At 40.7% G+C, this 922,746-nt stretch carries 793 protein-coding genes, 13 tRNA genes, 2 other RNA genes, 9 pseudogenes, 3 riboswitches and 2 other annotated features (1 of these 822 only partly in view); of the genes and pseudogenes, 398 read left to right on the top strand and 419 right to left on the bottom strand.

Annotated elements, in window-relative coordinates; translation table 11 throughout:
• The 3 genes from ileS to murJ form a co-directional block, all read right to left on the bottom strand.
• Positions 1 to 1,624, bottom strand: partial view of an isoleucine--tRNA ligase gene (gene ileS, locus FH971_RS05350; RefSeq protein WP_140233614.1) — the 5' portion only. Its footprint begins 1,199 nt before the window's first position; 1,624 of the gene's 2,823 nt are visible here — the first part of the coding sequence; the start codon lies at positions 1,622 to 1,624; its stop codon lies off the left edge, out of view.
• A gap of 33 nt (positions 1,625 to 1,657) precedes the next feature.
• Positions 1,658 to 2,593, bottom strand: a complete 936-nt coding sequence (ribF, locus tag FH971_RS05345) for a bifunctional riboflavin kinase/FAD synthetase (protein WP_140233613.1) — start codon at positions 2,591 to 2,593, stop codon at positions 1,658 to 1,660.
• Positions 2,594 to 2,729: 136 nt separating this feature from the next.
• Positions 2,730 to 4,289 (bottom strand): murein biosynthesis integral membrane protein MurJ, encoded by a 1,560-nt coding sequence (gene murJ / locus FH971_RS05340; protein ID WP_140233612.1) that lies wholly within the window; start codon positions 4,287 to 4,289, stop codon positions 2,730 to 2,732.
• A gap of 258 nt (positions 4,290 to 4,547) precedes the next feature.
• Between murJ and rpsT the strand changes: the two genes are divergently transcribed.
• The gene (gene rpsT / locus FH971_RS05330; RefSeq protein ID WP_137222243.1) at positions 4,548 to 4,814 is read left to right on the top strand and encodes a 30S ribosomal protein S20; all 267 of its coding nucleotides are present in this window, start codon (positions 4,548 to 4,550) and stop codon (positions 4,812 to 4,814) included.
• A 601-nt stretch (positions 4,815 to 5,415) separates the two neighbouring features.
• Here rpsT and FH971_RS05325 read toward each other — a convergent pair.
• Complete coding sequence (locus FH971_RS05325; RefSeq protein ID WP_137222247.1) at positions 5,416 to 5,712, bottom strand: ArsR/SmtB family transcription factor; 297 nt, start codon at positions 5,710 to 5,712, stop codon at positions 5,416 to 5,418.
• 133 nt (positions 5,713 to 5,845) lie between these two features.
• Here FH971_RS05325 and FH971_RS05320 point away from each other — a divergent pair, with 133 nt between their 5' ends.
• Together FH971_RS05320 and FH971_RS20690 are read left to right on the top strand one after the other, a co-directional pair.
• Positions 5,846 to 7,291: a M20/M25/M40 family metallo-hydrolase gene (locus FH971_RS05320; protein WP_140233611.1), complete on the top strand. Its 1,446-nt coding sequence runs from the start codon at positions 5,846 to 5,848 to the stop codon at positions 7,289 to 7,291.
• 185 nt (positions 7,292 to 7,476) lie between these two features.
• Positions 7,477 to 7,718: pseudogene (locus FH971_RS20690) on the top strand (hypothetical protein).
• Here FH971_RS20690 and yaaA read toward each other — a convergent pair.
• Positions 7,658 to 8,434 (bottom strand): peroxide stress protein YaaA, encoded by a 777-nt coding sequence (gene yaaA, locus FH971_RS05305; RefSeq protein ID WP_140233610.1) that lies wholly within the window; start codon positions 8,432 to 8,434, stop codon positions 7,658 to 7,660. The pseudogene FH971_RS20690 and the gene yaaA overlap by 61 nt on opposite strands.
• A gap of 101 nt (positions 8,435 to 8,535) precedes the next feature.
• On the bottom strand, positions 8,536 to 9,972 hold the full coding sequence (locus FH971_RS05300; protein WP_137227321.1) for an alanine/glycine:cation symporter family protein: 1,437 nt from the start codon (positions 9,970 to 9,972) through the stop codon (positions 8,536 to 8,538).
• Positions 9,973 to 10,512: 540 nt separating this feature from the next.
• On the opposite strand from FH971_RS05300, the gene FH971_RS05295 reads away from it, so the two are divergent.
• The 5 genes from FH971_RS05295 to FH971_RS05275 all read left to right on the top strand — a co-directional run bounded on the left by FH971_RS05295 (position 10,513) and on the right by FH971_RS05275 (position 17,771).
• Entirely contained in the window at positions 10,513 to 12,879 is a 2,367-nt protein-coding gene (locus tag FH971_RS05295; RefSeq protein ID WP_140233609.1) for a phosphoketolase family protein, read from the top strand.
• Positions 12,880 to 13,272: 393 nt separating this feature from the next.
• The gene (locus FH971_RS05290) at positions 13,273 to 14,388 is read left to right on the top strand and encodes an OmpA family protein (protein ID WP_140233608.1); all 1,116 of its coding nucleotides are present in this window, start codon (positions 13,273 to 13,275) and stop codon (positions 14,386 to 14,388) included.
• 295 nt (positions 14,389 to 14,683) lie between these two features.
• Positions 14,684 to 15,637 carry a transaldolase gene (gene tal / locus FH971_RS05285; protein WP_137222257.1) on the top strand — a complete coding sequence of 318 codons (954 nt, stop codon included), beginning with the start codon at positions 14,684 to 14,686 and terminating at the stop codon, positions 15,635 to 15,637.
• Positions 15,638 to 15,652: 15 nt separating this feature from the next.
• A complete protein-coding gene (pgi, locus tag FH971_RS05280) occupies positions 15,653 to 17,290 on the top strand; it encodes a glucose-6-phosphate isomerase (protein WP_140233607.1) in 1,638 nt (545 codons plus the stop codon).
• A 295-nt stretch (positions 17,291 to 17,585) separates the two neighbouring features.
• A complete protein-coding gene (locus FH971_RS05275) occupies positions 17,586 to 17,771 on the top strand; it encodes a DUF3545 family protein (RefSeq protein ID WP_137222261.1) in 186 nt (61 codons plus the stop codon).
• A 132-nt stretch (positions 17,772 to 17,903) separates the two neighbouring features.
• Here FH971_RS05275 and FH971_RS05270 read toward each other — a convergent pair whose 3' ends face one another.
• From FH971_RS05270 to thrA, 4 genes are all read right to left on the bottom strand, one after another.
• The gene (locus tag FH971_RS05270) at positions 17,904 to 18,446 is read right to left on the bottom strand and encodes a hemerythrin domain-containing protein (RefSeq protein ID WP_137222264.1); all 543 of its coding nucleotides are present in this window, start codon (positions 18,444 to 18,446) and stop codon (positions 17,904 to 17,906) included.
• 178 nt (positions 18,447 to 18,624) lie between these two features.
• Entirely contained in the window at positions 18,625 to 19,908 is a 1,284-nt protein-coding gene (gene thrC / locus FH971_RS05265; RefSeq protein WP_140233606.1) for a threonine synthase, read from the bottom strand.
• 46 nt (positions 19,909 to 19,954) lie between these two features.
• Entirely contained in the window at positions 19,955 to 20,914 is a 960-nt protein-coding gene (thrB, locus tag FH971_RS05260) for a homoserine kinase (RefSeq protein ID WP_206194446.1), read from the bottom strand.
• Entirely contained in the window at positions 20,911 to 23,379 is a 2,469-nt protein-coding gene (gene thrA, locus FH971_RS05255) for a bifunctional aspartate kinase/homoserine dehydrogenase I (protein ID WP_140233605.1), read from the bottom strand. Before thrA ends, thrB begins: the two co-directional genes overlap by 4 nt.
• A gap of 61 nt (positions 23,380 to 23,440) precedes the next feature.
• Positions 23,441 to 23,558 (bottom strand) — a sequence feature (Thr leader region).
• A 548-nt stretch (positions 23,559 to 24,106) separates the two neighbouring features.
• Between thrA and slyD the strand changes: the two genes are divergently transcribed.
• Positions 24,107 to 24,667 (top strand): peptidylprolyl isomerase, encoded by a 561-nt coding sequence (gene slyD, locus FH971_RS05250; protein WP_140233604.1) that lies wholly within the window; start codon positions 24,107 to 24,109, stop codon positions 24,665 to 24,667.
• 268 nt (positions 24,668 to 24,935) lie between these two features.
• Entirely contained in the window at positions 24,936 to 25,310 is a 375-nt protein-coding gene (locus tag FH971_RS05245; RefSeq protein WP_140233603.1) for a hypothetical protein, read from the top strand.
• A gap of 91 nt (positions 25,311 to 25,401) precedes the next feature.
• Here the strand turns inward: FH971_RS05245 and trpR are convergent, their stop codons facing one another.
• Complete coding sequence (gene trpR, locus FH971_RS05240) at positions 25,402 to 25,680, bottom strand: trp operon repressor (RefSeq protein WP_137222275.1); 279 nt, start codon at positions 25,678 to 25,680, stop codon at positions 25,402 to 25,404.
• 262 nt (positions 25,681 to 25,942) lie between these two features.
• Here trpR and FH971_RS05235 point away from each other — a divergent pair, with 262 nt between their 5' ends.
• Positions 25,943 to 26,392 carry a c-type cytochrome gene (locus FH971_RS05235; RefSeq protein ID WP_137222277.1) on the top strand — a complete coding sequence of 150 codons (450 nt, stop codon included), beginning with the start codon at positions 25,943 to 25,945 and terminating at the stop codon, positions 26,390 to 26,392.
• A gap of 125 nt (positions 26,393 to 26,517) precedes the next feature.
• Here the strand turns inward: FH971_RS05235 and FH971_RS05230 are convergent, their stop codons facing one another.
• On the bottom strand, positions 26,518 to 27,183 hold the full coding sequence (locus FH971_RS05230) for a cytochrome b/b6 domain-containing protein (protein WP_137222279.1): 666 nt from the start codon (positions 27,181 to 27,183) through the stop codon (positions 26,518 to 26,520).
• Between the two features lie 395 nt (positions 27,184 to 27,578).
• On the opposite strand from FH971_RS05230, the gene hpf reads away from it, so the two are divergent.
• Both hpf and FH971_RS05220 read left to right on the top strand, forming a co-directional pair.
• Positions 27,579 to 27,911 carry a ribosome hibernation-promoting factor, HPF/YfiA family gene (gene hpf, locus FH971_RS05225; RefSeq protein WP_137222281.1) on the top strand — a complete coding sequence of 111 codons (333 nt, stop codon included), beginning with the start codon at positions 27,579 to 27,581 and terminating at the stop codon, positions 27,909 to 27,911.
• A 143-nt stretch (positions 27,912 to 28,054) separates the two neighbouring features.
• Positions 28,055 to 28,177, top strand: a sequence feature (Phe leader region).
• A 56-nt stretch (positions 28,178 to 28,233) separates the two neighbouring features.
• Positions 28,234 to 30,180 (top strand): chorismate mutase, encoded by a 1,947-nt coding sequence (locus FH971_RS05220; protein WP_137222283.1) that lies wholly within the window; start codon positions 28,234 to 28,236, stop codon positions 30,178 to 30,180.
• Positions 30,181 to 30,255: 75 nt separating this feature from the next.
• Here FH971_RS05220 and FH971_RS05215 read toward each other — a convergent pair whose 3' ends face one another.
• The 8 genes from FH971_RS05215 to ffh all read right to left on the bottom strand — a co-directional run bounded on the left by FH971_RS05215 (position 30,256) and on the right by ffh (position 37,150).
• Positions 30,256 to 30,600: a hypothetical protein gene (locus tag FH971_RS05215; protein ID WP_137222285.1), complete on the bottom strand. Its 345-nt coding sequence runs from the start codon at positions 30,598 to 30,600 to the stop codon at positions 30,256 to 30,258.
• Positions 30,601 to 31,001: 401 nt separating this feature from the next.
• A complete protein-coding gene (tyrA, locus tag FH971_RS05205) occupies positions 31,002 to 32,141 on the bottom strand; it encodes a bifunctional chorismate mutase/prephenate dehydrogenase (protein WP_137222287.1) in 1,140 nt (379 codons plus the stop codon).
• Between the two features lie 11 nt (positions 32,142 to 32,152).
• Positions 32,153 to 33,244, bottom strand: a complete 1,092-nt coding sequence (locus FH971_RS05200; protein ID WP_140233602.1) for a 3-deoxy-7-phosphoheptulonate synthase — start codon at positions 33,242 to 33,244, stop codon at positions 32,153 to 32,155.
• 351 nt (positions 33,245 to 33,595) lie between these two features.
• On the bottom strand, positions 33,596 to 33,949 hold the full coding sequence (gene rplS, locus FH971_RS05195; RefSeq protein WP_137222291.1) for a 50S ribosomal protein L19: 354 nt from the start codon (positions 33,947 to 33,949) through the stop codon (positions 33,596 to 33,598).
• A 33-nt stretch (positions 33,950 to 33,982) separates the two neighbouring features.
• On the bottom strand, positions 33,983 to 34,729 hold the full coding sequence (gene trmD / locus FH971_RS05190) for a tRNA (guanosine(37)-N1)-methyltransferase TrmD (RefSeq protein WP_137222294.1): 747 nt from the start codon (positions 34,727 to 34,729) through the stop codon (positions 33,983 to 33,985).
• 15 nt (positions 34,730 to 34,744) lie between these two features.
• Positions 34,745 to 35,275, bottom strand: a complete 531-nt coding sequence (gene rimM / locus FH971_RS05185) for a ribosome maturation factor RimM (protein ID WP_137222296.1) — start codon at positions 35,273 to 35,275, stop codon at positions 34,745 to 34,747.
• Positions 35,276 to 35,296: 21 nt separating this feature from the next.
• On the bottom strand, positions 35,297 to 35,548 hold the full coding sequence (gene rpsP, locus FH971_RS05180) for a 30S ribosomal protein S16 (RefSeq protein ID WP_011638368.1): 252 nt from the start codon (positions 35,546 to 35,548) through the stop codon (positions 35,297 to 35,299).
• Between the two features lie 228 nt (positions 35,549 to 35,776).
• A complete protein-coding gene (ffh, locus tag FH971_RS05175; RefSeq protein ID WP_137222298.1) occupies positions 35,777 to 37,150 on the bottom strand; it encodes a signal recognition particle protein in 1,374 nt (457 codons plus the stop codon).
• Between the two features lie 284 nt (positions 37,151 to 37,434).
• On the opposite strand from ffh, the gene FH971_RS05170 reads away from it, so the two are divergent.
• Together FH971_RS05170 and FH971_RS05165 are read left to right on the top strand one after the other, a co-directional pair.
• Positions 37,435 to 38,223 (top strand): cytochrome C assembly family protein, encoded by a 789-nt coding sequence (locus FH971_RS05170; RefSeq protein WP_137222300.1) that lies wholly within the window; start codon positions 37,435 to 37,437, stop codon positions 38,221 to 38,223.
• A gap of 152 nt (positions 38,224 to 38,375) precedes the next feature.
• A complete protein-coding gene (locus tag FH971_RS05165; protein WP_137222302.1) occupies positions 38,376 to 39,656 on the top strand; it encodes an HlyC/CorC family transporter in 1,281 nt (426 codons plus the stop codon).
• Between the two features lie 63 nt (positions 39,657 to 39,719).
• Here the strand turns inward: FH971_RS05165 and FH971_RS05160 are convergent, their stop codons facing one another.
• From FH971_RS05160 to rpoE, 12 genes are all read right to left on the bottom strand, one after another.
• The gene (locus tag FH971_RS05160) at positions 39,720 to 40,244 is read right to left on the bottom strand and encodes an Mpo1 family 2-hydroxy fatty acid dioxygenase (protein WP_140233601.1); all 525 of its coding nucleotides are present in this window, start codon (positions 40,242 to 40,244) and stop codon (positions 39,720 to 39,722) included.
• 117 nt (positions 40,245 to 40,361) lie between these two features.
• Entirely contained in the window at positions 40,362 to 40,742 is a 381-nt protein-coding gene (gene acpS / locus FH971_RS05155) for a holo-ACP synthase (protein ID WP_140233600.1), read from the bottom strand.
• The gene (gene pdxJ / locus FH971_RS05150) at positions 40,742 to 41,479 is read right to left on the bottom strand and encodes a pyridoxine 5'-phosphate synthase (protein WP_140233599.1); all 738 of its coding nucleotides are present in this window, start codon (positions 41,477 to 41,479) and stop codon (positions 40,742 to 40,744) included. The genes acpS and pdxJ overlap by 1 nt, the downstream gene beginning before the upstream one ends.
• A 109-nt stretch (positions 41,480 to 41,588) precedes the next feature.
• Positions 41,589 to 42,302, bottom strand: coding sequence for a DNA repair protein RecO (gene recO, locus FH971_RS05145; protein WP_167496077.1), 714 nt, complete (start codon positions 42,300 to 42,302; stop codon positions 41,589 to 41,591).
• 45 nt (positions 42,303 to 42,347) lie between these two features.
• Positions 42,348 to 43,352 (bottom strand): GTPase Era, encoded by a 1,005-nt coding sequence (era, locus tag FH971_RS05140; RefSeq protein WP_140233597.1) that lies wholly within the window; start codon positions 43,350 to 43,352, stop codon positions 42,348 to 42,350.
• Entirely contained in the window at positions 43,349 to 44,029 is a 681-nt protein-coding gene (rnc, locus tag FH971_RS05135; RefSeq protein ID WP_137222314.1) for a ribonuclease III, read from the bottom strand. The genes era and rnc overlap by 4 nt, the downstream gene beginning before the upstream one ends.
• Complete coding sequence (lepB, locus tag FH971_RS05130) at positions 44,029 to 44,943, bottom strand: signal peptidase I (RefSeq protein ID WP_137222317.1); 915 nt, start codon at positions 44,941 to 44,943, stop codon at positions 44,029 to 44,031. The genes rnc and lepB overlap by 1 nt, the downstream gene beginning before the upstream one ends.
• Before the next feature lie 187 nt (positions 44,944 to 45,130).
• Complete coding sequence (gene lepA / locus FH971_RS05125) at positions 45,131 to 46,921, bottom strand: translation elongation factor 4 (protein ID WP_140233596.1); 1,791 nt, start codon at positions 46,919 to 46,921, stop codon at positions 45,131 to 45,133.
• Between the two features lie 251 nt (positions 46,922 to 47,172).
• Positions 47,173 to 47,643, bottom strand: coding sequence for a SoxR reducing system RseC family protein (locus FH971_RS05120; protein ID WP_167496076.1), 471 nt, complete (start codon positions 47,641 to 47,643; stop codon positions 47,173 to 47,175).
• A gap of 206 nt (positions 47,644 to 47,849) precedes the next feature.
• Positions 47,850 to 48,782, bottom strand: a complete 933-nt coding sequence (locus FH971_RS05115; protein ID WP_140233594.1) for a MucB/RseB C-terminal domain-containing protein — start codon at positions 48,780 to 48,782, stop codon at positions 47,850 to 47,852.
• A 41-nt stretch (positions 48,783 to 48,823) separates the two neighbouring features.
• On the bottom strand, positions 48,824 to 49,423 hold the full coding sequence (locus FH971_RS05110; RefSeq protein WP_137222325.1) for a sigma-E factor negative regulatory protein: 600 nt from the start codon (positions 49,421 to 49,423) through the stop codon (positions 48,824 to 48,826).
• Between the two features lie 26 nt (positions 49,424 to 49,449).
• Positions 49,450 to 50,028 (bottom strand): RNA polymerase sigma factor RpoE, encoded by a 579-nt coding sequence (gene rpoE / locus FH971_RS05105; protein ID WP_137222327.1) that lies wholly within the window; start codon positions 50,026 to 50,028, stop codon positions 49,450 to 49,452.
• A gap of 234 nt (positions 50,029 to 50,262) precedes the next feature.
• Here rpoE and nadB point away from each other — a divergent pair, with 234 nt between their 5' ends.
• A complete protein-coding gene (gene nadB, locus FH971_RS05100) occupies positions 50,263 to 51,879 on the top strand; it encodes an L-aspartate oxidase (protein WP_137222329.1) in 1,617 nt (538 codons plus the stop codon).
• A 34-nt stretch (positions 51,880 to 51,913) separates the two neighbouring features.
• On the opposite strand, the gene FH971_RS05095 is transcribed toward nadB, so the two are convergent.
• From FH971_RS05095 to nhaA, 5 genes are all read right to left on the bottom strand, one after another.
• Positions 51,914 to 52,384, bottom strand: coding sequence for a protein YgfX (locus FH971_RS05095; protein WP_140233593.1), 471 nt, complete (start codon positions 52,382 to 52,384; stop codon positions 51,914 to 51,916).
• Entirely contained in the window at positions 52,365 to 52,613 is a 249-nt protein-coding gene (locus FH971_RS05090) for an FAD assembly factor SdhE (RefSeq protein WP_137222333.1), read from the bottom strand. Before FH971_RS05090 ends, FH971_RS05095 begins: the two co-directional genes overlap by 20 nt.
• A 29-nt stretch (positions 52,614 to 52,642) precedes the next feature.
• Positions 52,643 to 53,566, bottom strand: a complete 924-nt coding sequence (gene nhaR / locus FH971_RS05085) for a transcriptional activator NhaR (RefSeq protein ID WP_140233592.1) — start codon at positions 53,564 to 53,566, stop codon at positions 52,643 to 52,645.
• A gap of 183 nt (positions 53,567 to 53,749) precedes the next feature.
• Positions 53,750 to 54,136, bottom strand: a complete 387-nt coding sequence (locus tag FH971_RS05080) for a hypothetical protein (RefSeq protein WP_140233591.1) — start codon at positions 54,134 to 54,136, stop codon at positions 53,750 to 53,752.
• The gene (nhaA, locus tag FH971_RS05075) at positions 54,133 to 55,308 is read right to left on the bottom strand and encodes a Na+/H+ antiporter NhaA (RefSeq protein ID WP_140233590.1); all 1,176 of its coding nucleotides are present in this window, start codon (positions 55,306 to 55,308) and stop codon (positions 54,133 to 54,135) included. Before nhaA ends, FH971_RS05080 begins: the two co-directional genes overlap by 4 nt.
• A gap of 245 nt (positions 55,309 to 55,553) precedes the next feature.
• On the opposite strand from nhaA, the gene FH971_RS05070 reads away from it, so the two are divergent.
• On the top strand, positions 55,554 to 56,405 hold the full coding sequence (locus FH971_RS05070; protein ID WP_140233589.1) for a thymidylate synthase: 852 nt from the start codon (positions 55,554 to 55,556) through the stop codon (positions 56,403 to 56,405).
• A 61-nt stretch (positions 56,406 to 56,466) separates the two neighbouring features.
• On the opposite strand, the gene FH971_RS05065 is transcribed toward FH971_RS05070, so the two are convergent.
• From FH971_RS05065 to rppH, 3 genes are all read right to left on the bottom strand, one after another.
• A complete protein-coding gene (locus FH971_RS05065; RefSeq protein WP_140233588.1) occupies positions 56,467 to 57,267 on the bottom strand; it encodes a sulfite exporter TauE/SafE family protein in 801 nt (266 codons plus the stop codon).
• A gap of 84 nt (positions 57,268 to 57,351) precedes the next feature.
• Positions 57,352 to 59,592 (bottom strand): phosphoenolpyruvate--protein phosphotransferase, encoded by a 2,241-nt coding sequence (ptsP, locus tag FH971_RS05060; protein ID WP_140233587.1) that lies wholly within the window; start codon positions 59,590 to 59,592, stop codon positions 57,352 to 57,354.
• A 24-nt stretch (positions 59,593 to 59,616) separates the two neighbouring features.
• The gene (rppH, locus tag FH971_RS05055; protein ID WP_137222347.1) at positions 59,617 to 60,135 is read right to left on the bottom strand and encodes an RNA pyrophosphohydrolase; all 519 of its coding nucleotides are present in this window, start codon (positions 60,133 to 60,135) and stop codon (positions 59,617 to 59,619) included.
• 759 nt (positions 60,136 to 60,894) lie between these two features.
• Between rppH and mutH the strand changes: the two genes are divergently transcribed.
• Together mutH and FH971_RS05045 are read left to right on the top strand one after the other, a co-directional pair.
• Positions 60,895 to 61,563 carry a DNA mismatch repair endonuclease MutH gene (gene mutH, locus FH971_RS05050; protein WP_140233586.1) on the top strand — a complete coding sequence of 223 codons (669 nt, stop codon included), beginning with the start codon at positions 60,895 to 60,897 and terminating at the stop codon, positions 61,561 to 61,563.
• A 231-nt stretch (positions 61,564 to 61,794) separates the two neighbouring features.
• Positions 61,795 to 62,814, top strand: a complete 1,020-nt coding sequence (locus tag FH971_RS05045; RefSeq protein ID WP_240778446.1) for an adenylate/guanylate cyclase domain-containing protein — start codon at positions 61,795 to 61,797, stop codon at positions 62,812 to 62,814.
• Between the two features lie 19 nt (positions 62,815 to 62,833).
• Here the strand turns inward: FH971_RS05045 and oxyR are convergent, their stop codons facing one another.
• From oxyR to mnmL, 3 genes are all read right to left on the bottom strand, one after another.
• A complete protein-coding gene (gene oxyR, locus FH971_RS05040) occupies positions 62,834 to 63,751 on the bottom strand; it encodes a hydrogen peroxide-inducible genes transcriptional activator OxyR (protein ID WP_140233585.1) in 918 nt (305 codons plus the stop codon).
• A 216-nt stretch (positions 63,752 to 63,967) separates the two neighbouring features.
• Complete coding sequence (locus FH971_RS05035) at positions 63,968 to 64,333, bottom strand: Hpt domain-containing protein (protein WP_140233584.1); 366 nt, start codon at positions 64,331 to 64,333, stop codon at positions 63,968 to 63,970.
• A gap of 300 nt (positions 64,334 to 64,633) precedes the next feature.
• A complete protein-coding gene (mnmL, locus tag FH971_RS05030; protein WP_140233583.1) occupies positions 64,634 to 65,602 on the bottom strand; it encodes a tRNA modification radical SAM protein MnmL/YtqA in 969 nt (322 codons plus the stop codon).
• Between the two features lie 523 nt (positions 65,603 to 66,125).
• Between mnmL and gltB the strand changes: the two genes are divergently transcribed.
• The 3 genes from gltB (at position 66,126) to FH971_RS05015 (ending at position 74,347) form a co-directional block, all read left to right on the top strand.
• Positions 66,126 to 70,574 carry a glutamate synthase large subunit gene (gene gltB, locus FH971_RS05025; RefSeq protein ID WP_140233582.1) on the top strand — a complete coding sequence of 1,483 codons (4,449 nt, stop codon included), beginning with the start codon at positions 66,126 to 66,128 and terminating at the stop codon, positions 70,572 to 70,574.
• Positions 70,575 to 70,579: 5 nt separating this feature from the next.
• Positions 70,580 to 71,986 carry an FAD-dependent oxidoreductase gene (locus FH971_RS05020; protein WP_140233581.1) on the top strand — a complete coding sequence of 469 codons (1,407 nt, stop codon included), beginning with the start codon at positions 70,580 to 70,582 and terminating at the stop codon, positions 71,984 to 71,986.
• Positions 71,987 to 72,382: 396 nt separating this feature from the next.
• Positions 72,383 to 74,347 (top strand): cytochrome c/FTR1 family iron permease, encoded by a 1,965-nt coding sequence (locus FH971_RS05015; protein ID WP_140235530.1) that lies wholly within the window; start codon positions 72,383 to 72,385, stop codon positions 74,345 to 74,347.
• Positions 74,348 to 74,507: 160 nt separating this feature from the next.
• Here the strand turns inward: FH971_RS05015 and FH971_RS05010 are convergent, their stop codons facing one another.
• Positions 74,508 to 74,921 carry a hypothetical protein gene (locus tag FH971_RS05010; RefSeq protein WP_140235529.1) on the bottom strand — a complete coding sequence of 138 codons (414 nt, stop codon included), beginning with the start codon at positions 74,919 to 74,921 and terminating at the stop codon, positions 74,508 to 74,510.
• A gap of 232 nt (positions 74,922 to 75,153) precedes the next feature.
• On the opposite strand from FH971_RS05010, the gene FH971_RS05005 reads away from it, so the two are divergent.
• The 15 genes from FH971_RS05005 to FH971_RS04935 all read left to right on the top strand — a co-directional run bounded on the left by FH971_RS05005 (position 75,154) and on the right by FH971_RS04935 (position 93,324).
• Complete coding sequence (locus tag FH971_RS05005) at positions 75,154 to 77,526, top strand: TonB-dependent receptor (protein WP_140233580.1); 2,373 nt, start codon at positions 75,154 to 75,156, stop codon at positions 77,524 to 77,526.
• An 11-nt stretch (positions 77,527 to 77,537) separates the two neighbouring features.
• A complete protein-coding gene (locus FH971_RS05000; protein WP_140233579.1) occupies positions 77,538 to 79,691 on the top strand; it encodes an FAD-dependent oxidoreductase in 2,154 nt (717 codons plus the stop codon).
• A 262-nt stretch (positions 79,692 to 79,953) separates the two neighbouring features.
• Positions 79,954 to 80,700 carry a DUF547 domain-containing protein gene (locus FH971_RS04995; protein WP_420853478.1) on the top strand — a complete coding sequence of 249 codons (747 nt, stop codon included), beginning with the start codon at positions 79,954 to 79,956 and terminating at the stop codon, positions 80,698 to 80,700.
• Positions 80,701 to 80,815: 115 nt separating this feature from the next.
• On the top strand, positions 80,816 to 82,084 hold the full coding sequence (locus tag FH971_RS04990; RefSeq protein WP_140233577.1) for an ABC transporter substrate-binding protein: 1,269 nt from the start codon (positions 80,816 to 80,818) through the stop codon (positions 82,082 to 82,084).
• Positions 82,081 to 83,793 carry an ABC transporter permease gene (locus FH971_RS04985; RefSeq protein ID WP_140233576.1) on the top strand — a complete coding sequence of 571 codons (1,713 nt, stop codon included), beginning with the start codon at positions 82,081 to 82,083 and terminating at the stop codon, positions 83,791 to 83,793. Before FH971_RS04990 ends, FH971_RS04985 begins: the two co-directional genes overlap by 4 nt.
• A 2-nt stretch (positions 83,794 to 83,795) precedes the next feature.
• Positions 83,796 to 84,482: an ATP-binding cassette domain-containing protein gene (locus FH971_RS04980; RefSeq protein WP_240778445.1), complete on the top strand. Its 687-nt coding sequence runs from the start codon at positions 83,796 to 83,798 to the stop codon at positions 84,480 to 84,482.
• Positions 84,483 to 84,561: 79 nt separating this feature from the next.
• Positions 84,562 to 85,257, top strand: a complete 696-nt coding sequence (locus FH971_RS04975; protein ID WP_140233575.1) for a CDP-alcohol phosphatidyltransferase family protein — start codon at positions 84,562 to 84,564, stop codon at positions 85,255 to 85,257.
• Positions 85,254 to 86,066: a sterol desaturase family protein gene (locus FH971_RS04970; protein WP_140233574.1), complete on the top strand. Its 813-nt coding sequence runs from the start codon at positions 85,254 to 85,256 to the stop codon at positions 86,064 to 86,066. The genes FH971_RS04975 and FH971_RS04970 overlap by 4 nt, the downstream gene beginning before the upstream one ends.
• A gap of 185 nt (positions 86,067 to 86,251) precedes the next feature.
• Positions 86,252 to 87,370 (top strand): methyl-accepting chemotaxis protein, encoded by a 1,119-nt coding sequence (locus tag FH971_RS04965; RefSeq protein ID WP_240778444.1) that lies wholly within the window; start codon positions 86,252 to 86,254, stop codon positions 87,368 to 87,370.
• A 176-nt stretch (positions 87,371 to 87,546) separates the two neighbouring features.
• Complete coding sequence (locus FH971_RS20450; protein WP_206194445.1) at positions 87,547 to 89,811, top strand: putative bifunctional diguanylate cyclase/phosphodiesterase; 2,265 nt, start codon at positions 87,547 to 87,549, stop codon at positions 89,809 to 89,811.
• Positions 89,812 to 89,955: 144 nt separating this feature from the next.
• A complete protein-coding gene (locus FH971_RS04955) occupies positions 89,956 to 90,648 on the top strand; it encodes a 5'-methylthioadenosine/adenosylhomocysteine nucleosidase (protein ID WP_140233573.1) in 693 nt (230 codons plus the stop codon).
• Between the two features lie 98 nt (positions 90,649 to 90,746).
• On the top strand, positions 90,747 to 91,754 hold the full coding sequence (locus tag FH971_RS04950) for a cobalamin biosynthesis protein CobD/CbiB (protein ID WP_140233572.1): 1,008 nt from the start codon (positions 90,747 to 90,749) through the stop codon (positions 91,752 to 91,754).
• Positions 91,755 to 91,833: 79 nt separating this feature from the next.
• Entirely contained in the window at positions 91,834 to 92,223 is a 390-nt protein-coding gene (locus tag FH971_RS04945) for a DUF2721 domain-containing protein (RefSeq protein ID WP_137222385.1), read from the top strand.
• Positions 92,220 to 92,846, top strand: coding sequence for a trimeric intracellular cation channel family protein (locus FH971_RS04940; protein WP_140233571.1), 627 nt, complete (start codon positions 92,220 to 92,222; stop codon positions 92,844 to 92,846). Before FH971_RS04945 ends, FH971_RS04940 begins: the two co-directional genes overlap by 4 nt.
• A gap of 67 nt (positions 92,847 to 92,913) precedes the next feature.
• Entirely contained in the window at positions 92,914 to 93,324 is a 411-nt protein-coding gene (locus FH971_RS04935) for a nuclear transport factor 2 family protein (protein ID WP_240778486.1), read from the top strand.
• A gap of 110 nt (positions 93,325 to 93,434) precedes the next feature.
• Here the strand turns inward: FH971_RS04935 and tyrS are convergent, their stop codons facing one another.
• Positions 93,435 to 94,631 (bottom strand): tyrosine--tRNA ligase, encoded by a 1,197-nt coding sequence (tyrS, locus tag FH971_RS04930; RefSeq protein WP_140233570.1) that lies wholly within the window; start codon positions 94,629 to 94,631, stop codon positions 93,435 to 93,437.
• A gap of 124 nt (positions 94,632 to 94,755) precedes the next feature.
• Between tyrS and FH971_RS04925 the strand changes: the two genes are divergently transcribed.
• The 4 genes from FH971_RS04925 to FH971_RS04905 all read left to right on the top strand — a co-directional run bounded on the left by FH971_RS04925 (position 94,756) and on the right by FH971_RS04905 (position 98,677).
• The gene (locus FH971_RS04925) at positions 94,756 to 96,273 is read left to right on the top strand and encodes a peptidoglycan DD-metalloendopeptidase family protein (RefSeq protein WP_140233569.1); all 1,518 of its coding nucleotides are present in this window, start codon (positions 94,756 to 94,758) and stop codon (positions 96,271 to 96,273) included.
• 47 nt (positions 96,274 to 96,320) lie between these two features.
• On the top strand, positions 96,321 to 97,433 hold the full coding sequence (locus FH971_RS04920) for an anhydro-N-acetylmuramic acid kinase (protein WP_140233568.1): 1,113 nt from the start codon (positions 96,321 to 96,323) through the stop codon (positions 97,431 to 97,433).
• 380 nt (positions 97,434 to 97,813) lie between these two features.
• Entirely contained in the window at positions 97,814 to 98,200 is a 387-nt protein-coding gene (locus FH971_RS04910) for a DUF2750 domain-containing protein (RefSeq protein WP_140233567.1), read from the top strand.
• 6 nt (positions 98,201 to 98,206) lie between these two features.
• Positions 98,207 to 98,677 carry a hypothetical protein gene (locus FH971_RS04905; protein ID WP_140233566.1) on the top strand — a complete coding sequence of 157 codons (471 nt, stop codon included), beginning with the start codon at positions 98,207 to 98,209 and terminating at the stop codon, positions 98,675 to 98,677.
• A gap of 143 nt (positions 98,678 to 98,820) precedes the next feature.
• Here the strand turns inward: FH971_RS04905 and erpA are convergent, their stop codons facing one another.
• The gene (erpA, locus tag FH971_RS04900) at positions 98,821 to 99,171 is read right to left on the bottom strand and encodes an iron-sulfur cluster insertion protein ErpA (RefSeq protein WP_137222401.1); all 351 of its coding nucleotides are present in this window, start codon (positions 99,169 to 99,171) and stop codon (positions 98,821 to 98,823) included.
• 21 nt (positions 99,172 to 99,192) lie between these two features.
• Positions 99,193 to 99,972 carry a DUF6776 family protein gene (locus FH971_RS04895; RefSeq protein ID WP_140233565.1) on the bottom strand — a complete coding sequence of 260 codons (780 nt, stop codon included), beginning with the start codon at positions 99,970 to 99,972 and terminating at the stop codon, positions 99,193 to 99,195.
• Between the two features lie 262 nt (positions 99,973 to 100,234).
• Between FH971_RS04895 and FH971_RS04890 the strand changes: the two genes are divergently transcribed.
• The 4 genes from FH971_RS04890 to nhaD all read left to right on the top strand — a co-directional run bounded on the left by FH971_RS04890 (position 100,235) and on the right by nhaD (position 106,181).
• Positions 100,235 to 101,974, top strand: coding sequence for a chloride channel protein (locus FH971_RS04890; RefSeq protein WP_140233564.1), 1,740 nt, complete (start codon positions 100,235 to 100,237; stop codon positions 101,972 to 101,974).
• 277 nt (positions 101,975 to 102,251) lie between these two features.
• Positions 102,252 to 103,271 (top strand): aspartate carbamoyltransferase, encoded by a 1,020-nt coding sequence (locus FH971_RS04885; RefSeq protein ID WP_137222407.1) that lies wholly within the window; start codon positions 102,252 to 102,254, stop codon positions 103,269 to 103,271.
• Between the two features lie 26 nt (positions 103,272 to 103,297).
• The gene (hemL, locus tag FH971_RS04880) at positions 103,298 to 104,584 is read left to right on the top strand and encodes a glutamate-1-semialdehyde 2,1-aminomutase (protein ID WP_140233563.1); all 1,287 of its coding nucleotides are present in this window, start codon (positions 103,298 to 103,300) and stop codon (positions 104,582 to 104,584) included.
• A 349-nt stretch (positions 104,585 to 104,933) separates the two neighbouring features.
• Positions 104,934 to 106,181, top strand: a complete 1,248-nt coding sequence (gene nhaD, locus FH971_RS04875) for a sodium:proton antiporter NhaD (RefSeq protein WP_137222411.1) — start codon at positions 104,934 to 104,936, stop codon at positions 106,179 to 106,181.
• A gap of 87 nt (positions 106,182 to 106,268) precedes the next feature.
• Here nhaD and FH971_RS04870 read toward each other — a convergent pair whose 3' ends face one another.
• Together FH971_RS04870 and FH971_RS04865 are read right to left on the bottom strand one after the other, a co-directional pair.
• Positions 106,269 to 107,345: a general secretion pathway protein GspB gene (locus FH971_RS04870; RefSeq protein WP_140233562.1), complete on the bottom strand. Its 1,077-nt coding sequence runs from the start codon at positions 107,343 to 107,345 to the stop codon at positions 106,269 to 106,271.
• Positions 107,345 to 109,018 carry an ExeA family protein gene (locus FH971_RS04865; protein WP_140233561.1) on the bottom strand — a complete coding sequence of 558 codons (1,674 nt, stop codon included), beginning with the start codon at positions 109,016 to 109,018 and terminating at the stop codon, positions 107,345 to 107,347. Before FH971_RS04865 ends, FH971_RS04870 begins: the two co-directional genes overlap by 1 nt.
• Before the next feature lie 130 nt (positions 109,019 to 109,148).
• On the opposite strand from FH971_RS04865, the gene FH971_RS04860 reads away from it, so the two are divergent.
• Together FH971_RS04860 and FH971_RS04855 are read left to right on the top strand one after the other, a co-directional pair.
• Positions 109,149 to 110,381: a multifunctional CCA addition/repair protein gene (locus tag FH971_RS04860; protein ID WP_140233560.1), complete on the top strand. Its 1,233-nt coding sequence runs from the start codon at positions 109,149 to 109,151 to the stop codon at positions 110,379 to 110,381.
• A gap of 277 nt (positions 110,382 to 110,658) precedes the next feature.
• Positions 110,659 to 110,925 carry an Lpp/OprI family alanine-zipper lipoprotein gene (locus FH971_RS04855; RefSeq protein ID WP_137222419.1) on the top strand — a complete coding sequence of 89 codons (267 nt, stop codon included), beginning with the start codon at positions 110,659 to 110,661 and terminating at the stop codon, positions 110,923 to 110,925.
• Positions 110,926 to 111,440: 515 nt separating this feature from the next.
• Here FH971_RS04855 and FH971_RS04850 read toward each other — a convergent pair.
• The 4 genes from FH971_RS04850 to folB all read right to left on the bottom strand — a co-directional run bounded on the left by FH971_RS04850 (position 111,441) and on the right by folB (position 114,219).
• Positions 111,441 to 112,283, bottom strand: coding sequence for a putative RNA methyltransferase (locus FH971_RS04850; RefSeq protein WP_140233559.1), 843 nt, complete (start codon positions 112,281 to 112,283; stop codon positions 111,441 to 111,443).
• Positions 112,284 to 112,339: 56 nt separating this feature from the next.
• Positions 112,340 to 113,140, bottom strand: a complete 801-nt coding sequence (locus FH971_RS04845) for an undecaprenyl-diphosphate phosphatase (RefSeq protein WP_140233558.1) — start codon at positions 113,138 to 113,140, stop codon at positions 112,340 to 112,342.
• 63 nt (positions 113,141 to 113,203) lie between these two features.
• Positions 113,204 to 113,716 (bottom strand): 2-amino-4-hydroxy-6-hydroxymethyldihydropteridine diphosphokinase, encoded by a 513-nt coding sequence (gene folK / locus FH971_RS04840; RefSeq protein ID WP_140233557.1) that lies wholly within the window; start codon positions 113,714 to 113,716, stop codon positions 113,204 to 113,206.
• A 149-nt stretch (positions 113,717 to 113,865) separates the two neighbouring features.
• A complete protein-coding gene (gene folB, locus FH971_RS04835; protein WP_137222427.1) occupies positions 113,866 to 114,219 on the bottom strand; it encodes a dihydroneopterin aldolase in 354 nt (117 codons plus the stop codon).
• Between the two features lie 253 nt (positions 114,220 to 114,472).
• Between folB and plsY the strand changes: the two genes are divergently transcribed.
• A complete protein-coding gene (gene plsY / locus FH971_RS04830; protein WP_140233556.1) occupies positions 114,473 to 115,090 on the top strand; it encodes a glycerol-3-phosphate 1-O-acyltransferase PlsY in 618 nt (205 codons plus the stop codon).
• A gap of 57 nt (positions 115,091 to 115,147) precedes the next feature.
• Here the strand turns inward: plsY and tsaD are convergent, their stop codons facing one another.
• Positions 115,148 to 116,164, bottom strand: coding sequence for a tRNA (adenosine(37)-N6)-threonylcarbamoyltransferase complex transferase subunit TsaD (gene tsaD / locus FH971_RS04825; RefSeq protein ID WP_137222431.1), 1,017 nt, complete (start codon positions 116,162 to 116,164; stop codon positions 115,148 to 115,150).
• A 270-nt stretch (positions 116,165 to 116,434) separates the two neighbouring features.
• Here tsaD and rpsU point away from each other — a divergent pair, with 270 nt between their 5' ends.
• The 5 genes from rpsU (at position 116,435) to FH971_RS04800 (ending at position 121,158) form a co-directional block, all read left to right on the top strand.
• On the top strand, positions 116,435 to 116,650 hold the full coding sequence (gene rpsU / locus FH971_RS04820; protein WP_006080725.1) for a 30S ribosomal protein S21: 216 nt from the start codon (positions 116,435 to 116,437) through the stop codon (positions 116,648 to 116,650).
• Positions 116,651 to 116,657: 7 nt separating this feature from the next.
• On the top strand, positions 116,658 to 117,101 hold the full coding sequence (locus FH971_RS04815; RefSeq protein WP_140233555.1) for a GatB/YqeY domain-containing protein: 444 nt from the start codon (positions 116,658 to 116,660) through the stop codon (positions 117,099 to 117,101).
• Between the two features lie 89 nt (positions 117,102 to 117,190).
• Complete coding sequence (gene dnaG, locus FH971_RS04810) at positions 117,191 to 118,918, top strand: DNA primase (RefSeq protein WP_140233554.1); 1,728 nt, start codon at positions 117,191 to 117,193, stop codon at positions 118,916 to 118,918.
• 151 nt (positions 118,919 to 119,069) lie between these two features.
• Positions 119,070 to 120,896 (top strand): RNA polymerase sigma factor RpoD, encoded by a 1,827-nt coding sequence (gene rpoD, locus FH971_RS04805; protein WP_137222437.1) that lies wholly within the window; start codon positions 119,070 to 119,072, stop codon positions 120,894 to 120,896.
• A gap of 185 nt (positions 120,897 to 121,081) precedes the next feature.
• Positions 121,082 to 121,158, top strand: a tRNA-Ile gene (locus tag FH971_RS04800).
• Between the two features lie 291 nt (positions 121,159 to 121,449).
• On the opposite strand, the gene FH971_RS04795 is transcribed toward FH971_RS04800, so the two are convergent.
• The 14 genes from FH971_RS04795 to FH971_RS04730 all read right to left on the bottom strand — a co-directional run bounded on the left by FH971_RS04795 (position 121,450) and on the right by FH971_RS04730 (position 138,415).
• Complete coding sequence (locus FH971_RS04795; RefSeq protein ID WP_140233553.1) at positions 121,450 to 123,096, bottom strand: sensor domain-containing diguanylate cyclase; 1,647 nt, start codon at positions 123,094 to 123,096, stop codon at positions 121,450 to 121,452.
• Between the two features lie 314 nt (positions 123,097 to 123,410).
• A complete protein-coding gene (locus tag FH971_RS04790; protein WP_140233552.1) occupies positions 123,411 to 124,133 on the bottom strand; it encodes a DUF599 domain-containing protein in 723 nt (240 codons plus the stop codon).
• Between the two features lie 99 nt (positions 124,134 to 124,232).
• Positions 124,233 to 124,892: an RluA family pseudouridine synthase gene (locus tag FH971_RS04785; RefSeq protein WP_140233551.1), complete on the bottom strand. Its 660-nt coding sequence runs from the start codon at positions 124,890 to 124,892 to the stop codon at positions 124,233 to 124,235.
• A gap of 260 nt (positions 124,893 to 125,152) precedes the next feature.
• Complete coding sequence (gene gabT / locus FH971_RS04780) at positions 125,153 to 126,427, bottom strand: 4-aminobutyrate--2-oxoglutarate transaminase (RefSeq protein WP_140233550.1); 1,275 nt, start codon at positions 126,425 to 126,427, stop codon at positions 125,153 to 125,155.
• Positions 126,428 to 126,438: 11 nt separating this feature from the next.
• The gene (gene gabD, locus FH971_RS04775; protein WP_137222447.1) at positions 126,439 to 127,887 is read right to left on the bottom strand and encodes an NADP-dependent succinate-semialdehyde dehydrogenase; all 1,449 of its coding nucleotides are present in this window, start codon (positions 127,885 to 127,887) and stop codon (positions 126,439 to 126,441) included.
• An 82-nt stretch (positions 127,888 to 127,969) separates the two neighbouring features.
• Complete coding sequence (locus FH971_RS04770; protein ID WP_140233549.1) at positions 127,970 to 129,256, bottom strand: NAD(P)/FAD-dependent oxidoreductase; 1,287 nt, start codon at positions 129,254 to 129,256, stop codon at positions 127,970 to 127,972.
• A 185-nt stretch (positions 129,257 to 129,441) separates the two neighbouring features.
• The gene (locus FH971_RS04765) at positions 129,442 to 130,257 is read right to left on the bottom strand and encodes an ABC transporter permease subunit (RefSeq protein ID WP_137222451.1); all 816 of its coding nucleotides are present in this window, start codon (positions 130,255 to 130,257) and stop codon (positions 129,442 to 129,444) included.
• The gene (locus tag FH971_RS04760; protein WP_137222453.1) at positions 130,254 to 131,153 is read right to left on the bottom strand and encodes an ABC transporter permease subunit; all 900 of its coding nucleotides are present in this window, start codon (positions 131,151 to 131,153) and stop codon (positions 130,254 to 130,256) included. Before FH971_RS04760 ends, FH971_RS04765 begins: the two co-directional genes overlap by 4 nt.
• The gene (gene potA / locus FH971_RS04755) at positions 131,150 to 132,286 is read right to left on the bottom strand and encodes a polyamine ABC transporter ATP-binding protein (RefSeq protein ID WP_137222455.1); all 1,137 of its coding nucleotides are present in this window, start codon (positions 132,284 to 132,286) and stop codon (positions 131,150 to 131,152) included. Before potA ends, FH971_RS04760 begins: the two co-directional genes overlap by 4 nt.
• Positions 132,287 to 132,445: 159 nt before the next feature.
• Complete coding sequence (locus FH971_RS04750) at positions 132,446 to 133,546, bottom strand: polyamine ABC transporter substrate-binding protein (RefSeq protein ID WP_137222459.1); 1,101 nt, start codon at positions 133,544 to 133,546, stop codon at positions 132,446 to 132,448.
• Positions 133,547 to 133,803: 257 nt separating this feature from the next.
• Positions 133,804 to 135,204 carry an aspartate aminotransferase family protein gene (locus FH971_RS04745; protein WP_276611790.1) on the bottom strand — a complete coding sequence of 467 codons (1,401 nt, stop codon included), beginning with the start codon at positions 135,202 to 135,204 and terminating at the stop codon, positions 133,804 to 133,806.
• A gap of 93 nt (positions 135,205 to 135,297) precedes the next feature.
• Positions 135,298 to 136,653 (bottom strand): glutamine synthetase family protein, encoded by a 1,356-nt coding sequence (locus FH971_RS04740; RefSeq protein ID WP_140233548.1) that lies wholly within the window; start codon positions 136,651 to 136,653, stop codon positions 135,298 to 135,300.
• A 2-nt stretch (positions 136,654 to 136,655) separates the two neighbouring features.
• A complete protein-coding gene (locus FH971_RS04735; protein ID WP_137222465.1) occupies positions 136,656 to 137,420 on the bottom strand; it encodes a gamma-glutamyl-gamma-aminobutyrate hydrolase family protein in 765 nt (254 codons plus the stop codon).
• 446 nt (positions 137,421 to 137,866) lie between these two features.
• The gene (locus FH971_RS04730) at positions 137,867 to 138,415 is read right to left on the bottom strand and encodes a cupin domain-containing protein (protein ID WP_137222467.1); all 549 of its coding nucleotides are present in this window, start codon (positions 138,413 to 138,415) and stop codon (positions 137,867 to 137,869) included.
• A gap of 232 nt (positions 138,416 to 138,647) precedes the next feature.
• Between FH971_RS04730 and FH971_RS04725 the strand changes: the two genes are divergently transcribed.
• Positions 138,648 to 139,955: an NAD(P)/FAD-dependent oxidoreductase gene (locus FH971_RS04725; RefSeq protein WP_140233547.1), complete on the top strand. Its 1,308-nt coding sequence runs from the start codon at positions 138,648 to 138,650 to the stop codon at positions 139,953 to 139,955.
• Positions 139,956 to 140,665: 710 nt separating this feature from the next.
• On the opposite strand, the gene FH971_RS04720 is transcribed toward FH971_RS04725, so the two are convergent.
• The 9 genes from FH971_RS04720 to FH971_RS04680 all read right to left on the bottom strand — a co-directional run bounded on the left by FH971_RS04720 (position 140,666) and on the right by FH971_RS04680 (position 151,559).
• Entirely contained in the window at positions 140,666 to 141,781 is a 1,116-nt protein-coding gene (locus FH971_RS04720) for a HEAT repeat domain-containing protein (RefSeq protein ID WP_140233546.1), read from the bottom strand.
• A 391-nt stretch (positions 141,782 to 142,172) separates the two neighbouring features.
• On the bottom strand, positions 142,173 to 143,282 hold the full coding sequence (locus FH971_RS04715) for an IS91 family transposase (RefSeq protein WP_140233303.1): 1,110 nt from the start codon (positions 143,280 to 143,282) through the stop codon (positions 142,173 to 142,175).
• A gap of 4 nt (positions 143,283 to 143,286) precedes the next feature.
• On the bottom strand, positions 143,287 to 144,123 hold the full coding sequence (locus FH971_RS04710; RefSeq protein ID WP_140233302.1) for a tyrosine-type recombinase/integrase: 837 nt from the start codon (positions 144,121 to 144,123) through the stop codon (positions 143,287 to 143,289).
• Positions 144,124 to 144,535: 412 nt separating this feature from the next.
• Entirely contained in the window at positions 144,536 to 145,645 is a 1,110-nt protein-coding gene (locus tag FH971_RS04705) for an IS91 family transposase (RefSeq protein ID WP_140233303.1), read from the bottom strand.
• A 4-nt stretch (positions 145,646 to 145,649) separates the two neighbouring features.
• A complete protein-coding gene (locus tag FH971_RS04700; protein ID WP_140233302.1) occupies positions 145,650 to 146,486 on the bottom strand; it encodes a tyrosine-type recombinase/integrase in 837 nt (278 codons plus the stop codon).
• A 415-nt stretch (positions 146,487 to 146,901) separates the two neighbouring features.
• A complete protein-coding gene (locus FH971_RS04695) occupies positions 146,902 to 147,858 on the bottom strand; it encodes an IS1595 family transposase (RefSeq protein ID WP_137222847.1) in 957 nt (318 codons plus the stop codon).
• A gap of 677 nt (positions 147,859 to 148,535) precedes the next feature.
• Positions 148,536 to 149,369, bottom strand: a complete 834-nt coding sequence (locus tag FH971_RS04690) for a sulfurtransferase (RefSeq protein ID WP_140233545.1) — start codon at positions 149,367 to 149,369, stop codon at positions 148,536 to 148,538.
• A gap of 42 nt (positions 149,370 to 149,411) precedes the next feature.
• Positions 149,412 to 149,816, bottom strand: coding sequence for a VanZ family protein (locus FH971_RS04685; protein ID WP_140233544.1), 405 nt, complete (start codon positions 149,814 to 149,816; stop codon positions 149,412 to 149,414).
• A 246-nt stretch (positions 149,817 to 150,062) separates the two neighbouring features.
• On the bottom strand, positions 150,063 to 151,559 hold the full coding sequence (locus FH971_RS04680) for an aldehyde dehydrogenase (RefSeq protein ID WP_137222480.1): 1,497 nt from the start codon (positions 151,557 to 151,559) through the stop codon (positions 150,063 to 150,065).
• A 311-nt stretch (positions 151,560 to 151,870) separates the two neighbouring features.
• Between FH971_RS04680 and aptA the strand changes: the two genes are divergently transcribed.
• The 5 genes from aptA (at position 151,871) to FH971_RS04655 (ending at position 156,681) form a co-directional block, all read left to right on the top strand.
• Positions 151,871 to 153,223 carry an omega-aminotransferase AptA gene (gene aptA / locus FH971_RS04675; protein ID WP_140233543.1) on the top strand — a complete coding sequence of 451 codons (1,353 nt, stop codon included), beginning with the start codon at positions 151,871 to 151,873 and terminating at the stop codon, positions 153,221 to 153,223.
• Positions 153,224 to 153,252: 29 nt separating this feature from the next.
• On the top strand, positions 153,253 to 154,752 hold the full coding sequence (locus FH971_RS04670) for a CoA-acylating methylmalonate-semialdehyde dehydrogenase (RefSeq protein ID WP_140233542.1): 1,500 nt from the start codon (positions 153,253 to 153,255) through the stop codon (positions 154,750 to 154,752).
• Between the two features lie 9 nt (positions 154,753 to 154,761).
• On the top strand, positions 154,762 to 155,127 hold the full coding sequence (locus FH971_RS04665; protein ID WP_140233541.1) for a cupin domain-containing protein: 366 nt from the start codon (positions 154,762 to 154,764) through the stop codon (positions 155,125 to 155,127).
• 120 nt (positions 155,128 to 155,247) lie between these two features.
• Positions 155,248 to 155,970, top strand: coding sequence for a TorF family putative porin (locus FH971_RS04660; RefSeq protein ID WP_140233540.1), 723 nt, complete (start codon positions 155,248 to 155,250; stop codon positions 155,968 to 155,970).
• 366 nt (positions 155,971 to 156,336) lie between these two features.
• On the top strand, positions 156,337 to 156,681 hold the full coding sequence (locus FH971_RS04655) for a DUF3634 family protein (RefSeq protein WP_137222489.1): 345 nt from the start codon (positions 156,337 to 156,339) through the stop codon (positions 156,679 to 156,681).
• A 131-nt stretch (positions 156,682 to 156,812) separates the two neighbouring features.
• On the opposite strand, the gene FH971_RS04650 is transcribed toward FH971_RS04655, so the two are convergent.
• The 13 genes from FH971_RS04650 to FH971_RS04590 form a co-directional block, all read right to left on the bottom strand.
• The gene (locus tag FH971_RS04650; protein ID WP_240778485.1) at positions 156,813 to 157,313 is read right to left on the bottom strand and encodes a DUF3833 domain-containing protein; all 501 of its coding nucleotides are present in this window, start codon (positions 157,311 to 157,313) and stop codon (positions 156,813 to 156,815) included.
• A 143-nt stretch (positions 157,314 to 157,456) separates the two neighbouring features.
• Positions 157,457 to 158,089: a chalcone isomerase family protein gene (locus FH971_RS04645; protein WP_140233538.1), complete on the bottom strand. Its 633-nt coding sequence runs from the start codon at positions 158,087 to 158,089 to the stop codon at positions 157,457 to 157,459.
• A complete protein-coding gene (locus FH971_RS04640) occupies positions 158,086 to 158,616 on the bottom strand; it encodes a DUF2878 domain-containing protein (RefSeq protein WP_140233537.1) in 531 nt (176 codons plus the stop codon). Before FH971_RS04640 ends, FH971_RS04645 begins: the two co-directional genes overlap by 4 nt.
• A 96-nt stretch (positions 158,617 to 158,712) precedes the next feature.
• Positions 158,713 to 159,948 (bottom strand): SAM-dependent methyltransferase, encoded by a 1,236-nt coding sequence (locus tag FH971_RS04635; protein ID WP_137222497.1) that lies wholly within the window; start codon positions 159,946 to 159,948, stop codon positions 158,713 to 158,715.
• Between the two features lie 173 nt (positions 159,949 to 160,121).
• Positions 160,122 to 160,937: a DUF1365 domain-containing protein gene (locus FH971_RS04630; protein WP_140233536.1), complete on the bottom strand. Its 816-nt coding sequence runs from the start codon at positions 160,935 to 160,937 to the stop codon at positions 160,122 to 160,124.
• Positions 160,934 to 162,202 carry an NAD(P)/FAD-dependent oxidoreductase gene (locus FH971_RS04625; RefSeq protein ID WP_140233535.1) on the bottom strand — a complete coding sequence of 423 codons (1,269 nt, stop codon included), beginning with the start codon at positions 162,200 to 162,202 and terminating at the stop codon, positions 160,934 to 160,936. The genes FH971_RS04630 and FH971_RS04625 overlap by 4 nt, the downstream gene beginning before the upstream one ends.
• A 66-nt stretch (positions 162,203 to 162,268) precedes the next feature.
• Entirely contained in the window at positions 162,269 to 163,018 is a 750-nt protein-coding gene (locus tag FH971_RS04620; RefSeq protein ID WP_140233534.1) for an SDR family NAD(P)-dependent oxidoreductase, read from the bottom strand.
• Positions 163,018 to 163,416, bottom strand: coding sequence for a nuclear transport factor 2 family protein (locus FH971_RS04615; RefSeq protein ID WP_240778484.1), 399 nt, complete (start codon positions 163,414 to 163,416; stop codon positions 163,018 to 163,020). Before FH971_RS04615 ends, FH971_RS04620 begins: the two co-directional genes overlap by 1 nt.
• Positions 163,417 to 163,758: 342 nt before the next feature.
• Positions 163,759 to 165,168: an ammonia-forming cytochrome c nitrite reductase subunit c552 gene (locus tag FH971_RS04610; protein ID WP_140233532.1), complete on the bottom strand. Its 1,410-nt coding sequence runs from the start codon at positions 165,166 to 165,168 to the stop codon at positions 163,759 to 163,761.
• Positions 165,169 to 165,218: 50 nt separating this feature from the next.
• Positions 165,219 to 166,430, bottom strand: coding sequence for an NnrS family protein (locus FH971_RS04605; protein ID WP_137222509.1), 1,212 nt, complete (start codon positions 166,428 to 166,430; stop codon positions 165,219 to 165,221).
• 290 nt (positions 166,431 to 166,720) lie between these two features.
• Positions 166,721 to 168,154, bottom strand: coding sequence for a deoxyribodipyrimidine photo-lyase (gene phrB, locus FH971_RS04600; protein WP_140233531.1), 1,434 nt, complete (start codon positions 168,152 to 168,154; stop codon positions 166,721 to 166,723).
• Positions 168,155 to 168,165: 11 nt separating this feature from the next.
• Complete coding sequence (locus FH971_RS04595; protein WP_420853469.1) at positions 168,166 to 169,128, bottom strand: YbgA family protein; 963 nt, start codon at positions 169,126 to 169,128, stop codon at positions 168,166 to 168,168.
• Positions 169,129 to 169,374: 246 nt separating this feature from the next.
• Entirely contained in the window at positions 169,375 to 170,301 is a 927-nt protein-coding gene (locus FH971_RS04590) for a polyprenyl-phosphate transporter (RefSeq protein ID WP_476748684.1), read from the bottom strand.
• Positions 170,302 to 170,455: 154 nt separating this feature from the next.
• Here FH971_RS04590 and FH971_RS04585 point away from each other — a divergent pair, with 154 nt between their 5' ends.
• From FH971_RS04585 to FH971_RS04575, 3 genes are all read left to right on the top strand, one after another.
• Positions 170,456 to 170,932, top strand: a complete 477-nt coding sequence (locus FH971_RS04585) for a hotdog fold domain-containing protein (protein WP_140233530.1) — start codon at positions 170,456 to 170,458, stop codon at positions 170,930 to 170,932.
• Between the two features lie 99 nt (positions 170,933 to 171,031).
• Positions 171,032 to 171,919: an SPFH domain-containing protein gene (locus FH971_RS04580; RefSeq protein ID WP_137222515.1), complete on the top strand. Its 888-nt coding sequence runs from the start codon at positions 171,032 to 171,034 to the stop codon at positions 171,917 to 171,919.
• 580 nt (positions 171,920 to 172,499) lie between these two features.
• Entirely contained in the window at positions 172,500 to 173,120 is a 621-nt protein-coding gene (locus FH971_RS04575) for a hypothetical protein (protein WP_140233529.1), read from the top strand.
• A 502-nt stretch (positions 173,121 to 173,622) separates the two neighbouring features.
• Here FH971_RS04575 and FH971_RS04565 read toward each other — a convergent pair.
• From FH971_RS04565 to FH971_RS04450, 24 genes and pseudogenes are all read right to left on the bottom strand, one after another.
• Positions 173,623 to 174,072: a PilZ domain-containing protein gene (locus FH971_RS04565; RefSeq protein WP_140233527.1), complete on the bottom strand. Its 450-nt coding sequence runs from the start codon at positions 174,070 to 174,072 to the stop codon at positions 173,623 to 173,625.
• A 17-nt stretch (positions 174,073 to 174,089) separates the two neighbouring features.
• On the bottom strand, positions 174,090 to 175,016 hold the full coding sequence (locus tag FH971_RS04560) for a flagellar motor protein MotB (RefSeq protein WP_140233526.1): 927 nt from the start codon (positions 175,014 to 175,016) through the stop codon (positions 174,090 to 174,092).
• Positions 175,016 to 175,873, bottom strand: a complete 858-nt coding sequence (gene motA / locus FH971_RS04555; protein ID WP_140233525.1) for a flagellar motor stator protein MotA — start codon at positions 175,871 to 175,873, stop codon at positions 175,016 to 175,018. The genes FH971_RS04560 and motA overlap by 1 nt, the downstream gene beginning before the upstream one ends.
• Before the next feature lie 30 nt (positions 175,874 to 175,903).
• Complete coding sequence (locus tag FH971_RS04550) at positions 175,904 to 176,617, bottom strand: RNA polymerase sigma factor FliA (RefSeq protein WP_140233524.1); 714 nt, start codon at positions 176,615 to 176,617, stop codon at positions 175,904 to 175,906.
• A gap of 9 nt (positions 176,618 to 176,626) precedes the next feature.
• On the bottom strand, positions 176,627 to 177,082 hold the full coding sequence (locus FH971_RS04545) for a flagellar basal body-associated FliL family protein (RefSeq protein ID WP_140233523.1): 456 nt from the start codon (positions 177,080 to 177,082) through the stop codon (positions 176,627 to 176,629).
• Positions 177,083 to 177,097: 15 nt separating this feature from the next.
• The gene (locus tag FH971_RS04540; protein WP_140233522.1) at positions 177,098 to 178,531 is read right to left on the bottom strand and encodes a flagellar hook-length control protein FliK; all 1,434 of its coding nucleotides are present in this window, start codon (positions 178,529 to 178,531) and stop codon (positions 177,098 to 177,100) included.
• Complete coding sequence (locus tag FH971_RS04535) at positions 178,521 to 178,916, bottom strand: hypothetical protein (RefSeq protein ID WP_240778443.1); 396 nt, start codon at positions 178,914 to 178,916, stop codon at positions 178,521 to 178,523. The genes FH971_RS04540 and FH971_RS04535 overlap by 11 nt, the downstream gene beginning before the upstream one ends.
• 102 nt (positions 178,917 to 179,018) lie before the next feature.
• The gene (gene fliS / locus FH971_RS04530; protein ID WP_140233521.1) at positions 179,019 to 179,399 is read right to left on the bottom strand and encodes a flagellar export chaperone FliS; all 381 of its coding nucleotides are present in this window, start codon (positions 179,397 to 179,399) and stop codon (positions 179,019 to 179,021) included.
• 27 nt (positions 179,400 to 179,426) lie between these two features.
• Positions 179,427 to 180,773: a flagellar filament capping protein FliD gene (gene fliD, locus FH971_RS04525; RefSeq protein WP_140233520.1), complete on the bottom strand. Its 1,347-nt coding sequence runs from the start codon at positions 180,771 to 180,773 to the stop codon at positions 179,427 to 179,429.
• A 382-nt stretch (positions 180,774 to 181,155) separates the two neighbouring features.
• Positions 181,156 to 181,956 carry a flagellin N-terminal helical domain-containing protein gene (locus FH971_RS04520; protein WP_140233519.1) on the bottom strand — a complete coding sequence of 267 codons (801 nt, stop codon included), beginning with the start codon at positions 181,954 to 181,956 and terminating at the stop codon, positions 181,156 to 181,158.
• Between the two features lie 1,366 nt (positions 181,957 to 183,322).
• Positions 183,323 to 184,458 (bottom strand): annotated as a pseudogene (locus tag FH971_RS04515) (ISAs1 family transposase).
• 195 nt (positions 184,459 to 184,653) lie between these two features.
• Positions 184,654 to 185,460, bottom strand: coding sequence for a flagellin N-terminal helical domain-containing protein (locus FH971_RS04510; protein ID WP_140233518.1), 807 nt, complete (start codon positions 185,458 to 185,460; stop codon positions 184,654 to 184,656).
• A 1,354-nt stretch (positions 185,461 to 186,814) separates the two neighbouring features.
• The gene (locus tag FH971_RS04505) at positions 186,815 to 187,855 is read right to left on the bottom strand and encodes a hypothetical protein (protein WP_140233517.1); all 1,041 of its coding nucleotides are present in this window, start codon (positions 187,853 to 187,855) and stop codon (positions 186,815 to 186,817) included.
• Positions 187,856 to 187,897: 42 nt separating this feature from the next.
• Complete coding sequence (flgL, locus tag FH971_RS04500; protein WP_140233516.1) at positions 187,898 to 188,815, bottom strand: flagellar hook-associated protein FlgL; 918 nt, start codon at positions 188,813 to 188,815, stop codon at positions 187,898 to 187,900.
• A 10-nt stretch (positions 188,816 to 188,825) separates the two neighbouring features.
• Complete coding sequence (flgK, locus tag FH971_RS04495; protein WP_140233515.1) at positions 188,826 to 190,199, bottom strand: flagellar hook-associated protein FlgK; 1,374 nt, start codon at positions 190,197 to 190,199, stop codon at positions 188,826 to 188,828.
• Complete coding sequence (locus FH971_RS04490; protein ID WP_140233514.1) at positions 190,196 to 190,624, bottom strand: rod-binding protein; 429 nt, start codon at positions 190,622 to 190,624, stop codon at positions 190,196 to 190,198. Before FH971_RS04490 ends, flgK begins: the two co-directional genes overlap by 4 nt.
• Positions 190,624 to 191,739 carry a flagellar basal body P-ring protein FlgI gene (locus tag FH971_RS04485; RefSeq protein ID WP_140233513.1) on the bottom strand — a complete coding sequence of 372 codons (1,116 nt, stop codon included), beginning with the start codon at positions 191,737 to 191,739 and terminating at the stop codon, positions 190,624 to 190,626. Before FH971_RS04485 ends, FH971_RS04490 begins: the two co-directional genes overlap by 1 nt.
• Before the next feature lie 14 nt (positions 191,740 to 191,753).
• The gene (gene flgH / locus FH971_RS04480) at positions 191,754 to 192,413 is read right to left on the bottom strand and encodes a flagellar basal body L-ring protein FlgH (RefSeq protein WP_140233512.1); all 660 of its coding nucleotides are present in this window, start codon (positions 192,411 to 192,413) and stop codon (positions 191,754 to 191,756) included.
• An 11-nt stretch (positions 192,414 to 192,424) separates the two neighbouring features.
• Positions 192,425 to 193,210, bottom strand: a complete 786-nt coding sequence (flgG, locus tag FH971_RS04475) for a flagellar basal-body rod protein FlgG (protein WP_140233511.1) — start codon at positions 193,208 to 193,210, stop codon at positions 192,425 to 192,427.
• An 11-nt stretch (positions 193,211 to 193,221) separates the two neighbouring features.
• Positions 193,222 to 193,956, bottom strand: coding sequence for a flagellar basal body rod protein FlgF (locus FH971_RS04470; RefSeq protein WP_140233510.1), 735 nt, complete (start codon positions 193,954 to 193,956; stop codon positions 193,222 to 193,224).
• Positions 193,957 to 193,967: 11 nt separating this feature from the next.
• The gene (gene flgE / locus FH971_RS04465; protein ID WP_140233509.1) at positions 193,968 to 195,176 is read right to left on the bottom strand and encodes a flagellar hook protein FlgE; all 1,209 of its coding nucleotides are present in this window, start codon (positions 195,174 to 195,176) and stop codon (positions 193,968 to 193,970) included.
• A 21-nt stretch (positions 195,177 to 195,197) separates the two neighbouring features.
• Positions 195,198 to 195,854, bottom strand: coding sequence for a flagellar hook assembly protein FlgD (locus FH971_RS04460; RefSeq protein WP_140233508.1), 657 nt, complete (start codon positions 195,852 to 195,854; stop codon positions 195,198 to 195,200).
• A 2-nt stretch (positions 195,855 to 195,856) separates the two neighbouring features.
• Complete coding sequence (flgC, locus tag FH971_RS04455) at positions 195,857 to 196,276, bottom strand: flagellar basal body rod protein FlgC (RefSeq protein ID WP_140233507.1); 420 nt, start codon at positions 196,274 to 196,276, stop codon at positions 195,857 to 195,859.
• Positions 196,277 to 196,284: 8 nt separating this feature from the next.
• Positions 196,285 to 196,635, bottom strand: a complete 351-nt coding sequence (locus tag FH971_RS04450; protein ID WP_140233506.1) for a flagellar basal body rod protein FlgB — start codon at positions 196,633 to 196,635, stop codon at positions 196,285 to 196,287.
• A gap of 112 nt (positions 196,636 to 196,747) precedes the next feature.
• Here FH971_RS04450 and flgA point away from each other — a divergent pair, with 112 nt between their 5' ends.
• The 3 genes from flgA (at position 196,748) to flgN (ending at position 198,305) form a co-directional block, all read left to right on the top strand.
• The gene (gene flgA / locus FH971_RS04445; RefSeq protein WP_240778442.1) at positions 196,748 to 197,470 is read left to right on the top strand and encodes a flagellar basal body P-ring formation chaperone FlgA; all 723 of its coding nucleotides are present in this window, start codon (positions 196,748 to 196,750) and stop codon (positions 197,468 to 197,470) included.
• Between the two features lie 93 nt (positions 197,471 to 197,563).
• Entirely contained in the window at positions 197,564 to 197,854 is a 291-nt protein-coding gene (gene flgM, locus FH971_RS04440) for a flagellar biosynthesis anti-sigma factor FlgM (RefSeq protein WP_140233505.1), read from the top strand.
• The gene (gene flgN, locus FH971_RS04435; protein WP_140233504.1) at positions 197,847 to 198,305 is read left to right on the top strand and encodes a flagellar export chaperone FlgN; all 459 of its coding nucleotides are present in this window, start codon (positions 197,847 to 197,849) and stop codon (positions 198,303 to 198,305) included. The genes flgM and flgN overlap by 8 nt, the downstream gene beginning before the upstream one ends.
• Before the next feature lie 52 nt (positions 198,306 to 198,357).
• On the opposite strand, the gene FH971_RS04430 is transcribed toward flgN, so the two are convergent.
• From FH971_RS04430 to FH971_RS04400, 7 genes are read right to left on the bottom strand one after another with little or no spacing between them, the layout of a single operon-like run.
• Positions 198,358 to 198,783 carry a hypothetical protein gene (locus FH971_RS04430; protein WP_140233503.1) on the bottom strand — a complete coding sequence of 142 codons (426 nt, stop codon included), beginning with the start codon at positions 198,781 to 198,783 and terminating at the stop codon, positions 198,358 to 198,360.
• Positions 198,761 to 200,098 (bottom strand): FliI/YscN family ATPase, encoded by a 1,338-nt coding sequence (locus tag FH971_RS04425; RefSeq protein ID WP_140233502.1) that lies wholly within the window; start codon positions 200,096 to 200,098, stop codon positions 198,761 to 198,763. Before FH971_RS04425 ends, FH971_RS04430 begins: the two co-directional genes overlap by 23 nt.
• On the bottom strand, positions 200,088 to 200,855 hold the full coding sequence (gene fliH / locus FH971_RS04420; RefSeq protein ID WP_240778440.1) for a flagellar assembly protein FliH: 768 nt from the start codon (positions 200,853 to 200,855) through the stop codon (positions 200,088 to 200,090). Before fliH ends, FH971_RS04425 begins: the two co-directional genes overlap by 11 nt.
• Positions 200,852 to 201,838, bottom strand: a complete 987-nt coding sequence (locus tag FH971_RS04415; protein WP_240778482.1) for a flagellar motor switch protein FliG — start codon at positions 201,836 to 201,838, stop codon at positions 200,852 to 200,854. Before FH971_RS04415 ends, fliH begins: the two co-directional genes overlap by 4 nt.
• 19 nt (positions 201,839 to 201,857) lie before the next feature.
• Positions 201,858 to 203,546 (bottom strand): flagellar basal-body MS-ring/collar protein FliF, encoded by a 1,689-nt coding sequence (gene fliF / locus FH971_RS04410; protein ID WP_140233500.1) that lies wholly within the window; start codon positions 203,544 to 203,546, stop codon positions 201,858 to 201,860.
• Positions 203,547 to 203,558: 12 nt separating this feature from the next.
• Positions 203,559 to 203,897 (bottom strand): flagellar hook-basal body complex protein FliE, encoded by a 339-nt coding sequence (gene fliE / locus FH971_RS04405; protein ID WP_140233499.1) that lies wholly within the window; start codon positions 203,895 to 203,897, stop codon positions 203,559 to 203,561.
• A 24-nt stretch (positions 203,898 to 203,921) separates the two neighbouring features.
• A complete protein-coding gene (locus FH971_RS04400) occupies positions 203,922 to 205,217 on the bottom strand; it encodes a sigma-54 interaction domain-containing protein (RefSeq protein ID WP_140233498.1) in 1,296 nt (431 codons plus the stop codon).
• 941 nt (positions 205,218 to 206,158) lie between these two features.
• Between FH971_RS04400 and FH971_RS04395 the strand changes: the two genes are divergently transcribed.
• The 10 genes from FH971_RS04395 to FH971_RS04350 all read left to right on the top strand — a co-directional run bounded on the left by FH971_RS04395 (position 206,159) and on the right by FH971_RS04350 (position 215,104).
• The gene (locus FH971_RS04395; protein ID WP_140233497.1) at positions 206,159 to 207,040 is read left to right on the top strand and encodes a FliM/FliN family flagellar motor switch protein; all 882 of its coding nucleotides are present in this window, start codon (positions 206,159 to 206,161) and stop codon (positions 207,038 to 207,040) included.
• Positions 207,033 to 207,386 carry a FliM/FliN family flagellar motor switch protein gene (locus FH971_RS04390; RefSeq protein ID WP_140233496.1) on the top strand — a complete coding sequence of 118 codons (354 nt, stop codon included), beginning with the start codon at positions 207,033 to 207,035 and terminating at the stop codon, positions 207,384 to 207,386. The genes FH971_RS04395 and FH971_RS04390 overlap by 8 nt, the downstream gene beginning before the upstream one ends.
• A 2-nt stretch (positions 207,387 to 207,388) precedes the next feature.
• Positions 207,389 to 208,117, top strand: a complete 729-nt coding sequence (fliP, locus tag FH971_RS04385; protein WP_140233495.1) for a flagellar type III secretion system pore protein FliP — start codon at positions 207,389 to 207,391, stop codon at positions 208,115 to 208,117.
• 4 nt (positions 208,118 to 208,121) lie between these two features.
• Complete coding sequence (fliQ, locus tag FH971_RS04380; protein WP_140233494.1) at positions 208,122 to 208,391, top strand: flagellar biosynthesis protein FliQ; 270 nt, start codon at positions 208,122 to 208,124, stop codon at positions 208,389 to 208,391.
• Between the two features lies 1 nt (position 208,392).
• A complete protein-coding gene (gene fliR, locus FH971_RS04375; RefSeq protein WP_140233493.1) occupies positions 208,393 to 209,172 on the top strand; it encodes a flagellar biosynthetic protein FliR in 780 nt (259 codons plus the stop codon).
• Entirely contained in the window at positions 209,169 to 210,299 is a 1,131-nt protein-coding gene (gene flhB, locus FH971_RS04370; protein WP_140233492.1) for a flagellar biosynthesis protein FlhB, read from the top strand. The genes fliR and flhB overlap by 4 nt, the downstream gene beginning before the upstream one ends.
• A gap of 15 nt (positions 210,300 to 210,314) precedes the next feature.
• Entirely contained in the window at positions 210,315 to 212,396 is a 2,082-nt protein-coding gene (flhA, locus tag FH971_RS04365) for a flagellar biosynthesis protein FlhA (RefSeq protein ID WP_140233491.1), read from the top strand.
• Between the two features lie 391 nt (positions 212,397 to 212,787).
• Entirely contained in the window at positions 212,788 to 213,933 is a 1,146-nt protein-coding gene (locus FH971_RS04360; RefSeq protein ID WP_140233490.1) for a DUF418 domain-containing protein, read from the top strand.
• 243 nt (positions 213,934 to 214,176) lie between these two features.
• The gene (locus FH971_RS04355; RefSeq protein ID WP_140233489.1) at positions 214,177 to 214,527 is read left to right on the top strand and encodes a DUF1294 domain-containing protein; all 351 of its coding nucleotides are present in this window, start codon (positions 214,177 to 214,179) and stop codon (positions 214,525 to 214,527) included.
• A 106-nt stretch (positions 214,528 to 214,633) separates the two neighbouring features.
• Positions 214,634 to 215,104: a BamJ family beta-barrel-assembly machinery protein gene (locus FH971_RS04350; RefSeq protein WP_137222521.1), complete on the top strand. Its 471-nt coding sequence runs from the start codon at positions 214,634 to 214,636 to the stop codon at positions 215,102 to 215,104.
• A gap of 339 nt (positions 215,105 to 215,443) precedes the next feature.
• Here the strand turns inward: FH971_RS04350 and atcC are convergent, their stop codons facing one another.
• From atcC to FH971_RS04325, 5 genes are all read right to left on the bottom strand, one after another.
• Positions 215,444 to 216,334, bottom strand: a complete 891-nt coding sequence (gene atcC, locus FH971_RS04345) for a cold adaptation protein AtcC (RefSeq protein WP_140233488.1) — start codon at positions 216,332 to 216,334, stop codon at positions 215,444 to 215,446.
• Between the two features lie 10 nt (positions 216,335 to 216,344).
• Positions 216,345 to 217,103, bottom strand: coding sequence for a cold adaptation protein AtcB (gene atcB, locus FH971_RS04340; protein WP_140233487.1), 759 nt, complete (start codon positions 217,101 to 217,103; stop codon positions 216,345 to 216,347).
• A complete protein-coding gene (gene atcA / locus FH971_RS04335; protein WP_140233486.1) occupies positions 217,103 to 217,630 on the bottom strand; it encodes a cold adaptation protein AtcA in 528 nt (175 codons plus the stop codon). Before atcA ends, atcB begins: the two co-directional genes overlap by 1 nt.
• A gap of 7 nt (positions 217,631 to 217,637) precedes the next feature.
• Positions 217,638 to 217,922, bottom strand: a complete 285-nt coding sequence (atcJ, locus tag FH971_RS04330; RefSeq protein WP_140233485.1) for a cold adaptation protein ActJcold adaptation protein ActJ — start codon at positions 217,920 to 217,922, stop codon at positions 217,638 to 217,640.
• A 300-nt stretch (positions 217,923 to 218,222) separates the two neighbouring features.
• Positions 218,223 to 219,437, bottom strand: coding sequence for a M24 family metallopeptidase (locus FH971_RS04325; RefSeq protein WP_140233484.1), 1,215 nt, complete (start codon positions 219,435 to 219,437; stop codon positions 218,223 to 218,225).
• Positions 219,438 to 219,992: 555 nt separating this feature from the next.
• Here FH971_RS04325 and FH971_RS04315 point away from each other — a divergent pair.
• The 15 genes from FH971_RS04315 (at position 219,993) to purT (ending at position 237,583) form a co-directional block, all read left to right on the top strand.
• A complete protein-coding gene (locus FH971_RS04315) occupies positions 219,993 to 221,780 on the top strand; it encodes an aminopeptidase P family protein (RefSeq protein ID WP_140233483.1) in 1,788 nt (595 codons plus the stop codon).
• A gap of 483 nt (positions 221,781 to 222,263) precedes the next feature.
• Entirely contained in the window at positions 222,264 to 224,144 is a 1,881-nt protein-coding gene (gene ftsH, locus FH971_RS04310) for an ATP-dependent zinc metalloprotease FtsH (protein ID WP_140233482.1), read from the top strand.
• A gap of 498 nt (positions 224,145 to 224,642) precedes the next feature.
• Complete coding sequence (locus tag FH971_RS04305; RefSeq protein ID WP_140233481.1) at positions 224,643 to 225,998, top strand: NCS2 family permease; 1,356 nt, start codon at positions 224,643 to 224,645, stop codon at positions 225,996 to 225,998.
• Between the two features lie 664 nt (positions 225,999 to 226,662).
• On the top strand, positions 226,663 to 228,114 hold the full coding sequence (atpD, locus tag FH971_RS04300; protein WP_140233480.1) for a F0F1 ATP synthase subunit beta: 1,452 nt from the start codon (positions 226,663 to 226,665) through the stop codon (positions 228,112 to 228,114).
• Position 228,115: 1 nt separating this feature from the next.
• The gene (locus FH971_RS04295) at positions 228,116 to 228,526 is read left to right on the top strand and encodes a F0F1 ATP synthase subunit epsilon (RefSeq protein ID WP_137222545.1); all 411 of its coding nucleotides are present in this window, start codon (positions 228,116 to 228,118) and stop codon (positions 228,524 to 228,526) included.
• A 2-nt stretch (positions 228,527 to 228,528) separates the two neighbouring features.
• On the top strand, positions 228,529 to 228,894 hold the full coding sequence (locus tag FH971_RS04290; RefSeq protein WP_101088769.1) for an AtpZ/AtpI family protein: 366 nt from the start codon (positions 228,529 to 228,531) through the stop codon (positions 228,892 to 228,894).
• 43 nt (positions 228,895 to 228,937) lie between these two features.
• A complete protein-coding gene (locus FH971_RS04285) occupies positions 228,938 to 229,282 on the top strand; it encodes an ATP synthase subunit I (RefSeq protein WP_137222547.1) in 345 nt (114 codons plus the stop codon).
• Positions 229,279 to 230,019, top strand: a complete 741-nt coding sequence (locus FH971_RS04280) for a F0F1 ATP synthase subunit A (RefSeq protein WP_140233479.1) — start codon at positions 229,279 to 229,281, stop codon at positions 230,017 to 230,019. Before FH971_RS04285 ends, FH971_RS04280 begins: the two co-directional genes overlap by 4 nt.
• A 31-nt stretch (positions 230,020 to 230,050) precedes the next feature.
• On the top strand, positions 230,051 to 230,332 hold the full coding sequence (locus FH971_RS04275; protein WP_101088766.1) for a F0F1 ATP synthase subunit C: 282 nt from the start codon (positions 230,051 to 230,053) through the stop codon (positions 230,330 to 230,332).
• Between the two features lie 3 nt (positions 230,333 to 230,335).
• Complete coding sequence (locus FH971_RS04270) at positions 230,336 to 231,160, top strand: F0F1 ATP synthase subunit delta (protein ID WP_137222551.1); 825 nt, start codon at positions 230,336 to 230,338, stop codon at positions 231,158 to 231,160.
• Positions 231,144 to 232,697 carry an alternate F1F0 ATPase, F1 subunit alpha gene (locus FH971_RS04265; RefSeq protein WP_140233478.1) on the top strand — a complete coding sequence of 518 codons (1,554 nt, stop codon included), beginning with the start codon at positions 231,144 to 231,146 and terminating at the stop codon, positions 232,695 to 232,697. Before FH971_RS04270 ends, FH971_RS04265 begins: the two co-directional genes overlap by 17 nt.
• The gene (locus tag FH971_RS04260) at positions 232,694 to 233,572 is read left to right on the top strand and encodes a F0F1 ATP synthase subunit gamma (protein ID WP_101088763.1); all 879 of its coding nucleotides are present in this window, start codon (positions 232,694 to 232,696) and stop codon (positions 233,570 to 233,572) included. Before FH971_RS04265 ends, FH971_RS04260 begins: the two co-directional genes overlap by 4 nt.
• A 449-nt stretch (positions 233,573 to 234,021) precedes the next feature.
• Positions 234,022 to 235,323: a DEAD/DEAH box helicase gene (locus FH971_RS04255; protein ID WP_140233477.1), complete on the top strand. Its 1,302-nt coding sequence runs from the start codon at positions 234,022 to 234,024 to the stop codon at positions 235,321 to 235,323.
• A gap of 126 nt (positions 235,324 to 235,449) precedes the next feature.
• Positions 235,450 to 236,085, top strand: a complete 636-nt coding sequence (locus FH971_RS04250; protein ID WP_140233476.1) for a peroxiredoxin-like family protein — start codon at positions 235,450 to 235,452, stop codon at positions 236,083 to 236,085.
• A 307-nt stretch (positions 236,086 to 236,392) separates the two neighbouring features.
• Complete coding sequence (gene purT, locus FH971_RS04245; protein ID WP_140233475.1) at positions 236,393 to 237,583, top strand: formate-dependent phosphoribosylglycinamide formyltransferase; 1,191 nt, start codon at positions 236,393 to 236,395, stop codon at positions 237,581 to 237,583.
• A 61-nt stretch (positions 237,584 to 237,644) separates the two neighbouring features.
• Here purT and FH971_RS04240 read toward each other — a convergent pair whose 3' ends face one another.
• The 5 genes from FH971_RS04240 to FH971_RS04220 form a co-directional block, all read right to left on the bottom strand.
• On the bottom strand, positions 237,645 to 238,091 hold the full coding sequence (locus FH971_RS04240) for a hypothetical protein (RefSeq protein ID WP_137222565.1): 447 nt from the start codon (positions 238,089 to 238,091) through the stop codon (positions 237,645 to 237,647).
• Between the two features lie 95 nt (positions 238,092 to 238,186).
• On the bottom strand, positions 238,187 to 239,140 hold the full coding sequence (locus FH971_RS04235; protein WP_140233474.1) for a D-2-hydroxyacid dehydrogenase: 954 nt from the start codon (positions 239,138 to 239,140) through the stop codon (positions 238,187 to 238,189).
• Positions 239,141 to 239,181: 41 nt separating this feature from the next.
• The gene (djlA, locus tag FH971_RS04230) at positions 239,182 to 239,955 is read right to left on the bottom strand and encodes a co-chaperone DjlA (protein WP_140233473.1); all 774 of its coding nucleotides are present in this window, start codon (positions 239,953 to 239,955) and stop codon (positions 239,182 to 239,184) included.
• A gap of 66 nt (positions 239,956 to 240,021) precedes the next feature.
• Positions 240,022 to 240,705: an N-acetylmuramate alpha-1-phosphate uridylyltransferase MurU gene (murU, locus tag FH971_RS04225; RefSeq protein ID WP_140233472.1), complete on the bottom strand. Its 684-nt coding sequence runs from the start codon at positions 240,703 to 240,705 to the stop codon at positions 240,022 to 240,024.
• Positions 240,702 to 241,802, bottom strand: a complete 1,101-nt coding sequence (locus FH971_RS04220; RefSeq protein ID WP_140233471.1) for an aminoglycoside phosphotransferase family protein — start codon at positions 241,800 to 241,802, stop codon at positions 240,702 to 240,704. Before FH971_RS04220 ends, murU begins: the two co-directional genes overlap by 4 nt.
• A 144-nt stretch (positions 241,803 to 241,946) precedes the next feature.
• Between FH971_RS04220 and lptD the strand changes: the two genes are divergently transcribed.
• The 7 genes from lptD to FH971_RS04185 all read left to right on the top strand — a co-directional run bounded on the left by lptD (position 241,947) and on the right by FH971_RS04185 (position 250,909).
• Positions 241,947 to 244,241 carry an LPS assembly protein LptD gene (lptD, locus tag FH971_RS04215; protein WP_140233470.1) on the top strand — a complete coding sequence of 765 codons (2,295 nt, stop codon included), beginning with the start codon at positions 241,947 to 241,949 and terminating at the stop codon, positions 244,239 to 244,241.
• 140 nt (positions 244,242 to 244,381) lie between these two features.
• On the top strand, positions 244,382 to 245,686 hold the full coding sequence (gene surA / locus FH971_RS04210; RefSeq protein WP_140233469.1) for a peptidylprolyl isomerase SurA: 1,305 nt from the start codon (positions 244,382 to 244,384) through the stop codon (positions 245,684 to 245,686).
• 9 nt (positions 245,687 to 245,695) lie between these two features.
• Complete coding sequence (pdxA, locus tag FH971_RS04205; protein ID WP_140233468.1) at positions 245,696 to 246,679, top strand: 4-hydroxythreonine-4-phosphate dehydrogenase PdxA; 984 nt, start codon at positions 245,696 to 245,698, stop codon at positions 246,677 to 246,679.
• A gap of 9 nt (positions 246,680 to 246,688) precedes the next feature.
• Complete coding sequence (gene rsmA, locus FH971_RS04200) at positions 246,689 to 247,495, top strand: 16S rRNA (adenine(1518)-N(6)/adenine(1519)-N(6))-dimethyltransferase RsmA (RefSeq protein WP_140233467.1); 807 nt, start codon at positions 246,689 to 246,691, stop codon at positions 247,493 to 247,495.
• A gap of 50 nt (positions 247,496 to 247,545) precedes the next feature.
• Positions 247,546 to 247,926 (top strand): Co2+/Mg2+ efflux protein ApaG, encoded by a 381-nt coding sequence (apaG, locus tag FH971_RS04195; RefSeq protein ID WP_137222583.1) that lies wholly within the window; start codon positions 247,546 to 247,548, stop codon positions 247,924 to 247,926.
• Between the two features lie 3 nt (positions 247,927 to 247,929).
• Positions 247,930 to 248,748: a symmetrical bis(5'-nucleosyl)-tetraphosphatase gene (locus tag FH971_RS04190; RefSeq protein WP_140233466.1), complete on the top strand. Its 819-nt coding sequence runs from the start codon at positions 247,930 to 247,932 to the stop codon at positions 248,746 to 248,748.
• A gap of 139 nt (positions 248,749 to 248,887) precedes the next feature.
• The gene (locus FH971_RS04185) at positions 248,888 to 250,909 is read left to right on the top strand and encodes a methyl-accepting chemotaxis protein (protein WP_140233465.1); all 2,022 of its coding nucleotides are present in this window, start codon (positions 248,888 to 248,890) and stop codon (positions 250,907 to 250,909) included.
• A 269-nt stretch (positions 250,910 to 251,178) separates the two neighbouring features.
• Here FH971_RS04185 and FH971_RS04180 read toward each other — a convergent pair whose 3' ends face one another.
• From FH971_RS04180 to rplU, 7 genes are all read right to left on the bottom strand, one after another.
• Positions 251,179 to 251,565 carry a DUF3718 domain-containing protein gene (locus FH971_RS04180; protein WP_140233464.1) on the bottom strand — a complete coding sequence of 129 codons (387 nt, stop codon included), beginning with the start codon at positions 251,563 to 251,565 and terminating at the stop codon, positions 251,179 to 251,181.
• 95 nt (positions 251,566 to 251,660) lie between these two features.
• Positions 251,661 to 252,143 carry a type 3 dihydrofolate reductase gene (folA, locus tag FH971_RS04175; protein WP_140233463.1) on the bottom strand — a complete coding sequence of 161 codons (483 nt, stop codon included), beginning with the start codon at positions 252,141 to 252,143 and terminating at the stop codon, positions 251,661 to 251,663.
• Positions 252,144 to 252,162: 19 nt separating this feature from the next.
• Entirely contained in the window at positions 252,163 to 252,633 is a 471-nt protein-coding gene (locus FH971_RS04170) for a threonine/serine exporter family protein (RefSeq protein ID WP_137222593.1), read from the bottom strand.
• A complete protein-coding gene (locus FH971_RS04165; protein WP_140233462.1) occupies positions 252,633 to 253,391 on the bottom strand; it encodes a threonine/serine exporter family protein in 759 nt (252 codons plus the stop codon). Before FH971_RS04165 ends, FH971_RS04170 begins: the two co-directional genes overlap by 1 nt.
• A 20-nt stretch (positions 253,392 to 253,411) precedes the next feature.
• A complete protein-coding gene (cgtA, locus tag FH971_RS04160; RefSeq protein ID WP_140233461.1) occupies positions 253,412 to 254,578 on the bottom strand; it encodes an Obg family GTPase CgtA in 1,167 nt (388 codons plus the stop codon).
• 207 nt (positions 254,579 to 254,785) lie between these two features.
• A complete protein-coding gene (rpmA, locus tag FH971_RS04155) occupies positions 254,786 to 255,040 on the bottom strand; it encodes a 50S ribosomal protein L27 (RefSeq protein ID WP_011638531.1) in 255 nt (84 codons plus the stop codon).
• Between the two features lie 16 nt (positions 255,041 to 255,056).
• On the bottom strand, positions 255,057 to 255,368 hold the full coding sequence (gene rplU, locus FH971_RS04150) for a 50S ribosomal protein L21 (protein ID WP_137222599.1): 312 nt from the start codon (positions 255,366 to 255,368) through the stop codon (positions 255,057 to 255,059).
• Between the two features lie 405 nt (positions 255,369 to 255,773).
• On the opposite strand from rplU, the gene ispB reads away from it, so the two are divergent.
• A complete protein-coding gene (gene ispB / locus FH971_RS04145) occupies positions 255,774 to 256,745 on the top strand; it encodes an octaprenyl diphosphate synthase (RefSeq protein WP_140233460.1) in 972 nt (323 codons plus the stop codon).
• An 83-nt stretch (positions 256,746 to 256,828) separates the two neighbouring features.
• Here the strand turns inward: ispB and ung are convergent, their stop codons facing one another.
• A complete protein-coding gene (gene ung / locus FH971_RS04140; RefSeq protein ID WP_140233459.1) occupies positions 256,829 to 257,491 on the bottom strand; it encodes a uracil-DNA glycosylase in 663 nt (220 codons plus the stop codon).
• Between the two features lie 100 nt (positions 257,492 to 257,591).
• Between ung and FH971_RS04135 the strand changes: the two genes are divergently transcribed.
• Positions 257,592 to 258,143: a type II secretion system protein gene (locus FH971_RS04135; RefSeq protein WP_167495982.1), complete on the top strand. Its 552-nt coding sequence runs from the start codon at positions 257,592 to 257,594 to the stop codon at positions 258,141 to 258,143.
• Positions 258,144 to 258,214: 71 nt separating this feature from the next.
• Positions 258,215 to 258,541, top strand: a complete 327-nt coding sequence (locus FH971_RS04130; protein ID WP_137222607.1) for a DUF3144 domain-containing protein — start codon at positions 258,215 to 258,217, stop codon at positions 258,539 to 258,541.
• Positions 258,542 to 258,780: 239 nt separating this feature from the next.
• Here FH971_RS04130 and FH971_RS04125 read toward each other — a convergent pair whose 3' ends face one another.
• A complete protein-coding gene (locus tag FH971_RS04125; RefSeq protein ID WP_140233457.1) occupies positions 258,781 to 259,398 on the bottom strand; it encodes a LysE family translocator in 618 nt (205 codons plus the stop codon).
• A gap of 130 nt (positions 259,399 to 259,528) precedes the next feature.
• Here FH971_RS04125 and FH971_RS04120 point away from each other — a divergent pair, with 130 nt between their 5' ends.
• Entirely contained in the window at positions 259,529 to 260,083 is a 555-nt protein-coding gene (locus FH971_RS04120; RefSeq protein WP_140233456.1) for a thioredoxin family protein, read from the top strand.
• Between the two features lie 95 nt (positions 260,084 to 260,178).
• Here the strand turns inward: FH971_RS04120 and FH971_RS04115 are convergent, their stop codons facing one another.
• A complete protein-coding gene (locus FH971_RS04115; RefSeq protein WP_140233455.1) occupies positions 260,179 to 262,734 on the bottom strand; it encodes a TonB-dependent receptor plug domain-containing protein in 2,556 nt (851 codons plus the stop codon).
• A gap of 478 nt (positions 262,735 to 263,212) precedes the next feature.
• On the opposite strand from FH971_RS04115, the gene FH971_RS04110 reads away from it, so the two are divergent.
• Positions 263,213 to 264,817 (top strand): AMP-binding protein, encoded by a 1,605-nt coding sequence (locus FH971_RS04110; RefSeq protein WP_140233454.1) that lies wholly within the window; start codon positions 263,213 to 263,215, stop codon positions 264,815 to 264,817.
• A gap of 135 nt (positions 264,818 to 264,952) precedes the next feature.
• On the opposite strand, the gene FH971_RS04105 is transcribed toward FH971_RS04110, so the two are convergent.
• A complete protein-coding gene (locus tag FH971_RS04105; RefSeq protein WP_420853468.1) occupies positions 264,953 to 266,773 on the bottom strand; it encodes an ABC transporter transmembrane domain-containing protein in 1,821 nt (606 codons plus the stop codon).
• 154 nt (positions 266,774 to 266,927) lie between these two features.
• Here FH971_RS04105 and FH971_RS04100 point away from each other — a divergent pair, with 154 nt between their 5' ends.
• Positions 266,928 to 267,410: a prepilin-type N-terminal cleavage/methylation domain-containing protein gene (locus tag FH971_RS04100; RefSeq protein ID WP_240778439.1), complete on the top strand. Its 483-nt coding sequence runs from the start codon at positions 266,928 to 266,930 to the stop codon at positions 267,408 to 267,410.
• Positions 267,411 to 267,421: 11 nt separating this feature from the next.
• Here FH971_RS04100 and FH971_RS04095 read toward each other — a convergent pair whose 3' ends face one another.
• A complete protein-coding gene (locus tag FH971_RS04095) occupies positions 267,422 to 267,832 on the bottom strand; it encodes a hypothetical protein (protein ID WP_140233453.1) in 411 nt (136 codons plus the stop codon).
• A gap of 310 nt (positions 267,833 to 268,142) precedes the next feature.
• Here FH971_RS04095 and FH971_RS04090 point away from each other — a divergent pair, with 310 nt between their 5' ends.
• Positions 268,143 to 269,291: a methyltransferase gene (locus tag FH971_RS04090; RefSeq protein WP_140233452.1), complete on the top strand. Its 1,149-nt coding sequence runs from the start codon at positions 268,143 to 268,145 to the stop codon at positions 269,289 to 269,291.
• A 722-nt stretch (positions 269,292 to 270,013) separates the two neighbouring features.
• Here FH971_RS04090 and FH971_RS04085 read toward each other — a convergent pair.
• Positions 270,014 to 270,754, bottom strand: a complete 741-nt coding sequence (locus FH971_RS04085; protein WP_140233451.1) for a FadR/GntR family transcriptional regulator — start codon at positions 270,752 to 270,754, stop codon at positions 270,014 to 270,016.
• Between the two features lie 313 nt (positions 270,755 to 271,067).
• Between FH971_RS04085 and FH971_RS04080 the strand changes: the two genes are divergently transcribed.
• The 7 genes from FH971_RS04080 to FH971_RS04050 all read left to right on the top strand — a co-directional run bounded on the left by FH971_RS04080 (position 271,068) and on the right by FH971_RS04050 (position 279,624).
• Positions 271,068 to 271,346 carry a hypothetical protein gene (locus FH971_RS04080; protein ID WP_140233450.1) on the top strand — a complete coding sequence of 93 codons (279 nt, stop codon included), beginning with the start codon at positions 271,068 to 271,070 and terminating at the stop codon, positions 271,344 to 271,346.
• Positions 271,347 to 271,470: 124 nt separating this feature from the next.
• A complete protein-coding gene (locus FH971_RS04075) occupies positions 271,471 to 273,762 on the top strand; it encodes a chondroitinase-B domain-containing protein (protein WP_140233449.1) in 2,292 nt (763 codons plus the stop codon).
• A gap of 65 nt (positions 273,763 to 273,827) precedes the next feature.
• Positions 273,828 to 276,059 (top strand): heparinase II/III domain-containing protein, encoded by a 2,232-nt coding sequence (locus tag FH971_RS04070; RefSeq protein ID WP_140235517.1) that lies wholly within the window; start codon positions 273,828 to 273,830, stop codon positions 276,057 to 276,059.
• A gap of 43 nt (positions 276,060 to 276,102) precedes the next feature.
• Positions 276,103 to 276,450 (top strand): cupin domain-containing protein, encoded by a 348-nt coding sequence (locus FH971_RS04065; protein ID WP_137222629.1) that lies wholly within the window; start codon positions 276,103 to 276,105, stop codon positions 276,448 to 276,450.
• Entirely contained in the window at positions 276,447 to 277,733 is a 1,287-nt protein-coding gene (locus FH971_RS04060) for an MFS transporter (RefSeq protein ID WP_137222631.1), read from the top strand. The genes FH971_RS04065 and FH971_RS04060 overlap by 4 nt, the downstream gene beginning before the upstream one ends.
• A 2-nt stretch (positions 277,734 to 277,735) precedes the next feature.
• Entirely contained in the window at positions 277,736 to 278,677 is a 942-nt protein-coding gene (locus FH971_RS04055) for a sugar kinase (protein WP_140233448.1), read from the top strand.
• Positions 278,678 to 278,850: 173 nt separating this feature from the next.
• On the top strand, positions 278,851 to 279,624 hold the full coding sequence (locus tag FH971_RS04050) for a class I SAM-dependent methyltransferase (protein ID WP_140233447.1): 774 nt from the start codon (positions 278,851 to 278,853) through the stop codon (positions 279,622 to 279,624).
• 28 nt (positions 279,625 to 279,652) lie between these two features.
• Here the strand turns inward: FH971_RS04050 and FH971_RS04045 are convergent, their stop codons facing one another.
• Positions 279,653 to 280,531: a sterol desaturase family protein gene (locus tag FH971_RS04045; RefSeq protein WP_140233446.1), complete on the bottom strand. Its 879-nt coding sequence runs from the start codon at positions 280,529 to 280,531 to the stop codon at positions 279,653 to 279,655.
• Positions 280,532 to 280,639: 108 nt separating this feature from the next.
• Positions 280,640 to 281,665, bottom strand: coding sequence for a DUF2804 domain-containing protein (locus tag FH971_RS04040; protein WP_167495980.1), 1,026 nt, complete (start codon positions 281,663 to 281,665; stop codon positions 280,640 to 280,642).
• Positions 281,666 to 281,936: 271 nt separating this feature from the next.
• Here FH971_RS04040 and FH971_RS04035 point away from each other — a divergent pair, with 271 nt between their 5' ends.
• The 5 genes from FH971_RS04035 (at position 281,937) to trmH (ending at position 286,417) form a co-directional block, all read left to right on the top strand.
• On the top strand, positions 281,937 to 282,503 hold the full coding sequence (locus FH971_RS04035) for a YajG family lipoprotein (RefSeq protein ID WP_137222639.1): 567 nt from the start codon (positions 281,937 to 281,939) through the stop codon (positions 282,501 to 282,503).
• Between the two features lie 61 nt (positions 282,504 to 282,564).
• Complete coding sequence (locus FH971_RS04030) at positions 282,565 to 283,149, top strand: peptidylprolyl isomerase (RefSeq protein ID WP_140233445.1); 585 nt, start codon at positions 282,565 to 282,567, stop codon at positions 283,147 to 283,149.
• 338 nt (positions 283,150 to 283,487) lie between these two features.
• Positions 283,488 to 283,820: a hypothetical protein gene (locus FH971_RS04025; protein ID WP_137227332.1), complete on the top strand. Its 333-nt coding sequence runs from the start codon at positions 283,488 to 283,490 to the stop codon at positions 283,818 to 283,820.
• A gap of 127 nt (positions 283,821 to 283,947) precedes the next feature.
• Entirely contained in the window at positions 283,948 to 285,375 is a 1,428-nt protein-coding gene (locus FH971_RS04020; RefSeq protein ID WP_140233444.1) for an AmpG family muropeptide MFS transporter, read from the top strand.
• Positions 285,376 to 285,715: 340 nt separating this feature from the next.
• Positions 285,716 to 286,417: a tRNA (guanosine(18)-2'-O)-methyltransferase TrmH gene (trmH, locus tag FH971_RS04015; protein ID WP_140233443.1), complete on the top strand. Its 702-nt coding sequence runs from the start codon at positions 285,716 to 285,718 to the stop codon at positions 286,415 to 286,417.
• A gap of 153 nt (positions 286,418 to 286,570) precedes the next feature.
• On the opposite strand, the gene FH971_RS04010 is transcribed toward trmH, so the two are convergent.
• Complete coding sequence (locus FH971_RS04010) at positions 286,571 to 287,080, bottom strand: PaaI family thioesterase (protein ID WP_140233442.1); 510 nt, start codon at positions 287,078 to 287,080, stop codon at positions 286,571 to 286,573.
• A 336-nt stretch (positions 287,081 to 287,416) separates the two neighbouring features.
• Here FH971_RS04010 and nqrM point away from each other — a divergent pair, with 336 nt between their 5' ends.
• Entirely contained in the window at positions 287,417 to 287,614 is a 198-nt protein-coding gene (gene nqrM, locus FH971_RS04005; protein ID WP_140233441.1) for a (Na+)-NQR maturation NqrM, read from the top strand.
• A 216-nt stretch (positions 287,615 to 287,830) separates the two neighbouring features.
• Here nqrM and FH971_RS04000 read toward each other — a convergent pair whose 3' ends face one another.
• Together FH971_RS04000 and FH971_RS03995 are read right to left on the bottom strand one after the other, a co-directional pair.
• Complete coding sequence (locus FH971_RS04000) at positions 287,831 to 288,145, bottom strand: phosphate ABC transporter substrate-binding protein (protein ID WP_140233440.1); 315 nt, start codon at positions 288,143 to 288,145, stop codon at positions 287,831 to 287,833.
• A 133-nt stretch (positions 288,146 to 288,278) separates the two neighbouring features.
• Complete coding sequence (locus FH971_RS03995; RefSeq protein ID WP_140233439.1) at positions 288,279 to 288,764, bottom strand: YajQ family cyclic di-GMP-binding protein; 486 nt, start codon at positions 288,762 to 288,764, stop codon at positions 288,279 to 288,281.
• 341 nt (positions 288,765 to 289,105) lie between these two features.
• Here FH971_RS03995 and FH971_RS03990 point away from each other — a divergent pair, with 341 nt between their 5' ends.
• Positions 289,106 to 289,462, top strand: a complete 357-nt coding sequence (locus FH971_RS03990) for a VanZ family protein (protein ID WP_140233438.1) — start codon at positions 289,106 to 289,108, stop codon at positions 289,460 to 289,462.
• A gap of 28 nt (positions 289,463 to 289,490) precedes the next feature.
• Positions 289,491 to 290,465, top strand: coding sequence for a ketopantoate reductase family protein (locus tag FH971_RS03985; RefSeq protein WP_240778438.1), 975 nt, complete (start codon positions 289,491 to 289,493; stop codon positions 290,463 to 290,465).
• 49 nt (positions 290,466 to 290,514) lie between these two features.
• Here FH971_RS03985 and FH971_RS03980 read toward each other — a convergent pair whose 3' ends face one another.
• From FH971_RS03980 to hemA, 8 genes are all read right to left on the bottom strand, one after another.
• Complete coding sequence (locus FH971_RS03980) at positions 290,515 to 291,387, bottom strand: DMT family transporter (protein WP_140233437.1); 873 nt, start codon at positions 291,385 to 291,387, stop codon at positions 290,515 to 290,517.
• Between the two features lie 171 nt (positions 291,388 to 291,558).
• Positions 291,559 to 292,410, bottom strand: coding sequence for a 3-deoxy-8-phosphooctulonate synthase (gene kdsA / locus FH971_RS03975; RefSeq protein WP_137222660.1), 852 nt, complete (start codon positions 292,408 to 292,410; stop codon positions 291,559 to 291,561).
• 17 nt (positions 292,411 to 292,427) lie between these two features.
• Positions 292,428 to 293,675, bottom strand: a complete 1,248-nt coding sequence (locus tag FH971_RS03970; RefSeq protein WP_140233436.1) for a DUF819 family protein — start codon at positions 293,673 to 293,675, stop codon at positions 292,428 to 292,430.
• A gap of 185 nt (positions 293,676 to 293,860) precedes the next feature.
• Entirely contained in the window at positions 293,861 to 294,649 is a 789-nt protein-coding gene (locus FH971_RS03965; RefSeq protein WP_137222664.1) for a transglutaminase family protein, read from the bottom strand.
• A gap of 9 nt (positions 294,650 to 294,658) precedes the next feature.
• On the bottom strand, positions 294,659 to 295,054 hold the full coding sequence (locus FH971_RS03960; protein WP_137222665.1) for a SirB2 family protein: 396 nt from the start codon (positions 295,052 to 295,054) through the stop codon (positions 294,659 to 294,661).
• 137 nt (positions 295,055 to 295,191) lie between these two features.
• On the bottom strand, positions 295,192 to 296,049 hold the full coding sequence (gene prmC / locus FH971_RS03955) for a peptide chain release factor N(5)-glutamine methyltransferase (RefSeq protein WP_140233435.1): 858 nt from the start codon (positions 296,047 to 296,049) through the stop codon (positions 295,192 to 295,194).
• A 9-nt stretch (positions 296,050 to 296,058) separates the two neighbouring features.
• Positions 296,059 to 297,147, bottom strand: a complete 1,089-nt coding sequence (gene prfA, locus FH971_RS03950) for a peptide chain release factor 1 (RefSeq protein ID WP_137222669.1) — start codon at positions 297,145 to 297,147, stop codon at positions 296,059 to 296,061.
• Between the two features lie 14 nt (positions 297,148 to 297,161).
• Positions 297,162 to 298,412 (bottom strand): glutamyl-tRNA reductase, encoded by a 1,251-nt coding sequence (gene hemA / locus FH971_RS03945; protein WP_137222671.1) that lies wholly within the window; start codon positions 298,410 to 298,412, stop codon positions 297,162 to 297,164.
• A gap of 238 nt (positions 298,413 to 298,650) precedes the next feature.
• On the opposite strand from hemA, the gene lolB reads away from it, so the two are divergent.
• The 3 genes from lolB to FH971_RS03930 all read left to right on the top strand — a co-directional run bounded on the left by lolB (position 298,651) and on the right by FH971_RS03930 (position 301,237).
• The gene (gene lolB / locus FH971_RS03940; protein ID WP_140233434.1) at positions 298,651 to 299,262 is read left to right on the top strand and encodes a lipoprotein insertase outer membrane protein LolB; all 612 of its coding nucleotides are present in this window, start codon (positions 298,651 to 298,653) and stop codon (positions 299,260 to 299,262) included.
• Positions 299,263 to 299,308: 46 nt separating this feature from the next.
• Positions 299,309 to 300,199 carry a 4-(cytidine 5'-diphospho)-2-C-methyl-D-erythritol kinase gene (gene ispE, locus FH971_RS03935; RefSeq protein ID WP_140233433.1) on the top strand — a complete coding sequence of 297 codons (891 nt, stop codon included), beginning with the start codon at positions 299,309 to 299,311 and terminating at the stop codon, positions 300,197 to 300,199.
• 90 nt (positions 300,200 to 300,289) lie between these two features.
• The gene (locus tag FH971_RS03930; protein ID WP_137222677.1) at positions 300,290 to 301,237 is read left to right on the top strand and encodes a ribose-phosphate pyrophosphokinase; all 948 of its coding nucleotides are present in this window, start codon (positions 300,290 to 300,292) and stop codon (positions 301,235 to 301,237) included.
• Positions 301,238 to 301,482: 245 nt separating this feature from the next.
• On the opposite strand, the gene FH971_RS03925 is transcribed toward FH971_RS03930, so the two are convergent.
• The 11 genes from FH971_RS03925 to FH971_RS03875 form a co-directional block, all read right to left on the bottom strand.
• Positions 301,483 to 302,517, bottom strand: coding sequence for a patatin-like phospholipase family protein (locus FH971_RS03925; RefSeq protein WP_140233432.1), 1,035 nt, complete (start codon positions 302,515 to 302,517; stop codon positions 301,483 to 301,485).
• Positions 302,518 to 303,121: 604 nt separating this feature from the next.
• Positions 303,122 to 303,196 (bottom strand) — tRNA-Gln (locus FH971_RS03920).
• Positions 303,197 to 303,249: 53 nt separating this feature from the next.
• Positions 303,250 to 303,334 (bottom strand) — tRNA-Leu (locus FH971_RS03915).
• Positions 303,335 to 303,428: 94 nt separating this feature from the next.
• Positions 303,429 to 303,505, bottom strand: a tRNA-Met gene (locus tag FH971_RS03910).
• A gap of 5 nt (positions 303,506 to 303,510) precedes the next feature.
• Positions 303,511 to 303,585 (bottom strand) — tRNA-Gln (locus FH971_RS03905).
• A gap of 23 nt (positions 303,586 to 303,608) precedes the next feature.
• Positions 303,609 to 303,683: transfer RNA gene (locus tag FH971_RS03900), tRNA-Gln, on the bottom strand.
• 45 nt (positions 303,684 to 303,728) lie between these two features.
• Positions 303,729 to 303,813, bottom strand: a tRNA-Leu gene (locus FH971_RS03895).
• 45 nt (positions 303,814 to 303,858) lie between these two features.
• Positions 303,859 to 303,935, bottom strand: a tRNA-Met gene (locus FH971_RS03890).
• Positions 303,936 to 304,147: 212 nt separating this feature from the next.
• Positions 304,148 to 305,239: a redox-regulated ATPase YchF gene (ychF, locus tag FH971_RS03885; RefSeq protein WP_137222681.1), complete on the bottom strand. Its 1,092-nt coding sequence runs from the start codon at positions 305,237 to 305,239 to the stop codon at positions 304,148 to 304,150.
• A 78-nt stretch (positions 305,240 to 305,317) separates the two neighbouring features.
• Positions 305,318 to 305,905 carry an aminoacyl-tRNA hydrolase gene (pth, locus tag FH971_RS03880; RefSeq protein ID WP_137222683.1) on the bottom strand — a complete coding sequence of 196 codons (588 nt, stop codon included), beginning with the start codon at positions 305,903 to 305,905 and terminating at the stop codon, positions 305,318 to 305,320.
• Between the two features lie 169 nt (positions 305,906 to 306,074).
• The gene (locus FH971_RS03875; protein ID WP_240778437.1) at positions 306,075 to 307,295 is read right to left on the bottom strand and encodes an FAD-dependent monooxygenase; all 1,221 of its coding nucleotides are present in this window, start codon (positions 307,293 to 307,295) and stop codon (positions 306,075 to 306,077) included.
• A 477-nt stretch (positions 307,296 to 307,772) separates the two neighbouring features.
• On the opposite strand from FH971_RS03875, the gene miaB reads away from it, so the two are divergent.
• The 6 genes from miaB (at position 307,773) to FH971_RS03845 (ending at position 313,914) form a co-directional block, all read left to right on the top strand.
• Complete coding sequence (gene miaB / locus FH971_RS03870) at positions 307,773 to 309,197, top strand: tRNA (N6-isopentenyl adenosine(37)-C2)-methylthiotransferase MiaB (protein WP_140233430.1); 1,425 nt, start codon at positions 307,773 to 307,775, stop codon at positions 309,195 to 309,197.
• A 170-nt stretch (positions 309,198 to 309,367) separates the two neighbouring features.
• The gene (locus FH971_RS03865; RefSeq protein WP_140233429.1) at positions 309,368 to 310,426 is read left to right on the top strand and encodes a PhoH family protein; all 1,059 of its coding nucleotides are present in this window, start codon (positions 309,368 to 309,370) and stop codon (positions 310,424 to 310,426) included.
• Positions 310,426 to 310,899 carry an rRNA maturation RNase YbeY gene (gene ybeY / locus FH971_RS03860; protein ID WP_140233428.1) on the top strand — a complete coding sequence of 158 codons (474 nt, stop codon included), beginning with the start codon at positions 310,426 to 310,428 and terminating at the stop codon, positions 310,897 to 310,899. The genes FH971_RS03865 and ybeY overlap by 1 nt, the downstream gene beginning before the upstream one ends.
• Before the next feature lie 45 nt (positions 310,900 to 310,944).
• Positions 310,945 to 311,823, top strand: coding sequence for a CNNM family magnesium/cobalt transport protein CorC (corC, locus tag FH971_RS03855; protein WP_137222693.1), 879 nt, complete (start codon positions 310,945 to 310,947; stop codon positions 311,821 to 311,823).
• Between the two features lie 3 nt (positions 311,824 to 311,826).
• A complete protein-coding gene (gene lnt, locus FH971_RS03850) occupies positions 311,827 to 313,389 on the top strand; it encodes an apolipoprotein N-acyltransferase (protein WP_140233427.1) in 1,563 nt (520 codons plus the stop codon).
• A 12-nt stretch (positions 313,390 to 313,401) separates the two neighbouring features.
• Positions 313,402 to 313,914, top strand: coding sequence for a type II secretion system protein (locus tag FH971_RS03845; protein WP_140233426.1), 513 nt, complete (start codon positions 313,402 to 313,404; stop codon positions 313,912 to 313,914).
• 189 nt (positions 313,915 to 314,103) lie between these two features.
• Here the strand turns inward: FH971_RS03845 and FH971_RS03840 are convergent, their stop codons facing one another.
• Positions 314,104 to 314,604: a zinc ribbon-containing protein gene (locus FH971_RS03840; protein ID WP_137222699.1), complete on the bottom strand. Its 501-nt coding sequence runs from the start codon at positions 314,602 to 314,604 to the stop codon at positions 314,104 to 314,106.
• A gap of 119 nt (positions 314,605 to 314,723) precedes the next feature.
• On the opposite strand from FH971_RS03840, the gene leuS reads away from it, so the two are divergent.
• The 14 genes from leuS (at position 314,724) to lipA (ending at position 329,320) form a co-directional block, all read left to right on the top strand.
• Complete coding sequence (gene leuS / locus FH971_RS03835) at positions 314,724 to 317,315, top strand: leucine--tRNA ligase (protein WP_140233425.1); 2,592 nt, start codon at positions 314,724 to 314,726, stop codon at positions 317,313 to 317,315.
• A 150-nt stretch (positions 317,316 to 317,465) separates the two neighbouring features.
• Positions 317,466 to 317,960 carry an LPS-assembly lipoprotein LptE gene (locus tag FH971_RS03830; RefSeq protein WP_140233424.1) on the top strand — a complete coding sequence of 165 codons (495 nt, stop codon included), beginning with the start codon at positions 317,466 to 317,468 and terminating at the stop codon, positions 317,958 to 317,960.
• Positions 317,960 to 318,994 carry a DNA polymerase III subunit delta gene (gene holA, locus FH971_RS03825; RefSeq protein ID WP_140233423.1) on the top strand — a complete coding sequence of 345 codons (1,035 nt, stop codon included), beginning with the start codon at positions 317,960 to 317,962 and terminating at the stop codon, positions 318,992 to 318,994. Before FH971_RS03830 ends, holA begins: the two co-directional genes overlap by 1 nt.
• Positions 318,995 to 319,015: 21 nt before the next feature.
• Entirely contained in the window at positions 319,016 to 319,651 is a 636-nt protein-coding gene (nadD, locus tag FH971_RS03820) for a nicotinate-nucleotide adenylyltransferase (protein WP_140233422.1), read from the top strand.
• Positions 319,652 to 320,079: 428 nt separating this feature from the next.
• Positions 320,080 to 320,409 carry a ribosome silencing factor gene (rsfS, locus tag FH971_RS03815; protein WP_140233421.1) on the top strand — a complete coding sequence of 110 codons (330 nt, stop codon included), beginning with the start codon at positions 320,080 to 320,082 and terminating at the stop codon, positions 320,407 to 320,409.
• On the top strand, positions 320,409 to 320,879 hold the full coding sequence (rlmH, locus tag FH971_RS03810; protein ID WP_137222709.1) for a 23S rRNA (pseudouridine(1915)-N(3))-methyltransferase RlmH: 471 nt from the start codon (positions 320,409 to 320,411) through the stop codon (positions 320,877 to 320,879). The genes rsfS and rlmH overlap by 1 nt, the downstream gene beginning before the upstream one ends.
• 129 nt (positions 320,880 to 321,008) lie before the next feature.
• Positions 321,009 to 322,865 (top strand): penicillin-binding protein 2, encoded by a 1,857-nt coding sequence (gene mrdA, locus FH971_RS03805; protein ID WP_140233420.1) that lies wholly within the window; start codon positions 321,009 to 321,011, stop codon positions 322,863 to 322,865.
• Positions 322,847 to 323,968 (top strand): rod shape-determining protein RodA, encoded by a 1,122-nt coding sequence (gene rodA / locus FH971_RS03800; RefSeq protein WP_167495979.1) that lies wholly within the window; start codon positions 322,847 to 322,849, stop codon positions 323,966 to 323,968. The genes mrdA and rodA overlap by 19 nt, the downstream gene beginning before the upstream one ends.
• Positions 323,969 to 323,982: 14 nt before the next feature.
• Complete coding sequence (gene mltB / locus FH971_RS03795; protein WP_140233419.1) at positions 323,983 to 324,996, top strand: lytic murein transglycosylase B; 1,014 nt, start codon at positions 323,983 to 323,985, stop codon at positions 324,994 to 324,996.
• On the top strand, positions 324,986 to 325,798 hold the full coding sequence (locus FH971_RS03790) for a septal ring lytic transglycosylase RlpA family protein (protein WP_140233418.1): 813 nt from the start codon (positions 324,986 to 324,988) through the stop codon (positions 325,796 to 325,798). The genes mltB and FH971_RS03790 overlap by 11 nt, the downstream gene beginning before the upstream one ends.
• Before the next feature lie 170 nt (positions 325,799 to 325,968).
• On the top strand, positions 325,969 to 327,180 hold the full coding sequence (locus tag FH971_RS03785; protein WP_206194444.1) for a serine hydrolase: 1,212 nt from the start codon (positions 325,969 to 325,971) through the stop codon (positions 327,178 to 327,180).
• A 156-nt stretch (positions 327,181 to 327,336) separates the two neighbouring features.
• The gene (gene ybeD / locus FH971_RS03780) at positions 327,337 to 327,603 is read left to right on the top strand and encodes a DUF493 family protein YbeD (protein WP_137222718.1); all 267 of its coding nucleotides are present in this window, start codon (positions 327,337 to 327,339) and stop codon (positions 327,601 to 327,603) included.
• A 101-nt stretch (positions 327,604 to 327,704) separates the two neighbouring features.
• Complete coding sequence (gene lipB, locus FH971_RS03775; RefSeq protein ID WP_137222720.1) at positions 327,705 to 328,355, top strand: lipoyl(octanoyl) transferase LipB; 651 nt, start codon at positions 327,705 to 327,707, stop codon at positions 328,353 to 328,355.
• Positions 328,355 to 329,320, top strand: coding sequence for a lipoyl synthase (gene lipA / locus FH971_RS03770; protein ID WP_137222722.1), 966 nt, complete (start codon positions 328,355 to 328,357; stop codon positions 329,318 to 329,320). The genes lipB and lipA overlap by 1 nt, the downstream gene beginning before the upstream one ends.
• Positions 329,321 to 329,396: 76 nt before the next feature.
• Here lipA and rimI read toward each other — a convergent pair whose 3' ends face one another.
• The 3 genes and pseudogenes from rimI to FH971_RS03755 all read right to left on the bottom strand — a co-directional run bounded on the left by rimI (position 329,397) and on the right by FH971_RS03755 (position 331,277).
• Positions 329,397 to 329,870 carry a ribosomal protein S18-alanine N-acetyltransferase gene (gene rimI / locus FH971_RS03765; RefSeq protein ID WP_420853477.1) on the bottom strand — a complete coding sequence of 158 codons (474 nt, stop codon included), beginning with the start codon at positions 329,868 to 329,870 and terminating at the stop codon, positions 329,397 to 329,399.
• Positions 329,842 to 330,213 (bottom strand): hypothetical protein, encoded by a 372-nt coding sequence (locus tag FH971_RS03760; protein ID WP_140233416.1) that lies wholly within the window; start codon positions 330,211 to 330,213, stop codon positions 329,842 to 329,844. The genes rimI and FH971_RS03760 overlap by 29 nt, the downstream gene beginning before the upstream one ends.
• 158 nt (positions 330,214 to 330,371) lie before the next feature.
• Positions 330,372 to 331,277, bottom strand: a pseudogene (locus FH971_RS03755) (substrate-binding domain-containing protein).
• A gap of 215 nt (positions 331,278 to 331,492) precedes the next feature.
• On the opposite strand from FH971_RS03755, the gene FH971_RS03750 reads away from it, so the two are divergent.
• The 14 genes from FH971_RS03750 to FH971_RS03685 all read left to right on the top strand — a co-directional run bounded on the left by FH971_RS03750 (position 331,493) and on the right by FH971_RS03685 (position 346,165).
• Positions 331,493 to 332,860, top strand: coding sequence for a sigma-54-dependent transcriptional regulator (locus tag FH971_RS03750; RefSeq protein WP_140233415.1), 1,368 nt, complete (start codon positions 331,493 to 331,495; stop codon positions 332,858 to 332,860).
• Positions 332,861 to 333,230: 370 nt separating this feature from the next.
• Complete coding sequence (locus tag FH971_RS03745) at positions 333,231 to 335,270, top strand: TonB-dependent receptor (protein WP_240778436.1); 2,040 nt, start codon at positions 333,231 to 333,233, stop codon at positions 335,268 to 335,270.
• Positions 335,271 to 335,279: 9 nt separating this feature from the next.
• Positions 335,280 to 336,278, top strand: coding sequence for an ABC transporter substrate-binding protein (locus tag FH971_RS03740; RefSeq protein ID WP_140233414.1), 999 nt, complete (start codon positions 335,280 to 335,282; stop codon positions 336,276 to 336,278).
• The gene (locus FH971_RS03735) at positions 336,269 to 337,315 is read left to right on the top strand and encodes a FecCD family ABC transporter permease (RefSeq protein ID WP_137222734.1); all 1,047 of its coding nucleotides are present in this window, start codon (positions 336,269 to 336,271) and stop codon (positions 337,313 to 337,315) included. Before FH971_RS03740 ends, FH971_RS03735 begins: the two co-directional genes overlap by 10 nt.
• Positions 337,315 to 338,637, top strand: coding sequence for an ATP-binding cassette domain-containing protein (locus FH971_RS03730; protein WP_140233413.1), 1,323 nt, complete (start codon positions 337,315 to 337,317; stop codon positions 338,635 to 338,637). Before FH971_RS03735 ends, FH971_RS03730 begins: the two co-directional genes overlap by 1 nt.
• A 29-nt stretch (positions 338,638 to 338,666) precedes the next feature.
• Positions 338,667 to 339,359, top strand: a complete 693-nt coding sequence (locus tag FH971_RS03725; RefSeq protein WP_140233412.1) for a hypothetical protein — start codon at positions 338,667 to 338,669, stop codon at positions 339,357 to 339,359.
• Entirely contained in the window at positions 339,356 to 340,177 is an 822-nt protein-coding gene (locus tag FH971_RS03720) for a hypothetical protein (protein ID WP_140233411.1), read from the top strand. Before FH971_RS03725 ends, FH971_RS03720 begins: the two co-directional genes overlap by 4 nt.
• Complete coding sequence (locus FH971_RS03715) at positions 340,174 to 340,977, top strand: DUF3450 family protein (RefSeq protein ID WP_240778435.1); 804 nt, start codon at positions 340,174 to 340,176, stop codon at positions 340,975 to 340,977. The genes FH971_RS03720 and FH971_RS03715 overlap by 4 nt, the downstream gene beginning before the upstream one ends.
• Positions 340,977 to 342,392: a MotA/TolQ/ExbB proton channel family protein gene (locus FH971_RS03710; RefSeq protein WP_140233410.1), complete on the top strand. Its 1,416-nt coding sequence runs from the start codon at positions 340,977 to 340,979 to the stop codon at positions 342,390 to 342,392. The genes FH971_RS03715 and FH971_RS03710 overlap by 1 nt, the downstream gene beginning before the upstream one ends.
• Positions 342,379 to 342,900 carry a MotA/TolQ/ExbB proton channel family protein gene (locus tag FH971_RS03705; protein ID WP_137222744.1) on the top strand — a complete coding sequence of 174 codons (522 nt, stop codon included), beginning with the start codon at positions 342,379 to 342,381 and terminating at the stop codon, positions 342,898 to 342,900. The genes FH971_RS03710 and FH971_RS03705 overlap by 14 nt, the downstream gene beginning before the upstream one ends.
• On the top strand, positions 342,890 to 343,291 hold the full coding sequence (locus tag FH971_RS03700; RefSeq protein WP_137222746.1) for an ExbD/TolR family protein: 402 nt from the start codon (positions 342,890 to 342,892) through the stop codon (positions 343,289 to 343,291). The genes FH971_RS03705 and FH971_RS03700 overlap by 11 nt, the downstream gene beginning before the upstream one ends.
• Positions 343,291 to 343,932: an energy transducer TonB gene (locus tag FH971_RS03695; protein ID WP_137222748.1), complete on the top strand. Its 642-nt coding sequence runs from the start codon at positions 343,291 to 343,293 to the stop codon at positions 343,930 to 343,932. Before FH971_RS03700 ends, FH971_RS03695 begins: the two co-directional genes overlap by 1 nt.
• Positions 343,933 to 343,937: 5 nt before the next feature.
• A complete protein-coding gene (locus FH971_RS03690) occupies positions 343,938 to 345,140 on the top strand; it encodes a tetratricopeptide repeat protein (protein WP_140233409.1) in 1,203 nt (400 codons plus the stop codon).
• 404 nt (positions 345,141 to 345,544) lie between these two features.
• Positions 345,545 to 346,165 (top strand): DsbA family protein, encoded by a 621-nt coding sequence (locus FH971_RS03685; protein ID WP_137222752.1) that lies wholly within the window; start codon positions 345,545 to 345,547, stop codon positions 346,163 to 346,165.
• A 120-nt stretch (positions 346,166 to 346,285) separates the two neighbouring features.
• Here the strand turns inward: FH971_RS03685 and FH971_RS03680 are convergent, their stop codons facing one another.
• Together FH971_RS03680 and FH971_RS03675 are read right to left on the bottom strand one after the other, a co-directional pair.
• Positions 346,286 to 346,930 carry a LysE family translocator gene (locus tag FH971_RS03680; RefSeq protein ID WP_137222754.1) on the bottom strand — a complete coding sequence of 215 codons (645 nt, stop codon included), beginning with the start codon at positions 346,928 to 346,930 and terminating at the stop codon, positions 346,286 to 346,288.
• A 232-nt stretch (positions 346,931 to 347,162) separates the two neighbouring features.
• Positions 347,163 to 347,411, bottom strand: coding sequence for a DUF3297 family protein (locus tag FH971_RS03675; RefSeq protein ID WP_140233408.1), 249 nt, complete (start codon positions 347,409 to 347,411; stop codon positions 347,163 to 347,165).
• 308 nt (positions 347,412 to 347,719) lie between these two features.
• Here FH971_RS03675 and FH971_RS03670 point away from each other — a divergent pair, with 308 nt between their 5' ends.
• From FH971_RS03670 to FH971_RS03660, 3 genes are read left to right on the top strand one after another with little or no spacing between them, the layout of a single operon-like run.
• On the top strand, positions 347,720 to 348,871 hold the full coding sequence (locus tag FH971_RS03670) for a DUF2157 domain-containing protein (protein WP_140233407.1): 1,152 nt from the start codon (positions 347,720 to 347,722) through the stop codon (positions 348,869 to 348,871).
• A complete protein-coding gene (locus FH971_RS03665) occupies positions 348,864 to 350,129 on the top strand; it encodes a DUF4401 domain-containing protein (protein ID WP_167495978.1) in 1,266 nt (421 codons plus the stop codon). The genes FH971_RS03670 and FH971_RS03665 overlap by 8 nt, the downstream gene beginning before the upstream one ends.
• Complete coding sequence (locus tag FH971_RS03660; protein WP_140233405.1) at positions 350,129 to 350,665, top strand: GDYXXLXY domain-containing protein; 537 nt, start codon at positions 350,129 to 350,131, stop codon at positions 350,663 to 350,665. Before FH971_RS03665 ends, FH971_RS03660 begins: the two co-directional genes overlap by 1 nt.
• Positions 350,666 to 350,791: 126 nt before the next feature.
• Here FH971_RS03660 and FH971_RS03655 read toward each other — a convergent pair whose 3' ends face one another.
• The 3 genes from FH971_RS03655 to FH971_RS03645 form a co-directional block, all read right to left on the bottom strand.
• Complete coding sequence (locus FH971_RS03655; RefSeq protein WP_140233404.1) at positions 350,792 to 351,517, bottom strand: CBM9 family sugar-binding protein; 726 nt, start codon at positions 351,515 to 351,517, stop codon at positions 350,792 to 350,794.
• Between the two features lie 271 nt (positions 351,518 to 351,788).
• A complete protein-coding gene (locus FH971_RS03650; RefSeq protein ID WP_140233403.1) occupies positions 351,789 to 353,990 on the bottom strand; it encodes a malate synthase G in 2,202 nt (733 codons plus the stop codon).
• A gap of 270 nt (positions 353,991 to 354,260) precedes the next feature.
• Positions 354,261 to 355,211, bottom strand: a complete 951-nt coding sequence (locus FH971_RS03645) for a LysR family transcriptional regulator (protein WP_140233402.1) — start codon at positions 355,209 to 355,211, stop codon at positions 354,261 to 354,263.
• 109 nt (positions 355,212 to 355,320) lie between these two features.
• Between FH971_RS03645 and FH971_RS03640 the strand changes: the two genes are divergently transcribed.
• The 7 genes and pseudogenes from FH971_RS03640 to FH971_RS03610 form a co-directional block, all read left to right on the top strand.
• Positions 355,321 to 356,901, top strand: coding sequence for an isocitrate lyase (locus FH971_RS03640; protein WP_140233401.1), 1,581 nt, complete (start codon positions 355,321 to 355,323; stop codon positions 356,899 to 356,901).
• A 433-nt stretch (positions 356,902 to 357,334) separates the two neighbouring features.
• Positions 357,335 to 357,832, top strand: a complete 498-nt coding sequence (locus FH971_RS03635) for a hypothetical protein (RefSeq protein WP_140233400.1) — start codon at positions 357,335 to 357,337, stop codon at positions 357,830 to 357,832.
• The gene (locus FH971_RS03630) at positions 357,829 to 358,464 is read left to right on the top strand and encodes a DUF6988 family protein (protein WP_240778434.1); all 636 of its coding nucleotides are present in this window, start codon (positions 357,829 to 357,831) and stop codon (positions 358,462 to 358,464) included. Before FH971_RS03635 ends, FH971_RS03630 begins: the two co-directional genes overlap by 4 nt.
• A 48-nt stretch (positions 358,465 to 358,512) precedes the next feature.
• Positions 358,513 to 358,995 carry a hypothetical protein gene (locus tag FH971_RS03625; RefSeq protein ID WP_140233399.1) on the top strand — a complete coding sequence of 161 codons (483 nt, stop codon included), beginning with the start codon at positions 358,513 to 358,515 and terminating at the stop codon, positions 358,993 to 358,995.
• A 246-nt stretch (positions 358,996 to 359,241) separates the two neighbouring features.
• Positions 359,242 to 360,342: a nucleoid-associated protein gene (locus FH971_RS03620; protein WP_140233398.1), complete on the top strand. Its 1,101-nt coding sequence runs from the start codon at positions 359,242 to 359,244 to the stop codon at positions 360,340 to 360,342.
• Positions 360,335 to 361,483 (top strand): hypothetical protein, encoded by a 1,149-nt coding sequence (locus FH971_RS03615; protein ID WP_140233397.1) that lies wholly within the window; start codon positions 360,335 to 360,337, stop codon positions 361,481 to 361,483. The genes FH971_RS03620 and FH971_RS03615 overlap by 8 nt, the downstream gene beginning before the upstream one ends.
• 349 nt (positions 361,484 to 361,832) lie before the next feature.
• Positions 361,833 to 362,144, top strand: a pseudogene (locus FH971_RS03610) (IS4 family transposase); the annotation flags it as partial.
• Positions 362,145 to 362,376: 232 nt separating this feature from the next.
• Here FH971_RS03610 and FH971_RS03605 read toward each other — a convergent pair.
• From FH971_RS03605 to FH971_RS03595, 3 genes are all read right to left on the bottom strand, one after another.
• Positions 362,377 to 363,777 carry a hypothetical protein gene (locus FH971_RS03605; RefSeq protein ID WP_140233396.1) on the bottom strand — a complete coding sequence of 467 codons (1,401 nt, stop codon included), beginning with the start codon at positions 363,775 to 363,777 and terminating at the stop codon, positions 362,377 to 362,379.
• Positions 363,778 to 363,879: 102 nt separating this feature from the next.
• Positions 363,880 to 364,098 carry a hypothetical protein gene (locus FH971_RS03600; protein WP_140233395.1) on the bottom strand — a complete coding sequence of 73 codons (219 nt, stop codon included), beginning with the start codon at positions 364,096 to 364,098 and terminating at the stop codon, positions 363,880 to 363,882.
• 226 nt (positions 364,099 to 364,324) lie between these two features.
• Positions 364,325 to 364,409: riboswitch (cyclic di-GMP riboswitch) on the bottom strand.
• A gap of 387 nt (positions 364,410 to 364,796) precedes the next feature.
• Positions 364,797 to 365,462: a cold-shock protein gene (locus FH971_RS03595; protein ID WP_140233394.1), complete on the bottom strand. Its 666-nt coding sequence runs from the start codon at positions 365,460 to 365,462 to the stop codon at positions 364,797 to 364,799.
• Positions 365,463 to 366,135: 673 nt separating this feature from the next.
• Here FH971_RS03595 and FH971_RS03590 point away from each other — a divergent pair.
• Positions 366,136 to 366,711: a porin family protein gene (locus FH971_RS03590; protein ID WP_140233393.1), complete on the top strand. Its 576-nt coding sequence runs from the start codon at positions 366,136 to 366,138 to the stop codon at positions 366,709 to 366,711.
• Positions 366,712 to 366,912: 201 nt separating this feature from the next.
• Here the strand turns inward: FH971_RS03590 and FH971_RS03585 are convergent, their stop codons facing one another.
• Complete coding sequence (locus tag FH971_RS03585; protein ID WP_140233392.1) at positions 366,913 to 368,943, bottom strand: S9 family peptidase; 2,031 nt, start codon at positions 368,941 to 368,943, stop codon at positions 366,913 to 366,915.
• Positions 368,944 to 370,035: 1,092 nt separating this feature from the next.
• On the opposite strand from FH971_RS03585, the gene FH971_RS03580 reads away from it, so the two are divergent.
• Both FH971_RS03580 and FH971_RS03575 read left to right on the top strand, forming a co-directional pair.
• Complete coding sequence (locus tag FH971_RS03580) at positions 370,036 to 370,704, top strand: Crp/Fnr family transcriptional regulator (protein ID WP_140233391.1); 669 nt, start codon at positions 370,036 to 370,038, stop codon at positions 370,702 to 370,704.
• A gap of 174 nt (positions 370,705 to 370,878) precedes the next feature.
• The gene (locus FH971_RS03575) at positions 370,879 to 372,093 is read left to right on the top strand and encodes a 4Fe-4S binding protein (protein WP_140233390.1); all 1,215 of its coding nucleotides are present in this window, start codon (positions 370,879 to 370,881) and stop codon (positions 372,091 to 372,093) included.
• Between the two features lie 402 nt (positions 372,094 to 372,495).
• Here FH971_RS03575 and hemB (FH971_RS03570) read toward each other — a convergent pair whose 3' ends face one another.
• The 8 genes from hemB (FH971_RS03570) to FH971_RS03540 form a co-directional block, all read right to left on the bottom strand.
• Entirely contained in the window at positions 372,496 to 373,482 is a 987-nt protein-coding gene (hemB, locus tag FH971_RS03570; RefSeq protein WP_167496071.1) for a porphobilinogen synthase, read from the bottom strand.
• 772 nt (positions 373,483 to 374,254) lie between these two features.
• Entirely contained in the window at positions 374,255 to 377,143 is a 2,889-nt protein-coding gene (gcvP, locus tag FH971_RS03565) for an aminomethyl-transferring glycine dehydrogenase (protein WP_140233388.1), read from the bottom strand.
• Positions 377,140 to 377,316 (bottom strand): hypothetical protein, encoded by a 177-nt coding sequence (locus FH971_RS20365; RefSeq protein WP_167495977.1) that lies wholly within the window; start codon positions 377,314 to 377,316, stop codon positions 377,140 to 377,142. Before FH971_RS20365 ends, gcvP begins: the two co-directional genes overlap by 4 nt.
• A 42-nt stretch (positions 377,317 to 377,358) precedes the next feature.
• A complete protein-coding gene (gene gcvH / locus FH971_RS03560; protein ID WP_137222819.1) occupies positions 377,359 to 377,748 on the bottom strand; it encodes a glycine cleavage system protein GcvH in 390 nt (129 codons plus the stop codon).
• Positions 377,749 to 377,817: 69 nt separating this feature from the next.
• Positions 377,818 to 378,912: a glycine cleavage system aminomethyltransferase GcvT gene (gcvT, locus tag FH971_RS03555; protein ID WP_140233387.1), complete on the bottom strand. Its 1,095-nt coding sequence runs from the start codon at positions 378,910 to 378,912 to the stop codon at positions 377,818 to 377,820.
• A gap of 222 nt (positions 378,913 to 379,134) precedes the next feature.
• On the bottom strand, positions 379,135 to 380,355 hold the full coding sequence (locus FH971_RS03550) for an FAD-dependent monooxygenase (protein WP_140233386.1): 1,221 nt from the start codon (positions 380,353 to 380,355) through the stop codon (positions 379,135 to 379,137).
• Between the two features lie 23 nt (positions 380,356 to 380,378).
• Positions 380,379 to 381,635, bottom strand: coding sequence for a 2-octaprenyl-6-methoxyphenyl hydroxylase (gene ubiH, locus FH971_RS03545; RefSeq protein WP_140233385.1), 1,257 nt, complete (start codon positions 381,633 to 381,635; stop codon positions 380,379 to 380,381).
• Positions 381,636 to 381,664: 29 nt separating this feature from the next.
• Positions 381,665 to 382,240: a UPF0149 family protein gene (locus FH971_RS03540; RefSeq protein ID WP_137222827.1), complete on the bottom strand. Its 576-nt coding sequence runs from the start codon at positions 382,238 to 382,240 to the stop codon at positions 381,665 to 381,667.
• 448 nt (positions 382,241 to 382,688) lie between these two features.
• Here FH971_RS03540 and FH971_RS03535 point away from each other — a divergent pair, with 448 nt between their 5' ends.
• The 7 genes from FH971_RS03535 (at position 382,689) to FH971_RS03510 (ending at position 390,451) form a co-directional block, all read left to right on the top strand.
• Positions 382,689 to 382,988: a cell division protein ZapA gene (locus tag FH971_RS03535; RefSeq protein ID WP_101086040.1), complete on the top strand. Its 300-nt coding sequence runs from the start codon at positions 382,689 to 382,691 to the stop codon at positions 382,986 to 382,988.
• Between the two features lie 52 nt (positions 382,989 to 383,040).
• Positions 383,041 to 383,222, top strand: a non-coding RNA gene (gene ssrS, locus FH971_RS03530) — 6S RNA.
• Positions 383,223 to 383,618: 396 nt separating this feature from the next.
• Positions 383,619 to 385,073 (top strand): glycerophosphodiester phosphodiesterase, encoded by a 1,455-nt coding sequence (locus FH971_RS03525; protein ID WP_140233384.1) that lies wholly within the window; start codon positions 383,619 to 383,621, stop codon positions 385,071 to 385,073.
• Positions 385,074 to 385,115: 42 nt separating this feature from the next.
• Complete coding sequence (locus FH971_RS03520) at positions 385,116 to 386,837, top strand: hypothetical protein (protein ID WP_240778433.1); 1,722 nt, start codon at positions 385,116 to 385,118, stop codon at positions 386,835 to 386,837.
• On the top strand, positions 386,768 to 387,604 hold the full coding sequence (locus FH971_RS20495; protein WP_240778432.1) for a PEGA domain-containing protein: 837 nt from the start codon (positions 386,768 to 386,770) through the stop codon (positions 387,602 to 387,604). Before FH971_RS03520 ends, FH971_RS20495 begins: the two co-directional genes overlap by 70 nt.
• Before the next feature lie 44 nt (positions 387,605 to 387,648).
• Positions 387,649 to 389,541, top strand: a complete 1,893-nt coding sequence (locus FH971_RS03515; protein ID WP_140233383.1) for a DnaJ-like cysteine-rich domain-containing protein — start codon at positions 387,649 to 387,651, stop codon at positions 389,539 to 389,541.
• Between the two features lie 214 nt (positions 389,542 to 389,755).
• Positions 389,756 to 390,451 (top strand): 5-formyltetrahydrofolate cyclo-ligase, encoded by a 696-nt coding sequence (locus tag FH971_RS03510; protein ID WP_140233382.1) that lies wholly within the window; start codon positions 389,756 to 389,758, stop codon positions 390,449 to 390,451.
• Between the two features lie 85 nt (positions 390,452 to 390,536).
• Here FH971_RS03510 and FH971_RS03505 read toward each other — a convergent pair whose 3' ends face one another.
• From FH971_RS03505 to folX, 4 genes are all read right to left on the bottom strand, one after another.
• Positions 390,537 to 391,829, bottom strand: a complete 1,293-nt coding sequence (locus FH971_RS03505; RefSeq protein ID WP_140235509.1) for an O-acetylhomoserine aminocarboxypropyltransferase/cysteine synthase family protein — start codon at positions 391,827 to 391,829, stop codon at positions 390,537 to 390,539.
• A 144-nt stretch (positions 391,830 to 391,973) separates the two neighbouring features.
• The gene (gene folM, locus FH971_RS03500) at positions 391,974 to 392,702 is read right to left on the bottom strand and encodes a dihydromonapterin reductase (protein ID WP_137222838.1); all 729 of its coding nucleotides are present in this window, start codon (positions 392,700 to 392,702) and stop codon (positions 391,974 to 391,976) included.
• 235 nt (positions 392,703 to 392,937) lie between these two features.
• Positions 392,938 to 393,606 carry a GTP cyclohydrolase I FolE gene (gene folE, locus FH971_RS03495; RefSeq protein ID WP_140233381.1) on the bottom strand — a complete coding sequence of 223 codons (669 nt, stop codon included), beginning with the start codon at positions 393,604 to 393,606 and terminating at the stop codon, positions 392,938 to 392,940.
• 21 nt (positions 393,607 to 393,627) lie between these two features.
• Entirely contained in the window at positions 393,628 to 393,990 is a 363-nt protein-coding gene (gene folX / locus FH971_RS03490; protein WP_137222842.1) for a dihydroneopterin triphosphate 2'-epimerase, read from the bottom strand.
• Between the two features lie 192 nt (positions 393,991 to 394,182).
• Here folX and FH971_RS03485 point away from each other — a divergent pair, with 192 nt between their 5' ends.
• Together FH971_RS03485 and FH971_RS03480 are read left to right on the top strand one after the other, a co-directional pair.
• Complete coding sequence (locus FH971_RS03485; RefSeq protein ID WP_140235508.1) at positions 394,183 to 394,572, top strand: thiol-disulfide oxidoreductase DCC family protein; 390 nt, start codon at positions 394,183 to 394,185, stop codon at positions 394,570 to 394,572.
• 11 nt (positions 394,573 to 394,583) lie between these two features.
• Positions 394,584 to 395,426, top strand: a complete 843-nt coding sequence (locus FH971_RS03480) for an SDR family NAD(P)-dependent oxidoreductase (protein WP_140233380.1) — start codon at positions 394,584 to 394,586, stop codon at positions 395,424 to 395,426.
• A gap of 325 nt (positions 395,427 to 395,751) precedes the next feature.
• Here the strand turns inward: FH971_RS03480 and mdh are convergent, their stop codons facing one another.
• Entirely contained in the window at positions 395,752 to 396,687 is a 936-nt protein-coding gene (mdh, locus tag FH971_RS03475; RefSeq protein WP_137222856.1) for a malate dehydrogenase, read from the bottom strand.
• Between the two features lie 508 nt (positions 396,688 to 397,195).
• On the opposite strand from mdh, the gene FH971_RS03470 reads away from it, so the two are divergent.
• Complete coding sequence (locus tag FH971_RS03470) at positions 397,196 to 397,645, top strand: GNAT family N-acetyltransferase (protein ID WP_140233379.1); 450 nt, start codon at positions 397,196 to 397,198, stop codon at positions 397,643 to 397,645.
• A gap of 113 nt (positions 397,646 to 397,758) precedes the next feature.
• Here FH971_RS03470 and FH971_RS03465 read toward each other — a convergent pair whose 3' ends face one another.
• Both FH971_RS03465 and FH971_RS03460 read right to left on the bottom strand, forming a co-directional pair.
• Positions 397,759 to 398,550, bottom strand: a complete 792-nt coding sequence (locus tag FH971_RS03465) for a ribonuclease H family protein (protein ID WP_140233378.1) — start codon at positions 398,548 to 398,550, stop codon at positions 397,759 to 397,761.
• A 163-nt stretch (positions 398,551 to 398,713) separates the two neighbouring features.
• Entirely contained in the window at positions 398,714 to 399,574 is an 861-nt protein-coding gene (locus FH971_RS03460; RefSeq protein ID WP_140233377.1) for a DUF4097 family beta strand repeat-containing protein, read from the bottom strand.
• Positions 399,575 to 399,863: 289 nt separating this feature from the next.
• On the opposite strand from FH971_RS03460, the gene yjjX reads away from it, so the two are divergent.
• Positions 399,864 to 400,436, top strand: coding sequence for an inosine/xanthosine triphosphatase (yjjX, locus tag FH971_RS03455; RefSeq protein WP_140233376.1), 573 nt, complete (start codon positions 399,864 to 399,866; stop codon positions 400,434 to 400,436).
• Complete coding sequence (locus FH971_RS03450; RefSeq protein WP_140233375.1) at positions 400,429 to 400,950, top strand: GNAT family N-acetyltransferase; 522 nt, start codon at positions 400,429 to 400,431, stop codon at positions 400,948 to 400,950. Before yjjX ends, FH971_RS03450 begins: the two co-directional genes overlap by 8 nt.
• A 63-nt stretch (positions 400,951 to 401,013) precedes the next feature.
• Here FH971_RS03450 and FH971_RS03445 read toward each other — a convergent pair whose 3' ends face one another.
• Complete coding sequence (locus FH971_RS03445) at positions 401,014 to 402,969, bottom strand: hypothetical protein (protein ID WP_140233374.1); 1,956 nt, start codon at positions 402,967 to 402,969, stop codon at positions 401,014 to 401,016.
• A gap of 179 nt (positions 402,970 to 403,148) precedes the next feature.
• Here FH971_RS03445 and FH971_RS03440 point away from each other — a divergent pair, with 179 nt between their 5' ends.
• From FH971_RS03440 to FH971_RS03420, 5 genes are all read left to right on the top strand, one after another.
• Positions 403,149 to 404,189, top strand: coding sequence for an NADP(H)-dependent aldo-keto reductase (locus FH971_RS03440; protein ID WP_140233373.1), 1,041 nt, complete (start codon positions 403,149 to 403,151; stop codon positions 404,187 to 404,189).
• A gap of 99 nt (positions 404,190 to 404,288) precedes the next feature.
• Positions 404,289 to 405,578, top strand: coding sequence for an aminotransferase class V-fold PLP-dependent enzyme (locus tag FH971_RS03435; protein ID WP_140233372.1), 1,290 nt, complete (start codon positions 404,289 to 404,291; stop codon positions 405,576 to 405,578).
• 65 nt (positions 405,579 to 405,643) lie between these two features.
• Positions 405,644 to 406,099 carry a SufE family protein gene (locus tag FH971_RS03430; RefSeq protein WP_140233371.1) on the top strand — a complete coding sequence of 152 codons (456 nt, stop codon included), beginning with the start codon at positions 405,644 to 405,646 and terminating at the stop codon, positions 406,097 to 406,099.
• Positions 406,100 to 406,126: 27 nt separating this feature from the next.
• A complete protein-coding gene (locus FH971_RS03425; protein WP_140233369.1) occupies positions 406,127 to 407,293 on the top strand; it encodes a membrane dipeptidase in 1,167 nt (388 codons plus the stop codon).
• A gap of 627 nt (positions 407,294 to 407,920) precedes the next feature.
• Complete coding sequence (locus FH971_RS03420) at positions 407,921 to 409,234, top strand: coproporphyrinogen III oxidase family protein (RefSeq protein WP_140233368.1); 1,314 nt, start codon at positions 407,921 to 407,923, stop codon at positions 409,232 to 409,234.
• 169 nt (positions 409,235 to 409,403) lie between these two features.
• Here FH971_RS03420 and cysC read toward each other — a convergent pair whose 3' ends face one another.
• The 5 genes from cysC to cobA are packed head-to-tail and all read right to left on the bottom strand — an operon-like array spanning position 409,404 to position 415,099.
• Positions 409,404 to 410,027: an adenylyl-sulfate kinase gene (gene cysC / locus FH971_RS03415; protein ID WP_140233367.1), complete on the bottom strand. Its 624-nt coding sequence runs from the start codon at positions 410,025 to 410,027 to the stop codon at positions 409,404 to 409,406.
• A gap of 45 nt (positions 410,028 to 410,072) precedes the next feature.
• Positions 410,073 to 411,797 carry an SLC13 family permease gene (locus FH971_RS03410; RefSeq protein ID WP_140233365.1) on the bottom strand — a complete coding sequence of 575 codons (1,725 nt, stop codon included), beginning with the start codon at positions 411,795 to 411,797 and terminating at the stop codon, positions 410,073 to 410,075.
• 3 nt (positions 411,798 to 411,800) lie between these two features.
• Entirely contained in the window at positions 411,801 to 413,243 is a 1,443-nt protein-coding gene (gene cysN / locus FH971_RS03405; RefSeq protein WP_140233364.1) for a sulfate adenylyltransferase subunit CysN, read from the bottom strand.
• Positions 413,244 to 413,303: 60 nt separating this feature from the next.
• On the bottom strand, positions 413,304 to 414,212 hold the full coding sequence (gene cysD / locus FH971_RS03400; RefSeq protein ID WP_140233362.1) for a sulfate adenylyltransferase subunit CysD: 909 nt from the start codon (positions 414,210 to 414,212) through the stop codon (positions 413,304 to 413,306).
• 53 nt (positions 414,213 to 414,265) lie between these two features.
• Positions 414,266 to 415,099, bottom strand: a complete 834-nt coding sequence (gene cobA, locus FH971_RS03395; RefSeq protein ID WP_140235507.1) for a uroporphyrinogen-III C-methyltransferase — start codon at positions 415,097 to 415,099, stop codon at positions 414,266 to 414,268.
• 276 nt (positions 415,100 to 415,375) lie between these two features.
• On the opposite strand from cobA, the gene FH971_RS03390 reads away from it, so the two are divergent.
• Complete coding sequence (locus tag FH971_RS03390; protein ID WP_240778431.1) at positions 415,376 to 416,269, top strand: phospholipase A; 894 nt, start codon at positions 415,376 to 415,378, stop codon at positions 416,267 to 416,269.
• A 109-nt stretch (positions 416,270 to 416,378) separates the two neighbouring features.
• On the opposite strand, the gene FH971_RS03385 is transcribed toward FH971_RS03390, so the two are convergent.
• The 4 genes from FH971_RS03385 to FH971_RS03370 form a co-directional block, all read right to left on the bottom strand.
• Positions 416,379 to 418,103, bottom strand: coding sequence for a hypothetical protein (locus FH971_RS03385; protein ID WP_140233361.1), 1,725 nt, complete (start codon positions 418,101 to 418,103; stop codon positions 416,379 to 416,381).
• Between the two features lie 639 nt (positions 418,104 to 418,742).
• Complete coding sequence (locus FH971_RS03380) at positions 418,743 to 419,534, bottom strand: phosphoadenylyl-sulfate reductase (protein ID WP_140233360.1); 792 nt, start codon at positions 419,532 to 419,534, stop codon at positions 418,743 to 418,745.
• Positions 419,527 to 421,218, bottom strand: coding sequence for an assimilatory sulfite reductase (NADPH) hemoprotein subunit (gene cysI / locus FH971_RS03375; RefSeq protein ID WP_140233359.1), 1,692 nt, complete (start codon positions 421,216 to 421,218; stop codon positions 419,527 to 419,529). The genes FH971_RS03380 and cysI overlap by 8 nt, the downstream gene beginning before the upstream one ends.
• A 79-nt stretch (positions 421,219 to 421,297) precedes the next feature.
• Positions 421,298 to 423,088 (bottom strand): assimilatory sulfite reductase (NADPH) flavoprotein subunit, encoded by a 1,791-nt coding sequence (locus FH971_RS03370; RefSeq protein WP_140233357.1) that lies wholly within the window; start codon positions 423,086 to 423,088, stop codon positions 421,298 to 421,300.
• Positions 423,089 to 423,553: 465 nt separating this feature from the next.
• Between FH971_RS03370 and FH971_RS03365 the strand changes: the two genes are divergently transcribed.
• The 7 genes from FH971_RS03365 to FH971_RS03335 all read left to right on the top strand — a co-directional run bounded on the left by FH971_RS03365 (position 423,554) and on the right by FH971_RS03335 (position 435,256).
• Positions 423,554 to 425,083, top strand: coding sequence for a Re/Si-specific NAD(P)(+) transhydrogenase subunit alpha (locus FH971_RS03365; RefSeq protein WP_140233356.1), 1,530 nt, complete (start codon positions 423,554 to 423,556; stop codon positions 425,081 to 425,083).
• 11 nt (positions 425,084 to 425,094) lie between these two features.
• Positions 425,095 to 426,579 carry a Re/Si-specific NAD(P)(+) transhydrogenase subunit beta gene (pntB, locus tag FH971_RS03360; RefSeq protein WP_137222899.1) on the top strand — a complete coding sequence of 495 codons (1,485 nt, stop codon included), beginning with the start codon at positions 425,095 to 425,097 and terminating at the stop codon, positions 426,577 to 426,579.
• A 105-nt stretch (positions 426,580 to 426,684) separates the two neighbouring features.
• Positions 426,685 to 427,713 carry a sensor domain-containing diguanylate cyclase gene (locus FH971_RS03355; RefSeq protein WP_140233354.1) on the top strand — a complete coding sequence of 343 codons (1,029 nt, stop codon included), beginning with the start codon at positions 426,685 to 426,687 and terminating at the stop codon, positions 427,711 to 427,713.
• Positions 427,714 to 428,059: 346 nt separating this feature from the next.
• Positions 428,060 to 430,219 carry a TonB-dependent receptor gene (locus FH971_RS03350; RefSeq protein ID WP_140233353.1) on the top strand — a complete coding sequence of 720 codons (2,160 nt, stop codon included), beginning with the start codon at positions 428,060 to 428,062 and terminating at the stop codon, positions 430,217 to 430,219.
• A 57-nt stretch (positions 430,220 to 430,276) separates the two neighbouring features.
• Positions 430,277 to 432,334 carry a hydantoinase/oxoprolinase family protein gene (locus tag FH971_RS03345; protein ID WP_140233352.1) on the top strand — a complete coding sequence of 686 codons (2,058 nt, stop codon included), beginning with the start codon at positions 430,277 to 430,279 and terminating at the stop codon, positions 432,332 to 432,334.
• A 17-nt stretch (positions 432,335 to 432,351) separates the two neighbouring features.
• On the top strand, positions 432,352 to 434,064 hold the full coding sequence (locus FH971_RS03340) for a hydantoinase B/oxoprolinase family protein (protein ID WP_140233350.1): 1,713 nt from the start codon (positions 432,352 to 432,354) through the stop codon (positions 434,062 to 434,064).
• Between the two features lie 40 nt (positions 434,065 to 434,104).
• Positions 434,105 to 435,256 carry an MFS transporter gene (locus tag FH971_RS03335; RefSeq protein WP_140233348.1) on the top strand — a complete coding sequence of 384 codons (1,152 nt, stop codon included), beginning with the start codon at positions 434,105 to 434,107 and terminating at the stop codon, positions 435,254 to 435,256.
• Between the two features lie 30 nt (positions 435,257 to 435,286).
• Here FH971_RS03335 and FH971_RS03330 read toward each other — a convergent pair whose 3' ends face one another.
• A complete protein-coding gene (locus FH971_RS03330) occupies positions 435,287 to 435,814 on the bottom strand; it encodes a peptidylprolyl isomerase (protein ID WP_140233347.1) in 528 nt (175 codons plus the stop codon).
• Positions 435,815 to 435,961: 147 nt separating this feature from the next.
• Between FH971_RS03330 and FH971_RS03325 the strand changes: the two genes are divergently transcribed.
• Both FH971_RS03325 and FH971_RS03320 read left to right on the top strand, forming a co-directional pair.
• Positions 435,962 to 436,459 (top strand): Lrp/AsnC family transcriptional regulator, encoded by a 498-nt coding sequence (locus FH971_RS03325; RefSeq protein WP_167495976.1) that lies wholly within the window; start codon positions 435,962 to 435,964, stop codon positions 436,457 to 436,459.
• Positions 436,460 to 436,627: 168 nt separating this feature from the next.
• Entirely contained in the window at positions 436,628 to 437,329 is a 702-nt protein-coding gene (locus tag FH971_RS03320) for a DUF3581 domain-containing protein (protein WP_140233346.1), read from the top strand.
• A 158-nt stretch (positions 437,330 to 437,487) separates the two neighbouring features.
• Here FH971_RS03320 and FH971_RS03315 read toward each other — a convergent pair whose 3' ends face one another.
• The 3 genes from FH971_RS03315 to hldE all read right to left on the bottom strand — a co-directional run bounded on the left by FH971_RS03315 (position 437,488) and on the right by hldE (position 440,591).
• A complete protein-coding gene (locus FH971_RS03315; protein WP_137222915.1) occupies positions 437,488 to 437,952 on the bottom strand; it encodes a TetR/AcrR family transcriptional regulator in 465 nt (154 codons plus the stop codon).
• 224 nt (positions 437,953 to 438,176) lie between these two features.
• Positions 438,177 to 439,157 (bottom strand): hypothetical protein, encoded by a 981-nt coding sequence (locus FH971_RS03310; RefSeq protein ID WP_140233345.1) that lies wholly within the window; start codon positions 439,155 to 439,157, stop codon positions 438,177 to 438,179.
• 3 nt (positions 439,158 to 439,160) lie between these two features.
• The gene (gene hldE, locus FH971_RS03305; protein ID WP_137222919.1) at positions 439,161 to 440,591 is read right to left on the bottom strand and encodes a bifunctional D-glycero-beta-D-manno-heptose-7-phosphate kinase/D-glycero-beta-D-manno-heptose 1-phosphate adenylyltransferase HldE; all 1,431 of its coding nucleotides are present in this window, start codon (positions 440,589 to 440,591) and stop codon (positions 439,161 to 439,163) included.
• Between the two features lie 104 nt (positions 440,592 to 440,695).
• On the opposite strand from hldE, the gene FH971_RS03300 reads away from it, so the two are divergent.
• Positions 440,696 to 441,622 (top strand): LpxL/LpxP family Kdo(2)-lipid IV(A) lauroyl/palmitoleoyl acyltransferase, encoded by a 927-nt coding sequence (locus FH971_RS03300; protein WP_140233343.1) that lies wholly within the window; start codon positions 440,696 to 440,698, stop codon positions 441,620 to 441,622.
• Between the two features lie 188 nt (positions 441,623 to 441,810).
• Here FH971_RS03300 and FH971_RS03295 read toward each other — a convergent pair whose 3' ends face one another.
• Positions 441,811 to 442,482 carry a nitroreductase family protein gene (locus FH971_RS03295; RefSeq protein ID WP_140233341.1) on the bottom strand — a complete coding sequence of 224 codons (672 nt, stop codon included), beginning with the start codon at positions 442,480 to 442,482 and terminating at the stop codon, positions 441,811 to 441,813.
• A 199-nt stretch (positions 442,483 to 442,681) separates the two neighbouring features.
• Here FH971_RS03295 and FH971_RS03290 point away from each other — a divergent pair, with 199 nt between their 5' ends.
• Together FH971_RS03290 and FH971_RS03285 are read left to right on the top strand one after the other, a co-directional pair.
• Positions 442,682 to 443,362: a Rossmann-fold NAD(P)-binding domain-containing protein gene (locus FH971_RS03290; RefSeq protein ID WP_137222925.1), complete on the top strand. Its 681-nt coding sequence runs from the start codon at positions 442,682 to 442,684 to the stop codon at positions 443,360 to 443,362.
• 111 nt (positions 443,363 to 443,473) lie between these two features.
• The gene (locus tag FH971_RS03285; protein WP_140233340.1) at positions 443,474 to 443,647 is read left to right on the top strand and encodes a helix-turn-helix domain-containing protein; all 174 of its coding nucleotides are present in this window, start codon (positions 443,474 to 443,476) and stop codon (positions 443,645 to 443,647) included.
• Positions 443,648 to 443,773: 126 nt separating this feature from the next.
• Here FH971_RS03285 and nqrF read toward each other — a convergent pair whose 3' ends face one another.
• The 9 genes from nqrF to FH971_RS03235 form a co-directional block, all read right to left on the bottom strand.
• On the bottom strand, positions 443,774 to 444,991 hold the full coding sequence (nqrF, locus tag FH971_RS03280) for an NADH:ubiquinone reductase (Na(+)-transporting) subunit F (protein ID WP_137222929.1): 1,218 nt from the start codon (positions 444,989 to 444,991) through the stop codon (positions 443,774 to 443,776).
• A 24-nt stretch (positions 444,992 to 445,015) separates the two neighbouring features.
• Positions 445,016 to 445,624, bottom strand: a complete 609-nt coding sequence (nqrE, locus tag FH971_RS03275) for an NADH:ubiquinone reductase (Na(+)-transporting) subunit E (RefSeq protein ID WP_137222931.1) — start codon at positions 445,622 to 445,624, stop codon at positions 445,016 to 445,018.
• A gap of 9 nt (positions 445,625 to 445,633) precedes the next feature.
• Positions 445,634 to 446,254 (bottom strand): NADH:ubiquinone reductase (Na(+)-transporting) subunit D, encoded by a 621-nt coding sequence (locus tag FH971_RS03270; protein WP_137222933.1) that lies wholly within the window; start codon positions 446,252 to 446,254, stop codon positions 445,634 to 445,636.
• Complete coding sequence (locus FH971_RS03265; RefSeq protein ID WP_137222935.1) at positions 446,255 to 447,022, bottom strand: Na(+)-translocating NADH-quinone reductase subunit C; 768 nt, start codon at positions 447,020 to 447,022, stop codon at positions 446,255 to 446,257.
• The gene (locus tag FH971_RS03260) at positions 447,012 to 448,226 is read right to left on the bottom strand and encodes an NADH:ubiquinone reductase (Na(+)-transporting) subunit B (RefSeq protein ID WP_140233338.1); all 1,215 of its coding nucleotides are present in this window, start codon (positions 448,224 to 448,226) and stop codon (positions 447,012 to 447,014) included. The genes FH971_RS03265 and FH971_RS03260 overlap by 11 nt, the downstream gene beginning before the upstream one ends.
• The gene (locus FH971_RS03255) at positions 448,226 to 449,605 is read right to left on the bottom strand and encodes a Na(+)-translocating NADH-quinone reductase subunit A (RefSeq protein ID WP_137222938.1); all 1,380 of its coding nucleotides are present in this window, start codon (positions 449,603 to 449,605) and stop codon (positions 448,226 to 448,228) included. Before FH971_RS03255 ends, FH971_RS03260 begins: the two co-directional genes overlap by 1 nt.
• A 622-nt stretch (positions 449,606 to 450,227) precedes the next feature.
• Positions 450,228 to 451,964, bottom strand: coding sequence for a heme ABC transporter ATP-binding protein/permease CydC (cydC, locus tag FH971_RS03245; protein ID WP_140233337.1), 1,737 nt, complete (start codon positions 451,962 to 451,964; stop codon positions 450,228 to 450,230).
• Positions 451,964 to 453,754, bottom strand: a complete 1,791-nt coding sequence (cydD, locus tag FH971_RS03240) for a heme ABC transporter permease/ATP-binding protein CydD (protein WP_140233335.1) — start codon at positions 453,752 to 453,754, stop codon at positions 451,964 to 451,966. Before cydD ends, cydC begins: the two co-directional genes overlap by 1 nt.
• 285 nt (positions 453,755 to 454,039) lie before the next feature.
• Entirely contained in the window at positions 454,040 to 455,092 is a 1,053-nt protein-coding gene (locus tag FH971_RS03235) for a DUF3626 domain-containing protein (RefSeq protein ID WP_167496070.1), read from the bottom strand.
• 343 nt (positions 455,093 to 455,435) lie between these two features.
• Between FH971_RS03235 and FH971_RS03230 the strand changes: the two genes are divergently transcribed.
• On the top strand, positions 455,436 to 456,869 hold the full coding sequence (locus FH971_RS03230) for a DEAD/DEAH box helicase (protein WP_137222946.1): 1,434 nt from the start codon (positions 455,436 to 455,438) through the stop codon (positions 456,867 to 456,869).
• 105 nt (positions 456,870 to 456,974) lie between these two features.
• On the opposite strand, the gene dbpA is transcribed toward FH971_RS03230, so the two are convergent.
• On the bottom strand, positions 456,975 to 458,378 hold the full coding sequence (gene dbpA, locus FH971_RS03225) for an ATP-dependent RNA helicase DbpA (protein ID WP_140233333.1): 1,404 nt from the start codon (positions 458,376 to 458,378) through the stop codon (positions 456,975 to 456,977).
• A gap of 198 nt (positions 458,379 to 458,576) precedes the next feature.
• Complete coding sequence (locus tag FH971_RS03220; protein WP_140233332.1) at positions 458,577 to 459,443, bottom strand: pirin family protein; 867 nt, start codon at positions 459,441 to 459,443, stop codon at positions 458,577 to 458,579.
• A 365-nt stretch (positions 459,444 to 459,808) separates the two neighbouring features.
• Here FH971_RS03220 and FH971_RS03215 point away from each other — a divergent pair, with 365 nt between their 5' ends.
• A complete protein-coding gene (locus FH971_RS03215) occupies positions 459,809 to 460,675 on the top strand; it encodes a hypothetical protein (protein ID WP_140233330.1) in 867 nt (288 codons plus the stop codon).
• A 609-nt stretch (positions 460,676 to 461,284) separates the two neighbouring features.
• On the opposite strand, the gene FH971_RS03210 is transcribed toward FH971_RS03215, so the two are convergent.
• Positions 461,285 to 461,887, bottom strand: coding sequence for a TetR/AcrR family transcriptional regulator (locus FH971_RS03210; protein ID WP_167495975.1), 603 nt, complete (start codon positions 461,885 to 461,887; stop codon positions 461,285 to 461,287).
• A gap of 575 nt (positions 461,888 to 462,462) precedes the next feature.
• Here FH971_RS03210 and FH971_RS03205 point away from each other — a divergent pair.
• Positions 462,463 to 464,439, top strand: coding sequence for an Ig-like domain-containing protein (locus FH971_RS03205; RefSeq protein ID WP_140233327.1), 1,977 nt, complete (start codon positions 462,463 to 462,465; stop codon positions 464,437 to 464,439).
• A gap of 415 nt (positions 464,440 to 464,854) precedes the next feature.
• On the opposite strand, the pseudogene FH971_RS03200 reads toward FH971_RS03205, so the two are convergent.
• The 4 genes and pseudogenes from FH971_RS03200 to FH971_RS03185 form a co-directional block, all read right to left on the bottom strand.
• A pseudogene (locus FH971_RS03200) lies at positions 464,855 to 465,179 on the bottom strand (transposase); the annotation flags it as partial.
• Between the two features lie 196 nt (positions 465,180 to 465,375).
• A complete protein-coding gene (locus FH971_RS03195) occupies positions 465,376 to 466,926 on the bottom strand; it encodes a methyl-accepting chemotaxis protein (protein WP_140233326.1) in 1,551 nt (516 codons plus the stop codon).
• A 542-nt stretch (positions 466,927 to 467,468) separates the two neighbouring features.
• Complete coding sequence (locus FH971_RS03190) at positions 467,469 to 467,960, bottom strand: hypothetical protein (RefSeq protein ID WP_140233324.1); 492 nt, start codon at positions 467,958 to 467,960, stop codon at positions 467,469 to 467,471.
• 24 nt (positions 467,961 to 467,984) lie between these two features.
• The gene (locus FH971_RS03185) at positions 467,985 to 468,233 is read right to left on the bottom strand and encodes a hypothetical protein (RefSeq protein ID WP_140233323.1); all 249 of its coding nucleotides are present in this window, start codon (positions 468,231 to 468,233) and stop codon (positions 467,985 to 467,987) included.
• Between the two features lie 580 nt (positions 468,234 to 468,813).
• Between FH971_RS03185 and FH971_RS03180 the strand changes: the two genes are divergently transcribed.
• On the top strand, positions 468,814 to 469,188 hold the full coding sequence (locus FH971_RS03180) for a hypothetical protein (RefSeq protein WP_140233321.1): 375 nt from the start codon (positions 468,814 to 468,816) through the stop codon (positions 469,186 to 469,188).
• A gap of 318 nt (positions 469,189 to 469,506) precedes the next feature.
• On the opposite strand, the gene FH971_RS03175 is transcribed toward FH971_RS03180, so the two are convergent.
• Together FH971_RS03175 and FH971_RS03170 are read right to left on the bottom strand one after the other, a co-directional pair.
• Positions 469,507 to 470,223 carry a ZIP family metal transporter gene (locus FH971_RS03175; protein ID WP_140233320.1) on the bottom strand — a complete coding sequence of 239 codons (717 nt, stop codon included), beginning with the start codon at positions 470,221 to 470,223 and terminating at the stop codon, positions 469,507 to 469,509.
• A gap of 463 nt (positions 470,224 to 470,686) precedes the next feature.
• Positions 470,687 to 471,871 (bottom strand): HD-GYP domain-containing protein, encoded by a 1,185-nt coding sequence (locus FH971_RS03170; RefSeq protein ID WP_140233319.1) that lies wholly within the window; start codon positions 471,869 to 471,871, stop codon positions 470,687 to 470,689.
• Positions 471,872 to 472,640: 769 nt separating this feature from the next.
• On the opposite strand from FH971_RS03170, the gene FH971_RS20490 reads away from it, so the two are divergent.
• Both FH971_RS20490 and FH971_RS03160 read left to right on the top strand, forming a co-directional pair.
• Entirely contained in the window at positions 472,641 to 472,892 is a 252-nt protein-coding gene (locus FH971_RS20490) for a hypothetical protein (protein ID WP_137222965.1), read from the top strand.
• A gap of 513 nt (positions 472,893 to 473,405) precedes the next feature.
• Positions 473,406 to 474,743, top strand: a complete 1,338-nt coding sequence (locus FH971_RS03160; protein WP_137222967.1) for a bile acid:sodium symporter — start codon at positions 473,406 to 473,408, stop codon at positions 474,741 to 474,743.
• A gap of 276 nt (positions 474,744 to 475,019) precedes the next feature.
• Here FH971_RS03160 and FH971_RS03155 read toward each other — a convergent pair whose 3' ends face one another.
• From FH971_RS03155 to FH971_RS03145, 3 genes are all read right to left on the bottom strand, one after another.
• Positions 475,020 to 475,523, bottom strand: coding sequence for a GNAT family N-acetyltransferase (locus FH971_RS03155; RefSeq protein ID WP_140233318.1), 504 nt, complete (start codon positions 475,521 to 475,523; stop codon positions 475,020 to 475,022).
• A 114-nt stretch (positions 475,524 to 475,637) separates the two neighbouring features.
• Complete coding sequence (gene tsaA / locus FH971_RS03150) at positions 475,638 to 476,111, bottom strand: tRNA (N6-threonylcarbamoyladenosine(37)-N6)-methyltransferase TrmO (protein WP_137222971.1); 474 nt, start codon at positions 476,109 to 476,111, stop codon at positions 475,638 to 475,640.
• A gap of 286 nt (positions 476,112 to 476,397) precedes the next feature.
• The gene (locus tag FH971_RS03145) at positions 476,398 to 477,099 is read right to left on the bottom strand and encodes a CPBP family intramembrane glutamic endopeptidase (RefSeq protein ID WP_140233317.1); all 702 of its coding nucleotides are present in this window, start codon (positions 477,097 to 477,099) and stop codon (positions 476,398 to 476,400) included.
• A 534-nt stretch (positions 477,100 to 477,633) separates the two neighbouring features.
• Between FH971_RS03145 and FH971_RS03140 the strand changes: the two genes are divergently transcribed.
• Positions 477,634 to 478,125 (top strand): DUF1097 domain-containing protein, encoded by a 492-nt coding sequence (locus FH971_RS03140; RefSeq protein ID WP_140233316.1) that lies wholly within the window; start codon positions 477,634 to 477,636, stop codon positions 478,123 to 478,125.
• Between the two features lie 138 nt (positions 478,126 to 478,263).
• Here FH971_RS03140 and FH971_RS03135 read toward each other — a convergent pair whose 3' ends face one another.
• Together FH971_RS03135 and FH971_RS03130 are read right to left on the bottom strand one after the other, a co-directional pair.
• Positions 478,264 to 478,998 (bottom strand): ZIP family metal transporter, encoded by a 735-nt coding sequence (locus FH971_RS03135; RefSeq protein WP_140233315.1) that lies wholly within the window; start codon positions 478,996 to 478,998, stop codon positions 478,264 to 478,266.
• 9 nt (positions 478,999 to 479,007) lie between these two features.
• Positions 479,008 to 479,448: a ferritin-like domain-containing protein gene (locus FH971_RS03130; protein ID WP_140233313.1), complete on the bottom strand. Its 441-nt coding sequence runs from the start codon at positions 479,446 to 479,448 to the stop codon at positions 479,008 to 479,010.
• A 622-nt stretch (positions 479,449 to 480,070) separates the two neighbouring features.
• Between FH971_RS03130 and FH971_RS03125 the strand changes: the two genes are divergently transcribed.
• On the top strand, positions 480,071 to 480,676 hold the full coding sequence (locus FH971_RS03125; protein ID WP_140233311.1) for a hypothetical protein: 606 nt from the start codon (positions 480,071 to 480,073) through the stop codon (positions 480,674 to 480,676).
• A gap of 537 nt (positions 480,677 to 481,213) precedes the next feature.
• Here FH971_RS03125 and FH971_RS03120 read toward each other — a convergent pair.
• Positions 481,214 to 482,233, bottom strand: coding sequence for a GGDEF domain-containing protein (locus FH971_RS03120; protein WP_140233310.1), 1,020 nt, complete (start codon positions 482,231 to 482,233; stop codon positions 481,214 to 481,216).
• A gap of 655 nt (positions 482,234 to 482,888) precedes the next feature.
• On the opposite strand from FH971_RS03120, the gene FH971_RS03115 reads away from it, so the two are divergent.
• Entirely contained in the window at positions 482,889 to 484,922 is a 2,034-nt protein-coding gene (locus FH971_RS03115) for a multiheme c-type cytochrome (protein WP_140235506.1), read from the top strand.
• 646 nt (positions 484,923 to 485,568) lie between these two features.
• Here the strand turns inward: FH971_RS03115 and FH971_RS20685 are convergent.
• Positions 485,569 to 485,706, bottom strand: a complete 138-nt coding sequence (locus FH971_RS20685) for a hypothetical protein (RefSeq protein WP_420853467.1) — start codon at positions 485,704 to 485,706, stop codon at positions 485,569 to 485,571.
• 313 nt (positions 485,707 to 486,019) lie between these two features.
• Here FH971_RS20685 and proV point away from each other — a divergent pair, with 313 nt between their 5' ends.
• The 4 genes from proV to proX (FH971_RS03090) all read left to right on the top strand — a co-directional run bounded on the left by proV (position 486,020) and on the right by proX (FH971_RS03090) (position 490,538).
• A complete protein-coding gene (proV, locus tag FH971_RS03105) occupies positions 486,020 to 487,246 on the top strand; it encodes a glycine betaine/L-proline ABC transporter ATP-binding protein ProV (RefSeq protein ID WP_175405929.1) in 1,227 nt (408 codons plus the stop codon).
• 26 nt (positions 487,247 to 487,272) lie between these two features.
• On the top strand, positions 487,273 to 488,124 hold the full coding sequence (locus FH971_RS03100; protein WP_137222991.1) for an ABC transporter permease: 852 nt from the start codon (positions 487,273 to 487,275) through the stop codon (positions 488,122 to 488,124).
• A complete protein-coding gene (gene proX, locus FH971_RS03095) occupies positions 488,121 to 489,155 on the top strand; it encodes a glycine betaine/L-proline ABC transporter substrate-binding protein ProX (RefSeq protein WP_137222993.1) in 1,035 nt (344 codons plus the stop codon). The genes FH971_RS03100 and proX (FH971_RS03095) overlap by 4 nt, the downstream gene beginning before the upstream one ends.
• Positions 489,156 to 489,503: 348 nt before the next feature.
• Complete coding sequence (gene proX, locus FH971_RS03090) at positions 489,504 to 490,538, top strand: glycine betaine/L-proline ABC transporter substrate-binding protein ProX (RefSeq protein ID WP_140233309.1); 1,035 nt, start codon at positions 489,504 to 489,506, stop codon at positions 490,536 to 490,538.
• A 430-nt stretch (positions 490,539 to 490,968) separates the two neighbouring features.
• Here the strand turns inward: proX (FH971_RS03090) and FH971_RS03085 are convergent, their stop codons facing one another.
• The 3 genes and pseudogenes from FH971_RS03085 to FH971_RS03075 all read right to left on the bottom strand — a co-directional run bounded on the left by FH971_RS03085 (position 490,969) and on the right by FH971_RS03075 (position 493,629).
• Complete coding sequence (locus FH971_RS03085) at positions 490,969 to 491,946, bottom strand: transposase (protein ID WP_140233308.1); 978 nt, start codon at positions 491,944 to 491,946, stop codon at positions 490,969 to 490,971.
• Between the two features lie 86 nt (positions 491,947 to 492,032).
• Positions 492,033 to 492,221: pseudogene (locus FH971_RS03080) on the bottom strand (transposase); the annotation flags it as partial.
• Between the two features lie 271 nt (positions 492,222 to 492,492).
• The gene (locus FH971_RS03075; RefSeq protein ID WP_167495974.1) at positions 492,493 to 493,629 is read right to left on the bottom strand and encodes a DUF2971 domain-containing protein; all 1,137 of its coding nucleotides are present in this window, start codon (positions 493,627 to 493,629) and stop codon (positions 492,493 to 492,495) included.
• A gap of 251 nt (positions 493,630 to 493,880) precedes the next feature.
• On the opposite strand from FH971_RS03075, the pseudogene FH971_RS03070 reads away from it, so the two are divergent.
• A pseudogene (locus tag FH971_RS03070) lies at positions 493,881 to 494,923 on the top strand (IS110-like element ISShfr7 family transposase).
• A gap of 494 nt (positions 494,924 to 495,417) precedes the next feature.
• On the opposite strand, the gene FH971_RS03065 reads toward FH971_RS03070, so the two are convergent.
• Complete coding sequence (locus FH971_RS03065; protein ID WP_167495973.1) at positions 495,418 to 495,978, bottom strand: SMI1/KNR4 family protein; 561 nt, start codon at positions 495,976 to 495,978, stop codon at positions 495,418 to 495,420.
• Between the two features lie 134 nt (positions 495,979 to 496,112).
• A complete protein-coding gene (locus tag FH971_RS03060) occupies positions 496,113 to 496,292 on the bottom strand; it encodes a hypothetical protein (protein ID WP_119969152.1) in 180 nt (59 codons plus the stop codon).
• 200 nt (positions 496,293 to 496,492) lie between these two features.
• On the opposite strand from FH971_RS03060, the gene FH971_RS03055 reads away from it, so the two are divergent.
• Entirely contained in the window at positions 496,493 to 497,536 is a 1,044-nt protein-coding gene (locus FH971_RS03055; RefSeq protein WP_140233305.1) for an IS110-like element ISShfr7 family transposase, read from the top strand.
• A 506-nt stretch (positions 497,537 to 498,042) separates the two neighbouring features.
• Here the strand turns inward: FH971_RS03055 and FH971_RS03050 are convergent.
• The 3 genes from FH971_RS03050 to FH971_RS03040 all read right to left on the bottom strand — a co-directional run bounded on the left by FH971_RS03050 (position 498,043) and on the right by FH971_RS03040 (position 500,774).
• Positions 498,043 to 498,480 (bottom strand): hypothetical protein, encoded by a 438-nt coding sequence (locus tag FH971_RS03050; RefSeq protein WP_140233304.1) that lies wholly within the window; start codon positions 498,478 to 498,480, stop codon positions 498,043 to 498,045.
• A gap of 343 nt (positions 498,481 to 498,823) precedes the next feature.
• On the bottom strand, positions 498,824 to 499,933 hold the full coding sequence (locus FH971_RS03045; protein WP_140233303.1) for an IS91 family transposase: 1,110 nt from the start codon (positions 499,931 to 499,933) through the stop codon (positions 498,824 to 498,826).
• Positions 499,934 to 499,937: 4 nt separating this feature from the next.
• Positions 499,938 to 500,774: a tyrosine-type recombinase/integrase gene (locus FH971_RS03040; RefSeq protein WP_140233302.1), complete on the bottom strand. Its 837-nt coding sequence runs from the start codon at positions 500,772 to 500,774 to the stop codon at positions 499,938 to 499,940.
• A 402-nt stretch (positions 500,775 to 501,176) separates the two neighbouring features.
• Between FH971_RS03040 and FH971_RS03035 the strand changes: the two genes are divergently transcribed.
• Entirely contained in the window at positions 501,177 to 502,136 is a 960-nt protein-coding gene (locus FH971_RS03035; RefSeq protein WP_140235505.1) for an integron integrase, read from the top strand.
• Between the two features lie 114 nt (positions 502,137 to 502,250).
• On the opposite strand, the gene FH971_RS03030 is transcribed toward FH971_RS03035, so the two are convergent.
• From FH971_RS03030 to FH971_RS02995, 8 genes are all read right to left on the bottom strand, one after another.
• On the bottom strand, positions 502,251 to 503,021 hold the full coding sequence (locus FH971_RS03030) for an ABC transporter permease (RefSeq protein WP_137223017.1): 771 nt from the start codon (positions 503,019 to 503,021) through the stop codon (positions 502,251 to 502,253).
• On the bottom strand, positions 503,021 to 503,956 hold the full coding sequence (locus FH971_RS03025; protein WP_137223019.1) for an ABC transporter ATP-binding protein: 936 nt from the start codon (positions 503,954 to 503,956) through the stop codon (positions 503,021 to 503,023). Before FH971_RS03025 ends, FH971_RS03030 begins: the two co-directional genes overlap by 1 nt.
• A 66-nt stretch (positions 503,957 to 504,022) precedes the next feature.
• Positions 504,023 to 504,553 (bottom strand): hypoxanthine phosphoribosyltransferase, encoded by a 531-nt coding sequence (hpt, locus tag FH971_RS03020; protein ID WP_137223021.1) that lies wholly within the window; start codon positions 504,551 to 504,553, stop codon positions 504,023 to 504,025.
• Between the two features lie 7 nt (positions 504,554 to 504,560).
• Entirely contained in the window at positions 504,561 to 505,220 is a 660-nt protein-coding gene (locus FH971_RS03015; RefSeq protein WP_137223023.1) for a flavin prenyltransferase UbiX, read from the bottom strand.
• Between the two features lie 26 nt (positions 505,221 to 505,246).
• Positions 505,247 to 506,686 carry a UDP-N-acetylmuramate:L-alanyl-gamma-D-glutamyl-meso-diaminopimelate ligase gene (mpl, locus tag FH971_RS03010; RefSeq protein ID WP_137223025.1) on the bottom strand — a complete coding sequence of 480 codons (1,440 nt, stop codon included), beginning with the start codon at positions 506,684 to 506,686 and terminating at the stop codon, positions 505,247 to 505,249.
• 98 nt (positions 506,687 to 506,784) lie between these two features.
• Complete coding sequence (locus FH971_RS03005; protein WP_140233301.1) at positions 506,785 to 507,087, bottom strand: AzlD domain-containing protein; 303 nt, start codon at positions 507,085 to 507,087, stop codon at positions 506,785 to 506,787.
• Positions 507,084 to 507,881: an AzlC family ABC transporter permease gene (locus tag FH971_RS03000; protein ID WP_140233300.1), complete on the bottom strand. Its 798-nt coding sequence runs from the start codon at positions 507,879 to 507,881 to the stop codon at positions 507,084 to 507,086. Before FH971_RS03000 ends, FH971_RS03005 begins: the two co-directional genes overlap by 4 nt.
• A 1,151-nt stretch (positions 507,882 to 509,032) precedes the next feature.
• The gene (locus FH971_RS02995) at positions 509,033 to 509,995 is read right to left on the bottom strand and encodes a LysR family transcriptional regulator (protein WP_140233299.1); all 963 of its coding nucleotides are present in this window, start codon (positions 509,993 to 509,995) and stop codon (positions 509,033 to 509,035) included.
• A gap of 487 nt (positions 509,996 to 510,482) precedes the next feature.
• Here FH971_RS02995 and FH971_RS02990 point away from each other — a divergent pair, with 487 nt between their 5' ends.
• The 4 genes from FH971_RS02990 to nrfD all read left to right on the top strand — a co-directional run bounded on the left by FH971_RS02990 (position 510,483) and on the right by nrfD (position 513,114).
• Positions 510,483 to 510,947: a DUF2726 domain-containing protein gene (locus FH971_RS02990; protein ID WP_137223033.1), complete on the top strand. Its 465-nt coding sequence runs from the start codon at positions 510,483 to 510,485 to the stop codon at positions 510,945 to 510,947.
• A 74-nt stretch (positions 510,948 to 511,021) separates the two neighbouring features.
• The gene (locus tag FH971_RS02985) at positions 511,022 to 511,483 is read left to right on the top strand and encodes a cytochrome c3 family protein (protein ID WP_137223035.1); all 462 of its coding nucleotides are present in this window, start codon (positions 511,022 to 511,024) and stop codon (positions 511,481 to 511,483) included.
• A 6-nt stretch (positions 511,484 to 511,489) separates the two neighbouring features.
• Positions 511,490 to 512,176, top strand: coding sequence for a 4Fe-4S dicluster domain-containing protein (locus FH971_RS02980; protein ID WP_140233298.1), 687 nt, complete (start codon positions 511,490 to 511,492; stop codon positions 512,174 to 512,176).
• Complete coding sequence (gene nrfD, locus FH971_RS02975) at positions 512,173 to 513,114, top strand: NrfD/PsrC family molybdoenzyme membrane anchor subunit (RefSeq protein ID WP_140233297.1); 942 nt, start codon at positions 512,173 to 512,175, stop codon at positions 513,112 to 513,114. The genes FH971_RS02980 and nrfD overlap by 4 nt, the downstream gene beginning before the upstream one ends.
• A 219-nt stretch (positions 513,115 to 513,333) precedes the next feature.
• On the opposite strand, the gene FH971_RS02970 is transcribed toward nrfD, so the two are convergent.
• The 5 genes from FH971_RS02970 to FH971_RS02945 all read right to left on the bottom strand — a co-directional run bounded on the left by FH971_RS02970 (position 513,334) and on the right by FH971_RS02945 (position 520,861).
• Positions 513,334 to 514,014 carry a Fe2+-dependent dioxygenase gene (locus FH971_RS02970; protein WP_140233296.1) on the bottom strand — a complete coding sequence of 227 codons (681 nt, stop codon included), beginning with the start codon at positions 514,012 to 514,014 and terminating at the stop codon, positions 513,334 to 513,336.
• Positions 514,015 to 514,028: 14 nt separating this feature from the next.
• Positions 514,029 to 516,350 carry a TonB-dependent receptor gene (locus tag FH971_RS02965; protein ID WP_140233295.1) on the bottom strand — a complete coding sequence of 774 codons (2,322 nt, stop codon included), beginning with the start codon at positions 516,348 to 516,350 and terminating at the stop codon, positions 514,029 to 514,031.
• A 181-nt stretch (positions 516,351 to 516,531) separates the two neighbouring features.
• On the bottom strand, positions 516,532 to 516,918 hold the full coding sequence (gene gloA2, locus FH971_RS02960; RefSeq protein ID WP_137223045.1) for an SMU1112c/YaeR family gloxylase I-like metalloprotein: 387 nt from the start codon (positions 516,916 to 516,918) through the stop codon (positions 516,532 to 516,534).
• A gap of 414 nt (positions 516,919 to 517,332) precedes the next feature.
• Entirely contained in the window at positions 517,333 to 519,399 is a 2,067-nt protein-coding gene (locus tag FH971_RS02950) for a PhoX family protein (protein WP_140233294.1), read from the bottom strand.
• 205 nt (positions 519,400 to 519,604) lie between these two features.
• Positions 519,605 to 520,861 carry a DEAD/DEAH box helicase gene (locus tag FH971_RS02945; protein ID WP_140233293.1) on the bottom strand — a complete coding sequence of 419 codons (1,257 nt, stop codon included), beginning with the start codon at positions 520,859 to 520,861 and terminating at the stop codon, positions 519,605 to 519,607.
• 280 nt (positions 520,862 to 521,141) lie between these two features.
• Between FH971_RS02945 and FH971_RS02940 the strand changes: the two genes are divergently transcribed.
• Complete coding sequence (locus FH971_RS02940) at positions 521,142 to 521,324, top strand: hypothetical protein (RefSeq protein WP_140233292.1); 183 nt, start codon at positions 521,142 to 521,144, stop codon at positions 521,322 to 521,324.
• 5 nt (positions 521,325 to 521,329) lie between these two features.
• On the opposite strand, the gene FH971_RS02935 is transcribed toward FH971_RS02940, so the two are convergent.
• Positions 521,330 to 521,815 (bottom strand): GNAT family N-acetyltransferase, encoded by a 486-nt coding sequence (locus FH971_RS02935; RefSeq protein WP_140233291.1) that lies wholly within the window; start codon positions 521,813 to 521,815, stop codon positions 521,330 to 521,332.
• A 128-nt stretch (positions 521,816 to 521,943) separates the two neighbouring features.
• Between FH971_RS02935 and FH971_RS02930 the strand changes: the two genes are divergently transcribed.
• Positions 521,944 to 522,384, top strand: coding sequence for a DUF3429 domain-containing protein (locus tag FH971_RS02930; protein ID WP_140233290.1), 441 nt, complete (start codon positions 521,944 to 521,946; stop codon positions 522,382 to 522,384).
• Between the two features lie 114 nt (positions 522,385 to 522,498).
• Here FH971_RS02930 and FH971_RS02925 read toward each other — a convergent pair whose 3' ends face one another.
• Entirely contained in the window at positions 522,499 to 525,546 is a 3,048-nt protein-coding gene (locus FH971_RS02925) for a transglycosylase domain-containing protein (protein ID WP_140233289.1), read from the bottom strand.
• A 277-nt stretch (positions 525,547 to 525,823) separates the two neighbouring features.
• Here FH971_RS02925 and FH971_RS02920 point away from each other — a divergent pair, with 277 nt between their 5' ends.
• The 4 genes from FH971_RS02920 to FH971_RS02905 all read left to right on the top strand — a co-directional run bounded on the left by FH971_RS02920 (position 525,824) and on the right by FH971_RS02905 (position 530,640).
• Complete coding sequence (locus FH971_RS02920; protein ID WP_140235504.1) at positions 525,824 to 526,672, top strand: DUF72 domain-containing protein; 849 nt, start codon at positions 525,824 to 525,826, stop codon at positions 526,670 to 526,672.
• A 130-nt stretch (positions 526,673 to 526,802) separates the two neighbouring features.
• Positions 526,803 to 527,684 (top strand): 23S rRNA pseudouridine(2604) synthase RluF, encoded by an 882-nt coding sequence (gene rluF / locus FH971_RS02915; protein WP_140233288.1) that lies wholly within the window; start codon positions 526,803 to 526,805, stop codon positions 527,682 to 527,684.
• A 327-nt stretch (positions 527,685 to 528,011) separates the two neighbouring features.
• Positions 528,012 to 528,644, top strand: a complete 633-nt coding sequence (locus tag FH971_RS02910; RefSeq protein ID WP_140233287.1) for a response regulator transcription factor — start codon at positions 528,012 to 528,014, stop codon at positions 528,642 to 528,644.
• A 151-nt stretch (positions 528,645 to 528,795) separates the two neighbouring features.
• Positions 528,796 to 530,640, top strand: a complete 1,845-nt coding sequence (locus FH971_RS02905) for a hypothetical protein (RefSeq protein WP_140233286.1) — start codon at positions 528,796 to 528,798, stop codon at positions 530,638 to 530,640.
• 202 nt (positions 530,641 to 530,842) lie between these two features.
• On the opposite strand, the gene FH971_RS02900 is transcribed toward FH971_RS02905, so the two are convergent.
• The 4 genes from FH971_RS02900 to FH971_RS02885 all read right to left on the bottom strand — a co-directional run bounded on the left by FH971_RS02900 (position 530,843) and on the right by FH971_RS02885 (position 534,213).
• Positions 530,843 to 531,448 (bottom strand): hypothetical protein, encoded by a 606-nt coding sequence (locus FH971_RS02900; RefSeq protein WP_140233285.1) that lies wholly within the window; start codon positions 531,446 to 531,448, stop codon positions 530,843 to 530,845.
• 98 nt (positions 531,449 to 531,546) lie between these two features.
• Positions 531,547 to 532,785 (bottom strand): hypothetical protein, encoded by a 1,239-nt coding sequence (locus FH971_RS02895; protein WP_140233284.1) that lies wholly within the window; start codon positions 532,783 to 532,785, stop codon positions 531,547 to 531,549.
• A gap of 158 nt (positions 532,786 to 532,943) precedes the next feature.
• Positions 532,944 to 533,447, bottom strand: coding sequence for a hypothetical protein (locus FH971_RS02890; protein WP_140233283.1), 504 nt, complete (start codon positions 533,445 to 533,447; stop codon positions 532,944 to 532,946).
• A gap of 85 nt (positions 533,448 to 533,532) precedes the next feature.
• A complete protein-coding gene (locus FH971_RS02885) occupies positions 533,533 to 534,213 on the bottom strand; it encodes a hypothetical protein (RefSeq protein ID WP_140233282.1) in 681 nt (226 codons plus the stop codon).
• Positions 534,214 to 534,489: 276 nt separating this feature from the next.
• Between FH971_RS02885 and FH971_RS02880 the strand changes: the two genes are divergently transcribed.
• Together FH971_RS02880 and FH971_RS02875 are read left to right on the top strand one after the other, a co-directional pair.
• Positions 534,490 to 535,938, top strand: coding sequence for an OmpA family protein (locus FH971_RS02880; protein ID WP_140233281.1), 1,449 nt, complete (start codon positions 534,490 to 534,492; stop codon positions 535,936 to 535,938).
• 804 nt (positions 535,939 to 536,742) lie between these two features.
• Entirely contained in the window at positions 536,743 to 540,177 is a 3,435-nt protein-coding gene (locus FH971_RS02875) for an EAL domain-containing protein (RefSeq protein ID WP_140233280.1), read from the top strand.
• 176 nt (positions 540,178 to 540,353) lie between these two features.
• Here the strand turns inward: FH971_RS02875 and pyrC are convergent, their stop codons facing one another.
• A complete protein-coding gene (pyrC, locus tag FH971_RS02870) occupies positions 540,354 to 541,385 on the bottom strand; it encodes a dihydroorotase (RefSeq protein WP_140233279.1) in 1,032 nt (343 codons plus the stop codon).
• Between the two features lie 243 nt (positions 541,386 to 541,628).
• Between pyrC and FH971_RS02865 the strand changes: the two genes are divergently transcribed.
• The 4 genes from FH971_RS02865 to FH971_RS02850 all read left to right on the top strand — a co-directional run bounded on the left by FH971_RS02865 (position 541,629) and on the right by FH971_RS02850 (position 545,379).
• Positions 541,629 to 542,636: a WD40 repeat domain-containing protein gene (locus tag FH971_RS02865; RefSeq protein WP_240778430.1), complete on the top strand. Its 1,008-nt coding sequence runs from the start codon at positions 541,629 to 541,631 to the stop codon at positions 542,634 to 542,636.
• A 205-nt stretch (positions 542,637 to 542,841) separates the two neighbouring features.
• Positions 542,842 to 543,123: a DUF134 domain-containing protein gene (locus FH971_RS02860; protein WP_137223065.1), complete on the top strand. Its 282-nt coding sequence runs from the start codon at positions 542,842 to 542,844 to the stop codon at positions 543,121 to 543,123.
• Positions 543,124 to 543,168: 45 nt separating this feature from the next.
• Positions 543,169 to 543,633 (top strand): transcriptional repressor, encoded by a 465-nt coding sequence (locus FH971_RS02855; protein WP_137223067.1) that lies wholly within the window; start codon positions 543,169 to 543,171, stop codon positions 543,631 to 543,633.
• 36 nt (positions 543,634 to 543,669) lie between these two features.
• The gene (locus tag FH971_RS02850) at positions 543,670 to 545,379 is read left to right on the top strand and encodes an FAD-dependent oxidoreductase (RefSeq protein ID WP_140233278.1); all 1,710 of its coding nucleotides are present in this window, start codon (positions 543,670 to 543,672) and stop codon (positions 545,377 to 545,379) included.
• A 135-nt stretch (positions 545,380 to 545,514) separates the two neighbouring features.
• Here FH971_RS02850 and lysS read toward each other — a convergent pair whose 3' ends face one another.
• The 5 genes from lysS to ohrR form a co-directional block, all read right to left on the bottom strand.
• Positions 545,515 to 547,017 carry a lysine--tRNA ligase gene (lysS, locus tag FH971_RS02845; protein ID WP_140233277.1) on the bottom strand — a complete coding sequence of 501 codons (1,503 nt, stop codon included), beginning with the start codon at positions 547,015 to 547,017 and terminating at the stop codon, positions 545,515 to 545,517.
• A gap of 55 nt (positions 547,018 to 547,072) precedes the next feature.
• A protein-coding gene (gene prfB, locus FH971_RS02840; protein WP_167495972.1) for a peptide chain release factor 2 occupies positions 547,073 to 548,171 on the bottom strand; the annotation gives its coding sequence in 2 pieces (ribosomal slippage) (positions 547,073 to 548,095 and positions 548,097 to 548,171; 1,098 coding nt in all).
• 213 nt (positions 548,172 to 548,384) lie between these two features.
• Positions 548,385 to 550,049 (bottom strand): methyl-accepting chemotaxis protein, encoded by a 1,665-nt coding sequence (locus FH971_RS02835; protein WP_140233275.1) that lies wholly within the window; start codon positions 550,047 to 550,049, stop codon positions 548,385 to 548,387.
• Between the two features lie 132 nt (positions 550,050 to 550,181).
• Positions 550,182 to 551,333, bottom strand: coding sequence for a chromate efflux transporter (gene chrA / locus FH971_RS02830; RefSeq protein WP_140233274.1), 1,152 nt, complete (start codon positions 551,331 to 551,333; stop codon positions 550,182 to 550,184).
• 337 nt (positions 551,334 to 551,670) lie between these two features.
• The gene (gene ohrR / locus FH971_RS02825) at positions 551,671 to 552,162 is read right to left on the bottom strand and encodes a transcriptional regulator OhrR (protein ID WP_140233273.1); all 492 of its coding nucleotides are present in this window, start codon (positions 552,160 to 552,162) and stop codon (positions 551,671 to 551,673) included.
• Between the two features lie 156 nt (positions 552,163 to 552,318).
• Here ohrR and FH971_RS02820 point away from each other — a divergent pair, with 156 nt between their 5' ends.
• Positions 552,319 to 552,513, top strand: a complete 195-nt coding sequence (locus tag FH971_RS02820) for a cytoplasmic protein (RefSeq protein ID WP_140233272.1) — start codon at positions 552,319 to 552,321, stop codon at positions 552,511 to 552,513.
• 98 nt (positions 552,514 to 552,611) lie between these two features.
• Here the strand turns inward: FH971_RS02820 and FH971_RS02815 are convergent, their stop codons facing one another.
• From FH971_RS02815 to FH971_RS02805, 3 genes are all read right to left on the bottom strand, one after another.
• Positions 552,612 to 552,992 carry a SpoIIAA family protein gene (locus FH971_RS02815; protein WP_140233271.1) on the bottom strand — a complete coding sequence of 127 codons (381 nt, stop codon included), beginning with the start codon at positions 552,990 to 552,992 and terminating at the stop codon, positions 552,612 to 552,614.
• 318 nt (positions 552,993 to 553,310) lie between these two features.
• The gene (mdtD, locus tag FH971_RS02810) at positions 553,311 to 554,738 is read right to left on the bottom strand and encodes a multidrug transporter subunit MdtD (RefSeq protein WP_140233270.1); all 1,428 of its coding nucleotides are present in this window, start codon (positions 554,736 to 554,738) and stop codon (positions 553,311 to 553,313) included.
• A gap of 10 nt (positions 554,739 to 554,748) precedes the next feature.
• Positions 554,749 to 555,303 (bottom strand): TMEM165/GDT1 family protein, encoded by a 555-nt coding sequence (locus FH971_RS02805; protein WP_137223087.1) that lies wholly within the window; start codon positions 555,301 to 555,303, stop codon positions 554,749 to 554,751.
• Positions 555,304 to 555,386: 83 nt separating this feature from the next.
• Positions 555,387 to 555,509: riboswitch (yybP-ykoY riboswitch) on the bottom strand.
• Between the two features lie 234 nt (positions 555,510 to 555,743).
• Between FH971_RS02805 and FH971_RS02800 the strand changes: the two genes are divergently transcribed.
• Together FH971_RS02800 and FH971_RS02795 are read left to right on the top strand one after the other, a co-directional pair.
• Positions 555,744 to 556,946, top strand: coding sequence for an aromatic amino acid transport family protein (locus tag FH971_RS02800; protein ID WP_140233269.1), 1,203 nt, complete (start codon positions 555,744 to 555,746; stop codon positions 556,944 to 556,946).
• Between the two features lie 184 nt (positions 556,947 to 557,130).
• A complete protein-coding gene (locus tag FH971_RS02795) occupies positions 557,131 to 559,287 on the top strand; it encodes a S46 family peptidase (RefSeq protein WP_140233268.1) in 2,157 nt (718 codons plus the stop codon).
• A 50-nt stretch (positions 559,288 to 559,337) separates the two neighbouring features.
• On the opposite strand, the gene FH971_RS02790 is transcribed toward FH971_RS02795, so the two are convergent.
• From FH971_RS02790 to FH971_RS02780, 3 genes are all read right to left on the bottom strand, one after another.
• The gene (locus tag FH971_RS02790) at positions 559,338 to 560,051 is read right to left on the bottom strand and encodes a 23S rRNA pseudouridine(2604) synthase RluF (RefSeq protein ID WP_206194454.1); all 714 of its coding nucleotides are present in this window, start codon (positions 560,049 to 560,051) and stop codon (positions 559,338 to 559,340) included.
• 39 nt (positions 560,052 to 560,090) lie between these two features.
• The gene (locus FH971_RS02785) at positions 560,091 to 560,783 is read right to left on the bottom strand and encodes a hypothetical protein (protein ID WP_140233266.1); all 693 of its coding nucleotides are present in this window, start codon (positions 560,781 to 560,783) and stop codon (positions 560,091 to 560,093) included.
• Between the two features lie 230 nt (positions 560,784 to 561,013).
• Entirely contained in the window at positions 561,014 to 562,357 is a 1,344-nt protein-coding gene (locus FH971_RS02780; RefSeq protein ID WP_140233265.1) for a Na+/H+ antiporter NhaC family protein, read from the bottom strand.
• A gap of 408 nt (positions 562,358 to 562,765) precedes the next feature.
• Here FH971_RS02780 and FH971_RS02775 point away from each other — a divergent pair, with 408 nt between their 5' ends.
• Positions 562,766 to 563,056 (top strand): hypothetical protein, encoded by a 291-nt coding sequence (locus FH971_RS02775; RefSeq protein WP_140233264.1) that lies wholly within the window; start codon positions 562,766 to 562,768, stop codon positions 563,054 to 563,056.
• 53 nt (positions 563,057 to 563,109) lie between these two features.
• Here the strand turns inward: FH971_RS02775 and putA are convergent, their stop codons facing one another.
• From putA to FH971_RS02755, 4 genes are all read right to left on the bottom strand, one after another.
• Complete coding sequence (gene putA, locus FH971_RS02770) at positions 563,110 to 566,304, bottom strand: bifunctional proline dehydrogenase/L-glutamate gamma-semialdehyde dehydrogenase PutA (RefSeq protein ID WP_206194442.1); 3,195 nt, start codon at positions 566,302 to 566,304, stop codon at positions 563,110 to 563,112.
• Positions 566,305 to 566,687: 383 nt separating this feature from the next.
• Positions 566,688 to 567,269: a TIGR04211 family SH3 domain-containing protein gene (locus FH971_RS02765; protein WP_140233262.1), complete on the bottom strand. Its 582-nt coding sequence runs from the start codon at positions 567,267 to 567,269 to the stop codon at positions 566,688 to 566,690.
• A 420-nt stretch (positions 567,270 to 567,689) separates the two neighbouring features.
• Positions 567,690 to 568,958, bottom strand: coding sequence for an inorganic phosphate transporter (locus FH971_RS02760; protein WP_140233261.1), 1,269 nt, complete (start codon positions 568,956 to 568,958; stop codon positions 567,690 to 567,692).
• Positions 568,959 to 568,983: 25 nt separating this feature from the next.
• On the bottom strand, positions 568,984 to 569,664 hold the full coding sequence (locus FH971_RS02755) for a TIGR00153 family protein (RefSeq protein WP_137223105.1): 681 nt from the start codon (positions 569,662 to 569,664) through the stop codon (positions 568,984 to 568,986).
• A 236-nt stretch (positions 569,665 to 569,900) separates the two neighbouring features.
• Between FH971_RS02755 and FH971_RS02750 the strand changes: the two genes are divergently transcribed.
• Positions 569,901 to 571,382, top strand: coding sequence for a CYTH domain-containing protein (locus FH971_RS02750; protein WP_140233260.1), 1,482 nt, complete (start codon positions 569,901 to 569,903; stop codon positions 571,380 to 571,382).
• Positions 571,383 to 571,538: 156 nt separating this feature from the next.
• Here FH971_RS02750 and katB read toward each other — a convergent pair whose 3' ends face one another.
• From katB to FH971_RS02725, 5 genes are all read right to left on the bottom strand, one after another.
• Positions 571,539 to 572,999, bottom strand: a complete 1,461-nt coding sequence (gene katB, locus FH971_RS02745) for a catalase KatB (protein WP_137223109.1) — start codon at positions 572,997 to 572,999, stop codon at positions 571,539 to 571,541.
• 262 nt (positions 573,000 to 573,261) lie between these two features.
• Complete coding sequence (locus FH971_RS02740) at positions 573,262 to 573,504, bottom strand: YgjV family protein (protein ID WP_137223111.1); 243 nt, start codon at positions 573,502 to 573,504, stop codon at positions 573,262 to 573,264.
• Positions 573,505 to 573,723: 219 nt separating this feature from the next.
• Positions 573,724 to 574,161, bottom strand: coding sequence for a PaaI family thioesterase (locus tag FH971_RS02735; protein ID WP_140233259.1), 438 nt, complete (start codon positions 574,159 to 574,161; stop codon positions 573,724 to 573,726).
• A gap of 511 nt (positions 574,162 to 574,672) precedes the next feature.
• Positions 574,673 to 575,341 carry a helix-turn-helix transcriptional regulator gene (locus FH971_RS02730; RefSeq protein WP_137223117.1) on the bottom strand — a complete coding sequence of 223 codons (669 nt, stop codon included), beginning with the start codon at positions 575,339 to 575,341 and terminating at the stop codon, positions 574,673 to 574,675.
• Positions 575,342 to 575,815: 474 nt separating this feature from the next.
• Positions 575,816 to 576,436 (bottom strand): DUF2238 domain-containing protein, encoded by a 621-nt coding sequence (locus tag FH971_RS02725; protein WP_140233258.1) that lies wholly within the window; start codon positions 576,434 to 576,436, stop codon positions 575,816 to 575,818.
• 187 nt (positions 576,437 to 576,623) lie between these two features.
• Here FH971_RS02725 and serA point away from each other — a divergent pair, with 187 nt between their 5' ends.
• The 9 genes from serA (at position 576,624) to FH971_RS02680 (ending at position 588,458) form a co-directional block, all read left to right on the top strand.
• Complete coding sequence (gene serA, locus FH971_RS02720) at positions 576,624 to 577,853, top strand: phosphoglycerate dehydrogenase (RefSeq protein ID WP_137223121.1); 1,230 nt, start codon at positions 576,624 to 576,626, stop codon at positions 577,851 to 577,853.
• A 166-nt stretch (positions 577,854 to 578,019) separates the two neighbouring features.
• A complete protein-coding gene (gene ygfZ / locus FH971_RS02715) occupies positions 578,020 to 578,982 on the top strand; it encodes a tRNA-modifying protein YgfZ (protein ID WP_140233257.1) in 963 nt (320 codons plus the stop codon).
• Positions 578,983 to 579,116: 134 nt separating this feature from the next.
• Positions 579,117 to 579,821, top strand: a complete 705-nt coding sequence (locus FH971_RS02710; RefSeq protein ID WP_137223125.1) for an ABC transporter ATP-binding protein — start codon at positions 579,117 to 579,119, stop codon at positions 579,819 to 579,821.
• Between the two features lie 3 nt (positions 579,822 to 579,824).
• Positions 579,825 to 582,413 carry an ABC transporter permease gene (locus FH971_RS02705; protein ID WP_140233256.1) on the top strand — a complete coding sequence of 863 codons (2,589 nt, stop codon included), beginning with the start codon at positions 579,825 to 579,827 and terminating at the stop codon, positions 582,411 to 582,413.
• Positions 582,410 to 583,546: a lipocalin-like domain-containing protein gene (locus tag FH971_RS02700; RefSeq protein WP_140233255.1), complete on the top strand. Its 1,137-nt coding sequence runs from the start codon at positions 582,410 to 582,412 to the stop codon at positions 583,544 to 583,546. Before FH971_RS02705 ends, FH971_RS02700 begins: the two co-directional genes overlap by 4 nt.
• Positions 583,547 to 583,872: 326 nt before the next feature.
• Entirely contained in the window at positions 583,873 to 586,356 is a 2,484-nt protein-coding gene (napA, locus tag FH971_RS02695; RefSeq protein WP_140233254.1) for a nitrate reductase catalytic subunit NapA, read from the top strand.
• 34 nt (positions 586,357 to 586,390) lie between these two features.
• Positions 586,391 to 587,125 (top strand): ferredoxin-type protein NapG, encoded by a 735-nt coding sequence (gene napG / locus FH971_RS02690; protein WP_137223133.1) that lies wholly within the window; start codon positions 586,391 to 586,393, stop codon positions 587,123 to 587,125.
• Positions 587,122 to 588,036, top strand: coding sequence for a quinol dehydrogenase ferredoxin subunit NapH (gene napH, locus FH971_RS02685; RefSeq protein ID WP_140233253.1), 915 nt, complete (start codon positions 587,122 to 587,124; stop codon positions 588,034 to 588,036). Before napG ends, napH begins: the two co-directional genes overlap by 4 nt.
• Complete coding sequence (locus tag FH971_RS02680; RefSeq protein WP_137223137.1) at positions 588,033 to 588,458, top strand: nitrate reductase cytochrome c-type subunit; 426 nt, start codon at positions 588,033 to 588,035, stop codon at positions 588,456 to 588,458. The genes napH and FH971_RS02680 overlap by 4 nt, the downstream gene beginning before the upstream one ends.
• A gap of 188 nt (positions 588,459 to 588,646) precedes the next feature.
• On the opposite strand, the gene FH971_RS20360 is transcribed toward FH971_RS02680, so the two are convergent.
• The gene (locus FH971_RS20360) at positions 588,647 to 588,799 is read right to left on the bottom strand and encodes a hypothetical protein (RefSeq protein ID WP_167495963.1); all 153 of its coding nucleotides are present in this window, start codon (positions 588,797 to 588,799) and stop codon (positions 588,647 to 588,649) included.
• 93 nt (positions 588,800 to 588,892) lie between these two features.
• Here FH971_RS20360 and FH971_RS02675 point away from each other — a divergent pair, with 93 nt between their 5' ends.
• Positions 588,893 to 589,777, top strand: a complete 885-nt coding sequence (locus FH971_RS02675; protein WP_137223139.1) for a LysR family transcriptional regulator — start codon at positions 588,893 to 588,895, stop codon at positions 589,775 to 589,777.
• 104 nt (positions 589,778 to 589,881) lie between these two features.
• Here FH971_RS02675 and fusA read toward each other — a convergent pair whose 3' ends face one another.
• The 3 genes from fusA to FH971_RS02660 form a co-directional block, all read right to left on the bottom strand.
• The gene (gene fusA / locus FH971_RS02670; protein WP_140233252.1) at positions 589,882 to 591,975 is read right to left on the bottom strand and encodes an elongation factor G; all 2,094 of its coding nucleotides are present in this window, start codon (positions 591,973 to 591,975) and stop codon (positions 589,882 to 589,884) included.
• Between the two features lie 388 nt (positions 591,976 to 592,363).
• Positions 592,364 to 593,833 carry a diguanylate cyclase gene (locus FH971_RS02665; RefSeq protein ID WP_140233251.1) on the bottom strand — a complete coding sequence of 490 codons (1,470 nt, stop codon included), beginning with the start codon at positions 593,831 to 593,833 and terminating at the stop codon, positions 592,364 to 592,366.
• A 138-nt stretch (positions 593,834 to 593,971) separates the two neighbouring features.
• The gene (locus tag FH971_RS02660) at positions 593,972 to 598,525 is read right to left on the bottom strand and encodes an ATP-binding protein (protein ID WP_140233250.1); all 4,554 of its coding nucleotides are present in this window, start codon (positions 598,523 to 598,525) and stop codon (positions 593,972 to 593,974) included.
• Positions 598,526 to 598,654: 129 nt separating this feature from the next.
• Here FH971_RS02660 and FH971_RS02655 point away from each other — a divergent pair, with 129 nt between their 5' ends.
• Positions 598,655 to 599,566: a LysR family transcriptional regulator gene (locus FH971_RS02655; RefSeq protein WP_137223147.1), complete on the top strand. Its 912-nt coding sequence runs from the start codon at positions 598,655 to 598,657 to the stop codon at positions 599,564 to 599,566.
• 170 nt (positions 599,567 to 599,736) lie between these two features.
• On the opposite strand, the gene FH971_RS02650 is transcribed toward FH971_RS02655, so the two are convergent.
• The 6 genes from FH971_RS02650 to FH971_RS02625 form a co-directional block, all read right to left on the bottom strand.
• A complete protein-coding gene (locus FH971_RS02650; protein WP_206194441.1) occupies positions 599,737 to 601,065 on the bottom strand; it encodes a transporter in 1,329 nt (442 codons plus the stop codon).
• A gap of 29 nt (positions 601,066 to 601,094) precedes the next feature.
• Positions 601,095 to 601,808: a hypothetical protein gene (locus FH971_RS02645; RefSeq protein ID WP_140233249.1), complete on the bottom strand. Its 714-nt coding sequence runs from the start codon at positions 601,806 to 601,808 to the stop codon at positions 601,095 to 601,097.
• A 10-nt stretch (positions 601,809 to 601,818) separates the two neighbouring features.
• Positions 601,819 to 602,517, bottom strand: a complete 699-nt coding sequence (locus tag FH971_RS02640) for a C39 family peptidase (protein ID WP_140233248.1) — start codon at positions 602,515 to 602,517, stop codon at positions 601,819 to 601,821.
• Positions 602,518 to 602,570: 53 nt separating this feature from the next.
• The gene (locus FH971_RS02635) at positions 602,571 to 603,653 is read right to left on the bottom strand and encodes a hypothetical protein (RefSeq protein ID WP_140233247.1); all 1,083 of its coding nucleotides are present in this window, start codon (positions 603,651 to 603,653) and stop codon (positions 602,571 to 602,573) included.
• Between the two features lie 25 nt (positions 603,654 to 603,678).
• Complete coding sequence (locus FH971_RS02630) at positions 603,679 to 604,296, bottom strand: hypothetical protein (RefSeq protein ID WP_140233246.1); 618 nt, start codon at positions 604,294 to 604,296, stop codon at positions 603,679 to 603,681.
• A 381-nt stretch (positions 604,297 to 604,677) separates the two neighbouring features.
• Positions 604,678 to 606,003 carry a sigma-54 dependent transcriptional regulator gene (locus FH971_RS02625; RefSeq protein WP_140233245.1) on the bottom strand — a complete coding sequence of 442 codons (1,326 nt, stop codon included), beginning with the start codon at positions 606,001 to 606,003 and terminating at the stop codon, positions 604,678 to 604,680.
• A 565-nt stretch (positions 606,004 to 606,568) separates the two neighbouring features.
• Here FH971_RS02625 and FH971_RS02620 point away from each other — a divergent pair.
• The 10 genes from FH971_RS02620 (at position 606,569) to FH971_RS02575 (ending at position 617,234) form a co-directional block, all read left to right on the top strand.
• The gene (locus FH971_RS02620; protein ID WP_140233244.1) at positions 606,569 to 607,753 is read left to right on the top strand and encodes a C15 family peptidase; all 1,185 of its coding nucleotides are present in this window, start codon (positions 606,569 to 606,571) and stop codon (positions 607,751 to 607,753) included.
• Positions 607,754 to 607,836: 83 nt separating this feature from the next.
• Positions 607,837 to 608,442, top strand: coding sequence for a SprT family zinc-dependent metalloprotease (locus FH971_RS02615; protein WP_140233243.1), 606 nt, complete (start codon positions 607,837 to 607,839; stop codon positions 608,440 to 608,442).
• Between the two features lie 93 nt (positions 608,443 to 608,535).
• Complete coding sequence (locus FH971_RS02610; protein WP_240778478.1) at positions 608,536 to 609,300, top strand: endonuclease; 765 nt, start codon at positions 608,536 to 608,538, stop codon at positions 609,298 to 609,300.
• A 50-nt stretch (positions 609,301 to 609,350) separates the two neighbouring features.
• A complete protein-coding gene (gene rsmE / locus FH971_RS02605; RefSeq protein ID WP_140233242.1) occupies positions 609,351 to 610,091 on the top strand; it encodes a 16S rRNA (uracil(1498)-N(3))-methyltransferase in 741 nt (246 codons plus the stop codon).
• 38 nt (positions 610,092 to 610,129) lie between these two features.
• Positions 610,130 to 611,083: a glutathione synthase gene (gene gshB, locus FH971_RS02600; RefSeq protein ID WP_140233241.1), complete on the top strand. Its 954-nt coding sequence runs from the start codon at positions 610,130 to 610,132 to the stop codon at positions 611,081 to 611,083.
• A gap of 83 nt (positions 611,084 to 611,166) precedes the next feature.
• The gene (locus FH971_RS02595; RefSeq protein WP_167496069.1) at positions 611,167 to 612,459 is read left to right on the top strand and encodes an alkaline phosphatase; all 1,293 of its coding nucleotides are present in this window, start codon (positions 611,167 to 611,169) and stop codon (positions 612,457 to 612,459) included.
• Between the two features lie 94 nt (positions 612,460 to 612,553).
• Positions 612,554 to 613,591: a class I SAM-dependent methyltransferase gene (locus FH971_RS02590; RefSeq protein WP_140233239.1), complete on the top strand. Its 1,038-nt coding sequence runs from the start codon at positions 612,554 to 612,556 to the stop codon at positions 613,589 to 613,591.
• Positions 613,592 to 613,782: 191 nt separating this feature from the next.
• A complete protein-coding gene (locus tag FH971_RS02585) occupies positions 613,783 to 615,450 on the top strand; it encodes a DUF342 domain-containing protein (protein ID WP_140233238.1) in 1,668 nt (555 codons plus the stop codon).
• A 38-nt stretch (positions 615,451 to 615,488) separates the two neighbouring features.
• Complete coding sequence (locus tag FH971_RS02580) at positions 615,489 to 615,863, top strand: DUF4144 family protein (protein WP_140233237.1); 375 nt, start codon at positions 615,489 to 615,491, stop codon at positions 615,861 to 615,863.
• Between the two features lie 228 nt (positions 615,864 to 616,091).
• Positions 616,092 to 617,234: a site-2 protease family protein gene (locus FH971_RS02575; RefSeq protein WP_140233236.1), complete on the top strand. Its 1,143-nt coding sequence runs from the start codon at positions 616,092 to 616,094 to the stop codon at positions 617,232 to 617,234.
• A gap of 72 nt (positions 617,235 to 617,306) precedes the next feature.
• On the opposite strand, the gene FH971_RS02570 is transcribed toward FH971_RS02575, so the two are convergent.
• From FH971_RS02570 to FH971_RS02560, 3 genes are all read right to left on the bottom strand, one after another.
• The gene (locus FH971_RS02570) at positions 617,307 to 618,425 is read right to left on the bottom strand and encodes a succinylglutamate desuccinylase/aspartoacylase family protein (RefSeq protein ID WP_420853465.1); all 1,119 of its coding nucleotides are present in this window, start codon (positions 618,423 to 618,425) and stop codon (positions 617,307 to 617,309) included.
• A gap of 4 nt (positions 618,426 to 618,429) precedes the next feature.
• Positions 618,430 to 619,809, bottom strand: coding sequence for a lysine-sensitive aspartokinase 3 (gene lysC / locus FH971_RS02565; RefSeq protein WP_140233235.1), 1,380 nt, complete (start codon positions 619,807 to 619,809; stop codon positions 618,430 to 618,432).
• 134 nt (positions 619,810 to 619,943) lie between these two features.
• Positions 619,944 to 620,118: riboswitch (Lysine riboswitch) on the bottom strand.
• 302 nt (positions 620,119 to 620,420) lie between these two features.
• On the bottom strand, positions 620,421 to 620,849 hold the full coding sequence (locus FH971_RS02560) for a DUF3293 domain-containing protein (protein WP_140233234.1): 429 nt from the start codon (positions 620,847 to 620,849) through the stop codon (positions 620,421 to 620,423).
• A gap of 691 nt (positions 620,850 to 621,540) precedes the next feature.
• On the opposite strand from FH971_RS02560, the gene arcA reads away from it, so the two are divergent.
• On the top strand, positions 621,541 to 622,257 hold the full coding sequence (arcA, locus tag FH971_RS02555) for a two-component system response regulator ArcA (protein WP_137223179.1): 717 nt from the start codon (positions 621,541 to 621,543) through the stop codon (positions 622,255 to 622,257).
• Positions 622,258 to 622,372: 115 nt separating this feature from the next.
• Here arcA and FH971_RS02550 read toward each other — a convergent pair whose 3' ends face one another.
• A complete protein-coding gene (locus FH971_RS02550; protein ID WP_140233233.1) occupies positions 622,373 to 624,679 on the bottom strand; it encodes a S9 family peptidase in 2,307 nt (768 codons plus the stop codon).
• A gap of 173 nt (positions 624,680 to 624,852) precedes the next feature.
• Between FH971_RS02550 and FH971_RS02545 the strand changes: the two genes are divergently transcribed.
• Positions 624,853 to 625,845, top strand: coding sequence for a class 1 fructose-bisphosphatase (locus FH971_RS02545; protein ID WP_140233232.1), 993 nt, complete (start codon positions 624,853 to 624,855; stop codon positions 625,843 to 625,845).
• 126 nt (positions 625,846 to 625,971) lie between these two features.
• On the opposite strand, the gene FH971_RS02540 is transcribed toward FH971_RS02545, so the two are convergent.
• From FH971_RS02540 to FH971_RS02500, 9 genes are all read right to left on the bottom strand, one after another.
• Positions 625,972 to 627,231 (bottom strand): dicarboxylate/amino acid:cation symporter, encoded by a 1,260-nt coding sequence (locus FH971_RS02540; protein WP_140233231.1) that lies wholly within the window; start codon positions 627,229 to 627,231, stop codon positions 625,972 to 625,974.
• A gap of 281 nt (positions 627,232 to 627,512) precedes the next feature.
• The gene (locus FH971_RS02535) at positions 627,513 to 628,487 is read right to left on the bottom strand and encodes a DUF7281 domain-containing protein (RefSeq protein ID WP_140233230.1); all 975 of its coding nucleotides are present in this window, start codon (positions 628,485 to 628,487) and stop codon (positions 627,513 to 627,515) included.
• On the bottom strand, positions 628,475 to 629,695 hold the full coding sequence (locus FH971_RS02530; protein WP_140233229.1) for a phosphoenolpyruvate carboxylase: 1,221 nt from the start codon (positions 629,693 to 629,695) through the stop codon (positions 628,475 to 628,477). The genes FH971_RS02535 and FH971_RS02530 overlap by 13 nt, the downstream gene beginning before the upstream one ends.
• Complete coding sequence (locus FH971_RS02525; RefSeq protein WP_140233228.1) at positions 629,692 to 630,345, bottom strand: condensin complex protein MksE; 654 nt, start codon at positions 630,343 to 630,345, stop codon at positions 629,692 to 629,694. The genes FH971_RS02530 and FH971_RS02525 overlap by 4 nt, the downstream gene beginning before the upstream one ends.
• Positions 630,345 to 634,043, bottom strand: a complete 3,699-nt coding sequence (locus tag FH971_RS02520; protein WP_140233227.1) for an ATP-binding protein — start codon at positions 634,041 to 634,043, stop codon at positions 630,345 to 630,347. The genes FH971_RS02525 and FH971_RS02520 overlap by 1 nt, the downstream gene beginning before the upstream one ends.
• 319 nt (positions 634,044 to 634,362) lie before the next feature.
• Entirely contained in the window at positions 634,363 to 635,982 is a 1,620-nt protein-coding gene (locus FH971_RS02515; RefSeq protein WP_140233226.1) for a methyl-accepting chemotaxis protein, read from the bottom strand.
• Positions 635,983 to 636,714: 732 nt separating this feature from the next.
• Positions 636,715 to 638,280 (bottom strand): alkyl hydroperoxide reductase subunit F, encoded by a 1,566-nt coding sequence (ahpF, locus tag FH971_RS02510; protein WP_140233225.1) that lies wholly within the window; start codon positions 638,278 to 638,280, stop codon positions 636,715 to 636,717.
• Positions 638,281 to 638,391: 111 nt separating this feature from the next.
• A complete protein-coding gene (gene ahpC / locus FH971_RS02505) occupies positions 638,392 to 638,961 on the bottom strand; it encodes an alkyl hydroperoxide reductase subunit C (protein WP_140233224.1) in 570 nt (189 codons plus the stop codon).
• A gap of 241 nt (positions 638,962 to 639,202) precedes the next feature.
• Positions 639,203 to 639,946 (bottom strand): spermidine synthase, encoded by a 744-nt coding sequence (locus FH971_RS02500; RefSeq protein WP_140233223.1) that lies wholly within the window; start codon positions 639,944 to 639,946, stop codon positions 639,203 to 639,205.
• 150 nt (positions 639,947 to 640,096) lie between these two features.
• Here FH971_RS02500 and FH971_RS02495 point away from each other — a divergent pair, with 150 nt between their 5' ends.
• Positions 640,097 to 640,639, top strand: a complete 543-nt coding sequence (locus tag FH971_RS02495; RefSeq protein WP_140233222.1) for a mechanosensitive ion channel domain-containing protein — start codon at positions 640,097 to 640,099, stop codon at positions 640,637 to 640,639.
• A gap of 107 nt (positions 640,640 to 640,746) precedes the next feature.
• Here FH971_RS02495 and FH971_RS02490 read toward each other — a convergent pair whose 3' ends face one another.
• Together FH971_RS02490 and FH971_RS02485 are read right to left on the bottom strand one after the other, a co-directional pair.
• Positions 640,747 to 641,484: a dienelactone hydrolase family protein gene (locus tag FH971_RS02490; RefSeq protein WP_140233221.1), complete on the bottom strand. Its 738-nt coding sequence runs from the start codon at positions 641,482 to 641,484 to the stop codon at positions 640,747 to 640,749.
• A gap of 97 nt (positions 641,485 to 641,581) precedes the next feature.
• On the bottom strand, positions 641,582 to 642,571 hold the full coding sequence (locus FH971_RS02485; protein WP_140233220.1) for a 2-hydroxyacid dehydrogenase: 990 nt from the start codon (positions 642,569 to 642,571) through the stop codon (positions 641,582 to 641,584).
• Between the two features lie 553 nt (positions 642,572 to 643,124).
• Here FH971_RS02485 and FH971_RS02480 point away from each other — a divergent pair.
• From FH971_RS02480 to FH971_RS02460, 5 genes are all read left to right on the top strand, one after another.
• Positions 643,125 to 643,544 (top strand): hypothetical protein, encoded by a 420-nt coding sequence (locus tag FH971_RS02480; RefSeq protein ID WP_137223206.1) that lies wholly within the window; start codon positions 643,125 to 643,127, stop codon positions 643,542 to 643,544.
• Positions 643,545 to 643,576: 32 nt separating this feature from the next.
• Positions 643,577 to 643,867: a hypothetical protein gene (locus tag FH971_RS02475; RefSeq protein WP_137223208.1), complete on the top strand. Its 291-nt coding sequence runs from the start codon at positions 643,577 to 643,579 to the stop codon at positions 643,865 to 643,867.
• A gap of 73 nt (positions 643,868 to 643,940) precedes the next feature.
• Positions 643,941 to 644,618 carry a bifunctional tRNA pseudouridine(32) synthase/23S rRNA pseudouridine(746) synthase RluA gene (rluA, locus tag FH971_RS02470; RefSeq protein WP_137223210.1) on the top strand — a complete coding sequence of 226 codons (678 nt, stop codon included), beginning with the start codon at positions 643,941 to 643,943 and terminating at the stop codon, positions 644,616 to 644,618.
• Between the two features lie 102 nt (positions 644,619 to 644,720).
• Positions 644,721 to 645,182 carry a transcriptional regulator AsnC gene (gene asnC, locus FH971_RS02465; RefSeq protein WP_137223212.1) on the top strand — a complete coding sequence of 154 codons (462 nt, stop codon included), beginning with the start codon at positions 644,721 to 644,723 and terminating at the stop codon, positions 645,180 to 645,182.
• Positions 645,183 to 645,473: 291 nt separating this feature from the next.
• Positions 645,474 to 649,358: a rhombosortase-dependent M36 family metallopeptidase gene (locus FH971_RS02460; RefSeq protein WP_140233219.1), complete on the top strand. Its 3,885-nt coding sequence runs from the start codon at positions 645,474 to 645,476 to the stop codon at positions 649,356 to 649,358.
• A gap of 79 nt (positions 649,359 to 649,437) precedes the next feature.
• On the opposite strand, the gene FH971_RS02455 is transcribed toward FH971_RS02460, so the two are convergent.
• Positions 649,438 to 649,974, bottom strand: coding sequence for a hypothetical protein (locus tag FH971_RS02455; RefSeq protein WP_140233218.1), 537 nt, complete (start codon positions 649,972 to 649,974; stop codon positions 649,438 to 649,440).
• Positions 649,975 to 650,935: 961 nt separating this feature from the next.
• Here FH971_RS02455 and FH971_RS20680 point away from each other — a divergent pair.
• Positions 650,936 to 651,102: pseudogene (locus tag FH971_RS20680) on the top strand (ISAs1-like element ISSpu13 family transposase); the annotation flags it as partial.
• 108 nt (positions 651,103 to 651,210) lie between these two features.
• On the opposite strand, the gene FH971_RS02450 reads toward FH971_RS20680, so the two are convergent.
• Positions 651,211 to 651,909 carry a hypothetical protein gene (locus tag FH971_RS02450; protein WP_140233217.1) on the bottom strand — a complete coding sequence of 233 codons (699 nt, stop codon included), beginning with the start codon at positions 651,907 to 651,909 and terminating at the stop codon, positions 651,211 to 651,213.
• Between the two features lie 999 nt (positions 651,910 to 652,908).
• A tRNA-Leu gene (locus tag FH971_RS02445) sits at positions 652,909 to 652,993 on the bottom strand.
• Positions 652,994 to 653,346: 353 nt separating this feature from the next.
• Here FH971_RS02445 and FH971_RS02440 point away from each other — a divergent pair.
• Complete coding sequence (locus FH971_RS02440; RefSeq protein WP_137223265.1) at positions 653,347 to 653,478, top strand: DUF3149 domain-containing protein; 132 nt, start codon at positions 653,347 to 653,349, stop codon at positions 653,476 to 653,478.
• Positions 653,479 to 653,694: 216 nt separating this feature from the next.
• On the opposite strand, the gene FH971_RS02435 is transcribed toward FH971_RS02440, so the two are convergent.
• Both FH971_RS02435 and tcdA read right to left on the bottom strand, forming a co-directional pair.
• Positions 653,695 to 654,297, bottom strand: coding sequence for a superinfection exclusion B family protein (locus tag FH971_RS02435; protein WP_420853476.1), 603 nt, complete (start codon positions 654,295 to 654,297; stop codon positions 653,695 to 653,697).
• Between the two features lie 200 nt (positions 654,298 to 654,497).
• The gene (tcdA, locus tag FH971_RS02430) at positions 654,498 to 655,295 is read right to left on the bottom strand and encodes a tRNA cyclic N6-threonylcarbamoyladenosine(37) synthase TcdA (RefSeq protein ID WP_420853461.1); all 798 of its coding nucleotides are present in this window, start codon (positions 655,293 to 655,295) and stop codon (positions 654,498 to 654,500) included.
• A gap of 609 nt (positions 655,296 to 655,904) precedes the next feature.
• Here tcdA and FH971_RS02425 point away from each other — a divergent pair.
• Positions 655,905 to 656,939, top strand: coding sequence for a porin (locus tag FH971_RS02425; RefSeq protein WP_140233216.1), 1,035 nt, complete (start codon positions 655,905 to 655,907; stop codon positions 656,937 to 656,939).
• Positions 656,940 to 657,325: 386 nt separating this feature from the next.
• On the opposite strand, the gene FH971_RS02420 is transcribed toward FH971_RS02425, so the two are convergent.
• Genes FH971_RS02420 through FH971_RS02405 form a run of 4 tightly spaced genes read right to left on the bottom strand, consistent with a single transcriptional unit; the run spans position 657,326 to position 660,890 of the window.
• The gene (locus FH971_RS02420; protein ID WP_140233215.1) at positions 657,326 to 657,643 is read right to left on the bottom strand and encodes a putative quinol monooxygenase; all 318 of its coding nucleotides are present in this window, start codon (positions 657,641 to 657,643) and stop codon (positions 657,326 to 657,328) included.
• A complete protein-coding gene (locus tag FH971_RS02415) occupies positions 657,643 to 658,116 on the bottom strand; it encodes a GNAT family N-acetyltransferase (protein WP_140233214.1) in 474 nt (157 codons plus the stop codon). The genes FH971_RS02420 and FH971_RS02415 overlap by 1 nt, the downstream gene beginning before the upstream one ends.
• A gap of 46 nt (positions 658,117 to 658,162) precedes the next feature.
• Positions 658,163 to 659,794: a DHA2 family efflux MFS transporter permease subunit gene (locus FH971_RS02410; RefSeq protein WP_140233213.1), complete on the bottom strand. Its 1,632-nt coding sequence runs from the start codon at positions 659,792 to 659,794 to the stop codon at positions 658,163 to 658,165.
• 1 nt (position 659,795) lies between these two features.
• A complete protein-coding gene (locus FH971_RS02405) occupies positions 659,796 to 660,890 on the bottom strand; it encodes an HlyD family secretion protein (RefSeq protein ID WP_140233212.1) in 1,095 nt (364 codons plus the stop codon).
• A 96-nt stretch (positions 660,891 to 660,986) separates the two neighbouring features.
• Between FH971_RS02405 and FH971_RS02400 the strand changes: the two genes are divergently transcribed.
• Both FH971_RS02400 and FH971_RS20620 read left to right on the top strand, forming a co-directional pair.
• Complete coding sequence (locus tag FH971_RS02400) at positions 660,987 to 661,925, top strand: LysR family transcriptional regulator (protein ID WP_140233211.1); 939 nt, start codon at positions 660,987 to 660,989, stop codon at positions 661,923 to 661,925.
• A 269-nt stretch (positions 661,926 to 662,194) separates the two neighbouring features.
• Positions 662,195 to 662,317 (top strand): hypothetical protein, encoded by a 123-nt coding sequence (locus FH971_RS20620; RefSeq protein WP_276611788.1) that lies wholly within the window; start codon positions 662,195 to 662,197, stop codon positions 662,315 to 662,317.
• 132 nt (positions 662,318 to 662,449) lie between these two features.
• Here FH971_RS20620 and FH971_RS02395 read toward each other — a convergent pair whose 3' ends face one another.
• The gene (locus tag FH971_RS02395; protein ID WP_140233210.1) at positions 662,450 to 665,623 is read right to left on the bottom strand and encodes a TonB-dependent receptor; all 3,174 of its coding nucleotides are present in this window, start codon (positions 665,621 to 665,623) and stop codon (positions 662,450 to 662,452) included.
• 285 nt (positions 665,624 to 665,908) lie between these two features.
• Here FH971_RS02395 and FH971_RS02390 point away from each other — a divergent pair, with 285 nt between their 5' ends.
• Positions 665,909 to 666,715: a S1/P1 nuclease gene (locus FH971_RS02390; RefSeq protein ID WP_140233209.1), complete on the top strand. Its 807-nt coding sequence runs from the start codon at positions 665,909 to 665,911 to the stop codon at positions 666,713 to 666,715.
• Positions 666,716 to 666,762: 47 nt separating this feature from the next.
• On the opposite strand, the gene FH971_RS02385 is transcribed toward FH971_RS02390, so the two are convergent.
• Positions 666,763 to 668,256, bottom strand: coding sequence for an SO_0444 family Cu/Zn efflux transporter (locus FH971_RS02385; RefSeq protein ID WP_140233208.1), 1,494 nt, complete (start codon positions 668,254 to 668,256; stop codon positions 666,763 to 666,765).
• 2 nt (positions 668,257 to 668,258) lie between these two features.
• Positions 668,259 to 668,720 carry a Zn(2+)-responsive transcriptional regulator gene (gene zntR / locus FH971_RS02380; protein ID WP_140233207.1) on the bottom strand — a complete coding sequence of 154 codons (462 nt, stop codon included), beginning with the start codon at positions 668,718 to 668,720 and terminating at the stop codon, positions 668,259 to 668,261.
• A gap of 328 nt (positions 668,721 to 669,048) precedes the next feature.
• Between zntR and purH the strand changes: the two genes are divergently transcribed.
• From purH to FH971_RS02365, 3 genes are all read left to right on the top strand, one after another.
• A complete protein-coding gene (purH, locus tag FH971_RS02375; protein WP_140233206.1) occupies positions 669,049 to 670,638 on the top strand; it encodes a bifunctional phosphoribosylaminoimidazolecarboxamide formyltransferase/IMP cyclohydrolase in 1,590 nt (529 codons plus the stop codon).
• A gap of 133 nt (positions 670,639 to 670,771) precedes the next feature.
• Positions 670,772 to 672,073 (top strand): phosphoribosylamine--glycine ligase, encoded by a 1,302-nt coding sequence (purD, locus tag FH971_RS02370; RefSeq protein ID WP_140233205.1) that lies wholly within the window; start codon positions 670,772 to 670,774, stop codon positions 672,071 to 672,073.
• A gap of 249 nt (positions 672,074 to 672,322) precedes the next feature.
• Positions 672,323 to 672,541, top strand: coding sequence for a hypothetical protein (locus tag FH971_RS02365; RefSeq protein ID WP_137223295.1), 219 nt, complete (start codon positions 672,323 to 672,325; stop codon positions 672,539 to 672,541).
• An 89-nt stretch (positions 672,542 to 672,630) separates the two neighbouring features.
• Here FH971_RS02365 and FH971_RS02360 read toward each other — a convergent pair whose 3' ends face one another.
• Positions 672,631 to 673,833, bottom strand: a complete 1,203-nt coding sequence (locus FH971_RS02360) for an IS256 family transposase (protein WP_140233204.1) — start codon at positions 673,831 to 673,833, stop codon at positions 672,631 to 672,633.
• Positions 673,834 to 674,323: 490 nt separating this feature from the next.
• Here FH971_RS02360 and nhaC point away from each other — a divergent pair, with 490 nt between their 5' ends.
• The gene (gene nhaC / locus FH971_RS02355) at positions 674,324 to 675,808 is read left to right on the top strand and encodes a Na+/H+ antiporter NhaC (RefSeq protein WP_140233203.1); all 1,485 of its coding nucleotides are present in this window, start codon (positions 674,324 to 674,326) and stop codon (positions 675,806 to 675,808) included.
• 34 nt (positions 675,809 to 675,842) lie between these two features.
• On the opposite strand, the gene FH971_RS02350 is transcribed toward nhaC, so the two are convergent.
• Positions 675,843 to 677,183, bottom strand: a complete 1,341-nt coding sequence (locus FH971_RS02350; RefSeq protein WP_140233202.1) for an NAD(P)/FAD-dependent oxidoreductase — start codon at positions 677,181 to 677,183, stop codon at positions 675,843 to 675,845.
• Positions 677,184 to 677,222: 39 nt separating this feature from the next.
• Positions 677,223 to 677,780, bottom strand: coding sequence for a GNAT family N-acetyltransferase (locus FH971_RS02345; RefSeq protein WP_140233201.1), 558 nt, complete (start codon positions 677,778 to 677,780; stop codon positions 677,223 to 677,225).
• A 141-nt stretch (positions 677,781 to 677,921) separates the two neighbouring features.
• Here FH971_RS02345 and FH971_RS02340 point away from each other — a divergent pair, with 141 nt between their 5' ends.
• From FH971_RS02340 to FH971_RS02325, 4 genes are all read left to right on the top strand, one after another.
• Positions 677,922 to 678,623 carry a spondin domain-containing protein gene (locus FH971_RS02340; protein WP_140233200.1) on the top strand — a complete coding sequence of 234 codons (702 nt, stop codon included), beginning with the start codon at positions 677,922 to 677,924 and terminating at the stop codon, positions 678,621 to 678,623.
• An 11-nt stretch (positions 678,624 to 678,634) separates the two neighbouring features.
• Positions 678,635 to 679,354, top strand: coding sequence for a spondin domain-containing protein (locus tag FH971_RS02335; RefSeq protein WP_140233199.1), 720 nt, complete (start codon positions 678,635 to 678,637; stop codon positions 679,352 to 679,354).
• A 110-nt stretch (positions 679,355 to 679,464) separates the two neighbouring features.
• Positions 679,465 to 680,199 (top strand): response regulator transcription factor, encoded by a 735-nt coding sequence (locus FH971_RS02330; RefSeq protein WP_137223307.1) that lies wholly within the window; start codon positions 679,465 to 679,467, stop codon positions 680,197 to 680,199.
• A complete protein-coding gene (locus FH971_RS02325; protein ID WP_137223309.1) occupies positions 680,199 to 681,656 on the top strand; it encodes a sensor histidine kinase in 1,458 nt (485 codons plus the stop codon). Before FH971_RS02330 ends, FH971_RS02325 begins: the two co-directional genes overlap by 1 nt.
• Before the next feature lie 264 nt (positions 681,657 to 681,920).
• On the opposite strand, the gene FH971_RS02320 is transcribed toward FH971_RS02325, so the two are convergent.
• The 4 genes from FH971_RS02320 to hemE all read right to left on the bottom strand — a co-directional run bounded on the left by FH971_RS02320 (position 681,921) and on the right by hemE (position 686,377).
• The gene (locus tag FH971_RS02320; protein ID WP_140233198.1) at positions 681,921 to 682,523 is read right to left on the bottom strand and encodes a class I SAM-dependent methyltransferase; all 603 of its coding nucleotides are present in this window, start codon (positions 682,521 to 682,523) and stop codon (positions 681,921 to 681,923) included.
• Between the two features lie 253 nt (positions 682,524 to 682,776).
• Positions 682,777 to 682,965 carry a YgaP family membrane protein gene (locus FH971_RS02315; protein ID WP_140233197.1) on the bottom strand — a complete coding sequence of 63 codons (189 nt, stop codon included), beginning with the start codon at positions 682,963 to 682,965 and terminating at the stop codon, positions 682,777 to 682,779.
• Positions 682,966 to 683,080: 115 nt separating this feature from the next.
• Complete coding sequence (locus tag FH971_RS02310; RefSeq protein WP_140233196.1) at positions 683,081 to 684,673, bottom strand: oleate hydratase; 1,593 nt, start codon at positions 684,671 to 684,673, stop codon at positions 683,081 to 683,083.
• A 639-nt stretch (positions 684,674 to 685,312) separates the two neighbouring features.
• Entirely contained in the window at positions 685,313 to 686,377 is a 1,065-nt protein-coding gene (hemE, locus tag FH971_RS02305; RefSeq protein WP_137223317.1) for a uroporphyrinogen decarboxylase, read from the bottom strand.
• A 455-nt stretch (positions 686,378 to 686,832) separates the two neighbouring features.
• Between hemE and rsd the strand changes: the two genes are divergently transcribed.
• Positions 686,833 to 687,300, top strand: coding sequence for a sigma D regulator (rsd, locus tag FH971_RS02300; RefSeq protein WP_137223319.1), 468 nt, complete (start codon positions 686,833 to 686,835; stop codon positions 687,298 to 687,300).
• Positions 687,301 to 687,376: 76 nt separating this feature from the next.
• Here rsd and FH971_RS02295 read toward each other — a convergent pair whose 3' ends face one another.
• The 3 genes from FH971_RS02295 to FH971_RS02285 form a co-directional block, all read right to left on the bottom strand.
• Positions 687,377 to 688,426 (bottom strand): MJ1255/VC2487 family glycosyltransferase, encoded by a 1,050-nt coding sequence (locus tag FH971_RS02295; protein WP_140233195.1) that lies wholly within the window; start codon positions 688,424 to 688,426, stop codon positions 687,377 to 687,379.
• Between the two features lie 83 nt (positions 688,427 to 688,509).
• On the bottom strand, positions 688,510 to 689,025 hold the full coding sequence (locus tag FH971_RS02290; protein ID WP_137223323.1) for a phosphatase PAP2 family protein: 516 nt from the start codon (positions 689,023 to 689,025) through the stop codon (positions 688,510 to 688,512).
• Positions 689,026 to 689,349: 324 nt separating this feature from the next.
• Positions 689,350 to 689,598: a YgjV family protein gene (locus FH971_RS02285; RefSeq protein WP_140233194.1), complete on the bottom strand. Its 249-nt coding sequence runs from the start codon at positions 689,596 to 689,598 to the stop codon at positions 689,350 to 689,352.
• Between the two features lie 384 nt (positions 689,599 to 689,982).
• Here FH971_RS02285 and rraA point away from each other — a divergent pair, with 384 nt between their 5' ends.
• From rraA to FH971_RS02225, 12 genes are all read left to right on the top strand, one after another.
• Positions 689,983 to 690,468, top strand: coding sequence for a ribonuclease E activity regulator RraA (rraA, locus tag FH971_RS02280; protein WP_137223327.1), 486 nt, complete (start codon positions 689,983 to 689,985; stop codon positions 690,466 to 690,468).
• Between the two features lie 520 nt (positions 690,469 to 690,988).
• The gene (gene ubiE, locus FH971_RS02275; protein WP_137223329.1) at positions 690,989 to 691,744 is read left to right on the top strand and encodes a bifunctional demethylmenaquinone methyltransferase/2-methoxy-6-polyprenyl-1,4-benzoquinol methylase UbiE; all 756 of its coding nucleotides are present in this window, start codon (positions 690,989 to 690,991) and stop codon (positions 691,742 to 691,744) included.
• A complete protein-coding gene (locus tag FH971_RS02270; RefSeq protein ID WP_140233193.1) occupies positions 691,744 to 692,364 on the top strand; it encodes a ubiquinone biosynthesis accessory factor UbiJ in 621 nt (206 codons plus the stop codon). The genes ubiE and FH971_RS02270 overlap by 1 nt, the downstream gene beginning before the upstream one ends.
• Entirely contained in the window at positions 692,361 to 694,010 is a 1,650-nt protein-coding gene (ubiB, locus tag FH971_RS02265; RefSeq protein ID WP_140233192.1) for a ubiquinone biosynthesis regulatory protein kinase UbiB, read from the top strand. Before FH971_RS02270 ends, ubiB begins: the two co-directional genes overlap by 4 nt.
• A 109-nt stretch (positions 694,011 to 694,119) precedes the next feature.
• The gene (gene tatA, locus FH971_RS02260; RefSeq protein WP_137223335.1) at positions 694,120 to 694,371 is read left to right on the top strand and encodes a Sec-independent protein translocase subunit TatA; all 252 of its coding nucleotides are present in this window, start codon (positions 694,120 to 694,122) and stop codon (positions 694,369 to 694,371) included.
• Between the two features lie 6 nt (positions 694,372 to 694,377).
• On the top strand, positions 694,378 to 694,791 hold the full coding sequence (gene tatB, locus FH971_RS02255) for a Sec-independent protein translocase protein TatB (protein WP_140233191.1): 414 nt from the start codon (positions 694,378 to 694,380) through the stop codon (positions 694,789 to 694,791).
• Between the two features lie 3 nt (positions 694,792 to 694,794).
• Positions 694,795 to 695,553 carry a twin-arginine translocase subunit TatC gene (gene tatC, locus FH971_RS02250; protein WP_140233190.1) on the top strand — a complete coding sequence of 253 codons (759 nt, stop codon included), beginning with the start codon at positions 694,795 to 694,797 and terminating at the stop codon, positions 695,551 to 695,553.
• A gap of 59 nt (positions 695,554 to 695,612) precedes the next feature.
• Positions 695,613 to 696,119, top strand: coding sequence for a hypothetical protein (locus tag FH971_RS02245; RefSeq protein ID WP_140233189.1), 507 nt, complete (start codon positions 695,613 to 695,615; stop codon positions 696,117 to 696,119).
• A 19-nt stretch (positions 696,120 to 696,138) separates the two neighbouring features.
• Positions 696,139 to 696,957: a TatD family hydrolase gene (locus FH971_RS02240; protein WP_140233188.1), complete on the top strand. Its 819-nt coding sequence runs from the start codon at positions 696,139 to 696,141 to the stop codon at positions 696,955 to 696,957.
• Positions 696,954 to 698,879: a sensor domain-containing diguanylate cyclase gene (locus tag FH971_RS02235; RefSeq protein WP_140233187.1), complete on the top strand. Its 1,926-nt coding sequence runs from the start codon at positions 696,954 to 696,956 to the stop codon at positions 698,877 to 698,879. Before FH971_RS02240 ends, FH971_RS02235 begins: the two co-directional genes overlap by 4 nt.
• Positions 698,880 to 698,893: 14 nt before the next feature.
• Positions 698,894 to 699,904 carry a porphobilinogen synthase gene (gene hemB / locus FH971_RS02230; protein ID WP_140233186.1) on the top strand — a complete coding sequence of 337 codons (1,011 nt, stop codon included), beginning with the start codon at positions 698,894 to 698,896 and terminating at the stop codon, positions 699,902 to 699,904.
• Between the two features lie 463 nt (positions 699,905 to 700,367).
• Positions 700,368 to 700,919, top strand: coding sequence for a thioredoxin family protein (locus FH971_RS02225; RefSeq protein WP_140233185.1), 552 nt, complete (start codon positions 700,368 to 700,370; stop codon positions 700,917 to 700,919).
• Between the two features lie 94 nt (positions 700,920 to 701,013).
• On the opposite strand, the gene FH971_RS02220 is transcribed toward FH971_RS02225, so the two are convergent.
• Both FH971_RS02220 and rhlB read right to left on the bottom strand, forming a co-directional pair.
• The gene (locus tag FH971_RS02220) at positions 701,014 to 701,958 is read right to left on the bottom strand and encodes a Ppx/GppA phosphatase family protein (protein ID WP_140233184.1); all 945 of its coding nucleotides are present in this window, start codon (positions 701,956 to 701,958) and stop codon (positions 701,014 to 701,016) included.
• A gap of 3 nt (positions 701,959 to 701,961) precedes the next feature.
• On the bottom strand, positions 701,962 to 703,266 hold the full coding sequence (rhlB, locus tag FH971_RS02215; RefSeq protein WP_140233183.1) for an ATP-dependent RNA helicase RhlB: 1,305 nt from the start codon (positions 703,264 to 703,266) through the stop codon (positions 701,962 to 701,964).
• A gap of 153 nt (positions 703,267 to 703,419) precedes the next feature.
• Here rhlB and trxA point away from each other — a divergent pair, with 153 nt between their 5' ends.
• Together trxA and rho are read left to right on the top strand one after the other, a co-directional pair.
• Entirely contained in the window at positions 703,420 to 703,746 is a 327-nt protein-coding gene (trxA, locus tag FH971_RS02210; protein WP_137223355.1) for a thioredoxin TrxA, read from the top strand.
• A 241-nt stretch (positions 703,747 to 703,987) separates the two neighbouring features.
• Positions 703,988 to 705,250: a transcription termination factor Rho gene (gene rho, locus FH971_RS02205; RefSeq protein ID WP_137223357.1), complete on the top strand. Its 1,263-nt coding sequence runs from the start codon at positions 703,988 to 703,990 to the stop codon at positions 705,248 to 705,250.
• Between the two features lie 206 nt (positions 705,251 to 705,456).
• On the opposite strand, the gene FH971_RS02200 is transcribed toward rho, so the two are convergent.
• The 3 genes from FH971_RS02200 to FH971_RS02190 are packed head-to-tail and all read right to left on the bottom strand — an operon-like array spanning position 705,457 to position 708,922.
• Positions 705,457 to 706,182, bottom strand: coding sequence for a fumarate reductase iron-sulfur subunit (locus FH971_RS02200; RefSeq protein WP_140233182.1), 726 nt, complete (start codon positions 706,180 to 706,182; stop codon positions 705,457 to 705,459).
• Position 706,183: 1 nt separating this feature from the next.
• Complete coding sequence (locus FH971_RS02195) at positions 706,184 to 708,184, bottom strand: fumarate reductase flavoprotein subunit (RefSeq protein ID WP_140233181.1); 2,001 nt, start codon at positions 708,182 to 708,184, stop codon at positions 706,184 to 706,186.
• 9 nt (positions 708,185 to 708,193) lie between these two features.
• The gene (locus FH971_RS02190; protein ID WP_167496068.1) at positions 708,194 to 708,922 is read right to left on the bottom strand and encodes a fumarate reductase cytochrome b subunit; all 729 of its coding nucleotides are present in this window, start codon (positions 708,920 to 708,922) and stop codon (positions 708,194 to 708,196) included.
• Positions 708,923 to 709,306: 384 nt separating this feature from the next.
• On the opposite strand from FH971_RS02190, the gene prmA reads away from it, so the two are divergent.
• From prmA to FH971_RS02160, 6 genes are all read left to right on the top strand, one after another.
• Positions 709,307 to 710,188: a 50S ribosomal protein L11 methyltransferase gene (gene prmA, locus FH971_RS02185; RefSeq protein WP_137223365.1), complete on the top strand. Its 882-nt coding sequence runs from the start codon at positions 709,307 to 709,309 to the stop codon at positions 710,186 to 710,188.
• Between the two features lie 284 nt (positions 710,189 to 710,472).
• Positions 710,473 to 711,435, top strand: coding sequence for a tRNA dihydrouridine synthase DusB (gene dusB / locus FH971_RS02180; RefSeq protein WP_137223367.1), 963 nt, complete (start codon positions 710,473 to 710,475; stop codon positions 711,433 to 711,435).
• Between the two features lie 23 nt (positions 711,436 to 711,458).
• Complete coding sequence (gene fis, locus FH971_RS02175; protein ID WP_011494902.1) at positions 711,459 to 711,764, top strand: DNA-binding transcriptional regulator Fis; 306 nt, start codon at positions 711,459 to 711,461, stop codon at positions 711,762 to 711,764.
• 350 nt (positions 711,765 to 712,114) lie between these two features.
• Positions 712,115 to 713,452, top strand: coding sequence for a Kelch repeat-containing protein (locus tag FH971_RS02170; protein ID WP_240778429.1), 1,338 nt, complete (start codon positions 712,115 to 712,117; stop codon positions 713,450 to 713,452).
• 115 nt (positions 713,453 to 713,567) lie between these two features.
• The gene (locus FH971_RS02165) at positions 713,568 to 714,080 is read left to right on the top strand and encodes a hemerythrin domain-containing protein (RefSeq protein ID WP_338055586.1); all 513 of its coding nucleotides are present in this window, start codon (positions 713,568 to 713,570) and stop codon (positions 714,078 to 714,080) included.
• A 120-nt stretch (positions 714,081 to 714,200) separates the two neighbouring features.
• The gene (locus FH971_RS02160; RefSeq protein WP_140233180.1) at positions 714,201 to 714,716 is read left to right on the top strand and encodes an AlbA family DNA-binding domain-containing protein; all 516 of its coding nucleotides are present in this window, start codon (positions 714,201 to 714,203) and stop codon (positions 714,714 to 714,716) included.
• Here the strand turns inward: FH971_RS02160 and FH971_RS02155 are convergent.
• From FH971_RS02155 to lptM, 6 genes are all read right to left on the bottom strand, one after another.
• The gene (locus FH971_RS02155; protein WP_240778428.1) at positions 714,696 to 715,430 is read right to left on the bottom strand and encodes an HAD-IA family hydrolase; all 735 of its coding nucleotides are present in this window, start codon (positions 715,428 to 715,430) and stop codon (positions 714,696 to 714,698) included. The two genes, FH971_RS02160 and FH971_RS02155, sit on opposite strands and share 21 nt — an antisense overlap.
• A complete protein-coding gene (gene xerC, locus FH971_RS02150; RefSeq protein WP_140233179.1) occupies positions 715,430 to 716,329 on the bottom strand; it encodes a tyrosine recombinase XerC in 900 nt (299 codons plus the stop codon). Before xerC ends, FH971_RS02155 begins: the two co-directional genes overlap by 1 nt.
• A 240-nt stretch (positions 716,330 to 716,569) precedes the next feature.
• Positions 716,570 to 717,196: a DUF484 family protein gene (locus FH971_RS02145; RefSeq protein WP_206194453.1), complete on the bottom strand. Its 627-nt coding sequence runs from the start codon at positions 717,194 to 717,196 to the stop codon at positions 716,570 to 716,572.
• A gap of 122 nt (positions 717,197 to 717,318) precedes the next feature.
• A complete protein-coding gene (dapF, locus tag FH971_RS02140; protein ID WP_137223375.1) occupies positions 717,319 to 718,146 on the bottom strand; it encodes a diaminopimelate epimerase in 828 nt (275 codons plus the stop codon).
• 40 nt (positions 718,147 to 718,186) lie between these two features.
• Positions 718,187 to 719,431 carry a diaminopimelate decarboxylase gene (gene lysA / locus FH971_RS02135; protein WP_140233178.1) on the bottom strand — a complete coding sequence of 415 codons (1,245 nt, stop codon included), beginning with the start codon at positions 719,429 to 719,431 and terminating at the stop codon, positions 718,187 to 718,189.
• 20 nt (positions 719,432 to 719,451) lie between these two features.
• Positions 719,452 to 719,634, bottom strand: coding sequence for an LPS translocon maturation chaperone LptM (gene lptM, locus FH971_RS02130; protein ID WP_240778427.1), 183 nt, complete (start codon positions 719,632 to 719,634; stop codon positions 719,452 to 719,454).
• A gap of 79 nt (positions 719,635 to 719,713) precedes the next feature.
• Between lptM and cyaY the strand changes: the two genes are divergently transcribed.
• Positions 719,714 to 720,049, top strand: coding sequence for an iron donor protein CyaY (gene cyaY / locus FH971_RS02125; RefSeq protein ID WP_137223381.1), 336 nt, complete (start codon positions 719,714 to 719,716; stop codon positions 720,047 to 720,049).
• 79 nt (positions 720,050 to 720,128) lie between these two features.
• Here the strand turns inward: cyaY and FH971_RS02120 are convergent, their stop codons facing one another.
• On the bottom strand, positions 720,129 to 722,588 hold the full coding sequence (locus FH971_RS02120) for a class I adenylate cyclase (RefSeq protein ID WP_140233176.1): 2,460 nt from the start codon (positions 722,586 to 722,588) through the stop codon (positions 720,129 to 720,131).
• A gap of 285 nt (positions 722,589 to 722,873) precedes the next feature.
• Here FH971_RS02120 and hemC point away from each other — a divergent pair, with 285 nt between their 5' ends.
• The 15 genes and pseudogenes from hemC (at position 722,874) to FH971_RS02045 (ending at position 751,543) form a co-directional block, all read left to right on the top strand.
• Positions 722,874 to 723,803, top strand: a complete 930-nt coding sequence (gene hemC, locus FH971_RS02115; RefSeq protein ID WP_140233175.1) for a hydroxymethylbilane synthase — start codon at positions 722,874 to 722,876, stop codon at positions 723,801 to 723,803.
• Between the two features lie 25 nt (positions 723,804 to 723,828).
• Positions 723,829 to 724,552, top strand: a pseudogene (locus tag FH971_RS02110) (uroporphyrinogen-III synthase).
• Positions 724,553 to 724,637: 85 nt separating this feature from the next.
• The gene (locus FH971_RS02105; RefSeq protein ID WP_140233174.1) at positions 724,638 to 725,882 is read left to right on the top strand and encodes a uroporphyrinogen-III C-methyltransferase; all 1,245 of its coding nucleotides are present in this window, start codon (positions 724,638 to 724,640) and stop codon (positions 725,880 to 725,882) included.
• A complete protein-coding gene (locus tag FH971_RS02100) occupies positions 725,879 to 727,048 on the top strand; it encodes a heme biosynthesis HemY N-terminal domain-containing protein (protein ID WP_140233173.1) in 1,170 nt (389 codons plus the stop codon). Before FH971_RS02105 ends, FH971_RS02100 begins: the two co-directional genes overlap by 4 nt.
• A gap of 367 nt (positions 727,049 to 727,415) precedes the next feature.
• Positions 727,416 to 729,902, top strand: a complete 2,487-nt coding sequence (locus FH971_RS02095; protein WP_140233172.1) for a beta strand repeat-containing protein — start codon at positions 727,416 to 727,418, stop codon at positions 729,900 to 729,902.
• Positions 729,899 to 730,303, top strand: a complete 405-nt coding sequence (locus FH971_RS02090) for a cadherin-like domain-containing protein (RefSeq protein ID WP_140233171.1) — start codon at positions 729,899 to 729,901, stop codon at positions 730,301 to 730,303. The genes FH971_RS02095 and FH971_RS02090 overlap by 4 nt, the downstream gene beginning before the upstream one ends.
• A complete protein-coding gene (locus FH971_RS02085; RefSeq protein ID WP_140233170.1) occupies positions 730,263 to 730,451 on the top strand; it encodes a cadherin-like domain-containing protein in 189 nt (62 codons plus the stop codon). The genes FH971_RS02090 and FH971_RS02085 overlap by 41 nt, the downstream gene beginning before the upstream one ends.
• A complete protein-coding gene (locus FH971_RS02080; RefSeq protein WP_140233169.1) occupies positions 730,448 to 731,371 on the top strand; it encodes a tandem-95 repeat protein in 924 nt (307 codons plus the stop codon). The genes FH971_RS02085 and FH971_RS02080 overlap by 4 nt, the downstream gene beginning before the upstream one ends.
• Positions 731,368 to 743,193 carry a tandem-95 repeat protein gene (locus tag FH971_RS02075; RefSeq protein WP_140233168.1) on the top strand — a complete coding sequence of 3,942 codons (11,826 nt, stop codon included), beginning with the start codon at positions 731,368 to 731,370 and terminating at the stop codon, positions 743,191 to 743,193. Before FH971_RS02080 ends, FH971_RS02075 begins: the two co-directional genes overlap by 4 nt.
• An 89-nt stretch (positions 743,194 to 743,282) precedes the next feature.
• Positions 743,283 to 745,460 (top strand): type I secretion system permease/ATPase, encoded by a 2,178-nt coding sequence (locus FH971_RS02070; RefSeq protein WP_140233167.1) that lies wholly within the window; start codon positions 743,283 to 743,285, stop codon positions 745,458 to 745,460.
• Complete coding sequence (locus tag FH971_RS02065; RefSeq protein ID WP_140233166.1) at positions 745,457 to 746,839, top strand: HlyD family type I secretion periplasmic adaptor subunit; 1,383 nt, start codon at positions 745,457 to 745,459, stop codon at positions 746,837 to 746,839. Before FH971_RS02070 ends, FH971_RS02065 begins: the two co-directional genes overlap by 4 nt.
• Before the next feature lie 22 nt (positions 746,840 to 746,861).
• Positions 746,862 to 748,271, top strand: coding sequence for a TolC family outer membrane protein (locus tag FH971_RS02060; RefSeq protein WP_140233165.1), 1,410 nt, complete (start codon positions 746,862 to 746,864; stop codon positions 748,269 to 748,271).
• Complete coding sequence (locus FH971_RS02055) at positions 748,271 to 748,876, top strand: OmpA family protein (protein ID WP_140233164.1); 606 nt, start codon at positions 748,271 to 748,273, stop codon at positions 748,874 to 748,876. The genes FH971_RS02060 and FH971_RS02055 overlap by 1 nt, the downstream gene beginning before the upstream one ends.
• An 86-nt stretch (positions 748,877 to 748,962) precedes the next feature.
• The gene (locus tag FH971_RS02050) at positions 748,963 to 749,613 is read left to right on the top strand and encodes a transglutaminase-like cysteine peptidase (protein WP_140235495.1); all 651 of its coding nucleotides are present in this window, start codon (positions 748,963 to 748,965) and stop codon (positions 749,611 to 749,613) included.
• A 7-nt stretch (positions 749,614 to 749,620) separates the two neighbouring features.
• Complete coding sequence (locus FH971_RS02045) at positions 749,621 to 751,543, top strand: bifunctional diguanylate cyclase/phosphodiesterase (RefSeq protein WP_140233163.1); 1,923 nt, start codon at positions 749,621 to 749,623, stop codon at positions 751,541 to 751,543.
• Positions 751,544 to 752,111: 568 nt separating this feature from the next.
• Here the strand turns inward: FH971_RS02045 and FH971_RS02040 are convergent.
• The 4 genes from FH971_RS02040 to FH971_RS02025 form a co-directional block, all read right to left on the bottom strand.
• Positions 752,112 to 752,188 (bottom strand) — tRNA-Pro (locus tag FH971_RS02040).
• Positions 752,189 to 752,247: 59 nt separating this feature from the next.
• Positions 752,248 to 752,324: transfer RNA gene (locus tag FH971_RS02035), tRNA-Pro, on the bottom strand.
• A 26-nt stretch (positions 752,325 to 752,350) separates the two neighbouring features.
• Positions 752,351 to 752,426, bottom strand: a tRNA-His gene (locus FH971_RS02030).
• A gap of 51 nt (positions 752,427 to 752,477) precedes the next feature.
• Positions 752,478 to 752,554 (bottom strand) — tRNA-Arg (locus tag FH971_RS02025).
• 242 nt (positions 752,555 to 752,796) lie between these two features.
• Between FH971_RS02025 and FH971_RS02020 the strand changes: the two genes are divergently transcribed.
• Positions 752,797 to 755,442, top strand: a complete 2,646-nt coding sequence (locus FH971_RS02020; RefSeq protein WP_140233162.1) for a sensor domain-containing phosphodiesterase — start codon at positions 752,797 to 752,799, stop codon at positions 755,440 to 755,442.
• A gap of 2 nt (positions 755,443 to 755,444) precedes the next feature.
• On the opposite strand, the gene rep is transcribed toward FH971_RS02020, so the two are convergent.
• On the bottom strand, positions 755,445 to 757,457 hold the full coding sequence (gene rep, locus FH971_RS02015; protein WP_140233161.1) for a DNA helicase Rep: 2,013 nt from the start codon (positions 757,455 to 757,457) through the stop codon (positions 755,445 to 755,447).
• Between the two features lie 143 nt (positions 757,458 to 757,600).
• Between rep and ubiK the strand changes: the two genes are divergently transcribed.
• Positions 757,601 to 757,849: a ubiquinone biosynthesis accessory factor UbiK gene (gene ubiK / locus FH971_RS02010; protein ID WP_140233160.1), complete on the top strand. Its 249-nt coding sequence runs from the start codon at positions 757,601 to 757,603 to the stop codon at positions 757,847 to 757,849.
• Positions 757,850 to 757,971: 122 nt separating this feature from the next.
• Here ubiK and FH971_RS02005 read toward each other — a convergent pair whose 3' ends face one another.
• From FH971_RS02005 to ilvC, 6 genes are all read right to left on the bottom strand, one after another.
• Positions 757,972 to 759,114, bottom strand: a complete 1,143-nt coding sequence (locus FH971_RS02005; RefSeq protein WP_140233159.1) for a pyridoxal-phosphate-dependent aminotransferase family protein — start codon at positions 759,112 to 759,114, stop codon at positions 757,972 to 757,974.
• A 494-nt stretch (positions 759,115 to 759,608) separates the two neighbouring features.
• Positions 759,609 to 761,180 (bottom strand): threonine ammonia-lyase, biosynthetic, encoded by a 1,572-nt coding sequence (ilvA, locus tag FH971_RS01995; RefSeq protein WP_140233158.1) that lies wholly within the window; start codon positions 761,178 to 761,180, stop codon positions 759,609 to 759,611.
• Between the two features lies 1 nt (position 761,181).
• Entirely contained in the window at positions 761,182 to 763,041 is a 1,860-nt protein-coding gene (gene ilvD / locus FH971_RS01990; protein ID WP_140233157.1) for a dihydroxy-acid dehydratase, read from the bottom strand.
• A 127-nt stretch (positions 763,042 to 763,168) separates the two neighbouring features.
• The gene (gene ilvM, locus FH971_RS01985; protein WP_137223448.1) at positions 763,169 to 763,426 is read right to left on the bottom strand and encodes an acetolactate synthase 2 small subunit; all 258 of its coding nucleotides are present in this window, start codon (positions 763,424 to 763,426) and stop codon (positions 763,169 to 763,171) included.
• Positions 763,423 to 765,108 (bottom strand): acetolactate synthase 2 catalytic subunit, encoded by a 1,686-nt coding sequence (gene ilvG / locus FH971_RS01980; protein ID WP_140233156.1) that lies wholly within the window; start codon positions 765,106 to 765,108, stop codon positions 763,423 to 763,425. Before ilvG ends, ilvM begins: the two co-directional genes overlap by 4 nt.
• A gap of 595 nt (positions 765,109 to 765,703) precedes the next feature.
• Positions 765,704 to 767,185, bottom strand: coding sequence for a ketol-acid reductoisomerase (gene ilvC / locus FH971_RS01970; RefSeq protein WP_137223452.1), 1,482 nt, complete (start codon positions 767,183 to 767,185; stop codon positions 765,704 to 765,706).
• Positions 767,186 to 767,383: 198 nt separating this feature from the next.
• Between ilvC and ilvY the strand changes: the two genes are divergently transcribed.
• The gene (ilvY, locus tag FH971_RS01965; protein WP_137223454.1) at positions 767,384 to 768,256 is read left to right on the top strand and encodes an HTH-type transcriptional activator IlvY; all 873 of its coding nucleotides are present in this window, start codon (positions 767,384 to 767,386) and stop codon (positions 768,254 to 768,256) included.
• 32 nt (positions 768,257 to 768,288) lie between these two features.
• Here ilvY and paeA read toward each other — a convergent pair whose 3' ends face one another.
• Positions 768,289 to 769,596 carry a polyamine export protein PaeA gene (gene paeA / locus FH971_RS01960; protein WP_137223456.1) on the bottom strand — a complete coding sequence of 436 codons (1,308 nt, stop codon included), beginning with the start codon at positions 769,594 to 769,596 and terminating at the stop codon, positions 768,289 to 768,291.
• 367 nt (positions 769,597 to 769,963) lie between these two features.
• On the opposite strand from paeA, the gene FH971_RS01955 reads away from it, so the two are divergent.
• The 4 genes from FH971_RS01955 (at position 769,964) to FH971_RS01940 (ending at position 778,110) form a co-directional block, all read left to right on the top strand.
• Positions 769,964 to 771,487, top strand: a complete 1,524-nt coding sequence (locus FH971_RS01955) for a YifB family Mg chelatase-like AAA ATPase (RefSeq protein ID WP_140233155.1) — start codon at positions 769,964 to 769,966, stop codon at positions 771,485 to 771,487.
• 78 nt (positions 771,488 to 771,565) lie between these two features.
• Positions 771,566 to 772,462 (top strand): acyltransferase, encoded by an 897-nt coding sequence (locus FH971_RS01950; RefSeq protein ID WP_140233154.1) that lies wholly within the window; start codon positions 771,566 to 771,568, stop codon positions 772,460 to 772,462.
• Positions 772,463 to 772,468: 6 nt separating this feature from the next.
• A complete protein-coding gene (locus FH971_RS01945; protein ID WP_137223462.1) occupies positions 772,469 to 773,380 on the top strand; it encodes an acyltransferase in 912 nt (303 codons plus the stop codon).
• A 242-nt stretch (positions 773,381 to 773,622) separates the two neighbouring features.
• Positions 773,623 to 778,110, top strand: a complete 4,488-nt coding sequence (locus FH971_RS01940) for an EAL domain-containing protein (protein ID WP_240778426.1) — start codon at positions 773,623 to 773,625, stop codon at positions 778,108 to 778,110.
• Positions 778,111 to 778,181: 71 nt separating this feature from the next.
• Here FH971_RS01940 and FH971_RS01935 read toward each other — a convergent pair whose 3' ends face one another.
• Both FH971_RS01935 and FH971_RS01930 read right to left on the bottom strand, forming a co-directional pair.
• Entirely contained in the window at positions 778,182 to 779,273 is a 1,092-nt protein-coding gene (locus FH971_RS01935; RefSeq protein WP_140233153.1) for a branched-chain amino acid aminotransferase, read from the bottom strand.
• Positions 779,274 to 779,499: 226 nt separating this feature from the next.
• The gene (locus tag FH971_RS01930; RefSeq protein ID WP_140233152.1) at positions 779,500 to 779,853 is read right to left on the bottom strand and encodes a RidA family protein; all 354 of its coding nucleotides are present in this window, start codon (positions 779,851 to 779,853) and stop codon (positions 779,500 to 779,502) included.
• Between the two features lie 173 nt (positions 779,854 to 780,026).
• On the opposite strand from FH971_RS01930, the gene FH971_RS01925 reads away from it, so the two are divergent.
• A complete protein-coding gene (locus FH971_RS01925; protein ID WP_137223466.1) occupies positions 780,027 to 780,248 on the top strand; it encodes a cell division protein ZapB in 222 nt (73 codons plus the stop codon).
• Here the strand turns inward: FH971_RS01925 and FH971_RS01920 are convergent.
• The 7 genes from FH971_RS01920 to FH971_RS01890 all read right to left on the bottom strand — a co-directional run bounded on the left by FH971_RS01920 (position 780,245) and on the right by FH971_RS01890 (position 785,752).
• Positions 780,245 to 780,457 (bottom strand): DUF1107 domain-containing protein, encoded by a 213-nt coding sequence (locus FH971_RS01920; protein WP_137223468.1) that lies wholly within the window; start codon positions 780,455 to 780,457, stop codon positions 780,245 to 780,247. The genes FH971_RS01925 and FH971_RS01920 overlap by 4 nt on opposite strands.
• A 441-nt stretch (positions 780,458 to 780,898) precedes the next feature.
• Positions 780,899 to 781,516, bottom strand: coding sequence for a thiol:disulfide interchange protein DsbA/DsbL (locus FH971_RS01915; protein ID WP_140233151.1), 618 nt, complete (start codon positions 781,514 to 781,516; stop codon positions 780,899 to 780,901).
• A 129-nt stretch (positions 781,517 to 781,645) separates the two neighbouring features.
• The gene (locus FH971_RS01910) at positions 781,646 to 782,647 is read right to left on the bottom strand and encodes a serine/threonine protein kinase (RefSeq protein WP_140233150.1); all 1,002 of its coding nucleotides are present in this window, start codon (positions 782,645 to 782,647) and stop codon (positions 781,646 to 781,648) included.
• Between the two features lie 10 nt (positions 782,648 to 782,657).
• Positions 782,658 to 782,960, bottom strand: a complete 303-nt coding sequence (locus FH971_RS01905; protein WP_140235492.1) for a DUF3630 family protein — start codon at positions 782,958 to 782,960, stop codon at positions 782,658 to 782,660.
• Positions 782,961 to 782,986: 26 nt separating this feature from the next.
• Positions 782,987 to 784,468 carry a protein adenylyltransferase SelO gene (locus FH971_RS01900; protein WP_140235491.1) on the bottom strand — a complete coding sequence of 494 codons (1,482 nt, stop codon included), beginning with the start codon at positions 784,466 to 784,468 and terminating at the stop codon, positions 782,987 to 782,989.
• Positions 784,458 to 784,790: a hypothetical protein gene (locus FH971_RS01895; RefSeq protein ID WP_140233149.1), complete on the bottom strand. Its 333-nt coding sequence runs from the start codon at positions 784,788 to 784,790 to the stop codon at positions 784,458 to 784,460. The genes FH971_RS01900 and FH971_RS01895 overlap by 11 nt, the downstream gene beginning before the upstream one ends.
• A gap of 107 nt (positions 784,791 to 784,897) precedes the next feature.
• Positions 784,898 to 785,752 carry a hypothetical protein gene (locus tag FH971_RS01890; protein WP_140233148.1) on the bottom strand — a complete coding sequence of 285 codons (855 nt, stop codon included), beginning with the start codon at positions 785,750 to 785,752 and terminating at the stop codon, positions 784,898 to 784,900.
• Between the two features lie 377 nt (positions 785,753 to 786,129).
• Here FH971_RS01890 and FH971_RS01885 point away from each other — a divergent pair, with 377 nt between their 5' ends.
• The 3 genes from FH971_RS01885 to FH971_RS01875 all read left to right on the top strand — a co-directional run bounded on the left by FH971_RS01885 (position 786,130) and on the right by FH971_RS01875 (position 788,249).
• Positions 786,130 to 786,522, top strand: coding sequence for a nitrous oxide-stimulated promoter family protein (locus FH971_RS01885; protein ID WP_137223480.1), 393 nt, complete (start codon positions 786,130 to 786,132; stop codon positions 786,520 to 786,522).
• Between the two features lie 64 nt (positions 786,523 to 786,586).
• On the top strand, positions 786,587 to 787,522 hold the full coding sequence (locus FH971_RS01880) for a hypothetical protein (RefSeq protein WP_140233147.1): 936 nt from the start codon (positions 786,587 to 786,589) through the stop codon (positions 787,520 to 787,522).
• A gap of 145 nt (positions 787,523 to 787,667) precedes the next feature.
• The gene (locus tag FH971_RS01875) at positions 787,668 to 788,249 is read left to right on the top strand and encodes a lipid-binding SYLF domain-containing protein (protein ID WP_140233146.1); all 582 of its coding nucleotides are present in this window, start codon (positions 787,668 to 787,670) and stop codon (positions 788,247 to 788,249) included.
• Here the strand turns inward: FH971_RS01875 and FH971_RS01870 are convergent.
• A complete protein-coding gene (locus FH971_RS01870) occupies positions 788,230 to 788,415 on the bottom strand; it encodes a hypothetical protein (RefSeq protein ID WP_140233145.1) in 186 nt (61 codons plus the stop codon). The two genes, FH971_RS01875 and FH971_RS01870, sit on opposite strands and share 20 nt — an antisense overlap.
• Before the next feature lie 837 nt (positions 788,416 to 789,252).
• Between FH971_RS01870 and FH971_RS01865 the strand changes: the two genes are divergently transcribed.
• Positions 789,253 to 790,074 carry a Rossmann-like domain-containing protein gene (locus FH971_RS01865; RefSeq protein WP_140233144.1) on the top strand — a complete coding sequence of 274 codons (822 nt, stop codon included), beginning with the start codon at positions 789,253 to 789,255 and terminating at the stop codon, positions 790,072 to 790,074.
• Positions 790,075 to 790,281: 207 nt separating this feature from the next.
• Here the strand turns inward: FH971_RS01865 and FH971_RS01860 are convergent, their stop codons facing one another.
• From FH971_RS01860 to FH971_RS01850, 3 genes are all read right to left on the bottom strand, one after another.
• On the bottom strand, positions 790,282 to 790,875 hold the full coding sequence (locus FH971_RS01860) for a hypothetical protein (protein ID WP_206194452.1): 594 nt from the start codon (positions 790,873 to 790,875) through the stop codon (positions 790,282 to 790,284).
• A gap of 120 nt (positions 790,876 to 790,995) precedes the next feature.
• On the bottom strand, positions 790,996 to 793,314 hold the full coding sequence (locus tag FH971_RS01855) for a YgiQ family radical SAM protein (protein WP_140233143.1): 2,319 nt from the start codon (positions 793,312 to 793,314) through the stop codon (positions 790,996 to 790,998).
• Between the two features lie 202 nt (positions 793,315 to 793,516).
• Positions 793,517 to 793,912 (bottom strand): MAPEG family protein, encoded by a 396-nt coding sequence (locus FH971_RS01850; protein ID WP_137223491.1) that lies wholly within the window; start codon positions 793,910 to 793,912, stop codon positions 793,517 to 793,519.
• Between the two features lie 142 nt (positions 793,913 to 794,054).
• On the opposite strand from FH971_RS01850, the gene FH971_RS01845 reads away from it, so the two are divergent.
• From FH971_RS01845 to FH971_RS01835, 3 genes are all read left to right on the top strand, one after another.
• Positions 794,055 to 795,275, top strand: a complete 1,221-nt coding sequence (locus FH971_RS01845) for a threonine/serine exporter family protein (protein ID WP_140233142.1) — start codon at positions 794,055 to 794,057, stop codon at positions 795,273 to 795,275.
• A 229-nt stretch (positions 795,276 to 795,504) separates the two neighbouring features.
• Positions 795,505 to 797,151 carry a ShlB/FhaC/HecB family hemolysin secretion/activation protein gene (locus tag FH971_RS01840; RefSeq protein WP_140233141.1) on the top strand — a complete coding sequence of 549 codons (1,647 nt, stop codon included), beginning with the start codon at positions 795,505 to 795,507 and terminating at the stop codon, positions 797,149 to 797,151.
• A 222-nt stretch (positions 797,152 to 797,373) separates the two neighbouring features.
• Entirely contained in the window at positions 797,374 to 799,527 is a 2,154-nt protein-coding gene (locus tag FH971_RS01835; RefSeq protein ID WP_140233140.1) for a TonB-dependent receptor, read from the top strand.
• A 98-nt stretch (positions 799,528 to 799,625) separates the two neighbouring features.
• Here the strand turns inward: FH971_RS01835 and FH971_RS01830 are convergent, their stop codons facing one another.
• From FH971_RS01830 to FH971_RS01820, 3 genes are all read right to left on the bottom strand, one after another.
• The gene (locus FH971_RS01830; RefSeq protein WP_140233139.1) at positions 799,626 to 801,761 is read right to left on the bottom strand and encodes a TonB-dependent siderophore receptor; all 2,136 of its coding nucleotides are present in this window, start codon (positions 801,759 to 801,761) and stop codon (positions 799,626 to 799,628) included.
• A 219-nt stretch (positions 801,762 to 801,980) separates the two neighbouring features.
• Positions 801,981 to 803,594 (bottom strand): hypothetical protein, encoded by a 1,614-nt coding sequence (locus FH971_RS01825; protein ID WP_140233138.1) that lies wholly within the window; start codon positions 803,592 to 803,594, stop codon positions 801,981 to 801,983.
• 210 nt (positions 803,595 to 803,804) lie between these two features.
• Positions 803,805 to 804,551 carry a hypothetical protein gene (locus tag FH971_RS01820; protein WP_140233137.1) on the bottom strand — a complete coding sequence of 249 codons (747 nt, stop codon included), beginning with the start codon at positions 804,549 to 804,551 and terminating at the stop codon, positions 803,805 to 803,807.
• A 444-nt stretch (positions 804,552 to 804,995) separates the two neighbouring features.
• Between FH971_RS01820 and FH971_RS01815 the strand changes: the two genes are divergently transcribed.
• The 4 genes from FH971_RS01815 to FH971_RS01805 all read left to right on the top strand — a co-directional run bounded on the left by FH971_RS01815 (position 804,996) and on the right by FH971_RS01805 (position 806,325).
• Positions 804,996 to 805,406: a hypothetical protein gene (locus tag FH971_RS01815; RefSeq protein ID WP_140233136.1), complete on the top strand. Its 411-nt coding sequence runs from the start codon at positions 804,996 to 804,998 to the stop codon at positions 805,404 to 805,406.
• Positions 805,407 to 805,515: 109 nt separating this feature from the next.
• Positions 805,516 to 805,674, top strand: a complete 159-nt coding sequence (locus tag FH971_RS20355; protein ID WP_167495971.1) for a hypothetical protein — start codon at positions 805,516 to 805,518, stop codon at positions 805,672 to 805,674.
• 120 nt (positions 805,675 to 805,794) lie between these two features.
• Complete coding sequence (locus FH971_RS01810) at positions 805,795 to 806,103, top strand: hypothetical protein (RefSeq protein ID WP_140233135.1); 309 nt, start codon at positions 805,795 to 805,797, stop codon at positions 806,101 to 806,103.
• A 63-nt stretch (positions 806,104 to 806,166) separates the two neighbouring features.
• Positions 806,167 to 806,325, top strand: coding sequence for a metallophosphoesterase (locus FH971_RS01805; protein ID WP_140233134.1), 159 nt, complete (start codon positions 806,167 to 806,169; stop codon positions 806,323 to 806,325).
• A 206-nt stretch (positions 806,326 to 806,531) separates the two neighbouring features.
• On the opposite strand, the gene FH971_RS01800 is transcribed toward FH971_RS01805, so the two are convergent.
• From FH971_RS01800 to FH971_RS01785, 4 genes are all read right to left on the bottom strand, one after another.
• Positions 806,532 to 807,500 (bottom strand): transposase, encoded by a 969-nt coding sequence (locus FH971_RS01800; RefSeq protein ID WP_140233133.1) that lies wholly within the window; start codon positions 807,498 to 807,500, stop codon positions 806,532 to 806,534.
• 256 nt (positions 807,501 to 807,756) lie between these two features.
• Positions 807,757 to 808,890 (bottom strand): hypothetical protein, encoded by a 1,134-nt coding sequence (locus FH971_RS01795; protein WP_140233132.1) that lies wholly within the window; start codon positions 808,888 to 808,890, stop codon positions 807,757 to 807,759.
• The gene (locus FH971_RS01790) at positions 808,883 to 809,437 is read right to left on the bottom strand and encodes a DUF4365 domain-containing protein (RefSeq protein WP_140233131.1); all 555 of its coding nucleotides are present in this window, start codon (positions 809,435 to 809,437) and stop codon (positions 808,883 to 808,885) included. The genes FH971_RS01795 and FH971_RS01790 overlap by 8 nt, the downstream gene beginning before the upstream one ends.
• 686 nt (positions 809,438 to 810,123) lie before the next feature.
• Entirely contained in the window at positions 810,124 to 811,140 is a 1,017-nt protein-coding gene (locus FH971_RS01785) for a tyrosine-type recombinase/integrase (protein ID WP_140233130.1), read from the bottom strand.
• Between the two features lie 345 nt (positions 811,141 to 811,485).
• On the opposite strand from FH971_RS01785, the gene FH971_RS01780 reads away from it, so the two are divergent.
• The gene (locus FH971_RS01780) at positions 811,486 to 812,313 is read left to right on the top strand and encodes a mechanosensitive ion channel family protein (protein WP_137223503.1); all 828 of its coding nucleotides are present in this window, start codon (positions 811,486 to 811,488) and stop codon (positions 812,311 to 812,313) included.
• A gap of 624 nt (positions 812,314 to 812,937) precedes the next feature.
• On the opposite strand, the gene rnpB is transcribed toward FH971_RS01780, so the two are convergent.
• An RNA gene (rnpB, locus tag FH971_RS01775) (RNase P RNA component class A) lies at positions 812,938 to 813,291 on the bottom strand.
• Positions 813,292 to 813,345: 54 nt separating this feature from the next.
• Complete coding sequence (gene rsmI, locus FH971_RS01770) at positions 813,346 to 814,188, bottom strand: 16S rRNA (cytidine(1402)-2'-O)-methyltransferase (RefSeq protein WP_137223505.1); 843 nt, start codon at positions 814,186 to 814,188, stop codon at positions 813,346 to 813,348.
• 89 nt (positions 814,189 to 814,277) lie between these two features.
• Between rsmI and FH971_RS01765 the strand changes: the two genes are divergently transcribed.
• The 4 genes from FH971_RS01765 to FH971_RS01750 all read left to right on the top strand — a co-directional run bounded on the left by FH971_RS01765 (position 814,278) and on the right by FH971_RS01750 (position 817,711).
• A complete protein-coding gene (locus FH971_RS01765) occupies positions 814,278 to 816,101 on the top strand; it encodes a penicillin-binding protein activator (RefSeq protein ID WP_137223507.1) in 1,824 nt (607 codons plus the stop codon).
• Entirely contained in the window at positions 816,098 to 816,424 is a 327-nt protein-coding gene (locus tag FH971_RS01760; protein ID WP_137223509.1) for a YraN family protein, read from the top strand. The genes FH971_RS01765 and FH971_RS01760 overlap by 4 nt, the downstream gene beginning before the upstream one ends.
• Positions 816,425 to 816,551: 127 nt before the next feature.
• Complete coding sequence (locus tag FH971_RS01755) at positions 816,552 to 817,145, top strand: phosphoheptose isomerase (protein ID WP_137223511.1); 594 nt, start codon at positions 816,552 to 816,554, stop codon at positions 817,143 to 817,145.
• On the top strand, positions 817,142 to 817,711 hold the full coding sequence (locus FH971_RS01750; RefSeq protein ID WP_137223513.1) for a BON domain-containing protein: 570 nt from the start codon (positions 817,142 to 817,144) through the stop codon (positions 817,709 to 817,711). Before FH971_RS01755 ends, FH971_RS01750 begins: the two co-directional genes overlap by 4 nt.
• Positions 817,712 to 818,019: 308 nt before the next feature.
• Here FH971_RS01750 and trpS read toward each other — a convergent pair whose 3' ends face one another.
• The 3 genes from trpS to rpe are packed head-to-tail and all read right to left on the bottom strand — an operon-like array spanning position 818,020 to position 820,450.
• Complete coding sequence (trpS, locus tag FH971_RS01745; RefSeq protein ID WP_140233129.1) at positions 818,020 to 819,018, bottom strand: tryptophan--tRNA ligase; 999 nt, start codon at positions 819,016 to 819,018, stop codon at positions 818,020 to 818,022.
• A gap of 37 nt (positions 819,019 to 819,055) precedes the next feature.
• The gene (locus tag FH971_RS01740) at positions 819,056 to 819,748 is read right to left on the bottom strand and encodes a phosphoglycolate phosphatase (protein ID WP_140233128.1); all 693 of its coding nucleotides are present in this window, start codon (positions 819,746 to 819,748) and stop codon (positions 819,056 to 819,058) included.
• A 30-nt stretch (positions 819,749 to 819,778) separates the two neighbouring features.
• Positions 819,779 to 820,450: a ribulose-phosphate 3-epimerase gene (gene rpe / locus FH971_RS01735; protein WP_137223519.1), complete on the bottom strand. Its 672-nt coding sequence runs from the start codon at positions 820,448 to 820,450 to the stop codon at positions 819,779 to 819,781.
• Between the two features lie 289 nt (positions 820,451 to 820,739).
• On the opposite strand from rpe, the gene FH971_RS01730 reads away from it, so the two are divergent.
• Entirely contained in the window at positions 820,740 to 821,117 is a 378-nt protein-coding gene (locus FH971_RS01730) for a hypothetical protein (protein WP_137223521.1), read from the top strand.
• Positions 821,117 to 821,296: a DUF2970 domain-containing protein gene (locus tag FH971_RS01725; RefSeq protein WP_137223523.1), complete on the top strand. Its 180-nt coding sequence runs from the start codon at positions 821,117 to 821,119 to the stop codon at positions 821,294 to 821,296. Before FH971_RS01730 ends, FH971_RS01725 begins: the two co-directional genes overlap by 1 nt.
• Positions 821,297 to 821,345: 49 nt before the next feature.
• Here the strand turns inward: FH971_RS01725 and FH971_RS01720 are convergent, their stop codons facing one another.
• The 9 genes from FH971_RS01720 to FH971_RS01680 all read right to left on the bottom strand — a co-directional run bounded on the left by FH971_RS01720 (position 821,346) and on the right by FH971_RS01680 (position 830,505).
• Entirely contained in the window at positions 821,346 to 822,185 is an 840-nt protein-coding gene (locus tag FH971_RS01720) for a Dam family site-specific DNA-(adenine-N6)-methyltransferase (protein WP_140233127.1), read from the bottom strand.
• Between the two features lie 132 nt (positions 822,186 to 822,317).
• Positions 822,318 to 823,721, bottom strand: coding sequence for an AAA family ATPase (locus tag FH971_RS01715; RefSeq protein WP_140233126.1), 1,404 nt, complete (start codon positions 823,719 to 823,721; stop codon positions 822,318 to 822,320).
• 19 nt (positions 823,722 to 823,740) lie between these two features.
• On the bottom strand, positions 823,741 to 824,817 hold the full coding sequence (gene aroB, locus FH971_RS01710; protein ID WP_140233125.1) for a 3-dehydroquinate synthase: 1,077 nt from the start codon (positions 824,815 to 824,817) through the stop codon (positions 823,741 to 823,743).
• An 8-nt stretch (positions 824,818 to 824,825) separates the two neighbouring features.
• Positions 824,826 to 825,341: a shikimate kinase AroK gene (gene aroK, locus FH971_RS01705; RefSeq protein WP_011635865.1), complete on the bottom strand. Its 516-nt coding sequence runs from the start codon at positions 825,339 to 825,341 to the stop codon at positions 824,826 to 824,828.
• A gap of 310 nt (positions 825,342 to 825,651) precedes the next feature.
• On the bottom strand, positions 825,652 to 827,700 hold the full coding sequence (locus FH971_RS01700) for a type IV pilus secretin PilQ (RefSeq protein WP_140233124.1): 2,049 nt from the start codon (positions 827,698 to 827,700) through the stop codon (positions 825,652 to 825,654).
• A 21-nt stretch (positions 827,701 to 827,721) separates the two neighbouring features.
• Entirely contained in the window at positions 827,722 to 828,240 is a 519-nt protein-coding gene (locus FH971_RS01695; RefSeq protein ID WP_137223533.1) for a pilus assembly protein PilP, read from the bottom strand.
• Entirely contained in the window at positions 828,240 to 828,857 is a 618-nt protein-coding gene (locus FH971_RS01690) for a type IV pilus inner membrane component PilO (protein ID WP_140233123.1), read from the bottom strand. Before FH971_RS01690 ends, FH971_RS01695 begins: the two co-directional genes overlap by 1 nt.
• A complete protein-coding gene (locus FH971_RS01685; RefSeq protein WP_140233122.1) occupies positions 828,854 to 829,438 on the bottom strand; it encodes a PilN domain-containing protein in 585 nt (194 codons plus the stop codon). Before FH971_RS01685 ends, FH971_RS01690 begins: the two co-directional genes overlap by 4 nt.
• Entirely contained in the window at positions 829,426 to 830,505 is a 1,080-nt protein-coding gene (locus FH971_RS01680; protein WP_140233121.1) for a pilus assembly protein PilM, read from the bottom strand. Before FH971_RS01680 ends, FH971_RS01685 begins: the two co-directional genes overlap by 13 nt.
• A gap of 183 nt (positions 830,506 to 830,688) precedes the next feature.
• On the opposite strand from FH971_RS01680, the gene FH971_RS01675 reads away from it, so the two are divergent.
• Positions 830,689 to 833,268, top strand: a complete 2,580-nt coding sequence (locus tag FH971_RS01675) for a penicillin-binding protein 1A (RefSeq protein ID WP_140233120.1) — start codon at positions 830,689 to 830,691, stop codon at positions 833,266 to 833,268.
• A gap of 72 nt (positions 833,269 to 833,340) precedes the next feature.
• On the opposite strand, the gene yjjG is transcribed toward FH971_RS01675, so the two are convergent.
• The 3 genes from yjjG to FH971_RS01660 all read right to left on the bottom strand — a co-directional run bounded on the left by yjjG (position 833,341) and on the right by FH971_RS01660 (position 836,517).
• Entirely contained in the window at positions 833,341 to 834,033 is a 693-nt protein-coding gene (gene yjjG, locus FH971_RS01670) for a pyrimidine 5'-nucleotidase (protein ID WP_140233119.1), read from the bottom strand.
• 45 nt (positions 834,034 to 834,078) lie between these two features.
• Positions 834,079 to 835,149, bottom strand: a complete 1,071-nt coding sequence (locus FH971_RS01665) for a phosphotransferase enzyme family protein (RefSeq protein ID WP_140233118.1) — start codon at positions 835,147 to 835,149, stop codon at positions 834,079 to 834,081.
• A 75-nt stretch (positions 835,150 to 835,224) separates the two neighbouring features.
• On the bottom strand, positions 835,225 to 836,517 hold the full coding sequence (locus FH971_RS01660) for a DUF805 domain-containing protein (RefSeq protein WP_140233117.1): 1,293 nt from the start codon (positions 836,515 to 836,517) through the stop codon (positions 835,225 to 835,227).
• Positions 836,518 to 836,879: 362 nt separating this feature from the next.
• Between FH971_RS01660 and gmk the strand changes: the two genes are divergently transcribed.
• The 29 genes from gmk to FH971_RS01515 all read left to right on the top strand — a co-directional run bounded on the left by gmk (position 836,880) and on the right by FH971_RS01515 (position 866,908).
• Positions 836,880 to 837,503: a guanylate kinase gene (gene gmk / locus FH971_RS01655; RefSeq protein ID WP_137223549.1), complete on the top strand. Its 624-nt coding sequence runs from the start codon at positions 836,880 to 836,882 to the stop codon at positions 837,501 to 837,503.
• 60 nt (positions 837,504 to 837,563) lie between these two features.
• Complete coding sequence (gene rpoZ, locus FH971_RS01650) at positions 837,564 to 837,842, top strand: DNA-directed RNA polymerase subunit omega (RefSeq protein WP_137223551.1); 279 nt, start codon at positions 837,564 to 837,566, stop codon at positions 837,840 to 837,842.
• 13 nt (positions 837,843 to 837,855) lie between these two features.
• Complete coding sequence (gene spoT / locus FH971_RS01645; protein WP_137223553.1) at positions 837,856 to 839,964, top strand: bifunctional GTP diphosphokinase/guanosine-3',5'-bis pyrophosphate 3'-pyrophosphohydrolase; 2,109 nt, start codon at positions 837,856 to 837,858, stop codon at positions 839,962 to 839,964.
• A 28-nt stretch (positions 839,965 to 839,992) separates the two neighbouring features.
• Positions 839,993 to 840,376: a RidA family protein gene (locus FH971_RS01640; protein ID WP_140233116.1), complete on the top strand. Its 384-nt coding sequence runs from the start codon at positions 839,993 to 839,995 to the stop codon at positions 840,374 to 840,376.
• A gap of 229 nt (positions 840,377 to 840,605) precedes the next feature.
• Positions 840,606 to 842,261, top strand: a complete 1,656-nt coding sequence (locus FH971_RS01635; RefSeq protein ID WP_140233115.1) for an AMP-binding protein — start codon at positions 840,606 to 840,608, stop codon at positions 842,259 to 842,261.
• A 139-nt stretch (positions 842,262 to 842,400) separates the two neighbouring features.
• Complete coding sequence (locus FH971_RS01630) at positions 842,401 to 843,330, top strand: calcium/sodium antiporter (protein WP_140233114.1); 930 nt, start codon at positions 842,401 to 842,403, stop codon at positions 843,328 to 843,330.
• Between the two features lie 181 nt (positions 843,331 to 843,511).
• The gene (locus tag FH971_RS01625) at positions 843,512 to 844,192 is read left to right on the top strand and encodes a tetratricopeptide repeat protein (protein WP_140233113.1); all 681 of its coding nucleotides are present in this window, start codon (positions 843,512 to 843,514) and stop codon (positions 844,190 to 844,192) included.
• Between the two features lie 72 nt (positions 844,193 to 844,264).
• Positions 844,265 to 845,356, top strand: a complete 1,092-nt coding sequence (locus tag FH971_RS01620) for a histidine kinase (protein ID WP_140233112.1) — start codon at positions 844,265 to 844,267, stop codon at positions 845,354 to 845,356.
• A complete protein-coding gene (locus FH971_RS01615) occupies positions 845,353 to 845,961 on the top strand; it encodes a response regulator transcription factor (protein WP_140233111.1) in 609 nt (202 codons plus the stop codon). Before FH971_RS01620 ends, FH971_RS01615 begins: the two co-directional genes overlap by 4 nt.
• 140 nt (positions 845,962 to 846,101) lie before the next feature.
• A complete protein-coding gene (recG, locus tag FH971_RS01610) occupies positions 846,102 to 848,177 on the top strand; it encodes an ATP-dependent DNA helicase RecG (RefSeq protein ID WP_140233110.1) in 2,076 nt (691 codons plus the stop codon).
• Positions 848,178 to 848,578: 401 nt separating this feature from the next.
• On the top strand, positions 848,579 to 849,460 hold the full coding sequence (locus tag FH971_RS01605; RefSeq protein WP_140233109.1) for a DUF3014 domain-containing protein: 882 nt from the start codon (positions 848,579 to 848,581) through the stop codon (positions 849,458 to 849,460).
• A 249-nt stretch (positions 849,461 to 849,709) separates the two neighbouring features.
• Positions 849,710 to 850,534 (top strand): beta-ketoacyl synthase chain length factor, encoded by an 825-nt coding sequence (locus tag FH971_RS01600; protein ID WP_140233108.1) that lies wholly within the window; start codon positions 849,710 to 849,712, stop codon positions 850,532 to 850,534.
• Positions 850,527 to 851,381: a lysophospholipid acyltransferase family protein gene (locus FH971_RS01595; protein WP_240778425.1), complete on the top strand. Its 855-nt coding sequence runs from the start codon at positions 850,527 to 850,529 to the stop codon at positions 851,379 to 851,381. The genes FH971_RS01600 and FH971_RS01595 overlap by 8 nt, the downstream gene beginning before the upstream one ends.
• A gap of 27 nt (positions 851,382 to 851,408) precedes the next feature.
• The gene (locus FH971_RS01590; RefSeq protein ID WP_011635842.1) at positions 851,409 to 851,663 is read left to right on the top strand and encodes a phosphopantetheine-binding protein; all 255 of its coding nucleotides are present in this window, start codon (positions 851,409 to 851,411) and stop codon (positions 851,661 to 851,663) included.
• Between the two features lie 8 nt (positions 851,664 to 851,671).
• A complete protein-coding gene (locus tag FH971_RS01585) occupies positions 851,672 to 851,920 on the top strand; it encodes an acyl carrier protein (protein ID WP_137223573.1) in 249 nt (82 codons plus the stop codon).
• Positions 851,920 to 852,471: a COG4648 family protein gene (locus FH971_RS01580; protein ID WP_140233107.1), complete on the top strand. Its 552-nt coding sequence runs from the start codon at positions 851,920 to 851,922 to the stop codon at positions 852,469 to 852,471. The genes FH971_RS01585 and FH971_RS01580 overlap by 1 nt, the downstream gene beginning before the upstream one ends.
• Entirely contained in the window at positions 852,464 to 853,831 is a 1,368-nt protein-coding gene (locus FH971_RS01575; protein WP_140233106.1) for an AMP-binding protein, read from the top strand. The genes FH971_RS01580 and FH971_RS01575 overlap by 8 nt, the downstream gene beginning before the upstream one ends.
• Positions 853,824 to 854,216 carry an ApeI family dehydratase gene (locus FH971_RS01570; RefSeq protein ID WP_137223579.1) on the top strand — a complete coding sequence of 131 codons (393 nt, stop codon included), beginning with the start codon at positions 853,824 to 853,826 and terminating at the stop codon, positions 854,214 to 854,216. The genes FH971_RS01575 and FH971_RS01570 overlap by 8 nt, the downstream gene beginning before the upstream one ends.
• Complete coding sequence (locus FH971_RS01565) at positions 854,213 to 856,015, top strand: glycosyltransferase family 2 protein (RefSeq protein ID WP_140233105.1); 1,803 nt, start codon at positions 854,213 to 854,215, stop codon at positions 856,013 to 856,015. Before FH971_RS01570 ends, FH971_RS01565 begins: the two co-directional genes overlap by 4 nt.
• A gap of 4 nt (positions 856,016 to 856,019) precedes the next feature.
• A complete protein-coding gene (locus FH971_RS01560; protein ID WP_140233104.1) occupies positions 856,020 to 857,582 on the top strand; it encodes an HAL/PAL/TAL family ammonia-lyase in 1,563 nt (520 codons plus the stop codon).
• Positions 857,583 to 858,014, top strand: coding sequence for an acyl-CoA thioesterase (locus FH971_RS01555; RefSeq protein ID WP_140233103.1), 432 nt, complete (start codon positions 857,583 to 857,585; stop codon positions 858,012 to 858,014).
• Between the two features lie 23 nt (positions 858,015 to 858,037).
• Positions 858,038 to 858,841 carry an outer membrane lipoprotein carrier protein LolA gene (locus tag FH971_RS01550; protein ID WP_167495970.1) on the top strand — a complete coding sequence of 268 codons (804 nt, stop codon included), beginning with the start codon at positions 858,038 to 858,040 and terminating at the stop codon, positions 858,839 to 858,841.
• A complete protein-coding gene (locus FH971_RS01545; protein WP_140233101.1) occupies positions 858,841 to 861,240 on the top strand; it encodes an MMPL family transporter in 2,400 nt (799 codons plus the stop codon). Before FH971_RS01550 ends, FH971_RS01545 begins: the two co-directional genes overlap by 1 nt.
• Complete coding sequence (locus FH971_RS01540) at positions 861,241 to 862,509, top strand: NAD(P)/FAD-dependent oxidoreductase (protein WP_140233100.1); 1,269 nt, start codon at positions 861,241 to 861,243, stop codon at positions 862,507 to 862,509.
• Positions 862,499 to 863,119 (top strand): DUF3261 domain-containing protein, encoded by a 621-nt coding sequence (locus FH971_RS01535; RefSeq protein WP_140233099.1) that lies wholly within the window; start codon positions 862,499 to 862,501, stop codon positions 863,117 to 863,119. Before FH971_RS01540 ends, FH971_RS01535 begins: the two co-directional genes overlap by 11 nt.
• Before the next feature lie 78 nt (positions 863,120 to 863,197).
• Positions 863,198 to 864,400: a beta-ketoacyl-[acyl-carrier-protein] synthase family protein gene (locus FH971_RS01530; RefSeq protein ID WP_140233098.1), complete on the top strand. Its 1,203-nt coding sequence runs from the start codon at positions 863,198 to 863,200 to the stop codon at positions 864,398 to 864,400.
• A gap of 4 nt (positions 864,401 to 864,404) precedes the next feature.
• On the top strand, positions 864,405 to 864,896 hold the full coding sequence (locus FH971_RS01525; RefSeq protein WP_140233097.1) for a hotdog family protein: 492 nt from the start codon (positions 864,405 to 864,407) through the stop codon (positions 864,894 to 864,896).
• Positions 864,897 to 864,959: 63 nt separating this feature from the next.
• Entirely contained in the window at positions 864,960 to 865,685 is a 726-nt protein-coding gene (locus FH971_RS01520) for a 3-ketoacyl-ACP reductase FabG2 (protein ID WP_140233096.1), read from the top strand.
• On the top strand, positions 865,682 to 866,908 hold the full coding sequence (locus FH971_RS01515) for a beta-ketoacyl-ACP synthase (protein WP_137223600.1): 1,227 nt from the start codon (positions 865,682 to 865,684) through the stop codon (positions 866,906 to 866,908). Before FH971_RS01520 ends, FH971_RS01515 begins: the two co-directional genes overlap by 4 nt.
• Positions 866,909 to 866,975: 67 nt before the next feature.
• On the opposite strand, the gene FH971_RS01510 is transcribed toward FH971_RS01515, so the two are convergent.
• From FH971_RS01510 to FH971_RS01485, 6 genes are all read right to left on the bottom strand, one after another.
• The gene (locus FH971_RS01510; RefSeq protein ID WP_206194440.1) at positions 866,976 to 868,478 is read right to left on the bottom strand and encodes a methyl-accepting chemotaxis protein; all 1,503 of its coding nucleotides are present in this window, start codon (positions 868,476 to 868,478) and stop codon (positions 866,976 to 866,978) included.
• A gap of 8 nt (positions 868,479 to 868,486) precedes the next feature.
• Positions 868,487 to 869,098, bottom strand: a complete 612-nt coding sequence (locus tag FH971_RS01505) for an SCO family protein (RefSeq protein ID WP_140233095.1) — start codon at positions 869,096 to 869,098, stop codon at positions 868,487 to 868,489.
• 250 nt (positions 869,099 to 869,348) lie between these two features.
• Complete coding sequence (locus tag FH971_RS01500; RefSeq protein WP_140233094.1) at positions 869,349 to 869,942, bottom strand: FMN-dependent NADH-azoreductase; 594 nt, start codon at positions 869,940 to 869,942, stop codon at positions 869,349 to 869,351.
• 136 nt (positions 869,943 to 870,078) lie between these two features.
• Positions 870,079 to 870,573 carry a thioesterase domain-containing protein gene (locus FH971_RS01495; protein WP_137223604.1) on the bottom strand — a complete coding sequence of 165 codons (495 nt, stop codon included), beginning with the start codon at positions 870,571 to 870,573 and terminating at the stop codon, positions 870,079 to 870,081.
• Between the two features lie 69 nt (positions 870,574 to 870,642).
• Complete coding sequence (gene dtd / locus FH971_RS01490; protein WP_140233093.1) at positions 870,643 to 871,080, bottom strand: D-aminoacyl-tRNA deacylase; 438 nt, start codon at positions 871,078 to 871,080, stop codon at positions 870,643 to 870,645.
• 138 nt (positions 871,081 to 871,218) lie between these two features.
• Positions 871,219 to 872,190, bottom strand: coding sequence for a virulence factor BrkB family protein (locus FH971_RS01485; protein ID WP_140233092.1), 972 nt, complete (start codon positions 872,188 to 872,190; stop codon positions 871,219 to 871,221).
• Between the two features lie 105 nt (positions 872,191 to 872,295).
• Here FH971_RS01485 and FH971_RS01480 point away from each other — a divergent pair, with 105 nt between their 5' ends.
• Both FH971_RS01480 and FH971_RS01475 read left to right on the top strand, forming a co-directional pair.
• On the top strand, positions 872,296 to 872,520 hold the full coding sequence (locus FH971_RS01480; RefSeq protein WP_137223610.1) for a hypothetical protein: 225 nt from the start codon (positions 872,296 to 872,298) through the stop codon (positions 872,518 to 872,520).
• 48 nt (positions 872,521 to 872,568) lie between these two features.
• Positions 872,569 to 873,216 carry a DUF2959 domain-containing protein gene (locus FH971_RS01475; protein ID WP_137223612.1) on the top strand — a complete coding sequence of 216 codons (648 nt, stop codon included), beginning with the start codon at positions 872,569 to 872,571 and terminating at the stop codon, positions 873,214 to 873,216.
• Positions 873,217 to 873,367: 151 nt separating this feature from the next.
• Here the strand turns inward: FH971_RS01475 and FH971_RS01470 are convergent, their stop codons facing one another.
• Both FH971_RS01470 and glnA read right to left on the bottom strand, forming a co-directional pair.
• Positions 873,368 to 873,838, bottom strand: coding sequence for an Lrp/AsnC family transcriptional regulator (locus FH971_RS01470; protein WP_140233091.1), 471 nt, complete (start codon positions 873,836 to 873,838; stop codon positions 873,368 to 873,370).
• Positions 873,839 to 874,213: 375 nt separating this feature from the next.
• On the bottom strand, positions 874,214 to 875,623 hold the full coding sequence (glnA, locus tag FH971_RS01465; RefSeq protein ID WP_137223616.1) for a glutamate--ammonia ligase: 1,410 nt from the start codon (positions 875,621 to 875,623) through the stop codon (positions 874,214 to 874,216).
• 477 nt (positions 875,624 to 876,100) lie between these two features.
• On the opposite strand from glnA, the gene typA reads away from it, so the two are divergent.
• The 5 genes from typA to glnG all read left to right on the top strand — a co-directional run bounded on the left by typA (position 876,101) and on the right by glnG (position 881,699).
• The gene (gene typA / locus FH971_RS01460; protein WP_137223618.1) at positions 876,101 to 877,912 is read left to right on the top strand and encodes a translational GTPase TypA; all 1,812 of its coding nucleotides are present in this window, start codon (positions 876,101 to 876,103) and stop codon (positions 877,910 to 877,912) included.
• 217 nt (positions 877,913 to 878,129) lie between these two features.
• Positions 878,130 to 878,441 carry a pyrimidine/purine nucleoside phosphorylase gene (gene ppnP, locus FH971_RS01455; RefSeq protein ID WP_140233090.1) on the top strand — a complete coding sequence of 104 codons (312 nt, stop codon included), beginning with the start codon at positions 878,130 to 878,132 and terminating at the stop codon, positions 878,439 to 878,441.
• 107 nt (positions 878,442 to 878,548) lie between these two features.
• Positions 878,549 to 879,073: a DUF4124 domain-containing protein gene (locus FH971_RS01450; protein ID WP_140233089.1), complete on the top strand. Its 525-nt coding sequence runs from the start codon at positions 878,549 to 878,551 to the stop codon at positions 879,071 to 879,073.
• 139 nt (positions 879,074 to 879,212) lie between these two features.
• Entirely contained in the window at positions 879,213 to 880,250 is a 1,038-nt protein-coding gene (glnL, locus tag FH971_RS01445) for a nitrogen regulation protein NR(II) (RefSeq protein ID WP_140233088.1), read from the top strand.
• 36 nt (positions 880,251 to 880,286) lie between these two features.
• Positions 880,287 to 881,699 carry a nitrogen regulation protein NR(I) gene (gene glnG / locus FH971_RS01440; RefSeq protein ID WP_140233087.1) on the top strand — a complete coding sequence of 471 codons (1,413 nt, stop codon included), beginning with the start codon at positions 880,287 to 880,289 and terminating at the stop codon, positions 881,697 to 881,699.
• 255 nt (positions 881,700 to 881,954) lie between these two features.
• Here the strand turns inward: glnG and fieF are convergent, their stop codons facing one another.
• Together fieF and FH971_RS01430 are read right to left on the bottom strand one after the other, a co-directional pair.
• Positions 881,955 to 882,824: a cation efflux pump FieF gene (gene fieF / locus FH971_RS01435; RefSeq protein WP_140233086.1), complete on the bottom strand. Its 870-nt coding sequence runs from the start codon at positions 882,822 to 882,824 to the stop codon at positions 881,955 to 881,957.
• 199 nt (positions 882,825 to 883,023) lie between these two features.
• A complete protein-coding gene (locus tag FH971_RS01430) occupies positions 883,024 to 883,524 on the bottom strand; it encodes a Spy/CpxP family protein refolding chaperone (protein ID WP_140233085.1) in 501 nt (166 codons plus the stop codon).
• A gap of 276 nt (positions 883,525 to 883,800) precedes the next feature.
• Here FH971_RS01430 and FH971_RS01425 point away from each other — a divergent pair, with 276 nt between their 5' ends.
• The 3 genes from FH971_RS01425 (at position 883,801) to FH971_RS01415 (ending at position 887,434) form a co-directional block, all read left to right on the top strand.
• A complete protein-coding gene (locus FH971_RS01425; RefSeq protein WP_140233084.1) occupies positions 883,801 to 885,228 on the top strand; it encodes a cytochrome C biosynthesis protein in 1,428 nt (475 codons plus the stop codon).
• Between the two features lie 116 nt (positions 885,229 to 885,344).
• Positions 885,345 to 886,031: a response regulator gene (locus FH971_RS01420; RefSeq protein ID WP_137223634.1), complete on the top strand. Its 687-nt coding sequence runs from the start codon at positions 885,345 to 885,347 to the stop codon at positions 886,029 to 886,031.
• A complete protein-coding gene (locus tag FH971_RS01415) occupies positions 886,031 to 887,434 on the top strand; it encodes an ATP-binding protein (RefSeq protein ID WP_140233083.1) in 1,404 nt (467 codons plus the stop codon). Before FH971_RS01420 ends, FH971_RS01415 begins: the two co-directional genes overlap by 1 nt.
• 275 nt (positions 887,435 to 887,709) lie before the next feature.
• On the opposite strand, the gene FH971_RS01410 is transcribed toward FH971_RS01415, so the two are convergent.
• Positions 887,710 to 887,868: a YqaE/Pmp3 family membrane protein gene (locus tag FH971_RS01410; protein ID WP_011635799.1), complete on the bottom strand. Its 159-nt coding sequence runs from the start codon at positions 887,866 to 887,868 to the stop codon at positions 887,710 to 887,712.
• A gap of 315 nt (positions 887,869 to 888,183) precedes the next feature.
• On the opposite strand from FH971_RS01410, the gene FH971_RS01405 reads away from it, so the two are divergent.
• The 3 genes from FH971_RS01405 (at position 888,184) to FH971_RS01395 (ending at position 890,616) form a co-directional block, all read left to right on the top strand.
• Positions 888,184 to 889,563 carry a mechanosensitive ion channel family protein gene (locus FH971_RS01405; protein WP_140233082.1) on the top strand — a complete coding sequence of 460 codons (1,380 nt, stop codon included), beginning with the start codon at positions 888,184 to 888,186 and terminating at the stop codon, positions 889,561 to 889,563.
• 250 nt (positions 889,564 to 889,813) lie between these two features.
• Entirely contained in the window at positions 889,814 to 890,278 is a 465-nt protein-coding gene (trmL, locus tag FH971_RS01400) for a tRNA (uridine(34)/cytosine(34)/5-carboxymethylaminomethyluridine(34)-2'-O)-methyltransferase TrmL (RefSeq protein ID WP_137223640.1), read from the top strand.
• A complete protein-coding gene (locus tag FH971_RS01395) occupies positions 890,278 to 890,616 on the top strand; it encodes a DUF2956 domain-containing protein (protein ID WP_137223642.1) in 339 nt (112 codons plus the stop codon). Before trmL ends, FH971_RS01395 begins: the two co-directional genes overlap by 1 nt.
• 43 nt (positions 890,617 to 890,659) lie before the next feature.
• Here FH971_RS01395 and FH971_RS01390 read toward each other — a convergent pair whose 3' ends face one another.
• The 8 genes from FH971_RS01390 to FH971_RS01355 all read right to left on the bottom strand — a co-directional run bounded on the left by FH971_RS01390 (position 890,660) and on the right by FH971_RS01355 (position 898,716).
• Positions 890,660 to 891,226, bottom strand: coding sequence for a hypothetical protein (locus FH971_RS01390; protein WP_240778424.1), 567 nt, complete (start codon positions 891,224 to 891,226; stop codon positions 890,660 to 890,662).
• A gap of 91 nt (positions 891,227 to 891,317) precedes the next feature.
• Positions 891,318 to 892,766: a M16 family metallopeptidase gene (locus FH971_RS01385; protein ID WP_140233081.1), complete on the bottom strand. Its 1,449-nt coding sequence runs from the start codon at positions 892,764 to 892,766 to the stop codon at positions 891,318 to 891,320.
• Positions 892,763 to 894,064 (bottom strand): M16 family metallopeptidase, encoded by a 1,302-nt coding sequence (locus FH971_RS01380; RefSeq protein ID WP_420853475.1) that lies wholly within the window; start codon positions 894,062 to 894,064, stop codon positions 892,763 to 892,765. The genes FH971_RS01385 and FH971_RS01380 overlap by 4 nt, the downstream gene beginning before the upstream one ends.
• Positions 894,065 to 894,163: 99 nt before the next feature.
• A complete protein-coding gene (locus tag FH971_RS01375) occupies positions 894,164 to 895,471 on the bottom strand; it encodes an amidohydrolase (RefSeq protein WP_140233079.1) in 1,308 nt (435 codons plus the stop codon).
• A 194-nt stretch (positions 895,472 to 895,665) separates the two neighbouring features.
• Positions 895,666 to 896,334, bottom strand: coding sequence for a class I SAM-dependent methyltransferase (locus tag FH971_RS01370; protein WP_140233078.1), 669 nt, complete (start codon positions 896,332 to 896,334; stop codon positions 895,666 to 895,668).
• A gap of 47 nt (positions 896,335 to 896,381) precedes the next feature.
• Positions 896,382 to 896,768, bottom strand: a complete 387-nt coding sequence (locus FH971_RS01365; protein WP_140233077.1) for a hypothetical protein — start codon at positions 896,766 to 896,768, stop codon at positions 896,382 to 896,384.
• A gap of 5 nt (positions 896,769 to 896,773) precedes the next feature.
• Positions 896,774 to 897,385, bottom strand: a complete 612-nt coding sequence (locus FH971_RS01360; RefSeq protein ID WP_140233076.1) for a tRNA-uridine aminocarboxypropyltransferase — start codon at positions 897,383 to 897,385, stop codon at positions 896,774 to 896,776.
• A 125-nt stretch (positions 897,386 to 897,510) separates the two neighbouring features.
• Complete coding sequence (locus tag FH971_RS01355) at positions 897,511 to 898,716, bottom strand: multidrug effflux MFS transporter (RefSeq protein ID WP_140233075.1); 1,206 nt, start codon at positions 898,714 to 898,716, stop codon at positions 897,511 to 897,513.
• Positions 898,717 to 898,842: 126 nt separating this feature from the next.
• On the opposite strand from FH971_RS01355, the gene FH971_RS01350 reads away from it, so the two are divergent.
• From FH971_RS01350 to FH971_RS01335, 4 genes are all read left to right on the top strand, one after another.
• Positions 898,843 to 899,826 carry a LysR substrate-binding domain-containing protein gene (locus tag FH971_RS01350; protein ID WP_140233074.1) on the top strand — a complete coding sequence of 328 codons (984 nt, stop codon included), beginning with the start codon at positions 898,843 to 898,845 and terminating at the stop codon, positions 899,824 to 899,826.
• 874 nt (positions 899,827 to 900,700) lie between these two features.
• Positions 900,701 to 901,078, top strand: a complete 378-nt coding sequence (locus FH971_RS01345) for a hypothetical protein (protein WP_140233073.1) — start codon at positions 900,701 to 900,703, stop codon at positions 901,076 to 901,078.
• Between the two features lie 857 nt (positions 901,079 to 901,935).
• Complete coding sequence (locus FH971_RS01340; RefSeq protein ID WP_140233072.1) at positions 901,936 to 902,766, top strand: PstS family phosphate ABC transporter substrate-binding protein; 831 nt, start codon at positions 901,936 to 901,938, stop codon at positions 902,764 to 902,766.
• A 10-nt stretch (positions 902,767 to 902,776) separates the two neighbouring features.
• Positions 902,777 to 904,990 (top strand): EAL domain-containing protein, encoded by a 2,214-nt coding sequence (locus FH971_RS01335; RefSeq protein WP_140233071.1) that lies wholly within the window; start codon positions 902,777 to 902,779, stop codon positions 904,988 to 904,990.
• Positions 904,991 to 905,164: 174 nt separating this feature from the next.
• On the opposite strand, the gene FH971_RS01330 is transcribed toward FH971_RS01335, so the two are convergent.
• Together FH971_RS01330 and FH971_RS01325 are read right to left on the bottom strand one after the other, a co-directional pair.
• Positions 905,165 to 906,619, bottom strand: coding sequence for a tetratricopeptide repeat protein (locus FH971_RS01330; protein ID WP_140233070.1), 1,455 nt, complete (start codon positions 906,617 to 906,619; stop codon positions 905,165 to 905,167).
• A gap of 32 nt (positions 906,620 to 906,651) precedes the next feature.
• Positions 906,652 to 907,374, bottom strand: coding sequence for a hypothetical protein (locus FH971_RS01325; RefSeq protein WP_140233069.1), 723 nt, complete (start codon positions 907,372 to 907,374; stop codon positions 906,652 to 906,654).
• Between the two features lie 170 nt (positions 907,375 to 907,544).
• On the opposite strand from FH971_RS01325, the gene FH971_RS01320 reads away from it, so the two are divergent.
• Together FH971_RS01320 and FH971_RS01315 are read left to right on the top strand one after the other, a co-directional pair.
• Complete coding sequence (locus FH971_RS01320; protein WP_140233068.1) at positions 907,545 to 908,090, top strand: DUF2780 domain-containing protein; 546 nt, start codon at positions 907,545 to 907,547, stop codon at positions 908,088 to 908,090.
• A 142-nt stretch (positions 908,091 to 908,232) separates the two neighbouring features.
• On the top strand, positions 908,233 to 908,685 hold the full coding sequence (locus FH971_RS01315) for a tellurite resistance TerB family protein (protein ID WP_140233067.1): 453 nt from the start codon (positions 908,233 to 908,235) through the stop codon (positions 908,683 to 908,685).
• Between the two features lie 12 nt (positions 908,686 to 908,697).
• Here FH971_RS01315 and yjeH read toward each other — a convergent pair whose 3' ends face one another.
• The gene (gene yjeH, locus FH971_RS01310) at positions 908,698 to 909,981 is read right to left on the bottom strand and encodes an L-methionine/branched-chain amino acid transporter (protein ID WP_140233066.1); all 1,284 of its coding nucleotides are present in this window, start codon (positions 909,979 to 909,981) and stop codon (positions 908,698 to 908,700) included.
• Positions 909,982 to 910,154: 173 nt separating this feature from the next.
• Here yjeH and FH971_RS01305 point away from each other — a divergent pair, with 173 nt between their 5' ends.
• From FH971_RS01305 to menE, 5 genes are all read left to right on the top strand, one after another.
• Complete coding sequence (locus tag FH971_RS01305; RefSeq protein ID WP_137223680.1) at positions 910,155 to 910,583, top strand: Lrp/AsnC family transcriptional regulator; 429 nt, start codon at positions 910,155 to 910,157, stop codon at positions 910,581 to 910,583.
• Positions 910,584 to 910,689: 106 nt separating this feature from the next.
• Positions 910,690 to 912,429 (top strand): 2-succinyl-5-enolpyruvyl-6-hydroxy-3-cyclohexene-1-carboxylic-acid synthase, encoded by a 1,740-nt coding sequence (gene menD / locus FH971_RS01300; RefSeq protein WP_140233065.1) that lies wholly within the window; start codon positions 910,690 to 910,692, stop codon positions 912,427 to 912,429.
• Complete coding sequence (gene menH / locus FH971_RS01295; protein WP_140233064.1) at positions 912,429 to 913,247, top strand: 2-succinyl-6-hydroxy-2,4-cyclohexadiene-1-carboxylate synthase; 819 nt, start codon at positions 912,429 to 912,431, stop codon at positions 913,245 to 913,247. Before menD ends, menH begins: the two co-directional genes overlap by 1 nt.
• Positions 913,248 to 913,249: 2 nt before the next feature.
• The gene (menC, locus tag FH971_RS01290; RefSeq protein WP_140233063.1) at positions 913,250 to 914,350 is read left to right on the top strand and encodes an o-succinylbenzoate synthase; all 1,101 of its coding nucleotides are present in this window, start codon (positions 913,250 to 913,252) and stop codon (positions 914,348 to 914,350) included.
• Positions 914,347 to 915,819, top strand: a complete 1,473-nt coding sequence (menE, locus tag FH971_RS01285) for an o-succinylbenzoate--CoA ligase (protein WP_140233062.1) — start codon at positions 914,347 to 914,349, stop codon at positions 915,817 to 915,819. The genes menC and menE overlap by 4 nt, the downstream gene beginning before the upstream one ends.
• Before the next feature lie 155 nt (positions 915,820 to 915,974).
• Here the strand turns inward: menE and rpoH are convergent, their stop codons facing one another.
• From rpoH to ftsY, 4 genes are all read right to left on the bottom strand, one after another.
• Positions 915,975 to 916,832 (bottom strand): RNA polymerase sigma factor RpoH, encoded by an 858-nt coding sequence (gene rpoH, locus FH971_RS01280; RefSeq protein ID WP_137223689.1) that lies wholly within the window; start codon positions 916,830 to 916,832, stop codon positions 915,975 to 915,977.
• Between the two features lie 230 nt (positions 916,833 to 917,062).
• A complete protein-coding gene (ftsX, locus tag FH971_RS01275) occupies positions 917,063 to 918,028 on the bottom strand; it encodes a permease-like cell division protein FtsX (RefSeq protein ID WP_137223691.1) in 966 nt (321 codons plus the stop codon).
• Positions 918,025 to 918,714: a cell division ATP-binding protein FtsE gene (gene ftsE, locus FH971_RS01270; protein WP_137223693.1), complete on the bottom strand. Its 690-nt coding sequence runs from the start codon at positions 918,712 to 918,714 to the stop codon at positions 918,025 to 918,027. The genes ftsX and ftsE overlap by 4 nt, the downstream gene beginning before the upstream one ends.
• Positions 918,715 to 918,717: 3 nt before the next feature.
• Complete coding sequence (gene ftsY / locus FH971_RS01265; RefSeq protein ID WP_140233061.1) at positions 918,718 to 920,307, bottom strand: signal recognition particle-docking protein FtsY; 1,590 nt, start codon at positions 920,305 to 920,307, stop codon at positions 918,718 to 918,720.
• Positions 920,308 to 920,487: 180 nt separating this feature from the next.
• Between ftsY and rsmD the strand changes: the two genes are divergently transcribed.
• Together rsmD and FH971_RS01255 are read left to right on the top strand one after the other, a co-directional pair.
• Positions 920,488 to 921,102, top strand: a complete 615-nt coding sequence (gene rsmD / locus FH971_RS01260; protein WP_140233060.1) for a 16S rRNA (guanine(966)-N(2))-methyltransferase RsmD — start codon at positions 920,488 to 920,490, stop codon at positions 921,100 to 921,102.
• Positions 921,103 to 921,108: 6 nt separating this feature from the next.
• On the top strand, positions 921,109 to 921,378 hold the full coding sequence (locus FH971_RS01255) for a DUF1145 domain-containing protein (RefSeq protein WP_167495969.1): 270 nt from the start codon (positions 921,109 to 921,111) through the stop codon (positions 921,376 to 921,378).
• Positions 921,379 to 921,510: 132 nt separating this feature from the next.
• Here FH971_RS01255 and FH971_RS01250 read toward each other — a convergent pair whose 3' ends face one another.
• Positions 921,511 to 922,074, bottom strand: coding sequence for a NapC/NirT family cytochrome c (locus FH971_RS01250; RefSeq protein ID WP_137223701.1), 564 nt, complete (start codon positions 922,072 to 922,074; stop codon positions 921,511 to 921,513).
• Positions 922,075 to 922,746: the final 672 nt, after the last annotated feature.

Below are 922,746 nucleotides of genomic sequence, written 5' to 3'. Positions count from 1 at the left end.
AACCTGAGTCAAACCAAACGTCTAATGTGTCTGTGACTTTACGGTACTGATCTGCTTCATCACCTAACAATTCACTGGCATCTAAATCCCACCAAGCTTGAATGCCTTGTTGTTCAATGCGATGCGCTACACGTTCCATTAATGAAATGCTGTCTGGGTGCAATTCTTCCGTTTCGCGATTTACAAACAAAGTAATAGGCACGCCCCATGTACGCTGACGTGAAATACACCAATCAGGACGGTTTTCGACCATCTTTTCAATACGGCTTTGGCCCCAATCAGGGATCCACTTGGTTTTCTTTATCTCTTCCAGTGCTTGTGTACGCAAGCCATGGTTATCCATTGAAATAAACCACTGTGGTGTCGCACGGAAGATAATTGGTGTTTTGTGGCGCCAGCAATGCGGATAGCTATGGCGGATAGCTACATGCTGAAGTAGTGCCCCCTTTTCTTCTAACAGCGCAATCACATTAGCGTTGGCTTTAAAGACATGCTGACCGGCAAAAAATTCAGTGTCAGCTTTAAACACGCCGTTATCGCCAACAGGGTTAGCGACTTCTAAACCGTATTTTTGACCGACAATAAAATCGTCCTGACCGTGACCTGGTGCAGTATGTACAATACCGGTACCCGCATCAGTCGTAACATGGTCACCTAAAATAGCTGGCACATCAAAAGCATAAAATGGATGATTAAAGCGCATTAACTCAAGCTCAGCGCCTTTCACTTCACCTAAAATAGTGTGTGACTCCGCGCCATAACGCTCAAGACATGACTCAACCAGTACTTGAGCCAAAATCAAAGTAGTGGTTTTACCCTCTTTCACAAATTCAACCAAGCTATAATCTAACTCAGGACTCAGTGATAATGCGCGGTTAGCAGGCATGGTCCACGGCGTGGTAGTCCAAATAGCCATCGCTACCGGTTTAGTATAATTCTCAACGCCAAACTTAGCGGCAACAGCTGAGCTATCAACGGCAAAAAAAGCCACATCGATTGCTGGTGATGTTTTATCTTCATATTCAACTTCGGCTTCAGCTAATGCTGAACCACAGTCGGTACACCAATGCACAGGTTTAACACCTTTGTGCAAATGACCGCTTTCAATCACTTTTGCGAGTGAACGAACAATATTCGCTTCAGTTGAAAAATCCATGGTTAAATACGGATTTTGCCAATCACCTAATACACCTAAACGAATAAAGTCTTCGCGTTGACCGTTAACTTGGATAGCGGCATATTTGCGACATTCTTCACGAAATTCAGCAGCAGAAATCTTAACACCTGGCTTGCCGACTTTTTGCTCAACTTTCAGCTCAATCGGTAATCCATGACAATCCCAACCAGGAATATAAGGTGCGTCAAAACCAGACATGGTTTTTGACTTTATAATAATGTCTTTAAGAATTTTGTTTACGGAATGACCAATATGAATACTGCCATTGGCGTATGGAGGGCCATCATGCAGAATAAAAGATTTACGTCCAGCACGACTTTCACGGATCTGTTGATACAGTCCATCTTGCGTCCAACGATTTAACATTTCTGGCTCGCGATTGGCCAAATTACCGCGCATCGGAAACTCTGTTTCCGGTAAATTCAAAGTAAATTTATAGTCGCTCATTGATCCCATACCGTTATTTAACGCTGATTCGTTTCAGCTAGCATCGTTACTAAATAAAGCGCGAGCTTCATTTGCATCATTTAAAATCTGTTTTTTTAGCGCGTCCAATGAATCAAAGGGGTGTTCATCACGGATCTTTGCGACTAATTCCACTTCCACTCGTTTGCCATATAAATCACTATCAAAATCAAACAAATGGACTTCTAACCTGCAGGTTTGACCATTGACAGTTGGTCTAAAGCCCACATTGGCGACACCCTCGTAAATATCACTGCCATCCCAATACAAACGAACCGCAAACACCCCTCGAACAGGCACAACGTGTCGCTTTAGTGCAATATTGGCGGTTGGAAAACCGATTGTACGGCCTAATTTTTGTCCGTGAGCAACCTTACCACTTAAAATGAAAGGATGACCCAATAAACGTCTTGCTTGTTCTAAGTGCCCTAATGCTAGTTGCTCTCTCACTGCAGTAGAGCTTACCCGTGATGACCCAACAACAAAGCTCTGGGTACTGACAACCGTAAAGCCAAACTTCTTGCCAGCTTCAACCAGCATATCAAAATTACCTAAACGACCTTTACCAAAGCAAAAATCATCACCAACAACAAGATATTTAACCCCAAGCTTCTTAACCAGTAACTCTTCAATAAACGCTTCCGCAGGTTGACTGGCAAAGGCAGCTGTAAAATTGATACAAAGTAACTGATCAACTTTAAGCTCATCTAACAATCTAATTTTATCACGTAGAAGACTGAGGCGAGCTGGCGCATCAGTACCACGAAAGCGTTCTTGTGGTTGAGGCTCAAAGGTCATTAACCTTGCAGGTAATTGAAAATGATTAGCTTTATTAACCAAGCTGCTTATCACCTGCGCATGGCCACGATGAACACCATCAAAATTCCCAATGGTCAAAACGCAACCATGATGGGAAGGTAAAATATTGTGTATACCGCGAATTAATTCCATTACGCCCAATACTGCCTGTAGCAAATCGGCAGATTATATACCCAAACCAATGTCAGATGCGAGTTTCAAGCTCAGATTATTACACCGGATTTAGGATAATCCGTCGATATTCGCTCAGCCATTCAAATAGGATAAATTAACCTTGATGCTTAATTTTCCATGGGCGGACACCTAAGAGAAGTAAACTCAATAAATAAATAACCGCCCCACCGACAATAAGCTCAATCAACATAAGCATACGCTCAAAGGTATGCAATTCTAACCATACTGTAAGCTGTGGCATAAAATACAAAATAGCAATGCTCATCAAGGCGGTTGAAATGATCACTTTAAATAAGAAAAACAACGTTTGACGGCTCATTTGATAAACGCCCGCTTTATGTAAACCTCGATATAACAAACTAGCATTTAACAGCGCAGACATTGATGTTGCAATAGCTAAACCTACATAGCCAAATGGAATCGCAAAAATAAGATTGAACACCATATTGCAGACCATGGCAATGATGCCATATTTAACTGGCGTTTTAGTGTCTTGGCGTGAATAGTATCCCGGAGCTAAGACTTTAATCATCATAAAGCTCAATAAACCACAGCCATAAGCAACCAAGCTGTATGATGCCATTTCAACGTCATTTAGGCTAAATGCACCGCGCATAAACAACACCATCAGCATTGGCTTTGCGAGAATGATTAGCCCTAGCATTGCCGGAGTACCTAATAACAAAATGGCTTTAACTCCCCAATCCATGGTTTGATTAAAACCACTTCCTTGGGCATTAACATGTTTTTGCGATAATGCTGGCAAAATAACTGTCGCAATAGCAATGCCAAATAAGCCCAAAGGAAACTCAAGTAAACGATCGGAGTAATAAAGCCAGCTAATAGACCCCGTCATTAAAAAGCTCGCTATAAATGTATCGAACAATAAATTGATTTGTGAAACCGATACCCCAAATAAAGCGGGGATCATTAATGTTCTAATTTTTACCACACCAGGATGATTCCATCCCCAAGAAGGCCTAACCAGGGCTTTCTCACGGATTAAAAATGGAATTTGGAATAAAAACTGGATTAAGCCACCAACAAAAACACCCCATGCCAAACCGATTTCAGGATTTTCTAATGTGTGCGCATACCACATAGCTACTGCAATAATAGAAACATTTAAAAATACCGGAGTGAAGGCTGATACAGCAAAACGGCCACGAGTATTTAGTATCGAACCCGCTAAGGCCGTGAAGGTAATAAACCATAAATAAGGAAAGGTTATTTTTAACATAACGGAAGCAAGTTCAAACTTTTCGGCGTTAGGTCCATCATTTAACCAGTCCACAAACCAACCACCACCAAAAAGAGCTGCCAGTACGGGTGAACAAACAACACCGACCAAAGTCACTATCGTCACCAGCACGCCTAACGTTCCTGCCACTTTACTAATCAGCTCACGGGTATCTTCTGGCGTCATTTTCTCTTGATATTCAGTTAATACCGGAACAAACGCTTGAGCAAAAGCACCTTCGGCAAATAGTCGCCTTAAAAAATTTGGAATTTTATTGGCAAAGAAAAATACATCTGCACTACTACCTGCGCCCATTAAATTGGCAATGACCACATCACGAACCAAACCTAATACTCGCGAAATCAGCGTCATAACACTTACGACTAAACCTGATTTAAATAATTTTTTGCTCAAACAGCCCCCGGACACTCAATCACTTGTAAGAAAATTAATGGGTTTTATAACAAATATTCGATTATAACTCTGTCACACAGACTCAAGAGCTGGTAGAATGCGCCACATATTACACGAGTTGGGTTGAAGAAAGGCACGCTAGATTGGATTAATTTATCTTTATGATAAATATTTAATTGCAGTCGTTGACAAAACGATAAAAAGCAGGCATATTCCTCGGCCTTAAAAGTATCAAATCCAGTTTTTAGGAGTTGCACCTTGGCTAATAGCAAGTCTGCAAAGAAGCGCGCGCTTCAGTCTGAAAAGCGTCGCCAGCATAACGCTAGTCGTCGCTCTATGTTACGTACATACGTTAAAAGAGTCATCGCGGCTATCAAAAGCGGTGATCATAAAGCGGCTACAGAAGCGTTCGCTACTGCACAACCGATTGTTGACCGTATGGCGACTAAAGGTCTTATTCATAAGAATAAAGCCGCTCGTCAGAAGGCTCGCTTAAACGCAAAAATTAAAGCTATTGCAGCTTAAGTTTTTTGTTTAAGATTTAAAAAACCGGCTTAGGCCGGTTTTTTTATACCTGTTTTTTACCAGCTTATCTTATGCCTCCCCTTAGCCACCCCATCCAACAACCAATAATTCATCTAGAAATGTAATCATCTTGTCGCTTAGCAATATAACTTCTCTGCCACAATGTTGCACCGCTAAAAAACAATACCATTCAAATCTACGTCCTTTGACGTCATCAATTCTGTACTAATTAGTCACAGCCGCAATGTTGCCGAACATCAATCATCTAAGAAAAACATACTGGAAGTTATCCGAAAACGGCCGTCAAGCATTACGAAGAACAATGAAAAAATAAATAAAACAGCTATTGGGATTTAGGTTCAATAAGACTAATGAATAAATTGTGGGATTTTGTACAGAATGAAAATGGATTTATTTCGATAATGAGTTGAACACTTAAATGATGGTTAACAGTACTGAGTGTGCAGAATGATTATGCTTTCATACATATGTAATTGATTAGCGTTTACTACGACACACACCATGTATCAGTTAAAACTAAACGTCTTAACTTAATACATCATAAATCAGATGCATTAGTTAAGACGTTTACGGAGTTAAGTTAATAACAATACATATTATTTAATACTTGGATTAACTCTTTTACCTCATGACTTTTTAATGAATAAAACACAGTTTGGGCTTCTTTCCTAGTACAGACTAAATTGTCTTTACGAAGCCACGCCAAGTGTTGAGATAAAGCAGATTGACTTAATCCCAGCTTCTTATTCATTTCACCAACACACATCTCACCTTCGTTAAGTAGGTGACACAAAATAAACAGTCTACGCTCATTTGCTAAGGCTTTTAGCAACACGACCGCATGATCAGCTTGATGTTGCATTTTTTCTATATTCATCACGCGCTCTTTCTCCTCATCTAACCCCGCCCTAATATAGCGTTCCCTTACAAATTGAGTCGGGACATAAAGCACACTTTTTGGTAGATTGTTGTGAAAAATGAGACATAGCTAAAATAATCAAAGGAAACTCATGAAAAAATATCAAAGAGTGACGCTGGTAGGAGCGATATTTGCCGCATTAATGGGTTGTCAAACCACAGGTTCCACCCAATCGAATACAACCAATTTAGAGATCAATCATTCAGATGATGCCAAAATTAGCCAACAATTAGCCAAGCAGGCTTTATCATCAAGTTTGAGTTATGACATTGTTGAGTCACTTACGGTTGAAGTCGGTCCGCGTTTAACAGGTACAGATAAAGATATTATCGCCGTTGAATGGGCCATGGAAAAACTGTGGTTGCTCGGTTTTGATAAAGTCTACAAAGAGTCGGTTCAAGTTCCAGCTTGGTCTAGAGGACATGCTCACGCAAGTATCGTGTCCCCTTATGAACAACCACTTGTCATTACCGCACTAGGTGGCAGCATTGGTACACCGGCTAAGGGTATTCAAGCGCCAATTGTTCGCTTTGATAGTTTAGAAGAGTTGTCCAATGCATCCCCAGGCCGTATTGAAGGAAAAATAGTCTTTATCGACCATAAAACCGAGCGACACATTACGGGTAAAGGTTATGGAGAAGCCGTTAGTGGACGCTCTCGAGGCGCTATAGCCGCAGCTCAAAAAGGTGCTGTTGCTATTGTTATCCGTTCTATTGGTACCGATCATGACCGAATGGCTCACACAGGTATGATGCGTTATGAAGAAGGCACGCCTAAAATTCCTGCGGCGGCTATGTCAAATCCAGATGCCGATTTAATTAATGCAATGCTAAAACGCGATCCAAATATCACCTTATCATTAAATATGACCTCAGAAAGCCTTGGTATTGCCACCTCTTATAATGTTATTGCTGAAGTCACGGGAAGCAGCAAACCTGATGAAATAGTCCTTATAGGCGCTCACCTTGATTCATGGGATGAAGGCACTGGTGCGATTGACGACGGTGCAGGTGTCGCCATTGTGACCACCGCAGCTAAACTTATTCAAGATTTACCACAAAAGCCTGCACGCACCATAAGAGTCGTATTATACGCGGCTGAAGAAGTGGGATTAGTGGGTGGTAAAGCCTATGCAGCACAACATGCTGATGAGTTAGATAAGCATTATATTGCAGCGGAATCTGATTTTGGCGCAGGACCGGTTTATAAAATTGACTTTAATGTTAATCCCGCCACTTTTGAGCAAGTTAAGCAACAACACTCTGCTATGACATTAAACGGGGTTGAATTAGGCAACAATCAAGCCTCAGGTGGACCTGATGTGTCGATACTGCCAGCATTGGGCGTACCTGTTGCATCGTTAAATCAAGATGGTACAGATTACTTTGATTATCACCACACCCCAAATGATACTTTGGATAAAATTGATCCTAAAAAGTTGGCACAAAGTGCAGCAGCTTATGTTCAATTTGCTTATATGATGGCGCAATCTGAAATTGATTTAAGACCCGTCACTAAGAAAAAAGGTCAGCACTAGCCAGTTTAACTCGTTCGAGTTCAAACTAAAAAAGCCCTTATTTAAGGGCTTTTTTATTGGTCAGCAAAAACTGATTATTCTTATCGTAAAGATTAGGGTCTGTTGATCTTTGCAGGTTGAATTTTGTTCGAGATAAAAACGTTTTAATCGAGGCGAGCGGATTGCTGCCTAGCAATCTAAGCTAAATTCGCTCAACAAAGAGTAAAACGTTTTTAGCCGAACCCTTCGGGCAGCGTTTGTTGGTCATTTTTACTGCGTTATCGACTTTTTATGTAGAATAACTACACCACAAAGTCTCTGCCTTGTACAATGACCAACAATTCGCTGCAAAAACAACCTTGAAAGATCAACAGGCCCTAAAATAAGCTATTTTTGTTCATTGCGCAAAAACACGGGGTCTGCAGGCGTCGATTGCACTTCGCTGTAATAATAACCGTCGAGATCAAATTTAGTTAATTGTTCTACTGTCGTAGGTTTAGTGTCAACGATATAACGAGCCATCAATCCACGGGCTTTTTTGGCGTAAAAGCTAATCACTTTAAATTGGCCATTTTTACAATCTTTAAACACTGGCGTAATCAACTGCCCTTCAAGCTGCTTAACCTTGACTGATTTAAAGTATTCATTCGATGCTAAATTAACAATAATATCGTCGCCCTGCTCTTTCAATGCCTTATTCACTTCAGCAGTGATAGTATCGCCCCAAAAAGCATATAAGTTGCTTCCCTGTGGGTTTGCTAGCTTAGTGCCCATTTCTAACCGATACGGTTGAATCAAATCTAACGGTTTAAGTAAACCGTACAAACCAGATAAAATCCGCAGATGCTTTTGACTAGAAGCCATTTGCGATTCAGATAAATGATCGACATCAAATCCTGTGTACACATCGCCTCGAAACGCGAAAATAGCCTGTTTGGCATTATCAAGGGTAAACGGTGGTTGCCAGTCAGCAAAACGCGCAGCATTTAGTCCGGCAATTTTATCGCTTACTTTCATTAAACTGGCAATATCCATTGGTGTTAATTCACGGCATACATCAATCAATGTTTGGCTTTGTTTAAGTAAACACGGTTGAGTATGGGTATTAATGATAGGTGGATTTTCGAAATCTAATGTTTTCGCAGGTGAAACTAAAACCAGCATAAGTACGCTCCGGATAAAATCATAATGTCATCATACTGAACTGATATAAAAAAACCATGCTGTAGTAGCATGGTTTTTTCGATTACCTTAATAGGTAAATATTATTTTTCGGCCACCTCTTCAGAATTAGGCCAAATTTTTTCTTCTAGTTGTTCTGCTAGTTCAGGAAACTTACTGGTATCAAAAACGGGATCGATCCCCGCATCAATTTGTTCACGATAGTCATTAATGACTCGAATCGCGAGACTAGACAACAGCAACAGTGCAACAATATTTACGATGGCCATTAATCCCATTGATACATCGGCTAAATCCCATACCAAACTAATTTTAGCCAGAGAGCCAAACATCACCATACCTAAAACTACCACACGAAATATCGGTAGGGCTTTTTTACTATTACCCGTTAAGAACATTACATTTGTTTCTGCATAAGAATAATTGGCAATAATAGAAGTAAAACAGAAAAGTAAAATAGCAAAAGCAATAAATGCCCCGCCCCAATCGCCAACATGGCTAGTCAGTGCACTAATGGTTTTAGCAATACCATCAGAGCTAGATGCCGCATCACCAGATAATAAAATAATGGCTGCCGTTGCAGTACAAATAACAATAGTATCAACAAACACCCCCATCATCTGCACAAACCCTTGAGAGGCAGGGTGATTAGGGTTTGGTGATGCACTTGCGGCTACGTTAGCGGCACTGCCCATGCCCGCTTCATTTGAAAACAATCCTCTAGCAATACCAGCTTGCATTGCTTGGGCAACACTGTAAGCCACACCACCAGCAGCAGCTTCTTGCCAGCCAAATGCACTATTAATAACCAACATAAAGATATCGGGTAATTTTTCAATATTCATTGCCACTACAACAAAGGCAATAGCAATATAAGCAATTGCCATAATAGGCACGATGAGCTCAGATACTTTCGCAACCTTCTTAAGGCCTCCAACAATCACAAATGCACTGCAAATAACAATACCAATTCCAACGTAAACAGGCTCAAAACCAAACACTTGAGTCATTGCACCTGTAATGGTGTTAGCTTGAACAGCATTAAATACCAGGCCAAATGCTAAAATTAACAATAAGGAAAAAACCACCCCCATCCAACGCTGACCAAGGCCTTTCTCCATATAATATGCAGGTCCACCACGATACTGGCCATCACCATCTTTGACTTTATAAACCTGGGCAAGTGTTGACTCAATCATTGCGGTAGCCATACCAAGCACCGCAATCGCCCACATCCAAAACACTGCACCAGGTCCTGCTGCACCAATAGCAACAGCGACACCGGCCATGTTACCCGCACCTACACGTGCTGCCATACTGGTACAAAAAACTTGAAAGGATGATAACCCATGTTTACCTGGCCGACGGCTAATTGCCAATACTTTAATGCCATGAACAAAATGGGTGATTTGAATGAAGCCGAGACGAATGGTAAAAAACAATCCTGCTCCTACCAGCCCATAAACTAATAACTTGCCCCAAAGCAAGCTATTCATAAAATTAATAATCGTTTCTAACATCGCCATATTGACTAATCTTCCCTATTAATAGGTTATTATTTTTTATCAAGCCACTGCTATTAAGCCATTGCGCTGAATATAAATCACATAAGTAACAGACCAAGCACTTCATGTGCAAGCTGCTATATTTCAAACTGTAATACGAATACAAAGGTATTTGCGTAAAGTCGCCATTATAAAAGGTAATGGCCGTGGATTAATAGGTATTGATGGGTAATAACAGTGAATACGTAAGTTACATTAACAACGATAGACATTATCAAAGTAAATAATACTTTGAAGTAACACAAATTAAACAGAAAACCATAAGCGACACAAATCACGCTTTACCAATTTGATGTTGACAATCTATTTTTAAAATCATTGTAAATCGTTATTAAGTTTCAATCAATTACTGATTAATGGACCAGAAATGCTATTTCAATGAAAAAGCATTGATCAAAAATTAGATAAAGGCCACATTATTGTAACAAAATTACAGATACTGTGTTCTCAAAGAAAGTTAATTAATTATTATTTTTACTTTAAACCGAGGTCATAATGACTAATTCAAATGAAATAATCGCGCTAAAAAAATACGTAAGAGCTACGAATTTCCTTGCGACATCGCAGATTTATCTCAAGCAAAACGTACTTTACAAGCGCCCTTTACAACATACTGATATCAAGCCTCGCCTACTAGGTCATTGGGGGACTTGTCCTGGAATTAACTTTGTCTACGCAAACATTAACCGTCTAATCGTTAAACATAAGCGTGAATTTATTTACCTTGTAGGCCCTGGTCATGGTTTCCCTGCCGTGCAAGCTAACTTATTTGTTGAAGGCTCGTTAAGCCATTTTTACCCAGAAACTATTCCTTATACAGAAACTGGTATTGAAGATATATGTAAGAAATTCTCAGCGGCTTATGGCTATCCATCACATGCAAACCCAGAAGCGCCCGGTCAAATATTAGAAGGTGGTGAGCTAGGTTATTCACTGTCTGTAGCATGGGGTTCTGTACTTGATAATCCAAATCTTATTGCTGCCTGCTTAATTGGCGACGGTGAAGCTGAAACAGGTCCATTAGCTGCATCTTGGTATGCAAACCGTTTAGTCTCACCTAATAACAACGGTGCTGTGTTACCAATAGTACATATTAACGGTTACAAAATTTCTGGCCCTACCCGTATGGGACGTATGAGTCATGAAGAACTGGATTTAGAGTTCCGTGGTCTTGGTTATCACCCAATCATCGTTGATGATGAAATGGAAACCGATATTTTTGAACAAATGACCGCTGCAATGGACTTGTCATATGACATGATTAACGATATTCAACGCCGTGCTCGTTCTGGCGAAGATGTCGTCAAGCCTCGCTGGCCTGTTATCTTAATGAGAACAGCCAAAGGTTGGACTGGTACCGCTGAATATGATGGTAAAAAACTAGCCGGTAACTGTGAGTCTCATCAGGTTATAGTAAGCAATTGTGCTAAAGATAAGGGCCACCTTGAAGCACTTGATAAATGGTTAGCAAGCTATAAATTCGATGAACTAGTACAAACAACTGAAAGTGGCGAACTTGTATTTGATAAAGACATTTTATCATTAATGCCACCAAAAGATTTATGTTGTGGTCGTCAACGCCTAAGCTACGGCGGAGAAGTGGTTCGTGCTTTAGCAAACCCAGACTTAAGTAAATTAGGTTATGGTTCTGAAACACATCGTGGCCAACGTGGTTTCTCGATGTTGAAAATGGGTGAATGGATGCGTGATGCATTCAAACTAAACCGTGATCAACGTAATCTACGTATTTTCAGCCCGGATGAAACTTATTCTAACCAGCTACAAGCAGTGTTTGAAGAAACTGACCGCGCATGGCAATGGCCAATCGAAAGCTGGGACCAAGATATGTCTCGTGATGGCCGTGTTATTGAACTGTTATCTGAAAACTTGTTATTTGGTATGTTACACGGCTACACAGTAACAGGCCGACATGGCATGTTCCCTACCTACGAATCGTTCTCACAGGTAGTGTCCTCAATGGCTGATCAATACTGTAAATACGTTCATGCAAGTCAAGGGATTCATTTCCGTAAGCCAATTCCTGCATGTAACATTGTGTTGTCATCACTATTAGAGCGTCAAGATCACAACGGCTATTCTCATCAGAATCCGTCTTTCTTAGGCGCAATGTTAGAAAAACACCCAGACATTATTTCAGCTTATTTACCTGCAGATGCTAACAGCACCTTGGTTTATACTGAACGAGCTTATGCTGACCGAGATAAACTTAATATCATCGTTGCCGGTAAAAAATCATTGCCACAATGGTTATCATTAGATGAAGCCCGTAAGCAAAGTAAAGATGGTGTAATGATATGGGATTTTGCTTCTGACGAAAATCCAGACGTAGTACTTGCAGGTTGTGGTGATTACGCCACTCAAGAATGTATGGCTTCATTAGTACTAATTCGTGAAATTTTACCTAGAGTACGTATTCGTTTTGTGAGCGTATCTGAACTTCACAGTGACGGCTTAGGTAGTATTAAGTTCCAAAGCAAGCCTTGGATGATGGATGAAGTCTTCACTGAAGATAAAGGTGTTGTATTTAACTACCATGGTTACCCAAATACTATCAAAAAACTGGTATTTGATTATAAAGGTAACCGTCGCTTCCGTATTAAAGGTTATGAAGAAGAAGGTTCAACGACTACACCATTTGATATGGGTGTACGTAACGGTACTTCTCGCTACCATCTAGTTATCGATATGGCATACAAGTTATTCCAACAAGGCGTTATTGATGAATCACAACATGTGACTATCACCACCGACATGCTGCAACGCTTGGTTGACCATAAAAACTACATAAAAGCACACGGTGTGGATCCAGAAGAAATCGAAAACTGGGTATGGACTCGTTAACTAGATACATTTTATTAACAAAAATACGCCTTTAGGGCGTATTTTTTGTTTTAACCCGCTCAAAATGTTGCATCTTTAGGCTATATCTCACTAACTTGTTAAATATAAAGATTATATTCACAATTTCCGACCATTTATTTTAAATTCAAAAAACAATGTTTACGCCATGTTTTAATTAGATTTTCTTAATTAACGCCAACTTTTTAACGATGACATTTTATTGACCATTACTAAAAATTAATCTTTTTACTATGGAAAAACATCTAATTACCGACCATAATTGCGCCGCTGGCTAAAATACAAAGGAACACCACATTAAGTGTCAGCAATGCATGACTATAACAACTCCGTTACATGCATAAATGGTGGAGTAAAATAACAATGGACTTAAATATGATGAAGAACACATTAAAAGTAGTATTACTCACATCTATGTTGCCTTTTGCTGCTTCTGCTGCAGAAGAACTAACACCTTGGTATGTTGGTGCTGGTTTAGGCGTCAATAACTATGAACCAAATTGCGACCAAAAAACCATGAAAGTTTGTGGTGAAGATGATCCATATGCTTGGGACGTATTTGGTGGTTATTTATTTAACGAATATGTTGGTATTGAATTAGGTTATCGTGACCTTGGCCGTGCTGAATGGACTGATTATTCTGACAAACGCAATGATGTTGGCGCTCGTGGCGTTGCATTAGGTTTTGTTGGTTTTTACCCTCTTGCAGACAAGTGGAGTTTATCGGCTGAAGCTGGTGCATTTAACTACCTAATCTCGAACAAAAAAGAATACAACACTGAATATTACAGTGATAGCGGTATTGCACCATACCTTGGTGCAGGTGTTGGCTATAACTTTACCGATAATTTAAAGTTACAAGCTAAATATCGTCGTTATGAAAATCTTGACGAAGAAAAGTGGGACACGCTTTCAATGGAAAGCAATTATTGGGGCCTTGAACTAAGCTACCGTTTTGGTGCTAGTACTCCAGCTCCTGTTGCCGCTCCAGTTGTTGCACCAGTTGTTGTTGCTCTTGGTGATGATGACAAAGATGGCGTAACAAACAACATAGACAAATGTCTAGACACTCCATCAACTCATAAAGTTGATGCGACTGGTTGTACTGTTTATGAAAACGTTACAACTAAGTATGACTTAGGTGGTATTTTATTTGCTAATGATTCAGCTGATATCCGTTCTGGTTCATTTGCTGATTTAGAAAAACTTGCTGATCATTTAAATAAATACCCGCAACACACTGTATCTATTCAAGGCCATGCGTCTAACGTAGGTAAAGCGGCATACAACATGAAGCTTTCTGAGCGTCGTGCGGTAGCTGTTGCAAATTCACTAAACAAAAAGTACGGCATTAGCATGAGCCGTATCAATTCTGTTGGTTACGGTATAACTAAACCAGTTATGCAAGGTAGCTCAGCTGAAGCTAACCGCGTTAACCGTCGTATTGAAGCAATCGTTACTGGTACTGAAAAACGTCCTGTAATGCGTTAATTGTCACAATAATACGCTACACTTTAAAAGTCGCTGCTTGCAGCGGCTTTTTTATTTTCAGAACAACCTAAACTGAATCTAAATGCGACTGTCATTGACCTTGCGGACATAATATTGCAAGTCACTTTCTACTTCATTAATCTATTCTGTCTTTTTAGCAACAATAATGGCGTTAAATAAGTAAAAATAACCGCTTTTTTCGTAATTTTTTTACAAATAAAGTTGGAATAATCCCTAAAATCGCTTCTAATAAAGATATTGATCTATATTCACTGCTTATCGAGAGGAAATTCCCATGGCCAACACACTCGCGCAACTCAAATCATTCACAACCATAGTTGCTGATACTGGCGACATAGAAGCGATTAAACGTTACCAGCCAGAAGATGCTACAACTAATCCATCACTTATTCTAAAAGCCTCTCAGATCCCTGAGTATGCTTTCCTTATTGAGAATGCAGTTGAATGGGCCAAAACTCAAAGCAACAATATTGAGCAACAAATTGAAGATGCGGGTGACAAACTTGCTGTGAATATTGGTGCAGAAATTTTAAAGCTCGTACCGGGCAGAATTTCAACTGAAGTCGATGCTCGCTTATCATTTGATAAACAACGCTCAATTGATAAGGCCCACAAGCTAATCAAATTGTACCAAGAAGCTGGAATTGATAAATCACGTATACTGATTAAATTGGCTTCAACTTGGGAAGGTATATGCGCGGCTAAAGAACTTGAACAAGCTGGTATCAACTGTAACCTAACTTTACTGTTTAGTTTCGCTCAAGCAAGAGCTTGTGCTGAAGCGGGGGTATACCTGATTTCACCTTTTGTTGGTCGTATCTTAGATTGGTATAAAAAAGATACTGGTCAAGAATATACTGCAGAAAACGATCCAGGAGTGGTATCAGTTACTGAAATCTACAACTATTATAAGCAGCATGGCTATAGCACTGTAGTAATGGGCGCGAGTTTCAGAAGTATCGGGGAGATTATTGAGCTAGCGGGTTGTGATCGTCTAACCATTGGCCCAGCATTGTTAGAAGAATTGGCTAACACTGATGTCAAAATCAGTCAGAAATTGATTGCTACTACAGCAACACATAGTGCGCCAACACCAATGACTGAATCACAATTTCGTTGGGCGTTTAATGAAGACCCAATGGCAGTTGATAAATTAGCCGAAGGTATTCGTAATTTTGCCATCGACCAAGGCAAACTAGAAGTGATGTTAACAGCAAAATTAAGCTAGTTGGAGGTTTTACTCGTGACGACACTGACTCAAAGTACGACTTGGAAAGCGCTTCAAACCCATACAAGTCAATTACCTCACATGCGTGAATTATTTGCTCAAAACCCACAACGTTTTGAACAAATGAGTGTTACGGCTTGTGGTCTGTTTTTAGATTATTCTAAAAACCGTGTGAACGATGAAACACTTAAGTTACTATTTTCGCTGGCTAAAGAAGCCAAATTAAGTGAAAAAATCACCGCTATGTTCAATGGTGATATGATAAACAACACTGAACAGCGAGCTGTATTGCATACTGCATTACGCAGTAAAGCCACTCAAACAATTATTGCTGAAGGCGTGAATATCGTTCCTGAAATACAACAAACATTAGCTAAAATGGCTAAATTTGTTGATTCAGTACAATCTGGCAATTGGAAAGGTTATACCGGTAAAGCGATCACAGACATTGTGAGTATTGGAATTGGTGGTTCCTTTCTTGGACCAAAAATTGTTTCACAAGCACTAAAACCCTATTGGCAAGGTGGGCTTAACTGCCATTTTGTCGCTAACGTTGATGCTACCTCTCTTTGTGAAAAGTTAAAAAATCTCAATGCTGAAACAACATTGTTTATTATGTCGTCAAAATCCTTCAACACTCAAGAGACGCTCACAAATACACTCAGTGCCAAAGACTGGTTTTTGGCCCAAGGAGCAAGCCAACAAGATGTTGCTAAACATTTTGTGGCAGTAACATCAAATGTGGCTAAGGCAACAGAGTTTGGTATGGACGCTAACAACATATTCCCAATGTGGGATTGGGTTGGTGGACGTTATTCGTTGTGGTCAGCCATTGGTCTACCAATAGCGCTACTTATTGGCATGGATAACTTTAAAGACTTGTTAGATGGTGCACATCAAATGGATGAGCATTTTACTAACACGCCTATTGAACAAAACATGCCCGTGATCATGGCAATGCTATCGGTGTTATATAGCAATTTCCATGGTTCTCAAGCACACGTCATTTTAGCTTATGATCATTATTTGCGGGGTCTACCGGCTTATTTCCAGCAATTAGACATGGAGAGTAATGGTAAGTCAGTGACCTTAGATGGTACTGACGTTGATTACAGCACGGGCCCAGTAATTTGGGGCGGTGAAGGCACCAATGGCCAACATGCTTATCATCAATTATTACATCAAGGTACAGCACTGATTCCTGCTGATTTTATCATGCCATTGCAAAGCCATAATCCGCTGGGCAAACATCATGATCAACTTGCGTCTAACTGCTTTGGGCAAACTCAAGCGTTAATGCAGGGTCGAACTTATGATGAAGCACTTGCTGAACTAAATAATAGTTCATTGGAACCCGCTCAAATAGCACTTATTGCCAAGCATAAAGCGATGCCAGGTAATAAACCGAGTAATACTCTACTGATGGACAAACTGACACCGAGCACATTAGGTGCGTTAATCGCGTTATATGAACATAGGACCTTCGTTCAAGGTGCAATATGGCAAATTAACTCATTTGATCAATGGGGAGTTGAACTAGGTAAACAGCTGGGTAATGACGTATTAGACCGTATTGGGGCACCAGAAGAGGCTAGTCAGTTAGACTCATCAAGTAATGCGCTGATCAATTTGTACCGTAAGGGACAGCTTTAATACTTAACCTCAATACGGAATAAACAGATAATTTATTACTGTTACCCTCCCGAACTGCGGTCTGTTAACACATTTGAGAAAAACCGTTGATAAAGCACCTTTAGCATTAATTGTTGAAGGTGCTTTTTTATGTTCAATATTCATTTAAAAACGCATCATAGAATATTAAAACCGCTGCAGAAATTCATCAAACTGTTACCGATTAGTAACATAAATGAAACTAAAGTATTGCAACCTATAGTTGAAATATGATACTTATTTATGCAGAGACATCATAATAACAAGGGAGGTTACCATGGATCGATTAGACTATGGTGGTGCGCTAGACGAAGTTGTTGAAAGACCAAGCCGCTCAAAAAGCTCATCAAAAAAACGCAAATGGCGTGAAATTGAAGCCATCAAAGATAAGCAGCGTTTACTCAAGGAATTACAAGATATTGACGATTCATTCAATTTTGACGTCAATACATTGATACTTTAATTGAATTCCATCGCAGTTAACATTTAGCGATAAAATCCAGTAAAAGAGCGCATAGTGCGCTCTTTTTGTTTGTTCAAGACTATTGAGTCTTAGCAATAAAATCAACAACCATTAACATAAACAACAATGGGATTATTTCTTGTCCGCATTTTCAATATAAACACGTAAATCTTCAAAAATCGTTTTGTCATTATCATTAAATAACGGATCGTCAATTAACCGTTTTTTGCATAAAACAGTGATTTTTTGCCAGTCACTATCATCGAATACCTTAACAAAATTTGGAAAAACATCTCGCTCTTCATACTGCATATGCGATAGCTGTAGTTTAATATAATCTTGCAGATCGTTAATCAATTTTTCCCGTGAAATCACCACATCAGATAGAATCATATTCAAGCTATACACTAAAGCGCCAGATGCTTCAGCTAAACGATGATGTTCGTTATACAATTGACCACAATTCGCCTGACCCGTTTTATTACTGTAGTAATCGAAAATGATATCTTCTAATGGATGATGACTGTGTTCAGCATAGCTCTGCATATACTCAACAATATCTCTAACCAAATGGAAATCAACTCCTTGCCCCTCAGCCAATCGAGTCAACTTATTTGAAAGAATATTTAACAAAGTGGCAATATTTTTATGATCGCGCATTAAACGTTGCAACATAATCGTCTCCCATTACCAATGAATTTATGTCTAAATAATAGCCAATAATATGCCATTTACTAATCTACACTGGTATAAACAATTTGAGGTATGACCCAGATCATAATATTGGAATTTAAAAAAAACACCTTATATCAAGATAAGCGACATAAGGTGTTAGGTAGTTTAGTAGCCTTAATTATGTTAATACAGCAAACATATGGGCTTTAAGTTGTTCAAAATCGGCTGGCAACTGTGCCGACAAAATCTGTTTTTGCTCAACAGCAGCTAATTCAGGCGGCAATGGCAAATTAATCGCCAACTCACGGTCAACCACATCCTTAAACTTAGCAGGATGCGCTGTACCAAGAAACACTCCGGTTTCATTACCAACTAGACCAAGCGTTAATGCATGAGCCGCAATCGCTGCATGAGGCTCTGACAAGTAGCCCTGTTGATAAAGTGAAGCTAATGATCTAGCAGTATCTTCTTCAGACAGTGCAACACCTGTCACCAATGATAGAGGCCATCCCATTTGGGTACAAATGGCTTCAACACGAGGCCAATTACTTGGCTCTGATACATCCATGGCATTTGACATGGTTGCCACTGTTTTATGCGGTTGCCATTCTCCCCCCATTAAATATCGCGGCACGGTATCATTACTGTTGGTTGCTGCAATAAAGCGTTTAATGGGTAATCCCATCGCTTTAGCAAATAGTCCCGCCGTTAAGTTACCAAAATTACCACTGGGTACAGACATAACAATCTCATCTTGTCCGGCTTGCTTAGCTTGCGCCACCGCTTCAAAGTAATAACAAATCTGAGCTAACAAACGACTTATATTAATTGAATTAGCTGAATTTAATGCTAAACCATCGCGAACATCACTGTCATCAAAAGCGTGTTTAACTAGCTCCTGGCAAGCATCGAAGTCAGATGTAACGGCTACGGTATGGATATTTTTACCTAATGTGGTAAACATCTTTTCTTGCAGTTCGCTGATTTTACCTTTTGGGTATAACACCATCACATTAACGTTATCCAAACCATAAAATGCATCCGCGACTGCAGCACCAGTGTCACCCGATGTCGCGGTCAAAATGGTCAGTTGTCTATCGCCAGCAAGTAAATTGACACACTGCGCCATAAACCGAGCACCAAAATCTTTAAACGCTAAAGTCGGTCCGTGGAAAAGTTCTAAGCAAGCACGCTTGTCATCAACCTTAACTAACGGCACATCAAAGGTAAACGCCTTATCAACTAACTTATCAACACTCTCCTGACCTAATTCATCAGCTAACCAAGCCCCTAGGACTTTTTTAGTTCGCTCAGCAAAGGGCAATGCCAATAATGCATCAATATCAGCTATTACAGGAATGGATTTTGGAAAAAACAATCCTCTGTCTTTGCCTAAACCAAGCTGAACCGCTTGACTGAAGTTCACCACCTGCGATGGGTGTTTTAAATTATATAATTCCATTGCGACTGCCTTTAAATTTCAATATAAATAATGCGAAAAATGAGCGTTACACGCAGCGCGTGCCAAGTTTATCTAATTTACAAACATGGGAAAAACCACCTTGCTCAGAAATATAATGCTGCATTAGCCAGTTTTTAGCTTTTTCTGCGGTGGCTAAATCGTCAGTTACACTAAACAATGTTGGCCCACTGCCAGAAATACCGGTAGTCAACATGCCTAATTCAGCTAATGCTGTTCGCGCTTCGGTATAACCCGGAATTGCAGAGGCCCGATAAGGTTCAGCCAAAACATCTTTCAGCATTTCAATTGCCAATACAGCATCTTGCTGATAACTCGCGTGAACAAATGCACTTAAATAACGACCAAAATCAATCGCAACAGATTTGTCATACTGTTCAGGTAATAATTGACGCATTTTAGCCGTTGATAATGAAATACCTGGATAAGCGATAACCCAATACCAATTATCAAAACTAGGAATCGTTGCACACGCTTTGTTACTGGCATTAAGCATTAACTGCATGCCACCTAGATAACATGGTGCCACATTGTCATAATGGACACTACCCGATATTTTACCTTCAAACTCGCCCATTAAAGCTAATAAAGCTTGCTGGTCAAATGGCTGACCAAAATGTTCATTCAACGCATATAATGCTGCAACAACCGAGCTAGCACTTGAGCCTAAACCACTGCCTACGGGAAGATTTTTTTCAAGACAAACTGTTACGCCATCTTGTCTATTTAATTTATCTAAAAAGAACTCTGCACATTGATAGACAATATTGTCTTTTCCGTCAGACGGTAATTTATGTGCCCATGGGCCAGTCTGACTATATTCAATGCCGCTAGCCGCAGCGCCGATCATGACTCTATCACCCAACAGAGAACCATCAACGGGCGCCAGTGCAGCACCCAACAAGTCAAAACCAACGCCAACGTTCCCCATCGATGCCGGGGCATAAACCGTAAGCATGTCTTGACTGACCTTTAATGTTTGATTCATAACCCAACCTCACGAGTCCAGTTTAGGGTTCTTAACACGTCAGCAAACGCTCCAGCAGCAGTGACATCAGTACCTGCACCATACCCTCTTAACACAAAAGGGATTGGTTGATAATAACGACTATAAAATGCCAAGGCATTCTCGCCACCTTTTACACTGTATAACGGGTCGGAGGCATCCACTTCAATAATTCTGACATGACATTGCCCCTCTTCAATTTGACCGACATAACGCAATACCTTGCCTTCGGCTTTGGCCGCTTCGACTCGGGCTGAGATTTCAGCATCCAATGAAGGAAGATTTGCCATAAATTGGTTTACATCGCCAGAGTCATCAAAGTCAGCAGGCAATACTGATTCAATATTAATGTCTTCAAGCTCTAATGGCAGGCCAACTTCACGAGCGAGAATGAGGACTTTACGTGCGACATCCATACCACTAAGATCATCACGAGGATCGGGTTCGGTAAAACACTTGTCGCGAGCAATGGCCGTCGCCTGCGACAAGCTCATGCCTTCATCTAACATTCCAAAAATATACGATAGCGAACCTGATAAAATACCATTGAATTTATGGAGTTTATCACCGGCATACATCAGTTTTTTCAAGTTGTCGATAACCGGTAAACCCGCTCCAACAGTAGTTTCATACAAAAATTGGCGACGCTGAGTTAATGCTGTATGACGCAATGCCTGATAGTAAGCGTAATCACGAGTGTTTGATTTTTTGTTAGGTGTGACAACATGGAAACCGGCATTCATCACATCAAGATAACGATCTGACACCAACTCACTTGAAGTACAATCAACTAACACAGGGTTAAGCAATTGTTGCTCTTGACCCCACTCGAGTAAATGAGCTAAATCATACGGTTGACCTTTTTCAGCCAATAACGATTGCCACTCATTCAGTTCAAGTCCTTCGCTGTTTAATAACATTTGACTCGAATTAGCGATCCCACATACACGAATACTAATGTGCTGTTCTTTTAACATCGCACTTTGTTGTTTAATTTGCTCTAATAATCCAGCACCGACATTACCACTGCCGACTAAAAACACATCTAGATATTGCTGTACATCGAAAAATGCTTGATGACATGCACCAATGGCATGCTTGGTTTTTTTCTGTTGAATAACGGTAGAAATTGATCTTTCTGATGATCCCTGTGCAATAGCAATGATATTTACGCTGGCCTTAGCTAGTGCAGTAAAAAATTTAGCCGCTACTCCCTTGTGAGTTTTCATACCATCGCCAATCAAAGACACGATCGCCAAATCTTGACGCAATTCAATCGGTTCAAGTAATTCACTTTTAAGCTCAAGTTCAAATTCTTGCTCTAGTGCCCATTTTGCTTTGTTCGCTTGAGAGGTTGAGACACAAAAACTGATGCTGTATTCAGATGAGCTTTGGGTAATAAGCGACACCGAGATACCACTGCGAGAGATAACCGCCAAAGTCCGACTTGCCATACCGACCATGCCTTTCATTCCTGGGCCAGAGACGTTAAACATGGTTTGATTGTCTAGATTTGAAATTGCTTTAACTTGTAAACCCGTTTTATCATCATCATTAGACACCAATGTGCCGGGAGCTGATGGATTAAAACTGTTTTTGATATAACAAGGAATTTGATATTGGGCAATGGGTGCAATCGTTTTAGGGTGCAACACTTTGGCGCCAAAGTAAGAGAGCTCCATCGCTTCTTGATAGCTTAATTGCGACAATAATTTAGCATCAGCTACTACACGAGGATCGGTATTGTAAACCCCATCAACATCAGTCCAAATTTCACAACTTGAAGCGTCTAAACAAGCCGCTAAAACAGCAGCGGAATAGTCAGAACCGTTACGGCCTAATGTCACTACTTTGCCATGTGCATCTGCAGCGGTAAATCCAGGCATCACCCAAACTCGGTACTGATCAAGTGGCAACAAAGCGAACCTTGGTTTGCTCACTGTAATATCAACTACCGACTCTAATGGCTGTCCATGAGCTAAAAATAAGGCCACTGGATCTAATTGTGCTGATGTTATGCCTTTTGCTAGCATAACTTGTTCCATTAATGCTGCTGATAAGCGTTCGCCAGTCACCACTAATTCAGCACGAACACTATCAGGACATTCGCCCAATAACTTTATGCCATAAAGCTTATCTTTCCAAACTTGCATTTGCGCAGCTAATTTATTAACCAGTAATGTATGTTGAGCGACTGTAATAAGTGATGTTGCAGCATCAGAAAATAAACCACTAAATACACCATTGATGTGGTCTAACACTGGCTGATAGTCCTGTTGATTCACAGCAATATCAACCATCTCTAACAGCGCATTGGTTACTGTTGCAGGAGCAGAAAGTACCGTAGCAACAGATTCTGTCGAAGCTGTATCAGCAATAATGTCTGCCGCCATCGAAAAACGAGACCAGTTCGCCAACGATGTTCCACCAAATTTCATTACTTTCATGTTGCTCTCCTTGCCACTCATATAGTGACAACATTAAATTAAAATCAAATACCAGAATTAAAACAAAAAAGCCCGCTTCAGTTGTTAGAAGCGGGCTTTTTTTGCAAATCTTTTAGGGTGTAATCAGCCCGCCCCCACTATGGTAATAGTGGTGGTTGTAATGGTTGTAATTACAACAAGCAAGAGGGTAAACATTTGATGATTCTCTTCGTTTTATTAAATGTTGACTGCTGATAATATTTAATCAGATTAAATAGCTGACTCCACGTTGGCTAACAGAATTGCTTTTTTTACCTAAGGTTGTCAACCCCTCATTACAGTTTATTCTCTAGTTATTTTAGATGTTGAGTTGATTTTTTAAATATTCAATATAATTAAAACATAAAATATGTTGTAACAGCCAAGACTGACAGCCGAATTTAACTTTAACTCTAACGTAATCCTAATAAAAACTAACGACAAAAATTAATAAATACATGTAGATGCCACAAATTAAACAAAATATTATAATGAATACCTTGTCGATAAATAATTTATCGACAAGGTATTCATGCTTTATCAATTTACTCCACCATTTTGATGATTTATTTTCAACATGAGATTAGATAAAACCTGCAGCATAAGACAAAATAAAAAAAGCTGTGATTGAATAAGCAAAAACTGATGTTTATCATCGCAGTCCAATAGCAAAATACGCTATCATATCTTCATCACAATTGGAGGCGATATGAAAATTACAAAACATGCGGCGGTCACTATTCATTACCGCTTATCTGATGAGCAAGGCGTACTTATTGAAAATTCATTTGAAAGTGAACCGATGGTTTACTTACATGGTACTGAAAATTTAATTCCTGGACTTGAATCAGTTTTAGAAGGTAAAACTGCTGGTGAAAAAATTGAGGCGAAGATCCCGGCTGAACAGGCTTATGGCGAATATCACCCTGATTTAAAGCAAGAAGTACCTGTAAGTGCCTTTGGCGATATAGAAGACATCGTTCCTGGTATGCGTTTTATTGCTGAAACTGAAATGGGTCAACGCCCAGTTCAAGTAACTGAAGTGAAAGACGATGTCATTGTTGTTGATGGCAACCACCCTCTTGCAGGTCAAACACTGCATTTCAGTGTTGAAGTTATCGCGGTAAGAGAAGCTACAGCAGAAGAACTGTCTCATGGTCACATTCATGCCGAAGGCGGTTGTGGTAGCCATGAACACGGCCATGATCACGAATCATGTGGCACAGAAAAACCTGGCTGTGATGGTAATGGCGGTTGTGGCTGTCGTTAATGCGTTAACGCATTATTTATTCGATAAATAGACCTGTTACTCGTTATTTCTTAAATGTCTGTTCGTCAGTAAAAAGGTTGAAACATCTTAAGGCACTGTCTAGTTACTAGGCAGTGCCTTTTTGTTTAGGTTATAGTTCATAAGGTAATTATACCAATTCCATCAATTAGTCAGATTTATTGTCATCACAGTTAAGGATGATCTAAAGGCGACAATTCTCATTAATTGACCTTCAACAGAATAATTAATACATAGCGACGGAGTGCATATGGTGATTAAACCGCTATACGAATTATTGCCTTTCACTTACATGATTGTTGGCAGCATGAGTATTTTCCTACTAGAACCTAATTTTACTCTTATTGCTTCTGTTATAGTGTACTTATATGGTGCACATATTTATAACTTACGGTCCAAAAACCGCCGAACAGATCTAAAACGTAAACGAAAGTCAGGTTTACTACCTGAAACGCTTTATGGGTTATTACCTTTTATTTACGTTTTAACCGCTGTGGGTATTTATCGTTTTTACCCCAGAGATTCCAGCACACTTTTTGCTTTGTGCTTAACTTCTTATGGTTTATATCTGTTCTTAAGGCGTCTAAGTTATCGTCATCACCGACTACCGCGGGGCATTAGCTAATACTGTGGCTTGCTACACGCAAACTCAGCATACTTTCGGAAGCACATCAAAGCATTCTGTATCGACATGATCAATGTCAATGACCGCTTATCTAGTCTAAGATTAATTTTTTAACTAATTCTCTTTGATTGGTAGGCATATTTTTTAAATAATTTGAACATCGTGTAATAGTTGCAATACTGACTTGATGATCTGCAGCAATTTGTCTTTGACTTAATTCCCCAGCCAATAACGTTTGAAACACCTGTAAACGCCCAGAAACTGAACTGCGTTCTTCTTCTGTCAGCAACAATTGAAACAACACAGACAAATCATCTTCATTTGCATGAGTTAATATTTTTTCTACAACTAGATTCCAGTTGGCACGCATTGTTTTTCTCTTTTTAGTAATGCCGGGACATTACAAGTGTACCAAGGAACTGTCCCGACTTGCAAAAATGCTCCTAACTTAAGCTGTAATGAATTATATAACCGTAAAATTGAAAGCAACTGATAAAACATATCGCAAATATGCAATAAAATTGTGTAGAATAAAGTGTGATTGATTACACATTTATTCTCATAACAGTATGTGTGTCATGATTAAAAATGCTTATGGAACCAGTATCATCAACAAAGAGTGAAGGATGACGATGAAAAAAATATTATTAGCCATTGCGGCAACAACAATGATTATCCCTGCTGTGTTTGCAAATAATTTTAAAGAACCTGCTGATGCGATTGAATATCGCCAAGCTGCATTCAGCTTAATTGGTTATAACTTTGGTGATATGGCTGCGATGATGAAAGGTAAAAAACCTTTTGATGCAGCAGTATTCAGCACTCGTGCAGAAAATGTTGCAGCATTATCAAAAATACCACATGAAGGTTTTATTGTCGGTTCTGATAAAGGCGACACAGAAGCCTTAGCTAAAATTTGGCAAGACAAAGCTGATTTTGATAGCAAAATGACAACATTTCAAACTAATGCTGCTGCGTTAGTTGTTGCAGCTAAAACGAACGATAAAAACCAAATCAAACAAGCTTTCGGTAATACGGGCAAAAGCTGTAAAGGTTGTCACGACGTTTACAAAAAAGACTAATTTGGTAAGCTTTTGAATGGGGCAGCAATTAGTTTGATTTTCCGCTTCAGGCTATTTCGAGGTTACTCTGTTCTGTAGCAAAATGATTAAAGCCCACAAATGTGGGCTTTTTTATTAGCTTTAAATTATAAATAACTGACAACAGGTTCGAGTAACAACCACCAAATAAACGCAAAAATGACCAGTCCTATTGCTAACGCGATCCAAGGTGAACGTAACTTGGGAGAAGACACTTGCTCACTAACATATTTATAACCAGTAAACATGGCCTTAAGGATATTGTCGCCCTTTATGACATAGGCTATTACAGCAATAATATGGATCACTGCCAAACCGAGAATAAGGTTAAAATTGGTTTTATGCAGCCATGTTAACCACCCTGCAGTATCTGACGATACAAGATACATTAATGGACCTTCAGTAAAAATATCATCTGTGGCAAATAGCCCTGTGATTAACTGCAACACAAGTAGGCTTAACAACGCTATCACCATATACCCACCTAATGGATTATGACCTAGTGATACTGGTTTTGGTTGAGCTTTTACGTAAGCAATCACTTTTTTAGGTGAAACAAAAAAGTCACTAAACTTGGCGGTTTCACTACCAACAAAACCCCAAATTAATCTAAAAGCAATCAGCGTCATTAATAAATACGCCAATACTTGATGCCATTGCATTTCTCCAATGTCAGCAGTCCACCATAATCCACCAAACAGACATACCATTACCCAATGAAATAAACGGGTAGGAATATCCCACACCTTTATTTTTTGTTGATCTATACTCATTAATATCAGCCCATATCTTTTTATCTATGGTTAGATTATAAGCTAAACAAAAATGAATTAAATCACACTAGTATCAGTTTGTGGGTAATTTAGGCAATATTTAATAGACATAGGAAGATATTCAATAGGCAGCACCTATAGAGCAGGACTTAAGAGTAGTAAAATGGGGGATTCAAGCAGTAAAAAAGTTAATTTAGGAATGACTTATCCAACTAAATATGAGCCTATCTGAACCGTAATACAAGTACATTTTGGCACTTTTTGATGAAAAATGTCTAAGCGATCAAATAAGCCGCACTCGATAACTACAGTCACACAAAACGTGATATATATCACACTTTTTATGGTTAACCTTGGTAATCTGAACTTAAGCAAACAACAAGAAGGTTCCAAATATGCTGAAAATCACTAGCAAACAACTTGAAGTCACTGCCCTTATTCGCGAACGTATTGAAGGAAGATTAGAAAAATTATCTCGACATGATATTCAGTTAATTAACCCACATATCATTATTACTCAAGAAAAGCAGTTATTTAAAATAGAGGCCTCAGTTGGATTACCTAGTGGAGAGCTATTCGCCCAGGCAAAAAGTGAAAACCTATATGCAGCAATCACTGCAATGGGACAAAAGCTGGAGAAACAGCTAAATCGCCTGACCCATAAACCCCAGGCTCAACGCCGAGAATCATTAACAGATGATTCGGAAAGCGAGTTTGAGTATGCATAAGGAGGAAAAAGCAGCTTGAAATTATTGATATCTAACCAGCGCACCTCAGGGTGCGCTTTCTTTTAGCTATAATAAGCTAAACAACACCTTGATGAGTAAAATTACATTGACAGCCGTCAGTCAGAGCTTTAGTTTTAAGTCATGAACAAAAAACTATTTAACCTTTTTATTTTCTTTTTTATTCAGCCCACCCTCGGAGGCGGATTTTCTGTGTAAAAACGAAACTGAAAATTCAAAAAGCCTCCCAACTGGGAGGCTTTTTTGTCATATAAACACTGCTGTATATCGGTAAGACAGTATGTAGCGTTACATTGAGGTCAATATGCAAAAACCACCTGAGTTAAATCAAACTCGCGAACAGATAACTGCTCTGGATAAATCTTTGTTAGCGTTATTATCCAAACGCCGCCAATTGAGCTTAAATGTAGCACGTAGTAAAGAAATTGATGTTAGACCGATTAGAGACACCCAACGAGAAAAAGAACTGCTAGAGAGACTCGTACAACAAGGGCGTGAGCAAGGACTCGATGCTCACTTTGTTATTTCTCTATATCAAAGTATTATTGAAGATTCAGTTTTATTTCAACAAACTTATTTGCATGGCAGAGCAAACCCTGACACACAAAAGCAGCAGTATACTGTTGCATATTTAGGTGCTAGAGGATCTTACTCATATTTGGCAGCCAGCCGTTACTGTTCACGTCGCCAAGTCGAAATGCTGGATTTTGGTTGTAAAAGTTTCGATGACATCGTTAATGCCGTTGAATCAGGTCATGCCGATTATGGCTTTTTGCCGATTGAGAATACCTCATCAGGATCTATCAACGAAGTGTATGATGTGCTGCAACATACAACGCTATCGATTGTCGGTGAAACGACTATTGAAGTAGGACATTGTTTACTGACTAAACCGGATAGTAAACTTGCAGACATTAAAACAATTTATGCTCACCCGCAACCAATCAGTCAATGTAGCCGTTATTTAAGCCAGCACCCTGATGTTAAACTCGAGTATTGCTCCAGTAGCGCAGAGGCTATGGCCAAAGTCGTTGAAGCTGACTGTAACTCTGTCGGCGCGATTGGCAGTGCTGAAGGCGGATCGTTATATCATCTGATTGCAATTGAACAAGGTTTAGCAAACCAAAAAATCAACCAAAGTCGCTTTATTGTAGTCGCAAGAAAAGCCTCTGCAGTACCTTCACAGCTTCCGGCTAAAACGACTTTAATTATGGCGACCGGACAAAAACCAGGCGCATTGGTTGAAGCACTATTGGTTCTTAAAGCTCATAATTTAAATATGAGTAAGTTAGAATCTCGCCCTATTCCTGGTACACCATGGGAAGAGATGTTTTATCTCGATATTGATGGTAATTTAGCAACCACGGAAGTCCAGCAAGCTATCAAAGAACTCGAACGACTTACCCGTTTTATTAAAGTCCTAGGCTGCTATCCTTGTGAAACAGTGAAACCAACACAACTATCGCAAGCTCAGTTATTGATTGAACCTGACAGTTCGAAACAACAGCCAATCAAGCCATTACCGATCAGTCATGCTAAACATTCGCGCGATTACAATTCACAAGATACCCAATTATTCTGTAAACACTTACAAATAGGTGCAGGACAATTCAGCGCATTGCAACAAGTTAACTTACCGATAGACAATACAGACCTAGCCGCCCAAGCTAAGATTATCAAAGAGTCGGGCTTTCAAGCCATTGTGCTAAATGATTTGAAACAACAACTTAATGAACAACAATTAAAGCAACATGCACAAGTCATAGAGCAAGCTGGATTATTATGTGTAATGCAAATAGAGCAAGAACAAGAATTTGCTGTTGCGAGTCAATTAGCAGACATGTTGATTTTAAGTGGCAAACAAATGTATAACCCTGACATGCTAACGTTAATTGGCTCAGTTAATTTACCCGTAATATTAGAACGTAACACTATGGCCAGTATCGATGACTGGTTACATGCCGCCGACACAGTGCTCAGTTACGGTAATCAACAACTCGGATTATGTGAATCTGGTGTGCGAAGTTTTACCCACCCAGAGCAATTAAGTCTCGATTTAGCCGGATTGGTTGAGGTGAAATCACGCAGTCATTTACCCATTATTGTTAATACTAGTTTTAGCGGTAACGTTTCACTTGTTAATACTCATGCTATCGCAGTTAACCAATTAAAAGGTGATGGTATTATCATTTTACATCAAGACCAGATATCTCATGCTGAACTGATCCATGATTTATACCAAGCACATTAACCCTATAGCTAGATTAATTAACCAATAAAAATGCCGAGATATTATCTCGGCATTTTTATTTATATCGTGTTTACTCTACACCGCAATACCATCATTGAGGCTTATCCAACCTTTAAAAATACGATAAGTAAACCAACTAATACCAAGAATATACACAGGTAAACTTAACCAAAGTGGACTGAGAAAATATCCAGCAATAAAAAAAGGACATAAACCAATAATGCTCATCCGTTGCCAACGTAAGTGACTGCCTAATACGGAATGGGGATTAACATTTTTTTGGATAAGATTAAGCCAAAGACTCAACAAAACCGGTATAAAAAATAATGGAAAGGCACTCATTAAACCATAAAGGAAATGCCCTAAAGAATTATCTTCAACCTGTTGAACGGGTAACATATGCGATGGCATCATCGACATGGGGTTCCTCCAAAAGCAACCGCACTTACAAAATCAACACGGAATTTAAATTAGCGTATAATTAACCATAAGCCTTGTATGATTATTTCGCAATGTTAACATCAATTAATAATCATTCATTTAACACTAGGGTCTGTTGATCTTTGCAGGTTAAATTTTGTTCGAGATAAAAACGTTTTAATTGAGGCGAGCGGATTGCTGCCTAGCAATCTAAGCTAAATTCGCTCAACAAAGAGTAAAACGTTTTTAGCCGAACCCTTCGGGCAGCGTTTGTTGGTCATTTTTACTGCGTTATCGACTTTTTATGTAGATTAACTACACCACAAAGTCTCTGCCTTGTACAAATGACCAACAATTCGCTGCAAAAACAACCTTGGAAGATCAACAGGCCCTAAATAAAGTTAACTCCCTTTCATATCGTTAACGGATTGCAACATTGCTCGACTTTCCTGTTGGAACTGCGGAGCAAAATCGCCAAACCATTTGGCGACTCGTTGAAATTGCGTAATAAATTCTTGGCGGTTACCCGATTTCAACATGGCTAAAGCATCACGGTAGTTATCGAGGTAGTCGCTAATGGCATGCTGACTTCCTTGCTGTGCAAAAATAATATCGGCATATAATTCGGGATCTTGAGCAAATAATCGCCCAACCATTGCCAACTCTAAACGATAAATGGGTGAGCTAAACTGCAACAAGTTATCAATATCAGCTTCTTCTTTACACAGGTTTAGACCATAAACGAAAGTCGAAAAGTGACGCATAGCCTGTACTAACTGCATTGCCTTATCATGCCGTTCAGCTTCTGCTTCAACGATGCGAGCGCCCCAAATTTCAATTTGTTGTAATAACCACTGGTAAGTTTCGGCTTGGCGACCATGACATACCACCACAACCTGTTTTGCAAGGCTGCCTACATCTGGTCCAAACATTGGGTGTAAACCCACTACAGGGCCTTTATGGGCTTCAAGCATTGCTGCTAGTGGTTTTTCTTTAATCGACGTTAAATCGGCTAAAATACAGGTTTCTGGTAATTGAGTTAACTTTTCTACAATCACATCACAAGTAACATTAATCGGCACTGTAACAATTACTAAGCCAGCACCATCAAATATTGCTTCAGCATCCTGCCAATCATTTTTATCAATACTTTTTACCTGATAACCCGATAAAGTGAGCATTTGGGTAAATAATTGTCCAAGTTTACCTTCGCCACCAACCACCACAACATGACCTAAATCTTGCTTAACTTGCTTAAAGCCCACATCTTTTTCATTCAGATAAGACTCGCGCATTAAGCGACGTAAAATATCCTCAATCAACTGAGGTGAAATATTCATTTTTTGCGCTTCAGCTCTACGCTTGGCTAACATTGATGCTTCACGCTGAGGTGCATAAATTGGCACCCCTGCAGAATGTTTAACCGCGCCAACTTGAGCAACTAAATCAAGACGTTTCCGCAGTAAATGTAACAATTGTTGGTCAACGCCATCAATTAAATCTCGCAGATTTTCTAGATCAGCAGTAGTCTTTTCGTTCATGTGTTTATTCATCAACCGTTGGCAACCTGTAGTGTATTGAACCGAGTAGGTAATACTGCAGACAACTGGTTAGCGCCTTGTCTTAAAATAGTTTCAGTGACGTCCCAATCAATGCATGCGTCAGTAACAGATACACCATATTTTAGCTCTGCTAAGGGTTTATCTGAACTCTGATTACCTTCATTGAGGTTACTTTCAAGCATAACACCAATGATAGATTTATTGCCTGCTTCAATTTGGTTAAATACATCTTCACAAACCTGTTTTTGGCGCTGGTGATCTTTTGAGGAATTACCATGGCTGCAATCTACGACTAAACGCGCACTGAGTTTTGCCTTATGGATCTGTACCTCACTTTCTGCAACACTAGCCGCATCATAATTAGGCGCTATGCCTCCGCGTAAAATAATGTGCCCATCTGGATTCCCAGCCGTTTTAAGCAACGCAACTTGGCCTTCTTGATTAATTCCCATAAAACGATGACTATTAGCAGCGGACTTTAATGCATTGATTGCTACCTCTAACTTGCCATCGGTACCATTTTTAAAACCTACCGGCATAGATAGACCTGAAGCCATTTCACGATGAGTTTGCGACTCGGTGGTTCTTGCGCCAATTGCAGACCAAGTAACTAACTCAGACATATACTGTGGGCTGATCGGATCCAGCGCTTCCGTAGCGATAGGTAATTCAAGCTCTGCAAGCCAAATCATGAGTTCACGAGCCATTCTTAGTCCTTTTTCAACATCAAATGATTCGTCCATATCAGGATCATTAATCAAGCCTTTCCAACCGACGGTTGTGCGAGGTTTCTCGAAGTACACTCGCATTAAAATGTAGAAGTCGTCACTGAGCTCATCATGTAACTTTTTAAGTTTTAATGCATACTCTTTTGCCGCTGCAATATCATGGATGGAGCAAGGCCCCGTCACTACAAGCACGCGATTATCGCGTTTGTGGACAATATCGGATACTTGTTTACGTGCATTAAGAATATATTGATAAGCATGAGTTGATAATGGAAGTTCTTGCTTTAACTCTGCTGGAGTCACTAGCACTTGCTCTGAACTGATGTACACATTATTAATGGTATCTTGTTGCATACTTAACACTCTCTTTTGACAACTGACCTGCGGTCACTAATAGGTTTGTTTTATTGGTATTGGATAGCTAACCTGTATTTTTGTAACGCTACACCATTACACCTTAGAGCAACTATGCCTGTACCAAGGTCCGAGAGCAAGGCTTATTTACACAAAGCATAAAAAATTACTTAATCGATGATATTTCGTGCACAAGAACAACGCCAACCATACGCTCTGTGTTTGCACGCTGTGAACGCTTTATTCGTTGTTATTAAAAGCCCCACAATTTTTAAAAGCTCTACAAACAAAAACCCGCCTTTCGGCGGGTTGTTGTGCGAACACTGCATCTTTATTCTGTATCGGTAACTATTACTTAGTTGCCAATTTTTCACGGATACGTGCAGACTTACCTGAACGCTCACGTAAATAGTACAGTTTAGCGCGACGAACACGACCGCGACGCTTAACTTCGATGCTAGCAATTAATGGGCTATGCGTCTGGAAAGCACGCTCAACACCTTCACCATTAGATATTTTACGTACTGTGAATGCTGAATGCAGACCACGGTTACGCTTAGCGATTACCACACCTTCAAAAGCCTGAAGACGCTCTTTTTCACCTTCTTTAACACGTACTTGAACTACTACTGTATCACCAGCACCAAAATCAGGCACATCTGTTTTCATTTGCTCATCGTTGAGCATTTTAATGATGTTGTTCATAATTACTCCATCCTAGTAATAACTGAGCGTTGACTATGCGGACTTGTCCGTTTCATTCACGAACTGCGCTAATAAAGTCGTTTGTTCGTCAGTCAGAGCTAGATTTTCAAATAATTCTGGTCGCCTCAAAAAAGTTCTTCCGATACTTTGTTGTAAACGCCAGAGTCTAATTTTTTCGTGGTCACCGCTTAGCAGCACTGCGGGTACGTCAAGACCATCCAATTGTTCAGGGCGAGTATAATGAGGACAATCCAGTAATCCATCAGAGAAAGAATCTTGCTCTGCTGACGCTTGCTTACCTAATACACCAGGTACTAAGCGAGCAACTGAATCGATTAATGTCATTGCTGGTAATTCGCCACCCGAAAGTACGTAATCACCGATAGACCATTCTTCATCAACTTCTGTTTGAATAATGCGTTCATCAACACCTTCGTATCGACCACACACTAAAATCAAACTATGTGATTTAGCCAACTCAGTTACGCCTTGCTGATCCAGCTTACGTCCCTGAGGAGACAGATAAATCACTTTTGCCCTATCACCTGCAGCTGCTTTAGCTGCATGGATAGCATCACGCAAAGGTTGCACCATCATCAACATACCAGGTCCACCACCATAAGGTCGGTCGTCCACAGTATTATGTCTATCATGGGTGAAATCCCGAGGATTCCACGTTTGCACCTTTAGCAGGCCGTTTTTCACGGCTCGACCCGTAACCCCAAAGTCTGTAACAGCACGAAACATCTCTGGAAACAGGGTTATTACCCCTAACCACATATGTTGCACCTCGACTTAGAAGTCAGGATCCCAATCCACTAAAATCTGTTTCCCTTGCAAATCCACCTGTTTGATGAACTGCTCAGGGACAAAGGGGATCATACGTTCCGCTTTGCCGAAGGCATCTTTGGCATTAGCTTTAATCAATAATACGTCGTTCGATCCTGTTGCCACGATCTGATCGACTGTACCCATGTTATAGCCGTTTATATTGGTCACTTCGCAGCCGATAAGATCACGATGATAGAATTCACTGTCATCCAATTCTTTCATTTGCTCAGACTTAATGGCAATTTCACAATTTGTGAGCATTTGCGCATCTTCTCTGGTAGCAACACCTTCTAGTTCAGCCACAACAGCTTTACCTTGAAAACGCCACTGAGCAACCTTAACTTCACGCCAAACGCCTTGTTCTTTTATAAGCCAAGGCGAATAATCGAAAATACCTTCAACAGAATCGGTATAGGAAGTGATTTTTAGCCAACCTTTAATACCATGACTGGAGCCTAACTTACCCAGTACAACTAGTTCTTGGTCACTACTCATCTATCTATACCTTATACGCAATTAAGCAACAGCTTTACGCGCGTCTTTGATCAGTTTTGCAACACGCTCAGATGTTGCAGCGCCAGTAGCAACCCAATGCTCAACACGATCAAGATCTAAACGTAAAGTTTCTTCTTGGCCACGAGCCAATGGATTGAAAAAACCAACACGTTCGATGAAACGACCGTCACGAGCATTGCGGCTATCAGCAACAACGATATTGTAAAATGGACGCTTTTTTGCGCCGCCACGAGCTAAACGAATGGTAACCATGCGTTTTATTCCTCTAATGATTTGCTAGAAGCAAAAATAAAAACTGGAACTCCGTGTTCGCAAAGAGTCCCAGAAAGAAAGCCGGAAGATTTTACCTGACTTTTGAACTATTGCAACCTAAACCGATGATTTTTAGCTCATCGGTTTTGTTGTAATAAAGCCAAGCATTTAACCTAACCAACTGATTGAATGTAAGTAAACTGATTTAATACTTGAAAGATGTTGTTATTATCTACCAGGAAACTTCATCCCTGGAGGTAACATTCCGCCCATTCCACGCATCATTTTCTTCATTCCACCCTTACCAGACATCTTTTTCATCATTTTCTGCATTTGGGTGAATTGCTTCAATAAGCGGTTAACATCTTGAATTTGAGTGCCAGAACCGACAGCGATTCGACGTTTACGAGAACCTTTAATGACATCTGGATTTTTGCGTTCTTTAGATGTCATCGAATTAATAATGGCTTCCATCTGACCAGTCATTTTACCATCTTGAACTTGAGCTAATGCTTCTGGTGGTAATTGTCCTACACCCGGAAGTTTCTCAATCATGTTCATCATCCCGCCCATGTTTTTCATTTGCTGTAATTGCTCACGAAAATCTTCAAGGTCGAAACTGCCACCTGACTTAACTTTTGAAGCCAGTTTCATCGCTTTGTCTTTATCGACGCCACGTTCAACTTCTTCAATTAATGATAACACGTCACCCATACCTAAAATGCGTGACGCAATACGGTCTGGATGGAACGGTTCTAATGCATCGGTTTTTTCACCAACACCTAAGAATTTAATTGGTTTACCCGTAATACTACGAATAGATAACGCCGCACCACCACGAGCATCACCATCGACTTTTGTTAAAATAACACCCGTTAATGGTAACGCTTCATTAAATGCTTTAGCTGTATTAGCGGCATCTTGACCTGTCATCGCATCAACAACAAACAAGGTCTCAACAGGATTAACAGTGGCATGCAGCTGTTTGATTTCATCCATCATGGCTTCATCAACATGCAGACGACCTGCTGTATCAACAATGACCACATCAATGAATTTTAATTTTGCATAGCTTATTGCTGCTTTAGCAATATCTACCGGCTTTTGGCTCACGTCAGATGGAAAGAACTCGACTTCGACTTCTTCTGCTAGTGTTTCAAGCTGTTTAATCGCTGCAGGGCGATAAACGTCAGCGCTGACCACCAGAACGGATTTTTTATGACGTGTACGTAAAAATTTACCTAATTTTGCTACTGAGGTTGTTTTACCCGCACCTTGAAGACCCGCCATCATAATAACGGCAGGAGGAATAGCCGCTAAGTCGAGGGCTTCATTCGCCTCACCCATGGCTCTTTCAAGTTCGCTTTGAACAATTTTAATAAAAGCTTGCCCTGGGCTTAAGCTTTTTGACACTTCTTGACCCACAGCGCGTTCTTTTACGCTGTTAACGAAGTCTCTAACAACAGGTAAAGCGACATCCGCTTCAAGCAGTGCCATACGCACTTCACGAAGGGTTTCTTTAACGTTGTCTTCTGTTAAGCGACCACGGCCACTAATGTTTTTTAATGTGCGTGACAGTCTGTCAGATAAATTTTCAAACATTGAACGGCTCTTTTAAGCATATCGATAATTGAACCTATTATACCCAAGCCACTCCAAATTACGATACTTGCAACACGAAGAACTCAAACACAAACTCACTTTAACGTAAATTAATTACCGCTTAAGGCAGGAAACTGTTAAATTTTGAGTCTTAGGTCACTGCCCTATTGGGTCCTGATCATGTTAATCTAAGACAAATAATGAAAATGTGATGTTTTGATAGTATTGTTCAACACTCACTACGCATTTTTTCAGCATAAACTACTTTGATAGGTTGATTTTTAATGGTTATTTTTTCAGCGGCAGCCATGCTATTTTATTGCTTAGCGTTGGTTTTAGTCACAAGCCGACTTTTTCACATCGAAGGACCAAATCGCAAAGCGGTCATGGTGGCTTCAGGTCTTGCTGTGATCATGCATGGATTTGCGCTTTCAGATGCTATTTTTACAGCTGATGGACAAAATTTTAGTTTAACCAACGTAATTTCTTTGGTTAGCTGGATGATGGCATTAGCCTTTACCATTACAATGCCGCGACTTAAAGTGATCATTGTTGTTCCTGTGGTATATGCCTGTGCAATAATATCTGTGGCACTTTTATGGTTACTGCCACCACAATATATTACTCACTTCGACATGCACCCAGAACTTCTCGCACATGTCGTGTTATCACTAATGGCCTACAGTGCTTTATTGATTGCTGCTATGTACGCTGTTCAACTATGGTTTATTCAAAATAAGCTTAAGAAAAAACAGATGATGATGAGTCCAGCAATGCCGCCATTAATGACGGTAGAGAAACAACTATACCATCTCATTATTATTGGTTTTATTTTATTAAGTTTGTCACTAGTGACCGGATTTGTTTTTTTAGAGAATATGTTTTCTGATGGTCAAGGGCATAAAGCGGTATTATCAATAATTGCTTGGATTGTGTATGCCGTTATGTTGTGGCAACAGTATACTGTTGGCTGTAGAATTCGTACGGCAGTGATTTACAGTTTATCTGGCGCTGGCTTACTGTCTTTAGCTTACTTTGGCGCTAGAATAGTTAAAGAGTTGATATTAAACTAGTTTTAATATCGGTTACACTCAAAAAACATTTTGCCTCATTGAAAAATAAACAAGATAACTTGACTCTAACGGCCAATAATAAATAATGGCCGTTAAATTAATGACTATTTGACCTTTTGGTCAATTTCACACCACCTCATGGGGCCCCTTTTTTGGACGCTATATCTACCAGCGCACTTCTTATTTTTCTTTTGGTTTTAATTGTGATTTCTGCTTATTTCTCTGGCTCAGAAACCGCCATGATGAGCCTCAACCGCTACCGCTTACGACATCTCGCTTCCAATGAGCATAAAGGTGCCCTTCGAGCCTTAAAGTTACTCGATCGCCCAGATAGACTTATTGGGTTAATACTCATTGGTAATAATCTGGTTAATATTCTAGCCTCGGCCATTGCGACGATTATCGGTATGCGCTTGTTTGGTGACATGGGTGTTGCTATTGCTACAGGTGTTTTGACCATAGTGGTGTTAGTGTTTGCTGAAGTCACACCCAAAACGTTTGCGGCTTTGTACCCTGAACGTATTGCATTTCCATCGAGCATTTTATTAGGCTGGTTATTAATTTTGCTTTCGCCATTAGTGAAGGCAATCAACTTAATTACCACGGTATTTCTTCGTATGATGGGTATCAAAACCGTCAAAACAAATGATGCTTTAAGCCAAGAAGAACTCCGCACAGTTGTACATGAAGCTGGAGCGCTCATTCCACAACGTCACCAAGAAATGTTGTTGTCGATTTTAGATTTAGAAAAAGTCACCGTTGAAGACATAATGATTTCACGCTCAGATATTTATGCCATAAACGTCAATGACGATTTTAAATTGATTAATAAACAAGTGACTCACAGTCCACATACTAGAGTATTGGTTTATAGAGATAATATTGATGATGCCGTAGGGTTTATTCATTTACGTGATGCATTGCGTTTACAATCAAAAGAGCAGTTCAGTAAGTCGTCTTTGCTCCGTGCAGTCAAAGAATTATACTTTATTCCTGAAGGTACCCCGCTGAACGTTCAGTTAAGTAATTTCCAGCAAAATAAAGAACGCATCGGACTCGTTGTTGATGAATATGGTGATATTCAGGGCTTAGTAACCCTAGCAGATATTCTTGAAGAAATTGTCGGAGATTTTACTACTTCAATGCTCCCCACTGCCAGTGAAGAGATTAATGTTCAGCAAGATGGTAGTTTTCTAATTGATGCTACCATTAACATTCGCGACCTTAATAAAGAAATGAAATGGGATCTGCCAATTGACGGGCCGAAAACATTAAATGGTTTAATCATTGAGTTTATCGAAGACATTCCGGCTGCGGGTACCAGTTTGCGTATTGCAGATTACCGAATTGAAGTTATTGATGTTGCAGATAATAGAATTAAAACAGTTAGGGTTTTGCCTGATAATTTACAACTAATCGATGATACCGAATAAATAGCCTATGGCTAATAAAAAAGGCGCTAATAGCGCCTTTTTTATGACTGTTGAAACATCATCTTATAAACTACGACGTTTATTTTCCAATGCACGGCGCTTCTCTCTTGCAATAGGTGTTATTTCAGCGGCTAACTCTTTCTCCCAACCGAAGATAAAATACAATTCCGCCATCAAAAAAAATGGTCCAATCAATAATTGATTCAAATCATCCATAAAAGCAGGTTTAGCCTTTTCATATTTATGGCCAACAAACTGTATCACCCAACCAATAATAAAAATGCTAATCGCGATATAAAATGGATGAGAGGTATGAACAACTAGTTCACTGGTATATAAAACTGGCAAAATAAATAACACTAAACCAAGTGCCAAGCGCAAGTGAAGTGCCATGTAATAGCCTAATACCACAACAGTTAATATCATCGCGGCACTAACTTGATAGTCCAGCCATGCAAATCGAAGTGTCCCCAGCATTAAAAATGCCGACCAAATAATCATAGGCACACCAATAAAGTGAGTGTTAATATTTTTCGGGTTTAAGTGTACGCTTTTATAGGTTGAAAGTTGTTCAACTGCAGATTTCATTTTGAGTCTCTCTAGTTATAGTTATTATTTTGTTAACTTACCCCACTTCAGTGGATTTTAAAAGCCTACAAAAAAGGCGCTAATGCGCCTTTAATAAATAGCCTAATGTTATTCACATCAACTTTCTAACACAACGGTGGCTACAGCATAATGTTTTTCATCGGCAATACTGATAAAACATCGATTGCCCGTTAATAGTTCAAGCCTTGCCAATGCGCCATCTGTAAAACTAATCAGCGGTGCACCATTGTCATCATTATCGATATGAATATGTTGGAACGATACCCCTCTGCCAATCCCGGTACCCAAGGCTTTTGCTGCCGCTTCTTTGGCGGCGAACCGTTTCGCCAAAAATCGCTCAGGTTGTTTTGATTGCAAGTAAGTTGTTAGTTCTGACTCTGTCAGTACCCGTTTAGCTAATCTGTCACCTAGGCGTTCTCGCTGCTCAGCTATTCGGGCTATCTCAACAATATCGGTACCTATCCCTATAATTGCCATTACTCGCCTCTACGACCTTCAAGCATAAGCTTTTTCATATCTCTGACTGCAGTATCTAAGCCATCAATAGCGGCTCTAGCAATGATTGCATGACCGATATTAAGCTCGTAAATCTCGGGAATAGCCGCTATAGCTTTAACATTGTGATAATGCAACCCGTGACCAGCGTTAACCACTAACCCTTTACTATGGGCATATTGCGCCATTTCAGTGATCCTAGCTAACTCGATAGCCTGTTCATCATCGGTGCTAGCATCAGCATAACAGCCTGTGTGGATTTCGATATAAGGTGCACCACAAGCCACAGAAGCATCTATTTGGGCTTTATTAGCATCGATAAATAATGACACTTTAATGCCTTTTGCAGCTAAACGAGTCACTGCAGAACTTATCTTGTCTAATTGACCAGCGACATCAAGACCACCTTCTGTAGTCAGCTCCTCACGCTTCTCGGGGACTAAACACGCATAAGCAGGTTTAACTTCACAGGCAATCGAAATCATTTCCTCAGTCACTGCGAACTCAAAATTCATTCTTGTTTTTAAGGTCTTAGCCAATAGATATACATCACGGTCTTGAATATGGCGGCGATCTTCACGTAAATGAATAGTAATACCATCAGCCCCTGCATGTTCCGCTACTGCTGCTGCATGGACAGGATCAGGATACAGAGTACCGCGTGCTTGACGAAGTGTCGCGATATGATCGATGTTTATACCTAATAATATTCCGCTCACATCGAGCTCCTTAACGTAATAAATAACACTGAGAAAACACACAATACCAACGATGATATAAAACAGTATCGTATTGGGTTCATGTGTTTGGTTGAATAAATATTATATGCTAATCCGCTTTCTTACTGAATAATTGCCTACTTAATAATGGCTTGTTACCTAGTAATGGGTTCAGTAAATAACGCATTAACCCTTTGGCTTGATTGAACTGATCGGGTTGTAGATCTTGCGCGGCTAATGCTAGCAACATTGCCCCAGATAAACAGCCTTTCCCATGAGAAAAATATGATTCTTGAGTGGTTACAACTGGGAGGAAACCACTCTCGGTAATAAATCGATACTGACAATGCTTATCAAGCAAATCACCTTGGGTATCATAGGAAAGAGAAGGCAAAGCACCTAACTCTAATAACAGTGCCATTTCAAAATAGCGAAGGTGACTTGAGCAAAACTGCTTAGCTAGTGCGAGTAACGCTCGGTGATAGTCTAAAAACAACCCTTCAGCTTGATGTTCCACTGATAAAAGGCGAACCAATAACTCATTAAGGTAAAAACCAGAATAGAGACTATAACCACCTAACGGCATAGCAGGCGCAGCGGCTTCAATATGAGTAATGTTTTTTAAACCCAGATTTTTTGCTTCTGATTTAGCACTGAATTGGATAATTAGAGGCTGAAATGGTTGCAAGATGCTTTTTATAGACCGTTTACCTGAGCCCACTCGGGTAATTGCATCGACCCGTCCAACGCCTTCTATCAGCAAATTGACAATTACGCTCGATTCACGAAATTGACGATGATGAAGCACATAGCCACGTTGCATAGTGGCCATGCTTAAACACAAATAATCAATAATACAAAAAAATATTTAGTCTTCGCCATAGCCTAGACTTCTTAATGCACGTTCATCATCAGCCCAACCAGATTTCACTTTTACCCACACTTCAAGAAACACTTTGTTATCAAATAATGTTTCCATATCTAAACGGGCTTGAGTTGCAATCGTGCGAATACGTTCACCTTTATTGCCAATGACCATGCGTTTTTGGCCTTCACGTTCAACCAAAATTAACGCATTAATCTGGTAAACACCATTATCCATCATTTTAAACTGTTCAATTTCTACAGTGGCATCATAGGGAAGTTCATCCCCAAGAAAACGCATTAATTTTTCACGAACAATTTCAGATGCCATAAAACGTTGTGAGCGATCTGTCACATAGTCTTCAGGAAAATAAAATGGTGCTTCAGGTAACGATTCACGGGCCATATCTAAAATACGTTGTATGTTAGTGCCCTTAGTCGCTGATATTGGCAAAATTTCGTCAAAATCAAATTTTTGAGCCAATTCAGTTAAATAAGGAAATAACGATTCTTTATCTTTAATATTGTCGACTTTATTAATGGCTAAGATAATTTTGCGGTCATCATTACGATGCTGAAGCTTTTGCAACACCATCTCGTCATCAGCAGTCCACGTCATACCATCAACAACAAAAATAACCATTGCCACATCAGCTAACGAACTGGCAGCAGCACGATTCATTAAGCGATTAATGGCACGTTTTTCTTCGATGTGCAGACCTGGTGTATCAATAAATACAATTTGGCTTGGGCCATCGGTATGGATACCCATAATTCGATGACGCGTTGTTTGCGGTTTTTTTGACGTAATACTGACTTTTTGCCCAAGTAGCTTGTTCAAAAGAGTCGACTTGCCCACATTAGGGCGACCGACAATTGCCACCATGCCACAATAGGTTACATCAAACGTTGCATTGGCGTTTGGTGCTGCTTGGTTCATCCTTGCCAGCAGTTCATCTAAGCTAGGTTCTTGGCTATCACCTGCTGGCAAGTCTGTTTTTTTGGTCATTTATTCAGTAGCTCCAATACCTGAGCAGCAGCAAGCTGTTCAGCTTTTCTTCTTGAACTTGCCACACCGGTGACAACTTTATCTAATTCACTAATTCGGCATTCTACAGTAAAGGTTTGCTCATGCGCTTCACCCTCTACAGCGACAACTTGATAATCAGGCAATGGTTTCTTAAACCCTTGTAGATGTTCTTGTAAAATTGTCTTTGGATCTTTTTGATTAATGCCTGGTTTTATTTCAGCTAAGCGTGCTTGATACCATGATAATAATAACTTACGGCAAACTTCAAGATCGGCATCAAGGTAGACAGCACCAATAATGGCTTCCACGGCATCGGCTAAAATAGATTCGCGTCTAAAACCACCGCTTTTGAGCTCACCAGGACCTAAGTATAAATAGTCGCCTAATTTGAACTCTATAGCGATTAACGTCAGGGTATCACCTTTAACCAAGGTGGCACGCATTCGGCTTAAATCACCTTCTGTCGCTTTTGGAAACTGATGATATAAGGCATCAGATATAATGATCGATAAAATCGAATCACCTAAAAACTCTAAACGCTCATTATGTTTATTTGCTGCGCTACGATGTGTTAATGCCTGAATAAGTAATTCAATATTATTAAACTCATAACCTAAAGTACGGCACAAACGCGGCAAATTTTTAATGGGTTCCATCAATGTATTCCACCTACTCTGTCAAAACGTACGCCTGTTGGTATCCATGTTGGTAACATATCACTCGGCTTACGATCAAATTCAAAACTAATCCATATGGCTACCGCTTTACCGACAAGATTCTCTTCCGGTACAAAGCCCCAGAAACGACTATCGGTACTATTATCACGGTTATCACCCATCGCAAAATACATCCCCTGAGGGACAACGAACTCACCAGCAGGAAGGCCTGCTTGTGGATAAAAGTGCTGTCTGAAATCAGGTCGCGACGGATTAAGCAAAATATCATGCTGAACATCGCCGAGTTGCTCACTTAAACGAATTAATGGCGTGCCATTTTGGCTAAACTCGCCACGGCTAATCTCGGTATGCTCAATAACATGAGCGCCAGGGCAATCTGTTTGACTATCACATGCCTCTTGGATCATAAGTTGTTTATTACGGTAAAAAATTTTGTCCCCAGGCAAACCCACTACACGCTTGATATAATCTAGCTTTGGATTTTCAGGATATTTGAATACAAATACATCTCCGCGCTCGGGCTCACCAGTTTCAACCAGTTTGCTACGCCATACAGGGTCGCGTAATCCGTAACTAAACTTCTCAACCAATATAAAGTCACCCACTAAGAGGGTCGGCATCATTGAACCCGAAGGGATTTGAAATGGTTCATAAATAAACGAGCGTAAAATCATTACAAACGCAATCACCGGAAAAATGGCATGCGCAGTTTCAACTAATACAGGCTCACGGATTATTTTGTCTATCGCATCTGCGCTCAATTGAGCTGAATTAGCTTCTGCGGCTAATAAATTTTCACGGCGTTTCGGCGCAAAAAAGACCACATCAATTAACCAAATAATTCCGCTAACAACGGTTACGAGCACTAAAATAAGTGAAAAATAGGCTGCCATTACTGATTTATCTCCTGCTGAGTGTGTTGGATCCATATGGCTTGAGCAAAGGCTCAAAAAACTCAATCCAGTATGGTGATTAACGAATAAACATTCACCCAGTTGAGTGTTACAAAATATATAGTAAAAATAACGATAACGCCGCAATACGCGGCGTTATTTAGCACATTAACTCAATTAATTATTATTAATCGTTTAACTTCAATACCGCTAAGAATGCCTCTTGTGGCACTTCAACGTTACCGACTTGCTTCATGCGCTTTTTACCTTCTTTCTGCTTATTAAGCAGTTTTTTCTTACGCGAAACGTCACCACCATAACACTTAGCGGTTACATCTTTACGTAACGCTTTAATACTTGAACGGGCAATAATCTGACTGCCTACGGCAGCCTGAATTGCAATATCAAACATTTGACGAGGAATTAGCTCTTTCATTTTTTCAACTAAAGCCAAACCACGATGACGAATATTACTGCGGTGAATAATCATCGCTAAAGCGTCAACACGATCACCATTAATTAAAATGTCTAACCGAACCATATCTGCAGCGTCGAAGCGAATAAAGTTATACTCTAATGATGCATAACCACGGCTCGTTGACTTAAGACGATCAAAAAAATCCATTACCACTTCTGCCATCGGCAAGTGATAAGTTAAGGCCACTTGATTACCGTGATAAACCATATTGGTTTGCGTGCCACGCTTTTCAATACATAACGTAATCACGTTACCTAAGTATTCTTTAGGCACTAATATATTGGCTTCAACAATCGGTTCACGAATTTCTTCAATGTTATTTAGTGCAGGTAAACCAGATGGATTATCAACATAAATAGTATCACCATTGTTCATGATAACTTCGTAAACCACTGTGGGTGCCGTGGTGATCAAATCCAGATTGTATTCGCGCTCTAAACGCTCCTGAACAATCTCCATGTGGAGTAGACCGAGAAAACCAATACGGAAACCAAAACCTAACGCAGATGATGTTTCAGGTTCAAAAAACAGAGAGGCATCATTCAAGCTTAACTTATTCAATGCATCACGGAAGCTTTCATACTCATCGGTAGAAATCGGGAATACACCGGCATAAACCTGCGGCTTGACGCGTTTAAAACCTGGAAGAGGTTTGTCTGCCCCATTTTTTGCATGGGTCAAGGTATCGCCTACAGGCGCACCATGAATTTCTTTAATACCAGAAATTACATAACCCACTTCGCCAGCACGAAGTTCTGCTTTGTCTTTTTCTTTTGGTGTAAAAATACCCACTCGATCGGCGTTATAGTTTTGTCCTGTGGACATCACTTTAAATTTTTCACCTTTCTTAAGTACACCATTTTTAATGCGAACCAAAGACACCACACCAAGATAGGCATCAAACCATGAGTCGATAATTAATGCTTGTAGTGGCGCAGATTCATCACCCACTGGAGGAGGGATTTTTGCGATAATTTCTTCTAATACTAAATCAACACCGACACCAGTCTTTGCAGAACAACGCACAGCATCCATGGCATCAATGCCAACAATATCTTCAATCTCTGCTGCTACACGATCTGGCTCTGCCTGAGGTAAGTCAATTTTATTTAATACAGGAACGACATCCAAATTCATTTCTAGTGCGGTATAGCAGTTAGCTAATGTCTGAGCTTCTACGCCTTGACCAGCATCAACTACTAACAATGCACCTTCACAAGCAGCCAAAGAACGTGATACTTCATAAGAGAAGTCAACGTGTCCTGGTGTATCAATGAAGTTGAGTAGATAAGTATTACCATCTTTTGCATGGTAATCTAAGGTGACACTTTGGGCTTTAATCGTAATGCCACGCTCACGTTCTAGATCCATTGAATCTAAAACCTGTGCAGCCATTTCACGGTCAGTTAAGCCGCCACATACCTGAATCAGGCGATCGGATAAAGTTGATTTACCATGGTCGATATGGGCAATAATCGAGAAGTTTCTAATGTGTTTCATTATGCTGCAATGACTACTACTAAATTTGATGAAAATTAAGGTGGCAAATTGTACCTGATTAGGGGGGTAATACCAATCAGATTAACCAATAGTATCAATTTTGCTACAATTATTGGTATTAACGAGGTGTTTTTGAGTCTATTTTAATAGGTTTACAGCAGTTTTTGGTTGATGCAAGGGACTATTTTGCGTCAATGAGTATCATAGAAATGCTTAAAAGAGTGTCTCACTGACCGCACTAAAAACAATAACTAATTGCTTGCTTGAATAATATCAATTTCTTGACCTAGATGGGCAATGATCACAGGTGTAGCATCTGCTTCAAGTTGAGTGGCAAAGTGTTTACCAATAAACCACGCAAACAATGCCCCAAATGCACCAAAAAACATTGCAAAACCATTGGTATTAAAACCTAATCCAGCTGCCAACATTTGCCCAACCATTGCAAATAAAAACAAGCCTATCAAGGGTAACAGATACACTAACGCCGCGGCTTTAATAATCACACTTTCTGGTAAGCCTATCTTAAGCATGTCACCAGAAAGGCAAGGTTTATCACTCGGTAATGAAAAACGCTGAGTATGAACAGAAAAAGCTTTAGCAATAGTTGAAGTGCCACAGTTTTCACTGCTGGCGCAGTGATTACAAGCACTTTTCAATTCAACTTCAACAGTTACCCAGCCTTGTTGATAATCAACCACTCGGGCAATTTCTTCCATCATTGAAGAAGTAGAAGACTCGTGAATGTGGTTATTCATTTAATAAACTCAACCTATAAATAATGACTTATTTTAGCATAATTCGCCACATTGGCTAAGTAAGTTTACCGCTAAGGTATATCACTTAACCTTCATATCTTATCACCAGAAACACGTAAGCCGTGGCACAATCACATTGCGTCACGGCTTACCTATCAATCAGCGATTGTTTATTTTAAGACTAAATTATTGGCAATTTTATCCAAGGTTTCAGAAGGTACCTTGCCAATGGCTACCACCTCAAGAGCACCCACTTGCACTACCACCATAGACAAACCATTACGGATCAGTAATTCATTCGGCATTGGATTTTCACCTGACCGACCAACATAAACAGAAATATTCGCTAATCCATCTGTTAATGCCACATATTCAACAGGCTCATGAATTCCAATCAAACGGTGATGATCGCGAACGACAACATCAAAACCTTGTGGCAACCAAGTAAATTGCCAGTTTTTACCATCTGTACGTTCGGCTTGGTTCATCACGGCTGGCCATTCTTGCTTCGCAGCTTCAACTAAAATAGAAGCGGGCTCAGTTAATTCAATCAGTTCGATGACCATGGTCTGTTCAAGTAATTGTTTGTCTTTGTTGAGGCTATCAAACCGTAATGGCAAATAAGTGTCCATATCAATCCACACTTGAGCATCATAACGATTGTCATCATTTGCCATTAAACGGATCATTTGGCCTGGACGTCCAGCAATACGAGCTCGACCACCTATAACAAATTGATAACCTTTTTCAAGCTGACTTAAATCACCAGATAAAGCTGCAGGCCAAACACCTTGAATACGAGGTGCCATGACACTATACGGCTGCTGGTCATGTTCTATAAACGTAACAGTATTTCCAACTCGTACCGCATTTTTGGGAGGGCCATTAAGGTATTCAAGTAAAGCAACTTCTTTATTGTCGACAATGCCATGAATATAAACAAGCGGACGAATATGATCGGCTTGTAATTGAATAATGGAGGTTTTAAATTGTTTATCGTGCATTGCTTGGCTCATATTGTTAAGCCAAGCTTTTGCTGATAAATCATCTTCAGCGTATGTCGAAAAAGATAACACTAACATTGCTAGCAGGATAAGACGCAAGCTAACTCCTAACATGATAAGACAAGATTTCTGTCAACGGATTATGGATTTACCGCAGCATCTTGCACACTATTTCCATCAACTGCAACACCTGGATTTAAGCGTTGTTGCAACATATGATCTTGAATATAAGCATTAATACGACGACGCTGCTCTATCACTTGTTCATTAGAATAGCTTTGCTGATTTTGCACTGCACCAGTTTGATAACTTACCGGAGACACACTGCCCACCAAAGGACGCGTCATTAATACAGGTAAAGGAGATTCTGCATCATTGGTTTGGTTAACGTTTTGCACTCCCACAATGGCTACCATAGCAACGGTTGCAGCAATAGCATATTGACCTAACTGCTTGAAAAATGGGACCACATTTGAACGTGGACTCGCTTGTTCTACAACTTGATTCGACTTAGATTGAGGTGCAATGATTGTCGGTTCAAGCTCAATCGCTGCTGAGATACTTGCAAAAAGGTCTAAGTCAATGGTTGCCGGCAACTCACCGCGCATTGCATCGCCTATCATATGATAGCGTTGCCATTCATCATGTGAATCAACGTCAGCAGAAAGTTGTGCCAATGTTTTATCATCGACTTCGCCATCAACTGCACCAGATACCCACTCTTGACTTGATTTAAGCATTATTCACCTGTCTAACGTTAAGGCTGTTACTTTTCCAGCAAAGGCTGGAGCTGTTTGTCGATTGCTTCACGAGCACGAAAGATACGCGATCTGACTGTGCCGACTGGGCAATCCATTATATTGGCAATATCTTCATAACTCATTCCTTCTAACTCTCTGAGCGATATTGCCATTTTTAACTCTTCAGGCAGAGTATCGAGCGTATCAAAGATCACCTTACTCATTTGATCTTTCATTAATAACCGCTCTGGTGATGCAAACTCTTTTAGTGCATCACTGCCGTCGTAATATTCTGCATCTTCTACATCAACGTCGTTTGCAGGAGCCCTGCGTCCTTGTGATGTAAGATGGTTTTTTGCAGTGTTTACTGCAATACGGTACAACCAAGTATAAAATGCACTTTCACCACGAAAATTAGCTAACGCTCTATATGCTTTAATAAAGGCTTCTTGTGTAACATCCGCCACATCCGCTTGATTGCGCACATATCGAGAAATCAAACTCATCACTTTATTTTGATACTTCAGCACTAACAGGTTAAATGCGTTTTTATCGCCTTGCTGTACTCGCTCAACTAATTGTTGATCACTATATTGTCCACTCATCCGAGCCGACTACTCCTAAATCTGTAATGCTGATTTCTCAGTCGCTCGAATCCTGTTCATATAAGTAGACCTACTGATATGAAAAAAGTTCGATATTTAATTAAAAAAAGTTAATTAATTTTACCTACATACAAACCATCTAAGCAAAATCACAATAAAAATCGTTGTAAAAGTATCCTACCAAAGTAATTTGATCTACTATAATCAAACCACAAAGCCACACCATGATACCTGATGAAACAAGCAGTTGAACACCAATCTGACATTTTGGTCATCGGCAGCGGTGCTGCTGGACTAACTTTAGCACTACATCTTGCTGAAAAATCAAAAGTAATTCTTCTTTCCAAAGGCCCATTATCCGAAGGGTCGACATTATATGCTCAAGGTGGAATAGCCTCGGTATTCGATGAAGGCGACACTATAGAGTCACATGTCAACGATACCTTAATAGCTGGCGCTGGATTATGCGATAAATCTGTTGTGACATACACCGCAGAAAACGCCAAAAGTGCAATGCAATGGTTAATTAATTGCGGCGTCGCATTTGATAAAGAAGAAACATTAACTGGAGATGATAACAACAAGGCACCTTATCACCTTACTCGTGAAGGAGGCCACAGCCACCGACGCATTTTACACTCTGCAGATGCAACGGGCAAAGCCGTTCAAACCACATTACAAGAACGTGCACTCGCCCACCCCAATATACAAGTATTAGAACGTTATAACGCAATTGATTTAATTACGACGCGCAAATTGCATCGACCGGGTAACCGTGTCATTGGTGCTTATGTATGGAATCGCGATGCAGAACATGTTGAAACCATCAGAGCAAAATTTGTTGCACTTGCCACTGGCGGAAGTTCAAAAGTATACCAATATACTTCAAATCCAGATATTGCCAGCGGTGATGGTATCGCTATGGCGTGGCGTGCAGGTTGTCGAGTTGCCAATATGGAGTTCAATCAATTTCATCCAACGTGCTTATTTCATCCTAATGCCCGAAATTTCTTACTCTCTGAAGCACTTCGTGGTGAAGGGGCTTATTTACGTCGCCCTGACGGTAGTCGTTTTATGCTTGATTTTGATGAACGCGCAGAACTTGCTCCACGGGATATTGTCGCCCGCGCAATTGATTATGAAATGAAACGTTTAGGGGTAGACTGTGTCTATTTAGACATTAGCCATAAACCCGCAGACTTTATCATTAAACACTTCCCGACCATTTATCATCGTTGTCTAGAATTTGGTATTGATATTACTAAAGAGCCAATACCTTCAGTTCCAGCAGCTCACTACACTTGTGGCGGCGTGATGGCAGATCTTCATGGTCAAACTGATATTAATGGCTTATATGCCATTGGTGAAGTGGCTTATACTGGTTTACATGGTGCAAATAGATTAGCGAGTAATTCACTATTAGAGTGCTTAGTCTTTGCCCGTGCAGCATCACATGATATCGAAAGCCAACTGAACAAAATCGCTATGCCAGATCCATTGCCGGTATGGGATGAAAGCCAAGTAACCAATTCAGATGAAGAGGTTGTTATTGCCCATAATTGGCATGAACTACGTCTATTTATGTGGGATTACGTTGGTATCGTTCGCACAGACAAACGTTTAGAGCGTGCGTTGAGACGATGCTTGATGCTACAACAAGAGATTGAAGAGTATTATTCAAACTTCCGGGTCAGTAATAATTTATTAGAACTGCGAAATTTAGTCCAAGTAGCAGAACTTATTATTCGCTGTGCCATGAAACGTAAGGAAAGTAGAGGTTTGCATTACAATCTTGATTATCCTGAACAAATCGACAATCCTAAACCAACCATTTTGCAGCCAAGTAATTAATTATTATCCAGCACATGGACAATAATCCATGCCATTAATGGCTTAATAACAGACGACACAGATTACGATATGCTGTGTCGTCTAACATATCACGCCATACCAACAACAACTGTTTCTCACCCGTTTGCAACTGCAAATAAAGTAAACACAATAATGGGCTAATAAATGGCTTTTTAGTTAATCTGAATTTATTAGGCTCACTGTTGCCCGCCAATACTAATGTACCAGCACCGTTATTACCCAATGAAAACACACAATGCCAACGAGACAACCTGCGCCATCCCAATACAAATATGATGATTATGGTAATAAATAATATTGTTTGAACAATGTAGAATATAAAAGAAGGATAGTGAGGCCAAGCCAAGAAACTACTTGATACTATGGCCAGTGACATTAACCAAGCACCACGTTGTAATAACGAAGCACTCAATGCAAATTGTCGCATATGAGTGCTGGTATTGAGCAGAGAGTCAATCGAAGGACTAAGGGGCTGCTCTTCCACGAATTTTAACTATCATGTCAGCTAACAGTTGATCTTGGCATTGCTCATGCCCCATAAACCAAGCAAATAATTCAGGGTCTTCACACTCTAATAAACGAATAAAAGTGTTTTTATCATTATCTGTCATGACTTCGTATTGAGTTTCAATAAAGGGTTGCAACAACACATCGAGTTCTAACATTCCACGTCGGCATGCCCAACGTACGCGAGCTATATTCATTAATTCCAACACAAATCTCCTGATGTCTATATCACAAGCTAACTTATACGGTTTTCAAAATCTTGTACTTGCTGATCTCGTCCAGCAAATAAATCTCCAAAATCAGTCGCTAATAAAGATTTTACCGCCGGATGTTGGATCATTCGCTCGGCGAACATTACATGATATTCTTCTTTAATATCGGTAGTTTCACCAAGTAATACCATCCCTTGCGACAGTATATCATGACGATAAATAGACGGTGCCACAAAAATACCTCTATTAAAATAACCGAATGCCTTCATCATTTCAGCATCGTCAAACTCTCCCAAAATACTAACATTAAGGTTTTTTTCAGCAAACCAACCATGCAATTGCTGTCCTAATGACGTCCGCTTACCCGGTATTAGTAATTTACGCTGCTCAAGACAGGCGGGAAATGGAAGTGGAATAGTTTCTGCCGAGAAAAAACTGACACCGCATTCGCCAAGCTTTTTCGATAATATCTCGGGATACTTCAACGAACCACCCGCACAATCAGATAAAATCATATCGAGCTTATGCTCTCGTAAACGTTCAATTAGACTTTCATGAGTTGATTCATAACACGCTAAGTGCACCGAACCATCATCGGGTATTACAGTTAATAAGACCCGGCTAACCAGTGCTTTAGACAAAGCGTCAGCAATACCAACTTCAAATAACAACGAATTTTCTTTCTGATAATTGAGTAAATCGAGCATTTCATAGCTAAGACTGAACATCTTATCGGCATAACGAAAGACTAATTCACCTAGTTCAGTTGCTTCCAAGTTACGCCCGACACGCTTAAAAACAGCTCCTTTCAATCTTTGTTCCAATGAGCGAATCTGACCAGTAATAGTCTGAGGAGCAAGGCATAATACTTCAGCGGCTTTAGCCACTGAGCCTTTTTTTTGTACCATCCAAAAATAATATAAATGGTTATAATTTAAATGCTGCATATCAATCACAAACCTAACAAAATTCACTCACACTACTATAGCAAATAAACCGCTACTTCTATTGCTCATTGATCTATACCAATCAACGACAATATTAGCTCAGCATAGTTAGTTCACCATATTGATTAGCCAAGATTAACCATAAAAAACGCAGCCAAACGGCTGCGTTAATAAATAACCTGATTATCTACTCAAGCGGCAATCCATTAAACTAGTGATCACTGACTCAAGCTCATCACTGTTCTTGACATTGTTTAACGATACCTGCTCTGTGAGTGCTGATACAATTTCAGATTTCACCGGTATATGACTAGAACAATAATTCAAATTCGCCGTTTGATAACGTTTTCCAGCTCGGTATTTTAGTGCTCTTGACTCGTAATCGTTAGGATCAATTCTTTTCTTTGCCAAATCATCCCGATACATTAATGCACCATCTACCACACCTTCTAGATAACTTTGGCAAGTCGGGGAATCAGATGATTCGAGACAAACATTAAATGATTCAGCCGATACAGGAATAACAAAACTGGTCAGTAGTATTCCAAAGGTTAATTTATTCAATTTCATGATTTTACTCCATTTTCAGGCAGTACCTTGGCTAACCAAAAGTAACCAATCACAGCCGCAAATAACGATCCTGTTAAAATACCTAGTCTTGCATAATCACCAAATGCAGCGGGTGAGTTTTCAAATGCTAACGAAGCAATAAACACCGACATGGTAAAGCCAATACCACACATAACAGCAACCGGTATGATATGCCTCCAGCCAATGCCTGGTGGTAATTCAGCTAGCTTCAGTTTTACCGCTAAATAACTAAATAGCAGCACTCCAAAAGGCTTACCTAACAACAGACCCATGATAATACCCAGGGTGATAGGTTCAGCAAATGTATCAAATGACATATTGGTTAATGACAAACCTGCATTCGCAAACGCAAATACCGGCAGGATCATAAAGGCACTCCACGGGTGTAGCTTATGTTCTAAGTGCTCCGACGGTGAAGAACCATCTTTTGCTCTAAGTGGAATACAAAATGCGATAATCACTCCGGCCAATGTCGCATGTACTCCAGACTTCAATACTGCAACCCACAAAACAAAACCGAGTAAACCGTAAGGCAAGATTGAACTGACTCCTTTCCTGTTCAGTGCGACCATCAGCACGATTGATACCGCGGCAATAACCAAACTAAGCATAGATAAATCAGTGCTGTAAAACAGAGCAATAATGACAATGACTCCTAGATCGTCAATAATCGCCAGAGCTAACAAAAACACTTTTAACGCAACGGGCACACGACTACCGAGCAGTGCCATAATACCTAGCGCAAAGGCGATATCAGTAGCTGCAGGGATGGCCCAGCCGATCTGAGTTTCTGGGTTTGAGTAATTAAATGCTAAGTAGAATAATGCCGGAAATACCATACCACCAATTGCAGCAAAACTGGGCAATGATGCCTTAGCTACACTCGACAGCGCACCTTCAAGTAATTCACGCTTTACTTCTAAACCGATTAATAAAAAGAATAATGCCATCAAGCCATCATTGATCCACAGTAAAAGCGGTTTATCGATATCAAGATCACCTACTCTAACCTGCACTTCTGTGCTTAAGAAATCTTGATATACACCCGCTAACGGTGAATTGGCTAAAATCATCGCCAATGCGACGGCAACGATTAATAAAATACCGCCCGCAGACTCTTGGCTTAAGAAGTTTTTAATTGCACGTTCCATATAACACTCCTAAAAAACAGTAACCTAAGTCTATCTGAATCATTGAAACAATAATAATCGATTGTTTCTTTATATTAACTCGGTATTTCCGAGGTATCAAATTTCAACAAGACTTCTTTATATTTTTATTCCAGTCATGCTGACATTGTTAAACATAGCGTAGATTAAGCCATAACGTACAGATTAGGCGGTGTAAATTAATCATCGTTTGGGTATAATCTATAAAAGTAAAAAGGATTAAACAGATGAAACAATATCTAGATTTGTGCCAGCGTATTGTCGATGAAGGCGAATGGGTTAATAATGCACGAACAAACAAAAAGTGCCTAACTGTCATTAATGCCGATTTAGTTTATGACGTTACCAACAATCGATTTCCACTCGTCACCACGCGTAAAAGCTTTTGGAAATCTGCCATTGCAGAAGTGCTGGGTTATTTACGTGGCTATCAAAATGCTGCTGATTTTAGGGCATTAGGCACTAAAACGTGGGATGCCAATGCCAATGAAAACCAAGCCTGGCTAGATAACCCAAACCGCAAAGGGCCGGACGATATGGGGCTTATTTATGGTGCATTAGGTCGTGCATTTCCAAAACCCGATGGTGGCCATGTCGATTTATTGCAACAAATTGTCGATAATCTCAGTAACGGTATTGATAACCGCGGTGAGATTTTAACGTTTTATCACCCAGGTGCGTTTGACCTTGGTTGCTTACGTCCTTGTATGTACGAACACCATTTTTCGCTGCTTGGAGATACCTTGTACCTCAATAGCACACAGCGCAGTTGTGATGTTCCGCTGGGGTTAAACTTTAACATGGTACAAGTATATGTATTGCTTGCATTAATGGCCCAAATTACTGGCCATAAACCGGGTAAGGCGTACCATAAAATAGTCAATGCTCATATTTACGAAGACCAACTTGAACCAATGCGGGATATTCAGCTAATACGTGAACCCTTTGCATCGCCCAAGTTAATCATCAATCCAAAGATTAAAACCCTAAAAGACATCGAAACCTGGGTTACCTTAAATGACTTTAGTGTTGAAGATTATCAACATCACGATCCGATTAAATACCCTTTCGCTGTGTAATTCATTAACCAACATCTTTGTTCAAGTAGTTGAACAAAGATGTTTTTATAACCAATTAGAGTTAACTCAATAGTAATTTGACCCCTACTACGACAAGTAAACCTGCAAAGATTTTTTTCAATATCGGTGTAGGCCAAGTACTGGCAGCTTTTACACCGATTGGCGCGCACAACATTGAACTAATAATAATTCCAATTAAGGCCGGTAAGTAAATAAACCCAACCGATCCCTCTGGTAAATTCGGCACATCATAACCAGCAATAATATAGCCTACCGTACCAGAGACCGCGATAAGCATCCCCGTTGCCGATGAAAACCCCACTGCTTGGCGCATTTGTAATCCGCAATAGCACAGGAATGGCACCAGTAATACACCACCACCAATCCCCATTAAGCCAGCTATTAACGCTATGGCTGAAGAGACGAGAAACAAGACGCCAAAACTGGGCATGCTGCCACCCGTTTTAACCTTAAACGGAAACGCCATTTGGAAAGCCATCAACACTACAAAAATCGCAAACGCCTGTTGTAAATCATCTGATGCGATTTGTTCAGACACAAATGCCGATGCCAATGAACCGATAACAATCCCTGGGAAAATAGGCTTAAACAACTTCCAAGGAATATTGCCGCGTTTATGATGAGCACTTGCCGAAGACATAGAAGTTAAAATAATTGACGCCAATGATGTAGCAATTGCAACCTGAGTGATTTGTGACGAGTCAATGCCCACTGAAGGTAAAATGTATAATAATGCTGGTACAATAATTAAACCGCCGCCAATACCCAACAATCCAGCTAAAAAACCCACCACTGAACCTAATAAAAGGCAAATGAGAAAGACTTGTAACAAACTATCCACGATGACATCCTTATATGGCATTTTACTGAAATAAACCATAGTGAAACAGCGCCAGGAGTTATCACCAAAGATTCAATTGTATTGTTAATCTACATTAATTAACTCTAACAAATTATGTGACCGTAAAAAGTGTGCTAATAATCCTCGAACTTGGTCACCATTTGACTGCTGTAAAATAGAGCTCAACAACTCAGTCAATTGTTGCTTCGATACTCGTCTAAGTAAAAAGTTGATTCTGGCCAAACTACCTTGGTTCATGCTGAGTTTGTTATAGCCCATTGCCACAAGTAGTAACGCACCATAAGGCTCACCAGCAAGTTCACCACAAACACTGACATCTAAGTCATACAGTTTACATTCGTCAACGGCTCGTTTAAGCGCTCGTAAAATACCGGGGTGATAGCTATCAAATAACGAACTCACACTAGGATTATTTCGATCGACAGCCAATAAATATTGAGTTAAATCATTACTCCCCACCGATACAAAATCGACTCGTTTAGCCACATCTTGCAACTGATACAATAATGCTGGCACTTCGAGCATTACCCCAATTTTAGGCCTAACTAAAATAACATTTAATTCTTTTTTTAGTTCTGAAAATGCTTGTTCTAAATATTTTAATGTTTGATCTATTTCATCAAGATTACTTACCATTGGCAGTAAAATTTGCAATTGATTACCATTACCAGCAGCTTGTAACATCGCGCGTAATTGCACTAGAAATAATTCGGGATGGTCTAGGGATAAACGTATGCCGCGCCAACCTAAAAACGGATTATCTTCTTTAATCGGAAAATACGGCAGCGGTTTATCACCGCCTACATCCAAAGTACGCATAACAACAGGCCTATCACCTGCCGCACTTAATACTTGTCGATATACATCAATTTGCTCACTTTCGCTCGGAAAACGTTGGTGCAGCATAAAAGGAATTTCGGTTCGATATAAACCAATACCATCAGCACCTTCAGCAATTTCAGAGGCTATACCACTAAGCAGTCCAGCATTGAGGTATAAATGTATCCGCTGACCATCTGTGGTTATAGAGGGTAAACTCAACTCTGCAGAAAATTGCTTTTGTTTTTCAACATCAGCATCAATCAATAATTGATATTCTTCAATTACTGCTGGCGATGGTGACACCAGCAACTGGCCACGATTCGCATTCAACACCAAAAGTTTTTGATCGATGTCTATTGATAGAACATTATCAACACCAATAATTGCAGGCACACCCAAAGCTCGCGCTAAAATAGCCGCATGGGCATTAACCCCGCCACGTTCCGTGACAATACCAGCCAACTTTTGTCGAGGAAACTCAGCCAATAAAGTGGCATCCACTTCTTTTGCGACTAAAATAATAGGTTTTTCAGGCTCTAACTCTAACCGGCCAGGTTCTATCAGTTGGCGAAGTAGTTTTTGCCCCAATTCGCGAATATCACTGGCACGTTCCTTTAGATAAGGGTCTTCCATTGCCAAAAACTGTTCGATATAACGTAATGACACTCGGCTTACCGCGGACTCAGCCTGCCAACCTAAAGCCACTTCTCTGATGTATTCACCACCAAGACTAGATTCATCCAACAATAATTGAAATGCGGTAAAAATAGAGGCAACATCTGCAGATTTTTCACGTTCAAAACGTTGTGAGATTGAAGACAACATGTCTTTACAACGATTCACAGCTAATTTTAAGCGTTGAGTTTCAACATCTATATCAGTACAGATTACCTCAGCTTGCTCCAGTGAAATAACACCACCTAAAACCAGGCCATGAGCAATAGCAATACCACTGGAGGCTTTCACACCACTGAAAACCACTTGCTGTTGCACATTTGTAACGGCCGCTTTGTGTTTCAAGCTGCGCACAACCACTGCGAGTTGAGCGGCTAGAGTCATTAGGAAGGCTTCTTCATTTTCACTGAACTGTCGGGATTCAGGCTGTTGAACAACAATGACACCAACGACTTGTTTTTGAAAAATGATCGGCACAGCTAAAAATGCACGATATTCTTCTTCTGCAGCTTCGGGGAATAATTTAAAACGAGGATGAAGACGAGCATCGGCAAGGTTAATGGCTTCTTCCCGTTCTGCCACTAAGCCCACCAAACCTTGAGATAATGGCATACTGACACGACCAACTGCAGACTTTTTAAGCCCTTCTGTGGCCGACAATACTAAATGTTGCTGCTCAAGGATATAAATAGAACAGCAATGGGTAGCCATCGCTAATCGAGTTTGTGAAACTAAAATATTTAATGCACTCTCAAGGCTGTTGGATCTTGCAACAGCTTGAGTGATATCCCTGAGCATATTTAACACTGTTTCAATCCTCTTTGAAATCAGTTAACTCCGTTGTTTGCCTCGTTTCTTACTAAATTCGCGCGTTTGCAGCGCTAATGTCGTCGATGCGAACTCTTTCATTACCTTTCTATATACATCGCGTTTAAAAGACACTACCTGACGAACAGGATACCAATAACTCACCCAACGCCAATCATCAAACTCGGGATGTCCGGACGAATTGAGGTTAATGCTATTTTCGTGACCTTTTAATTGTAGTAAAAACCATTTCTGTTTTTGGCCAATGCAAACAGGTTTGCTTTCTTGGCGAACCAAACGCTTAGGTAAACGATAACGTAACCAAGAACGTGTGGACGTTAAAATCTGAACATGCTCAGGTCTAAGCCCCACTTCTTCGTAGAGTTCTCGATACATAGCTTCTTCCGCAGATTCGCCATCATCTAACCCACCTTGTGGAAACTGCCATGAATGTTGACCAAAACGTCTGGCCCACATAACCTGCCCAAATTTATTACAGATAATGATGCCCACATTTGCGCGAAAGCCGTCGCTATCAATCACATGGACTCCAAAAATTACTAAATTTTATATCGTCTGATTGTTTCACAAAGCATGCCTATCAGCAAACCTCTATTTACTGCGAATAATTGAATAACAATGTTAATAAATCAAAATTATCAACAAGTGAATAATTTTGTATCATAGATTATCCACAAAATCTGTGGATATCTCTGTTCGAAACTTTGGTAAAGCTTGATTACAAGGCAAAAATCAACAAGATACTTTTTTCTACAAGCAATAATAAAATTAAAATAAACTTTAATAAACAATAAGTTAAACAATAACTTAAACATAATGAATAACGGATCGATCGCATTGATTAAAAATCAACCAATACAATTTTAGATAACAAATCATTGATTAAGCAATTTAAGTTATACACAAATAACAAGACTTTTTTTAAATTAAACCCACCAAAAAGCCATTTTATTGCGTTGACTTGGTGTTTTTAATCAGTTAAAGGCAAATTTTATTATAGTTATCCATTAAAACTGTGGATAACTATGTGCAAAATGTAGGGGAAAGTGAGTGTAACTTGGGACAACTATATAAACAAAACAGGAGCAATGTAAAAATCCATTTAAAAACATGTAATTAAACAAAAATTCAATCAAGCAATTTCAAACGGCGGGGATGCGGTGTTTTTTCAACCAACGCCAAATGAATAACGAAACTTGTTATCGATGAATATTACTTGATAGCATAGCTTGACGAGTTTGATCGACCACTCATATCTTTTTTAAAGGCAAATACACATTCATGGCAAAATCATCGCCCTTAAGTCTCAACGAGTTAATGGAACGAGCCCACAATATGGCAGGTATTCGTTTAGCTGACATTGCTTCCGATAATAACATCATGGTCCCTACTGACTTACGGCGTGATAAAGGTTGGATCGGGCAATTGATCGAATCTGAATTAGGAGCACTTGCAGGATCAAAACCTGAGCAAGACTTTCTACATTTGGGTGTTGAGCTCAAAACAATTCCTATTGACCACAAAGGCAAGCCACTCGAAACAACTTATGTCACAGTCGCACCACTGATAAACATTCAAGGTATGACGTGGGAAAACAGTGTGGTTTACCACAAACTACAGCGTGTACTATGGGTGCCAGTTGAAGGAGAACGGAGTATACCAGTGGGAGAACGTCGCGTTGGCACCCCTATTTTATGGCAACCCACGGCGCAACAGGCCAAACAATTACAACAAGATTGGGAAGAAATAATGGAGCTCATTGCCCTCGGTCAGGTTGATAAAATTACCGCTCGTCAAGGTGAGGTATTGCAATTACGTCCTAAGGCGGCAAATAGTAAAGTGCTAACCGAAAGTATTTCAGAAGATGGCAGCATACAGTTATCTAATCCACGTGGTTTTTATTTAAAAATTGATTTTACTCAGCAAATTTTAACCAATGAATTTTCATAATAGGGATCAATTATGAGTTCACGCAACGTTAACAAGATTAAAAATTTGCGTTTGTGCACATTTTTACACTCTTCTATGGATCTAAATCACAAATAAACTATCACATTTGAACAATTCTTCTATACACTAGCCTCCTTAATACACTCCATCATTTGGGCAACCACCTTCCCCGTGAAAGCACGCCGTCAAACACAAAAATTATTGTTCGCTATTTTTGCCTGGTGTGTAGCAATGGCTTCTTTCGTTTTTTTTCGTTACTCACAATCATCACAACTGCCAGAATGGGCAATTGGTAATGGCGATTTAGCCATGCTAGCCGTATTTATGGGAGTCATTTTTGGTAGCTTGCATTGGATGTCAAATCTGATTGCTGATTTCAGTGCCATCAGCCGCTTACCCTACCTTTTCTCCGTTGTGTTTAAAGGGTTGTTCTTGTTACTCGGGGCAACAACATTGGCGTACGTGACGCAATTTTTAAACATGTGGGCCATTGATAACCACATGGTCACATTACGACAAATGCTCACTGTTGAAATTATTTACAGTCCATCATTCCAAGCATTAGTGGTTTACCTCGTTGTGGTTCGAGTCAGTTTGGCATTTATTGAACAAATGTCGCTATTAGTAGGGCCTAAAGTATTACTCAACATTGGTCTTGGTAAATACCATAAACCACGTTACGAGCAACAGTTGTTTTTGTTTATTGATATGGTGTCATCAACAGCACATGCTGAAACGTTAGGCGATTATCGCTTTAGCCGTTTAATCCAAGATAGCTTTAGTATGCTGGCGGACACGGTGACAGATAACGAAGCCGAAATTTATCGGTATATGGGCGATGCGGTATTAATCCACTGGCCATTAGAACAAGGTATTAAACACGATCGTTGCTTAAATATTTATTTTGAGTTTTGTCAGCAACTGCAGTGGCAAAGACAGTATTTTGAACAACAATATGGTTTTGTGCCAAAATTTAAAGCAGCAGCTCATTGTGGTCGAGTGGTAGCTGCGGTAGTGGGAGTTCATAAACAAGAAATTAGTTTCTTTAGTGATGTCATCAATACGTTGGCAAGGCTCCAAGACCAATGTAATCCCCTCGGACAAAGAATGCTGTTATCTGGTGATGTTGTTCATCGATTAGAACAGCAAAACAGTCAATACGAGCTAACAGATTTAGGCCCTATTATCCTTAAAGGTAAGCAACACCCTACTGAAGTCTATGGTGTTGCTCCGATTAAACCTGCTCACTAACCAGCCCAAAACGGTTACATTATTTAGCTAACGTCTGAGTTAATAGTTTTGTTTGAATCGCTGTACCTAACGTTCTGAAAGTCGAAATACGACTGGTAGTTTGACGCCATACTAAACCAATATCACGGTAAGGCGCTTCACCAGGTGGGTCTATAGCAACCAAATCGGTGTCGTGTAAAATCCCAGTGTCAATTGCCATTTGTGGTAAAAAGGTAGTACCCAGTCTACTGTTTACCATTTGTACTAAGGTATGCAAGCTTGTTGCGGCAAACGGATTCACTTTGGCACTATCACCGAGTTGACACGCAGTAATTGCATGCCCAGTAATACAGTGTTCAGCTTGAAGTAAAAAAATACTTTCATCAGGCATTTTCTGATAATCAATGGGTTGAACAATACTCTCTGATAACTCTTTATGCATAACCATTTTAAATGGATCAATACCCACTTTCATACTGTGAAAACCGCTTGTATCAACAGGCAAAGCTAAGATCAATAAGTCTAACTCTCCTTTCGCTAATGCATCCAACAGCCGCTCAGTCGTATCTTCTTTTAATAACAAACTCAGTTTGGGATAATCTTGTTGGCATAACTTGACCACACGGCTAAGCAAAAAAGGCGCAATCGTTGGAATACAGCCTAAACGAATTTCACCTGTCATCGGCTCGCCTTGGTTTTTCACCAATTCGACTAAATCATCAACGTCCGTCAGAATATTGCGAGCGCGTTCGACCACTTCTTCACCAATTGCCGTAAACATAAACGACTTATGGTCACGTTCAATTAATTGATAACCCAATTGTTCTTCAAGATTTTGAATCCCGCTCGAAAGGGTTGATTGGCTAACAAAGCACATCTTGGCGGCGCGATTGAAATTTTGCTCCTGATGTAAATTAACCAAATAGTATAGGTTTTTGAGGCTTGGAAGGTTTTTCATATAAACGATTGCCCTTATCTACGTTAATTCAAATAATGAATTAAATTTGGCGAAATAACAAGATGCTAATGTATAAAGCACAACTTACACCCATAAAAAATGCCTCTTTAGTCAGAGGCATTTCAAAAAATGGTTTTAGGTTCTAGGTTGTAGGTTCAAGCACAACAAACTAACAGATAATAAAAACATCAATTCTGCTATCCACGCTACTTAAGCTTAAACTCTCGCTTCTAAGTAAGCTTTCAATTGTTGTAAATCCTGTGCGGCATATTCAACAATTTCAGCAAGCCATACTTTATGCTCGTTTTCCCATCGAGCTTCTTCACCGTGTTGTAATAACTGTGAAAATTGCTGAATGCGTTTTAGGCCCACAGATCCTGCAGCACCTTTAAATTTATGAGCTTCTGCACATAAGGTTTCTTTATCATTCGCATCACCAGCTTTGACTAAGCTACTGATATATTCAGGCATTAGCTGCTCGAATAACACTACGCTTTTTAATAACGTCCCAGCACCTATGGCACTGATATATTGCTCAAGGGTATTGAGATCCAATATTGAGTCTAACTGCGATGTGACCATAATGGCGCCTCTATAAAATATCTAACTCTATAAAATTGCAAATATAATACCGAGTAAAATCCCCTATGCAAGACTTGCTAATATATAAGCGCTATTTAATGATAAAAAGTTACATTTGATTAACATAGCTACTCAAATGGTATCACCAATGTTTAAAAACACTCCAAACTGGTAATCTTTTACTCAATTAGTCGCAATAATAATCACGCTCATTTAGTGTTATCAATTGTTGTACTCAATAAAAATATTGCCTTACACATACTCAGACAAATAATGATCGATTACTTAATCCAATCTGCATTAAGCAATTTTGCTTTGACTTAATGCCAACGCACTACCTTGTCCACCAAAATCACGCAACTCATTAACAATAGCAACAAGACCATCCCAACGAAAAGCACACCAATCTGGCGCAAGCAACATTGGCTTTTTGGCATAAGCGGTCACACGATGAAAGATAATCTCTTTTGGGGTATGGCGAATGAGTTTAGCGGCCTCTGATGCATACTCTTCTAGACTCATCAATGGCATAGGATTATATCGCCATTGCTTTGCCATAATACTGCCGTCAACAATATGTAAAGGATGTAGTTTCAATCCATCTACCCCTATGCCCAATACCGTTTGTAAACTATTAAAGTAGTCAACAGAAGTCTCACCTGGAAGGCCTAATATCAAATGAGTACACACTTTAATCCCTCGCGCACGGGCATTTTTAACTGTCTGACGATATTCTGCCAGTTGGTGTCCACGATTAATCCGCTTTAACGTGTGATCATTGGACGTTTGCAAACCCAGCTCTAGCCACACTTCAATGCCTCTTTGTTGATATTCAACCAGTAAGTCAAGTACTTCATTAGGCACACAGTCAGGACGAGTGCCTATATGAAGTCCAACAATATCAGCATCTTCAAGAGCTTGGTCGTACTTTCTCTTAAGGACTTTATATTCGTCGTAAGTACTGGTATATGCTTGAAAATAAGCAATATACTTTGCAATTGGAGTAGGGGCCACGTCTATGGGTATGGTTTGTTTTTTGGATGAATTCGCACGAATTTTTCCTTCGCTTAATTGCATTGCAATAGGCTGAACACTGTCTTGTTGTCCACTAAAAGAGGCCACATTACAAAAGGTACAACCGCCTACTCCTAACGTGCCATCACGATTCGGGCAGGTAAATTGGGCATCTATGGTTAATTTTTTAATCCGTTGACCATATAAACGTTTGCAATGCGCACCAAACGTATTAACGTAATCGTCTAAACCCAAAATTTATTCCCATTATCACAAAAAAGTTTGCCAGTGTAATGAGCAGATAAGCACCTGTCTTGGTGCTAAATCAATAAAACAGTCTAACGATTCAACTTGACTATAAACTTGTGCAGTAACTCAAAAAATACTTATACACAGTTTGGCTCACGCCCATATGGTTAAAATGAATACTTAGTCACTTAGAATAATTTTTTACCCAAACACTGTATTTGTAAAAAAATTCATTATTTTTATTTCAACAACAATTCCATGTTGTTGTTAAAAAAAAGTAACCAAGCGTTTACGTGTTTTCTAAAATTCTTTTTATTCATAACGTTATAGGTTAAATTATACAGTTTACGTTAACGTAAACCTACTGAGTTATTATGTTTTAATAGTACTAACATTTCAGTTTGTTGCATTTTTTTGGTTTGACCTTTGTTCATTCTCGGTTTAATTTGAATGGTTCGGGTGCATATCTATAGATATTCTTCAAATTTACCCCGAGTCATATCTAGTAGAGGTTTAGGGGGTTTTTTGTATGAGCTTGTATCATCCCAGTTTTGAGCGTGACAATTGCGGGTTTGGTTTAATTGCACAAATGGATGGTGACGCTAGTCACCGCATCGTGCGTACCGCGATTCATGGTCTCGATCGAATGAAGCATCGTGGTGGTATTGCAGCTGACGGACGCACAGGTGATGGCTGTGGTCTATTAATGCAAATGCCTACAGATTTTTTTGAAGCTATTGCCGCAGAGAATGATTGGCATTTAAGCCGAAAGTTTGCTGTAGGTATGCTGTTTCTCAGCCAAGATGAACAACGCGCAGATGAAGCGAAGTTTATTTTAGAAAAAGAACTACAACGAGAAACACTGAGTGTTGCTGGCTGGCGTAAAGTACCAATTAATCCTGATGTATTGGGTGAGGTTGGCCGGAAAAGTTTGCCACAAATTTATCAAGTATTGATCAACGCGCCTGTGGGATGGCGTGAAAAAGATCTTGAACGTCGTCTATATATGGCGCGTCGACGTCTTGAGCAACAAATAACGGATGACAAGGATTTTTACGTAGCCAGCCTTTCTGGTCAAGTCATTGTCTATAAAGGCTTAATGATGCCAGCTGATCTGCCGTCATTTTATACCGACTTAGCAGACATACGTTTAAAAAGTGCCATTTGTTTATTTCATCAGCGCTTTTCAACTAACACATCACCAAAATGGCCATTAGCACAACCGTTTCGTTATCTCGCTCATAACGGTGAAATCAATACCATAACGGGTAACCGTCAATGGGCAAGAGCGCGTGCCTATAAGTTTAATTCGCCTTTGTTACCGGATTTACAACAAGCGGCACCTTTTGTTAATGAAACAGGTTCAGACTCCTCTTCTTTAGATAATATGCTCGAAATGCTGTTATCTGGCGGAATGGATTTATATCGCGCGATGCGTTTGCTTATTCCACCAGCTTGGCAATCAAATCCAGAAATGGATGATGAGTTAAAAGCCTTCTATGACTTTAACTCCATGCACATGGAGCCGTGGGACGGCCCTGCTGGCATTGTAATGACTAATGGTCGTCACGCTGCCTGTGCGGTTGATCGCAACGGCCTACGCCCTTCTCGTTACGTTATAACCAAGGATCGTATCCTCACCTTAGCGTCTGAGGTTGGTATTTGGGATTACGCCGCCGATGAAGTGATTGAAAAAGGTCGTGTTGGCCCAGGCGAACTATTGGTCTTAGACACCCTAAACGGTCGTTTGTATCATTCATTTGAAATTGATAACGACTTAAAGCGTCGTCATCCTTATAAAGAATGGATGGCTAAAAACAGCCAAACCTTAATCCCTGCAGAGCAAATGGCCCCCGCTAAACTGGGTTCAAGTGGCTTTGATAGCAAAACACTGCTGCAATATCAAAAACAATTTGGGTTTACTCGAGAAGAGTTAGAGCAAGTTATTTGGGTGCTGGCCAGCAAAGGTGAAGAAGCTATCGGTTCAATGGGTGATGACACGCCTATGGCGGTATTGTCGAAAAAGTCCCGTTCATTGTATGACTACTTCCGTCAAAAATTTGCTCAGGTGACCAACCCGCCAATTGACCCATTACGTGAAAAACACGTAATGTCATTGGCCACTTGTGTCGGTCGCGAACAAAATCTGTTTAGCGAAACCACAGGTAACGCTTATCGTGTAATGTTTAATTCGCCCATTTTATTATTCAGTGATTTTAACCAGTTACTAGGATTAGATAGTACTAACTATCGCGCCAATACGGTTGATTTAAACTATGATGCCAACGAAACTTTAGAGCAGGCTATACGTCGTATTACCGATGAAGCTGAACGCTTAGCGCGAAGTGGCACGACATTGTTAGTATTGTCAGACCGAGCCGTAGCGAAGAATGCTCAAGTTATCCCCGCTGCGATGGCGGTAGGCTCAGTACAAACTCGTTTAGTGGATAAAAGTTTACGCTGCGACACCAACATTATTGTTGAAACTGCATCGGCACGCGATCCCCATCATTTTGCGGTGTTAATCGGATTTGGTGCTACTGCTATCTACCCTTACCTTGCTTATGAATCTATTTCTGCGATGGCAAAACTGCATCACGTTGAAGATGTGACCTCATTATTGCTTAACTTCCGTTATGGCATTGAAAAAGGTCTACGTAAAATCATGTCAAAAATGGGTATCAGTACTGTCGGTTCATACCGTTGTAGCCAACAATTTGAAGCGGTAGGATTAGCCAGTGATGTGATTGAATTATGCTTTAAGGGCGTGATAAGTCGTATTGAAGGCGCCAGCTTTACGCATATCGCTGAAGATCAGAAAACACTTCATACTGCTGCGTATCGCGCTCATTTACCCTTGCCTCAAGGTGGATTATTGAAATATGTTGAAGGTGGGGAATATCACGCCTTTAACCCAGATGTGGTCAACACACTTCAAGCATCACTCAAAGATAAGAACTACGCTGAGTATAAAAAGTTTACTCACTTAGTAGATGATCGCCCAGTGGCCACGTTACGCGATTTAATTGGCGTCAAAGGTCAGCTTGATGCTGTTGAGTTAGACACAGTCGAAACCGCTGAAAAGCTCTACTCTCGCTTTGACAGCGCAGCCATGAGTATTGGCGCATTAAGCCCTGAAGCACATGAAGCCTTAGCGGTTGCAATGAATCGTCTTGGTGGTCGCTCAAACTCTGGTGAAGGCGGTGAAGATGCCAATCGTTTCAATAGCGAGCGTAATTCTGCTATTAAACAAATTGCATCCGGCCGATTTGGTGTAACTGCACACTATTTAGTTAACGCCGATGTACTACAAATTAAAGTGGCTCAAGGTGCTAAACCAGGCGAAGGTGGTCAATTACCTGGTCATAAAGTCAGTGTTGAGATTGCCGGTTTACGCCATTCTCGTCCTGGTGTTACGTTAATTTCACCACCACCGCACCATGATATTTATTCAATTGAAGATTTAGCTCAGCTTATTTTTGATTTAAAACAAATCAATCCAAAAGCATTAGTGTCAGTCAAACTGGTATCAGAACCTGGAGTTGGCACCATTGCAACGGGTGTGGCTAAAGCTTATGCCGATATGATCACTATTTCTGGTTACGATGGTGGCACCGGTGCTAGCCCGATAACCTCAGTAAAATACGCAGGTTCTCCATGGGAACTTGGCTTAGCAGAAGTGCATCAGTCGCTAGTAGAAAATGGCTTACGTCATAAAATTCGCCTGCAAGTGGACGGTGGCTTAAAAACTGGTACTGATGTCATTAAGGCAGCACTGCTTGGCGCCGAAAGTTTTGGTTTTGGTACTGTGCCAATGATTGCATTAGGATGTAAATACTTACGTATTTGCCATCTAAACAACTGTGCAACGGGTATCGCAACCCAAGACAAAAATTTACGTGACAATCATTATCATGGCTTACCTGAGCGAGTAATGACTTACTTTGAGTTTGTTGCTCAAGAAGTGCGTGAATGGATGGCAGCTTTAGGCGTAACTCAGTTCGAAGACTTAGTCGGACGAAGTGATTGGCTATATACTATTGAGGGTAAAACTGACAAGCAACGTGGTTTAGATTTAGCGCCAATTTTATACCAACCTAAAGTTCAACCAAACTCGTCACTAACTTGGAAAGAAACTAATCCACCATCTGATGTTGGTCAATTGAACCAAACCCTATTAGCTGATTGTCGTGAAGCAGTTGAAACAGGTGAACCGTTTTCCTATCAATATCAAATTAATAATACTGATCGCTCGGTAGGCGCGACATTGTCAGGCTTTATTGCTACGACAGTGGGTGTGACTGGTGCAAAACAGCCGTTAACCCTTGGCTTTAGTGGCAGTGCAGGTCAGAGTTTTGGCGTGTGGAACAGCCCGGGCCTTGAGCTTAAGCTATGCGGTGATGCCAATGACTATGTAGGTAAAGGCATGTCTGGCGGTAAAATCGTTATTCACCCACCTATTGGCAGCCCTTTCCAAAGTGAACGCAGTGCCATTATGGGTAATACCTGTTTATACGGTGCAACTGGCGGCAAGTTGTTTGCAGCGGGTCAAGCTGGCGAGCGTTTCGCCGTGCGTAACTCTGGTGCCATCGCGGTTGTAGAAGGCAGTGGCGATAATTGCTGTGAATACATGACAAGCGGGATCGTGGTAATCCTAGGTAAAACAGGAGTCAACTTCGGTGCAGGCATGACAGGCGGATTTGCTTATGTGTTTGACCAATTTGGTCGCTTTAATCGTCGAGTTAATACCGAAATGGTTGATACTCATAAAGTAGAATCAAAAATCCACCAACAACACTTAAAAGAATTAATTGAAACGCATCATGCTGAAACTGGCAGTGAACATGCCCACATGATTTTAAGTGATTTTGAAAACTGGTTGGATTGTTTTGTATTAATTAAACCAAAGAATATTGCCGTTGCTGACCTGCTTAAAATTGAGCAGAAGAGTCCGGAATTAGTTGTAAAGGCAGGGTAATCATTATGAGCAATGACTTTCAGTTTATCGAAGTCGGTCGAGTAGACCCTATAAAACTTAAAGCAAAAAAACGTGCCACACAATTTATTGAAATTTATCAGCCATTTACACAACCTGAAGTCAAAGAGCAAGCCGACCGCTGCCTTGACTGTGGAAACCCGTATTGCGAATGGAAATGCCCACTGCATAACTACATTCCAAACTGGTTAAAGTTGGCTGAGCAAGGCCGCATTATGGAAGCCGCAGACTTGGTACACGAAACCAATACTCTGCCAGAAATTTGTGGTCGAGTGTGTCCACAAGATCGTTTGTGCGAAGGCGCTTGTACCTTAAACGACGATTTTGGTGCTGTTACCATTGGTAATGTTGAAAAATACATTACTGATACTGCTATCTCGCAAGGTTGGCGCCCAAACATGACTCAAGTGACGCCGCGTAAAGAACGTGTAGCCATTATTGGCGCGGGACCCGCGGGTCTTGGTTGTGCTGATATTCTGGCTCGCAATGGCGTTCAAGCAGTCGTGTTTGATAAATATCCTCAGATTGGTGGCTTGCTAACATATGGTATTCCTTCATTTAAGCTGGATAAAGAGGTCATGGCCACTCGACGCTCAGTGCTTGAAGGTATGGGCATTCAATTTAAAATGGGTGTCACAGTCGGTAAAGATATTAGTTTTCAGAGCCTGTTAGATGAATATGATTCGGTATTCCTTGGCATGGGCACATACACTGCCATGAAAGCAAAACTACCTAATGAAGAAGCTCAAGGCGTCATTCAAGCGCTGCCGTATCTTATTGGTAATACCCATCACATTATGGGCACTCATGACGATGCAACACCGTATTTAAGCCTTGAAGGTAAAGATGTGGTGGTATTAGGAGGCGGAGATACCGCGATGGATTGTTTACGCACTGCTGTACGTCAAGGAGCTAAAAGCGTGACATGTGCTTATCGTCGTGATGAAGCCAACATGCCAGGTTCGCGTCGTGAAGTACAAAATGCCAAAGAAGAAGGCGTTAATTTCTTATTTAATCGTCAACCTGTGGCGATTAAATCTGAAAATGGCCAAGTGGTCGGTATTGAATGTGTTGAAACCCAAATGGGAGAAGCTGATGCCAGTGGACGTCAACGCGCCGAAATCATTCCTGGTAGTGAGCAAGTATTAGCAACCGATGCGCTAATTATAGCCTTTGGTTTCCAAGCCAGCCCTGCTGCTTGGTTTAGTGATTTTGGCATCGAAACCAATGAATGGGGATTAGTTAAGGCTAATAAAGCTGCTGATAACCCTTTCCAAACCACTAATCCAAAAGTGTTTGCCGGTGGTGATATGGTGCGAGGATCTGACTTAGTTGTCACTGCAATAGCAGAAGGTCGAGATGCAGCGTTAGGCATTTTGAACTACTTTGATTAATCGATACGCTTGATTAACAGTTGTATCAAAATAGTTTTTACTTGTGAATTAGCGTATCTTCGGATGCGCTTTTTTTTGCTTATATCAAACAGTAATAATCAATACCACAACCCTCTATAGACAAGCACCAGACCTAACCCACTAAAACCATATAATTCATTGTTTAATAGGTCATTTCTCGATATAAACTCATTAAAAAGCAATTTCCATCGTTTAATCATTTCGCAATAAAGTGTATTTTGCTTAACCGCTCTGGCTAACACACGCCTTGAGTGATTGATTCGCTTCATGTAAGAAAGTAAAATGATAACCATTATCATTTATTTTGTTTAGTTTAAAGAATAATTCCTTCATTTCTATTAAGGCACTCCCTTGAATATTTTCTTAAGCAGCTTCATGTTATGGCGACAACAGCTCACATCTTCGGTCTTCAATAGATTCCTATTAATTGTCATCACCTCAGTATTTTCAACTTCTTTATGGGCACAGAGCCCGGCAGTCGCGACACCAGAAATATCACAAGAGCAACTCAAACAAACACGACAAATTATCCAATTAGCTGAATATATTGGCGTGGATTACTCAGAAGCCGTTACCGCAGGCAGCATATCGAATCCTGATGAATTTGCTGAAATGCAGCAATTCGCTGGCATCATCATAGAGAAAACCAACCTCCTCGCTAACGATAAGCCAAATTCGCTAATGGCAGATGCATTGCAATTACAACAAGCCATTGCAGATAAAGCATCACTGGATGTAATTCAGGGCTTTAGCCAAAAAATTCGTAAACAGCTATTAAACCAATCTCCCGCCTTAGTACTGCCATCACAATTACTGGCTAAAAAGCATGTAAAGCAACTGTTTATAGAAAATTGTTCGACCTGTCATGGTGATTTAGGCCAAGGCAATGGGCCATTAGCTAAATCATTATCACCTGAACCGACTAATTTTACTGACCAAGAGAGAGCCTTAAACCGTTCACTATTGGGACTTTATGATGCGATTTCAGATGGTTTAGATGGCAGTGCCATGCGTGCTTTTAGTGAATTAAATGATCAACAGCGTTGGTCATTGGCTTTCTATGTAGGTAGTTTAGCTTTTGAGCCAACAGCTGCAACAACAAAACACATCGAAGACGATATTAATATTGAATTACAACAATGGGTCAATAGCAATCCAACCCAATTAATTCAGCAGAATGTTGGAATTGATAAAGCCAAATTATCATTACTACGCTCACAACCTGAGCTACTGTTTCAACATGCTGACTCGCCTATTTCGGTAGCCCGTACTAACTTACAGGCAGCAGTCAAAGCCTATCAAGCTAATGAATTTTCACAAGCACAAACCTTAGCTGTAAGCGCCTACCTCGATGGTTTTGAATTAATTGAAAACAACTTAGATGCCCACGATAGTGGTTTGCGTAAATCAATCGAAAGCCAGCTGCTTAATTTTAGAAACATCCTAAAAACAGCAGGACAGGATGGCCAGGTAAATCAACAGTTGACCAGCATATTGGCTCAACTAGACCAAGCCGACACCCTATTAACGGGGCAATCACTATCGAATAATGCCATGTTTTCGGCTGCATTAATCATCCTGCTACGCGAAGGATTAGAAGCACTGTTAGTGATCATTGCTTTAATGACAGTGTTAATTAAAACCGAACGTCAGGATGCAATTAAATTTGTTCATTTTGGTTGGATATCAGCACTCGCCGCTGGTGTATTAACCTGGTGGGCGGCAGATAACCTTATTAGTATTAGTGGAGCATCTAGGGAGTTAATGGAAGGTGGGGCCGCACTATTAGCGGCATTAGTATTGTTTTATGTCGGCTATTGGATGCACAGTAAAACCCAAGGCTCGAAATGGCAAAGTTACATTAAAAACAATGTCGATCGTCATTTAAATACTGGCACCTTATGGGGACTCACTGGGCTGGCATTTATTTCGGTCTATCGCGAAGTGTTTGAAACCATCTTGTTCTATCAGTCGTTATTGACACAAGCCATTGGATCCGCCAGCAGTAATGAACAGGTAAGTTACTTGGTTTATGGTTTGTTTTCTGGCATAGCCATTTTAGCCGTTATTGCGTGGTTAATGGTGCGTTATTCGGTTAAATTGCCGTTGGCACGCTTCTTTGCTGTGAGCTCTTACTTCATGCTTATTTTAGCGTTTATTCTGGCAGGTAAAGGTATTTCAGCGCTACAAGAAGCAGCTGTAATTAGCCTGACACCTTTTCCGATTGATGTGTCGATTAGCTGGTTAGGCATTGCCTCAACGTGGCAAGGATTAATCACTCAAATGGTGATTGTAGTGTTATTTAGCTTTTTGGTTATTCGTAATCGTGATGCTAAATAATACACGCTGCTAGGTGTAGCCTAATTAACCTTTAAGGCTTGATTCGGCATTACATCGATAAAACAATGTTCCAATAAGCATTGCTTCAATAAAAAGACCGACTAAATACATTTAGCCGGTCTTTTTATATTAGAGCATGTATTAAATATCTGTTTAAAGTTTACTTCACAGTAAACTTAGTGTCTTGATCTCGTAATAGATACAATGCAAAACACGCTGCCCACATTGGCCATGCCGCAAAAAACAATAAGTTATTAAATGCATCAAAATATTGATTAAATGCCGACAACGTCGAAGCTCCGTGCATTAAGAAAATCACGCCATAAGTGATGCGTTTTTTAATCCCAAGTACGAAGGCAAACACCAATAACAACTGTAATCCACCCATAATATAGGCTGCGACTTCACTCACACCGCCAATTCCATAAAACTTCTCGAATATTTTCATACTATGGCCAGGGTTAACGAACTTATCCAATGTCCACACTAGCATCACTAAAAATACACCTAAGCGTAAAGACAATAACGACCATTGCAATTTGCTTTGAACATCGCTAGTAAGTGTTGTTTGCATCATAATTCCTTAAAAAATATAAATAAAACTCATTATGTTGAGCTTTTAATAGGCTAAACTGATTTTGACTAAAAAGTTAATCAGCCGTTAATTGACCGAGTAAGCCAAGATTATGTTGCACAAACACTTATGCCATTTAGTTCTAGATAAACAACATTTGGCATAACATCGTTGTAATAAACTCGTTAATCATTGGGTCTTTTACACTAAGTTCATTACAGTAGAAAAAATTATGCTTCTTTATCGTCACCCTAACCGTTCACTTACTGCGCTAGCCATTAGCCTAGCCCTGTATTCATCAATGGCTTCATCGATGGCTACTGCAGCCGAAGACACCTCTTCTATCGAGGTCATTCAAGTGTCAGGCAAAGCGATTAACGATAAAGGCATGTCACCTAAAAACAGCACTGTTGATGGTCCATTTGGTGACGGAATAGCATTAAAAGATATTGCTCGCTCAGTGACGCCTATCACCAGTGAAATGATTGAAGAGCTTAATATCATAGACTTGTCTGACATTCAAAAAGTCAGCCCAAACAGTTATTCAGCTAGCGGCTTTGGCGCATCAAGCCTACCCACTATTCGGGGGCAATTAGGCGAGCTATATCAAGACGGTGTGCGTCGTCAAGCGGGTAACAATGGTTTTGGTGTACCTATGTCGTTTAACCCAGTCGAACAAATTGATGTGGTAAAAGGTGCGCCGCCAGTACTATTAGGCACCAGTCAACGCAACGGTGGATTTGTTAACTTACACTCTAAAGTCGCACCAACTGATGACCAATTCTCTAAACTCACGTTATCGGGTGGCAGTTGGGATCATTACCGTGCTCAAATAGATATTGGCACCGACATAGTAGCCAACCAAAGCGGTGTGCGGTTAAGTGCAGAACACATCGATAATGGCAGCTACTACGATTACTCAGGTTTTAAAAGCGACAGTATCTTTGTCGCATTTAGATTTTTTCCTGACGATGCCAGCACTTGGGACATTAATGTCGAATATTACGATGTTGAGTTTACTGACAACGCGGGGATTAACCGCCCGACTCAAGCATTAATCGACAACGGTTTATACGTTACAGGTCAAGGTGTACAGCCTAATGGCAGCACTATAGCTGGAGCCAATGCCATCGTATCCCCTACTGGGTTAGTTGAGATAGATCGCAGCCAAGTATTAACCGACCCCGACAATATCAATAACGCCCAAACCTTTTTACTTCACAGTACTTATGTTCGTGAGTTAAGTGATAAAGCGACCTTTAAAAACATAACTTATTATCAACATTTAGAACGTGAAGAAATCGCTAAAAATAGTTTTGTTGAAATTATTGATGGCGCAGATACCGCCCAAAACAGAGTTGAATTAGCCTATCAGTGGAACGATAGCCAAAGCACTATTACTGCGGTCGATATCCGCTACAACAAAGTGTTAGGTTACAGTCAATTTACCACCGAAGCGGACTTACCTATCGACTTGACTGGTCCCATTGAAAACCGCCGTATTCCTCTTACTGCTGAGCAGCAAGCAAGGCTAGTTGAACTTCGTCTAGGTGTGTTTGTGTCACCCGGTGCCCAGTACGATACCAATAGCGATGGCAGCAGCGATTTTTCATTGTCTGACACCACTGACTCAACCAGTTGGCAAACGGGTTTAGCCATTCAACATAACAGCCAATGGACAGATAAATTGTCGACCAGCATTGGTTATCGTGCCGATTTTTATGATGTAGATGCGCACGATCCGATTGCCCCGCAAGGGCAAATCGCAGCCAGCGATTCGATCAGTGAAATGCTTGAATCAGGGCAAATCAGTGTTAGTTATCAACTCAGCGATTTTATCACCACCTATGCCAGCGCCAGTTATAACGAGTCAACCTCAAACAGCATGGCTGGCGGTACCACGTTAGGCGCCAACAACCAAATTAGTAGCCAAAACTTTGCCACCGAAAACACCTTAACTGAAGTAGGCATTAAATATTCACCCACGGACAGTGCTTGGTATGTTGATGCGGCAGTGTTTGATCAAAAGCGTAGCTTGCGTAACCGCGATGGCAGCAATACCGGCATTCGCACTAAAGGTTTTGAAGCCCAAGCCTTTTATGATGCAGATCCATTTTGGTTAAGCGCGGGCTACAGTTATTTAGACGCGCGTTATGATGACTCCGCCAGTAGTCAAGATACAGTACAAGTTGCCGATACGTTTGATAACTCACGCCCAGATATTATTCAAGGCACAGGTATTGGCGCACCAAACTTCGCTTCATTTGCACCGTCGGACCGCCGTGTACAAGGCCTTCCTGAACAAACGTTCACAATTAATGGCGGAATGTCCATTACTGAGAAATGGAAAGCTGGTTTCTCCGGTCTATATACCAAGAGTTACCCATTGGACTATTTAGCGACTGTGTATATTCGCGATCAGTACACGCTTAACATTAACACTCGCTATGATTTTACTGAGCAAACAAGTTTAAGGCTGGACGTCAATAACGTTACGAATCAAGAGAACTGGCGCCCGGTATTTGAAGGCGGTTATTTCGGTTCTACCTTGGTTTATCCTGAACTACCGGTTAACGCCACCCTGACTTTACAGCACTCATTTTAAGGCTATAAATTATGTTTAAAAAAATTGTTTTATTACTGATTGCTGCATCATTAGTGGGATTATTTTTCCACTTTGACTTGCATCAATTACTGACCTTAGAGGGCCTAAAGGGCTCGATGAATGACTTTAGTCAATTACGTGAAGAGTCACCACTGTTGGTTATTGGCGGGTTCTTTTTATTGTATGTGGCAGTGACCGCATTGTCCTTACCTGGTGCCGCGATTCTTACCATCGCTTCGGGTGCCTTATTTGGCATCGTAGAAGGATTAATTATTGCGTCGTTTGCCTCGAGTATCGGCGCAACACTGGCATTTTTAGTGTCGCGTTATCTGTTGCGTGATTCAATTAAACAACGTTTTCCAGAGCGCTTAGCGGCCATTGATGCCGGTATTGAAAAAGAAGGTGGCTTTTACTTATTTACCTTACGTTTAGTGCCAATATTCCCGTTCTTTTTAATCAACATGCTGATGGGTGTAACCGCCTTTAAATCGTGGACTTTTTACTGGGTAAGCCAAGTCGGTATGTTTTTGGGCACCTTTGTTTACGTTAATGCGGGTACTCAGTTGGCACAAATTGACAGCTTATCGAATATTTTATCCTTTAACCTTATCGTGTCATTTGCACTATTAGGTTTATTCCCCATTATTGCAAAAGGTATTGTTAACATGATCAAAAAACGTCGCGTATACAGCAAATGGACCAAGCCAGCTAAATTTGATCGCAACATGATTGTGATAGGCGCAGGTGCCGGTGGCCTAGTAACCAGTTATATTGCTGCCGCAGTAAAAGCTAAAGTGACCTTAATTGAAGCCGGCGAAATGGGCGGCGACTGCTTAAACTATGGCTGTGTGCCGAGTAAAGCGATTATTAAAAGCGCTAAAATTGCTCAGCAAATAAGAAACGCCCATCATTACGGCTTAGAAGACAGCACTCCTGAATTTTCATTTAAAAAAGTCATGGCGCGTGTGCATCAAGTGGTTGCCGATATTGCTCCCCACGACAGTGTTGAGCGTTACACCAACTTAGGTGTCGACGTAGTCAAAGGCTATGCAAAATTAGTCGACCCATGGACAGTTGAAATTAACCACCCAGACGGTAATATCAGTCGCTTAACCGCGCGTAGCATTGTCATTGCTACAGGTGCTCGCCCATTTGTGCCACCGTTACCAGGCATAGAAGAAGTTGGTTATGTCACCAGTGATACCTTGTGGGACGAGTTTGCAAAACTCGATACAGCACCACAAAAATTAGTGGTACTAGGCGGCGGCCCAATTGGCTCAGAACTGGCACAAAGCTTTGCCCGTTTAGGATCACAAGTGACTCAAGTTGAAATGGCTGAGCGCATCATGATCAAAGAAGATCTTGAAGTGTCTGAGTTTGCCACCCAAGCCTTGCAAAAAAGTGGCGTGAATATTTTAACCTCACACCAAGCGCTGCGCTGCGAACTACGAGACGGTAAAAAATACCTTATTGTTAAACATCAAGAGCAAGAGTTAGCGTTAGAGTACGACCAGCTATTATGTGCTGTCGGTCGTAGTGCCCGCCTAAGCGGTTACGGCTTAGAAGAGTTAGGCATTGAAACCAACCGCACTATCGTCACCAATGAATACCTAGAAACCTTATACCCAAATATCTATGCGGCAGGTGACATTGTTGGGCCTTATCAATTTACTCACGTAGCAGCGCATCAAGGCTGGTACGCGGCAGTCAATGGACTTTTTGGCCACTTGAAAAAGTTCAAAGTCGACTATCGCGTTATTCCATGGACTACGTTTATCGATCCAGAAGTGGCTCGTGTGGGTATTAATGAATACGAAGCCAAACAGCAAGGGATTGATTATGAGGTCACTCGCTTTGATTTTGCCGAGCTTGATCGCGCCATTACAGACAGTGCTACCGAAGGGTTTATTAAAGTGATTACCCCTAAAGGTAAAGATAAAATCTTAGGTGTAACGGTCGTGTCTGAACACGCTGGTGATTTAATTGCTGAATTTGTATTGGCGATGAAACACGGATTAGGGCTTAACAAGATTTTAGGCACCATTCACAGTTACCCAACATGGGCCGAAGGCAACAAGTACGCCGCAGGTGAATGGAAGCGTAACCATGCACCAGAAACTGTATTGCGCTGGTTAGAAAAATACCACACATGGCGTCGTGGCTAACCTGACAGAGAAATGACTCAGGTTCACCTAGCTAAGGCTCACGAAATTGGGCCTTATCTTTAGAATCATTTAGCTTTTGGATCATAAAGATGGATCTTAAAATAGGTCTCAGATAATGAAAATATTAACGCGATTTACTCAATCATTTTTACCGACTATTGGTCTTTTGTTGAGCTTGCTTGTCAGTAGTGCGACTATTGCGGCGGCGAATGAGTCTGAGGGGCTTTCTGGTGCTAATCGTCTTGTGGAAAGCCAGACAAAAATGGCATTACATGATGAGTGGAATACCTTGCTCAGCCGTCATGTAAAACCGATTCATTCAGGTCACAGTAGCGCAATAGATTACGCAGCGATACAACAAGATCGAACCATATTGACCAGCTATCTCAACCAATTGAGTCAGATAACCCAAGCAGAATTTGATGCTTGGGATAAACCATCGCAATTGGCATTTTTAATTAATGCTTACAACGCGTGGACCGTTGAGTTTATCTTAACTAAATACCCTGACATCGACTCAATCAAAGACCTAGGCAGTTTTTTTAGTTCTCCATGGGATAAAAGCTTTATTCCATTATTAGGTAAAACCCGCAGCCTAAATGATATTGAGCACAAACTCATTCGTGGTAGTGATCGTTACAACGATCCCAGAATCCACTTCGCGGTAAACTGTGCCAGCATTGGTTGCCCTGCACTGCGTGAAGAAGCCTATACAGGTGCTAAACTCGAACTGCAATTAACCCAGCAAACTGAACGTTTTCTTGCCGATAGTAGCCGAAATTATGCCAAGGGAGACAGCCTGTATTTGTCTTCTATCTTTAAATGGTATGGCGACGACTTTACTAAAGGATTTCGCAACACTCATTCGATTGAAGCATTTTTATTGCTTTATTCCAATAGTGATAAAGGTGTTCTGACACTAACTCCTGCACAGCGTCAAGCGGCAGAAAAACAACAACTCGATATTAAATTCTTAGATTATGATTGGTCACTTAATGTTGCTGGCTGATTTACGCTGGTGCAATATCACTAGCACTGCCCTTTACCGCAACCTTATAAAATCTGAGGTTGCAGTTAGTTTTGGGCTTAGTGCTTTTTTGCTTGTTACTGCCCTTTGGACTGGCATGGCTCATGCCTCTGTCAACGATGTTGTAGATAAACCGACAGCACAAACCCAAATATTAACGACACCATCAATCCCAGTATCTAATAAAGCATCAGCTCAAGCATTGAAATTATCATGGCCAGAGATTGAATCTCGAGGCGCTAATCAAGATGTGTACTTTCATGCTTGGGGTGGCGATCCGCAAATAAATCGTTATATTCAATGGGCCGCGAAACAAGTTAAGCAGCAATATCAGATCAATTTACACCATGTAAAACTCACCGACACAAGTGAAGCGGTCAGCCGAGTATTAGCCGAAAAATCAGCAAACAATGATCATCAAGGCCAAGTCGATTTAGTGTGGATTAACGGTGAAAATTTTGCCGCCATGGCCAAGCATCAACTGCTAGCGCCAAATTGGGTTACGCAATTGCCCAACTTTGGTTTAACCGATCCAGATAACAATCCCGCGATGACCCGTGACTTTGGCGTGCCAACACAAGGGATGGAAGCACCATGGGGTAAAGCTGCGCTGACGTTTTACTACGACAGCATAGTGACCTCATCACCACCGCAAACTTTGCAACAACTAAGCCTATGGGCCAAACAACACCCAGGCAGATTCACCTACCCTAAGCCACCTGACTTTTTAGCCACCAGCTTTTTAAAGTACGCCTTAATTGTGCTGAACAACTCACAACCTGAGGCGATTAAAAATCTGCTTTATCAACCCGCGACAACGCAAAGCCAGGCTTTGTTATTACCGGTATTGTGGCAATATTTAGATGAGCTACATCCGCATCTATGGCGCAAAGGTCAACACTTTATGTCCAGTGGCATGGAGCTACGTCGCTTAATCGGCGATGGTGAACTTGCCCTAGCGTTTACCTTTTCAGCCGCCGAAATTCCCGCGGCCGTTGCACGTTTTGAATTACCCGACAGCAGTCGTAGTTATCGTATGCAAGATGGCAGTTTGAGTAATATTCACTTTATCGCCATTCCCTATAATGCCGCTCACCTGGACAGCGCTAAATTGGTAGTCAATTTTTTACTGAGTCCACAAGCTCAAGCACACAAACAGCAAGCGAATATATGGGGCGACACCAGCGTGTTAGCACTATCAAAGCTGACAGCCGAACAGCAAACTTGGTTTGAGCCACCCGCTCAGTCACATCCCAGTGCCACTATTGCTAACCAAGCAATCAGCCCAGCGTTAAGCGAGCCAGATCCAAGTTGGAGTAAGGTTATTACAAAGCTATGGTTACAACGCTATGGAGTGATGCAATGAACACGGTAGCCAAGCTGTTCAATCCAATTGTGCGCTTCAGTCCATTTATGATGATGGCTTTGTTACTGATCCCTGTATTGGGTGGGTTAATTGGCGTTATTCTGCCTGCGTTTGGTTGGATCCCAGCACTGGATCAAACCCATTTTAGCCTGAATGGTTTTCAGCAATTATGGCAAACGCCGGGCATTGGCCACATGGCGTTATTGAGTATCACCACCAGCTTGATTAGTACCTTGTTGGCCTTTTTAATCACCATATTGATCCTAGCAAGTTACTTTACCAGTCCGTGGCTGGGTTATATTCAACGCCTTTTAGGACCTATTTTGGTTATCCCTCATGCTGCTGCAGCCATTGCTATTGGATTTCTTATCACCCCGTCTGGCATGTTGTCTCGCTTAGTGTCGCCTTGGTTAAGTGGTTGGGATGCACCACCAGATTGGCTATATCCACACGATGCGATGGGGCTGAGTATTATTCTAGGCGTGACCTTAAAAGAACTGCCTTTTTTATTGCTAATGGCGCTAGGCGTATTAGCACAACCCGACCTTGGGCAAACATTGCGGGCACAACATAAAGTGGCATTGAGCTTAGGTTATTGCCCAATGACGGCTTTTTTCAAAGTAGTGTTACCCAGCTTGTATCCACATTTGCGCTTACCAATATTAGCAGTATTGGCTTACGCCAGCGCCAGTGTCGAAATCCCCTTAATTTTAGGCCCTAACAATCCACCGACATTGGCTGTGGCAATTATGCAGTGGTTTCATGACGTGGACTTAAGCCTACGCATTAAAGCGTCAGCTGGGGCAATATTACAAATTCAACTGACGTTATTAGTGTTAGCCTGTTGGTGGTTACTCGAACGCTTAGTGAGTCAATTTGCTAAGCCAATGTTAACCAATGGCGAGCGCGAATACGGCGGCGCTATCATCCAAAAGATAACCCATGTCATCACCGCATTAATGTTAACTATCATTGGTTTGGCATTAGTTGGAATGCTGTTGTGGTCTTTTGCTGGCTTTTGGCATTTCCCTGATGCCTTACCGCAACAATTTGTAATGCTGCACTGGCAAACGGCATTACAACAAATGCACACACCACTTATCGACACGGTACTGATTGCCCTCTGCGCCACCGTTCTGGCGATAACTTTAACCTTGCTCACCTTAGAAGCGGAGCAGCATAGCGGAAAATCGCTATCGCTTCTGGGCAGTGTATTAATTTATCTGCCCTTGCTTATTCCAAGTATCGCGTTTTTATTTGGTTTGGTCTGGTTACTTGAGCAAATAAACAGTCAACATACCTTTATCAATGTGGTACTGGCCCATTTGTTATTTGTATTACCTTATGTGTTTTTATCGCTGGCCAGTAGCTATCGTCGTTTAGACCCACGCTTTAGTATTGTTGCGGCCAGTCTTGGGGCCACCAAAGCAAAAATATTTTTCCGGATTAAACTGCCCATGTTAATTGGGCCGATATTCATTGCTTGCGCATTAGGTTTAGCCATTAGCTTTAGCCAATACTTACCAACCTTACTCACTGGTGGTGGACGCATCAATACCATTACCACTGAAGCTGTTTCGCTAGCCAATGGAGGAAGCCGTAGGATCAGTGCCGTATATGCGTTAATGCAAATGATCCTCCCCGCTTTAGGTTTTTTACTGGCTTGGCTATTGCCAAAAATGTTAGTCAAACGCCACCAACAAGGATAATAATGCAAACATTCGCGAGTACAGCCAACGGCTCAAATACCACCTCAACATCAGAACTCACCATTGATGGGCTGATCTTGCGTCGTCAGCAACAAAACTTATTATCATTAAGCGCGACCATTCGTGGCGGTGAAATATTAACAATTATGGGGCCATCTGGCAGCGGCAAATCAACGTTATTAAACTGGTTAACAGGCATGTTGCCAGCGGGCTTTAGTGCTGAAGGTCAATTGCATTTAAACGGCCAAAATATTACGAAAACAGCCAGTCATTTACGCCATATTGGTTTGCTCTACCAAGACCCGTTATTGTTCCCGCATTTATCCGTGGCAGGAAACATCGGCTTTGCTATGCCGCCAAGCCCTAAAGCACAGCGACAAGCCGCAATTAGTGAAGCGTTAACACAAGTCGGTCTGGGTGGATTAGAACAACGTGACCCGCAAAGTTTATCAGGCGGTCAGCAAGCTAGGGTGGCATTGCTGCGGGTATTGCTTAGTCAACCCAAAGCCATATTATTAGACGAACCCTTTAGTAAGCTGGACAGTCAGTTACGTCAAGAAACCCGACAATTGGTATTTGATCAAATACGCCAGCATCAGCTACCTGCCATTATGGTGACTCACGATCAAACCGACACGGATGCAGCTCAAGGTAAAGTCATTAAATTAACATCAAGTGAAATGATATAAACCACTATTTTGACAAACAACAGCTGAATTAACAGACAACAGATCGATTAACATACAACAGCTTAATTGGAAACGACGCATGTTAGATAAATTTATTACTCCAGTGATTAAACAAATATTATCCCCATTAGTGGTGTTACTCGATAAGCAAAAAGTGCACCCAGACCAATTGACATTAGTCGGTTTTGGTTTAGGCATGCTAGCCGTGCCGTTTCTCGTAATGCAGCAGTGGTATACGGCATTATTTTTTATTGCCCTCAATCGTATTATTGATGGCCTTGATGGCGCCCTCGCTCGCTATCAAAAACACACCAGCGCAGCAGGTGGTTTCTTAGATATTTGCGTCGACTTTGTATTTTACGCAGCCATTCCATTAGGATTTGCCTTAGCCAACCCTAATGAGAATGCCCTAGCCGCAGCGGTTTTATTAACCGTGTTTATTGGTACCGGCTCAAGTTTTTTGGCTTTTGCGATACCAGCAGAGCAGCTGAATCTTCCTAGGCCACAATTTGCCAATAAGAGTTTCTATTATTTAAATGGCTTAACCGAAGGCACTGAAACCATCGCCTTTTTTGTCGCATTTTGTTTATGGCCAGCCTATTTCCCAGAACTTGCATACAGTTTTGCATTTTTAGGCGCGATTACCATTTTTACCCGTATACATGGCGGCTATCACACATTGAAAAATCATACCGTTAAAGAATCCGGCTCAAAGAAACTTGAAGTTAACAAACCTGCAGTAAAGGAAACGGTCATTGAGGAGCCTAGAATATGATAGATGAAATAGCAGCAATCAGATTAGGGGTATTTTTAACCATTCTTGTGTTGATGATGAGTCTAGAACTGTTGTTTCCCGCAAGAAAGTTAACCAAAACACCACAATCAGCCACAATGCTGACTCGTTGGTTTGGTAACTTTGGCTTATTGATAATCTCATCTGTAATGGCAAGATTAATACTGCCGCTGGGTTTAGCGGGTTTTGCCTTATACACCACCCAACAACAATGGGGATTATTACATTACGTTGAGCTGCCATATTGGGCTAATATTATTATCAGTATATTGCTGCTGGATATGCTTATTTATTGGCAGCATAGGTTATTTCATATAATTCCGTTACTGTGGCGCTTACATAAAGTCCACCACGCAGATCGCCTTGTCGACAGCAGTACAGCTTTACGTTTTCATCCTTTTGAAATCATTGCCAGCCTTGGCATTAAAGCGCTCGCGATTGTGATATTGGGGATACCCGCAGAAGCCGTAATACTGTTTGAAATTTTGCTTAATGGATTTGCGATTTTTAACCACACTAATATTCGTTTACCAAAACAACTCGAAAAAGTGGCTCGTTATGTCGTGGTAACCCAAATACTCCACCGCATACATCACAGCCAGATTATGGCTGAAAGTAATACCAATTTTGGCTTTAGTGTTATTTGGTGGGATCGGATTTTTGGCACCTACTCCAACGATGCCAGTAAACCTGATAATCAAATTGATATTGGCCTAACTCAATACCCCAATGCAAAACAAAATGCTTGGCTCTCCGGTTTATTATGGATGCCTTTTACCACTAAAAAATAACAGCATGGTGCAGTGTAAATCATCAGAGGTTTAAACAATATGTACAATTAAATCCAACTCATTGTATTTAATCTATAAATAGAATCGCGTACTGTTAGACGTAAACTATTAGAAGTATTTATTATGCGTTTTTGTGATGTGAGACTTCTGAAGTTCTTGATTAATCGATGATACTTTACCATTATATGACTAATATATTATTAACGGATAAAGATACTATGATCGGTTTTACTCAAGGTTTGAAAGCTAGAATAGCCGATTTAGAACACCAATTAGTCACTAATAAACAGCACCATTCTGATGAATTAAATCAATTACAACTGACTATTTCTCAGTTAAGTCAGCAATTAAATCATTTAAATAGCCAATCCGGATACGATGCAGCACGTGCCGACCTTCAATTACAAGGTGCAACAATGCTCAACGATATTCGTGATACCACCTTAGAAAACTCAATTAAGCTAGATAATGAAAAACAAATGCTGTCTGAACTAGACAAGTTATTTGGTCAAACGCGGGTAGCAATAGGCAACTTAAAAGACCGTGCGGGGCATTTAAATGATCACGCAGAGAAAAGCATGACGACTGCGGCAGAACTCAGTCTATCTGCAAATGGGATCAGCAATCTAGTGTCATCTATTCAACAAATCTCAGAACAAACCAATTTGCTAGCGCTCAATGCTGCTATTGAAGCAGCTCGAGCAGGTGATGCAGGTCGTGGTTTTGCCGTGGTAGCGAGCGAAGTTCGTCAATTAGCAGGTAATGCGCATGAAGCCAGTACGAATATAGAGAAATTAGTATCCAAAGTAATTGACCAAACTGAACAAATTAAGCAAATGGTAGTAACAAACCAAACTTGTGCGAGTGATATTGCGGTATCTTCGGAACAAATTAATCAGGTAGTCTCCGATGTATTGCAAAGTTCTGACGTAATGAAACAAGTTATTGGTGATGCCTCATTGACTGCATTTTTAACAACGGTCAAATTAGATCATAGCGTGTGGAAAAGTGATGTATACCGAATACTCGCCAGTAAAGATCTTAATGCTAGTGTCAATAGCCACGCTGAATGTCGACTCGGTAAATGGTATTACCAAGGTGAAGGACAACAATTCGCGAGTTTATCGAGCTTTAAAGCGATTGAGCACCCTCATAAAACAGTACACAGTTCAGGAAAAGCCGCTGTGGAAGCAATGCGGTCGGGTGATGAACATGCTATTTCGGCGCAACTTGAACTCATGGAAGATGCAAGCATCAGTGTAGTTCATGCTATCGATAATTTACTTACTCAAAGTCAGCAGTAATATCGGCCATGAAATTAAGAAATACAATTTACTTTTCCATCGCATGTTTATGTGATGGAACTGTTTTATTTGCACAAAAAACCACTAGTGTCCCAACAAGTATTATTCAATTGATTGATTGATTTAAAAAAACTATACTATTTAATAACCCTACGGTTACTAATGCGTAATATTGTATGAGTTTTTTAAACACCTTTTTCCTGCTAAATGATGATATTAACGCACATCAATCGATACCCAATTGGCGAATAAGTGCACTGAGGATAATCCTAACCTCTGGATTACTATTGTGCCTAGCCACTGCGTTGGATACATTCAGTAAAGCATTACAGCTAAATTATTTATGGATAATTGCGCTGACAATTGGCTTTACATCGATATTATTATTGCTGTTACTCGCAAGCAAGCGATTCTATTATTCCTGCGCTCACCTACTTCTTATTGCACTAGTTTTGGCTAGTTTAGCAATGAATTTAACCCTCCCTGAATTAGCATTAGCCCAAATCGGCAGTATGTTGATGTTTGTCTGTCCTGCCATCGCGCTAATGCTGTTAGGACGCAGAGTGGCAATATTTTATGCCTTATTAAATATTGTGCCGTTTTACATGATGTTACACGACATCAACCTATCTAAATATACTAATATAAATCAACAGCTTCCAGACGCTAACTGGTATATTACTGGCGTGATTTTTGTATTTTTTAATATCTGCATTCCTTTAGCCGTGGCAAGAACCATTGTCGCAGCTAAGCGCCTTAACAAAACAACATTATGTTCAAATGCTTATCTAAAAAGTAAAAATGATCTCTATCGCACTTTTTTTACTGAATCCACCATTCCAAAAATCATTGTCGATGATATGGGGATGATTACAGATGCTAACCAACAAGCTATTGATTTGCTGAAATTACCTAATCCATTAAATCATCAACAATTGTTGTTCTCTTCTATTATTCCGAACTTTAAAAGTTGCAATTCTGATAAGCAAGAACAGATACTGCAACTCAACAATACCTATCAACGTGTTGAACATCAGCAAGTTACGGATTCTGACTTTTGTGTTTATGAATTTCATGATTGCAGTACCGAGCAACACATTAAAGATAATTTGACCGCGATGGAGGAAGAGAACAAACGCCTGCGTTATCGCGATACACAAACACAACTACCTAACCGTGATTGGTTTGAACTGCAATGTAACCGCCTGATAGCCAAATATCGAAAAGGCTTTTATGTGGTTGTCGCCCAAAGCGCCAATAATGACTATTTGAATATCAAGTTTGGTAACCATAACAGTCAAACTATCACCCAAACGGCCTTTAAACGTCTGCGTAATGACATTGAAGGCCCCTTGTTATGTGCTCATATAGGTCCAGGTAAAATCGCCTTTATACTTGGCAGCCCTAATGAAAATGACCTCTATAGTGCCTTACCTAAAATCAAACATATTTTAGATAAAGATTATAATTTACTTGGCATTAAATCTTCACAGTCATTTTTATTTGGTATTGCTCATTGCCCTGAACATGGTGATTCCAGTGAGAAAGTTGTCGCTCATGCCGTCGAGGCATTAAAGCTAGCAAATACCAATGAGGTATTCAGCCTTTACAACGAAACCAATTCACAGAGCTTTTTAGAAAAATATGAAATTTCGATGTTGCTAGATGAAGCACTGCAACAAGGGGAACTCAGTGTACATTACCAACCCAAGGTAACTAATACAGGTAAATGCATTGGTCTTGAAGCACTTTCCCGGTGGAACAGCCCAATTTTAGGCTCGGTATCACCTGCAATATTCATCCCTATAGCAGAAGAGTACCGTATGATCAGCCGTTTAACCGATTTAGTGGTTCAAAAAGTCTGTTCGCAAATTAATCAATGGACTCAACAAGGGTTTAACTGTGTACCAGTAGCAATTAACATTTCCTTAATCGACTTTAGCCAAAGCGACTTTATCTCTAAATTAGTTAAACATTTAGCTGACTTTGCTGTCAGCCCAAATCAAATTGAATTGGAGTTAACCGAAACTTCATTAGAAGCGAATCAAGCCCATTCGTTAATATTAATGAAAACCTTACAATCATGGGGTTTCACTATCTCGGTGGATGATTTTGGCGTCGGTTATTCCAATATAGCGCGCTTAGCTGACTACCCTATCAATAAACTTAAGTTAGACCGTTCCCTAATCAGCCAAATTACCACTTCGGATCGTCAGCAAAGCCTAGTGAGAGCCATTCATAATATGTGTGAAGAACTCAGTATAAAATGTGTTTCAGAAGGAGTAGAAACAGCCGAGCAGGTAAGGATTATGGCTGATATGGGCTGCAAAGAATTCCAAGGTTTTTATTTTTCAAAACCCATTACGCCGGAACAATTTTTTGCTCACGTTAGTCAAAAGGGACTGATATTTGAGCATCAAGACACTTTAATAAAAGCTTAGCAATAAGTACAAAAATAATGAGGTAACTAATCATCTGAAACGTGACAAATATAATAATAAATAGAGTCGGCTTTTTTACTAACCTAAAGCGACCATGGTATATTAGCGCCCATTCGTATTTGCTCATTCTGTTAAGGTTCACTCATGAAAATCGGTATTATTGGCGCTATGGAGCCAGAAGTTGTTCATTTAGTTCAAGCTATTGTAGAACCAGTACATACAACAATTGCTGGCATCGAATTTATTAGCGGCAACATTGCTGGTAAAGACGTGGTAGTTACCCGTTCAGGTATCGGTAAAGTGGCAGCCAGTATCGCAACCACATTATTAATCGAAAAGTTTGCTGCTAGTCATGTGATTAATACCGGTTCGGCTGGCGGCTTTGTTGATTCACTCGCGATTGGCGATATTGTCATTTCTTCAGAAGTGCGCCATCACGATGTAGACGTCACGGCTTTTGGTTATGAAATAGGCCAAATGGCACAACAACCTGCTGCATTTATTCCAGACAACATGTTGGTCAATGCAGCCAAAGACGCTGTGATGTCATTAGGTGAGGTCAACGTAATGGAAGGGTTAATTTGTACTGGCGACAGTTTTATATGCGATCCTGTGCGTACTAAAGTGATGCGCGAGAACTTCCCTACAATGGCAGCATGCGAAATGGAAGCTGCGGCTATAGCCCAAGTGTGTCATCAATTTAAAGTGCCATTTGTAGTAATCCGTTCTTTATCAGACAATGCCAATAATGATTCACCGGTGGATTTTGACTCTTACATCATTAAAGCAGGTTTGCATTCTGCCATGATGGTGACCGCATTGTTACAACAGCTATAAACCGTCTAGACTCTGTTCAGGTATTATGATGTTCATAATACCTGTTCCTGAGAAAATAACATTTGACGGTCCAACAACAGCCCAACTATTGAGTCTCTATGGTAAATCAATTATTCAATCCTCAATTACTTAGCCAAGATGGCGGGTTACTACAAAGTTGTTGTATTGTTTTTTGTGCCTTAATATTGGCTCGATTTGCACCAATTCCAAGAGAATTACAGCCATTACTCTGGTTTAACCGTTTAGCCACACTCATTGCCGCTAAGGTAAATCATCCCGAGCGCGCAGTGAGCCAACAGCTTATCGCTGGCATTTTAGCCACATTCATTTTGATTGTACCAAGTGGCATTATTGTCAGTTTTTTACTTAGCTTTGCCGCCTACCCTTGGTTTTTTGAGCTGATTATTTTGTATTTTTGTTTATGTGATTCCGCTTTTAAACCTGTTGCACAAAAGGTAGTTAATGCAATAAAAACGGGTAATAAGCAAGATGCCAAACAGTTGTTAGCACCTTGGGCAAAACAAAATACTCAAGTTTTGTCTGAAGTAGGTATAAGTAAAACAACTATCGAAAAACTGTTTACCACCCCAATCTATGGCACCTTAGCCACTGTAATATTTTTTGCTCTCGGTGGTGCCACCATGGCGTTAATGGTGCGTATGTTAAGACAGTTAGAGCATTGTTGGCCGCCTTATCATCCGCATTTTCATATTTTTTCTAGCTTTGTTGGCCAATTAAATCGGCTGATCTTTTTTATTCCTACCTTGTTATGGCATTGCTCATTAGCCATCCAATTTGGTCAATTGGGTATTCGATCTATTTTTTCGAAAGCCACCATGTCACAAACCAACAAAAATCAGTTAAATAATCACTACAGCAGTTATGCTCTGGCTGCGCAGTTATTAAAAATAGAATTAGGAGGTCCGCAGCAATTTAGTGACAACGGCAAAACCATTCGAGTCGACTTAGCAAAAGTAAAAGCGGGTCCATTACCTGATCATCGACACATCAGCCAAGCCATCACCATCACTCAAACTGCCAATCTATTTTGGATCAGCTTAACCTTGCTGCTACCCTTGATTTGGACTGGATTAAGATTACTTTAAAACATATAAATCTTGTTTTAAACAGGCTATCATTCAGCCAAAATCAAATGACTGCATATGCTTAATTAGGAATATCACTTTGTTCAATAGTTTACACGTATCATTAACGACACCTGCGTTATTATTTCCGGCTATTTCGTTATTACTATTAGCGTACACTAACCGTTTTTTTTCATTGGCAGCGTTGATCCGTCAATTAAGCAACAATAAAACACCAATACAAGACGATCAAATTAAAAATTTACGCCAACGGATTATTATCATTCGAAAAATGCAAGAAGCTGGTGTCAGTAGCTTTGCTATGTGTGTGTTTTGTATGATTTTAATTTATGCCGGTTTTAATCAAACTGGCTCAATAGTGTTTGGTTTAAGCTTATTACTGTTACTTTATTCATTGATTTTATCGGTTATTGAAATTCGTATTTCCGTTGATGCGCTTAATATTCACCTAAAAGAGCTAAGTAAATGAGTCAGTGGATCTACTTTTTTGATTTATGTGGTACCGCTGTATTTGCGCTTTCTGGCGCATTAGCAGCAGGTAAACATCGCATGGATCCATTCGGTGTTATCGTGTTAGCTTCTGTTACTGCAATTGGTGGCGGCAGTATTCGCGATGCATTAATCGGTGCAACACCCGTATTTTGGATCCGCGATCCTAACTATATCTATGTTATTATTGCAACGGTAATTGCATGTTTAGTTTTGGTGCGCAAACCCTATAAATTACCAGCCGTCACCTTACCCATTGCCGATGCATTTGGTTTAGCATTGTTTACCGTCATTGGTGCAGAAAAAGCCATATTATTAGGTTTATCTGGTATGGTCGCGGTAGTGATGGGATTAATAACAGGCGTTGGCGGCGGCATTATCCGAGATTTATTATGTCGGCAAGTCCCAATGGTGTTGCGAACAGAAATTTACGCAACAGCTTCCATCGTTGGCGGAATATGTTATACCTTGAGTATATTTGTCGGCATGGATAATATGACATCATTATTGATTGCTATATCAAGTACACTCATCATTCGTTTAAGTGCTATCCGTTGGCATTTATCTTTACCGGCTTTTGATTTAAAAACCAAGAGAATTTAATGTGCGAATAATCTTAATATTATGCTGTTTGCTATTGAGCTTTCCGAGCAAAGCCAATATTGGTGATATGCCTCGTGAACAACAGCTTGCGATGCAATATATGGAAGCTTTGACGGACCATGACTATACCGTCTTGCGACGATTTTATTCTCGCGATACCGTGTTTTACGACAAAACAGCGAATACCACTTATACCGGTGGACGACATATTATTGCATTTTTACAACGCGCACATGAAGGCGTATTAGAGTACCGTTTAAACGTAGAACATATGTTTAATACTGGCTCGCTGGTAGTCATTATTGGCAGTTACCGCTTACGAGGCCCTGGCGATCAATATGGTAAACCCGGCAAAATTATCGATCTTGCCGTACCAGGGGTAACCACACTTAAATTTGATAACAACACTGAGCGATTGGTTGAACAAATGGATTTAATGGATTACCAGACAATGACTGACCAACTGGCTTCCCAGTAACTTATCTCTATTAATTATCCCTAATTCGGTTATGTTTAGTTTAGTTATGAATCAGACATAAAAAAAACGGCTTAACCAATAAGCCGTTTTTTATTGTCTCATTACTGGGTTTATTTCAAGATAACTTTGGCAAACTTACGTTTACCTACTTGGAATACAGCTTCAAGACCAGCATTAAAGCTTTGGCGACTGTCTTCTATCTTGTCGCCATCCATCTTCACTGCGCCTTGTTTAATCATGCGCATACCATCAGAAGTAGACCCCACTAAGCCAGCATTTTTAAGTAAGTTAGCAATGGCTATGCCTTCACCAGCTTCTAATACCACTTCTTCGATGTCATCAGGGATAGCACCTTTTTGGAAACGGTCAATAAACGCCTGGTGAGCGGCTTGCGCTTGTGCTTCATCATGAAAACGAGCAATAATTTCTTTGGCTAGCAAAATTTTGATATCGCGTGGGTTAGTGCCATTTTCAACATCCACTTTGAACTGGGCAAGTTCGGTTAACGGACGGAATGACAACAATTCTAGATAGCGCCACATTAAATCATCTGAAATCGACATTATTTTGCCGAACATTTCATTTGCTGGCTCGCTCACACCAATATAATTATGAGCTGATTTGGACATTTTTTTAACGCCGTCCAGCCCTTCAAGCAAAGGCATCATGATCACTGTTTGCGGCTTTTGCCCTTCTGCTTTTTGCAACTCACGACCCATCAATAAATTGAATTTTTGGTCAGTACCACCGAGCTCGACATCGGCTTTAAGTGCGACAGAGTCATAACCTTGCAATAAAGGATACATAAATTCGTGTATCGCAATCGCTTGTCCTGATGCGTAACGTTTTTTAAAATCATCACGTTCCATCATACGCGCTACGGTTTGCTGAGATGCTAAGCGGATCATACCCGCAGCACCTAATGGCTCTAACCAGCTTGAATTAAATTCGATACGGGTTTTTGCGGGGTCTAAAATTTTATAAACCTGCTCTTTGTATGTTTCAGCATTAGCAAGCACTTGTTCACGAGTCAGCGGTGGACGAGTACTATTTTTACCGCTTGGGTCACCAACCATGCCAGTGAAGTCGCCAATTAAGAAAATCACTTCGTGACCTAACTCTTGAAAGGTACGCATTTTGTTTAAAATGACGGTGTGACCTAAGTGAATATCTGGAGCGGTAGGATCTGCACCAAGCTTGATGCGTAATGGCCGTCCTTCTTTCAGTTTCTCAAGCAAATCCGCCTCAAGTAATATCTCATCGGTACCACGCTTAATCTCTGCCAATACTTGATCTAAATTCGCCATCTCTACCGCAACTCCTAGGGCTCGCACAAAAAATAAAGAGGTCTATGTTACTTGTTAGCCACAGCAAATGAAAGAGTGTACACTTAGGAGATCATAACTAGAGAGAAAATTGGTATCTTCGTCAATGGCAAAGCTTCTTACTTTATTCACATTGTTGCCAAAAGCACATCAAATCACATTATCTTTATTAGTGATTTTAACGACTGTTATTCTGATGTTTCCATCGGAAGATGCTCAAGCCTCGAAACAAACTAGCTTAACGAGTTCGTCGGCTGACAAATCAGCCATAGAAACCCATAAGCGCTATGACATTCCGCTAGCCTTTCGCACACCAACACCACCGGGTAAACATAGTGTTGAGCAAGATGAACCTGATGTTCTCCTCTCGAGCGATGACAGTAGCAAGTTAATCAGCGGTGAAACACCAGACGATGAAGCTTTTGCACAACATCTTGCGATGTTACAAACCAGTACCTCTGATATTGACGGTATGATCAATGATATTGATGATCAAGTTGCCGCGCAAAAAGCCCTGCTTAAACAACAAACGGCTAATGATGACAACATAGTTGAATATTTTGAAGTGGCCAAAGGCGATACTTTAGGTGGCTTATTTAGCCGTGCAGGACTCAGCGCCAAAGATGTCTACGACATTACCCAACTACCACTCGCGAAAAAGAATTTACTCAAAATTATGCCCGGCGAAGAAATCGCCATCAGTAAAAATGAACAAGGCGAATTACAAGAATTAACTTATCGTATGGATAAAGTGTCGACGTTAGTCATCAGCCATCAAAATGACGAATACAAAGAAACCGTTAACGTCAAAAAAGTTGAAAGTCGTACTTCATTTATCGCCGCTAATATTAAAAGTAATTTTTGGAATGCGGCTGCCGATGCTGGTTTATCGGGTAACCACATTATGGAATTAGCCAATATTTTTGGTTGGGATGTCGACTTCGCCCTAGATATCCGCAAAGGCGATCACTTTGCATTATTGTTTGAGCAAGAATATGCCGATGGCCAATTTTTACGTAATGGCAATATTTTAGCTGCTGAATTTTATAACCATGGTGAACGATACACAGCTGTACGTTATACCGACGGTGAATATTATTCTGAAAATGGTAGTAGCATGCGCAAAGCTTTTTTACGCTCTCCAGTAGACTTTAAATACGTCAGTTCTAACTTTAACCCACGTCGTTTACATCCGGTAACCGGGCAAGTAAAAGCCCATAGAGGTGTTGATTATGTCGCCGCTATTGGTACCCCCATAAAAGCTGCTGGTAAAGGTAAGGTTATTGAGTCGAGTTATAACCAATATAATGGAAACTATGTATTCATTAAGCACAATGACACTTATACCACCAAATACTTACATTTAACCAAACGTAAAGTGAAACGTGGTGAGACGGTTAAGCAAGGTCAAATAATTGGTACTCTGGGTAAAACAGGTCGGGTAACTGGCGCGCACTTACATTATGAGTTTATTGTTAATGGCGTACACCGTAATCCAAGAACCATTAGCTTGCCTAAATCAACGCCTATTGATCGTAAAGAGAAAAACAAATTTACCGCCATCAGTAAACAATTAATGGCGCAATTAAAGTCAAATCAACAACAGCAATTAGCAAGTAACTAGCAAGTAATTAATAGCTTGTTTTAATTGCCACTAAAAGAGAATTTTCAATGCCTAAGCCAGAATATTTTATCGGCCTTATGTCAGGCACAAGTATGGATGGTATTGATGCCGTTTTGGTTGATTTTTCCGCTGCAAAGCCCATGTTAATCGCCAGCCACACTGAAACTATTCCAACTCATTTACTAAAAGGTTTACAACGTCTATGTCGTCCCGACACTGATGAGGTTAACCGCTTAGGCAGACTCGATCGTAGTATCGGCCAACTGTTTGCAAAAGCAGTTAATAATTTGCTAACAAAAACCACTGTCACTGCCGATGAGATTATCGCGATAGGTTCACATGGACAAACCGTTCGTCACATGCCCAATCTAGACATTGGTTTTACGTTGCAAATTGGTGATCCCAATACGATTGCTATTGAAACCAATATTGATGTAATCGCTGACTTTAGACGTAAAGATATCGCCCTTGGTGGTCAAGGCGCACCATTAGTCCCGGCATTTCATCAACAAGTATTTGCTAAACAGGGCCACAAAAGAGTGATTTTAAACATAGGTGGCATTGCCAATATCACCTATTTACCCGGTAATCATGACCAAGTATTGGGCTTTGATACGGGACCCGGCAATACGTTAATTGATGCCTATATTCAACAAGCACTTGGACAACCTTTTGATAGGGATGGCGCATGGGCTGATTCAGGTACTAGCCAGCCAGATTTACTCAAACAGTTATTGTCGCACTCTTATTTCTCACAGGCCTACCCTAAAAGCACAGGCAGAGAGATGTTTAATCAAGCTTGGCTTCAACAGCAACTGGCTGACTATAGCGATCTAGATCAACAAGATATTCAATCTACTTTGCTTGATCTTACTTGCCACAGCATTGCCAACGACATTAACAAATTGTCGCCTACTGGAGAGCTGTTTGTGTGCGGAGGTGGCGTGTTCAATAAAGCCTTAATGCAACGATTAGCCATCTTGGTTCCTGGCTATAAGGTGGATTCCACAAGCGCCTTAGGCGTTGATGCAAAATGGGTTGAAGGAATGGCATTTGCGTGGTTAGCAATGCGTTATCATCATGATTTGCCAGCTAATTTACCTGCTGTCACGGGTGCGTCACGCCCTGCTGTGTTAGGTGGCCATTTTAAAGCAAGATAAATACTCCTAGGGTCTGTTGATCTTTGCAGGTTAAATTTTGTTCGAGATAAAAACGTTTTAATCGAGGCGAGCGGATTGCTGCCTAACAATCTAAGCTAAATTCGCTCAACAAAGAGTAAAACCTTTTTAGCCGAACCCTTCGGGCAGCGTTTGTTGGTCATTTTTACTGCGTTATCGACTTTTTATGTAGAATAACTACACCACAAAGTCTCTGCCTTGTACAAATGACCAACAATTCGCTGCAAAAACAACCTTGAAAGATCAACAGGCCCTAATATGAGTGGTTTACTTTTGCAATTGTGGCCTCAATGTTATGATGCCCACAAATTTGCTTAACCATTTCAGGCTAAGCAAAGCCGTAACTTAAGATGAGAGTTAATATGAGCAACAAAATCAAAAGCGTATCTGAACTAATAAATCTTACGCCTGAAGGCCGTTACGATTATATGGTTGAACAAATTAAAACTGAAAATGTCATTTGGACACTTCAAGATCAAGATGGCTGTGTCATGCTGACCACTGAAGATGAAGATTGTATCCCTATGTGGCCGTCAGAAGAAACTGCAGCACTATGGGCTGTCGATGAGTGGAAAGAATGTGAACCATTAGCCATTCCACTGAACGAGTTCCAAGAACGCTGGGTTAGTGGCATGGAAGATGACGATTTATTTATCGCAGTTTTTCCAGTACAAGAAGACTTAGGTGTTGTTGTACCACCGTATGAAATGAATGAACGTATTTCACCAAAAACACAGCAAAAGCATTAATTTGTCATGACTGATACCAGCACAGAATCAAACCAAGCAACCGTAGCTAAAATTGCCATCAAGCCATATTTACCGAAACGGTTAATAGCCTTATTGGTTGTTTATACTTTATCAGCCATCAGCGGATTAATAGCAGCAAACTCATTAGCAGATTTAAGTGCCATGTTGTGCATTTTAACCTTAATGATGGTGTTAGCTATTTTGGGACGTCAGAAAGCTGGCTTATATTTACTGCGGGTTTATTGTGTGCTGCAACTGCTGCTATATAGCCTATTGCCGATAATTATGTATGATCCTGATAATTTAGTTGCGGGTCCAACAACGTTTGATTTTGGTTTTTTTCAAACGGTTGTGGCTGATTGGGTTATTTATTCGGTGCTTATTGCACTGGGGATAATTCAAGTGTGGATTAGCTTTAATGCTAAAGTGAAAGCGTGGTTTAAACCACGGATGAATCTGAATATTATGAGCAGTTAGTCGTAGGTTATCCTTTGATTGCTAAACCATGCTCTAAAAATCAAAAAAGCCGTCAATAGACGGCTTTTTATTGCATAAAAACATATTGAAGGACACAAAGTTAATATTCGTCCTAAGATCTGCTTATCGGTGTATCAAAATCGTTATACAGAGAAACTTGCCCCACAACCACAAGTGGTCGTTGCATTAGGATTTCTAACGAAAAAACGTGAACCTTCAAGACCTGATGTGTAATCCACTTCACCGCCCACAAGATACTGAAGACTCATTGGATCAACTACCAGTAGTACACCTTGCTTTTCAATAGTGAAATCACCTTCGTTGACTTTTTCATCGAATGTAAAGCCATACTGAAAACCTGAGCAACCACCACCTGTAACGTACACACGTAGTTTTAATTCAGGATTCTGTTCTTCTTCCAACAGTCCTTTTACTTTTATCGCCGCCGCATCGGTAAATTGGATCGGCATTGCTGCATCAACTTGTTCAGTCATTACTACCTCTTACTTCGGTTTCTACTGAGAATTATCCTTTACCTGACTATTTTGTTCAAGTATTACCCGCAGTTCTTTTTCACCCATCAACAACTCCGGTACATTAAAGGTTTGCTCAATCTCGCCACCTTTAACACCACGGCTGGCATTGACCTTCACTGTAACGGATATCCTTTGCAAATTAAAACCTACAGGTAAGACAAAATCAGTGTCCATAATTTGAAAATAATTAAACTCGAAATCCAGTTTTTTATTCACCAACTTACTGAGTGACAACTCGGTAGGATGGCCGTCTTGGGACCCCAGCAAGATTACACTAGCCCGAGCTTTCGCTTTGACTTTTATTTTGCGTTTTTGCAACTGGGTTAGAATTAAACGCAATTGATATTGCTCGGGAATTAACCCTCGGGACAACTCTACCCCATCAATTGCCACGCCTTCAATGTCTGCATCATTTACCATGACACTGCGATAAAATGATAATTCTTTTTCTAATTCTTTTTGCTCAGTTAATTGACGGCTAAACATCTCTTGCATTTCTTTATTGGCATTTTCTGCAATGCTTAACGCTAAATTTCGACTGGCAAGCGCTTGTGCTTGTGTGTCGAGTTCCAGCAATAATTTGCGTTTGCCACTAACGCTATTAGGTGTCGCCTCTGGAGCAAAAGAAAGCCATAAATTAAAACTTATCGCACCAATTAAAAAGCACACTAACATTAAACTTATTAAGTATATGCCCGATGTCCGGTTTTTTCGCTCTAAAACTTGCAGTCTGTCTAACCAACGGTGATAATTTAACATTAAGTAACAACCTTTTAATAACGCACCTCAACTCGGGTTAAGAGATGAGGTTAATAAAGCAATATCAGTAAATATGATTAATTCTATATCAAACTGCTCATTTGTTTTGCTAACAAAATGAATTAACACTTCAATAGATAAACTATTGAGAATCCATTTTACGCTGTTAGCAGGACCAAGAACGGTTCGATATCCGTTTATTATCCAGAACGGAGGTTAACTACTGTATGCTTGATAATGCCAATCAGCTTAGAGCGAAACAGTGCAGTTTAAGATAAATAAAGTTGCTATTATTCACGCCAAAAGAGCTGCGCGCAAATATCTGCGTAACGAATTTAGAGATAAATTATCTCAAGCCAAAATTAGTGTGCAACTTTGCGCACTGGCACTGCTGTTTGCGATTATCGCTTCAGTGGTTATTATTTTATTTCGTTTATGCCTTGTGTGGTCAGAGCAATATCTGCTTTCTGATACAGCTCATATCAGTTCAACCTTAACAGACTGGCGCATTTACCTCCCATTAATGGGTGCAATACTGATTTGGTTACTGTCACTTATTGGCTCAAAACGCTATCGGCGTATGGGCATAGCCTATGTATTACATCGATTTAAATTACACTATGGTAAGGTTCCACTTCAGTCTGCTGCAGGACAGTTTTCCCAAGCATTAATTGCATTGATGGCTAATTTCTCTGTCGGGAAAGAAGGTCCCGCAATTCACCTTGGTGCTGTTAGCGCTAGTGTTATGGCTGAAAAGTTTTCGTTGCCAGACAATAGCGTGCGCATTATGTGTGCCAGCGGAATAGCCGCTGGTATAGCAGCCATCTTCAACGCACCACTTGCAGCAGTATTATTTGTGTTTGAAGTTATTGTTCGAGAATACAAGATCCAATACTTCTTCCCCATTATGATCTCTGCTATTTGCGGTGCAGTTTCCAGTCAACTTGTGTTTGGTAATATTCACGAATATGAGTTAATCAATGTCATCCACATTCCATTGGACCATTATCCAATATTACTCATTGGCGGCGTAGCATTGGGGTGTGTCGCAGCACTGTTTAACTTTTCGCTCATGAAAGTAACCGCTACAGGGCAAAACTGGCCATTAATTTATCGACTGCTTATTGCTGGAGCCGTAACCACACTAATAGGTTTAGTGATGCCACAAGCGCTAGGTTCTGGTGATTTTGCGATTAGCGAGGCAATTAGCGACCACCCTAGTTTATTATTTTTAATTGCGTTGTTATTCGCAAAAATGTTGGCAACTATTGCGGCTATAGGATTAGGTGTACCAGGCGGACTTATAGGCCCTCTTTATGGTATTGGCGCATTGATCGGCGCAATTTTAGCCTTAATCAGTAGTTTACTATTTCCATCTATTGCGCCTTATGTGGGTTTATATACCGTAATTGGCATGACGGCAATGATGGGCGTTTGCCTTAGCGCACCTTTGGCGGCCTTAGTTGCACTTCTTGAATTAACCAATGATGCGTCGATTATTTTACCTGCCATGTTTGTTACCATTCCAGCATTTTTAACCGCATACCAAGGCCTTAACACTAACTCTCTGCTTTTGAAACAGCTCGATATTATGGGCCTAGGTTACAAAGTTGCTCCATTGAACCAAGGGCTGCAAATGAAAGGCGTCCGAGTATTAATGGATAAACGTTTTGTTATTGTCAACGATGATGACGAACTGTTGCTTGAAGTACTAAAACGCGCAGAAGGTCGTCCGGTATTGGTACGTAATGCCGAGGGACAGATTGAAATGTTACGACTCGAAATGCCATCTGTTGAAGATTCAACCACGCTCTCGCGCCATCTAATGCTAGGGTTATCAGATACCGCTACCTTGAACGAAGCCTATGAAGCTCTAGCACCTAAACGATCTGGTGAAGTATATATTTACCGATATAGCCCCAATAGCCCTAATAATCAAAAAGTGGTTGGGGTGATTAGTTGGTCCAATTTATTACAAGAAATTCGCGCGGGGCAAATATAAATAGCCATTGTTATATTCTGTGGGTGTTGGCTAAATTAATGAGAACGACCATAGAAATGGAATGAATAACCTCAGCTAAAAACCCAAGAATGTTCTTCTCAGCAGCAAGTGAATCTGTTATTTCTACACGGTTATTATATTTATCTGTTCGTTATTTTCTGCTACAATTTTGCCTCAGCCACATTATAAAAAAAATCGATAAATACCCTATAAAATAACGGTGAAATAACATGCTGTTCTGGTGCCTATTTTGCCCTACACTTTGGAAATCAGGCTGATGACGCAGTTCGAAGGTTCACACATCCTTTCAGTAAACCAGTTAGATCTGGATTCAATTAACACTATTTTTAACGTCGCAAGTAGAATGACCCCCTATGCTTTACGTGAGAAACGCACTAAAGTATTAGATGGTGCTATTTTAGGTAATCTGTTTTTTGAAGCGAGTACCCGTACTCGGGTCAGTTTTGGTTGTGCCTTCAACTTACTTGGCGGTCATGTACGCGAAACGACTGGAATGGCATCGTCGTCATTATCAAAAGGTGAGTCTTTATATGACACAGCAAGAGTGTTATCAACATACTCAGATGTAATTGCTATGCGTCATCCAGATGCCTATTCAGTCAAAGAATTTGCAGAAGGAAGCCGAGTACCTGTTATCAATGGTGGCGATGGTTCTAATGAACATCCAACTCAAGCTTTGCTGGATTTATTTACCATCAAAAAAGAGTTAGGCCATGCAGGTATGGGTATTGATGGTATGCATATAGCAATGGTTGGCGATTTAAAATATGGTCGTACTGTACATTCATTATCACGCTTACTTTGTATGCATAAAGACATTCAGTTCACATTGATATCACCAAGTGAACTAGCAATGCCTGACTATGTGATCGCCGACATTGAAAATGCTGGCCATAAGATCACAATAACAGAACAACTTGAAGGTAATTTGCATCATGCAGATATTCTATATCTGACACGCATTCAAGAAGAGCGCTTTCCTTCACAAGAAGAAGCCAACAAGTACCGAGGAAAGTTTCGCTTAAATCACAATATTTATACGCAGCATTGCAAATCAAATACGGTGATTATGCATCCACTACCTCGTGATTCACGCGCGCAAGCAAATGAACTCGATAATGATTTAAACAGCCATCCAAGTTTGGCTATTTTTAGACAAGCCGACAACGGCTTACTTATACGCATGGCACTTTTTGCATTAACACTTGGGGTTGAAAACCAACTCGAAAAGTATGAGTGCCCAGTAAACTGGTATTCACGTAAAGCCGATAGATAATTGGCGCATAATATTAAGGATTAGACATGACCCGTTCCGAAGTTTTATTTGAACAGGCTAAAAAAACCATTCCTGGTGGCGTTAATTCACCAGTACGAGCCTTTGATGGTGTAGGTGGTTCACCACTGTTCATTGAAAAAGCTGATGGCGCTTATATTTTTGATGCCGATGGCAAAAAATACATCGACTATGTGGGTTCATGGGGACCTATGATTTTAGGCCATAATCATCCTAAAATCCGTCAAGCGGTGTTAGACGCTGTCGAAAACGGCTTATCATTTGGTGCGCCGACTGAACTTGAAGTAAAAATGGCTGAAAAAGTCATTGCTATGGTGCCATCGATAGAACAAGTACGTATGGTCAGTTCAGGTACCGAAGCAACCATGAGTGCTATCCGTTTAGCCCGTGGTTTTACTAATCGTGACAATATTTTAAAATTTGAAGGTTGTTACCACGGTCATGCTGATTGCTTATTAGTTAAAGCAGGATCTGGCGCGTTAACTTTAGGGCAACCAAGTTCTCCAGGGATTCCTGAAGACTTTGCTAAGCACACATTAACTGCTACTTATAACGACCTTGATTCGGTACGTGCGATCTTTGAGCAACAACCTGATGGTATCGCTTGTATTATCGTTGAACCTGTCGCTGGCAATATGAATTGTATTCCACCAGTAGAAGGCTTTTTACAAGGCTTACGTGCCATTTGTGATGAATTCGGTGCGTTATTGATTATTGATGAAGTGATGACCGGTTTCCGTGTATCTATGAGCGGCGCACAAGGTCACTACGGCGTAACTCCAGACTTAACCACTCTTGGCAAAGTGATTGGTGGCGGTATGCCTGTAGGCGCATTTGGTGGCCGTAAAGATGTCATGCAGTTTATCGCACCAACGGGTCCGGTTTATCAAGCGGGTACTTTATCTGGTAATCCTATTGCCATGACAGCTGGATTAGCGCAAATGGATGCTTTGTGTGAACCTGGTTTGTATGAAGCACTTGCTGATAAAACTAAACGTGTTGCAGAAGGCTTTAAAGCCGCGGCAGATAAGCATGGAATTCCACTGAACATCAATTATGTGGGCGGCATGTTTGGTATATTCTTCACCGAAGATACCGCGCCAATGACGTCATTTTCTCAAGTGATCAAATGCAACATGGATCACTTCCGTCATTTCTACCATGGCATGCTAGATGAAGGTGTTTATTTAGCACCAAGTGCTTATGAAGCTGGTTTCATGTCAATGGCTCACGGCGACGCTGAAATTGAATTAACATTAGCGGCTGTAGATCGCGTATTTGCCACAATGAAATAATTAACTGCATTCCTTAACGCTAGTGGTGGTTAATCTACGTTAAGCGAATAGCTGGTAATCAAAAAGTTGGTCACAAAAATAGGATAAATAACGATGTTATTTGTCCTATTTTTATTTGAGATAATACATTTATACCTTCCTCGTCCCCTTGTTCAAATGTCTACGCACTTCTTTAGTCGATTGTCGCTGAATTAACTGTGATCTGTGTTGCGAAATGGCTCATTATGTGATGTGATCGCCACCGCAAAACGGAAAGCTTAATTTAACCTTAAAATGGGGTTGAATTAGGTTAGCAAAAATTCAGGGTAATGATTTTGGTTACCTACAACACAAAGTTGGAATTGCAGTCATGCTACATACCTTTCTTATCTCACTTGCAGTGCTTGCGCTGTTAAGTATTGTGCTCGAAGAAGTTACCCATATTAATAAAGCGAAAACCACCCTGTTTCTTGGCTGTATTGCTTGGATCACATTATTCATTGCCTCTGGTAGTCCTGAGAGCAGTAAGTTGGTTGGCAAAGAGCTTAATGAAAACTTATTAGAAATCGCCACATTATGGCTATTTTTAATGTCTACCATGACCTTTGTAGCTTACCTTAATGCTAAAGGTATGATCCAAGTACTGGTGCAAAAAATATTTCCACAACAAGTCTCAGTGCGAATGTTAATGATTCAGGTAGGCATATTTTCATTAGTATTATCGACTTTTTGTGACAACGTTACTGCCACACTGGTGTCATTAGGTTTACTGACAACCTTTAATTTAGATAAACAAATACGCCGTCGTATGGCAGTGTTAATTATCTTTGCTGTGAACTCTGGTGGAGTTGCATTAATCACTGGTGATGTGACAACGTTGATGATTTTTCTTGCGGGAAAGGTACATATTTCAGAATTATTAATACTGTTCATTCCTGCAGGCATTAGTGTCACTATTCTGGCAATACTGTTCTCACTCAAAGCAGAAGGACATGTAAGCACCACACCTACTGCGCAAAATTATAATACCGTCGATATTGTTATCGGGGTGATTTTCTTCACGACCATTATATTAACAATGGTGCTTAACGTCCTCTTTGGAATCCCCCCTGTATTGACCTTTTTATTCGGTTTATCAGTGATGTTCTTAGTGGGAAATACCAATAAAAGTAAATCTGAAGAAGTGCAAGTATTAGAATATATACGTCAAGTAGAATTCGACACTCTATTGTTCTTCTTAGGTATTTTATTACTTGTGGGTATGCTTAAAGAAATCGGCACCCTGAATTTATTAACCGAAGTCTATGGCATGTATAACCCAAGTATTTCTAACTTCTTCACTGGTGTCGGTTCTGCACTTTTAGACAACGTGCCATTAACGGCAGCACTGTTAAAAGCAGATCCTATTCTAACAACTGCACAATGGTTAGGATTAACCTACTCTGTTGGTGTGGGTGGTTCGTTATTAGTTATCGGTTCTGCATCAGGTATTATTGCAATGAGTAAAGTTGAGGAGCTGACATTTGTCAGCTACTTAAAATATGTTCCTGCATTACTATTATGCTACTGCATAGGTTATGGATTAACCTTATTTTTAGCCAATCAGATCCACGGTTAAGCATTAGTTAGAGCTTACCCCATAAAAAAGGCGCTTATAGCGCCTTTTTTGATCTGAAATTAATCAACATAAATGATAATGGTTGAGTTAAATGGCTGGTACCCTAAATTGTTCACCGTCAATTTCTAACACTATATCCCGAGGGCGAATTTCAACGATAGTGAGCTTATTCTGAATCATGTCACCCTGCTGTAATTCAACCCCATCGACATTTAGCCAACGGTTACTGGGTTCTGTCGAATAGACATGAGCATTAATAGTAAACTCGGGCACTTGTAACTGCACACTGGCAGGTAAATCACCATACTTTGGAATTTGATTATTACTTGGCGTTGGGATCGGATCAAGCTTTGGTTCGGTCACTTGTTGATTGACAGACTGCTCATATTCAACATCTTTGAGTGCCGTTTGAAAGGCCGCTAACAAATTATTACGTTCATCAATCGATGGTTGTTTTACCGAAGAAAAATCAACATCTTTTGCAGCAGCATTGACTTGTAAACGTAATGCTTCAAGTTCTGCCAACCCTCGGCGGTTAGCATTAGCACCTAAAATAATCTCTTGTTGCGCTTGCTCTTCTTGGCGATTAAGGGCTGCAGCTTGATCAATACGATCTTGCTCGTTTTGATCATCCTGTTGCTGGTCGTTAGATTGATTTGCTTGGCTTAACTGGTTTGATTGAGAATATGATCTATCAGCCTCTGCTGATGCTGTATAAGTTTGGGTGTTGGCGTTAACATTTGAACCTACGGATGCCGCTAAGCTAAAATTATTAAACGGTTTTGCAATAGGCAATGCCACTTTACCTGCCAAGCGGATCTCATCATTATTTTGCACCGCGAGCTCCACCTTTGTAGTAACCGAAGGTTGACCGGTTGACGTTACCAACGAATTTGCTGGCGCGGCAATGACTGTAGCTTGAGTGCCTACCGCGGTTATTGGTTCAACGGTCCCTAATTGCTTTGAAGGAGATTGTAATAACGCACTCATTCCCCAAGCAGCGCCAATACCAATTGCAATAGTAACGGCAAGCACACTGAACTTATTAAGCTTTCGAGAGCCCTTAGTGGGTGGTGAATATTGATGGGATGGTATCGACATTATATCGACAACATCAGTTTGCTGCTGCTTTTGACGATTGACTGCATCTAATAGAATCGACATTAATTGCGCTCCTCAGAGGCACTTAATCGTGGACCTTGCTGACTTAAATATAAGTTAAGTTGAACCAAGGTCTGATTTCCAGCAATACCATCGGGTTTTAAACCATGCTGACGTTGAAATTGCATTAACTGTTGTTCTAAATCGCTGTCAAATTGGGTAAGCAATCTAGCAGGACGTTTATTAACTAACGCTAAGCTATTTTCAAGCCACTGAACTTGCCCCAAACTGGAAGACAAACTAATTTCTCGAGGCAATACACTATCTGGTTGCCATAAAATTTCGAAGGTGCCACTAAAGTGACGATCAAACCAATCTTTATTCACCCAAAATTGCTGCTCACCTAACTGCAATAAAATTTGCTCGGCTTGGCGCTCTACAATCACACCATAAAATACGTTCGCTTGTGCATCTTGTAAATACACCACAGCAGGGTAATTCAAGCGCATAATACTGTACCAATTACCTTGTTGCTGGTAACAGGCTAAACCTTGCTGTTGCGCCGCCTGGCAGGCCGACAAGCCAATAATAGGTTGTTTATTCCACAAGCCAAATAAACCCGCAAAGGCATTATCAATATTGCTGCTTTGCAACATAGCTTGATTGAGTATTTGTTGCTGTGCATTAACTGCTGCCGTAGTTGTTTGGACTTGTTGAGTCTCAGTTGTGATAGGCAGGTTTGTTACACTAGATAAAACCGTTGTAGTATTAGTATTTTCAGGCTGTTGGGTTGTGTTATTAGCTGTTGCCGCATTAACATTAAAGTTGTTATCAATGGCCGAGCGGTTAAATAGATAAAATGACAAACCAAACACCAAAACTAACACTGTCGCAGCAACAAATGGCCAGCGCTTATCACTAGGCGTATCAATATTACCTAACACTTCAACCGCTGCTTGATTAACCATTTTATGATCAATCGGTACCTTAGCTTGACCATATCCAGCCATAAGCGCTCGTTCACATAGTAAATTGGTTAAGCGTGGAATGCCGCCAGAATGCTTATGCAACGCAGTTATCGCTTTACGGGTAAACAGGGGCTCGTGTCGACCAGCCACTTGTAAGCGGTGCAGTACATATAAGCCAATTTCATCTTTATTTAACGGTAATAAGTGATAACGAGCTGTGATCCGTTGTGCTAACTGACGTAAATCTTGACGCTTTAACAGTTGCTGTAGTTCTGGCTGACCAATCAAAATGACCTGCAACAGCTTTTTGGTATTGGTTTCTAGATTAGTCAATAAGCGCAGCTGTTCTAATACTTCAGAACGTAAATGTTGTGCTTCATCAATAATCAATACTGTATTACGACCATTTTTATGATTGTTGAGTAAATACTGACTAATCAAATCTGTAAGCTGCTTTAAGGTTGGATTATCGCCATATTGAATTCCCAACTCATCACAAAGCGTTGCTAAGAGTTCAAGCTCAGTCAACGAAGGATTAAGAATAAAGGCTGTGTCAGTATTGTCTGGTATTTGTTGTAATAAACACCGAGAAACAGTGGTTTTTCCTGTGCCAACTTCACCGGTTAATAATACAAACCCACCAGTTTCACCCAGACCATAGGTCAAATGAGCTAAGGCCTCACGATGACGATCACTTAAAAACATGTAATGAGGGTTAGGCGCGATAGAAAAAGGATTATCATTTAATCCATAAAAGGCTTTATACATACGACCAAAAATCCTTATTTGAAACTGACGGCTCACGTTAATGCTTGTATCACTGCTTGTCAAAAGTTAGCCGTAAAAATCTAACTCTGGTAAGATTTAAGCCACTTATTATTACACGTTGTGGTACGCCATGAAGATTTATTTAGTAGGCGGGGCCGTACGCGATACCCTTCTAAACCAAACTGTCGTCGATAAAGATTATGTGGTTGTTGGTAGCAGCGTTGAAGAAATGCTGGCATTGGGTTATCAACAAGTTGGTAAAGACTTTCCGGTTTTTCTACACCCGAAAACTCAGCAAGAATATGCACTTGCCAGAACAGAACGGAAAACCGGTTATGGCTACCAAGGTTTTAGCTGTGATGCCAATAAAGATGTCACCCTTGCCGATGACTTATTGCGCCGCGATCTGACGATAAATGCCATCGCACAAGATGAATACGGCAAACTTTATGACCCTTACGACGGAATAGCAGATATAAACGCGAAAATACTTCGCCATGTATCAGATGCGTTTGTCGAAGATCCATTAAGAGTATTGCGCGTGGCCCGTTTTGCGGCACGTTTTCATCACTTAGGCTTTACGATTGCCCCCGAAACCTTACAGTTAATGACCGACATAGCGAATGGTGGCGAATTGGATCACCTCACGCCTGAGCGAGTATGGCAAGAATGTGACAAGGCATTAAGCAGTCAAAGTCCGCACGTTTTTTTCGAAGTATTAAAACAATGCCAAGCATTAGTCGTGTTGTTTCCAGAAATTGATGCATTATTTGGTGTACCACAACCAGAAAAGTGGCACCCAGAAATAGACTCTGGGATCCATACTCTGATGGTCCTCGAACAAACCAGCCTATTAAGCCACAACAAAGCCGTGCGTTTTGCCGCATTGGTACATGATTTAGGCAAAGCCATTACACCGAAACAAGATTGGCCTAAACATCACGGTCATGGTCAAAAAGGCTTGCCGCTGATCAAAGGCTTATGCAAACGCTTACGAGTACCCAATGAATATCGAGATTTAGCATTATTAGTCAGCGATCAACACCAAAATATCCATAATGCATTTGAACTCAGAGCCGAAACCATTATAAAAATCTTTGATAAAGCTGATTTTTGGCGTAAACCTCAACGTCTCAACGAGCTATTATTATGTTGCCACGGTGACCTCAGAGGACGCACTGGATTTGAACAAGCCCCGTATCCACAAGCAGAATATTTACAGCATTGTTATCAACAGGCAAGTGAGGTCGATGTGCAATCAATAATAGCCTCGGGCTATCAAGGTGCAGAGATTAAAACTCAATTACAGCTAAAGCGTATTGAGCTCATTAATGACTATAAATTACAAATGGTTAAAAAGTAACAATCGTGTTACAACTGTATGTGGTCGTATTTATGATAAAGAGCGAAAAAACACATTTTTTAGCAGTGAATTAGCAATAAATCACTAAGATTTATATAAAATCGCTAAATAATGATGCTTTTCGTCCCATAGACTTGCAATTTTCATTTATTTCGCTATTTTAAGTAAATAATCTTATATTTGCCTATAGCAAATAAAAAAAACTGTGACATAATTACCACGTTGCAAAGGCAGACGCCGTTGCACTATTTAACAACCTATATTAAGGGATTTACCCATGAACAAGAAAGTACTGATGATTGCTGGTGTTGCGATGACTGCTTTATTAGGTGGTTGTGCTAACACTACAGCTTTAGAAGAAAGCGTAGCAAACCTAGGTAACAAAGTTGATCAACTATCAGCACAAGTTGGTTCTTTAAAGTCTGAGCAAAGCAAGCTATCTGCTGATGTTAAAGGCGCTAAAGCTGCTTCTATGGACGCACAAGCCGAAGCTAAACGTGCTAACGACCGTTTAGACAACATGGCTACTTCTTACAAAAAGTAAGAATTGCTATTAAAAAATTAGCTTATCTAATAGGTTGATTATTAGGGCTTGATTGTTGATATAACTACTTTGTAGTACTTCAACATCAAGCCTTAATTATTTCTGCTCTGTACAGAAAGCGGTATCAAGCGGTATCAAGCGGTATCAAGCGGTATCAAGCGGTATCAAGCGGTATCAAGCGGTATCAAGCGGTATCAAGCGGTATCAAGCGGTATCAAGCGGTATCAAGCGGTATCAAGCGGTATCAAGCGGTATCAAGCGGTATCAAGCGGTATCAAGCGGTATCAAGCGGTATCAAGCGGTATCAAGCGGTATCAAGCGAAAAATCTAAACATCTGCAGCCTCTCAACACCAGCTTTTTCATTATTTAATCTTTCTAAACAATCTCACAGAAATCTTAGCATCAGCTCTCATAGCATCTAGCCGCGAGACGTCCTAGCCCTTGGGCTTTAACGTTCTCACCGCATTGTCATAGTTTGTCATCAGCTTTCACGCTTGTTACTTTTTTCACATATTTACAAGCGTTTTTTAAGCGTTATAATTTGCCAATCAAACTCTAAATCTGAAATAGCTGTCGATTTAACGTGATGCTTTAGCTGATCATTTGCACGCCAACCAAATACCGACATATCCAGCAAGGTTAAGGCTTGCTCACCGGTTACCGACTGGGTAAATGCCAATTGTTGCTGTGTATCAATTTCAACATCGTTGGGTAAATTAAGCTGCAGTGGTTTCTCAACTAAATCGGGATAGATTTGCTGTTTAATTTGCCATAAATGCCGAATACCAGGTTGCAATAATACAATCCGACCGTCATCTTTTAAAATCCTAATACACTCTTTACCCTTTAGCGGTGAGTCTAGTACCGTCACGATATCAATTGATTGTGATTCAAAAGGTAATGTCTTTAATGCCAATAGTAATAAGTTAGCCGGTGTTTCAGATTTAGCCGCTGCAAAAATAGCATTTTCAGCATCGGTAATTCCCCAATGCTGGCACGATACATTGGCTTGAGCCAAAGCAGGAACAAGCTGGCGTAAATAATAGCCATCAGCACATTGGTAATCAATATGCTGCAATTCGGTGTCACCACGAGAGGCACACAAGTCCAACAGTACTGTTTGAAGTTGTTTAATTAACGGTGCAAATAAACCTGATTCTAATAAAAAATGACGTCCACGCATTTGCTGACGAGACTCAACTTGTGGCTTAGTTTTAGCCTTAGTATTACTCAGCAATGGCCAGTAGCCCTTAGGGTTTTTATCAAAATGATGTTTGTTGTCGCAATAAAATCCCGATGAAGCTTGATGTTGCTTTAGTGAAGCAGAACACACTGGACATAATAAAGTTAAAGTCATAATTACACTGATAGTTAATTAAAAGATGGAAAACAAAAGTCGCTTAAGTGTTTACCTTAGAGATAAAGCAATCCGAGCAATACCGCACCAAGCGCAAGGCGATACAATACAAACGGTGTCATGCCAATTTTGCTAATAAACTTTAAAAAGAAATGGATACATAAATACGCAGCAACAAAAGATACAACAATCCCTAAACCAAGCGCTTGGTAATCAATAGGGGCTGGGCTTTCAACTAAATCTTTTGTCACTAATAACGCTGCACCAAAGCTAACAGGTACAGACATTAAAAATGAAAAACGAGCTGCAGCGTCACGAGTCAGCCCTAACATCAATGCTGCTGTCATGGTAGCACCAGAACGTGACGTGCCAGGAATTAATGCCATAGCCTGCGCTAAACCGATAAGCAAAGCCTTTTTCCAGCCCATTTGAAATTCGGTTAACTGTGCCTTTGACATTCTATCTGCAAACCAAAGCAGTAAACCAAAGACAATAGTCGTGATAGCGATAACTAAGGTATTTCTGAAATGGGTTTCAATAAAATCTTTCGCCGTAAAGCCCACAATAACCGCAGGAATTGTCGCCAAAATAATCCACCAAGCGAGTTTACTTCCTTGAGTTTGTTGCTTACTTACTATGCTGGTAAACCATGCTTTGGCTAGGCCGATAATCTCATGGCGGAAGTAAATAATCACCGCAAATAAGGACCCAGTATTCACCGCAACATCGAATGATAATCCTTGGTCTGCCCAACCTAATATTTGCGATGGCAAAATTAAATGTGCCGAGCTAGAAATCGGTAAAAACTCTGTTAACCCTTGGATTAATGCCAGCAGAATAACTTGAAACGTTTCCATATTTGTCCTTGTGAGTTTAACTTATCAGATAGCCATGATCTGGTAACTAATACCTAATAGCGATTAATGTGGTACGGGTAATATTTCTGCTGGGAACTCAAATACAATAGGCCATAATTGCTGGCTTTGTTTATCATAATGTTGCCAATGAGTTTGATAGCTTTGCAATGTCACCGGATGGCATAAATTAGGCACTAATTCAGCCAAAGGCCATAATACAAATGCATTAAACAATATTTCACCACGGGGTAATTCAACGGGAATATCACAAATAACATCGTCATACAGCAACAAGTCAATATCAAGGCTTCTTGGACTAAATTTTTTCTCGCCTCTAATACGGCCGTTGTCTTGTTCAATTTGCTTAAATGTTGCCACAACTTGAGCAATTGATAAATCAGTATCAGCAGCCGCCACCATATTTAAAAAGTTAGTGCCTTTAAATCCTACTGATTCACTTTCAAAAACGCGAGATAACTGAAGTGGACCAAAATGTTGCTGTAAATCAACCAAACCAGCCTTAAGGTGGTGCTCAGGTGAAATGTTAGTGCCTAAGCTAATGTAAATACGTGCCATTGACAGACCTAATGCTAAACAATAAAAAGAAAATATGGCTTAAATAACCTGATCTCGAGGTAAGAGATGAAAATATAATAATAAAGATAAATTTTAGTTATTATATCTATCAAACTTGCCATTTGTTTTACTAACTAAACGAGTTTAGGTTAACAACTACCGCGTTCAATCTCTACACCGACTGAAGCCGCATGAGGAATGGCACCAGGTTTCATTACCACCACTTTTACCCACGGCACATTAAATTCATCTTGTAGGCAATGAGCAATCATTTCAGCGACAGTTTCAATTAACTCAATCGGCTTTTCAGTAATTAATGACGTTAATCGATTTGATACTGTTTCATAGCATAATGCCTGCTCGTAACTATCGTTGGCCGCAGCAAGGCGATTATCCCATGCCATATCCAAATCAATAAGCAAGGTTTGATGAAGCTTTTTTTCCCATTCATAGATACCGATAACGGTCTCTATCGCTAACTGACGTATGAGTACTTTATCCATATTAATCTCTACCTTAATCCACGTTAAGAAAGCCCAATATCATGATAATCAAACTTTATTTCCGATTATATGCTTAATAATCCATATTTAAGCTTTTTCCTAATGAATTAAAGCAGTAGGATAGGCATTATTATGTAATTAACATCAACCAAATAGTTAATGTTAACGCGAAGGCGGCTTCAGTGGATACTGAAAATTACTTGTCTCGCAAATGAATGCGCGATGATACCCTAAGAAGAGTAAGGAAACCAATTTGAGCGCCATTACTGTCACACTATTGATGATCATTACTGCCTACTTGGCTGGTTCGATCTCAAGTGCCATACTGGTTTGTAAAATAAGAGGTTTACCTGATCCAAGAACCAGCGGTTCTGGCAATCCTGGTGCCACTAATGTGCTACGTATTGGTGGCGTAAGCTCGGCTGTCATGGTGCTTTTTTTCGATATGCTCAAAGGTGCATTACCTTCATATCTGGGCTACAAAATTGGACTTGATGCCGCATCGTTAGGTTTTATTGCTGTCAGCGCTTGTTTAGGTCATATATACCCAATATTTTTTGGTTTCAAAGGGGGTAAAGGTGTTGCGACAGCTTTTGGCGCAATGGCACCCATTGGTGGTGATTTAGCTCTGTGTTTAATCTTAACGTGGATTGTATTTGTACTATTAACCCGTTATTCATCTGTGGCCGCAATGGCAACAGCCACCTTAGCGCCTTTTTATACATGGTGGTTAGACGAACGCTTTATTCTCCCAGTTGCCATGTTATCAACCCTAATTTTAATTCGTCACAAAGACAATATTGGTCGCTTGCGTATCGGTAAAGAAACTAAGATGACCCGAAAAAAATCCATAAAAAAACCCAAGACTTAATAGCTTTAGGTTTTTTTATTCGTTTAAATAGCTTAACAACTACATAAATGAATCAAATTAATCCACTGCTGGTAACGTGTCCAAAGGCCATCTAGGCTGACCTTTAACCGCAAGCCCTTCTATATGTCCCGCACGTAATCGCTGTAATCCTGCATACGCAATCATGGCACCATTGTCGGTACAAAACTCCCCACGCGGATAATAGACTTGACCACCTAAGTTGGTCATCATCTCAGCCAATGATTCACGTAAACGCGTATTAGCACTGACACCACCAGCAACCACCAAACGTGTATAGCCGGTCTGTTTTAACGCACGTTTGCATTTAATGGCCAAGGTATCGACAACAGCTTCTTCAAATGCTCGTGCTATATTTGCGCGGGTCTGTTCATCATCAGGTTCTTTAGCAATAGTGTTAGCCGTAAAGGTCTTTAATCCTGAAAAACTGAAATCTAATCCCGGTCTATCAGTCATTGGACGTGGAAACTTATAGCCTGCTGGTAAACCTTTTTGAGCCAATTTAGCTAAACGAGGCCCCCCAGGATAATCTAACCCCATTAACTTGGCCGTTTTATCAAACGCCTCACCAGCGGCATCATCAACAGACTCGCCCAGCACTTGATAACGACCAACGCCTTCCACTTGCACTAACATTGAATGACCGCCAGACACTAATAACGCCAAAAACGGAAACTCTGGCGCATCATCTTCCAACATGGGCGCCAATAAATGGCCTTCCATATGATGCACACCGATTGCAGGTTTGTTCCATGCATACGCTAACGAACGCCCAACACAAGCGCCAACCAGTAATGCCCCTATTAAGCCAGGTCCTTTGGTGTATGCCACACCATCAATATCATCTAAACTTGAATCAGCTTCTGATAAAGCCTGCCTAATTAAAGGCACAATTTTACGAACATGATCACGAGAGGCTAGCTCAGGCACCACACCACCGTAATCGGCGTGTAATTTAACTTGGCTGTATAACACATGTGACAATAAACCTAATTTATCGTCATATACTGCAACCCCAGTCTCGTCACAGGATGTCTCAATACCAATAACCCGCATAATCTCTCGTCTTCATTAAAAATAAGGCCGACAATTCTACCCGTCTATGCGTAAATACTCCAATATTTCAGCATTTATAGATGCAGAGATTTGATTAAATGAAACTGTTCCGCTTTAGTCAAAGAGAAAATCAATCAGGGGTTTACAAATGGTCGCCACTCGGTGTAAAATTCCGCACCATTTTAAATAGCCTTTGGTTTGAGTTGAATCACTAAAAATGTTTAGTCGATTTAATCATCCAGCATAACTACACCTAAGGGGTGATGGCGTATGCCAATAATTAAAGTACGTGAAAACGAACCATTCGACGTAGCTCTTCGTCGTTTCAAGCGCTCTTGTGAAAAAGCTGGTATTCTAGCTGACGTACGTGCTCGTGAATTTTACGAGAAGCCTACTACTGCCCGTAAGCGTGCAAAAGCAGCTGCAGTTAAGCGTCTAGCAAAGAAGCTTTCTCGCGAAAACGCACGTCGCGTACGTTTATATTAATCTCATTATGAACTTAACCGATCAGCTAAAAGACCAAATGAAAGAAGCCATGCGTGCTAAAGAAAAAGTGCGCTTAGGTACAATTCGTATGGCACTTTCTGCCATCAAACAGATTGAAGTGGATACCCGCGAAACTCTTACTGATGAACAGACAATAGCTGTATTAACCAAAATGGTTAAACAACGCCGTGATTCGATTGCTCAATATGAAGCAGCGAATCGTCCGGAGTTGGCAGCTATTGAAGCAGAAGAAGTTCGAGTTATCGAAAAATTTCTGCCGACACCGCTAACAGAAGATGAAATTGCAACGATTATCGATGCAACTATTACTGACGTTGGTGCTGCATCCATGGCGGATATGGGTAAAGTAATGGGAGCATTAAAATCTAAAGTTCAAGGACGTGCTGATATGAGTGCCATTGGTACAATGATCCGCGCTAAATTGAAGTAATCAAGTTTTAATGTTGAATAAGCCGTGCACTTGCACGGCTTGTTTGTTTAAATCAGTTGATAAAGTAAATTCGAGAACAACAGCAATCAATGGCGATACCTCGTGATTTTATCAATGAGCTAATAGCTCGAGTAGACATTGTCGATCTAATCGATCGAAAAGTGCCGTTAAAAAAAGCGGGTAAAAACCACTCGGCTTGTTGTCCTTTTCATAGCGAAAAATCACCCTCTTTTACCGTCAGCAGAGATAAACAGTTTTATCACTGTTTTGGTTGCGGTGCCCATGGCAATGCAATTGATTTTGTCATGGAATATGACCGCCTAGAATTTGTTGATGCCATTGAAGAACTTGCGGGTCAACTTGGTCTTGCCGTACCACATGAGCAAGGCACAGGGAAAAGACCTGAACAAGGATTAAGTCGAGATCTATACGAACTGATGGAAGAAGCCAACCTCTTCTATCAAAGCCAACTTAGGCAACATAACGACAAACAAAAAGTCATCGATTACCTTGATTTTCGCGGATTATCAAGTGAAGTTGTTGAGCAGTTCGGCATTGGGTTTGCACCCGATGGTTGGGATGGTTTACTGGGTCGTTACAGGCAAAATTTGCCCGCCCAAGATAAATTATTAACAGCAGGCATGTTAATTGCCAATGATAGCGGTAAACGCTATGACCGATTTCGTGACAGATTAATGTTCCCAATACGCGATCGTCGGGGTCGTGTTGTTGGATTTGGCGGAAGAGTTTTGGGTGACGGCACCCCAAAGTACTTGAATTCTCCAGAAACGCCCATATTTCATAAAGGTAATGAACTTTATGGTTTGTATGAGCTAAAGCAAAAACACCGTGACCCACAACATGTGTTAATTGTTGAAGGGTATATGGATGTCGTCGCACTAGCCCAATTTGGGGTTGATTATGCAGTGGCATCCCTGGGTACATCGACTACTGCTGAACAATTTCAGCTTTTAGTGCGTAGTGCAAAACAAGTTATCTGTTGTTATGACGGAGACCGCGCCGGCCGAGAAGCAGCTTGGCGAGCGCTTGAAACGGCATTACCACTTTTAAAACCAGGTGATCATGTTAAGTTTATGTTTTTACCGCAAGGTGAAGATCCAGACACTATGGTCAGGAAAATTGGTAAAGAGGCTTTTGAAGCCTTAATGCAAGAAGCCATGTTACTACCTGAGTTTTTATTTGACACATTAAGTGCTAACCACGGCACTGATAAAGGGGCATTAGCCAAGCAAGCCATTGCGCTAATTGAAAAGGTACAAGATACCGTCCTACAGAATTTATTGTTAGAAAACTTAGCTCATAAGTTAGGCATGAACAGTGGCGAAGATTTAAAGAAAAAATTAGGTTTTTCTGTAAAACAGCTAAAACCATTAAATGCAAAAGGCTTACAAGGTCGCGGCACGCCATTAAGACTGGCTATTGCCCTCCTAGTCCAAAACCCAAGTTTAGGCTTTGGTTTGGCAAAACAGCCTGCACTAGATCGATTACAAATGACCGGCATAGAATTGCTCAATCATTTGTTAGATATAACTCGAGAGCAAACGTTAAACAGCGCACAACTACTTGAAATGCATAGAGAGCATAACCAAAAAAGCACTCTAATAAAGCTAGCCCAATGGGAACATCAAGTGGCGGATGAAAACGTATTGCCAGAGTTTAAGCAAACCCTGATTTGGTTGAATAATCAATATATCGAACAACGATATCAGGAATTAAGCCTAAAACAGGCTTTAACAAAAGTTGAAAAAATGCAGTTAACAAAGCTGATTTCGATAATGAAAGGCATAGCGAAGTAATACGCAATATATTCGTTAAGAATCTGCGTACAAACACTGCCATGGACTAGCTAAGATTAGTCCACACAGCTATAATTGACGATTTGCGCGCCACTTAGCACAGCTAAGTTGGCCTATCGTTTTATCAGTTACCCAAAATTGGATGATATCTATGGATCACACTCCGCAGTCGCAACTCAAACTGTTGCTCGCTAAAGGTAAAGAGCAAGGTTACTTAACCTATGCAGAAGTGAACGACCACTTACCTGCAGACATGGTCGATTCCGATCAGATTGAAGATATTATCCAGATGATAAATGACATGGGTATCCGCGTTTTTGAAGAAGCGCCAGATGCCGATGACATGATGATGTCGGAAGACAACACAGACGAAGATGCTGCAGAAGAAGCAGCGGCAGCTCTCGCAACCGTAGAAAGTGAGCTAGGCCGAACCACAGATCCTGTCCGCATGTATATGCGTGAAATGGGCACGGTAGAGCTACTTACTCGCGAAGGCGAAATTGTTATTGCTAAACGTATTGAAGAAGGTATCAACACTGTACAGAGCTCTGTCAGTGAATACCCTCAAGCGATCGCAATGATCTTAGAGCAATTCGATAAGTATGAAGCCGAAGAATTGCGCTTGTCTGATATTATCTCTGGATTTATCAATCCTGACGACGATGACGTCGCACCAGCAGCCACCAATGTCGGTTCAGAATTAGCTGATAAAGACAAAAATGACGATGATGACGATGACGATGAAGAAGAGGAAGAAGGCAACAAAGGGCCTGATCCTGAAGAAGCTAAAGAGAAATTCACTCAACTCAGAGAAGCTTACGAAAAAAGTTTAGCCATTATTGCTAAAAAAGGTCGTGACCACCCTGAGGCGATAGGCTCATTATTTGTTATCGGTGAATTGTTCAAAGAATTCCGCTTAATCCCTAAACAATTCGACCGTTTAGTGAAAAGCATGCGCAGCATGATGGATCGCGTGCGAGTTCAAGAACGTTTAGTTATCAAGCTTTGTGTTGAACAAGCTAAAATGCCAAAGAAAAACTTTATTAAAGCATTCACTGGCAACGAAACTAATTTAGATTGGTTTAACAAAGAAAAAGCAAGTAGCAAGCCTTACGCAGAAGCTTTGCGTTTGATCACCGACGACGTAACACGTTGTGTGACCAAGTTAGGTGCTATTGAAGTAGAAACCGACTTAACCATCGCAGGCATTAAAGACATTAACCGTCGTATGTCTATCGGTGAAGCGAAAGCGCGTCGTGCTAAAAAAGAAATGGTTGAAGCTAACTTACGTTTGGTTATCTCTATTGCTAAAAAATACACCAACCGTGGTTTACAATTCTTGGACTTAATTCAAGAAGGTAACATTGGCTTGATGAAAGCGGTAGATAAGTTCGAATACCGTCGTGGTTATAAGTTTTCAACTTATGCAACGTGGTGGATCCGTCAGGCAATCACCCGTTCAATCGCTGACCAAGCACGTACAATTCGTATTCCAGTACACATGATCGAAACGATCAACAAGTTGAACCGTATTTCTCGTCAAATGCTTCAAGAAATGGGCCGTGAGCCTTCTCCTGAAGAATTAGCAGAACGTATGATGATACCTGAAGATAAAATTCGTAAGGTACTGAAAATTGCTAAAGAGCCAATCTCAATGGAAACCCCAATCGGTGACGATGAAGATTCGCATTTAGGTGATTTTATCGAGGATACTACCCTCGAGCTACCATTAGACTCAGCAACCAGCGAAAGTCTTAAGAACGCCACACACGAAGTCTTAGCAGGCCTAACAGCCCGTGAAGCCAAAGTACTGCGCATGCGTTTTGGTATCGATATGAATACCGACCACACATTAGAAGAAGTGGGTAAACAATTTGATGTAACACGTGAACGTATTCGTCAAATTGAAGCCAAAGCGTTACGTAAGTTACGCCATCCTTCTCGTTCAGAAATCTTAAAGTCATTCTTAGACGAGTAAGAATCCTGAAACCATATTGAAAAAACCTGCTTCGGCAGGTTTTTTTTATGTCTAAATGCCAAAAATTGCTTAACAGATAACCAATTGAAACAAGATAAGTAAATAGTAGCTAAAACACGGGTGACAACTGCCAACAAACTTCGTATACTTCCATCCGCTTTCGATAGTGACGACTAACGTAAGTCGGCCCCTTAGCTCAGCTGGTTAGAGCATACGACTCATAATCGTCAGGTCCACAGTTCAAGTCTGTGAGGGGCCACCAATTTAGATAAGCCGTAGTAGGTTAATACCTACTACGGCTTTTTCGTATCTAGTGAAATGGGTATTGTCGTGGGGCCTTGTAAGGTAATAGCAGTGAATGTTGATTGTTAGCCTTTAGATATTTTCTAAGCCTATATACCAAAATAAATAATGATGTGCTGCCTTCACGCTTTCTTAGAGGTGTGTTCAACTTAAATGATTCGCTTATAACCAGCCATTCAACTTAAGTTAAAACCAAGGTTATTGATTTAAACCTTGCTCTTGTATTTTTCTTAGCTTTCTCGCGAATTATTTAATCCACTACAATACAGTTTCTGCCTGAACCTTTGGCGGTATACAAGGCGCGATCCGCTCTTTGGAACCACTCTTTGAAAGATTCATCTGCGCCAAGAGTTGCCATCCCAGCACTAAAAGTTAATCGGTCGACAGGCGCAAAGTTCATCAGAGATATTTTATTACGCATTTGATCGATGTACTTAAACACTGAATCAGAAGTGGCTTCAGGTATCAAAATGACAAACTCTTCTCCTCCCCAGCGACAAATGAGATTTTCTTTACGCATATTTGCAGACAATTCGTGAGCAAAATGACACAAAATATCATCACCGACATTATGACCGAACATGTCATTAATTCTTTTAAAATGATCAATGTCTAATATTACAAGAGTTAACGATAAATCATGTCTTTTAGCCCGAGATATTTCTTTATCCACTAGGGTGCTAAAAGCACGACGATTATAAAGCCGAGTTAGCGGATCTTTAGATGCAAGCTCTTCAAGTTTGTCGTTCTGTTGACTGAGTAGTAAATTTTTAGCGGTAACTTCTTCTGTGCGGTGATTTACCATTTGTTCTAAATGAGTGGTGTGAGAATGTATTTTTTGAAGACTATCGTGAAAAGCTTGAGAAAGCTGACCGATTTCATCATTTGAATCAATGATTTTTAGATAACTGCTTTTGTTATTTACCGATTCTTTTACACCTTTAGTCAATTGAACAATTGGTTTTGTTATCCTATTTGCTAGATGAGTAATGAGTAATAAAAACACCAGCATTAAGACAATAGCAATAATCAATACATTGTACATAATTGCATAACTATTGTGAAAAATCTCAGACTCTTTGGTTGTCACAAACAAAGTCCAGCCAGGTAAATAATCAATTTTAGAGAATGTGACTATTTTTGACTCATTTAATTGGGCATCTCTATAACGACCATAACCATCATTTTGTAACTTAGTTTGCCTAACGATTTTATAAAAACCGGGATAGTTAACATTTTCCGTCATTGAAAGTTTATTCTTCATGATAAAACTTTTATTTGGATGTGAAACCATTAAGCCGTTTGAGTCAGTTAACCAAGCGTAACTCTCTTTTGCGAGTTTAATTGAAGACAATTTATTCGAAATAACAGTAAGCGGCACTGCAACTGCAAGAGTTCCAATCCATTTTTTTTGTTCATCTAAAATAGGTACAGCCACCATTATCACTGGTGTTTTTTCAAACCGACTGTAGATAGGTACTGTTATGTTATATTCTTTACCTTGCCATTGTTGACCACGTAAAAATGTAGGGTGAGTGACTTTATTGGTGTTACCTAGAGCATCAATCAGGTTCAAGTCTTTATCGATATAAACAGCATTAATGAAATTACCGTTACCGATTGTCATTAATCGTTGAAGTAAGCGAGCAATAGTCAGTTTATTACCTAATTCTATCTGAGGATTATTGCTCAGCATTTTTAACATGACAACATATTGAGCAAACTCTTGACTGAGAAGATTTGCATGCATCTTTGAAATTTCGGTAGATTTTTCTAGTTCTAAATCCAGTACACGATCACGCTCATTGATAAACATGGTAAGCAAAAGTATAGATGTAAAAGCAATCATCACTAAAGAATAGAGAGTAATCACTTTGGCCTTAATACTATTAAACATACCACCTCTCGAACATACCCAGTTGATAAATAACAATATCTAAAAACTATTAAACCAAATAAACCAAATAAACCAAATAAACCAATGTATCAAGCACCTACAAAAATCCAGTCGTCACTATTTACAAGGTTTTTTGGCTATTTACATTCAGACTAAAACCTACCAATATACAACGCCATTTTATTGATTTTTACTGTTATTAATTCGCGATGATGATTGCTCCATTGAGCACAATCAAAATACTATCCGTTTATTAAACCTTGCATGATATTAAGTAGATATACGAAAATATTGCATTGAAACATTGTCATAACTTAATCCCGACGTACATAAGAAGGATTATTTTCTAAATAGGCTTGTGCAGCCGTAATAGCCACTACTGCCTTAGAATTAAATTCACGCTGATACAGGGTGTACACGACAAATAAGCTGGAAAAAATAAGCATTCCCGGATGCATAAACCAACACAATGCAGCCATAGAGTAATAGTATGAGCGGAGGCCATAATTATAAGAATGTGCAGCTTGGTCTTGCACCACAGCGACTTGCCTTGCGTAGCCTAAAGCAGTTTCATCGGTTCCAGTTTTGTCTAACGGCACCGCACCAATCATAATATTCACAAAACCATATTGACGCATAGACCAAGTAAATTGGAAAAAAGCCAGCACAAAAATACTCGCCAAAAGAGCGAGTTTAACCTGTATCAAGGCATGATTAGGCGATGCAGTATAAGGAATAGAACCTATAACGGTTTCAAGTTTTTCAACTTGAGAGAAAAGTGTTAACACCCCGGCAAGTACCAGCAATGTACTTGAGGCAAAAAAAGCAATATTACGTTCTAAATTGCCCAATAAAGCCGCATCTCCAACACGGACTTCTTTAGTTATAACTTGAGACATCCAATGAATACGTTGTTGATGCATTACGCGGGCGATGCAATTGGTATTTTTGGCTTTACGACGTGCAAAACTGGTATATCCTATCCAACTGCCTAAAAATATGCTTAAAGCTAGAGCATCCAACCAAGAAATCAACATACGGATGAACCTATAAAAAATTAATAGAGGATTGATTATGCATCAGTTTTCATCATACTCAAATCAGTTTGTCACTTTAATAGTCAAATATTTAACAAGTTAAAACGGACTTGAACACACAAAATCAATTCGTTGTTCTGTTAAAGGATGAGTAAATGATAAAACAGTAGCATGTAGCATTAGTCTATCTGACATCTGCTGCGAATTTTCATTACGGTATAAATCACAACCTAATATTGGATGACCAATTTGCTGGCTATGTAACCGTAACTGGTGAGTTCTACCTGTAGTAGGGGTAAAACACACTCGAGTACATAGTCTTTGTGGGTGACGGCTAATCACTTGATATTGACTTAATGCAGGTTTGCCAGTGCTGTGGCAAATTTTCATTAGTGGAAAATGCTCACTATCTTTAGCTATCGGCAACTCAATATCACCGAGGTCGTTAATTAAGTCACCATGCAACACAGCAGTATATTTTTTGCTAACAGTGCGCTGCTGAAACTGTTTCGTTAATAGTCCATTAACCACTTTGTTTAACGCCACAAGCATGATGCCAGAGGTACCAAAATCCAATCGGTGTACTAACGTAGCTGTGGGAAAGTCTTGTACTAAACGATAGTGTACCGAGTCCTTGTTTAATGGATTTTTCCCCGAAAGGCTCAATAATCCTGTCGGCTTATTGATCAACAATAAATGTTCGTCTTGATATAACACTTCAATAACCCCATCACAGGGTGGCGCAATAAATTCAGTCATAATATTTTGTTATTCAATGTAAGCCACGATCATAATGGTAAAGATGGCACTTTAGCCACCTTTGAATGGTGTAAATACTATTTTTAGAAACTTAAGTACTAAAACGTCCAAGCTGTAAATGCTGCTGACGAACTAATTCAGCTAAGCGGTATTATAAATCGCAACGCTAAGGGAAAGCGAATAGTCGAGATAAGAATTAATGCTAAAAAAAAATCCCACTAACAGCGGGATTTTATTAACTCACATCAAAAATAGACTAACTATTTAAACACCGTTTGAAATGTAGCATCCATTATCGCAAGACCAGCATCAATTTGTTCATCTGGTGCCGTTAAAGGTACCAACACGCGAATGACGTTACCGTATGTGCCACAAGACAATAAAATGAGACCACGGTTACGAGCTTCGGCTAAAATTTTACCGCTGTATTGTGGAGCAGGTTCACCATCTTCCATCAATTCAATGGCAATCATCGCACCTAAGCCACGAACATCAGCAATTTGTGAATACTTAGCCTGCATATTGGTTAATGCCGACTTAAGCCGATTACCTACATCATTAGCTCTAGCCAATAATTGCTCTTCTTCAAACACTTCAATCACTGCTAATGCCGCAGCACAGGCAATAGGACTACCACCATAAGTGCCGCCTAAGCCTCCTGCGGTTACTGCATCCATAATTTCCGCTTTACCCGTAATACCTGACAGCGGAAAACCACCAGCAATAGACTTAGCAAAAGTGGTAATATCTGCCGAAACCCCCATTTGCTCCATGGCAAAAAAGGTTCCTGTGCGGCCTGCACCGCTTTGCACTTCATCGGCAATTAATACTATGCCGTGATTGTCACATAACTCACGTAAGCGCTTCATAAATGATGGTGTCACAGCGTAAAAACCACCCTCACCTTGCACTGGTTCTAAAATAATAGCGGCAATGTCAGCAGGCTCAGCATCATTTTTAAAGATACGTTCAATCGACGCCATGGCGTCATCTTCAGATACACCATGCATTTCACAGGGAAATTCAGCTCGAAAAACATTGGCAGACATTAAGCCCATGCCTTTACTGTAAGGCGCAACTTTACCCGTTAACGCTAGCGCAGCAATCGTTCTGCCATGATAGCCTGCAGTAAATGCAATAACGCCTGCACGTTTAGTGTAAGCACGGGCCACTTTTACCGCGTTTTCTACGGCTTCAGAGCCACTGGTAAATAAAGCCGTTTTTTTAGCAAAATCACCCGGTACCAAATAGTTAAGTTTTTCGCACACTTCGATGTAACTTTCATAACCCAATACCATAAAACAAGTATGTGAAAATGCATCTAACTGCGCAGCAACAGCCGCTTTGACTTTAGGGTGCAAATGACCCGTATTGAGAACCGCAATACCACCCGCAAAATCTATATATTCACGGCCTTCAACATCCCATACTGTGGCATTTTCAGCACGTTCAGTAAAAATAGGGTGAATTTGTCCTACACCTTGAGCCACTGCCGCTTGGCGACGCGCCATTAATCCATCATTTGTTTTAGTCATAGCCCGCCCTCTTAAACTGACATGCAGATATATTTCATTTCTAGGTATTCGTCGATACCAAACTTAGAACCTTCGCGGCCTAACCCAGACGATTTAATGCCACCAAAAGGAGCCACTTCAGTCGAGATTAATCCAGTGTTAACACCCACCATTCCGTACTCGAGCGCTTCAGCCACTTTATAGACCAGTGAAATATCACGACCATAAAAGTAAGCAGCTAAGCCAAATTCAGTATCGTTAGCTTGTTTGATAACGTCATCTACCGAGTCGAATTTAAACAATGGTGCTAATGGGCCAAATGTCTCTTCTCTTGCCACCAACATCGACTTATCAACGTCACGTAAAATAGTCGGTTCGAAGAAAAAGCCACCTAAGCTATGAATATTACCGCCAGTGACGATACTTGCACCTTTAGCAACAGCATCAGCTAAATGACGTTGTACTTTAGCCACTGCGTCGGCATTAATTAATGGCCCAGTAGTAACACCATCATCAACACCATTACCTACACTGAGTTTAGCAACCGCAGCTGCGAACTTTTGCGTGAACTGCTCATACACGCCAGATTGCACATAAATACGGTTGGCGCATACACAGGTTTGGCCGGCATTTCGATATTTAGCAATCATAGCGCCATCAACTGCGGCATCAATATCTGCATCATTAAAGACAATAAACGGCGCATTACCACCTAGCTCAAGTGACAGTTTTTTGAGTGTTGGAGCACATTGCTCCATCAACTTAATCCCTACCGCAGTTGATCCGGTAAATGATAACTTACGCACAATAGGGCTTGCGCATAGGGTATTACCAATCGCTATCGCGTCCCCGGTAATCACACTAAATACCCCAGCAGGAATGCCCGCACGATGTGCAAGCTCAGCGAGTGCTAATGCGGTAAACGGAGTTTGCGGCGCAGGTTTAACCACCATAGTACAGCCTGCGGCAAGTGCAGGACCTGCTTTACGGGTGATCATTGCTGCCGGGAAATTCCACGGTGTTATCGCCGCGGTTACGCCAACAGGTTGTTTAATCACTGTCAGTCTTTTATCGGCTTGATGTCCCGGAATCGTTTCACCATAAATACGTTTCGCTTCTTCAGCAAACCACTCGATAAACGAAGCGGCATAAGTGACTTCACCCCTTGATTCCGCTAACGGTTTACCTTGTTCTGTGGTCATCATCAACGCTAGGTCTTCAGCATTTTCATGCATTAACTCAAACCAACGGCGCAATTTCTGGCTACGTTCTTTTGCGGTAAGTGCTCGCCATGCTGGTAAAGCATTATTAGCGGCTGTGATGGCAGCGTCGGTTTCTGCTTCACCCATAACAGGCACATGCCCAATGAGTTCTAGGGTGGCAGGATTAGATATGGCAACGGTTTCACCGCTGTTTGCACTCAACCACAGGCCATCGATATAACATTGTTCATGCAATAAGCTTGGATCATGTAAAATCACAATAAGCTCCTAGTAATTCGAAAATAATTATCTTAATAATCAGTTAACAATAAATAGGTGATCACTCGGCAATCACTCAATATTAAATCCCGAACTTATCACGCAAGGTATAATACCAAGCACCAATGGCACTAAACGGTACACGCATTGCGTGACCACCAGGGAATGGATAATGTGGTAATGCAGCAAAGGCATCAAAACGTGTGGCTTGACCATTGAGCATTTCGGCAATTAATTTGCCTGCTAAATGAGTATAGGTAACTCCGTGCCCACTGCAGCCTTGCGAATAATAAATATTGTGTCCAATACGGCCCACTTGTGGCAGACGCGACAAGGTCATTAAAAAGTTACCTGTCCAAGCATAATCAACTTTAATCCCTTTTAACTGTGGGAATGTCTTTAATAACTTAGGCATAATCAAGGCTTCAACGTTGGCCGGATCACGCGCACCATAAACTACCCCGCCACCAAAAATAAGGCGTTTATCGCCAGATAGACGGTAGTAATCCAGCAGATAATTACAATCTTCAATGCAATAGTCTTGCGGCAATAAACTCGCAGCAATTTCATCTGACAGTGGTTCTGTTGTGATAACTTGCGTACCACAAGGCATTGATTTAGCTTGTAACTCAGGCAATAACTTACCCAAATAAGCATTACCAGCCACCACCACAAATTTACATTTAACTTGCCCTTGCGCTGTGTGAACTACTGGTGATGCACCATCATCCACTTTAATCACCGCTGAATCTTCAAATATCAGACCACCTAACGATTCCACTGCACGGGCTTCACCTAATGCAAGGTTTAGGGGATGAATATGGCCGCCGCTTTTATCAAGTAAACCGCCAACATATAGGTCGGTATTAACCACATTACGTATGCCATCTTGATCAAGCATTTCTAAGTGATTGTTATGACCATGGGCTTCCCATAACTTTTTCTGCGACGCTAGATGGCCCATTTGTTTGGCATTAAGTGCTGCAAAAACACCACCATCTTTTAAATCACAATCGATATTATATTTGGCAATACGATCACGAATTATCTGCCCACCTTCAAAGGCCATTTGCCCAAATAACTTGCCTTGCTCTTTGCCAACGACCTTTTCAATACTGTCGATATCACGACTGAATGAGTTAACAATTTGCCCGCCGTTACGACCCGATGCGCCCCAACCAATTCGGGCCGCTTCTAAGATAACCACTTTCATGCCGCTCTCTAATAAATGCAGCGCTGATGATAGCCCGGTATATCCCGCACCAATGATACAAACATCGGTTTCTATTGAAGATTCTAAGCGAGGGCGTTCGACTTTATCATTGGCCGACGCAGCATAATATGAACTAGCGTGAGGTGTGGCGGACATAGCGCTTCCTTTATAGTTTCAAAACAAAATACAACTGACTCATCGTACACTTAAGCAAATTTAAACACTAGCATTTAAAGTGCAATTTTTTACACTTTGTACAATATATTTAACACTAAAATCTCCGTTATTGAAAAAAAAGCCACACTTAACAGCATGGCTTTTGGCGGTCATAGTGCTGTTTGTTACTCCATTGCCTCTTTGGCTTTTCGTTCTGAACGACGCGCCAAATACCATGACAAGAACGCCAGCAAAGACACACTTAAGATAATAATAGTCGCCAGCGCATTAATTTTAGGTGATACCCCTAAACGAACCGACGAGAACACCACCATAGGCAAGGTTGTTGCGCCAGGTCCGGAAGCAAAGCTGGCAATAACTAAATCATCTAAAGACAAACTAAATGACAAAAACCAACCAGCAATTAACGCTGGAGAAATCATCGGTACAGTGATTAAGAAGAATGTTTTTAGTCGCGTTGCACCCAAGTCCATAGCCGCTTCTTCAATTGATAAGTCCAATTCACGTAACCTTGACGACACCACCACCGCTACATAAGCAGCACAGAAAGTTGAGTGTGCAATCCACACCGTTAACATGCCGCGTTCTGCTGGCCAGCCAAAGATCTCTGACATTTCGACAAATAACAATAACAATGACAAACCGGTGATAACCTCAGGCATAACCAAAGGTGCGGTGATCATGTTAGACAAGGTTAGCTTGGCCCAAGAGCGGCGAAAACGCGTCATCACAAACGCAGCCATTGTGCCGATAATCACTGCCATTGAAGCACTGTAGAATGCAATACGTAAACTGGTCCATACCGCACCTAATATTTGATCGTCTTGTAATAGTTCACCGTACCATTTTGGCGAAAACCCGCCCCAGACTGTGACTAATTTAGATTCGTTAAACGAATAGATGATCAAAATAAACATCGGCACATACAAAAACAGTAAACCAAACCACAACATCACTTTAGAGAAACTTAGCTTCTTCATACATCGTTCTCCATACCACGTGATTGATAACGGTGGAATAACGTAATAGGGATAATCAATAATGCCAACATAACAATCGCTAATGATGAAGCCACAGGCCAATCACGGTTATTAAAGAATTCTTGCCATAACACTTTACCGATCATTAATGTATCTGGTCCGCCCAATAATTCAGGAATAACAAACTCACCAACAGCAGGAATAAAGACCAACATTGAACCCGCAATCACGCCGCCCATTGATAAGGGTAAGGTGATTTTCCAAAACGTATTGAAACTGCTTGAACCTAAATCAGATGCAGCCTCAATCAGGCTTAAATCCAATTTAACTAAGGTGGCGTATAGCGGCAGGATCATAAAGGGCAAATAAGCGTAGATAATCCCAATATATACGGCAAAATTAGTATTGAGCATTTGAATGGGTTCAGACGTCAGCCCTAACCACATTAAGGTGTTATTAATTAGACCGTTATTACTTAAAATGCCCATCCACGCATAGATACGAATTAAAAATGACGTCCATGATGGCAGCATCACCAATAATAGGAATACCGTTTGTAAACGTGCTGGCGCTCTAGCAATAGCATATGCCATTGGAAAACCAAGAATTAAGCAACCGATTGTGGATATTAACGCCATTTTTAATGATGATAAATATGCCATGTAATACATTGAATCTTGCAGTAACAGTAAATAGTTACCCATATTCAGTGAAATGTTGAGCAATTCATCAATATAGCTAAATGTGGCTTCGTAAGGTGGAATAGCAATGGCCGCAGTAGAAAAGCTCAGCTTTAATACAATGGCAAACGGTAAGGCGAAGAACATCAACAACCACAGGTATGGCACCCCCATGGTGAGATATCGACCTTTAATTATTTTCAGTGGATTCTTCATGAGTGTAATACAACCCCGCTGCTGTCTTCCCAACTGATATACACCTCATCTTCCCATGTTGGATGGTCGGCGCGGCGTTCACGGTTAATCATTGAGCATTGTACAATTTGGTTGTTTTTTAACTTAATGTAATACACAGACAAGCCACCAAGATAAGCAATATCATGCACTACACCATGGGCCCAGTTGTAATCACCTTCTGGCTTCTGGCGAGTAATAATGGTTTTCTCTGGGCGTAAAGCCAAAAATACATTTTTGTTTTCTAGGCTGGTTGAAATACCGTGACCGATATAAAACGGTTGCGATAAGGTCGGAGACTTAATAATGGCGTGGTCAACTTCATCTTCAGTAATCTCGCCTTCGAACAAATTAACCGTACCAATAAATTCTGCCACCAAGCGGCTGGCTGGTGACTCGTAAATATCCATAGGGCTACCGGTTTGAGCAATCCAACCTTCGTGCATAATAGAAATGCGGCCGGCCATGGTCATGGCTTCTTCTTGGTCATGAGTTACCATCACACACGTTACACCTACGGCCTCTAAAATATCGACTACTTCTAACTGCATTTGGGTACGCAGCTTTTTATCTAATGCACCCATTGGCTCATCGAGTAATAACAGCTTAGGTCGTTTAGCTAACGAGCGAGCTAATGCGACACGCTGACGTTGTCCACCAGACAATTGTTGTGGTTTACGTTTGCCGTATTTTTCCATGTGCACTAGTTTAAGCATTTCTTTTACGCGTGCAGCAATATCAGCCTTAGGCATTTTGTCTTGCTTGAGTCCGAAAGCAATATTTTGCTCAACGGTCATGTGTGGGAATAAAGCATAGGATTGAAACATCATATTAATAGGACGTTCGTACGGTGGCATATCAGTAATGTCGACACCATCAAGAAAAATACGTCCTTCGGTTGGCTTTTCAAACCCCGCTAATATGCGTAGTAACGTTGATTTACCAGAACCCGAACCACCCAATAGCGCAAATATTTCTCCACTGTTGATGGTTAACGATACATCGTCTACCGCACGCACATCATCGAAAAGTTTGCTTACACGATCTATCTTAAGCAGTACTTTGTCTTGCGTCTTTGTGGTTGGTTTATTGGTGACGCCCGAGGTGTTTACCATAATACTGCTCCGCCTTTTTGGAGTATGCGTACCGCAACAGAACAGCCTGTTTTAAGGCACACGTAACAATCTGTTAAAGTGGCTAAATTAGCCAATAAATACATCAATACTGCTGAATAAACAGGGCGAGTTAACCCGCCCTGAGTCTGAGTGAGTAGGTTATTGGCCTGACTTCACTTTGGTCCAAGCACGTGTCGCAACACGTTGAATTTTTAATGGACGAATATCACCAATGTACAACTTATCAATTACCGACTGTGGTGGGTAAATGGCTGGATCGTTACGAATGGCTTCATCGACTAACGCTTGCGCAGGTATGTTAGGGTTCGCGTAAGCAACATAGTTACTGATAGGAGCAATCACTTCAGGGCGAAGTAAATAATTCATCAGTTTAAGGGCGTTATCAACGTTAGTGGCATCTTTTGGAATCGCTAACATATCAAACCATAAGTTGGCGCCCTCTTTTGGAATAGAATAGCCAATTTTATTGCCATTACCGGCTTCATCAGCACGAGCGGCAGCCTGGAAAACGTCACCAGAGAAACCAAACGCGACACAGATGTCACCGTTTGCTAAGTCAGAAATATAACGTGATGAATGGAAGTAAGTAATATACGGACGTACTTTCTCCAATACTTCAGCGGCTTTTTCATAATCAGCAGCATTTTTACTGTTAGGGTCTAGGCCTAAATAAATCAGTGCTTGAGGTAACATATCATCTGCAGAATCAAGCATTGCGAAACCACATGTTCCAATCTTTTCAGCGTATTTAGGATTAAAAATAAGCTCTAAAGAATCAAAAGGTGCATCTTCGCCTAATACCGCTTTAACTTTGTCGATGTTGTATCCAATGCCGTTTGTGCCCCATAAATAAGGGATAGCATATTGATTATCAGGGTCAGCTTTTTGTAACTGCTTCATTAAATCTGGCTTTAAGTTGGCATAATTAGTCAACTTAGCGCGATCTAACTTTTGAAAAGCACCGGCTTTAATTTGCTTAGCTAAAAAATGATTTGACGGCACCACAATGTCATAGCCGCTGTGGCCAGAAAGTAATTTAGCTTCGAGCACTTCATTACTATCAAACACGTCATAAATAACATGAATACCGGTTTCTTTTTCAAAGTTGGCGAGAGTATCTTCGGCAATATAATCCGACCAATTGTACATTTTGACCACTTCCTCGGCCTGAATAGCAGCGCTTGACAACACACTCGCTGTAATGAGGGCCAATGTGGATAGTTTGTTTAGTAGCTTCATACTGTCTCCCTTTTTGGATAATGGTCAGAATGGTACTGACTTTCGTTTTTTCGCTAGCTATACCAGCGTGTAAATCTTCTTTCTATTGAAAGAAATTATCCAATGCTACAACTTTACTACGCATCGGTATGATTACAGCAACGGCATACGCTCCCATAATTTTGCAGTTTTTATCAACAACATTTTCGATAATAAGATCGCTTAAATACCATTGATAAAAAATAACTCTATTAAATAAGCATTCGGTAGCTAAATGCTTATTCCAATCCTTTTACGTATTGATAAGTATCATCTAATGCTTGTGTTGCTTTGGTGACTAACTCATCTATCTCACTGTGACTGATGATTAACGGCGGCGAAATAATCATAGTGTCGCCAACTGAACGCATCACTAAACCATGAGCAATACACGCATCACGACAATAGGTTCCCACACCAACTTTGGCGTCAAAGCGTTGATGAGAAGATTTATCTTTGACTAACTCAATGGCGGCCACTAAACCAATGCCACGCACTTCACCCACTAATGGATGTTGAGCCAACTCTTGTAAGCGCGACTGTAAATACGGTGAGGTATCATTAGCCACACGTTCAACTAAGTTTTCCTGCTCAATAATACGAATATTTTCTAACGCTGCAGCAGCGGCAACGGGATGACCTGAATAAGTAAAACCATGGGTAAACTCACCACCATCTTGTTTAATCACATCTGCCACTTTGTCTGACACAATTACCCCACCCATTGGCACGTAACCAGAGGTCATGCCTTTAGCGATAGTGATCAAATCAGGCTGTAAATCAAAATATTCTGCCGCAAACCATTTCCCGGTACGACCAAAGCCGCTGATCACTTCGTCAAGAATGAATAAAATATCGTACTTAGCTAAAATACGTTTAATTTCAGGCCAGTAAGTCGATGGAGGAATAATCACCCCACCCGCCCCTTGAAACGGCTCTGCAATAAACGCAGCGACATTATCTTCACCTAACTCAATAATTTTGGCTTCAAGTGCCTGCGCCGTTTTTAATCCAAATTCTTCTGGAGATAAACCGTTACCCTCGGCATACCAATAAGGTTGCGCAATATGCACCACCCCAGGTATAGGTAAATCACCTTGTTCATGCATGCCAGACATTCCGCCTAAACTCGCACCTGCAACGGTAGAACCATGATAAGCATTGTCGCGGCTAATGATGGTTTTCTTGCTTGGTTTGCCTTTTAAATCCCAGTAACGTCGCACCATACGTAAATTGGTGTCATTTGATTCAGAACCAGACCCAGTAAAAAACACATTGTTCATGTGTGCTGGTGCTAACGAAGCAATTTTTTGCGCCAATTCAATAGCGGGTGGATGTGAACATTGGAAGAAACTATTATAAAAAGGCAGTTTCTGCATTTGTTTACTGGCGGCATCAACAATTGACTGACGACCATAACCGACGTTTACACACCACAAACCCGCCATTGCATCTAGCAACTTATGGCCCATGATGTCCCACAAATACACGCCATCAGCACGCTCTATCACCCGAGTACCTTTTTCGGCTAATCCCTTTGAGTCGGTAAATGGGTGGATAAAATGCTGCTTGTCTGCGGCTTGCAGACGCTCAAGATGCTGTTGTTGATCCATTGCATCCGTCGGTAATGGGTTTGTCATACATATATCCTTTCAAGCAGATAGCAAACCCTGTGGTATTTGCTATCTGTTATCCACAAAATTAATCATGCGAGCTAAAACGCTCAATCATAATTACACTGTCAATAATAAGAACTCACGTTCCCACGAACTAACTACACGACGGAAGTTTTCAAGCTCAGCTTGTTTTACTGCCACAAAACCTGTGGTAAACGACTGGCCTAAATACTCAATACAAGCTTCACTTGTTTGCATTGCAGCTAACGCTTCTTCTAAGGTTAACGGTAAGCAGTTTTCATTATTAGAACGGCTTTCGTTCGACTTACCCGTTACGGGTGTTGAAGGTTTTAAGTCCTCAACCATTCCGATATAACCACACAATAAACTGGCCGCAATGGCGAGATAGCAGTTAGCGTCAGCACCTGGAATACGGTTTTCAATACGGCGATTTTGTGGTGATGACTCAGGGATACGCAAACCACAGGTACGGTTTTCAACACCCCATTCAAGGTTTACGGGTGCAGATGTACCAGGCAAGAAGCGGCGGAACGAGTTAGCACTGGGTGCCATTAACGGCAATAACTCAGGAATATAATGTTGTAAACCAGCAATATAGCTGAGGAATAATTTACTTTGAGTACCATCTTCTTTAGTGAAAATGTTTTTGCCAGTTTTAATATCAAGCACACTTTGGTGAATGTGCATTGCGCTACCAGGCTCGTCGGTAACTGGCTTAGCCATAAAGGTGGCACACACATCATGCTTTAATGCTGCTTCTCTTAAGGTACGCTTAAAAATAAATACCTGATCGGCTAATGACAATGCATTACCGTGACTGAAGTTAATCTCCATTTGCGCAGGACCATCTTCATGGATCAAAGTATCAATATCTAGCCCTTGGACTTCACACCATTCATACATATCTTCAAACAACGGATCGTATTCGTTAGCAGCGTCAATAGAGAAAGACTGACGTCCTGCTTCTGGGCGACCAGAGCGACCAATAGGTGGTTTAAGCGGTAAATCATGATCATCTGAACGTTTGGTTAAGTAAAACTCCATTTCTGGCGCAATAACCGGTTCCCAACCTTTATCTTCATAAAGTTTAAGTACTTTCTTCAACACGTTACGAGATGACAATTCAATTGGGTTACCCATACGATCATAACAATCGTGGATCACCTGAGCGGTAGCTTCAACAGTCCATGGCAACATGAAAACGGCATTTTCATCTGGCACACACACAAAATCGATATCGGCATCATCAAGAAGTTGATAATAAATCTCTTCATTGATGAAATCACCGGTAACGGTTTGCAATAACACGCTTTCTGGTAAACGCATGCCCTTTTCAGAAACAAACTTATCCACTGGAGCTATTTTGCCACGCGCAATCCCAGTCATATCACTTATGACACATTCAACTTCGGTAATTTTTTTGTCTTTTAAAAAAGCAATTAACTTATCCATTATTATCTCACTTGTGTTGCCGCATATTGTCTACAGGCTTGTCCGAATGCCTCGAAAATTGCAGTATAAAATGCATTTTCGGTTACTTTCCATTCTGGATGCCACTGAACACCTAATGCAAAACTTTTCGCATTTTTCACTGAAAATGCTTCGATTAATCCATCCGGAGCGAATGCTTCTGGCTGTAACCCTTCACCTAGGCGCTCCACGCCTTGAGTATGGACAGAGTTTACCTCTGCAGTGTCACAGCCCCATGCATCGTGAAGAAGACCGCCGGCCACAAGATTAACTTGATGCGATAGACCATATTGCACATCTACTGGTGCATGCTTATCTTCTCTATGTTCAATAAATGTGCCAACTTCATGCAGTTTTTGATACAAACTGCCACCATAGACCACGTTCATTTCTTGAAAACCGCGACAAATGCCTAGCACCGGAACACCGGCCTCAATCGCCGCTTTAATTAACGGTAACGTCATGGCATCGCGTTTAGGATCGTGGTGGGTACCAGCTTCACTTGGCACACCTTGGTAATGATGAGGCTCAACGTTAGATGGAGAGCCTGTAAATAAAATACCATCAAGGCGAGCAAGCAAATCTTTTGTAGGTAATTCAACATCTAAAGAAGGGATAACCAATGGAAATCCTTTGGCACCATTAACCACGCTAAGCAAATATTTTTCGCCCACTATATTAAATGGATGTAGGCCAATTTGCTGATTGCATGCTACGACCCCGATAAGGGGAATACTTGATTGGGACATATCTCACCTTTGGCAAAGATTGTGATGAACTTATTGTTTTACGTGTTCATTTTTTCACACACTACACGCATTTTTTTAGCTAGGCAAGAGGATAACGAATGATAAAATCAACTTTTAGGAAAATAAAAATAAAACATCATTAAAACAAGTTGATAACTATAAATTGACAGGATTGTTAAAAAAATTACCTAAGGGGTTAATTGACTAATACCGAGTGTAAAATGCGCTAAAATGGGGCGGGCAATGCACAAAAAAGGGGAATTTATTGCTTAATATTCTTTACACAAATGAATAATCATATGCTAGGAATGAAATCGACAATGGATAAAAACCAATACATTATCCGCTATTTAATCAGTGGGAATAGCCAAGTTTATTGATTACCTTACACTATTCCCCAGAACAAAAGCATTGGCTGTAAGCAGAACCAATTCAATGATACACCATCAAAAATCAGCTGGGGTGGTTGCACTCATCACCTTACAAGGTTCATCAAATGGGTTACGGAAACGATGAGGCTGTTCACTATTAAAATAATAACTGTCGCCTTCTTCTAAAATAAATTCCTCTTCGCCAACAGTTAGTTCAAGTTTACCCGCAACAATGATACCGCCTTCCTCGCCCTTATGTTGCAGCATTTCAGCACCAGTATCTGCATTAATAGGGTATATTTCACTCATTACCGACATTGCTCTATTTGGGTAGTCACGACCAATGAGTTTATACACTAACTCGCCAGTACCAATATCCAATAATTCATTGGCACGATAAACCACTTTCTGATCACCGATAGAGCCATCATCAATTGAGAAGAAATCCACTAAAGACATTGGGATCCCGGCCAATACTTTTTTGAGTGAGCTAACAGATGGGCTAACACTGTTTTTCTCAATCATTGAAATTGTACTGTTGGTAACCCCTGCTCGCTTGGCTAACTCGCGTTGAGATAAGCCTTTCAATTTGCGAATAGCTTTTAGGTTTGCACCAATATCCAAATTCGTTCTCCTACTAAATGTTGACCAATAGCTTGCTGTTAAAGTGTTGCAGATTATTAACACTCTAACAAAATCTGTATCAATAGAGCATGATAATTTACTTAAATCAAAGCAATTGTATTTTACACTAAATAAGTGTTAAATAAAATGCACACCCTAGATGAGTTAAATTACATCTAACCATTCATTTATAAGTTGTTATTTCATTTACAATCAACAACTTGGAGCGTTTATGTCACATAAATCCCCAATTCATAGCCTACACTATCCAGACTCCTTTTATGTGGCGACCGCAAAAGAGCTTTATCAACATCCAAAACTAAGCGAAAACCTGACAGTCGATGTGTGTATTGTTGGTGGTGGATTTAGTGGTATTAATACTGCCATTGAACTCAGACAACGAGGTTACAGTGTGGCATTGCTTGAAGCCAAACGCATTGGCTGGGGAGCCTCTGGCCGAAATGGTGGCGAGCTCATCCGCGGGATCGGCCATGACGCAACCCAGTTCCGTAATGAGATTGGTGAAGAAGGTGTAAAGTCAATTCAACAGATGGGTTTTGAAGCAGTAGATATTGTCACCGACCGAATTGCCCAACATAACATCGATTGCGACTTGCACATGGGCTATTGCGATTTAGCCGTCAAGCCAAGGCACATGGATGACTTAGCACAAGAATACCAAGACCTAAAATCCCAAGGCTATCAAAAACCGATAACCCTATTAGATAAATCGCAAATCAGCGAAGTCATTGGCTCAGATTTTTACCAAGGCGCATTAGTCGACATGGGCAGTGGCCATTTGCACCCTCTCAATTTAGCCTTAGGCGAAGCCAGAGTTGCACGTGAACTTGGTGCACAGTTATTTGAATACAGCGCGGCAGAAAAGATAATTAAAGGTGATAAACCTAAAGTGATTACCGCAGAAGGTGAAGTGACCTGTGATTATCTGGTAGTGGCAGGCAATGGTTACCTTGGTAATAAATTAAGCCCTTTCCTTGGTGGTAAAGTGCTACCCACTGGAACTTACTTGTTAGCCACAGAGCCGTTAACAGAACAACAATGCGCCAGTATCATCCCGCAAAATATGGCATTTGCCGATATGCGTGTGGCGTTAGATTACTTCCATTTATCCGCAGACCGTCGTTTATTGTTTGGTGGTTTATGTACTTATTCTGGTAAAGACCCTAAAGACATTGAAGCCGAGTTAAGGCCTAATCTTGAAAAAGTATTCCCGCAATTAAAAGGCATCAAAATTGATTATGAATGGGGCGGAATGATGGGCATCGGCGCCAACCGTATGCCACAAATCGGCCATTTACCTGACGCCGCTAACATCTATTTTGCCCAAGCATATGCGGGCCACGGAGTGAATGCCACTCACATGGCAGCAAGGTTGATTGCAGAAGCGATTAGTCAGCAGTCACAACGTATCGATGTGTTTAATGACATTAAGCACATGACCTTCCCAGGCGGACCAATGTTGCGATCGCCGTTGCTTGCAGCAGGGATGTTTTATCATAGATTGAAGGATTTGTTATAGGTTGATGGATTTGCTGTGGGTTGGCAAAAGGGTCAACCTTTGTTCTTTTTATGGCCTACGGCCACTAACGCTTAAAATCGCAAGGTTCCACCCTGCACGGGCTAATACATTATGGCCTGCGGCCACCAACGTCGTGGCGCTTCACCCACACCAGACCAAGAGGAAATCAACGGCTATTCCCTCTTCACTCTTTATAAAAGAATTGGCCCAGCCGCCCCGCAACATTTTACCGCTAACTTAAACAACAGCAGCGAAAGGTCGCCATGGGGATTAATCCAGCTTTGAACTTCATTTTAGTGTTCTTCGGCCACCTCTTTATGGTAAAGAGTGAAAATGCTAACGCTTCCGATCGGCGATCCATGGCCACCGAAAGCTAGCCTGACATCTGATAGACAGGATGTCTGAATGCCTTAAAGCACATGGTCAATGATGTTCCCGACATCATTATGACATTTCCAATATCCATATAGGTTAGATGTGCGAGAAAGGCCATGTCAGGCTCACACATCTTTTTATAAAGAGTCTTCAACGGCCTCAAGTCCAGAGTTGAATTTGAATGTTTTCAAGAAAAGAACAACTCGTTTTCAGAATGAGGTAATCTATATAAGTGATTGTTTAAATTAATTTTTATAAACTTTACTCTGACCCCACTAAATTCAGCTCAACTGCGTAGCAAGCTGGCGGGCTTTTTGTAATTTAAGTTACTAAGCCTATATTAAACTATCAAGCTTACGTTTTGACCAGGTTTTAGATGTTCTAGATGCATCATGTGCTGTAAACCATAGAGGCAAAATAGTTTCAGTTATACGGGGATCACGAAACTTTTGACCACCTCTATCTGCCATAATCACAAAATCAAATTTAACTCGTATCGATATTACTTCATCTACATTATTAAAATTTGGTTGGTATAATTTCCAATGAACAGGGCAACTCATTAATATTAGTTTCTTCAGTTTTTGGCTCTGTGTAGCTAACAATGCAACATTACAACCATGACTATGAGCAAATACATCAGAATTTTGCATATTATGCTGGTTAATCCATACTTCAAGTTCTTTAGCAGCTTGGGAACGAGCATAATCATTCCACCCACCAGACCATTGAAAGTAATCCTTTGCATCATAAATGTTCGGGCGCGAGCCATTTTTCAGGTAATTATGAAAATCACCAGAAGTTGGTTTCCACCATTTTTCATAAGATTTCCCTACAGATGAGAAAATTGTCCCATGAACAATAAAACTGCCACTATCTTTAACTTGAGGTGGTTTAGATGAATCTGTATTTTTCGATATATTACTAAATTGGCCTACTTCATTAAAGATTCTTGATAAAGCTGATATAGCCATTTCTCTGACGAGGACATATTCAGAATGAATGGCTTCAAACAAAACCTCTAATGCTAAGTAAGAATCATAGATAGCATCTAACCAAGATATTGCAGCTGAGACTCTAAGAAGTTCATTTGGATGGTGTATAAATAATGCTATTAAATTTAATGCATCTAGTTGATTATCAGAAGAATAATAAATTCTCTCAATAAGATTTCTTGATTCCCTATCTATCGAATCTTCATTCCCTGTAATACTGTCGGAATTTAAATTTTTTAATTGATTTTTACTGATGAGTTTTGACAATTTCTCTATTGTTGGAAGTGAAAAGTCCTCATGTTTTTCAAGTAAATAATCATTTTTATAATCATCGGAGGGGTTGAGCATAATACCAAGGGACAGTAAAAATGCAGCTCGTGAGTAATCACCAAGCTTTGAAGGCTCATAAAATGCTTCAGGACATGGTACTGGTTTTTCAATATTGATATTTTCCATTGCTATTTAATACCTTTGTTATAGCTTTACACTTTATTGATTAAGAGCCCATGATTGCGGTAGCCTAACGTTTTAGTATTTATGCGTTGCGTTGTTTGCAAGGCATAAATCGCTTGTTGGACTTGGCCGATGCCACATCCAAATTAATCGGTATGATTTATGCTATAGGAATTTGCTTTTTAACGGTAGTGGTATTTTGTACAACCTTTCGGCTAATCGTCTGTTCTGATTACACCTTTTAGGGTGGATTTTGTTGGCTTTCATCTTTTTCCATTGCTCGATTATTGCCTTATTTACTGATTTCTCGATACCAAATCGTGTGCCATCGTCCCACCTAATCTAAGATTAGCTGAGCCTGCTTTATTTGCTGACATCCCCCCACTTAATCTGACTAACCTGACAGCTTCAACTTTGCTTCACGCGCTAACATCGTTAGCAGTGGCACCAGTCCCATAAACATTAGCCGTCCATTGGCGCACTGCGGACAACACCAGTGGCCTAATGTATCAGTGATTGCTGATGGGATGTCTTTCGCTTTACTCCCCAGTTGCTCTCTAATTTTGGCGAGCCTTTTACGCCGACAGCTGTTGGCTAAAAAACCAAAATGCCTTATCCGCATCACCCCTTTAGGCAGTACATGTAATAAGTAACGCCTAATGAGTTCTTCAGGAGTCAGTTGCATGATTTTACGCTGGTTATCGACATAGTCGGTGTAGCTGATATCAATACGATCTTTGGTGACCGCCTTAAGCCGTGATTCATGTAGCATGCCTTTTCGGGTGTAACGCCCGAGATAAGCCACTACGGTTTCAGCTTTATAAAGACACGCTTTACTGTATACGCACCACGCCTTATTGATGAGGTTATTGGCCTCGGGAATGGTCAGTTCACGCTGGCGCAGAGCAGCCAACATCTTAGCTTTGAACACGGTTGAGACCGCCTTAACAGGAAATAAATAGTCTGATTTAACGCTGCGCCACAGACCTTGCTCAGTGACCACTCCGCCTGGGATTAAACAGTGTAAGTGGATATGCTGGGTTAGGGTTTGCCCCCATGTATGCAGCACGGCAGTGCACCCCAGCTGACCTTGTAAATGCTTACGGGTCATACCAAATTGGCTTAAGGTTTGCCACACAGCCTCAAACAATGCGCTATACACAAGCTTAGCTTGCTCATCGGTTTGGGTAAGCGAGTTGAGCTCATGGGGCAAGGTAAACACCAAATGAAAATAGCGACAATGCAGTACTTGTTGCTGCTGCTTCTCTATCCATGCTTGGGTTTGTTTACCTTGGCAGCGTGGACAATGTCTGTCTCGGCATGAGCAGAACACGCTTTGCTGATAGTGACATTGATTACATTGCCACTGCTGTTGACCAAGTGCGGCGGTGCGGCAAGCCAAAATACGCTGACACACCAAACGCTGTTGCTGACTCAGTCGATGATGTTGCTGGTAGTGACCATAGTGGGTTTGCAATATGTCACTCAAGTGATAATGCGCCATCTCATCACCCCAAGTCAGCGAGTAAATCGCCCCCTTTATGCCCAAGCTCTGGCGACCAGTGCAGATATCGCTCTGTGGTTTTAATGCTTTTGTGACCTAGTTGATGTTGGAGTTGATTCAGTAACATGCCAGCGGCCAATTGATGTGTCGCATAGGCATGGCGCAAGCTGTGCGGGCTGCAAGGTTTGGTGATCCCTGCGGCTAACGCCGCTTTCTTTAGGGTTTTACGCACGGTTGACACATCTAACGGGTAGGTGTTGCCATGGGAATGCACACCAAACAGCCACGTTTGCGGATGATACTTAAGCCAGTAATGGCGCAATAAATTAAGCAGTGAGGGAGAGATGATAACTAAACGGTCTTTAGCACCTTTGCCCTGACACACTTTGAGTAACTGCCGCTGACCATCAATATCACTGACTTTAATGTTCACCAACTCACTGACCCGTAATCCACAGCCATAGCACAGCGCTATCATGGCGTGATATTTCTGATTGGGGCAGTGCTGCAATAACTGACCAATATCTTGCTTACTGAGCACTTGTGGCAGTTTTTGGCTAGGGCGAGGCAAACACACGTCAATCCTAAATTGACGCTTTAAAATGTGTTCAAAGTAAAAGTGAATACCATTCAGCTGAAGCTGAATGGACGCTCTTGATAATTGCCTTTCAAGGTTTAAATGGCGGAAATAATCACTTAATTGCGGCTCGGTAATGGTATCAGCCGATTGGTTATAGTGCTCTGCCAGTTTCGTAATGGCATAGAGATAAGCTTTACGGGTTCGCTCAGAGTAGCGTCTAAGCGTAATTTCATCATGGAATAATTGAGTTTGTACTAACATGACTTACCTCCTTGATAGTGGGAAAATCCACTGAGGTAAGTGTGGTGCAAATGACGGGCTTTTGGGCTCCGCGCAGCGGCTTAGTTCAACGTTTTAGTATTTATGCGTTGCGTTGTTTGCAAAGCATAAATCGCTTGTTGGACTTGGCCGATGCCACATCCAAATTAATCGGTATGATTTATGCTATAGGAATTTGCTTTTTAACGGTAGTGGTATTTTGTACAACCTTTCGGCTAATCGTCTGTTCTGATTACACCTTTTAGGGTGGATTTTGTTGGCTTTCATCTTTTTCCATTGCTCGATTATTGCCTTATTTACTGATTTCTCGATACCAAATCGTGTGCCATCGACCCACCTAATCTAAGATTAGCTGAGCCTGCTTTATTTGCTGACATCCCCCCACTTAATCTGACTAACCTGACAGCTTCAACTTTGCTTCACGCGCTAACATCGTTAGCAGTGGCACCAGTCCCATAAACATTAGCCGTCCATTGGCGCACTGCGGACAACACCAGTGGCCTAATGTATCAGTGATTGCTGATGGGATGTCTTTCGCTTTACTCCCCAGTTGCTCTCTAATTTTGGCGAGCCTTTTACGCCGACAGCTGTTGGCTAAAAAACCAAAATGCCTTATCCGCATCACCCCTTTAGGCAGTACATGTAATAAGTAACGCCTAATGAGTTCTTCAGGAGTCAGTTGCATGATTTTACGCTGGTTATCGACATAGTCGGTGTAGCTGATATCAATACGATCTTTGGTGACCGCCTTAAGCCGTGATTCATGTAGCATGCCTTTTCGGGTGTAACGCCCGAGATAAGCCACTACGGTTTCAGCTTTATAAAGACACGCTTTACTGTATACGCACCACGCCTTATTGATGAGGTTATTGGCCTCGGGAATGGTCAGTTCACGCTGGCGCAGAGCAGCCAACATCTTAGCTTTGAACACGGTTGAGACCGCCTTAACAGGAAATAAATAGTCTGATTTAACGCTGCGCCACAGACCTTGCTCAGTGACCACTCCGCCTGGGATTAAACAGTGTAAGTGGATATGCTGGGTTAGGGTTTGCCCCCATGTATGCAGCACGGCAGTGCACCCCAGCTGACCTTGTAAATGCTTACGGGTCATACCAAATTGGCTTAAGGTTTGCCACACAGCCTCAAACAATGCGCTATACACAAGCTTAGCTTGCTCATCGGTTTGGGTAAGCGAGTTGAGCTCATGGGGCAAGGTAAACACCAAATGAAAATAGCGACAATGCAGTACTTGTTGCTGCTGCTTCTCTATCCATGCTTGGGTTTGTTTACCTTGGCAGCGTGGACAATGTCTGTCTCGGCATGAGCAGAACACGCTTTGCTGATAGTGACATTGATTACATTGCCACTGCTGTTGACCAAGTGCGGCGGTGCGGCAAGCCAAAATACGCTGACACACCAAACGCTGTTGCTGACTCAGTCGATGATGTTGCTGGTAGTGACCATAGTGGGTTTGCAATATGTCACTCAAGTGATAATGCGCCATCTCATCACCCCAAGTCAGCGAGTAAATCGCCCCCTTTATGCCCAAGCTCTGGCGACCAGTGCAGATATCGCTCTGTGGTTTTAATGCTTTTGTGACCTAGTTGATGTTGGAGTTGATTCAGTAACATGCCAGCGGCCAATTGATGTGTCGCATAGGCATGGCGCAAGCTGTGCGGGCTGCAAGGTTTGGTGATCCCTGCGGCTAACGCCGCTTTCTTTAGGGTTTTACGCACGGTTGACACATCTAACGGGTAGGTGTTGCCATGGGAATGCACACCAAACAGCCACGTTTGCGGATGATACTTAAGCCAGTAATGGCGCAATAAATTAAGCAGTGAGGGAGAGATGATAACTAAACGGTCTTTAGCACCTTTGCCCTGACACACTTTGAGTAACTGCCGCTGACCATCAATATCACTGACTTTAATGTTCACCAACTCACTGACCCGTAATCCACAGCCATAGCACAGCGCTATCATGGCGTGATATTTCTGATTGGGGCAGTGCTGCAATAACTGACCAATATCTTGCTTACTGAGCACTTGTGGCAGTTTTTGGCTAGGGCGAGGCAAACACACGTCAATCCTAAATTGACGCTTTAAAATGTGTTCAAAGTAAAAGTGAATACCATTCAGCTGAAGCTGAATGGACGCTCTTGATAATTGCCTTTCAAGGTTTAAATGGCGGAAATAATCACTTAATTGCGGCTCGGTAATGGTATCAGCCGATTGGTTATAGTGCTCTGCCAGTTTCGTAATGGCATAGAGATAAGCTTTACGGGTTCGCTCAGAGTAGCGTCTAAGCGTAATTTCATCATGGAATAATTGAGTTTGTACTAACATGACTTACCTCCTTGATAGTGGGAAAATCCACTGAGGTAAGTGTGGTGCAAATGACGGGCTTTTGGGCTCCGCGCAGCGGCTTAGTTCAACAGCTTATTGAACGGCTCGCCCAATAAAGCCGACCGTTTAAGTTATTGATTTATATCATCCTACATTTACTATCTTATTGATGTAAAGCAGTTTTATTTAACTCCACTGACAAATAAAAGCGAGCTTGCGCGTTAAAAGTGGACTCAATATTCGACAGAAAATAAAAATACTTTTATTTCAATGCATTACAAAATTAACAAATTATTTATCGTACTACTTTAGTTTACTTATTATTCGATTTAACTTAAAAAACACGCCAAAACCATTACAACTGTTTTTATACAAGGGCTATCCACTTAGCACAACCAACCACTATATGTTGTGGTTATCGATTTTTAATTGATTGGTACGTTATCGGCTTAGAACGCACTGCTTGTTCAAGCAACCTGTAGAATAATAATCCCCGAGAATCTGACTTTCTTCTATTGAAGCGAAATGTAAACTCATCTAAATAATAATCAAGTTGCTTAGCCTTTACCGCGCCTTGATATGTACCTAAAAGCCATCTTTTACATAATGATGAGACTCGATGTACCCCAGCCATTGTTTCATGTGCAGGTACAGATGAACCTAAATGCACTATTCGGTTATGCTTATATCCTTTCTTGTCTATTTGTTTGTATGCTTGAGAGCCATCACTACAAATTGTACTACCAGGTTCAATTACATCTTGAATGAATTGATGGATATGTTCTTTGGTTGCACTTTCCACTTGCCTTAAACGTATCCGGCCAAATCCAGAGGGTGATAGCAGCTCAACAGCGACCAAAACTACAGCCTTACGCTTACCCTGTTGATTTTTAATAGATGATTGGGGAACGACGCCACCTATTAGTGTTTCGTCAACCTCTACGATGCCGGACAGTTTATCCCTTTCAGGATCAACCATGGCATGTCTTAACTTGTGCATTAATGACCAAGCGGTTTGATAACTCCCAAGACCTAATAACCTTTGAACTCCAAGAGCGCTGACCCCATTTTTTTGATTTGTAATAAACCAGACGGCAGCAAACCAACTTTTCATGGGGGTTCTTGTTTTGTCAAAAAGTGTACTTGATGTTACTGAACACTGAGAACGGCAAGCATGACATTTTAACTTGCCATTACTTAACTGATAAGGTGATTGATGGCTTGAACAGCTTGGGCATATGAATCCGTTTGGCCAACGAAGTTTGTAAAGGTAGCTAATGCAGGATTGTTCATCATGAAACCAATCAACAAATTCGCCCCAACTTGTAGGGTAATCTACACCCGCTTTTAATAAATACGATGAAGTTTTCATCACTACATATTGACACTGGTGGCGCTAAATGGATAGCCCTTTTTTATACACAGTACACACTACATAAAGGTGGGAGACATAGCTGATAGTGAATATTTATCCGACATTAGTAAGCCTGTTACCGATGAAGTGTAAAGCTGAGCGAAACACCATGACGTTAGTGGCCTCTGGCCATATTTGAAACAAGTTTTGGGGCAAACGAGTTAGTTTACTTGATTTGAAAATGGTCAAATTTAACTCTGAACTTGAGGCCGTTGAAGACTCTTTATAAAAGAATGCGTGAGCAGATTCATAGCTTCAGGTTCAATTAAAATCGAGGCAGCTGAAGAAAATAGCGTGAGCCTGACAGGACGTCAGGCTAGCTTTCGGTGGCCATGGATGGCCGATCGGAAGCGGTAGCATTTTCGAATAAGACCGAGGCTATCTACAAGAGAGGTCAAAAGCTGGATTAATCCCCATGGCGACCTTTTCGCTTTTTGAAAATGTTGCGGGGCGGCTGGGAGATCCAAGAGGGAACAGCCGTTGGTTTCCTCTTGGTCTGGTGTGGGCGAAGCGCCACGACGTTAGTGGCCACAGGCCATAATCTAATAGCCCGTGCAGGGTGGAACCTTGCTATCTTAAGCGTTAGTGGCCGTAGGCCATAAAACAAAAAATACCCACCAATTATTCAATTGGCCCTACTCTATAGGAAGCGCAGCATCTCCTCCCCAAACCGCCCAAGAACCATCATAAAGAATGGTTTCATGATGCCCTGCAACATACGACGCTAAAATCAAAATACAGGCCGTGATCCCAGAACCGCAGCTAAATACCCGTTGAGCATTATTACTGGTATTTAAAGCCGAAAAAATGCTTTGTAACTCACGTGGTGATTTCATTTTAAAACCACTTAATACCTGAGCAAACGGTAGATTCAACGAGCCGGGAATATGACCACCGCGCATCCCAACACGAGGTTCCGGTGTAGTACCATTAAAACGCCCTACTGCGCGAGCATCAATAATATCCACTTTTGCATGACCAAGATGGGTTAACACAAACTCAGTGTCACACACCTTGTATTGTTGTAAACGACCTTTAATATCACCAGACTCAGTTGTTGTCGCAAATTGACGCACCGTATCTCGCCCTTCTGCTTGCCATTGCGGTAAACCACCGTCGAGAACAAATACCTTATCAAATCCCATCGCTTTAAAGGTCCACCAAGCTCTTGGCGCCGAATAAATACCTTGGTTATCGTAAATAACCACTGTGCTGTTATGGTTCACGCCCAATGATTGAGCTGCTGCAGTAAATTGATTTTCCGTGGGCATAGCGTGAGTTTGTGGAGAAAGATGATCGAAAAAAAGCTTATCCATTTGGCACGATAATGCACCAGGAATAACGTAAAGCTCATCATAAATAAGTGGTTCTTTGCCCAGTACAATGTCCATGCTGGCATCAAGTAATACAAGGTCTGGATCATCAAGATGCAATGCCAGCCAATCGGTCGTCACTAAAGGAAAATTCATACTCAATCTCTCCAAACTGTTAGGGCAAATAATAATGCTAACTTAACAATGATTATCCAAATATCGCTGAGTTAACCCACTAAAATAACTGAATAAAATAATACCGACTGCATCGGCGGCTAAGTCGAAGATATCTAATGTTCTGGATGGGATGAACCCCTGACTGATTTCTTCACCCAAGACGAATATCGACACTAACACAGTCCCGTAATAAAGCGGAACACCACCGAGTCGAAAATGACGACTCAACAAGGCTAAATTAGCCACATAGGTTAACAAACCAAATAGCAGCATATGGCCAAGCTTGTCGCCATAAGGGATCTGTTTTATGACATCGAAAAATACACTATGACCGCCGATATTGGCTAAATAAATAACCCATAGAACAAAGCTAAACAACGCAACAGTCACAATAATAGCCAAACGAGAAAAAGTTTTATGAATCATTCTGTCCTCCGTAAATGACATGATGGAACCAAGTCATTTGACTAAACGTGTTGATAAAAATGCTGTTCAAATGACCAGATGGTTAATACGAATGATATTAGTCTACTGCTAACTTGGCGTTTTTGAGCGTTAATTAAACTTAACCTCATAAGCCGACTGGGCTGGAGTGACTTGGCGGTTATTGAATAAAAAAAGCCCTTTATTGCTAAAGGGCTTGTTGTGAAAAATCAATGCAATGAATGGCCGTTATAGGGCAATCCAAGTGGCTTTGAGTTCGGTGTACTTGTCAAAGGCATGTAATGATTTATCTCGGCCATTACCCGACTGCTTGTAACCGCCAAATGGCGCGGTCATATCACCACCATCATAATGGTTTATCCACACCATGCCACAGCGCAGCGCTTTAGCCGTTTTATGTGCTTTGCTTAAGTTTGATGTCCACACACCAGCAGCAAGACCATAAATTGTGTCGTTAGCAATCTCAATCGCTTGTTCCATACCATCAAACTCGATAACGGCTAACACAGGGCCAAAAATCTCTTCGCACGCAATCGTCATGTCATTTTTAACATTACTAAATATGGTCGGTTGCACAAATGCTCCGCCGGTGTCAGCCATCACTTGCAATCCGCCTTCAACTAAAGTGGCACCTTGTTCATGTCCTGCTTTAATATAGTTCAACACATTATTAAGTTGCTGCTGATCAACCATAGCCCCGCAAGTCGTTTTAGGGTCAAGTGGATGCCCTGGTTGCCAGCTTTGCATTTCTTCGGCGATCAGTTTGATCAACTCATCTTTTACACCAGCTTCAACCAATAAACGTGAACCTGCGGTGCACACTTCACCTTGGTTAAAAGCAATCGCAACAGCGGCAGCTTCAGCCGCGGCTTTTAAGTCTGGTGCATCGTTAAATACAATATTAGGGCTTTTACCGCCCGCTTCTAGCCACACGCGCTTCATGTTCGACTCGCCTGCATAAATCATTAACTGCTTGGCAATTTTGGTTGAACCAGTAAACACCAAAGTATCAACGTCCATGTGCAACGCCAGAGCTTTACCTACGGTATGACCAAACCCTGGTAATACGTTTAATACTCCAGCAGGGATACCCGCTTCAATGGCTAACTGCGCCATACGAATTGCAGTTAATGGTGATTTTTCTGATGGCTTTAAAATGACACTGTTACCCGTAGCAAGTGATGGTCCAAGCTTCCAACACGCCATAATCATCGGAAAATTCCACGGTACAATGGCTGCTACAACACCAACGGCTTCACGGGTGATCATGCCAATTTCGTTATGGGCAGTAGGAGCAATTTCATCATAAATTTTATCAATGGCTTCACCAGACCAACGGATAGCTCTAGCCGCGCCAACCACATCAACGCCTTTAGAAAATTGAATAGGCTTACCCATATCGAGGGTTTCAAGTAACGCCAGTTCGTCCGCATTTGCTTCAAGCAAATCGGCAAACTTTATCATGACTTCTTTACGTTTAACTGGCGGTAAGTGAGCCCAAGTACCGGCTTCAAATACTTCGCGCGCATTAGCGACTGCCACATTGGCATCGGCTAAGTCACAGCTAGCCACTTTGGCGAGTACTTGGCCATCGATAGGACTAATACAGTCAAATGTATCGCCCGACAGCGATCCTTGATATTGGCCATTAATAAATGCATTACCATTGATTTGCAGATTTGCTGCCAGTGCTTCCCAATCGCTACGACTTGTTGGAGTACTCATTGTGACCTCGAAATAATAAATGGATTGATAAGCACCAACATTAATAAATAAAGTAGGTGCTAAGACAAATTTGTGCCGTCTAAAATGGATTATCGACACAATAACGTTAATGAATATTGTCACCTGATTATGCTCAACGGCAAGATATTTTCAATATATTTTACAAAATAGCTCCATTTAGTTTAAATAAATGCACAAAACCCTTTTATGTTCATTATTTTTGACATAGCATAGCGAATATTCGTCACTCGTTATTTAACCAGTTTTAGATGAATCCCTAATAATTGTAGCTATCAAAGTAGAGTCAATTTATGAGCGAAAATCAAAAAATCACCGCTGGCGATTCATCGCAAACATGGCCAAATATGGATCATTATTGGATGCCGTTTACTGCCAATAAGCAGTTTAAAACCAATCCTCGGCTGTTAGTGTCGGCACAAGGAATGTATTACACCGACAATAATGGCAATAAAGTGCTCGATGCCACTGCAGGGTTATGGTGTTGTAATGCTGGCCACGGCAGACAAGAAATATCTGAAGCTGTCAGTAAACAAATTAACCAAATGGACTTTGCCCCATCGTTTCAAATGGGTCATCCATTAGCCTTTGAGTTGGCCCATAAACTCAGTCAAATTAGCCCTGATGGATTAGACCATGTGTTTTTTACCAACTCTGGGTCTGAATCTGTTGAAACCGCGCTAAAAATGGCGCTTTGTTATCATCGCGCTAATGGTCAAGCGACTCGCACTCGATTTATCGGCCGCGAGCTTGGTTATCATGGTGTCGGCTTTGGTGGTATTTCGGTCGGCGGCATTAGCAATAATCGCAGAACCTTTAGCCAACAATTACTCCAAGGCGTAGATCACTTACCTCACACGCTAGACATTGCCAATAATGCCTTTAGTCATGGCTTGCCGCCACACGGATTAGAGAAAGCCGAAATGCTTGAGCAACTCATTACCTTACACGGCGCCGAAAATATTGCCGCTGTAATTGTTGAGCCAATGTCAGGTTCAGCCGGGGTCATTTTACCGCCAGATGGATATCTAAAACGTTTACGCGAGATCACTCAAAAGCACGGCATTTTGTTGATATTCGACGAAGTCATTACCGGCTTTGGCCGCCTAGGTGCTGCATTTGCCAGTGAACGCTGGCAGGTCACACCCGACATGATCACCACCGCCAAAGCGATTAATAATGGTGCTATTCCGATGGGGGCTGTGTTTGTCAGTAACACCATTCACGACACCTGCATGGACGGTCCTGAGCAACTGATTGAGTTTTTTCACGGTTATACCTATTCAGGCCATCCCGTTGCAGCTGCCTCGGCATTGGCGACGTTATCGATTTATGAAAACGAAAAGTTATTTGAACGCGCTAAAGGCCTAGAGTCTTATTTTGAACAAGCGGTTCACAGTCTTAAAGGGCTACCCAACGTCATTGATATTCGTAATACCGGTTTAGTCGCAGGTATTCAATTTTCGCCAAGTGACAAAGGTGTCGGAAAACGCGGTTATGACATATTTGATCATTGCTTCAGAAACGGTGCTTTGGTGCGGGCAACGGCCGACATTATTGCCCTGTCACCACCACTGATTGTCGAAAAATCGCAAATTGATGACATGGTGAATCAGCTCGCCGATGCCATTAATGCCGTGGGTTAACCCATTTTTAGTTTATAAGGATAGAATTCATGCTTAACATCAACCATTTTGTTAATGGGCAACACACACCAGCAAGCCAGCGCAGCCAAACAATTTATGATCCCGCGACAGGCGAAGCCCGTGGCCAAGTGTCATTAGCAAGTAAAGATGAAGTGGCTAGCGCCATTGCCACCGCTAAAACAGCGTTCGAAAGCTGGTCGCAAGTGACCCCGCTTAACCGCGCTAGGGTGCTATTTAAATTTAAAGCGTTAGCCGAACAGAATATCGACAAACTAGCAGAGCTCATCACCCTTGAGCACGGTAAAGTGTTAGATGATGCCAAAGGCGAAATTACCCGAGGCTTAGAAGTTGTCGAATTTGCTTGTGGTATTCCGCATTTACTAAAAGGTGAGCACACCCAACAAGTGGGCGGCGGTGTCGATGCATGGTCAGTAAACCAAGCACTAGGCGTTGTGGCCGGTATTGCGCCATTTAACTTCCCGGTAATGGTCCCAATGTGGATGTTCCCGATTGCGATTGCCTGCGGTAACACCTTTATCATGAAACCGTCGGAAAAAGATCCTAGCTCAGTGATGTTTATTGCCGAATTACTCAAACAAGCAGGACTTCCAGACGGAGTGTTTAACGTCATCAATGGTGATAAAGAAGCCGTTGATGCCCTGCTCACCCACGACGATATCAAAGCCGTTAGCTTTGTCGGCTCTACTCCAATTGCAGAATACATTTATACCACTGCCTCGGCCCACGGCAAGCGTGTACAAGCATTGGGCGGTGCAAAAAACCATATGCTATTAATGCCAGATGCTGATTTAGATCAAGCCGTGAATGCATTAATGGGTGCAGCATATGGTAGTGCAGGTGAACGTTGTATGGCGATTTCAGTGGTATTAGCCGTAGGCGATGTGGGCGACAAATTAGTTGATGCATTATTACCGCAAATAAGTGCCTTAAAAGTGGGTAGTGGCATTACACCAGAAATGGACATGGGGCCGTTAATTTCAGCGCAGCATTTAGCCAAAGTGCGCGACTACGTTGAAGCTGGCGTAAACGAAGGCGCAAGCTTAGTAGTCGATGGTCGTGATATCAGTATTAGTGACCACCAACAAGGCTACTTTTTAGGGGCCTGTTTATTTGACCATGTCACACCACAGATGAGCATTTACCAACAAGAAATTTTTGGCCCAGTGTTAGCCATTGTGCGTGTCGATAACTATGGGGAAGCGTTGGAATTGATTAACCAACATGAATTTGGTAATGGCACAGCTATTTTCACCCAAAGTGGCCAAGTCGCACGTCACTTTTGTCACCATGTTGAAGTGGGTATGGTCGGCATTAATGTACCTATTCCTGTGCCAATGGCATTTCATAGCTTTGGTGGTTGGAAACGTTCGCTGTTTGGGCCGCTGCATATGCATGGACCCGATGGAGTACGCTTTTATACCAAACGAAAAGCCATTACCGCCCGTTGGCCGCAAGCCAAAACGGACAGTAACGAACCTTCGGCATTTATTATGCCGACCATGAAATAAGTGAACTCAATGAGCAAACATATTAACGATATTATGCTTTTTAGTGGTCAATCAACTGAGCTTGAGTCTTATCACTTAGCTGATGAAAAGATCATTAGTGGTAATCCTCTGCAATCGGTGCAGAATCATTTTGAAAGCCCATGTAAGCAGTTCAATGTTGGCGTTTGGCAAAGTGAAACAGGTTGCTGGCAAGTTAATTATAGCGAATATGAGTATTGCGATATTGTCGAAGGCAGTAGCGTTATCACCGACAGCCAAGGACACAGTTTAACGGTCAATGTGGGTGATAAGTTTGTTATCCCTGCTGGTTTTACTGGGACATGGGAAGTGATCAATCACTGTAAAAAAATCTACGTTATGTTTGAACAACAATAACGTTTAACCGCCATGCGGTACAGACAAAGCCATTGCGGTTTTGATTCTGATAAGTGGCATACGCAGAAGCTAGAGCTTGAGTTAGCAGCGACTGCATTTTATGTAAATGGAGATAATATCGTGTCAAACACATTAAAAAGAACGCGAATTGCACTGTTAAGCGGATTAACATTATCGGCTACCCTACTGGCTCCGTTAGCTATGGCAGAAGTGTCTGGTGCTGTCACGGTAACCAACGATTATCGTTTCCGTGGTGTATCACAAACAGCCGCAGATCCAGCGCTACAAGCCAATATTGATTGGAGCCATGAAAGTGGCTTTTTTGTCGGAGCTTGGGGCAGTAATGTCGATTTTGATGAGCCTGGCTATAACGGTCCAGACGTAGAAATTGATCTATATGCTGGCTATTATGGCGAGATTAACGACGATACCAGTTATGACTTAACGCTATATCGTTACAACTACCCAGGTGATAGCGAATTAGACTATTTAGAAGTGAGTGCAGGAATTGACTTTAATGGTTTTAGAGCCGCTTACTGGTTTACCAATGACTATGGTGGAAGTGATCAAGATCTACATTACACCGAAATAAACTATGGCTGGGAGTTTGTCGAAAACTGGAGCCTAGATTTGCATTATGGCTACAACTTTGGCGACGCCATTGATGATGGAGAAGGCTTTGACAGCTACTCCGATTACTCTATTGGCGTATCAACTGAAGTTGCTGGTTTTGGAATGTCTATTGCTTACTTAGATACCGACATTGATGGTGCTAACGAAGTAAGTTCTGATCTGTATAAAAATACCGGCACGTTATTGGCGAGCGTTAGTTACTCGTTCTAGTGATAACAGTGAATGAGTACTAGTTTGTACTCATAAAAATAGACTCTGGTGAATACAAAAAAACCGCTTAAGTGCGGTTTTTTATTACCCAAAAATTTAGATAAAAACGGCTCAACACCGTTATAGTGATTACATTAACAGTCTGTTCGATTCAAATAATGAATACCTTTGTTAATAACGATATATCCACTGAGATCAATCGCCATACAAGACTTAAAGGCAAGGTATGGCGATCATTTAGCCAGTTGTTTTTGTAAGACTTAGACATCGCGCATAAATTTCAAAAAAATTGCATTGCATACCGCGCTTACGGGAGTATCTTACAATAATATAACACCTTAAATATGCGCTACAAAGGAGCGAACTATGGCTGATACCATCATTAAAATTCTGGTGATTGCAGGATTATGCTTTCTGGCCTATAAACTAATTTTCAGTAGTAGCCGTGGATTAACCCTTTTTGAAATGCATTTTAAAGACGGTAAGCTCAACAAGCACAAAGGCAAAATACCAGAGAAATTTGAACGTGATTGCCGTGCAATCGCCAAATCGAATAAGCTAACCTGCACTGTTAGAGCAGAAAAATCTGGTGATGTACGTTTGCATGTAACGGCCAATATAGGCGATAACCTAGTCCAGCGAATCCGTAACCAGTTTCCGTTTGAATATTACGACAAAAAACAAACTGACGCATCTAAGCTTAAAGGCTAAAACCGCCTGTTTATCAACATAAAAATGGACTCTAATCAGTCCATTTTTTGTCAAATTCGATTTGAAACATTACTGTAATTTCCAACTCAACGCCTTGGAATTCTTAGCAGTCCCATTACGTAAGCTACTGCTTAGTTAGGCTGCTTAGAAATGACCAAAGTCACTTGGGCAACCGTTACACCAAATTTTATAATATCGCTTTTATTAATAATGGTTTGCTCATCAACTAAAAACATCCAATCGTCAAAATGAACCTCATACTCGTTACCATCTACCGGCAATATCATGTCGTAACGCCAACGTAATGCACTACCGCGCGACTCACCTTGGGCAATGCCTAGAATGTCATTAGCCGTTCCCTGGTATAGCCCATTACCTTTGTCAGTAATGTTCCACACTCGAGTTTGCTTTTCGCCATCATCATAAATAAACCATTCATTTATCACCCCCTGCTTACCTTCAGGTGAATCAACCCAGTGCGCTTCCATGGTGACTGTAAATTTGCGAGTTACCTTGCCTGAAAAATCTTGTACGACTCCAGCTGCGGTTAATTTACCGTCAAAAAATGTGGCTAAATCTAACGTTGGAGTTGTTTGTTGATAATCTTCAATCGATGCAGACGAACATGACATTACGCCTAATAGTATTGCGCCGTATAAAAAGGGTTTAGCGAGTTTGCCAGTGCATCTTTTTGTGTATTGGACAATGCGATTTTGCGTTAACACTCGTGTAAAAAAATGCTTTGGCTGACGTATGGATAATAGAACTGAATTCATTAGTTAACTCCAATCAGTTGTTTACGTAACTCAGGTTGGCTGGTTTTTTCTGATAACCAAATATCAAGAAAAGCTGCAGGGAATTGAGCATTACTGACTTGGTAATAAGGTGCGTCGTTGAGTAAGAATGCAGCATCCTCAGGGGTGTTAACCCTAAAAGTCAGTCTGTCGCCCTCTTTCACATCAGGCCATGCATTAACTAATTGTTGGCGATAGAGTTCAATATTTTCTTCGGCTAACCCTAAATGTTGCCATTGCTCAATAGTGGCAGTAACCAAATCAATGGCATCAATATCACGGTGATATTTGATATCAAGTATCAGTGGAAATCGATTGGCTCGATACTTGCCATCAATAGAAAATAATTTTGCACTATAAATATCAAACCATAACAGGCTCATATCGGCAGTACCGACTTCAACAAGTGAGTCATTTGTGGTGTTGGTGATAAAAAGAGGTGTTGCCGCACCAATATCGGACTCACTGGCTGAGGCATCATTAATACTAAACATAACGGTTAGCGCTAATACTAATGCGCCCACCATACCAAACAATAATTCTACCAACCAATGTGTCGATAGGGACGGCCTAAAATGTAGATTTTCTTTGGCAACATTATGTAAGGTTTTCATGTGCGATCCTCCATAGCAATATGCCGTCGAGTAATACGATGGCTAATATGGAGTAATACGGGAAATAAGCCACTCCAGATCAAAGCCAATATAAATACACTCCAGACATTACCCAAGGGCAACACCACTGCATCAAATTTTGCTCCGGCCATGTAACTTAAACAACCGAATAGACCGCCCAATAATGATTGTAACCATATGGGAAACGTTCTAAATATCGCTAAGCTGTAATGTAAACTCAGTGCAAAGTAGAGCCACAACAACCCAAGCCAATAAGGAATAATATTGAACTCAAATACACCAAACCCTGTTAATAAACTATCAACAACGATGCCAATCCCACCACACACACACATGACTCTAGCGTCATGGTTAACGGATGTTGATAATAAAAAATGACTAATAATCAGTAAAATAGACAACAAGATAAGTTGATTATGGCCTAATACACCAGCCCACCATACCAATTGAAAACACACAGCGTTAATCACAATAAATAACGTTGGTGGAAGACTAAGAGTAGACATAACACCTCACTCAAACAGGATGAGACGTCCCGGCAAAATATTACCGGGGATGTGAATGACTATGTAGCATTAGAAAAGACAACCGTATCTAATCGATTAAAGACGGTATTGAGGGCGAACAGCGACTAAATGTACGGTACTGGTGGTGCGTTCTAAAAAACCGCCTTCACAGTAGCTTAGGTAAAACTTCCACATTCGAATAAAATCGTCGCCGTAATTTAACGCTTTAATCTTGTCGTAAGCGGCATCAAAATTCTCATGCCAGTGGCGTAATGTCCGCGCATAATCTTTACCCATATCACTTACAGACCAAGTCACCATGTCGGTTTTTTTGGCAATGTGTTTGGTCATTTCACTCACTGAAGGCAGGCAGCCTCCAGGGAAAATATAGCGTTGAATAAAGTCTACACTGTTGCGATAGCTGTCATAACGTTGATCGGCAATGGTAATCGCTTGAATTAACATTCGCCCATTTGGTTTAAGTAATTGCTGTAATTTTTCAAAAAAGCCGCCAAGATATTGATGACCTACAGCTTCAATCATTTCTATCGACACTACACGGTCATATTCACCGGTCAATAATCGGTAGTCTTGCTTAAGCAAGGTAATATTATCTTCCAGCCCTTCTTGCTTCACTCGCGCCTGTGCATAGTCAAATTGAGCATCCGAAATGGTGGTGGTAGTAACATGCACACCAAAGTGTTTAGCAGCATAAATAGCTAACGCGCCCCAACCGGTTCCTACTTCAAGCAAGGTTTGACCTGGAGTTAACTCCAATCGTTCACAAATGGTATGCAACTTGTGTAATTGCGCTTCATCTAAACTGCTATCGTCAGTCGGATATAGCGCGCTGGAATACATCATTTCTGGGTCTAAAAACTGCTGATACATGTCATTACCTAAATCGTAATGCGCCAAAATATTGCGTTTAGAACCTGCTTCAGAATTGCGATTTAGCACATGTTTGATTCGACTAATGCCATTACTTAACCATGAAAAATAACGTTCGATGTTGTCGAGTAAGGCTAAGTTACGGGCAAAGACTTGCACCACTTTGGTTAAGTCTGGGCTAGACCAATGACCTTGAATATAGGCTTCACCTGCACCAATTGATCCACCAAATACGACTTGGCGATAAAACTTAGCATGTTGAACTTGCATGGTAGCGTGAAGATCACTTTTGGCATCACCAAACTCAGAGGTTTGATTGCCATCAACAATGGTTAAATGACCTTCAGCAAGATGCGCTAGTGCGCGAAGCAGAATTTTTCTTGCTAGGCTGTCAGATAAACTTGCTTGAGCCATGCTACTTTGTGTGGCCGTGTTTTCCATGTATTGTCTCCAGTTCATCAACTGCTATTGATTGGGTCACTATTAGCTAAGTAACTCTTAGATAGGTAACTATTAGCTAACTATTGCTGATATAACCCTATTAGCAGTCAATACGTTGCGTCAGTCCATTTGGTTTACATTTGTTTTACTGTCGGTGAATAAAAGGGTGTTGATTACGCAGGTTTTGTCGTTTGCTTGCCAACAAAAGGGATGCGTTTAACAAATAACGTTAACGCTTGCCAATAAATACCCAACATAATTTTTCCGGTCATCAGCGGAAAATGCAGCATAAAATTACGCATGCTTTTAGCGGTAATAGGTTGGCGTTTTAGTACTAAACCGGCATCAAATAATTTGCGGTTATCGTCATTACGATTCTCGATGGTCACTTTTAAGTGTTTTCCCGGAGGCGTAATCCGCCATAAATAATGCATGTCTAAATTCATAAACGGAGACACATGAAAGACTTTGTCGGTGTGAGTGCTATTAGCAATATCAACCAGATAACAATGGCGCTCATTCCATGGTGTATTGCTCACTTCAGCCAACATATAAACCATTTCGTCTTGATGGTAACAAAAGTAAAAATTCACCGGACTGAAATAAAAACCAAAGTGACGAATTTGCCCAGAAAAAATTACTTTGTCACACGTTTGACTTGCGCCTAAATGCTTAATCGTTGCTAGCAACCGTTGTTTTAATGCAAAAGCATCATCGCCACTGCACGCGTCAGACAGCACAAGCTTGTCGGCAAACTGCTTATCCAGCGCGTTAAGGTAATCGCTTGGTTTAAATTTTAGCGGCGTAAACCTATCGGTTGAAAACAACTTAGTGGTTGCCGTAATGGCTTCAACCTCATCTAAATCAATCGCCATCATCGCAATACGATAACCAAAACTGTGCAATTTAGGCTCGTGGCGACGGTGGTTCACCATGCCGGTGTAAATGCCACTGTTTAAACGATCGGTTTGTGATGAAGTTAAGGTCATAGACTGATTCCAAAAAGCTGACATACATCAACAGCACTGCGCACCCCGTCTTCGTGGAACCCATTGTGCCAGTATGCACCTGCATAGTAAGTATTACGTTTACCATTAATCAGTGACCGCTTGGCTTGAGACTTCATACTGGCATCATTAAACACTGGATGAGCATAATTAAACTTACGCAAAATTTTACTGTCGTCAATGATGTCAGTTTGATTCAAGGTCACGCAAAAAGTCGGTGCATCTTTAGGTAAACGCTGCAAAATGTTCATGTTGTAAGTGACACTGGCAGGGCGCTGAGTGATATCCTGCTGATTTTCGCCATCAAGGCGATAGTTCCAACTGGCCCATGCCGCTTTACGTTTGGGTAATACGTTAATGTCAGTGTGCAACACAACTTCGTTATTTTGATATTCCATTGGCGCCAATATATCAGTTTCATCTTTGCTTGGATCGGTTAGCATCGCCAAAGCTTGGTCACTGTGACACGTTAGCACCACATCATCAAACTGTTGCCATTCCCCGTTAGCCACTTGAATATGTACACCAGCATCACTGCGCTTAATGCCCGTTACTGGCGAATTAAGATTAATACGCTCTTTAAATGGCGCGGTGAGCGCAGGAATATAACTGCGCGAGCCACCTTCGAGTACAGACCACTGCGGGCGATCGTTAACATTTAATAAGCCATGATGCTGAAAGAAACGAATAAAAAATCGCAGTGAGAAACCTCGCATATCATCAATACTGGCAGACCAAATAGCCGCGCCCATTGGCAAAATATAGTGTTCACAAAAAAAACCTGAAAAGCCCTGCTGATCTAAATACTCGCCTAAAGAAGCACTAGGATAATCATCGGCTTCGTAAATGGCTTTACAGCCATTGTTAAAACGAACAATTTCAGCTAAAAATTTATAAAAACTTGGACGAAATAAATTACGACGCTGAGCAAACAAGCTCCATAAGTTATGGCCATTATATTCAAGCCCCGTAATGGCATTGTTCACGCTAAAACTCATCTCAGTAGGCAGTGATTTAACCTTAAGTTGCGCCATTAAGGTTTCAAAAAGTGGATAAGTTCGGTCATTAAAAACAATAAAACCGCTATCGATAGCATAGGGTTTGCCCTCGACTTCAACATCAACCGTTGCAGTGTGACCACCAATATAATCATTGGCCTCAAACACGGTGACCTTGTGCTCGCGACTGAGTAAATGCGCGCAGGTTAACCCCGAAATTCCAGTACCGATAACGGCGATATTTTTCATTTAATAATCCTTCGTCTAGCATTTAGAAGTGAGTTGCTAACCATTTTTAATATTAATTATATTTAGCTATTTTTTTGTCAATAACGATACTAATAATGATTCTGGTAACAAGGATGCTAATTTTAGTAACCAGGTAAATTTACCCGGAAAGTGAATTTCATTACGTTGACGCTGCATGCCATTATAAATAGCGACTGCGGCTTGCTGTGCGGTTATTTGCATCGGCATCGCAAAATCATTTTTATCTGTGAGTGGTGTTTTAACAAACCCAGGGCAAATTACGCTAACCCCAATACCATGCTCAGCAAGGTCAACCCGTAAGCTGCGGCCTAAATAACTAATTGCGGCTTTTGATGTACCATAAGCTTCGGCACGAGGAAACGGTAAATAAGTAGCACTTGAGCTCATTAATCCGAGTCGTGCACCGCGATTGAGTAAAGGCAAAAAATGTTCGAGGCAATACCCCATAGCAACCACATTGGTGTTGATTACTCGCGCAAATAACGCTGAATCAAAATGTAGTGCATCGTCAATATATTCGCAGCTGCCAGCATTAAGTATCACCTGCTGTAGCTGCCAGTGGTTATTGTGTAATAGTTGCTTAAGTTTAATTGCCGCGGCTTCAACCTGAGTGCTATCAGTAATATCAAACTCAAGTACTGTTGCACCTGAAATGGCTTTTAAAGCTTGAGCATTGCGGCCACAGGCAATAACCTCAACACCTTGTCTGAGGTAATGTTCGGCCAACGCAAAACCAATGCCAGAACTGGCTCCGGTAATGAGTACAGCGGGCGTATCAAGGGTTACTGTAGCCATTATTTTGCCGCTCGGTTTTTTAATATACCAATTAAGCCGCCTAGAAAAGGAATTTGCTCGTATAGCATTTGGCCTAAATCGAAATAGTCACGGTGGGAATAGATTTTGTCATCAAACTTAAGCTGCGACATGCCCTCAACATTAATCAACTGACCTTTACTCAATTTTGGATGTGAATAGCTCATAGTCCAATACAAGGCAGCTTGATCATTATCCTTGCTCACAACCACTTCTTTAATATCAAATTCGATGTGAGTGACATTTTGATACATGTTGTCAAAGTAGCGAGTTAACGCTTCAATACCGTTGACTTGATGGATAGGATCACGAAACTGAATGTCATCTCGATACACTTGACGTAATAGAAATAAATTATCTTTATTAAGCTTTTGATACATATCAATAAAGGCATTAATGATAGCTGGATTATCATTAACAGAAGTTAGGTTGCCCGTATCCAATGATGGTGATGAACTATCAACTATCGATTGTGCAGCTTGCATTTACATACTCCTAATACGCGACTGATGACATTCACGATGACTAGCGATAACAATGCCTTATATGACAATAACATAAATTTGTTTTATGTCTGTGAGGCAAATATTAACCTGATTAGAAGTTTATACGAGAGATTCATGAAAGTAGATCACGAAGATAAGCCATATTAATAACCACACAAACAAAAACGCCTAAGCAATGCTTAGGCGTTAATGACTTGAGTTGATACTTTTTAGAGACTAGTAACCGGTTCTGGCTACTGGTTGCCAGTATTTATCAACTTCTTCTTTAATAAAAGCTTCCTTAGCCTTTATGGCGTCAGCTTCAACAAATCCTATGGCTGCATGGGCTTTTTCTTTGGTACTGTAATCTGGATATTCAACCTTAGTTACTGATAATTGACCCAATATGCGTGCTAATGCTTGACGTGCATAGGTTACTTGTTCAGTAGATTTATCCAGTAATTCAATCCCTTCTTTAGGATTATGAGCGTACATGCCATGTGATGCAGTGGCAAAGTCCCAACGCCATTGTGCATGACGAATACCCATAATCGCATCATTCATTTGCGGCCATGTGGCTCCCGCATCCCACGCTGCTTTTGCTTCGTAATGTGCTTTAATCAGCAATGACTCTACATTACGTGATTTAGCATCAATAATAGCTTTGGTTTTATCAAGCTTTTTGGTTATGGCCGCTTTACTGCTATGGCAACTTGCACAGGTGCGATCAAAATTATCTAACGCGCCTGCAACTTTATGATCGGTATATGTAGCGCCTTTTTCATCAGTCGCAGGTGGCATATGGCACGTTATACACGTCACGCCTTGTTTTGCATGAGCCGAACGACTCCAATGTTCAAATTCTGGATGACGCGCTTTTAATATTGGTGTTTTAGAAATTGGGTGGATCCATTCGTAAAAGCGACGCGTGTCGTAATACTTTTCAATTTCGTCAGCCGTGCTGCCGAAAATCCATGGAATGTTAACCTTATTATTATTTTCTGGCTGGAAATAATAACTCACATGACATTGACCACAAACCTGTGCCCCTTGCATTGCGTGATCTTGCTTATCAAAAGGCAGTTTAATTTTGGCCATGGCATTTTGTGCATGGGGACGTGGTAATGCGAGTTCTGCACTGCCATCAACATGACAATCACTGCAATAGACAACAGATTTGATTTCTCGGCCTAAATCGACAAAATTGGCACCAGAAAAACCTTGAATCCCCATTTCATTCATCAATCTTGGCGCATCAGGCGATTTACACGTCCAGCAACTGGCTGATAAACCTTTATCACCTTCGGCTACAGCAACACCTGTACGCAAAGTATGTGTTATGTCTGCAACGGCAAACTGATGTCCACGAGGGCTATGATATTCTTTCGCAAACGACGAACCAGCCCATAGAATGATATTCGCTGGATATTGCGCCAGTATGTCGTCGCGTTCTACTTGTTCTTCTGTTGCTTGCCAAGATTCAAATTGCTGAGGAAACTTAAGTTGATTTGGGTCAACCTCTGCACTTTGTAAGCCCCAAGATGTTAGCAGCAGTACTGCAAGTCCGCCGATAATAATACTCAAGCCTGTCTTACTGCGTAAAGATCGAGTGACAGGCATCATCACTTCTATTAATGGATTAATCATGTTGCTTACCTTAAAACTGTATTGATAAATACCAGGTTAATTGCAGTGCATTAACCTGGGCGACCATCGAGTCTTGGACGGACTAAAATGGGGGCATAAAACCACACAAACATTCCAAAACCAATAAACCAAAATGCCCCAGCAGACCATAACCATGTTTGGGTATATTCTGGCAAAAGTAATGGCATAATTGCGCGAAACACTGCAGCTAATGCAATGCTCAAAAAGGCAATTGTCATATTAGGACCTTGATAAATATTGCGACTGGTGTGACCAAGAGACACGCGGGAAATCATTGATAAACATAATGCTGCAATGCCGCCGATAGCAAATAAATGTAACAGCGTGCGGTAGGCATATTCATTGTCGATATTAATCGCCATCAAAAGTAACGTGATGGGTAACGATATATATGCCAAATGCAAAGACCATAGCATTGGCTCTTTTAGGGTTTTATGCCCTTGCCAACGCGCAAAACGGATAAGGTGCAAACCACCAGCAACAGCCAATAAAACTTGTTCTACCCCTTTGGGGAACCAATGGCTTACTGCTTGTACAAACAATAATCCCATTACGAATAATAATGTATTTTCCAATATACTAATGGGATCTGGCTTGGGTTGTTTAATACGCATAGCGGTAAAAAATGGAATAACTCGGCCACCAACGATAGTAATGATCATTGCGACCCACCAAATCATCCCTTGCCATAGTTGGGTAGACAATGAAAAGTCGCGCTGATATAACGCATAATAACTGGTTAAGTTAACCACCAGTGCCACAACCAATAGTAACGGAAACCCAATATTACGCCATTGCTTAACCGGATAAATACAGCGCCACAACGCCAACGCACTTAACCCTAAAAATAAGCTATCGAATATGGCTGGTAATACCAAAGGAATGTCCATTGGAAGTAACAACATCAACCGAGCAATAAGCCAACAACCAAAGGTGACCATCAATGAACGTCCGGTTATGGTGGGCTGATTAGTCCACGCTTGCACTGCTGTAAGCAGAAAACCACACACAATCGCCATCGCAAAGCCAAATAACATCTCATGTGGATGCCACCATAATGGCACTACGTTAGCCCAAAACTCACTGTTAAATAGGCTATATTGCGGTGTAAACCAACCCATTAACCATAATGGGATGTATAAAGCAGCAACACTTGCCCCACCGAGAAAGAATGGTCTAAAGCCCAAACGCCAGATTGCAGGGGTGTTATCAGTTATCGCTGGGTCATCAATATTCAGCATAAGCAGTTCACTCACTTAGTGGGTTAACATCAACAGGATTTAAACATGCATGATATATAAATCTTTAGTATCGTCATTCTATGCTGTTACTCGATGTGCTTCAATCATTACTCATCAATCCACTAACAGCCCGTCTCATAGTGTGATCTAACGCAAAAAAAAAGACTGCTATTAACATTAAAGATAATAGCAGTCTGTCGTATATTTACTGATTTAGCGAATCTTTGAATTGGTATTAAACCAACAAGGTCATCTTTATTGAACCAATAATGAATTTTACATCAAAAAGCTTAACCCCGCTTAAGTGCACTTAAAACTTCAATGGCTCTTAAGCGCGCCATTTTATGTTCAACGATAGGCTGTGGATATCCCTCATCCAGCCGTTGGCCAAATAAGTCATTTACATTAACCGTTTTAGGTAAGTGAATGTCAGCCAAAGACCATCCAGACACCTCAGTTACATAACGTTTTATAAAGCTAGCATCGGGGTCAAATTTGCTGCTTTGAGTCATAGGATTAAACACTCGAAAATAAGGTTGCGCATCGCAACCTGTCCCTGCAGACCATTGCCAGCCACCATTATTAGCCGCTAAGTCGCCATCAATGAGTTTTTGTCTAAAGTAACGTTCTCCCCAGCGCCAATCAATTAACAAATGTTTGGTTAAAAAACTCGCGACCACCATACGTAATCGATTATGCATCCAACCCGTTTGATTTAATTGACGCATAGCGGCATCCACAAGTGGATAGCCCGTTTGCCCATCACACCAAGCGTTAAATTCATCGGCATTATTGCGCCAAGCGATACCATCGCCCAACTCATTAAAGTTACACCCCATAGATAAACGCGGAAATGCCACCAATAAATGACGATAAAACTCACGCCAAATCAATTCGTTTAACCAGGTCTTAGCTGGGCAAGCATCGTCGACTAAAGCTTCGGGGTAACGGGCAAGAATAGCGGCAACACATTGGCGTGAACTAATGACACCAATAGCCAAATAAGGCGATAAACGACTGGTTCCTTCTAAGGCTGGAATGTCTCGATCTACATGATAATCGGCCACTTGACTTGCTAGAAATTGATCTAATATTCTTTTAGCAACACCTTCACCTGCAGGCCATAGATCGCTGCTGACTTTGTCACAATGAAAGACGATGTCATCTGGAGATGGTAAAGCCGTGGCCATTGGCGCAGGCACGCGCTTGGTAATAATCGCTCGCTGATTGGCGATACTCTTCCATTTTTTAGCAAAAGGGGTGAAGACTTTGTACATGCCTCCCGCTAAATTCTTCACCGTCTCTGGGGCTAATACACAATCTTGATCTATTAAGGTTAATGGCAAGCCACTATCGATTAATGCACTATCACGACGACGTTCATTTATTTCGGGCTCATTACCGGCAAACACAGCGCCAATTTGATGCTTTTCAATATAAGTGGTTAATACCTCTTGTACCTCAGCAAAATCTTGTACATGCACAACATCAAGTTGAATACCTAAGGCGGCCAGCGCTTGGGCCAATAAATTTACGTGCCGTTGCATAAAATCGATTTGTATCGGCGCAACATCATGCTGCGCCCACTGAGAAGGTGTGACAAAATATACGGCTCGAAGATGGCTATTATTACCAATGGCAAAATCGCACGCAGCAACTAAGGCCGGATTATCTGCCACCCGTAAATCTTGCCTAAACCACATCAAACTATTCATAGAAGTCATTAATACTCGACCTAATAGGCATAACGAAGCTTAAGCGCTTCTGGATGTGGATTTAAATACACCTGCTCTTCAATGTATGGCGTTGGGAACTCACGCACATAATGATTAATCAGGGTAATTGGCACAAGTAAAGGCAATAAACCTTGGCGATATTTTAAAATGGACTCACTCAGTTCTTCTTTCTGTTCAGCCGTAAGTTGCTTCTTAAAATAACCTTGAATATGTTGCAAAGTACTGGTGTGGTTTTTGCGAGTGGCAATGATTTTGAGTGCCGTCATAAAGCCTTTAAAATATTGCTGAGCCGATTGTTCGATATCTTGAATATCCGCCAGAATAGGACCCAGCTCGCGATACCACTTAGGGCTGTGTGCCATAATTAAGTATTTGTAACGTGAATGAAACTGCATCAATTTGTGCTTAGTTAATCCAGATTGCTTCATTTTTTGCCAATCGTTATAAGCAAATATACGAGTAAAAAAGTTTTCTCGCAGCGGCAAATCGTGCAAACGCCCTTCTTCTTCTACTGGCAACAACGGATAACGCTCCATCAGGGCCTTAGCAAAAACACCGACACCCGTTTTAGAACCATTATTGGTACCAATTTTATATTCGGTTACTCGCTCCATTCCGCAGGTTGGCGATTTGGCACATAAAATGTAGCCGCCTAAGTAGTCCAGCTCTTCAACTTTAGCTTTAGAATATTCATTAAGCTTGTCGGTAACATCTAAACTGCCATCTGCACTGCGAATATGAACAATATCACCATCACGAATTTGACGGATACTTTTGCGTGGAGCGCCCATGCCAATAGCCATTTCAGGGCAAACATTGGTGTATTCAAAAAACGGTTCTATTTCTTGTTTACAGTAATATGAGTTTTTATGACCACCGTCAAAACGAACTTGATTACCAAGAAGGCAACTGCTAATCCCAATTTGGATTTTTTCTGGCACAAATGTATCGATATTTGGCATATTATGCACTCCTGTGGCAACCGTAATATTCCCAGCGTGGGATAAAAAAAGATGTCATGCTAACAACACATGTGATTAAACAAATATACGAGTAAAACCCCCATTAAGTTCATTATTTATAGAGTTATTTATCATTTTTGCAAAATGAGTCTTCATATTAGTCAAATAATACACACAAAAAAGCAGAACCGAAGTTCTGCTTAATATTTATCTAAAAATGTTTATCCGAAAAATGTCAGATATTTGTTATCCATGGGCTTTTTTACCTACGCGCTCGACTCCCCACACTAAGCCAATGCCCACCAGCACGCACACAATGGCGATAATGATTTGCGAAGATTCACCAGTGACTTGCTCAAACTGAAATGGAGATAAGTTTTGTTCTACTAGTGGTACTAATTCCCCTTTAGAGTTTTCGCGCCAGCTGATCACTTGTTTCCATGGCCAAATCTTACCGAGTGTGCCCAACATCAATCCGGTTAAAAAAAGTAACGTTGCATCCTGAAATTTACGTAACAATGCGGATAACACGTGGCTAAAACTTAATAAGCCGACCACTGCGCCCACAGCAAAGCAGGCTAAATAAACAATATCGAATCCTTTAGCGGCGGCTAACACCGCTGGATACATGCCTAATAGCAGCAGAATAAAGCTACCTGAAATACCCGGTAATATCATGGCGCAAATGGCGATAGCACCACAAAAGAAGAAGTTAAGATAAGTATCCTGCATTTCAATGGGGTGCAACACGGTAATTGACCATGCAAATGCAACCCCAATAAAAAACATCACAATCCGCAGAACGTTAAATGTTTCAACCTGCTTCAGCATGTGCACCACAGAATAAATAATCAAACCAAAGAAAAAGGACCAAACGGGAATAGGATGAGTAGCCAATAACCATGAAATCAACTTAGCTAAGGTAAAAATACTGGTTAAGATACCGCCAAAAACACAAACTAAAAAAGGCCCGTTGATATGTAAAAAAGCCGCTTTAATACCTTGCTGCTTTATAATGCCAAACAAAGACAAATTTATTTTGCGAATACCGTCTAAAAGCGGAGTTAATATCCCAGTAATAAATGCGATGGTGCCGCCAGAAACTCCCGGAACAACGTCTGCGGCCCCCATGGCCATACCTTTGATATAATTTAATAACAAGTTAGATTTCAAAATTTACCCTTAAAGAATCGACACCAGCAAAATTATACCTGTCAGTAGCACAATGAGCGATGGAAAATATTGATCAGTACTTCACCGCGGGTTACAACAATGTTAACCTCATCGGACCAGACAACTTACTTACACAATAACCAGAGTCTTTCCAATGACCCAAACTAAACCCAATAAAGTGATGGCGCTATATAAAAAAGTGACATCTTACCCTTTCGGCAAACGTATTTTCTCTAAAATGGTGTCACGCATGGCGCCTTATTTTGGCACTGTGCATCCTTATATAAATGATTTACGTGTTAACCGTTGTGAATGTTTAATTAAAAAACGTAAAAAAGTCCAAAACCATATTGGTACCGTACATGTTATTGCTATTTGTAATGGCTTAGAAATGGCAATGGGCACTATGGCAGAAGCCTCTATTCCCGCGCATTTACGTTGGATCCCTAAAGGAATGTCAGTAGACTATACCGCAAAAGCTGGCAGCGATATTTTGTGTGTTGCAGAGGTAACACCAGAACAGTGGCAAGTTGGTGATATGTTAGTCGACGTTAAAGCTTATGACATTAACGGTGTTGTGGTTGTTCAAGGACATATTAAACTTTGGATTTCAGAGAAACCTCAAAAATAATTGCATTTATAACAATTATTTATAATGCTAACCGTTCTAAACGCTATCACAACGAATAAACCAAACATATTCTAATTTCACTTTTGCTAGGGAAGCATAATGTTAAAAAATGATCTGGCGCAAGCCAACATAAATCATCTAGGAAAAATCATTCCTATCGCTGTGTTGCTGATAATACTTATCAGCTTATATAGCAGCTGGTACACAGTCGATCAGGGCGAACGTGGGGTGTTATTACGTAACGGTAAAATTATTGATACTGCAGAACCAGGGCTTGGATTTAAAATTCCTCTAATGGACACTGTCGTTAAAATTTCAACCCAAACACATACCGCAAACTATCAAGGCCTACAGGCGTATAGTCGTGATCAACAACCCGCAACGTTACGTGCATCGGTTACATTCAGTATTCCTCCTGATCGCGTTGAAGAAGTCTATGCTAATTTTAAAAGCGTCGACTTAATGGTATCGCGTTTACTTGACCGCCAAGTACCGACTCAAATTGAGAATATCTTTGGCAAATACACCGCCATTTCTGCCGTTCAGGAACGTATAAAATTTGGTATTGATGTTACTGCCGCCATTACTCAATCGATTAAAGGCCCTGTTACCATTAATTCGGTACAGATTGAAAATATTGATTTTAGTAATGCATACGAGAAATCAGTAGAAGACAGAATGCGCGCCGAAGTTGAAGTACAAACCCAATTACAAAACCTTGAAAAAGAACGGGTAAGTGCCAAAATTGCTGTCACTCAAGCACAAGCGGAAGCCGACTCACAACTGGCTCGCGCCATTGCTGAAGCGGAAAGTATTCGAATTAAAGGTAATGCAGAAGCATCAGCCATTAAAATCCGTGCCGAAGCACTAGCTCAAAATCAAAACTTAGTTGAATTGACTAAGGCTGAACGCTGGGACGGCAAGCTGCCAACCACTATGTTACCTACTGGCACAATCCCATTCCTTGAAGTGCCAACAACAAAATAGCCTCATTAATAAGCCCATTAAAAAAACCATTAAAAAAACCAAGCATTTAGCTTGGTTTTTTATTATCTTAGCAATACATTGAGTGAATAATTCATTCATAAACTATGTCACTTCAACACTTATTATCAATATGAGTCATTAACCTTCATTTAGATGGTTACATTCACAAAATCATCCCTATAGGACACTAATAATTCAAATACCAAAACATCTCACACATGATACTGTTTTACATCAATTTAACTCATACAAGCTTATATCTAGTTATTGAAATGGGAAAATAATCTGAGAAATATTGTAATATATTTTCCTAGAATTTCTTAATAGACTTTATCATATAATAATATAGTTCTTAATCACATCAAGTATTTACTGACACAAACGTCTGTCAGAATAATTACTGAATATCAAATACTACGGTTAAGCATGAAAATGTATTTTAAATTTTATGACTTATTTATATCAAAACTAAAAAACATTGTTCTATGAGCGCTTATGATTATGAGTATCTTTAATTGCTATCGCTCGTAAGTTTGATATTATTAATACAATGAGTGTCAATGGTAAAAAGGTTTCGAAAATGAACAAACATCCACACGATTTTAATAACTACCATGATGTTAATGAAGATATAACTGAAACACTCAGGCCGTCGCAAGTAAAGAGTGATGATAATCCATCTCAGGTAGAGACCACAAAAAATCCAAGCCTAAACATTGAAGATAACCATGAAAATGATAGCGATAACGAAACTTTACAAAGAAGAGATTTAATTGTATACAACCTATATTATAAGCGAAACTTAAAAAGCAATGAATTTATTAATCACTTAATATCGGTCATACCTACGTCAACCGATACAATTATGAAAGATATTGCATCTTTAAAATCCCCTGAAACATTTAAGAAGCATAAGAATCGTGTAAAACAATCTTTAATTAATAGAGGAGAAAGAAAGGCAGAATTGATGTTACAAGGTACTAAGGCTATAAACGAAGCCATGGAAAAATCGATTAAATTTGACAGTGATATGTTAGTAGACTTATCAATTCGATATGAGTGTAATCCACGACAAATAGTTGATGAAATTATTAGATACAAAAAAATATCAACTCAAGTAGCTATCAAAAAAAATAAAAAACAAAAATTACCTGTAATGAGAGCTTTAGTAAAATGTGCTAAATTGAATATAAAGTATTGATCTATGGCAATAGTCATAAAATATAAATAAAACATTCTGATATAGCTATATATCCAAAACCTATCAATCTGTCACAACTTTGAAAACTTAATTTATAAACAATGTAAATAAACCCAATATATACCAGTTGCTCATTAGATTACATAAACCTAAATATGGAAAGAGCATAGACTTATTATTTCGTTAACAAAATAAGTGGTATTTCAGGAAAGAACAAAAAAATAACTCACCAATAAAAATGAAATAAATGCGCCCAATACAACTGGATAAATTAGGTATGTATCTTCCGCTCGCCTCGCGCGAATACGACAAAGATGGGCTAAAAACAAATTATAAAAAAATAACATAATAGCTATTACAGAACCATAAAAGAAATTCAAAGACTCCATTTTTAGAGCCGTAATAATAAGTAAAAACCAATCGGTTAGAATTAAGTATAAAAAGAATTTTTGCAAACGATCTAGGCCCCGTCGATGATATGTAACAACCATGGATATGCCCCTTATCGATTAGCTTTTAGCCTAATATGATTAATAAAAGCAATTTGCTTTTTTTCGTCATGCTTATCGAGCCAACGAGCACCATAAAAACTCAATCGACCATGGACTTTTTGATTACGGCAAACTTCACACCTAAGTGTTATCCCTTGAAACCTAACGTAAATTTCACTACCTAGTTGCAACATTTCACTCGTTAAAAAGCCGATACCACTTAAACTGACATCTTTGACATTAACAGTACAGATAGATTGCAGCATCATCCAACCCATTGATAACAGGTCAATGGTCACACCATCGCAAGCGAAGTTTAATGGGATTTGTCGATTAGTACGTAAACTTACTCTTTGATGACCTCTACGATTATCGAACTCATTTAGATTGTAGTCACGAGGGCTGCTAAGTAACCGTTCTGCTGAGCCATCATGATGCCAAAATTCTTCATAATTAATCATAGTGTCATCCTTATTCACTATTGAAACCTTGCTCTAGTTTGATCTAATTGAGTTTGTAATTTTGCATCCTGCAAATGTATCTCACCTTCCAGATTCTCAGCAGGTATACCTACCATGCTTCTAATCACCTCTTCTGTTGTCGAGTTTAAAATCAAAACTTCAATACGACGGTTTGCAGCAGCAGCGGTATCTTCTGGAATATAAGCAACTTGATCTGCCATTCCGGTCACTTGAATTACTTGGTTGCGTTTTACTCCACCAAGTTCAAGCATACGTCTGGCCAATAAAGCACGTTGACTAGACAACTCCCAGTTAGTAAATAAAGACCCTGCATAGGGTGTTGAATCTGTATGACCAGTAATCATCATTGCGTTCGTTACTTGACCTAGTACAGGTCCTAAGGCGAGTAGAAGATCTTCAAAGTATGACTGCATCTGTGCACTACCACGAGTAAACATAAAGCGGTCAATATTGTCATGAATGAGTATTCGTACTCCTTGGGGGACTAAGGTAACTGCAATATTATCAGCCATCTTGGATTCCTGCACCACTCGGTTAATATGTTTCGCAAGTAATACTTGTTGGGCTTGGGTATCATACTGGCCAGGCACAATAGCACCAAGCTCAGAGTCAGGACCAGTAGCATTACCTGTAATAATAGCCTCTTGGATTGCTGGACTGCCTTCAAAATCAATCATAGACGATGACTGACTAGAATCAAAAGGATTCATGTCCCCTGTAGCATACATTTCACCACGTAGATATTGGACAATTTGAGTCCGTTCATCTTGGTCAGCGATTTGCATGATCCATAACACCATAAATAGTGCCATCATAGCTAAAGTAAAATCGGCAAATGCTACCTTCCATGCCCCACCATGACTGGCAGAACGCTTACTTCTTCTACCACGTTTAATAATGATAGGTTCATTTTTCTGAAGCATTAGCTTTTTTGCTCCATCATCCAACGTTCAAGTTCAATAAACGATGGACGATTTTCGCTTTGAATTTGTTTACGCCCAGCATCAACAGCCATCATCGGTGGTTTACCCTTGGCAAAAGCACCTAAAATCGCAGAAACACAACGCAATTGTGCTGATTTACGATCAACTAAATGCTCTAACGCTTTAGATAAAGGATCAAAAAAACAATAACAGGCAAAAATACCAATAAACGTTCCCACCAAGGCAGCAGCAACTTTTACACCTATCATGGTAATGGGGCCATCAATATTGGACATAGTGATGATAATACCCATTACAGCAGCTAAAATACCAAAACCGGGCATAGCTTCACCAACTTTATTTAACGCCTCTGATGGCCTTAATCGGTCTTCTTCAATACGGTGAATTTCTTCTTCAAACAAGTATTCTAGATCATGAGGAGACATTTTACCGATAGACTGGATACGTAGATTATCAATCAGAAACTGTAATAGCGCGGTATGCTTTAACACATTAGGGTACATTAAGAAGATTGAACTTTCTTTAGGATTCTCTATGTGTTCATCAAGTACTTTTAATCCTTGAGATTGAATTTGACTCATCAGTAAATTCATCAGGGAGAACAGCTGCGGATATAACTCAGGATCTTCTTTTTCTTGAGTCAGTAATTCTTTTATCTGAACGAGCATTTCCTCTAAAACTGAACGTGGATTTGCAATAATAAGCGCCCCCAAAGCGGCACCAGAAATAATTAATATCTCAGCAGGCTGCCATAGTGAAGTTAATGTTCCACCAGCCCACATATAACCGCCAAATACAGACGCTAAAATGATAATTAAGCCAATCAATTTACTCATATATATATATCCAATTGCCTCGCGCTACGATTACTGTAATAAGCTCTCTAATCTAGCAACTGCAAGTTTATGTAACTGGCAAATACGTGTCTCAGTGAGTCCAAGCGTTAGGGCGATTTCTTTTAAATTAAGTTCATGATTATAGTAAAGCGACAGAATTAGCTGTTCTCTTTCATTTAATTTTGTCATTGCTTTAATTAATGTTTTTTTGAGCAAAAAACGCTCAACTTCATTGTTTTTATCTGCAGGTTGTTCACCTATGCTTAACATATCATCTAAACTTTTCATCGATTCAGCTTGAGTGGCATACAAACTTTGTCGATAATCTTCTTGAGACAAATCTAACCCTTGCGCCACTTCACTATCTGTAGGTTCACGACCAAACGCACGAGTAAGTTCTCGTACCTTATCATTAAGTTTATGAGCTTGTTGCCTCACAGGTCTTGGACGCCAATCTTGGCGTCTTAATTCATCTAAAATAGCACCACGGATTCTCTGTCCAGCAAAAGAGATAAAGCCGTTATCAAACTCACCAGGGTAACGTCGAGATGATTCGATTAGTGCCATCATACCTATTTGTTCCATGTCCTCTAGGGATAACATAGCCCCACAATGACTCCGCAGCTGCAGTACTGCTCGCTTAACCAAAGGAAGGTATTGCACAATAAGCTGCTCTTCGGACAAACGCTGTAGTACTGGCTCATCGCTAACAGCTTGATAGGCTAATTGACCATCACAACTCATACCTAATCCTTATTGTATGACCATCCGAGTAAAAAGTACTTCATCAATATCAGAGGGGAATTTATGTTCTATCAATACACTAACTATATTGACTAGAGCTTCGCTCTGTAAACTTTCCAGTTGATCATTATTATTAAGATCTTGGAACTTTTTACGCGAGAACATTTTCATTAATGAATTACGGATCAAAGGGTCTGCTTCATTTAACACGGGTTGTAACTCTGGATTATTACTTTTTAATGCTATTTCCAACAATAAGTAATGAGGAGATTTATCCCCTGGAATTGAAATAATAAACTTATTTAAAGGGTAGAACTTGGTAACTTCTACAGGCTTTTCTTCTGCCAATAAAGCCTCAAGCCAATGAGGGCTCTGCCAACCAACCCAGAGGATACCGCCGGTCCAAGCGCTTAAAATCAAAAGAAATAATAAAACTTTAACACCTGTAGTCTTGATGACTGCCATCCACTTGCTCCTAGCCTAAGCCAATAAATTTAATTGAGATTGTTGCGAACTATTTAAGCTGTTATTTAGCGCTGTAGTCCCTTCTACTTGATTCATCGCAATCGCGGTAGAACGACTTTGATCACGTTGCTTTGGCTGTTCTGAATCGCCCGAGCTAACATCTACGTCTAAAGTACCTCCATATTCCTGTGCAAGATCAGCTCTTAACCTTTCTAATCCGCTGAGTAAGGCATCACGTGTTGCAGGGTTAGCAGCATGCATTTGTACGTGCAATTTGTCGCCATCGAGACGAATATTAAGCTCAAGCTTGCCAAGTTCAGGAGGGTCTAAGCGAATTTCAGCATGCTTAATATGCTGATCTATTTGGAATCTCAGTTGTTCTCTAAGTGGCGTTAACATATCTTGAGCTTGCTGAGTTAAACTGCCCAAAGTATTCACAGGAACTGGTCCCCATTGACTAACACTTGGGTTTGCCCCCCTAACAAGTTGTTGGCTATAAAGCTGAGAATTAACATCTGCCATATCAGCAGTTTTCACATCCAGCCCCATTTGTCCTATAGCACCAGCTGCTAGTATATTATTAAAAGGTTGCCATGCATTCTCTGCGCGTTTAATGCTAACAGTATCATTCGTTAATATAGCCGTAGTATTCATGGCCTCAAAGTTAACAACTGGTGATGATACAGAAGTTAACATATCTGAACTTGAAGCAACTGTACCCGACATCACAGCAGCTAAATTCCCAGATCGTGAATTTACAGCTTGGCTTATAGCATTTAAACTAACAGTGGTTAAGTTTAATCCACCAATAACCGTTGCCGCCAATGGGCTTGCCATTGCGCTACTCTGATCTGAATTAGTAGTCAGTCCTAATACAGGTGTAATATGCGAAATATCTTGGTTAATAGAAGACACAGTTCCTTGTTGTATTAATGCTTCTGGCAATAATTCCCCATAGGTCAAGGTCTCGAATCTAGCCGGTTCAAATGTAGCATCATTGGTCTTGCTTACAATACTATTTATACTGTTAGGACCTTGTATAGTTCCATTAGAATACTGCATAGCAATATAATTTTGAGGACCACTTTGTATCTTGCTTTGAAGGCTATTAAGTCCAATAATTAACTCGTTGCCCTCAATGTTTTCCTGAGTTTTGTTACCTTTATTGCTTTGAAGATCACCTTGTGTACTATCAGCATCTTTTACAGAAGTTGATACAGGCTTTTTATCTCCAGTAACCGTCGCAGTACTATCAAATGATGACTCATCACTTGAATCAGTCTTATCTTCTGACTTAGCACTTATCATTTTTTGTCTATCTTCTAATGCTCTGTCATTGGTAAACTCGGCATAAGATGCTTTGCCAGTGTCATCAAGTCCTTGTTGCCCGATGGACTTATTATTTGATTCAGCCCCTGTAGGACGACTTGCAATTACATCAGAGATCATCGGATTCCCCACTGATACAGGTAAATTGGTAGGCGCTAAGCCCTGCTTGTGATGATTTAAAACGTTCAAGTTCTACGGCCATTGCATCACGGTCTGACTTCAGCTTATTGACAACTTCTTCATGAACCTTGGCCACATTTTTCCGTGCAAGTGCTTGAGCAGCCGTCTCAATAAACTCATCCTTTGCCACTTGAGAGAGTGCATTAATAAGCAATTTATTGAGTTTAACTAAACTGTCCCAGTCCTTAGCGGCTAAATGATGGCGCAAACCCAAAGCAAACTGTTGCCATTGCTCTACTGTGATGTGATAATTTTTGGGAAGTTGAGTATCAACTCTTTGGGTTTTAACATTCAATGTATAGGCGCTCTGTGTTGTTATCGACATAGGAGTACTCCACGCATACAGCCGCGTATAACATCATCCCAAGCAAGGATAACAGCCACTGCCAAGAAAATATAACATCAGTGACCATTCGCTTAACTAATATCAATTGAGATTTGACCAACCTTCGCGTATATCCATTATGACTGTAATCACTGGAACCAATGTTTCGGGATCATTTTCAACACTAGCAGCCACTAATTGACGACTGCAATAATCGTATAAGCGGTGCAAATTAGTCGCGACTTCCCCCCCGTTTTCGAGATCTAACATTGAGTCCAAGCCATATAGTATGTTCAAGCATTTGTTGACGCTAATCCCCTTAGCTTCATACTGTTTACGCTCCATATGCCCTGACACTCTACCCAGCTCCTCCAGCAAACCTTCCAATAGCATACGAACCATATCGTGAGAATTGGCTGACGCTAATCTTGAATTTAATGAGGTCTGTTGATACGCATTAAAAGGATCGTACTCATTTAACATTCTTGTTTATCCTGTTTTCTTCATTTTCTATTCATTTGTGGAAAATAAGCTACTGGCAGCACTTAATTGATTAATGGTGGCTTCCATTGCAGTAAATTGAGCCAAATACACACCATACTTCAAATCCATTTGGTAATCATATTGTTCCATACTGTCTTGAATACGATTTATTTGATCATCAAGAGTTTGCTTTTTCATCGATAATAAACCATCAAACGCAGTGTAGGGTTTTAGTACTGCATCAATCTTGTCGATATAACTGTTTGTATCGCTGAACATAGCCTGAACCTTAGCACTATCAGCCTTCAATGCAGTTTCAAACTTTGTATCATCCATTTTTAATAGGCCGTCTCTGCCCATTTCTATACCAATATCACTAAGACGCATACCATTAGGGGCTATTGCAAACACTACATCTTGTAGACGAGATTGTAATAATCTTACCGATGAGTCTCCGTTAAGAACACCTAACTGGCTATTAGACACAGTAACGGAGTCTTCATCATCACTATCAGTAGAATCTACTAGCGTACTGCCCATAGAGCGACTTAATTGATTAATTTGAGTAAGTAATGTATTAAAATCATTAACGAAATCATTAACCGCACTAGTAGTAGCCTCGCTGTCATCTTCAACTTTTATTTGGCTAGACTCTCCAACACTATGGACTTTAACCAGCTCCAAACTCACACCATCAATGACGTTATCAAGATAGTTGCTACTATTTGTAATACTAATACCGTTCAAGGTTAATTCAGCATCTTGAGCGGCACGTCGTTGAGTCATCCCCAAATCGGTACCATCTAAAGTCACAGCTAGATTATTGCTAGTCCCGGTATTATTAGACGACAACATTAACTCTACTTTACCGCCGGTGCGAATTAAAGATGCTTGCATTCCTGGATTAGAGACATCCTTATTAATTAAATCTCTTAATTGGCTAACAGTGATGTCTGCACCGCCATTAATTGTAGCTAAGTCAATAGTGAGTTTGTCTGCTGGATCACTTCCAAGTTGGATACTAAAAAGCCCTACAGCAGGTATTAACGTGTTTTCACTGTCATAGGTTTTAGTTAATTGATGAGATTGAGCCATCTGAGTAACAATCAAGTCATAGTTCCCACTAGGAGCAGCAGCTGTTACTGTCACATTAGCAAAATCATTATTAATTTCAGCCTTTTTATTACTAAAAGCATCAGAGTCAATATTACTCATCTTAGTTGAGAGCTGCTTCATAGCCGTTTCTAATAACCCATAAGCATCAAGTTGGGTATTCTGAGTAGAAAGCTTATTTTGATAATAATAATCTTTACCTGCACGATCGGCAGAAATTAATTGTTGGGCAAATTGCGCCGAACTCATACCTGATATCATAGAAACTCCTTTACATTGACTTAACTACTTCACAACTCTAAGTCGCATATATTATGCTAGAGCAAGTGTCATACCAACATTTATCTAATTGTTTATTAAAGGCTTAATTTGTTTTCTTAACGTTTAAAGCTATTGTCATTTCCGTTTCAGCAAACAAAAAGGAAGATTTACTTCCTCTTTCATCAACATGAGTAGACCCATTATTTAATATAAGACGACCCTTAAGCGCCATAACTGAAATAAATCCTATTTTATTAAACTCAATCAGATTATCTTCATATTATGAGTTCTATAACAGTTGTAAGACTTGTAATTGCAAGACAATAAAAAAGGACCCTGAGGTCCTTTTTGTTCAATATCGGAAAGTTAGGCTGGTGTTAAATTAACCTAATAGACCCATCACTAAACCAGTATTTTGGTTAGCTGATGATAATATTGAAGTACCCGCTTGAACTAACAATTGGTTACGAGTCATGTTAGCAGATTCAACTGCGAAATCAGTATCCATGATACGGCCTGCAGCAGTTTGAGTATTTTCAATTACACTAGCAAGGTTAGATGATGTATGACCTAAACGGTTAATGCTAGCACCTAGAACTGAACGAGCTGTACCAACTTCGCCAATATTTGTATCAACAGCAGCCATTGCTGTAAGAGCATTAGCAGAACTTAGTAAATCACCAGCAACTGCTGTTGGTGCAGTTATAGTTGTTGTCAACTGCTCTGTAGTACCAGCACCAATTTGGAAGGTGGTACCAGCTGTTAATGACGTAAATAAGTTATTACCAGCATAAGTGGTTTTATCAGTAATACGTGCAGATTCTAGAATTAGTGCTTGATATTCGGCATCCAATGCAATCAAATCGTCTGTAGAGTTCACGCCGTTGGCAGCTTGTGTTGCTAATTCTTTTTGACGGTTAGCGATTGTAGTTAATTCTTCTAACGCACCATCAGCAGTCTGTAACATTGATGTTGCATCAGAAATATTACGGGTTGCAGCTTGCATACCTGTGATGTTGGCATTCATGCGGTTAGCAATTTGTAGACCAGCAGCATCATCTGCAGCACTGTTGATACGAAGACCTGTAGATAAACGTTCCATAGCTGAAGTTAATAGGTCGTTACTTTTATTAACTGCACCTTGTGAAACAAGTGAAGCATAGTTTGTGTGTACTGAAAGCATAATTGTTACTCCAAGAAAATAAGTTTTTTTGTTATCCAAAGTATTAAAACGACACTCACAGACGAAACTGAAATAAAAAAATTTATTAGTTAGACAAAAAACCACCTCATAACGAGGTCAAAACAATAACGCTCAATAAATTAAAACCAACTAAAACAACACACTACATAACAATAGCATCTTAAAGGACAAAAAAATTAGTTTGTACTAAACGAGTTCCATTTTACTCTTTCATAGGAAAAACGGAGCTAAGATTGATAAAAATATGGTTCGCCTTTATTAGGGTTTATTTACTCTATAGCAAATAACACAGTAACAACCGCTTGATTTGTTCTGGTAAGTCTTTTGATTATTACCAAATGAAGTGAATGATGATAGCTTCAATAATTTTATATAAAGTGATATTCGGTCCATATTCTAAACGAACTGAATCTATTTCATTTCTAAACAATGTGATTACACGTCCACACAATATCCAATTATTTTACAACTCAGATATTACATCTCGATAAGTTTCAACTTAAAAAGTCATTTCTAACAGTGTTGAGATTATAGCAATACCAAAGTATGATTTGTATTCGCTTTTTGTTGTCGACATAAGATTTTATTCTCTTAGGTATCTGCACCATATGATCATCCCACTCAATCCGAGTAATGAAACTAACGCCGCCTTTCATTGCTATGGTAAAGTTAATGAGGGAGCAAAATGCCCTTTCATTTCTATCACTGCATCACCCATCAACAATTACCACAAACACAAATTAAATCAATACCTTAAGAAGTTAAATCTAAAGCTGTTATTGTAGATGTGTTATATTAATTCCAATAATTATCTGGCCATTCAGCGGGATTTCTGTCCTGCTAGGAAAATCATACCAATCTCATTAAATATCTGGTCAGATCAGAGTCTCTCAGTTTTTACAATTCAAAGCGCATTGGTGTAAATATGATTGCTCCCTTTTTAAGTCGATGCAACACAAAAGTGGAATACTTGAGAAACTCCATTCTGGCGGGTTTCAAAGTCCTTTATGCTTCGTTAGATGTTTTCAAAATACGACAGCATGGATGCTGAAGGTAGAGAAATGAAGAAGATGTTGCTCTGCATCTGACCCCCATGGATGCTAGGAATGTCTTATTTTTTATGGCACAAATTAGACTTTGCAGTTGTATGTAAAAATCATATTAAGCAGCATTGAAGGTCCAGAAACCTGTCAATATTCGTCTATGGTTTATAGAGTATATAACAAGTTCTAATTATTTATTGTACTTATGGATGAGCAGTTGACAGCAAAAAAGTCTTTAAAAAAGAACCTAAGTTCTTTTTTACTGAATGAAATAACATCTCTATATGGGGGTTACTCCACGACTAGCGTATTTTAATTCCAGACTCCAACAGGGTTGAGCGATAATCATCGTCTAACCCTGCCATTTTCTTTTTCCTCGCGATGCTAGCTGATTTTGTATCATCTCGTTTAAGTAAAGCCATGGCAATTTTCCGCATCACATTAAATACCAGTGGCCTTGTTGTTTCCGTATTCTCGATTCATCTTCTCTGAAAGTCATATCTAACATCCAATGCATACTTTCAACCTGCCAATGACTTCGTACTGCATTGAGCGCTTGCGCTGCATTTAGGCCTAATGAACTGATATACCAACGTGTTTCTATCGTATTTGCACCCGTTGATTTATCATGAACTTGCGATGTAACCTTAATAACACTCTGCAAGCCTGACCATCTGAAAGGTTTAGCGAGCCAGTCTTTGTTTATCAATAACTGTTGGCAAGCTCTTGTTTCAATACGTCCATGTCCAGCGGTTATTTCAATGTGCTCATCCATGTTATTTTCATCAAAACCTTCTCGTTGACTTTTATGCCACCAAGCTTCTAATTCATCCTGCATGCCTGAGTGATTACCTTTGAGTGCGAAAATATAATCAGCTTTTTGTTTGACGATTTGTTTTGCAATGCTTTGCTGGCATCCCATTGCATCAAGCGTAATGATGCTGTTTTCAATATCTAACATCGCGAGTAACTCAGGTATTGCCGTTATTTCATTGGTTTTATTATCAACAGCGGTTTGCCCTAGCACTAATTGGTGCTGGCAACTCCATGCACTCACGGTATGTAATGCCGTTTTTCGGTCTTGTGTGGTAAATGAGCGTCGTGCAGTCTTTCCATCAATGGCAATAATATCAGCGCCTGTCGTTTCTATCAGAGATGAAATCCAAGACTGAAAGGCTTTTTCTATTTCATTTGATTTTAATCGACAAATAACACGGGCGATGGTGTCATGCTTTGGTATACCTGCTGGGAAAGTACCGTATTTTTTTAGCCAATCAAGCTTAAGGTGACCAAAGTCCTCAATATCCTCCCACCCCTCGGCCCCAGAGAGTACTGCACAGATAGCGAGTAGAAGAATATCGATGAGTTGATGTTTTTTACAACGTTCAATACGAGGATCTGTAATTGAATTAAAATGTGTCAGAAAAGTAGTGCTCATTGTCATTTACCAAGGAAACTATTATTCCTTGATCTGATCAGGAGTTATTCAAAAAGTTTAATTTATAATGATCTTGCCGTGATTATCTTCATATTATGAGTTCTATAACAGTTGTAAGACTTATAATTGCAAGACAATAAAAAAGGACCCTGAGGTCCTTTTTGTTCAATATCGGAAAGTTAGGCTGGTGTTAAATTAACCTAATAGACCCATCACTAAACCAGTATTTTGGTTAGCTGATGATAATATTGAAGTACCCGCTTGAACTAACAATTGGTTACGAGTCATGTTAGCAGATTCAACTGCGAAATCAGTATCCATGATACGGCCTGCAGCAGTTTGAGTATTTTCAATTACACTAGCAAGGTTAGATGATGTATGACCTAAACGGTTAATGCTAGCACCTAGAACTGAACGAGCTGTACCAACTTCGCCAATATTTGTATCAACATCAGCCATTGCTGTAAGAGCTGCAGCAGAAGTTAATAAATTACCACCAACTGCTGCAGGTGCGACTAGAAGTGTTGACAACTGCTCTGTAGTACCAGCACCAATTTGGAAGGTGACACCAGTTCCTGTTGTTAATGACGTAAATAAATTATTACCAGCATAAGTGGTTTTATCAGTAATACGCGCAGATTCTAGAATTAGTGCTTGATATTCGGCATCCAATGCAATCAAATCGTCTGTAGAGTTCACGCCGTTGGCAGCTTGTGTTGCTAATTCTTTTTGACGGTTAGCGATTGTAGTTAATTCTTCTAACGCACCATCAGCAGTCTGTAACATTGATGTTGCATCAGAAATATTACGGGTTGCAGCTTGCATACCTGTGATGTTGGCATTCATGCGGTTAGCAATTTGTAGACCAGCAGCATCATCTGCAGCACTGTTGATACGAAGACCTGTAGATAAACGTTCCATAGCTGAAGTTAATAGGTCGTTACTTTTATTAACTGCACCTTGTGAAACAAGTGAAGCATAGTTTGTGTGTACTGAAAGCATAATTGTTACTCCAAGAAAATAAGTTTTTTTGTTATCCAAAGTATTAAAACGACACTCACAGACGAAACTGAAATAAAAAAATTTATTAGTTAGACAAAAAACCACCTCATAACGAGGTCAAAACAATAACGCTCAATAAATTAAAACCATCTAAACAACACACTACATAACAATAGCATCTTAAAGGACAAAAAAATTAGTTTGTACTAAACGAGTTCCATTTTACTCTTTCATAGGAAAAACGGAGCTAAGATTGATAAAAATATGGTTCGCCTTTATTAGGGTTTATTTACTCTATAGCAAATAACACAGTAACAACCGCTTGATTTGTTCTGGTAAGTCTTTTGATTATTACCAAATGAAGTGAATGATGATAGCTTCAATAATTTTATATAAAGTGATATTCGGTCCATATTCTAAACGAACTGAATCTATTTCATTTCTAAACAATGTGATTACACGTCCACACAATATCCAATTATTTTACAACTCAGATATTACATCTCGATAAGTTTCAACTTAAAAAGTCATTTCTAACAGTGTTGAGATTATAGCAATACCAAAGTATGATTTGTATTCGCTTTTTGTTGTCGACATAAGATTTTATTCTCTTAGGTATCTGCACCATATGATCATCCCACTCAATCCGAGTAATGAAACTAACGCCGCCTTTCATTGCTATGGTAAAGTTAATGAGGGAGCAAAATGCCCTTTCATTTCTATCACTGCATCACCCATCAACAATTACCACAAACACAAATTAAATCAATACCTTAAGAAGTTAAATCTAAAGCTGTTATTGTAGATGTGTTATATTAATTCCAATAATTATCTGGCCATTCAGCGGGATTTCTGTCCTGCTAGGAAAATCATACCAATCTCATTAAATATCTGGTCAGATCAGAGTCTCTCAGTTTTTACAATTCAAAGCGCATTGGTGTAAATATGATTGCTCCCTTTTTAAGTCGATGCAACACAAAAGTGGAATACTTGAGAAACTCCATTCTGGCGGGTTTCAAAGTCCTTTATGCTTCGTTAGATGTTTTCAAAATACGACAGCATGGATGCTGAAGGTAGAGAAATGAAGAAGATGTTGCTCTGCATCTGACCCCCATGGATGCTAGGAATGTCTTATTTTTTATGGCACAAATTAGACTTTGCAGTTGTATGTAAAAATCATATTAAGCAGCATTGAAGGTCCAGAAACCTGTCAATATTCGTCTATGGTTTATAGAGTATATAACAAGTTCTAATTATTTATTGTACTTATGGATGAGCAGTTGACAGCAAAAAAGTCTTTAAAAAAGAACCTAAGTTCTTTTTTATTGAATGAAATAACATCTCTATATGGGGGTTACCCCAGCAGGGCACCAACTTGATCTCTGTTTGTATTACCTTGGGCCATTAGGGAAGCAATTTGATAGCTAAAAGGATGAGGTTTCATGTATTTATATAATGAATTCAGCGCCGATTTGGCTTCATTACCTAACTCATTGGAATTTACAACTTTAGCGCCTTTTACTCTATCAAGTAATAATTGATGCACAGCCTCAATTTCAGCTGTTTGTTGGCTAATTTTTTGTTGCGTTTTAGCAATTTTGGCTTGGCTGGCTTTTAGTTGTCCTTGTTCAACGAGATCCCATTCCCTTGGGTCTTGCCAGTGATACCTTGGTTCTATGCGGATTTGCCTCAACTCTCCAGCAGGTAAACGTTGCCCTTCTCCCATCATAAGCACACCAGCTTGTACTGCCAACCAAGCTTGAGTGCTGGCTTTATAGATCAGCTCCTGACCAGTCCACTCTAAGTTAATATCAAGGCTTTTAAAGATTGGGGTAATCAGTTGTAACAAAGATTCTCGACTATATCCTGCAGGTAAATACACTATGCGGCTTTGGCGCCCAAGTTGTAAGTGAATTTTTTCAGCGTGCTCTTTGGTCGCAATTAAGTCCACTGATTTAAATACAAAAGCATGACTTGCTGAGTTAGACGTCGATGACAGCAGATTAAAGTGATGGTCGAGTAATTGAATACCTTGATATCTTGGTTCTAAGGCTATTATCTGTTGTCTTAACGCTTCTGCATTATCTAACAAGGAATGACGGGGGTCTTCCCGGCCTCCGTTGTCTTGTCGTTGCACATGCTGCAACACTCGACCTAATTGTTGTAAAAGTTGCTTAGCTTGATTCAACGATTGTAAAGCAACTTGCGAAGCACTGATGCTGTGCTGCTCTGCGGTTGTTTTAGCCCAACGTTGGTAACTGTCTAATCTGTGTTTAGGAATAGACCTTTGTTTTTCTAGAATCTGAGGCTGACTGGCAATACCAGCCGCACTACTCGGCGCTAAGCTTTGGCTTTGGCGCATAACGTTGAGTGACTCACCAACCCCTTTTATCATCTTATATTACCTTTAGGCGATTTCTTAACGAGCATTGTTAGATTACATATGGTCAAACAAACTTAAACGACTCACTTGAACAAAAGTTTCTTGAGTGACTTTAAGCGCCGTTAATTTCACATTAAACTCAGCGGTAGCGGCAGCATAATCTAGCTCTTGTGTTTCACCAATCACTAACTTATTAAATAAAGACATTTCTTCATGAGAAGTCTTCATTAAAGCCAAGCTGTTTTGTTTTCCACCAATATTGGTAATCACAGCATTAATGCTACCTAATGTATCATCTAAAGATGCTTGATATGCCGCGGACGCTGTATCAAAGGCTGGTACACCTGGAGTAAGCGTTGGATCATTTAATGTATTTATATAATCAACAGTTGCATTAAGTATATCTTGGCTAACATTATCGAAAAGTAAACTTTGTGCAGTTGAGTTCGAATCAACCCATGAAGAAGGAGATGTTTGCACTTGACGTTTATTATTGTCTCCTTGATAAACATATTTACCCGTTGCGTCGAGTATTACAGTATCAACATCCACTAGATTACCAGCAAATATTGAATTACCACCATCGTCTTTAGCATTTATACTACTAACAAGGGATTTAAGTAGTTCATCTAATTCTGAAGCATATGCACTTCGATCCGACGGAGATAAAGACCCAGTGTTTGCTAACACCCCTATTTCACGCATTCTAAGTTGAACGTCTACCATGCTGTTTAAATGAGTTTCGGAACGGCCTAAGCTAGTACTTACAGCATCAATATTATTAACGTATTGCTCTACAGCGGCTAAGTCACGCTCGCTGGCCATCACTCGTACGGCACCAACAGGGTCATCCGATGGCGCTAGAAGGGATAACCCCTGAGACATCATCTGATTTAAACGCGCCACATCAGTTGTAGTCTTTTGTAGACTAGTTAAATTATTGGTGTAAAGATTTTGCATAGTTACGCGCATGACTAGCTCCTTAAAAACTATTTAATACCGTTTGAAAAAGACTATCTGCCGTACTTATCACTTTAGCATTTGCTTGATATGCCTGTTGATAAACGATTAGATTAACCCCTTCCTCATCGAAATTTACACCACTAGTACTCGCCCATTGAGATTTAGCTTCTGTTTGAAGATCAAGGTTTGTTGCAGAGTTCGCTTGAGCTTGTCTTGAGGCGGAACCTAAAATACCTACAATACTAGAAAAGGATTCAGCCATATTGACCACACCACCTAAGCTAGTAAAAGTAAGGGACTTACTAGAGAGGTTAGTAAGGTTTTGAAGGTTACTGTTATCACCTAAGGTGCCATTGAGACCAAGAGCTAAATCTTCTGGGTTAAACCCATCCGTAACACTTAAGCTACCTGCAGGGTTAACTGAATTAAAGCTTAGAAAATTTTTGGTAGGGGCTGAGCCCGTTAAATCAGTTCCTCCAGCTAAAGTCGTATTAAATTCATCGGCTACGTGCTGTGCAATTTCATCAATATAAACTTGTGAATTAGCTAATTGCCCATCCCGATAACTTAATAAGGCTCCCATAGAACCGCCCACTGAACTTTCAAATACAAAGTTACTCTTACCAAAGTCAATATTAACAGTGCTATTTATTGGCATTAAAGGATCTGGGCTAGTACTCAATATAGCTTTAGTGTTGCCAGATAATAATGGTTCCCCTTTTGCCAATGAAATATTAACTAATCCCTGGGCATCTTCGACAACACGTATATCGATCAAAGAAGCAAGCTCACTCACAGCAGCATCACGCCCATCAAGTAAGGCCGATGGGACAGTTCCAGCAGCACTAGCAGAACGAATATCTTGATTAAATTTATCGATAATATCTAATTGAGAATTGGCCAGTTTAACCGATGAACCTAACTGTTCATTAATCTGCTCACGTTGTGAACTTAAGCTTTCATTGATTGAATTTATACGTTGCACTAAGGCTGTGGTTTCATTAATAATACTTTGACGATGAGCAATCAAATTAGGTTGCTCCATGGCCGAGCTCATAGCGGCAAAAACTAAACTCAGGCCTTGAGAAATATCATTACCATCAGAACCAAATACCTGTTCAGCTTGACCTAAATAGCTGGTTTGAACTTTAGAAAAACCAACATTGCTATTTGTTTCCCACAACTGAGCGACTTCATATTGGTCTGAAATACGGCGAACGCCATCAATATAGACCCCCGCACCACCACCATAGGCACCACCGCCAACTGAGCTTGTCATCACTTCTTGTCGTGAATAACCTGCAACCATAGCATTGGCCACATTATTCGAGGTGGCATTTAGAGCAGCAGCACTGGCAAACAGTCCCGATTTACCAATATTGAGCATATTCATTTAGTATCCTTGGCGAGCTTAGGCATAATTAACGCAGGTTGCATCGCTGTAGTATTCATGACTTGTATATCATTATCCTGTTTATTATTACTTTCCAAGGCGACTGATTGCGGTGCGGACTTAAGGGCACTAGACAATTGTTTTGTCATTACGTCAGACAACCCCATGTTTTGCAATTTACTCAAGTGCATTGCCAATTCAGCATCATGAAGATCTCGATACAAACCATCATTTTTTGAGGAAAAAGGGCTGTCTTCATCAGCCATTACATCGGAAGCTGAACGCATTTGTTTAAGTACAGTTTGTAAAAATTGCGCCTCAAATTGCTGACTCACCACTTTAAGTGCGCCATGTTCACCATTTGTCTTAATTAGTTCCCCAGCGCTTTGCTGAGATAAATACCCGCCACCATTCTCAAGTTTCATTAAATCACCACCAATTCAGCTTCTAAAGCACCGGCCTCATTAAGGGCCTGAAGTATTGCCATTAAGTCCATCGGCGCAGCACCTAAGCTATTAACGGCCTTAACGATCTCTTCAATATTAACGCCTTCTTCCCAAACAAACATTCGTTTATTATCTTGTTCGATTGTTACTTGACTGTCATTAGTCACGACAGTCTCCCCAGCGGCATTACCAAGATAAGCACCATTAGGTTGACTGACGTTTTCACGCTCAACAATCGTAACTGTTAAGTTACCATGACTAACAGCGGCTTTACGCACAACAACATTGCCACCCATTACAACCGTTCCTGTTCGACTATTAAATACAATCCTCGGAACTTTACGACCCTGAATAATTTCTAACTCTTCTAACATAGAGACAAAGGTGACACGCTCGCTGGAGCTCTTAGGTGCACGCACTAGCACCTTTGCATGACTGTCTGCTCGAGCCACCCCAGGACCAAATAAATCATTAATTGCTCGCTCAATATTTCGAGCGGTTTTAAAACTGGGGTCGCGTAGATTCAAAATAACATCTGGATTATCATTAAAATTGCTCTTGATCGATGCTTCGAGTAAGGCACCATTTGGAATTTTACCCACTGTAGGCACATTGACGGTAACAGAAGATCCATTGCGACCTGACGCTGAGATCCCACCAACCACTAAATTGCCTTGAGCTATTGCGTAAACTTCTCCATCTATCGCACGTAGCGGTGTCATTAATAACGTTCCGCCTTGTAAGCTCTTTGCATCACCGATGGAAGATACTGTTACATCAATGCTTTGCCCTGGGCTAGCCAACGAAGGGACTATCGCATGCACAGCTACGGCTGCTACGTTCTTAAGTTTAGGATCTGTATTGTCATCTACTTGTACCCCAAACTGTTTCAACATGTTCACCACTGACTGGCTGGTAAACCGCACCTGAGAACGATCTCCAGAACCGCTTAACCCCACCACTAAACCGTAGCCTACGAGTTGGTTTTCTCGTAACCCTTGAATATCGACAATATCCATCAACACGCGACTTTGTTCTGCAGCATTAAGCTGAGACATAAACAAAAACGGTAAAAGAAACAACAGTCGCAACATAGTCAAATCCTTTATTAAAGCGGGAACCAAGGGCTATTAAAATAACGAGATGCCCAGCCCATAGCATTACTATCGGCTATAGCACCTTGACCGCCATATATAATACGAGCGTCGGCAATTCTTTGTGACGAAATAGTGTTCGTGTTATCGATATCATCGGCACGAATAAGTCCAAGTAAACGCAAATATTCGTCACCTTGATTAAGTCGAAGCCATTTTTCTCCGCGAATTAACAAGGTACCATTAGGGAGTACCCTAGACACAGTAACAGTAATGGATCCCGATAACTGATTTTGCTGAGTGCTTGACCCCGTACCAGTAAAACCACGACTTAAAGAGGCATTCCCATCCGTTGAGACATCTTCACTGCCAGCTGAGCCTGTAAGACCTAAAGACAGACCTTGTTCTTTATTGGTTTTAGTATCGGCTTTCTTACTAGAATATGTTTTCTCATCCAAGGCGACAGTTAAAATATCCCCTTCACGATAAGCACGCTTATCTTTAAATAATGTCAGCATGTAACCTGGGCGATACAAACTGCCATCTTTAGCATCAGGTAAGCTGTAGTCCACGTCTGGTGGCGCCCAATCTTTAGTGCCTGGTTTAGTTTCTGAATCGGGAAAATGAGACATACAACCAGATAATAAAAAAGTAAACAGCAGAAACCAACGCATCGACTTGCTCCCTATACTGATTGATTAATAAACTTAAGCATGTCATCCGATGCAGACACAACTTTAGCGTTCATTTCATAGGCTCGCTGGGTTGAAATCATCTCAACCATTTCCTCAACCACATTAACGTTAGCGCCTTCTAAGGTACCTTGACGTAAACCGCCTAATGCTTGATCTCCAGCGACACCTTCAACAGCAACGCCGGAAGCTGCAGTTTCACGATATAAATTATTACCTCGCGCCTCAAGACCTGCTGGGTTTGTAAAATTGATTAAGGTAATTTGACCTAATTCTTGCGGATCTGTAGATCCTGCAATTTGCGCCATAACAAGTCCATCTTCGGCGATAGTCACATTAGTAGAATCTTCAGGAATCACTATGTTGGGCACTAAAGGTAAACCTTGTGAGGTCACCATCATACCTTCACTACTGCGATAAAACTGACCATCACGAGTATAAGCCAAGTCACCATTTGACTCTTCTACTTGAAAAAAACCATTTCCTTCTATGGCCAAATCTAATTGTTGACCAGTGGTTTTTAAATCACCTGTTGTAAATACCTTTTGTGTTCCAACAACACGAGTACCAGTACCTAGTTGTAAGCCAGAAGGCAGCTGATTAAGTTCATCAACTTGTCCGCCTGGTTGGCGTTGGACTTGATAGAATAAATCATTAAAGGCCACTCGGTCACGTTTAAATCCAGTGGTGTTCACGTTAGCCAAATTGTTGGCTATTGTGGTCATTTTAGTGTCTTGCGCGGCGAGGCCGGTTTTACTTACCCATAAAGCTGACTGCATGAATATATTCCTTAAACATTACCGAGTAGACGATTACCAGTTTCTGCTAGTTCCTCGGCACTTTTCATTAGTTTGACTTGAATTTCGAATTGACGACTTAAATCCATAGACGCGATAAGTTCAGATACAGCTTGCACGTTACTTGCTTCTAAAAAGCCACTATCCACTTGCACGCCTTCATCTGCTACTAATACACCACCTATGTCAGGGTAAAATAGACCATCGCCACCTTTGGTTAAATCGGCTAAATCTGGATTCACCATTTTTAGGCGGCCAATATCTTCAATCACCCCGCCTTCTGCCGGCAATATACTAATAGTGCCATCTTCACCAACAAATAAATCTTTGTATTCAGGTAAAACGATGGGCCCATCGATCCCAACAACAGGGCGACCATCAACTGTCAGTTGACCTTCCGCATCAGCCATCATCGCCCCGGCCCGGGTGTAAGCTTCACCAGCATCAACCATCACACTGAATAAACCTTTATCACGAATAGCTAAATCTAAAGTGCGTCCAGTATGGTTCATTTCACCACTTTGTTGGCTAAAACCATTGCTTTGTGTCTGTACTAGCACACGTGTATTGAACGATGCCTCAACACCTGGCAAGGTAATAGACTGAACCCGCTCTAGATCAGCCTTAAAACCAGTCGTGTCGGCATTCGCCAAGTTATTAGCCCTAATACTCTGAGCTTCCATAATTCGCGAAGCACCGCTAGCTGCCGTATAAAGCATCTTATCCATGAGTTAATCCCTTAGATTGAGTTTAATAAAGCCTGCTGCATTGTAGAGTTCACATCTAATACTTTGGCGTTAGATTGGTAATTACGTTGAGCTGACATCAGGTTCACCATTTCAGCGGTAGTATCTACGTTAGAGCCTTCCAAGTAACCACCAGTAACGGTACCCATAGTACCAGTCGATGGTGCGCCCATAATCGCTTGCCCAGCTTCAGTAGTCGCAATCCAAGCATTATTACTAACAGCTTTAAGACCATTAGGGTTACTGAAATTGGCTAATGCGACTTGTCCTTGGAGTAATTCTTGTCCATTAGTATAAGTACCGTAAATCAAGCCATTATCGTCTAAACGTACACCCTTAAGTTCACCGGAAGTGAAACCATCTTGACTCAAGCTAGAATTGTTATAATCAGCAGCGTATTGGGTCGTTTTATCATAACCAATATCGACACTAAGCGCAGATGCACCATTGAGCAAGGTAGGATCGGTAATGCTAAGATTCAATGTTTTACCTGTTTGCAATACACCATTACTGTCGAAAGTCATATTATGGCCGGTAGCGGGAGTCACATCCGTGCCGTCCATCATAAAATGTACATCCCAATCATTTGACCCTGTTTTTACGTAATATTGTGTTAAGGCGTGTTCTGTGCCTAACGAGTCATACACGCTAATAGTATTAGATGAGTGAAAAGTATCAGATTGAGTTGCATCAAATGGTGTCAAAATAGGATTAATATCGGCAACGCGCGCATCCAAGTTAGACACTAACGCCACATCTGTTGTCGCGTTAGCAGCTAGTGAGGCTGTTTGTATTTGTAAATCGATGGCATTACCCGTTTGAATCCGGCCAGTCGCACTTGCACCATAACCTTGTAAACGGTTACCGACAGAGTCAATCACAAAACCTTCAGAATCTTGATGAAACATACCCGCGCGAGCATACATATTTGCGCCATCAGTACCTTTTAACACAAAGAAACCATCGCCTTGAATAGCCATATCGAGCTGACGACCGGTATAAGCCAAACTACCACCTAGGCTAAAGTTTTGTGTGGTCGACATGACACTCACACCACCCGCTTGACCACCATTATAAATAGCAGAAAATTCACTTCGACCACCACGAAACCCGACAGTACTAGAGTTAGCAATATTATTACTGATAGTGTTTAAATCTTGAGTGGTTGACTGCAAGCCGCTTAACGCAATATTGAATGACATTTTTTTATCCTATTAAAATTATTAAGAAACTTCAGAAATATCTAATACGGGCACAATACCAAGACCGTGCCCCATCTCAGCCATCATCATTCCAGATGCACTAGAGAAATGAATTTTCTCAATTTTTGCTGTGATATAAGTAGGAGCAATTAACGCTGATTCACCCAAGGTGGCTTTCGCCTTTAAGTCATATTCCCCTGCTGGTAAACCCGCATCAGAAGGGTTAAATGAGAACTTAATATCTCCTGTCGCCTGAGCCCCCATTGTCATACTGTGTACAACTTGTCCTTGTTGATTAACAACTTCAATAGTTAAATCGTCAACAGCATTTTCTAGGTACACCTTGCCTTCAACCTCTTCAGTATCTAAGTGTAATGTAGACGCTGGTACTGTGGCACTCTTACCAATTAAAGAAGCCGATTGCACTATGCCAATATTTTCCATCATCACCATTTGTGATGTCTGATTATCACGCATGTACTCTAAGCTTTCGACTTGTGAAAACTGTGCTAGTTGAGATACATACTCGGCACTTTCAACCGGATTAGTAGGATCTTGATTCTGAATCTGTGCAATCATCAAAGTCATAAATTCATTTTTTAACGATGCAGCATCGTTACTTTGCGACGCCAAGATATTAGAAGCATCCGTTGTTTGGCTAGCACTTGTCACTTGCATAATTAATTACCTCCTAACTGTAATAAACCTTGCTGCATCGAACGTGCACGATTCATAATTTCAACGCTCGTTTCAAATGAACGGCTGGCGGCCATCATATCGGCCATTTCATCTATGGTGTTCACATTTGAATAGGCTACATAACCTTGTTCATCTGCATAAGGATGATTTGGTTCGTAACGTAAATCTAATGGGGCGCTGGTTTGCACAATTCCCATCACTTCTACTGAAGCCCCTTGGGTACTATTTTGTTTAAACTGCTCATACACGGTTGCAAAAACAGGCTTCATTGCACGGTAAGCTTGTTCTGGTGTTTCAGCAGCGGTACCTGCGTTAGCTATGTTACTGGCTACGGTATTAAGGCGTATTGTTTGGGCATTCATACCCGCGCCTGCAATTTGATAAATTTCACCGAACGACATAAGGACTCCTAACGACCTTCAATTGCTGACTTAAGGCCAGAAATTTTCATATTTAAAAAAGTTAAACTTGTTTGATAGTCCATGGCATTTTCAGAGTATCTAGCTTGCTCTTTACCTAACTCAACCGTGTTACCATCAGCAGAGTTTTGATACGGGATACGATAAGATTGTTCATAACCACTCATAGGTGTCATACCAGCATCAACTTGAGCCATCACGGCACTGAAATCTAAATCTTTTGCTTGGTAACCTGGGGTTTCAGCATTCACTAAGTTACTTGCTAAAATCTTGCTGCGTTCAACCCTGAAATCTAAAGTCTGAGTGTGAATACCTAATGCTGTGTCAAGGTTGATAGCCATGCGAACTCCTAGTAATGTATGCCTACGGGATGCTAATAATCTCGTATTAACATTCAATATATGTGCCAAAATACTTTTTAATCAATAAACAAACACTTAGAGGTTTAACCTTGTGACAAACGGAAATCGATTTTCCTTTATTATGTACGCTGGCTTAGTTTTATTTCCGCTTAGTCACCAAGCTAATGCTGTTACCGCATCAGAGCAAATCCATCAGAGCCTATCGGAAGCGATTACGCACGATCTCGCTCAATGGCAAAAGCAACAGGACATCAAGCAACTAAGTCATAAGTTTGAACTGCGAATACCTTCTTCGGCTAAATCACTTTCTCCATGTAACCAAGCACTAAAGGTGTCTCCGAGTAAAGGCTTAGCCTATGGCAGAGTGCAGAGAAAGCTCAGTTGCCCTTCTGAAAGTTGGTCATTATATGTACGAGCAATGGTGTCTGTAACCGCATTGTTGCCTGTTGCAAAACGAAATATGCAAAGGGATGAAATAATCGAAAAAGCTGATATTCAATGGCGAAAATTAACGTTGAAAACATCGGATAAATACATACTCACCAAAGAAAGTGAAATCCTTGGTCAACAGGTCGCCAGAAAATTACGCAAAAATATCCCTATTCGAGTTAGTTATTTAGATTCTCCCGTACTCGTTAAATTAGGGGATCCTGTCATCATTGAGGCTGCATTACCCGGTTTTAACGCTACAATGGCAGGTATTGCTATGGATTCAGGTAAAATGGAACAAGCAATTCGAGTGAAAAATACTAGTTCAGGGAAAGTCATTACAGCTTACCCAATTGCTAAAGGAAGAGTAGAAACAAGATTCTAATTAAAGTGCATATAAATAATTTTAGTTTTACGCTAACCTAGTCGCTATAGTTAAATAGAGATTTAGTAACCGAATATCAATAGGCCATACATTATGGAAATACAAAAAATTCATAGCACTATTAATACTGATTCTATCAGTACTGAAGTGCGGGCTAACAAACACAAAAACAACCAAACGACTCAAACCGAAACGGCAACACCAGCGCCAAAGCAAGGTATTAGTCAGTATTGGCAATTACTTGAAAAGTCACAAGTCGCATTGCAAATGTTGGATGATGTTGACACAGATAAAGTGAATGCTTTGCGTGACGCAATTAAAAACGGTGATTTTAATCTAGATCTTGCCCAAATCGCAGAGAAGATGATTAAACAACATGGTTAATAACGCAGAAAAAAAGCGTAACTTAGTTCAAAATATTATTCGAGATGTTTGCTTAGATCTTGAGGATTATACAAAACTAAATAGCATGCTAATACATCAAAGGGAATTGATGAACCAGAGAAATAATGCAGCTTTGTTAACTCATAACGCTAGTCAAACTGCTTTATGTGAGATCCTAGTCAAAAGAGCCTCCAATCGTAGTTTGTACTTAAATCAATTAGGGTTTGATGCTAATGCAGGTGGCATGACGGCACTTATCTCAGTTTTACCTGTACATTTAAAGCCGAAAATTAAGGTATTGTGGCAAAACGTGATGAAGATTGTGGAAGATAATCACAGAGAAAATGAAACCAACGGTAATTTATTGGTGATGCAGCAAAGCATCATACAACGCGTGCTACAACAAGATAATCAAGATCAAATAGACTATGGCGCTAACATCCCTGCATAGAACGTCATTTTCGCCAACAAATAATAATACAATTAAATTTTAAAGTTTATACCTAGCGTTTATATCCTCCATAAACTCCCGCTAAGTCATCAGCACTTTTTTGTTCTTTAACAGCTTCGCGCTGCAAAGACTCACGGCGTTGTTCCATTTGATACCATTTGATACTCTGTTGTCGACCTAATTGTCGACGCCACAAATAGTCAAGTCTATGTTGTTCTTGTTGCAATAATGCCTGTTTTTGGACAAGTTTAGCCGTCATGGGCACCAAAACTTGGGCCATATTGCTGGCATTTTGCCATAGAAGGGAATTAGTACCGCGGCGATCGCAAATCCGATACTCATCAATCATTTGGCTAATATGTTGACATTGATACACGGCTGTTTGCATTCTTTGATGCAACTCTTTTTTTTGTTTACCTAGTTTAGCCAGTTTTTTTTCTTCCATACCACATAAACTAGCGAGGCGTTTGTTGCTCATATCCCATAATATCCATCAGTTGTGTTAATTGGGTTAAGCTGCTTGGTAAATCAATATTTTCATCAGTATTTTGCTTTAAAAACGCTGCGATATCGGCATAATGACGCACAGCTAAATCCATTTCCAGATCTTGCCCTTGTTGATAACCACCTAGGGGTAATAATTCACGCACTTCACTGTAACGACTCAGTAAATGACGAATCACTTGACCTTGTGCAAGCTGCTCCCCTACTGCCACTTGAGTCGCTAAACGACTCACAGAAGCATTAATATCAATCGCAGGAAAATGACCTTGTTCAGCTAATTTACGGCTAAGTACAACATGTCCATCTAGAATTGCCCGAGCGGCATCGGCAACAGGATCTTGTTGATCATCGCCTTCAGTTAGTACGGTATAAAAAGCGGTTAAGGTGCCTACGGGATGTTCACCATTACCAGCCATTTCAACCAAACGTGGTAATTGCGCAAATGCTGAAGGTGGATAACCTTTAGTGGCGGGTGGTTCTCCTAAGCTTAAGGCTATTTCCCGCTGAGCCTGAGCATAACGAGTTAATGAGTCCACTAACAAAAGTACGTGCTTGCCTTGGTCACGAAAAGCACAAGCAATTTCATGGCTGAGCACCATGGCCCTGAGACGCATCAAGGGTGTAGTGTCGGCAGGTGCAGCAATAACAACTGCCCGCTTACGACCTTCTTCCCCTAAAGTTTGTTCGATAAATTCTCGGACTTCGCGGCCACGTTCGCCAATGAGCCCGACAACCACCACATCAGCTTCAGTGAAGCGGGTCATCATACCAAGCAACATACTTTTACCTACGCCAGAACCAGCAAAAAGTCCTAATCTCTGGCCTCGTCCTACAGGTAATAGACTATTAATAGCTCGAATCCCGACATCTAGCGCCTGGGTAATAGGTCTTCTTAAAAGAGGATTATAACTACTATGACTTGGAAGCTGTTGAGTCACTCCGCTTAGTTTTCCAAATAAATCCAGTGGCTGACCGAGTCCATCTAGCACTCGGCCAAGTAAACCATCACCCACAGCAACTGTTCGTACTTCCGTAATAGGAATAACACGAGCTCCAGGCATTAAACCTTGTGTAGGCTCGATTGGCATAAGGCAAAGTACATCTTTGTGAAACCCCACCACCTCTGCTTCGATCAAACGTCCGTGACGACCTTCGATTCGACAACGGTCCCCCATACCAAGCTGGCAACCCACAGCTTCTAGTACTAAACCATTAACGCGAATTAATCTACCATATACCTTAGCAATAGGAACATGAGGCCAATCACCCTGTAATAACTTAAGACTCAAGTGCAACCTCTAAAAGCTTTGCTTCAACTTGTTCCATGCAGGTATCGAGTCGCGTTTCAACTGAGGCATCAGCATCGGATTTTTCACTAACAATACGACAACTTCCAGCAGAAATACTAGTATCTGACACTAAATTCCAACCACGAATCTTGTCTTCTCCTAATTCTTTAAGCTTAACTACAGCACTTGGTTCTAAGTGTATTTTGACTTCAGATTGATCATCAGGCAAAGCGATAAGTGTTTCTTCCACTAATTTAAGAATTTGCTGAGGCTGAAGAGTGAGTTCGCATCGAATCACTTGTTGAGATACACGACGAACAAGGTCAAGAATAAGACTTTGTTGACTTTTTATCTGCTCGGCATGGCCTTCTTCTAACAATGCTCTCAACGCACTCAGCGGAACAATTAGGTCATTAAACTGCTCATCGATCTCTTGTTTTCCTAACTGCTGCCCCTCTTGTTGCCCTTGAAGAAACCCTTCTTCATGACCTAAGAGTCTCCCTTCTTCTATGCCCGATGCTAACCCCTCTTCTCGGCCCTGATTAACACCTTCGTTATAGCCTTGTTCAAAGGCTTGCTTGTTATTTTGCCAATCGTTGCCATTTCCTAATTTAGATTCTTCACCTAGAAGTGCAGGAAAACGATAACGACGGGCAATACTCGTATCTAAACGCCAAGAATTAATAGGAATATGACCCGATTTAACAGTAGATTGCTGACGATATTGACGTGGAGGATCTAAAGGATTTTTCATCATACCACGACCTGTTCTTCAAAGAGTTGTAACTTAATCTCACCGTCTTTTAACATTTGTTTAGCTAGATTCATAACCTCTTTGCGCGCACCTTGTGCACGACTTAATGGCACGCCACCTAAAGCATCCATTTGAGTTTCAATGGCCGACGACATACGTTTAGGCAAGGCATTGAGTAAGCTTACTTTCAGCTCTGGCTCAATACCTTTAAGGGCAACTGCTAGCGTTTCTGATGGCACTATACCTAACAATGTTTGCAAAGTTTCTTGCTTTTGACGACCAAGAATGATGAAGTCGAACATGTTATCGGTTACGTCATCAGCAAGTTTATTGTCATAAAGTTTTATCATTTCCATGAGCTGTTCTCGATCGCCTTCAAAACGATTCAAAATATCAGCTACTTGCTTAACACCAGCTACTTGAGTATGACTTTTTTCCATAGCCATTAACATACAACGTTCAACTAGTTGTCTTAATTCATCAACGACATGCCGATCTAAATCTCCTAGTTGTGCAATGCGAACTAACACATCATCTTGGTTAGACAATGGTAACATTTTCAATATATGAGCAGCACTTTCAGCGGGTAACAACCCTAACAATACGGCTTGTAATTGTGAGTGTTCATATGCAATTTCACGAGCAAGCAGTTGAGGTTCGACCCATTCTAATCGCTTTACTAAAATTTTAATTTCATCACCATAGATACTGTCAATCAGGCTTTTAGCTACTCTATCACCTAATGCAATATCTAAGGTTTTCTGTAAATAAGAACGCGATGCTCTAGCAATACCGGACTGTTCTTTATAACGGTCAAAGAAACGACTTAGCACAGCTTCAGCTTCATGCTGAGTAATACTAGAAAGACGTGCCATTTTATGACTGAGTAATTGCACATCACTCTTATCTAAATAAGACATAACACTAGCTGCGCCTTCTTCTCCCATACTAAGCAGTAACATAGCTGCTTGAGAATAGTTATCCATCTGAATATCAAGTTCGTTCTTAGTCTGCATCTTTATCACCAATCCAATGAGCGAGTACTTCGGCAACGCGTGCGGGTTCTTTATTGGCGAGCATTCCAAGATGCTCCATTTTCACTGTTAGTGGCGAGCCAGATTCAGGTAAATCCATATCACCTAACCACTCAGCATTATCTTTACTTGACTGACCTTGTGCCAATCTAACACTAGATCTAGTCATGTCCTCAGCATCGGCTTCAGCATTTTTAGCTTGTGCTATGGTATCAAGTTCACGAGACTCATCGTCAAGTTTACGGGCAGTTTGAGTTAAATGTGACACTAATGGACGTAATACGAATAGAATCAATCCAAGCCCTAATAACCCCCCAATGATGTATCTAAGGTAAGCTTGATAATCTTCAACTTGCCACCAAGGTAGAGGTTCAAATTCAGTCATTGCTATTGGCGCAAAAGCAAACGCATTAATACTGAAACTATCTCCACGTTCACTGGAGAAACCAATAGCATCTTTAACCATCGAACCTAATTTTACCAACTCAGCATCATCAGTGGTTAAGCTTGTTGAAACACTATTATTGACTAAAACAGATATAGATAGATTTTCAAGCTGCATTTGTTGATAACGAATATGACGAACACTACGCCCCACATCAAACTGACGGTTTGCTTCCTGTCGTAAACTACGATTTTTATCTGCAGCAGCTTTAGTTGTATCTGGAGGTTGATTACTTAACGTCCCAGGGATACCTTGAGCAAGAGCGGCATTTTTATCATCTGTACTAGTGCGCTCCTGTGTCATAACACTTTCTGGGTCTAATGCTTCTTTGGTTTCTTCAACCTGATTAAAGTTCACTTTAGCAGCAATTTTAACTTGATAGTTATTGGGTCCAAGGATTGGTTCTAACATAGCATTAGCATTAGTAATTAAATTATGTTCAAGCTCGCGGGTATAATCGATTTGCTTATCTCTTGCTTGAGTAATATCTTGGTTTTCAGATAGGTTCGCACTTAAAAACTCACCATCTTGATTCACCAACTTAACACCACTTGTTAACATACCGGTTACGCTACCAGCCACCAAATTAACAACAGCTTCAACTTGAGACTGAGTTAGAGCAGCCCCTGGGTGTAGTTGCAGCATCACAGATGCTGTAGGTAATTCAGGTTGTTGACGGATAAATAGTGAGCGCTTAGGAATAGCTAAATGCACTCGAGCTGAGCGGACGCTTTTCAGTGACATTATAGTCCGCGCTAATTCGCCTTCTAAACCATGACGATACTTAGCTTGCTCCATAAATTGACTAGTGCCTAAGCTCGAACTATCTAACTCATCCATACCAGAAGGTACTTTTGCTTTCACCCCTCGAGCGGCTAGCAACATACGTGCTTTACCTAACTGATCATCCGCGACTAAAATCATACCCGTTGTCGATTCAAGACGATAATAAATACCTTCGGCTTCTAACGCCTCAATCACTTGAGATGTTTCCACATTCTCTTGACTACCGTACAGTGGACGATAACCTTGGCTAGCCGTCCATAACATGATAACAATGACGCTAGCAACAACAGTAGCCAATAAGGCCAAAACTAGGACTTGTTTATCTCCTTGAGTAAACTTGCGCCACTTTAAAAATGCACTAGACAGCAAATTCGAAGACCGATCTCCACCTAGCATTTCTTTTTCAGACTGAATAACATTAGTCGGCATTCAAGCATTCCCTTAAATAGACATTTTTATAACATCATCAAACGCTTGGACTAAGCGATTACGAATTTGTATCATGGCAGAAAAAGATAAGCTGGCTTTTTGCGAAGCCACCATAGCCCCAACAAGATCATCACTACGACCAGAATCCACCGCTTTCATTAAATTTGATGAGTAATTTTGTGCTTCATTAACTGAAGCCACTTTTTGCTTCATCAAATCAGTAAAAGACCCCATTTCTATGTTGTTATCCATAGAATTCGTCTTAATACTGATAGCCCCTTTGGCCACTTCACGCTGTAGACTCAATGTCTCCATTAATGAATTTGCACTTATTACAGTTCCATTAACCATATTCATTCCTTAATATTTCCCGTCTTAAGCGGCATTGCCTGAGCGTTGTAATAATTGATCGACATCGATACCTGCATCACGCATTTGCACTAACTTGTATCTTAATGCCCGAGTAGTCATACCCAGTTCTGCAGCGGTTTGACTGCGACTACCCTGAACTTTACGCAGAATATCAACAATAAATTGAAATTCTGCTTGGCGTTTTGACTGTTTTAGCCCTTGTGTGCTGTTATTAGCACAACTCTCTGGCACTAAAGTAAATCCAAGATCTATTGCTTGAATAGTTTGTCCGCGGCGCATCATAAGTCCACGTTGAATACAATTTTCAAGTTCCCTTACATTACCAGGCCAATCATGATCTATCAGCGCATGTTGTGCTTGAGGGCTAAAATATGTAGTAATATCGTGCTGACCGTAATATTGTAAGAAATGTTCAGCTAGAGGCAAAACATCAGCCTTCCTCTCTCTAAGAGGAGCAATTTTTAATGGCAATACATCAAGGCGGTAAAATAAATCCTCACGAAACTCTCCAGCATCAACCGCCATTCTTAAGTCTTTATTGGTAGATGCGATCACTCTTATATCAAGCGTTATAGATTGGTTCCCTCCTAACCGCTCAACTTCTCTTTCTTGGAGTACCCTTAATAATTTAGCTTGTAAAATCAAAGACATTTCAGCTATTTCATCTAATAATAACGTACCACCATTAGCTTGTTCGAATTTACCGGCTTTATCTGCACTCGCTCCGGTAAAAGCTCCCTTTGTGTGACCAAATAGAATGGACTCAAGCATAGTTTCAGGAATTGCCGCACAATTAATAGCCACAAACGGTTTGCCCGCTCTACTTGAATGTCTATGAATATAATTAGCTAATGGTTCTTTACCTGTACCACTTTCCCCTGTTAATAGAATGCTGGCTTCTGTAGAAGCGGCTCTGTGCGCGAGCATCAGTAATTGCTTGCTGATTGGTGCCGCTGCAATAATTTGTGAGTCGGGTTGTTCAAGCCGATGTAAACGTTCAATCGATGAAAATAATGGGTTATCTTCTAATGGGAGTAATAGATAATCTTGCACACCAATTTGCATTGCAGTAGCAGCTAACTCTCCTTGTTCTGGGGCTAACAATGCAAGATAGTTTTTACTGGGGAACTGTTTTAAATGCTGAGCAAGCGCCGTTGGTTGATATTGCGATAAATTAATGATGGTAAGCCAAGGCAGTTCTTGCCCTGTCTGCCAAAGTTTAAAACCTTGGTGTTCAAGACTTATTTTTGTCGATTTAGACAGCTCAAAATCGACAAGACGTATCGTTAGGTTATCCATAATCCCTACTTCACTCTGTTGAAAACAGGTTAGCTCTATAATTTAACTAACCTCTGAATAATCGAGTATTTACACGTTAATCTGCAGACCTAGTTTTAATCCCCCCTTTCTGTCAGAGGATACAACTCACCAAGTTGCACTATTTATACATGTTTGATGTTTACGCCAGACTGAATAAAACGAGTGACAAAACCACCAATTTTCTGTGTGTTCAACATAAAACTCTTCAAGTAATCACCAGTAATGAGATAATGCACTTACTACAATATTAAGTTTTTAAGTTTCCTTTAAAACGTTAATTTATCTCAAATCGCTAACTTTTTAAATAGGTATTTACTTAAAACTTTAATTGAAATCTATATTAATCTCTAAACTACAAGTTATAAAAATGAGAAAGCAAAACTTTCTATACAATGCTACATGTAATACTTATAAAACCTTAACGGAGTAAAGTTTCATAAGTATTACATATATTTTACCTAGGTGATTGGCGGACGATAATATGACAGATAACTAAAATTTAAAACATAAATATTAAAAAATTAGTATTTAATGCTTATTCAGTTGTCATAGAACAGAGAGACTGATATCTTTATCACGATTTCAAACTTACTTACGACAAACAGTGAGTTATAGATTTAAAAAATGACAAATAAATGACGCGCCAAACATCAAGTTATATATTTTGACACTTAGATTCAACGTCACAATTTTGACGCGCTAGTTGATTATTGACATTATTCATTAGTTATTTGTCATGTGATTTGAAGTATGCGATTTGAAAGTGTTATCAACAATCAAAATATATCATTACTTGCTTAAGTATCATTAAAATAATTAAGCAAGATATTTAAGCAGGTCGAAAACTAGCCAAAATAGATTTTGACTAATAACAAAAAAACAAAGATTCTATATATTTATTATTTTTATTCGGGGATGGAATGAAAGTTACAGCTAGAGCATTTTTATTAAAATCTAATTCAAAAGATGAAGTGAAACCTGTTAAATTAGTGCAGGAGACTTTAGTTCGTTCTCGAATATTGAAGCAATTAAACCTATATAAACGCCCAATTTTAGATACTGTGAGCCGTTTGTTTATGCCTATTACTCGTCAAGGTTACGCTAGTCTTTTGAGTGTATCCCTTAAAGCATGTAATAATAGTATTGAATCTCAGCCTTATTTTGGATGGTTCGCCTGTCGTTACCAACAAAAAACATTAGCTTGGTGGCGTATTGATCGCTGCACGTTGGAACAGTTAGCAAGTAGCTGCTATGGCAGTCTTATGACACCGTTAAGTTCACCTCTAAGGCAGCCTACTCAATCAGAATTCCGCTTAATTAAGCGTCTATTTATAAACGTATTTGAAGTCCTTCCTTTTGAGAATATCAACCTAGAAGAGTTGGACATTGAATTAGTTAAAAGTCATTCTCCTGTAGAAGCAAGCGCGGTATGGGCCCTTGAGTTTGCTTCAGAGTCAGTAGCACCACCAATACATATTTACATGTCTCAGGAGTTATTATTACTAGTAAAAGACACTCCAAAGCAAAAACCTGACACTGATCATTTAGCGGCTAAGTTAACCAAATGGCTACAACAAGTTCCTATAAAGATGACTCTTACATTGGGACACCAGAATATACCAGTCGATGCCCTTAATAAATTGAAGGTAGGTGATATTTTACCTATGAACTTGTATCCCAAGAGCGTATTAACTGTAGGTACTGGAACATTATTTAATGCTTCAGTACATAACCATGATGGTCAGATGGTTGCAAAATTAACTCAAAACACTTACCACTATGAGGACAAAAAAATTGGCTGATGAACACACTTTACCTGATGACTTTTTACTAAACGATGACATTTTTAACGATGATAACTTTGCACAACCGGCTATAAGTAAAAAACCATTAAAACAATCCTCATTCTTTAAACTATTACCAGTAAAAGTCAGTTTAGAACTAGCCAGTGTCGAAATGCCTCTCGGTGAGTTAACTCACATGGGCGAAGGTGATGTCATTGCTTTAGATAGAATGGTTGGTGAACCTTTAGATATTAGAGTTAATGGCTCTCTGCTAGGTAAAGGCGAAGTCGTCGAAGTGGGTGGGCGTTATGGTGTACGTCTGCTTGAAGTCGAAGATATCAATCTGGATGAAGCAACCAATTGATCATGTTAAGAGTGCTTATATTTAGCCTAGTCATACTGGCTCCACAAGCGTTCGCCGCTGATGGTTTAACACTGTTGACGTTTGGTTCTGGTCAAGAAAGTCAAGATGTGAACATTAAGCTTGAGATCCTAGCTTTAATGACAGCTCTAAGTTTTTTACCAGCACTACTTATGATGTTAACAAGCTTTACTCGCATAGTGATAGTACTGGCTATTTTGCGTCAAGCTCTAGGCTTACAACAAAGTCCACCAAATAAAGTCCTCATAGGTATTGCGTTAGTATTGACTGTTTTTATTATGCGTCCTGTAGGTGATAGTATTTATAAAGATGCTTATTTACCCTATGACCAAGGCCAAATGAATCTTGTTGAAGCAGTAGGTATTGCTAAAGTGCCTCTGAGTAAATTTATGCTATCTCAGACTCGTGAGACAGATCTTGAGCAAATGCTAAAAATTGCAAATGAACCTATCGATTTGAAACCTGACGATATTCCTTTCTTCGTATTAATGCCAGCATTTGTATTAAGCGAGTTAAAAACAGCTTTTCAAATAGGATTTTTACTATTTTTACCTTTTTTAGTAATAGATCTCGTTGTTGCTAGTGTCTTGATGTCCATGGGTATGATGATGCTATCGCCCTTAATTATATCATTACCGTTTAAGCTAATGATCTTTGTACTCGTTGATGGCTGGGCCATGACTGTTAGTACTCTGACAGCAAGTTTCGGGTGATATAATGGACACCAATGAACTCACAGTGCTATTTGCCGATGCCATGTATATAGTAATTCTTATGGTCGGCGCTTTAGTCACTCCTGGTCTCTTAATTGGTATTGTTATTGCCATTTTTCAGGCTGCAACTCAGGTCAATGAACAGACACTCAGTTTTTTACCTAAACTTATCATTACTTTATTAATGGTACTTTTTACTGGCTCTTGGCTTATTCAACTTTTGAGTGATTTTTTTGACCGCTTATTTATGAATATTCCCCACATTATCGGCTGATATGCTCTCACTCACCTCAACAGAAATTAGTACGATAATTGGCAGCCTATGGTGGCCATTTTGTCGTATCATGGGAGCCTTCATGATAATGCCTTTAATTGGCAATGCTTATGTCCCTGTAATGATAAGAATTCTGTTTGCATTATGTATTTCAGGTTTAATTGCCAATTTACTCCCACCAGTCCCTGCCGTTGATGCTCTTTCATTTTCAGCTCTATACTTAGCAGTAGAACAATTACTCATAGGCTTTATGCTGGGTTTTATTTTATACCTATTACTGCACGTGATGACCATATTAGGGACTATTATGTCTATGCAAATGGGTATGGCGATGGCAATTATGAATGACCCAGCTAATGGTGATGCAAATCCCATATTAAGCCAGTGGTTTTTACTATTTGGCACTTTAATCTTCTTGGCATTAGATGGACACTTGGTCGCGATTGGTATATTAGTCGATAGTTTTAGACTTTGGCCTATTGGCAGCGATTTATTCTCCCTTCCCTTGATGGGATTTGTGCATAGAGTAGGTTGGCTCTTTTCAGCTTCATTAATGTTGGCTATTCCTGCTGTATTGGCCATGTTACTAGTCAATATTACTTTCGGCGTATTAAGCCGCTCGGCCCCATCACTAAATATTTTTGCTCTAGGCTTTCCTATGACGATGCTCATGGGGTTATTGTGTGTATTATTATCCTTAAGTGGCATACCTAGTCGATATAGTGATCTGTGCTTAGATGCTCTATCCGCAATGTACCAATTTATTGGGGGCACAGTATGAGTGAGACACCTAAGCATGATAAAACAGAAGATGCGACTCCACAGCGATTACGAAAGGCAAGGGACGAAGGTCAAGTTCCACGATCTAAAGATTTAGCATCAGCAGCACTTATTATAGGGTGCTCATTGATGCTCACCAACAGTGCAGACTGGTTTGCAACTAAAACTAGTCAGCTAACGCGTTATAACATGTTATTGACCTCTGAAGATTTAGCCCGAGATGACATCATGCTGATGCATTTAGGGACAAGCTTAATCAAAATGTTAGAACTACTTACACCATTGTTCATTATGGTAGGTTTATTAGCTGCTGTCGCGGGAGCTCTGCCTGGAGGACCGATATTCAATTTAAATAATGCCAATTTTAAGTATAGCCGTATTGATCCAATCTCAGGTCTTGGCAGGATCATATCTGTAAAATCTCTGATAGAGCTTATAAAATCATTTTTAAAAATAACATTACTGATTGGCATCATGTTAAGTTTTCTTAATAATAATTTAGATAATTTAATCAATTACAGTCAGCTCCCTATTGACGAAGCTGTGAGCAAGGGCATCTCGATGTTGTCTACAGGTCTGCTCTATTTAGGTGTGGGACTTATTGCTATTGCCTTTATCGACGTACCTTATCAATATTGGCATCACCTCAATGAACTTAAAATGTCACGTCAAGAAATCAAAGACGAACACAAACAACAAGAAGGTAAGCCTGAAATTAAGGCGAAAATACGCCAATTGCAACATAGAATGGGGCGGTCCAGGGCTGATACTGCAATACCTAAAGCTGACGTACTCTTAGTTAACCCAACTCATTATGCTATTGCGCTTAAATATGATCCAGAATTAGCTGATGCTCCTTACGTACTCACTAAAGGTACTGAAGAACTCGCACTTTATATGCGTAAATTAGCTAAACAACATAATGTAGAAATTATAGAAATACCGGCCTTAGCTAGGGCTATTTACTATTCCACTCAGGTTGATCAACAGATCCCTAGTGCACTATTTATGGCCATTGCGCATGTATTAAGTTACGTGATGCAAATCAAGGCTTCTCGTAAAGGTCAACAACAAAAACCCGACCCTTTACCTCAATTTTTTATTCCACCTAATTTAAGACATGACTAAAGGATTGCTACTCCCATGAACAGGCTTTCGCGTATTTTTGCCGGCAACACTAGCTATATCGGTATTCCGATCATGCTACTCGCCATATTGGCTATGGTTATTTTACCTTTGCCAGCATGGCTTTTAGACATACTGTTTACCTTCAACATTGTCTTAGCAATTCTAGTATTATTGGTCAGTGTCTCCATCAGGCGTCCATTAGAGTTTTCCGTTTTCCCAACCTTACTCTTACTCGCTACCTTAATGCGTCTAACCCTAAACGTTGCTTCTACCCGTGTGGTATTAATTGAAGGCCATGAAGGAGGTGATGCCGCAGGTAAAGTGATTCAAGCCTTCGGTGAGGTTGTAATCGGTGGCAATTATGTTGTTGGTGCCGTTATCTTTCTTATCTTGATGATCATCAACTTTGTGGTTATTACTAAAGGTGGGGAACGAATTTCTGAAGTTTCAGCTCGCTTTACTTTGGATGCTTTACCCGGCAAGCAAATGGCTATCGATGCTGACCTCAATGCTGGAACTCTCACCAATGAACAAGCAAGAATTCGTCGCCAAGACGTAGCAAGAGAAGCTGACTTTTATGGCTCTATGGACGGAGCTTCAAAATTTGTTAGGGGTGATGCTATTGCAGGTTTGTTGATACTTTCAATCAATATCATAGGCGGTATAAGTATAGGCATATTTATGTACGACTTGTCAGCTGCCGACGCTTTTAAAACCTACGCGTTATTGACCATAGGTGATGGTTTGGTCGCGCAAATCCCGTCATTATTATTAGCAACAGCAGCAGCAATTATTGTTACTCGCGTATCTGATGCTGAAGAAATGCCAGCCCAACTTAGTCGACAATTGTTGGCAAATCCTAAAACTTTGGCAACTGGTGCTATCGTAATGGCAGTACTCGGGCTTACACCAGGTATGCCTGCATTAGTATTCTTGTCATTTGCGTTACTGTTAGGATTTTCATCTTGGAAACAATACCAAAATCTACCTCTACAAACTAATGATGATGTACAAGCGCCAGTTGAACACACATTAGCAGAACCTACGGCCCCAACCTGGGATTCATTGCCTTTTACCGATGTGATTGAAGTAAGACTAGGTTATCGATTAGTACACTTGGTCGAAAAAACCAAGGGAGCAGAACTACAAAAACGTCTCACAGGGATCAGACGAACATTATCTGAACAAGCCGGTTTTTTATTGTCTGAAGTACGTGTAAGAGATAACTTAGCACTAGCTCCTAATGCCTATCAAATCAACTTTATGGGCAATCAGGTGGCACTTGCAACCTTAGAACCTGACCATCTCTTAGCCATTAAAAGTGGCATAGTTTATGGTGAAATTGAAGGCATGCTGACAAAAGAGCCGGCCTACCAAATGGATGCTGTTTGGATTGAGCAAGAGCTCAAATCAAAGGCTCTCAATCTTGGCTATTCTGTAGTTGATAATGCAACGGTTATTGCCACCCATGTGAGTAAATTACTCAGAGAATCTCTCTCTGATTTACTTCAGCATGATGATATTTTACTACTCACAGATAGATTAAGCCGCCAAGCCCCAAAATTAGCAGAATCACTCACCACGGCATTGACACCAATACAAATGTTAAAGGTGTTTCGTTTACTCCTTAAAGAACAAGTTCCACTCAAAGATATAAGAGCGATCGCAACGACCCTACTAGAGTGTGCAGAACAAACCAAAGATCCGGTACTACTGGCAGCAGATGTCCGCTGTGCATTGCGAAACAATATATTGCAGCAAATCGTGGGCAGCTGTGACAAACTGCAAGTCCTCACTTTGACTCCAGAGCTTGAACAAACCTTGATGACGGCGTTAAATCAATCACAGCAACAAGGTAAAGTATCTCTAGACAGCTTCCCCGTTGAGCCAAATTTATTAGCGCAATTACAACAACGTATGCCGCAGTTATTAGCAGAAACAAAAGAAAAGGGCCATAGTCCAATATTATTAGTGTCTCCACAGCTTCGCCCTTTACTCGCCCGCTATGCCTTGGCATTTGCTCGAGGACTACACGTACTTTCCTATAATGAAGTCCCTGAAACTAAAGAGTTAATGATTGCGGGACAGTTAGGTTAACGTAAGTACCTGCTTGGCTATAAATCCCAGAAACAACTAAATAGTCATGCTTTATTTACGATTAACCGATATGAGAAATGAACTGCGTGGAATCAGGCCAAACACGGTTACACAGCTTGAATGATAGGGGCATATTGTAGAGTGCCAAAATAAATCTAGGTGATCAAAGAAGTTGATAATATCCGAAGTAAAAATAACGCAGAATAATCTGCTATAAAAATGTAATGGAATCGGTTAAAACTAAATAGTTTTATGGACGCTGGCTCAGCGACCATACAATATTCAAGTACAATCCTGTTTATTGACTCTAACAATGCACTTTTTGATTATTAAAGATGGTTTATAACCATTAATAGTAAAAAGGAATTCAACTATTAATAAGGCCGCGATCATGGATGAGTATTGTTCTCCGACACAACGTCTAGCTAATCTTGATGCCATTAGAGGTGTTGGCGTATTAGGTATTTTCTTCCTCAACATTTATTTCATGGGCAATAGTTTTTTTGGCTATGCCCCCCATGAGATACAACCCACTGCCGATATTGCGATACTTATTTTTAGCAATTTTTTCTTAGAGGGGCGTTTCTTTAGCCTGTTCGCAATGCTGTTTGGGGTTGGGATGTTAATCCAATATCAACGTCAGCAAATGAGCATTGATACTGCCAACAATAGCCAACCCAAAAAAAACGTCATAAAAATGCGTTTGTATTGGTTAATTGTATTTGGGGTGATCCACGCGATTTTTATCTTTCCTGGCGACATCTTGCTCCCTTATGGCGTGGGAGGACTGTTGGCTTTTCGCTATATCAATCTCAATGCGGACGAACTACTGCAAAAAGCAAAATGGTTTATCTTTTTATCATTAATCCCTATCGCGCTTATTTCACTTATCCCCGATGAACAAGTTTACACTCGTAGTTCAGCATTATTTATTGAACAACTGCCTATTTGGATAGGTACCTACGGCCAACAGCTTAAAATGCATTTAACCATGTTTGGCTACATGCTGCTGGTTATTCCGTTAACCCTAATGTGGTTTGTTGCTGGTTTAATGTTATTAGGAATGGCGCTATATAAACGCAAGGTTTTCATCAATGGTTTAGATAATAAAACCCTATGGCAATGTGTATTTTGGACCCTGCTGTTATCATCATTAGACTCGGTACTTAGTATCAGTGGCAACCCTATGTTAGAAGCTATTTCCGATCTCTTGGTTTGGCTTAGTGCTGTAGCAATGGCATTAATTTACATCCACTTTATCTGCAAATTTTGTCAGAATTCTGCATCTAAATTAACACTATTGCAAAACGTCGGGCGGTTAGCTTTTAGTTTGTATATCCTGCAATCCATTGTAGGTATTTTATTGCTCCGTTATATTGCCCCTGAATGGCTGTACACGTTAGACAGAATTGGTTATATGTCGATTGCGATTATTTACAGTGTACTGCAATTGGCATTAGCCAGTCTTTATCTGCGAAAATTCAATCAAGGTCCGTTAGAAAAACTATGGCGAGGCTTAGTCTCTCGAACAAGCTAAAAATAGCAAGGGTTCAAAAATAGCTACATTCAATTAACTCATTGTGTTTGATAAATTAATCTATTCAGCATAACAGTCATTGCCGCTAGCACGTTAACCACAGACATTAGATAATGATGACCAGATTAAATTGATACCGTTAGCAATAACATTGAAGTCCTATTTAAATCTGACAAATGATGCGCCACGACTAAATGCCAAATCTCCATCTAAACTAATTAACACTACTGGATGTAACGTAAAATGAATAAATTTGCTTGGCTGATGTTGATTATTTTCGGCACCATTATAGCAATTATCCAACCTTGGCTAGCTGGGGTATATGGATTGATTAATGTCATTACATTCGGTTTGTACTATCGAGATAAATCTGCGGCTAAGTGCGGTCGCTGGCGGGTTAGCGAAAATACTTTGCAGCTTTTTGCGTTAATGGGCGGTTGGCCTGCAGCATTACTAGGGCAATACCATTTACGGCATAAAACCCAAAAGTCATCATTTAAGCGAATACTATGGGGCTGTATCCTACTCAACTCAATCGGGTTTAGCCTATTGTGTTACCAACAATTACAACCACGGTTGATGGTATATCTTTGATATAAAATATGAGGTTAATGGTAAATTCAATCAAGTAGGTGTGTGTTAGGTCGTCACTTTTTGCGCTAAACTAGCGACACTGTTTTCCAACTATTCAAGAGCAACTATGCGTATACTTTTAGCCATTGTGGTCATTGCCGGCGTTATTTTTTATTTTTTTACTCAAGCAAACAACTCAAAAGCCACCAAAGAAAATATTGCACAAGGTAAGATTTTTTTAGCTGACAATGCAAAACGTGAAGGCGTAGTGCAAACCTTATCAGGCTTACAATATGAAATACTCACCAAAGGTGACAACACCGAACACCCAAAAGCCAATAGTAAAGTCACTGTGCATTATCACGGGACACTTCTTGATGGCACAGTATTTGACAGCTCTGTAGACCGTGGAGAAACCATCAGCTTTGGCTTAAACCAAGTGATTAAAGGTTGGACTGAAGGTGTACAGTTGATGACAGTGGGCGATAAATTCCGTTTTTATATTCCTAGCCAACTCGCTTACGGCAATCGTTCAAGCGGTAAAATTGAAGGTGGTTCAGTGTTGATTTTTGATGTTGAATTATTTGAAATTAACTAACTAAACTCACACAAAATAATCTATTAAAGCATCGCTAAAATGAATAGTTAAAACTATTGATGACAATAAGTCGTTAGCATAAATGCCAAAAACAACGCCTCTATTCATGACGAAGAGGCGTTTTTATTGGCGTTAATCGGTGGATTTAATGCATTGATTTAATGAATTGATATATCTTGTGCCTAATACCACCCACCAGCCAACCATTTCAGATAAAAAAATAGCGACAGTTAAGTCGCTATTTAATGGTTAATACTATTACTGCAATATCAGCTTGTTACTTCATCATCACTATGTGAAATGTTAGCCATACAGTCATCAGCCTTGGTGCAATACTAGTTATAAATCGATGTAGTGAGGCCAGCCAAGTAATCCGTTGAGGCCTTCTTTGTGCTCAAAACGTTCAAGCTTTTCAGGGCTTGCACCTTGCATAAGTAACTCACGGTAACCTTTGGCAAAATGCATTGTGCGCAGCAGGCCTTGGTTATAATGCTTACTTAAATCAGAGCGTATAGTGACAACGAGATCCGCTGGTAATAGCGCTAGTGTTTTGTCTGTTTGCGCCATTAAATAATCGCTGTCAAACCACGCATCATCTAACTCAATTTTGCCTAAACGCTTTTTAAGATCTTCTCTTACTTTACTGTCGGCAAACAAAGTACGGTATAGCACAGCTTCGGCTAATACCGCTTCAATGTTTAAGCAATCTACGAGATCGAGATTTGAATTTTGATAAAACGTTTTCAATAAAACACTAATAGCCTGCAAACGATCATGCTCGGCTAAAGCTTCTTGATAACTCTGCCAGCCTTGCCATTCATCCATATCAGGCGGACTAGACACTTTCTCAAGCAAACTTTGGCTTACATCACCATAAAGTGATTTTGCGGTGTTAAGGCTGCTTGCTTGGGTTAATAAGCTCCAGCCTTTTTGAAAACATTTAAGTACGCCGTCGCTCGTTTGCAGCAAAGGCAAAGAAGTAGCGGGTTCGTTGCCAGTAAGGGAAATAAGCCCAATACTAACCACACCAATCACATCGTGAGCTGCTTGTTCAAGCAAATGCATCTTATGCTTGTTGTAGAACTTGTCAGCAAGTTTAAGGCTCATCAAAATAGCCTTAGCCTTAATTTGAGTCAGCTCTTGCTGGCTTAACTTGTCTTCAAGCTGACCATAAGCCAGTACCTTGGTTAAATAGGGGCCTTGGTTTGAGTCCCGTAATGCCAGTTGCATATCAGGATCCTTAATCTAAAAAGCTAAACATATCATCAACTTCAGCGTATTCATCCGCCACTTGATTTTTCTCTTTCGCTTGCAGTACCAGCTCGCTAACAAACTTAGCAATAATCTGTTCCCAACCTGAACTCTCATTGCGGAGTAAGTTTTTAATCGACTGAGCAACATCTGGCGCTAAATCTTGGATCAATGCCATCAAACTGCGAGGATCATCAAGGCTTAGACTGTGAGACTCTTCACTGGTATTCCAGTTGTCGTAACCCACTGTAGTGCCATCATCTTCATCGTCAAATATATCCTGCTCGTCCGCTTCATCAGACTCACTTGGCGCTAACATAAGCTCAATAAATGGAATGGATAAATAGAACAAACCGGCAGGATCTTCTGCAATACATTCTAAAATAGCAGCTTGCTTGGCTTCGCTGTCTTGAATACGAATAAGGTATGTCAGAAACTCAAACGTGTGGTTAATAAGCTCATCAACGTTGGTTTTAACTTGCTCTTCCCAGTACAGCGGCTGCTGGCAGACGATGTCGCGAATTTGCTCAGGGCTCATGAGCTCTGACATAATTGACGGGCAAGAAATATCATGATGACTGTTAATTTGAGTCAGAGTAACGATATCCATTTGCTCTATCACGTCAACTAGCTGAGCGTCACTCATGGTGTTGGCAATGATCTCAAAACGCTTGCTGGCCTGTTTTGGCTCTACATCAGCAAGCTGCTTGATTTCCGCTGCGGCAATCGCAATCAAATTAGTTGTCATTATCTGTCCTCGTCATCATATTGATCGTAATAGCCTTCTTCCTCACTATCTTCATCGTCTTGATCATAGTCATCGTTTGACTGGCCGTATTCATCGTCTTCACTGTGAGGCGGTTTAGCTTTTTTGCCACTGCCATTGATGTCTTGATTCAATAGATATAGCACTGCGCAGCTTTCGATCAGCAAAGACTCACTTTTACCGCGAATAGCTTGTACTAACGGAATGTCGTCATTATTGAAAGCAATGCTCACCTTAAAATCATCCCACTCGGGTTGAATGGCATTATCAATCCAGTAAGACCACTTAATCATAGATTCAGGTGAAAACTTCACATGACCAAATAAAGCGATTGGTAAATACTCTGGAACAGAGGAAAGAATGCTGATATCGGCCAGTAACACCTGCTTTATCTGGCGGGTGAAATTATCCAAAGCATTGGGACTATCAGAATCATTGTATGATTCAATAGTGTCGTAGGCGTTACTTTTAAGCTCTTGAATACGAATAAGATTTAATGATTTAGGCATTGGGTGCTCAAGGGTAAAGTTGGTCCCACAACTCGCACATTGCGGCGTTAGGATCGGTCACTATTACATTGTTAAAATCTTTAATAAACGCGTTTCTTAGCTTTTTATCACTCAACACGTCATAGGCTTGTTTCACTCGTTGAAGCTGAACTGCGGCCTGCTGTCTTTCTTCATCAGAAGCTGAGAGTAATTTATCTGGGTGATACTTATTGGATAAGCGTTTATAGGCTTTTTTTATTTCATCTTCTTTTGCACTAGCTTTGACGCCAAGCACGGTGAAGTGGTTAATCATAAAGGTTACCTGTAGGCGATGATGCTATCAAAAGGTAGACAAATATTGTCATTCATAAAAATATGAATAATTGATCGTCAATGATAACAGAGATAGCCTGATGTCAGCAATTAACACTAACATATCAGCACAGATAACTGCTATCGATGGGACCTTAACCGCTAAACGATAAGTCGTCATTCAACATAAAATAAATTGTGGTTGGATTAGCGGTTATAGCTGAAAGAGTAAAGATGAAATACAATTTAACAGCATGGGTTAGCGATAAATCTGCTAACCCATGCTGTTATTCTCAATTTGTTAAGCCAAATAAAATGGATCATCAATCGATTTAGCTGGCGCGGTAAACCATTTTGGCCCTTGGTCAGTCATGTAAAAATGATCTTCATGGCGTATGCCAAACTCACCTGGCACACATAACATTGGCTCATTACTAAAACACATACCCACTTCCAGTGGCGTCATATCATTTCGCACTAAATATGGCCATTCATGAATATCTAAGCCAATGCCATGACCCGTTCGATGAGGTAAACCTGGCACCTTATAATCTGGTCCAAACCCTGCGGCTTCTAATACTGTTCGAGCAGCCGCATCCACGTCACTACACAGAGTCCCTAACGTAGCAGCATCAAAAGCAGCAATTTGTGCATCCTGTTCAAGTTGCCATAATTGACGCTGACGAGCATTTGGCTCACCAAATACGTAAGTACGAGTAATATCAGAGTTATAGCCTTGTAACTGGCAACCAGTATCAATCAATACGGTGTCATTTTTTTCAAGGACTTTAGGTGATTTAACCCCATGCGGATAAGCGGTATCTTCACCAAATAGAACGATGCAAAAATACGAACCTTTGGCTGCACCCACGGCATAGTGAGCTTGGTTAATAAAGTCTTCGACTTCTGCAGTGGTAATGCCTTCACGTAAGATACTGGCAGTTGCTTTATGCACTTCAAGTGTCATGTCTTTAGCGCGTTGCATTAAGGCAATTTCGGTAACCGACTTAATCATCCGACATCCAGCAGTTACTGTGGTCGCACTTACAAATCGATGTTGTGGAGCCGCTTGAGCAATGCCATCGCTAATGAAAAAGGCAGTTGACTCATCAATACCGATTTTTGCTTGGCTCAAGCCAATGTTATCTAGCACATTGGCAAAAATCTGGTACGGGCTTTCATCCTCATGCCATGTATTCACTTGACCTTTAATGGTCATATAACCCTGTAATGTATCGAGTTCAAATGCAGGAGCAATATACTGAACCTCACCTACAGCAGGAATGATCGCACCCACCATACGTTCGCTGGCAAACCAACGGGTACCCGTAAAATAGTACAAATTAGTACCGGCATTAACATAGATTGCTTCTAAACCGTGTTGCGCCATCAATCGTTGTGCATGTTGAATTCGCTGATTAAATTCATCATCACTTATCGCAGCTACGCCGTGAGTCATATTAATAAGTGTGGCTAATGCTTGTTGCGGACTAACGCCGCCGACACCGATTGTCATAGGTTTTCCTTTGGTTATTTTTATTGTTATTAGGGCCTGTGGATCTTTCAAGGTTGTTTTTGCAGTGAATTGTTGTTCCTTTATACAAGGCAGAGGCTTTGTAGTGTAGTTATTCTACATTAGAAGCCGATAACGCAGTAGAAATGAACAACAAACGCTGCCCGAAGGGTTCGGTTAAAAACGTTTTACTCTTTGTTGAGTGATTCTTTGTTAAGCAAGTGGTGCTTAGATTGCTAGGCAGCAATCCACTCGCCTCGATTAAAACGTTTTTATCTCGAACAAAATTTAACCGGCAAAGATCAACAGGCCCAAATCTAGCAACAGATTGATTAAATCAAATCGTTTTACCTTGTTCAAATACACAAGATAATCAATGCCGACAAGGATACCGTCTACATCGCTTTGTTACCATTGTATACAATATAAGTTTACAATTTTTATCTGCCTGATAAACATTATCTAAGCGACTTCGCTTGCCAGTTTACCGTCACACTTGCGATAATCGAGGCTCATTCTACAGAGCTGAGTTCATCAGTCGCCTCCAACGGAGAAACCATGTCCAATATTATTGCTACCCGCCTTAACGCCATTCGCCAGCAGCTTGAAGTCAACCAAATAGATGCATTCATTATTCCCCGCGCTGACGAATATTTAGGTGAATATGTGCCTGCTCGTAATGAGCGTTTACATTGGGCTACTGGTTTTACGGGTTCTGCAGGCATGGCAATCGTGCTAAAAGACCGCGCGGCAATATTTACCGACGGCCGTTACACGGTGCAAGTGCGCCAACAAGTAGACGGTAACTTATTTGAGTATTTAAGCTTGCATGACGACCCACAAATTGACTGGTTAATCAATACATTACCTGCAGGATCGAGCGTCGGCATAGACAGTCGCCTACATACCCTAGCTTGGTATCAACAAACTAAAGCGCAATTTGATAAAGCCCAAATCAATTTAGTTGAAGTGGATAACAACCCGATTGATGTCAGTTGGTTAGACCGCCCTGCACCGTCAGCATCCACCATGACTTTATTTAGCCACCAAGGCGCTGGACGTAATAGTGTCGAGAAACGTCAACAAATTGGTCAATTGATTAATAAGCAAGGTGCCGATGTTGCCCTTATTGCCGCATTAGATTCATGTTGTTGGTTACTGAATATCCGTGGTAACGACGTTCCACGCTTCCCCGTCATACTTGGCTGCGGATTATTATCTACCAATGGCGACATGACCTTTTTTACCGATTTAGCTAAAGTGCCGCAAAATATTGAACAACACGTAGGTGCAGGGGTAAGTTTTAAAGATGAAGCTGAACTGGCTACCGTACTTGCACAAATGGATGGTGTGAAGTTATTAGCCGACCCTCATTCTGCCAACGCCTATTCGCAATTACTGGCACAAAAAGGCGGCGCTAAACTGATTGTTGGCACTGACCCTGTTGCATTACCTAAAGCACAAAAGAATGATGCCGAATTAGCTGGTATGCGAGCGTGTCATATTCGTGATGGCGCTGCCGTTAGCCGTTTTTTAGCCTGGTTAGACAGCCAAGTCGAACAGAACATTATGCACGATGAAGCACAACTGGCTGACAAATTAGAAAGCTTTAGATTACAAGACCCGCTGTATCGCGAACCAAGCTTTGACACTATTTCAGCCACTGGTGCCAATGCTGCCATGTGCCATTACAACCACAATAATGGCACTCCAAGCACCATGACCATGGACAGCATTTACTTGGTCGATTCAGGCGCCCAATACCTAGACGGCACAACAGATGTCACCCGCACCGTCGCCATTGGTAAGGTAACCGACGAGCAGAAGAAAATGGTTACCTTGGTGTTAAAAGGCCATATCGCGTTAGATACCGCACGCTTTCCAAAAGGGACTACGGGCCAACAACTTGATGGCTTTGCCCGTCAGTATTTATGGCAACACGGTTTTGATTACGATCACGGAACAGGTCACGGTGTCGGTCACTTTTTAAGTGTTCATGAAGGCCCACAACGCATAGGTAAAAACCTTAATGGCGTGGCACTGCTGTCAGGCATGGTTTTATCGAATGAACCTGGCTACTACCGTGCCGATGCCTTTGGAATTCGCATCGAAAACCTAGTAACCGTTCAACCTTGCCAAGCGCTACAAGGTGCAGAGCGTGAAATGTACGAGTTTGATGTATTAACCCATATACCAATGGATGCACGCTTAATCGATACCTCATTGTTAACTGATTTTGAAGTGAATTGGTTTAATCAATATCAGCAAAAAGTACGTCAAACCTTAGCACCATTAATGCAAGGTGACGAGTTAGCCTGGTTAAACAAAGTAACTGTTGCGATTTAAGCATTAACGCTTCAAGTAATTGTTAATATGAAAGGCTTAGGGTGATTGAATCATCCTAAGCCTTTTTAGTTAAACGCTAAAAATATCGCTTAATAACAATGCATTAAACAATGATGACTGTTGTAGGCCGTACGGTGTAGGGAGGTGCTTAACCTCCATATTTAGAGCAAATTAGCGACAAGGTGTATCGAACTGCCAACTGCGGATCTATAAATAAACGTTAATGTATAAACCCGGCTACTTCATTTCGACATGATTGATATCAAGTTTTTCTGCTGTGTTGGGTTTATGATATTAGCAATACCAAAGCTTCTTGAAAGCAATTGACTAATAAGTCCTATCCCTTTTCCCGTAAGAATAGTTATAAAAGACTATAGTCATTTAAGTAGGAAGGATTTAAATTAAATAGCAGTATTAAGAAGCCGCATAATTAGTATTTTAATTTTGACTACCGTGATCTAATCAACTCAAAACAGAGGCGATATGACAGACAACAAAATCCCAACTAACAATAACGACACGACTAAAAAATCGGAATCAACGCCGCAGCAAACGCCGCATCCTTTTGATGCTCACACGTTAATGTGGATATTGATGTTCTTTGCCGCTTATACCATTTTTTCAGGTTTATTTGCCCAAAAAACCCCAGAGATTTCATATTCGGATTTTAAAAAGGCAGTCATTTCTAATCAGGTATCATCCATCTCTTTCAAAGGCGACCAAATTTACGGTATCTATATCGAAAAAGATGCAGACAAAACCAAAACCTTCCATACCGTTATCCCCCCCACTACAGACACCAATTTAATGCCTGTTCTCGAAACAAATAAAGTCAATATTTCAGCTAAGTCTTCTGCTGATCCCCAATGGCTTTCCATTTTGATCGGCATTGTTCCCTGGTTGTTAATTATTGCTTTTTTTATCTACTCAAGCCGAATGCTGCAACAAAAAATGGGCGGGAAAGATGGTTTTATGGGCTTTTCAAAGTCTAAGGCGAGATTGTTTGAAACCAAAGACAATGAAATTAATTACGACGATGTCGCCGGCGTAGAAGGCGCCAAACAAGACCTTCAAGAAATCATCGATTACTTAAAAAAACCTGAAGAATTTAATAAGCTTGGCGCAAAAATGCCTCGGGGTATTTTATTAATGGGGCCACCAGGAACCGGTAAAACCATGCTAGCAAAAGCCACAGCTCATGAAGCTGGAGTGCCTTTTTTTAGTATAAGCGGATCAGAATTTATCGAGATGTTTATTGGTGTTGGTGCTTCCCGTGTTCGCGACCTGTTTAAAGAAGCAAGAGATAAAGCTCCGGCCCTGATTTTTATCGACGAAATTGACTCCGTTGGCCGCGTTCGAGGCACAGGTCTCGGTGGTGGCAATGACGAAAGAGAGCAAACACTTAATCAAATTCTCGCAGAGATGGACGGATTCTCAGTAGGTGAAGCGGTTGTGGTATTAGCTGCAACAAATCGCCCCGATGTGCTAGACCCAGCGCTATTAAGACCGGGGAGATTTGATAGAAAAGTAACGTTTGAATTACCTCAACAAGAAGCGAGAATAAAAATATTAAAAGTACATACTCGTAAAGTGCCGATTGAGTTAAATTTTGATTACAAAGAATTAGCCAGCATGACCGTTGGGTTTTCAGGCGCTGATCTTGCCAATTTAGTCAATGAAGCTGCATTATCCGCAGCAAGAAAAAAAGCCGACACAGTAACAAGAGATGACTTTAATCAGGCCCATGACAAAATAATTATGGGAAGCGAGCGAAAAGATTTATTAAATCCATCGGAAAGAAAAAGAACGGCTGTTCACGAAAGCGGCCACGCCATCGCAGCATTATTCTTACCCAATAGCGATCCGCTTCGCCAAGTATCGATCATTCCACGCGGCCGAGCGTTAGGTGCAACAGAACAGCTCCCCGTTGAAGACCGACACAATTACACTCAATCTTATTTAGAAACACGGTTATCCGTTATGCTCGGCGGACGCGTAGCCGAAAAAATTGTCTTGGATGATACCAGTTCAGGTGCATCTAATGATTTAGAACAAGCAACCCACCTTGCAAAAATGATGGTCACCCAATGGGGGATGAGCGACGCCATTGGCCCCATTCATTTTAAAGTCGGCTCCGAACATCCTTTTCTTGGCTATGAAATACAACAAGAAAAAGATTTTAGTGAAAAAACAGCGACAACAATTGACCAAGAGATTTACCGAATAATAAAAGAAGCAGAACAAACAACCTTTGCCATTTTATTACAACACCGTGACGATCTAAATCGACTAGTTGAAGAACTACTCAACAAAGAAACCCTAGATATTCACATGATTGAAGCAATGCTAAAGCCTAAAGATTAACAAAAATAATATTTTTGCTAATCAGGTTTTTTTGTTCTATTTAAGCCATTGATCCAATAGCAATAATGGTCAGTATAAAGTGGCACTTCAGCGAATGATGTGCCACGAATTGGTCTGCTGTTTTTATGAGGATAATTGTTCAAGGGGTATTGTCACTACAGTGAACCACTTTCATTGTGCGGTTTAAAGAACAATCTATTTATTTCGGGTGTGTTTTTTATTGATATAGCAAAAAATTGTTAACTGCTTCCTATTTCCTCATCGTCGATTACTGTAAAATCCGCGCCAACAAAGGCTATGTTGGTAAGCGTAAATTTTACCAGACATGTGTATAACAAATTTGTTTACCACAATATTCGCAGGTCACTAACGCTATATGCGCCAAGTGGATCTCTCACCTAAGTATTTCTCGTTTAGGGCTTTACCTGCCATAGCCGTGTCGCCAATGAATAACCATTGGTTAACTCATAATTTAAGAGATCATAAGGTATCATCACTATGAAGTCTGAACAGACTCTCTCTGACACTGCTGTTTCTGATTCATTTTTGGATCGCTATTTCAATATTTCTGCCCGGGGAAGCACCTTAAAACGTGAAGTCATTGCTGGCTTAACAACGTTTTTGGCTATGGTTTATTCGGTAATTGTAGTGCCAAATATGCTGGGCACTGCAGGGTTTGACCCTGCTGCGGTGTTTATCGCTACCTGTTTAATTGCCGCGTTTGGTTCGCTGCTCATGGGACTATGGGCTAATTTACCAATGGCCATTGGTTGTGCAATTTCACTCACCGCGTTTACTGCATTTAGTATGGTGCTAGGCCAGGGAATATCGATTCCTGTCACCCTTGGCGCTATTTTCCTTATGGGTATCGTATTTACACTTGTGAGTGTCACCGGTATTCGTCAATGGGTACTCACTAACCTGCCAACCGGTATTGCTCACGGTACGGGGATTGGTATTGGTTTGTTTTTACTCCTTATTGCAACCAATAGCGTGAAATTGATTGTATCAAATGATGCGGGTTTACCTGTAAAGCTTGGTGATATTAATAGCTTACCGGTTATCGCTACCATTGTTGGTCTTGCTATGACGATAGGGCTTGAGCGCCGAGGTATGCCTGGTGGCATATTGCTGGTCATCGTAGGGTTATCAATCTTTGGGTTAATATTTGATCCTAGCGTGACATATCAAGGTTTATTTGCTTTGCCGGACTTAATGTCTGAAACATCGCTAATTGGTCAGCTCGATATTATGGGTGCATTGAATCCAGTGGTGCTGCCTATTGTGTTGGCATTAGTGATGACCGCTATCTTCGATGCAACTGGCACAATTAGAGCGGTTGCAGGGCAAGCGGAACTTCTCGATGATAAAGACAATATTGTTGGTGGTGGTAAGGCACTGACATCAGATTCTGTTAGCAGTATTTTTGCAGGCGTGGTCGGGGGGGCTCCAGCAGCGGTTTATATTGAATCCGCAGCAGGAACCGCTGCAGGTGGTAAAACGGGTCTGACCGCGACCATCGTTGGCGTGCTATTTTTGATGATGATGTTCTTAGCGCCGCTAAGCTTTTTAGTACCTGCTTATGCTACTGCTCCAGCGCTGATGTATGTTGGTTTACTAATGCTAAGCAATGTCACCAAGCTTGATTTTGACGATAAAGTAGATGCAATGGCAGGCCTAACCTGCGCAGTATTTATCATTTTAAGCTGCAATATCGTTACCGGAATTATGCTTGGTTTTGTTACCTTGGTTATTGGCCGCATATGCAGTGGCGAGTGGCGTAAACTGCGACTTGGGGTTATGTTAATTACACTCGGTTTAGTCGCTTTCTATATGGGTGGTTGGGCGATTTAACCCGATTATAGACTCAATATTAAGGCCAGCCATCGAGGCTGGCCTTTTTTGTTTTCGACATAAATATCGGTTAACGACAGAACGCTAGTTTAGCAGACCCACTGCTTGACGATGACAATCAAGATCGCGACTGCCAGCATCGCGAACTTGCCGAATATTCAATAAACCAATGCCACCACGCCAATAACCACCAGCATTCGAATTGATTAATCTTGCATTAGATAAGGGTAAAACAGAGGTTGCTGCAGCTCTATTACTCTGAATTGATCTGCGTCAACGCAAAGCACGCCAAAAGGTTTTTAATGAGGTAATGAGCTAAATATTGGTAAGTGTTTGGAAAAGATTGATTGCTAGGCGTTAAGTTGGATAAATATATGTTTGAGGTTAATGCACGAACCTATTACGGTTTTTTTATTCCTTTAAAATAATGTCCAATGTGATGACTTATTGCTATAGAACAAAGCAAACAAATGGTAAAACGACGCAGCGAGTACTATAACTAAATAAACCTATAACGTTCGAATAGAACAAGTCATTGACTAGCGGTAACAAATGGAGACTTCAACTTAATCAAAGCCTTGCGATAATAGTAAGTTAGTAAGCCTCTTACTCGTTATTAACCTCTATGCACTTCAATCTGGTTATCGGAGATAATCGACAGAATATGATGGATAGAAAAAATGCCTCACCCAATTCAGGTACAGTTATAGCGATACGCGGTAGTGTTGTCGATATTCTATTTGCTCAGCAACTCCCGCCTATTCGAACTTTATTAACTACCGGAGAAAAGGGACAAGTTTTTCTCGAAGTTTTTTCGCAACTAGATGAACATCGAGTGCGCTGCATTGCGCTGACACCAACCCAAGGGCTGGCTAGAGGCATGGTGGTAGATGACAGCGGCGGACCACTATTGGCACCTGTGGGTAAGACAATTATATCGCGGATGTTTGATGTTTTTGGCAACACCATTGATCATAAACCACCACCAATAGATACCCAGTGGCGTTCTGTACATAACGAACCGCCAGCAATCGACCAGCTTGCAACTAAATCCGAAGTATTCGAATCCGGTATCAAAGTAATTGATGTATTAATGCCTCTTGAACGTGGTGGTAAGGCTGGACTTTTTGGCGGTGCCGGAGTGGGCAAAACGGTGTTACTGACCGAAATGATCCACAATATGGTAGGCCAGCATGCTGGGGTGAGTATTTTTTGCGGTATTGGTGAGCGTTGTCGAGAAGGTGAAGAACTCTACCGAGAGATGAAAGCAGCAGGCGTATTGGATAATATGGTAATGGTATTCGGACAAATGAATGAGCCACCTGGAGCACGCTTTCGTGTGGGTCATGCCGCATTAACCATGGCCGAATATTTTCGTGACGATGAACATCGTGATGTGTTGTTACTGATTGATAATATTTTTCGTTTTATTCAGGCGGGTATGGAAGTGTCTGGTTTAATGGGCCAAATGCCAGCACGCTTGGGGTACCAGCCAACCTTAGGTACTGAATTGTCACAACTCGAAGATCGTATTGCCAATACTGATACGGGTGCGATTACTTCCATTCAAGCGGTATACGTGCCGGCAGACGACTTTACCGATCCCGCTGCGGTGCATACTTTTTCACATCTATCGGCATCAATTGTGCTATCGCGGAAACGGGCCAGTGAAGGACTTTACCCAGCCATTGATCCGTTGCAATCTAATTCTAAAATGGCCACTCCGAGTATTATCGGTCAACGCCACTACGACTTGGCGCAGAAAATACGCAGCACGTTGGCACAATATGAAGAACTTAAAGACATTATCGCCATGTTAGGTATGGAACAGCTATCGGCAGCAGATCATAAAATTGTGGCACGCGCTCGTCGCCTTGAACGTTTTTTTACTCAACCTTTTTTTACCACAGAACAGTTCACAAGTATGCCAGGGAAATTGGTAAGTCTTAGTGAAGCATTAGATGGCTGCGAACGAATTCTACTCGATGAATTTAAAGACTATCCAGAAAGTGCTCTGTATATGATTGGCTCAATTGATGAAGCCATAAACCCTAAGCTTGAGAAAATAAACGCACAGCCAACTGTAGATAAGCAAACGGACAAACAAGGTACGTAACATGTTATCAGCACACATGAACCTTAAAATTCTATTGCCATATAAAGTGTTTACCGAGCAGCAAAATATTGTACGTATTGTCGCAGTAACCCATCAAGGTTCGTTTGGTATTTTGCCCCATAGACTAGACTGTGTAGCGTCATTAACCGCAGGGTTACTGGTTTATGAATGCGAGGGGGCTGATGAAGTCTACGTTGCCATTGATGAAGGTGTATTGGTTAAAACGGGCTTTGATGTATTGATATCAGTGCGTAACGCCATAGGCGGTTTGGGGCTGGGTGAATTACATCAAGCCGTTGAGCAAGAGTTTATGCACCTAGATGAGCAGGAACAACAATTGCGTTCAGTACTGATAAAAATGGAAAGTGATTTTATCCACCGCTTGACTGATTTTCATCATGAGCGAGTGTAATTATGAATAATAAATCGCAAAAAAAAACGTCGCTAAAACCAAATGCCGACACAACAAAGCCCGAAAAATATAAGTCCAACAACGAAAAGTTTAGCCGACAAGTTGACAATATGGCAACGCGAAAATTAAAGGCTCAACGCCATGTAAACAAAATAGTTTGGATGGGGTTTGGCATGATGGGACTCATTGGTTGGTCAGTGGTGGTACCGACCATACTCGGTACAGTATTGGGTATTTGGCTTGATAAACACTATCCCGGTGAACATTCAAGAACCTTGATGTTATTGGTTCTCGGTTTATGCCTAGGTTGTGCCAATGCCTGGTATTGGATTGACAAAGAAGATAAAGAAATCCACCGAGGCGATTAACTTAATAAACCCTGTAGGCAACTTATTTGATGGAAACCGACTTATGGAAAACTTATTGGTAGGCAACATATTTGTAGAGCTAGCATTGGCTTTGCTAGCAGGCGCATTGCTGGGAATACTTTTTTTCGCAGGGCTTTGGTGGACGGTTAATCAGCTGCAATCAAGCCAACATGTTGCGCTGCTATTTATCATCAGTTTGTTAGTACGCTCAACTATAGTAATTGCTGGATTCTATTTTATTATCGGCAAAGATTGGCATAATTTAGTGGCGGGTTTATTTGGGTTTATGTTAGTACGTTTAATTACAACGAGATACATTCAACTCAAACAACATACACACTCGTTAAACAACGATCTCATACTCGATACTGAGGAAGACGTTTTATGAACCTTAGTCCTGACCAAATTATTTTCTGGCAAATGGGCTTTGTTAAGCTCAACGCGACGATAGTATTTACTTGGTTAGTCATGCTGTTATTGGTGATAAGTTCCATTGTTATTACCAGAAAATTATCCAAAAATATGCGCCGCACCCGCTGGCAAAACTTGCTAGAAATGCTTGTCATCATGATTAGCAGACAAATTGAAGAAGTTGGTCTGAGTAATCCCCATAAGTATCTAGGCTTTCTTGGATCGCTATTTTTATTTATCGCCGCCTCCGCCATTTGTACGGTCTTTCCCGGCTTCGAACCGCCGACTGGCTCACTTTCCTGTACCGTCGCTTTGGCATTATCTGTATTTGTAGCAGTGCCATTATTTGGCATTGAGGAGCAAGGCTTGCGCGGCTACCTAGTCTCCTATACCAAACCAACCGTTATTATGTTGCCATTTAACATTATTAGTGAACTGTCGCGTACGCTGGCCTTAGCGGTGCGATTGTTTGGCAATATGATGAGTGGTGCAATGATCATCGGTATTTTACTGAGTATTACCCCATTTATATTTCCGATAGTAATGACACTACTCGGTTTACTCACGGGCATTATACAAGCCTATATTTTTTTTATTTTGGCAACCGTATACATCACTGCAGCAACACGCATTCAAAAAACGGAGGATGAGCTTGCACAAGACAGCTCTGACACCATTGAAGAGCAAGACACTAAACCAGGCTCTCAGCAATGATCCAACACCTTAAATTGATTTAGGAGCAAGTATGGACAGCATAACAATTATTGCAATGGTATCGATTATCACCGCAGGATTAACCATCACTATCGGCGTTATTGGACCGTCATTAGCCGAAGGCAAGGCAGTTGCAACGGCATTATCTGCATTAGCCCAACAACCTGATGCATCTGCCACTATCACTCGTACCCTGCTTGTCGGCTTGGCGATGATAGAATCCACTGCAATTTATTGCTTTGTTGTATCGATGATTTTGTTGTTTGCCAATCCATTTTGGAATTACTTTATCGACCTAGCTGCAGGTATATAAGTTATGCTAATTGACTGGTTTACCGTATTTGCTCAAGTGGTTAACTTTTTGGTACTCATATGGTTACTGAAACGATTTTTATACCGACCTATTATTAATAATATCGATGCCCGAGAGAAAAGGATCGCCACAGAAATTGCCGACGCGGATGCCAAAAGTGCCAAAGCAGAGCAGCAGCGCAATGAATTTGAGCAGAAAAATGCTGAGTTTGAACAGCAAAAAACAACCCGCATGAATAAATTAATAGAAGATACAAAAGCCGAGCGGGCTCAGTTACTCGAAACGGTTAGACAAGAAGCAGAAGATCTCCGTAAAAAATTACAATTAGCCCTTAAAAATGAGCAACTCAATTTACAAGTGGCGCTTAGCCAAAGTGCGCGCGAAGAAATATTTTCCATCACACGTAAGGTTCTCGACGATCTTGCTGAAACCTCTTTGGAAGCGTCCATGACAGAGATTTTTATTCGCCGTTTACATGAATTAACGGATAAAGAGACGACTGATTTTACCGCAGCATTTAACTTATCAGCTAAACCTATTCTTGTTCAAACAGCCTTTACACTTCCAAAGCCGCAATGCTCTGTTATTAAAACAGAAATAGAAAAAATATTGGGCCACGAGATAACACTTCAATTCGCCATTGAGCCCAAGGTCATCAGCGGGATAGAGATCAGTATCAATGGTCAAAAAATATCTTGGAGCATTAACGAATATCTCAGATCACTGGCAAAACGTGTTGATGAATTACTATTAACCACCAGCAGTATCGAGAATTCAGACTTAAGTCCCTCAAGCGCACAGGATAATAATCATGAAACCAGCGCCTGATTTCTTACAATCAATATTTGAGCAAACATTTTCGACTCTGCAACAAGCGCGGCAATCTTTTTCACCCCTATTGCAACCGCGAGAAGTCGGCATAATTACCAGTATTGCCACTGGTATTGCAATCGTATCTGGCTTGCCAAAAGTCGGTTTTGAAGAAGTGCTTAAGTTCCCTGGTGATATTTTTGGCATTGCATTCAATGTGAATGAAAATGAAATTGGGGTTGTACTATTGGGAGAGTATTGGCATTTACAAGCCGGTGATGAAGTAGAACGTTGTGGGCATATAGTGGATGTTCCCGTAGGAGACGGCCTAATAGGCCGTATTATCAATCCTATCGGAGAACCCTTAGATGGCAAAGGCCGATTGCTATCAAGTACCCGCCTCCCCGTTGAACGTCCATCGCCTGCAATTATGAATCGTGCGGCGGTGAGTGTTCCCTTGCAAACAGGTATCAAAGTAATTGACGCCCTTATTCCGGTGGGGCGTGGCCAACGAGAGTTGATTATCGGCGATAGACAAACTGGTAAAACGGCTATTGCCCTTGACACCATACTGAACCAACGTGGCAAAAATGTACTTTGCGTATATTGTGCTATTGGCCAACGTACATCTGGTGTTGCCAAAGTCATTGCCACATTAGAAAAACAAGGCGCTATGGAATATACCGTGGTAGTGGTTACCGAAGGTAATGATCCTCCAGGCCTTGCTTATATTGCCCCTTATGCAGCGACCAGTATTGCCGAATATTTTATGCAGCAAGGACGCGACGTATTAATTGTTTATGATGACTTAACACACCACGCACGCACTTACCGCGAGCTGTCACTGCTGTTGCGTCGCCCTCCAGGACGTGAAGCTTTTCCAGGTGATATATTTTATATTCACTCGCGTTTATTGGAGCGGGCTACTCACTTAAGTCAAGAACAAGGTGGTGGTTCATTAACGGCGCTGCCCATTATTGAAACTGAAGCACAGGATATATCAGCCTATATTCCTACGAATCTCATTTCTATCACCGATGGGCAGATCTATCTTTCACCCTCGTTATTTGAACTGGGCGTGCTGCCTGCTATCAACGTAGGGAAATCTGTTTCTCGTGTTGGGGGTAAGGCACAACGAGCTGCTTATCGGTCCGTTGCATCAAACCTAAAATTGGCTTATGCGCAGTTTGAAGAGCTGGAAACATTTTCGAGTTTTGGCGCTCGATTAGATGACAACACATTAAAAACAATCGGCCACGGTCGACGTATTCGCGCTTGCCTAAAGCAAGCTGAATCCACGCCAATTTCTATGGTTGAACAAATTGCGGTCTTGCTGGCATTAACGGCCAATCTATTTGATGACATACCGTTGACACTAATGAGTGAAGCCGAGTTGGCAGTTCGCAATGCTGCTGCCGATTTTCCAGCTGAAATAATCACTCGTTTAGAGACATCTGAAGAATTAACAGCAGAAGATAGAGACGCCATTATCCAGTCTGTCCATAATGCATTAGCACAATTTATGTCCAGCCAGAAAGCAGAGGAAATAGTATGAGTGAAGGCCTCGCAAGTCTGCGTCATCAGATTAACAGTGCTGATGATCTTGAGTCTGTCGTGCGCAGCATGAAGGCAATGGCGTCATCTAATATCTGCCAATACGAAAATGCAGTTCACTCATTAGATGATTATTATCGTACTGTGCAACTTGGCTTAGCCGCCTGTTTCCAGCAATATCAATCCCCTAGTATTAAAACAAAAAGGCCACCGTCAAATAAAGCAGCCATTGGCGTCATAGTATTTGGAACCGATCAGGGTTTAGTCGGTCAATTTAACGAAGTAATGGTCGAATTTGTCTGTGAGTCATTGCAGAAAATGCCGGGGAATAAATTGGTCTGGACTGTGGGAGATCGTCTTCAGTCAAGGCTTTTAGAAACCAAACTTGTGCTAAAGCAAGGTTTTATATTGCCAAATTCAGTTGATGTCATTTCAACGCTAGTCGGTACAATTTTGATTGAAATGGAAGCGCAAAGAGAGAAAGGGACAATCGATCGGGTGTATATTTTTCATCATCGCCCAAATGTCGATTCAATTTATACTCCTGTGAGCCAACAACTTTTACCCCTAGATGCTCACTGGAGTCAAAACTTTGCAAGTATTCAATGGCCAACTAATAACTTACCCGAAGTTATGCCCGAGCGGTCTGAAACACTAAGCGCTATGATGCGTGAATATCTATTTGTCAGTCTGTTTAGGGCTTGTGCTGAATCACTTAACAGTGAAAATGCCAGTCGCTTGTCTGCAATGCAGCGGGCAGAAAAAAATATCGATGAACTGCATGCAAGTCTTAAGCAAAAATTTCACAGCTTACGTCAAAGTGGTATCGATGCGGAATTGTTCGATGTCATATCTGGATTTGGAGCAATGGAATAGAGATAGGATGAATATCAAGGAGCCGTGAACGATTCTTTTTTCTGCCCTGCGCCAGACGTTAGTGGCCGCAGGCCATATCTTAAATACACTTTTGCCCAAAAATGAGTTAACAGTCCTAAACTTTACAGGCTCTAAATGCCATTGCTATCGAGCCATATCAACTAAACAATTCTCGGCTAAAAAATCTTATCGTTAGACACAGATAAAGTTCAGGATTTAAACAAAAGTTTGTTATACTCCGCGGCCGCTTATCGATGGCGCTCAATTGGGTGTATCATTCAAGCTTAACGTTTTTCAACTATCCTAAGACGTTAATCAACCCAGTTAAGCATAAATCCAGCCATTTAATGATGGCTATCGGCCCAAATATTCTAGATTGACGCTGTGCAGCTAACTTAGCTTGCTACAAGTTAATCGCTTTGTTTTGATGTACATACAGGAACCGCACCATGAAATTCGAATCTTTTAGCTTCGCCCCAGAAATATTACGCGCGATCGCTGAGTGCGGTTATCAATCTATGACGCCAATTCAACAACAAGCTATCCCAGCAATCCGTCGTGGTGAAGATGTCCTAGCAAGCGCTCAAACAGGTACCGGTAAAACCGCAGCATTTGCACTGCCTATATTACAAAGAATGTGTGATAACCCAAAAGAGACGATGCCGTCTAACACTCGCACCTTAATTCTTACTCCAACCCGTGAGCTTGCCGCACAGGTTGCAGACAACATTAGCGCTTACAGTAAGCATCTTAATTTAACGGTATTAACCATTTATGGTGGCGTTAAAATAGATACCCAGTCACAAAAACTTAAACGCGGTGCCGACGTTATTGTAGCTACACCAGGTCGTTTACTTGAACACATTGTGGCGTGTAACTTAAGCTTGTCTAATGTTGAGTTCTTAGTACTTGATGAAGCTGACCGTATGCTTGATATGGGTTTTAGTGCCGATATTAAAAAGATCCTTCAAGCAGTAAACAAAGAACGCCAGAATATGTTGTTCTCTGCGACCTTTTCTTCTGAGGTAAAAAAACTAGCGAATGACATGCTTAATAAACCTAAAGTGATTACGGTTGATAAGCAAAACACCACTGCAGACACAGTTAGTCAGGTGGTATACCCTGTTGAACAACGTCGTAAGCGTGAATTATTATCTGAGTTAATCGGCACCAAAAACTGGCAACAAGTATTGGTGTTCACGGCAACTCGTGACGCAGCAGACAAATTAGTTAAAGAATTAAACTTAGATGGTATTCCATCGGGCGTGGTTCATGGCGAGAAAGCGCAAGGTAGCCGTCGTCGTGCGTTACGTGAATTTGTTGAAGGAAAAATCCGCGTGTTAGTGGCTACCGAAGTGGCAGCCCGTGGTCTTGATATTAAAAATCTTGAATACGTTGTTAACTACGATTTACCGTTTTTAGCCGAAGATTACGTGCACCGTATTGGCCGTACAGGTCGTGCAGGTAAAACCGGTGTCGCCATTTCGTTTGTGAGCCGTGAAGAAGAACGCACCTTAGCCGATATTGAAAAACTAATCGGTCAGCCAATTCGTCGTGTTACTGTACCGGGCTATGAAGTAGGTAGCCGTGAGATGTTGTTGAAACAAATTGAAAAGCGTCGTAGCTTTGCCAAAAAACAACAACGTGGCGATAACGCTGGTGACCAGATGATTGCTGAGAAAAACATGGACGGACGTCGTGTTAAAGTGGGTAAAGTTAGCAGCACAGTTAAATACAAAAAAATTAAATAACCCCCGTTCGAAACAATAAACGGTAATTGAAAAAAGCGCTTAGGCGCTTTTTTTGTATTTGAATGAAATAAATTGTGTGATTATGTGGTCTACTTTAGTCGGGACATTACTCTATAAGGAATGATCATGTTAAAAACACTGCTTGTTGCCACCGCACTTACGTTAACCAGTTTAGCCAGTGTGGCTAAGCCTATTGCCAGTGACGAAAATAATGTCATGCCGCTACTCAATGGCCACCAGATACCAGCCATTACCCTGCAAGATGTGGATGGTAAAGCGATTGAGCTCAGTAAGCTTATGGCGCAAAAGCCGACGATATTCTTCTTTTACCGTGGCGGTTGGTGTCCATTTTGTAATTCACAAATGGGTCAGCTAAAAGCAATTGAACCTAAACTGCTTGAGATGGGTTTCCAGTTAGTGGGAATTTCACCTGACACCCCTGAAAAAATGCGCGCGTCGATGAATAAGCAAGAGCTCGATTATTTATTGTTGTCAGACACGTCAATGGCAGCAGCACAAGCGTTTGGTTTAGCTTATTACACCAGTGAAAAAGTCACTAAAACTTACCAAGCTAAGTTGCACGTCAACAACACCTTATTTACCACGCCACAAGGTGATAAACGTTTAGTATTGCCAGTGCCTGCTGTCTATGTGGCAGATAAAAGCGGTTTGATTCATTTTCAATATGTGAACCCGAACTACAAGGTTCGTCCTGCGCCAGAGTTGATTTTAACTGCTGCTGAGTTACTCGTTAAACCTTAGTTAGCTCCAAATTCAAATAATATTTAGCCAACATTAACCCCATGATGTTGGCTTTTTTATCGTATCAGCACCCTAGAATTCAACGCCGTAGTGTTGTGACTATTACTCACTCAAACTCGGCACTGTCAACATCTACATACCTATACATCTAGACTTATCGTAATTAAATACAATCTTTCATCACAAAAAAACACAAAATACCCATAGTCTTATCCATTTAATGATTTTTATATTGGATTTTTAATACCTCACCTCGTTACACTGTTCGGCATATAAAAATATCCCTACACAGAGGCTGTAAATTACTATGTCTATTCCTACTACATTTGGCACAGCAAATACTCCTGGTACGATTAAAGCGATGCTATTGGGTTGTGGAGAGCTTGGCAAAGAAGTTGCCATTGAGCTACAACGTTACGGTATTGAAGTTATCGGAGTTGATCGCTATCCTAATGCCCCAGCAATGCAAATTGCGCATCGTTTCCATGTCATTAACATGCTGGATGCAAAAGCATTAAAAGACGTTATCGAGCTGGAGCAGCCAGATTTAGTGATCCCAGAAATTGAAGCTATTGCCACCCAAACGTTAGTAGAACTAGAACAGCAAGGTTTGCATGTGGTGCCAACCGCCAATGCGACAAAACTAACCATGGATCGTGAAGGCATTCGCCGACTTGCAGTAGAAACCTTAGCGGTACCAACATCAAAATATTATTTCTGTGATACCCAGTCCGAGTTTGAACAAGCCGTTTCTGATATCGGTATTCCATGCGTAGTTAAGCCAGTAATGAGCTCGTCAGGCAAAGGACAGAGCGTGATTAAGTCGACCGACACTATCCAACAAGCATGGGCATACGCTCAAGAAGGTGGTCGTGCTGGCAAAGGACGCGTAATTGTTGAAGCCTTTATCCCCTTCGACTATGAAATTACCCTCCTGACTATTAGCGCCGTCAATGGGATTCATTTTTGCGAGCCGATAGGTCACCGCCAAGAAGATGGTGATTATCGTGAATCATGGCAGCCACAAGCGATCTCGGCGGCAGTACTACAAAAAGCCCAAGCAATGAGTCAAAAAGTGGTTGAGGCCCTTGGTGGTTATGGCTTATTTGGGGTCGAGTTATTTGTAAAAGGTGATGAGGTGTATTTTTCTGAAGTGTCACCAAGGCCACACGATACGGGCTTAGTGACCTTAATGAGCCAAGACTTGTCGGAATTTGCTCTGCATGTACGCGCGATTTTAGGGTTACCGATCAGTAATATTGTGCAACATGGGCCCAGCGCTTCTGCGGTTATTCTTGCTGAAGGCACATCGACTAATATCCGCTACCAAGGTATGGCCGCGGCTTTAGCGCCTGCGGATACGCAATTACGCTTATTTGGTAAACCAGACATAGATGGACGCCGTCGTTTAGGTGTTGCATTAGCTCGCGATAGCTCTGTGGAATCGGCTATAGAAAAAGCCAAGACAGTAGCAAGCAAGATTAAGGTGTTATTCTAAGCAAAGTTGAATTGAACTGAAGCAAACAAAAAAACAAGCTAAACTGTAGAGCTTCTACGGTTTAGCTTTTTACTGTTGGCAGTGATTTATCGGCTAAGTGAAAATGGACTAACATTAGCAAACGAAACAGCGCTTTAAGTTTAAGATCTTGATCAAGTTTACCCGCGTTAATCAGTTTTTTCAGTACCGTTATTTTTATGTACAGCTTTTTAATCAATACGCCACTTGGCTCACCTAAGTATTTATCGAACTCTTTATAACCCTCAATGGTTCGCGGTACTAACTTAGCCTGACGAATATCTAATCCCGATCGCATGGCTTTATCAAACGCTTGGGTTTCTAGACCCTTGATGATGTCGGCGGCACAAATCTTTTGCGCTAAACCATCAACAATAAAATGAATATTCGATTCAATTTCAAATTGCAGTGCATGAGTGTCATGACGCACGTTATCAAACCTTGTACGTTCTTTATCGACGAAATCAAACAAGATTTTCCAGAGTGACATGTGCAGATCCCGTTCGTATTGTTAATGTAGGTTAGCACTATAAATCACAGTGCTAACCCGTCGATACAAGATTTATAACAGAGTGATAAATCCCGTTAACCGTTAACCTGATTCAATGCTTTACCTTGTTGAAATTGGCGTACATTATCAACCGCAATATTAAGCAGATTTTGTCTGGCTTGTAATGTCGCCCATGCGATATGCGGGGTAATGGTAATGTTAGCGGCACTAAGTAAAGGATTATTGCTACTTGGCGGCTCAGTGGATAACACATCAACAGCGGCAAATCCGTTACCATTGTTAAGCCATTGAGCGAGATCATTTTCATTAATCAAGTCGCCACGGGCAGTATTAACTAATAAACAGCCCGGTTTAAGTAAACGTAAACTGTCATTGTTTATCATGTACTTTGTCACGGCATTAAGCGGACAATGTAGCGATATAATATCGGCTTGCTTAAGTAAGCTGTCGCGATCACACCATTGAATAGCATCAGGTAAATCTGCTTTGGGTTGAGTGGTGGTGATCAATACTTTCATGCCAAACGCGACACCTAAATTGGCAACCTGTTGGCCAATATCACCATAACCCACAACGCCGAGAGTGAGGCCTTTTAATGAGGTCAATGGCGCTAGGGTAAAACAAAAATCTCGTTGTGTAGCCCACTGCCCTTGCTTAACGGCTTGGTCATGTAAGGCTACCTGTTGATGGTGATGTAGAATATGAGCGAACACCATTTGCGCCACGGCATCAGGACCGTAAGCAGGAATATTGGTTACCACTATTCCCTGTGCTGATGCGGCATCAACATCGACCACATTGGTGCCTGTGGCTAGAACGCCAATATAGGCTAAGTCGGGCAGCTGCTTTAAGGTCTCTGCGCTGAGTACCGTTTTATTGGTAAGTACCATTTGCGCACCTTGGCAGCGACTGACAATTTGATCCAGTGTAGTATGGTCGTAAATGTCACACTGGCCCAATGCTTCAAGCGCCTGCCAACTCAAATCACCTGGGTTAAGGGTATAACCATCTAATACCACTATTTTCATCTATTACCTCAATCCTAACAAAAATACGTTATCAGCTTGCGTTATCGCATGCCTCGCGAGGTTTTAATTCGCTCGTATGCGACTTGAATATCTCGAGCTTTGTTATTAGCCAGTTCCATCATTTCTTCTGGTAGACCTTTTGCCACAAGCTTATCTGGATGGTGTTCATTCATCAATTTACGGTAGGTTCGTTTTACATCTTGATCGCTAGCAGACTCTTGTACTCCAAGTAACACGTAAGCGTCAGTAAGCGACATGTTATTACCTTGCGGCGACTGATGATGGCTAAACTCAGCCTGCCAACGTGCAAGCAATGCCTCCAGTTGTGCACCTAAGCCTAATTTTTGGGCAATAACTGACAATATTTGTTTTTCATTGGCATGTAACTCGCCATCCACCAAGGCTGTTTGTATTTGGATTTCTAAGAACATCTGCGCTAGTTCAATCCGACCTTGGGTGACTTGTCGAAACAGTTCTAGCTGCTTGATTAAATCAAAGTCAGCTTGGCGCCCTTCACGGAAAGCCGTTTGCGCATCAATACGCGACTGTCCAGACAACTTCATTTGATCCATTAACATGGTCGCAATACGTATATCGCTTTTGGTCACTCGCCCAGAAGCTTTAGCTACATGGCCCATCACCGCAAATGTAGAATGGAAAAACATCGCCTGACGTTCACCGCCTTTGCGAATTAATGAAGTAAAACCTTGGCGTTTGTCATAAGCATGACCTAACCATAACCCTAAAATGGCACCAAAAAATCGCCCAAACATAAAACCAATGATAAACCCAAAAACTTTACCCCAAATTCGCATCTTGTTTTCCATTACCGTTAATAATTAATACTTTTCGCGCATATCACTTAAGCGAAATCACATGGTTTAACCTTGAGTCAGTAATCTACTCTGCAGTTGTTCTAGCCGTTCAAGGGTGCCAACATCACACCAATAACCATTAAAATGTTCGCCATAAACCCGTTGCTTAGCAATAGATTGCTTAAGCAATGGCCCTAACGCTTGCTTGCCTGTTGGTAGATTGCTAAATAATTGAGGATGATAAATGCCTATTCCAGAATAAGTAAACTGTTGTTGACTGTTAAGGCTTAATTGGCCTTGCATTGCAATGGCAAAGTCACCTTGTGGATGATGTTCGGGGTTATCGACTAACCACAAAAAAGCATCAGCATAACCTTGTGATACTTGCTCGTAAGCTAACGCTAACGTTGGCAAGTGATCAATAAAAATATCGCCATTAATAACTAAGAAGGGCTTGTCGTCCAATAGAGTTAATGCTTGTTTAATACCACCTGCGGTTTCTAGCGCCGTAGTTTCCTCACTATAGCTAATCAGTAAACCCCAACGACTTCCATCACCCAATATTTCAGGTAACTTATGCCCTAACCAAGCTTGATTAATCACCACATGCGTCACGCCTATTGAGGCCAGTTTTTCTAAGTGATATTCAATTAACGGTTTACCTGCAACATTGACGAGTGGTTTAGGCAATGAATCGGTTAGTGGCCGTAAACGTTCGCCTCGTCCTGCAGCCAAAATCATTGCTTTCATGGTTTATTTCTCGCTTTATTCTTTGCCTCAGTGCCTATTGCATTCCCTACTTTGCTTTCTGTTTTACATCCAGCTTCATTGTCGGCTTCGAGAATGGGCTGTTGCTTAACTAACGGCAGGATAACGCTAGCTACCCAGGCACTGAAGTCTGCAATTTGTGGGTATTGGGCGCCAATATCGACAATATATTGCAATGTTAATGGAATATCCGCCAGATAACCGCGCTTACCATCGCGATGATATAAACGTGCAAAAATCCCGGCGGCTTTAATGTGGCGCTGTATTCCCATTAAATCAAACCATTGCTTATAAGTTGAAAACTCAACACTTTCATCCATTAATTTTTTTTCTATAGCGAGTTGATAATGATATATCATCAACTGATTAACGATATTGTCTGGCCAACGCACGTAACAATCGCGCAATAATGACACCGCGTCATAAGTTATCGGGCCAAGCACCGCGTCTTGAAAGTCGATCACAGCAAGAGCTTGGTCGTTCAGCAATAAATTACGGCTATGATAATCACGATGCATCCCTACTTTAGGTTGGGCGATAACGTTTTGGGTTAACGCATTAAAGGTGGAGGCAATCATTTGCTGTTCATTGCTCGTCAATACGTAATTTAAATGTTCTTTTATTAACCAATCGACAAAAATGGCCAATTCTTTCGTCACAAAAGACGCATCGTAATCGGCTAGTGGTCCGTTATCAGTTTCCGTTACAGCTGCAATCACAGGTAATAACGTTAAAGCCTGTTGATAATAATCGGTCACATTGTCTTTATTCAGCACCGATAAAAGCTGTAATTCACCAACATCAGTTTGCAAAACAAAACCATATTCCTCGCAGGTAGCGAGTACTTCAGGTACCAGTAGCCCAACGCATTGGTATGCCTTGGCCATTGCAACAAAAGGGGCTATTGGCACTAAATCAATAGGCGAATCAGAGACAATATAATGACAACCTTGATGTTGAATACGGAAATAACGTCGAAAACTGGCATCGCCACAAATCAAATTAATGCTAACTTCATCGCCAAAATATTGTTTTAACCAGTTACTTAACGCGACAAATCTTGGATCAGATAGAATCATCTCAATGGCTCTTAATGAAAAATTGCTTTATTATAGCCAGCATAACATTTGGAAACAGCTAAAGAATGGAATGTTTTACTTAGCTGAGTATCTTTTTCTCTCCAAAACTTTTCCTGAATCAGAATTCATAAATTATTGACAACAATGCAGATCCGTTATTTTCTGGCACTAAGCCTACTCCCAAACATAGTGTTGGCCGATGAGCCTACTACAACCGAAGCGCCTGCGTTGCAATGCGTTGTGGCTCCGCCTGTGTCTCGCTCATTTGAAGACCGCGCAGCATTAACTAATATCTCAGACGATCAAATTGTCATTATTAGTGATAATTCGAATGTTGTTTATAATAATCAGGCTGAATTTTCGGGCGATGTCAGTTTTAGCCAAGGACTTCGTCATATCGCAGCTGATAATGCCGTGTTAGATCAAAAGGAACAACGTTTAAATGCTGATGGAAATCTGATATTTAAAGACGAATTATTTACCATCACAGCCGATACCCTAGAAGCACAAATGAGCAGTAATAATGCTACGTTAGAAGGTGCTAAGTATTGGTTGCATGGACAACAAGTCCATGGTGATGCAGAAAAATTACAGATCACTTCAGACAATAATCTATTGCTGACAAAAACCAACTTCACCACCTGCCCCGTTGGCGATGAATCATGGTTGCTCGAAGCAGATATGATCAAAATTGACAGCAACGAGGAATGGGGCGAAATTTGGAACGCCAAACTACGTATTGCGGGTGTCCCTGTGTTGTACATTCCGTATATGACAGTGCCGGTTTCAGACAAACGTAAATCAGGTTTTCTATTTCCTAGCTTTAGCACCAGTACCACCAACGGTGTTGAAGTGAGTACGCCTTATTATTGGAATATCGCCCCAGAGTATGATTTAACTTTTACACCAGACTATATGTCATCTCGCGGCTTATACACCAAAACTGAATTTAGGTATTTGGCTGGAGAAAAACAAAATGGTCAGCTCAACTTTGAATATATAGCCAGTGATAATGAACTCAGCACTAACGCTGACCGTTATCTTTATCACTGGAGTCATCAAGGTGCACTGAATAAAAATTGGCGTGTAAGAGCTAATTACACAGATGTGTCAGACAACAATTATTTCAACGATTTAAATTCCGATGTAAATCAGTCAACCGACAATCAGTTATCGCGAATTGGAGAAGCCAGTTATTTTGAACGTAACTGGGATTTCAACATGCGCGTACAAGATATAAAAGTACTCGGTGAAGAAGAAAAGCCCTATCAAGTGATGCCACAACTTAACTTTAATTATCGTTCTGCAGACTTATTTGAAGCTATCGATTTTAATTTTAACTCTGAGCTCACTAACTTTCGTCATCAAGATAACGAGTACAATACAGCAACCCGCTTACACTTAGTGCCTAGCTTAATTTGGCCAATTCAAGGGCCTGCTGGTTCGTTTACCAGTGAAGTTAAATTACTGCAAACCCAGTATTGGCAAAAAAACATTGATGAAGACTCAACGTTAGAAGACAATGTAAGCCGTACGATCCCGCAAGCGCGTTTACATGGTCAGGTCAATTTTGAACGAACAACACAAATGTTTGATGAGCAATACAGGCAAACAATTGAACCTCAAATCCAATACCTTTATGTCGGCTATGAAGATCAATCTGATATTGGTATTTATGACACAGCTCAATTGCAAGAAGACTACTATGGACTGTTCCGCGATCGCCAATATTCAGGTTTAGATCGTGTGGCAGATGCTAATCAATTTACATTAGGTTTCACGACCCGCTTGTTTGATGAAACTAATCATGAAAGATTCAAATTCAGCGTCGGTCAAATCATTTTCTTCGAAGACTCTAAAGTTCTCTTAATCGATGATAATGAAGAACAATCTCAATCAACTTCAGTATTAGCAGCTGAGTTAGATGCACAATTATACAATGATTGGTTCATCAGTGGCTCTGTACAGCACGACACTGAAAAAGGTGAAAACAAGAAAAATGAAGTCACCTTGGATTATCGTCCAAGCAATGACAAATTATTGCAGCTAAGTTACCGATATGTACCCGACTTACTCAATACAAATACTAACGACCGAGTAGATATTTCGCAGGCTGGCATGCGTACATCTTGGCCTATTAGTGACAACCTATATTTTGTGGGTAACTACTATTACGATCTCAATAAGTCACGTAATATTGAAACATACACAGGTGTGCAATATGAATCGTGTTGTTGGGCATTACGCTTGAGCTATCATTACCGTATAAAAACCAACTATGATGACGACACATCTCAAACTGCTATGGAAGAATTTGATAGTGGGGTTTACCTTAACTTTGTCATTAAAGGGCTCGGTGGTTCTGGCCCATTAGGTGTGGATGACATGCTCGATGAAGGGTTATTTAATTATCGTAAGCCACTTTACTTAAGGAATTAACACTCTTTTGTGATAGATTGCTGAACCTAGCGACAATCTGATAGTCCAATAACAATAACTATGTTGTTAATTAACATAAAACGACCCAATTTGGCGATAAATCGCCTGTATTATATTGAATGTGCCAAAGGATTTAGTGGATGAAACACAGTAAAAAAATTATTTTTGCATTATTAGCTCTTGCGATAAGTCACACTAGCTTCGCTGTACCCGTGCCATTAGATCGCGTAGCAGTACAAATTAATGATGGTATCATTCTTGAAAGTGAAATCACCAACATGATTTCAACTGTTAAAGCGAATGCTAAAGCTGCGAACCAAACATTACCATCAGATGATGCTTTGCGCACCCAAGTTATTGAACGCCTTATTTTAACCCATTTACAAATGCAGACAGCTGAACGCATTGGCTTGAACATTGGTGATTTACAATTAGATCAAACCATTGAAAATATTGCTAAAGAACAAAAAATGACAGTTGCCCAAATGCAGCAATCAATTGAAAGTGAAGGTACAAGTTTTAGCCAGTATCGTGAACAATTACGCCAAGAAGTGACTTTAGGTGAAATTCAACGTATTCAAGTCCAACGTCGTATTCAAGTTTCACCACAAGAAATTAATAGCTTAGTTAAATTAATTCAGGAACAAGGCTTAAAAGATGTTGAGTTCCAAATCGGTCACATTCTAATCGAAGTACCAAGTAACCCTACAAGTGAACAACTTGAAAGTGCTAGCCGTCGTGCCGATATCGTGCTTAAACGCTTAAACGATGGGGACGATTTCCGTAGCACAGCAATTGCATCTTCATCTGGCCCTAAAGCGCTAGAAGGCGGTATATGGGACTTTATGAGCATTAATGAGATGCCAACATTGTTTGCTGAAGTCGTTAGTAGCGCCAAGAAAGGTGATATTATTGGCCCTATTAAATCAGGTTCTGGCTTTCACATTATCAAAGTTGTAGATACTCGTGGCTTGCAAACACAAGAGGTTGAAGAAGTTAAATCTCGTCATATCCTATTAAAGCCGTCACCGATTTTATCGGAAGAACGTGCTAAAGCGATGTTAACTAACTTTGTCACTCAACTTCGTTCTGGTGACGCCGATTTTTCCAAGCTAGCGACTCAGTACTCAGAAGACCCAGGCTCTGCAGTTAAAGGTGGTGAATTAGGTTGGGCAGATCCAAGCATGTATGTCCCTGAATTTTCGCAAACCCTTGCTAGTCTTCAAGAAGGTCAAATCAGCGAGCCGTTTCGTACTACTCACGGTTGGCATATCGTCCAACTTGAGTCGCGTCGTAAAACTGATGCCACTGAACAATTTAATAGTAACCGTGCCCACCAGTTAATCTTCCGTCGTAAGTTTAATGAAGAACTACAAAACTGGTTAGACGAAATGCGCTCTGAAGCGTATATTGAAATCATTGAGCCAGAAAGCAGACGAGGTTAAGCAAGACCCATGACTAAACGTATTGCAATTACTCCCGGCGAACCAGCAGGTATAGGTCCCGACTTAGTCATCAAACTCGCTCAACAGGCATGGCCTGTTGAGTTAGTTGTTTGCGCCGATCCTAATCTACTCATGTCACGCGCCAAAATGCTTGGACTCCCTTTACAACTTAGGCCTTACCAACCATCACAACAACCAAAGCCTCAAACAGCTGGGACATTAACCATAGCTCCTTTTACATTAGCTGAAGAAGTACACTGCGGTGTGTTGAATGAGGCAAACAGTGATTATGTAGTCGAGACTCTACGTTATGCCGGTGAAAAAAATATGTCGAATGAATTCGACGCCGTCGTAACTGGCCCCGTGCATAAAGGAATTATTAACCAAGCCGGTATTCCATTTAGTGGTCATACCGAATTTTTTGCATTACAAGCTAACTGTGCTGATGTTGTTATGATGCTTGCCGCACCCAATTTGCAAGTAGCACTAATGACTACCCACATACCATTAGCCTATGTTGCAAAAGCGATTACCCGTGACAGACTTCATCATATCATTACTATTTTACACAACGAGTTAGTCAGTAAGTTTGGTTTAGGTACACCCAAAATTTATGTGTGTGGTCTCAATCCGCATGCTGGAGAAGACGGTCATTTAGGCCGAGAAGAAATTGATATCATTATTCCTGCACTCAATGAGTTACGAGAGCAAGGCATGGATATCGTTGGCCCTTTGCCGGCAGATACACTATTCCAACCTAAATATCTTGAACAAGCTGACGTGATATTAGCCATGTATCATGACCAGGGATTACCTGTGCTTAAATCATTAGGATTTGGCAAGTCGGTCAATATAACCTTAGGTTTACCTTATATTCGTACTTCAGTCGATCATGGTACAGCCCTAGAATTGGCTGGAAGTGGTAAAGCTGATTGCGGCAGCTTTACCTGTGCATTAAACAAAGCCATCGAATTGGCCTCAAAAAGTAAGTAACCCATTTTAATGAGTAATAAAGTACATTTAGGCCACACGGCCAGAAAGCGTTTTGGACAAAACTTCTTAACTGATCAAGGCGTGATCAGCAGCATTGTAGGTGCAATTGCACCTGATAATGACCATATCATCGTTGAAATTGGGCCCGGTCTGGGTGCGTTAACAGAACCTGTTGCAGACATGATTGATAACCTAACCGTTGTTGAATTAGATAGAGACTTGGTTAAACGCTTACAATACCATCCAACACTTAAAGACAAACTGACGATTCATCAAGGTGATGCGTTACAGTTCGACTTTAGTCAGTTGCAACAAGCTGGCAAAAAAATGAAAGTGTTTGGTAACCTTCCTTACAACATTTCAACGCCACTTATGTTTCATTTGTTTGAGTTTGCTGAACAAATTGAGACAATGCACTTTATGTTGCAAAAAGAAGTCGTTCTGCGCTTATCTGCGAGCCCTGGTACTAAAGCTTATGGACGTTTAACAGTAATGGCACAATATTATTGTCAAGTGGTTCCCGTATTGGAAGTGCCGCCGACAAGCTTTACCCCTGCCCCGAAAGTTGATTCTGCAGTGGTAAGATTATTGCCCTATGAAGTCAAACCTTGGCCATGTAAAAATGTCGATGTATTGAGGCATTTAGTCACGACGGCATTTAATATGCGCCGTAAGACATTACGTAATAATTTAAAAACCTTACTGTCAGACGACGATTTTGCAACATTACAAATTGATCCAAGTCTGCGGCCAGAGCAAATAAGTGTTCCGCAATATGTGGCAATGGCTAATATGTTGTGTGACAAAAAAGATTAATCATAAGGGCATGCTGAAACTCAGCGTGCCCTTTCGCTTTAGGACGTAAAATGAACCCTGTTGAATCGCCTATTAAAATTAAAGTCGACACCCAATACTTAGAACAACAATCTGATGTCGCTGATAATAAATACCTTTTTAGCTATACCATTACCATTATCAATCTGGGCGATACCAAAGTAACGCTTAAAGACCGCCATTGGATTATCACAGATTCAGAAGGCGAACAGAATGAAGTAAAAGGCCCAGGTGTTGTAGGTGAAACGCCGACTATCGCCCCTAATACCGCTTATCAATATACCAGCGGTACCGTATTGGAAACTCCAGTTGGATTTATGCAAGGCTTTTACGGTATGGAAGACCACAAAGGCGAACGTTTTTTAGCGACCATTCCACCTTTTCGTTTGGCTGTCCCAGGAGTATTTCAATAGCTTATGGCACACTATTTTGTTGGCGATGTTCAGGGATGTAATAGTGAATTGCAGTTATTATTGCAAAAAGTCGATTTTAACCCTTCGAAAGATGAGCTTTGGGCTGTTGGCGATTTGATTGCCAGAGGTACAGAGTCATTAGCAACACTTCGTTTCTTCCAATCATTAAATGATTCTGCAAAAGTGGTACTGGGTAACCATGATTTACACCTATTGGCTTTGCACGGTAAATTAAAACGAGTGAGTCGAAAAGATCATCTTGAAGAACTACTTAATGCACCAGATATTGATAATTTGGTTAATTGGATCCGTCAACAACCATTAGTGAGAACATTACCCGAACACAATATCATCATGACCCATGCTGGTGTACCTCCTCAATGGGATATTGCGACCCTAGAACATGAAGCAAAACAAGTTAGCTTAGCTTTGCAGCAAGATGATTATTTAACCGAATTAATTGCAAAAATGTTTACTGATGAAGCTGAACAATGGTCACCAACATTAACCGGTATAAACAGATTGCGATACTGTATGAATGCTTTAACGCGAATGAGATATTTACATCTTGATGGAAGTCTTGATTTTAAATGCAAATCAGCACCTAATGAACCGCATTCAGTAGAATTATGCCCATGGTTTGAATTCCCATCGAAAACGAGCCCACAATACACACTAGTGTTCGGTCATTGGGCTGCATTAATGGGCCAAACGAACAATTCACACATTCTTGCACTCGACACTGGCTGCTGTTGGGGAGAGCACTTAACCCTATGGCATCTTGAAAAGAATGAAAAAATTACCCAACAAAGGTTAATTTAAGGTTAAACTAAAGTATTCTTTTGCCGATAGTTTAAGTTAGAATTTGTTACACTTGCCTGAGAAACAACTGCCCTAAAATAAATTCAATATAGTAAAATACAGCATAAGCAGGATCTAATTATAATAGCCGGAGTACTTTATGAAAATTAATGTAGCGACCAGAGTCATTGGCGGTTTTACCGTTGTGACGCTGTTACTGCTGATCCTTGGTGGTGTTACTCTAATGAGTAACAACAGCATTAAAGACGGAACCACTATTCTTAAAACGGTGAGTTTGCCCGCGTTAGAAACCACCAGTATTTTGAGTGAGAATCTTAGTACTCAACAAAATGAAACTTTGTTGGCTTTTTACAGTGACCATTCTTCGAAAATACCTCCTATTACAAAAAACCTTGCTGAACTTAATAATGCTTTCGAAGCAGATATTACTCGTTTAAATAGTCTAGTAGAATCTCAATCGCAACTTACATCGCCTCTTATTGAACTGACAAAATCTTACCGAATTTATGAACAAAAAGCGGAACAAATGTTAGTTGAACAGGAAAGTTCATTAAGCCAGCAAGAGCAATTACTTAAATTACGTAACACGTTTGAAAATGCTGCCGACGATGCATCATCAATTTTATTAGACATCATTGATCTAGAGTCCAGTGAAGATGAAACAGAGAAAAGCCTCGCAGCAACAGCAAGTTTAGTTGACACCATGTTTATCAACACCATTACCACGATTTATGATCTTGTTGGTGCTACTGAACAAAATAAATATGATCTTATCATCAAAGAACTGGACTACATGGCCAGTGAAACTAAGGCTAAACTTGAGTATATAAATCGTCAAGGTAGTGGTGTTATAAGCAGTTCAACCTTAGAAGATCTATCAACCGAATCAACAAAAGTATTCAAATTACTTAATGGTGCAGATTCGATTCAAGCATTAAAACAAAAACAGTTAACCCATGGTTTTACGGCAGAGAAACTACTAACTCAAACTCAAAGTATTTCTAAATTAGTCAATAAAAGAATGACTACCCTTGCAAAAGCAATCGACACTTTCGCTGGAGAAATCAGTAATAACGCGATAGACATTATTGACTCAGCGACGATAAAAACCTTATTAGTGGTATTAACGGCTATCGTTGTTTCTATTATTGTGAGTATTGCAGTCGTTAAACCGCTGACAAAATCACTCGGAGAGGTCAACAAAGCATTGAATGTACTGGCATCCGGTGATTTAACTCATAAATTAGATGACACGGGTCATGATGAGTTTGCGGAATTAGCCAAAAACTGCAACCGACTCGTCGACAGTTTACGCAGTCTAATTATAGGTATTGTGGATCGTTCAAACCAGTTAGCCGCTGCAGCAGAAGAAACCTCAGCGATTACCTCTCAAACAACGATTGGTATTCAAGAGCAAAAGAGTCAAGTTGATCAAGTCGCCGCAGCAACGACAGAACTAAGTTCAAGTGCACAACAAGTCTCCATGAGTGCCGATCAAGCACTTAATGAGATTAAACAAGCCGACGAAGAAACCCAGCACATGCGTGCGCTTGCAGAAGAAAGTAAAAATACTATTCTCGCCCTTGCAGAAGAAGTTGCTAAAGCTGGAGTTGTCATCAATAAAGTACATTCTGACAGTGCATCGATTGGCTCTATTTTAGATGTAATCCGTGGCATTGCAGATCAAACTAACTTGCTTGCCCTCAACGCTGCCATTGAGGCCGCTAGAGCAGGTGAACAAGGACGTGGCTTTGCCGTTGTTGCAGATGAAGTCCGTAACTTAGCATCAAGAACTCAACATTCAACAAGTGAAATTCAACAAATGATTGAAGTGTTGCAACTTGGCGCTCAAGAAGCTGTTGCGGTAATGGAATTGGGCCGTACCCAAGCTGATAGCTGTGTTGAGAAGAATGAGCAATCGAATGTAGCCTTGGAAACCATCAGCAAATCTGTTCACCGAGCCTTTGATTCTGGTAACCATATTGCTAATGCTGCTCAAGAGCAAAATATCGTTAGCCAACAAGTTTCAGAAAAACTTGAACATATTGCGTCTATCTCTGAAGAAACATCAACTGGTGCAGACCAAACGGCACAATCAAGCCATCAAGTGGCTAAGCTTGCAGAAGAGCTACAAGCCTCTGTGCGCGAGTTTAAGATTTAATTAACCCCATATAGGTTAAAATATAAAAAGGCCCTTATAGGGCCTTTTTTATTGTCATAAGAACTTAATCGTTATTCAGATGACACAGAAATTTGGGAACAGGATAAATTGAGAAAGATTGTCAGTTTGTGGTTACCATATCTCTGCAATAGGTATATCTAATTTGCATAAGCCATGAAATAAACGAACAAAAATGCCGATAAATATTTATCGGCATTTTTGTTTTAACTTTTTACTAACTGATGTTATGACTACCATCAGATCCAGCGTTAACCACCAATACGATCTTTTATGGCTACGGTTATAACACTTGCATCATGACCATTAGCAGAAGCCCAATCTAAAATTGTTTTCCCATCAGCTTCTGGTGCAGAAAGATCAGAAGATGGCATACGCTTCGCGATAAACTCACCGACATCATTAGCATTCGACTTGTAGGCAGTACGCAATAAACTGCTGCCATCACAAGAAATACCTGAATAGATGTTACGTAATTTAACACGGTTCTCTTTCATTTTTTTACGCAAACGGTTTTTATCGTTTGATTTTACATAATCACAAATATTTGCAACTAATTGATCTGTATCCGCAACAGCAGGCGCTGATACAAAAGATACTGCAATCAGGGCCGCAATCGCTACAGGCAATACACGCATCTGACACTCCTTTAGTCTTTCTAGTTATATAGCAATGAACTCAATTTCAGTTTTTGAGAACTGGTTCATATAATCTCAGGGTACACGAGGCTAATTTAACACTTTTTAACTAAAGTGTTAAAGCTATATTGCAACCCTTTATCATTTGTTGCATTTACTGAGCTCTGTAAATCCCAAGAACCATCATCCCAATCGGGAAAGAAAGTGTCACCGTCAGCGTCTAAATCAATCAAAGTTAGGTATAAAACGTCGGTTTTAGGCAATAATTGCGCATAAAGTTGGCCACCACCAATAATAACTAACTCTTCACACTCTCCTGCGGCAGCGATTGCATCTTCATAATTTGTTACACAAGTTACTCCTTCAGGACTAAACTCAGTATTACGACTTATCACTATATTGAGTCTTCCAGGTAATGGTCGTCCGATGGATTCAAATGTTTTTCGACCCATTACAATAGGTTTAGACAAGGTGACAGCTTTGAAATGACGAAGATCTTCAGGTAAATGCCATGGCATTTTATTGTCTTTACCAATGACTCTGTTATTGGCCATTGCGGCAATCATTGCGATACGCATTGAAGCATAATCCTTATGGTTAAATAATGGGTCTGGTGCGGTAATAAAGTAAACTCGGTAACGCTAATCCGACAGCAAGTGCGCCTAAAATAAATACGGTTTTTAATCCGCTAACAATGACTTGAGCACTGAGCTCTGTACTCACTTGGCTTTGGGCCGTGAGTTGGATTAATGCAATGACAGTATTGAATGCATAAGTTCCTGGCACCATGGGAATAATTGCCGCCACAGCGTACATTAACGGTGGTGCAAGATGACGTTTAGCAAACTGAATGGTAATCAAGCCAACAATGGCTGCTGCGATAAAGGTCGCCCATTCAATTGGCATTGAGAAATGTAATAGTACCGTTCTTGAACTATGGCCAATAGCTGCCGCGATAGCGCAGTAAATTAAATACCGTTTTGGCACATTAAATAACATAGCAAAACCAACAGCTGGGATCGATGCAAAAAAAGCATCATGAAGTAATAGATTTAGAAAGGATAACATTAAAATATCCCGCCTAATTGCATAGCAATAGTAATACCTATTACTGATGCTAAGGTAAGCAAGGTGGCATGACCCCACCGAGAAATGCCCACATTCATGTGGCCTTTTACCATATCTGAAATTGCATTAATCATTGGAAAGCCAGGGATCAACATCAACACACTTGCCGCCATTGCAGCTTGAGGAGTTTCGGTAATAGGCCAAATATAACCCACTTGGGCAACACTTGAAATGACAAAAGCCGTTAGCGAGAAATTGACCAATAAATTAAAATGTCGAGAGGCGAGAAACAACCGCACCATCATCCCAATAGCGGAGGCAAAAAATGTAATGATGCAAGCCAACAAGTCGCCATCAAATAAATGACAAAAACTGGCACAAGACAAACCGATCATAGGAATGAGAGCAATAGCAGGATAAGACTTTGGCTTAATGTGAGCTAATCGTCTACGAACTTCGTTGGCGCCATAAATGCGTTTTTCTGCGAGGATACAAATTCGTTGAATCTCACAAATCACCATCATGTTAATGCCATGAGCACGAATACGACGAGTTGTGGTGATGCATCGACCGTGCACTAAACTCGTTAACACTAATGAATTGGAGGAAATTGATAATTCAATGCTAGCAATACCTAATGCTTTACCAAGGCGCTGGCTAATCTCTTCCACGAGATCAGACTCAGCACCATAAGCCAACAATAGCTGTGCGCAACGTACTACAAGGCGAGTAATATCATTTTGACTATCTGCGTACACGTTATTCTCAAATGAGTAAATTAGCGTTGATAGATAACTTCTACATCATAATCATCATCATCAAAGTCGTCATCAAAGTCGTCATCATAATCTTCATTAGCATTTTCATCTGCAGCACTATGATGATTATCCCATTTAAATTCAACATCAGCATCAGGGATCGTTTCTTCAACAATAGCAGGTAAACTTCTAATATAATCAAGCATCTTAATGCTTAATTCTTCAGTACCTGTTCGATTATAAGCAGACATAGTATACACATCACCTTGCCAATCTAGCTCTTTAACAATGTGATCGATTTTTTCTTGTAGCTCATCTTCAAGTAGCAAATCGGTTTTGTTAAAGACTAACCAACGAGGCTTAGCGGCTAATTTAGGTGAATACTTTTCTAATTCGCCCACAATAGCACGTGCAGAATGAACAGGATCTGAACCATCAACAGGAAGAATATCAATGATATGCAGTAATACTCGACAACGTTCTAGATGTTTCAAGAAACGAATACCGAGGCCGGCACCATCAGCAGCACCTTCAATCAAACCTGGAATGTCTGCAATAACAAAACTCTGACCTGGACGTGGATTAACCACACCAAGATTAGGAACCAAAGTGGTAAATGGGTAATCTGCCACTTTAGGTGTAGCACGAGATACCGAACGAATAAATGTCGATTTACCCGCATTTGGCATGCCTAACAAACCAACATCGGCTAGCAGTAAAAGCTCAAGTTTAATTGAACGGACTTCACCAGGAGAACCTAAAGTCTTTTGGCGTGGAGCTCGGTTAGTACTGCTCTTAAAACGAGTATTACCTAAACCGTGAAAACCACCTTTAGCGACAAGCAGTTTTTGTCCATGTGCAGTTAAATCACCTAGTGACTCATCTGTTTCTTGATCGATAGCACGAGTACCTACTGGCACTTGAAGCACTAAATCATTGCCGCCATGACCAGTACAATCACGACCACGACCATTAGTTCCTCGTTCAGCCATATGGAAACGAGTAAAACGGTAATCAATCAGCGTGTTTAAGTTTTCGTTAGCTTGTAGATATACACTACCGCCATCACCGCCATCACCACCGTCAGGGCCACCATCTGGAACATATTTTTCGCGTCTAAAACTCACGCAACCGCTTCCGCCGTCGCCTGCTTCTACGCGAATATTCGATTCATCAACAAACTTCATACTGACTCCTGACTCCTGACGCTACTTAATCTGTAATTATAACCCCAAATCATTGGGATTTGCAGGAAAGCGCTGAAGATAGCATTCATCACGATATCGCCTACTGCATATAAACAAAATCATTAAACTACCAATAATAGTTTAATGATATAAAAAACACAAAAGCCCCACCATAGGCAGGGCTTTCGAGATCTAGCTTAGAAAGAATTAAGCTTCGATGCTAATAAACTTACGGTTATTAGGACCTTTAACTTGAAACTTTACTTTACCGTCTGTTAATGCAAACAAAGTATGGTCACGACCAATACCTACGTTTACACCAGCGTGGAACTTAGTACCACGTTGACGAACGATAATGTTACCAGCTAGAACTGATTCACCGCCAAAGCGTTTAACACCAAGACGTTTACTTTCTGAATCGCGGCCGTTACGAGTAGAACCGCCAGCTTTTTTATGTGCCATGAGTTAGACTCCTAAATTATGCGCTGATCGCAGTGATTTTAACTTCGGTGAACCATTGACGATGGCCCATCTTCTTGTCGTGATGCTTACGACGACGGAACTTGACGATAGTTACCTTTTCGCCGCGACCGTGGCCAACTACTTCAGCTACGACTTTACCGCCAGCAACTAAAGGAGCACCAACATGTACTGTTTCACCATCTGCAATCAATAAAACTTGATCGAATTCTACGGTTTCACCAGTAGCAACTTCTAATTTTTCTAAACGAACTGTATGACCTTCAGCAACACGATGTTGCTTTCCGCCACTTTGAAAAACAGCGTACATGGCTATTTTACTCCAAATGACTAACACACTAACTCATATTATTGACGAGACTAGGTGCTAAAAAACTTTTAATGACAATGGGCGCGGATTTTACGCGAAGAATTGTCATCCGGCAAGCCTTAATTCACAATCAACTAAAAAAGGCCTTATTACTGCACACTATTCATTAATAGCTAATGTGTAATCTTCAAAATTTAGCTAACATGTTAATGCTAAATTATACTTAAGTTTTATAGGTAAATTGATAATAATTCAACAATCTTTTGCAACATCCGTTTTTTTAAAGCGCAATTATACGAATACATACTTTGAAAAATGGCGCTGATATCCTGTAAGATATGCGCTCTAATTCGATATAACTAAATTAAGGGTGTAAGCCCTGTCGTCCAACAACCAGAGACTATTATGGATTTAAACGCCATTCGTCAACTGGCTGACACTGATATGCAAGCAGTCAATCAGCTGATATATAAACAACTTGAGTCTGATGTAGCCTTAATTAATCAATTAGGTTTCTACATTATCAATGGCGGTGGTAAACGTTTACGTCCGTTATTATCAGTATTAGCCGCCCGAACCGTTGACTATCAAGGCGAACAACACCTTAAACTCGCTGCCATTATCGAATTTATCCATACAGCGTCTTTACTACATGACGATGTTGTTGATGAATCGACACTTAGACGCGGCCGTGAAACAGCCAATGCTTTATTTGGGAATAGTGCTAGCGTACTAGTAGGTGACTTTTTATATACGCGGTCATTTCAAATGATGACTGATCTCGACAATATGAAAGTGCTTCAAGTCCTTGCTCATACCACTAACGTGCTAGCTGAGGGTGAAGTATTACAGTTAATGAACTGTAATGATCCTGATACCACAGAAGCAAACTATATGCGGGTTATTTACTGTAAAACCGCAAAATTGTTTGAAGCGGCAACTCAGTTAGCAGGTGTATTAGCAAATGCCACCCCAGAACAAGAACAAGCCTTGGCTGATTACGGTAAATACCTTGGTACAGCTTTTCAGCTCACTGATGATTTACTTGATTACACAGCTAACGCTGATGAATTAGGAAAAAACATCGGGGATGATCTTGCGGAAGGCAAACCTACATTACCGTTAATTTATGCAATGGAAAATGGTTCTGACACTGCTAAAAAACTCATACGAGAAGCGATTGAACAAAGCGACGGGTCAAAAGTCATTGATGAGATTTTAGTTGCTTTAGATGAATCTGGCGCATTAGTTTATACGCAAGAAAAAGCTCAAGCTGAGTCACAAAAAGCCATTAATGCCTTAAGTATTTTTCCTGAAAGTGACTATAAACAGGCTTTAATTTCGCTGGCCCATTTGTCAGTTAATCGCAGTAATTAAATACAAGTTAGTCAGGAATTTTATTCAGTTACTGATGCAATTGATTTAAAAAAGGTATGAATATTAAATTCATACCTTTTTTATTACACTTGCCAATTGATAGGTTTATCCCCATCTTCAAGTAATAATCGATTTATATTTGAGAAATGACCGCAACCAAAAAAACCACGATAAGCCGATAATGGCGATGGATGTGGGCCATTCAGAATATGGTGATGAGATGCTGTAATCAGCTGGCCTTTTTTAATCGCATAATTCCCCCAACACACAAATATAATCGGCGTTGATTGCTGATTTAATCGTTTCAAGACATTATCAGTAAACGCTTGCCAACCCGCTTTAGCATGAGAATGAGCTTTCCCTTGTTCAACCGTTAACACCGTATTTAATAGTAAAACGCCCTGCTTTGCCCAAGCCGTCAAATTACCATGGTTGGGTACGATAAACCCTTCAATATCATTCTGTAATTCTTTATAAATATTAACTAATGATGGTGGTGGTTTAATGCCTGTTTTTACTGAAAAAGATAACCCATGAGCTTGATCTGGCCCATGATATGGATCTTGGCCTAATATCACGACTTTAACTTGCTCTAGTGGTGTTAATTGAAAAGCAGAAAACACCTCATTTTCAGGTGGGTATATCGTTTTCCCCTCATTACGTTGTTGGGTAATAAACGACTGAAGTTGCTGATAATAGACTTGGTTCTGTTGTTGCTGAATAAATTCTTGCCAATGCTTAGTCATCCACTTTCCTTAAAATAAGCGCCACACTGATAAAACCTATCTATCAATAGGTAATTTGATTTATCATTGTCAAACGTCATAAATACACATAAAAATGAGTATGATGCCATTGAATATAACTAACAACACGAACGAATCTGGATTTACCCTAATAGAATTAGTGGTCGTGATTATAATCCTCGGAATTCTTGCTGTTATAGCATTACCCAAATTTTTAGATTTAGGTCAAGATGCAAAAATTGCTTCCGTTAAAGCAACTGGTGGAGCATTTTCTTCAGCAATAACGCTGGCTCATGTTAAGTGGGCCACTTTGGGCTATTCTGGTCCTGCTGATAATTTGGTTATTTTCAGCCAAGCTGGAACCGATGGCCAATTGGATATAAATCTATGGGGTTATCCTGCGCAACATTATACCCCTTATGAAGCTTCACCAAGATTGAATAACACCAATGATTGCCTCTCAGTCTGGCCGACACTGCTACTAGATGGCCCAAGCGTTTCAAGCAGTGCAGATGAAGATACATCTGATTACAAAGCAGAGTATATCAGCCCAGATCAGTGTCGTTATTACTACAACCCACTACCACTTTTATCAATATATTATGATTCACGTGACGGCCGAGTGTTGGTAGATTCAGATCCCAATAGTTAATTTTTTACCTGATATTTTCAATTAAAGACGTTACACTCAATGGAAATTAACTCATCGAAAAAGTGGATCTGATGTCTGAACCAAAAACAGAATTAACAATGTATCAAATAGCTGACCAATTTATTGCCCTCGCCAATCAATTAAGCCAACAAGAAAATGATATTGGCAAAGTCGGTACCGCAATGAGATTTGCTTCCGCACGTTTTAATGCGTTTGAAGCTTCGCTTAAATCATCCGATCTCGCTGCAGAAAAAGATCATGCATTAGCTTGGTTTTCTGATGAGTACAAAGCCATGCTAAAAGAAAATTTAGAGGATCATATTGCTAATCCGCCAGTCGCAGCACCAAAAAAAGAGCAAGTTAGCGATGATAGCGTGCAAATGTTTAAAGCTGACTAAAGCTAATTCATAATTAGCGAAAAGTTGCGAAAAGTTATCGCAACTAATTAGCAGTCATTTAATGCTAATTAAACAATAGAAGAATCCCCATCAGATTACTGATAGGGATTTTTTATTACCCTTAGATTATCGCAAGATTAGTCATTATTCATTGCTACTCCCGAATTCACGACGAAGCAGGACGCAACCCCAAAATGAAACTGGTAAATGCCCTTTATTAGATTTTAATTGTTTGAGCGCTATAAAATGGTATAAACAACTCTTATCGCAAGTAAAATCAGCACAACCCCAGATAACCTATCGATTAGCTTAGCCTTGTCTCGTAATCTAGGCAATACAGCAGAATGTGATAACACAAACGCAATAATGGTATACCACAAGCCATCCATAATTAACGGTGTAACCACGATTAAAGCCTGTCCCGTTGTGGTTTGTGCGGCCAATACAAACTGGCTAAACAAAGCTAAAAAGAACAATAAAATTTTGGGGTTTAAAAGAGAAATTGCGAGACCGTTTCGAGCAGCCACCCATAAACTTGTTGGCTTTCCTGCGGTTAACTTTTTCTGCAACCCGCCTTTAGAACTAAGCGCTTGAATGCCCATCCAAGCTAAGTAAAATGCCCCCATTAATGCTATGGTATTAAACATTAATGGCGAGGCTTTTAATACTGCCGCCAACCCTAATAACGTCACAAGTGCATAGACACCAATACCAATTGAATGGGCCCAAGCACACACCACACCGTGTAATCTTCCGCCACTGAGAGTATGCCTCACCACCATAGCTAAACTGGGTCCCGGAGACATCGCGCCCAAACAGCATATTGCTAATAACCCTAACCACGTACTTAACGTCATAACACCTCTTGTTGCAATAACAGATTCTATTTGGCTAACCATTCCATTTTAACAGCCAATTAAGTGTGTACTGCTAACGTATCGCCATTGATAATGGATTGATATATTACCGTATTTACAAAGGAAACCGATGAAGATATTAATGATGATATTACTGGTGGTTATTTTCAGTGCTGTTATAGGGCTTATTTGGGCTAAAATCCGAGGAAAATCAATTCCGACTTTAGTCATCATTATGCTCGGGTTTATGGGGGTATGTTTTGCGGGGATTATTTCCTTTGTTAATCAGGGTGAAAATTATCAAACCTACCAAAAATTACGCTGGCAACCGCTTCAACCTGAAAAAATTGCCGCCTATGTTGAACAAGGTAAAATTGTCTTTGTTGATATCACAGCAGACTGGTGTGTGCCCTGCCAAACGAATAAAGCCAATGTCCTTTATCGGGAGCAAGTGGTGGAGCGCTTAAATGACCCACAGATTATCTTAATGCAAGGAAACTGGACTCAAGCCGACGAGGTCATTGAACGATATATGGGCCAACAGGCAGCTGCTGGAACGCCTTTTAATAAAGTATATGGATCAAGTTACCCTGAGGGAATAGAACTGCCCAAAGCGCTTGTTATCGACGATCTTTATCAAGCCTTATCGTTAGCAAACCATAAAAGCGTCAACATTCTGCGATAATTTATGAGGCTATTATTGTATACATAGTGCGAAAAAAAAGACTGCCGCAGCAGTCTTTTTTATTCATAATTAGTGATAATTACGATACCAATAATTTAGAAGCGGTAGTTTACACGTCCGTAGTAGTAACCACCGTTATAATCGAATGGACCACTTTCGTAGTACACTGCACCTAACTCACCTAAAGTGCCGTCTTTTAGCTTCTGCGCTTCTTGATCAAAGATGTTATTAGCACCAACTGATACCGTTAAGTTATCCATTACGGCATAACTGACTTCAAGGTCGATTGTCACGGCTGCATCAGCCATTTCAGAGCCCCAATCAGACGTATCATCAGCATGGGTTGCATAGTACTCACCAAAGTAGTTACCACGCAGAGACATGCTTAAATCATCCCAATTTTGCCCCCAAGTAAGGGTGGCACGATGTGCAGGAATACCGTCTTCTAAACGACGAACCTTGCCTTCATTAGTCGTTTCTGAATTGTATTTATCAACACTCGTATCAGTCCAACCGTAGGCTAGACTAAATTTCGCATCACCGGACAACATTTCTGTGGTATAAGAACCAACAATATCAACACCTTGAGTTGTAGTATCAAAATCATTAGTATAGAAGGTTACCGCTGAAATTAATTCAGGGAATTCAACACCGGCAGCTCTTAATGCATCGTAGTCACTTGCTTCAACCGCAATTTGGCTAGATTGCGCAATACGACCTGTAACTTCAATATTGTAGTAATCGACAGTTAAGAATAAGTTTTCATACTCATACACAAAACCTGCAGCATAACTCACCGACTCTTCAGGATTGAGTACTTCACCACCATAAAATGCCGCTAACGGATTAGTTGGTGGTGCAATAAAGGTTTGAATTAAGTCACCCTCAACAATCGATGTTTGAGTATTAACCACGTTTTCTTGGCCAACTGTCGGCGCACGGAAACCCGTACTGTGCGATGCTCGGAATGATAACTCATCCGTTGCAATGTACTGTGCGGTTAACTTGTAGTTTAACGTGTCACCAAAGGTCGAAAAGTCTTCGTAGCGTAATGCTAAGCCAACCAAGAAATCATCAGTTAAGTGCGCTTCAACATCGGTATAAATCCCAATATTGCTGCGGTCATTTTTACCCGCAGATTCTGGACCAAAACCTTTAAAACCGTGTGAGCCGATGTTAAAACCTTGGTCGGCATAAGGACCAGCAATCCAAGACGCTTCTTCACCTTGACCAATCTCGAATGACTCTTCACGCCATTCAAAACCCGTTGCAAAACTAATATCTTCTAGGCTACCGATAGTAACGTAACGACTAAAGTCGACGTTAACTGTAGTTTCAACTTGCTCGTACGAACCCGTATCAAAGTCAGTAGGTGTATCTAACCCCATCGATGGGTTAAGTGAATTTTTTAAACCAAAGCTAGCTTTGTTGCTACCTGTGCCTGCACTGGCATCATACATCCACTCCCCTAGTTCGCCTTTAATACCAGCAAAGAAAGACATGTCTTCAATTTTACCAGTGAACTGCGGTGTATAACCGCCTGGACGAATTTGGTTCATTGAGAAACAATTTGGGTCGGCTACCATGGCTAGGTATTCTGGAGTATTAAGCACATTAGCCACATTAGCAGGCACTACATCACACGTTGATTGATCGCCATTAACGGCACCAACTAATAGTGTTTCGCCGCCATCGACTGAGTAAACATTGCCACGGTTATGTGGATTACGATAGTAGAAGCCACCAGTCGCTTTACGCGATGAGACGTTACCAAAAGCATATAAATGTGTCTTATCATTGATATCAAAACCAGAGTTTACGAATACGGTAAAGTCATCTTTGATTTCTGGGTTACCCCAAGTTTGCGCAGGATCTTGAATAAATTCGTTGCCTCCAGCAGCTATAGCCGCGGCATCTGGACGCTGTACACTGCGACTTGTGGCATCGGCCGTTTTATATTGCGCACTGATATTAATAAAACCATCATCTGTTAGCGGTAAACCAACATTACCATCAATCGTCGTTGCAGCGCCGTCACCTTCATAGTATTCGCCCTGACTAACGGTAATAGAGCCGCCTTCAGAAGCATCTTTTAATACAAAGTTCATGACACCCGCAATCGCATCCGAACCATACTGCGCCGCCGCACCATCACGCAATACTTCAACTTGCTTTAAGGCAACACCAGGAATGACTGAAATATCTGGACCTTGAGCACCATCGTTAATGCCACCACCTTGGAAAGCAATAACAGATGCTCGGTGACGGCGTTTGCCATTAACCAAAATAAGTGTGCTGTCTGATGGTAGACCACGTAAGTTAACCGGACGAACAAGTGTCGCGGCATCACTAATAGGTTGCGCACGAGAGTTAAAAGACGGCACTGAAGTCACTAACATATCGATCATGTCTGTGGAGCCGTTTTTCTTAAGGTCGTCACTGCTGATAATATCCACTGGGACTGGTGAGTCACCAATAGAACGCGGTGCCGCACGAGAGCCCACAACAGCCATTTTTTCAACATTATCTAATTTTGCTACTTCTTCATCTGCTGCAAAAGCTTGTGAACTAACAACAGTTCCAGCAAGTGCAAATGAAATGGCCAAGCTCAACGAACTAAAACCAAATGTAGATTTTTTTGATTGCATCATTCTTATCATCCCAACTGCTTATTATTGTTGTGTTCCAATTTGGTTTTAGGCGATTCATTCCATAAAACCAGCTTCCTTCTATATGAAACACCCATCACCACATATACATTTTTATAACAACAAAAACATAATTGCTAACATTTTTTAAACAAAATTAGTCAATTCTAAATAATAAACTTATGATTAATGCGGTAAGGGTCTGATTTTAGTGATATAGATCACATTGAGATTTATTTACAGTTTGTTTACTTCAAATAACTTTTTCGCTTACAAAACAACCAAAAAACGAAACTGTATACAAAAGTTTACATCTAAGTTGATTTTTATTTTTTAATGATTTTGTCATTGCCCACTCAAATATAATTTGATTTTATAGACAACCTTTGCCAATTAATCTCGACCCGTGTAGGTTAGTAAAAGCGATCTAAACGGACGTTTGATTTTTTATAATAACAACCCAAAAATAAAAGGGGATAGCATGCCTTATGATGCTGATTCAACACTCGACTTACACCAATACACATCAATAGTTGATTTGATCGAAAAAGCTTGTGACAAATTTGCTAACAACACTGCATACGCATGTTTAGGTAAAGACACCACATTTAAAGAAATAGAACGAGACTCTCGTCATTTTGCGGCTTATCTACAACATTGCACTGATTTACAATCAGGAGATAGAGTTGCGGTTCAACTGCCTAATATTACGCAGTTTGTTATTGCTGCTTATGGGATTATCCGTGCGGGTATGGTGTTAGTTAATACCAATCCAATGTATACAGAGCGAGAATTGACTCATCAGTTTAATGACTCTGAGGCTAAAGCTTTAGTCGTGCTGTCAGATCTCCTACCGACACTCACAAATGTGGTAAACAACACAAGCGTCGAGCTAGTGATCTCCACCCATGCAATGGATCTTATCCAACCACAACCCCAAGCTGATACGCCATTTTCAAAAATAACGTTTTTAGATGTATTAGCACAAGGCGCTAAATATCAATACCAAGCAGTTAAGCCAACCCATGTCGATCTCATTGCCTTACAATACACTGGTGGCACTACGGGTTTATCAAAAGGTGCAATGCTCAATCATGGCAACCTTTTAGCTAACTCAGCCCAAGTAAAATCTCGTGTTGCCAGCACCATGACTGAAGGACATGATGTGTTTGTTGCACCATTGCCGATTTATCATATTTATGCATTTATGGTTAATTTGGTACTGTACTTTGAATCTGGTAGTTGCTCAGTCCTTATCCCTAATCCACGCGACATTCATGGATTAATCAATACGATGAAGGCATACCCTTTTACTGGGTTTGCGGGCTTAAATACTTTGTTTGTTGGTTTATGCCATCAACCCGAATTTAAAGCGTTAGATTTCAGTAGAATGACGATTACGATTTCAGGTGGTACCGCATTAACCAGTGCTGCAGCTAACTTATGGAAACAAACCACAGGTTGTATGATTTCTGAAGGCTATGGATTGTCAGAAACATCCCCTGTAGTGAGCTTAAACGCACCAGGATATCAACGACTAGGGTCTATTGGTAAACCCGTACTCGGAACAGAAGTTCGGGTGCTCGACATGGATGATAACGAAGTACCCGTTGGCCAAGCAGGTGAACTCGCTGTACGTGGTCCACAAGTGATGCAAGGCTATTGGAATAAACCAGGCGAAACCGCTAACGTGATGACCAAAGACGGCTTCTTTAAAACTGGCGATATTGGTGTTGCCAGTGAAGATGGTTATCACACCATTGTTGATCGTAAAAAAGACATGATTATAGTGTCCGGTTTTAACGTTTACCCTAATGAAATCGAAGATGTACTATCAACCCATGAGTTAGTGCTCGAATGCGCTGTGGTAGGGGTTGAAGATGAACACTCTGGTGAAGCAGTTAAAGCAGTCATTGTTTTAAAACAACCATCAACTAATATCGATGAAACAAGACAAATAATTAAAGATTATTGTCGCAGCCAACTCACGGCTTACAAGGTCCCGCGTATTATTGAATTTACCGAACAACTGCCAAAAAGTACCGTCGGAAAAATTTTACGTCGCGAGTTACGTAAATCAGCTTAATTGTCGAACAATGGCTTAGACCATTCGCCCTAAAGTGAATTTTTATCGCTAATATTGTTTTTCGATAATCAACAAAAAAGATGCCTCGGCATCTTTTTTGTTAATAGAATCAATTAACTGAAAATAATTTTCTGCCTATTCAATACTAGAGTCACCGTTATCGTTATCCATTAATAATTGCAAACTCGCAAACTCACGATAAAGATCATTACTGTCCATAAGCTCATGGTGGGTACCGCTGGCAACGAGTTGACCTTTATCGATAACAAAAATACGATCGGCATTGATTACAGTCGCCAAACGATGAGCAATAATCACAGTAGTGCGTTTGGCCATGAGTGAGTCAAGAGCTTGTTTTACTTTCACCTCGCTAACAGCATCTAACGCACTGGTAGCCTCGTCGAGCAGCAGTAATGGCCTGTCTGCCAAAATAGCTCTGGCAATTGCGATCCGCTGTTTTTGACCACCAGATAAACGCACGCCCCGTTCACCTAAATACGTTAAATAACCCTCAGTAAACTCACCAATAAACTCATCCGCTTTTGCAGCAACACACGCCTGTACAACCTCTTCATCACTAGCATCTAAGCGGCCATAACGCACATTGTCGAACACATTCATCGCAAAAATTACCGACTCTTGAGGCACTAGCGCATATTGTTGACGTAACTCAGACAACGACAACGTTGAGATGTCGATACCGTCTAACAAAATCCGGCCATTTTTAGGTTGATAAAATCGCATCATCAATTCAAATAAAGTGCTTTTCCCTGCACCACTTGGGCCCACTAACGCAACCCGCTCGCCAGGATTAATGGTCATTGATAATTGGCGAATAACGTATTGATTTTCATCAGAAGGATAAGCAAAACTGACATTATTAAACTGGAGTAAACCAGCAACGGATAAAGGTAAATGATTCGGTATAACTTGCTGAGGAATATCAACAGGCGTATGCACTAATTCCATTAAGCGCTCAGCGGCTCCTGATGCCCGTTGGATTTCACTGAACACTTCACTGATGGTTGCCACCGATCCCGCAACCATCACGGCGTAAAACATAAAAGCAGATAACTCACCGCCAGTGATATTACCCGCCATCACATCCTTAGCACCCACCCAAGTCACAAATGCAATAGCCGCAATACTTAAAAACATCACCGATGATATCAATAATGCGCGATATTTAATTCTACCTTTAGCCACATCCATAACCGACTCTACACGTTGTGAAAATAACTCTCGGTCTTTAGCTTCATGTGTATAGGCTTGTACGGTATGTATTTCATGCAATGTTTCATCAATATATGCACCTAAGTCACCCACTTTATCCTGGCTTTTACGAGACAATGTTCTGACTTTTCGGCCAAAAAAACTCACAGGGCCTAATACCAGAGGTACAGCCAATAACACCAGAAGTGTTAATTTCACGCTGGTAAACCCCATCATGACAATGCCACCAAGCACAGTGACACTTGAGCGGAGTGCCATCGACAAACTTGAACTCACAACACTTTGTATTAACGTACTATCAGCAGTAAAACGCGATATGACCTCGCCGGTTCGTTGAGAGGCAAAAAACGCGGGCGATAGTGACAATAAATGCTGATAAACCTGTAAACGAATATCGGCACTGACGCGCTCACCCAACCAAGTCATTAAATAAAATCGACAAAAAACAGCGCTACCACTAATGGCCGTTATACCAATAATAATCAACATTATTTCATTAAGCCTTGCTGCATTGTCAGTGACAAAACCTTCATCAACCATCAGCTTTACACCTTGGCCAAGCGACAACCACGCAAGCGAACCAATAAATAAAAACACAATGGCAGCAACAACTTTTGTTTTATAAGGTGATAAAAATTGTAATATCCAAGGCAACACCGAAGGTGATAACGGTTTTTTGGTTGCAATAATGGAAGCTGTTGGAGTAGTCGTAGAATTCGTCACAGTATTTACCAACGTATATAACTAAGATTTACTGATAATAACAACAAAACGTAACATTGTAGATGTCTTAGCAATCAAGTATCTACATAGCCTGTTAACTCCCATCATCAAACAGATGCTAGTATCAACTAAACATAACAGTACAAATAACATAATGAAAAATAATATAAGATCATCAAACGGCTTTACATTAATCGAACTAGTTGTCGTCATTATCATTTTGGCTATATTAGCTGTTGTTGCCGCAAGTAAATTTGTTAATTTCAGAACAGATGCAATTGTGTCGACGATGGAAGGAATGGAAACAGCCATGCAATCTGCAGCAACATTAACCTATTCAAAAGCGGCGATTGCAGGTGATGAAAAGCTTGAAACCACAATACTCGACATTGGTGGAGTAGATGTAACATTAGCTTATGGTTATCCCGATGGCACAGAGGCTGGAATTGATTTATTAATGAATGTTCCTGAGGGCGATTGGCAAAAACGTCGAAGCACCGTTTATTCAGGTGCATGGGTATATTGGCATAGCCAAATAGAGGAAGATGCGGGCAAAGCGCAATGCTATTTACGTTATCGACAAGCAACTTCTATCAGCGCTCGCCCAATTATTGATGTTGAAACTAGCGGTTGCTAACCGCTAACAGATTATATCTCAGGGTAGCGTTTTTCAATTGCTTTTAACGAACGTAAAAATAACCCTAATCCACCTACACTCAAAACTAAAATAACAATTAGGTCGAATGCGCTCATATAGGAAAATCTAAAATTAATTGAGCTTATCACGCCAAAAACAAGTGCGATTAACGAACCAAAAGTCAGTAACCAACCTAATGGATTTTTACCGTTATAAAACATCAATCCAATACCAAAAATAAATGGGATCATCACCATACCGCTGGTTAATCCAAAACCACCAAACTGATATAAATGATTGCCCAGTCCGAACGAACTGGTGATTTTAATGGCATTAAGTAACATGTAAAATCCGCCGCACATCATCGCTAACCCAATAAAGAACTGACCTACCCCACCAGACGTTCCACCTGCACCTTTCATTATTATCCCTTGGAAATATTATTTTAAGTCAATAGATTGATGTTACTGAACCGCACAGTTAATAGCAATCATCGCTATACATGAGCATCTTTTTGATAAAATGATTTAACCAATTAATTCCTATCAACTTGTTGTATATGAAAATTTAAAAATATTATGGGAAAAAACATACTGATGATTAGAAATGGTGACAGGACAGAACACTCATTGTCCTCATAAACTTGTTTAAGTCTAAGCCTCGCGCTAGTAAGGCTTATCTGAGATAATATCGAGCTATTTTTCAATATTCATTTAGTTAGGTAACGCCATCATGACAACCCAGTTTGCTTGTTCAGGTATAGAGCTTGAGCTTTTCCGTTATCCAAGCCAACAAGCATCAAACCTACAAGCTTGGGATGCTGCAGACGAACACCTAATCAGATACTTAATTGACTCAGAAATCACTGCCACCACCACAGCAATCCTTAATGACAATTTTGGTGCATTGACATGCGCATTAGCAACACAAAATCCTAACAAGGTATTACTTGTCGAAACGGACGCAAAAACCAGTTTATTAGGCTGCCAGCAAAATTTATTACATAACAAACTAGCAGAGATAAACATACATTGGTCAAATAGTCGCGATACATTGCCGCAAGATATCCAATTAGTACTGATGAAACTGTCAAAAAATCTACATTACTTTGGTCAACAACTTGCGCGTTTATCAAGAGTATTGCCTCAAGGGACACAAATCCTCATTGGAGCTAAAGCAAAATCAATCAATCCAGCATTATTGGCCATTATTGAGAAAAATCTTGGCCCTGCATCGGCTAGTTTAGCGTGGAAAAACACCCGAGTGATTAGCTGCATTAGCGATGGTAGGCAGCGTCCATTAGCAAAGGCAGTAAGTTGGACAGTAGATGAACTCAAGCTAACTATGTCAAATCTTGCCAATGTCTTTGCCGCCAACAAATTGGATATTGGCGCAAGATTTATGCTCGACAACATGCCAAAAGGAAGTTTTAAACAAGTAGTCGACTTAGGTTGTGGTAACGGTATTTTGGGATTACACGCAAAGCAATGTTATCCAGATGCGCATATCTATTTTGTCGACGACTCAGATATGGCCATCGCATCGGCAAACTACAACTGGCAAAACAACAAATTAGATAACCCTACAATGGATGAATCACAAGCCAGTTTTTATTGGGATGATTGCCTAACACACCTCCCAGCAGATGTTGCGCCTGATTTAATATTATGTAACCCCCCATTCCATCAAGGCGAAGCAATAACTGACCATATCGCTTGGCAAATGTTTGTCGACGCACATCAACGCCTAAAGCCTGGAGGCATACTGCATATTGTCGGTAATCGACATTTGGCCTACCATATTAAAATAAATCGTATTTTTAAAAACTGCACCACAGTTGCATCAAATGGGAAATTTGTGGTGTTACAAGCTAAAAAGTAAATTAGCATTATGACGGAAACGGAACAGCACTTATTCTGGGGCCGCTCCTGCTGTGGATTTTTGCGCCCCCATAATTGACCACTTTTGCTTTAGTTAACCATTTAGGGTTATTTAACAAAATATCCATCTTTTTTGTCATAAAGCGCAAGATAATTGGTATGACCAATAAGGTGGATTGTTTGATGGCAATCATCATTAAAATGTAAAGCCACATAACGAAAGTGCCAAAACCATTGGGCGATAAGTTCAATAATTCGTTTATCTTCCCCAAAAAGATACGGTAACAAATCGTAAACGGCATCGTCCGTGATAATCAAACAATTGACTAAGGACGATTGATCTTCGGCAGTTCACATTTGTTCTAGATAAACGGTTTAGTTTTTAAAAATAAGGTGGCTCAAAAAGTTAGAGAAGAAGTCTCTAACTAGGTTAATATATTGCAAAAACGGTGGTGACATTCATCTTGAAAGTTCAGTAGATAATAAGTTCGACATAATTATCCTTTCATAAATTATGCACTATCTCTTGCCTCATACAGTGAACCTGCACCTTAGGTATTTTTAGTTTCTCTCACTCTACAGTCATGCTCAACAGCGCGAATAAAAACCAATAAAAAACGCGTTAACAACTTAGTGTCAACGCGTTTAATATTAAGTTCTGAATCACTAAACCTGCAATTTCACAGGTCTACATGCATAATTTAACAAACAAAAAAATAAAGATTAACCGTTTGTTTTTACGAGGTTTTCAATAGAATACAAGTCACGGTTAGCGCTATTCTTACGGCGCACTTCCTCTAATGCCTGTTGTTCTAATTTATCAAACAACACATTGATCAATCGATTAAAATGCTTATGCATCGCTAAACGAGCTTCTGAAGCGTCGTGTTCAGCTAATGCATGATAAATAGCAGTATGCTCGGCTAAGGTTTTATAATTATCTGTACTACAAACTATATTGTAGTCTTCAATAATTTCATTGCTAGACGAACGTAATGACCACATGTTCTCGAACAAATTAATCAATGCACTGTTACGTGTCGAATAAGCAATTATTTGATGAAACATCTCATCCGCTTCTTCAACATTTTGCATATCTTTCATCATCACCAGCGTACCATGCAGTTTTTCAAGCTCTTCTGCTGTAATGGTTTTTGCGGCTAATGCGGCAATCTCGCCTTCAACTAATGCTCTTGCTTGGGTTAATTCAAATGCATTAACATTTTTAGCAACTTTAGTTTGTAATTTGTGGCTGACAACATATACACCAGAGCCGGTTTTAACTTCAACCTTCTCGCGTACTTCAAGCGCAATAATTGCTTCACGAATAGTTGGCCGACTAACATCAAACTTATCTGCTAGTTCACGTTCAGGTGGTAAGCGACTGCCTACAGGATACTCGCCACTGGCAATAGCGGCCTCAATAGTATCGACAATTCGCCAAAATAAACGACGGGTTTTCATACACCTTCCTTCGAAAAGTAAAACCAATTGATTGGTTTATTACTGACATATTATCGGTTAATACCGTAGCAGCAAACAACTAATTAACATAATATCTTCATCACAATATTAAAATAATAGCACATTGTCATATCTTTAAAAACATTGGTAATAACATATAAATATAAAACCAACCAATTGGTAAAACAATTTGGTTGACATAATGTTAATCATTGGTTAGTTTCTATTCAAGCACAAAAGTAGAATTTATGATAAAAATTTAACATTGTGTTTACGTTAAGAGAAGGAAATCAATTAATCTGGGGAGATTAACGTGAAATTTAACAAGAGAAGCAAGACCTTAAGGTTAACAAAAATAAAATGGCAACCACGATTAGCCATTTACAGCTTTGCACTGGTATCACTTTTTAGCACTTATGTGTCTGCAAAAGCCGCAGACACACTAATAGAAAGACAACAATTTATCTCCTCTAACCTCGCTACAAAAAATGTCAAAGTGTCAACATCTCCTCCACTGGACATCATTACAGTGGGTAGCTTACGCGACACCATTTCGCGGCCATTAAATAAAAGACAACACCTCGAAGGCTGAATACTCACGTTCTGGCACTAAGTTCTTCATAGATGCAAAAGTGAAGTATCAAACTTTTACCCTGCGATGGCATCCAAAAGCAAGCGCGGGAATATCATTAAAATAGAATTACACGAGAGACTAGATGAATAATTCAAATAACAATACGCCATCATCACCGCATTGGCTGTTCACTCAGTTGTTAGTCTTATTAATGCTTTGCGCTCCATCAACCATGGTGCAGGCAAAGGATCGCTTAGTGGCAACACAAGCTGAATACAAAACGGCACTAAAGCAAGTTGAACCTGGCGATAAAATCATTTTAAAAAATGGTATATGGCAAAACTTTGAAGTGTTGTTTATGGCTAAAGGTACTGCTGACTCACCAATTGAATTAACAGCCGAAACTAAAGGCAAGGTGATCCTGTCTGGCCAATCTAACTTAAAACTGGCTGGCGAATATTTACAGGTATCTGGGTTAGTCTTTAAAAATGGTTACACCCCGAGCAATGAAGTCATCGCTTTTAGAAAAAATAAAAAACAACTGGCCTTTCACTCTCGTGTAACCGAAGTCGTTATTGATAATTACAGTAATCCAGACAGACAAGAGTCAGATTACTGGGTCAGTTTATATGGTCAGAATAATCGACTTGATCACAACAACTTTGTTGGTAAACGCAACGTAGGTGTTACCGTTGCAGTGCGTTTAGACAGTAAAGACAGCCAGCAAAACCATCACAGAATAGATCATAATTATTTTGGCCCTCGTCCAATATTAGGGTCTAACGGCGGCGAAACACTTAGAATTGGTACCAGTCACTACTCGCTAACAGACTCATTTACTGTCGTTGAAAATAATTACTTTGATCGCTGCGATGGCGAAGTGGAAATTATCTCGGTTAAATCAGGTAAAAACCGTATTCAAAACAATCTATTTTACCAAGCTCGCGGCACATTAACCTTAAGACACGGCAACGGTAATACTATCGACAGCAATGTGTTTTTAGGTAATGGCATAGATCATACTGGCGGGATCCGAGTCATTAACCGCGATCAAATCATTACCAACAATTACCTAGAAGGCTTAACTGGCAATCGATTTGGTAGTGGTTTTACCATCATGAATGGCGTACCGAACTCATCGATTAATCGCTATCATCAAGTGATAAATGCCAATATTAACCACAACAGCTTTATTAACCTTGACCATATTGAGCTCGCAGCGGGAAGTGACGCAGAACGTTCAGCAGTGCCTTTAGACAGCACATTAAGTCAAAACTTGTTTATTAGCCCAGCAGCACCCTTTACTTTGCACGATGATGTTAGTGGCCTAACTTTTACAGATAACCTCAGTAACTTTGCCAGCAAAGATCTCAATCCATCAATGGCAAAAGGTATTAGTTCAAAAAATATCACTATGAAACGCGCAGCTAACGGCTTGCTATATCCAAGCGATGCAAGTCTTGCTCAATATGGTGCCAGTAAAAATTTAATCCCAACTTTAAAGCAAGAAACCGGTGCATCTTGGTATCCCAAAACTGAGCCTACTGTTGCATTTCAATCAGGTAACATCATCAAAGTCAATGCAACCGACGATGAACTCGCCAGCGCAGTTGCACAAGCTCAATCAGGCGATACCTTATTGCTAAATGATGGCCGCTATAATGTCAGCAGAATATTGGCTATCAGCAAAACCTTAACCTTTAAAGCAGCAAACCCTCGTCAAGCCATTATTAGTTTTGAGCGTCCAAGCTTATTTGAAATTCAAGACAACGGCAGCTTGCAACTAGATGGATTAGTCATCAACGGTCTTAACAGCCCTGACTCTGCTGGCAATAGCGTAGTGAGAACCCGCAAATGGGGCATGTTAATCAACTACCGTTTTGAAATGACTAACAGCATCGTTGAACAACTTAATGTGAATCATTCATTCCATTTCTTTGACTCTGGAAGTCGCGCCTTTGCCGATATGATTAATATTAACCACAATCAGTTCCGCTATATTACTGGGGATTTATTTCGCCTAAATAAAGAAACTGACGACTTAGGGATTTATAACGCCGAATACCTCACGCTGAACAATAACCAGTTTGAAGATATTGAAGGTTCTGTTGCTTCGGTATATCGCGGCGGTACAGACGAAAGTACTTTTGGGCCACATGTGTCTGTTAACCACAATGTGTTCACTCAAGTAGGTCTAGGTAAGCGGAATAAAACGGGGGCGAGTTTGAAATTGCATGGGGTGCAAATGAGTCAAGTAGAAGACAATAAATTTAACAATAGTGCACCTATTATTGTTGAGCACACTGTCGGTGAACCCAAAACACGTATTGCCAATAATGAATTTAACAATACTGCTAGCCCACAAGTGACCGAACTGGTTGCAGCTGGCAAACACACTGCAGATATCAACAACAATAAAGTGCAAAAACTATGAACAACATCAAACTCAAAAACGGCAAAGGCCAGTTGACGAATGTGACTGGGAGCGGCTTAAAAAATATGACCCGCTTGGCACTAAAACCACTGACATTCATTGTGTTTGTAGCCTGTAGTATTGCTCTGCCTGCAGTAGCAGCAAATCACCCTAACTTGGTCATAAACCAGCAAGACGTTAAGGCCATGAAACTGGCAATTACACAACCGGGTGCCTTTAAAGATGCATTTGATGCCAAGCTTAGTGCCGTTGATTTAGGTCTTACTCAACCCATTGAGGTTCCGACCCCGAAAGATGCTGGCGGTGGATACACTCACGAAAAGCACAAAAGTAATTACCAGCAAATGTATGACACGGGTATTATTTATCAGCTTACTGGTGATAAAAAATATGCCAAATACGTTAAAAATATGCTGTTGCAATACGCCCAACTTTACCCAACACTCCCGTTGCACCCTAAGCGTAAAAGCAATAATGAGGGTAAATTATTTTGGCAAGGACTCAATGAAGCAGTTTGGTTGGTTCATACCATTCAGGCATATGACTTTATCTACGATGCTCTGACACCTGCTGAACGAAACAGTATTGAAAAAGGGGCTATTACCCCTGTCGCATTGTTCTTATCAGAGCAATCCCCACATACCTTCAACAAAGTACATAACCATGGTACTTGGGCCACCGCTGCGGTAGGCATGAGTGGTTATGTGTTAGACAAACCATTATGGGTTGAACGTGCGCTATACGATTTAAACCTCGCCAAAAAAGGCGGGTTTATGCGTCAGCTGAACGAGTTGTTTTCACCAGACGGTTACTACAATGAAGGGCCTTATTATCAGCGTTATGCATTAATGCCGTTTGTCACTTTTGCTAAAGCCATTGAGCAGAACGAACCACAACGTAAAATATTCCAATACCGTGATGGCATTTTACTTAAAGCGATTACCAGCACTGTTGAACTCAGTTATAACAAACTATTTTTTCCATTGAATGATGCGATTAAAAGCAAAGGGATCGACACTATTGAGTTAGTTAATGGCGTTGCGATAGCCTATGGCCTAAATGGTGACCCACGCTTATTAGATATCGCCCAACAGCAAAACAACATCTTACTTACCGGTGATGGGCTCAAGGTAGCCCAAGGCTTAGATAACCATCTGCAGCAACCTTTTCCATTTACATCGGCGTTATTTCGCGATGGTCAACATGGTGACGACGGTGCATTAGTGGTAATGCGTCAAGGCGAAGCCAACGACCAAGCCATTGTCTTTAAAGCAACTGCACAGGGTTTAGGTCACGGTCATTTTGATAAATTAACGTGGCAATTTTACGATGCGGGTAATGAAATTGTGTCAGATTACGGTGCGGCGCGTTTTCTAAATGTTGAAGCTAAATTTGGCGGACGTTATTTACCGGAAAATAAATCTTGGGCCAAACAAACTATTGCCCATAACACCTTAGTGGTTGATGAAAAAAGTCACTTTAACGGTGACGTTAAGTTCGCTAACAAACATCATCCCAAGCTAGCATTTTATGATGCTAAACAAGATTTAACTATCTCATCAGCATCAATTGACACGGCTTATGATGATGTAGCCTTTAAACGCACACTTGCTTTAGTCAACATTAAGCAACGTGATGCGGTTATTGGTATTGATATTATGCGAGTCACTGCTGACAAACCGCATCAATATGACCTTCCAATACATTATCAAGGACAATTGATCGACACTAACTTTGACAGACAGGCCTCGTTGGCACAGTTATCGACGCTAGGTAACAAAAATGGTTATCAACACTTATGGTCGTTAGCAACCGCTAACTTAACCAAAGAGAAAGCCGCTAACGAGTTAGCTAAAGTGACTTGGTTAAATGACAATGGCCATTTCTATACCCTTAGCACGTTAGTCAACACTAACTTCAACAACGCCACTGACGAGCAAATGTTATTCACTCAATTGGGCGCCAACGATCCCAATATGAACTTACGCCAACAGCAGTCGTTTATTCACCGAGTGAATGCAACTAATCACACTTATGTCAGCGTGATAGAGCCTCACGGTGAGTACAACCCATCAAAAGAATACACCTTAGCAGCCACCAGCAGCGTTGCTGGGCTAATCTATCATCAACAAGATGAGCTAGAAGCAGTACAAATAAACTTTACCGATGGACAACAATATTTGCTGGCAATAAACCAAACAGATAAAGCGGTAACTCAAGATACCCAAAACGTCATTAGCGTTAATGGTGTCCAATATCCGTTTAGCGGACGCGCCCAATTATTAAGCATTAAATAATTCAATTAAGACAAAAATTAAAATAAAAATGGGGAGTAAGAGCATGCAACAGAGTGAACATTTTTCGTTTGGGGATAGCACCGAAATTGAAGATATCGGTGGCGGACTGAAACGCCAAATGCTGGGGTTTAATAATGAACTCATGGCCGTGAAAATTTGGTTTGATAAAGGTGCTGAAGGTTATGTGCATGCCCATCGCCATTCACAAGTATCGTATGTGGTAGAAGGCGAGTTTCATGTCAATGTGGATGGCGTCATTAAGGTGCTGAACGCTGGAGACAGCTTCTTTGTGCCCCCTCATGTTGATCATGGTGCGGTTTGCCCAACTGGCGGCATTTTAATTGATACTTTTAGCCCTGCGCGCGAAGACTTTGTTGAGGGGTTAACATGAAAAACAGTCCATTCAAACTAAAACACTTACGTTGGCTAGTGGTTACTTTAGTGGCACTTGCTACCGTCATTAATTACATTGACCGCTCCGCCCTTGCCATTATGTGGCCAGGCATAGCCGAAGATTTAGGCTTAGATAAAAGCGATTATGCCAACATTATTACCGTGTTCATGATCTCATACGCTATTGGTCAGTCTTTATTTGGTAAAATATTTGATGCTATCGGTACTCGCTTAGGTTTTTTATTGTCAATTGTCGTGTGGTCGGTTTCAATCGCCTTGCACGCGGTTGCAGCAAGCGTAACCTCATTTGCTATTTTCAGAGCCATGCTCGGGTTAGGTGAAGCGGGTAACTGGCCTGGTGCAACCAAAGCCAATGCCGAATGGTTTCCGATTAAAGAGCGTGCATTAGCACAAGGTATTTTTAACTCTGGAGCGTCTTTAGGTTCAATTATTGCCCCACCACTTATCGCCTTTTTATATGCGTTTTTAGGTTGGCAAGCGACTTTTATTGTTGTTGGTTCGTTAGGTCTTATCTGGATTGTTCCATGGATGATTATCTATAAATCTGCACCAGATGCACATCCATGGATCACCGAAGAAGAACGCCAACATATTTTAACAGGCCAACAATGTTCAACAGAACAACATGAAGCCAAAGAATATGTACCCACCATGGGACAATTACTGCGTCACCGTCAAGCATGGGGCGTTATAGCCGCGCGCTTTTTCATCGACCCAATCTGGTGGTTATTTGTTGCTTGGCTACCACTATATTTAAATGAAAAATTTGGTTTTGATGTTAAACAAATTGGCGCATTTGCTTGGTTACCTTATGTCGGTGCTGCAATTGGTGCGTTATTTGGTGGCTGGTTTAGTGGTCATTTAATGCATCGCGGTTGGTCTGTAAATAAAGCTCGCCGTGGTGTCATAGTATTAGGCTGTATGGTGATGTTGCCATCATTACTATTAACGTCACTAGCTGCTACACCTTGGATGGCAATGGGGCTTATCGCACTTATCTTATTTGGTTTTCAAACTGCCATTGGTAACGTACAAACCTTACCGAGTGATTACTTTTCGGGTAAAACAGTGGGTACGCTAGCTGGTATTAGCGGAACCTCAGCGGTATTAAGTGTGATTATCACCATTCAATTGGTACCCATGATGACCAAAGGCGGTGACTATGGGCCATTCTTTATTTTAGGTGCTGCACTGGTCCCATTAGCATTAATTTCACTGTGGTTAGGCGGTAAAATTCAACAAGTAAAAAGGAAATCATAACTGTGAAAAGTGTGTTTTTATTTGGTGAGTGCATGGTCGAATTGCAGCGGGTCACGGCCACCAGCTTGCGGCAATCATTTGCAGGTGATGTGTATAACACTGGGGTTTATTTGAAACGAACCTTTAGTGATATTAATACCCACCTAGTCACGGCTATTGGGCAAGACAGCTTTAGCCAGGCGATGCTACAGAGCTTTGCTGATGAGGCCATTAATACCGACATGGTATTTAAGAGCCCTGACAAAATTGCTGGGCTGTATGCTATTCAAACCGATAGTCAAGGTGAGCGTAGTTTCACATACTGGCGCAGCGATTCTGCAGCAAGACAAGTGATGCAATTTATTGACGATGCTGCCATCAGTAAGATAACTCAAGCAGATATGGTATTTTTCTCGGGCATTTCGTTAGCGGTAATTAAGCCAGAAGATAGAGATACCTTTTGGCAGTTGATCAAACAATGCAAACAAGCGGGTGTCAGTATTGTGTTTGATCCTAATTACCGCGCGAGAATGTGGCAAAATCCACAACAAGCCAAAGTCCAGTTTGATATAGCCTTTGGCTTGGCCGATGTGGCGTTACCTGGCGTTGATGACTTTGATCAGCTTTATGGCATCAACACAGTTGACGAGATTATTGCGTTTTGCCAGCCTTACGCCATTAATGAGCTCGTCATCAAGAATGGTGAAAACGGCATTAACTACGTGATTAATGATCAGCAACAACATTTTTCAATCACACCCGTGACTAACGTAGTTGACACGACATCAGCAGGTGACTCGTTTAACGGGGTATATTTAGGGGCTCGATTATCTGGTTTAGATATCAACACAGCGATTAAATTAGCCTCACAGGCGGCTGGATTTGTTATTCAACATAAAGGGGCTATTGCACCAAAAATTGAATTTAATCAGTTTATTGAACGTCAAAAATCAATGATAAAATAGCGGCTAAATCGTCATACTTCATCGCTTTAAAAAAGGCTTGATAACGTTTTGTTATCAAGCCTTTTTTATTTTTGTCTTCATGGCGAGCTTGATGAGATGTTGGTATTTTAACGTCCAGCCAAGTAATATAATTAAGTCATTAACCATACCAAAACAATAAGAAAACATTGCAAATGGACTATTTAGCCATCAATAAACACGCATGGAATGAGCGAACCAAAATCCATCTCGACTCAACATTTTACGACTTAGACCCATTTATCCAAGGTCAGTCATCGTTAAACCCTATTGAACTTGAACAAGTCGGCGATGTGCACAATAAAAGCCTACTCCATTTACAATGTCACTTTGGGCAAGACAGCTTATCGTGGGCAAGGCTTGGCGCCAACGTCACGGGAGTAGACTTATCAAGCGAGTCGATTGCAACGGCAAAAAATCTGGCGGCTCAATTACATTTACCTGCCACGTTCATTAATAACGACATTTATCAATTTGGTGACAACAACACCAAGCAATATGACATCGTATTCACCTCTTATGGGGTATTAGCTTGGTTACCAGACTTAAGTCGCTGGGCACAAACCATTGCTGGTGCATTACGTCCTGGCGGTGAATTTCATTTGGTTGAGTTCCACCCTTTTAATGATGTGTTGTGTGGTTATGGCTACTTCCCACAGTCACAACCCGATATCGAAGATGAAGTCACCTATACCGAAAACCACAATGACCAAATCGAAACAGTAGTCACTTGGCCGCATCCAATAAGCGAAGTCATTAGCGCACTCATTAACGCAGGACTTAACATCGAAGCTTTTAACGAGCACCCTTACAGTCCCTATAATTGTATCGAGGGTTTGAAGTTTATAGCGGGCAAAGGTTTCCAGCTAAAACATCAAGACCACCTCATCCCACTTGTTTACTCTATTAAAGCAAGAAAATCGCGATAAATATCCGCGGTGGTCGGTTTAAGTTTGCTTAAGCATCCGTTTTAGTGGATGACTGCTGATGCGTTGAAGGTGGTGCAAATAAGATCCGCAATCGCTGCCAAAGTGATAATTGTGATTTGCTCACATCACACCACATGTCGCGCCACTCGCTAAATGTCACCACTAACGGGTTAAAACTGTTTACAGGCTTAGTAATACCGTATACCACGGTTTCATTTTCAGGCTCAAACGTACCAAACATTTTGTCCCATATAATCAACACGCCAGCATAATTTTTGTCGATATATTGCGGATTACGACCATGATGAACACGATGATGAGATGGAGTGTTAAAAATCCATTCCAGTGGCCCTAACGACTTTATGGCTTGAGTATGTACAAAAAACTGCAACCCAAGGTTAAGTAATACGGCAAACACCACCCAATTAGGGTCAAAGCCAATTACCACCAAAGGTAACCAAAACAGCCACATTCCAGCCAGAGGATACATTAAGCTTTGTCTGAAGGCTGTGCTGAAATTCATGTTTTCAGAGCTGTGATGCACTACATGTGCAGCCCACATCCAACGAATACGATGGCTAGCGCGATGAAACCAGTAATAACAAAAGTCTTGAGCAATGAGCAACAAGCCAAAAGTGATTAATGTCATTTCGATATCAAATAAACGCCAGCCAAATAAGTGTAAATAGATCTTCGCAATAAATAAGCTCGCGATAATATCCGCAACTTGATGCATGCCAGCCAATACAAAATTGCACAACACTTCAGCGGGACGATATTGCGCATTGCTGGGCAAGCGCTGAGCGCGAACACCAAACCACCATTCCAATAAAATACAGCCGAAAAATATCGGAGCTAACACCAGTAATAACCACTCAGGATGAGCAATCAATAAATCCATGTCCATATTGTTATCCATTTCTATTTATTATTATTTTCAGCTACGGGTTTGACTCAGTGAATGCCATATCCCCTAATAAAGCCTACGTTTAACAGAACATATTTTTAATATTTATTACCACTTAGCAAAATGGTCCTCAGTTAACCCTAATTGGTTTGTTAAGCGATATTGATTGCCATTGTTATCACAAATCACCCCGCTGAAATGGCCAATATATTGTCTAAAATTGTTTTTTAACCAGATTAAATTGAGCTTTTCGCTGCGTTGATTTAACGGTCTAAAATGCAAATCAACTTGACCATCATTGGTAGTGATATGCCATACATCCTGCTGTGAGCATCGATTAAAATCAAATTGCGCAGCGCCCAATAAGTGGCGCCCACCATTTATCCACATTACATTTTCAGTTTGACCCGTTTCGTTAACGCCGGCGGCTAAATTCAGCCCAATAACACCATCGTCGGTTTGGGCATTAATTGAAGCCCAACGCCAACTGGTTTCGCGACGCATAAACCCGGCCGAAAAGTCATAACCTGCCAGCGCATGATTTAAGGGCTGTGGTTCATGACGAATGGTTAGTTGCCCTGTTACGGCTAAACCATTGTGCTTTTGAGTATAAGTCCAACCGTTATAACCTGTGGGCGTACACAAACTTATAGGTAAACTCAGCGGTGCAGGTTGAATGCGTAAATTGGCTTGTATATCGGCAAGGTTGATATCGACCTGCCATTGTCCATCGACAATATCGATAACAATACCTTTGTGTTTACGGCCGATTTCGGCGCGCCCATGCTTAGGAGAGTCGCTTAACTTACAACCAAGCCCTAATGGGGTTAACCATTGTGTCTGGGTCAGCTTATTGGCTTTGATGTCATAAAGATAACAAAAGCCATTAGCGACATAACGAATATCGGCAATCGCGACTGCCACAATATAATGAGGGGTAATAATGCTAACAAACTGGAACTGTTTAAAATTAAAATACTTAGCCAGTTTCGATGCGGGTTTATCCATTACCGTAGAATAAGAAAATTGATCCACATTGAGTGAATCAATAATCCCATCAAATAGGCCAAACACTGGTTGGCCATTGGCATTGATCAATTTATCTGGAGCCAGTTGTGGCTGTTTATGTTGCATGACATTACCTACATCACATTGTTTATTTGACTTAAGTTGTATCGCACTAACCTGAATTGATCCGACATTAATGTCAATAACCAACACACATTGTTGCTATATTGCTCAATTGAGAGCAGTACCTTTAATGAGATATTAATGATTTTGCCACCCTTCGCCATTGAGAGGCGCATAACTCAAGTTATGTTTTAGCAACATAACTTTAGGGATGCTGGAAACCCAGACAAATTCTGTTATTATTTATCCACCTATTGCTCGTTATTGTTGTCTCATGAAGTTATTGATCCCTATTTTACTGTCTACATTATTGCTTACGGCTTGTGCGAGTTATGAGCCGACTCATATTGGTCTCAACCCTGCACTGGGCCCTGTTCAGTTACAAACTGAAACCAATTTCCCTGTAATGGTCGAGACCATTGATACCCGCGAAGCAAGCTTTGTAGTGCGTTTTAATGAAGAAGGCAAAGCGCCTAAACTAGTCAGTGCCAGCGAACCTATTCGTCAACAACTGGACACACTGTTCCGTAATGGGATGAGCAAAGCGGGTTATGTAATAGACCCTGCTGCACCTAATTCAGTACAGTTTCAGTTACATTATTTGTTGGCCGACGTAACAGATTCGACATTCAGTTTTGAATCCAAAACACGTTTAGTTATCAATGTATTGGCTAAAAACTCACAGCAAGAGTTTACTAAAACATATAATGCTAACGGCTATTTAAAAGGCCCATTAAGCCCAGATTTTGCCACGCTTGAATTAGATATCACCAAGTTGGTTGATAAACTCACCACCGAAATTATTAACGATGAAGAGTTACACCAATTTATTCAGCGTTAAGCCTAACTGACGTTATTAGGTATTGGCATCAAACGATGCCAATAAAGAAGGACTGCATATTATGTTGAAAAGGTTCGCCACCTGCCTATTGTTATTGACCAGCTTGGGCACCAATGCCGCGGTCGATATTCAAGAAGACACCTTGTATCCACAAGTAGAGTTTGACACCTCAATGGGGAAAATTGTGGTTGAGTTAGATCGCACTCGTGCACCGCTTACCGTAGATAACTTTTTAACTTATGTGGTTAAAGGTGAATATGACAACACCATTTTCCATCGTGTGATTGCCGAGTTTGTGGTCCAAGGTGGTGGGTTAACCTCTAAACTAGAAGAGCGCCCGTCACTTGCTCCCATAGTGAATGAATCCGGAAATGGTTTATCTAACTCTCTGGGAACAATTGCAATGGCTCGAGATAATGCTCCCCATTCAGCAACACGTCAGTTTTTCTTTAATGTCGGTGACAATAAGAAATTAGATCCTTCTAAACGACGTTGGGGCTATGCCGTTTTTGGTGAAGTCACTCAAGGTATGGAGGTATTAGAAGCAATTTCATTGGTACCGACTGAACATAACGAAACCTTAAACTGGCCCGATTTTCCGGTTAATACCGTTATGCTGAAAAAAGCCACTTTATTGCCTCGCTAATCTCACATTATTTGTCTATGACTACCGATGACCATCACATCGGTAGTCATGCCATCAGTCTTCATTTCTGATCAATGTCCATCAGCAGAGATCGTCTTACTTATCGTTAACCGATACGTTTTTTTCAATCATTAACAACAGCAATTAATTGTTACCCTATACATACTTACTAGCTAACAAATCAACTAAGTAGTACTTTAGGTTGACAAAATAACTGTTTTTTTTCACGCTTACCGCTTCAAGTGTGTAATTAACGTCTATACTCTATTTTACATACCCACTTAGTTAGCTGCGCAATTCTTGGCAACCACATTTCAAATACTCAGGACGCACTTATGATCTCGGCTAATGATTTTATTGAAACTAAAGCCCCACAACTTGCCTATTTCGGTAAAGCTTTTTTAGAAAATCAATTAGATTACAAAGAAATACAGCTGTATATGTGGGATGTATTAGAAGAATGGCAATTTATATCAAACAACCCTAATCAACTAACAGAACAACTTAGCGATACAGAAAAAGTGTTTTGGCACTTATTGTACTGTTTTGATCATTGGTCTGGTTGGACAATTAAAGGCAATCAATACTTACGTCAACAAGTTCATGATTGCTGCGATTACATTAATATTGGCGGTAATGTGCCACAAAGCTGTATAGGTATCAGACCTTAAAACTATCAGCTGAATTTAGATCTAATTCCTATTTAACCTCAAACTGACTGAATAATCTTTTAGAATGGCTTGAACCAAAACCCCTTGCAACATAAGCTAGAGCCATTCTCCATTATCCAGTTGTCTTATGTCGGTTTTTTTATCTCGAACCCGTGAAGCCTTATCGGTTTACTACCATAAACGAGTATTCATTCTACTCTTACTAGGCTTTTCTGCCGGTTTACCATTAATGCTGGTTTTTTCTACCCTCAGCTTTTGGTTGCGTGAAGCCGGTGTCGACCGAGCCGCTATTGGTTATTTTAGCTGGATAGCACTGACTTATGCTTTTAAATGGGCATGGTCTCCCCTCGTCGACCGTATGTCACTCCCTTTGTTCACCCGTTTTTTAGGCCGACGACGCGGCTGGATGCTGTTTGCACAATTATGCTTAGTCGGCGCAATACTCGGTATGTCAGTAAGTGATCCTGTGGTTAATCTTGAGCGTTTAGCAGTATGCGCATTATTGTTAGCCTTTGCATCTGCCACTCAAGATATTGTTATTGATGCTTTCAGGATTGAATCCGCCCCAGAAAAAATGCAAGCAGCCCTTGCCGCTGCTTACCAAGTCGGTTATCGCAGTGCGATGATCATTGCCACTGCGGGTGCGTTAACCATCGCAGCTTGGGTATCTCCAGGTGATGATGCTTACAATTTAGAAGCTTGGCAGACCGCCTACTTTGCTATGGCCATGCTAATGGGTGTCGGTATTATTACCACGTTATGCAGTAAAGAACCCCAAGTAGATACCAAATATGCTGACGATAAAGAACGCCTATTAAGAGCCGAGTTTGCAGCCAAATACCCAGTAAAAGTCGCAGGGGCATTAGCCTGGTTATACAGCGCTAGTGTATTACCTTTTATTGACTTTTTTAGGCGCCATGGCAAAAGTGCGATTCTCATTTTGTTGTTAATATCGTGCTATCGTATCTCTGATATTGTCATGGGCATTATGGCGAATGTGTTTTACGTCGACATCGGTTTTAGTAAAGAGGAAATCGCTTTTATCAGTAAAGTCTATGGTTTGATCATGACCTTAGTCGGTGCCGCTTTTGGTGGGGTATTAATCATGCGCTATGGCACCATGAAGATTCTGTTCTTGGGCGCATTGTTAGTTGCAGTCACTAACTTGCTGTTCGCTTGGCAAGCATATATTGGTTATAACGTGCCGTTTTTAACCTTAGCTATATCAGTGGACAATTTTAGTGCAGGCATTGCGACTGCAGCGTTTATTGCTTATTTGTCCAGCTTAACCAGTAGTGGTTACAGCGCCACACAATATGCGTTATTGTCGTCGATTATGTTGTTGTTCCCTAAGTTTATTGCTGGATTTTCAGGCTTGTACGTAGATGCTTTTGGTTATATCAACTTCTTTATTGCTGCCAGTTTGATTGGCTTTCCGGTGTTGTTATTAGTGGTGCTGGTGAATCGATCTCAAAATCAAGTGATTGCTGCCGATGCGGCTTCAACAGAGGGATCGATTGATGTGTCGACTGATGTAGGTAAACCACCGCTTTAGTTGTTTATGTTCCAAACTCCGTTTGGATTTCACCGACACCAACATGTTATCTTCGTTTTTCTATAGTGATAACAGTAGTAATATTGACAATATCAAAGGTACATTACCGATTAAAAGTGGCCAGAGGAATAACAGTAGCATAGCCATAAACGGCTGCAAAACTAATGTCAGAAGGTTAAATACTTCTATATTTTTCTTGTCGCGATCCATGACGTGTTTGCGTTTTAACACCCGTAATAATCACCTGCTATCGATATTAATTGCTTTACTGCGCATTAGATGATTTTCGGTTGAAAGCTAACATTAAAATAAATTGAATAACATTAAGTAGAATTATTCCATGAGCCCAGAACGTTTTGCCCGTATAAATCAGATGCTTGATAACCGCCAGGTCGACTTAACGGTTTGCCTTGATAAAGTGCATATGACCAATAATATTGCAGCGGTTATTCGCTCGGCAGATTGCGTGGGCATTCATGAAATTCATGCAGTGTGGCCCGATATCGATATGAGGGTATCTGGTAATACGGCGTCAGGGAGCCAGCAATGGGTTAATACTGTTAAGCACTACACGTTTGAAGAAGCTCACCAAGCCTTTAAAAAACAAAAAATGCAGATATTAACCACAACCTTTTCAGACTCTGCGGTCGATTTTCGCCAGATTGATTACACTCAACCCACCGCCATAGTAATGGGCAATGAACGTGACGGAGTTAGCGCAGAAGCAATAGCGGCTGCTGATCAACATATCATCATCCCTATGCGAGGTATGGTGCAATCACTCAATGTATCCGTAGCGGCTGCGTTAGTCATGTATGAGGCTCAACGCCAACGCGAAATGGCCAATATGTACGGAACGCGTAAACTTGATAGCGCCTACTGCCAAACAATGCTATTTGAACATGGGCACCCCATATACGCCAAAGCTTGCCGCCGCAAACAAATCCCTTACCCTGCAATAGATGATCAAGGGCAAATAGTTGCCGACAAGCAATGGTGGGATCGAATGCGAGCACCAGATCCACAAACGTCAATGGCCTAGCATCTCAACCACAAACCGAATAAAGTGTTCCGTAGTGCATTAAAGTAACTGATAAACAACACCTTGTAATCAATACTTATGTTAACAACTATTATGCCAGTCGATATCTACCCCATGGACAATTTTTGGGAGTACCTACGGGTATTTAAAGCACTATGAAACATTTATCTTTTTGCCAAATCCCTTTGTCATAAAGCGTGCACTGCTTTTAACCATCAGTTTGCCTTGCACATACAGCTCCCCCGAAACCTTATATAAAGGGGGGCGAGCAGATGTTATCTCACCTTTAATTAAAATCTCACTATTTACCGGTACTTCATGCAAATAGCGAATACTCATGTCCGCAGTAACCGCTTCAATTTTTTGTTGAAACAGCGCCTGACACATTCCGCTATCCAGTAACGCAGATAAAAATCCACCGTGCAAAATACCTTGATAACCTTGATGGTGAATAGTGCCTTTGGCTCTGGCCCACACGAGTTGATCGGTACCGCTATAAAAATGCAAATGCAATCCCAATAAGGGTTGTGTACCACATAACATACAATGTTGATGACTTGATTGCTTCTCAACCGCTTGCAAAGAGTCGAGGGTTATATTGGGGTAAAAAAACGTTAAGTCTTCGAATAGTAATGTTTTTTCAGGTTTATCTTGGTGATTCATATTTATTCTCAACGATATAAAACGCAAACACTTATTGGCATATGCTAATAAGTGTTTTAGAGTATCACATCAATATCGATTTGAGTATTTAATGAGTCTAAAAATAAATCATCTTATTTATACTCACTAGGTCTGCAACCATTCAAGATGAACTGTGCCAGTTGAGCGTTGCGACTTTTGATCAATATGCGGGGGTTTATCTCAACAAGGTACTGCTAAAAAGTTAGACGTCTATAACCGTATGATTTTTCAGCGATAGCAATTTAACGCTAAAGAAATCTCACATGCTTATCAAAGTAAACACCGAAACATCAAGGGTATCAAAAGGGGAAAATAATGACTTTTATTATCACATTTTTAATATTTATCGTGTTTTTTGCCGCGATGGCAATTGGGTTGTTTTTGGGTAGAAAGCCCATTCAAGGCAGTTGTGCCGGATTGGCGAATATAGGAATAGAGAAAAGCTGTGATTGTGAAGTCACCTGTGAAGAGCATAGAATATTATATCAAATACAAGAACCAGCTAAAAAATGAATCCATCTCAGTTTTCATTCATTAAGCCTCACGCCATAAGCCCATAAAATGATAAACGATTCCTGATACATTAGGTGTTTATACACTATCGAATATAATGACTATTTACAGTTGACGACGATAACGAGTTAGAAACGATAATGGGTCATTACTTACCAAATCCTTTAACGATTTATTGAGTAAGAAATGACCCAACGCGATGCTTTTAAAGTGAAACTAAGGTTGGTAAATAACCTTTCGTTGATCTGTTACTTCTGCTGAATCAACATAACCGATAACAGCAGTATTTGCTGTTATTTCAGCGATAACAGCAGCTGCAGAGCCAACTTCTTTAGGTGGATTGCCTTTTCCTCGAAAAACTAATTGAGACCAGTAAGCTTGTAGTTGAGAGCTGGTTTTTCCGGTAACTTTACTGTGAAACGCATCTCGAATAGCTGAACCATCTGGATATTCAACCACAATCGGTTTAGTACCATTTGATAACTTTTTTAGTTTACCTAAAAATAATTTCTTAGTATCAGTTGTCGACACCCAATAAACATCTGTTCTTCCCCTAAATCTATCAGCCAACTTGTTTTATCACCAACAAAAAAGCCGATAAGGAAACTTATCGGTTTTGTTATATCTGCAGGACTTATTCAGTGCAATATTCGTTACTTCAGGATTAGTCTCTGAAGTTGTTGAACTGGAATGGTTGACCAAGTTCTGACTCTTTGGCTAAACGCATGACTGCTTGTAGGTCATCGCGTTTTTTACCCGTAATACGTACTGAGTCACCTTGAATTGCAGCTTGTACTTTAAGCTTGCTGTCTTTGATGGCCTTGACTAGCTTTTTGGCAATCAGTGATTCAATGCCTTGCTTGAAGTTAACTTTTAAACTAAAAGTTTTACCGCTGTGAACCGCTTTGTCATCTACTTCCATTGACGATGGATCAACGTTACGCTTACTCAGCTGTATTCGCAAAATATCGACCAGCTGCTTACAAATGAAATCATCTTCTGATTTTAAGGTGACGACATTGTCTTTCAAATCAATCTCGATCTCTTTGCCACGAAAATCAAAACGTCCAGCAACTTCACGACGAGAGTTTTCTACCGCGTTACGTAATTCTTCTTCATCAACTTCTGACACTATATCCATAGAAGGCATGTCGCTTTCCTCTTTGATTCATCGCACATTTATATCAGGCTATTTTACACTAGCAACCATTATCAGGATAGTGGAGTACAACTTAGGTTTCTGCGGTAATTGTTTTTTATAACAAATATCGTATTTATTAACAAAAAATCATTAATGAGCTATTTTTAATCATTTTAGCGCTAAAAAGCTCATTTATATTGAGTTTAATGGTTAAGAATTTCTCATTAATAACAGTAAAAATAGCCTTTGTTAGACAATAATGACTTTCAATAGCGGTTTATTAGTGACAATTTTGAACAGGTTTCTTATTATTAGCACTATTCCCGTTTCAAAAGGCTAATGTAACGCTCGTGATCACTTATAAAAATATTTTTAAACTTGCGTTGGTTGTTGCCGTCATTGTGACTAGCTATTTGGTTTTTTCTAAACCAAGTTATCCACAAACTTTCGCTAACATGGATAAAGTTGGCCATTTAGGCAGTTTTTTTGCCCTTTCATTTCTGGCACATTATGCCTTTAAACCACGTTGGTATTTTTTATGTACCTCTTTAGCGGCCTACGCAGTATTAATTGAATTGATTCAATCTCGTTTACCTTACCGTAGCGCATCAGTTGCCGATGTAGCTGCCGACTTTGCGGGGATTGCACTGTTTTATTTACTGCATTTTTCAATTCAAAAATACCGTAAATTAAAAGCAAGCAACTAATAAACAACTTTCAATAAGGCCTGCACCGATGGCAATGACATCAATAGTCCAATCGTTAAAGCAAACCAATATCGCACCTATTGCAATATTAGGCGCGGGTGCCATTGGCCAGTTGATGTATCACAAACTCAGTATTAACACCCAAGAGCCTCACACAAACGATGTGGTATTTATTGGTCGAGACAAGCAAACCGCTCTACAACAGTTGTCTTTTATTGACCTTAAGCAGCAACCCCATGAAACACTCGCAACTATATTGGGTACTGATGATAAACGCTTAGCACAAGTTGAGCTGTTGTTAGTGTGTGTTAAAGCCTATCAAGTCGAGCAAGCACTTATCCCTTTATTAGCAAAACTATCTCCTCAATGTCATATCGTATTACTCCATAACGGTTTAGGGCCGCACTTGCCTGTTGCTGCTGCATTAGCAAAATACCCCGAAAAAGGATTAAGCTTAGGCACTACTTCACAAGCGGCGTTGAAGCTAAATCAGTGGCAAGTAAAACACAGCGGGGTTGGTGTGACTCAACTAGGGCATTTCTGTGGTTCTTTTATGTCGAAAGAATTAACTGCACGCCTAACTGCGCTTCAAAGTGACAATCAAACCATTGAGTGGCATCAGCCAGTACTACCAGTGCTATGGCAAAAGCTGGCCATTAATGCAGTGGTAAACCCGTTAACCGCGTTAAATCAATGTGCCAATGGCCAATTAGCAGCAACAGAATATCAATCACAGATCAGTGCCATTATCGATGAACTTGTACAAGTGGCCAAATGTGATGGCATAACATTAGATAAGGCTGTAATCAGCGCGAGGGTTTATCAGGTTATTGAATTAACATCGGCAAACTTTTCATCTATGTATCAAGATGTGGCCCACAACAGACTGACTGAAATTAATGAGATAAATGGCTATATTTGCCAGCAAGCCAAGGCACATCACCTTAAAGTGCCCAATAATCAGGAGCTCGTCGACAAGATTCTAAAACTGAGTCAATCTTAAATGCGATGCTGCCATTTGCATCAATTCGACTTATCTCTACTATCGTGAATTAGCTCCACATCACTAAAACAGCTGCTATGGCAATTAACACTAAGCCGGCTACATCATTAATTTTCACTTTATCTTTAAGCCAAAATACTGCAATCATTAGTGTGAAAAATATTTCGATCTGGCCTAATGTTTTGACATAAGGCACAGCTTGCAACGACATAGCACTGAACCAACCGATTGAACCGATACAACTGGTGACACTGATCGCCAAGGTTAATTTAGGTCGTTGCCACAAGGCTGTTAACGTCGATTTATCTTTAGCCAATAGGTAGCCTATTAGCACTATCGTTTGTAATCCTATCACCCAAAGCAATACCCATGCTGCACGATGTGTAAATGGCCCTTGCAGGGTTAAACTGGCTTCGCGCACCCATAGCGATGTCAACGCAAAGGAACTGCCACATGCAAGGCCTAACAATACCGTTTTAAGGGACAAATGTTTAAAGCCTTGTTTACTGCTGAGCAACATCACTGCTATACCACCCACAGTAACGCCAATCCAACCAAGTACGGATAATTGAGTGCCGAAAAATAACACGCCAAGAATGGCAGCGACTAACGCTTCGCTTTTGGCAAGCCCTGCACCTATGGCGTAGTTTTGCATTTTAAACAGTTTAACCATTAAACCTGTTGCCAGAATTTGCATTGATGCAGCGCCAATAACAAATCCCAAAAAAGCGCCGCTAAAATTTGGCAATGCAGTGGGTTGAAACTGATGAAGTCCATATAGATAACAAGCAGCAATTGGTCCCGCCCAAATAAATCGAGCTAAGGTAACGCCTGCAACACTAACTTCTTTACTGAGTTTGCTTTGAAATGCATTGCGCCACGCCTGCATAAATGCGGCGAGAAAGGTAAATAGAATCCACATCGTTTAATCCCAACTACTAAAAAGCCCTGAAACTTTGTAAAAAGTCAGGGCTTATACAAGGACAATTAGCTTATATTGTCAGCTAGATGAAAGACACAAATAATGGCTAAATTGATTAGAACTCACTGTGCACTAATTGGTACTAATAAGCACTAAGTGCAATCCAGCTAATTACTTGCTGGTATCGATAAACTCAAATGACTTAACCAAATCATCAACTGCTTTCATCTGCGTTAGGTATTTCTCTAATAAATGCAGCGGTAGTGCGCATGGACCGTCACATTTTGCATTGTCAGGATCTGGATGAGCTTCAATAAACAAGCCCGCTAACCCTAATGCCATACCACTTCTTGCTAGTTCAGTTGCCTGCGCACGACGTCCGCCAGCAGAATCTGCACGTCCACCAGGTCGTTGCAGTGCATGAGTCGCATCAAAGATCACTGGATAACCTGTTTGCTTCATTTCATCCATGCCTAACATGTCAACAACTAGGTTGTTATAACCAAAGCTACTGCCGCGTTCACATAAAATAATGTTGTCATTACCGGCTTCGTTAAACTTGGTAATAATGTGTCGCATTTCGTGCGGCGCTAAAAACTGTGGTTTTTTCACGTTAATAACTGCGCCAGTTTTTGCCATAGCGACAACAAGATCAGTTTGACGAGCTAAGAATGCAGGTAATTGAATAATATCGACTACTTCAGCAACAGGTGCACACTGTTCGATCTCGTGTACATCGGTAATCATAGGCACATTAAAGGTTGATTTTATTTCTTCAAAAATACGTAAACCTTCTTCCATACCTGGACCTCGGTATGAATTAATCGATGAACGATTGGCTTTATCAAAAGAGGCTTTGAATACATAGGGGATACCCAATTTTTGGGTCACTTCCACATAATGTTCTGCAATTGACATCGCCAAATCACGCGACTCAAGTACGTTCATACCACCAAATAACACAAACGGTTTATCGTTGCCTACTTGAACATTATTAGATAACTGAATAATTTTTTGATCCATTTGATCCTCTTAGCGCATTACGCTGCGACAACTTGTAATAACTGACCACATAGCCAAGCCATGTAAGTACCTAATGCATAACCGAATACTGCTAATAACACCCCGACAGGTGCTAATGCGGGGTGGAATGCTGCGGCCACAACAGGGGCCGATGCGGCTCCGCCAACGTTTGCCTGACTACCGACTGCCATATAAAACAATGGCGCTTTAATCAGTTTAGCAACCAATAGCATTAATCCTGCGTGTACGAGCATCCACACTATGCCGACTAGGAAATAAATAGGGGTATCCATTATTTTAGACACATCCATATGTAAGCCAATGGTTGCGACTAAAATATATAAAAATGCTGAAGCAACTTTAGAAGCGCCTGCCGCTTCTAAATGGCGAACAGGGCTAAACGATAGGCCTAAACCAACGGTAGTAACAATCACCACTAACCAAAAGAACTTTGAGGTTAAACTGTAATCTTCAGTCCATGGATAATTAGCTTCAAAGAAAGGGCCCAAGAAATCTGCGGCAAAATGCGCAAAACCTGTCACCCCAAAACCAATGGCCACAATCATCATGATGTCGCGAAGTGAAGGAATACGTGAATTTTCAGCGTGATATTTTTCTACTTTCTTTTTTAACGCTTCAATCGCGGTCGTGTCAGCGCCAGTTCTCGCATCAATCTCTTTGGCTTTCGAGGCCATAAATAGCAGTACCGCCATCCAGATATTGGCCACGATAACGTCAACTGTCACCATCACCGAGAATATTTCGCCGCCGACAGAATAAATCTCTTTCATTGCGGCTTGGTTGGCACCACCACCAATCCAACTACCTGCTAAGGTTGTCATTCCGCGCCAAACAGCATCGGGACCATTACCGCCTAGTAGTGATGGATCAATTATCGACACGGCCAATAATGCAATCGGTCCACCAATGACAATCCCTAAGGTACCCGTTAAAAACATAATGACGGCCTTAGGGCCTAAGGCAAGGATCGCTTTTAAATCAACACTAAGGATCAGTAAAACTAAACACGCTGGCAGTAAATAACGCGATGCGACAAAATACAATTTGGATGTATTACCATCAACTATGCCAAAGGTATTTAATAATGAAGGTAGAAAATAACAGAGTAATAATGCTGGAATATATTTATAGAATTTTTGCCAAAAAGGATGAGCCGATGAGTTAGTGTAAAAAACGAAACCTAGAATAACGGCGAGTATACCCAGTGCGGTAGCATCATTGGTCACCATTGCTGATGTTGTCATGCAGTGTTCTCCCTTACAGTTACATTATATTTTTAGTTATTATTGTTAATGCGAAAATCAAGTATTGCTCAATTCGCATAGTGCTGCAGTTAAATGCTGTCAAAATGAGCTGACTAATGCCCTATTTGCGAATAAAGCTGCTTTGAATTATCAAAGCAGCCTAAGCCACAGACTCAATCAAAAGATTAATGATAAACCTGCGTATGTTGACTGAGTTCCTTTAATTGAATCTTAACCAGCTCAATCACCGGATCATGCGGACTCAAATCGATGAAGTGTTGCAAATCAGACATGGCCACCTTAATACAACCTAATTGTTGAGCAATAAATGCCCGTTCACGATTAAGATGCACGTCGTCAGGATGCCATTGTAATAATAAATTACAGCATTCCATTGCTTGTTCAAATTTATGACTGACAATACAACCCGCTTTTAGCTCATGTATCATGCGACTAATTAAACGCTTTAGCGTAGCCGTTTTAAGATGGCTGGGTTTTAATTTTGCAGCGTTACCCAACTCACCGCGTACTAATGCATGCAGTTGATGGCGGTTAAGCTCTTGACCAGTTAATGGATCATGGTATTTAACCACATCATTTATTTGGCTTTTAAGAACCGTGTTGCCGGGTAATAAAACCGCCTCAAGCGATAAATCGAGTTGCTTTGCCAGTAGAATCAATAATATTGATAAGGTGGTGCTATTACCTTGACGCTTTAACACGCAATAGCTTAGATCTGCCGCCTCAACACTAAAATAGTCATCTCGAGCACAAAAGCCTAAATCTTTATAAAACCAGTTAAACAGACCCTCAAGCCTTGCTTGCTGGTCAACTACGTAGTGACTCAATACTGAACCGGCCATTTCATACCACGCCCACATAGCAGGTTTGGATACTGAAAAGCCTAGGTGTTCAGTGAGTTCGAATGCAGTTTCTGGAATAGAAACTGCATCATTAAGAAGATATTTTGCCATTAAAACCAATTAACCCATCAATACGACTTGTTTAAAATAAGCCAGTTTGGCCGCTAACACTACCCAACCAATTGCGCCGATAAAAGCAAAAAACTTAAACAATTTATTACGGTTAGATTTAAGCGCCATAATGCCTAAAGCAATATATGCCACCACACAGATGATTTTTTCGGTCAACCATGGGTCCACAAAAGGAAACTGCTGGATCATAAAACAAAGGGTAAATCCTGACAGTAATAAAAAAGTATCCACAACATGCGGCGCCACTTTAAGAAACTTTTTTTCCATAACCGGAGACTGACGCAAATGCAAAACAAAACGGGTGATAAAAAATATCACACTCAATAAAACTAACGTCATATGAGTATGTTTTACCGCAGGATATAAACTGTAAAATGTTTCCATTAATTAAGTCTCATTTAAAAAAGGTAAAATAAAAGGCGGCTAGTTTACTCTATCAACCAGCCGTATACCAATATCGTGATTATTGCTAATTAGTTACTATTTATTTAGAAGGGTTAATGTGTCTGGTGATTGCAGGATTATTCATTTATCCATTCACCCAAGGTACAGCGATCGTTACTACCAAAATCGCGTACCGTAGCGACATTTTGATAGCCGAGCTCAATGAGTTTTTCACGTACTTTTATGGCTTGTTCGTAACCATGTTCAAGCAGTAAATAGCCACCAGGAAGTAAACGTTCTCGCGCTTGTTCGGCAATATAATACAGATCAGCATAACCTTCATTGCTTGCGGTCAATGCACTTTGCGGTTCAAAGCGCACATCGCCTAAGTGAAGATGCTCATCGGCTTCATCAATGTAAGGAGGATTAGACACAATTAAGTCAAAGTCGCGATGCTCAACAGCTGAAAACCAATCGGACTGAATAATTTCAACTTGGGTTAAGTATAAATTTTCACGATTAGCTTTGGCGAGTTCAACAGCGCCAATAACATTATCAATAGCAGTGATACGCCATTTAGGTCGCTCCGATGCTAAAGCCAATGCAATGGCCCCAGTTCCTGTGCCTAAATCCAATACTCTTGCATTGTGACGCACAGATAAGTTCAGTGCCGTCTCAACTAAAATCTCGGTATCAGGTCTTGGAATAAGGGTTGATTCATTAACAATAAAAGGTAATGACCAAAACTCGCGTTCACCCAAAATATGTGCAACCGGAGTACCATTCTGACGTTTAGCAATCATCTGGCTATAGGCCTTAAATTGCTCACTAGTAAGTTGTCGCTCAGGCCAAGTATATAAAAAACTGCGATTTTTATTCAGGCAATGTAATAGCAATGCCTCTGCATCTATATGTGCTGAGTCAGAGGTTGCCGCTAATTGTGAATAAGCCCATTGAAGGGCTTCAGCAATTGTTGAATACGAAGATTGAGGCAAGAGCACTCCTTAATCGTCAGCTAACGCTGCAAGCATATCTGCTTGATGTTCTTGCATGATAGGATCAAGTAAGGCATCTAAGTCGCCTTCCATGACTTCATTCAAGCGATAAAGCGTTAAGTTAATGCGATGATCACTTACTCGCCCTTGTGGGTAATTATACGTTCTAATGCGTTCTGAACGATCACCACTGGCCACTAAGCTACGACGCGTTGTTTCTTCAGCACTACGTCTTTTTTCATCTTCAACAGCTTGAATACGCGCAGCCAATACACTCATAGCTTGGGCACGATTTTTATGCTGTGAACGTTGATCTTGGCACTCAACAATAATACCCGATGGGATATGCGTAATACGAATAGCAGAATCGGTTTTGTTAACATGCTGACCACCAGCACCTGACGCGCGGAAAGTATCCACTTTTAAATCTGCAGCATTAATTGAAATCGCTTCAGCTTCAGGTACTTCATGCAATACCACTACGGTACAAGCAGAAGTATGCACACGGCCTTGAGATTCGGTTTCGGGCACGCGTTGTACGCGATGTCCGCCAGACTCAAACTTTAACTTACCGTAGGCACCGTCACCACTGACTTTAACAATAATTTCTTTAAAGCCGCCATGCTCGCCTTCGTTAACGTTCATGACTTCCATTTGCCAGCGATTGGCTTCACAGTAACGTGAATACATACGGTATAAATCGCCAGCAAAAATAGCCGCTTCATCACCACCAGCACCGGCACGAATTTCAAGAAACGCGTTGGTGTCATCATTAGGATCAGTGGGTAAGAGTAAAACTTGTAATTCATCTTCAAGTTTTTCTAATACTTGCTTTGATTGTTTATACTCATCTTGCGCCATTTCGCGCATTTCAGCATCGTCTTCTTCTTCAAGCATCTCTTTGGCGTAATCAAAATCTTTTTGAGCTTGTTGAAACGCCTTAAAACTACTTACAACATCTTCAAGTTGAGAATATTCTTTTGATAATCCACGAAAACGGTCTTGATCCGCAATCACGGTCGCATCACTCAGTAATGCTAATACTTCTTCATTTCGCTCGAGCAAGCCTTCAAGCTTGCGGATAACGGATTCTTTCATTTAGCTCGCTAACCTTAGTTTTTATCTAAACCAAGCGCAGATCTTAATTGGCCTAACGTATTCAAATCGCCTTGACGGCTTGCTGAAGTAAGCGCTTGTGTCGGTGAGTGTATCAAACGATTGGTTAACCTATTGGCTAACTCAAGTATCACTTGCTCACTATTACTGCCATGAGACAATTTGCTCAAGGCACGCTCAACTAATTCATCTTTAATCGCCAAGCTCTGGCTACGATATTCGCGAATACTGTCGACTGACTCTAAAGAACGAATCCACTCCATAAATAGGTGAGATTGCTCTTCAGTAATTATTTCTGCTTGCTCGGCGGCTTCTTTACGTGAAGCCATGTTCTGTTCAATTATGCTATGCAGATCGTCTACAGTATAAAGGAATGCGTCGTCTAACTCACCGACTTCTGCTTCAATATCTCTAGGAACGGCAATATCCACCAATAACATAGGTTGATGACGGCGCTGTTTTAGCGCTTTTTCGACCATACCTTTACCCAAAATAGGTAACGGGCTGGCGGTAGAGGATATCACGATATCGGCTTTAGCGAGAAAGTCTGGTATTTGCTCCAAGGTTATCGCTGTCGCATTAAACTCTGCACACATGGCTTGAGCACGTTCGATAGTGCGATTGGCCACCACCATAGAAGCAACGCCATTGTCTTTAAGATGCTTGGCGACTAACTCAATGGTTTCTCCGGCACCAATAAGTAGCACCTTAGTTGTACTTAATGATGAGAAAATGTGTTTCGCCATACTAACAGCGGCAAAGGCGACAGAAACGGCGGCGGCACCGATTTCAGTTTCTGTGCGGACTTTTTTAGCCACTGAGAAGGTATTTTGAAATAAGCGATCAATCGTTAATGCGATAGTGCCCGCTTCTTTAGCTTTGACAAAGGCTTGTTTGACTTGCCCTAAAATTTGCGGCTCACCCAATACCAGTGAATCTAAACCCGATGCGACTCGCATTAAATGCTGGACGGCAACTTGTTCTTCATAAGCATAAATACACGGCATTAAATCGCTGCGTTCTAGGTCATGATAATCCTGCAACCATTCAATAATGTCTTCTTTCTCGGCATTATTGCAATATAGCTCAGTACGGTTACAGGTAGACACAATAACGGCCTCACCCGTTCGGGTGCGACTAGCCAAGCTTTTCATGGCGTCATGAATGCGGTCTGGAGAGAAAGCGACTTTTTCACGCAAATCTACCGTGGCGGTTTTATGGTTTATCCCGATTATTACTAGGCTCATTTGATAATATCAAGTTCTTTTCGGTGACGTTAATTAGGCTATTCTACTGAATTGAACCAACGAAAAACACAATTGGCTTAACAAAACCGAATAAATGTTTAAATATTTATGGATTGTTCAGATAAGTATTATATAAACCATAACATTAATGTCGCATTAATTTTGGCAAAAGCATTTTTACATAACGCCTTAACCCCAGTATCATAAGAACATCTTAAGCAACTGCTAGGCAAATCCATTGCGCTTATCTACATCTTTATTTTATATCACCTTTATTTCCGTGGCGCTTTTATTAGCAGGTTGTAGTGTAACCCCATCTGAAGATTTTACGCCTATCAATGTCACGAATGCGAATCAAGCTAAAGCATGGGAGCTTCAAGGTAAAATTGCTGTTAAGACATCTCAGGACAAATTCAGCACTAATTTGTATTGGTTACATCAACCAGCGGCCAATGATTTACGCTTAACAACCGTATTAGGCACAACGGTATTAACTCTTAAGACAGATCAAGGCATGGCAACACTTGATGTTGACGGCAAAACATATCGAGACAGTAACGCTCAGGATTTACTGACAGGCATCAGTCGATGGTCAATCCCCTTAGAAAGCCTGCCATTATGGATCACGGGCCAAGTCGGCAGTAATGATAACATCATCAGCTATAATCCTGACGGCACCATTAAACAATTAATTAGCCATGACCCCGAAGCAAATTGGTTGGTCAGCTTTCTCAGTTGGCAACAACAAAACGGTGCTATTGTGCCTAAATTATTGAAAATTGAACGCGAAGATGTGCAAATAAAAATTCAAACTAATCAATGGACAGCCGTCGCAGCCAAAACAAAATAGCGTAAAATATTAAGTGCTGGCGAATCAATAAGGTAGTTAAACGAACATGACCTCAACTAACTCACATAACTTCTATAACTCAGCTAACTCAGATATATCCAAACATTGGCCTGCGCCAGCAAAACTGAATTTATTTTTACATGTTACGGGTCAGCGCGCCGATGGTTATCATGAATTACAAACACTATTTCAATTTATTGATCATTGTGATTACCTTGATTTTCAAATCACCGACTCGCCAGAGCTCATTCTCCACTCTACCATTTCAGATTCTGTTGCTGACAGCGATAACTTAATTCTTAAAGCCGCAAAGTCACTCAAAAAACACACCCAATATAATGGTGGTGCGCATATTTGGTTAGACAAATTATTGCCTATGGGTGGCGGTTTAGGTGGTGGTTCGTCTGATGCAGCAACCACATTAGTGGCACTAAATGCACTATGGAAAACTAACGTTTCGCCACAAAAACTAGCCGAAATAGGCCTTGTTCTTGGTGCTGATGTCCCTGTTTTTATTAATGGTTTTTCAGCTTTTGCAGAAGGCGTTGGCGAGCGATTGATTAGCGTCGAACCTGCCGAGCTATGGTACTTAGTTGTTGTTCCAGATGTGCATGTGTCAACACAAGACATATTTCAAGATCCAAGCTTACCTCGCGACACCCCAAAACTTGAAATTGTCAGCTTAATGGGACAGCAGTGGACAAATGATTGTCAGAAATTGGTCACAACTAGGCACCCTCAAGTTGCCAATGCCTTAAGCTGGCTGGTAGAATATGCGCCGTCGAGAATGACCGGAACAGGTGCATGCGTGTTCGGGGAATTTACACATTCGCAACAAGCCCTTGATGCTTTAGCCGAACTACCAGCTGATATGCAAGGTTTTGTCGCAAAAGGGATGAACAAGTCGCCATTACAAATACGACTTGAGCAACTCTAACAACATAATTTCTTCTGGGTCAGTTTTGAGTGACAACACATAAAATTGATCTAGCCTTTAATCGTAAAGCAAACACCTGAGGTTCATAAAGTGCCCGACATCAAGCTCTTTGCTGGTAACGCTACCCCAAATCTAGCCGCTAAGATTGCCGACCGTTTATTTTGCAAACTTGGCGATGCAGTTGTAGGCCGTTTCAGCGACGGTGAAATCAGTGTTCAAATAAACGAGAATGTACGTGGTGCGGATGTATTTATCATCCAATCTACTTGCGCACCAACTAACGATAATCTCATGGAGCTTATTGTAATGGTTGACGCGTTACGCCGTGCATCAGCGGGTCGTATTACTGCCGTTATTCCGTACTTTGGTTATGCTCGTCAAGACCGCCGTGTACGTAGTGCACGTGTACCTATTACAGCGAAAGTAGTTGCAGATTTCTTGTCTAGCGTGGGTGTTGACCGCGTATTGACTTGTGACCTACACGCTGAGCAAATTCAAGGTTTCTTTGATGTTCCTGTTGATAACGTATTCGGTAGCCCAGTGTTACTTGAAGACATGCTCGCCAGAAAATTAGATAACCCTGTTGTTGTGTCTCCTGATATTGGCGGTGTAGTTCGCGCTCGCGCAGTAGCCAAGCTATTAGATGATACCGATCTTGCTATTATCGATAAGCGTCGTCCAATGGCAAACGTTGCTCAGGTGATGCATATCATCGGTGATGTTCAAGGCCGCGATTGTATTATTGTCGATGACATGATCGACACTGGTGGCACCTTATGTAAAGCAGCTGAAGCATTAAAAGAACATGGCGCTAATCGCGTGTTTGCTTATGCTACTCACCCGGTATTTTCAGGTAATGCTGCTGAAAATATTGCTAACTCTGTCATTGATGAAGTTATCGTAACTGACACAGTACCCTTGAGCGCTGAAATGCTGAAAGTGACTAAGGTTACCCAACTGACTATGTCAGCAGTATTAGCAGAAGCAATCCGTCGTGTAAGTAACGAAGAGTCAATCTCTGCGATGTTCCGTCACTAATTATTATTCAGTGAATGAAATAACAAAGCGCACTCATATGAGTGCGTTTTTTGTTTGCTATGCCAAAACTTAGCAATGGCGTGGCGATGACGACAAACTCATTACCAGTCCATCAGCAACCTAATCATATTGCACAGTTCAAGCGGTACCTTCTAGGGATATTGATAATGGTATGTAAATATTAAGGATAGTAGTTTTAATCCGTAGCAAGTCTCATATCGCCCCTTAAAACCAATAAAACTCTATTAAGCGCTCAATGCGTGGCTAACAGCAAATGATGGCTCCTTATCTATCTTATGTAATGTATCAGTTGCATAAAATGCTTGCTGGGTCTGCAAAAAAGTATTTCCAGCAGCAATACCCGTACGATAGTCATGACGTAAATCCACATCAGAACTGCCTAATAGTTTGCTTTCAAGATTGTTACCAGCAAAAATTTGAATGATTTCGACATCTTCAGGAGGATTAGCCAAAAAAGCGAGCTCTTGCTCATAAGCTTGTTCATGCTGAACTAAGTAATCGATAGTTTTTGGGCAGTATCCTGACACACAAATCCATGATGTTAGCTTATGTACCCAAGCTGATTGCGCCTGAAAGTCCGCATTAACAGTGCGAATAACCACAATTTTTTTAGCGCCACGACGATACGCTTCACGCACAGGTAATGGTGCGGCTAAACCACCGTCTAGGTAGAAATCTTCCAAAGGGGAATCGTTACTGTCATGGGCTTGATTAGCAGCATCAGTTGTTAACCAGGGTGTAAGTTTAACACCTTGTTTATATAAGAAAGGTAATGCACTTGATGCTTTGAGTAATTCGTTCCATTGATGACTATCACCATTTGGACGTAAAAAGTAACCTTGACGATCGCGAGAGTTAGTTGCGGTTATCAGTAACTCACGTTCACCTAATGATTTCATGGCAGTAGTAAAGTCTAAAGTAAAATAACCTTGAGTCGTTTTATCAAAATACCAATCTAAATCGACGACATCCCCCCCGATTAAGCCTCGGCCTAACTGGTAAAAACGCTTATGACGTGACAGCCCGCGAATTAGCCGTTTGGCATAGCCTTTTTGACGAGACAAAAAACTAGTCAAATTTTGAGAACCAGCAGACGTGCCTATAAATAAATCAAAGGGATCAAAATTATTCTCTAACCACGCATCTAGCACACCAGCAGTGAATATTCCCCGCTGACCACCACCCTCTGCAATAAGCGCCATTTTAGGGCTAGATGCTTCATTAGGATTTCTTGGTGATGTCGATGCTGAAGTTTTCATGGTGAGCCTTTGTCACTATATTTACTGAATAAGGTAAGTTTAAACAACAGCCAGTAAAATAGATAACGGATAGAATCAATCATGTTAATAGAGAAATACTATTGATAATCAGCTTGCACAACAATAATGGGGATAACAGTAAAGTTTGTTCTTGTTTTGAACTAACCCTCATTATAATACCAATCCTATTAAATATGTGATCTTTCAGCGGGAGTTCAAAGTGCTGTAGGCAAGGCAGATGATTGAAGCGAATAGTGATTCTCGGTAACAAGCTCCTGCGTTACTCTACCTCCAGCATCTGACCGCCATGGAGGGTGGGAATGTGTTATTTTTTATGGAAAAAATAGACCATGCAGTCGTATTTTGAAAGCATCTAACGAAGCATAAAGGACTTTGAAACCCGCCAGAATGGAGTCTCTCAGGTATTCCACTTCTGTGTTACATCGATTTAAAAGGGAACAACCATTTCTACATCCATGTGCCTTGAATTGAAAAACCTGAGAGACTCTGAACTGACCAGATATTTAATGAGATTGGTATAAAAGACTTAAACATAAAAAATACACAGCAAAAAGCCCGTCTTAATAGACGGGCTTTTTAAATATGGCTGGGGTACCAGGATTCGAACCTGGGGATGCTGAGATCAAAACCCAGTGCCTTACCGCTTGGCGATACCCCAATTGTAACTATTTATTGTAAAGCAGATAAACCATTCACATGGTTAAAATTTGATGGTACGGAAAGAGAGACTTGAACTCTCACACCTCGCGGCACCAGAACCTAAATCTGGCGTGTCTACCAATTCCACCATTCCCGCATCAAATTTTAACTTACAGTATACTCTTTTTATTTCAGAGTAAACTTTGGCTTTATTAGCTAGTGTAAGCAACTCTCACTCTACCTAATAAATATGGTAGCAATAGCGGGACTTGAACCTGCGACCCCAGCATTATGAGTGCTGTGCTCTAACCAGCTGAGCTATATTGCCAAAGATGGCTGGGATACAAGGATTCGAACCTTGGAATGCTGAGATCAAAACCCAGTGCCTTACCGCTTGGCGATATCCCAATAATCTTGTCTAACGTTTAAAATGGCTGGGATACAAGGATTCGAACCTTGGAATGCTGAGATCAAAACCCAGTGCCTTACCGCTTGGCGATATCCCAATAAAGCTTTTTGAAACATTCGCCGAAGCAAACATCTCGAATAAATGGTACGGAAGGAGAGACTTGAACTCTCACACCTTGCGGCACCAGAACCTAAATCTGGCGTGTCTACCAATTCCACCACTCCCGCACAACACTCTAGTTTTACATCTTGAGCAGATGGGTAAGAAATAGATGGTAGCAATAGCGGGACTTGAACCTGCGACCCCAGCATTATGAGTGCTGTGCTCTAACCAGCTGAGCTATATTGCCACTATTTCTTGCTATCCCTCTTGCGAGGAACGGGGCGTATTATGCTTATTCAGGTTATCGAGGTCAACTGGTTTTTTTCGCTATTTTCATCAATTCGGCTTGTTCGGCTATAACTTCACCAAACTGAATGCCTAATCGACAAAATAAACACCATTAACTTACGAAAAATCCCCTTACGCCCCATTTTAATTTCTAAATAACGTAAATAGCACTTATACGTTAAATAAGAAATGCATTACATCGCCATCTTTAACGACATAAGTTTTACCTTCAACACGTAATTTACCAGCATCTTTGGCGCCAGCTTCACCTTTGTAGGTAATAAAATCTTGATACGCCATTACCTGTGCACGAATAAAACCACGCTCGAAGTCGGTATGGATAACACCCGCAGCTTGCGGAGCAGATGCACCGACAGGAACCGTCCATGCACGCACTTCTTTTACACCCGCAGTAAAGTAAGTTTGCAGATTCAATAGTTCGTAACCGGCACGAATAACCCGATCTAAACCTGATTCTTCTATACCAAGATCGGTCATAAACTCTGCACGGTCATCGGCTTCCATTTCTGCTAATTCAGATTCAATAGCAGCACACACAGGCACAACTATGGCATTTTCTGTTGCTGCAATAGCACGAACAACATCTAAATGAGGGTTGTTTTCAAAGCCATCGTCAGCAACGTTAGCAATGTACATCGTAGGTTTAATCGTTAAGAAATTAAGGTAAGCAACGGCTGCCAACTCTTCTTTAGTTAATTCCAACGAACGTAACATTTGGCCTTCATTTAACAGTGGACGCATTTTTTCAAGTACAGCGACTTCAAATTTCGCATCACCGTCACCACCTTTAGCACGCTTGGCTTGACGAAAAATAGCACGCTCACATGCATCTAAATCGGCTAGCGCTAATTCGGTATTGATCACTTCAATATCGCCAGCAGGATCGATTTTGTTCGCCACGTGAACAATGTTCGGATCTTCAAAACAACGTACAACGTGACCAATTGCATCGGTTTCACGAATGTTAGCTAAAAACTTATTACCTAAACCTTCACCTTTAGAAGCGCCAGCCACTAAACCAGCAATATCCACAAACTCCATTGTAGTCGGTAATATGCGTTGTGGTTTTACAATTTCCGCTAACGCGTCAAGGCGTGCATCTGGTACAGGTACTACCCCAGTATTTGGCTCAATAGTACAAAACGGAAAGTTTGCCGCTTCAATACCCGCTTGTGTTAACGCATTAAACAACGTTGACTTACCTACGTTTGGAAGACCAACAATGCCGCATTTAAAACCCATATGCTTACCTTTATATATGTAGAATTATCCCAATGGATAATGATGTCGAAAAGGGTGTTAAAACAAAATTCGCATGGCTTATTCTGCTTTGAACGAATGTAATCTGTGCATAGCTTTCGCCATGTCTTGGTTAAATAATATCTCGGTGGAACGAACCGCTTCATCAATCGCAGCACTTATTCGTTCTTGTTCTACTGCTGGTGCTCTACCCAGTACATAGCCACTGACTTTATTTTTATCACCAGGATGACCAATACCAATGCGCAAGCGATAAAAGTTTTTGTCATTACCTAAACAGGCAATAATGTCTTTTAAACCGTTATGACCACCATGACCGCCACCTAATTTAAATTTGGCGACACCGGGCTCCATGTCGAGCTCATCATGGGCGACCAAGATTTCTTCGGGCAGTATCCGGAAAAAGTTGGCTAACGCTGCAACCGACTTTCCGCTTAAGTTCATGTACGTTGTTGGGATCAACAAACGCACATCTCTTCCGTGCAAAGTAGCACGAGCAGTAACCCCAAAATATTTGCTGTCTGGTGTTAATTGAACATTGCAAATACGCGCTAATTCTTGCACGTACCATGCACCAGCATTATGGCGAGTTTGTGCGTATTCAGCACCTGGGTTTGCCAACCCGACAATCAGTTTAATGTTACTCATCACGACCTAGTCAGTTTATTAGCACAAGTTATTATCTGCGTAAGTTATTCGCAATAAGTGCAGCTAAACGCCTTTCATGGGGTACATCAAAATACACATGATGCAAAACGCGGCATTTTAGCACTCAAATGGCTTGTCAACAAACCACAAGTTAACCCACTTATTAGGTTTAACTAAGTCCAAGTGCATACTTCAAGACTTTTCGCTTAATTGGAGAATCAATATTGGCGAGTTTTAACGCACCATTTCGCAGTAATTTTAATGGCAAAATATTATTACTAAAGCCCGCATAAAATACATCCATTGCGGTCATCATTAATTGATTATCAAGGTAACGTGATTGTTGATAGCGTTTTAATACTGGCGTTTGCCACCATGTTTCACCGCAGCCAATGGCATTAGCCACTTGAGCCACCAGCAAATCAACATCTTTAAAACCAATATTAACCCCCTGCCCAGCTAATGGATTAATGGTATGGGCTGCGTCACCAATGATCACCACATTATTTTGGTAATAGCCTTGTGCATGTCGACGCGTTAACGGGAAGCTCCCGCGACTTTCTACAGTAAAACGAGGATCTAACCGTGACGGGAAATGTAGTCGTATTTGTTCAGCAAGTTGAAGATTATTGAGTTGTGATAATTGTTTAATACGATTGGCATCGTCATACCATACTAATGAAGCGTGATGACCAGGCAAAGGTAACAAACTACGGGGACCGGCTGGCGTAAACTGCTGCCAAGTGACCGTTTGTTGTGGTGTTTCAGTATTGATATTAATTAACATCGCCGATTGGGCATAATCCCAGCCTGTCACACCAATCCCAGCCCATTGACGCACTTGCGAATTAGCACCATCGGCACCAATGAGCAGCTTAGTCGTCAGTGTATCGCCATTATCAAGCTTTATACTCACTTGCTGACGGTCTGCTAAACGTTCAAATTGGGCCACACTATGGGGACACAATAAGGTGATATTGTCCATTTGATCGATTTGCTGCCATAGACTCAATTGAATTAACCGGTTTTCAAAAAAATAGCCTAAGTGCGCCTGACCAACTTGTTCGGCATTAAATGCAGTTAAACAACCGTCGAGTTCCCACGTTTCCAAACCGTTGTAAGGTGCGTGACGCAGGGTAAGTAAATGCTCCATCACACCTAAACGAGTTAGCAACTGCTCAGACGCCACACTAATAGCCGACACCCTTACATCTAGCGGTTGCTCAGGTTCATAAGCTTGTGGCTGGCGTGATTCGATCACCGCCACGCTTAGCCCTAACTGACCTAATCCAATTGCTGCTGCAGCGCCAACCATTCCGCCGCCGACAACGACAACATCATAATCAATGGTATTGGAGCAATGAGTTGCAGTAAGAGAAGCATCTTGCATGGTTTTACATCCATAATAGTGAGATGACATGATGTTTAATATGACAGTCGATGAATCGGCAACCTAGTTAAAGCCAGCCTAAAAACAGTATAACCCCATGGTGCTATAACGTCTTTATCTACATTTTTGCAATGAATAACCAACGCGACAAGCGTTAGTATTATTGAAATGATGACAGCTACATATCGTAATGGATTTAATTATGCCCTATAACAACATGCCACGGAAATGTTGCAATCCAATAATGTTGGCTTAAGCCATCAATGTTCAGCGCTAGGATCATAATATGGCTGTAAAATTCATTTTTTCAGTCCCTCAATCACACTAATTTTACTCAAACAATAAGCCATTACAGTTTATAAGGGTACTCACCAGTTTATATTCAAATGAGCGAAACGTGCACTAATGCTAGCCAGAGCGTCCGACAACAGGTAAAATGTCGCGCTATTTTTACTGTGGATTTACTGGCGAGCACTGATGAGTAAAAAACTTCATATTAAGACCTGGGGCTGTCAAATGAATGAGTATGACTCATCAAAGATGGCTGATTTATTAGACGACTATCAAGGATATACCTTGACCGAAGATGCGAGCGAAGCAGACGTACTGCTGCTTAATACTTGCTCTATTCGTGAAAAAGCACAGGAGAAAGTTTTCCATCAGCTAGGGCGTTGGAAATCTTTAAAAGATAAAAATCCTAATTTAATTATTGGTGTCGGCGGCTGTGTTGCCTCACAAGAAGGTAAAGCGATTAAAGATCGCGCTCAATGCGTTGATATTATCTTTGGCCCACAAACACTGCATCGCTTACCTGAGATGATTGAACAAATTCAACGCGGCGAAAAAGCTGTAATTGATATCAGCTTCCCAGAAATTGAAAAATTCGATCGCCTTCCTGAGCCTCGCGCTGATGGCCCAACGGCATTTGTGTCTATTATGGAAGGTTGCAGTAAATACTGTTCTTTCTGCGTAGTGCCTTACACTCGCGGCGAAGAAGTCAGCCGTCCATTAGATGACGTCATTCTTGAAGTAGCTCAATTGGCTGCTCAAGGTGTGCGTGAAGTGAATTTATTAGGTCAAAACGTTAACGCATACCGTGGCGCAACGCACGACGATGAAATTTGTACCTTTGCAGAATTGCTACGCTTAATTGCATCAATCGACGGTATCGATCGTTTACGCTTTACTACCAGCCACCCAATTGAGTTTACTCAAGACATTATCGATGTGTACGAAGACACGCCTGAATTGGTGAGTTTCCTGCATTTACCGGTGCAATCGGGTTCTGATCGTATTTTAACCCAAATGAAACGCGGTCACATGGCGATTGAATACAAGTCGATTATTCGTCGTCTGCGTAAAGCTCGTCCTGATATTCAAATCAGCTCAGACTTTATTATTGGTTTTCCAGGTGAATCTAAAGAAGATTTCGCTGATACCATGAAACTGATTGAAGATGTCGCGTTTGATCACAGCTTTAGTTTTATCTATAGCGCTCGCCCAGGTACACCTGCGGCAGACTTGCCTGACAATGTCAGCGATGAGGAAAAGAAACAGCGTTTAGCTATTTTACAAGAACGTATTACTCAACAAGCAATGCGTTATAGCCGTCAAATGTTGGGCACTGTTCAACGCATTTTAGTTGAAGGTCCTTCGGTAAAGAATCCAATGGAACTTCGCGGTCGTACTGAAAACAGTCGTGTGGTTAACTTTGAAGCTGTCCACACCCATATCGGCAGTTTCGTTGATGTGAAAATTGTTGATGTTTATACCAACTCATTACGCGGTGAATTTGTTCGAGGTGAAGATGAAATGGATTTACGTCGCAGCTTACATCCGTCAGATATTATGGCTAAACACAAGCAAGATGATGCTTTAGGTGTAACCCACTTTAAGCCGTAATTGATGTTTGTAGTTTAAAAATAATTAAAGGCGGCTTGTCCGCCTTTAATTTTGCTTAAAATTAGTCATATCATGGTAATTCTATCCGGAGACTCGTAAACTGTTATCATGAAGAAATAGCATTATCTCGCTATTGTTTTGTTGTTCAATACCAAAACCTGGAGCCTTATTTGAGTACTAAAGTTACCACCATGAATTTGTATCTAGAACCTTCAGATACTCGTCGCCTCGCCTCCTTATGTGGCCCATTTGATGACAACATCAAACAACTTGAACGCCGCTTAGGTGTTGAGATTATCCATAAAAATAATCATTTCACTATTGTAGGTTTGCCACGTAACGCACTCAATGCCAATAACTTGTTACGTCAGTTATACATTGAAACTCAAACCGTAAAAGGCAGTACGCCAGACTTAGAACCCGAAATGGTTCATTTAGCCATTCAAGAAGCGATTAACCTTGAAGCGCAACAAGATAATGACGACAGCGACATTCATATAAAAACCAAGCGTGGCGTCATTAAACCTCGTACACCCAATCAAAGTGTGTACATGCATAATATTACTCGTCATGACATTAGCTTTGGTATTGGCCCTGCTGGTACGGGTAAAACGTACCTTGCTGTTGCGGCGGCGGTTGATGCCTATGAACGTCAAGAAGTACGTCGTATTCTATTAACTCGTCCAGCAGTTGAGGCGGGTGAAAAACTCGGGTTCTTACCCGGCGATTTAAGCCAAAAAGTAGACCCTTACCTACGCCCACTCTATGATGCATTGTTTGAAATGATGGGTTTTGAGAAAGTTGAAAAACTGATTGAACGCGGTGTAATTGAAGTCGCCCCACTCGCTTATATGCGCGGTCGAACACTCAATGATGCTTTTATTATTTTAGATGAAGCCCAAAATACCACCGTTGAACAAATGAAAATGTTTTTAACCCGTATTGGCTTTAATTCGCGAGCAGTGATCACGGGTGACATTACCCAGATCGATTTACCTCGTAGCCAAAAGTCTGGTTTGCGTCACGCCATAGAAGTATTGAGTGAGGTGCCAGAAATCAGTTTTAATTTCTTTATTGCACAAGACGTGGTTCGTCATCCTGTTGTGGCTAGAATTGTTGAAGCTTATGAAGCGTTTGAGCAACAAGAGCAAATTGAAAAAGCCATCAAAGAAAAAGCATATCAAGAGCGTGAGCAAAAACGTCAACAACAAAAAGAGGGCCTAGTTTAATGAGTCAACGAGGGATAAAACTAGATCTTGACCTGCAAATTGCAGTTGATGATAAGCTCAACTTACCTTCTAAAACTGAATTTAAAACTTGGGTACGTACTGCTATTGGTCAGACAATGCCTGAAGTTGAGTTAACCATTCGTCTTGTTGATATTACAGAAAGCCAGCAGCTTAACAGTACTTATCGCGGTAAAGACAAACCCACCAATGTATTGTCTTTCCCGTTTGAAGCGCCACCAGAAGTTGAACTACCATTATTGGGCGATTTAGTTATTTGCGTTGAGGTTGTCGAACAAGAAGCCATTGAGCAAAATAAACCCCTAAATGCGCATTGGGCGCACATGGTCATACACGGCTGCTTGCATTTGCTAGGTTATGACCATATTATCGACCAAGAAGCCGATGAGATGGAGTCATTAGAGACCCAACTTGTTGAAGGCTTAGGCTTTACCGACCCCTATAAGGAAGCATAAATAAACTATTTATATCAAATAGATATACTTGTTTAAGTAAATATTATGAGTGACGATATCCCCCCGAGTACAAACGCCCACAAGAAGAGCTGGTTCGATAAGATTAACCAATTATTTCAGGGCGAACCTCAAAATCGCGAAGATTTAGTCGACGTAATCGCAGGTGCAGAAATGCGCGACCTCATTACAGAAGACACTCGCGAAATGATTAAAGGTGTATTAGAGGTTTCGGACCTTCGAGTGCGCGACATCATGATCCCAAGAGCGCAAATTGTTACCATTCAAATAGACTCGACTGTTGATGAATTTTTAGAAATCGTCATGGATTCAGGTCACTCTCGCTTCCCTGTTGTTAATGAAGATAAAGATCATATTGAAGGCATTTTACTGGCCAAAGATTTGATTAAATTCGGTTTTAAACAGTCAGATGAACCATTAACGCTTGCCCAAGTCATTCGACCTGCTGTTGTTGTACCAGAAAGCAAACGCGTCGATGTGCTACTTAAAGAATTTCGCTCGCAACGTTATCATATGGCGATTGTTGTCGATGAATATGGCGGCGTATCAGGCTTAGTGACCATCGAAGATATTCTCGAAGAAATTGTCGGTGAGATTGAAGATGAATTTGACCATAATTCTGTTGAAGACACTGAAATAAAAAAACTCAGTAACACTGTATTTATGGTGAAAGCACTCACTGAAATCGACGATTTCAATGAAGCTTGTGGTACCAACTTTAGTGATGAAGAATTCGATACTGTGGGTGGCATGGTGTCGCATGCATTTGGTCATCTACCTGAACGGAATGAAATTATTGTCATTAACAATATCGAGTTCAAAGTCATTAATGCAGATAACCGCCGATTAGTACAACTTCGTGTTAAACTTCCCGACCCTAATACCAGTGAAGAATTCGACGACTAAATCGTGCTAAAAACTCAATCTATATACTCACCTTTGAGTATTGCTCGTCTGGTGACAGCATTTATTGCTGGCGCCAGTACCGCATTATCATTTGCGCCTTATGAAATTTGGGCGATATTTCCTTTAGCATTGGGCTTTGCTTTATGGCAAAGCCAAGCATTAACCGCCAAACAAAATTTGTATTACTGGTTCAGTTTTGGCTTTGGTTGTTTTGCTATCGGCATTAGTTGGGTTCATGTCAGTATTGACACCTTTGGTGGTATGCCCATTGCGGTATCAATAAGCCTAATGGCACTGCTGGCACTCTATCTGGCTATTTACCCTGCTATTTGTGGGTATTTAGTCAGTAAACTATCACGTACATCTAAACACACCTTAAATCCTTACTTAACCTATCTGGGGATATTCCCTGCATTATGGGTACTCACCGAATGGTTACGAGGCTGGGTGCTAACTGGTTTCCCTTGGATTTGGGCAGGCTATAGCCAAACATTGGGCCCACTTAGTGAGTTAGCCAGCTTTATTGGCGCCTTGGGTTTGAGCTTCGTGGTGGCATTAGTTGCAGGCTCATTAATGCTGTTAACCCAAAAACGCCTATTACCTGTATTAATTATATTGCCCGTCTTAACACTAAGTGCTTGGATTGCACCACAACTCAATCCAATTACTGCCTCAGGTAAATCGGTCAAGGTTGCATTAGTACAAGGTAATATTGCCCAAAGCATGAAATGGGAACCCGATGCACTGTGGCCAACCATGCTCAAGTACATGGATCTAACCCGCGAACAATTCGATGAAGCCTCTAGCGTCGATATTGTTATTTGGCCTGAAGCCGCGATCCCAGCACCGGAAGCCATGGTTGAAGACTTCCTAATGAATGCTAATCAAGTTGCCAATATCAACAATATGGCGATTATCAGCGGTATTATTAGCCACCAGCAAAATGATTTTTATAATTCACTCATCGTGTTAGGTAATTACCAACAGAAGCACCAGACGAGTGCTGATTATGTTGGTGATGGCAGTAATCAATTTAAAAAGCATCATTTATTGCCCATTGGTGAGTTTGTCCCGTTAGGCGATTTACTTCGCCCTATCGCACCATTTTTTAATTTGCCAATGTCATCATTCCAACGGGGTGACTACACGCAGCCTAATTTAACTGCCTTGGGTTACCATATTGCCCCCGCTATTTGTTACGAGATAGCCTTTCCTGAACAAGTCAGGGCAAGTGTCACAAACGAAACAGATTTACTTCTCACTGTTTCTAACGACGCTTGGTTTGGTGCCTCAAATGGGCCATTGCAGCATATGGAAATTGCCCAAATGCGTGCGATTGAAATGGGAAAACCATTACTCAGAGGAACCAATAACGGCATCACTGCGGTAGTTGACCCTCATGGGCGCATAACTGATGCGATCCCTCAATTTGAAACAGGAGTGCTTGTAACCAATATTCCGCTTTACCAAGGACAAACTTGGTTTAGAAAATTTGGCCAATCCCCCTTACTGATACTCTGTGGTTTACTCACACTTTTAGGCGTTAGAAACTACTTTCGTCGCTAAAGGAATTGTAATATGACGCAATCAACTCTACTTACCAGGCATTCACTTTCGCAAGGATTTACGTTAATTGAGTTGGTTGTGGTGATCATCATTTTAGCTATTCTAGCAGTTGTTGCTGCACCTAAGTTTATAGGCCTCAGTACTGAAGCAAGAGAAAGCACGCTATCTGGCGTGATGGCCAGTGTAAAAACAGCCAATAACCTAGTGTATGCCCGTTCACAAATGACCAGTTTTCAAGTGCAGCCTGTAACTAACCGAGACGATTTAATCGATGTTGATCTCGACAATGATGGTGTCTATGAAACGCGGTTAAAATGGGGCTATTTAGATAACACTGACATCGAAGAATGGATAAATCTTGATGATGTTTTTACCATTCAGTATCAAGGGATTGCGTTTACGTACATTGGCTATGATAAAGACGGTAATGGCCAAGTGGCTAACGATAATTGCTATTTTTTATACACTCAAGCCGCAAACGCTACTACCCCCCCCAAATATCAAACAGTGTTGAGTGGCTGTTAATCGAAAAGTACTTTAGCGGATTTTAACTGAGTATTTAAAAATCAATTTTACTAATTTTTCTGTAAAATTAACGCTCCCCCCTGTAGAAAGTGGCATATAACAAAATAATCGGTAACAGAAGCGTTAGCTGCTATTACCGAAAATATGATTGTTACCCTAAATATATTTACCAAGTAACATGTTAATGAATTATGGCGTTAATGGCTCCCGAGAAAACTCATTAAAATCGCATTTAGGACAATTAGGAATAACCCCAGGAAAATTGATTTCCATTTGATGACCACATTTATTACAAGTCAGCTTACCTTGGTTAATAATTTCCCCAGACTTATAAACCCCATTATTTTTGAAATCTTGTAATATTTCGTGCCACTCCACTTGGCTACGATCGGTTATTTCGCTCAACCACTGCCATAATGTGTTCTCAATCCCAATTACCATTGGGCTATAACTCAAATCATCGGCATGTTCTTCATTTAGGAAGGCTTCAATGTCACGCTTTAAAAATTCTTCTACTAATGCGAGTTCTTCATCATCAGCATGAGATTTAAGTTTTACGAACTCCTTCCCCTGGGTCACGGCCTTAAACAAATCCTTAGCTGTTAATGAGTTATCCTCTTCAAACATGGCTTTAACCTGTTCGAATAGTGACTCATACAAGGCTAATAGTGCTGAACTTTTTCCACTCATAAGTAATACTCCTTAATACGCACCTTTTTAATAGGTCACTTCTAGTTTATTCTATGCAGTTATAAATCACGCTGTCGAGCGTTAGATCAAAAATAGGCGGCATAGCCGGAAATAGATTGATGCAAGAACAATATAATCCATCAGAAATTGAAGCCTTAGTGCAAAAGCACTGGCAAGAACATAAAACCTTTGAAGTCACTGAAGATGAAAGCAAAGAGAAATTCTATTGTCTTTCAATGTTTCCGTACCCTTCAGGTCGTCTCCACATGGGCCACGTTCGTAACTACACAATAGGCGATGTAGTGGCACGATATCAACGTTTGCAAGGTAAAAATGTTTTACAGCCAATTGGTTGGGACTCATTTGGTCTACCTGCAGAAAATGCTGCGATAAATAACAAGACTTCACCAGCACCGTGGACATACGAAAATATTGATTACATGAAGAACCAACTTAAGTTATTAGGGTTTGGTTATGACTGGAGTCGTGAAATCGCTACGTGTACCCCTGAGTACTATCGTTGGGAACAATGGTTCTTCACTCAGTTGTATGCCAAAGGTTTAGTGTACAAAAAAACTTCATCTGTAAACTGGTGTCCAAACGATGAAACTGTACTCGCAAACGAGCAAGTACAAGATGGTTGTTGCTGGCGCTGTGATACTCCAGTTATTCAAAAAGAAATTCCTCAGTGGTTTATTAAAATCACCGATTACGCTGAAGAATTACTTAACGACATCGACACGTTAGATGGCTGGCCTGAACAGGTTAAAGCCATGCAACGTAACTGGATTGGACGCAGTGAAGGCATTGAAATGACCTTTACTGTTGCAGACAGTGATGCCTCGTTTGATATCTACACCACTCGTCCGGATACCTTAATGGGTGTTACTTATGTTGCTATTGCAGCGGGTCACCCATTAGCTGAACAGTCTGCGCTGAACAATCCTGAATTAGCAGCATTTTTAGAAGAATGTAAAAATGCTGATACCACTGAAGCCGCCATGGCTTCTATGGAGAAAAAAGGCGTCGCAACTGGCTTACAGGCTATTCATCCTATTTCGGGCAAACTGGTACCTATTTGGGTCGCTAACTTTGTATTGATGAATTACGGCACTGGCGCGGTAATGTCAGTTCCAGCTCATGATCAACGTGATTATGAATTTGCGACTAAGTACAATCTTGCCATTGAAGCGGTCATTAAGCCGCTAGATAGCGAAGTAGATGTCAGCAAAGAAGCCTACACCGAAAAAGGTGTGGTGTTTAATTCGGGCGATGCATTCCCTGAGCTAGACGGCTTAGATTTTCAAGCCGCTTTTGAAGCTATTGATGCTAGATTAACCGCAGAAGGTAAAGGTAAACGCCAAGTCAATTATCGTTTACGCGATTGGGGTGTGTCTCGTCAGCGTTACTGGGGGGCTCCGATCCCTATGGTCACCCTTGCTGATGGCACTGTTGTACCAACGCCAGAAGATCAGCTACCAGTTATTTTGCCAGAAGATGTGGTAATGGACGGTATCCAAAGTCCAATTAAAGCCGATAAAACTTGGGCCGAAACCACAGTCAACGGTCAGCCAGCAACCCGTGAAACAGATACTTTCGATACCTTCATGGAATCGTCTTGGTACTATGCGCGTTACTGTAGCCCTCATGCAGATGAAATGTTAGATCCAGCTAAAGCCAACTACTGGTTACCAGTAGATCAGTACATTGGCGGTATCGAACATGCTTGTATGCATTTGTTGTATTTCCGCTTTTTCCATAAGCTGCTGCGTGACGCAGGCCTGGTCAACAGTGATGAGCCTGCAAAGCAATTGCTAACTCAAGGCATGGTATTAGCTGACGCTTACTACTACACCAACGAAAAAGGTGCCCGTGTTTGGGTATCACCTTTAGAAGTGACTGTGGTAGAAAAAGACGACAAAGGCCGCATCATTAAAGCAATAGACAATCAAGGTCATGAACTGGTTTACACTGGTATGAGCAAGATGTCTAAATCGAAGAATAACGGTATCGACCCGCAAGTCATGGTTGAAAAATACGGTGCAGATACCGTACGTTTATTCATGATGTTTGCCTCGCCACCAGAATTAACCCTGGAATGGCAAGAGTCTGGCGTTGAAGGAGCACATCGCTTCATTAAGCGTTTCTGGAAATTGGCTAGCGATCATGTTGCTGCAGGTAAAACTGAAGCATTAGATACCAGCAAACTAAACGCCAATCAAAAAGCTTTACGCCGTGAATTGCATAAGACAATCGCAAAAGTCAGTGATGATATTGCGCGTCGTCAAATGTTTAACACCGCAGTTGCTTCAGTAATGGAACTCATGAACCATTTACTAAAAGCACCACAAGAAACCGCTCAAGACCGTGCATTACTTGACGAAGCTTTGTCTGCCGTTACACGTTTGCTTTACCCTATTGTTCCACACATGACATTTACGTTATGGCATGAATTGGGTAACGAAGGCAATATCGAAGACAGTCGTTGGCCAGAGGTTGATGAATCAGCTTTAGTTGAAGACAGCAAACTGATTGTGGTTCAAGTTAACGGTAAAGTACGTGCAAAAATCACTGTTGCTGCCGATGCATCAAAAGAAGATGTGGAAGCATTAGGCATGAGTGATGAACATGTACAAAAACACACTGAAGGGTTAACGATTCGTAAAGTAATTTACGTACCCGGTAAACTCCTCAGTATTGTGGCCAACTAAGTCAAACTTAAGTGCGATATAAAACAAGTTAGCTTTATATCGCATTAAGCCTTAACATTTAGCAATGACATAACTTACCGCGGATGACAAACTCTTCGGTAAGTTATTTATTTTTATCGATGCGAACCAACAAGGATGCCTACCCTCACTATGCTAGCCAAAAAGATTTGCTTGGCAATAATGACATTGGTAATACTCACCAGTGCTGGTTGCGGCTTTAAACTTCAACGTAGTTACTCCATTCCCGCTGAGTTAAATGAGTTACATCTAAGCAGCAACGATGAATACAGCGAATTAACTCGCCTAGTGCGTGACAGACTGCGCATCAACCGTATTAGCCTTGTCGATGCCACGGATAAAACACCAACTTTACGATTAATCAATGACTCACTTGAGCGCGCCACGCTGTCATTGTATCCAACTGGAAATGTCGCAGAATATGAACTTATCTACTTAGTGCATTATTCAGTTACATTACCAGAAGAAGAACCGCAAGAATTTGATACTGAAATTCGCCGCGACTATCAAGACGATCCACGTACCGCATTAGCAAAAAGTCGTGAAATGGAATTGTTACTTAAAGAAATGCGCATTCAAGCAGCCGATTACATTATCCAAACTCTGGCGTCAATCGGGGCAGAGTAATGCGGGTTTATCCGGATCAGCTCAAACAGCATCTTAAACAGCTCCCTCAATGTGTTCTATTGTTTGGCGATGACCCTTGGTTAATCGAAAACAGCAAACAGCTCATTCTCAATGCCGCTAAAAAACAAGGGTTTGAAGAGCGGGCACAATTAAATCAAGAAACAGGATTTAATTGGGGCGATTTGATCCAAGAATGGCAAGCGATGAGCTTATTTTCCAGTCGACGCATTATTGAATTAACCTTGCCACAAGCTAAACCAGCAATGGAAGGAGCCTCAGCATTTCAAACGCTGTTGCAACATCCTAATCCAGATATGCTATTGATTGTTCAAGGACCAAAAGTCAGTGCAGAACAAACCAATAGCAAATGGTTTAAATCACTTGATGCCAAAGGCATATATTTACCTTGTACCACCCCAGAAGGCAGCCAGTTTGAACGCTGGTTAAACAGCCGAATAACACATTATGAGCTCACGGTTCATCATGATGCTAAAGCCATGTTATTTACGTTATTTGAAGGTAATTTACTGGCTGCTGAACAAGCGATGCAATTATTACAATTACTCAGTCCTAAACAACATATTACGACTGAACAACTGAGTGAATATTTCGAAGACCAATCTCGGTTCAGCGTTTTTCAACTCTGTGATGCCATTTTAGGTAATCACCAAAAGCAAGCACAACACATGCTGGCGCAATTACAGGCCGAAGGCACCGCGATGCCAATTGTCATGTGGGCATTATTCAAAGAGATTAACTTACTACTCAGCCTAAAACTGGCGGTTCACAATGGTGAGCAACTCAGTAAATTATGGAGCCAACATCGAATTTGGGATAAACGTAAACCACTCTATCAGGCGGCAATAACACGATTGGATTTAGAACATATCGAACATATGCTCGCGTTTGCCTCTACGTTAGAATTAAATCTCAAACAAAAAGGGATTGATGATTGGGTTGGCATGAGCCATTTGTGCATTTTGTTTGATCCTCGAGCCCATAGCCGTTTAGCCCATATTGAATTATCTGACTAACGACCAAAATAAGGACAGCAAATGCGTATTGGTATTTTAGGCGGTACTTTCGATCCGATCCATTTAGGCCATATCAATCCCGCATTAGATGTAAAACAACAACTTAATTTAGACCAAGTTTGGTTAATGCCTAATCACATTCCACCTCATAAGAATACCACTGTGGTAAGTAGTCATCATCGGCTTGAAATGGTGAAATTAGTTTGCCAGCAATACCCACAATTTAAACTGTGCGATATTGAAATCAATCGCAATACCCCGTCTTACAGCGTTACAACACTCACTTTATTGGCACAACAGTATCCAAATGATGAATTCTTTTTCATTATGGGAATGGACTCATTTATTCAATTACCACTCTGGCATCAATGGCAATCCTTGTTTGCTCTGTGTCATATCGCTTTGTGTCAACGTCCAGGTTGGAGTATGGATACTCATTCAGAAATGACCAAACAGCTATTATTAAGACAGGCTACGCCCGACTACCTTAACTCACCGACGCATACGAAATATGGAAAAATATTTTGCATCAACAGTAAGTTAACAGATATATCATCTAGTGAAATACGCGAAATGTTAGCACAAGGTCTCGACACTAGTTCAGTATTAACGCCAGCCACCATAAATTATATTCACCAACATAAGCTCTACTGTTAATACTCAAATAAATCCAATCGTTAATCCAACCATTCATATTTTTGCTTAAGTCAGCACCAATGCCAAAATTAATTCTACTTTTGTTTAGCAGTGCTTATACCAATCTCATTAAATATCTGGTCAGTTCAGAGTCTCTCAGGTTTTTCAATTCAAGGCACATTGATGTAGAAATGGTTGTTCCCTTTTAAATCGATGTAACACAGAAGTGGAATACCTGAGAGACTCCATTCTGGCGGGTTTCAAAGTCCTTTATCCTTCGTTAGATGCTTTCAAAATAGAATCACTATTCGCTTCAATCATCTGCCTTGCCTACAGCACTTTGAACTCCCGCTGAAAGATCACATATTTAATAGGATTGGTATTAATTGCGCATCAACAGTGAATTTGAGTATAATACTCCGTTAATTTTTACTTATGGGGTACTTCGAGTGCAAGGCACCGAACTAAAAGATTTTGTTATCGACAAAATCGAAGATTTAAAAGCAAAAAACATTACTGTTTTAGATGTATCTAAGCAGTCAACCATCACCGATACTATGATCATTTGTACTGGTACATCAAAAACACACGTTCGTTCTATTGGTGAACACGTCATCGTGTCTGCAAAAGACGCCGGAGTACAACCTCTTGGGGTTGAAGGCCGTGACAGCAGTGAATGGGTATTAGTTGATTTAGGTTCAGTTATTTTGCATGTAATGCAAGAACAAACTCGTGAGTACTACGAGCTTGAAAAACTGTGGTCTGAACACAGCGCATAATGAAGCTACAGCTCATTGCCGTTGGCACCAAAATGCCCGATTGGGTAACCCGAGGCTTCGAAGAATACCAACGCCGTTTCCCTAGAGATATGGCTTTGGAACTCATCGAAATCCCAGCAGGGAAGCGCGGAAAAAATGCCGATATCGCCCGAATTTTACATAAGGAAGGCGAGTTAATGCTAGCGGCAGTAGCCAAAGGTAACCACATTGTCAGCTTAGACTTACCCGGCAAAAACTGGATAACTCCAGAACTTGCTGAGCAAATGACAAAGTGGCAACTCGATGGTAGAGATGTCAGCTTACTGATTGGTGGCCCAGAAGGACTTTCACCTGCTTGTAAAGAGGCGGCCAACCAAAGCTGGTGTTTATCAGCTCTCACCTTACCCCATCCTTTGGTTAGGGTTATTGTGGCAGAAAGTCTATACCGAGCTTGGAGTATCAACAATAACCATCCATATCACAGAGAATAAACTCAGTCGCATGAATAGCTAAACTTACCGATAATGATTATCATGCAACTCTTTTTTTCATATTCATCAGCTGATACAGTGACTTTTTATAATCCAACCTTTAATTGGGCAACGACGGGGATAGCATAAGTGCCGCCAAGAAAGCGCATTACCATGCATGATCACGCCGCAGAGGCAGCGTTATTTAAACGCCGTGCATTGTTCACTTTTGTCTGCGTATTCTTACTACTGTGTATATTATTTTCGAATCTTTATCACCTGCAAATTGTCTCTTATAAAGACTATGAAACTCGTTCGAATGACAACCGTATTCGTGTCGTCCCTACTGCGCCCAGCCGTGGCTTGATTTATGACCGCAATGGGGTGTTATTAGCCGAAAATCAGCCTTATTATTCTTTAGAACTTATTCCCGAAAGAGTCAGTGATATTACCGCTACCCTCGATGAGCTTAATACCCTCATTGAACTCTCTGAAGATGAGCGTGAAAGTATCACTGAAACCTTAAAGTTTCATCGTCGATTTAAGCCATTAACCATTAAAAGTAAATTAACCGAAGAACAAGTGGCTATTTTTAGTGTTAATCAATATAAATTCCCAGGGATTTATGTTGAAGCGGGTCTTAAACGTCGCTATCCCTATAATGATTTAATGACCCATGTGTTGGGATATGTCGGTAAAATTAATAGCCGAGATAAAGGCTTGCTTGAAAAAAGCGGCAACTGGAAAAACTATGCTGCAACCAAAGACATTGGCAAGCTCGGTATCGAAAAGTTTTATGAAAGCCTGCTCCACGGTATGCCTGGTCATCTCGAAGAAGAGGTCAATAACCGTGGCAGAGTGATCCGTACCCTCAAAGTTACCCTACCGACACCTGGACAAGATATTTATCTCACACTGGATCTGAAATTACAGCAAAAAGCCATGGAACTACTTGATGGTCGGCGCGGATCTGTTGTAGCTATCGACCCTAGAGATGGTGGCGTATTAGCGATGGTGTCAAGTCCAACATATGACCCAAATCCGTTTGTCCACGGTATTAGCTCAAAAGCTTATAATGAACTATTAAATGATAAATCACGGCCATTAATCAATCGTGCAACCCAAGGGCAATACTCCCCAGCATCCACTATCAAGCCTCACGTAGCGTTACTTGGTTTAGAAGAAAAAATCATTGACGAACGCACCCGAATTTGGGACCCAGGTTATTGGCAAATGCCAGGAGTAGATCGCAAATGGGGCGATTGGAAAAAATGGGGCCATGGTTGGGTTGATATTTATCATGCCATTGTAGAGTCCTGTGACATTTTCTTTTATGACCTCGTCTATAAAGTTGGCATTGATAGAATGGCAATCTTTATGGACCGTTTTGGTTTTGGCAAAAGTACTGGTATTGATATTTTTGAAGAATCAGATGGCGTTATGCCATCTCGAGACTGGAAAAGAATGCGTTACAACCAACCTTGGTATAACGGTGATACTATTTCTGTAGGTATTGGCCAAGGTTACTGGACAACTACACCATTACAACTTACTAACGCGGTTACGATTATGGCAAACAAGGGCAAACGCTTTACGCCTCATCTATTAAAATCATTCAAAAATAATACCGTCAAAATTGATGTACCCATTGATGAGCAGCCACCAATAGAGCTCAAAGACCCTCACAACTGGGACATCATTAATGAAGCGATGCGTCAAACAGCTGATAAATCGCGCTTTACCGATGCCACTTATACCGCTGCAATGAAAACCGGTACGGCACAAGTATTTAGCGTCGGCAAAGATGAAAAGTATAATGCCAATACCATTGCAGAACACTTACGAGACAATGCACTCGTTGTTGCTTACGCACCTTATGAAAACCCTCGTATTGTATTAGCTGTTGTATTAGAAAATGCAGGCTGGGGTGGTAAAAATGCAGGTCCGCTAGCAAGAGCATTGCTCGATGAATATATTTTACGAGACGAATGGGCGGTAAAACCGTGAATCATCATCCATATCAAAAATCGTTTTGGCAAAAATTACACATAGACTTGCCATTACTGACGGGCATCTTATTGCTAATGGGATTTGGTCTTTTTGTGATCTATTCTGCCAGTGGTGAAGACCCCGCGATGATGGAACGCCAACTCGTGCGTATGACACTGTCACTAGGTGTCATGTTTTGTTTTGCCCAAATCAACCCCGAAATACTCAGACGCTGGGCATTTCCAATCTACCTAGCCGGAATTGCGTTACTCGTAGGTGTCGAACTATTTGGCACCATTAATAAAGGCGCACAACGTTGGCTAAATATCGGCTTTATGGAGTTTCAACCATCGGAACTCATTAAACTGGCTTTCCCTATCACCATGGCATGGTATATCAGTAAATTCCCACTGCCTCCCAAAAAGCGTTATCTAGCGGGTGGGGTCATTATCCTACTGATCCCAACATTACTGATAGCTAAGCAACCCGACCTAGGTACCTCTATTTTAGTGGCAGCGTCTGGTGTATTCGTGCTATTTCTCTCTGGCATGAGTTGGCTCATTGTGGGCGGCTTTGTTACTGCCATTTTAATCTTTCTACCCGTATTATGGTTTTTCTTGATGCACGATTATCAGCGCACTCGAGTATTAACACTGTTCAATCCTGAACAAGATCCTTTAGGCGCGGGTTATCATATTATCCAATCTAAAATTGCCATTGGCTCTGGTGGATTATGGGGGAAAGGCTGGCTTGACGGCACTCAATCACAACTAGAGTTTTTACCAGAGCGCCATACCGACTTTATTTTTGCGGTAATCGGTGAAGAATTTGGTTTAATAGGTAGTTTAGTGTTACTGGCAATGTACTTATTTGTGATTGGCAGAGGGTTAATTATTGCATCACGAGCACAAACCAGTTTTGCACGCTTATTAGCCGGTAGTATTACCCTAACATTTTTCGTTTATATTTTTGTCAATATTGGCATGGTATCAGGCATTTTGCCCGTAGTAGGTGTACCTTTGCCACTGATAAGTTATGGTGGAACCTCGATGCTGACCTTAATGACAGGCTTTGGTATCTTAATGAGCATTCACACCCACAGACGCTTTGTCGACAGATAGGACTAAGAATAACAATGACTAAAATAACCATTAAAATTGTCAGTTTTGCATTATTCATCAGTGCCTTTTTTGACGCCAATGCAATGACCGAAATAGACACTCAGGCCGCGAAAAAAGCATTTGTGGCTGCGCAAGTAAAACAAGGATTTAATCAACAACAAGTTGAACAATTCTTAGCATCATCTAATTTCGACCAAACGATTATTGACGCAATATCAAAACCTTGGGAAGCGAAACCTTGGTATCAATACTATCCGATTTTTTTAACCGATAAACGTCTGCAAAAAGGACTCGAGTTCTGGCAGGAAAATGAGCAGGCAATTACTGACGCGGCTGAAAAGTTTAATATTGACCCGCAAATTATTGTGGCCATTATTGGTATTGAAACATTTTATGGTAGCTATCTAGGTAATTATCGCGTCAAAGATGCCTTGTACACCTTGGGCTTTTATTACCCACCGCGATCAACCTTCTTTCGCAGTGAATATGCCAACTTAATGTCTTTAATTACAGAAGAGAAACTCGATGCAAACACCTTAAAAGGTTCATATGCCGGCGCAATGGGTTACGGTCAATTTATTCCATCAAGTTACCGCCATTATGCGGTCGATTTTGATGGCGACGGTCGACGAGATTTGTTAACCAGTAAAGTCGATGCTATTGGCAGTGTCGCCAATTACTTTCATCAACATGGTTGGCAAAAAGGTCAGCCTGTCGCATTATTGCTTAATCACACATCAACCCAGGCGCCCAAAGCAAAAGTGTGGACTAAAGAAAAATTGCATTACAAGGTTTCTGACATTTTGAGTCCAAGCTTAAGCTTGGCCAATAACCAAGATATTGATGCATCACAAGCTGCGATGTTAATTAAACTCGACCAAGCAGAAAATGCTGAATATTGGCTAGGACTTAAAAACTTTTATGTGATCACTCGCTATAATCGAAGTCCATTGTACGCAATGGCGGTTTATCAGTTCAGTCAACAACTTAACGCTCATCATAAATCGGTAAATCAATATGGCCATTAATTACCGTTTCATCTTGTTAATCATTTTCAGCAGCATATTCCTTATAAGCTGTTCGTCTAATGACGCAAAGACATCTCCTTCTGGGAAAAAAAGTCGCTATCAAATGGCTAATGACCGCTATCCTGATGATGCGCCAGATGTCAGTTTGGTTAAAAATGCTCAACCCAAATATGAGCCTTATAGCAGACAAGGTAATCGTGATTACACTGTATTAGGTAAAAGCTATAAAGTGCTAGACAGTGGCAAGGGATTCAAAGAGCAAGGTAATGCATCATGGTATGGATCAAAGTTTCATGGTCATTTAACATCAAGTGGCGAAACTTACGACATGTACACTATGTCTGCGGCACATAAAAACTTACCGATACCAAGCTATGTCAAAGTCACCAATTTAGACAATAATAAGCAAATTATTGTCCGGGTAAATGACCGTGGACCGTTTCATCATGGCCGAGTGATAGACCTCTCTTATGCAGCGGCTTATCATTTAGGCATGCTCGCCAAAGGAACCGCAAAAGTAGCACTTGAGACCATTTATATTCCCTCTGCAGAAGCGCGAGCGATAAGCGACTTAACAGATAATGAGAATCACTTTATTCAAGTTGCTGCATCTCAAAACATATTAAGTATCAATATGCTGGCAAAGCAACTAGAAACTCAATATGCGGTGACCTCTCGCGTCACCTCGATAAATGGTATGCACAGATTGCAATTGGGTCCTATTCGACAAATCCATCTAACTAATGAATTGCTAGATCGTATTCAATCAAATGGCTATCCGCAGAGTTTTATCGTACCGTAAACAATAATATTACCCCTAAAGGGTTTCATTAAGGTTCATTTACATTGTATGAATGAACCTTAATGCGAAATGACTGCCTACTAATGTATAATCAAAAGATTGTATAATCGATAAAATTATACCGCTTAATTTTTGTCTTTTCTTCGACTAACAAGAGACGTGCTAACTTCATGATGACTTCCAAAACCGCTCAATTAACAACAATGCTGATAGCATCAGTTGTCTGTTTTTCTTCACTCGCAGCAACGCCACAACCAGATATACGTCCAACGCCAAATCGCGCCCCTATGGTGACACCAGATGCACCAAGTGTTGCAGCCAAAGCATACGTGCTCATGGATTATAATTCTGGCAGAATCATTGCCGAAGAAAATGCTTATGAGAGTTTAAACCCTGCAAGTCTAACCAAAATGATGACCAGCTATGTGATTGGTCATGAACTCCGTGTCGGTAATATTACGTTAGATGACGATGTCACCATTAGTAAAAATGCTTGGGCAAAAAATTTCCCTGATTCATCAAAAATGTTCATCGAAGTGGGTAAAACAGTCAAAGTTCACGATTTAAACCGCGGTATTATCATTCAATCAGGTAATGATGCTTGTGTAGCTATGGCTGAACATATTGCTGGAACAGAAGGTGCATTCGTTGATTTAATGAATTCATGGGCCAAGCAATTGGGCATGAAAGACAGCTACTTTGAAAACTCTCATGGTTTAGACTCAGAAAATCATAAAACCACCGCTTATGATATGGCGATACTCGCGGCAGCATTAATCCGAGATGTGCCTAACGAATACAAAGTTTATTCCGAAAAGTCATTTACCTATAACGGCATTAAGCAATATAACCGTAATGGATTATTATGGGATAAAAGCTTAAATGTTGATGGAATTAAAACCGGCCATACCTCGGGCGCAGGTTACAACTTAGTCTCATCTGGTACTAGCGATGGCATGCGTCTTATTACAGTCGTCATGGGCACAGCAAGTGAATCAGCACGTAAGGCAGAAAGTAAAAAATTACTCAATTATGGTTTCCGTTTCTTTGAAACCATCACACCATACAAAGCTGGCGATACCTTTGTCACTCAAAAAATTTGGTATGGCGATAGAGAAACCGTTGATCTTGGTGTCATGACCGATACTCCTATTACCCTTAGTCGTGGTAAAGCAAAAGATTTACAAGCCAATTTTGAATTAACTAAACCATTAGCAGCTCCGCTAGCGAAAGGCGAAACTGTAGGCCGAGTATTTTTCCAACTTGATGGAAAAGACATCGCTCAGTTTCCACTGGTCACCTTGAATGAAGTTCAAGAAGGCGGTTGGTTCAGTAAGTTAATGGATTATTTCAAACAAATGTTCGCAAGTTGGTTTGAATAATTAAATAGATTTACTTGATTCACTAATTAATTTATTAGTGAATCAACTAATTAAAGCCGCCTAATCTGCGGCTTTAATTTTTTAAGATCTGTCAGGCTTGAATCCGTTATAATAGCCACCATATTAGTAATATCAAACACAGAATCGAGTAAGCTAATGTTAAATACAACGTTTGACCAAGTAATGGAATTCCCTAGTGCATGCCTTTTCAAAGTGATTGGCGAAGCAGATGATACCTTAGCAGATCGTGTTGTTGCTGTTGCACAACAAATTACCCCGGGTGATTATGCTCCAACAGTTAAAGCATCGAGTAAAGGTCATTACAATTCAATCACAATCCGTATTACTGTGACCAGTAAAGAGCATATTGAAAAAGCGTATATAGATCTTGCCGCCATCGAAGGTGTAAAACGCGTACTGTAAGCGCCAAAAAGGGTCATCATTACTCATAAACTTGAGTATAATGCTCAACAATTAATTTATTAAGTGGATACACACCATTCATCTGGTGGGAGACGTTGCCCTTGCAAGCACAAACACTGCACATTCGCCACCTTGGTATGCAGGACTATGAATCAACATGGCATGCAATGCAGCAATATACCGATACTCGCGATAGCGACAGCCAAGATGAACTTTGGATAGTTGAGCACCCACCAGTATTTACCCAAGGCCAGGCTGGCAAAAGCGAGCATATACTCAATCCAGGTGATATTCCGGTTATTCAAGTCGACCGAGGTGGTCAAGTTACCTATCACGGACCGGGACAATTAGTGGTTTATCCACTTATTGACATCAAACGTAATAAAATAGGTGTTCGTCAATTAGTGAACAATATTGAGCAAAGTATTGTTGATATGCTCGCCTATTTCGATATCAATGCGTATGCAAAAGCTGATGCTCCAGGTGTTTATGTTACAGAGCGAAAAATTGCTTCTTTAGGATTACGTATCCGCAAAGGTTGCTCTTTTCATGGCTTAGCATTAAATGTCGACATGGATTTAGCCCCGTTTCAACGTATCAATCCTTGCGGATATGCGGGTTTAGAAATGGTGCAATGTAAAGCATTAGGTGGACCCAAAACCGTGCTTGAAGCTGGCGATAAATTAATCCAAACCTTTAGCCAAATTATGGGCTATCAACAACTTGTACATCATCAAGGATTAGCAGAATAATGAATAGGCCTGAAAGATTACAACCAGGTGTCAAATTACGTGATGCCGAGAAAGTCGCCCGAATTCCTATAAAAGTCGTGCCATCAGAGCGCGCAACTATGCTGCGTAAACCAGATTGGTTGCGAGTTAAATTGCCTGCATCAAACCAACGCATTCTCGATATAAAAGCAGCATTACGTAAAAATGGATTACATTCGGTTTGTGAAGAGGCATCTTGCCCAAACTTAGCAGAATGTTTTAACCACGGCACGGCAACCTTTATGATCCTTGGAGCAATTTGCACCCGTCGCTGCCCATTCTGCGACGTAGCTCATGGCCGTCCATTAAAACCTGATGCTCAAGAACCACAAAAGCTCGCACAAACCATTAGAGACATGAAACTAAAGTATGTTGTTATTACTTCAGTCGACCGTGATGATTTACGTGATGGTGGCGCACAACATTTTGCTGATTGTATTCGCGAAATACGTTTATTAAACCCAGAAATTAAGATTGAAACTCTGGTTCCAGATTTCCGTGGCCGTATTGATGCCGCTTTAGATATATTAGCCACCGAGCCTCCTGATGTGTTCAACCACAATTTAGAAACAGCTCCAGCTCATTATCGTAAAGCGCGTCCAGGCGCAAACTATCAGTGGTCATTAGATTTGCTTAAACGTTTTAAAGAGCGTCACCCAACTATTCCGACCAAGTCTGGTTTAATGATGGGATTAGGTGAAACTAACGAAGAGATCGCTGACGTATTACGCGATCTTCGCGCCCACAACGTAGAAATGCTAACACTGGGCCAATACTTACAACCGTCTAAATTCCACCTACCTGTTGAACGTTATGTTCCACCAGCTGAATTTGATGAATTGAAAGCATTAGCCGATGAACTTGGCTTTACCCATGCTGCCTGTGGTCCATTGGTTCGTTCAAGCTATCATGCAGATTTACAAGCACAGGGCAAAGAAGTTAAATAACTATCTTTACCTGCATAAAAAAACAGCGCTAATATAGCGCTGTTTTTTTATATCTATACATTTATCTTCTACTGAATCATACCAAAGATAAATCCATTAAAATGGCGTCTTCATTACCATCTTCGGTAGCATAATAATTTTTACGTCGGCCAGACTCAATAAAACCAACTTTCTCGTACAATCCTTTCGCCACAATATTTGACTGTCGTACTTCTAACATTACCACCACAGCATCGGCTTGTTTAGCATCATCAAAAACCTGTCGAATGAGCAATAAACCGAATCCTAAACCTTGGTGAGCAGGATCAATACAGATATCAAGTAATGTCGCTTCATCGAAAATTTGCTGCACCACCGCAAAACCCAATAACTGACTTTGTTGCTTCAAACCAATAATCCGATACAAGGGGCCAAAACAATCAGCTAAGCCCGCTTTAGACCAAGGGTGAGTATGTGCCTTGGCTTCTATATTCGCCATCTCAGGAACATCATCAAGCGTAAGATTAACTATGGTGTATGATTCAGTGTTGTGCACAGGTACCCTCCACATCGACATCAGATTTATTGATATGCAGTATTATTTGCTGCCACAGTTGGCGTTTCTCATCGGGGTGAATCAATAAGTCACTAACGGGCGCACTAACTACCCAAGCAACACGAGGACGAGTTTTTACCTTACGCATATCCCAAACAACCTGTGGACCCTTGATCATTTCACAATCAAACTCGCACTGATCAATGTCAACGTTCAATAAACCCAGTACATCACTAATCAATGTTTGATCCGATAAATCAGCATCAAGATCATGCAGCACTAAATAAGGCTTTAACGGTTTATCGGCACAACGCCAGCGAGTAATATTCATCGCATCTAAAAAAACAGATTTATCCATCGAACTCTCAAAACAAGGACACAGAGTAAGCATAACAGTTAAGCAAATAAGGTTGTGCAGTTATTTATTATGACTCCATACAAAAATTCAGATAATAAATACATAGTAAAGCCGATATTGTTACGTAAATATGAAGGGGAAGTCTCTTAAAAATCGAATTACTGCCCATTCCAAATGATTTTTCCGCTTTCCCCAAGTTGATAACCCGTTAGCATATTGGCTAATTGTGCTGTTTGAGGTTGTTTTAACAACTCTAATAATGCTTGCAACTGACGTCGAAAAAAAATACTTTGCGACATAACAAAGTCAAACGACTCCGTTAGTTTGGGAATGAAGTACAGGCCACTTTCAACAGCAACAGCTTGACAACCAAAACCAATATCAGCATTTTTACGTGCTATATAACCCGCTAATTCGCGTTCTGATTGAGCCGTTGCGCTAAACAATAACTCATTGGGATTAACATCTTGTTGCATCAACCAATGTTCTAAATGCCGCTGACTCCCAGCCCCTTTTTGGCGAGAAACCCAACGTAATGGTTGTAGCGATGATTTAGCTTTGTCATCAAACAATGATGCCATTTCTTGACGGACCATTAAGCCTTGTTGACGCTCAAAGCCGCTCACTAAGACCCATTGAGGATGGTTAGGGAAGCTTTTAAGCAAAGAATACAAGCTGTCTCGGTTACCTTATTGGCTTTCCCAGTGGATACTACAAACATCTGCATACCCTCGAGAGAGCAACTCCAAGCCTAGCGTCGACCCCGTGGCACTATAACTAATGATTTCTTGATGATTTCCTTTAGACATTAGCTGTGCAACTAACATTGAAAGGAGTGGATCATCACTGCCAGTAATATGCATTCTGTCAGAAAGCATCCCACTATGACATGAGTCCATTAACCATCTATCTATTAACACTTTAGGAAATAACCATTTACCAGTAACTTTAGTTGCAGGTAAAATACGGTGGCTAGCCATTGAATAAACTTTTTTCTCATTTAAGTCTAAGTAATCAGCAACTTGTTTCGTACTCATATATATAGCACTTGAATCAATAGGCATAGTATTCCTACAAGTAGTTAGATCCCAAATAATTCTATCATTTTAAATTTTTTAGCTCTTAGCTACAAATACCAATCAAATAATTTTGCAGTTCTGTGGCCAATGTTCGATTTATGGAGCTTGTATTTAAAATCAGCTTTAGACATCATATTCTTGTTCAATTTATGATTAAATATCACCAAAAGATTAATGGCTTAAGAAAATGGTAAATACCAATGAATAATAACAAATCACCTAGCTATATTGCTGATGCTGCGGTATTAGTTATTGAACCCGATCTTAACGCTTGGAAAAAACTTGACCCTATTCTAAGGCTATACTTTGGTTTTGTTAAGCATACCAAAACAGCTGAGCAGGCCAAGGTGAGTTTTCGACGGTTTCATTTCAACTTAATCATTATAGACTCGACATTATTAAAAGAGTTTTGGCAGGCTTTAACAGATAACAAACAACAACTAGACACTCTCCATACCGTACATTCAAATACTAGAGATGATATTGCTGAATTGTGTTTTCCACTTAACTTTATATTAATGAGCAGGTCTAATGAACCAGAGTTAATCATTGAAGCCATGCGCATGGGAGCATGTGACTTTTTAGCTAAACCATTGCTTAACAAAGATGTTGATCAAGCCATTAATCAATGGCAATTACGCTTATCCCGTAAAAAATTTGCAGTTATTAGCGACAATAGTAATACACAGCATTCATTATTTATTGGAGAAAGCGAAATAGTCCAAAACATCAGGCAAAACTTATATGAAATCAGCCTTAGTCATCATCATTTGCTTATTGAAGGAGAAGCAGGCACTGGAAAAAAACTCGTAGTTAAACAGTTACAACTCTTTTCGACATCGCAAAGCCAGATAATAAATATTGATTGTCGTGATCCATCCCAAATAGATTGGCATCAACTTACAAACCGTTGTACACAAATCAAACTACACAGTTATTTAGTCATAACTCATATTAATTTGCTTTCAATAGCAGAACAAACCCAATTATTACACCTTTTAAATAGTCCTATATTTCAAAATAACTCACTTTTACGCATTATTAGCTTAAGCCAATTATCATTATTAAATCTGGTAGAAAATAAGATATTTTTAAGCGATCTTTATTATCGAATAGCTGTGGTTAATATTAGTCTTCCCTCACTGTGTCAGCACCCTGAAGATATTGTCACATTAGTAAAGTTTTTCACTAATAACTTATTAAGAACTATGGAAAACAACTATGACGAAATTCTGTCTCGTTTTCAAGCTTGGCAAACAGCAGACTTTTTAAGTCTTACTGAACACAATTGGCCAAATAATGCGCAAGAACTTAAAAATACTGTAGAAAAATGTCTGATACAGAACATCACACCTCAACATTATTTTATGCAAACTCAACAAAAAGAGTTGGAGCGAACGCATGATGAGCATGACTTCCCTATTGAATGGAGCCTCAAGAAAATTGAAAAGGCCCATATCCTTCGAGTCATGAATATTTACCAAGGTAATAGAATATTAACCGCAGAACACCTAGGCGTTGCTCGTAAAACCATTGACAGAAAATTAAAAGAGTGGAAACAAGATTGATCAATGTTCACTCTGAATTACTAGGTCAACTTACTTCTCCCTCCTGATAACTGCTAATCATCTTTGCCTCGGCTTTCAAAAAAGGACAATTTGTCCTTTTTTGCATTTCCATTTTCCATTTGCTGGAATTTTGCTGCCTTGGTTGTAATTCTAATTGGTCAATCTTGAATTGTAACAATGCCATCGTGACAATACGCACATTTATATCGGTCTTAATATAGAGACGGCTTATAACCCCGCAATGGGCATTCCGGTCCTTTATACCGATGTTGAAACCCGAAATATAAATGATGCTAATAACGCCCTTTAAAATGTAGCTGAATAAAGTTTCTACAGGCAGATGTTAATCAATATTGAACAAATGGGATCTATGATGACTAGAACAAAAAAAACCAAAATCGCTATTGCTGTTTGCAGCTTACTGGCCTGCCAAATAGCAATCGCCAGTGATGAAAGTGATGTATTTTCTTTAGGTGAAATCGTAGTATCAGAGCAAGCTGGTGTTAGGGATATAGCGATTCACAATACTATGACGCAAGCCCAGATTGAATTGGTCGGAGCTAAGACTGCGGCTGAAGCATTAGATTATATACCAGGAGTACATACTGCCCAGTCAAGTAAAGGGGAGAAGTATATAACCATTCAAGGTTTTGAACAGGATAAAATCCTAGTGCTTCTTGATGGTGTACCATATTACGAAACTAATTACGGTCAATTAGATTTAAACCAAATCTCAGCGAGTATTATAGCAAAAATTGAAGTAACCAAGGGCGCATCTTCAGTACTATACGGTCCTAACGGTATGGGCGGCGTAGTTAATATCATTACCAAAAAAGGCCAAGAAGGGATCAGCGGAGATTTAGAGGCATCTATTGGACAAATGGGACAAAATAATGAATCGGCATCAATAAGTTTAGGTAAAAATGGCTTTAGTCTATTTGCCACTGTCGATCATCGTGGACGAGACTCCATGAGAATGTCTAACGACTATGAACCTGTACTTTCAGATGTAAAAGATAAGTATGGCGACTTACCTAAACAAATGATTGTTGAAGATGGTGACAAGCGTGAAAACTCATCTTATGACTCTACTAATATCTGGGTACGTGGCGGATATGCTAACGAAAACAGTGAAATTTTTGCCAGTGTTTTTAATCTAGATACCGAACGAGACCTTCCTTACAATACCCGCAATAACAAAGTCTTCAGTGATTTCAGTAGTTTTGCAAACATTTCTGAATATAAAGATACTGGGATAGATTTAAGTGGTCTGCATCGTATTAATGATTCACTAACCCTGCGAGCTTTAGCTTATTACCATACTCATGACGATTCTTATGATTCTTACGATACACCAAAAAAAGCAGTTAAATTAGCGGTTAGCCATTGGAGTGATTATACAGGTGGTGGTGCATTATTTGCTGACATGGGACTAGCTGATTGGAACAATTTAAGTTTATCTGTTAATTATAAAAATGACGTCCATAAGAAGGAAAATACAGCTTATATTGATCCAGATGAATCTTATGGCTATGAACGTTCGGAATTAGATACAGTTAGTTTTGCAGCTGAAGATACAATGACTTTCGGAGCTCTTAATGTTGTTGCTGGGATTGCATGGCATAAACAAACGGTTATTGAAAATAGTGGCATCGATGCTGATAGTGAAAATGATGACTCAGATACTTTTGACCCCAGCTTAGGCGCAAGCTATACCTTTGATAGTGCAGGAATGGTTTACGGTTCTATCGCGCAAAAAACTCGTTTTGCTACATTCTCGGAGATGTATGATGATACCGGAGCCCGTCATGACCTTAAACCTGAACGCAGTACCAGTTATGCATTTGGTTGGAAAAATAACTTTAACAATAGCTGGTTAAACAATATTGATATTGGCGCTTTTTATCATGATATTAGCGATAAAATTGTGGCTGTTTACCTCCCAGACCCAACAGATCCAGACTGGGATCTTGAGGTTAATCAAAATGTGGGCACATCTAAATTTTACGGTATAGAATTCAGCACGCTAAGCCAGTTATCAGAAAATATCAATTTATCACTCGATTACAGTTACACCCACGCCCGCAATGAAAGTGAAGATCGTGAATCTGACTACTTCCGTGATATCCCTAAAAACTCATTGACTGCGATGTTAAATTGGCATCAACCCACATTAGATATTGATAGTAATTTACGTGTTCGTTACCGTACGGATATTTTAATTGATGTTGATTCTGATGAATGGGAAAGCGATACATTAACTATTGATATGGGTGTTAAGAAAGCCTTTACACCGCAATTCTCAGCTTATGTAAATCTAAATAACATTCTAGACGAATCGCACTACGAAGGATATGGCCAACCAAATGAAGGCCGTTCTTATGAAGTCGGCGTTAAGTATAGTTTCTAAGGATGATGAATGCCTAACATACTATTCAGTATTGTAGCCATTCTACTTTGTGGTCTTTCAAGTGTATCGGCAGCGCCGATACACTTGATTGATCAACAAGGCCGAGAAGTGGTATTACAAAAGCCCGCTGAGCGAATAGTCTCAACCTTTACCCCAGCTAATTTATTTTCCTTAAGTTTAGGACTTGCAGATAAATTAGTAGGAATTGGTGGCATGACTAAAAACTCACCGTTTATCAATAAGCAACTAGGCAATCGTGAACTTTCGGTTGTTGGTAGTCGTTCAGCTGGCACCAGTTTAGAAACCATCATTGCGTTAAATCCAGACTTAGTTTTAGTCTTTGGCAAAAAAGACGGTTATCGATTAGCAGACCGATTAACCTCATTAGGTATCGCCTGTTTAATCATCCAACCAGAAACGTTCTCAGAAGCTCAACAGGTGCTTGATTTGCTGGCCAAAGCAACAGGTACTCAAGATAAAGCTGCGCAAATTGCCGCTGAAAATAAAAGGTTAGAAAACATTATCAACACTGGACTTACTGCTTTAACTAAAGAGCAGCGCCTACGTGCGTATTATGTCAATAGCTCAGATTTATACCGCACCGCAAGTGAAAAAATGTTCCAACACCAATTAATGACTATAGCTGGTGTCGATAATGTCGCTAAAAATATTCCAGGGTTTTACCCTAAAGTGAATGTAGAACAGCTATTAATTTGGCAACCACAAATTTTAGTTAGGGAATCTAATGACTCTTCCAAGGTTGACGAGCAACTGGCTCAATCTTTAGTGTCCCCATTAAGCAAATTGCCACAAATAATGTTACCTAAAGGGAGCTTTTGGGATATGCCATCGCCAATGGCAATGGCTGGAGCACTTTACATTGCGGTAAATGCTTATCCAGAACAGTTTAAAAATGTTGATGTAAACGCAGAGATTGCTCGTTTCTATCAAGTTGCTTTTGGTGATGAATGCTTATCGCCTTTACAAAGTATGTCTACATGCTTGTAAGCAATAAACATAAACTACGCCCTATTCAATGGGCTGTTATTGCAATCATTATTGTATTGATTGGGTTAACTGCCGGCCGGTTTTCAATTAATCCTAGTGACTTAGTTAGCGCCATTAAGAAACTGCCATCTATATTGAGTGATTTAATCATGACAGGGCAAATTTCTGAAGAGTTAACCCAACAAGAACGCATCATTTTACTTATTCGCTTCCCACGATTACTCACCGCATTAATTGTAGGTGCCGGCCTTGCTGTTTCTGGAGCAGTCTACCAAGGAGTATTTCGTAATCCGTTAGTTTCGCCTGATATTCTAGGAGTCGCTTCTGGCTGTATGTTCGGTGCAGCAATGGGCCTTATTATGCCTGGCAGTAGTTGGATTACAGTTCAAGTACTCGCTTTTGTATGTGGGTTATCAGCCGCTTGTGTTGCTATGTTTATGGCCAAAAAGTTTGGCAGTAATAGCATATTGTTGATGTTAATGACCGGCATTATTATAGGTTCGATATTCGGTTCTGGTTTAACCATGCTAAAAGCACTGGCCGACCCCTACGGGGAATTACCGGCTATTGTCTTTTGGTTAATGGGATCCTTGTCTGCAAGTAGCTGGAGTACAGTCGCTCAACTGGCTATTCCTGTCGTGCTTGGCTATGGCCTAATTCACTCTTTACGTTATCGTTTGAATGTACTGTGTTTAGGTGATCAACAAAGCCGAAGTTTAGGCGTTGAACCTGAAAAACTACGTTTGGTATTGATTGTTATTAGTTCTTTCATCGTGGCATCTTGCGTTGCAACCGTTGGCCAAGTTGCATGGATTGGGTTAGTTGTTCCGCACATGGTTCGCACTTTTACTGGTGCTAATAATATGCGCGTAATCCCTCTGTCCACCGCTATTGGCGCTATTTTTCTACTGTTAGCCGACAGTGTAGCAAGATCAAGTTTCACCATGGAGATCCCCATTGGGATTGTAACCTCCTTAGTCGGCGCCCCTTTATTTGCTTTCTTACTATTCCGTTTTCGCCAAGGAGGGACTTACTAATGCTAAAAGCATCAGGTATTAGTTTCGCTATTGGAGATAAGCTTTTATTAGACAATGTCAGTTTTGAGCTCAAACCCGGTGAGTTTTTAGCCATTTTGGGCGCTAATGGTGCAGGTAAAACCACATTAATGAATTGTTTATGCGGGTTAACTCATCCAAGTAATGGCTGCATATCGTTAAATCAACGTCCATTAAGTGAAATGTCTCGTGCAGACATAGCCATGCAAATGGCACTGGTTCCTCAACAACAAGAAACTGCTTTTGCGTTTACCGCATTAGAAATGGTGGTGATGGGGCGAACACCATTTATTTCTACTTTTGAGTCGCCATCAGATCAAGATGTTATTGATGCAAAAAACATCATGCAATTATTAGATGTAGAAGGATTGGCTAAAAGTGATTACAACCGCCTGTCTGGTGGTGAGCGCCAGTTGGTTTTATTAGCAAGAGCATTATTCCAAAGTAATCGTTTATTGTTGCTTGACGAACCGACAAACCACCTTGATTTCCGCCATCGTTACCAAATTTTGACTCAAGTTAAGCGCAGTTGTATTGAATTTAACACTGCTGTTATTGCCATTTTACACGACCCAAATCTTGCCCAACTTTATGCAGATAAAGTGTTGCTGCTAGAAGATGGCAAGGTACTCAATTATGGCGAACGAGATATTGTCATGACGAGTCAAAATATTAGCCGCCTTTATGGCGTTGCCGCGACTAGCTATCAAGTTGCGGATAAAGAGTTTTTTATTCCACAAAATGTATTGGGTCAACATCCCAGCAAGGTTTTGATTATTACCGGTGAAAGTGGCAGTGGCAAAACAACGGCACTAACCGAATTGATTCAACAATGTCATATAAACCACATCCCTCTAGCAGGAATACTCTGCCCAGGAGTGATGAAAGAAGGACAAAGATTCAGCAGCGATATTATTGATATTGCAACCAATGAACGTTGCTTGTTCGGTCACCGTACAGGTGTGCTTGATAATAAAACCAACACTCGATTTTCTTTTACCGAGCAAGGGATGGCATTAGGGATAAAAGCATTAACACCAAAAAGTATCCACAAAAAATCGGTCTGTATCATAGATGAGATTGGTCCAATGGAACTAAATGGACAAGGATTCGGCCACCAAATAGCCCCATTATTAGCCATGAATCAAAGTCGACACATTTGGGTGGTTCGGCCTAATTTAGTCGATCAGGTTTGCCGACATTGGTCCTTAAATAAGCCTCAAATCGTCAATATTAAAGATACTGATGTACTGAACAAATTAATGCGATTTGTGAATAATAATGAGCACTATACCAAGGCCTAATGACGACCGTTAACAAGAGAATGAATAATATGAGTGAAACAAGTCTAAGGTCTATTGGTACCGCTAGCAAAATGAGATTATCGGTACGATTAGCTAATGTGGCTTTACTTGGTTTAGCTGTATTTATATTAATCTTAATTAATAACAACAGCTTACTATTCCCCGCTAGCAGTGAAATTATTTATTTGGTCGCAACAGCCTTGATATGTATGTTGTCGGTTGTTTTTTTGAATCTACAAACTCGCGCCCAAATAAATTATGTTTTTTTCTTATGTGCGACGGCACTTGCAATGTTGTTATACAGCCAAATGCTTATCCCGCCTAAAGAGAGTAGCGCCATGCTGACCTCGGTTTGGGCTCAGTTATTTTTTTTATCACGACCATTAGCGCTAGGCTTAGCCATCGCAGGATGTTTGGGGTACCTAATACAAGCTTTACGCAGTGATGCCAATTTAGAAAGCCATAGTCACTTGTTAGGTTTATTTGCTGGAACAGCCTATTTAGGCGGTGAAATCGCCGGCAGTTATTGGGCATTTATCGGTTGGGGACGCAGTTGGAGTTGGAGCGGTCACTTTTTCTTATCGGCATTAACTTACCTGCTATTTATATTGGTATTTCATATACCTAAAGCGTGGTTTTCAAATGCTAGCGCACTCTGCATGGGAAAAGCCGTTGTATTGGGCTTTATTAGCCTGTTGATGTTGGGATACCTACTATTATGAAGATGAATTGGTTATATTCAATGCGCTTAGCATTTGTCTTATTAGTCCTTGTCTCTTTGTGGTTTGCTGCAGGCATGGCTGTTAGTGAACAAGAGTCATCGAGGCAAGTGTTTAAATTATTGAATGATTTACCCATGTCTCAATGGTTACAACCGTTAACAACAGCCCCAATTGTAGCCGTATGGCTCATTGGCTTAGTCGCATTAATGGTTATGTTGGGTGTTAACACAGCTTTGTGTTCTTGGCGCGATTTATGGCCGACTTGGCGCCGTAAACGTTGGCATAGCCCACGCATTATGATGCTGCCCATACATGTACTTACTCTATTGGTATTTTTATTTCATGGTATCGATTTGGTGTTCATTCATGGGCACGATAGCGCGGTGTTACATCAAGGCCAACGTTTCTCCAGTGGCAATTATCAAATACAACTCACAAATGTAGACTATCAAGATGATGTTTCACTCATTAAAGAAGATGAAACAGGTAAAAGCCCAGCAGGTAGAATTACTCGCCGCAGCGTAGAGCAATTTGACCCTCGTAAAAATAGTGCACATTTTATTGTTGATGATGGGCACAAAAAAGTCAGTGGTGATGCCGGATTTATGCGCCAATTCAGAGTGGATGATTTATACCTCACAGTAACTGATTTTAGCATTCCTTATCAAAAGGATAATCTTGGGGTGCAAGTCAAAGTTGTTGCCGTGCATAACCCATTAGTAAACTACTTTTTTGCTTGTTATGGATTATTGTTATTAAGCCTATTCATTCAAGGATTTGTATTTTGGCGTCGTTCGTATAAAAAAGGAACTCGATGATGACAAGTCGAATCAAATTAAATGGCTTATTAACTTGTTGTTTGTTGTTAACTAGCAACATAGTAACTGCGAACGACAATAAACAGGTTAACGAAAAACCTGTCGTTAATAATTTAGCCGAACAATGGACTGATAAAATAAAACAACCCATTCAGCAATCAGTTCAATTAGGGCAAGAAGCAGCTGATTGGCAACAACAGAAAATGCATTCTTTATCTCAACAGCAGCAAAGTTTAGGCGAATTATATTGGACAGAATACCAATTACAGAAAAAACAAAAAAATTTACAGTCACTACAAATGGAAATAAATCAGTTACAACAAGACATTGATACGATTAATGTTCTAAAGCAACAACTTGAACCCCAACTTGAGGTTTGGTATGCCATGTTAGAACAACAAGTGTTCTCTGATTTACCGTTTGACTTTGATGAGCGTAAACGACGTTTAGCGTTTTTACGTAGTGCGATGGATAAAAGTGAATTGCCATTGGCTGAACGCTTTAGACGTTTATTGGATGTGGTAAGCATTGAAGTTGCCTACGGATATGGTCAGCAAGTAAACCAAGATGTGATCGTAATCGATGAAAAACCAATGCAAGTTAATTTACTACGTTTAGGTCGCCTAGCTTGGTTTTACATGACACCAGATGAACAACAATTTGGTTGGTTTGATCGTCAAACTCGCCAATGGAATACCATACCACTCAATGAACAAGGCGATTTAAGGTTGGCAATGGCGATTACAATGAATAAGCAAATTGCCGAAATCGTCAATATACCATTAGGAGTGCAAAGATAATGAAAGCAATATTTATCATTTTATTCCTATGTGCATCAACGTTAATGAATATGCAAAATGCTATTGCTTTGGAAAAAGATAAAGTCACACAACAGAGTGACAAGTACAAAATAATTGATCAAGCAGTAAACACCCATGCAAACAATCTCAACCAACAAAACCAACAGTGGCGCGCTCGCCTGAAACAAGAAATATCTGAAGTAAAAAATAATCAACAAAACTTAGATAAGCGCTTGGATGATAAAAAACAAAAGCTTGCTGTTATTAATCAAAAACTAGCAACGTTAAGCAAACAAAAAAATACATTAACCGATGATTATCAAAGCATTGTTGATGATATGAAACTAGTCCAAGGTGCATACCAAAAAACAATACGCAGCTTATCGCAACAATGGCAACTAAGTCCGACCCAGCTAATTGAGCCGCAAAGACGTCAATCACTGGAAAAAGCGCAATCTCATCCTGGCTTTCCTGACATGGCCCGCTTAAATGCGTTAATAACCTATGCTGTTGACGATATGAAGATGACCGCTAAAGTATCAAAATCTCATACAGCTATTAGCTTTGAAGACGGCCACGTAAGTGAAGAAAACCTTAGCATTATTGGTGGATTAATGGCAGTTAGTGAAAGCAAGAAGCCACAATTAATTATGTTTACCGATAAATTACCAACGGCAATTACCCCCAATAATTCGACAATCAGTAACAACATCAACCAGTGGTTAACTAATCAAACTCAATTACTGCCGCTTGATTTAAGCCAAGGGCGGATGCTGCCAAGTTTGGCTGATAAACAAACCTTTATTGATTGGGTAAAAAAAGGAGGAGAAGTGCTCTGGCCTATCCTTATTTTAGCCTTGATCGGTGTAATCATTGCCCTATGGCGAGCAATTGTGTTGTTTAGGTGGCGACCGTTAGCCCATTTAATCGACGAAGATAACCTAGCAAGTACTGACTTAACTTTGATTAAACAGCAATTGTTAAAGGCTTCCCGTATACCTGCTGCATTGGTATTAGCAAACTCAATGGTAATCAATTCAAGTGTTGAATCTATGGACCTCAGACTTAAACAACTTATGCTAAAGCAAATGTCCAAGTTTGAACGAGGTTTAGGTTTTATAGCATTACTGGCTGCGATGGCGCCTATGTTAGGCCTGCTAGGTACGGTATCGGGGATGATTGAAACCTTCCAGTCGCTCACCGAATTTGGTAACAGCGATCCTAAATTATTATCACAAGGTATCAGTAAAGCATTAATAACCACTCAAGCAGGCTTACTGGTTGCACTACCGTTACTATTACTTCATTACCCATTGAAACGCCGTGCACAAGCTCTTAGCTTGAATATGGAACAACAAGCGGCTTTGTTGCTAGCACTGTATATTGAATCTGGTGATAAACATGACAATCAATAATATTATTTATTCCATTAGTCAGTTTGAACATTCTATCCTCGCGTTTATAGACATGGGCGGATTAGTAATGTGGCCACTTTTTGCCTGTTGCTTATGGATGTTATGGTTGGCAAGCCAGATCATATTTAAGTCATATGATTTATCTTATATCCGCACGACAACGCAAACTTGTCCAGACTGGCTTAATCATAGACTGGATTCAATTGCATTAAGAAAAGCGTATCAACAACAATACTTTGATCTTCAAGGCGTAAAACTTTTATCCATGGTCGCACCGCTTTTAGGGTTACTCGGTACCGTTAGCGGAATGATAGCCATGTTTACTGCTGGTGCAGACTACGGTTTTCATGACCCTGCGGTGATTTCTGCGGGAATATCCATGGCAATGGTCACCACTCAAACAGGACTTTTTATTGGGTTAAGTGGAGCGTTATTAGCATTTTTCTGGCAAAGAAAATTGAATAAAATTCAAAGGATTGATCTTGTAAGAGGCTACCATGCTGAGTGATCGTTTTAGGCAAGATAAAGACCCAGAAATCAACATGACTCCCATGCTCGATGTGGTATTCATTCTACTTATTTTCTTTATTGTATCGACCAATTTTGTTCAACAATCTGCAGTTGAAATACACCGTCCATACGCCAGCACCGCAACACGTGTTGATGGTAGCCCTATCATAGTGACATTAGATACCACTGGAAGGGTCTACTTTGAATCTAAAGAAATTGATATCTATTATTTGCCCGGCAAATTACAGCAAATCGTCACCCAAACACCCAAAATAAAATTATTGATTGTTGCTGATACCAACTGTCCAACTGGGGTGACCATAAAAGTACTCGATATAGCAAAAAAAGCAGGCATCAGCTATAGCTCTGTGGCCTCAGAGAGTGACTAATGAAACAAAAGCCGCATTATAAAATGACGATTGTGAGTATCCGATTATTATTATCAATTGGATTGACTATTTTGCTTTGTTTTTATCTGCCCAACTATTTAAACCACAAACCTTCGCAACGATTAATAAATAACAAGCCTATCACTCTGGCAATAGCGTTGCCTGAAGTCGAAAAACAAAAATTATCGAAAATAGAAAGCGTTGAAGTAAGACATACTGCAGCAAAAGTCGCTCCACCACTCACCATGAACTTACCAATTATGGCGGGAGTTGCAGATACGCCGGTACATCAACCTATTTTTGTCGCACCATCAATAGATAGCACTCCCCTACCCAGTCTAGGCCCAATGACGATGGGGATTAAAGATGTCGACCAACCGCCTGAATTACTGAAATATATTCAACCCCAAATGCCTATTGCAGGACGAAAATATAAAGACGGTGGCAAAGTACTATTACGATTGATAGTTGAGGCGAATGGATTGGTAAGCCAAGTAAACATATTAGAATCTAATCCTGAAAAAGTATTTGATGATTCAGCAACCCAAGCCGCGCGAAAATGGCGCTTTAAACCCGCAATATTGTCTGGCGAGGCCGTTAAGGTGTTTGTTGATGTACCCATTAACTTTAAGGTCAATTAATTTAGATGAATTATCTTACCGCTTCTATATTGATATTCTTTTTATTGGTTGGTGTTAACGCTCAATCTCGCGAGCTCAGTCATTTTGAGTCGAACCAACTTTATAAAATGAATCAATTACTTGAAAACAAAAATTATGATGCCGCATCAAACATAATTAAGCCACTATTTGAACAAGAAAAACCTCATGCAACCGTATTTAAGTATGGATGCAAACTCTTAACTGACACCGGAAAGTTAACTGAAGCATTAAACTGCTGGACGAAAGGATACAAGCTTTACCCTAATGATATTAATTTAGCCATAAACTTAGCAGATTCGCTTTTAAAATCTAATCAATATCAGATGGTTATTAATCTATTAAAACCATTACTGGCATCAAGTAGCGATCAAGCTCTACTTGTGCAAACTCGTTATATAATGGGTTATTCTTATTATCAATTGACACAATATCAAGCGGTTATCGACATACTATTAATATCGCCAGTAAAACAACATTGGTGGCCTTTGATTAGTTATAGTCAATTAGCTTTAGAAGATTGGCAAGGGGCTAAAAATAGTGCGCTGCAGTGGCTAAAGAGCTCACCAGATAATCTAAGCGCTTGGCAAATTTTAGCTAGAAGTGAAATGGGATTAAATAATCCCATAGCGGCAGCTGTCGCGACGGATGTTTCTAGTGTAATAGATGGTAAAAAAACAAACGTAAACGTTAACCTATTAGGTAACCTAAAAGCATATAACTTTGCCGTTGAATGTATATCGCAGCAGCAAGGCCAAGTGTTTACCTCGCAACATTTTACTTGTGCGCAGTATGCTTGGCTTTCTGGCCAATATCAGCGGGCGTTAGATTTTATGCAATCATTTGTCATTAATTCCAAACTTAATACAACCTTATACGACGACTATTATTTACTTCAAGGGCAATTATTTGCCGTATTAAAACAAAATGACAGTGCAATAAACTCATGGAAAAAGGTAGGACAACAACCACTCACACTTGGCACAGCTAAAGAAATTAAATATGCTCGACAAAAGCGCAATCAGCAACAAGGGCAGGCATTATTATTAATGGGGCAAAATTATTGGTTAGCTCAAAAATGGCCAGAAGCCAAAGCATGCTATCGCAAGCTAGCACAAACACCAGGATTTGAATCCATCGCGAAAGCATTCGAACAAAATTTGGCTGGATTTGAACTATTTACCCCCTGATTACAATTCTAATTAACCGGTAATAATCAGTTACAGTCGCTAACCCACAACACGCTTCATTCTGCGTCGTCAATCTAGCTAATGCTTAAACGCACCGATATGAGTCGATATCGTTTAATGGTACTAATGACGATCGTTATTAAAGAATAATTAAATTGAAGCCCTTTTCACTGCCAACAAGTTAAGATGACTAAATCAGAGCCAATAAGAGTTCCATTATGCTTGATTGGTTTGCGCTAAGTAATCAATCGCTTGCATCAGTCGATAACAGATACGCGTCCAATTCTGCACGTCACGTTAATCGATAATACATTTCAGGATGAATCTGCATAAATTCAATGATTGAATAATAGTAATAAACTATTTAGGATCACCACATCTGATCGCAAACAAGAATCCACTTAATGACCATTGAGCTTTATTTTATCTACGACTCACATTGCCCTTGGAGCTATGCTGCCACACCTTTGGTGAATGCACTGCAACAAGCCTATCCAGAGATGAATGTACACTTACTACATAGCGCGCATTACATCGGCAAAGACAGTGCAGGCGAAGAACAAATGCAAGCCGCTGCAAAAATCAGTGGGCTTAAGTTTGGTCGCGACCATATTCGCTACGCAAACAGTCCTAAAAGCTCAATAAAAGTCGCAAACTTAATGGCATGGTTGCAAACCAAGCATGCCGATAAGCAATTGCCAGTGCTTAATGCGCTACAAAGAGCCCATTTCATTGAAGGCAACCCGCTTACCAATAAACACGACTTTAATGACATAGTAGAAAAATTTAAGCTGTCAGCATCGAATAAAATATTTAAAGATGAACTCAGTATGGATGCCGAATACGTACTCGAAGGCATTGAGGAAATTCAACAAGTTATTGGCACGGCAGGATTCCCTGCTATCGTGATAACAGTTGATGACAACGCCATCTTTGTTGATCACTCACAATACTTGAGCAATCCCCAAGCGGTAGTTGAAGCCGTTGAAAAAGAAATGGATGCCATCAAGCAATCAAAGCATTAATGTCACAACATATTGAATGCTTTTAGTTTGTAGTTTACGTAACAATATTTGAATGTATCAATAAAAAAACCACGGCTATCACCGTGGTTTTTTATTAATTGAAATCTTATTACGACTTACTTAGCTAATACTTTGCACCTGCGACGCCAGTAACCAAATCGCTAAAGCAAAAAATATTACCCCCATAAACTTGTTCTGATAAGTCCGAAACTTTTCATTTTTGAGTAAGGGTTTGCCTAAACTGCCCACTAACGCGACTAATAACAAATTAAACGCTAATCCCATCACATTAAGCAGCAACCCTAATGCCAGCATTTGTTCACCAGAACTGGCACTCAATTGAGTTGAAACAAACTGAGGCAAAAACAACACAAAGAATATCAGCGCTTTAGGATTAAGTAGATTACTCATTACCGCTCGGCGATAAAGTAATTTAGCGAGGTTACCCTGCTGAGTAATTTCAGGTGCATCGCTTGCACTGCTGCGCATGCAATCCCAACCCATTTTAAGCAAGTAAGCCCCGCCTAACACTCGCAACAACTCTAGCGCCATTGGATTCATTGCCACTAATGCGGAAACGCCCATTGCAGCAAGTAAGGTTAAAATAAGTCCCGAGGTCGCATTACCAAAACTGGCATACACACCCACTTTGCGGCCATAACTCAAGCTAGAACTGGCGATCAACAGCATGTCAGGCCCAGGAATTAATAGTAAGGCAACCACTGTGGTTAAATAAACGGGAAGTAAAGCCAGATCAATTATCATAAATACACAAATTCTAAACGAATGCTAAAACAAGGCGCGGATTCTACCGCTATCCAACATGAATGAAAATCATGTTAAGCGGCTACAGGTGTTTAAAGCAGAGGCACAGTTGGCAGGGTTTGTTTACGGTTAGAATTACTAAGTGGTTATAAACCAAAGAAGTATAAATAATAAAGGCCAGCCGTAACGGCTAGCCTTTGTTTTTGACGCTAAAGAGTCAGTTTACTCAGTTCTATTTATAGAAAGCTTCAATCTTACCTTTTACTGTCATCGTAAGCGGTTGACCGCGACGATCTAATGCTTTGTGCGATGCGACTTTTATCCAGCCTTCGCTGATGCAATATTCTTCGACATCATTACGCTCTTTACCATTAAACAAAATGCCAATTTCGTGTTCGAAAATGGCTTCCACATGATGTGGGCTACGTGGATTAACGCTAAGGCGATCAGGTAAAGCAGGTTTAGCTGTAGTGTCGTTCATTGTCTGGTCTGTAGTGAGTAAAACATGCGCTATTGTAGGCAATACCAGCGTGATGCTCAATAGCGGTGGTGATAAATGTGAGTAGCCCCTAAAAGATACCGTTTATCAGGAAAGAAGCACCAATCATAAATACTAAGCATCAGTGTTAAGCTAAGTGCCTGTGTTTAAAATCCTGCATGATCTTTTCTATGGGTTTTTAAGTACATATGATTTTTAATTGCATATAGGCAGCGTTAGTTTACATTTAGCTTAGCGAGCGACAGCGTATCGACGGCCAAGAGTTCAATAAAAGGGATAGCAGACAAGGGATGATGACTCAAAAGCGTTCAACCATATGGCAGTGGTTTATAGACGGTAAAATAGAGCCTGTTAATGTTAAAGCCGCAATGATAGTGGCTTACCCTCACCCAACAGCGAATAAATGGCAGCTATTAATCGCCAATATATTACTCTATCTCGGGGTTTTATTACTTGGCGCTGGGGTGATATTTTTCATGGCGTTTAACTGGGATGCGTTGTCGCACCTCAATAAGTTTGCCATAGTCGAAACCCTATTTGCCCTGTTTATTGGCGGATTTTATCTCGCTAACCGCGCCCGTAAAAAATCATCTTTACAGGCCGACGGCCAACATGTTCTACATGATCAACACAACCAACATATTCAACAGACTTATGGCTGTAGCCTAGCCAATGCAATGTTACTTGGAGCCAGTATTATGCTCGGGGCATTACTGGCGTTGGTGGGGCAAACCTATCAAACAGGCGCCGATCCTTGGCAACTGTTTGCCATTTGGGCGGTGTTAATTCTACCCTTTGCTTACATCGCAGGTTTTGATCTGTTGTGGTTATTGGTGGTGGTATTACTCAACGTCAGCCTAGGGTTATATCTTCAATCCTTTGCTTCTGTATTTAGTTTTCTACTTGAAGACATTCAACAAATTGCTATTTTCGGCTTAGTTAACTTAGTCATTCATCTAACATTTTCCTTAGCTAAACGCTGTAAATGGCGCGTACAATTGCATTTTAATTGCCCCATGGTAGAAGCTAGTAGTTTACTTGCTAGCGTAAGCGGATTCACCTGGCTAATCATTTGGGTCATTTTTGACTTTAATTACCATTACGACTCCAACGAATATGTTGCCTATTATGCGCTAGTGTACCTAGTCACTATGGTCAGCTTATTTGTTTGGTACCGTTATCGTTCACCCGCCTTATATCCACTCACATTGGTATTAACCAGCGTGAGTGCCGCTATAATATCGCTACTATCAAGTGAGTTATTCGAAACTAGCGATACCATTGCAGCGTTTTTTATCATGGGCATAGTGGTTGTAGGCCTAACCAGTGGCTGTTTATATTGGCTAAAAAAATGGCACCAACAATTTGATGAAATGACGATGCTTACGGATAATAACGCGAGCAATAGTGATGTTAAAAAAGAGGGAACCGCTCATGAGTAACCTCAGTTCGAGTAACACATTATGGCAATCGCTGTTTAATAAAGGGCTGGTAACCACGGATATTGCACCACAGGCCATGCTAAGCAGTCCTTGGTATATCATTGCCGCACAAATTATTGGAGGCTGGATTGCAGCGCTGTTTTTATTGGCGTTTGTATTGCTGAGTGCATCTTCGGTAAGCGATATTACCGAATCATCATTTATCAGTTTTGGTCTTGTGCTAAGCCTAGGCTGCTTGGCATATTATCGACTTGGCGAAAATCGCCAAGAGTTTATCCTGCAGATGGTGTTCGCATTTAGTCTATGCGGACAAATAATGTTGCTTTTTGGCACCTTCGAAAGCCTAGAAGACAGCAACGAGACCCTAATCGCGGTGATTTATGCCGCCACCTTTGCCATTCACTGGATAGTCATCCCTCACAAAGCAAACCAATTTGTTGCTGCGTTCGGTATGGTCCCCAGCCTATTAGCTATTTTAGCCATCAACCACTTATCGCTACTTATATTGCCATTGTTAGTACTAAGTTCAGTCGTTATCTGGTCACAAATTTACCGATGGCCACAACATTATCAACGTATCAGAATGTTAGGTTACGCAGTTGCCATCGGTTTGCTACTGGTTAATGTCATGCTGTTTGAATTAGATGACATAATAGATCAGCCTAGTTTTTTGATGACATTTAACGCCAGCATTAATGACTATATCGCTATCGCCATCAGCTTGTTATCAGCGCTGTGGCTCATTAATCAAATCTTTAACCAGCTAGCGCCCAACAACCAAACCAACCAAGCTAAGGCTTCGCATACTCGCAGTAAGCGAATGGTGATCCTTGCTGCAATATTAATCAGTTTACTTTCAATAGTCATGAGCGGATTAAGCGCCTCGCTACTCATGTTATTGCTGGGCTATTTCTATAACGAACGCAAATTAGTGATCCTTTCGGTGTGTGCCCTACTCGCCTTTATCAGCCTGTATTACTACTCACTCCACATAGACTTGTTTGATAAATCATTGTGGTTAATGGCCAGTGGCACAGTACTATTACTGCTCAGATTGGCCATGAACACTAAAGCCAAAGATTGCACCAAAAATAGCGTCGAAAATACTGTTGCTAGTGGTGTTGAAAATGGTTCTAAAAATGGGGCTGAAAATAATGATGAAGTTGGATTGATGGCTCCAACAGCGGATACAGAAGACGTTAACGATGTAATTGAAACGGCTCCAGCAACAAGAGTACAAAATAAGGAGCAACCATAATGACATCGAATAACAACACCTTGCTTAATTCTCGCCAGCTAAGTAAGCGGTCACTATGGGCAATTATTGCGGCATTAGTAATACTCGCACTCATTAACTACAAGATATTTACACAAGAACAACTATTAGCCAATGGCGAAGTCATACTGTTTGAACTGGCCCCTGTCGATCCACGCTCCCTAATGCAAGGCGATTACATGGCGCTAAATTATGACATCGCGAGAGTGGTTAGCCAGTCAGTTAATCAGCACTCAAGCACGCAAAATAACCATGATGGTTTGTTTATTGTGACACTCGACAAACATCGCGTCGCCCAGTTCGATGGCCTCTACAATGGTGATGCCTTAACCCCAACCCAGCGATTGATTCAATATCGCGTCCGTGACGGCAGTATTAAACTGGCCAGTAATGCTTTTTTCTTTCAAGAAGGTCGAGCAGCAGACTTTGAACAATCAAAATATGGCGAGTTTAGAGTTAATCAAGCAGGACAATTACTACTCAGTAATATGATAGATAAAGACTTTAAGCGCATATAGGCAGTGACGAGTTAGATAAAATAACCGGTAAAATTGGAGTAAATGGGATCAGAGTAAACTTTAAATTGTCAGCAATACTCTTTAACTCAAGTCACTTTACAAATGGATCATGGTGTTAGATGTTGGCTAACGTTTAAGAGTCATACGGCCAAAGGCACTAGCATCAATAAAGCCTCTGTTTTTATCGCCGTTAACCGGGGTGATCTCATGAGAACCCATAAAATGCTCTCTTACTGGGCTGCCATCGTTATCGCAATAGGCGAGCATAAAACCAATCATTTTATTCGGCGTTAGCAATAAAGGCTTATCTTCCTGACCTTCTTTAAAATCATTAGGATACAGCTTAATCGCCACCTCCCAAATCACGTTGTAAGGCGCATCACTACTGCGCTGCCAACGACTTTTTAAATGCGACGTATACAAGTGAGCTTGTTTGTCTGGACCATAATCAGCCGCCTGATTGTCTAGGCCAATATGGTACGCAAATGCACTGTGGTTAAACTGATGATCGCCGCCTGAGGCATCGCTATCAATAAAAATCTCTAACGTGTCATCATCCCAATAATTCACCGTTGGGTCGGCATGGGTATCAAGCAACACATCGTCGGTAATTTCAGCTTGCAGATACAAATAGTGCTCATCCCACAGTAACTTATATTTACCGCTGAAATCACTCGTTGAATCAGGCAATACTCCATCCATTAAATACGGCATCGTCTGCCACTTAGCCTGCTGCCATGCTGCGTCAGCAACACCATCAATCTTAATAGGCGTCGCAGTATAATCAACATCCATAGCAAACAGTGTCGGGCTACTTAACAGTAATCCCAAAGCGAGTAACGAATATTTCATAAGGCTCATTTCTAATCGGTTTTATATAGACTCGCTTAATCTGGCATTGAAAACAATCATAAATCAGACCCACGCTTAAAAGCTCTGCATCTTGGTCCTGAATTAAATCGGCCCAACAATCAGGTCAAAACACCGCAGGTTAGCTAGTACTTTAAAATTTTACTCTGATACCACTGATAAAGTGACCACAAAAAAAGCCCTAATCTTTGCAAGATCAGGGCTTATTTATTGAGTGACTACATCAACTCAGAGCCAGTATTAACGCTAAAAATTAACCTGCTTTAGCTTGAATTCGATAAGCATGTAGCAAAGGCTCTGTGTAACCAGATGGCTGAGATTTGCCTTTAAAAATCAGATCGCATGCCGCTTTAAAGGCAATGCCGTCAAAGTTAGGCGCCATATTAGTGTACAGCGGATCCCCTGCATTTTGAGTATCGACCACAGCGGCCATTTTTTTCAACGCGGCCATCACTTGTGCTTCACTGCATATGCCATGCTCAAGCCAATTAGCTAAATATTGCGATGAAATTCGCAAGGTTGCTCTGTCTTCCATCAAGCCGACATTATTAATATCAGGCACTTTTGAACAACCCACACCTTGATCAATCCAGCGCACAACATACCCTAAAATACCCTGAGCATTATTTTCTAGTTCAAAAGCAATTTGCTCATTGGTGAGTGCTACCCCTTCAGCAAGTAAAGGAATGGTTAACAAACTGTCAATGCTAGCACGTGGGCGTTGCTTAATTTTTTGCTGAACGTCTGCCACATTAATTTGGTGATAATGAATAGAATGCAGCACGGCACCATTTGGCGACGGCACCCACGCTGTATTTGCGCCCGCTTTAGGATGAGCCGCTTTTTGCTCAAGCATCGCTGCCATTTCATCTGGCATTGGCCACATGCCTTTACCGATTTGAGCACGACCTTGTAAGCCACATTCAAGCCCAATATCGACATTCCAATCTTCGTAAGCACTAATCCACTTTTGCTGTTTCATCACAGATTTAGGCACAAATGCACCCGCTAGCATTGAGGTATGCAACTCATCACCCGTACGATCAAGAAAGCCAGTATTAATAAACACGACGCGATCTTTCGCAGCCCTAATGCACTCTTTTAAATTCAGTGTCGTTCTGCGCTCTTCATCCATAATGCCTACCTTAATAGTATTACGTGGAAGCTTGAGCGCATCTTCTATCTTAGTAAACAGGTCACAGGTAAATTGCACTTCTTCAGGGCCATGCATTTTAGGTTTTACAATATTCACCGAACCTTTGCGGCTATTACTACGACCATTATTGTTACCTTTAAGGTCGTGCATCGCAGCAAGCACAGTGATCATGCCATCAAGTATCCCTTCAGGTACTTCGTTGCCATTTTTATCCAGCACAGCATCAATGGTCATCAAGTGACCCACATTACGCACAAATAGCAAACTTCTACCAGGTAAAGTGACTGTTTTTACATCTGCATTCTGGTTGGCACTCTGGTCGGCATTAGCAGCGGTATAGACGCGATCATCGTTGAGCTCTCTTACTATCTCTTTACCATTTTTAGTCAGCGAGGCAGCTAAGTTACCTTGCATCAAACCTAACCAATTGCGATAAACTTCAACCTTATCTTCAGCATCAACTGCAGCGACAGAATCCTCACAGTCCATAATGGTGGTAACAGCGGCTTCAACCAGCAAGTCTTTAACGCCAGCGCGATCGCTGCCACCAATAACACTGCTTGGATCTATTTGAATTTCGATATGCAGACCATTATTAACTAACAAAATAGCACTTGGTGCATCGGCACTACCTTGGTAACCCACACACTTTTCTGGCTGGGCTAAGGTTGTGGTAGAGCCGTCAGTTAATTGCACCCGTAACACACCCGCGTCGAGGTAATAACGGGTCACATCTGAATGGCTGCCTTGTGCTAAGGGCGCAGCTGTATCTAAGTGTTGTTTAGCAAAAGCGATAACTTTGTTGCCACGTACCGGGTTGTATTGTTTAGTGAGCTCCGCGCCACCTTCTTCAGATATCGCGTCAGTGCCATATAGCGCATCATACAGGCTGCCCCAACGAGCATTGGCAGCGTTAAGCGCAAAACGAGCATTTTTTACTGGCACCACAAGTTGTGGTCCAGCTTGCGCGGCAATTTCATGGTCGACATTTTCAGTACTAATTTGAAAAGCCTCCCCCTCAGGAACCAAGTAACCTATTTCAAATAGAAAAGCTTTATATTTTGCAGGGTCAAAATCTTTGGTGGGATGGTCAATATGCCATTGATCAATTTGCTGTTGTAGTTGTTGTCTTTTTTCTAACAGCTTCACATTAACGGGAGAAAATTCGCTAATAATGTCCTCAAATTTTGCCCAAAAGGTTGCTGAATCAATGCCAGTACCTGGGCAAATGTCACTGTCGACCAATTGCCACAATGCTTGCGCTATGTGTAATCCACCTACTTGAATACGTGCAGTCATTTTATATCCCTACCTTAATTTCTGTGCGTTGACCGTAAACTTAGCCTTAAATCATAGTCCTAAATCATTAGTCATAAATAACTAGCGCAAACTCATTCCACTGTTAACAGCTTACTGTTCATACGCAGTAATACTTTACTCTATATCAAAGTCACCTTATTTATCCAATTTATGCTTATTATCACCACTATTCACCAAAGATATGGCAAAATGGTGTTTTTTGGTTAATTTACAACATATACGTAACTAAAAATCACAATAACAGTAAGATTAAACATCACCTCTATTTATCTCTTCTGCGGTTTTAGTGATAAGTTGTCGCATCCATTGATGCGCGGGATTATGTTGAAGCAAAGGGCTCCAAGCCATAGTCAAGGCAATGGGTTGGATAATAAAAGGCGGCGGCACAATACTCACCCGTTCATTATGAATGTGATGACGTGCCATCTTACTTGGTATGGTTGCGATCAAATCTTGTTGCTCAGCCAACAAACAGGCTGCTTGATAATGGCGTGTAAAAACGGTGATCTGGCGTTTCACACCCATTCGCGTTAATGCTTCATCTACCCAGCCCAAACGCTGAACATCATCTGGGTTCATCCCTACCCCAACACCCATACCTGTTTTACTCACCCACACATGCTTAGCTTTTAAATAACTGTCTAAAGAAAACTTCTTTAAAACAGGATTACCCTTACTAATCAAGCAGCTAAAATCATCACTCCACAATATTTTTTGATGAAATGATTGCGGAATACTGTCGAAACGGTTGATCACCATATCGACTCTTCCTTGTTCTACATCAGGGAAACTGACATCACTTGGGGTCATGATATCTAAAATAATGTTGGGCGCTTGAGTACGAAGCTTGGCTATTAGCGGCGGAATTAACGTCGCTTCAGCATAATCACTTGCCATAACACGGAAGACTTTATCACTTTCTAGTGGATCAAAATTGGCACGCGGTTGTACGGCTTTTTCCAGTCCAATAATCAACTCACTGATAATGGGTTGCAATTCATTTGCTCGTTCGGTCGGCGTCATACCCTGACTAGTGCGAATAAGTAAGGGATCATCAAACAAGTTTCGTAAGCGTTTTAGGCCGTTACTCATTGCAGGCTGGCTGATCCCAAGCTGGTCTGCCGCTTTAGTAACATTTCTTTCACGTAGTAAAACATCTAAATAAACAAGGAGGTTCAAGTCGATACGAGATACATTCATATGGTGAATACCGAAGATAGTAAGTATAAATTAGGTTTATTTAACCAAATATAGCTATTATTTTCAACGTAATCAATTGCCGCTAATCTATTTGTTAAGGAATAAACACATGACTCACTACAAAAATAATATCGATGAAGCTGCCACCTTGATAAATTCAGAAGGTAGTGCATGGAATGCCATCAATCCAGAGTCAGTCGCTCGTATGCGTCTACAAAATCGCTTTAAAACTGGGTTAGATATCGCAAAATACACTGCTAAGATCATGCGTGAAGACATGGACAACTACGACAAGGACTCATCGCAGTACACTCAGTCTTTAGGTTGCTGGCATGGTTTTATCGGCCAACAAAAAATGATCGCGATTAAAAAACATCTTTTAACCACCAAGCGTCGTTACTTATATCTTTCAGGTTGGATGGTAGCTGCACTGCGTAGTGAGTTTGGTCCATTACCTGACCAATCTATGCATGAAAAAACTTCTGTTGCTGCGTTGATTAGAGAGCTATACACCTTCCTACGTCAAGCTGATGCCCGTGAACTAGGTGGTCTTTTCCGCGAATTAGATAATGCCAAAGAGTCAGATAAAGCCGCGATTCAACAAAAAATTGAAAACTTCGAAACCCATGTTGTACCGATTATTGCCGACATTGATGCTGGTTTTGGTAACGAAGAAGCCACTTATTTAATGGCAAAACAAATGATTGAAGCCGGTGCTTGTTGTATTCAATTAGAAAACCAAGTGTCAGATGTAAAACAGTGTGGCCACCAAGACGGTAAAGTCACCGTGCCACATGTTGAGTTTTTAGCAAAAATTAACGCGGTTCGTTATGCATTTTTAGAGCTAGGTATCGATGACGGCGTGATTGTTGCTCGTACCGATTCATTAGGTGCAGGCTTAACTCAAAAAATTGCTGTCACTAAAGAAGCTGGCGATCTAGGCGATTTATACAATAGCTTCCTTGAAGTTGAAGCCGTTGATGCTGCAAAACTTGAAAATGGTGATGTGGTATTCAAGCAAGGTGGCAAACTGGTAAAACCGGCTCGTCTACCAAATGGTTTATTTAAGTTCCGTGCTGGTACGGGTGAAGAACGTTGTGTACTTGACTGTATTACCTCATTGCAAAATGGCGCTGATTTATTGTGGATTGAAACTGAAAAGCCTCATGTATCGCAAATCGGTGGCATGGTTAACGAAATCCGTAAAGTTGTTCCTAATGCCAAGCTTGTGTATAACAACTCGCCATCGTTTAACTGGACGCTTAACTTCCGTCAGCAAATATTTGATGCGATGCAAAAAGCAGGACAAGACGTATCAGCTTACGACCGCCCTCAATTAATGAGTGTTGATTACGATGGCACTGAGCTTGCTATCCAAGCTGATGAAAAGATTCGTACTTTCCAAGCTGACTCGGCACGTGAAGCAGGTATTTTCCATCACCTTATTACACTACCGACTTACCATACTGCAGCATTATCTACCGATAACTTGGCTAAAGAATACTTCGGTGACCAAGGTATGTTGGGTTATGTTGCCAATGTTCAGCGTAAGGAAATCCGTCAAGGTATCGCCTGTGTTAAACATCAAAACATGGCTGGTTCAGATATGGGTGATGCACATAAAGAGTACTTCTCTGGTGACCAAGCGCTTAAAGCGTCTGGTAAAGACAACACAATGAACCAGTTCTAAGACCACTTTTATAGTCTGATTTTATAATTGCTTTTATAAACAGATTTATAGACTGATTTTGTAAACTGCTTGTGTAGAAAGTGACTTACCCAAATAGTGACTAGCTTAAGTGATGTTTTTGAAGTGAACATGACTAACAGCGAAAGCGAATACCAAAAGGCCTGCTTTAAATTAGCAGGCCTTTTTATGTGTCACACTCAGGTAAAATGGTCACAGTGACGCTACCCCATTAAGATACACACTGATACAAGCCATTATTATGCAATGATATTTTTGACTACAGCAACAGCCCATTTCTCTCAATTGCGACGCATAACGATTGATGAAAATTTCCACTTACAATATTGCCAAACTCGGAGTATATTAATCCAGCAGATTCATGGATTTAGAATTGCGGCCTATGACTAAGGCCACACCACGATCAAGGACGCCAATGACAAGCTTCACCTCCAGTTTATTATCAGTAGGCATTCTTCTTTCGAGCATGTTCGTCACCATTGGGGTGATGTTTGTTTTACTCAAACATCGCGACAGAACAGTTAAACTACCAGTCGATCGCGAACAACTTCAACGAATTCCCGCTTTTGGTTTACTGCCACTGCATTTTAAAGACGGCCGCTTATGCTTTTCATCGTGGACTGAAACCAAGCCAATAGAACAAGTAATTCGCCAAGCAATCCCTAATAAAGAGCAGGTCAGCCAGTGGCTAACCAAAGCTACCGGCCAACAGGTTTTCTCCAGCCCCGTACTGGTATTCCCCGGCTGGTATGTTACAAGCCAAACAAAGCCACCGTTCCCCATCTTAAATCACAAACAGCTGGTCAAAACCATACCAGCCGTCCGCACTCAAACACTCAGCCAACAACAAGTCGATGCGATTGTGTATCAAGTGGCACAGAGATGTTTGAGTAAGAGTGAGGTAGGAAAATGATGAATCTAGATTCATTGCTAATAAGATCTGCTGAATATGAAAAACTAATGAGTCAATATTTAGCAATTCCTCCAGCAGTCGCTTCACCTAAGAATCATGCTAGTAGAATCATGTGCAGCGTGGCTTTTGAACATTCAGAGAGTATCAAAATCTTACTAGCAACAGGTAACTTCACCTCAGCTATTGGTCTACTAAGATTACAGTTCGAAGCGTTAGTCAGAGCCCATTGGTTTCACTTTTCTGCTACTGAGATTCAAATAAATAAGCATCTTGCAGATCTCACGAATGAAAGCGCAAATAGGGCATCAAAGATACCTATGTTGACTGAAATGCTTGAAAAAATGGAAGGGAAAGCTCCAGAAAATGCGCTATTACCACTATTAGAATTTAAACAATATTCATGGAAACCATTAAGTTCATATATTCACGGAGGCATTCATGCCATCAATCGCCACAGCAAAGGTTATCCGATTGAATTAATTGAACAAGTATTAAGAAACTCGAATGGTTTAAATGGTACTACAGCATATTTTTGGTCACAGCTGACAGGCCAAGCAAACAAACCTAAAGAAGTGATGAAGTCATTTAATGAGTTCAGAGATTGTCTACCTTCCGATCGATTAAAAAACTAAAATAATTAAAATTTTAATCGATTATTTAACCTAATATGAGAACTGTGCATGGATCCTTTATCACAACTGTTTGCAGCATATTTAGAAAGTGTGAGTAACAACGTTTCTAAAGTTTACAGCGATACCCATAACACTACAGTTACGACTAAAGCGTTGCAATATGAGGATACCGAAATCCGTTTCCAACACCAATTATGGCGGATAAGAAACGACAGTGTTTGTGCTAATTTGATTCAAGATTCAACCCAGTATTCAAAATGCACTCAACTTGCAAAAAACATGTTTAACGAGGTATGCATTAAGCTTTCAAGTAACGAAAAGCTTAGTACGAAAGGAAGAAGTATTTCGAATATGTATTGTAATGCTTCTATTAACTACAAACCTATAGTTGCTCAAATCAGCCAACCCAAAGCGAAAACAGCGCAGCAGTTAGCAGACAAGCTATGTAATCAACTCATTCTCGAGTCGATGCAGGACAACAGCGAAGTTATTAAAAAACAAAAAGAAGCCGCATGTACAAAGGTAAATTAACACCTCTGAATTTGAAACGGAATATAACACGCTATTTTAAATGACTTTATTTCATTTATCATGCGTTAAAGCATTGCACTAAACAGAAAAAATAGCGTAATGTATAACCAATGTAAAACGCAGGCCTAAACGCCTTTCAGGGAAGAAGAAGCCAATCATTTGCTTGTATTAACCAGCTCAGTTGCATCACACAAGCACAAAATGAAAATTTTATTCTAACCCTACTTATTATTGTAAGGAATTTAAATGACTAAAATCGTAGTGCTTGGCGGAATCAGCGTCCCGTATCAGCAGGATAACCAGACCAAAAAGTGGAGTTTTAATAAAGTATATGAGTGGAATTTGGGTAATCATTATGTCCAAGAGTTTGCGAAAGAAGCCGACCTTAAAGTAAGAAGGCGTTCAAAAAATCATGGAAAAATTGGATATCCACCAAAAATAAAGTCCCTTGCATCTTCATTAGTGATACATTTAAAACCTCGAAATAATATAGATTTTAAAAAACTAGTTGAGACAATCCAGAAAACCAATAGCCTAGTTCTCAAGAGCTCAAGAGCCCAAAGTAAACTTGTGCTCATATTCCTCAAATACAAAAAAGAGCATGAGGACAGCACTAGCACAACGCCAATATTTATTGAAAACTTATTGGTCATGTTATTAAAAGATAAATCTGCATTAATGTTTGGAAATGATGGCGAACCTCTAGGTACTGAGATCATAGATTTTGATGATGTGATGCAAGCAGCGCTAATTAATATAGCTGAATTTTCTAATTCTATATCCAAGAAGGAAGATATTGACGTTTCATTTATTAATGGAGTAGGCGGGACTACTGATTATTTTATAGATTTCTTTGACGCTGAAGATGTAATAAAGAATAAAGAAAGTGTTTCTAATGTTTTAACTGCACTAAATAATTTCCTATTAACTAAGAAATTAACACGAAAGCAAAGAGAGTTATGTGAAAAAAATGTCAAGTCACATATAGAGCGTAATGAAAGGAATAAGATATCAACTAAGCTACAAGATTTGAGTAGCGTAATTTATAATACATTAAGAATAGATAAAAATTTAAAAATAAAAAAAGATTCATTCGAAGATTTTGTGCAAGATAATAATTACAAAGTTAATGAAGAATTTAGTGTCAGCAAGAAAGAAAGAGAAACTCTAGAATTTATTACGATGGATACAGACGTAGGTAACCTAAAGCTTAAAAAATCACTATTTAGCAAAAAAAGTAAGGTGGGTAATATTGTTTTCAATCCACAGAATAATGAACTTATAGTTAAGACAAAAATAAATGATGCTGACATTATTGCTGAACTAATAAAAATCCAGAATGGATAAATTACAATGTGAGATTATAGAATGCTACGCTAAGGGAGCATTCAATTTTGAGGGTAATTACTTTACATCTGTAGATCTATCTAAAGAAAAGTTTAACATTCTATTTCCAATAGATATTTATCCAAGTTCTGACTTCACTGACGGCATTGGCACTGTTGATATAGAAGATATAAATTTTATTTTTAAAGATTTTCACACATTAATTGAATATATCGAATATAATGATTTAAAAATAATCGGCAACTCTTATAATAAAGTTATTTTAGATAGCGATGGTATTATCGAATTAGGTGAATTTGCTCAACATTATAAGGAATGGATACAGATTTTTGATGAGATTGCAGATCACCAATACCCTGTAAATGATTTAAGTTCGGGTAGAAATTATATTTTCATAGAAAAAAATGATGATAAAAACTCTACAGTTTTAAGTATGAATATTGATAACGTCTCAGAGAAAGATATATATAAATTAATAAAATCAATAAGCAGCCCAAAATTACTACTCAAATCTTGCTTGCAAAAGGATGCCCATCAAGGCGAAAAGAGAGCAACTCTAAAAAGTTCATTATTGAAGATGATTAGAAATAAAAACATTTCACTTATTGAAATATTAAGCCTAGGAGAAACACTACTAAATACATTTCACAAGAACTATGAAACCTATTTAAGAAGTTTCTCATTTGAGGATTTTATTAAAGATCTAGAAGATGATGTAGGTGATTTTATAAGTAAGGTTGAAGAGCAAATTCAAGGGTTTTACGTACAAGCATTGGCTGTTCCTGGTGCAGTAATACTTGCTTCAGCATTCAGAGGCGCAGATAAAGGTATAAGTGTAGCATTATTATTTAGTACAGTATTAGCACTTACAATTGTCTTCAGCTCACTTAAAAGTAAAACAAAATTCATTACGCGAGTAGCAGACAATACACTTACCAAATTAAGTATTTATAAAAAAAGAACTGCTGATATAAAAAACACCTTTGCACAACAGACAATTTTAGAAAAAATCAATGCTGCAATAAAATCTGTCGAAGATACTGCTGAAGATTGTAAACGTGAAATTCAAAAGTTAAAAAACTTTATTATTGTATTAGTTTCAACTTATGTCATTGTTGCTATTTTGTTTGAAAAAATATAATAAATGGATCAGAGTCTGACGAATCCGGCGTTTTTCAAGACAATTGTCGCCTAAATTGTTAAGTAAAAGTGGGGTCAGAGTCTGACGAATCCCCATGAAATAACAAACAGGAACAATAAGATATTTTAAATTAGATGGGAACATTCATGACATTTGGTGATCAAATTTATCGCCAAACAAAAATTACCACGAGTAAATGCCATGAATGCGAAACAAGTTTTATCAAAATGCCTATCGTTTGTCACCCCCCGTTAACACATAAAACGCACAAAACTCGCCGACAGAGTTTATTCTCTGCAATCGAAAGCGCAATGAATGGTGGCTCCCTATCAATCACAGGGCTTGGCCGAGCTTTAGGGATGTGAAAACGGGTTTGAAAATGAATGATAGTGGCTCAAGGATTATACATAAGCTCAGCGTATTGCTACTCATCGCCTGCTTATCTCAATTTATGTTATACCTGCTAGGATTGGCAGTTAAATCTACTGATAAGCATAGACAATACCAAGCGAATTCAATCAAGCATCGTAATGTTTTATCAAATCAATTTATAGGATTAAGAGCCTACAAAGATAAGTCTTTGAGGCTACTGAAGTCACACTGGCTAACAGGAATTAAGACGCTAAAATCGTTAATCAAGGATCCGCAAGCATTCTATTAAATTCGTGGGGATCCCTCAGACTCTGACCCCACTTATTCAACACTTATTGTTTTCAATAAAGTCACCGCCTATTGTAATTTGTGATTACGGCATTTCATTCTGTAGTAGCTCAGGCTTGATCTGAGAGTTACCTTTTTTTAGTTTTCATTATGGGCTCGATACCTTTATCAAAACGGGTAACTCTCAAATTTGCAATTATATTTAATAGTTAAAGATGACTAAGTCTAAGTTATTACAGACTATTACCGTTATCTGCAGATTCATGTTTACGCTGATACTTATTCATTGCAACAACAGCTAACTCTAAAGCACTAAGGTCATCATCTACTGAACTTGAAGAACCAAATACAGCGGTATTTTTATCTAAGTAAACTTTATCTTGCCACTCTTGATTAAGGTTAGTAAAACCATATGAACTTTTCTTTATGTATCCCACATTCAGCAACATATCCATCAACAAATAATCGCCAGTGTTCGAAGGTAACTCACCCTCGGTTCCTATCACAGGAGCTTTTTCGACGAGAATGCCATTTTCAATAGCACCTTTAAGGAGTTCTCTTTTAATAGCGCTGAGTGCTTTATCCATTCGGTTAAGACCATTAGAGTACTCTTGGTTTTGACGTAAAATATCATTTTCTGTTACTGGATAATTATTGACATTTACAAGAGATTTTTTTGCTCGTTCCAAATTCCTATTTAAAGTGCGTAACGTTCGTTCTATAGTATTCTTGCTAATGTCAGTTTGGTTTTCTGCAATAACAATGGCTTGTTGTAATGACTTTTCAGCATCAATTTTTTTACGATAAAGACCGTGCTTATCACCCACACTCATTTTCAAAGACCAATCTGCTTCTATATAAGAGTTGATATTTGCTTTTACTACTTGTCCTAACTCATTAGCACCCTGTTCACGACTTAACTTGTAATTTAAGTTGAAATAGAGACACTGTGATAGATGAGATGTTCCCTCGGTGTAATATCTACCTTTTCTTTCTGAACATTTACCTTTGTATGCCTTTAGGGTGTCCCAGTTAAATGGTTTATTAGCGTTTTCATCAAGCTTCTTAATAGGCAATTTATTACTCACAATATAATTGTTCACCACGTGAATAATTTTTGTTTGCTGCTGTTTAAGTACTTGTTGCTTATCTTCAATTTCTTTATTTATGTCTGCTAATAAGCCACGCTCAGCTTTGGTAAAATTATCAAGCTTTGCTTGCAAAGCATTTTGCTGATCTATGTTGCTTTGAATCTCTGCTATTTTGCCCTCTTCGATAGCCACCTTTTCAGTCTGTGCTTTTTGTACTTTTGATGGAATGCTTGAATGAATAGCTTTAACTTCATTTAGTGCTGTCATATATTCATTAGTGCTGTCATTCGACACAGAAAATGACGGTACAACATTCCCACTAATAACATCACTATTTCGGCTATTAAATTTTCCAATTTTTTTAACACCTTCAGCAAGCGATGCAAGCTCACTATTGAAAATGTAAGCTGTTGATGAGATTTCAACACCCTTTGGCATAGTACTCGTATCAATAGCAACAGTATCTGGGTGCTTAGAGCATCCTGAAGCTGTCAATATAATCATAAGAACTACCATTAATTTAAACTTAAAAATATCTTTCATATTACTTCCTACTTTATTCTTACCTTTGAATGAATATTAACTATTAATATTCGACAAACTAAATACGTTACTTAGCGCTTATATTGAACAAACTACTTAACATTACACCCGTTTAAATTTAATTTTCATCATACCCATATCTTGCTGAAGAGTATTTTCATCAACAATTTCTATAGCATCTTCTTTATTGCCTATTTTAATTATCAAATATTCTTTGCCATTGCTTTCTCGGACAAATATTTCATCTACTTCAGTTCGGCTACCATTACTTTCTATATAGTCACGACCAATAGTCATAGTTAATTTCGGCATTTTATTCATGTATTGATTCATCATTTTAGAATCAATACTTGATTGATACGTACCTTCATAACCATGCCCTCCACAGGCAACGAGTATTATAGATAAACCAGCAACGATAATGTTCTTTAGTCATTTCATATGTATCCTTTTAAATATGATGTGTTTTTTATTACAAATACTTTTTAAAAAGTATTTTTAATAATGAATTTTTTGAAGTATACAATGGAAGGTTATTGAGATTCGTGTTAGCAGACACGCCACCTTTTTTTGATACATTAAGGTCGTAATCTTTGCGTATATGAGTTTCTTCATACTTGCCTTTGTATGATGAAACTATTCAAATACAATCTCTATGTCAATGTTTTTTTTATAGAAATAGAGTTTAACTCTGAAAACATGGCAAAAAATTCATTCTTAAAATCATCATATACAAATATTTAGTTAAAATTTCCTACGGATACTTTATAGATCAGCAGCATCCGATAAAAAGACACTTAAAAGTGACTCGATAAGTGGGGTCAGAGTCTGACAACCCCCACAAAATAATGAATAAAAATAACGAGATAGGTTAAAAACTGAGGAGCATTCATGGCATTTGGTGATCAAATTTATCGCCAAACAAAAATTACCACGAGTCAATGCCATGAATGCAAAACACGTTTTATCAAAATGCACCTCACTTGCCACCCCGTTAACGCACAAAACACTTAGCACTGTTAACGGCTAAATATAAACATGATGATAACAAATAAAATAATAAGTGCTATAAAACAACCTGTATGGCTAGTCTTAAGCTGTTTTTCCCTGAGTTGGTGTTCACGCGCTTCAATCACTTTAAACTGGCTATTAAAATTCGCTAATAAAGAATCAAGCTCGAGAGCTGATTCAAGTTCATCCCTTTTTTTACTACAAGGTACATTCTCCGATACAAATGCAAAATCACCTTTAAATGCATGAACTGTATACTTATAGTTACCCTCTGAGAAAGTATTCTTCTCAAACTCAATACCCAATATGGCATTAGCCCCTGCTTCAATGGCAAGTTGCTTTATGTATTCACGGCCTTCACTAGGGTCTTTAAAAAAATGAGTACTGATTGGATGTGACGCTTCAACATTGAGACCTTTTGGTATTTTCTGTTTGGTTATGAAAAACTCAACCATTTTTTTCTTAACATAAGTTTCTTGAATACAAACATCTTTTGCAGCAAGCCCTTTGGGAGTGGGTATCGGATCAAATTCGACAACAGCACCTTTTATCAACTTATATTCTGATGATTTATCCAGCAAACTTGAGAAATGTAAAAAGTAACTTTCACCATCTTCACCATTAATAAAACCATATTTTTTGCTTGAGATATAAGCAACAACGATACCTTTCACACTATTACCTTATTTTTATGTTAAATGGCTGACTAAGTCAGCTACAGAAAACAAATTAACCAACACGCTATAATCATAAATAATTAAAATTAATCTTTCTAAAAGCAAGATCTCAAAAAGTCACTGTTGATATTAATAATATTGGATAAATTCCCATGATGATCTTTTCACATCTGATATTTAAGTAATTAATAAAAATATTACGGGGCGCAGGGCCAATTCTTTTGTAAAGAATAAAGAGGGAACAGCCGTTGGTTTCCTCTTGGTCTGGTGTGGGCGACGCGCCACGACGTTAGTGGCCGCAGGCCATAAAAGCAACAAGCAATAAATGGGGTCAGAGTCTGAGGGATCCCACTTATCAACAACAAAGCAATACGCAACTTATTGATAAAATTATGTTATTCAATATGAAAATATTACAATTTAATCAGAAATAAATACCGTTTTACGTTATCAAGACCTCATTAAGCGGGTAAAAAACAAGCAGTGTCATTGGATATATATACTCTTCTCCCACCGTTACTCACAAAAAAGTAAACGTAACTAATTGATATTAAATTATAAATATCAAACTCAGATAAATAGCTCTCTGTTACTTTTATAAAGTTGGCATCCGTTTTGTAACTAGTTAAATGTAGTTAGATGTATCTACGTAATTAACTAGGAGTACCTTATGAAAAATACGATTATTACTTTAGCTGGACTTATTTCGTTAGCCTCTATTAGTACTTTTTCTCACGCTGATGACTTCAAGAAAGACGTAGCAGAAAATGGCGTTTATGTCGGCGCTAATTATGGTTACCTAAAAGTCGATGGCGAAGATGACTTTGACGACGACAATGATGTTCTCCAGGGCCTAGTCGGTTATCGCTTCAACAACTACTTAGCTCTAGAAGGTAGCTATATTGATTTTGGTAGTTACGGCAACAACTTATCTAGCGCTGAAACAGATGGTTATACCGCAGGCCTAAAAGTGACATTGCCAATTGCTGATCGAGTAGAGCTGTATGCTAAAGGTGGTCAGTTATGGTATTCAACAGATTATGACGTGGTTGGCTTTTCTGGCAATAAAGATGATGAAGGTGTATTTGCCGGTGCAGGTGTAGCGTTTAAAGTAACAGATCGTTTTTTAATTAATGCCGAGTACACTTGGTATGATGCAGAAATTAACTTAGATAATGTATCTAACGGTTCCGACACAGAAACAGATTTTAAGCAGGCTAGCATCGGTGTTGAATATCGTTTCTAGTGATAAGTAGAGTGCTTAAATTAACGACTTAAAAGTATAACCCAAAGGGTGTAATGCAAATTGTGTTACACCCTTATTTTAAAACAAATGGGGCCAGACTCTAGCCCCATTTATCCTATCCTAACAAAAAGCCCAAGAGATACTGGCTCTCTTGGGCAGTCTTGTGCGTAGATGTACCCGCGATGTTAAGTGCGAACGGTTTTACTTACCACCGGGTTCTGCAAAACGAGTCACCCAGTCCTTCACTTGGCCGTACCAATAAATCGAGTTATTTGGCTTCAGCACCCAGTGATTCTCATCAGGGAAGTAAATCATTCGCGATTCAATACCTTTCGTTTGCAATGTACGGAATAACTCAAACCCTTGCCCTACGGGCACTCGTTGGTCTAACTGACCGTGGATAACCAATGTTGGCGTATCAAAATTGGCCGCTCCATAGTGAGGTGATATAGATTTATAAATTTCAGGTTTTTCCCAAAAACTACCAAAACGCGTACTGTGTACCGCGAAATCTCCCGCCATTTGTGAGTACATGTTATAAACCGCTGCGTGGATAAATAGCGCGTTAAAAGGATTATCTTTTTGCCCCAAAATAATCGAACTTAAGTAACCACCATAACTGCCACCACCAGCGACTAAACGTTCGCTATCAATCCAGCCTTTGTTCTTAAACCAATCCGTTGCTTTGTAGATATCCTCGAGCGACTTATTCTTCCAGTCAGGGTTAATACTGTCAGTAAATTTCTGGCCGAAGCTGCCTGAGCCGTGGAAATTGGGCCAAGCGGTCACGTAACCCCAAGAGGAGAACGTCTGCGCATTCCAGCGGTAATGGAAGCTGTCTGAAATTGCGCCATGAGGACCACCGTGGATCAACATCATCAAAGGGTATTTTTTGGTTTTATCAAATCCCGGCGGGTAGTGCACCCACATCTGGATATCATCTCCGTTATAACCTTTATAAGTCACCGACTCATAAGTACCCATGTCCACATTGGCCAATACATCATCGTTAAAGCTATCTAAACGCGTTATTTTTCCATTGCGGGAGTCAATCTTCACCACACGTGCGGGATGTATAAAACTTTGATTGGCTGCAACCAAAGTACCGTCTTTGGCGATAGAGGGTTTGCCAAAATCGGTATTGTTGGTGACTTGTCTAACTTTGCCATTTTTAGCATTGATGTAGTAAATGCGGTTTGTGGCTACATCGGCTATTGATGCATAAAACCCCTTACTATCTGGCGTCCAGAGATATTTAGAAACAGACCGGTCCCAATCTTTGGTCACCACACGTTCGCTACGTTTGCCCATATCGAACAACACCAAGCGTGAAGTGTCACCGTAGAAGCCATGAATTAATTGGCGGGTAAAGGCAAGTGTTTTACCATCGGGACTAAATTTAGGTTCACGATCAGGTGCTTGATTGTTCGGGGTTAAATTTTCATATTTTCCGCTACCGATTTCAGCAAGAAATACATCAATTTTAGGGTCAACTTGGTTAGCGGAGCCGTTTGAGTTAAAAGCAATCCAACGTTCGCTTGGGTCGATATCGTAGCTGTCAGCGTTTTGTGAAGAACGTGGCAATTGCTTTTTCAGTGGTTGGGTGACGGCTTCAACGTCTCCCCCTTTGGCTGAAATTCGAAAAACATGTGCGTCTCTTTCTTCATCAATCCAATGGTCAAAATTTGAATAAGGCAGTGCATTCCACTGGTGGGCGGAGACCTTATCGTCTTTATTAGCTTTGAGCTGTTCGGTCATTTGCTCCCAGTCTTTGCCTGGGAAAATACGGCTAATGAAGTAAATGTGCTCACCAACCCACTTAATGCCATGAACGCCACCGGGAACCTCAGTTAAGCGTTGCGCTTCGCCCGGTCCATTCATTGGTAGTAAGTAGATTTGCCCTGCTTCATCTTTGTCACGTTTACTGACAAAAGCTAAGGTTTTTCCGTCTGGAGAAAACACAGGCTCACTAGCGCGTAAACCTTTTGCAGTAAGTGCACGCTGACCTGAGCCATCTTTTGCAAACGACCATAGCTGAGTCGTGCCTTTATCTTCTGGTATGTCGTACTCAGTGACGGCAGCAATAATATGATCGCCTTGAGGTGAAACAATCGGACTACCGATACGCTTGATTTGCCAAAGCACCTCTGCCGATAATGTTTTGGTTTGCTCTGCAAAAGCTGATGCCATTGGCATCAACAAACACAGTATTAGAATCCCTACTTTTTTCACGAGAGCTTCTCCTTCATTCAGAATTAGTTCGTAGTCATTTTATGAGTTGGTGTGCAACAGCATTTGGCTGGGTAACAACCGTTCGTTCCCATTCAAAAACCAGCACATACTGACGCCCCAGTATAGCGACCAAAGTCTGTTAAAAGATACGAATAACAACGGACTGTAGCAGCCGTTTACAAATTAATTGTTTTGAATAATAAAACCGGCAATAAAGGCGCGAATAAGTAATAAATGAGGTAAATAAGTGGGAGGGCAGAATCTGACCTCACTTATCCTTATCCGACCCCACTTATAGCCCCCACTAATCATCATATGTTGTTCTCTGCAATTCTATAAATTGTTTAACAGTGCGTTATGTCATAAAAATGAGAATTCATATTTATTTCTTTAAAATTGAGTGTATAAAGACCTTGTCTTTATAAAAAATAAAATCGATATGATTTTATCGTTTTATTTCAATATCTTAATTTAAATAAAATTACAGTGCTGACAATAAAAAAATATCAAATGGCTTATTTTAATGCACAAACCATTATGTAAAACCATGCAACGAAATTTATTGATGTTCTACTGTCAGCAAGGCGACAGATCTGTCTCCCTATCTGAATTACATTTGTCCCAGTTTATTGTAGTTATTGCACAAGATAACGAGGAGTTGCATGTTTGAAACTCGATTTTAGCTTGGGTTGAAGTGTTGCTTTTGCTACTAAGCGAGATCTGGACATTAAGGCATGTCCAATATTTTAAAAGCTACTATCTTAAAGTTATTGCCGATGGAAATGATAAACCTGAGCGCATGAAATAGTATATACCGAATGCTCAAAACTAGGATTGCATAGCTTGCAATGGCATAAGGGAAACGGGCCTGACATATCTTTTATAGCTAATAGCATCGTCCATATTTTTCTTGTACAAGAAGATAGAATTTTATGTTTAATAATTAATCTAACAAACAAAGGTAACAAGGTAGACAAAAAATGTAGAGTATATATTAGTTAACAAATCACCAGTAACTAATTGATAATTTTATAAATCCTTAATTAAACTCTTAACAGCATTTTCTATCGTAAATAATATGGAGTGCGCGACATGCAATCAAAAATGAGAATGTCACGAATAAATATCATTGAGAAACTTAGAGAACCTCAATACGAAGGGTTTCTGGATGAATTCAGATGCAAAAGCTTTCCTGAAGGACAACTATTTAGCATCCCGAGTATGGGAAACAATGAAGTATTTATTGTGCATTCAGGCCGGATACGCGTTTATCTTTCTTATGAAGGTCGTGAGTTTACCCTCTGCTTTCTTGAGCCTGGCGATATATTCAGCACACATACTCGAGCATTTTTGGAGACATGCAAGGATTCAACTTTGATGCTTGTCGGGGCTGATATTTTTCGCGATAAAATCGCGAAATTTCCTGAATTATCAATCGTGATGACAGGCATTTTAGGTGAAGCATTAGGCAGTACTTTGGATCTCATCGAGGGTTTAATATTTCATGATGCTAGGTATCGATTAATCGAGTTTGTGCTGTCATGGGGACAAACATCGGGTGAACATACAGCCGAAGGACTCCGATTTGAATGCGATTTAAGTATGGAAGATATTTCACTACTGATTGGGACGACACGCCAAACAACCTCTTCATTGATGAATAACCTCATTCGCAATGGGTACTTATATAGAGATGGAAGAAAACACTTTATTATCAGTAGATTAGATGACCTAAAAAAATTATTAGAGAGTAACACGTAACATAAGCCGAACTTAATAAACTGCAACGTATTTTTTATCATCATCGACCTTACTGCAGACTCATGGCAACAAGACACGAAATGGCAACTATAACAGAGTGTTGTGGTTGAAACTGCCTTTAGGCAGAACCTTTATCCATTATTGACAGCAAACAAAACAATATAGGGATCCTCTATGAGTACAATTGAATCAATCACCTTAATGCTAGCCCTAGCATATAGCACCAGTTTACTGTACTGGGGTGGCAAAAAATGGGGGGCATTGGTCAGTGGGGCATTATTGCTCGGCGCAACTATAGCGAGTTTTTTCTGGCCATTACTTTTTATATTATTAGCCGCCGTGATTGCAGTAACAGCATTAGGTCAATACCAGCCTGCATTTGCTAAAGCAGAAGGAAGACCCAATCGAATACGTGAAATTTGCCAACATTTCTTTGCCCTTTCCATGTTGTTGGTGGGCGTACAATATGCCATTAATGCCGCTATGTTGTATGCAGGCGAAACACCTTGGTTAATGCGACCAGATGTCGGTGATGCCTTTTTACCCATTGCTGGCGGTATTGAACTTAAAGCTATTTTAACCTTAGGTTTATGGGATCAAAATCACCCCGCTGCCGTGGTTATGCTGTGTGTTGTGCTATTAACAGGGCTCATTTGCAAACGGGCTTTTTGTGGCTGGGCTTGTCCATTAGGCTTAGCAGGCGAATACTTGTATAAACTCAGAAAGCGCTTTATCCCAGCTGAACTTATGCCACCAGCATGGTTAGACTGGCCACTGCGCATGCTTAAATACTTATTATTAGCCGCACTGGTTTATTTGGTCTTTTCAATGCCAACGGCAAGCCTTCCTAATTACTTGACAGGCAACTACCACAAGGTAGCTGACTTAAAAATGGCAGTATTTTTTATGATGCCATCAATGATTGCTTTGATTGGCTTCAGCATCATCTTTGCGTTAGCCGCATGGCGTCGTCAAGGGTTTTGTCGTTACATTTGCCCTTATGGTGCAATGCTAGGCATAGTGAGCTTTTTTAGCCCGTTTAAAATTCGTCGCGATACGCAACATTGTTTAATTGAGACCAAAGGTATGAGTTGCGATAAATGTACCCGTGCTTGCCCAGCAAATATATCAGTTCATACTCAAAAAAATATTCACTCAGACGAATGCCAAGCCTGTATGCGTTGTATGTCAGCTTGCCCTAAAAAAGAAGCGCTACAATTTAGCACTCGTAATGGCATTAAACTTTCTGCCAGAGGATTAATGATCTTACTTTTTACTCTTATGTTTATGGTGCCGTTATTTGCCTATGTAAGCGGTTACTGGCACAGCCAAACCCCTCAAGATATAAAGATGGAGCTGATACAAAAACTGGATCGTATAGGTCATTAGTCTTAATCTTCAACGTCTATGTCGTGTCCAAATAAAATTGGCCACGGCAGTTTCTCATACTGACCCCATAACACTTACCCGACTGTGGTTGTCAGGAGGAATATCCTCTCACGATTCTGTTCCCGTCCAGTAGCTACAATGAGAGCTAGCAAAGAATTGGGCATAAATGATTGACCTACTCAGACATATTGCAGATAAGACGGAATCAATAAAAAAGCGAACCACTCGGTTCGCTTTTTTAATGCTTTTATTCAGATTATCAAATGAAGCCCACTACCACCATAATCGCATCGCTGGCGAAGCTACTCTTACATAAGCAGCTCTGCACAGGCGAACCGAAGGCTCTAGCGCGGAGTTGGCTGGCAAAATAAATGAAAGAACTGCGGGAGAATTTCGATAAAACTAATTTTTTTCCTCGATTAACCACGTAGCATATTGTTTCGTATAGTAGCTAACAATTAGGTCAGCCCCAGCACGTTTTAACCCAATAAAAGTTTCAGTTACTACGGCTTTTTCATCGAGTGCGCCAGCAAGAGCCGCAAACTTAATTCCGGCATATTCCCCACCCACTTGATATGCAGCTAGGGGTAAATGAGTTTCTTGTCTTAAACGACAGATCACGTCTAAATAAGGTGTTCCAGGTTTAACCATAAGAATATCTGCGCCTTCGGCCTCATCAAGTGATGCTTCAAGTAAAGCTTGACGACCATTGGCGTAATCTAGTTGGTAACCTTTCCTATCCCCGCTAAGTTCACAGTCTACAGCCGTTCTAAATGGACCATAAAAAGAAGAAGCGAATTTTGCCGAATGTGCCAAGATAGCCACGTCCTCAAAACCAGCTGCATCCAGTCCTAGACGAATGGCTTTTACTTGGCCATCCATCATTGCCGACGGTGCTAACATATCTGCACCAGCTTTAGCAGCTGTCACCGATTGCTTAACTAGATTTTCAACTGTCATGTCGTTACAAACTTTGTCGTTTTTCATGACTCCACAATGACCATGGTCGGTATATTCACAGAAGCAAATATCTGGAATAACCATCATTTCTGGTACGGCAGATTTTATTGTCTTGACCATACGAGCAAGTAGACCATTATCATTCCAAGTGTCGCTTCCTTGAGCATCTTTAGTGTGAGATATGCCAAAAGGCATAACATACCGTATGCCTAGCGCATAAAGCTGACGAATCTCATCGGCTAGGGCATTTTCGGGAATACGGCTGATACCAGGTAGAGTAGAAATAGGGACTGGTTGGTCGATATGTTCTTCGACAAATATGGGATGGATTAAATTGTCTAATAAAAGGTGGTTTTCACGCAATAGATCGCGCATAGCTTCTGAGCTACGTAATCGTCTCATACGACGTAATGGAGTGATATTCAAAATGGAGTTACCTATTCAGATATTGTTAGGGACTCAGTTTAAATAAATTTAAACCTTACATAATAAGACCTTAAGCTGTATGAAAAGTTCTATGTAATTATCGCTAAATATTTTATCACCATGACGATAGGAGTAGGCAAATTGAGTCAGGGTTAGAGTAAGCTTCATTTTATCAACAAAAAAGCGACCTTTCGGTCGCTTTTTAATGCTATTACTCAACATACTGAATGAAGCCTGCTACCACCATAATTGCGTCGCTGGCGATGATAAGACAATGAAGTTTGAGGTTTTCGCCGCGGAGTTGACTGGTGTCAAACTCCTTATTTCGAGCTATGCGAAAACTCTCAGCTGTAAATAGCGTTACTGCCGAAAGTAAGACAAAAAAGCGACCTTGCGGTCGCTTTTTAATTCTAAAACTTCAATTGAAGTCCACTACCATCATAATTGCGTCGCTGGCGATGATAAGACAATGAAGTTTGAGGTTTTCGCCGCGGAGTTGACTGGTGTCAAACTCCTTATTTTGAACTATGCGAAAACTCTCGGTTAACGCCGTATTATCGAGATCAAGGAGCTAACAAAAAAGCGAACCAATCGGTTCGCTTTTTTAATGTTTTTACTCAAAATGCTAAATGAAGTCTACTACCACGATAATGGCGTTACTGCCGATGAGAAGACAAGGAAGCCGATGCTTTTCTCCTCGGAGTTGACTGGTGTCAATGAGAAGAGAAAAGTGTCGGCTGACGCCGTACTATCGAGGCCAAGTAGCCATTATCATTTATTCGTAGTCTGCAATTGGTACGCAGCTACACATCAAATTGCGATCCCCATAAACATCATCAATACGGTTCACCGTTGGCCAAAACTTATTCGCCTTAACCGCTGCTGTTGGGAACACGGCCACTTCACGACTGTACGGACGTGAATCAAACTCTGGGTCCATAATATCCGCTAGGGTATGAGGTGCATTATGCAGTGGGTTATTGTCCACTGGCCACTCGCCTGCTGCTACCTTGTCAACTTCACCACGAATAGACACCATCGCTTCGATAAATCTGTCTAACTCAACCTTAGACTCAGATTCCGTAGGCTCAATCATTAAGGTTCCCGCTACTGGGAAACTCATGGTTGGTGAATGGAAACCATAGTCGTTAAGACGCTTAGCGATATCCATTTCGGTTACGCCAGAGATTTCTTTCAATGGACGCAAGTCGATAATACATTCATGTGCCACACGGTCGTTACGGCCGGTGAACAACACAGGATAGTATGCTGACAGCTTTTTCATGATGTAGTTAGCGTTTAACAATGCAGTTTGAGTTGATTGCTTAACCCCTTTAGTGCCTAACAACTTGATGTACATCCAGCTGATTGGCAAGATGCTGGCGCTACCGTAAGGTGCAGCAGATACTGCGCCGTTATGGTCGCTTTCGCGACCAGGCTTAACCACTACATGACCTGCCACAAATGGGGCAAGGTGTGATTTTATACCGATAGGGCCCATACCTGGACCACCGCCGCCGTGCGGGATAGCAAAGGTTTTATGTAAGTTTAGATGCGATACGTCTGCGCCGATAAAGCCTGGTGATGTTACCCCAACTTGTGCGTTCATGTTGGCGCCGTCTAAGTAGACTTGGCCACCATATTGATGGACGATTTCGCATATTTCACGAATTGACTCTTCGTATACGCCGTGAGTCGACGGATAAGTAACCATGATGCACGATAAGCTGTCGGCAAGTTCTGCCGCTTTAGCGCGTAGGTCTTCTAAATCAACGTTGCCTTGCTTGTCACACGCGGTAACCACAACCTTCATACCAGCAAGCTGTGCCGATGCAGGGTTGGTGCCGTGAGCCGATTGTGGAATTAAGCAAATGTTACGGTGCGCGTCGCCGCGAGACTCGTGGTATTTCTTAATGGCTAACAAGCCAGCGTATTCGCCTTGGGCACCTGAGTTTGGTTGAATACACACAGCGTCGTAGCCAGTGATTTTAACTAAAAACTCAGACAATTCGTCGATTAACTGGGTGTAACCTTCTGCTTGGTCTAGCGGGCAGAATGGGTGCATGTTAGCAAACTCTGGCCAGCTGACTGGGAGCATTTCCACTGCCGCGTTGAGCTTCATGGTGCATGAGCCTAACGAGATCATTGAGTGGTTTAAGGCTAAATCTTTGTTTTCGAGACGCTTGATATAACGCATCATCTCGGTTTCGCTTTGGTAGCGATTAAACGTTGGGTGAGTTAATACTGCATCTTGGCGTACTAGCGCTTCCGGTATTGACTGGCTGCCATTGGCAAGAATATCTGCATCAAGTGCTGCAACCTCTAAACCATGGCCTGCGCCTAAGATAACGTTAAATAAGTCTGCGATGTCTTCACGGGTAGTGGTTTCATCTAAGCTGATACCAAACACGCCGTCTGCATCAATGCGTAAGTTAAGTTGCGCGGCAATGGCGCGGGCATTAATGGCGGCTACGTCGGCACCTTTAACACTGATGGTGTCGAACCAGGTGTTGTTGGCTAAGGTTAACCCTTTTGCTGTTAAGCCTGCAGCTAAAATGTCGGCTAAACGGTTAATGCGTGATGCAATGGTTTTTAAGCCTTGTGGGCCATGGAATACCGCATAAAATGAGGCCATATTGGCTAATAAGATTTGTGCCGTACAAATGTTCGAGTTGGCTTTTTCGCGGCGAATATGTTGTTCACGCGTTTGCATTGCCATGCGCAGTGCACTGTTGCCACGGGTGTCTTTAGACACACCAATAATACGGCCAGGCATTGAACGTTTGTGCTCGTCACGGGCAACAAAGAAGGCTGCGTGCGGTCCGCCGTATCCCATTGGTACGCCAAAACGCTGGGTGCTACCAAATACGACATCTGCGCCCATAGAGCCAGGTGATTTAAGTAACAGCAATGACATGATGTCGGCAGCTACAGTCACCACCACTTTGTTGTCACGTAGTGTGGCAAATAGTTCGGTGTAATCAGTAATTTGGCCAATTCTGTTAGTGTACTGGAACAAGGCACCAAACAATTCGTAATTTACCGCATCCTTTGCAGGGCCTACGACCACTTCAAAACCAAAACATTCAGCGCGAGTTTTAACAACGTCGAGTGTTTGTGGGAATACGTCATCGGCAACAAAGAATATGTTAGCTTTTTTGGCTTTAGATACGCGCTTAGCTAATGCCATGGCTTCCGCTGCTGCGGTGGCTTCGTCGAGCAATGATGCTGATGCAAGGTCAAGACCAGTAAGATCCATTGACACTTGTTGGAAGTTTAATGTGGCTTCTAAACGACCTTGGGCGATTTCTGGTTGGTATGGCGTGTAAGCCGTGTACCAACCCGGGTTTTCAAACACATTACGCAAAATGACATTGGGCACTTGCACGCCGTAATAACCCATACCGATATAGCTTTTAAAGACTTTGTTTTTGTCTGCTATGTTGCGGATATAGGCGATACCTTCAGCTTCGCCACATGAGTCACCGATGGTGAGATCTTGCGGTAACAAAATTTTGCCTGGGACCGTTTGTGCGGTCAGGTCGTCTAACGACTCAGCACCAATGAAGTTCAACATTTGTTGCTGTTGTTCTGCACTTGGGCCGATGTGACGAGTGAGGAAAAGTTCGTGCTGTTCTAGTTGTGTCAGGGGTTGCTTGGTCATGTTAAACCTTGTTCCAAATCGACCAGTTCAGGCGGTAGGGCACAGAACTGGATTAGGTGAAAACGTGTAATACGTAAATAACCCATTACGGGTTTATTTGCCGTGCCCTCGCCCTTGGCTTTATGGGTGCCATAGGTTCGAGTGAGTCTGCACAGCTTTTTTTTACTTTGCATAAACAAAGAAGCTCCCTAAGGAGCTTTTTCGGTTATTGACGATTATTCTTGGTCAATAACTTCTTGATAGCCGTCGGCATCAAGTAAAATATCTATTTCTGCTTCGTCAGAAGGCATTACGCGGAAGAACCAACCATCACCAAATGCGTCGCTGTTAACCAACTCTGGAGAATCTTCTAATGCTTCGTTTACCGCAATCACTTCACCAGAAATAGGTGCGTAAATGTCTGATGCAGCTTTAACTGACTCTGCTACGGCGCAATCTTCGCCAGCAGTCACTGTGTCGCCCACTTCTGGTAATTCTACGAATACCATGTCACCTAATAGCTCTTGAGCATGCTCAGTGATACCAACTGTGTAGCTACCGTCTGCTTCTTTACGGATCCATTCGTGTGAAGAGGCGTATTTCAAGTCTGCTAAGATAGTGCTCATTGTTACTGTTCCTTAATCAAATGTTCTAAGTACTTAATCAATAAATTCTGTTGGGCTAAAACGACTCTATTAAAGAGTGGATTTACCATTGCGCACAAAGCTTGGGGCAACAACTTTTACGTTGACGCGTTTTTTACGCATTTCAACTTCAGCGGTAGCACCTATACCATTAGGTACGCGAGCCATGGCGATTGAATAGCCTAAGGTTGGCGAGAACGAACCACTGGTGATAACACCTTGATGTTCAACACCCTCGGCGTCGGTAAAAAACACTGCCATATCATGGCGTAAAACGCCTTTTTGTTCCATGACTAAACCAACAAGTTTGTCGGTTCCAGCCGCTTTTATGGCGGTTAATGCTTCGCGGCCAATAAAGTCACGGTCGCTAGGTTCCCATGCGATGGTCCAGCCCATGTTAGCGGCTAATGGATTAATTGACTCGTCCATGTCTTGACCATATAGGTTCATACCCGCTTCTAAGCGTAAGGTATCACGTGCGCCAAGACCACAAGGCTTAACGCCTACATCTAATAGTGCTTGCCATAACGCTTCGGCTTCGGCTTCTGGGACGATAATTTCGTAGCCTGCTTCACCGGTGTAACCTGTGGTGGCAATAAATAAGTTAGCTGATTGCACGCCAAAGAATGGCTTCATGCCTTCAACTGCAGCATTTTGCTCACTAGTGAATACGCTCGCCGCTTTGGCTTTAGCGTTAGGGCCTTGTACTGCAATCATGGCGAGTTCTGGACGTTCGGTAATCACAACATCAAACGCGGCGGCTTGCTTGTTGATCCACGCGAGGTCTTTGTCGCGAGTCGCTGAGTTAACCACCACACGGTAATGGGTGTCGGTTAAATAGTAGGTAATAAGATCGTCGATAATGCCAGCGGTTTCGTCTAGCATTCCGCCGTAAAGGGCTTTACCAGGGACAGTAAGCTTGGCAACATCGTTAGCAAGTAACTTACGTAAAAAGGCACAAGCATCGCTGCCGGTGACGTCAACGACTGTCATGTGCGATACATCGAACATGCCCGCGTCTTGACGTACTGCGTGATGTTCTTCGATTTGAGAGCCGTAATTGATCGGCATTTCCCAACCGTGAAAATCAACCATTTTGGCGTTTGATTCTAAATGCTTGTTAAAAAGTACAGTTTTGCTAGCCATTATTATCCCTTTTTTTGAGGCCTTTCTTATGTAGGTTTTTGATAAAATGCGACCAAAATTATACTCCGCAGACCTAAATTGTATACAAAAAAATTTTCTAATCCGAGTGCGGTCGCATTAGTTTAGCTAATCCATTGTTGTAATTTTTTTACATAATTTTTTACAATAAAATTGCGGGTTTAACTGTATCTACTGATATTAAACAAGTTTCTATATTAGCTATTACGAAATTGGCTCACGACAAAGTTTAGGTAATGTCATTTTGTTACCCATAGCCTGTTTGATGAACACTGTTTTCAGCCCAGCGACATTATCAACTAGGGTTAATCCAATGTCTCGCATAGCTTTTTTAAGTGGATTGCTGCCAGCAAACAGTCTTTTAAAGCCTTCCATGGTGGCAATCATCTCCATGGCATCGGCTTTACGCCAACGTTCAAGGGCGCGTAAATGGCTATATTCGCCTAAATCTTTGCCTTGATCATGTAGCTCGGTAAAGGTGTCGATGATACTGGCTGCGTCTAAAAAGCCTAGGTTAACCCCTTGGCCAGCTAACGGATGGATAGTATGAGCAGCGTCACCGGCCAGCACCAAACGATGGCGAGCAAAATGGCGCGCATAGCGCATACGTAATGGAAATGACTGGCGCTCGCTTATTACTTGGCACATGCCTAAACGACCATCAAGCGCGGCGGTTAATGCTTTAGAAAACTCGGCTTCGTCTAAGGCTAATAAGTGCTGGGCTTGATCTGGCGATACCGACCATACAATTGAACATAAGTTGTCATCATATAATGGCAACATGGCTAATGGTCCGCCGGGTAAAAAGGCTTGTCTGGCGGTGGCATCGTGGCCGAGTTCGGTGCGTACTGTGGCGACAATAGCATGATGGCCGTAGTCCCAGAAAGTCAGTGGAATACTGCACTGTTGACGCACCCAAGAGTTTGCTCCGTCGGCAGCCACGACTACGGCAGCGCTAATGTTGTCGCCACTGGCTAAGGTGAGCCAAGCTTCGCGTTCGCCAAAAGCTATCCGTTCAAGGCGTTGACCTTCTATATGAGTCAAATTAGCGATTTCGCTAGCGCGCTTGGCAAGGGAAAAACTAATAGCATCGTTTTCGATAATCGAGCCTAAATAAGCTTCGCCAATACTGTTGGCATCAAATTCTATTTTGCCTAGGCCGTCTTTGTCCCACACCGCCATTTTTTGATAAGGGCTGATACGGCTGTCGTCAAGATATTGCCACGCACCGAGGTTTTCGAGGAGTTGCTGGCTGGCTTTATTAATGGCGCTAACCCGTAATTTAGGTTCACCGCTGACGACTTGGGTTGCACCTGCATCGATTACCACCACGTTAAGATCGGCATTGGCTAAACCGATTGCGGTTGCTAGCCCGACCATACCACCGCCGACGATGGCAACATCATATGTTTGAGTTGAATACATGGTGGATCCTTACCTTGAAAGAGTTAACGCCAGCCCATTGCAGTGTGAGCAACGGGACGTTTAAGTGGGGGAAACCAAGACAATAAACGCAAACCGATATTGCGCCCTGCCACCAGCGGCCAATATTGATTAGAGAAACCACGGACTAAAAATTCAATATTACGCAGTGTGGTGTCACGGTCGCCTTGTCGCGCGGCTAAATATTGGTGCACTATGGCGCTGCTACCGACATCGACTTCAGTTTTGGCATTAACATTGGCTTGAGTTAACGCGTTTTCGATGACGTCTAACAAGCCAATGACATCACGTAAACCTAAGTTAAAACCTTGCCCTGCAATTGGGTGCAGGGTTTGTGCGGCGTTACCGACAAACACACAACGGTGAAAAATGGGTCTTGGCATATACGATAAGGTTAATGGATAACTGGCCCGCTGGCCGACATCAATAAAGCGACCAACACGATGACCAAAGGCTTGCTGTAGTGCCGCTAAAAACTCAGTTTTGTCGGCATGCTTTAGTTCATCCGCTTTTGCTGGCGGTACGGCCCACACCAGTGAAAAACGTGATTGCGCAGAGGGTGCTGATGGCACCGATGTCATTGGTAACAGTGCTATTGGACCTGTTTGGGTGAAGCGCTCATACGCCCAATGCTGATGTGCTTGATTGGTGATGACATTAGCGACTATGGCGGTTTGGTCAAAATCGATTATTTCTGTGGTTTGTTGCAGCTGTTGACGAACTACTGAATGAGCACCATCGGCCGCCACCAATAATTGACAATGCAATTGCGTGCCGTCATCTAAGCTTACTAGGTGGCCGTCTTGTTGGGCTTGTATATCGGTGACTTTAGCAGGACAAAATAAACTGACAGGTGATTTAGTCAGCTCATCAAATAACACCTTACCGACTTGAGCTAACTCGACCACTTGCCCTAACGCGTCTAACCCTAGTGGCTTAGCGTTTAGCTCGGTCATGCCAAAGTGGCCGCGATCAGACACATGGATGTTTTCGATTGCCGTGCCAAGATGCTGCAATTTAGGCCAAATACCTAAACGGGTGAGTTCGAATATAGAACCTTGGGCGATAGCAATGGAGCGGGCGTCAAAACCTGGATGATTGTTGTTAGCAACATGGGCTTCAATTAAGGCGATGCGCAACGGACGCGACTGCGAGGCAGATAACTTAGCTAAGCCTAAGGCTAGCGTGGCACCCGCCATGGCGCCACCCACTATGGCAATATCAACGGTAAGTGGTGTTGTATTTGTTTGTGCTGTGGTCATACGCTGCGTTGCTGCCTATACCAAAAATGTTAGTGAATATTTGAATGCTCGTCGGTGTCATTTAAAGGCATGTCTAAGCCAAACTCTGAATAACATAAAATAGCCGACATTCTGACAAACTCTTGCAGTTCTTCATAAGCAACTTCTGATTCTTCGTCATCACCGACATCAAATTCTACTTGGGCAATGTCTGCAAGGTCTTTAATCACTTCGCGTACATCGGGTGTTGCTTTGGCAAGTTTTGGTTGAATAATAGCAATGCCAGTTAAAAAGCTTTGGGTCCATAATGCTAACGCTTCAACGCGTTCACTCAATGGCACTTCTTCTTCTGGTAATAACAAGGTAAAGCCGAACTCAAAATCGGCTAAACGTGTGACAGTGTCTTGATACAATTCGATGATCAGCTGTTGCAATTTTGGCTCTAACGGCTGGCCGTCGTTCATTAACTCTACTAGCGGTTTTAACCAGGTAAGTTTTTCTTGTTTTACGCCACCACAAATGAGTCCAACAAGCATGCCGTGTACTTCTACGGGATGATGGCCGACTTCAGCGAAATCTAAGGCTTTTTTTAGTTTATCGATACATAACGAAGGTGGGATTGCCATGGTTTATTCCTATTAACGCAATTTACTGCTTCAATGCTAGCAGAGTTACTATGATGCTCCAAATGCAACTGCCTATTGTGGCTAAAATATGCATTGACTGTAGCGGATTTGTTCACACAAACAGCAAATAGTTAAAAAGGGATGTTGTTGCCTTGCTCTTTTAAATTCAGCGCTATATAGTTCGCCCATATGCTGAATATGGTTAACCACAGCTGGAATTAATAAACGGTTATTAAACGATCTTTTGTTCCACGATCTGCGTTACAATTGATTTTGCAGTCAACTTGCTATTGTCGCAGCTATTAATTTCCAAAAGAAATACTAGCAGGCGTTTTGTTAGCAAAACAAATGATAAGTTTGATATAAAATATACCAAGCTTTCTGATTTTCACTTGTTTACCCCACCTCTTAATCGGGTTGAGGTTAATTAAGGAACCGTGGCAACATTATGAGTAACAGTGCTGTTGATATTACCCTATTAGGGCGCACCTACTCTATCGCATGTCCAAAAGGACGCGAAGATGCTTTGCGCACGGTAGCCAGAGAAGTAGAAAACCAACTAACAACGCTAAAGTCTCGTACCAATAACTTAAGCCGTGAAGAGCTTGCTATAATGGCAGCGCTTAACATTGGTAATGAATTGTACGAAGAAAAGCAAAAAAACAAACAATACATGGCGCAAATGGATGAGCGCATTTCGTTATTACAGTCAACGTTGGAAACATCGTTGGTTGAACGAAGTCGCTAGGAAGGCTAAACTAAGATTTCAGAATTAAGAATAACTTGATTCTACCCTGTTTTGCTCCCTGGGATATTTGCTCGTTGGTTAAGTCCCTGTGCCGATAATTACAAACCCAGGGTGAATGCTTTCGTTGACATTGTGCATGCTCGGATTATACCGAGAAGCCTTAGGAAATGAACATTTACCCGCCTTGAACCTACGGTTCAAGGGCTGCGCCAGCAGCGGTATTTTGGGGAGCATCCTAATTACTACCTTTTAGCTAATACCTGTCGTCACCCAACTCATGCTTCGTTTTGCCTCAAGCCATTTTTATGTCTAGGCGCTATTATCCCACGCATTATTATTTCGAGCGCTATTCCTTATTCACTATTATTTCATCCATTACTCCCATGTTCACTAGATCCATGTGCACTATTAGGTCATCGATCATTTTCAAGCATTGAATCGATCTACAACATAAACTTTGGTATAAGTCCTTCTGCTCAAATTGTTATAATTTGTGACCGTTTTTTATGCAAAACAGTCCCGCTTTCACACTTTCAGGTTGTTACATTTGTTTACTTTATTGATAAGATTGTTTTACAAAGTATATTAATGTATAAAGTCTTCAATATTAACAACTTGCAATCATGACTTATGACAAGCTGCTCTATTCATCTCAAGGTTTACTGCACCATTTTAATTGTATTCATTTTCAGCTTATCTGGTTGTAAATCCACACCCGACCCTGTTAAACCTAGTTATGTCATTCCTGCTGCGTTATCTCATTTGCCTGCCGATGCGGCAAACCAAGGTTTAGATATCATTGATGTTCAATTGAGCTTAGGTGATCGCAATTTATATCTTGCCAACAATGGCAATATCAAAATGGTCTCGACCGCACAATGTCAGTTAGATATTTCGGCGCACCGTGGAGATTTTCGTCAACCAGAAAGTAGCGCGAATGCAATTTCTTCAGCCTTGAACGATAACTTTAACAGTGTCGAAATTGATGTAATGCTTCTGAAAGATGGCACTTGGGTGGATCATCACGATAGTCAAACCGGTCGCGCTACCGTGTATTACACAGGTGAACGTTTCAAACTAAATCGCATGAGTTTTCAGCAGTTCTCTAATCTGAAACTGCGAGATAAACACAGTAACAATTTACTCAATCAACGCCCAATAACGGCTGCAGAAGCCTTTAAAGTATTTGGCGCATATCGCGATCAAAGTCAGCGACTCAATGTAGAAATAAAATCTGATACCAATGGCCAAAAGCTGGTAGAGCTCGATAATATGCTCAGAAAATATATTGGCTTGGGTGGCTTTTATTATTCTGCGGCAGAACTTGATGTCCTCTATAAGCTACGCGGCATTAACCCATCGGTTTATTTAGGCTTTATTCAAGGTGGACACCCTACCAGCGTTGAAAAGTTAGCAGCAGATTTACGTAAAGGCGTAAAAAATGATGCCTATTACTTAGATAATCAACATAATCTCGAACTTGCTGGTCGCTACGGAACTAAACGTTACCGCTCGCGTTATAAAGACTACACCGCAAAATCATCATTAACCCAATTGCAAAAAAAGCTGGGTAGCAACTCTGGTTTACATTTAGACATTCGCAGTTTTATGCAGCATCCCAGCGTGAGGTATAGTGCTCACCAACTCGGAATGAAGGTTTATACCTATTCGCTTAATGGCAGTGATTATCATCAAACACAATTACTTAAGTTAACAATAGATCAGCTACCTGATGGCGCAATTGTAGATGCCACGCCTTACAAAATTTGCCAGCGTTTATTCAATGGAGCCAAACCTAAAAAACGTTATCAAGCAGCAAGTAATGTGGGTCGTTATATTACCTCTTTACCCCAAGATGCTGACTTTGACCGCTTTGACGAAATGCTAGGTTATCAAACAGAAGGTTATTATCTGCCATTAGCTTCTGGCCTTAAAGCCATCCATAGCACTCCGGTTAACAAGGTACCTAACAACATACCTACGCCTTTGTTGGAACATGGTTTCCCCACTATTACCGATGAAATAATAGATACAGACACGGGTGACACCATAATTTTAAGATTACCAAGTCGACAGGCTGACTAAATAAACAATTTTAATAAAATTTGATGGCTAATAAATATTACTATGACTGAGAAAAACAAAAGTCCATTTGCAACAAATTTGCTTAACACTGCCCCAACACACACAAAAATGGAGTCCGCAGAAAAAGAGCTAAAGAAAACACAGAAACATCAACAATCAACGGCTGCCAAAGCTAAAAAACAACAAGCAGTAGAAGCCCAAATTATTAACACGGGTAAACCTTTCTGGTGGATGTTGTTGATGTTCATTTGTTCGCTAGTGTATTTGTTCCCTGAGGCTGTGTTTAATGCTGCGTTAACCGATGTTGCTGGCGGTCGTAACTCCAGTGCGGAAGACTTACGCGCAGTGGAATTATTTGGCCGCACTATTAGTGGTATTGGCGTTACGCTGCTTTTAGCTGACTTATTATTAAAAGGTAAGCAAGTGGCTAAAGCCACTCGCGCGTTGGGTTATTTTACGTTAATTGCTGTGATAGTTTGGCCAACCGTCTTTTTTGGTCAGAAGTGGTTGGTGGATCATTTTATTATTGATGCTTCAACTCCTGAAGAACGTCAACAAGCTTACTTGTCTCAAGTGCTTCGTAGCGCGTTGATTGAAAATTCAATCGCATTTGAAGGCATTGATTACGATCCAGATAAAAAACACAGCGCGGTCGAAAAAACGTTCTTATCCGTATTTGGCGGGCTGGTATACGCTGACGATAAATTAGTGGACGATTTAAAACAGAAAAAACGCCTGATCATGGAAAAATTTGTTCGTGACCGTGCTATGTCTCAATTTGATCAACACTACGCCAACTATGATAATTTCCGCCAAACGCTTCGCGATAAATACACTGAATATGCTGCTGGTTCTAATCAATATAATCAAGCTTTAGCTAGCGTACAAACACGATCTGACGCTTACTGGCTCGATACCCAAAATCAGGTTAAACAGGGCTGGGAGCAATACCAAAAAGGCACTAAGGCTTATGAAGCTAGGGTCGAATCACGTGCGCAAAAAATAGCCCCTAAATTATACGATTATTTTGAACGCCGTAATAAATGTGCAGAGAAGAAAAGTGGCAGTAATAAAGACCGTTGTTTCGAGCGACTGCAAACCGGTTATGACAAAGAAATAGCCAAATACAGCATGCCTTATATTCCACCTAATGATTGGTTGGTTCGTGAGGAAATTTCGACGTCTGAAAACGTTGGTAATTCCATTATTTCAGGGATTTTGACATTTGGCCTTTACACTGCAATGCAAGCCGCTGATGCCGTAACGGGTGGCGACGCGGGATTTAAAGATCATCGAATGGTGTATACCAACGATGTGAATCATTATAAAAACGTGTTGATGGTAAAAATGGAACCTGATTTTGTTAAAGAATCGGGTGGCTATCCATTGGGAATTAACTCAATCCATGAATTTAGAGTCAATGAACTTACCAGCATAAAAGTGAATAAAAAGCTGAAACAAAAAGGCTTAACCTTATCTCCTTCTTGGTCTCTGATCGATCGTAATAGCTTTGACATTGCAGTCGCTAAAAAAGTGCGTCAACAAGCAGATGCTGAGTGGCGATCGAAAATGAAAGCCAAAAACAGCGATATGCCACCAAACTTGAGCTGGCAAACCTTTCAACAACAAGGCGTTATTCAACAACGTATTCAACGAGAAATGAAAGAGCTTTACGTAAACCCTACGCTGGCTGATTGGAATACCGTGAGTTTAAACAGAAAATCATTGAACCCAATATTCGACGGAAAACCACCGAGTATCTAAATGTACTCGAAGCCCAACTAGTTGAGTTTGCCGATGGCGGTTCTTTTGAATCAACAGGTAAATCGGCATTAAGATCAACGATTATTCCGCCAATTTCGATGTCGATAAGTTTGGTTCTGGTGCTATTAACCGTATTAAAGTTACCGATGAAAGCCGTGGAACTGATACAGGCAAAGGGGATGGACTCAGCGTCAAAGTCAAAGCCTAATCGTTTTATAAAACCGACGATATCAACATTATTATTAGCGTCTATATTTGTCGTGCCGCTATCCATGGGCAGTAATCAATACACAGCTAAAGGCTCTGCAGTACATTACTTTTTTGAACAAATGGAGAAGAATGACTCCGCCACTATTTCATTTACCCTTAAATGGTTATTAGTGACGCTGCCGATGGTGCAACCTATTGGTTCATCCATAGACCAGAGCTTATTTATTACGAAAGGATTTAATGCAATCAGTGAGCCGATTAACCGCTTTGACTCAGCGGTAATGCCTGTACATGATTCAACTAAAGTGGTTAAAAACGCGTCTAATAAAGCGGCTTTATTACCCCTTAGCATCACAAGTAATATCGCCAATGCCAAAGTGTCAGTAATGAATATTAAACCCAAATATAAAGCAGGCATGATGTTACCTGCTGGCAGTTATGACATTAAAATCACCGCGCCTGGATATACACCTATTAGAAAATGGGTGTACTTAAAAGCCGATGAAACTGATTTTAATATCAATTTGTCATTAGCCAATTCGACCAAGCAGTCATAAAAAAGTAAACCATTCATCACGCATTGATTTATAGGAAGTATTACGTGAGTAAATTAGAACAATTCCAAGATTTTATTCGCCGTAACGGTAAAGAGCTCACGGGTGTCGATGTACCAATAAAATTAAGCAATGAACAAGAAAAGCTTCCTCAACTTAAGTTTACCTTTGGGTGGACTATCGAAGTTGGGGTGAGTACACACGAACATGGAGGCTATTGTCCGTCAGGGATTAAATCTGGCACGGCATCGAATGCTCGGGATTGTGCCCATGAAAAAGCTAAAGAGTACGCTAGCGGACAGAACACGTTATTTAACGATCGCTTTTTAAAGATTCTTGGTCCTGATATATCTAGCAATTTCTTAATAAGGAATAGAGACCTAAAATCTGCACCAGAAACCTATGTAGGCAGTAAGTTGTGTTACAACTGCAGTGGTTCTGGCACACAAAGCTGTTCTAGTTGTTATGGTTCTGGCAGTAATTCTTGTAATCGTTGTAGTGGTAGTGGTCGCGTTAGTGTGTCGCGTTACGATAGTTACAATAATCGCACTGTTTATACTACAGAATCATGTTCGTCCTGTTGGGGACGAGGTAAAACAACGTGTCATACTTGCGGTGGCTCAGGCTCGGTAACGTGTAATACTTGTAATGGTGGTGGTTATCTCTATTACAGTTACACCATTGACGGTGATGCAAAACGTAGCACTAAATGGGCTTATAACAGCAACGATTACCACGAATGGACCTCTGAGTTTGTTAAAAATAACGGTTTAAACTTGGTCTATCATTTAACTGAGATAACTGAAGTTGATGTTGAAGGCACCTTGGATGGCTGTACCTTTATTTTCGCTTTTACCGCTAAACTGCCAACACTACAATTTACCGCTACGATTGATAAAGTCGATACCAAGATGTGCTTTGCAGGTAAAAAAGATACTACCCATAATGCTGGTGGAGTTTATGACCCAGCGGTATGGAGTGTGGCACAGAAAATGGCTGGCGGCAGTCAATCGGCAGACAAAATGGCATTAGCAACGCCTGCTGTTAAAAACATTATTGAAGCCAATGTAACCAACAGCCAAATTGCACTATTAGATGAAAACTGGGTGTCTACTGAAATTAAAGACGCTGTAATATCTAATTACCAAAACTTAGTGACACAATTAAAAAAACACAGTGTTAAAGGTATTGCACCAAACATGTTCTTGAGCTTGATTAAATACACTTATTTATTCTTTACTTTAGGGATGTTAATCGCGCTGCTATACCCTTCATTTGCAGTTGATTCAGGTAATCGCATGAGTGTGACTCAAATACCTGAATGGATGATGGCGTTATTGACGATGAAATTTGGCCTTTTCGGGCTACCCGCTTTTGTTAATTACGCTTTTGTACTTGGGTTACTGTGGTTAAGCTACCAAAGTATTAAGACCTGGTATTGGAAAAGTATTAGTAAAGCTAAAATATGGATTTTAGCTATCAGCATTACACTGTTGTTACCACATTTCGCTTTTACTCTTTATTACAACATAGTTGACCTGCTTAACCGTTCACCCACAATAGCGAGCACGCTTGTTAGTGGCTCATTACTGGTTGGACTTTACTTACTGGTGATTGGTGTAAAATGGCCAGAAAAGTGGTACAGCAAACTGTTTGGCTTGATTGCTGGCATTGGTATTTATTGTGCCCTTCAATATGGTTTTTTCTTCATTAACCCGACTTATGGTTTTATTGCAAACCATGCTAATTACGTTAGCGAAGTGGCTGTGTTATTATCATCTGGTTTAGATTTTATGGCGCATAATTTAATTGAGTGGGGCTTGTTATCAATCAGCTTTACTTACTTTTTAACACGTAGAAAATTTTGGTTAAAAGCAAAGACCATGGTGGCGGATTACGATAGTCCAGTGCTACTAAAATCAATGAATATGGATAAATAACACGCCAGTTTCCTTTGATTAAAACAATGCAGCATAATGTAATAAAATTATGCTGCATTTTGATTTGTTGGTTTAGTTTGATGCAAAATGATTCTACGTTAACCGACTATCAACCAGTGCTTTCATATCTTTTCAGAACGCGATAACCTACTTTGAGTTGTTTGTTGATTATCGTTTTTAATTTCATTTATAAGTGATGGAGTCCTCCCTACACATGAGTATCTCGCGTTTTATGACTAACAAGGATCACCGTCCTGTTACGTCAACCTCTTCGGCACGCATTAGCTACTTTGCCAAACCAACAGAACTTGAAGATCCATTATTTGATAGTACAGACATGAGCCGTGATAATATCCGTCGTCATATCAGACAAGAACGTAATAGCCTCAGCTCTGAAGAACAAAATCAATTAGCGTTAATCGCCAGCCGTCATATGCTCGCCGAAATTCAGGCGCAGTCAGCTCAGCACGTTGCATTGTATTTTACCCAAGATGGTGAACTCGCCACCCAAAAACTCATTGAAGCATTATGGGAACTAGACATTAACCTCTATTTGCCATGCATTCATCCGTTTAGTAAAGGGCATTTACTGTTTGTGCGTTATGACCGAGACTCTGTGATGGTTAATAACAAATATGGTATTAGCGAGCCGCAACTGAATGTGCAACACATTATCCCTGTAGACAAACTCGATATGATTATCACTCCTATGGTGGCATTTGATGAACATGGTAATCGCATGGGCATGGGCAGTGGTTATTACGATCGCACCTTGGCACAAGTGACCAACAACAAACCATTAGCCGTCGGGTTTGCCCATGATTGCCAACAAGTGAGCCAGGTTCCAACTGATTTTTGGGATATTCCTTTACCAGTGATTATTACCCCAACGAGAAGATTAGCTATTTAAAATAGCTACCGTTTCGTAATAAAAAGCCCCATCAATACACGCTATTGATGGGGCTTTTTAGTTACTGATTAGACTAAAAATGGGTTTACACAATTGCTTTCTCTAATGCTTGGCTGACATCGGCAATGATGTCGTCTATGTGCTCAATACCCACAGAAATACGCACTAAATCTTCTGACACTCCAGCTTTAGCTAATTCTGCCCCGCTAAGTTGACGATGCGTTGTACTGGCAGGATGACAAGCCAGCGATTTAGCGTCGCCAATATTCACCAAACGCAGCACCATTTGCAGTGCATCAATAAACTTACCACCAGCCACTTTACCCGCTTCTGCGTTATCAGCTTTAATACCAAAACTAATAATACCAGAGGCTTTACCACCAGTGATTTTTTGGCAAGTTGCATGATGAGGGCTGTCTGGCAGTGCTGCGTAATTAACCCAACTAATACTAGGATGCTGTTGTAAATATTCAGCTAGCGTGAGCGCATTACTGCAATGACGTTCCATGCGTAAACTGAGGGTTTCTAAGCCTTGAAGTAACAAAAATGAACTGTGTGGTGATAATGCTGCGCCAGTATTACGCAGTGGCACAACACGGCAACGGCCAATGTAGGCAGCAGGCCCAAAGGCGTCTGTATACACCACGCCGTGATAAGACGGATCTGGCTCATTAAGTATCGCAAAGCGTTTTTTGTTGGCAACCCAGTCAAATTTACCCGAGTCAATAATCACCCCACCAATGGTTGTACCGTGACCGCCAATGTATTTAGTGAGCGAATGGATAACAATGTCGGCACCATGATCAAATGCACGGCACAACACAGGCGTAGCCACAGTGTTATCGACAATTAATGGCACCCCGTGTTTGTGAGCAATATCGGCTAAACGTTGTAAGTCGACAATATTACCGGCCGGGTTACCAATTGATTCGCAAAACAGGGCTTTGGTGTTGTCATCAATTAGCGCATCGAGACCATCAAAGTCATCAAACGCAGCCATACGGACTTCAACGCCTTGACGTGGCAGTGTATGGGCAAATAAGTTATACGTGCCGCCATACAACTGGCTGGTACTGACAATGTTGTCGCCCACTTGGGTTAATGCTTGGATAGCATAAGTAATGGCGGCCATGCCAGACGCCACTGCAAGCGCACCGATACCGCCTTCAATTGCGGCTAAACGTTGCTCAAGTACGCTGGTGGTTGGATTCATTATGCGAGTATAAATATTGCCAGCCACTTTTAAGTCGAACAGGTCGGCACCGTGCTGGGTATCATCGAAGGTATATGAGGTGGTTTGATAAATCGGCACGGCTGCAGCTTTGGTTGTTGCTTCAGACTCGTAACCATAATGTAACGCCAATGATTCCAGCTTCATGTTTTCTGCAGACATAGTGACTTCCTTTCGATAATAGCGAGTGTGGATATTGATTAATATCTACACTAGCAACTAGCCGTCTAGAAGTCCATTATAAAATTGCGTCAACTTTGCAGCACACATTACCGCTTGTCGTTTTATGAATTATTTTAAATGTCTGCCACCATCGACAGCATAACTTCGACCCGTTACATAATGGCTGCCCAGTAGGTAGTCGACCAAAGACATGATTTCGGCATTACCAGCTTCTTTGGGCAATATGGCTTTAGCCAATGCTTTGGCTTTGTATGCCTCACCGTCATCTTCATTAAATAAAATCATTGCTGGGGCAATAGAGTTCACTTTGACATGCGGTGCTAACAAGCTAGCAAACGAGAGTGTCATGTTATGAAGTGCAGCTTTACTGGCAGCGTAGGCGATATGCTTTTTACTGCCCTTTTCGGCAACAAAGTCGGTCATGTGAATAATGTTGCTGGCACCAATACTGTCATCATTGGTTTTAGCTGCATTAATCAATAATGGTGCTAAAGCAAGATTGATTTGATACGGCGCTGAAACATGAATTTGCATCATTCTCGCCATAGTCTCAGCTGGACTTAAACCGCTGTTGTCGGGTAACCAGTCAGACGCATTATGAATAATGGTATCGAGGCTATCGTGATGTTGGTTGATATGATTGACTAATGCATCAATGGCAGTCGGATCGGTTAAGTCACATGAGTGCAAGCTTGCCCCCAACTTACCGAGCTGCTCAATACTGTCATAATGGGTGCGATAGGTGCCAATGACCTGATGACCTTGGGCCAAATAATATTTAGCCAGTGCATAGCCTATGCGTTTACCTACGCCAGTGATCAGTATTGTACGTTCCATAATATTCTCTTTATTTTTAGCTCGATACATTGAGCCTTTATCATAATTAAATTAGATGGTTATCTCGACGTAAACCATCCTACCGCCTAATAATGACAATCGATAGTATGTTCATAAAAAAAATGACTTCAATATGTGAAGTCATTTTTAAAAGCTGTGGTACTAGCCACTTTGAGTTCAGGCTGATTATGTCTAAACGTCATGTTAAAAGTTATGCTAAAAGTTACGCTAGACCTTATGCTAGAAACTCGGCTCGGCTAGCGGGATTGGCCTTAAAGCAGCCGCCAAGCGCAGTGGTTTGTGTGCTTGATGAGGTGTCCATAATGCCACGAGATTTTACGCAATAATGGGTCGCGTTAATGCTCACGGCTACATCATTAGTCGCCAGTAACGTTTGCAGGGCCACTAAAATCTGCTGAGTTAACCGCTCTTGCACTTGTGGACGCTGAGCAAAAAATCGCACGATACGGTTAATTTTAGATAAACCAATAATATTATCTTTGGGTATATAAGCCACTTTGGCGAAGCCGTCGATGGTAATAAAGTGATGTTCACAGGTACTGACCACACTGATGTTGCTAATTTTAACCATTTCTTCAACACCCATTTTATTATCAATTTGGGTTATTTTAGGAAAATTAGCATAATCGAGGCCCGAGAAAATCTCATTAACGTACATTTTAGCAATACGATGCGGGGTTTCAGCTAAGCTGTCATCGGTTAAATCTAGCCCTAATGTGGATACCACTTCGGTCATTAAGCCTTTAATACGCTGATACTTTTGTTCACTGGTCATATCATTTGGAATAAGTGGTGTTTCAAGTCCGTGGGCGACTAATGCTTGCTGTACTTTCAATGCTTCTGCAGACAACTCTGCGCGAGTTATGTCATTAATGGTGGTCATAATAACATCCTTAAATAATGATTAGGCTTGGTACTCTAAAGATAACGACACTGAATCGGCAAAACGCAGTGCATGGGGCTTATCGATGGTCACTCTTGCCAAGGTTACACTGGGGTGTTCACGACAAATATCTAATACGTCAGCAACCAGCTTTTCTAATAACAAGAAACGACCTTCTTCGACATGTTGGATCACTTTTTTGGTGATCACTTTGTAGTTTAGCGCGTCGGCAACGTCGTCGGTTTGAAACGATCGATCGGCTGGATAATGGATCTCAATGTTGATCACCACATCTTGTTGCTTGTCGCGTTCGTCTTGGTTAAAACCAATAAAGGTACGCAAACGTAAATTAGTGACTTTAATGATTGCTTGGCTTAATGGCATGATTCAGCCCTTATGATTTGTTTTTAAACTATACGCCTAGCTGAAATAAAAAGATCATAAACCGAAACGATTTGACTAAAATTTTGAACATACCAACTAAAGTAAACTGGCTTGGCGTTTGGGGCGTACAATGGTTACGATCTGTGTTCAATAAGTGTGTTCAACAAGCATTAGACATAAATGAGGTAAATGATGGAACTAACTATTTTTTACGATGGCACTTGCCCGCTGTGTCTTAATGAAATGAAGCAATTAAAGCGTCATGACAATTTAAACCGCATCGGCCTTGAAGACATTAACGCCGCTGATATTAATCAGCGTTTCCCTGACTTAGATGTCGTAAAAGCTAATACGGTACTACATGGATTACAAGCTGACGGTAGTTGGTTGTATGGCTTAGATGTAACAGCCAAAGCATGGGGTTTAACGGGTAAGCATGGTTGGATAAAATTATTACGTTTGCCGCTCATCAAACCTGTTGCTGACCTCGCGTATTTAGCCTTTGCCCGTAATCGTTACCGTATATCTTATTTGCTTACAGGTAAGAAACGCTGTGATAACGGCAGCTGTAACATCAAATAAGGACAAACAGTATGAGCGATTCAACGACAGAAACAATTATTGTGGTTGGCGCGTCATCATTCATTGCCCAAGCTTTTATTAACCAAGCCATATCAGAAAAAGAACACGATTTACCCTTGACCATTATCTCCGTGAGTCGTCAATCTTCACTGATACCGCCTGCAATGACACGGCCTACACTTGCAGACAATATGACCCAAAATGTCACTCACCACCATGTTAGCTGTGATTATCAGCAAGCCTCTATTTCAACTTGTATTGCTGAGATGTCATCGATGGTCGGCACCATTACAAAAATCATCATATGTAACGGCATTTTGCATTCTAAAACGACTAATGAAACCACCGATAACGAAAACACAGGCACAACTCATTTGATGCCTGAAAAACGCATTGAAGACATTAATAGTGATGCCCTACAGCAACTATTTTACGCTAACAGTATTGTGCCCATGTTATGGCTAAGCGCCTTAACTGAGTTACTGCTACAGCAACCTCATAAGATCGACAACCCCAAGTGTGTAATCAGTATTTTGAGTGCCCGCGTTGGCAGCATTTCAGACAACAGACTTGGCGGCTGGTACGGCTATCGCGCCTCAAAAGCTGCGTTAAACATGCTTATTAAAACCACTGCGGTGGAATATGCCAGACGACTTAAACGAGTCAAACTCATTGCGTTTCACCCTGGCACTACTGACACACCATTATCAAAACCTTTTCAGGCTAACGTACCCGCAGGCAAGCTTTTTACCCCTGAATTTGTCGCCAGCCAGCTGTATAACATCATGGTTAATATTGAGCCCAATGGCGAAGCCAGTTACTTAGATTGGCAAGGCAAAGAGATAAGTTGGTAATGGAACATCGATTTAGTCAACACATTCAAATCTGCTAAGTTAATGACACTTTAAATCAACAGTCTAAACGAACAAATTTACGCATTAGAAGATAAACAACAACTTAGTGCTACAGAAACTAAGCAACTGCAACAACTTAAAGAGAAAAAGCTTGAGTCATTGACTAAACGACCAGGTGTACCAAGCAAAGAGATAGCAGCAATAACATTAGAGTTAGAGTCTTTACGCAGTAAAAATTAATGGATTTTTTTAGCGAATTATAACTGATAAACCAAAAAAAACGCGAAGCCTTGGCTTCGCGTTTTTTAGACCATCGATTTGTTAATTACTTAACAAATTCAACGCCTAATTTAATATCAGCTTTAAGGGTGTCTAACATTGCATCACGAGCGTTAGCTTCGAATGCGCTGATTTCACCGTAAGGTAATACTTTTTCTACGCCGTTTTTGCCAAGAAGTACTGGTTGGGCGAAGAATGTAGCGTGCTCACTGCCGCCGTCAACATAGGCACATTCGACTACGTTAGCTTCGCCTTGAAGACCACGTACCAATGATAAACCAAAGCGACATGCAGCTTGGCCCATTGATAATGTTGCGCTACCGCCACCGGCTTTAGCTTCAACAACTTCAGTACCTGCGTTTTGAATACGAGTTGTCATTGCTGCCACTTCTTCGTCAGTGAAAGTAACACCTTCAACTTGAGAAAGTAGTGGAAGAATAGTCACACCGCTGTGTCCGCCGATGACGTTAACTTTAACGTCAGCAACTTTTAAGCCTTTAAGCTCAGCGATGAAGGTTTCGCTACGAATAACGTCAAGTGTTGTGATTCCGAACAAACGGTTTTTATCATATACACCAGCATTTTTTAATACTTCAGCAGCAATCGCAACAGTCGTGTTAACTGGGTTAGTAATAATACCCACTAATGCTTTAGGGCAAGTTACAGCCACTTTTTCCATTAGGTTACGCACGATACCAGCGTTGATGTTGAATAGATCTGAGCGATCCATACCAGGCTTACGCGCAACGCCAGCAGACATTAACACTACGTCAGCACCAACCAATGCATCGGTAGGATCTTGACCAGCAAAACCTTTTACTTCTACGTCTGTTGGGATGTGACTTAAGTCAACCGCAACACCAGGAGTAACAGGAGCGATGTCATAAAGAGACAACTTTGAGCCCGCAGGCAGTTGAGTTTTTAACAGTAAAGCTAGAGCCTGGCCGATACCACCAGCAGCACCCAATACAGCAACTTTCATAATTATCTCCATCAATTTATGCAGTTTGTGACATAGATCTAAATTGTCGTGGCGTCACATTACTGCAAAGTCACAAAAATTTCAATTATACGTTAGTGGAGAGGTATAAATAAGTGAGCGCTAATTCACAGCTTGATGGCAACAAGCTGAAAGCTATAAGCATTTGTTACTACAGAAATAATCTAAAATACAGCATAAATTGGTGTCTTGGTTATTTTGTAAGCAGTTTTATGTATGCCTTAGAAATTTACGATATTGAATAAAATTCATTTAGGTGTTTTATTTATCCTCATAATAACAATACCAAGTTAATTGAGTCACATTAAGGTGTTTATTTTACCGTGATTGAATTCTGTTACGAGATGCCATAATCATGCTTGGCCATGCTTGCTACTACTAAGCAATAAATAGAGTAAAAACGTACACATTTACTGCCGCCGTAAACCAATACATTTTACACATGTCGCGGTATGATATTAACAAAATACCCTATAAAAACGAGAAATTCATGACAATTAGAATAGGCCAACATGCCGACCTAAACGCCCTAGTTCAGTTTAACCAAGCAATGGCAATGGAAACTGAAAATCTATCATTAGACACCGAGCAATTGACTCGCGGTGTTGAAGGACTGCTTACCCATCCTGAACGAGGGGTATATTTAGTGGCAGAAGTTGATGGTGAAATAGCTGGCTCGTTAATGGTCACTTACGAATGGAGCGACTGGCGCGCAAGTAATTATTATTGGATCCAAAGCGTGTACATACGTCCGCAAAATCGTCGTCAGGGTATTTATGGCAAGCTTTATCAAGCGGTAAAAGACTTAGCGGCAGATAATGGCGGCACGGCAAGTTTTCGTTTGTATGTTGAACATGACAATAAAATTGCCCAAAAAACCTATGAATCTCTGGGTATGGAGCAAAGCCATTACTTAATGTATGAAGAAAACACTAAGTAAGCGTAAGTTATTATAAGTCATTGTAAATTAAACACAAAAAGCCGGAGCGATCCGGCTTTTTTGTAGTGGTGTTTCAAGGAATCTAAGGCGTTAATGTAGAATTAGAACAATAACTAGCCTGTGCGCAACGCAAGAATTTTATTGATATCTAATGGTGCAGTAAATTGGCTAAATGCTTTGTGTTGCTGATCAATCGCATGAATTGACATTCTGTCTGCCAGTTCATTACCTTCAATACCAATGTGCGCTGCAACATGTTGAAGCACGATATCGTCTTTCATTGCATCATATAGCTCATGAGCTTGTTTGATGATCTCCAGATTGGCGATTTCACCGGTTTTTCGAGTCCAGTTTTTAGCTTTCCAACCATATGCCCACTCACAAACACATTTAATCGAATACTGTGAGTCACTCATAATTTGCACGGTTTCACCGCCATCAAGCACTTTTTTTGCCTTAATGAGTGCCTGATGTAACGCATTGAGTTCGGCGGTATTATTGGTGCCATTAGGGTTATACAAACCAAACCATAACTCGGCTAACTCGCCTTTGCGGTATATCGCCATTCCAGAACCTGCTTTGCCAGGATTAGGTTCGCAACCACCGTCGGTGTAAATCACTACATCGAATTGGCTTAGTACCGTTTGATTAGCCGCAAGGGTTTTGGTTGATACTCCAACTCCAGCAGATTTAACAGCTGATGAACCGCTGGCCGTTTTTGCGGGCGCACTTTTGCCTATACTGCTTGCTGGCGATTTAGCAAATGCGGCTTTAGCTTCCGTTTCTGTGGCAAAAGATTTGTATTTAGCTTGCGGGTACTTGTCAACGGAACGCTTAGTGACATCCCAACTGGTAAAAATGCCCGTTTCTCGACCGGCCCATACTACGTAAAACTTCTTTGCCATGATGCGACTCTAATTTCAATAATGCTAACTTCGCTGATAACGTGGTTGCATGATGCCATGATTAAACTCGGCTTTGAAACAAAAATGCATGTTGTATGTAACAGTTGCAGTTAACTTGAACATTTTAAGCCAATTACTTAAATTTGACTGGCTTTGCTGGGGATCAGTCTAGGCTCAGTGGTCCATCGATATTTTGATAATCAACACTACCAGAACCCGAATTAACAATGGTCAAACCTTTGGTATTAGCCACATCAATACCACCGGAACCATCATTTATCTTAACTAATCCAGAGACTTGTTCAACCTTGATTGAACCCGAACCATCGTCAATACTCACATCACCAATAACATTGTTAATACCAATAGACCCAGAGCCATCTTGTAATATGATGCCGCCATTAACGTCAGTAATATTGATAGAGCCAGAACCATCAATAAGTGACAATTTACCAGTATTATTCAACACGACACTGCCCGAACCATCGGTTAATACTAAGTTACCAATATTATTGATTACAATGCTGCCCGACCCATCGATTAACTCAATATCAGCACTGACATCCTCAATTTTAATAGAACCTGAACCGTCTTTAATATTGAGAGCTAACGTTGACGGCACTTTAACCAATAAATCGATAAAAGGTGACTCGCCAAAAAATTGGTCGCTGTGTATTTCTGATAACAAATAGGCTTTGTCACCTTTGCGGGTCAAACTGAGTTTAATTTCTATATCATCTTGATCTAATGACGGGGTATAGATGTCGGCATGGACTTCGACTTCTTTTAGACCTTCAACGCCGACAACAGTTAACTTACCAGCCCCTGTTTTGGCGACTAATTCGGTTAATGAACCCGTATCAAGCTTCAATTGCTGTTGTACTAAGTTAAGATCTGGATGAGCTTGATCAGACTGTTGCGATAATGAAAATACTGACTCTGCTTCACTATGCGAAGCACCAAATATTGTCGCACCTAAAATAAGCCCGACCGTGACACTAATGGTTGCGATACGAATAGACATTAGATTAATTCCCTTTATGAGGATAAAAATAAGCTTAGCTCACTAAACAATTTTTATTAACAAGGTTAACTGATGTTTGTATGAGTTAGCGGTAATTAACCATCAAGTAGCATTTTTCATACCAACTAAACAAATTAATACTTTACAACAGCTTAGAGTTATCACTAATAAAAGTAACTCAGCCATTAAACCAAAAAGGATTAAAATCCCATACAATGTGGTTAACTTCACCACTGTTATCATTACCGTGATCATTACAGTTAACTAAAACAACAAAGAAAATAGCCCTATGTCGACGTCTCCAGCAATACCAAACACTTTAGTTATCATTGTGGGTTCAACCAACCCAGTAAAAATAAGTGCAGCACAACACGCCATTGAACAATACTTCCCAGATGTTCAAATACGTTGTAGTGGCATGCATGCCCCCTCATTAGTGGCAGACCAACCCATGACCGAAGCAGAAACAAAACTGGGGGCTATCAACCGTGCTCAATTTTGCCAAGCTAATGCAACAAGCCTAAATCAACATGCTGATTTTTATGTGGCAATGGAAGGCGGTGTTGACCAGTGTGATAACGGACCAGCCACCTTTGCTTATATGGCCATTATCCATAACGACACATTATCAGTCGGCCGCAGTGCTAATTTACCTTTGCCACAGAAAGTGTTTAACGCCTTGCAAGCTGGCGAAGAACTTGGCCACGTGATGGATCGTTTGTTTAACACCCATAATATAAAACAAAAAGGCGGCGCTATCGGTTTGTTAACCCGAGGTTTAGCCACCCGAGAAAGTATTTATACCCAAGCGTTAGTGCTGGCAATGGCGCCTTTTATCAATATGGAGTTTTTTAATGACTGATAATCATCCAGTAAATGCCACTAACGCTAACATGCATCCAAGCGTGATCCGCGAGCTACTAGCCCAAGACAATGCCGCATTAGCAGCAGTTATTCGTGAAGTGTCAGCAGAATACGGCTTAACCCCAGACAAAGGCTTTAGCGTAGCAGACACAACCCTCGACTGTTTAAGTGAGGTATATCAAGCTGAAGGCTCACAATACTGGGTGATTGAATACCAAGGTAAAGTGGTTGGCGGCGCAGGTATTGCGCCATTAGCAGAAAATGATGGCGTGTGTGAACTACAGAAAATGTATTTTGCCCGCACTATTCGGGGCAAAGGTATGGCCAAGGCTATAACACGCCAATGTATTGAGTTTGCCCAACAGCAAGGCTATCAATCGATGTATTTAGAAACCACCGCCATATTGGTTGAAGCCCTGGGTTTATATGAAAAATTGGGCTTTATCCACTGTGAGCATTTAGGCGAAACTGGTCACGATGCCTGCGAAATCGCGATGATAAAAACCTTGTAGAATCACCGCTAGAATAATGGGGAGAGCTTAGTTCCCCCCATTAATCAGTGTCATTTTGGTTGACTATATCCCACATATACTCAAAGGTAACGCGTTGTCATCAATAACTTTGAGTTGTGAGTAGGCACTAATAATTTGTTGATAAACATCGGGGTATTTTAACTTTATCAAACCCATTCGACGTAAATGAAACTCATCGATTTTAGGTTGATAGCGCATTAACAAATCCACTTTTTCAACGGCATCTTCTGGCTTAAATTGCCAAGGTTCAATACTTAATGCCACATGTAAGGGATCGAGCCCTTTACTCAATAGTGGTTCAGTACTGCGGCCTTTAAAGGGAAGTTTCTGATCAACAATATAGGTAATATTAATCAAATTACCGTTGATAACTGCATAATAAAGTAAGGTTTTACCGCGATTATCCTGTTCATATAAATCATAGCCTGAGTCATCCAATCCACTTAAAAACTTAGGACTAAACATATGAGAATTAAAGTCGTAGTACTGGATGGGATCCACATATAACTCGCTATTCAATAACTCATCATAAAAATAGCTATCGAATTCTAATGCTTGGGTAAAAAGCAAATTCTTATTCGCATCTGTTAATGGCAAGGTTAATACCGCATCAATGAAACCATTGATATTACCATCGTCAAGTAATCTAAATTGTTGATTTAAGTTCGGAATATACCTCTGTGGACGTTGATAAGGTGTCACTCGAGTGATTAGACAATCGACTAAGCTCGGATCGATTTTAGCGAGTTGGTTGATGGTTTGTTGGGGATCTAGTAAGTAATCTTTTTCGGCTTGATCAAGCAAAGAGGCTGAACTTTTGGGTTGCCACTGCTGATTAATATGATTCACTGTAGTACGACATTGAGATAATACATTACCTAAGTCTGTAACGTTTAACTCTTGTTCGGAAAAAGCCAACTGTTGTGCTTGCAAAGCTTGTAATAGCGGATGGTCTTCAGCGATACGAGGAAGCGTTTTCCCCTCAATACTTAGTAAGTCGAGCCCGTATAGTTGCAGTAAGGACTCAATTTTTTCCGCTTCAAATTGATAATAATTTTTTGGAAAAAAACCCTCAACTAATGTTCGGTCTTGTTGGTTAAAACGTGCATTCACTTGGCGAGCTTGTAGCATTTTTATCATTTCGATCGCTGCTGTCTGATGGTTTGGTTTATAAGTTAATCCACTTAATGCCCATTCCATTGATGATGCCAAATAACTATCTTGTGTTGGTTCCACACCACTCTCTAGTAGATATTTCACGACATCGATTCGAGAACCATATATGGCATAGTCGAGAATTGAAACAGTATCGAGTTCTTCAAATCCAACAATCGCATTTAGGCCATTGATATGATCAAGTATGATAATCATCATTTGATCTGAAACGTGTTTATCTAACATCAACGCGGCAGCATCATCTATAGTAGGTGTTACGTTGTCAAAAAGGGCTTTTTGTTGCTCTAGTGATAGGTTCGAAATATTTTCAAATTCTGGTAATGGTACTTTTCTTGTCACTGTTGCTTCACGAAAAAACTCATCATTTAAATCTACGCCTTGATTGACAAGATCTTGATGCAATAGTTGAGTATACTTTTGGTTGAATTGCACTAATTCGGAATTTTTCCGTAGTTGTGTCACTTTAAAATTTACTGCAGCGTACTCGCTTGATAGTTTTTCGACGACTAGCGTGACTTCGTCGAGACTGTATTCATTGAGATATTTGTCCCAACCAAGGTAATTATCACTAGCCCAATCACCACTTTGTTTATCATTATTTTGTAGTAGTGTTTTGCAAACAGCATAATTGTTAGTCGGAATAACTTTAACATCGGTTTCGAGAGAGGGCCCTGGAAGATTTTGAATTTGATTACCTAGTGTTTTACTGGGCTGAGATGGTGAAGATGCAATCGGATCGGTTAACTGTTGGTTGAAATAAAACCAACCAGTCAAAGCCACAAATAAAATGACTACTAGTACTATCCACACTCGAAACTTCATAACAATCCTTTGATAACAACTCCATTGGCGAAAACATATCATAATTAAAGAAGATAACCTCATTAACATGTGATTCTGAATATTTTTTAAGCAGTCTTACTTCGACGCAGCTATAGCGCTTTGCAAGGATGCAAAAGCTTGGTAGCCTCAGATTAAGCACATTCCATAGGAGGATCATAATGGAATATCAACGTATCGCGCATTCTAGCCTTGAGGTGAGTAAAATCTGCCTCGGCACCATGACTTGGGGTGAACAAAATACTCAAGCCGAAGCTTTTGCTCAACTCGATTATGCTATTGGTCAAGGCGTTAACTTTATTGATACTGCTGAAATGTACCCTGTTCCACCTAAAGCAGAAACCCAAGGTGAAACCGAACGCATTATTGGTAACTACCTCAAAGCACAAGGTAATCGCGACAATTTAGTGATTGCCACTAAAGTGGCTGCCCCTGGTGGTAAAGGTGATTACATCCGTAAAGATATGGCTCTCGATTGGCGCAACATCCATCAAGCAGTTGATGACTCATTAGCGCGCTTACAAATCGATACTATCGATTTGTATCAAATACATTGGCCGGATAGAAACACCAATTTCTTCGGCGAAATGATGTATGAACATGACGAAGCTGAACATTTCACTCCTATTTTAGACACTCTTGAAGCCTTAGCAGAAATCATTAAGCAAGGTAAAGTACGTTATATCGGCATTTCTAATGAAACCCCTTGGGGCTTTATGAAATATCTAAAATTAGCCGAAAAGCACGATTTGCCGCGTATTATCAGTGTACAAAATCCTTACAACTTGCTGAATCGCAGCTACGAAATCGCCATGTCTGAAATCAGTTATCGTGAAGATGTGCCGTTATTAGCTTATTCGCCGTTAGCCTTTGGTGCTTTAACTGGTAAATACGAAAATAATCAGTGGCCTGAAGGCGCGCGTTTAACGGTATTTAAACGTTTTGCCCGCTACAACAGTACCCCAATGGCACTGGAAGCGACGCAAGCTTATATCGATTTGGCCCGTGAGTTTAGTTTATCTCCCACCGAAATGGCCCTAGCGTTTGTAAATAGCCGCAAATTTGTCGCCGCTAACATTATTGGGGCCACCGATTTACATCAGTTAAAGCAAAACATCGACAGTCATAAAGTCAGCTTATCTGCTGAGTTGATGGGCAGAATTAACGAGTTATCGGCGTTATATCGTTTCCCTTGTCCGTAAGCTCACGTCATTAGGCTTATTGCCACAAAGCCTTGCATTAGGCATCAAGATCACTGAAGATCTTGATGCCTTTTCTTTTTAATACAGAAACCCTTATTTATGAAGCCTGCATCGTCATTATCGTCTGCCGTTTTATTTGATCATCAAGCATTGCGCGATCAATTCCCGGCACTTAAACAGACCATTGGCGATCATCCTTTGTGCTACTTAGACACCGCAGCCACTAGCCAAAAGCCGCAAGCGGTGATTGATGCGATGACCGAGTACTACCAACTCAACAACGCCAATGTGCACCGTGCGGCGCATCAATTGTCTGCGCGGGCAACTCAGCAATATGAAGCCGTTCGGCAACAAGTGGTTGAATTTATCCATGCCCAGCGTCAAGACGAAATCATTTTTACCCACGGCACCACAGAATCGATCAATATGGTGGCCTACGGACTGACTTCGCAGATCAAGCCAAATGATGTGATCTTAATTGATACCGCAGCTCACCACGCCAATATTGTTCCTTGGCAGGAACTAGCAAAGCGAACCGGCGCGGTGATCAAACCGATCCCGTTAACAATTGACGCGCAACTGGATATCGCCGCTTTTGATCAACTATTAGCCCTAAAACCTAAAGTGGTTGCCCTATGCCATGTGTCAAATGCTTTAGGTACATTAAACCCAGTCAATGAGCTGGTCGCAAAAGCCAAAGCCGTCGGCGCGCTAACCTTGGTTGATGGCGCTCAGGCCATTGCCCATTTAACTGTTGATGTGCAACAAATTGATTGTGACTTTTATGTGTTTTCAGGCCATAAAATGTATGGACCAACAGGCGTGGGAATTTTATATGGTCGATTTCATCAACTCGATCAATTAACCCCAATGCTCACTGGCGGCGAGATGATCAAAACCGTGAGTTTTGAGCAGACTGAGTTTGGTGCGTTACCTAATCGCCTTGAAGCTGGCACGCCAGCTATAGCTGAAGTCATTGGCCTAGGGGCAGCAATTCATTTTTTACAACAATTGCCCCGCGAACAACTGCTCGCCCATGAACAACAATTGATCCACTACTTACAACAGCAACTGCAACAACTTGGCGCTATTGAGTTGTATGGTATTGCCAAGGATAGTCACGGCGAACAGAAGCTCTTAACTGAGAATCACAGCCATAATGTTGGCGCAGTCGCTTTCAATCTACAAGGTGAACATCACCAAGATGTAGGAATTTTACTCGACCAACAAGCTGTGGCCGTTCGTTGTGGTCATCATTGCGCTATGCCGCTGATGACCAGTCTTAATTTAAGCGGTTGTTGCCGTGCGTCTATTGGCATCTATACTAATAAGCAAGATGTTGATCAATTTATTCATGCACTTAATACTGTAAAAGAGTTATTGTTATAGTGTTAAGGTACAACACGCGGCTCCTGATGTATCTTTTCTCTACAACCGAGGTTAATTGAATTACCATGTTAAACCCAAGCACGACACCTTCACCGCAGTTATTTTCGCCTTTATCGGATGAATTAGTTGAAGCCGTTAACCTCATTGAGCAAGCTAATAACTGGCAAGATAAATACCGCCAGATAATGTTATTAGGAAAGCTATTACCGCCACTCGCAGCAGAATTTAAACAGCCGGATGCACAAGTTAAAGGCTGTGAAAGCCAAGCATGGTTGTACCATTACACACTAAATGGCCAACATTTTTATCTGGCTGATAGCGATGCCCGTATTGTAAAAGGCTTAATTGGGTTGTTACTGGTAGCCTGCCAAGGTAAAACCACCGAGCAAATACAGCAATTTGATGTAACACAGTATTTTGACCGTCTCGGATTAAGTGGCCAATTAAGTCCATCTCGTACCAATGGTTTAACTGCGTTAGCGCAAGCCATCGTTACCTATACACAAGATGTTGGTACCTGAAACACCTGCCAACACTAAGGAATAATAATGACTCAAAAAGTCTGTAACCAAGCTCGCCGTCATATGTTAAAAGGCCTTGGAGCAGCCACATTATTAAGCCCTTTAAGCTCATTTCCTACTTGGGCCGCTAAGCCACGTCGATTATACATCGATGGGTTATCGTTTTTACCAACCGACATCAATGATGTTAAAGCCTCAAAGCTCGACGCCTTTATCGCCGATATCTCAGCAATAGAAACCATTGAACAAGCCGATGGCACTAAAAACTATAAACGCACTTATCAAGCCTGCATCAACAGTATTACCCAAGCGGCTAACTCAGTAAAAGCCAATCCAGACGTGTATCTGCAAGGGCTTACAGGTACTGATATTAGTAAAGCTAGAACACAGCAACAAACGGCCGTATTTTTTCAAATTCAAGGCGCTGATTGTGTTGAAAATGACAGCTTAAGTAATGAATGGCAACAACTAGATAATTTGCATCAACAGGGTTTACGAGTACTACAGCTGACACACCATTATGGTAATCGTTATGCTGGTGGTGCATTAGATAATAATGGCTTAAATAGTTTGAATACTCCATTAACCGCCGCTGGGCGCGAGCTCATAACAGAGCTTAATCGGAAAAATATTCTTATTGATGTTAGTCACTCAAGCGCCCAAACAGCCCTTGATGCAGTTAAAACCAGCCAGTCTCCTGTAGTGCAAAGCCATGGTGCTGCGCGCGCAATTGTAAACAATGCCCGTTGCTCACCCGATGAAGTTATCCGTGCCATTGGCGATAACGGCGGAGTATTTGGGGTGTTTATGATGAGCTTTTGGCTCACCAACAAGCCAATTCCAACGATAGAAGACTACATCAACCAACTCGCTTATATTGCTAAAGTGGGCGGCGTTGATTGCGTAGCAATCGCCAATGACTTCCCACTTCGTGGTCAAGAAAACCTATTAGCGTTAGATAACAATAATAGCGAAGGGATAAAAGAATATCTCGAATGGTGGTACAACTTAGAAGACAAAAATGTATTAGGTTTTGACGTTGAACCAAAACATGTGGTGATCCCTGAACTCAACAATATCGACCGCATGAGCCGCATCGACGATGCCTTGAAAAAAGCTCGTTTCAAAGCCACAGATCGCGATCGTTTTATGGGTGAAAACTGGCAGCGCGTATTGAAGCATGTATTACTGTAAAGCTCATCTAAACTAAACCGTTCGGGTTTATTTAGCCCCATAGCAAATCATTTTAGGCTTTGCCATAGTTAGCTTTTAATTAAACATACAGTTAATAGAAGCGCTATGACAAGCAAAAAACCACTATATTGAGCAACGACACAAGATATTGTCAGTGCCATTGTATGAAGAGCATTTACGCTAGTGCTAAGGTACTTAAGTACTTAGCCAATGGTATTCATCCCTTTGTAATACCAATACTCAGGCTTTCAATAATATTTACCCCTACCGACCTCTCAACCTTCAGATAATATGATGACGTTGGAACTGTGGTATATGAGTTCCAGCAGTTACTCATGGTTTTACGCTAATTCAATTAACCTGAAAGTAGTTTTATGCAGCGATTAATAAATAGTTTTCATCAATTAACTATAGATTTTTATGTTTAATAGGTGATAGGCATCAAATTTTAGCAATAAGAAGACTCAGATTTTATACATATTTGTATTTTCATGCCACAGGCAACAGTTTCTTTGTTATCGCTCATCTACGCTATGATTTATAAACTAATTTAGTGCGTAAGCCAATCATGATGACTCACTTAAAGACTCATGCCATTGACTGTATTTTTAAGACTAAGGGCAACTCATGAAAAAATTTCTTTCTACCTCAAGGTTAAACCTTGCCACAAACAGCCTTGACTGGGTGATGGGTCAAACCATAAGACAATCATTAAGTCTAAAAGATGCTGTCGCGCTTGATGAATTAGAGCAACTTAGTGTGCCAGAAAAGCCTATTGAAACGCTTTATATTCATATTCCTTTTTGCCATACACTGTGCCGCTTTTGCTCATTTCATAAAATTAAATTTAATGAAGGTGTCGCCAAAGAATATTTCAAAGCATTAAGGCAAGAAATTCGTCAAGTCATAGCCCAAGGTTTTCGATTTAATCGGGTGTATATCGGTGGCGGAACCACCACGATCTTAGAAGATGAATTAATCAAAACTATTGAAATGATTAAGTCATTAACATCAATACGTGAAGTGTCATGTGAAAGCGATCCGATTTATTTTAAAGAAGGTAACCCTCATTTACTCAAAGGCTTGGTCGACCGCATGTCGATTGGAATACAAAGCTTTGATGATAGGATTTTAAAAGCCAGCGGTCGTTTTGAAAAATTTGGTAGCGGCTTGCAACAAGCTGAATACGTTAGCCACGCAATTGATATTATACCTACGGTTAATTTAGACATGATGTATGGCTTTAAAATCCAAACACCTGAAACCGTTGCCAGCGACTTAGCCCAAACTATTCGTTTAAATCCAGATCAAATTACCACTTATCCATTAACGATAGGTATTGGTAAAAATCGAAAAAAAGCGGGTGGACTGGCAGGCCGTCCAGAAGACTTATGGCCACAATTTTTAGCGGTAAAAGAAGCCATGAAAGAGCGTTATATTATGGAGTTCCCATGGACCTTCAGCCGCAATTTCGGTCAACCTGTTGAAAATAAATATGTACTTGATGGCGAAGACTGCTTTGGCGTAGGTTCTGGCGCATTCGGCCGCTTTGGTGAGCAATTTAGAATATCCAGTTTTGATATTCCAGATTATATCAACCGTATCAATACTGGGCACTCTGGTACTTGTTATACCAAACCATTACAAAATAAATCACTTTCACAGCATCATTTAATGATGATGATGGGTCACGGCTTATTGGATAACCAACAGTTTAAAGCCCATACAGGCAAGTCTTTGTGGCAAGCATTCCCATTAGAAATGAGCTACTTAATTTCTGCAGGAGCCCTCAATAAACAAGGTAATAATTATACCACTACCGTTGCTGGTCAGTTTATTGCCTTAAAAATGTTCTCAGGCTTTTTGGCTGGAATGGATTATCTACGCGAACAGGCTAGAGACTTGCCGTTAAACAAAATAGACACGTCGGCAAGCGCATAGAAAAATGAAAATATATTGCTGCATTATTTGTGATATCGCTTTCAATTGTTACCTAGAGCGAACATGTTGGGTAAAATTGATTTAATTCGACGGCATTATGACAACATTTAATTCTCAATAAATTTGATCAAAAAGGGCTGATATTTCAGCCCTTTTTTATGGTGTCAATTTAAATTCCTGCACCAGCAATTTGTCTTGGTGGATTGAGCACTTCAATGGCTTTTAAATACGCCAACAATCCATTCACTTGAGTGACTAAATCACCTTTACTGGTATCAATGGTTAACTCAGCAGATTCAGGCACTTCGTAAGGCGATGAAATGCCCGTAAAGTTGGTGATTTCACCATTACGCGCTTTAACATACAGACCTTTTGGGTCTCTCGATTCACACACGCTCAACGGTGTAGAGACATGCACTTCAACAAATTGCCCTTGTGGGAATAATGCCCGGACACGATCACGTTCTTCACGGGTTGGTGAGATAAATGCTGACAGCACCACTAAGCCAGAATCAACCATCAACTTAGCCACCTCACCGACTCGACGTAAATTCTCATCGCGATCTTCAAGGCTAAAGCCCAAGTCTTTACACAAACCATGACGAACATTATCACCATCGAGCAAATAGGTATGAAAACCATACTCGAATAACGCCCGTTCTAATGCACCAGCAAGGGTTGATTTACCCGAACCAGATAACCCTGTAAACCACAACAACACTGGGTTTTGGCCTTTTTGGGCTCCACGGGCAGCTTGGTCAATGGCATGTTGATGCCAAACAATATTGCTCATCACTACTCCTCTCTGGTGGCCGTTACGCCACACTCAAATTCTTTGTTAAAACGGGAAAAAATACGGAATTGAAAAAATAACCACGAATGAATACACAATTGATAACGGTAAACCTAAACGCACAAAATCGCTTAATTTATAATTACCGGCATTAAATACCATCAGATTAGTTTGATAGCCGTAAGGTGAAATAAAGCTCGCGCTGGCACCAAATACTACCGCCATAATAAACGGACGAGGATCAACTCCAAAACTAGTGGCAACCGCATAAGCGACCGGAAATGCCAGTGCTGCAGCAGCGTTGTTGGTTATCAACTCGGTGACAACCAAAGTAATCAGGTAAATCCCAACAAAAGCGGCAAACACACCGTAACCACTAAACACACTTAATAAGGTTTGCGCCATTATGTCTGCGAGGCCTGTGGTGACCATTAAGTTAGCTAAGCCTAAGGCACTGCCCACAATCACCACCAATTCCAGCGGAAAACGACGTTTAAGCTCACTTAAGGTTATTGCGCCAATTGCCACATAGCTGAGTAACAATAAAACTAATCCCTTAGCTAACGGTAATACATCAAAAATACTCGCCACAATGGTTAATGCAAACCCAACAAGGACCCAAATACCGCGCTTTTCATCTAAGCGGACACTTAACTCTAAACCGCTGACGGCTGCAAAGTCGCTGGTTAAATTAGGGCACTTAGAAAAACGATCGCCAGGCGTGAGCAGTAACACATCACCAGGTTGTAAGATCACATCCCCCAATCCGCCTTTTAATCGCAGATTACCTCGACGAATTGCCATCACGGCAGCATCAAACACTTCACGAAAGCGCGAGTCTTTAAGCGTTGTTCCCACTAAGCTCGATGATGGCGCTAACACGGCTTCGACCAAGTTTTGCCCTTTAGCATGTTGCTTTCCAAACCATTCTAAACCATCAAATTGATGCAATAACTCAACCGACTCAACTGAACCGCTGAAACGTAATACGTCATCTGCTTGCAGCACCATTTGCGGTGGCACAGGACAAATACGAATGCCACTACGCTCCAACTCAACTAAATAGAGTTTTTTAAGTGCACGCAAACGGTTATCTATTACGCTTTTGCCAGCTAAGGCCGACGTTTTGGATATATGAGCTTCCAGTAAGTAAGGTAAAGTCTCATCTTCGGACTCTTCACGCCTATCGGGTAAAAAGTTGGCCATAATGGTTAACACCAATAAACCACTTATTACCACTAATAAACCAACTTGTGAAAACTCAAAAAAACCCAAAGGTTCAAGGCCTGCATTTTCAACAAATGAGTTAACAATTAAACTGGTAGAGGTACCAATTAAGGTTAATGTACCACCTAGAATTGCGGCATAGTTTAATGGCAGCAATAACTTAGAAGGCGCATGTGCTTGATTGCGACGTACCACACCAATTAACGAGGCCACTACCGCTGTGTTATTGGTAAACGATGATAATAACGCCGTCGATACACCTAATTTAGCCAAGGTTGAAAATAACGATCCTTTACCTATCACTTGGCTTAATTTTCCCAATAATGAGGTTTTCTCGAGTGCCGTGGCGGCCAGCACCAACAGCACTAAGGTAATTAAACCGTTATTGGTAAAGCTACTCAGGCTAGCACTTAAATCCACTAACCCGAGCATGTAACATAATAATGAAGCGAAAAAAAACATGGCAGCCGGTGTTGCAAGCCCAGCAAGAAGCCCACCGACCAGTGCTAACAAAATAATCGCTAACAACCATATTTCGCTCATTATTTATTTTCCAAGTACACTGATATCGCGCGCGTTCCAATGTGGATAATGCTTACGTACTAACGCATTAAACTCAACTTCAAATGGACTAAACTCAATATTACTTTGCTTGTCACCTTGATGACCACTGACAACCATGGCCGCTGCAACAGTGGCATTAGATAATCGATCAATTAAAATAATGCCGCCAGTATCACGTACCAAGCTATAAGCATCTAACACTATCGATTCGGTTAAATCTAACTTAACTCGGGCAATGGTGTTTAAGCTTAATGTGCTTGCTGCGCTGCGCTCAAGGGTGTTCACGTCAGTAATATATTCAATTTCGCTCACGACAGCTTGAGTTTTCTTACCTGCAACTTTCACATCATATAATTGACCGATCTGTAATGGCTTTTCATCCATCCACACCATATCTGCAACAATATGATTAGCGATTTCTGGTGCGGTTGCTGGTTGGGCTAATAAATCACCACGCGAGATATCAATCTCATCTTCAAGGGTAATGGTAATAGCTTGGCCTGCTACCGCTTCTGGTAAATCACCGTCAAATGTCACAATACGCTCAATTTTACTGCGTTTTCCCGATGGTAATGCGACTAACTCGTCACCCACTTTAATGATGCCTGACGCCAACGTGCCAGAGAAACCACGAAAATCTAAGTTAGGACGTAACACATACTGCACTGGGAAACGAACGGGAAGATCGCTCAGTTCACGCTGGGTATCGATAGTTTCAAGTAGCTCAAGTAAAGTACCACCTTGATACCAATCACACTGCGTACTGCGGTTAACCACGTTGTCGCCATTTAAAGCAGATAACGGCACAAAGTGAATGTCTAAATCACCAAAGTCTTTGACGAAATCAGTAAAATCAGCTTGAATTTTCTCAAATACAGTTTGATCAAAACCGACCAAATCCATTTTGTTTACTGCCACAACAAAATGACGTAATCCTAACAATGACGCGATAAAGGCATGACGTTTAGTTTGAGTTTGCACACCATAACGCGCATCAACCAAAATAACCGCTAAGTCGCAAGTTGATGCTCCCGTTGCCATGTTGCGGGTATATTGTTCATGACCAGGAGTATCAGCAATAATAAATTTACGTTTTTCACTGGAGAAATAACGATAAGCGACATCAATCGTAATGCCTTGCTCACGCTCAGCTTGTAAACCATCAACCAATAACGCAAGGTCAATAGCTTCACCAGTAGTGCCCATTTTAGCGCTGTCACTTTTTAGGCTCGCAAGCTGATCTTCATAAATCTGCGCACTGTCATGCAGTAAACGACCAATTAAGGTACTTTTGCCATCATCGACACTGCCACAGGTTAGAAAGCGTAGTAAGCCTTTATTCTGTTGTAACGCTAAATATTCTTTCACACCGTGCAACTGGATCTCTGCGGCCATACGGTCGGTATTGGTTTTTGCTTGGTCCATAATCTTTCTCACTCAAATTCGTTCGCATGCTGGGTTGTTTAAACAACCATGTTCAATTACTTAGAAATAGCCTTGACGCTTTTTCTGCTCCATTGACGCACTTTGGTCTGAATCAATTAAGCGACCTTCACGTTCACTTGAACGGGTTAACAGCATTTCTTCAATAATTTTTTCTAAGGTATCAGCTTCTGACGGCATCGCCGCAGTTAACGGGTAACAACCTAAGGTTCTGAAGCGAACCCGTTCAACCGATTCAACATCACCTTCTTCTAAAGGCATACGGTCATCATCTTTCATGATGAGCTGACCACCTTTGTTTACTACGGTGCGTTGTGCAGCAAAATATAATGGTACGATTTCAATATTTTCTTGATAGATATACTGCCAAATATCGAGCTCAGTCCAGTTAGATAAAGGGAATACTCGAATACTCTCGCCTTTGTTGACCGCGCCATTATAGGTGCGCCATAACTCTGGACGTTGGTTTTTAGGGTCCCAGCGATGGTGTTTATCACGAAACGAATATACCCGTTCTTTGGCACGAGACTTTTCTTCGTCACGGCGGGCGCCGCCAAACGCAGCATCAAAACCATATTTATTCAATGCTTGTTTTAACCCTTGGGTTTTCATAATGTCAGTGTGCTTAGCACTGCCATGGGTGAATGGACCAACACCTTGTTCAACACCTTCCTGATTAGTGTGAGTCAGTAACTCAAAACCAAACGCTTTGGCTTGCGCATCACGAAAGGCTATCATCTCTTTGAATTTCCAACCCGTATCGACATGCAATAAGGGAAATGGAATTTTACCCGGGTAAAAAGCTTTGCGCGCAAGATGCAGCATTACCGATGAATCTTTGCCTATCGAATACATCATGACAGGATTACCAAACTCAGCTGCTACTTCACGGATAATCTGGATGCTTTCTGCTTCCAGTTGTTGTAAATGGCTTAACGAACGGCCTGCCATGATGATTCTCCATTACCTAATATTGCTGCAGAGCAGCGGGTTAAATTATTCGACTACAGCGCTTTTGCCACTGTGTCTAAATCTGTTTTTTGTTGAGCAGTTTTTTGTTGCGCAGTGACAGGAGCAAACCAATTTAAGCTGTCCGCTAACTCAACAACTTCACCGATAATCATCAGCGCAGGCATCTGCAAAGCAGGATCAGCAGCTAATTGGGCTAGTTCACCTAGCTTACCAATAAACCGCTGCTGCGATGATGTAGTCGCGTTGGACACAATAGCCACTGGCGTATCAGCACTTCTGCCTGCGTCAATTAATCCATCCCTAATCATGTTGGCGTTTAAAATCCCCATATACACCACTAAGGTATTATTCGGATTAGCATAGCCTTGCCAATCCATAGGACGGCAGGCTAACTGGCAATGACCAGTAATAAACGTCACCCCTTGGGCATAATCACGATGTGTTAGCGGAATACCAGCATAAGCAGAGGTGCCACTAGCTGCGGTAATACCAGGAACGACTTCAAATGCGATACCTGCGCCAACTAACGTTTGTAACTCTTCACCACCACGACCAAAAATAAATGGATCGCCACCTTTTAAACGCACCACATTTTTGCGGGTAAACGCTTTAGTCACTAGCAGTTGATTAATCTCATCTTGTGGCGCACTATGCTTGCCAGCACGTTTACCCACTGCAATTTTTTCGACCTGTGGTGGAATAAGATCCAAAATATCTTGGCTAACTAATGCGTCATACAACACAACATCAGCTTGTTTAAGAATGCGATAGGCTTTTAGGGTTAACAGCTCTACGTCACCAGGACCAGCACCGACTAGCCATACTTTGCCTTTGGCTTGTAGCCCCTGCATCGATACTAACTCCATCACATTAACCCCAAAATATTTGACCATGATCAAATATAACGCTTTCTATATTCCATATATAATAGTTAATAGTTAGTTTTTATAACCAAATAGAATATAAAGTTATTTGAAAGCCATTTAATCTATCGGACATGCCGATATGGATTGAAGAAGATGATAAATTGACAACAATTGATAACTTAATTCGACAAATCTCTATCAATTGATAACAATGAACCTCGAAAAGACTAATCACTACACCAAACCAAACCAATAATTATGCTGATGGATGATGCAATGATAAAAAGTACTCAATTTCTTGGACTCTCGTTGCTGTTACTACTAGGTAATAGTTCACTTGCTCTTGCCGAAGACTCATTGGTCGAAGCCCGAGTTAAAGATGAGCTGGCTACATCTGAAAAACGTTTTGTACTCACCCCACACAAGGTAAATTATCTGTTACCTGTGACATACCAAACTCGCCCTAACTCATCACCCTTTGACATTAAATACCCAGATGAAGATTTTACCGTTGATAACTTAGAAGCTAAATTTCAAATCAGTTTTAAGTTTCCAGTTTGGTATAATGTTTTTGGTGATAATGGCCATTTGTATTTTGCTTATACAAATCAATCTTATTGGCAAGTTTATAACTCGAATGCATCATCACCTTTTCGTGAAACTAACCACGAACCTGAGGTGTTTATGTTGTTTAATAATGACTGGAAAATTGGCGGCTTTACTAACTCGTTTTTAGGTGTCGGCGCAGTGCATCAATCTAATGGCCAAGCTAATCAACTATCGCGTAGCTGGAACCGAATATACGGCAGCGTGGTATTTGACCGTGGTCCGTTCGCACTCGGGCTTAAAGTATGGTGGCGTATCCCAGAAGATGACAAAGAAGATATTAATTCCGCTAAAGGTGATGATAATCCAGACATCAACCATTATATGGGTAACTTTGAATTAACAGGAGTTTACGGCTTAGATGAGCATCGCTTTACGATGTTATTGCGTAACAACTTACGTGCGACTAACCGCGGCGCGATTCAAATGACTTGGAGCTACCCGATTGTGGGTAATTTACGTATTTATACTCAATACTTTAATGGTTACGGTGAAAGCTTAATTGATTATAACCATCACAATCAGCGTATTGGTATTGGTGTTGCGCTAAACGACCTTCTATAGCTTTTGCTATAATCAGATAAAAATTACGTTGAAATGTGCTAATACAAAAAAAGGTGACCGTACTGGTCACCTTTTTTATTACAGATATTACGATCAATAAGCGTTAGGGTTATTTTGCATTCGCTTTACTGTTTACGGTAGAGCCAATTACTATGCCTTTATCGGTGAAATCTACCGACATGTTTAGACGCATATTGTAGTCTTTTAACATCAACAGTTCTTCTGGCATAGGTTCACCACTCATTTCCACCATATCAATTAATGGGGTAAGCATTTTTTGATAATCTACCGAAAAGTTGAAAAAACCTGTAGGTTCGAGTAATTGTGTAGCAATAAAATCTGCGAGTTCAGTACCTCTGTCGCCAGTATAAGCCACTAATTGATTACCTTTTATGGCTAATTTTGCACTAACACCCAATTCTGGCGGTAACATTAACAGTGATGTGATGTCGACCGGATCACCATTGTCTTTTAAATCCACATCTACAAGTGGTGGATAAAAGGGCTTCATCATATCAACTAACATCATTGGTTTTTCAGCCGACACTGTAATAAGCGCATCTAACTTTTCAAAACTCGGCTCACCATTTTTTTCAGTTAATTTGTAATCACCTAACGTAATACTCACGCCTTTAACACCGTTTACCATACCTGTCATCATGCCAAGCATCGACGGATTTAAATCACTTAGCTCAGATTGCATTTCTGCTAGCGGAGCACATTGATATTCTGGTGTTTGTAGGTCGGTCCATATTTCACTCAATGCTGGTGCTAATTTGTTAGCATCAATACCCAGCGCAACCGATAAGATATTTTCATGAGAGTCACCCATAAATGACGGTACAAAACCTCGTATTTTATTCAATGCAGATAAAATGACTTGGTTGTTACTTTCCACCACGACGGCTGCATCAATGGTGCTTTCGTCTCGAGTAATAGAGTATGAGTTAAGCCCCATGACAGTACGCGGCCAGTTGGCGGCAATGGCATTTAATTCAGTTTGACACACAGGTGTTTTCATTTCAGCAAATGGATCTTCACCTTCCATTGCAACCATTTTGGTCATTTGCTTGGCAAGCATGTTACCGTCGCTAGATGTTAATCCTTTGGCCAATTCAACATGATTAATAAAGCTTATGCTGTCTTGCATAAAACCATGTTTCTTAGCGATATCTTGCAACATAGTGGTTTCACTAATAGGGTGTTCAACTTTCTTTTCACCCAATGCCGTTTCAAGTAATTCAGCTTGGTTAAATGACGTATTCAATGTCACCGTTAACCAACCATCTTTTTCGGCAAATATGAGTTCAATCTTTTCTTTCTCGCCCGCATCAGTTAATGCGTAGCCGCGATAATCAACATCGCCAGACTTACCCATGGAATGAGTCAAGCCGCTTTCTTGCTCGGCACGATCGAGTTCGGCCCAAAAAGCAGTTGGATTACTCAGCTGAATTTTCATCACGGGTAACGCGCCGAGTGTATAAAAATAGCTCTTAAGTGAATCAGGTAATCCGTATGTTGATAGTAGGGTCTCAGGATCAGCCAATACAGTCATGTATTGCTTATATAAACTGATAAAAAAACGCTCTTGAGGAGATGAACTATCATCCAAAGACAGCATATTATCCGCATCGTAAGCTTGATAATTACCCTGGATGCTATACAGATAACTTTTTAACGGAAATGGCACTAACTGCCCAGAAAATGCCAACGTATCGGCAGGGATATAATCCAACATTGGGTCGTTTTTAACTACTGATGTTCCCTGCTGTGACAGAAAGTATCCGCCAGCACCTACAGCCAATACCACTGCAGCAATTGCCATTTTATTCATCTATAAACTCCAATTGATATGATTGTTAACTCTTCCATGACATGAGTTAGCATTAAAAATGTATTATTTCACGAGTAAGCATTGTTGATTACACCGATAAACTATGGATTAATTTAACATTAAATGTTATCGAACGCATTAGGATATGCCTCGTTGGAGGTTATTTATTCCAGAAACCACACACCTAAAAAATCAATAAATAGGGATACAAGCAGCTTGGTATTAATGGGGTTAATAGGGTATGCATATTGTGTGAGTAAAACAGAAGGGAAAATAGTGTGGGGATTTTGCGGGTAATTGTACAACAACAGATTTCCCGATAACTCTATAGTGCAGAGTTATCGGGAATAACCAAATCGATTGCTTATACGCTAACAAGTCAATCAATGTGCTCGAGGTGCGAGCAAAGCTTTTGAAGGTACGTAGATTGCAAAAACAATCTCAAAACGTCGACAAAAACCGTCTACGGGAATGTCTAAATCTAGACTACTATCGGCACAGTTGCATAAAAATTTAAATAAAATTTAATTTTTTCTATCAAACTAACCAATTAATGACCCATAAACCAATGAATCGAGCTAACTCTCCCACCATCTTGCATCAATCAAGCATACCGATAACAAACTCACGGTGAAGAGATTAAATATCGAAGTGCAAACCACATTCTCGTTTTAAGCCGTTAAAACGAGTTTCTTCTTCAGTCATGCCCAGCTCAAGTGGTTTGCTTGAGTGAGTATCACCGACTGAAACATAGCCTTGCTCCCATAATGGGTGATATGGCAAGTCATGTTCAGTTAGGTACATATGCACGTCTTTATTGCTCCACTCAATGATGGGTAACAATTTAAAACGTTTGCCACTAATGGCTAAAATAGGCAATGCTTCACGGGTACTCGACTGGCTACGGCGCAAGCCTGCAAACCAAGTACCGACATTTAATTCAGCTAATGCACGCTGCATAGGCTCAACTTTATTAATGCGGTTATACTTTTCTAAGCCGTCAATCCCCTGCTCCCACAGCTTACCAAAACGGGCTTCTTGCCACGCTTGAGTTTGACCCGCTTGGTACACTTTAAGATTGAGGTTTAAGCGCTCAGTTAACTGATCAATAAATTGATAAGTCTCAGTAAACAAATAACCAGTGTCGGTTAAAATCACCGGAATATCGCTTTGTGCTTGGGTCATCATGTGCAACATCACCGCGCCTTGAATTCCAAAGCTAGACGATAACGCATGCTCGCCCGGTAAATACGCTAGACCCCAAGCAACACGTTGCTGCGCCGTTAAGCCAGCTAAAAACTGGTTAATGTTTTCAAGCGCTGCTGTTTGCTCTGCTTTAGGCGCTAATAATAACGCCTGCAGTTGAGCCGGAGTGACAGAATGATCGACGGCCGCGTCTGTTGACGCAGTCGTTACCACTTGATTAAGCATGAAAATCCTTAGCGGCGTCTATAACCGCCTTCACTACGCCAATGCGCACAGTGAAGTTACCAAAGGTTTCGCCCGCATCACGCTCTGTTGCGTAGCGGCCAAACAAGGTATCCAATTCAGCTAGAATTTCAGCTTCTTGGATGTTTTCTTTATGCATTTTATTTAAACGTGTGCCTTCAAAGCTGGCGCCTAAATACAAGTTATAGCGCCCAGGTGCTTTACCCACTAAACCAATTTCGGCTGCAAATGGACGAGCACAACCGTTTGGACAACCTGTCATGCGCACCACTATTGATTGCTCACTAATGCCGTGTTTTGCCTGTAGTGCATCAATATGATCGATAAACTCAGGGAAGTAACGTTCAGCTTCCGCCATCGCTAATGGGCAAGTAGGTAAAGCTACACAGGCAATTGAATGCCCACGAGTACCACTTAATACTTTGCCCAATAAACCATGCTTACGCGCTAAGCCTTCAATGTTGGCTTTATCTTGTGCAGCAACACCCGCAATAATCATATTCTGATTTGAGGTCATGCGGAAATCACCTTTATGGATTTTGGCAATTTCACGTAACCCAGTCTGCAGGGTTTGACCGGGTAAATCTTTAATGCGGCCACTTTCAATAAATAGTGTTAAATGAAATTTATTGTCGATGCCTTCAACCCAACCATAACGATCGCCGCGATCACCAATGATCACATCACGCTTAGGCTCAAATTTAACGCCTGCACGTTTTTCGACTTCGGCTTTAAATGCCTCAAGACCATGATCAACAATGGTGTACTTTAAACGGGCACGTTTACGGACAACACGATTACCCCAGTCTCGTTGAACTGTCATCACCGCTTCGGCAAACTTAGTGACATCTGCTGTTTTAATAAATCCCAAGTCATCGGCTAAACGGGGGAACGTTTCAACTTCACCGTGGGTAGAACCCATACCGCCACCAGCAACCAAGTTAAAGCCAATTAACTCTCCGGCTTCTGCTACCGCAATAAAACCAAGGTCGTTGGTATATACGTCGACATCGTTATGTGGCGGAACTGCGACAGCCATTTTAAATTTACGTGGCAAATAGGTTTTACCGTAAACAGGCTCAACCGTTTCGGTGCCTAATAACTTTTCTTCATCTAACCAAATCTCTGCATAAGCACGAGTGTGTGGTAACAGATGATCAGATAAATGCTTAGCAACGGCATACGCTTGCGCATGTAACTTAGATTCAACTGGGTTTGGGTTACACATCACGTTACGGTTTACATCACCACAAGCAGCAATAGAATCTAATGCGGCGCGATCAAGATCTTGGATCAAAGTTTTTAAATTACGCTTAGGAATGCCGTGGTACTGAAACGTTTGACGCGTAGTTAAACGAATGCTGTTTGAGGTGGTTAGCGTTGATGAAATTTTATCTACTTCTAACCACTGCTCTGGGGTACAAATACCACCAGGTACACGGGCTCGTAACATGAAGCTGTGTAAGGGTTCTAACTTTTGCTCTTTACGCTCGTTACGTAAATCGCGGTCGTCTTGCTGATAAAAACCGTGGAATTTGATCAGCTGCTGATCGCCATCGCTAAACGATCCTGTCACTTGGGTATCTAAACCCTCTTGGATATCGCCGCGTAAATAATCACTGTCGATTTTTAAGTATTCGTTTAACGCTAACTTTTGCTCACTCATGGCCAGGGCCTCTCTTAATTCTGTTCAATTCATTAGTGCGATTGGGTTGCTAGATTTGGACTCACAACCGGGTCGAAATTTAATACACGTCTTTTTGATAGCGTTTGTCGCTACGAAGTGTTTCAAAGTAAGCTTCTGCGTCATCAGCGCTTAAGCCACCTTGTTCAACCGCAATATTCACTAATGCTTGGTGTACGTCTTTTGCCATGCGGTCTGCATCACCACAGATGTACACATGAGCGCCATTTTGTAGCCACTGCCATAACGCTTCAGCTTGTTCAGCAATACGATGCTGCACATACACTTTATGAGCTTGATCGCGTGAGAACGCCACGTCTAAACGCGATAAATCACCGTTTTTGAGATATTGTTGCCATTCAACTTGGTATAAGAAATCTTGTTCAAAGTGTGGGTTACCAAAAAATAGCCAGCTGTTACCCGACACACCGTCGGCGGCGCGTTGCTGCATAAAGGCGCGGAATGGCGCAACACCAGTACCAGGGCCTACCATAATCACCGGTGTATCTGGGTTTTCTGGTAAACGGAAATGATTGTTTGGTTCAACGTACACATTAACTTGCTGGCCTTCTTCTGCAGAGGCTAAAAAGTGCGATGCACCACCAAAGCGAGCTTGGCCTTGACGCTCATCTTCAACCAATGCCACCGTTAGGTGCACCTCGGCTTCAACTTCGGCTTGGCTAGAGGCAATTGAATATAAGCGAGGCGTTAATGGGCGTAACATATCAACCAATTGCATGGCGCTAACCTTGGCAGGATATGCTGCAACTAAATCAGCTAACTGATGCTTAAGAATAAATTGTCTGGTTTGTTCTTTGTCTTCACAAATGGCAGCAAGTTCAGCATTACCACTCAACTCAGCCCATGACTTTATTAAACCTGGATATAACTGAGTTAATTCTTTCTTGTCAGTTAACGCAGCTTGTAATGATACTAACTGTTTCGATACGGTGACATTGTCATCTGCAGCTAAACCAAGTGCGGTGATCACTTCGTCGACTAATGCAGGGTTATTACTAAACCACACGCCCAAGGCATCACCAACCTGATAATTTAACCCTGACTCGCCTAAATCAATTTCGACATGGCGTACGTCACGGTCTGAATCACGGCCAGTAATTTTTTGGCTCAAAAGCACTTCTGCAGTATAAGGATTTTGCTTAGTGTACTCACTTTCGCCAGCTGTCGATGTTGCACCAATTGACACGACATTGGCACTAGATGCTTGAATATAAGGTTTAACGGCCTCAACAACGCTGTCCTGCCATTGAGATGAAATATCTTCATAATCAACATCACATTCAACTAATGGTAATAACGACTTTGCCCCTAAGGCACTCAAACGTGCATCAAAGTCTTTGCCCGTTTGGCAGAAGAACTCATAGCTGGAGTCGCCTAGCGCTAATACAGCGTAATGTAAGTTATCAAGTTTAGGCGCACGTTTTGAGGCTAAAAACTTATGCAGTTCCATCGCATCATCAGGTGCTTCGCCTTCGCCATGGGTACTCACAACTAAAAACAAGATGGTTTCTTGCTTAAGTTGGCGTACATTATATTCACCCATAGAGATAATATTAACGGCATAACCTTGCGCCTGAGCTTTGGCGGCTAACGCTTTAGCTACGCCACGGCCATTGCCCGTTTGGCTGCCGTATAAAATGGTCACTGTTTGCGCGGCAGATGTTTCTGCTGCAGCGATGCCTGCGGTTTGCTCTTGGCTCGCACTTGCTGCCAAGTAGCCACTGACCCAGGCAAGCTGAACAGAAGTTAATTCTGAGGTAAATTGTTTTAGCTTGTCGACTTGTGTTTGTGACAGTGGCGAAGCTAAAGCTGAAAGTTCTTTTAACAACATAAGACGGCCTTATAACAGTGTAATGTTGACTAGCTTACTCCTACCAACAAAAACCAAAAAAGAATAAAAGATGATTTTTTATTCCATTTAGGAATATGCAAAGATGATTTTTTAAGCTACAAAAGTGTGGCACAGTTAAAAGTTTTTAAATAACCTTAATTTAAAACCAGTAATTAGCCTAAAGGCACTTGTACCGAACATGCTTGATGTCGCAAGCTAGGAGGTCCAGTTAACTGAAGAATAATTCTCAGGTTGATTGTTCTCTGAGTAAAACGACGTGCAAATATAATATAACTATGTCAGCGTGATGCCATTGACTAAATAGTTTACCCAACTTCAATGGCCACATGTTGCAATTTTGCTATCGTAAAAGTGCCCATGTGAGACAGTAATACTCTAACGGAATGGTCTATTGATGGGGAACAACAATAGACAGTCTTTTTTATTAACCATCAGGAAACAGTCATGCAGATTGGAATACCGAGAGAAAGTATCGAGGGTGAAACTCGAGTCGCGGCGACTCCGGCCACTGTGGTACAGCTAAAAAAACTCGGCTTTAGTGTGGCAATTGAAGCCCAGGCAGGTGTTAAGTCTAGCTTTGATAATGCTGCGTTTGAAGCCGCTGGGGCGGATGTTGTTGACAGCGTGTACCAAGCTGACTTTATTTTTAAAGTGAATGCGCCGTCAGATGACGAAATCGCCAAAATGAAACCAGGTACTACGCTAGTCAGTTTTATTTGGCCAGCACAAAACCCTGAACTTGTTGAAAAATTGGCAAGTCACAATATTACCGTAATGGCAATGGACATGGTGCCGCGTATTTCACGTGCACAGTCACTCGATGCCTTATCATCGATGGCCAACATTGGTGGCTATCGTGCAGTGATTGAAGCTGCACACGAATTTGGTCGTTTCTTTACTGGCCAAATTACCGCAGCAGGTAAAGTGCCACCAGCCAAAGTACTGGTTATTGGTGCAGGTGTTGCCGGTCTTGCCGCTATTGGTACAGCAGGCTCGTTAGGTGCCATAGTACGCGCATTTGATACCCGTCTTGAAGTGGCAGAGCAAATTGAGTCAATGGGCGGCAGCTTCTTAAAGCTTGAATTCGAAAACAAAGAAGGCGGTTCATCTGACGGTTATGCCAAAGTGATGTCAGAAGAATTTATTGCCGCTGAAATGGCACTATTCGCCGAACAAGCCAAAGATGTCGACATAATTATTACCACGGCGCTAATTCCTGGTCGCCCTGCGCCAAAACTGATCACCAAAGACATGGTAGACACCATGAAACCTGGCTCAGTGATTGTCGATTTAGCAGCCGCTACTGGCGGTAACTGTGAATATACTGTCACTGGTGAACGCTTTATTACCGAAAATGGCGTGAAGGTATTGGGTTATACCGACTTACCAGGCCGCTTACCTGCGCAATCGTCACAGCTTTATGGCACCAACTTAGTCAACTTGATGAAGTTAATGTGTAAAGCCAAAGACGGTAATGCAGAGCTCGATTTTGATGATGTTGTCATGCGTAACATGACAGTGACTCGTGGCGGCGAAATTACTTTCCCACCACCAGCAATCTCAGTATCTGCTGCACCGCAAAAACCAGCAGCGAGTATCGAGCCTAAAGCCGCCGAAGTTGACAAGGCACCATCAAAACTTAAATACATTTTAGGTGCATTAGGCCTTGCCGGCTTTGCCGCTGTCGCTTCAGTCGCACCTGCTGAATTTTTGTCGCACTTCACCGTATTCATCCTATCTTGTGTGGTCGGTTATTACGTCGTATGGAATGTGTCGCACTCTTTGCATACACCATTAATGTCGGTCACCAATGCGATTTCAGGCATTATTGTGGTGGGTGCATTATTGCAAATAGGTCAAGGTTCAGCTCTCGTCACTGCGCTTGCGTTTGTCGCGGTGCTTATCGCCAGTATCAACATCTTTGGCGGGTTTACCGTCACTCAGCGCATGCTGAAGATGTTCCGTAAAGATTAAGGGGTAATATCGTGTCTCAAGGACTGGTTACAGCATCTTATATCATTGCCGCGGTGTTTTTTATTCTCAGCTTAGCTGGGTTATCAAAACAAGAAACCGCTAAAAATGGTAATTTATTTGGCATTATTGGTATGGCTATTGCGCTTACAGCCACCATACTCAATCCTGCCACAAGCGGCGTAGAATGGATTATTCTCGCCATGGTCATTGGTGGATCAATTGGTATTCGCTTAGCATTGAAAGTCGAAATGACCGAAATGCCAGAGCTAGTTGCTATTTTGCACAGCTTTGTGGGTCTAGCAGCTGTATTGGTGGGCTTTAATAGCTTTATTGATATTCAGCCACATGAAGTATCCGAAATCGTTGTGGTATTGGGACAAGATCTCAACACCACACTAGCAACTGCTAAAGCCGCCTTTGTTGAAGCAAATGCAGCCCAACAAGCAGAACACTTAACTGGTGCCATGCTTAACATCCACCTAGTGGAAGTATTTTTAGGTATCTTCATCGGTGCAGTCACCTTTACAGGTTCAATAGTTGCGTTTGCGAAATTGCGCGGACTAACTTCATCTAAAGCATTAATGTTACCTCACCGCCACAAGTTAAATTTACTGGCGGTAGTGGTGTCATTTATTCTTATGGTGATGTTCGTGCAAGCTGGCGGTGCAGTCACTCCACTCATTCTGATGACATTAATTGCATTCGCATTTGGCTGGCATTTAGTGGCCTCAATCGGCGGTGCAGACATGCCAGTTGTGGTTTCAATGCTGAACTCATATTCGGGTTGGGCAGCGGCAGCCGCTGGTTTCATGTTATCTAATGACTTACTGATTGTTGTGGGTGCATTAGTCGGCTCGTCAGGTGCGATTCTGTCTTACATTATGTGTAAAGCAATGAACCGCTCGTTTATTTCTGTTATTGCCGGTGGGTTTGGTAACGATAGCGTTGCTGCTTCAGGCGATGAAACCGTTGGCGAATATCGTGAAACAACTGCAGAAGATGTCGCTGACATGCTAAAAGCATCAGACTCAGTCGTCATCACTCCAGGTTATGGTATGGCGGTTGCTCAAGCACAATATCCGGTTGCAGAAATCACCAGAAAGCTACGTGAAATGGGCATTAAAGTTCGCTTTGGCATTCACCCTGTAGCAGGACGTTTACCTGGCCACATGAATGTACTATTGGCTGAAGCTAAAGTGCCATATGATATCGTGCTAGAAATGGACGAAATCAATGACGACTTTGCTGATACTGACACTGTATTAGTGATTGGTGCTAATGATACGGTTAACCCTGCTGCGATGGAAGACCCAAGCAGTCCTATTGCAGGTATGCCAGTATTAGAAGTGTGGAAAGCCCGAAACGTGATTGGCTTTAAACGTTCAATGAACACAGGTTATGCCGGTGTACAAAATCCATTGTTCTTTAAAGACAATACTCAAATGTTGTTTGGCGATGCCAAAGATAGCGTTGAAGCGATTCTTAAAGCGTTATAAATCAGCTTTATGAACAAAAAAATACCAGCAATTATTGCTGGTATTTTTTTTGTTCATAATTAGCTAAACTGGGTTCATTGGACTTTACAGGATTATTGATTATCCATGGCACAGCAGGATAACAGTACGCAATTTCAGCTTGAACTTGAGCTCGAACGATATAAGCAAAGAATTAAGCAATTAGAGCATGAAAATAGCCGCCTTACCTTAATCAATAATCGGGTAAACGAGCTACTCAATGCTACGCTTGATGGCACGGGCTTATGTCTATGGGAACAGCATATTCCTAGCGGCAACTTGACGATATTTAATCAGCAATGGGGACAACTTCTCGGCTTTACTCGCGAAGAATTACCTGCGCATATCAACAGCTGGAAAAACAATCTCCACCCAGAAGATAAAGACTGGGTTATTGAAGCCTTTGAAAGTCATGTAGCAGGTAAAGCTGAAACCTATCAAGCCATACACCGAATGATCCACAAAGATGGCAGTGTAGCTTGGGTATCTGACCGCGGTCGCATTATTGAATATGGCGCTAACGGTGAACCACTTCGTATTATGGGCACTCATATTGATGTCACCAAAGAAAAACGCTATGAAGAAGATTTAGCCAAACTTGCCCACCGAGATCCATTGACCAATTTGCTCAATCGCACCGCACTGGTTACTGCTTTCAAACGCGAAAAACAAACGCAATCAGCTCATCATTCAGGCGCATTATTTTTTATCGATCTTGATGGCTTTAAAATCATTAATGATCATTTAGGGCATCGCTATGGTGATAGCCTGCTTGTTCTTATTGCCCAAGATCTCAATCGCATATGCCAACAACTACTTTCCCCTGCAGATACCACGGCAAAACAGTATGGTTTTCATATCGCGCGTTTTGGCGGAGATGAATTTGTTATTTTAACTCAATGTGACAACACCAATGTACTAACTCAAATAGCTGAAAGTTTACTTGCGTTATATCGACAGCCCATAAAACTTGAAGGCGAAACCATTAACATTGGCCTAAGCATTGGCATTAGTTTATTTGACGAACTCGATGATTTTACTAACGTATGTGAACAAGCAGACAAAGCCATGTACAGTGTCAAAAAACATGGTAAAAATAACTTTTTATTTTGGTAGCATTTGCCTTACCCCCTCAGATAAGACGATATTAATAGTCGACAAATCATTCCCGCTGACAGAATTTAGCATAATCAAATTGATGTTAATTTACTGTTCGACCTTACTGTTGTCAGCTTGAATTTTAATTAACGTTATCAAAGTCAAAATCCAACTCAACAGTTTGTATTCACGATAAATTCAATAACACACCCTGAATGTTCAAAACATATCATTCGTTTTCAATACAAAATTAAGCAATTATTTTTGTTTCAACTACCTAATCATCGTAATTTTTTTGTTAAAAACACGTTAGTTTATAGTTAACAAAAATCAGAAAGCGATAATAATATTACAGGGGAAAGGTATGAGCAGAAGTAAGCTTTTTTTTCAGACGACACTCGCACTCGCCATTGCAAATTCATTGGTTGTCACAAACCATGCTTACGCCCAGGAGGCAGAGAATGCCGAAATGGAAAAGATCGTTGTGACTTCTCGCGGGCGAGTGGAAACACTGCAACAAATCCCAGACTCAGTCACTGTCATAAATGCTTCTGAAGTTGCCCAAGCAAGAATAGAAACAATCAAAGACTTTGCCGCCCTGACACCTAATCTTGATGTATCTAAAAACTTTCGCTCCGGTCTAAACTTCATCACCGTTCGTGGCTTAATTACCCCTCAAGTAGGCGAAGCCCCTATTGCCTATGTGGTTGATGGAGTTACCGTACCAAATTTAGAATTTATTAACCAAGGATTGCATAACATTGAGCGCATTGAAGTACTAAGAGGCCCTCAGGGGGCACTTTATGGAAAAAATGCTATCGGCGGAGCTGTTAATATCATCACTAAAGCCCCTACAGATGAAACTGAAGGTTCAGTACAGGCCTCATACGCCCAAGGGAATGAGGTTAAGTTAAATTCAGCCTTGAGTGGTGCAGTCATTGAAGACAAACTTTATTACCGTATATCAGCAAACTACCGTGATAGTGATGGACAAATAGATAATGCTTACTCCAACGAAGATGTCGACTTTGTTGACAGCGCATATGGCTTTCAAGGAATGTTGCACTATTTGATTACAGACGATACAGATATCACTTTTCGAGGTAACTACTCTAACAATAGACAGGGTAGTAATTATATGGCGAGAATTACCGCCGAAGAGTTAGAAGATTTTGATATTGAGAACGATAGTAATGCAATCGGTGAAGATATCTCAGAAATGTGGTTTTTATCCTCTAAACTGGAAAGCCAATTTGACCTCGGTAAATTGGTGGTAGTGCTTTCTGCTAATGATTCAGATATAGAGTTTTTTGCTGATGGTGATTTTACTCACTTCGAAGCAAGTGAAGAAAACTTTTATTTTCCAATAACACAAATCAATCCGATAAAAGAAAGTTCAGAGAATCTTGAAGTCAGATTTATCTCGGAGAACAACGATGGATTTAGTTGGGCCTTAGGCAGTTTTGCAGAAACAAAAGACAGGTATGTTTCATATGACCAGGTTATTGATGTCACACCAACAGAACTTGTAACCTACAATGATGTAAAAGCACTAATGGCTTCAGATCCTTCTCTGGTATTAGAAGGTGAAAAAACAGTCCTAGACAGTTACGCCTATGCCTTTTTTGGGCAAGGTAATTATGATATTACCGATGATTTAGAGTTAACATTTGCATTAAGGTATGACTCAGAAACACGCGAAGCATACGATGAACGCGATAAAGCGGCATCAAAAGCCGAACAAACCTACAGCCAACTCCAACCTAAAGCCTCACTTGCTTGGCAATATACACCCGATGTTTTACTTTACACCACCTATTCAAAAGGCTTCAGAAGTGGTGGTTTTAATGAATACTCACCTACCGTCAATCGTCAATATGATAAAGAAGTGTCCGACACAATTGAAATTGGCTCTAAAACAACTTGGCTTGATGACACCATTTGGTTAAATCTAGCGGCCTTTAGAATTGTTCAGCAAGATGCTCAGTTTACGCGTTTAAACCCGTCTACTTTCACCCTAGAAAACTTAAATATCGATGAAGTGATCATTAATGGATTAGAACTAGAGTTATCTGCCAATGTGACTGAAGACATTAAAGTGTCTTTTGGGGCTGGCTATATTGATAACGAAATAACTGAAAATAAAGGAACTGACATCTTATCAGGGCGTGATTTACAAGAAACTGAAGGTGGTACAATGCCTTACGTCTCTAAGTTTAACTTTAATGGCTCTATTACTCATTACACTGAATTACATAAAGACTGGTTACTAAGCTCACGCTTAGCATTTAACACTGTCGGGCCAAGAAGTTTTGATATCTACAATGATGATACCGGAGAAACAGACTCTCATACCTACCTCAACGCTAATTTCACCGTCAATAATGAGTCGTGGTCAGTTTCATTGTTTGCCAACAATATCTTAGATGAGCAATCTCCAGAAACAGTATTCCTATACAACCCATTAATTCGCATGCAAAACAGCCCTCGACAAGTTGGGGTTCAAGCTAAGTATTCATTCTAGGTTTTAGGGTCGCCCATTTATATGGCGACCCTTTCTGATTTATTTAAAGAGATTATTATGACGATTAGAGTTGCGACTGATGTCGGTGGTACGTTTACTGATCTTGTTTACATTGAACAAGGCACAGTAAAAGCGGTTAAAAGTGATACTACCCCACCTAATTTTGAGCAAGGGGTGATCAATACTGTTGATAAAGCAAATATATCGTTAGCCGATGTCGACTTTTTTGCACACGGTTCAACCGTGGTTATCAACGCGATTACCGAGCGTAAAGGCGTGAAAACGGCGTTAATTACCACTCAAGGATTTCGCGATGTGTTAGAAATAGCCCGGGGTAACACCCCTGATATTTTTAACAATTGCTATCAAAAACCAACGCCTTTTGTTGAGCGCCATTTACGCAGAGAACTACCCGGACGCTTAGACCATTTAGGCCGAGAAATAACGCCGCTTGATCTCTCATTATTACCAGAGATCTTAACGTACTTTAAATCCCTAGATATTCAGGCTATTGCGGTGTGCTTTTTACATTCTTATTTGAATAATGAGCATGAAAAAGCAGCCGTAATAGCGATCCAAAAATACTGGCCTGAAGTGGATGTTATTGCCTCTTATGAAATTTCATCGGAGTGGAGAGAATATGAGCGAACGAACACCACAGTATTATCAGCATATGTGCTCCCACCCGCTCAGCAATACTTAAATAAACTGAATGAAAAACTCGCCGAAAAGGGATTAAAAAATGCCCCTTACATCATGCAGTCAAATGGCGGTATTGCAACCTTAAAGGCCGCCTGTAAAAACCCTATTACACTTGTAGAGTCAGGCCCTGTAGGCGGGATTTTAGGCGCTGTAGCATACGGTAAAGTTATCGGTGACGAAAACCTGCTAGCTTTAGATATTGGAGGTACAACAGCAAAGTGCTCCCTCATTAACCAAGGTGAAACGCGGATCACCACCGAATACATGCTCGAGAAAACACAGAGCACAGCAGGTTATCCCATAAAAACCCCCGTAATTGATATCGTTGAAATAGGTAATGGTGGGGGCAGTATTGCCTGGGTAGATGCTGCAGGTAGTTTACATGTAGGGCCAAAAAGTGCCGGTTCAACGCCAGGACCTGTGGCTTATGGTCGTAATGGTACAGAACCTACGACAACAGATGCCAATCTTTATACGGGACGAATTAATCCCGACAACTTTGCGGGTGGAGAAATCAAACCGGCTCAACAAGCTGTGCATAACGCCTTCAAAAAGCTCGGTGATACGCTTGGTGTCACCGCCATGGAAATTGCACATGGTGTATTGAAAATTGCGAATTCAAACATGGTTAATGCCCTTAAGCTTATTTCGGTAAACAGAGGTTTTGATCCACGCGACTTTTCACTGATGGCATTCGGCGGCGGCGGGGCTTTACACGCCACTGCGCTAGCAAAAGAACTTAATGTTCGAAAGGTCATTATTCCGCCCTTTGCTGGGGTGTTTTCAGCATGGGGAATGCTGATGCTTGATTTACGTCGAGATTATATTCACACCCATAAAATCAGTATTACCCATGATAGCAAAACAGACATTGGTAAAGCTTTTGATGGCGTGATGGCCAATGCATTAGCAGACTACAAAGAAGATGGTTTTAGTGAAGATAAAGTGATGTTAGAGCTTTATGTTGATGCTCGTTATCATGGCCAAGAACATACAGTAAAAATACCTATTCCTGCGTTATCACTTGATAATAAAGAATTTATTGATACTTTATCCCAACGTTTCCATCAAGCTCACAAGCAAGAATATACTTTCAACCTTGAAGATTCAGCGATAGAAATTGTTAACATTCATTTGGTTGCATTTGGTCTATTAGATAAAGCTGAAATTACCCCAGTAGCAAAAAGCGAAAGTGCAGATGCCTCTACTGCGATTATTGGCCAACGCGATGTCGATTTCGATGAATTGGGAACCCACAACACCCCTCTTTATAATCGTGAATTATTGACTCACGGTATGAAATTCTCAGGGCCAGCCATTATTGAAGAACCAACGACTACGACAGTCATTCTGCCCGACAACAAAGTAGAAATAGATGCTTTTGGTGGCATACATATCCACTTAACGTATTAAGTTAAAGGATTTTAAACATGACAATAATTCAAGCCAACAAGGAACCTCAGCAGCCTAAATCTGTTGATATTTTTACTATAGAAATCATTAAAAATGCCTTAATCGCGATTGGCGAAGAAATGTTTTTAGCGTTGAAGCGCAGCAGTAAAAGCCCCATTATTTATGAATCATTAGATTATGGTATTGGGGTAACAGATGCCCAAGGGCGATTAATATCACAAGGTAACGGTATTCCGGGTTTTATAGGAACACTCGACGCCGCAGTGCAGCGCATCATTGAAAAGTTTGATGCCAATAATATTTATGCCGATGATGTATTCATCTTAAATGACCCATACTCAGGCGGAGGTACTCATTTATCAGATGTTTGTATGATCCGTCCTATATTTTATCAGCATACATTGGTTGCATGGACGGCAAATAAAGCTCATTGGACTGAAGTTGGCGGCAAAGACCCTGGAAGCTACAGTGCTGATGCAACCTCTATTTACCAAGAAGGCCTTCAGTTCCCGGGTATCAAAGTGTATGAAAAAGGCATTGCCAATCAATCGCTGTTAGATTTGATTGAAGCAAATGTGCGTTTACCGGAAATGACCTTGGGTGATTTAAAAGCCTGTGCGGCATCATTAAAAGTAGGTGAGCAGCGCTTTTTATCTTTGATAGAAAAATATGGACAAGAAACAACATTAACAGCAATTGATAAACTATTAGATCACGGCGATACCATGGTGTTTGAAAAGTTTAAAACGTTACCCAAAGGCGACTTTTATGCTGAAGACATTATCGACGAAGATGGTATGGGACACGGCCCCTTTGTCATTAAAGTCAAAGTCACTATCACTGATGAAGAGTTTATTTGTGATTTTACAGGTTCGTCAAAACAAGCTCTTGGGCCAATTAATTGCACTATGGGTGTGCTTGTTTCGGCAGCGAGAGAAGTATTTATGGGCGTTGTAAAGCCCAATGCAGCGGCTACTGACGGTTGCTTTAGACGTCTTAGAGTAGAGTGTCCAGAGGGCACAATATTAACAGCCCAGCGCCCTGCTCCTGTTTCATCCTATTTTGAGTCGATGGTTTGTGCAGCGGATGTGATCCGTAAAGCACTCTCCTCTGCCATTCCAGATGTATTAACTGCAGGTCAATTTGGCTCTGTGTGCACAATAAGCTTATCGGGAATTAATCCTCTGACAAAAGAACCATTTTTGTTGGTTGAACCATTAGTCGGTGGTTGGGGAGCAAATATCATCAAAGATGGTGAGTCTGGTCAGTTCTGTGTTGGCAATGGCGAAACTAGCAATATACCCATAGAGATCACTGAAGAGCGTTATGGTGTTCGCGTTGAGCGCTATGAATTTAATCCAGATAGTGCTGGTTGTGGTGAATTTCGCGGTGGTAAAGGGGTTATTCTCGAGTATCGCGTATTAGGTGATGGAGCTGATATTTCGAGCTTTTTTGGTCGAGGGATCACACCAACATGGGGAACCAATGGTGGCCAGAACGGTTCTTGTAACTATATCGCGATTATTGATAGTGATGGCAATGAAAAAGCTAGATTCAGTCGAAAAAGCCGATATCCTTTAGAGAAAGGTGACTTAATACGCTTAGTCACTGGCAATGGTGGCGGTTGGGGAGACCCGTTAAAACGTTCAGCACAATCTATCACTAAAGATATTGTTAATGGATTTATTTCCGAACAGGAAGCTATAGAAATATACCAATATAATCAGTAACTTTATTGAATGTTAAGACTTCTAAAAACAAAAGGATTATATGTCTACATTACCAATTCATAAAACCAAAGATTTTGCATTTGGTTTAGCAGGCTTGTTAACCGCTCCAATTGGTTACTTAGTATTATTATTTTTGCCTGTATATTTAGAAGTTATTGCATTAACAATGAAGCTGACAAGTGTGCAAGTGGGGTATTTAGCCGCTACCGATGCGATGGGTATCGTGGTGGCTACCCTCGTATTTTCAACATTTGTTTCAAAGCTTAATTTCAGGAATATCGTCATTGCCGGAGTATTACTGAGTTGCTGTGCAAATTTGGCATCAGCCTATACCGGTGATTTTTTGGTGTTGTGCCTCATTCGAGTTATTGCAGGCATTGGTGAAGGTTTACTCGTGGCCGTTGGCATCACTTCAATCGGTATGACAACTAACCCAAATCGTTGGTTTGGGTTTTATACCGCGGTAGTCGTTGCCGTTCAAGCACTCGGGCTGGTAGCTGTTGCACCTATTTATCAATTTGCTGGGCTACAGGGGGTATTTGTCGCCATGGCAATATTTTATTTAACACCATTATTTGTCATCAACAATTTACCAAAAAACAGTCAAAGCTACAAAAGTAAGCTTACAAATGATGGCGCTATAAACACAATTCCCACGCGATACTTTCTTATCGCACTTGCTGGTTTATTTTGTTTTTACATCGGTATAGGCGGTACGTGGAGTTACATTTCCTTTGTGGGTACGGATGCAGGATTATCTTTAGACTATGTTTCTCAAGCACTCGCCCTTGCTATGATAGCAGGCTTATTAGGAGCACTATTCTTTGCTTGGTTAAATATTAAAGGCAAGAGCACCTTGTTGCTACTGCTCTCTATTGTATTGATGAGCGCTTGTTTGATTTTTGTGTCTTTTGAAGTCAGTGAATTTAAATATTTAGCTTTATTAAGTATATTCAGTTTCTTTTGGAGTATTGTGGGCGCAAGAACTTTTGCGATTATTTCAGATGCAGACCACTCAGGAAAATATATTACTGCAGCCCAAACCTGGGTTGGTGTCGGTTACATTGTTGGTCCGGTTGCGGCAAGTGAAATTATGTTAGACTTTAGCTACTTAGGGGTAAATGTAATGGGATCTATCTGTTTTGTTGCGTGTTTTATATTAATGATCCCTCTAGCTTACCAATCAAAATAAGGCTATCCAATAAACTAAATAGCCTTGAAATCAAATCAAGGCTATTGATTTTATAGTGATTTCGTTCTTAAGATATTCTTGTGGCTCTGCCTGTTCAAAAATACTTGTTAACGCGTCCATGCCGTCAGTAATTCGGCCAAAAGCAGCAAAACCAAGGCCATCACTATAACGTTTACCACCATAATCAAGTTCTAATTGATCGCCAATACAGAAAAAGAAGCTACCATCAGCACTACCCGGTTCAAATCTCGCCATCGAGATGGTGCCATGAATATGTGAAAGCCCAGAATCTTTTGTTGACTCATGGATTATAGACGGTAAAAGTAAGGGATGTTCAGGCGGTAATCCTGCTTGGATCACTTGAATTTTTGTATTGGCATCTTCAGGCTGCTCAGCATTACTTTCAGTGACAATTCGAAATATCGTCGAGTCATTGAATCGTTTTTGTTGGACATAATTTAAGAAGTTACTGACTGTTACGGGTGCTTTATCAGCGTATAGAGTAACGATGAGGTCGCCAATGTCAGTGTGTATTTTTACTTTTGGGTTATGTATCACCTATACTCTCCAGAAAATCATAATTTAATAATTATCATATATTTATTAAAAATTTTAATCGGAAATATGTTAACTATTTTGAGTTATTTGGTGAATAATGCCTACAAATCAGGTTATTCTTTTGCAAGGCATAAAAGGACAAGATGAATGATAAAAAAACCTGTCAAACTGGATAAAATAAATCGAAATATTCTTATTGAACTACAGAATAACTCTCGAATTAGTAATAACGAATTATCTGAACGGGTAGGTTTGTCACCCAGTGCATGCCTACAACGAGTAAAAGCGATGGAAGATTGTGGCTATATATTACAGTATGTTATGGCGTTAGATATCAATAAACTCTGCGTTAATGTAAAAGCCTATATCAATATTAAGCTAAAGAGTAACACCTACCAAAACTGCTCTATTTTCGAGCGTTCTGCAAAAAAATACCCTCAAATTGTCGACTGCTTAAGAGTGAATGGTGAAATTGATTATATCGCTTTTGTCATTTGCACTTCGATTGAAGAGTTTAATCACTTTTGTGATGAGCTTTTACAGGCGGATTTAGGCATTGAAAATATAACCTCTCACTTCGTACTTGACGAGCCAAAGTGGTTTGGAGGATACCCATTGAATAACTTGCAATGGAAAGATGTGTAATTAGGGCCTAGTCATCGGGTGAGTTTATTTGAAGTTTTAAAGTACACTCTCGCTCAATTAACTATTTTATTAATAAATTGTTGCCCTAAAGCATGTTTGTTGCTGCATAATCAGTAACAAACCGCTGTGGTGCGACAGCAGACAACTGACCAATAAGAATTATTCTTTATGTTTTTATCACCTTATTTTACCAAGCAAGATCAAAGCGTGTTCATCTCTGCCCAGCAAGCCAGTGACTTTGCAAAGAAAGTTGCAGGCGATTTCAACCCTATCCATGATGTGGGCGCTAAACGTTTTTGTGTTCCAGGCGATTTATTATTTGCGCTTGTACTAACCGAGTACGGCCTTAGCCAAAATATGCAATTTAAGTTTGCTGGTATGGTAGGTGATAATGTTGAGCTTCACGTAGATAAAAGTGTCGGCGATAAATTCAGTATTTGCGACACCAAAGGTAAGGAATACCTTCACATTGAGCGACAAGGTGAAGTGTGCAAATGCGATGTACAAACAGCTGCATTCATTAAAAGTTATGTGGCTTTTTCTGGCTTAAACTTTATCCATGTACTCGTACCGATGATGAAGCAATACAAGGTAATGATTAACCCTGATCGTCCATTAGTTATTTACGAAAGCATGTCTTTTCATCTAGATAGCTATGACTTTGAGGACATCAGTCTACATTTAATCGACCAGCAGTTGTTGATTAATGGCAAACGTGGAGATGTCACCTTAAGCTTCGAATTACGTCATAACGAACGAGCCATTGGAACAGGAAAGAAAACATTAGTCCTCAGTGGACTACGTGAATATGATGAAGATAAAGCACAGCAAATGTGTCAAAATTACGAATCTCGTAAAGTGACGTTATAACCCACCTCAGTTACTTCAAATATCGCTTATTCCATTAAGAATAAGCGATATGTATAATTTACCTAAGGTCTATTTATCTTTCGTGGTTAACATTTATTGGATAAACAGGCCCTGATTTTAACAAACCCTACATCGAATGAAATTCATACAACTTTGGATTAAAGTGTACTTTCGAGTAACAAAAACGCACTATAACCAATCAGCTGATTAATACATTTCCCACCGTTATCACCCAACTCAGTTATCGCTATTTTTTTAGCAGTATTTACTGCGCTAAAATAAGTGACACTATTGTCATTTGTGCCACAAAGACTAAAAAACAATTTTAAAACCGCTTTATGCTCTTTATGTTGTAATGCTTTTCTCCACGATAATTCTAGTGATGCAACAGAACTAAAATCGAGTGCTTCAACAAAAAACTCTCCGATCCGTTGATCTAAACGCACTAAAAATTCTGTTTTACGTGGAAAATGATGACTAATACCTGTTCGACTAACTCCAATGGCTGTAGATAATGTCGTATACGACATCGCATCAAAACCAATTGTGAGTATTTGCTTAAAGGCTTCATCTAAAATTTGGTTAACAGTTAACTCAGTTTCAACTCGAGAACGTTTGGCCATAAATAGTCTCTCTAATTTTTTTTTAGTGCAAGAGCTTACCAGACCCCACTAGAAAATTCTGCTAAGAATTGGCACATTTACAACATATTTAACCGTACAATATCTAGGTAAACAGAACATTATCGCGATAATGATTTATTAACCCTTTAAAATCAAAGGTTATCAATAACTACAACCCAATAATTTGTATATGCTAAAAATAATAATTAATAAACATTTACATATCACTTTGCTGTTGAGAATTGCTTTTTAAGCCATTGCTGTGATTTAGTTTTACCCATCAACTGTTTTAACGTCGGTGTCAGTACTTGAATTAACTCAGGTTGACGCCAAAACATATACTCAGGCAAAGATTGAACAGAGCTAAAAGTGCGCTGGACTAAACTCGAAAACTCCCCCATATCACGCGGTGACCACGCAGGCATTAACGGATAAACAGCCGTTAAAAAATCTTCATATCGAGAAAAATGCTGTAATTGTTGGACATCGTAATGACTCAGCACAATTTGAAGCTGAGGCGCACTCCAATGTGACAAATTACCGCTGTCATTAATCAGTGCAAGATTACGCCGATGGAACTGTTGCCATACTAAATCGAGTTGTTGGTATTGCTGTGCAACACACCATAACAAATACAAGTCTGCTAGCCATTCATGCTGATATTCTGTTAGAGAGTAAGGTAAAACGCTGCCTTGTAATGAAATATTGTATAAATGTCCTATTTCATGCCACAAAGTTAGTTTTGTTTGATTGGTTAACGGCAACTGATAAGTTGTTAAGCCAATAGCACCACTTTGCTCAAGCATGTCTTTAGCTGGATTAATGATAATAACGCCCGCAATGCTGTCACTTTCAGCAACGAGCACCATCGCACTTTTACGCCCAATAGCGCGGCGAATATTGGCAACAGAAAAAGACGTTTGGTGTTGTAATGACAAAGGGAGTAACGCGATACACTTTTTCAATGCAGGTAAAGAACAGACTAGCGCTTGTTTCTTTGCTATTGGGGTAAAATAAGCTTGGCGAACATCATCATTCGCCAAACCATCTTCAACCATAACAGCTGTTGTTTGAACTTGATTTATGACTAAAGGTTGCGGCGAAATATACTGGCCAGCATTAACAAAGTGACCAACAAATAACGGTACACAAGCAACACTACAGCTTAATAACTTGAGTAATGACCGTTGCCAGTATCTACACATCAACTATTTTTGCGACATAATATTTTGAATAATCGCGGTAGTTGATACACCGTCCTCAAATCCGAGCACTTCAACCTTGCCACCAGCAGCAATCACTTCAGCACCACCAGCAATATCTTCCACTTTGTAATCGCCGCCTTTCACTAAAGAGTCAGGCAATAAACGTGCAATGATACGTTGTGGCGTGTCTTCAGCGAAAGGAACAACCCAATCTACTGATGCGAGTCCAGCTAAAACTGCCATACGGCGATCTACTGGATTAACAGGACGTCCAGGACCTTTTAAACGGGTAACTGAGTCATCATTATTTACCGCAACAATAAGACGATGTCCTAACGCTTTGGCTTGTTGCAAATAGCTTACATGGCCAGCATGTAAAATATCAAAACAACCATTAGTCATCACAATACGTTCACCTCGTAAACGTGCTTGCTCCATCGCATAAGCCAATTGATCCTCTGTCATCACCCCAAAACCAGACTCGCCATGATTCAGGGCTAATGCTTGTATTAGTTCAATGCGGCTTACTGTTGATGTGCCTAACTTGCCCACAACCACACCCGCAGCAGTATTGGCAATCGCACAGGCTTGCGCCAATGTAGCACCGGCAGCAATCGAGGTCGCTAAGGCAGAAATCACGGTATCGCCGGCGCCAGTCACATCGTGAACCTCACGGGCAACCGTTGGAATATGCAATTCAAGTTGGTCTTGCGACACTAACGTCATGCCTTTTTCTGAGCGAGTCACTAAGATGGCATCAAAGTTATGCAACTTAATCAGCTTTTGGGCTTTTTCAATTAAATCAGCTTCGCTAGTAACGGTACCGACAACTGCTTCAAACTCACTCATATTTGGGGTGATTAATGACGCACCATGATAACGGGCAAAATCATGACCTTTAGGATCAACTAAAACCTTTACTCCTTTGGCTCGAGCTTTAGCAATAAAATCCTTTGGCTCATCAATGGCGCCCTTGGCATAATCAGACAATACCAATACATCGACATTATCTAAAATCGCTTCACTTTGAGCAAATAACGCTTGGCTAGTTGACTTATCAAAAGGCTCTTCAAAATCTAAGCGGATCAATTGTTGATTACGTGACAAGACCCGTAATTTAGTAATCGTTGGCTTGTCTGCTACGGTGAGCCATTGCGGTTCAACACCAAACACTTTAACCCCTTGGGTAAGTGCTTGCGCAGTTTCATCTTGGCCAACAATACCCGCTAACTGGACTTGACCACCTAACGTAGCAATGTTTAATGCCACGTTAGCAGCGCCGCCGGGTCTATCTTCAATTTGGTTAATTTTAACAACAGGGACTGGGGCTTCAGGTGAAATGCGTCCCGTAGGGCCAACCCAATAGCGATCTAACATTACATCGCCAATCACTAAAACGCGCGCATTTTCAAAAGCTGGAAGAGAAACCTTCATAGTGTATTCGCTGTCTAATAAAAAATTAACCGTGATTGTACCTAATTTTCAGCAAAATATGAGTTAGAATAACAAATAATTTTTACGAACTAGACGAGTTATCTGTGGTCGAGAAAGCCGAATTTTCTTCTGATTTATATCATCCTAAACATTGGCCTATGTGGTTAGGCGTCGGTTTAATGCGTTTAACCCTGCTATTACCCTTATCTTGGCAAATGAAAATTGGTAGCAGTATTGGTCGATTAGTGATGAAAGTAGCTGGTGGCCGAACTCATACAGCAAAACGTAATATCGAGTTATGCTTTCCAAATATGAGTGATACAGACAAACAGAAACTGCTTGAGCGTACTTTTGAAGAAACCGGTAAAGCATTATTTGACACCATTAATGCATGGTGGTGGTCTAACGAGCGCGTGCAGCAACACATGACCATTAAAGGCACTGAGCATGTTAGTCAAAGCCTAGACAATGGCAAAGGGGTGATTTTATTTGCCGTACATTGTTTACCACTTGAAATGGGCGCGCGAATTTTTGGCCAGTTTGCCCCGGGAATTGGAGTATATCGTCCCCACAACAATCCGGTGATGGAATACTTACAAGTCAAAGGTCGCTTACGTTCAAACAAAGGCTTGGTACCTAAGCGCGACGTGCGCCAAATGATCCGCAGTTTGCGCAGCCCAGACGTTATTTGGTATACCGCCGATCAAGATTTTGGTCGTTCAAGCGCTGTATTTATCCCATTTTTTGGCGTACCCGATGCTGCAACCATTACTGGTGCTACTGCACTAGCGAGACTAGGTAAAGCCAATGTGGTGCCTTTTTTTGTAGAACGTAATGCAGATGATAAGGGCTATACCCTTGAAATCATGCCGCCTATAGAGAACTTCCCCGGCGATAATGAAACTGACGACGCCATTCGTGGAAACCAGATTGTTGAACAACTGATTAGCCGCAACAAGGAGCAATATATGTGGCTACATCGTCGCTTTAAAACCCGCCCCACTGAAGACACGCCATCCTTATATGACTGATTTTATTTAATCGACAACTCGAATGTGGTTAATAAAAGAAAGCGCCATTAGGCGCTTTTGGGTTAATGTTAATCTGCTAATACTTTGGGTATACCGACGCTCAATCACTGTTAGAATCGATAATGTAATCGAGTGACAATACTGACTAGCCGAACCACTAATTCATTAAACAGTCTCTGTTATAAACATCACATAAAATCACAAATTTCATTCAATGTTTTTTTGTCGATCGCATGTTGTGGAATAGTCGCATCATCAGCCGGATACCCAGCAATAATAAGCATATAGGGACGTTCATTATCATTGTCACGGCCACACACTTTACTTAAAAAGCTCATCGGTTTTGGGGTGTGAGTTAATGTACCAAGACCAGCATGATGCAATGCTTGGATTAAAAATCCAGTCGCAATTCCCACAGACTCGTGTACATAATAATTACTTTTCTGCTCTCCTGCTGCTTCGGTGCGCTTTTTACTGAACACCGCAATCAGCCAAGGTGCATGTTCTAAGTAGGGTTTATCGGCATTGGTGCCTAACGGTTTTAATGCATCTAGCCATTCTTCACCTGCACGACCAGCATAAAATGCTTGTTCTAACGCTTCTGCTTGCTGACGAATTTGCGCTTTTATCTGTGGGCTATTAATTGCCACAAAATGCCACGGCTGATGATTTGCGCCATTAGGTGCCGTGCCCGCAGCTAAAATACATTGTTCAATAATGGCTTGCGGCACTGCGCGATCAGAAAATGCTCTTATAGAATGACGCCGCTTAATCTCCTGGTAATGATCTTGTGCTCGTTTAAGCATTTCATCAGTTGAGTACTCAATAAAATCTGTCAGTGGTAAATGCGCTTGGGTCATCGTTCATCCTTATTGTTGTTCTTTTGATTGTGCTTATAATGACTGTTCTTATGATGGTTATGTTGATTCGGCACTCATTTATTGTCATAACCCTAACGCTAACAAACACACTAAAAAATGCTATTAAAATATTCTTATTGAAACCATTAGAGCGACAGATTAGAGTCTATGCGAGTCAGTTTAGCTTTCTAAGGATTATATGATTGCAATAATAATGGGTGCAACAGGATTAGTGGGCAACGCCTTACTGACTCGCATCATTGAAAGTGAGCAATATAGTAAGGTATTGGTTGTTGGCCGCTCAATACCTAAATTGGTTGAGCATCAATTCGGTGCTGAAAAAGTGCAATTTATTCCCTGCCAACTTAATGAGTTACATGAAGTCATATTGGCAGACAAAGTTGATCATGCATTTTGCTGTTTAGGCACCACCATCAAACAAGCTGGCAGTGAAGAAGCCTTTATTCAAGTCGATAAATTAGCGGTGCTAGCCTTTGCAAAACTGTGTCAAACACAAGCAAATCCGGCGCTTAAATTTATGGTAGTTACGGCATTGGGTGCAGATGCTAAATCAAAGGTATTTTATAATCGGATTAAAGGTGAAGTTGAACAAGGACTTAAGGCACTACCACTGCCAGTACTTAATGTTTTTCAGCCGAGCTTATTATTAGGACCAAGGGATCATAGCCGTTTTATGGAAGATATTGGTCAAACTATTTTGGGTGGATTAGCATTTTTATTTATCGGGCCACTGCGTCAATACCAGCCAATTGATGCACAAATAGTTGCAGAATCTATGTATCAAGTTGCCTTGAAACCTCAAGTAGCTCCTACCTGCCAAATAATCACCAATGGCATGATGCACAGCTGTCATTATTAATAATACTACTCTCGACAATAGCGCAGCTTTATGACAAGTTAATACACCACAGTTGTTCAATACTAACGACATAAGACGAGTCAAAGTAACCATAACGCAAGGAGAATAGGAATGAGTGATAATAACGATTTAACTTTTAATGAAGTCTGTGAAATACTCGACAAAAGCCCTACGACGATTAAGCGTTATGCTCGCGAAAATTTGCTGTTCACGGAACAAAACGGTGAAGTGCTTAGCTTTAACAAAGCTGAAGTGATGCGTTATTTAGCATGTTCTGATCGTTAATATATAGTTGAACTTATCGGCTAAAAAAATCCCCAAATAGTCAATGACGGTATGGGGATTTTTTTGTCCACTTAATTTATCTTCTTTAGCAACCTATAGTTCTGCAAAGGACGAATGTGCAAAGGATTAGTCACCAAAGTCATCTAATAAGATATTTTCAGACTCCACCCCTAAACCTTCCAACATCGCGATAACTGACGCATTCATAATTGGAGGTCCACACATATAAAACTCACAATCTTCTGGTGCTTTATGCTGTTTTAAGTAGTTTTCATACAACACGTTATGAATAAAACCAGTATAACCTGTCCAGTTATCTTCAGGTAAAGGATCAGACAAAGCGACATGCCAAACAAAGTTGTCATTGTCAGCGGCTAGTTGATCAAAGTCTTGTTGATAAAAGACTTCCCGAGTTGAACGAGCACCATACCAAAAGCTCATTTTACGTTTGGTTTTGACACTTTTTAGCTGGTTAAATATATGCGATCGCATCGGTGCCATACCCGCACCACCACCAACAAACACCATTTCAGCATCGGTTTCTTTGACAAAAAACTCACCAAATGGCCCTGAAATAGTTACCTGATCACCCGCTTTTAAATTAAAAATATATGACGACATTTTTCCTGGTGGCAAACCTGCTTTAGGCGGCGTCGCAATACGCACGTTTAGCATAATAGTACCCTTTTCATCAGGGTAGTTTGCCATTGAATAAGCTCGTAATACGTCTTCATCAACGGTAGACACTAAATCAAATAAGCCATATCGAACCCAGTCACCACGATACTCTTCAGGAATATCAAAATCGGCATAACGCACTTCATGAGCAGGTGCTTCAATTTGAATATAACCACCGGCTTTAAACAATACGTCTTCGCCATCAGGGAGCTTTAACAGTAACTCCTTAATAAAGGTCGCCTGGTTATTGTTTGAAATGACTTCACATTGCCATTTTTTAACCCCAAAGATTTCTTCGTCAATCTCAAGTTCCATGTTGTTTCGCACGGTAACTTGGCATGCCAAACGACAACCTTCTTTAGCTTCTTTTTTCGTAATATGATCCAGTTCAGTCGGCAAAATATCACCACCGCCAGCCTTCACTTTCACTCGACATTGACCACAAGTGCCACCGCCGCCACACGCAGACGGAATAAAAATATGTTGCCCAGACAAAGCACCTAATAACTTATCACCGGCAGGGGTTTGCACTGTTTTACTGGCATCATCATTAATGCTAATAGTGACATCATCTGTGTTCACTAACTTTCGTTTGGCGACTAAAATCACCATCACTAGCAAACTTACCACTATGGTAAACATGCCAATACCTATTGCCATTTCCATTAAATAACCCTTTTCTTTAATGCGTTATAACGTAATGCCCGCAAATGACATAAAGCCCAGAGCCATTAAGCCGGTGGTAATAAATGTGATCCCAATGCCCTGCAATCCGTCTGGAATAGCATGAAACTTCATTCGTTCACGAAGTCCTGCAAGTAACACAATGGCCATCGCCCAACCCACAGCAGAGCCCGACGCAAATACCACTGACTCAGTAAAGTTATAGTCACGGTTGGCCATAAAAATAACCCCAGCAAAAATAGCGCAGTTTACCGTTAATAATGGTAAAAAGATCCCTAATGACTGGTATAAGGCCGGAATATAACGATCTAAAAACATCTCCAAGATTTGCACTAACGCAGCAATCACCCCAATAAAAGTAATCAGCTGTAAGTAACTTAAATTAAGTTCAGCAAAACCCGCCCAAGCCAATGCGCCTGGGGCTAAAATATTGACGTAGATAACTTGATTTAATGGCACTGCCAGCACCATCACAACAATCACGGCAACACCTAAACCAAATGCTGTAGAGACCTTTTTCGACACGGCTAAAAAAGTGCACATACCTAAGAAAAATGACAGCGCCATATTGTCGATAAACGCCGCTTGGATAAATAAATTAATATAATGTTCCATGCTGTTTCCTTATCCGCGCTTGCGTTGAATGATTTTAATAACCCAAATCATCACACCAATTAAAAAGAACGCGCTGGGTGGCAAAGTGAACATCTCATTCGCCAAATACCAGCCGCCATTTTCAACGGTGGTCAATATGTCATGGCCAAACAAACTGCCACGACCCAGTAGTTCACGAATAAACGCTACACCCATTAGAATTAAGCCATACCCCATAGCGTTGCCTAAGGCATCAACCACGGCCAAATGCGGAGGGTTTTTCATCGCAAAAGCTTCTGCTCGGCCCATAATGATGCAGTTAGTGATGATCAAACTGACAAATACAGATAACTGTTTCGACAGTTCATACGCCACATCTTGCAACACCATATCGACAATAATCACCAACGAGGCGATCACCGTCATCTGCGCAATAATCCGTACACTATTAGGGATAAAGTTACGAATACTTGAAATGATTAAATTAGAGAAAACCAATACAAATGTCACCGCAAGTGTCATCACCAATGCGGTTTGCATGGAGTTACTGACCGCTAATGCCGAACACACACCTAATACCTGTATTGCCACAGGGTTATTAGCCATAATTGGCGATGTTAGGATCTCACGAGTTGAAATAGCACGACTCATTTACTTACCCTCCGCAGCTAACGTGTGTAGATAGGTTTGGTATCCTTCTACACCAAACCAAAACTCGACTAAGCGCTGAATACCAACACCAGAACGAGTCGCGCCACTCACACCATCAACACCGTGAATGTCGCCGTCTTTGGCGCCGCCTTTAATCACTTTAATGGCGATTTTACCTTGGTCATCAAATAATTTTTTACCTTGCCACTTCGCTAACCATTGTGGATCAGTAATAAAGTCTGCAATACCTGGCGTTTCACCATGTTCATAAAACACAATATTTTCGATTGTATTTAAGTCAGGTTTGATTGCCATATAACCATAAATAATCGACCACAAGCCTTTGCCATATATAGGCATCACAATGCTGGCAAGTTGACCATTAGTGTCATACACCTCAAATATGCGAATGTCGGTCGCCATGGTTTTAATTTTGGCGATGTCCTTTTTCGGTTTAGTAGAGGTTTCAGGGTTAATCGATGCCATGCGCTCATCAAAATCAAGTAAATTGGCTTTTTCGGTCACCTTGCCTGTCGCTAAGTTAACCATCTTAGGTTTCACTCGTTGGGCAAATAACTCGCTAAAGTCACCTTGACTGATGTCGATGTCCGCAGCCTTCAATACAAACTGTTGTACTTCTTCGCGCTTTTTAGCCAGCTTACGTTCTTTTAAAATCTCCACGGTACCGGTGATCATAAACGAACAAACCAAGCTCAAAACAATAATAAACACCATTGTTCCGGCGACTGAATCTTTCTTAAAGGCCATGACGTTTTAGTCTCCGTTTGATATTAGCTTGAGCGACTAGGTAGTCGAACAACGGTGCCCATAGATTAGTAAACAAAATGGCTAGCATAATGCCCTCTGGCATTTTGGCATTCAGTAAACGAATAATAATGGTCATAAACCCAATCATAAATCCGAATGCGAACTTAGCCTTATGGGTGTACGATGCGGTAACCGGATCAGTAGCCATAAACATCATTCCCAGCGCAAAACCACCGGTGACTAAGTGCCATGTCCACGGCATCGCCGACATTGGATTTCTGCTTGAACCGAAGTAATTAAATAGCAGCACGGTAATGATCATCCCCAGCATCACACCTGCAACCACACGCCAATCTGCAACACGGGTAAGCAGTAAAATACCGCCACCAATAAGAATGGCTAAAGTACTGGTTTCCCCTACTGCACCGGGGGTAAAGCCTAGAAAGGCATTCCACCAGCTTGTATCTGTAAATACACTAAACCAACTCGTATCGACGAAGCTTAATTTTTTGGCTACGGTAAGCGTTAGCGTGGTCGCGCCAGAAAAGCCATCTACAGCAACAAATTGGCCTAATGACACCACCTCGGTTGGATAAGCAAAATAAATAAATGCATAACCAGCCAGTGCAGGGTTTAAAAAGTTATACCCCATGCCGCCAAACATCTCTTTTGCCACTACCACTCCAAAACTGATGCCTAATGCCACAATCCATAAAGGTGTCGAAATTGGTAAAATTAACGAAAACAGTAATGCAGTAATAAAGAAGCCTTCATGCAACTCTTGGCGACGCACTTTAGCGAATACCACTTCCCACACTAAACTCACCACTAATGCGGTTAAGTAAAATGGCACATAAAAACTGGCACCATAGGCAAATAAACTCATCAAGCCAGCACTTTCAGTGAGGGGCCCAAACAGTAAGTTATATATTGCTAATTGCCACGTTTCAGGCTGTGTCGCCCCTGCCATAATGGCAATTTGAGCCTGAAGCCCTATGTTATACATACCAAATAACATTGCAGGGAATAAGCACATACCCACAATGTGCATGGTACGTTTTACATCAATCGCATCGCGAATATGCACATGGCCTTTAGTGCTACGGCCGTTGGCAATCCACAAAGACCGAAGATAACTTCGCATTGAATTACCATGGGCGTAGTAACTGTCTTCAGTGCTTGGTTTTTTATGTTGCAGACTCATTAACCTTCCCTCTCGATAATATCTAAGCAAGCACGTAACTCTTTACCAAAGTCATATTTTCCAGGACAAACAAACGTACATAAGGCTAAATCTTCTTCATCCAGCTCTAATGCCCCAAGTAGCTGCGCTTCATCGGTATCACGTACCACTAAATCACGCACTAATAAAATCGGCAAAATATCCAATGGCATCACCCGAGTAAGTTGGCCGAATGCCATCATGGCGCGCGACGAGCCACCAGCATGAGTGGTAAAATCAAATAATTTTTTGGTGCGACTAAAGCCTGACATCATGATGCCAGTTAACGAGAATTTACTGCTGTCGTGGCGAACCCAAGGCAATAATTCATGGCGATCATTTTCGGTCAGTACGCTGATTTGATTATGGAACCGGCCTAAATAGTCATAAACGCCTGTGGCTGTATGACCAGATAATAATGAACCCGAAACGATACGAGATTGTTGCTGATTAATTTCATCTGTAACCCACTCACTAAGCTTTGCACCTAATTGAGTACGCACTAGTCGTGGTTTTAACACATTAGGGCCGGCTAATGAAACGAAGCGGTCTGTATACAGTTCACCACTTAAAAACAGTTTGCCAAAGGCTATGACGTCCTGATAACCCACATGCCATACCTGACGTTCAATACTCACGGGCAATAAAAAGTGAATATGGGTGCCAACGAGTCCGGCAGGATGAACGCCATTAAAGCGCTGAACGCTCACTTGCGATAAGTCATATTCGCTATCGGTATCAGCGACTAACGATGCACCGTCGTCTTGGCATAGAAACACCTTTCCTTCGGTTAAAAAAGTTAATGCTAATAATCCAGCCTCAAAAGCTTGTGGCTGAGAGGCAATAATGATGCGTGGATCGGGTGCTAGTGGATTAGTATCAATGGCAGTCACGAATATGCCAGCGGGACTGGCATCTAACTGGGGCACTCGTGAAAAAGGACGCGTACGCAACGCGGTCCATAAACCACTGCGTACCAAACTGTCTTTAACAATTTGAGTTGATAGCCCATGAATATCCGCAGGCTCAAACAGTATCTCTGGTTCTTGCTTGGTATCACAATCAATCACTACCGACTGTAATACCCGACGATCACCGCGATTAATTGCAGCAACAATTCCACTTGCTGGTGCGGTAAATAACACACCAGGTGTTTTCTTGTCTTCAAATAGCACTTGGCCTTTAGCGACACGATCACCAACCTCTACCATCATAGTGGGTTTTAGACCTACATACTCTTCGCCAATTAGCGCCACTTGAGTCGTTTTTGGCGCGCCATCTATTTGCTGCAGAGGCTTCCCCGCAATCGGGATATCAAGTCCACGCTTTATGGTTATCACTGGATTTGAAACACCAACCATCACATTCACCATCTAAAAAAATTCGATGACTAATGTTATATGTTTGCAACTACTAATATAGTAATAACGATCACAATATTTGAGAGAAATGTAACTTTTCAACAATTTCGAATACTAAATATGTGAATTGGGTCAATTTATTGCGATTTAAGCGCGGGCCTGATGTAATTAAGTATCCAAAAGGCCGTTACATTGCGACGTTATTACCATTATTTATCGATAAACATCAAAACAGTTACCATCATTTGTATTAACAATTCATTTACGTACGGCCATTGCGCCATCGCTAATATATTAATGGCTTATATTAGGGCCTGTTGATCTTTCAAGGTTGTTTTTGCAGCGAATTGTTGGTCATTTGTACAAGGCAGAGACTTTGTGGTGTAGTTATTCTACATAAAAAGTCGATAACGCAGTAAAAATGACCAACAAACGCTGTCCGAAGGGTTCGGCTAAAAACGTTTTACTCTTTGTTGAGTCACTCTTCGTTAAGTAAAAGTAGCTTAGATTGCTAGGCAGCAATCCGCTCGCCTCGATTAAAACGTTTTTATCTCGAACAAAATTTAACCTGCAAAGATCAACAGACCCTAGTAGCTTATATTTATATCGTAAGCTAAACGTATTAATTAGCACGTAGTGTTAACTGTCCTTGTTGAAATAAGTAAACGGAATCCATTTGCTCTAACGCGGTCAAACGATGACTGATCATTAACAAGGTTCTGTGTTGGGCAAAATCGAGTAATACGTTGAGGATTTCTCGCTCGGTGCGTTTGTCCAGTCCTTCTGTTGGTTCATCCAATAGTAGTAAAGGCGCATCACGTAATAATGCCCGAGCGACACCGATTCTGCGCTGCTCACCACCAGATAATTGCCTACCGCCTTCACCAATCCAACTGTCTAATGGTTTATCGCCTTGCAGTAAGGTTTGCAGACCTACTTTTTGTAACACCTCGATAAAGCGTTGATCATGGGTTTTCTTAGCTTCACCTTGAAGATAAGGTAACGCCAAGGCTAAATTGTCACGTAACGTACCGGAAAACAAATAAATACGTTGACTAACCACTGTCATCGCGGCGCGGAGATTTGCATCGCTATAGTCACTTATCGGCTGACCATCAAGCATAATCGTTCCCTGCTGTGCCACCCAATCACGGGTAATCAGCCCCAATAAACTTGATTTACCACAACCTGTAGGCCCCAATATAGCCACCTTTTCACCCGCGTTAATCGTAAGGTCGAGGCCTTGTAATACTTGAGAATGACTTTGATAACCAAAGTGAACGCCACTTATTTGGAGCGCACCGTGGTTGGCTTGCAAGTGGCTATGAGGATTAAATACTACACTTGGTGTTTGCTCGGTGATTTCAGTCACCCGCCGCGCAGCAAGAACGGTACTCGATAAGTGCTGAAATGCTCCCGCTATCGGCATCATCATTTCAAGACTGGCCATAGTAGCAAATACCATTAATGCCATTAATGGCCCTGGAGGAGTCGCATCTCCTACGCCTTGGCCAGCTAAATACAACATAAACACTACCGCACTACCATTGACAACTATCAACAAGGCTTGGCTTAAGCCGGTAATATTCGCCATGGTGGTTTGCTGACTAAATAAACTGTGCTGTGCTTGTTCAAGTTTATCCAAATAGCGCTTATTAGCACCAAATAAACTCAGCTCTGCTTGTCCTTGAATAATATCAAGCAGCTCTACTCGATATTGCCTTTGCGCCTGCATTAACGCTTGCCCGGGGGCCTTTCCTAAGTAATAAAATACCAGCGGAAGGATAAGCCAAGCGGCTAATAACAGGCCACATAAACTCAATGCTAAATGGTGATCAAACCAACCAAGAAACACCAGTAACACCCCTATCATCATTAAGGATGCTGCCATGGGGGTCAGTAAACGTAAGTAGAGATGATCTAAGGTATCAATATCGGCCACTAAACGATTAAGCAAGTCGCCTCTTCGCAAACCTTGTAAGTTAGCTGCGCTTAGGGGTAACAACTTATTCCATGCCCAAATACGCAACTGGGTCAATAACTTAAAAGTGGCTTCGTGAGTGGCTAACCTTTCACCGTAGCGGCTCACGGTACGCACAATGGAGAAAAATCGAACCCCTCCTGCAGGAGTGAAATAGTTAAACGCTTGCGAGGTAATCACAGCTAAACCAGCGACCGCACTGGCAGATAAAAACCAACCCGATAATGACAGCAAACCAATACCTGTTAGTAAAGTGGTAAAGGTTAACAATAAACCCACTAACATCATCAACCATTGGCGACGAAACAAAGACACAAATGGACGTAAAACCTGTAACGAATTAGGAGTGTGTGATGAAGTATCAACTGGAAGTGACATTAGTATACCTCCTGTTGTTGGTTCTGTTGTTGATTGAGCAGTTGCGCTAATAATCCATCAGCTTGTTGTAAATCATTCACATGGCCTTGTTGTACTATCATCCCTTTGTCCATAACCAACACACCATTCATATTGTGTAAATCATCTAATTTATGGGTAATCGTTAATCCGCTTGTGGACTTCATTGCGCGGTGCAATGTAGCCAATACAGACTGTTCACTTTTTTCATCTAAGCTGGCTGTCGGCTCATCTAATAAAAATAATTTAGCAGGTTGTGCTAACGCACGAGCCAGCGCAAAACGCTGAGCTTGACCAACTGACACTCCTGTACTTTGATCGCTAATGATCAAGTCGAGTCCCTGTGGATGCTGCAATACAAAATCGCTAATGTTGGCCTGTTCAAGCAATGCCATAATGTACTCATCGGTTAATTGGGGATTGGCCAATGCGACATTTTCTCTCACCGTGCCATGAAACAATTGCGGGTCCTGGCCTAACCAAGCCAAATGTTGACGCCACTGTGCAACATCAACATGGGATAATTCATGGCCATTGACCAATAATGAACCCTGATAAGGCAAAAAACCCAACAGGGCATTAAGCAAACTGGTTTTCCCTGCACCACTTGGACCAACTATGGCCCAATGTTCACCCGCAGGTAAGGTAAATGAAATGGGCCCGACTAAGCGTTGGCCGTCTACACTAAATACTTCCAGCCCGATGGCTTGAATCATTATATTATCAGCGGAAAATTCAACATTCTTCGCTACAGGCTGGATATTGGCTGGTGTGTTGACTTGATAGTCAAGCAGTTCAACCAAAGACTCTGCAGCACCTATTGCTTGTGCCTTAGCATGATAATGGGTGCCTAAATCACGCAAAGGCTGATAAAACTCTGGCGATAAAATCAACACAAACATGCCGGTAAATAAACTTATTTTGACCCCATAATGACCAAAATCGAGATGACCTAAATAACTAAAGCCAAAGTACACTGCGACTACCGCTATCGATACAGCAGCAAAGAACTCTAATACCGCAGAACTCAAAAAGGCTAAACGCAATACCGACATGGTTCGCTCGCGAAAGTCTTCCGAAGCCAGTCCAATATTAACCAACTCAGCTTCGCCACGATTAAACAGTTTTAAGGTTTGTAGTCCTTTAATTCGATCCATAAAGTGGCCGCTTAAGCGCGACAATGCTTGCATATTTTTACGGTTGGCATCCGCAGCCCCCATGCCCACTAAAATCATAAATAAAGGAATTAATGGTGCTGTCATCAACAAAATTAACCCAGCGGCCCAATTGATTGGAAACACACAGACCAATATAAGCAACGGAATAAAACCAGCTAACATCATCTGCGGTAAGTATTTAGCATAAAAGTCATGTAAATCTTCAACCTGCTCAAATACCAAGGTTGCCCATGCACCAGCCGGTTTACCTTTAATAAATACCGGCCCGAGTGCGACTAATTTATTGAGTACAGCTTGACGAATGTCTTCACGTAAGCGTTTACCGGCCTCAAAACTTATCCGTTCACGCACTTGCGCTAATAAAGCTCGAATGATTAACAAACCAATAAGTGCATAAAACTCAATGCTTAATATTGCTGGTGCAAGATTGTCAATAATGACGCCCTGTAAAATCTGAGCAATAAAATAGGCCTGTCCCACAATGGCAATCCCATTGAGTACACCACATAAAACAGATAATTTGAGAAAAATACCACAAGAAGATTGTTGGCTTTTAAGCCATTTGGCTAATGACTTTTCTAACGACTTGTCCATGAAGCTCCAGCAGAGTTATCGATGACCACTTTAATGGGCTAGTATCGCAGTAGTGGCAGCGAGTTAACACCTAAAACAGTGTAAATGTTAACTGATTCACATTTTACTAATTAAGCCTTATTTAAAGAGTCCATTGAGTAAAAATATGTTTGTTGGTATTCAATGCCACTGTGATGATTTAACGGCCCGATGAAATTGATTATTTAAGCCGAGATTAAATACTAAGACACTAACCACCAAAAAAATCAGACCGAGTAAAAGAAAAAAACTATTGTCAGTTAATCTTTATGGGGCGGTACTCTCGCCGTATTTAACCAATACGTGCCAGAGTAATTTTAGATCTTGCAGCTTTTTCGCGTGGGTACCACGCTCACTCCACGAAGCAGGCTGTTGTTGTAAATGATACGCCGCGCGGCCGATAATTTCAGCATTGATAAATTCATTTTCAGCAATACTTTGTGCCAAAGTCGGCATCGTTGGCCCACGAAAATCATCTGGCACTTGTGAAACATTAATTTGACGTCCCTGATGCCAATGCAACTCAATGCTATATTCGTCACACAAGGCGATGAATGAATCGCCAATGGCATTACCTTTAAATGATGGATCCGCAACTAACATAGCAACATCTTGATCGAGCGACACATCACCATGTATTTGCGCTTCAATGTAATGATCTAAATTACCACTTGGCGCCGTGTCAAAACGGCTACTGATATCATCGGTTAAATGTTGGCTAAAATGTTCAATTAACTTATTCGGTTTAAGCCCTGGAATACCCAACGCATATTGACGCTCAAAACTTTCACTTAATAATGCCGCTAAAATGGCATCAAAACATTTAATCGTGCCCTTTTCTTTGGGCTGTCGATATGAATCCATATAGCTGAAAGTGCAGCGAGACAATATTTGAGGGTGAGTGATAAAGTAACAACTGCCAAATCTTGGTGCAGGCCCTAACGAACACAAACCAAAATCCAGTGCACCATATTTAGGACGATGTTTAATCCCCGAATACGTATTCCCAAACAGCTTATTTTCGAAATGATCACGCGAGCCACCTAACTCTGGCGACAAGTGCCCATTCGACACATGGGTTTCAAACTGACTTTTATATACACCATCGCGCAATAGACCATTAACCACGGTTAAACCACGACTATCAATTCTATCTGGATGAAAATGCAGAGCAACTCGACTGTGTTGAGCAAGCTCTCGCATAGCGAGTTGAAGTGACAAAGTAGAAATATTCGACATTAACAACACATTTTTGATCACGGCATGAGCATGATCTCGCAGCTCATACGCCATTTTCTCTATGTGTGTTTGTGCCGTTATTTTCATCAGTAAGTGACACCTTTTGTTAAATATACACAGCTAAGTAGTTGAATATTTAGATAGAAAACGGATTGTCATTTTATTGTATGTAATAAGTAGACTTTTAGCACTGATTCAAGTCTCAAGATTAACACGATTTCATTCAAATCCATCATTCAGGGTTAACCCTTTAGCTTTTTACACCACAAAACGTCGCGTTATTAATAACAAGCTCAACGGAAATATCGTTGCTCCCACAGGGATTTGATAGCACTTATAGCGGTTTTCAGGTAAGCTTCACGCCCGCCGTTATCTGGCTACCTTTTATTCAAAGCAACAATGCGTTGCCCAAAGAGATTTTTCTATGAGTTTTTCCTCACTTGGTCTGAATGCTGCTATTTTAAAAGCGGTTGAAAAACAAGGTTACGACACCCCATCTCCAATTCAAGCACAAGCAATTCCAGCGGTTTTAGCCGGTCAAGATGTCATGGCTGCTGCACAAACGGGAACTGGGAAGACAGCCGGTTTTACCCTACCAATTTTAGAATTATTATCTAAAGGTGAGCGCGCTCAACGTGGTCAAGTCCGTGCATTAGTGTTAACGCCTACACGAGAACTTGCCGCACAAGTACAACAAAGCGTTGCAACTTATGGTATCAACTTACCGTTAAAATCAGCAGTGGTATTTGGTGGTGTTTCTATCGTGCCGCAACTCGCAGCGTTGAGAAACGGAGTCGACATTTTGGTCGCCACTCCAGGTCGTTTACTCGACTTATGCCAACAAAAAGCACTTAGCTTCAATAAATTAGAAATATTAGTATTAGACGAAGCAGACCGTATGCTCGACATGGGTTTTATTCGCGACATTAAAAAAGTATTAGCAATGTTACCTGCTAAGCGCCAAAACTTAATGTTTTCAGCAACTTTTTCAAATGAAATTCGTGAACTTGCTAAAGGGTTAGTTAATAATCCGGTAGAAATTTCAGTCACACCACGTAACGCAACAGCAAACACTGTGACCCAATGTGTGTATCCTTTGGATAAAACACGTAAATCAATGGCACTAATCGAACTGATTAAAACCAATGATTGGAAACAAGTCTTAGTGTTTTCTCGTACCAAACATGGTGCAAACCGTTTAGCGAAAAGCTTAGAAGCCGCTGGTATCAAAGCCGCAGCCATTCATGGTAATAAAAGCCAAACAGCACGAACCAAAGCATTGGCCGATTTTAAAGCGGGTGCAGTACAAGTCATGGTCGCAACGGATATTGCCGCACGCGGTATCGACATCGATCAACTACCTTATGTTGTTAACTTTGACTTGCCTAACGTACCTGAAGATTATGTGCATCGTATTGGCCGTACTGGCCGTGCAGGTTCAACAGGCCAAGCGGTATCTCTCGTTGGTCTAGAAGAAGTTAAGTTGTTACATGATATCGAGCGTTTAATTAACCGAACCATTGAGCGTAAGCAACTAGCGGGGTTTGAAGCTCCGTTTACTATCCCTGAAGCGAGTAGCAGATCTGGCGGCAATGGTGCTAAAAAACCAAATCCGAACCGCAGTAAACATGCTCAACAGAATGCTAACGATGGTGCTCAAGGTGATAAGCCGGCACGTAAATATGACTCTCGTCAGCAATCTCGTGGAAGTGATAAGCCAGCAGATCCTAAGGCAGAAGCGCGTGCAAATGGTAATAAACCACCACAACGTAATCGTCCACCACGTCGAAGTGGTACTGCGCCAGTTACGTCAACAAATAGCAATAATCCTTATGCTAACGCTAAAGTTAAAAGCTAATTATTCATAACACTAGCTCGCTCGCGATAAAGCATAAAAAAAACCGGTGAACATTGTTCACCGGTTTTTTATTACTATTTAACCTGAACTCGGGAATTTAAAAAGTTACATAAACCAAGCGCGGTAATTACGACCTTTTAGCTTACCTTTACTGATGATATTCATCGCTTGTTTAGATACATTGCTTTTTACTGCAACGTAAGCGCGAAAATCAGTCACTTTTATTTTACCAATATCGTTAAAATCTAAACCATTACCCCCCGTTAATGCACCGACAATATCACCAGGACGGATTTTTTGCTTTTTACCACCCTCTATTTGAATCGTGGTCATTTCAGCGGCCAACGGTTGTTTATTCAGTGCACTCATTGGTGGTAAAGGTTCGCTCACCACATCTTTGTTCATGGCTTCTTCAATCATCGCCATTTTGTAACCGTCTTCTTCACCAAAGAAAGTGTAAGCGGCGCCAGAACTGCCGGCACGACCAGTACGGCCAATACGATGAATATGAACTTCAGTGTCATGGGCAATATGATAATTAAAAACCGCATCTAACTCATCAATATCTAAACCACGCGCGGCGACATCGGTTGCGACTAAAATACGCGCACTACGGTTTGCAAACTGCAATAACATTTGATCGCGATCGCGTTGTTCTAAATCACCGTGTAATGCTAATACACTAAAGCCAAACTCATGTAATGAGTCTGCCACTTGTTGGGTTTCACGCTTGGTATTACAAAACACTACCGAACTTTCTGGCTGCTTATCCAATAACAATAAACGTAATGCTTCAAGACGGCCCTGGTTATCTTCAATACGGTAAAAATGTTGATCGATAGTTAGGTTATCGTGCTTAGCTTCAACTTTAACCATTATCGGTTGATACAGAATTTGATCGGCAATCGCTTGAATTTGATCTGGAAACGTAGCACTAAACAATAGCGTTTGACGCTCACGAGGTGCAGCGGCAATAATTTGGTCAATGTGCTGTTGAAAGCCCATTTCTAACATGCGGTCTGCTTCATCTAAAATAAGCATATTCATGTTACTTAAATCTAAACGATTACGATCTAAATGATCAACAATACGACCCGGCGTACCAACAATGATATGAGCGCCGTGTTCTAATGAGCCAACTTGCGGTCCCATAGGTACACCGCCACAAAGAGTTAGTACTTTAACGTTATGAATACCACGGGCCAAGGTACGAATGTCTTTCGCTACTTGATCAGCCAATTCACGTGTTGGGCATAACACCATGGTTTGAATGCGAAAACGTTTTACATCCAGCTTATTCAGCAGCCCTAAACCAAAAGCAGCGGTTTTACCTGAACCAGTCATGGCTTGACCAATAACATCTTCACCAGCCAAAATTGGCGGTAAGCTTTCGGCTTGGATCTGAGTCATCGATTCAAAACCCATGGTTTGGAGGTTTTCAAGCAATTCAGGTTTTAAATTTAGTGATGCGAAAGCCGTGTTAACGGCCTGTTCAGTTGACTGACTCAAGGCGAATATCCTCTGATATCGAAAGCTAAAAAAGCAGACTAGTGCTGCACAAACAAATTAGCCAAGGTTATTAATATCTACGTATCAAATATCAACGTATCAATATTACCCTTGGCCATATGTGGAGTATTGTAGCAATTTTATTCATTGTACGCTGACAAATCTTTCTTTCAAATAATGGTTATTTTAATTCCAAAATTACCCTATTTTATCAAAGCGAACTTGCTGATAATCATCAACGGCTTGTTCAATCTCCGCTTGGGTATTCATCACAAACGGCCCTTTACGCACAATTTTTTCATTAATCGGTGTACCTACAAGCAACAATAATCCTGCCCCTGTCGATTCCGTTTGAAAGTGGCTCACGTCATTTGGATCTAAAATCAAAAGTTGCCCAGCACCCGCTGTTTCTCGTAAACCTAGAGCATCAATATAGTGCAGTTCTCCACGATAAATATAAACACACACTGTTTGGTGCTCTGCTAAATTAAGCGTGCCGTGACCATACTTAGCTAACGTTAAATCAGCAATAGCCCCATGGCCAGCTAAACCTTGAATACTTGAGGTTATCTTGTGGGGTTGTAGATTGAACCCCCAACTCCCCGCCAAGGCAACAAGTGCTGCACCGTGTTCATTATCTATACTCGGATTAACCTGTTTGCTCGCATCTTGATAAATAGCTGGGCGCATTTTATCTTTAGCGGGCATATTGAGCCAAATTTGGAACCCATGTAGTCCTTTTTTAGCATTCGTTAATGGCATTTCAGAATGTTCTATACCGCTACCCGAACTCATCCATTGCACATCACCGGCATGAATGGCTTTTACATTACCTAATTGATCCCTATGCTCAAAGCTACCTTCAGCAATATAAGTAAATGTTTCTAACCCCCTATGAGGATGGGGTGCAAAACCAGCGATGAAATCCTGTTGGTGATCCAATTTAATTTCATCAATCATTAAATAAGGGTCAAAACGGAGCTGGTCAAAATCGGCAATACGATTGATATTCACACCATCGTGGTTCATGGCGGCTAAGGCACTAAAACGCTGTAGTACTTTCATGAAAACCTCGACGATGAAAACAGTAATCTTTGAATAATAGCAGCCAGTTAACGAAATAAATATTGCATAATAGTATGATTTTCTTTCGATAAAATCGATTATGCCTTTTGAAATATAGGCTTAGTAGATAGTCATACTGCGTATATAAACTGACGATAACTGTCTTGAAAAACACCAATAATAATGCGTCATATTTCGAGTAAAAAGAACCCCTTACACAATGAAAATCCTCAACTTAATTCCTGAAAAATCAATTGTTCAAGCATAAAACTGAACTTTACTTTCTATTAACAATCCAAAAAGAGACTGTTGATGATTATGTGATAATACAGTGCTGAAGTGCAGTAACAAAATGGGATAAGTCATTGGAAATAATAACAACATTCAGGGATGTCCAGCACACTCGTATCTTAACGAGTAATCCTGATGGTGCTCATTTTATTAAGCCTATTATGATCGCATTCATCATCCATGCAGTGCTCATTTTAGCGATAGCATGGTTTTGGTATCAAGACACGTCTCAAAGAAAAGCCAATTTTATTAGATCACCTAAATCAGAGATGATTAAAAGTTACCTAATCACAGCGAAACAATACCAATCGATACGAGATAAATATGAGAAATTAAACAATCCTTCCTCTATAGCTAACCACGACTCATCAGTGTTAGTTGTGCCAAAAATACCATCACAAGTAGTCACCTCGCAAACGACAATAAAAACCGTTAACAAATCAATTATCTCTAACAAAAATCAGCTTAAGCCTGTAAAAAATGTAAACAAAGATAAACCGCATCAACTTAACAACGCTGAATTAAGTACTAAACTAAATGCCAAACCTAACATTAAAAAGTCGATTTCCACGTCACTATCAATTCAACAAGCATCAACAAAATTTATTCAACAACACAATAGCGATCAATTAGCCGTGCTCATCGGTTCACAAAAAGCGTTGCAAAATAAACCAGCTGGAACCATGAGTGAGATGGACCCTCAATTAGATTTTATTGTGTTATCACCAGAAGTTGATATCAGCCAACCTCATACGTTTAACCATAAATTAGACCCTAACCGGATAGTGAAACAAGGTGATTACTGCTATCGAGTGGTAGAGCTACCAACACAAATAAACCCGCATGGATATGGATTAGGTTATGCAAAATTTTGTGGCGAAGATAAACAACAAAAGCTTTTAACAGAGTTAATTAATAATAGAATTAATAACATAAAATAATGACATTCATTCAGTGATAATAATTAGGGCCGGTTGATCTTTCAAGGTCGTTTTTGCAGCAAATTGTTGTTCCTGACTTAAACATCAGCTACAAGGCAGAGGCTTTGTAGTGTAATTATTCTACATTAGCAGCCGATAACGCAGTAGAAATGAACAACAAACGCTGCCCGTAGGGATCTGCTAAAAACAAGTGCAAACCGCTAACAGGTTAAGAATGTAACATTAGGTACTATGAGGTCAGTAAATACTCAAGTTATTAATAGTTAAGATCTTAATCGTCAGTTGGCGAGTGCGACAAAAGGCTTTAGCTTTTCATCGACCGATAGTGATGTTCTAATTAATTCAGGGTAATAGATACATTGCACTGACTTGTTGGTTATGGAACAGCCATAAGCTGATGTAAGGGCTCTAAATTTATGAGTTCAAAAATATCGGGCTTTTATATAGGTAGAGATAAAAAGCAGTTACATAAAATCATTAACGAAATTGAGTGAATTTGAATAGGTATTTTTTGTTATCCAAACTCAGAATTAGTACAAAATCAGGAGTACCATTAACGAACAAAAAAATTAATATATAGTGAGAGTCTGACCTTAATAATCCAATGTCTTAATGTAACCCTATATTTTTCAGACAATTTTCTATAACACAAGTAAGATCAGTTGAAGGGGTATTGATTCTAGACATGCAAGCCGTCCCTTTTAGGGTTGTAAAAATACACATTGAACACTCATTAGCCCGTTTATTAAGACCTAATGCAATTGATTCTGGATCCGTTAAAAACAGATCTACCCACATATTTAGAATGTCATTATCTGAATCAATCAACTTCTGTGTTGCTTCTGCAGGCATATTGTCACTATCTAGATCAGATTGGCATAATGTGACAAAGCAACCTTTGTGTTCAGTAGAATCACATTGGCGAACGAGAATTGACATCATACAATTCCTCATCCTTTCACTTAAAGAAATATTTTCCTGATAAAGTAGACTGAAATTATTAGCATATCTATTGTTGAGGTATAAATCCGTAGCTTTAATGAATAGTTGTTCTTTACTAATAAAAGCATTGTATAAGCTTTGTTTTTTGATCCCCATGCTTTCAGTTAGGTCACTCATAGAGGTTCCTACATAACCTTTTTGCCAAAATACTTTCATGGCAGAATCTAAAACAGCAGCCTCATCAAACTCTTTTTTTCGTCCCGCGGCCATAGAACCTCGTAAATTTAAGAATGTTGTTAATTTAAAGAAAACTCTCCCGAGTAAACGTATCATTCAGGGGATGAGTTAACTGTGTGCTAAGTCAAATTAATCAGCTGACTTAAAAATCTAATATCTAATTTTATTATAAACCAATCACTTTATTAGCAACAACTTAACAAACTTAAACTCTTACATATATCTTCTTGTTTGAACGCTCATTCCAATAGATAAAATTGACACCTATCACTAATTAGGTATTCCACTCTACAATTTTGGAGCAATCGGTCAAGAATTAGGTTAGCATTTCGTTAAATTAATTTTAGGTAATAAACAATATAAAACAAACCCATTTAATACATGCGTCACTTAATTGAATTACCAAATGCAAATTTATTAACTAGGAGAGTTTATGCTTATAAAAAGTCTAATAAAATAAACTTAAAACATATATAACCATAGCTAAAATAAATATAAACATTTAAAAGAAATCGTTCGGTATTTATAACACCTTAAATATAAATTCTTATTTATAGGCGGGTTTACGTTAAGTAAATAATATCAAAGGATAAACTTTAGGATGAACAATGATGAATAAACGATTTAAACCTATATTATTAACTACCACAATATGCCTCATATTATCAGCATGTGGTTCTGATAGTGACAGCGATACAGTTGCTATCGAACCAACCACGCCAACTACTCCTACGGAAAATCAAAGTCCTCAAGCATTCCCAGATTTAGCCACTGTCACTCAGGGCGAAACAATTACCGTAGATGTACTCGATAATGACACCGATCCTGAAAACGATACATTATCAATTATCTCTGCTGAAGGTTTAGTTATTAGCGGTGACATTATCAGTTATACCGCCCCAATTGATGAAGTAGGTGATAAAACATTTAACTACACTATCAGCGATGGTTCATTGGAAGCATCATCAACTATCACGATTACCATTTTAGATAAAGCCGATGAAAATGCGGTAATTAGTCGCGGTGAATACGCTGGAGCAGAAACCTGTGCGACATGTCACCAAGATAAATATAATGATTGGAAAGGTTCTCGCCATGCCACAATGCTTAGAAAGCTATATATGGATGGCAATACTATAACTGCACCTTGGGGAACAGAAACTGAACCATTAACATTTACAGATAGCGGAAAACACCAATACACCTCGTTCATGAAGGACGAAAAATATTGGGTGACTATTCATGATGCTGTGGACAGTAGCAACGATCTTAGTTTTCAAATTGATGCTGTTGGATATAAAGCGACACAAATGTTTTTAAGCTGGGACGAAGCCAATCAAAACTATATTACTATGCCATTCATTTATTGGGATTGGGAAGCTAGTAATCCTAAAGAACCCTCTCCAGATAACCAATGGACCCCTTTAACCAGCGGTATTTTCTTCTTCAATTCAGATGGCAGTTTATTTACTGGCGACAAACTTGAGCTAAGTAAACGTGCATTTGGTTTTACTAACTTGTGTATAGAGTGTCATACCACAGGTTATGAAGTCACAAGCTGGGAAATTAAAGATACCGTATTTGGCAATCGCGTCATTCCAATTGATAATACGAGTAAAACGGTAGAGTTTGGTATTGCTTGTGAAAAATGTCATGGCCCAGGAGCAGCACATGCTCGTACTATGAGCCCTGATGACATTATTCAACCAACAAAAGATCTTACTGGTGACCAAGCAGGAGATGAATGTAATGTATGCCATATAGCACCAATATCTCTAAATAGTCCTGCGGCAATCCAAAAAGGTTATGGTTACAAGTTTAATGCTGACAATCCATTAGGCCACGGTATGTTCCCTAATCCTGGTGACAATATTGATGAATTCCAAGGTTCATCTTCTGATAATGTGAGTTATTGGCCTGGAACCACAATCAGACGTCATATTAGAACTCATGGTTTAGAGCTTGCAGAGTCAAAACATGGCAAATATGGAATGTCTTGTGTGACTTGTCATGATCCTCACTCACAAGAAATCAAGTTTGGTGGAGAAGATGATACAGATCTACTGTGTATAAGCTGTCATGCTGAAAAAGACAGTAGTGCACACAAACTAACATCACATACTTTAGCAGATGTGAAATGTGCAGATTGCCATATGCCATGGAATAAACATGCTGGTGGCCGTGGACATCGTTATGATGGTAGATCACATTCTTGGGATTTATTAACACCAACTGACTCATTAAAAGGATTTGACGAACTACGTCCTTATACTGAAGCTGGTGCAGATCCTGATGCACAATTAACGAAAGATTGGGAAAGTATTCAGGCGATTAAAGAGTTATGCTACGACAACTTCAATTACCCAATTAATGTTGTTGGCTGTGTTAAATTCGATATTATGCCAAATGCATGTTCTAGCTGTCATACAGACGACTTCCCAACTCCTGGTGTATTCACAGATGAAGAACGTGAAAAATTAGTGGCTGGTGAAAAACGTCTTGAAGCGTTTAAATTACTGAGTGATATTAATAGCGACAGTGATAGTGATAGTGATAGCGCCAGTGATGGTGACAAAAAAGATTAATTCCATCAAATAGAAAAAAGTTAATATAAACCTAATACCACTCGCTTAAAAGCGAGTGGTATTTTTTACTTTACGGTAGGCACCAGCTTGCTAGATACTTTTTAGGTTCTCAAATATCACTTCTCGAACTTGATCCGTTATTACCACTATGATGCCATACTTGACTATATAAACGATCTTTATAATTGTACTCTCATCTCTTCTTCCGAATTCAAATGAGTTAAATATTTCTGAGCGTGTTTCATTTCTGGTTTTATAAACTTTTCGCTTAACCCAGCCTTTTTCAGAAGTAAAAAGAAACTCACCGCTACAGCATTATCATAACCGTTTATTTTTCGGCTTATACTGGCCCAAGCTTGTACTCTTTTCGCAAGCTACACTAATTTGAACAGACATAGGAACCACTACGTTAGGTTCCAAGTATTTCGCATAAGATTTTCACTAAATACTGCTTAAGACTAAACTTTATGAACGTGTACTTCGCTTGACTCGCTTGCAAAGTAAACGACGGCCATCTTCAGAGTAATACGCTCTTCGTTGACACGCCGAAGCTTCACCTTGAGTTTACGTATTTGGTCTTATTGATTATCAATGGTGATGTGTTGCTTTTCTGGCTTATCAAACTTGTTAATCCAGTTGTGCAAACTGTTGGAGGTGCCACCTTATCTATCGGTAACATTTACGATTTTATAACTATGCTCAGAGACCAGTTTAACGGTTTCAATGTTGAACGCATCCAGATATCATTTTCTGCGTGTGTGACACCTCATATCTCAGAATCTATTATAACGCGATGAAGTATCTACAATTAAAGAGGGGTATAACATAATAATGTATTATCCATAGCCAACGAAACTGACTATGGATGGGATAGCAAGAATTCAGACTCGAGGAGTCGCCAATCAATATCAAGGGTTAACGTTAATCATTAATCGTCTAATTAAACTGCGATACCAATTCAGTTTGACGAATACCTTGGGCGCTAATCTCTTGGCCATGTATTGAAGCCTTGTGGCAATTTTTTTCAAATGTCTTAATACCATCTTGTAGCACCATAGCATTGTCATGAATTTGATTAACAACTGCGGCTTGCTCTTCAGCAGCAACAGAAATTTGTTGTCCATTACTTTCGATAATCATCATCACTTCACTAACAGAATTGAGGCTTTGTTCGAGCATTTTACTGGAATCAAAACTCTTACTTGTTAACGAATGACTTTGTTCCATTTGTACAACAGCCTCTGCTGTCGTTCGGCTAAGTGTATTTATAATAGCGTGTATTTCATGAGCAGAGGCGGCTGAGCGACTGGCCAAATTACGCACTTCATCAGCAACTACAGCAAATCCTCTGCCAGTCTCTCCAGCACGAGCGGCTTCAATGGCTGCATTGAGCGCTAGCAAGTTTGTTTGATCAGCAATACTTTCGATAACATCAACGACTTTATTCACACTTTGGCATTGTTGATTTAAAGCAGAAATAGCAACCCGAGATTCTTCCAATAATTTATTAATTTCAGTGGTGGCAGTTTGGCTGTTAACTAATGCCACTTTAGTCGCTTGCATTTGCTCAACAAGTTGATGGATTTCCATCGTTGAATTAGTGGTATTTCGGGCTATTTCAGTAACAGATGTACTCATTTTTCCGATTGCGCTAACAACTTGTTCAAGGTTCTGCGATTGCTCAACCAATTGAGTTTGATTAGCTTGGTTTTGTTGTTGATGCTCTTCTAAACCTTGCTGAAGCTCCTCGCCACTGTCTTTAATACGTCCAACAACAGCAAGTGTCTCAGCCTTTTGCATCCGCAGGCTTAACTCTAAGTGAGAAAGCTCATCGACATAACCAGTGTAAACAAATTGATTTAGTGGATTATCATGTACTTTCTTACTTAGCTTAAGCATATTATCAAAGCGCTGCTTAAGCACATAAAGCGGACGACAAAAACATATGATGGCGACAATAAATGTCAGGATCGTAAGGAAAGCACTAGAGTAAGGTAATGACAATAATAACCCCACAGACAGCAACCAGGCCAAAAATAGCTTCGTAATAATGCTAGCGCCAAACTTTGGTTTGGCAGCTTTACCTGCATTGACGGCATCGTAACAAGCTTGAGCACGGTCAGTGAGTTCAACTTCAGGTTTGGTTCTAACTGACTGATATTCGACAATTTTACCGTTGCGCTTAATGGGGGTAACATAGGCATTTACCCAATAATATTTGCCACTTTTACAACGGTTCTTTACTAACCCCATCCAGCTTTGCCCTTGCTTAATGGTATCCCACAAATTAGCAAATGCGGCTTTTGGCATATCAGGATGACGAATCACATTATGGGGTTTATTGATAAGTTCTTCTTTTTCATAACCGCAAACAGTAATGAAGTCATCATTAACATGGGTAATGATACTGTCTAAATCTGTTGTAGAAATAATTTTATAATCCGATGGATAGATTACTTCTTCATTGATAATGTTTTTTGCGGTCATAAGGATAGATTAAATTCAGTCGAGAAAATGAATAATATGATTATTAATCAATCAGTATAAATTTTATGTGATGACGACGACTTTAATTAAGTAAACCATTAACATCTTTTAAATATACGAAGTAAATCACACTGATAATGTTCAAAGTCGGTTTAGTATCAAATATTAGATTGAAATTTTAGTGAATCAAAATCGTTTTACAATTGGGTAGCTAAAGGTAATATTTTGCTAAAAAACCTACATAAAAAATCCACAAAGCTTATTCCATATTATTAGTGAAAGGATGGTTATCATTACACATTGGCTGTTGCTCTTGATTTTGTGAACGGTAATATAACTTAACATAATTAAAGCTTAGCGAAGCAAGAGGATAAAGAGATTTAATAGTTTTCCTATATTTAACAAAAATAAGTGAGGCTAAGGTCACTCCAATAGTGACGCCAAAAGGATGCTTTTGTGTTTGCTTTTTTAGAGAGTAGAGCAATAAATTGAGAGACAACTCGCACTGTCTGACAGAATCATTTCCCTGCATACGTTTTAATTTAATCGAATGATTGAGATGCTTTAGAGAGGACATCAATTCCCTCCTTTAATTGAGAGATAGTGTCTTTGAAGCCGAAAAAACGTAGCAAATATTTCTGCCAATAAACTAAACCAGCTAAAACTGAACTCATTACGAGTAAAAAAATACCTACTCCGCTAAGCAGACTCTGAGTAAGACTGTACGTAATGATACCCACACTGACACATAAACTGAAAATAAAAAGAACTAATAGAGGAATAAACAAAAGCTGGCAAACAAAGAACTGTTTTGCTGCTGCAACATTCCGTAATACCTCAATAAAGAAAAGTTGAACTGTAGACTCAGACCATTCACCAACATTTTGAGTTACTTTTGATAGCTTACTAAGAATATCGGTGATGTCGTCAATGTTGACTGTTTCCTCTTCAGAGTTATCGGGGTCTAATAACGGATCTGTTTGCGGACCGTCAGAGATCTTATCTTTACTCGACACTTTTTTAGTGTTTTCCATAATAACATCTCTCCGGTCACTTTATTATTTAATAAGCTTAGAAATAGCCCAACCCGCTAAAAATGCACAACCAACACTTAATAATGGGTGCTCTTTAATAATACTTTCAGTTTGATTGGTAACAGATTTAATTTTTTCAGAACCTTCATTCAGTGACTCTTTAGTTTTATCTTTTAAAGAATTAACCGCCTCAGATGTAGCTTCTTCAGCCAAATGACAAGCGTCTTCTATTTTTTGTTTTGGATCTTGAGTTTTTGCCTTTGTTGTAGCCATTTTTAATCTCCTTAAATATTGAATTTGTAGTGTTATCTAACGCTAAAAACAACTAGGGATAATACTACTGATAAACGCGTTACAACTTTAGATACTATGCAGTATTACTTTACATAAACATACCTAAATATCGGTTATTCTATTTAAATAAAGCTAAAGCTATGCCATGTTTAAAGCAAAAGCAATGATAACACTTAAGTTTATGATAATATTGTTAATTTTACTTTCAAACATTAAATTAACAACATTGTAAAATGGTTATATTTGTAACTTTTACAGATAAATATATCTGACGCTGTAAAAGTTACTTGTTCTTCCTACAATTAAAATAACAATTTTTCGAGTAAGTTTAGATTTTTCATCTTGTTATAGACAAACTTATCAATCTAATTAAATTTAAAAAACGCTATGTAGATAGCAACCAAAAATGGTTAACCCGGAGAATCGAGACAAATAATGTAGTGATGAAGGAACTCTGTTAGTGGACTATATGAATAGCATAAATGATGTGTGCTAGGTAACGTTAAAATAATCAAATCACAGTATAATCATAGTTAATTAACCATTGATGGAAGATAACATGCTGACAAAAATTTTAATCACAATATTAGTGATCATAGGTGCTATCGTGTATTTACGCCGTGGTCGAGGCAGTAATGTGAATCGCAACACTGTGATGGCAGACATGCAAAGCTCACCCTTTTTTAGTCGTGTAATTATTTACACTATGATTGCTGTGTCGATGCTAGCCTCAGCAAGCTATTGGAGCTGGAGTTGGTATGACGATAACACCGTAGTTGACGTGACAATTTCATCGCCTATTGAAGCGATGTCAGCGAGTTACAAAGTACGCAAAAAAGATATTGAAGATCAACGTATAACTACCGTTGACGGGATTCAAATCCGTTTATCTAATCAAGAACGCTTAACGGTTAAAGCGGTAGAGACACAGTAATATCTCGAGCTTTACATCATTCAAGTAGTCAATAACATTATTCGATTAGGGCTTAGGTACAGATTTCGCTCATAGTTATAATCGCGAGCTTAAAAAAGCGCAGACCTATCCACCCACTGTGATATTCAAAACGCTAACCAATGCTAAAACTCACACCATTTAAAAGCTTTACGAACCATTCAAGATAATAAAGCTAATAGAGCATGTCATTTAAGCGGACTATTGTTTAGTCTCGTTGTTGTTCAATACCTTAGGGTTTGTTAATCTTTACTGGTTAAGTTTCGTTCGAGAAAAAATGCTTTTAGCCCCGCACTCATTTCATGATGTTGTTAACATTAACCCCAACATACCAAGTGCAAACCCAAACACAGCCCCCATTGGTGGCGCCCAACGCTTTTCTAGTTTTACCTGAGGGGCTAAATCTTGAAATATTGAATAGAGAATACCACCGGAAGCGAAAAGCATTACTGCAGCAATAATTTTTGGCGACTCAGATAGCCATAAATAACCAGACACTGCCGCAATTGGACCCAGCACAGCCATTAAAGCAAACATGATGATAATGTTAAATGGTCTGTAAGTAGCTGTTGCACTTAATTCACGATAGGCGCTAAACCCTTCCGGTACGTTTTGCAACGCGATTAAAGCAGCAAGTAAAAATGCATAGCTATTCCCAGTGGCAAACGCCGCACCAAGTGCAATTGATTCCGGAATAAAATCAGAAAGCATGGCAATAAATTGACTGGCTGGGGTATTTATTTTTTTAAGATAAATATCAACAGCCATAAAGCTAAGCCCTCCCACCACTAACCATATACAAGCTGGTAATGGCTTAAGATTTTCGATTCCCTCTGGCACCAAAACTAGCGCAACAGCAGACAATAGTGCTCCGCCGCCAAAAGCCATTACACTATGCCTAAATTCTTGCTCAAGCCATTCACTGCCCACTTTTTCAAAACAAGCAATAACAGCACCTAACGGCATAGCCAAACCCGCGAGCAGTGTTGATACAATAACGGTTAACAACAGAGACATGACTAACTCCTTTGGAGGATACGACCTAGCGTAAAATGGCTCGACTTTCTGTAACGTAAAATCCTATAAATATTCACTACCGCTGAATCGAATTTCTAAAAAAGCAATATTCAAAATACTCATCCAAACCATTACACTAACCAACAACATAATCTCTTTACTCAGTTATTGCGATAGCCTTCCACCACGATTCAAATCCCAGATATAAAAGAATTTAATCCACATACTCGGCTCTAATAAGCACCTAAGAGTAATCCACGGGTAATACAGCTATTTAAATCGACAAATGAAGTTTGCTATAAATTATGCCAAAGAGGCGCTATGCCACTGAAGATAGAAAGGATGGGAACAACACTAATTCACCCAAAACGTTGTCAACAATTTCGGATGTAAATGTTATTACTAGCGATGTGATAACTCGATATATTAATGACTTTAAATCTAAACTATTTGCCTTTTAAATCTAGCCTTCTTGGGCTAAAAATTCAATAATTTGTTTCATATCCAAATCAAAGTCATCGGCATGTACACCTTTGACTATCTTTTCAGGAGATTCAGCAGATAAATCTATACGTTCGCTTGATTCAAAGTGTTTCGGGCTAACATGATAGAAAGGTCTAACATTTGGACGTATAGGATCCTTTGGATTATGGCTTTCAACTATTGCAAGTCGATTTGAGGCTAATTGCACCAAAGAACCCACGGGGTAAACCCCCATACAACGAATAAAGTTATCCACCAGAGCCTTGTCCAACTCTCCATTAGCAGCCAAAGCTCTAAGTATACCAAAGGCTTTAACTTGAGGCCGGCCAGCTTTATAGCAACGGGTAGAGGTTAAGGCATCAAAGATGTCACAGATGCTTATCATACGCCCATATTGAGATATTTTTTCAGCCTTAAGCCCAAGTGGATATCCTTTACCATTAAGCTTTTCATGGTGTTGGCTGACAACCTCTAAAGTAATCTGGCTGATCCCCGATGTATTCCTCATAATATTAATAGAATGACTGGCATGGGATTTCATAAGGTAAAATTCATCATCGGTCAGCTTATCTGATTTATGGAGAATATTATCAGGTACCATAATTTTACCAACATCGTGTAAAAAGGCCCCAATAGCCAATTGGTTAATAATATCTTTATCAATTTTTAAATACACGGCAAACATGGTCATTAATATAGACACAGCCACTGAGTGTTCTAATAGGTATTCATCTTTATTACGAATATTGAGCACACAAGCCAAAGCATTAGGATTATTAAAAATAATTTCCGTGGATTCTGTGGCAATTTTTTCAACGGGGGCAAGATCTAAAGGAATACCTTTTTGGGCATTCATAAACAGCCTATGCTGTATTCGTTTGGCATCGTTGAAAACTGACTTTGCCTTAGCGGCTTCTTGATTAAAAGCTTGTTTGAACACTTTTGCAGTAGGTACTGAGGGGACAATTTCAGTGTACTTGCTTTTAACTCGACTTTTACTGAGATCGATTATAAGTTTTTCTACTGATTTTCGTTTCAGCGCTTCAATAACAAGTTCGTTTTCTAACATTCCTGGCTTAGCCAAGCGATACTTGTTTTTAGACACGGTGATTTCAACAATATACATACCAACACAAATATCAGCTATATCATGTTCAACCAGCATAAATCGTCTTCCTTGGTCTTAATAGCCACTTTAGTAATGCTATGAATATCAGTTTTATTATATTTTTAGCTGTATATAAAGTGGTAAGCAATACAGCATCATACTGATGTTTGAAAATTGATTATGGCGAATTGTCATGGACGAAACAATTTTTTTATGAAAAAAATGGTCATTCACATAAAAAATTAAGCCAACATAGGCTTTGCCTGTATTCAGTTTATTAACTTATCTTGCAATTAATACGTTAATAATCACGCCGTCATAACCATATACCTTGCTATTCTAGTGACATATTAACCGAAAATTTCAATCCAAGTTATTTAATACGCCGCCATTTTACCGACTGAGAACAGCCTAAAGCAATCATATTGATGGCTTTGCTAGGCTATGATGGATTTGAGTTGATATCACAAACAAACTCAGAGCCTGTAACAATTCCGAGCGTCCCTGTGCATTGATATTTTCCGCGAAGGGACACCCAATTAGCATTAATTTCCAGTTGTATTGCGGGAACGCCGTAAGATGATGAAAGTTTGGTAACGGTTTGTTGTTTGGAAACAACAAAGTGATTTAATGAAATATTCGTTTTCTGTAATTTGATAATGCTATAAACGTTGAATCATAATTCAAAATAATGTGAGTGCCCAAAATCAATTAGCCATTTCAAGCAGCGCTTCTTATTAGAAAACGATAGCTAATTTTAGCGTAATCCTGCAGTTTTTATTACAATAGGCATAAGCACTTAACAAACCGTAAAGTAAACAACCAGATGGCAAAACCGAATAAGAAAGGCCCTTCTCGCACCGTCGACATCTTCTGTGCTAAGTGTAAAACTCAATTATTTAAGTATCGCAAAGGGGGCAAAGGGGCCTTAATCAAATGCTTCAAGGAACGTATTGTTGAAGACTACACCAAAGCCCTGGGCACATGTCCAGAATGTAGCCAGGTATTTGCCCGAGATACGTTAGTCAGAGGCGCCCCAGCATTAAAAATGGTGGGTGGAAAAGTTACATTTAAATAATCCCATAGCATCATAGGTAACATAAGCATCATGGCACTCATGTGAACTTCACCCCCAGAAAGCCAAACATGGCAACCATTCACTAACAAAAAAAGCGGGTTCAGACCAGCTTTGCACACAATACGGGCTTCAATGGTCTGAGTAACCATTTTTTCTATTCACTTTTACTGAAATAGTATCAGTAGCCAAAAACTTGATAAAACCCGCTCTTCCGCACTAAGCCTGTCATTCATATATGACAATAACCAACATCCCTATCAAGATCTAAATTGCATTTAGAGCATAAAAAATATCAATTAAATAAGAAAACATTACCAAAGCGGTTTTCGACTTTACATCACATTGACACACGTTCTTAGAAAGTGTTAACTTACCCTGTATGTGGCATATGCCAATAACATGGATGGTAAATGAGTTTTTTATTGGGATTTTAGGGTAATTAAGCTTTCACATGAATATCGTAATTACTTTGGCAGATAGTTCAATCCGACTTAACAATATAATGAGACTGCAATGAATAAGCTTTCCTGGCTGCAAAAAAATCTCGTAATAAGCATTCCTATCACTATGGTGATAGCCCTAATTTATGGTTACTTTAATGACGTTAGCTACCTAAAGAACTTAATCATACCGCTTACCTTCTTGATGGTACTGCCAATGATGATTAACTTACCCATTCGAAAAGTATTTGAGGGTGGCGACCTAAAGGTACAACTGGCTACTCAGTTTATTAACTTTGCAATCACACCATTTTTAGCTTTTGCCATCGGTTTGTATTTTTTTCCAGACAATCACTACTTAGTTTTAGGAATATTATTGACTGGGCTTTTACCTACATCAGGTATGACTATCTCATGGACAGGCATGGCAAAAGGGAATATACCGGCTGCAATTAAAATGACCATTTTTGGCTTGTTATTGGGGTCTTTACTGACGCCAATATATATCAACTTGTTAATAGGAGAAAATGTAGACATAGATATGATGAAGATGGTTCAGCAAGTCGTCATCATCGTACTCATTCCACTTATTATTGGTCACTTGATACAACGTGCGCTTATTCATTTCTATGGTATGAGTCACTATCAAGAAAAACTCAAAAGTAAGTTTCCACCATTTTCTACTCTAGGCGTGCTGGGCATTGTGTTTGTTGCCATGGCGCTGAAATCTAAAACTATCATTGGCTCCCCTATATTACTCGGCCAAATATTGCTTCCATTAGTCCTGTTATATTTAGCAAATTTTTTACTTAGCACCATAATAGGAAAATTGCTGTTTAAAAGGGGAGATGCAATCGCATTACTTTACGGTACTGTTATGCGTAACCTGTCGATTGCACTAGCAATTGCTATGACCGCTTTTGGTGAAGAAGGCTCAGATATTGCACTAGTGATCTCTCTAGGCTATATCATCCAAGTGCAAATGGGAGCTTGGATTGTCAAACTAACAGATCGTATTTATGGAAAACCCGCCCCTTCAGTGGCCGAAGATTTTGTTCATATGGGCATATTCTCACTGCATCAAGATGATACCTTAAGGCAAGCTATCCAGTTGCTTTCTGAAGAGAAAATCCATTCCCTTGCGGTGCTTGATAATCAACAAAAAATACAAGGTTTAGTGTCGATGGAACAGATCATTGATTCCGTTGCAGACGGGGCTGATTTGGATAACCCTTTATCTGTTTTACCGTTAACAAATGCCCTCTTGGTTGACCTACAACAACCAATCGCTAGCATAGTCAATGATATGAAACGCACTCATACTTATAAAATTGTTGTCACTAACAAAAAAGGTGAAGTTGAAGGCATAATTTCTGGTTTAGATATTCTCGAATATTTATCACGAAAATAACCAAAGCACCTAATTGATTAACGTTCAACGGTAATTTGAATAGCCTCTCGTGGCTATTCAAATTCATCAGTAATACATCAAACAACCTACTCGCACATTGTTCCCCTCAACAAAACAAAATACCGAGAAAAATACTATGCCGAAGGCACAAAATAAACAGTGATAAAAAAGTGTGACCAGTAAACTGACTATCGCTTCTTCTGGCTCTGCTCTCTACCAATAAATAAAGGCAACTAAAGACTGGCTAAATGATATGTGAACTTCTGTTTTATGAGCCTAGCGAGGGTTTATCTGCATTACGACTTTTTCTTTAAAGGTAGCATCTGAATAAAATTGAGTGACTAAGTTAGCAGCATCAATCGCAGTACGCTGAATTAACGGCACCGCGCGCTCAGTGGCGGTAACATAAGCACGAACATCATTATGGCGGGCTAACAAAGGTTGAATAATATCTTTGTACATCACATCAGCAACTAAGCTTGCATAACCCTTTTTACGATGCTCAGGCATGGTAACAAAATGCACCACGCCCAAATCTTGATATAAATCCCCCTCATACAAGGTAGTTTTATCCGTTCGAGCTTCATAATTTTCAAGTAAACCATAAGCAACCAGCTCTTTATTAATATACAGCTTTACCATTTCAGCCTGCGTACCATAACGTAATTGCTCATGTTCCGTGAGCCACTGAAATAAGTACCACATTTTCATATTCACTGGCCCTAAAGCAAGCAACTCTTCAGCGCAGGTATTAGCATTACAATATTCGAAGCGTTGCATTAGCGGCCTATTAAATTTAAGGAGCTCAAAAGCTGAAACTAAAACTACGTTTTCGCCAACCAGAATCAGGAATCATGTTAACGTTAAATTAATTAGACCTTAGCTTGTCACTTATTAAGCGAAACGATCATCAGAAAGAGTCGTTTTGGGGTCAAAGCCTTGTTCATACCAGCCATCTTTGGTGTCTTTAATATTATCGAATGATTGGATATAGGGTTTGATATCAATGATCGGTGTGCCGTTAAGCAGATCAATCCCTTTAACAAAAACGCGACCTCCTTCAATACGATCAATTTCAACAATGCTCAGCCCAATAGGGTTCGGACGTTTTGGCGAGCGAGTGGCAAAAATACCGCGATGTTCAGTGTCTAAGAATGGTTTAACCTTCAAAGCTGAACCTTTAGCTTTGTGAATATGAAACAATACATAGATATGCGAGAAGCCATGGAGGTCATCCAGCCCCTCGACAAACTCTTCATGGATTATGAGTTCGGCAATATCATTTGAGATCCCTGCACTTTGTAAAGGTACATTGTCAATTTCTTCAAATGGGGTTTTAGCATAGCCAATGGGATGAAAAGTAATCATATTTTCTCGTTTTCCTGAAATGAAATCGCATATTGATACAGGCCTTCCGGTGCATGTGCACATCGGATGCTCATTAATAATCCACTTGCAATAATAACAGATGATTTTGGGATGTTATGAGATTATCAGCACTAATGGGGCTAAAAATACTCTGTCAATTCGCCACTGTAATGACTCAAGAACAAAGCTCAACGTGCCTCATAACTAACCCTGACATTCATTTTTATAATCATCGATAACTGTTATATATGGGCAAGTTTATTTCGAAAATTTATTAATGAAACGATTAATAGACAGAATAATAAAACGCGGAAAAGCCAAATGCTAACTCAATCAATAAATGAAATGTTAACGCAGGCCATAAGCTGCGAGTTTTAATCGTTAGATAAGACAATAAAGGCGAGGCGAAAATCATACCTACAGCTTCATAGATAGGTTTTTTAATGTGGAATAATACTTCAAAGATACACACAATAACGGTCATGATAATAGCGGCCGCCACAGGATTTAGTTTGTAATGCTTGGTTAAACAATATTGACCACCACCCAATAAAAACCCGCGATGAAGGACTTCCCAGCCTATTATGGTCGAAGCAGTAAAAATCAGAAAACGCTGAAACTTACCAGCTTCTCTTAGCGCGTCTAAAGAGCGACCATGGCGATAGTGAGATAAATAATCTGCTGCAAAAAATTGTAGGTAAACAAATAAACAAAGCAGAAGACCAAAAAAGAAAGCCATCAGCAGCAGGTTTTCACGATTAATTGTAGGTTTAGAGAAATACAGTTGTTTTAACGGTATCGCCAGCAGAAAAACGAGAACAAATGGAAAGATTAACCGACTTATAATCCAATAACCTTTAACCCCTCCCGAAGCTAAAAAGCTATTGCTGACATACACACCAACCACCTGCAGTAGTAGTATTACTATTAATAATATGCAGAATGGAGCCGCCATTTTGACACTAATGCTCTGGTCTTGGTGAGGCATGCTTGTTATTTCCTATTATGCATTTGTATCGCATTTTTGGGGGCTGATATTGACGCCACAGTTTCTTATGTGGGCGTCCTTATTGTCAACAACATAAACTCATTAAGGAGACGCACTGCTTACTTATGTACCAACCATATTAAGTGACAAACTCTGGCTCTACGATGTTTTACCACTAAATATTCCATATTGCGTAAACGAAAGACATAGACTCACTATCATCACTGAGAACACCGTTAAATCACGATCCAGGCTCCCTCATAATATCCACTGTAACCATTAATGATGATAAGTAACGCCACAATTTTATTGGATAAAACCATCAAGCACTGTGGGTAAACCTAAACTTGCAAAACTTAAATAATCCGAAGCTAAATACGCCAGCGCCTACCAAGTTCCAGGATATTTTGTTTTATTAGCATTTACTATTATTTGCGAACTGGATCGACTTTTATAAAACTAAACTGCATGGCTTTCTTTTATTGTGCTAAATTTAGAACTCACCGTTCTTATTTTTACGTTATAGAGGCGACCATGGCTAATCGTTGGCAAATTGCAATTTCTGCAGGTTTTTTAGCGGCTGTTTGGGCTGGTCTTGCTGATGTATTTCAACTCGTGACATGGGTTGGCTTTCTCGGTTGCAGTACTTTTTTTGCTCAAACAGAAACAGGCGCCAAAGGGATGATAATGGCGATAATGACTAATCTTTCTGGTGTATTCTGGGGATGGTTAATTATTGCAGGTAGCGGAGTGCTGGGCTCGCCAATGATCAGCTATGCGTTAACAGGCATTGTTACTGCATTTATGTGTTTACAAGCCAGTCATAAAAACTTCGCTTTTATTCCCGGTACGTTTATTGGTTGTTGTATCACATTTGCCTTAAATGCCGATATAGCAGCAATTATTCCGCCGCTTGTTATAGGTGCCGCACTGGGTTACAGCATGAGCCTACTCACAGGCTTATTGATAACGTTAACGGATAACACCACTGAATCGTTGAAAGATGAAACGGTAGAAGATATCTAAGCAGATTAGTTACCTACTGTTAATACAATATAAAGCTTGTTCAACATTCAATAACAACACAACGTCACTCGGCCTAACCTATTTGTTAGGCCCCTAATCTATTAGTTAGTCAATTGTTTAACTGGATTCATAATTTAATTAACCTTTTGAAAGTACTATTATAATAGCAACCAGTATCCCACCACCCAATGCAACAAAACTGTATTTTTTGTGTTCTTGTTCAGCTTTAGGTAAGAGGTGTGTTGCCCCAACATAAATGAGCGCACCCGCTGACAATGACAACAAAGCCCCCAACATTGGTTTATCAATTTGATTGATGAGTGGAAATGAGACAAGCATACCTACCGGGGTGGTTAATGCGGCTGCAAAAAAAGAAAGAATCACCGCTTTTCGTTCACTAAACCCTCCTTTTACCAATAAAAGATAGGTAATGATGCCTTCAGGGAATTCATGTAAAACCATGCCCGCAGTGGCGAGAAAACCAGTAAAAATACTCACGGTAAACGCAATAGAATAGATAAACCCATCGATAAACGAGTGAAAACCAATACCCACCATTGGTACAAGTCCAATGCCATATTGCTCTTTTTCAGGGTCTTTCTGGCATACAAATGCGGTAACAAAACGATTAAATAAATGTAAGCCAAAAAATCCAACTAATAGATAAGGTGCTGCATTAGGGTTCATTGACAATGATTTAGGAATAATGTGAAGAAACGACGCCGATATTAATACACCTGCAGCAAAACACATAAAATAGGTAATATTGCGTTGCCCCCAATCTACATACTTACGTACTGTATATATACCAACTGTAGTAACAACAGCGGCAAGAGAACTCGTGGCAAGGGCCGTCCAAAATGTATTTTCCATGTTAACAACCTACTTACAGCATTGTCCGCGTCGATTTTGCTGTCCTCGACCGCCTCTCTCCACGCAACGCTGAAAAGCGGGAAGATGATTTTCTTTTGATGCTCTTTGTAATTGCTTTAGCACTGCTTGAATATCAGGATAACCTATTGTTAACTCAAGTAGCCTGTCATACATTTGTGCATTTTCAATTTCGTCTGCAACGCCCAATTGACATGCTTCAAGAATAGTTGCGGGTGTTTTTATGCGTGAATCCCAATCATCAATAGGAATAGCAACATTGTATTTAACAAATAAGGGTAACAAGGCTTCAATATGACGGCCTTCGGCTGCGACTATGTTTATGAAAGGTCGTATTTCACCAAATTTATTAATGACTGCTCGGTATGTTGCGCGTGATTTATACTCATCATTGATTGCTTCTATGAGTGCATTGTTTACATTTTCTGACATCGTTCCCCCCGAAAGAGTAGATGAGATGATGTTGGAGCCTAATGCCTAGAGCTGACAAAAGTGGGCTTAAATGGAACACCCGCTGTTTTTAGTCTCTGTTGATTTTCTTATTAGTTAACGATAACGCTAATAGCTTTTGAAATCCACATTCGGCTTTATTTTGTTCGGTTTTAAAAATTGAACGCCACAATAGATAAGCCAATAACTATTCATCAAGTATCCAACTTTCCAGATGGACAGTAAAGCAGCCAACTAGTCCAAACCACCCATTTTTAGAGTGCTGTTACCTGACAAACCAATTGGCTCATTAAATGCCAGAATTCCACCCTCTTGTGTGAGGTGTAGACTGTGAAGGTATACCTCCAATAATGAGCTGAAACTTGCTGGCGTTATTTTTATGTCTGCTAGGCAGCATAAGACCATCCATCAATAAATATGGGGAGCATGTTATTCTAGAAAACAATGTTATTTTCTCGCTCGTTTATGCTCCTCAATTGTTAGATAAAGCTTGTAAGGAAGAGATCTTATTACTGGTCATACAGATAAAAAGGTTGCATCACTGATAAATGAATTGCGTTTGGAAGAAGAAAAGCGATGAGTGATATTGAAGAGGATAAATACAATGAATATTGATACTGGAGACGGGATAAATGTTGATATCAGTTATATTGCAGAACAAAATCACCGCTATGCCATTCACCTGTCTACTTTTCAAAATGTGATTACTTACCATAACGGCACTTATGAAATTGCGAATATCGGTGAACATAGTCCTTTCGAAACGGTTGATTTCTGGCGTAACATTTCGCTTGCCGCAGAGATTTTGCTCAAAGCTTGCCTGTTAAAGCATAATATCCTTTTTTTCAAAAAAAGGGCCCATAGTGAATATGGTGAAACAGTCACCGCTTTAAGTAATGTATGGTTGGATGGAATACTAAAAAAACTAGAGATCAATTATGTCGCACAGATCAACACAGGGACAATCAGTACGGCACTAAAAAATGCTGAAAATAAGCTTTTTGAACAAATACAACTTCCTCCACAAAACACCAAACTGATCAGTCAGATGTTCTATGTCATTATCCGTACCCGGCGCAATCGCAATAGTCATTTCTTTTTCCCTAACCAAAGCCATATAAATATTGCCGAAATAGAGATGCTGTTTCTACCGCTTTTAAATCAGCTTGAAGAGGTCTATGGCTTGCCATCGTATCAAGATGAAAATTAAGGTGAGTGTCTTTGTCATTTTATATAGATATTGCCGACGTAGAAATGTTATTTCAGCTACGTTGAAATCTGCTTGAAGAAGTCTATTGTTTCCATCGGATCAATAAGAAGATTACGGTGGATGCCTATGTCATATTTACTTCATAAAACTAAACCATAATATCAATCCTTATTAGAATATGATCTATTTTAGGCTGCGTCACTAGGCCCAGTACAATGAAAATGACTGTAGGTGTAGTCTTCTACATCAAAGTCATTTGAAACAGTAATGGGGGTTGTGACACCGCCCCGAAGGGCGAATTTATCAGAGTGGTCTTTTTTGTTAGCCTTTCTTAACGTACGACTGCATGGATGCAGGAGGTAGAGCAACGCAGGAGCAGTTGCCGAGAACGACTATGTCTTCAAAAGGCTGCCTCAAATACCTCACTGATAATTTTCGCTAAAAGAGCAAATTCTAATGCGGATTGGAATAAAATAGCCACCAACAATTGTTGCTGACTACACTTTATTTGTTATTACTGGCTCTTGGTTGATCACTTTAGTGAGAAACAACTTTATTACGTCCTAATTCTTTCGCTTTATAAAGCCGTTCGTCAGCGGCTTTATAAACCTGCGATAACTGACTGCCATCATCGGGCCAACGTGCAACGCCAATACTGATACTAATATTGAGTTTATTATCATCAACAGTTGTAATCTTATCTATCGCAATGCGCAAACGCTCTGCGATTTGCTCAGCCTGTTGCAAACTCGTATTAGGAATTAACATGCAAAATTCTTCGCCACCAAAACGAAAAGCCCAATCATTCCGACGACGCATATCGTTGATTAATTTGGATACCTCAACCAATACCTTATCACCCACATCATGACCAAACTGATCATTAATCTTTTTAAAATAATCAAGATCAAGTAATAACATAGACACTGATTGTTGTTTATCAGGCAAACTTTGGCACAGCATCTCGAAAATAGAATCTAACAATAAACGATTATTTAACCCTGTTAACGGATCAACTGATGCCATTTGTTGCAAACGCTCTACTGCTTCCGCTCGCTTAGATTCATAACTAAAAGACAATGCCCAAATGGCCGCTAAACATAAAGCAATATTGGCAATAGTGATCGGATAAATATCAGCAATATTGAACAACAAAGCGTAAATCAAAATAGCCACACCTGTAGCCATATACACACTTGTATATATCGTTCCTAGCTTAATTCCCAATAATAGATATGACAAAACGGGGATAATAAACAACCAAGTAAACAACCCAGAATTAAATGAGGCACTATAAATACCAATTAAAATAACCGTATAGAGGGAAAATAAAAATACTGAACACCACAAGGTAAGATTAGGTGTACTCTTATGAATAACCAGAATACCAATACAAAGACACACCACAACTAGTTCAACCATGGCATACACTTTGAAACCGCTAAACCAGTTATTAACCACAAAAATACTGCCAGCTACAATAATGACGATTAACACTGCCTTTAACACTGTGCGACGATATTCAAGTTCACTTGCCCATAAATTAGAAATGCTCATTAATGTTGTATTCCAGTGTTGTGATTACAGCGACTAACACTCGTAGACCATGTGTTTGTCTAAATGTTGATAAAGAGATTTGAAAGATTAGCCCAATAATTAACAATTGGCTAAAATATTAGATAGTTATAACTTAACTGCGCATTAATCAACCATTTTGTTAACAACATCAATCCATACATTTGAGACAATATCAGTATTTAAACAACTTCAGCGGGTCCGAATACGCTTATATTCTTTACTGGGCATCGAAGCATAGCGATATTATTTTTCACGATTTTATATAACCCAGAAACATGTAAATGTAGCTTTTCATTAGCACAAATTAAAATTTCAATCTCAAATAAAAATTAACCTACCACCAACCTAACCTTAACCAAACCTTAAGCCAACCTTAAATGAATATTAATTTAAAGTGATGATTCAATTGGTTTTTATAAATATCAATAAAATGAGACATACCTCCAAAGTAATAGGCGCTAATTTGATCTCAATCAATTAATTTACATTAGATTAACAGCAAAATCGGTCCCGAGCCGATATTCAATTTGAGCTCACATAATAAAATATAGAACCAGTTATGGCTAATGAACTAAGCAAAGTTTAATACCATAAAGAGTCCAATATTCTTTATTGGATCAAACGGAGAGTTATGATGAAACGTTTTAAATCTAAAAAACTAGCTTATCTAGTCGCATTAGCGCTGACTAGTTTGTTAATGGGATGTGATGGGGATGACGGTGCCGCTGGTGTTGACGGTGTTGACGGTGTTGACGGTCAACCTGGAGATTCTTGGACATTACCAGTGGTAACCAGTTCAACCGAAACTAATGTGAAAGTAATAAACTATATACTTGGCGAAGGTTCTATTAGTTACGAATTTGAGGTCACTAACGAAAACGGGGAACTTGTTAACGGGCTCATAGATGCTGAAGGTAAAGTTGCGGCTCTTACTGATAAAGGTTTTATTAACAACCGTAATGAAGATCCCATCAATGAAGTCGCAGACAATATTCATATTGGTGGTGCGGTAACGATGAGCACTGAAGGGGCAACATTAACCGCTCTTGGTGACGGTCACTACCAATTTACAGCACCTATGTTAGGTGTAAATACTGGAACTGAAGGTATTGTATGGTTGCGTGTTGGTGGCAATAGCGAATCAGGGATAGCCAGATCTTATGAGCTAGTAGTAAATAAGCCTGAAGGAGCTTTTTCTACCACTACCGAAGCTTGCTATGCCTGTCACGTTGACTACTCAACGAGTCCAAATCGTCATGCCAGCTATGTAGCTCAAGGCATGGACGGTGAAGTCACTTTCGTTGAAGGTTGTTTAACCTGTCACGGCTCTGTTAGTCGCGACATGGTGAATGAAGAAGGGTTTTCAACAGGTAGCTACGCAAGTAATACTCTGTCTAAAATTGGCCACATTAACCACCAAGAGTTCGAAACAGGCTTTAGTGTCATGAACTGTAGTTCTTGTCACACTGAACCAACTATAAACATCAATGTTGCAGGTCCTGGTTGTATTGATTGTCATGACACTGGTGACATTGCAGGAGATATCATTCCTGGTAACGGTTCTGACTTACGTGCGTTACATGAAGCAAAAAGTGCTATCACCTCTAACAAAGCGCTCGCAGATACCTATAAGGTTACTGGTACCGCACCTGCATGGTTCTCAGATTCTGGTGATGCAGGCCAATGGTGTACGACGCTGTCATTATTCGAAATTGACGCAGCAACAGGGGCTGAAACATTAGTTAACATACATGATTTGTTCGACGAGTCACAAACGACTCATAATCCAGACAAGCCAATTAACTATGTAGGTTCATACTTCCACGGAGTTTATAATAACAGTGTTATTGGCCGTATTACTGATGCTTATGAATACAGCTATGACGCAGAAGGTCGCAAGACTATGTGTTATGCAATATCCGCAGGTCATGGCTTACCACCTGTCGCTGGCTCAACTCCAGACCTATCAGCTTGGCCTGATGCTGGCTTAATGGCATCATTACGTGTCAGTTTTACCGCCAAAGACTACATGGGTGCTGAAGCTGACGTTGTTACTATACATGGATACACGGATGTTACATCACAGGCTGATGGGTCAGTAACTGATTACGATCGTCGTCACAGTGTAGGCACTGACTCTTGTACTACTTGTCATAACAACCTTAGTAACTATCACAAAAACGGTAACTTCGCTAACGGTGGTTTAGGTTGTGTCGCTTGTCATAACAACGGTCAAGACCGTAGTGCAAAAAATTCTGCTCCAGGCTTTGGTCCAATGGTTCATAGTATGCATTGGGGTGTGGGCAGCGAGAAGTTAAATGACGATGGTACACCTAACGTTGCAAGTGTTATAGCACCACAGACCAGCTGTGTAGCGTGCCATGATAATGGTGTTGTTGACTTAAAAACTGTTCCAAATCAGTTCATGAGAGCTAAAGCATTCAACGATGGTGATTCAACCAAAATGGCCAGCCCTATCACGGCGAACTGTTTTGCATGCCATAATGACGATTATGCATTAGCTCATATGGTTCAAAATGGAGGTACTACTACTGAAGAAGTACCTGCTACTGAATGGTATAAGTTAAACGCAAGTGAGTCATGTGCAACTTGTCATGCTGAAGGACGAAGCTCAGGTATCGAGAAATACCATAACTTTACACGTTAATCCTTAACGGATTAAACTAAAGTTTAGCTATAAAATACATCCCCCATAAACAAAAGGAGTCTCCCACCAGACTCCTTTTTACTTATTTTTTCAAGCGCTTATCAATTAACCCTGATATTCATCACATGAATAATCTCCTCCCAATTTAACTCTAATAACCTTCTGCACTATTCAAACAAGTCAATTGAACGCAAATCATCAACAAACTAAGCACCTTATGGAAAATGGTGAGCAATACGGTAGATTTAAAGCAGCACTATCAGCTTGATTGATATCAAGCTGGATATGGGGTTAGTTATATAATTCTAGTTTTAGTTATTAAGCCTTAAACACAACCAACGTTGGCTGTTTGATGCGCCTTGTCGTCGCTTTCGTTCTTCATGCTCACATTATTTTGTTAAGTTGAATAACGTGCCAAATTCTGTGGTTATTTTTAACCAGTTTTTAATCGGAATATTCAGCCTATTAAGAATATCTTGGCTACCTGAGCTTATTGCGCCGCGTTTCTTAATCTGATCAATGTTTCACTTTATTAGCATCGACTTTAACAACATGTAAGTGATTGTTCCCTGCTTATTAATAAGAATGCATAAGCACAAATATCAATGGCAAAGATGGTAGCAAATTCAAGTATACGAGAATCACCCTATTCACAACGATGTTCAATATTCTCGCCTGTCGAGTTATCAATGCCACACAGAAAAGCTTTACGCACAACTCGTGAGCAACAATGATAATAAGGTGTGTCTTCTAAGCTAACGATAGTTTGTCTTGGTTTGGCCATCTTTAATAACCATTTTGAAAGGGTAATTAAAGCGCTATTTGTTATTTAACCAATAATCTTGGGTGGTCATGCTTAGTGGTTTTTAATAAAATCAAGAATAATAACCATTATATTTTTCAATTAAATTCAATGATTTAGGTTTACTTTTAAAAACACTAACATTGACATGCTAAGCGTTATGGGACTACTGTATAAAATATATCGCGAAAGTGTGTGGTAAATATTTAACAGCGCAGAATTTATTCATGTGCTTTTTATGTAGCGATTAGTGCAAAAAAGCAAAACGACGTAAAAGAGCGTCATGGAAAATATTATGGAAAAAATAGTGATAAAAAACCTTTACAAGGTTTTTGGTTCAGACCCTCGTAAGGGGGTAAAATTACTTGAACAAGGGAAAAGCAAAGAAGAAATTTACGAACAGACAGGGCTTACAGTTGCAGTGCAAGGTGCCAGTTTTACAGTAAATAAAGGTGAAATTTTTGTCGTGATGGGTCTGTCTGGCTCAGGAAAATCAACTCTAGTAAGAATGCTAAACAGGCTCATTGAACCAACGTCTGGAGAGGTGTTAGTTGATGGTGAAAATATCCTCAAAATGAATAAGGATGAGCTGGTAAGGTTTCGCAGAAGTAAAACAAGTATGGTCTTTCAGTCCTTCGCTCTTATGCCTCACCAAACTGTGTTAGAAAATGCTGCATTTGGACTAGAGCTTGATGGTATGGATAAGAAACAGCGTGAAGAGCGAGCTCTAGACGCTTTAAAACAAGTCGGACTTGAAGGCTTAGAAAATGCATATCCCAAAGAGTTAAGTGGTGGTATGCAGCAGCGAGTTGGATTGGCGCGAGGCTTAGCGGTTGATCCTGATATCTTGCTCATGGATGAGGCATTTTCGGCGCTTGATCCTCTTATTAAGACAGAGATGCAGGACGAACTGCTTAAACTACAAGATCGTCATGAGCGCACCATCATTTTTATCTCCCATGATTTAGATGAAGCATTACGTATTGGTGACCGAATTGCCATTATGCAGGGCGGCCGAGTGATTCAGGTGGGGACGCCAGAAGAGATTCTGCAAAATCCCGCTGATGATTATGTACGAGCATTTTTCCGTGGTGTGGATCCAACTGGTGTTATCTCCGCAGGGGACATTGCCCGCGATACCCATCCAACGGTTGTTTGGCATACTAAAGCTGGTAGCCCACGAGCCACATTAGAAATGTTGAGTATTAAAGATCGCGAATTTGCATATGTACTCGACTCAGAACACCGGTTTTTAGGTGTTGTCTCTTCAGATTCCCTGCGTGACGCTATTGACCAAGGAAATGGTACCAGCAAACTTGAGCATGCTTTTCTTACAGAAGCAGAATCGGTTCAGGAAACCGATAGTCTTCAAGACATTTTACCTTTGGTAGCTTCTCATTCTTGGCCTATTCCAGTTGTAAACTCAGAAAATAGATATCGCGGAGTTGTTTCTAAAAATCTGTTTCTTCGTACCTTAAACCGTGCAGAGAAAGGGACTTATTTTGAGCAGTCAGCATCTTAGAATACTAGCTTCAGGAGTTTTATATTATGTTCAGTTTTGATGAAAGAGTTATTCCTTTAGATGCATGGATCACAAGTCTTGTTGACTGGTTGGTCGAAGGGTATCGATGGTTTTTCCAGATGATAAAATGGCCCGTAGACTTCATTTTATCTAGTGTGTCAGACGGACTTCTGGCAACTTCACCTCTTCTAGTTATTGCACTGTTTGGCGTCATTGCTTGGCGGGTGTCAGGTTTCAAACTTGCTGGTTTTACGCTTGCTTCGTTGATTCTCATCGGTCTGCTTGGTTTCTGGTCAGAAACCATGATAACCCTCGCCATGGTATTTTCATCTGTTGTGTTCTGCACCGTTGTTGGAGTGCCATTTGGTATATGGGCAGGACGCAGTGATCGTGTTAATAACATTCTACGACCCATTTTGGATGCGATGCAGACAACGCCAGCCTTTGTCTATTTGGTACCTATTGTGATGCTTTTTTCTATTGGCAACACAGCGGGTGTTCTTGCAACCATCATTTTTGCCCTGCCACCGTTGGTTAGATTAACCAGTCTAGGTATCAGGCAGGTACACCCAGAGTTAGTCGAGGCTGCGCTCGCCTTTGGGGCAACAAGCTCGCAGGTTTTACTTAAAGTTCAGATACCACTTGCTCTTCCGACCATCATGGCTGGCCTTAATCAGACCATCATGATGTCGCTCTCCATGGTGGTTATCGCCGCAATGATTGGCGCAGGAGGCCTCGGGGCACCTGTCGTTCTGGGCTTAAATACACTTGATATTGGTTTGGCCACGGTTGGCGGTCTTGCGATTGTTTTATTAGCAATCATTCTAGATAGAATCACCCAATCAATGGCAACTCCAAAAAATAAGGACGTAAAATGATACTTAAAAAAGTAATACTGGGTGCAGCTTTAGCTGCAATGACCATGACGGGGTCAGTAGCTCTTGCTGATACGCTCAAGCCAGGAGAAGGCATAACCGTTAAACCAGCTCGAGCGACATGGGACACCGGTTTTTTTCAGGAAGCGCTTGTACGACGAGGTCTTGAGACTCTGGGGTATGATGTTGAAAAGCCCAAAACTCTGGTCAATCCAATTTTTTACAAAACGGTCACTCTCGGTGATATTGATTATTGGACCAATGGTTGGTTTCCAATGCATAACGATCAACTACCGAAAAATTTTGATAAAAAAGCTGAAAAGATTGGTTATGTAATGAAAGCCGGTGGGCTGGGTGGCTATTTAGTGTCTAAAAAAGAGGCAGATAAATATAACATTACTTCCCTTGAAGATTTTAAACGCCCTGAGGTGAAAAAAGCCTTTGATACCAATGGTGATGGCAAGGCCGATCTGACTGCCTGCCCTCCAGGCTGGGGATGTGAAAAAATAATCACCCACCATATGGACGTATATGGTCTCAAAGATGCTATCAATCCGGTGAAAGCGGCATATGCAGCAGGAATGGCATCTGCGATGGCGGGTTATAAAAATGGTGGACCAATATTCTTCTATACCTGGGCACCAAATTGGACCATTTTTAAACTGAAGCCAGGCAAGGACGTTGTCTGGATTAACGTACCTGAAATCAATCCTACCAAAGCGCAAAGTTCAGCTGTTGAACGAATGACGATAAAGGGGCTTGAAGGCGCAGTTTCTGACCCAGTAAAACTTGGTTTTGTCGCTTCTGACATCCAGATCGTCGCCAACAAAAAATTCACCAAACAAAATCCGGCAGCAAGGAAATTTTTTGAAGTCTTTACCCTACCGCTTGCCGACGTCAACGAACAGAATACTCGGATGAACGATGGCGAAAAGAGTGAACAGGACATTCAACGCCACGTAGATGAGTGGATTGCCAAAAACCAAGATCAATGGAACGGTTGGCTGACTGAAGCACGCAATGCTGCTAAATAGTCTCAACCTGCAATAGCTTATTGGTAACCCGGAGCACACATACAGTGCTTACGGGTTATTTTTTATCCAAAACCCCAAGTATTTCGTAAAACGTATGGCACCGCTTTCAAAAAAGAGGACAAAGCTGATAATGATGTAGCCCTTTAAGAGGGAATGATGTTTTTAACGGAACAAGCCTAAGTTCTTATCATATTTTTAAAAATGCTCTCAAATTCAACATATTATTTAAAATATAACCTAAAAGAAAAATGAATGTGCTTATTTATGTCCAAAGGCAGAGATGTAATATTGGTAATTATTTTGAAGATAATGACCCAATCTATGGCAACAAAAAAATAAGGAACGAAAATGAGAATTAAGAAAGTAATAATGGGTGCAGCTTTCGCTGCAATGACCATGACAGGGTCAGCAGCTCTTGCCGATAATCACCAGCCAGGTGAAGGTGTAACAGTCAAACCTGCGCGGGCCACGTGGGATACGGGATTTTTTCAGGAAGCTCTGGTACGACGGGGCCTTGAAACACTTGGGTATGATGTAGAAAAACCTAAAGATCTGTCGAATCCGATCTTTTACAAAACAGTGACTCTCGGTGATGTTGATTACTGGACCAATGGCTGGTTTCCAAATCATGATGACCAGATGCCAAAAGGATTTTATGACAAAGGTGAGAAAGTTGGTTTTGTGGTTAAGGCCGGTGGCCTGCAAGGATATTTGGTGTCTAAAAAAGAGGCAGATAAATATAACATTACTTCCCTTGAAGATTTTAAACGCCCTGAGGTGAAAAAAGCCTTTGATACAAATGGTGATGGCAAGGCCGATCTGACTGCTTGCCCACCTGGCTGGGGATGTGAAAAAATAATCACCCACCATATGGACGTATATGGTCTCAAAGATGCTATCAATCCGGTGACTGCTTCATATGCAGCAGGAATGGCATCAGCGATGGCGGGTTATAAAAATGGTGGACCAATATTCTTTTATACCTGGGCACCAAACTGGACCATTTTCAAACTGAAGCCAGGCAAGGACGTTGTCTGGATCAACGTGCCTGAAATAAAGCCGACAAAGGCGCAAAGTTCTGCAATTGAACGGATGACAGTGAATGGAATTGAAGGCGCGGTTTCTGATCCGGTAAAGCTTGGTTTTGTCGTTTCAGACATCCAGATCGTCGCCAACAAAAAATTCACCAAGCAGAATCCGGCAGCCAGGAAGTTTTTTGAGGTATTTACATTGCCACTTAGTGATATCAACGAACAAAATACTCGGATGAACGAAGGTGAAAAGAGTGCCAAGGATATCCAAGGACACGTAGATGAGTGGATTACCAAAAATCAGGATAAATGGAACGGTTGGCTGACTGAAGCACGAAACGCGGCCAAATAGTCTCAACCTGCAATAGCTCATTGGTAACCCGGAGCACACATACAGTGCTTACGGGTTATTTTTTATCCAATACCCCAAGTGTTTAGTAAAATTTAATAACTTAAAATTTAATAAATAAAATTTAGCTACCCATTTTAATGATCAATTAACATCACTGCTTTTAATAAATAAAATTCAGCCACCCATTTTTAATAAAATTCAGCCACCCATTTTAACGATCAATTAACATCACTGCTTTTAGGTTTGATTGCGATAGCTTTCAGCACTATTTAAAATGTATAAACTAAATGGGAATCATCAACAAACTGAGCGTTATATGGAAAATGATGAACAATACGGTAGATTTAAAGCAGCACTCGCGGCTTGATTGATATCAAGCTTGAAAGGAGGTTAATGTTTTTGTGTGGATTCTAGTTATAGAGATTAAGCTTTAAGCGCATAACCAGCGCTGGCAGTTTGATGCACCTTGTCGTCGCTTTCGTTCTAGATGTTCGCAATATTCCGTTAATACAGGTAAAGACCCTACTGCACCTTTGAATAATGAACCAAACTCTGTGGTGATTTTTAGCCAGTTGTCAGCAGGAATATTTAATCTATTGAGAATATCTTGGCTAGTTGAGCTAATTGCACCGCGTTTATCTTCTCGAATAATTCGCCCGGTATCTTCCACCAGCACAATATAGTCTTTAACGCTGAACATCAGTCCATTGGGCATATCTAGCCGTTCATTACCAACAAAAGGCAATAATGCTGTTGGTTGCTCACCTTTTATCGCTGAGGTTATTCGCCGTTGAATACTGGTGTAGTCTGAGGTTTCTGGTGTCGTTGCCATTTTGGCACGAATAGGGTTTAAATCTACATAAGCCATACAACTCAGAACAGCGGCTTCGTCAAGTAACGCCTGGGATTTGAATCTTCCTTCCCAAAATCGGCCCGTACATTTATCTTCTTTATTGGCCATTCTGGCAATAGGCTCACATAAGGAACGCATAAACCAACTAATATCAACTAACCTTTGTCGGTATTGAGTCACACAGTCATTAACCGTTTTATGCTCAAACTCGTTTAAGTCTTCGTCTTTAACAAATTTATGAGTCAGCAATGTGCCTTTAAAACCTTTATGCCATTGGATCAGAATATCTTTATCTGACCAGCCTTTTGCTTTATCTGCATCAATCTTCAAAACAACATGTAAATGGTTACTCATCACCGCATAAGCACAAATATCAATGGCAAAAATGGTCGCCAACTCAAGAATGCGCGAATCTACCCACTCTCGCCGATGTTCAAAGTTCTCACCTGTCGAGTTATCTATTCCGCAAAGAAAAGCCTTACGCACAACACGGGAGCAGCAGTGATAGTAAGGCGTATCGTCTAAGCTAACGATAGTTTGTCTTGGTCTGGCCATCTTCAATTACCATTTTGAAAGGGTAAGTAAAGCGTAGTTTATTGTTTGTTATTTAGCCAACAATCATGGGTGGCCATGTTATTGTTACAAATGTCGATGGCAAAAATGGTCGCCAACTCAAGAATGCGCGAATCTACCCACTCTCGCCGATGTTCAAAGTTCTCACCTGTCGAGTTATCTATTCCGCAAAGAAAAGCCTTACGCACAACACGGGAGCAGCAGTGGTAGTAAGGCGTATCGTCTAAGCTAACGATAGTTTGTCTTGGTCTGGCCATCTTCAATTACCATTTTGAAAGGGTAAGTAAAGCGTAGTTTATTGTTTGTTATTTAGCCACTAATCTTGGGTGGCCATGTTATTATTTCTAACATGACTTACCTCCTTGATAGTGGGAAAATCCACTGAGGTAAGTGTGGTGCAAATGACGGGCTTTTGGGCTCCGCGCAGCGGCTTAGTTCAACGCCGCAATAAGCGGACTAAAACTGTGGGTTATAATGTGTAGCGAAGCGAAACCTAACCCACTGTTTTAGTTCCGTTTAATTGCCTTGTTAGCTTTGTTCTATAATACTTTTACCCAACTTACCCAAATACTCTTTTTGATCCAGATTTAAACGTTCGTATTCTGTTAGGGGGAGGAGTTTTGATGAAAAAAACTTTGAGACCATACCCACAGGAGCTACTTGACAAGAGTAGCTATCGTGCGACTCTAACGCCTGAAAAACAGCTAAGCTTGGCAGATCTTTTGCTAGTTCTAATAAATGAGCACAAGCCATTAAAACTCTTTCTTTTGAACTATCTGAAGTCTTAGGACCAAAGATAACTCCTTTTATATGGCAACTATTTACTTTTAAGCAACGATGCTCTGAAGGTAGCTCTTCATAGGTGGGGAATAGTAAGCGAACCTCTTGCTCATACTTCCAATCAGTAAACTTAACTAATCCAACTTTATTTACTTCCATTTGGTCAATCATACCCAGAAAGCTTTCAGGCACATCGTAATGAGCTTCTCTTTCGCTGAAACGAAATTTATGTATAAGTCTTTCAAAGGCGTTAACTTTGCAAGGTTGCCTAGAGTAAATAACGTCTTTTAACATCAAACTTTCATTATTATAACTACCTATCTCATGCCACCCTTCTTCTTTTTCTCTATAACCAGATAAGTTGGGCAATGTCGACTCAACGTCAACAAAACCATCAGAGCTTTCATATATAACGACAAAGCCAGTTTCGGCTGCCCCATAATGCCCCCACATTGTAGGGTTTATCGCATTTTTGGAGAAGGAACAAATGTGCTTATTTTCCACAAGTTCGCTCTCACTTAACCCTAACAAGTAACTCTCAGTATATTGTCTGATCTTCTTCTTTTCTTCTGGGCTAAAGTTTTCGCCTAGAACAGCTTCAAAACCATAATTAAAGAGCTGAACAGCATCATATACAGTCAGGTTTCTTTTCTTTATTTGGCTATAACCAGCGTCAAAAATAGGTTCAGCTAATTCAATCAGCTTGTATGCATCTTGAGGAGATTGATAAAGAGGGTATTTAGAGCTGACTTTACATAACACATAATCGACAAATCGAGTCCAAACCTCTTTTGGAGCATTAAATAGATATCTAGCTCTACACTCATGCCTATCATTTAACTCACTTGCAGAGGCAAAATAAACTTCACCACGTTTTAGCATCATTAAAGATAGAGGACTAACACTCTGATATTTGTATATGTACATCTGTAAACATCTCAACTTATATACATTTGAAAAAGCTAACGCCGCCAGCAACTGCTGGAAAATGTTGGCTGCTTATTTGCGGTATTTTGCAAAAAAGAGGACAACGTTTGAAGGTCAGATTGACTGGCCTTGATACTCATTGAGCCCCCTCCCTAGCAAGCCGCATCAGCGGTATGCTTAAGGTGACTAAACCAACAGGAGAAAGCTCAATGAGATTTTATAATAACTCACATCCATACTACTGTGGTATCGATTTACATGCACGCTTACTTTACGTTTGTATCATTGATTCTAAAGGGGAAGTTGTCATCCATAAAAAGATTGGTGCTGATAAAGATGACTTATTACTCATTCTAGAACCCTATATCGGCAATGTGATTGTCGGGGTTGAGTGCATGCATTGCTGGTATTGGGTGTCTGACTGGTGTGCTGAACTTGGGATTGATTTTATCTTAGGTCATCGCTTTATATGAAGGCGATTCACGGTGGTAAAACCAAAAATGATAAAGTCGATTCCTTTAAAATTGCCACACTACTGCGTGGTGGTAACTTTCCAATAGCTTATGATTATCCAAGTGAAATGCGCGCAGCACGTGACCTACTACGTCGTAGAATGAAGATTGTCCGTCACGGCGCTATGCTTAAAGGTCATGTGGTTAACACTAATAGCCAATACAATTTACCTGCAACTGAACTTAATCTTAAAAATATCTCTGCAAGACAAAAACTTCGCGAGCAATATCAAGACCCTATCGTGCAGCGCAACATTGATTTAGACATGGCATTACTTGATTGTTATGCAAAGGAACTCGCACAGGTTGAATGGTTCATCGAAAAACAAGCCAAAAACCATAACCCCGTCTATTTAGAACTACTTAAAACAGTACCTGGCATTGGTAAGATTTTATCGCTGACAATCCTCTATGAAATCGGTGATATCAGTCGATTTGAATCAGTACAAAAGTTTGCGTCATACTCTCGATTGGTCAAATGCAAAGCGGAGTCAGCCGGTAAAACCTACGGCACAAATGGCAATAAAATCGGTAATGCTCATTTGAAATGGGCATTCTCCGAAGCAGCGGTGCTTTACCTACGTGGTAATGACAAAGCACGTAACTACCTTAATCGATTACAAAAACGAATGAGTAAAGCAAAAGCGTTGTCTGCACTGGCACATAAGCTTGGCCGCTGCGTCTATTTCATGCTGAAGAACAAAACGGTGTTTGATGAACAACGATTCTTAAAAGGATAAGTCGCGCAATAAGGTGAGCTGAACGTCTAACTAGATACTCTTAAAAAGAGAAGCGAGCATGACCGTGAATGATGTGGCTAATGAAGCAATGACTTCTCACCATCATCACTATGCCAAATGCTATTTAAGCTACATCGCCTTGATTAGACACCTTATTGGCGCGCATTAATGAATACAATCAACAAAGTCGTTTACACCCTAAATGAGCCTGAAACTAACTGTGCAAAAAGCACCTCTGACTTGAATAGTGCCATCTTAGGGTTAACCGATAAATGTCTAGTGCCCCTGACATTTCAAAGGAATGAAAAGCGTCAGGCAGTGATAAGATCGCACTAAGAGAGCCTCTATATGTGTTTGCTGTAAACGATGATTTGACAGCTAAATGACAGACGAAGTAAATGAATTTGTTGATTGATTTTAATTTGACTGCAAAAGCAGTCAAATAAGTTAGGCGCGCCTATTGACTGGCGGAAGGCTCATATGTGTTAGGCGCTTTATTTTTTATAAATGATATTACCATTTAAATCATAAACCTCTTCGTATCGAAGAAGATTTGATATGAATTCATCAAAACTATTTGCAACGACTAAGCTATTTCCATCATCTGTTTCAGTAACTACAACTTTAGGCTCTACGTTTGATTCTCTGTAATCAAGAGCTAACCAAGTATGCCCATCACCTTCGAGTGGAATAAATTTATTTTGAAGTCCCCATTCTCGTCCTGAACTTATATTGTCATATATAGAGTTCTTATGGTTAGGGTCTATGCTTGCGAAGCGACCAATTTCATAGAACCCGTCATCGAAATAAAAATTCAACGATTCAATATCAGTCGAATTAAGCTTAATGACCTTAGTTGAGCGTGAACCAGAAACCTCTATATATTTTGAGGGTAGATTTAGTCCATATTTATTTTCAAAATAAACAAGTGATTCTTCAGGTGTATAGGTTCGATAGTTTTTAATCTCTCGAACATTCCCACACTCATTGCAAACAAAGTAAGCTGTCCCATCAATAAAATCAGGGCTTGAAATTTTATTTCCGCAACATATCAAAATCAGAATCTCCTAAGCACCTAACGCCCTGCTAATAAGTGAACCAAGTGCTGGTGGGCGATTTGCTCAGCAAATGGCGTGACAGCCTTGGTGAATCTGGATTTAGCAGCTTGTTAGTAGCTGACAGATTAACTTTAGGCGCCAGCCATCTTTACTAAAAACAAAATAAAACCACTAAAAAATAGTAAGCCAAGGATCACCATTATGGTTAATGTTTTAGATTCCGTCATTGATTTCAAGAGAGCAAATTTACTCAAAAGCCCAGTTCCAATGAGTGCTGCTTCAGCTAGATTTTCTTTAGTTTGTTTATTCATTTGAGATTCCTTTCTATGATGAACCTTTGACTACTAACGCCCTAATAACAGGCAAAAAATTGTTTGCTAAAATGTTGAGGGACGAAAACAGCAAACTGTTTTTTGTCCTTGTTTATTAGCTTGATACTCATTGAGCCCCCTCCCTAGCAAGCCGCATCAGCGGTATGCTTAAGGTGACTAAACCAACAGGAGAAAGCTCAATGAGATTTTATAATAACTCACATCCATACTACTGTGGTATCGATTTACATGCACGCTTACTTTACGTTTGTATCATTGATTCTAAAGGGGAAGTTGTCATCCATAAAAAGATTGGTGCTGATAAAGATGACTTATTACTCATTCTAGAACCCTATATCGGCAATGTGATTGTCGGGGTTGAGTGCATGCATTGCTGGTATTGGGTGTCTGACTGGTGTGCTGAACTTGGGATTGATTTTATCTTAGGTCATGCGCTTTATATGAAGGCGATTCACGGTGGTAAAACCAAAAATGATAAAGTCGATTCCTTTAAAATTGCCACACTACTGCGTGGTGGTAACTTTCCAATAGCTTATGATTATCCAAGTGAAATGCGCGCAGCACGTGACCTACTACGTCGTAGAATGAAGATTGTCCGTCACGGCGCTATGCTTAAAGGTCATGTGGTTAACACTAATAGCCAATACAATTTACCTGCAACTGAACTTAATCTTAAAAATATCTCTGCAAGACAAAAACTTCGCGAGCAATATCAAGACCCTATCGTGCAGCGCAACATTGATTTAGACATGGCATTACTTGATTGTTATGCAAAGGAACTCGCACAGGTTGAATGGTTCATCGAAAAACAAGCCAAAAACCATAACCCCGTCTATTTAGAACTACTTAAAACAGTACCTGGCATTGGTAAGATTTTATCGCTGACAATCCTCTATGAAATCGGTGATATCAGTCGATTTGAATCAGTACAAAAGTTTGCGTCATACTCTCGATTGGTCAAATGCAAAGCGGAGTCAGCCGGTAAAACCTACGGCACAAATGGCAATAAAATCGGTAATGCTCATTTGAAATGGGCATTCTCCGAAGCAGCGGTGCTTTACCTACGTGGTAATGACAAAGCACGTAACTACCTTAATCGATTACAAAAACGAATGAGTAAAGCAAAAGCGTTGTCTGCACTGGCACATAAGCTTGGCCGCTGCGTCTATTTCATGCTGAAGAACAAAACGGTGTTTGATGAACAACGATTCTTAAAAGGATAAGTCGCGCAATAAGGTGAGCTGAACGTCTAACTAGATACTCTTAAAAAGAGAAGCGAGCATGACCGTGAATGATGTGGCTAATGAAGCAATGACTTCTCACCATCATCACTATGCCAAATGCTATTTAAGCTACATCGCCTTGATTAGACACCTTATTGGCGCGCATTAATGAATACAATCAACAAAGTCGTTTACACCCTAAATGAGCCTGAAACTAACTGTGCAAAAAGCACCTCTGACTTGAATAGTGCCATCTTAGGGTTAACCGATAAATGTCTAGTGCCCCTGACATTTCAAAGGAATGAAAAGCGTCAGGCAGTGATAAGATCGCACTAAGAGAGCCTCTATATGTGTTTGCTGTAAACGATGATTTGACAGCTAAATGACAGACGAAGTAAATGAATTTGTTGATTGATTTTAATTTGACTGCAAAAGCAGTCAAATAAGTTAGGCGCGCCTATTGACTGGCGGAAGGCTCATATGTGTTATATTGCAACTACGCTAATTTAATTTGGTTTAATCTCTTTATTTTTGCATAAAAGATGGCAACCACCAACCGCTATTTTTTCAGGCGATTTAAAGCATATATTGATAGTGAGATCAGAGTTAAGAGTAAAGCTATGAGAATCATGATTCCAAAGCCTAAACTGATACTTATTTACACCATTAAGCTTTGCAACGATAAACACAAAACCAAATAGGTTTGCGTCAGCTGAGATAATTAAACCTTGTTCAGAGTATTCCCATGTATTTTTAATACGAAAAAACCAACCGAGAGTTATACACAAAACAACAAAAACAATATCGTTTAAATACGCGGGATAGTGATTGAGTTGATTTACTTCATACAACAGTTTTGAAAGTACAAAAACCATTGATACGAATATAACCATTCTCAATAATCGAATAGCGAAACTACTTCCTTTTGGTGGATAAAACTCCATGCCTACCTTTTGCAATATAACGTTTTAGTATTTATGCGTTGCGTTGTTTGCAAAGCATAAATCGCTTGTTGGACTTGGCCGATGCCACATCCAAATTAATCGGTATGATTTATGCTATAGGAATTTGCTTTTTAACGGTAGTGGTATTTTGTACAACCTTTCGGCTAATCGTCTGTTCTGATTACACCTTTTAGGGTGGATTTTGTTGGCTTTCATCTTTTTCCATTGCTCGATTATTGCCTTATTTACTGATTTCTCGATACCAAATCGTGTGCCATCGACCCACCTAATCTAAGATTAGCTGAGCCTGCTTTATTTGCTGACATCCCCCCACTTAATCTGACTAACCTGACAGCTTCAACTTTGCTTCACGCGCTAACATCGTTAGCAGTGGCACCAGTCCCATAAACATTAGCCGTCCATTGGCGCACTGCGGACAACACCAGTGGCCTAATGTATCAGTGATTGCTGATGGGATGTCTTTCGCTTTACTCCCCAGTTGCTCTCTAATTTTGGCGAGCCTTTTACGCCGACAGCTGTTGGCTAAAAAACCAAAATGCCTTATCCGCATCACCCCTTTAGGCAGTACATGTAATAAGTAACGCCTAATGAGTTCTTCAGGAGTCAGTTGCATGATTTTACGCTGGTTATCGACATAGTCGGTGTAGCTGATATCAATACGATCTTTGGTGACCGCCTTAAGCCGTGATTCATGTAGCATGCCTTTTCGGGTGTAACGCCCGAGATAAGCCACTACGGTTTCAGCTTTATAAAGACACGCTTTACTGTATACGCACCACGCCTTATTGATGAGGTTATTGGCCTCGGGAATGGTCAGTTCACGCTGGCGCAGAGCAGCCAACATCTTAGCTTTGAACACGGTTGAGACCGCCTTAACAGGAAATAAATAGTCTGATTTAACGCTGCGCCACAGACCTTGCTCAGTGACCACTCCGCCTGGGATTAAACAGTGTAAGTGGATATGCTGGGTTAGGGTTTGCCCCCATGTATGCAGCACGGCAGTGCACCCCAGCTGACCTTGTAAATGCTTACGGGTCATACCAAATTGGCTTAAGGTTTGCCACACAGCCTCAAACAATGCGCTATACACAAGCTTAGCTTGCTCATCGGTTTGGGTAAGCGAGTTGAGCTCATGGGGCAAGGTAAACACCAAATGAAAATAGCGACAATGCAGTACTTGTTGCTGCTGCTTCTCTATCCATGCTTGGGTTTGTTTACCTTGGCAGCGTGGACAATGTCTGTCTCGGCATGAGCAGAACACGCTTTGCTGATAGTGACATTGATTACATTGCCACTGCTGTTGACCAAGTGCGGCGGTGCGGCAAGCCAAAATACGCTGACACACCAAACGCTGTTGCTGACTCAGTCGATGATGTTGCTGGTAGTGACCATAGTGGGTTTGCAATATGTCACTCAAGTGATAATGCGCCATCTCATCACCCCAAGTCAGCGAGTAAATCGCCCCCTTTATGCCCAAGCTCTGGCGACCAGTGCAGATATCGCTCTGTGGTTTTAATGCTTTTGTGACCTAGTTGATGTTGGAGTTGATTCAGTAACATGCCAGCGGCCAATTGATGTGTCGCATAGGCATGGCGCAAGCTGTGCGGGCTGCAAGGTTTGGTGATCCCTGCGGCTAACGCCGCTTTCTTTAGGGTTTTACGCACGGTTGACACATCTAACGGGTAGGTGTTGCCATGGGAATGCACACCAAACAGCCACGTTTGCGGATGATACTTAAGCCAGTAATGGCGCAATAAATTAAGCAGTGAGGGAGAGATGATAACTAAACGGTCTTTAGCACCTTTGCCCTGACACACTTTGAGTAACTGCCGCTGACCATCAATATCACTGACTTTAATGTTCACCAACTCACTGACCCGTAATCCACAGCCATAGCACAGCGCTATCATGGCGTGATATTTCTGATTGGGGCAGTGCTGCAATAACTGACCAATATCTTGCTTACTGAGCACTTGTGGCAGTTTTTGGCTAGGGCGAGGCAAACACACGTCAATCCTAAATTGACGCTTTAAAATGTGTTCAAAGTAAAAGTGAATACCATTCAGCTGAAGCTGAATGGACGCTCTTGATAATTGCCTTTCAAGGTTTAAATGGCGGAAATAATCACTTAATTGCGGCTCGGTAATGGTATCAGCCGATTGGTTATAGTGCTCTGCCAGTTTCGTAATGGCATAGAGATAAGCTTTACGGGTTCGCTCAGAGTAGCGTCTAAGCGTAATTTCATCATGGAATAATTGAGTTTGTACTAACATGACTTACCTCCTTGATAGTGGGAAAATCCACTGAGGTAAGTGTGGTGCAAATGACGGGCTTTTGGGCTCCGCGCAGCGGCTTAGTTCAACAGCTTATTGAACGGCTCGCCCAATAAAGCCGACCGTTTAAGTTATTGATTTATATCATCCTACATTTACTATCTCATTGATGTAAAGCAATTTAATGACTCTTAACCTCCGATATAAAACTTCGATTGCGCGTTAAAAGTGTCGAAATTAAATGCTAAAAAAATTAATTAAATAATATCAATAGATTAGGTTTTATCTGTTTATTCATATCTAGCACTTTAGATTGCTTTTTGTACACGTTTTATTGTAATTCATTCAAAACCCATTATAACTGTATGAATGTACAGTGCAGGTAACATAAAGGGGGAAGTGATGGCGGGATCGGGATATATAGAAGCAATTCGACAACAAATTCGAGTGAGGCATTACAGTTACCAAACTGAAAAATCATACCTTTATTGGAACCGTTATTTTATAAGATATTTTAAGTTTACTGCTGCAAAACATATTTTACCTACACACATTGAACAGTTTTTATGTTTTTTAGCAAACGAACGGCGTGTTTCCAGTAGTACACAACAGCAAGCCCTTTGCGCCCTTGTTTTTGCGTTTAAACATGTACTAGCCATAGATACCGACAATTTGCAGTTCCCGTATGCAAAAACACCAACTCGAATTCCGCAGGTTTTAAATGATGTTGAGGCCAAACAGGTCATTGATAATTTACATGGTAAATACCAACTGATTGGCTGTTTATTATATGGCGCGGGGTTAAGATTAACTGAAGCTTTAAGTATTAGACTTAAGGATATCGATTTTGAAAATCGCACACTTTTTGTATTTAGAGGTAAAGGTAAAAAAGATAGAGTTTGTATTTTACCTAAAATGACCATTGACCCCATACAGCAGCAGATGCAACATGTGCGAGAGACTCATGCTCACGACTTGTCTCAGGGATTAGGGATGGCTTCTTTGCCTCCTAGCTTACTCAAAAAGTTTGGCACAAGCGCCAAACAATTACATTGGCAATATCTTTTTCCTTCGATTCACTGTGTGTCACATCCTGTTAATGACTATAGATGCAGACATCATATTGACCCTACAACATTTAGAAAGGCATTAAAAAAAGCTGTTCAGAAAACGACTATCACTAAACGCATTACCGCTCATACTTTTAGGCATTCCTTTGCAACAAACTTACTGAGACGTGGTCACGATATAAGAACCGTGCAGGAATTACTCGGCCATAATGATGTAAAAACAACCCAGATTTATACGCATGTTGCAGGTTTGCACCAAACAGGCGTACAAAGCCCAATGGATTACAGTTAGCAATAATAATTACTTAGTCCGAGATCAAACCTATTGAGTAAATCCCTGTTAAATTTCACCCACAAAAAAGACTCTTGCGAGCCCTTTCTAAATTCATTATGTGCTTGTTACGTATTAGCTTCGCAACCCAATCCCACGCGATATCAAATAGTACGCCAGTGTCCATAAGCTGACACAAAACCCAATCATTATTGCTATCGATAACGGTACGCTGAGGTCAGCAAATCCTAGAAAACCATAGCGGAATACGTTGATCATATACACCACTGGGTTTAAGGATGACACGCCTTGCCAGAAAGGTGGTAATAACGATAACGAGTAAAATACTCCACCTAAGTAGGTGAGTGGTGTGAGAATAAAGGTCGGAATAATACTGATGTCGTCAAAGCTTTTGGCAAACACAGCATTAATTAACCCGCCCAATGCAAATAACACTGAGGTTAAAAACATGGTTAACACCACCAAACCTGCATGATGCAGATTGATATTAACAAAGAACATTGCCACCAAAGTAACAATAAGGCCAACGCATAAACCACGCGCGACGCCACCACCGACGTAACCGGCTATCATCACGTAGTGTGGCACTGGGGCAACCATGATTTCTTCAATGTTACGCTGAAACTTGGCGCTGTAAAATGATGACGCCACATTAGAGTATGAGCTGGTTATCACCGACATCATGATTAAACCTGGGGCAATAAACTCCATGTAGCTTACGCCGCCCATTTCACCGATGCGACTGCCGACTAAGTTACCAAAAATTAAAAAGTACAACGTCATGGTAATGGCTGGCGGTACTAGCGTTTGAATCCAAATACGGGTGAAGCGATTAATTTCTTTGGTTAGAATACTTTTAAAAGCCACAAAATACAGACTGTTCATTATTTCGACTCCTTGGCTTTTTCTACTAACTCTACAAACAATTCTTCTAAACGGTTGGCTTTATTGCGCATCGACAACACTTCGATATTGGCTGCTGTTAACTGAGTAAATAATTCATTAATGTTATTCGATTTGGCCACATCGACTTCTAAGGTATGTGCATCAGTTAAGCGGCAATTCATGTTAGTTAATTGCGGTGCAACGTCGAGGTCATTGCGTAAATCGAAAACAAAGGTTTCAACATCTAACTTACTTAGCAATGCCTTCATAGTGGTGCATTCCACCAGCAAACCATTATCGATAATACCAATGGTACGACACAACATTTCGGCTTCTTCAAGGTAGTGAGTGGTTAAAATAATGGTCACACCTTGTTTGTTGATTTGTTTTAAAAACTCCCACATTGAGCGACGCAACTCAATGTCCACACCCGCGGTTGGTTCATCTAAAATCAACAACTTAGGTTCATGCATTAGCGCGCGGGCAATCATTAAACGGCGTTTCATACCGCCAGACAGTTCACGGGCTTGCGCATGACGCTTTTGCCATAAATCAAGTTGTGTGAGGTACTTTTCAGCGCGCACTAATGCAACTGCTTTTGGCACCCCATAGTAACCCGCTTGATTAACCACAATTTGTTGTACGGTTTCAAATTGATTAAAGTTGAACTCTTGCGGCACTAACCCAATACATAACTTGGCATGTTCGAGTTGCTTATCAATATCAAAACCAAAAACTGATACCGTACCTGATGTTTTTTGCACTAACGAACTGATAATGCCAATAGTGGTCGATTTACCCGCGCCATTAGGACCAAGTAATGCGAAAAAGTCACCTTGCTTTACCGTTAAGCTAATCGACTTAACGGCTTGTACGCCACCTTTGTAGGTTTTTTTTAGGTTTTCGATCACCAATGCGTTGGCGTTATCGGCCATATTGACATCCTCAACTTACAATGAAAAAACTCCCATGATGATGAGAGTTGATAAAAGAGTTCTAACTTAATCTATCGGTACAACTTTAGCGATGTAAGGCAAGTTGCGATATTGCTCTGCGTAGTCAATACCGTAACCGACAATAAATTCGTCTGGAATAGTAATACCAATAAAGTCTACCGGTACGTCTACTTCGCGGCGCTCTGGTTTATCCAATAAAGTGCAAAGCGCTAGGCTTTTGGGTTCGCGCAGTAACAACATTTCGCGCACTTTATTTAAGGTGTTACCTGAGTCGATTAAGTCTTCGACAATTAATACGTCACGGCCGGCAATGTCTGACTGCACGTCTTTAAGCACTTTGACGTCGCGTGAGGTTTTCATGGTATTACCGTAACTCGAAACAGACATAAAATCGATTTCGACATGGCCTTTAATACGACGACACAGATCGGCCATAAACACGACCGAACCTTTTAATAGGCCAACCATTAATAAGCGTTCACTGTCGGCGTAATGGGCATTAATACGCTCAGCTAACTGGTCTAGGGTTTTATTGATTTCTTGTTCAGAAATCATCATTTCAATGGTGTGCTTCATAAATCTCTCAATTGTCGTTGTCGTGTGACTGAGTATGTCCGTATCCCCAGCGACTCGTTAAGTCGTGTTCAATGCCCAAATGATCAAGTATTCGGGAAACCATGAAGTTTACCAGATCTTCTACCGATTGGGGATTATGATAAAAGCCTGGTGCCGCTGGCATGATGGTCGCACCGTTTCGCGTTAGGCTTAACATATGCTCTAAGTGTATGGCGCTAAACGGAGTTTCACGCGGAACAAGAATCAATTGCCCACGTTCTTTTAATACTACGTCTGCTGCTCTTTCGAGCAAATGATTACTCATACCCGTTGCCACAGCGGCTAATGTGCCTGTTGAACACGGGCAAATGACCATTTGCTTCGGCGCTGCGCTGCCAGATGCTGGTGGCGAAAACCATTCATCTTTACCTAAAACAACTAACTCACCTTTTAACGGTTCATCAGGATTATCAAATTGTTCAAGTAATTGTGCCTTGGCTTTGCCTGGATTAGCGCTTAATTGCAATCCATGCTCAGTGGCTAACACCACTCGAGCGGCACTGGATATCATTAAAAATACTTGGTAATCGGCCGCTAACAAACACTCAAGCAACTTAATACCATACGGCGCGCCCGATGCGCCTGTCCAGGCTAGGCTAATTGCTTTGGCTTTTTTGGCGTAGGCCATGTTGTCCCCTCTGTTCGCTAAAGCAGTTAAGCTAAAGCCTTTATCAATTTTTGGTGAATGCCGTTAAAACCACCATTACTCATAATGACCACGGTATCGCCTTGCTGTGCTGTATTAGCAACAGCAGTAATAATGTCTTCAATGTTGTTGTACACAGTCACTGGGATCGGCGCATTGGCCATACTGGCACTAATGTCCCAGCCAATATTATCAGCCTGATACAAATAACCCACATCCGCTAACGCCATCGAATTGGCTAAGGTGTCTTTGTGCACGCCGCTTTTCATGGTATTTGACCGCGGCTCTAATACCACGATAATTTTTCCGCTGGCATGATTGCCTAAGCCCACTTTGGCGCGTAGCCCTTGTAAGGTAGTGGCAATGGCCGTTGGATGATGAGCAAAATCGTCGTACACAGCAACACCGTTGACGGTATCAAGCAGTTCTAAACGACGCTTTGGTGGACTAAATTGAGTTAACGCTTCAATGGCATGATTAGGCGCTACGCCTACATGACGAGCTGCCGCTATGGCCATAATGGCATTTTCAATATTGTGTTGACCAATTAACGCCCAGTTTACTATCCCTTGCGATTCACCTTTAAACAGTACTTCAAACTCATGGCCATCGTCGGCAATCATACGCGACTGCCAAGCGTTGGGTTCACCTTGGTTGGCAGAAACATTAACTGAAGGCTTGGCTGAATCGGTCATTAAGCTTGTGGCTTTAGAATAAATTTCTTGTTCGCTCCAACAACCCATTTCAATGACTTGCTGTACGGCTTCAACGTCGCTTGGCCAAATTACCTTACCCTCGCCTGGCACTGTACGAATAACATGATTGAATTGGCGTTGGATTGCCGCGAGATCGGCAAAAATATCGGCATGATCAAACTCAAGATTATTGATCACTAGAGTACGAGGATGATAATGGACAAACTTAGAACGTTTATCAAAAAAGGCACTGTCGTATTCATCGGCCTCTACGACAAAAAATGCTGAGTTACCTAGGCGGGCTGACACCCCAAAGTTTTGCGGCACACCACCAATTAAAAAACCTGGCTCGTAACCACAGTATTCTAAAACCCACGCTAGCATGCTGGAAGTAGAGGTTTTACCATGAGTACCTGCCACAGCTAATACCCAACGGTCTTGCAAAATATGTTCAGACAAAAATTGCGGCCCAGAAGTGTATTTCATACCGCGGTTTAATACCGCTTCTACGCACGGGTTACCACGACTCATGGCATTACCAATAACCACTAAGTCTGGTTGATTGTCGCCTTCTTTACCTAACTGACTAGGGTCAAAACCTTGGATTAGCTCAATACCTTGCTGCTCAAGCTGGGTGCTCATCGGCGGGTAAACATTGGCATCGCTGCCAGTCACTTTGTGGCCCATCGCGCGGGCAAGTAGGGCTAAACCACCCATAAAAGTGCCACAAATGCCTAAAATGTGTACGTGCATACTCAACTCTAATTCGTCCGTAATATGGCGGTTATTCTAATCTATTGTGTAGCAGAATGTCAGTTAACAATGATTGAAATTTATCTAGGCGTATCTTGTTAATACAAAATAAAAAACAGTCCCATACTGAGCACAGTTGTTAGCAAGGTATTACGAGTAACATAAGCCAATATTGTCGCCACCAGCGCACAGGTTAAATACGGGTTATGTATGCTAATGGCCAATTGGCCTTCAGGCACAAATACGATTGGCGCTAATATGGCGGTTAATACCGCTGGTGCTGAATAACTTAAAAACGTTAAGGTGTTCTTACTTAAGCGGATTGGCAACTTAGGTTCTAACAACAAATGACGACTGACAAATACCACTGCTGCCATTGATAAAATAATCAGCCAGGTCATGCGTTATCTTCCTTTTTAACGGTTACAGTAGCTTGAGTTGAATCGGCATCGGTTGCCACGACACTGCCCTCATTGGTTAGTTTGGCGTAAAGCATTCCAGCTGCCATACCCGATATTGCCGCAATTAGCAGCCCTGCTTGGATTGCAAATACCGCGCACACCACCGCTAACATAAGCGACACTAATACACAGACTAGAATCGATGGCTTTTTTACGGTTGGCACAACTAAGGCAATAAAGGTGGCGGCGATGGCAAAGTCGAGCCCGAGTTCACCTAAATTGTCGATAGACTGCCCTGCGACAATGCCAAGCAAGGTGGCAATATTCCAACCGAAATAAAAAGTTAACCCACCGCCCAAAGCGTACCAGCGATCAAACTGATGTTGAGCTGGCGTATCGCCTTTATGGGTTTGATTGGCAATAGCAAAGAGTTCGTCGGTGAGTAAAAAACCCAGCCCTAAACGCCATTTAAGCGGTAACGGACTGATATGGGTGCGCATTGCCATGGCATACAGTAAATGCCGAGAGGTGATCAATAAGGTGGTGATTAAAATACTGCCAATACCAATACCGGCTTTTATCATCCCTAGGGCAACTAATTGCGCACTGCCCGCAAAGATAATCGCCGACATCGCTTGGCTTTCAACGGGAGTAAGACCTACCTCTAATGCAAACGATCCCGCTAGAATGCCCCAAGGGATCACAGCAATAGTCAACGGCATAACCGCTATTGCGCCAGCTAAGAATGATTTGGTTTTTGTAGTGGTTATAGAAGTTAACTCTGCGGGGTCCACGCTATATCCTTATTTACTGATATCGTCATTTTCCCAGTACATCGCAATGGGAAACAAGAAAATTAGCTTAACGTGAATAAGTTAATAAAGCCCCTGAAAAATGATCATCCATGTTACTAGAGCCTGTTGAACTTTGCTGGTTAAATTTTGTTCGAGATAAAAACGTTTAATCGAGGCGAGAGGATTGCTGCCTAGCAATCTAAGCACCACTTGCTTAATAAAGAATCGCTCAACAAAGAGTAAACCGTTTTTAGCAGTAACTCATGATTCGATTGAATATACAAATATAACCATTATTCACAGGTTCTAAACAAAGCGTTTTGTGGATTAGTTAAGGAGTTGAATGTTTAGTATAACCAATACTCCGCTGACTAACACAGGCACTCATTTTTAATAACAAGACCAATAAAAATCAGCAAATAGAGATTATTAAATTGATGGCCAGATTGGTGACGGGTCATTGATGCTTTTTAACCAGTGAATAGTGATAATTGCCACAAAGTACATTAGCAAGAGCTTAAATAGCGTTTATGATAAAATGATTCACCTCATATTTTTTGATATAAAAAACGTTAAATATAGTATGTAGATTCTTATATTTATCATTTACATTTATCAAATATTCTTAATCGCGTCGATATCATCGCAAAAAATTTTATCTTTCTAAATTGCAATAATGCATATTTATTATAGTTAAATTTAGTATCGATAACGATGCAGCCCACATTATACATTTTTGCAATGAACTAAAAACCAAACGAAAATGGATTTTAAACCAGTAAATAATATACGTAAAAAGGAATTACATAAGATGTAATTCCTATACACATTAAATATGAGTTTATAAATAAGAGGGAAAAACTGGATGAAATGACTAACTAAGAATGCAACCAAGGCTGTCTTGCTCAATATGGTTCAAAAAATACAATCTATCCAAAATTTAAAATATTTATCTATACAAAAATGACAATACTGACTATACCAAAACAACAACATCTACCTACTATAAAACAAATTTTCATTCAATAAGCATTAAGCACAAAACAGCTAAAAAAGTTATACAAAAGCGATAATAAAATACACTCGTTAACAACAAAACATATATTTAAAATGCATTTATAGCTACAGCAAAAATTATGTAAGTTCTATTTTTAAATAAGTTCACTGGTCAATTCGCGTATTTGCTGTTTTAACCAGGTAGCATCCTCATTCACTGCATTGGGATGAGTCACTAATACTAATTTTAATGGTTCGACAACGTCAAAAAGACGATTAACTTCGAACTCTGATAACTGGCAAGCATGTAAACCTGACTCTTCATCTATCATATCGTAAACAGCCTTATAAGGTGTTAGCGCCAATGACTGACAATCAGAAAGGTAATCAAATAAAGAAGATACATTTGTAATTGTCATTTCAGTTTCAAGAGGCAAATTTTTGATTTGACAATACTCTTGAAACGGATTGATTATCGGTGCTTGAGCGCCCATAAGCGTATTGATATACGGATACTCAGCGATACTTTCTAAAGTAATTTCTTGCTTTAAAAGGGGATGATTTTTACAGCATAACAAATACTGCGGCCCCATCTTAGCAAGTACTTCAACTTGTAGTTTTTGATCAAAACAATGGATTTCTTCAGGGCTTTTACAACCACACACGACAATATTATTAGGGTCGTTAGAGACGCTTTCTAGAGCATGTTTATCCCAGTTGTTTACATTAATATGAATATCTTTATTCTGCTCTTTAATTGCATTCATTAATGCGCGTGGGTAGGCATGAGCAATCATTCCAGGCATCACTAACTCAAAATATCGACTATGTGACAATTCGGCACTATTCATCCGATTGAAATTTTTAGCACAGTCCACAATTTCTTTTGCTATAGGATAAATCCTTCCAGCATAGTCGTTAGGCACTAAGCCATATTTACGTCTAATAAAAAGCTCATCGCCAAATAGCAATCTTGCTGAATGTAAACAACGACTTATTTTTGATGCTGGTACATCTAATATTCTAGACACATGAGTCGCCGATTTGTTTTCGTACAAACTTACTAATATTGAGAGCGTTAATAAGTCTAATTTATCTAAATCAATCTTCTTCATCATAGATACTCCCTTAGAGGTATTTGATATAACATACTAACGATTTCTTCGAGAGTTCATATAATTATTTTTAATATTTGACGATTACTTATTCCAGATCATAAAAATGAATTATCAAAAACAACCTATTTCACAAAATCACTTAAAACTAGCTTACTATCAATGCTACCAAAATGACTATTATAGTTGTAATGCTTAATTAAAAATCAAAGTTTCAAAAACAAGAATTTCAGTTTCTGCAAAATCAAATTTAACATTATAAAATACTTAATTTTTAATTTATATATTAATATAACCAAATAAATGTATAACTTAATAAAACATATTAAAACAAACAATAAGATCTAAATCATAACTACAATCAAATAAATTATAATCACTGCAATTAATTGATTACGATCAATTTAAAATAAAAATATAAGAATAATATTAATCGTACGTCGACGACGTATGATTAATTAATAAAACAATAAGTTTTTTGGAGGTTGGTATGAACACTTCAGTATTTTTAAGTTATGCATTTATATACTCAGTTTTATTTATCGTTGTTCCATTTATATTAGTTGTTTTCACTATGACTTGTATAAAGTTCTTCAAAACTAATACAGAGGATCACACAGTTAAATTTAAAAAAATGCTTTTTGATACTCAAAGCTTTAACTTTTTAAAATCACTAAAAACGATGGTTGGTGGAAAATATGACGTTTGTTGTAACGTTCCAATCGATACCGTGTTTGAAATGGATGCACAAACTGCTGCCGAAAATCATACACGACTCGATTATGTTGTCATTGACCATGACTCGTCAGAAGTGAAATTAGTTATCTCTGACTTCAGTAATCAAGAAGATGCTAACTCAAAAAGTTTATTCGAAAAATTCAACATCAAATTAGTTGAAATTGCTCGAGGTAAACCTTACGACATGCAAATGTTAAAACAATCACTACCTGTATGACAACCCTATCGGGTGACGACAATGTGTTTTCACCCGATATTTTATTTTTTAAATTCTGATCGCGAGGATTCGTTATGTCCGTGAATAAATGGCTATTGCCACTCGGCATAGGATTGCTATCACTGTTTCTTAGCCAAGGCGCCATCAGCGATGAACTTACTGGCAAAATTAACAATGACTCATGCATGAAATGTCATAAACGAAATGGAGCAATGCTGGGCTACCATAGCCACGACTCTTTAAACATGAGTTGTAGTTCTTGCCATGGTGAAAAAGGCAATCATCCTAGAAAGCCTAATGATTTGATGGTGTTCTCTTCGGACAATGACATCCCTGTTAATGCTCAAAATGCCGTGTGCCTTAAGTGTCATACCCCGACAAAGTTAGCTGAAGCTGAATGGACACACAACGTACATGCGCAAAAAACGAGTTGTGCATCTTGTCATAAATTACACCCTAAATTAGATCCAATGATGGGGTTAACAGCCAAAGAACGCAGTAATCAATGCCGAAATTGTCACACGGTGCAGAGGTAAATAATCATGGAAAACTCAAGAAGGCATTTCCTTAAAAGTACCTGCGCATTGGTTGCAGGCGTATCGGTATATCCACTCAGTGGCAATAATGCCAATGCCGAAATGGAACCAGATATAAACAACATTAAGTACGCTTTATTATATGATGAAACCAAATGCATTGGTTGTAATGCCTGTGTTGAAGCGTGTCGTGAAGTGAATAATGTACCAGAAGGTGTCTCACGACTAAGCATTGAAAGAACTGGCCCATTTGGAGAATACCCCGATCAATTTTATCATTTTTCTCGACATTCTTGCGAACATTGTGAAAACGCACCTTGCGTTACAGTTTGTCCTACTGGTGCCGCCTTTATCGATAAAGAAACTGGTATTGTTGCAGTAAATGCTGATAGATGTGTGGGGTGCCTATATTGTATTGCAGCCTGCCCTTATGAAGTGCGTTTTATTAACCCAGTAACCAAAGCTGCCGACAAATGTGATTTCTGCCGTGAAACAAATCTCAAACAGGGTAAACAACCTGCCTGTGTAGAAATATGCCCGACAAAAGCGTTAGTGTTTGGCAATCTTAAAGATCCCGAGTCTGAACTAGTTACGCTATTAAAGGCTAATCCGACTGAGCGCTTTAAGCAAGATTTAGGTACCCGACCTAAAATATTTCGTATCAAAGCGAAACAAGGGGAGATTATATTATGAGTGCTTTCGAATTTGACACATTAGTATGGCATTGGCCCATTGCCATATACCTATTTTTAGCAGGGGTATCCGCTGGTGCTATGTTCTTTGCTGTTATGCTAAAACATGGTTGCCTGAAAGAGAAAGCATATCAATCTGGATTTGTTATAGCAGCATGTATTGTTGCGGCAATTTCGGTGTTAGCAGGCTTAGGCGTATTGGTATTAGATTTAACCAAACCCTTCGACTTTTGGAAGATCTTAGTGTTTTATAACCCTACGTCAGTAATGTCGATGGGTGTAATTATCTTAATGCTTTATCAAGTGTTTATGTATGCTTGGATTATAATAACATTTAAAAAACCTATTGATGATTTATGTAAAAACCGCTTCCCAATTGTTGTTAAATTAACAACTTTAATAGCCCGTTATGAAGCTGGTATAACTGGTTTACTGGTCATATTCTCTGTGTCGTTAGGTGCTTATACCGGATTTCTATTATCGGCTCAACCTCACTTCCCGATGTGGAATACTGGAGTATTACCTTTACTATTTTTAACTTCTGGTTTGTCTTCAGGTGCTGCGGCATCACTATTAGGTGGTGTGTTACTCAAAGGCAATCCCAATGGTGCTGAAGTCCGTTTCATTCATAAAATAGAGATCCCACTGATTTTAGGCGAGATACTCCTTATGTTCACCTTCTTCCTGGGTTTAGTATTCAGTGGTGGTCAAAGCAAGGTAGCGGCATTCAATGCTATCGGAGTCGGCTTTTGGGGGTTTGTATTCTGGTTCGGCATTATGGGATTAGGATTGTCGGCCCCATTAGCGATGAACTTATTTATGACCGCAACTTCAAAACGCAAGTTTTCCTATGTTGCCGGAACAGCATGTCTAAGTTTATTGGGCGTCATATTATTACGTAACTTTATACTTTATACCGGTCAAATGATAACAAGTTAATACAATTAACGGTGATAGCACGCGTTAACAACCGTACTGTCACCGTCTATTCAACAAAGAAACTCAGTTTGACGTTGCCACTATTTAATCCCATTCTCAGTTAACTATTTTCTGCTAAGTAAATATAAGCAAATCATTAAAATCGAATAACTAATATTCAGTCACTAAAATCCAGTCATGTAAACTTAGCTATACTCCCTTCAATATTAGTCATTTCAATTACAGCTGAGTAAATTGCCTAATTAAATTATGATACACATTATGTAGGTTATCTAATTCAGCACGATCGGTATTGTCAGCTTTAATTAAATTTTGAATTGTTTGATCAAGCTGATACAAGCTCTGGCGTAAGTTTGAATCTGCCACCATACTTTGCATCCAAGTAATTGCTGCAATCCGCTGCCCTTTAGTGACCGCAGTGACTTTGTGTAAACTGCTTGATGGATACACCACTGCGTAACCAGCCGGTAATTTAATTTGTTGTTGGCCAAACTCGGTAGCTATGACCAACTCGCCGCCGTCATACTCTTCGGGTTCACTCAAAAACACCGTCATGGAGACATCACTGCGGAGCACTTCCGATGTATTCGGGATCCGCATGATGGCCGCGTCGACATGATAGCCATACTCTTCGGTTTCGCTATAGCGATTAAAGCACGGCGGAAAAATCTTGTGCGGTAATGCTGCAGACACGATTTTGGGCGTTTCGCCAATACGCGCCAATAGCTGATTAGCTAATTGGCGCACACTGGCATCTTGTGCATCTGCTTGATTGTTATTTTTAACTGAGGCCGCCATTCCCATTGCGGTTTTGCGGCCATCGCCCCACGGACATTCTGCCAGTTGCTGACGATAAGCGCCGACGTCTTGTTTTGTGAGGATTTTTTCAATAACAATCATACAAACACCCTTAATTAAAACTCATATGTCATCGACAGTTTTGAGCTTCTTGCATCACCTAAGTACATAAATGAACCAGAACGATAAGCTGCGGTCCAGTACTCTTCATTCATTACATTGCCTACGTTTATGCGGAAAGTTAAGTCTTCGGTAGCATTGTAACTAGCAAATAAATCAACTACTTGATAGTTAGGCACCACGATACTGTAGCGATTATTGGTACTATCAAAGCCCGCTGCAGTGTCTGGCTGTCCGCCATACATTTCACTTTGATAAGTGTAATTACCACCAAACACAAACGATTCAGTTAACTGATAACGTAATTGTAGGTAAGCACTCTCGTCGGCAAAATTACTCAGGACTAAACCAATGTTAGCTGGATCGTATGATTCTAAAATCTCAGAATCCATTTTAGCCGCTGAAAATTGTATGCTGAGTTGGTCGGTAATATTTCCCACCATACCAAATTCGATACCTCTAACACGGTTTTTACCCGTATTAAGTGTACCTAAGGTTGAGTAACTGTCGCCAACACTTTCCATGACATCGCTTTTAGTGATTTGGAAAATTGATGCTGAGAACATCATTTTGTCGTCAAACAACATCCATTTGGTGCCAAGCTCTAGGTTTTCAACGATTTCGGCATCGGCTTCCGAAGCTTGTTCTGTGGTACCACACACACCGCCATATCCACAGTTTCCGCCTAAGTCAGACTCGCCGCCATTGATGTTAGTTGCGGTGCTGTAGTTAGCATAAATGTTAGCGTCTTCAGACAAGTCATAAACAAGACCGAAGTTGTAGTTATACATGGTGTCTGAGTAGGCATAATCTACTTCACCGCTATTACTCGTCGTGTCATTGCTGTAGTCAAAGCTATCAAGTCTCAAGCCGTAGAATAATGACAGTTGTTCAGTTAGTGCAACGGTATCCATCATGTATGCCGATACTGTTTCGATGTCGTAAATCGCATCCGATCCGCCATCAACATAGCTGCGTCCCATTAACTGGTTAATGTTATCTACCGTATCGCCATTGCCGTCGATAATACAGTATGACTCAGAGACGCCACGACGTCCTTCGGTTGAACAATTTGTCGGATTATTGTTGGTAACGCTATACACACCGTTATCAACGTTTTCGTCTGTGTATTCCAAACCAAAAACAAGCTTATTGCTAAAGCCCAGTATTTCAGTATTCCAAAATAAATTGAACTGAGTACTGACGTAATCAACATCTTGATTACCTTGGTGAGTACTTAATGTTAGGGTTTTAACACCAGGCGCGGTTGCGTCGGTATCTGCGCGCGTGGTGCCGCCCATACCGGTAGTGATATAACCGTTTTCAGTGTGACCAACACGAGTAGCATTATATAACGTGATGCTGTCATTTAACTCATATTCGGTACGTAGGGTGAACGTGGTGACCTTAGAATTTAAAAAGTCACCATCTTGAGCATAAACAGGGATATCTTCAAGTGGCTTACGGGTGTCTTGATCAAAATAACTGCCTAAATCAGGCACGTCTTTGGCGTCTAAATAATAACCATCGGCGATAAATGACAGTGCATCAGTGGCTTCATACACTCCCGATAGCTGAACACCCTGACGTTCACGGGTAATCCCTTCGCGGCCTGGCTTATCTTCTTCGGCCGTTAAACCGTTAAGACGCACAGCGACGGTTTCTGATAACGGTAAGTTATAATCGATAGTTAATCGTCTATGTTCGTCAGTACCAATGCCTAAGTCGACACGGCCAAAATCATACGCAACAGAGGCCTTTTTGGTCACGCTGTTAATCGCACCGCCAGATGAACCACGGCCTGCAAATGTTGAACTTGGGCCTTTGGTAATTTCAACACGTTCTGTTGCAAAACTTTCGCGAGTGGTCATGCCTGGGTCACGTAAACCATCAACAAACACGTCGCTACGCGCTTCGTGACCACGGATAATATAGCGGTCACCAAAGGCATTACCGTTTTCACCCGTACCTAAAGTGACCCCAGCTTGAGCTGACAAAATATCTTTTAAGTCAGTATTACCAGACTCTTGAATTTGATCTTGGGTTAATACGGTAATCACTTGCGGAGTATCAACTAATGCAGCCATACGGCGTTTATCGGCTGAGTTATTAAACATATAAACTGAGTTTTGTACCCCATGAACCCGAATTCTTTCTATTGATTCGTCTGTTTCCACAGGTTTACATTTTGCTAAGATATCCTTATCGCAAGTTTCATTACTGGTGTCTGCAGCATAAATTGCTGGGCTACTAAAGACTAATGCAGCGGCAACTGCCTGAGCACCTAACGATAACTTACTGTAACTATTAGATTTCATCTCTAACTTCATCCTATTGTTATTTAGCGTTTGCGAAAATTCAATTATGTGACGCACTTTACATAATTGAAACAAAGATCACAAATACAAATCATTATCATTCGTGTAAAGATTGACCTTACAAAAAGTATGAGAATGACTAAATAACTGCAGTAGAAGGTACAATTTGAATAAAAATAGGTTAGTTGACTTGATAAAGCTCTAAAGGCAGGCCGTCTGGATCAGCGAAAAAGGTATATTGTTTGCCGGTATATTCGTCGACGCGAATGGGTTCAACGACTACTCCGTTAAGTTGTAAATGGGTAACCACTTGAGCAATATCATCGACTTTAAACGCTAAGTGACGCAAGCCTTGGGCTTCGGGATAACTGGGTCTTAATGGAGCCTTGTTAAATGAAAACAGTTCAATTTGGCTACCGTCAGGCAATGCTAAATCGAGTTTGTAAGAATCGCGTGCTTTGCGGTAATGCTCGGCAACAACTTTTAGCCCTAAGACTTGTGTATAAAATGCTTTTGAACGTGGGTAATCGGCACAAATAATAGCAACGTGATGAATTCCATTTAGCATGGCGGCCCTTGTAAATAGACTATTGATAATTAAACTAATTTAAAAGAATAAAACCCTGATAGAACAAGTCTATCAGGGTTAATATACGCTTTTAAAGTCATAAAGAAGACTAGGGTCAGTTGATCTTTGCCGGTTAAATTTTATTCGAGATAAAAACGTTTTAATCGAGGCGAGCGGATTGCTGCCTAGCAATCTAAGCTAAATTCGCTCAACAAAGAGTAAAACGTTTTTAGCCGAACCCTTCGGGCAGCGTTTGTTGGTCATTTTTACTGCGTTATCGACTTTTTATGTAGAATAACTACACCACAAAGTCTCTGCCTTGTACAAATGACCAACAATTCGCTGTAAAAACAACCTTGAAAGATCAACAGGCCCTAAAGCAAGGTTAATACCTTCCTGAGATAGCAGCTTAAATTAAACGCCGATTTCACCACCGTCATCTTTAATAAACATCACTGTGGCTGCACGTGGACGAACCGTTGTTCCTGCAGGCGTTTCTTCATCCGCTCTATCAGAGTATGGCCAGTTGCCAGGATGCTGAATATTGGCAAACATAGCTGTGTAGTCTGGCGACATGGCAAAACCGGTCACTTCACAACCGTTAGGACCAACAAAGAAGCGCTTAAGTTGAGTTTGGTTTTCAGCCGTTACCACTTGTTGGTTACCGTCTGCACCTACCATAGTTGATGGCACAATCGCCAACATTTGATCGTTGGTTTCTTCTTTCACTTCAGACGCACCGTTATCGGTTTGCACCCACAAAATACCACGCTGATCGAACGCCAAACCGTCTGGACTAGCAAACTGGTTTAAGTCAGTTAAGCCAGATAAATTGGTTTCAACATCACCATCTGCAGGTGAACCAAATATAAAGATATCCCAACTAAATTCAGTTGCTGTATCACCTTCATCCCAACGGATAATATGACCAAAGTTGTTATTTAAACGCGGGTTAGCAGGGTTAGTGCTGTCGGTACGTTTACTGTTGTTGGTCAATGTAAGATACACAGTGCCAGTGAATGGGTCGACACTTGCCCATTCTGGGCGATCCATTGGTGTAGCACCCACTAAGTCAGCCGCGCCAGCCGTATTTAAGATAATTGCGGCTTGTGAATCAAAGGTGCTAGCAAGTGTACTGCCATCAGTGGTTATGCCATCTAGTGTTAAAGGTAACCATTCACCTACACCATCTTCACTGAATTTAGCGACATATAAGGTACCGGCATTCATGTACTTATCGCCTACAGTTAAGCGATTTGTGCTGTTAGCATCGACAGGGTCCCATGCTGCGTCAGAAACAAACTTATACAAATATTCAAACCGTGAATCGTGGCCTGAATAGAAAGTAATTGGTTTGCCTTCTTCAAGCTTACCGAACACACAACCTTCATGGCGGAAGCGGCCTAATGCGGTACGTTTGGTGGCGCGAGAGTTAGGGTTATATGGATCAATTTCAACAATATAACCGTGGCCATTGGCTTCGTTACGGTAATCGTTAGTTGCACTTGAGCCCGTTGGCGTCACATCAAAACGAGCAAATTCGTCTAAACGTTCATCATCATTTCCGGCTAAGTGACTCCAGCCATAACGAGTGTCAGAAGTCGAAATACCAATACGTGTTTGCTCTTCCGTTAAGGTGCCTTTATTAACAAAGTAACCTGGCCAGTTTTCTTCACATGTTAAATAAGTGCCCCAAGGTGTATAACCATTACCGCAGTTATTTAAAGTACCGCGAGCTTGGCTGCCATCTGGCGAGTAACGTGTTTCAAGGTACGAGCTGTATGCTAATGGGCCAGCGATATCCATTACTGTGGCACCGGTAAAACGACGGTTATGGCTGTCGTTTTCGACCACTTGCCATAGTCCAGAAACTAATTTAATACGCACAACTGAAATACCATGGGCGTTGATTTCTTTGCGAATTTCATCAATTACAGTGCGCTTACCATCAGCATCAAAGGTTGGGCCTGTTGGGTGTAGAGCATCTTGGTCTATGTATTCGTGGTTGATACACAATAAGCCGTCATCTGCTGAATCATTCAGCGGAAAGAAATGCATACCATCGTGATGCATACCGACTGAGTTTTCCTGATCGATAGCAGTATTACTGCCATCCGCCTTCCACGCCGCAGCTTTCGAATTTAAAGGTGTTCCCCAAGGTGCTAACACATAAGCTGAATAACCAGCAGGAACCGCCACTGCATCGATTTTAGAACCGGCAATGGACTCAAAACCTAATTCAGCAGAACTCGTCGTTGGTGCTGTTGGCGTGGTAGCTGTTGGTGTTGTTGGCGTTTCTGCAGCGGTATCATTATCAGAACCACAAGCACTTAATCCGAAGCCACCAAACGCTGTCATAGCACTAAGGCCTAAACCTCGCTTAACAAAATTACGACGTGATAGATGGTTCTCCATCACTTCATTGAAAGGGGTATTTTTACTGTTGTTAAAACGAGTTGGATCAAATGTCGCCTTGCTCATAAGTTGTCCTTAGATATGCTCTGAAAAAAACTGATCAAATATAGGTATAATTATTCGTCAGTTAAGATAAGCGTCTAATGTGACAACTCGGTTCAAACTGGATGACATTAATGTGGCAGTAAAAAGACAATCACCACACAGCCTTATGTGATGAGAACAATATAAAACTCATTATAATGGCGACGACATCATGAGTTACACCCTGTTAGCGTTTTTTACCGCGTGAAGATGCCGCTAATGCCTTTTTACGAGCTTGTTGTTTTAATGCAGATTTAGTTGTTTTACGGGTAACTGGAACAATTAAATCAAGATCTGGCTCAAAACCCGTCAGCCATTGCTGCGGTAAACGTCGGTCTAAAAAAGCTTCAAGTTTGGTTAATAATGGCTCGTCATCGATGCTTAATAAGGTAATAGCTTGGCCCGCTTTACCTGCTCTGCCCGTGCGGCCAATTCGGTGTACGTAGTCTTCAACTTGAAACGGTAATTCCATATTAACAACATAATGTAACTCGTTAATATCTAAGCCTCTTGCGGCCACATCGGTTGCGACTAACGCGGTCACCTCACCAGCTTTAAATGCTGCTAACACTTGTTCACGTACTGCTTGAGATAAATCAGCATGAAAAGCTTCAGCCGCTACACCAGCTTGCTTCATTTGCTTTACTAGTGCATCTGCACCTTGTTTGGTGCGGCTAAATATCAAGCTTTGTTGCCAACTTTCTTGGGTGATTAAATGGCATAGCATGGCGCACTTTCGGTTAGCGTCAACATTAAATACCCGCTCGACAATACTGTTGGCAGTGGTATTACGCTGAGCAACTTCAATCACTTGCGGCGAGCGTAATAAACGTCGGCTAAAGCTGAGCATGCGGTCATCTAACGTGGCCGAAAACAATAAGGTTTGCCGTGTACTTGGCAAGCGTTTGAGCACCTCGACAATTTCATCTTTAAAGCCCATGTCTAACATGCGATCGGCTTCATCAAATACCAAATGAGTTAACTGCGATAATGACAGTGCGCGCTTACGTAATAGATCTAATAAACGTCCTGGCGTTGCCACCAGAATATCGGTTCCTGCTGCAAGTTGTTTTATTTGCATACCAATACTCACGCCACCATAAACCATCACGCTACTGACAGGGCTGCCGTCGGCATATTGCTCAATACTACGGTGAACTTGTTGGGCTAATTCCCGAGTGGGGACTAACACTAAGCAAGTAATATGAATCTTTAATGATGTAAGTTGCGCAGATAAATCAGCTTGGTGAGTCAATATATAATGCAGAATTGGTAAAGCAAATGCGGCCGTTTTACCAGTACCCGTTTGCGCCCCTGCCATGACATCTTTGCCGCTTAAAATTACCGGAATAGCTTGTAGTTGGATCGGCGTCGCCTGCTGGTAATTCAGTTCAGCTAAACGACGAATAAGTGTGGGGTGTAATGATAAATCAGCAAAAGACATAGGGACTCCATTAACAAGAGGTATCAGTTTATCACGCTTCATATTGGGTTTATCAATGAATACAATGTGAGGCAAAACACACGGCGATAAAATACTCAGATAGCTTAATGAAAAGTACTTGACTAAAAAACTAGGACTAATACACTTTAAACATGCAAAATATATAAATGTTAATAGCGTTGATTGCGCAAGCTTATCGCTAAAGCCCGTTGTAAAGGTATGTTGTTAAAGTTTATAGCAGTAATGTTGTCACCAATGTTTTATCACGAGAGGTATTACCATGAGTTTTTCAATTAGCGGTATTTTTAAACCAGCCAAGCAAGCTGAATCTGTCAGTAATGTGGCACCTATTGCCAATGAAACACGTGCAACTGAAACTAACGCGCCGGAAGCCGAAACTACTGCAAAAACAGAAGGCAATGGTGGCAGTTGTTGCGGTCATTGTGGCGGCGGTAATCATTAATTCCGTTAAATGTGACCACGCTTAAATATGCGTAAATTATCTTTGCTAAACAAGGATACATATTGAGCCGTAACATCTACAAAACCATTAGACTGAGCCACTCTTAACGAGCCTTGGTTATGCTCATCGATATAGGCATAAACAGGGCTAGAAATGTATTGTTGTAAAAACATTTTCACTGCATTAGTGGCTATGCCCTGCCCCCAATATTCGCGACCAATCCAATACCCCATTAAACGCACTTCTGGCTCTACTTCTGTGGCTAACTCATCATTAACCCATGACAAAACGTTGCCAACTAAGACATTATCTAACCAGATCCCTTGCGCCATGGCTTGCTCATCAGCAAAAATTTTTTGTTGCCAATGTTGGTAAAAAGCTTCTCGTTCACGAGCAGGAAAGTCTGCCATTTTATTGGCAATTGGGTCGTGCTCAAATTCAAACAATATCGCTAAATCTGCCTCAGTGATTGGACGAAGATAAATATTCATTTCATGTTGACCTTCTCTATGCTGTCTCGCTGATATGCTTTATATTGTTTAGACACTTGTTTAAAAACTTGTTTATTTATACCCAATTGTAATAATTAACTGTATTAATATGCATTAAGGGGCACACAATGAAAAGCATTAAAACATGGCAATGGTTGGGTTTTGCGGGTCTATTACCTTTTATCATTCTCAGTGTGTTGGCGTTCAATCATAGCCTTTTAGCGCCCGAGCATACTATGTTGGGATTTGTTAGCTACAGCGCAGTCATTTTAAGTTTTGTTGCCGGTACGCTATGGGGAAAAGCGGTAATATTAACCTTAGATGACAATATCGCTAAGCTACTTATTATTAGTAATATTATTGCTCTTGCAAGCTGGATTGCACTAATAACACCCTTTGAATTATCCGCGCTTATTCTGCTCGCCAGTGGTTATCTGTATTTATTGTATGTTGAATTTAAAGCCAAGCAATTATCAACTACCACCAGCTATTTGACATTACGCACAATATTAACCAGTGTCGCAGTGATATGCCATATTGTCGTTATGCTGAGCCTTTTTAGCGTTTAGTAAAATAGTCACAGGCTTGTTTTGAAATGTATTTACATTTTTATAGCCCTTTTTACAAAGGCAAAGCCCATGCTTTATCGCATGAGCTTTGTGCTTATCCCGCCAAATAAAGAGTTACAACCCAGTTTGACACTGCTCTTGTTGGTTTATCATCGGAGATAAAATCGGCATCATACCTTTGAGTACTTGCAGTGGTAGTGCCGAGGTAAAGCTAAAATCATCGGCCTTTTCACCCGGGACAAACGCCGTTAATGTGCCAAAATAATTATCGCCTAAGTAAAATACAAACGTCGCAGTACGGTTAATGGCTGTTGAGGATACTTTACGACCATCACGAATTTCAGTCGCGATACGGTTGTCACCAGTACCGGTTTTCCCCCCCATAATGATGGCCTGGCCATTATTATCCAACAAGCTGCCTTTTAGCCTTCTTGCGGTACCATTTTCGACCACATTGGCTAACGCCCGTTTGAGTGCCCGCGCCACTTCCTGATGCATCACTCGCGTCACGGTTTGCTTATTATTAGCCAATGTCACCTCGTAAGGCGTGTCTTTAGCAAACTGTAATCCATCGATTCTTACCGTAGGATAACGATAACCATCATTTTGAATAATGCCCATGAGCTCAGCCAGCGCGGCAGGCCTATCGCCAGAACTGCCTAGCGCAGACCCTAACGACGGCACCATATATTCAAACGGATAACCCATTCTCACCCAACGCTGATGAATACTTAAAAAGGCTTCGACTTCTAACATCACCTGAATACGCACATCACGCGCATTTTGATAGCGGGTTCTAAATAACCAACGATACACCTCTTGCAACTGCGGCTGCGCGTCGTCTAATACTTGGTTGAGATGCGTTTCTGGGTAGTCATTTAAATAACGTAACACCCACAACTCAAGTGGATGAACTCGTGCAATATAACCTTGATCAGCCAAATTAAACTTGTCTTCGCCATACTTGTTGTACAGCGCATTAACTTGTTTATCAGTGAAGGTTTTTTCCGGTAAACGCTGAGTTAAAAAAGCTTTTAATTCACGGGCACCGTCATAAGGTTTTAAATAACGATAAACGGCGGTTAACTTATGTTCTTGTTGTTGAATACCATCAAATAACACCTCGAGACGCTGCTCGGGTGCAAGCTGACGATACTTACGATAAAAGCGTTTTACAAACGAACTCCCCTCGCGTTTGGCAAAGGCTTTTAGGTATTCCTCGCGTCGCGGATCTTTATCATTACGTAATAACTGCGACACGCTGCCTTCGCTGTTATAACTACTGCTGTAACTAACAATGTCTTGCATTAAGCGCACAAATGGCAAGTTTATTGACTCTTGTAAAGCTTGATATAACGTTGGTACCCGAGTGTTTTCTTTTTTATTAAAATTGTTAAACACATGCAAACCGCCACCCGTAAAAAAGCGTTCATCTGGTGAAGCCGAATATTTTCGTAATAGTGCAGCATCCAACATTCGAGTTAAATTTCGATCACGGGTCGTAATTAAATAATCGACTACCCAGCGAGTAATGTGGTCTTTACTCTCTACATCAACTTGGCGTAAATCAACCACCGTCATAGCCGAAAAACGCTGCTGTAATTCGGCAATAATGTCTAAGTATGTGGCTAACACCCGCAATTTGGCCGTAGAGCCCAACTCCAATTTACTGCCTTCGTTAATATCAAACGGTTGATCAATGCTGTCAGTTTGAATTCGCACTCGGTTGGCACTGTCGGTACTTTCATAAAGCATAAAGCTGTATAGCACCTTGTCTAACTGCTGTGGTGACAGTAAACGCTCACCCAGCAATCCGATACGTTCAGCCGCTGACTCTTTAGCTAAACTACGTAAGTAATCACTCACTTGTTGCTGTAACTCACCATGAAACGTGCTGTTAACCGCTAGATCATAACGATCTAAATCATACAAACTTAACCCCAGCATACCTGCTGTGCGTATTCTTACCGCGTTAACCCCTTTATTTTTAGCGAGGTTAGTAGAGGCTAACTTACTGGAGTCAAAATGCAGTTTTTGTTCAAGTGCAGACACCATCAATTTGGTTTCAATTAGGCCATCACTGCCCAATAAACGTAAATAGCTGTCCACTAAGGATTCTAAATCATCATGCCCTTGGCGTAGATAATACGATGGGCGACGCTGAGCAATCATTAATGCCACGATTTGACGAAATACCTTGCCACGCTCGGCAGCATTTTGTTGAGTATGACGACTTAATAAAAGTTGATTAGCTTGATTAAAATCGGTTTTAAACCAAGCCCATAAACCATCACCAATACCATGTACTTCACCAAACCCTGGCGCTGATGATAATGGTACTGTGTTGAGGTAATCCTGAACGATACGTTGACGAGCGCCAACAGTATTTTCACCTTGTTGATACACTCGCACAATTGCCGAACCAATTTGTAAGAGCTTATCTTTAATGCTTAAGGTTAACCCATGATTAGAATGTCTAAATTTTTCAATTTGAGTGGCTAAGGTACTGCCACCCGCTTTAGACATCTCAGCACCAAAGAGCCCTGCTACCTGGCTTGTAGCTGCCAGCACAAAACGCGGCCAGTCAACCACAGGGTTATATTTAGCTTCTGGACTGAGCATTTCGCGGTTTTCAATAAACAATAAGGTGTTAACAATTTGGTCGGGGATTTTATCTTGGTCTTGATAAACACGTTTAGGATAGGCGTAATCAAACACCGTCATGTCACGGCAATCTTTTATCGCTAAACCTGATTGTGCTTTTTCGTGGTACGGCGGGAAAAAACCTACCTTGGTATAGTCCGTCAACATCGGCGAAAAGGCCACTTGCTGAGAGATCTGATAATTTCGTTCTATTAAACGGGCTATTTTTTGCGGTAATTGGCTATAACCATGACGATCATCAAAGGGGCCATATGTAGGGTAAATAACCGAATTACTGCGATAATCACGTAATGTATAGGTTAATTTACTGGCGTATTGATGCAAAAAATAAGATTGGTAATACGACGTCCGCACCTCGAACGCGACAAGATAAGCCGTTGCTAACAATAATACGATGAATAACCAGCCTGCTTTACTGCGACGAACCGGAACGGGTTTGGCGGAAGATGTATTAGGTCGATAATTATCAAACTGACTGTCTGTATGTGGACTAGACACAAACTCTCCATGTAACGCATAAAATCACAATAACGCACCATTTTACTTTTGGTTGGTATGTTCAACACATCGCATACCTAATTGTGATAATTTTATCAGATGGGTAAAGCGATTAGATATAGACAAAATAACTAAATATTGGTTTTTAGGTCATTTAAATCATTATTACGACAATATCGATATTTTTACATGAAACGCATTTATAAGCTTAAGGACTATTTTGGATAACAGCACTTCAATAGCCACAACCTATCCAGCATTACGATTAGGTTTAGCCATGTGGTCACAAAACCAATGGCAACAAACAATATACGGCAATAGCCAAGCGCATCGGCTCGCGCGCTATGCCGAAATATTTAATACTGTTGAAGGTAACACCACTTTTTATGCCACACCGTCATTACAAAATGTTCAAAATTGGTATGCGGCAACCCATGACGACTTTAAATTTACCTTCAAACTGCCTAAACACATCACCCACGAATTACAGTTACAACATGCAGGTCCAGCTTTACAACAATTTTTTAAGGTAATGGAACCTCTTATCAATCGAACTGGGGTGTGGAAAATTCAACTGCCAGCCAGTTTTGGACCACAATCTTTGCCGCAACTGGCACAGTTTTTAACTCAAGTGCCACAGGGACTAACCTATGGTGTAGAAGTACGTAACAGTGCCTTTTTTGCCAAAGGTGAAGCAGAACAAGCATTAAATCGTTTGCTTATCGACCATAACTGTAATCGGATCATCATGGATACCAGACCCGTTTTTGCGGCCCCGCCAACCTCGCCGGCGGTAATTGATGCCCATCAGAAAAAGCCCAAAGTGCCAGTGCATCCTATTGCTACGGCCCACAATCCGGTGGTGCGTTTTATTGGTCATCCACACGCCGAGGCCAACGTGCATTTTTTTCAAAATTGGCTTAAACAATTACCTTTGTGGATTGCACAAAACAAGCAACCTTATTTATTTATCCATACGCCAGACAATCATGAAGCGCCACAATTAGCCGTCGATTTATACCGTTTACTGCAACAACAGTTGGCACACAGTGAATCGACACTAGCAGACATAAATCTGTTACCACAACACAACCATACCACTACTCAACTGGGCTTTGATTTGTGACACTAACCGACAACCTCAACAAGTGATAATAAACGGTTATCAAACAGCTCTTTGTCCTGCTATTTTATGATATTATCTGCGCCGATCCTGCCTGCCTTTGCAGTGCGTTTATATTGATAAAGGAACCACCATGAGTGAATCTGCAACCCGTTTAAATAAATATATTAGTGAGAGTGGTGTTTGCTCACGCCGTGAAGCAGATCGCTACATTGAACAAGGTAATGTCTTTATTAATGGTAAACGCGCCAAAATTGGTGACAGTGTAGAGTTTGGAGACAAAGTCAAAGTAAATGGCCAAGACATTGAACCCCGCGATGCAGCTGATTTAGTCTTTATTGCACTCAATAAACCCGTCGGTATCGTCAGTACCACCGAAGGTACTGAACGCGATAATATTGTCGACTTTGTAAATCACAGCGAACGAGTATTTCCTATCGGTCGTTTAGACAAAGATTCACAAGGGTTAATCTTTCTCACCAGCAATGGTGACTTAGTGAATAAAATTCTCCGCGCGGGCAATAATCACGACAAAGAGTATGTGGTCACGGTTAATAAGCCGATCACAGAAGCATTTTTACAAGGTATGCGAGCTGGTGTACCGATGTTGGGCGTCATTACTAAAAAATGTAAAGTTGAACAAGTTTCAACGTTCGTATTTAAAATTATTTTAGTGCAAGGACTTAATCGTCAAATTCGTCGTATGTGTGAACATTTCAACTTTGAAGTGACCAAGCTAGAACGTCAGTCAATTATGAATGTGTCGCTTAAAGGACTGCCTGTAGGAGAGTGGCGCGACTTAGATGAACAAGAGCTCAGCACGCTAATGAAGTTAATTGAGCATTCATCTTCAGAGGTTAAAAACGCACCTAAAAAAGCCAAGAAAAAGCCGACTCAAAGCTTACGAGATAAAATTGAAGGCCCAGAACACTTTATGCAAGGCAGAGGTGCCAAACCTAAAAAACCTGCGGCAAATAAAGGTAAGCCAAATCACTCAAGGAAACCTAAACGCTAGCCCCAAACAGCGTAATAGAGGTACAACTTAGAATAAGCATAAATGTTAAAAATAATTATTTTACCGTATGCAATAGTATTTTTATGTTGTAGGATACTTCGCTGAGTATTATTCAAACAATAGGTTTATTACAAGTTAATATAAAACATTAACTTACACTGAATCCCGCTCAATAAAAAAATGCTCAACATTTACACACAATACATTTTATATTGATATGATACATGCTAATGTTGTTACGTATTTTCAATAAATAGCACAGAAAAACACCGTAAAAGTATAAAACAACAGCAACCGGACGCTGTTTTTTCAAACAAGGATTGTGACATGTTCAGCAATAACCTGTTAATCGTAGATTTTCCTGTTCACCTTCATGGACAATTTCAAAATCTCGCTAATTTGATTGAATTCAACTTAATCCCAATCAGTGATCACTGTGCGCTTTCAGAATTATCAGCCGTATCAAATTCCGAAAATGGCACCGTCATTATGATTCATTATCTTGATAATCCATTACAAGAAATTGGTTACTTATCTGCTGAATTATTTAAAAGTGACTTGCACATTGCATTTTGTCCTGCTTTGAATATAGAACTAGAAGTTATCCTTATTTCATCAGGATTTCATGGTGCCATCAGTGTCGCTGACTCTATCGCCCATCAAATACAAAGCATCAAAAAAGTACAAGACGGAGACATTAGCTTTAATCCCAAAGCAATATCTAAATATATCCTCCAAAGAAAGCGTGTTCCATCATCAGGTAATCGAGCCAAAATCCTTGCTGTCACGACCAAAAAAGAGCAACAAGTCTTGTCGCTCATACTGCATGGATTAACCAACGAAGAAATCGCCAAAGAACTTAATATTTCTGTTAATACCGTCAAGATGCACGTTCAGAATATATATAAGAAAACCAAGATTAAAAACCGTGGCCAATTATTTGCTTTCGCTGCTGGTTAACTTGTTAACACCTAATAATCCAATTAAAACCAAACGAAAACCTACCTATATATTCCTTAAACGATATATAGCTAAGTTAATTAACATTTGCTCGTAAGAATTTTCTATAACTGGTGAAAACATTTCACTCTCATAATGTAAGGACACATTAATGCACCATAAAAGCATATTAGCTATATTAATCTCTGGCGCACTCTTAGTCGGTTGCGGTTCATCTGACGACGATTCTAGTACCGAAATAACTCAGCCAGACTCAGGCACACCAACGACTCAGCCAGACTCAGGCACACCAACAACTCCCGTATCAGAATACAATCACCAAGTAACGGGTCTCGCGGTATATCAAGGTGCATTATCTGGTGCAACAGTTTGCGCTGATTTAAATCAAAATTTGGTCTGTGATAGTGATGAACCTTTTACTATTACAGATGTTGACGGTAACTACCAAATAGACTGGAAAAGCGAAGTCGAAACGCCAGATTATTATTTAGTGGCTAATTGGGAAGCGGCTACAGCAACTCAATCAATTCAAGCACGTTCTTTGGCACTTAAGATTAAAAACCCGACTAACAGAGCTGCACCAAAATCTATCGTTAGTGACGAAGGAAAAGGCACATTAATCGCTAGCCCACAGTACAATGGCGCGATTAATAACCTGACCCATATTAAACTGTCTCGTGTTTTAGAGATGAAGAGCCAAAATCTGTCTGACAGTGATATTAGTCAGTTATCTACTCAATTAGATGATTTACTGGCAAACTTATATCAATTAGACGCAACAACCTTATATGCTGTGTCTGCTGACGCATCTGCTAAAGCAAGTTTTATCCGTCTTGAATATGCTATTGCGTATTTACAACAAGTGATCGCGACCCAAATACCAAACTTAATTGCTGCTGAAATAATCATTAATGCTATTTATGCTGAGCTTTGGAAAATATTAAGTGAAAGTGGCCTTTCTGCAGAAGAATTTTTCTCAACTGACGTGTTTACTTTAGCAGCCAACATACTGTTTAGTGACGCCGCTATAGCTTTAGGATTTACAGAGTTACCTATTGATTCACGTATTTTGTCACAAAATGATTGGGATATTGTGCTTGGTAACATCATTAATGAAAACGGCTTTGCAAATACTTTATCACTTACCTTATCTTCTGATCTGAATGCTTTTTCATTGCACAATGCTGATAATACAAAAGCTCTTAACTGGCTATTTAAGCAACCTAATCTGGAGTTTGCTTTTGAGGTTACGTTTAGAGAGGACGAGGAAGATGATACTCAAACTGAATGCTGGAACAAAACTGATAAGCGCTGGTATACCGAAGACAATGGACCAGTAATTGAACCTACCATTACAGGTAACACTTTCAATACCGTATATACTGGAACGTATGTGCCTATTACCATCGATATAGATAAAATTACTGGCGCAAATAACAGTGAATATTGGCAATCGGTTTTAAATATGTCCCCAGAAATTTTAAAGTTAGACACATTAACTTGGCCTGACACTTTATATCGAATAAACATAACTCAAACAGCCGACGTTATGTGTCGTGATGTTGATGACTATAAAACTTATGAGCTATCAAGCTTTGTGACTGAAGAAACGCTCTCTACTACTATGATTGCGGAAATCTTATTTGATTTTTATTTCCCAGACAATATTAGCATAGATGAAGAAAATCAAACTATTGCACTGCTTGACGATGATGGCAGTATTGAACAACGTTTTCAAATAACTAAAAGCAATAGTCCGAGTGATCAGTTATTAATTGAAGTGGCTGAAATCGTCGAAGGCTCTGCACAACAATATGTGTCTTCAGACTACTTTGTACTTGATAACCAACAACTGATTGAAGTTGAACTCAATAAAACAATGCAAACATCTACAGCAAATAATGTATCGGTAACGTTTGATAACAACACAGGGTTTACCCAAACCTTGTACCAACACCTTTATGACCAAGTCGAACCATTGATTTTCGGTCAATAAAGTCCGCTACTGATATAAATAAAACCCCCATAGCGTTGGCTTTGGGGGTTTATTCAATTAGCAGGAAATACTATCCTGCTTTAATCATATTGCCTTGTTTATCTTTAAAATTGCCAACCGCAATAATGATAAAGTCGGTAAGTGAGCAAATGCTAAAACAATCCCAATACCAACATTAGAAAATAAATCTACACGCCTAGCTTTACTGCTCGTCATCCTCTTCAGCTTGCATACGCTCAACATCTTGCTTGGTGTAACCCATGGCTTCGGTTATATAGCAAATCTTCACCAGTTGGAACATTTGCACCAAACTACTCACCTGTCCTGCATGCATTTGTAAGTTTAATACTGCCATCGTGGCAGCCATTTCATCACCCGGCGCGACCGTGTTATTTAACTCAGATAAAGATTGATTCTTAGTTTCGACCTCATTAATAAGGCGATTATATTCAGTGACATTTTCAGGTGTATAACAGGTAGATGTTTCAGGTAATTGCGCTAAAAACTGCTCATACTCTTTTACAAACAGCTTAGCTTGCACCAACGTCTGCTCACCAAGAGTTTGTAATTCTTGCACCTTGCCGCTAGTAAATATCGTCGCTGCACCGCCCGACTCCATGAGTTGATTGAACTCTTGCATCAAGACTAGCTGCTTATCGGATAGCACTTTTGCATCTTGTGCTATGGGTTTCGTTTTAGCTTCAAATGCATCAATAGCGTCTTGATTGCTGGCCAATGCCGCAAAACTCATTGTAGTAATGGCTGTAGTCATGGCCACCAGCAAGCTGGCTTTTTTAAAAATATTCATCGATAACATCCTGTTAGTTGAGCACTTGAAAACAATCAAGCCATATATGACCATATTAATTTTACCATAGCCGATAATCTTGGGGGCCATGTTAATTTTTAAACCAAATAACGAATATACAGCGAGTACAAGCCAAAGCCTGTCATACCTAGTAGCGCTATAGCCATCGGTATGAGTATGTAAAAACGCCATACCGCTGCTATTTTTGGGATTTGCGTCAACGTTGCACTGTAGCCGAGTTGAGACAGTGCAATAACAAATTTATTACTATCAAATGTTTGCCCGGCTAACGTAATGCTTTCACCGTTACTCACATCAATGTTTACTCTAAATACAAAAGGTCGCCTGTATTGCCTCCGGGTACTGTCACCATCGCCAGCTTTATACCAATTCCACTCAATATTAATTGATTTAATCGCAGACTTTTCTATCTGTCTAACTTGCCTGTCCTCAAAATACACTCTTGGAATAACAAGTGAATTCTCGCTGATAACAATCTCATTAGGAGTCGATATCCCCTGTGTATAATGCTTATCGCAAATGAGCTTTCGCCTTACAGCAGACACAGCTACCCCAAATAGTGCAACCACGGTGGCCGCTACGATATTTTGGCTAGAATAAAGGATAAACAGAGCAGCCATAAAACTGATATAACTTGAAGCCCAGACTTGATGAAAGTATTGCCGAGGTAAAGGCAGCATAAACAGTGTGACGGGGTATTGTAATTTTATCGGGTCGTTAAATGGCTTAATCCCAATAAAGGCTTTTACGGTATCTTGGTCTAGCGGAACTGAACTAAAGGTTGGCCAATCTTTACGGCTAACGCTATCAAATTGACCTACAACATTAATCCCCTGCGACATTAACTCTTTTCGACATTGTTGCACCAATACGGACAACTTATGTTGCTTCACTTTTAAGGATATCGATATCGGTTCAGGAAATTGAGCTTGTTGATTCTCTTTAACATGCAAAATCACTTTATAAGTATTATGCACTTCTTTTAACTCAATATTTTTTATTATTGAGTAATCAACATCTTGTTGTTGAAGGGAATAAATGGATTTCCTCCCTAACTTGAAACCATGGAACCGTGTTAGCACCTTGCGTGAGCCATCAAAACACCATCGACATTGATAACTAAACGCTACCAACATCGACAATATACTGAGCATTAAACGCCCGACAGTTTCAGCCGAAAAAGAAAAGACACTTACCGCCAACACCACATAAACCAGATTAAAGCATATAAAAATCCACTTTATTTTTTCAACGGCTGACACGATTGAAAATGATGACGCGGTATTCAATAACGTCCCTGTTAACTTATTAAACATCCTGTTCCTTAATCGAATTTACACTTTTTAAGATTATTGTCAGTGCCAACTAAATGCATCAAGAGCCTCGCTATCGACTATTTTTAACCATATAATTCTATTACGTCATTAACATGCCGATAATGAACAAAAAGGATAAGCAGGTACCATATAATGGCCTACAATAACGTAACAACCTTCCACTGGTTTTCTAAATAGGCTAGTTTACAGTATCCACTCGCTTGACGAGGTTTGTTGGTTTTCGGTGAAACAGTATCAAAACGATATCCCACCCATACCTCAAGATCATGTCCACGCATCTGCGCAGATTGACGAACTAAATTATTGTTAGCGTTTTTAGCATCTTTAAACGCAAACTCGCGTCCTTCATCAATTCGGTAATTATCGATACCCAAATATGACTTGTTATAATATTTATCATGTAAGTCGGCTAAATGCATTTTTACTTGTTCATCTGTTGCTGGTATCTCAGCAAATATTTTTCTGAATAACTTTACATCTTGATTGATTACGACATTAACTGATTTTTTACACAAGGAATGCGGTTCAGATAAGTTAATTTTCTTTGCGGCTTCCATCCACTGAGCTTGCTCATCTTCAGTCGCTCCCATTGACGCTGTCGAGATAAATAGCAATAAAATAATAGCGATTAATTTGTACATAAAAACATCCTTTTAATTTACGCTTTGGCTTTACTAACGCTTAAAAACTCACAATCAATCATGTATATAATCAATTGAATATACACTACAAAAAATAGTGTTTCACTAGCATGCCTGTGACAACGACATTGACTAAAACAGGGAATGTTACGGCTATAATATTAGGCAAAAAAGCCCATGACCAATTGCCGTGCAGCGTTGTTAATGGGTAGTCGAAAAAACACAGCATGTAAACAATGTGTTTAAGCGGGAAATACATCGCATTAAGGGTAATAACTTCACCGCTTTTTAGCTTAATATCACACGCGGTAATATGATTGCGCACATGTAAACGATGCATTTGTGATTTATATTTTACCGTGATGCGCTCAATGTCATCGCGTTGTAACTCCAACTGCCCCACAGGCTTATTAATTATTGCATTCGCAGGAATGGTAATACGCTGCTGGCTAACATAGCAACGTAATGTCCCGGTAATACCGTAACGTCGTCTAACCAGCCAATACCGCCCTATTAAGTAGACAGGCAATAATCCTATGTTGATTAATACTAATGCACGAGCAAGCTCAGTATTAGGAAAACTAAGAGGTAGCACAGCCAAACCGACCATCAACATAAGCAATAATAGCGAAACACCTAACGATAGAGGGTAACCTATGTTAGCCACATATAAACTTACATCACTCTGTACATTAAAGTTACGCATCCCTTTAATGTAAAGGTTATAAAACCAAGATCTATCATCTAACGCTATTTTTTTTGCCATATACTTACTAGTGAGCAATATCCTTATTAATGTACTCAAATGTTATCACCATCCACAGAATGTTCACTAATAAACCCGTAACCTTTTTCCTAATAAAATATTATTCACTATTGAAAACATTCATAGGGATGTATCCGGGATAACAAAAACATCAAAAGTGATAATAAAACAACCATCATATTACGAATTCATTTACACCTTATTGATGTTTGAATATCTTATGACCACTTAATGTTATTTCACAAAATATTGGATACCACACAACAGGGAGTTGATATGTTAAAACCCGCGCTAATGTCATTAACAATCATTATGGCGATTATGCCAACAATGAATGCTTATTCAGCAACATCACAAGCGTTGTTTTCTGAGCCTAAAGAGGTAAAAAAGACAAAGAATGAATTAAGGCACTTCACGCCGGTGCAATTGATCACCTCAATTGACGATAAAAATATTCAGTCAAAAGAAGTGAAAGGCAAACTGACTAGAACCAACTATGAGTTACCTCCGTCTTATACCCCGGCACATTTAATCAATAACTATAAAAACCAGCTTAACGCGCTCAATGCCGAGATCATTTTTGAATGTGAACAAGCAAGTTGTGGTAATGAAGATAAGTTACAGCAATTGATTAAACCGCTAGAAACAAATTCGCGAACATCTCCATCAGTGTTAACAGCAAAAATCACCTCACCTAAAAAACAAGTTTACGTATCGATATATGCGGCTAGTTGGGCTCGTTACACTAATTTAGAGATCGATATTATAGAAGTCATCGATGAACCATTAGATTTGGTGACTACTAACCAGAACTATTTATCACAAGAAGTGAGTGAAATAGCAGTAAATGACAATAGTAACAAAGATGAAAAAAACTCTGCCGACCATCCAATGTTAACTCGTATACCTGGTGCTTATATTAATGAATATACCAGCCATAGTTTTGGACAAATTGCCGTATTAATAGGTAAAAACGGCAAGAAATTTGAGACTAAGATGCTAGACGGTAAAATCACCGATATTGGCTACGTGTTACCTCGCACTTATTCTGAATACGAGATAAGTGCTAACTACCAAAACGCGTTAACTAAACTTGGTTTTAATGAAGTTTATGCTTGTACAGGTAAACAATGTGGCAAAAAAACGGAAATGTATGGTGCCTTAAAATTACTAATATCCAACGGTATGGACGACAGTCAGTTTTATCGTCTGTACAAGTTAGAAAGACCGGAGGGTGATGTTTATGTCATGGTGTATGTTATTGGCTATGATAGACGATTGTCAGCAGAAATCCGAATCATTGAAGAAACCACGTTAAACAATAATCGTGTGGGTATTGATTTGCAGGGCTTAACCGATGAGATAGCCAAAACAGGCCATGTAGCGCTAGACGGTTTATTGTTTAAATATGATAGCGATGAATTACTGCCAGAAGCTTATCCGATTGTAGAAGTCGTCGCTCAATACCTTCAAACGCACCCGAAGCAGCTTTTTTATGTTGTAGGACACTCAGACGATCAAGGCTCGCAAGCTTATAACCAAACCTTGTCAGAAAAACGCGCAACGGCAATTAAAACCCGTTTGATTAAACAGTTCTCTATTTCTGCACAACAAGTTGAAGCCAAAGGGGTTGGTGAGTACTCACCTATTGCCAATAATCTTGATGAAGCGGGCCAAAAGCAAAATCGCCGGGTTGAGTTAGTGATACGTTCAGATAATAAATAACCTCTACTGCGGATAATACATAATTATCTCACTGGAGAAGCAATTATAGAAAGGTAGCCAAGGCTACCTTTCTATTCACTTAGAATGTTTACCAACCTGACACAAAGCTAATACTCCGTCAGTAATTAGTCCTAAATTCAACTTACCAGTTAACGTTGGCTCGTAAAATTATCAATATTATATCCATCATATTGATAATAAACTCCGGCAATGGCCCCCGTAATATCGATGACAATATTTCGTAAATGATATGACTAAGCCCAAGCCAGAATAAAAGATAACTACGCCACAAGTTAGCGGGTGTTACTCTGCTCGGCAGGTGATTATTTAAAGTATTTTACGTTGACCACTTTTGGCGTGATCCATCAAGAAACTATCGTCTTGAATAAACGGTTGTACACTCTCTAGCATCTCGTTAGAGAGCCCCATTAATCACCGACCATAAGTCTGTTTGTGTATTTCGGGTTCAATAGATAAAACATCGGTACTATTTGGCAAAATGATTAGCATAAAAAGTAAGATGCCGCCCACAGAGACTACAGATAAAAATAAAATGCGTTATATCGCAGAACACATCAACATATGAAGATTAAGTAAAACAAAAACACCGTTTACCGACTAAACTTTATCATGCAGCTCATGAAAAATTTTGCTCAGGTTCCAAATATCACTAGCATTTGGTTTCACAGGAAAAAGCGAATTAACATGATGATAAAAAAGATTTATTTTTTATTTTGGTATGACATGAGCTACAGTGAATGCAGGCTATAAAAGCTGGCTACACTCTTTTTATTCGGAGAAGAAATGGATAGTTTTTTCAGTTTAATGAGCAACGCCGTATTATTACTGGCACTGGTGGTCATTTACGACGCCATTACATTACAAAAAATAGCACCTAAGCAATATAGAAATATCTTGAGTGGGCTTTTTATTGGGGTGATTGCGATTAGCGTGATGAATTATCCTTGGGAGCTTCGTCCTGGGATTTATTTCGATACTCGCTGGATATTACTCAGTTTAAGCGGTCTGTTTTTTGGTTTTATTCCTACATTGATCGCCGCGATTTTAGCGGCTTGTTTCCGTATTTATCAAGGCGGAGTGGGATTATACGTTGGTACCTTAGTCATTTTTATCAGTTCAGCCATTGGTTTAGGCTGGCGATACTGGGTGCAAAGCTCAAACAAACAACTCAATTGGCAAAATTTACTGGCCATGGGGTTTGTCGTACAAATAGCGGTTATATGTTGTTTATTACTCATGCCAGTGCCAGATAAATATGACATCATCCTCAACATAATCCCGACCTTACTCACTGTCTATACTTGCGGCACCATGCTCCTTGGATTACTGCTTAAACAACATCAACAAAGACAACAATTAGCTCAAGAATTACAACATCATAAAAATCTTCTCGAAACCGAAAAAAACCTGTTACAAAGCATTATTGATGGTATTCCCGATATCATTTTTTACAAATCGACCGACGGGGTTTATTTAGGGTGTAACAAAGCATTCTCTGAAGCACTAAAGCTCAAACCAGAACAGATTAAGTATCAAACGGACTATGACTTATTTGATCGTCAACAGGCTGACCTCTTTATCAAAGCCGATCGATTTGTATTACAAGAAAACCAGCCATGGATGAACGAAGAATGGATTACAACACCTGATGGTATCTCACATATTTTTAGCACCCAAAAAACACCTTTTATGAATTCGTCAGGAGAAATCCAAGGTATTGTGGGTGTCAGTAGAGATCTGGCCGATCAAAAAAACATAGAAGCACAATTACGTCGCAGTGAAACAACTTACCATAACATTATCAGTACCGCTCAAGATGGCTTTGTCATTGTGTCTGTAGATGGCAAGATAATAGAATCAAATCAGAGCTTCGCAAATATGACAGGGTTCACTCTCGATGAGCTAATTAATAAGCCGATTAATCAATTTGAAACCAATGACAGATATCAATTCCCGAGCTCATATATCACTGCTGCACCACACAAAAAAGCCATTAACTTTACTTCTCGGTACAAAAATAAACTGGGACACTTATTTGATGTTGAAGTGAATATCAGCTTTTGGGATGGTGCTGATGGTATGTTTTTCTGCTTTATCAAAGATATTTCTGAGCGCATTAATGCTGAACAAAAACTATTACGCAGTGAATCAAAATTCAGACAAATATTCGAACAAATCCCCGCTATTTCAGTTCAAGGATATGATAGAAACCGTAACGTAATCTTTTGGAATGAAGCCAGCGAAAAACTTTATGGTTATACCAGAGAGCAAGCGCTAGGAAGAAAACTAGAAGACCTTATAATTCCACCGCCATATAGACAACACGTGATAAATAACGTAAATGCATGGATTAATAATGGCGTACCGATCCCCGCGGAAGAGCTGCTACTTAAACGTGCAGATGGCAGCAATGTACCCGTTTATTCGTCTCACACATTATTCAAAAATATCAATAACGAAGCAGAAATGTACTGCATCGATATCGATTTAAGCGCACAAAAAACGGCCGAAGATCGCGCATTAACCTTGTCACAAGCAATAGAACAAAGCCCTATTTCGATGGTTTTGACCGATATCGACGGTAAAATAGAATACGTTAATAGTGCCTTTGAGAAAAATTCAGGTTATCAAGCAGAAGAAGTTATTGGCCAATCTACCAATATGTTGAAGTCAGGTTTAACCCCTATATCTTTATATACTGAATTATGGGAAACCATCACAGCAGGAAAGGCATGGCAAGGTGAATTACAGAATAAAAGGAAAAACGGCGAGATTTTTTGGGAACATGCTCATATCGTACCTATTTTTGACAATGTCGGCGTCACTAAACATTATTTGGCATTAAAACAAGATGTGAACCTCTACAAACAACAAGAAGAAAAAATCCTTTATCAAGCCCATTACGACAGCTTGACGGGGCTACCGAATAGATTGTTGTCACTCGATCGATTAGCTCAAATACTTAAAGAAGCACATCGAGCAGGAACCCAAGTAGCAGTCTTGTTTTTAGATTTAGACGACTTTAAAAAGGTTAACGATACCTTAGGTCACTCTGTCGGTGATGAACTACTAAAACAGGCAGCGACTCGATTAAAGAATACCATTAGAGAGAGTGATATTGTCGGTAGACTGGGAGGTGATGAATTTATCATTATCCTGAACAATATCAACGAACCCGCTGAAGTAGAGACGATAGCTAATAAATTGCTTAAGCAATTTTACATGCCATTTAAGCTTGAAAGCCGTGAGCTGGTGTCAACAATTAGTATTGGCATTGCAATGTACCCGGATGACAGTTTGACCCCAAAAGAACTACTCAGACAAGCTGATTCTGCGATGTATCATTCTAAAGATCAGGGGCGCAATACTTACACATTTTATACTCACCAAATGAATCTCGACATGCATCGTAGGCTTAAGGTGGAAGAGCAATTACGCAGTGCGTTAAAAAACCATGAACTATCAGTCTTCTTTCAACCGTTTGTTGATATTCGAAGCCGTAAAATCATTGGCGCTGAAGCGTTGTTACGCTGGAATAATGAGTTACTTGGCCAAGTCACTCCTGATGAATTTATTCCTATTGCGGAGCAAACAGGATTAATTATAGCCATTGGCCAATACGTTATCCAAACTGCTTTGACGGCAGCATCTCAGTGGCAAACATACTTTAATCGTCAATTTAAAATTGCGGTTAATGTGTCACCGAAACAATTTAGAGAAAGCAATTTTGTCGATATGCTAAAAGTATCGTTAACCCAATACGATATTCATCCTAGCACTGTAGAATTAGAAATTACCGAAGGCGTGTTGCTTAACGGTGACCAAATTATCACTCATAATTTACAAGCGATTAATGATATTGGGGTGAGTATTTCTATGGATGATTTTGGTACCGGTTATTCATCGCTCAGCTATCTACGCAGTTACCCTTTCAACACCCTAAAAGTCGATAAAAGCTTTATCAATGATATTACTGTTGACCCTGGAGATTTAGAGTTGGTTGGCGCCGCAATTGCCATGGGGCATGGGCTGAATTTAATCGTGGTTGCAGAAGGCGTTGAAACAGAAGAGCAGTATCATCTGCTTAATGCACTGAAATGTGATTATGGCCAAGGTTACTTATTTAGCAAACCTTTGCCCCAAGATGAATTTGAAGCCCTATTAGAGGCACAAATAAAAGTAGAAGCTCAAACCAAACAAAAACTAAATAGCGAATAGCGAATAGCGAATAGCGAATAGCGAATTAATAAAAAATAAACAAAGTCCTCATTATAATGCTTTAAGAAAACTATCTTTGTAAACGGCTAAGTATTGAGAATTTTAAACACCAAAAACCAGCAACATGCTGGTTTTGGTATTATTTAATAATAATATAATATCCTAATGAATAAACGCTACTTCACTTTCCAATTCACAGTCTGACCAGCAAAGAATGGCACAATAGGATTTCCATTAGGCAAAATGATTTCTTCTGGCACGGTCCATGGTTGTTTCACTAACGTTACGGTACCGCTATTGCGTGGTAAACCATAAAAATCAGCGCCATAGAAACTGGCAAAGCCTTCAAGTTTATCTATAACACCTAAATTATCAAACACTTGTGCATACAGCTCCAACGCGCTCCAAGCACTGTAACACCCCGCACAGCCGCACGCAGACTCTTTACGATGTTTTTCATGAGGAGCAGAGTCGGTGCCCAAAAAGAATTTGCTTGAGCCTGTCGCCACAGCAGCTTGCAACGCATGCTGGTGAATATTACGTTTTAATACTGGTAAGCAAAAGTTATGCGGACGCACACCGCCCACTAATAAGTCATTACGGTTTAACAATAAATGCTGGGGGGTAATGGTTGCTGCAACATTAGCTGAAGCATCCGCAACAAATTCTGCCGCCTCTTTAGTCGTGATGTGTTCAAACACCACTTTAAGGCTAGGAATGGCTTCAACAATGCGCGATAAATAGCGATCGATAAATATCTTTTCGCGATCAAAAATATCAATATGTGATTCGGTTACTTCGCCATGAACCAATAACAACATACCTTGTTGTGCCATAACCTCAAATATTGGAAACAACTCATCCAAAGCTTTAACGGCCGCATCTGAGTTGGTTGTCGCACCTGCTGGGTATAATTTACCTGCAACAACACCTACCGCTTTGGCATCGATAATATCTTGGGCGCTGGTATTATTGGTTAAAAACAAGGTCATTAGCGGTTCAAAGTCGCTGCCTTGTGGGCGCGCAGCTAAAATTCGATCCCGATAGGCAACAGCTAAAGCAGCGGTCGTCACTGGCGGAACTAAATTAGGCATAGCAATGGCGCGTTTGAACAACCGTGCCGTAGCAGGAACTGTCTCATTTAACATATCTCCGTCACGGAAGTGAAGATGCCAATCATCTGGAGTTGTTAGGGTTATTTGCGTCATGTGAGTTCCTTATTTACGACAACTTTTAATACGACTATTGTGCCAGAAATCGGTTTTTCTTAATAGGTGCATAATTTAAACGCAGACTTTGCTATATCAAAAAGTGATGTCACTTTTGCCAGTAAATTAAGCTAATTATTATCACTAATAAGTTGAGCTATTAACGTACTGAGCAGTGAATACAACCAGCTATATGAGGCTATGCTATTATGTTAAAAGTATCTTTTTTATAAAGGAATTAAATTGTTAGCTAATGTCAGATTAAGATTTCTATTCGATGTTCGCTTTGTTATTGCCATCACGGTGTCGATAATGGCTATCTCTGGCTGTAATCAAGCAGTGAATATAAAAAAACCTGATAATATTGAGCCACTGGTTCATGAGACACTTATTGACGGCGTATTGTCTAACGATGCCAGTATGGCGATCACATTAGGCAGAAGCCGAATATTATCGGTGTGGGATGTAACGACAAGCCAATTGTTACATCAATGGTCTGACGATGATTTTGATGAAACCAATTATCTATTGGCATTGTCAGGCAACAAACAATACCTTGCAACGGCAGGCAAACATAAAATTTCTATTTTCAACCTTGAAACGGGCAAATTAGATATACGATGGCCCGCTCAGGGGTTTAATCCTGATGCCAGCATTTCTAGCCTTTTTCTGAGCCAAACAGGCAGCACTATTTTAGTGGGTATGAATGATGGCTCAATTACTGTGATCCAAAGAAGCAGTATGACGATGTCATTGTTTAAACAACACAGTGCAGCCGTTAATCATGTTGAGCTTTCGAATTTTGAACAACAGGTATTATCGACTGGGCTTGATGGTGATGTGCATATATGGGCAACTTATAGTGGTGAGTTAATCAATAGTTTTTCGCGTCCGCAACAGATATCCAGTGTGAGTTATGATGAAGCGAATCGTCGGTTGTTTATTGCCGATGCACTCGACAATAATGTCATTATCGATACCCAAACTGCACTGCCAGTGAGTAAGCTTGATTACCTTGAGCGTTATCGTTATTTTCGGCAGGCTTTATTCATTAATCATAGCAAAAATCTAATTACTGCAACGTCAAAACAAAGTGTTATTTATTGGGATACCTTAACGGGAAAGGAACTTTCTCATTGGGATATCACCGCTTATACCGCTGGAACAACCGTATTTTCAATGGTGCTCAAGCCTAATGGTAAGTTATTAACCCTAAGTTCAGACGGCGCGCTCGAGACTTGGAGTTTATAACCGAACCTCCGCTAAGATAATCAATATTTATCATGTAGCCCTTTAGTCCGCTTGATCTGGTGTAGTGATATAATTAACCTTGTAAATAGTCAATTTTATGTGTGAGCTCAAAGATCTGTTTATATATCAGACTAAGATAAATAATAATCTTGCATGTATGAACTAAATTAAGTATATATGGCATATGCCACAAATGAGGTGTTACATGGCGAGACCCAAAATCCCCCGAACCATATGTGGTCAAGCAGCCAACATCTGTTTTAAGCCCAATGGTATTCCGATGACCCAATTAGAGCAGGTGCCACTTGCTGAAGATGAAATTGAGGCAATGCGCTTAGTTGATGTACTCGGAATGCAGCAACAAGATGCCGCTAAGTCGATGGGCATATCCCGTCAAACTTTGGCTAATTTGGTTAAAGGAGCTAGGTATAAGGTGGTTGATAGTTTAATCAATGGCAAAGCATTGATGACCAAAAATATCAACTGAAGATAATACACTGGTAATACGTAATGACGTGTTTAGGTAAATCTAATGCAAGCAGTATTGAAAAACTCTGGTCTCAAAATAACCATTCAACGATGTAAATTGCTTGAGTATTTAACTCAAGTTGATGAGCAGCATTTAACGGTAGAAAATATCTATCAAGGATTAAATGCACAAGGGGAGACCATTGGCCTCAATACTGTGTACCGCATTATGGCGCATTTTGAGCAAGCGGGACTTGTTGTACGAAGACTTTTCGAGTCTGAGAGTGCTATCTATGAACTCAACAATAAGCCGCGTCATGATCATTTAATTTGTTTAACCTGTGGTAAGTTGATTGAATTTATCGATCCCCTGATTGATCTCCGCTTAGGGTTAGCGGCAGAACATCACGGCATGAGTATCCATCACCACAGTCTCAATATGTATGGTCATTGCTTCGATTGCCAAAAAATACTTGAGAACCAATCTGCTATTTATAAAAGTCAGCTAAGCGATAAATCATCTAAATAGTCGCTACATTTATATTACATTTTATTGGAGAAAATCATGACTAAGATAGTCATTATTGGTGGTGTTGCCGGCGGAGCATCCGCGGCAGCAAGAGCAAGGCGCGTATCAGAAACCGCTGAAATTATTATGTTGGAAAGAGGCGAGTTTGTTTCGTTTGCCAACTGTGGTTTGCCTTATCATATTAGTGGTGAAATTGAATCCCGAGACGCACTGTTACTGCAAACACCAGAAAGCTTCAAATCTCGTTTCAATGTTAATGTCCGAGTGTTCAATGAAGTCATTGCAATCGACAGACAAGCTAAGCAACTTAGCATACGTAACCTTATGACCAATGAAACGTATCAAGAGTCATACGACAAGTTGTTACTTAGCCCAGGTGCATCACCCATTAAACCTCCGATTAGCGGCATCAATAACCATTTTGTGTATAGTCTACGCAATATTCCTGATATGGATAAAATACTGTCTAATCTTATGTTGCATAAGCCTAAACATGCCACAGTTGTGGGCGGTGGGTTTATTGGTTTAGAGATGGTAGAAGCGCTGCGCCATATAGGGTTGGAAGTAACCTTACTCGAACTCGCGGATCAAGTGATGGGGCCTGTTGATATTGAAATGGCCAACATGCTACATCAAAAGCTGGTCGATAACGGGGTCGATTTACGCTTAAAAACAGGCTTAACCGCAGTTAATGAGTGCCCAATTCCACTGACTGATGCAGATAATACCGATGATTATGATAAACCCGTAACCGCCCATAACCATCTCGAATTATCCTTGAGTGATGACAATATCTTAGGCACAGATTTGGTCATCCTCGCTATTGGCGTAAAACCTGAAACCAGCTTGGCAACTGAGTGCGGTTTAGCATTAGGTAAGCTTGGCGGCATTCGCGTTGATGCGCGGATGCAAACCTCTGACCCTGATATTTATGCTGTCGGTGATGCAATCGAAACAGCTGATTTCGTTACTGGAAACCCCTCATTGATTCCACTTGCTGGTCCCGCAAATCGTCAAGGACGCTTAGCGGCAGATAACATGCTTGGTGGTGACAAGGTATATCGTGCCACCCAAGGTACTGCTATCTGTAAGTTATTTGATATGGCCATTGCTTCAACGGGGTTAAATGAAAAAAGCTTACTAAGGCAAAGTATCCCATTTGAAAAAATCTATGTGCACACAGCAAGCCATGCCAGCTATTATCCTGGGGCTCATCCTATTACCTTAAAGCTGTTGTTCTGCCCTGAATCTGGCCGTATTTTAGGTGCTCAGGCCGCTGGAATTGATGGTGTAGATAAACGTATTGACGTATTAGCCGTAGCGCAACGCGCTGGAATGACGGTATATGATCTAGCTGATCTCGAACTCACTTACGCGCCACCTTTTGGTTCGGCTCGAGACGTGGTCAATCAAGCCGGTATGGTTGCCGCGAATGTGTTATTAGGTGACGAAGCTATTTGTCACACTCAAGACTTACTTAACTTGAGCGCGAAACAAATTATTGTCGATGTTCGTAATCCTGGTGAACTAACCGCTGTGGGTTCAATTGACGGCGCACTAAATATTCCATTGCCAGAACTTCGAGATAGACTGGATGAACTCCCTAAAGACAAAGAATTATTGGTATTCTGTCAAGTGGGTTTGCGCGGCCATGTAGCTTATCGCATGCTAGTCCAACATGGTTTTAAAGTACGCAACCTCACTGGTGGTTATAAAACTTACCAAATGGTTAATGCGCGCTTTTAATCCGTCACTGACGCTAAAAGAATAAGACCATCAAGCGCTCTTATTCAGTAAGTTATAAAACAAAAAACCAGCCCGCGGGCTGGTTTTGGTTTTATTAATGTCGGCGACTCAATAACAAATAGCCGGCAAATGCATTTACGCTTGTGGGCGCATTGCTGGGAATAAAATCACGTCGCGGATAGTATGGGTATTAGTGAATAACATCACTAAACGATCGATACCAATACCTTGGCCTGCTGTTGGTGGTAAACCGTGTTCAAGTGCAGTGATGTAGTCTGCATCGTAAAACATAGCTTCATCATCGCCAGCATCTTTTGCATCAACTTGCGCTTTAAAGCGTCGGTCTTGATCTTCAGCATCGTTAAGCTCGCTAAAGCCATTAGCAACTTCGCGGCCACCGATAAAGAACTCAAAACGATCGGTAATGAAATCATTATTATCGTTACGGCGCGCCAAAGGCGAAATATCTGCAGGATAACCAGTAATAAAGGTTGGCTGCATCAATTGAGTCTCGGCGGTTTCACCAAATATTTCTTCCAGCAGCTGACCACAAGTCCAGAATTTTTCTAGCTTGATGCCTAGGCTCGATGCTAAATCGCGCATAAACTCTAGATCTTTAACTTGCTCGTAGGTCATAGCCTGAATAGTCGCGTTGTCAGGATTGTATTTCTGAATCGCTTCTAACATGCTTAAACGGGCATAAGGGCCACCAAAATCTACGGTGTGCTCGCCGTATGGCATTTGGGCACTGCCTAATAGATCAATGGCAATTGAACTGAGCATTTCTTCAGTTAAATCCATAAGATCGTTGTAATCAGCATACGCCATATAGAATTCCATCATGGTGAATTCTGGGTTATGACGTGGTGATAAACCTTCATTACGGAAGTTACGGTTAATTTCGAACACCCGCTCAAAACCACCAACAACTAAACGCTTTAAATATAATTCTGGTGCAATACGCAAGTACATAGCCATGTCTAACGCATTATGATGAGTCACAAACGGACGTGCTGAAGCACCACCAGGAATAACGTGCATCATTGGGGTTTCAACTTCCATGAACTCTTTTTTCATCATGAAGTTACGAATAGCAGAAACCACTTTAGAACGCATAATGAATGCGTTGCGAGAATCTTCATTGACAATCAAATCAACATAACGCTGACGGTAACGCGTTTCTTGGTCAGTTAAACCGTGGAATTTTTCAGGTAACGGACGCAATGCTTTGGTCAGTAATTCATATTCTTCCATGTTAACGTACAAGTCGCCTTTACCAGATAAATGCAGCTGACCTTTAACACCAATGATGTCACCGATATCTAAACCTTGATAACGCTCTTTTAAATCGCCTTGTACTGGCTTACCAGCATAAGCTTGAATACGACCAGACACATCTTGAATCACCAAAAACGGACCACGCTTAGCCATAACACGGCCAGCAATGCTGGTTTGAAAAGCTAATTCTTCTAATGCTTCTTTGGTCTGCTCACCATATTGAGCCTGAAGTTCAGCCGCTTTATGGCTGCGATGCCATGTATTTGGGTGAGCATTAGCAGGACAGGTGGTGCGCATAAAGTCTAATTTTGCGCGACGCTCAGCAATCAGTTTGTTTTCATCTTGTACGTGTTCAGTCATGTTATATTCTCGCTTTTACCTACCATCATTACATGGCGGGAAGTATTAATTTTAATTAAAGTCCTGATTTTAGGCTGGCTTCAATAAACTTATCTAAATCACCATCCAGCACAGTTTGAGTATTACGGTTCTCAACCCCTGTACGTAAATCTTTGATACGGGCGTCGTCTAATACGTATGAACGAATTTGACTGCCCCAACCGATGTCTGATTTTGCATCTTCAGCGGCTTGCTTGTCGGCATTTTGCTTATGCATTTCTAACTCGTATAACTTGGCTTTTAATTGCTTAAAAGCAGAGTCACGGTTTTTGTGTTGCGAGCGATCGTTTTGACATTGCACCACTGTATTGGTTGGTAAATGCGTAATACGTATCGCTGAATCTGTTTTGTTGACGTGCTGACCACCCGCGCCTGATGCACGGTAAGTGTCGATACGTAAATCCGATGGATTAATATCAATTTCAATATCATCATCAATTTCTGGGTAAACGAAAACCGAACAAAAAGAAGTATGACGTTTACCTGATGAATCAAATGGCGATTTACGTACTAAGCGATGCACACCCGTCTCAGTTCGCATCCAACCAAAAGCATATTCGCCAGTAAACTTAATCGTAGCGCCTTTAATACCTGCTACATCGCCATCTGTGACTTCCATTAACTCTGGGCTATAACCATGTGCGTCACCCCAGCGTAAATACATCCGCAGAACCATGTTGGCCCAGTCTTGTGCTTCAGTGCCGCCAGAACCAGATTGAATATCAAGATAACAGTTTGCAGCGTCACTTTTACCAGAAAACATGCGACGGAATTCTAAATCGGCCAGACGAGAGTCTAAGCTTTCAAGCTCTGTAGCGGCATCATTAAATGTTTCTTCGTCATCTTCTTCGATTGCCAGCTCTAGCAATCCTTCGATGTCTTCAAGACCCGTGTCCATATCATCAATAGTTTTAACAACGGCTTCTAATGCGGCGCGCTCTTTACCCAAGGCTTGAGCACGTTCAGGCTCATTCCACACTTCAGGGCTTTCTAGCTCTCGATTGACTTCTTCGAGACGCTCACTTTTGGCAGCGTAGTCAAAGATACCCCCGAAGTAACTCAGTACGTTCAGCGAGCTCTTTGATTTTGAATTTTACTGGATTAACTTCAAACATGAATATTCAACTTATATTTAGCAGTTAACAAAAGGTGCAACGGCGTATTTTACCCCATGACAGGTACTAAACCTAGACCAGAAGAGCGATTATTAACAAACTAATGATGAATATGTGCCAAGGGTATTGCACTCATCTCGATTGCGGATAAAACATAAAAAAATGAACCCTCAGCGGGTTCATTTTTATGTAGCTCTTACAACGGCAATTAGTTTAAATCTTAAACTGCCCAACCAGCTCAGACAGTGTCTGACCTTCATTCGCCACCGTTTTACTCATACCAGAAGCATCTTGGCTAGCTGTTAATAACATATTCACAATTTCTTGTACTGAATTAATATTACGATTAATTTCTTCAGTTACTGAGCTTTGCTCTGTTGCTGCGGTAGCAATTTGAGTACTCATGTCATTAATACTGGTTACTGATGAGGTTACAGCACCTAAACTCTCAGAAATCGCCCTTGAGGACTCAACCGAACTTAAACAACTGGTTTGGCTTTCGGCCATGGTTTGTACAGCCTTAGTCACGAGCTTATGCAATTCGGCCAGCATTTCGTTAATTTCAACCGTACTGGTTTGAGTGCGACTGGCCAAGTTTCTTACTTCATCGGCAACTACTGCAAACCCTCGGCCTTGTTCGCCCGCTCGTGCAGCTTCAATCGCTGCGTTAAGCGCCAATAAGTTGGTTTGTTCAGCAATGCCACCTATCACACCAAGTACGGTATTAATTTTTGTAGATTGCTCACTTAATGACTTAACATCTGCGGCTGCATTGTCGATTTGCTCCATTAAGTGAGACACTTCAGTTAATGAGGTATCAACACAGTTTTGTGCTTTCGCTACATTGTCTGAGGCCGCATGGGTGGCTTCTGCTACCATATTCGTGTTGTGGGCCACATCATTGGCTGTCGCTGACATTTCGGTGATAGCGGTGACAATTTGATCAACTTCATTATTATGGTGGTTGAGTTGCTCAGACATCGACATGGTTTGCCCACTGATACTTTGAGCAGCATGTTTAACTCTGTCCGTAGCGCCGGCTACATCACCAAGAATATGCTGTAATTTGTCAACAAACAGATTAAATGCGCTGCCTAATTGGCCAATCTCATCTTCACTGGTTACGTCTAAGCGTTTTGTTAAATCTCCTTCACCTTTGGCAATGTCATTTAACGAGATGGCCATATTTTTAATTGGTACTACCATTTTATGTGCCATCAGCACCACGGCAAAGGCCGTCACACCAGCAAGCCCTAAAGCGATTAATAAAAATAAAAATGCTTTCTGGTTCATCTCTTCAGTTTTATAAACTTCGTAAGCAGCAATAGACTCTTCAATGTCATCAATATAAGCGCCTGAACCTAACATCCAATTAGTATTCGGTATCATTACTGCAAAACCCAGTTTTTTAATAAGTTGGTCGCTTCCTGGTTTTTTATAATAATACGAGAAATTACCTGTGCCCGCTTTAGCAGCATCTAACAATCCAACAATAATTTTAGTACCATTGGGATCGGCCATATCAATTTTATTTTGGCCTTCAAGTTCAGGCATGGTGGCATGAAATATATTTAGGCCAGTATCATCATAAATATAAAAATACCCAGCAGTACCAAAGCGTAAGTCTCTTAAGGCATTATTGACATCACCCTCATCACCTAAAGCCATTTGATATTCAACAACGCCTTGGGCAACCTGAACAGTTTCTTTAAGTTGATTTTCACGCTCTGAAATTAATTCATTGCGAAAATTATCAATATCTTTGGTTAAAGATGCACTTTCATTGACATAAAAAATACTCAACAATACGGTAAGAATTAATAAAAGAGGAATTAATGATAGCCCGAGTAGCTTATTGCGTAGCGAAGATCCCAGCATAGTGGTTAGCCTTAGTAGGTAAAATCTATTCGTTATTATAGTCTATATATAATAGACCTTTACGCTAACTTACAATAACACAGCCCCAATAGAGTGAAATGTGTCGCAAAAACAAACAATATTAAAATAATATTATAGCATCGCCAATATACTGCCTATAAAAGCAAACCCTATCACTAACCAAACAAGACTTGGTTTGAATATTTTTAAAATACTAAAACCAATAACCACTAAAGCCATATCCAACGGCATAATCACCGCACTAGTAAATACAGGCTGGTAAAGTGCTGCAAGTAATAGCCCTACAACAGCCGCATTAACTCCCGCTAACGCACCAGCAATAGCTGGCCGCTGACTGATTGAATGCCAACTTTTTAACCCCACCAGCATTAATAAAAATCCCGGAATAAAAATAGCAAATGTGGCGACCAATGCCCCTTGAATAGGAGACTCTAACCATAAGTCAGCACCTAAAAAAGTGGCTAACGTAAACATGGGGCCAGGAATAGCTTGTGCAAGCGCGTAACCCGTTAAAAAACGATCTGGGGTCATGTATTCACCCACACTAGTTTCAAGTAATGGCAGCACCACGTGTCCGCCACCAAAAACTAAACTACCGACTTGGAAGAATTTTGCAAAAATCAGCCCAAGGCTATCGGGTTGATTAATGAAATAAAACGATGTGGCTAATCCGATAATAAATAATGCTAACCAATAATAATTAAGCTTGATAGCTGGAGCATCTGGGGTAATAGCCTCACCTCGAGTCAACAACATAACCCCGACAACAGCAGCCACTATTAACACCGTTATTTGCATTAATAATGAAGGCATTAATAGCGTCGCTACAGCAGTTGTGGCCATTAATACTTTAGTTGTTTTACGCTGGCAAAACTGACTAAACATTGACAAGGTCGCATCGGCGACAACCACAACAGCCAGTAGTTTGAGGCCGTGAATAGCGCCCTCAACGGCTGTTAAATCTAACCATTGGGCACTAGTCACCGCAAATAAAAACATCAGTAAAAAAGACGGTAAAGTAAACCCTAAAAAGGCCGCTAACCCACCCAATAAACCACCACGATGGTAGCCAATGGCAAAACCAACCTGACTTGAGCCCGGGCCAGGCATAAACTGGCTTAAAGCGACAAAACTGGAATATTGTTTACTGTCTAGCCATTGCAATTCATCAACAAATGCTTTTCTAAAGTAACCAATATGTGCCGCAGGGCCGCCAAAACTAATTAACCCTAGCGCTAAAAAACGACTGAATATTTGCCACATAGTTCTGATACCTTTTTATGTTGATAAACAATACTATGACATTAAGATGACACTTTTATGATTGCATATCTTTAGAGCATGTCTTTAGACAATAGCGAGCCCCATCACATATGCGGTTTGTCACTCTGGGGGTTAATCAAGTATAAACTTGCTTGGTGAACAGTTCCAAGGGTAACCATCTTGGCTTATGTAAAATGCAGTTCCCGCTTAATACTGGCGCTAACCATTGCTAATAGGTAAGTAGCAATAAAATAGCTTAACTGTTGTTGCTGTAAACTTATTGACTCAAGCTCATGATAGTTGAGTATTCATGAGACCATCGTCACGCTCAAGTTAATCACATTTCACAACTACTCGCCTCTCCAGAATTAAGAGCAGTAAAAGCTTGATCACACAGTTGCTTTAGTTGTTGTAAGTCTTCAATACTGCCACCCACTTTACAACGCATTTGCTCTGGAATAGTTAGGGCTTGCTGATATAACTGTTGCCCTTGCACCGTGACATGTAACACACGCACACGTTCATCCAACTCACTGCGTCCACGGGTGACTAACGCTTTATTCTCTAAACGTTTTAGTAATGGGGTTAACGTGCCAGAATCTAAATGTAATTTATCCCCTAAGGTTTTAACACTTATGCCTGGCTCTTTCCAAAGCACCATCATCACTAGATATTGTGGGTAAGTCAGCGACAGCTCATCCAACAATGGTCGATATGCGCGGATCATCGCATTAGCGGCACTGTACAAAGAAAAACACACTTGGTTTTCAAGTGCTAGCGGATTTTGTGCCGCAGGTAACTGAGATTCAGTAAACGCTTTACTAGACATGACTTTACTCCACTAACCAATAATAATGATTAATGATAACATTGGTTGTGCACAACCTATAATCAAAAATGCAATAAGCCATTTGCTAAAAATACATCAAGCTTTTCGATGCCTGACCGATATAACATTACTATTCAATTTATATTAAGGTTAACTATGTCAATTAGTGTTAATTCACCGTCTTCAATGCCTACAACGATTGATTCAGGAAATAGTTTAATGGTTGCTGTTATCGCTAAAAATCAGCAAGAAATGGAAGGGCAAATGGCTTTGCAACTAATGGAAGCAGCACAATTACCTGTGCCACAACCTATTGGTAACAGCGGCCATATTATCAATACAACGGCATAACTACTTTGTGCCGTGATCAAAACCCTAACCAATAATAACTATTGTATCCTAGGGTAAAATCCATTCATCAAACAATATATCAACAGATACGCTCCTGATTAATAACGAAGCCATTTTAAGGCTTCATCTTGGTCTTCAAAATATTTAATTTCACCCGAAATAAACCAGCTACCTATTTTAGCCGACCAATCTAGCCAGTTTTTACGCCCCCAAATAGCCACTCTTTCAAACTCAGATTTATGTTTTAATCCTAGCTTTAAATCATCCCAAGCGGCATGTAAATCCCAGCCATCTAATTCTGTGGCATCAAAGAACAAACTCACTTTAGGTTGTGCTATTTGGTTCAGTGCTCCTTCTAACATCGGCGTAATGACAAGATAATCTTCGTGGGTTAATGTGCCAACCGCTTTCAATGTCACAAAAAACACATTTTCAATTCGGTTTATGCCTATTGATAAACCATGTCTCTTAATATCCATAACGTGACTCCATAATTATATTTAACATAATTAAATATAGGTGCAGATTAGTGATCTTCCATGTATATATTTTAAGCGTTTACGGAAGCAAATATGTGGAGGACTGCACAAAAATGGTATGAATTGTGATGTTTTATCCAAGATTGATTATTTAATGCTTTGCCCATACGAGATACTTCAGCGCGAAAACTAAAAGTATAAAAAAAGAAGTCGCCACTAGCTTCAAATAACCAAGGTTAATAACACTGGAGTATGGGTGTATAGATTTGCTCAACAGCCCTTAGGACATCCACGGACAGTATCATGTAACTATGTACCTTAGGATGTGATCTTGTCTTCTGAATCCTTAACCCTTCGGCCAACATCTTTAGACAGTTGTGAAAAAATGGTCGCGGCTAACATCGCCATAATGCCAACAGTGACAAAAGTCAGTTGAAAAGCTTGCAGAACAGTCGTCATATCATCACTGCCAACGTCTGCACTGAAACCACCTAGCAGAGCACCAGCACACGCAACACCGAGACTTAATGATAACTGTCCCACCACAGACAACAGGCTATTTCCACTACTGGCATTCACATCGTCTAAATCGATAAGCGTCACGGCATTCATTGCCGTAAACTGTAATGAGTTAATTGCACCAAGAATAGCTAACATGCACAACAACAACCAATATGGCGTTTGTTCACCCACAAGTCCCATACTTGCAAGCATCAATCCCAGCGCCAAAGTATTAATCGTTAGCACCAAGCGATAACCAAACCATTCGATAATAGGTCGAGCCAGCGACTTAGCTATCATAGCTGCTGCGGCTAATGGCAACATGCTCATCCCCGCTTGAGAAGGTGAATAACCTAGCGCAACTTGCAATAATAAAGGCACTAGGAATGGCAATGCGCCACTGCCCAAGCGCGCAAAAAGATTACCAAAAATACCGATAGCAAATGTTCTTGTTTTAAATAATGAAGGCGAAAATAACGGATTATTTATTCGACCGGCTCGTAGCCAATATGCTATCAAACACGCCATGCCGCCAAATAACAACAACATCACCCGTAAGTGCGGCAGGCCCAGTTCCCCTAACCCTTCCATGGCAATGGTAATCAACAACATTGCACTGCCAAATAACAAAAAACCTAGACTATCAAAACGCGATTTTTCTTTGCCGCGTAAATCGGGAATAAACTTCCACACGGCATAGCAACCGACCACGCCGACAGGGAGATTGATCAAAAAGATCCAATGCCATGTCAGGTATTGCACCATCCAACCGCCCAGAGTAGGGCCGAGCAAAGGACCCAGTAAACCGGGAATGGTAATAAATCCCATGATCCGTACTAATTCCGAGCGTGGATATGCCCGCAGCACCACCAGTCTTCCAACAGGCAACATCAAAGCACCACCTAACCCTTGCACAACCCGAGCACCAATCAGCATGTCTAATGAATTGGACAATGCACAAAGCAGTGATCCTAAACTGAACAATAAAATCGCACCAAAGAAGATTTTTTTGGTGCCAAAGCGATCAGCAATCCAGCCTGAAGCAGGGATTAACAAAGCAACCGTTAACATGTAAGCGATAATGACGCCTTGCATACGCAAAGGATCTTCGCTTAAATCGTTGGCCATCGCTGGTAACGCGGTGTTCAGAATCGTTCCATCAAGTGACTGCATAAAAAAAGCAATCGCGACAACCCAAGGCAATCCTCGGGCGGCATCACTATCAAGAACTCGGCTATCGGGCATTAAACCTCCTTTACCACATCAGCGTTGCCACACCGAGTAGTATAAAAATCACAGCACAGGTTCGATGAATAAGCTTCATGGGTAATTTATTTGCACTAAAACTTCCAGCCAATACAACTGGGACATTGGCAATCAGCATACCTAATGTAGTGCCGATGACAACCCATGTCAGTGCTTGATATTTTGCCGCTAAGACTACCGTCGCAATTTGAGTTTTATCACCCATTTCAGCAATAAAAAACAATATAAACGTTGCAACAAAAGCACCGAGTTTATAGAAGCGATTATCATCATCATCCATTTTATCGGGTATAAGAACCCATAACGCAATAGCAAAAAATGAACCTGCCACCAAATAGGTTGCCCATTGTGGGTCAATCCAGGCAATTGCCCACTGACCTAACCATGCCGCAAGAAAATGATTTAATAATGTAGCGAGTAAAATACCTGAGATAATAGCGGTTTTATTGTGAAATCTGACCGCTAGTAATAATGCTAATAATTGAGTTTTGTCGCCAATTTCAGCGATGGCAACAGTAAGAGTTGAGGCGAATAAAGCTTCCAATGTGATATTCCTAGGGGTAAATGACAACTAAGCACAAGCCACCACATACCCCTTAATGCAGTTACTGTGCTTAGGTCTTGCATGGCAAATCAATTAGTATCAATGATTTGCTGTAAGTACCATGGCATTTGGCCAAGTATGTTGACACTTACTCCTAATCACATCTTGTCGACGTGCTAGGTTAGCTACTCCCCTAAAACAAGCGGCATTATAACTTATGAAAAGATTTAATCAACGCTCACAATGCTGAAGCTATTCTGCGGTACTGATGTAATGCTACACTATTACATCGGTCGGGTATAAAACAGTTAAGTATAATGTTATGTAATTGTTTATAAACACGGCTGTTAGCCTTTAACAATCAAAGATCCTTGCCTGCTCATCCCCCCTTCTGCTAATGTCCGACACAAATAAAATAATAATTAGACAGGACGTTTTCTGTGAATTTTAAAACTTTAGGCTCTATTTCAATCGTCGCTGGCACGGCAATTGGCGGAGGTATGCTCGCGCTACCATTAGCAACTGCAGCCTTGGGAATGATCCCCGCATTAATTTTATTAGTGATTATTTGGGCCTTATCGGCTTACACCTCGTTATTAATGTTAGAAATTAATCTTCACAGCGGTGTCGGCGATAACGTCCACGCCATTACCGGTAAAACCTTGGGTAACATCGGCCAGCTAATCCAAGGCGGTTCCTTTCTCAGTTTATTGTTTGCTTTAACCATGGTGTATCTGATGGGAGGCTCATCGCTATTAGAAACCCGCTTAGCCCCCATCGGTATTAATATGAGCAACCAAGTGGCGGTAATATTATTTACAGTTTTTTTTGGTGGATTAATTGCCATTGGCGTGAAATGGATTGATAAAGTTTCACGGATTTTATTCACCTCTATGGTGGTGTTACTGGTTATTGTAGTGGCATTCTTATTACCAGACGTTAACGTAATAAGCGCACTAAACAATTACTCAACTAATGTTGCTGAAGGAATGGCGCTACAACAATTATGGTTAGCGGCCATCCCGGTGGTATTCACCTCATTTGGTTTCCATGTGTGTATTGCAACCATTGTGCGCTACCTAAATGGCGATGCAGTGGCGCTCAGAAAAGTATTATTGATTGGCTCAACCATTCCACTAGTTTGCTACATTCTATGGTTATTAGTGACATTAGGGTCTTTAGGCGGAGAAACTGTTCATAGTTTTGGTGGTTCACTACCTAAACTCGTGACGGCTTTACAGGGCTTAGCCGAGTCACATATTATCAGCCAAGCAATTGATTTATTTGCTAACCTTGCGTTAATCACCTCATTTTTAGGCGTCACCATGAGCTTATTCGATTATGTTGCTGAACTCACTCGAGCCAAAGATGATGTTGCTGGGCGGGCTAAAACATGGTTAATTACCTTTATCCCCCCGCTATTATGTGCGTTGTATTATCCAGACGGATTTTTCAAAGTGCTTGGTTTTGCCGCTATTCCATTGGTAGTCATGATTATTTATTTACCGATTGCAATGGCACTAAAGCAACGCTCAAAACAGCTTGGAGGATATGAGGTGTCTGGTGGTAACTTGGGACTTATTATTGCAGGCTTACTCGGCACATTGATTGTTGTCGCTCAGTTGATGGTGGCGTTGACCTAAATCATATATATCATTAATGGATTTGTAAGCGAGTTTTGCAAACGCTATTAAGATGATTAAACATTTGTTAAAGTCAGGCTTAGCCTGACTTTTTTGTTTCTGTGACTTCATCATTTTGATTCATATAATGAGACAAACTGGCACAATATTTATGACAAGCTCCCTCTTAAAATGGAATTCTATAATGAAAAAATGGTTATTAACTGTCGCAATAGCAGCCAGTTTTGGCGCTGCAGCAGATGAAGGTATGTGGCAGCCACATCAACTTCCCGCAATGGCGGATGAGCTCAAAGCAAAAGGCTTAGAAATAAGCGCTGATTCAATTTCTAAATTAACCGAATTTCCAATGAATGCAGTGATTAGCTTAGGGGGTTGCACCGCTTCATTTGTATCGCCTAAAGGCTTAGTGGTAACTAACCATCACTGCGCTTACGGCTCAATTCAGTACAACTCAACACCCGAAAAAAACTTGCTTAAAGACGGTTTCTTAGCAAAAAATTATGCCGAAGAATTACCTGCAACACCGGGTTCACGTATTTTTGTCACCGAAGCGGTAACCAATGTTACTGATAAAGTGAAAGCGAACCAAATGGATAAAGTGGGCAATGACTTTTATAAAGGCATTGAACTACAAGAAAAAACCTTAGTTGCTGAATGTGAAAAAGAAGACGGATACCGTTGCCAAGTGTATAGCTTCCACGGCGGCTTAGAATATTATCTGGTTAAGCAATTAGAGATTCGCGATGTACGTTTAGCCTATAATCCAGCAGCAAGCGTGGGTAAATATGGCGGCGATATCGACAATTGGATGTGGCCTCGTCATACCGGTGACTTCTCTTTTTATCGTGCTTATGTATCAAAAGATGGTAAGCCTGCTGATTTCAGTAAAGACAATGTCCCTTACGAGCCAAAAAGCTTTTTAAAAGTATCAGCTAAAGGTGTTAGTGATGGCGACTTCGTCATGGTTGCTGGCTATCCTGGCCGCACTAACCGTTACCGCACTGCAGATGAAGTTAAAAATCAGTTTGAGTGGGCTTATCCAGAAGGAAAAGTACTACGCGAGCGTATGATTGAGATCATCAAAGAAACTGCACCAGAAGGCAGTGATGAACGCATTAAATACGAAAGCCTCATTGCAGGCTTAGCTAATTATGCCAAAAACTTCACTTCTATGATCGAGTTTTATGGTAAATCGACCATGTTGGCTGATCGCAATAAAATTGAAAGTGATTTAACCGCATGGATTAATAAAGATAAAAAACGTCAGCAACAATATGGCGAAACTTTGACTACCTTAGAAAAGCTCGTCGCTAAGAGTCAGCAAAATCAACAACGTGATATCTTATTAGGTTATATAGGTTACACCACTATGGTGACAACGGCACGTGACCTGTACCGTTTAGCCAATGAAAAAACCTTAGCAGATATGGATCGTGAACCGGGATATCAAGACCGCGACATGACCAACTTTACCTCAAGCATGGAGCGTATTGATCGCCGTTATGCCGCCAGCGTTGATAAGGCCATTCTAGCTGATTTACTAACACGTTATGCTGCATTACCTGCAGAGCAACGTTTAGCGTCTTTGGATAAAGCCTTTGGTATTACCCACAAGTTTGATGCTGAAGCACTAGCCAATACATTAGACAAGATGTACGCCAACACAACACTTAATGATCAAGCGACACGTTTAGCATGGATGAACAAATCTGTTGCAGACTTTAAAGCCTCTAACGATCCGTTTATTCAATTTGCTGTTAATACTTACGCGTCAGATATGGCATTAGAAAAAGCACAGAAGCAACTTACTGGCGACCTAATGAAAGTACGCCCACAATATATGGACGCCATCATTGCTTATAATCGCGAGCTAGGAAAGCCTGTTTATGCTGATGCAAACTCAAGCTTGCGTGTGACTGTCGGTAACGTTAAGGGGTATTCACCACAGGATGGTTTAGTGGCGGTGCCTTTTACCCGTTTAGAAGGCATTTTAGCTAAAGACACGGGCGTTGATCCATTTGATGCGCCAGCTAAAGAACTTGAGCTGATTAAGCAAAAGCAATATGGCGATTACTATGTCAAAGCCGTTGATTCAGTACCGGTTAACTTCTTATCAACTTTAGACACTACTGGCGGTAATTCTGGTTCACCAACCTTAAACGGTCGTGCTGAATTAGTCGGCTTACTGTTTGATGGTGTTTACGAAAGTATCATTGGTGACTGGGGATATGATCCACAAACTAACCGTTCAATTCAAGTTGATAGCCGTTATATGCTATGGGTAATGCAGTATTTAGACAATGCTGACAACTTATTAGCTGAAATGGATATTGTTAAATAACGCTTATTTTAGCTAGCTGTTTAAATTAATAGCTTATGTGAACAAATGGGTTAACTATCTTGTTCACTCATATTAAGACTCAATAACTCTGCGGCCGTCAATGGCCGCATTGTTTTTTCTGCCAAATCATCAAGACACACATCCATCAACTGAGTGCGCAGTAAATCAATCACTTTATAGCCCAACACCTGACACATACGGCGTATTTGTCGATTAAGCCCTTGAGTTAATATAATCTCAAACTTGTCTTCGTCCATCGCTAGACTTAATGGCCGAATATCACAAGGCCTAGTGTGTACATCACCATAATGAACCCCTTGTGCCATCATCAATAAAAAATTAGCACTAATCGGTTTATCGACTTGGACCACATAAGTTTTTGGATGATAGTAATCCGGATGCATTAACGCTTGCGTTAATTGACCATCATTGGTGAGTAACAGCAGCCCGCGAGAATCTTTATCTAAACGACCAGCAGGATAAAGCCTTGGTGACTCAGGCAATACATGTAACAGACTACATGGATCATCCGCTAATAAGCGGCAATCAATACCAACAGGTTTATGATACAACCAATATTGTTTATCTTGCACAGGCAAAATCGGTTTACCGTCTACTAAAATCGTTACGGTTTCAGCGAGGTTTATTCGGTCGGTATGTTTAGCTAATTGATGATTAATACTGACTCGACCACTATCAATAAGTCGCGCGGCTTGGCGTCTTGAGGCCACATCACACACAGCCAAATAATGACTTAATCGCATCGAGGTCATAGACAATACCCAAGTAAGAATAGACAGAAATTAATGGGATTGGAGCAATTGATAATTGTTAATTTGTTGCGTTTTAATGGTAGTCCGCAGACTTAAACCAAGGCAAATACACCATAAAATATTTGCCTGTGTTAATGACCACATGGCTGGTGACACAATACAATACTGGGGGAAATCGACTGAGCACTCAGTAAAATCCAGTAGTTCCCAATTAAACAGCGTTAACAATAATAACCCACTACACAACGAAATAATGGTTAGGGTTAGCATTCGCTTGGTCATCGTACTGCCCGGTTTGAAATAGTCCACAAAGCAAACACAGTGCAACAAAATAGCGCTAAATAAATAAAGGGTAGACACCTTACGATGCAAATCTAAAAAGTTAATCGGAAATACCCCCATTAACACAATACTAATGCCTACTACACCACCAATAATCGCAAGATAACGGCTCAATAAATCAGGATATGTATTAAACAGCGCCACCATGGCCAGTAAGAAACATGATCCCCCCGCTAATAATGATAAATTAAATACCACTGCAAAAGACGAGTTCATATAGTTGCCAAGGGTATCGGGACGGATCATAAGCATATCCAAATTTATGCTGTCCGCTTGTACAACAAGCGCACTTCCCACTCCCAAAGAGCAGATCACTGCGGCTGCCAATGACATAAATACAATCACTAGATGTAAATCATAATTACGGACTCTATTTGTCACTGGTCGATACTTAGTCAAAAATGGGATGTGAATATTAACGCGGAAAACAAAAAAGTAAAAGCCAATAACCAAAACAACACTGCGCAATAATAACGCTATCCAAAAACCACAATGCCCAATCATGAATGACAGGGCATTGTGGTAATAGACTATGATTCAAATATCACTCATTAACTTTATTCGTTTCAACGTAAAAGTGAATAAGTTATTTACACTTCGTCACATAAGCGTTACACACGTTTTCGAAAGATTACAATGGTCACAGCCGTTACGGCTAAAATCATACAGTACCAAGCATTTGACACTGCGGTTAACGGGCTAATGGTAAACACAGATGCGATTAATAATGCTTGGGCACCGTGTGGAATTAATCCCTGAATGATACACGCAAAAATATCAAGAATACTCGCAGCTCGTTTTGGTGGTACACCGTGTTTTTCGGCTAATTCTTTGGCGATATCACCCGTGACCACTATCGAGACAGTATTGTTAGCCACACATGTATTGGTCGCGGCAACAATGGCTGCCATACCTAGCTCCGCAGCACGTGTTGATGCTTCACCATTGGCTTTTGAAAAACGTTTAATTAAACGCTCTATCTGGTTACTCACAAAGGTTAACCCACCTTGTTGCTGCATTAATGCTGCTAAACCGCCCACCAACATCGACAGAATAAAAATCTCCTGCATATTAGTAAAGCCTGTATAAATGTCATTCCCAAATTGAATAAAGCTGTAGTCAGAACTCAGCACACCTGTCATTCCTGCGAGCACTATCCCTAATGACAACACCACAAATACATTTAACCCTGCCACCGCTAATACTAAAATGGTTAAATACGGTAAGACTTTTAGTATTTCAATATCCTGAGCAGCAATATCTGCATGCCCTTGACCAGCAAACGAGAAAGCAATCAAGGTCAAGATCGATGCCGGAATCGCAAACACTAAATTCTCACGAAATTTATCTTTCATTTCACAACCTTGAGTACGGGTTGCCGCAATCGTAGTATCGGAAATAATCGATAAATTATCCCCAAATAATGCGCCAGACATTACCGCTCCGGCCATTAATGCGTAGTCAATTTGTGCTTGGTCAGCCACACCTAACGCCACAGGTGCAACTGCGGCTATCGTGCCCATTGATGTACCCATTGAAGTCGCGATAAAAGCGGCTATCACAAAGAAACCGGGTAATAATAAATTAGATGGAATAAATGACAAACCGAGTGCGACTGTGGCATCAACACCACCAGTGGCCTTAGCCACTGCAGCAAATGCGCCCGCCAATAAATAAATTAAACACATAGCAATAATATTGCTGTGGCCAATACCTTCAATAAATGTTTCTATCGCATTATTGATGTGTTGTTTGGACAACAACACAGCCAACACAATGGCCGGTAAAATAGCAATCACACTAGGCAATTGATAAAACGCATAATCAACATCTTGGCTTTGAAAATATAAGCCAGCGCCAATAAATAATCCTAAAAACAAAAATAATGGCAACAATGCCACAAACGATGCAGGGCTGTTTACTGCTGTCGGAACCGGTGAAGTAGCTTTGGTCAAAGTGATCTCTCTTTATCTTATCGAATAGGGATTGTCGGATGGAAAAAGCGAGTACGGCTCAATCTCGATCATCGGTGATTATCTAGCAATATATTAAGCGTCGCTAAATATTACAGTTACATCATAACAAGTTGTGCCAAGAATAAGAGAACTCTTCACCACTGTCAACGCAGACGTCTAGACTTCTTTGCTTCCGGAGTGATTTTTATTCTAAAACTTGAAAACTGCTACAAACAGTTTACATAAGTATCGACTTAACGCCATTTTTACAGCTAAAAATTGATTTGTATTAATATGAACCTATGGCCGATTTGCTATTGTAGTAAGTGTTCACCGATCCCTCTCATGACCCTAAATCATTAAGCTTTTTTTGATAATGATAAGCTCAATTGTTACTCGAGGTGAAATATGAAACATAAACCCGACAGGATCAGTGCGATGAAACAACTCATTGCCCAAGCCAAACAGGCCTTTCCTTTAGACTCCCCAGATATCTTTCGATGTGGGTCCGGCAATAGTTGTGTGGGTTGTCCTAAAAAATTATTGGACTTGGTCGATTCGGAACTCAGCTATTGGGAAGCGGCTATTGCACAAGGTGTTACCCCCTCTTTAGGTGACATAAGCCGTTTTGGTAAATTATGCAAAAATGTCAGTCGAGGGTTAGCACGCAATAATATCCAGTTAAATTCATTTCATTAGTGGTATAAAAAAGCCCACACAAGTTGGGCTTAAGAAGATAAAAACAAATGACGTTACTCGTCAGCATCACCTAACGACAACAAGGTAGCATTACCACCAATAGCAGTAATGTTATTTGTGCGCGTTTTTTCGGTCACAAAACGCGTTAAGTAATGTGGACCACCCGCTTTAGGCCCTGTACCTGATAACCCTTGACCACCAAATGGTTGTACGCCAACCACTGCACCAATTTGGTTACGGTTAATGTACACGTTACCCACATTGACTTTATCAGCCAATGATAGTGCATGCCCTTCATTACGGCTGTGGATCCCTAAGGTTAAACCGAATCCTGTGCTATTGATTTCATCAATGACGTTACCTAAGTCAGCCGCTTTATAACGGATAATATGCAAAATAGGGCCAAAATGCTCTTTTTCTAGCATCTTTATCGAATTGATCTCAACGGCTGTTGGTGCGACAAAATGGCCCTTTTCAGTGCCAGCAGGTAACTCAAGCTTATTGATGAGTTTACCGACTTGGCAGATATGATCGATATGAGCATTCAAGTTCGCTTTGGCGGTGGCATCAATCACAGGGCCTACATCGGTTTTAACCGAACTAGGGTTACCAATCACTAATTGCTCCATAGCGCCTTTCATGACTTCAATGACTCGATCGGCAATATCTTCTTGTAAGAACAATACTCGCAGTGCGGAACAACGTTGCCCAGCGCTGGTAAACGATGATGAAATCACATCGTTTACCACTTGTTCTGGTTGTGATGTTGAATCTACAACCATGGCATTTTGACCACCGGTTTCTGCAATTAATGGAATAATAGCGCCATCACGGTTTGCCAAAGTGCGGTTAATTAATTTTGCGGTACCGGTCGAGCCAGTAAAACATACTCCGCCAATACGCTCATCGGCGGTGATAGCTGAACCAACAACAGCACCAGTGCCGGGTAAAAACTGTAATACGTCGGTAGGAATACCTGCTTCATGTGCCAGTTGCACTGCACGATAACCCACTAAACAAGTTTGCTCTGCAGGCTTTGCTATAACGGTATTACCTGCAGCAAGTGCTGCTGAAACTTGACCGAGGAAAATCGCTAATGGGAAGTTCCACGGACTAATACACACAAAAATGCCGCGCCCTTGTAAAAATAACTCGTTTAACTCGCCTGTTGGACCAGGAAGTAATTCTGGTTGAGCCATCATTTTCTTAGCTTGTACGGCATAATAGCGACAAAAATCTACCGCTTCACGCACTTCATCAATACCGTCTTGAATACTTTTACCCGCTTCACGAGTACATAACACAATTAGCTCTTCACGGTTCTCTTCCAATAAATCAGCTAATTTCTGTAGTGCATTAGCACGAGTCTCAACAGGTGTGCGAGCCCAACCACTAAAAGCCGCATCTGCGCCAGCAATGGCTTGTTCAATAGCGTTTGCATCTGCAAAAGCCACTTTGCCTACTGTTAATGACGTATCGTATGGGCTAACAACGGTTTGCACTTCACCCGTTAAGGTTTTACCGTTTACTAATGGGCCCGCTGCCCATTGAGTATCACTAAATTTGTCTAATGCTGCAAAAAATGGCTCTGATTCAGAAATAATGTTCATGTTTAGTCCTTTAGAATTCTTACGTTCTGCACCAAAAATATCAGCAGGTTGAGCAATTTGATGGTTAGCTAACGATTTATAGCCTAATAGCGTCACCAATGGGTGAATGACCAAACTTTCTATTGGCGTATTAGGATCAACCAGTTTATGCACAAATGAGGTATTAGCACCGTTTTCCAGTAAGCGGCGGACTAAATACGGCAGTAAATCTTTATGGGCTCCAATGGGGGCATAAATACGTACCGCTTTAGCGCCACTTTCAGCAAGCATTGTGTCGTAAAGCTCTTGCCCCATACCGTGTAAACGTTGGAATTCGTATAACCTATCGCCTGCCATAGCATCAATACTGGCGACGGTCTGGGCATTATGGGTGGCAAATTGCGGATAAATAGCGCCACGAGTAGCATCAGACAACAAATATCGCACACAAGCCAAGTAACTTACATCAGTGCCCGCTTTACGGGTATAAAGAGGATAACCGGCTTCGCCTGCTTGCTGTGCCCATTTAAGCTCGCTATCCCAGTAAGCGCCTTTTACTAAGCGCAATGGAATTTCATCACCTTGGTCTTTTGCAAGACACGTCAACCAACACAACACTGGTAAACAACGCTTAGAATAAGCTTGCACCACAATGCCTAGTAAGCCCCAGCCTTTAGCGGCTTCTGACTGATAAAGCTGCTTAAATAATTTCAGTGATAACTCAAGACGGTCGACTTCTTCTGCATCGATAGAAATGCCGATATTGAGTTGACGCGCTTGTACAATCAACTTAATAACAGTGTCGTATAATTCGCTTAGTACGCGGTCCTCATTAGCGACTTCATAACGAGGATGCAGTGCAGATAACTTGATTGAAATAGTCGGTCTTGGCGAATCAGAGTCATCATATTGCTGGGCACCAATATCACGAATAGCATCGCTGTAATCCATAAAGTATTTTTGCGCATCGTTGGCGGTTAATGCAGCTTCACCTAACATGTCATAACTGTGGGTATAACCTAGCTTGCGTTTAGCGTCGCTATTTTTAAGCCCTTCTTTAACATCGCGCCCTAACACAAACTGTTTACCCATAATCTTCATGGCCGCAAGCATCGCTTGTCGGATCATAGGTTCGCCGATGCGATTAACCAGACGTTTAAGTAAGTTGCTTGGCGTACCGTCAACGTTACGATCTAATTTTACAATTCGACCTGTTAACATTAATCCCCATGTCGAGGCATTAACCAGAAGTGAACCACTATGATTAAGATGTTCATCCCATTTAGCACCAGACAGCTTATCTTGAATAAGCGCATCCGCGGTTTCAGCATCAGGAATACGCAACAAGGCTTCAGCCAAGCACATTAAAATAATGCCTTCTTTAGTTTCTAAGCTGTATTGCTGCAAAAATGCATCAATACCCACCATAAGACCTTTTTTCTCAAACTGACGAACTTTGCTCACAAGCTCATGGGCACGACGAGTCACTTGTTCAATATCTTGTTCTGACGAAGGCACAAGTTTAATTAATTCAGATAGGTATTGCTCTTCATCGACAATGTAGTTGTTGGTCACTGCAGTAAACAGTTCTTCAAGAGTGGCATTGTCATAGCGACCGCCCAGTACTTCACTCGCTTTGAACATAGTTTTCACTTCCATCTAGGTCAGGTTAAGGATGGTTATTTTCGATGTTGAGTGGACACTGTATTCATCAATATTTTATTTTGTATACAATGTACGATCTGATTTTTGGCGATTATACCTTCAAAATGTGAGCTTGGACACCTTAGTCTAAAAAATGATGTTAATCGTTTGATTAATATCATTGAACCAGCTAAAGGCAACATGCTAGAGCGGGTATTACACATAAGGACAAAACACTTATAACCTAATGTTAAGTAATAACTATTACCAATCTACAATCCTGTATAAACGTCATTATTGTTATTCTGTAAATAAAAGCAAAAAAAAAGACCAACGTTTGAATAGTTGGCCTTTAAGTGTTCATATTAATGACATTAATCTGGTCATAATAAACGATGTTACATCCAGCGATTTTTCTTGCGGTGCTGCGGTCGAGGTAAATACACTAATACAATACCAATCAATGCACCAATACCACCAATTAAACCGCCTTGTTGCCACATTTGGTAACGCTTATTATCAGCCGCTTGTTGTACTTTTAACTCGGTTTGATCGCGTTCTTTAACCGCTTCAGATAATGCAGCTTGTAACTCAGCAACCTTATCATTAGCCAGTTTTAAAGATTCTTCTACATTGCCAGTATTATTGGTAATTTGATTCAATTGATCATTAGCCTGCTTCAGTTGCGCTTCCATCTCTGGCAGGCGTTCACGAAAGGTAGGCTGATCAGTCACTAAACTGGCTAAAACCCAGCCTTCACGACCTTTGTGATCAATAATTTGGGTGAAATCACCTTCAGTATTGTCCAATAGCGTAATCGGTTGACCCGCTTCAACACTACCGATAATACGAAACTCTGTACCTGGTCCACCGTGAATATAGGTAAACACATCATCAGAAATAAAACGCGTTGGTGATTCTGCCGCAAACACGCTTGTTGATGCAAGTATAAATATAAAGATTGAAAGAACTCTAAACACTGTATTTATCCAAACTCAGAAAACTTATTGTCATGCTATTTATTAAATGCTCTGAATGCAAGAAAGAAGTCATATGACTTCCTTCTTAAATGCATTTAACGTTCACATTTTTGCGAAAACCTCATTACATCTTAGGGCCTGTTGATCTTTCAAGGTTGTTTTTGCAGCGAATTGTTGGTCATTTGTACAAGGCAGAGACTTTGTGGTGTAGTTATTCTACATAAAAAGTCGATAACGCAGTAAAAATGACCAACAAACGCTGCCCGAAGGGTTCGGCTAAAAACGTTTTACTCTTTGTTGAGCGATTCTTTGCTAAGCGAGTGGTGCTTAGATTGCTAGGCAGCAATCCGCTCGCCTCGATTAAAACGTTTTTATCTCGAACAAAATTTAACCTGCAAAGATCAACAGACCCTAATTAAATTAACTAAAAATACTTTTGATAATGAAGAAGAACAAAATTGATAATGCTGCACCAGCTGGTAAGGTAACAACCCAAGACACAACTATATTCCGTACAACGCCAATATTAATTGCCGCAATACCACGGGCCATCCCCACACCCAACACAGCACCAACTAAGGTTTGTGTTGTCGAGATAGGCAAACCAGTACCAGAAGCAATAACCACAGTCGATGCGGCAGCTAATTCAGCAGCAAAACCACGGCTTGGGGTTAAATGAGTAATGTTTTTACCAATAGTTTGCATTACACGCTGACCAAAGATAGCCAGACCTAACACAATACCGACAGCACCAAGTGGTAAAATCCACCAGGCCAAAACAGCCTTCGCACCAATAATTCCGCCACTTTCAACCACAGAAACCACTGCAGCTAAAGGACCAATCGCGTTAGCAACGTCGTTTGAACCATGGGCAAATGCCATACAGCACGCAGTTACCACCATTAAAATAGCAAATACTTTTTCAACATTACCGTATTGGGTTTTTAGGTCAGATTTGTCACTCATTTTTAACCGACTAATCGCTATTTTACCTAGTATACCGACTACGGCCGCCACTGCTGTAGCTAACAGATAACCTTCTAGAGCTGAAAAATGTATGCCTACATGCTTTAAGCCTTTAGTAATCGTCACTAGTGACATCACAAAGCCTGCTAATGCCATGTAAAAAGGCACATAACGTTTAGCGCTCGCTAACGGATCATCGGTATTAAAAATGAGCTTTTGAACACTTTGAAAAATGATAAAAGCAATAAAACCCGAAATAGCAGGTGTAACAACCCAAGAGCCAATAATACCGCCAACTTTCCCCCATTCAACAGCATCTGCACTAACTCCTACAGCGGCAAACCCAACAATAGCACCGATAATTGAATGAGTTGTTGAAACCGGCCAACCTAACGCAGACGCTACCACTAACCAAATACCAGCAGCAAGTAACGAACCAATCATGCCGTATACCAACAACTCTGGCGAATCAACAAAATAACTCGCGTCTATAATACCTTTTCGAATCGTACTCGTGACTTCACCACCGGCTAAAAAAGCACCGGAGAACTCAAAGATCATTGCAATAATAATCGCTTGTTTAATGGTAATGGCATTAGAACCCACAGAGGTCCCCATTGCATTGGCAACGTCGTTTGCACCAATTCCCCATGCCATCAAAAATCCAAATGCAGCCGCTATCATAATAAGTATAGGGCCGTTGGTGACTAATACATCAACCATGTTGTTTCCTTGAAAACTTTTGTGATTAGTTACGAGCTAGCATTAGCTCTAGGCGGGAACCGACACACTCAGCAAGATCTGCTAAACCTCCAACCCACTCGATAATTTTATACATGAACATGACATCTATCGGATTTAATTCAGATTCTAATGCGTACAATTGTCGACGCAATTGAATTTGTAAATCGTCAGAATCACCTTCGATAAGATCTAATTCAGTGATCATATTGGCAACTAGCTTAACTTCACGACCACGGAAACCTGTTTCGAGTAAATCATCAAGTTCGTTAATCGCTCGTTTAGCTAAAGACACTGCATCTAAACAACGCTTTAAATAAGCACCAAAGGCATCTTGCATAGGTTGAGGAAGTACTAATTGACGGCCGATAATTCGACCAGAGATGTCTTTTGCCTTATTGGCAATTTTGTCCTGTTGAGTTAATAACTCAAGCAAGTCAGTACGTTCAACGGGCATGAATAGCCCACCAGGAAGTGTCAGGCGAATTTCACGTTTAAGTGAATCCGCTTCATTTTCCAGCAAACTAATTTGTTTGCGTATTTTTATCGCTTCATCCCAGTCGCCTGAATTGGTTGCGTCAAAAAAAGGAACAAGAAGTACTGCGCACTCATGTACTTTGTCGATATGCTGTTCTAAAGGTTTAAGAGGTGATTTTGCAAACACACCTAAAATAGAGTTTACTGGCATTGCCGTTTACCTATTTAATTAATTCCAGTTTGGAAAAAGCGGGCGCATGTTAACCCAAGCGTCCACATAATGAAACTGTGTTTTTTAATTTCGCACGACAGTTTCTCTGTTATCGTTGCTCAGTATATATGATGCGAGCGACGCTATCCTAAGAGATTTTTATTACAGCAATGTGACATTGTGAAGATAATATGACGCATTAGTGAATATTTAATGACAAGGCAAACATAAAGTCAATGGACGCAGAAATAGAGTTAAAACTATTCATTCAATCACAACATCATGATTTATTGAAAAAAGTATTGAATAACTACCCTAATTCGACCCCGCAAGGTCAGAAGAAACTCACCAATGGATATTTCGATACCGATGATTTACAACTGCGCCGTTGGGATATGGGATTAAGAGTAAGAGGATTCGATAATCAGCTCGAACAGACTATAAAAACAGCAGGTAGGGTTGTTGGCGGGATCCATTCACGCCCAGAATATAATGTCAGTATTGATCATAAAACACCGAACTTGTCACTTTTCCCTAAAGAAATTTGGCCAATAGGCAATGATCTGGAAAGTGTATCGACATCGTTAGCGTGTATTTTTGAAACTAATTTTCAGCGTCAAACTTGGCATATTTTTATCAACGATAGTCTTATTGAAGTTGCATTAGATGTTGGTGAAATCATTGCTCAGGATAGAGTTGATCCTATATGCGAACTCGAATTTGAACTACTTGCTGGTGATACTTCTGCGTTGTTAATACTTGCTACAGAAGTGGCTAAGTCTGTACCGTTGCGCCTAGGTAAAGCCAGTAAAGCACAGCGTGGGTATCAACTGGCAGGTAAGTCACAGCCCGTCCGCATCGAAAATATTGATTATATCGCACTGTCTAAAGATAATAATTTAGCGCAAACATTTAGCACGATATTAGAAACTGCTCTTGAGCGTTGGCAATTAATAGAAAATAACTTAACAACGGCAACGGATTTACAACAACAATCAATGCTATGGGGAAAATTACGTCGTTGCGTGCGCTTACTTAGGCTGACGCTAGATCAATTTGGATTACTCAATCAACACATTAGCCCATTATTTGATAAACTTGAGCACGCACTACAATTCGTTGGCCCACTGCAAAGTTGTAGTTTATTGTTACGAGACGACGGCAATCAGCTTGGCAACATCAATAATAAGACTCTCGTTTGCCAACAACTACAAAACCACATCAACTCAATGTCTATATCAACTCAACTAGGCGACATATGGCAACAACCTGAGTATGGCCAATTACAATTAGCCTTAGTAGACTTACTATTACGCACAGAAAATGGCCAACTTCAATGGCATGATTATCCTGAATTGAGCCTATTTGCCAACCAGTTGCAACAAGCCTCTTGGAAACGTATTGGTAAGTCAATGCCCATAACATCTGAAATGAACAGCGTAGATTACCAATATGTGGCAGAAGCTCTGGATGAAAGTATTTTAGTGGGGTTTGCTTATGGAGAAATGTATCAAGCTAAAAAGCGTGAGACTTTTCGGGCTCCTTGGCAAGATTTAGCATTAGGGATTAGCACACTGTCTGCGTATAAAATATTAAAGACTCTTGATGAGCAGCATCAACTTAATATTGAGGCTTGGTTAGACAACAAAGAAACCAGTCTATTATTTGCCATGGAACACTCACGTAAAAGTGCCTTAAAAGCCCCGATTTATTGGTAAATATAAACGCTAAAGCACTAGCAAATTAAACGCTGTTACATCTACAAATGATTGATATAAAAACAGGAAGATAATGATTATCTTCCTGTTTTTTTTAATAACCCAATCTATAACGTTAACGCATAAACTGGCGGTTATGTTTTAGCAAAACAACTATTATTTGGCTAACGCCTGCTTCACACGTCGACCGTAATCAACATCCGCTTTAGTGAAGTGATCAACCATTTTTTGTTGAACATCTAGGGTCGTCTGACTTAGCGAACCCACAATTGTTTCTACTAAACGATTTTTCTCATCGTCACTAAAAATACGATAAAGATTACCCGCTTGAGTATAATCATCTTGGTTATAGCGACTATACCGTGCAGCTTCACCTTCTAAACGTAATGGCGGCTCGGCGAAATCACCGACTTCGGTTAATGGTGCCTGAGTATTTGGACCATAATTCACACTCGCATCACCACCAGTTTGGCTACCTTGGTAAGGACACTGTGTTCCTGCCATTGCCCCCGCACGTTGATGATGATTAGCTTTCGCGGCATGTGGGCAGTTTACTGGTAACTGATTATAATTAGTTCCAATACGATAACGCTGCGCATCAGCATAAGAAAACAAGCGAGCTTGCAACATTTTGTCTGGCGATGCCCCTACTCCTGGCACTAAGTTACTCGGGGCTAATGCGACTTGCTCCACTTCAGCAAAGTAATTTTGTGGTAATCGATTTAACTCAAGTACACCCACTTCAATCAACGGATAATCACTGTGCGGCCATACTTTGGTCAAATCAAACGGATTAATGGCGTAAGTATTGGCATCTGCTTCTGGCATAATTTGTACATTCACAGTCCAACGTGGGAAATTAGCATCAGTAATAGCGGCTACCATGTCACGTTGTGATGAGTCAGGATCGATCCCTTTAAGTATATCCGCTTGTTCGCCAGTTAAATTCACTACGCCTTGCTGTGACTTAAAGTGGAACTTAACCCAAAAACGTTCGCCTTTGGCATTCCAGAACGAGAACGTATGCGAACCATAACCGTGCATTTGTCTATAGTTAGCCGGTATACCACGGTCAGACATCAAAATAGTCACCTGATGCATCGACTCAGGATTTAGCGACCAAAAGTCCCACATCGCTTGCGGATCTTTCACATTGGTTTGTGGGTGACGTTTTTGAGTATGAATAAAATCAGGAAACTTAATACCATCACGGATAAAGAATGTTGGCGTGTTATTACCGACAATATCATGGTTACCACGAGCAGTATAAAAACGTAATCCAAAACCACGTGGGTCACGCTCTGCATCAGCGGAGCCCATTTCGCCCCCTACCGTAGAGAAGCGTATAAACGTTTCTGTTTGTTTGCCTACGCCATTAAAATGATCTGCTATGGTAAATTCACTTAAATCTTTAGTTAGTGTAAATGTACCGTATACGCCAGTTCCTTTAGCATGAACCACGCGTTCAGGAATGCGTTCACGATTAAAGTGAGCCAGCTTTTCAATTAAATGCCAATCTTGTAAAAGCAGAGGACCACGTTCACCAGCCGAGATTGAATTTTGATCATCTGCTACTGGGGCGCCATTTTGGCTGGTTAAATAATTACCTTGATTCATTTGTTGCTCCTATGCGCGGTCTTCTAACCACTGCTCAATTAAGTCGTAAACTGTTGCCATGATGATTTTCCTCACTCAATTCATCACTCGATGGAGACATAATAGAAGCTCTGTTCAATTATTAAAAACGATTAAAATAGATAACTACAATCTTAAAAATCGATACTGAATCTTATCAGTAATTGGAAAAACAGATTACGAGTAGACGCAGACAATAAAAAAACCAAAATTTTCATTTTGGCTTTTTTAATAAACGGATTAATTACTCTGGTGGTGAGGGCGGATCGCGATACAACTTAACCAAATAATAAGCATCAATTAACACAATAAAAAAGTTAACCAGTGCCACTGGAATAGCATCAATAGCCAAACCATAAGCCACAAACAACCCAGCACCAAGTAAGTTCCACCAGCGTAGTTTCTTTATGTTGGACATCATCAGCGAAATTGCTACAACCACAGAGGCTAAATACCCTACCCATTCCCAGATGTTGATACTATCCATGGATTTTCCTTATATTGATATGCTACATCCAATGCAAGCGAGTAACGTCGCTAAGCAAAACCAATTAATAGGAGACATAACTTTTTACTTAACGTATCTATAGACATATTCGAACGGACTAAATAAATACTTCGCCTTACATAGTACAAAATCAACAAGGTAAAAACGTTGCTCTATCGTTGATTATAAGGCTTATTTATTTCTAGTATCCATTATAGTTTATCGCTCAATCACTGCTGCAGTCATACGTGAAATACAACATAACTCACCAGCACTATTACGGATCAAAATTTCCCAAACCGAACTGCGTTTTCCTAAGTGCACGGGTTTAGCCGTTGCCGTTAACTCACCATTTCGGGATGCTTTTAAATGATTGGCGTTGATTTCTTGGCCTACACAATAGTAACGGTTAAAGTCGACCACAAAGTTAGCGGCATAACTGGCTACGGTTTCCGCTAAAGCGACGTTTGCACCGCCGTGAACTATCCCTAGTGGATTATGTACAGCTGGGTTAGCAGGCATGGTAGCAACCATATAATCATCACCAATTTCGGTAATCTTAATCCCTAATGTTTGCATTAAGGTGCCCTTTCCGTGCATCCCAGCATCTAAGCGAGCACAATCTTCTAAAGTGACAGTGTTAAACCAAATACTCATTATTAATATCCATCTTTATTATAGTTAGTCATCTCAGTGTACTAATTAGCTTAAGCTTTTAAAAGCTATACCAATCCTATTAAATATGTGCTATTTCAGCTGGAGTTCAAAGTGCTGTAGGCAAAGCAGATGATTGAAGCGAATAGTGATTCTCGGTAAGAAGCTCCTGCGTTACTCTACCTCCAGCATCTGACCGCCATGGAGGGTGGGAATGTCGTATTTTTTATGGAAAAAATAGACCATGCAGTCGTATTTTGAAAACATCTAACGAAGCATACAGGACTTTGAAACCCGCCAGAATGGAGTCTCTCAGGTATTCCACTTCGGTGTTGCATCGATTTAAAAGGGAACAACCATTTCTACATCAATGCGCCTTGAATTGAAAAACCTGAGAGACTCTGAACTGACCAGATATTTAATGAGATTGGTATTAACACTTGTGATTAGATTAACCGCTTAAAAAAAGGAGCCTAAGCTCCTAATGTCATTATTGGATAAAATATCCAACATGCTAATTCACTAATTCACAATGAGTTTGATAAGTTTGTGCCCATCGCAATAATTCTACGCGATTACGAGACTCTGTTTTACGGAAAATAGAGGAAATATGGGCTTTCACAGTATGTTCACTAATACACAAACGTTGAGCAATTTCTTTATTGCGTGCGCCACTGGAAACAAGTTGAATAATAGTACGCTCTCTGGTGGTGAGTTTTTGGAGAATAGCGACGGTATCGGTGGAAATGTCAATATTAGTGTCTAATTGTTGAATCAAACGTCTAAAAATTTTACTGATTAAAGGACGGTCATACCACAATTCGTCGGAAACCATTTTACGTAAACCCGTCAGCATTAAGTCCATGCGTTGATCACTGTACAATAAACCACGCACGCCTAAAAGCAGCGCTGATTCTTGGTCAAGTGACCCACGTTCAACTTGGTATAAGGCAACTGGGACATGTACCACTAAACGCGATACCAATAATGGAATACCCTTATTATCTAGGGCTGCACCTTTTTGTGAGACAAAATAAAAATTATTGGATTTTTTGTCTAGTTCAAGATCTGCGGCATGTTTAACGATTCGGGTTTTTAATCCGATAGATTCAGCCAAAATAGCTAAATGGCAAGGTGCAGCGATTTGGTGTACGAACACCAATTCATCAATATTTGAACTCATCACTCTTCTCCCTGAAAAGTACTTTCTTGCCCAACATACCTTGAGCACATCCTAAAGTTACCTACTACGTACGCAAAAACTTGTTTCTAGCTTTAAAGCATTAGCTAATGCAGATAATGTACTTTTTGTTATTATATTTAGAGCGCTTTATTTGGATATTTATGATGCTCTTAATATCGTGAAGTCAATATCTGCATAAATGAACATGGCGATAAATCACTTCTCAATAACAGTTTTTATTATAAAAACTATTTTATACTGCAAGCATAGTAAAAATTTGCTAGTTGTTATGACTATTTTATCAGTCTAAAGTATTAATAGTAAATTTGACTGACGTTAAATAGACTTTATCACTAGCTTAAGACTGATAAGCTCATACTCTCTACTCGCTCAAACAATTATCTATAAAAACAACAATTCTATACAAACAACAAAATAGCCGAACTTGTGATAACACAAGTTCAACCATTAACATTAAACGGAACTTTGTTTAATCAGCATTTTGGCCGCTATTTGCTTATTATGTAATGATGAGAGCAATAAAACCCCGCAAATCCCACCAATCAATGCTAAAAACATATCAGATTGAGTATCCCAAACATACCCTTGTGTGCCCAAAAACGCCTCAGCATTTTCGCCAGTAGCAATGGCTACCCACCATTCAACTAATTCATAAAAAGCAGAGAATGCCAACACAAAACATACCGATAAAAACTGACACCAAGCACCGATTTGTATTACTTGCTTACGGATAAAAATTTCTCGAGCCAATATAACAGGTACAAAACCTTGGGCAAAATGCCCTAATTTATCGTAATTATTTCTATCACTGCCCATCACTTGTGCCAGCCAATCAAACAATGGCACTTCCGCATAGGTGTACCGAGCGCCCACAAATAGCACACAGCAATGCACTAAAATAAGTACATAGGCTAAGGTGGTCAGAGGAAAGCTTTTACGACTAAAAAACAATATTGGTAAGGCGATTAATGCGGGAATAGCTTCCAACCACCAAGTAAACATATCCTTTGGATTACTGACCGACCATATCAACACAAATAGATAAACCACGCACCATAACATCTTGTTATTCAATATAAATCCCTCATTTGTGATATTGTTCTAAATTTAGAATATTAACTTTAGCCATCTAGCCCTCCACAAGCGCTTAAAAAAGTGCTACTTTGATAATGCTTCGCAAGTCCGCATTTATATCATAACTATTGGCTAATGCATTAGTATTAGCATAAGTATCATTTAATGATAAGAGGGTACCCATATCATGGCGAAACACTCGCTTGACAAGGATAAGATCAAAATCCTGCTGTTGGAAGGCGTCCACCAAACTGCGGTTGATGTACTAGAACGAGCAGGTTATACCAACATTGAATATCATAAAGCCTCTTTAGGTGAAGATGCTTTACTTGCATCAATTAAAGATGCTCACTTTGTTGGATTACGTTCCCGTTCTCAAATTACTGCAGAAGTACTACATCATGCAGAAAAGCTGGTTGCCATCGGCTGTTTTTGTATCGGTACCAACCAAGTCGATTTAGCTACTGCTGAAAAATTGGGTATTCCGGTATTCAACGCGCCCTTCTCTAATACTCGAAGTGTTGCTGAATTGGTTATTGGTGAAATCATTATGCTAATGCGTGGCATTCCACAGCGTAATGCTATCTCGCATCGTGGCGGTTGGTTAAAAAGCGCAAATGGCAGTGTTGAAGTGCGTGGTAAAACATTAGGTGTGATCGGTTATGGTCATATTGGCACTCAGCTGGGTATTTTGGCTGAAACCTTAGGCATGAGAGTGATTTTCTTTGATATTGAAGACAAATTACCGTTAGGTAATGCTTCTCAAATTCATTCTATGGACGAGTTATTGTCTCAAGCAGATGTCGTCAGTCTGCATGTGCCGGAAACGCCGCAAACTAAAGATATGTTTGCTAAGGCTCAATTTGCTCAGATGCGTCAAGGCAGTTTTTTTATCAATGCCTCTCGCGGTACCGTAGTCGATATTGAAGACTTAGCTCAAGCGCTAAAATCTGAACATCTTGCAGGTGCAGCGATTGATGTGTTCCCCGTTGAACCTAAATCGAATGATGATGAATTTATTACACCATTACGTGGTTTAGACAATGTGTTGCTCACACCACATATTGGTGGCAGTACAGCTGAAGCCCAACAAAATATCGGGATTGAAGTTGCAGGCAAGCTGGTAAAATACTCTGACAATGGTTCTACTTTGTCAGCCGTTAATTTCCCAGAAGTGTCTTTAGCACAACATAGCGGTACCTCACGCTTATTGCACATTCACCAAAACCGTCCTGGTGTGTTGATCAAAATCAACCAAGCATTTTCAGAGAAACACATTAACATTGCCGCTCAATATCTACAGACCACTGCAGAGATTGGTTATGTGGTAATGGAAGTCGATTCTGATCAAGCTGAAGAAGCATTAGTTGAATTAAAATCCATTGAAGGCACCATCCGTGCGCGGGTATTGTTTTAAGTTGGCTGAGTAAACAATTAATTCGAATTAATGATATTATTTAAAAAGCTATCTTGTTCACAAGGTAGCTTTTTTCTTGGTTTTAAAACCGCTCCCCCCTGTTGAGCTTTCTATTAATCCGTTACACTCCAAACTATACCGTCTTATTCTCACGTTAGGGATAGTTATGACCATTTCAGTAAACCAACCAGATTGGGATTTCATCGCCACGTCTCCTGCATTAGTGCTATCTAGTTTGACTCATATGGGATTAATTGAAATCACCGGCGAGCAAGGCCGCAGCTTTATTCATGGCCAAGTCACCACAGACATCAGTTCATTAACTGCTGACCAATGGAAATGGGGCGCACATTGTGATCCTAAAGGTAAAATGCTTGCCAGTTTCCGTACATTTGCAATAGGCGATAGCCTATTTATGTTATTGCCAAAAAGTACCTTAAGCCTAGATTTACCTCAGTTACAAAAATACGCTGTATTTAGTAAAGCTGAGCTAGCGGATGTCAGCAATGATTATCAAATCATCGGCATTGCAGGAACAGCAGCCCAAGCCTTTGTTACCGAACATTTTGGTGATGTATCACAAGCGCTCAATCTTGTAGATCAAGGTGTGATTATTCGTGATGATGAGCGTTTTATTGCCATTATTCACAATGCGGCAGCAGAAACCATTATCAGCCAGTCTGAACAAACGTTGTTTGATGCCAGCACATGGCAAGCATTAGAAATTAAAGCCGGCTATCCAAACATCGATGCGGCTCATTCTGGTCAGTACGTGCCACAAATGTGTAATCTGCAAGCTATTAATGGCATTAGCTTTACCAAAGGCTGTTACATGGGCCAAGAAACAATTGCTCGAATGAAATATCGCGGTGGCAATAAACGTGCACTGTATATTTTGTCTGGCACCACCAGCAAAACTATCAGCACTGATACCCAATTAGAAATTGCCCTTGAAGACGGTTTCCGCCGTGGTGGTAATATTATTGAGTGCGTCCAATATGGCGATAAAGTACTCCTTACAGCTGTACTGCCTAATGATACTGAAAATGGCGCTCAACTACGTGTTGCCGAAGATGAAAGTTCACAGTTATCAATTATTGAATTACCTTATTCACTCATTGATGAGTAATTAATTCACTGTTTTACTTTAATTAAGCGAGCCATTGGTTCGCTTTTTTTATTTTTGAACAAAAACCACTTATATCGCGTATATTATTGATAACATTATTCAGTTAAGTCAGTTTATTAAAAGATGGAGCGACTATGACAAGCATCGTCACCTTAGAGAACATCAGTAAAGGGTTTCGTGATGGTGAGTCATTTCATCCAGTACTACAACAAGTAAACCTTACCCTGCAGCAAGGTCAAACGATTGCACTCACAGGCCCTAGTGGCAGCGGGAAAAGTACTTTACTTAATATCATTGGTGGCTTTGAAACCATCGACAGTGGCGACATGTTGATCCGCCAAGGTGATAGCATGCGCTCGGTATCGCAATGGCAAGATAAACAGTGGAGCCAATATCGACGTCAGTCACTTGGGGTGGTATTTCAACAATTTAACTTACTTACACCATTAAATGTCCGTGACAACATTCAATTTTCACTCGCGTTAAATCAATTAACTTGGAGCACTTGGTGTGATGAATTATGCCACCAGCTCGGATTAACTGCATTACTCGACCGTAACGTTGAAAATCTCTCTGGTGGGCAACAACAAAGAGTGGCGATTGCCAGGGCATTAGCCCATAAACCGCAGTTAATTTTGGCAGATGAACCCACAGGTAATCTCGACCAACACGCAGGCATGCAGGTGATGCAATTACTCACAGACTTAGCCCAGCAAGCTAATTGTTGTATCTTAATGGTCACCCATAGCGAGCAATGCGCAGCGTTTATGCAACACCGTTGGCATGTTGAAAACCAACAGATAGTCGTTAACCCTATCGACAAAAAGCTGCAGGGTTAGAGCATGATGACCGATTCATCATCGTACTTCTCATCAATAAGGCGCTTAAGTTTATGCTTACGTTTATTCGCCAGTCATTACCGGCATGCACCGCTACAAGCCAGTGCCATTTTGTTAGGCATTATGCTGGCGGTAACATTATTGATTGGTGTTTATGCAACCAATGAAAATGCCAAACAAAGCTATGGCAATGTATCAGAGTTACTCAGTCAACAAGCACGCTTATCCATTAGCCACAGTACACAAAGCAGTATTGATGAATCAGTTTACTTTGTATTAGCTAACGCAGGCTTCAATACTATTGCCAGCATTGAAGGCATCGCAACCGACGAACAAGGCAGGCTATGGCGAGTTAATAGTAGCGATATTATTGCGGCAATCAGCAGTCGTAAGCAGCAAGATAATGACTCAAACTCATCGCATTCCTCTACCAAAATAACGTCGACTAATATTCCACTTGCCGAGTTAATCGGCGGTAAGCCTAATGTATTGATGTCGACAAGCCAACGCGATCGCATTAGTAACGTCACCAATCAATCGAATAGCATAATCTTAAATGGCATGCCCCTTGAAATCATTGTCATCGATGATAGTTGGGGACTGGGCTCGGCTTTGTTGGCTGACATATCACTAGCCCAACCCTTGCTTAATATGCAAGGGAAGCTAAGTTACATTGCCGTTTTTGGCTCTAGCTCCGCAGATACGGCTGAATCCGATGAGCAGCTTATCGCTAGGTTAACAGATACCCTCACTCAAGCTGGCATTGATACCAGCAAACTGAATTTCACTACTCAAACTCGTGAAGGTGAATCGCTAACCGCCCTAACAGCCAGCTTTCACCTTAATCTCGATGCCATGAGCATGTTAGCCTTTGTGGTTGGATTATTTATTGCTTACAACGGAGTACGCTACAGCTTAATGAAGCGTCAAAAACTGCTGGTGCAAATCATGCAGCAAGGACTCGATAGGCGCACGGTGATGCTTGCCTTAAGCCTTGAAATACTCATCTTAGTGTTTGTGGGTTGTGTATTGGGCTTTATTGTTGGTTTGCAGTTGTCGCAGTGGTTGCAACCTATGGTCGCGATAACACTTGAACAGCTTTATGGGGCTAAGCTATTACCTGGTATCTGGCAATGGCAATGGTTTGTTCAGGCGCTTGTATTGACCTTGTCAGCAGCCTTCGCAGCTTGCATTCCGATGTTGTTCAGCCTTATAAACACCCCATTAGCCCAAGGGGCTCAAAAACAGCCGCAAAACCAACGATTCAATATTATCCATTGGCGACAATTTGTTATCGCAGCGCTGCTATTATTGATCTGTACTGTCGCATTTGCCTTTACCGAGGAATATCGCCATAGCTTAGTGTTATTGGGTATTCTTTCAGTCGCTATTCCATTGCTATTACCACAATGTCTACATTGGGCGGTAAACGTACTCAGCCCATTGATGCCTAAAGGACTTTGGCAATATGTGATAGCCGAAACCAAAGAAATCATTGCCCCGCTCGCCCTTGCTATGATGGCCATGTTGTTAGCGTTGTGTGCCAATATTGCCATGAATACCCTAGTCGGTAGCTTTGAAATCACCTTGAAAAAATGGCTCGATGCCCGTTTACATGCCGATTTATACATTAGACCCAACCCTAATCAAATCGATGCGCTAACTATTTTATTAAAGCAAGATCCCAAGGTTGAAGCCATTTATGATCAATGGACTATAGATAGCCACCTCAATCGCATTACAACACCGCAAACACAAGTGCCCATTCACCTTGTTAGTCGTGACCATTTGTCGCTAACTGAAACAACCGTCTTTAAAATAACGGCCGATGATTTTTGGCCAACATTCACGTCTGGCGAAAGCGTAATGATCAGTGAACCATTATCGATAAAATACCAACTCGATATAGGCGACAAGGTTCAACTATCACAATTTGACCAACACCATTTAACCATTGGCGCTATTTATTACGATTACGGTAACCCTCAAGGCGAAGCCATTATTACTCAATCGTTATGGCAGCAATATAAGTTACCCGCCAAACCTATTAGTTTAGCGGTATCCTACCAAGGGGATATCACGTCACTACAAAACAACATTAGCCAGAAAATCAATTTGTCTTCCGCTTATATGTACAGCCAGCAGCGGATTAAAACGGAAGCGATTAACATATTTAATAAGACATTCTCAATCACTGTCGTGCTTAATAGCTTAACGTTACTGGTAGCGGCCATAGGTTTGTTCAGTGCCTGCATGATGTTGACACAAGCTCGACAAGCCCCTTTGGCACGCTTATATGCCTTAGGCGTCAGCCGTAATCAATTACGTTTAATGGTATTAGTACAAATGTTATTTATCGTGCTATTAACCTGCTTGGTTGCTTTACCTACTGGCGCATTACTTGGCTATTTATTAATTCATAAAGTCACATTACAGGCATTTGGGTGGAGTATCGCTATGGTGTGGGATTGGGGCGCATATTTTCAAGTGGTGATGATTACGGTAGTGAGTTGCTTATTCGCCGTGTGTTTGCCCTTATATTGGCAAACTCGAAAACCATTAATATCGAGCTTACAACAGGAAGCACTATGATCTCTTTTACGTTCAAAAAGGTGCTCAGTTTCAGCGTGGTGGCTTTTGTCCTTACGGTCTTGATATCAGCGTGCTCACCGCCACAAGAGCTTGGTAAAAAACAGTCAACCATTAGCAGTATGTCAACAGGATCGTCCGATGGTTATAGCAAGGTTATGGAAGGTAAAACGCTTCAATTTCCACAAGATAATTTAGCCCACGATGACTTTAAAATTGAGTGGTGGTATTTAACCGCTAATTTAACGACATCAACGGGTGAAGATGTTGGCGTGCAGTGGACTCAATTTAGGATTGCGCTTTCACCGCCAACAAACGCTCAAGCTCCCGCCAAAAACAGCTGGGCAACTAATCAGCTTTATATGGCCCATGCGGCTGTGACTACTAAAAGTGAACACTTACTTGCTGAAAAATGGTCACGCGCGAAGCTACAACTTGCCGGCGTAGACCCCCAGCCATTCCAAGTACATTTACAAAACTGGCAATGGTTAAGCCAATCAGACAAGCTGTTTCCTGCCACATTGAAAGTAGTGGGTGAGCAATTTAGTTATCGACTTATGCTTACTAGCCAACAACCACTGCAATTACAAGGCAAGCAGGGCTATAGCAGTAAAAGTGCAGATAAAAGCGTGGCGTCTTATTACTACAGCCAACCTTTTATTGATGTTTCGGGGGATATAACCCGTCACGGTATTACCGAACATGTCACTGGTAAAGCTTGGCTAGACCGAGAGTGGAGCTCACAATTTTTGACCAAAGCCCAACAAGGCTGGGACTGGTTTTCGCTGCGTTTAGACGATAATTCAACACTTATGATGTTTAGGCTGCGCGGAGCAACAAATCAGGATCACTTTTACAGTGGCAGAAGAATGTTTGCCGATGGCAGTGGCCGCAATATCAACAGTAAAGATAACCCTAATGATATATCCATGGAGCCAACCCAATGGCAACAAACCGCATTAGGCAAACATCCTATCGCTTGGCGTTTACGTATTAACAGCGAAGGGGTAGATGTAACAACTCAAGCACTGAATCCAAACAGTGACATGCTGGTATCAACCGCATATTGGGAAGGCCCAATTACCATTAAGGGCAGCCACCAAGGACAAGGTTATATGGAGCTAACGGGATATTAACCATACCTACAAAGATCCATCATTAATCAACATAACCAATCAATGATTCAATCTAGGTTAACCATATAGCCTAGATAGGTTTTCAATAAATAGAAAATCACACACTTCAGGCATAACATGCTTTACAAGCAACTTCTAAAACAGCATTTACCTAATTGTTAAAATGAGATTTATATCACATGGAAAAATGTGACCTTGCACAACTATTAATCACTATACCCATTCGGAGGTATACCCATGTTGATTGTAAGGACTAGACTCACTCTATCACGTCACCTCCAATGACTATCACGCACTAAGTAAACATTCTAAGAGTGAGGAACACCATGAGCATAAGCCGTCGCGAGTTTTTAAAAGCCAACGCCGCTGCCGCAGCAGCATCGGCAGTGGGTATCGCTATTCCCATCAACATAGTTCAAGCAGCAGAAGGCAAGAGCGATGTCACGTGGGATAAAGCCCCGTGTCGTTTTTGCGGTGTAGGCTGTAGCGTATTAGTGGGCACCAAAAATGGCAAAGTGATCGCTACTAAAGGCGATCCAGAAAGCCCTGTTAACAGAGGCTTGAATTGTATTAAAGGCTACTTCTTATCAAAAATCATGTATGGCAAAGACCGTTTAACCACGCCATTACTAAGAATGACAGATGGTAAGTATGATAAAGAAGGTGATTTCACTCCAGTAAGCTGGGATGTTGCTTTTGATACTATGGCCGAAAAATGGAAAGCCAGTATTGCTAAAAAAGGCCCTACTTCTGTCGGTATGTTTGGTTCTGGCCAATGGACAGTTTGGGAAGGTTATGCCGCGTCTAAACTTCACAAAGCTGGCTTTTTGACTAACAACATCGACCCTAACGCTCGCCATTGTATGGCATCTGCCGTGGGTGGATTTATGCGTACCTTTGGTATTGATGAACCAATGGGTTGTTATGATGACATCGAAGCCGGTGATAATTTTGTGCTTTGGGGCGCTAACATGGCAGAAATGCACCCAATCTTATGGGCTCGTTTAACTGACCGTCGTTTAAGCCATAAAGATGCACGTGTACATGTACTTTCTACCTATGAAAACCGCAGCTTTGATTTAGCTGATAACCCAATGGTTTTCAAGCCACAAACTGACCTTGTGATCCTAAACTTCATCGCTAACTACATTATTCAAAACGATGCAGTGAACAAAGACTTTGTCAGCAAACATACTAACTTTGCTTTAGGTGTTACCGACATTGGTTATGGTTTACGCCCAGAACATCCGTTAGAAAAGAAAGCTAAAAACTCTGGTAATGGTGGTTCTAAGCCAATTACCTTTGAAGAATATGCTAAGTTTGTCAGTACTTATACTGTTGAATACGCATCAGAAATGAGCGGTGTTGCAGTTGAAAACCTTATCACGCTAGCCAAAGTATATGCCGACCCTAAACAAAAAGTGATGAGTTTGTGGACTATGGGTATTAACCAACATACTCGTGGTGTATGGGCAAATAATATGCTCTACAACATCCACTTATTAACAGGAAAAATAGCCACCCCAGGCAATAGCCCGTTCTCTCTAACAGGTCAGCCATCAGCTTGTGGTACTGCACGTGAAGTGGGAACATTCTCACACCGTTTACCAGCAGATATGGTGGTTAACAACCCTAAGCATCGCGAAATTACCGAAAAACTTTGGCAAGTTCCAGCGGGTACTATTCCACCTAAACCTGGTTACCACGCGGTGCAACAGAGCCGTATGTTGAAAGATGGCAAGCTAAACTGTTACTGGACCATGTGTACCAATAACATGCAAGCAGGCCCGAACATCAATGATGAAATTTATCCAGGTTTCCGTAACCCAGAAAACTTTATCGTGGTATCAGATCCATATCCAACAGTAACCGCAATGGCTGCAGACTTAATTTTACCAACGGCAATGTGGGTAGAAAAAGAAGGTGCTTATGGTAACGCAGAACGTCGTACCCATTTTTGGCACCAACAAGTCAAAGCACCTGAAGGGGCTACATCAGATTTATGGCAGCTAGTTGAGTTTTCAAAGCGCTTTAAAGTATCTGAAGTATGGCCTGCTGAACTAATTGCCAAGCAACCAGAAAATGCTGACAAAACACTTTACGATATCTTATTCGCCAACGGTGAAGTAAACAAATATCCTAAAGAACAGTGCAAAGGTGCATATAACGACGAAAGTGAACACTTTGGTTTTTATCTGCAAAAAGGTCTTTTTGAAGAATACGCTAAATTTGGTCGCGGCCATGGTCACGATTTAGACGCCTTCGATAACTACCATGAAAACCGCGGTAAACGCTGGCCTGTTATTGATGGTAAAGAAACCCTGCGTCGTTTTGTCGAAGGAAGTGATCCGTACGTAAAAGCGGGTGAAGGATTTAATTTCTACGGTAAGCCAGACGGTAGAGCGGTTATTTTCGCCCTCCCTTACGAGCCTGCTGCAGAAGAGCCAAACAAAGAATATGATCTTTGGATGTCAACGGGTCGAGTATTAGAGCACTGGCACACAGGCTCAATGACAGCTCGTGTACCTGAACTTCAACGCGCTTATTCTGACGCTCAAATCTTTATGCACCCAGAAGATGCAAAAGTACGAGGTTTACAACGTGGCGATGAAGTTGTCGTAGCGTCTCCTCGTGGTGAAGTTAAAACTCGTGTTGAAACCAAAGGCCGTAACAAGCCACCTAAAGGCGTAGTCTTTATGCCGTTTTTTGATGCGCGCCAACTAGTCAACAAGCTAATACTCGATGCTACTGATCCCTTGTCAAAAGAGACCGATTTTAAGAAGTGTCCAGTAAAAGTAATGAAGGCTTAATCAATACCCTAGTGCATAAATGGAACGCAATATCATGAGCAAAATTAATAGCAAACTAGCAAGTGTAAACGGTGTCAACCGTAGACAGTTTCTTGCCACAACGGCGAAAGCCAGTTGTGTAATGGGTATGGTCGGTTTGGGGTTAACAACTGTTTCCACTCAATCTCGTCCACTTGACCCATTTGCTATTCGTCCGCCCGGCGCATTGCCAGAAGACGATTTTCTCTCAGCGTGTGTTCGCTGCGGCTTATGCGTAGAGGCTTGCCCCTACGATACCTTAAAACTAGCACGCTGGTTTGATGGAGCCCCAACGGGTACGCCTTATTTTACTGCGCGTAATATCCCTTGCGAAATGTGTGATGATATCCCTTGTGTTAAAGCCTGCCCTAGCGGCTCGCTTGACCAAAAACTAGATAACATTGACGACTCAAAAATGGGAATAGCAGTCTTAATAGATGAGAAAAATTGTCTTAACTTTAGAGGTTTGCGATGTGATGTCTGTTATCGGGTTTGCCCGTTAATAGACAAAGCCATCACACTAGTACTGCAACGCAATGAAAAGAGCGATCACCATGCGATGTTTTTACCTACCATCAATCCAGATTTGTGTACCGGATGTGGTAAATGTGAACATGCCTGCGTGACAGAACAAGCAGTGATAAAAGTATTACCAAGGCATATTGCAATGGGTAAGGCTGCTGCTCATGATACTTATCAACACACCGAAGAAACGACACTTGAGATGCTAAATAAGGGGCTATCATTATGAATATAAAACATAGCAATAGCCCAAAATCAGCAACACGTTTTGCCAATGCTGCAGTCAACGAACTTGGTTGGTGGGGGGCACATCGTTTCCTCATTTTACGCAGAATATCGCAACTGAGTGTGCTGAGCTTATTTGCCATTGGTCCATTTTTGGGCTTATGGCTCCTTAAGGGAAATCTCTCAACCAGTTTACTGTTGGACACAATTCCATTAAGCGATCCGTTAGTAACGTTACAAGTGCTTATGAGCGGCCACTGGCCCGAAATAAGCCTGTTACTCGGCGCGGTTATCATAGTCGGGATTTATGCCCTACTTGGCGGAAGAGTGTTTTGCAGCTGGGTATGCCCAGTTAATATTGTCACCGATTTAGCCAGCTGGATTAGACGGAAATTATCACTGCCTCGCACCAGTGAAATACCAAAAAATCTGCGTTATTACATGCTTGGATTAGTGTTGATATTACCTATACTCACTGGTGTTACAGTGTGGGAATGGCTAAATCCAGTCCCCGTCGTCTATCGCGCAATATTATTTGGCGCAGGCAGCGGGCTATGGGTATTAGCGGTTATCTTTTTGCTCGACACCTTTGTGGTTGAACGAGCTTGGTGTAGCCACCTGTGCCCAACGGGGGCATTATTTTCACTGATAGGCAAAGTTAGCCCAATAAAAATAGCCGCTATTCGAGCTGAAGCATGCAATAACTGCATGGATTGTTTTACTGTTTGCCCAGAACGTCAGGTGTTAAAACCTGTGTTAAAAAAAGGCAGTATTCAGCCATTTATACTCGATAGTGACTGTACTCTTTGTGGCCGCTGTATTGATGTTTGTGCACCGCGCGTATTCCAATATACCAACCGATTTAATTCAAATAATTCGAACAGAATTCCTCTTAAGGTGGAGAGCAAGTTATGAAAAAATTAATCACTTTAGCAGCCGTGATGCTAGCGATTAGCGCTTACTCAGGTCAACAAGCACATGCAAACCCTGAACCCGTAAAACTATCTTCTCTTGCGGGTGACTCGCAAGTGACAGAAGTACGTCCTGCAGACGAGATGCCAGTTTACCCAACACGTGGTAAAGCAATTGAACGCACGTTTGTACATCAACCACCCATTATTCCACATAAAGCAACTTACTCAATTACGACTGATAAAAATGGTTGTTTAAGCTGTCACAGTTGGGATAAAGCTAAGCGCATGAAAGCGACTCCAGTCGATAAATCACACGTGATGGACGACAAAGGTACTGTAAAAGGCATGTATTATTTTTGCGATCAGTGCCATGTGCCTCAAGCTGAGAATAAACAGCAATTGGTAGAAAACACCTTCAATTAGTCAACTTCCCCCCCCATGACTATTTTGGCCGCTTGCATTGTAAGCGGCTTTTTTTTACCTGCTTAATAGGGAAATTAGAAGATTGAATAAAAAGCGACAATAACACGTAGTGAGTATACCAATACTCCTCAAGCGAAGGTACATACAGACTAATGACAAAAGGGGGATAAAACAGCAATAAACCCAGCTTAAGCTGGGTTTATTGGTTGAGATTTTTGCTCAATAGGCTGTGTACTCGGTGCAGCAGCTGTTTGTGACACATTAGATGATAACATCTCATGCTTCACTGGCATCGCCGCTTCCCATAATGCGCCAACCCATAAACTTGAAGTTGATTTCATTGCCATGGCTCCATTTCGTTAACGAGTTCAAAGTAATCCTTTATGCTTCATAGGTAAAATGAATAATCATAATAGACTGGATTCCATTTAAGCATGAACATCCCAATAAAGAACTTGCAGAGTTTTTTAACCTTAGTTGAAACCGAAAACTTTACCCGTGCGGCGCAAAAATGCTTTATGACCCAACCGACTCTAACAAAAATAATCCAACGTTTAGAACACGATGTGGGTGAACAATTGCTTGTTAGGAACAACCAAAAGGTTGAGTTAACTCAAGCAGGGCATCTCGTTGAGCAAAGTGCTCGAGAAATTTTAGGCCATTGGCATCGACTTCAAGAAGATATTAGTAATCTTAGTGGTTTAAAAACTGGACGCTTACGGCTTGGGATATGCCCAATGATGAGTAGTTTATTTATTGGTTTACTCACAACCTACAGAAAGCAATACCCAGGTATCGAAATGCAAATGTATGAATACGGTGGTTTTGGGTGTGAGCAAGCATTAATTAATAACAGCCTTGATATTGCCTTCACAGCGCTTCCAACGACTCACAAAACAGAGCTAGCCAATCAACTACTCATTAAGCACCCTATGCTTGCCTGCTTGCCTGAAGGCCACTCGTTAAGTGACAAAGCTGAAATCAGCTGGCAAGATCTCGAGTCTTATCCTTTTATTTTATATAATGAAGACTTTTCATTGGCTAAATTAATACGCCGCTTAAGTCGTAAAGCTGGTGTACAACTTAATATTGCTTTTCGAAGCGGTCAGTGGGACTTTATAGCAGCCATGGTTGAAGCTAACTTAGGCGTGGCTATTTTACCCGAACCCATTTGCCAACGATTAACCAATAACAAGTTAGTATTTAAACCGATGCAACCAGCAATGACATGGGACTTAGCATTAATATGGCGTGAAAACCTGCCGTTAACCCCACCAGCGAACGCATTATTAACACTTAGTAGAAACAGTCATAAATAATATTTATCCCATCAGTATTAAAGTCTAGTGCTGATATCATAAAATTAAGGCATAAAAAAACCGCTGCCTAAGCAACGGTTTTTATCAGCAAATCGAAACTAGAATTACTTCTTAGCTTCAGCAGCCTTACGCTCTTTAACTTGAGCAACTACTTTTTCAGATACGCTGTTAGGACATGGTGCGTAGTGAGCAAATTCCATAGAGAATTGACCACGACCAGAAGTCATTGTACGTAATGAACCGATATAACCGAACATTTCTGATAACGGTACGTCAGCTTTAATACGAACACCTGTAACACCAGCATTTTGATCTTTAATCATACCGCGACGACGGTTAAGGTCACCAATTACGTCACCAACGTTGTCATCTGGGCTGAATACGTCAACATTCATGATAGGTTCAAGAAGTTGTGCACCGGCTTTAGGCATAGATTGACGGAACGCACCTTTAGCAGCGATTTCGAACGCGATAGCTGACGAGTCAACTGCGTGGAAAGCACCATCTTGAAGTTCAAGTTCAACGTCTAACACAGGGAAACCAGCGATAGTACCGGTATTCATCATGCTCTTGAAACCTTTCTCAACAGCAGGCCAGAATTCTTTAGGTACGTTACCACCAACCACTTTCGAGGTGAAAGTGAAACCAGTATTTTGCTCGCCAGGACGAATAACGTAATCAATTTTACCAAACTGACCAGAACCACCAGACTGTTTCTTATGCGTGTAGCTATCTTCAATTTCTTTAGTGATAGTTTCACGGTAAGCCACTTGAGGCTCGCCTACAATTAGGTCAACGCCGTAAGTACGCTTAAGAATATCAACCTTAATGTCTAAGTGAAGTTCACCCATACCTTTAAGGATGGTTTCACCTGAATCAATGTCAGTTTCAACGCGGAAAGATGGATCTTCTGCAATCATTTTACCGATAGCAATACCCATTTTCTCGCTTCCGCCTTTATCTTTTGGCGTTACAGAGATAGAAATAACTGGCTCAGGGAATACCATGGCTTCAAGAGTACAAGGGTGCTTAGGATCACATAAAGTGTGACCAGTTTGCACGTTCTTCATACCCACGATAGCGATAATGTCACCAGCTTGTGCTGATTCAAGTTCGTTACGTTCATCAGCTTGCATTTCAACCATACGGCCAATACGCTCAGTTTTACCGGTAAACGAGTTAAGGATGGTGTCACCCTTCTTGATACGGCCTGAATAGATACGTACGAAAGTTAATGCACCAAAACGGTCGTCCATGATTTTGAATGCTAATGCTTTGAAAGGCGCATCAACATCAACAATAGCGAACTCACCATTTTCGTTACCTTCTTCGTCAGTTAGAGGTTGTGGATCAACTTCAACTGGATCAGGTAAATAATCAACAACGGCATCTAGTAGTAACTGCATACCTTTGTTTTTGAATGCGCTACCACAATATGTTGGGAACACAGCCATTGTACGAGTACCGGCACGGATACAACGCTTAACGTCTTCTATAGATGGTTGAACACCTTCCATATAAGCTTCTAATAAGTCATCGTCTTGCTCAAGAGCAGTTTCGATTAACATTTCACGGTATTCTTCAACTAAGTCAACCATGTCAGCAGGTACAGGTTGAATTGTGAAGTTTTCAGGTAAACCAGTATCGTCCCAAACGTGAGCTTCGCGAGTTAATAGGTCAACAACACCAATGAATTCGTCTTCAATACCTATTGGTAAAACCATAACTAAAGGATTAGCCGCTAATACGTCTTTAGTTTGCTTAACAACACGTAAAAAATCAGCACCCATACGGTCTAATTTGTTTACGAAGATGATACGCGAAACTTCAGAATCGTTAGCATAACGCCAGTTAGTTTCTGACTGAGGCTCTACACCGCCTGAACCACAGAATACACCGATACCGCCATCAAGCACTTTTAGCGAACGATAAACTTCAACTGTAAAGTCAACGTGGCCTGGAGTGTCAATAACGTTAAAACGGTAGCCTTTCCAGAAACAGCTTACTGCTGCTGACTGAATGGTAATACCGCGCTCAGCTTCCTGTTCCATGAAGTCTGTGGTTGATTCACCATCATGTACTTCACCGATCTTATGGATCTTACCGGTTAGCTTAAGGATACGCTCGGTGGTCGTGGTTTTACCCGCGTCAACGTGAGCGAAGATACCAATGTTTCTGTATTTGGATAATTCGGTCATGATTCAACTTTAATGATTAGTTTAAGAAGTAGACGGAGCATGCGAAAAAGAACCGACACACCGCACATCAGGTTATTAAGGCGCATATTGTAAATTGGAACCTTGCTGGGCGCAAATAGCTGGTGCAATATTTATTTATTTTTAGCTCAAAAAATCGATATTAATGACTAGAATCACATATAAAACAAACGACTAAAAATAATAGATTATTTTTTAGCCGTCACGTTATTTTACCCTAAAAATGTTAAATTCGAGGTTAAATACCTAAAATAGCATTTTTAGGTGCATTTTATGATGAATATGAGTTTGCCGCGATGCCCACTATGTTCTTATTATCGAATAAGACCAGTGACGAAAAAGAGTATACACATTAATCAAAATAATTTTATCAGGCGCTACAATATTGATTACGCCCAGACTGCTTGGCTTTAAACAAAGCCCCATCGGCACGTTCAAAACAAGCTTGAATCGGTTCATTGTCCTTCAATAGGGCAATACCATAACTACAGGTCACTTTGATATTATTGTAAAAATGGAAGTGGGTAAGTTCATCAGTAATTCGTTGGCAAAGTTCGGTAGCATCGTGCAATGCTACATGCTGACACACCACCACAAATTCTTCACCGCCCCACCTTGCAACAACATCCAGATCTCTCACCGATGCTTGTAACACTTGTGCGACTTGAACTAATATTTTGTCACCAACAGTATGTCCATGCTTGTCATTTATTGCTTTAAAAAAATCGATATCAATAACAACCAAACTAATATTATTGTTTGCTTGTTTGTTCTGTTGAGGCTGCCTAGGATCATCTAAAAAGGTTTGATTAAAATATTGACGATTAAATAGTTTTGTCAATGGGTCGTGTTGAGCTAAAAAATCCAAATCGCTATTTTTTTGTTCCAATTCTAAATGCAATTGTTGTAACTGCTTATTGTTTTTTTCTAAGTGGACATTGTACTTACTCACACAAATCGTTCGATAAAGTAAGAATAGAATAAGCATCCCAAGTACAGTACCAACTTGGATAACAACACTATAATCAATGTCTTCAATGACGGTAATATTATGCCATTTTTTATAAATAGCATTATGATCAGCTTGAGTGATTTTTGCTAGACCAGCATTAATCTGCGGTAACAAAGTTTTTTTTGCCTTGATAACGCCTATGCGTAACTCATCTTCAGGACCACCCCAACCTGCAATTTTAAGTGATGTTAATCCCTGTTGCTGAATATACGCATTAACCGAAAACATCGATCCGACAAATACGTCTACCTCACCATTAGCGACTTTTTCTAATCCCTGCCGTTCATTACTGGTTAATATGGTGTTAAGGCTGGGGTAATACCGTTGTACATACTCGACTAAGCGATAATCTTTGGGGATGGCCAATAAGCGGTTGCCGATATTTTCAAACCCTTGTAAAAATGGTTGAGATTTTAGTGACACCAATACATTTGGTGATTTAAAAAAGACCTGACTAAAGGATAGATATTGGTCACGTTTAGGCGTTTGATTTAAAATGGGCGTTAGTTCGCATTCACCCTGTTTGAGTAATTCCAGGCTCTGTCGCCAAGACGAAGTGGGGACTAACACAAAAGTCAGATTGGTATAATGTGCTAATAAAGCTAAATAATCAGATGAAATTCCAGTATGACGACCATCAACAATGGCTTCATAAGGTAACCAATCAGGATCAACACAATATCGTACGACATTACTATTTTTTAAATTAACGATGGATTGACTATCCACCACCGAAGCATGAGCATGCTTAGTGTCGATTCCATTAATCAATATCCAAAGCGTAATCAATAATACTTTAGAAGATCCAAGCCAACTCAATTCTCTCAATAGTGTGATCCAACAATTCTAATAAAATAGTTGAACGAAAAAGTGTATACAATGTTGAGTGTATTACAACATACGAAAGTATGACAAAAAAATACCCACCAAAAGGTGGGTATTTTATTCAACAATCAATCTAACGTATTATGCTTCGACTGGTGAGATAACAAACAGTAAGTCACCTTGTGACACTTGCTGACCATTACTATTGAGAATACGTTCTATGCGATACTTTTGATCTTCAGGATATAACACACCCGTTTGACGATTAAAGCCCGCTAACGTAAGTTGAGAGAACATCTTCATTGCTTCCATCAATGCTAATGTTTGTTCAACCGTGACAATGTCACCTTCTTTAACAAAGTCTGCTTCACCCGGTGCTGGAGAGGTATAGAAAATACCTGCGCCTTGGGCCAATACTTTCAGTTCATTACTTTCACCAACACGTAATGATTCAGTATCAACGCCAATGGTTTCAGCAGCCGCTTCCATTTCAGCAATCAGTGCTGGAATATCTAACTCAGCCATTAAACGTGGTAAGTAGTTAGTGTCATACACACCTTCATTGAACGTTGGATCTTTAAGGATAAGCTTCAATAATGGAATGTTAGTCGCAATACCTTTAATCACAACGCTATCAAGGTACTCATACATTTTAGCTACTACGTCAGCACGATCAGTACCGCGTATGATGATCTGTGCGATCAAGCTATCATAGTATGGCGACACTTCTTTGCCTGTTGCTGCAATCGAAATAATTTCAACATCATCACGCTGAGGCAAAATACATTCAGTAATGTTACCTGGATTAGGTATAAGCTGAAGAATACCTTGACTATCTAGTGCCGCTTTCTCTGCTGTCACACGCACTTCCATGGCGTAACCTTGGTCAACTGGCTCCAATTTTTCAATTGAACGACCTGCAGCAATATCAAACTGCGCACTAACAATATCAATACCAGATGTTGCTTCAGTGACGGGATGTTCTACTTGAAGACGCGTATTCATCTCCATGAAGTACACTTCGTTTGCATCCAAGTTATAGATAAACTCAACAGTGCCTGCGCCCATATAATCGGTCGCCTCACCTAACGCACGAGTGTATTCCATCACACGTTGTTTAAGCTCTTCAGGCAACATAGTTGAACCTGATTCTTCAATCACTTTCTGGTTATTACGTTGAACTGAACAGTCGCGAATACCCAATACTTTGGTATTACCAAACTTATCACGCAGTAACTGCACTTCAATATGGCGTAATGATGTAACGTATTTCTCTAAATACAAATCACCATTACCAAATGCAGCGGCGGCTTCTGTTGCGGTTCTCTGGAAGAAGCTAATCATGTCCTCAGGGCGTTTAACAACCTGAATACCTTTACCACCACCACCTTGTACCGCTTTTAATAGTACTGGATAACCAATTTCTGACGCTACGTTCACCGCCTGCTCGGCATTACTCAAAATACCGTGGCTACCTGGCACAACGGGTACGTTTTGCGCTTGAGAGGTGTGAATGGCATTAGATTTGTTACCCATTGTGGTCATTGAATACACACTAGGGCCAACAAAGTTAACTCCGTTGTTAACACATAACGCTGCAAACTGCGGGCTTTCAGATAAGAAACCGATACCAGGATGTAATGCATCAACATCTTCATATTCAGCTACTTTTAATACTGAGTAAGCATTAAGGTAACTTTCATCTGAAGTATTACCGCCAATACACACAAGCTTATCGCTATCTTTAAGCATGTCTGCAGGAACAGATGTCATGTCAGGATCTGAGGCAACCAATACAACATTAATATTGTTGTCATGTGCTTTACGGATTAATTTAACCGCCGTACAACCACGAGCATGTATTAACACTTTATGAATTGGCTTCATCAACGCACGAGGATCATCTTGTACAATGACTTTTTCTAACTCAACGACTTCAGGTACAAGAGTAGACAAGGCTTTACCGATCACGTCTTCAATCTTCATTGTCGGTAATGGCATAAGTGGGTCAATACCAGACAACTGAGTATCTAAGGTCTCGCAAAACGGGTTATGAACTAACCCTGTCATCGCACCAGGTACTTTAGATAAGTAGTTCGATAAAGTTGCTGTTGACGGTAAGTACGCAGGTACTACCATTTGTCCAGCAAATGGCATATTGGTGCCTGACAAATAGTAAGTCTGCACTAAAGGGTGCGTCACGAAGCTAGCTTGAGCACCACCAGTACAATCACCAAAACCAAACATCAACACAGGTAATTCATTATCACGTATAAAGCGGGTAATACGGTCGTTTACAACAGCCATAGAGAATAGTGCTGCTGCACCTTCTTTAGTCTGCATACCACCAGAACTGATAAAGCAAATAACCGGTAATTTACGTTTAGCACATTCAATCAGTAACGAACTGAATTTTTCAGCACTGGCCATATCAAATGCGCCGGCTTGGAAGGCCGTATTTGAAACCGCAACACCTACGCGTAACTTGCTACCATTATTATTAAAATCAGCTAGACCAGTAATTAAACCACAAGGACGGATCTTTTTATCGATAGCATCTTCAATTGATAAACGGAAACCAGGGAAGTTAAGCATGTTAGCTGACATTTTGTCGGCATCAATTTCATCAAACTTAGTAAAGAACTGTTTGACAACACTTTCCCAGCCCATCTTGCCTTTCTTTTTCTCTTCACGAAGTACTTTTTGGATCAGTAAATCCTGGTAACCCATCGTTAAACGGTTCCAGAAATCTTTACGACGGCCAATACGTACAGGGTTAATTGTCCCAGTGTACTTATCATGATCGTCTTCGCTATCAAAGTACTCAGGTAACAAGCGTTCAAAGAAGTAAGTTAGGATAACAAAAAGCGAATCGTTTAATTGTGGGAAACCCACACTCTTCCATTGCTCTACACGTGTTAACAGTTCGGCACGATTCGATTGATCCATAAAGTATTTAAGCCACTTATAGAACTTGTTCTTATCGTTAGCGTTATCACTGTTCGATATTGCGTTATCAATCGCTTTATGAAGTAACTTATCCACTGACTCGCGAGACAAACTTTTAGACATCATGGCTTCTTTGGAAATTGACGCCAAACTGCCCACTACATTGTCATATAACGCATTGAAGATAAGCACGTTGTGACACTGCCAAATAAAGTCTTCACGTAATTCATCATTAACAACAATGTCCAGCACAGTAAGCTGACTAAGTTCTGGCCATGGAGCTTGGGTCGCAGACTTAGGCAGCGACTCTAAATACTTAATTAAGCCATTGAAGTTGTTAGCCGCATTACTTTTCCAACGATGATATAACGACCAACCGATGTTAAATAACAATGCTTTACGTGCTTTTTTGTAGTTCTCTTTAGGTTCACCCAAAATAAAACGCGTAATCACGTTACGTTCGGTAGAAATCTCTTTACGTTTAGCGCTAAACGTACCCCATAATTTATTTAACTCTTCATCGTAAACTAACTTATCAGGGTTAGTTAACCACGCTTGGAATACACGCTCTTGCTCTTGTTTAATACGCGCTAACAAATCACCTTCAGGCACGCTCACTTTTGACAAGCGACCATATTGGTCTTGTGTAATTGAATGAATACGACTGCGCAAGGTCAAGTAACGCAAATAACGATAGGCACTACCAAAAATATTGTGGTACATCGTTGGGTTATTGGCGACAGATAAACGAGTATTGTTTTCGAGCGTAAGTAAGTTAGCCGAAGGCGATAAGAAACGCTGTAAACTTCTATCGTAGTGCTCTTTTAAATCTGTAGAATCACGTACAAAATTCATCGCAGCGCGTTCAACAGCTTCAATAGAGCTAATAATCGCACGACGTAAATTATGCTGGCGTTCATCTTTATCTGACGGCGTAAAATCGATAATGCCGTCAATACAACCGGCGGTATACAACTCTTCTGGTGATACGCCAACAGACTTAGCACATTCTTGCCATGACAAGTTGTACTTACGCGCAATGCTTTGTAAGCCTTGTGGCTGGATAGTATTGAAAATACCGTCTCGTACAGATAGTAAAATGTTGGCGGCTGCTAATGGAATAGCGCCACCTGAATAGCCTGCACCAATCACAATACCGACAGTAGGCACATCAACGTTAGCACTTTCAGCAATGGCTTTAGAAATGGTATGCGCTTGGTTTTGACTATTGGCAACTTCACCAGCATCAGCACCTGGAGTATCAATTAAATATACAATTGGCATACACAATTCAGCGAAGTGACGAATTGCTTTACATGCTGCAAGATGATGCTCTGGCATCCAAGCACCGTTTGCGGTCGTACGCTCTTGCGCAATAAAACCGATACGGCGTGTACGAGTGCCAAAATTAAGTTCCACTTCAGCACGATAAAACGGTCCGATATGACTTTCGGCAATAATTTTGCCTTTTAAGTCAGCGATCATACGCTTCGCCCCTGGGCGGTTTTTATCCAACGTTGGTTGAATAACTTTATTGACATAACCATCAACGTCTAAAGATGCCAAACTTTTCAAGTTAGCTTGAATGGTATCTTCTGTTAATAGTCCTTTCACTTCTTCAGATAAACTCTGCTTGTTATGAGCAGGAAATAATGAAAAATCTTTAGCCAAGTGTTCAGCTTGTAAGAAAAGTGGGTCAGCCGATAGTACTTGGGTCTTGTTAGCGGGCTGCTTTTTGCTGGTCATCCTTAGATCCTCTGCTTATATAGCCTCTGAAAAATTTTATTAGCCCGTAAATATAACTTTGTTAATGGGTAAATTACCATATAAACTACACTGGACGCTTTGTTCCATATTTGAGACAGTGAGGTTTGAATGCCCGATTTGAACGGTATGATGCTGTTTGCAGCCGTTGTTAGAGCCAGAGGATTCTCTCAAGCAGCACGAGAGATCGGACAACCTAAATCAACAATTAGCCGTAAAGTTGCCCAATTAGAAGAACAACTCGGGGTGCGATTACTCCAACGAGATACCCGAAATTTAAGTCTTACTCAAGTGGGCGCATTATTTTTTCAGCACTGTGATTCAATTAGTCATGAAATTGAGGCAGCCAAAGCCACGATAGAAAATACCCATAATGATATTTCAGGCTCATTACGCATTGCTATTCCAGTGTCATTTTCGCAAGATGTTATTGGCCATCTATGCTCTAGTTTTATGCGACTTTATCCCAACATAGAACTGGATATTCAATTTACAGACAGTGATGTAGGTCTTGTTGGTGAAGGTTACGATATTGCCATTAAGTATGGTCCGCTGCAGTCTTCCGATCTTGTGGCTCGATTATTATTTGAACGCCAACCTATTTTGGTTGCCAGCCCAGGTTATATTAAAAAATTCAGTAGTCCTGCAACACCACAAGAATTAACCCAGCACAAAGGTATTTTACTCGGTACGACTTTATCGGCCCCTATTTGGCCATTAGGGAAAGGCAACCGTAGAATCATGGCAACCTTTAAACGAAAAGTGCGTGTCAATAGCGCCAGTATGGTGAAGCGCTTAGCATTGGATGATTATGGTATTGCCATGCTGTCTAACACAAGTTGCAAACAAGAACTTGCAACCGGAAGCTTAGTACCCATTTTACAAGAATGGCCAATGGAACCCTTTAAAGTGTATGGGGTTTATTCAAGCCGCCGTCAGCTAGCCAGTAATATTAGTGCTTTTTTAGACTTCTTTACCAAGCGATATACCAGCCAAGAATCACTACATTCGATGATGAGTTAAGGCTAAACGACTTGTAAAAATATCGCCACCGCCCCTTTGTTATTGTGAATATTATTTAGTATTTAATACCAGAGCGATTAACGCGATAAATAACCTCAAATGGCCATATAATAAGCCTTTTGAGGTTATCTCGATTTAGAAACTTATAACGCTAAACTATCTGATCCGCACTAAAATCGATAAGGAAACCGCAAACTGATTTGGTAGTCAGGGGAGTCTTCTGTTAGTCCAGCACCCATTGATGTCACCATAGACAGATTAGGCGATAAAGCTAACGTAGCTCCAATACCTAAACTTGCGGTATTAGTGTCTGTACGAGGGATTTTCTCCCACTCCCCACCTTCTGGCCTTTGTTTGGTTTTACTGTAAAATCGCTGATTAAAGCTCATACTCAAACTCATTCGCTCAGACACCGCGAAAGCCAATCCCACGCTGTAATCCAGATAATCACCTAAATCAATTTCACCAGGGCTTAACCCTGTTGCACCAGATAAATCATCAAATGACTCTTTGAAGCTAACGCCATAATTCAGATTGAAAAATACAATTGCGGGATCAAACGTTTTTGCTAAGCTAAACCCTGTCGATACCCCCCAAACACCTGACCCTGTTGCCATTTCGGTCGGATAGGTCAAATTACCGGTTTCAGATGTTTCGAGCGGGATCCCAAACGGATCCTTTCCAGTTGGGGCACGAACTCTGACATTCCATACCCAATCGGGCCAATCTACTGATTCCGCATTAATTCGATAATAAACAGCACCACTGACATCGCCAATTTGACCACCACTAATTTTGGCGGTTTCATATCGTTGGCTAGAATTCCCTTCACCCACCGAGTCATATTGAGTCCATCGATACAGATACGGTAACCCGAGCTCGAACTGCCAGTTATCATTTAACGTATAACGGGTGGTGAGATCCAATTGTGTAGTATTCGTGCGAATACGATCTAAGTTTAAGTTACCCAAAAAAATGGCATCAAGCGCTAAAAAACCTCTCAGTATGAGATCTTTACGGCTGTAGTAACTATAGGTAAATGAAGGTTCTACAGTAAATTTTCGAGAAAAAACATTATGTGATTCTTGTAATACATCATCAGTACTTCTTGCTCTGTCTGGCGCTTTTTTTCGCTTTGTAGTCTGGCTGGCAATTACTGATTGCTGGCTTGATTGAGCACTTGGTCGCTCTGTTGGTAGTGCGGGTGCAGATGAGGGGGTTGATGCTGGCTGTTGGGTTGTTAAGGCGACATCTTTGTTGCTGGCTTGTCTGTTTAATGCCTCTTGCTTAAGCACCTGTTGAGCCATCTGATTAATCGTTTGTTGCTGCAATTTAATTTGTTGATTCAACTGAATCAGTTTTTGTTTAAGTGCTGCAATATCTTGTTCCGATAAGGTTGATTGTAAGGCTGGTTGAGGATCAATATCTGCAGCATATACAGGTACTGCCAATATTCCAGGCAGTATCACTGCAACTGCAGAGGTCCATTTCTTATTCATATATACATCCTTGCCTTGTACAGAATGAATTAAAATCCGAGTGCGGTTAAATCACTGATTTGCCTACCAAGTATATTTGACTCAATTGGTCCAACAGGCATACCGTCATACCTTAATGTTGACTGGTTTATCACGCCATGACTGAGTCCATCAATAAAAATGCTTTGAACTAACTGTCCATTACCATTTTGATAGCTAATACCTTGATTTGCCCTGCCTGAAGCCAGTTCGACCTGATAGCCAACGGTGTTACTGTTAGCCGAAAAAATAGTATTGCCATTATTGCTCACAAGCGTTGTCCCGACGGCAACATTGATTCCATTCAATAATGGTGCTAATCGACCTTGGGCCATGTCTAATTCATTTATGGCTAAGTTTTCATTGCCAGCAATTTGAATTCGTTGTTGTAACCCAGCAGTTTGTCCCAAGGTATCTAACTGAAAACTATTTTGACTAGCAACAACATTTGGATCGCTAATAGTAATATTTACCGAGGGTTGATTATCGACTTGAGCAAATTCGATTTGCATGCCAACCTGTTGCTGGACGCCATTATCTTGAATAAACTGCGTTTGCATTTGTAATCCAAAATAATAATCTTGACCATTATTGATGTATTTACCTTTCATTGAATCAAGTTCAAAATCAGTCAATACTTGACTGTGTTGAAATATCGTCAATGAAGGAGAACTCGCCATCACTGGAGCTGATATAGCCATTAATAGCATCATGCTTGGTTTCATACCTTCCTCCTTAAAGCATATCTGAATAAGAAAAACCAAATTCGAGTAACTCAGCATCTGTCATCGGTGAGAGTGGGTCGAGTGCTTGAAACGTTAATTTTGCTCTTGGGTGCAATAAAGGATTATCGCGTTGATATTCTTGCCCAATAACCACAAATACCACCCCATTCCACTTTTCTGTAAACTCATCCACTGTCATAATCCGATTTCCTAACGCAGGGTCACCTAAATAGACGTCTCCACCATTCTGGCGACGAAAAACAACAAAATGGCTATAACCACCATCATTGAGTAATACAATTGCAGGGATTTTGAGCAATGACATTTCAGCTTCACCGACTTTATATCCCCGTCCCCTTAATCCTTGAGATTGCAGATACCGTTTCATATTAAGCAATGAAAAACCTTGTTCCTTAACCATAGTCAAATCAGCATGCTCTAACATACCAATTAGCACTTTCTGCTCATCAATATCTTGACGGTCATAGGCATATTTCAACAAACTAGCCAAACTGGCGGCACCACATGAAAAATCTGTTTTTTGCTCTATAACATGTTCAAATTTTCTTTCACGTATACTCTGAATAGATTTAGAATAGGTTCCCATACCAGGCACAACCCCCGTTAACGGGATCTCGGCAGCATAATTGTAGTGAATTAAACTGAAAATGATCAATACACAGATAATCAATTGAGTAATGTTGCGCATAAGATGAATCAGGGGGCTAGCCCCCTGCCTTATTCATAAAAAGCTGAATAACACTATTCAGCACTTACAAGTGTCGAAGCAGCGGTAATGCTAGTTAACGCTAAATTATTTGACTGTAAGTTACCGGTACCACTTGCCAAGTTAACACCAATGTTACCCGATGCATTTTGGAAAGCTGTTCCTGCTAACAATGAGGAATTGTTGGTTTTTTGCACTTCAAGGATAACGTATGGCAATACACCGCTCACAGTTCCGCTCAACTCAACAGTACCAATCTCTTCAAAAGTCATCATACCGGGGCTACTTGGATTCTCAGCATCAAAATCAATATGACCAATTACTTGGCCATTACCATGAGTTCCATTACCGGAGATTACTTCTGGATAATAATTCTCAGCTAGAGTTGACGTTCCGCTCGAGGTTCCATCAGCAGTGAAAGAAAGTTCTATATTAGCTTCTCCCATTGTTTCATGCATGGCAGCCATATTCATCGTGCCGTTATAAGCAGTTTTTTGAACATTTGATACACTGGCTTCACCTAAACGTCCATTATAAGTGGATGCAGCCATATTATTGGCTTGAATATTATTGTTACCTGCAGCTACGTTGACGCCAATATTACCTGTGGCATTCATGAATGAAGCACCATTAATAGTAGACGTATTGGTTGAGGCATCATTCCACACTTCATTGCCTCCGCCCATTTGAGTACTGAAAATTTCAGCATCACCAGAACCAAAAGCAAAATCGGCATCAATAGAGGCTAACGCAGCTGAGTTACTTTGAGCATTGAAATCACCAGCGGCCTGGTTTACACCAATATTACCGCTTGAGTTTCTAAATGCATCGCCAGTGATTTTGGCGTCATTATCATGATAAAAATTCTCACCATAGTTACTGCTTGATTCTTGTAAATTTTCTATAACAGCCATGCCTAAGCCATTTGCTGTAATAGTACCTTCAATGGTGACCTTTCCTTTGTATTGAAGCTCTTTAGACACATCTACTTTTTTATCTAGCTCAACACTGCTGTCAGAATCGTTCATTCCATTGCCATGTCCATTTCCTGGTCCATTTGCATATGCAGAACCACTCATTATTGCTGCAATACTTAGCACTAGAGTTAGTTTTTTCATCTTCCATTCCTCCGATCGATGATTATTAATTCCCGCTTGGTAACTGCAACGAGAACTGGTTAATGGCAACATTATTGTCACCAGAAATTTGATTAACTTGCATCACGCCCTGCGCATCCAAAAAACTGTCTGGAGCGATATCGGCCTGATAGTATGATGATTGATAGGATGCCGGTGTCATTTGGCCTGACACTTGAGTTAGTGCTTCATCATTTAACCCCTGCCCCATAATGGTTTCTAGGGTCGAGTCCATGGCAATACTGCCTATGTTAGCTTGTATGTTTTGCTCACCGCTGACTTGATTAATACTTGCTAAGCCTTGAAACTGAGCAAATGCTTGACTGTCTATTACTGCAGTAAGTTGCTTAGTGGATTCTGGTAATAATCTTGGTTGAGTTAATTGACTATAATCAATCGTTTTGATCGATGTGCGTTGGCCTAATGCATGACTGTTAGACTGAATATTAAAATCGCCAGCAGCTTGGTTGATACTTGCTCGACCTGCTCCTTGCATCACATGTGAACCAATGACAGTAGAATCATCAGCGTAAGAATGAGCAACCAGTACTAACACACTAAGTTGTATTCCTCGTTTCAATGACAATTGCAATAGGCTGCAATATGATCTGCTAATGATATCCATAAGATGTTCCTTCCATACTCGATATAAGGATACAGCAACACTTATGCCAACATATAAAAGTTATTATTTTCAATTAGATAGATATTTTTTAGTGGAAAGGTATTCTCAAAATTAAGAATAAAAATTGCTAGGTTGTTGAAATAGCGTTTAATTTAAAATAAAAGCTAAATCTTAATAATGAGACTGAATGTGCCAGCAATATATTTTTTGAAGCTTTTCAACTCAGATCAAGAGATAAAATGGATAGAATAGATAAATAAAAGTGGGAATAACTAATTTTAATATCAATATTGCGGTTTTACATCTCAAGCACATTTATCTACAATCGTTACGCATTGTAGATAAAAGAATAAACTTGCATTGGATTACCTATTAGCAAGATTAAATTAGCTGTATGTGATGCTTATCCATGAGTCTATAAAAGGTTGCTCGAGAAATATCTAAATAACTTGCTGCCAATTCAACTTGCCCGTCGGCAATAAGAATAGCCTGTTGCAATGCTTGTTTCTCAGCATTGTCCTTTAAGGTTTTAAGTGATAATGCAATGTGACGTTTCTTTTCGATATTAGCTAACTCTAGATTTTGTGCTGTGATCTGTTGCGTGTCGCACAATACCACCGCTCGGCGAACCCGATTAATTAACTCGCGGACATTACCTGGCCATGGATAATTTAATAATGCATGGCATGCAGATTGCGATAATGGTTTAGCCACTAGCCCATATTCATTCGAATACACCCGAATAAATTGATTTGCTAAACCGATTATATCATCACGCCTTTCTTTTAACCTTGGGGTATTAATGGTTATGCCATTTAAACGATAATAGAGATCTAACCTAAAACGGCCCTGATCAATAGCATTTTCTAAATCAACATGAGTAGCCGATAAAATTCGCACGTTAGCCGATTGCGTTATGCAGCCGCCCACTGAATCGAACAAACCTTCCTGTAAAAAACGCAATAAATTGACTTGTAACTCGGCGGGTAAATCGCCAATTTCATCTAAAAAGAGTGTTCCACCATCAGCCAATGCAATTTTGCCTTTTCTGTTACTTGTTGCGCCTGTAAAAGCACCTTTCTCATGACCAAACAAGTCCGAGTGAATTAAGCCCGCCGCCATGGCACCACAGTTAACGGTGATAAAAGGTCCATCTTTTCTGGAAGATGATTGGTGTAATTGGGTCGCCACTAATTCTTTTCCAGTGCCAGATTCACCTCGAATAAGCACAGGAATATCTGTCGGTGCCACGCGCTCAATTTGCCTATATAGTTGCTGCATCGTTTCTGATTGAGTTATTGGATGTTCCGGGTCATTACAAGGTAGTTCAGGTTGCGGAGTTTGATATTGTTGCTTTAATTTAGACAAACCAAGCCCATGGCCCAAACACTTCTCTAATCTTTCGGGATCTATTGGGCTTGTACAAAAATCCCAAGCAAATTGAGCAATAAATGTTGTAATTTCAGAGTTATCAAGCTGAGCTTTGTTAATCAGTACAATAATATGTATCCTCGGATCCAACTCTTTAACCAGGTAGTTGATTTCATTTATAATATTGTCTGTACGAAGGTCGATTAGACATAAAGCACAATTGGAAGGGATTTTATTTTTATCATATTTATCAATGTAATGAAGTTGAAAATGTAATCGAGCAAGCACTTCATTCAGCTCATTACACTGAAAACCTGCCATTAATAATGGTTCCATGTTGATATCCTTTCAATACTGTACACACAAAAGTGCTAATACAAGATTAGCCTGTGCATCATATCTATAGATATAACCGGATAATGTTACTTAAATACAAACTGGGTTTAGTTCATTTACTTGCCTATATCATCGGTAACCCATTACATAACGTTTGTAATTACTTATCAAAGGTATTTCATTTAAAAAGTATGAGCATACCTTGCTTTTTTATCATCTTAATATCAGTTTCTCACCCCAGATTAACCATATCGATGACTAATTTCAGTGCATTTTATCTCAGCTACATCTTATTATATGAACTTATTATGGTCTAAAATTGATAATAGTATACAAAAAAAAGCAATTAAATTGACATATCTGCAACATTTAACAATTCGCCAAATATCGGCTTAAATTGACGCTCAAAAAAGCTTACTGATGTGCAAGAATTAAAAGCACTCTTAAACCACCTAAACAACTGTGTTATAAATATAACTGAGATTAAACGTTAGTCCGCCTTATGGGCAATAAAGTCGTTAAACGCACCCCAAAAATAGACATCGAGGATCCTTAAGGAATCGTCATGAAAAAAAATCGTTCTGTTCTAGCCTTAAGTTCACTGGCATTATTCACCTTATCAGGTGCAGTTAATGCCAGCCTACTCCAAAAGAATATTGAAGAAATGCGGGTCTCTAAGGCTGAGCAAACCTTGCCTGATGTGGTTAATCGTTATCAAGCTATCAGCGATACTGTAGAGGTCAAGTTGGCACAAGCCACTGATGAATTGACCGTTACTGAAATGGCAGCGCATCAAGGACACAGATTATGGCAGCAAGCGGTGCGCGATATCCAATCGGGACACAGTGACGATCGCTCCTTGTACTGGAGTCGTTTAAGCATGCGTAACGTCTTAAAACAAGATAAAGCTGGATTTAATCTTGCTAAATGGCAACGCGATATTTTGGTCAAAGCAGTTGAGAAGTCCTCTCGCGGTTTTAGTGATATTGAGTTTTCCCCCGACAGCCAAATTAACATTATAGTGACTGGCTTTGATCCCTTTTTTCTTGATAGAAATATTGGCCAAAGTAATCCATCTGGTTTGGCGGCCTTAGCACTTGATGGTTATCAATTTGAGGTTAACGGCAAAAAAGCACAGATTGAAACGGTAATGATACCGGTTCGATTCAGCGATTTCGATAATGGTATTATTGAATCATTACTCACGCCTTTTTATCGTGACAACACTGTTGACATGGTGTTTACCATTAGTATGGGGCGTGAAAATTTCGATATTGAACGTTTTCCGGGACGTAACCGTAGTGCAGAAGCCCCTGACAATTTAAATATATTAACAGGAGCCAGTCACACAAATCCTAAAGCACCATTATTTAATAATAGTGTCTCTGCTGATGGTAAATTAAATGGCCCTGAATTTGTGCAGTTTTCACTACCCGTAGAGGCTATGAAAGCAGTAAAAGGTCATTGGAGTGTTAATGACAACAATCAAATTAGCACCTTATCTCGGGGGCAGTTTAAGGCATCCTCACTGGCTGAATTGCAAAATGAAATTTCTGTAGAAGGCTCTGGTGGCGGCTATTTATCCAATGAAATTTCATATCGCAGTATTTTACTTCGAGATCAATTTAACTTGAAATTACCGGTAGGACACATTCATACTCCACGAATTAAAGGTTACGACTCACAAGTAGAGTCAGACATTGTTGAACAAATTCGTGCCATGATAGCTGCAGCTGCTAGCACACTGTAATGTCTGCAAACTTAAATTAAGAGGCCGATACTTTACTTGTCTGAATATTTCATTAGTCATTCAAGCAAGTGAAGCAATCCAACATGTTTAAAAGTATTTTCAATCTCACTCAACGCGCACACCAAGTGCTAACGCCAGATATCCACACAAAGGTGTCTTCGTTATCAGCGCGCCCCCACCAACAGCTGAGCACAACCGTTAGCGATCCGCTACAACAGCAGATCTTGGCCAAAGTCGAAGCGGACTACCAATTAGCCGAACAACATTTCAAGCGTCAGTTTCCTCGTCCTAGTGTGCATTTCAGCTTACGTGGAAAAAGCGCAGGCACAGCGCATTTACAAACCAATAAATTACGTTTTAATCCGGTGTTACTGGCTGAAAATCCAGATATTTTCATTACTGAAGTAGTGCCACATGAAATTAGCCATTTAGTGTGTTTTCATCTATTTGGTAAAGTAAGACCTCATGGTAAAGAATGGCAAAGCGTTATGCTGACGACATTTAATATTTCCCCCAAGACCACTCACCAACTCAATACTCAGTCTGTCAGTGGCCAACAATTCGAATATTTTTGCGGCTGTGGCAGCGTGCCGCTAAGCATAAGACGTCACAACAGAATTGTCCGAGGCCAAACTAAGTATCGCTGTCGCCGTTGTAAACAGACATTAACCCCTTTAAACCCTAAATAACCCTTGCTCGGAATAATAAACGGTATCAATTGCGTCATCGCATCTGATGGCTTAACATCAGCCAAAATGACAGGCTAAGCCTGCGCTGTAATGATGTTTTTGTTAATTTTAGGGTTTATTTTGCGCTTATCATCCACACACTCTTGGTTATTTGGGGTGTCGCTTTTGTGCGGCATTTTTTCATCGACACTTTTCGCCGCAGAACATCCAAGTAGTTTTGGTAAAGCGAAAAAAGTGGCCAAAAAGATTTATCAACAACACTTGCCCCTTCGTACCTTTTATTGTGGCTGCAACATCGCCATAGCAGGAAAATTATGGCAAGCAGACCATGCTAGTTGTGGTTATAAAGTGAGAAAGCAAATCATTAGAGCTAACCGGATCGAATGGGAACATGTTGTCCCAGCTTGGGAATTAGGTCATCAACTACAATGTTGGCAAGACGGCGGCAGGAAAAATTGCAATAAAAACAACAAGAAGTTTAAGACAATGACGTCGGATTTACATAACCTTGTCCCTGCTGTTGGTGAAGTGAATGGAGATCGCAGCAACTATCGTTTTAGTGATTGGGGCGGACAAGCGGATCAATACGGGCAATGTGAAATGATTGTCGACTTTAAGGGCCGCAAAGTTCAGCCACCCGAACGAGCAAGGGGGCCTATTGCGCGGACTTACCTTTATATGCAACAAACCTATGGTTTGAAAATAAGTAATAGCCAACAAAAATTATTTAATGCATGGAACAAAATGCAGCCTGTTACCACCATAGAATGTCAACGTGATACCTTAATCGCCGCTAACCAAGGTAATCATAATGATTTTGTATTCAAACAATGCCAAAATAACGGCTTAGTTCGTTAATTGGCAATCAAGCTCCCCCTTGAACAATGGGTTAAATAAGGTCAACACTGATGAGAGTCCCACGTATTTTTCAGCCCCTAGACAATTTACAACAAGGGCAAACTCTTCAATTAGATGAGGATGGTGTCGCCCACATTGGCCGAGTGTTGCGAATGGGGATGGGTGACCAAATCAGCTTGTTTAACGGTGACGGCAACGATTACTTAGCTGAAATTATTGAAACCAGTAAGAAATCGATCGCTGTCACGGTCTTAAGTTGTGAAGCGAACAATAGCGAATCACCATTAGACCTGCATTTAGGTCAGGTGATTTCACGTGGTGACCGAATGGAGTTTACGGTTCAAAAGTCCGTAGAGCTTGGCGTAACCACTATTACACCGTTATTTTCTGATCGTTGTGGTGTAAAACTGAGTGGTGAGCGCTTAGACAAAAAGCTGCAACAATGGCAAAAAATTGTTATCAGTGCCTGTGAACAATCTGGCCGCAGTATTGTTCCGGTTGTTCGTCAGGCAATGACATTGGCACAATGGTGTGAAGAATCCACCGAAGCCCTAAAACTGAATTTGCACCCGAGAGCCTCACACGGTATTAATGGCTTGCAGTTATCCGGTCAATACCACAAAGTAAGATTATTAATTGGCCCAGAAGGCGGTTTGTCTGACGAAGAAATTACCATGACAGAAACCCAGCATTTTACCGATATTTTATTGGGACCAAGGGTACTACGAACAGAAACAGCGTCATTGACTGCCATTACCGCATTACAAGTTAAATTTGGTGATATTGGTTAAGCCGATATCTTCCCTGCACATTATTAAAGGATACACACATGATTAAGCTCGGTATTGTTATGGACCCGATTCGCGACATTAATATCAAAAAAGACTCGAGCTTTGCGATGTTATTGGACGCACAAGCTCGTGGCTACCAATTGTTTTATATGGAAATGCATGACCTTGCGATGGTCAACGGCAAAGCCATGGCCACTATGCGTGAACTAACGGTTAAACAAGACGCTAGCCAATGGTTTACCTTAGGCGAGTCCGTTGATACCCCTTTGGCCGAACTTGATGTGATTTTAATGCGTAAAGATCCGCCATTTGATACTGAATTTATCTACGCGACTTATATGCTTGAACGTGCGGAAGAAGAAGGTGTTTTGATTGTTAACAAGCCGCAAAGCTTACGTGATGCCAATGAAAAACTGTTTACGGCATGGTTTTCTGAATTTACGCCTGAAACCATTGTGACCCGTGATGCTAAGCGTATCAGAGCATTCCACCAGCTCAAGCAAGACATTATTTTAAAACCATTAGATGGCATGGGTGGCACGTCTATTTTTAGAGTAAAAAAAGATGATCCTAACCTTGGCGTGATTATTGAGACATTAACCAGTTATGGTCAACAATACGCAATGGCACAAGCTTTTATTCCTGAAATCACTCAAGGTGATAAGCGTATTTTAGTGATTGACGGTGAGCCAGTACCTTATGCATTAGCGCGCATCCCGATGAAAGGTGAAACCCGTGGTAATTTAGCGGCTGGCGGAAGTGGTGTTGCCCAACCATTATCGGAAAGTGATTGGAAAATTGCTCGTGCTATTGGTCCAGAATTGAAAAAACGTGGCCTTATTTTTGTCGGTTTAGACGTCATTGGCGATAAGTTAACTGAAATCAATGTGACTAGCCCAACCTGCATTAAAGAAATTGAAGCTGCGTTCGACGTTAGTATTACCGGCATGCTTATGGATGCCATAGAAGCTCGTATTAGTCAGCAAAAATAGGATTAATCATGCATTTTTTATCTACCTACCAACGCCTAATCAGTAGGCTATTGTTGGTATCTAGCTTGATCGTAACGGGTGTAATGGCTGATGAAGTGGTTATGTCTCCTGTTGTGGCTGACACAACAAGTAATAATGTGCCAACAACCGGCCCGTCTAGACCAACAAATATTATCATCATGATTGGTGATGGTATGGGACCGGCGTATACCACTGCTTATCGTTACTATAAAGATAATCCTGAAACAGAAGAGATTGAACAAACGGTATTTGATCGCTTACTCGTGGGTATGGCAAGTACTTACCCTGCGCCAGTCAGTGGTTATGTAACGGACTCAGCCGCATCTGCAACAGCATTGTCTACTGGGGTTAAAAGTTATAACGGTGCCATTGCCGTTGATACCGAAAAACGTCCATTAACCACCTTAATGGAAAAAGCCAAATCATTAGGTTTATCTACTGGCGTCGCGGTTACCTCACAAGTTAACCATGCTACACCTGCTGCATTTTTGGCTCATAATGAAAGCCGTCGTAATTATATTGATATTGCCGAGGCTTATTTAACAACCGATGCCGATGTAATTCTTGGTGGTGGTCAGCAATATTTCACTCCCACATTGCTTGAACAGTTCAGTACTAAAGGCTACCAAAACATCAGCGAATTCTCTGAGCTAGAATCAGTTACTACGCCAAAAGTATTGGGGCTTTTTGCTGATGTACAGCTACCTTGGGTCATTAACGACCAAGAAGCACATAAACTTAGTCATATGACCCAAAAGGCATTGGATTTACTGTCACAAAATAAACAAGGTTTTGTGTTATTGGTAGAAGGCAGCTTAATTGATTGGGCTGGCCACAGTAACGACATTGCGACCGCGATGGGTGAAATGGATGAGTTTGCATCCGCTATTGAAGTCGTTGAGCAATTTGTTCGCCAACGTAAAGATACTTTAATGGTTGTGACAGCAGATCATAATACCGGTGGCTTATCTGTTGGTGCACATGGGAAGTATGAATGGCATCCAGAAGTTTTGCATAAGGTCAAAGCGAGTCCAGATGTGATTGCTTCACAGGCGATTGCTGAAGACAATTGGCAGCCTTTAACTGCTTCACTCTTGGGTTTTACACCAAGCGAAACACAATACAGTCAATTGCAAACGGCACGCATGCAGGGAAACGAGCCATTGACTGTCGCATTGCGTAAATTAATTGATATAGAATCTAATACTGGTTGGACAAGTGGCGGCCATACCGCTATGGATGTGCAGGTATTTGCTGCGGGCCCTGGAGCAAGATTGTTTAGCGGCCATCAGGACAATATCGATATCGCAATTAAAATGTTTAGCCTATTACCGCAATCGGTACAAACACCTTAATGGCTGGCTAACTTAATCCCCCACCAGCTAATAAAGTGGGGATTAAGTTTGTATTGCCGAGTTTATCTTATCACTAGCATTATGAGCAACTTACGTGTTAACAAATCCTTCTCAAGCCTTAATAAGAAACAGCAATTACTTTGCTCAACATAATGTATTAGTGCTCAATTATGAAGCTGATACTTTTGCACATCAATGTCTTGAGTTTGCAGATAATGTCACTGCACTTGCGTTAGATTTTAATCACCACCTCACATTGTCACCCAATGCCAATGACAAATTACAATGCTATTTTGGTCATCAGCTGCCAGAGTCATTAGCAGAGACAAAATTTGATAGTGTCATTATTTACTTTCCGAAAGCTAAACCGTTAATGGGTTATTTGCTGCAACTTGCCGCGCAACATTTACGTATCGACGGTCAATTGATTATTGTTGGTGAAAATAAAGGTGGAGTTAAATCAATTGATAAACTCACACCTAATTATTATTCACCACCGATCAAGCAAGATAATGCCCGCCACTGCCTAGTTTATGTCTGTTATTTAACCCAAGCAGCACCTTCGCTATTAATCAGTGATTGGATAAGCCAATATGCACTCGATACCCCACAGGGAACACTGCAAATTTGTAATATGGTCGGTGTTTTTAGCGAGAAATGCCTTGATCATGGTACCGAATTATTGCTGTCACATTTGCCAGATAACTTACATGGTAGAGTACTCGACTTTGGCTGTGGTGCGGGGGTCATTACGGCCGCATTGCTAAAAGTAAATCCTACCTTAAACATGGAATGTATTGATATTAATGCAATGGCATTAATATCTTGCGAATTAACCCTTGCAGCCAACAATATGCACGCAAAAGTCTATCCATCAGATGGATTTAATCAAATTAGCGGTAAATTTGATGGCATTATTTCCAACCCACCATTTCATGATGGCTTAATAAGTACCACAGATATTGCGACACAATTTGTCCAACAAAGTGCGACTCATCTAACATCAAAAGGATTATGGCTAATTGTAGCCAATCGTCACCTCCCATATTCCGATACCATTGCCACTCATTTTGGCAAAGTGAATACACTAGCAGAAAACAACAAGTACAAATTGTATCAACATCAATGCTAATGGCTTACTTTTCGGTTCGAATAATCTAGTGAGACTTATCGCTCATAAAGCTAGGCTACAACTGGAAATACAGAGCGATATCAGTTAAATTGACTAAAGGCAAAATAACGCACATTTATGAGTTTATTTCATTGTTATTCTACTTGCTGGCCATAATCTAAAATAAAAATAAAAAAGAAACAAAGGATGTCATGTTAGAAGCCTCAGTCGCCACATTAAGTGCAGATAAGACAAAAGTGGAATTACGCATAATTCCCAATACACATGGTCCAGTGTCAGAAGACGATATTAACGCCTTACTCACACAACCTGCTTTTGCAACGCTATTTCCTATTGTTCCCGCTATTCATAAAGCCGTAGCAGAAATAAATGCTATTTGTGGGCAGAACCCTGGAGATCATGAACTGTTTTTTGCTATTGCTGAGCGTAAAGATGGCGTCGTAAGTATTAGTGTTAGTGACAATAAAATGCAAGCCAGCATGAAAATAACCTCAGCATGGGGCGGTAAAGAAATAACCCTCCCAGATGTACTAAATGCTCTAAAAAATCAAAAAATTAAAATGGGGTTAAGCAAACCCAAGATCATGGCATTAATGCAGCGCTTGTCGATATTACCACCTGGTGAAGTCTGTGAAGGTATTATCGCCTGCGGTAAAGTTGCGGTTAACGGTGAAAATGCCATCTTAGAGCGTAAAGTCGGTTTAGCTCGCGAACGCTTATTACAACCCCAAGAACGTGAAGATGGCTCAGTTGATATGCGTAATTTAGGCGCATTAATTACAGTTAAGCCTAATGATATATTAATGATTAAAATCCCAGCCACTATAGGCACTCCTGGTTTTAATGTTCATGGAGATGTACAGCAACAAACGCCAGGTAAAGATAAACCGATGGAACCAGGAACTGGCACCAGTTTTCATCCAAAAGATCCAAATAAACTTATTGCCACAGTATCTGGTCAGCCTGTTGAAAATAAGAAAGGTATGCAAGTTGACGATATGCTGCAAATAAAAGATGTTGACGTCCGTTTTGGCCACGTTAACTTTAAAGGCAGTATATTGATCACTGGTGATGTACATGAAGGCATGGAAGTTAAAGCCACTGGTGACGTAACCGTTATGGGCTTTGTTGAGTCAGCCACCATTGAAGCCCAAGGCGATGTCATTATTAGTAAAGGGGTAATTGGACGCTTAATTAAAGAACAAGAACTGAGCACCCACATAAAAGCAGATGGTCAGATTTGTGCTCAATTCGTACAGTATTCTAACTTAGACGCCCAAGGTAATATTTTGGTGACTAAGCAGTTATTACACAGTCATTCTACCGCTGGAGACAGCATTACCGTGAGTGACGAGCAAGGACGTCGTGGAGATTTAGTGGGCGGGATAGCCACGGCATCAAAAGGAATTAGAGCCATTACATTTGGCGCTACAGCTGGCACCAAAACAGAATTATTTTGCGCTATGCACCGGGGTGAATTAAAACAGCAACTAAAAGCCCTAGATGACAGCATCAAAGAAATAGTTGTCGCTGGCTTAGAGTTAGAAGCAAGGCTGCGAAAACTACCTCCCAAGACAGAGTGGCAAAATGATGCAGGAATGATAGAGCAAGTTAAAATGATGCTCGAGCAGAAAAAACAAATGGCCGAAGAACGCATTAAAGAAGAGCAAGAATACGCATTATTATTTAATGAATCTGAAGGTTACTTTGATAACTATTATATCAAAGCAGAGAAACACATTTTCATTAACGTAGAGTTACATGTTGGTAATGCATTTTATCGCGCTCAGCGTGAGCACAGCACATGTGTGGTTAAAAATGTTAATCAAGAAATTTCGTTTGATTACAGTAATCGCTAGCTGGTTTTGCACAAAATACATTGAGATACAGGTAAACTATGAAACACATTCATTGGCCGGCCATATTGCAGTTTGATCAAGATGATGAGCTAATGTATTTACCCAACTATCAAGACTGGTTAAGCTTTATTTGCGCTAATCAATACACGGTTTGCACACAAGATAAACTTATCGATAGTACTGGTCACGTTTATCACATCCAAAAGCATCCGCCATTAGATCCATCAATTGATGCCAATGTGACAGAATTACCTCAGTTAATAAAACTTGATCAAAATATGAATGTATTACAAATGTTGCCGATTGTACGTCAATTCGGTCAATTTCAAGGGCATTGTTGTAGTGCAAAAATTATCTTTACTACCATAGAGCAAGGTATCGCAACCGTTGCAGAGCTAGAACAACTGTATTAAAAAATGATTTTAAAATATTAAAATGTAGATAACAAACATATACCCAGCGTGTTAACCATTACCAACCTCAATTAAGCAACTCATTATTCATTTATAATGATTTAATTCATGTTAATGCCACAGATTAACGTCAAAATTTATGAATATAATTGTTGAACCCATTGAGCAACATACGTTGCTCTGGCAAAATGCCCCAAGCTCACCGTCCATAAATCCTGAGAATCCTTAATGGAACTACTAAATATTGAATGTCTTGGTAAACGATTACGCCTAGAAGGCTCTATTGCCGGTTGGCAACAACTTTATTGGGACAATCAACTTGTATCGCAAAAATCTGCTAATGCCAGTGCTCAAGCGTTTTACATTCACTCGTTTGAACTCGCTCTACAATCAACGGCACCACTGAGTGAAACCAATAGCGATGGTGGATCGACTATTGTTGATTCATCCAGTAAAGCAATTCCGATCCGCTTAGAAGTTGATGTTAATTGGCAACCGTTTCAACTCGATTATTGTTTGTTGGTAGAAGATGAACAAGTCGCCCAAGGTCAGCGAACCGTCAGCGACATAGAAAAGCAAACACCGGAAGTGCCAATAGTAAAAAACCAAAAGATAAGTGTTATTGGTCTAGCATCGCTAGGATTTAAACTCCTTAAAAGCGCGAAAGTGGTAAAAGTACTATTTGCTGCTGCGAGCGTTGCTGCCTATTCGTGGTTATTTTCATTCCAGTTTGCTATGGCGTTAATTGGTTGCTTAGTATTTCATGAATATGGTCATATTAGAGCAATGAAACATTTTGGCATGAAAACCAAAGGGATTTATTTGATCCCATTTGTTGGCGGCTTAGCCTTAAGCGATGAACGCATCAATACCCGCTGGCAAGATGTGTATATATCCATTATGGGACCCACATTCGGCCTGATTTTATCGGTCATCTTTTTAGGACTTTATTGGATAACAGGAAATATATTTTTTGCTGGTTTGGCCAGCTTTAATGCACTGCTAAATCTATTTAATTTATTGCCTATCTTACCTCTTGATGGTGGTCATATTTTAAAAAGTATTAGTTTTTCAATGAACAGCCTTATTGGTCTTATTGCTTGCATAGCAGGTGCGGCTATCGGTGTGTTGATAAGCTATAGCTTAGGTCTTGCTCTACTTGGCTTTTTATTGCTTATTGGCAGTCTTGAGATTGTATTTGAGTGGCGTGGGCGGCATCAAAGTAATTTGCTACCACTGGATCGATACGGCCAAATATTTTCAACCGTGTGGTATCTGCTAACAGTAGCAAGCTTAGTCGGTATTATTTGGTACTTTGCCGGATCCGGTGATGAGATGTTAACCATTCCATTGCAAATTTTAGGCAGTTAATTGCAATTTACGCATCTACAAAAACGCCTGCAATTGCAGGCGTTTTTGTTTTTACTTATCTAAAGCGGTTAATCAACTAGACTGTAAAGAAAACACATTAGTCATCACCTTATACAACTCTGTACCTTGATGCACCGATGCAGAAGCAAAGTGTAAAATAGGCAAACAATCCATAGGTAAACTAATGGCTTGGTATGCCTGTTCAGTACCATACAAATCAATACGCAAAATGTTCACTAAAGGTTTGCCAGCTTTTAATGGTTCTCCAACACTCGCACAATATTCAATTAAGCCAGCTTTAGGTGCATGAAACTTCTTATAATCCTTCAAGTAACAGCCAAACCTTTCCATACTGGCTGGATTCACTTTTTCAGCAATAACACCACGATGGCTTAAATAAGCCAATATGCCTTTGGCATCCTCTAACGCGTCAGCCAAATCAATTCGTTCTTGGCTGGCAAGTTCTAAGGTAAACGCTGATACAGGTACCAAAAACTCACGGCCCTGGCCCGTTGCATATTCAGTTAACTGCCACCAAGGGCAAAATATCGCTTCGTCCATAGCACCGCCAAAACTATTGGGGATAACCAAGGTATACGGAATTGAGAAAAGCCTAGCAGCATCAATATCATATTCAGGGCAGTATAAATGTTTGCAAGATTTAGGACCGGTATGGAGGTCAAGTACGATATCAGCTTGGTGCGCCATACTCTGTAAATTCACCGCTAATCGATGACCGGTTGTTATTCCAAAAGGATTAGTCAACCGCGCCTGACAAGCCTCAATCAACATCAAACGATATGCCTGAAACAACTCATCATTGGTTAAATGTTGGTGCTCTGTATACCAAGCTTTAACATCAACTTGGTGATCAAAATACTCTCGGTTCCAATTCACACCTGTAATAGGATCAAATCGTCCTAAGGTAAACTCACCACTCTTTTGATTAATCCCCAACGGATTGGCCAACGGTGCAAGAACAATGTCACCTAATACTTGATAACTTTCTAACAAAGTCATCAGTTGATAAATCACTGCATTTCCTTGCACTTCAGCACCATGGACATTGGCCTGAATATAAACACTTGGGGCTGAAGACTCGCTTCCAGAGAATGTATATAACGGAACCGTCAACGCTTGCCCTGTTGCCAGCTCTCCAACCCGTAGTGACGATTGTGTTACTTTAATCATATGATTACTCAAACAAGTTTTGGTGCAAGGCATTAACCACTTGCGCAGCTTCGGACTCAGCCACCAATACACATAAATTATGTGGGCTGGCGCCTTGGCAAATCATCCGCACATTATGGTTTTCAAGTACGTTAAACACCCTGCTACAAATGCCAGCCGTGGATGCGATACGATTACCAATAATAGCAATTAGGGCTAAATTCTCTTCGACTCTGACCCGACAATGCTGCGATAATTCTTGTAACAAGGACTCACTCAATAAACCCTGACCACTTGAATCAGAGCCAGTTTTATCTAAGGTAAGTGATACGTTAACTTCCGAGGTAGTGATTAAATCGACTGATATTTTGTGTCGCGCTAAGGTCGCGAATGTTTCAGCCAAAAAGCCCTGAGCATGTAGCATTTGCAAACTATGTAAATTAAGTAAAGTTTGATCACGGCGCAATGCCACCGCTCTAAATACTGGGGTATCTTCAACTTGATGACGGATCCAAGTACCGCCCATTTCAGGTGCTTTACTTGAACCTACAAACACCTGAATTTTTTGTCTTACTGCCGGTAAAATGGTCGCGGGATGCAATACTTTAGCGCCAAAGGTAGCCATCTCAGCAGCTTCATTAAAGCTGATTTCAGCAATCGGGCGGGCATTAGGGGCAAGTCGTGGATCCGTGGTATAAATACCTGCAACATCGGTCCAAATTTCAACTGCAGTAGCCCGAAGAGCTTCAGCAAGTAAAGCAGCTGAATAATCACTACCACCACGGCCTAATGTCGTCGTCAATCCCTCTTCATCGGCACCAACAAAACCCTGAGTGACGATGACATAATGCGAAAGTAATGGCTGTAAAAATTCGTGAGTAAGTGTGGCTATCACTTCAATCTGTGGTTCAGCACGACCAAAGTGGCTATCGGTACGCAATACTTGGCGAACATCAAAATGATCTGACGCAGTACCTTTTTCGCGAATAACAGCAGAAAATAAAATCGATGAACATTGCTCCCCGGTAGACAACAATTCGTCCATAACCGCTTTACTGCGATTCAGTTCTAACGATTCACTGAGTACCGACATCTGGCTCAGTATGTTATCAATAATGGCAGCCACATCCTGTGGACGACCTAGTTCATCTAATATTGCATATTGAATTTGTGCGATTTGCTTAAGTAGAACTAAGCGGCGCTCGTCATTAACGTTAGCTTGGGTCAATTCAACCAATAAATTGGTGACACCACTAGAAGCGCTAACTACCACAAGACGGGTGGCTTGATTAGACAACACAATATCTGCACAACGGCTCATAGAGGCATAATCAGCAACTGACGTGCCGCCAAATTTAGCAACGACTAATTCAGGAGTGTCAATTTCAGATTGAAGAAGGCTCATACTGATACCTCCGCAGTGTGCGAAAGGCTAAAAAATAAGATGTGATTTACTAACATGATATACGCTCCGAACATACTACGTTCGAAGAGCCTGGTGCTAAGATAACGCACCCTTATAGAAGGGAAACAGCAATCATCACCAGAAGCTCTCCACCAAAAAAATAGGTGACAATCGTTAGGATTCAGCCTATACGACCGATATCAGTGTTTACCAAACAAACCGATACCTCGGCGTTAATCTCCATCATAAGTTGTCATCGGACTGGCATCCTCTCACTTACTACCTAGCTAACGCTCCTCTTCTGTTCCTCCCGAAGGAGGGAGTTGAAAATAGCAACAAATGCACTAACAAGTCAATCAACAAACGCAGTAAAAGAATACTAGTTTACTTTTATTCACCTTCTAATACGGCATTCATACCTACAATGTTTAACCCTTTATTGAGGATGTAGCATTGTTCGTAATAAAGAAAAAACCACCTAATCAATCGTAAAAAACTTAAAAACAACAAAATACCAATACAATATTACGTGTAACCAACCAAATAATGAGACAATAAGGGTAATTGAACAAATCATCCCTTAAACTAACCCTATAACGGTATTATGAACACTAAGTATCTGGGAATTCACTGACTAAACGTAAGCGATGGTTAAATGCCCCCATATCCACTTCCTCTTTAATCGAATCAACACAAGCAACTAAAGACAGCAAGCCTTTGTTGACATAATAAATAGCATGTTGATTAAACTCACGGCCCAGCTCAAGCGCTTGTTCTTTATCAATAAAAATCGCCCAGCTCTTTTCCATATGCGACAAGTCTGGAGCTGCTCCAATTAGGGATCGGTAAAGGCATTTATATTGTTGGATTTTAGATTGAAGCTGACGATCGAGTAAACGATTCTGACTGGGAGAAAGTAATAAACCGTGAGGATTATGGGCGGTAACAATAGCAAACGGGAGATCATGAGAAAGGCGTTGAGTAAGTAAAAAATGACTACTTTGGTACTCATTCCACAATGCATCGATAACATTTTTCATAATAAAATTTCGTCAATTAGGCCGAAAACAGTTTAACAGAAGGTAATAAAATCTCAAAGGCTTGTGATATCAGTCACAAGTATTGAACTTAAAATAGTATGATTATTAGCTACTTAACTGTATTAATCTTTCATATACTCGACAATTATATTAATTATTTAACATTTAATTTGTTAACAAATGCCTAAAACGAGTACAATAAACATCACTTACTATTAAATCACTATGACTAAGTCAATAACATTGATAGTAAAAAGGCAGCAGACAGCGTTTTATGGAGACTGTAGTAAAGTTTCATAGAAGTGTAGTATTTCACATTTGTATACGCTTAATTTACACCTGAACGATTTATGTTCTACATTTGATAAACATGAATAAGGTTAAATAAGTTTGTAACAAATGGAACTATCTTCTTAAATCGTATTCATAGTAGTTAGCCTGGTGGCAAAAAATTTAACTCATTAGGCATTAACGCGCATATTGCATTGGCGTAATGAGACTTAATCGACGCGAGACAACTCAGTAACCCACATTTTGCGTTACAGCATACGAGTTTATAAGAGTGTTTAATTCAGGGCAGACATAGATAAACACCAAAAAATACTGGAATATTCGCGTAAAAATAATGCGCTATTACAACTTACTAGCAACGAATCGCTAGAATCAAATTTTATAAAATTAGGTATATATCATGCAAAATCCGCATATTTTAATTGTTGAAGATGAAGCAGTAACTCGTAATACATTACGCAGTATTTTTGAAGCTGAAGGCTATGTTGTCACCGAAGCTAACGACGGTGCAGAAATGCATAAAGCCATGCAAGACAATAAGATTAACCTTGTTGTAATGGATATTAACTTGCCAGGTAAAAACGGTTTATTATTAGCACGTGAACTTCGTGAAATTAATAACATCGGACTTATTTTCTTAACGGGTCGTGACAACGAAGTTGATAAAATCCTAGGCCTTGAAATTGGTGCTGATGACTACATCACTAAGCCATTCAACCCTCGTGAATTAACCATCCGAGCTCGTAACTTATTAACTCGCGTGAATAATGCTGCTGCAGAAACTGAAGAAAAAGGTTCTGTTGAGTTTTATCGTTTTAACGGCTGGAGCTTAGAAATCAACAGTCGTTCTTTGGTTAACCCACTAGGTGAGTCTTATAAGCTACCACGCAGTGAATTCCGTGCGATGCTTCACTTTGTAGAAAACCCAGGCAAGATTTTAACTCGTGCTGATTTATTATTAAAAATGACTGGCCGTGAATTAAAGCCTCATGACCGTACTGTTGACGTAACTATCCGTCGTATCCGTAAGCATTTTGAAAGCTTGCCAGATACGCCAGAAATCATCGCGACTATCCACGGCGAAGGCTATCGTTTTTGTGGTGACTTAGAAGCGTAATCTTCTAACGTTAATCGCAATAAAAAAACCAGGTTAATCACCTGGTTTTTTATTGTCTTTTTCTTTAACGAAGAAATCTAACTAAGATATCTAATTCTGAAATCTTACTAAGCGATTATTTTAGCTGTTGGTCTAAAAATGCTGCCAATGTTTTATATAAATGATTGCGCACTTTCTCGCCACGCATTGAATGCTTAGATCCTGGATAATCCATCATTTGAAATAATTTCCCCTCATCTTGAAGTGCTTTATATACACGAGTGCTATTTTCAAACAATACGTTATCATCCGCCATACCGTGATACATCAATAAGCCTGACTGATAATTTTTCACATAAGGTAGAATGCTGCTGGCATCATAACCTTTTTTATTGGTTTCAGGGTTGCCCATATAACGTTCAGTATAATGAGTATCATATAAACGCCAATCAGTAACTGGTGCACCTGATATTGCCGCTTTAAAATAATCAGGAGCTTTAAACTGGCTCATCAACGCCATGTAACCGCCATAACTGTGGCCATAAATAGCGATGTTGTCACCATCAATAAATGGCAAACTACGCAAGTAATCAACACCTACTTTTTGATCGTTGACCTCAGCATCACCCATGTTCTGATAAATCACATGTTCAAATTGAGTACCACGATGGGCCGAACCACGGTTGTCTAACTGGAATACAGCATAGCCTTGCTGCAATAAATACTGAGTAAAATAATCTGACTCGCTCCAACTATTGACCACTAATTGTGCATGAGGCCCGCCGTATACACGCACCACTACCGGATATTGTTTAGCTGCATCAAAAGGAATCGGTTTAAACAAACGATACATTAAAGGCTGGCCATCTTCAGCGCTTAATTGACCAAACTCTGGCATCTGCCATAAACCAGCAAGGTCATATAACGGATGTTCCGCATTAATTTCATTCTGCTCAACCCACGCCAATAATTGACCACTTTCATTGTGTAAACTGATTTGTGGTGGCTGTTGTAAACTACTAAAGTAGTCCAAATAAACTGGCTTTTTATCAGCAAAAACAGCTTCATGCATACCTGATTCTTGACTAATTCGCTCAATGGAGTCCTTGCCTTTATTAAGATTGACTCGATACAAATGACGCTCAACCACACTGTCTTTACGACCACTAAAGTACACCCAGCCTGTCGCTTCATCGACAAATTCAAGCGCGTCAACCGCCCAATCACCTTGGGTTAATTGTTTAAGCTGCTTTCCTTGTAAATCAAATAAATATAAATGATTAAAGCCGTCACGTTCAGAGCCCCAAATAAAGGCCGCTTGTTGCTTTAGGAAGTGCAAATCTTTGTTTAAGTTAACCCAAGCGTTACTGCGTTCTTCAATCACGGTTTCTGCTTGCTTCGGGTTGGCTATAGAAGCGATGCGTAAATCCAGTGTTTGCTGATCGCGGCTTTGCCATTGAAATGACACATGTTGGCTGTCTGGTAACCAATCAACACGTGGTAAATACATATCTTTTTGTTTGCCTAAATCAATCCAGTTTATATCGCGACTTTTTAAGCTCACCACTCCTAACGCTATCTCAACATTGGCCTTACCTGCATAAGGATAACGCTGCTCGGTTAATTTAATGCCTTCGGCATAAATTTCATTGCGTGTCACTAACTCAACACCCGTTTCATCAATACGCGTAAAAGCAATGACCGACTCATCTGGCGCCCACCAATAACCAGTCATACGATCCATTTCTTCTTGGGCGACAAACTCAGCCATGGCATTTTTAATTGGCCCTTTACCGTCAGTAGTTAGGGCGGTAACGAGTTTAGTTTCAAGCGACAATACATATAAATTTTGATCGCGCACAAATGATACAAAGTGACCTTTTGGAGACAAACGCGCATCGGTGGCAAAACCGTCTCCTGTTGCTAGCTCTGCGACCTCATTATTAGTAACATCATATAAATACAGTTTACCCGCAGCAGGAATTAAAATACTGGCGCTGTCTTCAGACCAAAAATATTCCATGATCCCTTGACCGTAAATACGTTGGCGTTCGCGGCGGGCTTTCTCTTCATCAGACAGCTCCCCACCTTCTAATTGATCTGCATTAATCAACATGCTGCGCTTGCCTGTGGCGATATCCATTTGCCATAAATCATAAAAATGTTGGTTATCTGATCGGCTCGATAAATAGGTCACCCTCTTTCCGTCTGGTGACAATGCCAACCCACGAGGACTTGAACCCGCTAATGCTGGCGATGCGTGAATGCGCTCAATACTCAAAGGCATAGTATTACCTTTGATCGCGGTCAGTGTTGCGGTGGTCGAAGAGTTCATGATGCTGCCTGTATGGGTTGTTGCTGTTGCCGAAAAAGTCGAGCTGGTAAAAAGAAGTGGAACGGCAGACAATGCCGCCAAAGCATGATGCTTCCATGTTGTTGTCATTATTATTAATCCTTGGGCAATTCAATCCGCCCACATTTTGCCTTAATTTGTAGCAAAACCAAAACCCAAGATAACAATCGCTGAAATTAGCTTCATTGTGGGGTATGATTTATACATAAGAATTAATGACATCGACCTTAACCTCAACCTCGCAAAATCTCATAGGAAAAATCATGCAGACTTTGGCACAAACCCTTAGCGCACAAGCCGTAAATGCGTCTTTAACAACATTACTGTTAACCTTAGCTGACACATCAAAAGCCATTAGCGGCGCCGTTCGTCACGGTGCATTAGCAGGTGTTTTAGGTGCGACTGAACATGAAAATGTGCAAGGCGAAACCCAGAAAAAACTGGATGTGATCACCAATGACATGCTTAAAGATGCGCTTAAAGCCGACGGCCATGTCCGAGGTTTAGCATCAGAAGAAGAAGATTACGTGGTTGAAGTGAATGCCCAAGGTGAGTACCTAGTGTGCTTTGATCCTTTAGATGGTTCTTCAAACATTGATATTAACTCTTTAGTTGGCACTATTTTTTCTGTGTTACCAGCTCCTGCAGGTGAGTTAAACGAGCAAAGCTTTTTACAAGCAGGCCGCAAACAAGTCGCGGCCGGTTATGTACTGTATGGCCCATCAACCATGATGGCGTTAACCACAGGCAAAGGCACTCAGTTTTATACCCTGGATCCAGACAGCCAAGAGTTTTTACTGACCGACGATAACGTTCAGATCACTCCAGACACAGCAGAATTTGCTATCAACATGTCAAACCAGCGCTTTTGGGAAGCACCAATGCAAACTTACATTGGTGATTTGCTACTCGGTGACATCGGTCCACGCGAGCAATCATTTAATATGCGCTGGATTGCTGCAATGGTGGGCGATGTGCATCGTGTATTATGTCGCGGTGGTATTTTTACTTATCCAACAGATAATAAAAATCCAAACAAACCATTCAAATTGCGCCTGATGTACGAAGCAAACCCAATGGCATTACTCGTTGAGCAAGCGGGCGGTAAAGCCTCTACAGGTTATGAAACAATATTAGATATTCAGCCAACAGCAATCCACCAGCGTGTGGCAGTGATTTTAGGCAGTACTAATGAAGTTGACACCTGCTTGAGCTATCACGGTATTGATTACAGCGAAGAGCCATCAATTGACTAACAGGCCTCTGTTAAGGGTAACAACGCTTGTCAAACAATCTACATATACACTTTAGCCCTTAACGTAAAAAGCAGTTCAATGGCCATCATTGAACTGCTTTTCATCACCATAGATTACATCATCATACTATTCATTATCAGTAACAGATTTTTTATTGTTTAATTGATGTGCTTGTTCCGTTTGATCGACAATGGTTAATACCGCGGTGTCACCCACTACGTTACATGACGTTAATACCATATCGATAATACGGTCTAATGCAGCAACAATAACAAACGCCTCGACAGGTAATCCTAATTGATAAATCAATACGCCAATCATCACCATTCCACCGCCAGGTACACCACCTGCGCCCACTGACAGTAAAAACACACTGAATAATAACGATGGGATTTGATCATTGCTGATTGGCATACCAAAGGCGTTGGCAACAAAGAAAATAGCGATAGTAATATAAATCGATACTCCGCCCATATTCATGGTCGCGCCTAGTGGCACACCAAAACCGGCAACCGCTTTACTCACACCAAGCTTGTCGGTTAATGTGCGCATTGTGACTGGGATGGTGGCATTAGAACTGGCTGTTGATAGCGAGAATAAAATTTGCTCTTGGGTTTTGTCGCGAAAGGTTTTCGCTGAAATGGGGGTAAATAAGCTGACAGAATATGGGTATACGATAAAAATCCAAATTAACAATAATGCCAAAATAAGCACTAAATATTCAACCACACTAACAAAAATCTCAGGCTCTAAGGTTGCACCTAGTTTAAACATTAATGCAAACACACCGTAAGGCGCTAGGCTCATAACCACTGAAATTAAACGCATCATGATTTTATTGGCTGTTTGAAAACCTTTAACTGCACCTTCAACCGAGGCACCCATTGATTTCATTACCCCGCCCATTAGCAGCGCCATAAAAATCACTTGTAACATATTGCCAGAGGTAAAAGCGGAAAATGGATTATTGGGCACAATGCTAACAATTAACGACATTAAGTCGGGTAATTCTGTGGCGGTAATATCCAGTGAACCACTGCTCGACATATCCACGCCTTTACCAGGCTCAAACACCATTGCAACAGCAAAGGCTGCTGTGATCGCCACCATGGTATTAATAATATAAAAGCCAAAAGTTTTACCGCCTAAACGACCAAAGCTTTTTAAATCTTGTAACTCACACACACCACAAACAATGCTGACGAACACCAAAGGTACTACAAGCATCATGATCATATTAACAAACATGGTGCCAATGCCACTTGCAAAGGTCACTAATGTTCCGCCAAAAAAGGCATTGTCGGCGAGTGCAAACTGGACAAGACTGCCCAGTAGAACGCCCAAAAATAGACCGATAAAGATCCGTGCTGAAAGTGATTTTGTCATGTACTAATTTCCCATTCGAAATGGCAACTTCTGTTGCTGATTATTGTTATACCAATCCTGGTGTTTATACTTTTCGATCGTTGAAATACTGAGACATAGCGCAACATATTTCAATCATCTTATTAACAAAAATGGTTACTAAATAATCGCTTAGTTTTTAGTGAATATAAAAACAATATATAACAAAAGGTTAAACCGTTTTTTAATTCTTAAGATTGGAATTGTTTGGTCAATAGAGTGACTCAAAATGCATGCAACGGAATTAGGTGGCGAGTAAAGAACTACTGGCGAATATTTAACAAACTGAGTGGTAAAGAGTTAGCCAACATATGCTGCTGCTTAATACTGACATTATTACGCCCAAGCCAGTGAACTAACGTTAACCATTGCGGACAATATATTGTAGATGACGAGCTCGATTGCTGACTCGCAGACAATGTCGATGCAGACTGAAACAATAATCGATTAAGATAAGCCCATTGCTTGTGTTGTTTATGAAAGTCAGCCGTTGAATTTATTTGCGTTATCGCTAATAACTTTTCAGGCGATTCCAGTGCCAACGTCGGCACAAGCATGCTGTGGCAAGACTCAAGCGTATTGGCAATCATCAGCCCAGCGGGATCAAGGTCAGTAAAACCAATGATATTTATCGCAGATGAGCTAAGTTGGTGTAGAAAACGCTTTCGACCTGCGGGTGAATGATCATGACTACCGCGGTACAACACCACACAATTATTGATAATGGCCTGCAAATCGGTTGCAAATACATAATCAAAAAAGTTATCAAAACTGTCGAGGTTTTCGACCACGACGAGATTAGCGACATTGAGTTGCTGACAAAGCGCAAGCGCATTGTCGACCTTTAACCGTAATGAACAGTGATGCACCGAGACTAAATCGGCCACTAAGCCAGTCACTAGGCTTTGAGATACGCTAGGCACCAATTTAATTAATACATAATCAGCTTCTGGGCTGATATTCGCATATTTCTCATTGGCGCTGAGCTGCGACATTTGTTGGCGAGACACATCAAAGTCGAGTGCCAGAATATCCAAGCCCGAATCAACTTGAGCCATATTACGCAGTAAAACATAATCGTTACTGGTTAAATAAAGGTATTTCTCCGCGCCATCCGGCTCACCGATATCCCATAAACGATACAATTTTTTCCAACTGGCATTAAAAGATACTCGCGGCAAACGTTGTTCTGCCGCACGAGCGATAACCTGTAACTGGCTTTTGGTTAAGCTAGCCATAACTCAACATCATGAATAATAAAGTTACCGTTATAGACAGGATCAGGTTTACCAATCGGTTCTAGCTCAAAGTAATTTTTATGCTCATCAGCTAACCCTTCATAGCCACCAATCACCTGATAAAGCCAACTTTCAGCATCCCACTGCAGTTGTTTCTCAGTTAAATAACTCAGTGCCGATTGGCGTAAACCAGAATCAATCACTTCGCAGAAATATTCATCAACTGCTATTTTGAGTGGGTTTTCTGGGATATCAAAATCTTCAGTATCGCCCATTTCAAAGGTGACATTTTGATCACGAGTTACCACCGGTGTAGCATCACGACTAATAGCTTTCACCTGCGCGACTATGCTCATTAACGCTAACTCATGATGAGGATTACTCACATCAACATTTGCGGGTGCTAATAAGGCCTCTGCAGAGTTAAATAAACTCGGTACCACTTTATGACCAACATGATTTTCGGGTTGGTAATCAGGATGCATGTCAGTGTGTAATAACCAGCCTTTCAGTAATCGTGTGCGTCCTTGTATTTGTCTAAATCGGCCCAGTAATTCATATAACCGGCCCTGAACAATACTTAACTCTTGGGTGCACTGACTTAAGGTTTCTTGCAGACTGGTCATTAACAGTCGGCGCAATTCACGAATGTCTCCCGCAATTTCACCAAGCTCACTAAATTGGAACATCTCTAAACCGTTGAGTAGATCCGATACTTGGCTTTGGGCTAATTCATTCTCGCGAATTTTGGCACTAATGGTTCCCACATAACCAAACTCGTTATTAATCCGGCTCCACAATACCCTAATCGAATAACGCAAACTGTCAGTAAAACTGTAGACATGCTCATTCAAGTCGGCCAAATAGGCTTCAGCGGCGCTGTAATCAACATTATGACGCGCTTCTTTGTAATGATCAGCAAGGGTTTTAATGGTGGCAAGGGATGAGCCTACATTCGAGTCGATTTGACGATTACGCTCATCACTTAACGCCTCTTCAAGTAACGCCCTTACTGAACGCTTTAAGCGCAATTCTTGATCAGGTTCTGGACGCCATAAAATGCCACTTTTTTTCAGTTTTTCGATTACGCCAGCATCATGGGTTGAGTCACTAATCGATCCAGCCAAATACGCATCCATGATGACATCAGCATGCCGCCCGAGTTGTTTGAGCAGTTTTACCCCAGCTTGGTGTAAGTTGCTGCTCATATCAGATCCCTTTGAGTCGCCGTTTCTGCCTGTGCCTCAAGGCTTAAGCCTTCAGTTTCATCAATAAAACGGATCACTTCATATAAATAATCAAGCTTACCGGTAGCAATATAAATCTGTTTTTCACTGTTAGGTTTGCTTAGGTAGCCCAGTTCAACCAAACGTTTAAAGACTAATTTAATTTGGCCGTCGACATTACTACTTGTTGAGCCAAATAAACGATATTGGCTCAACTTAGCCAATTGCTCTCTAAACGCTGGAGTGTCTTCAATACGCGCTTGTAAATCGGTTAAACGAATGGGTGCGCCTTCGCTTAATGGTGCATCTTGGCCGCTAGCTTCTTGTACCAGTACCAACCATTCCACCAGCGGAATAAGCGCCGAACAAATGTCTTTAAACTGCGATGAAATCACTTTGCGCTCTGCATCACCCAATTGTAAGTAACCACAAAAAAACACTTCACCTTCACCGGCGCTGGCCAATGTGCGGTTAATTTGATTTAAGTAGCTTTCTACTCGGTCACGAGTGCTGTTATTTTTCAGCGCGCGCCAGCCATCTTCATTGGTGACTCGGCAAATAAACTCACCGCGAAGCAATTGCTCTATTAACGCACTGGTACCCACTAAGGTTGTTTCATTTTCGCCTGACATTAGATGTGCTCCTTAGTCGTCTCTGCATTCGCTATTTTTGCGTTACGTTGCGATAAACGTGCCGCTAATGGATTGGCTTGGGGCTTCACAACTTGCAGCTTTTTAGTTTGTTTATTAATAATGTAACGGTTAGCAAACAGGTTGAGCACTTCTGATTCAGGGTTAGGGAAAGCACCTAATACGCTAATGTTATTATTTTCACAGGCGTCAAAAATCTTCTTCACATTGGTGTGATGCAATGTTCCCAACTCATCGATTGGCCAATGAATAGTCACGTCTGCCTTACCGCGTAATAAGCGAGTAAATGCTAATAAGAATTTACATAAAATCAAATACGCCATTCCGTGACTAGATGACTCGTTTAGCTGACGGTCAGTACGAATAATTAAGTCACTATTACCTTCTTTTAGCCGTAGCTCAATTTCGAGCAATTTAGCAATGCCACCGGTTAACGCTGCACGACCAATAATGTCTAAGGCGCGGCGCATTGAATTGGTGTAATGCTCGTCAGGGAGTTGACTAAAGCCGTCGGCTTTCCAAGCTTTAAAGGCTTTTACAAATACTTCCAGCTCAGGCCAAAACTCAAGTTCACTAATGCGTGACCGAATACGTACTGCTGATTCAGACACGCCATCGAGGAATAACTCCTCACCTACTTCGCGAGTAATACGAGCACTTTGGCTGGCAATTCGGCGATCGATATCGGTTAACACGTCATAAAACGCGGTTAAATCAATACCAAAAATACGCCCTTGTTCGCGAATAGCCATTAACGATTGCGGCACCATGACATTCAGTAGTTGTTCAAGTTGTGGCACTAATTTGCGATAGTCGAGTAAGCGAATACCTTTGTCACTAACAAAGCTTGATTCATCACGGGCGCGCTCCCAAAACTCAGCTAAACTCGAGCCTGATTTACTGGCAATGACCGAATCAAAGTGCTCTACATATTGCTTAACGGAACCCATTAAATAGTCGCGTTTTAGCAATAGGTCTTCGCCTTGGCGCAGGCGCTCGCCTATACCACCAATGGCTTCGTCGTTATTAGGTGGTAATTTAAGCTCAGCGAGTTTGCGCATTACCGCGCGCAGTTTAGTGAGGTTTTCTGACGCCTCAACTTGAGCGGCATCACAGGCTTTACGATCGGTTTCTAACGTGGTGCGGCGCTGTTTAATGTCAGCTGTTTTGGCTTTTAATTGTTGCTCAAATTCTAATGCGGCACGCTTGACTTCAGCAAGTTGAGTTTGCAGTTTTGGCTTACGGGTTAACCAAGTATGTTGATACCAATCATCAAAACGTAATACATCACTACGACGTTGTTCTGCTTGGCTAATTTTGGCTTCAAGATCGCGTATTTGCTTTTTAAGTGCCAAAATAGTGCCTTCATCGACACCGCGAGATTTAAGTTCGTTTTTATACCAAGTTTCACAGGCTTTTTGTTCGGTTTTAGCCGTCAATCGGCGCTGCTCTATATTGGCTTTAATTTGGCCTAATTGGTTATCAATGGCGCCAACCACTTCTTGCCAGTAAGCGTTTTTGTCCATGCGTGCTTCAAGTGCTTGCTCTTTTTGTTCTACAAGCCATTCAAGATGCTGGTTATGAAGCTGTTTTAGTTCGTTATCGAGCTGTACTAATCGTTTGCCTGATTCGGTTTTGCGATCGGCTACGGCTTGGTTGATCTTTTGTTGTTCGCTGCGTTTTTCATCAAACAGGCGACGTAAATCTTCACGGCTGTTTTTATAGGCTGTGCGCGCAAATGTCAGCTCACGGGTAATCACATCAAGGGCGTTATTCATTGCCACCAGTTGATCTTCGGCTTCAGCATGCATTTCTTGGGCGCTTTTCAATGCCTCTTCCGCTTTAGCAAAACGAATACGCAAGTCTTGCTCTGTTGCAGCATATTCCGGCACATCAATGGCATTTAAATCTAGATTCACCCCAAACAAAGCTTCGCTACTGTCTTTAGCCAAACTTGGGTGTAAATCACTGCGGTGTAATAGCTCAGGAGCGATGACCTTACCAAATGACTGTTCCCAGCCTTGTGCTTCTTTACGTAAAAACTCCAACAGTGTATGCGACTGCGGAAACAGCATATGATGCAGTTCTTCTTTGGTGTTTTCACGCTCGTTAATACGAATACTGGCAATGCGCAGTGCTTCATTAGCTTGGTCGCGTTTGGCTCGTTGTTTACGCTCTTCTGTGGTTAAGCGTTCCACTTTTTGGTTGCAGGTTTCTTGCTCTTCGTCGGCTAAGCTGATGCGCTCATCGAAAATGGCCAAACGCATTTTTTCATCTTCGGTGTAAGTCACACCGTCAACTTGATGCTTAAGCTCGGCAGCCGTTAACTTAAGTTGATATTCTTGCTCGCTGAACTTGGCTTTACCTGCGTCGGTTTGATCGCGCCATTGTTGCTCAAGTTTAGCCAGATCGTCGTTAGCTAACTCGCGCTGCTTGTCACGGGCTTCTCGTTGAGTGTCCTGTTCAGCATGTAATGTTTCGAGTTCGCGATGTAACTGTTCGGCAATTTTATTACGTCGGGCATTAAAAGCAGACTCAATATCTTGATGCTTTTCGGTTTGTAGCTTGTGACGCTCGTTAAGGTTTTCAACGTCGCTACGCCAATTGGGTAAATTGTCTAAATCCGCTTTAGCTTGTTCAATATCGGCATCTAAAAAAGCCGCATGTTGGTCTTCAATCGCATCAAGTTCATACTCAAACTTGCCTACATCACCTTTGGCGGCAGATAACTCTTGGTTTAATTCATCACGAATGTCTTTCCATTCATCATCAAGCAAGCGCAATTTAAGATTGAGCTCTTTGCCTAGCGTTTGATTGCGATCTTGACGTTCGGCTTCGAGGGTTTCATCGTCTCGGTAGCCACGGGACAAACTGGCTAAACGTAATTCTGCACTTAATAATTGATTAAACTCTTGTTCAAGCTTGTCATACTCGGGGCGTATTTGCTCAAAGCCTTGTACTAATTGGCTCTCACGTATCCAAGTTTCAACCCGCTGTGGGTTCAGTCTAGACGTTGGCGGGTTAACCCCATCCTCTTCTAAAATGGCCGCGATCATTGATTTGATCGTTTCCATTTTGCCTTCTTTAGAATGTACCGCTTTTGCCAACTTTTCAATATGACGCAGGGAGTGTTCACCGTCGCATAATGAGAATTGTCGTGCGTATGTCCGTAGCTCATTACGATTGCTACCTGTGTTTAATAAGCTGCGATCGTTTTGAATGATCGCACGAAATTCACGGGTATTAATTAAATTGGTATGAGCAATACCATCACGTTTTACTTCGCGGCCTAATTCGGCCATCGAATGGCAAATAATCGTGTCGCCATTACGCGATTTAATATAATGCTCTAGTTCAAAACCTCGGGCGATAAAACGGTAATTAACCCCTTTACCGTCACCTGCTGACGCTAGCACTGCTTGATAAAGCAAACCATCGTCTTTTTGATACTCATAAATAATGTAGCTGGAGTCATGGGGTAAATACCAACGTTCGAAACTGTCACGTGTTGACGGCACTACGCGGCTAGGATACTCGCCATAAAAAACGGGCACCAATCGTTGTAACGTTGTTTTACCAGACGCATTGGTACCACAAATATTGGTGTGACCCTTTAATAACAGTTCGACCACACCCGGTAGGTGGGTATTAATTAACACGATTCTAATCAAGCTTGGCATGATAATCCTTTTCCAAACAGCTCACATAACAGTGACAAAGAAGCAAAATACAGATGAAAAAATAACATTTATTTATTCAATTTAAATAAAGTAAAACAAACACAGCTTAGAGGCAATTTTCACCCACAAAAATTGGCTTTATAATACGCTAAATAATTCAAAAATGGCGTCTAACAATGCAGCCAATATCTCTAAACTGTTTAAATGCAATAAATATAACCAAGTGACACAACTAAATAGAAGATTTTAGACTAGAACATAAACAAAAAAGCAGAGATTTCTCTCTGCTTTTAATTATCGTGCGGAATTAGGGACAATATTATAATTTAAATTGTGAAGTAGCATGGCTAAGCTCATTAGCAAAACCATCTAGTCCTTCTGATATATCCTGTACTTCTGCAAGAATACTGAGCGTTTGCTCGAATGAAGCATTCATTTCGGCCACATTATTAGCAACACTAGCAGCAACCATAGATTGCTGCTCAGTAGCAGAAGCTATATGAGTATTCATGCTATTAATACTGACAATTTTTGACTGAATTGAACTTAATACCTCTCCGGTATCTTTTGCATAACGCTCATTTTCAGATGATTTAGTGATAGCAACATCCATGGTGCTGACTGATGATTCTGCCGCAACTTTCAGTTTGTCGAGTACACCACGAATTTCACTTGTGGCATCCGCTGTTTTAGACGCCAAAGCACGTACTTCATCAGCAACAACGGCGAATCCTCGCCCATGCTCACCCGCTCTAGCTGCTTCAATGGCGGCATTTAACGCCAATAAATTTGTTTGATCTGCAATAGAGGTAATCACATTCAAAATGGAGCCAACACTTTCGGTGTCTTTGGCTAACTCATGAATTGAGTTCGATGCCAGCTCAATACCTGAGTTAAGTTCTTGTGAAATTCTCACTGTACGTTGTACTACAGCCAAACCCTCAGTAGCTTCTCGCTCAGCAACTTGTGCAGCCTCTGCAGCTTGCTGAGCACTATGTGAAATATCATTTACCGAGTGGCGCATTTCTTCCATCGACATATGCACGGCTTTAGCATCGTGGCTTTGTTGCTTAGTGGCCTTCGTCGCTAACGTCATTCGTTCTTTTAACGATGATGCACTGTCTAATAGCGGACTGGTTACACTCACCACACGCTCAATCGAATCTGCAAGTAAACGTAAAAAACGGTTAAAATTACTCGAAACTTGTCCGAGTTCATCAGTACCAGCGACAGTAAGTTGGTGACGTAAGTTACCTTTACCGTCAGCTAATTCACCAAGCGAACTGGCTACATCACCAGCAGAACCACTAATGGCTTTGGCAATTGAAATGGTGACAATAGCCATTAATACAAGCAATGAAAGCCCAATGCTTAATGTCAGATATAAACTTTGTTCAGAGCGATCGCTAGCTTCTTTAATTGTCGAACTAAATTCATTTACTTTATCTGCTTTATAAGCCGTGATCCCTTTCGTTAATTGATCAAAAACTTTGGCTTTCTTCTGACTAATTTTCCCTACATCAGCCATATCAATAGTGCCATCTAACATCCCTTTAGCGAGCGATGCTGTCATGGTATTGTATTCATGGAGGCTCTTAGATAATAGCGATAAAGCTGAAGTTTCTAACTGATCGATAGCGAGTAAGTTGGTTAAATTATTATTCAGTGAAGAGAAAGTTTTATGAGCATTCTCGAGCAAATCTTCATCAGCAAAGGATACTGACTGAGTATATAGTTCATCTAAACGCTGCACATAAATAACGTTTTGATTTGCAAGTTCAACTCGTTGCGCCACTTGAGTTTCCATAAAAGACAAAGTGTTGCGGTTTTTGTTAATTGCAACTGTGCTGATTGCAAGATTCACCGCAAAAATAATGACTGACAAAACAAAAATCAATCCTACTTTTTTAAAGATTGACATGTTACTAAACCAATTCATAGTGCGCTCCCAAGCGGTAATTCAATGAAAATAAAACAAATATAGAGCTTTTCAACCAGCTACTTAGATATTGCTATGGAGAACCCTGATGTCTAATCTCAATCCTTGAGGTTGTTATTGTGTTGCAACGGATACCGTTTAACATCAATCTTTAGCCAATTCACCATATTAAGTGTTATCAAAATACTATCTAACGAGACAAAGCTTATACATAAATGACTATCCATCATTTATGTATATAAAGGCTATCGACCTAAGTTGAATATACTTGAAATTTTTCTAATGTATTAGTTTCTTTATCAGTTATTGATAAACTGCTAATCCATGCGGTGAAAAGTTACTAGGGCTCGCTTATCTTTCAAGATGATTTTTGAGGTGCAGAGTGTGGGATTTCATGCAAGACAGAGCTTATGACATGCAGCGCGATCCTACATAAGATATTTATAACGAAATATAAATACGTCACAAGCGCTACCCAAAGAGTTCTGTTAAACGGTCTTTAATTTATTTTGTTGAATCGCTTTGTTGCAAATTAATAGCGTATTTAGAGGCTTCTTCTATAACGCTTTAGTCCATTTTATTATATAAAAAACCAAACTATTTATATCGAACGGATTTTAACCACGAAACAAAAGCTGGCCCTGATAAATATACAAAAAATAGCCGGCAAAATGCAGACTATTTTTATTCGGTGAGTTTACAAAAACTCTAATATAACGAGTCTTACAATTCTTACGCAGCTTTTACATCAGTCTCTTCTGAGTGTCTGATTAAGTAATCAAACGCCCCCAATGATGCCGTTGCACCGCTCCCCATAGCAATAATAATTTGCTTAAACGGAGTATTTGTTACATCACCAGCTGCAAATACGCCAGGGATAGAAGTTTGGCCTCGTTCATCGACAATGATTTCGCCGCGAGGAGTCATATCAACAACCCCTTTTAACCACTCGGTATTTGGTACTAAACCAATTTGCACAAAGATACCTGCTAACTCAACTTTATGATTGTCGCCTGTTGCACGATCGGTGTAAGTTAAGCTAGTAACACGTGTACCGTCACCTTGAACTTCTGTGGTCATAGCTTGAGTAATAATAGTGATATTACCCATTGATTTAGCTTTTCGCTGTAATACTTCGTCAGCACGTAACTTACTATCAAACTCAAGTACAGTAACGTGTTCAACAATGTTTGCAAGATCGATAGCGGCTTCAATACCTGAATTACCGCCGCCAATTACCGCTACGCGTTTGCCTTTAAATAGTGGCCCATCACAGTGCGGGCAATATGCTACGCCTTTACCGCGATACTCTTGCTCACCAGGGACGTTCATTTCTCTCCAACGTGCACCTGTGGCTAATACTATCGTTTTACTGCTTAATGTGGCTCCACTTTCCAAGGTCACATCAAACAGACCATTTTTAGCGAGACTCAGAGCGCGCTGGTTTTGCATAATGTCGACGTCATAATCGTTAACGTGGGCTTCTAAATTGGCCACCAATTTAGGGCCTTCGGTTTTAGACACTGAGATAAAGTTTTCAATACCGACAGTTTCAGCAACTTGACCGCCAAACTTATCGGCCACAATACCGGTATTTAAGCCCTTACGGGCAGAGTAAATTGCCGCTGCAGCGCCTGCTGGGCCACCACCAACCACTAACATATCAAAAACTGACTTTTGGTTTAATTGCTCGGCTTGTCTGCCCGCGGCATTTTTATCTAATTTATTCAGTACTTCAACAACGCTAATAGCACCTACAGAGAAGGCTTCGCCATTTAAAAATACTGATGGAACTGACATGATGTTGCGATCGCTCACTTCCTGTTGGAAAAGCGCACCGTCTATCATCACGTTAGTAATATTGGGGTTAATAGCTGCCATCATATTCAGTGCTTGGATAACTTCAGGACAGGTTTGGCAACTTAACGAAATATAAGTTTCAAAATGGAATTCACCAGGCAATTGACGGATTTGTTCAATGATATCCGCATCCAACTTAATCGGATGTCCGCCGCTGTGTAATAGCGCAAGCACTAGTGAGGTAAATTCATGGCCCATTGGCAATCCAGCAAAGGTAATGTTGGTTGCAGCTTGAGGGTTAATCACACTCATGCTTGGTGTACGCTGGTCTTGTTGATACGTAACTGACACTAAGTCTGATGAGTCAACAATGTCTTGGGCTAGGCTGGTTAGTTCTTTGCCTTTGTTTGAGTCATCTGCAGATACGACAAGTTCAACTGGGCGCTTGAGGTTTTGCAGATAGGTTTTCAGTTGATTTTTTACATTCGCATCTAACATAACAACTCCTAATAGGGAAAATGGTGAATAAGTGTGGGAAGTGTTAGTCGGTGCAGGGGGAGCACCGACCAACTGGAGATGATATTACTAACCTAAGGGTGAGCTTAGTGGTTAGATTTTACCGACTAGGTCAATTGAAGGAGCGAGAGTTTCTTCACCTGGTTGCCATTTAGCTGGACATACTTCACCATCGTGTGTGGCAACATATTGTGCAGCTTGAATTTTACGAACAAGTTCTGAAGCGCTACGGCCAATACCTAAGTCATGGATTTCAGCAACTTTAACTTCGCCTTCAGGGTTCATCACGAAAGTTCCACGAAGTGCTAAACCGTCTTCTTCAATCATCACACCGAAGTTACGAGTGATTGCGCCAGTTGGGTCACCAATCATTGGATAAGTGATTTTGCTGATAGTGTCTGAACTTGAATGCCAAGCTTTGTGTGTAAAATGCGTGTCAGTTGATACTGAGTACACTTCAACACCCATTGCTTGTAACTTTTCGTAATGATCAGCCATGTCGCCTAATTCAGTAGGACAAACAAAAGTGAAGTCTGCTGGGTAGAAAAAGACTACTGACCACTTACCTAATAAGTCTTGCTCGGTAACTTCAACGAATGCACCGTTGTGAAATGCAGTTGCTTTGAATGGCTTGATAGTGCTGTTGATGATAGATTGTGTCATGTCATGCTCCATTGAGATTAAGATTAACGTTTAACCCGAAACCAATATGGTGTCGGTGATGTTGAACAATGTGTTCGTCATCTGATGTGAATCATAATAGCGATGGAGTGACATTAAGTATAACGGATAAAAACTATCATCCTAATCGTTTTTTTATATTAACCTAATTGTTAATCGATTTAACCGAACGCCGGCCTTAAGCCTGCCTCATACATCGAGTAATCGGATTAACTCATTAAGGCTATTCCCAAGCACCAAACCGCGTTAATACACGGCTAATATTGGTATCTAGCTTTTGCGATAACGCTTGTAATGCTTGTTTATTGTTAGCCGCGCCAAAGCTATTAATGCCATTGGTGGCATAAACAACCCAGTTACCGCCTCCGGTTAAACAAGCATAAACATGAGTAAAGTGGCTATAAAGTGTGTCTCGAAGTTGTATATCGCGACTGTGTTCTTTCCAACAATTAAGCACTAAAAAACCATCAGCTTTAAGCAGTTGCTTTGCTTGACCAATAAATAATGTCGATAACTGCTGCTTGTCTACACCTTTGTTGCTGTATATATCGGCAAAAATCACATCGACTTTTTTGTGCTCTGCACGTTGTAAAAATTCATTGGCATCTTGATGAACTATGTTCAGCTTTTTACTCAAGGGTAATTGAAAGAACCGTTTGGCAACTTCTATTACGCGTTCACGTAATTCAACTGCGGTAATTTTAATCGCAGCATCAACATGCCGAAGTGAATGTACTAATGCTCCGCCACCTAAACCTAAAATAATCACACTTTTGGGTTGAGTAAATAACAATACCGCAAGCATGGCTTGAACATAAGTATGTTGTGGCACGTGCGGTTGTGCTTTATACATTTTGCTTTGCTCGTCGTTATCACCAAAGGACAATAGTCTAAAATCACCATCGTCGAGCACACAAAAATCACCAACACTATCACTGTCGACATGCAATACTTTATAATCGGACATACTTTACTCTACGGGGAGGCTTGGCTAATTAAGTTAACCAACAACAAAACCGTATTGTACCCCAAATGAAAGTATCAAGTCTGGGCGTAATTACACCAATTAGCGCTATCGACTCGATTATTTCTATTCATTATCTGGCAGGGAATTAACATGTTTTATCAGTTGCTGATGTGTGTTTTATATTTAGCGGTATTCTTATTTGCACAGCGCCAAGTCAAAAATTGGATAAAACTGCATGCGCAAAAAAAGCAAGTTAACGAGGTACGCAGTCGTTTAGTCACTCGGCTTATTTCTTACTTTATGTTTTTTGTTACGCTGTCGCTTATGGCTGTATCACTGGGGTTAGGTTACCAAGACGTCTCACTATTTGTATCATCTGCTTTTGCCGTATTAGGTGTGGCCTTGTTCGCCCAATGGTCAATTCTCAGTAATATTACTGCTGGAGTGTTGATCTTTTTTGTCTTCCCGTATCGCATTGGTGACCGAATTAGAATTGTCGAAAAAGACGAGGATATGTCTGGAGTGATTGTTGAAATCGCATTATTTCACATTTTAATTAAACGCGAGTCTGGTGACGTGATGACATACCCAAACAGCCTTTTATTACAAAAAGGCGTGGTCAAACTATCTAATGACCAACCGTTAAAGAAAAAGCCACTTGTAAGACGTGTAATACCTAAACGTAATAGCTAATGTAAAATAGCTAATATAAATAGCAAGCATAAGCCATTAAGTTAACGGGTTTTAGGCATAAAAAAGGCGCAACATGCGCCTTTGGAGATCCATCTTGGTTGTAAGAATCAATTAAGTACCCGATGAAAAAATGCCACCGCCTGTAAATACATTTGCAAGGCTAAAGCGGCATCGTAACGTTCACCTTCATCTCGCATAAACGCATGCTGAGCATTCACCTCAAGCCAAGTAAAGTTTGCATTGGCCTGTTCAAGCTTTTGGTAAATAAGTTGACGTCCTTCTTTGCTGACATGTGGGTCTTGTTTGCCAAATACCATCACTAATTCACTTTTCATATCATTAGTACAAGTAAGAGAGTCATTACCTACATCACAAGGTAAAGTATTTGAATGAATATCTGTGGGATATAAACAAAAAGCGCCACTAATGTCTGGATTAAGTGCCGCTCGATAAGCTAAATGCCCACCAATACATACACCCATTGCACCTAATTTATCACTGCAAAATGGCTGTGCACGAGCAAAATCAACTAACGCGCAAGTATCACTGTCATGATGCTCTAAAGGCTTAGCCCACTTGTCGGCATTTCCTTTATCTTTACCTGCATCATCATACGCCAACACGGTGCCGATAGGATTGAGTTCATGAAACACTTCTGGCACTAATACTACAAAGCCATGGCTTGCTAAAATAGCAGCTGAACGAGCTATTGGTGCGGTTTGCTGGAATATTTCTGAGTAAAAAATGATTGTTGCAAATTGACCTCTAATATCCGGACGATAAAGCGTGGTTCGCATTAAGCCTGTGGCCGTTTTAACATCGTGGATCTCAGTTGTTGTAATCATAATATTCCATTTATGTTTCACTAAATCTCAAACTTTTTAAGTTAGACCATAGTGTAGCGATTGTTTGTGCATAAGCACCCGTCTCAATATATATGATTTAAATTAGTTCATTTTTACAAGCTTGCCCAGTAGTCAATTGAGTTACATTAGTTAATGTGGTCAAGGCAATTGCGTTTAACGCTTCTTCCGTTAAAAAGGCTTGGTGACCAGTAAAAATTACATTGTGACAAGCTGACAAGCGACGGAAAACATCATCTTGAATAATTTCATTTGATTTATCTTCGAAAAATAACCCTTTTTCATTTTCATACACGTCTAAACCTAATGAACCAATTTGGCCGTCTTTCAACGCTTCCATGGCATCAAATGCATTTAATAATCCACCTCGACTGGTATTAATTACCATCACGCCAGGCTTCATTTTATGAAAGCTGATTTGATTGAGTAAATGTTGGTTATCTTTGGTTTGCGGGCAATGTAAGCTAATGATGTCGCATTGAGGATACATAGTCTCCAATGAAACATATTCAATGCCAAGATCAATAACCGCTTTGTTTGGATAAGGATCATACGCGAGCACTTTACAGCCAAAACCTAATAGAATTTTAATGGTTGCCAAGCCAATTTTACCTGTACCTATCACCCCCACTGTTTTACCAAACATGTTAAAGCCAACTAACCCTGTTAATGAAAAATTGGCGTCACGAGTACGTTGATACGCTTTATGAATTTTACGATTAAGCGTTAACATTAAAGCCACGGTATGTTCAGCAACTGATTCTGGCGAGTAAGCGGGCACATTCACCACTTTTAACCCTAACCGTTTTGCGGCAACTAAGTCGACATTATTAAAACCAGCACAACGCATGGCAATAATTTTTGTCCCGCCTTTTGCGAGCTCGACTAACACCTCTTCACATAAGGAGTCATTTACGAATGCACAGACAATTTCATAACCTTCGGCTAGTTTTACGTTTTGCATGCAAAGGCGATAATCAAAGTATTCAATACCAGCATTAAAGCTTTCATTCATACGATTAAAGTGACGGATGTCATAAGGCTTTGCGCTAAAAAATCCAATTTTCATAAGTATCCAAATTTGTTAATAACGGATTGATGAGCAAATCATCATGATCAGCCCGTATATAGATTAATTGTATGTGAATTAACAGATATTGTCGCCAATATCACCTTGGATGAAGATGAAATTTCGATCTAATTTGATTCTGATCAATACCTATTTAGATAGATTACTTGGATGATAAAAAATAAGCCTTTTGACTAAAATACATCACTATAAAGAACTCAAATCATCTTAAATATTGAGCTTAAATGACATTTTTATAGTGACATGTACTATCTTTGTGATAAAACCCAATATTGCCAAAGCAAACACAAATTTGGCTGGTGTGTTGATTAGCAGATTATCACCTCTCGTGGCTAAAAAAATAAAGCAACCCTAAAGAATAAACGATAAGCAAAACTCTTCAATAAAGATCTTTGATATCATATAGCGTGAACATTACTCAATGCCTAATCAATATTGTCGAAGGTATAAATAAAGAAAAACTGTTGTACACATCACTGTTTGCACACACTAAAATTGTTAATTTAATGTAATTCCATCGACGAGTAAAAGTATGAATAATCAAAAGCAATCATCGGTATCAACCCGTCGATTTTGGATTGAACGACTAAGCAAAACCTCACTTAGAGCATTACATATTATCGGTGTTGTCGGCAGTGGTGGTGGTATTATCTTTAACCTAGACATGTCTATTTGGTTAAATTATTGGATTATAGCAATATGTTCAGGGGTGCTATTGATGAGTTGGGAGATAGTGCGAGACTGGCGCTGGCTTATCCAACTAAAGGGCGTACTCACTCTATTAAAAGTCATATTATTAGGTTCATTTATTCAAATAAGTGAATATAACTCTGAATTAGTCATCTTTATTATTTTATTATCTGTTATGGTGTCCCACGGACCGGCTGGATTACGCCATTACTCTGTAGTACATCGTAAAGTGATTCAAAGCCGAAAAGAAGTAAAAGGCTAACATGCCTTAGTAGATGATTTTAAGGATATTGGATGTTCCCTTACCCAGAACAATATCGCGTTGCATTACCCCCTATAACCACTGGATTTATGGTTATTTGGGCCATTCTAAGTCACGCTATATTTGTAGACGCAAGTCCTTTTGCTTTATACCCGTTACTTTGCTTATTCCCTGCCGCCATAGGGGTACATTTATATTTAATTTTAATCGCTAAAGGTATGAGTCGCCTTGACCAATGCTTTTATGCATTGGTCCATATTCCTCTCGCGTTTGTGGTGTGGACATTCACCATAATGCACGTCAACGGCCACGCTTTCTCTTAAGAGCATATACCAACACTTGCACATCGTTATCCCTAGCGGTATCGTTGCCGCAAATTGACACACGAAAGTAACCATGGCTGATTTTATTTACAACCCACCGACCACTCCTTGGCTTGATATTTTGTATCAAGACAAAGATATTATTGTACTCAATAAGCCATCAGGATTACTGTCGGTCCCTGGAAGGGAAGCCATTTACCATGACAGTATCTATTCTCGAGTATTAGCTCAGCACCCTAATGCACAAATAGTGCATCGTTTAGACATGGCGACATCAGGGGTTATTGTGGTCGCGTTAAGGCGCAATGCTGAGCGGGAATTAAAACGCCAATTTCGTGAGCGTGAAACCGCTAAAACCTATTTTGCTCGCGTAGCAGGTCATATGAAATCAACCGTATCAAAAGTCGATTTACCCCTGATTTGCGATTGGCCAAATAGACCTAAACAAAAAGTCGACCATACTGTAGGCAAACCTTCGGTGACATTAATTGAAGTGGTTAGTTATGGTTCTAAATCAACGCTAGTTAAACTCACTCCAATTACTGGACGTTCACATCAGCTCCGAGTCCACATGATGGCGTTAGGGCACCCTATCCTTGGTGATGGATTTTATGCTGACCCTTTAGCAAAAAGTTTATCACCGCGATTGTTATTACATGCAGCGGCATTATCGATAACGCACCCATACTCACAACAAGCAATGCACTTTGAATCTCCAGCCACATTTATGACCCCAATAATCGGACAGTAATGAAAAATTAAACATTGTTAATAGCCATGCTAATTTTAGTAGCTATTATGCAATGAAAGTCGTAGATTTATGGTCAATTACTGGTTTGGTAGGTTTAATATTGTGGATAGCTCATTTCAACGCGATGATTTAGATAATCAAATTCTTACTGCACTGATGCAAGACGCCAGAACACCTTTTGCCGAATTAGCTAAACGCTTTAGTGTGAGTGCTGGCACTATTCACGTTCGCGTTGAAAAAATGAAACAAGCCGGCATTATTACTGGCGCGCAGATCACTGTGAATCCAAAAGCACTCGGTTATGATGTTTGCTGTTTTATCGGCATTAATTTAAAAAGTGCAGGCGATTATCCAGCTGCTATTGCCAAGTTAAATGAATTAGAAGAAGTAGTGGAAGCGTATTACACCACTGGCAATTACTCAGTATTTGTAAAGGTAATGTGCCAATCTATCGATGGATTGCAGCATGTGTTGATTAACCGTATCCAATCTATTGATGAAATCCAGTCCACTGAAACACTTATTAGCCTACAAAATCCCATCGTAAGATCGGTAAAACCCTAAGCTATGGAGGGCTAAATAGCCCTCTAATTCAGTATCCGCTTAAGAATTATAAACGCCCACCACTATCTCTTACGACATAAGTCACAAACCCGCACATACTTATTAACAATTAATTGCAATTATTTTAAATTTTAGTGTTACTTTTGTTAACTACCTGTGCTAAAAATGTTTGTGACGCACCGTAGAGTGCAACATAAAAGCAAAAAACAATTCAAACACCATCACTCAACATTCATCGCATAAGCGATGCCCCTACATTATTGGGTGGTTTTTAAAAACAAGGAAGAAGTTGTGAAGACAAAAATAGCTCTAGCCATTTCGGCTGCATTACTAACTAGCAATGCATATGCCCAAAACAATAACACTATCAATCAGGTTTCTATTCAACCAACAAGTGCAAAAAACCAAGTTAATCAAATGAGCTCTATCAGCGGTCTACAAGACCAACAAGATAGCGTTACGGGTAAAACTACGTTTCAATGGGCTAAGCATGATCGAATTACACCAGATGTAGGACCTTTAGAAGCTAAATACAAACTCAGTTTTGCTGCTGACTTTTATTTAAATCAAGTTGCCGGCATTTCTACTAACAAAAATACTAATCTAAAGCCTGTACTCGCTAGCGTACACGAAAACCGCTCTGGTACATTCATTGCGAAATATCAACAAGAATATCAAGGTGTTGAAGTATTTAACCAATCCATGAATATTTTAATGGATAGAGATTACAATTTAGTAGCCTCTTCAGGTCGATTCGCTTCGGCCAATAGTAATCAACTTATCAGTGAAAATTTTGGATCTGCATCTAGTGCCGTAAAGTCGGCATTTTCTGCGATGGGTGGTAACGACCTTTCAGTATTAGAAAATGACACCAATTCTAAATACACCAACTTTACCGTTACAAATACTGATGACAAAAAATTCGTCAAAGGAACGCCGCGAACTAAAAAAGTCTTCTTTGAGCATAAAGGTAAATTAGTTCCATCATATTATGTTGAACTTGAAGTAGCTGATGCTGAAACGGTTGATTCTGAATATTACAGCTTCGTCATTAACAGCGAAACAAACGAAGTACTATTTAAAAACAATTTAACCGCGCAAGACTCTGCCTTTAATTATCGAGTTTATGCCGATGAGACTGGTGTCCCTTGGGATGGTCCTTTAGGTAATGTTGTTCCGGCAACAAGTAAAGATCAAGTTGATACAACTACTTATCTAGATGCACCAATGGTTACAATCAGCTCTGGTCCTATCAGTACAGAAGATCCATGGCTCGCTGAAGATGCGATGACAACATCGGGAAATAACGTCTTTGCTTATGTGGATGCTATCGCACCGGATGGATTTACGAATGGCGACTACACAGCTGAAACCACTGCCGCAATGACTTTTGATTACAAGTACAACACTAACGAACTTGAAAGCTCTGTCAATAATCGCAAAGCAGCAATTGTAAACTTGTTTTACATCAACAACTACTTACATGATGTATTTTACGATCACGGATTTGATGAAGCATCAGGTAATGCACAAGCGCTTAACTACGATCGCGGTGGGGAAGAAGGTGATGCAATAAAAGCAGAAGTTCAAGATAACTCAGGCTTTAACAATGCCAACATGAGCACTCCTGCAGATGGTAGTTCTCCTCGTATGCAAATGTATTTGTGGGATAGTAAAGATGCTGTCAACGGCGAAGACTATGGTGTAACTATTACATCTGATGCGAGTATCGGTTTATTAGACTCAACACAACGTGCAAGCTTTGGGCAAGGTCAGTTTGATGTTGCTGGTGATGTTGTTCGCTTAATAGATGATACAGCACCATTAAATGATGGTTGTACTGCTGCAACAAATCCTGCTGACTTAGCGGGCAAGATTGTTATTATTGACCGCGGAGTGTGTGCATTTACAGACAAAGCACTTGCAGCACAAGATGCGGGTGCAATTGCTGTACTGATAGCTAATAACTCAGGTACAACTGAGCCTGCTCCTATGGGGGGTACTGATGAGGATGTGAAAATCCCAAGTATGGGATTATCAAAAGATGACGGTGACAAGATTTATGCTCAATTAGACGCAGATGTAGCAGTATCTATCTCTATGTTTAACAACAAGCCATACAAAGCAAGCTCTTGGGATAACGCCATTGTTGCTCATGAATGGGGACATTATATTAGTAATCGTTTAATCGGCAATGGTTCAGGTCTTAGCAACCAACAAGGCCGATCAATGGGCGAAGGTTGGGGCGATTTCCACGCATTATTGTTAATATCTGAAGCAGATGACGCAATGATTGCTGGTAATGAGATGTTCCAAAAACCCTATGCAGCAATTACCTACGTAGCGTCATTCTATGAAGGCATTCGTAACTATCCATATAGTACTGATATGGAAATTAACCCTTTAACATTTGCCAATGTAGAGCTAGGTAATGGCACTAGTGAAGATCAATATGGTGCTGCAGAGGTGCATGATGCAGGTGAGCCTTGGGCCGCAATGCTTTGGGATAGCTATGTTGGCTTAATTAATGATGAGCGCCACACGTTTGAAGAAGCGCGTAGCCTAATGATGGATTATTTAGTTGCTGGCTATAAATTAACACCTAATGCACCAACTTATACAGAAGCTAGAGATGCACTTCTTGCGGCAGCATATGCTAATGATGTTGAAGATTATCAAATTATCTTAAACGCATTCGCTCGTCGAGGTATGGGACTTGGTGCAGTGTCACCAGAACGTTCTAGCACCAAACATGAAGGTGTTGTTGAATCATATGAAACTACACTGGCAACATTTGCTGTAACTAAGAGTGTACTTGATACTGATTACGAAGGTATGACCGTTGGGTATTGTTCTCGCGATGGTATCATCGATAAAGGTGAAACAGGTACTGTTAGTTTTACCGTGATGAACAAAGGCAGCGAAGCATTTGAATCAATTGAAGCTTTAGTCGAGGTCACCAGCGGACAAGATGTGACATTGGCAAATGACGGGAAGATTACATTTGAAGCTGTCAGCTTATATGCAGAAGCAACCAGCTCTCCTATTGAGTTCACACTAAATGAAGCTGCTATAGCAGATACTCTAGAATTTAAAATTTCATTCCCTGATTTAGCCGAAGACGTCCAAGCAAGTGAATATTCGTTCTCAACAGTTGTTAATATGGACTTTAATACCAAAGCCCCAGTCGGTAATAGTTCAACCAGCGATATGGAAGATCAGTCTGGTGCTAAAGACTTTGTGGAAACTATCTACTCAGGTGGTGATTTAGCTATAAACACAGGTAATTTAGAATCACAATATATCGATTATTTTGATGTAGGCAGTCAATATCTTCGTATTAACAACAATGGATTTGAATCTGATGTTGCTTACGAAACAAAAGCTGTCACTGTCGGTTATGCGGGTGATTTTGTCGTAAGCTGGTTCCAATATTTCGAAATCGAAGAAAATTGGGATGGTGGAGTTGTCGAAATCAGCGTTAACGGTGGCGATTGGGCCGATGTTACAGAGATGGGGGGAACCTTCGAAGGTGATGGTTACTCTGGCGAACTAGAAAATTTACTTCCTGGTCGTGAAGCATTTACAGGCTTTAGTCCATGGCCTGGTGGGATGGAAGCGGTAAACTTTGGCACTGCACTTAATGGTAATGAAGTACGCTTTAGATTCCGCATGGTAACTGATACTAATAGTAACGAGTTTGGGTGGATTGTAGATAATATTAAACTATCAAACATTGCTACTCCTGTATTTCACGAACAAGTCGCTGGTGATACTTTTGCATGTGACAACAGACTACCAAGCGTATCTATTGAAGCTAATGCAACCGAAGTTGAACAAGGTGACACGGTTAGTTTCTCTGCAACTGCCGTTGATGCAAATGCAACCGACACGCTAACCTATATGTGGTCTCAAACATCTGGAACAGCAGTAACGTTAGCAGGTGCAGAGAGTGCAACGGTAAGCTTCACAGCTCCAACCATTAGCACGTCTTCTGAAACATTAGAGTTCTCGTTAACAGTGAATGATGGTGTAGATGATGTGGTTACACCTATGTCAGTGCTAGTGAATGGCACACCAGCAGAAGTAGCACAACCAAAACCTGGTTCTGGTGGTTCAATGGGTTGGTTAGGATTACTATTATTACCAATAGCAGCGCTTCGTCGCCGTAAGTAATAATTAGTAAATTGAACATGAAAAAGCCACAGTAATCAATACTGTGGCTTTTTCTTTCTATACAGTTTCAAACGAAAAATTAATATGATTGAAGACTATTCTTAGGGCTGTAATCGAGCTCTAATTCAACGACACTATACTGAGAATCACCAGATAATTTTTTATACCAGTAATAAAGATCTTGGTCAGAAGATTTTATCGTTAATTTATAAGTGTCTTTAGCAATTTTATTAATATCAAAATCTTCCGCTAAGTTTTCGGGTTCTACAGATGAGATAACAACAATTGAACCTTTAACAATAGCAAAACTATTAATATTCATATCATAAACAGACTGATTCATTTTTAAGACTAAATCTTTCACTGTGAACTTATGATTATTTAATTGAATTGTATATTTAGATGAATTAATACCATTCATATTTTTTTCAGGTTTAGTTTTAATAAAATCATCACTATTATTAATCATATCATGAGATTTATTAGTATCATCAACAACTAAAGTTGCTAATACAGGTTTAGTTAATACTTTATCTGTATCAGCTGACTTTACAGTCTCATCTGCACTGCATCCGTTTAGTGTCATAAAAAAACTTAACATAATAATTTTTTTCATGTTACTCCTTTAAAAGTAAATAAATTAATTTCATATAAATCATAGTATTACACTACCAAATTTTCAACCAAACAAGGTTTGTTTACCAAGTGATAGTGGATTTAACAAAGACACAATTCCACCCTCCCCTAATTCAGTTCGAAAGTTGGACATTATAGGGCCTCATGTTATCCAGGACTCGATACCTGTTCTAGTCAGCGATATGTTCAACATTCACCAAATCACTCTATAATTAACTATGTGAATCGTTTTTATTATAACGAATAATGTTAAAAATATCCCCGTCAGCGTAATTATATTTTTAAAATATTCATGTTGATATGTAAAATATTAGTGAGGAATAAATACCTATTGAATTTAATAAAAGATTATTAATATGTAATTAAGGCTAAATTATAGCGTCAACACCAACGTGTTAACCAAACTTAGTTTCAATTAATTTATATACTACATAACATCATCAGAGCTAACTAAGTTCATTATTTATACCTATAAATTTGAAGTGCCAACTAATATGCAGGAACGACTCGAACTTTATCATTTTCCATACGTAACAGTTTAAACAACTACATATAAATAACTTAAATATTCGCCGAGTTACGATCAATAATAATTTTTTTGTGACCCCTAACGCTTCAACACTTCAACACTTCAACACTTCAACACTTCAGATAACATTATTGATTGTTATCCTAATATAAATCAATAACATAATGTCATTAACATTAGCTTTCTGGTATTTAGCTCTGGTCATTTCAAGGGCTAAAGCTGGCCAGAGAGTAATGAACTCGAAACATTTAACCTGAAGTGACCCTGCTAACATCGCCTTTTTAGCAATAATATTCAAAGTTAGCAGAGTTTTTAGGGGGTTTTCAAACTATGTCGACTTGATGCACTGGTGAATTAGGCTAATGAGCAACGAATTAGAATAGGGAAACCTTCCATAGTCATCGATGATATAAAGAATAAACCAAAACTCTTTCAAAAACGCGCCTCATCCTTAGATTTAAAATCGGAGTAACTGACATTTAACGCGCTTCGAAGTCAAACACAAACACTTGTTTATACAATAAAAGAAGGTGGTGATTGGATTTTACAAGTCATAAAAATCCTCCCAAACTCTACAAGACTTACAGGCATCATTTGCTCACAACAAAAATGCCATTCGCTTTAAGTGATTGCTACTAGTTATTATCAGCACTTTTTGGCTAAATAAATGAAACGTGATGAGCTTAGTTATTCATTTTCATCTGACTCATCAGCATGAGCAGAGGCTTCAAATTGCTCTACATCGGCTAACTTTCCGAACCAAAAATCTGAGCTGATCATCTTAAACTGACGAGATAAGCCTTCACTTGATACTGATTCTAATTGCCACAAAATCCCTGTGGCTTCAGGAAATTGGGTACCTGTAAGTTGATCTTCATACAATCGATGTAATAATGCATCTGGAGATAACCCTGAGGCCAAAAGACGCACCATCGATGCATGCAATGACTCGTCAAAAATAGTTAAATCATCTGCATCTGTTGCAGTTACATTAACCGTAAATTCAATCCCAGTAGGCTCGGCAAAAACACCATTAAATGCTTCTCTCAATAATGCATAAGCGCTAAAAAAACCTTCATGAAGTAGGCAATCAGAATATTCTTCCCATAACCTATCTCCAACCATATCGTTACTTACTTGATCAATTTTACCCTCTGTTAATTCAGTAAATAAATGAGTCAAAACGATTTTAGCAGCTTCATTTACCTCTAAATCATTAAGGGACATCATGCACATTTCTCTAAGCTCAGCAGCATCCATGCCTTCTAAACCATCATCTAAGCCCATAATTGCCATCAATTGAAGGTAATCTTCATTTGACCAAGCATTAGGGATTTTATTGATTTTACGAAAAGAACCAATTTGCACATTAAATTGCGTTTGCATGGAAACTCCTTCTTATAAGCGTCAAAACATGACTAATACAGATAAACGTAATTCCTCACTTATACAATCGCAATACTGTATAAGCGTGAAAACGGTATGTAATACATTACACCACCCCAAAATAATATTAATGGGTTGATAAATATAAATTTATTTAAAACATATAATATTAATAATTACATTAAACTTTGTTTACATAATATGAATCTAGTCTACACATCAAACAAATCATATTTTGAATGACAACCGCTGACAGAGTCGCCACTCTGCACATGCTGAAACTGCAATGATCCCCTAAGCAATTATTATGAACTTTTATTTTAAAGGTGTGTTTACCAATGTAGGTTTTATAAATTGTGTTGCCTAAAATCACTTCACACATAAATTGCCAATATAGTATGTGATACCAATGCCAATAATTAACTGGTCATTCAGCGGGAGTTCTGCGCCTTCTAGGCAAATATAAGATTGTAGGCATAGTTGTTCTCGACACAGCTCCTGCGTTGCTTTATCTCCTGCATCTGACTGCCATAGATGATGAGAATGTCTTACTTTTTATGGAAAAAATAGACCATGCAGTCGTACGTCAAAATAATATTAAGCATCCTAGAATACTGCAGAAACCCGCCCTTCGGGAGCGACTCAGGCTTACCATTTCGTTGTCGCATTGTTTTACAAGGGAACTACCATTCTTGCAACAATGTGCCGCAAACTGAAATACCTGAGTAACTCTGATTGAACACCTAATTAATGGAATTGATATAAGATCGGCTTACTTGAAACTATTACCCGTTTGCATCGTAGCTAGAACATAACGCGCAGTAGACAAAGATTTTAACTCGTTGTAGTTTGAGGTCAGCCATTTTCTGTTAATTGATTAATCTTATGGCGGCCTATAATGATAGGTTGAGATCGTATTGATAAAGCTAGTAGACACAGAATCAATAAATTAGAGACATAAAAAAACCCCGTTCAATTAAGAACAGGGCTTTCAAATAATGGTACCGGTGGTCGGACTTGAACCGACACGACTTTCGTCAACGGATTTTGAATCCGTCGTGTATACCAATTTCACCACACCGGCAAAGACTTATTAAGCTATATTTAACTTTGCAAAGTAATCTGATTTAGCCAAATATCTTTGCAAACGTATAGTACAATTACTTAATTTACGTTGTCACAATTAAGTGGTGGCGATTATACCTTTGCATGTAATAATCGCAAGCCCTTTACCTATTCTTTTCTTTAAAAAACACTCAATTGCTCAAAAGTTATTCATAGGAACGAATTAAAGTAGGGTAAAGACTTTTTGTGAGCTAATAGACAATTTTACAGAAAAATAACACTACCCAAGCTGAAAATTGATCAAGATCAGTATTACAACATAAATTCCCTTTTACTATGACCTTGATTTCACAATAACAGAGGATATGTAACATGGCATTTTGGTTAGATTTAATGTTTGGAAATCCAATCGGTTTACTGTCCATGATCGTTATTTTCAGCACGATAGGTATTATGTCTTACTTATCGTGGATGTTTATTGTTAAGTCTGCACCTACTAAGTGAGTCTCTTATTAGGCCAAGTTATTTTACTGCTTATTATTCATAGTTAATATGAAAACTTCCTTGCGAAATATACAAAGGCGACTAAACACTACGGTGTTTTTATAGCCGGATTTGGGGGGCTACTTTATTTGCCCCCAATTTTTTTATCCACATCAACCTAAATTCAAAATACAGCTAAAAATACTGCTAAGGTGGCTAATCGCACCTTATACACCGCTATACTGCATGCTTACGCGATTGAACCAATCCATTAATAAAATGTGGTCGCGTCTTTATCAGATAACTCATTTCTTCTGCACTCGGCTCACCTGCTGGTAAACGTAATACATCACGATTTAAATAATTACGTGCTTGCATGGAGATTTTGTATTCCGCTGTTGGTCCTTGTATAGCATAGTGACGCTCATTACCTAGCATTTCGAGGATGCTTGTCTGGACTAAATTCTTAACCGCTAATTCGTTTTGTGGCAGTGTTAGTATTGTTTGCCCTTGCAAAAAGAATTCTCGTAGCAAGGCTCTTTCAGCAGGATCAAGCAACTTCACTTTGGCTTCAATGGTTTCTACGGTACGTTTTTGACGTAAATAAATGATGGATTCATCGACAACAAAGGCGATAATTTGGCTTAAAAAATATGCCACACCAATAATTAACCCTAAGCCAATAAACTGACTGTATTGATTAACAAGTTGGTCTAACGATAAAACCGCCAATAAATGTTTGGGCACAAAGAGCAAACTTGTACATGTTACTACAATCCACGACATTGCACTTACAAACAAGTGTTTGCTATTCAATAACTTGATAGATCTAATTTTCATTTTCATTATAACTTACCCGCAGTGTCAGATTTTTGAACCTACTACGATAAAGCAATATATATGCCAGAAAAATAATAGATACATCCAACTTTATTGATGTTCATTCCTCTTTATCGGGTTTATCTGACTACGCCTGCACGTAAATGTATTCCGTTGGAAATAACGTCATATATTTAACATCTGTACTAAGGGTATTAAGCTTACTTAGCGGCTAATTTGGTTAGCACGCGACTGACCGCAACAAAAGCAAATGTGCCTGTAACCATTGTTATTGCGCCAAAACCAGAAGCACAGTCCATCCGCATGCTACCTTCTGCCGTCGCCTTGGTGTTGCATACACTGCCGTCTGCTTGTGGATATACTAGATGTTGACTCGAAAACACCGCATCTACAGCAAAGCGACGTTGGAGGTTTTTGGTAAAATGATAATCACGACGAAGTATATTGCGCACTTTAGCCAATAAAGGATCTTGGACCGTTTTCGCTAAGTCAGTAACTTGAATTAAGGTTGGATCAGTTTGCCCACCAGCACCACCAATTGTCACTAATGGGATTTTATTGCGTTTACACCAAGCGATTAATCCCGCTTTAGGCTTTACGGCATCAATACAGTCAATCACATAATCAATGTTGCCGTCTTGCGAGACTGGCTTAAAATACTCAGCAAGATTATCTAAGGTAATAAAGTCTTCAATTTCATTAACTATGCATTCTGGATTTATGTCACGAATACGATTTGCCATAACTTCAACTTTCGACTGACCAATGGTTGAGGTTAATGCATGGATTTGACGATTGGTATTAGTGACACAGATATCATCTAAATCAATGAGGGTGATTTGACCAATACCACTTCGCGCTAACGCTTCTGCAGCCCAAGTACCAACACCACCAATACCAACAACAACAACATGAGCTTTAGAAAATGTCGTCAATGCAGGTTGACCATATAAACGGCCGATACCTGCAAAACGATGAGTATAAGATTCTGACAACATTTGGTTACGCCCTAGATTAACAACTATTTTCGCGGCCAATTTTATACGATTTATCCCCAAAGCTAAATGCTTGTCACAACAGGTTTTATATGAATCTTGTTATTGTTAGTTTTAACTCAATGAGCTGCACCAAAACGTTACATTTTTGATTAAATTAATATTGATAATAAAACATTTATTGTCACAATAATCTCAAGCAAAATTCATTTATCAAAAAACGTTCCAAATATGTACAATTTACGACCTAATTAGACTAAAGATATAAAATTTATCATAAAAAATTCACAAAAGTTAAATTAACATGCGCTAAAATAGTGCGATATAACTCACTTAGAGATAGCTAGCTTATTTAAAGCAAAATAGGAACACCCCTAAAGAGGTATATGCAACCCACATTGTCTCTTAATTATACAAATGGTCGCTGTTATCACAGATTTAAATACAAATTTCTAAGTAGGGCCAATTTATTTGATCTAGGCCACACTTTGAAGGTGCCAAATCTGTGAAAATCTGCACCAGATTGTTGCAGAATTTAATCTGCAACCAACTTCACTAACTAAAACCATGAAAAATGGAATATAGAACATAACGTTCTAGGGAGCATGAAAGATGAAAAAGACATTAATCTCTGCATCGGTAGCATCTGTACTTACATTAGTTTCTTTCGCTACACTTGCTGAAGGCCCAAGTTTCTATGGTCGTTTAGATTTATCAGTATCTAACTCTGATGAAGGCGCTACGACTCAAAACGGTAAAGACGGTACTGTATTAGAAAGCAACTTTTCTAACTTAGGTGTGAAAGGTAGTGAAAAAATCAGCAACGGTATTGAGCTTTTATACCAAATGGAATTCCAAGTTGAAAACACTACTCAAACTAAAGATAAGAGTGGTGATGATGTGGTATTTAAAGCACGTAACACATTCTTAGGTTTGAAATCTGATGCAGGTACAGTATTAGTGGGTCGTAACGACACTGTATTTAAACAAACTGAAGGTGGTGTTGATTTATTCGGTAACACGAATGCCGATATGGACCGTTTAGTTGATGACCAAGATCGTGTAGCTGATGGCGTTTGGTACTACTCTCCAATGCTTGGTGGTTTAGTGACATTAAATGCAACGTATTTAATGGATGACAACTACGAAGGTTCAGACGAAGACCAATATGCATTAAGTGCTACAATTGGTGATAAAAAATTCAAAGCGCACAACTATTATTTAGCTGCTGGCTACAACACCATTAATGGAACAGATTCTTATCGTGGTGTTGCACAAGCTAAATTTGGTGACTTTAAAGTAGGCGGTTTATTCCAAAACACTGAAAGCCAAGTAAATGACGAAGATTATAGAGAAGGTAATTCTTTCTTCGTTAACGTAGCTTACGACCTTAACGGCGTAAACTTAAAAGCTGAATACGGTCAAGATGAAGCTGGATTTGGTAAGTACTTTACAAACAGCGTTGCCGAATATGGTACTGATATTAATGTTACCCAAATTACTGTAGGTGCTGATTACCGTGTATCTAAGTCAACATTAGTTTATGGCCACTATGCGATGTATGAAGGCGACCATAAAGTTGGATTAGCGAAAGTTGATTTAGAAGATGACAACATCTTCACTGTTGGCGCACGTTACGACTTCTAATCATTCTGGTATAAGCTTCGGCTAAACACCATAAATGAATAAAAAATGCCAGTCTATGTAGACTGGCATTTTTGTATTTATTATCTTATACCAATCCTATTAAATATGTGATCTTTCAGCGGGAGTTCAAAGTGCTGTAGACAAGGCAGATGATTGAAGCGAATAGTGATTCTATTTTGAAAGCATCTAACGAAGGATAAAGGACTTTGAAACCCGCCAGAATGGAGTCTCTCAGGTATTCCACTTCTGTGTTACATCGATTTAAAAGGGAACAACCATTTCTACATCAATGCGCCTTGAATTAAAAAACCTGAGTGACTCTGAACTGACCAGATATTTAATGAGATTGGTATTATTAACATCTGTGTATATTTGCTCAAAAATGCTTAAGCAATTACCTGGTTAAATACTTCAACATGGTGCGACTCAACCAGCTCAGGCATGACATTATGAAAATAATGTGCAATAGCATCTTTAGCACAATGTTGATCGAACGCCTCACGGCTAGCAAACTTTTCAACAAAGGCGACTTTATTATCGTCTTCAATACTGACATTCAATTCATAACGAATACAGCCTAGCTCACAACGGGTATCGGGCACTAAACTTGCCAACACCGCAATTAAGGCATCACGCTTGCCCGCTTTTGCCACAAATTGGGCCACGCAAACAATCTGTTGGGTGTTAATGGTATAATCTGGCATTATGTTTCCTTAGTTTTATACATTAGCAGCATATCAAGATGTTCAATTCCGTCTTCGAGATACACATCAGAATTAACCACAAATCCAAGCTGTTGATAAAAATGACGTAAATAATCTTGAGCACCAATTTGGATATGGTCTTCAGGCCAGCGATGTTTGGCAATTGCTATTGCTCGCTGCATTAATTGATTTGCAACACCCTGACCTCGCGCCGATTTAGTAACAGCGACACGGCCAATACTTGCTTGAGGGTAACTAATATCGGGCGCTAACACGCGGCTATAAGCCTCTATATCACCCTGTTCATTCACACCCAATAAGTGCCTGGTTTGCGGATGTTTATCTTTTCCATCTAATTCAGAATATGGACAATTTTGCTCCACAACAAAAACATCGACTCGCAATTGTAATAACCCGTAAAGCTGTTCAAGCGTCAATTCAGAAAAACCAACGTCTAACCATTGTACTGTCATCAAAAACCTTATTTATTTCTGCCAAACTCAAGCCATATTAACATGATTAATGTACTTCATTTGGTTCATCAGATGGGTTTTTTTCGGGTGGTTTTCGGATAAACAAAACCGCGATGACAGCAGTGAAAAGAAAACACGCCATGATAAAAAACACGTCATTGTAGGCTTGAATATACGCTTGTTGTGACATATTTTTAGCAAGCAAGGCATAAGCTTGAGCATTAGCACTCACCGCATCAGAACCCGCAATTTGCAATATAGAACTGGTATGTTCTATATAATTATACGCTTGTGAACTAACGGCCGGTAAAGTCTCTTTAATATGCGCCAGATGCCCTCTCGCAAGGTTATCAGTTAACGTCGCCACCATCGCGATACCAAACGCCCCACCTAAATTACGCATCACATTCAATACCGTCGAAGCAGAGGCATTTTCGTGCGGTTTAAGGTGCATTGTTGCTAAAATTCCAATAGGAACCAAAATAAACGGTTGCCCTAAAGCACGCACAATTTGCGAGGTAATCATTTGATCGCCAGCGTAATCAATAGTCATATGGCTATTCATATAATAGCTCGTCGCAAATAACGCAAAACCCAGCGCTGCCAAATAGCGCGGATCAAATTTTTGCATTAATTTTGGCACAAATGGCAGCACTAATAACTGCGGAAAGCCCATCCACATAATCACTTTGCCAATTTCTAACGGCGTATAATCATGAATTTGGGATAAGTACAGCGGGATCATGTAAATGGCACCAAATAGGGCCATACCCAATAAAAAGTAAGCCACTGTGGACAACGCAAAGTCGCGCTGAGCAAGCAAACGGATATTCACTAATGGCTGCGCTTTACGTAACTGGATCCAAATAAATAAACTGATATTAATCGCGGCAATTATGGCGAGATTGCGAATAAGATCAGAGCCAAACCAGTCTTTACGGTTGCCCTCTTCTAACACGACTTCTAAACAGCCCATGCCCAATGCCATGGTGACAATGCCAGAGTAATCGGCATCTCTTAACTTATCCCAAATAATCGATTGGCGCTCTAAACCATAAGCCAACATCGCCATCACTAATAAACCTGGCGGAACATTGATGTAGAATAAATAATGCCAGCTAAATTGTTCGGTAAGCCAGCCTCCTAATGTTGGGCCAATAGACGGTGCAAATGTGGCCGTCACCCCAAACAATGCCATCCCCATGGCGCGCTTATTGTCAGGTAAAAACTCAAGGATCAGTCTAAATGCCAATGGAATTAATGCCCCGCCAAAGAACCCTTGCAAAGCCCGAAAAGCGATCATCGATTCAAGGTTCCAGGACATTGAACATAATACCGACGCGACAATAAAAGCTGCTGTGGTCCACAGTAAATAACGACGAGTAGATAATCCTGTACTCAACCAACCTGAGAGCGGGATAGCGATCATTTCAGCCACTAAATAAGCCGTGGCAATCCAACTACTTTCTTCTAGCGTCGCCCCCAAGCTGCCCTGAATCTCTTTCATCGACGCGTTGGTGATTTGAATATCCAAAATCGCCATAAACGCACCAATTAATCCACCAATAACCGCTACCCAAGATCGAAAACTTCCCCGCTGATAACCTGTCGGTTTGTTATCTAAGGTATTATTAGGATGAACTTCAGAAGTATTTACCTCTGCAGCTGACTGGCTCATATTAGTGTCCTGCTGTCACAGGTGCTTGCTGGCCAACTGATGACTTAGCTAGTGCGTGTGATTGGGTCGCAGATTCAGTATCAACTTTAACCACGGCACTTAATCCAGGCAAAATACGCCCAACAGTTGATAATGGTTGATCGCGCTCAAGACGAATACGGACCGGAATACGCTGAACAATTTTAGTGAAATTACCGGTAGCATTCTCAGTGGGTAACAAACTAAATTTAGAACCTGACGCAGGTGCTAAACTGTCAATAAAACCATTAAAAATATCATCAGGATAAGCATCTAAACTAACTTTTACATGTTGACCAGGTTGCATATGCTCTATTTGAGTTTCTTTAAAGTTAGCCGTTATCCACACTTGTGAGTCTGGTACTAAACTGAACAGGGCTTGTCCTGGCTGTACATATTGGCCCACTAAGGCACCACGTTTACCAATAATGCCGGAAAATGGTGCCGTAATACGTGTATCAGCTAACTGAATATTAGCCAGCTCTACACTGGCTTTGGCTTGATCAACATCAGCATGAACTTCCAACAACTGTGCATTAAATACCGACAATTCACGCTGCTTCGCCACAAGTGCAGCTTGCGCTTCGTCTACATGAGCAGAAGCCGAGTCAAAGTTGGCTTGCAGTTGATCCACATCATTTTGCGAGCTGTAATTACTGGCTTTTAGCTTTTGTGAACGCGCAAGTTGCTGTTTGGCAATTAATTGTTCAGACTGAGATGCCACAACAGCTGCCTTAGCTTGGTTAATTAATGCTTGTTGCAAATCAACTTTAGCTGCCAGAGTTTGTAAGTTAGCTTTCGAGCTGGCTAGCACCGCTTGGCTTTGTGCTAGCTTGGCGACAAACTGGCTGTCTTCCAGCTGTGCTAATAATTCACCTGCATTGACATGCTGATTATCAACCACAGTAGACTGCACAATATAGCCTGGTACTTTGACACTAATGTTAGAAATGTCTGTCTCAACATAGGCGTTATCCGTTGACTCGATATAACGAACTTGTGACCACCAATAAACGCCTGCAACAACTAACGCTAAAATAATACTTGGTACTAACACTAACCGCTTATTGATAGACATGTTTGACTCCTAATTTATTCTGCTCTAGTTTACTACTGTTTCCTCTACTTTATTAGATAGTAAAAATTCAACCTACTGTTCCACAGGTGTAACAATATGGATCTCAATCGTGTTCAAATATTCTCGCAAGTTGTAGAGCAAGGCAGCTTTACTGGTGCAGCTAAAGCACTTGGGATAACCAAAGCGACGGTAAGCCGTAAGGTGGCAGACTTAGAAGCCGATGCTGGTGTACAGCTGTTGTTTCGAACGACAAGGGCGTTAAAGCTCACTGAAGCTGGGTCGAGTTATTACCATCGCATCAATAAAATTTTGCAAGATTTACAAAATGCTCAAGATCTTCTCAGCGCTAGCCAACAAGACATTAAAGGCAATTTAAAAGTGATTTGTCCTATCGAGTTAGGCCAATTATTTTTAGGTCGTATTTTTGCTCGGTTTCTGGCGGCTTACCCCAACATTACCATTGATGCTGAACTGACAAATCGAAAGGTAGATGTAATTGAAGAAGGGGTCGATTTTCTGTTTCAAATTACTGAGCAACAAGACTCAAGGTTGCAAAGTTATTCACTTGTTACGGCCAGTCGAGTATTGATGGCAAGCCCGAATTACCTACAGAAACATGGCACGCCATTGGTTCCACAAGATTTAATACACCACACAGCAATAAAATTACAATCCGCCCATATAGATGGCGGTTGGCGTATTTTTGATGGAACTCATTGGCTTGACCTTGATCCGCCCGCACAGCTTAAAGTCAATAATGTCACTTTTGCCAGAGAAGCCGCTATTGAAGGATTAGGCATTACGGCCGTACCAGTATTTATTGCACAAGAAGCCATAGCTAATCAACAACTAGTGCCAATTTTGGAAGACTTCCCAATGATGCAAACTAAAGTAACATTGAGTTTTCCTCAACGAGTATATTTACCTAGAAAATACCGCGTTTTTGTAGAGTTTTTATATACTGCATTGTTTGATCGTTGGAATGAAGGAGTGCTTGAGGTTCCAGATTTTGTGACTCGCAAATCTCATAATTAAAAAAACGTTTTTAAGCATAAAATAATCTATAGGATATATAGCTATTTTTAACTAACTAGGTGCTATTATCAAATGTGTCGGGTGATTAATGTTCATCTTCTGGATAGGTTATTTCACCCCAGTATTCGCAATATCAATGATAAGTTTGGTTCAATAAATTGTTCAAATTCTAAGTGAGTATCAGGTGACTGATTAATAAGCACATTTGGTACTGATAACAAGAATTTCATTAAGTTAGTTACGCATTATGCATACTAGGAGTAATACAAATGAGCAAAGAACGTAATAATTCAAAAGAAGCGAAGAAGAAACCGGCAATGTCTTTAAAAGAGAAACGTGCAGCCAAGCACGCTAAACATGTTCCTGAAAATATTGCTAGTAATATCAAGTAGTTCATAAATAGTTTTTATAAAGATATTTATTTATAAAAAGCTTCATTTACACATTATAGCAACATAAAAATACCGAGCATTTGCTCGGTATTTTTGTTCGTACACCATTCAACAGTGATTAATTAACCAATATTAAAACTTGTACTTCACACCTACTTTAAGTTGCCAAGCAGACTGATTGATATCATAAGTGTTGTGATTACTGGTTTCGATACCATCTTGACCATAGGGTACTGAATATGTATAAACACCAGTATCAGCATTATAGTCATGATCAACCAATTTAGCCGTATTGTAGCTTTGGTATTCAACCACGCCCCAATCATCATTCACTAGGTTAAGCACATTTTTGATATCAAAGTATAAAATACCTTTATGCTCATCAGTAAACCCTGGTAATTCTTGAGTAAAACGGAAGTCCAACTGGTGGATCCATGGTTGGTTGTCAGTACCTTTGGGAGCAATACTTCCTGCATATTCACTTAAACCAATTTCATCAATGGCCGCTTTAAATTCCTCATAAGTCAATCCACCAGCATACTCGACATTGGCATCATCAGCCCCTGTTGGAATATAAGGTAAGTAATATGATGAACTAGAAAAATAGCTTTGGTCACCTAAATTACCATCACGATATGAACCTAGTGCCCATGTTACTGGACTACCTTCTCTCGCCTCATAGAATAAATTAAAGCTTGAGTTGTAACCTGCTACAAATTCCACGTCATAACCTAAGCTGAACGTGAAACGATGTGGTGTTTCATAATACCCAGTTCCCATGGTTGTGCCATTACGATCGTATTGCACTGGAGTATATTGGTAGTTAGATGTTGCTGTAGAAGATGAACCTTGGTTGCCTTCTTTAACTGAGTTATAAGCATAACCAGCACGCATGCTAAGGCCCATATCCCACTCTTTAGCAATAGAGAAGCTCAATGTTTTACTTGAACCATCATCTTCAGCATTGGTTAACATTAGGTCATAACGTTCAGTATTACCGCCAGCACCATTATTAGCTAATGGGTCCCATGTTTCATACACAACACGCCCAGTACCATCAACATTGACTTCGCGACGGGCTAAGTCAACCCACGCTAAGTCATTTTCTTTTTGGATATATAAAAATTCACCGCCTACAAACCAATCATCACCTAAGGCACCTAAATCCCACGTACTGTCAAAACCAATACTTGCACGCCAGTCAGAAGGTAATTCAAAGTTAGGATCAATAGCATTGACGTTACCATCACCACCCACTAAACCCGTTTGAGCCTCAGTTGGAACATTAGCAAAATCAGGCGTTCCCCAAGTGTCATTCCAACCTTCGTTATAACTTAATAAGCTATTGCCATCATTTGAAAAACTATTTGAAATCCATACTGACGGAGAACCACCACTGTATCGACCCACACCACCGTATAAGGTCACATCATCGCTTAATAAATATTTAAGTCCCACACGCGGTAACCAAATATCTTGGCCATCTAAGGTTTCGTTGTTAGAAAATCCATATCGACTAACAAAATTATCATTTAACGTAGGTGCGTCAGACATACTAATTGTTTCATAACGCATGCCGAACGTAAGCTCTAAATCTTCAGTAATATCCCATGAATCTTCAACAAACAACGCTAAAGTGTCCATGTTATAACTAGCACTTAAATCATTCACATTAGCAGAAATGGCATTTTGATAATTAAAATCACCTACCGCGCCATTTTCAAAGTCGTCAATAGAATCAAACTCCCAAGTACCCAGTACATCTTGAGCAAACAAGTTAAATACTTCAACGCTATTATATTGCACACCAAAGCCAATATCATGGTCACCTAAATAGTAGTCACCTACAAAGCGTAGCTCAAGATTTTGATTATTTAATTCATTTGCTTGGCGAGATCTATCGGTGCCAAAAATTATGTTGTCACCTGAATCTTCGTAGGTTTGCACTGTCACCATACCAATGCCTAAATCATCAATTGTTTTCGATTTAGTGGTCGTATCTTTGTAAGCAATTTTGATTTCTGTACTAAAATCGTCAGTCCAATCGCTGTATAAATTTGCTGCGTAAGTCTCTAAGGTTTCTTCTTTGTCATACCAAGTACTTGATAATTTTAATGACGAATCACTCGATGACATGTTGTTAGTTAAATTACCTATGGTCGATTGGTAAGTAAAACTGGCACGATGTTGGTCATTAATGTTCCAATCTATTTTAGCTAAGATCTTTTCATCTTTTTCTTGTGGTGAGGTGGTATAACCGCCAATGCTTTCAAGACCATAAACAGACTGAGCGATTTGTTGAACCTGAGTAAGTTCTTCTGACGTTATATCTGACTCATTGGCAAAACCGCCGCCTTGTGGTCCCCATTCTGCCGACTTTGGCGCATCAAAATTCTCATATGAACCAAAGAAAAATAACGTATCTTTAATTAAAGGAAAGCCAACTGTTCCACCAAATGTGGTTTCTTCAAAATCTTGGGTTAATGATTCGCCAGTGTCTTGATCTTTACCATCACCCGCCATGCTGTCATTGGTAGTTTCCCAAAAAACGGTACCGGATAAATCATTGGTACCCGACTTAGTTACCGCATTAATTTGTGCACCGGTAAAACCACCACTGCGAGCAGAATAAGGTGATACATTAAGCGCAACACTCTCTACTGCATCAATAGAAATAGGTGAACGCTGAGTTGGATAGCCATTTGAATTAAGTCCAAAATCATCGTTTTGAGAAATACCATCTACAACAAAAGTGTTAAACCGTGGGTTCATGCCCGCCACGCTCATTGAAATACCATCTGTACCCACAACCGCCATTGGGTTTTGGCGCAACACATCTTTTAAATCACGGTTAATACCGGGCGCGTTAGCGATATCTTGCTCACCAAAATCACTGTTACCGCCAGCGCTGCGGTGAAAAATTGCACTGCCAACGACGCCAACACGTTCCATATTGGTCACATTTTCTAGCGTCCGGTTAAAACGGAATGTTTCGCCCAATCCAAGGTATACATTACCTTCCTCGGTATCTGCAAATGCATCAGAGTCGACTTTAATAATGTAAGGACCGCCAACACGTAATCCTCGAGCGGTAAATTGACCCGAAGCACTTACTGGCACTTCAGTAACTGTGCCTGTTGGTTGGTGGATAATAGTAATTTTTGCATCGGTAACGGCATTACCCGCAGGCCCAACAATATGACCTCGGATATCAGATGCGGTATCAGCCGCCATTGCTGGTAAAGCAATTCCCATAGCAAAACATGTCGCTAGCGCGAGACGACTCATCTTATGATTAAACAACATTTCAGACCCCTGAATATTTTAGTGTTTAGTTACCCTTTTATCGGGCTTAGTAAATCAATAGAGCAAAAACTTCAGGGCGAAGCTTAGAGAGAATATGTTGCATTTTAATGTCATTTTTAAACGAAGTAAGTAACAGTAAAACAACCTTGGAGTAACACATAAATGTCATATAGTTGCTATATAGTCGCGACTTAAGTCTGTGTCACGGAACAAAAATCATTTTGTAAGCGGGCACATTAAAGACGCCGCTCTTGCCTTAGAAACAACAATGAATTGGGAAGTTTTATGAAATCGTCTGTTTTACTGAATAACATGTTACTGCTTGCTGGCAGTGTATTTATCAGCCTAACACTCAGCACTCCAGCTGAAGCATTTGGTCAATTAGGCCATAGAATTGTGGGCCAAATCGCTCAAGACAATTTAATCCCAAAAGCCCAACAGAAAATAAACCAACTAACGGATGGCGAAAGCTTAGCGCAGATATCGACTTGGGCAGATGAAATTCGCTCCGATAAAACTTGGGATCGTGCGGCGCCATGGCATTATATTTCAATTGAAGACGATGAGACTTGGCAAAGCGTCAAACGCAATCCTGATGGCGATATCATCGAAAGTTTGCAACGTTTTGAAAAAGTATTAAAAAATCCTAAAGCAAGTCAGCAAGATAAGTGGCAAGCATTAGCATTTTACGTACACTTTGTTGGTGATATTCACCAACCTCTTCATGTTGGCCACAGCCATGATAAAGGTGGAAATACAATAAAAATCAAATGGTTTGGTGATGACACTAATCTACATACTGTGTGGGACAGCAAACTAATTGAACAGCAACAATTAAGTTACACAGAATACAGCCATTTTTTAAACCGCATTACAGATAAACAACGCACTTTGTGGGTAGGGAAAAGCTATTTTCAATGGGCTGATGAGTCTAAACAACTAAGAGAAAATACCTACCAATTAGAAAAGAATTATCAAGGCGAAGATGACTTACGTTTTCACTATGTATTTATTAATACGCCGATTATCGAACAACGTTTACAGCAGGCAGGCATCAGATTAGCAGAAAAACTTAACGCGATTTTTGGCTAGACAAGGTTTGGTGAGCACATATTGGTTAATCTATTTTGACTCATTCATTATGAGCAACAACTTTTTTCTTTATTACCTTTTGGGATCATGTCCCACAAGACTTTGGCCATTAACACAGCAAGCACGATGCCAGAAACGGCCACTACACCAGCTGGCAATAAAGCATGTTCTTCACCTATTTGCGGCATGACTTCAAAACCAAACGTGTCGACTAAGTAATTGACCAACACACCAAACACCAGCGACACCCCAATCACGCCCCCTAAATAGCCATACAATGCGCGTTTACCTAATTCTTTAGTTACCACGCCTAAGGTGGCAATATTGGTCGCTGGCCCTGCCATCATAAAGACTAATACCGCACCAGGCGACACACCTGCTAATAGCAAACCAGCAGCAATAGGCGTTGAGGCAGTAGCGCAGATATACATAGGAATCGACACTAATACCATCACTAACATCGCCAAAATACCATCGCCCCATTTAACCAAAAAGTCAGTTGGTACATACGTTTGTACTAGTGCAGCAAAAAATAGTCCCACTAATAACCACAACGTTGTGTCTCTAACCAAATCGGTGGCTGCATAATGTAAGCCAGATAATACTCGACTAAACACGCTGTTGTGCTTCAGTTCTGTTGCCAAATCTTGAGTTGAAGCGCAGCAACTGGCTTCGTCATTACTTTCGCTCGGCGCATGGCTTACCACTTTAGCGGCACAACAGCTACTTGTGGGTGCCACTTCAGCTTGTGAGTCGGTTTTGCTACTGCAACAGCTTGATGCCGTTTCGACTTTTACTTTACTACTACAACACCCTGAAGGTGTAGATTCAATAGGTTTATCAGTTGCTTTGCTGCTACAACAGCTACTCTGTTTCGCTTCTAAAACATTGCCAGTTAGCGAACTCGCTGGCGCCATTGGGCTCAACACCGATTGATGCTTAACTGCTTCTGGTTTAATCGCAGTCATTTTTACGCTAGCATTTTGCATGTTGCTAGTGGCTGTTTTACATGTTGATTTTATTTCAGAGCCGCTATCAGAGCTAGTAGTTGATTTGGACCCACAGCATGATGAAACCGGTTTGGCACTCGTTGTTGAATCATTTGCCGTTTGTGCTTTAACAGATGTTGACGCAGGAATACCATCATCGTCATCACGCCCCACCAATAAACCCGCTACTATGGCACTGGTAATAGCTGCAATAGGTCGCACTATGGCCATAAAAGGTCCAAGTAATACATACGACACAGTAATTGAATCAACTCCCGTTTCTGGTGTCGACACTAAAAACGAAGTCGTTGCCGCTTTTGAAGCTCCAGCGCGACGCAAACCTACTGCGGCTGGAATAACGCCACACGAGCATAAAGGTAAAGGTGCGCCTAATAATGCAGCTTTCACTACGGTTTTCATTCCATGCCCACCAAGTTGCTTTTGCATCCATACCATAGGCACAAACACTTTAAGCAACCCAGCTAGCACCAAACCCAGTAATAACCATGGTGCGGATTCTAAAAATAAGTGCATAAAATTGGTCAATAACATAATTAGTCCTTATGACCTGATGAGGCAAAATGATGATGTTCTTTTTTGGCAATAATATGCTTATCTGACGACTCTAACGCTTCGAGTATTGAGCAATGCTCAGCACTATCAGGGCCGCCACAACAGGTATTCGATAAACTTTTCAGCGAAGTCGCAAAATGTTGCAACTCAGCTAATTTGGCTTCTACTTGCTCAAGCTTGGTATCGACTACACCTTTTACTTCAGCGCAGGCACGGTTAGACCTATCAACTTCAATAGACAATAACTCGGTAATATCGTTAAGTGAAAAACCGACAGCCTTGGCACGTAATATAAATTTAAGTCGTTCAGAATCGCTGTGGTTATACAATCGATATCCGGCATCAGATCGGCTTGATGGCGACAGCAAACCGTGCTTTTCGTAAAACCGTAATGTGTCAGCCTTAATGTCGTACAAGGCAGACAGTTCACCTATTCGGTACATATTTCAACCTCAGATAGAGATAAATTTTAGCATTAGGTACTCCAAATTATACATTAGTATAAACCTTAGAGTTACATCCAAGGTCAAGGGTTGTTCAACGATTATCTTTATGTATCTTTGTTCTTATTTCAATATTGTGAAATCACACAGAAAAAACACCCAATAGAAGCGGTTTACGATAAAATACGCCCGCCAGAATCACAATGCAATCAGTCTAGAAGGTGTTAAACAATCAAAACACACCATGAGGGACTTTGGTAAAGCGGATTTTTGATGACTCTGTTTTACGAAAGATCCTTAAAATCTAACTAGTGGACCCTGTACCTACATGAATAATGTCAGACCAATTCGTCGCGCGCTATTAAGCGTATCAGATAAAACTGGAATCCTTGAATTTGCACAAGCGCTGCATGCACAAGGTGTTGAACTCCTATCTACGGGCGGTACTGCAAAATTACTTGCAGACAATAACATCCCGGTAATTGAGGTTTCTGACTACACTGGTCATCCAGAAATTATGGATGGTCGTGTTAAAACCCTACATCCAAAAATCCACGGCGGCATTTTAGCCCGTCGCGGTATTGACGAAATCGTCATGGAACAAAATGCCATTAACCCAATCGATTTGGTTGCGGTTAACCTATACCCATTTGCTCAAACTGTAGCAAAACCAGGTTGCACTTTAGCGGATGCAGTCGAGAACATCGACATTGGCGGCCCTACCATGGTTCGTTCTACAGCTAAAAACCACAAAGACACCACAATTGTGGTTAATGCTAAAGACTACAGCCGCGTCATCACAGAGATGCAAGCCAACAACGGCAGCACTACACTCGCAACACGTTTTGACTTAGCCATTGCAGCCTTTGAACACACCGCTGCATATGACGGTATGATTGCTAATTATTTTGGCACCATGGTTCCTGCACACAGCACTGACGAATGTCATGATGATTCAACATTTCCACGTACTTTCAATAGTCAGTTTGTAAAAAAACAAGACTTACGTTACGGTGAAAACAGTCATCAAAAAGCGGCATTTTACGTCGACACGCAAATTGATGAAGCCTCTGTTGCCAGTGCTATTCAGCTACAAGGTAAGGCTTTGTCTTACAACAATATCGCCGATACCGATTCAGCTCTTGAATGTGTAAAAGAATTCGAAGGCCCAGCCTGCGTTATTGTTAAGCATGCCAACCCTTGTGGTGTGGCATTAGGCGCTAACTTGTTAGAAGCTTATGACCGCGCATTTAAAACTGACCCAACATCAGCATTTGGTGGCATCATCGCCTTTAACCAAGAGTTAGATGCTCAAACGGCACAAGCGATTGTTGACCGTCAGTTTGTTGAAGTCATCATTGCCCCTAAAGTCAGCCAAGCCGCACGCGATATCATTGCAGCAAAAGCTAACGTGCGTTTATTAGAATGTGGTGAATGGAACACTAAAACAACTTCACTTGACTACAAACGCGTTAACGGTGGTTTGTTAGTACAAGACCGCGATCAAGGTATGGTGAGTTTAACCGACGTTAAAGTGGTATCGAAGCGTCAACCAACCGCTGAACAATTAAAAGACTTAATGTTCTGCTGGAAAGTGGCTAAGTTTGTTAAATCTAACGCCATTGTTTACGCCAAAGATGGTATGACCATTGGTGTCGGCGCAGGCCAAATGAGCCGCGTTTATTCTGCTAAGATTGCGGGCATTAAAGCTGCCGATGAAGGCTTAGTGGTTGAAAACTCAGTAATGGCATCAGATGCGTTTTTCCCATTCCGTGATGGTATTGACGCAGCTGCAGCAGCGGGTATTAGTTGTATCATCCAACCGGGTGGTTCAATCCGCGATGAAGAAATCATCGCCGCAGCAGACGAGCACGGTATGGCCATGGTGTTTACTGGCATGCGTCACTTCCGCCACTAATAAACGCTAATATCAAATATAGGTATCGCTTATCAATCATGTTTTTGCTAAATGCTTTTGCAAACATAGATAACAAGCGATACTTTTTAAATTTTGTTTAACGAATTAGAGCATAGCTATAAAAGGATTAAAGATGCAGGTACTTATAATTGGTGGTGGCGGTCGTGAACATGCTCTAGCTTGGAAAGCGGCTCAGTCCGCTCAAGTTGAAAAAGTGTTTGTTGCACCCGGTAATGCTGGTACGTCTTTAGAACCTAAGTTAGAAAACGTTGCAATTGATGTCGAGCAAATTGACGCACTTGTCGCCTTTGCCAAAGATAATGCCATCGCGATTACTATTGTCGGCCCAGAAGTACCATTATCGCTAGGCCTAGTTGATGCTTTTAATGCAGCTGGTTTAGCCATTTTTGGCCCAACCAAAGGCGCGGCACAGCTTGAGTCTTCAAAAGCTTTTACTAAAGACTTTTTGGCTCGTCATCATATTCCAACGGCTGAATATTCAAACTTCACCGACATCGTTCCAGCTAAAGCGTACGTTACCGAACTCACAAACAAAACAGGCTTTCCGGTTGTAATTAAAGCCGACGGTTTAGCTGCGGGTAAAGGTGTCATCATCGCTGCGGACCAAGCAGAAGCCGATGCAGCCATTGACGATATGCTAGCAGGCAATAAGTTTGGTGATGCCGGTTCACGTGTGGTAATTGAAGAATTCTTGAAGGGTGAAGAAGCCAGCTTTATTGTCATGGTAGACGGTAAGAATATTCTTGCTATGGCCACCAGCCAAGACCATAAAGCCCGCGATAATGGCGACTATGGCCCTAACACTGGCGGCATGGGAGCCTATTCTCCTGCACCCGTTGTGACTCAAGCGGTACACGACTGGACTATCGCTAATGTTATCCGTCCAACGGTAGATGGCATGGCCGCTGAAGGTAACGTTTATACCGGCTTCTTATACGCAGGTTTAATGATTTCACCAGACGGTAGCGCGAAAGTGCTTGAATACAACTGCCGCTTTGGCGACCCAGAAACCCAACCGATTATGATGCGTTTGCAGTCAGATATTGTAGAACTTTGTTTAGCCGCAACTCGTGGTGAATTAGACAAAGTAACTGCAGAGTTTGACTTGCGTGCAGCGGTAGGCGTTGTGTTAGCCGCTGGCGGTTATCCAGATGCTTATCACAAAGGTGATGTCATTGACGGCTTAACTCTTGGCGATACCAACGGTAAAGTGTTCCATGCTGGTACTAGTATTAAAGACGGCCATGTTGTCACTAATGGCGGCCGAGTATTATGTGCTACCGCATTAGGTAACACGGTGACCGAAGCGCAAAAGTCGGCTTACGCATTAGTAGATGCCATTCATTGGGATGATGTGTATTTTCGTACTGATATTGCCTATCGCGCCATTGCGCGCGAGCAAGCTAAAAGCTAATAACTGAATAGTTAATTTAGTTCGCTAAAAACCTGTGATGGCAACATCACAGGTTTTTTTATAATCTGCATATGTATCAAAGATTAATTACAGTTTACCTTAGCTATAATTAACAACTTCTATGATTTAGATCACGAAAATAACACACTTCAAAGAGCAATCTAATAATTAGAAAGGAGTTTGGTTAGTTTAATGCTTCGAACTCCTGTACTTTAGATAACATAATCGAAATGATTATTGGAGGATTTAATGAGATTTAATAACAGCGACCTGATTTATCAAGGCGAAAAATCAGGGCTTCATAATTGGCACACCGCCAATGGCAACTCTTTCTATTGGCATACTGATTGGTTAAATATTGCAGAAGATATGACAGGCCATAAAGCCTTAGAAAAAGTTGATATCCCTAAAGGTAAAGCCACTAAAGCTGATGCAGAAAAAGCCATCTTGAAACATTTAAATAAATAATTGTTACGGCGTATTAAGTAATATTGACCTATAAATGCTAAAAAAGTCGCCCCTTTTAGAGGGTGTAACAGATTCTGTGTAACTGCAATTTAGTTAATATGTTTCACAATTCTGTCTTCGAATTCAATAATAAATCGATTCATCGCAGTACGCCAGTTTCGAATGGGCATGGTCCATTTTTTACTGGCTTCTTTTATAGCAAGGTAAACCATTTTTTTAGCTGAGTCATCACTTGGGAATACCTTACGTTTTTTCAACGCTCGTCTAATCACGCTGTTTAATGACTCAATAGCATTTGTTGTGTAGATAGCCTTACGAATATCCTGAGGGTAGTTAAAAAACGTATTTAAGTTATGCCAATGATTATGCCATGACTTGCTTATTTGGGGGTATTGCTCATCCCAGGTATCGCTGAAACGATCGAGTTCGAGTAACGCTTCCTCCTCCGTTGCGGATTGATAAATGCTCTTAAGGTCCGCTGTGACTGCCTTGTAGTCTTTCCACGATACGTACTTTAACGAATTTCTGACCATATGTACGATACAGAGTTGTACATGAGTATCTGGATAAACGGTATTTATAGCGTCAGGGAAGCCTTTTAAGCCATCAACACAAGCGATGAGAATGTCCTCAACGCCTCGTTGCTGCAGTTCAGTGAGGACACCTAACCAAAATTTAGCCCCTTCATTTTCAGCTATCCAAAGCCCCATTAGTTCTTTATGGCCTTCAAGGTTAATTCCTAATGCTAAGAAAATTGATTTGTTGATAACGCGCTTATCCTGACGGATTTTTATGACGATACAATCAAGGTAAACGATTGGGTAAATGGCATCTAAAGGTCGACTTTGCCACTCAATAACTTGCTCGAGAACGGCGTTGGTTACGCGAGAAACTAACGTGGGTGATATCTCTGCGCCGTACCATTCATCAAAGGCTTGAACGATATCACGAGTACTCATGCCTTGAGCGTAGAGCCACAATATTTTATCGTCCATAGAGGTATGGTGCTTTTTAACTAACTGAGGTTCGAAACTGCCTTCACGGTCTCGCGGCGTATCAAGCTCAAACTGGCCATCTTCAGTTTGAATGCGCTTGCTGGTTTTCCCGTTACGGCTATTAGCAGAAGTGGATTTATGGTGTTTCTCATAACCCAGGTGTTCATCCATTTCGGCATTAAGAGCGGCCTCGACCGTTATCTTCTTGAGCATCTGACTAAATTGATTTAAGTCTTCTGGTGTTTTAATGCTTTTAGCTGCTTCTTTAGCAAAAGCTTCAATATCTTTTTTGTTCATGATTATCTGCCTATTTTTAACTCTCAATAGAGTACGTTTTGATAAGCAGTTACACAAAATTAGTTACAGTCTCCCCTTTTAATGAGGATATCTCTGGTTACAGCGGATATCCTCAACCGTGTTTTTTCAAACTTATTCAAACTTATTCATACGATCTAGCTTCTTACGCATATATAACCAATAGAAATAACTAACTAATCACACAGTTCCATAATAGTCACCATATCCTTTCAAAAGTTCTCCCCTCAAAGCTAACAATGTTCGACTTATCACATCTTTTTATGTCAGGATGTGTGTCTGTTACAAATAAGTTATCAACTTATAAACAAAAAATCTCAGGTAGAGATATTCGACGGTGAACCATTCTCACTTTCAAATATTTACTTCATCTCTAGACCTGATTTGATATCAACAACAATTAATTAATAACAACTAACACCAAATCGCTTTATCGATATTGGTCAATAATAATGATAATAAAGGACCTTTCATGTCTCAAACGACACCCTCCGAGCACAAGCAACCCAGCTTGCTTGATGCACTAATCCCCGTTTTTGCACTTATTCTTATGCTCGCGGCAGCGGTTTATCTGTTTTCTTCAGACAGCTCATCAGGCGCCAATCAAATCGCATTAGTGTTAGCGGCATGTATTGCCATGATCATCGGTTATAAAAATGGTTATAGCTGGAATCAAATGGAACGGGGTATCGTCAAAAGTATTGGTGTTGCGACCGGTGCTTTATTGATTCTATTCAGCGTAGGTTCGCTCATTGGTACGTGGATTTTAGCCGGTACAGTTCCGACGATGATTTATTATGGTATGCAAATCCTTAACCCAGACTACTTTTATACTGCCTGCTGTTTATTGTGTGCGGTGGTTGCACTGAGTATTGGTAGCTCGTGGACCGTTGCAGGTACCTTAGGTATTGCCTTAGTGGGTATTTCGTCTGCAATGGGATTAGATGTCAATATTACTGCTGGTGCCATCATCAGTGGCGCGTATTTTGGTGATAAAATGTCACCCATGTCAGACACCACAAACCTTGCCCCTGCTGTTGCGGGTACAGACATTTTTAGCCATATCCGCCACATGACATGGACCACAGTACCCAGCATTATCATTGCCCTGATTGGTTTTACTTTTTTAGGCCTTACAGCAGAGGCTGCCCCGATAGAAAACCAACTCGCAGATACCTTGGCTTTATTGGATAAGACCTATAGCCCAGGAATACATTTATTGATCCCGTTATTAGTGGTGTTGTATTTAGCTAACCGCAAAATGCCAGCATTTCCAACGGTCATATTAGGTACCTTAGCTGGTGCGGTGTGCGCGGCATTGTTTCAGTTTGATAACGTGATAGCCTTTGTACACGACGACACGCTAGTGCCGATTGTGGCGTTAGTAAAAGGTTTATGGATAGCCATGTTTGACGGCTATGTCGCTAACACGGGCGATGAGGTATTAGATAATTTATTAAGCCGTGGTGGCATGAGCAGCATGGTCACGACAGTGTGGTTAATTCTGTGTGCTATGGCATTTGGTGGCGTAATGGAAGTCACTGGATTATTGAATCGTATTTTAGAAAGTATTCTCACCGTAGTAACGGGTTCCGCTAGCTTGATTATTACCACCCTTGGGGTGTGTATTGGCGCTAACATCATTACTGCGGACCAATACATAGCCATTGTACTGCCAGGTCGAATGTTAAAAGTGGAATACACTCGCCGTAAATTGGCGGCGGTTAATTTAAGCCGTTCACTAGAAGACTCAGCAACCGTAACCAGTCCGCTAGTGCCATGGAATACCTGTGGTGCCTTTATGGCCAGTACACTTGGGGTAGCGACTGTCGCTTACCTGCCCTACGCCTTCTTTAACTTAGTGTGTCCGTTTATTAGTGCATCTTATGCTTATTTCAATTTCAAAATTGAGCCATTAGACGAAACTAAAATAAGCACTGGTGAAGTAATAGGTTAACTAAGAAGCCGCCTATTAACCTAGAAATGGGCGGTTAACCAAAACGATCTTTCAACCAACCATAATGATAATAACCCCATTGCCCAAGCCGTCTTGCTTGGGTGAAGGGGAACTTAGGCAAAGGTTGTTGATACAAAGGTAAATTGGGTAATGTTTCCCCCGCAATACTTTGCGCTAAGCGATACGCAGCTTGGCTACTAAAAGACACTCCTGCACCACAATATCCTAAACTGTACCCTACACCATCTTTGCTATACACATGGGGCATATCATCCATTGCAGCAGCAATCCAACCCGTCCAATTATAAGCAATCGCTTTATTGGTTAAGCTTGGAAAGCACTTATTTAATGCCATTTTTAAGCGCTCGCCATAAACGGGATTAGCAGCATCTTTGCCCCACACCGCACCACGGCCACCAAACAATAAACGATTGTCAGGTAATAAACGGTAATAGTATTTTAAAATACGGGTGTCCATGGTCACTTGATGAGTATGTAAACCGGCCTCTGCAAGCTCTTGAGCGGTAAGCGGCTCGGTTACAATCACATTGCTTAATATAGGCAAAAATTTATCGTCTATACGCTGATTAAACCGTTTAGGGGTATAAGCATTACCCGCCATAATCACTTTATTGGCAATCAGCTCACCACTTTCGGTAATCAAACGATGCTTGCCGCCCTCTTCAATCCAATCTAATACGCAAGATTGCTCAGAAATAGTCACGCCTTGGTTTTGTACCATCGACTTATAACCCAGTAGTAATTTAAGCGGATTGAGACCAAAACCGTCTTTTAAACGCAGCGCGCCATAGGCCTGATGATGATCTAAATACTGAGCCCGAAAATCTTGGCTTGAGATAAACTCGGCATCTGAGTCTTGGCTATCGGCTAAATTTTGTTGAATGTAGTTAGCAGCATTTTGCAGCGTAACTAATGCTTTAGGATTATGCGCCACCTTCAAGTAACCCGCTTCTTGCGGTTCACAATCAATATTGTGTTGTTTTATCAGCCCATCAACTCTAGCTACCGCTTGAGTGAATTCATCGTATATACCCTTGGTCGTTGCTAAGTCCCAACGCTGAGTCATGGCGGCGTACCCTAAACGCCCCGAACCTTTTAATACAAACCCAGCATTGCGCGCACTGGCACCAAAACCAACTTGGTTGGCCTCTAACACATGGCAATCTATATTGAATTCGGTTGCCAAATAATAGGCCGTTAATAAGCCTGTGTAGCCACCACCTACTATGGCAACGTTGGTTTGTTGGCGGCCAGACAATGCAGCAGTTGGTGCGGGTAAGGCTTGAGTGCTTGCCCAATAGCTAGGGGCAAACGTTTGATTATTAGGATGCGAGTTAATCAGCGGATCGTACATATTGGTCTTCTTTTTTATTATTGATTTAGAGAGCAGACATTAAAAAATCAGTAGCATTTCACTGGCAACGCAATGGCAGTCTTCATCGCATATGACGCAAATGTAATCATCGCCCATATAACGTTGATGCCAGCGTTGTGGGTGTTGAGCAATCAATTTCCCTCCCGCCTTAGTAAAGTAACGCACCGCAGCATTATTAGGACTTTGCTGCCATAAATGGCTGACCCCCGCTTTAGCCCCTTGAGCAATAACCGCAGCTTTAGAGGCGGCTAATAGCTCCCCACCAAGCCCTTGACCACGGGCAGATTCTGCAATGGTGTTTGATTTGAAATAACACACATCTTCAAATTTCACGTACCACTTATCAACAGTACACCATTGATCTTGTGGCCATTGACCTGCGGCATACGTTAACCGAAAACCAATAAGTTGTTCATTTTCAAGCGCAACAAAATTGGCATTAATGCCATTTTTAATGCCTTTGTGATAAATCGCGGTGAGTTCCGCGGTGTCCATATAACCACTACCATGGACAATTTCACCGAGTGCGATTACCGCATCAAAGTCAGCGGGAGTCAGTTGTCTAATCATAATCATTGTTATTTTTGTTGGTTTGAACTCACTTTATCACACGTTATTATAGTCAAGTTAACGATGTTAACCTTTTGTGATAATTTGGCGATAAGTAGGTGAGATCACTTGTGCATACTGGCTGCAATTAAACAAAGGAGCTCGGTTATGAAACGTACACTAGTGACTGCAAGTCTTATGGCTGCTGGATTATTCAGCCTACCAACCTTAGCCGCTGATATTGAAGTCAGTGTGACCAATTTAACTCACGGAAATCACTTTACCCCACTGTTGATCGCAGCCCACGACGCTGACAGCCACCTATTTCAAGTCGGAACTGAAGCATCCGCAGCCTTACAAAAAATGGCTGAAGGCGGCGACATTGCCGACTTAGATGCTGCGGTAACCGGCAATGCAGGCGTCACATCAGCAAATCCTGCAACGGGGTTACTTGCCGCAGGTGCAAATGTTAGTGGCGTAATGCTTGATACTGGCGACAACACCCATTTATCTATCGTAGCTATGGTGTTACCCACTAACGATGCTTTTATGGGGCTAGATGGTTGGAAAATCCCTACTGAAGCGGGCACGTACACTATGTACGTCAATGCTTATGATGCTGGCACAGAAGCCAATGATGAAATCATTAATGGCGGCGGAATGTCAGGCGTACCGGGTATTCCGGCAGCCCCTGGTGGTGACGGTGGAGCTAATGGCACTGGCGTGATGGATAATTCTGACAATAGTAATGTACATACTCACCCTGGCGTTTTAGGTGACATGGACCCTGCTGGTGGAATGAGTGATTTAGACAGTCGCGTTCATCGCTGGTTGAACCCTGTAGCCAAAGTTGTGGTGACAGTAAAATAAGGAGGTAGCCCATGAAACGCACTGACTTTACACTTAAGCCCAGCTTAATTGCCATGCTGGCTGCTGCAACACTACTTACTGCCTGTGGTGATGACGATGATGATAATGCTGTTGTTATACCGCCAGCTCCAGTGATGCAAACCTTCACGGTGACCGTGACTAACCTGACGGCTAACCAACCAATGTCGCCGGTTATCTTAGCCTCTCATGCTAGTGATGCCATGTTATGGAACACCGGTGAAATGGCCAGCGAAGCACTCGAGAAACTGGCTGAAGGTGGTGATACTGCCGACATAGCTGCACTAAGCGTGATCGAAAGTAGCATTAACGGCACAGGTTTATTAATGCCTGGTATGTCAGAAACGCTGACTCTGACCTTAGATGAAGCCGACGTAGCTAGCATCAGTTTAGCCACCATGTTGGTTAACACTAACGATGCCTTTACCGGTATTAACAGTTACACCATTGCCGGAATGGAAGTGGATGCAACAACCGCGATGAAGTTTATGGCTTATGATGCTGGCACCGAAGCCAACAGCGAAGCCAAAGGCACTATGCCAGGACCTGCTGATGGCGGCGAAGGTTTTAACGCCAGCCGTGATGATGTCGACTTTGTGCATATTCATCCTGGTGTTATTTCAATGTACGACGGCTTAGCCGATTCAGTACTGGGTGCGTCGCACCGTTTTGATAACCCGGTGTTAGCTATCACTATTATGCGTACTGAATAATCTTAATCGGTCGTGTCGACTGAATGAATTTCAACCCGATTGAAATTTATTCTCCTCAAAGCGGGTCTAAGTATTAATGCAATTACTGGATTTGCTTTGAGGAAGTCACCATGAATGGAACCGCGAAACATAATGGCCATGTTTGTCCGCAACATATTTTGCTAGTCGAAGACGAACAAGACTTGGCTAAGTTAATCATACTTAACCTCAAAGCACTCAACTACAGCGTCGACCACGCCACCACCTTGAAGCAAGCCATGCACATAATCGAACATAAAAGGCTCGACCTCATATTAATGGACCGCATGCTCCCCGATGGTGATGGCATTATGCTGTGTGAGCAACTACGCCAAGACGGTAAGGAAGTCCCGCTGATGCTATTAACCGCCAAAGATTCAGAAGCAGATGTGGTACTAGGTCTTGAAGCTGGGGCAGATGATTATCTCGTCAAACCCTTTAGCGTATTAGAACTGCGCGCACGAGTAAAAGCACTATTAAGACGCGGAAAAGCCCAACATGAACAAACCCAACAAATTGAATTTAACAGCGTAACCATTAACTCCAGTACCCGTGAAGTTACCGCGTTTAATAAAGCGTTAACCCTCACCGCCCGCGAGTTTGATTTACTGCTATTTTTAGCCAAGCACCCGCAACAAGTCTTTAGCCGCATGCAACTGTTAGAAGCAGTATGGGGTTATCACTACGACGGCTATGAGCACACAGTAAACAGTCACATCAACCGTTTGCGTAACAAGCTTTCTTTGTGCTCACCTGAACATGATCTTGTCAAAACCGTGTGGGGCGTAGGCTACAAATTTTCACCACCAGAGGTGCAAGCCCACTAATGAATCGCTTATTTAATCGGTTGTTTTTAGCATCAACAATCATCGTGTTATTACTGTTTGTAGCGTTATGGCAATGGTTGCAACTTAACCATGAATTCAGCCGTAATCAAATTCAGCAATCACTGCACCTACAACTTGCTGAACATATGGCACACATCAACCCTTTATTATCGCAAGGGATCACGTCAGACGCCGCGCTTAAAGAAGCCTTTCACGACTTTATGTTGTTAGGGCCAAGCTTTGAAATTTATACCTTAGACCCAGATGGTAAAGTGATTGCCTATGACGCCAAAGAAGAAAAAATTAAAACTCACCGAGTCGATACTACAATTATTCAACAGTTTTTAAATGGCGACAGCCTGCCAGTGCTTGGCACAGATCCGCGCAGCGAAGATACCCACAAGATTTTTTCCGCCAGTAAACTCATCACCGAAGACGGGCTTCATAGCGGTTATTTATATGTGATTATTGGCGGTGAAGATTACGACAGCTGGCAGGCACTTATTAATGCCGAAAACCAACCTAAAATCTGGGGCGCTACAATCGGTTTTTGGATCATTTTTGCTTTAGTGCTATTTGTGATTTTATTGCGCTATTTTACCCGCCCAATCCAAAAGCTCGCTCAAGACTTAACCGAACTTAAAAACACCCCGATGTCAGACAAACTGATGCTCCCCCAGCGCTATCGTGGCAGCTTAGAAATAAGCCAGCTCAGCCATCATATCAATCATTTATTGCAAGAAATCCAATTGCAGCAACAGCAAGTGAAACGCCAACAACAGGCCAAACACGACTTTTTACTGCATTTATCACATGACTTAAAAACCCCACTTACCGCATTGTTAGGTTATATCGATACTTGGTTGATATTACCCGAGCACGAACGGGACGAGGCGCTAATCCAATATGCTGCAAACTCAGGCCAAACCTTACAACAGCTACTGGCACAGTTATTAGAATTGGCCGCCCTAGAAAATGGTCAAATCGATGCACAACTGCAACAAGTCAACCTAAGCGAACTGCTTAGCGATATTGAACAAACCTTTACTCCTCGAGCAAAAAAGCTCGGGGTTCAATTAGATTTCGACATCAATCATGCCAGCCAAATCTATACCGACCCCGCACTAATGCGCCGCATACTGAACAACTTGGTCGATAACGCCCTGCGCTACACCCCCGCCGGTGGCAAGATTCAAATCATCAACGCACAACACAATGGTCAACAATGGTTAACCGTGCGCGACACCGGCGCAGGCATGCACAAGCATGAAGTTGACGCCCTGAAACAATTATCGATGACGACACTGTCGTTTGAGACTAATCAAAGTCTGCCACAACTCGGCGTCGGACTCGCCATCGTCAGGCAGTTATTAGGCTTATTGAAATGCAGAATTGAAATAGACAGCCAACCGGGCGTAGGAAGTGAATTTAAGATAGAGCTTGTAACGCAGAGTTAATCTCATTTTTGAATCGCAAATGATCAGCGATTTGATTCATGACCTCAGTAGTACTGACTCAGTTTTGTTTATCATTAAACTTCATGATAAACAAAATCAATGATATCTAAACAGAAGAATTAGAACTAAGTTCTAACAAAAAAATTGAGCTACTGTGAGTTAAAAGTATGGCCGCAGGCCATATCTATAAAATGACAGTCTAAGCACCATACTTCACATATCAATCCATTCAGCCGTTTACAACTTCCGCAACATCGAAAAACCTTAAACTGTTTTGTATCCAACTATTTGCACAACGGCACTGTCTCCTTGATGATATTTTCCTTCAGAAATATGTCTTTCTACTTCATTACCAATAACAAACTCTAACCCTTTAAGCTCAGTTTCCAATTCTTCCAAAGACATAAATAATTCTTTGTTAGACGCTGGTGGCCCGCCGACTCCTGCCATATGAATATGACGTTCAGTAAATGCTTCTAAAATAAATACGCCGTTATTTTTAAGCGCACTAACAGCTTGTCGATGGAGAGATTTACGCAATAAAGGAGGAACATGTGCAGATATTGATACTATGCCATCCCAGACATTCAAACCTACGTCATAGTGACTCAAGTCCGCTACAACTGTTGATATTTCTACGCCACATTTAGCGGCTAGGCTTTCTGCCTTTTTAAGACCCACAGCAGATTGATCGACAGCGGTAACTATGTATCCTTGTTTAGCCAAAAAAACTGCATTTCTACCTTCTCCTTCCGCCAAACAAAGTACTCGACCACCCTTTGGTATTCGAAAATACTCAGATTTTAAGAAATCATTAGGCTCGGTTCCATACACAAACTCGTCTTCGTTATACCTTTGATCCCACATCTGGGCTCCTATACTTGAAATGATTAACAAGATTGTAGAATGGCTAAAAATGAACACTTAGTCTAATGCTTGGTTTAGAAGATGGTCATCAGTATGTGAATAATTGATAGGTATCATTCTATAAACTTATTATGTACAACATAACCCACTGATAAAATCTACAATATAACGCTATACATCGAATGTGAATGTGGGGGCGCAAAGCCACAATATTACGGCTTAACGTCCCACACGAGCGTCTAACTAAACAAGATTATTTCTTGATCTTACAACTTGATATACCAAAAGGTACATAAGCAGGGCACCATCCAATTGCAGCAGTAAGAATAGGAATAATCCCAACAGCTCCCCACCATGACTGATAGTAAACACCAACTGCAATAACACATACTCCGAGTATGACCCTGATTATCCGATCTGTTTTACCTATATTACATTTCATATAAACCTCCATTTTGTGGTTTATGGTTATGACTAAAAACTAGCGCCGCAATGAGCTATCTTGCATCGTATGGTATTTCAACGATGCGGCTCACTTTTCTCGCTATCGTATTTGATCATCTACTAATGGCTTTAAGTGCCTCAAGTAGATATTTTGGATTATGAGTCGATTCGTACATAGGATGCACCTCCTTAACGGTATCAAACAAGCCATAAACTGCCATTTGAGCAGTTCTGACAGAATATTCAACGGTAAAAACACAATCTTTAGGGGCTTCTGCAAATTGGCCTAAAAAGGCAAAGTTTGTAGCCCCTTTGGGTATCACATCTGGTCTGTCACCCACATTTCTCGGCATAAACAAGCTATCAACAAACGGCATAGCAACAGGGATACAATTTACCTTTCCGGCTTTTGTTACTGGCTTCATCAACTCTTGAATATTCAAATGATAATAAAGCTCTTCTAACATTTCGGCACCAGTACACTCCGCCATTGTTTTATTAATATAATTACCTTTTCTATCAGGATAGAGCCCATAGCCCCAAAAAATCTTCACATCATCAGGTTGATTAGGAAAGTGAGGTTGGCGTGCTATTACAATTGACATCAGCCAGTTAGAATCGGTCATGGTGACAAGCCCGCCAGTTCCATCTACATTACCCGAGAAGTTCTCCATGTAATCGAGAAAGGTGCTGTCTTTCATTGTTGCCGTAAATGAGTACCATTTTTGCAAATCAATGTTGTCGCAAAATGGGCTTGGATTACCAAAAGAGGGATCTTTTTTGGCTATTTTTTTCCACAACATCCAAGAACCAGACTCTTGCACGCCCTTCAATTTTGCGGGAGCATCCCAGCTGCCATTATCGGTACTTTCTGTTATTGACCCATTGGTGAAAAACACAAAATCATTTTCCCCAAGTATAATTTCAGTATTGTCTTTGAAATAAAGCATCGTAGCCGTTTTTTTGTCTGCCGTTAAGTCGAAATCAATATCTACGACCTCTTTGCCCATTTCAAATTTCACCCTTTTTGCTTCGAGGTATGTTTTCATCGGCCTAACCACTGAGTCATATTGGTTATATTTAGTCCGCATGACCCCACCCAAACGGGGCAAGCCATCCACAAGGTGCATGAAGCGTTTCATATAACGCCTCATTTCAGCAAGACTGCTCCATTTTTGGAATGCAAACATGGAAGACCAGATAAACCAAAATGTAGTATCGAAGAAGCTTTGATCAAACCAATCTTCTATTCGTTTATCTCCTAAGGAGTTTTCTGAAACATAGGTCAACTTGATAAAATCCATTTGTTGCTCAAAGGACAATCCATATGATGACACATCCAATTTTTTGCCTTGTTTTAATAAACGGGCTTGTCCATTTGACACAAACCGTTGATTAAACTCATACGACTCATCTCTTACTGAAACATTTGGGTCTTCCAGCGAAGGGATATGCGAAAGCAGTTCCCAATAGCACTCATAATGCATTTCGTGCATTCTGCCACCACGAACGACATATCCGTGTTCAGGATCGCCAGCACCATCTGTAGCGCCACCAGCAATGGAGTCTTTTTCTAAAATATGAATATTCTCGCCAGCAATACCAGCATCTTTTTCTAAATAAACCGCACTCGCGAGCCCCGAAATGCCGCTACCAATAATGTACACTTTAGAATTTTTTTGATTTTGCCAGTTTTGGTTGTTCATGTTTTGACCCCATTAAGAATACTTATTTCAATCACATTAGTGATTTATCGTGCAGGGAAATTAGCCGGTTCTCTCGGTCGATTTAAACTAGTTGCTAGACAGCCATCAGGACTACATTTAGCAAATATTCCACCTATGCCATCCATTCTTTGGCTAATTGACATAGTGTCTTCCTATTAAGCTAACAATATGCCTTTATGACTAAAAAAACAGCAAAAATATTGCTTTAAACAATTAATCTTTGTTCGATATTTAGTCGTAAGCATTAGGCTTATTCAATACAGTAGAAAGGCTTCCATCAATTAAGTAAAAGATGAAATGGCTAGTTAAAAAAACAAGCTCAATCGCCATGGAGATTATTTCATTTTGATTATGACTGTAACTGTGAATGTGTCTGTGAATATAACGATGACTTAGAGAAATGTTGCCGGAACGGCTGAGTCCAATGAGGTTATAAACAGCAAGGCGTGGATGACTGTTTATCCCCTTTTAGCTAATGTGGGAGGAGCCTTACGATCTTAATCTGCTATGGTGGAAGATCATAAAAAAGATTCCTGTTTACAAGCATTGGTCAAATGACGAAAACAGAAACAAAAAAGCGAACCCGAAGGCTCGCTTTTTTTCAGCAAATACTGTTGGTTACTTGTGGTATTTACCCGATAACTCATGCACAGAATTGATAAATGCACCGGCATGTTCAGGATCAACATGTTGATGAATACCATGGCCTAAGTTAAATACATGGCCAGTACCTTCACCATAACTAGCTAGAATTTGATCCACTTCTTGATGGATGCGTTCTGGCGTAGCATATAACATTGATGGGTCCATGTTACCTTGCAGCGCCACTTTATGGCCTACACGACGACGAGCATCACCAATATCAACTGTCCAGTCTAAACCTAACGCATCACAACCTGTTTCAGCCATAGACTCTAACCATAATCCGCCACCTTTAGTAAATAAGGTAACAGGTACTTTACGGCCGTCTGCAAAACGGGTTAAACCATCAACAATTTTTTGCATATAACGTAATGAAAATTCACGATAAGCGTGATGCGATAACGCACCGCCCCATGAATCGAATATCATTAACGATTGCGCACCGTTAGCCACTTGAGCATTAAGATATAACACTACTGAGTCAGCTAACTTGTCTAATAGCATGTGCAATGCAGCTGGTTCGGCATAAGCCATACGCTTAATTTTTTCGAATGTTTTGCTTGAACCGCCTTCAACCATGTAAGTGGCTAAAGTCCAAGGTGAACCAGAAAAACCGATTAATGGAACTTCGCCATTTAGTTCGCGGCGAATGGTGCTCACAGCACGCATTACATAACCTAATTCATCTTCTGGATCAGGAATTGATAACTTTTTAATTGCATCGATGGTGTCAGTCGGACGTTCAAAACGAGGACCTTCGCCAGCTTCAAAATACAAACCAAGGCCCATTGCATCAGGCACTGTCAGGATATCTGAGAATAAAATTGCGGCATCTAAATCATAACGACGTAATGGCTGTAATGTCACTTCGCAAGCAAGCTCAGCATTACGACACAACGACATAAAGTCACCCGCTTGAGCGCGAACTTCTTTATATTCAGGTAAATAACGTCCAGCTTGACGCATCATCCATACTGGTGTGACATCAACTGGTTGCTTTAACAACGCACGTAAATAACGATCGTTTTTTAATTCTGCCATGTGGGCTTTCTTCCTAGACTGTTATGATTTCTGCTGGCGGGTAGTTTAGCACTTACGCGATTAATGTAACCTCTCATGGGATATTTATGTGAGCTATTCCTAAATCTTGCAGTTATTTTTCTAACATCTTGACTATCTTGCTCACAAAATACACAGGACTGGCGTATAAATCGCAAATTATTAGATTAAACGTTGCGTCAAGGTAAGTGGTTTGGTATAAAAAGTGTGCGCTAGCAAGAACAATCAAGAAGCCCGACATATCGAGCCTTTGAAAACTTAGTTACCCCGTGATGGTTCAGCCATCACGGGGTTTTTTATTGTTCTATTTCCTACCAGTTGTTCTTTTGCCTCTAAAGCTGATGGCTATATAAGCAAATAAAAATAAAACAGTTGATCACAATACACTTTGTCCAATACATTAGTTGATACATACAGACTGCCAATTAGGATAATACATGCTAACAAAACTCGAAAAAGCAGAAAAACGTTGGGGCGGTGCTAATAATTTAATCGATCAATGGCTTGATAACCGCCGAAAATTACTGGTTCAATATTTTATTGTTGCTGGATTAGCACCTTATTCACGTAGCGAAAAATCACTGCCAAGCATGGATCAAGTAAAACAATTTTGCGATCAATTAGTCGACTATGTCTCTGAAGGCCATTTTGAGGTGTACAACAATGTACTCAAAGCTTGTGAAAAGTTTGGTGAATCGAGCATCGAAACTAGCAATGCCTTGTTGCCGCTCATCAGTGAAAGCACCGACATAGCATTAGATTTCCACGATAAATATACCGATACAGCAGATGAACAAGTGTTGTATCAACTTGATAATGATTTATCTCATTTGGCACAAGCGATGGAATCACGATTCGAATTAGAAGATCAACTTCTTGAGATTCTTTACAAGCGTAATGCTTAAATGACAATACCCGATTAAAGAGTGTGATGTTGTTGCACACTTTTTATTCAAAGCAATAAAATACTTATTTCAAATCCTATTGCCGTTTATGCCAATTTTCAGGCAGTTCTACTTGTGACCATAAACGTTTACATAAATCTTGCGGTTGATGCCAATCACCCATTGTTAGCCACTCCACCAATGCATCACCTACTTGTGGATAAGCAATGGGTTTAGGTGATGGACTTTTCAACCAACGTTTAAATACCATAGTATCTAAAGTCTGCATGCTTTCTGCTGCGGCCAATAATTGCAACGCTGCCACATTAGCAGATTGCTCAAACTGCCCCTGTAAAGGTTTAACCAATAATTTCTTACCTAGCGTCATCGCCTCACTAGCTAACTCGAAACCGGCATTGCCGATCACCCCGCCACATTGCGCCATGCGCTGTTTAAAACCTTCACGATTAAAACCATGCCAATGAATATGGTCCGCTAATTTTTTCAAAGGCTTGGCGCTGTGATAAACAAAGAAATGGTATTGATCAAAAGGCGCTAAAAACGCCGCTATACGGTCGGCATCTTCAAAGGGCAAATAGACTAAAATCTGATGGCTATGATCCCCCTTATTGGACGACACCTCGACAAAAGGCGGCAAAATAGGAAAACCAAAGTGATGCCAATGACAACCTAAACCAATGTCGACAGGCGCAAAATGATTAAGCAAGAACTCGTTAAACCAGCTATTGCCTTGTTTAGGAACAGGATGCTGTAATGCTGCTTGATGACTAATGGCTATCGATGGCACATTTTGTTGTTTAGCAGCCCAGGCGCTAACGGGTTCAAAGTCATTTAACACTAAGTCATAACCCGTTAAATCTAATTGTTTAATCTCTGATAAAATGGGTGTTTTTAAATTACATTGGGCCGTTTTAACGGTATTCACCCGACCATTTTCAGTCACAAAAGTCATACCGTTACGTGTCTGATAATCGCCAAAACATTGCATATCAAAATAATGTTGCGGTGTACGGCCTGAAAATAAAAAATCGACATCGACATTTTGATGTTTAAGCGCCTTAGACATTACCCGCGCGCGGCTGATATGGCCATTACCTGTACCTTGGACTCCATACAAAATTTTCATATTGCTTTCATCCCTTTACAGCTGAATTAACACAATTAAACACACTAGATTTATTGCTTCATGAGTTGTCAAAAGATGAGTTATCACGACATGAGTTGCTCAACAAGTAATACCGATCCCATTCCTAAGCCTGCTCCTGCAATAATATCCAATGGATAATGCACTCCAAGAGCAATCCGCGATGAACCGACAAAACAAGCCCAAGCAAATGCTATCGGTGCTAAAGTCGGAAATACCACATTCACCACGCTGGCAAACACAAAGGCCCCAGCGGTGTGTCCTGACGGTAAGCTAAATTTATCTGAAGGTTCAAAACTAGATTCAAACCCTGCTAAAGCGTGACAAGGACGATGACGTCGAATGCTGTTTTTCAGCAGTAAATACAAAGGAAACTCAACCAAGAAACTGCCAAGAACTAAATTAAAAAAATGCTGCCCATTGGGATGAAAAAACAATAACGCGACCGATAAATAAACATAATAGTGACCATCACCAGTTGCAGACACGCGCTTAGCAGCTTGGTTCAGAGTATTCTCTCGGCTAAATTGTACGATCCAATAAAACACATATTTATCTAACTGGCTGATACTTATCTTCATGCTTGACTCCATGCCAAACGCCGGGAAAATCATTAACCCGATCAAAGTTATGTATTTGTTAACAGATTAAATAATAGTGAACTGGAATGAACGCGAGGTGACAGTTAGCCTAAAGTTTTATGACAGACGAAATGAATTAATGATTACACATCAGAAATGAGCTATAGAATCGAAATGGCTAAGACGGTTAATCTTCCCTAGTTAATATATATTGAGCGATCAGTAGATACCAATGAATGCCCCATAAAAAATCCCCTCATACAGGTATGAAGGGATTTTTTAAATGTTGATTATCGTAAATTAATCAAACTCATTCCACAAACGTTATGCCGTTTCAGGCTGTAAGCCTTTATTACGATAAATCTTAATTAAGTGAAAAATGTTAATGCATGCGACAAAGGCATTCATGCCCGCTACTGGCCAAGCTTCGATTGCATATCCATATGCAACAAAAAAAGAACAGCCGACAAAATTTAACCATCTTAGTAAAATGATGTCTTTCATCATCAGCGAAATGGCGACCATAATTGATGCGGCATAACCTAAGATTTCAATAATATTGATATTTTCCATAAGAACCTCTATTCAGACCCTCTGCCTTCCGTGTGCGTAATGAGGGTTCCGTGCCCCTAAAGTTAGTATTTTTTTGTAAACTAACATTAATAAATCTACCAATATGCTAACAAACTGTTGAACAAAAATGTAATTAAAAAACGTATTAGGATGACTTAAATCAACATATATCAACTAATTAGTTCAATTTGAAAGAAAATTACTTCCAAATCTGATCTCTGTTCTGTATTTAGGTCAATGGCCATTTAGGGATAAAACGCAGCGTAAGTTGATTTATAACAATCCGGTGATTGATAAGGCTTTTATTTTCACAAAAAGCTCATATAATTCATTTAACTTTGCTTTACCCAGCAATTTACCGTTGCTGTCCAACAGGAGTGAATTATGGAATATAACACCTCAGAACTGTGCGACATGTATATAGATGTAGTCGATGTCGTCGAGCCGATGTTCAGTAACTACGGTGGTTGCAGCTCCTTCGGTGGCTCAATCAGTACCATTAAGTGTTTTGAAGACAACGGCCTGATTGCTGATGCCTTAGAAGAAGACGGTGAAGGTAAAGTGTTATTAGTCGATGGTGGTGGTTCACTTAGACGCGCTCTACTGGATGCTAGAATCGTGGAACTTGCCGTTGCCAACAATTGGGAAGGCATTATTATTTACGGATCTGTGCGTGATGTCGACGCCCTTGAAGAACTTGATATCGGTATTCAAGCGCTGGCTTCAATTCCTGTTGGTGCTGAAGGTAATGGTATTGGAGAAGTTGAAATTCCGGTGAATTTTGGCGGCGTAACCTTCCTACCTGGCGATCACATTTATGCCGATAATACCGGTGTTATTTTATCTCCAGAACCATTAGATATTGATTAACTATAGCCAAGCCTGTGTCAGCTTATAAATGCCGGCACACTCGCCATAAAAAAACCAGCATAGCTGGTTTTTTTATGGCTGTAATATAGAGAACTATTATGCAGATTATATTGGCAAGCATTGTTCATGGCGTTACGCTCATTTATCTGAGTAATCCCCTGCATGATGCTACGTATATGAACAAGCGGGTTATAGTGATGTAGGCCAATGGCTTAGTGAGTTGATGCATGCTTATATTCAATGGCCATTAACTTGCCTAAAGTAGAATCGATAGCAGCTATTCATTAAAGACTCATTTTGTGCTCTAATGCAGGGAAAATTTTAGCCTTAATAGCTTATGCTTATTGGGGTTAGTCGACGTGAAGAGCATTGCCGTGTTCAAGTTGATGTGAAATCTGTGTCCAGCGTAAGGTAAGACAACTAATTGATTGTTGTCACACTCTAGCACCACGGCATTTCAGCAATCATTCGCAATGGCATACACTTGCTATTAATTATCGCACATTATAGGAATATACCGATGTCTGAAGGCGAACCAAAAAACACTCATTTTGGATATAAAACTGTCGAAGCTGATAAGAAGGCAGACTTAGTCGCTGATGTGTTTCATTCCGTTGCAGCAAAATACGACATAATGAATGACGTAATGTCTTTTGGAGTTCACCGCTTTTGGAAGCGTCACACCATTGAAGTAGCCGCTGCTCGACCGGGCATGAAAGTGCTTGATTTAGCCGGTGGAACGGGCGACTTAACCGCTAAATTTTCAAACTTAGTCGGCGACCGTGGTCAAGTTGTTCTTGCTGATATTAATGATTCGATGCTCAAAGTCGGCCGAACAAAATTACGTGACAAAGGCATTGTCAATAACGTCAGTTATGTTCAAGCTAATGCTGAAGCACTGCCGTTTCCTGATAACCATTTTGACATTATCACCATCGCATTCGGTTTACGTAATGTAACCGATAAAGATGCAGCACTGCGTTCAATGCACCGCGTTTTAAAACCTGGCGGAAAACTACTAGTACTTGAATTTTCAACACCTAAGCATGAATTAATGCGTAAAGTATACGACATGTATAGCTTTAAGGTATTGCCAAAAATGGGCGCATTAATCACTAAAGATGCCGACAGTTACGAATACCTTGCCGAATCTATTCGGATGCATCCTGATCAAGAGACTCTTAAGCAGATGATGATAGATGCAGGGTTTGAACAAGTTGACTACACCAATATGACCGATGGCGTTGTCGCATTGCATAGAGGTTATAAGTTCTAATGCTACCCAATCACTTTGCTTTATTAACCTGTGCTGCGATTGAAACCGCTTTTAACCAATTGCCCAAACAGGCTAAAGATGACTATGCTCGGCAGAAATCATTACACGGCAAAGTATTTTGTATCCAGTTGAGCCAGCTAAGCTGGCCAATCTATTTGGTATTTGCCAAGCAAATTCAAGTGCTCAGTTATTATGATGCTAACGTTGCAGTGACGGTTAAGGCCGATTTATCGACCTTATATCAACTCACTGAAGGCGCCAACTTAACAGAGTTAATCAAACAAGATAAGCTCAGTCTTGAAGGTGATATTCAATTACTGCAAACTTTGAGTCACTATTTACAGAATATTCATTTTGATTTTGCCGAACCATTATCACACTATATCGGTGATGCTCCGACACATAAACTGGTTACCACTGCGAGACAATTTAGCGATGATGTTAAGCAAGTGATACAAAAAACACGCTCGCATATCAGCCAACTGACAACTGAAGAATATCGTTTGGCACCACATAAAATTGAATGGCTGCATTTTCGTGATAATCTAGATGAACTCGTCAGCCAAACCGACGCAGTTGAAACCAAGATAGCCCAATTAAGAGATCAAATAACTCCATGACATTTGCAAGTATCAGGCGTGGTTACCATGTCATTAAAACCATTCTCCATTTTGGCTTAGATGACTTAATTCCTCGACATAAAAAGCCCTGGTATTTTTCAATCCTACGTAACAGCTTATTTTGGATCCGCAATAAACATAAGCAGAAGTCCCATGCCGAACGTTTAAAGTTAGCCATGGAAGATTTAGGTCCTGTGTACATAAAGCTGGGGCAAATGTTATCAACTCGTCGCGATCTACTTGATGACGAGTGGGCTTACCAATTAGCCATGTTACAAGACCAAGTGCCACCATTTGACTCAGCCTTGGCACGCCAAGCAATTGAAGCAGAACTAAAGGCACCGATAGAAACTTATTTTGATGACTTTAATGACACGCCATTAGCCTCCGCCTCTATCTCTCAAGTGCATACCGCCACATTAAAGTCGAACGGTAAAGACGTAGTACTGAAAGTATTGCGCCCAAATGTCGAACAGCAAATATTAGCTGACTTACAGTTAATGACTCAAACTGCCAACATACTAGAAGCTTTATTGGGTGAAGGTAATCGTTTACGTCCCGCCGAAGTGATTGAAGATTACCAAACTACTATTTTAGGTGAACTGAACCTCAAACTCGAAGCACTCAATGCCATAAAACTGCGTAATAACTTTATTGACTCAAATTCATTATACGTACCCTTTGTTTACGAGGAACACAGCTACAAACGCCTAATGGTGATGGAACGTATTTACGGTATCCCAGTGTCTGATACAGCAGCGCTGCGGGCCCAAGGCACCAATTTTAAACTGCTTGCGGAACGTGGCGTTGAGTTATTTTTCACTCAAGTGTTTCGAGACAATTTTTTCCACGCAGATATGCATCCAGGAAATATCTTTATCAGCCGTGAACATCCCGATGATCCATTTTATATCGGTCTAGACTGCGGGATTATGGGCACCTTAACCGATGTTGATAAGCGTTATCTTGCCGAAAACTTTCTGGCTTTTTTTAATCGTGATTATCGCCGCATTGCACAGTTGTATATTGAATCGGGTTGGGTTTCAGAACACACTGACGTTATTGCTTTCGAGCAAGCGGTTAAAGTGGTATGCGAACCAATGTTTAATAAACCACTCGATGAAATTTCATTTGGACATGTACTGCTGGAACTTTTTAAAACAGCACGTCAGTTTGATATCGTGGTGCAACCACAACTTGTGCTACTGGAAAAAACGTTACTGTACATAGAAGGTTTAGGTCGCCAGTTGTATCCACAACTAGACTTGTGGCAAACAGCGAAACCTTTTTTAGAAGATTGGATGTCAGAACAAGTTGGCCCTAAGGCCATGTATAACAAAGTAAAATCAAATGCACCTTTTTGGGCAGACAAACTCCCTGAGTTTCCTGAATTAATTTACGATAATTTAAAGCTAGGGCGTAAATTACTCGGCACTCAACAGCAAATGTTAGATAAGTATTTGCGTTATCAACAAAAATCACACAAGAGCAATTATCTACTGATCACTTCTGCTGTATTGTTGATCTGCGGCACAATTTTATTTACTCAAATAGCTACACTATGGCTAACGTATAGCTGTATTGGTGCTGGAATATTGATTTGGGCGATAGGATGGAGATCTAGGCCAAAGAATCGCAAATTTTAGCTAGCACTAATTTATTAGACGTTCATAATACTTAAAGAATTGGGTGGTATTATGGATTTTGAAATAATTATTTTACAAAACCATTTTTTATTTAAAGAGGATAATCTTCATGGGCGGCATCAGTATTTGGCAGCTTCTAATCGTAGCGTTAATTGTCATTCTATTATTTGGGACAAAAAAATTGCGTTCTTTGGGCGGTGATTTAGGTGGAGCAGTAAAAGGCTTTAAAAATGCCATGACTCCAGAAGATGAAACCAAACCTGTAGAAGAAAGCAAGTCTATAGAAGACCAAGAAAAAACAGCTGCGACTTCGCAACAGGCTGCAGAAAAGCAACCTGAATCTAAAGATAAACAGGCGTAATTTATTATGTTTGACGGTATCGGCTTTATGGAGCTGCTGCTGATCGGTATTTTGGGGCTAGTGGTACTTGGCCCCGAAAGACTTCCGGTTGCAGTGCGTTCAATTACAGGTTGGATCCGCGCGCTTAAGCGCATGGCAAACTCTGTCAAAGATGAACTTGAACAAGAGCTTAAAATTGATCAGCTACATGCCGATTTAAAGAAAGCAGAAAGTAAAGGTTTAGCTAATTTGTCACCAGAGCTACAAGAGTCAATTGATCAGTTGAAGCAAGCTGCTGCGTCAGTAAATCGACCATATAAGGTTGAAGACACGCCAACAGTTACGCCAACAAAATCACCTGACACATCGGCCCCTGTCGCTGAAGTTAAGTCACCTGAAGTGGCCAGCGAAAGCAGCTCAACCCCTAAATCTAACGGATAATTCATGTCGCAACAGCTACCGCTTATTAGCCATTTGCTTGAATTACGTAATAAATTGCTTAAAGCCATTGGCAGTGTATTACTGGTATTCATCGCTATTGTGTATTGGGCTAATGATATTTATCACTACATAGCCTTGCCTTTAATGCGTTCGCTTCCAGAAACCGGCAGCATGATTGCAACCGACGTTGCTGCGCCCTTTTTTGCACCGTTCAAATTAACACTGGTGTTAGCATTCTTTATTGCCATTCCCTATGTTCTTTATCAGGTTTGGTCTTTTGTTGCGCCAGGTTTATACAAGCATGAAAAGCGCCTAGTCGTTCCTCTATTAACTAGTAGTACCCTGCTATTTTATCTTGGAATAGCTTTTGCCTACTATATTGTTTTCCCCGTTGTATTTGGTTTTTTTACCAGCGTAGTCCCAGATGGTGTTCAAGTTGCGACCGATATCAGCAGTTATTTGAGTTTTATTCTTAAACTGTTTTTTGCCTTTGGTTTAGCCTTTGAAATCCCTGTCGCCGTGGTTTTACTATGTTGGGCGGGTGTCACTACACCTGATGAATTACGCAAAAAACGTCCTTATATTGTGGTTGGCGCATTTGTTATCGGTATGTTTTTAACTCCTCCAGATATTATTTCTCAGACTATGCTAGCGGTTCCAATGCTGTTATTGTTTGAGGGTGGTCTAATCGCCGCACGCTTTTACAGTAAAAAAGACGATGAATCAGAGAGCGAGCCAGAGAGCGAGCACACTGATAACTAAATTCAATGGTCTTACTCGGACCATTTAGTTTAGCCAGACAATATAATAAGGAAGAATCAATGCGTTTAAGTTTAATTGCAGTAGGCATCATATTGATGTCGACTAATGTCTATGCCAATTCGAATCTTGGCCAGCAGTTGTCTATATGTGCAGCCAAAACTGATAAGCTCGAGCGTTTAATCTGTTATGACGAATTAGCCGCTAACGCTAAACCTAGCGCACATATAATGGCTCCAGCATCACCTAAAGTTGTTACAGCTAAACCATCAGTAGCAGTCCCTGTTGTTCGAGCTCCTGTAGAGAGTGTAGATACTTTTGGCTTAAAAAAGAAAGTCGTAGAGAAGCAAATCGACAAAATTTATTTTGAAGTATCTGCTGTCAAAAAAGGACCATACGACGAATTAATTATTACTCTCACCAATGGTCAAGTTTGGAAGCAAACCAATCCTGAACGTTACAAAGTCATCAAAGGCCAACGTATCTTTATAAAATCAGGCGCACTAAGCTCATTTTTACTAGGTAACGATGAACGTAAAGCGACGACTCGAGTTAGACGATTAAAGTAACATTAGTTACTATTATTACATGACTCAATACATCGACATTGCCGTCAATTTGCTTAGCGACAGGCTCAAGCACGATATTGACAATATAATCAATGATGCGGCGACACAATATGTTTCGCCGTTAATTGTTATTGGCAGCGATCTAGATGAAAGTGCTAAAGCAATAACCCTCTGCCAACAATACCCATATAAACTCTACTGCACGACAGGTGTTCATCCACATAATGCCTCTTCTTGGGATCAACACAGCAAAATACGTTTAGCACTACTTGCTCAGCAACAAACTGTCGTTGCTATTGGTGAATGTGGGCTTGATTACAATCGTGATTTTTCACCACGCTCAGCACAACGAAAAGCATTTGCTGCACAATTAGAGTTGGCTTGTGAGCTCAACATGCCGGTATTAATGCATTGTCGTGAAGCACATAATGATTTTATCGCCATTGTAAATGAGTATCGGGCAAATCTCCCTAATGCGTTACTACACTGTTTTACAGGCAGTAAAAATGAGCTAATAGAATGCTTAGCAGCAGATTTATATATTGGTATCACTGGTTGGATTTGCGATGAACGCCGAGGGCAAGGGCTCGCTCAATTAGTGCCATTAATTCCTGATAATCGCATTATGGCAGAAACTGATAGCCCTTACTTATTACCACGCAATATGCGACCGAAACCTAAGTCGAGCAAAAACTTACCTCAGTATTTACCTTATATCGTTGAACAGATGGCAAATCTCCGTCAACAATTACCACAAACATTAGCACAGGCATGCTACAAAAATAGTTGTGATTTTTTCCAATTACCTGCATCTGAAAACATAAGTTGTCATTCATGAAAAATAATGCAACTTATCGTTTATCCTGCGGTTATCTTTATCATGTAAGCGTGATAATTGGGTTATGTTTGCTGTTCATTGGTCAACACAGTTGGGCGAGTACCTTCTCCCCTATGCCACTTAGACTGACATCAGATTCCATCACCAAAATTGAATTACAAGAATGGGTATATGCCAACCAGAGCAATGATATTGGAACCTTAACCCAGCTACTACAACAACCAGAAAATACTTGGGGGAAAGTCAATACCACCCAACCATATCGAATAGGCATTAAAAACTATTGGGTAAGTTTTAGTATATTTACCCCCAATGACAACCTGTCACGCATCATTGCGTTAGATAATCCATTGCTAGATAGCGTTAAAATATATCACCTAATTAATGGTAGGCTAATTGGAACTGAAGTCATGGGTGATAGCCTGCCATTTAAACAACGTCCATTACAAAGTAATATATTTTTATATCCTGTCAACTTCGAGCCTGGTGACACCCATACTTTTTATTTTAAAATAGACACTAAAGGCAGTGTTAGCCTGCCATTGGTATTATGGTCTTCAAACGATCTCACCCAACTCACTGAAACTAAAAATTTATTTAATGGTATGCAAATTGGTTTATTGCTTGCCATTTGTTTATTCAGTTTATTCATCGCGCTCGCTTCTGGATCATTTAGCTACAGTTATTACTGTGGTTATGTATTAGGGCTAACATTATTGACCGCTACGATATATGGCGTCTCATTTCGTTATTTATGGCCTCAATGGCCAATTATTCAACAATATATTTTCCTCATTCTTATCCCATTGACATTAGCATTCTCATTATTGTTTACTGAAAAAGTATTACAGCTCAAATACCATAATTTAAAAATGTTACGAATTTGCAGAGTAATGGCAGGACTGTGTTTTGGTTTGACCATTATTATGCCGTTTATTAACTACAGTACGGCGCTTTATACCCTAGTGTTTGTAGTATTGACCATCAGTATAATATTAATTGCTTTCTCGTTGATCCAAGCCTTTGGTGGTCAACGCAATGCACCTTTATATGCCATCGGTCGATTTGGATTTATGCTTGGTTGTATCGTTACTGGGTTAATTTATATTGGTATAATTAGCCCCGGTTTTTCTCCACTAATACCCGTTATGATAGGGCTCACTTTTGAAGTGATTACCATGGCTGCGGTGCTGGCATTACGCTACAACGACGAACGAAAAGCAAAGTTAAAGATCCAACAACAAGCATTAGAACAAGCCCAGCGGTTACGCGAAACTCGTGAAGAAGCGCTGCGCAGTGAAGCAGAAAATAGCGAAAAGCTTGAGACAATGGTGCAAGAACGCACTTTAGAGTTAGAAGTTACTTTGCGTGAGCTTAATGATGTTAACCAACAACTGACAGAACAAAATACCATTGATAGTCTTACCGGGGTAAAAAACCGCAGTGCATTCGATCGTCGTTTAATTGCTGAAGGGCGGATCAGCCGTCGCCAACAAACGCCTATGTCATTATTAATGATTGATATTGATAAATTTAAAAGTATCAATGACCAATTTGGCCACCTCAGTGGTGACTACACCATACAAACGATTGCCAATACATTAAGCGAATATTTAAAGCGTCCAACAGATCTCGTATCACGTTTTGGTGGCGAAGAGTTTGCTATTATTTTGCCATGCACTGATAAAGACGGTGCTTTACTCGTTGCTGAACAAATTCGTCAGGCAATCAGCGAACTCAACATTGTCCATAATGGCCACTCGATGCCTATAACAATCAGTATCGGTGTAAGCACTGCGATTATCGACAGTGATGAGCATCCAATATTATTACTTGAACAAGCAGATAAATCCCTGTATCAAGCTAAACGCAGCGGCCGAAACAAAGTTTGCTACTACCAGCTAGAAACAGACCAGACCTAAACCAGGAGTCGAAATTGAATATTATTACTAGTGCTTTCCCACAGCGCAGAATGCGCCGCATGCGTAAACATGAATTTAGCCGTCGTTTGATGTCTGAAAATACGTTAACGGTTAATGATCTCATTTATCCTATGTTTGTATTAGAAGGTTTTCAACGCTCTGAAAAAATTGCCTCAATGCCTGGAATTGAACGATTTTCAATTGATCTATTATTAAAAGAAGCCGCTGAACTTGTTGAACTTGGCATTCCGCTTATCGCGTTATTCCCCGTCACACCAGCAGATAAAAAGAGCTTACTTGCCGAAGAGTCTTACAATCCAGATGGGTTAGTACAGCGTGCAGTACGTGAGTTAAAGCAAGCTTTCCCACAGCTCGGTATTATGACTGATGTAGCTTTAGATCCGTACACGACTCACGGCCAAGATGGCATCATCGATGACACTGGCTATATTATCAATGACATCACTTCAGAGATATTAGTCAAACAGGCTCTATCACATGCTGAAGCGGGTGCGGATATTGTTGCACCATCTGATATGATGGACGGTCGCATTGGCGCTATTCGTCAAACCCTTGAAAGTAAGGGCTTTGTTAATACCCAAATAATGGCTTATTCAGCGAAATATTCATCAAGCTATTATGGGCCGTTTCGTGATGCAGTCGGATCAGCAAGTAATTTAAAAGGTGGCAATAAGCATAGCTACCAGATGGATCCAGCCAATAGCGATGAAGCTTTACATGAAGTGGCATTAGACATTCAAGAAGGTGCCGACATGGTAATGGTTAAGCCTGGCATGCCTTATTTAGACATAGTTCATCGTGTTAAAACAGAATTAGCCGTGCCGACTTTTGCTTATCAGGTAAGTGGAGAATACGCCATGCACATGGCTGCAATTCAAAACGGTTGGTTAGCAGAAAAAGCCATAGTAATGGAGTCATTACTTTGCTTTAAGCGCGCTGGGGCTGATGGTATTTTAACTTATTTTGCTAAACGTGCTGCTCAATGGTTAAAAGAGCAAAATTAATAAACATCACTCATTAAGTCATTATTAAGCCAATCAATTTCTGATTGGCTTTTTATTTTATAATGTAATATCACTTTCATTAATTATATAAGTAACCTGAGTGCTCCCCAAGGGCGGATTTCTGTTCCTTTATGCTGCTTAATATGATTTAGACATACAACTGCATGGTCTATTTTATTCCATAAAAAAATAACAAGTTTCTGCCATCCATGACGATCAGATGCAAAAAATAGAGCATCGCAGGATCTGTTACCGAGAACGACTAAACCTACATTATTTGCCTTGAAGGCAAAGAACTCCCGTTGAATGACAAAATAATTCTTGAATTGTTATAACTTAGTTGAATTATACCTAACTAAAATAGTGATCAATCCAACATAGTAGACTTTCACCACTTAACAGTATTGATTAAGCGTGTTTGAATGTTTTATTGCAGTATTCACTACTTAAGCGAGACATAATAATGCACAATAACGTTAGAATTTTATTAGCCACTACCGCACTCTTTTTTACGGCTCAAATGTTACCCATGACGGTATCGGCAAACTCAGGTTGCGCCTTTGAAAAAGATCAAGAAGGCTTTATTGCAACATGTGGCAAAGAGGAACAAGAAGTGATTTTAACCGGCGTAATCCAACCGCAAACTCTGACTACCGAATTACCTGGCTATGCAGAAGGCTTTGCTGATTATAAAGTAGATACAAAAGCAATAGATGCACTAAAAGCCATTAACGTACCAACGAATATTGTTGTTATTATTGGTACTTGGTGCCCTGATTGCCATCGTGAAACACCACGTTTTATGCGTATTATCGAAGCCGCAGCTAACCCAAATATTCAAATTGAGTATATTGGTGTAGATCGTAACAAACAAGATCCTGATGGACTTGCTGCAAAATATGCATTTAGTCGAATTCCGACCTTTATTATTAAACAACAAGGTAATGAACTTGGTCGTATAGTTGAGCGCCCTACAACAACATTAGAAAATGATTTAGTTGAAATCTTAAAATAATGATTATCTAAATTTAGTTTAATGCTATTAATACGAACATAAAAAAATAGGTCGCCAGAGCGACCTATTTTTTATGTTATTTCGGCCGCTGCCATTATATTGATATTTTTCCTGCAGCAACACGGTCAGCTAATAGTTGTAATACACCTTCACGAAGTGCGCCACCAGCAAGATGTAAATGACTAATGGACAAGCTTTCAAACAATGCCATTAATATCACTACGCCGGCAGCAAAAGTCGGTGCTTGTTCTGCATTTAGACCTTTAATACTCGTAAGTTGACCATCCACTTGCGATAAAATCTCATCGCGAAATGCATACAAAATCTCAAGAGTAATCACTTCCGGACAATGTCTATGCTGTAATACTGAGACTACTGATTGAACCGCACCAGAAGCCCCAACAACACTTTGCCAACCTAAATCCAATAATTGGGTACGATGCTCGGCTAAAACAGTATTTACATAACCAACAGCCTGTTCAAAATCGACTAACTGCAGTGGAGTTTGATTAAAAAAGCGTTGATTAAACAACACACAGCCCATTGGCAAACTGGCTTTAAACAATACTTGATTACCATCACCAACAATAAACTCGGTACTCGCGCCACCAATATCAATGACTAAACGACGTCCATCACCTTGCGTTGTCGCAACCATACCTTGATAAATAAGCTCAGCTTCACGTAACCCCGAAATGACCTCAATTTGATGCCGTAAAATAGGCATAGCACGTTGATGAAATTCATCTGCATTACGAATAAGCCGTAACGTCGCAGTAGCAAATACAGCGACATTATCAGTATCAATATGATGTTGAGTTAGCATGTCAGCAAACATAGCTAAACAGTCTAAACCACGCTGCATGACATGTTCAGACAAGATACCATCGTCGCCTATACCTTCGGCAAGGCGAACTTTACGCTTATATTTAGCGATAACGGTAGGCTTATTGCCTACCGTGTTAGCCACTAACATATTAAAACTGTTAGATCCTAATGTTATCGCCACATAGGGTTGAGAGACAGTTAACAATGGCATTGACTATGGTCTACGAGTCCTATGACGTGGAGGGCGTGAATTGCTACCACCACTACGATGTGCGCCTTTGCTTCCACCGTCTCGACTACGAGATGTTGGAGGCTTACGATGAATACGCACTGGAGGCGGAATATCATCTAAAAGAGCATCACGATCATAATTAGACACAGGAATTGAATGGTTAATATAAGTTTCAATTTCAGGCAAATTCAGTGCGTATTCTTCACAAGCAAAACTCACTGAAACGCCTTTCTGTCCCACACGACCTGTTCGGCCAATACGGTGGACATAATCTTCACAATCATCGGGTAAATCATAGTTATATACGTGTGACACATCAGAAATATGTAACCCACGAGCAGCGACATCTGTTGCCACTAAAATATCTATTTCACCTGATGTAAATTGCTCAAGAATGCGAATACGTTTCTTCTGAGGTACATCACCAGTTAATAAACCAACTCGATGACCGTCACCTTCCAAATAAGACCACAGTTTTTCGCAGCTGTGTTTTGTGTTCGAAAACACAATCGCTTTTTCTGGCCAATCTTCTTCAATTAGGCTCAGCAATAAACGCATCTTGTCTTCCATCGATGGATAAAAAATCTCTTCTTTAATATTTTTAGAGGTTTTTTCCAATGGTTCGATTTCAACTTTTTCAGGGTCGTTCATATGGTCATAAGCTAATTCCTGCACTTTCATTGAAAGCGTGGCAGAAAAAAGCATATTTAATCGAGACTTAGCATCAGGCATTCTGCGGAATAAAAAGCGAATGTCTTTAATAAATCCGAGGTCGAACATACGGTCTGCTTCATCAAGCACGACGGCTTGAATGTGGCTTAAACTGATCACACCCTGACGTACGTAATCGATAATACGTCCGGTAGTACCAATCAGAATATCAACACCTTTATCTAAAACAGCACGTTGAGTTTCATAGCTTTCGCCGCCGTAAACAATACCGACTTTTAATCCAGTGTGTGCTGCTAATAGTTTGGCATCTTTAGCAATTTGTATTGCTAACTCGCGTGTTGGCGCCATAATAATAGCGCGAGGTTCAGTTGCTTTACGCCCCTCAGGTGCAGCAACATTAAGTAAGTGGTTAAACGTGGCTACTAAAAAGGCCATGGTTTTACCTGTACCGGTTTGGGCTTGTCCGGCAATATCTTTTGCATTAAGTAAAATGGGTAACGATAACGCCTGAATTGGCGTGCAAAACTCAAACCCATTTTCGTTTAATGCCGCGAGTATTTCGGGCTTTAAAGGAAAATCGGCGAATTTCTGGGTCGACAAATGTGTTTGGCTCATAGCAAAAGCATACCTATAAGGGTTGCAAAAAAAGATTCGATCGTTTGAAATAGCTACATTACTAAAACGGTCTCTTGAAAAGCTATTTAACTGACCCAATATACATGGTAAGCCATTAATAAACTAGCAATGGAACCAAATCTGGAGAACAACATGAGCGATAAAATTGTATACCTAAGCGATGACAGCTTTGAAAACGACGTATTAAAGTCTGAAACACCAGTATTAGTCGACTTTTGGGCTGAATGGTGTGGTCCTTGTAAAATGATTGCCCCAATCCTAAACGACGTTGCTGACGAGTATGCAGATAAATTAATCGTTGCAAAACTCAACGTTGACCAAAATAATGTTTCACCAGCAAAATATGGCGTACGTGGTATTCCAACATTGCTAATGTTCAAAGGTGGCGAGCTAGTGGCAACTAAAGTGGGAGCACTATCTAAAACCCAACTTAAAGAATTCATTGACGCTCAAATCTAAATACACACTTAAATCTAGACATAAATTGTCTAGAAATGTTAAATGGCACAAGTTTTAAACAATTTGTGCCATTTTTAAATTTTATTTCACCTAAATTTCTGGACGCCTCCGCCATAAAGTGCTAATTTATTCATCAGATTTTTTCATTTAACTCCTTCTCGCTTATCAATCATAAAATTTCTTTCTACCTCGCTGATTGATTGCGGTAAGCTTCGTCGCGCAATACAAGACTCCCATACACATGAATTTAACAGAATTAAAAGACACGCCAATTTCGGATCTAGTTTCGCTTGCTGAAAGTATGAACCTGGAAAATATGGCTCGTGCCCGTAAACAAGATATCATCTTCTCTATTTTGAAAGCTCACGCTAAAAGCGGAGAAGACATCTTCGGTGGCGGTGTATTAGAAATCCTCCAAGACGGTTTTGGATTTTTAAGAAGTTCAGATGGCTCATATCTTGCGGGTCCTGACGATATATATGTTTCACCAAGCCAAATCCGCCGCTTTAATATGCGAACGGGTGACAGCATTTTTGGGAAAATCAGGCCACCTAAAGAAGGCGAAAGATACTTTGCACTACTGAAAGTCAGTGAAGTTAACTTTGATAAACCAGAAAGCTCTCGCAACAAAATCCTGTTTGAAAACTTAACCCCACTACACGCTGAAGAACGTCTTCGTATGGAACGTGGTAACGGTTCAACAGAAGATATTACCGCTCGTATTCTTGATTTATGCTCACCTATCGGTAAAGGTCAGCGTGGTTTGATTGTTGCACCGCCAAAAGCGGGTAAAACACTATTACTGCAAAACATTGCTCAAAGTATTTCCCATAACAATCCAGATGTGGTGTTAATGGTATTGCTTATTGATGAACGTCCCGAAGAAGTAACTGAAATGCAACGCCTTGTAAAAGGTGAAGTGATTGCGTCTACATTCGATGAACCAGCCAGCCGTCATGTTCAAGTGGCCGAAATGGTAATTGAAAAAGCAAAACGTTTAGTTGAGCACAAAAAAGATGTTGTTATTTTACTCGATTCAATTACTCGTTTAGCCCGTGCCTACAACACCGTAATCCCTTCATCGGGTAAAGTGTTAACTGGTGGTGTTGATGCCAACGCATTACATCGTCCTAAGCGCTTTTTCGGTGCTGCACGTAACATTGAACATGGTGGCAGCTTAACTATTATTGCTACAGCCTTGGTAGATACTGGCTCAAAAATGGACGAAGTTATTTACGAAGAATTTAAAGGTACTGGTAACCAAGAGTTACACCTTTCTCGTAAAGCGGCAGAAAAACGTGTATTCCCTGCGATTGATTTCAACCGCTCTGGTACTCGTCGTGAAGAAAAACTAACGACAACAGATGAGCTTCAGAAGATGTGGATTTTACGCAAAATCCTACATCCAATGGATGAGGTTTCTGCAATGGAATTCTTAATCGATAAATTGGCAATGACCAAAACTAACGAAGAATTCTTCACGGCAATGAAACGCGCTAAGTAATTTTTAACTTAACCGCAAAAACATTACAAAAATGCCGCTAATTTAGCGGCATTTTTATATCTATATCACGGTGACTAACCAAAGCCATGCCTAGAATCTAGAGCGGACTTCGTCCTGATAGTAGGCTTCGCTGCTATAAAAGCTTTAGCTTGTATAGCATCTAGCAGCGAAGCTGCTCTAGCATCTCGTAGTCTCGAGCTTTTCCGCTATACTGCAGCCATTTTCCGGCGTAGATACGCTATCTGTTTCATATGCGGTAAATCTTTCGGACAAGTATCTTGGCAACCAAGTAACGTCATACAACCAAACACACCATCTTGATTACCTATCACATGGTAAAAATCATCAGCGGTGCGAGTATCACGACTGTCTAGTTCAAAGCGGGCAATTTTCATCAAGCCAACTGCACCGACAAACGTGTCACGCATTTGCTTAGTTGCACAAGCAGAAACACATACACCACACTCTACGCATCGTTCTAACTCATAAAGCTTGGTTGCTTCTTCTGGTGACATAGGTGTTTCAATGCTATGAATGTCATTGTCGGCACTATTAGGATGTAACCACAGCGCTAAACGCTCAGATAATTCCCGCATAAATTTACCGGTATTTACCGACAGATCGCCAATCAACTCAAAGCCAGGTAATGGCATCAATTTAATGTGTCCATCTGGATAATTAGCGGTTAAGGTTCGACAAGCTAATGTCGGGAAACCATTGATCACCATCGCACAACTGCCGCAAATACCCGCGCGACAAACAAAATCAAATTGTAGCGATGGGTCTTGTGTTTCACGTAGTTGATTCAACGCGATAAACACCGTCATACCGGGTGCTTCTGTTAAGCTGTAAGTCACCATTTTAGGTTTGTCGCCAGGCTCTTGCGGGTCATAACGAAAAATTGAAAAAGTTAACGTGCGTGCTTGGCTCATATTACTTTTCTCCAGACTCAGCGTCGGTTTTAGCTAAAGTATCAGTGAATCGTTGATTACGTGGTTGATATTCTTCAGGTAGCTCAAAAGGCATTAATGCAGCTTGCTTGGCATACCTATCAGCATCGTCACCTAATTCAGCTAAAATAGCTTCAACCTGTTGCTGACGTTTTTGGGTATCAGGATGAGCAATCGCATTATCAACACCATAGCCTCGATAACCAGGCGGTAATTCCATTCGCATCACATCAAGGGCTTCATAGCTCATTTCAGGTCGTAAACTATTAGCATCTGGCCAACTTGTTAAGGTACGGTTCAACCAGTCTTGGTCATTACGCTGTGGAAAATCTTCACGAGAATGCGCGCCCCTACTTTCGGTACGAGCAAGCGCCCCGCATGCAACGGTCACAGCTACTTTCAACATCCGTTTGACGCGTAACGCTTCAACTAATTCAGGATTTGCATGGCGTTTTTTACACTTTAATCCGAGGTTTTTCGAACGATCAAGCAGTTCAGTTAATTGGTTAACAGCCAGTTCAAGTTCAGGACCATTACGGAAAATTCCAACGTAATCCATCATAATTTTTTGCATTGCAGCTTTAAGTTTAAATGGATCTTCTGTTCCTTCACCCTCAATAAGCTGATCAACTTCTGTTTGTAACTGCTTACCAAACTGGGCGATTAAATCGGTATCAACGACCAAATTATTTTGCTCACCAAAGTCAGCAACATACTTACCGATAATCATTCCGCCAACAACCGTCTCTGCTAGGGAGTTGCCACCGAGTCGATTAAAGCCGTGCATATCCCAACAAGCAGCCTCTCCAACACTAAACAGCCCTGATAATTGCGGGCTTTCGCCATTGGCTTTAGTACGAATACCGCCCATAGAATAATGTTGTGTCGGTCGAACAGGAATCCAATTTTTAACAGGATCAATACCTAAAAAGTTCTCACAAATCTCTTTAACTTCACGCAAATTGGTATCAATATGCTTTTGACCTAATAAGGTAATATCTAGCCATAAATGTGGCCCATAAGGGCTATTTACGCCTTTTCCTTTACGCATATGTTCGGTCATTCTACGTGATACAACATCTCGCGAAGCCAGTTCTTTTTTCTCTGGTTCATAGTCGGGCATAAAGCGGTAACCGTCTTTATCACGCAGCACACCCCCATCACCACGGCAACCTTCTGTCGTTAAAATACCAACCGGAACAATAGCCGTAGGGTGAAACTGTACCGCTTCCATATTACCCAATGTCGCGACGCCGGTATCTAATGCCAACGCTTGACCAATACCCTCACAAATAACGGCATTGGTTGAAACAGAATAGATACGTCCGTATCCGCCTGTTGCAATAGTGGTAGATTTGGCGATGTAAGCGCGCAATTCACCCGTGATTAGGCAGCGAGCAATGACACCATGGCAACGCTCACCATCATGAATAAGTGATAATGCTTCCATACGTTCATGTACCGGAATACCTAACGAAATAGCTTTATTATCGACTGCATACAATAATGAATGACCGGCACCGTCTGCTGTATAGCAAGTACGCCACTTTTTGGTACCACCAAAATCACGCGCATTGATGAGTCCATGAGCAGCTTCAGCTTCAGTGATAGTTACTTTTTCTGCATTAACAATAACTTGTCGATCGCCTTTGGTTACTCGTGTCCAAGGAACGCCCCATTGAGCTAACTCTCTTACCGCTTTGGGTGCACAGTGAGCAAACATTCGAGCAACATCTTGATCGCAGCCCCAATCGGAACCTTTTACCGTATCTTGAAAATGGATATCTTCATCATCACCAGCACCTTTTATGGTATTGGCTAAACTGGCTTGCATTCCGCCTTGGGCTGCTACTGAATGAGATCGTTTCGCAGGGATAAGCGATAATACCAAGGTATCAAGGCCACGCTCTTTTGACGCTATCGCGACACGTAATCCTGCTAATCCAGCGCCGACAACCAAGGTATCTGTATAAATAATTTTCATTTCAATTCCTTATAACGTCGACACGTATGGCACTACAGGTAATGATAAAGAATGGCCAATAGCAATATAAGTCAGTAAGCTCCCCACCCCCAATACCATTAAATATGCCAACAACACTTTAGCAAATTTGAGTAAGGCAAAACGTTGTTCCACTAAGCCCCATTTCACCACGACCCGATATAAACCAAATACGGCATGTAACGCAACTACAGGTAATAGCAACACATATAAAATCCATGCATTAAAGTGATATACCCGCTCAGCGGAAAGATGTGGACCAATTTCAGGATTAGTTATCATGGTGAATAAATGCGGTGGCACCAAAAAGAACAACAAAAAACCAGTGATCATTTGCCAAAACCAAATTTTGGTGTCTTCATGAGGTAAAAAACGCATTTGCTTGCGTAATGCGCGCCATTGGCCTATTTGAGTAGGGAAACGACGTAATGCAAATACCGCGTGAATAATCACGACTAATAATATTATGCTGGAAAAAATTTGTGTAATTAGAGGATAACCATGTCCCGTCTCACTAAATATTCCACCTTCAAGAATCTGACCCACCTGATAAAAGGCCTCTTTACCAATTAAAATACTCGACTCAAAATGCAAATGCATCAGCAAAAAGAGACCCAGTATTACACCCGACAGACTTTGTAACTTATCCGCTCGAGAAGCCCAAATAGGATTAGAAAACCCTTTATCTGTATTGACAATGCTGTCGGCTTTTTCTTGCATTGAATTCGTAGCCATAAATAATCATATCCTGTAGGCACATTAGTAAGGTGTAACCATAACAAGAGTTTTTAAACAGCGGCATTGAACAATAATCAAACCGTGATAGTCCTCACCCACTATTAAGCTGTTGTTAGAAGCTGATCACACAAAGAACAACATAAAAATTCAAACAAGATTAGTACTTAAGGAAATACAACGATGGCAAATCTGTAGATAATTCAATTTGAGGATAAATAACCTGAACTCGGTTAAATAGGGAAATGAGTGGCCATAATAAAGACCATGTTAAAACCAATAAACACTCACCGAGACGAGCATCTTAAAATAACTTGGGTATAATAAGCGTCAATTTGATATTACTTTTACCACAGTTAGGAAAATCCCATGGCTTGGATCCAATTACGAATTCACACTCATCGCGATAATGCAGATATGCTTGGCGACTTATTAATGGATCAAGGTTCTCTTTCCATCACTTACGAAGATGGCCAAGATGAACCGATTTTCGAACCAAAGCTAGGTGAAACCCCTCTGTGGCAAGACACCGTAATGATCGCATTATTCGATGCTGGTACAGACTTAGCACCAACAATCGAATTTTTAGAATCTATGCCATTCTTAGGTAAAGATTTTAGCCATAAAATCGAGCAAGTCGAAGATAAAGACTGGATACGCGAATGGATGGACAGCTTCCATCCAATCAAGTTTGGGCAACGTTTATGGATATGCCCTAGCTGGCGCGAGATTCCAGATCCGACCGCAGTTAATGTTATCCTCGATCCAGGATTAGCGTTTGGTACTGGCACCCATCCTACCACTGCCTTATGTTTAGAATGGTTAGACAGCCTTGAACTATCAAACCAAGAAGTTATCGATTTTGGTTGTGGTTCAGGCATCTTGGCCGTCGCAGCTATCAAGCTAGGTGCTAAGAAAGTCACTGGTGTTGATATTGACTATCAAGCCATTGATGCTTCAAAAGCCAATGCAGAACGTAATGATGTGGTCGATAAACTGTCATTGTATTTACCAGAAGATCAACCCGCTAATCTACAAGCAGATGTCTTAGTCGCCAATATTCTTGCCGGTCCATTAAAAGAGTTGGCACCATTGATTGCTGAAAAAGTGAAAATAGGCGGCAAACTAGCACTATCGGGTTTATTACGTGAACAAGCTCAAGAAGTATCCGATTTTTACAGCCAGTGGTTCATTATGGATCCCGTATGTAACAAAGAAGATTGGAGTCGCTTAACAGGAATACGTAAATAGCCTGCTCGCCCTCAAACGCACTCAATTCAACCTCCAATTGAGTGCGTAATTTCGCATTTACAAGCCATTAACATAGGGTGTTAGAACTGGTATATATAAAAAAGTCTCCCTACAACTCGCACCAGTACTCAAAAATAGCCAAAAAAATGTTATTTATTAGTCAAAGATGTGACGGCTAATAAAAGTCAAGCAAAAAAGTTGCATTTAGGTCATTTATTGACCTTTTCACAGCGGCAAAAAAGGGCTACTATAGCGCCCCTTTGAAGAGCAAGGTGAAGTTCGCAATGCAAATTGGCCCGTATCAACTGTCTAATCAGCTGATTGTCGCACCAATGGCAGGTGTCACCGATCAGGCTTTCCGGAATCTCTGTTTACGTTATGGCGCAGCCTTAGCCGTATCAGAAATGCTTTCATCGAATCCCGACGTTTGGGATAGCGACAAAAGCCGCCAGCGCATGACGCATTCTGGTGAGGAAGGTATACGCTCTGTACAAATAGCAGGTGCTGATCCTGATTTAATGGCTAACGCTGCCAAGTTCAACGTTGAACAAGGCGCGCATATCATTGATATCAATATGGGTTGCCCAGCAAAGAAAGTGAACAAAAAGTTTGCTGGTTCAGCGTTAATGCAAAGCCCCGACTTAGTAAAAGAGATTTTACAAGCAGTGGTAACCGCAGTTGATGTGCCAGTAACGTTAAAGATCCGTACAGGTTGGGAGCCTGAACATCGTAATGGTGTTGAAATAGCCCAAATTGCTGAAGATTGTGGCATTGCCTCGCTCGCCGTTCATGGCCGAACCAGACAATGCATGTACAAAGGCTTTGCCGAGTACGACACCATTAAAGCGATTAAACAGACTGTCTCAATTCCTGTTGTCGCCAACGGGGACATCGACACACCGGAGAAGGCCAAGTTTGTACTTGACTACACCGGCGCAGATGCCCTGATGATAGGAAGAGGTGCACAAGGAAGGCCATGGATTTTTAAAGAAATCCTACATTATCTGGAAACAGGTAAAAAGTTAGCGCCAATTAAGGCAGAAGAGCAATGCACAGTGATGCTTGAACACCTTAAGAAACTTTACAACTTATATGGCGAGTACAAAGGTGTCCGATTTGCTAGAAAGCATGTCGGGTGGTACCTAAACCTTGAGGAACAGCGCCAATTTCGTGCTGACTTCAATCGGCTTGAAACCGCTGCCCAGCAACATTCCCTCGTAGAATGTTATTTTGATGAATTAGTTTAGAATTTAATAAAGAGCAGAATAGAATGTTTGATCAGACAACTAACACAGAAGTTCACCAGCTTACCGTAGGCAAAATTGAAACAGCAAACGGCACTATCAAGCCGCAGTTATTACGAGACGCAGTAAAACGTGCAGTAACTAACTTCTTCTCTCAGTTAGACGGTCAGGAAGCTTCTGAAGTATATGAAATGGTATTGAGCGAAGTTGAAGCGCCTTTACTAGACATCATCATGCAACACACTCGTGGCAACCAAACGCGCGCTGCTAATATGTTAGGTATCAACCGTGGTACTTTACGTAAAAAATTGAAAAAATATGGCATGAACTAGACCTAGCGTCTAAGTGATTGTTATAAAACGGGCTTACCAGCAATGGTAAGCCCGTTTTGCTTTCAAACCCAGTGATGGTCCGACTCAATAATCCACTCAAGATCCTACGGTAAGCGTTTACTTACATTAGAAAATATCACCCCTCTACATATCTTTCACACACAAACCTAAGTATTGTTTGTCATCATCTTGGCTTTTAATGCTTGCATCTATAACACTAAAAACGAATTAACCTAATTAAAAAAATAAAGTAACCTATATTCATTTTACTTTTATGCAATAAAGCATCATTCGCTCATTTAGCCGTTATTTACAATATTCACCCTCGACATTAAACCAAGGAAATATGCATGCTTCGTCCACTATCATTCGATTTCATGGCGTCAACATTGGGTCAAACTCAATGTCAGTCAGCCAACTCATTACTGAATCGATTATGTTTAGGACCTTTATTATTCGTGGGTGCAGTATTAAGCAGTTCTGCAATGGCCAATCCAATTAATGTTAACGCTGTAACTACTGTCCCTGTTATCACTAACGCTACCCTTACCAATTCAGTTAATCCAGAGACTATTGCTTCTTTACCTCAAGCTGTCAGTAATAATTCTGTTGCATTGGTACACAGCGATGACCAAAGCTATTTACTCAGTTTTATGGGTATTGGCCAAGGTAAAACCAACAAAGACGTTCATAACCGTGCCTGGGCGTTATTACTTAGCTCAGAAAGACCCCAATGGGAATCGATTGCAGCGGTTCCTCATGTCGCTCCTTTGGCTGGTCGACTGGCATCCATTGCGATTGGTATTAATGATAAAGCCTACATTTTCGGAGGCTACACTGTCGCCGAAAATCATGATGAAATAAGCACGGTAGACAATTATCAATATACTGTTAAAACTAACCAATATCAGCGTATAGCCGACATGCCTGTCGCGGTTGATGACACTAGCGCAGCGGCATATCAACATCGTTATATTTATCTGTTTGGTGGCTGGCATAATGACGGCAATGTTAATTTAGTCCAAGTGTATGACATCCAAACCAATACTTGGGCCCAAGCAAGCCCAATACCAGCACCAGCTGTATTTGGCCAATCTGTGGGTATGGTAGACAATCAATTAGTTCTGTGTGACGGCGTAAAAGTGCAAGCAAACATTAATGCTCGCCGCAGTTACCAAGCATCGCCGGTTTGTTTGTATGGTGAGATCAATCCAGATAATCATTTACGTATTGATTGGCAATTGCTACCGCATTATTCTGTCGCCAATGACACCAAAACAAGCCAATTTCAAACAACTGAGTCAATCGACAACCAATCAAGCACAAACACAGCCGGATCAAACACGTTAACAACTGCCACGGCACATTACCGCATGGCAGCAACTGGGGTTAAAACAACAACTGGCGGGCAAATTATATTTTTAGGCGGTAGCGATAATCCCTATAACTATTCTGGCATGGGTTATAACGGTCGCCCTAGCGAGCCTAATTCATATGGTTTTCGTTTTGATTTAGCCACTAAGCAATGGTTAACACCATTTGAACTATCGCAACCGAGTATGGATCACCGTAGCGCAGTTTGTTGGCAAAACCATTTACTACGTGTTGGCGGCATGCTTGAGCATCAACACGTTAGCCAACAAGTGCTCACAACCCCACTCAATGCAGACCAGTCATGTACCCAATAAGATATAAATTCACGGATAATTTGTGAGCCAGCTAACATAACCTCTACGAGTAAATTGAGCTGAAATAAAGATGCACATAATATACATGTAAATTATGTGCATCTTTGGAATAACCATGCAAATCCCCCAAGCAACTGAACAGTTATCACAAATGTCACTGGTTGAATTAATCGATCATATTGAAGCAACCCACCATGCGTATATCCGTGAAACGGCGCCATTATTGATTGAATACACTGAAAAAATGGTTCGTGCTCATGGTGATGAACATGACGAAATCAAACCACTGGCGTTATGTGTACGCGAGTTAATTGATGAGTTAATACCGCATTTAATGAAAGAAGAACAGATCCTCTTTCCTGCGATTAAATCACTCAGCTTAGGTCAACCGGTAAACGGCTGTTTTGGTCATATTGGCAACCCTATTAACATGATGCTGCATGAGCATGATAATGCCGACCTTATGCTTAACACCATTCGTAGCTTAACTAATGACTACACTATTCCGGCAGGCGTTTGCCACACATGGCAAGCTTGCTATCGTACGTTAGCTGAATTTGATGCCGACTTACAAACTCATATAGATGTTGAAAATACCTTATTGTTCCCAAAAGCTTTAGCGCTATAACCCTCCCTATTTGCCCCCATTTTAGAAGCATCTTCGATTGACTCTCAACGGATTTGCTTCCTTTTTTTAGCAAAATTTCATACAGTAACACTGATACCTATAAGACAATATGGAGCTTAAATGTCAGCTGATTACTACCCAACATTTGCCCTAGACGACATAGCTAATTTGCATGAATCTGCCCAAGTAGAATTTAAATTAGCAGGTGGACGAGACGGTAATGGAACCTTACCCGAAGGCATGTGGGAAAGTTATAGCGCATTTGCTAACACCTTAGGTGGCGAAATAATTCTAGGAATAAAAGAGCAACAAGGGGATTTTACCATTGAAGGGATTGTAAATCCCATGCCGATGCTCAGTGAAATTTGGCAGATTTTACAAAATCCACAAAAAATCAGTCACAACATTTTAGCGCCAACGGACGTACAAATTATTGAAATAATGAGTAAAAAACTGATCCGTATTCATGTGCCTTGCGTGGATGTAAAGCTCAGACCTATTTATGTCGGTACCGATCCTTATAGCGGCACCTACTTTCGTGTAGGTGATGCCGATATGCATGCTAGTCGCGAGCAAGTAGAGCAAATGAGCTTAAAAGCCGGTATCGATCTCAAGCTAAAGCAACTGAAGCAGTAAATCCAATTGGTTAATCTCGATATGCGGTAATACCGATTGCGCCTTTTTATGCCGTTGCTGCATACATGGGTTTAACCACACACTTTGACACCCCGCCATTTTAGCGCCAGCAATATCAGACAATGGATGATCGCCCACATGTAATAAGGCCGACGGCCGAATATCTAATTGTCGACAAGCAAGAGTAAACATATCGGTTGAGGGTTTCATTTTAACCCCATGACCAGGATGTAACACAAATTGCATCACGTCATCTAAGCCAATACGCTGAGTGTCGACATTGCCATTTGTGATGCCAATAAGCGGATACTTTTGCCCTAAACGTCGCAGCAGCGCCATGATATTTTCATCCACAGTGAAATTACTACGATGATGCTGAAAACACTTCATCCCCTCTTGCGCCCCTTTGCTGGCTTCAATCTCACTATAGCCAAATTGTAAAAGAGCTTGATACAACATAGCATAACGTGCCGCAGTGGTGTCATGCGCTAACTCTGGGTGTTGCGCAAATAATGCATGTTTGAATTGCTGCCATTGTGTTGTATCCCATAAAGCCGTAGCGGGGTAAGTTTGATTGATTAACCTAAAAAGTTGCTCACTGGCATGCATTACATAAGGAAAGTTATTGTAAAGAGTGTCATCTAAATCAAAACTAATCGCGCTAAACGGTTGTAAGCGTTGATACTGGATCATCGAAGCTTTAGGCAATGTCATTATTTCCCCCTGTTTTTTTTCGCTCTTGGATGCGCGTTATCGTACACTTTGGCAAGGTGTTGAAAGTCTAAACTGGTGTATATTTGTGTGGTCGATAAATTCGCATGACCGAGTAATTCTTGTACGGCACGTAAATCTTGGCTTGATTCAAGCATATGAGTTGCAAACGAATGACGCAACTTATGCGGATGAACTTTTACCGCCATGGCTTGTTCTTGCCCCCACTTAGCCATACGCGCTTGAATACTACGATGGGACAATCGTTTGCCTTGGCTGCTGACAAATAATGCATCACCCGCTTGAGTACACGATAATTGATTACGGCAATTTAACCAGCTTGCTAACGCATTTAACGCGAGCTTACCAATTGGCACAACCCGCTGTTTACTGCCCTTACCCATCACTTTAACTTCGCTTTGATCAAACTTGATGTCAACGCAATCTAAACTAGCTAATTCAGCTAAACGTAAGCCACTTGAATAAAATAACTCCATAATGGCTTTATCGCGCAAACTCAAAGGATCATCCCCCTCTATAGACAATAAATGGCTAATCGCATCCACATCCATATTTTTCGGTAAGGGTTTATTTTGTTTTGGCGCACTTAACGTATGTGCGGGATTGACCGTTACGGCACCTTCGCGCAGTAAAAAATCAAAAAACTGTTTTAGAGCAGACAAACACAAAGATAATGATCGGGGACTCAAACCTTTACGATGTAAGGTGGCCAGCACAGACTGCAGTTGATCTCGGCTAACATCAATGAGATTGGTTGATTCAGTTAAAATAGCTTCAACTCGACGCAACTCAAACATGTAGTTACGCACAGTATAAGCTGAGAGTTGTCTTTCTGAGGTCAAATGTTGGCTAAATATCGTTTGCCAGTCTGTAGGCTTCATCAAGGTACTCCCGGATTGTAATTAATCAGGCCGTCGCCATTTAAGCCTATTTAATCGGTGAAAAATACTGGTATAAAACACGGCACTACGATGTTTCGCTTCGGGCTAAGCAAAAAAGCCTCCCCGAGCATTTGCATTACATTTTGATACCAAGATCTCAAATTAGAATGGCTGCACAGTGGTTACAAATGATTAAACTAAGCCATGTTTTCTTAGATAATACATATTTAGCTTTAACGATTACAATTGCGGCAACATATGGTCTAACAAACGACGTAATTGGCTAAATAATAACGAATCCATATCAGGATGAAAATGGGTGGGATCTTTACTGGCAATGGCAAATATGACTTGGCCATTTTCATCAGATAATTTAGTTAATGCCACCGACCCTACTTCACTACCAAACAAACGTTTGGATTCTGATTGGGTCAATCGGCCAAAGTAATAACCACTATGGACTCGATGACGCCAAATATTAGCTAATTCGCTGTCGATATCGTGCACTGTAATCAACCTAACATGACTAAAGCCAAACTCAGTTTTTAATCCCTCAGACAACACTAAACGCAGCTCACCCAAATCTTGGCTAGCAAGCATTTTAAACGATAACTCAGTATTAAATTTGAATATTCTCTCATTATGAGTCGCAATATTCATTAGCGAGGTGATTTCTTCTTCGAGCTGGCTAACACGTTGACGCAACAGTTCTTGTCGGCGTTCTACTAATGATACAGCGCCACGTTCTGCATGCGGTATACGCATAGCCACTAATAGCTCGGGATAACGATTAAAAAAGTCGGGATTATCCAATAAGTATTCACGAATCAACATTTCATCAAATGGCGCTTGCTGCAAATTGGCCATCATGTCGACTGCCAGATCTTGGCCTATTGAATTAATGTCTTTTGCTTGTGCGCTACTCACCGTATCGTCAGCTGTTTCATCTGCTACTTTGTTTGTCAAACCGACTCCTGAGGTCATCTCACTCATAATTGTATTTGCCCGTCGTATACGTGTTCTGCCGGTCCAGTCATCCACAGAGGTTTGCCCTCACCTTCCCAATTAATCAATAAGCTGCCACCAGGTAAGTCAACTCTTACCTGTTTATTAAGCTTATCTTGTAATTGTCCGACCGCAGCAGCAGCACACGCTCCAGTGCCACAAGCTAAGGTTTCTGCTGCACCACGTTCATACACCCGCAATTTAATATGCCCAGGTGTTAACACTTGCATAAAGCCGACATTCACGCCTTTAGGGAAGCGTTCGTGACGAGTTAATATACTGCCTATTTCATCAACGGCCACGTTTTGCACATCTTCAACCTCAATAACACAGTGTGGATTGCCCATAGAAATGGCACCACACAAATAAGTTTGCATTGGGGTTTGTAGTAAATATGTTTTTTCACTTTTTTTAGCTTTAAACGGAATTTGGCTCGGTTCGATAATGGGTACGCCCATATTGACGGTCACGTTGCCATCACGCTCAATCCGTAAGGTAATTTTGCCTGAGTTTGTACTCACGCGAATTTTATTCTTTTGAGTTAAGCCTTTATTACGAACAAAACGAGCAAAACAGCGGGCGCCATTACCACACTGTTCAACTTCACTGCCATCGGCGTTAAAAATACGATAATGGAAATCTAAATCTGGATCGTAAGGTGGCTCAACCAACAGTAGTTGATCAAAACCAATGCCAAAATTACGATCGGCAAGACGGCGGATTTGCTCAGACGAAAAAAACACATTTTGTGTTACGCCATCAACGACCATAAAATCATTACCCAGTCCGTGCATCTTAGTGAAATGGATCACAAAAGTTTCCTTATAAAACATTATGCCAATAGCTTATTGCCTATGGCAATAACTGTTCGCCTTGCCAAAGTTGTTCTAGCGTTTCACGCTGACGCACAACCAAGTCTTTATTTCCATCAACCATCACTTCAGCCACACGAGGTCGTGAATTATAATTAGATGACATAGCAAAACCATAAGCGCCACTTGAACGAACCGCTAATAAGTCGCCTGTTTTTACGGCTAACTGTCTGTCTTTACCCAAAAAGTCACCGGTTTCACATACAGGTCCTACAATATCATAAGCAAAGGTTGGTGCATCATTTTGTTGTACAGGAATAATATTTTGCCATGCACTATAAAGCGACGGACGAATAAGATCATTCATTGCACCATCAACAATCGCAAAGCGTTTATCACTGTTTTCTTTTAGGTAAAGCACTTGAGTGACAAAAATACCTGCATTAGCAGCAATGGCTCGACCCGGTTCAAAAATTAACGTCAACTTACGCCCATTTAAGCGATCGAGTAATGCTGCGGCATATGCGTCTGGATGTGGCGGGGTTTCATTGTTGTATGTCACACCTAATCCACCACCCACATCAAAATGTTCAATCTCAATACCTTGCTCGCCTAAACGGTCTATTAATGCAAGCATACGGTCCATTGCATCTAAAAATGGCTTTATTTCGGTAAGCTGAGAACCAATATGGCAATCCACACCTTTAATATGTAAATGGGCTAATTCGGCTGCACGAGCAAAAACCACTTCGGCCTCGTCCATGGCAATACCAAATTTATTTTCTTTAAGACCTGTCGAAATATAAGGATGAGTACCCGCATCAACATCGGGATTAATCCGCAATGAAACCGGTGCAACTTTACCTAAACGGCCTGCAACATCATTAAGCTGCTCAAGTTCAGCACTCGACTCAACATTAAAACAGTAAATACCAATATTTAGAGCCTGCTCCATTTCGGCAACGGTTTTGCCCACACCAGAAAAAACCACTTTTTTAGGATCGCCGCCAGCTTTTAGTACTCGTGAGAGTTCACCGCCAGAGACAATATCAAAACCACTGCCTAAACGAGCTAACACATTTAATACCGCAAGGTTTGAATTAGCCTTCACTGCATAACAAATAAGGTGCGGATGCTCGGCCACTGCATTATTAAATGCATGCCAATGACGCTCTAATGTGGCACGAGAATAAATGTACAGCGGTGTACCGTGAGTGTTGGCCAGTTTTGCTACATCGCAGTCTTCTGCGAATAGTGAATCATTTTGATATGAAAAGTAATCCAAAATGCGGTCCCTTATAAATGCTATTCTTGTTGTGAGGTTGAAGGTTGAGAGTCGAACTCCTCAGTTTGCGTCGGCACATCAGTGCTGGCAGGTTTGGGGGCGACTTTATTGACCACAGGCTCAGGGGATTTATATAAAACCCCCTTTTGACCACATGCGGTTACGACTAGGCTAGCAAGCATAATAAATAAAAGCAGTCTCATTTTTCTCAACATCTGTGCATCTAATGAATAATGGTCTTATAATCGCATTCATAACGCAGAAAGCAAAGGATAGAAATACATGACTATTACAGATACTGAGTTTCATCGATTAGCCGATGAAATGTTTGGCGAGATAGAGAACGCGGTAGAAAAAGCGATTGACGAGCAAGATGCTGATGTCGATATCAATGCTAGTGGCAATGTTTTACAGCTGTCTTTTGAAGATGGTTCGCAAATCGTCATCAATAAGCAAGAGCCTTTGCATGAAATTTGGTTAGCGACAAAATCAGGTGGCTATCACTTTAATTACAATGATAGCAAATGGTTAGATACCCGCAATGGATTAGAGTTTATGCCTTTTGTGATTGATGCTATCTACAAACAAAGCGAAATTATGCTCGAGATAAACGCATAAAAGTCGTTATGAGTTAGTTTGTGATAGTGATTTATTACAGTGGTTGATATAGCCATTGAGATGATGATTGAGATTGGGCTTAAAATTCTGAGCCCATCTCGTCTACAGACAAACCAAAAGGTATTACCGTTAACACTCCGTCTATGTGTACCAGTTGAAAAAACTGCGGCATATTAAAAATGGGAGTTGATTGTTTTTTTGCGTCAAATACATATAAATGACTTTCTTTGGCAACAACTTCATTGATGTTGGTGTCTAAGTATTGTAAGTGCTCCAGCTGGTTATGTTCATCGGCAACAAATACATCAAGCTTTTGATTTTGTTCTTGTAAAAAATACTGTTTCGCCCCTTTTGCAATAAATTGCTGGATCACCGACGGTGCACTCGAATAAGGATCCTCGGCTAAATTAGGCTGCGGTAACATATAAGCTTCATGGCTCTTGTTAAGGGTCGTAGAATCATTTTTACGATACATCATCCCTAAAGAATTAAAATACATATTATATTGCTGATTACCTATTCTTATGGGGTGCATCAATGTATTTGTCTGATTGACCTTTTTCATTAACCCATAACAACGTAACAGTAGGGTTTTAAGCTGATTGAATATCTGCTGTTTTAATTTGGCTGAGCAACTAATAATTGATAAATCAACTTGTGCATTTGAACGCTTTAAACCCAGAATAATAAATGAAATCGCTTCTAATAGTGCGGTACTGCCATTAAAACGATGGCTTTGCCATTCGCCCCAACTGTTTAAACTCAAGATTGCAACCGATGACAACATACTTAACTTAGCTTTGCCTAGCGATAAAATATTGGTATTAACATAATCTAGCATCAATTCTTCGCCATGCCATTGAGCAGTAGGATCACCATCCATGTTCGCTATTAACACAATTTTTTGATAACACCATGGTTCGCATAAATCACGTTTAGACACAGTAGGTACGTGGTGCATGATAGGAATCAATTTACGTGCTAGATAGCCTAACTTGTCTGCCCGTTTTTTACTGCCCTCTATTTGAGACCAATCAGTTTCTGCCGTTGCTATTCCATTCATCACCGCCCACGCAACTAGACTACATATATTTTCAGCGTCATGTATAGCATGATTATCAAACGCATTTTGTTGATGACGACTATCAGCGTCAAACCGCTCCATCTTGTCATAAGCTTGGCGATATAAATAAAACCGTGAAGTCTTTATGCAATGGCGGATCGTTAGCGATTTTTCAGCGGTTGATACACTCCATAACCGATTAAGCGGCTGTAATAAATGGTCATCTTCACTAAAATAAGTGTGTAATTTACGCGCCAACAAACCTAATTCTTCAACCCGCATACGGTCACTTAGGGTTTGTTTAGAGGCAAATTTTAATAAATTTTTGTAGCTAACCAGCAACAATTCACAGAGTTGTTGGTTGAACCATTTCAACTGACCTGCATGCCAATTAGCATTATTGTCCAGTATTGTAATGAGCTCATGGCTCCATTCCCATTGTTTAACCAGGCATTTTATTTTTTCAATCCGCCAGTCTGTCGAATTTTGAGATGATAAACACGACAACTTAACTCCAGACTTTAAGTAAAAACAACGTCTGATAATTTCTAAGCGATTATCATCTCCCTGAGCAATTAGGTAAGTTTCAATACGTTTAAAAAGCAATAAATAAGCATCGTTATCAACACTAAAATTTTGCTGCTCACAATGCTGCCAAATTTGTTGGGTTATTAGCGTGGTGTTGGGATATTCTGACGCATACACTTCTAGCAACAAGACTTTTAACAAGGCTTTATGAGGTTTATTTAGCCCCTTATAAAGTTGCCATAATGAAGCACCAAAATATTCAGTTGCGGGCAGAGAGTTAACATCACCAAGATAAAGTAAGTTGGCATTAGTCTCAGTAACTTGACTGTCAGCGCTAGGCCACCAAGCAACCACTTTGCCTGCCAACCTAATATGGGTACGATAAAACTCTTCTAACAATAACCAATGTTGGCTACTACCACTATTTTCTAATCCTACTGGTTGGCAATTATCAAATGTGCTGCACTCTCTAAACTGCATCGGATGCACAAGATAAATATTCACTTCAAATTCAAAACCTGCAAACCAATCACTGATAAGCTTATTTTTATATTCAATTAACTTAAGCTGCGCTTGAGTGAGGTTACTGTTATAAACCTGCCAGATATCGATATCACTTTGAGAGTTTTGTCCAAAACTGGCGGTACTTCCCATAGCATATACGCCTTCGAAAGCAGCAGTATTTGATTGAATAGCTTCTGGAATAGGTACAGACAAAGCATTACAAGCTGAAATTACCGCATTTGATAAGGTAAAACCGTAGATACCACAAGGCGTACTAGGATCGATAATTCCAGGCACATCTATCTGATTATAATGAATCAAAAAAGGAATAACGTGGAATAACTGTTGCTGTAAATCAGGCAGCACATCAAGCGCTCTCGCTAATCGAATGCTATTTAATTTTTTAGCTAAATCCTGTTGATAATTTACCGTTTTATCGGTCAAGACTCACTTCCTTTGCTCTTAACTACAACAAATACTTGCTGATAAGTATTATAAAAAAATTATTAAATATTAGCGTTAAATGACATTTTTTCCAATCTAGATCACACTTTATAAAAAATTGTGACCATCGTATCATCAATTTTTAATTTCTCCAGCCGTAAATCAACAATATCAATCTAAAATAAGCCATACAGACTTCAAACAATTAACATCGGCTTGTTACATCAAAGCTTAAGCGGTGATAGCATTAACCTAATAAGGCTATCTGACTTGGATCTACTACTTATGTCTGAAAATGTAATTCGTATTGCAACACGTAAAAGCCCACTTGCAATGTGGCAAGCTGAATTTGTTAAAGCTGAACTTGAAAAAATTCATCCAGGGTTGACCGTTGAGCTATTACCAATGAGTACCAAAGGTGATGTGATTTTAGATACTCCTTTGGCAAAAGTTGGTGGTAAAGGTTTGTTTGTCAAAGAACTTGAAGTGGCTATTCTTGAAAATCGTGCCGATATTGCGGTGCATTCAATGAAAGACGTGCCAGTTGATTTCCCTGACGGATTAGGTTTACAGGTTATTTGTGAACGCGAAGATCCACGTGATGCTTTTGTATCAAACAGCTATAAATCTATCAGCGAATTGCCTCAAGGCGCTGTGGTAGGTACATCAAGTTTACGTCGTCAGTGCCAAATTAGAGCTGCACGCCCAGATTTAATTATCAAAGATTTACGCGGCAATGTCGGTACTCGTTTAGCCAAGCTAGATGGTGGTGACTATGATGCAATTATTCTAGCGGCAGCTGGATTGATTCGCTTAAAACTTAATGAACGTATTGCTGGTTTTATCTCTGCTGAAGAATCATTACCAGCAAATGGCCAAGGTGCTGTCGGTATTGAATGCCGTACAGATGATGAACGCGTTAAAACATTATTAGCACCACTTGAACATTTAGAAACTCGTTACAGAGTCCTTGCTGAAAGAGCAATGAATACCCGCCTTGAAGGCGGATGCCAAGTCCCTATTGGTGCTTTTGCTGAAATTGACGGTGACAACTTAACCCTACGTGGATTAGTGGGTAACCCAGATGGCAGCCAAATTATCAGTGGTACTGTATCGGGTTCAAAAACCGACGCGGTTGCACTTGGTGAGTCTCTTGCTGAAGATTTACTCAGTCGCGGCGCTAAAACTATTTTAGATGCTGTGTATGCCAGTTAATTTTTTGTCATTAAGCTAACAAGCCATGAAAGTCTTGCTAACGCGCCCACAAGGGCGCAATCAAGCAATGGAAGAGCAACTCTCATTTAGAGACGTTGCTTATCTTGTTACTCCGCTATTAACCGTTGTTGCAACCACTGAACAACTCGACCCAATCAGTTTAAACAACACCGACAACTTACTATTTATTAGTACCAATGCGGTGGATTTTGCTGCGCAAAAACTACAACAACGATTTCCTACTCATTGCCGTTATTTTGCAGTAGGTCAGGCAACAGCAGACAACTTAGCTCAATATCAAATTAACGCTTTTACCTCGCCCGAAACCAGCCAAGACAGTGAAGGTTTATTGTCTCTCCCTCAATTACAAAACGTCGATAAACAAACTTTTATTATTATTATCCGTGGAGTCGGGTGGTCGGGAAACCTTAGCAGAGCAATTAACCGAGCGAGGCGCACAAGTTAATTATTGGCAAGTATATCAACGCACCACGCCAGCATTAGATAGTCACGATATTTGTCAGCAATGGCAAACCTTCGGTATTGATACCATTGTCGTCACCAGCGGCGAAATATTATCCAATTTAGTTGACCTTGTACCAAAAGAATCATTTGCATGGTTACGCGCATGTCATATCATAGTCCCCAGTAATCGCGTCGAATTACAAGCAAAAGCAATAGGGTTGAGCAATATTACCAATGCAAATGGAGCAAATACTCAAGCGATACTAACGAGTCTTGCGCTATAATTTGTTATTGTATTGTTATATTGCATCGACACGCATTTATTAATATTGCTTTTATTGGTTGTATTTTTGCTTTCAAGGACTGTTCATGGAAAACAATAAAAAAGATTCAAATTCGCCAGTACATCAGAATGAAAAAGTCATTTCTCCTACGCCAAGCCCAGTTGAAAAGCCAACCCAGGCTAAAAAAGGCAATGCGACCAACCAACAATCTGCTGGCAACAATACGAATAACGATCAGTCAAATTCCTCTGAAAATGTTTCTAATCGTCGACGAAAAGCCAAACCTAGCTCTTGGTGGATCCGTCTTGGGGTATTATTCAGTTTAATTGTGGCAATCATTGCTGTTGGTGGTTGTTATTGGCTTTATTTACAGCTTGATCAACAAAGCAATGGCCAAACTCAGTTAGGACAAAATATATCTGAGCAGGTAAAACAAAATAAAGCGCTAAAAAACGAGTTACAACAAACTGCCATAGCAACCAGTAAACGTATTACTACATTAGAGCAACAACAATTAAACGATACTAAAGCTTATGCAAAATTAGCCCAGTTGCAGCAATCCAATAAACTATTACAAGAACGTGTCGCAGTTATTGCCCAGCGTAGCCCCAATCATTGGATGGCATCAGAAGCTGAATACCTAGTGCGCATGGCTGGTCGAAAACTATGGTTAGAAAACGATCCTCAAACCGCAATTGGTTTATTACAGTCTGCAGATGAGCGTATCAGTGCGATGAAAGATCCGGCATTAACCGCATTACGTAAAGCGTTAGCTAATGATATAAACAAAGTGAAAGCATTAAAAACCACCGACATCACCAATACCATTTTCGAATTAGATACCGTTATTGATAACTTAGTTTCGTTACCGTTAAATCGTGTTGATGAACATTTTGCTGAAAACAAAAATACTCAGCCAGTAACGGATTCAATAGACGATTGGCAACAAAACTTGTCACGTACTTGGCATGATCTAACTGATGGTTTCATTACTATCCGCAAACGGACGACTGATTTAGAACCATTATTATCGCCAGAACAACAATGGTATTTGGTTGAAAATATCCGCAACAAATTGCTACAAGCAGAATTAGCTCTGTACCGATTTGATCAGGTAAATTACAAACAGTCTATTGCGCTAGCAGACAAATGGTTACAACAGTATTTTGATTTAACAGATGCCAAGACTAAACAAACGATTGAAGCTTTAGATAAGCTTGCCAAGGTTAATATTGAGAAAATTACCCTTAATAAATTTCAAGCTTCACCTTTATTGCAGCAATTAGTCACCTATGGTGAAATCATGCCGACTGAGGAGCTTGCACAATGATTAAAACCTTAGTGTACGTATTATTGGTCTTAATGGCTTTATGCCTTAGCCCGATGATTATTGGCCAAAGCGGTTATGTGTATATTGCCATTGGTGATTATCAAATAGAAACCAGTTTGGTGACCGGAGTTGTCGGGTTAATTGTGTTTTATTTTGCCCTGCAGTTACTCGAATGGCTAATCATGTTGTTGTTAAACATCGTACTCAGTAGCCGATACCTCCCTGAACAGTGGCGCAGAAAAGCAGCTAAAAAACATACCTTAATTGGCGCTTTAGCATTAGCTGAAGAAGATTGGCCTGCAGCAGAAAAAACCATGGCAAAAGGTGCTGAAAAAGGTGAAATCCCATTGTTAAACCTATTTGCTGCGGCAAGAGCTGCGCATTATCAAGATAACATTGCTGCTAGAGATAATTATTTAGCTCAAGCTGAGAAAAATCCTATAGCAAAAACTGCAGTTTATACTTCGCGTACTCGTTATTTATTAAAGCAAGGTGAACTGGCTAAGGCCCGTGAAGTACTAAATAAACTAAATCCAACAAGTAAAAGCAGTGCCCCAGTACTAAAGCTGGCGCAAGAGTTATACCTGCAACAACAAGATTGGCAGGCATTGAAATTACTGTTACCTACGTTGAAAAAGCGCCAATTATTAGCTGAAGCTGAGTACGACCAATTAAGCACTAAAACAAACAGCATTTTAATGTTGAATGCAGCTAAAATTTCAGAAGCAGAGTTAAATAAGTGTTGGCATTGGTTAAGCAAATCGGAACGTAAACAAGATGAATTGATATTGGCTTATGCTCATGGGCTGGTTTTATATAATCATAAAGAACAAGCAATAAAACTCATTAGTAAACAACTTATAGCTTCGCCATCGGCGGCTTTATTTTCGGCAATACCGGATGTAATTAACGCACAAGATCATGAAGTGCGTAAATTGCTAACCAAATTAGAAACCACACATGAAAATGATGCCGACTATCAAATGTGTCTAGCCAAACTGGCTATGCAACAACGTGATGCCAAGAAAGCCAAAGTTCATTGGCAAAATGTATGTCGCATAGCCCCAACGAATCAATCATGGCTAGCTTTAGCACAAGTTCAGGAACAATTAGGTGAAAACACTGCAGCATCTCAAAGCTACCGTAAGGCAGCTAATATAATGTAAACAATAAATAGTATTATTTCTGCATATGCTCAAAGCCTGCAATCTTGCAGGCTTTTTCTTCTTTTAGCTGTTCATCTTTTACAATCTATGCCGATACAACAATTACGTTACATTATGAACTATTTATCATAAAACTACGTATACCACATATGTAATGTTGTAATACTACCTCATTAAAAATCATATTTTCATAGAGTTAGCTTATTTTTGGGTGTCGTCAAAAAATTGACTACTTTATTGAAAAATGTTATGCTTTTGGGCTGTGTCGAAATTTATTTTAATCTTAATACTAATGTTTGGTTAAATGAGTATTATATAAATTAATGTATTATTTTTTTAAGTGTATTAAAGCTGTTGGGAGCTTCAAATGGGATCGATAACAACGTCAAAAAATGGGATACTTTCTGCTTCAGAAGGATCTGTTTCAATAACGGTTAACAATGAAATTCAAGAACTTCAAATTGGTGAGGTTGTACTAGCAGGTGCAATAGTTAGCAGTGATCTTGGTTTCATTATTACGTTTGATGACGGTACTATTTTTAATAGTGACGTTTTGCCGGATGACGAATCACTTACTGATGTTATAAATACAGCTGATATTGCGACTATTAATCAAGTCGTAGACCAAGAAGCATTAGATGAAATTACAGCTTTGCAAGATCTCATCGCATCGGGAGAAGACCCAACAAAAGACTTACCTGAAACCGCCGCTGGTACCCCAACTGCTAGCCAAGGTGATTCTGGTTATGTTGCAGTTACGAGAGATGCTGACGAAACTCTTGCTGATGCAGGCTATGACACAACAGGACAAACTGCCACCCCAACAGCAGTAATACAAGAAGAAACTATTAGCGAAAATGATACCCCGTCAACATTAGTTAACGATATAGTTACAGCGAATGAAGACAGCGTTGCTACTGGAAATCTGTTAGATAATGACAGTGATGTTGATTCAGATTTAAGCGTAGTCAGCTTCGAAGTAGATGGCCAAACATACACTGCGGGTACCGAAGTCACGCTTGATGGCGGCATCCTTATCATCAATGAAGACGGCACGTATACCTTCACCCCAAATGAAAATTGGAACGGCCAAGTCCCAGTTATTACCTACACCACCAATACAGGCCTGACTGCCACGTTAACTATTGAAATCACACCAGTTGATGATGCATCGGTAGTAGTTAACGACAACAACACAGTTGCTGAAGGCAATGAAGCTACGGGTAACGTATTAGATAATGACAGTGATGTTGATTCAGATTTAAGCGTAGTCAGCTTCGAGGTTGATGGCCAAACATACACTGCGGGTACCGAAGTCACGCTTGATGGCGGCATTCTGATCATCAATGAAGATGGCACGTATACCTTCACCCCAAATGAAAATTGGAACGGCCAAGTCCCAGTTATTACCTACACCACCAATACAGGCCTGACTGCCACGTTAACTATTGAAATCACACCAGTTGATGATGCATCGGTAGTAGTTAACGACAACAACACAGTTGCTGAAGGCAGTGAAGCTACGGGTAACGTATTAGATAACGACAGTGATGTTGATTCAGATTTAAGCGTAGTCAGCTTCGAGGTTGATGGCCAAACATACACTGCGGGTACCGAAGTCACGCTTGATGGCGGCATTCTGATCATCAATGAAGATGGCACGTATACCTTCACCCCAAATGAAAATTGGAACGGCCAAGTTCCAGTCATTACCTACACCACGAATACAGGCCTGACAGCCACGTTAACCATTGAAGTAACGCCAGTCAACGATGCGCCTACCATTGACGTGGTCGCCAATGACTTTACTGAAAACAGCGCCATCGATGGCGATGTGGCAGCAACCTACACCACCTTTGATGAAGACGGCGATCTACTGACGGTTGACTTCACTCCAGGCAGCAATGACGACGGTTACTACGCGTTAGTTAACGGCGAAGTGGTATTAACCCAAGCTGGCGCTGACTTGGTTAACAACGGCGGCACGCTGCCTGCGGTTGATTTAACCGTTTCTGATGGCAGCTTAACTGGCCAAGACAGTGACACTCCGGTGATCACTCCTACGAACGATGTGCCAACCATTGATGTGGTCGCCAATGACTTTACTGAAAACAGCGCCGTCGATGGCGATGTGGCAGCAACCTACACCACCTTTGATGAAGACGGCGATCTACTGACGGTTGACTTCACTCCAGGCAGCAATGACGACGGTTACTACGCGTTAGTTAACGGCGAAGTGGTATTAACCCAAGCTGGCGCTGACTTGGTTAACAACGGCGGCACGCTGCCTGCGGTTGATTTAACCGTTTCTGATGGCAGCTTAACTGGCCAAGACAGTGACACTCCGGTGATCACTGCAATGAACGATGATTTCACTGATGACAATGAAACGCGCACCCTTGCAGAAGACAGCCCTGAAGTGACCGGTAATGTCATCGATGGCAGCAGTGACGATGGCCCATTAACTGTGGTCAGCTTCACTGTCGACGGTAGCGCAACTGTGCACCCTGCCGATGGCACGGATGTGACCATTACAGGCGTGGGTACTTTTAGCTTAACGGATGCGGGTGTGTATACCTTCACCCCTGTCGCCAACTATAACGGCGCAGTGCCGGTGATCACTTACACCTTAACCGACGGCTCAGGCGCTAATGACACCTCGACATTGAGCTTAACGGTCACCCCAGTGAACGATGATTTCACTGATGACAACGAAATTCGCAGCATTGTCGAAGACAGCCCAGAAGTGACGGGTAATGTCATCGATGGCAGCAGTGTTGATGGCCCATTAACTGTGGTCAGCTTCACTGTCGACGGTAGCGCAACTGTGCACCCTGCCGATGGCACGGATTGACCATTACAGGCGTGGGTGCCTTTAGCTTAACGGATGCGGGTGTATATACCTTTACCCCTGTCGCCAACTACAACGGCGCTGTGCCGGTGATCACTTACACCTTAACCGATGGCTCAGGCGCTAATGACACCTCGACCTTAAGCTTGACGGTGACCCCAGTGAACGATGATTTCACTGATGACAACGAAATTCGCAGCATTGTCGAAGACAGCCCAGAAGTGACGGGTAATGTCATCGATGGCAGCAGTGTTGATGGCCCATTAACTGTGGTCAGCTTCACTGTCGACGGTAGCGCAACTGTGCACCCTGCCGATGGCACGGATGTGACCATTACAGGCGTGGGTACCTTTAGCTTAACGGATGGCGGGTGTATATACCTTTACCCCTGTCGCCAACTATAACGGCGCAGTGCCGGTGATCACTTACACCTTAACCGACGGCTCAGGCGCTAATGACACCTCGACATTGAGCTTAACGGTCACGCCAGTGAACGATGATTTCACTGTGACAACGAAATTCGCAGCATTGTCGAAGACAGCCCTGAAGTGACGGGTAATGTCATCGATGGCAGCAGTGTTGATGGCCCTATTTCAGTCACCACCTTTACTGTCGCGGGCGATACAACCGTGCATAGCGCCGATGGCACCGATGTGACCATTACAGGCGTGGGTACCTTTAGCTTAACGGATGCGGGTGTATATACCTTTACCCCTGTCGCCAACTACAACGGCGCAGTGCCGGTGATCACTTACACCTTAACCGACGGCTCAGGCGCTAATGACACCTCGACATTGAGCTTAACGGTCACGCCAGTGAACGATGATTTCACTGATGACAACGAAATTCGCAGCATTGTCGAAGACAGCCCTGAAGTGACGGGTAATGTCATCGATGGCAGCAGTGTTGATGGCCCTATTTCAGTCACCACCTTTACTGTCGCGGGCGATACAACCGTGCATAGCGCCGATGGCACCGATGTGACCATTACAGGCGTGGGTACCTTTAGCTTAACGGATGCGGGTGTATATACCTTCACCCCTGTCGCCAACTATAACGGCGCAGTGCCGGTGATCACTTACACCTTAACCGACGGCTCAGGCGCTAATGACACCTCGACCTTAAGCTTGACGGTGACCCCAGTGAACGATGATTTCACTGATGACAACGAAATTCGCAGCATTGTCGAAGACAGCCCTGAAGTGACGGGTAATGTCATCGATGGCAGCAGTGTTGATGGCCCATTAACTGTGGTCAGCTTCACTGTCGACGGTAGCGCAACTGTGCACCCTGCCGATGGCACGGATGTGACCATTACAGGCGTGGGTGCCTTTAGCTTAACGGATGCGGGTGTATATACCTTTACCCCTGTCGCCAACTACAACGGCGCTGTGCCGGTGATCACTTACACCTTAACCGATGGCTCAGGCGCTAATGACACCTCGACCTTAAGCTTGACGGTGACCCAGTGAACGATGATTTCACTGATGACAACGAAATTCGCAGCATTGTCGAAGACAGCCCAGAAGTGACGGGTAATGTCATCGATGGCAGCAGTGTTGATGGCCCTATTTCAGTTACCACCTTTACTGTCGCGGGCGATACAACCGTGCATAGCGCCGATGGAACCGATGTGACCATTACAGGCGTGGGTACCTTTAGCTTAACGGATGCGGGTGTATATACCTTTACCCCTGTCGCCAACTACAACGGCGCAGTGCCGGTGATCACTTACACCTTAACCGACGGCTCAGGCGCTAATGACACCTCGACCTTAAGCTTGACGGTGACCCCAGTGAACGATGATTTCACTGATGACAACGAAATTCGCAGCATTGTCGAAGACAGCCCTGAAGTGACGGGTAATGTCATCGATGGCAGCAGTGTTGATGGCCCTATTTCAGTTACCACCTTTACTGTCGCGGGCGATACAACCGTGCATAGCGCCGATGGCACCGATGTGACCATTACAGGCGTGGGTACCTTTAGCTTAACGGATGCGGGTGTATATACCTTTACCCCTGTCGCCAACTACAACGGCGCAGTGCCGGTGATCACTTACACCTTAACCGACGGCTCAGGCGCTAATGACACCTCGACATTGAGCTTAACGGTCACGCCAGTGAACGATGATTTCACTGATGACAACGAAATTCGCAGCATTGTCGAAGACAGCCCTGAAGTGACGGGTAATGTCATCGATGGCAGCAGTGTTGATGGCCCTATTTCAGTCACCACCTTTACTGTCGCGGGCGATACAACCGTGCATAGCGCCGATGGAACCGATGTGACCATTACAGGCGTGGGTACCTTTAGCTTAACGGATGCGGGTGTATATACCTTTACCCCTGTCGCCAACTACAACGGCGCAGTGCCGGTGATCACTTACACCTTAACCGATGGATCAGGCACCAATGACACCTCGACCTTAAGCTTGACGGTGACCCCAGTGAACGATGATTTCACTGATGACAACGAAATTCGCAGCATTGTCGAAGACAGCCCAGAAGTGACGGGTAATGTCATCGATGGCAGCAGTGTTGATGGCCCATTAACTGTGGTCAGCTTCACTGTCGACGGTAGCGCAACTGTGCACCCTGCCGATGGCACGGATGTGACCATTACAGGCGTGGGTACCTTTAGCTTAACGGATGCGGGTGTATATACCTTTACCCCTGTCGCCAACTATAACGGCGCAGTGCCGGTGATCACTTACACCTTAACCGACGGCTCAGGCGCTAATGACACCTCGACATTGAGCTTAACGGTCACGCCAGTGAACGATGATTTCACTGATGACAACGAAATTCGCAGCATTGTCGAAGACAGCCCTGAAGTGACGGGTAATGTCATCGATGGCAGCAGTGTTGATGGCCCTATTTCAGTCACCACCTTTACTGTCGCGGGCGATACAACCGTGCATAGCGCCGATGGCACCGATGTGACCATTACAGGCGTGGGTACCTTTAGCTTAACGGATGCGGGTGTATATACCTTTACCCCTGTCGCCAACTACAACGGCGCAGTGCCGGTGATCACTTACACCTTAACCGACGGCTCAGGCGCTAATGACACCTCGACCTTAAGCTTGACGGTGACCCCAGTGAACGATGATTTCACTGATGACAACGAAATTCGCAGCATTGTCGAAGACAGCCCTGAAGTGACGGGTAATGTCATCGATGGCAGCAGTGTTGATGGCCCTATTTCAGTTACCACCTTTACTGTCGCGGGCGATACAACCGTGCATAGCGCCGATGGCACCGATGTGACCATTACAGGCGTGGGTACCTTTAGCTTAACGGATGCGGGTGTATATACCTTCACCCCTGTCGCCAACTATAACGGCGCAGTGCCGGTGATCACTTACACCTTAACCGATGGCGTATCTACAGACACTTCAACATTGAGCTTAACGGTCACGCCAGTGAACGATGATTTCACTGATGACAACGAAATTCGCAGCATTGTCGAAGACAGCCCTGAAGTGACGGGTAATGTCATCGATGGCAGCAGTGTTGATGGCCCTATTTCAGTTACCACCTTTACTGTCGCGGGCGATACAACCGTGCATAGCGCCGATGGCACCGATGTGACCATTACAGGCGTGGGTACCTTTAGCTTAACGGATGCGGGTGTATATACCTTCACCCCTGTCGCCAACTATAACGGCGCAGTGCCGGTGATCACTTACACCTTAACCGATGGCGTATCTACAGACACTTCAACATTGAGCTTAACGGTCACGCCAGTGAACGATGATTTCACTGATGACAACGAAATTCGCAGCATTGTCGAAGACAGCCCAGAGGTGACGGGTAATGTCATCGATGGCAGCAGTGTTGATGGCCCATTAACTGTGGTCAGCTTCACTGTCGACGGTAGCGCAACTGTGCACCCTGCCGATGGCACGGATGTGACCATTACAGGCGTGGGTACCTTTAGCTTAACGGATGCGGGTGTATATACCTTCACCCCTGTCGCCAACTATAACGGCGCAGTGCCGGTGATCACTTACACCTTAACCGATGGCGTATCTACAGACACTTCAACATTGAGCTTAACGGTCACGCCAGTGAACGATGATTTCACTGATGACAACGAAATTCGCAGCATTGTCGAAGACAGCCCAGAGGTGACGGGTAATGTCATCGATGGCAGCAGTGTTGATGGCCCTATTTCAGTTACCACCTTTACTGTCGCGGGCGATACAACCGTGCATAGCGCCGATGGCACGGATGTGACCATTACAGGCGTGGGTGCCTTTAGCTTAACGGATGCGGGTGTATATACCTTTACCCCTGTCGCCAACTACAACGGCGCAGTGCCGGTGATCACTTACACCTTAACCGATGGCTCAGGCACCAATGACACCTCGACCTTAAGCTTGACGGTGACCCCAGTGAACGATGATTTCACTGATGACAACGAAATTCGCAGCATTGTCGAAGACAGCCCTGAAGTGACGGGTAATGTCATCGATGGCAGCAGTGTTGATGGCCCTATTTCAGTTACCACCTTTACTGTCGCGGGCGATACAACCGTGCATAGCGCCGATGGCACGGATGTGACCATTACAGGCGTGGGTACCTTTAGCTTAACGGATGCGGGTGTATATACCTTTACCCCTGTCGCCAACTACAACGGCGCAGTGCCGGTGATCACTTACACCTTAACCGACGGCTCAGGCGCTAATAACACCTCGACATTGAGCTTAACGGTCACGCCAGTGAACGATGATTTCACTGATGACAACGAAATTCGCAGCATTGTCGAAGACAGCCCTGAAGTGACGGGTAATGTCATCGATGGCAGCAGTGTTGATGGCCCTATTTCAGTCACCACCTTTACTGTCGCGGGCGATACAACCGTGCATAGCGCCGATGGCACCGATGTGACCATTACAGGCGTGGGTACCTTTAGCTTAACGGATGCGGGTGTATATACCTTTACCCCTGTCGCCAACTACAACGGCGCAGTGCCGGTGATCACTTACACCTTAACCGATGGCTCAGGCGCTAATGACACCTCAACATTGAGCTTAACGGTCACGCCGGTGAACGATGATTTCACTGATGACAACGAAATTCGCAGCATTGTCGAAGACAGCCCAGAAGTGACGGGTAATGTCATCGATGGCAGCAGTGTTGATGGCCCTATTTCAGTCACCACCTTTACTGTCGCGGGCGATACAACCGTGCATAGCGCCGATGGAACCGATGTGACCATTACAGGCGTGGGTACCTTTAGCTTAACGGATGCGGGTGTATATACCTTTACCCCTGTCGCCAACTACAACGGCGCAGTGCCGGTGATCACTTACACCTTAACCGACGGCTCAGGCGCTAATGACACCTCGACCTTAAGCTTGACGGTGACCCCAGTGAACGATGATTTCACTGATGACAACGAAATTCGCAGCATTGTCGAAGACAGCCCTGAAGTGACGGGTAATGTCATCGATGGCAGCAGTGTTGATGGCCCATTAACTGTGGTCAGCTTCACTGTCGACGGTAGCGCAACTGTGCACCCTGCCGATGGCACGGATGTGACCATTACAGGCGTGGGTGCCTTTAGCTTAACGGATGCGGGTGTATATACCTTTACCCCTGTCGCCAACTACAACGGCGCAGTGCCGGTGATCACTTACACCTTAACCGATGGCTCAGGCACCAATGACACCTCGACCTTAAGCTTGACGGTGACCCCAGTGAACGATGATTTCACTGATGACAACGAAATTCGCAGCATTGTCGAAGACAGCCCTGAAGTGACGGGTAATGTCATCGATGGCAGCAGTGTTGATGGCCCTATTTCAGTTACCACCTTTACTGTCGCGGGCGATACAACCGTGCATAGCGCCGATGGCACCGATGTGACCATTACAGGCGTGGGTACCTTTAGCTTAACGGATGCGGGTGTATATACCTTCACCCCTGTCGCCAACTATAACGGCGCAGTGCCGGTGATCACTTACACCTTAACCGACGGCTCAGGCGCTAATGACACCTCGACCTTAAGCTTGACGGTGACCCCAGTGAACGATGATTTCACTGATGACAACGAAATTCGCAGCATTGTCGAAGACAGCCCTGAAGTGACGGGTAATGTCATCGATGGCAGCAGTGTTGATGGCCCATTAACTGTGGTCAGCTTCACTGTCGACGGTAGCGCAACTGTGCACCCTGCCGATGGCACGGATGTGACCATTACAGGCGTGGGTGCCTTTAGCTTAACGGATGCGGGTGTATATACCTTTACCCCTGTCGCCAACTACAACGGCGCAGTGCCGGTGATCACTTACACCTTAACCGATGGCTCAGGCGCTAATGACACCTCGACCTTAAGCTTGACGGTGACCCCAGTGAACGATGATTTCACTGATGACAACGAAATTCGCAGCATTGTCGAAGACAGCCCAGAAGTGACGGGTAATGTCATCGATGGCAGCAGTGTTGATGGCCCTATTTCAGTTACCACCTTTACTGTCGCGGGCGATACAACCGTGCATAGCGCCGATGGAACCGATGTGACCATTACAGGCGTGGGTACCTTTAGCTTAACGGATGCGGGTGTATATACCTTTACCCCTGTCGCCAACTACAACGGCGCAGTGCCGGTGATCACTTACACCTTAACCGACGGCTCAGGCGCTAATGACACCTCGACCTTAAGCTTGACGGTGACCCCAGTGAACGATGATTTCACTGATGACAACGAAATTCGCAGCATTGTCGAAGACAGCCCTGAAGTGACGGGTAATGTCATCGATGGCAGCAGTGTTGATGGCCCTATTTCAGTTACCACCTTTACTGTCGCGGGCGATACAACCGTGCATAGCGCCGATGGCACCGATGTGACCATTACAGGCGTGGGTACCTTTAGCTTAACGGATGCGGGTGTATATACCTTTACCCCTGTCGCCAACTACAACGGCGCAGTGCCGGTGATCACTTACACCTTAACCGATGGCTCAGGCGCTAATGACACCTCAACATTGAGCTTAACGGTCACGCCGGTGAACGATGATTTCACTGATGACAACGAAATTCGCAGCATTGTCGAAGACAGCCCTGAAGTGACGGGTAATGTCATCGATGGCAGCAGTGTTGATGGCCCTATTTCAGTCACCACCTTTACTGTCGCGGGCGATACAACCGTGCATAGCGCCGATGGAACCGATGTGACCATTACAGGCGTGGGTACCTTTAGCTTAACGGATGCGGGTGTATATACCTTTACCCCTGTCGCCAACTACAACGGCGCAGTGCCGGTGATCACTTACACCTTAACCGACGGCTCAGGCGCTAATGACACCTCGACATTGAGCTTAACGGTCACGCCAGTGAACGATGATTTCACTGATGACAACGAAATTCGCAGCATTGTCGAAGACAGCCCTGAAGTGACGGGTAATGTCATCGATGGCAGCAGTGTTGATGGCCCATTAACTGTGGTCAGCTTCACTGTCGACGGTAGCGCAACTGTGCACCCTGCCGATGGCACGGATGTGACCATTACAGGCGTGGGTGCCTTTAGCTTAACGGATGCGGGTGTATATACCTTTACCCCTGTCGCCAACTACAACGGCGCAGTGCCGGTGATCACTTACACCTTAACCGATGGCTCAGGCACCAATGACACCTCGACCTTAAGCTTGACGGTGACCCCAGTGAACGATGATTTCACTGATGACAACGAAATTCGCAGCATTGTCGAAGACAGCCCTGAAGTGACGGGTAATGTCATCGATGGCAGCAGTGTTGATGGCCCTATTTCAGTTACCACCTTTACTGTCGCGGGCAATACAACCGTGCATAGCGCCGATGGCACGGATGTGACCATTACAGGCGTGGGTACCTTTAGCTTAACGGATGCGGGTGTATATACCTTTACCCCTGTCGCCAACTACAACGGCGCAGTGCCGGTGATCACTTACACCTTAACCGACGGCGTATCTACAGACACTTCAACATTGAGCTTAACGGTCACGCCAGTGAACGATGATTTCACTGATGACAACGAAATTCGCAGCATTGTCGAAGACAGCCCAGAAGTGACGGGTAATGTCATCGATGGCAGCAGTGTTGATGGCCCTATTTCAGTCACCACCTTTACTGTCGCGGGCGATACAACCGTGCATAGCGCCGATGGAACCGATGTGACCATTACAGGCGTGGGTACCTTTAGCTTAACGGATGCGGGTGTATATACCTTTACCCCTGTCGCCAACTACAACGGCGCAGTGCCGGTGATCACTTACACCTTAACCGACGGCTCAGGCGCTAATGACACCTCGACATTGAGCTTAACGGTCACGCCGGTGAACGATGCTCCAGTCATTGACGATTACACCTCCACTATCAATGACTCCATTGCAAATGGCACTAATGTATATAACGTTAACGAAGTGAATACCGGAAATGATACTGATATAGACGGTGACACATTGTCTTATTCTTTTGTGCTTGCTAATGGATCAAATAGTCTAATAAGTGAAGATGGTGCATTTATCATTAATGCTCAAACTGGCGTAATTTCAGTTAATGACACAACTAAAATTGACTACGACAATGGCAGCCAAATTAACTTAACAGTTGAAACAAGTGATGGCAGTTTAACTGATACCGCAATTGTTACATTTGACCTTAACAATGTTGATGCTAATGATGACCTTTCAGGAACAGCATTCAATGTGTCTTCAGGTGCTGACGATGCTTGGACTATTCCTCAATCGAGTAGTGGTGAAGCTCTAATGACCATTTCCGCTCGTAACGGTGATGGATCTATTGGAGCAATCAACTATGACTCAAGTAACAATCTTGGTGTAGCAGGCTCTCCACGTACATCTAATCAAATTGTTGGACAGATTGAGTATGACTCAGCTACCGGTACATCTGAGGCTATTGTAATTGATTTTAATGGCTTAGTTAATCAAGCAACATTTAGTGTTTCTCACTTGTTTACGAATGAAAACGATGGTGAGCAAGGTGTTTGGATGGCTTATTACAATGGTCAGCTAGTCGCAAGTGAAACATTTAAGGCTGATTCAAATGATAATACTGGTACTTTCACGATTAATACTGGAAACATTGTATTCGACCAATTGGTCTTTGAAGCAACTGAAACGGTTAGTGAAGCAAATAGCGGTTCAACTTTAGCTGATTCATCAGATTACTTCCTAACAAGTATAACTGCATCCGGGCCTGCAATTGTGGGGAGCTATGTTGTTTCTGAAGATAGCATCTTAGCAATAACAGACACTAGTTCTGGTTTACTGAATAACGACAATGATTCACAAGGTCATTCCTACTCTCTAACAGGAGTGAATGGCTCCACTATTACTGATGGACAAGTCGTTACACTACCAAGTGGAGCACTATTAACTATATACAGTGACGGTACTTATTCTTACGACACAAATAATGTATTTGACGCGCTAACGCCAGGAGAGCTATCAACAGATACCTTTACCTATACCGTGACAGATCAATATGGCGCGACAGATACTGCAACTGTCACAATTAATATTGTCGGTGCTAACTCTGCCCCTGAAGCCACCCCTGATACGTTAATTGCTGTTGAAGGGCAAACTATCGTATTTAACTCTGGTGACTTAGTTAATAACGACAGTGATATTGAAGGAGGTAGTTTATCGGTTCTCAAATTCGCCCCAGGGAATTCAAATAGTAATAGTATTGATGCCACTCAAGCTGGAGCAAGTTTCTCAACAGCTCTTGGTGGCACTATTACTATCAATGCAGATGGAACATACAGTTACCAAGCTCCGGCAAATCTTGATCACAGCAGTAACGACACACTGGTTGACAGTTTCTATTACCAAGCAACTGATGGAACTGGGAATTCAGAATGGACGCTAGTTTCAATCGATGTAAATGATACCGCTCCGACGGCTGTTGATGACGCCGATAGTATTGGCTTTGGAGGTTTAGCATATGGCAATGTGATAACTGCCGATGGTACCGATGGTTCTGGAGTCGACACCCTAGGGGCTGATGCAACAACGCTTATCAGTGTTACCTATGAAAATGTTGTTTATGACAGCTTTGATGATAGTGGCAACCTCACTATAGATACTGATAATGGCCAATTAATAATTAATCAAGATGGTAGTTATAGTTATCAATCAACACAAACTGATACCACTATCAATAGTTATACATATGATGACTTAAAAAATAATACTGACATTGATTTATACGGAGTCAGCTCTTCTACGGCCTTGAACCTAAACAACATGGGTACACCTGGTAGTAATATTGGTTCGAATAATGGCAATAGCTATATTGGTGTGACTAATGCTCAAATCAATACTGGAGAGGCTCTTGTTATCGATTTAGGCTCGCCAGCGACAATTAATAATGTTGATTTGAAGCTAAATAATGTTGGCGATTCAGAACAGGTTATTTGGACTACTTATGATGCTAGTGGAAATATTGTATCTACTGGAACATCAAACAGTAATTCATTAGTTATTGATTCTAGCAATCCTTTTCAATATATCGTGTTATCTGCTGGTCTGAATACTAATTATTCTCTTAATTCGTTAACAACAACATCTATAGGAAACGGAACGCCAATAACTGAAGAATTCACCTATTTACTTGAGGACTCTGATGGTGATCAATCTTCAGCGGTTCTGAGTATGTCTCAAGACTCTACGCCTATTGCAGCAGATAATAGTTCAGTTGTATCTGAAGCTGGCTTAGCTGGCGGTACAGAGGAAGGTACAGGCTCGAATATCGCTACAGGCAATTTATTAGATAATGATTCAGGAATTAGTAGTAGTACTGTAATAAGCAGCTTAGATGGCCAATCACCTGTTAATGGTATTATAACCATTACAACAGCTAACGGTATTCTAACGGTATATACCGATGATACAAATGGTTTCAGAGCTGGTGATTATCAGTATGAACTCACGTATTCTAATACCACTAGTGCTGATGTTTTAGAAGAATATAACTACGTAATTGAGAATGACTCTGGTTATAACAGTAATGCTAAGTTAACCATATCCATTGTTGATGATGAACCTGTAGTTCACAATATTGAGCAAAATCTACAAGCCAGTGCTGACCCTATTACCACAAACCTAACTCTGATTTTAGATGTCTCTGGCAGTATGGATGATAGTGCTGGTAACGGGAAAACCTACCTTGAAACCGCAATTGAATCACTCACTGCACTCATTAATGAAGTTGATGCAGCTGGTAATGTCAATATACAAATTGTGACCTACTCCTCTAGTGTTGCAAATTCAACTTGGTTGATTGACGATATTGACGCCGCGATAAACTATCTTAATGCACTTCAAGCAGGTGGTGGTACTCACTATGACAGTGCTTTAAAGGAGGTCATGGCTAATGTAGTCTTACCTGATGCTGACCAGAGTTTTGTTTATTTCATCTCAGATGGCGAGCCCACAAATAATCATGACGTTAATGCCACACTCCAAACTCAATGGCAAACATACATAGATACTTACTACGATATTGCATTTGGTATTGGTATTGGTGACGCAAGTTTAAATGAAATTTTACCTATCTCATATCCTGAAGTGAATGGTAATGAAGACTATGCGATTAAGGTTAATGATGCCGATGATTTAACTAACACCATTCTTGATTATTTTGAATCCAATGCTGTCTCTGGTGGATTGGGTATATTAGGTACCAGCACTACTGGTGTGTTAGTCGGTGCTGATGGTGGCAATGTGGATCAGTTAGTAATAGACAATGTTACTTACCGTTATGATGAAAATAACCCTATTCAAATTATCACTACGGCATTAGGTGCAACATTCACCATCGACTTCGAAACTGGTGAATATATTTACTTTATTGACTCAAGTGAAAATGTACTTAATAAACAGGAGACATTTGAAGTCACTATCATCGATAACGATGGTGACACAGGCACATTTGATTTGGTGATTAATGTTGATTATCACGCGTCATTAGATGCCAATGTTAATAATATTATTACGAATCAAGCAGCAGGAAATAATCTCACTATTTCGACTGAATACCTTACTCATGGTGATGCAACGACTAGTGATGCTGAAATCACTAGTGTCACTGATGTCAGCGGCAGTAATGCATCTCTAAATAATGGCAATGTTACGGTTACCGCTGCAAATGATGGCGATAGTTTCAATTATACTTTGACCGGTAATGGTACTGAAGATAGTGCTAATGTCACAATTGATTATCAAGACTCTACGACCTTGATTGGTACTCATGAAAACGACATTATCATCGCCAATTCAACGGCAAACAACACTTCAATGGTTAGTATCAATGCAACGGTAAAAGCAGGAGATACTTATAGGACCCAAAATCAATTTGGTTTTGATGCTGCATTCTTGGCCGCTGGTTTATCCATTACTCAGATACAAATTAACCTTAATGCTGGAAGTGATTCCGACGGTCACTTCGATATAAGTGATTCATCACTTGTTAAAGGCAGTGATTCACAAGGTATTACGGGCTCAGATGACGATATCTTTGCCAATATGACTGCAGACAGTGGCATATTTACAGCAACATTTACCGAAGGCGACTTTACCAATGGAGACCAGTTCTGGTTCTCAATGGATACTGATAACTTAGGTAACAATACCGGAAGTGATTTAGCGTCAAGAGGAGCAACCTTCACCATTACCTTAAGCGACCAAAGCACTCAAACAGGCGTCTATATTTCAGACGGAGCGAGTGGTTCTACTGGCAGTATTTACTTTGCCGATGCCGTTCTTGATGGGGGGGCTGGTGATGACGTACTGATTGGTGGCGATGGAAATGAAATCTTGATCGGCGGTTTAGGTGATGACTTACTCAGTGGTGGTTTAGGTGATGACTTATTAATTGGCGGTGAAGGTAACAATACCTTTGTATGGAATGCCAATGAAAGTGGTACTGATACCATTATTGATTTTGACATCAGCAAAGACAGCATTGATTTAAGTGACTTATTGGTTAATGAAAATCTAGCTAACTTAGATGATATGCTGAATTTCAGTGAAAATGACGGTACTACCACTATCGATATTGATGCTGATAACGATGGCGTGTTTGAACAGCACATCATATTAGACGGCGTAGATTTATCTGGTGTATACGGCAGTAGTGATGATGGTGTCATTATCAACGGATTGTTAAATGATGGCGCATTAATCGTCGACACAACAGATGCAGCAGATGCATCTTCGGCACAAAGTACCACTTTAGCAGAGCTATTAAGCAACACTCAAGATGGTAGTATTATTCCTTAAATACCACAATTTAATGACGCTTCGTAGTAATATGTAAGCGTCTATAAATTGTTTCTAACATAATGATAATTATAAAGGATAAGTAATACGTGCCAGCAACTGTGTCTAACCATCAAGAACAATGGGCAATTTCGGCATCGCAACGAGTAACAGTCGATCCGCTGCTAGATAGCCTAGTGTTATTAACAGAACACTTTGGCAGCCCATGCTCAATTGATTCATTGGCCGCAGGTCTTCCGTTATCAGGCGCGGTTATTACCCCTGAACTACTGCCACAAGCTGCGGCTCGAGCGGGATTGTCAGCAAAATTAACCCGAAAAGACCTCAACCAAATCTCAGATATTTTGCTGCCTTGTATCCTATTACTAAAGGATAAAAAGGCCTGTATTTTAAGAGAAATAAATCTAGAACAAGATAAAGCCGTTATTCAATTACCTGAAACAGGTGGCGAAGAGACCCTGACCATTGAAGGCTTAGAAACCCTATATGTAGGCTATCTATTTTTAGTCAAACAAGATTACCGTGGTGATAAGAGTTTTGATGTTCACCTTCATGACAATAGCAGCCATTGGTTATTACAAAGCATTAAAGACTCTGCGCCCATTTATCGCGATGCTCTTATCGCCTCAGTTTTGGTTAATTTATTTGCATTAGTATCACCACTATTCATTATGAATGTGTATGACAAAGTCGTGCCTAACCTTGCATTTGAGTCACTGTGGGTATTGGCCATTGGGGCAAGTATTGCCTATATTTTCGATTTTATCATGCGCCAATTAAGAAGTTATTTAATTGATGTGGCAGGTAAAAAAGTCGACATTATTGTTTCGTCAAAATTATTCGCCAAAGCCATTGGTATTCCGTTATCAAAACGTTCACCCAGTGTAGGTGGAATGGCTCGACAATTAGGTGAATTTGACAGCATCCGTGAGTTTTTAACATCAGCAACCATTACTGCACTGGTTGATCTCCCCTTTGCCTTGTTATTTGTCATTATTATCTACATTGTTGCAGGAGATTTAGCGCTAATTCCAGTAATTGGTAGCGTAATCATTATTGCAATAACTTTGTATTTACAGCCAAAATTAAAACAAGCTATTGAAGAAAGCAATCGTTTTGCCAGTTTAAAACATGGTCATTTGATTGAAAGTCTATCAGCGTTAGAATCAATCAAAGCCAACGGCGCTGAAGGCTTAGTACAAAAAAGCTGGCAACAAATGATAGGTCACACTGCAAATTGGCAACTCAAAACAAAAAAACTGTCTAATTATATCAGTCATAGCGCAAGCTTTATCGTACAGCTGACGGTAGTATCAGTCGTTATTTTGGGTGTATATCGTCTGGCAGATAACGAAATATCAATGGGCGGCATTATTGCAGCCGTCATGCTCTCTAGCAGAGCTATCGCACCTATGGCTCAGCTAGCTGGCTTAATAACCCGCGGTAACCATACTATTAGCTCATTACGTCAACTTGACGCCATTATGGGGCAAGAAGATGAGTTTGAGGATAAAGGACATTTAGCCAGTAAAGAACGATTTATGGGTAAAATAGAAGCGGATAATATCAGCTTCAGCTTTCCCGGTTCAGAAAAACCAAGTCTGCATCCTCTATCTCTACGTATAAATCCTGGAGAACGTATCGCCATTATTGGTCGAAATGGGTCAGGTAAGAGTACGTTAGCCAAGCTATTACTCGGGTTATATAAACCAACTCAAGGTAGCCTGCGTTATGACGGTCTTGATGTCGGACAAATTCACCCTAGCGACCTGAGACGTAACTTTGGTTACTTACCCCAAGATGTCACCTTATTTCATGGTTCTATCCGCGACAATATTTTATTTGGCTCTCGCCAAGTCACTGAACATCAGTTGATGAGAGCGATTCAGCTTTCAGGAGTAAGCTTGTTTACCAATTTAGAATCTGAAGGTTTGGATCAACAAGTTGGTGAAGGTGGATTAGCGCTAAGTCGGGGACAAAGACAAACCGTTGCCCTAGCACGAGCAACCCTAAATGATCCTTCGATACTCTTAATGGACGAACCTACTGCAAGCCTTGATGCTCGAGCAGAAAAACAATTTATTCGTTCGATGCAGTTAGTCAGTCGCGATAGAACTTTATTATTAATCACTCATAAAATGCATCTGCTCAATTTAGTTGATCGTATTATTGTACTCGATAAAGGCCACTTGATGGCCGACGGACCTAAAGAAGACATTCTTGCAAAACTCAACTCTGGAGCAATTTTTGGAGGTCAGAATTCATGAGTAAGCATCTGACAACAGAAGATTTGGAAATGGTTGATGACGTTTATGGCGCAATGATGACCGATGCCCCTTCCGGACATCGTCTTATCATATGGTCATTGGCTGCTATGATGGTGTGCTTTTTTATATGGGCTTATTTCTCAGAGTTAGATCAAGTAACAACAGGAATGGGTAAAGTCATCCCTTCTTCGCAATTACAGGTTATTCAGAGTTTAGATGGCGGTATTTTACAAGATGTATACGTTCAAGAAGGAGCTATTGTCACCAAAGGACAAGCGTTAGCTCGTATTGACGACACACGTTTCCGCTCAGACTTTGATCAACAGGAACAGGAAGTTTATGGATTGCAAACTAATATACTCCGCATGCGGACTGAATTAGACAGTATTATTATTTCAGATATGTCTTCTGACTGGCGCCAACAAGTCAAAATTACCCAACAAAAATTGATATTTCCACAGAACATTATTGATCAAGAACCAGAGCTAGTTAAACGTCAACAGCAAGAATATTCAATTCGGCTCGATAATTTAAGTAATCAATTAGAAATTTTGGTACGTCAAATACAACAACGTCAGCAAGAAACAGACGAACTAGCCTCTAAAATAAGTACCCTTACAAAAAGTTATCAATTAGTATCTCGCGAACTAGAATTGACAAAGCCTTTGGCTCGTAAAGGTATTGTCCCTGAAGTTGAACTGCTAAAACTTGAACGCACAGTTAATGATATTCAAGGTGAACTGCAATCTGTTAGGATCTTACGCCCTAAAGCGAAAGCATCTATGGATGAAGCCATCTTAAAGCGCCGTGATGCGGTATTTGTTTACGTTACCGATTTACGTGCACAACTCAATGAAATGCAAACTAAACTATCTCGCATGAATCAGGCACAAATAGGTGCATTTGATAAAGTCAGTAAGGCCGTCATAGCATCTCCAGTTGTTGGTACCATTAAAAAAATCAACTTTAATACGTTAGGTGGCGTAGTACAGCCTGGCGAAGATATTATGGAAATAGTGCCATCAGAAGATAAATTACTGATAGAAACCAAAATATTGCCAAAAGATATTGCTTTTTTACATCCTGGATTACCTGCAATAGTAAAAGTCACTGCTTATGACTTTACTCGTTACGGTGGGCTCAAAGGAACCGTTGAACATATTAGTGCCGATACATCTCAAGATGAAGAAGGTAACAGCTTTTACATCGTAAAAGTACGAACACAAGAATCTAGTTTAATGAAAGACGATGGCACGGAGATGCCAATAATCCCAGGAATGCTTACATCTGTAGATGTCATAACAGGGAAAAAATCTATACTTGAGTACATTTTAAATCCAATATTAAGAGCAAAAGATACTGCTCTTAGAGAGCGCTAAGAAGAAACCGGGAGGGTTTTTAATGCCTACAATTATAAATCAACAAAAAAAGCTAAGTGCTATAGCCTTAGCTTTATCAATGTTGATAACACCAACAGCGTCAAGTCAAACACTTGAACAAGCTGTTGCACATACACTGGACACCAATCCAGAGTTACGTATTGCTTTTAATAGCTTTAAAGCACGTGAAGAACAAGTTAACCAAGCTGTAGCTGGTTATATGCCAACCGTTGATATTACTGCTGGCTATGGCTGGGAACAAACAGATAGCCCATCGACTCGCCGAAAGGCTGGTCAAGGTGATGTCAATGATGACGGTATTATTGAATTAGAGCGTGGCGAAGCTGGTTTTAGTATCAAACAAATGATCTTCGATGGTTTTTATACCAGTAGCGAAGTCGATCGTTATTCGTTTGAAGCCAGTGCCGATCAGTGGGCATTATTTTCTGCTGCTGAAGATATGGCATTGGATGTCACTAATGTTTACCTTGATGTAATCCGTACCGAACAAGTATTACAACTCTCTGAAAAAAATCTCGCCAGTCATAAAGAGATTTACGATCAAATAAAACAGCGGACAGACTCAGGGTTAGGCTCGATAGCAGATTTATCACAAATCACTGGTCGTCTTGCCCGAGCAAATGCCAATGTTATTTCGGCTAAAAATAATTTAGAAGACGCACGAGCAGCCTTTATAAGAATTGTAGAATCACAACCAGATAACTTAATCTTACCAGTAGCTGATGCCGACATGCTGCCAGAAACCTTAGCACAAGGGATCATTACAGCAAAAGCGAAGCATCCAGTGTTAAAAACAGCAGCAAACGACATTAATGCCGCAAAAAAAGAGCGAAGCTCCGCCAAGGCCACCTATTTCCCTCAACTAAGCCTAGAGCTGAATGGTAATTGGAATAACGATACTGATGGTGAAGATGGCTATAGCGCAATTAGCAGCCAAAATGTCAATGGCTACAATAATGAGTTAGTAGGAATGATTCGGGTTAAATATAACCTTTTCGCTGGCGGTAAAGATATTGCTAAAGACAGAGAAACTGCTTATAAAATCAACGAAGCCAAAGAAATTCAACAACGCGCTTATCGACAGGTAGTTGAAGGAATGACTCTAGCTTGGAATGCCTACCAAATGTTAACTCCACAAAAGCAGTTCATTCGCGAACATGTTGAAGCGGCTAAACAGACTCAAGTGGCTTATGTGCAACAATTTAATTTAGGCCAACGTAGCCTTCTCGATTTACTCGATACCGAGAATGAACTATTTGAAGCACGTAAAGATTATTTACAAACCGAATATGATGAAATCGCAGCTCGATATCGAGTTTTAAATGCGACTGGCGATCTACTCGACTCACTTCGAGTTACCCGCCCAGAAGAATGGCGCGGTGAACGCGATTATGAAGGAGGCGTGAATTAATGAGATATTTAATTATTCTGCTTATATTACTGACTACCGTAGGTTGTTCATTCAACAATATTGTCGAAAATAATTCGTCAACGCTACAAAAATTTGATCTGGCTGACAATGATCATGACGGTGTAATAATGGCTCGAGATAACTGTATGGGCACAAATATTGGTGCGGCTGTCGACAATTACGGTTGTGGTAGCATTAAAGACATCAACGAACGCCAAGAATTAAAAATACTCTTCAGTAATAATTCTAATGTTATTGAACCTCAATATTACGACCAAATTGAACGTGTTGCGGAAATAATGAGAGCCTATCCTACCACTAAGGTAACGATTGAGGGTCACACAAGCAAACGAGGTAGCTATGAGCTAAATTTAGCGTTATCTCAGAAGCGCGCCAAGGCGGTAGTAGAAGTACTCGAAAACACCTTTGGTATTGATCCTAGCCGTTTAACTGCAATTGGATATAGTTTTAACCGCCCGATTGATAACAGTGGCACACCAGAAGCAGAAGAACGTAATCGCCGTGTTATCGCCGCTGTAACAGCCGATGATACCGTTCCTGAAATGAAATGGAATATCTACACGGTTGATGGGCAAATTGACTAACGGACACACAAGGCATTGATTTTTTGAGTCGTAAAGACCGCCAAATAAAAACATCGCAATATAAAAGAGTCTGTCATTTTTCCATTATGGCATCGGCTCTTTTAGTTTCATGTTTATATGCGGCACCGACTCAAAAATTAAATCAACAAGAAACCGTTTCAGTATTATCAGAACGCTATGGAGATCGAGCGGGATTACGAGTAAATGCTTGGTTTAAAATTCTCAGTGATTCACAACAACTTGCAGAAATAGACAAGTTAGAAAAAGTTAATCAATTTTTTAACTTATTTAGATTCATTGATGATCAAAGCTTGTGGGGCGATTCTAATTACTGGGCATCACCGATGGAGTTTATTGGGGCCAATGGCGGTGATTGTGAAGACTTTTCAATTGCAAAGTATTTCACCCTTCTTCAACTCGGTATTGCGGAAGATAAACTTAGGATCACTATGGTAAAAGCAACATCATTAAATCAATATCATATGGTGTTAGCATATTATGAAAAACCAAATTCGATTCCATTGGTGCTCGATAATTTGGATAAAACGATAAAATTGGCAACAAAACGAAAAGACCTCCTGCCGGTCTATAGTTTTAACGGTAAGCAATTATGGTTAAACAAAGAAAAAGGCCGGGGTGTATTAGCTGGTTCGTCATCGCGTCTTGAAAAATGGACTGACCTTAAACTTAGATTAGGCGTAGACCGTTTACGCAAACCAAAACTCAACATGGAGTAGTGACAACATGACCCTGTTCAGGCAGATCTATGCGTTACTTTTCGGGCTTTTCTTGTTAACGATTGCAAGTGTTGCCTATGTGCAATTTTCAGAGACACAACGTTTTTTAACGACACAAATGGAATCGGATCTCAATAATGCAAGTAATTCATTAGGATTAATGCTAACGCCAGTTTTAGAAGCCGGCGATGATGCTGGTGCAGAAACATTAGTTAATGTTATTTTTGAGGGCGGTTATTACCAACAAATTAGGTTAACTTGGTTAGTCGATGGTAAACAACAAATATGGAATAATGCAATTCGAGTAGAAGATGTACCACAATGGTTTATCGACCTAAACCTATTTCACACCATAAAAAAAGAGAGCACAATTACCTCTGGTTGGTTACAACTCGCAACACTCGAAATTACTGCACATCCTGGTTTTGGCTACCATGAATTATGGCGAACCATTTCAGATATTATCATTCTATTTTCAATTTTATTTCTCATTGCTATCGTATTTGCAAGAGTGGGATTAAGTTGGATTTTAAAACCCTTAAATACACTTTCTATACACGCAAAAAAAATTGCCGACCGTCAATTTGGTCCAGACATGCCAACGCCAAAAACAAAAGAATTAAAAGAATTAGTCAATGCATTTAACAGTATGTCAGCTCAATTAAAGCAAGTATTTAACTCACTTGACGAAGAGGTATCCGCGTTAAGAAAGAAAAATCTTGTCGATCAAGTATCCGGACTACCCAATAGACAGTATATGGTCAGTCGCGTTAATGGTTGGTTAAGTGAGCCCAGCACTGGTGCACTTTATTTAGTTAAAATGGATTGGCTAGAAGAAGTTCATAGTAAATACGGCTTCCAAGTTAGGGATGAAACTATCCGAATTCTGGCTGAAAAACTACAACATCATCAAGATCAAATATCTCCCTCTGTTATCGCACGCATTGCAGCTTATGAATTTGCCTTTCTTGTTGAAGACTGTGAACATGATCAATTAACTAAGTATTTGCAAAGTTTAATACGTACGGTTAATAAAGAAATATCTAAATCCGGCTGTAAACCAAACGAACAGTTTTATATTGGTGTGGCAGAACGTCTGGGACAAATGACTGTATCAGATATGTTGGCGCAAGCAGATAATGCTCTCCAACAATCCATTAAAGAAGGCAAAGTATTTCATTGGTTCGAGAACACTCAAAAGCAGTTATTCACTCGAGAAGAGTGGCGCAGTAATTTGAATCATGCAATAGAACATAAAAAATTCCAATTCCGTTGGCAGCCGATTCAACTTTGTGCCAAAGATGAAATTTGTCAACGAGAACTATATTGCCAACTGCAAATAGACGATACAATTCTGCATGCTGGTCAGTTTATGCCATATGTAGAATTACTTTCATTAGGTACAATGCTGGATCGCTGTTTAATAGAAACAGTAAGTGAGCACCGTTTATTGGAACGTAATTATGAACGAGTTGCTATTAACCTCACCTATCAAAGTATTAGTGATGCTGATTTCCATATTTGGTTAAAGCAATTCCTTAGAACCAATAAATATACTAATCGCATTTGTTTTGAAATTCCTGAAGCGAGTGTTTATAGCGATTTAGAATCTTGTGAAAATCTCTGTAAAATCATCCGAGATTCAGGAGCTCTCTTTGGGATTGACCATTTTGGCCGTCAATTTGGTTCAATGGCCTATTTACAAAGCTTGCGCCCACACTATGTTAAATTAGATCAATCATTTGCTTATATTGAACACAACCAACATAACAGTGAATTATGCCGAGCGTTAGTCAACGTAGCCAAAGGTTTAGATATTCAAGTAATTGTGACGGGTATTCAAGAGAAGGAACAGCTCGCTCGCTTTACTGAATTGAGGGTAGATGCATATCAGGGCTTTATAGTACCGCCTATCAATGTGGAGCTATAAATAATATTGATTGAACCATTAATACTAACCACTCTTCGGAGTGGTTTTTTATGCCTCCGTCATTTACTCACAGAACATAACGACAAGCTCAACGGTTATACCACTGTGTTTAATTCTATACCAAGCTATTCATGCTTCAACATCTCGCTCGATTACAATGTCGGCATAATACTTGTTAACGACGACTAAATTTTGTTCATAGGGTTAAGCGATATGTTTACGAAATATAGTCGGGTAATAAATTGTGGATACTATTAATTTGAAATGTCATGAGGTGAAATATTTCATCTGTTTGTTATTTATCTCATTTGATCCAGATTGAGATCAGTCAACCACAGCAAACGTAGCGATGCTACAGAGGCGCTTCGATATAACAATATACAAGGTCATAAAAAGCATTAAACCTAACACGTGGACATTGTAAGTGCCGCTAAGGTGGGTATAAGCAATATAATTGATATTAGCCATTGTTAAAGCTGAAATATTGGCAATCAAATGGTCCATTGGAATAATTAATCAAAATTATAAAAACAAAAAAGCCACTCTAATGAGTGGCTTTTTTGTAAATTGGTCGGTGATAGAGGATTCGAACCTCTGACCCTCTCGTCCCAAACGAGATGCGCTACCGGGCTGCGCTAATCACCGAAATTTTCTTTAAACTGTTCAGTAAACCAATTAATCAAATTAACCTGTTCACTTAAATGTGGTCGGTGATAGAGGATTCGAACCTCTGACCCTCTCGTCCCAAACGAGATGCGCTACCGGGCTGCGCTAATCACCGAAATATACATAAAACAACAAATTGAATGGGGTGACTGATGGGGCTCGAACCCACGACAACCGGAATCACAATCCGGGACTCTACCAACTGAGCTACAATCACCACTGACTTTCAATTCTACTAACCAATACGACAGAAACAGTACATGCCGAATGGTGCGCCCAGAAGGATTCGAACCTTCGGCCTTACCCTCCGGAGGGGTACGCTCTATCCAGCTGAGCTATGGGCGCTCGCCTTGGTTAGCGACGCATATAATAAGGATAAACCTACCCCACGTCTAGCCCTGATTTGCTTTTTTTAACTGACTGGTTAACTTTTGACTCATTTACAATAACTATTTACGAATTCATTATATATATTAACTTTATACTCACATTGATTTCGCTTGGATCACATTTGTATTTATGGTAAATATAATGGTTGTTCAACAATAATTCTTCACATAATTAATAAGATAAGAAGAACAGGTCATATGGATACGGATTTCAGCCTCTTAAAAGCATCTCAACGAGTCGAGCACCTGCAAAAAAGGGTTGCCCGCTTGAAAGGGTTAGCGAAAAAGTACAAACGTTCTGAGATTATTCAGAATGCGTTACTCGGCATTTCCAATATTGCGACTCAGGTCACATCTCTTGATGACTTTTATCAACGGGTTCATTTACATTTACAGCAACTCATTCCTGCAGAAAACTTTTTTATCGCATCTAAAGACGCCGAAACAGGACTCACTAGTTTACCTTTTTTTGCAGACCAACAAGATTCTCATCCATCTGAACTTTATCCAGACCAAGAAATATCAACTTTACTCAATGCAGGTCTAACGGGTTACGTGCTCCGTCATGGTGTACCTTTATTATGTGACGATAATAAATTTGAGGAACTGATTGCCAGTGGCGAGATTAAAAGCCTTGGCTCTCCAAGCCATCAATGGCTCGGTGTGCCGATTAAAAGCCAAGATGTCATTAGCGGTGTACTGGTAGTACAAAGTTATAACCCAGCCAATACCTATGGCGAATTAGAATTAGAATTAATGGGGTTTATTTGCCACCATATTTCAGGGGTTATGGAACGACTTGAGCATCATGAACAACTTGAACAAGCTATTGTAGAGCGCACAAAAGAGCTCAGCAAAGCATATGACAAAGTCAAAATTGAAGTAAAAGAACGCGTAAAAGCAGAAGAATTACAAAAAGCGCTATTTGAAATTGCAGATCTGTCTGCATCTAAGGTATTTCAACAAGATTTTTATTTACGGCTCCATAGAATTATCAGTCAATTAATTCCAGCTAACAACTGTTTCATCTCACTGATTGACGACGATAATATGTTGTCATTTCCTTTTTATGTTTCACAAAGGACTACTGAGTATCCAGCTTCACGGCCAATGCAAGATGGATTAACTGAATATATTTTACAACATAAGTTGCCACAATTATGGTCCGCAAAAGAAATTGCTAAAATGGTCGCTATGGGTGAAGTGTATGCAAAATCCCCAAGTTTGAATAAAACGCAAAAGATGCACCAGTGGATTGGCATTCCGTTAATGATTAATGGCGATATTGGCGGTGCATTGACAATTTACAGTCTGGATGATGAGCATATATATCAATTAAAAGACTTAGAATTACTGACCTTCGTTTCCCAACATATAGCTAATGCAATTGAGCGAAAGCAAGCGGTTGAATCACTCAAAAACAGTTATGAGCTACTAGAAGATAAAGTAATAGCCCGTACCCATGCGCTGGCCGAATTAAATAACAATCTGCAGCAAGAAATAAACCAACGTCGAAAGATAGAAGCTCAACTGGTTCATGATGCACAACACGATGGATTAACAGGTTTACCCAACAGATGTTTTTTGATGGACCGCTTGTCACAAGCATTAAAACATTTTCGCCGCCATGGATTAGATCAGTTTTCGCTATTATTCATTGACTTAGATAGATTTAAGGTAATAAATGATTCTTTTGGTCATTTAGAGGGTGATCGTTTTCTCATTGAAACCGCAAAACGATTAAAGTCGTGTATTCGCGAGAATGATACTCTCGCTCGTATGGGAGGAGATGAGTTTGTAATATTACTTGATTCAATTAATGCGACAGAAGATGCAAAAGACGTCAGCGAACGAATTTTACATGCCTTATCAATGCCATATCAACTAGCAGAACAAAATTTCATTTCGGGAGCAAGTATCGGTATCGCCTTTAGTGGTCATAATAAAATGATCACCAGTGAATCGATCTTACGAGATGCTGATGCCGCGATGTATCAAGCTAAGGCCAATGGCAAGGGTTGTTATGTCATTTTTGATGACAAACTCAGTCTACAAACAAAACAACAATATGACTTAGAGATTGACTTCAAAAAAGCCTTAGACCGACAAGCATTTGAAATTTATCTCGTTGAAGTCGTCGATTTTAGTAACGGTGAAATTATTGCCATTGAGCCACAAATTGAATGGCACCATCCAGAACAAGGCAAGATTGAACATGCCAAAATGAAACATCTTGCGGCACAATACCAGCTCACGCTAGATTTAGATGGTTATATTTTTAGTTATTTGCAGAACCAATATCAATCGCTAAAACAACAATATAGTAAGGATGTAAGCTTACATCTGTCCATTAGCAGTCAGCATATTAAAAATAAATTTGTATTACGTAATTTAAAAAACACCATAAAAAGCAGTAACATCAACGTCAACAAATTAATGCTATTCTTCAACGAAAAAGCCCTAGTACAAGATACTGAAAACCACATCAATGGTTTCGAGCTTATCTCACAATTAGGAGTCAACATCGGTATTGATGGTTATGGAACAGGTTATAGCTCATTAAGTTGTCTAAGTTTCTTACCCATTAAGGCATTAAAATTAGATAATGATATCAGTAAGCACTTACTCAATGAGAAACAATTACAATTAGTGAAAGCTTATCAATTGACGGCTAACACACTTAATTTTGATATGTACGCCACAACAGTAGACACCCAGCAACAAGTCAGGCAATTTTTAGAGCTCGGTTATGCTCGTGGCCAAGGACGAGCAATTAGCAAATTATTTACCGAAAACAACATCAGCACCAACCATGCGCTTAATCAATTAAACATAAATGGTTAAGCTTATTTTTTAAACATATCGCGTATATTGGCGATATGACTTTTACTGGTTTCCACCCGTTGCTCTTCAGTTTGTACTGGTTTACGGTTTTCCCAAATTAAATCATCTTGCGGTAACTCAAGTAAAAAACGGCTTGGCTCACAACGCATCGTTTCGCCAAATTGGCGTCGCTCTCGGCATATTACAAACCATAACTCACGTTGTGCCCGAGTAATCCCCACATAAGCCAAACGTCGTTCTTCATCAACATTATCTTCATCAATACTCGACTGATGCGGTAAGATCCGTTCTTCAACACCCACCATAAACACAAAAGGATACTCCAATCCTTTAGAGGCATGTAATGTCATTAGCTGAACCTGATCGCCACCTTCATCTTCGCTGTTACGTTCCATCATATCGCGCAAGGTTAATCGGGTGACCACTTCGGGCAGTGTCATCGGCTCATCTAACTCATCACCTTCAAGCATTTCGGTAACCCAACGGTATAATTCCGAAATATTCTTCATCCGCATTTCAGCCGCTTTGGCGCTGGTACTGGTTTCGTAAAGATAATCTTCGTAATTAATTTTGCGAATTAACTGTTTAATTGCTTCAACAGGCTCTCCACGGGTGGCGACCTCACCAGTATCAACAATAAATTTGCCAAACTGATACAAGGAGTTAACCGCTGCGGGCGCTAAATGATGGTTGAGCTCAACATCAAAAATCGCTTCAAATAACGAGATATGCTTTTGATTAGCAAAATTACCTAAGCGCTCCAGTGTCGCAGGTCCAATACCACGCTTAGGTAAGTTAACCACTCGCAAAAAGGCATTGTCATCATCAGGATTCACCACTAAACGCAAATACCCCATAATATCTTTAATTTCTGCTCGAGAGAAAAATGAGGTGCCACCACTCAGTTTATAAGGGATCCGGTTAGTCATTAGCGATCGTTCTAGTAAGCGAGACTGATGATTACCACGATATAAAATGGCGTAATCACCAAACTTGGTTCGTCCAACAAACTTGTGACGAATAATTTCGGCAACAACTCGTTCAGCTTCCTGTTCTTCATTTGCGGCAATTAATACCCTAAGCGGCTCACCATAAGCTAACTCACTAAATAACGCTTTGTCGTACACATGAGGGTTGTTAGCAATCAAAATATTGGCTGCACGAAGAATACGTTGGCTCGAACGATAGTTTTGCTCTAATTTAATCAACTTTAGTTTGGGGAAGTCTGTTCCAAGTAACACTAAGTTTTGCGGTTTCGCACCACGCCAAGAATAAATAGACTGATCATCATCGCCAACCACGGTAAAGCGTGAACGCTCACCCACCAAAAGTTTAACTAATTCATATTGGCTGGTATTGGTATCTTGATATTCATCCACCAACAAGTATTGGATTTTGGTTTGCCAACGAGTTCGAACGTCTTCATTCATGCGCAACAATAAGGTAGGAAGTAAAATAAGATCATCAAAATCGAGGGCGTTATAGGACTTCATATGCTGAGCATAGCGTTGATACAACATAGCAAACAATTGGCTTTGTTCATCTTTTGCCATACTGATTGCTTGTTGAGGAATGACTAACCCGCCCTTCCAATTTGAAATTGCAGATGCCAAAGATTTGATCAGATCTTTATCTTCATCCAATTCATCTTCGGTCAACTCTTTTAATAACGCGAAAGTGTCTTGATCATCAAACAGTGAAAAACCCGCCTTCAGCCCAAGCACTTTATGCTCACGCTTAATGATTTCAAGACCTAAAGTATGAAAGGTAGAAATCCATAATCCACGGGCTTCTTTGCGCCCCATAGACTGTGCCACACGCTCTTTCATTTCACGCGCAGCTTTGTTGGTAAAGGTGACAGCGGCAATATTTCGAGCTTTATAACCACATTTTTCAACTAAATAAGCAATTTTATTAATGATCACCCGTGTTTTACCACTTCCAGCGCCAGCGAGCACTAAGCATGGACCCGATACATAATGGACCGCTTCATTTTGCCCTGGATTGAGTTTCATTAATCATTACACCTTACTTAACCTTAAACGAGGACGGATCATAGCAGAATCAACTGGTGACGGTTAACGAAAAATCACAGTTAAGGTTTGGAAAAACGCTTACCTCGGTTACAATTGACTCAATATCTCAGTAGGGAATCATTATGATTAATCCAAAGAAAATTGAAGAGCTCGCTAAACAACTTAGCGACAATCTGCCTAACGGTGTAAAGCAGTTTGCCGGAGAATTTGAAGAGCGCAGTAAACAAGTACTGCAAAACCAACTGATGAAACTGGACGTAGTTTCACGTGAAGAGTTTGAAGTACAACAACACGTATTACTTAAAACCCGCGAGAAGCTAGAAGCATTACAAGCACAAGTGAATGAATTAGAAAAAAAGCTTGCTGAGTAGCTCACCAGAATTAGGGATAACACTCGATGTTACTGGCTCTGTAATCGTTTCAATAAACTTTTCAGACATAAAAAATGACGCTATTTAGCGTCATTTTTTTACTTACATTAGCTGAGTAAACCTCAATTCTGGTTAAGAGACTCTTCTAATGCATATAAACAAATGGCGACGTTTTCACGACGGGCACTAAAGCCCATTAAACCAATGCGCCATGCCTTACCCGCTAAAGCACCTAAGCCAGCACCAATTTCTAAATTATATTCTTCCAATAAATACTTACGCACGGCAGCGTCATCAACACCATCGGGAATATACACAGTATTAAGTTGTGGTAAACGTGATGCTTCTTCAACCACAAATTCAAACCCAAGTTTGGTTAATCCATCACGCAAAAACAGATGCATTTTACGATGTCTTGCCCAGGCATTTTCGAGCCCTTCGTTGGCTAACAAACGCAAAGACTCGTGCAGTGCGTACAAGGCATTAACTGGGGCGGTATGATGATAACTGCGTTTAGCGCCTGCACCATTCCCCCAATAACCCATCACTAAGGTTTGATCTAAGAACCAACTTTGTACTTGAGTAGTACGGGCTTTTAACTTAGCAACTGCCTTAGGCGAAAATGACACAGGAGATAAGCCAGGCACACAAGACAAACATTTTTGACTACCCGAATAAATGGCATCAATTCCCCATTCGTCCACCAGCAACTCCACGCCACCTAATGATGTTACCGCATCAACAATGCTGATACAGTCGTGTAATTGCGCTAAGGTACACAAGGTTTTGGCATCAGACAGCGCACCTGTTGAGGTTTCAGCATGCACAAAGGCTAAGAATTTTGCATCAGGATGCGCAACAAGCGCAGCTTCAACTTTATCAGGGCATACTGGTTCGCCCCATTCATTGTCGACCACTACCGCAACACCACCAACACGTTCAACGTTTTGGCGCATTCGCTCACCAAATACACCATTACGGCACACAATGACTTTCTCGCCTGGCTCGACTAAATTAACAAAACAGGTTTCCATACCGGCACTGCCTGGTGCTGATACGGCTAAAGTCATTTCATTTTTGGTTTGAAAGGCGTATTGAATGAGGCTTTTTAGTTCATCCATCATACCCACAAAAAGTGGATCAAGATGACCAATAGTCGGTCGAGCTTGCGCAGCAAGTACTTCAGGATACACATCAGATGGGCCTGGGCCCATTAGGATTCGGCGTGGTGGCATAAAAGCTTGAATTGTTGGTACGGGTAACATCAATGTCTCCTTAAAATGAGGTCTTATATGCTCGTATTACCAGCATATGGAAAAATTCACCCTACATATAAAGCAACCCACCCCAATCGCATAATGCAATAACCGCATCGAGCATTGGCAGTGTTGGTACTCACCCACGAATATATTTTCGTTTTAGGCGCACTGACAATACCACATTGAGGCGTTAAATCACCTCAGTATGGTATTTTAATATTTGGGGCTGCTGATCTTTGCTGGTTGAATTTTGTTCGAGATAAAAACGTTTTAATCGAGGCGAGTGGATTGCTGCCTAGCAATCTAAGCAAAATTCGCTCAACAAAGAGTAAAACGTTTTTAGCCGAACCCTTCTGGCAGCCTTTGTTGGTCATTTCTACTGTGTTATCGGCTTTTAATGTAGAATAACTACATTACAAAGCCTCTACCTTGTCACTCATGTTTAAGTAATGACTAACAATTCGCTGCAAAAACAACCTTGAAAGATCAACTGGCCCTAATCATGCCTTGGCTTTAGTGCTATTCAAAAATAACTGATAAGCCGGACTATGAGTCTCTTCTTGATACACAAAACCTAAGTCTGTTAAAAACTGGGCAAATGCGACATCATCATTCGCAGGTACTTCAAAGCCTGTTAATACTCTGCCAAAGGCTGCACCATGGTTGCGATAATGAAATAAACTGATATTCCATTTACTCTGTAAAGTAGTTAAAAACTTCAACAACGCCCCAGGATGTTCAGGAAACTCAAAACTAAATAAGCGCTCTTCTAGTGGTTCTAGTGGATGACCACCCACCATATAACGCACATGTAATTTTGCGGTTTCATCTTGAGATAAATCTTGAACCTCAAAGCCTTCCGACTCAAGTAACGCGATAATATCCGCTAACTCGGTTTGTCCCCCCGTTAGTCGAATTCCGGCAAATACCACCGCAATATCACGACTGCTAAAGCGATAGTTAAACTCGGTCATAACACGGTTATTCAGTAACTGACAAAAGCGTAAAAAACTGCCTGGTTTTTCAGGTATTTTGACCGCTAATACCGCTTCTTTTTGTTCACCTAATTCACAACGCTCAGACACATAACGTAAGCTATGGAAATTAACGTTAGCACCACTTAAAATAGCAGCCACTTTTTTAGGTGCATCGATGGCGTCACCCTGTTGAGCCATGTACTTTTTAAGCCCAGCAATCGATAAAGCCCCTGCGGGTTCGGCAATCGCTCGGGTATCTTCAAAAATATCTTTGACTGCCGCGCATATTTCGTCAGAAGTGACAGTAACCACTTCATCAACGTATTCACGGGCTAATCGAAATGGCTCATCACCAATCCGTTTAACGGCAACCCCATCAGCAAACAAACCAACTTGAGCCAGAGTGACTGGTTCGTCGGCTTCTAATGCGGCTTTTAAGCACGCTGCGTCTTCTGGCTCGACCCCAATGATTTTAACTTGTGGCATCACCGCTTTGTAATAAGCTGCAATGCCTGCTATTAGTCCACCACCGCCAACCGGTACAAACACGATTTCAATATCACGTTGTTGCTGCACCATTTCTTGGGCAATGGTGCCTTGACCGGCAATCACCGCTTCGTCATCAAACGGGGCGATATAAACACGTCCTTCTGTTGCCGAAAGGTTTTTAGCATAATCATTCGCTTGATCAAACGCTTGCCCGTGTAGCACTACAGTGCCACCCAAGCGTTTTACTGCATCAATTTTAATATCAGGTGTCGTACTCGGCATCACAATAACCGCATCGATACCGCGGCTGGCGGCTGACATTGCCACACCTTGAGCATGGTTACCCGCCGATGCACACACCACACCTCTATCACATTCATCTTGAGTTAACGCAGCGATACGGTTGTAGGCACCACGTAACTTAAATGAATGCACGGGCTGCATATCTTCACGCTTTAAATACACCTGACAACCAAAGCGAGCAGACAATTTATTCATGCTCGACAATGGCGTCACTTTGGCCACATCGTAAACAGACGACAGCAAAATTTTCTGTAAATAGTAATGAGCCAGATCTAATTGAGCTTTAGACGCCAAAGCCAACATATTACCCCTCCAGCTTAGAACGATCGCGTACAGCACCTTTATCAGCACTGGTGGCAAGTAGGGCATAAGCTTTCAGGGCTAATGACACATAACGCTCACGGGAAACAGGCTTCCAACCTAATGGACCTTTAGCATCCATCGCATTGCGACGACGAGTAAGCTCTTCATCATTCACATTAAGTTGAATACTACGTTGAGGAATATCAATGGCAATTTGATCGCCATTTTCAATTAGCGCAATCGTGCCGCCAGACGCAGCCTCTGGTGATACATGGCCAATCGATAAACCAGATGTTCCACCGGAAAAACGACCATCGGTAATTAACGCACATTTAGCGCCTAAGCCACGAGATTTCAAATAGGTTGTTGGATACAGCATTTCCTGCATTCCAGGGCCGCCCTTAGGGCCTTCGTAGCGAATAACCACTACATCGCCTTCAACCACTTCACCGCCTAAAATTCCGGCTACTGCATCGTCTTGGCTTTCATACACCCGAGCACTACCCACAAAGGTTAAATTAGACTTATCCACTCCTGCGGTTTTTACAATACAACCATCAACGGCTACGTTACCTGACAATACCGCTAAACCACCTTCTTGACTAAAGGCAAATTCACGCGAACGAATACAGCCATTTTCACGGTCGTCATCAACACTGTCCCAACGACAATTTTGGCTAAATGCTTTAGTGGTTGGAATCCCTGCCGGGCCGGCACTAAAAAAGCGGATGATATCAGGATCGTTAGTTTGTTTAATGTCGTACTTAGCTAACACAGATTTTAAATCGCCACCATTGTCTGCAGCCACATGCGGTACATCGTTATGCAATAATCCCGCACGATCTAACTCGCCTAAAATCCCCATAACACCACCAGCACGATGAACGTCTTCCATATGATATTTCGGTGTTGATGGCGCAACCTTACATAAATGAGGCACTAAGCGCGATATGCGATCAATATCCGCCATGGTAAAGTCAATTTCAGCCTCTTGGGCAGCGGCTATTAAATGCAATACCGTATTTGATGAGCCTCCCATGGCAACGTCTAATACCATGGCATTTTCAAACGATTTAAATGAAGCAATATTGCGTGGCAACGCTGTTTCATCATCATACTTATAATAACGCTCAGCCAACTTCATCACGCGGCGACCGGCTTCTAAAAATAATTCACGGCGATCTTCATGGGTTGCCAACATAGAACCATTACCTGGTAGCGATAAACCTAGGGCTTCAGTTAAACAGTTCATTGAGTTAGCAGTAAACATACCCGAGCACGACCCACAAGTAGGACAAGCACTCCGTTCAATTTGCTTACTATCTTCATCACTGACATTGGTATCAGCACCAGCAACCATCGCATCAACCAAATCAAGTTTAATAATTTGATCAGATAACTTAGTTTTACCTGCTTCCATTGGCCCACCAGATACAAATACTACTGGGATATTTAACCGTAGCGCCGCCATTAACATGCCAGGAGTAATCTTGTCGCAGTTAGAAATACACACCAATGCATCGGCACAATGAGCATTGACCATATACTCAACACTGTCTGCAATTAACTCGCGCGACGGTAAGCTATACAACATGCCACCATGACCCATGGCAATACCGTCATCTACGGCAATGGTATTAAATTCTTTGGCAATTCCGCCTGCTTCTTCAATGGCACCTGCAACCAATGATCCCATATTCTTTAAATGTACATGGCCGGGTACAAACTGAGTGAACGAATTAGCGATTGCGATAATGGGCTTGCCAAAATCATTTTCTTTCACGCCAGTGGCACGCCATAGTGCACGGGCGCCTGCCATGTTGCGGCCTTCGGTACTGGTTGCTGAACGTAATTTTGGCATTGCTAATATCCTTGTTTAATGTGGTGCGTGTTATCGGTTTTCCCCAATAACAACTAAATAATATCTAATTGAATAGTACCTAATTGAATCGTATTTAACTGAATTGTAACTTACTCAATCGTTAGTGCTAGCCGTTGGCGACTTGATTTAGCGCTATCGCGGGCAGTACTTTACAATGCGTCACATCGATTAATTTATCTAACTGGTTACTGAGTAATTCAATTGCACGTTCAGCCTCAACCCATAAGGCAATAGCCATGCTGGCATCATCATTGATGTGTACCTGCATTTGAGTGACTTTAAATCCACGATGGCGAGTAACACGCAGTACGCGTTCGAGTACTTCTGGACGTTGTTGAACGGTTATTTCTAATGCATGCATCATGTTTGCTTCTCCATTTGATCCATCATCTCACTATTACTCGCGCCAGGTGGTACTAGAGGCCATACGTTAAAAGCATCATCAATCGACACATGCAACATATAAGGACCGTCACTGTTTAACATTTCGTCTAATGCTTGTTCGACTTGATCGGCACGCGTTATCGTTCGACCAGGGATATCAAATGCTGATGCCATAAGGACAAAGTTAGGATTATCAGATAAATCTGTTTCACTGTAACGCTCTTCAAAAAATAACTGCTGCCACTGTTTAACCATACCCAATTTTTGATTATCAATCAGTAAGATTTTTACTGGTAATTTACGACGTTTAATGGTGGTTAACTCTTGAACATTCATCATAAACGAGCCATCACCAGAGACTGTGACCACGGTAGCATCAGGTCGCGCAACTTGAGCGCCAATCGCAGCAGGCAAACCAAAACCCATAGTACCTAAACCTGCACTTGATAAATGATCTTCTGGACGACGGAACCACATATGTTGTGCGACCCACATCTGATGCTGACCTACATCACAGGCAACAACACTGTCCTCGGGAAGTTTATTGGCTAAACGACGTAACATCGCAGGGGCATAAATTAAATCACCAGGATGATGATAATCCCATTGGTGTGTAAGAGATAGCTCTTCAACATTTGCTTGCCACGGACTAATATCAAGCTGTCCAGCTACCGCAGCGGTTAGTGCCGGTAGCACTATGCTAAGCTCTGCAGCTATCGCTACGTCAGCTTGGCGTAACTTTCCAATTTCTGCCGCGTCTATGTCTAAATGTAATACTTTGGCGTTGCTGGCAAAACTGGCAAGACGACCAGTAACTCGGTCATCAAAACGAGCTCCGACAACCATTAGCAAATCGCATTCTTGCACGGCCAAATTAGCACCTTTACCACCATGCATACCCAACATGCCTAAATAACCTTTGGTGCCATGCGCAATGCTGCCTAAACCTTTTAAGGTGGCCACCGATGGAATGCCTGTGGTGTCGATGAACTGACGTAAATGTGCAACGGCACCAGCCATTCCAACACCACCACCGACATACAACATAGGCTTTTTAGCATGTTTAATTAGCGCTATAGCGGCATCTAAGTCATCGACTTGTGGAAGTAATTCATCAGTAACGCTTTGAAGGGGTGTTTTGTATTCTAATGCTGCAAGTTGAATGTCTTTTGGAATATCAACTAAAACTGGACCAGGACGCCCTTCTGCAGCAACTTCGAATGCACGATATAAGGTGGGAATAAGCTCATTGATGTCGGTGACCATAAAACTGTGTTTTGTGCATGACAACGACATACCTAATACATCAATTTCTTGGAAGGCATCAGTACCAATAACACTGGTAGACACTTGGCCGGTTATGGCAACTAATGGTACAGAATCAAGTAAAGCATCGGCAAGTGAGGTAATTAAGTTAGTGGCACCAGGTCCTGATGTTGCAAAGCACACCCCGGTTTTACCACTAGCACGGGCATACCCTACGGCAGCAAATGCGGCACCTTGTTCATGGCGGCTAAGTAAGTGCTCAACAGGTCCACCATAGAGGGCGTCGTAGATTGGCATAATGGCCCCGCCAGGATAACCAAACACGGTCGTCACACCATGTGCTGCTAGTACTTTGATTACGGCATCTGCGCCACGCATTTTTTGTCCTGCTTCCATATTCTCGTCTCTACTTCGTCAATGTATCTGCTTGCTCTACTGATATGCTATCTGGGTATTGTTATTTACTTGAACTTAAAACTAAAAAACCCCCGGTCCTTTCGGAGCGGGGGTTTTTGCAATCTGTTTGACTTAAGTCAGTCTAGTTGCCAAAACGCCACCCCCGCTGTGATTCAATAATCACTACGGTAATAATTTCGAGAATGAGTATGGCTGAGTGGTTAAACATATTATCGACTGTATCCTAAGTATCTTCGCTTATTCATATCGTGGTATCTAACCACAACCTTCATGGTGTACTTAAAGAAGTACCATAAAAGAATTACCCAATACAACTAAAAAATCTACTTTGTAAAAAAAATTCAGCTTCCCTGCCGAGACAATGCAAACAACAACAAAAACTTAACCCATGAATTCAACAAATATTTATTGTGAATTCAATTTAACCATTTGTTTTTTCAGCGCCCCAATCAATAAGATGAGGACGTTTCGATTGATGCCTGTCCGACAACGGGGCTTAATTTCAGCCAAAACTCTGAACAGGTACAACATCAGTTCAATTTAACGTTTAGTATTAACCACTAATAATTTGTGCTTAGCTAGCTTCCACAATACTTTTCATATCAGTCATGTAACCACGTAATTCAGCGCCGATAAACTCAACTTCTGTATTACGAATTTGATCATTTACATCAATTAAGCGCAGGTTATCAACACCAGTTGATTGATCCTTAAGACCGCCACCTAAATACTCAGATGACATTGAGTTTACGTATTCACGTAGCATTGGCACTGCCGCATGATTAAACAAGTAACAACCGTATTCAGCTGTATCTGAAATAACGATGTTCATTTCATATAAACGCTTACGCGCAATGGTGTTAGCAATCAAAGGTGTTTCATGTAGCGACTCATAGTAAGCCGACTCTTCAACAATGCCTGCGGCAACCATGGTATCAAACGCAAGTTCTACACCTGCCTTGATCATAGCAACTAAGAAAATGCCTTTATCGAAATACGTTTGCTCATCAATATGATCAGATGAAACAGGCGCATTTTCAAATGCAGTTTCGTTGGTTTCAGCTCTCCAACGCAATAAGTTAGCATCATCATTAGCCCAGTCTTCCATCATAGTGCGAGAAAACTCACCACTGATAATATCGTCCATGTGCTTTTCAAATAGTGGCTTAAGGATTTCTTTTAACTCTTCAGCCATATCAAATGCTTTGATTTTAGCTGGGTTAGACAAGCGATCCATCATATTGGTAATACCGCCGTGCTTAAGCGCTTCGGTAACGGTTTCCCAACCTTGTTGAATTAACTTGCCGGCATAAGCTGGGTCAACACCGTCGGCAACCATTTTTTCGTAACCTAAAATAGCACCCGTTTGCAACATGCCACATAAAATAGTCTGTTCGCCCATCAAGTCTGACTTAACTTCTGCCACAAAAGATGACATTAATACGCCAGCACGGTCGCCACCTGTAGCGCTAGCATAAGCCTTCGCAATGGCCAAACCGTCACTGTTAGGGTCGTTTTCTGGGTGTACAGCAATCAATGTTGGTACACCAAAACCACGCTTATATTCTTCACGAACTTCTGTCGCAGGGCACTTTGGTGCAACCATAACAACAGTAATATCTGGACGAACTTGCATGCCTTCTTCAACGATATTGAAACCATGTGAATAAGATAACGTAGCACCTTGCTTCATTAATGGCATAACCGCATTAACAACGTTAGTATGTTGCTTATCTGGTGTTAGGTTTAACACTAAATCAGCTGCAGGAATAAGCTCTTCAAAGGTACCTACTTTAAAGCCGTTATCAGTGGCTTTTTGCCACGATGCACGCTTTTCAGCAATGGCTTGCGGACGTAAGGCAAAAGAAATGTTTAGGCCTGAGTCACGCATGTTTAAACCTTGGTTAAGGCCTTGGGCGCCACAACCTAAAATCACGATATTCCAATCTTTAATATATTGGCAACCATCACTGAATTCAGTACGGTCCATAAAGCGGCATTGTGCTAATTGAGCTAATTGTTGACGTAAATTCAGAGAGTTAAAATAGTTAGCCATCTGATACCACCTATAAAATTTAATAATTTGGGACTCAACATCTTATTAGTCAGCGACCTTAAGCGTTGTGATTGAAGTCACTATAGCGCATGCATATGATTGCTTAAAATGATATATTCGGGATGTCACGTTGCAATTAATGCAACATTAAATGCTTAACCTAATATTTAACTTACATTTGAGCTCTAAGGTGCTGTGATGGATATTCGTTCACTTAAAATGTATTTACACTTATGTGATAGCCTGCATTTTGCCAAAACAGCAGAGCAATCGCATGTCAGTCCATCGACATTAAGTCGTGCCTTACAACGTTTAGAAGAGGAAGTGGGTAGTAAATTGTTTGAACGTGACAATCGCAGTGTCACGATGACCCATGCAGGTATTGAATTTAAACGTTTTGCCGAGCACACATTATCGGAATGGACTCAATTACGCAGTCGTATTGACCCAAGCCAGCAAATTTTACGCGGCAATCTTAATTTGTATTGCTCGGTGACTGCGACTTATAGCCATTTACCAGCATTGTTAGATCGATTTAGACGTGAGCATCCTCATGTCGATATTAATCTCCATACCGGAGACCCAGCTAATGCAGTAAACCAAATCCAAAAAAATCGTGCCGATATTGCCATTATTGCTTTGCCGGAAGTCTTTCCTAGCAGTTTGCATTTTACGCCGATTGATAAAGTACCCATTTCCGTCATTGCCCCAACAATACAATGCCAAGTACAGCAATGGGTAAACCAATCCCAAATTGACTGGGCTAAGTTGCCCTATATCGTACCGGATCATGGTCCCGGCAGAAAAAGAATTGATTTGTGGTTTAAGCAAATGGGCATAAAACCCAATATTTATGCCCAGGTATCAGGTCAGGAGGCGATAGTCTCTATGGTCGCGCTCGGCTGTGGTGTTGGTATCAGTCCAGAAGCCGTGCTCCTCAATAGCCCAGTACGTGATCGCATTCAAACTTTATCGTCACCAGTCGCGATCCCGCCATTTGAATTAGGCTGTTGCTGTAAAGAAAAACGCACCAATGATCCTATCATTAGTGCATTCTTAGCGATCATTTAATGACGCTGTTTAGCTTATCTAGGGAAATTGACTTAAGGCAGTGGTGGTATTTCAATGTCTATACGAGTCACCAGCAGTTGGTCAACTTTGTATGAATCAATATCGACCACTTCAAATTTATACCCGGCGTAATTGACAAAATCGGTTCGTTTAGGAATTTTGCGCAACATATACATCATAAAACCAGCAATAGTTTCGTAATTTTGATTATGCGGAAACACTTCAATATTAAACGCACGCATTACATCAGTAATAGGCGTCACCCCATCCACTAACCAAGAATTACCATCACGGGCAACAATTTGCTCTTCGCTTTCATGTAATGACCACGCGCCCATAACAGCACTTTGTAAATCATTGGTGGTGACAATGCCGACAACCAACGCATACTCGTTCATCACCACAGCAAAGTCGGAACGATTATTCTTAAAATATTCCATCGATTCAGACAAGGTTAACGTATCTGGAATGATGAGGCAGTTATGTACTAACGTACTGCCTTTTAAGGTGATGTTCTCGCCGTTAATTACTCTAATTAGCAATTCTTTTGCATCAACAAAACCTTTGATCATATCCAGTTGACCATCACAAACTAAAAACTTGTTATGCGGATTTTTAGCAATTTTCTGTTTAATGTCTTCTTCGCTGTCTTGCAGTAAAAAATATACTAAACTTTCACGCGCAGTCATTGCAGAGGTCACCGAAACCGACTGCATTTCAAACACGTTTTCCATCATTTGCTGTTCGCCTTTATCCATCACCCCCGCTTCTGTACCTGCGGTCATCATGGCGTAAATATCATCATGGGTCACTTGGTCATTACGCGCAGTAGGTACTTGTAACAATTTAAAAATTGCATTGGCCAAGCCATTAAAAATCCACACAAATGGCTTTAATATTTTAATACACAAAATTATTGGCATCACAAAAGTAACCGCGACTTGCTCTGGGATCACCATCGCAATACGTTTAGGCATCAAATCAGCAAATAGAATAAACAACGAGGTGACAGTCACAAATGAACAGACAAAACTCAGTTGCAAACCCCATTCATTGCCTAATAAAGGCAACAGTAATGCTTCAAAATGAGGTCTAAATGCCGACTCACCCACGATACCGCCCATGATCGCAACCGCATTCAGTCCGATTTGTACCACGGTAAAAAAACTACCTGGAAGAGCTTGTAGCTTCAACACTTTTGCGGCACGCAAGTCACCCTCATCAGCCATTAATTGCAAACGCATTTTTCGTGATGCCGCAAGGGCAATTTCGGACATAGAGAAAAAACAACTGATGCCTATCAGGCACAAGATGATCAATAAATTATCAGAGAGGCTCATAGTTTACCTTTACCTGAATACTAGCCAAAACATCAGGATTGTATGTACATATCATTGTTGCAAAATGGGCAAATGCAAGACCTTAGCCATTTATTAATATTCAAAATTAACAAGACTAATGATTCAATACACATAGAAATAACGAGTGTTGAAATATCATTATAGTGTTTCACGACAACAGACCTATTTATGATCCTTCCTTGTGTACTATAAAGCGACGGCATTCTACTCAACATCACTGATTTAAACTAGCTTATAAACATAACTTTATCTGACTTATTTAGCCTATATCACGCAAAAATATACATCGCTGCTAGACTATAAACATATCTTCACTTGTATATTATTCAAACAAAAGGAATTGTTAATGGCGATAGCCTGTGTATTTACTCGAGCAAGCTGCGGTGTAGAAGCGCCAAGAGTTACTGTTGAAGTGCATTTAAGCAACGGTTTACCCGCATTTAATCTAGTGGGATTGCCAGAAACCTCTGTCAAAGAAGCTAAAGAACGCGTTAGAAGTGCGTTAATTAATGCTGGCTTTGAATTCCCACAAAAACGCATTACCGTCAATTTAGCCCCAGCAGATTTGCCCAAGCAAGGCGGACGATATGATTTACCTATCGCAGTAGGTATTCTCGCAGCATCAAATCAAGTTCCAGCTAAAGCATTACATCAATGTGAGTTTGTCGGTGAACTGGCACTCTCCGGACAAATACGCCCTTGCAGTGGATTATTACCAGCCATTATTGCGGCACGTAATGATCAACACCATTTTTTTATGCCCATCGAAAACCGCCATGAAGCTGAGCTGGTTGGCTATCATCACAGTTATTTTGTCGCCCACTTGCAGAACTTAGCGGCTTTTCTACACGGCCAAGCACAATTACCTCTGCTTGATACCTTACCTGAATGGATAGAAGAAGAGCCCCAAAGCCATTCATCGCTTTGTATGAGCGATGTCATCGGCCAGTATCAAGCCAAGCAAGGACTTGAAATTGCGGCGGCCGGAGGACACAACATGCTGTTCGTAGGACCTCCAGGAACGGGGAAAAGCATGCTAGCCAATAGAATCATTCCACTATTACCAAAACTCACTTACGATGAAGCCATTGAAGTAGCAGCTATTCATTCTGTCGCTGGATTACATGTAAAACCGCAAAATTTTCTTAATCGCCCTTTTCGCTCGCCACATCATACATCATCATCTATTGCACTGATTGGTGGTGGAAGTCATCCAAAGCCAGGTGAGATATCATTAGCGCACCGTGGGATATTATTTCTTGATGAAATAGCCGAGTTTCCGCGTAAAGTATTGGATTGTCTGCGTGAACCTTTAGAAACCGGCCAAGTTGAGATTTCACGTGCTGCAGCAAAATTGACTTTTTTGAGTCGATTTCAACTTATTGCCGCAATGAACCCAAGCCCTTGTGGCGATACGGAACGCGCGCGTTCGACTCCTGATCAAATTCAACGTTATTTATCCCGTTTATCAGGGCCATTTTTAGACCGCTTTGATTTAACCGTGGATGTACCCAAACTTCCTGCTGGCACCTTAACCCAACAGCATCAACCCGGTGAGACCAGTATTGAAATAGCCAAGCGGGTCAAACAAGCACGCGATCAACAACTCAGCCGATCTGGGGTGTTAAATAGTGAATTATCCCCAAAACAACTCAAACAAGATGGTGCGATTACTCAACCCGATCTTGAATTTTTAGAGCAAAGCGTTGTGAGTTTAGGCTTGTCTGTACGCAGTTTTCACCGCATTCAACGGGTATCACGTACCATTGCCGACTTGCAGCAATCGCCTACTATCGAACGAGGTCACATTGCTCAAGCCCTTGGTTATCGGGCAATGGATCGATTACTGGCAAAACTGAATCAGCAATAAACCTAATTTAACCTATCGTATTGATTGAGCAAAACCGCGACTACTAGTAACATAGCCCTCCGTTTATAGGAGAGAACAATGTCGCTGCTGTCGAAAATCAAAGGTTCAATTGCATTCTTATGCTACTTATTTAATACCATTTTTTGGACCATTCCCATTTTAGCTTTCAGTTTTGTAAAGTTAATCCCCATTGGCATCATCCAAAAAATCTGTAGTTATATTCTCGATAATTGCGCGACAGCATGGATTAGTGTCAATACTGTGGTAGAAGGTATTTTTCATCCTATGCGTATTCATATCACAGGCGACCAAGCCTTTTCTGAAAAAGAATGGTACATGGTAATAGCCAATCATCAGTCATGGGTCGACATCCTTATTTTACAACGGGTTTTTAACCGTAAAATTCCTTTTTTAAAATTTTTCCTAAAACAAGAACTTATTTTCGTACCCGTTCTCGGCCTAGCTTGGTGGGCATTAGACTTTCCATTTATGCGCCGTTACAGCACATCACAATTACGAAAAAATCCTAAATTAAAAGGTAAAGATATTGAAATAACCCGCAAAGCATGTGAAAAATTTAAGACAAAACCTGTCAGTATTATGAATTTTGTTGAAGGCACACGTTTTACAGCGGCTAAACATGATAAACAGGGTTCACCATTTAAGCACCTTTTAAAACCGAAAGCGGGTGGGATGGCGTTTGCACTCTCCGCCATGGGTGAACACATTAATAAATTGGTTAATGTCACCATATATTATCCAGATATAGTACCAACGTATTGGCAATATATTTGTGGCGGATTATCCGAGGTTAGAGTGGATATAAAAATTACTGATATACCTCAGGATATGCGTGGTGATTATATGAAGGATCGCGAATTTAAAATTAAGTTCCAAGAGCAACTTAATCAAATCTGGCTCGAAAAAGATTCGCAGTTACAGGCATTAGCCTCACAAGCAAAGCACGAGGTATAACACAATATGCTGTCTTTTTTACCTGGTCCGGTACTGTATTTTATCAGCCTATCATTATTGATTATCAATACTATTTTATGGAGTACATTGCTAACGATTGGCGGTGTGATTAAATTATTATTGCCTTTTTTACCGATACGTCGACTATTGACACGAATAATGAACCGTCTTATGTGGTCATGGGCAACATGCAATGGCGGTATTTTATATCTTATTTCTAATATTGAATGGGATGTAAAAGGATTAGAAAAACTCGACCCTGACGGCTGGTATTTATTGATAAGTAATCATGTCAGTGGCTTTGATATTGCCGCCCAAACTTACTTATTGCGTAACAATATCCCAATGTTGAAATTCTTTTTAAAAAAAGAACTCCTCTATGTACCTATCATGGGGCTAGGTTGCTGGGCGCTAGATATGCCATTTATGGACCGGACTAGCGCAGCTAAGTTAAAAAAGAACCCTAAATTAAAAGGTAAAGATCTCGAAACGACTCGCAAGGCATGTGAACGCTTTAAGCATTCACCAACATCCATTATTAATTATGTTGAAGGTAGCCGTTTTACTGAAGAAAAACGATTACGTCAGAATTCACCTTATCGTCATTTATTACGCCCTAAAGCCAGCGGGATTGCTTTTACACTATCAGCAATGGGCGAACAGTTTACAAGTCTACTAAATATCACCATAGTTTATCCAGAAACTTCAGAAAAAGTGTTGGCTAATGTCATGCATGGACGCACTAAAAAAGTGGTGATCCGCATTGAGGTACTTCCCGTGCCGCGAGTCGACCCAGAAGTCTACTTTAAAAGCCCAGAAACTCGTGTCGAGTTTCAGCGATGGTTAAACCAACTTTGGTTCGAAAAAGATCAGCAAATCGATGACATTATAAAAATACATCAAGATCAGAACGCATAGATTGCTCTAAAAATGACCAATTAAGGTTTTATATTGCTTTGTGCGTGTAAAATGGTCAGTTTTACACTAAAAAAGAGTTAGTCTGTCACTCAATTAATAAAAAATTTAACATCTGAGTTTGTAGTACTTAAGTTAAAATTTTATTGTTACTATAACTAGACTATGAGTAGCAGCCTTTCCAATGTAACTTTTATAGGTGAAATTTGAATTTTCGTACATTTACGCTTTTAGTACACTATCTAATGTTAGTCATAACATTGAGTTTTTCGGTGTCTGTTGCAGCACAAAAAGACCGTCCTAATGATGGTCTAACCGAAGTAAAATTTGAACACTTTGATACAAGTAATGGCCTCAATCAAAACTCAATTACCCGCTTGTTTATGGACAGTTCGGGAATGTTATGGATAGGAACTCAAGATGGACTCCACAGCTACAATGGGGTTGAGTTTAATTTATATCTAAAACAGCAACAAAGCAGTAATTCTATTTCGGGAAACTTTATTACCGACATATTGCAGTCGCCCGATGGGGATTTATGGGTTGGCACCTATAATAGTGGCCTCAATAGACTCAATCTCACTAACGGAAAGTTTACTCAATACAAACAGGCTCAAGGCTTAAGCGAATTACAAGTAACTCAACTTGCTGTTATTGGCGAGACTCTCTGGGTAGGTACTCGATCTGGTCTTTTCATTCTGTCACTAAAAACAGAAAAAATTATTCCCGTTAGTTTAGGTAATAACATCACTCCTAATGTGACTAGTATAGCCAATATTGATGATAAATATATTGTAGTGGGTACCCAGTCCAATGGCACATTTGCCATTGATAGTAATACTATTATTCGCCTTGATATTCCTGTCGACAAGGCGGTTAACGACATAAAATTTAGCTCTATTTATTCTGTATGGCTTGCGATTGATAACCAAATTTGGCGCTATAATTTAGAGAACCATCAAAAAGAACTCATTTGGTCGCGGGAAAATTATCATGGCGATAATAAAAAAATTGATCAATTTGTGGTTAACAATGCCAATCAATTATGGGTCATTGGTAATAACTCAGGCTTAACTCAACTCGATTATGATGGTAAAAAGTGGCACAGCACCGTTTATAAGCACAACTCACAAGCACTAAACAGTATTAGCGCGAATAACATACAAACATTAATGCTAGACCCTAATGGTATCTTATGGATAGGTACATTTTTTTCCGGTATCGACAAGCTCAATATCAACCATCAATATTTTAGCCACTTTTACGATAACCAAACTAATACACCTCGAATGGCAAATATGGTCCGCGCCATTTTCAGGGACAAACAACAGCGCCTATGGATTGGCACTCAAGGCATTGGCGCTAAATATCTCATTCCAGGCGATAATAAATACCATTACATCAACGATTTATTTAGCCAGCTATTAGCTATCCCAGAAGATCAACTTTCTCTCACTGTCCAAGACATTGTGCAAGACATACATGATTCACTATGGTTCGCGACCAATGTCGGCATATTTACCTTAGATAGCAACAACACCCTACAACAAATTAAACCAGTCAATGATCAACTCCATACGGATACCATGTTTCGCAGTTTAGCCTTTGATGATAAAGGCCGTATATGGATTGCCAGTAGCCAAGGGTTATATTCTATTTCGCCAAATAGTCAAAAAATGGTCTCTTATAATTTTGATTTTCAAACTGAATATTCACCATTCAAACATCAAATTATTAAAATATATTTTAGCCAAGGTTATCTATGGCTAGGCACCATGAGTGGGTTAGTAAGACTGGCGCCCGATGAGCAAAAACTAGACTTTTTAATTCACGATCCAAAGAATCTCAATAGTTTAAGCGATGACCGCATTCGGGATTTTTTACTCACTGAAAATGGTGACTTTTGGTTAGCGACTCATGGCGGTATAGACAAGCTAACAATCGAAGATGGGGCTTTTAACTTTGAGCGTATAGATGTCAATGCAGATAACAGTAGCAACACGGTTTATGCCATTTTAGAAGATGCACAACATGATTTATGGTTAAGCACAAATAGCGGGATTTCACGATTTACACCTAAAACGAATGAATTTATATCGTTTAATCAATATGAAGGTTTACAAGCCAGAGAATTTAATGGCTCATCTAAATTTAAAGACCGTAATGGTGATTTATGGTTTGGCGGCATTCGAGGACTGAATCGATTTAGCCCAGCCCAGATCCCAAAATACCGAGCAGAGAATAAATTAGCCTTAACAAAGTATACTATCGGCGAAACAACATACCCTATCCTCGATTTAAGCCATGCACCTGACATTAATATGCCCTACGAAAAGCAGTTAATTAGCTTTGAGGTTAGTTCATTAAACTATAGTTACCCTGGATTAAGTCGTTTTAGTTATTTTCTCAATGGTTTTGATACCGCTTGGCATCAGTTAGCGGATGGCAATAAAATTTCCTACACCAATTTACCCCCAGGAGAATATCAATTAATAGTACGCCATGCTCTTGGTGCCAATCAATACGGTAAAAACACCTTAAATGTAAACGTATCGGTTGTTCCGCCTATTTACATGACAAATTTAGCTTATGCGCTATATTTTTCGGTCGCTTTATTATTGATAATCTGGTTTATTACCGCCCGAAAGAAAAAACACATCAAACAACGTGAATTCGATAGCAGTATTCGAGCCTCTGAAGAGCGCCTCAAATTGGCACTGTGGGCTTCAGGTGATGGGATGTGGGACTGGAATATCAAAGAGGACAAAGTTTATCGAACCAATATGGTTGAGCCAATGGACTTCGGTCAAAAAGATCAATTGCTCATCAGCAGTATCCATTCTGAAGACCGCCCTAAGGTACAGATGCTGCTCAACGACCATTTAAATGGTGAGACAGAATTCTTTGAAGCTGAATATCGTGTTGAATCAGCCCCTGGTAAATGGTCATGGCTATTAGACCGTGGGCAAGTCGTTGAGCGCGACGAAAATAATGTCCCCTTACGAATGGCAGGCACTCATAAAGACATTACCAATCGTAAAGTAACTGAAAATGAGTTGAAGCTGTCATCACAAGTACTGTTTAGTATGAATGAAGCGGTCATCGTCGGCGAGCTAGACTACCAAATTCGCTCAGTTAATCCTGCATTTAGCCGTATTACCGGCTTTAAACACCGTGATGTTGTCGGAAAACATTTTCTGTTTCTGACAATGGGCAAGCAATCTAGTGAGTTTTACAATGCTGTCGAAACCCAGCTATTAAGACACAAACATTGGGCTGGCGAGATCAAAATTCGTACTCGCGACCGTCGCGGCATTCTTGCATGGCTTGAGATCAACCAAGTAATCGATAATAAAGGTGAAACAAGCCATTTTGTAGCAGTATTCACTGATATTACTGCGCGTAAAAAAGCTGAAGAAGATTTGCGAGTATTAGCTAATTTCGACCCTCTCACGGGACTGCCTAACCGCACGCTATTTCAAGATCGCCTCAATCAAGCAGTCACTAAAGCGCATCGCGCAAACAACATAGTGGCATTATTGTTCTTAGATCTTGACCGATTTAAGCATATCAATGATTCAATGGGACACCATATTGGTGACTTACTGCTTAAAGCTGTCGCTCATCGACTGCAAAACTCTGTACGTGATGGTGATACGGTTGCGCGTTTAGGGGGCGATGAATTTACCATTATTTTAGAAGGTGTAGCCAAAACTAAAGCCGCGACCATCATTGCAGAAAAAGTCCTCAATGCATTCCAAACCCCCTTTTTACTTGACGATAAAGTACTGACCATTTCACCGTCAATCGGCCTCAGCTTGTATCCCGAAGATGCGCAAGATACAACATCTTTAATTAAATATGCTGATACTGCCATGTATCACGCAAAATCACTGGGGCGCAATAATTTCCAATTCTATACCGAACAATTAAATAAATATGCTACCCGCCATGTTCAGTTAGAAGCGGGGCTTAAAAAAGCGATGCAGGACAATGAACTGTATCTGGTTTATCAACCTCAATTCGATGTTAAGACCGAGATGATTATTGGTCTAGAAGCATTATTACGTTGGGACAGTCCAGAACTAGGCTTTATTTCACCGGTTGAATTTATCCCACTGGCAGAAGAAACCGGTATGATAAATCAAATAGGTAACTGGGCCATTAATGAAGCCTGTAATCAACTAGCAGAGTGGCACAATTTAGGCTTTGAACATATATCTGTAGCGGTTAACCTTTCTGCCAGACAATTGAAAGCCGATATAATATCTACAATAGAAGTCGCATTAGCAGTATCAGGTTTACCGGCAAGTGCACTAGAACTCGAATTAACAGAATCGATGATCATGGGTAATCCAAAAGATTCTGTTGCAGTATTGGCGAAATTAAAAGCATTAGGATTAACCATTGCCATTGACGATTTCGGTACTGGGTATTCCAGCTTAAGCTATTTGAAACGTTTCCCAATTGATACGTTAAAGATTGATCGTGAATTTGTTCGAGATATTACCGAAGATCCTGACGATGCAGCCATTACGAGTGCCATTATCACCTTGGCCCATAGTTTAGAGCTTAACGTGGTTGCTGAAGGGGTTGAAACTCAAGAACAATTAGATTTCTTACGTGAAGGAGGCTGCGATCAAGTACAAGGCTTCTTACTCAGTAAACCATTGAACACTGTTGATTGCCTGGCATTATTAACCAAAGAAAAAGCTGCCATTAATCGTTTTTAACGCAAAATAAAAGCTCCATAAAGGAGCTTTATTAAACAACATTATTAAACAGCATTAGCAGATAGAGTAACCTATGGAGCGACACGCTCAATACGTTTTACCCAACCTGTTGGTGCAGGAATGTTGCCTTTCTGTAGGTCAGTAAAGACTTTATAAATCCGTTGGATATTAGGTCCAATTTTGCCATCACCCACGGTAATAATACGTCCATCTTCAAAAATATATGAACTCACAGGAGACACGACAGCTGCAGTACCAAAACCACCCGCTTCAATAATTTCACCAGATTCAATGTCCGCAATAAACTTATCCAACATCACCGTTTCTTGTCTTACTTCACAGCCTAATAAATCACCTAATTCAAGCATAGATTGAGAAGTAATTGATTTTAAAATGGTATCGGTGAATGTAGGAATAATCACAGTGCCGTCTTTTAAAATATGGAAATGATTCATTGCACCCGCTTCTTCAATTTGGGTGTTAGTAGAATCAAGATATAGCACTTGTGAGGCACCATATTCCGCTGCAGCTTTGCCTGCACGTAAAGATGCAGCATAATTACCAGAAGCCTTAGATGCACCTGTACCACCTGACACTGCCCGGTGAAATTTTGTGGTGATCAATAAACGGATGCCACTGTCGACACCTGTAGCATAATAAGCACCAGATGGGCTTAACATGACACAGAAGGTGTATTGCTGACTTGGACTAACCGACAAACGATCTTCTGTAGCAAAAATAAATGGACGAATATACAAACAGGCACCATCTTGTTGCGGAAACCACAAACGGTCCACGTCAATAAGGGCATTAATAGCCTTCACTTGCATTGCTTCATCAATATTGGGAATACACACAATATCGGCAGAACGATTCATCCGTTCGGCATTTTTGTTTAAACGGAAAGTATAAATCTCGCCATCTTCGTGCATAAAGGCTTTTGCGCCTTCAAATATTGATTGTCCATAATGTAACGTCATTGCACCTGGCGCCATTTCAAACGGACCATAAGGTACAATGCGCGGATCGCACCACTGACCATCACGATAATCCATCAAAAACATATGGTCAGTACGCAACTTACCGAAACCTACGTTGCCTTCAGGCTTGAAGGGTTCTGTACGGCGCTCTGACGCTGATTTCAAATTATATTTTATGTCCATTGCATACCACCTTAAAAACTGAGCTTGCAGACTATGGAGGCTTGAGATTAATGTCAAGTCGAAGCCATAAATCCTAAATCAAATTACGTAAAATGAACGTAACAAGCATCAATATATTTATTCATACAGCAACAGACAAACTGTCAGTGCATATCTCATTCTATCACTCGCTAATCGCAACCAATCAATGACTCTAATGTAACTAAACATGATTAGCCATGAATGACTAACTTGCCACTGCTGCAATTACTGATATTTCAACTAAGTATTCAGGCTCGGCAATTGCTGCTTGCACACAAGCTCTTGCAGGGGCATGCCCTTTAGGTAACCAGTTGTCCCACACTTTATTCATAGCATCGTAATTGGCCATCTCTTTAAGGTAAATAGTGGCTGATAAAATATTTTCTCGTCGGCTGCCCGCTTGTGTAAGTAGAGTATCAACTTCTTCGAGCATCGATACAGTTTGGCTATTGATGTCGGTTAATTTGTCTTTTGCGACTTGGCCACTCAAATAAACGTTATTATTGTGGATCACTATACTGCTCATACGAATGCCAACATCGAGTCTGCGGATTGTCATAGAAAGGTCTTTGTTGCCTTGGTTAGCAGATAAAAATAGCGCGATCTCAGATAAAGTACAATATCGAACGATTTATTGAATATATTTTAGCCACTTAGTTTTAAAGGCTATTCCTATAGGCCTTGTCACTGCTAGAATCGGGGTTCCATCCAGAAACGTATAGGACTGCCCCCATGAGCTTTGAATTATTGTCCCAACTGGAAACCAAAATCCAGGCAACACTCGAAAATATTGAGCTACTAAAAATGGAGCTTGATGAAGAGAAGCAAAAGAATGAAGCATTGATATTAGAACAACAAGAATTGGCACAAAAAAACCAACAATTGCAGCAAGACCTAGACTCTTGGAGTGATAAGGTCAACGGCCTTGTTGGTTTATTGAATAACGAAATCTAAATGGATTGATACTGCTGCGATTGCGCTTCAATCAAGGCATTTAATTCACTGATCGCCTGCTTCACATGTGGCAGGCTTTTTTTCGTCTGTAAAAAGCGGCCTTTATCAAACTCAAGCAGTCCTAAGTCTTTTACCCAAATAACTCCACTCAAAAAAATTCGAGCATGCTTAACGATAAGTTTAGGGGCATAAACAGGGAACATTCTCATACGGCTTCCTCCAAGAAGATAACATCCACAACATGCATGGAATAGTTAACGATAAGCCGCGTGTAACCTAAATATACAAACGCCACAGCAAACTACTATCCACTTTTATTAAACGATAAACACAGTTTTATACTTGTCAAATTGGACAGCTTGCAGCCAAAAGAGTTTCATTAATTGATGATCATTTATTGCCCTACTAAATCAAATATTATAAATCGGCACTTTAATGTCACTTGCCAATATTTTGACGCCATGTTAATATCTTTACTGTTACTCAGGGTAAAAAAGAGTTATTTAACTCATCTCCGTATTGTCTTTTATAGGCATGCGGTTTTTTTTTGCCTTTTCACCGTTCAAGCCACCTTCTCGTAAATATGTCTCTTATTTAGGCAAAAAAAAAGGAGCCGAAGCTCCTTATTTACATAACCCATCGGTAGTGGATTACTTTTTATCTATTGATGTTAAGTAAAATGCGATATCAATTAACTCATCATAAGATTTAATAGAGCTGGTTTCGACGCGGTATTTACCGTTAACAACTAATGAAGGAACACCTGAAATTTTAGCATTTTCAGTATCACGCTTCATTTTTGCCATTTGTGCATTAACCATAAATGAGCTAGCTGCTGCATCATAAGCTTTAGCGTCGACACCATTAGCAATGAATAATGATCTGATATCGTCTGCACGTGTAAATTGTTGACGCTTATCGTGGATAGCGCTAAATAATGCAGGTTCAATTTTGTCTTTAACATTAAGTTGTTCTGCAATTGCAAAAGCACGAGACATTTCAATGCCCATTTGGCGACCAATAAACTCAACGTGAGCTTGATTAAATTCGACACCTTCAGGCAAGTTGGCTTCAATTTTAGGCACTACTGTTTTAGAAAAATTAAAACAATGCGGGCAAAAGAAAGAGAAAAACTCAGTAATCTCTGGTTTGGCTGTTCCTGGGCCTTCATTAATTACAGTGTAATGTACACCTTCTTTATAATCAGCAGCCATCGCCGCCATCGGTGCCAGTAGTAGTGCTACGGCCATCAGTAATGCTTTTTTCATTTTACTTCCTTAAAATAGGCAAAATATAAATACGCTGGCTCTATCATAGTCTAGCGTTAGCCTGTAACTCAATATCTAGCTAATTGTATTTGTAACTAAATACTATTAGGTAGTGATTATGAAATATTGTTAATTAAAACTGGGTAAACTCAATGGTGGTTCATTCAGCGCAGAGAGCTGTTCTTTAAACGCCAACGTTTGTTGTTCCCAGTACTTAATATCACCAAACCATGGAAAATTCATTGGAAATGCAGGGTCCTGCCAGCGCTTGGCTAACCACGCATTATAATGCACCATCCTAAATGCCCTTAATGGCTCAATTAACGCCAACTGTTTAGCATCAAAATCACAGAACTCTTGATATCCTTCTAACAAAATATCAATTTGTAATAATTGTTGCTGGCGATCACCCGTCAACATCATCCATAAATCTTGTACTGCCGGACCTTGCTTAGCATCGTCTAAATCAACAAAACCAGGGCCATCTGGTGTCCATAAAATATTACTAGGGTGTAAGTCTCCGTGCAGACGTATTGAAGTAAAGCTGTGTTGCTGCCAAATTTTCTTTGCTTTATCCAACACCTGTTCAACAACAGTAAAAAATGCGTTTTGCATCGAACTGGAAACGATATCGCTCTCGCGTAAGTAGCGATAAGGCTCATCGCCCAAAATAGCAGGAGTCAGCGATTCACGGTACTTAAAAGGCTGCATTGCGCCATATTGATGAATACGGCCAATAAAGCGACCAACCGATTCAAGTTGTTCTAAATTATCAACTTCAAATGCGCGTCCACCAATAGAAGGAAACAACCCAAAACGATACCCTTGATATTCAAATAAGGTTTTACCCTCAATAACCACCGGAACGGCTATGGGAATGTCTTCAGCAGCGAGTGCCAAGGCATAATCGTGTTCTTCTTGAATTTGTTCATTGCTCCAGCGATGTGGTCGATAAAACTTCACCACATAACGAATGCCTTGGTCAGAACGGAATTGATATACCCTATTTTCATAACTATTTAATGCTAATAATCCCGTCTCAGGAAAGACACCGATGCTTTCGATGGCATCTAAAATGAGATCGGGTCTCAATGCCTGAAAATGAAACTCTGCACCTATACCGTTATCCATGTATGCCTTATTACGTCGTTTGAATATGTGGAGTAAGTAGCGTTAGCAAAAATGCTAAAACATCTAAATCATTGGGGTTATCAATGGAGATCCAACAACTATCACCATAAAATTCGTAATGTAACCATAAAGGACAACCTTCAAAATTCAGTAACCATTGATGCCGATCTGCGCCCCATTGGCGCTCACGGATTTCGCAGTCAAGTGCCGCGGCTAGCGGTTCTGCAAATTGTTCAAATTGCTCAAAATCTACCTTTGCTTGTATAACCAAACTTAATGTTTGTGGATCTAATCGGGCTGACAATACATTCATACATTGACTCAGATAAAATAATTCAATTAACTGCTGCAAGACATAATTAAGCCTTGCCCCCAATCGGGTGGGCGTTTGGCAAGATCTTCCATTTCAGGTTGTTCATCATATGGACGACTTAACACTTGCTGAAGTTGTAATAACTTACTGTTATCGCCATTTTCTTCTATGTCTATAATAGCTTCTTGTGCCAGATAATTACGTAAAATGTATTTTGGATTAACACCATTACGCTCACCTTGCCACATATTAACATCGTCTACCTTACCCATCCGGTCTTGGTAAGCTTGATACCAAGTATCAAAGCCAGCAAGATCGACCATACTGTCACGTAATACCGAGTGTGAACTATTAGGGTCCAACTGGCCAAAGTCGCGTAAACTATTGCTGTAATCAAGCTGATTACTTTCAAGCAATACGGTTAATTGCCCTACCAAATGCAAATCTTGCTTATTTAGCTCAGCTTGCTCCGCTTCACTGAGTTTATTTGCACTGATGTTTAGTTGCGGTAGCCCCAGCTTAGCGCGCATAAGCAATAAATACTGCTTAACCAACTCATCTTGATAAGTATTTAACGCGGCAATTAAATCGTCAGACTCAATAATCGGCGTTAATACTTGGGCCAACCGCTTGAGGTTCCATAATCCGACTCCCGGTTGCTGACCAAATGCATAGCGGCCTTCGTGATCAGAATGATTACAAATAAAGTCTTCTTTAAATGTATCTAAAAACGAAAAGGGGCCAAAATCAAATGTATCACCTAAAATCGACATATTGTCGGTGTTCATCACCCCATGAGCAAACCCGACAGATTGCCAATGGGCAATCATTATTGCGGTCGATTTCACTACCTCATAAAACCATTGTTTGTACCCTGCAGCATCTGTCGATAAATGGGGGTAATGTTGCTTGATAGTAAAATCAACCAATTGTGTCAGCTTGCCAGCATCACCTTTTTCACTATGAAAGAAATATTCAAAATGGCCAAAACGAATATGACTTTTGGCTAAACGTACGGTAATTGCGGCAGTTTCTTGGCTTTCGCGCCACACGGGCAAATCAGAACCAATGACGGCTAAAGCACGGCTGGTAGGTACGTTTAACGCAGCCAGCGCTTCTGACACTAAAAACTCCCGAACCGCCGAGCGCATTACCGCTCTGCCATCACCTTGGCGAGAATACGGTGTAGGCCCGCCACCTTTTAACGCAACATCCCAAGCGCCATTTGGCCCAATGGCTTCACCTAATATAATTGAACGCCCATCACCTAATCTTGGGGTATAGCCGCCAAATTGATGACCACTATAAACTTGAGCATAATAACTCGCACCAGGAGCCGCATGGTTGGCCGACAATTGCATCAGCAATTCATCATTAGGCTGTTGCAAACCAATCAGTTGAGCAGCGTCCTCGCTCCAACCAAGCCAATGAGGATTACTGATGGGTAAAGGATAAACTTGCGAATAAAAGCCTTCTAATTGTTCAAAATAATCTTGCTTAAATTGCATCACGCTCCGCCCCTACGGCTAAGCTTTTACACTGCAATTGTTCCTGTTCGTCTACCTGACATAACTCACCGCACACAAAAGCTTGCTCTGCTGGCACTGATGACAATTGTAAGTGCAACATCCCCGCGCCCTTTGCTTGGCATTGCTCAAGAGAGTTGTAATAACCTGTTATGTGGTCTTGTACAGCAATCTCTGTTGGTAATGGTGTTTGATCTGCAACATAAAACAAGGTCCATTCTGGGGTGCGAATACAACCAGAAAGTGAAACTACAGCTGCAGAAATTAGCAATATTTTAGTCAATGTACGAGTCATTAATGTCATTTTAAACCTTGTAAGCATTAGATTTTAAGCAACAAAAAAGCGAACCAAGGTCCGCTTTCCTTTTGAATATCATACCTGATATCCATCCAACAGTATTGATTAGCCTGTTAGCTAACTTTAGCTTTGGCTTTTTCGATACGTTTAATTCGCCCTTCAAACCCAGTGACAGTGCCGTCGGTTAACTGGTATTCAAGCGCTTGCTGGCAAACTTTAATCGCATCATCAAACTGACCGACATCATTTAGCAAAGTCGATAACTGCATAAATACTGGCGATTTTATTTCATCAGTACTTTTTTGACTGACACATTGTTGATGTAATGCGCTATATAAGCCTAAATAGGTCAACTGCAATGCCGCACCATATTGGCAATAATCAGCCTGTTTACGCATTTTATAACAATGGTTTATCACACTGGCTAAGTTGCTGTGCTGGCTTTCAAGATCGCTAGCATTGTTAGCGGCGTCAACCTGTTGTATAAAACTCTCACTGGCCCAATCACCTTCAACACGTCTAAGATTCAACGCTTGACCTTGATAACTTGGCTCTTTAACTGTTGATACACCAGCGACGCTTGCTTCAACGTTAGCCGTGTTTACTTCAACCTCTGAAATCGCATCTTTTACCACAGTTTCTGGTTCAGTAACCATTTCTGTTTGTGGACGATCAGACTCAGAGATTATTGCTGTTGTAGGTGCCTCAACGGATTCAGCAGTATGCTCTGCTACTACTTCATTTTCTGCTACTACGTCATCTTCTGCGACTTTATCGATGACAGCATGCTCTGGATCTGCCACTGCAGTATCGTCTGCTACCATTGAAGGTTTAGCGATCTCATTAGATGATGAATGCGCTGCAGCATTGCTATCGGTTTTATCTTGTTCTTGTTTTGCCACCGCTTGAGTGCGTCTGTACAGATACAGAGCAATTGCAACCAATATGACAATTAAAATTACCTTCATTAGGCTTCACCTTGCTGATTATGTGCATAGCACATGATTTTATCTCACTCACAACAGTATTCGTCGTGAGGCAACGTAACGACATTCATACATAATAGTGCGTTGTTGTTTAAACGCTGTGCTTTTTTTAAGCACCGCCCATTATTATTTCAATGTACACTATAAAATCAAGTATTTATCTATTTAAATCTGTAATAAGCCGTAGATCGCTCATCATTTATCCCTTGTTTGGATCATTTTTGCGATCCAAACCTCAGAAAAGTACGTTTTGTGTTTAAGTTCAAAGTTAAATAAGCTGAATTTGTCAGCTCATATTGCCAAGCTTACACTACTAATGTCCGACTGTTTCACTAGGGTATTAAATCAGGAATAACACTATGGCCGATGTAGAATTATTAAGTGGTAAATTACTTTACGAATTTCAAACCATGCAAGCCATGGTCGAAATATATTGTAAAGCGCATCATCCCCTCAAACCATCCCATGGTGTTTGCCAGCAGTGTAGTGAATTTTTAAGCTATGCCAATACTCGCCTCGATCGTTGCCCCTACGGCCAAGACAAACCCACTTGCAATAAATGCCCTGTGCATTGTTACAAACCCCATATGAAAGAAAGAGCACGTGAAATAATGATGTATGCGGGGCCAAGAATGCTATTGCCTCATCCCATTTTTGCCATTAAGCATTTACTGGCAGAGCGTAAACCGGCACCGGGTTTACCACCGGAGAAAGCGTCAAACAGGCATTTACGTAAAGCTGAGCAAAGTTAGCAAGCAAAAACTATTCGGTTAGCAGGAAGTAGGTTAGTATTCACTATCGTCAAAGAGAGTGAAAATGAACCAATTTAACGATTTATTCATTCAAACATACTGGTGGCTCTCCTTACTAGGAGGCATTCATTGCCTTGGGGTAGGTTTGTATGTGCATTATATTTACCAAAGTACCACCCGCAGCCATAGCCTGCTGGCTGGAATATTTTTACTTATCGGTTGTTACTTCTTAACAGGTTTACTTACCCCAGAAACCACCCCAATCCCGATACATTTAACCCTAACACTGTTTATCCCGATCTATTTTTTATTAATGCCAATGCTGTATTTATATTGTAAAAGCAGCCTAACAGGACAAGATTATCAACCACTGTTAATTAAACATTTTGGCTTTGCCATTATCGTTGCATTAGTCACCAGTTCAACTGTTTTATTTCATATTGGTATTGATCCACAAGCCTCAAGTAACACCATTGGGACACTCGATAAATTAAGCAGTATTAATCTATTAGCCATGATCTTACCCATATTTTTAATGCTACAAACTGTTGGCTATTTCTGGGCAATTTATCGTTTATTATCCCACTACCGCCCTCAATATTTGGCCAAAAGGCAACTTAACTTACAAGTGATTCGATTTCGTTGGTTAAGTGTACTCACCATAGGTATTCTAATTAATTGGGTACTGCGGATTATATTGGTTTATTTACCATTTTACTTAGGTGACTCTGTTTCATTATTAACCCAAGGAGTTACCCGTTTAACGCTTTTACTGACCGTATACATATTTGCACTATATGGTATCCAGCAAGTCACGCGAACCGCCTATCTACGCGGTGGGCTCAACGCCAGCGACAAAACTACATCGCCCCACAAAACACTCAACACTAACTCGTTACTAAACGATGAAGAAATGAGTTATTTGCAAGATTTAATGGTGGATGATGAGCACGATACAAGCGATAACGTAACCGAAACCAAAGACCACTCAAAAAAGTAACTCGCACCTATTTTGCATTCGCAGACAGCAACCAATAACACCCTGACACACAGCAAGTATAAATGTTTATTCATTAGTGCCATTTAAGGGGTATGCTACTCTATGGTGAGTTTTTACCATGACAACTTAGTCAATGAGGTTATTTATGAAACGTTCAATTAGCTTAGTTTTTTCCAGTGTTCTCGTGTTATTAAGCTTCGCTTTTTCAGTTCCAAGTTTTGCTAGCGATGAAGCTTACAACGACGCTATTACTAATTTCAAAAAGGCCGATGAAAGCCGGAGTTTATTTAATACGGCTTATGGTTATGCCATCTTCCCCAGCGTAGCCAAAGGCGGTATCGGTATTGGAGCCGCATATGGTAATGGTCGCGTATTCCAAGGCGATAATTACATGGGTGATTCCACGTTAACCCAGCTATCTATCGGTTTTCAATTAGGTGGACAAGCTTATAGTGAAATCATCTTCTTTAAAGATGCCAAAGCTTATAATGAATTCACTAGCGGTAGCTTTGAATTTAGCGCGCAAGCGTCTGCAGTGGCAATTAATCTTGGCGCTAATGCTCAAGTAGGTACCACAGGTAATTCAGCTGGTGCAGGCCAAGCAGGCAGTAATCATGCCGCCGCCGCAGCCTATATCAATGGTATGGCGATATTTACCGCCGCAAAGGGTGGGCTAATGTTTGAAGCCGCTCTTGCAGGTCAGTCGTTTACCTTTGATGGTAAGTAACCACTGCTAGTTTGTATTTATGGCCTGCGGCCACTAACGTCGTGGTGCTTCGCCCACACCAGACATTTAAGAACGCAAGGTTCCACCCTGCACGGGCCAAAAGGGGATCAACAGCAATCCCCTCTTGGATCACCCCTGCCGTTCCGGCAACATTTTCGCTATTCAACCAAACAACAGCAGCGAAAAAATTGCGACGAAAATTTATCCAGCTTTTGGCTTCATTTTAGCGTTCCTCGGTCTTATTCGAAAATGCTAACGCTTTCGATGGTACATCTGATGTGAATGGATTCACGAATGTCGTGATGGCATGGTCTATGATGTTCCCGACATCATAATGACATTTCCCATATCCATATGGGTCTGATGCCAAAGAGCGACCTGTACCGCGAAAGCTAGCCCGTCATGCATGGCTAGCTCACGCATTCTTTTATAAAGAGTCTTCAACGGCCTCAAGTTCAGAGTTGAATTTAGGCATTTTCAATCATGGCTTCTGACTCACTTATGGACAGAAACGTTTTAGAAAATCCAGTGTTTCAATTTACTTTTCATAAAGTTTACCCTGACCCCACTAAATTCTTCTAGCGGGAAATGAGCGCATCAAAAGCAACGACAAGAGTGAGAATGTTGTACAGAAAACTAGGGGCACAAAGCCTTCGGTGAGCAGAGTATTATCTTGACTCACCGGGAGCGTCCATATATGGCTAGTTTTTTCGTTGATTTAACAAAAGCTGTCTAGGTTGTTTTACGCCGGTAACCAGTCGGTCTATTTCATGGAACATAAGGTTTGGGGAGCGACGACCGCAATGTTAGAACAGTTGATTCGTCAGCTAGGTTTTGGCTCGGCGAGTAATCAGCTCAATTAATCTAACTCTATTGTGGCAATCTCCTTTCCCGCACCCACTACTATTGTTATCTCCTGCACATGGCGCTTCAAAAGCTCCTGATCAAGTAAGAAATATTCTAACTAGCTAACAAAAAAACCGTTTTTGTAGAGGTACAATAATTGGAAATATCCCCTGCGTTATGGAAATCACAGATGTCGTCTATTTATCAACAGTTACTCACTACAGCACCAACCAATCTACCACCAATCAAAGCAATCCACATTTGCCACGAAGAAAATAACCCAAGTGCCAAGTTTGGGGTTGTCGAATTAGAAGGCGGTACCATTGGCCTAACCTACGTAAAATTGGGCAACGCGTTTGAGCAGTTACAAAATGAATCGCTATACAGTGATTACATTGGTAAAGCAGTAACGGATTTAGCCCAATTAAGCGTGCTGCAACAAGATTGGCAGCAAGTGCTTGGCGCCGGAGCGCTTAATGCCATTAGCCAATATGTACTCAAACAACGTGGCTTTAACTACCACAACGAAGAAGACAGTTTAGAGCTGCTAGATATTCAACCTGGTGAGCGCGTTGGTATGGTTGGCTACTTCGCCCCGCTTATAGCCCAACTCCGCGAACAACAAACCCCTTTAACGGTGATCGAGCTGCGGGCTGAATTGGTTCAGGCCAAAGGCAATTTTGAAGTAACCACAGATCCAAGCAAATTGGCGCAATGCGATAAGGTACTTATTACTGGCACCAGCGTAATCAACAACACCCTAGAAGGCTTGCTAACGCATTGCCATAAAGCCCAAGAGATCGCGCTGGTGGGCCCAAGCGTTGGCCTGTTGCCAGAGGTACTATTTGAACATGGCATCACTCGCATCGGTGGCCGCGCAGTAGTAAACAGTGAACTGTTCCTTGAGCGTTGGAAAAGTGGCGAGAAGTGGAAAGAGTCCGTTACTCGTTACTCTTTGAGAAACAGCGACTACAAATAATTTCTCATATTAAGGGCGAGACATAACCGTGCGCCCTTTCATCCACCTATATAATCAGAAAAACCACGCCCATTTGTGGTGACAAAATCAGCAAACAAGCGTAACAGCGCTATGCTTGAGCTGTTCCATAAGCGGTTATCGTCAGTTTCTCTGAGACAGGCTAGTAACTGCCGGTGAGAATAACAATAGGATAAACCTATCAAAAACCTATTTATACCCCCAAGGCACTGGTGGTAACGCAACCGGTTGGGTTAAATCAAACTCGACTTTAAAGTCGCGATCTTCTCTGGTTAAACGATAAGTAAAAGTATGTGCTTCAATCATCATCTGCCACTCGTTAGTGACCGACTGAGTTAAGCCATGTTGCTTAAAGTTGGCAATCGACTCGTCATCGACAGGGAAAGTCTGCATATTTGCAGTACCAGTATCACGGGTATCGCCACCATACATAGTCACTTTATCTTCACTACCATCTTTATGACGATGATCATGCTTTAAACGTAGCCCTGTATCGGTTTGAGTGATAATCCACGTTCGTGAATGATCTGCACCCACATGAAATGGGATTTTCAACTGCTTATCTGTACATTCTCGCACATGCATAACTAATGGTTTGCCACTAAAACCATCACCTTCAGCTCCACCAGCTGTGATTTTACCGGCAAAAGCTTTACCACAAAGCGCACTAATCGCTTCAAAAAATTGTTGTTGCTGTACCGAATTAGCAGCATAACTTGGGGTTGCCAATAACATACCGCCACACATTAACGCACTGCTGAAGTAACCACTTAGTCTAGACATTTTAGCCATGATGCTCATTCCTTGCTTATCATTTTTATTCAACACAGAGTACACGCTTTAGATAAACTAAACCCGCATAAATGCGGGTTTAGTTAACTCAAGTCTATAAAGGCAACCTGACTACTTTGCGTATTTCGATTTGGTTGCCCAACCCGTTTTTGCAGAATGTTTAGCGCCTTGGCTTTTGGACGTTTGCCCTTTTGCCGCTTGGCCCGAAGCCTTAGGCGAAGACTTACTGTTTTGCCCTGCAGGTTTGGCGTTGCCTTTATCTGCTTTAGTACCGCCTTTACGGTCTTCAAACTGATCGGCAGAAAAACGGGTCATTGCTTTTTGGCCGCTTTGCTCTTTTGTTTTAGCCGATGGCTTTTGGCCCCACTTCACTTTAGTTTGCTCGTTACGGGTTTCTGGTGGCACCAAATGATTTGGACCATTACCAATTAACGACTCTTTACCCATGGCCACTAAGGCTTCACGGATCATCGGCCAACCCATTGGGTCGTGGTAACGCAATAAGAATTTATGCAATTTACGCTGACGGCCTTTTTTCGGCACCGTCACGTGCTCACTATCATGCTTAACGTTTTTCAATGAGTTAAGTTCGGTATGATAAATCGTGGTCGCATTGGCCATCGGAGATGGATAAAAGTTTTGCACTTGGTCGAGCTTAAATTTCTGCCCTTTTAACCATAATGCCAAATTAACCATGTCTTCGTCGGTGGTACCTGGATGCGCCGAAATAAAGTACGGAATTAAAAACTGTTCTTTACCCGCTTCTTTAGAAAATTTATCAAACAATTCTTTAAACTTGTCATAGGTTCCCATACCTGGCTTCATCATTTTACTGAGAGGACCTTCTTCGGTATGTTCTGGGGCAATTTTTAAATAACCACCCACATGATGCTTAGCTAACTCTCTAATATATTCAGGGTTTTCAATAGCTAAATCGTAACGAACCCCCGATGCAATTAAGACCTTTTTAATACCTGGCACTTCACGTGCGGCTTTATATAAGTCGATGGTGTGTTTATGATCTGTACCTAAATGGCCACAAATAGACGGATACACACACGATAAACGTCGGCAGGTTTTCTCTGCTTTCACGCTGGTACAGCCTAAACGGTACATGTTTGCCGTTGGGCCGCCTAAGTCAGAAATAACCCCTGTAAAGCCTGGTACTTTTTCTTGAATATCTTTAATTTCTTTGATGATCGACTCTTGCGAGCGACTTTGAATAATGCGTCCTTCATGCTCGGTAATCGAACAGAATGAACAGCCACCAAAACAACCACGCATGATATTGATTGATGTTTTAATCATATCGTAGGCTGGAATTTTTTCTTGGCCATACATAGGGTGTGGAATGCGTTGATAAGGCAAATCGAATACTGCATCCATTTCATCAGTGTTTAATGGCCAAGCCGGTGGATTGACCCATACCCCACGGTTAGCATCATGTGGTTGAAACAGCGCACGGGCACAACCCGGGTTTTGCTCTTGGTGCAAAATACGCGAGGCATGGGCATACAAATACTTGTCTTCGCTGACCTTGTTATAGGCAGGAAGCAGCACATAGGTTTTTTCCCATGGCTTTGGACGAGGCGGTTGAACGCTAATGGCTTTAGGAGCCTCGTTATCAAAAATCTTTTCGTCTGTTGGACCTGATAAATTACTGCAACCAACGTCATCTGCACCATATGGACTAGGTAATGGCTCAATTTTATGTAATTGGTCTATTTTACGCGAATCCATACCACGCCAACCGGGCATAGGCTCTTTCCGCATTGTTGCGGTACCACGAACATCATCAATATCGCTAATGGCTTCACCCGCTGCAATACGGCGTGCCACTTCCATTAATGGTCGTTCAGCATTACCGTAAATTAAGATATCTGCTTTAGCGTCAAAAATCACACTGCGACGGACTTTATCAGACCAATAATCATAATGTGCAATGCGACGTAAGCTAGCTTCAATGCCACCAATCACCACAGGGACTTCTTTAAAAGCTTCTTTACAGCGCTGGGTATAAACGGTCACGGCACGGTCTGGGCGTTTGCCACCAATATCACCCGCGGTGTATGCATCGTCATGACGTAGCTTACGGTCAGCGGTGTAACGGTTAATCATCGAATCCATGTTGCCAGCGGTTACCCCAAAAAATAAATTTGGGCGACCTAGCTGCATAAAGTCTTCTTTGTTTGACCAATCAGGCTGTGAAATAATCCCCACTCGGTAACCTTGGGCTTCTAACATTCGCCCAATCACTGCCATGCCAAAACTAGGGTGATCAACATACGCGTCGCCAGTCACGACAATAATATCGCAGCTATCCCAACCTAAAATATCCATCTCTTTACGAGACATGGGTAAGAAAGGTGCTGTTCCGTAGCATTCAGCCCAAAACTTTGGATAATTAAATAACGTTGACTCAACTTGCATGTATATGACCTACATAAATGGGGAAAACCAGTCTCGCTGATCCGATGACAACATCAGCCTATAGCTGAATTTAACGGACGCGGAGTATAGCAGTACAGAGACACTAAGTGTGACTAAAAAAACACCACAAGTGAAATATTTTTATCCCTATATACCCTTATATAAAAAGCGGGAACATTGCTATTCCCTTATGATTTCAATGTTATAACCCAAGAAAGAAGCCAACATTAGCAACAGCTAAGGTTAATAATACAATCCAAGTAATTAACACACCGTAAAAACGACCAAAATGAAGACCTCCTTGACCTTGATTAAGTCCGATAGCATGCAATAAGCGCGCAACAATCCAAGCTGTGCCTAAGCAATGGATTAAGTACAGCGGCATACCGTTTAATTCTGCAAGCATCAATAAAATCAATACTATTGGGGCATTTTCAACTAAATTACCATGAGCTCTTATGGCAATGGTCAATCCTTGATGGCCGCCATCACCAATCCCTATTTTATTTGCACGACGAAATTTAACCACTTTGTAAGATAATGCTAGAACCAACAACGCCGTTAAGCCTGCATATAAACCCGATACCATCAATGTCATGTGTTATTCCTTGAGTCGACTATATTATTGTTTTAATAAGTTGATGTTATTTTGGATCAGTTTGGCTGTAAACACACGCCTTAATCGGTTAATATTCGCGCCAAAATAACTACCTTACCTTAACAAAAGTGACCATAGCCCAGTGGATAATCAGGATTTTTTAGAAAAACGCCGATTTATTATAAAGTTAGGAAAATACCTACATAAATTCGGTACTCCGGCGTATCGCTTAGAATCCCACTTACAAACCGTATCAACCACTCTGGGCATTGAAGGATATTTTTTAATATCACCAACATCGATGACATTTGTCCTCCAACATGACACTGAGCAAGAATACAATCACGTCGCACGCGTAAAACCAGGCGACTTAGATTTAGGCTCGTTAGCGCGTACTTTCGAGCTTGTAGAAGAACTCTGCTCTGGACAACGCACCTTACAAGAAGCCCTAGAACGCTTAGAAGAAATTGCCAATAAACCCAACCCCTATGGACATAAACTCACATTACTTGCCTTTGGTACCAGCGCGGGTGGTTTTGCGATGTTAATGGGCACTGGTTGGCATGATGTTTTTTGGTCTGCTCTTTTAGGCTTACTGGTATACGGCTTAGTTTTTTGGGCTGAACGCTCAAAACGAATAGCCGAAATGCTCGAACCTATGGCCGCGGTAGTGTGCGCGATTTTAGCGTCGGGGATTGCCACCCTAGACCCTAGTGTCAATTTACCGGTCACCATTTTGTCTGGGATTATTATCTTTGTTCCCGGCCTAGCACTTACACTAGGGTTAGCCGAGCTTGCTGCCCGAGATTTAATCTCTGGTACGGCACGCATTATGGATGCGGTGATGCAGCTGTTTAAATTGTATTTTGGCGCAGTACTTGGCATGACCATTGGCAAAGCCATTTTTGGCGACGTTACTTATATTGACCCCATTCCACTACCTCGTTGGGCTATTTGGTCTGCTGTTCCCATATTATCTATGTCATTGGTGATTATTTTTAAGGCCCGTTTAAAAGACTCACCTTGGGGCGTATTTGCCGGCATTGTGGCATTTTTCTCTGCGATGCTCGGGGGGATTTATTTAGGCGAATCTATTGGTATTTTTGTTGGAGCATTAGCGGTGGGAATTTATTCAAACCTTTATGCCCGTTGGATGAAAGCACCTGCATCCATTGCACTACTACAAGGTATTGTTATTTTAGTGCCTGGCAGCAAAACCTATATTGGGTTAAATGCGCTAATTTCTGGCGAAACCATGCTTAATCAAGCCCATTTAGGCTCCCAGATATTTCTTATTTTCATGTCATTAATTGCTGGGCTTATATTTGCTAACGTAGTGGTTCCGCCAAGACGCTCATTATAATCTCATCAGCACTATCAATTTAATCATACTTCTTATAAGGGCTGCATTTAATGCAGCCCTTATACTTTCTGATGTTGATTTAGTCTAAATAACCTAAATACTTGACTCTTTAACGATTCCAGTGTGTTATTAAGTGAAACCCCAACGCAAAGGCACCATTCCAATAACGCTAAATTAACATTTGTATTTCCTTAAAAATTATAACAAAAACAATAATAAGGACGAATTTATGCCAACAGTCTTACTGTCAGCTTGTTTTTTCGTCATCTTGCTTTTTCACACTAGCGTTAGCGCTAATGATGACGCTGCAGTAAGTCAATCTGAACCGTCAACTGTGAACAAACATGATGTCGATAGCGTTGCTAATATCGTCATTGTCAGTCACCCCATTTTTGATGAATCAGCCCCAGATGCTATTTTTTTGCATCGCTGGGCAAACTATTTACACATCAATACTAAAGAATCGACCATTCTAAACAGCTTGAGCTTTGAAAAAGGCGACAAAATCACCACCAACAATCTTCTCGAAGCCCAACGCCTATTACGTTACGAGTCTTACATTCGTGATGCCGAAATTAATATTGCCAGAAAAGACCCATTAGCAGCAGACAACGTTGAAGATGTGGTGTTAGTTGAAACGTGGGATAACTGGTCATTATTACCAACCGTAAGCCTGAGCAAAAATGGTGGCGACACCAAGTACTCGTTCGGAATTAAAGAAGATAATTTGCTGGGTTTAGGGGTACAAACAAAAATAAAATACCAATCCAGTGAGGACCGTACTGGGTATAAAATTGCATTTGATGCACCAATACGATGGGTAAAGCACGGTAATATTTCGGTAGATTTTTATGATAATAGCGACGGCCAAACCTCGTCTCTAGCGTTTAATAAACCTTTTTACTCATTAGACACCAAAGACATGTATACCGCGGCATGGTTAACAGATACTCGAACAGACACCATAAGACAAAATGGCGAAGACATTAACGAGTTTGAACATATTATTGATTACGCCAACTTGGGTTTTGGTTGGTTAGTGGATAAGCAAGATGATCAATTGCAACGCATTAGCTTAGGTATCACTCAAGACCAACATCAATTCAATAATATCGCTGAATATCCAGAGTCGCAGTTACCCTACGACCGTGAATTTATTTACCCGTGGATAAGCTATGAATACCTAGAAGACCAATTTACGGTACTGAATAACATCCACCTGATAAATAACAACGAAGATTTTAACTTAGGCTGGCGCCATGTTGTCACTCTAGGATTAGAACTCAACGATGTGGCTGACAGTGCAGCGTTAGGTTATCACCTCAACTTATTAACTACTCGAGGTTGGCAACAAGACAATCAATTACTACTGATGAGTTTAACTGGCAGGACAGATATTCAAACTGGGCAACAAGATTTTTATAATATCGGTTTAGCGGCAGAATATTTTCATCAAATTAGCCCTAAATGGACCGCCTACTCCAAAGCCAGAATTGCCACCTCACACAATAATTATCTTGACCAAACATTTGCGCTGGGTGATGAAACCGGTATACGAGGTTACCCTAATGACTACCAGCATGGCGATAATCAGTGGTTACTGACCAGCGAAATTCGTTATTACCCAAATATCAATTTATACCAATTGGCTGAATTAGGTTGGGCGATATTTGCCGATATTGGCCAAGCAACTGGCGGCACAGATGAGCTAAACGAGGTTAATGGCCCCATTGCGAGTATTGGCATTGGTGCACGTGTTTACTCATCTAAATCCAGTTACGGCAACGTGGCACACATTGATGTTGCAGTGCCAATGACCACCGGTGATGATACCAATGCTTGGGAGTTTCGATTCCAAGTTAAAAATCACTTCTAAATCTACAGCTCTTTGTTACTACAGTGCTAAACCAAAACTGCTAACGAGTAGATGACAAAGACGAAACTCTCCACACTTCCAAGCAAAAAGATGATTAATCTTCATTTGATTTAGTACACAAAAACAGGCATCTAATTAATGTAAAAAATGTAAATAATCTGTATTCATTAATGATAATGAATATCATTACATACCATTCATTGTTTATTAATCGGTATACTTATGTTATTCAAGCCTAGCCAATTGGCTATAGCGACTCACTGTGCATTATTTTTATTGGTACTCCCCGCAACTAATGCCAATGCAGAATCATCACCACAAGCCACGGACGGTAATGCCTCAATGGAGCGCATGATTGTTACTGGTAGTCGCTCATCTGAGCGAATAGAGGAAGTTCCTTCTTCCGTCACGCTCATTGAGCAAGAAACCCTCGCGCGCGATATGCTTGTCACATCCGAGTTACAAAACTTACTCGCATTTCGTGTTCCTGGCTTGGCGCCAAGCACTGGCACATCAAGTAACTCGGGACAAAATTTACGCGGTCGTGCTGCATTAGTCATGATTGACGGTGTGCCACAATCTACGCCATTACGAAATGGAAAATTAGGCATAAGCTCCATTGATGCGGGAGCCATTGAACGTATTGAGGTGATTAAAGGTGCAACCTCTATTTATGGCAATGGTGCTTCAGGCGGGATCATTAACTACATCACTAAACGAGCCAGCGAAGACAAAGTACGAGTTAATGTTGGAATTTCCAGTAAATTTAGCGCGATAAAGTTACAAGACAGTGCCGGTTATCGAGTGGATACTTCGATAGATGGTACGATTGACAATTTTAGCTATGTATTTAGTGCCATTACAGAAAAAACAGGCGTGGAGCGAGATGCAGAAGGCGACGCTATCGGATTAGTCTATGGCTTATCAGAAACTAAATCCAACAACTATTTTACTAAACTGGGCTATCAACTTGACGACGATAAGTCCATTCAACTGACTTATAACTACTATGAAGCCCAACAAAACTCAGACTATATTGATGTTGCAGGTAATGCTAACACCGGTGAAAAAACTTACGCGATAGAAAACACCACTGGGGTAGCAAAGCTTGGCGTACCTCAAGGGCCACGCGGTAATCATAATCTAATGTTAAAATACGTCGATCAAGAAGTATTCACTAACACCCAGTTAACCGTTGATGGTTATCTGCAAAAAATTGAAAATATGTTTTTCTTTTCAACGGCACTAGCTAACCTAAGCGAAGGTTACGAAGGGGGTCAATCATTCATCAAGTCAGAAAAGAAAGGCCTACGCGTTAACTTTGCTACCCAAGTTGATTGGGATAATGTTGAATCAACCTTTATTTACGGTATTGATGCGCTGCAAGACATCAGTTCACAACCATTAGAAGACGGCCGAATTTGGGTGCCTGAAATGGACATGCGTAACTTAGCCGTTTATTTACAAACTAAGTTTGTTATTGCCGATGATTGGGTTTTTAAAGCCGGTATCCGCCAAGACAGTGTTGATTTAACGGTCGATGATTATCAAACTTTAAAACTATGTCGAACGCCAAGTACTTGCTCAGTACCTTTTGATGTCACAGGCGGAGAATTAACATATAACTCAACCACCTATAATATTGGTTTACGTTACAACATGAACGAGTTATTTAACCCGTTCATGAGTTTTTCCCAGGGTGCTGACATTTCAGATATTGGACGCCTTTTACGAACCGCCACAGTCGATGATATTGCATTAATCCGCACCGAATCATCCATTGTCGATAACTATGAAATTGGTTTTTCTGGTCAACTTGGTGATTTAAATTATGAAATTTCCGCCTACCGAAGTAAATCAGAATTAGGCACAAGCAACAGCTTTGATGCAACAACAGGCATTTACTTACCCGTACGCGCACCACAAAAAATTTGGGGCTATGAAGCGCAATTCGACTACCGTGTATTTGATAACCTCAGTACCGGTTTAAGTTATAGTTGGATTGAAGGGAAAGACACTGAAACCGATACTTATATAGATGGTGGTACCATATCACCCCCTAAATTAACCGCTTATGTTAGTTGGCAACCCGTTGAAGAAGCTAGTATCGGGATTAACTACATGTATGTTGGTGACCGAGACCGATTTGACCCGATCGATGGCGAATATATTGGCTCTCAAGGACCTATAGCAAATTATAACGTCCTGAATCTAACTAGTAGCTATCAACTCAATAATTGGCAACTATCGCTAGGTGTAGAAAACTTACTCAATGAAGATTATTTTTCTGCACGAGCACAATCTTCTACTAATGCGAGTTACTATACCAAAGCACTGGGTACCACCATTAATCTGGGCGTTAAAGCCAGTTTTTAAACCCGTTGTGAAATAATAAAAAAGGGAATAAACAATTAATTGTTTACTCCCTTTTTTATTAAAGAAGACCTTATGGGTCTTCCGTTAATAGTCTTAAGTTAAAAGTGATGTGATACCTGTAATACCACTTCTCTTGGCGCACCAGGGAAATGACCATTACGTTCAGAAAAGCCACTTACTGCATATTCTTTATCAAACAGGTTTTTGACATTTAACTGAAATTGGGTCTCTTGCCAGGTTGTTGTCCAGCTCATATCAAATACAGTATAAGGTTTAACCTTTTGCGCATCCGCACTGACTTGCTCACTGACATAATCAGCACCAAATGCAATAGCAGACTGTAAACTGTCGATATCATAACGAGTCCATAAACCGGCTTGATGTCGTGGCGCGTTCACAAATTTACTGCCATCTGCATAGGTATCGCCAATATCACCTTCAGTGACTCTGGTATCGTTATAGGCATAGTTTGCCATAATGGTCCAATCGGCGGTGATATCACCAACTAGGGTAAATTCAACACCTTTACTTTCTACTTGACCTAAACTGATTAAGGCTGCGATACCATCATCGTCACCGGTATAGTCAGGATTATTCATGGCCACGTCTTTTTTGTTAATTTGATACACAGCAAGCGTGGTCATCATACTACCGTCAAACCACTGGTTTTTAATACCAACTTCAACCTGCTCACCTATTTCTGGTGATAAACCACCATCAGCACTGGACTCTTCTTGATCACCAATAGATGTCGGATTAAAACTTTCAGAATAATTCGCATAAAAAGAGGTATCTGGAGAATACTTGTAAACTATGCCGCCTCGAGGTGACACATGATGATCGCTATACTCAAAACCAGTCTCTTTATCAAAATCATTAAAGTGATCGTAACGTAAGCCTATCAGCAGCAGCCATTTATCACTTAAACTAATTTGATCTTGAGTATATAAACCCATACGTTCAGTTTTACTACCATCTCGGTTTTGATCGGTTAAGTTGTAATCAGCCGGATCGCTCTGACCATAATTCAGATCAAAAATATTGAGATTAGCGACGCCATCGGCTTCATAACGAGCACGCCAATAATTATATTCAGTATCCACATGATGGTAATCTGCACCAAATAGCAAAGTTTGCTCAATGGCACTGTCTAAACGATACACAAAATCGGAGGTCACGCTCATTTCTTTATTAGCACGATACTGCTTACGGTACTCGCGCTTAATGGTTTCATCGTCGACGTTGGCTTCACCGTCGCCATTGACATCTACCCAGCCTTGGGATTCGTGATAGCCTTGAACGCGTTCATTATCAAGGTAACGAACTGTGGTATTCATACTCAAAGCATCGCTAAAGTGATGTTGTAAATCAGCTTGTAATATTGTTGCTTCAAGGTTTTGATAATCAGATTTTTCATTGGCGTTGTAACTTGGATCAACCAAAAAATTACCATCATCATCAACCGGAACACCACGTAAACGATTACCGCCTAAGTCTTGCTTAATGTAATCAATCGAGGTTGTTAGTGTGGTGTCATCACCAAGTTGAAATAATAATCCACCCGTTAACTCGGTATTTTTAGAATCTGCATTATTTCGGAAACTGTCTTTTTGTTCATAAAAACCACCAAGGCGATAAGCAATATTGTCTGTTAAGCCACCTTTTGAGTCTATTGAGCCACCCATACGGTCGTTATCACCCGCAGTTAATGTTACCTCGGTGTCTTGGACAAAACTCGGCTTCTTGGTAACATAATTGATCATGCCACCCGGTTCGCCACCACCGTATAATGCTGCGGCAGGACCTTTTAGCACTTCAACGCGTTCTATATTGAATAACTGTGGTACGCCAAAACCAGAAAATGGATCGCCTCTGACACCATCATAAAAAACATTACTGTCATCTCTAAATCCACGAAACGTTACGCCCGAATAACTGTAGGCACTCACTCCTGCAATAGAACGATATAAATCGGTAATTTCACGTGCGGCTTGGTCAACAATCAACTGCTCATTCAACACCTGCACCGATTGTGGCAAATCCATTATATCGGTTTCGACTTTAGCACCAACCGAGGTCGATGATTCTCGGTAAAATGTCTGCGCTCGACCCATTACGGTTATTTTTTCAATCGATTCACTTGGAGCTTTTTCGGTACCTTGTTCATTAGCACTGACACTCAGTACAGGTAACAGCAGGCTTAATATCCCAATATTAATCACGTTCAAATGCATAACAGCTTACTCATTAACAACAGTAAAATTTGGCCGTAATATAACACTAAACACTAATGATAACCATTTGTATTTAATGGTTTACATTTATTATGATTTTGTTAACGATACAAGCACTTTGTGTTGATGTTTATCGGAAAACTAATTAAATATAAATGAATTAGGGGAAGTTTATCTTGTCGATCATTGAGATTACGACAAGATAAACTGTCATTATGGTTATATAGACTTGAGTTTTTGCGCATCGCGATAAAGGCGATATTCGGCCCCACTTAACGTGCTGTGAGTAGAATAAAAATATAATTTATCAATGATCTCCAACGAATCTTTCTCTATTTCGTCAATATATTCAAAGTTGCCTTCAATACTGGTGGCACAAATCAAAAACATGAAACAGCCGGATATACAATACATGCCTAAATGAATAGGTGATAACGTAAACATACCTAAGAAAATAGTAATACATAATGCTATTTCATAAAATGCTAACCCCTGCCTAAATTGATAATGTTTAGACTGAGCAATGTCAGTTCTTTCTTTAATATAGTGATCATTAATATAGTTTTTTTGGGCTTTTTTGTATTTAGCTGTACCTGGTTTTACACCAAAAATAGTGGTCTTTTTTGGTGGTTCAATATTAAAAACCTCAAATAACTCTGGTTGATTTATCGCGAATTCTTTGGCATAACGTGATGATAAATAGTGGTTACCATCACGGGATTTTTGCAAAATAATGCTCTCTGGGTTGTTTTTGTTAAATCCGTTTGAAATACCAAGATCAACATAAACTCCAAGAGCCAATAGACTGAAACACACAACACCAATAGCCGCAATTGTTTTGGTCGCACCAAGTGATTCCTTACCACTTAATCGGATAAGCTTTGTCAGTAAACTACGCTGTGGCGTTATAATGGCAGCAATAGCAAACCACGCAAATAGTGCCAGCCAAATTGCCATTTCAATATGCCCGAACATCGCCATGAATATATCGAATGTATAAGGCGCTAATGAAGTGCCAAGCACTTGCTGTCCCATACCCAATACGTCTAGTAAGCGCACAAATACAAGCGGTGAAATTAAACTAAATAACGCTGCGTAACGTAGATAACTTAACCCCTTACGACCTGATTTTACCGCTACCATAGCCGCTTCATTGCGCTGCAAAATAAGCGCGTTGACCTTATCATCCGCTTTTACGAATAAGCGAATATAGAGCACAATAATTGAAGTAATGGCGGGCTTAATAATGCCATGAAATAAAGACAAAAAGCAGGCAACAATACCGAATGGAATTAACGCCCAATTTCCCCCTCCCGTTTCAACCATATTATTTTCAAAAACATGATTAGATACCAGTAACACTAAAAAAGCCGTCAATCCCATACCATAGTAATACACAATAGTTAAGCCATATTTATCAGCATTATCACCAATGGCTTTAACTTTTATGCTGTTTTTAAACATTGACCCCAAAATAACAACGGTTAGCCACAAGTACAATAACCAAGGAGCCCTTTCATAAAGCCAACCTAACGATGTAAAACCGTAGGAAAACCCAATAACAAAAGCGCAAAATAGTCCTATGGTGAACAAGAAAGCTAAAATAACCAACATTAGCGCGCCTAAACCGCCGCCATTCGATGCTTTAGGGCCACTTGCCCCAACAAATACCAGTCCCATAAATCTCAGGTAGTAAAAAAAACTGAGGATAAACTGCATCACACCACAAAATATTGGGATGGTAGACATCCAAAGATAGAGTTCATCATTAAACTTTGGTGAAATTAGTCGCATTGTCCAAGTACTACGTGGCTCAATGATTTCGTTACTCATAACGGTCCTTTTATAATCGACATTTGTTTTCAATGTTGAAATTAATTAATACTCAAAAAAATACAGCGGGGTTATTTTTCTAAAGGATATATTAACAATGCATCTAGCCCAGAATTATTTAGTTTAATGATTAATAAACTTCATCATTTGAGCTCTCACGCTTATATTAATACTCAGATCTCACATAAACCAATAAAAACTCAGTTGTTACTATTTCACTTTTTCTAAAATAGCGTAATTCCTTTCACCTCGGCCAAAGTTGTACACAATAATGAGTTCATCGTTCACCACATCAATACCAACCATATTTTGTTTATCGTTGAGCATTATAAAATCAACGTCGATATTAATATCCAAACCCAATTGCTTATATGTCGTCTTAGCATGAGCAAAATGCTCACGTTGATTTTTTCGCAACACAGTAAAATGTTGATACTCAAACAGTACAAAAGCATTAAGACCAACGACAACATTGTTTTGGTTGTAGTAATCAAAAACTAAGGTATTAGCTTCATTCTTTTGTACAAAGTCTTTTCGTAATGGCTTAGCACCGTTATAAATGGTGGATTCTTGAACACTATCAATATTCTCAGAGGTGTAATGTTTATTAATATATTCAAATTCATTTATATTATTTAGTAGCGCCTGTATTTTACTTTTACCTTGAGCCGCGACAATGGTTTCAAGGCGTAGTCCGGCGACTTTATTTTGCGTAATTCTGCTGTTAAGACTCTCTAAATCACCTTGGTAAATAGACACAATGTGAGGTTTTCTGTTGGCGAAATGAGTATATTTACCTTGCGCTTTTATCACACTCCATTGGCCACTAAAAAACTGACTATCAAATACTTTAGGGGTGTCGCCTTGGTTCCCATGATAAGGGCTAACGTCACTTGAACATGCCGATACCAACATCATTACCCCAAAAATCACCACGTTACATATCGATCTATACATAATATTTCCCTTAATCTAGCGCCATAAGCAACAATCTTTAACCGGAATACCTTTGGGACGGCAGATAAGACGCTTATACAGACAGATATTTGATGATGAATAACACTCACCAAGCTGTCTCGTTTTTGTTAAGGGAATAATGACTGACACAATGGGTTAGCAGTAGGTACGTATTCGCGAAAATTTTACGCAAAATATTTTTGCAAAGAAGTTATGTGAAGCGTTTTATTTTAAGAGGAAAACATGTTGAACAAGGGATTCGAAGGTATTTTGAATCATGTCGACTGAAGATTTGGGGGCACACTTCTGGTTAGTGTACGTTACCGTGAAGTCAGCAAAAAAAGATGCATATACATACCATAATACGTTTCCACAAAAACAAAACTTGCACATTTTGGTTACCATGTTACATTATAACCAAAGTTTGTAGGGGAGAATAAGGTGATGAGTCAAGTAATACGTATTACCGATGATTTATATAAGAGGCTAGAAAGCCACGCTGACGGGTTTGCTACTCCATCAAGTGTGATAGAAAAAATCCTAGATGCTTATGAAGGAAAAGAACCTTCAGTAAATCAAGAGAGTGATCAGCACTCAATTTCTCATAAGCTTGAATTAATGTTTTATCCTGAGTCCGAAGAGGAGTTTAAGAAAAAGTTCATGGCTATTAAACAAGCTTTTGTAAAAATAACTTTTTCTAATGGAACCACAGAAATCAGGGATTGGGTTTCAACCCGGTTTACCGAAAGCTCAAGTGTAAGTGGTAATTTGAGATCTGGTTACTTAAGGGGTTGGAAGAAAAAAGGTATTGTAAAGGCAGAAGTTGCTTTATCTAAATCTGAATTTAACACTTAACAGGAGAGTTATTATGTTACCAAAAGAAATCGCTCAGGCGGCAATCTCAGAGTAAAACCAAAAGCTTACAAATGAGATTTTTCTAATTATCCAAAATAACCGTGAATTAATGCAAGCATATTTAAAAGCTGTTGAAGCTGATTCTCTAGAGTTAGTAAATAGAGAGATTGGCAAAGAAATCAAAGCTGTGTATCAGTTAGAAAATCTGGATGAACGAGAAGATGAGCCATCTTGTACATTGATAAAAAGTCATCAAATGTTCAAATAGATACACAACGAACATAGTAGCTCTGAACTGGTAGAGGCTCACTCCCCTACCAGCTCATATGTGAGCTTACTTCTCATTGATGAAATCACCGTCTAGCCACTCAAAAAAGGACTAAGATAAATGACAAAACTAATTTGGACTACCGAAAGTGTTAATGCAAAAGGTTATGATTTCTTACAAAGTGTATTAGCCAATATGGGAAGTGAAAAGTTTCAGGCCACTGTACGATTCGGCACATTAGGAACGGGGGAGTCACCTAATTATCAGGTGAAAAAAGACCTTGGATCATTACTCGGTGTAAAGATCGAAGTTTTTCAAAGCAGAAGTGAACATCACAAACCATATACGGGAAAGGAAGTATTCAATGACGATAACCTATCAAAAGAATTTTCGTATGCAGAAATCAATGCAATGCTTCCTCAGCGTTAGGTAAAGCAAAACCTTTTCCCACTAGGTCTGCATAGGCCTAGAACTACACATAAAGGTATGAATATGAAAATACTACATCTCAGTGATCTTCATTTTATTCAAAAGCATTTTGATTGGATTACTCAGGTACAAGATGATTTTGATGTTATTTGCTTAACGGGGGACTTACTTTGTGACAGTAATGCCCAGAAGGTGGATAAGAAATATGGCCATCCATTATAAAACAGTAACATAATGCTCTTTCGACATGCACTCAAGTGAGATTAATGAACATCGCTGCCTGAAGGCCGATATGGCAGGTGTTTATGGAAGCTGATTAGCCAAATGAACTGATTTTCTTCAAAAAGAGTGATTTTTAGGCACAACTTCCTAACCCATTAAATGGATAAGCTGATTTGGAATAAATTGTTATTACAAGAAGATAAATGTCAGCCCGCTTTTAGATACTGGCAGCAACTGGCAAAGTGTCGTCGCCGCTTTTCTAAATGCTCACAGTAGTGAGTGAGTTCTTGAAGTGTGCCCACCGGCCCGTGAAATAGCTTGCCAAAATCAGTGGTGAGTTTGAGCCAATTGTCTTGAGGAATATTCAATTTTGTGAGTAACTTAGCACTATTGGTGCTGATAGCACCTCGCTTACCATTGCGAATAACACGTCCAGTATCGTCAACCAGTTCGAGATAATCTTGCAATGAAAACGCAATACCTTTGGGCTGGTTTTTACGCTCGTTACCAATGAAAGGCAGTAAGTTTTTGGGGTGTTCGCTTTTTAATGCCGCCCTAATGCGCAATTGAATACTGGTATGCTCTGAATGCTCTGGTGTGTCAGCCATCTTAGCTCTAATGGGATTGAGATCAACATAAGCCATACAAGCGAGTACAGCGGCTTCATCGAGCAGAGCTTGCGACTTAAAGCGCCCTTCCCAGAAACGACCTGAGCAGTTATCTTCTTGCCTTGCAATCGGTTCATTTAAACAACGCATGAACCAAGAAATATCACATAAACGACTGCGGTAAGTGGCAATGGTGTGTTTTAATCTGAGCACTTCATGAGTTTCAACTAACTCACCTTTAACAAATTTTTGAGTTAACTCATCACCGTTAAACAGTTTATGCCACTGTTCAAGTACTTCTCGGTCAGTCCAGCGGTTTGCAGTTTCTATATCAATCCGCAACACCACGTGTTGATGGTTTGACATCACAGCAAAGGCAGCTAAATCAATAGCGAAAACATCAACTAATTCAAGTAATAGAGACCCGACCCAACCACGGCGATGATCGTAGTTCCGGCCAGAAAATTTATCATCGCCACAAAGGTAAGCACGCCGTACTACACGGCTACAGCAGTGATAAAATGGCGTGTCTTCAACACTAATCTGACTTCTACGAGGGCGTGGCATAACAAACTTCAACATCGACAACTTTATTGAGTTTAGTAGAAGATGCTAAATCACGCGATTTATTGTGGCTGTCCACATTTATTATATTAACTTCAGTGGCTCCAGCTACTTTGCCGAACTTTCTAATTTATATCCTTGGGTTAGGGCTTAGCAAATTAAGCTCACCTCCTTTAAGTTCTACTTTCTTATATTTAAATATGAGAAAGCAGAACTTAAAGGTGATTCAATAAAAGGTATTAGTTATCAAACAAAGGTATTAGTTATCAAACAAAGGTAAGATTTTCTCTTTCTCTGAGCTAATTGAGGTTATATTTGAAAGGCTGTATTGACGCTTAGATGCGGTTGTTTCAACCCATGCGGTTGCATTAATAATTACAGGCTGCTCAATATTCTCACCCAGAGTTTTCATCAATTCTTGTGCGGTGTCCATATCAATTTGAGCATCACAAGTTCTTTCAGAACTTTCCAAAAATATTTTTAAGCGAACTAATGCATGATCTGATTTCAGATCAAGTCTGCTTAAATGAGCATTTGCATTCCTTAGTAAAAACGATTTACTCGAATTAAACTTAGCTTGGAGCTTTATGACCTTCTCTCTATGACTCCGAGTAAACACTAACTTGTTTGCTTTTAACTTCGGCGCAGGCTCGGTATCAGACCAGTCAAAACTACATTCAATAGTTTCAACATCATCAGCAAATAAACTAATAAAACCTGAAAAAATATCGTCACTTAACCCCATATTAACAAGAGTCGCTGTCGTCACATTATCCACATTTATCAAAAATAGTTCATTGAGTACATTTGCCAGTTTACTATTTACATATCTTTGCAAGCTTTCAGAGCCCTCAAAGCCATCTGACTTTAACAGGTCAACATCTAAGTTATAAATAAATGATCCGCCAGCTGGAATTACTGTATTGACACAGCTCAAGTAATTTTCAATAAATTGAGATTTACTCACTTTTTTCTCTTTTTTGTTGTTTCGCCCCTTTTTAATAAAGCTGTTGGCTGCAGACTTAATAATCGAATAAATTGCAGACTCAATTTTATGATTTGTTCTGAAGTTAATTTTGCCATGCTCAATAGCGCTTCCAGCCGCACGAATATGAATATGATCCGCAGCAGGGACTAGCAGACTTTGAATTTTTTGCTCTAACCTCAATACAGGCTCGCCGATGATCTCAGCTAAATCTTCGATTGCTTCATTCACCGCCTTCTCAGATCGTTTGTGATGAAGACCTAAAGCCGTAGGAAGTGTAATACTCTCATTGAGTTGATTATTAACCCATAAAGTAAGATTTTCAGATGAGTTTTCTTTATCAGTAACCCAATTATTATGGCTTAAATATTTTTCCAATGACAAACGAAGAGTTTCTAATTTAGACATAAACTCCTCCTGTATTCTGAATTGGTTTTTTTGATGCGACTTGCTCCATAAGCCACATAGCTGCCTCAGGCGTTAATCTTTGACTCAAAGGGATTTTCAATGTTCTACTCCCCTTAGAAAGCTCGGCTTCACCCATAAGACTATACCAATAACAGTTGTACCGAAGGCCTATGCTATGGTTAGTCAGCTTTATCCAATCAGCTTGGTTAGTTGGAACCGTATGCACAATCAGAATACTAGGATAATCTAAATCGATAAGCTCATTGTAGTTCTCTTTTTTTAACTGAAAAGATAATGTACTACTTTTGAAGTTGATATTAGATCTTTTAAAACGTGTACATTTTAGCTGAATGTCAAGTTTAGGCTTTGACCAAGCGTAGCTTTTATATCCTTTGCCACGAAGAGTGACATCAACCCCATCATTATCAAGTTTAGGTTCTGTTAGGTTAAGTCCAGTCTGTGCACAAATTGCAAACATATAACTAATACTTACCAACTCTTTCGAGTGGGAAGTTAAAGAGCCACCCTGCCCTCTCACGTTACTCATTAGCTTATATATTCCTTGCTACAACTTATAATTCCAAAAGACTAGCCTCACTCAAGGGAAAGTGTCATCAAGAACACCTAAGTAAAACCACACCATATTGGTTAGATAATGGAATGGTTTTTGTACTTGAGAATACGCATTAGTAGAAGGTAACAGAAAGATCTACCATAAACCAGATATACAAAAACCTTCACGGCCAAGGTGTTAAGGTTTAATTTTGGTAAGTGAACTTGAAACTGTTATTTCCAAAGAGTTCAAAGATATCTAGCTTATCCAGCACTTGCTGGTATTTATTTAATCTCGGTTGACTTGCAATGCCACATAAATCAGGTTTTCTCTGTGTTGTAACTGTGTAATGTGCTATTAAAAATGGTACTTCTACAGCCAACGTCATGATCTGATATGAGTATATACGCTACATGTAGAGGGACAAAAGTGAGTCAAAGCAATCTTTTTAGATTTGCCACTCTAGTTTTAGAATGTGGACCGATACAGCGATGATGGCAACGCTCTGGAACTATCGCTTCTTGCATCAAAAAGCTTAAAACCTCGGGCTACTAACCGGAGATTTTCATTTGAGTGGTCTAGCAAGCAATTACAGGACCTTTTTACAAAAACCCCTCACCATCTACGCCCAAGCATGCCGCTTCACTTCCTAATGAGCTCTACAGCGCGTTATGCTCTACTTAACTGCCTACCTCCTGCAGGTTGTCGCTAACCTTAGGCCTATAAGGAATAGCATCAACAATATCCTTCAATTCTTGTAAACTAAACAGCTCTGTATGAGTATAGTGAGCCTGAATCCCACCTTCAGTGCTATGACCCATAATTGCAGATGTCATTGCGATATTAGCCCCTGCTGACCGTATTAGAGATGTAACCGTATGCCTAAAAGAATAAACGGACAAAGCTCCGCCTCGCAGTGCAACCGACGGTAAATCACAGACTCGCTTCAAAACACCGCTGTAGTAACGCGTTAACCACTTATCAGAAACGGTAAAGATTCTCCCCTCATCTAAAGTGTTTATAAACGATAAAAATCCTAAATCTAACAAAGCCTGAGCTATTGGGACTTCCCGTGAAGAAGCGATAGTTTTACTGTCGGTGATACGGATGTACCAAACCTTTGTAACTTGACAGCATCTGACGTCACTTTTAGTTAGCCGCTGTATTTCACCATTCCTCATACCGCTGTAAGCCATAAGTAACGGTACCCATTTCTTAGCCGGATCTTCACATTTCACACTAAAATCAAGTATTCGCTGAACCTGAGCAATGTTAAATGCGCCTCGTTTACCACCCTGTTTATTTTCATACCTCATTTGATTAAAAGGACTTTCATCAATGATATGTTCTCTTTTTAACCACTTATAGAACCCTTGATAAACCTTTAGAGCATGCTTAGAACTGGTAACTCTATCTTCTTTAGGTATTGACCCATCTAGCGCTGCATCAATTCTTTGAGTTTGAGTCCACTTACTATATGGGTTGATGTTAGATTTTGGCATGGCATCAACCGTCTTCATTAATTTGTCAGCTTCTTTGGCTGTGATGTTAACTGGCTGCTTCCCAAATAGATGGACTAATATATCCGTATACCGAATCCGCCCTTTGACTTCCTTGTCAGATAAATCTTCCCAACTAGCTTGCCACTGAGCCAACATATCGTTAATTAACGGGAGTACTTCAGGTTCTTCGTGCACCGATTTATTAAGCCACCCATTTTATGTTGCAGCCAATAATCATGGGCCATGTTATTTATTCAACTAACGTCCTTTTTATTTAATAGACATAAGCTTAGTTTTAATTTCTGTTGCGAAGTCATGATACCCACCATTAATTCAAGCAAAAACAAACTCTTCTCAGTCATTCTTAAAGTGATTGTCATCACATTAGCCCATGATTGTGTTAAGCTTATCGCGACAACAATGTTGTTACATTAAGTCATAGAATTTAACAAACCAAGTTAATATCTAATCAGATGTAAGATCCAATACAAGTTACCGTCAAACATAAAGCAAGTATTCCTTTTATGCAGGAGGCATTAAATGCAAGACTACGTAGAACAAATCGATATTAATCAATACCTACCGTTAATAATTGATGTAGGGATCAATGTATTATTAGCTGCGCTAATTTTAATCGTTGGTCTTTATATTGCTAATAAAATGAGCTCAATCATCAATAAAATTGGTGAAAGTTACGATAAACTCGACAACACATTATTCCGTTTTTTAGGCAGTGTAGCGAAGTACATCATTCTCGCTTTCGTTGCTATAGCGGTGTTAAATCGTTTTGGCGTGCAAACAGCCTCTATTGTGGCATTGTTAGGTGCTGCTGGTTTAGCTGTTGGTTTAGCATTGCAAGGAACATTATCTAACCTTGCTGCAGGCGTAATGTTATTACTATTCCGTCCTTATAAAGTAGGTGACTTTATTAGCGCTGCTGATCGATTCGGTAATGTTCAAGAAATCGATTTATTCACCACGATCCTTAAAACTTTTGATAATCAGCATATTATTGTGCCGAACAATCAAATTTGGGGGGCTCAAATCGTTAACCATTCTTTCCATGATATTCGTGGTGTAGATATGCACTTTGGTGTGGCTTACAAAGAAAATACCGATGAAGTACGCAAAGTTATTGATGCGGTATTGGCAGCTCATCCACATATTTTAAAAGACCCAGTGCCATTTGTTGAAGTTGAAACCTTAAATGACAGTTCAGTGGACTTCTTGGTCCGTCCTTTCTGTCATGGTGAACATTACTTCGACATCCTGTACTCAATCCCTGAGCAAATCAAAAAAGCACTGGATGAAGCAGGTATTGAAATTCCTTTCCCACACAGAAAGCTGATCATCGAAAAAGAACAATAATCTCTATGTTTTGATGACAACAACGAGCAAGTGCCTTAGGGCCTTGCTCGTTTTTATTAGCCTATAAATCGCGTCTGTGTTAGCTAGCCACCTATTATTATGAAATCTTAATTTCACTCCTTTCATTTATTTTACGACTCTTATTTTTCGCTATTTTTAATTACTCAATTTTTTGAGCTTGTGGGGTAAGTGTAAACTTTATTTCATATCTTCAATCTGGCAATCAAAAACTGACTTATTTGTTCCTAATACAGCTAACATTATTAGTGCTTACAGCGCCTTGCTTAATCATAAACATAAGTTCGCTTATTAATATGCTCTCCACATTTGTCACAATCTATAGGTCACCTGCGTCAGGCAATTAGTCCGCATGAAGGTTTAGTATAAATAAGCTTGATTCCTCCCTTTGGGGTAGGCAATGACGATAATCAATAATTTTTCATACCAACAAAAAAAGGCCTCGCATTGCTACGAGGCCTTTCATGTAAAGAGGTGAGTTGGCCGATAAGCCGCCATGCCCTAGTTGAGCGCGGAGTGGACAGTTATTTGCTGGTAAAATTTTTCAGGCTTGAGTTTTAGCCTATAAAAAAAGGCCTCGCATTGCTGCGAGGCCTTTCATGTAAAGAGGTGAGTTGGCCGATAAGCCGGGTCCTGTCGAGGACAGTTATTCATCTAGGCCTGCAATCGCTCACAGGCTCAAGCGACCTACCCGGTCCCAACGCGAGCAGCGCCATACGGGACCCTATTTGGTCTTGCTTCGGGTAGAGTTTACCTTGCTACGGACTATTGCTAGCCGCACGGTGCGCTCTTACCGCACCCTTTCACCCTTACCACTTTAGCCGAAGCCAAAATGGCGGTTTCCTCTCTGTTGCACTTGTCGTCGGTTCACACCGCCCAGGCGTTACCTGGTACCCTGCTCTTTGAAGCCCGGACTTTCCTCCCCGTACTTGCGTACGCGGCAACTGTCTGGCCAACTCGGCGCGGATTATAGCCTAAGCAGACCAACAAACCAATGCCAAAGCGACGGGCTTTTTATAAATCCAGTTCTAAACCATATTTATACAAGGCATTTTTCTTTAAACCGTGTATTTGCGCGGCTATTGCTGCAGCTTTTTTAAGTGGTAGTTCTTCACAAAGTAACTTCAACGTGGCGACAGCAACCGCAGGAATACCCTCTTCGTCTGTTAAGGTAAAGCCGTGGCACATAATCACTATTTCGCCTTTTTGCTGATTATCATCGGCTTCTACTAACGCTAAGACTTCTGCTGCAGTCCCAGAGAGAAAAGTTTCAAACATTTTAGTGACTTCACGAGCCATCACTATTTGTCTGTCTTCGCCTAACACCTCAACAATAGCGGCAAGACTATAAAGAATACGATGCGGAGACTCGTAAAATATCAATGTACGAGGATCTTCTTTCAGAAATTCTAATTTGTCGATACGGGCTTTTTCTTTTGAGGGTAAAAAACCTTCAAAACTGAATCGATCGGACGGCAAACCAGATGCACTCAAGGCCGTAATCGCGGCACAAGCACCTGGTAACGGTATCACTCGATGACCCGCTTGACGAACATGGTTAACTAAATGGTAGCCAGGGTCAGAAATTAACGGTGTACCCGCGTCGGAAATAAGCGCAATTGACTTTCCGGCATCTAATTGTTCAACTATCCATTGCACTCGGTCACGTTCATTATGATCATGTAATGCCGTTTTACGGGTTTCAATACCAAAGTGACTAAGCAGTCTTCCGCTGTGGCGTGTGTCTTCACAGGCGATTAAATCAACCTGTTGCAGCACCTCTATTGCCCGAGCGCTGATGTCGCCAAAATTACCAATTGGGGTGGGAACAATATACAGCGCGACCATTTGGTCCATAATTACCTCGATAATGAATCTACCTGATACTTTCGCCAAGCGTAAGAGCAGGTTAAACTAGTGCCAGCATCTTACCAGAGTATAGCCAAGTGTTAAAAAGACTGAATACTACAAAATTTGTGTGTGCGTTGATTTTCTCTGTATTGGTGGCCAGTTGCGCTACCCAAAAACAGCAAGATAACGTTGAAGCAAGTGCATCGCTCGTTGCCGCGGAGCATCCGGCTAAAATTTATTTGGCTCAAGCAACCAAAAGCAGTTTACCAGAAAAGCGCGATCGTTATTTATTACTCGCCGCTCACGCTTATATAAATGATGGTAATTTTAATGCTGCAACTAATGTTTTAACCTCAATGCAAAAGTCGATGGTGAATGTGCAATCACTTCAGGCTGAGCATATCTATTTGCGCGCTCGCATTGCGGAGAAAACCACTAACAGCCAAGCCGCTTTAGATATTTTACAGTATCCACCACATTGGCAGCTACCACGATGGCAAATGGCCAGCTATCACCAATTTAAAGCTAAATTGTATAAACATACCCAACAACCCATTGAGCAAGTTAAACAATTAAGCTTATTAAGTAATTACCTACCAAAGTCTGAAACTGCAGCCCTTAACAATGTTATCTGGAAATTACTCCAGCCATTGCATGAAGAAACCGTGCAAGCATTTATGCGCGATCAATCTAATCCTATTTTTTCTGGTTGGTTACAACTGACTTATATCGCTAAACATTATGCCGTTGAGCCGTCTCAACTAGTACGTTATTTAGGTGAGTGGCAACGTAATAATCCTTACCATCCAGCTGCGATGAAGTTACCTAACGATTTAGAAAAAGCACTTAATGCTAAACCCTTTAGACCGCAAAATATTGCGATATTATTACCGTTAACAGGTCCACGAGCTGCGGTTGCAGAACCTATCCGCCAAGGATTATTATCTAGTTATCTATCTGACTTCGATAGCAATGTCTCACTTAACTTTTATGATACTCAGCAAGGTGTGACTGGCGCTTATCAGCAAGCTATTGCCAAAGGTGCAGAGTTTATCATTGGGCCATTATTACCCAATGAGGTTGAAGAGTTACAAAAAATCAACGACAAGCAAAAAACCACTGTACCTCAACTATATTTAAACCAAACTGATACGTTTACGCCGCAGGCTAATCTCTTTTATTTTTCATTGTCTCCGGCGCAAGAAGCCAGTGATGCCGCGCAAAAACTGTTTAACGACGGGGTAAAGTTGCCATTATTGCTTGCCAGTAATGATTCTATTGGTAAACGTATGGCTGAGAGCTTTAATCAGGCGTGGTTAGCCCTAACAAATAATACTGTTGAAGTGCATTATTATGATGCCGGCGACCAAATGAAACTGACCGTTCAAGAAGCCTTGGGCGTTAAAGACAGCCAAGCTCGCATCGCTAGAATGCGTGAATTGTTGGGCAGTCGTTTAGAGGCTGATTTCCGTTCACGTCAAGATATTGATGCAATCTACATGATTTCAGGTTCACAAGACTTGGCTCTACTTAAGCCGTTTTTAGATGTTAACTTTAGCGTATTCTCTGAACCAGTCGCCTTGTATACCACTAGCCGAAGTCGCCTCGAAAATGAGTCGGCCCAGTCATCGCAAGAACTGAATAACTTGATGATTAGTGATGTTCCATGGTTAATGCAGTCTAATGACGAAACTCAAATGGTGGCAGAGCTATGGAGTGGTTGGAATAACAGCCAAAAACGTTTATATGTAATGGGCTTCGATGCACTTGAATTGGTTAATCGTTTAGCGCAAATGCGTGCTTTCCCTGGTTATCAATTTATGGGGCGAAGTGGTGCATTATCGGTTAAACCTAATGGGGTGATTGATCGTCAATTGTCTTGGGGTCTATATACTAAAGGGCAATTAACACCACTATGAACCGTGGACAATTAGCTGAGCAACAAGCGCGAACTTATCTTGAACAACAAGGTCTGACGTTTGTAGAGGCTAATGTGCGTTACCCATTTGGTGAAATAGATTTGATTATGCGCCAACAGGATGTGTGGGTGTTTGTTGAAGTAAAATTTAGGGCGTCAAACCAATTTGGTGGTGCCTTAAATGCATTAACAAGCAAACAGATCACCCGGATAAGATTGGCGGCAGATCATTATTTACAACGACAAAAATTGAATCCACCTTGTCGCTTTGATGTCATTGCAATGAATAATGATGAAATAAACTGGCTACAAGGGTGTTTTTAAGCAACAACTGATTACCATAACTTTGATTTATGGCATTATATAGTCAAATTACTGAGTCTAACTGATGGATGCTCACAAAAAGCCCATCAGAGACATCGTAGATATAATTTAGCGTAAGGATTGTTGCATGTTAGAACGTATTAGAGATAGTTTCACCGAATCAATTCAGACTAAGATTGATGCTGCAGAAGCATTACCAGAGCCGATTGAAAAAGCTGCAGAGATGATGGTGCAATGTCTACTTGGCGGAAATAAAATTCTGTCATGCGGTAATGGCGGCAGTGCTGGCGATGCTCAACACTTCTCTGCTGAATTATTAAACCGTTATGAAATTGAACGTCCGCCGCTACCTGCAATTGCATTAAGCTGTGACACGTCAACGATTACCGCCATTGCTAACGATTATAACTACGATGAAATTTTCTCGAAGCAAATCTTTGCATTGGGTCAACCGGGCGATATTTTATTAGCTATTTCGACCAGTGGTAACTCTGGCAACGTTATTAAAGCCATGGAAGCAGCATTAAGCCGCGACATGACAATTGTTGCGCTAACTGGTAAAGATGGCGGCGCAATGGCTGGCTTGATGAGTGCGGGTGATGTAGAAATTCGTGTACCATCAAACGTCACTGCACGTATTCAAGAAGTCCATTTGCTGGTTATTCACTGTTTATGCGATAACATCGATCGCACCTTGTTCCCACAGGATGAACAAGCATGATAAAAGGGTTACTCATCATCACAACTCTAGCAATATTGCAGGGATGTGCTGGTGCAGTCATGGTTGGTGCCGTTAGCGGTGCCAAGATGGTTAATGACGAACGCAGCATGAGCACTCAAGTCAGCGATACTAATGCTGACTTTGTTATTGCCAGCGCATTGTCGAAACATGATGACCTTAATAATCAAACCCATATTGCGGCAATTGTGATGAACAATAATGTATTGATGATAGGTCAAGCGCCTAACTCGATGCTGCGCGATAAAGCCGTTAAAGTAGTGCAAGATTTACAAATCGGCGGCAAAATACATAACCAAATTCGTATTGGTAATCCCACCTCATTCACCACTCGCAGTAACGACACTTGGGTAACAACCAAAGTGAAAGGCCGTATGCTGAATGAGAAATCTCTCGATATTACTCGAGTGAAAGTGATTACCGAAAATGGTGAAGTGTTTTTACTGGGCTTAATTGACCACAAGCAAGCTGATTTAGCCGTAGACGTCGCTCGAAATACTGCCGGAGTTCGTAAAGTGATTAAGGTATTTGAATATACTGATTCTTAATCCAACTGTCCCACATTTTGTTAGCGGTATAAGATTCATCCAGCATTTTGCTCGATGAATTTTTTTTACCTTTATTTGTATCAATGGCATAAAGCAGAAACGGTAGTATCAAAAAGATTGTTCATATTGGATTTATCCAGCAGACCTTTTTAAAACTTTAATAAGCCCAACAACGCCTCATCAAATAATAGTCACCCCAGCAACCGTCAACTCAATAACCACATATTAAATAACCGCATATTAAATTAAACGTCACAAAAAATAAGCCAGCAAAAATGCTGGCTTAATTAACGTTAATCCTTGATGGTTTATACGATAAGACCAATCTTCTCATAAACCTTTTTAATGGTTACGGCTGCACGAGCTTGGGCTTTTGCCGCACCTTCGGCCATAACTTGGTGTAAGAATGCCTCGTCAGCACGATACTCTTTAAAGCGAGCTTGTAATGGCTCTAGCATACCCACAACAGCTTCGCCGGTTGCCACTTTTAAATGACCATACATTTTGCCTTCAAACTCTGCTTCTAAAGCAGCGATTGATTGCCCAGTACAACCAGACATTAAGCTCAATAAATTTGAAACACCTGGCTTTTGCTCCATGTCAAAACGCACTACTGGTGGCTCGTCGCTGTCGGTCATGGCTTTTTTCACTTTCTTTAAGATCACTTTAGGATCTTCAAGCAAACCAATCACGTTGTTACGGTTATCATCCGATTTAGACATCTTTTTAAGCGGTTCTTGCAACGACATGACCTTAGCACCGTGTTCTGGAATGAACGGTTCAGGAATGGTAAAGGTGTCGCCATAGGCATTGTTAAAACGAGTAGCGATATCACGGGTCAGTTCTAAGTGTTGCTTTTGGTCTTGACCAACAGGGATTTCATTGGCTTGATAAAGCAAAATATCTGCCGCCATCAATACTGGATAGCCATATAAACCAACGTTGATATTATTGGCATGCTTTAACGACTTATCTTTAAACTGGGTCATACGATTTAACTCACCCATTTGGGTGTAGCAGTTTAATGCCCAACCCAACTGTGTGTGCTGCGGCACTTGCGACTGAATAAACACTGTACTTTTTTTAGGGTCAACACCACAAGCAAGGTATAACGCCAAAGTATCTAAACAGGCTTCTCGCAGCTTTTTTGGATCTTGGCGAACGGTAATGGCATGTAAATCAACAACACAATATAGGCAATCATGACTATCTTGCATGGCAACCCATTGACGAAGTGCGCCCATATAATTACCTATGGTTAATTCGCCTGATGGCTGTGCACCGCTGAGAACTATGGGTTTAGTCATGTGTTTTATTGCTCCAGTTTATCTTATGAATAGTAAATTATTGTGGCAGTAGGTACTGACCAATATCAGCAAAATGTTCGCATACCGCATCCGGATGACTTAGACCGATATCTTCGCCGTAGTTGTAACCGTAGGTCAAGCCAATAGACATAACATTCGCGCCTTTGGCTGCAAAAATATCATTCTTTGAATCGCCGACCATGAGTAAATGCGATGCCTCTAACTTCCATTGTTTAAGTAGATGTTGTAATGGCATGGGATCAGGCTTCATTTTTGCCAATGAATCACCAGCAAGTACTTCAGAAAAAAAGCCATCAATACCAAAAGCCGTTAATAACGGTACCGTAAATCGGTAAGGTTTGTTGGTGACAATAGCGAGTTTGAAACCCGCTTCTGTTAACTGTTGTAACGTAGCTAATACGCCCGGATACAAACGGCTATGCTTTTGTAAGTTTTCACCATAATTACGCAAAAATTGCGGCATAGTTTGCTCAAGCATCGCCTGCAGTTCTGGAGAGTCTTCTGCCATGGAAGAGGAATAACTTAGTGCTCGTTGCATTAACATTTTAGCACCATTACCCACCCAACTACGCACCAATGCATCTGTCACTGGTGGATATTGGCTTTGTGCTAAGGTGGCATTTGTAGCCACAACTAAATCAGGTACGCTGTCTATTAGCGTGCCATCTAAATCAAAAGCTATTGCGCTGATATTTGACCATTGCATCATGTAAAGTCCCACTGATGGCGAATAAAGATATTATGATACAGAAGCGAGTTCAGCACGCATTTGATCAATAACAACTTTATAATCTGCTTGACTGAAAATGGCCGAACCAGCGACAAACATATCTGCACCCGCTGCGGCGATCTCTGCGATATTATCGACTTTAACGCCGCCATCCACTTCTAAGCGAATATCAAAGCCACTGGCGTCAATAAGCGCACGTACTTGGCGAAGTTTTTCGAGTGTATGCGGAATAAATGACTGACCACCAAAACCTGGGTTAACAGACATCAACAAAATCACATCAAGCTTATCCATCACATGATCTAAATAATGCAGTGGGGTAGCAGGATTAAGCACTAAACCCGCTTTACAGCCAGACTCTTTAATCAATTGTAGAGTGCGATCAACATGCTCTGAAGCTTCTGGATGAAAAGTAATGATGGATGCGCCAGCTTTAGCAAAATCAGGAATAATGCGATCCACAGGTTTAACCATTAAATGCACATCAATATCTGCGGTGATACCGTAATTGCGTAACGCCGTGCAGACCATTGGGCCTATGGTCAAATTTGGAACATAGTGATTGTCCATTACATCAAAATGAACAACGTCTGAACCTGCATCTAATACGGCTTTAACATCGTCACCTAAACGGGCAAAATCGGCGGACAAAATTGATGGTGCAATTAAAAATGGGCGCATAATCTTCTCTATTGGCAGATCAAAGTGACGACATTTTACCCTTTGCGGCTGCAAGCCTCTAGTCTAGCAAGGGAAATAACCCATTTATAATGCGATTTTAGTCTAAAACTAGACCAGAAGTAGGAATTGTTATTTTTTACACATAAACCAGTGTTCAATAACTAAGCTATTTTGCTATACTCAAAAAAGTTGTTATCTTAAGGACTAAATTGTGGATTCACATTTGGTCTAGGATTTAATATTAGTCGTCACTTCAACCGATATATAAACCACGGATAAAGTAACCCTTATGGTTAAGCAATTACTTCGCAAACTTTCGAATCATGATGGCAAAATATTGCCAGCATCTGTTTATGCTGTATTTGCAACGTCAGCACTTGCATTATTATTAAGCCAAGTATTGATAGCATCAGAGATCCATAATGCCAGTGGCGAAACCTGTGTATGCAATAGCAACGCAAGTTACGACGCCAAACTACCAAGCAGTCATCCTAAAAATCGCTGCACAGAGCAGTCAAATGATGTCAGTTGGGGGAATTGGGTAGCAGGTAATAGCCGTTCAAGCCAATTTCACTTTATTGATTTACTAGAGTTGATCCATGGTCACAAAGATAAACCTTTGAATGATATGCCAACTTCTAGTAGTTCAAATCAGATCTTACACTAATGTCGATTTGGCAGGTGTTCAGTAGCACTGTTGCAGCTTTCTTTGGTGTGCAGACAGAGCAGAATCGCCAAAAAGATTTTAAAACTCAATCCCCGCTACCTTTTATTATCATGGGGATAATTCTCGCTATAGCATTAGTCATTTCTTTGATATTAGTCGTCAACCAAGTGCTAAGTTAATCAGCAGCCGTTATACACACCCACTAAAGTACCCGTTAATGTAGCGGTTTTACCACTCTTCTTCGCGATAATGTTGGTCGTACAACGCCATAATTTCATCCACTTTTTTCCGTGAGCTGCCTTTTTGGCTAATATTACGTTGTACAGAAATCGTTGAGAAAGAGGCGCCACGATATAACTCTCGTGTTAATGGAATATCATGATTACTGATCAACACCGGAATATTGCGTTCGTGAGCAATAAGCCGTGAATGACGCGCGAGTAATGCTTGGTCGTCTAAACTAAAACCTGGCCCCACATATGTGGTAAAGCTGGCGGTCGTTGATAATGGCGCGTATGGAGGATCACAATAAATAACGTCACCGCTATTAGCTAAATCAAACGCCTGCTCATAACTAATGCATTTAAAAGTCGCTTTTTGCGCTTTTAATGAAAAGTGACGAATTTCAGCTTCAGGAAAATACGGTTTTTTATACGAACCAAATGGCACGTTAAAACCACCCTTGCGGTTATAACGACACAAGCCATTAAAACCATGGCGGTTCATGTATAGAAAATAAACCGAGCGAGTAAAAGGATCACGACAAAGATTGAATTCTGCTCGAATACGATAATAGGCTTCTTTATCATTCATTTCATCAACGAACATTGCCTTTGCCGCTTCGATATAGACATCCGGCTGCTGTTTAACAATTTGATATAGATTGATTAAGTCTTGGTTAATGTCGCATAACAAGTACTCATCATAATGAGTATTGAGAAAAACCGATCCCGCCCCAACAAAAGGCTCAATAAGTCGATTTCCAGATGGAAGGTGTTTTGCTAGCTCATCAACGAGTTTATATTTACCACCCGCCCATTTGAGAAAGGCTCTATGCTTTTTTATCATGAATAGTCATTATGCCAGCAAAATTAAAGCACAAGATTGTACTCTGTTTAGCAACAATTATCATCGGCTAAAGTAGAATAATTGTGTCGAATTTTCATATTATTGACTTAGATAGCGTTGAATACAAAACACTTAATCTTGCCGTTTATAATCATTTAAGTCCGCCCACTTTCTTACCCAAGGTTCAGCCAACCCATACTTTTTCTGGAGCATTTTAGCTTTCGAGTTTGCCGCAGCTAAATCATCGAAATCGCCTAAAAATAAGATATAACGTTGTTTGTTGCTCATAATGAAAACCTGCGACTCTTGCGCAAGCTTTGCCAAAATAGGAGTGAGTGATGATTTATCATTTACGCTTGCGAGTTGCAGTGTAAAACCTTGTACTTTCACAAGCTGTTTATTATCTCTCTCAACAATATCACTTGGTTTATCTGCCGCTTTGATTTTTACTTTGGTTAATTCGCCTTCAAAGGACAGCCCTTTTATTGACGAACTCACCTTCACATCGGTGTAATTGTTTGCAGGCAATTCATTAGAGAAGGTTAAGTCATTATTATCCACAACCAAACTGCCGACTACTTTTTGCGATTCAACTAACAACATTGGCGGGTAATTGTCACCAAATTCAGCCCGTGTTAGTCCCCGCAGAGAAAAGTATTTATTCAACGTATTATCTGCAAATTCAATTAGATATTGATGCGCGCTTTCACGTTCGATAGCTTCTTCGACCGTCAACGTTGGTTGCGGCGATGTGGCAATTGGTTGAGGTAATAGTGTACTGACCACGAAACCAATAGCGACACAAATTGATATGACAAATACAGTGATAGACAACTTAGTCGCGAAACGCCAAGGAGTTTTATCTGTTTGAGGCTCTTCTAATGCTAACGCTAACAATTTAACAACTTCAGCTGGTGTGCCTTGTTGTTTCTCTAATTGTTTATGGATAATTTCACGTGGGATAAACGGCGTTTGTCGACTTCTCAGTAATAAACTCTGATACAAGCCGTCACGTTCTGCAACCGATAAGGATTCAATTGTGACAGGTAATAACTTAGCGCGAGTATCATCTGTTAAGTCGGCGACTAAGGTTTGCCAAAAACTAGGCGTAACAGTCATCGTTACAGCAACAGGTTTACCTGCACAGTATATTTGACTCAGCAAGATGCATTCCGCCCAGATATCTTTCGGCAAGAAATCAGCATCATCAATAATAATATGTAATGGCTTTTTTAAACTGGATTGGATTCTGAGCACTGTGTCCATTAAAGGACGCTCATCATCGAAGATAGGGGCTGAGATTAATTGAACCAGAATTTTTCGGCGAATTTCCGCACTATCTGCATGTTGAGGACAAATGATTAATGCAGAATTATAGTCATCTAACTCACTCGCTAGTGCAGCCGTTAGCGTTGACTTACCCGAACCATTGCCCCCACAAATAACCAACAACTGCTCGCTATAGCTAGCAATGTGCTGCAAACGCTGAACTAGCGCTTCTTGAGTGGGTAGTAACAATAGCCCTGGAGTCGTCAAAGATTCACCACACTATAGTTTATAAGCCGCTAACAACCTGTTTAAGTAAGTCTTCACTAACTTCACTAAACACATCAGCTTGACCTATTCCTGTAGGTAACACTAAGCGAATTTTACCACCTAGGACTTTTTTATCGCGGCGCATATGCTTAATAAAATGTTCAAAACCCATCGACTCAGGAGCCGTTACAGGTAAATCAAACGCCAACATCAGTTGGCGAATACGCTCAACACTTTGCTTATCTAATAAATTAAGCTTATATGCTGTTTGTGCTGCAAGAATAGTCCCAGCAGCAACGGCTTCACCATGCAACCAGACACCGTAGCCCATTTCAGCTTCGATAGCATGCCCAAAGGTATGTCCAAGGTTTAATAATGCTCTTACACCTTGTTCTGTTTCATCTTGCTCAACAACATCTGCTTTAATTTGGCAACATTTAGCAATCGCATAGGTTAGCGCATCAGTTTGAAGCGATTTTAATGCTTCAACATTGGCCTCAAGCCATTGAAAAAAGTCTGTATCCCAAATAATACCGTACTTAATCACTTCGGCCATCCCTGCAGCAAACTCATTTGCGGGTAATGTATTTAAGCAAAGTGTATCGATAATCACAGATTTGGGTTGATAAAATGCACCAATCATATTTTTCCCGAGCGGATGATTTACTGCTGTTTTACCACCAACAGAAGAATCAACTTGGGACAGTAACGTAGTGGGTACTTGGATAAAATCAATTCCACGCTGATAACACGCTGCCGCGAAACCAGTCATATCACCAACAACACCACCACCTAACGCAACTAATACAGAATCACGGGCAAAATTATGCTCAAGTAATCCGGTAAAAATATAATCTAGATGTTGTAAATCTTTAAATTTTTCGCCATCAGGCAAAATAACCGTTTCAATGCGCGCGCAAGCGCTCATCGCTTGTTGTATCTTTTTCAGATACAACGGAGCAATGGTGTCATTTGAAACAATTAAGGCTTTTTTGTGTGTTAGGTAGCGAGTAAATAACTCGCTGTCACTCATCAAATCCTGGCCAATGTAAATGGGGTAACTTCTATCACCTAATTGAACCTGAATCTGTTGCATGTTATTACCTAAAAGCCAAGTTGCTCGATAATTTGGTTTGCGACGATTTTCGCGCTTTGCTCATCAGTCTTAACGATAACATCCGCAATTTCCTCATATAAAGGATTACGGATCTCCGCTAAGCTTTCGAGCACTTCACGTGGATCATCTACTTGTAACAACGGTCGACGCTTATCTCGCTGAGTACGCGCGACTTGCTTGTCGATTGTTGTTTCCAAATAAACCACTATACCTCGAGCAGAAAGATAGTTGCGGATATCTTTACTCTGAACAGAACCACCACCTGTTGCGAGAACGATACCTTGCCTTTCTGAAAGATCACCGATGACTTGTGCTTCACGACGACGGAAGCCCTCCTCACCTTCAACATCAAACACCCAGGCAATATCTGCACCAGTACGTTGTTCAATCTCGTGATCTGAATCGTGGAAATCTAAATGCAGCATTTGCGCCAGATGGCGACCAATTGTGCTTTTACCTGCGCCCATAGGGCCTACCAGAAAAATATTGCGTTTTTCAGCCATTTCGTATACGTCTGAATCTTATATGGAAGAATGCCTTATCGACTTAAACTCAAGCCGACCTATAATTTAACCTTGCTCTAATGAGACTTGACGGAGGATTATCTCAGTTAAGGGCTACCGCTTGCAAGTCATCACGGCTATTTATAGTAATTTTATTATTGTTCATGATATTCCCAAGGTAAAAAATCCATAATAAATATATTAATATATAATTAAAATTATAAAATTAAATGATAAATAACAATAGTTTAAATTAAAAAACCAGCTATAAAATAGCTGGTTTTTTACGATATTGTTGCTAAAAATTATGTTATAGCTTTTCGGTCACAATCTTGGGTGTAACGAAAATTAACAGCTCTTGACGCTCATTAGAGTCAGTTGAGTTTCTAAATAAGAAGCCCACTAACGGAATATCACCCAATATTGGCACTTTGCTGACCCGACTAATTAAGTTCTGTTGGTAAATACCACCAAGGACAATTGTCTCACCATTATCAACTAGCACTTGTGTACCGATGCGTTGAGTATCAATGGCAACTGCTTCCCCCGTTCCGGTTGATACTGTTGTGCCTTGTGAATCTTGAGTAATTTCAAGATCAAGGATCACACGGTCATCTGGGGTTATTTGCGGTGTGACTCGCAGCGATAACACAGCCTTCTTAAAGGTTACGGTTGTCGCCCCACTTGATGCAGACTCAACGTATGGGATTTCAACACCCTGTTCTATGTATGCCGACTTCTGATTAGATGTGGTAATACGAGGGCTGGCAATAATTTCACCTTTATTTTCTTGTTCTAAAGCGCTTAGCTCTAAATCGAGAATGGTACCATCTGCCAATTTAGCCACATGAAAAGCGATACTGGTCGCCGAACTTGCCGCTGCTGGTAGATTCACATTAAGACGATCATCTACACTAGGAATCGTACCATTTGCAATGCTGGTAGCACCTTCAATAGTACCGGAAGTACCGTCTGATCCCTGTTGGTCTGTTATACCCCAACGAATACCTAAGTCTTCACTGACATCGTCTTTAACTGTCACCATACGTGCTTCAATTAAGACTTGTTTAATCGGAATATCTAACACTTCAATTAATCGATGTACGTTTTCTAAAATCTCAGTAGTATCTTTTACTAACAAGGTATTAGTACGCTCATCGACGGCAACACTGCCACGAGATGAAAGCAGGGTTGAATCAGTTGTTTTAAGTAACTCAGCAATATCGACTGCTTTGGCATAATTTATTTGTAAGTATTCAGAATATAGCGGAGCTAACTCTTTCACTTCTTGTCTATTTTTTAAGTCATTGCTTTCTCTGATGGCAAGTTCTTCACTTGGTGCCACCATTAGAATGTTGCCCTCAATCCGTTTATCAAGACCTTTAGTTTGCAAGATCAGATCTAAAGCTTGATCCCAAGGTACATCATCTAAGCGTAAGGTAATATCGCCTTCAACCGTATCACTGGTGACAAGGTTGAAGTTGTTATAATCAGCAATAATCTGCAAAACAGTTCGAACAGAAATATTTTGGAAGTTTAAAGACAATGAGCGGCCATTATATTTTTTGGCTTCTTTCGCCATAGAAACTCGTTCAACTTTATCTACACTGACCTTAAATACGTTGCCGTCTTGGCGATAGTTGTAATCATAGTTACCTTCTATATCAACCAAAATACGGGCGGTTAAGTCATCTTTAAATGTCTCAAAACTATTCACTGGTGTGGCAAAGTCTTGTACATCCATAACGTAAAGTAAATCACTACCAATATTGGTATTGTAGAGTTGTATTTCTAGCTTTGAACCAACTTGTTCTACATTCGCCGCGACTGAACGATTACTAAGATTAAATAATATTTCTCCACCACCGGTTTTATTGCGGCGAAAGTCAATACTGCTAATACTATTAACAAATGGGTTATTTGCTTCAACTGGGCCTGATACATCATCATTTATGGTTAAACGGTAGCTATTACCAACAATTTTACCTTGATATGGCTTTACTTTATTCATTGCAATAATGATTTGTAAATCGCTACCTTGTTGTTGTGCATTTAACACTTTTACACCAACAACATTTATCGGAATGGTATTTTTATTTAAATTTGAAATCGTGTCAGAGAAATTCAATATGATTTCTACTGGGTCAGCCGATAAATCAACAGATGGTGACGCTATTGATGATTCAAAAACTAACTCTAATTCTAATTGATGATCAACCATTGAATGATATTTGACATCTATAAGACGGTTAGCAGCTATCGCACTAGGTATTAAACCCATTATTAATACTGCACCTAAAAGTGCTCTACTAAATATTAATTTTGTTATTGTTTTTTTCATCGTGGCAGAAGACTCCATTATTCCCTCATCCTTCGCACGTTATTTTCCTGATAGTTCTAAATTGCTGGATCTTTCTGCCCAACAACCTGAACCATCAGGGATAATTTCGATAATTTCGATAAATTGCGGTGTTACTTTTGCAATTCGGCCATGATAAAGCCCTAAATACTCACCTACACCAACACGATAAACATTGCCATCACTAGACTCCACTAAAGCCCATATATCACTACCTTCACTCAATGTTCCACGCATTCTTAAATTATCTAATGCATAGGTTTCTAACCGACTTTTACGACGTTTCAAGTCTGGTTGCAAACAATCCTTAGATGTATCAATTACTTCTTCTGTTAATTCCCTTGACGGAGGAACAAAAGGGCTGCGCAATGATTCAACTTGATAAGCAAAATGTTCAAACTTCGGCGTTTGTTTTAATGGTGGTATACGCGCTACCTGTTGTGCTTTTGTAGTAGTAACAAATAGCTCTAAATCGCTGCGTTCGCCAATACAACCACTTAATAAAAACACCATTGACAATAATAAAGGCAAAAATTTCATTATTTCTGCCCCTTCTTAGCCGGTGGTGTTAATTCAGCCCCTTCTTTAAAACGATACGTTTTAGCAAGAATATCCATGGATAATCCACCGGTATCATTTTGCTTTATAATAAAGTCGTGCAAACTCACAATACGAGGTAACTTTGCAACACCACTAACCATATGCCCCATTTGATGGTAATTACCTTCTACAGACATTTTTATTGGAAATTCAATATAAAAGTCACGTTCGATTTCATTATCCCAATCTAGACTGTTAATTCTGAGACCTGCATCAGTCGCTACAAAGGTTAAATCATCTAACAACCCTGGCATTTCATTTTCAGACGGTAGCATTTTAAGTAATTCAGCAAATTGTATTTCCATTTCGGCTAATTGTTCACGATATAATTTAAGGTTTACCGCTAAACGATATTTAGTTTCAAAATCTTCACGCAGTTGAATTTCTTTTTGCTGTTCAGCTTCCATTTGGTCGAGCGAATCTGAAATAAATAAATAATAACTGGCACCAATAACACACAGAGACAAAAAAGCGGCGAAAACAATTTTCACCAACTTGGGCCAACCACCAATATTGTCAAAATCAATATCGTTAAATTGCTCTAAGTCGAGATTCATTTTCTCTCTCCTTGGCCCGAGTCAACATTCATTAATTGCGAATCATCACGAATAGTAATTCGTAATTTAAACCGTTGCAATTGCCTTAGCTCTTCGTTTTGGGTCACGATAGATTGCATACTAGGATCATTAAGATAAACAGAGGTTTTAACTTTTCTCATCATATTAGCGACATTGTTATTTGATTCACTTCGTCCTTCAATTAATAACACACTACCCTTTTTCTCTATGCTTGAGAGATAAATGCCAGGTGGTACTACTCGAACTAATTCATCTAAAACATGAGTCGGTAAATTACGTGACTGTTGCAGATTAAGAATAATTTCCGTACGACGTTCAATGTCTTTTTTACGCTCGGTAATTTTTTTAATTTCTGCTATTTGAGTATTGAGCAAGCTAATTTCAGATTCTAAATAGGCATTGCGTTGACGCTGATCGTCTGTAACAACTTCTAAAAAACCCAAAAATAAATAGACTACAAGTGACGTGACTAAAAACACTAACGAGAGAATACCGATAAAGTCGCGTTTTTGTTTTTCTCTAGCTTCTTCACGCCAAGGTAATAAGTTTATATTCGCCATTGAGCATAACTCCTTAGCGCAAGGCCACATGCCACCATATATTTACTTATAGTAGGTTGAAGCTGACTTTTTATTAAATCACTAGCATGTAAACAACCTTGGAAAGGATCCGCAATAATCGTATGCGTACCCAATTCGTTGCTGAGTAGCTCAACCAATCCCTCTAACTTAGCTGTGCCACCGCATAATACAATATAATCAACTTTCTCTCGCCCACTGGCGGTACAGTATATCTGTAGTGTTCGTTTAATTTGTTGTAGCAACTGCATCTGAAATGGTGATAATACTTCAAACATATAATTGCGAGGTAATTGGCCAGTTATTTTAGCGTTTTCAGCCTCATCATTAGGCATACCATAAAAGGATGAAATTGATTGAGTAAACAACTCACCACCAAAAGCTTGCTCACGTATGAAGGTAGTATCACCGTGTTCGACTACAGAAAAGGTAGTCATATTGGCACCAATATCAACCATGGCGATTGATTTTTGAGTGGCATCTTCAGGTAACTGACCATAAATTAATTCTGCTGAGCGCCCTAATGCATAAGCCTCTACATCAACTACTTTGACGTCTAATTCGACTGCATCCAATGAATCAAGCCGTGAATCGATATTTTCGGTACGGCAGGCACTGAGTAACACATCGACTTTTGTTGGGTCGGTTATGTTTGGACTGAGCCTTTCAAAATCAATACTTACTTCATCAATTGAATAAGGAATGAGGTTGTCAGCTTCAATTTCAATTTGCGCCTCCATCTCTTCTTCACTTAACGATGCATCCATATAAATGACTTTCGTCATAACGGCAGAACCGGAAACAGCGACCGCTGCGAATTTAAGAGATTTAGGTAAGCCGCGCCTAACCTGCCTTAATGATTCAAGGACAGCTTCAGTGTCACGAATATCATGATCGACTACAGCGCCCTTTCTTACAGGCACTGCCGCATAATTCTGAATTTTATATCCATCCGCCGTCTTGCTCAACAATATGGCTTTAATTTCATGAGACCCAATATCAATCCCGACCATTTGAGGTGCTTGACGCTTCCATAATTTTGAAAGCATAGTCCGTCATCATTCTATTTTTATTTTCTAAGAGATTAGCACATAATCAACTCGTTATAAGTATTTAGATAAAATGTTTAAACATTTTACAAATGCTTTTTAGTTATTTCATGTTTTACTTCACGAAAAAGCCTCCCGCTTATATACTACCGCCACTATTTCTAATTTTACTGGAATGATTGAGTGAAGTGGTTTAAACGTTTATTGATTGCATTTTTTAGCCTATCACTACTTGGCGTCGGCGCTATCGTTGCGGCTTACTTTTATGTGTTACCAAGTTTGCCGGATGTTAATTCACTAAAGACGGTCCAATTACAAACTCCACTGCGTATATACAGCCGTGACGGTAAGCTTATTTCTCAGTTTGGTGAGAAACGTCGTATTCCAGTAGAATATGAAGATGTGCCTGTTCAGTTAATTAATGCGGTTCTCGATACTGAAGATGCACGATTTTTTGAACATAACGGTATCGATCCAATTGGTATTATCCGTGCAGCACTTATTTTGGTCACGACTGGTAAAAAAAGTCAGGGCGCGAGTACTATTACCCAACAAGTTGCACGAGGTTTTTTCTTATCAAATGAAAAAACTTATATTCGTAAGATCAAAGAGATTTTCCTTGCTCTTAAAATTGAAAAAGCACTTTCCAAACAAGAAATTTTAACCCTTTATTTAAACCGTTCTTTCCTAGGAAATCGCGCTTATGGTGTTGGTGCGGCATCTCAAGTCTACTACGGTAAAGAACTTAGCCAGCTTACACTACCAGAGATGGCAATGATTGCAGGTTTACCACAAGCTCCTTCTGCAGCAAATCCTATTAGAAACCCAGAGCGAGCGATATCTCGTCGCAATTGGGTACTTAGCCGTATGCTTGAGAAACGCAATATTACTCAAGCTGAATACCAAGTCGCTATTAATAGTCCCTTAACCGCCAAATATCATGGTGCCGAAATTGATTTATACGCTCCATATATCTCAGAAATGGCACGAGATTATATGATCCAAAAATACGGCGAAGAAGCAGCCTATACCAACGGTTACAATGTCTACACTACGATATCATCAGACTTACAACTAATGGCTCAGGAGTCTTTAAGAGATAATATTTTTGCTTATGATCAACGCCATGGTTATCGTGGTGCAGTGGCTGAGTTATGGACTGATACACCGATACATAATGAAGATATTGTGGCGATTTTAAAACGCACACCTTCTATACAAGGCATTATGCCCGCGGCAGTCATCAGCGTAAAAGATCAACAAGCACAAGTTATTGATGAAAAAGGCAAACTGATTACGCTTGAATGGAAAGGCTTAAAATGGGCTCGTAAGTTTATCAGCGATAAACGTCAAAGCTTACCACCAAAACTAGCGACTGATATTTTAACTGCTGGTCAGCAAGTGTGGATCCGTCATAACGGCAAGCATTGGCAATTATCTCAAATTCCGCAAGTGTCTAGTGCAACGGTTTCGCTTGCACCCCACGACGGCGCAATTGAAACCTTAGTAGGCGGATTCAGTTTTAGCCAAAGTCAATTTAACCGAGTAACACAAGCTAAACGCCAATTGGGTTCTAATATTAAACCTTTTATTTATGCCGCTGCATTAGAACATGGTTACACATTAGCCACGCTCATTAATAACGCGCCAATTAATAAACCTGACACTCGCCAAGGTACGGCATGGCGTCCTAAAAATTCACCTGATATTTACGGCGGTCCAACACGTTTACGGATAGGTTTGGCTCAGTCAATTAACGTCATGTCTGTTAGAGCGATGCGTCATACTGGCTTAGATAACACTATCAATAAATTAGTGCAATTTGGTTTTGACCCGAGTGATTTACCTCGAAATGAATCGTTAGCATTAGGTTCTCCTTCGGTCACACCATTACAAGTTGCTACAGCATTTAATACTTTTGCTAATGGTGGTTATCTCGTTGAACCGTATTTTATTGATCGTGTAACTGACTCATACGACAACATGATTGAACAAACTATTCCTGCCATTGCCTGTAGTAAACCTGAGGCTGAAGAACCCATTGCTATTGATGACCCATTCGCGGCAATGGCTGAAGAATTAACGCCGCAAATGGTAAAACCATCAGCGGACAATGCACATGAAACAACCGAAGTTAATTTAATGACCGTTGAACAAAATATTTGCACTAATCCGCAAGCGCATTTTGCTAAACGAGTCATTTCTGAACAGACTGCATTTTTAATCACAGAAGCACTAAAGAGCGTAATTTGGGGTGGCGGCGACTGGAGCAAAGGCACTGGTTGGAATGGTACTGCTTGGCGTGCATCTAAATTAATTAAACGTCATGATATTGCGGGTAAAACAGGAACGACTAACGAATCTCGAGATACTTGGTTCAGTGGTTTTAACCCAACACTTACGGCAACTTTCTGGGTTGGTTTTGATGATCATGGTCGTCAGCTAGGTCGCTCTAGTTGGATGGCTAATGGCGAACCAGATCAAATATCGGGTGCAGAAGCCGGAGCAAAAACAGCAGGACCTGGTTGGAATGACTTTATGAACAAAGCCCTTTCTGGTACCCCTGAAGCTTCAGTCATTCCCCCTAAAGGGATTGTGTCAGCACGTATTGATTTAGCTACGGGTAAATTAACACGTAAAACAGACTACACTACTCAGTTTGAATACTTTGTAGAGGGTACTGAACCTAAAGAATACGTTACCGAAACTCAACAAAATGGTGATATCTTTATTGATAATCCAGCTGAAGATTTATTTCAGTAAGTGGGATAACCTTTTACGTAATAAAAAAGCCATTCACTTGAATGGCTTTTTTATTTCTGTTGTCACTGCGGATTATTTCGGCATCAATAGCTGATGTAGTTCAGTAAGATTACGCACCTGATAACTTGGGGAGATATCATCACTCAACGGCTCGTCATGATGATTTAGCCAACAAGTGTCGATACCGGCATTAATACCACCTAGAATGTCAGAATGTAAGTTATCACCGACCATCAACACCTGCTGTTTTTCGGGATTGCCCATTAAACTAAACGCATGATTAAAAATAGCGACATCAGGTTTTGCTTTACCAAGTTGCTCTGAAATAACGACCGGATTAAAGGTATCTTGAAAACCTGTGCGGCTCAAACGGATACTCTGTAATTCGGTAAAACCATTAGTAATGATACCTAGATTAACCTTGCCATTTAATGAATCAATAAGGGTTCTAGCCCCGGGTAGTGGCTGACAAATATCGGCCATTGCCATTAGAAATTGGCTATTTAAATGTTGTGGTGTGACTAACAATTTACTTGCCCAATGATGAAAACGAGTATGCTGCAGATGGCTAGCACTAATTAATCCATTTTGATATTCAACCCATAATGGTTTATTGACCTGCTGATAGGCAGCAAAATCTTCTATATTAAAATCGACTTCAAAGCGCGAAAACATTAATTTCAATCCAGCAAAGGCATCGAAATGAAATAAGGTTTCATCTGCATCAAATAAAATCCATTGATATTTATTGAGTATATGTGACATCAACTAAGGCCTTATTGGTTAAAATAATAGATGTTGTGATGACGACTATAAGTCGAATAATGGCATTAATTGGTTTTCTTGCTGCAACAGACTTTGATAAATTGTTAACTGATTAATGCCGCGATCCAAATTATGATTTGGATGCTTTATGCCAAAATAAATATCACCATTTACATAATCAGTTAAAAATCGTACTCCCAGCATTAATGGCATCACTTTAGTGCCTAGCCATAAACTGCGTTTTTCGAGTGGGGTAATAATATCTTTAAGAGACTGAATGTACGCGTTAGCAGCCGCGACAATTATCTCCGATCGTGCGTGCACATTGGCCAAGTTGGTTGAATCTTCAGCCTCGGGAGAGCAAAAGGCGCGAACCATATCACCAAAGTCATACATCAAATAGCCTTTCATACAGGTATCTAAATCGATAATGGCCAGACTTGATCCATCTCGTTTATCAAAAAGCATATTATTGATTTTAGTATCATTATGGCATATTCGCATAGGCAAATCGGTTTCGTACTGTACCAATGTGGCCAATAGTTCTGTTTGCGCTAAACATAAGTCTACCCATTTTTTACAATGGATTAGTCGATTGTGAGCATCAGCGGCCTTTGCATCATGTAATTGAGCCATTCGTTGAGGTAAATTTAAAAAATTGGGAATAACATCGATAACATCATTGGAGGATAAATCACTCAACGCCGCCGCAAAGCGCCCAAAAGCCTCAGCCGCCAGCATAGCCTGCTCGGGAGTATTAACCACTTCAATTGTGTCACAGTGGGGCAAATAATCTATTGCCCGCCAAAAGCCATGTTCAGCAAAATCCAAATAAAGTTCACCAGCTACTGTGGCTATTGGGCTAACTACTTGTAGTGGATAATGCTGCTGTTGGCGCTTAGTCAGTAAATGTTGGCTTATGGTGGCAGCATTTTGTATGACCACCTTAGGTTCTGTAAATATTTGGGTATTAATGCGCTGTAACACCAACGATTTTGATTTATCACTCACCAAAAAGGTTTGATTAATATGGCCATTGCCCAATGAACTAACGGTACTGAAATTGTGACTAAAACCAAATTGAGGCAGTACATTTTCGCGGATAAAATTAATCAATCAAGAACTCCAATATCCTGTTTATCAAAATAAAGATAACCCCAAAAAATTATTTATTGGTTATCTACAAGATGATTATTGGCTTAGTATCATTTCAAATTGAGGGTTTTGCATTAACGTCGCCTGACTGCCTTTAAGACTAAACTCATAACCACACAACTTAAAACTGCCTCTAAGCGCGACATTATTCACAATGGCATTTTTATCTAGCGGAGTAAATCGGGCTTCAGTAGCACTATCCTGTAATAAATCAACCGTTATAGGCCGATAACTACTACCGTCATTAAACTCAAGATGACTACAGGTTTTATCACCTTTTGCGGTAGCTAAATCCCACAGCTTATGTTCATCACCACTATCACCTAACCACCTAACAATAAGGATATTATTGTCTAATGCTAACCAAAATCCATCTGGCAATTTAATGGTTTGTCGTAAGCTAGTTTGCTGCTCATTAATTGTATCTTCAGTCGGTTGACTTTGTTTCGCTTCATTGTCAGAAAAAGCACTGACTAAAGCGAAAACTAAATAAACAACAAGACAAACAGCCAAAATAGCAACGGCAATTTTACCGATAAGTATCAGTTTTAATCGATGTAATTTGGCCATATTAAGCCAAGTCTTTGTAAGCTCAGTAATTGACCCTGACTGTAACGCATTTTGGTCGACATACAGAGGTTGATGACTACGACTTGATGATGTTGTGAATGATGCAGATTGGTCACTCTCAACGGCCGAATCAGCTGAATGAGCTATATGCACATCATCTTGATCTATTATTGTTAGTTGCTGTAAATCATCTTTGAATTGATGCTTATCAACCTCTGCAGAATGTGGCACAGCCGAGTCAGTTAAGACGGCTTCATTATCACTCAATACTGGTGACGTAAATGAATGTTCCGACTCAGAATTAACAGGGGGGATTTGACCTTTCATTACGGGTTCTTGACGCTGGTGTACCGAACCGAAAATGGATGATTGTACTATGCTTGGTCCATTATACCCTTGCACATACCTAATCGAATTTTTAGCAGGTAAAAATGCAAAGTACCCACCACAAGCAAGGCCAAATAAAAACACCCCAGCTAATATCCCTACAGGCATCATAAAGTAAATCAATATGCCAAAAATCAATACTGGAACAACACAGATCATCGCCAACTTAATCGGTTTGTTGGCGTCATTTAAACGACGAATAGCAGATAAACCAACAATAGGCATGACCGCCAACATCACAATCCAATTAATTACACTCGCCGAAAATACGATCGCAGTGACCGTTAATAGCAAAAATGCTGCTAATAAAATTGCCATTAACCTTAAACCTGTGTCACGGCCTTCTCTGCACAGTACGGCTTTTAAAGACATCAATCATTCCTATTTATTTACAAAAATATCAAAAATAACTCGCTAGAAAACACAATTCGTTGATAATTCTACTCCGTTATATTGGCAATTATTGAATTGTTGTTAACACCATAATCATCAGTCACTGCTAATAGCGCAAAGCCTACAGAATTAATCCTATAAAGCCAGAGCCGACCTAGTTTTTTCGTTACTTTTTTACTGACTCTCTTGCAAGTTGCTTATGCCAATCATTGACTCACTTTAATTAATCCTATCACCATAATATACATCAGCAATCTCTATGATTGCGCTAGCATAACCTTACTGTTAGCGAGTATAATATTAAGCTTTCTTAATGAATAATTGGATGAGACTCCCTATTTATGAGCACTCGTGGAAATCTTTTTATTGTGTCAGCTCCTAGTGGCGCAGGTAAATCGTCACTTATATCAGCACTTTTAAAAGATAAACCCAGCGATAAACAGGTTTCTGTGTCGCATACGACCCGTAAACCTCGCCCCGGCGAAGTCGATGGTCAACATTATCATTTCGTTACTGTTGAGCAATTTAAAGCATTAATTAATCAAAGCGCTTTTATTGAATGGGCCGAAGTCTTTGGTAATTTTTATGGCACATCCAAAAGTGTCATTGAACAAACCTTAAATAAAGGTATTGATGTATTTCTTGATATTGATTGGCAAGGTGGCGAGCAAGTAAAAATATTGATGCCTAATACCGTTGGGGTGTTTATTTTACCCCCATCTAAAGCCGAACTTGAGCGTCGCTTAACTGGCCGAGGCCAAGACAGCAAAGAAGTCATCGATGCACGTATGGCACAAGCCGTTTCTGAAATGTCTCATTACACTCAATATGATTTTGTGATTGTAAATGATGATTTTGATAGCGCATTAGCTGACCTAAAGGCAATTATTCGTAGTCAACGCTTAACCTGTGCTAGTCAGCAGTATGCTCAAAATGATATGCTTAATGATCTCTTGGCAGATTAATTGTCATAGTGTACAATTTTGCGTCATTTTTTCCCATAGATAACACTGGAGTTTCAACACATGGCTCGCGTAACTGTAGAAGACGCCGTAAATAAAATCGGCAACCGTTTTGATATGATCCTGGTTGCAGCGCGTCGTGCACGCCAAATCGCCGTGCAAGGTAAAGAACCTATGGTTGATGAGATGAATGATAAACCAACGGTTATCGCTTTGCGTGAAATCGAATTAGGTTTAGTCACCTCAAATACTTTAGATGCTGATGAGCGCCAAACTGTTCGTGAACGTGAAGCAGCAGAAATTGCCGCTGTCGCCGCCATTGCAGAAGGCCACGTTTTATAAGGAGTAGCGCCACTTGTATCTGTTTGAAGGTCTAAAAGAGTCAGCATCCAGCTATTTAGAGCCGGATCAAGTAGAATTACTCAAGCAGGCCTATTTAGTTGCGCGTGATGCCCACGAAGGGCAAATGCGCACAAGTGGCGAGCCTTACATTACCCATCCAGTTGCGGTTAGCCGCATCTTGGCAGATATGCGTCTCGATCACGAGTCGCTTATGGCTGCCTTGCTCCATGACACCATTGAAGACACCCCTGTTACCAAAGAAGAACTCACTGAGTTATTTGGTATTACAGTGGCAGAACTCGTAGAAGGTGTATCAAAGCTAGATAAAATTAAATTTCGCGATAAAAAAGAAGCTCAAGCGGAAAACTTCCGCAAAATGATGATGGCGATGACTCAAGATATTCGAGTTATTCTCATTAAATTGGCTGACCGAACCCATAATATGCGCACATTAGGCGCTCTTCGCCCTGATAAACGTCGCCGCATTGCTCGCGAAACCTTAGAAATCTACGCCCCAATTGCCAACCGATTAGGTATTCATAATATCAAAATCGAACTTGAAGACTTAGGTTTTCAAGCTTATTACCCTATGCGACATCGAGTAATACGTGACGTTGTCAAAGCTGCTCGTGGTAATCGTAAAGAATTAATTAATAGTATCGAAGTCGCTATCGAATCTCGCCTAGAAGATGTAGGTGTGCCCGCGACAGTGAAAGGTCGAGAAAAAAATCTCTATTCGATTTATCGAAAAATGCGCAGTAAAGAATTGCAATTTCAAGAGGTCATGGACATCTATGCGTTTCGCGTAATAGTAGACTCTATCGATACTTGTTATCGCGTCTTAGGTGCAATGCACGGTTTATATAAACCACGTCCGGGCCGTTTTAAAGATTACATAGCCATTCCCAAGGCCAACGGTTATCAATCGCTACACACCTCATTATTTGGCCCTCATGCTGTTCCTGTTGAAGTGCAAATTCGCACCGAAGAAATGGACCAAATGGCGGATAAAGGTGTTGCTGCACACTGGATGTATAAAAACAATGCCGATGCACCTCAGCAAAATACCACCCAAGTTCGGGCTAACAAATGGATGCAAAGCTTGCTTGAATTGCAGCAGAGTGCAAGCAGCTCATTTGAATTTGTTGAAAACGTTAAAACAGAACTGTTCCCTGAAGAAATTTATGTGTTTACCCCTGAAGGGCGCATTTTAGAATTACCTGTTAATGCTACAGCGGTGGACTTTGCCTACGAAGTGCATACTGATGTTGGTAATACCTGTGTGGGAGCTAAAGTTAACCGCCAGGCTTATCCTTTGAGTCAGCCGCTAATTTCTGGGCAAACTATTGAAATTATTACGGCTAAAGGTGCTCGACCTAATGCCGCATGGCTCAACTTTGTTGTAACAGGTAAAGCCCGCGGTAAAATTCGTCAGGTCCTGAAGAGTTTAAAAGGTGATAATGCAATTGCACTCGGCAGACGACTACTTAATCATGCATTAGGTGATACTAAGCTAGAAACGATACCTGTCGAATTACTTGAAAAAGTCATCAAAGAAACCAAACATAGTTCTTTAGACTCTTTACTCGCTGACATTGGTTTAGGTAACGCCATGAGTATCGTGATTGCCCAACGTTTATTAGGTCAGCAGTTAGACGCTCAAGATCAAAATAATGAAACGTCGCAAATGGCTATTCGTGGCGCAGAAGGAATGTTGGTTACTTATGCTAATTGTTGTCGCCCTATCCCAGGTGATGCAGTCATAGCCCATGTGAGTCCAGGCAAAGGCTTAGTGCTGCACATGGAAAATTGTGCCAATATTCGCGGTTATCAAGGTGAGCCGGATAAATACATTTCAGTACATTGGGATAATGTAGAAGGCGCAGAATATCAAGCAAACTTACGCGTTGAAATTGTTAACCATCAAGGTGCGCTAGCTAAAATCACCTCAATTATTGCTTCTGCGGGATCAAATATTCACAATCTCAGCACCGAAGAACGTGATGGCCGAGTGTATTTGATTAATTTACGTATTTCAGTTAAAGATCGTGTTCATCTGGCCAACGTTATGCGCCGGATCCGTGTGTTACCTGAAGTATTACGTACCTCGCGTAACCGCTAATTCCTAACAACAATAAAGAGAGCACAATATGGCTGAAAAAATTATCATCACAACAGACAAAGCCCCACAAGCAATTGGGACTTATTCTCAAGCTGTTAAGGTTAGCAGTACGGTTTATCTTTCAGGTCAAATTCCACTTGATCCAAAAACAATGACTATGGTGAGCGATGATTTTTCTGAACAAGTCGTACAAGTGTTCGAAAATTTAACGGCTGTATGTGAAGCCGCTGGCGGAAACATGAGTGATATCGTTAAGTTGAATATATTCCTAACCGATCTATCCCATTTTGCGACCGTGAACGAAATTATGAGTCGTTATTTCCAGCAACCGTACCCTGCTCGTGCAGCTATTGGCGTCAAAGAGTTACCAAAAGGGTCATTGGTTGAAATGGACGGAATAATGGAAATCTAACAGTGACACTTCAATATGTCAAAGGCGCCTAGGGCGCCTTTTTTATTATCAGCAAACTGCCTTTTGTAGAGTATTTACTCAATACCTATTGTTTATTCAACCCATTCTGCTAACTTGGTTACAGTGTTACCTTGCACACATATTGTGCAATTGTTTGCGCCAGCGCACAAAAATGGCCATAATAAGTTTATAAATACCCACAATAACAATAATGAACATGGAAGCTTCGATGGAAAACTTAATTAAAACTCCTGTTGAGATGTTGTCTCATTGGGTTGATACACAAGGTGACAAAGTTTACCTTCGCCAACCGATTGATGGTAAATATGTGGATTTCACATGGCGTGAAGTTCAACAAAAAATGCACCAAATTGCAGGTTCGCTACGCCATTTAGGTCTTGAGCGCGGAGACAAAATTGCCGTACTATCTAAAAACTGCGCCGAGTGGTTTATTGTCGATTTAGCGTTAATGTACGGTGGCTACATTAGTGTACCTATTTACCCAACAGCTAATGCTGAAACCATTCGCTATGTTGTTGAACACAGCGGTGTTAAAGCTATTTTCACCGGTAAACTCGATCATTGGGCAGAACAAGAAGCCGCTGTTGGCGGTGATATTCTTCGTTTGGCCATGCCTTATGACACCATGCCTGCGCAATACCATTGGCAGCAACTGTTAAAACTTGGTCAACCGCTTGTTGATGAACCTCTACCAACAGCCGATCAGGTCATGACCCTCATATATACTTCAGGTTCAACCGGTAAACCTAAAGGCGCAATACAAACCTTTACCAGTTATGGTTGGGCGTGTGAAGCAGTGATTCGTGACTTACAAGTTAATACCACTGACCGACTTTTATCCTATTTACCACTAGCACATATTACTGAACGCGTTGCGATTGAAGGTTCGTCATTTTATTCCGGTGCAACTATTTCTTTTGTTGAAGGCCTCGACTCATTTGTTGATGACATTCAACGCTGTCGCCCAACGGTATTTTTCTCGGTCCCGCGTTTATGGACTGTATTCCAATTAAACATTATCAACAAAATTGGCGAGAAAAAACTCAAAACCTTACTCAAGTTACCTATCATTAGCAGTATTGTTAAACGTAAAATTAAGAGCGGTTTAGGACTCGATCAATCACGCTTAAACGGCTCAGGCTCGGCTCCAATCCCACCATCTTTGATTCAATGGTATAACAACATTGGCATTGATATTTGTGAAGCATGGGGTATGACCGAAAACAGTGCTTACTCAATTATCAACTATCCATTCAATGCCAAGAAAATTGGTACTGTTGGTCGTCCCGTTGAAGGCTGTTTAGTGCGCCAAACTGAAGAAGGTGAGTTGTTGGTTAAAAGTCCTGGCTTAATGAGTGGTTATTACTTACAAGATGAAGCCACCGCTGCAGCCTTTACTGAAGATGGTTTTTTCCACACGGGTGATTTGTGTGAAATCGACGAAGACGGTTATATCGATATTACCGGTCGCGTTAAAGACAACTTTAAAACCTCAAAAGGTAAGTATGTTGCACCAGTACCGATTGAACGTAAACTGGCTCAAGATTCGCATGTTGATTTAATTTGTGTTATTGGGTCAGGTTTACCGCACCCAGTGGCTTTGGTACAGCTTTCAGAAGGTTCAAAACTACAACCTCGCGAAGAAGTCAGAACATCATTAAAGGAAACTCTGGATGGTGTTAATCCACATTTAGAATCGCACGAACATGTTGATGCCATTATCGTTGTCAACGACGAATGGACCATTGAGAATGATGTGTTAACCCCAACCTTAAAAATTAAACGTCACGTGCTTGAAAAAGCCTTTAGCGCTAAAGTAGACGGTATTCGCGGTGCCAAAGTGCGTTGGGAAGACGAATTATAACAAGCTATTTTTATTTGGTTTTACGTTCAAAAAAATACACGCTAATTGCGTGTATTTTTTTGACATATTCTGTCAATATACGCGAAATTTAAAAACCGCGCTGCTTGAGTGCGGTATACATCACAAGGCAGATACGGTCATGTTAATTGCGTTATCCATCATTGGTGGTTTTATTATTTTAACCTTTGGCGCAGAAGCTTTAGTCCGCGGGGCAAGTGCAATTGCGCTTCGCTTAGGTATTGCACCACTTATAATAGGCTTAACCATTGTCGCATTTGGTACCAGTGCCCCCGAATTGGCTGTCAGTGTAAAATCTGCACTTGCGGGTAATCCAGGCATTGCTTTAGGTAACGTTGTAGGTTCAAACATTGTTAACATTGGATTGATTTTAGCGGTCACTGCACTAATACGCCCTATCACAGTGCATTCTCAAATGGTCAAACGTGATATTCCAATCATGATTTCCGCTTCAATTTTTGTATGGTTTTTATTGCTTGATGGCGATGTCAGCTTTATTGATGGAGCAATATTATTTAGCTTACTTATTGGCTATCTTGTATTTAGTTATATTAGTTCTAAAAATAATCCAGAAGAAGTAGACATCGACACAAAACCACAAAATCCGCTACTTTCAATTACCCTCATTGCCGTCGGTATCACCATGCTAGTAGGAGGGGGAATTTTGTTTGTTAATGGTGCTGTTGATTTAGCTAAACAATTTGGTATCAGCGAAGTGATTATCGGCTTAACGATTGTCGCGATAGGGACCAGCATGCCTGAGCTTGTGACCTCGGTAATGGCTGCACTTAAAGGTCAAAGTGACATTGCAATTGGTAACGTCGTGGGTTCCAATATTTTCAATGTCCTGGGTATTTTGGGCGCTACAGCGCTAATTCATCCAGTCTCAGCTGAAGGTTTTAATGAAATTGATTTTATTGCCATGATTATCTTTGCCATTATGGTGCTTCCATTCGCGTGGAGTGGATTTCGAATTGGTCGTCGTGAAGGTGCTGTGTTACTCGCAGGTTACCTTGGATATACCAGCTACTTAGTGATGCAAGTGGTTTAATCTATTCATCACACTACCCATTGTTGATAAATAAGACCGAATGTAAATGCGGTCTTATTCACAAAGTACATGACATTTGTCACCCTATTTTGATGACCTTTGTGTCTGATAATTAATCATGTGTTTCTCCATACTAAGCCTATCCCAACAACTTGTTGGGCTAACTTACCCGGAGATAGCCATGAAGACCTTACTATTGATCACCAGCTTAACCTTAGTCAGCCATAGTAGCTTTGCAGATATCAGCGACATTGATGCTGCGGCTAACACCATGAACATTACCGAACTAAGCCAATATAGCGAAAACAGCAACGATTATGAAAAAGCCTATGCTGATTATCGTCTAGCCATCACAGCCAACATCATCGGACAACGTCAACTTGCTGCAGATTCATTAAACAATGCTCAGCAAACTCTCGAAACCATGTTGAACCAACACACTTCAGCTGACTCGCAAGCTTTGTTAGCGGCAGTATATGGTATGCAGATCGCCTTCGATAATACTAAGGGGGCGGAATATGGCATGAAAACAGCTCAGCTATTACAACAAGCCAGTGAGCTGGAGCCCAACAACCCTCGTGTCAATCTTGTTAAAGCCATTAATGCATTTTATACCCCAAGTACATTTGGTGGCGGGTTGGATAAAGCGCAAACATTGGCAAGCCAGGCTATTACTCAGTATGACCTACCCTGTGACACTATTTGCTGGGGACACGCTGAAGCTTACACATGGAGAGGTTTAGCTAAACAAGAACAAGGTGACTTAAGCGGTGCAATGCAAGACTGGCAAGCAGCATTGGATATTGACCCGCAATACGGTTGGGCAAATTTTCTATTAAACCACCAGGCTGTAAAACAATAATGCCGATTGCTTTTTTCTTGAGTTAACGCGCAGTTACTCTATGATTAACTGCGCTGGGAGCTGGGAGGCACAATGACAATTTGTTTATCATCTAATAATGAAAAAAGTTATGAGCAAAAAACCGCTTGGGTTTACCTCATAAACTTAGGCTTTTACTTTATTCCACTATATTTCATGGGTGACCAATGGTTAACAATAACCTTGGCGATCTTGTTACTGATCCCGTTTATCATTGGCTATTTTTGGGCATATAACAACTCAACAGAACAAGCATTTAAGCCTATTCTGCTCATGTTATTTATCGCTATTATCTCTGGATTTTTAACCAGCGGCGCAATTTCATTATTCAGCTTTTGTTGCTTCTTTATTGGCTTTTTTTACTCGCTTCGAACCGCTATATTGAGCTTTATAGGCATTAGCCTTCTACTTCTAGCCATTGATCTTTGGGTCGGTTACCCTGGTTACTTTTTTACATTTTACGGCATGGGGATCTGTTTAGGTGTTGGCGTATTTGGGGTTATTGAACAAAAACGCCAACAAATAAAGCGTCAACAGCAACAGTCTAAAGATGAAGTAACCCACCTTGCCACGGCTCTTGAACGCGAACGTATCGCCCGTGATCTTCATGATGTGATGGGACATCATTTAGCCTCGATAGCATTAAAAGCCGAACTGGCAGACAAACTCATTAGTGCGGGTAAAACCGAACAAGCACAGCAACAAATTAGCCAAGTTAGTCAAATAACACGCGACTGCTTGAGTCAAATCCGTCAAACAGTCAGCGATTATAAACACCAAAGATTAAGCCAAACGTTAAAAACGCTAACGCAAACTTTGCGTGATAAATCCATCGCAGTCACGATAAAGGGTCAATGCCCTAAGCTTAATGAATTAACAGAATCACAACTGTGCCTGATGTTAACTGAGTTAGTAAACAACACCATTAAACATAGCCAAGCTGACCATTGCACTATTTTAACCCAAACAACAACAGACAAGGTGTTGCTTCAATACATGGAGAATCGAGCTGTAAAAGTCCTAACAGAAGGTAACGGACTAAAAGGGATAAAAGAGCGCGCTGCACTATTGAATGGCGATGTGCAATTCCAATTAAGTCCACAGTTTGTCGTCAGCATCACTTTGCCATTAATTGAGTCAACATGAAAATTTTATTAGCAGAAGATCAAGCCATGGTGCGCGGAGCATTAGCTGCATTATTAACATTGGCAGCCGATGACTTAAATGGCATTAGCATCACCGAAGTAGAAGATGGTGATAAAGCCATGACAATGCTGAAATCACAGCATTTTGATTTACTCTTAACCGACATCGAAATGCCTGGAAAATCAGGATTAGAACTAAGCCAATGGCTGCAACAACAAGCCAGTTCGACTAAAGTGATTATTCTCACCACCTTCGGTCGAGCTGGCTATATCAAACGAGCATTAGAATACGGTGTCGGTGGTTTTTTATTAAAAGATGCGCCTTCAGATGACCTCATCAACGCCATAAAGTTAGTGATGGCGGGCAAACGGATTATCGATCCTGAGCTGGCCTTTAATGCCATTGGTGAAATTGATCCACTCAATGACAAAGAGCGACGGGCATTGCGACTGGCCAGTGAAGGTTTATCTACGGCAGACATTGCCAACCAACTATTTATTGCAGAAGGCACGGTGCGAAACTATTTATCAGAAGCAATTAACAAACTCAATGCCAGCAACCGAATCGATGCGGCCAGAATCGCTAAACAAAAGGGTTGGTTGTAATTGATTGCTGAATATTGCCTTGTATTCAAAGTCTGCTAAGATACCTTAAACATCTGTATATAATTACAGTGATTTGAGATTGATAGCTTGAAATCACTATGATTTTTACATCTTTGATAATCTATTTGGGTGAACACAATTTGCTACGACTGGATCTTGTTCCGATCACCGACCTTAAAGGCGTTGCTAAAAAGGTTGCGGAAAAACTGGCTAAGTTAGGTATTAAAACCGTACAAGATGTACTGTTTCATTTACCGCTGCGTTATGAAGACCGTACACAAATACATCCTATTGCCGCACTACCTCCTGGCAGTTATGGCACTATCGAAGCAGAAATTCAGTCGACTCAAATCATGCAGGGGCGGCGGCGCATGTTAGTGTGCAATGTCCGCGATCACAGCGGAATGATGAGCCTGCGATTTTTTAATTTCTCTATGGCACAACGTAACGCCATGGAAAATGGCGCCAGCATTCGGGCGTACGGTGAAATACGCCGTGGCAATCATCATAAAGAAATTGTTCATCCGGAATATCAAATTATTCATCCTGGTGAATCAATTACATTAAGCGACACATTAACCCCCATTTATCCGACAACTGAAGGGGTAAAACAAGCCAGTTGGATAAAATTGACAGCGCAAGCCTTGGCGATGTTAGACCAAGGTGGATTACCCGAGTTACTGCCCAGTGCATTACAACCAAACAATATTAGCCTGCATGATGCGCTGCATATTTTGCACCGTCCCCATAGTTCGGTGTCACCCTTTGAATTAGAACAAGGTCAGCATCCAGCACAGCAAAGATTAATCCAAGAAGAATTACTGGCTCATAATCTGAGCATGTTGCAACTACGCCAGCGCAGTAATCAAGATGCCGCAGTTTCAATGCCTGCTACAGGGCAATTGTTAACCCCATTTTTAGCACAACTGCCTTTTAAGCCAACAGGAGCACAACAACGAGTTGTAGCCGAAATCAGCCAAGATATTCAGCATCCAACGCCCATGATGCGTTTAGTTCAAGGTGATGTAGGTTCTGGGAAAACTTTGGTGGCGGCACTTGCTGCGTTACAAGCAATTGAAAACGGATACCAAGTGGCCATGATGGCACCGACTGAATTATTGGCTGAACAACATGCTGCTAACTTTGCAGCTTGGTTTGAACCACTTGGGCTAAAAGTCGGCTGGTTGGCAGGTAAACTTAAAGGCAAAGCGCGAGTTCAATCACTCGAAGATATCGCTTCTGGCGCTGCTCAAATGGTCATCGGTACTCATGCAATTTTTCAACAGGCAGTGGTATTTAATAAGCTGGCGTTAATTATTATTGATGAGCAACATCGTTTTGGTGTTCATCAACGCTTAGGGTTACGAGAAAAAGGCGTTAACCAAGGCTTTCATCCACACCAGTTAATTATGACTGCCACACCCATTCCACGAACTTTAGCCATGACAGCTTATGCAGATTTAGACACTTCAATTATTGACGAGCTTCCTCCAGGACGTACACCGGTCACAACCGTTGCTATTGCTGATAGCCGTCGTGAACAAGTGATTGAACGAGTGAAACAAGCTGCACTGCATGATAACCGTCAAGCTTATTGGGTATGTACGTTAATTGAAGAATCTGAGCTTCTTGAATGCCAAGCTGCAGAAGATACAGCAGCTGAACTCACTATTGCACTACCAGAACTAAAAATAGGCTTGATTCATGGCCGAATGAAAAGTGCTGAAAAACAGGCGATTATGGCGCAATTTAAATCAGGTGAATTGAACTTATTGGTTGCCACAACCGTCATAGAAGTGGGCGTTGATGTCCCAAACGCAAGTTTAATGATTATTGAAAACCCTGAACGATTAGGCCTTGCTCAATTACATCAGTTAAGAGGTCGAGTCGGCCGAGGTGCTGTCGCCAGCCATTGTGTATTACTTTATAAAGCGCCACTGTCACAAACCGCCACTAAACGCTTAGGGGTGCTGCGAAACAGTAACGATGGTTTTGTTATTGCACAAAAAGACTTAGAAATAAGAGGGCCAGGTGAAGTTCTGGGCACCAAACAAACCGGTTTGGCTGATCTTAAAATTGCAGATCTTATACGTGATCAACATTTAATTGCACCAACACAAAAATTGGCATCCCACGTTAACCAGCAAGTGCCTCAAAACGTAGATGCTATCATTCAACGCTGGATAGGTGATAGACAACAATATGTCCAAGCATAATACTGTTTATAATATATTATTCATTATCAGCAGTTATCACTAGACAAGTCTGCTGAATATTGCAAAATGGTATACCAATCGTATTCGTTATCTGATCATGCTGCGGAAATTAAAATTACTGTAATCAAAGCGAAGGTTTGAAAGCATAGCCATTTTACGTTTAAAGGCTTCAACGCAGAGTCAAGTAATTTGAAACCCGTTCTTCTGAAGCGTTTCAAGCATTCAAGTACTGCGTTGCATTAACTTAAAAGGGAACAACCATTCCTACATTAATACGCCTTGAATTGAAAAGCTTGTGATACTCAGAACTGTTCAGATAACTGTTGTGATTGGTATCATGCAGAATTTTTCGACTCCACCTAGATATTTATATCGATTAGCAATAACACCAAGGAATTGAAATGCAAGTTAATGAAGAAGACCGAATTACCCCACAAGCCTCTGAAAAGCCAGGGTCTAACATGCTGTTAATCGCTATTGCGGTTATTGCGCTATTAGGTGCAAGCAGTTATTTTTATTTTACCAGTGATGACACTGAAGAATTTGAACCACTCGTTATCACTCCCGTTGAACTACCAGAATCAGTGCCAGAGACACCAATAGAACAAACACCTATTGAAGAACCTCAAAATATTGCTACTACTACTGATGATGTAGTTCCTATTGGAGAGCCAGAAACGACTGCCATGGTTGAACCACTACCGGCCTTAAGTGATTCTGATGATTTTGTTGAAGCAAAAACCTTAGCAATTGCCAATGGTATGAAAATCGCACCGATGATTTTGAAAAAAGACATCGCACGCCAATTTGTCGTATTCGTCGACAACTTAGCCCAAGGCGATTTAGTGCGTAAAGCTAGCCCGTTAAAAGGCCCTGATACTCAATTCTCCGTGAGTGAAATAACCAACAAAACTTATCTTAATCCAGATGGTTATCATCGATATGACGTGTATGCGAATTTTATCGCAGACTTAAGCGAAAAAGATTTATTATCGACTTACACTGAATTAAAACCGTTATTTTCCGAAGCATTTACTGAACTTGGTTACAATGATGTTGATTTTGATAAGCGCATGCAACAGGCTTTTAGCATGATTATTAACGCACCCATAATTGAAGATCCTATTGAGCTATCATCTATCAGTGTTAACTATAAATATGTTAACCCTAACCTTGAAGCATTACCCAATGCGCAAAAACTGTTGATTCGTATGGGACCAGAAAACACTCGTAAGATCAAAGCAGCGATAAAGAAGTTACAAAAAAGCTTTCCAAATAAATAAGCTTGTATAGCAAACAACATTGTTATTTTATTTAACTACCAGCTATCAGCGCGACGATTATCGTCGCGCTTTTTATTTAAAAACCATTTTTGTTCATTTAACCCCCAACTATAAGCCTTTTTCGTCTACATGACTTCTTATCAGTATTAACTTAGGTGTACAATTAGTAAGGTTAACGAATTTTAATCATTAACATAATGATTGTTAACTCTTAGATAAGGATAGCTAGGCAGTTATAGAGGGAATGTAGTGCATTTAGTATTTGATCTTCTATCATGGGGCGCATGGTCACCTGACTTTCAAACAGCTGAAAGTTGGCAGCAATGGCAGCAGCCTAATAGCAACCTGTCGCCTAAGCCTGACTCACCAGCATTAAAGCACATTCCTGCTATGCAACGTCGTCGTTTTAGTCGTTTAACTAAAATGATGCTCACTGCCGCACATCAATGCCAACCAGATAACCATTGCCGGAGTATTTTTTCATCTCGTCACGGTGAACTCACTAGAACCTTAGGGATACTTAAGGACATAGCCCAGCAACAAGCTTTATCGCCAACGGCTTTTAGTCAGTCAGTGCACAATACGGCCAGCGGTATTTTTGGTATTGTAAATAATAATACTGCAGCTTCAACATCGGTGGCTGCAGGAGAACAAACTCTTATTCAAGCACTTGTTGAAGCCTATGCTCAATTAGCACAATCACCACAACCGGTATTAGTTGTGTTTGGTGACGATCCGGTTCCACCGGTATACAGTGAATTTACTCACGAAGTCGAACTCCCTCTAGCATTGGGTTTATACCTTGCACCGCTCAATAACGTCAGCGATCAAGTAGACAAGCAGACCACTGAAACCGAATACCAACAAATTAACCATCAAAAGACGACCCTTAGCATATCTGATCATCCACTCAATCTCAGTCACCTCGACAACCAACAGAATCAAAAAAGCCATAATGGCCAAAATGGCCAAAATGACATCAGCTTGAGCGAATTGATCCACCATATTGCCAACAAAACAAATATCCAAGGTAAATTGTGCCATTGGTATTGGTCACTCGAACATCATGACTAATCAACAACAAACAGCACAACCAGCTGATGCTATTGAGCAAAAAAATGCCACATCCCCAAAACTCAGCGGATTACGTTATGTTCCCCGCTGGATTGGTGGTGTACTTTGTTATATTGCTTTTGGTTTAGGTGGTCTGTTAAGTTCATTGACTATTTTACCAATATTACGATTTTGGCCCGGTAAAAAAACGGTACGAGTAGCACGGGTACAAAAAGCAGTAAGCAGGATGTTTAGAGCTTTTGTCGCCATGCTTAGTTTTGCTGGAGTTATTGCTGTCAGCACCAAGAATATTGAAGCACTACAGCAAACGAAGGGACAAATTATCATCGCCAATCACCCAACGCTGGTGGATGTTGTGGTATTAATTAGCCTTATGCCTAATGCGGGTTGTATTGTAAAACAAGGCTTATGGCGTAACCCGTTTATTCGCGGTGTGCTTGCCAGCGCAGGTTATATCCCTAATCGTGGCGCCGATTGGTTACTACATGACTGTCGACAAGTATTGCATACCGATACTAATTTAATTATTTTCCCCGAGGGTACCAGAACATTAACGGGTAATGTCGTTAATTCTTTTGCTCGTGGTGCCGCCAATATAGCACTACGCACCCAAACTGATATTTTACCTGTAGTATTGCGTACCGATGTTGCCGGATTAACCAAACAACAACCTTGGTACCAAATTCCACGGCAAACCATAAATATGTCAGTAGAAATTGGCACAAGCATGTCATACCTATTGTATGATGCTCAACAAGGTAATGAAGCCAAAATGGCTCGACAGCTGACGCGCGATTTGCAGCAGCACTATCTTGATACACTTAAACAGCCTATCAAATCATATTGATAGCCATACTTATAAGAAAGACAAATAATGAACTTACACAATCAAATTAAACAACTGATCATTGATTGCTTAGATCTAGAAGATGTTACAGTCGATGATATCGAAACTGATGCGGCCTTATTTGGCGATGGTCTGGGTTTAGATTCAATCGATGCGCTTGAATTAGGCTTGGCGATAAAGAAAGAGTTTGATGTCAAAATTGAAGCCAATTCTGATGCGACTAAAGCACACTTTTTCAGTGTTGCTAGCTTAGCTAGCTTTATTGAATCTCAACGTGTTTAGGAGCCAGCATGCAAAATCGTGAACAAATCCTTGAGATGCTTAGTGGTATTTTAGTTGAAGAGTTTGAAATAGAAGCGACAGATATCACTCTAGAAGCTTCTTTGTATGAAGATCTAGATTTAGACAGTATTGATGCGGTAGATTTGGTGATTAAATTGCAACAGCTGACGGGTAAAAAAATTCAGCCAGAAGCATTTAAAACCGTACGTTCAGTGAGCGATGTCGTTAATGCTATTGAAGGCTTAATTAAAAGCTAATGCGGTTAACTCTGCAGATTATTACGACCTTAGTGATTATTGCTTACCCTATAGCGGTATATTTTGGCTTGCAGTATTTACCACCAGGCACCATCGCTTTGCTGCTATGTTTGTTATTATTGATTAGGTTTGTGGTCACAAAGCAGCAAGTAAAATCCATGACACTGCCAATACTGGTGGGCATAGGGTTAACGGCGGCCAGTTTCATTACTCAACGTAACGACTGGTTACTGTTCTATCCGGTGGTGATAAACTTGAGCATGTTGGGATTATTCGGTTATTCACTGATTAATGGCCCAAGTATGATTGAGCGCTTAGCGCGCTTAAAAGAGCCTGATTTACCAGACTCAGCAATACCCTACTTACAAACCATCACTAAACTTTGGTGTGGATTATTTATTGTAAATGGTGGTGTGGCAACCTATACCGCCATAGCAACAAGCATTGAAATATGGACGCTTTACAACGGATTGATAGCTTATCTGCTTATGGGTATGCTGCTCAGTAGTGAATGGATTTATCGTCGCTTTTGGTTGAAAAAACATGAATAAACTTTTACTCAATTGGTTATCAACAGGCCCTGCCTCGCAGCAACTAATCAGCTTTGACCATCATGACATCATGACGGGATCGTTGTTTTGTGCGCAAGTGGCCCACATACATGCTCAGCTGATTCAAAGTGACGCTCAGCGTTGGTTGCTTGCTGCCAAGCACAGTGACTTATTTGCCGCAGGTTTATGCGCTGCCTTGTTAGCTGGTAAGCAAGTGATATTACCTGCCAACACCCAAGATGGCACTTTGAGTCAGCTCAACCATGAATTTGATGCCATTATTGCCGACGCTCCCTTATGTGAAGTGCGTGAGTATATTGAGCTAAAAAAAGAATTAAGTTTACCCGCAGCAATTTGGCCCAAAACCAAGTCATTAGGTGAATTAGTACTATTCACCTCTGGCAGTAGCGGTCAACCCAAGGCAATCAAAAAAACACTGCAACAATTAGATGCCGAAGTCAGTATTCTTGAACAAACATTTGCTGAACATTTGCCTCACTGTTCAGTGGTATCGACAGTTTCACATCAACATATCTATGGTTTATTGTTTAAAATTCTGTGGCCTTTAGCCGCGAGCCGAGCATTCTTAAGTGAACAAATCGACTTTCCCGAAACCTTAAGCTACTACTTGGCCATCATGCCTAATTTATGTTTAATCAGTAGTCCCGCTCAATTGACCCGCTTGCCTGATGCTCTAGAAAATCAAAAACAACAACGTATCCCAAGCTTAATTTTCAGCTCTGGTGGTCCGTTAAATTTTGATGCGGCCCAAGCAGTTAAACAATGCTTTAATCAATTACCCATTGAAATATTTGGCAGCACTGAAACCGGCGGTATTGGATATCGACGCCAACAGCAACCCATGCAACCATGGCAAGCATTTACCCAAGTTAATGTTGATATGGATCCCCAAGATGGTGCTCTGATGCTGCAGTCTGTTTATTTAGACAATTCAACTCAATGGTTAAAATGTGATGACAAAATTGAACTGTTAACTGATGGCCAGTTCCGCTTATTGCATCGCCTTGATCGCATTGTCAAAATTGAAGAAAAACGCTTGTCGTTAGCGCAAGTGGAGCATTTACTGCAAACTCATCCTTTTGTCAGCGAAGCGGCCGTCACGGTTTTAGAACAACCGCGCACTATGCTAGGTGCTGCAGTCTGTTTAAGTGAATTAGGCCAGAAAACACTCAAAGCTGAAGGAAAATTAGCGGTTAATAATGCCTTAAAAAATCATTTATTAAGTCAGTTTGAACGTATTACCCTACCACGACGCTGGCGTTATCCTGCACACTTGCCACTCAATAGTCAGGGCAAGCGCACCCAATCAGAAATTGTAGCCTTATTCAGTCATGATTAAGTCAGAATTACCGCATATTGTTAGCCATGAAGGCGATAATAATCTCTACCAATGGCGTTTATTTGTCAGTGCAGATTTGGCCTTCTTTGATGGCCATTTCCCTCAGCAACCGGTGTTACCTGGTGTCACCCAATTGGATTGGGCGGTCAAACTTGGCTGTGAGGCATTTGGTTATTCAGCCCAAGTTGCCACATTAGAAGTGCTTAAGTTTCAGCAACTCATTTTGCCAAACACCTATGTTGATTTGGTTATAGAACATCAGCCCCAAAAAGCAAAAATGATTTTTAGTTATCGTGATCAAGATAAACGGTTTGCCTCTGGCCGCATTGCGCTTAAGCCTGCTGTAGTCACTACTGCGCCGACCGTCAATGAGACCGCCTCATGAAGCTAGCCTTAGTGATCCCCAATTACAATCATCATATTGCCATTGAACAAACCTTAACTGACTTGGCAAAATTTAATCTGCCATGTTATTTGGTTGATGATGGTAGCCAAGATGAAACCCGTTATATTTTGCAAGCCATGGCGGAAAAGTTTACTTGGGTAACGCTCATTAACCATCCTTTTAATCGCGGTAAAGGTGCGGCTGTGATCAGCGGGCTGCGTCAGGCTTACCGTGATGGTTTTAGCCATGTATTACAGGTTGATGCTGATGGACAACATAATTTAGACGATATCCCGTTAATGATATCAACTGCAGAACAACAGCCTCAGGCATTAATATCTGGCCAACCCATTTATGATGACTCTGTGCCTAAAGGGCGTTTATACGGGCGTTACATCACCCATTTTTGGGTATGGGTTGAAACCTTAAGTCTCGACATTCAAGATTCTATGTGTGGTTTTCGGGTTTATCCATTAGAGGCTACTGAGCAGTTATTAAGCCAGCAAGCATTGGGTGAACGGATGGACTTTGATATTGAAATCATGGTCAAACTGCACTGGCAAGGAACTCCAGTGGTTCATGTGCCGACCAAAGTAATCTACCCTGATGACGGTATTAGTCACTTCCAAGGCTTGCAAGATAATGTGCGCATTAGCTGGATGCACACTAAATTATTTTTTGGTATGTTGACTCGTTTGCCACAAATTCTGAATAAAAACAGTCCGCATCAACATTGGTCATCAATGGGAGAGCGTGGCAGTTATTGGGGCATAAAGTTACTAGCAGAAAGCTATCGATTAGGCGGCCACTGGCTTTGCCGAGCCATTATGTATCCGGTGATTGGTTACTTTTTTCTAACTGGTGCTTCCGCTCGTCAAGCGTCGATGAATTTTCTAGCCCGAGTGCAGCAACAAGTTCCTGAGCATCCAGATTTACATCAACCCACCCATTGGCGCGACAGCTTAAATCACTTTATTGCTTTTGGTAATGCTGCTCTAGATAGAATTGATGCTTGGTGCGACCGTATCAAACTCAATCAAGTCGATTTTAACGATCGTCATATTCTGGCAAACCAAGTGGCTTCTGGTCGAGGAGCCGTGCTGATTGTGTCGCATTTAGGTAATTTAGAGTTATGCCGTGCGATTTCAATCCACCAGCAGAAAGTGAAAGTCAACGTTATGGTGTTGACTCAACACGCCGAAAACTTTAACAAAGTATTACAACAGTTGAACCCACAAAGTAGCCTTAACCTTATTCATATCAATGAGCTTGATCCCAGCACCGCCATGCTGTTACAGCAAAAAATTGATATGGGCGAAATAGTGGTTATTGCAGCAGACCGTACCTCATCAAATAGCCAAGGTAGGGTAGTTTATCTACCCTTTCTCGGTCATGATGCTCCGTTTCCACAAGGACCATTTATTCTTGCTAGCTTGTTAAATTGTCCGGTTTACACCATGTTCTGCATTCGCCAACAAGGCCGCTATAAAGTACATGTCGAACACTTAAGCGATAGTTTAAAAGGTCCGCGAGCAGGGCGCATTGAACGCTTAACTGATGCAATGAAATTGTACAGTCAGCGCTTAGAGTATTTTGCCAAACAGGCACCATTGCAGTGGTTTAATTTTTACGATTTTTGGCATAAAGACGAATTGATTGATCGTCCGCTTTCACTCCCCGCTACTGCTTTTAATACAGGTACAGCACTTAATACCGGAAGAGCACTTAATACAGGTGCTGCGTCAAACACAAATATGGCACCCACTAACAACACCACTTCAACTAGTCAGGATAACTAATTCAATGAGCAACACTTCTTCATCGCCATCATCTGCCGAAAACATTGTGCATTTAGGCCAGAGCTACCTGAGTCTTGAACAAGTGGTCGCTGTCGCCAAGGGCGCAACGGTCAAGCTAGCAGACTCTTCTGACTATGTTGAATATATTCAAAAAGGCGCCCGTTTCATCGACAGTTTGCTGCATGAAGAAGGCGTGGTATATGGCGTCACCACAGGTTACGGTGACTCTTGTACCGTCAATGTCAGCTTAGAGTTAGTCCATGAATTACCGCTGCATTTAACCCGTTTTCATGGTTGTGGTTTAGGTGATGTATTTAGCCCAATGCAAGCCCGCGCGATTATGGCTTGCCGCTTAAACTCATTGGCGGTGGGTAAGTCAGGTGTCAGCTATCTGCTGCTACAGCGCATTGAATGGCTACTCAATAATGATATTACCCCTGTTATTCCTCAAGAAGGTTCGGTTGGCGCCAGCGGCGATTTAACCCCTCTATCTTATCTTGCAGCTGTATTAGTTGGCGAACGTGAGGTGATATACCAAGGTAAACGCCAAGCGACCAAAGATGTTTATCTGAAATTCGGCATGATGCCATTAACACTGCGTCCTAAAGAAGGCCTTGCGTTAATGAATGGTACCGCGGTGATGACCGCACTGGCCTGTTTAGCCTATGACAGATCGCAGTACTTAACTCGCTTATCAAGCCGTATTACAGCCATGGCATCGTTAACCCTTAAAGGTAATGCAAACCATTTTGATGAAATTTTGTTTGCCGCCAAACCTCACCCAGGACAAAACCAGATTGCCAGTTGGATCCGTGAAGACCTAAACCATCATGCGCATCCACGTAATTCTGACCGTTTACAAGACCGCTATTCTATACGCTGTGCACCGCACATCATTGGCGTACTGCAAGATGCTTTGCCCTTTATGCGTCAGTTTATTGAAACCGAACTCAATAGTGCGAACGACAATCCGATTGTCGATGCCGAAGGTGAACATATCCTCCATGGCGGTCACTTTTATGGCGGCCACATTGCCTTTGCCATGGATGCGATGAAAAATGCGGTGGCCAATATCGCCGACTTAATTGATCGTCAAATGGCCTTAGTCATGGACCCTAAATTTAACAATGGTTTACCGGCTAATTTATCTGCCGCAGAAGGCCAACGTCGCGCCATTAACCATGGCTTTAAAGCGGTACAAATCGGTGTTTCGGCTTGGACTGCAGAAGCATTAAAAAACACCATGCCTGCCAGTGTGTTTTCTCGCTCAACAGAATGTCACAATCAAGACAAAGTGAGCATGGGCACCATTGCCGCCCGCGATTGCATGCGGATTTTACAACTGACAGAACAAGTCGCTGCCGCCGCATTATTGGCCATGAGCCAAGGCATTCAACTACGCGTTATACAAAAAGAGTTAGACCCCAATTCACTAACACCATCACTTGCCAATACTTTGGCCCAAGTCAGTGAAAATTTTGAACTGCTTACCGAAGACCGTCCATTAGAAGCCGTGCTGCGCCAAACCGTAGAAAAAATTCAACTGGGCCTGTGGGAGGTATGTTAAATGAAAGGTTTATTACTCACAGAAATGGAAATGGTGATCCCGTTTCACGATGTCGACTCAATGGGCATTACTTGGCACGGTAATTACTTACGCTACTTTGAGGTTGTGCGTTGCCAATTACTGGATAAGCTCGGTTACAACTATCGCACTATGCTCGAATCTGGCTACGCTTGGCCAATTGTAGATGTGCAAATTAAGTACGTTAAAAGCAGCACCTTTGACCAAAAAATCAAGGTTATCGCTGCCATTGTTGAATGGGAAAACCGTTTACGCATTAACTATCAAATTGTTGATGCCGACACCAACGCACGCATCACCAAGGGCTATACCATTCAAGCTGCAGTTGAGATTGCTACCCAAGAATTATGCTTTGTTACCCCAGAGATATTTCAGCAAAAAATTCACCCATTACTCGATGCGAGCCAAGTGTAATGAGTGCCCGCAGCAGAGTATTTGTGAGCCTATTTACTAGCATATTTATTAGTGTATTGGCGCGAGTAAGCAGCATCATTATGCTTTGTTGTCTGTGTATTGCAGCCTCCTCGGCTAACGAACATCCACCAGCAGGCAATAATGAACCTCTTACTCAAGCGCAATTGGCAGATATTCAGGCGTTGTATACTCAACCAGCCAGCACAGAAGCCCTCAGCGCGCTGGCGCAGCAACTTAATCTACAACTAGATACTCGTGGTCAATTTGTTCAACTACGCCATTTACAGGTGCTTAAAAAGCCCTTACTCAGTCAAGGACAGTTTATATTTAGTCCAACCCAAGGATTGGTATGGCAGCAGCAACGTCCTTTCAAAACCTTGATGGTGCTTAAAGATCAGCAGTTAATCCAACAAAACAGCCAAGGCAAAATTCAACACTTTAGCGCTGAGGCTAATGGCAACCCGATTGCACAGCAATTACCGCGTTTATTACAAGCCATTATGGCGGGCGATATTGATGCCTTAAGTGCCGGTTTCAACTTATTTATGCCTGCAACTCAATCCGTAATTCAGCCCGTAATTCAGCCTGCAACTAAGCCTGAAAATAGGTCATGGCAACTGGGCTTACAAGCTAAAGACCCACAAGTGCAATCGTCTATGGGTAACATTACCCTCAGCGGCGATACCCTTATACGTTCATTAATCATGACCAGTAACCAAGCGGATATTAGCGACTATACTCAAATTCAATTTACCCTGACCCAACAAGGGCCGCTGAGTGAAACTGAGCTGGCACTTTTTAGTCTTGGCAATGAGTCCGCTAAATAATGAAGCCCATATCGCTAACCACGTTGTTATCTCCCATTGGGCGTTTTGTCTTATGGGTAGTATTGTTACTGACAATGTTAGCCTCGGGCTTAATACAATGGCAACAGGGCGCGCATATTCAAACTGATATTTTGGCGATGTTGCCGCATTTACAACAAGACAAACTCACTGAAACAGCATTAAAAAGAGTTGAGCAGCAACTCGCTAACCAAGTGTATATTGCAGTAATAGCCGATAACGACAACCAAGCTATCAGTGCCACACAGCAACTGATGAACTCATTGGATAAACAGCCACAACAGCCCTTTATTCACATTCGTAGCGGCGCGGATGATCATCTGCAAGACTTGGCTAAAGTGTATTTCGAACATCGCTTTACCCTACTCACCGCCGAGCAAGCTAAAGATATTGAAACAGATAATTGGCGCCAACTGCTTAACGCGGCCCAAAATCAACTTTATAGCGCATTTGGTTTTGCCAACAGCCAGCTGCTCAGCAATGATCCGTTACTGATGTTTCCAGCCAACTTACTGGCGTTATCACCTAATAATGCGCTACGTATCCAACAAGGCATTTTACTGACCAATACCACCGAGGGTGTGGCTGCAATAGTCATGGCCAAAGGCAGAGATAGTGCTTTTAGCCCGACCGCTCAGCAACAGCAAATACAAGCATTAGAGTCTGCGTTTAGCCAAGTGACGCAACACTACCCAGATGTCAGTTTCCTTAAAGCTGGTGCACTTTTTCATGCGATTGCCGCCACCGAATCTGCCAAACAAGAAATCAGCCGAATTGGCTTAATTTCCATGTTGGGGATCATCTTATTAGTCTGGTTGGCCTTTCGGTCAATTATGCCGTTATTTGCCGCACTACTGACGTTAACGACTGGTGTGGTATTTGCGTTTGTCGCCACCTTAAGTATTTTCGGTGAGTTGCACTTACTGACACTAGTGTTTGGTACCAGCTTAATTGGTGTCGCCATTGATTACAGCTTTCACTTTTATTGCGAAAAACAAGCTCATCCCAATAACAACGCAACAGACACCTTAAAGCAGATTTTTCCGGCGCTCACTCTCGCCCTAGCTACTAGTGCCAGTGCCTTTATCGCCATTGGCTTTACGCCATTCCCGGGAATGCAGCAAGTGGCAGTATTTTGTGCTGCTGGGTTAGTTGGTGCATACCTAACGTTGTTATTGGTGTTTCCATTACTGGGTAACCATGCGCTTAAACCGACGCCTGGATTAACCCTTGCCCAAGGTTATTTGGCGCTATTACAACGTATTTTTACCCCAAATCAATTGTGGCAAAAAATAGCTATAGCGGCTTTGCTCATTGGTTTGGCAACAATATTGTTTTTCGGTTTGTCACAAACGGATTCTAACGATGATATTCGTCAGCTACAGCAAAGCCCTGAAGCCATCACCACCGAAGAGAATCAGCTACGGCAACTGCTCAGCGGCGGCACCGACAACCAATTTATTTTAGTCAGCGGTCCCAATGAACAAACTTTATTGCAAACGTTAGAGCAATTGACACCAGTACTGGATAAAGCAGTCACTGATGGTGAGTTAGACCAAGCAATCAGTCTCAGCCGCTTTATACCCAGCATTGCCAAACAACAACAACACTATCAGTTACAGCAGCAGCTTTATGAGCAACATTTAGACGAGATTATCAGTGAAATGGGCCTCGATGACAATATAAGCACTAGTCTGATGGCGCAACTTAATCACGCCGAATCACAATGGTTAACCCCAACCATGGTACTAGCCCAAGCCAATGATGATTTACAAACCTTATGGATTGGCGCGATTCAGACAACCGATCAAACCCAGCTATTTGGCGCCATAGTGTTACTCGGTGGCATACATTCGTTAGCCACTCTTGAGCAACGACTGACTGAACATAAATGGCCTTTGGGCCAAGTTCAGTTAATCGATAAAGTCGGCGATATATCCCATTTAATGGGCAAGTATCGCCAACTAACATTGCAACTATTAATGTGGGTATTTGCCCTAGCCAGCTTACTGTTTAGTATTAAATATGGTATTAAGTTGGCATTCGCTATCGTCGCAGTCCCCGCTTTATCAGTACTGCTCACGCTAGCCTGTTTAGCCCTTGTCGGTTCAAGCATCAGTTTGTTTCACGCCTTAGCGCTTATTTTAGTGTTAGGCATTGGTATCGATTACAGCCTATTTTTTGCCGAGGCCAAGCAAACCAGTCGCGGAGTCATGATGGCAATCTTTATGTCAGCCTGTTCAACACTATTAGCTTTTGGTTTACTGGCACTGAGTCAAACCCATGCCATTCACTTTTTTGGTTTAACGCTTCTTTTTGGGATCAGTTTTTCATTTTTACTGGCACCGTTTATTTCATTTATTACTAGGAAAACACTGTAAATGCCAAGCAGTCATTCACATACAGTCAGCAACATGGACGTTGACGTTGCCATCATTGGTGCAGGCCCTTCTGGTGCCATTGCCGCAAGTCTTTTACGCCAACAAGGTCATCAGGTTGTTGTTATTGAAAAACAGCATTTTCCACGTTTTTCCATTGGCGAAAGCCTACTGCCTTGTTGTATGCAGTTTCTCGAACAAGCAGGCATGCTAGACGCCGTTAAGCAGGCTGGATTTCAATTTAAAAATGGCGCAGCATTTCAACACCAAGGACGCTACACCACCTTTGACTTTACCGATAAATTTACCCCAGGCCCTGGGGCTACGTTTCAAGTTCAACGGGCAGATTTTGATAAACTCCTAGCCGACACAGCTATCAGTCAAGGGGTTGAGATCCGTTTTGGTCATCAAGTTGATGCGATTGATTTGACTCATAATCCTCGCTTAACGGTAACGAATGACCGAGGTGCACAATATCAAGTGAATGCTAAATTTGTGCTCGATGCTAGTGGTTTTGGCCGAGTATTACCGCGATTACTGAACTTAGAGCAGCCATCAAATTTACCGCCACGAAGCGCCATTTTCACCCATATTGAAGACAACATTAGCGATCCCCATTTTGATCGTAATAAGATCTTAATCAGTGTTCATCCTCAACATAAGGATATCTGGTACTGGTTAATCCCTTTTAGCAATAACCGTTGCTCAATTGGCGTGGTAGCCGAGCCGCATTTACTCGAGCATTTATCCGGGAGCCTTGAACAACAATTGTTAGCGGTAATTAATGAAGAGCCAGAGCTAAAGAAGTTACTGAGTAATGCCAATATTGTTCAACCTTGTGCGACACTCAAAGGTTATTCGGCCAATGTCACCACCTTAGCAACCAATAAGTTTGCTTTACTGGGTAATGCTGGCGAGTTCCTTGACCCAGTATTTTCATCAGGGGTGACAATTGCAATGCAGTCAGCATCAATGGCTGTCGCCTGTTTACATAAACAATTGTATGGTCAAACAGTCGATTGGGATAACGAATACTCTGCACCATTAATGCAAGGGGTTAACACCTTTAGAACCTATGTCCAAGCTTGGTATGACGGACGCTTTCAAGATGTCATTTTCTATCAACAAGCTGACAACAAGATTAAACAAATGATTTGCTCAATTTTAGCGGGCTACGCTTGGGACATGAGTAACCCGTTTGTAAAAGAGTCCGAAAGACGCCTCAATACCATTGTTGAATTATGTCAGGAGCCAGAAACCGATGTTGCTTAATCGGCTGTGGCATTCTGCAGAGATAATGTTGCCTCGCCTTGTTGCGCTGTTACTGTTAAGCCTATTAAGTGCTTGTAGTCAGCAAATCGAGCGGCAAACTTGTGTCCCACTCGCCAGTGAAGCACAATATTGCTTAAGCTCGGCCTCTGCGGTGTTAGCTACGTCACCGCAGCAAGACATCAGCTTAAGCCAAATGGTCAGCTTTACCCATGGACAAGAAAATCATGAGTTATTAACCCAGCTGGAGCTTAATTCACAACAGATGACATTAGTGGGATTAGCGCCACTTGGACAAGCATTGTTCACGTTAGTATATGATGGGCAGACCCTGCAAAGTCAGCAAAGTCTGTTATTAGGTGAGCAATTTAAAGCAGAGTATTTAATGGCCATAATGCAGTTAATTTACTGGCCAACGGAGCAAGTTAATCAACATTTAACCGGCGGTGAATTAGTCACTATGGCATGTGATATCCCGTTATGTAAGCAACTTAATAATGCAAGTGGTGCGTTAATAACGATAACCTATAGCGATATCGACCCGTGGTTAGCGCAAGTGAATGTAGACATCAACGCCGGCGATATTCATATACAAATAAACCCTATTAATTAACTAATTGATTAACCGATTGATAAACAAGTGCACCAGCATAACCCAATAAACCGAGATAAATAGGCAATCAAACTAAACATGAAGAGTCGCATTGCAATAACTCACATCGGATTGTGTACACCTCTGGGCAACTCGCCTGAAGAGGTACTGCCGCGCCTCATCAATGGTGATATTAGTGCCATGCAGTGGCGCGATAATTTATTGTTCGATGCACCAACATTAGTCGGTTGCGTCGATGATAAAAGATTAATAGAGATAGCCGATCATCTCAGTTTATTCGCTTGCCGTAATAATCGTTTATTAAACACTGCCGCCCAGCAACTTGCTCCGGCAATAGAACAAGCTAAACAGCGTTTTGGAGCGGATCGCATCGGGGTGGTATTAGGCACCAGTACCTCAGGCATTTCCAAAGGCGAAGCAGCGATAAAATATCAGCTTGAACATGGCTATTTTCCTCCGAGTTACCATTACTCACAGCAGGAACTCGGTAGCACCAGTGACTATTTAAAACAGTTATTTGAACTATCAGGCCCTTGTTATACCGTGTCTACAGCGTGTTCATCGAGTGCAAAAGTGTTTGCCAGTGCCCAGAGATTACTCAATGCGAATATGTGCGATATGGTAATTGTGGGTGGTGTAGACAGTTTGTGTCAATTAACCGTTAATGGTTTTGCCGCATTAGAATCAGTATCCAAAGGCCATTGTAATCCGTTTAGTCTCCACCGTGATGGCATTAATATTGGTGAAGGGGCAGCCTTATTTACCTTAGAACGTGGCCAAAGTGACGTTATGCTTGCAGGTATAGGCGAGTCTGCCGATGCACATCATATTTCAGCGCCACACCCGCAAGGATTAGGCGCTATTGCCGCCATGCAACAAGCCCTAGCAGAAGCCAACATTACTGCAGAACAAATCGATTACCTCAACCTTCACGGCACCGCTACCCCTAAAAATGATGCCATGGAATCGCGTGCTGTCGCTGCAGTGTTTAGCCATTCACTGCCAGCTTGCAGCTCAACCAAACCGCTTACCGGCCATACTTTAGGTGCTGCCGGCGCGATTGAAGCTGCCTTTTGCTATTTATTATTAAGCCCACTTAACCATGACAAGCGTTTGCCGCCGCACATCTGGGATGGGCAGCAAGATGCTAATGACCCTAATATCGCTCTCGTTAGCGCCAACAATAATACTGGCCTTAATCAGCTCAATTTTATTATGAGTAATTCATTTGCCTTTGGCGGCAGTAATGCCAGCCTGATTTTTTGTCGAAAGGATGCCTAGTTTCATGTCAATAGCCACTGCAACGCCGGCGATGTTAGCGCAAGATATAAGTACGTTTATTCCACATCGGGCGCCAATGATCTTAATTGATAATATCTTAGAGCATCGCCCAGACTGCTTAATTACCGCAACCCATATTAGCCCTAATAATGCCTATTTCGACGCTCAACTCAATGGCGTGCCAAATTACGTTGGCATCGAGTATATGGCCCAAAGTATTGCTGCATTAGCGGGTGTTGAAGCCTTATTACGCAATGAGGGTATCCGAGTCGGTTTTTTACTCGGCACCCGCAAACTGCAAATGCATATCGACACATTTACCTTAGGTGAGTCTTATCGCACCCAGGTCACTCGGTTATACCAGGAAGAGTCTGGATTAGCGGTATTTGATTGCCAAATTTATCATCACGAAATATTAGTGGCGGCAGCCAATGTCAACGTGTTCCAACCACAAGACACCCAAGCCTATATCAATGAAAGCCAAGCCGACGGCTAAGCATGATCAACAAACCTTTTGACACCCCATTGGAGTTCCTCGAATCAATCACGGAGAGACATTTTGAATAACAGAGTATTAGTTACCGGTTCCAGCCGAGGAATAGGTAAAGCCATCGCGATTAAATTAGCCGAGAATGGTTTTGATATTGCACTGCACTTTCACAGCAATCATGCTGCCGCAGCACAAGTACAAAAAACCTTATTGGATCTTGGTGTGCAGGTTAGTTTACTGCAATTTGATATTGCCGACCGCCAAGCGGTTAAGTTCGCAATCGAAACTGACATTGCCGAAAATGGTGCCTATTATGGCGTGATTCTTAATGCAGGTATTAATCGCGACACGGCTTTCCCTGCGATGACAGAAGATGAATGGGACAGTGTGATCCACACTAACCTTGATGGTTTTTATAATGTTATCCACCCTACGGTTATGCCAATGGTACAAGCTCGTAAAGGTGGACGTATTATCACCCTAGCCTCGGTGTCAGGCATTGCAGGCAATCGTGGTCAAGTGAACTACAGCGCCTCAAAAGCGGGAATTATTGGCGCAACTAAAGCTTTGTCACTTGAGTTAGCTAAACGCAAAATCACCGTCAATTGTATCGCACCGGGGTTAATTGAAACCGATATGGTCACAGATATCTCAACCGATATTGTCAACCAAATAGTACCGATGAAACGCATGGGCAAACCCAGTGAAATTGCCGGCCTTGCTAACTTTTTATTATCAGACGATGCCGCCTACATAACTCGCCAAGTTATCTCAGTTAACGGAGGCATGATATGAAGCGTGTAGTCGTTACCGGAGTGGGCGGTATTTCCGCATTAGGCCAAAACTGGCAACAAATTAAAGCCAGTCTACTAGCCAAACATAACTGCGTTATTCGGATGGATGAATGGGATCGCTACCCAGGTTTAAATACTCGTCTGGCGGCACCAGTGACTGATTTTACTCTCCCAGCCCATTATTCACGTAAAAAGATCCGCTCTATGGGGCGAGTATCCATGATGGCAACACGTGCCAGTGAATTAGCGCTTGAAGATGCAGGCTTGTTGAACGATCCCATCCTTAATTCCGGTCAAGTTGGAGTTGCTTACGGCTCATCAACTGGTAGTACCGATCCAATTATGGGCTTTGGTGACATGTTAAAAACCGGCGAAATGTCGGGGTTAACCGCCACCAGTTATATCCGCATGATGGCCCACACTACCGCGGTTAATATTGGGGTGTTCTTTGGCCTGCAAGGCCGTATTCACACCACCAGCAGTGCGTGTACCTCTGCCAGTCAAGGCATTGGCTATGCTTATGAAGCGATTAAATATGGCATGCAAACCATTATGCTCGCGGGTGGTGGTGAAGAGCTTTGCCCTACCGAGGCCGTGGTATTTGATACTTTATATGCCACCAGCACCCAAAATGATACTCCAGAGCTAACGCCACGACCATTTGACCAGAACCGCGATGGGTTGGTTATTGGTGAAGGTGCTTGTACCTTGATATTAGAAGAGCTTGAACATGCTCAAGCCCGTGGTGCTAAAATTTATGCAGAGCTAATTGGTTTTGGTACCAACTCAGATGGCCAACATGTCACTCAACCCAATGCTAACACCATGGAAGTGGCTATTCGTTTAGCCTTAAAGGATGCCCAATTATCGGCTCAAGACATTGGTTATATCAGTGCTCATGGCACCGCAACAGATCGCGGTGATATAGCAGAAACTGCCGCGACTCACGCAGTCTTTGGTGCAGAAACGCCCATCTCTTCATTAAAGAGTTATACCGGTCATACTCTAGGCGCTTGTGGTTCGTTGGAAGCGTGGACCAGTATTGAAATGATGAATGAAGGTTGGTTTTCGCCAACACTCAATTTGACTGATATTGACTCAGAATGCGCCCAACTTGATTACATCAAAGACGATATTCGACATATCGACACCAACTACATTATGAGTAACAACTTTGCCTTTGGTGGCATTAATACTTCATTGATTTTTAAACGTTGGCGTTAATTACATAAGGGTACACACTCTTTTGCAGCCAAATAAAACAGGCGAAAGCGATGCTTTCGCCTGTTTTTTACACTTTGTAAGCAGCAGCTTTGGTTTGATAGTCTTGAGTAATCTGTTTCATTTCTACCGCGCCACCAGCTAACTTTTTAACTTGTTCTGATAACAATACAACTGCTTGGGCATTATCCAAAATTTCAGTACCAATCTGAGTCAATCTATCTGCTTGTTGTTGTGTACCATTTGCCGCATTATGGCTCAAGGTCGCAACTTGACCGATTTGGAGTGAACGTTGTTCTAATCCTTGAGCAATACTACTGGTATGAGCTACATTTTGCGTCGTACGTTGCTTACCTTGATCCATCGACTCAACGGTTTTTAGCATACTGACATTCAAACGACTCAGTACTTTTTCTATGCCATCTGTAGATTGACTCGTACGTTGTGCTAAAGTGCGAACTTCATCTGCTACCACCGCAAAACCTCGACCACTCTCACCCGCTCTAGCTGCTTCAATTGCCGCATTTAACGCAAGTAAGTTAGTTTGATCTGAAATACTGCGAATAGCCTGCAGCAGCGCTGTGATAGCACTAATATCCGTGGTTAAATCAGTCATTGATTCAGTCACTTCAGTCATATTGGTTTCTAGCGCCTGCATGTCTTTCATAATGCTTAATGCACTTTGGCTATCACCAAGGCTCGAGGCTGCTCCTTCTTTTGCCTGATCCGCTGATATTTGACTGTCATGAGCCATTTGTTGAAAATTGTCGATCACATCTTGAGTCGACTCGGCAATCATTCTAGCTTGATCATTTTGCTGCTGCACTGCTTGCTGAGTTTGATCACTCAAGCTCATCAAGTTGTCAGAAGTGCTACCCATCTTCACCGCAATATCACGATAATCGTTAAATAATTGCGACAGTTCTTCGAGCATTAGATTAAACGACATTTCTGCATGAGTATCGGCTGAAGGTAAACGAATAGATAAATCTTTATTTGCTGATATCTGCTCAATAGCCCCAGCAATACGTTGATTAGCCAGTGAATCAGTACGCATAAACAAGGCAATACGAATAAGAATAAAGGTTTCAGTCGCAGCAAACAAAGCATGAACTAACATTATGGTCCAGTTACAATTACCGGCAAAAATCATTAACTGTGTACCTAATACTTCAATATCTTGCAATTGAATATAGGTCATAAGAATATGGTGTATTGCCACCGTCAACAAAGCAGCCAATAACGGCTGCCAGCGTAAATAAATAAGAAATACGCCCATGGTGGCAAAGATATGAAAGTGCATTTCAATCATACCCATTTGGCTTTGAATCAGTAATCCTGACACCGTCATCATAATTACTGCACCAACTATCGCAAATAACTCAGTCCCTTTCAGCAAGCTATAACTCAACTGAACTATGACTAAAATAGCTATCGCTGCAGTAATACTAAAGGTCAGCATTTCGGCACCAAAAAATCCACTGACGACTAATAATGGGGCCTGCAACATCAACAACCGATAGATATATAAATCATGTTTTTTGAGTAATGTTACAGTTTGATCATCATTCATATATAAACCTAAAGTTGAGCTGAAATAATATGGTTAAGGTCAATCAACATCTTGGGTATTGAAAGCTGTTTAGCCGTATAAATACGTTCGATGTTTCCGTTTGGAGCCAATAAAAATAGATTTCCAACATGGCTAATAGTAGTGAGTTCTCGATTAATATTATCTGATAAGAGAAATTCAAGAGAATACAAATCTTCTTCAACCAATGAAGCACTCACGAAACGTTTTGATCGTCCGTCAATCATAGCTTGTCGTACAGCAAATGAGTCGTTATCAGGATCGATAGTCACAAATATAAATTGGATATCCACTTTGGCTAACAAAGCATCTTGCTCTATGCGTTGCTCAAGTTGATCTAATTGTTTAATACGTATTGGACAAATTTCTGAGCACGACAAAAAGGCCAAAAATAAGTAGGTATAGGTTCCCACAGAAGCAGGGTAATGGTGGACTTGTTGATTAACGTCTTGCCAGCGAAAACGAATTTGTTGGCTATCACTGGTGGTAATTCCATAACTCTGCGAACCTGCTCCCCATTGATTAAGCAACATCAATATAGGGATAAGACTCACAGCAAGCAGAATTAAGATTGACGCGATGAAAATTTTGCTTAGCTTCATAAAATATAAACAACAGTATGGCGGCTTTTCAACGATAAGCTTGTGGGCTTTTGTTAATGAAACTACATTCTGAAAAGTAAAATTGGCATCAAACTAGATACTGACAGTTAATACTATACGCAACAAATGATTTTGTTGATCAACAAAATAAAAAAATAAAAAAACGCTTAATGATCCTTTAAATGCCAAAGTATCATCAGACGTTAATTATTTGAATCAGTGACTTTATATAAGCCTATGCATAAATTGATTAAAGTGTCATAGCATCAATAGCAAGTTTAGCTTGGCTAATGCCAGCTTCAGCAGCATCTGGACCCATATTTAATGCTTCAGCATAAATAGTTTCAACATTATTAATCCCGATAAAGCCCAACAAAGTCGTTAAGTAAGGCACCACATGGTCTGTAGGGCCACCTTTATGTACTCCACCACGAGTGGTCACAATAATGGCGCGCTTACCTTCGATTAAACCAACAGGTCCGGTATCGGTGTAAGTAAACGTCACACCTGCACGGGCAATAAAATCAATCCAATTTTTTAGTGTTGTCGGAATTGTAAAGTTGTACATAGGCGCGGCGATCACAATGGTGTCATGAGCTTTTATTTCAGCCACTAATTTATCAGATAATGCGAGCGCAGATAACTGACGCTCCGAAAGATTATCGCCACCGCGTAAACCTGAAGCAAGTTCGCCGTCTAACATTGGTAGTACATTTTCACCTAAATCACGCACTGTAATTTGCGCACCTTTGCTGTTCCATTGCTGATGTAAATAATCAACTAATGCTGAAGATTGTGAATAACCGCCTAGAATGCTTGATTTTAAAATTAATACTTTTGTCATTGTAAAGTCTCACCCATATGTATGTTGGGTCATATGGCTGTGTGCCTGACCAATGAAATAAGTATATTGATCTATAAAAAAGAATAAAAGCGCAATAAATCCGCAATTATATTCGATAAAAACGAAAGGTTATAACCTAGTCTGCATTAACAACTCTAGGAGGAAAAGATACATATTGGCCGGTAAAAGTGGCGCACATAATGTCATCGCAATACAATGCGACTTCTAAGGTAATCTTCACTCGGCGACCTCGAGTTAATGGGGTTAAATCAGTATAAGGCCAAATAACTTTGGCATAGGCCTGTTTGGAAATGGGTTTTAAATACCTTACCTTCGCATCAGCTAATACAATGTCACCATGTGCTTGTGACAATTGTTGCTGTAACCACACCATCCCCCAACCAGTCAACGTCATTAAGGTATAGATGCTGCCTGCAAACATGGTGTGATGTAAATTAATGTTAGGTTCAATAGGTGCTGTAACCTGTAAGCTATCTCCGTTGAACAACACAGGAGTAATATCCATAAATTTACTGACAGGAATAGTATTATGCCAAGTTTCACACAAAGTCTGTAGCAAGGCAGAGACCTTGGTATCCGATTGCGATTCAGTGAACGAAATATCAAGCATAGCGACATCCTTCCGATTGATGACTAGCTAATCTCAACTTGGGATAATAAACAGCTATAAACCAAGATGTTATACTTGCAGATTAAAGGTCACTGGACCATCATTAACCAATTCAACCTGCATATCTTCACCAAATTTCCCTGTTTCAGTAACAACTCCTTGTTGGCGACAATATTCTACAAAAGCGAGATAAAGACTATCGGCTTGCTCAGGGGTTGCCGCACTGGAAAAGCTAGGCCTTAAGCCTCTGCCGGTATCAGCGACTAAAGTAAATTGCGACACCACCAACAATTGCCCTCCGACTTGAGTCAGATTAAGATTCATCTTGCCATTTTCATCATTAAACACTCGATAATTAATGACTTTTTTAGCTAACTTAACCATTTTCTCAATGTTATCTTCGCGTTCTACACCTAATAAGACTAACAAACCTTGGTCAATTTTGCCGACAATCGTACTATCTACCGTGACTGACGCGCGTCTAACACGTTGAATTAATGCAATCATAACTGCCTTAAATACTATTTGGTGATACTTATTAAATGAGATAAAACAAGGCCGCTTTAAAGGACAGACTGAACAACAGGTACTTGTTTCCCAAGGCCCATCAAAATTAGCGGTTACTGAATATATTCACATAAAAAATTAAGATTTTTCAGAAGACGGACTGGATTTATCAACCTCAAGAGGATCATGCACATTATTATGATTCTGGCTTTTAGTTTCAGTCTCTGTAAATATTTCAGCTTTGAGATCATCCGCGATGACCGCTAAACTTTCTAAATATTCTGGTAATGCGGCCGTAATTTCTGCACCTAACAACACAATCATCCACGATAAGTACACCCATACAAACAAAATCGGGATCACTGCCAGCGCACCGTATATTGCTTCATAACTCGGAAACTGAGTCACATAAAACGCAAAACCCTTTTTGCCTGCTTCAAACAATACCGCCGCAACGACAGCGCCTAACAACGCATGTGAAAAATGGATTTTCTTATTAGGTACTACCATGTATAGCAGTAATATTGATGCGACTGAAAACAGCAATGGCAAACGTTCAATAATCCAAGGTACTAATCCAGATAGATCACTCCCCGTCACCACCTCTAATGAGACCACATACGAGGTAGCCACCAAACTAGCACCAATGAGTACAGGACCAAGCGTTAAGACCATCCAATACATCGAAAATGACACCACATATGAGCGTTTTTCAGTAATCCGCCAAATATTATTTAATGCTTTATCGATAGCTGAAATGAGCATAATGGCGACAAACACTAACGCGATAATACCCACAAAGGTACCTTTAGACGCATTAGCGACAAATTCGTTAATATGCACTTGTACCGTATCACCCGCTGCAGGTATAAAGTTGTTATAAATAAACCCTTCAATATTACCGCGAATACCTTTAAATACTGGGAACGCCGATAACATCGACATAGTCACGGCTAACATAGGCACCAATGATAACAAGGTAACATACGCCAAATGCCCTGCACGGATATTAATTTGGTCTTCAGCTAACCGTTGTTTGAGGTGCAATAGAAACTGCCAAATCCCACTAAAAAAAGCCACAATAGGGCTGTAATCAAACTTTTTGGGCATAATAATCCTTATTTAATAGCGCGTTATTGGAGATAATAATTGTATTCACCCGCTAACTTCGTACAATGTTATAACATATTAGTGATAAAAGAATGGAGAGAATTGATGTCACAACAAGGTTCAGCGGGTAATGTACTCGCAGCAGTAGCCAGTTTATTTTTCCCCGGCTTGGGTCAACTTTTACAAGGTCGTATTTTAGCAGCTTTGTTATTTTTCTGTATAACCGTCTTCTGCTATTTCTTCTCAGTACTGGTTTTTCCATTCATTATTGGCGCACTTTTCCATCTTTGGAGCATCATTGATGCAGCAAGATTTAAATCAGATAGTTAGTCCTTAACGAGGTAATTTTACGCCTCAAACAATAAAAGAGACACATTTATGAGAAAATGGATATCACTTGCGCTACTAAGTAGCAGTTTACTGTTGAGTGGCTGCCAAAGTGCCTATTACGGTGCAATGGAAAAAGTTGGCTACCACAAGCGCGACATAATGGTCGATCGCGTTCAAAGTGCCAAAGAATCCCAAGAAGAAGCGCAGGAACAATTTAGCTCAGCTTTAGAAGAAATGCAGGCTTTATTGGCATTTGATGGCGGTGATTTAGAAGATGCCTACAATAAAGCAAAAGATGAATATGAATCGGCGCAATCAGCAGCAGATGAAGTCACCGACCGCATTGGCAAAGTAGAAGATGTTGCAGAGGCATTATTTGACGAATGGCAGGCCGAAATAGAAGAAATAAGCAAAGCCAGTTTACGCCGCAACAGCACCAATAAACTTAATGAAACTAAGCGATCATATAGCAAGCTAGTTAAAAGTATGCGTCGAGCTGAAGCCAAAATGCCACCCATATTAACCGCGATGAAAGACAATATGTTGTATTTAAAACATAATCTAAACGCTCAGGCAATTGGTGCTATTAAGGGTGAATTTGCCAGTTTACAGACAGATATCTCTAGTCTGATTAAAGAAATGAATAAATCGATTGCCGAATCGAATAAATTTATCGAGTCAATGGAGCAAGGTTAGCCATTACCGCAAATATCGACTCAATGCCCTAAAGCGGTAACCTAAAAAATCGTTACACTAAAACGATCTAGGTGCTGCTTTGGGGTAATTAAAAATCGTCAGATATCCGTTATCTCGATATATAATAGACCGAGATACAATAAACCTAAAATTAGTCGATTGGTGATTCGTCCATGGGCAAAGCCGTACGGCTAAAAACTTGCCTTAATACCACAGTGGTTTCAATACTGGCGACAAACTTGAGGTTACCGAGTGATTTTTTGATAAAGTGTTGATAAGAAACTAAGTCTTTAGCGACTATTTTTAATAAATAATCATAAGCCCCAGTGACTACCGCACATTCCATCACTTGAGGAAGTTGTGCCATTGTAGATTCAAACAATGCTGTCGACTGATCAGTATGTTCAGTTAAGCGTACCGATGTATAAACTACAACATTCAACCCGACTTTTAGCGGATCCACTTGCGCACCATAGCCCAAAATGACTTTATCTTGTTCAAGTTTTTTTACCCTGCGTAAACAAGGAGTATCCGACATATTAACCTTGTCGGCTAATTCAGAAATAGCAATTCGACCATGACGTTGTAAAATATCTAATAGCTTGAGATCTTTCTTATCCATTGAACATATCGCTTTTTAGTGAAAGACAAATGAGTGATTAATCATATAAATATCATATTTATGAGTGAATTCCTCTACAAACTTATCACACTGTTAATTTATTCAATGAGATGCCCTCTCACTGATTACAAAAAAGCTGTCAATGATTGAAGCCTTAGAAGACAACACACTAAAAAATGGAATACTTAAATGACATGTAAACCATGACCTCCACACCCCCACAAAACAAATAAAACGTTGTATTAATTGAAAATAAATATATTCCAGTAGTGGCAAAATATACTTTTAATCATCAAATAAAAAACCCGATAAAGACTTATCGGGTTTTTTTATTTACTTGCCCTATATAAACTAGGGCACTACTAAGCTTAAGAATTACAAGCTGTAATACATTTCAAACTCAAGTGGATGAGTCGTACGTGAGACACGCTCACACTCTGCTGTTTTAAGCTGAATATAAGACTGAATAAAGTCTTCGCTGAACACGCCGCCTTTAGTCAAAAACTCATGATCCGCCTGTAGATTTTCCAGTGCGTTTTCTAATGACGTAGCAACCTGTGGGATCTCAGCCGCTTCTTCAGCAGGTAAGTCATACAAATCTTTGTCCATTGCTTCACCTGGGTGGATCTTGTTTTGAATACCGTCAAGACCAGCCATTAGCAATGCAGAAAAACCTAAATATGGATTTGCATGTGGATCAGGGAAACGCGCTTCGATACGACGGCCTTTAGGGCTTGGTACCACTGGAATACGGATTGAGGCTGAACGGTTACGTGCAGAATATGCAAGCATAACTGGCGCTTCAAAATGCGGTACTAAACGCTTGTAAGAGTTTGTACTTGGGTTAGTAAATGCATTCAATGCACGAGCATGCTTAATGATACCGCCAATATAGTAAAGCGCGATGTCACTTAGGCCAGCATATTTATCACCAGCAAATAAGTTAACGCCGTCTTTAGCTAAAGACTGATGCACATGCATACCACTACCGTTGTCACCTACAATTGGTTTTGGCATAAATGTCGCTGTTTTACCATAAGCATGAGCCATGTTATGAACAACGTATTTTAGAATTTGGATTTCATCAGCTTTCTTAGTCAATGTATTGAAACGTGTTGCAATTTCGTTTTGACCCGCAGTTGCCACTTCGTGGTGATGCGCTTCAACAACTTGACCCATTTCTTCAAGTACTAAACACATTGCAGAACGTAGGTCTTGTGAAGAATCAACTGGTGCTACAGGGAAATAACCACCTTTCACCATTGGACGGTGACCAGTATTGCCTTCTTCATAGCTCTTAGCAGAGTTCCATGATGCTTCTTTAGCATCAATCTTAACGAAACAACCTGACATATCCGTACCAAAACGGACATCGTCAAATATAAAGAATTCAGGCTCTGGACCAATTAATACGGTATCAGCGATGCCAGTAGAAATTAGATACTGTTCGGCTTTTTTTGCAATAGAGCGAGGGTCACGATCATAACCCGTCATCGTACCTGGCTCTAAAATATCACAACGGATAAGTGCTGTGGTTTCTTCTGTGAAAGGGTCTAATAGAAAAGTTGTTGCGTCTGGCATTAGCACCATGTCAGATTCATTAATGCCTTTCCAGCCTGTAATTGAAGAACCGTCAAACATTTTGCCATCTTCAAAGAAATCTTCATCTACTTGATGAGACGGAATAGAAACATGTTGTTCCTTACCTTTAGTGTCGGTAAAGCGTAAGTCTACAAACTTAACTTCTAACTCTTCAAGTTGCTTTAAAACTGATTCAACTGACATTCTAAGCCTCCGTTAGGGTAAAGGGTTGTCCCTTAATATAATTTTGTTATTCGCCAGATAATGCATCTGGAAAACGAATTTTGCATAATTATCTGCAGTAAAGCGATATTCATGCCACATCGCTAAGTAATTGATTTTACGAAAATGAGAAATACACTTCACACTCCGAACACACCAATTGCACCAATACAGTGCGTCACGAGTTTACTTATGGTGCAATAGTCCATAATAGTGCGTCGTAATTATCTTGGTGTTTTAGCTCTGTCACATTTTAGTATCACACCTTTGTTATGTTTAATATATAAACGTTTCATATTGTTTTTTTTAGGCTTAGAAAGCAATATATTTACAGGTGTTCAAAAATAATCCTATCTACAAAAGCCGCTGTGAAGTAGAATGGCACGCTTTTTTACATTGGCTATAATAGATAGCTTTTGTTAGATCCTTTTTTTTATTTGCTGGTTTAGAGGTTTATCTGTGTTAGAGAATTTACGTAACATCGCCATTATTGCCCACGTTGACCATGGCAAAACAACCCTGGTTGACAAAATGTTGGCGCAGTCAGGAACCCTTGCATCTCGTGGAGAAGCTACTGAGCGGGTTATGGATTCTAACGATCTTGAAAAAGAACGTGGGATCACCATTCTGGCAAAGAATACTGCCATCCAGTGGAACGACTACCGTATTAATATCGTTGATACTCCTGGCCACGCCGATTTCGGTGGTGAAGTAGAACGTGTTTTATCTATGGTCGATTCAGTATTACTATTGGTTGACGCAGTTGATGGCCCAATGCCACAAACTCGCTTTGTAACCAAGAAAGCATTCGCTCAAGGCCTTAAGCCGATTGTTGTTATCAACAAAATTGACCGTCCAAGTGCTCGTCCAGATTGGGTTATTGACCAAGTATTCGATTTATTCGTTAACTTAGGTGCCACTGACGAACAATTAGACTTCCCAATCGTTTATGCTTCGGCATTAAATGGTTTTGCAACATTAGATCCTGATGTAGCAAGCGATGATATGACGCCTCTATTCCAAACTATCGTTGAGAAAGTATCTTTCCCTGACGCTGATGCGGAAGCGCCATTCCAAATGCAAATTTCTCAAATCGATTATAACTCATACGTGGGTGTTATCGGTATTGGCCGTATTACCCGTGGTAGCGTTAAGACTAACCAACAAGTGACTATTATTGGCGCTGATGGTAAGACTCGTAACGGTAAAATGGGCCAAGTATTAGGTTACATGGGTCTTGACCGTACCGAAGTGCCAATTGCAAATGCAGGCGACATCGTTGCAATTACAGGTTTAGGTGAACTTAAAATCTCTGACACTATCTGTGCAGTGAATGCAGTAGAAGCAATGCCACCGTTAACTGTTGATGAACCAACATTAACAATGACATTCCAAGTAAACACTTCTCCGTTCGCGGGTAAAGAAGGTAAGTATGTGACTTCACGTAACATACTTGAGCGTTTACAAACTGAATTAGTTCACAACGTTGCACTTCGCGTTGAAGAAACAGAAAGTCCAGACCGTTTCCGCGTTTCAGGACGTGGTGAATTACACTTATCGATTTTAATTGAAAACATGCGTCGTGAAGGCTATGAATTAGCAGTATCGCGTCCTGAAGTTATTCTCAAAACAATTGATGATGAGTTATGTGAACCATACGAAACGGTAACCGTTGACGTTGAAGAAGAACATCAAGGTACCGTAATTGAAAAATTAGGTGTTCGTAAAGGTGAAATGAAAGACATGCAGCTTGATGGTAAAGGTCGTGTACGTATCGACTTCATCATTCCTAGCCGTGGCTTAATTGGTTTCCAAACCGAGTTCTTAACTGCAACATCTGGTACGGGTCTAATTTATCATTCATTTGATCACTACGGTCCACACAAAGGTGGCGATATTGGTCAACGTGCTAACGGCGTATTGATTTCAAACGCAACAGGTAAAGCGCTAACTTTCGCTCTTTTTGCATTACAAGACCGTGGTCGTATGTTTATTGGTCACGCTGCCGAAGTGTATGAAGGTCAAGTTGTGGGTATACACGCTCGCTCTAACGATTTGACAGTAAACTGTCTTAAAGGTAAGCAGCTAACTAACATGCGCGCATCAGGTACTGATGAAGCACAAGTATTGACGACTCCTATTACATTGACGCTTGAACAAGCGCTTGAGTTCATCGATGATGATGAATTAGTTGAAGTAACTCCTAAGAACATTCGTGTTCGTAAGAGATTCTTAACTGAAAATGAGCGTAAGCGTAATAACCGCGGTTAATCAATGAGTGGCAAATTATATTTGTCACACTTGACACCTAAAAAGCCCAGATGCCTGTTGCATCTGGGCTTTTTGTTAGCGGTGATTTGGAATCAACATGAAAACATTTAACTAGATATTTTACCCAAACCTAGATAAATTCACGTAATATCAAATTTACTCATTATCTGGTTATATAATTAACGAGAATAGAATCATATCAATTGAAGGAGATTATATAAGTATGTTGCATCAAGTGAGTGTCGCGAAACTGGCCAATGTTTATTTTAACGGTAAAGTCGTCAGTAGAAGTGTAGTGTTAGCCGATGGCAGTAAACAAACTTTTGGCGTAGTAATGCCTGGTGAATATGAGTTTTCAACAGCTCAAGGTGAAATAATGCAAGTCATTTCAGGTGAATTTGACGTATTATTACCAGGCCAAACAGAATGGGTAGCTTACCCTACTGGTAGCCAGTTTCAACTTGCACCAAATGTGAGCTTTAGTATCCGAACAGAGCAAATTTCAGAATACTGCTGTCAATATATCTAATCATATTGAGTGCTCATCTCATTACCCACTTCAGCTTAACCAGTTTAAGCTGATTTTTTCTATAAAAACGTCTACTCTATTGAAACGATTGTTTTATGGAGTGGATCATGCGCCTTATCATACTTATTGGTTTGCTATTATTGAGTAGCCAAAGCCTTGCTACTGTTTACCGTTGGGTAGATGACACTGGTAAAGTTCATTACTCAGATGAACCGAAAAATAATGCTGAAGTTGTTGATCTAAATGAAAACACCCAAAATAACATGACAATTAACACGCCTACAAAAATCAATACAACACCAACAACAGAAACCAAAATTAACTACAAAATATCGATTATCTCACCTCGAGAAGATACCACAATTCGTGATAATAACGGTGCGTTTACGGTGTCAGTTAGCGCCTCACCTCAGTTACCTCGCGGAGTATTATTTACTTTACTTGTTGATGGAGTGACTACGGCATCACCTCAGGTATCCAATGAGTTTCAATTAACGGGCATCAATCGTGGTCAACATTCTATTGTTGTTAACGCTGTAACACAAAGCGGCAAAGTCCTTGCATCAAGCTCTCCTAGAAAGATATTCCTTCACCAAGCATCTGTATTTGGGCCGGCAAAAAAGCCTAAGTGATTAAGATAAAATCTAGCTTATTCATTGATTTATAAATTTATGCGTGACTATTTATCTTAGGAAGAGCTTGTGTGTTCCGGGTTGTGCGTCGCACCAAATCGGTGCATTATAATAGTGCAACCCTATACTAGGACGACTAATGGACACAAATAATCTACTAAATCATTTAGTCACAGCAGTGCTGGTAATCAATACCGAGCTCAAGCCGTGCTATGCCAATGCGGCAGCTGCACAATTATTGGGAGTCGGTAACCACAAAATACTTGAACAAACTTTACCTGAGTTATATCAATTAATGGGGGTTGAACCACAATTACTGCGTAATGCCATTAATGCAGGCCAAAGTCTTACCGTTAATACTGCAGCGTTAATTACCCTAGAGGGTCAACACCACACTATTGATATCACCTTAATGCCCATTGAAAATGACACCAATTTAAGCATTTTGGAGTTACGCCAAGTTGATCAGCAGCGTCGTATCCATCAGCAACTTAATATGGACGCTCAACAACAAGCGGCACAATTTTTAGTGCGTAATCTCGCCCATGAAATAAAAAACCCACTCGGGGGGCTTCGTGGCGCAGCGCAGTTATTATCACGCGAATTAACTTCACCCGATCTAAAAGAATTTACCAGTTTAATTATCGAACAGGCTGATAGATTGCGTAATTTAGTCGATCGCTTGCTTGGGCCACAACGTCCAACCCAGCATGCTGAGCACAACATCCATCAAGTAATACAAAAAGTATTGAAACTCGTTGAGATGGCACTGCCTAGTAATATTAACTTAACGCGCGATTATGATCCGTCGATACCCGATATTCAAATGGACCCAGAGCAAATGCAGCAAGCAATATTGAATATTGTGCAAAATGCCATTCAGGCTTTGGAGCATTGTGGCGGTGATATCGTCATTCGAACGCGTACCCAACATCAAGTCACTATTGGAACAAAGCACTATAAAGTAGTACTCGCCTTATCCATTATCGATAACGGCCCCGGTATTCCTGCAGAATTAATCGACACACTTTTTTATCCGATGGTTACGGGTCGTGACGAAGGTTCAGGATTAGGTTTATCCATTGCACATAACATTGCTCGATTACATGGCGGTCGCATCGATTGTGTCTCGGCACCAGGTCATACCGAATTTATTATTAACCTGCCATTACAATAACTAGCATGCCCTTTGTAGGCAGAATGAGGTAGTAAAATGAACATTAGTGAACAAGTTTGGATCCTCGATGATGATAGCTCAATCCGTTGGGTACTCGAAAAAGCACTTCAAGGTGCATCACTGTCAACAGCCAGTTTTGCAGCTGCTGAATCCTTATGGCAAGCTCTAGAAGCATCGCAACCACAAGTCATTGTTTCTGATATCCGTATGCCTGGCACTGATGGGTTAACCTTGCTTGATCGCTTACAACTACATTATCCACATATTCCAGTCATCATCATGACAGCGCACTCAGACTTAGACAGTGCCGTGAGTGCATATCAAGCCGGTGCATTTGAATACTTGCCAAAACCATTCGATATCGATGAAGCCATTAATTTGGTCGAGCGCGCACTCACTCATGCAACAGAGCAAATACCACAACCTGTTATTGATACGACGATAAAAACACCAGAAATTATTGGTGAAGCCCCTGCAATGCAGGAAGTATTTCGTGCCATTGGTCGCTTATCTCGTTCATCGATTAGTGTCCTCATTAATGGCCAATCAGGTACTGGTAAAGAGTTAGTTGCAGGCGCATTACACAAACATAGTCCTCGCAAAGACAAACCGTTTATTGCATTAAATATGGCAGCGATTCCAAAAGATTTGATTGAGTCAGAACTTTTCGGTCATGAAAAAGGCGCCTTTACTGGTGCAGCCAACGTGCGCCAAGGACGTTTTGAACAAGCTAATGGTGGCACCCTGTTTTTAGATGAAATTGGTGATATGCCAATCGATGTCCAAACTCGATTATTACGTGTGCTTGCTGATGGTCAGTTTTATCGTGTTGGCGGTCATCAAGCGGTGCAAGTTGATGTACGAATTATTGCCGCAACACATCAAAACCTCGAAGTGCAGGTGCAAAAAGGCACCTTCCGCGAAGATTTGTTTCATCGCCTTAATGTGATCAGAGTGCATTTACCACCATTATCACAACGCCGTGAAGACATTGCCCAACTCGCCAATCATTTTTTAAGCACGGCAGCTAAAGAGATCGGTGTTGAACCTAAAATACTCACCAAAGAAACGGCCGTAAAACTGGCTAACTTACCTTGGCCGGGCAATGTTCGCCAACTTGAAAATACTTGTCGTTGGTTAACGGTGATGGCGTCCGGACAAGAAATTTTACCGCAAGATTTACCACCGGAATTGCTCAAAGACCCAGTAGCAAACCAGCAAAAACAAGCTGGATCAAGTGATTGGCAAACCGCATTAACTGATTGGATTGATGAAAAGCTGGCTGCAGGTGAAAGTGATTTACTCACTGAAGTTCAACCTGAATTTGAACGTATTTTACTTGAAACTGCACTTAGACATACTCAAGGCCATAAACAAGAAGCCGCTAAACGCCTAGGGTGGGGCCGTAATACCCTGACACGTAAATTGAAAGAACTGTCGATGGATTAAGCACAAGTATTGCCATCATAATCGCAGTAATGCCTGTGTTGCTTTAAGGTTTGTTAAGTTTGACTCACTTAACAAACCTTAATCCAACGCAGACTAAACCTTGTATCTAAAATAGCCATTTTCGCGAGACTATGTTGGATTATCATCCAATCAGTTAGTTGTCATCCCACAAATCTGTATCCAAACAACCGCCAAAGAATCAATTAACCCCGCGATAAGGGTTAATAAAAAGCATAGATCTCTATTCATCATTGATTAAACCGGATCTTGGTGAATAATCACTTCAGCATCATCAAATGCCGCTTTAATCGTAAACTCTGCTTTTTCTGCTATTTTATGAGCATCATACAGTGATAGGTCACCCGCTAATTCCATATGTAATTGAATAAAAGTTGTTTTACCCGCTTGACGAGTGCGTAGATCATGAACCCCTTGAACCCGAGGATCTTGTTTAGCTAATGCTTTAATCTTATTGCGAGTATCATCATCGAGTTCCCGATCGAGTAAGCTTTGAATGGAACGATAACTCAAACCAATGGCTTGATTGCCAATAAACAACGCGATAAATACAGCAAATAGACCATCAGCCCACCACCAACCATATTGCGCTAATACCAAGGCTAATAAAACCGCCGCATTTAGTAACAAATCAGATTTATAATGTAATGAATCAGCTTCAACCACAGAACTGTTGGTTTTCACCAAAGCGTGACGTTGCAGTAACACTAAGGCAAATGTCAGTACTATCGCAATAATAGACACCACTATGCCACTCATTGGATTGGTTACCGGAACAGGGTTAATTAACTTTTCACCGCCATAAAGCAAAAGTAATGACGCAGAGCCTAAAATGAATGCAGCTTGGGCCAACGATGCTAACGGCTCAGCTTTACCATGGCCATAGCGATGATCTTTATCTGCTGGCACAATGGCATAACGAATCGCGATAAAATTAACAATCGACGCCAACGCATCAGCAAATGAATCTGTTAACGACCCCAGCATACTGGCCGAACCTGAATAAAGCCAAGCGATTAACTTAATGACAATAAGGCACAGTGCCGTAGCGATTGATGCTCGACTGGCTAACTTGACCCAAAAGTCATATTCAGAGGTTGTAGACATAGTGAAGTTATCAACTCTTTAGCTTGGTAATAAACAGCCTTTACTATAGCAAGTTCATTGCTTCATGAGGATAAAGTTTACTAAAGTAAGCGTTAGTTATATGCAATATGTGACCATTAGCAAACTTGCATAAACAAAAAAGCCGTTACCACAAGGTAACGGCTTTAAACGATTATACTTTATAACCATGCGCTAACGATTAATCACGAGACTTATGGCCTTTTTCACCTTTACCAAACTGAAACTTATCTTTAAACGTTTGTTGCTGTTCAGGCGTTAATAATTGGTAAATTTCGTTTTGCATTTTCAAATGCGTTAGCATGCCCTGTAGACGTTGTTGCTGCTGCGCTTCGGCCATCTTAGTTGCTTTAGCTTCGTCAATACTAGTGCTAGTAATTAAGGCTAGCATTTCTGCACGGTGTTCAGAACGCTGCTCTTTAGTTGGGCGCTCTGGACGTTTGGCCTGATATTTGTCGAATATCGCTTCAACTTTCGCTTTTTGTTCATCCGTTAAATCCAGCTTGCGGAGCATTTTATGCATACCGTCTTTAGGACCATGATGTCTGTCACCTTTATTAGCACAGCGTTCAGTTTTTGCAGTGTTGTCTGAAGTATCTGCGGCATATAACTGACCAGCTAATAATGCCGAACTTGCCACTAAGGCAACTAAACTCGTTTTGATGATTGATGATGTTTTCATTGTTAAGTTCCTCGGTTTAAATGGGATTCGATTTCTGCCTTAGCAGATTTGATACTCAGTTTACCGAATGCAATGTCAATGAGGGTTAAGACAGAGTAAACCTATGTAAAGAGTATTTTTCTTAACACTTTAGCACTATTATGACATGATCGATCTTGCATATTGTACGATAAGAATCCTTGTAATGAGAGCTAGTTAACGTTATTCATACTTGATCCTTACAGCAATCATATTAGGGCATAAAATCACTTTATTAGCGCTTTTATGGAATAAGTTATGAATAGATTGATTGGCCAATTACTGTTACTTCTTTGTGTTTTTGTCGTGGCTCCAAGCTCAATAGCCAGTACCACAGCATCAACAGATGACTCACTTTGGTATAGCCAGCAAAACCAACAGCCAATAGTTAAACTGCATTTCTTTTGGTCTAAAACTTGTCCACATTGTCGTGAAGCGCACCCTTTTATTGATGCTTTAGGCGAACGTTTTGATTGGATAGAGTTACACGATTATGCCATTAACGAACCCGGCAACGTCGATAAACTCATGGAAATGGGTAAACAAACGGGTGTTGAACCTAAATCAGTGCCCTACTTCGCCATTTGTGGTGAGGCGGTGGTTGGCTATAACAGTCATGATGTCACTGGGCGCTACATATTAGAGCGCTTAGTTAACTGCTACCAACGCCAAGGTGGTAAAGCAGACGTTGGTGATAAACTCGATGATTTTCTCGGTGCAACTCAAACCGTACCCCCCCCTTTATTTGAAACCTGTAGCGACAATAGTGACAACCCACAAGCCGAAGGTTCATGCGGCATGTCGTTTGAACAGGCCAGTGATATTGTCCCTGAACCAAGCGTTCAACCTGTCGACATTCCATTAATTGGTGCCGTACACCCTGAAGAAATGTCATTACCTGTACTCACCGTAGTATTAGCGGGTGTCGATGCCTTTAATCCTTGCGCCTTTTTCGTACTACTGTTTTTACTGAGCATTATGGTTAATGCTGGCAGCCGCAAACGCATGCTATTAGTGGGCGGGATTTTTGTATTTTTCTCAGGCTTTATCTATTTTATATTTATGAGCGCTTGGCTTAACTTATTCCAAGTACTTGGCGGTGGTGACGGTGGAATAATTATTACTTGTGCCGGTGTATTGGCATTAATCGCAGCGCTGGTGAATATAAAAGATTACTTTTATGGTCGTGGCGACGTTAGCCTATCAATGTCCGTTGAAAATCGTGGCTCGCTTATCAAGCGAATGGGTAAATTGTCAAAAGCCAGCTCGCTACCTGCGATGCTTTTAGGCTCAACCATTTTGGCTATTTTAGCTAACACCTATGAGCTGCTGTGTACTGCTGGTTTCCCGATGATTTACACCTCAGTGTTATCATTATCAGATATCGACACTATGCAACGTTACTTATACCTCATTGCTTATAACGTGGTTTACGTTATCCCACTTGCTGCCATTGTGATTGTATTCTCTATGACGCTAGGTAAACGTAAACTTACCGAAAAAGAAGGTGAAGTGCTTAAACTGATGTCAGGCATTATGATGTTAGGGTTAGGCAGTATGCTCGTCTTTAACCCTAGCTCATTGCAAAATGCAGTCTTTTCGGTAGGCCTGATCCTCGGATCTATTGTTCTTACCTTTATCATCGCCAGAATCAAACGTTATCTATTGAGAAATAAAGCTGGCTAAATGTAAAACAATGCAATGTTGATATGATTTAATCTTGGCATGCTATAAGCTTAATTGATCAAAAAATCTGTATGTTAACGTCAACATACAGATTTTCTTTGTGCCAGAGGACAGTTATGAATCGCATTCTACTTATCGACGATGATATTGGTCTATCAGACCTACTTAGCCAATTACTCGAGCTGGAAGGTTTTGCCTTGACCCAAGCTTATGATGGTGAGCAAGGGCTTATGATGGCGCAACAGCAAGACTTTGATTTAATCTTACTTGACGTTATGTTGCCTAAACTTAATGGTTTTGAAGTATTGCGAGCTTTGCGCCAGAGAAAACAAACGCCGGTATTAATGCTAACCGCTCGCGGCGATGAAATTGACCGTGTTGTGGGTCTTGAAATCGGTGCTGATGATTACTTGCCAAAACCCTTTAATGACCGCGAATTAGTGGCTCGAATTAGAGCCATCTTACGCAGAGCAAACACCACCCAACAAGACAGCCAAGCTAATGAAATGCTACTGTTTGGTGATTTACGCCTCGATCCTACCCGCCAAGAAACCTATTGTAATGAGCAACTGATCATTCTAACTGGCACCGAATTTTCTCTATTATTTAATTTAATCGAGAAAACCGGCGAACTGGTCACCAAAGAATCATTAAGCGAAAACGTATTAGGCAAAAAGTTAATGCCATTTGACCGCAGCTTAGATATGCATTTATCTAACCTACGCAAAAAACTACCAGAGCGTCAAGATGGCCGCCCACGAGTTAAAACCCTACGCGGAAAAGGTTATATTTGGATACCATAATGCTAAAAAACAACCCATTTAACAGACTGTTTTTTAAATTATTATTGGGATTTTGGCTATGCAGCTCCTTGATTATTGCCTTAGTGTCATTATTGCCGCTATTACAGCAAAGTCATGACCGTTCGCCTTTACCTCCTAGTCTTGAGCGCATACTGAAAAATGTCGCCGAGCAGATACAAGAGGAGCCTCAATTACTTGAAAATAGAAACTTACAACGCCTGTTTCCTCGACGAAATCAAGATGAGCCCCGTAATAAGCATGAAGGCGGTCCTTTACGTTTATATTTAGCCGATGCCGAAGGCCAAGTATTAAATACTAAACGGATCTCACGAGGATTTAGACGTTTTCAACTCATGGCAGAGGAAGCAGAGCAACCAATTAGTCACCAATTTAGAGACGAACTTATTTTTGGCCCCTATTCATTTGAGGTCAACGGCAAAGCTTATCAATTATTTGGCCGTTTTCCCGATAATCATCCACAACCGTGGTTTTTCTTCTTTTCCGACAATAAGCTACTCACAGCAGCTCTAGCCACTTTATTATCGGGCCTATTATGCGGTCTGCTCGCATGGTATTTAAGTAAGCCATTACGGTCTTTAAGACAGAGTGCCAATGCCCTTGCCAAAGGAGATTTATCTAGCCGAGTCGATGTAGCTACCGTAAATCGTGGCGATGAAATGGGCCAATTAGCACAGGCTTTTAACGGCATGGCTGATGCCGTACAAACCATGATTAACAATCAACAAAGATTAATGGGCGATATATCCCATGAACTGCGCACTCCACTTACTAGGCTGCAATTAGCCTTGGCCTTAGGCCGTAAAAAAGGGCAGCAAAGTAAAGAGCTAGATCGTATCGGCTATGAAGCCTTACAACTTGAAGCGCTAATAAGCGAATTGCTAACCCTCTCTCGAGTAAGCTTAGCCAGCCATGAAAACAAATTGATGTTGGAATTAGCGGAATCTTTAAGCCAAGTATTAGATGACGCCGAATTTGAAGCCGAGCAGCAAGGAAAAAATTTACAGATTGATATACCAGAGGCGCTGAAACTTCCTCAACACCCGAAGACTCTCTCCCGCGCCATAGAAAATTTGCTACGTAATGCTATTTACTATGCCAATAGCCAGATAACCATAAGCGCAGCCCTAGTGGGCAAGTACATATTGATTACAGTAAAAGATGACGGTCCAGGTATAGACCCAAAAGAGCTTGAAGCTATTTTTAAACCTTTCTATCGCCCCGACACTGCCAGAGACAGGCAAAGCGGCGGTTGGGGTTTAGGGCTGGCAATCACTCAAGCCGCCATTACATTACACCAAGGCAGTATAGTGGCAGAAAACCTTATCAGCCCAACAGGTCAGCGCCAAGGCCTTAAGCTCAATATCAGTTTACCAGTAAGCTAGCCGAACCCAAAAAGACGAAACTTAAGCAATGTAATTCTAATAGTCTCTGTAAAGGTGTTATTCAACTCCCTCTGCACACGCAGGGAATCGGTAACAGCAAGCTCACCTTCATAAGACCACACGGCTGTATCAACATTGAAAGCATTGACACGATAAACATTTAAGTATTAAGCATGTCATTGCTAAGTAAAAGTTACTCCTAACTGGCAATATTTTCCGATTAAGGCAAGCGGCCTGAGCCGCTTCACCATCAGGCCTAATTATTTTGGCTGCCACTATCGTTTGGCAATAACCCATACCGCGTGCACAATTCCTGGAATGTAGCCTAACAAAGTTAGAATTATGTTTAATAATAAGGTCTTGCTTAGCCCAACTTGCAGAAAAACCCCAAGCGGTGGCAGTAAAATTGCGATTAAAATACGCAATAAATCCATAATCTCCTCCATTTTTAATGTGCTGAGGTTAACTGTTACCCCAACGTAGATTAGCTGACTTGTATTTATTGGCATAAAGTAAGTAGCAATTACCAGACCACTATTTCAAGTATTGTTGTTATTTCTCTTAATGAGGATAGGATTTTAAGCAATAACAAAATCTCATATATTGGCTTATTAGTATGCTTTTAGCAGAGAAAAAGCCTTTTTAATATAATCCAAAAACATTAGGAGATAACTCTCACAACCTTTGGTGCCTTTGAAGATTATTTGCTAGTATAAATTATGACAGGCCTATACCTTTCGGATAATCTTATGATTTGTAATTTTTTTTCACACAGTTTTTCTCACTGTTATCAAAAAGCACTCTCAAGATTAAGTCGATGGATTCTACTATGGAGTTTAGTCACTACTGTTGTTTGCCTTACCTGCTTTGTATCTACAGATGCTCAGGCAGCGCCCTCGCCTGACACCGTTAAACAACTCATACAGATTACTGATCCAAACAGCGCAATAGACATTGAAATACAAGGCTCTGTGGTCAATCTAAACGGCTCTGCCACGGAGCAAGCGAGTAAAGAGCGTATACTGCAAACCATAGCCGCTTTACCTGATGTGACTCAGGTTGTCGATAACATTCACTTGCAACCTATCAAGCCCTTATCTTTGACTCCCCTGCAACATGATGCTGAGCAATTTTGGGACAAAACCTTACTATATTTACCGCGCTTGGCTTTAGGGCTGTCGATATTCTTATTCCTATTTTGGCTTTCACACCCTTTAGCTCGTTTATTCATTAGCCCCTTAGCTTGGGTAACAAAAAGTGAGTTGATCCGTTTAGTGATGCAGCGCAGCATCAGTGTATTGATTATATTGTTGGGGCTATATATATTCTTGCGTCTTGCGGGCTTAACTCAGTTTGCAGTTGCGATTATTAGCAGCACTGGTGTCATTGGCCTGATTTTAGGTTTTGCCTTTAAAGACATCGCCGAAAACTTTATTTCCAGCTTACTACTCAGTGTACAGCGTCCATTCAAATTAGGTGATGTAATATCCGTTGAGGGGAATTTGGGGGTAGTAAAGCAAGTCACAGCAAGGGCTACCACGTTAGTCGACTACGACGGAAATCATATCCAAATTCCCAATTCCACTATCTATAAAAACGTAATTAAAAATCTTACCGCCAACCCGAGAATGCGTGGCCATTTTGTGATTGGCATTGGCTATGATGCAAGTATCCGCAAGGCTCAGGATATCGCTATGGAGATTATGAGCGATCATCACGGCGTACTCGCAGATCCAGAGCCACAGGTGCTGATAAAAAACCTTGGTTCATCAACGATTAATCTGCAAGTGTATTTTTGGGTCAATGCTGAAACTCACAGTGTTCCAAAAGTGGCTTCAATTCTAATGCGCTTACTGGTGCGCGCTTATGAAGCGAATCAGATCAGCCTGCCTGACGATGCTCGCGAACGCATTTTCCCTCAAGGGATGCAATTGGTAACCAACGGACATCAACAAGATGAAACACCTCTGAATACTACACAAAGTACTGAACACAACACTGAGAAAACTCAAGAGTCATTAGAAGATACCCATAATGAGGTTAGCGATGACATAAGCAGCGATACCGATGATATACGTCAACAAGCTGCACAATCACGAGACCCTGAAAGTGGTGCCAATATTATCTAAGCTCTGATGTTGGTAGAGGAATAGTCATGGAACTTTTACTTCTCCATATGCTAGCTATACCGCTAAGGCGTCTATAAAATCACCAGTGTTTTATGCAACTGTTACAGCCTATATGCAAGTCTCTATTAGCAATTATCATCCGCACTGTATCGTTCATTTTGATAACGTCAGCATTGATAACGTCTCGCAGTTATACCTTGCTTAAGGTATAATTTGTCACTCTTTTTTTGCTTCGCACTATAAGGTTGCTATGTTTCATATTGCCCTTTATGAACCCGAAATCGCTCCAAATACCGGAAACATCATTCGTCTATGCGCCAACAATGGCTCACAGTTACATTTGATTGAACCGTTAGGTTTTGATCTCGAAGAAAAGAAACTTCGCCGCGCGGGCCTAGACTATTCCGATCTAACCACAGTGACTCGCCATAAAAACTATGCAGAGTTTTTAGAGGCCATGGCAGGTAAACGGATTATAGTCTGTACCACTAAAGGCAGCCGTCCTCACACTCAGATAGCTTTTCAAGAAAATGATGTGTTGTTATTTGGCCCCGAAACCCGTGGACTACCCATGGATATTATTGATGCGACGCCACTTGCACAGCGATTACGTATTCCAATGACCGCCAATAGTCGCAGTTTAAATTTATCAAATTCAGTCGCCATTATTAGTTATGAAGCATGGCGTCAACTAGGTTTTGTAGGCGCTGAGTAATGAAAAAAACGTTATCACCCGAAACCCAGCAAGATGCTTTAGCCATTGCCAAAGCAACTCAAAAACCTGGGCAAGCAAAAGAACAAACCAAGCTGATTGCGGCGGGGATTGAAAAAGGTATTGCGGAATACAAAAAACGTGAAAAAGCCAAAGCTCGCGATCGAGACAAAGCACGCAAACAACAGCAAAAAAACAAAAATATGTCAGTCAGCAATGATGACGATTCCGATACGTCTTATACAGAATCAGAAAGTAGATTCAACTCGCTAACGTGGTCACTAATGGGATTATTACTGTTAAGCTGGGCCTTATTTATCGCTTACTTTTTTTACCGCTAATCTGTCTTACAGCGAATCAGCTTTATCACTCGCGATAAAGAGTTTATTCAGTCGGTTGACTGGCCTCTACTGACTGTTTAAGTAAGCTAATGGCTCTAATGACTTGATAATTTTCACTGTCGTCATCTAAATAATGAGCGCTTTGTTGCCATTGCCACCCTTGAGTTAACGCATCGGCACCTTCGGTAATGGGATCAAACTGCAACTGCACTAATGCTGGGCGCTGATTTATTTCACCTTTACCTAAAAATGAATAACTGCCCGCTTGCTCATAGAGTGTCAACGCTTGGGATACGTCATCACTAACGCCATTGGCATACAGTAATAAAATATGATCGTGTTGTTGTCTAAACCACCATGTTTCGCTATTTGAAAAACGGCTACCACGACTAACACTAATGAATAAATTTTGTTTATCTGCCGAGCACATGACCGAAGTACTGACCTTTTTCGGCATCGCATTCGGATTGGCGGCGCTGCCTTGCCATTCACCATCTAATTGGCTACAAAACCTATCTAAAGTCACTTTCCCTGCATAAGCAGATGCTGAGTACATAAGTAACAAGCTGGTCGTGACCAATAATATTGAATAACTTTTTTGGCTAACCAAGCGTCTCCTCCTGCAAAAATCCTTATCTATAAAAATGGCCCACTAATGTGAGCCATTATACGATACCACCAAGCTACTAATCAGTTAACACTTACTGACCGAATCCTGTTGCCGTAATATCAACTTTAGTGACTTCACCATATTGCGCCGCAACTTCAGCAATTTTGTCCGCATTACCAATTAATACAAACTGTAAATTTTGTTGTGGGAAATATTGCTTAATCAAACGTTGAGTCTCTGCTAGCGTCAATCCGTCAACCTTGGCTTGAAATTGATTAATAAAATCATCATTAAAGCCATATAAATACATGTCTGACAACAAACCAGCTAACTGACCACTGGTTTCGTACTTAGGTGGGAACTGACCTTTAACATAGGCTTTAGCAGAATCTAAAGTGGCCTGATCAATACCTTTTTCCCATAAACGCGCGTAGGTTTTTAAGGCTAAATCAATCGCTTCTTTGGTTGTCGATAACTTAGTAAATGTACTGATTTTAAATACCCCAGATTGTGCATAAGGGTCAAAACCAGAACGAGCACCGTAAGTTAAGCCAGCATTAACGCGCAATTCATCATTTAACCATGAGGTAAAACGACCACCTAAAATAGTGTTAACAACGGTTAAACCAACATAATCAGGGTTGTCATAACGAATACCTAAACCACCAATTAAGAAGGTGGTTTCAATTGCATCAGGCTTGTCGACCAACAATACTCGCGGCTTGGTTAATGTTGGTAAGTTTTGGCTTAGATCTGGCTGAATCACTGTTTCTGTTGCCTGCCAATCACCAAAGGCTTTATTAAGCTTAACGGTCATGTCGGCAACATCAAAATCGCCCACTACGTTAATGGTCATATTGCTTGGTTGATAATAGCCTTTATGAAAAGCACGTAACTCGGCCACGGTAAGCTTAGCGATGGTATCGCTATTACCCGATACCGGATTAGCATAAGGATGCTCACCAAAAACTAACTTATTGAAGTAGCGGCCAATCACGGCTCGAGGGCTTTCTTTTTGTTGTGACAAACCGACAATTTCACGCTGCTTTAACTTATCAAACTCAGTGCTATCAAAGTCAGGTTGACGCAATACATGACTAAAAATATCGAGTACAGTATCAACATCTTTGCTCATCATATTGGCACGAATATAACTGCCTTCTAAATCAGCAGTGGTATCAATACTGGCACCGATAAAGTCTAACTGTTGCTCAATGTCGGCTTTAGCTTGACCCGCTGCACCTAACATTAAACTTTGTGAGGTGATATAAGCCATACCCGAAGTAACATCATTCACGGCTCCGGCTCTAACCACTGCATCAATGGTCACTAATGGCACTTCTTTTTGCACCATCAACTTAACGTTTAGACCATTGTCTAACGTAACCGATTGATAACTCGGCATCGCAAAGCTGGGGCTAGCAACAACATCATCAACTGAAGTTTTCTGCGTATTCGCACAACCACTTAAGCTTAAACTACATGCAAATGCGATAGCCGATAATGATATTTTAATACGTCTGTGAGTTATGGTTTTCATTTGTCAGACTCCTCAGTAGCAGCGAGCACACCGACAGTCCGATTCGCTTTTATTAAGTAGGTTTGTGCCACACGTTGAATGTCAGCCGGTGTGACTTGGTTATAGGCTTCAGGGGCATTGAAGAGTTTTGTATAGTCGCCAAAATACAGCTCATAAGTCCCTAAGGTATTGGCTTTACCGTTAATGGTTTCCATGGTTCTATAAAAATCCATTAGCTTAATATTTTTCACTTTTTCAAGTTCTTGCTGAGTGACTCCTTGAGTAGCAATAAGATTGATTTGTTCAATTAAGGCTTGTTCTAAGGTTTCTGCACTCACACCTGCATTCGCCACACCTAAAACATAAAACAAATTAGGGTCGAACGACATCGGCATGTAGGTTTCAGCCGCAACGGCTAATTGCTTGTCGACCAATGCCTGATAAAAACGCGAACTATTGCCTTCACTTAACATCGACGCCAATAAATCCAATGCATAGTAGTCAGCGTGACTCGTTGCAGGCACATGGTAAGCCAGCATAATGTTAGGTGTGCTCACCGACTCTTTTTTAACAAATACCCGGCGTTCACCTTTTTGCTCTGGTTCTATCGTACGTACCGCTTTTGGCGGAGCTTGAGCAGGAATAGGTGCAAAATACTGGTTAGCTAGCGCTTTCACTTCTGCTAACTTCACATCACCGGTAATCACCACTAGCGCATTGTTAGGGGCATAATAGGTTTTATGATATTGCTGTAAATCTTCTAAGGTCCAAGCCGCAATATCCGACTCATAACCAATCACAGACCAGCTGTATGGATGTGCTGCAAAGGCAACACTTTTAAGCGCTTCTTGAATAGTGCGCCAGTTAGAGTTTTCAAGCCCAGTGGTACGTTCTGACTGCACCACGCCACGTTCGCTTTCAACCATCACAGGATTGATGTCTAAATTGGCGATACGATCGGCTTCTAAATCGAAAATTGTTTTTAAGCCATTTGCTGGAAACCAATCGGTATACACTGTCATATCTTCAGTAGTATAAGCATTGTTGGCGCCACCAGCGGCTTCCATCGTCCGGTCAAACATTTTCGGACCAAACTTTTTAGAACCATTGAACATCATGTGTTCAAAAAAGTGTGAAATCCCCGTAATTCCAGGCACTTCATTTCGCGAACCGACTTTCCAAAAAATATACATATTGGCATTAGGAATAGAGCTATCCTCCAATACCATAATCTTCATGCCATTATCTAAGGTAAAACTATTAATGTCTTCAGCTTGTGTCGCTGACACCGTAGGCGCACTTAATAGGCCTATGGTCATCAACAACGCTATTATCTTGCGTGTCATATCTAGCTCCTTTGAGCTCTTGTACTATGGTTTATAAAAATGGTTTATAAAAAATGGGTTATTAAAATAGGGTTATTGTGCTGCACTTAATGCGGTTAAGGCAACTTGTGTCATGGTTTGCACACCCACTTTTAGCGCACTTTCGTCTACATAAAATGCCGGTGAATGATTACTGGCAACCTGACTTGGATCTTGGTCTGCTGGCGTCACGCCTAAGAAAAAGAACATACCTGGCGTTTCAAGTGCATAGTAAGAGAAGTCTTCTGCGCCAGTGATAAGTCCAGGCTCAATTAACATGTTATCACCCACCACAGAAGCAATAACAGGACGCATTTTACTGACTAACTCAGGATTATTAACCGTGACAGGATAACCAGGTTGGATCTCAGTTGTCGCTGTGGCACCAAGCGTTTTAGCCGCATTGGTGGCAATTTCAGCCAATTTGACTTTAATTTCTGCGCGCATATCTTGATCAAATGTACGGATAGTACCGATTAACTCCACTTCGTCAGGAATAATGTTCGAACGAATACCGCCATTAATGGCCCCAAAGCTGACCACTGCAGGCGCTTTAGTAATATCTACCTGGCGACTAATAATAGTTTGTACACTGTTAATAATTTGCGCTGATGCCACAATAGGATCAACTCCGCCCCAAGGACGTGAGCCATGGGTTTGTCTGCCTAGCACTTTAATGGTAAATGAATCTTCACTCGCCATAGCGGGGCCTGAACGTAAACCAATCATACCCGATGGCATGCTTGATGTAACATGCATACCAAACACTTGATCAGGCTTACGCTTAGCAAACAAGCCCTGCTTAAGCATTAACTCTGCGCCGCCTTCTTCGCCTTCTGGAGCTCCTTCTTCAGCAGGTTGGAAAATAAACATCACATCACCTGCCAAGCTGTCTTTTACTTTTACTAAGTTTTCAGCAACCCCCATCAACATGGCCACATGAGTGTCATGACCGCAGGCATGCATGACTCCTACAGTTTGATTTCGATAAGTATCAGTGGCTTTAGAGGCAAAAGGTAAATCAACCACTTCCGTGACTGGTAGTGCATCCATGTCGGCACGTAAACCAATTAATGGTCCAGGCTTACCACCTTTAAGTATTGCCACTACACCTGTATGGGCAATACCAGTTTGCACTTCGAGCCCTAGTGATTTGAGGTGTTTTTCAATCACTTTACTGGTGCGAAACTCTCGATTAGATAACTCGGGATGCTGATGTAAATCTCGACGCCATGTAATCACTTTACTTTCGACTTGAGCGGTTAACTCTGCAGCATTGGGCACACTAGCCACGGTGGATGTACTGTAAACGCTAGAAGCAAAGACGCTTGTAAGCAGCAAAGCAAGAGATGTTAGACGCATATTGATTCCGGTTTTATTGTTATCAGTACAACAAAACTACCTTGAAATGATGCGATTGTTAAATATTTTAATGATTTGATAACAAGTCAATTGTATCTATTTATTAACACACGACATGTAGATTGAACTAGCAGCTAATTGATCAAGCATTAACTCAACTTTTCACTTGGCTATTTACACCGTTATTTACTCAGTTATTTACTCGGCGATTCACTCAGCTGTTCACTCGAGAACGGGACATGAAAAAACACCACGTCACTGTCGATAACCTCAAGCTGCCAACCTTGTTGTAATGCAATCCATTCAAAGGTTTCTATCGCATAAAAATTGATGTGAGTGGGGTCAATTTTATAAGACCAATTTGCAAATGTATCTACGCAAGGTACTCTTTTGGTCATCACCGCCAATATGCCACCAGGTAACAATAATTGGCTTAATTGCTCCACTAACGACTGCGCATCGGCAATATGCTCTATCACCTCGGTTAAACAGACAAAATCATATTGTTGGGTGAGTACCTGAGGAGTTAAGTGATAAAACAAATCATAATTGGCTACGCTAATCCCTTGCTTAGCCGCCATTTTGCTTAGCACTGCACCTTCGCCACAACCAAAATCTAATCCTTTTGCGTTAGGGGTAAGCTGAGCTAATAACGGGGTTAACGTGCGAGATAAAAAATGTTGATAACCAGCATCGGCAACATCATTATTGTGGCAATCATAATGGGCTTTTTCAGCTATTTTATCTAAATAAAATGCTGATGGGACTGACACTAGCAAACACTGCGGACAGCGAACATAAGGACGTTTTTTATCTTGATGAAAAGCAACTGTTTCATAATGACATAAAGGACAAGATGACAAATGAGACTCCGACATAGGCGAGTTAAAAAGTGATATAAATACTGAGTCTATTCTGATAAAACGGGTTCTATCGTTTTGGGGTCTTTGGGGATTTTGTGGGTTTGCTTAGCCGCATCTTGCGCCTGTTGTAAATACTTTTGCTGACGAGTTAAGCGCTCATCAGATTGGGATCGGGCTTTTTCGAGTTGCTTCGCTTCCCAGTCATTACCTTGATGCTTTGCTAACACCTCTTGCTCACGCACCTTGGTCGCTTTGGCTGCATCACGGGCTTTTTGTAACTGTGTTTGTTCAAGTTCAATTGACTCAATTCGCGCTTGCTCACCTTTTTCAGCCAAGGTCATTTTTTTATGTGGTTTGTCAGCCGCAGTGGTAACAAATGCGAATGAACTTGCGGTTACCAGTATAACTAATAAGCTTATCAGCCGATTTTTCATGCTATCTATCCTTTGATGTTATCGACGTTATACCGCCCACGTACCAGAGCAGGCATAGCCGTTAACTTATGTTGCACCATTGCGTTAAACACTGCAAATATTGGCGTAACATCCACATTTGGATTTAATGCAACCAGCGTGTGAGCAGCCGCTTCCAAAGTTGATAAACTGTCACTACGTTTCGCTTTACGAATGATATATTGCGACTCATCCTCTACCTCAAGGTGAAGCGACGGATAATCACCTAACCACGGATTAAGCTGTAACATTCGGTACGCCTTACGCCAAGTACCATCGACTAAAATAATAATAGCAGCCTCACTCGCGCCCGCCTCGGCCACTGTTTGGCTGTGCTCATTTGGATAAACCACATAAACTGGCTTGGTTTGCTCTTCTAGATAGCGTCGTAAATCAACAAAATCGGCTGGACTTTCACCAACAACAATACGAATTTGAGGCAAGGCCAATGCAAGCAAACGAACGGTATTTTTAGCATGCTTCACTTCAGAGGGATGCTGTAATACTACAACTTCAGTGACCACGGACATAGGTTTAATTACCTTACAAAGGCAGGAGTTTTTGGGATATAAACAGCGTTGACAGTATTCGCGTTTCAAAAAATAGCTCGTTTGATGTAAGTCGCTAGATTATAGCAATCTTCCGTCGATTTTAAATAAAAAAGACCCGCTGAATGTGGTTAGCACTCAGCGGGTTAAAGGTGACATAAATCAATGTCGTTTAATTAGTCATGTTGCAGTTGTTCATGATGTAGGTGACTTAAACGCTTCATTGCCATAATAATCAAAAATATCGCACTAAAGCCCCCCATAACAACCGCTATCGCATAAGGTGCTGGTATATCAGTTAGTTGGATCAATGCCGTCAGTATTGACGCGCCACTCATCTGAATACACCCTAACATTGCCGTCGCAGTTCCTGCTCGCTCACCGAAAGCCGACAACGCCATACTGGTTGCTGGGCCGAGTAAAATGGCAAAACCAACACACAAAATCATCATGGGAGCCATAAATGCCACCGCGCCAGCTAATCCTTCATGGGGGCCAACAAAATACATCGCAGCTTCGACAATGGCGGCAATCAACATTAACGATAACGCCATCAGCACACCAGGTCGATTCCCAATACGCTTAATCAACACTGGAGCGGCAAAACAAGCCACAATATTTACCGCTGCATTAAGGCCAAATAAGCCACTAAAGGTCAGTTCTGAAACACCTAAATGTCCAATTATCCACACTGGAGCATAAGACACGTAACATAAAATCGATGCCATCGCGATCATGCAACAACTGGCGTAGAACATAAAATGAGGATCGCCAATAACTGGTTTATAGCGGTTCCAACGGTATAGAGGCCCTGAACTGTCAGTATTTAAGGGGCGGGTTTCAGGAAAGCGAAATCCTACAATAAACAATACTAAAACGGCATATAAAGCCATAAAAATAAATGTTGAGCGCCAGCCAAATTGCAGGGCTAACAATCCACCTAAGGTTGGTGCGAGGGCAGGAACAACACAAATGGCACCATTAAGATAACTGTACATCGATACACTTTGTTTACGATCATAACAATCACGAATAGCACTAAATACTACAATAGAAGTGGAACAAGCTGCCAACCCTTGAAAAACACGGGCAATCTGCAACCATTCAAATTCAACCGCATAAGCACCTAATAAACTACTTATGCCATAGAATACAATCCCAAATAATGCGACAGGCCTACGACCAAAACGATCCGCTAATGGGCCAATTAGAATTTGCCCTACACCCATAGCAAACAAAAACAACACTAAAGTAGACTGTACTTCACCGTTAGAAACACCATATTCCAATGCCATTGCAGGCATAGATGGGAGATAAATATCAATGGCTAATGGGCTTAACAGCACCATAAACATTAATAGTGGTAATAAATTACGACGCATGTATTTCTATCTCTCAAATGTTAAATGCACAAAGGTCACCCTTAATAGGGCGCTATAATAAGTCAAATGGAGGTATGAACAGAAATGATATAAAATCAGAAGTGAATTTCCATTTGAGAATATCACATGAATTTAGATAATCTTGCTAGAGTCGATCTTAATCTGCTAGTAATTCTTCAAGTTTTACTTGAAGAGCAAAGCGTTACTCGAGCAGCACATCGGTTACATGTTAGCCAATCAGCTGTCAGTAAAAGCCTTCATCGTTTACGACAAACATTAGACGACCCGCTCTTTCAACGTACAGCACATGGATTAAAACCAACCGCTCATGCAGATGCGTTAAGACAAAAATTACCGCAAATATTACAAAATCTATATCAACTCACTCAACCTCCCATTTTCTATCCAGAAAACAGTAACCGCCATTTTTCTTTCTCAATGGTCGAGAGTGCCTATGAAACACTAATACCCTATTTTATCGGTCCCTTGTTACAGCAAGCCCCGCAAATTAAACTAGACTCTTATGTCTGGACAGAAAAATCGATGCAAGATTTACAACAGGGACAAATCGATTTTGGCATTGCAGGTCGGGACATCCACCCACAAACTGATAGCAACATTGACCAAGTACCAGAAGGTATTGAATCTCAAGTCCTATTTAACGATCATCAAGTTTGCTTGGTGCGTAAAAACCACCCTATTTTACAAAAAGTAAAAGCTGGGCATTGGGATCAAACTCACTATCTTAATATGTCCCATGTACAAGTAAGATGTGAAGGTAATGATTGGTGGGCATTAGACTATCACCTCGCAAACTTAGGATTACATCGTAATTTAGCGACTACAGTGCCAGACTTTTATGGTGCTGCAAGTGTTTGCGCCCATACAAATTTAATCTTTACCTTACCATCGAGCTTTGCACATCATGCTCAAAAACTGTATTCGCTGGTTTCTATTCCTTTGCCTTTTGAGTTTATGCCCATGGCTTATGTATTTTTATGGCATGAGAGAAATAATCAAGAACCAGGACATAAATGGTTTCGCAATATGATTTTCAGTAGTGTCGAAAAAGCCATTGCCAATAATCGTATTACTAAAAATGATCGTTAAAATTTTTAGAGGATAAATAGTGATTAATTTCACTATTTATGAACTTTTAGCCAACTAATTACTCAAAACTGTTTAATAATAATGCTGAAAGGCAATTAAGCAACCACATAAGACAATGTGTAAGCTTAGCCACATTTAAGGGGAGAGGATGTTGAGGTTAATTAGCACCCATAAACTCATTCAACGACTGCGAAAGATGCGCCCACTCGCTGCATTTACCACAGCGGTCACAATCCTATTAGCTTTTCTGTTGTTGTTACCGTTAATACTCTTGTTTATTTTGGTTGGTTTCATTGGCATGACCCTCTTAAGTCGCCAATACATGAAGTCCCATCGTTCGGCACCTACTGAGCCCTATTTATCAGCTAACTCAAATAAAGATAGGTATCACACTCACCCCTACATTGAACAAGATAAACCAGTTACTTCATGCCAAGCCAGCAGAATAATTAATCATTAAAAATGCTGTTATTGGTTTATATTGATTAGTTATCCTTACTGCCGCTTGCCGTGATAGAAAGATGTTCATAAAGGCGAATAACCGTTTAAAGCAAAGGATGAGAAGTAATACCTCAAAGCGTAAAGATGACATTTACCTTTTTACCGTATCTATGGCTAACCCACAAAAATCACTTAGTCTCGGTATATAAACCTCTTAAAAATAAAACTTTAGCCAACATCAGCAAGGTATTGACGGGTGAAAGTTAAGACTCAACAAAATAAATTGTTATCCCCCCCAGCTTAAACATTAACCAGGTTTAACATGACATATTATGTCTAATCATTGCAAACTGTTCTTTAAATCATCGTTACTGATGTATAGGTAACGTTTTTCAGGCACTCATTTTCAAGCTAAGTGCATTCAGGAGTTACTATGAAATTTAATCAATCATTCCACACTGCCAATTTAAAAAATCGGTTCTCGACTATGAACCCAATTTTGGCATCACTTATGCTCTTTAGCATCGCATTCACCAGCATTGTGCTACTACCCTTTTTATTGATGTTGGGCTTATTAAGTTTTATTACCTTCCAACTTTTCGGCAACAAAATCTTGAGAAGTAAAGCCTTTGCCCAATCTGGTAATAACCATTCAACTCATCGAGAATCACAGACTCAACAAGGTCACTTTTCCCAAAGTAACGCCAATGTGCAACGCGAAACAACAGCGCCTTACGCAGAGATGTTTACTCGAGCTAAAACCAATCAGTCTCAACACACCGGCCGTACTTTTGAACACCAAGCGGATTAACAATGAAACTAAGCGCTGGATACACTTAGTGTAAGATGAATGAGTAATTCACATTAACCAAATAGGCGACACTTGCAACCAAGTGCCGCTCTTTGTTTTTATACAGTTTTGACCACATAATATAGTTCAACCCTCCGCTAAAGCGTGTTTTTTTACCCCACTCTCGACATAGCAACCAAGACAGGTTTAAACCGAGAACGTTCACTTTTCATCACTCGTTTCCGCTGATTTAAGTAAGTTTTTTATTGGAGATATTAAGGTGTAGTCGCACTTTTGATATCACATACGCCTTTCATTAACGTATTAGGTTTTTTAACTACTAGGTATCTGACAACCCATTGTTCTCGTGAATATTAGATACAAGGTTTAGCCCGAATTCATCATAAAAACTAGCTATCTATAGAGTGACTCACAACCGTTATTGTTGGGTGAGGTTACATTTTATATAAGAGGTTTTGAAATTTATCTACCTTTATAAATTGCGCTAACATTTATTGATGAAGAAAGTTACTGATAAAGAAAAGTCACTGTTGGCCGATTACTAAACATGCGATATTGAATTATTGATTTCGACCAATAATCTATTTATTGGACTATTCGTACCAACCTTATTTTTACGGGCTATATTGTACTAACCATAATATTTTTATAGAGAGCATGTTTTTACAATAACAGAGTGAATAGCATTTTAAAGTACTAAAATGATTGTAGTTACACCACGTTAGTATCACGTGGTTATACACATTGTATGAAATAATAACTCCGGGTAAAGACGACAGGATTTAAACACTTACCGCATCTTTAACTAACTGATTAAATTATAAATATAATCATTAACACGATAAAAGAGGGTAAATATGTTTGTAGCATGTCAAAAATGGATAACACAGTCTTGTTTATCGCTGGCCTGTTTGGGAATATTTTTCTGTTCATCTGTATGGGCAGAAAATATTATCATTGGCGGTACAGGAAACGCACTAGGCACAATGCAGATACTGGCTAATGCATACCAAGAACGTAATCCAGACATACACATTACTGTTTTGCCCAGCATTGGTAGTAGCGGTGCAATTAAAGCTGTACCTCGTGGTAAAATCGATATTGGGTTAAGTACTCGCGGATTCAAAAAAACGGAGTTTACAGCAGAAGCTAGCGTAATAGAATATGCTCGTACCCCCACAGTAATTGCGGTATCAAATAATTTAGATGTTACGGATATTTCTATTGATGAGCTTGTTGATATTTATAACGGTAAACAAACAATATGGCCGAATGGAGATTTAGTTCGCCCAATCATCCGCCAGCATGACGATGACAATACCAAACAACTGGAAAAACTTTCCCCAGAACTTAAAAATGCTATCCAATTCGCAGAAAAGCGCACAGGGCTATTATTTGCATCTACTGATCAAGAAACCGTCGAAAAAATTGAACAAACCCCTGGTAGTTTCGGTGTAACTACTTTGGCACTAATCCTTTCTGAAAAAAGATCTATTCATGCCTTAAAGTTAAATGGCGTAAAGCCAACAGCAGAGACTTGTATTGCAGGTAGCTACCCTATGATCAAACATTTCTACTTTATTCTTCCTAAAAACATTCCGATTTATGTTGCTGACTTTATTAGTTTCGTTAACTCTACAATAGGAAAAGAGATTTTGGAGAGCAATGGAAATTATATACCTGAATAGGTTGAATTAGATGTTATCTACTCAAGATACGCGACTGGCGAAGACGTTAACCCATTATGCACTGTTAATATCCTTACTGGTCGGTATTAGCCTGCCTGTAGGTTACACACTAACGGCATATAACGACCTAACAAAATCACTCAGCTTTAAAGCTAAGATTAAAGCCAATGCTCAGGCTGATTTAATCACAACTCTTCCCGATACGTGGATGTATGCTGAGAACCGCTTACAAGGTGTACTCAGTAGAGAGCCAGTGCGATTAGACAACGAATACATCCAGATACTCGATTCAGAAGGAGAAGTCATCACTTCATCCGGAGAGGCTCTAACTGGTTTTACGGTGCAACGCAGCTATCCACTTTATGATATTGATAAAGTTGTTGGGAATATCGTTGTTAGTGCATCACTTTCGACGCTATATAAAAATATACTTTTGGCCTTTGTACTTGGTTTCGTCTTAGCCTTACTCATTTTACTTGTTCTACGTTTACTACCGATAAGGGCGCTTCAACGAATTTCAGACGAATTATATACCGAAAAAGAACGGGCAGTAACCACATTGCATTCTATTGCCGATGCAATATTACTATTTGATATTAATGGTAATCTTATCTATTTAAACTTGCCAGCAGAGAAAATGCTGGGAAAATCATTAGCTGAGTTACAGGGTGAGTCCATAGCAGATCATCTTCAGCTCACAGATATGCATACTGGATTTGCAATAGACAGTGCCCTACAAGAAACATTAGATTCTGGAACTGTGGCAACTTGCAACCAACGTAGTATGCTCGAAATATCAGGAGACCTTAAAATCGCGGTCGAAGAGCGATCAGCCCCCATATTTGACCAGAGAAAGAAGCTTATTGGTGGTGTTTTATGTTTACGTGATGTCACTGTCGCCCGAAAACATCTTGAAAGACAATCCTGGGAAGCTACACATGATTTGTTAACGGGATTAATCAATCGCCGTGAATTTGAAAACCGAGTGACAAAAGCCATAGATAATACAATTGACAATGGTCAAATATATATCATTTGCTACATGGATCTCGACCGCTTCAAAATAATAAATGATTCATGTGGGCATAGTGCCGGAGATGATGTGCTCCAACAATTATCTCGCATCATGTCCTCCCAAATACGTGCAAACGATACTCTAGCTCGTCTTGGTGGTGATGAATTTGGTTTAATTCTTGAGTGTTGTGATGAAACTAGAGGAAAATTAATAGCTCAAGCGTTACTCAATGCGATTGAAGAATTCCAGATTGTCTGGGAAAAGCAAATATATACGGTTGGAATAAGTATAGGCTTTACCGCAATAGTAAATGACAGTTTTAGCTGCAAAGAAATTATAGGTCAGGCTGACTCCGCGTGTTACTGGGCTAAAGAGCAAGGACGCCATCAGGTATGCCAATATAAAGAGAGCGATATAGAATTAGCCGACAGACGAAGCCAAACTGGATGGGTAGGACGTATTAATTCAGCCTTGAAAGATGATCGATTCGTTCTATACCATCAAGTCTATCGTTCCCTTACTTCAGATGACGAATCATGCTTACACCTTGAAGTCCTTTTAAGGATGGTATCGAATGAAGGTGAAATCATTCTTCCTGGTCATTTTCTTCCGGCTGCAGAACGATACAATCTAATCAGGGAAATTGATCGTTGGGTAATCAATAAGGTGTTGTCTGGATTCCACCTTTTGCAGCAAATTCATGAGAACAAGACATTGATAGTCAACATCAACCTGTCAGGATTGTCTATTAATTCATTGGACCTATTTGAATATATCAAACAGAAAATTATAGAATATAATATCGATCCACAATGCCTTTGCTTTGAAATAACAGAAACAGCAGCGGTGAAAGACATGCACTCTGCAATCGAGTTCATCACAGCATGTAAAGAAATAGGTGTTAAATTTGCGTTGGATGATTTCGGTACAGGCTCTAGTTCTTTTGGATACCTTAAAAATTTACCCGTTGATTATCTGAAAATCGATGGTAGCTTTGTCAAAAATTTAGAAAATGATGCGGTCGACCGTGCGATTACTCAAACTATTAACCAAATCGGTCATATCATGGGAAAAATTACCATTGCCGAATTTGCCGAAAATCAATCCATTATAGAAATCCTAGATGAAATGGGAGTTGATTTTGCACAAGGGTACGGAGTATGTCGACCGATCCCATTGTTTCCTGATAACAACTTAGAAAAGGGATAATTTACCTGAGTAGCCCTTAACCTAAATAATGGCCATTTAGAAGTGAGCCTTAAATTGAAAAGCTTGCACCACTCTTAATTGTTCAGAAAATTATTGAGCATGGCATTAACACCCTAAGCGTGATGTACTTCTAGACAATAGGAGGACATGCCATCGTTGAGGCAACAACATGGCTTATCCAAGAAAGCGTTTAGCTTGTTGTAAAGCAGCCAATTCCGCTTCTGTTGGATTAAGCGCAATCACACTCTCAATTTGCATCAATAACGACTGCCATAATGGTTCGATGACTTGTCGTTGAATATCATCAGCATGCAAGTTTGCTTGCTGTAATAAATACGCAGCTTGCACCACATCAATACGACCTAAAATTCCGTCAGCTAAAGCCACACTCAATTCAATCATTGCGGTGACATTACGGCCATACTTAATCACTTGATGTAAATAGTGTTCAGCCGTTTCAAGTTGTTGCTGACTGGCAGCGTCATCATGCAAAATATCACTACCACAGCGTAACATTGCATCTAATTGACCTTGCTCTGCGGCTTCTTGCATCCATTGCTGACTTTTAGTTATATCAACATTACAACCTTGACCTTGCTCCAACATTAACGCCAAATGATATTGTGCATGAGGATAACCTGTTTGTGCTGCTTTGCTTACCCATAAGTAAGCCTGCTCGAATTGCTGGTTTTGATAGAACAATACCCCAAGATTTGACATTGCTTCAGCATTTTCAGCGTTCGCTGCCAAGGTTAGTAATGTTTCGGCTTGACTAAGATCAACCTCGAATTGGTCACTTCCCACCAGATAGAAGAAACCCAATAAAGCTTGGGCATTAACCACGCCTTGCTCTGCGGCTTGTGCAATAAACTGTTCACCCTCAGCTGAATTGACCTTACCGCTATAACCATGCAATAAGCTCACACCATGCTCAAATAATGCAGTTTGATGTTGCCCTGATGCAAGACTAAACCAGTGAGCAGCTTGCGCAAATACATCGGCTGATGTTTGCTCGCTTGCCATTGAAGCGTTTGAGGTTGAGTTTTTTGATATTGTAGAACTTGCTTCGTCAATGGTTTGTGCCAAAGCGCGTTCCTGCTCTTGCAGCATCACCCCTTTGGCTTTAAGTGACATACCAACTAAATACTGGGCTTCGGGGTCATTCTGCATCACTGCGCGATAGCATAAGTCGCGACCAGCATATGAGTCGAAAGCTTCAAATTGATAATGGGGTGCAGTGCGATGACGTAAAGGTTGATACAGTTTTTCAATTAACTGCAAAATATGATGAATCGACTTTTCAGCTATATTAATAAGCTGAACTTGAGTTAAATGATATTTTTCAGGATGGGCGCCGCGATTACCGTCAGTGCGGAGACGGTGTAACGCCCGCACGGCTGCAACATCAATCACCCGCTGCTGATTTAGCTGTTCGATACGATCATATAAATTTGCAGAGGTAAATGTTATATCGTGCAGTTGAGCCAATTGAGCGGCCAGCTTATGGGTAAAACTCCTAATATAAACGAGCGCTTGAGTAGGAATATCGCGGACATAGCTTTTAGCTAAACGGTAATCATCACTCAACTCAGTAGAAAAACCATCAATAAACTCAATATCATTTAACAATGGCCTCTCCTTTTTGATCGTTAATGGAATGCTTATCCTTCAGCGTTATCAACATCCGGTGTTTTACGATTAACCATATACAATCTAAACAAAGCTATATTAACAAACAAACCTAAGAACGAAAAAGTCACCTCAACCACTAGCTGCAGCGGAAAGCCAACTTGCACCGCAACTTGTGAAAACATACCCGCCAATAGAGACAATGGTACGTATAACATTAATACCGCAATGGTTTTAATGGTAATTGGCCCACTAAATTTAAAGCTACTCTTAATCGCTTCAAATGGCGTTAAACGCTCAACCACCACCATAAAGTTCACATAAGCTAAGCGAGAGAAAAGGTACAAGCTTACAACTAAGCCAATCAACCACAATGGACCAAATGCAGCAGAAATCATTACTGGCGCTAAAATAGCTAAGCCAGAAAATACCCCTGCCAGTAATAGCGGTGGTACAAACGGAAAGCTCGCTTTTAATATTTGTCCTGGCGCAAGATCATGGCCTTGAGAGCGTAATTCCAAATACAGAGTTAAAGCAGCAATTAAAAATGAAAAGACCAACAATAGCACCATCATTGCAGCAGCATGTATCGCGCCAAATTGCGGATTTTCGACATCAGCCTGGATCATTTCATTACCAAGCCAAAGTTGAATAGCGACTTGGATTAACAGTAATGGCAAAGTCAGTACGGCAAGCTGACGGATATGGTTTCGAAAAAAGTTAAATGCTTCAGTCAAAATGGCAAACAATGACATTTGGGTTCCAGTAATCTATTAACGGTGAATATGGCGCTTAGGATACCCAAAAAAAATCTATTTTGCACAAGTCTAATGAGTAAAAAGTGTGATCTGTTGTCGTATTTATATAAATCAGGTTAAAATGACGCCTAAGTTTAGCTATTAAAACACATTACAGGGCACGAATTATGAAATTAGCATCCGCATTACCGGTACTTGTTACCGTCTTGGTATTTTCTACACCAGCCTCAGCGGGTTGGTTAGACAGCGTGACTGAAATGACTAAAAAACCAGTAACAGAACAAGCTCAAACAATAGTGCAATCTGAAACCACCGAGCAATCAAGTGCCTTAGTAGGCAGCGTCATGTCACAACTTGGTTTGTCTCAAAACCAAGCAGAAGGTGGATTGGGGTCGTTATTGAGTTTAGCCCAAACCAATTTAGGTGATAACGATTTCAGCCAATTAACCAGCAGTATTCCTAATGCAGACAGCTTACTGGCTGCGGTACCGGCATTATCATCAGATAGTGGAATGTCAGGATTATTATCACAAGCGGGTGATTTAGGCTCAGCATTACAAGGCAGCGCCATGGTATATGATGCTTTTGAAACCCTCGGTATTTCAAAAGAATATATTACCCCTATGGTTGATATTGCTAAAAACTATCTACAACAAAGTGGTGGTGATGGCACTGTTGACTTATTAATGAAAGGTTTAGGTTCAGTCTTATAATCTTCATTAAGATGGCTAATCATAAGTGGCTCACCAGTAGCCAACAAATATTGCGTTAACATTATTTAATCCCAAGCCATTCGCTTGGGATTAGCATTTTTGCTAGCATAAAAAATGAATAGTAACATTGGACAGAATAATTATGATCGCCAAACTAAAGCAATTTCTCCAATCTCATACTCAAGAAAGTAGCCCAGAAGATAAACAGAAAAACCTCAACCTTGCTGCCGCAACCCTATTGCAAGAGGTTGTGTATGCCGACGAAAATTTGGCTGCTGCTGAAGCTGCTTTACTGCCTGAAATGCTCATAAACACGTTAGGCATTAACTCAGAAGAAGCGATAACCCTTATAGAAGAGGCAAAACAAAGCCGTAAAAATGCCACATCTCTATTTGAGTTTACCGCCGAGATTAATGCTCAATTTAGCATTGATGATAAACAAAAATTACTACTTTCAATGTGGCAACTAGCGTATTCCGATGGTGAATTGTCGCAATATGAAGACCAAATTATTCGTCGCACAGCTGATTTACTCCACTTAAAGCACAGTGAGCTCATTCAAATGCGCAATATTGCGATTGAATCCAACGATTAAATATTTGCTGAATTAACCCTCGTTATTATGCAGCAAATATTTTCGAGTGAGATGTGCTTTTTGCCACCACATAAAAGGGGCAATAACCAGCACCAATACCAGTGCATAAATCATATTAGTACCCAGTGCGATACCCAATCCAATGCAAAACAAACAACCTGCAATAACTAATGGTAAATATCGCTTGCTGAGTAACTTAGCTGCTGACAACATGGCCAATAAATAAATAATCACAAACACACCATTACTCCACGCGATTAAGTCTTCTAATTCATGTTTGCTATAAAAGGTCACTACAATGACAATTGCCATCGCGCCTAAAATGGCAAACAAAGCTCTAAAAGGTACACCGTGTGGATTTAACTTATCAAAATAGCGTGGCAAAATACCTTCTTTACTAAAACTCCATAACAAACGAGCTGCACTGGCGGCATACACGTTCACCGTGGCTAAACCGCTGGCTATGCCCAGTATTCCAATAATATTAGCGCCATACCCGCTTAAAAAAGTATTTGATAAGAAATAATCAAATGCCAATATCATCGCTAAGCCTTCACCTTCAATAGGCACCATAAGTAATAGAAAGGTACAGGCTAAATAAATAACGCCCACTAGCACAGTGCCCATCATCATCGCTGGTAACAAGTCTTTTTGAGGTTGGCGGAAGTCACTGGCAAGATGGGTCATGGCCTCTATACCTAGAAAGCTCCAAAAACCAATCCCCATTGCCAGCATTACCCCACTAAATTGTGGGTGACTACTATGAGCAAAGTTTTCTAGCTGATCCACATTTAATCCACTGGCACCGAACAATATGGCCACGACAGCAACAATCAGCAAAGTGAGTGCAAACTGTAATTTTGCCGACACTTGAATACCTTTGATATTCAACAGCAGTAGTACCGCGACAATAACTAACTCTGCAACTAATTGGCCAATCCCAGAAATCGACACCAGCGCATCTAAAAATTGAAAAGTCATTAAAATGGCTGCTGGCGCACCAATAGGAATAACCAATAAAAAGATTAACCCAATGGTTCTTCCCGCCGTAGCACCAAATGCTTTTTCAATAAAGTAAGCGGGGCCTGCTGCGTGTGGGAACCGACTCGCAAGTAAACCAAATACTAATGCAACGGGGATAATCGCAACCGTGAGTAATAGCCACGCCAATAACGAGGCTGAACCCGCTACTTCAATGGTCATTTGCGGTAAAATAAACACCCCGGTTCCTAACAAAGTGGTGGCCATTAAACCAGCACCTTGCCAACGCCCTATTGTTGCTGTCATTTGATTCATTATCTTATTCTTACTGTGATATATTGCGATATTATAAAGCTAAACAAGCAAACATTCTGCGGGTTAATTCGTGCAACTTGCTTTGCAAAACCGACAAATTGACGGAAAGAAAGCAAATTACCGACAAAATGACTGCGCGTAGTGTTAGTACTCAAATAACAGGAAATGATTCATTGGATAAATTTGATAAAGCGATTATAAGCGAATTACGCCTAAATGCTCGACAGAGTATTTCGTTTATTGCCCAACAAGTAAATTTATCACGCAGTGCAGTCACCGAACGGATTAAAAAACTCGAACAAACAGGCATTATCCGCGGTTATCAGGTATTACTGAGCGAATCGCAAAAACAAAGCGTATCTGCCTATTTTGAAATTCAACATCGTTGTGCTCGGTGCGCTGAAGTTATTCATATTTTTACCACAATACCAGAAATCATTACCTGCCAAGGCATTACTGGTGACATGGATTTATTGGTTTATGTGCATGCCAATTCAATGCAGCGACTGCATGAAATACGAGAGTATATTGATGCTCAAGCTGACATCATCAAAATTAAAACCCATGTCGTATTAAGTGAGTGGATTAACAATCAACCATAACCACCGTTTATTTGCAGCTTTACAATAAAAATCTGCGCTAAATCTTAGATATAACGCTAACTTGGCGTTACACTAATATTCGTTATTTATATAGGTATGAGCCATTATGCAACAACAGACCAGCGCCGATATGAATTTGTTATGGGGTCAATTGATCCTCGAAGAACTTGCACGCTTAGGCGTTAAGCATGTATGCATGGCGCCAGGTTCTCGCTCTACTCCGTTAACACTGGCAGCGGCTAGCCAAACCCAACTCACACGTCATATTCATTTTGACGAACGTGGTTTAGGGTTTATGGCCCTTGGATTGGCAAAAGCCAGCAATGCGCCAGTGGCCATTATTACAACGTCAGGCACCGCGGTAGCAAATCTGTATCCGGCTATTGTCGAAGCGTGGTTAACTCATGTGCCCTTGATTGTTTTATCTGGCGATAGACCGCCAGAACTGATTGATTGTGGTGCTAATCAAGCGATAATTCAGCCAGCCATTTTTGCTCAATATGCTAAGCAAATTAACTTACCAACGCCAGATCTCGGTTATCCCGCCAATGCATTATTAAGTACCATCGATCATGCGGTAGCCAATCAACATCAGCCAGTACACATAAACTGTATGTACCGTGAGCCGTTATATCCAACAGAATTGATGACATTAGCCCATGTTAAAAAAACGGCTAGCGTTACCACAGCAACCTATCTTGCACCGTTGAATCAGTGGTTTGAAAATACTAAACCATTGACTCATTATGCGGGCCTTAATAGAGCCGAGTTACCGACTACAGACGCTTTAATGCGTTTTGTTCATGGTAAAGGCGTGATAGTAGTTGGCACCTTAGCCCCTGAAGATAATCCTCAGCAAATTATCACATTAGCCCAAAAACTAGGCTGGCCAGTATTAGTCGACGCGCAGTCGCAGTTACGCCAGCATCCTGGTGTCATCGGCCACGTAGACCAGCTACTGTTAAACCCTAAAGCCAACAAACAGCTTGAACAAGCCGAACGGGTGTTAGTGTTTGGTGGGCGTTTTATTTCCAAACGTTTAATTCAATTTTTGGCCCAACAATCTTGGCATAGCTACTGGCAAGTGGTTAAGCATGGCGATCGCTTAGATCAGAGCCACCAACCTAAATCATTATTTCAAGCCAGTGTGCAGGCAGTTTGCCAATTACCTTGGTCGCGCTCATCACAAGCCAACTGGGCACTGCAATTATTACCAATAAATGAATCACTGGAGTCGCTGTTTAAACAACAAATCGACCACACCACTTTCGGTGAAGCTCAAGTCGTGCGCACTATTGCTTTGGCTCAAACAGATAACAACATACTGTTTATTGGTAATAGTTTACCTATTCGGCTTTATGATATGTATGCGCCAATTGCCACCAATACTCCGGCAATTTATACCAATAGGGGTGCATCAGGTATCGACGGTTTAATTGCAACGGCATGTGGTGTTGCGGCAGGCAAAAAAGCACCCACCACTCTTGTTATTGGTGACATATCCTGTTTACATGATTTCAATTCATTGGCACTGTTAAAACAAATGACCCAGCCATTTGTGCTGGTTATTCTCAACAATGACGGCGGTAACATATTTAATTTATTGCCAGTACCGAATGAAGAACTTCGTAGCGACTTTTATCGCTTAAGCCACGGTTTAGAATTTGGTTATGGTGCCGCCATGTTTGGTTTAGCCTATCGCCAAGTCGATGACATTGAATCGTTTAATGAAGCTTATCAGGAAGCTTTTGAATTTAATTATGCCTCAGTGATTGAGGTCAATGTCAGCCCGACACAAGCAAGCGATCAAATAGCTCAAATTAACCAGTGGGTGAAACAGCACTAATGGTGAAAATTCGTCGTTTTGGCCAACCACAATTACCGGCATTGTTGATGTTGCATGGTTTTCTAGGCAGCAAAGACGACTGGTCTATTTTGATGCCACAGTTAAGCCAATACTTTCATTGTATTTGTATTGATTTACCTGGTCATGGTGGCAATGTTGACACCCTCGACTCGCCTGGTTTGCACCAAGCAGCTGAGCTAATAGTTAATAAAATGCACCACATGGGCTATCAACAATTCCATTTATTGGGCTACTCACTAGGCGGTCGTATAGCGCTGCATATAGCAAATGACTTTGCAGACTCGCTACTGAGCATCACACTAGAATCAGCTCATCCAGGCTTGCAAGATGCCAAGCAGATAGCAGCTCGAGCCCAAAGCGATAATCTTTGGGCTAACAAACTCCAACATTTACCACTAACAGACTTTCTCGGCCTTTGGTATCAGCAGGCAGTTTTCAGAGACTTAACTGAACATCAAAAACAGCAACTTATTACTTTACGTCAAATAAATGATCCACTTCGTTTAGCAAATTGTTACCTAACAACCTCACTGAGCTTGCAACAAGATTGTCGCAATGTGCTGGAAAAGCTGAGCTGTCCATGTCACTTTATTTATGGTGTTGATGATAAAAAATTCGCCCAAGTCGCGACTGATTGGCAGGCGACACTCGCCGATACTAGTTCTAGTTCAGCAAACTTACAGTTACACCCATTGCATGCTGCTGGACACAATATTCATAGCTTACATCCGCAATTATTTACCGACACCTTACTGACATTATTGTGCTTAGATCCAATAGCGACTCTAAAGGAGTAACGATGCCACCTTCAGACGAGTTAACAATAACAAGTTGTACGATTTATCAATATCACATTGATCTCAATCCTAGCTTACCTGTGGGGATACAACGGATTGATTCTCGAAAAGGTTTAGTGCTCTACATCCAACTCAATAACCATCAAACAGCTTGGGCTGAAATCGCGCCACTGTCAGGCTTAGATATTGATAACCAAGCAATAACCGGGTTTAGCCAAGAATCCCTTGATGAGGTGCAATCACAACTGCAACAATTATTAGCCTCTTTTATCGATCAACCCTTGGCGATATTAAATGACATTGCGAAACAAACGCAGTTACCCTCGCTAGCATTTTCCTTAAGCTTATTAGATGCAAAATTGACCCAAACATTGCCAGTTCGGATTGAAAATCCGCGGATTCAATCTGCTGTGGTGCCGTTGCTTTACGATGGTATGTCAACACAAGTCGTCAACCAAAAACTACTGACACAGAGCAGCATCAACAGCGTTAAAATAAAAGTGGCACAGACCAGCATAGCAAGCGAGATCCAATTTATTTATCAGGTACTAGCTATCTCTCCACACGTCACATTACGTTTAGATGCCAATCGTGGTTTTAGTCTTGAGCAGGCCATCGACTTTTTAGCCTGTTTACCAAAAAACAAAATTGAATACATTGAAGAGCCTTGTATTAACCCTAGCGATAACCCCCAAATATTTCGCCAACTAGGGATTAAGTTCGCCTTAGATGAATCCTTAAACTCACCAAAATTTGATCTTAGCTTAGCCTTACTGCAACCCGGATTAGGGGCATTAATCATCAAGCCAATGTTATTGGGTTCGCTAGAAAAATTACAACATATGATTAACCAGGCTCATCTTGAAGGTGTCCGCTGTATATTAAGCTCAAGCTTAGAAGCTGATATGGGCATAAACGACTTACGCTTAGTTAGCCAAGCATTAACTCCAGATGAATCACCAGGCCTTGATACCTTAAGCGCCTTTAGTCAATCATTGCTGTCAGCAAGCTGCGGATTAACGCCGCAATTAAACCATAAAGCATTACGTCAACTGGTCCATATCGGTCAAATACGTGATTCAAACAAGGTAGATGAACAATGATGTCTCCTTTGCATCAAGCTGCGATAACTTATCCAGATGCGATTGCGATTCAAGTCGCCACCAACGACACCACAACGGGTGTCAGTTCGCTAAAACGCCCTGTTAACTGTACTCAAATAAATTACGCCCGCCTAAGTGGTTTAGTCCATCATCTAGTACAACAATTGCAAGCTCAAGGCGTTAAACAGGGTGATATTGTCGCGTGTGTATCACACAATAATATTGAAATGATTTGCCTTTATTGGGCATGCATAGATGCAGGCTGGATATTTTTACCTTTATCACCGCGATTTGCCGATTTACAGATTAATCAGCTTATCGAACGATTTTCACTACAATGGCTCTGGACCGATACACCAAAGCGCAAAGCGACAATTGACCATGTAAATTGGCTAGATATTGATCTAGCTAAAAATGTGCCTCAACCAAGTAGCCATAGTGTTGAGATATCACCCTATCAAGCTTCAAATATTATTCTCACTTCTGGTTCAAGTGGCACGCCTAAAGCTGCGGTACATTGTTTAATGAACCATGTGAACAGTGCCAAAGGATCTGCAACCTTTATTGCTTTAGCAGCATCTGACGCTTGGCTATTATCATTGCCACTGTTTCATATTGGTGGTCTAGCCATTATTCATCGTTGTACACTCGCGGGTGCATGTATTGTACTGCGAAATCCGCAACAATCTTTGGCAGAGCAGCTCACTAACAGTCACATTACCCACGTATCATTAGTGCCAACCCAAGCAATACAGATACTGCAACAGTACCCAGCTGCCTTAGCCAATATAAGCGCGTTATTACTCGGTGGCGGAGTGATAGAACCGGCACTTATTGAGACATTACAACGCCAACATATTAATGCTTTTACCAGCTATGGTATGACAGAAATGAGCTCGCAAATTACCACAGCAAAGGCCAATTTATCAGGCCATCATGGTAAACCTTTACCTTCAAGACAACTGACCTTGAAAGAAGGTGCTATTTGGGTAAAAGGAGATTGCTTATTTTTAGGTTATTTAACCGAGCAAGGATTAACATTACCGTTAGATGAACATGGGTGGTTTTGCACGAATGATAAAGGAAAGTTAGATACAGATGGCCAGCTCAGTATTTTAGGCCGCATGGATAACATGTTTATTTGTGGCGGTGAAAACATTCACCCTGAACAACTTGAAGCCGTTTTACTAACCCACCCTAATGTCACCCAAGCCATTGTGTTTGCAGTAGCCGATCCTATATTTGGTTACTTACCCGCTGCTATTATTGATTATGGTGTAAATTCTACTGAAACTTTGGATATTGAAAAAATTAATGGTCAGCTATGTAAGTTGGTAGAATCGACTCTGGCACGCTTTAAACGACCAAGACAGTTTTTTACTTGGCCAAAAAATGTTGCCTATAGTGGCTTAAAAGTCCCAAGAAAAAGCATTATTGCATCGATTCAAGCCCAAATAAGTACCTCATAAACAGTACAATAAATTGGGTTATTATCTTCTACGATTTAGGCTAGTTTGAGTTGGATTATAATGAAGCAGTTTAGATTGGATTTATCTCGAATATTAGTTATAAAAAAACCTGCCGTAGCAGGTTTTAATCTCTCTAAATCGAATACGCTAGAGTGTTACTCCATACAAGATTTAAGCTTGTTCATGGCATTCTTTTCTAGCTGTCTAATTCGCTCAGCAGAGACTTCATAAGTCGATGCGAGCTCCTGCAAAGTCACTTTAGTATCATCTAACCAACGCGCACGTAATATATGCTGGCTACGTTCGTCTAACGTTTTGATTGCTGATAATAAACGTGTTTGAGAATCGGCTTCCCAATCGGCGTGTTCAACTTGATCTGCCACATCAGAAGAATGATCTTCTAAATATAATGCTGGGGCAAAATCATGGTGATCATCGTCGCTGTCATTGGTTAAATCGAAAGCAGGATCTTGGGCTGCCATTCGAGATTCCATTTCGGTTACATCTGCTTTCGATACCCCTAGGTTTTCAGCCACCATGGTCACTTCAGCGTCGCTGAACCAACCTAAACGCTTTTTAGACTTACGGATATTAAAAAATAATTTACGCTGTGCTTTGGTGGTAGCCACTTTCACGATACGCCAGTTTTTCAACACGTATTCATGAATTTCTGCCTTAATCCAATGCACTGCAAAAGACACAAGACGAACACCGACATTAGGATCAAAGCGTTTAACCGCTTTCATCAAACCAATGTTACCTTCTTGAATAAGATCTGCCTGCGGTAAACCGTATCCAGAATAACCTTTCGCCACATGTACAACAAAACGAAGATGCGACATAATTAATTGCTTTGCAGCTTGTAGATCACCATTTTCTTGTAAACGCTTGGCGATGTCATACTCAGTATCGGCGTCCAACATATTGATGCTGGTCACTGACTGGATATACGCTTCTAAACTGCTTGCATTATGCGGAACAGCTAGAGCCATTGATTGCGTTTGATAAGTCATTCGCTCTCCTACTACATTCAAAAAAATTATTTCAGTTAACTCAGTACGATAAGTAACCTTGTTAGGTTCACAACACTACAAGGTTCACTTGAATTAGCTGAAGAACTATCAACTATATGACATCATATGTCAAATAAGGTTCTATTTAACTAACATTTTTACCGCATACAAACAACAAAGCAAGTGAACAAACGTTCATTTTGTATGACCCGTTAATTATACACCTGCAATTATGACGGTTCAATGTTACGCAAGTGCTGGCGCACAGATAAATATGAGCCAAACCAACCTAAAAATGATGCCAGCATTACTAATTTAATCAGCTCCGAAAATGATAAACCCTTTATGGTCAATTCACTGCCGTATAACCCCAACAACTCAGCTAAGGCACTGTCGAGATACCAGACTAAGATATTAATAATAAGCCAAGCCAAAATACCGCCAATGACACCGTACCAAATCCCGGTGTACAAAAACGGCCGCTGAATAAATGCTTCTGTCGCACCGACCAACTTCATGACTTCAATTTCTGTTCGGCGGTTCATAATCGCTAAGCGAATAGTATTGCCAATGACTAACACCACAGCTAGAACTAGCAAAGCAGCAATCGCGAGTACGGTTTTTTCAAGTAATTTAAGTAATGCTTGCAGACGTTCTAACCATTCAATATCTAAACGGCCAAAGTTGACTTCGGGTTCGCGTTCTAACTTTACTAATAATTCACGAGCACCAGTTGGACTCGAATATTTAACCGAAGGGGTTACGGTAACCACTGCAGGTAATGGGTTCTCATCTAAGTATGACAGCGCCTCACCAAAACCAGATAAGCGCTGAAACTCCTCTAATGCTTGATCGCGACTGATGTAAGTGACCGATTCAACTTCACGAAATGTTTTAATACGCGACAATAAACTTTGGATAGATTGTTCACTGCGACCTTTATTAATAAATAATGAAATTTCAGCGGCACTGTTCCAAGATTGAGTAATATTTTCGGCATTTTTAACAAGCACCTGCAATGCAGCCGGTAAACTTAAACTCACCCCTAAAACAGCCATGGTCATGACCGATGAAACGGGACTACGCCAAAGTTCGCCCATACTTGACATGCCTTGCTGCACATGACGAATAAAAAACATCACAATGCGGCCACTTAACGGTAATTTACTTTGAGTAATATTCGGTTTTTTACTCATCGTATATTCTCCCCTGCAGGCGCAGTGCTTTCGCTGCCGAGCATACGTCCTTGACGAAGGGTAAAAGTGCGATATTTCATTCGTGCAATTAGGCCTAAATCATGGGTGGCAATAAGCACGCTGGTACCTGAGTCATTAAAGGCTTCAAATAAACGTAAAATATCCATCGATAATTTAGGGTCTAAGTTACCTGTTGGTTCATCAGCCAGTAATAGCGGTGGTTTATTCACAATGGCACGGGCAATCCCGACTCGCTGTTGCTCTCCACCAGATAGCATTATTGGCAAATGACGCTCTTTGCCATATAAACCCACCATATCAAGCGCACCCGCCACCCGTTTACGAATTTCGCCATGGGTGAACCCTTCAATCACTAACGGTAGGGCTACATTGTCGAATACTGTTTTATCCATCAGCAAATGGTGGTTTTGGAAGATCACTCCAATATTGCGACGCAAATAAGGCACATGTTTTCGGCCTACGTTGGCAAGGTTATGTCCATTAATGGAAACCTTACCTGCCGTGGCACGTTCAATCACAGTAATGAGTTTGAGCAAGGTACTTTTACCCGCACCAGAATGGCCGGTTAAAAAGGCCATTTCACCTTGTCGGAGGTGAAAATTGACATCCATGAGGGCCTTTTGGCCTCCTGCATAGATTTTACTGACCTGCTCAAATTGGATCATAAATTATTGGTCCGTTTTATCCTGGCTAAATAATGCTTCAATAAAGTCATTAGCGTTAAAAGTACGCAAATCATCAATTTGCTCCCCAACACCGATATGACGAATAGGAATAGTAAACTTGTCGGCAATCGCAAAAATCACTCCACCTTTAGCGGTACCGTCTAACTTACTAATGGTAATACCTGTGACACCTACAGCCTCTTGGAATAGTTGAGCTTGGCTAATAGCATTCTGACCCGTGCTGGCATCTAAGGTTAGCATGACTTCATGGGGGGAATCTGGGTCGAGCTTTTTCATCACTCGCACGACTTTCTTCAACTCTTCCATTAAGTGGCTTTTGTTTTGTAAACGTCCCGCCGTATCAGCAATTAATACGTCGACCTTGCGTGCTTTAGCCGCTTGCAAGGCATCGAATATAACTGAAGCACTGTCTGCGCCAGTATGCTGCGCGACGACTGGAATATTATTGCGTTGGCCCCATACTTGTAACTGTTCTACAGCTGCCGCGCGGAACGTATCTCCAGCGGCTAACATGACAGATTTCCCTTGGCTTTGATACTGTTTAGCCAGCTTACCAATGGTCGTCGTTTTACCCACACCATTGACACCAACCATTAAAATGACAAATGGGCCATTTGCATTATCGGGAATCAAAGGTACAGCAACGGGGTCGAGCATTTTTTGCATTTCTTCACGCATTAAGTCATACAAGGCTTCAGCATTCTTAAGTTGTTTACGTGATGCATGTTCAGTGAGGCTTTTAATCAGTTTAGTGGTGGTTTCTACGCCCACATCGGCAATCAATAATTGTTCTTCGAGTTCTTCAAATAACTCATCATCAATTTTTTTACCACTGAATAAACCAATAAAACCTGAACCAATATTTTCACTGGTACGCATTAAACCGCGCTTTAACCGAGTGAACATGCCTTCTTTGTGTGGCTTAGCTTGAGGTTCATCTTGCAACTCTAAGTCAACAGACTCTATTGGTGTTTGTTGCTTGGCTAATTCTTGTGCAGCTAATTCCTGCGCGGCTAGTTGTTCTGACACCAGCTTTTCTGCAGCTAATGCGTCTAGTACTAATTGCTCTGCAGCAATACGCTCCGCTTCTAAACGAGCTTGTTCTTTACGTTCATGCTCTAATCGTTCAGCCTCTAAGCGGGCAGCTTGCTTTTGTTGCTCCGCTTGTTCGGCTGCGATACGTTCGGCTTCAAGGCGTGCTAATTCAGCAATTTTAGTTTGTTGCTCTATTGCTAACTGTTCTGCTGCTAACTGCTCTGCTGCCAGCTTTTTAACGGCTAATACTTCTGCAGCTAATTTTTCTGCATCAATACGAGCTTGCTGCGCGCGTTCTGTATCAATACGCTCTTGTTCAATACGAACAGCATCTAGACGAGCCACTTCTTCTGCTTGTGTCTGCGCTAATTGTTCAGCCGCTAGCTTGTCAGTATTGACTTGTTCGGCTGCAACTTGCTCTGCTTGCGAATTTTCAGCTACATGCTCTGTGGTGACATCAACATCATGGAGTTGTTCTTCAACTTCAGGGACGGGCTTATCTTTACGAAACCAAGAGAAAAAACCTTTCTTTGCCATATTTGTTACCAGTATTTATATGCTTAAAATTCAGATGACGCCGTTTGTTGCATCTCTAACCAGTAAAATGATGAATACTCACATTTAATCACAAGTTTGATATAAAATAACGACAGTTCAGATTGTGGCATAGTCTACCACTTTCTTTTTTCTTTGTTCAGGCAAAATGACGAGGGCAAGATGGCTAAAAAAAACACCAGTAGTGGTCAGGTGCGAATTATTTCAGGTCAATGGCGTTCTCGTAAACTGCCAATCCATGATCTCGAAGGCCTGCGACCAACCACCGATCGCGTTCGCGAGACCTTATTTAATTGGCTTGCTAACGATATTCGTGGTGCCAGAGTACTCGATTGCTATGCTGGCAGTGGTGCATTAGGCCTCGAAGCATTATCTCGTTATGCTAATTTTGCCACCATGATTGAGCTGCAAAAAAACGCGGCTAATCAGCTAAAACAAAATCTCGCCACACTGCAATGCCAAAATGCAGAGGTTGTAAATGCAGATAGTTTGCAAATGCTTGCTAAAGGCACAGCTACAGGTTTTGATATTGTGTTTATCGATCCTCCCTTTCATAAAGACTTGGCAGGTAAAACGGTTGAATTATTAATGACTCATCAGTGGTTAAACAATGATGCTCTTATTTATGTTGAAACCGAGTCAACATTAGCCTCATTCCAAGTACCCGCTACTTGGATTGCACTAAAAGAAAAACAAGCAGGACAAGTCTGTTATCGACTCTATCAATACCAACCAGACATCCTTGGACAATCTGCAGACGAATCTGTAGACGAATAAATGCCCATGTCTATCAATGATATTACCCTAATGGGAAAAGCGGCCACATTATCAATGTGGTGTGTAGTGGCTTATGGTTTATGTGTCTTTAGTCCAGAAGTGTCTGAAACCCTCAATTTGCTTGCTAGTATTACTGCGGTTATGCATATTTTAATGGCATTACTGACAGGTATCTTCTTGTCCCATAAAAATAAAAAAATCACAGATTACGGTGCAATTTTATTATTTGGGCTCTTTGCGATACTAGATCAATACCATAGCCAGAATGCTGATTAAAAGAATCTACAACGCCTACAATAAATCTATGATCCGATCTTCCCTCTAAATTAGTAGGCACTTATTACTTGAGAAATTGGCATAAAAAAACCTCGTTAATATAACGAGGTTTTTATTTATCTAATTAACGCATTACTTTTTAGGGTAAGGATGCGCGACACCTTTATGACAATCGACACAAGTCTTTCTCTTTTCTGGTGCTTTCTTGAAATTCATGGTGTGCATTCTTACAGCCATTTTCTTCATCGTATCAGGTTGATCTTCATAAATACGAGTATGACAATGCTGACAGTTAGCTGAATCATTGCTGCGGAAATATTTTAACGCTAAATCCGCTTGTTCTTTACGATTTTCATCTAACCATTCTTGAGTCATAAAGCCATCAATGGTCATCAAACCAATAATATCTTTAGAAACAATGATTTTCTTCATTAGATATGCAAATGGGCCATGTGGTAAGTGACAATCTTGACATTGCACTGTAACACCAGCTCTACCACCGCCATGAGCTGATTCCATGACTTCTTTTCTTAACGAATGGTCACGGTGACATGTCATACAAAAAGCATCACTACTTGTTGCATGCAAAGTTTGTTGAGTTGCGAAATAACCTACGACACCCACAACTACACCCACAACAATAAGTGCAATAATTGAGTACTTCGCGCTTGGTTTAAATAGTGCACGCCAGTTCATTGTTCAATCTCCGTAATAGCAAAATGGAATTCTTAATATTTATATTGTTAGTTTAAGATTTTTTATAGTTAGAAAATTGATTCTAGTCGCTATTCTGATAATTGCTTGTCAAAAAATTATTGAAAATGAGAGGTGGATCGCTATTTTACTGATATTACAAAAAGAAAAGGACCGATTAATTTCTAGAAGATTTATTTGAACCCTACTTATCTGATCAAAAGAGAAGATGGACCAAGCTGTTTTTTGGTATAAAGACATGCAGAATTGATTGATAAATGTCTGTTCAAATACAAAAATATACGGTTTAACATCTCCGACATCTTACTTGCCATCTTTTTACCACCAAGGCTCATAGAGTTGCTTATACTGCACTCAATAAGTCGCTCTTTTAATACTGTCTACATTAATGGGAGCATTCTCACTTTATGATGACCTTTAACGTTAACGAATTCGGATGGGTAGCATTTTTAAATAGAGTAGGCGTTCTTTGTTTAAACGATTTGTTGAAATATAAATAATATCAACCAAGGTCCAGCAAAAACTCACTGGCTTTGGTGTTAGACTTATCTACATTAATGAAATGGAATGTGCATCACACGATTGATAACATAAAAAAGTTATTATCATCTGGGTTAACAAAATTATTTGAAAGATGTTTACTGATGTAAAGGT

This window comes from Shewanella polaris (genome assembly GCF_006385555.1).
Classification (GTDB): domain Bacteria; phylum Pseudomonadota; class Gammaproteobacteria; order Enterobacterales; family Shewanellaceae; genus Shewanella; species Shewanella polaris.
This window is presented reverse-complemented; position numbering and strand designations above follow the sequence as displayed.

Excerpts from the sequence above, each read along its gene's own strand:
- FH971_RS02410 (WP_140233213.1), bottom strand. The coding sequence starts at position 659,794 with ATGAGCCAGTCAGCTGCAGAGGTAAATACTTCTGAAGTTCATCCTAAT.
- FH971_RS05035 (WP_140233584.1), bottom strand. The coding sequence starts at position 64,333 with ATGGTCACATCGCAGTTAGACTCAATATTGGATCTCAATACCCTTGAG.
- gltB (WP_140233582.1), top strand. The coding sequence starts at position 66,126 with ATGAGCTTGTATCATCCCAGTTTTGAGCGTGACAATTGCGGGTTTGGT.
- tatB (WP_140233191.1), top strand. The coding sequence starts at position 694,378 with ATGTTTGACGGTATCGGCTTTATGGAGCTGCTGCTGATCGGTATTTTG.
- FH971_RS04940 (WP_140233571.1), top strand. The coding sequence starts at position 92,220 with ATGAGTCAGTGGATCTACTTTTTTGATTTATGTGGTACCGCTGTATTT.
- FH971_RS04865 (WP_140233561.1), bottom strand. The coding sequence starts at position 109,018 with ATGTATAAAGCCTTTTATGGATTAAATGATAATCCTTTTTCTATCGCG.
- FH971_RS01565 (WP_140233105.1), top strand. The coding sequence starts at position 854,213 with ATGAAGCTAGCCTTAGTGATCCCCAATTACAATCATCATATTGCCATT.
- FH971_RS03730 (WP_140233413.1), top strand. The coding sequence starts at position 337,315 with ATGCTAAAAGCATCAGGTATTAGTTTCGCTATTGGAGATAAGCTTTTA.
- folX (WP_137222842.1), bottom strand. The coding sequence starts at position 393,990 with ATGCCATTAAGCCAAGCAATCATTAAAGTCACTAATTTACGTTTGCGT.
- hpt (WP_137223021.1), bottom strand. The coding sequence starts at position 504,553 with ATGAAGCACACCATTGAAATGATGATTTCTGAACAAGAAATCAATAAA.
- rsmE (WP_140233242.1), top strand. The coding sequence starts at position 609,351 with ATGAGAGTCCCACGTATTTTTCAGCCCCTAGACAATTTACAACAAGGG.
- FH971_RS01795 (WP_140233132.1), bottom strand. The coding sequence starts at position 808,890 with ATGTCTAAATTAGAAACTCTTCGTTTGTCATTGGAAAAATATTTAAGC.
- FH971_RS02100 (WP_140233173.1), top strand. The coding sequence starts at position 725,879 with ATGATTAAAACCTTAGTGTACGTATTATTGGTCTTAATGGCTTTATGC.
- FH971_RS01480 (WP_137223610.1), top strand. The coding sequence starts at position 872,296 with ATGTCACAACAAGGTTCAGCGGGTAATGTACTCGCAGCAGTAGCCAGT.
- lysS (WP_140233277.1), bottom strand. The coding sequence starts at position 547,017 with ATGACTGAACACGTACAAGATGAAAACAAACTGATTGCTGAGCGTCGC.
- FH971_RS03160 (WP_137222967.1), top strand. The coding sequence starts at position 473,406 with ATGAATAAGCTTTCCTGGCTGCAAAAAAATCTCGTAATAAGCATTCCT.
- FH971_RS02595 (WP_167496069.1), top strand. The coding sequence starts at position 611,167 with ATGGCTGATGAAGTGGTTATGTCTCCTGTTGTGGCTGACACAACAAGT.
- FH971_RS01895 (WP_140233149.1), bottom strand. The coding sequence starts at position 784,790 with ATGACATTAATGACTCGTACATTGACTAAAATATTGCTAATTTCTGCA.
- flgG (WP_140233511.1), bottom strand. The coding sequence starts at position 193,210 with ATGCAGTCAGCTTTATGGGTAAGTAAAACCGGCCTCGCCGCGCAAGAC.
- FH971_RS04795 (WP_140233553.1), bottom strand. The coding sequence starts at position 123,096 with ATGTTTAATAGTATTAAGGCCAAAGTGATTACTCTCTATTCTTTAGTG.
- motA (WP_140233525.1), bottom strand. The coding sequence starts at position 175,873 with ATGAGTAAATTGATTGGCTTAATTATCATTTTAGCGTCTGTATTTGGC.
- FH971_RS03130 (WP_140233313.1), bottom strand. The coding sequence starts at position 479,448 with ATGTCAGAAAATGTAAACAATGCACTCATAGAAGCAATCAATGATGAG.
- FH971_RS05080 (WP_140233591.1), bottom strand. The coding sequence starts at position 54,136 with ATGAAATTGAATAAATTAACCTTTGGAATACTACTGACCAGTTTTGTT.
- FH971_RS02435 (WP_420853476.1), bottom strand. The coding sequence starts at position 654,297 with ATGAAAATTAGATCTATCAAGTTATTGAATAGCAAACACTTGTTTGTA.
- tsaA (WP_137222971.1), bottom strand. The coding sequence starts at position 476,111 with ATGATTACTTTTCATCCCATTGGCTATGCTAAAACCCCATTTGAAGAA.
- FH971_RS01885 (WP_137223480.1), top strand. The coding sequence starts at position 786,130 with ATGGCCGATGTAGAATTATTAAGTGGTAAATTACTTTACGAATTTCAA.
- cysI (WP_140233359.1), bottom strand. The coding sequence starts at position 421,218 with ATGAGTGAGCAAAAGTTAGCGTTAAACGAATACTTAAAAATCGACAGT.
- FH971_RS02855 (WP_137223067.1), top strand. The coding sequence starts at position 543,169 with ATGCAAGCAGTATTGAAAAACTCTGGTCTCAAAATAACCATTCAACGA.
- napA (WP_140233254.1), top strand. The coding sequence starts at position 583,873 with ATGAGCATAAGCCGTCGCGAGTTTTTAAAAGCCAACGCCGCTGCCGCA.
- FH971_RS02095 (WP_140233172.1), top strand. The coding sequence starts at position 727,416 with ATGGGATCGATAACAACGTCAAAAAATGGGATACTTTCTGCTTCAGAA.
- FH971_RS02815 (WP_140233271.1), bottom strand. The coding sequence starts at position 552,992 with ATGGATATTAAGAGACATGGTTTATCAATAGGCATAAACCGAATTGAA.
- FH971_RS03640 (WP_140233401.1), top strand. The coding sequence starts at position 355,321 with ATGACTCACTACAAAAATAATATCGATGAAGCTGCCACCTTGATAAAT.
- glnG (WP_140233087.1), top strand. The coding sequence starts at position 880,287 with ATGAACATTAGTGAACAAGTTTGGATCCTCGATGATGATAGCTCAATC.
- FH971_RS04050 (WP_140233447.1), top strand. The coding sequence starts at position 278,851 with ATGGACTATTTAGCCATCAATAAACACGCATGGAATGAGCGAACCAAA.
- napH (WP_140233253.1), top strand. The coding sequence starts at position 587,122 with ATGAATATAAAACATAGCAATAGCCCAAAATCAGCAACACGTTTTGCC.
- FH971_RS02440 (WP_137223265.1), top strand. The coding sequence starts at position 653,347 with ATGGCATTTTGGTTAGATTTAATGTTTGGAAATCCAATCGGTTTACTG.
- corC (WP_137222693.1), top strand. The coding sequence starts at position 310,945 with ATGAGTGACGATATCCCCCCGAGTACAAACGCCCACAAGAAGAGCTGG.
- nadB (WP_137222329.1), top strand. The coding sequence starts at position 50,263 with ATGAAACAAGCAGTTGAACACCAATCTGACATTTTGGTCATCGGCAGC.
- FH971_RS01815 (WP_140233136.1), top strand. The coding sequence starts at position 804,996 with ATGAGTCAAGTAATACGTATTACCGATGATTTATATAAGAGGCTAGAA.
- rpe (WP_137223519.1), bottom strand. The coding sequence starts at position 820,450 with ATGCGCCCATTTTTAATTGCACCATCAATTTTGTCCGCCGATTTTGCC.
- FH971_RS02860 (WP_137223065.1), top strand. The coding sequence starts at position 542,842 with ATGGCGAGACCCAAAATCCCCCGAACCATATGTGGTCAAGCAGCCAAC.
- lepA (WP_140233596.1), bottom strand. The coding sequence starts at position 46,921 with ATGAAACACATTAGAAACTTCTCGATTATTGCCCATATCGACCATGGT.
- FH971_RS20685 (WP_420853467.1), bottom strand. The coding sequence starts at position 485,706 with ATGGCCAAACCAAGACAAACTATCGTTAGCTTAGAAGACACACCTTAT.
- FH971_RS03725 (WP_140233412.1), top strand. The coding sequence starts at position 338,667 with ATGAGTGAAACAAGTCTAAGGTCTATTGGTACCGCTAGCAAAATGAGA.
- FH971_RS04610 (WP_140233532.1), bottom strand. The coding sequence starts at position 165,168 with ATGATTAATCCATTAATAGAAGTGATGATGCCTGTCACTCGATCTTTA.
- FH971_RS04470 (WP_140233510.1), bottom strand. The coding sequence starts at position 193,956 with ATGGATAAGATGCTTTATACGGCAGCTAGCGGTGCTTCGCGAATTATG.
- FH971_RS04325 (WP_140233484.1), bottom strand. The coding sequence starts at position 219,437 with ATGACAATCGGTGTCGGCGGCGTTAGTCCGCAACAAGCATTAGCCACA.
- FH971_RS03830 (WP_140233424.1), top strand. The coding sequence starts at position 317,466 with ATGCTAGCCAAAAAGATTTGCTTGGCAATAATGACATTGGTAATACTC.
- trmH (WP_140233443.1), top strand. The coding sequence starts at position 285,716 with ATGAGCCCAGAACGTTTTGCCCGTATAAATCAGATGCTTGATAACCGC.
- FH971_RS03680 (WP_137222754.1), bottom strand. The coding sequence starts at position 346,930 with ATGATAATTGATCTGGCTTTACTTCCCGTTTATTTAACCACAGTGGTT.
- FH971_RS01255 (WP_167495969.1), top strand. The coding sequence starts at position 921,109 with ATGTCTATCAATGATATTACCCTAATGGGAAAAGCGGCCACATTATCA.
- potA (WP_137222455.1), bottom strand. The coding sequence starts at position 132,286 with ATGGTAAACACCTCGGGCGTCACCAATAAACCAACCACAAAGACGCAA.
- FH971_RS03025 (WP_137223019.1), bottom strand. The coding sequence starts at position 503,956 with ATGGCCGATAACGCCAACGCATTGGTGATCGAAAACCTAAAAAAAACC.
- FH971_RS02225 (WP_140233185.1), top strand. The coding sequence starts at position 700,368 with ATGCACAATAACGTTAGAATTTTATTAGCCACTACCGCACTCTTTTTT.
- ftsH (WP_140233482.1), top strand. The coding sequence starts at position 222,264 with ATGACAGACAACAAAATCCCAACTAACAATAACGACACGACTAAAAAA.
- FH971_RS02065 (WP_140233166.1), top strand. The coding sequence starts at position 745,457 with ATGAGTAAGCATCTGACAACAGAAGATTTGGAAATGGTTGATGACGTT.
- FH971_RS03320 (WP_140233346.1), top strand. The coding sequence starts at position 436,628 with ATGTTTTTATCACCTTATTTTACCAAGCAAGATCAAAGCGTGTTCATC.
- acpS (WP_140233600.1), bottom strand. The coding sequence starts at position 40,742 with ATGGCAATTATAGGGATAGGTACCGATATTGTTGAGATAGCCCGAATA.
- FH971_RS04685 (WP_140233544.1), bottom strand. The coding sequence starts at position 149,816 with ATGATTCATAAAACTTTTTCTCGTTTGGCTATTATTGTGACTGTTGCG.
- FH971_RS02485 (WP_140233220.1), bottom strand. The coding sequence starts at position 642,571 with ATGAAAATTGGATTTTTTAGCGCAAAGCCTTATGACATCCGTCACTTT.
- flgE (WP_140233509.1), bottom strand. The coding sequence starts at position 195,176 with ATGTCATTCAATATTGCGTTAAGCGGCTTGCAGTCAACCACTCAAGAT.
- FH971_RS01250 (WP_137223701.1), bottom strand. The coding sequence starts at position 922,074 with ATGAACTGGCGTGCACTATTTAAACCAAGCGCGAAGTACTCAATTATT.
- FH971_RS02820 (WP_140233272.1), top strand. The coding sequence starts at position 552,319 with ATGTCAATTAGTGTTAATTCACCGTCTTCAATGCCTACAACGATTGAT.
- FH971_RS04115 (WP_140233455.1), bottom strand. The coding sequence starts at position 262,734 with ATGATGCAATCAAAAAAATCTACATTTGGTTTTAGTTCGTTGAGCTTG.
- ychF (WP_137222681.1), bottom strand. The coding sequence starts at position 305,239 with ATGGGTTTTAAATGCGGCATTGTTGGTCTTCCAAACGTAGGTAAGTCA.
- katB (WP_137223109.1), bottom strand. The coding sequence starts at position 572,999 with ATGAATCAAGGTAATTATTTAACCAGCCAAAATGGCGCCCCAGTAGCA.
- dusB (WP_137223367.1), top strand. The coding sequence starts at position 710,473 with ATGCAAATTGGCCCGTATCAACTGTCTAATCAGCTGATTGTCGCACCA.
- FH971_RS03075 (WP_167495974.1), bottom strand. The coding sequence starts at position 493,629 with ATGATGCTAAAACGTGGTGAAGTTTATTTTGCCTCTGCAAGTGAGTTA.
- FH971_RS03220 (WP_140233332.1), bottom strand. The coding sequence starts at position 459,443 with ATGAAAGTACTACAGCGTTTTAGTGCCTTAGCCGCCATGAACCACGAT.
- FH971_RS01890 (WP_140233148.1), bottom strand. The coding sequence starts at position 785,752 with ATGAAGGTAATTTTAATTGTCATATTGGTTGCAATTGCTCTGTATCTG.
- FH971_RS01930 (WP_140233152.1), bottom strand. The coding sequence starts at position 779,853 with ATGACAATCCGCAGACTCGATGTTGGCATTCGTATGAGCAGTATAGTG.
- FH971_RS01580 (WP_140233107.1), top strand. The coding sequence starts at position 851,920 with ATGCGGTTAACTCTGCAGATTATTACGACCTTAGTGATTATTGCTTAC.
- FH971_RS04750 (WP_137222459.1), bottom strand. The coding sequence starts at position 133,546 with ATGAAGCTACTAAACAAACTATCCACATTGGCCCTCATTACAGCGAGT.
- FH971_RS01525 (WP_140233097.1), top strand. The coding sequence starts at position 864,405 with ATGTCAATAGCCACTGCAACGCCGGCGATGTTAGCGCAAGATATAAGT.
- FH971_RS01510 (WP_206194440.1), bottom strand. The coding sequence starts at position 868,478 with ATGAATGATGATCAAACTGTAACATTACTCAAAAAACATGATTTATAT.
- FH971_RS02540 (WP_140233231.1), bottom strand. The coding sequence starts at position 627,231 with ATGACAAAATCACTTTCAGCACGGATCTTTATCGGTCTATTTTTGGGC.
- ybeD (WP_137222718.1), top strand. The coding sequence starts at position 327,337 with ATGTTAAATACAACGTTTGACCAAGTAATGGAATTCCCTAGTGCATGC.
- FH971_RS02020 (WP_140233162.1), top strand. The coding sequence starts at position 752,797 with ATGGATACGGATTTCAGCCTCTTAAAAGCATCTCAACGAGTCGAGCAC.
- trpS (WP_140233129.1), bottom strand. The coding sequence starts at position 819,018 with ATGACTAAACCCATAGTTCTCAGCGGTGCACAGCCATCAGGCGAATTA.
- FH971_RS04190 (WP_140233466.1), top strand. The coding sequence starts at position 247,930 with ATGGCACACTATTTTGTTGGCGATGTTCAGGGATGTAATAGTGAATTG.
- rpoE (WP_137222327.1), bottom strand. The coding sequence starts at position 50,028 with ATGAGTGGACAATATAGTGATCAACAATTAGTTGAGCGAGTACAGCAA.
- FH971_RS03510 (WP_140233382.1), top strand. The coding sequence starts at position 389,756 with ATGAGTATCTCGCGTTTTATGACTAACAAGGATCACCGTCCTGTTACG.
- FH971_RS02285 (WP_140233194.1), bottom strand. The coding sequence starts at position 689,598 with ATGGAAAATATCAATATTATTGAAATCTTAGGTTATGCCGCATCAATT.
- FH971_RS02750 (WP_140233260.1), top strand. The coding sequence starts at position 569,901 with ATGGACGCAGAAATAGAGTTAAAACTATTCATTCAATCACAACATCAT.
- FH971_RS04625 (WP_140233535.1), bottom strand. The coding sequence starts at position 162,202 with ATGAAAAATATCGCCGTTATCGGTACTGGAATTTCGGGGTTAACCTGC.
- FH971_RS03630 (WP_240778434.1), top strand. The coding sequence starts at position 357,829 with ATGATGAATCTAGATTCATTGCTAATAAGATCTGCTGAATATGAAAAA.
- glnA (WP_137223616.1), bottom strand. The coding sequence starts at position 875,623 with ATGTCAGTTGAATCAGTTTTAAAGCAACTTGAAGAGTTAGAAGTTAAG.
- FH971_RS03195 (WP_140233326.1), bottom strand. The coding sequence starts at position 466,926 with ATGACCGCAAAAAACATTATCAATGAAGAAGTAATCTATCCATCGGAT.
- FH971_RS01505 (WP_140233095.1), bottom strand. The coding sequence starts at position 869,098 with ATGAAGCTAAGCAAAATTTTCATCGCGTCAATCTTAATTCTGCTTGCT.
- FH971_RS05245 (WP_140233603.1), top strand. The coding sequence starts at position 24,936 with ATGGTGATTAAACCGCTATACGAATTATTGCCTTTCACTTACATGATT.
- FH971_RS02795 (WP_140233268.1), top strand. The coding sequence starts at position 557,131 with ATGAAAAAATGGTTATTAACTGTCGCAATAGCAGCCAGTTTTGGCGCT.
- FH971_RS02740 (WP_137223111.1), bottom strand. The coding sequence starts at position 573,504 with ATGGATAGTATCAACATCTGGGAATGGGTAGGGTATTTAGCCTCTGTG.
- gcvP (WP_140233388.1), bottom strand. The coding sequence starts at position 377,143 with ATGACCAAGCAACCCCTGACACAACTAGAACAGCACGAACTTTTCCTC.
- FH971_RS03470 (WP_140233379.1), top strand. The coding sequence starts at position 397,196 with ATGACAATTAGAATAGGCCAACATGCCGACCTAAACGCCCTAGTTCAG.
- FH971_RS04870 (WP_140233562.1), bottom strand. The coding sequence starts at position 107,345 with ATGTCGATTCTATTAGATGCAGTCAATCGTCAAAAGCAGCAGCAAACT.
- FH971_RS02625 (WP_140233245.1), bottom strand. The coding sequence starts at position 606,003 with ATGGAACCATTATTAATGGCAGGTTTTCAGTGTAATGAGCTGAATGAA.
- FH971_RS03970 (WP_140233436.1), bottom strand. The coding sequence starts at position 293,675 with ATGACAACATCAGCAATGGTGACCAATGATGCTACCGCACTGGGTATA.
- FH971_RS20365 (WP_167495977.1), bottom strand. The coding sequence starts at position 377,316 with ATGCAAAGTAAAAAAAAGCTGTGCAGACTCACTCGAACCTATGGCACC.
- FH971_RS02660 (WP_140233250.1), bottom strand. The coding sequence starts at position 598,525 with ATGACCAGCAAAAAGCAGCCCGCTAACAAGACCCAAGTACTATCGGCT.
- murU (WP_140233472.1), bottom strand. The coding sequence starts at position 240,705 with ATGAAAGCAATGATTTTGGCTGCAGGACGAGGCGAACGTTTACGGCCA.
- FH971_RS02450 (WP_140233217.1), bottom strand. The coding sequence starts at position 651,909 with ATGCAAACGCAATTTAATGTGCAAATTGGTTCTTTTCGTAAAATCAAT.
- FH971_RS01615 (WP_140233111.1), top strand. The coding sequence starts at position 845,353 with ATGAAAATTTTATTAGCAGAAGATCAAGCCATGGTGCGCGGAGCATTA.
- FH971_RS02500 (WP_140233223.1), bottom strand. The coding sequence starts at position 639,946 with ATGTCCGATTATAAAGTATTGCATGTCGACAGTGATAGTGTTGGTGAT.
- FH971_RS01660 (WP_140233117.1), bottom strand. The coding sequence starts at position 836,517 with ATGTCTTTAAAAGCCGTACTGTGCAGAGAAGGCCGTGACACAGGTTTA.
- FH971_RS04695 (WP_137222847.1), bottom strand. The coding sequence starts at position 147,858 with ATGAAAACTTCATCGTATTTATTAAAAGCGGGTGTAGATTACCCTACA.
- flhB (WP_140233492.1), top strand. The coding sequence starts at position 209,169 with ATGAGTGAGACACCTAAGCATGATAAAACAGAAGATGCGACTCCACAG.
- tcdA (WP_420853461.1), bottom strand. The coding sequence starts at position 655,295 with ATGTTGTCAGAATCTTATACTCATCGTTTTGCAGGTATCGGCCGTTTA.
- FH971_RS04620 (WP_140233534.1), bottom strand. The coding sequence starts at position 163,018 with ATGGCTACAGTAACCCTTGATACGCCCGCTGTACTCATTACCGGAGCC.
- FH971_RS01415 (WP_140233083.1), top strand. The coding sequence starts at position 886,031 with ATGCTAAAAAACAACCCATTTAACAGACTGTTTTTTAAATTATTATTG.
- FH971_RS04485 (WP_140233513.1), bottom strand. The coding sequence starts at position 191,739 with ATGTTGCGACTGTTGTTTCTTTTACCGTTTTTGTTTATGTCTCAGCTT.
- FH971_RS04580 (WP_137222515.1), top strand. The coding sequence starts at position 171,032 with ATGTTAAAAAATGATCTGGCGCAAGCCAACATAAATCATCTAGGAAAA.
- rpoD (WP_137222437.1), top strand. The coding sequence starts at position 119,070 with ATGGATCACACTCCGCAGTCGCAACTCAAACTGTTGCTCGCTAAAGGT.
- gcvH (WP_137222819.1), bottom strand. The coding sequence starts at position 377,748 with ATGAGCACTATCTTAGCAGACTTGAAATACGCCTCTTCACACGAATGG.
- FH971_RS03660 (WP_140233405.1), top strand. The coding sequence starts at position 350,129 with ATGACATCGAATAACAACACCTTGCTTAATTCTCGCCAGCTAAGTAAG.
- FH971_RS03525 (WP_140233384.1), top strand. The coding sequence starts at position 383,619 with ATGACAAGCTGCTCTATTCATCTCAAGGTTTACTGCACCATTTTAATT.
- FH971_RS03140 (WP_140233316.1), top strand. The coding sequence starts at position 477,634 with ATGGCTAATCGTTGGCAAATTGCAATTTCTGCAGGTTTTTTAGCGGCT.
- FH971_RS03625 (WP_140233399.1), top strand. The coding sequence starts at position 358,513 with ATGGATCCTTTATCACAACTGTTTGCAGCATATTTAGAAAGTGTGAGT.
- FH971_RS04130 (WP_137222607.1), top strand. The coding sequence starts at position 258,215 with ATGTCTGAACCAAAAACAGAATTAACAATGTATCAAATAGCTGACCAA.
- dnaG (WP_140233554.1), top strand. The coding sequence starts at position 117,191 with ATGGCGATACCTCGTGATTTTATCAATGAGCTAATAGCTCGAGTAGAC.
- FH971_RS04260 (WP_101088763.1), top strand. The coding sequence starts at position 232,694 with ATGAGTGAAGGCCTCGCAAGTCTGCGTCATCAGATTAACAGTGCTGAT.
- FH971_RS04275 (WP_101088766.1), top strand. The coding sequence starts at position 230,051 with ATGGACAGCATAACAATTATTGCAATGGTATCGATTATCACCGCAGGA.
- FH971_RS01410 (WP_011635799.1), bottom strand. The coding sequence starts at position 887,868 with ATGGATTTATTGCGTATTTTAATCGCAATTTTACTGCCACCGCTTGGG.
- FH971_RS04850 (WP_140233559.1), bottom strand. The coding sequence starts at position 112,283 with ATGACTTTAACTTTATTATGTCCAGTGTGTTCTGCTTCACTAAAGCAA.
- FH971_RS03035 (WP_140235505.1), top strand. The coding sequence starts at position 501,177 with ATGGCGGGATCGGGATATATAGAAGCAATTCGACAACAAATTCGAGTG.
- nqrE (WP_137222931.1), bottom strand. The coding sequence starts at position 445,624 with ATGGAACATTATATTAATTTATTTATCCAAGCGGCGTTTATCGACAAT.
- hemL (WP_140233563.1), top strand. The coding sequence starts at position 103,298 with ATGACCCGTTCCGAAGTTTTATTTGAACAGGCTAAAAAAACCATTCCT.
- FH971_RS03740 (WP_140233414.1), top strand. The coding sequence starts at position 335,280 with ATGCCTAACATACTATTCAGTATTGTAGCCATTCTACTTTGTGGTCTT.
- FH971_RS05300 (WP_137227321.1), bottom strand. The coding sequence starts at position 9,972 with ATGTTAGAAACGATTATTAATTTTATGAATAGCTTGCTTTGGGGCAAG.
- FH971_RS02910 (WP_140233287.1), top strand. The coding sequence starts at position 528,012 with ATGTTCAGCAATAACCTGTTAATCGTAGATTTTCCTGTTCACCTTCAT.
- FH971_RS04715 (WP_140233303.1), bottom strand. The coding sequence starts at position 143,282 with ATGGCGCATTATCACTTGAGTGACATATTGCAAACCCACTATGGTCAC.
- FH971_RS01905 (WP_140235492.1), bottom strand. The coding sequence starts at position 782,960 with ATGAATGTATTGTCAGCCCGATTAGATCCACAAACATTAAGTTTGGTT.
- FH971_RS01780 (WP_137223503.1), top strand. The coding sequence starts at position 811,486 with ATGCAAGACTACGTAGAACAAATCGATATTAATCAATACCTACCGTTA.
- tal (WP_137222257.1), top strand. The coding sequence starts at position 14,684 with ATGGCCAACACACTCGCGCAACTCAAATCATTCACAACCATAGTTGCT.
- FH971_RS03125 (WP_140233311.1), top strand. The coding sequence starts at position 480,071 with ATGAATATTGATACTGGAGACGGGATAAATGTTGATATCAGTTATATT.
- xerC (WP_140233179.1), bottom strand. The coding sequence starts at position 716,329 with ATGAAGCCTACAGACTGGCAAACGATATTTAGCCAACATTTGACCTCA.
- FH971_RS01860 (WP_206194452.1), bottom strand. The coding sequence starts at position 790,875 with ATGTCTAGACTAAGTGGTTACTTCAGCAGTGCGTTAATGTGTGGCGGT.
- FH971_RS04735 (WP_137222465.1), bottom strand. The coding sequence starts at position 137,420 with ATGTCCCAATCAAGTATTCCCCTTATCGGGGTCGTAGCATGCAATCAG.
- glnL (WP_140233088.1), top strand. The coding sequence starts at position 879,213 with ATGGACACAAATAATCTACTAAATCATTTAGTCACAGCAGTGCTGGTA.
- FH971_RS02895 (WP_140233284.1), bottom strand. The coding sequence starts at position 532,785 with ATGTTTAATAAGTTAACAGGGACGTTATTGAATACCGCGTCATCATTT.
- nhaA (WP_140233590.1), bottom strand. The coding sequence starts at position 55,308 with ATGGAACGTGCAATTAAAAACTTCTTAAGCCAAGAGTCTGCGGGCGGT.
- FH971_RS03100 (WP_137222991.1), top strand. The coding sequence starts at position 487,273 with ATGTTCAGTTTTGATGAAAGAGTTATTCCTTTAGATGCATGGATCACA.
- atcA (WP_140233486.1), bottom strand. The coding sequence starts at position 217,630 with ATGCCTAAATCATTAAATCTTATTCGTATTCAAGAGCTTAAAAGTAAC.
- FH971_RS02270 (WP_140233193.1), top strand. The coding sequence starts at position 691,744 with ATGCTACCCAATCACTTTGCTTTATTAACCTGTGCTGCGATTGAAACC.
- atcC (WP_140233488.1), bottom strand. The coding sequence starts at position 216,334 with ATGCAACTGGCATTACGGGACTCAAACCAAGGCCCCTATTTAACCAAG.
- FH971_RS02790 (WP_206194454.1), bottom strand. The coding sequence starts at position 560,051 with ATGCGATTAAGTCATTATTTGGCTGTGTGTGATGTGGCCTCAAGACGC.
- FH971_RS03550 (WP_140233386.1), bottom strand. The coding sequence starts at position 380,355 with ATGTATTCAACTCAAACATATGATGTTGCCATCGTCGGCGGTGGTATG.
- FH971_RS03695 (WP_137222748.1), top strand. The coding sequence starts at position 343,291 with ATGAAACAAAAGCCGCATTATAAAATGACGATTGTGAGTATCCGATTA.
- atpD (WP_140233480.1), top strand. The coding sequence starts at position 226,663 with ATGATGGATAGAAAAAATGCCTCACCCAATTCAGGTACAGTTATAGCG.
- FH971_RS04290 (WP_101088769.1), top strand. The coding sequence starts at position 228,529 with ATGAATAATAAATCGCAAAAAAAAACGTCGCTAAAACCAAATGCCGAC.
- FH971_RS02585 (WP_140233238.1), top strand. The coding sequence starts at position 613,783 with ATGTTAGAAGCCTCAGTCGCCACATTAAGTGCAGATAAGACAAAAGTG.
- FH971_RS04560 (WP_140233526.1), bottom strand. The coding sequence starts at position 175,016 with ATGCTTCAGAAAAATGAACCTATCATTATTAAACGTGGTAGAAGAAGT.
- FH971_RS04085 (WP_140233451.1), bottom strand. The coding sequence starts at position 270,754 with ATGAAAACCCGTCGTTTATTTTGGCGAATTGTCGATACTATTGAGGCC.
- rhlB (WP_140233183.1), bottom strand. The coding sequence starts at position 703,266 with ATGAGCCAAACACATTTGTCGACCCAGAAATTCGCCGATTTTCCTTTA.
- FH971_RS02635 (WP_140233247.1), bottom strand. The coding sequence starts at position 603,653 with ATGAAAAAACTAACTCTAGTGCTAAGTATTGCAGCAATAATGAGTGGT.
- ubiH (WP_140233385.1), bottom strand. The coding sequence starts at position 381,635 with ATGACCACAGCACAAACAAATACAACACCACTTACCGTTGATATTGCC.
- FH971_RS04760 (WP_137222453.1), bottom strand. The coding sequence starts at position 131,153 with ATGAAGAATCCACTGAAAATAATTAAAGGTCGATATCTCACCATGGGG.
- FH971_RS02455 (WP_140233218.1), bottom strand. The coding sequence starts at position 649,974 with ATGAAAAAAATTATTATGTTAAGTTTTTTTATGACACTAAACGGATGC.
- kdsA (WP_137222660.1), bottom strand. The coding sequence starts at position 292,410 with ATGGATCAAAAAATTATTCAGTTATCTAATAATGTTCAAGTAGGCAAC.
- trmD (WP_137222294.1), bottom strand. The coding sequence starts at position 34,729 with ATGTGGTTAGGGGTAATAACCCTGTTTCCAGAGATGTTTCGTGCTGTT.
- pth (WP_137222683.1), bottom strand. The coding sequence starts at position 305,905 with ATGAGTAACATTAAACTGATTGTCGGGTTGGCAAACCCAGGTGCTGAA.
- FH971_RS01320 (WP_140233068.1), top strand. The coding sequence starts at position 907,545 with ATGAAATTAGCATCCGCATTACCGGTACTTGTTACCGTCTTGGTATTT.
- FH971_RS01535 (WP_140233099.1), top strand. The coding sequence starts at position 862,499 with ATGTTGCTTAATCGGCTGTGGCATTCTGCAGAGATAATGTTGCCTCGC.
- folB (WP_137222427.1), bottom strand. The coding sequence starts at position 114,219 with ATGGATAAAGTACTCATACGTCAGTTAGCGATAGAGACCGTTATCGGT.
- FH971_RS03655 (WP_140233404.1), bottom strand. The coding sequence starts at position 351,517 with ATGAAATATTCGTTACTCGCTTTGGGATTACTGTTAAGTAGCCCGACA.
- nqrM (WP_140233441.1), top strand. The coding sequence starts at position 287,417 with ATGACTTTTATTATCACATTTTTAATATTTATCGTGTTTTTTGCCGCG.
- FH971_RS03445 (WP_140233374.1), bottom strand. The coding sequence starts at position 402,969 with ATGAAGTTTCGAGTGTGGATAGTACTAGTAGTCATTTTATTTGTGGCT.
- FH971_RS04295 (WP_137222545.1), top strand. The coding sequence starts at position 228,116 with ATGTTATCAGCACACATGAACCTTAAAATTCTATTGCCATATAAAGTG.
- FH971_RS02420 (WP_140233215.1), bottom strand. The coding sequence starts at position 657,643 with ATGCCAGATTATACCATTAACACCCAACAGATTGTTTGCGTGGCCCAA.
- FH971_RS02680 (WP_137223137.1), top strand. The coding sequence starts at position 588,033 with ATGAAAAAATTAATCACTTTAGCAGCCGTGATGCTAGCGATTAGCGCT.
- oxyR (WP_140233585.1), bottom strand. The coding sequence starts at position 63,751 with ATGAAAAACCTTCCAAGCCTCAAAAACCTATACTATTTGGTTAATTTA.
- FH971_RS04075 (WP_140233449.1), top strand. The coding sequence starts at position 271,471 with ATGAATAATTCAAATAACAATACGCCATCATCACCGCATTGGCTGTTC.
- FH971_RS02875 (WP_140233280.1), top strand. The coding sequence starts at position 536,743 with ATGGATAGTTTTTTCAGTTTAATGAGCAACGCCGTATTATTACTGGCA.
- rluA (WP_137223210.1), top strand. The coding sequence starts at position 643,941 with ATGGCTGATTTTATTTACAACCCACCGACCACTCCTTGGCTTGATATT.
- FH971_RS02615 (WP_140233243.1), top strand. The coding sequence starts at position 607,837 with ATGTTTAAAAGTATTTTCAATCTCACTCAACGCGCACACCAAGTGCTA.
- FH971_RS04170 (WP_137222593.1), bottom strand. The coding sequence starts at position 252,633 with ATGTTATCCTTTCTAAATCTATTACTTCATGATGCTTTTTTTGCATCG.
- phrB (WP_140233531.1), bottom strand. The coding sequence starts at position 168,154 with ATGACTTCTATGAATAGTTTGATGTGGTTTAGGCAAGATTTACGGGTG.
- FH971_RS02940 (WP_140233292.1), top strand. The coding sequence starts at position 521,142 with ATGAGTTTTTCAATTAGCGGTATTTTTAAACCAGCCAAGCAAGCTGAA.
- FH971_RS03790 (WP_140233418.1), top strand. The coding sequence starts at position 324,986 with ATGGCCATTAATTACCGTTTCATCTTGTTAATCATTTTCAGCAGCATA.
- FH971_RS03590 (WP_140233393.1), top strand. The coding sequence starts at position 366,136 with ATGAAAAATACGATTATTACTTTAGCTGGACTTATTTCGTTAGCCTCT.
- FH971_RS04125 (WP_140233457.1), bottom strand. The coding sequence starts at position 259,398 with ATGACGTTAAGTACGTGGTTAGGGTTATTAGCAATATGCTGTTTGGGC.
- FH971_RS01365 (WP_140233077.1), bottom strand. The coding sequence starts at position 896,768 with ATGAAAAATCGGCTGATAAGCTTATTAGTTATACTGGTAACCGCAAGT.
- FH971_RS02335 (WP_140233199.1), top strand. The coding sequence starts at position 678,635 with ATGAAACGCACTGACTTTACACTTAAGCCCAGCTTAATTGCCATGCTG.
- FH971_RS01380 (WP_420853475.1), bottom strand. The coding sequence starts at position 894,064 with ATGACCATAGGCCTATTAAGTGCGCCTACGGTGTCAGCGACACAAGCT.
- FH971_RS03045 (WP_140233303.1), bottom strand. The coding sequence starts at position 499,933 with ATGGCGCATTATCACTTGAGTGACATATTGCAAACCCACTATGGTCAC.
- flgL (WP_140233516.1), bottom strand. The coding sequence starts at position 188,815 with ATGCGCGTAACTATGCAAAATCTTTACACCAATAATTTAACTAGTCTA.
- FH971_RS04035 (WP_137222639.1), top strand. The coding sequence starts at position 281,937 with ATGAAGTTATTGATCCCTATTTTACTGTCTACATTATTGCTTACGGCT.
- FH971_RS04090 (WP_140233452.1), top strand. The coding sequence starts at position 268,143 with ATGACAACCCAGTTTGCTTGTTCAGGTATAGAGCTTGAGCTTTTCCGT.
- FH971_RS03085 (WP_140233308.1), bottom strand. The coding sequence starts at position 491,946 with ATGGCCAGACCAAGACAAACTATCGTTAGCTTAGACGATACGCCTTAC.
- FH971_RS01840 (WP_140233141.1), top strand. The coding sequence starts at position 795,505 with ATGCCAACAGTCTTACTGTCAGCTTGTTTTTTCGTCATCTTGCTTTTT.
- FH971_RS03710 (WP_140233410.1), top strand. The coding sequence starts at position 340,977 with ATGAAAGCAATATTTATCATTTTATTCCTATGTGCATCAACGTTAATG.
- FH971_RS03750 (WP_140233415.1), top strand. The coding sequence starts at position 331,493 with ATGAATAATAACAAATCACCTAGCTATATTGCTGATGCTGCGGTATTA.
- fliH (WP_240778440.1), bottom strand. The coding sequence starts at position 200,855 with ATGATGAAAAATCCTTTAGATCCTCCACGTCAATATCGTCAGCAATCT.
- djlA (WP_140233473.1), bottom strand. The coding sequence starts at position 239,955 with ATGCGAATTTGGGGTAAAGTTTTTGGGTTTATCATTGGTTTTATGTTT.
- FH971_RS01540 (WP_140233100.1), top strand. The coding sequence starts at position 861,241 with ATGCCAAGCAGTCATTCACATACAGTCAGCAACATGGACGTTGACGTT.
- FH971_RS03255 (WP_137222938.1), bottom strand. The coding sequence starts at position 449,605 with ATGGTTGGTGTTTCAAATCCAGTGATAACCATAAAGCGTGGACTTGAT.
- FH971_RS03665 (WP_167495978.1), top strand. The coding sequence starts at position 348,864 with ATGAGTAACCTCAGTTCGAGTAACACATTATGGCAATCGCTGTTTAAT.
- FH971_RS01555 (WP_140233103.1), top strand. The coding sequence starts at position 857,583 with ATGAAAGGTTTATTACTCACAGAAATGGAAATGGTGATCCCGTTTCAC.
- FH971_RS02405 (WP_140233212.1), bottom strand. The coding sequence starts at position 660,890 with ATGTCTATCAATAAGCGGTTAGTGTTAGTACCAAGTATTATTTTAGCG.
- FH971_RS03135 (WP_140233315.1), bottom strand. The coding sequence starts at position 478,998 with ATGGAAAATACATTTTGGACGGCCCTTGCCACGAGTTCTCTTGCCGCT.
- FH971_RS03535 (WP_101086040.1), top strand. The coding sequence starts at position 382,689 with ATGAGTAACAGTGCTGTTGATATTACCCTATTAGGGCGCACCTACTCT.
- FH971_RS05000 (WP_140233579.1), top strand. The coding sequence starts at position 77,538 with ATGTTTAAAAAAATTGTTTTATTACTGATTGCTGCATCATTAGTGGGA.
- FH971_RS01635 (WP_140233115.1), top strand. The coding sequence starts at position 840,606 with ATGGAAAACTTAATTAAAACTCCTGTTGAGATGTTGTCTCATTGGGTT.
- cysD (WP_140233362.1), bottom strand. The coding sequence starts at position 414,212 with ATGGCAGGCCGTTCGTTAAGCCATTTACAACAACTGGAAGCAGAAAGC.
- FH971_RS03440 (WP_140233373.1), top strand. The coding sequence starts at position 403,149 with ATGGAATATCAACGTATCGCGCATTCTAGCCTTGAGGTGAGTAAAATC.
- FH971_RS03385 (WP_140233361.1), bottom strand. The coding sequence starts at position 418,103 with ATGAATAAAATGGCAATTGCTGCAGTGGTATTGGCTGTAGGTGCTGGC.
- FH971_RS03600 (WP_140233395.1), bottom strand. The coding sequence starts at position 364,098 with ATGAATAAAATGCCGAAATTAACTATGACTATTGGTCGTGACTATATA.
- FH971_RS03175 (WP_140233320.1), bottom strand. The coding sequence starts at position 470,223 with ATGTCTCTGTTGTTAACCGTTATTGTATCAACACTGCTCGCGGGTTTG.
- rpoH (WP_137223689.1), bottom strand. The coding sequence starts at position 916,832 with ATGACTTATCAAACGCAATCAATGGCTCTAGCTGTTCCGCATAATGCA.
- FH971_RS03230 (WP_137222946.1), top strand. The coding sequence starts at position 455,436 with ATGAGTTTTTCCTCACTTGGTCTGAATGCTGCTATTTTAAAAGCGGTT.
- trpR (WP_137222275.1), bottom strand. The coding sequence starts at position 25,680 with ATGCGTGCCAACTGGAATCTAGTTGTAGAAAAAATATTAACTCATGCA.
- FH971_RS02195 (WP_140233181.1), bottom strand. The coding sequence starts at position 708,184 with ATGAAAATTATTTATACAGATACCTTGGTTGTCGGCGCTGGATTAGCA.
- FH971_RS04605 (WP_137222509.1), bottom strand. The coding sequence starts at position 166,430 with ATGCTGAATATTGATGACCCAGCGATAACTGATAACACCCCTGCAATC.
- fliS (WP_140233521.1), bottom strand. The coding sequence starts at position 179,399 with ATGTTAAATGAGTACGATCCTTTTAATGCGTATCAACAGACCTCATTA.
- FH971_RS04710 (WP_140233302.1), bottom strand. The coding sequence starts at position 144,123 with ATGTTAGTACAAACTCAATTATTCCATGATGAAATTACGCTTAGACGC.
- rplU (WP_137222599.1), bottom strand. The coding sequence starts at position 255,368 with ATGTACGCTGTTTTTCAAAGTGGCGGAAAGCAACATCGTGTTGCTGAA.
- FH971_RS02995 (WP_140233299.1), bottom strand. The coding sequence starts at position 509,995 with ATGATGAAGAAGATTGATTTAGATAAATTAGACTTATTAACGCTCTCA.
- putA (WP_206194442.1), bottom strand. The coding sequence starts at position 566,304 with ATGGAAGTGAAAACTATGTTCAAAGCGAGTGAAGTACTGGGCGGTCGC.
- mpl (WP_137223025.1), bottom strand. The coding sequence starts at position 506,686 with ATGCACGTACACATTTTAGGCATTTGTGGCACTTTTATGGGTGGTTTA.
- cobA (WP_140235507.1), bottom strand. The coding sequence starts at position 415,099 with ATGGAGTTAGTATCGATGCAGGGGCTACAAGCCAAAGGCAAAGTATGG.
- FH971_RS03410 (WP_140233365.1), bottom strand. The coding sequence starts at position 411,797 with ATGAGCGAAATATGGTTGTTAGCGATTATTTTGTTAGCACTGGTCGGT.
- FH971_RS03310 (WP_140233345.1), bottom strand. The coding sequence starts at position 439,157 with ATGTGTAGATACTGGCAACGGTCATTACTCAAGTTATTAAGCTGTAGT.
- FH971_RS03965 (WP_137222664.1), bottom strand. The coding sequence starts at position 294,649 with ATGGCAAAATATCTTCTTAATGATGCAGTTTCTATTCCAGAAACTGCA.
- FH971_RS04360 (WP_140233490.1), top strand. The coding sequence starts at position 212,788 with ATGGATGAGTATTGTTCTCCGACACAACGTCTAGCTAATCTTGATGCC.
- FH971_RS02535 (WP_140233230.1), bottom strand. The coding sequence starts at position 628,487 with ATGGCTAGCTTAACCAAAAGCCAGTTACAGGTTATCGCTCGTGCGGCA.
- ilvM (WP_137223448.1), bottom strand. The coding sequence starts at position 763,426 with ATGATGCATGCATTAGAAATAACCGTTCAACAACGTCCAGAAGTACTC.
- FH971_RS01730 (WP_137223521.1), top strand. The coding sequence starts at position 820,740 with ATGGTTAAGCAATTACTTCGCAAACTTTCGAATCATGATGGCAAAATA.
- hldE (WP_137222919.1), bottom strand. The coding sequence starts at position 440,591 with ATGAAGGTTTCTCTTCCAGCTTTTGAAAATGCGCGCGTTTTAGTGATT.
- FH971_RS05215 (WP_137222285.1), bottom strand. The coding sequence starts at position 30,600 with ATGTCGATGATGCCATCGCATATGTTACCCGTTCAACAGGTTGAAGAT.
- flhA (WP_140233491.1), top strand. The coding sequence starts at position 210,315 with ATGAACAGGCTTTCGCGTATTTTTGCCGGCAACACTAGCTATATCGGT.
- FH971_RS03635 (WP_140233400.1), top strand. The coding sequence starts at position 357,335 with ATGACAAGCTTCACCTCCAGTTTATTATCAGTAGGCATTCTTCTTTCG.
- FH971_RS02235 (WP_140233187.1), top strand. The coding sequence starts at position 696,954 with ATGAAAAATAATGCAACTTATCGTTTATCCTGCGGTTATCTTTATCAT.
- FH971_RS03505 (WP_140235509.1), bottom strand. The coding sequence starts at position 391,829 with ATGAAGCTGGAATCATTGGCGTTACATTATGGTTACGAGTCTGAAGCA.
- FH971_RS01790 (WP_140233131.1), bottom strand. The coding sequence starts at position 809,437 with ATGAGTAACGTGAGAGGGCAGGGTGGCTCTTTAACTTCCCACTCGAAA.
- FH971_RS04980 (WP_240778445.1), top strand. The coding sequence starts at position 83,796 with ATGCAAACATTCGCGAGTACAGCCAACGGCTCAAATACCACCTCAACA.
- erpA (WP_137222401.1), bottom strand. The coding sequence starts at position 99,171 with ATGACTGAACAAGTTGATGCAGCAATGCCGATCCAATTTACCGATGCG.
- FH971_RS03205 (WP_140233327.1), top strand. The coding sequence starts at position 462,463 with ATGATGAATAAACGATTTAAACCTATATTATTAACTACCACAATATGC.
- FH971_RS04285 (WP_137222547.1), top strand. The coding sequence starts at position 228,938 with ATGGAAAACTTATTGGTAGGCAACATATTTGTAGAGCTAGCATTGGCT.
- FH971_RS04650 (WP_240778485.1), bottom strand. The coding sequence starts at position 157,313 with ATGTCATGTTCGTCTGCATCGATTGAAGATTATCAACAAACAACTCCA.
- FH971_RS03605 (WP_140233396.1), bottom strand. The coding sequence starts at position 363,777 with ATGAAAGATATTTTTAAGTTTAAATTAATGGTAGTTCTTATGATTATA.
- FH971_RS01315 (WP_140233067.1), top strand. The coding sequence starts at position 908,233 with ATGATCGCCAAACTAAAGCAATTTCTCCAATCTCATACTCAAGAAAGT.
- FH971_RS02890 (WP_140233283.1), bottom strand. The coding sequence starts at position 533,447 with ATGTACAAATTAATCGCTATTATTTTATTGCTATTTATCTCGACAGCG.
- cysC (WP_140233367.1), bottom strand. The coding sequence starts at position 410,027 with ATGAGCAATATTGTTTGGCATCAACATGCCATTGACCAAGCTGCCCGT.
- FH971_RS04740 (WP_140233548.1), bottom strand. The coding sequence starts at position 136,653 with ATGGATAAGTTAATTGCTTTTTTAAAAGACAAAAAAATTACCGAAGTT.
- FH971_RS02400 (WP_140233211.1), top strand. The coding sequence starts at position 660,987 with ATGGATCTCAATCGTGTTCAAATATTCTCGCAAGTTGTAGAGCAAGGC.
- FH971_RS04595 (WP_420853469.1), bottom strand. The coding sequence starts at position 169,128 with ATGCCAAATATCGATACATTTGTGCCAGAAAAAATCCAAATTGGGATT.
- FH971_RS03840 (WP_137222699.1), bottom strand. The coding sequence starts at position 314,604 with ATGAGTGGAAAAAGTTCAGCACTATTAGCCTTGTATGAGTCACTATTC.
- FH971_RS03055 (WP_140233305.1), top strand. The coding sequence starts at position 496,493 with ATGAGATTTTATAATAACTCACATCCATACTACTGTGGTATCGATTTA.
- FH971_RS01335 (WP_140233071.1), top strand. The coding sequence starts at position 902,777 with ATGTTATCTACTCAAGATACGCGACTGGCGAAGACGTTAACCCATTAT.
- FH971_RS04705 (WP_140233303.1), bottom strand. The coding sequence starts at position 145,645 with ATGGCGCATTATCACTTGAGTGACATATTGCAAACCCACTATGGTCAC.
- napG (WP_137223133.1), top strand. The coding sequence starts at position 586,391 with ATGAGCAAAATTAATAGCAAACTAGCAAGTGTAAACGGTGTCAACCGT.
- FH971_RS04990 (WP_140233577.1), top strand. The coding sequence starts at position 80,816 with ATGGCTCATGCCTCTGTCAACGATGTTGTAGATAAACCGACAGCACAA.
- gabT (WP_140233550.1), bottom strand. The coding sequence starts at position 126,427 with ATGACTAAAACAAATGATGGATTAATGGCGCGTCGCCAAGCGGCAGTG.
- ahpC (WP_140233224.1), bottom strand. The coding sequence starts at position 638,961 with ATGACACAATCTATCATCAACAGCACTATCAAGCCATTCAAAGCAACT.
- FH971_RS04615 (WP_240778484.1), bottom strand. The coding sequence starts at position 163,416 with ATGTATCAAAAGCTTAATAAAGATAATTTATTTCTATTACGTCAAGTG.
- FH971_RS01820 (WP_140233137.1), bottom strand. The coding sequence starts at position 804,551 with ATGTATAGATCGATATGTAACGTGGTGATTTTTGGGGTAATGATGTTG.
- zntR (WP_140233207.1), bottom strand. The coding sequence starts at position 668,720 with ATGTACCGAATAGGTGAACTGTCTGCCTTGTACGACATTAAGGCTGAC.
- tyrA (WP_137222287.1), bottom strand. The coding sequence starts at position 32,141 with ATGAACGAAAAGACTACTGCTGATCTAGAAAATCTGCGAGATTTAATT.
- leuS (WP_140233425.1), top strand. The coding sequence starts at position 314,724 with ATGCAAGAACAATATAATCCATCAGAAATTGAAGCCTTAGTGCAAAAG.
- aroB (WP_140233125.1), bottom strand. The coding sequence starts at position 824,817 with ATGCAACAGATTCAGGTTCAATTAGGTGATAGAAGTTACCCCATTTAC.
- FH971_RS03785 (WP_206194444.1), top strand. The coding sequence starts at position 325,969 with ATGATGACTTCCAAAACCGCTCAATTAACAACAATGCTGATAGCATCA.
- ffh (WP_137222298.1), bottom strand. The coding sequence starts at position 37,150 with ATGTTTGAAAATTTATCTGACAGACTGTCACGCACATTAAAAAACATT.
- FH971_RS04985 (WP_140233576.1), top strand. The coding sequence starts at position 82,081 with ATGAACACGGTAGCCAAGCTGTTCAATCCAATTGTGCGCTTCAGTCCA.
- cydC (WP_140233337.1), bottom strand. The coding sequence starts at position 451,964 with ATGTCACTTCCAGTTGATACTTCATCACACACTCCTAATTCGTTACAG.
- FH971_RS03425 (WP_140233369.1), top strand. The coding sequence starts at position 406,127 with ATGACTCAAAAAGTCTGTAACCAAGCTCGCCGTCATATGTTAAAAGGC.
- FH971_RS04280 (WP_140233479.1), top strand. The coding sequence starts at position 229,279 with ATGAACCTTAGTCCTGACCAAATTATTTTCTGGCAAATGGGCTTTGTT.
- FH971_RS03115 (WP_140235506.1), top strand. The coding sequence starts at position 482,889 with ATGAAACGTTTTAAATCTAAAAAACTAGCTTATCTAGTCGCATTAGCG.
- FH971_RS01740 (WP_140233128.1), bottom strand. The coding sequence starts at position 819,748 with ATGATGCAATGGTCAAATATCAGCGCAATAGCTTTTGATTTAGATGGC.
- FH971_RS04180 (WP_140233464.1), bottom strand. The coding sequence starts at position 251,565 with ATGCGTGTATTGCCTGTAGCGATTGCGGCCCTGATTGCAGTATCTTTT.
- tyrS (WP_140233570.1), bottom strand. The coding sequence starts at position 94,631 with ATGGCGAATTTAGATCAAGTATTGGCAGAGATTAAGCGTGGTACCGAT.
- fis (WP_011494902.1), top strand. The coding sequence starts at position 711,459 with ATGTTTGATCAGACAACTAACACAGAAGTTCACCAGCTTACCGTAGGC.
- FH971_RS04700 (WP_140233302.1), bottom strand. The coding sequence starts at position 146,486 with ATGTTAGTACAAACTCAATTATTCCATGATGAAATTACGCTTAGACGC.
- FH971_RS04785 (WP_140233551.1), bottom strand. The coding sequence starts at position 124,892 with ATGACTGAATTTATTGCGCCACCCTGTGATGGGGTTATTGAAGTGTTA.
- FH971_RS02495 (WP_140233222.1), top strand. The coding sequence starts at position 640,097 with ATGTTTTATCAGTTGCTGATGTGTGTTTTATATTTAGCGGTATTCTTA.
- FH971_RS03365 (WP_140233356.1), top strand. The coding sequence starts at position 423,554 with ATGCAGATTGGAATACCGAGAGAAAGTATCGAGGGTGAAACTCGAGTC.
- atcB (WP_140233487.1), bottom strand. The coding sequence starts at position 217,103 with ATGACAACTAATTTGATTGCGATTGCCGCAGCGGAAATCAAGCAGCTT.
- ohrR (WP_140233273.1), bottom strand. The coding sequence starts at position 552,162 with ATGTCTAGTAAAGCGTTTACTGAATCTCAGTTACCTGCGGCACAAAAT.
- miaB (WP_140233430.1), top strand. The coding sequence starts at position 307,773 with ATGAGTAAAAAACTTCATATTAAGACCTGGGGCTGTCAAATGAATGAG.
- FH971_RS01945 (WP_137223462.1), top strand. The coding sequence starts at position 772,469 with ATGCTGTCTTTTTTACCTGGTCCGGTACTGTATTTTATCAGCCTATCA.
- FH971_RS02200 (WP_140233182.1), bottom strand. The coding sequence starts at position 706,182 with ATGAGCCAAGCACGCACGTTAACTTTTTCAATTTTTCGTTATGACCCG.
- FH971_RS04460 (WP_140233508.1), bottom strand. The coding sequence starts at position 195,854 with ATGCAAGTGACAAGTGCTAGCCAAACAACGGATGCTTCTAATATCTTG.
- gcvT (WP_140233387.1), bottom strand. The coding sequence starts at position 378,912 with ATGGCTAGCAAAACTGTACTTTTTAACAAGCATTTAGAATCAAACGCC.
- FH971_RS03335 (WP_140233348.1), top strand. The coding sequence starts at position 434,105 with ATGTCTACATTACCAATTCATAAAACCAAAGATTTTGCATTTGGTTTA.
- FH971_RS04545 (WP_140233523.1), bottom strand. The coding sequence starts at position 177,082 with ATGGCAGTCATCAAGACTACAGGTGTTAAAGTTTTATTATTTCTTTTG.
- FH971_RS04770 (WP_140233549.1), bottom strand. The coding sequence starts at position 129,256 with ATGTCCGCCACACCTCACGCTAGTTCATATTATGCTGCGTCGGCCAAT.
- menE (WP_140233062.1), top strand. The coding sequence starts at position 914,347 with ATGATGTCTCCTTTGCATCAAGCTGCGATAACTTATCCAGATGCGATT.
- FH971_RS04815 (WP_140233555.1), top strand. The coding sequence starts at position 116,658 with ATGAACTTAACCGATCAGCTAAAAGACCAAATGAAAGAAGCCATGCGT.
- FH971_RS04845 (WP_140233558.1), bottom strand. The coding sequence starts at position 113,140 with ATGGAAACGTTTCAAGTTATTCTGCTGGCATTAATCCAAGGGTTAACA.
- FH971_RS05015 (WP_140235530.1), top strand. The coding sequence starts at position 72,383 with ATGTTATGGCGACAACAGCTCACATCTTCGGTCTTCAATAGATTCCTA.
- trxA (WP_137223355.1), top strand. The coding sequence starts at position 703,420 with ATGAGCGATAAAATTGTATACCTAAGCGATGACAGCTTTGAAAACGAC.
- FH971_RS03480 (WP_140233380.1), top strand. The coding sequence starts at position 394,584 with ATGAGCGATTCAACGACAGAAACAATTATTGTGGTTGGCGCGTCATCA.
- FH971_RS01680 (WP_140233121.1), bottom strand. The coding sequence starts at position 830,505 with ATGCTTTCAAAATTATGGAAGCGTCAAGCACCTCAAATGGTCGGGATT.
- FH971_RS20620 (WP_276611788.1), top strand. The coding sequence starts at position 662,195 with ATGAGCAAAGAACGTAATAATTCAAAAGAAGCGAAGAAGAAACCGGCA.
- prfA (WP_137222669.1), bottom strand. The coding sequence starts at position 297,147 with ATGAAAGAATCCGTTATCCGCAAGCTTGAAGGCTTGCTCGAGCGAAAT.
- proX (WP_140233309.1), top strand. The coding sequence starts at position 489,504 with ATGAGAATTAAGAAAGTAATAATGGGTGCAGCTTTCGCTGCAATGACC.
- hemA (WP_137222671.1), bottom strand. The coding sequence starts at position 298,412 with ATGAGCCTAGTAATAATCGGGATAAACCATAAAACCGCCACGGTAGAT.
- hemE (WP_137223317.1), bottom strand. The coding sequence starts at position 686,377 with ATGGCAGAATTAAAAAACGATCGTTATTTACGTGCGTTGTTAAAGCAA.
- mutH (WP_140233586.1), top strand. The coding sequence starts at position 60,895 with ATGGCAAAATCATCGCCCTTAAGTCTCAACGAGTTAATGGAACGAGCC.
- FH971_RS02245 (WP_140233189.1), top strand. The coding sequence starts at position 695,613 with ATGCGTTTAAGTTTAATTGCAGTAGGCATCATATTGATGTCGACTAAT.
- fusA (WP_140233252.1), bottom strand. The coding sequence starts at position 591,975 with ATGACCGAATTATCCAAATACAGAAACATTGGTATCTTCGCTCACGTT.
- FH971_RS02220 (WP_140233184.1), bottom strand. The coding sequence starts at position 701,958 with ATGCCATTGTTAACTGTCTCTCAACCCTATGTGGCGATAACATTAGGA.
- FH971_RS01915 (WP_140233151.1), bottom strand. The coding sequence starts at position 781,516 with ATGAAAAAAGCATTACTGATGGCCGTAGCACTACTACTGGCACCGATG.
- FH971_RS02480 (WP_137223206.1), top strand. The coding sequence starts at position 643,125 with ATGAATAATCAAAAGCAATCATCGGTATCAACCCGTCGATTTTGGATT.
- FH971_RS02330 (WP_137223307.1), top strand. The coding sequence starts at position 679,465 with ATGAATGGAACCGCGAAACATAATGGCCATGTTTGTCCGCAACATATT.
- FH971_RS03120 (WP_140233310.1), bottom strand. The coding sequence starts at position 482,233 with ATGAGCATTTCTAATTTATGGGCAAGTGAACTTGAATATCGTCGCACA.
- FH971_RS04665 (WP_140233541.1), top strand. The coding sequence starts at position 154,762 with ATGAGCAAACATATTAACGATATTATGCTTTTTAGTGGTCAATCAACT.
- FH971_RS05290 (WP_140233608.1), top strand. The coding sequence starts at position 13,273 with ATGATGAAGAACACATTAAAAGTAGTATTACTCACATCTATGTTGCCT.
- FH971_RS02730 (WP_137223117.1), bottom strand. The coding sequence starts at position 575,341 with ATGAGTTCAAATATTGATGAATTGGTGTTCGTACACCAAATCGCTGCA.
- FH971_RS04505 (WP_140233517.1), bottom strand. The coding sequence starts at position 187,855 with ATGATAAAAGGGGTTGGTGAGTCACTCAACGTTATGCGCCAAAGCCAA.
- FH971_RS02490 (WP_140233221.1), bottom strand. The coding sequence starts at position 641,484 with ATGATTACAACAACTGAGATCCACGATGTTAAAACGGCCACAGGCTTA.
- nhaR (WP_140233592.1), bottom strand. The coding sequence starts at position 53,566 with ATGCAGCATTTAAATTATAACCATTTATATTATTTTTGGATGGTACAA.
- FH971_RS02610 (WP_240778478.1), top strand. The coding sequence starts at position 608,536 with ATGTTTTTGTTAATTTTAGGGTTTATTTTGCGCTTATCATCCACACAC.
- FH971_RS02545 (WP_140233232.1), top strand. The coding sequence starts at position 624,853 with ATGCAGACTTTGGCACAAACCCTTAGCGCACAAGCCGTAAATGCGTCT.
- FH971_RS04350 (WP_137222521.1), top strand. The coding sequence starts at position 214,634 with ATGCGTATACTTTTAGCCATTGTGGTCATTGCCGGCGTTATTTTTTAT.
- ispE (WP_140233433.1), top strand. The coding sequence starts at position 299,309 with ATGACCTCAACTAACTCACATAACTTCTATAACTCAGCTAACTCAGAT.
- FH971_RS02105 (WP_140233174.1), top strand. The coding sequence starts at position 724,638 with ATGGAAAACAATAAAAAAGATTCAAATTCGCCAGTACATCAGAATGAA.
- FH971_RS01545 (WP_140233101.1), top strand. The coding sequence starts at position 858,841 with ATGAAGCCCATATCGCTAACCACGTTGTTATCTCCCATTGGGCGTTTT.
- FH971_RS02945 (WP_140233293.1), bottom strand. The coding sequence starts at position 520,861 with ATGTCTTTTGCTGATTTATCATTACACCCCACACTTATTCGTCGTTTA.
- FH971_RS03645 (WP_140233402.1), bottom strand. The coding sequence starts at position 355,211 with ATGAATGTATCTCGTATCGACTTGAACCTCCTTGTTTATTTAGATGTT.
- FH971_RS05235 (WP_137222277.1), top strand. The coding sequence starts at position 25,943 with ATGAAAAAAATATTATTAGCCATTGCGGCAACAACAATGATTATCCCT.
- mltB (WP_140233419.1), top strand. The coding sequence starts at position 323,983 with ATGACTAAAATAACCATTAAAATTGTCAGTTTTGCATTATTCATCAGT.
- FH971_RS03745 (WP_240778436.1), top strand. The coding sequence starts at position 333,231 with ATGATGACTAGAACAAAAAAAACCAAAATCGCTATTGCTGTTTGCAGC.
- FH971_RS02170 (WP_240778429.1), top strand. The coding sequence starts at position 712,115 with ATGCTTCGTCCACTATCATTCGATTTCATGGCGTCAACATTGGGTCAA.
- FH971_RS04690 (WP_140233545.1), bottom strand. The coding sequence starts at position 149,369 with ATGAATTTTCCTTTAGTGACGACCGATTGGCTGGCATTGCATCTTGAT.
- FH971_RS02520 (WP_140233227.1), bottom strand. The coding sequence starts at position 634,043 with ATGCCAAGCTTGATTAGAATCGTGTTAATTAATACCCACCTACCGGGT.
- flgM (WP_140233505.1), top strand. The coding sequence starts at position 197,564 with ATGGAAATACAAAAAATTCATAGCACTATTAATACTGATTCTATCAGT.
- FH971_RS04855 (WP_137222419.1), top strand. The coding sequence starts at position 110,659 with ATGAACAAGAAAGTACTGATGATTGCTGGTGTTGCGATGACTGCTTTA.
- FH971_RS04635 (WP_137222497.1), bottom strand. The coding sequence starts at position 159,948 with ATGGAAAACACGGCCACACAAAGTAGCATGGCTCAAGCAAGTTTATCT.
- FH971_RS01700 (WP_140233124.1), bottom strand. The coding sequence starts at position 827,700 with ATGGAGTCTTCTGCCACGATGAAAAAAACAATAACAAAATTAATATTT.
- trmL (WP_137223640.1), top strand. The coding sequence starts at position 889,814 with ATGTTTCATATTGCCCTTTATGAACCCGAAATCGCTCCAAATACCGGA.
- FH971_RS02550 (WP_140233233.1), bottom strand. The coding sequence starts at position 624,679 with ATGACAACAACATGGAAGCATCATGCTTTGGCGGCATTGTCTGCCGTT.
- FH971_RS02340 (WP_140233200.1), top strand. The coding sequence starts at position 677,922 with ATGAAACGTACACTAGTGACTGCAAGTCTTATGGCTGCTGGATTATTC.
- FH971_RS02965 (WP_140233295.1), bottom strand. The coding sequence starts at position 516,350 with ATGAAATCTAATAGTTACAGTAAGTTATCGTTAGGTGCTCAGGCAGTT.
- FH971_RS03760 (WP_140233416.1), bottom strand. The coding sequence starts at position 330,213 with ATGGATAAATCTGTTTTTTTAGATGCGATGAATATTACTCGCTGGCGT.
- FH971_RS04925 (WP_140233569.1), top strand. The coding sequence starts at position 94,756 with ATGGCAAAGCTTCTTACTTTATTCACATTGTTGCCAAAAGCACATCAA.
- rpsU (WP_006080725.1), top strand. The coding sequence starts at position 116,435 with ATGCCAATAATTAAAGTACGTGAAAACGAACCATTCGACGTAGCTCTT.
- FH971_RS03345 (WP_140233352.1), top strand. The coding sequence starts at position 430,277 with ATGACGATTAGAGTTGCGACTGATGTCGGTGGTACGTTTACTGATCTT.
- FH971_RS02970 (WP_140233296.1), bottom strand. The coding sequence starts at position 514,014 with ATGATTGTTATTGAAAAAATCCTCACAAAACAAGACGTCGGCGCTTAT.
- FH971_RS02360 (WP_140233204.1), bottom strand. The coding sequence starts at position 673,833 with ATGAACAAAAAAGATATTGAAGCTTTTGCTAAAGAAGCAGCTAAAAGC.
- rsmD (WP_140233060.1), top strand. The coding sequence starts at position 920,488 with ATGGCTAAAAAAAACACCAGTAGTGGTCAGGTGCGAATTATTTCAGGT.
- serA (WP_137223121.1), top strand. The coding sequence starts at position 576,624 with ATGGCGAAACACTCGCTTGACAAGGATAAGATCAAAATCCTGCTGTTG.
- FH971_RS03170 (WP_140233319.1), bottom strand. The coding sequence starts at position 471,871 with ATGCTGGTTGAACATGATATAGCTGATATTTGTGTTGGTATGTATATT.
- folK (WP_140233557.1), bottom strand. The coding sequence starts at position 113,716 with ATGGCACGTATTTACATTAGCTTAGGCACTAACATTTCACCTGAGCAC.
- nrfD (WP_140233297.1), top strand. The coding sequence starts at position 512,173 with ATGAGTGCTTTCGAATTTGACACATTAGTATGGCATTGGCCCATTGCC.
- FH971_RS04270 (WP_137222551.1), top strand. The coding sequence starts at position 230,336 with ATGCTAATTGACTGGTTTACCGTATTTGCTCAAGTGGTTAACTTTTTG.
- nhaC (WP_140233203.1), top strand. The coding sequence starts at position 674,324 with ATGTCTCAAACGACACCCTCCGAGCACAAGCAACCCAGCTTGCTTGAT.
- folM (WP_137222838.1), bottom strand. The coding sequence starts at position 392,702 with ATGGAACGTACAATACTGATCACTGGCGTAGGTAAACGCATAGGCTAT.
- FH971_RS01515 (WP_137223600.1), top strand. The coding sequence starts at position 865,682 with ATGAAGCGTGTAGTCGTTACCGGAGTGGGCGGTATTTCCGCATTAGGC.
- FH971_RS02155 (WP_240778428.1), bottom strand. The coding sequence starts at position 715,430 with ATGACATTGCCTAAAGCTTCGATGATCCAGTATCAACGCTTACAACCG.
- FH971_RS01385 (WP_140233081.1), bottom strand. The coding sequence starts at position 892,766 with ATGAAAACCATAACTCACAGACGTATTAAAATATCATTATCGGCTATC.
- FH971_RS04745 (WP_276611790.1), bottom strand. The coding sequence starts at position 135,204 with ATGACAAACCCATTACCGACGGATGCAATGGATCAACAACAGCATCTT.
- FH971_RS02525 (WP_140233228.1), bottom strand. The coding sequence starts at position 630,345 with ATGTCAGGCGAAAATGAAACAACCTTAGTGGGTACCAGTGCGTTAATA.
- fliR (WP_140233493.1), top strand. The coding sequence starts at position 208,393 with ATGCTCTCACTCACCTCAACAGAAATTAGTACGATAATTGGCAGCCTA.
- FH971_RS03185 (WP_140233323.1), bottom strand. The coding sequence starts at position 468,233 with ATGGCTACAACAAAGGCAAAAACTCAAGATCCAAAACAAAAAATAGAA.
- rpoZ (WP_137223551.1), top strand. The coding sequence starts at position 837,564 with ATGGCTCGCGTAACTGTAGAAGACGCCGTAAATAAAATCGGCAACCGT.
- FH971_RS03670 (WP_140233407.1), top strand. The coding sequence starts at position 347,720 with ATGATGACTCAAAAGCGTTCAACCATATGGCAGTGGTTTATAGACGGT.
- FH971_RS01620 (WP_140233112.1), top strand. The coding sequence starts at position 844,265 with ATGACAATTTGTTTATCATCTAATAATGAAAAAAGTTATGAGCAAAAA.
- FH971_RS04520 (WP_140233519.1), bottom strand. The coding sequence starts at position 181,956 with ATGCTTTCAGTACACACAAACTATGCTTCACTTGTTTCACAAGGTGCA.
- lysC (WP_140233235.1), bottom strand. The coding sequence starts at position 619,809 with ATGAGCCTTCTTCAATCTGAAATTGACACTCCTGAATTAGTCGTTGCT.
- chrA (WP_140233274.1), bottom strand. The coding sequence starts at position 551,333 with ATGTGGCAAATATTCAGTCGTTTTTTAGCGCTAGGGTTAATTAGTTTT.
- FH971_RS03040 (WP_140233302.1), bottom strand. The coding sequence starts at position 500,774 with ATGTTAGTACAAACTCAATTATTCCATGATGAAATTACGCTTAGACGC.
- FH971_RS03260 (WP_140233338.1), bottom strand. The coding sequence starts at position 448,226 with ATGAGTCTGCAACATAAAAAACCAAGCACTGAAGACAGTTACTACGCC.
- apaG (WP_137222583.1), top strand. The coding sequence starts at position 247,546 with ATGAACCCTGTTGAATCGCCTATTAAAATTAAAGTCGACACCCAATAC.
- FH971_RS04250 (WP_140233476.1), top strand. The coding sequence starts at position 235,450 with ATGTTAAAAACACTGCTTGTTGCCACCGCACTTACGTTAACCAGTTTA.
- ispB (WP_140233460.1), top strand. The coding sequence starts at position 255,774 with ATGGATTTAAACGCCATTCGTCAACTGGCTGACACTGATATGCAAGCA.
- FH971_RS01720 (WP_140233127.1), bottom strand. The coding sequence starts at position 822,185 with ATGATAAAAAAGCATAGAGCCTTTCTCAAATGGGCGGGTGGTAAATAT.
- FH971_RS03985 (WP_240778438.1), top strand. The coding sequence starts at position 289,491 with ATGGCAATGACATCAATAGTCCAATCGTTAAAGCAAACCAATATCGCA.
- FH971_RS04395 (WP_140233497.1), top strand. The coding sequence starts at position 206,159 with ATGAAAGTTACAGCTAGAGCATTTTTATTAAAATCTAATTCAAAAGAT.
- FH971_RS01755 (WP_137223511.1), top strand. The coding sequence starts at position 816,552 with ATGTTAGAACGTATTAGAGATAGTTTCACCGAATCAATTCAGACTAAG.
- FH971_RS04970 (WP_140233574.1), top strand. The coding sequence starts at position 85,254 with ATGATAGATGAAATAGCAGCAATCAGATTAGGGGTATTTTTAACCATT.
- surA (WP_140233469.1), top strand. The coding sequence starts at position 244,382 with ATGAAACACAGTAAAAAAATTATTTTTGCATTATTAGCTCTTGCGATA.
- FH971_RS02165 (WP_338055586.1), top strand. The coding sequence starts at position 713,568 with ATGCAAATCCCCCAAGCAACTGAACAGTTATCACAAATGTCACTGGTT.
- dtd (WP_140233093.1), bottom strand. The coding sequence starts at position 871,080 with ATGATTGCATTAATTCAACGTGTTAGACGCGCGTCAGTCACGGTAGAT.
- FH971_RS01570 (WP_137223579.1), top strand. The coding sequence starts at position 853,824 with ATGATTAAGTCAGAATTACCGCATATTGTTAGCCATGAAGGCGATAAT.
- FH971_RS01875 (WP_140233146.1), top strand. The coding sequence starts at position 787,668 with ATGAAACGTTCAATTAGCTTAGTTTTTTCCAGTGTTCTCGTGTTATTA.
- FH971_RS02755 (WP_137223105.1), bottom strand. The coding sequence starts at position 569,664 with ATGCCAGTAAACTCTATTTTAGGTGTGTTTGCAAAATCACCTCTTAAA.
- ahpF (WP_140233225.1), bottom strand. The coding sequence starts at position 638,280 with ATGTTAGATGCGAATGTAAAAAATCAACTGAAAACCTATCTGCAAAAC.
- rsmA (WP_140233467.1), top strand. The coding sequence starts at position 246,689 with ATGAGTAATAAAGTACATTTAGGCCACACGGCCAGAAAGCGTTTTGGA.
- FH971_RS02935 (WP_140233291.1), bottom strand. The coding sequence starts at position 521,815 with ATGAATATTTATCTTCGTCCAATCACTGAGGCAGATTTAGCGATATTG.
- FH971_RS01575 (WP_140233106.1), top strand. The coding sequence starts at position 852,464 with ATGAATAAACTTTTACTCAATTGGTTATCAACAGGCCCTGCCTCGCAG.
- nqrF (WP_137222929.1), bottom strand. The coding sequence starts at position 444,991 with ATGGAAATGGCAATAGGTATTGGCATGTTTACCATAGTGGTAAGTTTG.
- ung (WP_140233459.1), bottom strand. The coding sequence starts at position 257,491 with ATGACTAAGCATTGGCAAGAATTTATTCAGCAACAACAGAACCAAGTC.
- FH971_RS02835 (WP_140233275.1), bottom strand. The coding sequence starts at position 550,049 with ATGCTGGGATCTTCGCTACGCAATAAGCTACTCGGGCTATCATTAATT.
- FH971_RS02385 (WP_140233208.1), bottom strand. The coding sequence starts at position 668,256 with ATGTTATTGACCAATTTTATGCACTTATTTTTAGAATCCGCACCATGG.
- FH971_RS05170 (WP_137222300.1), top strand. The coding sequence starts at position 37,435 with ATGGTTATTTTTTCAGCGGCAGCCATGCTATTTTATTGCTTAGCGTTG.
- FH971_RS04630 (WP_140233536.1), bottom strand. The coding sequence starts at position 160,937 with ATGACCTTAACTTCATCACAAACCGATCGTTTAAACAGTGGCATTTAC.
- ilvC (WP_137223452.1), bottom strand. The coding sequence starts at position 767,185 with ATGGCTAACTATTTTAACTCTCTGAATTTACGTCAACAATTAGCTCAA.
- FH971_RS02630 (WP_140233246.1), bottom strand. The coding sequence starts at position 604,296 with ATGGATATCATTAGCAGATCATATTGCAGCCTATTGCAATTGTCATTG.
- FH971_RS04955 (WP_140233573.1), top strand. The coding sequence starts at position 89,956 with ATGAAAATCGGTATTATTGGCGCTATGGAGCCAGAAGTTGTTCATTTA.
- FH971_RS01685 (WP_140233122.1), bottom strand. The coding sequence starts at position 829,438 with ATGGCGAATATAAACTTATTACCTTGGCGTGAAGAAGCTAGAGAAAAA.
- FH971_RS02885 (WP_140233282.1), bottom strand. The coding sequence starts at position 534,213 with ATGGCAAAAAAAATAGCGTTAGATGATAGATCTTGGTTTTATAACCTT.
- FH971_RS01375 (WP_140233079.1), bottom strand. The coding sequence starts at position 895,471 with ATGCGTCTAACATCTCTTGCTTTGCTGCTTACAAGCGTCTTTGCTTCT.
- FH971_RS02345 (WP_140233201.1), bottom strand. The coding sequence starts at position 677,780 with ATGATTATGATTAGACAACTGACTCCCGCTGACTTTGATGCGGTAATC.
- aroK (WP_011635865.1), bottom strand. The coding sequence starts at position 825,341 with ATGGCTGAAAAACGCAATATTTTTCTGGTAGGCCCTATGGGCGCAGGT.
- FH971_RS01530 (WP_140233098.1), top strand. The coding sequence starts at position 863,198 with ATGAAGAGTCGCATTGCAATAACTCACATCGGATTGTGTACACCTCTG.
- FH971_RS03380 (WP_140233360.1), bottom strand. The coding sequence starts at position 419,534 with ATGCTTAATCAAGTGGTAACGACTGCGTCAACAGACGCGGCCGTCGAT.
- FH971_RS03290 (WP_137222925.1), top strand. The coding sequence starts at position 442,682 with ATGATTGCAATAATAATGGGTGCAACAGGATTAGTGGGCAACGCCTTA.
- FH971_RS01805 (WP_140233134.1), top strand. The coding sequence starts at position 806,167 with ATGAAAATACTACATCTCAGTGATCTTCATTTTATTCAAAAGCATTTT.
- FH971_RS03520 (WP_240778433.1), top strand. The coding sequence starts at position 385,116 with ATGACTGAGAAAAACAAAAGTCCATTTGCAACAAATTTGCTTAACACT.
- paeA (WP_137223456.1), bottom strand. The coding sequence starts at position 769,596 with ATGAGCCTCTCTGATAATTTATTGATCATCTTGTGCCTGATAGGCATC.
- FH971_RS02980 (WP_140233298.1), top strand. The coding sequence starts at position 511,490 with ATGGAAAACTCAAGAAGGCATTTCCTTAAAAGTACCTGCGCATTGGTT.
- FH971_RS02570 (WP_420853465.1), bottom strand. The coding sequence starts at position 618,425 with ATGATTAAAGTAACACAATCGTCACTACGGGTTGGAGAGCTGGCAACA.
- proV (WP_175405929.1), top strand. The coding sequence starts at position 486,020 with ATGGAAAAAATAGTGATAAAAAACCTTTACAAGGTTTTTGGTTCAGAC.
- FH971_RS04645 (WP_140233538.1), bottom strand. The coding sequence starts at position 158,089 with ATGAAAACCTTACATAATGTTGCCAAAGAAAATCTACATTTTAGGCCG.
- FH971_RS01910 (WP_140233150.1), bottom strand. The coding sequence starts at position 782,647 with ATGGATAACGGTATAGGTGCAGAGTTTCATTTTCAGGCATTGAGACCC.
- FH971_RS03460 (WP_140233377.1), bottom strand. The coding sequence starts at position 399,574 with ATGTCTATTCGTATCGCAACCATTAGTGTCACGGTCGGGCTTATTTTA.
- FH971_RS02650 (WP_206194441.1), bottom strand. The coding sequence starts at position 601,065 with ATGAATAAGAAATGGACCTCTGCAGTTGCAGTGATACTGCCTGGAATA.
- FH971_RS05230 (WP_137222279.1), bottom strand. The coding sequence starts at position 27,183 with ATGAGTATAGATCAACAAAAAATAAAGGTGTGGGATATTCCTACCCGT.
- FH971_RS01950 (WP_140233154.1), top strand. The coding sequence starts at position 771,566 with ATGTCGCTGCTGTCGAAAATCAAAGGTTCAATTGCATTCTTATGCTAC.
- FH971_RS01420 (WP_137223634.1), top strand. The coding sequence starts at position 885,345 with ATGAATCGCATTCTACTTATCGACGATGATATTGGTCTATCAGACCTA.
- fieF (WP_140233086.1), bottom strand. The coding sequence starts at position 882,824 with ATGTCTACAACCTCTGAATATGACTTTTGGGTCAAGTTAGCCAGTCGA.
- ribF (WP_140233613.1), bottom strand. The coding sequence starts at position 2,593 with ATGGAATTAATTCGCGGTATACACAATATTTTACCTTCCCATCATGGT.
- FH971_RS04655 (WP_137222489.1), top strand. The coding sequence starts at position 156,337 with ATGGCTGATACCATCATTAAAATTCTGGTGATTGCAGGATTATGCTTT.
- FH971_RS01425 (WP_140233084.1), top strand. The coding sequence starts at position 883,801 with ATGAATAGATTGATTGGCCAATTACTGTTACTTCTTTGTGTTTTTGTC.
- FH971_RS02530 (WP_140233229.1), bottom strand. The coding sequence starts at position 629,695 with ATGAGCAGCAACTTACACCAAGCTGGGGTAAAACTGCTCAAACAACTC.
- FH971_RS04040 (WP_167495980.1), bottom strand. The coding sequence starts at position 281,665 with ATGCAACATAAACAGCCACAACTGGCTCCAGATAAATTGATCAATGCC.
- FH971_RS03465 (WP_140233378.1), bottom strand. The coding sequence starts at position 398,550 with ATGGCAAAGAAGTTTTACGTAGTATGGGCCGGTCGAGAAACGGGCATT.
- FH971_RS02990 (WP_137223033.1), top strand. The coding sequence starts at position 510,483 with ATGAACACTTCAGTATTTTTAAGTTATGCATTTATATACTCAGTTTTA.
- FH971_RS04265 (WP_140233478.1), top strand. The coding sequence starts at position 231,144 with ATGAAACCAGCGCCTGATTTCTTACAATCAATATTTGAGCAAACATTT.
- flgH (WP_140233512.1), bottom strand. The coding sequence starts at position 192,413 with ATGCGTTGGTTTCTGCTGTTTACTTTTTTATTATCTGGTTGTATGTCT.
- FH971_RS04725 (WP_140233547.1), top strand. The coding sequence starts at position 138,648 with ATGTCACATAAATCCCCAATTCATAGCCTACACTATCCAGACTCCTTT.
- gloA2 (WP_137223045.1), bottom strand. The coding sequence starts at position 516,918 with ATGCTAAATGGAATTCATCACGTTGCTATTATTTGTGCCGATTACCCA.
- yjjG (WP_140233119.1), bottom strand. The coding sequence starts at position 834,033 with ATGTCACATATACTCAATAAATATCAATGGATTTTATTTGATGCAGAT.
- FH971_RS04430 (WP_140233503.1), bottom strand. The coding sequence starts at position 198,783 with ATGAGCAACAAACGCCTCGCTAGTTTATGTGGTATGGAAGAAAAAAAA.
- FH971_RS01475 (WP_137223612.1), top strand. The coding sequence starts at position 872,569 with ATGAGAAAATGGATATCACTTGCGCTACTAAGTAGCAGTTTACTGTTG.
- proX (WP_137222993.1), top strand. The coding sequence starts at position 488,121 with ATGATACTTAAAAAAGTAATACTGGGTGCAGCTTTAGCTGCAATGACC.
- FH971_RS05120 (WP_167496076.1), bottom strand. The coding sequence starts at position 47,643 with ATGATGGAAGAAATTGCCCGAGTGGTTGATTATCAACAAGGCTGGGTA.
- FH971_RS03015 (WP_137223023.1), bottom strand. The coding sequence starts at position 505,220 with ATGGCCTACGCCAAAAAAGCCAAAGCAATTAGCCTAGCCTGGACAGGC.
- FH971_RS02930 (WP_140233290.1), top strand. The coding sequence starts at position 521,944 with ATGAAAAGCATTAAAACATGGCAATGGTTGGGTTTTGCGGGTCTATTA.
- purT (WP_140233475.1), top strand. The coding sequence starts at position 236,393 with ATGTCTATTCCTACTACATTTGGCACAGCAAATACTCCTGGTACGATT.
- rimM (WP_137222296.1), bottom strand. The coding sequence starts at position 35,275 with ATGAGTAGTGACCAAGAACTAGTTGTACTGGGTAAGTTAGGCTCCAGT.
- FH971_RS01640 (WP_140233116.1), top strand. The coding sequence starts at position 839,993 with ATGGCTGAAAAAATTATCATCACAACAGACAAAGCCCCACAAGCAATT.
- FH971_RS03210 (WP_167495975.1), bottom strand. The coding sequence starts at position 461,887 with ATGGCCGCGGGACGAAAAAAAGAGTTTGATGAGGCTGCTGTTTTAGAT.
- FH971_RS02320 (WP_140233198.1), bottom strand. The coding sequence starts at position 682,523 with ATGTGGGATCAAAGGTATAACGAAGACGAGTTTGTGTATGGAACCGAG.
- FH971_RS04765 (WP_137222451.1), bottom strand. The coding sequence starts at position 130,257 with ATGAAGAAGCTAAGTTTCTCTAAAGTGATGTTGTGGTTTGGTTTACTG.
- FH971_RS05020 (WP_140233581.1), top strand. The coding sequence starts at position 70,580 with ATGAGCAATGACTTTCAGTTTATCGAAGTCGGTCGAGTAGACCCTATA.
- FH971_RS03685 (WP_137222752.1), top strand. The coding sequence starts at position 345,545 with ATGACCATTGAGCTTTATTTTATCTACGACTCACATTGCCCTTGGAGC.
- ilvG (WP_140233156.1), bottom strand. The coding sequence starts at position 765,108 with ATGGAAGCAGGACAAAAAATGCGTGGCGCAGATGCCGTAATCAAAGTA.
- FH971_RS03390 (WP_240778431.1), top strand. The coding sequence starts at position 415,376 with ATGATAAAAAGTACTCAATTTCTTGGACTCTCGTTGCTGTTACTACTA.
- menH (WP_140233064.1), top strand. The coding sequence starts at position 912,429 with ATGGTGAAAATTCGTCGTTTTGGCCAACCACAATTACCGGCATTGTTG.
- FH971_RS01920 (WP_137223468.1), bottom strand. The coding sequence starts at position 780,457 with ATGAGAATGTTCCCTGTTTATGCCCCTAAACTTATCGTTAAGCATGCT.
- FH971_RS01355 (WP_140233075.1), bottom strand. The coding sequence starts at position 898,716 with ATGCGTCGTAATTTATTACCACTATTAATGTTTATGGTGCTGTTAAGC.
- FH971_RS05070 (WP_140233589.1), top strand. The coding sequence starts at position 55,554 with ATGAAACAATATCTAGATTTGTGCCAGCGTATTGTCGATGAAGGCGAA.
- FH971_RS02310 (WP_140233196.1), bottom strand. The coding sequence starts at position 684,673 with ATGAACAACCAAAACTGGCAAAATCAAAAAAATTCTAAAGTGTACATT.
- FH971_RS03575 (WP_140233390.1), top strand. The coding sequence starts at position 370,879 with ATGAGTACAATTGAATCAATCACCTTAATGCTAGCCCTAGCATATAGC.
- FH971_RS03190 (WP_140233324.1), bottom strand. The coding sequence starts at position 467,960 with ATGGAAAACACTAAAAAAGTGTCGAGTAAAGATAAGATCTCTGACGGT.
- FH971_RS02060 (WP_140233165.1), top strand. The coding sequence starts at position 746,862 with ATGCCTACAATTATAAATCAACAAAAAAAGCTAAGTGCTATAGCCTTA.
- FH971_RS03720 (WP_140233411.1), top strand. The coding sequence starts at position 339,356 with ATGAAGATGAATTGGTTATATTCAATGCGCTTAGCATTTGTCTTATTA.
- FH971_RS02775 (WP_140233264.1), top strand. The coding sequence starts at position 562,766 with ATGAAACATAAACCCGACAGGATCAGTGCGATGAAACAACTCATTGCC.
- FH971_RS01760 (WP_137223509.1), top strand. The coding sequence starts at position 816,098 with ATGAACCGTGGACAATTAGCTGAGCAACAAGCGCGAACTTATCTTGAA.
- FH971_RS01690 (WP_140233123.1), bottom strand. The coding sequence starts at position 828,857 with ATGAATCTCGACTTAGAGCAATTTAACGATATTGATTTTGACAATATT.
- hpf (WP_137222281.1), top strand. The coding sequence starts at position 27,579 with ATGCTGAAAATCACTAGCAAACAACTTGAAGTCACTGCCCTTATTCGC.
- FH971_RS03270 (WP_137222933.1), bottom strand. The coding sequence starts at position 446,254 with ATGAGTCGTGCTATTTCAACTCGTGAGATCCTAACATCGCCAATTATG.
- FH971_RS02985 (WP_137223035.1), top strand. The coding sequence starts at position 511,022 with ATGTCCGTGAATAAATGGCTATTGCCACTCGGCATAGGATTGCTATCA.
- FH971_RS03700 (WP_137222746.1), top strand. The coding sequence starts at position 342,890 with ATGCTGAGTGATCGTTTTAGGCAAGATAAAGACCCAGAAATCAACATG.
- FH971_RS03315 (WP_137222915.1), bottom strand. The coding sequence starts at position 437,952 with ATGGCCAAACGTTCTCGAGTTGAAACTGAGTTAACTGTTAACCAAATT.
- FH971_RS04450 (WP_140233506.1), bottom strand. The coding sequence starts at position 196,635 with ATGGCTATCAACCTTGACACAGCATTAGGTATTCACACTCAGACTTTA.
- FH971_RS03580 (WP_140233391.1), top strand. The coding sequence starts at position 370,036 with ATGCAATCAAAAATGAGAATGTCACGAATAAATATCATTGAGAAACTT.
- FH971_RS01430 (WP_140233085.1), bottom strand. The coding sequence starts at position 883,524 with ATGAAAACATCATCAATCATCAAAACGAGTTTAGTTGCCTTAGTGGCA.
- gshB (WP_140233241.1), top strand. The coding sequence starts at position 610,130 with ATGATTAAGCTCGGTATTGTTATGGACCCGATTCGCGACATTAATATC.
- FH971_RS03145 (WP_140233317.1), bottom strand. The coding sequence starts at position 477,099 with ATGCCTCACCAAGACCAGAGCATTAGTGTCAAAATGGCGGCTCCATTC.
- FH971_RS01595 (WP_240778425.1), top strand. The coding sequence starts at position 850,527 with ATGACTAATCAACAACAAACAGCACAACCAGCTGATGCTATTGAGCAA.
- FH971_RS02055 (WP_140233164.1), top strand. The coding sequence starts at position 748,271 with ATGAGATATTTAATTATTCTGCTTATATTACTGACTACCGTAGGTTGT.
- yjjX (WP_140233376.1), top strand. The coding sequence starts at position 399,864 with ATGTCGACGTCTCCAGCAATACCAAACACTTTAGTTATCATTGTGGGT.
- FH971_RS02760 (WP_140233261.1), bottom strand. The coding sequence starts at position 568,958 with ATGGTTGATGTATTAGTCACCAACGGCCCTATACTTATTATGATAGCG.
- cysN (WP_140233364.1), bottom strand. The coding sequence starts at position 413,243 with ATGGACCAAGCAAAAACCAATACCGACCGTATGGCCGCAGAGATCCAG.
- FH971_RS05270 (WP_137222264.1), bottom strand. The coding sequence starts at position 18,446 with ATGTTGCAACGTTTAATGCGCGATCATAAAAATATTGCCACTTTGTTA.
- FH971_RS02045 (WP_140233163.1), top strand. The coding sequence starts at position 749,621 with ATGACCCTGTTCAGGCAGATCTATGCGTTACTTTTCGGGCTTTTCTTG.
- FH971_RS04995 (WP_420853478.1), top strand. The coding sequence starts at position 79,954 with ATGGCATTACATGATGAGTGGAATACCTTGCTCAGCCGTCATGTAAAA.
- FH971_RS01405 (WP_140233082.1), top strand. The coding sequence starts at position 888,184 with ATGATTTGTAATTTTTTTTCACACAGTTTTTCTCACTGTTATCAAAAA.
- FH971_RS01725 (WP_137223523.1), top strand. The coding sequence starts at position 821,117 with ATGTCGATTTGGCAGGTGTTCAGTAGCACTGTTGCAGCTTTCTTTGGT.
- rnc (WP_137222314.1), bottom strand. The coding sequence starts at position 44,029 with ATGGAACCCATTAAAAATTTGCCGCGTTTGTGCCGTACTTTAGGTTAT.
- FH971_RS03295 (WP_140233341.1), bottom strand. The coding sequence starts at position 442,482 with ATGACCCAAGCGCATTTACCACTGACAGATTTTATTGAGTACTCAACT.
- FH971_RS02905 (WP_140233286.1), top strand. The coding sequence starts at position 528,796 with ATGCACCATAAAAGCATATTAGCTATATTAATCTCTGGCGCACTCTTA.
- ftsE (WP_137223693.1), bottom strand. The coding sequence starts at position 918,714 with ATGATCCAATTTGAGCAGGTCAGTAAAATCTATGCAGGAGGCCAAAAG.
- ybeY (WP_140233428.1), top strand. The coding sequence starts at position 310,426 with ATGAGTCAACGAGGGATAAAACTAGATCTTGACCTGCAAATTGCAGTT.
- FH971_RS02580 (WP_140233237.1), top strand. The coding sequence starts at position 615,489 with ATGAAACACATTCATTGGCCGGCCATATTGCAGTTTGATCAAGATGAT.
- FH971_RS03735 (WP_137222734.1), top strand. The coding sequence starts at position 336,269 with ATGCTTGTAAGCAATAAACATAAACTACGCCCTATTCAATGGGCTGTT.
- cyaY (WP_137223381.1), top strand. The coding sequence starts at position 719,714 with ATGACTATTACAGATACTGAGTTTCATCGATTAGCCGATGAAATGTTT.
- FH971_RS04240 (WP_137222565.1), bottom strand. The coding sequence starts at position 238,091 with ATGTCACTCTGGAAAATCTTGTTTGATTTCGTCGATAAAGAACGTACA.
- rho (WP_137223357.1), top strand. The coding sequence starts at position 703,988 with ATGAATTTAACAGAATTAAAAGACACGCCAATTTCGGATCTAGTTTCG.
- FH971_RS03180 (WP_140233321.1), top strand. The coding sequence starts at position 468,814 with ATGCTGACAAAAATTTTAATCACAATATTAGTGATCATAGGTGCTATC.
- folE (WP_140233381.1), bottom strand. The coding sequence starts at position 393,606 with ATGACCACCATTAATGACATAACTCGCGCAGAGTTGTCTGCAGAAGCA.
- FH971_RS03995 (WP_140233439.1), bottom strand. The coding sequence starts at position 288,764 with ATGCCTTCTATGGATATAGTGTCAGAAGTTGATGAAGAAGAATTACGT.
- FH971_RS01605 (WP_140233109.1), top strand. The coding sequence starts at position 848,579 with ATGCAAGTTAATGAAGAAGACCGAATTACCCCACAAGCCTCTGAAAAG.
- FH971_RS02390 (WP_140233209.1), top strand. The coding sequence starts at position 665,909 with ATGAAATCGTCTGTTTTACTGAATAACATGTTACTGCTTGCTGGCAGT.
- flgN (WP_140233504.1), top strand. The coding sequence starts at position 197,847 with ATGGTTAATAACGCAGAAAAAAAGCGTAACTTAGTTCAAAATATTATT.
- FH971_RS05320 (WP_140233611.1), top strand. The coding sequence starts at position 5,846 with ATGAAAAAATATCAAAGAGTGACGCTGGTAGGAGCGATATTTGCCGCA.
- FH971_RS02190 (WP_167496068.1), bottom strand. The coding sequence starts at position 708,922 with ATGCAAGAAAAAGCCGACAGCATTGTCAATACAGATAAAGGGTTTTCT.
- FH971_RS05325 (WP_137222247.1), bottom strand. The coding sequence starts at position 5,712 with ATGAATATAGAAAAAATGCAACATCAAGCTGATCATGCGGTCGTGTTG.
- FH971_RS01340 (WP_140233072.1), top strand. The coding sequence starts at position 901,936 with ATGTTTGTAGCATGTCAAAAATGGATAACACAGTCTTGTTTATCGCTG.
- thrC (WP_140233606.1), bottom strand. The coding sequence starts at position 19,908 with ATGGAATTATATAATTTAAAACACCCATCGCAGGTGGTGAACTTCAGT.
- FH971_RS03690 (WP_140233409.1), top strand. The coding sequence starts at position 343,938 with ATGAATTATCTTACCGCTTCTATATTGATATTCTTTTTATTGGTTGGT.
- FH971_RS04110 (WP_140233454.1), top strand. The coding sequence starts at position 263,213 with ATGCCTTATGATGCTGATTCAACACTCGACTTACACCAATACACATCA.
- FH971_RS05220 (WP_137222283.1), top strand. The coding sequence starts at position 28,234 with ATGCAAAAACCACCTGAGTTAAATCAAACTCGCGAACAGATAACTGCT.
- rplS (WP_137222291.1), bottom strand. The coding sequence starts at position 33,949 with ATGAACAACATCATTAAAATGCTCAACGATGAGCAAATGAAAACAGAT.
- FH971_RS04935 (WP_240778486.1), top strand. The coding sequence starts at position 92,914 with ATGCCTCGTGAACAACAGCTTGCGATGCAATATATGGAAGCTTTGACG.
- FH971_RS03430 (WP_140233371.1), top strand. The coding sequence starts at position 405,644 with ATGTTAAACCCAAGCACGACACCTTCACCGCAGTTATTTTCGCCTTTA.
- rpmA (WP_011638531.1), bottom strand. The coding sequence starts at position 255,040 with ATGGCACATAAAAAAGCTGGCGGTTCTACTCGTAACGGCCGCGATTCA.
- FH971_RS03050 (WP_140233304.1), bottom strand. The coding sequence starts at position 498,480 with ATGGAGTTTTATCCACCAAAAGGAAGTAGTTTCGCTATTCGATTATTG.
- FH971_RS03005 (WP_140233301.1), bottom strand. The coding sequence starts at position 507,087 with ATGACCTGGCTGATTATTTTATCAATGGCAGCAGTGGTATTTGTCAGT.
- FH971_RS02295 (WP_140233195.1), bottom strand. The coding sequence starts at position 688,426 with ATGAAAATTTTGTATGGAGTCCAAGGTACAGGTAATGGCCATATCAGC.
- FH971_RS04550 (WP_140233524.1), bottom strand. The coding sequence starts at position 176,617 with ATGAGTTGTGATGGTCAATTAGCCTATCAAGCTGTTAGCGATGAGCCA.
- FH971_RS04585 (WP_140233530.1), top strand. The coding sequence starts at position 170,456 with ATGACCCAAACTAAACCCAATAAAGTGATGGCGCTATATAAAAAAGTG.
- FH971_RS04020 (WP_140233444.1), top strand. The coding sequence starts at position 283,948 with ATGTCGGTTTTTTTATCTCGAACCCGTGAAGCCTTATCGGTTTACTAC.
- tatC (WP_140233190.1), top strand. The coding sequence starts at position 694,795 with ATGTCGCAACAGCTACCGCTTATTAGCCATTTGCTTGAATTACGTAAT.
- FH971_RS04045 (WP_140233446.1), bottom strand. The coding sequence starts at position 280,531 with ATGGACATGGATTTATTGATTGCTCATCCTGAGTGGTTATTACTGGTG.
- FH971_RS20360 (WP_167495963.1), bottom strand. The coding sequence starts at position 588,799 with ATGAAATCAACTTCAAGTTTATGGGTTGGCGCATTATGGGAAGCGGCG.
- FH971_RS20355 (WP_167495971.1), top strand. The coding sequence starts at position 805,516 with ATGCAAGCATATTTAAAAGCTGTTGAAGCTGATTCTCTAGAGTTAGTA.
- FH971_RS05005 (WP_140233580.1), top strand. The coding sequence starts at position 75,154 with ATGCTTCTTTATCGTCACCCTAACCGTTCACTTACTGCGCTAGCCATT.
- FH971_RS04670 (WP_140233542.1), top strand. The coding sequence starts at position 153,253 with ATGCTTAACATCAACCATTTTGTTAATGGGCAACACACACCAGCAAGC.
- FH971_RS01350 (WP_140233074.1), top strand. The coding sequence starts at position 898,843 with ATGAATTTAGATAATCTTGCTAGAGTCGATCTTAATCTGCTAGTAATT.
- FH971_RS02475 (WP_137223208.1), top strand. The coding sequence starts at position 643,577 with ATGTTCCCTTACCCAGAACAATATCGCGTTGCATTACCCCCTATAACC.
- FH971_RS05295 (WP_140233609.1), top strand. The coding sequence starts at position 10,513 with ATGACTAATTCAAATGAAATAATCGCGCTAAAAAAATACGTAAGAGCT.
- FH971_RS01880 (WP_140233147.1), top strand. The coding sequence starts at position 786,587 with ATGAACCAATTTAACGATTTATTCATTCAAACATACTGGTGGCTCTCC.
- FH971_RS04790 (WP_140233552.1), bottom strand. The coding sequence starts at position 124,133 with ATGTTGATTTCTTGGTTGGATGCTCTAGCTTTAAGCATATTTTTAGGC.
- FH971_RS01590 (WP_011635842.1), top strand. The coding sequence starts at position 851,409 with ATGAACTTACACAATCAAATTAAACAACTGATCATTGATTGCTTAGAT.
- FH971_RS04060 (WP_137222631.1), top strand. The coding sequence starts at position 276,447 with ATGAAAAACAGTCCATTCAAACTAAAACACTTACGTTGGCTAGTGGTT.
- FH971_RS04680 (WP_137222480.1), bottom strand. The coding sequence starts at position 151,559 with ATGAGTACTCCAACAAGTCGTAGCGATTGGGAAGCACTGGCAGCAAAT.
- ygfZ (WP_140233257.1), top strand. The coding sequence starts at position 578,020 with ATGACCATTTCAGTAAACCAACCAGATTGGGATTTCATCGCCACGTCT.
- FH971_RS02415 (WP_140233214.1), bottom strand. The coding sequence starts at position 658,116 with ATGACAGTACAATGGTTAGACGTTGGTTTTTCTGAATTGACGCTTGAA.
- FH971_RS04255 (WP_140233477.1), top strand. The coding sequence starts at position 234,022 with ATGAAATTCGAATCTTTTAGCTTCGCCCCAGAAATATTACGCGCGATC.
- cydD (WP_140233335.1), bottom strand. The coding sequence starts at position 453,754 with ATGGACAAGTCGTTAGAAAAGTCATTAGCCAAATGGCTTAAAAGCCAA.
- FH971_RS01345 (WP_140233073.1), top strand. The coding sequence starts at position 900,701 with ATGAAATTTAATCAATCATTCCACACTGCCAATTTAAAAAATCGGTTC.
- FH971_RS03285 (WP_140233340.1), top strand. The coding sequence starts at position 443,474 with ATGAGTGATAATAACGATTTAACTTTTAATGAAGTCTGTGAAATACTC.
- FH971_RS04305 (WP_140233481.1), top strand. The coding sequence starts at position 224,643 with ATGAAGTCTGAACAGACTCTCTCTGACACTGCTGTTTCTGATTCATTT.
- lptM (WP_240778427.1), bottom strand. The coding sequence starts at position 719,634 with ATGAGACTGCTTTTATTTATTATGCTTGCTAGCCTAGTCGTAACCGCA.
- FH971_RS02675 (WP_137223139.1), top strand. The coding sequence starts at position 588,893 with ATGAACATCCCAATAAAGAACTTGCAGAGTTTTTTAACCTTAGTTGAA.
- FH971_RS02365 (WP_137223295.1), top strand. The coding sequence starts at position 672,323 with ATGAGATTTAATAACAGCGACCTGATTTATCAAGGCGAAAAATCAGGG.
- FH971_RS02425 (WP_140233216.1), top strand. The coding sequence starts at position 655,905 with ATGAAAAAGACATTAATCTCTGCATCGGTAGCATCTGTACTTACATTA.
- FH971_RS03060 (WP_119969152.1), bottom strand. The coding sequence starts at position 496,292 with ATGAATAAACAAACTAAAGAAAATCTAGCTGAAGCAGCACTCATTGGA.
- thrB (WP_206194446.1), bottom strand. The coding sequence starts at position 20,914 with ATGAATCAAACATTAAAGGTCAGTCAAGACATGCTTACGGTTTATGCC.
- menC (WP_140233063.1), top strand. The coding sequence starts at position 913,250 with ATGCCACCTTCAGACGAGTTAACAATAACAAGTTGTACGATTTATCAA.
- FH971_RS01625 (WP_140233113.1), top strand. The coding sequence starts at position 843,512 with ATGAAGACCTTACTATTGATCACCAGCTTAACCTTAGTCAGCCATAGT.
- ubiK (WP_140233160.1), top strand. The coding sequence starts at position 757,601 with ATGATTAATCCAAAGAAAATTGAAGAGCTCGCTAAACAACTTAGCGAC.
- FH971_RS05275 (WP_137222261.1), top strand. The coding sequence starts at position 17,586 with ATGGATCGATTAGACTATGGTGGTGCGCTAGACGAAGTTGTTGAAAGA.
- era (WP_140233597.1), bottom strand. The coding sequence starts at position 43,352 with ATGACCAAAAAAACAGACTTGCCAGCAGGTGATAGCCAAGAACCTAGC.
- lptD (WP_140233470.1), top strand. The coding sequence starts at position 241,947 with ATGCAGATCCGTTATTTTCTGGCACTAAGCCTACTCCCAAACATAGTG.
- FH971_RS02515 (WP_140233226.1), bottom strand. The coding sequence starts at position 635,982 with ATGAATTGGTTTAGTAACATGTCAATCTTTAAAAAAGTAGGATTGATT.
- FH971_RS01940 (WP_240778426.1), top strand. The coding sequence starts at position 773,623 with ATGTTAGTCATAACATTGAGTTTTTCGGTGTCTGTTGCAGCACAAAAA.
- hemC (WP_140233175.1), top strand. The coding sequence starts at position 722,874 with ATGTCTGAAAATGTAATTCGTATTGCAACACGTAAAAGCCCACTTGCA.
- ftsX (WP_137223691.1), bottom strand. The coding sequence starts at position 918,028 with ATGAGTAAAAAACCGAATATTACTCAAAGTAAATTACCGTTAAGTGGC.
- FH971_RS02950 (WP_140233294.1), bottom strand. The coding sequence starts at position 519,399 with ATGAGCAAGGCGACATTTGATCCAACTCGTTTTAACAACAGTAAAAAT.
- mdtD (WP_140233270.1), bottom strand. The coding sequence starts at position 554,738 with ATGCCCGATAGCCGAGTTCTTGATAGTGATGCCGCCCGAGGATTGCCT.
- FH971_RS04920 (WP_140233568.1), top strand. The coding sequence starts at position 96,321 with ATGCCTAAGCCAGAATATTTTATCGGCCTTATGTCAGGCACAAGTATG.
- rep (WP_140233161.1), bottom strand. The coding sequence starts at position 757,457 with ATGAAACTCAATCCAGGGCAAAATGAAGCGGTCCATTATGTATCGGGT.
- FH971_RS02160 (WP_140233180.1), top strand. The coding sequence starts at position 714,201 with ATGTCAGCTGATTACTACCCAACATTTGCCCTAGACGACATAGCTAAT.
- thrA (WP_140233605.1), bottom strand. The coding sequence starts at position 23,379 with ATGAAAGTAATGAAATTTGGTGGAACATCGTTGGCGAACTGGTCTCGT.
- FH971_RS05160 (WP_140233601.1), bottom strand. The coding sequence starts at position 40,244 with ATGAAATCTGCAGTTGAACAACTTTCAACCTATAAAAGCGTACACTTA.
- FH971_RS02900 (WP_140233285.1), bottom strand. The coding sequence starts at position 531,448 with ATGAATATTTTTAAAAAAGCCAGCTTGCTGGTGGCCATGACTACAGCC.
- FH971_RS04975 (WP_140233575.1), top strand. The coding sequence starts at position 84,562 with ATGTTAGATAAATTTATTACTCCAGTGATTAAACAAATATTATCCCCA.
- FH971_RS01835 (WP_140233140.1), top strand. The coding sequence starts at position 797,374 with ATGTTATTCAAGCCTAGCCAATTGGCTATAGCGACTCACTGTGCATTA.
- FH971_RS04095 (WP_140233453.1), bottom strand. The coding sequence starts at position 267,832 with ATGAAAGGTGCAGGTGGAACGTCTGGTGGGGTAGGTCAGTTCTTTATT.
- FH971_RS02645 (WP_140233249.1), bottom strand. The coding sequence starts at position 601,808 with ATGAAACCAAGCATGATGCTATTAATGGCTATATCAGCTCCAGTGATG.
- FH971_RS05045 (WP_240778446.1), top strand. The coding sequence starts at position 61,795 with ATGGCTTCTTTCGTTTTTTTTCGTTACTCACAATCATCACAACTGCCA.
- FH971_RS03615 (WP_140233397.1), top strand. The coding sequence starts at position 360,335 with ATGGATAAATTACAATGTGAGATTATAGAATGCTACGCTAAGGGAGCA.
- FH971_RS04885 (WP_137222407.1), top strand. The coding sequence starts at position 102,252 with ATGACGCAGTTCGAAGGTTCACACATCCTTTCAGTAAACCAGTTAGAT.
- rluF (WP_140233288.1), top strand. The coding sequence starts at position 526,803 with ATGAGTGAATCTGCAACCCGTTTAAATAAATATATTAGTGAGAGTGGT.
- arcA (WP_137223179.1), top strand. The coding sequence starts at position 621,541 with ATGCAAAATCCGCATATTTTAATTGTTGAAGATGAAGCAGTAACTCGT.
- FH971_RS03960 (WP_137222665.1), bottom strand. The coding sequence starts at position 295,054 with ATGGAAACATTTTACAGTTTATATCCTGCGGTAAAACATACTCATATG.
- FH971_RS01560 (WP_140233104.1), top strand. The coding sequence starts at position 856,020 with ATGAGCAACACTTCTTCATCGCCATCATCTGCCGAAAACATTGTGCAT.
- FH971_RS02240 (WP_140233188.1), top strand. The coding sequence starts at position 696,139 with ATGACTCAATACATCGACATTGCCGTCAATTTGCTTAGCGACAGGCTC.
- rsd (WP_137223319.1), top strand. The coding sequence starts at position 686,833 with ATGCTAACAAAACTCGAAAAAGCAGAAAAACGTTGGGGCGGTGCTAAT.
- FH971_RS04400 (WP_140233498.1), bottom strand. The coding sequence starts at position 205,217 with ATGGATAACCTAACGATACGTCTTGTCGATTTTGAGCTGTCTAAATCG.
- FH971_RS04950 (WP_140233572.1), top strand. The coding sequence starts at position 90,747 with ATGGTAAATCAATTATTCAATCCTCAATTACTTAGCCAAGATGGCGGG.
- FH971_RS04355 (WP_140233489.1), top strand. The coding sequence starts at position 214,177 with ATGAATAAATTTGCTTGGCTGATGTTGATTATTTTCGGCACCATTATA.
- yjeH (WP_140233066.1), bottom strand. The coding sequence starts at position 909,981 with ATGAATCAAATGACAGCAACAATAGGGCGTTGGCAAGGTGCTGGTTTA.
- FH971_RS02700 (WP_140233255.1), top strand. The coding sequence starts at position 582,410 with ATGATCTCTTTTACGTTCAAAAAGGTGCTCAGTTTCAGCGTGGTGGCT.
- FH971_RS01855 (WP_140233143.1), bottom strand. The coding sequence starts at position 793,314 with ATGCAAGTTGAGTCAACGTTATTTAATTATCCAAAGTTTTGGGCTGAA.
- lipA (WP_137222722.1), top strand. The coding sequence starts at position 328,355 with ATGAATAGGCCTGAAAGATTACAACCAGGTGTCAAATTACGTGATGCC.
- FH971_RS02395 (WP_140233210.1), bottom strand. The coding sequence starts at position 665,623 with ATGTTGTTTAATCATAAGATGAGTCGTCTCGCGCTAGCGACATGTTTT.
- FH971_RS03155 (WP_140233318.1), bottom strand. The coding sequence starts at position 475,523 with ATGCAACGCTTCGAATATTGTAATGCTAATACCTGCGCTGAAGAGTTG.
- FH971_RS04220 (WP_140233471.1), bottom strand. The coding sequence starts at position 241,802 with ATGATTCTATCTGATCCAAGATTTGTCGCGTTAAGTAACTGGTTAAAA.
- fliD (WP_140233520.1), bottom strand. The coding sequence starts at position 180,773 with ATGATATCAGGTATGAGTTCGGCGCAATTTGCCCAACAATTAATTTCT.
- FH971_RS03620 (WP_140233398.1), top strand. The coding sequence starts at position 359,242 with ATGACTAAAATCGTAGTGCTTGGCGGAATCAGCGTCCCGTATCAGCAG.
- cgtA (WP_140233461.1), bottom strand. The coding sequence starts at position 254,578 with ATGAAGTTTGTTGATGAATCGAATATTCGCGTAGAAGCAGGCGACGGC.
- slyD (WP_140233604.1), top strand. The coding sequence starts at position 24,107 with ATGAAAATTACAAAACATGCGGCGGTCACTATTCATTACCGCTTATCT.
- FH971_RS04565 (WP_140233527.1), bottom strand. The coding sequence starts at position 174,072 with ATGATTAATTATGAAGAATTTTGGCATCATGATGGCTCAGCAGAACGG.
- FH971_RS03875 (WP_240778437.1), bottom strand. The coding sequence starts at position 307,295 with ATGCAAGATGCTTCTCTTACTGCAACTCATTGCTCCAATACCATTGAT.
- FH971_RS02290 (WP_137223323.1), bottom strand. The coding sequence starts at position 689,025 with ATGAAGATAAGTATCAGCCAGTTAGATAAATATGTGTTTTATTGGATC.
- fliE (WP_140233499.1), bottom strand. The coding sequence starts at position 203,897 with ATGGTTAATGGAACTGTAATAAGTGCAAATTCATTAATGGAGACATTG.
- flgC (WP_140233507.1), bottom strand. The coding sequence starts at position 196,276 with ATGTCGTTCGGTGAAATTTATCAAATTGCAGGCGCGGGTATGAATGCC.
- fliP (WP_140233495.1), top strand. The coding sequence starts at position 207,389 with ATGTTAAGAGTGCTTATATTTAGCCTAGTCATACTGGCTCCACAAGCG.
- FH971_RS01925 (WP_137223466.1), top strand. The coding sequence starts at position 780,027 with ATGAGCTTTGAATTATTGTCCCAACTGGAAACCAAAATCCAGGCAACA.
- FH971_RS04535 (WP_240778443.1), bottom strand. The coding sequence starts at position 178,916 with ATGTCGATAACAACACAGAGCGCCTATACATTGAATGTTAAAACCCAA.
- FH971_RS01900 (WP_140235491.1), bottom strand. The coding sequence starts at position 784,468 with ATGCAATTTAAGCAAGATTATTTTGAACAATTAGAAGGCTTTTATTCG.
- FH971_RS01810 (WP_140233135.1), top strand. The coding sequence starts at position 805,795 with ATGACAAAACTAATTTGGACTACCGAAAGTGTTAATGCAAAAGGTTAT.
- rsmI (WP_137223505.1), bottom strand. The coding sequence starts at position 814,188 with ATGGACCAAATGGTCGCGCTGTATATTGTTCCCACCCCAATTGGTAAT.
- mdh (WP_137222856.1), bottom strand. The coding sequence starts at position 396,687 with ATGAAAGTTGCTGTATTGGGTGCTGCTGGTGGTATCGGCCAGGCTCTA.
- FH971_RS02145 (WP_206194453.1), bottom strand. The coding sequence starts at position 717,196 with ATGGCCAATTTGCAGCAAGCGCCATTTGATGAAATGTTGATTCGTGAA.
- FH971_RS04965 (WP_240778444.1), top strand. The coding sequence starts at position 86,252 with ATGACTAATATATTATTAACGGATAAAGATACTATGATCGGTTTTACT.
- tatA (WP_137223335.1), top strand. The coding sequence starts at position 694,120 with ATGGGCGGCATCAGTATTTGGCAGCTTCTAATCGTAGCGTTAATTGTC.
- aptA (WP_140233543.1), top strand. The coding sequence starts at position 151,871 with ATGAGCGAAAATCAAAAAATCACCGCTGGCGATTCATCGCAAACATGG.
- fliQ (WP_140233494.1), top strand. The coding sequence starts at position 208,122 with ATGGACACCAATGAACTCACAGTGCTATTTGCCGATGCCATGTATATA.
- pyrC (WP_140233279.1), bottom strand. The coding sequence starts at position 541,385 with ATGACGCAAATAACCCTAACAACTCCAGATGATTGGCATCTTCACTTC.
- FH971_RS02640 (WP_140233248.1), bottom strand. The coding sequence starts at position 602,517 with ATGCGCAACATTACTCAATTGATTATCTGTGTATTGATCATTTTCAGT.
- holA (WP_140233423.1), top strand. The coding sequence starts at position 317,960 with ATGCGGGTTTATCCGGATCAGCTCAAACAGCATCTTAAACAGCTCCCT.
- FH971_RS03485 (WP_140235508.1), top strand. The coding sequence starts at position 394,183 with ATGGAACTAACTATTTTTTACGATGGCACTTGCCCGCTGTGTCTTAAT.
- FH971_RS02850 (WP_140233278.1), top strand. The coding sequence starts at position 543,670 with ATGACTAAGATAGTCATTATTGGTGGTGTTGCCGGCGGAGCATCCGCG.
- FH971_RS04510 (WP_140233518.1), bottom strand. The coding sequence starts at position 185,460 with ATGCTTTCAGTACACACAAACTATGCTTCACTTGTTTCACAAGGTGCA.
- ftsY (WP_140233061.1), bottom strand. The coding sequence starts at position 920,307 with ATGGCAAAGAAAGGTTTTTTCTCTTGGTTTCGTAAAGATAAGCCCGTC.
- pdxA (WP_140233468.1), top strand. The coding sequence starts at position 245,696 with ATGACTAAACGTATTGCAATTACTCCCGGCGAACCAGCAGGTATAGGT.
- FH971_RS03650 (WP_140233403.1), bottom strand. The coding sequence starts at position 353,990 with ATGACTGCACGTATTCAAGTAGGTGGATTACACATAGCGCAAGCATTG.
- yaaA (WP_140233610.1), bottom strand. The coding sequence starts at position 8,434 with ATGCTGGTTTTAGTTTCACCTGCGAAAACATTAGATTTCGAAAATCCA.
- FH971_RS03450 (WP_140233375.1), top strand. The coding sequence starts at position 400,429 with ATGACTGATAATCATCCAGTAAATGCCACTAACGCTAACATGCATCCA.
- FH971_RS01955 (WP_140233155.1), top strand. The coding sequence starts at position 769,964 with ATGGCGATAGCCTGTGTATTTACTCGAGCAAGCTGCGGTGTAGAAGCG.
- FH971_RS02085 (WP_140233170.1), top strand. The coding sequence starts at position 730,263 with ATGGCGGGTGTATATACCTTTACCCCTGTCGCCAACTATAACGGCGCA.
- rraA (WP_137223327.1), top strand. The coding sequence starts at position 689,983 with ATGGAATATAACACCTCAGAACTGTGCGACATGTATATAGATGTAGTC.
- FH971_RS01630 (WP_140233114.1), top strand. The coding sequence starts at position 842,401 with ATGTTAATTGCGTTATCCATCATTGGTGGTTTTATTATTTTAACCTTT.
- FH971_RS01850 (WP_137223491.1), bottom strand. The coding sequence starts at position 793,912 with ATGACATTGATGGTATCGGGTTTATATGCAGGCTTAACGGCGTTGTTG.
- rodA (WP_167495979.1), top strand. The coding sequence starts at position 322,847 with ATGGGCGGTAAAACCGTGAATCATCATCCATATCAAAAATCGTTTTGG.
- FH971_RS03540 (WP_137222827.1), bottom strand. The coding sequence starts at position 382,240 with ATGGCAATCCCACCTTCGTTATGTATCGATAAACTAAAAAAAGCCTTA.
- FH971_RS02880 (WP_140233281.1), top strand. The coding sequence starts at position 534,490 with ATGTTAAAACCCGCGCTAATGTCATTAACAATCATTATGGCGATTATG.
- FH971_RS03845 (WP_140233426.1), top strand. The coding sequence starts at position 313,402 with ATGACGCAATCAACTCTACTTACCAGGCATTCACTTTCGCAAGGATTT.
- FH971_RS01825 (WP_140233138.1), bottom strand. The coding sequence starts at position 803,594 with ATGAGTAACGAAATCATTGAGCCACGTAGTACTTGGACAATGCGACTA.
- FH971_RS01325 (WP_140233069.1), bottom strand. The coding sequence starts at position 907,374 with ATGTCATTGTTTGCCATTTTGACTGAAGCATTTAACTTTTTTCGAAAC.
- FH971_RS01495 (WP_137223604.1), bottom strand. The coding sequence starts at position 870,573 with ATGCTTGATATTTCGTTCACTGAATCGCAATCGGATACCAAGGTCTCT.
- FH971_RS02575 (WP_140233236.1), top strand. The coding sequence starts at position 616,092 with ATGGAACTACTAAATATTGAATGTCTTGGTAAACGATTACGCCTAGAA.
- FH971_RS04895 (WP_140233565.1), bottom strand. The coding sequence starts at position 99,972 with ATGTTAAATTATCACCGTTGGTTAGACAGACTGCAAGTTTTAGAGCGA.
- FH971_RS04415 (WP_240778482.1), bottom strand. The coding sequence starts at position 201,838 with ATGGATAACTATTCTCAAGCAGCTATGTTACTGCTTAGTATGGGAGAA.
- lepB (WP_137222317.1), bottom strand. The coding sequence starts at position 44,943 with ATGGCAGCCTATTTTTCACTTATTTTAGTGCTCGTAACCGTTGTTAGC.
- FH971_RS02705 (WP_140233256.1), top strand. The coding sequence starts at position 579,825 with ATGATGACCGATTCATCATCGTACTTCTCATCAATAAGGCGCTTAAGT.
- FH971_RS04860 (WP_140233560.1), top strand. The coding sequence starts at position 109,149 with ATGAAGATTTATTTAGTAGGCGGGGCCGTACGCGATACCCTTCTAAAC.
- FH971_RS01470 (WP_140233091.1), bottom strand. The coding sequence starts at position 873,838 with ATGGATAAGAAAGATCTCAAGCTATTAGATATTTTACAACGTCATGGT.
- FH971_RS20490 (WP_137222965.1), top strand. The coding sequence starts at position 472,641 with ATGGCAAAACCGAATAAGAAAGGCCCTTCTCGCACCGTCGACATCTTC.
- nadD (WP_140233422.1), top strand. The coding sequence starts at position 319,016 with ATGCGTATTGGTATTTTAGGCGGTACTTTCGATCCGATCCATTTAGGC.
- FH971_RS03925 (WP_140233432.1), bottom strand. The coding sequence starts at position 302,517 with ATGAAAACTTCAGCATCGACATCACCAAGAAATCCTAATGAAGCATCT.
- FH971_RS03370 (WP_140233357.1), bottom strand. The coding sequence starts at position 423,088 with ATGTTGTTAAAAGAACTTTCAGCTTTAGCTTCGCCACTGTCACAAACA.
- FH971_RS02710 (WP_137223125.1), top strand. The coding sequence starts at position 579,117 with ATGACAAGCATCGTCACCTTAGAGAACATCAGTAAAGGGTTTCGTGAT.
- FH971_RS05110 (WP_137222325.1), bottom strand. The coding sequence starts at position 49,423 with ATGCTTAAATCAAGTCAAGAGTGGGTATCTGGTGCAGTTGATGGCGAA.
- FH971_RS03715 (WP_240778435.1), top strand. The coding sequence starts at position 340,174 with ATGATGACAAGTCGAATCAAATTAAATGGCTTATTAACTTGTTGTTTG.
- ubiB (WP_140233192.1), top strand. The coding sequence starts at position 692,361 with ATGACATTTGCAAGTATCAGGCGTGGTTACCATGTCATTAAAACCATT.
- FH971_RS04185 (WP_140233465.1), top strand. The coding sequence starts at position 248,888 with ATGAAAATTAATGTAGCGACCAGAGTCATTGGCGGTTTTACCGTTGTG.
- FH971_RS03265 (WP_137222935.1), bottom strand. The coding sequence starts at position 447,022 with ATGGCCTTTAAGAAAGATTCAGTCGCCGGAACAATGGTGTTTATTATT.
- FH971_RS03980 (WP_140233437.1), bottom strand. The coding sequence starts at position 291,387 with ATGTGGATTCTATTTACCTTTCTCGCCGCATTTATGCAGGCGTGGCGC.
- ilvD (WP_140233157.1), bottom strand. The coding sequence starts at position 763,041 with ATGCCAAAATTACGTTCAGCAACCAGTACCGAAGGCCGCAACATGGCA.
- FH971_RS02350 (WP_140233202.1), bottom strand. The coding sequence starts at position 677,183 with ATGTACGATCCGCTGATTAACTCGCATCCTAATAATCAAACGTTTGCC.
- FH971_RS04910 (WP_140233567.1), top strand. The coding sequence starts at position 97,814 with ATGAGCAACAAAATCAAAAGCGTATCTGAACTAATAAATCTTACGCCT.
- FH971_RS01500 (WP_140233094.1), bottom strand. The coding sequence starts at position 869,942 with ATGACAAAAGTATTAATTTTAAAATCAAGCATTCTAGGCGGTTATTCA.
- ilvA (WP_140233158.1), bottom strand. The coding sequence starts at position 761,180 with ATGTTGGCTTTGGCGTCTAAAGCTCAATTAGATCTGGCTCATTACTAT.
- tsaD (WP_137222431.1), bottom strand. The coding sequence starts at position 116,164 with ATGCGGGTTATTGGTATTGAGACATCCTGTGACGAGACTGGGGTTGCA.
- FH971_RS04070 (WP_140235517.1), top strand. The coding sequence starts at position 273,828 with ATGACCCGCTTGGCACTAAAACCACTGACATTCATTGTGTTTGTAGCC.
- FH971_RS03675 (WP_140233408.1), bottom strand. The coding sequence starts at position 347,411 with ATGAACGACACTACAGCTAAACCTGCTTTACCTGATCGCCTTAGCGTT.
- FH971_RS01585 (WP_137223573.1), top strand. The coding sequence starts at position 851,672 with ATGCAAAATCGTGAACAAATCCTTGAGATGCTTAGTGGTATTTTAGTT.
- FH971_RS05010 (WP_140235529.1), bottom strand. The coding sequence starts at position 74,921 with ATGCAAACAACACTTACTAGCGATGTTCAAAGCAAATTGCAATGGTCG.
- gmk (WP_137223549.1), top strand. The coding sequence starts at position 836,880 with ATGAGCACTCGTGGAAATCTTTTTATTGTGTCAGCTCCTAGTGGCGCA.
- FH971_RS04575 (WP_140233529.1), top strand. The coding sequence starts at position 172,500 with ATGAACAAACATCCACACGATTTTAATAACTACCATGATGTTAATGAA.
- FH971_RS01750 (WP_137223513.1), top strand. The coding sequence starts at position 817,142 with ATGATAAAAGGGTTACTCATCATCACAACTCTAGCAATATTGCAGGGA.
- FH971_RS01395 (WP_137223642.1), top strand. The coding sequence starts at position 890,278 with ATGAAAAAAACGTTATCACCCGAAACCCAGCAAGATGCTTTAGCCATT.
- fliF (WP_140233500.1), bottom strand. The coding sequence starts at position 203,546 with ATGCCGACTAATGTTATTCAGTCTGAAAAAGAAATGCTAGGTGGAGAT.
- FH971_RS04120 (WP_140233456.1), top strand. The coding sequence starts at position 259,529 with ATGAAGATATTAATGATGATATTACTGGTGGTTATTTTCAGTGCTGTT.
- flgK (WP_140233515.1), bottom strand. The coding sequence starts at position 190,199 with ATGAATATGCTCAATATTGGTAAATCGGGACTGTTTGCCAGTGCTGCT.
- FH971_RS02315 (WP_140233197.1), bottom strand. The coding sequence starts at position 682,965 with ATGAAATGTAATATAGGTAAAACAGATCGGATAATCAGGGTCATACTC.
- menD (WP_140233065.1), top strand. The coding sequence starts at position 910,690 with ATGCAACAACAGACCAGCGCCGATATGAATTTGTTATGGGGTCAATTG.
- FH971_RS04235 (WP_140233474.1), bottom strand. The coding sequence starts at position 239,140 with ATGAAAATAGTGGTATTAGATGGTTATACCCTTAACCCAGGTGATTTG.
- FH971_RS04010 (WP_140233442.1), bottom strand. The coding sequence starts at position 287,080 with ATGAATCACCAAGATAAACCTGAAAAAACATTACTATTCGAAGACTTA.
- FH971_RS02655 (WP_137223147.1), top strand. The coding sequence starts at position 598,655 with ATGCCCGATTTGAACGGTATGATGCTGTTTGCAGCCGTTGTTAGAGCC.
- FH971_RS04540 (WP_140233522.1), bottom strand. The coding sequence starts at position 178,531 with ATGATCTCTGATGTAATTGCAAGTCGTCCTACAGGGGCTGAATCAAAT.
- FH971_RS01830 (WP_140233139.1), bottom strand. The coding sequence starts at position 801,761 with ATGCATTTGAACGTGATTAATATTGGGATATTAAGCCTGCTGTTACCT.
- FH971_RS04030 (WP_140233445.1), top strand. The coding sequence starts at position 282,565 with ATGTTGAAAAGGTTCGCCACCTGCCTATTGTTATTGACCAGCTTGGGC.
- ilvY (WP_137223454.1), top strand. The coding sequence starts at position 767,384 with ATGGATATTCGTTCACTTAAAATGTATTTACACTTATGTGATAGCCTG.
- FH971_RS01935 (WP_140233153.1), bottom strand. The coding sequence starts at position 779,273 with ATGGACATAAAATATAATTTGAAATCAGCGTCAGAGCGCCGTACAGAA.
- FH971_RS03420 (WP_140233368.1), top strand. The coding sequence starts at position 407,921 with ATGAAAAAATTTCTTTCTACCTCAAGGTTAAACCTTGCCACAAACAGC.
- FH971_RS04640 (WP_140233537.1), bottom strand. The coding sequence starts at position 158,616 with ATGTCTACTCTTAGTCTTCCACCAACGTTATTTATTGTGATTAACGCT.
- recO (WP_167496077.1), bottom strand. The coding sequence starts at position 42,302 with ATGCAACGTGGCTATGTGCTTCATCATCGTCAATTTCGTGAATCGAGC.
- FH971_RS02050 (WP_140235495.1), top strand. The coding sequence starts at position 748,963 with ATGGCATCGGCTCTTTTAGTTTCATGTTTATATGCGGCACCGACTCAA.
- rimI (WP_420853477.1), bottom strand. The coding sequence starts at position 329,870 with ATGTGGAGGGTACCTGTGCACAACACTGAATCATACACCATAGTTAAT.
- FH971_RS04065 (WP_137222629.1), top strand. The coding sequence starts at position 276,103 with ATGCAACAGAGTGAACATTTTTCGTTTGGGGATAGCACCGAAATTGAA.
- FH971_RS03705 (WP_137222744.1), top strand. The coding sequence starts at position 342,379 with ATGACAATCAATAATATTATTTATTCCATTAGTCAGTTTGAACATTCT.
- rlmH (WP_137222709.1), top strand. The coding sequence starts at position 320,409 with ATGAAGCTACAGCTCATTGCCGTTGGCACCAAAATGCCCGATTGGGTA.
- FH971_RS03340 (WP_140233350.1), top strand. The coding sequence starts at position 432,352 with ATGACAATAATTCAAGCCAACAAGGAACCTCAGCAGCCTAAATCTGTT.
- FH971_RS03435 (WP_140233372.1), top strand. The coding sequence starts at position 404,289 with ATGAAGCCTGCATCGTCATTATCGTCTGCCGTTTTATTTGATCATCAA.
- FH971_RS02620 (WP_140233244.1), top strand. The coding sequence starts at position 606,569 with ATGAAAAAAAATCGTTCTGTTCTAGCCTTAAGTTCACTGGCATTATTC.
- FH971_RS02325 (WP_137223309.1), top strand. The coding sequence starts at position 680,199 with ATGAATCGCTTATTTAATCGGTTGTTTTTAGCATCAACAATCATCGTG.
- FH971_RS03350 (WP_140233353.1), top strand. The coding sequence starts at position 428,060 with ATGAGCAGAAGTAAGCTTTTTTTTCAGACGACACTCGCACTCGCCATT.
- FH971_RS04490 (WP_140233514.1), bottom strand. The coding sequence starts at position 190,624 with ATGAAACTTGAGAATGGTGGCGGGTATTTATCTCAGCAAAGCGCTGGG.
- FH971_RS02005 (WP_140233159.1), bottom strand. The coding sequence starts at position 759,114 with ATGTTACCCGTACCAACAATTCAAGCTTTTATGCCACCACGCCGAATC.
- FH971_RS01485 (WP_140233092.1), bottom strand. The coding sequence starts at position 872,190 with ATGCCCAAAAAGTTTGATTACAGCCCTATTGTGGCTTTTTTTAGTGGG.
- FH971_RS02920 (WP_140235504.1), top strand. The coding sequence starts at position 525,824 with ATGTGGTCACAAAACCAATGGCAACAAACAATATACGGCAATAGCCAA.
- FH971_RS01695 (WP_137223533.1), bottom strand. The coding sequence starts at position 828,240 with ATGAAATTTTTGCCTTTATTATTGTCAATGGTGTTTTTATTAAGTGGT.
- folA (WP_140233463.1), bottom strand. The coding sequence starts at position 252,143 with ATGCGTATCGCAATGATTGCCGCAATGGCCAATAACAGAGTCATTGGT.
- FH971_RS01800 (WP_140233133.1), bottom strand. The coding sequence starts at position 807,500 with ATGCCACGCCCTCGTAGAAGTCAGATTAGTGTTGAAGACACGCCATTT.
- FH971_RS03325 (WP_167495976.1), top strand. The coding sequence starts at position 435,962 with ATGATAAAAAAACCTGTCAAACTGGATAAAATAAATCGAAATATTCTT.
- FH971_RS04100 (WP_240778439.1), top strand. The coding sequence starts at position 266,928 with ATGAAAAATAATATAAGATCATCAAACGGCTTTACATTAATCGAACTA.
- atcJ (WP_140233485.1), bottom strand. The coding sequence starts at position 217,922 with ATGATTAACCACTTCACCGTGCTTGGCGTCAAAGCTAGTGCAAAAGAA.
- FH971_RS03355 (WP_140233354.1), top strand. The coding sequence starts at position 426,685 with ATGGCACAGCAGGATAACAGTACGCAATTTCAGCTTGAACTTGAGCTC.
- FH971_RS04720 (WP_140233546.1), bottom strand. The coding sequence starts at position 141,781 with ATGGAAAATATCAATATTGAAAAACCAGTACCATGTCCTGAAGCATTT.
- FH971_RS03030 (WP_137223017.1), bottom strand. The coding sequence starts at position 503,021 with ATGAACAGTCTGTATTTTGTGGCTTTTAAAAGTATTCTAACCAAAGAA.
- FH971_RS04905 (WP_140233566.1), top strand. The coding sequence starts at position 98,207 with ATGACTGATACCAGCACAGAATCAAACCAAGCAACCGTAGCTAAAATT.
- purH (WP_140233206.1), top strand. The coding sequence starts at position 669,049 with ATGAATAATGTCAGACCAATTCGTCGCGCGCTATTAAGCGTATCAGAT.
- FH971_RS02735 (WP_140233259.1), bottom strand. The coding sequence starts at position 574,161 with ATGAGTATTTGGTTTAACACTGTCACTTTAGAAGATTGTGCTCGCTTA.
- prmA (WP_137223365.1), top strand. The coding sequence starts at position 709,307 with ATGGCTTGGATCCAATTACGAATTCACACTCATCGCGATAATGCAGAT.
- FH971_RS04135 (WP_167495982.1), top strand. The coding sequence starts at position 257,592 with ATGATGCCATTGAATATAACTAACAACACGAACGAATCTGGATTTACC.
- FH971_RS02560 (WP_140233234.1), bottom strand. The coding sequence starts at position 620,849 with ATGAAAAATGTTATCGATGCATTGTGGAATGAGTACCAAAGTAGTCAT.
- nhaD (WP_137222411.1), top strand. The coding sequence starts at position 104,934 with ATGCTACATACCTTTCTTATCTCACTTGCAGTGCTTGCGCTGTTAAGT.
- FH971_RS20450 (WP_206194445.1), top strand. The coding sequence starts at position 87,547 with ATGAGTTTTTTAAACACCTTTTTCCTGCTAAATGATGATATTAACGCA.
- FH971_RS04315 (WP_140233483.1), top strand. The coding sequence starts at position 219,993 with ATGTCCAATATTATTGCTACCCGCCTTAACGCCATTCGCCAGCAGCTT.
- purD (WP_140233205.1), top strand. The coding sequence starts at position 670,772 with ATGCAGGTACTTATAATTGGTGGTGGCGGTCGTGAACATGCTCTAGCT.
- ubiE (WP_137223329.1), top strand. The coding sequence starts at position 690,989 with ATGTCTGAAGGCGAACCAAAAAACACTCATTTTGGATATAAAACTGTC.
- FH971_RS05200 (WP_140233602.1), bottom strand. The coding sequence starts at position 33,244 with ATGCAACAAGATACCATTAATAATGTGTACATCAGTTCAGAGCAAGTG.
- FH971_RS01450 (WP_140233089.1), top strand. The coding sequence starts at position 878,549 with ATGCGCCTTATCATACTTATTGGTTTGCTATTATTGAGTAGCCAAAGC.
- rpsP (WP_011638368.1), bottom strand. The coding sequence starts at position 35,548 with ATGGTTACCATTCGTTTAGCTCGTGGCGGCGCAAAAAAGCGTCCATTT.